Origin of the sequence: Acidovorax sp. 59 (assembly GCF_002754175.1) — a bacterium.
GTDB lineage: Bacteria > Pseudomonadota > Gammaproteobacteria > Burkholderiales > Burkholderiaceae_C > Acidovorax > Acidovorax delafieldii.
In genome coordinates, this window is the sequence record NZ_PEET01000001.1 from 481,088 (window position 1) to 1,310,000 (window position 828,913).

General features: G+C 63.8%; 724 protein-coding genes, 5 tRNA genes and 9 pseudogenes (1 of these 738 only partly in view). 412 read left to right on the top strand and 326 right to left on the bottom strand.

The genetic code is table 11. The annotated features are described in order from the left end of the window. From CLU87_RS02245 to CLU87_RS02280, 8 genes are all read left to right on the top strand, one after another. Positions 1–957: the 3' portion of a TRAP transporter substrate-binding protein gene (locus CLU87_RS02245; protein WP_056066174.1), read on the top strand. Its footprint begins 21 nt before the window's first position; only the last 957 of its 978 coding nucleotides appear in the window; the start codon falls outside the window, past its left edge; its stop codon occupies positions 955–957. 92 nt (positions 958–1,049) lie between these two features. Next, on the top strand, positions 1,050–1,538 hold the full coding sequence (locus CLU87_RS02250) for a TRAP transporter small permease (RefSeq protein WP_099729349.1): 489 nt from the start codon (positions 1,050–1,052) through the stop codon (positions 1,536–1,538). A 52-nt stretch (positions 1,539–1,590) separates the two neighbouring features. Further along, the gene (locus CLU87_RS02255) at positions 1,591–2,883 is read left to right on the top strand and encodes a TRAP transporter large permease (RefSeq protein WP_056066169.1); all 1,293 of its coding nucleotides are present in this window, start codon (positions 1,591–1,593) and stop codon (positions 2,881–2,883) included. Between the two features lie 69 nt (positions 2,884–2,952). Then, on the top strand, positions 2,953–4,527 hold the full coding sequence (gene garD, locus CLU87_RS02260) for a galactarate dehydratase (RefSeq protein WP_233193686.1): 1,575 nt from the start codon (positions 2,953–2,955) through the stop codon (positions 4,525–4,527). An 83-nt stretch (positions 4,528–4,610) separates the two neighbouring features. Further along, complete coding sequence (locus CLU87_RS02265) at positions 4,611–5,540, top strand: DMT family transporter (RefSeq protein WP_099729350.1); 930 nt, start codon at positions 4,611–4,613, stop codon at positions 5,538–5,540. 9 nt (positions 5,541–5,549) lie between these two features. Then, positions 5,550–6,662 carry an aldose epimerase family protein gene (locus CLU87_RS02270; RefSeq protein ID WP_099729351.1) on the top strand — a complete coding sequence of 371 codons (1,113 nt, stop codon included), beginning with the start codon at positions 5,550–5,552 and terminating at the stop codon, positions 6,660–6,662. 70 nt (positions 6,663–6,732) lie between these two features. Then, positions 6,733–7,722, top strand: a complete 990-nt coding sequence (locus CLU87_RS02275) for a catalase (protein ID WP_099729352.1) — start codon at positions 6,733–6,735, stop codon at positions 7,720–7,722. Between the two features lie 265 nt (positions 7,723–7,987). Continuing rightward, positions 7,988–9,511, top strand: coding sequence for a DegQ family serine endoprotease (locus CLU87_RS02280; RefSeq protein WP_099729353.1), 1,524 nt, complete (start codon positions 7,988–7,990; stop codon positions 9,509–9,511). Between the two features lie 51 nt (positions 9,512–9,562). Here CLU87_RS02280 and CLU87_RS02285 read toward each other — a convergent pair whose 3' ends face one another. Next, entirely contained in the window at positions 9,563–10,594 is a 1,032-nt protein-coding gene (locus tag CLU87_RS02285) for an ABC transporter substrate-binding protein (RefSeq protein ID WP_199170780.1), read from the bottom strand. Between the two features lie 215 nt (positions 10,595–10,809). Between CLU87_RS02285 and CLU87_RS02290 the strand changes: the two genes are divergently transcribed. The 3 genes from CLU87_RS02290 to CLU87_RS02300 all read left to right on the top strand — a co-directional run bounded on the left by CLU87_RS02290 (position 10,810) and on the right by CLU87_RS02300 (position 14,039). After that, complete coding sequence (locus CLU87_RS02290; RefSeq protein ID WP_099729355.1) at positions 10,810–11,469, top strand: response regulator transcription factor; 660 nt, start codon at positions 10,810–10,812, stop codon at positions 11,467–11,469. Next, a complete protein-coding gene (locus CLU87_RS02295; RefSeq protein ID WP_099732001.1) occupies positions 11,469–12,818 on the top strand; it encodes an ATP-binding protein in 1,350 nt (449 codons plus the stop codon). The genes CLU87_RS02290 and CLU87_RS02295 overlap by 1 nt, the downstream gene beginning before the upstream one ends. A gap of 228 nt (positions 12,819–13,046) precedes the next feature. Further along, complete coding sequence (locus tag CLU87_RS02300; protein WP_099729356.1) at positions 13,047–14,039, top strand: 2-dehydropantoate 2-reductase; 993 nt, start codon at positions 13,047–13,049, stop codon at positions 14,037–14,039. Positions 14,040–14,079: 40 nt separating this feature from the next. Here CLU87_RS02300 and CLU87_RS02305 read toward each other — a convergent pair whose 3' ends face one another. After that, entirely contained in the window at positions 14,080–14,571 is a 492-nt protein-coding gene (locus CLU87_RS02305) for an Lrp/AsnC family transcriptional regulator (protein WP_099729357.1), read from the bottom strand. Positions 14,572–14,671: 100 nt separating this feature from the next. Between CLU87_RS02305 and CLU87_RS02310 the strand changes: the two genes are divergently transcribed. The 13 genes and pseudogenes from CLU87_RS02310 to CLU87_RS02365 all read left to right on the top strand — a co-directional run bounded on the left by CLU87_RS02310 (position 14,672) and on the right by CLU87_RS02365 (position 22,732). Beyond that, a complete protein-coding gene (locus CLU87_RS02310) occupies positions 14,672–15,574 on the top strand; it encodes an EamA family transporter (protein WP_099729358.1) in 903 nt (300 codons plus the stop codon). Positions 15,575–15,712: 138 nt separating this feature from the next. Further along, positions 15,713–16,108: a hypothetical protein gene (locus CLU87_RS02315; RefSeq protein ID WP_099732002.1), complete on the top strand. Its 396-nt coding sequence runs from the start codon at positions 15,713–15,715 to the stop codon at positions 16,106–16,108. A gap of 240 nt (positions 16,109–16,348) precedes the next feature. Beyond that, positions 16,349–17,554, top strand: a complete 1,206-nt coding sequence (locus CLU87_RS02320) for an integrase arm-type DNA-binding domain-containing protein (protein WP_099729359.1) — start codon at positions 16,349–16,351, stop codon at positions 17,552–17,554. Positions 17,555–18,029: 475 nt separating this feature from the next. After that, complete coding sequence (locus tag CLU87_RS02325) at positions 18,030–18,332, top strand: AlpA family transcriptional regulator (protein WP_099729360.1); 303 nt, start codon at positions 18,030–18,032, stop codon at positions 18,330–18,332. Between the two features lie 3 nt (positions 18,333–18,335). Further along, a complete protein-coding gene (locus tag CLU87_RS02330; protein WP_099729361.1) occupies positions 18,336–19,142 on the top strand; it encodes a hypothetical protein in 807 nt (268 codons plus the stop codon). Beyond that, positions 19,139–19,366, top strand: a complete 228-nt coding sequence (locus CLU87_RS02335; RefSeq protein ID WP_099729362.1) for an AlpA family transcriptional regulator — start codon at positions 19,139–19,141, stop codon at positions 19,364–19,366. The genes CLU87_RS02330 and CLU87_RS02335 overlap by 4 nt, the downstream gene beginning before the upstream one ends. 398 nt (positions 19,367–19,764) lie before the next feature. Beyond that, positions 19,765–20,028 (top strand): hypothetical protein, encoded by a 264-nt coding sequence (locus CLU87_RS02340; RefSeq protein WP_099729363.1) that lies wholly within the window; start codon positions 19,765–19,767, stop codon positions 20,026–20,028. Beyond that, entirely contained in the window at positions 20,025–20,267 is a 243-nt protein-coding gene (locus CLU87_RS23415) for a hypothetical protein (RefSeq protein ID WP_099729364.1), read from the top strand. The genes CLU87_RS02340 and CLU87_RS23415 overlap by 4 nt, the downstream gene beginning before the upstream one ends. A 36-nt stretch (positions 20,268–20,303) precedes the next feature. Further along, a pseudogene (radC, locus tag CLU87_RS02350) lies at positions 20,304–20,831 on the top strand (DNA repair protein RadC); the annotation flags it as partial. A 71-nt stretch (positions 20,832–20,902) separates the two neighbouring features. Further along, a complete protein-coding gene (locus CLU87_RS23085) occupies positions 20,903–21,544 on the top strand; it encodes a hypothetical protein (protein WP_143227229.1) in 642 nt (213 codons plus the stop codon). 134 nt (positions 21,545–21,678) lie between these two features. Next, entirely contained in the window at positions 21,679–21,924 is a 246-nt protein-coding gene (locus tag CLU87_RS02355; RefSeq protein ID WP_099729366.1) for an AlpA family transcriptional regulator, read from the top strand. Next, positions 21,921–22,424, top strand: a complete 504-nt coding sequence (locus tag CLU87_RS02360) for a hypothetical protein (RefSeq protein ID WP_099729367.1) — start codon at positions 21,921–21,923, stop codon at positions 22,422–22,424. The genes CLU87_RS02355 and CLU87_RS02360 overlap by 4 nt, the downstream gene beginning before the upstream one ends. 8 nt (positions 22,425–22,432) lie before the next feature. Beyond that, positions 22,433–22,732 carry a hypothetical protein gene (locus CLU87_RS02365; protein ID WP_099729368.1) on the top strand — a complete coding sequence of 100 codons (300 nt, stop codon included), beginning with the start codon at positions 22,433–22,435 and terminating at the stop codon, positions 22,730–22,732. 32 nt (positions 22,733–22,764) lie between these two features. Here CLU87_RS02365 and CLU87_RS23235 read toward each other — a convergent pair whose 3' ends face one another. Next, positions 22,765–22,923 carry a hypothetical protein gene (locus tag CLU87_RS23235; protein WP_158236056.1) on the bottom strand — a complete coding sequence of 53 codons (159 nt, stop codon included), beginning with the start codon at positions 22,921–22,923 and terminating at the stop codon, positions 22,765–22,767. Positions 22,924–22,950: 27 nt separating this feature from the next. On the opposite strand from CLU87_RS23235, the gene CLU87_RS02370 reads away from it, so the two are divergent. Then, positions 22,951–26,247: a tape measure protein gene (locus tag CLU87_RS02370; protein ID WP_099729369.1), complete on the top strand. Its 3,297-nt coding sequence runs from the start codon at positions 22,951–22,953 to the stop codon at positions 26,245–26,247. 63 nt (positions 26,248–26,310) lie between these two features. Continuing rightward, complete coding sequence (locus tag CLU87_RS02375; protein ID WP_099729370.1) at positions 26,311–29,199, top strand: DUF927 domain-containing protein; 2,889 nt, start codon at positions 26,311–26,313, stop codon at positions 29,197–29,199. 1,041 nt (positions 29,200–30,240) lie between these two features. Here CLU87_RS02375 and CLU87_RS02380 read toward each other — a convergent pair. The 7 genes from CLU87_RS02380 to CLU87_RS02410 form a co-directional block, all read right to left on the bottom strand. Beyond that, positions 30,241–30,315: transfer RNA gene (locus CLU87_RS02380), tRNA-Arg, on the bottom strand. Between the two features lie 55 nt (positions 30,316–30,370). Beyond that, on the bottom strand, positions 30,371–34,765 hold the full coding sequence (locus tag CLU87_RS02385; protein WP_369804285.1) for a translocation/assembly module TamB domain-containing protein: 4,395 nt from the start codon (positions 34,763–34,765) through the stop codon (positions 30,371–30,373). Further along, positions 34,765–36,705, bottom strand: coding sequence for an autotransporter assembly complex family protein (locus CLU87_RS02390; protein ID WP_233193687.1), 1,941 nt, complete (start codon positions 36,703–36,705; stop codon positions 34,765–34,767). Before CLU87_RS02390 ends, CLU87_RS02385 begins: the two co-directional genes overlap by 1 nt. A 142-nt stretch (positions 36,706–36,847) precedes the next feature. Continuing rightward, the gene (locus CLU87_RS02395) at positions 36,848–38,035 is read right to left on the bottom strand and encodes a VWA domain-containing protein (protein WP_099729373.1); all 1,188 of its coding nucleotides are present in this window, start codon (positions 38,033–38,035) and stop codon (positions 36,848–36,850) included. A gap of 24 nt (positions 38,036–38,059) precedes the next feature. Beyond that, positions 38,060–38,656 (bottom strand): GNAT family N-acetyltransferase, encoded by a 597-nt coding sequence (locus CLU87_RS02400; RefSeq protein ID WP_099729374.1) that lies wholly within the window; start codon positions 38,654–38,656, stop codon positions 38,060–38,062. Positions 38,657–38,676: 20 nt separating this feature from the next. Next, positions 38,677–38,928, bottom strand: coding sequence for a hypothetical protein (locus CLU87_RS02405; protein WP_060985012.1), 252 nt, complete (start codon positions 38,926–38,928; stop codon positions 38,677–38,679). After that, a complete protein-coding gene (locus tag CLU87_RS02410) occupies positions 38,929–39,783 on the bottom strand; it encodes a MoxR family ATPase (RefSeq protein ID WP_055401588.1) in 855 nt (284 codons plus the stop codon). Between the two features lie 106 nt (positions 39,784–39,889). Here CLU87_RS02410 and CLU87_RS02415 point away from each other — a divergent pair, with 106 nt between their 5' ends. Then, on the top strand, positions 39,890–40,552 hold the full coding sequence (locus CLU87_RS02415; RefSeq protein WP_056746840.1) for a cytochrome c: 663 nt from the start codon (positions 39,890–39,892) through the stop codon (positions 40,550–40,552). A 68-nt stretch (positions 40,553–40,620) separates the two neighbouring features. Here the strand turns inward: CLU87_RS02415 and CLU87_RS02420 are convergent, their stop codons facing one another. Next, positions 40,621–41,109: a DUF3429 domain-containing protein gene (locus CLU87_RS02420; RefSeq protein ID WP_199170781.1), complete on the bottom strand. Its 489-nt coding sequence runs from the start codon at positions 41,107–41,109 to the stop codon at positions 40,621–40,623. A gap of 221 nt (positions 41,110–41,330) precedes the next feature. Between CLU87_RS02420 and CLU87_RS02425 the strand changes: the two genes are divergently transcribed. Further along, positions 41,331–42,593: a putative Na+/H+ antiporter gene (locus CLU87_RS02425; RefSeq protein ID WP_233193688.1), complete on the top strand. Its 1,263-nt coding sequence runs from the start codon at positions 41,331–41,333 to the stop codon at positions 42,591–42,593. Positions 42,594–42,744: 151 nt separating this feature from the next. Here the strand turns inward: CLU87_RS02425 and CLU87_RS02430 are convergent, their stop codons facing one another. After that, positions 42,745–43,056, bottom strand: coding sequence for a hypothetical protein (locus CLU87_RS02430; protein WP_143227230.1), 312 nt, complete (start codon positions 43,054–43,056; stop codon positions 42,745–42,747). Between the two features lie 211 nt (positions 43,057–43,267). Further along, on the bottom strand, positions 43,268–43,702 hold the full coding sequence (locus CLU87_RS02435) for a DUF1841 family protein (RefSeq protein WP_010459392.1): 435 nt from the start codon (positions 43,700–43,702) through the stop codon (positions 43,268–43,270). A gap of 208 nt (positions 43,703–43,910) precedes the next feature. On the opposite strand from CLU87_RS02435, the gene CLU87_RS02440 reads away from it, so the two are divergent. Continuing rightward, positions 43,911–44,132: a hypothetical protein gene (locus tag CLU87_RS02440; RefSeq protein ID WP_199170782.1), complete on the top strand. Its 222-nt coding sequence runs from the start codon at positions 43,911–43,913 to the stop codon at positions 44,130–44,132. Between the two features lie 139 nt (positions 44,133–44,271). On the opposite strand, the gene CLU87_RS02445 is transcribed toward CLU87_RS02440, so the two are convergent. Then, on the bottom strand, positions 44,272–45,072 hold the full coding sequence (locus tag CLU87_RS02445) for an IclR family transcriptional regulator C-terminal domain-containing protein (protein ID WP_099729377.1): 801 nt from the start codon (positions 45,070–45,072) through the stop codon (positions 44,272–44,274). Between the two features lie 100 nt (positions 45,073–45,172). Here CLU87_RS02445 and CLU87_RS02450 point away from each other — a divergent pair, with 100 nt between their 5' ends. The 5 genes from CLU87_RS02450 to CLU87_RS02470 all read left to right on the top strand — a co-directional run bounded on the left by CLU87_RS02450 (position 45,173) and on the right by CLU87_RS02470 (position 49,705). Beyond that, a complete protein-coding gene (locus CLU87_RS02450; RefSeq protein WP_099729378.1) occupies positions 45,173–45,874 on the top strand; it encodes a 3-oxoacid CoA-transferase subunit A in 702 nt (233 codons plus the stop codon). A gap of 29 nt (positions 45,875–45,903) precedes the next feature. Further along, complete coding sequence (locus CLU87_RS02455; protein ID WP_099729379.1) at positions 45,904–46,554, top strand: 3-oxoacid CoA-transferase subunit B; 651 nt, start codon at positions 45,904–45,906, stop codon at positions 46,552–46,554. Between the two features lie 35 nt (positions 46,555–46,589). Next, the gene (gene pcaF / locus CLU87_RS02460) at positions 46,590–47,801 is read left to right on the top strand and encodes a 3-oxoadipyl-CoA thiolase (RefSeq protein WP_099729380.1); all 1,212 of its coding nucleotides are present in this window, start codon (positions 46,590–46,592) and stop codon (positions 47,799–47,801) included. A gap of 5 nt (positions 47,802–47,806) precedes the next feature. Then, positions 47,807–48,538 (top strand): SDR family NAD(P)-dependent oxidoreductase, encoded by a 732-nt coding sequence (locus CLU87_RS02465; RefSeq protein ID WP_369804330.1) that lies wholly within the window; start codon positions 47,807–47,809, stop codon positions 48,536–48,538. 162 nt (positions 48,539–48,700) lie between these two features. Further along, positions 48,701–49,705, top strand: a complete 1,005-nt coding sequence (locus tag CLU87_RS02470) for a tripartite tricarboxylate transporter substrate binding protein (protein ID WP_099729382.1) — start codon at positions 48,701–48,703, stop codon at positions 49,703–49,705. A 99-nt stretch (positions 49,706–49,804) separates the two neighbouring features. On the opposite strand, the gene CLU87_RS02475 is transcribed toward CLU87_RS02470, so the two are convergent. Beyond that, positions 49,805–50,407: a short chain dehydrogenase gene (locus CLU87_RS02475; RefSeq protein ID WP_099732004.1), complete on the bottom strand. Its 603-nt coding sequence runs from the start codon at positions 50,405–50,407 to the stop codon at positions 49,805–49,807. A gap of 132 nt (positions 50,408–50,539) precedes the next feature. Between CLU87_RS02475 and CLU87_RS02480 the strand changes: the two genes are divergently transcribed. Beyond that, on the top strand, positions 50,540–51,433 hold the full coding sequence (locus tag CLU87_RS02480; protein ID WP_099729383.1) for a LysR family transcriptional regulator: 894 nt from the start codon (positions 50,540–50,542) through the stop codon (positions 51,431–51,433). A gap of 29 nt (positions 51,434–51,462) precedes the next feature. Here CLU87_RS02480 and CLU87_RS02485 read toward each other — a convergent pair whose 3' ends face one another. From CLU87_RS02485 to CLU87_RS02535, 11 genes are all read right to left on the bottom strand, one after another. Further along, entirely contained in the window at positions 51,463–52,752 is a 1,290-nt protein-coding gene (locus CLU87_RS02485; protein ID WP_099729384.1) for a type II toxin-antitoxin system HipA family toxin, read from the bottom strand. Continuing rightward, positions 52,749–53,540, bottom strand: coding sequence for a helix-turn-helix transcriptional regulator (locus CLU87_RS23420; protein ID WP_233193689.1), 792 nt, complete (start codon positions 53,538–53,540; stop codon positions 52,749–52,751). The genes CLU87_RS02485 and CLU87_RS23420 overlap by 4 nt, the downstream gene beginning before the upstream one ends. 219 nt (positions 53,541–53,759) lie before the next feature. After that, positions 53,760–54,221, bottom strand: coding sequence for a PaaI family thioesterase (locus tag CLU87_RS02495; protein WP_099729385.1), 462 nt, complete (start codon positions 54,219–54,221; stop codon positions 53,760–53,762). After that, positions 54,221–54,907, bottom strand: coding sequence for a transglutaminase family protein (locus CLU87_RS02500; protein WP_099729386.1), 687 nt, complete (start codon positions 54,905–54,907; stop codon positions 54,221–54,223). The genes CLU87_RS02495 and CLU87_RS02500 overlap by 1 nt, the downstream gene beginning before the upstream one ends. 103 nt (positions 54,908–55,010) lie before the next feature. Beyond that, entirely contained in the window at positions 55,011–55,658 is a 648-nt protein-coding gene (locus tag CLU87_RS02505) for a trimeric intracellular cation channel family protein (RefSeq protein WP_056746822.1), read from the bottom strand. Between the two features lie 181 nt (positions 55,659–55,839). Then, complete coding sequence (locus CLU87_RS02510) at positions 55,840–56,208, bottom strand: hypothetical protein (protein WP_099729387.1); 369 nt, start codon at positions 56,206–56,208, stop codon at positions 55,840–55,842. After that, positions 56,205–57,041 (bottom strand): hypothetical protein, encoded by an 837-nt coding sequence (locus tag CLU87_RS02515; protein WP_099729388.1) that lies wholly within the window; start codon positions 57,039–57,041, stop codon positions 56,205–56,207. Before CLU87_RS02515 ends, CLU87_RS02510 begins: the two co-directional genes overlap by 4 nt. A 40-nt stretch (positions 57,042–57,081) precedes the next feature. Then, a complete protein-coding gene (locus tag CLU87_RS02520; protein ID WP_099729389.1) occupies positions 57,082–58,227 on the bottom strand; it encodes a PepSY domain-containing protein in 1,146 nt (381 codons plus the stop codon). Positions 58,228–58,257: 30 nt separating this feature from the next. Further along, positions 58,258–58,572 (bottom strand): TonB-dependent receptor domain-containing protein, encoded by a 315-nt coding sequence (locus tag CLU87_RS23645; protein WP_369804286.1) that lies wholly within the window; start codon positions 58,570–58,572, stop codon positions 58,258–58,260. 16 nt (positions 58,573–58,588) lie between these two features. Beyond that, entirely contained in the window at positions 58,589–58,924 is a 336-nt protein-coding gene (locus CLU87_RS23650) for a TonB-dependent receptor plug domain-containing protein (protein WP_369804287.1), read from the bottom strand. 598 nt (positions 58,925–59,522) lie between these two features. Further along, positions 59,523–60,434: a replication initiation factor domain-containing protein gene (locus CLU87_RS02535; RefSeq protein ID WP_158236057.1), complete on the bottom strand. Its 912-nt coding sequence runs from the start codon at positions 60,432–60,434 to the stop codon at positions 59,523–59,525. Positions 60,435–60,943: 509 nt separating this feature from the next. On the opposite strand from CLU87_RS02535, the gene CLU87_RS02545 reads away from it, so the two are divergent. Then, complete coding sequence (locus tag CLU87_RS02545; protein WP_143227231.1) at positions 60,944–61,207, top strand: hypothetical protein; 264 nt, start codon at positions 60,944–60,946, stop codon at positions 61,205–61,207. Here CLU87_RS02545 and CLU87_RS02550 read toward each other — a convergent pair. The 9 genes from CLU87_RS02550 to CLU87_RS02590 all read right to left on the bottom strand — a co-directional run bounded on the left by CLU87_RS02550 (position 61,193) and on the right by CLU87_RS02590 (position 67,062). Next, a tRNA-Ser gene (locus CLU87_RS02550) sits at positions 61,193–61,280 on the bottom strand. The genes CLU87_RS02545 and CLU87_RS02550 overlap by 15 nt on opposite strands. 19 nt (positions 61,281–61,299) lie before the next feature. Then, on the bottom strand, positions 61,300–61,980 hold the full coding sequence (ureG, locus tag CLU87_RS02555) for an urease accessory protein UreG (protein WP_099729393.1): 681 nt from the start codon (positions 61,978–61,980) through the stop codon (positions 61,300–61,302). Beyond that, positions 61,977–62,687, bottom strand: coding sequence for an urease accessory protein UreF (locus tag CLU87_RS02560; protein ID WP_099729394.1), 711 nt, complete (start codon positions 62,685–62,687; stop codon positions 61,977–61,979). Before CLU87_RS02560 ends, ureG begins: the two co-directional genes overlap by 4 nt. Before the next feature lie 10 nt (positions 62,688–62,697). Continuing rightward, positions 62,698–63,357: an urease accessory protein UreE gene (gene ureE / locus CLU87_RS02565; protein ID WP_099729395.1), complete on the bottom strand. Its 660-nt coding sequence runs from the start codon at positions 63,355–63,357 to the stop codon at positions 62,698–62,700. Between the two features lie 75 nt (positions 63,358–63,432). After that, complete coding sequence (locus tag CLU87_RS02570; RefSeq protein ID WP_099729396.1) at positions 63,433–63,912, bottom strand: GNAT family N-acetyltransferase; 480 nt, start codon at positions 63,910–63,912, stop codon at positions 63,433–63,435. A gap of 11 nt (positions 63,913–63,923) precedes the next feature. After that, positions 63,924–65,642 (bottom strand): urease subunit alpha, encoded by a 1,719-nt coding sequence (gene ureC, locus CLU87_RS02575; protein ID WP_099729397.1) that lies wholly within the window; start codon positions 65,640–65,642, stop codon positions 63,924–63,926. A gap of 93 nt (positions 65,643–65,735) precedes the next feature. Continuing rightward, the gene (locus tag CLU87_RS02580) at positions 65,736–66,041 is read right to left on the bottom strand and encodes an urease subunit beta (protein WP_056060586.1); all 306 of its coding nucleotides are present in this window, start codon (positions 66,039–66,041) and stop codon (positions 65,736–65,738) included. A 61-nt stretch (positions 66,042–66,102) separates the two neighbouring features. Beyond that, positions 66,103–66,717 (bottom strand): HupE/UreJ family protein, encoded by a 615-nt coding sequence (locus tag CLU87_RS02585; protein WP_099729398.1) that lies wholly within the window; start codon positions 66,715–66,717, stop codon positions 66,103–66,105. A gap of 42 nt (positions 66,718–66,759) precedes the next feature. Continuing rightward, positions 66,760–67,062 (bottom strand): urease subunit gamma, encoded by a 303-nt coding sequence (locus tag CLU87_RS02590; RefSeq protein WP_015012806.1) that lies wholly within the window; start codon positions 67,060–67,062, stop codon positions 66,760–66,762. A 225-nt stretch (positions 67,063–67,287) separates the two neighbouring features. Here CLU87_RS02590 and CLU87_RS02595 point away from each other — a divergent pair, with 225 nt between their 5' ends. The 4 genes from CLU87_RS02595 (at position 67,288) to mgtA (ending at position 75,651) form a co-directional block, all read left to right on the top strand. Then, entirely contained in the window at positions 67,288–70,926 is a 3,639-nt protein-coding gene (locus tag CLU87_RS02595; protein ID WP_099729399.1) for an ATP-binding protein, read from the top strand. Next, complete coding sequence (locus CLU87_RS02600; protein WP_099729400.1) at positions 70,926–71,996, top strand: response regulator; 1,071 nt, start codon at positions 70,926–70,928, stop codon at positions 71,994–71,996. The genes CLU87_RS02595 and CLU87_RS02600 overlap by 1 nt, the downstream gene beginning before the upstream one ends. Positions 71,997–72,394: 398 nt before the next feature. Further along, entirely contained in the window at positions 72,395–72,640 is a 246-nt protein-coding gene (locus tag CLU87_RS02605) for a hypothetical protein (protein WP_099729401.1), read from the top strand. 284 nt (positions 72,641–72,924) lie between these two features. Beyond that, complete coding sequence (gene mgtA, locus CLU87_RS02610) at positions 72,925–75,651, top strand: magnesium-translocating P-type ATPase (protein ID WP_099729402.1); 2,727 nt, start codon at positions 72,925–72,927, stop codon at positions 75,649–75,651. Positions 75,652–75,675: 24 nt separating this feature from the next. Here mgtA and CLU87_RS02615 read toward each other — a convergent pair whose 3' ends face one another. Beyond that, positions 75,676–76,002 carry a plasmid stabilization protein gene (locus CLU87_RS02615; protein WP_099729403.1) on the bottom strand — a complete coding sequence of 109 codons (327 nt, stop codon included), beginning with the start codon at positions 76,000–76,002 and terminating at the stop codon, positions 75,676–75,678. Between the two features lie 207 nt (positions 76,003–76,209). Then, positions 76,210–76,896 carry a DUF3334 family protein gene (locus tag CLU87_RS02620; RefSeq protein ID WP_056062049.1) on the bottom strand — a complete coding sequence of 229 codons (687 nt, stop codon included), beginning with the start codon at positions 76,894–76,896 and terminating at the stop codon, positions 76,210–76,212. A gap of 167 nt (positions 76,897–77,063) precedes the next feature. Here CLU87_RS02620 and CLU87_RS02625 point away from each other — a divergent pair, with 167 nt between their 5' ends. Both CLU87_RS02625 and CLU87_RS02630 read left to right on the top strand, forming a co-directional pair. Next, positions 77,064–78,248 (top strand): DUF917 family protein, encoded by a 1,185-nt coding sequence (locus tag CLU87_RS02625; RefSeq protein WP_056060606.1) that lies wholly within the window; start codon positions 77,064–77,066, stop codon positions 78,246–78,248. Positions 78,249–78,305: 57 nt separating this feature from the next. Continuing rightward, on the top strand, positions 78,306–79,361 hold the full coding sequence (locus CLU87_RS02630; RefSeq protein ID WP_225580894.1) for a sensor domain-containing diguanylate cyclase: 1,056 nt from the start codon (positions 78,306–78,308) through the stop codon (positions 79,359–79,361). On the opposite strand, the gene CLU87_RS02635 is transcribed toward CLU87_RS02630, so the two are convergent. The 3 genes from CLU87_RS02635 to CLU87_RS02645 form a co-directional block, all read right to left on the bottom strand. Next, the gene (locus tag CLU87_RS02635) at positions 79,352–79,813 is read right to left on the bottom strand and encodes a (2Fe-2S)-binding protein (protein ID WP_099729404.1); all 462 of its coding nucleotides are present in this window, start codon (positions 79,811–79,813) and stop codon (positions 79,352–79,354) included. The genes CLU87_RS02630 and CLU87_RS02635 overlap by 10 nt on opposite strands. Before the next feature lie 20 nt (positions 79,814–79,833). Continuing rightward, positions 79,834–82,104, bottom strand: coding sequence for a xanthine dehydrogenase family protein molybdopterin-binding subunit (locus CLU87_RS02640; protein WP_099732005.1), 2,271 nt, complete (start codon positions 82,102–82,104; stop codon positions 79,834–79,836). Positions 82,105–82,224: 120 nt separating this feature from the next. Continuing rightward, positions 82,225–82,824, bottom strand: a complete 600-nt coding sequence (locus CLU87_RS02645; RefSeq protein ID WP_099729405.1) for a Crp/Fnr family transcriptional regulator — start codon at positions 82,822–82,824, stop codon at positions 82,225–82,227. Between the two features lie 125 nt (positions 82,825–82,949). On the opposite strand from CLU87_RS02645, the gene CLU87_RS02650 reads away from it, so the two are divergent. Together CLU87_RS02650 and CLU87_RS02655 are read left to right on the top strand one after the other, a co-directional pair. After that, on the top strand, positions 82,950–83,726 hold the full coding sequence (locus CLU87_RS02650) for an SDR family NAD(P)-dependent oxidoreductase (protein ID WP_158236058.1): 777 nt from the start codon (positions 82,950–82,952) through the stop codon (positions 83,724–83,726). A gap of 55 nt (positions 83,727–83,781) precedes the next feature. Next, positions 83,782–84,120, top strand: a complete 339-nt coding sequence (locus CLU87_RS02655) for a darcynin family protein (RefSeq protein ID WP_099729407.1) — start codon at positions 83,782–83,784, stop codon at positions 84,118–84,120. Here the strand turns inward: CLU87_RS02655 and CLU87_RS02660 are convergent. After that, the gene (locus tag CLU87_RS02660; protein WP_099729408.1) at positions 84,117–85,301 is read right to left on the bottom strand and encodes an MFS transporter; all 1,185 of its coding nucleotides are present in this window, start codon (positions 85,299–85,301) and stop codon (positions 84,117–84,119) included. The genes CLU87_RS02655 and CLU87_RS02660 overlap by 4 nt on opposite strands. A gap of 415 nt (positions 85,302–85,716) precedes the next feature. Here CLU87_RS02660 and urtA point away from each other — a divergent pair, with 415 nt between their 5' ends. The 5 genes from urtA (at position 85,717) to urtE (ending at position 91,465) form a co-directional block, all read left to right on the top strand. Then, entirely contained in the window at positions 85,717–86,979 is a 1,263-nt protein-coding gene (urtA, locus tag CLU87_RS02665) for an urea ABC transporter substrate-binding protein (RefSeq protein ID WP_056641426.1), read from the top strand. 101 nt (positions 86,980–87,080) lie between these two features. Then, entirely contained in the window at positions 87,081–88,664 is a 1,584-nt protein-coding gene (gene urtB / locus CLU87_RS02670; RefSeq protein ID WP_099729409.1) for an urea ABC transporter permease subunit UrtB, read from the top strand. Between the two features lie 20 nt (positions 88,665–88,684). Further along, positions 88,685–89,824: an urea ABC transporter permease subunit UrtC gene (gene urtC, locus CLU87_RS02675; RefSeq protein WP_099729410.1), complete on the top strand. Its 1,140-nt coding sequence runs from the start codon at positions 88,685–88,687 to the stop codon at positions 89,822–89,824. Beyond that, the gene (urtD, locus tag CLU87_RS02680; RefSeq protein ID WP_056060633.1) at positions 89,821–90,696 is read left to right on the top strand and encodes an urea ABC transporter ATP-binding protein UrtD; all 876 of its coding nucleotides are present in this window, start codon (positions 89,821–89,823) and stop codon (positions 90,694–90,696) included. The genes urtC and urtD overlap by 4 nt, the downstream gene beginning before the upstream one ends. Before the next feature lie 76 nt (positions 90,697–90,772). Next, positions 90,773–91,465 (top strand): urea ABC transporter ATP-binding subunit UrtE, encoded by a 693-nt coding sequence (gene urtE / locus CLU87_RS02685; RefSeq protein WP_056060636.1) that lies wholly within the window; start codon positions 90,773–90,775, stop codon positions 91,463–91,465. A gap of 120 nt (positions 91,466–91,585) precedes the next feature. On the opposite strand, the gene CLU87_RS02690 is transcribed toward urtE, so the two are convergent. Next, a complete protein-coding gene (locus tag CLU87_RS02690) occupies positions 91,586–92,506 on the bottom strand; it encodes a LysR family transcriptional regulator (protein ID WP_099729411.1) in 921 nt (306 codons plus the stop codon). A 199-nt stretch (positions 92,507–92,705) separates the two neighbouring features. Here CLU87_RS02690 and CLU87_RS02695 point away from each other — a divergent pair, with 199 nt between their 5' ends. The 3 genes from CLU87_RS02695 to CLU87_RS02705 are packed head-to-tail and all read left to right on the top strand — an operon-like array spanning position 92,706 to position 96,625. After that, positions 92,706–93,719, top strand: a complete 1,014-nt coding sequence (locus tag CLU87_RS02695) for a porin (protein ID WP_099729412.1) — start codon at positions 92,706–92,708, stop codon at positions 93,717–93,719. A 34-nt stretch (positions 93,720–93,753) separates the two neighbouring features. After that, positions 93,754–94,710: a tripartite tricarboxylate transporter substrate binding protein gene (locus CLU87_RS02700; RefSeq protein ID WP_225580895.1), complete on the top strand. Its 957-nt coding sequence runs from the start codon at positions 93,754–93,756 to the stop codon at positions 94,708–94,710. A 13-nt stretch (positions 94,711–94,723) separates the two neighbouring features. After that, the gene (locus CLU87_RS02705; protein ID WP_233193690.1) at positions 94,724–96,625 is read left to right on the top strand and encodes a CocE/NonD family hydrolase; all 1,902 of its coding nucleotides are present in this window, start codon (positions 94,724–94,726) and stop codon (positions 96,623–96,625) included. Positions 96,626–96,647: 22 nt separating this feature from the next. Here CLU87_RS02705 and CLU87_RS02710 read toward each other — a convergent pair whose 3' ends face one another. Then, entirely contained in the window at positions 96,648–97,499 is an 852-nt protein-coding gene (locus CLU87_RS02710) for a phosphatase PAP2 family protein (protein WP_099729414.1), read from the bottom strand. Positions 97,500–97,811: 312 nt separating this feature from the next. Here CLU87_RS02710 and CLU87_RS23655 point away from each other — a divergent pair. Continuing rightward, a pseudogene (locus CLU87_RS23655) lies at positions 97,812–98,138 on the top strand (diacylglycerol kinase family protein); the annotation flags it as partial. Here the strand turns inward: CLU87_RS23655 and CLU87_RS23660 are convergent. Next, positions 98,132–98,749 (bottom strand): hypothetical protein, encoded by a 618-nt coding sequence (locus tag CLU87_RS23660; protein WP_353937047.1) that lies wholly within the window; start codon positions 98,747–98,749, stop codon positions 98,132–98,134. The pseudogene CLU87_RS23655 and the gene CLU87_RS23660 sit on opposite strands and share 7 nt — an antisense overlap. Before the next feature lie 197 nt (positions 98,750–98,946). Between CLU87_RS23660 and CLU87_RS02720 the strand changes: the two genes are divergently transcribed. Continuing rightward, the gene (locus CLU87_RS02720; protein ID WP_225580897.1) at positions 98,947–99,735 is read left to right on the top strand and encodes a metallophosphoesterase; all 789 of its coding nucleotides are present in this window, start codon (positions 98,947–98,949) and stop codon (positions 99,733–99,735) included. Positions 99,736–99,756: 21 nt separating this feature from the next. Here the strand turns inward: CLU87_RS02720 and CLU87_RS23425 are convergent, their stop codons facing one another. Further along, positions 99,757–99,984 (bottom strand): hypothetical protein, encoded by a 228-nt coding sequence (locus CLU87_RS23425; RefSeq protein WP_233193691.1) that lies wholly within the window; start codon positions 99,982–99,984, stop codon positions 99,757–99,759. Positions 99,985–100,049: 65 nt separating this feature from the next. Between CLU87_RS23425 and CLU87_RS02725 the strand changes: the two genes are divergently transcribed. Further along, positions 100,050–101,132 (top strand): adenylate/guanylate cyclase domain-containing protein, encoded by a 1,083-nt coding sequence (locus CLU87_RS02725; RefSeq protein ID WP_056060658.1) that lies wholly within the window; start codon positions 100,050–100,052, stop codon positions 101,130–101,132. Between the two features lie 28 nt (positions 101,133–101,160). Here CLU87_RS02725 and CLU87_RS02730 read toward each other — a convergent pair whose 3' ends face one another. Beyond that, the gene (locus CLU87_RS02730) at positions 101,161–101,907 is read right to left on the bottom strand and encodes a haloacid dehalogenase type II (RefSeq protein ID WP_099729416.1); all 747 of its coding nucleotides are present in this window, start codon (positions 101,905–101,907) and stop codon (positions 101,161–101,163) included. Between the two features lie 174 nt (positions 101,908–102,081). On the opposite strand from CLU87_RS02730, the gene alaC reads away from it, so the two are divergent. Beyond that, positions 102,082–103,302 carry an alanine transaminase gene (alaC, locus tag CLU87_RS02735; RefSeq protein WP_099729417.1) on the top strand — a complete coding sequence of 407 codons (1,221 nt, stop codon included), beginning with the start codon at positions 102,082–102,084 and terminating at the stop codon, positions 103,300–103,302. A 151-nt stretch (positions 103,303–103,453) separates the two neighbouring features. Here the strand turns inward: alaC and CLU87_RS23090 are convergent, their stop codons facing one another. The 13 genes from CLU87_RS23090 to CLU87_RS02795 all read right to left on the bottom strand — a co-directional run bounded on the left by CLU87_RS23090 (position 103,454) and on the right by CLU87_RS02795 (position 115,345). Further along, positions 103,454–104,665 (bottom strand): hypothetical protein, encoded by a 1,212-nt coding sequence (locus tag CLU87_RS23090; protein ID WP_143227232.1) that lies wholly within the window; start codon positions 104,663–104,665, stop codon positions 103,454–103,456. 177 nt (positions 104,666–104,842) lie between these two features. Continuing rightward, a complete protein-coding gene (locus tag CLU87_RS02740; RefSeq protein WP_099729418.1) occupies positions 104,843–105,679 on the bottom strand; it encodes an urease accessory protein UreD in 837 nt (278 codons plus the stop codon). A gap of 92 nt (positions 105,680–105,771) precedes the next feature. Further along, positions 105,772–107,163, bottom strand: coding sequence for an FAD-binding oxidoreductase (locus CLU87_RS02745; protein WP_099729419.1), 1,392 nt, complete (start codon positions 107,161–107,163; stop codon positions 105,772–105,774). Positions 107,164–107,264: 101 nt separating this feature from the next. Next, entirely contained in the window at positions 107,265–108,185 is a 921-nt protein-coding gene (locus CLU87_RS02750; protein WP_369804288.1) for an ABC transporter permease, read from the bottom strand. After that, complete coding sequence (locus CLU87_RS02755; protein WP_099729420.1) at positions 108,182–109,012, bottom strand: ABC transporter ATP-binding protein; 831 nt, start codon at positions 109,010–109,012, stop codon at positions 108,182–108,184. Before CLU87_RS02755 ends, CLU87_RS02750 begins: the two co-directional genes overlap by 4 nt. A gap of 197 nt (positions 109,013–109,209) precedes the next feature. Further along, positions 109,210–110,208 carry an ABC transporter substrate-binding protein gene (locus CLU87_RS02760; RefSeq protein ID WP_099729421.1) on the bottom strand — a complete coding sequence of 333 codons (999 nt, stop codon included), beginning with the start codon at positions 110,206–110,208 and terminating at the stop codon, positions 109,210–109,212. Positions 110,209–110,294: 86 nt separating this feature from the next. Further along, positions 110,295–111,158, bottom strand: coding sequence for a creatininase family protein (locus tag CLU87_RS02765; RefSeq protein WP_099729422.1), 864 nt, complete (start codon positions 111,156–111,158; stop codon positions 110,295–110,297). Positions 111,159–111,189: 31 nt separating this feature from the next. After that, a complete protein-coding gene (locus CLU87_RS02770) occupies positions 111,190–111,654 on the bottom strand; it encodes a RidA family protein (protein WP_056747374.1) in 465 nt (154 codons plus the stop codon). Continuing rightward, positions 111,651–112,970: an amidohydrolase family protein gene (locus CLU87_RS02775; RefSeq protein WP_099729423.1), complete on the bottom strand. Its 1,320-nt coding sequence runs from the start codon at positions 112,968–112,970 to the stop codon at positions 111,651–111,653. The genes CLU87_RS02770 and CLU87_RS02775 overlap by 4 nt, the downstream gene beginning before the upstream one ends. 23 nt (positions 112,971–112,993) lie before the next feature. Beyond that, complete coding sequence (locus tag CLU87_RS02780; RefSeq protein WP_099729424.1) at positions 112,994–113,581, bottom strand: NAD(P)H-dependent oxidoreductase; 588 nt, start codon at positions 113,579–113,581, stop codon at positions 112,994–112,996. A gap of 32 nt (positions 113,582–113,613) precedes the next feature. After that, positions 113,614–113,916 (bottom strand): 2Fe-2S iron-sulfur cluster binding domain-containing protein, encoded by a 303-nt coding sequence (locus tag CLU87_RS02785; RefSeq protein ID WP_099729425.1) that lies wholly within the window; start codon positions 113,914–113,916, stop codon positions 113,614–113,616. A gap of 189 nt (positions 113,917–114,105) precedes the next feature. Further along, positions 114,106–114,762, bottom strand: a complete 657-nt coding sequence (locus CLU87_RS02790; protein ID WP_099732008.1) for a TetR/AcrR family transcriptional regulator — start codon at positions 114,760–114,762, stop codon at positions 114,106–114,108. 67 nt (positions 114,763–114,829) lie between these two features. After that, on the bottom strand, positions 114,830–115,345 hold the full coding sequence (locus CLU87_RS02795) for a nucleoside deaminase (RefSeq protein WP_369804331.1): 516 nt from the start codon (positions 115,343–115,345) through the stop codon (positions 114,830–114,832). Positions 115,346–115,794: 449 nt separating this feature from the next. On the opposite strand from CLU87_RS02795, the gene CLU87_RS02800 reads away from it, so the two are divergent. Next, positions 115,795–116,790 carry an isopenicillin N synthase family oxygenase gene (locus CLU87_RS02800; RefSeq protein WP_099729426.1) on the top strand — a complete coding sequence of 332 codons (996 nt, stop codon included), beginning with the start codon at positions 115,795–115,797 and terminating at the stop codon, positions 116,788–116,790. 92 nt (positions 116,791–116,882) lie between these two features. Here the strand turns inward: CLU87_RS02800 and CLU87_RS02805 are convergent, their stop codons facing one another. From CLU87_RS02805 to CLU87_RS02925, 24 genes are all read right to left on the bottom strand, one after another. After that, the gene (locus CLU87_RS02805) at positions 116,883–117,299 is read right to left on the bottom strand and encodes a VOC family protein (RefSeq protein WP_099729427.1); all 417 of its coding nucleotides are present in this window, start codon (positions 117,297–117,299) and stop codon (positions 116,883–116,885) included. After that, on the bottom strand, positions 117,296–118,294 hold the full coding sequence (locus CLU87_RS02810) for an isopenicillin N synthase family oxygenase (RefSeq protein ID WP_099729428.1): 999 nt from the start codon (positions 118,292–118,294) through the stop codon (positions 117,296–117,298). Before CLU87_RS02810 ends, CLU87_RS02805 begins: the two co-directional genes overlap by 4 nt. 13 nt (positions 118,295–118,307) lie before the next feature. Then, positions 118,308–119,336: an ABC transporter substrate-binding protein gene (locus tag CLU87_RS02815; protein WP_099729429.1), complete on the bottom strand. Its 1,029-nt coding sequence runs from the start codon at positions 119,334–119,336 to the stop codon at positions 118,308–118,310. A gap of 363 nt (positions 119,337–119,699) precedes the next feature. After that, on the bottom strand, positions 119,700–120,497 hold the full coding sequence (gene otnI, locus CLU87_RS02820) for a 2-oxo-tetronate isomerase (protein WP_099729430.1): 798 nt from the start codon (positions 120,495–120,497) through the stop codon (positions 119,700–119,702). A gap of 24 nt (positions 120,498–120,521) precedes the next feature. Further along, on the bottom strand, positions 120,522–121,589 hold the full coding sequence (locus tag CLU87_RS02825) for an alpha/beta fold hydrolase (protein WP_099729431.1): 1,068 nt from the start codon (positions 121,587–121,589) through the stop codon (positions 120,522–120,524). A gap of 56 nt (positions 121,590–121,645) precedes the next feature. Continuing rightward, complete coding sequence (locus CLU87_RS02830) at positions 121,646–122,335, bottom strand: aldolase (RefSeq protein ID WP_099732009.1); 690 nt, start codon at positions 122,333–122,335, stop codon at positions 121,646–121,648. A 17-nt stretch (positions 122,336–122,352) separates the two neighbouring features. Next, entirely contained in the window at positions 122,353–123,630 is a 1,278-nt protein-coding gene (gene otnK / locus CLU87_RS02835) for a 3-oxo-tetronate kinase (RefSeq protein WP_099729432.1), read from the bottom strand. After that, positions 123,627–124,538 carry an L-threonate dehydrogenase gene (gene ltnD / locus CLU87_RS02840; RefSeq protein WP_099729433.1) on the bottom strand — a complete coding sequence of 304 codons (912 nt, stop codon included), beginning with the start codon at positions 124,536–124,538 and terminating at the stop codon, positions 123,627–123,629. The genes otnK and ltnD overlap by 4 nt, the downstream gene beginning before the upstream one ends. 34 nt (positions 124,539–124,572) lie before the next feature. Continuing rightward, positions 124,573–125,949, bottom strand: coding sequence for a GntP family transporter (locus CLU87_RS02845; protein WP_099729434.1), 1,377 nt, complete (start codon positions 125,947–125,949; stop codon positions 124,573–124,575). A gap of 299 nt (positions 125,950–126,248) precedes the next feature. Then, positions 126,249–127,028 (bottom strand): FadR/GntR family transcriptional regulator, encoded by a 780-nt coding sequence (locus tag CLU87_RS02850; RefSeq protein ID WP_099729435.1) that lies wholly within the window; start codon positions 127,026–127,028, stop codon positions 126,249–126,251. Between the two features lie 109 nt (positions 127,029–127,137). Next, on the bottom strand, positions 127,138–128,181 hold the full coding sequence (locus tag CLU87_RS02855; RefSeq protein WP_099729436.1) for a patatin-like phospholipase family protein: 1,044 nt from the start codon (positions 128,179–128,181) through the stop codon (positions 127,138–127,140). Between the two features lie 130 nt (positions 128,182–128,311). Next, positions 128,312–128,800: a nucleoside deaminase gene (locus tag CLU87_RS02860; RefSeq protein WP_255409855.1), complete on the bottom strand. Its 489-nt coding sequence runs from the start codon at positions 128,798–128,800 to the stop codon at positions 128,312–128,314. Continuing rightward, positions 128,793–129,560 (bottom strand): ABC transporter permease, encoded by a 768-nt coding sequence (locus CLU87_RS02865; RefSeq protein WP_055394856.1) that lies wholly within the window; start codon positions 129,558–129,560, stop codon positions 128,793–128,795. The genes CLU87_RS02860 and CLU87_RS02865 overlap by 8 nt, the downstream gene beginning before the upstream one ends. An 18-nt stretch (positions 129,561–129,578) precedes the next feature. Continuing rightward, positions 129,579–130,403 (bottom strand): ABC transporter ATP-binding protein, encoded by an 825-nt coding sequence (locus CLU87_RS02870; protein WP_056060735.1) that lies wholly within the window; start codon positions 130,401–130,403, stop codon positions 129,579–129,581. Between the two features lie 72 nt (positions 130,404–130,475). Further along, positions 130,476–131,507: an ABC transporter substrate-binding protein gene (locus CLU87_RS02875; protein ID WP_099729438.1), complete on the bottom strand. Its 1,032-nt coding sequence runs from the start codon at positions 131,505–131,507 to the stop codon at positions 130,476–130,478. 294 nt (positions 131,508–131,801) lie between these two features. Beyond that, the gene (locus CLU87_RS02880) at positions 131,802–134,108 is read right to left on the bottom strand and encodes an NADP-dependent malic enzyme (protein WP_099732010.1); all 2,307 of its coding nucleotides are present in this window, start codon (positions 134,106–134,108) and stop codon (positions 131,802–131,804) included. A 450-nt stretch (positions 134,109–134,558) separates the two neighbouring features. After that, a complete protein-coding gene (locus tag CLU87_RS02890; RefSeq protein ID WP_099729439.1) occupies positions 134,559–136,046 on the bottom strand; it encodes a nucleobase:cation symporter-2 family protein in 1,488 nt (495 codons plus the stop codon). Positions 136,047–136,244: 198 nt separating this feature from the next. Beyond that, the gene (locus CLU87_RS02895) at positions 136,245–136,949 is read right to left on the bottom strand and encodes a GntR family transcriptional regulator (RefSeq protein ID WP_099729440.1); all 705 of its coding nucleotides are present in this window, start codon (positions 136,947–136,949) and stop codon (positions 136,245–136,247) included. Between the two features lie 38 nt (positions 136,950–136,987). Continuing rightward, positions 136,988–138,268, bottom strand: a complete 1,281-nt coding sequence (locus tag CLU87_RS02900; protein ID WP_099729441.1) for a C4-dicarboxylate transporter DctA — start codon at positions 138,266–138,268, stop codon at positions 136,988–136,990. 194 nt (positions 138,269–138,462) lie between these two features. After that, a complete protein-coding gene (gene ggt / locus CLU87_RS02905; RefSeq protein WP_099729442.1) occupies positions 138,463–140,250 on the bottom strand; it encodes a gamma-glutamyltransferase in 1,788 nt (595 codons plus the stop codon). 168 nt (positions 140,251–140,418) lie between these two features. Next, the gene (locus tag CLU87_RS02910) at positions 140,419–141,654 is read right to left on the bottom strand and encodes an ArgE/DapE family deacylase (RefSeq protein WP_099729443.1); all 1,236 of its coding nucleotides are present in this window, start codon (positions 141,652–141,654) and stop codon (positions 140,419–140,421) included. Next, positions 141,651–143,429, bottom strand: coding sequence for a 2-oxo-4-hydroxy-4-carboxy-5-ureidoimidazoline decarboxylase (gene uraD, locus CLU87_RS02915; RefSeq protein WP_099732011.1), 1,779 nt, complete (start codon positions 143,427–143,429; stop codon positions 141,651–141,653). Before uraD ends, CLU87_RS02910 begins: the two co-directional genes overlap by 4 nt. A 5-nt stretch (positions 143,430–143,434) precedes the next feature. Beyond that, positions 143,435–144,415 (bottom strand): allantoinase PuuE, encoded by a 981-nt coding sequence (gene puuE, locus CLU87_RS02920; RefSeq protein WP_099729444.1) that lies wholly within the window; start codon positions 144,413–144,415, stop codon positions 143,435–143,437. 13 nt (positions 144,416–144,428) lie between these two features. Continuing rightward, the gene (locus CLU87_RS02925) at positions 144,429–145,097 is read right to left on the bottom strand and encodes a GntR family transcriptional regulator (protein ID WP_015012869.1); all 669 of its coding nucleotides are present in this window, start codon (positions 145,095–145,097) and stop codon (positions 144,429–144,431) included. Positions 145,098–145,205: 108 nt separating this feature from the next. On the opposite strand from CLU87_RS02925, the gene uraH reads away from it, so the two are divergent. Beyond that, on the top strand, positions 145,206–145,556 hold the full coding sequence (gene uraH / locus CLU87_RS02930; protein ID WP_099729445.1) for a hydroxyisourate hydrolase: 351 nt from the start codon (positions 145,206–145,208) through the stop codon (positions 145,554–145,556). A gap of 49 nt (positions 145,557–145,605) precedes the next feature. On the opposite strand, the gene CLU87_RS02935 is transcribed toward uraH, so the two are convergent. Next, on the bottom strand, positions 145,606–146,154 hold the full coding sequence (locus CLU87_RS02935) for a hypothetical protein (protein ID WP_082522390.1): 549 nt from the start codon (positions 146,152–146,154) through the stop codon (positions 145,606–145,608). A gap of 159 nt (positions 146,155–146,313) precedes the next feature. On the opposite strand from CLU87_RS02935, the gene xdhC reads away from it, so the two are divergent. From xdhC to CLU87_RS02950, 3 genes are all read left to right on the top strand, one after another. Then, positions 146,314–147,141: a xanthine dehydrogenase accessory protein XdhC gene (gene xdhC, locus CLU87_RS02940; RefSeq protein WP_099732012.1), complete on the top strand. Its 828-nt coding sequence runs from the start codon at positions 146,314–146,316 to the stop codon at positions 147,139–147,141. A 198-nt stretch (positions 147,142–147,339) separates the two neighbouring features. Next, a complete protein-coding gene (locus CLU87_RS02945; RefSeq protein ID WP_099729446.1) occupies positions 147,340–148,584 on the top strand; it encodes a urate hydroxylase PuuD in 1,245 nt (414 codons plus the stop codon). Positions 148,585–148,770: 186 nt separating this feature from the next. Beyond that, the gene (locus CLU87_RS02950) at positions 148,771–149,103 is read left to right on the top strand and encodes a multidrug efflux SMR transporter (protein WP_099729447.1); all 333 of its coding nucleotides are present in this window, start codon (positions 148,771–148,773) and stop codon (positions 149,101–149,103) included. A 172-nt stretch (positions 149,104–149,275) separates the two neighbouring features. On the opposite strand, the gene CLU87_RS02955 is transcribed toward CLU87_RS02950, so the two are convergent. After that, positions 149,276–151,153 (bottom strand): phosphodiesterase, encoded by a 1,878-nt coding sequence (locus tag CLU87_RS02955; RefSeq protein ID WP_233193692.1) that lies wholly within the window; start codon positions 151,151–151,153, stop codon positions 149,276–149,278. Between the two features lie 101 nt (positions 151,154–151,254). Between CLU87_RS02955 and CLU87_RS02960 the strand changes: the two genes are divergently transcribed. Then, positions 151,255–152,610 carry a glycerate kinase gene (locus CLU87_RS02960; protein ID WP_099732013.1) on the top strand — a complete coding sequence of 452 codons (1,356 nt, stop codon included), beginning with the start codon at positions 151,255–151,257 and terminating at the stop codon, positions 152,608–152,610. Positions 152,611–152,657: 47 nt separating this feature from the next. Here CLU87_RS02960 and CLU87_RS02965 read toward each other — a convergent pair whose 3' ends face one another. Both CLU87_RS02965 and CLU87_RS02970 read right to left on the bottom strand, forming a co-directional pair. Continuing rightward, positions 152,658–153,626: an IS1595 family transposase gene (locus tag CLU87_RS02965; RefSeq protein WP_099729449.1), complete on the bottom strand. Its 969-nt coding sequence runs from the start codon at positions 153,624–153,626 to the stop codon at positions 152,658–152,660. A 138-nt stretch (positions 153,627–153,764) separates the two neighbouring features. Further along, positions 153,765–154,805 carry a porin gene (locus CLU87_RS02970; protein ID WP_099729450.1) on the bottom strand — a complete coding sequence of 347 codons (1,041 nt, stop codon included), beginning with the start codon at positions 154,803–154,805 and terminating at the stop codon, positions 153,765–153,767. Between the two features lie 292 nt (positions 154,806–155,097). Between CLU87_RS02970 and CLU87_RS02975 the strand changes: the two genes are divergently transcribed. Further along, entirely contained in the window at positions 155,098–155,721 is a 624-nt protein-coding gene (locus CLU87_RS02975; RefSeq protein ID WP_056060781.1) for a Crp/Fnr family transcriptional regulator, read from the top strand. A gap of 390 nt (positions 155,722–156,111) precedes the next feature. Continuing rightward, a complete protein-coding gene (locus CLU87_RS02980) occupies positions 156,112–158,238 on the top strand; it encodes a diguanylate cyclase domain-containing protein (RefSeq protein WP_099729451.1) in 2,127 nt (708 codons plus the stop codon). 934 nt (positions 158,239–159,172) lie between these two features. Here CLU87_RS02980 and xdhB read toward each other — a convergent pair. Beyond that, entirely contained in the window at positions 159,173–161,521 is a 2,349-nt protein-coding gene (gene xdhB / locus CLU87_RS02990; RefSeq protein ID WP_099729452.1) for a xanthine dehydrogenase molybdopterin binding subunit, read from the bottom strand. Next, entirely contained in the window at positions 161,518–163,029 is a 1,512-nt protein-coding gene (gene xdhA, locus CLU87_RS02995; RefSeq protein ID WP_099732014.1) for a xanthine dehydrogenase small subunit, read from the bottom strand. Before xdhA ends, xdhB begins: the two co-directional genes overlap by 4 nt. Positions 163,030–163,133: 104 nt before the next feature. Here xdhA and CLU87_RS03000 point away from each other — a divergent pair, with 104 nt between their 5' ends. The 12 genes from CLU87_RS03000 (at position 163,134) to CLU87_RS03060 (ending at position 177,164) form a co-directional block, all read left to right on the top strand. Further along, positions 163,134–164,066, top strand: coding sequence for a LysR family transcriptional regulator (locus CLU87_RS03000; protein ID WP_099729453.1), 933 nt, complete (start codon positions 163,134–163,136; stop codon positions 164,064–164,066). Positions 164,067–164,145: 79 nt separating this feature from the next. Next, positions 164,146–165,732, top strand: a complete 1,587-nt coding sequence (locus CLU87_RS03005; protein ID WP_099729454.1) for an ABC transporter ATP-binding protein — start codon at positions 164,146–164,148, stop codon at positions 165,730–165,732. Then, positions 165,725–166,798, top strand: coding sequence for an ABC transporter permease (locus CLU87_RS03010; protein WP_099729455.1), 1,074 nt, complete (start codon positions 165,725–165,727; stop codon positions 166,796–166,798). The genes CLU87_RS03005 and CLU87_RS03010 overlap by 8 nt, the downstream gene beginning before the upstream one ends. Then, a complete protein-coding gene (locus tag CLU87_RS03015) occupies positions 166,798–167,718 on the top strand; it encodes an ABC transporter permease (protein WP_056060799.1) in 921 nt (306 codons plus the stop codon). Before CLU87_RS03010 ends, CLU87_RS03015 begins: the two co-directional genes overlap by 1 nt. 109 nt (positions 167,719–167,827) lie before the next feature. Continuing rightward, the gene (locus tag CLU87_RS03020) at positions 167,828–168,994 is read left to right on the top strand and encodes a BMP family ABC transporter substrate-binding protein (RefSeq protein WP_099729456.1); all 1,167 of its coding nucleotides are present in this window, start codon (positions 167,828–167,830) and stop codon (positions 168,992–168,994) included. 387 nt (positions 168,995–169,381) lie between these two features. Then, entirely contained in the window at positions 169,382–170,365 is a 984-nt protein-coding gene (locus CLU87_RS03030) for an aromatic ring-hydroxylating dioxygenase subunit alpha (protein WP_099729457.1), read from the top strand. Then, a complete protein-coding gene (locus CLU87_RS03035; protein WP_056060809.1) occupies positions 170,365–171,417 on the top strand; it encodes an adenosine deaminase in 1,053 nt (350 codons plus the stop codon). The genes CLU87_RS03030 and CLU87_RS03035 overlap by 1 nt, the downstream gene beginning before the upstream one ends. A 217-nt stretch (positions 171,418–171,634) precedes the next feature. Then, positions 171,635–173,209 (top strand): methyl-accepting chemotaxis protein, encoded by a 1,575-nt coding sequence (locus CLU87_RS03040; protein ID WP_099729458.1) that lies wholly within the window; start codon positions 171,635–171,637, stop codon positions 173,207–173,209. 177 nt (positions 173,210–173,386) lie between these two features. Further along, positions 173,387–174,487, top strand: coding sequence for a BMP family ABC transporter substrate-binding protein (locus tag CLU87_RS03045; RefSeq protein WP_099729459.1), 1,101 nt, complete (start codon positions 173,387–173,389; stop codon positions 174,485–174,487). Positions 174,488–174,599: 112 nt separating this feature from the next. Next, complete coding sequence (gene guaD, locus CLU87_RS03050; protein ID WP_099729460.1) at positions 174,600–175,898, top strand: guanine deaminase; 1,299 nt, start codon at positions 174,600–174,602, stop codon at positions 175,896–175,898. Between the two features lie 80 nt (positions 175,899–175,978). After that, entirely contained in the window at positions 175,979–176,551 is a 573-nt protein-coding gene (dcd, locus tag CLU87_RS03055; protein WP_015012892.1) for a dCTP deaminase, read from the top strand. A 136-nt stretch (positions 176,552–176,687) separates the two neighbouring features. Then, the gene (locus CLU87_RS03060; RefSeq protein WP_199170783.1) at positions 176,688–177,164 is read left to right on the top strand and encodes a hypothetical protein; all 477 of its coding nucleotides are present in this window, start codon (positions 176,688–176,690) and stop codon (positions 177,162–177,164) included. On the opposite strand, the gene CLU87_RS03065 is transcribed toward CLU87_RS03060, so the two are convergent. The 3 genes from CLU87_RS03065 to pcp all read right to left on the bottom strand — a co-directional run bounded on the left by CLU87_RS03065 (position 177,116) and on the right by pcp (position 180,597). After that, positions 177,116–178,816, bottom strand: a complete 1,701-nt coding sequence (locus CLU87_RS03065; protein ID WP_099732015.1) for a diguanylate cyclase — start codon at positions 178,814–178,816, stop codon at positions 177,116–177,118. The genes CLU87_RS03060 and CLU87_RS03065 overlap by 49 nt on opposite strands. Then, positions 178,813–179,802 (bottom strand): delta(1)-pyrroline-2-carboxylate reductase family protein, encoded by a 990-nt coding sequence (locus CLU87_RS03070; RefSeq protein ID WP_099729461.1) that lies wholly within the window; start codon positions 179,800–179,802, stop codon positions 178,813–178,815. Before CLU87_RS03070 ends, CLU87_RS03065 begins: the two co-directional genes overlap by 4 nt. 120 nt (positions 179,803–179,922) lie before the next feature. Continuing rightward, positions 179,923–180,597, bottom strand: a complete 675-nt coding sequence (gene pcp / locus CLU87_RS03075) for a pyroglutamyl-peptidase I (RefSeq protein ID WP_099729462.1) — start codon at positions 180,595–180,597, stop codon at positions 179,923–179,925. A 112-nt stretch (positions 180,598–180,709) separates the two neighbouring features. Here pcp and CLU87_RS03080 point away from each other — a divergent pair, with 112 nt between their 5' ends. From CLU87_RS03080 to CLU87_RS03120, 9 genes are all read left to right on the top strand, one after another. Continuing rightward, positions 180,710–181,594, top strand: coding sequence for a neutral zinc metallopeptidase (locus CLU87_RS03080; RefSeq protein ID WP_056747416.1), 885 nt, complete (start codon positions 180,710–180,712; stop codon positions 181,592–181,594). Positions 181,595–181,628: 34 nt separating this feature from the next. Next, positions 181,629–183,818: a cyclic nucleotide-binding domain-containing protein gene (locus CLU87_RS03085; protein ID WP_099729463.1), complete on the top strand. Its 2,190-nt coding sequence runs from the start codon at positions 181,629–181,631 to the stop codon at positions 183,816–183,818. A gap of 124 nt (positions 183,819–183,942) precedes the next feature. Further along, entirely contained in the window at positions 183,943–184,365 is a 423-nt protein-coding gene (locus CLU87_RS03090) for a group II truncated hemoglobin (protein ID WP_056060835.1), read from the top strand. Positions 184,366–184,479: 114 nt separating this feature from the next. Next, on the top strand, positions 184,480–185,073 hold the full coding sequence (locus CLU87_RS03095; RefSeq protein ID WP_056060837.1) for a LemA family protein: 594 nt from the start codon (positions 184,480–184,482) through the stop codon (positions 185,071–185,073). A 19-nt stretch (positions 185,074–185,092) separates the two neighbouring features. Then, positions 185,093–186,184: a M48 family metalloprotease gene (locus tag CLU87_RS03100; RefSeq protein WP_099729464.1), complete on the top strand. Its 1,092-nt coding sequence runs from the start codon at positions 185,093–185,095 to the stop codon at positions 186,182–186,184. Between the two features lie 41 nt (positions 186,185–186,225). Further along, on the top strand, positions 186,226–186,699 hold the full coding sequence (locus CLU87_RS03105; RefSeq protein ID WP_199170872.1) for a RidA family protein: 474 nt from the start codon (positions 186,226–186,228) through the stop codon (positions 186,697–186,699). Further along, on the top strand, positions 186,696–187,109 hold the full coding sequence (locus CLU87_RS03110) for a GFA family protein (protein WP_233193693.1): 414 nt from the start codon (positions 186,696–186,698) through the stop codon (positions 187,107–187,109). Before CLU87_RS03105 ends, CLU87_RS03110 begins: the two co-directional genes overlap by 4 nt. Positions 187,110–187,120: 11 nt before the next feature. Next, positions 187,121–187,354, top strand: a complete 234-nt coding sequence (locus CLU87_RS03115) for a hypothetical protein (RefSeq protein WP_099729467.1) — start codon at positions 187,121–187,123, stop codon at positions 187,352–187,354. A 120-nt stretch (positions 187,355–187,474) separates the two neighbouring features. Further along, positions 187,475–189,541 carry a bifunctional 2',3'-cyclic-nucleotide 2'-phosphodiesterase/3'-nucleotidase gene (locus CLU87_RS03120; RefSeq protein WP_099729468.1) on the top strand — a complete coding sequence of 689 codons (2,067 nt, stop codon included), beginning with the start codon at positions 187,475–187,477 and terminating at the stop codon, positions 189,539–189,541. A 138-nt stretch (positions 189,542–189,679) separates the two neighbouring features. Here CLU87_RS03120 and CLU87_RS03125 read toward each other — a convergent pair whose 3' ends face one another. Together CLU87_RS03125 and radC (CLU87_RS03130) are read right to left on the bottom strand one after the other, a co-directional pair. After that, positions 189,680–190,426, bottom strand: coding sequence for a Smr/MutS family protein (locus CLU87_RS03125; protein WP_369804332.1), 747 nt, complete (start codon positions 190,424–190,426; stop codon positions 189,680–189,682). A 179-nt stretch (positions 190,427–190,605) separates the two neighbouring features. Continuing rightward, positions 190,606–191,319, bottom strand: a complete 714-nt coding sequence (gene radC, locus CLU87_RS03130; protein ID WP_099729469.1) for a DNA repair protein RadC — start codon at positions 191,317–191,319, stop codon at positions 190,606–190,608. A gap of 88 nt (positions 191,320–191,407) precedes the next feature. Here radC (CLU87_RS03130) and CLU87_RS03135 point away from each other — a divergent pair, with 88 nt between their 5' ends. Continuing rightward, a complete protein-coding gene (locus CLU87_RS03135; RefSeq protein WP_056060856.1) occupies positions 191,408–191,872 on the top strand; it encodes a peptidylprolyl isomerase in 465 nt (154 codons plus the stop codon). Next, positions 191,872–192,867 (top strand): 4-hydroxy-3-methylbut-2-enyl diphosphate reductase, encoded by a 996-nt coding sequence (ispH, locus tag CLU87_RS03140; protein ID WP_056747430.1) that lies wholly within the window; start codon positions 191,872–191,874, stop codon positions 192,865–192,867. Before CLU87_RS03135 ends, ispH begins: the two co-directional genes overlap by 1 nt. A 129-nt stretch (positions 192,868–192,996) precedes the next feature. On the opposite strand, the gene CLU87_RS03145 is transcribed toward ispH, so the two are convergent. Beyond that, positions 192,997–193,725 (bottom strand): HPP family protein, encoded by a 729-nt coding sequence (locus CLU87_RS03145; protein ID WP_099729470.1) that lies wholly within the window; start codon positions 193,723–193,725, stop codon positions 192,997–192,999. Between the two features lie 168 nt (positions 193,726–193,893). Here CLU87_RS03145 and CLU87_RS03150 point away from each other — a divergent pair, with 168 nt between their 5' ends. From CLU87_RS03150 to CLU87_RS03160, 3 genes are all read left to right on the top strand, one after another. Next, positions 193,894–194,832: a threonine/serine dehydratase gene (locus CLU87_RS03150; RefSeq protein WP_099729471.1), complete on the top strand. Its 939-nt coding sequence runs from the start codon at positions 193,894–193,896 to the stop codon at positions 194,830–194,832. 171 nt (positions 194,833–195,003) lie between these two features. Next, positions 195,004–196,320 (top strand): serine--tRNA ligase, encoded by a 1,317-nt coding sequence (gene serS, locus CLU87_RS03155; protein WP_099729472.1) that lies wholly within the window; start codon positions 195,004–195,006, stop codon positions 196,318–196,320. A 33-nt stretch (positions 196,321–196,353) separates the two neighbouring features. Further along, positions 196,354–196,443: transfer RNA gene (locus CLU87_RS03160), tRNA-Ser, on the top strand. Positions 196,444–197,137: 694 nt separating this feature from the next. On the opposite strand, the gene CLU87_RS03165 is transcribed toward CLU87_RS03160, so the two are convergent. Beyond that, entirely contained in the window at positions 197,138–198,055 is a 918-nt protein-coding gene (locus tag CLU87_RS03165; protein WP_099729473.1) for a LysR family transcriptional regulator, read from the bottom strand. A gap of 112 nt (positions 198,056–198,167) precedes the next feature. Here CLU87_RS03165 and CLU87_RS03170 point away from each other — a divergent pair, with 112 nt between their 5' ends. The 4 genes from CLU87_RS03170 to CLU87_RS03185 all read left to right on the top strand — a co-directional run bounded on the left by CLU87_RS03170 (position 198,168) and on the right by CLU87_RS03185 (position 202,082). Next, the gene (locus CLU87_RS03170) at positions 198,168–198,776 is read left to right on the top strand and encodes an FMN-dependent NADH-azoreductase (protein WP_099729474.1); all 609 of its coding nucleotides are present in this window, start codon (positions 198,168–198,170) and stop codon (positions 198,774–198,776) included. Between the two features lie 65 nt (positions 198,777–198,841). Further along, positions 198,842–199,429, top strand: coding sequence for an NADPH-dependent F420 reductase (locus CLU87_RS03175; RefSeq protein WP_099729475.1), 588 nt, complete (start codon positions 198,842–198,844; stop codon positions 199,427–199,429). After that, entirely contained in the window at positions 199,429–200,430 is a 1,002-nt protein-coding gene (locus CLU87_RS03180) for a pirin family protein (protein ID WP_233193694.1), read from the top strand. The genes CLU87_RS03175 and CLU87_RS03180 overlap by 1 nt, the downstream gene beginning before the upstream one ends. Positions 200,431–200,888: 458 nt before the next feature. After that, positions 200,889–202,082, top strand: a complete 1,194-nt coding sequence (locus CLU87_RS03185) for a hypothetical protein (protein ID WP_233193695.1) — start codon at positions 200,889–200,891, stop codon at positions 202,080–202,082. A gap of 37 nt (positions 202,083–202,119) precedes the next feature. On the opposite strand, the gene CLU87_RS03190 is transcribed toward CLU87_RS03185, so the two are convergent. From CLU87_RS03190 to CLU87_RS03210, 5 genes are all read right to left on the bottom strand, one after another. Further along, entirely contained in the window at positions 202,120–202,572 is a 453-nt protein-coding gene (locus tag CLU87_RS03190; protein WP_099729477.1) for a helix-turn-helix domain-containing protein, read from the bottom strand. A gap of 148 nt (positions 202,573–202,720) precedes the next feature. Beyond that, a complete protein-coding gene (locus CLU87_RS03195) occupies positions 202,721–203,032 on the bottom strand; it encodes an HU family DNA-binding protein (protein ID WP_099729478.1) in 312 nt (103 codons plus the stop codon). A 70-nt stretch (positions 203,033–203,102) separates the two neighbouring features. Next, positions 203,103–203,906, bottom strand: a complete 804-nt coding sequence (locus CLU87_RS03200) for a DNA/RNA non-specific endonuclease (RefSeq protein WP_233193696.1) — start codon at positions 203,904–203,906, stop codon at positions 203,103–203,105. Positions 203,907–204,185: 279 nt separating this feature from the next. Beyond that, the gene (locus CLU87_RS03205) at positions 204,186–204,488 is read right to left on the bottom strand and encodes a DUF4148 domain-containing protein (RefSeq protein WP_099729480.1); all 303 of its coding nucleotides are present in this window, start codon (positions 204,486–204,488) and stop codon (positions 204,186–204,188) included. A gap of 237 nt (positions 204,489–204,725) precedes the next feature. Next, entirely contained in the window at positions 204,726–205,649 is a 924-nt protein-coding gene (locus CLU87_RS03210) for a DUF72 domain-containing protein (protein WP_099729481.1), read from the bottom strand. 89 nt (positions 205,650–205,738) lie between these two features. Between CLU87_RS03210 and CLU87_RS03215 the strand changes: the two genes are divergently transcribed. From CLU87_RS03215 to CLU87_RS03260, 9 genes are all read left to right on the top strand, one after another. Beyond that, complete coding sequence (locus CLU87_RS03215; protein WP_099729482.1) at positions 205,739–206,047, top strand: hypothetical protein; 309 nt, start codon at positions 205,739–205,741, stop codon at positions 206,045–206,047. Positions 206,048–206,073: 26 nt separating this feature from the next. After that, the gene (locus CLU87_RS03220) at positions 206,074–206,295 is read left to right on the top strand and encodes a hypothetical protein (RefSeq protein ID WP_099729483.1); all 222 of its coding nucleotides are present in this window, start codon (positions 206,074–206,076) and stop codon (positions 206,293–206,295) included. A gap of 194 nt (positions 206,296–206,489) precedes the next feature. Then, complete coding sequence (locus CLU87_RS03225) at positions 206,490–206,951, top strand: hypothetical protein (protein ID WP_099729484.1); 462 nt, start codon at positions 206,490–206,492, stop codon at positions 206,949–206,951. Between the two features lie 1,080 nt (positions 206,952–208,031). Next, positions 208,032–210,122, top strand: a complete 2,091-nt coding sequence (locus CLU87_RS03235; RefSeq protein ID WP_099729486.1) for an ATP-binding protein — start codon at positions 208,032–208,034, stop codon at positions 210,120–210,122. Further along, on the top strand, positions 210,091–211,668 hold the full coding sequence (locus CLU87_RS03240; protein ID WP_233193697.1) for a DUF2779 domain-containing protein: 1,578 nt from the start codon (positions 210,091–210,093) through the stop codon (positions 211,666–211,668). The genes CLU87_RS03235 and CLU87_RS03240 overlap by 32 nt, the downstream gene beginning before the upstream one ends. A gap of 1 nt (position 211,669) precedes the next feature. Next, entirely contained in the window at positions 211,670–212,656 is a 987-nt protein-coding gene (locus CLU87_RS03245; RefSeq protein ID WP_099729487.1) for a YafY family protein, read from the top strand. After that, the gene (locus CLU87_RS03250) at positions 212,653–213,906 is read left to right on the top strand and encodes a hypothetical protein (protein ID WP_099729488.1); all 1,254 of its coding nucleotides are present in this window, start codon (positions 212,653–212,655) and stop codon (positions 213,904–213,906) included. The genes CLU87_RS03245 and CLU87_RS03250 overlap by 4 nt, the downstream gene beginning before the upstream one ends. After that, positions 213,906–215,969: a hypothetical protein gene (locus CLU87_RS03255; RefSeq protein WP_099729489.1), complete on the top strand. Its 2,064-nt coding sequence runs from the start codon at positions 213,906–213,908 to the stop codon at positions 215,967–215,969. The genes CLU87_RS03250 and CLU87_RS03255 overlap by 1 nt, the downstream gene beginning before the upstream one ends. Further along, positions 215,966–219,361, top strand: a complete 3,396-nt coding sequence (locus CLU87_RS03260; RefSeq protein ID WP_099729490.1) for a helicase-related protein — start codon at positions 215,966–215,968, stop codon at positions 219,359–219,361. Before CLU87_RS03255 ends, CLU87_RS03260 begins: the two co-directional genes overlap by 4 nt. 366 nt (positions 219,362–219,727) lie before the next feature. Here CLU87_RS03260 and CLU87_RS03265 read toward each other — a convergent pair whose 3' ends face one another. After that, on the bottom strand, positions 219,728–220,732 hold the full coding sequence (locus CLU87_RS03265; protein WP_143227234.1) for a hypothetical protein: 1,005 nt from the start codon (positions 220,730–220,732) through the stop codon (positions 219,728–219,730). Between the two features lie 979 nt (positions 220,733–221,711). Here CLU87_RS03265 and CLU87_RS03270 point away from each other — a divergent pair. From CLU87_RS03270 to CLU87_RS03315, 10 genes are all read left to right on the top strand, one after another. After that, a complete protein-coding gene (locus CLU87_RS03270; protein ID WP_158236059.1) occupies positions 221,712–225,449 on the top strand; it encodes an ATP-binding protein in 3,738 nt (1,245 codons plus the stop codon). After that, positions 225,446–226,171, top strand: coding sequence for a hypothetical protein (locus CLU87_RS03275; protein WP_099729493.1), 726 nt, complete (start codon positions 225,446–225,448; stop codon positions 226,169–226,171). Before CLU87_RS03270 ends, CLU87_RS03275 begins: the two co-directional genes overlap by 4 nt. Beyond that, the gene (locus CLU87_RS03280; protein ID WP_099729494.1) at positions 226,168–227,391 is read left to right on the top strand and encodes a hypothetical protein; all 1,224 of its coding nucleotides are present in this window, start codon (positions 226,168–226,170) and stop codon (positions 227,389–227,391) included. Before CLU87_RS03275 ends, CLU87_RS03280 begins: the two co-directional genes overlap by 4 nt. 94 nt (positions 227,392–227,485) lie before the next feature. After that, positions 227,486–228,238, top strand: a complete 753-nt coding sequence (locus tag CLU87_RS03285; RefSeq protein WP_143227707.1) for a hypothetical protein — start codon at positions 227,486–227,488, stop codon at positions 228,236–228,238. A gap of 241 nt (positions 228,239–228,479) precedes the next feature. Further along, entirely contained in the window at positions 228,480–229,913 is a 1,434-nt protein-coding gene (locus tag CLU87_RS03290; RefSeq protein ID WP_099729496.1) for a hypothetical protein, read from the top strand. Then, a complete protein-coding gene (locus CLU87_RS03295; protein ID WP_199170784.1) occupies positions 229,910–230,725 on the top strand; it encodes a hypothetical protein in 816 nt (271 codons plus the stop codon). The genes CLU87_RS03290 and CLU87_RS03295 overlap by 4 nt, the downstream gene beginning before the upstream one ends. A gap of 2 nt (positions 230,726–230,727) precedes the next feature. After that, entirely contained in the window at positions 230,728–232,230 is a 1,503-nt protein-coding gene (locus tag CLU87_RS03300; protein WP_099729498.1) for a hypothetical protein, read from the top strand. 33 nt (positions 232,231–232,263) lie between these two features. Next, the gene (locus tag CLU87_RS03305) at positions 232,264–233,346 is read left to right on the top strand and encodes a hypothetical protein (RefSeq protein ID WP_099729499.1); all 1,083 of its coding nucleotides are present in this window, start codon (positions 232,264–232,266) and stop codon (positions 233,344–233,346) included. A gap of 421 nt (positions 233,347–233,767) precedes the next feature. Beyond that, positions 233,768–240,409 carry a DUF3320 domain-containing protein gene (locus CLU87_RS03310; protein ID WP_099729500.1) on the top strand — a complete coding sequence of 2,214 codons (6,642 nt, stop codon included), beginning with the start codon at positions 233,768–233,770 and terminating at the stop codon, positions 240,407–240,409. 182 nt (positions 240,410–240,591) lie between these two features. Next, positions 240,592–241,698, top strand: a complete 1,107-nt coding sequence (locus tag CLU87_RS03315) for a DUF4236 domain-containing protein (protein WP_099729501.1) — start codon at positions 240,592–240,594, stop codon at positions 241,696–241,698. Between the two features lie 214 nt (positions 241,699–241,912). Here CLU87_RS03315 and CLU87_RS03320 read toward each other — a convergent pair whose 3' ends face one another. Continuing rightward, positions 241,913–243,529 (bottom strand): 5'-methylthioadenosine/S-adenosylhomocysteine nucleosidase, encoded by a 1,617-nt coding sequence (locus CLU87_RS03320; protein WP_143227236.1) that lies wholly within the window; start codon positions 243,527–243,529, stop codon positions 241,913–241,915. Between the two features lie 425 nt (positions 243,530–243,954). Between CLU87_RS03320 and CLU87_RS03325 the strand changes: the two genes are divergently transcribed. Further along, positions 243,955–247,248: a DEAD/DEAH box helicase gene (locus CLU87_RS03325; RefSeq protein ID WP_099729503.1), complete on the top strand. Its 3,294-nt coding sequence runs from the start codon at positions 243,955–243,957 to the stop codon at positions 247,246–247,248. Between the two features lie 254 nt (positions 247,249–247,502). Here CLU87_RS03325 and CLU87_RS03330 read toward each other — a convergent pair whose 3' ends face one another. From CLU87_RS03330 to CLU87_RS03340, 4 genes are all read right to left on the bottom strand, one after another. Next, complete coding sequence (locus tag CLU87_RS03330) at positions 247,503–247,931, bottom strand: hypothetical protein (protein WP_099729504.1); 429 nt, start codon at positions 247,929–247,931, stop codon at positions 247,503–247,505. Between the two features lie 24 nt (positions 247,932–247,955). Beyond that, on the bottom strand, positions 247,956–248,273 hold the full coding sequence (locus CLU87_RS03335) for a hypothetical protein (RefSeq protein WP_099729505.1): 318 nt from the start codon (positions 248,271–248,273) through the stop codon (positions 247,956–247,958). Between the two features lie 93 nt (positions 248,274–248,366). Further along, a complete protein-coding gene (locus CLU87_RS23590; protein ID WP_255409856.1) occupies positions 248,367–248,501 on the bottom strand; it encodes a hypothetical protein in 135 nt (44 codons plus the stop codon). A gap of 22 nt (positions 248,502–248,523) precedes the next feature. Beyond that, positions 248,524–248,745, bottom strand: a complete 222-nt coding sequence (locus CLU87_RS03340) for a hypothetical protein (protein ID WP_099729506.1) — start codon at positions 248,743–248,745, stop codon at positions 248,524–248,526. A gap of 110 nt (positions 248,746–248,855) precedes the next feature. On the opposite strand from CLU87_RS03340, the gene CLU87_RS03345 reads away from it, so the two are divergent. Continuing rightward, positions 248,856–249,161 (top strand): helix-turn-helix domain-containing protein, encoded by a 306-nt coding sequence (locus CLU87_RS03345; RefSeq protein WP_099729507.1) that lies wholly within the window; start codon positions 248,856–248,858, stop codon positions 249,159–249,161. 32 nt (positions 249,162–249,193) lie between these two features. On the opposite strand, the gene CLU87_RS03350 is transcribed toward CLU87_RS03345, so the two are convergent. Continuing rightward, complete coding sequence (locus CLU87_RS03350) at positions 249,194–250,078, bottom strand: hypothetical protein (RefSeq protein WP_099729508.1); 885 nt, start codon at positions 250,076–250,078, stop codon at positions 249,194–249,196. Positions 250,079–250,387: 309 nt separating this feature from the next. Between CLU87_RS03350 and CLU87_RS03355 the strand changes: the two genes are divergently transcribed. The 3 genes from CLU87_RS03355 (at position 250,388) to CLU87_RS03365 (ending at position 252,001) form a co-directional block, all read left to right on the top strand. Further along, positions 250,388–250,600, top strand: a complete 213-nt coding sequence (locus CLU87_RS03355) for a hypothetical protein (protein ID WP_099729509.1) — start codon at positions 250,388–250,390, stop codon at positions 250,598–250,600. Between the two features lie 102 nt (positions 250,601–250,702). Continuing rightward, positions 250,703–250,984, top strand: a complete 282-nt coding sequence (locus CLU87_RS03360; RefSeq protein WP_099729510.1) for an H-NS family nucleoid-associated regulatory protein — start codon at positions 250,703–250,705, stop codon at positions 250,982–250,984. 60 nt (positions 250,985–251,044) lie between these two features. Next, a complete protein-coding gene (locus CLU87_RS03365) occupies positions 251,045–252,001 on the top strand; it encodes an OST-HTH/LOTUS domain-containing protein (RefSeq protein ID WP_099729511.1) in 957 nt (318 codons plus the stop codon). A 710-nt stretch (positions 252,002–252,711) separates the two neighbouring features. Here the strand turns inward: CLU87_RS03365 and CLU87_RS03370 are convergent. The 4 genes from CLU87_RS03370 to CLU87_RS03385 form a co-directional block, all read right to left on the bottom strand. Next, positions 252,712–253,707: a phage capsid protein gene (locus CLU87_RS03370; protein ID WP_099729512.1), complete on the bottom strand. Its 996-nt coding sequence runs from the start codon at positions 253,705–253,707 to the stop codon at positions 252,712–252,714. A gap of 133 nt (positions 253,708–253,840) precedes the next feature. After that, entirely contained in the window at positions 253,841–254,854 is a 1,014-nt protein-coding gene (locus CLU87_RS03375; RefSeq protein WP_099729513.1) for a YqaJ viral recombinase family protein, read from the bottom strand. A 163-nt stretch (positions 254,855–255,017) separates the two neighbouring features. Then, positions 255,018–256,025, bottom strand: coding sequence for a DUF932 domain-containing protein (locus CLU87_RS03380; RefSeq protein WP_099729514.1), 1,008 nt, complete (start codon positions 256,023–256,025; stop codon positions 255,018–255,020). A gap of 206 nt (positions 256,026–256,231) precedes the next feature. Further along, entirely contained in the window at positions 256,232–256,561 is a 330-nt protein-coding gene (locus tag CLU87_RS03385) for a hypothetical protein (protein ID WP_099729515.1), read from the bottom strand. Between the two features lie 891 nt (positions 256,562–257,452). Between CLU87_RS03385 and CLU87_RS23100 the strand changes: the two genes are divergently transcribed. The 4 genes and pseudogenes from CLU87_RS23100 to CLU87_RS23665 all read left to right on the top strand — a co-directional run bounded on the left by CLU87_RS23100 (position 257,453) and on the right by CLU87_RS23665 (position 262,067). Continuing rightward, complete coding sequence (locus CLU87_RS23100) at positions 257,453–258,700, top strand: hypothetical protein (protein ID WP_143227237.1); 1,248 nt, start codon at positions 257,453–257,455, stop codon at positions 258,698–258,700. A gap of 922 nt (positions 258,701–259,622) precedes the next feature. Further along, complete coding sequence (locus CLU87_RS03390) at positions 259,623–259,877, top strand: AlpA family transcriptional regulator (protein ID WP_099729516.1); 255 nt, start codon at positions 259,623–259,625, stop codon at positions 259,875–259,877. 218 nt (positions 259,878–260,095) lie between these two features. Next, positions 260,096–261,494: pseudogene (locus CLU87_RS03400) on the top strand (YfjI family protein). A 234-nt stretch (positions 261,495–261,728) separates the two neighbouring features. Next, positions 261,729–262,067: an H-NS family nucleoid-associated regulatory protein gene (locus tag CLU87_RS23665; protein ID WP_369804334.1), complete on the top strand. Its 339-nt coding sequence runs from the start codon at positions 261,729–261,731 to the stop codon at positions 262,065–262,067. A gap of 71 nt (positions 262,068–262,138) precedes the next feature. Here the strand turns inward: CLU87_RS23665 and CLU87_RS23105 are convergent, their stop codons facing one another. Then, positions 262,139–263,080, bottom strand: coding sequence for a hypothetical protein (locus tag CLU87_RS23105; RefSeq protein ID WP_143227238.1), 942 nt, complete (start codon positions 263,078–263,080; stop codon positions 262,139–262,141). 727 nt (positions 263,081–263,807) lie between these two features. Between CLU87_RS23105 and CLU87_RS03420 the strand changes: the two genes are divergently transcribed. Both CLU87_RS03420 and CLU87_RS23110 read left to right on the top strand, forming a co-directional pair. Next, on the top strand, positions 263,808–264,482 hold the full coding sequence (locus CLU87_RS03420) for an inovirus-type Gp2 protein (RefSeq protein WP_158236061.1): 675 nt from the start codon (positions 263,808–263,810) through the stop codon (positions 264,480–264,482). Positions 264,483–264,513: 31 nt separating this feature from the next. Next, complete coding sequence (locus tag CLU87_RS23110) at positions 264,514–264,711, top strand: hypothetical protein (protein WP_143227239.1); 198 nt, start codon at positions 264,514–264,516, stop codon at positions 264,709–264,711. Positions 264,712–265,279: 568 nt separating this feature from the next. Here CLU87_RS23110 and CLU87_RS03425 read toward each other — a convergent pair. Further along, positions 265,280–266,029, bottom strand: a complete 750-nt coding sequence (locus tag CLU87_RS03425) for an SDR family oxidoreductase (RefSeq protein ID WP_099732019.1) — start codon at positions 266,027–266,029, stop codon at positions 265,280–265,282. Positions 266,030–266,125: 96 nt separating this feature from the next. Between CLU87_RS03425 and CLU87_RS03430 the strand changes: the two genes are divergently transcribed. Further along, positions 266,126–267,064 (top strand): AraC family transcriptional regulator, encoded by a 939-nt coding sequence (locus CLU87_RS03430; protein ID WP_099729523.1) that lies wholly within the window; start codon positions 266,126–266,128, stop codon positions 267,062–267,064. Positions 267,065–267,635: 571 nt separating this feature from the next. Here CLU87_RS03430 and CLU87_RS03435 read toward each other — a convergent pair. The 4 genes from CLU87_RS03435 to CLU87_RS03450 all read right to left on the bottom strand — a co-directional run bounded on the left by CLU87_RS03435 (position 267,636) and on the right by CLU87_RS03450 (position 270,049). Further along, complete coding sequence (locus CLU87_RS03435) at positions 267,636–268,526, bottom strand: pirin family protein (RefSeq protein WP_099729524.1); 891 nt, start codon at positions 268,524–268,526, stop codon at positions 267,636–267,638. After that, the gene (locus CLU87_RS03440; protein ID WP_099729525.1) at positions 268,523–268,930 is read right to left on the bottom strand and encodes an OsmC family protein; all 408 of its coding nucleotides are present in this window, start codon (positions 268,928–268,930) and stop codon (positions 268,523–268,525) included. Before CLU87_RS03440 ends, CLU87_RS03435 begins: the two co-directional genes overlap by 4 nt. A 79-nt stretch (positions 268,931–269,009) precedes the next feature. Next, on the bottom strand, positions 269,010–269,564 hold the full coding sequence (locus CLU87_RS03445; RefSeq protein WP_099729526.1) for a flavodoxin family protein: 555 nt from the start codon (positions 269,562–269,564) through the stop codon (positions 269,010–269,012). Between the two features lie 71 nt (positions 269,565–269,635). Next, the gene (locus CLU87_RS03450; protein WP_099729527.1) at positions 269,636–270,049 is read right to left on the bottom strand and encodes a DoxX family protein; all 414 of its coding nucleotides are present in this window, start codon (positions 270,047–270,049) and stop codon (positions 269,636–269,638) included. A gap of 479 nt (positions 270,050–270,528) precedes the next feature. On the opposite strand from CLU87_RS03450, the pseudogene CLU87_RS03455 reads away from it, so the two are divergent. Then, positions 270,529–271,143, top strand: a pseudogene (locus tag CLU87_RS03455) (transposase); the annotation flags it as partial. Positions 271,144–271,263: 120 nt separating this feature from the next. Here the strand turns inward: CLU87_RS03455 and CLU87_RS03460 are convergent. Continuing rightward, complete coding sequence (locus tag CLU87_RS03460) at positions 271,264–271,695, bottom strand: RidA family protein (RefSeq protein ID WP_099729528.1); 432 nt, start codon at positions 271,693–271,695, stop codon at positions 271,264–271,266. Between the two features lie 144 nt (positions 271,696–271,839). Between CLU87_RS03460 and CLU87_RS03465 the strand changes: the two genes are divergently transcribed. Beyond that, positions 271,840–272,772, top strand: coding sequence for a LysR family transcriptional regulator (locus CLU87_RS03465; protein WP_099729529.1), 933 nt, complete (start codon positions 271,840–271,842; stop codon positions 272,770–272,772). A 353-nt stretch (positions 272,773–273,125) separates the two neighbouring features. On the opposite strand, the gene CLU87_RS23430 is transcribed toward CLU87_RS03465, so the two are convergent. Further along, positions 273,126–273,395, bottom strand: a complete 270-nt coding sequence (locus CLU87_RS23430; protein ID WP_233193698.1) for a hypothetical protein — start codon at positions 273,393–273,395, stop codon at positions 273,126–273,128. A gap of 510 nt (positions 273,396–273,905) precedes the next feature. Here CLU87_RS23430 and CLU87_RS03475 point away from each other — a divergent pair. From CLU87_RS03475 to CLU87_RS03495, 5 genes are all read left to right on the top strand, one after another. Then, on the top strand, positions 273,906–274,274 hold the full coding sequence (locus CLU87_RS03475) for a hypothetical protein (RefSeq protein WP_099729530.1): 369 nt from the start codon (positions 273,906–273,908) through the stop codon (positions 274,272–274,274). Next, complete coding sequence (locus CLU87_RS23305; RefSeq protein ID WP_199170785.1) at positions 274,271–275,083, top strand: nuclear transport factor 2 family protein; 813 nt, start codon at positions 274,271–274,273, stop codon at positions 275,081–275,083. The genes CLU87_RS03475 and CLU87_RS23305 overlap by 4 nt, the downstream gene beginning before the upstream one ends. A 26-nt stretch (positions 275,084–275,109) precedes the next feature. Continuing rightward, a complete protein-coding gene (locus tag CLU87_RS03485) occupies positions 275,110–275,772 on the top strand; it encodes a hydrolase (RefSeq protein WP_099729531.1) in 663 nt (220 codons plus the stop codon). Positions 275,773–275,774: 2 nt separating this feature from the next. Next, positions 275,775–276,962 (top strand): amino acid ABC transporter substrate-binding protein, encoded by a 1,188-nt coding sequence (locus CLU87_RS03490; protein WP_199170786.1) that lies wholly within the window; start codon positions 275,775–275,777, stop codon positions 276,960–276,962. Positions 276,963–277,620: 658 nt separating this feature from the next. Continuing rightward, positions 277,621–279,864 (top strand): bifunctional diguanylate cyclase/phosphodiesterase, encoded by a 2,244-nt coding sequence (locus CLU87_RS03495; protein WP_099729533.1) that lies wholly within the window; start codon positions 277,621–277,623, stop codon positions 279,862–279,864. 45 nt (positions 279,865–279,909) lie between these two features. On the opposite strand, the pseudogene CLU87_RS03500 reads toward CLU87_RS03495, so the two are convergent. From CLU87_RS03500 to CLU87_RS03515, 4 genes and pseudogenes are all read right to left on the bottom strand, one after another. Further along, a pseudogene (locus CLU87_RS03500) lies at positions 279,910–280,227 on the bottom strand (helix-turn-helix domain-containing protein); the annotation flags it as partial. 184 nt (positions 280,228–280,411) lie between these two features. Continuing rightward, positions 280,412–280,843: a nuclear transport factor 2 family protein gene (locus CLU87_RS03505; RefSeq protein WP_099729534.1), complete on the bottom strand. Its 432-nt coding sequence runs from the start codon at positions 280,841–280,843 to the stop codon at positions 280,412–280,414. Between the two features lie 107 nt (positions 280,844–280,950). Then, complete coding sequence (locus CLU87_RS03510; RefSeq protein ID WP_099729535.1) at positions 280,951–282,531, bottom strand: GMC family oxidoreductase; 1,581 nt, start codon at positions 282,529–282,531, stop codon at positions 280,951–280,953. 65 nt (positions 282,532–282,596) lie between these two features. Then, positions 282,597–283,406: a response regulator transcription factor gene (locus tag CLU87_RS03515; RefSeq protein WP_099729536.1), complete on the bottom strand. Its 810-nt coding sequence runs from the start codon at positions 283,404–283,406 to the stop codon at positions 282,597–282,599. A 451-nt stretch (positions 283,407–283,857) separates the two neighbouring features. Between CLU87_RS03515 and CLU87_RS03520 the strand changes: the two genes are divergently transcribed. Beyond that, positions 283,858–286,626 carry a winged helix-turn-helix domain-containing protein gene (locus tag CLU87_RS03520; RefSeq protein ID WP_158236062.1) on the top strand — a complete coding sequence of 923 codons (2,769 nt, stop codon included), beginning with the start codon at positions 283,858–283,860 and terminating at the stop codon, positions 286,624–286,626. 120 nt (positions 286,627–286,746) lie between these two features. Here CLU87_RS03520 and CLU87_RS03525 read toward each other — a convergent pair whose 3' ends face one another. From CLU87_RS03525 to CLU87_RS03560, 8 genes are all read right to left on the bottom strand, one after another. After that, complete coding sequence (locus CLU87_RS03525) at positions 286,747–287,607, bottom strand: alpha/beta fold hydrolase (RefSeq protein ID WP_199170787.1); 861 nt, start codon at positions 287,605–287,607, stop codon at positions 286,747–286,749. 105 nt (positions 287,608–287,712) lie between these two features. After that, complete coding sequence (locus CLU87_RS23435; protein ID WP_099729538.1) at positions 287,713–287,916, bottom strand: KGG domain-containing protein; 204 nt, start codon at positions 287,914–287,916, stop codon at positions 287,713–287,715. 359 nt (positions 287,917–288,275) lie between these two features. Next, positions 288,276–288,791 (bottom strand): ester cyclase, encoded by a 516-nt coding sequence (locus CLU87_RS03535; RefSeq protein ID WP_099729539.1) that lies wholly within the window; start codon positions 288,789–288,791, stop codon positions 288,276–288,278. Positions 288,792–288,943: 152 nt separating this feature from the next. After that, a complete protein-coding gene (locus CLU87_RS03540) occupies positions 288,944–290,044 on the bottom strand; it encodes a Gfo/Idh/MocA family protein (RefSeq protein WP_099729540.1) in 1,101 nt (366 codons plus the stop codon). A 92-nt stretch (positions 290,045–290,136) separates the two neighbouring features. Further along, entirely contained in the window at positions 290,137–291,165 is a 1,029-nt protein-coding gene (locus tag CLU87_RS03545; protein WP_233193700.1) for an alpha/beta fold hydrolase, read from the bottom strand. Positions 291,166–291,690: 525 nt separating this feature from the next. Next, on the bottom strand, positions 291,691–292,467 hold the full coding sequence (locus tag CLU87_RS03550) for an SDR family NAD(P)-dependent oxidoreductase (RefSeq protein ID WP_099729542.1): 777 nt from the start codon (positions 292,465–292,467) through the stop codon (positions 291,691–291,693). A gap of 298 nt (positions 292,468–292,765) precedes the next feature. After that, positions 292,766–293,419, bottom strand: a complete 654-nt coding sequence (locus CLU87_RS03555; protein WP_099729543.1) for an NADPH-dependent F420 reductase — start codon at positions 293,417–293,419, stop codon at positions 292,766–292,768. A gap of 8 nt (positions 293,420–293,427) precedes the next feature. Beyond that, positions 293,428–294,393, bottom strand: a complete 966-nt coding sequence (locus CLU87_RS03560; protein ID WP_099732022.1) for an SDR family NAD(P)-dependent oxidoreductase — start codon at positions 294,391–294,393, stop codon at positions 293,428–293,430. Positions 294,394–294,658: 265 nt separating this feature from the next. On the opposite strand from CLU87_RS03560, the pseudogene CLU87_RS03565 reads away from it, so the two are divergent. Then, positions 294,659–295,727 (top strand): annotated as a pseudogene (locus tag CLU87_RS03565) (IS5 family transposase). Positions 295,728–296,137: 410 nt separating this feature from the next. Here CLU87_RS03565 and CLU87_RS03570 read toward each other — a convergent pair. Next, entirely contained in the window at positions 296,138–296,761 is a 624-nt protein-coding gene (locus tag CLU87_RS03570; RefSeq protein ID WP_099729544.1) for a TetR/AcrR family transcriptional regulator, read from the bottom strand. A 742-nt stretch (positions 296,762–297,503) separates the two neighbouring features. After that, a complete protein-coding gene (locus tag CLU87_RS03575; RefSeq protein WP_082608039.1) occupies positions 297,504–298,409 on the bottom strand; it encodes a helix-turn-helix domain-containing protein in 906 nt (301 codons plus the stop codon). 130 nt (positions 298,410–298,539) lie between these two features. On the opposite strand from CLU87_RS03575, the gene CLU87_RS03580 reads away from it, so the two are divergent. Beyond that, positions 298,540–299,439 carry a LysR family transcriptional regulator gene (locus CLU87_RS03580; protein ID WP_099729545.1) on the top strand — a complete coding sequence of 300 codons (900 nt, stop codon included), beginning with the start codon at positions 298,540–298,542 and terminating at the stop codon, positions 299,437–299,439. Positions 299,440–299,522: 83 nt separating this feature from the next. On the opposite strand, the gene CLU87_RS03585 is transcribed toward CLU87_RS03580, so the two are convergent. Further along, positions 299,523–301,307, bottom strand: coding sequence for a monovalent cation:proton antiporter-2 (CPA2) family protein (locus CLU87_RS03585; protein ID WP_099729546.1), 1,785 nt, complete (start codon positions 301,305–301,307; stop codon positions 299,523–299,525). A 499-nt stretch (positions 301,308–301,806) separates the two neighbouring features. On the opposite strand from CLU87_RS03585, the gene CLU87_RS03590 reads away from it, so the two are divergent. The 8 genes and pseudogenes from CLU87_RS03590 to CLU87_RS23440 form a co-directional block, all read left to right on the top strand. Continuing rightward, positions 301,807–302,751 carry an alpha/beta fold hydrolase gene (locus CLU87_RS03590; RefSeq protein WP_099732023.1) on the top strand — a complete coding sequence of 315 codons (945 nt, stop codon included), beginning with the start codon at positions 301,807–301,809 and terminating at the stop codon, positions 302,749–302,751. 79 nt (positions 302,752–302,830) lie between these two features. Further along, positions 302,831–303,790 (top strand): zinc-binding dehydrogenase, encoded by a 960-nt coding sequence (locus CLU87_RS03595; RefSeq protein WP_099729547.1) that lies wholly within the window; start codon positions 302,831–302,833, stop codon positions 303,788–303,790. 922 nt (positions 303,791–304,712) lie between these two features. Beyond that, positions 304,713–305,516, top strand: coding sequence for a pirin family protein (locus CLU87_RS03600; RefSeq protein WP_233193701.1), 804 nt, complete (start codon positions 304,713–304,715; stop codon positions 305,514–305,516). A gap of 192 nt (positions 305,517–305,708) precedes the next feature. Further along, the gene (locus CLU87_RS03605; protein WP_099729549.1) at positions 305,709–307,322 is read left to right on the top strand and encodes a phospholipase D family protein; all 1,614 of its coding nucleotides are present in this window, start codon (positions 305,709–305,711) and stop codon (positions 307,320–307,322) included. 745 nt (positions 307,323–308,067) lie between these two features. Further along, a complete protein-coding gene (locus CLU87_RS03610; RefSeq protein ID WP_158236063.1) occupies positions 308,068–308,436 on the top strand; it encodes a DUF4148 domain-containing protein in 369 nt (122 codons plus the stop codon). 18 nt (positions 308,437–308,454) lie between these two features. Beyond that, entirely contained in the window at positions 308,455–308,925 is a 471-nt protein-coding gene (locus tag CLU87_RS03615) for a DUF5329 family protein (protein ID WP_158236064.1), read from the top strand. Positions 308,926–309,093: 168 nt separating this feature from the next. Next, entirely contained in the window at positions 309,094–310,539 is a 1,446-nt protein-coding gene (locus CLU87_RS03620; RefSeq protein WP_199170789.1) for a catalase, read from the top strand. A gap of 6 nt (positions 310,540–310,545) precedes the next feature. Further along, positions 310,546–311,515 (top strand): annotated as a pseudogene (locus tag CLU87_RS23440) (IS3 family transposase); the annotation flags it as partial. Positions 311,516–311,878: 363 nt separating this feature from the next. On the opposite strand, the gene CLU87_RS03635 reads toward CLU87_RS23440, so the two are convergent. Continuing rightward, positions 311,879–312,781, bottom strand: coding sequence for an alpha/beta fold hydrolase (locus CLU87_RS03635; RefSeq protein ID WP_199170873.1), 903 nt, complete (start codon positions 312,779–312,781; stop codon positions 311,879–311,881). Positions 312,782–312,904: 123 nt separating this feature from the next. Here CLU87_RS03635 and CLU87_RS03640 point away from each other — a divergent pair, with 123 nt between their 5' ends. The 4 genes and pseudogenes from CLU87_RS03640 to CLU87_RS03655 all read left to right on the top strand — a co-directional run. Further along, a complete protein-coding gene (locus CLU87_RS03640; RefSeq protein WP_099729555.1) occupies positions 312,905–313,486 on the top strand; it encodes an ABATE domain-containing protein in 582 nt (193 codons plus the stop codon). A 299-nt stretch (positions 313,487–313,785) separates the two neighbouring features. After that, positions 313,786–314,061 (top strand): ParD-like family protein, encoded by a 276-nt coding sequence (locus CLU87_RS03645; RefSeq protein ID WP_099732025.1) that lies wholly within the window; start codon positions 313,786–313,788, stop codon positions 314,059–314,061. Further along, positions 314,061–314,861, top strand: coding sequence for a type I methionyl aminopeptidase (gene map / locus CLU87_RS03650; protein ID WP_099729556.1), 801 nt, complete (start codon positions 314,061–314,063; stop codon positions 314,859–314,861). Before CLU87_RS03645 ends, map begins: the two co-directional genes overlap by 1 nt. A gap of 171 nt (positions 314,862–315,032) precedes the next feature. Then, positions 315,033–315,629, top strand: a pseudogene (locus CLU87_RS03655) (ATP-binding protein); the annotation flags it as partial. A 210-nt stretch (positions 315,630–315,839) separates the two neighbouring features. Here the strand turns inward: CLU87_RS03655 and CLU87_RS03660 are convergent. Further along, a complete protein-coding gene (locus CLU87_RS03660; protein WP_099729557.1) occupies positions 315,840–317,090 on the bottom strand; it encodes a site-specific integrase in 1,251 nt (416 codons plus the stop codon). A gap of 431 nt (positions 317,091–317,521) precedes the next feature. Between CLU87_RS03660 and selD the strand changes: the two genes are divergently transcribed. Next, positions 317,522–318,574, top strand: a complete 1,053-nt coding sequence (gene selD / locus CLU87_RS03665) for a selenide, water dikinase SelD (RefSeq protein ID WP_099729558.1) — start codon at positions 317,522–317,524, stop codon at positions 318,572–318,574. Beyond that, positions 318,574–319,680 (top strand): tRNA 2-selenouridine(34) synthase MnmH, encoded by a 1,107-nt coding sequence (gene mnmH, locus CLU87_RS03670; protein WP_099729559.1) that lies wholly within the window; start codon positions 318,574–318,576, stop codon positions 319,678–319,680. Before selD ends, mnmH begins: the two co-directional genes overlap by 1 nt. On the opposite strand, the gene CLU87_RS03675 is transcribed toward mnmH, so the two are convergent. The 5 genes from CLU87_RS03675 to CLU87_RS03695 all read right to left on the bottom strand — a co-directional run bounded on the left by CLU87_RS03675 (position 319,681) and on the right by CLU87_RS03695 (position 326,070). Continuing rightward, positions 319,681–322,017, bottom strand: coding sequence for a CHASE2 domain-containing protein (locus CLU87_RS03675; protein ID WP_099729560.1), 2,337 nt, complete (start codon positions 322,015–322,017; stop codon positions 319,681–319,683). A gap of 103 nt (positions 322,018–322,120) precedes the next feature. Beyond that, on the bottom strand, positions 322,121–323,863 hold the full coding sequence (locus tag CLU87_RS03680) for a FecR domain-containing protein (RefSeq protein WP_099729561.1): 1,743 nt from the start codon (positions 323,861–323,863) through the stop codon (positions 322,121–322,123). A 74-nt stretch (positions 323,864–323,937) separates the two neighbouring features. Further along, the gene (locus CLU87_RS03685; RefSeq protein ID WP_056060880.1) at positions 323,938–324,636 is read right to left on the bottom strand and encodes a response regulator transcription factor; all 699 of its coding nucleotides are present in this window, start codon (positions 324,634–324,636) and stop codon (positions 323,938–323,940) included. A 118-nt stretch (positions 324,637–324,754) separates the two neighbouring features. Then, positions 324,755–325,762: a formylglycine-generating enzyme family protein gene (locus tag CLU87_RS03690; RefSeq protein WP_199170874.1), complete on the bottom strand. Its 1,008-nt coding sequence runs from the start codon at positions 325,760–325,762 to the stop codon at positions 324,755–324,757. Positions 325,763–325,809: 47 nt separating this feature from the next. Next, positions 325,810–326,070, bottom strand: coding sequence for a hypothetical protein (locus CLU87_RS03695; protein ID WP_015013035.1), 261 nt, complete (start codon positions 326,068–326,070; stop codon positions 325,810–325,812). 179 nt (positions 326,071–326,249) lie between these two features. Here CLU87_RS03695 and CLU87_RS03700 point away from each other — a divergent pair, with 179 nt between their 5' ends. Together CLU87_RS03700 and CLU87_RS03705 are read left to right on the top strand one after the other, a co-directional pair. Next, positions 326,250–328,244, top strand: coding sequence for a CHASE2 domain-containing protein (locus CLU87_RS03700; RefSeq protein WP_158236065.1), 1,995 nt, complete (start codon positions 326,250–326,252; stop codon positions 328,242–328,244). A 35-nt stretch (positions 328,245–328,279) separates the two neighbouring features. Then, complete coding sequence (locus CLU87_RS03705) at positions 328,280–331,696, top strand: FecR domain-containing protein (RefSeq protein WP_099729564.1); 3,417 nt, start codon at positions 328,280–328,282, stop codon at positions 331,694–331,696. 207 nt (positions 331,697–331,903) lie between these two features. Here CLU87_RS03705 and CLU87_RS03710 read toward each other — a convergent pair whose 3' ends face one another. Next, the gene (locus tag CLU87_RS03710; protein ID WP_099729565.1) at positions 331,904–333,205 is read right to left on the bottom strand and encodes a tryptophan--tRNA ligase; all 1,302 of its coding nucleotides are present in this window, start codon (positions 333,203–333,205) and stop codon (positions 331,904–331,906) included. A gap of 63 nt (positions 333,206–333,268) precedes the next feature. Next, positions 333,269–333,937: a site-2 protease family protein gene (locus tag CLU87_RS03715; protein ID WP_099729566.1), complete on the bottom strand. Its 669-nt coding sequence runs from the start codon at positions 333,935–333,937 to the stop codon at positions 333,269–333,271. 245 nt (positions 333,938–334,182) lie between these two features. Here CLU87_RS03715 and CLU87_RS03720 point away from each other — a divergent pair, with 245 nt between their 5' ends. After that, positions 334,183–335,331, top strand: a complete 1,149-nt coding sequence (locus CLU87_RS03720; protein ID WP_099729567.1) for a methyl-accepting chemotaxis protein — start codon at positions 334,183–334,185, stop codon at positions 335,329–335,331. Positions 335,332–335,473: 142 nt separating this feature from the next. Here the strand turns inward: CLU87_RS03720 and CLU87_RS03725 are convergent, their stop codons facing one another. Together CLU87_RS03725 and CLU87_RS03730 are read right to left on the bottom strand one after the other, a co-directional pair. Next, entirely contained in the window at positions 335,474–336,109 is a 636-nt protein-coding gene (locus CLU87_RS03725) for an L-threonylcarbamoyladenylate synthase (RefSeq protein ID WP_099729568.1), read from the bottom strand. 97 nt (positions 336,110–336,206) lie between these two features. Next, complete coding sequence (locus tag CLU87_RS03730) at positions 336,207–337,064, bottom strand: 3',5'-nucleoside bisphosphate phosphatase (RefSeq protein ID WP_056060904.1); 858 nt, start codon at positions 337,062–337,064, stop codon at positions 336,207–336,209. 183 nt (positions 337,065–337,247) lie between these two features. Here CLU87_RS03730 and CLU87_RS03735 point away from each other — a divergent pair, with 183 nt between their 5' ends. The 3 genes from CLU87_RS03735 (at position 337,248) to CLU87_RS03745 (ending at position 341,481) form a co-directional block, all read left to right on the top strand. Continuing rightward, positions 337,248–339,032, top strand: a complete 1,785-nt coding sequence (locus CLU87_RS03735) for a methyl-accepting chemotaxis protein (RefSeq protein WP_099729569.1) — start codon at positions 337,248–337,250, stop codon at positions 339,030–339,032. Between the two features lie 323 nt (positions 339,033–339,355). Next, positions 339,356–341,128, top strand: a complete 1,773-nt coding sequence (locus CLU87_RS03740; protein WP_099729570.1) for a methyl-accepting chemotaxis protein — start codon at positions 339,356–339,358, stop codon at positions 341,126–341,128. Between the two features lie 128 nt (positions 341,129–341,256). Further along, positions 341,257–341,481, top strand: a complete 225-nt coding sequence (locus CLU87_RS03745; RefSeq protein WP_099729571.1) for a 4-oxalocrotonate tautomerase family protein — start codon at positions 341,257–341,259, stop codon at positions 341,479–341,481. A gap of 11 nt (positions 341,482–341,492) precedes the next feature. On the opposite strand, the gene recJ is transcribed toward CLU87_RS03745, so the two are convergent. Then, complete coding sequence (gene recJ / locus CLU87_RS03750; RefSeq protein ID WP_099729572.1) at positions 341,493–343,217, bottom strand: single-stranded-DNA-specific exonuclease RecJ; 1,725 nt, start codon at positions 343,215–343,217, stop codon at positions 341,493–341,495. Beyond that, entirely contained in the window at positions 343,214–344,167 is a 954-nt protein-coding gene (locus tag CLU87_RS03755) for a phosphoglycerate mutase (protein WP_099732026.1), read from the bottom strand. The genes recJ and CLU87_RS03755 overlap by 4 nt, the downstream gene beginning before the upstream one ends. Positions 344,168–344,247: 80 nt before the next feature. On the opposite strand from CLU87_RS03755, the gene CLU87_RS03760 reads away from it, so the two are divergent. Next, on the top strand, positions 344,248–345,501 hold the full coding sequence (locus tag CLU87_RS03760; protein ID WP_099729573.1) for a lipoprotein-releasing ABC transporter permease subunit: 1,254 nt from the start codon (positions 344,248–344,250) through the stop codon (positions 345,499–345,501). Further along, positions 345,494–346,195 (top strand): lipoprotein-releasing ABC transporter ATP-binding protein LolD, encoded by a 702-nt coding sequence (lolD, locus tag CLU87_RS03765; protein WP_099729574.1) that lies wholly within the window; start codon positions 345,494–345,496, stop codon positions 346,193–346,195. The genes CLU87_RS03760 and lolD overlap by 8 nt, the downstream gene beginning before the upstream one ends. A gap of 849 nt (positions 346,196–347,044) precedes the next feature. On the opposite strand, the gene CLU87_RS03770 is transcribed toward lolD, so the two are convergent. The 4 genes from CLU87_RS03770 to CLU87_RS03785 form a co-directional block, all read right to left on the bottom strand. Further along, positions 347,045–348,091 (bottom strand): VWA domain-containing protein, encoded by a 1,047-nt coding sequence (locus CLU87_RS03770; protein WP_056060921.1) that lies wholly within the window; start codon positions 348,089–348,091, stop codon positions 347,045–347,047. 67 nt (positions 348,092–348,158) lie between these two features. Next, the gene (locus CLU87_RS03775) at positions 348,159–349,196 is read right to left on the bottom strand and encodes a DUF58 domain-containing protein (RefSeq protein ID WP_056060924.1); all 1,038 of its coding nucleotides are present in this window, start codon (positions 349,194–349,196) and stop codon (positions 348,159–348,161) included. Between the two features lie 12 nt (positions 349,197–349,208). Then, a complete protein-coding gene (locus CLU87_RS03780) occupies positions 349,209–350,225 on the bottom strand; it encodes a MoxR family ATPase (protein ID WP_056060927.1) in 1,017 nt (338 codons plus the stop codon). 44 nt (positions 350,226–350,269) lie between these two features. Next, positions 350,270–351,217, bottom strand: a complete 948-nt coding sequence (locus tag CLU87_RS03785; RefSeq protein ID WP_099729575.1) for a S1C family serine protease — start codon at positions 351,215–351,217, stop codon at positions 350,270–350,272. A 147-nt stretch (positions 351,218–351,364) separates the two neighbouring features. On the opposite strand from CLU87_RS03785, the gene CLU87_RS03790 reads away from it, so the two are divergent. From CLU87_RS03790 to CLU87_RS03825, 8 genes are all read left to right on the top strand, one after another. After that, entirely contained in the window at positions 351,365–352,195 is an 831-nt protein-coding gene (locus tag CLU87_RS03790) for a TatD family hydrolase (RefSeq protein ID WP_099729576.1), read from the top strand. Positions 352,196–352,337: 142 nt separating this feature from the next. Then, positions 352,338–352,967 carry a DNA-deoxyinosine glycosylase gene (locus CLU87_RS03795; protein WP_099729577.1) on the top strand — a complete coding sequence of 210 codons (630 nt, stop codon included), beginning with the start codon at positions 352,338–352,340 and terminating at the stop codon, positions 352,965–352,967. Then, entirely contained in the window at positions 352,968–353,732 is a 765-nt protein-coding gene (locus CLU87_RS03800) for a spermidine synthase (RefSeq protein WP_099729578.1), read from the top strand. A 13-nt stretch (positions 353,733–353,745) separates the two neighbouring features. Continuing rightward, positions 353,746–355,539: a GspE/PulE family protein gene (locus CLU87_RS03805; protein ID WP_099729579.1), complete on the top strand. Its 1,794-nt coding sequence runs from the start codon at positions 353,746–353,748 to the stop codon at positions 355,537–355,539. A 196-nt stretch (positions 355,540–355,735) separates the two neighbouring features. After that, a complete protein-coding gene (locus CLU87_RS03810) occupies positions 355,736–356,224 on the top strand; it encodes a tripartite tricarboxylate transporter TctB family protein (RefSeq protein WP_056060942.1) in 489 nt (162 codons plus the stop codon). A gap of 15 nt (positions 356,225–356,239) precedes the next feature. Then, positions 356,240–357,751 carry a tripartite tricarboxylate transporter permease gene (locus CLU87_RS03815; protein WP_056060945.1) on the top strand — a complete coding sequence of 504 codons (1,512 nt, stop codon included), beginning with the start codon at positions 356,240–356,242 and terminating at the stop codon, positions 357,749–357,751. A gap of 118 nt (positions 357,752–357,869) precedes the next feature. Next, a complete protein-coding gene (locus CLU87_RS03820; RefSeq protein WP_056060948.1) occupies positions 357,870–359,168 on the top strand; it encodes a DUF3422 family protein in 1,299 nt (432 codons plus the stop codon). 190 nt (positions 359,169–359,358) lie between these two features. Continuing rightward, on the top strand, positions 359,359–360,258 hold the full coding sequence (locus CLU87_RS03825; protein WP_099729580.1) for a DMT family transporter: 900 nt from the start codon (positions 359,359–359,361) through the stop codon (positions 360,256–360,258). 56 nt (positions 360,259–360,314) lie between these two features. Here CLU87_RS03825 and CLU87_RS03830 read toward each other — a convergent pair whose 3' ends face one another. Then, the gene (locus CLU87_RS03830) at positions 360,315–361,355 is read right to left on the bottom strand and encodes a M48 family metalloprotease (RefSeq protein ID WP_099729581.1); all 1,041 of its coding nucleotides are present in this window, start codon (positions 361,353–361,355) and stop codon (positions 360,315–360,317) included. 12 nt (positions 361,356–361,367) lie between these two features. After that, the gene (locus CLU87_RS03835; RefSeq protein ID WP_233193702.1) at positions 361,368–361,943 is read right to left on the bottom strand and encodes an SH3 domain-containing protein; all 576 of its coding nucleotides are present in this window, start codon (positions 361,941–361,943) and stop codon (positions 361,368–361,370) included. Between the two features lie 115 nt (positions 361,944–362,058). Between CLU87_RS03835 and CLU87_RS03840 the strand changes: the two genes are divergently transcribed. From CLU87_RS03840 to CLU87_RS03850, 3 genes are all read left to right on the top strand, one after another. Next, the gene (locus CLU87_RS03840; RefSeq protein ID WP_099729583.1) at positions 362,059–362,889 is read left to right on the top strand and encodes an SDR family oxidoreductase; all 831 of its coding nucleotides are present in this window, start codon (positions 362,059–362,061) and stop codon (positions 362,887–362,889) included. A gap of 153 nt (positions 362,890–363,042) precedes the next feature. Next, positions 363,043–364,158, top strand: coding sequence for a TRAP transporter substrate-binding protein (locus CLU87_RS03845; RefSeq protein ID WP_099729584.1), 1,116 nt, complete (start codon positions 363,043–363,045; stop codon positions 364,156–364,158). After that, a complete protein-coding gene (locus tag CLU87_RS03850; RefSeq protein WP_099729585.1) occupies positions 364,155–366,824 on the top strand; it encodes an EAL domain-containing protein in 2,670 nt (889 codons plus the stop codon). Before CLU87_RS03845 ends, CLU87_RS03850 begins: the two co-directional genes overlap by 4 nt. A gap of 97 nt (positions 366,825–366,921) precedes the next feature. On the opposite strand, the gene CLU87_RS03855 is transcribed toward CLU87_RS03850, so the two are convergent. Further along, a complete protein-coding gene (locus tag CLU87_RS03855; protein WP_099729586.1) occupies positions 366,922–367,821 on the bottom strand; it encodes a DMT family transporter in 900 nt (299 codons plus the stop codon). A gap of 161 nt (positions 367,822–367,982) precedes the next feature. On the opposite strand from CLU87_RS03855, the gene CLU87_RS03860 reads away from it, so the two are divergent. After that, entirely contained in the window at positions 367,983–368,966 is a 984-nt protein-coding gene (locus CLU87_RS03860) for a quinone oxidoreductase (RefSeq protein WP_056060964.1), read from the top strand. Continuing rightward, complete coding sequence (locus CLU87_RS03865; protein ID WP_099729587.1) at positions 368,963–369,796, top strand: NUDIX domain-containing protein; 834 nt, start codon at positions 368,963–368,965, stop codon at positions 369,794–369,796. The genes CLU87_RS03860 and CLU87_RS03865 overlap by 4 nt, the downstream gene beginning before the upstream one ends. Here the strand turns inward: CLU87_RS03865 and CLU87_RS03870 are convergent. After that, complete coding sequence (locus tag CLU87_RS03870) at positions 369,750–370,841, bottom strand: NAD-dependent epimerase/dehydratase family protein (RefSeq protein ID WP_099729588.1); 1,092 nt, start codon at positions 370,839–370,841, stop codon at positions 369,750–369,752. The genes CLU87_RS03865 and CLU87_RS03870 overlap by 47 nt on opposite strands. A 98-nt stretch (positions 370,842–370,939) precedes the next feature. On the opposite strand from CLU87_RS03870, the gene CLU87_RS03875 reads away from it, so the two are divergent. After that, positions 370,940–371,872: a LysR family transcriptional regulator gene (locus CLU87_RS03875; RefSeq protein WP_099729589.1), complete on the top strand. Its 933-nt coding sequence runs from the start codon at positions 370,940–370,942 to the stop codon at positions 371,870–371,872. 81 nt (positions 371,873–371,953) lie between these two features. On the opposite strand, the gene CLU87_RS03880 is transcribed toward CLU87_RS03875, so the two are convergent. Then, complete coding sequence (locus tag CLU87_RS03880) at positions 371,954–372,877, bottom strand: LysR family transcriptional regulator (protein ID WP_015013070.1); 924 nt, start codon at positions 372,875–372,877, stop codon at positions 371,954–371,956. Between the two features lie 131 nt (positions 372,878–373,008). Here CLU87_RS03880 and CLU87_RS03885 point away from each other — a divergent pair, with 131 nt between their 5' ends. Further along, positions 373,009–373,989 (top strand): bile acid:sodium symporter family protein, encoded by a 981-nt coding sequence (locus tag CLU87_RS03885; protein WP_099732027.1) that lies wholly within the window; start codon positions 373,009–373,011, stop codon positions 373,987–373,989. 69 nt (positions 373,990–374,058) lie between these two features. Here the strand turns inward: CLU87_RS03885 and CLU87_RS03890 are convergent, their stop codons facing one another. The 4 genes from CLU87_RS03890 to CLU87_RS03905 form a co-directional block, all read right to left on the bottom strand. Further along, entirely contained in the window at positions 374,059–375,714 is a 1,656-nt protein-coding gene (locus tag CLU87_RS03890) for a Na/Pi cotransporter family protein (RefSeq protein WP_099729590.1), read from the bottom strand. A gap of 231 nt (positions 375,715–375,945) precedes the next feature. Then, positions 375,946–376,449, bottom strand: coding sequence for a signal peptidase II (gene lspA / locus CLU87_RS03895; RefSeq protein WP_099729591.1), 504 nt, complete (start codon positions 376,447–376,449; stop codon positions 375,946–375,948). Next, complete coding sequence (gene ileS / locus CLU87_RS03900) at positions 376,449–379,334, bottom strand: isoleucine--tRNA ligase (protein WP_099729592.1); 2,886 nt, start codon at positions 379,332–379,334, stop codon at positions 376,449–376,451. The genes lspA and ileS overlap by 1 nt, the downstream gene beginning before the upstream one ends. Positions 379,335–379,448: 114 nt before the next feature. Further along, positions 379,449–380,501, bottom strand: coding sequence for a bifunctional riboflavin kinase/FAD synthetase (locus tag CLU87_RS03905; protein WP_099729593.1), 1,053 nt, complete (start codon positions 380,499–380,501; stop codon positions 379,449–379,451). A 167-nt stretch (positions 380,502–380,668) separates the two neighbouring features. Between CLU87_RS03905 and CLU87_RS03910 the strand changes: the two genes are divergently transcribed. Beyond that, entirely contained in the window at positions 380,669–381,226 is a 558-nt protein-coding gene (locus CLU87_RS03910; protein ID WP_055401504.1) for an HNH endonuclease, read from the top strand. Positions 381,227–381,332: 106 nt separating this feature from the next. On the opposite strand, the gene CLU87_RS03915 is transcribed toward CLU87_RS03910, so the two are convergent. The 5 genes from CLU87_RS03915 to CLU87_RS03935 form a co-directional block, all read right to left on the bottom strand. Then, on the bottom strand, positions 381,333–382,643 hold the full coding sequence (locus tag CLU87_RS03915; protein WP_099729594.1) for a tetratricopeptide repeat protein: 1,311 nt from the start codon (positions 382,641–382,643) through the stop codon (positions 381,333–381,335). A 127-nt stretch (positions 382,644–382,770) separates the two neighbouring features. Next, positions 382,771–384,165, bottom strand: a complete 1,395-nt coding sequence (locus tag CLU87_RS03920) for an alpha/beta fold hydrolase (protein WP_099729595.1) — start codon at positions 384,163–384,165, stop codon at positions 382,771–382,773. 88 nt (positions 384,166–384,253) lie between these two features. Next, complete coding sequence (locus CLU87_RS03925; protein WP_099729596.1) at positions 384,254–385,369, bottom strand: acyl-CoA dehydrogenase family protein; 1,116 nt, start codon at positions 385,367–385,369, stop codon at positions 384,254–384,256. A gap of 12 nt (positions 385,370–385,381) precedes the next feature. Further along, positions 385,382–386,563, bottom strand: a complete 1,182-nt coding sequence (locus tag CLU87_RS03930; protein WP_056061013.1) for an acyl-CoA dehydrogenase family protein — start codon at positions 386,561–386,563, stop codon at positions 385,382–385,384. A 47-nt stretch (positions 386,564–386,610) separates the two neighbouring features. Further along, positions 386,611–387,312, bottom strand: coding sequence for a YceH family protein (locus CLU87_RS03935; protein ID WP_099729597.1), 702 nt, complete (start codon positions 387,310–387,312; stop codon positions 386,611–386,613). A 24-nt stretch (positions 387,313–387,336) separates the two neighbouring features. Here CLU87_RS03935 and purN point away from each other — a divergent pair, with 24 nt between their 5' ends. Beyond that, complete coding sequence (gene purN, locus CLU87_RS03940; RefSeq protein WP_099729598.1) at positions 387,337–387,918, top strand: phosphoribosylglycinamide formyltransferase; 582 nt, start codon at positions 387,337–387,339, stop codon at positions 387,916–387,918. A gap of 268 nt (positions 387,919–388,186) precedes the next feature. On the opposite strand, the gene xopAW is transcribed toward purN, so the two are convergent. Beyond that, on the bottom strand, positions 388,187–389,203 hold the full coding sequence (gene xopAW, locus CLU87_RS03945; RefSeq protein ID WP_099729599.1) for a XopAW family type III secretion system calcium-binding effector: 1,017 nt from the start codon (positions 389,201–389,203) through the stop codon (positions 388,187–388,189). A 240-nt stretch (positions 389,204–389,443) separates the two neighbouring features. Between xopAW and CLU87_RS03950 the strand changes: the two genes are divergently transcribed. Then, the gene (locus CLU87_RS03950; protein ID WP_056061026.1) at positions 389,444–390,172 is read left to right on the top strand and encodes a response regulator; all 729 of its coding nucleotides are present in this window, start codon (positions 389,444–389,446) and stop codon (positions 390,170–390,172) included. A 41-nt stretch (positions 390,173–390,213) separates the two neighbouring features. Continuing rightward, the gene (locus tag CLU87_RS03955) at positions 390,214–391,284 is read left to right on the top strand and encodes an ATP-binding protein (RefSeq protein WP_233193703.1); all 1,071 of its coding nucleotides are present in this window, start codon (positions 390,214–390,216) and stop codon (positions 391,282–391,284) included. Positions 391,285–391,287: 3 nt separating this feature from the next. On the opposite strand, the gene CLU87_RS03960 is transcribed toward CLU87_RS03955, so the two are convergent. Next, positions 391,288–391,542, bottom strand: a complete 255-nt coding sequence (locus CLU87_RS03960) for a DUF1653 domain-containing protein (RefSeq protein WP_099729601.1) — start codon at positions 391,540–391,542, stop codon at positions 391,288–391,290. A gap of 66 nt (positions 391,543–391,608) precedes the next feature. Between CLU87_RS03960 and CLU87_RS03965 the strand changes: the two genes are divergently transcribed. The 3 genes from CLU87_RS03965 to CLU87_RS03975 all read left to right on the top strand — a co-directional run bounded on the left by CLU87_RS03965 (position 391,609) and on the right by CLU87_RS03975 (position 396,196). Further along, positions 391,609–393,462 (top strand): M48 family metalloprotease, encoded by a 1,854-nt coding sequence (locus tag CLU87_RS03965; RefSeq protein ID WP_099729602.1) that lies wholly within the window; start codon positions 391,609–391,611, stop codon positions 393,460–393,462. A gap of 104 nt (positions 393,463–393,566) precedes the next feature. Next, a complete protein-coding gene (locus CLU87_RS03970) occupies positions 393,567–394,841 on the top strand; it encodes an RsmB/NOP family class I SAM-dependent RNA methyltransferase (RefSeq protein ID WP_099729603.1) in 1,275 nt (424 codons plus the stop codon). A 140-nt stretch (positions 394,842–394,981) separates the two neighbouring features. Beyond that, positions 394,982–396,196, top strand: a complete 1,215-nt coding sequence (locus tag CLU87_RS03975; protein ID WP_056061039.1) for a fatty acid desaturase — start codon at positions 394,982–394,984, stop codon at positions 396,194–396,196. A 251-nt stretch (positions 396,197–396,447) separates the two neighbouring features. Here CLU87_RS03975 and rpmG read toward each other — a convergent pair whose 3' ends face one another. The 3 genes from rpmG to trxB all read right to left on the bottom strand — a co-directional run bounded on the left by rpmG (position 396,448) and on the right by trxB (position 397,998). Next, positions 396,448–396,618 carry a 50S ribosomal protein L33 gene (rpmG, locus tag CLU87_RS03980; protein ID WP_008904999.1) on the bottom strand — a complete coding sequence of 57 codons (171 nt, stop codon included), beginning with the start codon at positions 396,616–396,618 and terminating at the stop codon, positions 396,448–396,450. Positions 396,619–396,629: 11 nt separating this feature from the next. After that, positions 396,630–396,863, bottom strand: a complete 234-nt coding sequence (gene rpmB / locus CLU87_RS03985; RefSeq protein ID WP_010463481.1) for a 50S ribosomal protein L28 — start codon at positions 396,861–396,863, stop codon at positions 396,630–396,632. A gap of 181 nt (positions 396,864–397,044) precedes the next feature. Continuing rightward, positions 397,045–397,998, bottom strand: coding sequence for a thioredoxin-disulfide reductase (trxB, locus tag CLU87_RS03990; RefSeq protein WP_099729604.1), 954 nt, complete (start codon positions 397,996–397,998; stop codon positions 397,045–397,047). Between the two features lie 186 nt (positions 397,999–398,184). On the opposite strand from trxB, the gene CLU87_RS03995 reads away from it, so the two are divergent. From CLU87_RS03995 to CLU87_RS04030, 8 genes are all read left to right on the top strand, one after another. Beyond that, positions 398,185–398,862, top strand: coding sequence for a Crp/Fnr family transcriptional regulator (locus CLU87_RS03995; protein ID WP_056061043.1), 678 nt, complete (start codon positions 398,185–398,187; stop codon positions 398,860–398,862). Between the two features lie 73 nt (positions 398,863–398,935). Then, on the top strand, positions 398,936–401,272 hold the full coding sequence (locus CLU87_RS04000; RefSeq protein ID WP_056061046.1) for a DNA translocase FtsK: 2,337 nt from the start codon (positions 398,936–398,938) through the stop codon (positions 401,270–401,272). A 44-nt stretch (positions 401,273–401,316) separates the two neighbouring features. Next, complete coding sequence (gene lolA, locus CLU87_RS04005; RefSeq protein WP_099729605.1) at positions 401,317–401,949, top strand: outer membrane lipoprotein chaperone LolA; 633 nt, start codon at positions 401,317–401,319, stop codon at positions 401,947–401,949. Positions 401,950–402,045: 96 nt separating this feature from the next. After that, on the top strand, positions 402,046–403,401 hold the full coding sequence (locus tag CLU87_RS04010) for a replication-associated recombination protein A (RefSeq protein WP_099729606.1): 1,356 nt from the start codon (positions 402,046–402,048) through the stop codon (positions 403,399–403,401). A gap of 357 nt (positions 403,402–403,758) precedes the next feature. After that, on the top strand, positions 403,759–404,688 hold the full coding sequence (locus CLU87_RS04015) for a branched-chain amino acid ABC transporter permease (protein ID WP_056061051.1): 930 nt from the start codon (positions 403,759–403,761) through the stop codon (positions 404,686–404,688). Positions 404,689–404,701: 13 nt separating this feature from the next. After that, positions 404,702–405,778, top strand: a complete 1,077-nt coding sequence (locus CLU87_RS04020) for an ABC transporter ATP-binding protein (protein ID WP_056061055.1) — start codon at positions 404,702–404,704, stop codon at positions 405,776–405,778. 20 nt (positions 405,779–405,798) lie between these two features. Next, positions 405,799–406,593 (top strand): ABC transporter ATP-binding protein, encoded by a 795-nt coding sequence (locus tag CLU87_RS04025; RefSeq protein WP_056061058.1) that lies wholly within the window; start codon positions 405,799–405,801, stop codon positions 406,591–406,593. A gap of 2 nt (positions 406,594–406,595) precedes the next feature. Beyond that, positions 406,596–407,324: an ABC transporter ATP-binding protein gene (locus CLU87_RS04030; RefSeq protein ID WP_056061060.1), complete on the top strand. Its 729-nt coding sequence runs from the start codon at positions 406,596–406,598 to the stop codon at positions 407,322–407,324. Here the strand turns inward: CLU87_RS04030 and CLU87_RS23310 are convergent. Then, positions 407,309–407,608, bottom strand: coding sequence for a hypothetical protein (locus CLU87_RS23310; protein ID WP_162245485.1), 300 nt, complete (start codon positions 407,606–407,608; stop codon positions 407,309–407,311). The two genes, CLU87_RS04030 and CLU87_RS23310, sit on opposite strands and share 16 nt — an antisense overlap. Between CLU87_RS23310 and CLU87_RS04035 the strand changes: the two genes are divergently transcribed. From CLU87_RS04035 to CLU87_RS04045, 3 genes are all read left to right on the top strand, one after another. Beyond that, positions 407,538–407,900, top strand: coding sequence for a DMT family protein (locus tag CLU87_RS04035; RefSeq protein ID WP_056061062.1), 363 nt, complete (start codon positions 407,538–407,540; stop codon positions 407,898–407,900). The two genes, CLU87_RS23310 and CLU87_RS04035, sit on opposite strands and share 71 nt — an antisense overlap. 178 nt (positions 407,901–408,078) lie before the next feature. Beyond that, positions 408,079–408,726, top strand: coding sequence for a DUF47 domain-containing protein (locus CLU87_RS04040; protein WP_055403060.1), 648 nt, complete (start codon positions 408,079–408,081; stop codon positions 408,724–408,726). A 19-nt stretch (positions 408,727–408,745) separates the two neighbouring features. Further along, on the top strand, positions 408,746–409,756 hold the full coding sequence (locus tag CLU87_RS04045) for an inorganic phosphate transporter (RefSeq protein ID WP_056747483.1): 1,011 nt from the start codon (positions 408,746–408,748) through the stop codon (positions 409,754–409,756). A 117-nt stretch (positions 409,757–409,873) separates the two neighbouring features. Here the strand turns inward: CLU87_RS04045 and CLU87_RS04050 are convergent, their stop codons facing one another. Together CLU87_RS04050 and CLU87_RS04055 are read right to left on the bottom strand one after the other, a co-directional pair. Beyond that, the gene (locus CLU87_RS04050) at positions 409,874–410,320 is read right to left on the bottom strand and encodes a TM2 domain-containing protein (protein ID WP_056061068.1); all 447 of its coding nucleotides are present in this window, start codon (positions 410,318–410,320) and stop codon (positions 409,874–409,876) included. 11 nt (positions 410,321–410,331) lie between these two features. Beyond that, the gene (locus CLU87_RS04055; protein ID WP_099729607.1) at positions 410,332–410,853 is read right to left on the bottom strand and encodes a GNAT family N-acetyltransferase; all 522 of its coding nucleotides are present in this window, start codon (positions 410,851–410,853) and stop codon (positions 410,332–410,334) included. Between the two features lie 145 nt (positions 410,854–410,998). Here CLU87_RS04055 and rpsP point away from each other — a divergent pair, with 145 nt between their 5' ends. The 6 genes from rpsP (at position 410,999) to CLU87_RS04085 (ending at position 415,185) form a co-directional block, all read left to right on the top strand. Next, positions 410,999–411,250 (top strand): 30S ribosomal protein S16, encoded by a 252-nt coding sequence (gene rpsP, locus CLU87_RS04060; protein ID WP_015013104.1) that lies wholly within the window; start codon positions 410,999–411,001, stop codon positions 411,248–411,250. Between the two features lie 74 nt (positions 411,251–411,324). Next, positions 411,325–411,897: a ribosome maturation factor RimM gene (rimM, locus tag CLU87_RS04065; protein WP_099729608.1), complete on the top strand. Its 573-nt coding sequence runs from the start codon at positions 411,325–411,327 to the stop codon at positions 411,895–411,897. A 26-nt stretch (positions 411,898–411,923) separates the two neighbouring features. After that, on the top strand, positions 411,924–412,682 hold the full coding sequence (trmD, locus tag CLU87_RS04070; protein ID WP_099729609.1) for a tRNA (guanosine(37)-N1)-methyltransferase TrmD: 759 nt from the start codon (positions 411,924–411,926) through the stop codon (positions 412,680–412,682). Positions 412,683–412,810: 128 nt separating this feature from the next. After that, on the top strand, positions 412,811–413,197 hold the full coding sequence (gene rplS, locus CLU87_RS04075; protein ID WP_099729610.1) for a 50S ribosomal protein L19: 387 nt from the start codon (positions 412,811–412,813) through the stop codon (positions 413,195–413,197). A 91-nt stretch (positions 413,198–413,288) separates the two neighbouring features. Beyond that, positions 413,289–414,011 (top strand): CoA pyrophosphatase, encoded by a 723-nt coding sequence (locus CLU87_RS04080; RefSeq protein WP_233193704.1) that lies wholly within the window; start codon positions 413,289–413,291, stop codon positions 414,009–414,011. A gap of 187 nt (positions 414,012–414,198) precedes the next feature. Then, a complete protein-coding gene (locus CLU87_RS04085; RefSeq protein ID WP_056747487.1) occupies positions 414,199–415,185 on the top strand; it encodes a CobD/CbiB family protein in 987 nt (328 codons plus the stop codon). 49 nt (positions 415,186–415,234) lie between these two features. Here the strand turns inward: CLU87_RS04085 and rsgA are convergent, their stop codons facing one another. From rsgA to CLU87_RS04100, 3 genes are read right to left on the bottom strand one after another with little or no spacing between them, the layout of a single operon-like run. After that, entirely contained in the window at positions 415,235–416,179 is a 945-nt protein-coding gene (gene rsgA / locus CLU87_RS04090; protein WP_099729611.1) for a ribosome small subunit-dependent GTPase A, read from the bottom strand. 12 nt (positions 416,180–416,191) lie between these two features. After that, entirely contained in the window at positions 416,192–416,530 is a 339-nt protein-coding gene (locus CLU87_RS04095; protein ID WP_099729612.1) for a 4a-hydroxytetrahydrobiopterin dehydratase, read from the bottom strand. Continuing rightward, the gene (locus tag CLU87_RS04100; RefSeq protein ID WP_099732029.1) at positions 416,527–417,834 is read right to left on the bottom strand and encodes a M48 family metallopeptidase; all 1,308 of its coding nucleotides are present in this window, start codon (positions 417,832–417,834) and stop codon (positions 416,527–416,529) included. The genes CLU87_RS04095 and CLU87_RS04100 overlap by 4 nt, the downstream gene beginning before the upstream one ends. Before the next feature lie 37 nt (positions 417,835–417,871). Between CLU87_RS04100 and orn the strand changes: the two genes are divergently transcribed. Then, positions 417,872–418,465 carry an oligoribonuclease gene (gene orn / locus CLU87_RS04105; RefSeq protein WP_056062110.1) on the top strand — a complete coding sequence of 198 codons (594 nt, stop codon included), beginning with the start codon at positions 417,872–417,874 and terminating at the stop codon, positions 418,463–418,465. A 216-nt stretch (positions 418,466–418,681) separates the two neighbouring features. Here orn and CLU87_RS23115 read toward each other — a convergent pair whose 3' ends face one another. Further along, positions 418,682–418,861, bottom strand: coding sequence for a hypothetical protein (locus CLU87_RS23115; protein ID WP_143227242.1), 180 nt, complete (start codon positions 418,859–418,861; stop codon positions 418,682–418,684). Between CLU87_RS23115 and CLU87_RS04110 the strand changes: the two genes are divergently transcribed. Then, entirely contained in the window at positions 418,860–420,740 is a 1,881-nt protein-coding gene (locus tag CLU87_RS04110) for a DEAD/DEAH box helicase (protein WP_099729613.1), read from the top strand. The genes CLU87_RS23115 and CLU87_RS04110 overlap by 2 nt on opposite strands. 142 nt (positions 420,741–420,882) lie before the next feature. Then, positions 420,883–422,352 (top strand): GGDEF domain-containing protein, encoded by a 1,470-nt coding sequence (locus tag CLU87_RS04115; protein WP_099729614.1) that lies wholly within the window; start codon positions 420,883–420,885, stop codon positions 422,350–422,352. A 15-nt stretch (positions 422,353–422,367) separates the two neighbouring features. On the opposite strand, the gene CLU87_RS04120 is transcribed toward CLU87_RS04115, so the two are convergent. The 11 genes from CLU87_RS04120 to CLU87_RS04165 all read right to left on the bottom strand — a co-directional run bounded on the left by CLU87_RS04120 (position 422,368) and on the right by CLU87_RS04165 (position 439,637). Next, complete coding sequence (locus CLU87_RS04120; protein ID WP_099729615.1) at positions 422,368–423,600, bottom strand: multidrug effflux MFS transporter; 1,233 nt, start codon at positions 423,598–423,600, stop codon at positions 422,368–422,370. Positions 423,601–423,772: 172 nt separating this feature from the next. Continuing rightward, a complete protein-coding gene (gene bcsG / locus CLU87_RS04125; RefSeq protein ID WP_099729616.1) occupies positions 423,773–425,350 on the bottom strand; it encodes a cellulose biosynthesis protein BcsG in 1,578 nt (525 codons plus the stop codon). Then, positions 425,347–427,770 carry a UDP-forming cellulose synthase catalytic subunit gene (bcsA, locus tag CLU87_RS04130; RefSeq protein ID WP_369804335.1) on the bottom strand — a complete coding sequence of 808 codons (2,424 nt, stop codon included), beginning with the start codon at positions 427,768–427,770 and terminating at the stop codon, positions 425,347–425,349. Before bcsA ends, bcsG begins: the two co-directional genes overlap by 4 nt. An 83-nt stretch (positions 427,771–427,853) precedes the next feature. Beyond that, complete coding sequence (gene bcsQ, locus CLU87_RS04135; protein ID WP_099729617.1) at positions 427,854–428,645, bottom strand: cellulose biosynthesis protein BcsQ; 792 nt, start codon at positions 428,643–428,645, stop codon at positions 427,854–427,856. Positions 428,646–428,658: 13 nt separating this feature from the next. Next, positions 428,659–428,841, bottom strand: a complete 183-nt coding sequence (locus CLU87_RS23120; RefSeq protein ID WP_143227243.1) for a hypothetical protein — start codon at positions 428,839–428,841, stop codon at positions 428,659–428,661. Next, complete coding sequence (locus CLU87_RS04140) at positions 428,838–430,658, bottom strand: BcsE family c-di-GMP-binding protein (protein ID WP_158236066.1); 1,821 nt, start codon at positions 430,656–430,658, stop codon at positions 428,838–428,840. Before CLU87_RS04140 ends, CLU87_RS23120 begins: the two co-directional genes overlap by 4 nt. A gap of 1 nt (position 430,659) precedes the next feature. After that, on the bottom strand, positions 430,660–434,577 hold the full coding sequence (locus CLU87_RS04145; protein ID WP_158236067.1) for a cellulose synthase subunit BcsC-related outer membrane protein: 3,918 nt from the start codon (positions 434,575–434,577) through the stop codon (positions 430,660–430,662). After that, a complete protein-coding gene (gene bcsZ, locus CLU87_RS04150; protein ID WP_099729620.1) occupies positions 434,574–435,728 on the bottom strand; it encodes a cellulose synthase complex periplasmic endoglucanase BcsZ in 1,155 nt (384 codons plus the stop codon). Before bcsZ ends, CLU87_RS04145 begins: the two co-directional genes overlap by 4 nt. Continuing rightward, positions 435,721–438,096 carry a cellulose biosynthesis cyclic di-GMP-binding regulatory protein BcsB gene (bcsB, locus tag CLU87_RS04155; protein WP_233193706.1) on the bottom strand — a complete coding sequence of 792 codons (2,376 nt, stop codon included), beginning with the start codon at positions 438,094–438,096 and terminating at the stop codon, positions 435,721–435,723. The genes bcsZ and bcsB overlap by 8 nt, the downstream gene beginning before the upstream one ends. 497 nt (positions 438,097–438,593) lie before the next feature. Further along, a tRNA-Lys gene (locus tag CLU87_RS04160) sits at positions 438,594–438,669 on the bottom strand. 83 nt (positions 438,670–438,752) lie between these two features. Next, positions 438,753–439,637, bottom strand: coding sequence for an NAD(P)-dependent oxidoreductase (locus tag CLU87_RS04165; protein WP_099732032.1), 885 nt, complete (start codon positions 439,635–439,637; stop codon positions 438,753–438,755). 210 nt (positions 439,638–439,847) lie between these two features. On the opposite strand from CLU87_RS04165, the gene CLU87_RS04170 reads away from it, so the two are divergent. Further along, positions 439,848–440,729 (top strand): alpha/beta hydrolase, encoded by an 882-nt coding sequence (locus CLU87_RS04170; protein ID WP_099729621.1) that lies wholly within the window; start codon positions 439,848–439,850, stop codon positions 440,727–440,729. Between the two features lie 42 nt (positions 440,730–440,771). Here CLU87_RS04170 and CLU87_RS04175 read toward each other — a convergent pair whose 3' ends face one another. Together CLU87_RS04175 and CLU87_RS04180 are read right to left on the bottom strand one after the other, a co-directional pair. Next, entirely contained in the window at positions 440,772–441,749 is a 978-nt protein-coding gene (locus CLU87_RS04175; RefSeq protein WP_056061124.1) for a GMP reductase, read from the bottom strand. Between the two features lie 204 nt (positions 441,750–441,953). Then, the gene (locus tag CLU87_RS04180) at positions 441,954–442,679 is read right to left on the bottom strand and encodes a hypothetical protein (protein ID WP_099729622.1); all 726 of its coding nucleotides are present in this window, start codon (positions 442,677–442,679) and stop codon (positions 441,954–441,956) included. Between the two features lie 43 nt (positions 442,680–442,722). Between CLU87_RS04180 and CLU87_RS04185 the strand changes: the two genes are divergently transcribed. Beyond that, on the top strand, positions 442,723–445,188 hold the full coding sequence (locus CLU87_RS04185; RefSeq protein WP_099732033.1) for a UvrD-helicase domain-containing protein: 2,466 nt from the start codon (positions 442,723–442,725) through the stop codon (positions 445,186–445,188). A 167-nt stretch (positions 445,189–445,355) separates the two neighbouring features. Here the strand turns inward: CLU87_RS04185 and CLU87_RS04190 are convergent, their stop codons facing one another. The 5 genes from CLU87_RS04190 to CLU87_RS04210 form a co-directional block, all read right to left on the bottom strand. Beyond that, the gene (locus CLU87_RS04190) at positions 445,356–447,308 is read right to left on the bottom strand and encodes a PhoX family phosphatase (RefSeq protein ID WP_099729623.1); all 1,953 of its coding nucleotides are present in this window, start codon (positions 447,306–447,308) and stop codon (positions 445,356–445,358) included. Between the two features lie 240 nt (positions 447,309–447,548). Next, a complete protein-coding gene (locus tag CLU87_RS04195; protein WP_099729624.1) occupies positions 447,549–448,340 on the bottom strand; it encodes a FecR domain-containing protein in 792 nt (263 codons plus the stop codon). Continuing rightward, positions 448,288–449,142 carry a BPSS1780 family membrane protein gene (locus CLU87_RS04200; protein WP_099729625.1) on the bottom strand — a complete coding sequence of 285 codons (855 nt, stop codon included), beginning with the start codon at positions 449,140–449,142 and terminating at the stop codon, positions 448,288–448,290. The genes CLU87_RS04195 and CLU87_RS04200 overlap by 53 nt, the downstream gene beginning before the upstream one ends. A 167-nt stretch (positions 449,143–449,309) precedes the next feature. After that, on the bottom strand, positions 449,310–450,263 hold the full coding sequence (locus CLU87_RS04205; protein ID WP_056747502.1) for a homoserine kinase: 954 nt from the start codon (positions 450,261–450,263) through the stop codon (positions 449,310–449,312). A gap of 98 nt (positions 450,264–450,361) precedes the next feature. Then, positions 450,362–450,730, bottom strand: a complete 369-nt coding sequence (locus CLU87_RS04210; RefSeq protein WP_056747503.1) for a hypothetical protein — start codon at positions 450,728–450,730, stop codon at positions 450,362–450,364. Between the two features lie 52 nt (positions 450,731–450,782). Here CLU87_RS04210 and polA point away from each other — a divergent pair, with 52 nt between their 5' ends. From polA to CLU87_RS04235, 5 genes are all read left to right on the top strand, one after another. Then, positions 450,783–453,581 (top strand): DNA polymerase I, encoded by a 2,799-nt coding sequence (polA, locus tag CLU87_RS04215; protein WP_099729626.1) that lies wholly within the window; start codon positions 450,783–450,785, stop codon positions 453,579–453,581. Between the two features lie 41 nt (positions 453,582–453,622). Then, entirely contained in the window at positions 453,623–454,582 is a 960-nt protein-coding gene (locus tag CLU87_RS23125; protein WP_143227244.1) for a hypothetical protein, read from the top strand. 160 nt (positions 454,583–454,742) lie between these two features. Further along, a complete protein-coding gene (gene yghU, locus CLU87_RS04225; RefSeq protein WP_199170790.1) occupies positions 454,743–455,642 on the top strand; it encodes a glutathione-dependent disulfide-bond oxidoreductase in 900 nt (299 codons plus the stop codon). A gap of 22 nt (positions 455,643–455,664) precedes the next feature. Then, entirely contained in the window at positions 455,665–456,297 is a 633-nt protein-coding gene (locus tag CLU87_RS04230; RefSeq protein WP_099729629.1) for a glutathione S-transferase family protein, read from the top strand. Positions 456,298–456,394: 97 nt separating this feature from the next. Beyond that, entirely contained in the window at positions 456,395–457,324 is a 930-nt protein-coding gene (locus CLU87_RS04235; RefSeq protein ID WP_099729630.1) for a LysR family transcriptional regulator, read from the top strand. A 55-nt stretch (positions 457,325–457,379) separates the two neighbouring features. Here CLU87_RS04235 and CLU87_RS04240 read toward each other — a convergent pair whose 3' ends face one another. Then, a complete protein-coding gene (locus CLU87_RS04240) occupies positions 457,380–458,594 on the bottom strand; it encodes a D-amino acid dehydrogenase (protein ID WP_199170791.1) in 1,215 nt (404 codons plus the stop codon). Between the two features lie 359 nt (positions 458,595–458,953). On the opposite strand from CLU87_RS04240, the gene CLU87_RS04245 reads away from it, so the two are divergent. The 3 genes from CLU87_RS04245 (at position 458,954) to CLU87_RS04255 (ending at position 461,759) form a co-directional block, all read left to right on the top strand. Beyond that, a complete protein-coding gene (locus CLU87_RS04245; RefSeq protein ID WP_099729632.1) occupies positions 458,954–459,844 on the top strand; it encodes an amino acid ABC transporter substrate-binding protein in 891 nt (296 codons plus the stop codon). Between the two features lie 11 nt (positions 459,845–459,855). Then, a complete protein-coding gene (locus CLU87_RS04250; RefSeq protein ID WP_099732034.1) occupies positions 459,856–460,668 on the top strand; it encodes an aspartate/glutamate racemase family protein in 813 nt (270 codons plus the stop codon). A gap of 248 nt (positions 460,669–460,916) precedes the next feature. Continuing rightward, positions 460,917–461,759 carry an amino acid ABC transporter substrate-binding protein gene (locus CLU87_RS04255; RefSeq protein ID WP_233193707.1) on the top strand — a complete coding sequence of 281 codons (843 nt, stop codon included), beginning with the start codon at positions 460,917–460,919 and terminating at the stop codon, positions 461,757–461,759. Between the two features lie 21 nt (positions 461,760–461,780). On the opposite strand, the gene CLU87_RS04260 is transcribed toward CLU87_RS04255, so the two are convergent. Both CLU87_RS04260 and CLU87_RS04265 read right to left on the bottom strand, forming a co-directional pair. Beyond that, the gene (locus tag CLU87_RS04260; protein WP_099729634.1) at positions 461,781–462,671 is read right to left on the bottom strand and encodes an NAD-dependent epimerase/dehydratase family protein; all 891 of its coding nucleotides are present in this window, start codon (positions 462,669–462,671) and stop codon (positions 461,781–461,783) included. Between the two features lie 93 nt (positions 462,672–462,764). Continuing rightward, complete coding sequence (locus tag CLU87_RS04265; RefSeq protein ID WP_099729635.1) at positions 462,765–465,155, bottom strand: GGDEF domain-containing protein; 2,391 nt, start codon at positions 465,153–465,155, stop codon at positions 462,765–462,767. Positions 465,156–465,413: 258 nt separating this feature from the next. Between CLU87_RS04265 and CLU87_RS04270 the strand changes: the two genes are divergently transcribed. The 3 genes from CLU87_RS04270 (at position 465,414) to arsA (ending at position 469,160) form a co-directional block, all read left to right on the top strand. After that, positions 465,414–466,310, top strand: coding sequence for a dienelactone hydrolase family protein (locus CLU87_RS04270; RefSeq protein ID WP_056061167.1), 897 nt, complete (start codon positions 465,414–465,416; stop codon positions 466,308–466,310). A gap of 131 nt (positions 466,311–466,441) precedes the next feature. Then, complete coding sequence (locus CLU87_RS04275) at positions 466,442–467,275, top strand: ZIP family metal transporter (RefSeq protein ID WP_099729636.1); 834 nt, start codon at positions 466,442–466,444, stop codon at positions 467,273–467,275. A gap of 52 nt (positions 467,276–467,327) precedes the next feature. Then, positions 467,328–469,160: an arsenical pump-driving ATPase gene (arsA, locus tag CLU87_RS04280; RefSeq protein ID WP_099729637.1), complete on the top strand. Its 1,833-nt coding sequence runs from the start codon at positions 467,328–467,330 to the stop codon at positions 469,158–469,160. A 101-nt stretch (positions 469,161–469,261) separates the two neighbouring features. On the opposite strand, the gene CLU87_RS04285 is transcribed toward arsA, so the two are convergent. Together CLU87_RS04285 and CLU87_RS04290 are read right to left on the bottom strand one after the other, a co-directional pair. Continuing rightward, positions 469,262–470,011 carry a LytTR family DNA-binding domain-containing protein gene (locus CLU87_RS04285; RefSeq protein ID WP_056061176.1) on the bottom strand — a complete coding sequence of 250 codons (750 nt, stop codon included), beginning with the start codon at positions 470,009–470,011 and terminating at the stop codon, positions 469,262–469,264. Then, positions 469,992–471,242, bottom strand: coding sequence for a sensor histidine kinase (locus CLU87_RS04290; RefSeq protein ID WP_099729638.1), 1,251 nt, complete (start codon positions 471,240–471,242; stop codon positions 469,992–469,994). Before CLU87_RS04290 ends, CLU87_RS04285 begins: the two co-directional genes overlap by 20 nt. Positions 471,243–471,294: 52 nt before the next feature. On the opposite strand from CLU87_RS04290, the gene argH reads away from it, so the two are divergent. The 3 genes from argH (at position 471,295) to CLU87_RS04305 (ending at position 475,496) form a co-directional block, all read left to right on the top strand. Beyond that, positions 471,295–472,782 carry an argininosuccinate lyase gene (argH, locus tag CLU87_RS04295; protein WP_099729639.1) on the top strand — a complete coding sequence of 496 codons (1,488 nt, stop codon included), beginning with the start codon at positions 471,295–471,297 and terminating at the stop codon, positions 472,780–472,782. Positions 472,783–472,823: 41 nt separating this feature from the next. After that, complete coding sequence (locus tag CLU87_RS04300) at positions 472,824–473,813, top strand: Bug family tripartite tricarboxylate transporter substrate binding protein (protein ID WP_099729640.1); 990 nt, start codon at positions 472,824–472,826, stop codon at positions 473,811–473,813. 225 nt (positions 473,814–474,038) lie between these two features. Further along, positions 474,039–475,496: a diguanylate cyclase domain-containing protein gene (locus CLU87_RS04305; protein ID WP_099729641.1), complete on the top strand. Its 1,458-nt coding sequence runs from the start codon at positions 474,039–474,041 to the stop codon at positions 475,494–475,496. A 126-nt stretch (positions 475,497–475,622) separates the two neighbouring features. On the opposite strand, the gene CLU87_RS04310 is transcribed toward CLU87_RS04305, so the two are convergent. Both CLU87_RS04310 and CLU87_RS04315 read right to left on the bottom strand, forming a co-directional pair. Continuing rightward, positions 475,623–476,231, bottom strand: a complete 609-nt coding sequence (locus CLU87_RS04310) for a hypothetical protein (protein ID WP_099729642.1) — start codon at positions 476,229–476,231, stop codon at positions 475,623–475,625. 42 nt (positions 476,232–476,273) lie between these two features. Beyond that, on the bottom strand, positions 476,274–478,391 hold the full coding sequence (locus CLU87_RS04315; protein WP_099729643.1) for a catalase: 2,118 nt from the start codon (positions 478,389–478,391) through the stop codon (positions 476,274–476,276). 222 nt (positions 478,392–478,613) lie between these two features. Between CLU87_RS04315 and CLU87_RS04320 the strand changes: the two genes are divergently transcribed. The 6 genes from CLU87_RS04320 to CLU87_RS04345 all read left to right on the top strand — a co-directional run bounded on the left by CLU87_RS04320 (position 478,614) and on the right by CLU87_RS04345 (position 492,008). Beyond that, a complete protein-coding gene (locus CLU87_RS04320; protein WP_099729644.1) occupies positions 478,614–484,598 on the top strand; it encodes an alpha-2-macroglobulin in 5,985 nt (1,994 codons plus the stop codon). A 79-nt stretch (positions 484,599–484,677) separates the two neighbouring features. Then, the gene (locus CLU87_RS04325) at positions 484,678–485,046 is read left to right on the top strand and encodes a hypothetical protein (RefSeq protein WP_099729645.1); all 369 of its coding nucleotides are present in this window, start codon (positions 484,678–484,680) and stop codon (positions 485,044–485,046) included. 55 nt (positions 485,047–485,101) lie between these two features. Next, a complete protein-coding gene (locus CLU87_RS04330; RefSeq protein WP_099729646.1) occupies positions 485,102–485,971 on the top strand; it encodes a methylglyoxal synthase in 870 nt (289 codons plus the stop codon). A gap of 60 nt (positions 485,972–486,031) precedes the next feature. After that, on the top strand, positions 486,032–488,326 hold the full coding sequence (pbpC, locus tag CLU87_RS04335; RefSeq protein WP_056747522.1) for a penicillin-binding protein 1C: 2,295 nt from the start codon (positions 486,032–486,034) through the stop codon (positions 488,324–488,326). 84 nt (positions 488,327–488,410) lie between these two features. Further along, complete coding sequence (locus CLU87_RS04340) at positions 488,411–490,699, top strand: diguanylate cyclase domain-containing protein (protein ID WP_056747523.1); 2,289 nt, start codon at positions 488,411–488,413, stop codon at positions 490,697–490,699. Between the two features lie 142 nt (positions 490,700–490,841). Then, positions 490,842–492,008 carry an alpha-hydroxy acid oxidase gene (locus tag CLU87_RS04345; RefSeq protein ID WP_099729647.1) on the top strand — a complete coding sequence of 389 codons (1,167 nt, stop codon included), beginning with the start codon at positions 490,842–490,844 and terminating at the stop codon, positions 492,006–492,008. Positions 492,009–492,023: 15 nt separating this feature from the next. Here the strand turns inward: CLU87_RS04345 and CLU87_RS04350 are convergent, their stop codons facing one another. Next, positions 492,024–492,437, bottom strand: coding sequence for a cytochrome c family protein (locus CLU87_RS04350; protein WP_099732035.1), 414 nt, complete (start codon positions 492,435–492,437; stop codon positions 492,024–492,026). 245 nt (positions 492,438–492,682) lie between these two features. On the opposite strand from CLU87_RS04350, the gene CLU87_RS04355 reads away from it, so the two are divergent. The 9 genes from CLU87_RS04355 to CLU87_RS04395 all read left to right on the top strand — a co-directional run bounded on the left by CLU87_RS04355 (position 492,683) and on the right by CLU87_RS04395 (position 500,931). Then, a complete protein-coding gene (locus CLU87_RS04355) occupies positions 492,683–493,258 on the top strand; it encodes an RNA polymerase sigma factor (protein WP_099729648.1) in 576 nt (191 codons plus the stop codon). A 7-nt stretch (positions 493,259–493,265) separates the two neighbouring features. Next, complete coding sequence (locus CLU87_RS04360) at positions 493,266–494,057, top strand: anti-sigma factor domain-containing protein (RefSeq protein ID WP_099729649.1); 792 nt, start codon at positions 493,266–493,268, stop codon at positions 494,055–494,057. Between the two features lie 149 nt (positions 494,058–494,206). Next, positions 494,207–495,760 (top strand): DUF4331 domain-containing protein, encoded by a 1,554-nt coding sequence (locus CLU87_RS04365; RefSeq protein WP_099729650.1) that lies wholly within the window; start codon positions 494,207–494,209, stop codon positions 495,758–495,760. A gap of 17 nt (positions 495,761–495,777) precedes the next feature. Beyond that, positions 495,778–496,029, top strand: coding sequence for a hypothetical protein (locus tag CLU87_RS04370; RefSeq protein WP_099729651.1), 252 nt, complete (start codon positions 495,778–495,780; stop codon positions 496,027–496,029). Between the two features lie 96 nt (positions 496,030–496,125). Beyond that, positions 496,126–497,268: a hypothetical protein gene (locus CLU87_RS04375; RefSeq protein WP_143227245.1), complete on the top strand. Its 1,143-nt coding sequence runs from the start codon at positions 496,126–496,128 to the stop codon at positions 497,266–497,268. An 8-nt stretch (positions 497,269–497,276) separates the two neighbouring features. Next, positions 497,277–498,596 (top strand): HupE/UreJ family protein, encoded by a 1,320-nt coding sequence (locus CLU87_RS04380; RefSeq protein ID WP_158236068.1) that lies wholly within the window; start codon positions 497,277–497,279, stop codon positions 498,594–498,596. Between the two features lie 146 nt (positions 498,597–498,742). Continuing rightward, positions 498,743–499,675 carry a DUF3034 family protein gene (locus CLU87_RS04385; protein WP_099729654.1) on the top strand — a complete coding sequence of 311 codons (933 nt, stop codon included), beginning with the start codon at positions 498,743–498,745 and terminating at the stop codon, positions 499,673–499,675. Positions 499,676–499,685: 10 nt separating this feature from the next. After that, positions 499,686–500,162: a group 1 truncated hemoglobin gene (locus CLU87_RS04390; protein ID WP_099729655.1), complete on the top strand. Its 477-nt coding sequence runs from the start codon at positions 499,686–499,688 to the stop codon at positions 500,160–500,162. Between the two features lie 79 nt (positions 500,163–500,241). After that, entirely contained in the window at positions 500,242–500,931 is a 690-nt protein-coding gene (locus CLU87_RS04395) for a plastocyanin (RefSeq protein ID WP_099729656.1), read from the top strand. 135 nt (positions 500,932–501,066) lie between these two features. On the opposite strand, the gene CLU87_RS04400 is transcribed toward CLU87_RS04395, so the two are convergent. From CLU87_RS04400 to CLU87_RS04435, 8 genes are all read right to left on the bottom strand, one after another. Beyond that, positions 501,067–502,050 carry a c-type cytochrome gene (locus tag CLU87_RS04400; RefSeq protein ID WP_099729657.1) on the bottom strand — a complete coding sequence of 328 codons (984 nt, stop codon included), beginning with the start codon at positions 502,048–502,050 and terminating at the stop codon, positions 501,067–501,069. Positions 502,051–502,243: 193 nt separating this feature from the next. Further along, positions 502,244–503,314 (bottom strand): ABC transporter substrate-binding protein, encoded by a 1,071-nt coding sequence (locus tag CLU87_RS04405; RefSeq protein WP_099729658.1) that lies wholly within the window; start codon positions 503,312–503,314, stop codon positions 502,244–502,246. Between the two features lie 50 nt (positions 503,315–503,364). After that, a complete protein-coding gene (locus CLU87_RS04410) occupies positions 503,365–504,522 on the bottom strand; it encodes an FAD-binding oxidoreductase (protein ID WP_099729659.1) in 1,158 nt (385 codons plus the stop codon). Continuing rightward, a complete protein-coding gene (locus tag CLU87_RS04415) occupies positions 504,519–505,907 on the bottom strand; it encodes an NAD(P)/FAD-dependent oxidoreductase (protein WP_099729660.1) in 1,389 nt (462 codons plus the stop codon). Before CLU87_RS04415 ends, CLU87_RS04410 begins: the two co-directional genes overlap by 4 nt. Beyond that, complete coding sequence (locus CLU87_RS04420; RefSeq protein ID WP_233193708.1) at positions 505,904–506,200, bottom strand: (2Fe-2S)-binding protein; 297 nt, start codon at positions 506,198–506,200, stop codon at positions 505,904–505,906. The genes CLU87_RS04415 and CLU87_RS04420 overlap by 4 nt, the downstream gene beginning before the upstream one ends. 15 nt (positions 506,201–506,215) lie before the next feature. Then, positions 506,216–507,010, bottom strand: a complete 795-nt coding sequence (locus CLU87_RS04425; protein WP_099729662.1) for an ABC transporter permease — start codon at positions 507,008–507,010, stop codon at positions 506,216–506,218. A gap of 4 nt (positions 507,011–507,014) precedes the next feature. Then, a complete protein-coding gene (locus CLU87_RS04430) occupies positions 507,015–507,887 on the bottom strand; it encodes an ABC transporter permease (protein WP_099729663.1) in 873 nt (290 codons plus the stop codon). After that, positions 507,884–508,993 (bottom strand): ABC transporter ATP-binding protein, encoded by a 1,110-nt coding sequence (locus CLU87_RS04435; protein ID WP_099729664.1) that lies wholly within the window; start codon positions 508,991–508,993, stop codon positions 507,884–507,886. The genes CLU87_RS04430 and CLU87_RS04435 overlap by 4 nt, the downstream gene beginning before the upstream one ends. 286 nt (positions 508,994–509,279) lie before the next feature. Here CLU87_RS04435 and CLU87_RS04440 point away from each other — a divergent pair, with 286 nt between their 5' ends. The 3 genes from CLU87_RS04440 to CLU87_RS04450 all read left to right on the top strand — a co-directional run bounded on the left by CLU87_RS04440 (position 509,280) and on the right by CLU87_RS04450 (position 511,773). Next, complete coding sequence (locus tag CLU87_RS04440; RefSeq protein ID WP_056747541.1) at positions 509,280–510,134, top strand: IclR family transcriptional regulator; 855 nt, start codon at positions 509,280–509,282, stop codon at positions 510,132–510,134. Between the two features lie 227 nt (positions 510,135–510,361). Next, complete coding sequence (locus CLU87_RS04445; protein WP_143227246.1) at positions 510,362–511,072, top strand: CPBP family intramembrane glutamic endopeptidase; 711 nt, start codon at positions 510,362–510,364, stop codon at positions 511,070–511,072. Positions 511,073–511,104: 32 nt separating this feature from the next. Further along, a complete protein-coding gene (locus CLU87_RS04450; protein WP_143227248.1) occupies positions 511,105–511,773 on the top strand; it encodes a hypothetical protein in 669 nt (222 codons plus the stop codon). Between the two features lie 68 nt (positions 511,774–511,841). On the opposite strand, the gene CLU87_RS04455 is transcribed toward CLU87_RS04450, so the two are convergent. The 3 genes from CLU87_RS04455 to CLU87_RS23245 all read right to left on the bottom strand — a co-directional run bounded on the left by CLU87_RS04455 (position 511,842) and on the right by CLU87_RS23245 (position 513,781). Then, positions 511,842–512,531 (bottom strand): DUF4336 domain-containing protein, encoded by a 690-nt coding sequence (locus CLU87_RS04455; RefSeq protein ID WP_099729667.1) that lies wholly within the window; start codon positions 512,529–512,531, stop codon positions 511,842–511,844. 85 nt (positions 512,532–512,616) lie between these two features. Then, positions 512,617–513,522 carry a LysR family transcriptional regulator gene (locus tag CLU87_RS04460; RefSeq protein ID WP_199170792.1) on the bottom strand — a complete coding sequence of 302 codons (906 nt, stop codon included), beginning with the start codon at positions 513,520–513,522 and terminating at the stop codon, positions 512,617–512,619. Positions 513,523–513,640: 118 nt separating this feature from the next. Further along, on the bottom strand, positions 513,641–513,781 hold the full coding sequence (locus tag CLU87_RS23245) for a hypothetical protein (protein ID WP_158236069.1): 141 nt from the start codon (positions 513,779–513,781) through the stop codon (positions 513,641–513,643). Between CLU87_RS23245 and CLU87_RS04465 the strand changes: the two genes are divergently transcribed. The 5 genes from CLU87_RS04465 (at position 513,780) to CLU87_RS04485 (ending at position 520,459) form a co-directional block, all read left to right on the top strand. Further along, entirely contained in the window at positions 513,780–515,315 is a 1,536-nt protein-coding gene (locus tag CLU87_RS04465; RefSeq protein ID WP_099729668.1) for an aldehyde dehydrogenase family protein, read from the top strand. The genes CLU87_RS23245 and CLU87_RS04465 overlap by 2 nt on opposite strands. A gap of 23 nt (positions 515,316–515,338) precedes the next feature. Then, entirely contained in the window at positions 515,339–516,535 is a 1,197-nt protein-coding gene (locus CLU87_RS04470; RefSeq protein WP_099729669.1) for an FAD-binding oxidoreductase, read from the top strand. A gap of 74 nt (positions 516,536–516,609) precedes the next feature. Continuing rightward, on the top strand, positions 516,610–517,527 hold the full coding sequence (locus CLU87_RS04475; RefSeq protein WP_056061287.1) for an amino acid ABC transporter substrate-binding protein: 918 nt from the start codon (positions 516,610–516,612) through the stop codon (positions 517,525–517,527). Beyond that, the gene (locus CLU87_RS04480) at positions 517,524–518,750 is read left to right on the top strand and encodes a pyridoxal phosphate-dependent aminotransferase (protein ID WP_099729670.1); all 1,227 of its coding nucleotides are present in this window, start codon (positions 517,524–517,526) and stop codon (positions 518,748–518,750) included. Before CLU87_RS04475 ends, CLU87_RS04480 begins: the two co-directional genes overlap by 4 nt. Positions 518,751–518,773: 23 nt before the next feature. Further along, the gene (locus tag CLU87_RS04485; RefSeq protein ID WP_099729671.1) at positions 518,774–520,459 is read left to right on the top strand and encodes a thiamine pyrophosphate-binding protein; all 1,686 of its coding nucleotides are present in this window, start codon (positions 518,774–518,776) and stop codon (positions 520,457–520,459) included. A gap of 30 nt (positions 520,460–520,489) precedes the next feature. Here CLU87_RS04485 and CLU87_RS04490 read toward each other — a convergent pair whose 3' ends face one another. Further along, entirely contained in the window at positions 520,490–521,371 is an 882-nt protein-coding gene (locus tag CLU87_RS04490; protein ID WP_099729672.1) for a LysR family transcriptional regulator, read from the bottom strand. Between the two features lie 135 nt (positions 521,372–521,506). On the opposite strand from CLU87_RS04490, the gene CLU87_RS04495 reads away from it, so the two are divergent. The 4 genes from CLU87_RS04495 (at position 521,507) to CLU87_RS04510 (ending at position 525,920) form a co-directional block, all read left to right on the top strand. Continuing rightward, positions 521,507–522,454: a DMT family transporter gene (locus tag CLU87_RS04495; protein ID WP_233193709.1), complete on the top strand. Its 948-nt coding sequence runs from the start codon at positions 521,507–521,509 to the stop codon at positions 522,452–522,454. A 135-nt stretch (positions 522,455–522,589) separates the two neighbouring features. After that, positions 522,590–523,807, top strand: coding sequence for a DNA polymerase IV (locus tag CLU87_RS04500; protein ID WP_108497597.1), 1,218 nt, complete (start codon positions 522,590–522,592; stop codon positions 523,805–523,807). A 193-nt stretch (positions 523,808–524,000) separates the two neighbouring features. Next, on the top strand, positions 524,001–525,560 hold the full coding sequence (locus CLU87_RS04505) for a PAS domain-containing methyl-accepting chemotaxis protein (RefSeq protein ID WP_099729675.1): 1,560 nt from the start codon (positions 524,001–524,003) through the stop codon (positions 525,558–525,560). Between the two features lie 93 nt (positions 525,561–525,653). Continuing rightward, a complete protein-coding gene (locus tag CLU87_RS04510; protein ID WP_056061307.1) occupies positions 525,654–525,920 on the top strand; it encodes a hypothetical protein in 267 nt (88 codons plus the stop codon). Between the two features lie 35 nt (positions 525,921–525,955). On the opposite strand, the gene queF is transcribed toward CLU87_RS04510, so the two are convergent. From queF to CLU87_RS04530, 4 genes are all read right to left on the bottom strand, one after another. Beyond that, entirely contained in the window at positions 525,956–526,801 is an 846-nt protein-coding gene (queF, locus tag CLU87_RS04515) for an NADPH-dependent 7-cyano-7-deazaguanine reductase QueF (RefSeq protein WP_099729676.1), read from the bottom strand. Between the two features lie 99 nt (positions 526,802–526,900). Further along, positions 526,901–527,806: a 2OG-Fe(II) oxygenase gene (locus tag CLU87_RS04520; RefSeq protein ID WP_099729677.1), complete on the bottom strand. Its 906-nt coding sequence runs from the start codon at positions 527,804–527,806 to the stop codon at positions 526,901–526,903. Positions 527,807–527,842: 36 nt separating this feature from the next. After that, positions 527,843–528,628: a peroxide stress protein YaaA gene (gene yaaA, locus CLU87_RS04525; protein WP_099732037.1), complete on the bottom strand. Its 786-nt coding sequence runs from the start codon at positions 528,626–528,628 to the stop codon at positions 527,843–527,845. Positions 528,629–528,852: 224 nt separating this feature from the next. After that, positions 528,853–532,014: an Rne/Rng family ribonuclease gene (locus CLU87_RS04530; RefSeq protein ID WP_099729678.1), complete on the bottom strand. Its 3,162-nt coding sequence runs from the start codon at positions 532,012–532,014 to the stop codon at positions 528,853–528,855. A gap of 599 nt (positions 532,015–532,613) precedes the next feature. On the opposite strand from CLU87_RS04530, the gene CLU87_RS04535 reads away from it, so the two are divergent. The 4 genes from CLU87_RS04535 to CLU87_RS04550 all read left to right on the top strand — a co-directional run bounded on the left by CLU87_RS04535 (position 532,614) and on the right by CLU87_RS04550 (position 535,861). Then, positions 532,614–533,615: an RluA family pseudouridine synthase gene (locus CLU87_RS04535; protein WP_099729679.1), complete on the top strand. Its 1,002-nt coding sequence runs from the start codon at positions 532,614–532,616 to the stop codon at positions 533,613–533,615. Between the two features lie 25 nt (positions 533,616–533,640). Next, on the top strand, positions 533,641–534,315 hold the full coding sequence (locus tag CLU87_RS04540) for an HAD family hydrolase (protein ID WP_099729680.1): 675 nt from the start codon (positions 533,641–533,643) through the stop codon (positions 534,313–534,315). Between the two features lie 26 nt (positions 534,316–534,341). After that, on the top strand, positions 534,342–534,722 hold the full coding sequence (locus CLU87_RS04545; protein WP_099729681.1) for a Rieske 2Fe-2S domain-containing protein: 381 nt from the start codon (positions 534,342–534,344) through the stop codon (positions 534,720–534,722). A gap of 92 nt (positions 534,723–534,814) precedes the next feature. Further along, a complete protein-coding gene (locus CLU87_RS04550) occupies positions 534,815–535,861 on the top strand; it encodes a S49 family peptidase (RefSeq protein ID WP_099729682.1) in 1,047 nt (348 codons plus the stop codon). A 275-nt stretch (positions 535,862–536,136) separates the two neighbouring features. On the opposite strand, the gene CLU87_RS04555 is transcribed toward CLU87_RS04550, so the two are convergent. Together CLU87_RS04555 and CLU87_RS04560 are read right to left on the bottom strand one after the other, a co-directional pair. Beyond that, entirely contained in the window at positions 536,137–536,913 is a 777-nt protein-coding gene (locus tag CLU87_RS04555; protein ID WP_099729683.1) for an SAM-dependent methyltransferase, read from the bottom strand. Further along, positions 536,910–537,509 (bottom strand): Maf family nucleotide pyrophosphatase, encoded by a 600-nt coding sequence (locus tag CLU87_RS04560; RefSeq protein ID WP_099729684.1) that lies wholly within the window; start codon positions 537,507–537,509, stop codon positions 536,910–536,912. The genes CLU87_RS04555 and CLU87_RS04560 overlap by 4 nt, the downstream gene beginning before the upstream one ends. A gap of 25 nt (positions 537,510–537,534) precedes the next feature. Between CLU87_RS04560 and CLU87_RS04565 the strand changes: the two genes are divergently transcribed. From CLU87_RS04565 to nagZ, 22 genes are all read left to right on the top strand, one after another. After that, on the top strand, positions 537,535–538,083 hold the full coding sequence (locus tag CLU87_RS04565) for a DUF177 domain-containing protein (protein WP_099729685.1): 549 nt from the start codon (positions 537,535–537,537) through the stop codon (positions 538,081–538,083). 111 nt (positions 538,084–538,194) lie between these two features. After that, positions 538,195–538,377, top strand: a complete 183-nt coding sequence (gene rpmF, locus CLU87_RS04570; RefSeq protein WP_005794249.1) for a 50S ribosomal protein L32 — start codon at positions 538,195–538,197, stop codon at positions 538,375–538,377. 107 nt (positions 538,378–538,484) lie between these two features. After that, the gene (gene plsX, locus CLU87_RS04575; RefSeq protein WP_099729686.1) at positions 538,485–539,537 is read left to right on the top strand and encodes a phosphate acyltransferase PlsX; all 1,053 of its coding nucleotides are present in this window, start codon (positions 538,485–538,487) and stop codon (positions 539,535–539,537) included. Continuing rightward, positions 539,537–540,514 (top strand): beta-ketoacyl-ACP synthase III, encoded by a 978-nt coding sequence (locus CLU87_RS04580; protein WP_099729687.1) that lies wholly within the window; start codon positions 539,537–539,539, stop codon positions 540,512–540,514. The genes plsX and CLU87_RS04580 overlap by 1 nt, the downstream gene beginning before the upstream one ends. 59 nt (positions 540,515–540,573) lie before the next feature. Continuing rightward, the gene (fabD, locus tag CLU87_RS04585; RefSeq protein WP_099729688.1) at positions 540,574–541,524 is read left to right on the top strand and encodes an ACP S-malonyltransferase; all 951 of its coding nucleotides are present in this window, start codon (positions 540,574–540,576) and stop codon (positions 541,522–541,524) included. After that, positions 541,521–542,279 (top strand): 3-oxoacyl-ACP reductase FabG, encoded by a 759-nt coding sequence (fabG, locus tag CLU87_RS04590; protein ID WP_056061353.1) that lies wholly within the window; start codon positions 541,521–541,523, stop codon positions 542,277–542,279. Before fabD ends, fabG begins: the two co-directional genes overlap by 4 nt. Positions 542,280–542,382: 103 nt before the next feature. Next, the gene (acpP, locus tag CLU87_RS04595) at positions 542,383–542,622 is read left to right on the top strand and encodes an acyl carrier protein (RefSeq protein ID WP_003058049.1); all 240 of its coding nucleotides are present in this window, start codon (positions 542,383–542,385) and stop codon (positions 542,620–542,622) included. 48 nt (positions 542,623–542,670) lie between these two features. Next, on the top strand, positions 542,671–543,915 hold the full coding sequence (gene fabF, locus CLU87_RS04600) for a beta-ketoacyl-ACP synthase II (RefSeq protein WP_056061355.1): 1,245 nt from the start codon (positions 542,671–542,673) through the stop codon (positions 543,913–543,915). Between the two features lie 200 nt (positions 543,916–544,115). Further along, positions 544,116–544,559 (top strand): hypothetical protein, encoded by a 444-nt coding sequence (locus CLU87_RS04605; RefSeq protein WP_233193710.1) that lies wholly within the window; start codon positions 544,116–544,118, stop codon positions 544,557–544,559. A 6-nt stretch (positions 544,560–544,565) separates the two neighbouring features. After that, a complete protein-coding gene (rpoE, locus tag CLU87_RS04610; RefSeq protein ID WP_015013192.1) occupies positions 544,566–545,192 on the top strand; it encodes an RNA polymerase sigma factor RpoE in 627 nt (208 codons plus the stop codon). A 9-nt stretch (positions 545,193–545,201) separates the two neighbouring features. Continuing rightward, the gene (locus CLU87_RS04615) at positions 545,202–545,852 is read left to right on the top strand and encodes a sigma-E factor negative regulatory protein (protein ID WP_082522408.1); all 651 of its coding nucleotides are present in this window, start codon (positions 545,202–545,204) and stop codon (positions 545,850–545,852) included. Between the two features lie 194 nt (positions 545,853–546,046). Continuing rightward, on the top strand, positions 546,047–546,949 hold the full coding sequence (locus CLU87_RS04620) for a MucB/RseB C-terminal domain-containing protein (protein ID WP_233193711.1): 903 nt from the start codon (positions 546,047–546,049) through the stop codon (positions 546,947–546,949). Positions 546,950–547,111: 162 nt separating this feature from the next. Further along, positions 547,112–548,581 (top strand): Do family serine endopeptidase, encoded by a 1,470-nt coding sequence (locus CLU87_RS04625; RefSeq protein WP_099729690.1) that lies wholly within the window; start codon positions 547,112–547,114, stop codon positions 548,579–548,581. A 510-nt stretch (positions 548,582–549,091) separates the two neighbouring features. Beyond that, positions 549,092–550,900 carry a translation elongation factor 4 gene (gene lepA, locus CLU87_RS04630; protein WP_099729691.1) on the top strand — a complete coding sequence of 603 codons (1,809 nt, stop codon included), beginning with the start codon at positions 549,092–549,094 and terminating at the stop codon, positions 550,898–550,900. Next, positions 550,900–551,874 (top strand): signal peptidase I, encoded by a 975-nt coding sequence (gene lepB / locus CLU87_RS04635; protein ID WP_099729692.1) that lies wholly within the window; start codon positions 550,900–550,902, stop codon positions 551,872–551,874. The genes lepA and lepB overlap by 1 nt, the downstream gene beginning before the upstream one ends. Positions 551,875–551,911: 37 nt before the next feature. Beyond that, positions 551,912–552,274 carry a DUF4845 domain-containing protein gene (locus tag CLU87_RS04640; protein ID WP_099729693.1) on the top strand — a complete coding sequence of 121 codons (363 nt, stop codon included), beginning with the start codon at positions 551,912–551,914 and terminating at the stop codon, positions 552,272–552,274. Beyond that, a complete protein-coding gene (rnc, locus tag CLU87_RS04645; protein ID WP_099729694.1) occupies positions 552,275–552,958 on the top strand; it encodes a ribonuclease III in 684 nt (227 codons plus the stop codon). It begins immediately after the preceding gene. After that, positions 552,955–553,959: a GTPase Era gene (gene era, locus CLU87_RS04650; protein ID WP_099729695.1), complete on the top strand. Its 1,005-nt coding sequence runs from the start codon at positions 552,955–552,957 to the stop codon at positions 553,957–553,959. Before rnc ends, era begins: the two co-directional genes overlap by 4 nt. A 92-nt stretch (positions 553,960–554,051) precedes the next feature. After that, a complete protein-coding gene (recO, locus tag CLU87_RS04655) occupies positions 554,052–554,816 on the top strand; it encodes a DNA repair protein RecO (protein WP_056061385.1) in 765 nt (254 codons plus the stop codon). After that, complete coding sequence (locus tag CLU87_RS04660) at positions 554,813–555,595, top strand: pyridoxine 5'-phosphate synthase (protein WP_056061388.1); 783 nt, start codon at positions 554,813–554,815, stop codon at positions 555,593–555,595. Before recO ends, CLU87_RS04660 begins: the two co-directional genes overlap by 4 nt. 58 nt (positions 555,596–555,653) lie before the next feature. Beyond that, positions 555,654–556,061, top strand: coding sequence for a holo-ACP synthase (acpS, locus tag CLU87_RS04665; protein WP_056747600.1), 408 nt, complete (start codon positions 555,654–555,656; stop codon positions 556,059–556,061). 63 nt (positions 556,062–556,124) lie between these two features. After that, a complete protein-coding gene (gene nagZ, locus CLU87_RS04670) occupies positions 556,125–557,216 on the top strand; it encodes a beta-N-acetylhexosaminidase (RefSeq protein ID WP_099729696.1) in 1,092 nt (363 codons plus the stop codon). A 63-nt stretch (positions 557,217–557,279) separates the two neighbouring features. Here the strand turns inward: nagZ and CLU87_RS04675 are convergent, their stop codons facing one another. The 3 genes from CLU87_RS04675 to lysS form a co-directional block, all read right to left on the bottom strand. Next, positions 557,280–557,939, bottom strand: coding sequence for a mechanosensitive ion channel family protein (locus tag CLU87_RS04675; RefSeq protein WP_099732039.1), 660 nt, complete (start codon positions 557,937–557,939; stop codon positions 557,280–557,282). 62 nt (positions 557,940–558,001) lie between these two features. Further along, entirely contained in the window at positions 558,002–559,036 is a 1,035-nt protein-coding gene (locus tag CLU87_RS04680) for a diguanylate cyclase domain-containing protein (protein WP_056747604.1), read from the bottom strand. A gap of 72 nt (positions 559,037–559,108) precedes the next feature. Beyond that, the gene (gene lysS, locus CLU87_RS04685; protein WP_099729697.1) at positions 559,109–560,653 is read right to left on the bottom strand and encodes a lysine--tRNA ligase; all 1,545 of its coding nucleotides are present in this window, start codon (positions 560,651–560,653) and stop codon (positions 559,109–559,111) included. A 119-nt stretch (positions 560,654–560,772) separates the two neighbouring features. Here lysS and CLU87_RS04690 point away from each other — a divergent pair, with 119 nt between their 5' ends. The 5 genes from CLU87_RS04690 to CLU87_RS04710 are packed head-to-tail and all read left to right on the top strand — an operon-like array spanning position 560,773 to position 566,768. Further along, positions 560,773–562,299: a lipid II flippase MurJ gene (locus CLU87_RS04690; RefSeq protein WP_099729698.1), complete on the top strand. Its 1,527-nt coding sequence runs from the start codon at positions 560,773–560,775 to the stop codon at positions 562,297–562,299. Between the two features lie 13 nt (positions 562,300–562,312). After that, complete coding sequence (locus CLU87_RS04695; protein WP_099729699.1) at positions 562,313–563,146, top strand: aldolase/citrate lyase family protein; 834 nt, start codon at positions 562,313–562,315, stop codon at positions 563,144–563,146. An 8-nt stretch (positions 563,147–563,154) separates the two neighbouring features. Further along, the gene (locus tag CLU87_RS04700; RefSeq protein WP_143227249.1) at positions 563,155–563,697 is read left to right on the top strand and encodes a sugar transferase; all 543 of its coding nucleotides are present in this window, start codon (positions 563,155–563,157) and stop codon (positions 563,695–563,697) included. Positions 563,698–563,700: 3 nt separating this feature from the next. Further along, positions 563,701–565,497, top strand: coding sequence for an asparagine synthase (glutamine-hydrolyzing) (gene asnB / locus CLU87_RS04705; RefSeq protein ID WP_099729701.1), 1,797 nt, complete (start codon positions 563,701–563,703; stop codon positions 565,495–565,497). Positions 565,498–565,514: 17 nt separating this feature from the next. Next, positions 565,515–566,768 (top strand): hypothetical protein, encoded by a 1,254-nt coding sequence (locus tag CLU87_RS04710; RefSeq protein ID WP_099729702.1) that lies wholly within the window; start codon positions 565,515–565,517, stop codon positions 566,766–566,768. Positions 566,769–566,774: 6 nt separating this feature from the next. Here CLU87_RS04710 and CLU87_RS04715 read toward each other — a convergent pair whose 3' ends face one another. The 10 genes from CLU87_RS04715 to pseB form a co-directional block, all read right to left on the bottom strand. Beyond that, positions 566,775–567,377 carry a class I SAM-dependent methyltransferase gene (locus tag CLU87_RS04715; RefSeq protein WP_099729703.1) on the bottom strand — a complete coding sequence of 201 codons (603 nt, stop codon included), beginning with the start codon at positions 567,375–567,377 and terminating at the stop codon, positions 566,775–566,777. Continuing rightward, a complete protein-coding gene (locus CLU87_RS04720; RefSeq protein WP_143227250.1) occupies positions 567,374–568,288 on the bottom strand; it encodes a hypothetical protein in 915 nt (304 codons plus the stop codon). The genes CLU87_RS04715 and CLU87_RS04720 overlap by 4 nt, the downstream gene beginning before the upstream one ends. Next, on the bottom strand, positions 568,285–569,256 hold the full coding sequence (locus CLU87_RS04725) for a GNAT family N-acetyltransferase (protein WP_099729705.1): 972 nt from the start codon (positions 569,254–569,256) through the stop codon (positions 568,285–568,287). Before CLU87_RS04725 ends, CLU87_RS04720 begins: the two co-directional genes overlap by 4 nt. Next, a complete protein-coding gene (locus CLU87_RS04730) occupies positions 569,253–570,563 on the bottom strand; it encodes a DegT/DnrJ/EryC1/StrS aminotransferase family protein (RefSeq protein ID WP_099729706.1) in 1,311 nt (436 codons plus the stop codon). The genes CLU87_RS04725 and CLU87_RS04730 overlap by 4 nt, the downstream gene beginning before the upstream one ends. A gap of 2 nt (positions 570,564–570,565) precedes the next feature. Beyond that, positions 570,566–571,552, bottom strand: a complete 987-nt coding sequence (locus tag CLU87_RS04735; protein ID WP_099729707.1) for a Gfo/Idh/MocA family protein — start codon at positions 571,550–571,552, stop codon at positions 570,566–570,568. Continuing rightward, the gene (pseI, locus tag CLU87_RS04740; protein ID WP_099729708.1) at positions 571,549–572,616 is read right to left on the bottom strand and encodes a pseudaminic acid synthase; all 1,068 of its coding nucleotides are present in this window, start codon (positions 572,614–572,616) and stop codon (positions 571,549–571,551) included. Before pseI ends, CLU87_RS04735 begins: the two co-directional genes overlap by 4 nt. A 171-nt stretch (positions 572,617–572,787) precedes the next feature. Beyond that, the gene (gene pseG / locus CLU87_RS04745; protein ID WP_099729709.1) at positions 572,788–574,335 is read right to left on the bottom strand and encodes a UDP-2,4-diacetamido-2,4,6-trideoxy-beta-L-altropyranose hydrolase; all 1,548 of its coding nucleotides are present in this window, start codon (positions 574,333–574,335) and stop codon (positions 572,788–572,790) included. Then, positions 574,332–575,036: a pseudaminic acid cytidylyltransferase gene (gene pseF, locus CLU87_RS04750; RefSeq protein ID WP_099729710.1), complete on the bottom strand. Its 705-nt coding sequence runs from the start codon at positions 575,034–575,036 to the stop codon at positions 574,332–574,334. The genes pseG and pseF overlap by 4 nt, the downstream gene beginning before the upstream one ends. After that, positions 575,033–576,199, bottom strand: a complete 1,167-nt coding sequence (pseC, locus tag CLU87_RS04755) for a UDP-4-amino-4,6-dideoxy-N-acetyl-beta-L-altrosamine transaminase (RefSeq protein WP_099729711.1) — start codon at positions 576,197–576,199, stop codon at positions 575,033–575,035. Before pseC ends, pseF begins: the two co-directional genes overlap by 4 nt. Positions 576,200–576,206: 7 nt before the next feature. Further along, positions 576,207–577,217, bottom strand: coding sequence for a UDP-N-acetylglucosamine 4,6-dehydratase (inverting) (gene pseB, locus CLU87_RS04760; protein WP_099729712.1), 1,011 nt, complete (start codon positions 577,215–577,217; stop codon positions 576,207–576,209). Positions 577,218–577,219: 2 nt separating this feature from the next. On the opposite strand from pseB, the gene CLU87_RS04765 reads away from it, so the two are divergent. Beyond that, the gene (locus tag CLU87_RS04765) at positions 577,220–579,145 is read left to right on the top strand and encodes a nucleoside-diphosphate sugar epimerase/dehydratase (protein WP_233193713.1); all 1,926 of its coding nucleotides are present in this window, start codon (positions 577,220–577,222) and stop codon (positions 579,143–579,145) included. Positions 579,146–579,178: 33 nt separating this feature from the next. On the opposite strand, the gene CLU87_RS04770 is transcribed toward CLU87_RS04765, so the two are convergent. After that, the gene (locus CLU87_RS04770) at positions 579,179–579,814 is read right to left on the bottom strand and encodes an LON peptidase substrate-binding domain-containing protein (RefSeq protein ID WP_099732041.1); all 636 of its coding nucleotides are present in this window, start codon (positions 579,812–579,814) and stop codon (positions 579,179–579,181) included. A 79-nt stretch (positions 579,815–579,893) separates the two neighbouring features. On the opposite strand from CLU87_RS04770, the gene CLU87_RS04775 reads away from it, so the two are divergent. Then, the gene (locus CLU87_RS04775) at positions 579,894–580,445 is read left to right on the top strand and encodes a YggT family protein (protein WP_056747768.1); all 552 of its coding nucleotides are present in this window, start codon (positions 579,894–579,896) and stop codon (positions 580,443–580,445) included. 107 nt (positions 580,446–580,552) lie between these two features. Here CLU87_RS04775 and accD read toward each other — a convergent pair whose 3' ends face one another. The 16 genes from accD to grpE all read right to left on the bottom strand — a co-directional run bounded on the left by accD (position 580,553) and on the right by grpE (position 599,626). Continuing rightward, a complete protein-coding gene (gene accD, locus CLU87_RS04780; protein WP_015013229.1) occupies positions 580,553–581,425 on the bottom strand; it encodes an acetyl-CoA carboxylase, carboxyltransferase subunit beta in 873 nt (290 codons plus the stop codon). Between the two features lie 115 nt (positions 581,426–581,540). Further along, positions 581,541–582,350: a tryptophan synthase subunit alpha gene (trpA, locus tag CLU87_RS04785; protein WP_056061439.1), complete on the bottom strand. Its 810-nt coding sequence runs from the start codon at positions 582,348–582,350 to the stop codon at positions 581,541–581,543. Next, entirely contained in the window at positions 582,351–583,634 is a 1,284-nt protein-coding gene (gene trpB, locus CLU87_RS04790; protein ID WP_099729713.1) for a tryptophan synthase subunit beta, read from the bottom strand. Next, positions 583,612–584,412, bottom strand: a complete 801-nt coding sequence (locus tag CLU87_RS04795) for a phosphoribosylanthranilate isomerase (protein WP_099729714.1) — start codon at positions 584,410–584,412, stop codon at positions 583,612–583,614. The genes trpB and CLU87_RS04795 overlap by 23 nt, the downstream gene beginning before the upstream one ends. Next, positions 584,409–585,284, bottom strand: coding sequence for a tRNA pseudouridine(38-40) synthase TruA (gene truA, locus CLU87_RS04800; protein WP_199170794.1), 876 nt, complete (start codon positions 585,282–585,284; stop codon positions 584,409–584,411). The genes CLU87_RS04795 and truA overlap by 4 nt, the downstream gene beginning before the upstream one ends. Further along, a complete protein-coding gene (locus CLU87_RS04805) occupies positions 585,284–587,896 on the bottom strand; it encodes a FimV/HubP family polar landmark protein (protein WP_099729716.1) in 2,613 nt (870 codons plus the stop codon). The genes truA and CLU87_RS04805 overlap by 1 nt, the downstream gene beginning before the upstream one ends. Before the next feature lie 289 nt (positions 587,897–588,185). Beyond that, complete coding sequence (asd, locus tag CLU87_RS04810; RefSeq protein WP_099729717.1) at positions 588,186–589,316, bottom strand: aspartate-semialdehyde dehydrogenase; 1,131 nt, start codon at positions 589,314–589,316, stop codon at positions 588,186–588,188. A gap of 402 nt (positions 589,317–589,718) precedes the next feature. After that, complete coding sequence (leuB, locus tag CLU87_RS04815; RefSeq protein ID WP_099729718.1) at positions 589,719–590,792, bottom strand: 3-isopropylmalate dehydrogenase; 1,074 nt, start codon at positions 590,790–590,792, stop codon at positions 589,719–589,721. 76 nt (positions 590,793–590,868) lie between these two features. Next, the gene (gene leuD, locus CLU87_RS04820; protein WP_056061459.1) at positions 590,869–591,519 is read right to left on the bottom strand and encodes a 3-isopropylmalate dehydratase small subunit; all 651 of its coding nucleotides are present in this window, start codon (positions 591,517–591,519) and stop codon (positions 590,869–590,871) included. Positions 591,520–591,530: 11 nt separating this feature from the next. Further along, the gene (locus tag CLU87_RS04825) at positions 591,531–591,656 is read right to left on the bottom strand and encodes an entericidin A/B family lipoprotein (RefSeq protein WP_005795904.1); all 126 of its coding nucleotides are present in this window, start codon (positions 591,654–591,656) and stop codon (positions 591,531–591,533) included. Between the two features lie 69 nt (positions 591,657–591,725). Next, positions 591,726–593,147 (bottom strand): 3-isopropylmalate dehydratase large subunit, encoded by a 1,422-nt coding sequence (leuC, locus tag CLU87_RS04830; protein WP_099729719.1) that lies wholly within the window; start codon positions 593,145–593,147, stop codon positions 591,726–591,728. A 21-nt stretch (positions 593,148–593,168) separates the two neighbouring features. Next, positions 593,169–594,146: a LysR family transcriptional regulator gene (locus CLU87_RS04835; RefSeq protein WP_099729720.1), complete on the bottom strand. Its 978-nt coding sequence runs from the start codon at positions 594,144–594,146 to the stop codon at positions 593,169–593,171. 136 nt (positions 594,147–594,282) lie between these two features. Next, positions 594,283–595,647, bottom strand: coding sequence for an MBL fold metallo-hydrolase (locus tag CLU87_RS04840; protein WP_099729721.1), 1,365 nt, complete (start codon positions 595,645–595,647; stop codon positions 594,283–594,285). A gap of 154 nt (positions 595,648–595,801) precedes the next feature. Next, the gene (gene dnaJ, locus CLU87_RS04845) at positions 595,802–596,947 is read right to left on the bottom strand and encodes a molecular chaperone DnaJ (RefSeq protein WP_056061470.1); all 1,146 of its coding nucleotides are present in this window, start codon (positions 596,945–596,947) and stop codon (positions 595,802–595,804) included. 84 nt (positions 596,948–597,031) lie between these two features. Further along, positions 597,032–598,981: a molecular chaperone DnaK gene (dnaK, locus tag CLU87_RS04850; RefSeq protein ID WP_056061472.1), complete on the bottom strand. Its 1,950-nt coding sequence runs from the start codon at positions 598,979–598,981 to the stop codon at positions 597,032–597,034. Between the two features lie 93 nt (positions 598,982–599,074). Beyond that, positions 599,075–599,626: a nucleotide exchange factor GrpE gene (gene grpE / locus CLU87_RS04855; protein WP_056061476.1), complete on the bottom strand. Its 552-nt coding sequence runs from the start codon at positions 599,624–599,626 to the stop codon at positions 599,075–599,077. A 308-nt stretch (positions 599,627–599,934) separates the two neighbouring features. Here grpE and rpsF point away from each other — a divergent pair, with 308 nt between their 5' ends. The 5 genes from rpsF (at position 599,935) to dnaB (ending at position 602,965) form a co-directional block, all read left to right on the top strand. After that, positions 599,935–600,312: a 30S ribosomal protein S6 gene (gene rpsF / locus CLU87_RS04860; protein WP_015013245.1), complete on the top strand. Its 378-nt coding sequence runs from the start codon at positions 599,935–599,937 to the stop codon at positions 600,310–600,312. An 18-nt stretch (positions 600,313–600,330) separates the two neighbouring features. Then, complete coding sequence (gene priB / locus CLU87_RS04865) at positions 600,331–600,621, top strand: primosomal replication protein N (RefSeq protein WP_099729722.1); 291 nt, start codon at positions 600,331–600,333, stop codon at positions 600,619–600,621. 17 nt (positions 600,622–600,638) lie between these two features. Beyond that, positions 600,639–600,920 (top strand): 30S ribosomal protein S18, encoded by a 282-nt coding sequence (rpsR, locus tag CLU87_RS04870; protein WP_005795932.1) that lies wholly within the window; start codon positions 600,639–600,641, stop codon positions 600,918–600,920. 12 nt (positions 600,921–600,932) lie between these two features. Then, the gene (gene rplI / locus CLU87_RS04875; RefSeq protein WP_015013247.1) at positions 600,933–601,385 is read left to right on the top strand and encodes a 50S ribosomal protein L9; all 453 of its coding nucleotides are present in this window, start codon (positions 600,933–600,935) and stop codon (positions 601,383–601,385) included. A 167-nt stretch (positions 601,386–601,552) separates the two neighbouring features. Continuing rightward, complete coding sequence (dnaB, locus tag CLU87_RS04880) at positions 601,553–602,965, top strand: replicative DNA helicase (protein WP_099729723.1); 1,413 nt, start codon at positions 601,553–601,555, stop codon at positions 602,963–602,965. 129 nt (positions 602,966–603,094) lie between these two features. Here the strand turns inward: dnaB and CLU87_RS04885 are convergent, their stop codons facing one another. From CLU87_RS04885 to CLU87_RS04900, 4 genes are all read right to left on the bottom strand, one after another. Beyond that, a complete protein-coding gene (locus CLU87_RS04885; RefSeq protein ID WP_099729724.1) occupies positions 603,095–603,481 on the bottom strand; it encodes a hypothetical protein in 387 nt (128 codons plus the stop codon). A 1-nt stretch (position 603,482) separates the two neighbouring features. Beyond that, on the bottom strand, positions 603,483–605,243 hold the full coding sequence (locus CLU87_RS04890) for a PhoH family protein (RefSeq protein WP_099732042.1): 1,761 nt from the start codon (positions 605,241–605,243) through the stop codon (positions 603,483–603,485). A gap of 238 nt (positions 605,244–605,481) precedes the next feature. Next, positions 605,482–605,967, bottom strand: coding sequence for a peroxiredoxin (locus tag CLU87_RS04895; protein WP_015013251.1), 486 nt, complete (start codon positions 605,965–605,967; stop codon positions 605,482–605,484). 224 nt (positions 605,968–606,191) lie between these two features. Beyond that, positions 606,192–606,563 (bottom strand): Mth938-like domain-containing protein, encoded by a 372-nt coding sequence (locus tag CLU87_RS04900; protein ID WP_099729725.1) that lies wholly within the window; start codon positions 606,561–606,563, stop codon positions 606,192–606,194. Positions 606,564–606,712: 149 nt separating this feature from the next. Between CLU87_RS04900 and CLU87_RS04905 the strand changes: the two genes are divergently transcribed. From CLU87_RS04905 to moaD, 8 genes are all read left to right on the top strand, one after another. After that, positions 606,713–607,960 (top strand): pyridoxal phosphate-dependent aminotransferase, encoded by a 1,248-nt coding sequence (locus CLU87_RS04905; RefSeq protein WP_056061495.1) that lies wholly within the window; start codon positions 606,713–606,715, stop codon positions 607,958–607,960. Between the two features lie 37 nt (positions 607,961–607,997). Next, the gene (locus CLU87_RS04910; protein ID WP_099729726.1) at positions 607,998–609,029 is read left to right on the top strand and encodes a DUF1176 domain-containing protein; all 1,032 of its coding nucleotides are present in this window, start codon (positions 607,998–608,000) and stop codon (positions 609,027–609,029) included. A gap of 72 nt (positions 609,030–609,101) precedes the next feature. After that, entirely contained in the window at positions 609,102–610,436 is a 1,335-nt protein-coding gene (locus CLU87_RS04915; RefSeq protein WP_056061503.1) for a homoserine dehydrogenase, read from the top strand. A gap of 35 nt (positions 610,437–610,471) precedes the next feature. Beyond that, positions 610,472–610,786: a response regulator gene (locus CLU87_RS04920; RefSeq protein WP_099729727.1), complete on the top strand. Its 315-nt coding sequence runs from the start codon at positions 610,472–610,474 to the stop codon at positions 610,784–610,786. Between the two features lie 39 nt (positions 610,787–610,825). Beyond that, positions 610,826–612,271 (top strand): threonine synthase, encoded by a 1,446-nt coding sequence (thrC, locus tag CLU87_RS04925; RefSeq protein ID WP_099729728.1) that lies wholly within the window; start codon positions 610,826–610,828, stop codon positions 612,269–612,271. A gap of 144 nt (positions 612,272–612,415) precedes the next feature. Next, a complete protein-coding gene (gene mobB / locus CLU87_RS04930; protein WP_099729729.1) occupies positions 612,416–612,985 on the top strand; it encodes a molybdopterin-guanine dinucleotide biosynthesis protein B in 570 nt (189 codons plus the stop codon). After that, a complete protein-coding gene (glp, locus tag CLU87_RS04935) occupies positions 612,970–614,223 on the top strand; it encodes a gephyrin-like molybdotransferase Glp (RefSeq protein WP_099729730.1) in 1,254 nt (417 codons plus the stop codon). The genes mobB and glp overlap by 16 nt, the downstream gene beginning before the upstream one ends. Continuing rightward, positions 614,220–614,471, top strand: coding sequence for a molybdopterin converting factor subunit 1 (gene moaD / locus CLU87_RS04940; protein WP_099729731.1), 252 nt, complete (start codon positions 614,220–614,222; stop codon positions 614,469–614,471). Before glp ends, moaD begins: the two co-directional genes overlap by 4 nt. A gap of 33 nt (positions 614,472–614,504) precedes the next feature. Here moaD and dapA (CLU87_RS04945) read toward each other — a convergent pair whose 3' ends face one another. The 3 genes from dapA (CLU87_RS04945) to CLU87_RS04955 all read right to left on the bottom strand — a co-directional run bounded on the left by dapA (CLU87_RS04945) (position 614,505) and on the right by CLU87_RS04955 (position 616,278). Then, positions 614,505–615,383 carry a 4-hydroxy-tetrahydrodipicolinate synthase gene (dapA, locus tag CLU87_RS04945; RefSeq protein ID WP_099729732.1) on the bottom strand — a complete coding sequence of 293 codons (879 nt, stop codon included), beginning with the start codon at positions 615,381–615,383 and terminating at the stop codon, positions 614,505–614,507. A 272-nt stretch (positions 615,384–615,655) separates the two neighbouring features. After that, positions 615,656–616,015: a hypothetical protein gene (locus CLU87_RS04950; RefSeq protein ID WP_099729733.1), complete on the bottom strand. Its 360-nt coding sequence runs from the start codon at positions 616,013–616,015 to the stop codon at positions 615,656–615,658. A gap of 8 nt (positions 616,016–616,023) precedes the next feature. Continuing rightward, on the bottom strand, positions 616,024–616,278 hold the full coding sequence (locus CLU87_RS04955) for a hypothetical protein (protein ID WP_056061527.1): 255 nt from the start codon (positions 616,276–616,278) through the stop codon (positions 616,024–616,026). 87 nt (positions 616,279–616,365) lie between these two features. Between CLU87_RS04955 and CLU87_RS04960 the strand changes: the two genes are divergently transcribed. Both CLU87_RS04960 and CLU87_RS04965 read left to right on the top strand, forming a co-directional pair. Further along, on the top strand, positions 616,366–616,596 hold the full coding sequence (locus CLU87_RS04960) for a hypothetical protein (protein ID WP_056061531.1): 231 nt from the start codon (positions 616,366–616,368) through the stop codon (positions 616,594–616,596). Between the two features lie 48 nt (positions 616,597–616,644). Then, positions 616,645–617,121: a molybdenum cofactor biosynthesis protein MoaE gene (locus CLU87_RS04965; RefSeq protein WP_056061533.1), complete on the top strand. Its 477-nt coding sequence runs from the start codon at positions 616,645–616,647 to the stop codon at positions 617,119–617,121. Between the two features lie 94 nt (positions 617,122–617,215). Here the strand turns inward: CLU87_RS04965 and CLU87_RS04970 are convergent, their stop codons facing one another. After that, complete coding sequence (locus tag CLU87_RS04970) at positions 617,216–617,482, bottom strand: hypothetical protein (protein WP_233193714.1); 267 nt, start codon at positions 617,480–617,482, stop codon at positions 617,216–617,218. Between the two features lie 383 nt (positions 617,483–617,865). On the opposite strand from CLU87_RS04970, the gene rpsO reads away from it, so the two are divergent. The 22 genes from rpsO to CLU87_RS05080 all read left to right on the top strand — a co-directional run bounded on the left by rpsO (position 617,866) and on the right by CLU87_RS05080 (position 638,580). Continuing rightward, positions 617,866–618,132, top strand: coding sequence for a 30S ribosomal protein S15 (gene rpsO, locus CLU87_RS04975; protein WP_005793232.1), 267 nt, complete (start codon positions 617,866–617,868; stop codon positions 618,130–618,132). A gap of 207 nt (positions 618,133–618,339) precedes the next feature. Next, the gene (gene pnp / locus CLU87_RS04980; protein ID WP_099729735.1) at positions 618,340–620,583 is read left to right on the top strand and encodes a polyribonucleotide nucleotidyltransferase; all 2,244 of its coding nucleotides are present in this window, start codon (positions 618,340–618,342) and stop codon (positions 620,581–620,583) included. A gap of 95 nt (positions 620,584–620,678) precedes the next feature. Next, complete coding sequence (locus CLU87_RS04985; RefSeq protein WP_099729736.1) at positions 620,679–621,665, top strand: NAD(P)H-quinone oxidoreductase; 987 nt, start codon at positions 620,679–620,681, stop codon at positions 621,663–621,665. 2 nt (positions 621,666–621,667) lie between these two features. Continuing rightward, the gene (gene tpiA, locus CLU87_RS04990) at positions 621,668–622,417 is read left to right on the top strand and encodes a triose-phosphate isomerase (RefSeq protein WP_099729737.1); all 750 of its coding nucleotides are present in this window, start codon (positions 621,668–621,670) and stop codon (positions 622,415–622,417) included. Positions 622,418–622,459: 42 nt separating this feature from the next. Beyond that, complete coding sequence (secG, locus tag CLU87_RS04995) at positions 622,460–622,825, top strand: preprotein translocase subunit SecG (RefSeq protein ID WP_056061544.1); 366 nt, start codon at positions 622,460–622,462, stop codon at positions 622,823–622,825. Between the two features lie 115 nt (positions 622,826–622,940). Further along, positions 622,941–623,025 (top strand) — tRNA-Leu (locus tag CLU87_RS05000). A 73-nt stretch (positions 623,026–623,098) separates the two neighbouring features. Further along, entirely contained in the window at positions 623,099–623,458 is a 360-nt protein-coding gene (locus tag CLU87_RS05005) for an NADH-quinone oxidoreductase subunit A (protein ID WP_056061547.1), read from the top strand. Between the two features lie 24 nt (positions 623,459–623,482). Then, a complete protein-coding gene (locus CLU87_RS05010; protein ID WP_007849129.1) occupies positions 623,483–623,962 on the top strand; it encodes an NADH-quinone oxidoreductase subunit B family protein in 480 nt (159 codons plus the stop codon). A 10-nt stretch (positions 623,963–623,972) separates the two neighbouring features. Next, complete coding sequence (locus tag CLU87_RS05015; protein ID WP_099732043.1) at positions 623,973–624,581, top strand: NADH-quinone oxidoreductase subunit C; 609 nt, start codon at positions 623,973–623,975, stop codon at positions 624,579–624,581. A 27-nt stretch (positions 624,582–624,608) separates the two neighbouring features. After that, positions 624,609–625,862 (top strand): NADH-quinone oxidoreductase subunit D, encoded by a 1,254-nt coding sequence (locus CLU87_RS05020; protein ID WP_056061550.1) that lies wholly within the window; start codon positions 624,609–624,611, stop codon positions 625,860–625,862. Further along, on the top strand, positions 625,859–626,347 hold the full coding sequence (gene nuoE, locus CLU87_RS05025) for an NADH-quinone oxidoreductase subunit NuoE (RefSeq protein ID WP_056747677.1): 489 nt from the start codon (positions 625,859–625,861) through the stop codon (positions 626,345–626,347). The genes CLU87_RS05020 and nuoE overlap by 4 nt, the downstream gene beginning before the upstream one ends. Next, complete coding sequence (gene nuoF, locus CLU87_RS05030) at positions 626,347–627,702, top strand: NADH-quinone oxidoreductase subunit NuoF (RefSeq protein ID WP_056061561.1); 1,356 nt, start codon at positions 626,347–626,349, stop codon at positions 627,700–627,702. Before nuoE ends, nuoF begins: the two co-directional genes overlap by 1 nt. 14 nt (positions 627,703–627,716) lie before the next feature. Then, positions 627,717–629,849, top strand: coding sequence for an NADH-quinone oxidoreductase subunit NuoG (gene nuoG / locus CLU87_RS05035; protein WP_099729738.1), 2,133 nt, complete (start codon positions 627,717–627,719; stop codon positions 629,847–629,849). Next, positions 629,846–630,928 (top strand): NADH-quinone oxidoreductase subunit NuoH, encoded by a 1,083-nt coding sequence (gene nuoH, locus CLU87_RS05040; protein WP_056061569.1) that lies wholly within the window; start codon positions 629,846–629,848, stop codon positions 630,926–630,928. Before nuoG ends, nuoH begins: the two co-directional genes overlap by 4 nt. Positions 630,929–630,940: 12 nt before the next feature. Next, a complete protein-coding gene (gene nuoI / locus CLU87_RS05045; RefSeq protein ID WP_010463942.1) occupies positions 630,941–631,453 on the top strand; it encodes an NADH-quinone oxidoreductase subunit NuoI in 513 nt (170 codons plus the stop codon). A 50-nt stretch (positions 631,454–631,503) separates the two neighbouring features. Beyond that, entirely contained in the window at positions 631,504–632,172 is a 669-nt protein-coding gene (locus CLU87_RS05050) for an NADH-quinone oxidoreductase subunit J (protein WP_099729739.1), read from the top strand. Beyond that, the gene (gene nuoK, locus CLU87_RS05055; RefSeq protein ID WP_005793248.1) at positions 632,169–632,477 is read left to right on the top strand and encodes an NADH-quinone oxidoreductase subunit NuoK; all 309 of its coding nucleotides are present in this window, start codon (positions 632,169–632,171) and stop codon (positions 632,475–632,477) included. The genes CLU87_RS05050 and nuoK overlap by 4 nt, the downstream gene beginning before the upstream one ends. 31 nt (positions 632,478–632,508) lie before the next feature. Next, the gene (nuoL, locus tag CLU87_RS05060; protein ID WP_158236070.1) at positions 632,509–634,530 is read left to right on the top strand and encodes an NADH-quinone oxidoreductase subunit L; all 2,022 of its coding nucleotides are present in this window, start codon (positions 632,509–632,511) and stop codon (positions 634,528–634,530) included. A 13-nt stretch (positions 634,531–634,543) separates the two neighbouring features. Continuing rightward, positions 634,544–636,019, top strand: coding sequence for an NADH-quinone oxidoreductase subunit M (locus tag CLU87_RS05065; protein WP_056061577.1), 1,476 nt, complete (start codon positions 634,544–634,546; stop codon positions 636,017–636,019). Between the two features lie 29 nt (positions 636,020–636,048). Further along, on the top strand, positions 636,049–637,542 hold the full coding sequence (gene nuoN, locus CLU87_RS05070; protein ID WP_056061579.1) for an NADH-quinone oxidoreductase subunit NuoN: 1,494 nt from the start codon (positions 636,049–636,051) through the stop codon (positions 637,540–637,542). A gap of 73 nt (positions 637,543–637,615) precedes the next feature. Continuing rightward, positions 637,616–637,921 (top strand): DUF2818 family protein, encoded by a 306-nt coding sequence (locus CLU87_RS05075; protein ID WP_099729741.1) that lies wholly within the window; start codon positions 637,616–637,618, stop codon positions 637,919–637,921. A gap of 176 nt (positions 637,922–638,097) precedes the next feature. Continuing rightward, positions 638,098–638,580, top strand: a complete 483-nt coding sequence (locus CLU87_RS05080) for a DUF1178 family protein (protein ID WP_099729742.1) — start codon at positions 638,098–638,100, stop codon at positions 638,578–638,580. A gap of 47 nt (positions 638,581–638,627) precedes the next feature. On the opposite strand, the gene CLU87_RS05085 is transcribed toward CLU87_RS05080, so the two are convergent. Beyond that, positions 638,628–640,463: an ABC transporter transmembrane domain-containing protein gene (locus CLU87_RS05085; protein WP_099729743.1), complete on the bottom strand. Its 1,836-nt coding sequence runs from the start codon at positions 640,461–640,463 to the stop codon at positions 638,628–638,630. Positions 640,464–640,839: 376 nt separating this feature from the next. Between CLU87_RS05085 and CLU87_RS05090 the strand changes: the two genes are divergently transcribed. The 5 genes from CLU87_RS05090 (at position 640,840) to CLU87_RS05110 (ending at position 645,576) form a co-directional block, all read left to right on the top strand. After that, complete coding sequence (locus CLU87_RS05090) at positions 640,840–641,610, top strand: ABC transporter ATP-binding protein (RefSeq protein ID WP_015013285.1); 771 nt, start codon at positions 640,840–640,842, stop codon at positions 641,608–641,610. Next, positions 641,610–642,323, top strand: coding sequence for an ABC transporter ATP-binding protein (locus CLU87_RS05095; RefSeq protein WP_056747689.1), 714 nt, complete (start codon positions 641,610–641,612; stop codon positions 642,321–642,323). The genes CLU87_RS05090 and CLU87_RS05095 overlap by 1 nt, the downstream gene beginning before the upstream one ends. Positions 642,324–642,382: 59 nt before the next feature. Next, positions 642,383–643,579, top strand: a complete 1,197-nt coding sequence (locus CLU87_RS05100; protein WP_099729744.1) for an ABC transporter substrate-binding protein — start codon at positions 642,383–642,385, stop codon at positions 643,577–643,579. A 98-nt stretch (positions 643,580–643,677) separates the two neighbouring features. Next, on the top strand, positions 643,678–644,562 hold the full coding sequence (locus tag CLU87_RS05105; protein ID WP_056747693.1) for a branched-chain amino acid ABC transporter permease: 885 nt from the start codon (positions 643,678–643,680) through the stop codon (positions 644,560–644,562). Positions 644,563–644,574: 12 nt separating this feature from the next. Then, positions 644,575–645,576, top strand: coding sequence for a branched-chain amino acid ABC transporter permease (locus tag CLU87_RS05110; protein ID WP_056061594.1), 1,002 nt, complete (start codon positions 644,575–644,577; stop codon positions 645,574–645,576). A 56-nt stretch (positions 645,577–645,632) separates the two neighbouring features. Here CLU87_RS05110 and CLU87_RS05115 read toward each other — a convergent pair whose 3' ends face one another. The 3 genes from CLU87_RS05115 to CLU87_RS05125 are packed head-to-tail and all read right to left on the bottom strand — an operon-like array spanning position 645,633 to position 650,630. Then, positions 645,633–646,802 (bottom strand): lipocalin-like domain-containing protein, encoded by a 1,170-nt coding sequence (locus CLU87_RS05115; RefSeq protein ID WP_369804290.1) that lies wholly within the window; start codon positions 646,800–646,802, stop codon positions 645,633–645,635. Positions 646,803–646,822: 20 nt separating this feature from the next. Continuing rightward, positions 646,823–647,914 carry a PLP-dependent cysteine synthase family protein gene (locus tag CLU87_RS05120; protein ID WP_099729746.1) on the bottom strand — a complete coding sequence of 364 codons (1,092 nt, stop codon included), beginning with the start codon at positions 647,912–647,914 and terminating at the stop codon, positions 646,823–646,825. A 40-nt stretch (positions 647,915–647,954) separates the two neighbouring features. After that, entirely contained in the window at positions 647,955–650,630 is a 2,676-nt protein-coding gene (locus CLU87_RS05125) for an FtsX-like permease family protein (RefSeq protein ID WP_099729747.1), read from the bottom strand. 159 nt (positions 650,631–650,789) lie between these two features. Between CLU87_RS05125 and CLU87_RS05130 the strand changes: the two genes are divergently transcribed. Beyond that, positions 650,790–651,218 carry an Hsp20/alpha crystallin family protein gene (locus CLU87_RS05130; protein ID WP_099729748.1) on the top strand — a complete coding sequence of 143 codons (429 nt, stop codon included), beginning with the start codon at positions 650,790–650,792 and terminating at the stop codon, positions 651,216–651,218. A gap of 36 nt (positions 651,219–651,254) precedes the next feature. Here CLU87_RS05130 and CLU87_RS05135 read toward each other — a convergent pair whose 3' ends face one another. From CLU87_RS05135 to CLU87_RS05145, 3 genes are read right to left on the bottom strand one after another with little or no spacing between them, the layout of a single operon-like run. Then, positions 651,255–651,905 (bottom strand): ABC transporter ATP-binding protein, encoded by a 651-nt coding sequence (locus CLU87_RS05135; protein WP_099729749.1) that lies wholly within the window; start codon positions 651,903–651,905, stop codon positions 651,255–651,257. Beyond that, positions 651,902–652,903: a tRNA (adenosine(37)-N6)-dimethylallyltransferase MiaA gene (gene miaA / locus CLU87_RS05140; RefSeq protein ID WP_099732044.1), complete on the bottom strand. Its 1,002-nt coding sequence runs from the start codon at positions 652,901–652,903 to the stop codon at positions 651,902–651,904. Before miaA ends, CLU87_RS05135 begins: the two co-directional genes overlap by 4 nt. Beyond that, positions 652,890–654,131, bottom strand: a complete 1,242-nt coding sequence (locus CLU87_RS05145; RefSeq protein WP_099729750.1) for a multidrug effflux MFS transporter — start codon at positions 654,129–654,131, stop codon at positions 652,890–652,892. The genes miaA and CLU87_RS05145 overlap by 14 nt, the downstream gene beginning before the upstream one ends. A 239-nt stretch (positions 654,132–654,370) precedes the next feature. On the opposite strand from CLU87_RS05145, the gene CLU87_RS05150 reads away from it, so the two are divergent. Further along, positions 654,371–655,753, top strand: a complete 1,383-nt coding sequence (locus tag CLU87_RS05150; RefSeq protein WP_199170795.1) for a serine hydrolase — start codon at positions 654,371–654,373, stop codon at positions 655,751–655,753. Positions 655,754–655,790: 37 nt separating this feature from the next. On the opposite strand, the gene CLU87_RS05155 is transcribed toward CLU87_RS05150, so the two are convergent. From CLU87_RS05155 to gdhA, 3 genes are all read right to left on the bottom strand, one after another. Next, entirely contained in the window at positions 655,791–656,624 is an 834-nt protein-coding gene (locus CLU87_RS05155) for an alpha/beta hydrolase (protein WP_099729751.1), read from the bottom strand. Positions 656,625–656,748: 124 nt separating this feature from the next. After that, the gene (locus CLU87_RS05160; RefSeq protein WP_056062158.1) at positions 656,749–657,882 is read right to left on the bottom strand and encodes a PilT/PilU family type 4a pilus ATPase; all 1,134 of its coding nucleotides are present in this window, start codon (positions 657,880–657,882) and stop codon (positions 656,749–656,751) included. 152 nt (positions 657,883–658,034) lie between these two features. Next, complete coding sequence (gene gdhA / locus CLU87_RS05165; RefSeq protein ID WP_099729752.1) at positions 658,035–659,378, bottom strand: NADP-specific glutamate dehydrogenase; 1,344 nt, start codon at positions 659,376–659,378, stop codon at positions 658,035–658,037. 276 nt (positions 659,379–659,654) lie between these two features. Between gdhA and CLU87_RS05170 the strand changes: the two genes are divergently transcribed. Then, entirely contained in the window at positions 659,655–660,818 is a 1,164-nt protein-coding gene (locus CLU87_RS05170; RefSeq protein WP_099729753.1) for a glycerophosphodiester phosphodiesterase, read from the top strand. Positions 660,819–660,905: 87 nt separating this feature from the next. Here CLU87_RS05170 and CLU87_RS05175 read toward each other — a convergent pair whose 3' ends face one another. Both CLU87_RS05175 and mutL read right to left on the bottom strand, forming a co-directional pair. Continuing rightward, positions 660,906–661,592: a hypothetical protein gene (locus CLU87_RS05175; RefSeq protein WP_099729754.1), complete on the bottom strand. Its 687-nt coding sequence runs from the start codon at positions 661,590–661,592 to the stop codon at positions 660,906–660,908. Positions 661,593–661,659: 67 nt separating this feature from the next. Next, the gene (gene mutL / locus CLU87_RS05180; RefSeq protein ID WP_199170796.1) at positions 661,660–663,747 is read right to left on the bottom strand and encodes a DNA mismatch repair endonuclease MutL; all 2,088 of its coding nucleotides are present in this window, start codon (positions 663,745–663,747) and stop codon (positions 661,660–661,662) included. A gap of 108 nt (positions 663,748–663,855) precedes the next feature. On the opposite strand from mutL, the gene CLU87_RS05185 reads away from it, so the two are divergent. Continuing rightward, a complete protein-coding gene (locus CLU87_RS05185) occupies positions 663,856–664,503 on the top strand; it encodes a DedA family protein (protein ID WP_056061629.1) in 648 nt (215 codons plus the stop codon). 113 nt (positions 664,504–664,616) lie between these two features. Here the strand turns inward: CLU87_RS05185 and CLU87_RS05190 are convergent, their stop codons facing one another. Continuing rightward, positions 664,617–664,856, bottom strand: coding sequence for a glycine zipper 2TM domain-containing protein (locus CLU87_RS05190; protein WP_056061634.1), 240 nt, complete (start codon positions 664,854–664,856; stop codon positions 664,617–664,619). A gap of 246 nt (positions 664,857–665,102) precedes the next feature. On the opposite strand from CLU87_RS05190, the gene CLU87_RS05195 reads away from it, so the two are divergent. After that, on the top strand, positions 665,103–666,683 hold the full coding sequence (locus CLU87_RS05195) for a methyl-accepting chemotaxis protein (protein WP_099729755.1): 1,581 nt from the start codon (positions 665,103–665,105) through the stop codon (positions 666,681–666,683). Positions 666,684–666,772: 89 nt separating this feature from the next. On the opposite strand, the gene CLU87_RS05200 is transcribed toward CLU87_RS05195, so the two are convergent. The 3 genes from CLU87_RS05200 to tsaE form a co-directional block, all read right to left on the bottom strand. Beyond that, a complete protein-coding gene (locus CLU87_RS05200) occupies positions 666,773–667,114 on the bottom strand; it encodes a cupin domain-containing protein (RefSeq protein WP_099729756.1) in 342 nt (113 codons plus the stop codon). A gap of 119 nt (positions 667,115–667,233) precedes the next feature. Further along, positions 667,234–668,697 (bottom strand): N-acetylmuramoyl-L-alanine amidase, encoded by a 1,464-nt coding sequence (locus CLU87_RS05205; protein ID WP_199170797.1) that lies wholly within the window; start codon positions 668,695–668,697, stop codon positions 667,234–667,236. A gap of 6 nt (positions 668,698–668,703) precedes the next feature. Then, positions 668,704–669,234 carry a tRNA (adenosine(37)-N6)-threonylcarbamoyltransferase complex ATPase subunit type 1 TsaE gene (tsaE, locus tag CLU87_RS05210; protein ID WP_099729757.1) on the bottom strand — a complete coding sequence of 177 codons (531 nt, stop codon included), beginning with the start codon at positions 669,232–669,234 and terminating at the stop codon, positions 668,704–668,706. Between the two features lie 12 nt (positions 669,235–669,246). On the opposite strand from tsaE, the gene queG reads away from it, so the two are divergent. Continuing rightward, a complete protein-coding gene (gene queG, locus CLU87_RS05215) occupies positions 669,247–670,296 on the top strand; it encodes a tRNA epoxyqueuosine(34) reductase QueG (protein ID WP_099729758.1) in 1,050 nt (349 codons plus the stop codon). 90 nt (positions 670,297–670,386) lie between these two features. On the opposite strand, the gene CLU87_RS05220 is transcribed toward queG, so the two are convergent. After that, on the bottom strand, positions 670,387–671,034 hold the full coding sequence (locus CLU87_RS05220) for a GDSL-type esterase/lipase family protein (RefSeq protein ID WP_099729759.1): 648 nt from the start codon (positions 671,032–671,034) through the stop codon (positions 670,387–670,389). Beyond that, complete coding sequence (locus tag CLU87_RS05225; RefSeq protein WP_056061656.1) at positions 671,031–671,936, bottom strand: AEC family transporter; 906 nt, start codon at positions 671,934–671,936, stop codon at positions 671,031–671,033. Before CLU87_RS05225 ends, CLU87_RS05220 begins: the two co-directional genes overlap by 4 nt. 187 nt (positions 671,937–672,123) lie before the next feature. On the opposite strand from CLU87_RS05225, the gene CLU87_RS05230 reads away from it, so the two are divergent. The 4 genes from CLU87_RS05230 to CLU87_RS05245 all read left to right on the top strand — a co-directional run bounded on the left by CLU87_RS05230 (position 672,124) and on the right by CLU87_RS05245 (position 676,149). Then, a complete protein-coding gene (locus tag CLU87_RS05230) occupies positions 672,124–673,089 on the top strand; it encodes a tripartite tricarboxylate transporter substrate binding protein BugE (RefSeq protein ID WP_056061659.1) in 966 nt (321 codons plus the stop codon). Between the two features lie 88 nt (positions 673,090–673,177). After that, the gene (gene xerD / locus CLU87_RS05235; protein ID WP_099729760.1) at positions 673,178–674,077 is read left to right on the top strand and encodes a site-specific tyrosine recombinase XerD; all 900 of its coding nucleotides are present in this window, start codon (positions 673,178–673,180) and stop codon (positions 674,075–674,077) included. Positions 674,078–674,152: 75 nt separating this feature from the next. Further along, positions 674,153–675,115, top strand: a complete 963-nt coding sequence (locus tag CLU87_RS05240) for a tripartite tricarboxylate transporter substrate binding protein (RefSeq protein ID WP_099729761.1) — start codon at positions 674,153–674,155, stop codon at positions 675,113–675,115. 50 nt (positions 675,116–675,165) lie between these two features. Then, positions 675,166–676,149 carry a tripartite tricarboxylate transporter substrate binding protein gene (locus tag CLU87_RS05245; protein WP_060986431.1) on the top strand — a complete coding sequence of 328 codons (984 nt, stop codon included), beginning with the start codon at positions 675,166–675,168 and terminating at the stop codon, positions 676,147–676,149. 83 nt (positions 676,150–676,232) lie between these two features. Here the strand turns inward: CLU87_RS05245 and CLU87_RS05250 are convergent, their stop codons facing one another. The 3 genes from CLU87_RS05250 to CLU87_RS05260 all read right to left on the bottom strand — a co-directional run bounded on the left by CLU87_RS05250 (position 676,233) and on the right by CLU87_RS05260 (position 679,805). After that, complete coding sequence (locus tag CLU87_RS05250; RefSeq protein ID WP_056061670.1) at positions 676,233–677,513, bottom strand: EAL and HDOD domain-containing protein; 1,281 nt, start codon at positions 677,511–677,513, stop codon at positions 676,233–676,235. Positions 677,514–677,614: 101 nt separating this feature from the next. Then, entirely contained in the window at positions 677,615–678,880 is a 1,266-nt protein-coding gene (locus CLU87_RS05255; protein ID WP_056061672.1) for an EAL and HDOD domain-containing protein, read from the bottom strand. A 121-nt stretch (positions 678,881–679,001) separates the two neighbouring features. Next, a complete protein-coding gene (locus CLU87_RS05260) occupies positions 679,002–679,805 on the bottom strand; it encodes a ferritin-like domain-containing protein (RefSeq protein ID WP_099729762.1) in 804 nt (267 codons plus the stop codon). A 113-nt stretch (positions 679,806–679,918) separates the two neighbouring features. Between CLU87_RS05260 and CLU87_RS05265 the strand changes: the two genes are divergently transcribed. The 3 genes from CLU87_RS05265 (at position 679,919) to CLU87_RS05275 (ending at position 682,155) form a co-directional block, all read left to right on the top strand. After that, positions 679,919–680,443, top strand: coding sequence for a gamma carbonic anhydrase family protein (locus tag CLU87_RS05265; RefSeq protein ID WP_056061680.1), 525 nt, complete (start codon positions 679,919–679,921; stop codon positions 680,441–680,443). A gap of 50 nt (positions 680,444–680,493) precedes the next feature. Next, a complete protein-coding gene (locus tag CLU87_RS05270; protein ID WP_056743430.1) occupies positions 680,494–681,486 on the top strand; it encodes an Hsp33 family molecular chaperone HslO in 993 nt (330 codons plus the stop codon). 198 nt (positions 681,487–681,684) lie between these two features. Beyond that, positions 681,685–682,155, top strand: coding sequence for a CZB domain-containing protein (locus CLU87_RS05275; RefSeq protein WP_056061686.1), 471 nt, complete (start codon positions 681,685–681,687; stop codon positions 682,153–682,155). On the opposite strand, the gene CLU87_RS05280 is transcribed toward CLU87_RS05275, so the two are convergent. The 6 genes from CLU87_RS05280 to CLU87_RS05305 form a co-directional block, all read right to left on the bottom strand. Then, positions 682,136–682,660 carry a hypothetical protein gene (locus CLU87_RS05280; protein ID WP_099729763.1) on the bottom strand — a complete coding sequence of 175 codons (525 nt, stop codon included), beginning with the start codon at positions 682,658–682,660 and terminating at the stop codon, positions 682,136–682,138. The genes CLU87_RS05275 and CLU87_RS05280 overlap by 20 nt on opposite strands. A gap of 123 nt (positions 682,661–682,783) precedes the next feature. Beyond that, positions 682,784–683,062, bottom strand: a complete 279-nt coding sequence (locus CLU87_RS05285) for a septum formation initiator family protein (RefSeq protein WP_099729764.1) — start codon at positions 683,060–683,062, stop codon at positions 682,784–682,786. 34 nt (positions 683,063–683,096) lie between these two features. Continuing rightward, positions 683,097–684,383 carry a phosphopyruvate hydratase gene (gene eno, locus CLU87_RS05290; RefSeq protein ID WP_099729765.1) on the bottom strand — a complete coding sequence of 429 codons (1,287 nt, stop codon included), beginning with the start codon at positions 684,381–684,383 and terminating at the stop codon, positions 683,097–683,099. A gap of 99 nt (positions 684,384–684,482) precedes the next feature. Then, positions 684,483–684,773, bottom strand: coding sequence for a DUF1330 domain-containing protein (locus tag CLU87_RS05295; RefSeq protein ID WP_056061699.1), 291 nt, complete (start codon positions 684,771–684,773; stop codon positions 684,483–684,485). A gap of 3 nt (positions 684,774–684,776) precedes the next feature. Then, positions 684,777–685,634, bottom strand: coding sequence for a 3-deoxy-8-phosphooctulonate synthase (gene kdsA, locus CLU87_RS05300; RefSeq protein WP_099729766.1), 858 nt, complete (start codon positions 685,632–685,634; stop codon positions 684,777–684,779). A gap of 12 nt (positions 685,635–685,646) precedes the next feature. Continuing rightward, positions 685,647–687,305, bottom strand: a complete 1,659-nt coding sequence (locus CLU87_RS05305; protein WP_056743420.1) for a CTP synthase — start codon at positions 687,303–687,305, stop codon at positions 685,647–685,649. 91 nt (positions 687,306–687,396) lie between these two features. Here CLU87_RS05305 and coaBC point away from each other — a divergent pair, with 91 nt between their 5' ends. From coaBC to CLU87_RS05325, 4 genes are all read left to right on the top strand, one after another. After that, complete coding sequence (coaBC, locus tag CLU87_RS05310; RefSeq protein WP_099729767.1) at positions 687,397–688,620, top strand: bifunctional phosphopantothenoylcysteine decarboxylase/phosphopantothenate--cysteine ligase CoaBC; 1,224 nt, start codon at positions 687,397–687,399, stop codon at positions 688,618–688,620. A gap of 24 nt (positions 688,621–688,644) precedes the next feature. Further along, entirely contained in the window at positions 688,645–689,130 is a 486-nt protein-coding gene (locus CLU87_RS23445; protein ID WP_233193715.1) for a hypothetical protein, read from the top strand. Further along, positions 689,127–689,573 carry a dUTP diphosphatase gene (dut, locus tag CLU87_RS05320; protein WP_099729768.1) on the top strand — a complete coding sequence of 149 codons (447 nt, stop codon included), beginning with the start codon at positions 689,127–689,129 and terminating at the stop codon, positions 689,571–689,573. The genes CLU87_RS23445 and dut overlap by 4 nt, the downstream gene beginning before the upstream one ends. Positions 689,574–689,785: 212 nt before the next feature. Next, the gene (locus CLU87_RS05325; RefSeq protein WP_099729769.1) at positions 689,786–690,286 is read left to right on the top strand and encodes a glycine zipper 2TM domain-containing protein; all 501 of its coding nucleotides are present in this window, start codon (positions 689,786–689,788) and stop codon (positions 690,284–690,286) included. A gap of 70 nt (positions 690,287–690,356) precedes the next feature. Here CLU87_RS05325 and CLU87_RS05330 read toward each other — a convergent pair whose 3' ends face one another. Further along, complete coding sequence (locus CLU87_RS05330; RefSeq protein WP_099729770.1) at positions 690,357–690,881, bottom strand: peptidylprolyl isomerase; 525 nt, start codon at positions 690,879–690,881, stop codon at positions 690,357–690,359. 54 nt (positions 690,882–690,935) lie between these two features. On the opposite strand from CLU87_RS05330, the gene CLU87_RS05335 reads away from it, so the two are divergent. The 3 genes from CLU87_RS05335 to CLU87_RS05345 all read left to right on the top strand — a co-directional run bounded on the left by CLU87_RS05335 (position 690,936) and on the right by CLU87_RS05345 (position 693,128). Then, a complete protein-coding gene (locus CLU87_RS05335) occupies positions 690,936–692,060 on the top strand; it encodes a cupin domain-containing protein (RefSeq protein WP_099729771.1) in 1,125 nt (374 codons plus the stop codon). A gap of 19 nt (positions 692,061–692,079) precedes the next feature. After that, positions 692,080–692,601: a hypothetical protein gene (locus tag CLU87_RS05340; RefSeq protein ID WP_099729772.1), complete on the top strand. Its 522-nt coding sequence runs from the start codon at positions 692,080–692,082 to the stop codon at positions 692,599–692,601. A gap of 251 nt (positions 692,602–692,852) precedes the next feature. Continuing rightward, entirely contained in the window at positions 692,853–693,128 is a 276-nt protein-coding gene (locus CLU87_RS05345; RefSeq protein WP_082522412.1) for a hypothetical protein, read from the top strand. A 123-nt stretch (positions 693,129–693,251) separates the two neighbouring features. On the opposite strand, the gene CLU87_RS05350 is transcribed toward CLU87_RS05345, so the two are convergent. From CLU87_RS05350 to CLU87_RS05370, 6 genes are all read right to left on the bottom strand, one after another. Beyond that, positions 693,252–694,034, bottom strand: a complete 783-nt coding sequence (locus CLU87_RS05350) for an MBL fold metallo-hydrolase (protein WP_099732049.1) — start codon at positions 694,032–694,034, stop codon at positions 693,252–693,254. A 106-nt stretch (positions 694,035–694,140) separates the two neighbouring features. Further along, the gene (gene bamC, locus CLU87_RS05355) at positions 694,141–695,238 is read right to left on the bottom strand and encodes an outer membrane protein assembly factor BamC (protein WP_099729773.1); all 1,098 of its coding nucleotides are present in this window, start codon (positions 695,236–695,238) and stop codon (positions 694,141–694,143) included. A gap of 47 nt (positions 695,239–695,285) precedes the next feature. Beyond that, positions 695,286–696,182 carry a 4-hydroxy-tetrahydrodipicolinate synthase gene (gene dapA / locus CLU87_RS05360; protein WP_056061726.1) on the bottom strand — a complete coding sequence of 299 codons (897 nt, stop codon included), beginning with the start codon at positions 696,180–696,182 and terminating at the stop codon, positions 695,286–695,288. A gap of 30 nt (positions 696,183–696,212) precedes the next feature. Further along, positions 696,213–696,767: a bifunctional 2-polyprenyl-6-hydroxyphenol methylase/3-demethylubiquinol 3-O-methyltransferase UbiG gene (locus CLU87_RS05365; protein WP_099729774.1), complete on the bottom strand. Its 555-nt coding sequence runs from the start codon at positions 696,765–696,767 to the stop codon at positions 696,213–696,215. Between the two features lie 89 nt (positions 696,768–696,856). Further along, on the bottom strand, positions 696,857–697,012 hold the full coding sequence (locus CLU87_RS23315; protein WP_199170798.1) for a hypothetical protein: 156 nt from the start codon (positions 697,010–697,012) through the stop codon (positions 696,857–696,859). Positions 697,013–697,031: 19 nt separating this feature from the next. Continuing rightward, complete coding sequence (locus tag CLU87_RS05370; RefSeq protein WP_099729775.1) at positions 697,032–698,249, bottom strand: MFS transporter; 1,218 nt, start codon at positions 698,247–698,249, stop codon at positions 697,032–697,034. Positions 698,250–698,407: 158 nt separating this feature from the next. Here CLU87_RS05370 and CLU87_RS05375 point away from each other — a divergent pair, with 158 nt between their 5' ends. The 4 genes from CLU87_RS05375 (at position 698,408) to CLU87_RS05390 (ending at position 705,708) form a co-directional block, all read left to right on the top strand. Continuing rightward, positions 698,408–700,390: a DNA topoisomerase IV subunit B gene (locus CLU87_RS05375; protein ID WP_099729776.1), complete on the top strand. Its 1,983-nt coding sequence runs from the start codon at positions 698,408–698,410 to the stop codon at positions 700,388–700,390. 31 nt (positions 700,391–700,421) lie between these two features. Continuing rightward, positions 700,422–701,270, top strand: a complete 849-nt coding sequence (locus tag CLU87_RS05380; RefSeq protein ID WP_099732050.1) for a lytic transglycosylase domain-containing protein — start codon at positions 700,422–700,424, stop codon at positions 701,268–701,270. Further along, the gene (gene parC, locus CLU87_RS05385) at positions 701,267–703,624 is read left to right on the top strand and encodes a DNA topoisomerase IV subunit A (protein WP_099729777.1); all 2,358 of its coding nucleotides are present in this window, start codon (positions 701,267–701,269) and stop codon (positions 703,622–703,624) included. The genes CLU87_RS05380 and parC overlap by 4 nt, the downstream gene beginning before the upstream one ends. Positions 703,625–703,917: 293 nt before the next feature. Further along, positions 703,918–705,708, top strand: coding sequence for a methyl-accepting chemotaxis protein (locus CLU87_RS05390; RefSeq protein WP_099729778.1), 1,791 nt, complete (start codon positions 703,918–703,920; stop codon positions 705,706–705,708). A gap of 136 nt (positions 705,709–705,844) precedes the next feature. Here CLU87_RS05390 and CLU87_RS05395 read toward each other — a convergent pair whose 3' ends face one another. Further along, positions 705,845–706,303, bottom strand: a complete 459-nt coding sequence (locus CLU87_RS05395) for a RidA family protein (RefSeq protein WP_008906002.1) — start codon at positions 706,301–706,303, stop codon at positions 705,845–705,847. A 136-nt stretch (positions 706,304–706,439) separates the two neighbouring features. On the opposite strand from CLU87_RS05395, the gene CLU87_RS05400 reads away from it, so the two are divergent. The 4 genes from CLU87_RS05400 (at position 706,440) to CLU87_RS05415 (ending at position 711,730) form a co-directional block, all read left to right on the top strand. Further along, positions 706,440–709,007, top strand: coding sequence for a DNA internalization-related competence protein ComEC/Rec2 (locus CLU87_RS05400; RefSeq protein WP_099729779.1), 2,568 nt, complete (start codon positions 706,440–706,442; stop codon positions 709,005–709,007). 85 nt (positions 709,008–709,092) lie between these two features. Beyond that, positions 709,093–710,628, top strand: coding sequence for a circularly permuted type 2 ATP-grasp protein (locus CLU87_RS05405; protein WP_099729780.1), 1,536 nt, complete (start codon positions 709,093–709,095; stop codon positions 710,626–710,628). 2 nt (positions 710,629–710,630) lie between these two features. After that, complete coding sequence (locus tag CLU87_RS05410; RefSeq protein ID WP_099729781.1) at positions 710,631–710,777, top strand: alpha-E domain-containing protein; 147 nt, start codon at positions 710,631–710,633, stop codon at positions 710,775–710,777. Beyond that, on the top strand, positions 710,771–711,730 hold the full coding sequence (locus CLU87_RS05415) for an alpha-E domain-containing protein (RefSeq protein ID WP_099729782.1): 960 nt from the start codon (positions 710,771–710,773) through the stop codon (positions 711,728–711,730). The genes CLU87_RS05410 and CLU87_RS05415 overlap by 7 nt, the downstream gene beginning before the upstream one ends. Here CLU87_RS05415 and CLU87_RS05420 read toward each other — a convergent pair. The 3 genes from CLU87_RS05420 to CLU87_RS05430 form a co-directional block, all read right to left on the bottom strand. After that, positions 711,696–712,205, bottom strand: coding sequence for a hypothetical protein (locus CLU87_RS05420; RefSeq protein WP_099729783.1), 510 nt, complete (start codon positions 712,203–712,205; stop codon positions 711,696–711,698). The genes CLU87_RS05415 and CLU87_RS05420 overlap by 35 nt on opposite strands. Continuing rightward, positions 712,202–712,483: a VF530 family DNA-binding protein gene (locus CLU87_RS05425; RefSeq protein ID WP_056061753.1), complete on the bottom strand. Its 282-nt coding sequence runs from the start codon at positions 712,481–712,483 to the stop codon at positions 712,202–712,204. Before CLU87_RS05425 ends, CLU87_RS05420 begins: the two co-directional genes overlap by 4 nt. A 108-nt stretch (positions 712,484–712,591) precedes the next feature. Continuing rightward, the gene (locus CLU87_RS05430) at positions 712,592–713,509 is read right to left on the bottom strand and encodes a LysR family transcriptional regulator (RefSeq protein ID WP_056061756.1); all 918 of its coding nucleotides are present in this window, start codon (positions 713,507–713,509) and stop codon (positions 712,592–712,594) included. Positions 713,510–713,701: 192 nt separating this feature from the next. Here CLU87_RS05430 and CLU87_RS05435 point away from each other — a divergent pair, with 192 nt between their 5' ends. The 4 genes from CLU87_RS05435 to CLU87_RS05450 all read left to right on the top strand — a co-directional run bounded on the left by CLU87_RS05435 (position 713,702) and on the right by CLU87_RS05450 (position 721,179). Further along, positions 713,702–714,583, top strand: coding sequence for an alpha/beta hydrolase (locus tag CLU87_RS05435; RefSeq protein ID WP_192418796.1), 882 nt, complete (start codon positions 713,702–713,704; stop codon positions 714,581–714,583). Positions 714,584–715,054: 471 nt separating this feature from the next. Next, entirely contained in the window at positions 715,055–716,317 is a 1,263-nt protein-coding gene (locus CLU87_RS05440; RefSeq protein WP_099732051.1) for an efflux RND transporter periplasmic adaptor subunit, read from the top strand. A gap of 28 nt (positions 716,318–716,345) precedes the next feature. Beyond that, on the top strand, positions 716,346–719,579 hold the full coding sequence (locus tag CLU87_RS05445) for an efflux RND transporter permease subunit (protein ID WP_099729784.1): 3,234 nt from the start codon (positions 716,346–716,348) through the stop codon (positions 719,577–719,579). A 100-nt stretch (positions 719,580–719,679) separates the two neighbouring features. Then, positions 719,680–721,179, top strand: coding sequence for an efflux transporter outer membrane subunit (locus CLU87_RS05450; protein WP_233193716.1), 1,500 nt, complete (start codon positions 719,680–719,682; stop codon positions 721,177–721,179). An 872-nt stretch (positions 721,180–722,051) separates the two neighbouring features. On the opposite strand, the gene CLU87_RS05460 is transcribed toward CLU87_RS05450, so the two are convergent. Continuing rightward, complete coding sequence (locus tag CLU87_RS05460; protein WP_099729786.1) at positions 722,052–723,224, bottom strand: pyridoxal phosphate-dependent aminotransferase; 1,173 nt, start codon at positions 723,222–723,224, stop codon at positions 722,052–722,054. Positions 723,225–723,435: 211 nt separating this feature from the next. Between CLU87_RS05460 and CLU87_RS05465 the strand changes: the two genes are divergently transcribed. Continuing rightward, positions 723,436–724,872 carry an NAD-dependent succinate-semialdehyde dehydrogenase gene (locus CLU87_RS05465; RefSeq protein WP_099729787.1) on the top strand — a complete coding sequence of 479 codons (1,437 nt, stop codon included), beginning with the start codon at positions 723,436–723,438 and terminating at the stop codon, positions 724,870–724,872. Positions 724,873–725,044: 172 nt separating this feature from the next. Continuing rightward, a complete protein-coding gene (locus tag CLU87_RS05470) occupies positions 725,045–725,821 on the top strand; it encodes a hypothetical protein (RefSeq protein ID WP_099729788.1) in 777 nt (258 codons plus the stop codon). Positions 725,822–725,854: 33 nt separating this feature from the next. Here the strand turns inward: CLU87_RS05470 and CLU87_RS05475 are convergent, their stop codons facing one another. The 6 genes from CLU87_RS05475 to CLU87_RS05500 all read right to left on the bottom strand — a co-directional run bounded on the left by CLU87_RS05475 (position 725,855) and on the right by CLU87_RS05500 (position 732,967). Further along, on the bottom strand, positions 725,855–726,577 hold the full coding sequence (locus tag CLU87_RS05475; protein ID WP_099729789.1) for a formylglycine-generating enzyme family protein: 723 nt from the start codon (positions 726,575–726,577) through the stop codon (positions 725,855–725,857). 278 nt (positions 726,578–726,855) lie between these two features. After that, entirely contained in the window at positions 726,856–727,824 is a 969-nt protein-coding gene (locus CLU87_RS05480; protein WP_099729790.1) for a porin, read from the bottom strand. A 447-nt stretch (positions 727,825–728,271) separates the two neighbouring features. Beyond that, a complete protein-coding gene (locus tag CLU87_RS05485) occupies positions 728,272–730,455 on the bottom strand; it encodes a TonB-dependent siderophore receptor (RefSeq protein WP_099729791.1) in 2,184 nt (727 codons plus the stop codon). 78 nt (positions 730,456–730,533) lie between these two features. After that, positions 730,534–731,283, bottom strand: a complete 750-nt coding sequence (locus tag CLU87_RS05490; protein WP_099729792.1) for a TonB-dependent receptor — start codon at positions 731,281–731,283, stop codon at positions 730,534–730,536. Positions 731,284–731,543: 260 nt separating this feature from the next. After that, positions 731,544–731,768 (bottom strand): hypothetical protein, encoded by a 225-nt coding sequence (locus CLU87_RS05495; RefSeq protein ID WP_099729793.1) that lies wholly within the window; start codon positions 731,766–731,768, stop codon positions 731,544–731,546. Continuing rightward, positions 731,765–732,967 carry a PepSY domain-containing protein gene (locus CLU87_RS05500; RefSeq protein WP_099729794.1) on the bottom strand — a complete coding sequence of 401 codons (1,203 nt, stop codon included), beginning with the start codon at positions 732,965–732,967 and terminating at the stop codon, positions 731,765–731,767. Before CLU87_RS05500 ends, CLU87_RS05495 begins: the two co-directional genes overlap by 4 nt. 372 nt (positions 732,968–733,339) lie before the next feature. On the opposite strand from CLU87_RS05500, the gene CLU87_RS05505 reads away from it, so the two are divergent. Then, complete coding sequence (locus CLU87_RS05505) at positions 733,340–734,965, top strand: methyl-accepting chemotaxis protein (protein WP_233193717.1); 1,626 nt, start codon at positions 733,340–733,342, stop codon at positions 734,963–734,965. Between the two features lie 51 nt (positions 734,966–735,016). Further along, positions 735,017–735,619 (top strand): hypothetical protein, encoded by a 603-nt coding sequence (locus CLU87_RS05510; RefSeq protein ID WP_099729796.1) that lies wholly within the window; start codon positions 735,017–735,019, stop codon positions 735,617–735,619. A gap of 183 nt (positions 735,620–735,802) precedes the next feature. Here CLU87_RS05510 and CLU87_RS05515 read toward each other — a convergent pair whose 3' ends face one another. The 5 genes from CLU87_RS05515 to bfr form a co-directional block, all read right to left on the bottom strand. After that, complete coding sequence (locus CLU87_RS05515) at positions 735,803–737,977, bottom strand: TonB-dependent siderophore receptor (RefSeq protein ID WP_099729797.1); 2,175 nt, start codon at positions 737,975–737,977, stop codon at positions 735,803–735,805. A 176-nt stretch (positions 737,978–738,153) separates the two neighbouring features. After that, on the bottom strand, positions 738,154–738,486 hold the full coding sequence (locus CLU87_RS05520; RefSeq protein ID WP_099732053.1) for a DUF3325 domain-containing protein: 333 nt from the start codon (positions 738,484–738,486) through the stop codon (positions 738,154–738,156). Between the two features lie 5 nt (positions 738,487–738,491). Then, positions 738,492–740,330, bottom strand: coding sequence for a PepSY domain-containing protein (locus CLU87_RS05525; RefSeq protein WP_199170799.1), 1,839 nt, complete (start codon positions 740,328–740,330; stop codon positions 738,492–738,494). Beyond that, entirely contained in the window at positions 740,327–740,635 is a 309-nt protein-coding gene (locus CLU87_RS05530) for a DUF3649 domain-containing protein (RefSeq protein WP_099729798.1), read from the bottom strand. Before CLU87_RS05530 ends, CLU87_RS05525 begins: the two co-directional genes overlap by 4 nt. Before the next feature lie 426 nt (positions 740,636–741,061). Beyond that, on the bottom strand, positions 741,062–741,538 hold the full coding sequence (gene bfr / locus CLU87_RS05535; RefSeq protein ID WP_099729799.1) for a bacterioferritin: 477 nt from the start codon (positions 741,536–741,538) through the stop codon (positions 741,062–741,064). A 271-nt stretch (positions 741,539–741,809) separates the two neighbouring features. Between bfr and CLU87_RS05540 the strand changes: the two genes are divergently transcribed. From CLU87_RS05540 to CLU87_RS05595, 12 genes are all read left to right on the top strand, one after another. Then, the gene (locus CLU87_RS05540; protein WP_143227253.1) at positions 741,810–742,907 is read left to right on the top strand and encodes a hypothetical protein; all 1,098 of its coding nucleotides are present in this window, start codon (positions 741,810–741,812) and stop codon (positions 742,905–742,907) included. Between the two features lie 556 nt (positions 742,908–743,463). Continuing rightward, positions 743,464–744,039 carry an alkyl hydroperoxide reductase subunit C gene (gene ahpC, locus CLU87_RS05545; RefSeq protein WP_099729801.1) on the top strand — a complete coding sequence of 192 codons (576 nt, stop codon included), beginning with the start codon at positions 743,464–743,466 and terminating at the stop codon, positions 744,037–744,039. 154 nt (positions 744,040–744,193) lie between these two features. Continuing rightward, entirely contained in the window at positions 744,194–745,807 is a 1,614-nt protein-coding gene (gene ahpF, locus CLU87_RS05550) for an alkyl hydroperoxide reductase subunit F (protein WP_099729802.1), read from the top strand. 188 nt (positions 745,808–745,995) lie between these two features. Continuing rightward, entirely contained in the window at positions 745,996–746,349 is a 354-nt protein-coding gene (locus CLU87_RS05555; RefSeq protein ID WP_099729803.1) for a hypothetical protein, read from the top strand. A gap of 179 nt (positions 746,350–746,528) precedes the next feature. Further along, positions 746,529–747,812, top strand: coding sequence for a TolC family protein (locus tag CLU87_RS05560; protein ID WP_099729804.1), 1,284 nt, complete (start codon positions 746,529–746,531; stop codon positions 747,810–747,812). A gap of 36 nt (positions 747,813–747,848) precedes the next feature. Further along, positions 747,849–748,421, top strand: coding sequence for a hypothetical protein (locus tag CLU87_RS05565; protein ID WP_099729805.1), 573 nt, complete (start codon positions 747,849–747,851; stop codon positions 748,419–748,421). Beyond that, positions 748,418–749,539 carry an efflux RND transporter periplasmic adaptor subunit gene (locus CLU87_RS05570; RefSeq protein ID WP_099729806.1) on the top strand — a complete coding sequence of 374 codons (1,122 nt, stop codon included), beginning with the start codon at positions 748,418–748,420 and terminating at the stop codon, positions 749,537–749,539. The genes CLU87_RS05565 and CLU87_RS05570 overlap by 4 nt, the downstream gene beginning before the upstream one ends. 9 nt (positions 749,540–749,548) lie before the next feature. Next, positions 749,549–752,668, top strand: coding sequence for an efflux RND transporter permease subunit (locus CLU87_RS05575; protein ID WP_099729807.1), 3,120 nt, complete (start codon positions 749,549–749,551; stop codon positions 752,666–752,668). A 72-nt stretch (positions 752,669–752,740) separates the two neighbouring features. Next, a complete protein-coding gene (locus CLU87_RS05580) occupies positions 752,741–753,139 on the top strand; it encodes a hypothetical protein (RefSeq protein ID WP_056061835.1) in 399 nt (132 codons plus the stop codon). A 567-nt stretch (positions 753,140–753,706) separates the two neighbouring features. Further along, entirely contained in the window at positions 753,707–754,471 is a 765-nt protein-coding gene (locus CLU87_RS05585) for a glucose 1-dehydrogenase (RefSeq protein ID WP_056061838.1), read from the top strand. A 5-nt stretch (positions 754,472–754,476) separates the two neighbouring features. Then, positions 754,477–755,502, top strand: a complete 1,026-nt coding sequence (locus CLU87_RS05590) for an AraC family transcriptional regulator (RefSeq protein WP_143227254.1) — start codon at positions 754,477–754,479, stop codon at positions 755,500–755,502. 10 nt (positions 755,503–755,512) lie between these two features. Then, positions 755,513–756,022 (top strand): hypothetical protein, encoded by a 510-nt coding sequence (locus CLU87_RS05595; protein ID WP_056061844.1) that lies wholly within the window; start codon positions 755,513–755,515, stop codon positions 756,020–756,022. Between the two features lie 573 nt (positions 756,023–756,595). Here CLU87_RS05595 and CLU87_RS05605 read toward each other — a convergent pair. Next, a complete protein-coding gene (locus CLU87_RS05605; RefSeq protein ID WP_056061850.1) occupies positions 756,596–756,949 on the bottom strand; it encodes a hypothetical protein in 354 nt (117 codons plus the stop codon). Between the two features lie 528 nt (positions 756,950–757,477). Here CLU87_RS05605 and CLU87_RS05610 point away from each other — a divergent pair. The 8 genes and pseudogenes from CLU87_RS05610 (at position 757,478) to maiA (ending at position 764,622) form a co-directional block, all read left to right on the top strand. Then, positions 757,478–758,803, top strand: coding sequence for an aromatic ring-hydroxylating dioxygenase subunit alpha (locus CLU87_RS05610; protein ID WP_099729808.1), 1,326 nt, complete (start codon positions 757,478–757,480; stop codon positions 758,801–758,803). Between the two features lie 2 nt (positions 758,804–758,805). Continuing rightward, positions 758,806–759,279, top strand: a complete 474-nt coding sequence (locus CLU87_RS05615) for an aromatic-ring-hydroxylating dioxygenase subunit beta (RefSeq protein WP_056061856.1) — start codon at positions 758,806–758,808, stop codon at positions 759,277–759,279. 9 nt (positions 759,280–759,288) lie between these two features. Continuing rightward, complete coding sequence (locus CLU87_RS05620; protein ID WP_099729809.1) at positions 759,289–759,612, top strand: non-heme iron oxygenase ferredoxin subunit; 324 nt, start codon at positions 759,289–759,291, stop codon at positions 759,610–759,612. Between the two features lie 19 nt (positions 759,613–759,631). Then, positions 759,632–760,927 carry an NAD(P)/FAD-dependent oxidoreductase gene (locus tag CLU87_RS05625; protein ID WP_099729810.1) on the top strand — a complete coding sequence of 432 codons (1,296 nt, stop codon included), beginning with the start codon at positions 759,632–759,634 and terminating at the stop codon, positions 760,925–760,927. A gap of 89 nt (positions 760,928–761,016) precedes the next feature. After that, positions 761,017–761,733 carry a fumarylacetoacetate hydrolase family protein gene (locus CLU87_RS05630; RefSeq protein WP_099729811.1) on the top strand — a complete coding sequence of 239 codons (717 nt, stop codon included), beginning with the start codon at positions 761,017–761,019 and terminating at the stop codon, positions 761,731–761,733. 31 nt (positions 761,734–761,764) lie between these two features. After that, complete coding sequence (locus CLU87_RS05635; protein ID WP_099729812.1) at positions 761,765–762,889, top strand: cupin domain-containing protein; 1,125 nt, start codon at positions 761,765–761,767, stop codon at positions 762,887–762,889. Between the two features lie 219 nt (positions 762,890–763,108). After that, positions 763,109–763,945: pseudogene (locus CLU87_RS05640) on the top strand (Bug family tripartite tricarboxylate transporter substrate binding protein). A 38-nt stretch (positions 763,946–763,983) separates the two neighbouring features. Further along, positions 763,984–764,622 (top strand): maleylacetoacetate isomerase, encoded by a 639-nt coding sequence (gene maiA / locus CLU87_RS05645; RefSeq protein ID WP_099729813.1) that lies wholly within the window; start codon positions 763,984–763,986, stop codon positions 764,620–764,622. 178 nt (positions 764,623–764,800) lie between these two features. Here the strand turns inward: maiA and CLU87_RS05650 are convergent, their stop codons facing one another. Beyond that, positions 764,801–765,787, bottom strand: a complete 987-nt coding sequence (locus CLU87_RS05650; protein ID WP_099729814.1) for a 2Fe-2S iron-sulfur cluster-binding protein — start codon at positions 765,785–765,787, stop codon at positions 764,801–764,803. A gap of 111 nt (positions 765,788–765,898) precedes the next feature. Between CLU87_RS05650 and CLU87_RS05655 the strand changes: the two genes are divergently transcribed. Further along, positions 765,899–766,828, top strand: coding sequence for a LysR family transcriptional regulator (locus CLU87_RS05655; protein ID WP_099729815.1), 930 nt, complete (start codon positions 765,899–765,901; stop codon positions 766,826–766,828). Positions 766,829–767,013: 185 nt separating this feature from the next. On the opposite strand, the gene CLU87_RS05660 is transcribed toward CLU87_RS05655, so the two are convergent. Beyond that, positions 767,014–767,835 carry a pyruvate, water dikinase regulatory protein gene (locus tag CLU87_RS05660; protein ID WP_099729816.1) on the bottom strand — a complete coding sequence of 274 codons (822 nt, stop codon included), beginning with the start codon at positions 767,833–767,835 and terminating at the stop codon, positions 767,014–767,016. A 264-nt stretch (positions 767,836–768,099) separates the two neighbouring features. Here CLU87_RS05660 and ppsA point away from each other — a divergent pair, with 264 nt between their 5' ends. The 4 genes from ppsA to CLU87_RS05680 all read left to right on the top strand — a co-directional run bounded on the left by ppsA (position 768,100) and on the right by CLU87_RS05680 (position 773,640). Next, on the top strand, positions 768,100–770,490 hold the full coding sequence (ppsA, locus tag CLU87_RS05665; RefSeq protein WP_099729817.1) for a phosphoenolpyruvate synthase: 2,391 nt from the start codon (positions 768,100–768,102) through the stop codon (positions 770,488–770,490). 67 nt (positions 770,491–770,557) lie between these two features. After that, complete coding sequence (locus CLU87_RS05670; RefSeq protein ID WP_056061890.1) at positions 770,558–770,902, top strand: DUF4212 domain-containing protein; 345 nt, start codon at positions 770,558–770,560, stop codon at positions 770,900–770,902. Then, positions 770,895–772,991, top strand: a complete 2,097-nt coding sequence (locus CLU87_RS05675) for a VC_2705 family sodium/solute symporter (protein ID WP_099729818.1) — start codon at positions 770,895–770,897, stop codon at positions 772,989–772,991. The genes CLU87_RS05670 and CLU87_RS05675 overlap by 8 nt, the downstream gene beginning before the upstream one ends. A gap of 124 nt (positions 772,992–773,115) precedes the next feature. Then, positions 773,116–773,640, top strand: a complete 525-nt coding sequence (locus CLU87_RS05680; RefSeq protein WP_099729819.1) for a hypothetical protein — start codon at positions 773,116–773,118, stop codon at positions 773,638–773,640. 144 nt (positions 773,641–773,784) lie between these two features. Here the strand turns inward: CLU87_RS05680 and CLU87_RS05685 are convergent, their stop codons facing one another. The 3 genes from CLU87_RS05685 to CLU87_RS05695 form a co-directional block, all read right to left on the bottom strand. After that, the gene (locus CLU87_RS05685; RefSeq protein WP_056061897.1) at positions 773,785–774,144 is read right to left on the bottom strand and encodes an FKBP-type peptidyl-prolyl cis-trans isomerase; all 360 of its coding nucleotides are present in this window, start codon (positions 774,142–774,144) and stop codon (positions 773,785–773,787) included. Positions 774,145–774,299: 155 nt separating this feature from the next. Further along, entirely contained in the window at positions 774,300–774,608 is a 309-nt protein-coding gene (locus CLU87_RS05690) for a helix-turn-helix domain-containing protein (RefSeq protein ID WP_015013381.1), read from the bottom strand. Positions 774,609–774,813: 205 nt separating this feature from the next. Continuing rightward, positions 774,814–775,716, bottom strand: coding sequence for a LysR family transcriptional regulator (locus CLU87_RS05695; protein WP_099729820.1), 903 nt, complete (start codon positions 775,714–775,716; stop codon positions 774,814–774,816). Between the two features lie 117 nt (positions 775,717–775,833). On the opposite strand from CLU87_RS05695, the gene CLU87_RS05700 reads away from it, so the two are divergent. From CLU87_RS05700 to CLU87_RS05710, 3 genes are all read left to right on the top strand, one after another. Further along, complete coding sequence (locus tag CLU87_RS05700; protein ID WP_199170800.1) at positions 775,834–776,811, top strand: hydroxymethylglutaryl-CoA lyase; 978 nt, start codon at positions 775,834–775,836, stop codon at positions 776,809–776,811. A 23-nt stretch (positions 776,812–776,834) separates the two neighbouring features. Continuing rightward, positions 776,835–778,049 carry a CaiB/BaiF CoA-transferase family protein gene (locus tag CLU87_RS05705; protein WP_056743319.1) on the top strand — a complete coding sequence of 405 codons (1,215 nt, stop codon included), beginning with the start codon at positions 776,835–776,837 and terminating at the stop codon, positions 778,047–778,049. A 105-nt stretch (positions 778,050–778,154) separates the two neighbouring features. Next, a complete protein-coding gene (locus CLU87_RS05710) occupies positions 778,155–779,165 on the top strand; it encodes a tripartite tricarboxylate transporter substrate binding protein (protein WP_099732056.1) in 1,011 nt (336 codons plus the stop codon). Positions 779,166–779,367: 202 nt separating this feature from the next. Here CLU87_RS05710 and CLU87_RS05715 read toward each other — a convergent pair whose 3' ends face one another. The 4 genes from CLU87_RS05715 to dnaG all read right to left on the bottom strand — a co-directional run bounded on the left by CLU87_RS05715 (position 779,368) and on the right by dnaG (position 787,086). Continuing rightward, complete coding sequence (locus tag CLU87_RS05715) at positions 779,368–780,942, bottom strand: methyl-accepting chemotaxis protein (RefSeq protein WP_099729821.1); 1,575 nt, start codon at positions 780,940–780,942, stop codon at positions 779,368–779,370. A 77-nt stretch (positions 780,943–781,019) separates the two neighbouring features. Continuing rightward, positions 781,020–782,048 (bottom strand): tripartite tricarboxylate transporter substrate binding protein, encoded by a 1,029-nt coding sequence (locus CLU87_RS05720; protein ID WP_099729822.1) that lies wholly within the window; start codon positions 782,046–782,048, stop codon positions 781,020–781,022. 335 nt (positions 782,049–782,383) lie between these two features. After that, positions 782,384–784,762, bottom strand: a complete 2,379-nt coding sequence (rpoD, locus tag CLU87_RS05725) for an RNA polymerase sigma factor RpoD (RefSeq protein ID WP_099729823.1) — start codon at positions 784,760–784,762, stop codon at positions 782,384–782,386. A 266-nt stretch (positions 784,763–785,028) separates the two neighbouring features. Next, positions 785,029–787,086: a DNA primase gene (gene dnaG / locus CLU87_RS05730; RefSeq protein WP_099729824.1), complete on the bottom strand. Its 2,058-nt coding sequence runs from the start codon at positions 787,084–787,086 to the stop codon at positions 785,029–785,031. 58 nt (positions 787,087–787,144) lie between these two features. Here dnaG and CLU87_RS05735 point away from each other — a divergent pair, with 58 nt between their 5' ends. From CLU87_RS05735 to CLU87_RS05745, 3 genes are all read left to right on the top strand, one after another. Then, positions 787,145–788,248: a PotD/PotF family extracellular solute-binding protein gene (locus tag CLU87_RS05735; protein WP_369804291.1), complete on the top strand. Its 1,104-nt coding sequence runs from the start codon at positions 787,145–787,147 to the stop codon at positions 788,246–788,248. Between the two features lie 3 nt (positions 788,249–788,251). Beyond that, positions 788,252–789,919: a GGDEF domain-containing protein gene (locus CLU87_RS05740; protein WP_233193718.1), complete on the top strand. Its 1,668-nt coding sequence runs from the start codon at positions 788,252–788,254 to the stop codon at positions 789,917–789,919. Positions 789,920–790,021: 102 nt separating this feature from the next. Then, positions 790,022–791,668, top strand: coding sequence for an acyl-CoA synthetase (locus CLU87_RS05745; protein ID WP_099729825.1), 1,647 nt, complete (start codon positions 790,022–790,024; stop codon positions 791,666–791,668). Between the two features lie 163 nt (positions 791,669–791,831). Here CLU87_RS05745 and CLU87_RS05750 read toward each other — a convergent pair whose 3' ends face one another. Then, positions 791,832–792,725, bottom strand: coding sequence for an AraC family transcriptional regulator (locus tag CLU87_RS05750; RefSeq protein ID WP_099729826.1), 894 nt, complete (start codon positions 792,723–792,725; stop codon positions 791,832–791,834). A gap of 131 nt (positions 792,726–792,856) precedes the next feature. Here CLU87_RS05750 and CLU87_RS05755 point away from each other — a divergent pair, with 131 nt between their 5' ends. The 4 genes from CLU87_RS05755 to CLU87_RS05770 all read left to right on the top strand — a co-directional run bounded on the left by CLU87_RS05755 (position 792,857) and on the right by CLU87_RS05770 (position 797,240). Then, complete coding sequence (locus CLU87_RS05755; RefSeq protein ID WP_099732058.1) at positions 792,857–793,423, top strand: carboxymuconolactone decarboxylase family protein; 567 nt, start codon at positions 792,857–792,859, stop codon at positions 793,421–793,423. A 219-nt stretch (positions 793,424–793,642) separates the two neighbouring features. Then, positions 793,643–794,272 carry a pyridoxamine 5'-phosphate oxidase family protein gene (locus CLU87_RS05760; protein WP_099729827.1) on the top strand — a complete coding sequence of 210 codons (630 nt, stop codon included), beginning with the start codon at positions 793,643–793,645 and terminating at the stop codon, positions 794,270–794,272. A 183-nt stretch (positions 794,273–794,455) separates the two neighbouring features. Beyond that, a complete protein-coding gene (locus CLU87_RS05765) occupies positions 794,456–795,211 on the top strand; it encodes a sulfite exporter TauE/SafE family protein (RefSeq protein WP_056743307.1) in 756 nt (251 codons plus the stop codon). Between the two features lie 79 nt (positions 795,212–795,290). Continuing rightward, complete coding sequence (locus tag CLU87_RS05770; RefSeq protein WP_099729828.1) at positions 795,291–797,240, top strand: diguanylate cyclase domain-containing protein; 1,950 nt, start codon at positions 795,291–795,293, stop codon at positions 797,238–797,240. Between the two features lie 146 nt (positions 797,241–797,386). Here CLU87_RS05770 and CLU87_RS23450 read toward each other — a convergent pair whose 3' ends face one another. After that, positions 797,387–798,010, bottom strand: coding sequence for a hypothetical protein (locus CLU87_RS23450; protein ID WP_233193719.1), 624 nt, complete (start codon positions 798,008–798,010; stop codon positions 797,387–797,389). 330 nt (positions 798,011–798,340) lie between these two features. Between CLU87_RS23450 and CLU87_RS05780 the strand changes: the two genes are divergently transcribed. Next, positions 798,341–799,129 (top strand): DUF5953 family protein, encoded by a 789-nt coding sequence (locus CLU87_RS05780; protein ID WP_143227255.1) that lies wholly within the window; start codon positions 798,341–798,343, stop codon positions 799,127–799,129. Between the two features lie 120 nt (positions 799,130–799,249). On the opposite strand, the gene CLU87_RS05785 is transcribed toward CLU87_RS05780, so the two are convergent. The 4 genes from CLU87_RS05785 to CLU87_RS05800 form a co-directional block, all read right to left on the bottom strand. Then, positions 799,250–801,097: a gamma-glutamyltransferase family protein gene (locus tag CLU87_RS05785; protein WP_099729830.1), complete on the bottom strand. Its 1,848-nt coding sequence runs from the start codon at positions 801,095–801,097 to the stop codon at positions 799,250–799,252. A 274-nt stretch (positions 801,098–801,371) separates the two neighbouring features. Further along, on the bottom strand, positions 801,372–802,955 hold the full coding sequence (locus tag CLU87_RS05790) for an alkaline phosphatase (protein WP_099729831.1): 1,584 nt from the start codon (positions 802,953–802,955) through the stop codon (positions 801,372–801,374). Positions 802,956–803,096: 141 nt separating this feature from the next. After that, on the bottom strand, positions 803,097–804,632 hold the full coding sequence (locus CLU87_RS05795) for a diguanylate cyclase (RefSeq protein ID WP_056061952.1): 1,536 nt from the start codon (positions 804,630–804,632) through the stop codon (positions 803,097–803,099). Positions 804,633–804,790: 158 nt separating this feature from the next. Next, a complete protein-coding gene (locus tag CLU87_RS05800; protein ID WP_056743289.1) occupies positions 804,791–805,765 on the bottom strand; it encodes an NADPH:quinone oxidoreductase family protein in 975 nt (324 codons plus the stop codon). Between the two features lie 169 nt (positions 805,766–805,934). Here CLU87_RS05800 and surE point away from each other — a divergent pair, with 169 nt between their 5' ends. The 23 genes from surE (at position 805,935) to CLU87_RS05915 (ending at position 828,769) form a co-directional block, all read left to right on the top strand. Further along, the gene (gene surE, locus CLU87_RS05805; protein ID WP_099729832.1) at positions 805,935–806,723 is read left to right on the top strand and encodes a 5'/3'-nucleotidase SurE; all 789 of its coding nucleotides are present in this window, start codon (positions 805,935–805,937) and stop codon (positions 806,721–806,723) included. Further along, entirely contained in the window at positions 806,723–807,505 is a 783-nt protein-coding gene (locus tag CLU87_RS05810) for a protein-L-isoaspartate(D-aspartate) O-methyltransferase (RefSeq protein ID WP_099729833.1), read from the top strand. Before surE ends, CLU87_RS05810 begins: the two co-directional genes overlap by 1 nt. Positions 807,506–807,517: 12 nt before the next feature. Continuing rightward, on the top strand, positions 807,518–808,444 hold the full coding sequence (locus CLU87_RS05815) for a peptidoglycan DD-metalloendopeptidase family protein (RefSeq protein ID WP_099729834.1): 927 nt from the start codon (positions 807,518–807,520) through the stop codon (positions 808,442–808,444). Positions 808,445–808,449: 5 nt separating this feature from the next. After that, positions 808,450–809,493, top strand: coding sequence for an RluA family pseudouridine synthase (locus CLU87_RS05820; RefSeq protein ID WP_099729835.1), 1,044 nt, complete (start codon positions 808,450–808,452; stop codon positions 809,491–809,493). A gap of 147 nt (positions 809,494–809,640) precedes the next feature. Continuing rightward, positions 809,641–810,390 (top strand): SMC-Scp complex subunit ScpB, encoded by a 750-nt coding sequence (scpB, locus tag CLU87_RS05825; RefSeq protein ID WP_099729836.1) that lies wholly within the window; start codon positions 809,641–809,643, stop codon positions 810,388–810,390. Then, positions 810,390–811,958, top strand: a complete 1,569-nt coding sequence (locus CLU87_RS05830) for a pseudouridine synthase (protein ID WP_099729837.1) — start codon at positions 810,390–810,392, stop codon at positions 811,956–811,958. The genes scpB and CLU87_RS05830 overlap by 1 nt, the downstream gene beginning before the upstream one ends. 89 nt (positions 811,959–812,047) lie before the next feature. Continuing rightward, positions 812,048–812,473, top strand: coding sequence for a nucleoside-diphosphate kinase (ndk, locus tag CLU87_RS05835; RefSeq protein ID WP_008905954.1), 426 nt, complete (start codon positions 812,048–812,050; stop codon positions 812,471–812,473). 90 nt (positions 812,474–812,563) lie between these two features. After that, a complete protein-coding gene (gene rlmN / locus CLU87_RS05840; protein ID WP_099729838.1) occupies positions 812,564–813,676 on the top strand; it encodes a 23S rRNA (adenine(2503)-C(2))-methyltransferase RlmN in 1,113 nt (370 codons plus the stop codon). A 33-nt stretch (positions 813,677–813,709) separates the two neighbouring features. Beyond that, positions 813,710–814,543: a type IV pilus biogenesis/stability protein PilW gene (gene pilW, locus CLU87_RS05845; RefSeq protein ID WP_056061981.1), complete on the top strand. Its 834-nt coding sequence runs from the start codon at positions 813,710–813,712 to the stop codon at positions 814,541–814,543. Further along, the gene (locus tag CLU87_RS05850; protein ID WP_099729839.1) at positions 814,536–815,462 is read left to right on the top strand and encodes a RodZ domain-containing protein; all 927 of its coding nucleotides are present in this window, start codon (positions 814,536–814,538) and stop codon (positions 815,460–815,462) included. The genes pilW and CLU87_RS05850 overlap by 8 nt, the downstream gene beginning before the upstream one ends. Then, positions 815,462–816,742, top strand: a complete 1,281-nt coding sequence (gene ispG / locus CLU87_RS05855; RefSeq protein ID WP_056061984.1) for a flavodoxin-dependent (E)-4-hydroxy-3-methylbut-2-enyl-diphosphate synthase — start codon at positions 815,462–815,464, stop codon at positions 816,740–816,742. The genes CLU87_RS05850 and ispG overlap by 1 nt, the downstream gene beginning before the upstream one ends. A gap of 152 nt (positions 816,743–816,894) precedes the next feature. After that, positions 816,895–818,157, top strand: a complete 1,263-nt coding sequence (gene hisS / locus CLU87_RS05860; RefSeq protein WP_056061987.1) for a histidine--tRNA ligase — start codon at positions 816,895–816,897, stop codon at positions 818,155–818,157. A 14-nt stretch (positions 818,158–818,171) separates the two neighbouring features. Beyond that, a complete protein-coding gene (locus tag CLU87_RS05865; RefSeq protein ID WP_099729841.1) occupies positions 818,172–818,870 on the top strand; it encodes a tetratricopeptide repeat protein in 699 nt (232 codons plus the stop codon). Between the two features lie 2 nt (positions 818,871–818,872). Next, positions 818,873–820,036, top strand: coding sequence for an outer membrane protein assembly factor BamB (gene bamB, locus CLU87_RS05870; RefSeq protein WP_099729842.1), 1,164 nt, complete (start codon positions 818,873–818,875; stop codon positions 820,034–820,036). A gap of 13 nt (positions 820,037–820,049) precedes the next feature. Further along, positions 820,050–821,393, top strand: a complete 1,344-nt coding sequence (gene der / locus CLU87_RS05875; RefSeq protein WP_056062205.1) for a ribosome biogenesis GTPase Der — start codon at positions 820,050–820,052, stop codon at positions 821,391–821,393. A gap of 105 nt (positions 821,394–821,498) precedes the next feature. Beyond that, positions 821,499–821,753 (top strand): RNA chaperone Hfq, encoded by a 255-nt coding sequence (gene hfq, locus CLU87_RS05880; RefSeq protein ID WP_015013419.1) that lies wholly within the window; start codon positions 821,499–821,501, stop codon positions 821,751–821,753. Positions 821,754–821,846: 93 nt separating this feature from the next. Next, the gene (gene hflX, locus CLU87_RS05885) at positions 821,847–822,992 is read left to right on the top strand and encodes a GTPase HflX (protein ID WP_192418921.1); all 1,146 of its coding nucleotides are present in this window, start codon (positions 821,847–821,849) and stop codon (positions 822,990–822,992) included. Positions 822,993–823,045: 53 nt separating this feature from the next. Then, positions 823,046–824,416, top strand: coding sequence for an FtsH protease activity modulator HflK (gene hflK, locus CLU87_RS05890; protein ID WP_099729843.1), 1,371 nt, complete (start codon positions 823,046–823,048; stop codon positions 824,414–824,416). 9 nt (positions 824,417–824,425) lie between these two features. Further along, complete coding sequence (gene hflC, locus CLU87_RS05895) at positions 824,426–825,334, top strand: protease modulator HflC (RefSeq protein WP_099729844.1); 909 nt, start codon at positions 824,426–824,428, stop codon at positions 825,332–825,334. Positions 825,335–825,364: 30 nt separating this feature from the next. Further along, the gene (locus tag CLU87_RS05900; RefSeq protein WP_347707488.1) at positions 825,365–825,544 is read left to right on the top strand and encodes a DUF2065 domain-containing protein; all 180 of its coding nucleotides are present in this window, start codon (positions 825,365–825,367) and stop codon (positions 825,542–825,544) included. A 90-nt stretch (positions 825,545–825,634) separates the two neighbouring features. Next, the gene (locus CLU87_RS05905) at positions 825,635–826,783 is read left to right on the top strand and encodes an ATP phosphoribosyltransferase regulatory subunit (RefSeq protein ID WP_099729845.1); all 1,149 of its coding nucleotides are present in this window, start codon (positions 825,635–825,637) and stop codon (positions 826,781–826,783) included. Between the two features lie 27 nt (positions 826,784–826,810). After that, positions 826,811–828,187, top strand: a complete 1,377-nt coding sequence (locus tag CLU87_RS05910) for an adenylosuccinate synthase (protein WP_099729846.1) — start codon at positions 826,811–826,813, stop codon at positions 828,185–828,187. A gap of 57 nt (positions 828,188–828,244) precedes the next feature. Then, positions 828,245–828,769 (top strand): phosphoribosyltransferase, encoded by a 525-nt coding sequence (locus tag CLU87_RS05915; protein WP_056062011.1) that lies wholly within the window; start codon positions 828,245–828,247, stop codon positions 828,767–828,769. The last annotated feature ends 144 nt before the right edge of the window (positions 828,770–828,913 follow it).

Genomic DNA, 828,913 nt, shown 5'->3' on the forward strand with positions numbered 1-828,913 from the left:
GGCCGCGTGGCCATCGCCGCTGGCATCTTGCTCGGCAGCCTGGCCGCGCAGGCCACCGAGTTCCGCTCGTCGGACATCCACCCCGAGGACTATCCCACCGTGCTGGCCGTGCGCCACATGGGCGAGACGCTGTCCAAGGCCACCGGTGGCAAGCACAGCATCAAGGTCTACGCCAAGGGGTCGCTTGGCATCGAGAAGGACACCATCGAGCAGACCAAGCTGGGGGCGATTGCCATGACGCGCGTGAACGTCGCGCCCATGAACAACATCTGCCCCGCCACCATGGTGCCCACCATGCCCTTCCTGTTCCGCGACAAGGAGCACATGCGCAAGGTGCTGGACGGCGCCATTGGCGACGAGATCCTGAAGGACTGCGAATCCCAGGGCTTCGTGGGGCTGGCGTTCTATGACAGCGGCGCACGCTCGATCTACACCGTCAAGAAGCCCATCAAGACCCTGGCCGACGTCAAGGGCCTGAAGGTGCGCGTGCAGCAGAGCGACCTGTGGGTGTCCCTGCTCGAAGCCATGGGCGCCAACGCCACCCCCATGCCGTTCGGCGAGGTCTACACCGCGCTCAAGACCGGCCTGGTGGACGCCGCAGAAAACAACTACCCCAGCTACGAAAGCTCGCGCCACTTCGAAGTCGCCAAATACTTCAACAAGACCGAGCATTCCATGGCGCCTGAGATCCTCTTGTTCAGCAAGCGGGTTTGGGACACCTTGAGCGCTGACGACCAGAAGGCCATCCGCGCCGCCGCCAAGGAGTCGGTGGGCTACATGCGCAAGATCTGGGACGAGCGCGAAGAGAAATCCCTGGCCACGGTGAAGGCTGGCGGCGCGCAGGTGGTGGATATCGACAAGGTGGCCTTCAAGGCTGCCATGAAGCCGGTGTACGACAAGTTCCTCAAGGACCCCAAGCTGCAGGACATGGTCAAGCGCATCGACGCGGTGCAATAAGCCAGAAGCCAGAGTCTCCAGGGCAGGCGGGACCGGGAACAGCCCGCCGCCTGCCCGTTTCCAGTTGTTGTTGTTGTTTTTGAATGTCCACTATGTACACGCGACTCTGCGCTTTCATTGCGCGCGCCTGCCTGAAGCTCGGGGTGGGGGGGCTGGTCCTGCTGGTCTGTGCCGTGCTCTACCAGGTCATAGGCCGCTATATCTTCAATGACACCCCCACCTGGGCCGAGAGCGGCGCCGTACTGCTGGTGCTTTACGTGACCATGCTGGGCATGGCTGTGGGCGTGCGTGATGCGGGCCACATCGGTCTCGAATCGTTCCTGGTGCTGGCGCCCGATTGGTTGCGCACCAAGCTCGAGCTGCTGATCCACGCGCTGGTGCTGCTGTTCGGCATCGTCATGGCCTGGAACTGTGGCGTGCTGGCCGAATCGGTGGCACCGTACAAGATCCCTACGCTGGGCATCTCCGAAGCCTTCAAGTACGTGCCGCCCGCCATGGCTGGCGTACTGGTGGCCATGTTCTCGCTGGAACACATCATCGCCATCCTGCGTGGCACGGAAGTAGAGCCCGCCTGGCATTGAGCGGCCTCACTGTCTCTCCGCCCCCTAACGTCCCTACAAAGATTCCACCATCATGGCGTTGACCATCCTGTGCGTGAGCTTCACGCTATTGCTGCTGCTGGGCGTGCCCGTGGCCTTCTCGATCGGCCTGTCCTCGCTGGCCACCATCCTGTACGAAGGCCTGCCCCTGGCCGTGGGTTTCCAGCAAATGATTTCGGGCATGAACCCGTTCTCGTTCCTGGCCATCCCGTTCTTCATCTTTGCAGGCGAGATCATGATGTACGGCGGCATTGCCGACCGCATCGTCAACTTTGCCAAGAGCGTGGCGGGCCATGTGCGTGGCGGCCTGGGCATGAGCAATGTGCTGGCCTGCACGCTGTTTGGCGGTGTCTCGGGCTCGCCGGTGGCCGACGTGTCGGCCATGGGCGCCGTGCTCATCCCGCAGATGAAGAAGGAGGGCTACCACGCTGACTACGCGGTGAACGTGACCACCCACGCCTCGCTGGTGGGCGCGCTCATGCCCACCTCGCACAACCTCATCATCTTCACGCTGGCGGCTGGGGGCAAGGTGAGTATTGCGGCGCTGATCCTTGCAGGCATCGTGCCGGCCCTGTTGCTGACCATCTGCAACCTGGCTGCCGCCTACTTCGTGGCTGTCAAGCGCGGCTACCCCGCAGGCACCTTCCCGGGCTGGGAGATTGTGTGGATCTCGTTCCGCGCCTCGGTACCAGGCCTCGCCGTGGTAGTCATCATCATCGCGGGCATTTTGTCGGGGGCGTTCACCGCTACCGAGTCGGCGTCGGTCGCAGTGCTGTGGGCGCTGATTCTGTCGGTCTTCGTCTACAAGAAGCTCACGCGCGAGCAGTTCCTCAAGGCCGCGTCCAAGGCCGTCAAGACCACGGGCACAGTGCTGCTGCTCATCGGCATCTCGTCCATGTTCGGCTACCTCATCGGCCTCTACGGTGTGGCCGAGCTCACGGGTGATGCGCTCAAGTCCATGAGCACCTCGCCCTGGGTGATCTTCCTGTCGGTGAACATCATCCTGTTCGTGCTGGGCACCTTTCTCGACATGGCGGCCACCATCCTTATCTGCACTCCCATCTTTTTGCCGATCTGCCAGCAGTTCGGCATGAGCACGGAGCAGTTCGGCATCGTCATGCTGATCAACTGCGCGCTGGGCCTGAACACCCCTCCCGTGGGCACCACGCAGTTCATCGGCTGCACCATCGGGGGCGTGTCGGTGGGCGAGGTGATGAAGACCATCTGGCCGTTCTACAGTGCGCTCATCGTGGCGCTGATGCTGGTGACCTATGTGCCCCAGTTCTCGATGTGGCTGCCAGACCTGGTGCTCAAGGGCGGCGGCTGACCCGGCAGGAGTGATGGCTCAGCCACCGGGCGGATTGAAACCCGCGTACCTTGTGAATTGAACGGACCTATGCGACAAGCTCTCACCATCCGTATGCATGCCCAGGACAACGTCGCCATCGTCGCCAACGACGGTGGCCTGCCTGCGGGCACCCTGTTGCCAGACGGTGTGCCGGGCGCGGGCATCGCGCTGCGCGACAAGGTGCCGCAGGGCCACAAGGTGGCGCTGGCGGACATCCCTGAAGGCGGCGTGGTGCGCCGCTACAACGTGCCCATCGGCTATGCGCTCAAAGACATCGAGGCGGGCAGCTGGGTGCACGAGCGCCTGCTGCAGATGCCTTCGGCCCGCGCGCTCGAAGGCCTGCCCATGGCCACGGTGCAACCGCCGGTGCTTGAACCCCTGACGGGCTACACCTTCGAGGGCTACCGTAACGCCGATGGCTCGGTGGGCACGCGCAACATCCTGGCCATCACCACCACCGTGCAGTGTGTGGCTGGTGTGGTGGCGCAGGCCGTGCGCCGCATCAAGGCCGAGCTGCTGCCTTTGTTTCCCCATGTGAACGATGTGATCGGCCTGGAGCACACCTACGGCTGCGGCGTGGCCATTGATGCGCCCGACGCCATCATCCCCATCCGCACGCTGCGCAACATCAGCCTCAACCCCAACTTTGGGGGCGAGGTCATGGTGGTCAGTCTGGGCTGCGAGAAGCTGCAGCCCGACAGGCTGCTGCCCCCGGGCAGCTTCCCCATCACCGACGAGCGCGACGCGGCGCTGGGCCCCGAGACGGTGTGCCTGCAGGCCGACGAGCATGTGGGCTTCATGTCCATGCTCGACCACATCGTGCAAAGCGCGCGCCCGCACCTGGAACGCCTGAACGCCCGCCGCCGCGAGACCATCCCCGCCAGCGAGCTGGTGCTGGGTGTGCAGTGCGGTGGCAGCGATGCGTTCTCGGGCGTCACCGCCAACCCGGCCGTGGGCTTCTGCGCCGACCTGCTGGTGCGCGCGGGCGCCACGGTGATGTTCAGCGAGAACACAGAAGTGCGCGACGCCGTGGAGCAGCTCACCAGCCGCGCAGCCACGCCCGAAGTGGCCGAATCCATCGTGCGGGAGCTGGGCTGGTACGACCGCTATCTGGACCGGGGCCGCGTGGACCGCGCGGCCAACACCACGCCGGGCAACAAGGCGGGTGGCTTGTCCAACATCGCCGAGAAGGCCATGGGCTCCATCATCAAGAGCGGCACCGCGCCCATTGCGCATGTGCTGGCCCCGGGCGAGAAGCTGCGCCGCGACCAGCGCGGCCTGGTGTATGCCGCCACGCCCGCCAGCGACTTCATCTGCGGCACGTTGCAACTGGCTGCCGGCATGAACCTGCACGTGTTCACCACCGGCCGGGGCACACCCTACGGTCTGGCCGAGTGCCCTGTGGTCAAGGTCGCGACGCGCACTGATCTGGCCCGCCGCTGGCACGACCTGATGGACATCAACGCCGGCAAGATCGCCGATGGCGAGGCCACTATCGAACAGCTGGGCTGGGAGATGTTCCACCTGCTGCTTGACGTGGCCAGCGGTCGCAAGAAGACCTGGGCGGAGCAGTGGCAACTGCACAACGCGCTGGTGTTATTCAACCCCGCACCGGTGACCTGAAATTCGCGGGGCCACAGCCCCTTGTGTTCCCTCTTCAACAGCCCTTGCCTGCAAGGGCTGTTGTCCTTGAAAGACCGCATCTCATGGGGCATTCCCGATTTTCTGACCGCAAGGTCGTGGTGGCGCTGGCGCTGCTGTGTTGCCTGCTCTGGGGCAGCTCGTACCCCGCCATCAAGACCGGGTACGCCTGGTTCGGCATCTCACGCAATGACATCCCTACGCAGCTCGTGTTCGCGGGCTGGCGGTTTCTGGGCGCCGGGCTGATCTTGCTGGCCTGGGCCGTGGTCATGCGCAAGGCCATCTGGGGCTTGGGCTTCACAGCAGGGCGGCAGCTGATAGCGCTGGGCTTGGCACAGACCACGCTGCAGTACGTGTTCTTCTACGTGGGCCTGGCGCATACCACGGGCGTCAAGGGCTCCATCATGAATGCTACGGGCACGTTTTTCAGCGTGCTGCTGGCGCACTGGGTCTATCACAACGACCGTCTGAGCCATTCCAAGCTCTGGGGCTGCCTGGTGGGCTTTGCGGGCGTGATGGTCGTCAACCTGGGGCGCGGCACGCTGGACCTGGACGTCACCCTGCTGGGCGAAGGCTTCGTGGTGATCGCCGCCCTGGTGCTGGCCGCGGCCAGCATTTACGGCAAGCAGGTGTCGCAGCGCATGGACTCGGTCGTGATGACGGGCTGGCAGCTGGGCCTGGGCGGCGTGGCGTTGTTGGTCATTGGCTGGTCGCTGGGTGGTTCGCTCACGGGCTTCACCTGGGGCTCTACGGTGCTGCTGGTGTACCTGGCGCTGCTGTCGTCGGCCGCGTTTTCGCTGTGGAGCATCCTGCTCAAGCACAACCGGGTGAGCCAGATCACGGTGTTCAACTTCACCGTGCCGATCTTTGGCGCGGCGCTGTCGGCACTGTTTTTGGGCGAGGCGCTGTGGGAGTGGAAAAACCTGCTGGCCCTGGTGCTGGTGTGTGTGGGCATCTGGCTGGTCACGCGCGATACGGCCAGCGCCACCAAATAGACTCGGCCCATGGCTTACACACTCTCCCGAGACGCATTCCAGCGCGACCTGCACGGCCTGCGCACCGACCTGTTCACCCTGCGCAGCCCCGGCGGCCTGCAGGTGGCGGTGAGCAACTACGGCGCCCGCCTGGTGCAGGTGGCGGTGCCCGACGGTCAGGGCGGTCTGGCCGATGTGGCGCTGGGCTACGACAGCCTGCAGGGCTACCTGGACGGGCAGCTCTCCATGGGTGCGCTCATCGGCCGCTGGGCGGGGCGTCTGCGTGCGGGCACGCTGACCCTGCCGGATGGATCGCGCCGGCAACTGCCCACCAACAGCGGGCCACACCATCACCACGGCGGCCCGCGCGGCAGCCGCTTCCAGGTGTTTGCGGTGGAGCATGTGCAGGCCGATGCCCTCTCCCTCAGCCACACCTTCCGCACAGAGGACGACGGGGTGCCCGGCACGGTGCGCCTGCAGCTCCACCTGCAGGTCACAGCCGACAACGCGCTGCACATGGCCTGGACGGCCGAGGTGCTCCATGCCCCCACGGTGCTCAACCTCACCGGGCATGCGTTCTTCAACCTGGCAGGCCAGGGCAGCACCCACGGCCACACCCTGCAGGTGCCCGCCAGCCGCTATGTGCCCCTGGCGGCCGATGTGTGCCCCACGGGCGCGCTGGCTGCGGTGCAGGGCACGCCGTTCGACTTCCGCCAAGCCCGCGCTGTGGCGGACGCCATCGCAACACCCCATGAGCAGCTGGCCGTGGCGGGCGGGCTGGACCACTACCTGGTGCTGGACGAACAGGCGGCCCCCCTTGCCCCTCCGTCGTCATCCATCACGCCACCGGGCCTGCGCCTGGCCGCGCTGCTGGGCGAACCCGTGAGCGGCCGTGCGATGGAGGTGTGGAGCACCGCTCCGGGTGTGCAGGTGTATGCAGGCCACGGCCTCAAGGCCGATCCCGCGCGGGACTTGGGGCGTGGTGCGGGGCAGGGCGGCTGGCTGTGGCAGCCGGGCGACGGTATCTGCCTGGAGCCCATGGAGTACCCGGATGCGCCCAACCACGCGGGCTTTCCGGTGCGCTGGTGGCAGCCGGGCGAAGTGGTGCGGGGCGCCATCGTGTACCGCTTCATCGGGGGCTGACGACCGATGGGCTGGCTTGGCAAGCCCGTGCCGCGCTACCATGCCGCCTGGCTTTTAACCGAGGTGGCTCATGCAAATGTCCAACGCCCCCAGCACCGACTGGAAAGAAGTGGTGGCACCTGATGAAGCGCAGCGCTTTGCGGGCTATGCGCGCCAGTTTGCCGAGCTGCAGGCGCGGAAGTCGCAAAAATACGGCGCTGGGCGGGGGCTGCACCGCAAGCAACTCACGGCCGCGTATGGCCGCCTGGAGGTGCTGGGCGAACTGCCCACGTTTGCGGCCCAGGGCTTGTTCGCGCAGCCGGCGCAGTACGACGTGCGGGTGCGGCTGAGCAACGGCGGCATGGACAAGGCGGCGGACCACAAGCCCGACATCCGGGGCTTTGCGATCAGTGTGCGGGGAGTGCAGGGCGACTCTGCCTTGGGCAACGGGCCCGCAAAAAGCCAGGACTTCCTGCTCATCAACCAGGAAAAGTTCGCCTTCCCCCAGAGCGCAGAGTTTGTGGATTTTGTGGTCGCTGCGTCGCACGGCGGCGGCGCGCTGATCAAGTTCCTGGTGCAGCGCCATGGCTTGCTGGGTGCGGCTCGGCAGATCGCCAAGACGGTCAAGACCTTTGGGCGGCCCTTTGGCGGCTTTGCATCGCATGCCATGTTCAGCGCTGCGCCCATTGCCTGCGGGCCCTATGCCGTGCGTGTGCGCCTCGTGCCCCATGCATCCAACGGCGCGCCCGTCAGGCAGGTACAGCACGACTGGGATGCCGAATTCTCCGGCCGCCTGCGCCAGCAGGACCTGCAGTGGGACCTGCAGCTGCAGCCTTTTGTGGACGAGGCCACCACCCCCATTGAAGACGCCAGCGTGGACTGGCCCACGCCCTACACCACCGTGGCCCGGCTCACCCTGCCACGGCAGGACCCGGCTGCTGACGCAGCCCTGGCCGCCGAGGTGGAGGCCGCCGTGTTCGACCCCTGGCAGGCGCTGGCTGCGCACCGGCCCCTGGGCGACGTGATGCGGGCCCGCAAGGTGGTGTATTTCGAAAGCCAGAAAGGCCGTGGCGCTGTGTGACCTGCGGGGTGCGGCGACCGGGCGCTTCGTGAGGAAGCCCCCACGGTACTCAGAAAAACAGTGAGGGTGTTGAATCCCGGTCTGAGAGCGGCTCACAAAACTCAGCGAAGCGGCCCTGGCTAGGCGTTTCGCCGCAGGCAGTACAAGCAGTACGACAAGGCGAGACAACGACGCCAGGGGAGTTTTGTTAGCCGCTCTAAGTTTCGTCTAAGTGTTGGTGCCCACACTGCCCTCCATCGCAACTCCGATTGGAAAGGCACACACCATGAACACGACAACGCTGACCTCCACCCCCCGCCGCCTCATCCTGGCCCTGGTGGCCGCTGGTGCGGTGGGTGCCACGGGCGCAGGCCTCATCACCGGGCACCAGGCCCGCGCGCTGACCCCGCCCCCCGCCATCGTGGCCCAGACGCCTGCGGCCCCCGGCGGGGCCTTGCCCAGCTTCGCGCAGATCACCGCGCAAAACGGCCCTGCAGTGGTCAACATCAGCGTGACGGGCAGCACCAAGGCCGCCATGGCCGATGACGACGGCGAAGACGAAGGCCAGCCCGCCGCGCGCCAGGGCCGGGCGCCGCAGATGGACCCGAACGATCCGTTCTACCAGTTCTTCCGACAGTTCGGCTTTCCGGGCGGCATGGGGCCACAGGCCCAGCCCAACGTACCCACGCACGGCCAGGGCTCGGGCTTCATCGTCAGCCCCGATGGCCTGGTGCTGACCAATGCCCATGTGGTCAAGGGTGCCAGCGAAGTCATCGTCAAGCTCACCGACCGCCGCGAGTTCCGCGCCAAGGTGCTGGGCTCTGACCCCAAGACCGACGTGGCCGTGCTCAAGATCGACGCCAAGAACCTGCCCACGGTGCGCCTGGGCAGTACACGCGACCTGCAGGTGGGTGAATGGGTGCTGGCCATCGGCTCGCCCTTTGGCTTTGAAAACAGCGTGACGGCGGGTGTGGTCAGCGCCAAGGGCCGCTCGCTGCCCGACGACAGCCTGGTGCCCTTCATCCAGACCGATGTGGCGGTGAACCCTGGCAATTCGGGCGGGCCTTTGTTCAATGCACGCGGTGAAGTGGTCGGCATCAACTCGCAGATCTACAGCCGCTCGGGTGGCTACCAAGGGGTCTCGTTCTCCATCCCGATCGAGCTGGCGGCCAAGATCAAAGACCAGATTGTTGCCACCGGCAAGGTGCGCCACGCACAGCTGGGCGTGGCCGTGCAAGAGGTGAACCAGGCGTTTGCCGAGTCGTTCAACCTCGACAAGCCCGAAGGCGCGCTGGTGGCCAGCGTCAGCAAGGGCAGCCCCGCAGAGAAGGCCGGCCTGCAGGCCGGCGACGTGATCCGCCAGGTGGACGGCCAGCCCATCGTCGCTTCGGGTGACCTGCCCGCCTGGGTGGGCCAGGCGCAGCCGGGCCAACAGGCCAAGCTGTCGATTTGGCGCCAGGGCAAGCCGCTGGAGCTGACCGCCACCCTGGGCGACGCCAGCGACAAGGCGATCAAGCAGGCGCGCAACGACGATGCCGTGGGCAAGGGCCAACTGGGCCTGTCATTGCGTCCGCTGGACCCGCAGGAGCGGCGCGCGGCAGGCCTCAATGAGGGCCTGGTCATCGAGCAGGCGCGCGGCCCCGCCGCTGCGGCCGGTGTGCAGCCGGGCGACGTGCTGCTGGCCATCAACGGCGCGCCCATCAAGGACATCACGCAGGTGCGTGCCGCCATGGCCAAGGCGGGCAAGTCGGTGGCGCTGCTCATTGAGCGCGACGGCGACAAGATCTTTGTGCCCGTGCGCCTGGGCTGATCCATGGCCTGCGCCTGCCGTCGGCTCTGGCCCTGCGGCAGGCGCTGTGCATCAGCGCGGCAGCGCCTCCACTTCCTTGGTCCAGCGGTCGATCAGGCGCCTGCGCTCTGCGGCCTTGCCGTATTTCTCGAAGTCGTATTTGATGAGCTTCACGTTGTCCAGCGTCGGGATGCGCGGGTCCATCTTGAAGGTCTTGTTGGCGGGTACCTGGTAGCTGCCCACCTGGGCGCCCACGGCCTGGCCTTCGGGGCTCATCAGCCAGTCGTAGTACTTTTTGGCGTTATCCATGTTGCGCGCGCCCTTGACCAGCGCAATGCCGCCCACCTCGTAGCTGGTGCCTTCACAAGGCGCCTGGGTTTTCACCGGGTACTTGTCGGCCTTCCACTTCTCAAAGTTGAACATGAAGGTGATGCCCACACCCACCTCGCCCTTGGCCACGTTGGGCGCCTGCGCCTGGCCGCTACGGGTGTAGGTGGTGGTGTTCTTGTGCAGGGCCTTGAGGTAGTCGAACGCCTTGTCTTCGCCCATCAGCTGCACCAGCCCCGCGATCACGGTGTAGGCCGTGCCGCTGGAGGCAGGGTGCGAGATTTCCACCTCGCCCTTGTAGGCAGGCTTGATCACGTCGGACCAGCACTGCGGCTCGGGCAGCTTTTTCTTCTTGAGTGTTTCGGTGTTGTAGCCAAAGCCGATGGCCGAGCTGTAAAAGCCCCCCACCTGGTGGCCCGACATGGCGTACTGCCGCACGCTCCAGCTGTGCAGGTCGTGCAGATAGGCGGGGCGGTATTCGGCCAGCAGGCCCTGCTCGGCGGCCTGCAAGAAGGGGTCGCCCGTGCCGCCCCACCAGATGTCTGTCTTGGGGTTGTTGGCTTCGGCGCGCAGTTGCGCGGCGATCTCGCCCGTGCCCTTGTGGGCCTGGTTCACCTTGATGCCGGTCTTGCGGGTGAACTCCTTGGCGGCCGCTTCGCACCAGGGCGCGTCGGTGCTGCACAGCGCGTTGACCACGCCCTGTGCCTGGGCGCTAGTGGAAGCCAGTGCGGCCAGCGCAACGGCTGCAGCAACGTGGTGGAGAGGGGGAAATGCCATCGGAATCGCCATCGGTCTTGCTCCTTGTGTTTTGTGGTGGTGGCCCGGCCCCTGGGGCGGACGGTGTGCGCGTGGCGCTTTCATTGTGACAGTGATGTGTCAAATTTAAGTCGTTCTGGCAGCCCGGTGCTGCGCCAGCGCCCATGCCGCCGCTATCCTTGGCAGCCAGCCCATTTCCTGCACTCCTGACCGACCGACCTTTCTGCCCCCTTGCCATGCGCCTGCTGCTTGTTGAAGACGATTCCATGATCGGTGAAGCCGTGCTGGACTTGCTGCGCGCCGAGCAGTACGCGGTGGACTGGGCGCGCGATGGCGACGCGGCCGACACGGCCCTGCGCACCCAGGCGTATGACCTGGTGCTGCTGGACCTGGGCCTGCCCCAACGCGATGGTCTGACCGTGCTGCGCGACCTGCGCGCCCGCAAGAACCGCACGCCCGTGCTGGTGGCCACCGCGCGCGATGCCGTGGCGCAGCGCATCGAGGGGCTGGATGCCGGGGCCGACGACTACGTGCTCAAGCCCTATGACCTGGACGAGCTGCTGGCCCGCATCCGTGCCCTGCTGCGCCGCGCAGCGGGCCGCGCCGAGCCGGTGTACGAACACCAGGGCGTCAGCATCAACCCCGCCACGCGCGAGGTGACGGTGCGCGGCACGCCGGTGGTGCTGTCGGGGCGCGAATGGGCGGTGCTGGAGCCGCTCATTGCCCGCCCCGGCATGGTGCTGTCGCGCCAGCAGCTGGAGGACAAACTCTACGGCTGGGGCGACGAGGTGAGCAGCAACGCGGTGGAGGTCTACATCCACGGCCTGCGCAAGAAGCTGGGGGCTGACCTGGTGCTGAACGTGCGCGGTGTTGGGTATCTGGTACCGAAGATGTGATGGAAAAAATCTCACGCACCTTTCAGGCCCTGCTCCCGCGCTCCTTGCGCATGCGGCTGCTGATGTTTTTGCTGGCTGCCATCGTGCTGGCAGGCGCAGTGCAGGGCGCACTGGCCTACCGGGGCGCGCTGGACGAGGCCGATGCGCTGTTCGACTACCACATGCAGCAGACGGCGCTGGCTTTGCGCTCGGGTCTGCCGGTGGATGCCCAAGGCCTGGGCCCGGGCCTGGACCCGGAGGACGAGAACCACGAGTTCATCGTGCAGGTGTGGACCAACGAGGGCCTGCGCATTTTTGAATCCGCCGTGGGCGCCGCCCTGCCACAGATTGCCGTGCTGGGCTTCACCAACGTGCAGGCGCGCGGCGGCACCTACCGGGTGTTCTCGATGCAGACGCGCTCGCAAGTCATCCAGGTGGCGCAGAACATGGCTGCGCGGCGCGACATGGCCCGCAGCCTGGCGTTGCGCACGCTGGCGCCGCTGGCCATCATGGCGCCGCTCTTGGTGCTGGCCGTGTGGTGGGGCGTGAGCCGGTCGCTGGCCCCGGTGGAACGCGTGCGCCGCCAGCTGGCAAAGCGCCAGGCCGACGACCTTTCGCCCGTGAGCGATGCACAACTGCCCGATGAGGTGCAGCCGCTGGTGAGCGAACTCAACCTGCTGTTCGAGCGCGTGCAGCACGCGTTCGAGGCGCAGCAGCACTTTGTGGCCGACGCCGCGCACGAGCTGCGCTCCCCCCTGGCCGCATTGCGCCTGCAACTGCAGGGCCTGCAGCGTGCGGGCGACGACGCCGCGCGGGCGGCCGCCATCGAACGCCTGTCGGCCGGCATCGAGCGCGCCACACGGCTGGTCGAGCAGCTGCTGACCCTGGCCCGGCAGGAGGCCAGCACGGCCGTCAACGATCCGGTGGACCTGCGCGCCACGGCGCAACTGGCGCTGGCCGACGTGGCCCCCGTAGCCCAGGCGCGCAGCATGGATGTGGGCCTGCTTGAATCGGACGCCGCCACCGTCACAGGCAATGCCGAGGCCCTGCGCATGCTGGCCCGCAATCTGCTGGACAACGCCATCAAATACAGCCCGCCCGGCGGCCAGGTGGACCTGCAGGTGCGCCGCGACGGCGACCACGCCGTGCTCACCGTGGAAGACAGCGGCCCCGGCATCGCCCCCGAGCACCGCGAGCGGGCCATGCAGCGGTTTGTGCGCGTCACCGCCGACGGTGCGCCCGGCAGCGGTCTGGGTCTGGCCATCGTGCAGGCCATCGCCCAAAGCCATGGCGCCACCGTGGCGCTGGACAGCTCGGCGCGCCTGGGCGGTCTGCGGGTGACCGTGCGGTTTGTGGCTGCCAAGCCCTGAGCTGCGTGATGCCCTGTTTGCTATTAATTGCATAGCTGTCCAGGCATATTGCACTAGCGCTATCGGCTCAAAAGCACTCAAAAGCACCCGCTGAGTGCTTCAAAGCGCCTCGTCACGTGCGCGCCACGCCGCCAGGGGCCTGCCCCGCACAATGCGGGGGTAGCGCGCAGGCTGTGCCGGTTCCTGGTCCGCCTGCGTCCACTTCCACCACCGTACACACGCATCGGCATGAACTTCATCGTTTTGGGCGCAGGCGCCATTGGTTGTTATGTGGGTGGGCGCCTGGCCGCACATGGCGAGCCGGTGTGCCTGGTGGGGCGGCCGCATGCGCTGGAGCCCATCGCGCTCCGCGGTCTTCAGGTCACTGACCTGGACGGCTTTGACCGCACCGTGCCCACGTCCACACTGCAACTGGCTGCCACGCTGGCTGACGCCGCGCCCGGTGTCGACAGCATCATCCTGCTGTGCGTCAAAAGCGGCGCCACCGAGTCTGCCGCTCGCGAGCTGGCGGCGGCCTGTGCGCCCGGCACACCGGTGATCTCGCTGCAAAACGGCGTGGACAACGTGGCCCGCATCGCCGCATTGGCGCCCGGCCTGAACGTGCTGGCGGGCATGGTGCCCTACAACGTGGTGCTGCGTGGCGCGCAGGTGCACCGCGCCACCGCAGGCCACCTGCAGCTGCAGCGCGACGCGGTCACCGAGCGCATCGCGCCCCTGTTCAACGCCGCCGGCCTGGCCACCACGCTGCCGCCAGACATCCGTGCCGTGCAGTGGGGCAAGCTGCTGCTCAACCTCAACAACCCGGTCAATGCGCTGTCCAACCTGCCCCTGCGGCAAGAGCTGCTGGACCGCGATTGCCGCCGTGTTTTTGCTGCGCTGCAGACCGAGGCGCTGCGCGTGATGGCGCGCGCGGGCATCACCCCCGCCCAGGTCACCGCCGTGTCGCCCACGCTGCTGCCCCATGTGCTGCGCCTGCCCAACTGGCTGTTCACACGACTGGCAAAGCGCATGCTGCAGATCGACGCCACGGCGCGCTCGTCGATGTGGGACGACCTGGAGGCCGGGCGCGTGACGGAGATCGACGCGCTGTGCGGCGCCGTGGTGCGGCTGGCGGCGCAACAGGGCATGGCGGCACCGCTCAATGCGCGCATGTGCGAGCTGCTGGGCGGCCCGCGCCAGCGCCTTACGGGCAGGCAGATGCGCCAGATGCTGGGTCTGTGAGTTGGGATTTGGGATTCGGGACTGGGGTTGTGACCGGTGATCAGGCAGCGGGTGCTGCGCTGTCCAGCGGCACGCGCAGCCCGGTCTTGAGGCTGGCCAGCGCCACCGAGGTCCGAAAGCGCTTGATGTTGTCGTCCCCCTCAAACAGCCGCCGCGTCAGCGCCTCGTAGTCTGCCATCGACGCCACGTTCACCACCAGCAGGTAGTCTGCCTCGCCCGTCACGCTGTAGCACTGCTGCACCGCGTCTTCCGCCGCAATGCGCGCGCGCAGCGGGGCGGTGCGGTCGGGGCGCTCGTTGTCCAGGTGCACCTCCAGCACGATGGTCAGCGGCTTGCCCACCTTCACCGGGTCCAGCACGGCCACGTTGGCGCGGATCACGCCGCTGTCCTTGAGCCGCTGAATGCGCCGCTGTACCGCAGGCGCCGACAGGTTCACCGCCTGCGCAATCGCGCGCTGGGGCGTGGTGTTGTCGGCCTGCAGGATGTCGAGGATCGCGAGGTCGAAGCGGTCAAGTGCTGCCGGGGTGGCCATGGAGGTTCCTTGGAACGGGGTCTCGGGGTGAGCGAAAGTTGCGTGCAGGCCCCGAAATTCGAGCCAAAAGCACGCTGGGGTCGCACTATATTTTCAGCCCATGAGCGCTTCTCCTCTCCGTTCTCTTTTGCACCGGTTCTTTCCCTTCCTGGCCGTGCTGGGTTCCGTCACCGCATTGGGCATTGGCACCTCGTGGGCCAAGCACTGGCTGTTTCCGGTGGTCGGGGCGCAGGGCACCACCGCCGTGCGCGTGGGTTTTTCGGCGCTGCTGGTGCTGCTGCTGTGGCGGCCCTGGCGCTGGCACCTGTCGCGCGCCGACGCGCGGGCCGTCATGCTGTACGGCGCGACGCTGGGCGGCATGAACCTCATGTTCTACATGTCGCTGCGCACCCTGCCGTTTGGACTGGCGGTGGCCATCGAGTTCGCGGGCCCCTTGGCCGTGGCGATCTGGTCGTCGCGTCGCGCGGTGGATTTTGTGTGGGTGGCGCTGGCCATCGCGGGCCTGGGCATGCTGCTGCCGCTGGGGCTTAACGGCAGCACGCTGGACCCGGTGGGCGTCTTCTACGCCCTGGGCGCGGCCGTGTTCTGGGGGCTGTACATCGTGTTCGGCAAGCGCGCCGGGCACCTGCACGCGGGGCATTCGGTATCGCTGGGCCTGCTCGTGGCCGCGCTGGTGGTAGTGCCGGTGGGCGTGGTGCATGCGGGCGCGGCGCTCTTGTCGCCCGCCGTGCTGCTCATTGGCGTGGCGGTGGCTGCGGTGTCCAGCGCCATCCCGATCTCGCTGGAGATGATGGCCCTGAAGCGCCTGCCCAAGGAGGCCTTCGGCATCATGATCAGCATGGAGCCTGCGGTGGCTGCACTGGTGGCCATGGCGCTGCTGGGCGAGCACCTGAGCGTGGTGCAGTGGCTGGCCATTGGCTGCATCATGGCCGCGTCGATGGGTAGTGCCATGACGGCTGCGCGGCCCGCTGCTGCAGACCGCGCGGCACCGCAGGCGGCATGAGGGCGGTGCCATGGCACGGCGCATTGCCTGACAGTGGTGTGGTCTTCAGGCTGGCAAGGGCGGCCTAGCTGCAGGGCTAAAAAAGGGACAGTGACGGCACCCCGTTGGCGCCGTCGCCCCATGTCCAAGGAGCCCATCATGATTCCATCCACCCTCCATTCCGCTGCGACCGCCACACCGGTGGACGAAGACCTGGCCGAGCAAGCACGCCCCGGCTACGGCATCCCGTCGCAAGACCCCCGGACCGGCGCACAGACCGCGCTGGAGCCTGAAGACGCAGAGCGCGAAGCCCACTCCGCCTTGATGGGCGGCGGCATGATGGCCGGCGCCGCAGCCGGCGCCGCCGTGGGCGTGGCCGTCGCGGGCCCGGTGGGGGTGGTAGTTGGGGGCACTTTGGGCGGCATCGCCGGTGCGTTGGGTGGTGCCGCAGCGGGCACCCTGGTCAGCCCGGATGATCCTTCGGCCGATGCTGTGGCCGCAGAACACCTTGCGCCGCCCCGGCGAGGGCCGGAAGGCAAGACAGATCCGAAGTAGGGTGTGCGGGGCTCACTACAGGCTGGCTGGTGCAGCGTACGTAGTGTGTGAGTCTGCTTCAAATTTGATAGCTATCAGCGCATATTGCACTAACGCTTGCCGGCATTTTGGCTGTGAATTTGGTCCCTCGACAGCACTCGAACTTTGGCCACTAGGCCCCATGAATGCTGGGTATGGTTTGACTTTTCGCGGAATGTACCCCCAAATGTACCCCCACGCTGCGAAGGATACCCCCCCACCATGAAGCTGACAGACGCCAAGCTGCGCAACCTGACCGAACCCGGCAAACACTTTGATGGTGGTGGGCTGTACCTGGATGTGACCAAGGCGGGCGGCAGGTACTGGCGATTGAAGTATCGGCACGGAGGCAAAGAGAAGCTGCTGGCATTGGGCGTGTACCCAGCCGTGGGCCTCCGGGACGCGCGGGCAAAAGCCGATGAGGCGCGGCAGCAACTGCAGGCGGGCGCTGATCCTGGCGCCGTGCGCAAGGAGGCAAAGGCCAAGGCGGAGCATGAGGCCATCAACACTCTGGAGGCCGTGGCTGGCGACTGGCTCAAGCACCAGGCAGGCCGCTGGGAGCCCCTGACGATGACGCGCATTCGTGCATCGCTTGAGGGCCATGTGTTCAAGACGCTGGGCGCCCGCCCCCTGGCCAGCATCAAACCCCGTGAAGTCATGGATGCGGTCAAAGCCGTTGAGGCGGGCGGGGCAGGGGAGCAGGCGGGCCGCGTGCTGCAGCGGGTGAAGGCGATCTATCGCTGGGCCGTCACACACGGGCGGATCGAAGCGAACCCCATGCTTGACCTGGTGCCGTCTGAAATCCTCAAGCCCCGCGAGGTGCGCCACCGGGCCGCGCTGGCGGACAAGGATCTGCCCGAGTTCTTGAAAAAGCTGGACGCCTATGACGGCGACCCCCACACCGTGCATGCCCTGCGCCTGCTGGTGCTGACAGGCACCCGGCCCGGCGAAGTGCGCGGCGCCCGCTGGGCAGAGTTCGACCTCGATGCGGCCCTGTGGGTGATCCCTGCCGAGCGCATGAAGATGCGGGTAGAGCACCGCGTGCCTCTGTCCCGTCAGGCCGTGGAGGTGCTGCGCAGCATGCAGCCCCTCAGCGGTGGCCGCGAACTGGTGTTCCCGAGCCCCTTCTACCCCAGCAAGCCCCTGAGCGAAAACACCTTCAATTCAGCCATGGCCCGCATGGGTTACAAGAACACGGCCACGGCCCACGGGTTCCGGGCGCTGTTCTCCACGGTGGCCAATGAATGCGGCTGGAACCCCGATGTGATCGAGCGTCAGCTCGCCCACAAGGAGCGCAACCAGGTGCGGGCGGCCTATCACCGCAGCACCTACTTGAAGGACCGGGAGAAGCTGTTGCAGTGGTGGGCGGACTACCTGGACGGCCGCAAGGCGGGCAACGTAGTGAAGATGCCTCAGCGGGCCGCATGAGCCCCGCTAGCACCAGACACAAGGGCCGCGAGGCCCTTTTTTCATGGGCGCATGGGGCCGCTTTGCACTTCCTTCGGCACCATAACCGCCAAAAGTGCCGGGGACACGGGGACAAATTGCCAGAACCCAGCAGCCACGTGGGTTTGCAGGAAATGGCTACCGGGGACAAACCGGGGTCAGGCCGGGGACAAAGCGGGGACAAGGGGAGTATTTATTGAATAGTGAAATTCATTCATACATTCATATCCGTTGAACCCCGCCCCAGCCCTTCAGAGGATGCCGCTCTGCCAACCTGCCGGCGGGGTGACACTTCCACCGCAGAGCAGCGGCGCAGGATGTTCGGCGCCTGATGGCGTTGCACACGTATGCACATCTATGGAATTGAGCGCGTGAGGGCCTTCCCCTGGCGCACCTCCGTCCGGCTTTTCCATCAGGGATGGGTATGCTTTGGCTAGGCACGTAACAGGAGGGATGCATGGCGAAACTCGCAGGACCAGGACCGTTTGCCCGACAGACGGCCTTAAAACCGGGTGCGCTGGATTTGGTCAACGTTGCGCTGTACGTCGCGCTTTCAGTTTCGACTGTGCAAAAGCTAGTTCGAGAAGGTGACTTTCCATCTCCGCGAAAGCTGTCGGGCCGTAGGGTGGGCTTCCTTGTCCCAGAGATTGACGAGTGGCTAGAAGCGCGGCCGGTCTCGCAATTGCTGCCTCCGCCGAATACTGGTCACAGCAACCGGCCAGCGGGGGCATCGCAGTCCACGCAAAACCTGGAGGAGTAACCCATGAAAATGGAACAGCTGCCGCTCCCTCGCTGGGAAGTGGACCTACACGGGGATGATCGCGATCTGCAGCACTTAGCGCAGCATTTCATCAACGAGGGAATGCGCATTTACAAGGATGACAGCACGGACCAAACGCTTTTGGTGATTGGCGGCTTTTCTGCCGAAGCCAGCCCCAAGGATGTATTGATTGCCGCGACTGAAAAGGTCCAATTGTTGTCGGGTGTTTTGAAGGTGGCACACCAAGCCCAGACATCGCTGTCGGTGGGTGGCGTGATGCTTCGGCAACAGAATGGCACAAGACATGTATACGCATCCATGCAGGTAACACTCGGCGTGAATGTCGAATTTCATGCTGAAGTGTTAAGACCGGGCCGTAATGGCGAGTTGGTACCGGTGCCGCAACCTGCGCCGTTGACTGTGCGGCTTGCAACGCTGGCCCAAACTGATCCTGTTGTAGCGACAGCGATGCGGTTGGCTGTAATGCCAGACGCTGGCACTTGGAGGGGTCTTGTGCCGCTTTTTGAGGTTGTCGAGCATGACGTGCTCGGGGCTGGCAGCTCGATAGTTAAAAATGGCTGGGCGAGCAAGACGCAGCAAAAGCGTTTTGAGCACACTGCCAACTCGAGTGCAGCAGGGGATGCCTCCAGGCACGGACATCAACGATTTGCCCCGCCCGCCAATCCCATGACATTGGATGAAGCGCGGTCTTTTGTGCAGATGGTTTTGCAGGCTTGGATTGCGGCGCGGCTAACGCGGAGCGAGACGGCAGTTTCAGCGGCTGGCGTTTCAGATTGGAGCCAACCATGATTGACAGTACACAGCACACCCTACCGCAGTACAACGACAGCAGCTTGCTACGTGCGTCCGATATCTTCAGCACACCGCGCAGGCGTGGCGTGCTGCCCATTGGCAAGACCACGTTTTATCGCTGGGTAGATAAAGGCTTGGTGCCTAAGGGCAAAAAGATTAGCGGTACGCCGCTCTGGCCCTATGCCGTGATCAGACAGCTAGCAGAGCACCTTCCCCAGTGAGTTACTGGACCCGTCGCATTGGTTACGGCGTTGATGCCAGCGTGCAAAATGACCTGACTGTTGTTGATGTGCGGCTGCAACCGAGTGCTTGGCCGCAAGTGGACATACAGCTGGCGTTGCCAATGGTGCTGAGGGCCGTGCATAATTCTCGCAACCCCTGACCGGGGCCGGTGCGTAAGAACACCTTTTCGCAAAGCGGCGCGACCTCCCCGATAGTGAGGTTTTGTCACGTCTGTATTCAGCGCGTGCGGCTTTTGGCCGTACGCTTAGTTTCGGACGGGATGGCCACAGCGGTAACGCCTGGCGCACGTCTTTGCGCGTGTTCTTAACATCCCGTCCACCCCATGCGCGTAAGAACGCATGCGGTGGTTTCAAGTCTCGCAAAGGAGCAAGAAGCCATGACACCCGTCATCCCCCTGGCCAGCCGCAGCGCTGCGCCCACCAGCTCGCAAGGCAACCGCCTTGGAACCCCCACAGACCCCATCCAGTTGTATGCCGATGCCCACAACGCCCTGGCCATGGCGTTGCACTACCTGCGCCTGCCTGATGCGAACGTGCCAGGAGCTGCCCGCAAGGCCTTGCAGGCCCTGGCCGCGCTGCGCGGCTTGGATGCCTTCGCATCGGACATTCAACAAGTCAATTTGCAAGGGGGCCGGGTATGAGCGGCATTGCGTTCAAAAGCACTCCTTGCGGCCGAAATTCTTTCTACCGGCGCCATGCATCGGCGGTGGTGGACGCAGACCACCACATGACCATCGGTGCAACCCGTCACGGTGATTCTGTTCAGGTGTGCCTGAGTGACAACATGATGCAAAGCTACATGAACTTCACGGCAGAGCAGGCGCGGGCCGTTGCGGCTGAGTTGATGGCTTGCGCTGATGCTCTGCAAGGGAGGGCCTGAGCCATGCAGGCTACCAGTATCACCAGGCGCAAGCCTGCGTGCTTGCGTCACCCCAAAGCAGGTGAGCAGCTGCCAGAGTACGGCATGGGCTGCGCTTCTCATAGCTACCGGCGGCACCTGTATGCGCGTGACCTTGCCACCATTGAAAAGGCGCTTTCGATTCTGCGGGGGTGGATGACCGAGGACCGCAGCGTTTTCGACAGTCCCGACACGGTGAAAAGCTACCTGCGCCTACACCTGGGGGCTGAACCCGTGGAGCATTTCGCTGTGATTTTCTTGGACGCGCAGCACCGAGCTATCGCGTTTGAACGCATGTTTACCGGCACCCTGACTCAAGCAAGTGTGTACCCCCGGGATGTGGTGCAGGCTGCGCTGCGGCACAACGCAGCCGCCGTGATCCTGGCGCACAACCACCCGAGTGGCGCTGTGCAACCCAGCCGTGCAGATGAAGGTTTGACCCAGACCTTGAAACAGGCGCTGGCGCTGGTGGATGTGTGCGTGCTGGATCACGTGATTGTGAGCAGTACGCAGGCCCTCAGCATGGCAGAGCGAGGGTTGGTGTAGCCCGTGGTTTGCCCCATGTCTGGCCAAATGCTATCGCTTTATTTCGCTATTTCCGCTCATGGATTTACCGCGTGACAACTAAGAAGCCAGTCCAGAGAGCAGTCGAAGTCCTTGTCCGCGACCGCATGTCCGGTGATTCGTTGAAAGGACTTTTTTACGCTAACGATTTTGGCGATGGTGCGGATGAACACGTTCTGGATGGTCATTTGACTGATGCGCGAGGTGTGACACGCCGCTTTGTCGGGCGACTTTCTGGCGTCCGATTTACGCCAATGGCAAAACAGGGCGCACCAAAGAAAGTTGCACGCGATGTGGCTTTGTTCTTGGCGTATCGGTGGTTTCTCGGTGGCGAGTCTGCCCCGAGGGCTAAAAGCAGAGCACGACAAGCCGTCATGGAGCTATGGGCGGCGCGGGGGTTCAAAGGTGCATCAGAGGAAACGCATTTGCGTAAGCGCCTTCATGCTGGTGAGAAAGCGGCACAAGGGCTAAGTCGTTTGCGAGTCGTCACCGATGGCAAACCCTCTGTTGGTCACGCCGAGGCGACTCTGGACGGGATCGTTATAGCCGCGCCACCAGATGCGTTTGATGTGCGACCAGGCGAGCTCGTAGCCATAAATGGTATTGGGTGGTACTGGCGATTGGGGATGGAAGAGGCCGTGCAAGGTCGCCTTTCTGCAGGCGTGCCGTGGGTTGCCTCAAAGTCCACCGCATAAGTGGGTATGAAAGTCAAGGCATGTAAATAGATTTCTATTTACCTGCCTCGTTTTTCTTTCGGGTTCAAAACAACATCCGTTCATGCCACGACGCACCACGTCGGATGCGTCGATTGACATGAAAGGAACCCGCAATGCACGTGACTTCGGACCCATCGGTCCACGCCGTAACAACTGCAACGCCCCGCGAGCGCTTACTGCGCATCGCCGACGTGGAGACCGCCACAGGTTGCAAAAAAAGCACCATCTACAAATTGATGAGAGAGGGCCGTTTTCCGGCTCGCGTTCGTATCACCGCCCGTTATGCCGTTTGGCCTGAGTCTGCGGTGATGGCGTGGGTGCATGCTCGCATCAGCGGGGCGCAGGAGTGCAAGCAATGAGCGCCCTTGCCTCTGACCCTGGCGGTATCAACAAAGCTTTGGACGCAGCGCACGACAGCGCCCAACATTGCCTGCAGGCTGCTGCAGATGCCATGGCTGCGAAGGTATCGGGCGATGGTGTGATCTGTTCCAGTCTCTGGCGTGTGCCGGGTTGCAAGCCGGTATCAGTGCTGGTGCTGTGGCCCTGCTGGGTGCTGGAGGTGGAGCCAGGCACCGGCGCCATCATGGCCGAGACGCACGTTGCAGAGCTGCAGGCGAAGCGGCCCGACACAGCAGCCTACCTGCGCCGGATGGCAGAAGGTGGCCCTGCAAAGTCAATGTTTCTATATCCGCCTCAGTCGCGGCGTCAGCGTGTCACCGTGGATGCCTTGTGTGTGCTGCGCGTGCATGACGCCAAGACCTGTGATCTGCGGGCCGAGTCTGAACCAGGCCAGCCAAGTGTGCTGCGTGCGGGCTTCGAGCCGCTGACGCCTGCAGACCTGGCGCCGCGTTTGACTTGAGGTGCAGCATGGCAGCGCCAGCAAAGCCCCAAGAAGACACTCGCCCCGAACAGGCCGTGCGTGTTGCCAACTTCCTAGAAAAACACCCTGCCAGTACACAAAAGGAAATCGATGCGGTGTGCGACACCGGTTGCATTTCCAAAGTGCTTTCGGAGATGGTGCGCACCGACCTGTACGGCATGGGCTACGGCATTGCGCGTGGCTGGCGGCAGATCCCGTGTGCGGGCGGTACCCACGTTCGTGAGGTTCGCACCTACACCCTGTTGTACCGCCCACGAGCGCAACCAGACCTGTTCAACACCGAGTGATCGGCACAAGCCCTGGCAAGGCTGCGTGTCGTTTACCGCTGCCGACCGATGAGCAGCGACACGCCACACCAGACCACGTATCCAGCCAGCCCAGCAGCGGCCAGCGCCGCCAGTGCCATGCCTGCACGCACTGACACGCCAGCCCCCACCAAGAAGGCAATGCAGAAGGTGAACGCGATCAGGCGGGCCATCTGCGCATTTTATGAATTGAGGTTCCCATGCAAGAAATAGGTATCAAGATCAACGCCGAAGTGGCAGGCGAGAGAAGCATTGAGCAACTGGCCACAGACCTGGAGGACCTTGCGAAGGTTGCAGGCGGCGACCTTCAAGCGGCAGCCAAAGCAGCCTCTACGCGGTTGCGCGAACTTGGCGAGCAGGATGCAGCTATCACCGCATTCCTGAACCTGCAGCGTGAGGCAGGAGCCAGTAGCAAGGCCCTGAGCTCGGCAACGAAAGAGGCGGCGGATTTTGGCCGGCAGATTGCGCAAGCCGGGCCGCCAACGGCGCAGGAGGCAGCAGCGCTGCAGCGGCTGGAGGCTGCGGCCGAAGGTGCCCGTGCTGAATTCGCCCAGCAGCAGCAAGCCCTTGCAGCCGCTCAGGCCGGGCTGCAACGCTACGGCATTGCGGGCAACAACGCGGTGGACGTGCAACAGCGCTTGCGCAATGAAGTGGCGATGGTGCGTGAGTCGGTGGCGGGTATCGCGCCTGCATACGCACGCGCCGCAGCCGGTGCACAGGATGCTGGCGCCACCATGGTGCGCACCCATCGCCAGATCGGTGACGGTGTGGAGTCGATCAGCCAGCAGCTGGGGCGGCTTCAAGGGTTCGTTGCTGGCCTGGCTGGGTTGCAGGGCTTCAAGACCATGGCGACCGACCTTGCACAGACGGCTGACCAGGTGAACAACCTGCAGGCCCGGTTGAAGCTGGTTACCGGAGAGGGCGCAGCATTTGGCACCGCCTGGACGGGCGTGCGGGATGTGGCGTTGCGCACTAACAGTGCCCTGGAGGAAACGGGCACCTTGTTCTCTCGTCTCGTTCAAGCGGGCAAGGATGCAGGGCAGAGCACGGCCGACGCCTCAGCCAATGCGCTTGCCCTGACAGAGACCATCAACCAGGCCATCCAGCTCAGCGGAGCAGGCGCACAGGCGTCGAGCGCTGCCATCACCCAGCTGGTGCAGGGGCTGCAAGGTGGCGTGCTGCGCGGTGATGAGTTCAATTCGGTCATGGAGCAAAGCCCGAGGCTTGCGCGTGCTCTGGCTGATGGTCTGAGCGTGACCACTGGCGAGCTGCGAAAAATGGCCGAAGCAGGATTGCTGACCAGCGATACCGTGATTGGCGCCCTCAAAGGACAGAGCGACACCGTAGCCGCAGAGTTCAAGAAACTACCGCTCACGGTGGGGCGGGCGCTCCAGAACCTCAGCACGCAGTGGCAGCTGTATGTTGCCGACACCGACAAGGCCACCGGCGCAAGCGTAGCGGCGGCTACCGCCATCAACGGGCTGGCCACCAACCTGAACACCATTGCTGGTCTTCTGATTGACGCAGGGCAGGCGGCAGCGGGGTTCGTCGCACTGCGCTTGGCGCAGCACTTCCTGGGCATTGGGGCGGCAGCGCAACAGGCTGCGGCGGCCGTAGCAGCGAACAATGCACAGATGGTTGCGACCGGCGCCGCAGCAAACACTGCGGCCGTGGGGGCAGGGCGGTTTGCCTCGATCCTTGCGAGCCTGCGCACCTTCACCCTGATCGGCTTGGCAGTCAACTTCAAAGACATTGGCACGTGGATTGGTGAGGCCACGGCGAAGCTGGTGGGCTACAAGGACCGTTTCGATGAAATCGCACGTGCCGACAAGTTGGCTGGGGAGATTGCCAAGGAGGCAGCCGCCGACCGGGCCCGCCTTGCTGCTGCCACACAGGCCGCGATTGACAAGCAATTTGAGCTGTCCAAGGCGGCGCGGGTTGGGGTGGCTGAGTTCGATAAGCTGACCAAAGAAGGCCAAAGCGCCGCCGACGCTTTGAAGAAAGTCAGCGATGCATTCGACCTTGGCAAAGTACAGGGAATACGGGACTTTGCTGCGGTGCTGGACAAGCTGGCCGCCGATGGCAAGGTGTCTGCCAGTGAGTTTGAAGCCGCCTGGGCAAAGGCGCTCAACGGCAAGGACCTGGCCCAGTTTGAAGTGACCGCCCGCGCCGCATTTGCAGGTACCGCCCGCGAGGGCGAGCGTGTTGCGCAGATGATGGATGCCGTTCTGCGGGAGGCTGTGAAGCGCACCGGGTTGGAGTTTGACCAGCTGCAGGGGCGCATCGGCGCAGCATCGCGCAGCGCCATCAATGACCTGGATGCGCTGATTGCCGGGATGGATCGCCTCAAGTCGCAGGGCGTAGATACCGGACGTGCACTGACCGCCAGCTTCACCAAGGCCATTGAATCTGCTGATAGCGAAAAAGCCCTGGAAGTGATCCGCGCCAAGGTGGAACAGGTGCGCAAGGTACTGGGCGACAAGATCGCAGATGGCTTGCTGGAGCAGGCAAAAGACAAGGCCGAAGCATTGGCCGATGCCCTAGACAAGGCAACCCCTGGCATCAACAGTGTGCGCGAGGCGATGAAGCAGCTGGGCATCACCAGCGATGCCGCACTGAAGGAAACCGCAGCCACGGCCAAGGATGCCTACGACACCCTCACTGCCAGTGGCAAAGCCAGCGCTCGGGAATTGGGCGAGGCGTTCAAGAAGTCGGCAGAGGCGGCCATTGCAGCGAATAACGGCATCGCACCGGCTTGGGTACAGGCGCAGGCCGCCATTCGGGGTTACGACCTTGAAGCCGACAGGGCAGGCAAAACCACGCTGCGGCTGCGTGACGCCACCGACAGCGCCGCAGGGGCGCATGACAGAGCAACGCGGTCGATCAATGACAACCGCACCGCGCTGGAGCGCTTGAACGATGTCAAGGAACGGGAGATCGCTGCGCAGGAGAAGGCCAACCAGCTCAAAGAGCGAGAGCTGGCCCTGTACCGCGAAAAATGGAACATGGACAGGGAGAACTTTGCGCTCAACACGGCAGGCAATCGCTTTGAGGCAACGATCCCCACCAAGGAATCCGTATTCAATCAGGCCAAGGCTGCTGGCCTGGATGAGAAGAGAGCCCTTGAAATTGCCGACAGCTTCGAGCAGCAATACAACCGCCCGGCCGGCCTGAATGGCATCGTGGGTGGGGTGAACCCAAGCGATGTGATCAAGGCCATCAATGAAGCCATCCTGGCAGCGGCTCGCGAGAGGGTTCAAAACGAGGGCCGCGACGGTCCTTCACGCCCTGCGCAAGGGCAGCCAACGGTCACCCCTACATCCACACAGGGCTCATCGTCCAGCTCTGCGCAAGGCGGCTCCGGCGCAACGCGCCCAGCGGGTCAGTCCTCATCTGGCATCCAGATCACCCTGAATGTCCACGGTGTGCAAGACCCGGTGAAGCTGGCCCGAATGATTGAGCCGGAACTGAAAAGGATGGCTGCACTTGCTCGTTGATTTCAGACACCTGCCATTTGGCAATGACGGAGCTTTCTCTGAAATCAAGGAGTGCCCCCTTCAATGTTGACCCCCACACCAGAACTGATCCGCGCCGCCTTGGCGCACATCCCCGCCAGCTTGGCACGCGAAGAATGGGCGCGTGTGGGCATGGCCATCAAAAGCGAGTTTCCCGACGCCACCGGCCAAGACCTGTTCGAGGCATGGAGCGCCACAGCAGACGGCCATGACCCACGCGCCACGCGCAGCACCTGGCGCAGCATCAAGGCAGGCGGTGGGGTGGGCATTGGCACCCTGTTGCACCTGGCCAAAGAGCACGGCTTTGTGCTGCCCAAAGCCAGCGAAGCCCCGGCAGCACCGAGCCCTGAGGTGCTGGCGCAGCGTGAGCGCGAACGGGTAGAGCGCCAGCGGGCAGAGCAAACCCGACAGCGGGCTGCCCACGTAGCTGCAGCGGTTGACGCCGTGGCGCAGTGGGATGCGGCCAGCGACACCGGCGCCAGTCCCTATCTGGCCCGCAAGGGCGTACAGGCCCACGGTGTGCGTTTTGCGGCCGATGGCTGCGTGCTGGTACCCCTGCGTGACGCTGCGGGCGCTCTGTGGAACCTGCAGCGCATTGCCCCCGAGCGCCCGGCCGATGGCACCGACAAGCTGTTTTTGAAGGGCGGGCGCAAGTCCGGGCTCTGGCACTGGTGCGGTGATCCTGCGGGGGCTCTGGTGCTGCTGGTTGCCGAGGGCTACGCCACGGCCGCCAGCCTGCACCAGGCCACCGGCCGCCCGGTGGCTGTGGCCTTCGATGCGGGCAACCTGGCCCACGTTGCCAAGGCCCTGCGCCAGCAAGACCACGCCGCGCTGCTGGTGCTGTGTGGTGACGATGACCGCGCCACCGAAGCCCGCACCGGCACCAACACCGGCCGAGTGAAGGCCGAAGCCGCAGCCCGTGCCGTGCGTGGGCTGGCAGTGTTCCCCGAGGGCCTGCCCGATGGCGGCAGCGACTTCAACGATATGCACCAGGCGCAAGGGCTTCAGGCCGTGGGCGCGTGCGTAGAGGCTGCCATTGCAGCTCACCAGGCAGAGCAGGCCGAACGCGCCCAGCGAGCCGCGCAGAGCGCCACAGCAGGCGAGACGCACGGGGCCAATGGAGGCAACGGCGGTGGCCATGCGCCACCCAGCGACAGCCGCCCATTCGACCCCTTCACCGTCAACGATTCGGGCGTATGGCATGCGGGTGTGGACAAAGAGGGGCAACCCAAGGCGCCGCAGTGGGTGTGCAGCCGCCTCGATGTGCAGGCCTTGACCCGTGACCAGGACGGTGCAGGCTGGGGCTACCTGCTGGCCTTTGCTGATCCGCTGGGCAAGCCCAAGCAATGGGCCATGCCAGCCCGTATGCTGTCTGGTGATGGTGGGGAATACCGCGCCGCGCTGCTGAATATGGGGCTTCGCATTGCCCCATCACCTGCAGCCCGCAACCTGTTGACCCAGTACATCCAGACCCGCCAGCCGGGCGAGTTTGCGAGCTGCACCGACCGCATCGGCTGGCACGGTCGCGCCTTTGTACTGCCTCATGAGACCATCGGCGACGATGCCGAGCGCATCGTGTTCCAGAGCGAAAGCCAGATGGAGAACACCTTCCGCGTGAAGCACGATGCAGCCGCCTGGCGTGATCGCATCGGGGCTCTGTGCGTGGGCAATTCCCGGCTGGTGTTTGCGGTGGCCTGCGCCTTTGCGGGGCCGCTGCTGCGCCCCGCAGGCATGGAGAGCGGGGGCTTTCATATCCGGGGCGACAGCAGCTCAGGCAAGACCACGGCCTTGCGCCTGGCTGCCAGCGTGTACGGCGGCCCCAGCTACATGCAGCGATGGCGCACCACAGACAACGCCCTGGAGGCCATCGCCGCGCAGCACTGCGATTCACTGCTGATCCTGGATGAGCTGGCGCAGGTGGAGGGCAAGGTGGCCGGGGAGTGTGCCTACATGCTGGCCAATGAACAGAGCAAGGCCCGCGCTACCCGCAACGGTGCGCCGCGTGCCCGTCTGTCCTGGCGTCTGCTGTTCCTGTCTGCCGGTGAGCTGGGACTAGCTGACCATATGGCCGAAGGCATGAAGCGCACGCGCACCGGGCAAGAGGTGCGCATGGCAGACATTCCGGCCGATGCAGGCAAGGGGCTGGGGGCCTTCGAGGAACTGCACGACTTTGCGGGTGGTGCCGCGTTCTCCAGCCATCTGGCCCGCGAGGCGCAGGTGTGCCACGGTGCACCGGGCCGTGCGTTTGTTGAATGGGCCTGCACCCATGCCGACGGCCTTCCCAAGCGCCTGCGCACCGCTGTGCAGGCCCTGGCCCGTGAATGGATACCGCAGGGTGCATCGGGTCAGGTGGAGCGGGTAGGGGCTCGCTTTGCGCTGGTGGGGGTGGCTGGCGAGCTGGCCACCGAGGCCGGACTGACTGGCTGGCCAGCGGGCGAGAGCGCACGCGGTGCACGCGCCTGCTTTGATGCCTGGCTGGCTGCACGTGGCGGGGCGGGCAATGGTGAGGTGGTGGCCATGCTGCGGGCTGTGCGCCGCTTCCTGGAGACACACGGTGATGGCCGCTTTGCCATGTGGCACCGGGCTGCAGATGATCACGCTCCCAAGACCCTGCAGCGTGCCGGCGTGCGGCGCATGCTGAACGCAGACGGCGAGCCCATCAAGAGCGACCCCGAGCACCAGCGGGAGTATGGCGAGCGCATGCCCGCCATGCTGGGTGAGGGTGTCAGCTTTGAATACTTCGTGCTGGCTGAAACGTTCAAGGCTGAAATCTGCCAGGGCTTCGACCATGTGGCGGTGTGCCGTGTGTTGGCTGCGCATGGTTGCCTGACGGTGAAGGAGTCCGACCGGTACACCATCAGCACCAGGCTGCCAGGCATTGGCAAGGTGCGGTGCTATCAGATACCGCCGGCCATCTTCGAGCTGGACCTGTGAGCGGTGGCCCTGCCAGGGCCTTGTGTGTTTGCCCTGCGGCTGCAGCCATGCCGTGCCGCCCGTGAGGGGCGGGGGCGGGAGCTACCTTCGCGCTGCCCATGCCGGGTTTACGGCATCTGGTGCCAAGGGGAAGGGGGCGGCCCCTGCTGTTTCTGCTGTGCCCTACCTGAGCCTGGGCACCCATGGCACTGTCGCCCTCTGGCTTGGGCGGGTCCCTCCTGGGTGGTCATGGCAAGGGTAATTCGAGCCCCATTGGTGCGCGAGTGGATGGCGTTTGAAAAGGGTGGACGGTGGACGGTGGACACATGCAGCCCCTGGCCTTGGGTCCTCCCTGGCTACCCCCAGTGCGGGTAATTCGAGCCGCGTTCTCGGACTGTTGCGGGACTCTCCCTAGGGGGGTTATGTTAAGAATGGACCGGAATGCTGGACGATTGCGCACGTCCGTGGATTCATTTGTCCCCGGTGTCCCCGGCAGATTTGCTGTTGTCCCCGGTGCTGCCGGGGACAAACTCTTCAAGGCTGGCGCGGGTTGCGGGCCGGTTTCCCCATTTGTCCCCGGTGTCCCCGGTAAAAAAGGGGTAACCCCCCGAAGGGTTGCAGCCAGCCGGGGTGTCGTGGGTCCTTCCTGGGAGGTTCGCATACGGGTAATTCGAGCCCCGCAAAATTTCTAGTCCCGACCGCTGGTGAGAGGTAAGTAAGCATGGCCAGGAGTGGGGCGGTGCGTCGGGTCCTTCCGGGGTAGCCAAAGCGCGGGTAATTCGAGCCGCGTTGCTGGACCGTTGCGGGACTCTCCCCGGGGAGTTGTATTGCTGGGCTTCGCCTGAGAGTGTGCGTATCTGATCGGGGGCCCGTTGGCTATGGCTGAATTTGAGGGTGTCAGGACTATGTACCCCCATTTTTTTCAAATGCACCCCCAAATGTACCCCCATGTACCCCCGGATTCATGCACACTTCGGCGCACATCCACGCACTAATCAAAGCTACTTCCCATTGGGAAAAAGAAAAAGGCCGGAAGCATGTGGAAGCTTGCGGCCTTTGATTTGGTCCCCTCGACAGGAATCGAACCTGTATCTAGCGCTTAGGAGGCACTCGTTCTATCCATTGAACTACGAGGAGGCAAGGCAACCGCGCATTGTAGTGGCGCGCGGCTGTCTCTCTGGTCGCTTGGACCTCAGTCGTATTTGACGGTGTAGATGATGTCCACCGCACTTTTCTCGCCGGTTTGCCCGCGCAGGGTGAGGCGGCGGGACAGGTCGTAAAAGATGTACAGCGTGCCCAGCGTGCCCGACAGGCTGCGCTCATACGTCACGTACAGGTCTTTGGACAGGCGCTTGCCGAAGGTGAGGGCGGCGGCGCTGGCGTCTTCGCCCGTGGTGGCGCCGCGAAAACCGATTTCGTCCAGGCCCAGGCGGCTGGCGGCGTTGGCGGTGGGGCTTTGGCCGCCGTTGCGGCCCAGCAGCGCCAGCGCGGCCTGTTGCAGCACGGCCGCTTCGGCGCCTCCGGCCGAGGCATTGCGGCCCAGCACCACCCACGACAGCTTTTCGGCATCGGGCAGTTCAGGGTCGGAATACAGCGTGACGCGTGGCGCCTGCGCGCTGCCGGTGACCTGCACGCCCGCGCGCACGCTGATGTTGGGGCGCAGCGCCAGGATGTCGAGCGAGGGGTTGTTGTACGGGCCGTTGAAGCGGATGAGGCCCGTCTCCACGTCCAGCATCTGGCCCCAGGCGCGGTAGCGGCCCTGGTCGGTGCGCACCTCGCCGGTCACACGCGGCGGGGCGCCGGGCACGGCGCTGCTGCGGATGTCCACCTCGCCGGTCAGCCGGGTGGTGATGCCCTGGCCCTGCAGCGCAAAGTCGCGCCCCAGGTTGAGGGTGACGGCGATGTCGGGCGGCTTGGCGGTCTCTGCCTGCGCGGCCACCTGGTTGGCCTTGGCGGCGGTCTGGGCCTTGGCCTGGTCTTCGCGGTCCTTGGCGGCGGAGCGCACGACCACGTCCGAGCCCAGGCGGGGCGCGGATTCGTCCGGCAGGATGATGGTGGCGCGGTCGGTGGTGAGCTTGCCGCGCAGGCTGATCTGGCCCTGCTGCAACTGGGCCTGCAACTGGCCCGACACGCTGACCTGCCGGTCGGCACGCACCAGCACCTGCAGGGCCTTGGCCTCGGCCTGCAGAGACATGGTGATGCCTGACAGGCCCGTGCCTGCAGTGGCGCTGTCGCCCCAGGCCACGCGGCCGGTGGCGGTCAACGTGCCGCCGTCTTGCGCGGCGGCTGTGCGGTTGCCGCTGAAGCCTGCGATGCGCGCGCTGCTGCCCCGCCCGCCTTGCAGGCGGAACTCGGTGATATTGAGCTGGTTGCCCTGCAGCGTGGCGCGAAGTCGGCCGCCTTGCAGGTCCACGCCGTCCACCACCGATCTCACTGCCATGTCATCGGCGCCCAGGGTGCCCGCCCAGCGCGGCGCATCGCGCGTGCCCGACAAGGTCGCACTGGCGTCCAGAGTGCCGCGCACGCGCCAGCCGGGTGGTGCCAGCGCAGACCACACGCCCACGTCGGGCAGGCGGGCGCGCAAGGTGCCGGCCAGCGGCGCATCGGCAGGCCAGGTGATGGCGGCAGCGGTGTTGGCGGCGGCCAGGCGCGTGCTGGCGGTGGCGTCGATCTCTCCCGCGCGGTCGCTGGCCCAGAGCAGGCGCGCGCGCAGCGTGTCGCCTTCGGCGGTGACCGTGATTTCTGCCTGGCGCACACCGGCGGGAGTGCCTGGGGCGCTTGCTGTGCTGGATGCACCTGCAGGCGGCGTGGCCGCAGTCGCCACCACGGTGGTGGCTCCGACGCCGGTGCCCTGGCCGCTGCTTTGCACCGCTGTGACGGCCGTGGCATCGCCCGCCAGGATGCGCAGGTCGCCACTGGCGCGGCGCAGGCTGGCGCTGGCGCGCAGGGCGTCGCCCGTGGTGTCCACGTTCCATTGCCCGTCGAGCACGATGCTGCTGGCCAGGCCCATGCGCGCAAGCAGCGGCTGCGCGGGCCGGCCTGCGGCGGCGGGCGTCTCGCCCAGGCCCAGCGCATCCACCCAGGCCATGGGCAGGCCCTGCAGCGTGCCCTGCGTTTGCAACCGCAGGGGGGTGTTGGATGCCGTGGCGGCAGACCATTGCACCGGCGACCAGCGCAGCGTCACGGTGCCCGGCAAGGGGCCTGTGACCCGGGCCTGACCGGCCGATGCCTGCAGGCTGAGGGCGCTGGTGGTGGGCGATGGTGACGCACGCCTGCTGGCCGGTGACCTGGGGGCTCCAGGGGTAGGGGCGCCAGTGCGCACGGTCAGGCCCAGGGGCTCAGCCAGTTGCAGCGTCCACGGCCCGGGGCGCTGGGCGGCCTGGGCCTGCAGGCGCAGTTCGCTGACCTGCAACTGCCACTGCCCGGCACCCACCAGGGTGCTGGCAAGGCGGGTCTGCACCGTGGTCTGCAGGGCCTGGGGCGCTGGCGTGCGAACCTCGCCGGTCAACGCCAGGGAGGCCTGCGCCAGGTTGCCCCCCAGTTCGGCCTTGAAGGCGCGCAGTTGCAGGGCTTGCCCGGCGGATGTGCCGCCGCTGGCGTTGGTGGTGGCCGGGAGCGACAGGTCCAGCTGGGGGGTGCTCAGCGTGGCCTGCAGATCAAAGCGGTCGGGGTTGCGGGCGGGTGCGCTGTTGGCGGTGGTAGTCTGAAGTTGCTCAGTCAACGTCTGCCATCCACCCTTCCAGCGCGCGGCGATCTGTGCGGCGCCCTGGGCGCTGGCCCCTTGCAGAGTGCGCTGTACGGAGGTGCCCACCACGGGCAGGCCGGCCAGCCAACGCTGCGTGAGTGCTGCATCGGCCCACTGCAGCTGCAGGTCGCCAGCGCCGCTGCGCGGGGCCAGTGTGCCTTGTGCCCGTGCGGTGGCGCCGGGCACTGCCAGGGTGACCTTGCCTTGCGCAGATTGCGTGCCCAGTGCGACCTGCAGCCCGGTGGTTTCCACACGGGCCTGCAATGCGTCTAGCACCAAGCGGTCCAGCCGCACCGTGCCGCCGTCGGCGGCCTGCCAGGTGCCTAGTGCGCTGAAGGTATTGATGCGCAGCGGTGCACCCGCTGCACCCGGGGTCTTTACGGTTGCAGCGCGCGCCGCCGTGCCGGTGTCTGCCCGCACGTCGGCACTGAAGCGCACGGCGTCGCCCTGGGTTTGTGCGGTGACGCGGCCGGAGAGCGGGGCGGCGGCCAGCAGCGTGTGCAGGGCGTCGGGGCGCAGCGCGCGCAGGGTGGCCTGGCCCTCCAGGGCATGGGTGGCGGGGGTGTAGTGGCCCTGTGCGGTGATGCTGCCCGCACCCGCCTGCAGGGTGGCGCTGGGCACGGTCCAGCGGATGCCGTCGTAGCTTGCGCTGGCGTCCAGTGCGGTCAGTGGCAGGCGGGTGGTGTCCCAGGGGCCGGGCAGGTCGTTGCGCAGCGCGGCTTGCAGACTCCAGCCTGCCGTGCCTGTGCCACCGGATGTCGGCCCGGCTTGCAGCGAGCCGTGCAGTTGCGTGACCGGTGCCTGCGGCCACAGGGCTGTCAGATTGACGGCACGCAGCGTGGCGTTGGCAGACTGCAGGGGCTGCTGTGCCCACGGTGCCAGCGTGGCGGTCAGGTCGGCCTGCATGGGTTCGGCCGCAGGCGCAGGGGTCGCGCGTGGGGGCAGGGATTTGGATGCGCCCGGTTTGCTGGGAGGCGCAGCCACGGGCGGTGTGGCGGCTTCGCTGGTTGGTGCGGGCTTCAGGCGTGCCTGCAGTTGCAACTGGGCGGCGGCGGTGGCCAGCGTGCCCTGTAGCGTGGCGTGGGCGCCCACCTGCAGCGCGGCACCGCCCCCGGGCACGGCGGTTTGCACGGTGCCGTCCACGGTGGCATCCAGCGCCATGGGGGCTTGTGCGTCCAGCGTGGCGCGAGCGCTGTACTGGCCCTGGGCCAGTTCTACCGCGCCGATGTTCAGGCGGTGCTGGCGGCCATCAAACCGGTAGTCGCCCACCAGGCCCTGGGCCTCCACGGCGGGGGGGCCGGCCCACAGCAGTTGGTCAACCCGGAACGGCACGCCCAGCTGCAGCGGCAGCACCAGGTCGGTGAGGGGCGTGGGCGGTGGCTCGGGCGTGTCGGCGGGGCGTGGCTGGGGCGTGATCAACACGCGGGCGGCATGCACCTCGCCCAGCTCCAGGCGGCGCTGCAGCAAGGGGGCCAGCTGCCAGCCCAGGCGGATGTCAGTCATTTCCACCACCAGGGTGGGGCTGCTCCAGCGCAGCCAGCCAATGCGCCCGCCGCTGCGCAGCGAGCCACTGACATCGCGGCTTTCCAGTTGTTGGTTGGCAGGCAGGTATTGCCCCGCGCGGGCCAGCGTGGTGGCCAGTGATGTGCCGCTGCCCGCCCACCACCACAACAGCGCGCTGGCCGCCAGCAGCAGGGCCACCAGGATCGCTAGCAGCCAGCCCAGAGCCCGCAGCACGCGCGGCGCGCGGGGCGGGGGAGGGCGTGGGGCCGACGAGGACCCTGCGCTGAAGTCCGACGCGCGGGCGCGGGGTGTGGGAAGGTGCGGGGCGTTCATTGCCATCAGAAGCTGAACCCCAGGCGCAAGTGCAGCCGCACTTCCTTGGTCTTGACGCCGTAGGCCAGGTCGGCCTGCAGCGGGCCCACGGGGCTGCGCCAGCGCACACCGGCACCCACGCCCACGCGCGGGCTCAGGTCACCCACCTTGTCGGCCACCGCGCCTGCATCCACAAACAGCGTGCTTTCCCAGTCGGTCATGGCACCCTGGTAGACGATGGGGCGCTGCCACTCCACGCTGCCCACGGCCAGGTAGCGGCCCCCATAGAGTTGCCCGTTGTCGGTGCGCGCGCCGATGCTGCGGTAGCCATAGCCGCGCACGGTGGTGTCGCCGCCCGTCACAAACAGCTGCGTGACGGGGATCTGCGCCCCCTCGCGCGCCAGCACGGCGCCAGCCTCGGCCCGCAGTGCCACGCGGGCATTGCGGCCGATGCCTGCATCGTCCTGCACGCGGCCTGCGGGGAGGAAGGACTGCCACCGTACCAGGGTGCGCACAAACGGATCGCGCTCTGGCCGAAGGGTGGTGCCCAGGCCCAGCTCCACCGCCAGGCCATGGCCCCGGGTGGGGGCGGTGAGGCTGTTGAAGTAGCGGCCCGTCCACCCGTAGTTGATGCTCAGGGCCGTGCTGGTGTCGGAGGGCGACCGCGCGTTGTCGGTCAGGCCCTGGCTGTTGGCGTAGTCGTACTGCAAAAAATAATTGCGGTCGATGGATTTGGTGCTCTTGCTGCGGCCCGCGCGCAGACGGCCGCTGTTGACGTCGTAGTCGCCCGTGGCCTCGCGCAGCACCTGGCCGCCTGCAAACCAGCGCCAGCCGTTGTCGTTGGGGAGGTCCGTCCATTCGGTGTTGGCGAGCTTGGTTTCGCGGTCCAGTGCGAGTTTGGTCACCGCGCGCCAGCCCAGTACAGGCATCTGGTTGTGGATGTGCTCCAGTGACAGGCGTGCGCCGCTGTCGGTCGAGAAGCCGGGGCCGAACACCAGCTTTTGCATCGGGGCCTCGCGCACCTGGGCCACCACGGGGGCGGCCTGCGGGTCGGTGCCTTCGGTATCGAGCGTGAGGAACACGGCGTCGTAGTAGCCGCTGCTGGCCAGGCGCAGCTGGGCGTCCAGCATGTCGGCCTCGTCATACACCGCACCGGTGGGCAGGCGCGCCAGGCGCCGCGCACCGTCGCTGTCGTAGCGCTGGCTGCCCTGCACGCGCAAGGGGCCGAAGCGGTAGGCGGGGCCGGGGTCGTAGCTCACGCCCAGTTGGGCTTCCTGCCGGTCGGCATCGATCTCGGCCCGGCTGTTGGCGATGCGGGCCGTGGGGTAGCGTCGGGCCTGCAGCTGACGCAGCCCGTCGGCCTTGGCGTTGTCCCAGGCCGACTGGGTGAAGGGCTGCCCGGGGGCGAGGGACCAGTTGCGCTGCAGGCGCTGCTGCCGCCGCGCCAGGTTGTCTTTGTCGGCATCGTCGGTGCCCGCCACGGTGATGTCGGCACGGGCAATGCGGGTTTGGGGGCCGGGCTCCACGGTGACAGTGACGGTGCGGGGCGCGCCCTTGCGGGTACCGGCGGTTTCCTGCGCCTCCGTCAGCTCCACGGTGATGGTGGGCGCGAAGTAGCCCAGAGTGCCCAGCAGTTCCCGCGCATTGGCGTCGGTGGCGCCCAGCAGGCGCTGCAGCTCGTTGGCCTGCAGGTCGGGCAGCTGGCGAAAGCGCTGCAGCTCCAGGTGGCGCTCCAGCGTCTCGCGCACCGTGTCGGGGGCGCGCACCACCACGTCAAACGACGCCGTGCCTTCGCTGGCTGCTGCGGTGCTGGCCATGTCGCTGCGCGAGTCACCGGTCGTGGGCTCGTCGGCCCGTGGCAGCAGGCTGCAGCCGCTCAGGCACAGTGCGCCGGAAAGCAGCAACGCCGACCACAGGGCCGGCGTTGGGGTGGTAGCGGTGGCGGAGCGCAAAACGCGGAGAGGCACGGCGCGGAAGGATATGTCAGGGAGGTCGTATGGGGGGCGGACAAGCCTGCCAGCCTGTCCCATTCATCCCCGACTATGCCCTGAAACTGAAGCGCCCCCTGTCGGACAGATGCTCACAAGGCATCCGTCCCCGCTGCGGCGCCTATTTGGACAGCAGCCGCATCGTTTCTTCCAGCCCCTTGAGCGACAGCGGGTACATGCGGTTGCCCACCAGCTGCTGGATGATGCTGATGCTCTGGCGGTACTGCCACACGCCCTGGGGCTCGGGGTTGATCCACGCAAACTTGGGAAAGGCGTGGGTGAGCCGCTGGATCCACTCGGCACCCGGCTCCTCGTTGTTGTATTCCACACTGCCGCCGGGCTGCAGGATCTCGTACGGGCTCATCGTCGCGTCGCCCACAAAGATCAGCTTGTAGTCCTTGTTGTACTTGCGGATGATGTCCCAGGTCGGGAACTTCTCGGCAAAGCGGCGGCGGTTGTTCTTCCACATGAAGTCGTACACGCAGTTGTGGAAGTAGTAGAACTCCAGGTGCTTGAACTCGCTCTTGACCGCACTGAACAGCTCTTCCACACGCTGGATGTGCTCGTCCATCGTGCCACCCACGTCCATCAGCAGCAGCACCTTCACGTTGTTGTGCCGCTCGGGCACCATCTTGATGTCCAGGTAACCCGCATTGGCCGCCGTGCTGCGAATGGTGTCGGGCAGGTCCAGCTCCAGCTCATGCCCTTCGCGCGCAAACTTGCGCAGGCGGCGCAATGCCACCTTGATGTTGCGTGTGCCCAGCTCCTGCTGGTCGTCGTAGTCCTTGTAGGCGCGCTGCTCCCACACCTTCACCGCGCTCTTGTTCTTGCCCGCGCCGCCAATGCGCACGCCCTGGGGGTTGTAGCCGCCGTGGCCAAACGGGCTGGTGCCGCCGGTGCCGATCCACTTGCTGCCGCCTTCGTGGCGTTCCTTCTGCTCTTCGAGGCGCTTCTTCAGCGTCTCCATCAGCTCGTCCCAGCCCATCTTCTCGATGGCGGCCTTCTGCTCGGGCGTGAGTTCGTTCTCCAGGATCTTGCGCAGCCAGTCGGTCGGGATCTGCTTGGTGAAGTCGGCCACCATCTCCACGCCCTTGAAGTAGGCGCCGAAGGCCCGGTCGAACTTGTCGTAGTGCTTCTCGTCCTTGACCAGCGTGAGGCGCGAGAGGTTGTAGAAATCGTCCAGGCTCCACGCGTCATCCGACTTGGGGCCCACCACACCGGCCTGCAGCGCTTCGAGCAGGGTGAGGTATTCCTTGACCGACACGGGCAACTTGGCCGAGCGCAGGGTGTAGAAGAAGTCGATGAGCATGATTTGGGCCTCTAGCGCTAGTGTTTATTGCGCATGACGCTCTAAAAGATATAGCAGCTGCGCCTTGGCCTCAGGCCATTCGCCGGCACGCATGCTGTACATCACCGTGTCGCGGATGGTGCCGTCGCGGCGCAGCGCGTGGCCGCGCAGCACGCCGTCTTTCTTGGCGCCCAGGCGCTCGATGGCGCGTTGTGACGCAAAGTTGTAGTTGTCGGTGCGCCAGCCCACCACATGGCAGCCCAGCGTGTCGAAGGCGTGGCCCATCATCAGCAGCTTGGCGGTGGTGTTGACGTGGGTGCGCTGCACGCTTTGGCAGTACCAGGTGTAGCCAATTTCCACGCGTTTCACAGCCGGCACGATGTCGTGGTAGCTGGTGGAGCCCAGCACTTTGCCGGTGGCGTCTTCCACCACGGCAAAGGGAAAGCGGTTGCCGTCCTCGCGCATCTTGAGCGCGGCTTCGATGTACCCGCGGGTGTCCTGCGGCTCGGGCACCGAGGTGATGCGCAGCTTCCACAGCTCGCCATCGGCGGCTGCGGCCCGCAGGCCTTCTTCATGGGCCAGCGCCAGCGGCTCCAGGCGGACTCCGCGATCGCGCAGCGTGACAGGTTCTACAAAAGCCATGGGTCTCTATCCCCTAATCATCAATCCTTGGACGGTTGGCTGCGGCGGCTGTTCTGCCAGCGCCGCGCCGCATGCAGGCCCAGGCCGCCACCGATACCCACCAGGGCGATGCCCACCAGGCTGCCGGTGCCGTAGCCGGGCGCGAAGATATCGAGCCCCAACAGCTGGCCCAGCCAGAAGCCCAGCAGGGCGCCCCCCACAAAGCCCACGGCATCGGCGACGCCGTGTGCCAGCAGCTGGCGGGTGTCGTCGTTGCTGTTGCCGTTGCTCACTCAGCGGTTCCTCTGGTTCATGAACACCAGCTTTTCAAACAGGCTCACGTCCTGTTCGTTCTTGAGCAGCGCCCCCACCAACGGGGGCACGGCCACCTTGTTGTCGGCGCTTTGCAGGGCGGTGAGTGGAATGTCTTCGGCCACCAGCAGCTTGAGCCAGTCGATCAGTTCGCTGGTCGAGGGTTTCTTTTTCAGGCCCGGCAGATTGCGCACGTCATAAAACGTCTTCATCGCCACGCTGAGCAGCTCGCTCTTGAGCGTGGGGAAGTGCACGTTGATGATCTGCCGCATCGTGTCGGCCTCGGGGAACTTGATGAAGTGGAAGAAGCAGCGGCGCAGGAACGCATCGGGCAGCTCCTTTTCGTTGTTCGACGTGATGAACACCAGCGGGCGGTGCTTGGCCTTGATGAGTTCACGCGTTTCGTAGCAGTAGAACTCCATGCGGTCGATTTCGCGCAGCAGGTCGTTCGGGAATTCGATGTCGGCCTTGTCGATCTCGTCGATCAGCAGCGCCACGGGGCGGTCGGCCGTGAAGGCCTGCCACAGCACGCCCTGGATGATGTAGTTGCGGATGTTCTTCACGCGCTCGGCGCTGTCGCCGTCGTTGAGCTGGCTGTCGCGCAAGCGACTCACCGCGTCATATTCATACAGGCCCTGCTGGGCCTTGGTGGTGGACTTGATGTGCCACTGCAGCAGGGGCATGTCCAGCGCCTGCGCCACTTCCTCGGCCAGCATCGTCTTGCCCGTGCCGGGCTCGCCCTTGATCAGCAGCGGCCGTTGCAGCGTGATGGCCGCATTCACGGCGAGCATCAGGTCTTGGGTGGCGACGTAGTTCTGGGAGCCTTGGAATTTCATGGGGGAAAACACCGGATCGTTGATGAATGGGCTTGACAGGGCGCTGGCTATAATCGACGGCTGATCAGAGCCCAGAGCTGAACTTCCACGAGATTGTGCGCGCAAAATGAACAAAACGTTGACCACGCTATTTGCCCTGGCTGTCGCTTCCGTGACCGCCTTGTCCCACGCCCAGGAAGCCAAGGGCGACGTGGAAGCCGGCAAGCAAAAGATTGCCATGTGCATTGGTTGCCACGGCATCGTTGGCTACCAGGCCAGCTTTCCTGAGATCCACAAGGTGCCCATGATCTCGGGCCAGAGCGCCAAGTACATTGCGGCAGCGCTGGTCGCCTACCAAAAGGGCGAGCGCAAGCACCCCACCATGCGCGGCATCGCCGAGTCGTTGTCCGAGAAGGACATCGCTGACGTGTCGGCCTACTACGAACAACACGGCAAGACCGGTGCCGAACTGCCCGCCAAGCCCTCGCGTGAACCCAGCGTGCAAGTGGCCGAGCTGCTGAAGAAGGGCGCTTGCGTTTCCTGCCACGGCGACAACTTCGCCAAGCCCATCGACCCCTCTTACCCCAAGATCGCCGGCCAGCATGCCGACTACCTGTTTGTGGCGCTCAAGGCCTACAAGGTTGAGAAGAACGCCAACGTTGGTCGTGGCAACGCCATCATGGGCGGTGTGGCCAAGCAGTTCACCAACGCTGAACTGAAGGCCTTGGCCAATTACGTGAGCGGCCTGGACGGCGACTTGCACACGGTGCCCCAGTCGCGCTTCCGTTGATCAGCAGTCTGGCTGACTACAACAAAAAAAGCCCGCTTCGGCGGGCTTTTTGCTGGCTGGTTGAATCGTCAACGGCTGGTGGCCCATGCCCCCAACGCCAGACATGTACAAGCCGTGACCGTCAGGCGCCATCGCAGCGGCAAGTACCACGTGGGAAGCAAGGTGCGCGCAGCCAGCCGGTGGTCTTGCACCAGGTGGGCTGCAAAGCCTGTTATCAGCAGCACAGCCCCTGCTGCAGGGGGCAATAGCGTGGCAGGCCAGGCCATCAACGATGGCACCACGCTCCATACAAAGCAGCGCGTGCGTTCTGGGGCGCTCAGCCCGCTTTGTGCCATGGCAAAGCCCCAGTGCAGCGCACCCACAAAACTCAGAATCACTGCGCCGTAGGCCAGCAGCGCCTCGCTCCACCACGGTGTACTGGGCGCCCACAGGCCCACGGCTGCCAGCGCCAGGAACGGCAGCAGGCCGCCGTATCCCAGCCAGGCCACTGCCGGCGGGATGGGGGCAGAGGAGGGCGGAGGCAAAGGTTGTGTGGGCGTATGGATGTGCGTCGACATGAAAGCCTCCAGATAGGTGTCCGCATTGTCTGGAAAGTGAGACTCCCGAGTGCCATGCATGGTTGTGTGTGCCAGCCAACCGTCCTTTCGCGAGTGCCTCAAGCCCTGCGCCTACAGAGCTCTCCGGTATCGCCAGTTAAAATGTTGTTTGGGTGTCGGCGCCATGGTGGCTCGGCAGGTTCATGCGCTGGTCGGGCCGCCGCGCGGCTTTTCTGCGACCCATGAACTCCTCCCCCACCCTGATCCAGGTGGTTGGTGCCGTCCTGTTCGGCCTGGCCATTCTTCACACCTTCTCCACCAAGTATTTCGAGCACCTTGCGCACACGCAGCCCCGGCACGCGGGCATCTGGCATCTGCTGGGCGAGGTAGAGGTCGTGTTCGGCTTCTGGGCGATGGTGCTCATGCTGTTCATGTTCTCCATCAGCGGCAAGCAGGAGGCCACCGCCTACTTGGATTCGCGCAATTTCACCGAGCCACTGTTCGTGTTCGCGATCATGGTGATCGCCGCCACGCGGCCTATCCTGGAGCTGTCTGGGGCTCTTGTCCGGGCGCTTGCCGCTTTGTTGCCGGTACAGCGCGGCATGGCCATGTATTTTGTGGTGCTGGCGTTCGTGCCGCTGCTTGGGTCGTTCATCACCGAACCTGCGGCGATGACGCTGGCCGCGTTGATGCTGCGGGACACGCTGTTCTCCCACCCCATCTCCAGCCGGCTCAAGTATTCGACCATCGGTGTGCTGTTCGTGAACATCTCGATTGGTGGAACGCTCACTTCCTTTGCGGCGCCGCCCGTGCTGATGGTGGCTGCCAAGTGGAACTGGGACATCTGGTTCATGCTATCCAACTTCGGTTGGAAGGCGGCGGTGGCCGTGCTCGTCAATGCGGCCATCGCGATGCTGATCTTCCGCAACCAGTTGGGCCACATGGGCCGTAAGATGCCCACCTCCGAGTCCCCCATGCCGTGGACCGTGACGGGCGTGCACCTTGCCTTCCTGGTGCTGGTGGTAGTGTTTGCCCACCATCCCGCTGTGTTCATGGGCCTGTTCCTGTTCTTCATGGGGTTCACCACGGCGTACCAGCGCTACCAAAGTCCGCTGATCCTGCGCGAGGCGCTGCTGGTGGCGTTCTTCCTGGCTGGGCTGGTGGTGCTGGGCGGCTTGCAGCAATGGTGGCTGCAGCCCGTGCTCATGAAGATGGATGCCAACGCTGTGTTTTTTGGCGCCGCTGCGCTCACCGCGTTCACCGACAACGCTGCGCTGACATACCTGGGCTCGTTGGTCGAAGGCCTGAGTGACGAGTTCAAGGTGGCCCTGGTGGCGGGCGCCGTCACGGGGGGCGGCCTGACGGTGATTGCCAATGCGCCCAACCCGGCCGGGGCGTCCATCCTGAAGGAGAAGTTCTCGGACGGTGTCATCAACCCACTGGGCCTGCTGCTGGGGGCCTTGCCGCCCACGCTGGTGGCGGTGATCGCATTCCAGGTGCTGTAGGCGGCAGGAACAACGCCGTGCGGGGCGGCTCAGTGCTGCAGGGAGTGCGTGGAGCAATGAATCCAGCCGTGCGGCCGACAGCGCCAGGGTTTCCAGGGTTCATCGCTTCCTGGCGGGAATGCATGGCCAGATGCCCCAGGTGCGTGTCTATCTATCTCCGCCCGCGAAAAATCCGCCATTGCACGCGGGTGAACCACGCGCACAACCCACCGAGCCCAGCGTAGAAGGCAAACAGGCTCCAATCCACCGCTGGGAAGTTCCAGACATCGCTGATCACCGCAGACACGCTGATCGCGCACAGAAGTCCGGAAAGCAGCGCCAAGATCAAAGCAAGGGCGCGTTCCACGCCAGACCTGACCTGCTCCATGGTGTGTTGGGTGTGCTGCCAGGCGTCTGCGGCATCTTTGAGTGGGCTCTCGGCCTGAGCGGCCAGCGCTTGCGCGATGTTGTGCTGTGCCACCAAGGCAGCAAAGTCGCCTTGCCGGGGCCGTGCCGCGCGTCTGCGCCACCAAAAGCCCGCAAAAACCAAGGCGATGGCCAGAAGGATGAGGCCTGCGTACAGCAATTGGTCTTGCCATGGGACCGTGGATGCATGGAGCAGGTAGTGGAGCATGGACAGTCGGTCGGTGCGACCCGTGGGCGTCGGTTGCCTCTAGCGCTTGGACTGCGGCAGTTCAGTCGCGCGTCGCGCGCCGCTGCACGCAGGCGATGTAGGCATCGCCATCGGGCGGGCGGCCTGCGCGCTGGCTTTCCCACAGCATCTCGCCCAGGCAGTCCATGGCGGCGTGGTGGGCGTCGTGCAGCGAGTCGAGCCGCGCCGTCAGCAGCTCTACCGCCTGGCGGATGCCACGGGGCTGGTCGATGCTGCATTGCTCGCTGATCGACAGGTGCATCGACAGGTGCAGAAACGGATTGGTCTGGCCCGGTGTTTCGTCGTAGTTGCGTGCCACGGCAGCATCGGCGTCGGACAGGTCGGCGTGGTACTCGGGGTGCTCGGCGATCCACAGGCTGGCCAGCGTCTCGATGGCTTCCATGGGGGCGCCGCTCTGGGTCTTGGCGTGCACACCACACAGAAAGCGGCGCACATCGGCTTGGGAGGGGCTGAACATGGGGCGTGAGGGTAGCACGCAGGGCAAGGGCCTGGCGTCAGAGGGGAGGCGGGGGAGGGTGACGCGGATTGCGCCCGGCCGCTACATTGCGCCGGGGCGGCGTCCTACGCGGGCTGTGCGCCGGCGCACCTACATTGGGCTGGCGCAAGGGTCGGGAGCCGGGTCCACTTTGCTGCAGTCCTCCAAACCCGGCATCGGGAGAAGTGTCATGAATGCAATGCGAATCGTTGGTGTGCTGTTGTTGGTGGTGGGCCTTGCCGGGTTTCTGACCGGAGGGTTCAGCTTTACCAAGGACACCACCCAGGCCAAGATCGGTCCGCTGGAGTTGACCGTGAAAGAAAAGGAATCCGTGAATATCCCCCAATGGCTGAGCCTGGGCGCGATGGTTCTCGGCGGCGTGGTGCTGGTGCTCGGCTTTCGCAAGAACTGATTTCATCCACCGTGGCGAGTGACGGGTGTTGCGGCTCCGGTTCTCGCCCTATCCACGTAAGACGGAAATCGGAGCTTTAGCACCGGCCGCTCGTTGCGGTGGGTGATCCCTGGTGCCGGTTGCCGACAGCCGTTATCTGTCACCCCCTCGGCGCCCCCATCATGCGCGAGATGGTCCGGGCCGCGCTCAGCAGTGCGGGCAGCAGGCTCTCCTGCATCACCGCCGCACTCGTGCGATTGGCCTGACCGCTGATGTTGAGCGCCGCCACCGTCTGCCCCGTGCGGTTGGTCAGCGGCGCAGCAATCGATATCAAACCCTCTTCCAGTTCCTGATTCACCAGGCACCAGCCCTGCTGCCGCGCCTGACGGATGTGAGCCAGCAGTGCATCCCCATCGGTGGTGGTGTGTTCGGTAAAGCGCTGCGTGGGGTGGCCTTGCAGCCGGGCCTGCAGTTCGTCGTCCGGCAACCCGGCCAGTAGCATGCGGCCCATGGACGTCCAGCACGCGGGCAGGCGCGAGCCCACGCCCAGCGTGGTGCGCATGATCTTGTGCGTGGGCACGCGCAGCACATAGACGATGTCCAGGCCGTCGAGCACGGCGGCCGACGACGACTCGCGCACCTGTTCCACCAAGTCTTCCATCACCGGCTCGGCCAGGTTCCAGATGGGCAGCGAGGACAGGTACGCAAACCCCAAATCCAGAATGCGCGGGCTCAGGCGAAACAGCTTGCCGTCCGTCTCCACATAACCCAGCGTCTGCAGCGTGAGCAGGATGCGGCGCGCACCGGCGCGGGTCAGGCCGGTCTGTGCCGCCACTTCGCTCAGTGTTTGCTGCGGCGTGCGCGCGCTGAACGAGCGGATCACCTCCAGCCCGCGCGCGAACGACTGCACATAGCTGTCGCTCGGTTTGGGGTCTTTGGCTTCAGGGGTTTGGGAATTCATACGTATGCCAACTATAATTCTTTAAGCGAACATTTGTTCTATATACGAACAAATTTCAGAGAGACGAGACAACAAACAAGCAAACCAAGAAAGCGTTGCAATGATCAACAAACTGGCGGACTCGGTGGCTCAGGCCCTTGCGGGGGTGAAGGATGGTGCCACGGTGTTGATAGGCGGGTTCGGCACGGCCGGCATTCCGGGCGAGCTGATCGATGGCCTCATCGCCCAGGGTGCGCGGGACCTCACGGTGGTCAACAACAACGCAGGCAATGCGGACCAAGGCCTGGCCGCGCTGCTCAAGGCGGGCCAGGTGCGCAAGATCATCTGCAGCTTTCCGCGCCAGGTGGACAGCTATGTGTTCGATGACCTGTATCGCAGTGGCAAGCTGGAACTGGAGCTGGTGCCCCAGGGCAATCTGGCCGAGCGCCTGCGCGCTGCGGGCGCGGGCATCGGCGCCTTTTTCTGCCCCACGGCCTATGGCACCGAACTGGCTGCGGGCAAGGAAACGCGCGAGATCAATGGCAAACACTACGTGCTCGAATACCCCATCCATGGCGATGTGGCCCTGGTCAAGGCCGAGAAGGGCGACCGCTGGGGCAACCTCACCTACCGCATGTCGGCGCGCAACTTTGGCCCCGTGATGGCCACGGCTGCCAAGACCACGATTGCCACCGTGCACGAGGTGGTGGAGCTGGGCGCGCTGGACCCGGAAGCCATCGTCACCCCGGGCATCTATGTGACGCATGTGGTGAAGATCGACCGCACGGCCACGCAGGCGGGCGGATTCAAGAAATCCGCGTGATATCGGCCCCAAGCGCAGAAAGAATAAGCATGAGCAGCTATCAAAAGCGTAGTAAAGACGAGCTGGCGAAACGCGTGGCGCAAGACATCCACGACGGCGCCTACGTCAACCTGGGCATCGGCCAGCCGACCCTGGTCGCCAACCACATCCCGGCAGGCCGCGAAGTCATCCTGCAAAGCGAAAACGGCATCCTGGGCATGGGCCCTGCGCCCGCTGCAGGGCTGGAGGACTTTGACCTGATCAACGCGGGCAAGCAGCCCGTCACGCTGCTGCCCGGCGGCGCGTACTTCCACCACGCCGACAGCTTCGCGATGATGCGCGGTGGCCACCTCGACATCTGCGTGCTGGGCGCGTTCCAGGTCAGCGCCACCGGCGACCTAGCCAACTGGAGCACGGGCGAGCCCGGCGCCATCCCCGCCGTGGGCGGCGCGATGGACCTGGCCATCGGCGCCAAGCAGACCTGGGTGATGATGGATCTGCTGACCAAGCAGGGCACCAGCAAGATCGTGACGCAGTGCACCTACCCGCTCACCGGTGTCGCCTGCGTGAAGCGCATCTACACCGATCTGTGCACACTGGCCTGCACGCCCACAGGGCTGCAGCTCATCGACACCGTGCCCGGCCTGTCGCACGCTGAGCTGGAGCAGCTGGTGGGCCTACCCATCCGCCCTGCCGCCTGAACGAATCCACCCCCAAGCAACGAGGAGACAAAACCGTGAGCCAACAACGCCAAGCCTTCATCTGCGACGCCATCCGTACCCCCTTTGGCCGCTACGGCGGCGCGCTCTCCAGCGTGCGCACCGACGACCTGGGTGCCATACCCATCAAGGCGCTGATGGAGCGCAACCCCGGCGTGGACTGGGCGGCCGTGACCGACGTGCTCTACGGCTGCGCCAACCAGGCCGGTGAAGACAACCGCAACGTGGCCCACATGAGCAGCCTGCTGGCGGGCCTGCCCATCGACGTGGCCGGCGCCACCATCAACCGCCTGTGCGGTTCGGGGCTCGATGCCGTGGGCACCGCAGCGCGCGCGATCAAGGCGGGCGAGGCAGGTCTGATGATCGCTGGCGGTGTGGAGAGCATGAGCCGCGCCCCCTTCGTCATGCCCAAGGCAGAGTCGGCCTTCAGCCGTAACAACGCGGTGTATGACACGACGATTGGCTGGCGCTTTGTCAACAAGCTGATGAAGGAAAAGTACGGTGTGGACTCCATGCCCGAAACCGCCGAGAACGTGGCCACCGACTTCAAGATTGAGCGCGAAGCCCAGGACCAGATGGCCCTGCGCAGCCAGCTCAACGCAGTGGCCGCCATCAAGGCTGGCCATCTGGCGCGCGAGATCGTGCCGGTGCACATCCCGCAAAAGAAGGGCGACGCGATCATCGTGAGCCAGGACGAGCACCCGCGTGAGACCAGCATCGAAGCGCTGGCCAAGCTCAAGGGCGTGGTGCGGCCCGATGGCACGGTGACGGCGGGCAACGCCAGCGGCGTGAACGACGGCGCCTGTGCGCTGCTGCTGGCCGATGAAGCCGACGCCGCCAAGTACGGCCTCAAGCCCCGCGCCCGCGTGGTGGGCATGGCCGTGGCCGGTGTGGCGCCGCGCATCATGGGCTTTGGCCCCACGCCCGCGACGCTGAAGGTGCTGGCGCAGACGGGCCTGACCATTGACCACATGGATGTGATCGAACTGAACGAAGCCTTTGCCGCGCAAGGCTTGGCCGTGTTGCGGGCCCTGGGCCTCAAGGACGACGACGCGCGTGTGAACGCCTGGGGCGGCGCCATTGCGCTGGGCCACCCGCTGGGCGCCAGCGGCGCGCGCCTGGTCACCACCGCCGTCAACCGCCTGCACGAGCACGCGGGCCAGTACGCGCTGTGCACCATGTGCATCGGCGTGGGGCAGGGTATTGCCATCATCCTGGAGCGCGTGTGACCGCAATTGATAAAAGCACTCCCGTCACGGTCGTCACCGGTGCCAGCAACGGCATCGGCCGCGCGATTGCCGAAGCCGTGCTGGCCCAAGGCCACGCCGTGGTCAACCTGGACTACATGTTGCCCACGTGGAGCCACCCGCAACTCACCTCGTACCAGGGCGACCTGACCGACGAAGCATCGACCCGCGAGCGCGCGGCCGAGATCGCGGCCAAGCACAACGTGACGGCGCTGGTGAACAACGCGGGCGCCACGCGCCCTGGCACCATCGATTCCGCCACCACGGCGCAGCTCGACGATGTGGTGGGCCTGCACCTGCGTGCGCCCATGCTGCTGGTGCAGGCCTTTTTGCCCACGTTGCGCGCCAGCGGGCAGGGCCGCATCGTCAACATGTCGTCGCGCGCCGCACTGGGCAAGGGCGAGCGCATCGTCTACTCCGCCACCAAGGCTGGAATGATCGGCATGACACGCACGCTGGCCATGGAGTTGGGGCGTGACGGCATCACCGTCAACGCCATCGGCCCTGGGCCCATCGCCACTGAGCTTTTCCGCCAGAGCAACCCCGACGGTGCGCCGCAAACGCAGCGCATCCTGAACAGCATCGCCGTGGGCCGCATGGGCACGCCCGATGACGTGGCGCGCGCAGCGCTGTTTTTCCTCTCGCCCGACAACGGTTTCGTGACCGGGCAGGTGTTGTACGTGTGCGGAGGCACCACGCTGGGAGTGGCGCCTGTCTAGCAACCTGAACTGATCTTCCTTGCCGCCCCGCAAGGGGCACCCCCCGTTCTCGTCCGGAGGCCCCGGCGCCCGGTTGAGGCCACGGCGCGGCCAGACGCGGGCCCACGCGGCGCTGGTGGCACCGACCCATTCATTCATCCACCTTCTTGAAGGAGACAAACCATGACCCGTTCCATCCACGCCACCCGCCGCTTCGCGCTGTCGGCCGCTGCAGTCACCGCCCTCGCTGGTATCGGCCTGCTGGGCTGCAGTGCTGCGCTCGCCCAGGCTTATCCGACCAAGCCCGTCACCATCGTCGTGCCCTTTGCAGCAGGTGGCACCACCGACATCCTGGCCCGCATCATCGGCCAGGCGCTGACCACGGAGCTGGGCCAGTCGGTCATCGTGGACAACCGCGCGGGCGCGGGCGGCAACATCGGCGGGGCCATGGCGGCCAAGGCCCCGGCAGATGGCTACACACTCTTCATGGGCACGGTGGGCACGCACGCCATCAACGCCAGCCTGTACAAGAAGATGCCGTTCGACCCCATCAAGGACTTTGCACCGCTCACGCGCGTGGCCAATGTGCCCAACCTGCTGGTGGCCAACCCGGCACAGCCCTACAAGACGGTGAAGGAGCTGATCGCCTACGCGAAGGCCAACCCCGGCAAGGTCAACTTCGGCTCTTCGGGCAACGGCAGCTCCATCCACCTGTCGGGCGAGCTGTTCAAGAGCCTGGCCAAGGTGGACATGGTGCATGTGCCCTACAAGGGCAGCGCACCCGCTGTGACCGACCTGCTGGGCAACCAGATCGGCATCATGTTCGACAACATGCCCTCGGCCATTCAACACGTGCGCAGTGGCAAGCTGGTGCCCATTGCCGTGACCACGGCCAAGCGCTCGCCCGAGCTGCCCAATGTGCCGACCATCGCCGAAGCCGGCGTGCCCGGCTATGAAGCCACCTCGTGGTTTGGCATGTTTGCGCCCGCCGGAACGCCTGCGCCGGTGCTGGCCAAGCTCAACACCGCACTGGTGAAGGTGCTGAACCAGGCCGAGGTGAAGAAGAAGATCAACGAGCAGGGCGCCGAGACGTACAGCGAAACGCCCGAGCAGTTTGCTGCCTTCATCCAGGCCGAGTCCGTCAAGTGGGGCAAGGTCGTGAAGGAGTCTGGGGCGAGCCTGGACTAAGCGCTACCAAGATTTTTTGTAGCTACTAAATTGATAGCTTCTACCGCTCATGCATCGGGCGGTAGCAGCTATTTTTGTTTCACATTCGGGTCGGCGGGATCACTGCACCCGGTACACACGCCCCGTCTGCGCGCCTTCCACGCTGCGCTGGTAGGCCAGCGCCACGCGCTCGGCAGGCACCGGCTCGAACCCCGGGAAGAACGGCCCGTAGCTGCCCATCGACTCGGTCAGTACCGTGGGGCTGATGGCGTTGATGCGCAGGCCGCGCGGCAGCTCGATGGCGGCGGCAGCCACAAAACCTTCGATGGCCGCGTTCACGGCCGTGGCGCTGGCGCCGTTGCGGATGGGCTCAATCGACAGGATGCCCGCCGTCAGCGTGATGGAGCCGCCATCGTTCAGATACTTCTGGCCGACCAGCGCCAGTTGCACCTGGCCCAGCAATTTGTCCTGCAGGCCCAGGTTGAACTGCTCGGCCGTCATTTCCGCCAGCGGGCCAAAGTGCAGGTTGCCTGCGGTGCTCACGATGGCATCGACTTTGCCCACCGCCTCGAACAGTTGGGCAACCGCCCCTGGCTGCGAGAAGTCCGCACGATGCGTGCCGCTGCTGCGGCCTACGGTGATCACGTCGTGGCGTGCGCCCAGGTTGGCCAGCACGGCCTGGCCGATGGTGCCGCTCGCGCCGATGAGAAGAATCTTGGACATGGTGTTTTCCTTGGGTGTCAAAAAGGGTTGATGAGGAACTGACAGCCCGATTCTTTTGCTAATCAATCGGAACATAAAGTACCTTCAAGTTATGCTTGTGCTAACCATTGATTAGGAATTGAGGGAGTTGCCGTGGACAAGCTGCGCAATATGGAAGTCATGGTGGCCGTGGTGGAGGCCGGCAGCTTTGCCGCTGCCGCGCGCCAGCTGCAGATCTCCGCCGTGATGGTGGGCAAGCACATCCAGCAGCTGGAGACCCACCTGGGCGCGCGCCTGTTCCAGCGCAGCACGCGCCAGAACAGCCTGACCGAGGTGGGCGCCGCGTTCTACGACGACAGCAAACGCGTGCTGGAGCAGGTGCGCTGGGCCGAGTCCGCCGTGGAGCGCAGCCGCGCCGTGCCGCAGGGCCTGCTGCGAGTGAGCGCGCCCTTCACGCTGGGCAACCACGTGATCGCGCCGCTGGTGGCCGACTTTCTGCAGCGCCACGACCAGGTGCGTGTGGACCTGCAACTGACCGACAGCGTGGTGGACCTGGCAGGCGAGGGCTTTGACGTGGCCGTGCGCATTGGCCAGGTGGTGAACGAGGGCCTGGTGGCGCGCCCGCTGCGCCCCTACCGCATGGTGATTGCCGCAGCACCCGCGTACCTGCAGCGCCACGGCACGCCCGAACGCGCGGCCGACCTGGCGCGCCACCAGTGCCTCAGCCACTCGGTGTGGCAGCGCCGGGTGGAATGGACATTGCGCGACGGCAACGAGGATTTCTTCTGGCCCGAGAACGCGCGCTTTGTGTGCAACCAGGGCGATGGCCTGCGCCAGGCGGCGTTGCGCGGCCTGGGCCTGATCATGCAACCCGAGGTGCTACTGGCTGACGACCTGGCCAGTGGCGCGCTGGTGCCGGTGATGCAGCACTGCCTGCCCGTGCCGCGCCCGATGCACCTGGTGTATGCGCCCGACCGGCGGCAACTGCCCAAGCTGGCGCGGTTTGTGGAGCATGTGGTAGGGCAGTTAGGTGTGCAGGAGCGCTGAGAGACGTTGAGGCTTGCGCAGAGGCAAGCTCAGCAGAACGCCCGGCGCTGCTGCTGGAGCGCATCGCGGTCGATGCTGGCCGTCAATTGCTCCATGTCTGCCGCGCAGACGCCGTGTTGCAGGAAATGCCGATGCCATTGCTCGACCGCCTGGGCGACTTCCTGAATCAGCGCAATGGCGCGTGCCCGTGTGATACCGAATTCGCTCAGCTCGGTCAGCGCGTTGTCCAGTGTGGACTGCGCGCCGTGCTGGCCCACCACCATGGCCTGGTAGCCCATGTTCTGCAGCGTGGGCACCACATCGAAAGCGGGAGCCAGGTCGTAGTAGCCGTCGAAGCCCAGGCGAAGGCAGTGGTTGCGCTCGTGGTCATCGGTGTTGTCCATGAGGATGTTGAACACCATGCGCCGGAACAGCTCTTCGCGCAGGGCTTTCTGCCGGTCTGGGTGCGCCTGGCGCAGCAGCACGGTGGCCAGCGCGCCGTAGCTTTCGGCCAGTCCTGCCGCTGCCAGCGCTGTCTTGGCAGAGATGCAGTGCACGCGCAGGTTCAGCGTGGCCAGCTGCACACGGTCAAACCGCTGGATCGTGAGTGCATGGCGCTGAGGCCCCATGCCCAAGCGCGATGGAATGGGCAGCACGCCCGTGGTGGCAACATGGATGCCTGCCTGGGCCGCCAGCGTCATGGTGGCGTGCTCAATGAGGGGCGTGTCCACGCTGTCGTCCAGCTCACTGAACTTGATCACGCAGGGGCCGCTGTCGGTTTGCAGCAGTGCCTTGGGACGCGCACCGCCCAGAGTTACGCCGGGTTGCACCAGCCGCTGGATTTCGGGCGTGACCGGGGCTTGAGACTGCACCTCTTCCACCGCCCGCACCATGGCCTCCAGATCACGCAATTGCGGGTACGGCCCGATGCGCCGGGGGATGTACTGTTCGGCTGAGGTGGAGATACCCAAGGCGCCAAAGCGGTCGTCACCAGCGAACAGCAGCATCTCCAGAATCGACAGGCGCGCAGGGCGGTCGATGTGGCGGATGATGCGCTCGCCCCAACGGTCTGGCCGCGCATCGTCGATGGCGCCGGGAGCACTGTCCTTGTGGCCCGCGCTGAACATCTGGCCTGCCAGCAGGGGCAGGTCTTCGCTCAGCGCGAATTGCCACCAGTCTGCGGCGTAGCTGAAGGTGGCGCAGTTGGGCACCAGTTGTGACAGGCCCACGGCCCCGGCCAGGACGGGCTGATTGGGGTTGACCAGCACCCAGACGTATAGCGTGTCCTGCGGCACATAGGAGCGCGGCGTAACTTGCTGCGTCTTGTTGGTCGGGTTCATGGCTGCGCTTTCTTTTGGCCAAGGATTAGAGCGGCCAGACCAGCGGCGGTACTGTTGGGCTGGCGTTCCGGTGCGCCGAATCCTGGGATCCCTAGGGCCCTTGCTATTTCTTCTTCAACGCCTATCCCAGTTGCCATCTGCGTGGCTCTCTTGATACTTTCCTCCTGATCTAGTCCAGCCACTCTCATGGCTTTCCTGAGCTCTTCCTCTCGGTCAAACCCAGTGGCCATACGTGTGGCTTGTTTGATCTGCTCCTCTTGGTCCAGTCCTGTAGCCATCCAGGCTGCTTTCTTGGTCGCATTCGTCTGATCTATCCCCGGGAACAAGCGCTCCTCTCTTGCTTGATGTGAGTCCGTTGAGTGGAAGGGCGCATTGACTTTTGATGCGGGTGGTATGGGGGAGACTTGCGTTTTGGGCGCCGCTTTGGTGGAAGTTTTCTGTGGGACTTTCGCCTGCTTCTGTGCCCTGGCCCGAGCGTTCAGCCGAGGCCGGGCTCTGGCCACCTCTTGCTCCAGAGAGGCCAGGTCGTTCTGCGGCGCAATCAGGTCGGCCAGCCCCCGGGCCTGGTTGATGAGCCACATGCACATCACATACGACGCCATCGACACCGACGGGTCGCCTCGCTCAATGCGCGCCATGGTGGGCTGCGACACGCCCAGCCGTTGGGCCCACTGGACCTGCGTTTCCTTGCGGCGCTTGCGAGCAATCACGATGTTCCGCGCGAGCAACGCGATCTGCTGAAGAACTCCCTGGGGGTAGTCAGTGGGCTTGGTGTTTTGGGATGGCATTCATAGATGTTAGTTCAATTGATGGTTTTTGAACATCTATGAATTAATTATGGCTTTCAGAAGAAGGAGGGCTGAATGGTGTGAATTACTCATAGATACACGATAATTTGTCAAAAATGCATATCTATGAATAAAATTGAACAACCGGTGTGACGATGCAATCGGGGGCATCAGCACATGGGCACATTGACGCGCGTTGCAATGCTGAGCCTGCGGGGCTCACTCCACAGCGTTGCTGGGCACCGCTGGCCCGATCTTGAACACCCCGCTCACCCGCGCGCACAGCACACCGTCGGCGGTGACCAGGCCCTGCGCAAACACCAGCGAGCGTGTGATGCGCAGCGGCTCGGCCTCGCCCTCCACCCAGGCGCCCAGCGGGGCGGGAGCCAGGTAGTCGATCTGCAGGCTGATGGTGGGCAAGAAGCGGTCCGACACCTGGTCGCTTTTGCGGTGCACCGACAGCGGCACCAGCATGTCGCAAAAGGTGGCCATCATGCCGCCGTGCAGGTTGCCCATGGGGTTGGTGTGGCGCGGCTCCACGCGAAAGCCGAACTTCACCACGTTGCCCTGGTGCAGCACATACAGCGGGCCGTTGTGCTGGATGTAAGGGCCCCCGGCCACCAGCGGCGCAAAACCTGCGGGGATGGGGGCGGTGGTGGCGTTCTCGGGGGCGTGCGTCATCAGCGGGCTTCCTTTTCAATGTCGTTGGCAAAACTGGCGTCCTGCAGGCTGCTGCGGGTGGCGTCACCCTGCAGCCAGCCGCCGTACACCGTGCGAAAGTCGGCCACGATCTGCGCGAGCGGCATGTCGTCAAACGCGCCGCGCTGGTGCACGTATTCCATGTGGCGTGCGCCCGACTGGTCGAACGGGTGGTAGATGGAATCGTTCTCGCCGTCGAACTCCAGCGGCAGCAGGCCAAAGCGCTCGCACAGCTCGATGTTGAAGGCGGGTGTGGCCTTGCGCCAGGCCCCGTCCAGCCAGATGTCGGTGTAGCCATGCCAGATGAAGAGGTCGGTCTTCATGGTCTCGCGCATGCGTTCGGTGCTCAGGTGGTTGCGCACATCGGCAAATCCCATGCGCGCCGGGATGCCCGCCGCACGGCACATGGCCGTCAGCAGCGCGGCCTTGGGCACGCACCAGCCGTAGCCGTTGGCCAGCACGGTGCTGGCCGTCATGCCCTGGGGCGACAGGTCGATGCGGTAGGGGTCGTAGCGGAAACCATCGCGCACGGCCAGGTACAGGGCCACGGCACGCTCGCGGTCGGTGGCGCCGTGCGCGTGTTGGGCAGCAAAGGCCTGGATCGAAGGTGCGTCGCTGTCGATAAGGGCCGTGGCACGCAGGTGGGCGGGCGTGGGGGCGGTGGTCATGGGGGTGTCTCCTGCAGTCGGACGGTAATCAGTGTGTAGGCTGCAGACGCAGGATGCTGTCACCGGTGCGCCAGCCTTGCTGCGCCAAGGCTGGATGCCTTGGTCACACCCGCCATGCGGGCAGCTCCCAGTTGCGCCACACCGCCAGCCCGCGCAGCCCGGCGGTGAGCAGCACGCAGACCACCAGCGGCGCCCAGTCGGGAGCCTGCATCTGGCGCAGGGCCACGTCGGCCCAGCCGCCCGCAAACGCGCACAGCGCATAGGGGCGGTGGTCGCTGAAGGCCTGGGGCACCTCGTTGCACAGCACGTCGCGCAGCACACCGCCAAACACGCCGGTGGTCACGCCCATCATCACGCTGATGATGGGTGGCATGCCAATGGCGGTAGCAATGTCCACGCCCACGGCGGCGAAGAGGCCCAGGCCGATGGCATCGGGCAGCAGCATGGCGCGTTCGGTGGGCTCAAAGTGCCGCTGGCGCATGAACAGCATGGCGCCGATGCACAGCGCCAGAATGCCCCACACAAACTCGGTGTGGCGAATCCAGAAAAAGGGCCGCTGGTCCAGCAGCAAATCGCGCAGTGTGCCCCCGCCAAACGCGGCCACGAAGGCCACCACACACACGCCCACGGCATCCAGCCGCTTGCGCGCGGCGGCCATCACGCCCGACAGTGCAAAAGCCACGGTGGCGGCCACTTCCAGCACAAAGCGCAGGGTGTGCACCCAGGGGGCGTTGATGATCAGCGAATCCATGGCGACGATTGTGCCGTGGCCGCTGGCGATTCCACGGGGGGTTAATTGCTATATATTTGATAGCTATTGCGGTATGAATCAGTAGCGCTTGAGCGCATTTTTAGCAAAAAATGTGCAGATGGGCGTTGTGTATGCCCGGTGGGCCCCGTCAGGTCCCGGTGCAGCACTCGCCGGCGTCCACTCAGCGCAGCAGGCCCTCGCCCAATGCGCAGGCCACCAGCGCCAGCACACATCCGCCCAGGCCCAGTCCCCCCAGCCGCAGTGCCCAGCGCTGGCTGGCCTGCGGCCACAGGTTCATGGCCAGCACCAGCAACCAGCCCAGCACCATCCATGCGGCCAGCACCAGGGCTACACCGGCGACCCAGCCAGCAGCCAGGCTGGCGGTGGTGGTCTGCAGCAGCAAGGTGCCCAGCGCCACAGCCTTGGCGCGCCATCGCGCCGCCCCCGTGGGTGTGTCATCGCCCCACGCACGGGTGGGCACTGTGCGGGCCCAGCAGGCCAGTGCCACCAGCGAGGCAAAGGCGGCGGCAATGCGCAGCAGTTCGTTCATGCGGTCTCCGAGGGCTGTGGGTGGCGCGGGGTGTGACGGGTGCGGCTGCGATGGCCCAGGCCCCGGGCCCCCAGCCGGTTGTGCAGCGGCCGCACGCTGCTGCAGGCTGCTGCCGTGCACAGCATGGCAGCCACCCAGCCTTGCTGCAGCCCGGCCTTGGCTGCCAGGCCGGCGCAGGCCAGCCCTGCCAGCAGCCACAGCAGGGCGCTGGTGCGGGGCGCCCAGGTGCGCACCGTGGCCGCAGGCACCCCGACAAAAAACGACAGCAGCAGGCCCAGCATGCCGGCCGATCGAGCGGGCTCAACAGCCACGATGTGCGCCAGACGGAATGACTCCACCGCCAGCGCCGCGCAAAGCCAGAAGGGCAGGTGCGCCAGCGGTGCCAATGGCCAGGGGCGGCCCGTGTGGGACACCACATGCCGTGGTGCCGCCGGGATGACAGCAATGGACGGGCGACTCCCCCGGCGCCGATGAACCTGCTGCACCCGCTGCGGGCCCATGAACGCCGCCACGCCCGCACAGGCCAGACCCGTGACCACAAGGCCCAGGGCCATGGTGGGTGCCAGGGCGCTACCGAGTGCCAGGCCGGTGAGCGCTGCCACAGCCAACAGTGCTCCGGTGCTGCCCAGCGCCACCCGCCACAGCGCCAGCGTGCGCAGCGCCCACGCGGCCAGGGCCGACATCAGCAGCCACACGGCAATGAGCACCCACACCGTCCACACGGGCCGCTGCGCCAGCGGGGCCAAGCCCGCAGGTCCCCACAGGTGTACGAACACCGCCACGAGGAGCGCGGCGGGCACGGTGGCATGCAGGGCCAGAAAGAAACGTTGCATGGTGGGTGGGTGTGGTGTGGAAGGTGGGGGCTGGTGCCCGTCAGCCCGCCGCGATGGCGTTGCCTGCGGACGCCGGATGTGCCGCGTCAGCCTCGCGCCTGCGCTGCTGGCGCGCATCCAGCCAGATCAGCGTGCCCGAGATCGACAAAAACGCCGGGGTCATGCCCAGAAAGAAATACAGCCACTTGAGCGCCAGCCCGCCAAAGTCGCCAAAGTGCAGTGGCTCCATCAGGCTGTTGACCAGCGACCAGAAGCCCGCCGTGCGTGGGTCGTGCACCTTCTTGGGAACGCCCGTGACGGCATGGATGTCCACCCGCGCGGTGCTGGCCAGGTGGCCGCTCAGGTTGCCGGTGAAACCCGCCTCGGCGGTGCCCGTGCCCCAGCGGCGCAGCGACACATAGCGCGCCTCCAGCCCCGGCACGGCCTGCTGCGCGGTGGCATACATCGCATCCAGCGACTGCATGAGCACGGGCTCGTTGCCCTCGGCCCTGCGCGCGGGCTGAGAGGGCGCCATTGCGGCAGGGGTGGTGATGAACTTGTAGCCCTGCTCGAACAGCGGCGCCAGCCCCATCCAAGCGCCTGTGGCGGCAATCAGGATATGAAAACCCAGGCCCCAGATGCCTGCGGACTTGTGCAGGTCCGACATCACCACCCGAAAGCTGCGGCCCCAGCGCTGGGTGAACAGCTCGGCCAGGATCTTGCGATGGATGACGATGCCGGTGGCAATCAGCACCAGCATCGCCGCGCCGAGGAACCCCACGATCCAGCGCGGCCCGAAGAACAGGAATACATGCAGCATGCGCAGGTACTGGCCGAGCTGGCTGTCCACCGGGCCCACCACCGTGCCGGTGTCGGAGCGCAAGGCCACCTTGGTGCGGGTGTTGGCAGGCGCGCCGCGCTCGCGCACGAACGCGAAGTAGCTGGGGTTGACGGCATCCGGCAGCGCGATGGTTTCCACCGTGGCACCCGGGTAGCGGGTCTGCAGCTGCGTGAGCACCGCGTCGAGCGAGGCCGGCTTTTCGGAGCGTGGCAACTTTGCCAGTGAAGGGTTGGCCCAGAGGTCGATCTCGTTCTTGAACACCACCACCGCGCCCGAAAAGCACACGATGAACATCAGCAGCCCCGTGACGATGCCTGCCCAGGAGTGCAGGGTGAACAGGCGGTTGAGCGTGCGCTGGCTGGTCATGGCGTGCGGGAGGCGGGGTGGCGCTGCGCGTCAGAAGAAGTACGTCACGCCCAGGCTGAAGTTGCGTGGCAACGCGGGCGAGACCACGTTGGCGTTGATCGCGCCGTCGTAATACGCCTTGTTGAACACGTTCTTCACGCCCGCCGTCACGCGGTAGTTCTCGCCCACGTAGCTCACGGACGCATCGGCCACAAAGTACGACGGCAGTGTGAAGGGGTAGGAGCCGATCTGCTCGCTCACGTAGCGCCCACCCAGGCCCAGCGTCACGCGCTGGTACTGCGGCAGCTTGTAGGTGGCCCAGGCCGTGAGCGTGTGGCGCGGCGTGAGGTTGAGTGGCTTGCCCACGATGGCGGCGTTGGTGTCACGCGTGGCCGAAACTGCCCACCTCCACGCCCACCTCGTTGATCGCTTCCTTCTTGGGCCGCTTGCTCACCGCATTGACAATGCCGCCGGGCTGCACCTGGCCATACAGCACCGACGCCGAGCCCTTGAGCACCTCGAAGCGCTCGTAGCCATAGGGCTGCAGCTTGGCCCACATGCCCGGGCTCTGCACCAGGCCATCGACTAGGATGGATTCGGTGGAGCGAAAGCCACGGATATTGATGTCGTCAAACCCCCGGCGCCCAAAGTTGACCGGGCTTACCCCCGCCACGGTCTGCAGCGCTTGCTGCACGTTGGTGATCTGCCGGGATTCCATTTGCTCATCTGTGGAGGGTTGCGAGGCTGCTGCGTATCTGCCGGAGGTGCTGACTTCCAATCCATGAAGAAGCCGCGCTTTACGACCTGCAGGCAGGTTTGCATGCTGACCTGCATCAGCGTGGCTTGCTGGGTGTAGCACTCGCATCGAGGGCCCATGTGAACGCAGGCGGCAGGGTATGGCGCGACCGTAGGCGCCGTGACTTGATCGTAGGCCGGCGCAGTGTGCGGGAAGTCTTTGAGGCGAGGTGTACGTGCCGCTACCAGCCATTGAGAAAGTGCCCTCAGTAACAGAGGATGTCCCACCGTAATCCAAAAAGGTATCGCGACTGAACGACACCTTACAGCCCTTGGAAGCGCTATCGAAAGCACCGGGCATGCAGCACTGGGCACCATCTGCCACATTGCCTTGCAGGCGGTAATCCTGAACAAGAGCACCACCGGGCAACGTCTGACTTATCGAGAAAGAGGCGCAGCGGTCTCGATTTTCGTTGCGTGCCTCACAGGCCCCATTGATCTCGGTATAGCCAGTATTGCAGGTGCAGGTAGTGCCTGAGCCGGTGGAATTTGGGGGGCAAAACCCACGATTTGCATTTTGCTCATAGCGATACCCTTTGGTGTTGAGCCTGAACGTCGGCCCACGTAACGCCAGCCGCCAGACTGGAAAGATTGACCCGGCGCGGGATACCGACAATGCGGACTTCCTCGACCAGATCGGCGTTGGTTGCGTTGGTCTGTTCCAGCAGCGTTCCAAACAACTTGCCGTAGCAGCGCTTCGCGTGATAGACGAGATGGGCCAGCGTGACTTCGCCGCCCTTGGTGAGCGTTGGGATGGCCTGTGCAGCTTCGTCAATGAAGGAAGCCAAGGCGGGATAGCAGCCAGCAAAAAAGGCGTCTCGATCAGTGAGAACGTCGAAAGGGATAACGCGGTCCCTGCTGCCTAGCTGGACTTCAAATCGGGTCCATTCGCTATCGGGGTCGCCAAGCTGGCGGCCCTTTTCGTAGACGCGCAGCATCTTCCCGTTTGTGGCTTTGCCGATGTAGAGCGTGCGGCCCTGCTGGCCGTTGATCCAGTCACCATCGAGGCGGCTTGATGGTGGACGCCCGCTGAGTTGAAAGCCACCCGTTTGATAGAGGGTTACCGCTTCATCAACGGTGTGTTCTCCCTGCAAGAAATCGACAGCCAGGTCAACCCGGGTTAGCTTTGCGTCGAGGCTTTCGAGAAGGTCACGAAGGCCAGCCCAATCGCGCACAAACTGGCACCCACCGCCAGTGAGTTGGAACAACCAGCGACCGCGCTGTGATTCACCGCCGAAGGCAATACAGCCGATAGGACTGGTCAGGGAGCCATGGCGAGCAAACAGCTTCACGGAGCTATCGAACCCGAGCATTCCGCGGTCAGCGATGCCGGAAACTGGACGGCCCAGCATGCGGCCCAGCAAGGCCACAAAACCTTCGACAGACATTGCAGGCTCTGCAAATGTGCAGTTGAGCCAGTCGATGTTTGCCATCTGTTGGCCCTTCGGGCTTTCCCCCCGTGTTACAGGACGGGGGGCCATGAGGTCGCTCATGCAACACCCCCGGCGGCGGCGCTTCGCTTGCCGCCCGCCGTGGGCGCTGCCTGAGCGAACATGAAAAGTACCCCGGACTGGCAAGGGAGGTCTAGAGGAGCCAGGACGGCATGCGTAGGCGAAACGAAATCAACGACCCGACCCACGCGACGCAGTTCACCGATGTAGCCATCGAAGGCAGACACGCTGGTGAAGCGCTTGCGCGTCTTGCGGGCGTGGAGCATGCCCGGAGGGCAGTCGATGGTGTAGGTGGTGCACACCCCCAGCACAGACGCTGCAGGAGCCGCCACAGCGCGTGCAGCGCCTTTGGTGGCTGGGGGTGTGCGAACTGGGCAAGGTCTTGACACTGGCGGCTCCTAAGAACTTCTTAGAGATCGGAATGTAAGAACCCCTTAGACACCCGCAAAATGATTTCTGCTAAAACCCACTTATATATAAGGGGTCATTACATGCAGAACACGATGGAGCTTTTCAGCAAAGCGCTTGAAATCAAGCATGCATCAGCATGGGCGCGTGAGTTCAACATCACGCCCGAAGCGTTCTCCATGGCGAAGAAGCAAGGGCGCTTAAGCCCCGTGCTTGCTGGGAATATTGCTATTGAATTAGGAGAAGATCCAGAGCACTGGATTGCTGTCGCTGCGATAGAGGCGACGAAGGAAAGCGAGCTGCTTGCACGACTGAAAAGCCGCGTCAAGTCATGGCGGAGACTGTGAGATTCGAACTCACGGACGGTTGCCCGTCGGCAGTTTTCAAGACTGCTGGTTTAAACCACTCACCCAAGTCTCCGGGAGGGAAGGCGCGAATTCTAGCCGACTGCGGGTGCTGATTTTTTCAGCATGCCCCGGGTCTCGATGAACTTGACCACATCGGCCACGCCGGCCAAGGTTTTGAGGTTGGTCATCACAAACGGCTTGAGGCCCTGGGCGTTGGTGCGCATGCGGGTGGTGTCGGCGTGCATCACATCCAGGTTGGCGCCCACGTGGGGAGCCAGGTCGGTCTTGTTGATGATGAACAGGTCACTTTTGGTGATGCCAGGGCCGCCCTTGCGGGGGATTTTTTCGCCAGCGGCCACGTCGATGACGTAGATGGTGAGGTCGCTCAGCTCGGGGCTGAAGGTGGCGGCCAGGTTGTCGCCGCCGCTTTCCACAAACACGATGTCGGCGTTGGGGAACTCGCCCAGCATGCGGTCGATGGCCTCCAAGTTGATGGAGCAGTCCTCGCGGATGGCGGTGTGGGGGCAGCCGCCGGTTTCCACACCCAGGATGCGTTCGGCGGGCAGGGCGCCGCTGACGGTGAGCAGGCGCTGGTCTTCCTTGGTGTAGATGTCGTTGGTGATGGCGATGAGGTCGTAGTCATCGCGCATGGTCTTGCACAGCATTTCCAGCAGCGTGGTCTTGCCGGAGCCGACGGGGCCACCGATGCCCACCCGCAGGGGCGGCAGATTCTTGGTGCGGTTCGGGATGTGGTGCAGGTTGCTGGTGGTCATGATCGGAAGAGGCGGGAGTATTGGGTTTCGTGCTGGGCTGACAGGATGGCGAGCATGGGCGAAAAGGCCTGGCGCTCGCTGTCCATCAGCCCGATGGCATGGTCGGCTGCGGCGGGGATGGCATCGGCCAGCCGGGCCAGGATGCGCTGGCCGGCGCTTTGGCCCAGCTGCATGGATTTGAGGGCGGCCTGCACCATGTTCTCCGCCCAGCCAAAAGCGTAGGCCAGCAGGACGTCGCGCACGGGCGCCTGGGTGGTGGAGGCGGCCAGTGCGAATGCCACAGGGTAGGTGGGGGGTAATGCGGCCAGGTGGCGCACGGCGGGCACCAGGGTCTCGTCGCCCTGGTTCTGATTGCGCAGCCAGTCGGCCATCGATCGGCCCATTTGCTCGGTCTGCAGGCGCAGTTCGCTCGTTTCTCGGGTGTGCAGCACCCAGTCGTTGAGTTCGCGCACATGCGCCCAGTCGGCGCGCCGCCACGCACCCACAGCCTTGGCGATGAGGGCCATGTCGCCCCGGGCCTGCGTGATGTGGAGCTGGTCCTGCAGCCAGTCACCCACGGCGGTTTCGCTGGCGAGGCCCACGTTTTCAATGGCGCTTTCCAGCCCCTCGGAATACGAAAACCCGCCCACCGGCAGTGCAGGGGAGGCCAGCCACATCAGCTGCAAAAAGCTGGCGGCCGGCAGCGGCGCGGGGCGGTCCAGGCGCATGGGCGTTGGCTCAGTGGTCGTGGTTGCAGTTCGGGCCGTGCACGTGCCCTTGGGCCACCACGGGGATGGACACCGTGCGGCCTCGGGCTGGGGGCGTGGCCGCAGCCGGTACCTCTGTGTGAGTGTGCCCGTGGTCATGGCCATGATCGTGCGCGTGACCATGCTCGTGATCGTGGCTATGGCCGTGACCCCCATGGTGGTGCCCGCCTCCATGCCCCGCAGCATAGGCACCGCCTTCGGGTTCAAACGGCAGGTTTTGCTCGTTCACGATGAGGTGCATGGCGCGCAGCATGTCGGCCAGCACGTGGTCAGGCTCGATCTTGAGGTGGTCGGGCTGCAGCTCGATGGGCACGTGGCGGTTGCCCAGGTGGTAGGCGGCGCGGGTCAGGTCAAACGGTGTGCCGTGTTGTTGGCAGTGGGTGATGACCAGCACCGGCTGCGGCGCTGCGATCACGCGCACCATGGAACCGTCTTCGGCCACCAGCACATCGCCGCCGCGCACCAGGGTGCCACGGGGCAGGAAGATGCCCAGTTCGCGTCCGGCCGAGTCGGTGGCTGCAAAGCGGCTTTTCTGGCGCACGTCCCAGTCCAGCTCGATGGTGGTGGCGCGCTTGAGCAGTACGGGAGCGAGGCCTTGGCCTTGGGGAAGAAGTTTGGAGACCTGAATCATGGCAAGAGGGAAGGGCGGAGCCGGATAGGCGAGGTCAACATTGTGGCCCTGGCCGAAAGGCGATGCGCGGATGCGCTACAGGGCACGGCTCATGTAGCGGCTGTGGGGATCGGGCCGGTAGCTGCCGAATGGTGCACAGTCGGTAAATCCATAGCGCAGGTACAGCTGGTGCGCGGGTTCAAAGAAGGGCTGGGTGCCCGTTTCCAGGCTGATGCGCTGGTAGCCCAGGTCCACCGCCTGGCCCAGGATGTGTTCCAGCACGGCCCGGCCCACCCCCTGGCCACGCACGCTGGCTGCTGTGCGCATGGACTTGAGTTCGGCATGGTCGGCATCCAGGTGCTTGAGTGCACCGGTACCCACCAACTCGCCCTCGCCGCGCCAGGCCGTCCAGAAGCGGATCTCAGGCTGGCGCAGTTGCACCATGTCGAGCGCGTGCACGCTCTCAGGTGGCGAGGTGGCACGCATGTCCTTCAAATGCTCCTGCATGAAGGCTTCGATGCGGGGATCGGTCAGGTCGTCCAGGCGGATCCACAGGTCTTGCAGCAAGGCGTTCATGGGAAGCAACCTCAGAACAGGAAGTAGCGCTGTGCCATGGGCAGCACGGTGGCCGCTTCACAGGTGAGCAGCTGGCCGTCGGCGCGCACGGTGTAGGTCTGCGCGTCCACCTCCATCTTGGGCGTGTAGCTGTTGTGCACCATGTCGCGCTTGCGGATGCCGCGGATGTTGCGCACGGCGGAAAGCGTCTTGCGCAGGCCAAAGCGCTCGCCAATGCCAGCAGCCAACCCTGCCTGCGAGACAAAGGTGAGCGACGTTTTGGCGATGGCCCCGCCAAACGCGCCAAACATGGGCCGATAGTGCACGGGCTGCGGCGTGGGGATGGAGGCATTGGGGTCGCCCATCGCAGCCATGGCAATCAGTCCGCCCTTCAGGATCAGCGCGGGCTTGACGCCAAAGAACGCGGGCTTCCAGATCACGATGTCGGCCCACTTGCCGACTTCGAGCGACCCCACCTCGTGGCTGATGCCGTGCGCAATCGCGGGGTTGATGGTGTATTTGGCCACGTAGCGTTTGATGCGCGTGTTGTCGTTGCGGGCCGTGTCGCCCTGCAGGCTGCCGCGCTGCACCTTCATCTTGTGCGCCGTCTGCCAGGTGCGCAGGATGACCTCGCCCACGCGGCCCATGGCCTGGCTGTCGCTGCTCATCATGCTGATGGCGCCCAGGTCGTGCAGGATGTCTTCGGCCGCGATGGTCTCCTTGCGGATGCGGCTCTCGGCAAAGGCCAGATCCTCGGCAATGCTGGCATCGAGGTGGTGGCACACCATGAGCATGTCCACATGCTCGTCCAGCGTGTTCTGGGTGTAGGGCATGGTGGGGTTGGTGGAGCTGGGCAGAAAGTTGTCTTCGCCCACCACGCGCAGGATGTCCGGTGCATGGCCGCCGCCCGCGCCCTCGGTGTGGAAGGCGCAGATCCCGCGCCCGCCCACGGCGGCAATGGTGTTCTCCACAAAGCCCGATTCGTTCAGCGTGTCGCTGTGAATGGCCACCTGCGTGTCGGTGGCTTCGGCCACATCCAGGCAGTTGCTGATGGCCGAGGGCGTGGTGCCCCAGTCTTCGTGCAGCTTCAGGCCAATGGCGCCCGCGTTGATCTGCTCGTGCAGCGCATCGGGCAGGCTGGCGTTGCCCTTGCCGAGGAAGCCGAGGTTCATGGGGAATGCGTCGGCGGCCTGCAGCATGCGCTCCATATTGAAGGGCCCCGACGTGCAGGTGGTGGCCAGCGTGCCCGTGGCGGGGCCGGTGCCGCCGCCCAGCATGGTGGTCACGCCGCTGGCCAGGGCCTCTTCGATCTGCTGCGGGCAGATGAAGTGGATGTGGCTGTCGATGCCGCCTGCGGTGACGATGTTGCCCTCGCAGCTGATGACCTCGGTGCCGGGGCCAATGATGATGTCCACGCCGGGCTGGGTGTCGGGGTTGCCGGCTTTGCCGATGGCGGCGATGCGGCCTGCGCGCAGGCCGATGTCGGCCTTGAAGATGCCGGTGTGGTCTACCACCAGGGCGTTGGTCAGCACTGTGTCCACCGCGCCTTGTGCGTTGCTGCGCTGGCTCTGTGCCATACCGTCGCGAATCGTCTTGCCGCCGCCAAACTTCACCTCTTCGCCGTAGCTGCCGGCGCGCAGGGTGTGGTCGGCCTCGACTTCGAGAATGAGTTCGGTGTCGGCCAGGCGCACGCGGTCGCCCACCGTGGGGCCGAACATCTCGGCGTAGGCGCGTCGTCCAATGGTTGCCATGTGAGGGGTGCTCCGCAAGAACGGTTTTATATGTTTTTGATAGCTGCTGGGGCATTTGATACCGGCGCTATCGGCCAATTGGGCTTGAATTTGCTACAGCGGGCCCTGGGTCAGGCCCTGAAAGCCGAATACGCGGCGCTCGCCTGCGTAGTCCACCAGCTCCACGGTGCGCTCCTGGCCGGGTTCAAAGCGCACGGCGGTGCCGGATGCGATGTTGAGCCGCATGCCGCGTGCAGCCGCACGGTCAAAGCCCAGGGCGTTGTTGGTCTCGGCAAAGTGGTAGTGCGAGCCCACCTGGATGGGACGGTCGCCGGTGTTGCGCACCACCACGGTCAGCGTACGGCGGCCGGTGTTGAGCGCGTGCTCGCCGGGTTCGGTAAAAAGTTCGCCAGGGATCATGGTCGGGTCCTTGAGGTGTGGGCTGCTGCTGTGTCGGTATGCATGACGCCAGTCAGACCTGTCAGGCCATCTGGGCCAGCAGGGCACCACCCATCAGCGCCACGGCAGCGCCTGCAGCGCGGCTGAGCCACACGGTGCGGTGGCGCAGCGCCCAGCCTGCCGCCAGCCCCACGCCATGCAGCAGCACGGTGGCCGTCAGCATGCCCGCCAGGGTTTGCCAGGCGCTGTGGCTGCCCGCCAGCTCGACGCCGTGGGCCACGCCGTGAAAGACGGCAAACACGCCCACGCCCAGCGCGGCCATGAGGCCGGGCACGCGCAGGCGCGACACGACGAGCAGGCCCGTGGCCAGCAGCGACACGGCAATCATCGGCTCCACCGCAGGCAGTGCCACGCCCTGCAGGCCCAGCACGGCGCCCGCCAGCAACATGGCCGCAAAGCCCACGGGGCCCGACAGCAGTTCGCGTCCAGCACGGCGCGCGGACAGGGCGCTCCACAGGCCTACGGCCACCATGGCGGCCAGGTGGTCCAGGCCGAACAGGGGGTGGGCCAAGCCGCTCAGAAAACTGTTGTGGATGTGGGATTCAGCGCCGGTATGGGCGATGGCGCTAGAACTGATTGCACTGGTTGCTATGAAAAGAAGAGCGGCTGTGTGACGGTGTGAGAGTGTGATGCGCATGGGGGGCTCCACAGAGAGAAGGTGGGAAGTGTTGGGGAGGGGTCAGACGATCGGCTGATGGACGGTGACGAGCTTGGTGCCGTCGGGGAAGGTGGCCTCCACCTGGATGTCCGGAATCATCTCGGGGATGCCTTCCATCACGTCCGCGCGGGTCAGCACGGTGCGGCCTTCACTCATGAGCTGCGCCACGGTCTTGCCGTCGCGCGCGCCTTCCATCACGGCGGCACTGATCAGGGCGACGGCCTCGGGGTAGTTGAGCTTCAGCCCCCGGGCCTTGCGGCGCTCGGCCAGCAGGGCGGCAGTGAAGATCAGCAGCTTGTCTTTCTCACGAGGGGTCAGTTCCATGTCGTTCTGCTCAATGTAAGGAGGGGTGGGCTCGTGTGGCGGGTTGTCCAGGCCGGACACACGGGGCAATCGTCATCGATGGCCATGCGGTCCGAAGGGCAGCGGATTCATCATAGGCAGCAAGCCCCGTGCCCGCCATACGCCAGAGGGCGAAGGTGCGCTGGACGTGACGGCGAATCGTGGCATGGAAACTGCACTTGCAAGGGCTGCCGCCGCCCTTTGCCCATGCCCCTTTCCACCGCCCCCCTTGCACCGCCCGACGCGACCTCGGCAGCAGCCTTGGGGCGGGATGCCGACGCGCAGGCGCCGCAGCAGGTCGTGAAGGTCCGGCGCGACTACAACAGCTGGGTGGCCACCGAGACCATGGAAGACTACGCGCTGCGCTACACCCCGCAGCGCTTTCGCAAGTGGTCCGAATGGCGGGTGGCCAACACGGCATTCGGGGCCGCGTCGTTCCTGATCCTGGAGGCCGTGGGCGCCACGCTGCTGGTGCAGTACGGCTTCATCAACGCGTTCTGGGCCATCGTGGCCACGGGGCTCATCATCTTCCTGGCGGGGCTGCCCATCAGCGTGTATGCGGCGCGCTATGGGGTGGACATGGACCTGCTCACGCGCGGCGCGGGCTTTGGCTACATCGGCTCCACGCTCACCTCGCTGATCTACGCCAGCTTCACTTTCATCTTCTTCGCGCTGGAGGCGGCCGTGATGGCCTATGCGCTGGAGCTGGCACTCGACATCCCGCCCACCTGGGGCTACCTCATCTGCGCCATTGTGGTGATTCCGCTGGTCACCCACGGTGTGTCGGCCATCAGCCGCCTGCAGGTGTGGACGCAGCCGCTGTGGCTGGTGATGCTGGTGGTGCCGTTTGCCTATGTGCTGGTGCGCGATCCTGGTGCGTTTTCCGGGGTTGTGCACTACGGTGGTGAATCGATGCGCGGCGCCACGTTCCAACTGCCCTTGTTTGGTGCAGCACTCACCGTGGGCATTGCACTCATCACCCAGATGGGGGAGCAGGCTGACTATCTGCGCTTCATGCCCGCCCGCACGCCCGCCACGCGCGGGCGCTGGTGGCTGGGTGTGCTGGTGGGCGGGCCGGGCTGGGTGGTGCTGGGGGTGCTCAAGATGCTGGGCGGCGCGCTGCTTGCCTATCTGGCGCTCACCCACATGGTCCCCGCCGACCGTGCGGTGGACCCTAACCAGATGTACCTGGCCGCCTATGAATATGTGTTCCCCAACTACGGCTGGGCGGTGGCGGCCACGGCCTTGTTTGTGGTGGTCTCGCAGCTCAAGATCAACGTGACCAACGCCTACGCGGGCTCGCTGGCGTGGTCCAACTTCTTCTCGCGCCTCACGCACAGCCACCCGGGGCGCGTGGTGTGGGTGGTGTTCAACACGCTGATTGCCTTCATGCTGATGGAGATGAACGTGTTCCGCGCCATGGGCGAGGTGCTGGGGCTGTACTCCAACATCGCCATCGCCTGGATCATGTCCGTGGTGGCCGACCTCGTCATCAACAAGCCGCTGGGCCTGTCGCCCAAGGGCATCGAGTTCAAGCGCGCGCATCTGTACGACATCAACCCGGTGGGCGTGGGTTCGATGGCGCTGGCGTCCATCCTGTCCATCAGCGCGCACCTGGGCCTGTTCGGACCGCTGCCGCAGGCGTTCTCGGCGGTGATTGCGATGGCGGTGGCCTTTGTCACCGCACCGCTCATTGCCTGGGCCACCGGGGGGCGCTACTACATTGCGCGCCAGCCCGAGCCCGCCACATTGACCGATGTGATGACCGATGTGGTGGCAGTGCCCATGCACGGACCGGTCAGCGGCCAACGAGGTGCTGACCTGGGCAGCTACGTACGCTACACCGTGCAGCGCTGCGTGATCTGCGAGCGTGAATACGAAGCCCCGGACATGGCCCAGTGCCCCGCGTACCGGGGTGCCATCTGCTCGCTGTGCTGCACGCTGGATGCGCGCTGCGGCGACCTGTGCAAGCCCCACGCGAGCATGGCGGTGCAGTGGTCGGCCGCCCTGCGCTGGGTGCTGCCGCGCGCCATGTGGCGCTACCTGGACACGGGCCTGGGGCACTTTTTGCTGCTGATGCTGGTGATTGCGCCGCTGCTGGCCTCGGTGATGGGCCTGCTGTACCACCAGGAGCTCAACACCATCGCCCAGGCGGCCACGGACACCGAGGTGATGGCGGCACCCGAAGTGGCGCTGCGCTCGGGTCTGCTCAAGGCGTATCTCGCGCTGCTGGTCATCTCGGGCATCGTGGCCTGGTGGCTGGTGCTGGCGCACAAGAGCCGCCAGGTGGCGCAGGAGGAATCGAACCGCCAGACCGGCCTGCTGGTGCGCGAGATCGAGCTGCACCGCCAGACCGATGAGGCGCTGCAGACAGCGCGCAGCGTGGCCGAGCAGGCGCGCCAGGTGGCCGAGGCGGCCCAGCGCGCGGCCGACCAGGCCAACCAGGCCAAGAGCCGCTACATCAGCGCCATCAGCCACGAGATCCGCACGCCGCTCAACAGCATCCTGGGCTATGCCCAGCTCATGGGCGAAGACGCGGGCGTGCCGCCGCACCGCAAGCAGGCGGTGCATGTGATCCGCCGTGGCGGCGAGCATTTGTTGTCGCTCATCGAAGGCACGCTCGACATCGCGCGCATCGAGTCGGGAAAGCTCACGCTCGACGTGGCGCCCATGCGCTTTGCCGACGGGCTGCACGAGATGGCCAGCCTGTTCGAACTGCAAGCTGCCGCCAAGGGCCTGGCGTTCACGTTTGATGTGCAAGGCGTGATTCCGGAAGTGGTGCGTGCCGATGACAAGCGGCTGCGCCAGATCCTCATCAACCTGCTGGGCAACGCCGTCAAGTTCACGGCGCACGGCACTGTCACGCTGCGCGTGCGCCATGCGCGCGAGATGGCACGCATCGAGGTGCAGGACACGGGGCCGGGCCTCACGGCCGAGGAGATCGAGCGCATCTTCGAGCCCTTTGCACGCGGCGGCTCGGGCGGCGGCAGCACCACGGCCGCGCCGGGCGCAGGCCTGGGCCTGACCATTGCCAAGATGCTCACCGCGCTCATGGGCGGCGAGCTGACGGTGAGCAGCACGCCGGGCGTAGGCTCGGTGTTCCACGTCAAGCTGTTCCTGCCCGAGGTGCATGGGGATGTGCTGGGCAAGGCGGCGGCGCCCGTGGCGGTGCAAGCCCAGCGCGCCCGCAGGGGGTATGTTGGCGAGCGCCGCCGCATCCTGGTGGTGGACAACGAGGAGCCCGACCGCGAACTGCTGCTGCAACTGCTGGAACCCTTGGGCTTTGAGCTGCGCCAGGCGGCCAGCGGCCACGACGCGCTGGACCTGCTGGCCACGGGCTACCGGCCGCATGCCATCTTCATGGACCTGGCCATGCCGGGCATCGACGGCTGGGAGACTTTGCGACGTGTGCGGCAGATGCGGTTGCCGGACGTGCAATGTGCCATCGTCTCCGCCAATGCCTTCGACAAGGCGCTCGACAACGACGTGGACATCCGGCCCGAAGACTTCATCGTCAAACCTGTGCGCCACAGCGAGCTGCTGGACTGGCTGGAGCGCCGCCTGGGCCTGCAATGGCAATACGACGAGGCTGCCGAGGCACCCACCGGGCCAGCGCCCACGGCAGCCTCTGCGGCGCCCGCACCCCTCACATACCCCGATACCACTGCGCTGGCGGCTTTGGCGCAGGCAGTGTCTTTGGGCTACTACCGGGGCATTCTCAACACCCTGGACGACATTGAACGCAGCCAGCCCGCGCACAGCGCTTTTGTGGACACCATGCGGCAGCTGGCCAAGCAGTTCCAGTTCGATGCCATGGGCCAGATCCTGGAACAGGCACCCTCGTGATGACCACCGCCAACCCACCTTCCTTTCAGGCCCCTGCCGCGCCGGGTGCCGCGCTGGACCGCACCGACAGCGATGTGGTGCTGATCGTGGACGACGTGCCGGACAACCTGGCCGTCTTGCACGACGCGCTGGATGAGTCGGGCTACACCGTGCTGGTGGCCACGCATGGCGAGGCCGCCCTGCAGCGCGCTGCGCAGGCCCTGCCCGACATCGTGTTGCTGGATGCGATGATGCCCGGCATGGACGGCTTTGAAGTGGCCCGGCGCTTGAAGGCATCGCCCGCCACGGCACACATTCCCATCATCTTCATGACCGGTCTCACCGAGACCGAACACCTGGTGGCCGCGCTGGAGGCGGGTGGCGTGGACTACGTCACCAAGCCCATCAAGCCGCGCGAGGTGATGGCGCGCATGGGGGTGCACCTGGGCTCTGCCCGCAAGGCCCGGCAGGACGCGCGCCAGGCCCGCGAGGCGCGCAACGCGCTCGATGCGTTTGGCTACGCCAGCATCACCGTGCGTGCGGTGGACGGACGCATCGTGTGGCAGACCCCGCTGGCGCGCGAGCTGCTGCAAAGTTACTTTGGTGAAGTGGGCCCGGACGGCGCGCCCACCGCCTTCGGCCAATGGGCGCCCGAGCCGGTGCAGGCCTGGCTGCGTCGCCATGTGCTGGCCGACAACGCGGTCGAGCTGCTGGCCGCTTCGCTGGCCGAGCCCCCGCGCCTTGCGGTGGAGCAGGGCGCCCGCAGGCTGACCTTCCGCCTGCACCAGCAGGCTGGCGACAGCGCCGGGGGCGGCGACTGGCTCATCGTGATGCGCGAGGTGTCGGATGCCAAGATCATCGAATCCATGAGCCTGTCCTTCAAGCTCACCGCGCGCGAGGCCGAGGTGCTGTACTGGGTGGTCAAGGGAAAGATCAACCGCGACATCGGCGACATCCTGGGCGCCAGCCCTGCCACCGTCAAAAAGCACCTGGAGCGTGTGTTTGCCAAGCTGGGGGTGGAAACACGCACCGCAGCAGCGGCCATGGCTATGAACCGCATCCGGCAGTTGCATCCCCAGTTTGAAGGGTGACCGTCGGGGCCAAAAAAACGCATTGACCTCGTCATGTTGCAGCGCAATAATCGCGCACCTTCATTTCCGGAGCCCCAGCGTGGAAAGTGCCAGTTGTTGCAGTGAACCCCAGCAAGCCGTGACGGCTGCTGCCTGCCAGGCCTCCTGACGCCCGCTCCCGGGCCGTGGATTGCCTTGTGCAAGCTCCGGCCCCGTCTCTCCCAGCCCCTGTTGTACCCCGTGCGCCCCTGTCGGCCATGGCGGTGTGGGTGGCTTTATCGTCTTGCCGCTTTGCTGCATCTGTGCCGTCTGCACGGGCCGCGCCCCTTTGGCTGGGGCATGGCCCGCCTGCTGTGACGGTGCCCCCTGGCACCCATCTGCGTCTGCGTGCTCCGCCCTGCCTGCCAAGGACAACGGCCATGCGTTTTTTTGTTGTGGATCTGCCCAGCCTTTTCCAGCGTGCGGTGGCGCCTGGCGCTGAACGCGCCGAGCATGCTGCATCGCTGCCTTCAGGCGTACAGGGCCCTGCCCATGGGACCGCTGACAGCCTGCAAGCCGTGGTCGAACTTGACGGCACCACGTTGTGGCCCACGCACCGCATTCGCTGCTACCTGCATGGCCAGCCGCCTGCGCGGGCATTGCGCCGCTGGGCGCGGCCGCTTTAAGCCGGCCCACGCCGGTATTGCAACCACTACCCAGGAGGCCCCATGGACCCAGACCCGCGCAGGCGCTCCGAAGCGCCGCCCCACACCACATCCCCATTGAACTTTGCATACCAGGCCCAGGGCCCGGGGCGATGGCTCGCGTGACGGCGTGAGCCTCACGCCTCTGGCCGGTGCTGGCCAGAAGGAGTGACTCACCATGTTCCGTTTCATCAACATTTCTGCGCACACGGCACCGCTGCCCGTGACGCGCAACGCCGTCAGCGCTTGCTGCTAGGGAGACCGCCATGAGCTTCCTGCACCACCTGTTCGATCGCTTTCTGCACACCCGCCATGTGACGCGCCACTTTGCGCGGCGGCTGATCCTGGACACGCTGACCCTGGGCCGCGCGCCCACCCCCGCCACCTCGCCCGACCTGCTCAGCCGCGAGCTGCAGCGCGCCGCCAGCGATGACCTGCTCCCACTGATCGAGCGCCTGCAGTCTGACCCTGCAGGCCTGAGCGATGCCCAGGCTGCCGCCGCCCTGGCCCAGCACGGCCCCAACGAGGTGGAGCACGAAAAGCCGCTGCCCGCCTGGCTGCACCTGTGGCACTGCTACAAGAACCCGTTCAACGTGCTGCTCACGGTGCTGGCACTGATCTCGTACCTCACCGAGGACCACGAGGCCACCGTCGTGATTCTGGCCATGGTGGTGCTCTCCACGCTGCTGCGGTTTGTGCAGGAGGGCCGCTCCAACCGCGCGGCCGAGCGCCTCAAGTCGCTGGTCAGCAACACCGCCACGGTGCTGCGCCGCAGCGGCGCGGAGGCCGCAGCCACGCCGCGCGAACTGCCCATCCACCAGCTGGTGCCGGGCGACCACATCGTGCTGTCGGCGGGCGACATGATCCCGTCGGACTGCCGCGTGCTCACGGCCAAGGACCTGTTCGTGAGCCAGTCGGCCATGACGGGCGAATCGCTACCGATCGAAAAATTTGCCGAGCGCAGCCAGCCCGGCACCAGTGCGCTGGAGGCCACCAACCTGCTGTTCATGGGCACCAACGTGGTCTCGGGATCGGCCACGGCGTTGGTGGTGGCCACGGGCAACCACACCTACTTTGGCACGCTGGCCACCCGCGTCACGGCCACCGACCGCACGCCCACCGCGTTCCAGGCAGGCGTCAACAGCGTGAGCTGGCTGCTCATCCGCTTTGCGCTGGTCATGGTGCCCATCGTGCTGGTGGTCAACGGCTTTACCAAGGGCGACTGGCTGGAGGCGTTTCTGTTCGCGCTGTCGGTGGCCGTGGGCCTCACGCCCGAGATGCTGCCCATGATCGTGACCAGCACGCTGGCCAAGGGCGCCGTGCTGCTGTCGCGCAAGAAGGTGGTGGTCAAGCGGCTGGACGCGATCCAGAACTTTGGCGCCATGGATGTACTGTGCACTGACAAGACGGGCACGCTCACGCAGGACAAGATCTTTCTGGAGCGCCACACCGACGTGTTTGGCCACAACAGCGACGAGGTGCTGGCCTTTGCCTACCTCAACAGCCACTACCAGAGCGGCCTGAAGAACCTGCTGGACCACGCCGTGCTGGAGCATGTAGAGCTGCAGACCGACCTGCGCCTGGCGCAGGACTACCGCAAGGTCGATGAGGTGCCGTTCGACTTCGTGCGCCGGCGCATGTCGGTCATCGTCAGCGAGCGCAACGACCACCACGAGCTGATCTGCAAGGGCGCGGTGGAGGAGATGCTGGACGTGTGCACCCAGGTGCGTGTGGTGGAAGACTCCGGCGCGCAAGACCTGCCGCTGGACGCCACCCTGCGCGCACGGGTGCTGGAGGTGACGCGCGGTCTGAACAACGAGGGCCTGCGCGTGGTCGCCGTGGCCATGAAGGAGACGCCACCCCAGCAGACGGTGTACAGCGTGGCCGATGAATCGGGCCTCACGCTGATCGGCTACGTGGCGTTTCTGGACCCACCGAAGGAATCCACCGCCCCTGCGCTCAAGGCGCTGGCCGCGCACGGTGTGGCCGTGAAGGTGCTGACCGGCGATAACGAGCTGGTGACGCTCAAGGTCTGCCGCGAGGTGGGCCTGGCTGTGCAGGGCGTGTTGCTGGGCAAGGACGTGGACGCCATGGACGACACCACCCTGGCGCGCGCAGCCGACACCCACAACGTGTTTGCCAAGCTCTCGCCACTGCACAAAGAGCGGCTGGTGCGCGCGATGCGCGCGGGCGGCCATGTGGTGGGCTTCATGGGCGATGGCATCAACGACGCCCCGGCGCTGCGTGCGGCCGACATCGGCATCAGCGTGGACAGCGCGGTGGATATTGCCAAGGAGGCGGCCGACATCATCCTGCTGGAGAAAAGCCTGATGGTGCTGGAAGAGGGCGTGATGGAGGGGCGCAAGACCTTCAGCAACATGCTCAAGTACATCCGCATGACGGCCAGCTCCAACTTCGGCAACGTGTTCTCGGTGCTGGTGGCCAGCGCGTTCCTGCCCTTCTTGCCCATGCTGCCGCTGCACCTCTTGGTGCAGAACCTGCTGTATGACCTGTCGCAGATCGCCATTCCGTTCGACAACGTGGACGAGGAGCTCATCCGCAACCCGCTGAAGTGGAACCCTGGCGACATCGGCCGCTTCATGGTGTTCTTCGGGCCCATCAGCTCGGTGTTCGACATCACCACCTTCGCCGTCATGTGGCACGTGTTTGGTGCCAACAACGAGGGCGCACAGACCCTGTTCCAGTCGGGCTGGTTTGTGGTGGGGCTGCTCACGCAGACGCTGATCGTGCACATGATCCGCACGCCCAAGCTGCCATTTGTGCAAAGCGTGGCGTCGGTGCCGCTGCTTGCGGCCACGGTGCTCATCATGGCGGTGGGCATCTTCATCCCCATGGGGCCGCTGGCCGGGCACTTCAAGCTGCAGGCGCTGCCGCTGGCTTACTTTCCGTGGCTGGTGGGCATCCTGGCGGGCTATGTGCTGCTGACAACGGTGATGAAGCGCTGGTACCTGCGGCGCTACGGCTGGCAGTGAGGGGGCGCCAGGTGCGCGCCCGGGTCAGCGCGCCAGGGCCTGCTCCAGCTGCTGCTTGTTCATCCGGGACCGGCCCCGGATGTTCGCGCGCTTGGCGTCTTCGTACAGTTGCTCGCGCGTGCGGCCCTGCGGGCCGCGGTGCGAGTTTTTGCCGCCGCGCACGGGGGGCGGCGTGGCCTTCAGGGTCTTGGGGTTGGCTGTGCGGGCTTCGCCGTGTTGGGCGCGTTCCTTGTTCACTGTGCGCGCGGCAATCTCTTCGGCGGTGCTCTCGCTCTCTCCGCGTTCCAGCAGGCTGTCCTTGATGTGTTCGTACTGGCGCTCGCGTTTGGCGCTCCAGGCTGCACGTGGCATGGGGGCTCCTTTCCGATCAACAGGTGGGCTTCTCAGCTTAGACCCGTGACCTGGCGGAGCGGTCAGTGCATCGTGACGGCGGGTGTAGGACAGGCCCGCTGGGCCGCCCGGAGGGGCGCCGCAGCCACTCTGGGCGCTTCTTTTGAGAAAAATTGGCTGCAAGCGCTAGTTTTTCATGCGCCGGCAGCTATCTTTTTTGTAGTGTTGCTACATGCCCAGGGACTTGAGCAGCGCATCCGTGTCGTCCTGGCCGGCGGGCGGTGGGGCGGGCACGGGCGGGGCTTCTTGCGACTGGGCCATCAATGCGTCCGGGTCGGGCGCCTCCTGGGCTTCAAAGTCGTAGAGCTTGATGAACTCGGTGCGGTCGATGGCGAGTTCCAGGTAGAAGATGTTGTTGTTGCTGGTGTAGAAGGTCACGCGCCGGGCTTCGGGCTTGTCGAGGTTGGCGTCCACTGACAGCTGCACCTGCTTGTTCAGCACCAGCATCTTGGGCTGGTTCTGCGTGATGTGGGTCTGCAGCTCGCGCCGCACCTTGCCGGTGAAGTCGCCCACCACCTGGTTCATCAGCTCGCCCATCACGTTGCTGACCTCGTCGGAGGTGTACGAACTGACCAGGTCATCCTTGGACATGCCCATGTTCAGCAGGTAGTTGGCGTACAGCTCCATCGCCGCCTGGCCTGAGAAATTGATGATCACCAGCCCCGAGAAGCCGCCGTCAAACAGCACAAAGCAGCCAATGTCGGGTTTCAGGCAGGTCTTGCTGATGCGCTGCACCATGCCGGAATAGTGGATCTGGCTGTGTGTAGCCACGCCCAGCACGCGGGTGACGGAGTTGCACAGGCTGATCAAAAGGTCTTCGGTGCCGTAAACGGGGGATTTTTCGGGGGTGCTCATGGTGGGGGTAGCGGAAAACAACTTGGTGCACAGCATAGGCGATGATGCCGCCGTAAACCAGAGTGCAGGCCCTGCCGTGGTGCCGATCCCCCCGTGGTATCCCGGTCATTGACTTTCGACGGGGCTCGGATATCGTGCTTTTCATCCAAATAAGAGAGGGGGGCCCGATGGGCAATGTCTATTTCTATGGCCTGACCGATTTCCAGGCGATCGCCACCGGGGCGGCCGTGCTGGCCAGCGGCGGTGGTGGCAGTTACCAAGACGCCTGCGCCATCGTGCAGCAGCTGGCAGACCAGGGCTACACGGGCACGGTGCAGGTGCAGGACTACGACGGCGCCACCAATGCCTGTGTGCTGGCCATCATGGGTTCGCCCGACGCGGCCGACAACCTCACCCTCACGGCGGTGCAGAACTCCATCAGCAACACCGTGGCCGTGATGCAGGCGTACACCGGCATGCAGCCAGGCGCCTTCATCCCGGTGGAGATCGGGCCCATCAATTCGCTGGTGCCGTTGATTGGCGCGGCCATGTCGGGCGGCAGCATCTGGGTGGTGAACGGCGATGGCGCAGGCCGTGCCGTGCCTGAGCTGCCCCAGACCACCTTCACCGCCCCTTCTGGGCCAGCGCCCAGTCCGGCCGTGCTGGCCAGCGATGCGTCCACGCTCGTGGCGGCGGAGTACGCGGTGCTGGGCTCCGGCACAGCGTCGGGCATCGAGTCGCTGGCGGGCGGGGTGGTGGGCGGTTTTGGCGGGTACTCGGGTATCGCGATGTGGCCCTCCAACGCAGGCAACCAGTTCGCGTTGTCGGGCAGCTACATTCCGGGCACGCTGGAGCAGGCGCGCCAGCTGGGCCTGCAGCTCTTGCAGGCGGTCACGCCGCTGAGCACCCAGGCCGTGGCGGCGGGCATCCAGAACCTCACCGGCCGTGCCGCGCGCGCCGTGGTCACCAACTTTTTCATCACCTCGGTCAGCCAGTCCACGTCCAGCGCGTCGCTGGACTCGGGCATCATCCGGCTGGACAATGCATCCGACCCGGCCCAGAGCACCGAGACACATTACCTCTACAACCTCAACGAGAACCTGATCATGTATTCGGCGGCCAGCACCACCCCCGACATCATTGCGCCCGACTCGATCTGCTACTACTCAGAGAGCACGGGTCGTGGGTTCTCCAACGCCAGCGACGACCTGGCCCAGTATTTCGACCCTAAAACGGGCCGCAGCACCGGCAACCAGGTGAGCGTGATTGCGGTGCAGACTGCACCCCAGCTCTACAACACCCCCGGCGTCGTGGCATCGTTTGCCGCGCTGCTGCGCAATATCGGTTACGCGGGTGGCATGCCGCCCGGCTGAACCTTGAAGCCCGCACCGACGCACGAGAGAAACGGAACGCTGTGAAAAAAGGTGGTCATGGCCATGGGTGAGGCGGACCTGAACAAGGAGCGGCTGGAGCTGGCCCTGGAGGCCGCCGGGCTCGACCTGTGGGAGAACGACCTCATCACCGGCAACGTCACGCGCAAGGCGACCAAGACGTTTGAAGAGCTGGGGTTCTCCGAGGATGAAATCGTCTCGGGCGTGCAGGACATCTACGGCCTGTTCCACCCCGACGACATCGACACCGTGCGCAAGGCCGTGGCCGACCACCTGACGGGCGTCACGCCGCAGTACCGGTGTGAGTTCCGGCTGCGCTCCAAGAGTGGCGAGTGGATCTGGTTTGCCAACTATGGCCGCATCATGGACGGCCACAGCGAGACGCCCGGCAAGCGCTTGATCGGCGTCACGTTCAACATCCACGACCGCAAGTGCCGCGAGACCGAGATCGCCCAGATCAACCAGCAGCTCACCGAGCAGAACCGCCTGCTGCAGCAGCTCAACGCCACGCTGGAGCGGCTGGCCGCCAACGACTCGCTCACGGGCCTGTCCAACCGCCGCACGCTGATGGAGCTGGGTGCCAAGGAATACAAGCGCACGGAGCGTTTTGGGCACCCGATGTCCGTGCTGGTGGCAGACATCGACCTGTTCAAGACCGTCAACGACCTGTACGGCCACCTGGCGGGCGACCGCGTGATCTGTGCCGTGGCCCAGGTGTGTGCTGGGCACAAGCGCAGCGGTGTGGACATCGTCGCGCGGTTTGGGGGCGAGGAGTTTGTCATCGTGCTGCCCGAGACCGACAGCGCGAGCGCGTTGCAAGTGGCAGAGTCGCTGCGCCGCGAGGTCGAGTCCTTGCTGGTGTGCGTGGGCGACGAAGGGCAGGAGGTGGCCGTCACCGTGAGCATTGGCGTAGCCACCCTGTACAAGGGCTCGGGGATGAATTTTGAAGAGCTGGTGAACCGTGCCGACCAGGCCCTCTACCAAGCCAAGGGCACAGGGCGCAATGCCGTGTACTGCGCCGACATGCCACCCGAAAAAGGGGGCGTGGTCGAGCAGGTTTCGCTCGACCTGGGAGGGGGGATCTCTCAGCCCTGAGGCCCGCGCGCAGCCTGGTGGATCGCCGCCCGGATGCGCGGGTAGGTGCCGCAGCGGCAGGCATTGCCCGACATGGCGGAGTCGATGTCGGCATCGGTAGGCTGCGGCGTTTTCTTCAGCAGGGCACAGGCCGACATCAGCTGCCCGCTCTGGCAGTAGCCGCACTGCGCCACATCCACTGCGGTCCATGCGGTGCGCAGTGCAGAGGCTTCGGGGCCCTGCAGGCCCTCGATGGTGGTGACCTGGGCGCTGCCCACGGCCGACAGGGGCGTGATGCAGGCGCGCACCGGCTCGCCGTTCAGGTGCACCGTGCAGGCGCCACAAAGCGCCATGCCGCAGCCAAACTTGGTGCCGTTCATCTGCAGCTCGCCGCGCAGCACCCACAGCAGGGGCGTGTCGGGTTCGGCATTGACAGCGACGGGTTGGCCGTTGATGTTCAGGGTCGTGGTCATGGGGGCTCCGGTGCGTCGGGTCAGCTGAGCTTGAGTGGCAGCGCGCGCAGGCGCTGGCCGGTGAGGGCAAACAAGGCATTGGCCACGGCGGGTGCAATGGGCGGCACGCCGGGCTCGCCCACGCCCTCGGGGGGCTCGGCGCTGGCGATGATGTGGGTCTCCACGCGGGGGCAGTCGGCCATGCGCAGCAGGGGGTAGTCGTGCAGGTTGCTCTGCTGCACCTGGCCATCCTTGATCGTCACTTCGCCCCACAGCGCAGCGGTGAGGCCATAGACCACGGCGCTTTCCATCTGCTGGGCAATGAGGTTGGGGTTGATGGCCGCACCGCAGTCGATCACGCACACCACGCGGTGCACGCGGATGGCCTTGTCGGCACCCACCGACACCTCGGCCACCTGCGCGACGATGGAGCCGAACGACTGGTGCAGCGCCACGCCGCGCGCCCGTTGCACGCCCGACGCATCGGGCGGCAAGGGCTGGCCCCAGCCCGCCAACTCGGCCGCCTTTTGCAGCACCTTCAGGTGGCGCGGGTGTTTTTGCAGCAGCGCGGCGCGGAACGCCACCGTGTCCTTCTTGGCGGCGTGGGCTGCTTCGTCCACAAAACTCTCTTTGAAGAACGCCTGGTGCGAATGCCCCACCGAGCGCCAGAAGCCCACGGGCAGCGGCAGGTCGATGATCTCGTGGGCAATGCGTGCGTGGGGCCACTCGTAGGGCTGGTCGAACGCGCCTTCGGACGTGGTCTTGTCCGGCCCCGCGCCCGGCAGGCCAAAGGTGCGGGCCAGCACCTGCGGCACGATGGCCTGACCGGCCGACACGTTGTGCCAGGCCACCAGCTGGCCCTGTGCGTCCAGCCCGGCCTTGAACCGGGCCACGCAGGCGGGGCGGTAGAAGTCGTGCTGCAGGTCCTGCTCGCGGGACCACAGCGTCTGCACCGGCGCGCCGCCCGCGGCCTTGGCAATGGCGGCGGCCTGGGCCACATAGTCCACCTCCAGCCGCCGACCAAAGCCACCGCCCAGCAGCAGCTGGTGCACGGTCACCTTGGTGTCGTCGATGCCCAGGGCCTTGGCGGCCGCCATGCGCGCCAGGCCCGGCACCTGGGTGGATGTCCACACGCTGGCCGCGCCATCCTTGAACTGCACAGTGCAGTTGATGGGCTCCATGGTGGCGTGGGCCAGGTAAGGCGCGCGGTAGTCGGCAGTGAGGGTGGTTGCAGCGCCTTGCAGGGCCTGGTCCACATCGCCCACGCTGTGGTAGCCAAAGCCTTGGGCCTGGTCCAGCGCCTGGGTCAGCTGGGTCATGACGGCGGCGCTCGACAGCGTGGCGGCGGGGCCATGGTCCCACTGCACGGTGACTGCGGCGGCGGCCTTCTTGGCGTGCCAGGGCGTGTCGGCAATCACGGCCACGCCGCCAGTGCCGCCGTGGTACGGCGCTACGGCCAGCACCTGCTTCACCCCGGGCATTTTCTGCGCGGCTGCGCCATCGAACTGGGCCACCTTGCCGCCCCGCGTGGGGCACATCACCACGCTGGCGTGCAGCAGGCCGGGCGGCCGGGCATCGATGCCAAACACCGCACTGCCATCGAGCTTGGAGGGTGCCTCGATGCGGGTGAGCGGATTGCCGATCAGCTTGAATTCAGCAGGGGCCTTGAGGGGCACTTTGCCTGGAGGCGGCTGCTGCGCCGCCAGTGCGGCCAGCTCGCCAAACGTGGCGCGCTGGCCTGCCGCGTGTTCCACCACGCCGGCGTTGGCCTTGCATTCGGCGGCCTGCACCTTCCATTGCACCGCCGCTGCGTTGATGAGCATGGCGCGGGCGTGGGCACCGGCCTCGCGCATGGGGCGCCACAGGTCCTTGATGCTGCTGGAGCCGCCCGTCATCATCACGCCCACTTCGCGCATGGTCTTGGCGGTCAGCCAGCCCGCCACGGCCTTGATGGAGCCGTCGTTGTCGGGGTGGAACGGCAGGCCGTCCACGACCGTGGCCAGGTTGTTGTAGATGTCGTCGATGGGCGCCATCTCCAGCCGCACCTGGGCCCAGTCGGCGTCCAGCTCTTCCGCCAGGATGGCGGCCAGCCCGGTGTGCGCGCCCTGGCCCATTTCGGACTTGGCCATCATCACCGTCACCGTGTTGTCGGCTGCTACCTTGAGCCAGCCATTCAGCGCCACCTGGCCTGTGCCCTGGGGCAGGGGCTGCGCGGTGTGCAGCCGCTGGCGCGGGGGCACCACGCCCCAGCCGATGACCAGCGCGCCGGCTGTTGCGGCGCCACCGAGAAGCACTGTGCGTCGTTTCACCATGGGTTGTCCTGAACGGTTGAGAAAGTGCACGCCGGCGCCTTCGATGGCAATCACCGCGTGGCAAGGGCAGGGGGCCATCCTAGCGCCACTGCGCAGCGCTGCGCTGCCGGCGAATGTCGGCTATGTGACGCTGCGCCGCACGCGCATGGCAATGCGGTTGAGCCCGACGGGCGTCAATCCCAGGTGGCGGGCCAGGTCTTTTTGCGGGATGCGCAGCGCCAGGTTGGGGTGTGATGCCAAGAAGGCACGGTAGCGGCCCTCGGGGGTGAGGGTGAGCAGTTCGCGCTCACGTGCCTCCTTGCGCGCGGCGTACATCAGTGTCAGCTGGTACAGCGCCTTTGCCCAGGGCAGGTGGCGTTCGGCCAGCGCGAGCAGTACGCCGTGGTCGATGCGCTCCAGGGTGGCGGGCTCGATGGCCGTCACCATGAAGGCCGTGCGGCCGCCCGGCTGCAGGGCGGACACGCTGGCAAAAAAGCGTCCTTCTTCGGCAAACGACTTGATCCATTCCGTGCCGTCATCCTGTAGGTAGCTCAGCTTGAACAAGCCTGCTTGAACCGCGTAAACATAAGGGTGCTGTACCCCCTGCAGAAAAACCGTGCCGCCTGCCTGTACCGCGTGCGTGGTGATGGCGCGCTCTGCCGTGGCCCAGTCGGGCAGGGCCTGCGTGCCCGCCGCCTGTGTGAGGAGCGACCAGAAGGCGGGGTGCGGGATGGGGGCCATGGCGCGCAGTATGCCGCGTGGCAGCGTGGCGAAGTTTCCGCCGCGCCTGAGGGTGAGAGCCTCCTTCGTTCGCCAATTAACCTGGGTTGATGACGACGGACGGCGCCATGCCTAGAGTGCGGCCCATGTCACACGCTCGCACCCCCACCACCGCACGCCAGGCCGCGCCCGCAGGCCCGTTGCCACGCACCATCGTCACCGGCGCCAGCTCGGGCATTGGCCGGGCGCTGGCCCTGGAGCTGGCACGGTGCGGCGTGCCCGTACTGGCCGTGGCACGGCAGGCCGAGCCGCTGCAGGCGCTGACAGGTGCCCATGGACTGATCGAGCCCTGGGTGGCCGACCTGTCCCGCATTGAAGAGATCGACGGCCTGGCGGCGCAGTGGCTGCTGCGCTATCCCGATATTGGCGCGCTGGTGAACAACGCAGGCATCCAGCACGACCTGCGGGTGGACGATGCCGGTTACAAGGTGCAGGACATGCGCGCGGAGGTCGAGATCAACCTGCTGGCACCGATGGTGCTGACGCGCGTGCTGCTGCCCCATTTGCAGGCCCAGCAGCGCGCATGGGTGGTCAATGTCGGGTCGGTGCTGGGCTCTTGCCCCAAGCGCACGGCGGCGGTTTACAGCGCCACCAAGGCCGGGCTGGACCTGTTCACCCAGGCGCTGCGGGTGCAGATGCACGGCAGCCCAGTGCGGGTGGTTCACGCTGTGATGCCGCTGGTGGACACGCCCATGACCCGGGGCCGAGGGCGCGGCAAGATCCCTTCCGATGTCGCTGCACAGGCACTGGTCCGCGGCCTGATGGCGGGGCACACCGACATCCGCATCGGCAAGGCGCGCGCGGCCTGGCACCTGCAGCGCTGGGCACCCGGACTGCTGGCCCGCCTGCTGCGCACGGCTTGATCCAAGCCCGCTGGCTCAACACCTGTTTTCTCATCGACCCCAGGAGATCACCCCCATGGCCACCCGTTATGCATTCTTCATCCACCTGCGTGCACTGCCCGAGTGGCTGCGTTTGCCCCGTGAGCAAAGGCGTGAGTTGGGTGAGGCGCACCTGCATGCCCTGCTGCCCCGCTACCAGGGAGCCCTGCGCTTGCGCCACTTCGATGCCGAGGCCTTCGCAGCGCCCTGCAGCGACCTGATGCTGGTGGAAACCGATGACCCGCTCAAGCACTACGACTTCATGGAGCGGCTGCACGATTCCCCCCTGCTCACCGTGCCGTATTTCGAGGTGCTGCAGATCCTGCCTGCCATCGAAGACGGCTATGTGGCGTTCGAGCGCGCCGAAACGGCTTAGGCTGCCTTGCAGTCGCCCAGCGCCGGAGCCTTGTGCGTGGGCTGCCGGTCCAGCCAGGCAATGTAGGCCGTGAGCGCCAGCGCACTCAGCGTGACGGCGGCCGCCACCAGCGGAATGGTCTGCAGCGACCACCCGGCCGTGATGACTGCGCCCCCCAGCCAGGCACCAATGGCATTGCCGAGGTTGAATGCGCCGATGTTGAGCGTGGACGCCAAGCTGGGCGCGTCGCCCGCCTGCGACACCACCCGCGCCTGCAGCGGCGTGCCTGCCGCGAACGACACCATGCCCCACACCACCACGGTGATGACGGCAGGCCACAGCCACACGCTGGTGAACGAAAACGCTGCCAGCACCCCCGCCAGCACGGCGAAGATGCCCATCAGCGAGGGCAGCAGCTTCCAGTCCGCCAGGCGGCCGCCCAGCAGGTTGCCAATGGTCAGGCCCACGCCGCACAGCAGCAGCACGCCGCTCACGTTCTGGGGCGAGACACCGGTCACGTCGCGCAGGATGGGCGTGATGTAGGTGAACAGCGTGAACATGCTGGTGGATGCGAGCACGCTCACCGCCAGCGCCAGCCACACCTGGCGAATGCGCAGCACGCGGAACTCGCCCAGCGCGCTGCCGCTGATCTGGTGGCGCAGGTGTGGCACCCAGCGCACCACGGCGGCCACGGCCAGCACCCCAATCACCACCACCGCCCAGAAGGTGGAGCGCCAGCCCAGGTGCTGGCCCAGCAGCGTGCCAAGCGGCACGCCCAGCACGTTGGCGAGCGTGAGTCCGGTGAACATCAGCGCCATGGCCTGGGCGCGCTTGTGGGGCTCCACCACGCTGGCGGCCACCACGGCGCCAATGCCAAAAAACGCGGCGTGGCAGAACGAGGTGACCACGCGCGCCACCATCAGCCACGCATAGCTGGGGGCCAGCGCGCAACCCACATTGCCCACGATGAACAGCACCATCAGCCAGGTCAGCGTGGTCTTGCGCAGCCAGCGCGCGGTGGCCACCGCCAGCAGCGGTCCACCCACAGCCACGCCCAGTGCGTAGGCCGACACCAGCATGCCGGCGGCGGGGATGGAGACGGACAGGTCACCTGCCACTTCGGGCAGCAGCCCCAGGATCACGAATTCGGTGGTGCCAATGCCAAAAGCGGCAATGGCCAGGGCCAGCAGGGGGAGGTTCATGGAGCGCAGAGGGACTAAAGGGCAGCACCGGGGCCGATGGGGTCAGGCGCGCAAGACTAGGGAAAACCCTTGGATTCTACGGAGGCCCCACAACCTTTGCAGGCCAAGGTTTTTGCATGAAATGGGCTGGTAGCGCTAGTGATATATGCCGTAACAGCTATTGTTTTCATAGTGAATGCCATCCTTGCCCTTGTGCGCCTGTGGCGTGCATCAGGGGTGGTGAGTCGCCTCGCAACGGCCCCCGTGTGATGCGGGCTCGCAGCGGGGCGTGTACGCCACCCGGCGTATTTCGCCAACCGGCCCCGCTCTCCAGAATCCATTCCATCGCCCGATCCACAGGGGCTCCACACCGGGGCCCACCGGGCGAAGCGGTTTTATTGATTTCCTGATTGAAACCACCACCGGAGAAGCACACATGCAACGTCGTTATTCCCTCAAGGCCCTCGCGGCCGTCGCTACGCTCGCTGGCCTGTCTGCGCTGCCAGCCCACGCCCAGGACACGATCAAGGTCGGCATCCTGCACAGCCTGTCGGGCACCATGGCCATCTCTGAGACCGTGCTGAAAGACACCGTGCTCATGGCGATCGACGAGATCAACGCCAAGGGCGGCGTGCTGGGCAAGAAGCTCGAACCCGTGGTGGTAGACCCGGCCTCCAACTGGCCCCTGTTCGCCGAAAAGACCAAGCAGCTGCTGGGCCAGGACAAGGTCTCGGTCATCTTCGGCTGCTGGACCTCGGTGTCGCGCAAGTCGGTGTTGCCGGTCGTGGAAGAAATGAACGGCCTGCTGTTCTACCCCGTGCAGTACGAAGGTGAAGAACTGTCCAAGAACGTGTTCTACACCGGCGCCGCGCCCAACCAGCAGGCCATCCCTGCGGTGGACTACCTGATGAGCAAGGACGGCGGCAGCGCCAAGCGCTGGGTGCTGCTGGGCACCGACTATGTCTACCCCCGCACCACCAACAAGATCCTGCGCGCCTACCTCAAGAGCAAGGGCGTGAAGGACAGCGACATCGACGAGAAGTACACCCCGTTTGGCCACTCTGACTACCAAACCATCGTGGCCGACATCAAGAAGTTCAGCCAGGGCGGCAAGACGGCCGTGGTCTCCACCATCAACGGTGACTCCAACGTGCCCTTCTACAAGGAACTGGGCAACGCCGGCCTGAAGGCCAAGGACGTGCCCGTGGTCGCCTTCTCGGTGGGCGAGGAAGAGCTGCGTGGTGTGGACACCAAGCCGCTGGTGGGTCACCTGGCTGCCTGGAACTACTTCCAGTCCATCAAGAGCCCGGCCAACACCGAGTTCATCAAGAAGTGGAGCGACTACGCCAAGGCCAAGGGCATTGCCGGCCACAAGGACAAGCCGCTCACCAACGACCCGATGGAAGCCACCTACATCGGCATCAACATGTGGAAGCAAGCGGTTGAAAAGGCCAAGAGCACCGATGTGGACAAGGTGATTGCCGCCATGGCCGGCCAGACCTTCAAGGCACCGTCGGGCATCGTCTCCAAGATGGACGAGAAGAACCACCACCTGCACAAGAGCGTGTTCATCGGCGAGATCAAGGCCGACGGCCAGTTCAACGTGGTGTGGAAGACCCCCGGCCCCGTGAAGGCCAAGCCATGGAGCCCTTACATCGAAGGCAACGACAAGAAAAAAGACGAACCTGAGAAGAAGTAAGCACCTGCAGTGTGCCCAAGAGGGGAGGGCGCCTGTGTGCGCCCTCCCTTTTTCTTTGACACCCGCCTGCCACCGACAGCAGGCCGAATGGAATTCTTCTTATGTTGCGATGTTTTCTGGCCATGCGCTGGTGCCTGGTCAGCCTGTTGTGCCTGGCGGGCAGCGCCCACGCCCTCACCGCCGAGCAGGCCTTGGCCATGGCCGCTGGTGACACCGACGACCGTGTGGCCGCCGTGCAGCAGGCCGTGGTGGAGCCCAGCGAACGCACCGCTGCCTTCTTGCAGGCGCTGGCCGACGACGCGGTGAAGGTGGCCGACGGCAAGGCGCTGATCGTGCGCGATGACAAGGGCATCGACCCTGTCACTGGCGCCGAGGTCCCTGTGCCCGCCGATGCCGAAGACATCATCAACAACAACCGCATGCGCGGCGAGATCGACACGGCCCTGGCGGGCCTGGCGCTGTTTGGCAAGGACGAAACCCAGCGCATGGCCGCCGCCAAGGCACTGACCAAGGAGCCGGATGCAGGCCGACTGCCCCTGCTCGACAAGGCACTGGCGCAGGAAACCAACGACAAGATCAAGACCCAGCTGGAGCTGGCGCGCGCCGCCACGCTGCTGGGCAGCGACGACCCCGCACAACGCATCGCAGCCGCCCAGGCACTGTCGCTCAGCGCCACACCTGATACGCGGCTGCTGCTCAATGAACGCGTCACGGTCGAAGAAGACGCCAAGGTCAAGGCCGCACTGCAGGCCGCACTGCGCGCCATGGAAGGCCAGCTCGCCTGGGGCGAGCGCCTGGGCGCTGCGTTCTCGGGCATCAGCCTGGGCTCCATCCTGCTGCTCGTCGCCTTGGGCCTGGCCATCACCTACGGCCTGATGGGCGTGATCAACATGGCCCACGGCGAGCTGATGATGATCGGCGCCTACGCCACCTATGTGGTGCAGGGCATCTTCCAGAAGTATTTTCCGGGTGCGTTCGACTGGTACCTGGTCGCTGCGCTGCCCCTGGCCTTTGGCGCCTCGGCCGCCGTGGGCGCTGTGCTGGAGCGCGGCGTGCTGCGTTTTCTGTACGGGCGCCCCCTGGAGACGCTGCTGGCCACCTGGGGCATCAGCCTGGTGCTGATGCAACTGGTGCGCACGATTTTTGGTGCGCAGAACGTGGGTGTGGAAAACCCCGCGTGGATGAGCGGTGGCGTGCAGGTGCTCTCCAACCTCACGCTGCCCTACAACCGCCTCGTCATCATCGGCTTTGCCATCGCCGTGCTGCTGGGCATGAGCTACCTGATCGGCCGCACGCGCCTGGGCCTGTTCGTGCGTGGTGTGACGCAGAACCGCCCCATTGCCTCGTGCATGGGCGTGAACACGGCGCGCATCGACACCATGGCCTTTGCGCTGGGCTCGGGCATTGCGGGCCTGGCGGGTTGCGCGCTGAGCCAGGTGGGCAACGTGGGGCCGGACCTGGGGCAGAGCTACATCGTCGATGCCTTCATGGTGGTGGTGCTGGGCGGCGTGGGCCAGCTGGCGGGCACGGTGTATGCCGCGCTGGGCCTGGGCATCCTGAACAAGTTCCTCGAAGGCTGGGCGGGCGCGGTGCTGGCCAAGATTGCGGTGCTGGTGTTCATCATCATCTTCATCCAGAAGCGCCCCCAGGGCATCTTCGCGGTCAAAGGGCGTACGGCCGACTGAAGCACCAGAGACGACTGATCATGACTACGCCAACCTCTCCCAACATCCAACTGCCCGCACCGGCGCCGCTGCTCACGCGCGGTGGCTGGTCGGCCTTTATCGTGGCGCTCATCGTGGTGTGCGCTGTGGCCCCCGTGCTCAACCTCTGGGTGCCTGCGGGCAGCATGTTCCACCTGTCGGACTACGCCGTGGCGCTGCTCGGCAAGATCATGTGCTACGCCATCTGTGCGCTGGCCATGGACCTGATCTGGGGCTACACCGGCATCCTGAGCCTGGGCCACGGCCTGTTCTTTGCGCTGGGCGGCTACGTCATGGGCATGTACCTCATGCGCCAGATCGGCCGCGACGGCAACTACAACAGCGACCTGCCGGACTTCATGGTGTTCCTGGACTGGAAGGAGCTGCCCTGGCACTGGGCGCTGTCCGACAGCTTCATCGCCACGCTGATCCTCATCGTGGCCGTGCCGGGCGTGATCGCGTTTGTGTTCGGCTACTTCGCCTTCCGCTCGCGCATCAAGGGTGTGTACTTCTCCATCATCACGCAGGCCATGACGTATGCGGCCATGCTGCTGTTCTTCCGCAACGAAACCGGCTTTGGCGGCAACAACGGCTTTACCGACTTCAAGCGCATCCTGGGCACGCCCATTGCCACGCAGAACATGCGCATGACGCTGTTTGTGCTGACGGGGTTGTCGCTGCTGGGCTTCTTCCTGCTGGCGCGCTGGCTGGTGCGCAGCAAGTTTGGCCGCGTGCTGCAGGCCGTGCGCGATGCCGAGAGCCGTGTCATGTTCTCGGGCTATTCGCCGCTGCCCTACAAGCTCACCATCTGGACCATCAGCGCCATGATGTGCGGCGTGGCGGGCGCGTTGTATGTGCCCCAGGTCGGCATCATCAACCCCGGCGAGATGAGCGCCGCCAACTCCATCGAGATCGCCGTATGGGCGGCCGTGGGCGGGCGCGCCACACTCATCGGACCCATCGTGGGCGCGTTCATCGTCAACGGTGCCAAGAGCTGGCTCACGGTGACGGCGCCGGAGTTCTGGCTGTACTTTCTGGGCGCGCTGTTCATTGCGGTCACGCTGTTCCTGCCCGACGGTGTGGTGGGGCTGGTCAAGAAGCTCAAGGCAAAAATGACAACAACGAAGGGAGCCGCGCAATGACGCCCGATCTGATGGAAGAAGGTGCGCGGCGGCTGCAGAAGACGCTGGCGCCCGTCGCACTGGGCCAGACCGAGTCGGGTGGCCGCGCGGCAGGCTTCTCGCGCATTGCCACGCCGGGCGAAGTGGACGTGACCCACGGCCGCATCCTGTACCTGGAAGACGTGCATGTCAGCTTTGACGGCTTCAAGGCCATCAACGGCCTGAGCCTGGACATCGCCCCGGGCGAGCTGCGCTGCATCATCGGCCCCAATGGTGCGGGCAAGACGACGATGATGGACATCATCACCGGCAAGACCCGGCCCGACAAAGGCACGGTGTTTTTTGGCTCCACCATCGACCTGCTGCGCCACAACGAGCCCGAGATCGCAAGCCTGGGTATCGGCCGCAAGTTCCAGAAGCCCACGGTGTTCGAGCAGCTCAGCGTGTTCGAGAACCTGGAGCTGGCGCTCAAGACCCACAAGGGCGTGAAGTCCAGCATGTTCTTCAAGCTCGACTCCGCACAGTCGGACCGCCTGGCCGAGATCCTGCACACCATTCACCTGGCCGACAGCGTCACGCGCCAGTCGGGCAACCTGAGCCACGGGCAAAAGCAGTGGCTGGAGATTGGCATGCTGCTGATGCAGGACCCCAAGCTGCTGCTGCTGGACGAACCCGTGGCCGGCATGACCGATGAAGAAACCGCCCGCACTGCGGAGCTGTTCCTCACGCTCAAGGGCAAACACTCGCTCATGGTGGTGGAGCACGACATGGGCTTCATCCGCACCATCTCAGAGAAGGTGACGGTGCTGTGCGATGGCTCGGTGCTGGCCGAAGGCACGCTCGACCAGGTGCAGGCCGACGAGCGCGTGATCGAGGTGTATCTCGGCCGGTGAAAGTATTCACTATCAAAAATATAGCTGCCGGCGCATATTGAACTAGCGCTAGCGGCCCAAAACACCCCAAGTCACCATGCTCACCGTCCAGAACATCAACCAGTACTACGGCGGCTCCCACATCCTGCGTGACGTGAGCCTCACCGCCACCCCGGGCAAGGTCACCGTGCTGCTCGGCCGCAACGGCGTGGGCAAGACGACGCTGCTCAAAAGCCTCATGGGGCTGGTGCCCATCAAGAGCGGCAGCATCAGCTTCGACGGCAAACCCATCGACAAAGCCACGCCCTACGACAGGGCGCGCGCAGGCATCGGCTTTGTGCCGCAAGGCCGCGAAATCTTCGGCCGCCTCACCGTCGAAGAAAACCTGCGCATGGGCCTGGCCTACAAAAGCGGATCGACGCCGGTGCCTGCACACCTGTACGAACTCTTCCCCGTGCTCAAGCAGATGCTCAAGCGCCGGGGCGGTGACCTGTCGGGCGGGCAACAACAGCAGCTGGCCATTGCCCGCGCGCTGGCCCCCGGCCCGCGTTTGCTCATCCTGGACGAGCCCACCGAGGGCATCCAGCCCAGCATCATCAAGGACATCGGCCGCGTGATCCGCATGCTGGCCGACCAGGGAGAAATGGCCATCCTGCTGTGCGAGCAGTACTACGACTTTGCGCAGGAACTGGCCGATGAGTACCTGGTGATGGAGCGCGGCGAGGTCATCGCCCGCGGGCCAGGTAGCGAGATGGAAGCCAAGGGCATTCGCAACCTCGTGGCGATTTAAGACCGCACCCCCTGAGTCGCCTGCGGCGCCTTCCCCCTCTCTCGCTGCGTGGGAGGGGGATGCCCCCGGTGGCCTGGCGAAGCCAGTTCCACCGGTGCACTAGCGAGGGGCGTGCCAGTTTCAGGGAGCTGAAGGCAATGCCACGGCGGGGGACGGTGCTTCCATCGCCTCCACCAGCAGTCGCGTGAAGGTGTCATGCAACGGCGAGGCCGGTGCGTTGTTCACCGTGGCGATGCCCAGCTGGTAGGCGATCCGGGGCCTGAACGGGCGCGACGTGATCGCTTCGTACGGGCAGTGCTGCGCCAGCAAGGCGTTCACGATCGAGACCCCGAGCCCCTGGGCCACGTGGGCGCAGGCCTCGCTGATGGAGTGCACCTCCAGCGCCACGCGCGGCTGCACGCGCCGCTGGCGAAAGGCCATGTCGATGTCGTGGCGGATCTGCCGCTGGCGCCCCAGCAGGATCAGGCTGACGTCGATCAGGTCGGTGGGGCTGACCTCTGCCAGGCCTTCGAGCGCATGGCCCCGGGGCATGATGCACACGGCTTCGGAGTCCAGGCTGGCGCGGGTGCTCAGTCCCTGCATTTCCATGGGCAGGCGCACGAGGCCGATGTCCGCATCGCGGCTCAGCAGCGCGCGCTCGGTGTCGTTGTACGAGCCTGACAGTACCTCCAGCACCACGTCCGGGTGCGCCTGCATGAAGCGCTTGGCCAGCACCGGCATGAGCGTGGTGGCCAGCGTGCTGGGCACCGCCACCTTCAGCAGGCGCCGCTTGAAGCCGCCCAGACGCAACTGTTCGGCATGGCGGCGAAAGCACTGCGCCGAGTCCATCAGCACCTGGGCGTCGTGCAGCAGCGCATGGGCTTCGGCCGTGGGGCTCAGGCGGCCTTTTTCGCGCACGAACAAACGCAGGGCCAGGTCCTCCTCCAGCTGCGCCAGCAAGCGGCTGATGGCGGGTTGCGACAGCCCCATGCGCTCGGCCGCGCCGGTGGTGGAGCCGCTGAGCATGATGGCCTGGAAGGCCTCGAGTTGCTTGAAGTTCATGGAGTGGAAAAGGGGCAGACGTTCGGGTATGCAGGCAGCCGGCCTGCATCTTTGCACTGCTGCCACGCCAGCGCAAACCTGCGGTCTATTGCATAGGGTCATCAGCGTTCGTCATAGCGTTGTGGCCGAGCACCTCGCTCCACAGAATCGGCGGCGTCATCAGCCAACCTGGCACCACCCCTTCAAGGAGCAAGATTTCATGAGGCGCTCATTTCCCTTCGCGCTGGCCGCCTGCGGCCTTTCCGTTTCGGCGGCGGTGCCCGCCGCCGCACAGGACCTGCAGGTCTACGGCCAGGTGCGGCTCACCGTCAACAACGTGAAGACCGGCAACGCCGGCTCCGTGACTGAAGAGCGCGACAACGCATCCCGCCTGGGCTTTCGCGGCAAGGAGGACCTGGGCGACGGCCTGGCCGCCCTGTTCGGCCTGGAGATGGGGCTCGAAGCCGACTCCGGCGCCGCCACCACGCCAGCCTTTCGCAACAGCTATGCCGCCTTGCGCGGCAGCCTGGGCACGGTGGCGCTCGGGCGGCTCGACTCGGCCAACCCGACTGGATCGCCGCTGTATTCGCAGGTGACGCGCATCACCTCGTTCGCCGCCAACGATGCCGGGGCCACGGCCATCGGCACCTCCATCCTGAACGCGCGCAACCGCACGTCCAACGCCATCGGCTACCAAAGCCCCACCTGGGGCGGCGTCAACCTGCGGGCGCGCTACTACCTGCGCGGCGACGCCAAGACGCCCGAGCAGGAAAACGGCGCCAAGTCGCTGGACCTGGGCCTCAACTATGCCGATGGGCCCTGGTCGGCAGGCATCGGCTACGGCAAGGACACGCGCCCGGGTGGCCTGCTGGCCAACGAGTTCTCGAGCAAATGGCAGGCCGGCGTGCGCTACGACTTCGGCGCGATCGAGCCCTATGTGCTTCTGGGCCGCGATACCTACGCCAGGACGTCGGCCACCACCCGCGCCGATGTGGACTACTGGCTGGTGGGCACCCGCTTTTCGGCCGGCCAGCACGCCATCGTGGTCAACGTGATGCAGCGCGATGTGCAGGCGTCGCTGCGCGGCCTGCGCAAGCGCCAGCAGGTAGCCTATACCTATGCCCTGTCCAAACGCACCGAGCTGCAGGCCTTCATCGACCGCGACGGCATCGATTCGAGCCGCAGCAATGTGTCCGTGCGCGCCATTGGCGCGGGAGTTCGCCATGATTTCTGATAACAAGCACCGCATGATTCCCTGGATATCCCGCATGCCGCAAACGATCGCACTGTTGTGTTCATTCATGCTGTGCCACCCGCTGATCGCGGGCGCGGCCGAGTTCCCCGAGAAGCCCGTGCGCATCGTGATTCCGTTTCCGGCAGGGGCAGCTGCGGACACGGCCATGCGTGTGGTGGCACGCAAGATGTCGGACCAGTGGCGGCAGCCTGTCGTCATCGACAACCGGCCCGGTGCGCACGGCTTCCAGGCGGTCTCCTCGGCGCCAGCCGACGGGTACACGCTGCTGATGGGCGCAGGTTCCGGCATGGTGACGGCGCCGCTGCTTTCCAGCAAGCTCACGTACAACCCGTCGCGCGACTTCGTGCCGGTGGGGCGGGTGGTGGTCAACGTGCCCATCCTCACCACACACCCAAGCCTGCAGGTCCGCACGGTGCAGGAGCTTATCGAGCTGGCGCGCAAGAACCCCGGCGGCCTGAACTACAGCACCAGCGGCAACGGCAGCCCGGGGCATTTGTCGATGGAGATGTTCCAGGCGGCCACCGGCACGCGCATGGTGCAGATCCCGTACAAGGGCGGCGGCCCGGCGGTGAACGAGCTGGCGGGCGGGCATGTGCAGGTGGGCATCAATGCGGTGCCCAGTGTGGCTGCGCATATCAAGGCGGGCAAGCTGGTGCCGCTGGCGGTGGCCAGCGCCAAGCGCTCGCGCGCCTTCCCGCAGGTGCCGACCATGGCCGAGGCGGGGCTCAAGGACTTCGAGTACGACATCTGGTACGCCCTGTTCGCGCCCACGGGCACGCCGGCGGAGGCGGTGCAAAAAATCAGCAAGGTGCTGCGCGCATCGCTGGCCGATGCGGAGGTGACCGCCTCGCTGGTGGCGCAGGGTGCGGAGCCCGCGCCCACCACGCCGCAGGAGCTCGGCCGCTTCATCCAGGAAGACACGGCGCGCTGGGCCAAGCTGGTCAAGGACCGCAACCTCAAGCTCGACTGAGGCAGGAACTTTCATGACCACGATGATGAATCCAATGGCGCCGTCCGCCGCCCCGGCCGGTCTGGGCGGGGTGGTGCGGCACACCTGCCGGGTGCCCATGCGCGACGGCGTGCACCTGGCCACCGATGTGTATCTGCCGGCCGGCCACACCGGCCCCCTGCCGGTGCTGCTGGAGCGCACACCCTACGGCAAAGACGAACCCACCCGGCGCGAGCGCACCGCCGCTAACCCCGCACCCCTGCGGCGCGGCGAGGTGGCCGAGCGGTTTGCCCGCGAGGGCTACGCGGTGGTGGTACAGGACTGCCGGGGCCGCTTCGACTCCGAGGGGCAGTTCACCAAGTACCTGGGCGAGGCCCACGACGGCGCCGACACCATGGCCTGGATCGTGGCGCAGCCCTGGTGCAACGGCTCCGTGGGCACCTACGGCCTGTCGTACGCGGCACACACTCAGACGGCGCTGGCCAGCCAGCGGCCCGCCGGGCTCAAGGCCATGTTTCTCGAATGCGGCGGCTTTGCCAATGCCTACCGGGGCGGCATCCGCCATGGGGGTGCTTTCGAGCTCAAGCAGGCCGTGTGGGCCCTGCGCAATGCGCGCAGCGGCAGCAACAGCCTGAGCGACGCCGCGCGCCAGGCGCTCGACCAGGCAGACATCGGCGAATGGTTCTTGCGCCTGCCCTGGACGCGCGGCGATTCGCCGCTGCAGTGGGCGCCCGAGTACGAGGACTATCTCTTCGGCCAATGGGAGCGCGGCAGCTTCGACGACCATTGGCGCCAGCCCGAGCTGTATGCGGCAGGCCACTACGGCGCCTTCGAAGGCGTGGCCGTGATGCTGATGTGCGGCTGGTGGGACCCCTATGCGCAGACCACCACCGACAACTACCTCGGGCTCTCGCAGCGCGGGCAGGGCGACGTGCGCATGGTGCTGGGCCCCTGGACGCATGGCGAGCGCAGCGTGCCGTACGCGGGCGATGTGGACTTCGGCCGCGATGCGGTGCTGGATGGCACGCTTGCACCCGACTACGTGCACATGCGGCTCGCGTGGTTCAACCACTGGCTGCGCGGGCAGCCGCTGCCCGAGGGGCAGGACGATGCCGTGCGCTACTTCCGCATGGGCGGGGGCACGGGGCGGCGCACGCCGCAAGGCCGGCTCGACCATGGCGGCATCTGGCGCAGCGCGGCCCGCTGGCCTGTACCGGCGACCACGCTGGTGCCCTGGTACCTCGCGCCGGGCGGGCTGCTGTCGCAGTCCGTACCGCAGGCCGAGGCCCAGGCCGGTTTTTGCTTCGACCCCGCAAGGCCGGTACCCACCATCGGGGGCTCCGTCACCTCGGGCGAACCGCTGATGGTGGCCGGTGCCTACGACCAGCGCACGCACGACGGGCTGTTCGGTGCGCAGGCGCCGTTCGGGCCGCTGGCCGGCCGGGACGACGTGCTGGTGTTCCAGACGCCGCCGCTCGCCGGCGATGTGGAGATCACCGGCCCGGTGACCATCGCGCTGTGGGTGTCGTCCACCGCACCCGACACCGACTTCACGGCCAAGCTGATCGACCAGTACCCGCCCAGCGAGGACTACCCCGAGGGGTATGCGATGAATCTGACCGACGGCATCCTGCGCTGCCGCTACCGCGACTCGTGGGAGCAGCCGGGGCTGATGGCGCCTGGCGAGGTGGTGGAGATCACCATCGAGCCCATGCCCACATCCAACCTGTTCCGCCGGGGCCATCGGATACGGCTCGACATCTCGAGCAGCAACTTCCCGCGGTTCGACGTCAACCCCAACACCGGCGCTCCGGAGGGCAGTGCGGGGCCACGGGTGGTGGCGTTCAACACCGTGCACATGGGGCCGGGGCGTGCGTCCTGTGTGGTCTTGCCGATGCAGCCCATGGCGTCTGCCGAGGACTCCCCCGCGCGGTGAACCAGGGCGCCCGGGCGGCGGCTCAGCGGCGCGTCGCCGGGGGCGCAGCGCCGCGCCAGCGCGACACGCTCTCCATGATCAGCACCGTGCACACCATCCACGTGCCGCCCAGCAGCCAGCCTGCCAGCACATCACTCGCGTAGTGCACGTGCAGCACCACGCGGCTCCAGCCGGTGGTGAAGATCAGCGCGCCGGCCAGCACCACCGCAGGCAGGTGCCAGGCGCGGGGCAATAGCCGCGTGGCCAGGTAGGCCAGCATGGCATAGGCCACCATCGATGTGCTGCTGTGCCCGCTGGGAAAGCTGTAGCCGCTGGCCTCGGCGATGCCGTGCGTGTGCTCGGGCCGCACGCGCTCGAACAGACGCTTCAGCACCTTGGTCAACGCGCCGTTGCCCGCCATGGCCACCAGCCAGCCGGTGGCCAGCAGGCGGTGCCGGCGCAGCCACAGCAGGGCGGCCACGCCCAGCGCCAGCGCGGTCAGAACCCAGGTGTCGCCCAGGTGGGTGAGGGTGGCAAACCATTGCAGCACGGCGGCGGATGCCTGTGCTTGCAGGCCTGCAGCCAGTGCGTCGTCCAGTGCGCCCCAGGTGCCCGGGGCGCGCCCGCTTTCGGCCAGCTCTGCCAGCGCGGCACCTGCCAGAGCCAGCGTGCAGGCCGATGCGGCCATGGCGGCCATCAACACCCAGCGCGCTTGCGCCGGAAACATGCGGCCCAGCGGGGCGCCTGCGTGTTGTCGCAGGCGGCGCAAGCCGGTCAAGGCGACGCTACCCAGCAGGGCAAACGACAGCACGCCAGCCATCCACCAGCCCAGGGGGTGTTGCGCCAGCAGGGCGCCGATGTCGGTGGCGGCCAAAGCGCTGGAGGTTGTGGTCATGGAGATAGTGGGTCCTTTCTTTGGATGCACCCGCAGGGCGGGCGGCCCATGGAGAGAAGCCGCGGGTTGTACCGAAGTTCCCAACATCCCGTTGCGTGATGGGTGTATTGCATCGTCACTGCCGCTGTCGGAGCCGGCTGACAAAGGGTAGGCGTGGCTACCGGCTGCGCGGGGGACAGCCGTTTGTCACCATGGAGTGCCCTGCAATCCGTGTTGACAATCATCGTGTGGTGTGGCCCTGCGGGCTCGCCCGGTCGCTGCGATTGGCTCAGCGCGGTGTGGGGTTGCTCTTGTTTGTTGCAGAGTTTTTGAATGACACCTTCGGAACACACCCTCCCTCCCCAGCCCCGTGGCCCCATCCATCTGGTGGTGCCACGGCGGCCAGGTGCCGACCTGGACCTGCTGCGCGCCAAGCTCGAAGGTGTGCCTGCCTTGCAGGCGCACGACGTGGTGTGGCACGTGCCTGACCGGCGTGCCGACATCGTGCAGCTGGCCGAGCAAGCCGCCCAGGCCGCGCAGGACGATGGTGGACTGGTGGTGGCCGCCGGGGGTGACGGCACCATCAACGCAGTGGCGTCGGCGGCGCTGCGCGCCGGGGTGCCGCTGGGTGTGGTGCCCATGGGCACGTTCAACTACTTCAGCCGTGAACATGGTCTGGCGCTGGACCCCGAGACCGCTGTGCAGGACCTGCTGCAGGCGCTGCATGCGGGCGACCTGCGGCCAGTGCAGGTGGGGTTTGTGAACCGCCGCATGTTTGTGGTCAACGCCAGCGTGGGCCTGTACCCCAAGATGCTGGCCGACCGCGAGATGGCATCGCGCCGCTTTGGCCGCAAGCGCTGGGTGGCCATAGCGGCGGCGGTGTGGAGCCTGTTTCGTCCCGCATCGGGCCGCCGCTGGCGCGTGGTGATGAAGACGCACCAGGGCGCCGAGGCGCAGCAGGAGGAGCATCTGGTCACCACCCTGTTTGTGGGCAACAACCCCTTGCAGCTGGACCGCATGGGCCTGCCGCAGGCGCAGAAGGTGGCAGACGGCGGGCACTTGGCCGTGGTGATGCTCAAGCCCCAGGGGCGCTGGGCCATCGCCCGCACCGTGTGGAACGCGGCCACCGGCCAGCTCGACAAGGACAACGCGGTGGTCAGCATGGCGTGTGCCGAGCTGACCGTGGCGCCCGCCAGCTGGCGACCCCCGCAGGTCAAGGTGGCGTTTGACGGCGAGCGGGAGTGGATGGCTCCACCCCTGCATTTCCGCATCAGTGCGCGGCCGCTGTGGCTGGTGGCACCGAGCCCGCTGGTGCGCGATGGTGCAGCGCAGACCCCACCACCAGAAGATACCGCTTTCGCAGCCTCCGCAACCGACACGCCTGCGCCCGGCACTACCCCCGCCCCCGGCTTGCTGCCTGCATGATGGGGCCCCCCGTGCGCCTGCCCACTGCCTGCGACCACCTGCCATGACTGTTCTGATGCACCTGTCGGACTTGCACTTCGGTGCGCACGACCCGTTGGTGTGTGCTGCTGTGCAGCGGCTGGCGCAACGCCTGGGGGTGGCAATGGTGGTGGTGTCGGGCGACCTCACGCAGCGCGCCACGGCCGAGCAGTTTGAGCAGGCCGCGCGGTTTGTGCAGGGCCTGCATGCGCGCAGCACCCTGGTGCTGGCGGGCAACCACGACCTGCCCCTGTTTGCGTGGTGGATGCGCTGGGGCCGTTCGTACGAAAGGTTCTCCGAACAGTTCGGCATGGACCAGGAGCCCGTGCGGCAGATGGGAGCGTTCTACGTGGTGGGCGTGAACACCACGCGTGCCTGGCGGCACGAGCGCGGCAGCCTGTCGTCTGCCCAGATCGAGCATGTGGCGCTGCTGCTGGCGCGTGCACCCCCGGGTGCATGGCGCATTGTGGCCAGCCACCACCCGCTGGTAGCGCGCGACGCCGAGGACCGCGACCACCGCCCCCATCGCGCCGACGAAGCCGTGGAGCGCTGGCGCATTGCCGGCGCGCAAATGCTGCTGTCCGGCCACGTGCACCAGCCGCGCCTGTTGCAGCCAATGCCGGGGCTGTGGGCCAGCAGCGCGGGCACGGCGGTTTCGCACCGCCTGCGGCACGGCAGCCCCAACAGCCTGGTGGTGCTCAGCACCGAGGCATCGGGCGCTGCGCCAGACGGCCAAGCGAGGGTGGCGGCACGGTGGGACTATGACGGCGTGGTGGGCGAGTTTGTGTGTGTGGACCGGGTGGCTGCCAGGTGACGGCGGAAGACGCATCAATTGCTATGTTGTTGATAGCATTTGATGCATATGGATGTAGCGCTTCCAGCCAAAAAGACCGAATTTTTCTACCGGGAAGCGCTGCGGCGCTGCTGGCACGCCCCACACCGGTTTGCTGATAGCGGGCAGGTGCCGCTGACCTCGCTGTTGCTGCTTTGCCCGGGGTGTTTTCACCGGTTGACCAGCCGTGGGGCGGCGCCTATTCTGGGTGGTGAATGGCAGGTATTGCATTTAGAACCTGAACAGGTTCTTACCCCCACCCATAAAAACCCGGCCGCTCCACGCCCCAGACCTCCATGCACAAAGAATTCCACCACGACGCCGTGCGCCGCCTGCAGGCGCTGATCGAACGCGAAACCGGCAAGCCCCTGGGCGAGGCGGCGCAGGCCGAGATGGCGGGCATCCTGCACGGTATGGAAAACCCCGAAGGTGCTGCCGCCAACGGCCTGGAGGTGGCGCCGCGCGAGGTCACCATCCTGCTGGCCGACCTGCGCGGGTTCACTGCGCTGTCGGGCTCACAGCCCGCATCGGTGGTCATTGCGGCGCTCAACCGCTGCCTGGCACGGCTGTCGGAGGTGGTGTTCAAGTACCAGGGCACCATCGACAAATTCATGGGCGACTCGATCATGGTGCTGTTCGGCGCCCCGGTGGCCCGCGACGACGATGTGGACCGCGCGCTGCTGTGTGCGGTGGAGATGCAGATCGCCATGCGCGAGCTGAACCTGGCCCACCTGACCGAGCGCCTGCCGGAGGTGTTTCTGGGCATTGGCGTGAACACGGGCACGGTGATGGCCGGGCGCTTTGGCTCGGATGTGTATTCCGAATACACGGTGATCGGCGAGGCCGTGAACCTGGCTTCGCGCATCGAGGCGCTGAGCCTGCGGGGCCAGGTGCTCATCAGCGACTCCACCTACCAGCGCTGCTGGGGGCTGGTGTCGGCGTCTGCGCCCATGCAGGTGTTCGTCAAGGGGCGCACGCAGCCCGTCAGCCTGCGTGAGCTGATCGCCATCCCGTCGCACAAGCTCAAGGTGCCCCGCCAGGAGTTCCGCCGCAGCCACCGTGTGGACGCGCGCCTGCCCTGCCTGTGCCAGCGCATGCAGGACAAGATCGTGGTGCCCCACATCGTGCACGGGGCCATCCGCGACATTGGCTACCACGGCCTGCTGGTCGAGCTGATCGAGCCACTGGAACCCCATAGCGAGATCAAGCTGGAGTTCGAGCTGCCGCTGGTGGACTACCGCGTGGCCGATGTGTATGCGCGGGTCATCACCCTCAAGCAAGAGGGCGACGAATGGGTGGCCGGGCTGGAGTTCACATCCATCAGCGCCGAGTGCCGCGCCAAGGTGCAGATGTTTGTGCAGCTGCTGGTGGCGCACTGACGCGCGCGCACACCGCACCGCTGGCCGTTCAGCATCCCAGCAGGCTGGCCAGATCGGTCAGGTCCTTGGCGTGCAAGTCATTGCCGGGCTGCGGCGACACATCCTTGGGCTGTGCCACGCCAAACTCGTGTGGCCGTTCGATGTACGCCGTGCGCAGGCCACAGCCCCGCGCAGCGGCCAGGTCGTCGTGGTGCGCCGCCACCAGCGCCACCTGCTGTGGTGGCAGGTCAAACACCCGCGCCACGCCCTGGTAGGTGTCGGGATGCGGCTTGTAGGCCTTGAACACCTCGGCGCTCAACACACAGTCCCAGGGCAACCCGGCGCGCTTGGCCATGTTGGTCAGCAGGCCGATGTTGCCGTTCGATAGTGTGGTGATGGTGTAGCGCTGCTTGAGCCGCGTCAGCCCCTGCACGCTGTCGGGCCAGGCATGGAGCCTGTGCCACGCGCGGTTGAGGTGGTGGCGCTCGGCATCGCCCAGGTGTGCCAGCCCAAAGCGCGGAAGGATCTCGTCCAGGATCTGCCGGTGCAGGGCATCGATCAGCGTCCAGCCCTGTTCGCCGCGCATCACCCGCGCCATGGCGGGCTGGTAGCCCGCGCGCCACGCCAGTGCAAACGCATCGGCATCTACCTGGGGATAGAGTGCCCGCACCTCGCGCGCAATGCTGCCGTGCCAGTCCACCACGGTGCCAAAGATGTCGAAGGCCAGCACCTGCACCTGGGCAAAGGGATGGTCGGCAGGCAGGGCAGTGGGGTTGGTGGATGGGAGGGTGTTCATGCGTTCATCGTAGAGGCGGCGGCAAGCCCTCGTCCCCACTGCGGCATTGCCGCCACACTGCGCACAAAGGGCTGGAGTGTTGCCCGCAGCTTGCGCTACATTGGCTGCGGGCTGGCCTTTCTGTCAGCCACGTCGCTCGGACGGTTCCGGGCGCTTACGTGAAAGTCACACCGCATGTCTGCATCGCAGGGCAAGCGCCGTTTTGCGCGCATCGATCGCCTCCCTCCCTACGTCTTCAACATCACGGCCGAGCTCAAGCTCGCCGCCCGCCGCCGGGGCGAAGACATCATCGACATGAGCATGGGCAACCCCGACGGGGCCACGCCACCGCACATCGTCGCCAAGCTCACCGAAGTGGCCCAGCGGCCCGATACCCACGGCTACAGCGCCAGCAAAGGCATCCCGCGCCTGCGCCGCGCCATCAGCCACTGGTACAAGGACCGCTACGCGGTGGACATCAACCCCGACACCGAGGCCATCGTCACCATCGGCTCCAAGGAAGGCCTGGCCCATCTGATGCTGGCCACGCTGGACCGGGGCGACACCGTGCTGGTGCCCGACCCCAGCTACCCCATCCACATCTACGGTGCGGTGATTGCCGGTGCCGACATCCGCAGCGTGCCCGTGGCGCCCGATGTGGACTTTTTTGCCGAGCTGGAAAAGGCCATCCGCGGCAGCTACCCCAAGCCCAAGATGATGATCTTCGGCTTTCCCAGCAATCCCACGGCGCAGTGCGTGGAGCTGAGTTTCTTCGAGCGCGTGATCGCCCTGGCCAAGAAGCACGACATCCTGGTGGTGCACGACCTGGCCTATGCCGACATCGTGTACGACGGCTACCGCGCCCCCAGCATCATGGAAGTGCCCGGCGCCAAGGACGTGGCGGTGGAGTTCTTCACACTCAGCAAAAGCTACAACATGGCCGGCTGGCGCGTGGGCTTCATGGTGGGCAACCCCGACCTCGTGGCGGCGCTCGCCCGCATCAAGAGCTACCACGACTACGGCACCTTCACCCCCCTGCAGGTCGCGGCCATCGCCGCGCTGGAGGGCGACCAGCAGTGCGTGAAAGACATCGCCGCCCAGTACCAGCGCCGCCGCGATGTGCTCTACAAGGGCCTCACCGAAGCCGGCTGGGCCGTGGACTGCCCCAAGGCCAGCATGTACATCTGGGCCCGCATCCCCGAGCCCTACCGTGCGCTGGGCTCGCTGGAGTTTGCGCGGCAACTGCTGGACAAGGCCAAGGTGTGTGTGTCGCCAGGCATTGGCTTTGGCGACCAGGGGGATGAGTACGTGCGCTTTGCGCTGATCGAGAACGAGGCGCGGATTCGGCAGGCGGTGCGGGGGATTCGGGGGATGTTCAAGGCGGATGGGTTGGTGAATATGACTGGGACTGCCTAAGGAAGACAAAGCTACCTAGAACCCATCGACAAGGCTGAACGCGTGGCGACTTGGCTGTCGCCGTTGCGGAAAAAATGATCTTGTCGTTTCACGCTTTTCTACCCGAATGCTAGACATTGTTTTGGCACCACTTGTGGTGCCAAAAACTGGATTAGACCTTGGAATTTAGACGTTCTTCGATAGCGTCATTCAGCTCTGAGAGCCTAGAAACCACTGTGGTGCGCTGCGCCAAGACTTGCGCGCGAATATGAGGGGCCATGAAGCGATCAGCTCTGAAAACATCGACATATGGCGCATACAAAGCATGCATGCAGTCGGGAAATTGGCTGTCACTTGGCTGCTCTTTTCTACTCCCTCCAATGTTTTCCCAAAGTGAATTCATCAAAGATCTGACCACAGTGTTTAAGCCGGGGCAGAAGGTAGCAATATCTTTGGCACTGATCTGATTACTCCAGGAGCCTGCCGTTTTTTCGCATATTTGCTTGGCAACATTCAATGCCATCGCATCCACTCGTCTTTCCCATTCCACCCTCTGAGCAACCGGGGAGGAATGCTCATAGTCATCGCTCAGGCCGAGGTCGCGAAGTTTGTTTTGGAACTCAGAGAAAAGAGCAACTAGTTCGCGCGCTTGATTGCCAAGTTCCCGTCCTGGCTTGCGCACGGACTCGGTAATTGGCTCAGCAAGTTTTGGGGTCGAAGCGAACCAGCGCATGAGCCAAGAAGGATCACGAACAGAGTCCTCCAACGCGGCGGTAGCTTGAATTCTGTTGGCTTTCCCTAAAACAAAGCGGCTGAATACTTCCGCATTTTCTGGTTTCATTGGGTACTTGGCCATGATTTCTCTCACGTAGGTGTTGCTAGCCTCCCTACCAATAGTGGCCATAAGCGCTGGACGTAGTTTTCCGCCTTTCAGTAGTTTTCGCTTTGCCTCACGCTCTTGCGCGCGAGTCCATGACATTTCAGTGCTCTGCTCCCGAAGTACTTCCAGTACTAACTCCTCCAACGGTGGCGGGTCATCAAATTCGATTTTTGGAAACCAGTCACCATTTGGGCTTCGGGCGCTCACAGGCCGTTGGTCTCGACTGCATAGAGCTTTCACCTCGGCATCCAGCAATTCGGCCAATTCCATGAGTGCATTCTTTCCACACAATGCAGAAAGTAGATCGCCCCGCTCCACAGCATAGTGAACTGCCTGTGGGCCAGTAGGTGCGGCCTCGCACACCACAACACCGGAAAAAACAAAGTGCACCTCGCCGGACCTGCTCCAAGTAAGTAATTGACCCCTAAGACTCTCCATTTGGGGCGTAAGTTTGGAGCCCGATAGCACCGAATAGTCTTGACTGTCCAAATAGACCGTGATCATGCGTGTCTCCCATTTGATGCAGTGTTGAGGCAACGGGCACCGCATGTTTGGATGAATGATTTGGTGCAGCAAGAACGTATCAGTCCGAGTCAGGCCGCGCCTGGGACCGATTGTTCCGTTCGACTTCAATTGGTAAAGCGCCTACATCCTCAGCCTATTACTGCGAACAGCACTTCCCTACATCGCCCAAATCCTGGGCGCCTCCCCCTCCAACCCCCACAACACCTCCCGCCAAGCCACCCGCACGGCCTTGAGCAGCTTCATCGCAGGCTCCACCTGCGGCGCCAGCACGCGTACCACCACCATGCGGTCGTTGGGGCTGGTGGCGCCTGCGGTGGCTTTGACCTGGGGGTGTTGATCCACCACTGCACGGGCCGCGTCCAGCGCAGCGTCGCGGCGCGTGCGGTCGAGGGAAGTGCCTGCGGCAAAGAACATGCTGGCCATGCAGCGGTGGCCTGCCAGGCCCAGCGGACTGCTCAGCAGCCGGTCATCGGCGGCGTCGATCACGCCGCGCTCCAGCCACAGGCCGGGCACTTCCAGGTGCTGTGTGAAGCGCCCTTGTTCAAACGGCTGGCCGGCGTGCGGCAGGCCCAGCGCCGTCACGTCCCAGGCGATGCATTCCGCGCCGAGGGCCAGGTTCAGCGTGAGGTGGTTTTCAGCATGGCAGGCGCTGTAGCACAGGGCCTCCAGCGGCAGCCATTCCAGGCGCGCGCCTTCGGCCAGGGTGAGGTGGCTGCGTTGCAGCGCCAGCGGGCCGGTGGAGCGGTAGAAGCGCGTGGCACCGGGCGTGGTGACCAGGCCATGGGCGCCGGGGCCCACGGTGGTGGTGATGTCCAGCGTGTCGCCGCCCACCAGGCCGCCGGGCGGGTGCACCAGCACGTTGTGGCAGATGGCGTCGCCCTCGGGGTACAGGCTTTGCAGGATGCGCAGCGGCCCGTTGTGCTCGTAGCGGGCTACCGTGCGGGCGCTATGTTCTGCCGTGTAGTCGAGCTGAAGGCGGGCGTGCCAGGGCATGTTTCGATGGTTTGCTACTAAATGAGTAGCTGATTATGCCCTGCAGGCAAGCGGTAGAGGCCTGTGGGTGCGACACGCGTCACCCGTTTTCTCTACGCTGTTTGGCGTACAGGTGTCTGCACGGGGGCTGTGGGTTCGGCCGTGTACCAGCTGCGCAGCTTGCCCGGGTTGAGCAGGCCCTGGGGGTCAAAGCGGCGCTTCATGCCCACCACGGCCGGGTCCAGGTTGTTCTGCTTGCCGTCTTCCACGATGTACACATGTGGGTTGTTGATCTGCACGCCGTGGTCGCGGTAGATCTGCATGATCTGGTTCAGGCGTTCTTCGGTGGTGTAGCGGATTATCTGCAGGCCGCTGCAGTTGAAGGCGCCCTCCTTGGTGCGCAAGAACTCCAGGTGCATCATCACCTCGCCCTTCAGCGCGGCCTCCAGCGCCTTCACCTGCTTGAGGCGGTGCATGGGGTTGAAGCCGCTCTGGATATAGGTCAGGCCCTTGTCCACCTTGAGGGCGTGCAGGGTGGTGTGGTTCCAGGTGTATTCGAGCAGCGTCTTGTGGCTGCTGGCCACTTCGTCGGCTGTCTTCCGGTAGGTGACCTGGCCGCCGTGCTGCGCCACCATGTCGCGCATGCCGGCCTCGGAGTGCGGGGCCACCAGCAGCAGCACCGCATGCTGGTCGGCAGGCAGGTGCTCGGCCAGGCTGGTGAAGTACTGCGGGATGGGGGCGGCCACAAAACACACCTCTTTTTTCTCCAGCCCGGGGGCGCTGCCAAAGCGGTCGGCAAACTCCAGCGCGGCGTCGAACTGCGCGAAGGTGGCGATGCATTCGGTCCACTCCACGGCAGGGGTCAGGGCCACTTCCAGCTCCAGCACGATGCCGTTGGTGCCGTAGGTGTGGTGCAGCAGCATGGCCTCGGGGCCGCGCAACTCGATGACCTGCGGCTCGGGCTCCACTGTCATCGCACGCACGGCCAGCACGTTGCCAGGCGCGGCCAGCGGGCCGTGGTTGATGGAGCCTGCCCCCCCAAAGCCGCCGCCAAACAGCCCGCCCAGCGTGGCGCTGCGGTAGGTGCTGGGCAGCCAGCGCAGCTCTTGCCCGTGGGGCTTGGCCTGTGTGTCAAAGTCTGCCAGCCGGATGCCCGACTGCGCGCGGCCCACACCGCCGCGCACCCAGCCAAAGGCGTTGTAGCCCGACAGGTCCAGGATCACGCCGCCGTGCAGTGGCGTGCTCTGGCCGTAGTTGCCGGTGCCGCTGCCGCGCACGGTGAGGGGAATGCCCGCACTGGCGCAGGCGGCCACCACCTGGCGGATTTCTGCTTCGGTGCGCGGGCGCACGGCGATGTCGCCGCGCTTGCCCGCCAGGTCGCGCTTGAGCACGGGGCTGAACCAGGCAAAGTCCTGCGAGAGGCGGCCCACGCGCAGCGGGTCGGCGATCCAGTCGAGGTCGGGCAGCAGGTCGGGCAGTTGATGGGCGGTGGTGGCGTTGGTCATGTCGGTATCTCCTTGGCCGCTGGTGGCCGTTTTGGGCAAAAGGAAGCCTGTGCCGCGCGCCAGTGGCTGCGCGCGGTGTGTTGGCGATGGGGTTGAAAGGGCTAGTCGTGCGACGTTTCGCTGGCGTGCCAGCCGCCCAGGGCGACACGCGTCAGCCACGCCATCAGTACGAACAATGCGACCCCGGTGAGCGAGATCAGCAGCAGCGCAGCAAACATGCGCGGGATGTTGAGCTGGAAGCCCGCCTGCAAAATCTGGTACGCAAGCCCCGCACCCTGGCCCCCGGTGCCCGCCACAAACTCGGCCACCACGGCGCCGATGAGCGCCAAGCCGCTGGAGATGCGCAGCCCGCCAAAGAAGTAGGGCAGCGCACTGGGAATGCGCAGGCGCAGCAGCGTCTGCAGCCGCGTGGCGCGGTTGAGCTGGAAGTAGCTTTGCAGGTCAGGCTCCACACTGCGCAGGCCCAGCGTGGTGTTGCTGATGATGGGGAACAGGGCGACCAGTGCGGCGCAGATCACCATCGAGGCCGTCGGGTCCTTCACCCAGATTATGATGAGCGGTGCCACCGCCACGATGGGAGTGACCTGCAGCAGCACGGCGTAGGGAAAGAGCGCGGTCTCGATGCGTTTGCTCTGGACAAACAGGAACGAGATCAGCACGCCTGCCACCGTGGCCACCACAAAGGCCAGCACCGTGATCTTGACGGTGACCCACAGCGAGCCGCCCAGGGCGGCCCAGTCGGTGAACAGCGTCTTCATCATCAGGATGGGTGAGGGCACCAGGTAGGGCGGTAGCTCCATGGCCGTGACCAGCACCTGCCACAGCGCGATCAGCACCAAGCCGACCAGCACGGGGTACACCACGCGCTGCACGCGTGGCTGGGCCATGAGCGGCGGGCGTTTGGGTGTGGCCTTGGCGGCAGGTTTGGCAGCGACTGGTGCAGGCGCTGAGCGCGGTGCGGCTGCGGGGTGGGCGGTGACCACGGGCGACGCCATCGGTGCGGAAGGGAAGGGGGTGCTCATGCCACTGTCTCCTCGGTGTCCACGCTGGCGCGCAGCAGGCTGTCTTGCAGCAGCTTGGCGTAGCGGCTGAATTCGGGCGACACCATGAAGTCGGCCGTGCGGGGGTAGGGCGCATCGATGCGGAACTCTTCGACCACTCGGCCCGGGCGCGCAGCCATCATGACCACGCGGCTGGAGAGGAACACCGCCTCGTGGATCGAGTGCGTCACAAAGATCACGGTGAGCTTCTTCTTGCGCCACAGATCCAGCAGGTCGGCGTCGAGCTTGTGGCGCGTGATTTCGTCGAGTGCGCCAAAGGGCTCGTCCATCAGCAGCAGGTCGGGCTGGGTGACCAGGCCGCGCGCGATCGATACGCGCATCTGCATGCCGCCGGACAGCGCGCGGGGCAGGGCGTTGGCAAACTTTGACAAGCCCACCAGTGCCAGCGCCTCGGTCACACGCGCATCGGCCTCGGCGCGGGGCACGCCCGCCAGGTCCAGCGGCAGGCGCACATTGGTCTGCACACTGGCCCAGGGCATGAGCGTGGGCGACTGGAAGACAAACGCCATCTTCTTGCCGCTCTCGTCCAGCTGCGCCCCGGGCTTGCGCCACAGGTGCAGGCGGCCGTCGGTGGGCTCCAGCAGGCCCGCCACCATTTTCAGCAGCGTGCTCTTGCCGCAGCCCGAGGGGCCGAGCAGGGTGACGAATTCGCCTTCCTCAATGGTCAGGTCTACCGGCAGCAGGGCCTGGGTGCCATTGGGGTAGGTTTTTTCGGCCGAGAGCACCTCCACGGCGGGTGTGGGGCGCGGCGCGGGTGCCAGAGGTGGCGAGGCAGCGGGAATGGACATGGTGGTGCCTTTCGATGGATGTGGCCGGGGAGGCTGGCCGCTGTGTCAGGGCGATGGGGCTTATCTGTCGTAGCGCTTGGCTTGGCTCCAGCCGCTGGAAACTGGCGCGGCCCGAGCCAGCGAACGCCGAGCAAGGGCCGCCCCGCAGCGAGGGCGTTGTCCCCCTTGGGGGAAGGCGCGAAGCGACTCAGGGGGGATCAAGGAAGAACCTTGAGGTCTTTGACGAACGACGTGGTGTAGGTCTCGGCCAGCTTCACCTTGGCAGGGTCGATGAGCTTGGCGTCCACCAGGAAGTCGTAGCTGGCCTTGGCGCGCGCGTCGGTCATGATTCCGATGCCCATGGTGGCTGCGTCGCCCCCGGTCGCCATGCCCATTTCCTTGAGCTTGGCCACGCTGTAGGCGAGCTGCTCGTCGGTCATGTTGGGGTTGTCCTTCTTGATGAGCGCGTTGGCCGGGGCGGGGTCGGCCAGGTAGCTCTTCCAGCCTTCCATCGATGCCTTCACGAACGAGGTCACAGCGGCGCTGCGGTCCTTCACCGTCTTTTCCATGCACGAGATGGTGGTGGCATACGCTGGGTAGCCCTGATCGCTGAACATCAGCGTGTTGGCCTTGACGCCCGCCTTGGCAATCGCAAACGGCTCGGACGTCAGGTAGCCCTGCTGGGCGGCGTTCTTGTCGGCCACGAAGGGCTGGATGTTGAAGGTGTAGGGGCGGGTCTGCGAGTCGGTGAAGCCGTACTTGGCCTTGAGCCAGGGCCAGTAGCCGCGCTGGGCCGACGAGGCGATCAGGATGGTCTTGCCCTTGAGGTCTTCGAATTTCTTCACGTCCTCGTGCGCGATGAGTACCTGCGGGTCTTTCTGGAATACGGCCGCCACATTGACCACGGGCACGCCGCCTTCACGCATCTGGATCATCTGCAGGTCGCTCGACCCCATCACACATTCGGCCTGGCCGGCGGCCATCATCTGCACGATGTTGACCTGCGGGCCGCCCATCTTGATGGTCACATCCAGCCCGTACTTTTTGTACAGGCCGGTAGCCACCGCCTGGTAGAAGCCGCCATGCTCGGCCTGCGCATACCAGTTGGTCATGTAGGTGAACTTTTCCTGCGCGTGGGCCTGCATGGTGCCGACGGCACCAACAGCGAGCAGCGCGGCTGCACCAAGTTTGGAAAGGCGGGAGGCGGTCTTCATCATGGTGGTACTCCGGTAGGGTGGTGGAGGTGGAACGAAGGGACAACGAAGGGGAAGGCGAAAAGGTTTTGCGATGGCGTTCGCAGGTTTCAGGCCAGTGCGCTGGAGTGCTCCACGTGGCCGGTGTGATGGGCGCGGCCCCAGGTGGGCTCAGTGCGTGGCGCCCAATGCAGTCGATGCAGCTCGGTAATGGCGGCGGCCCAGCTCACGGCCAGCGAGTCGAGGATGGCGTGCCCCTGTTCGGCCGTGGCGGGCAGGGGGTCGCCAATGATTCCGCTGGGGCCGAAGTCGCGTGCACTCCAGGCGCAGGCCGGGCGGCCGTCGGGTGAGAGCAGGGGCGAGTCAAAAACGGGCGGGTAGTTGACTACCGCACGCTCCATGTGCACGGTGTCGGGGGCCAGCGCCAGCATCAGCGCCGTCTCGGCGTGGCCTGCGTGCATCGCCAGTTTCTTTTCGGTGTCGGACAGGTACTTGCCCGCCACATGCGGCACACGCCAGGTGAAGCTGGGCACCACAATGAAGTCGCCATGGCGCAGGCGCAGCTCGCGTGCGCACATTTCCATCACCTGCGGCTGGCCGCCGTGGCCGTTGACAAACAGCAGCTTGCGAAAACCCGCGCGGTATACCGACTCGCCCACCTCGTTCATGGTGGCCAGCAGGGTCTCGCCGCTGAGCGTGACGGTGCCGGGAAAGTGCAGGTGCTCTTCGGACTTGCCGTAGGTGATCGGCGCCATCGCAAACGCAGGCACATCGGCCGGCAGGCGCGCCAGCGCATGGCCCACCACACCCGCGCTGATCACCGTGTCCACCGCACAAGGCAGGTGCGGGCCGTGCTGCTCGGTGGCGCCCGTGGGCAGCACGATGACGGTGTTCTCCTTGTCCGGCAGGTCTGCGATCTCGGTCCAGCTCAGGTAGGGCAGGTAGCGGTGGGGCGGGTTGTAGCCGTGCAGCATGAAAGACTTTCGTGAAGGTGTTGGGGGTGTATCAGCGCTGTGGTAGATAGGCCGTGGCTTCGACCTCGATGAGGATGTCGGGCGTGGGCAACATGCCGCTCACTTCCACTACGGTGGATGCGGGGGGCTCGCCGGGGAAGAACAGCTTGCGCACGCGGCTGTACTGTGGGAAGTGGTCCAGGTTCTTGAAGTACTGCACCAACTTGAACACGTCGGACATCTGGCCGCCGGCGGCCTCGATGGTCTGGCGGATGCGGTCGAGCACATACCAGCTCTGCGCGAGGATGGGGCCCTCCTTGATGTCGCTGCTGAACTCGCCGGTGCGGCCAATCAGCGTGGCGGCCTCATGCGGGATGTCGTCGTAGCCACGCACGATGCGGCTGGCGGCAGGGTCCACGGCAATGATCCCGCTCAGGTAGATGAAGTCGCCTGCGCGGCGCCACGCGGCGTAGCGGGCCAGGGGCTGGGCGATACCTGGCGCAGATGTGGGGCTCATGCGAGGCTCCTTGCGGATTGGGTGGTTGGCACATGCCAGGCAGCCGGTGCATGGCCGCTGGCGACGCGGCCCTGGCGCAGCACCACACGGCTTTGTGCGCGCGATGGAAAGCCCCAGTGGTCAGCCTGCGTGAAGACCAGCAGGTCAGCCACCGTGCCAGGCTGCAGCGGCAGCGCCGTGGTGCCAGTGCGGCGGGTGCACAGCCAGTCGGCGCGGCACAGCGATTCGCTCCATTGGTCGAAAGGTGCATCCAGCTGCGCAGCCAGCACACCCGTGGCCAGGGCTTCCAGCGGGTCAAAGCTGCCCACGGGGCAGAATGGGTCTTGCACGTTGTCGCTGGCGACCAGCACCGGGATGCCGCGTGCACGGGCCTCCTTCACCAGCGTCAGGCCACGCTGGCGCGGCGTGCGGCCGGTGGTGGCGTCCTGCAGCAGCAGGTTGGTGATGGGCAGCGTGACCAGGGTGATGGGGCTTTGTGCCACGGCATCGAGCGTGGCGAGGGCCGTGGCCTCGTCCTGTGCGGCCAGCGCGCAGGTGTGGCCGCAGACCACATGGCCTTCAAAGCGCAGTTCTTTGAGCAGTGCGGCGGTGGTCGCCAAGCCCTGGGCGCCGGGGTGCAGTTCTTCGTCCACATGCAGGTCCACGTTCAGGCCATGGTGTTGTGCGGCTTCCAACAGGTGGCGCAGCGCCTGCGGGTCCCAGTTGGTGGAATGCACAAAGCCGCCCAGCAACGCGCCGGGGCCGCTGGCGGCCACGGTGGCGGCCAGCCGCAGGGCGGCGCTGCGGTCCGTATACAGGTGCAAGGGGATCAGGCTCACGCGCTCCAGCGTGATGCGGTCGGCCCAGTCGTGGGCCAGTGCGCGCAACATGTTCCAGGCCAGTGGCTGCGCGTCGGGCTCCCACCAGTCGCAGTGGGTGCGCAGGTGGACGGTGCCTGCGTCGTAGGCCCATTGCAGCGCGCGGCTGGCGCGGGCGTGGATGTCGGCTTCGGTCCAGCTTTGGCGATCCACCATCATGGCCTCGATGGCGCCCAGCAGGCCGGGTTTGACCTCTCCCATGCGCGGCAGGGTGAAGGCCTTGTCCAGGTGGGTGTGCGCATCGACCAGGCCGGGCAGCACCAGCGCGCCTGCCACGTCCCATACAGCGCCGTGTAGCGCAGGCTGGGTGCCGTGGGGCAGCACTTGCACGATGCGGCCCTGGGCCAGCTGCAGGTCGGCCAGTGCGGGCTGGTGGCCCTGCTGCGGCCACGCGGAGGGCAGCAGCCAGCGCGGCAGCCGGGCGCGCAGGATGTGGTCGGGGGTGTTGGATGCGTGCATGCCGTGGCCTTTAGAACGTGGTCTTATGCAAAGCGCGCCATCGCCTGGCCCACGCGGGCCTTGAAGGCCGCCAGCCGGGGCGGTGTGGCCACGTTCATGTGGTAGTAGGCGTGGTAGTCCACCCGCGCCTTGCCGCCCGTGAGCAGGCGCATGTAGCGGGTGATGGACTTGCGCGGCGGGTCGCCCATGAACAGGGCCGTCCAGCGCGGGCGGCCGTAGGTGACCACGGCGGAGATGCGCTTGATGTGCGTGAGCGAGGGCTTGACGTTGTGCGGATCGCTGATGTCAAAGGCCACGCCGGGCATGAGCACGCGGTCGAAAAATCCCTTGAGCATCGCCGGCATACCAAAGCACCAGGTGGGAAAGCAGAAGACCACGGCTTCGGCCCAGAGCAGGCGGTCCACATAACCCTGCACGGGCAACTGGTTGCTGGGCACCTCGTGGTAGCCCAGGCGCTCTTCGCGTGTCATCACGGGGTTGAAGCCCTCGACGTACAGGTCGCAGTCGTCCACCTCATGGCCCGCGCCGCGCAGCTGCTGCACCACCTCGGTGTGCAGGGCTGCGTTGTAGCTGGTCTCTACCGGGTGGCAATAGATCACGAGGATGCGCATGGCGGGGGTCCTTCGGGTTGTGGGGGATGGGCCTACAGGTCCAGCGTGAGCGTGGCGCTGTGGCTGCGCGCGCAGCACACGGCGACGTGGGTGGCTTGCTCTGCAGCGCTCAGGCAGCTGTCGCGGTGGTCGGGCTCGCCGTCCAGCCAGCGGGTCACGCAGGTGCCGCACACGCCCTGCTCGCACAGGGTTTCCAGCGGTACGCCAGCGAGCTGCAGCACATCGGCCATGCTCTCGCCGGGGGCGACGGGCAAGCGCATCTGGCTGCGCTGCAGGATCAGCTCGAATGCGTGTTCTGTGCGGGCGGCGTCGGCGGTGTCAGGGGCTGTCTGCATTGTTTGACCATGTGATTTGATCGATTGGTCAAACTATTGCAAAGGCTGTGCCAGCCACAAAAATCGGTCAAACGTCTTTGTGGTGGATCAACGCGGCCTGAAAGGGGCTTTTGACGCCGCGTGCTGGTGCAAATTGCCCGGGATTCGCCCCTCGGGCACCCGAGGCATGCCCAGAATGGGGCGGGGGCCTTAGTCTGGTGCGAGGCCGCAGCCCAGCAGCACAAAGCTGGTGAGTTCGCGCACGATGGGCTCGCGGTCGATGGGCTCGTCGGGCGCCAGGCCCAGCATGACGTGCACCTGCACGCCGTAGTCGGCGTAGTGCTGCGTCATGCCCCAGATCTGCATCAGCAAAACCTTGGCGTCCACTTTGCGCATGCGGCCTTCGGCAATCCAGCGGTTGATGAGGTCCACCTTCTGCTGGGTGGACTTGACGGCCACCGGCCAGTACTTGCCCAGGTTGCGCCCACCGCCCAGCACCTCGGTGGTGAAGATGCGCGACAGGCCCGGGTTGTCCAGCGCGTAGTCGAGTTTTTTGCGCACGTAGCTGCTCAGCACCTTCTTGGGATCGTCGCTGTTGCTGTCAAAGATGAAGGCGCCCGACCAGCCGTTGAGCACCGAGTACAGCAGCTCTTCATACAGCTCTTCCTTGCTGCTGATGTAGTAGTGCAGCTGCGGCTTGGTCAGGCCCGCGCGCTCGGCGATGGCCTTGGTGGATGCACCCTTGAAACCATGGCGACTGAACTCGGCAATGGCCGCTTCGCGGATGGCGCCCAGGATGCGTTCGCGGCCTTGTTTGGCGCGGCTGAGCAGCGCGCCGGAGGCGGCTTCGGCTTCGGATTCGGTCATGGCTTTGGTGCGAGGCATGGGGGGATTGCAGAGTGTGCGCCGCAGATTCTGCCCGCGCAGCAGTGGGTCAGACTTTCCAGAACCCGATATGGGGCGCGCTGGCTTCTTCGACCAGCGCCGGGCCGATGCATTCGATGGCGTGGGGCGAGGCGGCAAACACGTCGCGGCACGACAGCTCGGCGTCGCGCTGTTCGGCACGTTCGCCCCGGAACACGCGCAGGCGTTCGGCATCAATGCCAAACACCACGCGCCCAATGCCCGACCAGAAGATGGCGCCCGCACACATCACGCAGGGCTCGGCCGATGAATACAGCGTGGCCTTGGCCAGGGCATCGCGGCCCACGCGGGGGCTGAGCTGGCGCACGGCATTGGTCTCGGCGTGGCCGGTGCAGTCGCCGGTCTCGGTGGTGTTGCAGTAGGCCTCGGCCAGCAGGTGCCCTTCGGCGCTGATGACCACCGCACCAAACGGGCGGTTGCCGCGCGCGCGGGCGGTGCACGACCACGCGATGGCCTGGCGCAGGTAGGTGCCGTCGGTGTCGTTGATGGGGGTAGGGTCGTCAAAGCTGGCCGGGGGTGCAGACATGAGCGCGTGCATGGTGTAGGTGTCTCCGTCGATGGTGGGTGGGTTGCTGTCGTTGTGCAACGCCGGACTGTCTGCACGCCCGCCGTTGTGGTGCAGGGCGCTATGCATTTGGCATGCCAATCACAATCAGTGACATGTATGCATGGCTTTGGACGCGCTGTGCACAAATGCTCTGACTTTGCGCTGGCACACATGCAAGGCGCGTGGGCATTCTTCTTGCATCGCTATTGGCAAGAGTAGAAGCGTTCACTGCGTTGCCCCTGTGCCATCCTGCACGAGGCGATGCCAGTCGGAAATTGCTCTTGAAGCCCGCTGTGCGCACAGCGGTGTGCGTTGGCACACCGTGGCTTCAAGGGTTGAAAGGACGGCCGCCGCAGGCGGTGCCACCCACTCTTGAAGCACCCAGCGGGAGGGCCTTTCTTCCTTCCACTTGTCTTCAGGAGAGCTGCATGACCACCACTGCCACCTACGACCTCGCCGAGCTGCAAAAAGAAACACGCATGGGCGCGATGGGCTCGGAAACCGCGAGCCGCGAGATCCGCCGCATCGACCTCAGCCACTTTGCGCAGCGCAAGACCGAGATTGCCGATCAGCTGTGGGACGCCGCCGTTGATGTCGGCTTTTTCCAGATCGTGAACCACGGCATTGACCTGGCCGAGGTGCACAACGCCTTTGCGATGACCGAGCGCTTCTTTGCGCTGCCCGATGCCGTGAAGGCGCAGTACCCGCTCAAGAAGGCGCTCAACGTGGGCTGGGAGAGCCGCGCGCAGGTGCGCCCCTCCACCGGCACACCGGACCAGAAGGAGTCGTACCAGATCACCCGCCCGCACATGGCAGGCCTGTGGCCCACCGACGAGGAGCTGGCGGGCTTTCAGGCCACCATGCTCGCGTTTGAGGGCCAGTGCTGGCAGGTGGCCATGCAGGTGCTGTCATGCTTTGCGTGGAAGCTGGGGTTTGACGAGGCCTTCTTTGCCCGCGCGCACGACCCTGCGCAGGCCAGCTACCAAAGCACCTTGCGCCTGCTGCACTACTTTGCGACCCCGCCCGAGCAACAAGCCAGCCTGGGCCTGTGGCGCGCCGGGGCGCATACCGACTTTGATTGCCTGACCCTGCTCTTTCAGCGCCAGGGCCAGGGTGGCCTGCAGGTGTGCCCGGGCAAGGAGATGGACACCCAGGCCTGGACCTCGGTGGAGCCCGACGAGCAGGCCATCACCTGCAACATCGGGGACATGCTGATGCGCTGGAGCGACGACCAGCTGCCCAGCAACTTCCACCGTGTGAAGAACCCTCTGCCCGGCGAGTACATGGGGCCGCGCTACAGCATCGCCTTCTTTGCCCAGGCCAACCGCGACGCCATCATCGAAGGGCCCGGCAAGAAGTACCCGGTGATTGCCGCGGGCGACTACCTGAACCAGCGGGTGGCGGCCAACTTCAAGGCCTATTGAGGCGCGATGGATGACCCAGGGGTGGGCGTTGGTTCACCCCGCGGATGCTTTGGCGTTCACTGCCGTTGTTGGCCTGACCGGGTAGGGGCGGCTTAAGCAACGTTGAGGGGCACGCCCACAGCGCTTACCCGGAACACGTTGTCTTCCGGGTCCGCCAGCACCGCCTGCCATTGGCCGTAGTACGTGGCGTAAGCTGGCTTGATGACCTGTCCGCCCAGAGCTTTGGCCTTTTCGCTGGCAGCCTCCACGGCGTCCGGTGTGTCCAGCATGAAGGTGGCATAGCCTGTCACGCCGCGTGGTGACGGCAAGGCTGCGCCAGGTTGCCGGTCGGCCAGGCCCAGCAGGGCATAGGCCTCGGGGGCATTGAAGCCGAGCTGGAAGTGCTCGGTCTCCACCGCCCGGTAGATGGCCGAGCGCGTCCCTGGCGCCTCGGGCAACTGCAGCAGGGCTTGATAGAACTGCAGCTGTGCCTCGATGTCCTGGCACAGCAGGTTGAACCAGAGCCTCATGCCATCACCGCCGCGCTGGCTGGGGCGGTGGTCTGACCCAGGCCGTACGTCTTGCGGTACATGGCCTGCAGGTGCTCGCCCACGGTGCAGGGTGCAAAGCGCGGCGACTCACCCGCAGGCACACAGGTGGGGACGGGGACCACCTGGGCCTCGTAGTCGGGCGTGTAGAAGAACGGAATGGAGTGGCGCGGTGTGCCCCCGCTGTGCACGTTGCGCACGCGGTGGGGGTTGGATCGGTACAGCCCATTGGTCCAGCGCGGAATCATGTCGCCCAGGTTCACCACCAGCGCTCCCTCGATGGGTGTGGCAGCCACCCATTCGCCGGTGGGAAGTTTCACCTCTAGCCCGCCATGGTGGTCCTGGGCCAGCAGGGTGATGGCTCCCCAGTCGGTGTGCTCTCCCGCGCCAAAGGTGAGCGCATCGGCGCTCTCAGGATGGGGTGGGTAGCGCAGCAGCCGCAGCGTCAGCATGGGGCTCTGGTGTGTGTGGTCGAAATATTCTTCTGGCAGGTCGAGCGAGAGCGCCAGCAGCTGCATCAGCCGCAGGGCCAGCTGTCGCATGGCGGCGATGTAGGTGCGGCTCTGGGTGGCCAGCTCGGGCAACGCCTCCGGCCACTGGTTGCTGCCGTAGGAGTGGTAGCCGCGCTGCACGTACGGATGGTCTGCCGCGTAGTCCAGCCCGCAGTAGAAGCTCTCCTTAAGGTCTGGCCGAGCGCTGGCGTCCAGGGTCTGTCCGCCCAGGCTTTCGTAGCCCCGCATCGCGGGTGAATGGTGCAGCGAAATCGCTTCCTTGGATGCCAACGGCAGGTCGAAGAACTGCTGCGCCAATTCAAACTGGCGCGCAATGACGTCCAGCGGCACGCCGTGGTGGCGCACGTAGAAGAACCCTGCGCCCGTGCAGGCCTGGCGCAGTTGGGCGGCCACGGCCATCACGGCGGGGCTGCGCGGCGCGCCCGGCTGCAGGGCGCCGCTGAGGTCGAGGAGGGGGATGCCCATGGCGTTCCCCTGGTCAGGCCTTGAGCTTGCGGTCTACGGCCGGGGGCAGAAAGCGATCGGTCCAGATGTCGGCCACCGCCAGGCTGCTCTTGAGGCCAAAGGCGGCCACGGTCTCATCGATGGTGGCCTGCAGGCGCGCAGGCGTGGCAGCGCCCCAGCCGTTGGCGCGTGTCTCGGCGGTCTTCATGGTGCCGTCCACGATGAGCTGCAGGCGCTCGAACTCGATCTCTTCATGGGCCAGTGGCTCTCGGGCCTTGATGGCGGCAGCGCCGGCGCGCGGGTCGGCAATCGCGTCGACCCAGCCGCGTGTGGTGGCTTTGACGAAGGCCTTCATGGCGTCCGGGTTGTCCTGCATGCTCTTGGCGTTGGCAATGAGCCCGTTGCCATACGACTTGAGGCCATAGTCCGAGAAGCGGAACACCGTGATCTGATCCGGCGTCAGGCCCCGCGCCTTCAGGTTGAGCAGACCGGTGAAGAAGAAGTACGCCGCTGCGTCGAAATCGCCTTTGACGAAGCGTGTGTCGCCGATGTCGGGGGCCACGTTTTCCCATTTCACGCCGCTGCCATCAAAGCCCTGTGCCTTGGCAAAGGCGGGAAAGAGTTTGCGCGAAGCGTTGAAGGGCTGGCCCAGGATGGTCTTGCCCGCCAGGTCGGCGGGCTTCTTGATGGCGCCGTCCTTGCGCACCATGACCGAGTTGGGGTTCAGGTCGTACTGGATGGCGACCGCTGCCAGCCTGGACTGCGGATTGGCGGTGTTGAACTCGATCATGGTCGAGAGGTCGGCCGATGCCACGTCATAGGCACCACCCGCCACCAGGCTGATGGCCGAGGCAGACCCGTTGCCGGTGTCGATGGTGACATCGAGGCCCGCATCCTTGTAGTAGCCGCGCTGCTGCGCCAGCAAAAAGCCTGCGCCCGAGGCCTCGACCTTCCAGCCCAGGTTGAACTTGAACTTTTGCAGAGTGCCCTGGGCGCGCACAAACGGTGTGGCAGACAGAAGGGCGGCGGCGCCGGTGGCGCGGATGAGGGAACGGCGTTGCATGGTGGAGCACTCCTGGTCGTTGGCGGGTAACCACGGGGGAGTGAAAAGCCAGGCTTCACACCCCTCCGAACGGGGTGCATGCAATCAACCGACAGGGCGCTGGGGCTGCGGGGTGGGGGCACCGGCCTCCTGAAGACGCACAGTCCTGCGCGCCCGTGGTGGCGTCAGTCCATTGCATGCTTCAAGAGCAATTTCCGGGCGGTGGCCGCTGAACGCTTCTACTCTTGGCGTCTGCGTAATTGCAGGATCTGTGCCATGCCAACCCAAGGAGAAACCATGCCCGAACGCCCCCGCGTGCCGCGCCATGGTGCGCGCTGCACCAGCGTCAGGCGTGCAACGGCAACTGTGGTGCGAGGCAGGTCTTTACAGCCAGGGCTTGAGCCAGCCCAGCCCGTCGCTGGTGGCGTGGGCGGCGGCACCGCGCGCGGGGCGGTATTCGCAGCCAATCCAGCCGTCGTAGTCCAGGCTGTCCAACAGCTTGAACAGATAGGTGTAGTTGATCTCGCCCACATCGGGTTCGTGGCGCTCGGGCACACCGGCAATCTGGAAGTGGCCGACGTTGCCCGTGGGCAGGTACTGGCGCACCTTCATGGCCAGGTCGCCTTCCACGATCTGGCAGTGGTACAGGTCCATCTGCACCTTCACGTTGGCGGCGCCGATCTCGGCGATCAGCGCATGGGCCTGGTCCTGGCGGCTGAGGAAGAAGCCGGGCATGTCGCGGCCATTGATGGGCTCCAGCAGGATCTGTATGCCATGGGGCGCAGCCTGCTCGGCGGCGTAGCGCACGTTGGTGATGTAGGTGGAGCGCACGGTGGCTGCGTCTGCCCCCTGGGGCACCAGCCCTGCCATCACGTGGATGCGGGGGCACTGCAGGGCCTTGGCATAGTCGATGGCCTTGGCAATGCCTTCGCGGAACTCGGCCTCGCGCCCGGGCAGGCAGGCCAGCCCGCGTTCGCCCGCGTCCCAGTTGCCGGGCGGGGCGTTGAACAGCACTTGCTGCAGGCCGTTGGCTTGCAGCCGTGTGGCCAGTTCTTGCGCCGGGTAGGCGTAGGGAAAAAGGTACTCCACCGCCTGGAAGCCATCGCGGGCAGCGGCGGCAAAACGGTCGAGAAAGTCCACGTCGTTGTAGAGCATGGACAGATTGGCGGCGAAGCGGGGCATGAAAGATTCCTGAGAAAAAAGCGGTCAGCGGCGCGGTGCGTGGGTGAGCACCTGCGCCAGCCGGTCTTGGTAAAAGCGCGCCAGGCCCACCGTGCTGTGGCCGAGGGTGTCGGCGCTGGCAGGGATCACGTAGGCCTGGGCGTGCGGGATGCGGGCGATGGCTTTGTCCAGCACGCCCAGCTCGGGTGGGTTGCGCTCATCGTCTGCCGAGTTGATGGCCAGCACGCGCGCGGTGATGCGTTCCAGCCCGGGCTCGGGGTCGTAGTCGCGCGATGCTTCCCACTGGTAGATGTGGTCGTTGGCATCGCCACGGAAAGGGGCCTTGAGGCGTTGCTCCACCAGCGCATCGGCCGCAGCGCGGTTGGGGGCCAGCTTTTGCAAGCCCTGGTTGCCCCCGTTGGTGCCGGTGCCAAAGAACACCGACGCAAACTGCAGGCTGCGGGGCTGGCGGGTGTAATTGCCACCCTGCCATTCGGGGTCGTTGCGGATGGCATCCACCAGCAGGCGGCGCATCATCCAGTTGCGGCCCGACATGGCGGCGGGCAGCGAGGCCATGGGCACGGCAATGTCCATGAAATCGGGGTAGCGCTGGGCCCACACCCAGGTGTGCATGCCGCCCATGGAGTTACCGATGATGGCGCGCACATGACGCACGCCCAGGTGCTCGGTCAACAGACGGTACTGCGCCTGCACCATGTCGTCATAGTTGTAGGCCGGAAAGGCGGCGCGCAGGCCGTCTGACGGCTTGCTGGAGCGGCCGGTGCCGATGGCGTCCGGCAGGATGATGAAGTACTTGCGTGCATCCAGCGGCTGGCCGGGGCCAAACAGCGTGCCTGCAAAGCCGGGCGTGAGCATGCTCTCTGCCGAGCCGTTGGTGCCATGCAGCACCAGCACCGGCTCTCCGGTGGGTTCGCCCACGGTGGAGTAGGCCAGCTTGAGTTCGGGCAGGGTCTGGCCGGTGTGGAAGCGGAAATCCTTGACGACCCACTCGCCGTGCTTGGGGGCGGGGTAGTCCGCAGCCGATGCGCCGCCTGTGGCCAGCACGCCCAGCAGCATGGGGGCAAAGGCTTTGCGCCAGAAAGAAAGGGTCATGGTTTGTCTCCTTGGGTATGTTCTTTCATCCCCGCGCCTTGTGCGCAGCCCGCCGGTTACCAGTGGGCACCAAAGCTCTGGCGCAGCTCCTCGATCTGGGGCTCGGTCAGCGACGTGGGGCGAGGCTGGCACAGCATCCACAGGCGTGCGGTTTCTTCCAGCTCCTCCAGCACGGCCATGGCGGCGGCGGGCGTGTCGTGCCACACGTTGGGCCCCAGGCGCGCCAGCATCACGGCGCGCACAGGGCTGCCTTGTGCGGCATAGCGGGTGATGGTCTGCGCCACCAGCGTTGCAGCGGCAGCATCACCCGGGCGGTGGTAAGGGATGTGCGGCACCCGGCCCACCTTCATCACAAAGTAGGGCGTGATGGGGGGCAGCAATTGCGCATCGGGCGCCAGTTGGCCACCTGCAGCGGTGTCGGCCTGCAGCGAGCAGGCCACCAGGTGTGTGCTGTGCGTGTGGATTACGCAGTGCGCAGGGGCTGCTGTCGATGCCGAGGCCTCGTAAATCTGCCGGTGCAGCGCAATGGTCTTGCTGGCCCGGTCGCCCGCCACCTGCTGGCCTTGTGCGTCCAGGCGCGCCAGCCGCTCGGGCTGCAGCGTGCCCAGGCAGGCATCGGTGGGGGTGATGAGGTAGCCATCGGCCAGGCGCACGCTGATGTTGCCTGCGGTGGCGTGCACATAGCCCCGCTCAAACAGGCTGCGGCCCACGCGGCAGATTTCGTCGCGGGCTTGGGCTTCATCCATGAAGGCGGGGGTAGAGGTCATGCCAGCAATTGTGCAAAAGCCTTGGTGAAAAAGTCGGTGCTGCCAAAATTGCCCGACTTCAGCGTGATGTGCAGCCCGTCCTTGGCGTCGGGCGCCACCGCATGGCACCACGGCACGCCGGGGTCGATCTGCGCGCCAATGCGCATTTGCGTGATGCCCAGGGCCTGCACGCAGGCACCGGATGTTTCACCGCCCGCCACGATGAGCTGACGCACACCGCGCTGCACCAGGCCGCGTGCAATGGCGGCAATGGTCTCTTCCACCATGGCACCGGCTTTCTCGGAACCCAGCTTGCCTTGAATGGCGCGCACAGCCGAAGGTTCGGCGGTGGAATACACCAGCACCGGGCCTTGGCCGATGTGGCCCTCAGCCCATTCCAGCGCTTCGGCAGCCACGTCCACGCCTGCGGCGATGCGCAGCGGGTCGATGGCGAGAGCAGGCTTGCCTGCCTTGATGAAATCCATCACCTGCTGGTTGGTCGCCACCGAGCAGCTGCCCGACACGATGGCCTGCAGCCCTTGCGCGGCGGGCAGGCGGGCGGCCTCGTTGCTGGGGGCCACGCCAAAGTTGCCCGGCAGGCCAATGGCCACGCCCGAGCCTGCGGTGACCAGCGGCATGCCCTTGAGGGCAGGGCCCAGGCGCAGCAGGTCGGCGTTGGACACAGCATCCACCACGGCCATGCGCACGCCCTCGGCCTTCAGTTGATCGATGCGTGCGCGGATAGCGGCCTCGCCCTGAGCGACCACGCTGTGGTCGATCAGGCCCACGCGGCTGGCCGTCTGCGCTTGCAGCACGCGCACCAGGTTGGGGTCGGTCATGGGCGTGAGCGGGTGGTTCTGCATGCCGCTCTCGTTCAGCAACACGTCGCCCACAAACAGGTAGCCCTTGAACACGGTGCGCTTGTTGTCGGGGAAGGCGGGCGTGGCGATGGTGAAGTCGGTGCCCAGCGCCTGCATCAGCGCATCGGTCACGGGGCCGATGTTCCCTTCGACCGTGCTGTCAAAGGTGGAGCAGTACTTGAAATAGATTTGCTCGGCGCCCTGTGCCTTCAGCCACTGCAGCGCGGCCAGCGATTGGGCGATGGCCTCTTCTTTGGGAATGGTGCGCGACTTGAGCGCGACCACGATGGCATCGGCCTCCGCATCCAAAGGTGCCGTGGGCACGCCCATGGCCTGCACCACGCGCATGCCTGCGCGCACCAGGTTGTTGGCCAGGTCGGTCGCGCCGGTGAAGTCGTCGGCAATGCAGCCCAGCAGTGCACGTGCGCGGGTCATGCCTTGTCCTTGCCTTCGGGGAGCGTGATGCCAGGGAAGATCTTGATCACTGCGCTGTCATCTTCCTTGGCAAAGCCTGCGGTGGAGGCTTGCATGAACATCTGGTGCGCCGTGGCGGCCAGCGGCAGGGGGAATTTGCTAGCGCGTGCGGTGTCCAGCACCAGGCCAAGGTCCTTCACAAAGATATCGACGGCCGACAGCGGCGTGTAGTCGCCCGCCAGCACATGGGCCATGCGGTTTTCAAACATCCAGCTGTTGCCCGCGCTGTTCGTGATCACTTTATACAAGGCGCTGGCCTCCACGCCTTCGCGCAGGCCCAGGGCCATGGCTTCGGCGGCTACGGCAATGTGCACACCGGCCAGCAGCTGGTTGATGATCTTGACCTTGCTGCCCGCGCCCGCCTTGTCGCCCAGGCGGTACACCTTGCCTGCCATGCCGTCGAGCACGGCACCCGCAGCGGCATAGGCCTCGGGCTTGGCCGAGGTCATCATGGTCATTTGGCCTAATGCGGCCTTGGCGGCGCCACCGGAGATGGGCGCGTCCACATAGTGCAGGCCCAGGACGTTCAGGCGGGCTTCCAGCGCCACGGACCAGTTGGGGTCCACCGTGGAGCACATCACAAAGGTGCTGCCGGGGCGCATTGCCGCTGCTGCGCCACCTTGGCCATCGTCGCCGAACAGCACGCTCTCGGTCTGCGCGGCGTTGACCACCACCGATACCACCACATCACTCACCGCTGCCAGTGCGGCGGTGGTGGCGTGGGCCGTCCCGCCATCGGCCACAAAGGCATCGGCCACGCCGGGGCGCACGTCGCAGACGTGGATGGTGAAGCCGTTGTTGCGCAGGGTCTTGGCAATGCCAGCGCCCATGGCGCCCAGGCCGATGATGCCGACGGTGGGTTTTGTCATGTTGTCAGTCCTTCAAGAAAACGGTCAAGGGGGCTCAGGCCACTAGGGCCCAGAGCAGGGCGGTCATTGCGAAACCTGCGATGCCCAGCACCGTGGTCAACACGGTCCAGGTGCGCAGGCCATCGCCCACGCTCAGGCCCAGGTAGCGGGTCACGATCCAGAAGCCCGAATCGTTGACGTGCGACAGGCCCAGGCTGCCGAAGCCAATGGCAACCGTGAGCAGCGCCACTTGCAAGGGGGAATACCCGCCACCCGCCATCGCATCGGCCAGCAGCCCGCAGGTGGTGATGATGGCCACGGTGGCCGAGCCCTGCGCGGCACGCAGCGCCAAAGAGATGATGAACGCCAACAGGATGAGCGGCAGGTGCGTGGCCGTGAGGCTTTGCGACAGCGCAGCGCCAATGCCGCTGGCCGTGAGCACCTTGGCAAACACGCCGCCTGCGCCCGTCACCAGGATCACGGTGGCGGCAGGGGGCAGGGCAGATTCCATGATGGCGTTGGTGCGCTCACGGTTCCAGCCCTGGTTGCGGCCCAGCAGAAACATCGCCAGGCCCACGGCCACCATCAGCGCAAAGATGGGCGAGCCGATGAAGCCCAATACATTGCGCAGGCTGTCGCCCTTGGGCAGCAGCGTGGCACCGGTGGTGCCGGCCATGATGAGGGCCAGCGGGATCAGGATGAGCGCCATGATGGTGCCCACGCCGGGGGCAGCGGCAGCCTTGGGGGCCTTGGAGTCCGCGCCTTCTTGGCTGCTGCCAAAGGCCGCAAACTGCTCGGCCGTGGTGGGCAGCAGGGGGTAGCCCTTGCGGTTGAGCCAGCCCGACACATACTGCGACAGCGCCGCCAGCGGGATGCAGATGGCCAGGCCAATGATGGTGATCCAGCCAATGTCGCCCTTGACGATGGCTGCCCCACCCACGATGCCTGGGTGCGGTGGCACCACCACGTGTGCGGCCAGCATGATGCCCGCCACGGGCAGGCCGAACTTGATGGGGTTGACGCCCGCTGCCTTGCAAAAGCCGTAGACGATGGGCACCAGGATGATGAAGCCCACGTCAAAAAACACCGGGATGGCCAGAACCAGCGCTGCGGCCGTGAGGGCCATGGGCACCCGTGTGGGGCCCAGCAGCTGCGTGAAGCGGTTGGCCAGGCTGGCCGCACCGCCCGAGACCTCGATCATGCGCCCCAGCATGGAGCCCAGCGCCACCAGGATGGCGACCGAACCCAGCGTGCCGCCCATGCCCGCAATCAGCGTGCTGATGATGTCGCCAATGGGCATCTGCGTGGCAAACGCCACCAGAAAGCTCACCAGCATCATCGCCACGAAGGCGTGGACCTGCCAGCGGATGATGAGCAACAGGAGCAGGGCAATGCTGCCGGCGCCGATGCCGAGAAGTGCAAGGGTGGACATGGACGAGATATCTCCGGGATGGAAGGGGCAGACCCAGGCTGGAGCCGCTCAAAGCGGCCTTGCAGGGGGTTCCAGCTGCACCTTGGTTGGTGTGTTTATATGGTTATCATACAAATTATCGCGCACGGCACTGCTACGGGTTAACCCGCGGCTGCCAGTGCGTGGGCATGGAGGGGGAAGCGGTTTTGAGGCGTTTTGGTGCTCAAGCGCTAGTGCAATATGCCTGAGAAGCTACCAAATATGTAGCAGATCACTGATGTGTTGAGACGCAAGCCCGGCGCACAGGCTTGGGACGTGGCTCAGAACACCAGCGGTGTGGACGCGGCCACCAGCGGCTGGGCCAGCCGAGCGCCGTCCTGGGCCCAGAACGTGAGGTCGGCCTGCTCGATGCGGGCCAGTGCGTTCTTCATGTGCTGCGCGGCAGCCGCCCGCGCGGCCACCGGGTCGCCCGCCTCGATGGCGCGCACGATGTGGCTGTGCTCGTGGGTCACCGCATCGGCAAAGTCGGTGCGGCGCGCCTCGTTGGCACGGGTCACGCGGGTGGCGCCCTTGAGGAACTGCGCCAGATAGTCCAGCGTGCTGATCATGAACGGGTTGCCTGCCGCCCGGGCGATGGCGCGGTGGAACAGAACGTCTTCTTCCACCCCGTCGCGGCCTGCACGCACGGCGTCGGCGATGTGCTGCATGGCGGCGCGTATGGCGGCCATGTCTGCATCGGTGCGCCGCAGGGCCGCCAGCTCGGCCACCTCAGCCTCCAGCGCACGCCTTACCTCCACGATCTGCATCACCGCCTCGCGCGATGCGGCCAGGGGTACATCGAACTGCAGCGGCTCGATGCCCGGAGCCAGCACATACACGCCGCTGCCCTGGCGCGAGTCCACCAGCCCCAGCGACTTGAGGCGCGAGATGGCCTCGCGCACCACTGTGCGGCTCACCTGGAACTGCTGCGCCAGCACCGCCTCGGTGGGCAGCTTGTCGGACGCCTGGATGCGGCCCGCGCGGATCTCGGCCTCCAGCGCGCTGGCCACCTGGTCGGAGAGCTTGGCGCTGGGTTTGACGGCGGAGAACGGCGAAGACATGGGTGGGGCGGGCAGTGGGGCGTGAAGTCGGTGCCGGGATGTACTGGCAGGCCGGGGCGCAGTTGACTTTACCCGAAGGGCACTGCGCCGGAATCGTTTGTTTGCCGCGCTACTTGGGCGCCGGGCAGGAGTCGTCCAGTTTGGCGAGGCCCGCCAGCTTCTGCAGCCGGCTGCGGTTGTCCAGGCAGGCCTGGTGCTGCGCCTCGGCCGCCTTCTGCTGGGCTTGCGCCGCCGCCTTGCTGCGCTCGGCTTGGAGCTGGGCCACACGCTCGCGGATTTGCGGCATCACGGCCAGCGCGGCCTTCTCGCCTTCCACGATGGCATTGGCGCGCTGGCTGAAGTCGGCGGCGCCAATGTCGAGCACCTGGGGGCGGATGATCACGTCGGCCCGCGCCAGCTCGGCCTGGCCCAGCTTCTGGCCCATGATGGCAATCGACTGGTTCAGCGCACCCAGCATGTTGCCCGGCGTTTGGCCCCGGGCCTTGTTGGAGATATCCACCGCGATCACGATGTCGGCGCCCAGCTGGCGTGCGGCATCCACAGGCACAGGGCTCACGATGCCGCCATCCACAAAATGGTATTTGCCGATGGTGACGGGCTGGAACACACCGGGCACGCTGCTCGATGCGCGCACGGCCTGGCCGGTGTTGCCGCGTGCAAACACCGTGCGCTCGCCGTCTTCCAGCCGCGTAGCCACCACGACGAAGGGCTTGGCCATCTGCTCCAGCGGCTTGCGGCGCACCTGCTCGTTCACATAGTCTTCGAGCTTTTGCCCCAGTACCAGCCCGCCGGACGACAGCTGCAGGTCGCGGATCTTGGCTTCGTCCAGTGCCACGGCCTTTTCCTGCATCTCGAAGGCGTTCATGCCGCTGGCATACAGCGCGCCGACCACGCTGCCTGCGCTGGTGCCCGAGACCACGGCGGGCGCCAGGCCATTGGCCTCCAGCATCTTGATCACGCCGATGTGCGCAAAGCCTTTGGCCGCGCCACCGCCCAGGGCGATGCCAATGCGGATGGGTGGCGTGGTGGATGTGGTCGCAGCGGCAGGTGACGCGTCGCCCGCCGCTGGCTGGGTCGGCGCGGTGCCACCGCATGCGGCCAGACCTGCTGCGGCCCCAAGGGCCAGAAGGCGCAAAAGAATGGTCAAGCGCATGCGGTGTGATCCTGCTGTCGTCCAAACGGGGCGGGCAGTATAGCGGCAGGGTGCCGAGTCACCGGTTGGTGGTGTCTTTTGCTCCTGAAAGAGGAGCTGCTTGCGCTTGGCATACAAGCGCCAGAGCCAACTACCGCCAGAAATCGCGGTGCAGGGCCGTGATCTCGTCTTGCAGCGCAGGCACCGGCCCCAGCACCTCGGTGGGGCGCTGGCCGCTCGCAAACACCGTGCGGCAAGGCAGGGCCAGCGTGGGGTTCTCGGGGTGGTCGCCCGTCAGGGCGAGCAGGGCGGCTTCTTCGGCGCCATACAGCACGCGGCCGATGCCCGCCCAGTAGATGGTGCCTGCACACATAGCGCAGGGCTCGAAGGTGGTGACCAGCGTGCACTGGGCGAGATAAGCGCCGGGATAGTTGGCCGCCGCCGTGCGGGCCAGCGTGCTCTCGGCATGGTTCACGGTGTCGATGTTGCCCTGCTCGGCCAGCACGGTCTCGCCATCGGGCGCAACCAGCAGCGCGCCGAAGGGATGGCGGCCCATGTCCTTGGCGCGCTGGGCCACGGCGTTGGCGCGGCGCAGCAGCGTGGCTGCCTGGGCTTCGCTCAACGCCGTCGGGTTATTCACCTTGAGAACCCCGGTGCGCCCAACCCGTGGTGCGTTTTTCGATCCAGCTGAACAGCTCGTACATCACCATGGCCATGGCGCCCACCACCATCAGGCCCGCAAAGGCCAGGCCCATCTGCATGGACGAGCCCGCGCTGATCAGGAGGTAGCCAATGCCTTCGTTGGCTGCGGTCATTTCCGACACCGTGGTACCCACAAAGGCCAGGGTGATGGCGACCTTGAGCGAGCCGTAGAAGTACGGCATGGAGCGCGGCAGGCCCACCTTGGTCAGCACGTCCCAGCGCTTGGCGCCCAGCACGCGCAGCACGTCTTCCAGCTCGGGCTCCAGCGTGGCGAGGCCGGTGGCGATGTTGACCATGATGGGGAAGAAGCTGATGAGGAACGCCGTGAGGATGGCCGGGCCCACGCCAATGCCGAACCACACCACCAGGATGGGCACAAAGGCGGCCTTGGGCAGTGCGTTGAAGGCTGTCATCAGCGGGTACACGGCGGCATAGGCCAGGCGAGAACTGCCGATCACAAAACCTAGCAGCACGCCGACCACGATGGCAATGCCAAAGCCCGCCATCGTGACCCAGTAGGTGCGCCAAGCGTGTGCGGCGATCACGCCGCTGAACTCGACCAGCTGCGTGGCAATGACCCAGGGGCTGGGGAAGAGAAATTCGGGGACGCTGAAGGCCGAACAGATGATTTGCCACAGCAGAATGGTGGCGGTCAGCAGCAGCCAGGGGGACCAGCGCTCTACGGTTTTCTTGTGCATGGTGGGAAGGTCTTCGGGTTACTGCTGGATGGGCGCGCCTGCTTTTCGCAGGGCACCGATGTGGCCGCGCAGTTCATGCACGATGTCGGTGAACTCCTTGGTGTAGGTCACCTCCAGGTCGCGCGGGCGGGGCAGTTCGATCTCCTTGCGCACCACAAACCGGCCGGGGCTCTTGCTCATCACATACACCGTGTCGGCCAGGAAGACCGATTCGCGCAGATCGTGCGTGACCAGGATCACGTTGAACTGCTGCTCGGTCCACAGGTCGCGCAGGATGCACCACAGCTCCTCGCGGGTGAAGGCATCGAGCGCGCCAAACGGCTCGTCCAGCAGCAGCATCTTGGGCTCGTGGATCAGCGCGCGGCAGATGCTGGCGCGCTGCTGCATGCCGCCCGACAGCTGCCAGGGGAACTTGTCCTCATAGCCCGCCAGCCCCACCTTTTGCAGCAGCTTGCGGGCGCGCTCTTCGTATTCCTTGCGTTTTTGCTTGAAGTTGCTGCGGTAGGGCTCGACGATTTCGAGCGGCAGCAGCACGTTATCCACCGTGGTGCGCCAGGGCAGCAGCGAAGGCGCCTGGAAGGCCATGCCCGAGACCTTCAGCGGCCCCGTCACCGGCTGCCCGTCGATGAGGATCTTGCCCATGGAGGGCATCTTCAACCCGGTGGCCAGCTTCATGAAGGTGGACTTGCCGCAGCCCGAGGGGCCCACGATGGCGATGAATTCGCCCTGGCGTACCTGCAGGTCGATGGCTTCGACCGCAAACTGGTTCTTGGCGCGCAGCTCGTCGTTGTAGGCAAGCCAGACGTCCCGGAAGTCCACAAAATAGTTGTCAGCAGCCTGCATGGAAGTCTTTGTGCTCATAACGGCTGCAAGCGCTAGTCAATCATGCGCCTGCAGCTATCAAATTAATAGTGTTTACTTCTTCGGCAGGATGTTCAGCTCGGCAGCGCTGGGCAGAAAGCTGGCGTTCCACACATCGTCGGCGTTCACACGGGTCTTGGTGTTGAACGCATCGGACACCTGCGACGCCATCAGCGAGAGGCGGCCGGGCTTGAGCTGGCCGAAGCCTTCGGTGCGGGCGTCGGGGCTGTTGATCACCGTGTCGATGGCCAGCTGCAGGCGACGGGTTTCGAGCGGCACGTTCACGATGCCGTCGCGCGCCTTCACGTATTCGATGGAGGCTGCGGGGTTGGCAATGACTTCCTTGGCGCCCTTGGTGAAGGCCGACAGGAACGCCTTGATGGCGGCCGGGTTCTCCTTGATGAGCTTGGGCGATGCGATGATCACATTGCCATACAGCTTCACGCCGAAGTCGGCATAGGGCAGCACCACCACATCGGCGGCCTTGGCGCCCCGGGCTTCCAGGTTGAGCAGCGAGGTGAAGGTGAAGCCGGTGATGGCGTCCACATCGCCGCGCACCAGCATGGTTTCGCGCAGCGGGGGGTCCATGGCGGTCCAGGTCACGGCGCCGATGCCGTTGGCCTTCTGGAAGATGGGAAACGCGCGGCGGCCTGCGTCGAACACGGGGGCGCCCAGCTTCTTGCCGGCCAGGTCGGCGGGCTTGGTGATGCCGCTCTTTTTCAGCGCCATGACCGAGGCGGGCGTGTTGTTGTAGACCACCATCACCGCCACGGGCTTGTTCTGCGCGTCGGGGTTGTTGGCGTGGAACTCCATCACGGCGGCCAGATCGGCAAAACCCATGTCGTAGGTGCCCGAGGCCACGCGCTGCACCGCGCCGCCGGAGCCGTTGCCCGCATCCACTGTCACGTCCAGGCCTGCGGCCTTGAAGTAGCCCTTGGCCACGGGTTGCAGGAACAGTGCGGCAGGGCCTTCAAAACGCCAGTCCAGCTGGAACTTGATGGGCGTGGTGGCCTGCGCCTGGGCCAGCGAGGTACTGCCGATCAGGGCCAGGGCGGCGGCGGTTTGCATGAACAGTCTTTTTTTCATTCGGGGCTCCTGTCGGGCGAGGGGAAATTCGGTGAGGGAAGGCACTGGCCCCTTTGATGGGCCATGGTCCTGCAGTCAGCAAAAACGATGCCCGGTTTGTGTACGCGGGTGCTTTGCTGCGCCCCATTGTTCACCGAAGTGGTGCGCGTCAGCATGCTGGGTTTCCCGAAATGGTGCATGCGCAGGGCCAGGGGTTGGCTTGCCCATGAAAAACGGGGCCCGAGGGCCCCGTTGCAACGGTGTGTGGGCAGGCCTGCTCACGGCCTGCGCTCAGGTCAGCACGGCACAGCGCGCTCAGCGTGGCCGGGCGGCAGCGCTGGCCACGGCCAGGGCCGTCATGTTGAGCACCCGGCGTACGGTGGCGGCCGGGGTCAGGATGTAGGCCGTGGCAGCGGCGCCCATCAGGATGGGGCCCACCGTGACGCCACCGCTGGTGGTCGTCTTGAGCACGTTGTAGAGGATGTTGGCAGCATCCAGGTTGGGGCAGATCAGCAGGTTGGCCGAGTCCGTCAGGGTCGAATCCGCCATGTAGGCGTTGCGGATGTTCGGCTCCAGCGCGGCATCGCCGTGCAGCTCGCCATCACACTCGATCTCGGGGTGGGCGGCCACGAACAGGTCGCGCGCCTCGCGCATCTTGCGGGCCGATGCGCGCTTGGACGAGCCATAGCTGGAGTGCGACAGGAAGGCGACCTTGGGCGGGATGCCAAAGCGTTGCACCTCCTGCACCGACATCCAGGCGATGTCCGCCAGCTGCTGGGCCGTGGGGTCTTCGTTCACGTAGGTGTCGGCAATGAACAGCGTGCCCCGGTTGGTCATCAGCGCGTTCAGGGCAGCGTAGTTGTGGGCACCTTCCTGGCGGCCAATGATGCTGTGGATGCGTTCCAGGTGCGTTTCGTAGGTACCCACCAGGCCGCAGATCATGGCGTCAGCATCGCCCAGCTTGACCATCAGCGAGGCGATGATGGTGTTGGAGCGGCGCACGGCGGCCTTGGCCACTTCGGGCGAGGCGCCGTTGCGCTTCATGAGCTGGTGGTAGTGCTCCCAGTACTGGCGAAAGCGCGGGTCGTCCTCGGGGTTGCACACCTCCACGTCCTTGCCCAGCTGCATGCGCAGGCCGGCCTTGGCGATGCGCGCGGCAATCACGGCGGGGCGGCCGATGAGGATGGGCGTGGCGATCTTGTCGTCGATGGCCATCTGCGCAGCGCGCAGGGCGCGTTCGTCTTCACCGTCGGCGTAGGCCACGCGCTTTTGTGCATCGGGCAGGGCCTTGGCCGCGTTGATCACGGGGCGCATCAGCATGCCGGTCTGGTAGACAAAGCGCGACAGCGTTTCCTTGTAGGCCTCCATGTCTTCGATGGGGCGCGTGGCCACGCCCGATTCAGCAGCGGCCTTGGCCACGGCGGGCGCGATCTTGAGGATCAGGCGCGAGTCGAACGGCGTGGGGATGAGGTAATCGGGGCCAAAGGTCAGCTCTTTGCCTGCATAGGCGCTGGCCACTTCTTCGCTGATGTCGGCCTTGGCCAGGTCGGCGATCTGGCGCACGCAGGCCAGCTTCATGGCCTCAGTGATCTTGGTGGCGCCGCAGTCCAGTGCGCCGCGGAAGATGTACGGGAAGCACAGGACGTTGTTGACCTGGTTCGGGTAGTCCGACCGGCCCGTGGCGATGATGCAGTCGGGGCGGATGGCCTTGGCGAGTTCGGGGCGGATTTCAGGCTCGGGGTTGGCCAGGGCCAGGATGATGGGCTTAGGGCCCATGGTCTTGACCATCTCGGCCGTGAGCACGCCGGGGGCCGAGCAGCCCAGGAACACGTCGGCGCCGTTGACCGCATCGGCCAGCGTGCGGGCGTCGGTCTTTTGCGCGTAGGCCGCCTTGGATTCGTCGTAGCCCCCGGGGCGGCCTTCGTAGATCACGCCCTTGGAGTCGCAGACAAAGACGTTCTCGATCTTCACACCCAGGCCCACCATCACGTTCAGGCAGGCAATGGCGGCCGCGCCCGCGCCCGACACGGCAATCTTCACCTGGTCGATCTGCTTGCCCACCAGCTCCAGTCCATTGAGCAGCGCCGCGCTGCTGATGATGGCCGTGCCGTGCTGGTCGTCATGGAACACCGGGATGTTCATGCGCTTGCTGAGTTCGCGTTCGATGTAGAAGCACTCGGGCGCCTTGATGTCTTCGAGGTTGATGCCGCCCAGCGTGGGCTCCAGCGCCGCGATGATCTCGATGAGCTTGTCGGGGTCGCGCTCGGCCAGTTCGATGTCGAACACATCGACGCCCGCGAACTTCTTGAACAGGCAGCCCTTGCCTTCCATCACCGGCTTGCTGGCCAGTGGGCCGATGTCGCCCAGGCCCAGCACCGCCGTGCCGTTGGTGATCACCGCGACCAGGTTGCCGCGCGAGGTGAAGTCAAACGCCTTGGAAGGGTCGGCAGCGATGTCCAGGCATGGGTAAGCCACGCCCGGCGAGTAGGCCAGCGACAGGTCGCGCTGGTTGGACAAAGGCTTGGTGGGGGTGACCGAAATCTTGCCCCGGGTGGGGTTGCGGTGGTATTCGCGCGCAGCGTCGCGCAGGGCCTGTTCGGCGGCGGAAATGTTCTGTGTCATGCGGAAATCCTGGAAGTCCTGGGCGGAAAGCAAAAACAAGGGTACCCGATGGCGTGGGCGGCTGGCATGCAGGTTTATGCGGATGCAGCATAAGAGCCTGTTCAAAGTCTTTTTGGAGTCGCACAAGTCCCTTGCCGGGATGGGATGCCAGGCGCGGTGCGCTGCCAATAGCCCATGCTATTGGCAAGCGCCGCAACGCCGCAGACCGCCCGGCAAGGCACTTGCCCGAAGGGTTGGAGTGAAATCGGGTGATTGGACGCCCCGGCTGCTTGCATGGGCACGAGCCCATGCGGCGCACCCGACGCATCCACTCATCCCGATTGCACTCCAATGCGATCTCCAAAAAGACTTTGAACAGGCTCTAAGGCCAAAACCCCCTGGCAGCCGTGGCGGACAGGGGGCGGGGCCACGCGGGCAGTGGCAGGTTTTCGGCAGCGGGCAGGCGGGATGCTAGTGGGCGTCGGCCTGGCGTGCGGCGTTGACAGCGGCGGAGGTGTCGCGGCTGGCGCCATTGAAGAAAACGTTCAGGGCCACCGCCGTGATCGAGGCCAGGAGGATACCGGATTCGATCAGCGGGTGGATAGCGTGCGGCATCCACTGGCGGAAGTTGGGCGCGATCAGCGGCACCATGCCCACGCCGATGGAAACGGCCACGATCATGGCGTTGAAGCGGTTGGTCTTGAAGTCCACCCCGCCCAGGATGCGGATGCCTGTGGCCGCCACCATGCCGAACATCACCAGCCCCGCGCCGCCCAGCACCATGGTGGGCAGCGACTCGACCAGTGCGGCCATCTTGGGCAGCACGCCCAGCACGATCAGGATCACGCCGCCGGCCACGCACACAAAGCGGCTCTTGACGCCGGTGACGGCGACCAGCCCCACGTTCTGCGAGAAGCTGGTGTACGGAAAGGTGTTGAAGATGCCACCCAGCAGCGTGCCCAGGCCATCGGTGCGCAGGCCGCGCGTGAGGGCTGCCTGGTCCACCTTGCGGTCGGTCATCTCGCCCAGGGCCAGGAACATGCCGGTGGATTCGATCATGACCACGATCATCACCAGGGTCATGGTCAGGATCAGGATGGGGTCGAACACAGGGCCGGCAATCTCGAACGGCAGCACCAGGTCAAACCACTGCGCCTTGGCCACCTTGTCGAAGTTCATCATGCCCAGCGCCACGGCCACTACCGCACCAATGACGATGCCCAGCAGCACCGAGATGTTGGCGACGAAGCCCTTGGCAAACTTGGCAATCAGCAGGATGGACAGCAGCACCAGGCCCGAGATGCCCACACCGGTCAGGTCGGCGTACTTGGGGTTGGGCACCGTGGGCACCACCGCAAACCCCTTGGGCACCGGTGGCAGTGACGAGCCGGGGGCTCCGGCAGCGGCCTGCGCATCGGCCAGCCACTTGAGGTGCTCGGGGTTGGGCACGCTGGGCGCCGTGGGGCCGACGGGGTTGCCAAAGATCCAGTTGATGCCCACGCGCATCAGGCTGATGCCGATGACCGCAATGATGGTGCCGGTGACCACCGGCGGGAAGAAACGGAGCATGCGGCTCACCATCGGAGCGATCAGGATGGAGATCACCCCCGCGCCAATCACCGAGCCAAAGATCAGCCCGGCACCGGCGGTGCCGCCCGTGGTCTGCGCCATCGAGATCATGGGCGCCACAGAGGCAAAGGTCACCCCCATCATCACCGGCAGCTGAATGCCAAACCAGCGCGAGGCGCCCAGCGCCTGGATCAGCGTGACCAGCCCGCACACAAACAGGTCGGCCGAGATCAGCTTGGCTACCTGGTCGGGCGTGAGGTTGAGCGCGCGGCCCACGATGAGCGGCACCGCCACGGCACCCGCATACATCACCAGCACATGCTGCAGGCCCAGCGCCGTGAGTCGCCCCAGGGGCAGGTGTTCGTCCACGGGGTGTACGGGCGGGTTCATGGGTGTCCTTCGGGGGTTGGTTTTTGAATACGGAATGGAAACCTGTGCCGAATGGTGCACAGATGTCCATACAAAAATCGTATACAAAATGACCGGGCGCGCTTATCCCGGTTAACCCTTAGAGGGGCGCAGCAAATTACCCGCCGGCCGTGGACGCAGGCGATGGGGAGCTTGGGGGCCGGGCGCGTCCGGCGTGGGCTAGCCCAGGTCCGTGGATGCCGCCTTGGTGCGTTGGCTGGTCAGCGGTGCCAGCGACTCGCGCAGGCGGTCGCGGACCAGCGGCTGGCCGGGGTTGAGGGCGCCTTCCACATGGCCAATGTGGGCGAGCATGCGTTCGCGGGCCAGGGTGGTGTTGCCGGCCTCCAGCGCCTCCACAATGGCGGCATGCTCCGCACAAGACTGGCTGGCCGCGTGCTGCGACTGGTACAGCGACGCGGCCAGGGTGGTGCGCGCCGTGAGGTCGCGCAGGATGTCGCTCAGGCTGCGGTGGCCCATCGCTTCGGCCAGGCAGACGTGGAAATCTGCGAGCAAAAAGGCGCGTGTGGCAGCGTCAGCGCCTTCGATGGCCTGCTGTTCGTCGGCGATGTGCGCACGCAGGCGGCGGGTCACGCTCTGCAGCGGGCGGCCCGCATCGGCCAGGATGCCTGATTCGATGATGCGCCGGGCGGAGAACGCGTCGCGTGCATCCTCCACCGAGGGCTCCACCACGTACCAGCCCCGGCGCGAGCGCACTTCCACAAAGCCCCGTGCCTGCAGCTGCATCAGGGCCTCGCGCACCAGCGTGCGGCTCACGCCGAACAGATCGGCCAGCTCCTGCTCGCCCAGGCGCTCGCCGGGCGAGAGTTTTTGCGCCAGGATGGATTCCACCACCTGCTGGGCGATCTGGGTCTGGTTGATGCTCATGGCCGAATTGTCGCGTGCTGTGTCGGGGGCTTGCCCGATCAGGCACGCGGCGAGGGTGGCTCGCGGCCGTCCAGCACGGCGTGGGCGCGTTCGCGGTCGATGTCGCCTTCCCAGGCTGCCACGGCCACGGTGGCGACACAGTTGCCAATGAGGTTGCCCAGCGCGCGGGCGATGCCCATGAACCAGTCCACCGACAACACCAGCACCAGGCCAATCGCCGGGATTGCAGGGATTGCCTGCAAGGTGGCTGCCAGCACGACGATGGCCGAGCCGGGCACGCCGTGTGCACCCTTGGAGGTGACCAGCGAGATCGCCAGGATCGTCAGCAGGTCGGCCATGGAAATCGGCGTGTTGGTGGCCTGGGCGATGAACACGGCGGCCAGTGTGATGTAGATCGAGAACGCGTCCAGGTTAAACGAGTAGCCCGTGGGGATCACCAGGCCCACGGTCGAATCGCGGATGCCCATGTGCTTGAGCTTGGCCATGATCTGGGGCAGCACGCTGTCGGACGACGTGGTGGCAAACACCACGGCCAGTTCCTCGCGCAGATAGCGCAGCAGCTTGAACAGGCTGAAGCCCGACACCCGCATGATGAGGCCCAGCACCACCACGACGAAGATGACCACCGCGGCGTAGAACAGCGCCACCAGCATGCCCAGCTGCTTGAGGGAACCCAGGCCGTATTTGCCCACGGTGAACGCGATGGCGCCCAGCACACCCAACGGTGCGAGTTTGATGATCAGGCCCATGGTCTTGAACAGCACATGCGACAGGTCATCGATCAGGCCGGTGACCCGCGCCCCGCGCTCACCGATCAATGCCAGGGCGCAGCCAAAAACGATGGAAAACAGCAGGACCTGCAGCACATCGCCGTTGGCGAACGCGCTCACGGCGGTGGTTGGTATGAGCTTGAGCAAGAAGTCGGTGAAGCCGCCGCCGGTGAGCTTGCTGGCGTTTTCGGCGTAGGCGCCCATGGCTTTGGGGTCCAGCGCATTGGGGTCCACGTTCATGCCCACGCCGGGCTCGAACCAGAACGCCAGCGCCAAGCCCAGCACCAGGGCGATGGAGGTGACCACCTCGAAGTAGATCAGCGATTTGACGCCCACCCGGCCTACCCGTTGCAGGTCGCCAGTGCCTGCAATGCCATGCACCACCACGCAGAAGACGATGAGCGGGATGAGCATCTTGATGAGCTTGATGAAGCCGTCTCCCAGGGGCTTGAGCGCGATGGCGGTGTCGGGCCACACAAGGCCCACCACCACACCGGCTATCAAGGCCAGCACCACCTGACCAAAAAGGGATTTGAAAAACCGGGGCATGCCAACTCCTTCAGTAGCTTTTTGAACGCAAATCTTGCATACAAGAACTGTAGGCAAGTCTGAAGAGTGGCGGTATGAGGGTATGCCCGCATGGGGTTGCCAGAGGCGGCAATAAAAAAGGCCACGCCCTTGTGGGGCGTGGCCTCGCAAATGTTGACAAGCACAGACCGCCCGCATGAAGCGGGCGCTGGCAATCAGTAGCCGAGGGTCTTGCCGTCGGGGTTGCGGGGGTCCGAGTAGCCGTACAGCGCGCCGCCACGGATCTGGATGGTCTGCGTGCGGCCCATCGAAGGCTTGAGCGCGATGTTGTGGCCGCGTTGCTTGAGCAGGGCAATGGTGTCGGGCGAGAGGCCCTTTTCCACGCGCAGCTCGTCCGGCGTCCACTGGTGGTGCACGCGGGGTGCCGCTGCGGCCTCCGCAGGGTTCATGCCGAAGTCGATGGTGTTGACCACCGTCTGCAGCACCGTGGTGATGATGCGCGCGCCGCCAGGGCTGCCGGTCACCAGTGTGGGCTTGCCGTCCTTGAGCACCAGGGTGGGCGTCATGGACGACAAGGGGCGCTTCTTGGCGGCCACTGCGTTCGCGTCGCCACCGACCAGGCCATAGGCATTGGCCACACCGGGCTTGGCCGAGAAGTCGTCCATCTCGTTGTTGAGCAGGATGCCCGTGCCCTTGGCGACGATGCCGCTGCCGAAGTTGGTGTTCAGCGTGTAGGTCACGGCCACGGCGTTGCCGGCCTTGTCCACCACCGAGTAGTGGGTGGTCTGGTCGCTCTCATACGGCTGTGGCTGGCCGGGCTTGATCTCCTTGGCCGGGCGTGCGCGGTTGGGGTCGATGCCCTTGGCCAGCGATTCGGCATAGCGCTTGGAGGTCAGGCCCTTCAGCGGGATCTTCACGAAGTCTGGGTCGCCCAGGTATTCGGAGCGGTCGGCGTATGCCAGCTTGCTGCTCTCGGCCATGTGGTGGATGGTCTGCGCGCTGTTGGGGCCCCACTGGGCCAGGGGCAGGGGCTCCAGCATGTTCAGGATCTGCACCAGGTGCGGGCCGCCCGAGGAGGGTGGCGGCATGGTCACGATCTCGTAGCCACGGTAGGTGCCACGCGTGGGGACGCGTTCGGCCACCTTGTATTCGCGCAGGTCTTGCAGGGTGATGGCGCCTGCGTGGGGTGCCATTTCGGCGGCGATCTTCTGGGCGATCTCGCCTTCGTAGAACGCCTTGGCGCCCTGCTGTGCGATGAGGCGCATGGATTGCGCCAGGTCTTTTTGCACCAGCGGGTCGCCCACCTTCAGGGGTTCGCCGTTCTTCCAGAAGATGGCCTGGGTGGCAGGCCACTTGCCCATGTTCTTCTTCTCTTGCTGCAGTATCTTGGCGAGCGTTTCGCTCACCGGGAAGCCCTTGTCCGCCAGTTCGATGGCCGGGGCGATCACACGCGACAGGGGCAGGGTGCCCCAGCTCTTGAGCGCGTGTTCCATGCCCGCGACGGTACCGGGCACGCCCACGGCATAGTGGGTGTACAGCGACTTGCCGTCCACCACATTGCCCTTGGCATCCAGGTACATGTCGCGCGTGGCCTTCGATGGCGCCACTTCGCGGAAGTCGAGGGCCACGCTCTTGCCGGTCTTGGCGTCGTGCACCATCATGAAGCCGCCACCACCCAGGTTGCCCGCATTGGGCAGGGCCACGGCCAGCGCAAAGCCAATGCCCACGGCCGCATCCACAGCGTTGCCACCGGCCTTGAGGATGTCCAGGCCAATCTGCGAGGCCAGCTCCTGCTCGGAGGCGACCATGCCATTGCGTGCCACCACGGGGTGGAACACATCCATGTCGAAGTCATAGGCTGCACTGGCGGCCTGGGCCGAGGCGGTCTGCTGCACTGCGGGCGCGGGTGCAGCCGTGGCTACCGGCGGCGTGCTGCCGCAGGCCGCGAGGCTGGCCAGGGCCAGCACAACGCTGCCAGCCAGCAGCGTATGACGAATGTTCATGGGATATCTCCTGGTGTGTGGAATCTGGAAATGACAACGGGCGCACCCAGTCGATGGATGCGCCCGTGCCAGTGTAGGTCGGTCAAAGGGCTGCCAGAGGCAATCTCGTCATGACATTGAAGCGCAGCACTGATGTGCTGCGTGCATTACTTCCTGCCCCGTGGGCCCTCAGGCGAGCAAGTCGCTCAATGTCCGTGCAATCACCTTGGTGGCGCGGCGCAGGTCTTCGAGCTGCAGGCGCTCGTCGGCGCGCTTGGCGTGCGATTCGAGGACCGTGCGGGGGCCTGCACCGTAAATCACGCCGGGAATGCCGCGCTCCACATACAGGCGCACATCGGTGTAGAGCGGCGTGCCCACGGCGGGTACCGGTTCACCGATCACGGCCTGGGCATGTTGCTGGATCGCATCGACCAGGGGCTTGTTGCCCGCCAGCGGCGTCATCGCGTTGGCCAGCAGCAGGCGCTTGATCTCCACGCTGATACCGGCGCGCTCACCTGCAGCCTGTTCGATCACGCGGCGGATGTTGGCTTCAACCTCCACCGGGTTTTCCTCGGGGATCATGCGGCGGTCGAGCTTGAACATCACCTTGCCGGGTACGACGTTGGTGTTGGTGCCGCCCTCGATGCGGCCCACGTTCAGGTAGGGGTGCTTGATGCCTTCGACCTTGGACGTGACCTTCTTGTACTCGTCGTTCTGTGCGTACAGCGCGTTCAGGATGTGCACGGCGCCCTGCAGGGCATCTACTCCGGTGTGGGGCACGGCGGCATGGGCCATCTTGCCGTGCACCGTCACTTCCATCTGCAGGCAGCCGTTGTGGGCGGTGACCACTTCGTAGCTGAAGCCTGCGGCAATCATCAGGTCGGGCTTCGTCAGTCCCTTTTGCAGCAGCCAGCCGGGGCCGAGTTCGCCGCCAAACTCTTCGTCGTAGGTGAAGTGCAGCTCTACCGCGCCCTGGGTGGGCCTGGCCACGGCTTCCAAGGCCCGCACCGCAAAGGTGAAGCTTGCAAAGTCGCTCTTGCTCACGGCGGTGGCGCGGCCATACATGGCGCCATCGACGATCTCGGCGCCGTAGGGGTCGTGCGTCCAGCCTTCGCCGGGCGGCACCACGTCACCGTGGGCGTTCAGGGCGATGGTCCTGCCGCCGCTGCCGTACGGTCTGCGCACGATGAGGTTGGTGATGGATTCCATGCCGTAGGCCAACACATCAGCGGCGGGCACGGCGTGCTTTTCGGCCTCGTAGCCAAAGTCCTTCAGCAGCTCGGCGGTGCGCTCGGCATGGGGCGCGTTGTTGCCGGGGGGCGTGTCGGTGGGTACGCGCACCAGGGCCTGCAGAAAGCGCACTTCTTCGTCAAAGTGCTGGTCGATCCAGGCGTCCAGCGCGGCGTGGTGGTTCGGGGTGGTCATGGTTGTTGTTCCTCGGCAAGCTGGTGCAGCACCTGGGTGAAGGCGTCCACGGCCAGTTGCATGTCGTTGTTGGTGGTGGATTCGAGCGGGTTGTGGCTGATGCCGGAGTTTTCTCCGCGCACAAACAGCATGGCCTGCGGCATGATTTCGTGCAGCTTCATGGCATCGTGGCCTGCCCCACTGGGCATGCGGAACACGGGCACGCCCAGGTGGTCCACAGCACGCTCCCACTGGTGCTGCAGGGCCGGGGCGCTGGGGGCTGCTGCGGCGCGCATGGATTCCTCCAGCGTATAGCGCAGGCCGCGCCGGGCTGCGATCTGGCCCAGGTGGTCCAGCACATCGCGCACCAGTGCGTCCCGTTGCGGATCGGTGGGCGCACGCAGGTCCAGGCTGAACTGGCAGCGGCCCGGCACCACATTGATGGAGCCGCCGGGCACGTTGAGCAGGCCGATCGTGCCCACCGAGTCCCCGTCCTGGGCGGCGCGCTGCTCGATGTACAACGCCAGCTCAGCCACAGCCACGGCCGCATCGCGGCGGCGGTCCATGGGGGTGGTGCCTGCGTGGCTCGCGATGCCGATCATCTCGCCCACAAACCGCACACCCCCATTGATGGAGGTGACCACGCCCAGCGGCAGATCCAGCTCGTTGAGCACCGGGCCCTGTTCGATGTGAACTTCAATGAAGCCCAGGTACTGCGCCGGGTCGCGCTGCAGCTTGGCAATGTCGTCGATACACAACCCAGCGTGTTGCATGGCCGCGCGCATGGTCACGCCATCGGCATCCTTCTGGTCCAGCCAGGCGGGGTTGAAGTGACCGATGAGCGCGCCCGAACCCAGGAAGGTGGCCTTGTAGCGCTGGCCTTCCTCTTCGGCAAAGGCAATCACCTCGATGCCAAACGGCAGGCGCCGGCCCGCGCGGTGCAGTTCGCGCACGCAAGCCATGGGCACAAATATGCCCAGGCGCCCGTCATACTTGCCGCCATTGCGCACGGTGTCGTAATGCGAGCCCGTCATGAGGTACTTCGCCCCGGGCGTCGCGGCGCGATACCGCCCTACCACGTTGCCCACGGCGTCCACCTCGACCTCGTCAAAGCCGCAGTCGCGCATCCAGTGGCTGATGCGCTGGGCGCAGGCCCGGTGGGCGTCGGTGAGGTAGGTGACGGTGAGCTGGCCCTTTTCGGCAAAGCCGGGGTCGGAGTGTTCGGCCAGCTTTTCATGCCAGTCCCACACGTCATTGCCCAGCACAGGTTCGGCGGCGAACTTGTCGTTCAGGCGGATCTCGGCGATGCGGTGGATGTTGCGCAAGGCCTCTGCCACCTCGAATTCCGGGTGGTTATCGAGCCGCCGCGCAAAGGTGTCGATGATCTGCTGCTTGTTCAACCCCGCGCCACGCGGTCCTCGCACGGCCAGAATGAAGGGGAAACCAAAGCGTGCGTTGTAGTCCGCATTGAGCTGCTGGATGCGCGCAAATTCGTCCGGCGTGCACTGGGTCAGGCCCGCCTTGGATTGCTCGTTGGTCGACTCGGCGGTGAGGCTTTTCGCCACCATGGCCTTGCCCGCCAGCTCGGGGTGGGCGCGGATCAGGCCCAGCTGCGCCTCTGTGCTGGCGGTGCGCACCGAGTGGGCCAGGGCGTGCTTGAGGTGTGCCAACGAGCGGAACGGCCGTTGGGTGAGCGCCTGCTCGGCAATCCAGGGGGAATGCTCGTACACGCCGTCCAGCGCCTCCAGGGCCTGCGCGGGCGTGGCGGCGTTCAGTTGGTCAAGGGTCCATGCCATGGTCATCAGGCCTTTGTGGTGGGATAGGGGTGCACGGCCTTCCAGTGGCGCGCGATGTCGATGCGGCGGGCCACCCAAACCTTGTCGTGCTGTGCGATGTGATCCAGAAAGCGCTGCAGCGCCGTGATGCGGCCCGGGCGGCCCAGCAGGCGGCAGTGCATGCCAATGCTCATCATCTTGGGTGCGTTGTCGCCAGCCGGGTCGCCCTCGGCATACAGCGCATCGAAGGTGTCCTTCATGTACTGGAAGAACGGGTCGGCGTGCGAATAGCCCTGGGGCAGCGCAAAGCGCATGTCGTTGCAATCGAGCGTGTAGGGCACGATGAGCTGGGGCACCACGCTGCCGTCGGTCTTTTGCACCTTCATCCAGAAGGGAAGGTCGTCCCCGTAGTAGTCGCTGTCGTATTCAAAGCCGCCGTAGTCGGCCACCAGTCGGTGGGTGTTGGGGCTGTCGCGGCCGGTGTACCAGCCCAGGCCGTGCACCTGGCCTTCCGAGCCTCCTCGTGGGGCCGTGAGGCGCTCGATGATGGCCATGGCCTCGGCCATGTGCGCGCGCTCGACGTCTTCTGGGATGTGCTGGTAGTGGATCCACTTGAGGCCATGGCAGGCAATCTCGTGGCCCAGCTCCACAAAGGCTGCAGTGAGGTCGGGGTGGCGCTGCAGGGCCGTGGACACGCCAAACACCGTGAGGGGCAGCTGGCGCTTTTCAAACTCGCGCAGGATGCGCCACGCGCCAGCGCGCGATCCGTATTCATAAATGCCCTCCATGCTCATGTGCCGCTCGGGGTAGCTGGCCGGGTTGAACATTTCGGACAGGAACTGCTCGCTGCCCGCATCGCCATGCAGCACCGCGTTTTCGCCGCCCTCTTCGTAGTTCAGGACGAATTGCACGGCAATGCGCGCGCCACCGGGCCACTGCGCATGGGGCGGGGTCTTGCCGTAGCCAATAAGGTCGCGGGGGTAGGCCTGGGTGGTGTCGTAGATCATGGTGGGGTGGTTTTCAAGAGGCCAGGGCGGCGGCCAGATCGCTGGCAGGGCGCTTGCGGTCAAAGGTCAGGCTGGCTTCGACATGTTCGAGGTGGCTTTGCATCAAGGCGACGGCACGTTCTTCGTCGCGCGCGGCCAGGGCCGCCACGATGTCGGCGTGCTCCTCGTGCGAGTGTTCGGCGGCGCTGGCCGACTGGTACATCAGCGTGATGAGGGCACAGCGCGAGATCAGGTCGCCCAGCATCTGCGCCAGCACCTCGTTGCCCATCAGTTCGGCCATGCGCACATGGAAGTCGCCGAGCAACTCGGTGCGTGTGCTGGCGTCGTGGGTGCCCATGGCGGCCTTCTCGCTGGCCACGTGGGCGCGCAGGGCCTTGAGCTTGGCGGGCGTCACGCTGCGCACAAAGGCGCGGGTCATCTCGGTCTCCAGCATGCGGCGCACGGCAAACACCTGGCGCGCCTCCTCGACCGAGGGTGTCGCCACAAACGCGCCCCGTGCGGGCTCCAGCGTAACCAGCCGGTTTTGCGCCAGTTGAAACAGTGCCTGGCGCACCAGCGTGCGTGACACGCCAAAGTGGTCGGCCAGCTTTTGCTCGGCCAGCTTGGTGCCGGGTTGCAGGCGGTGTTCTACGATGGCGCGGGTCAGCGCTTCGACGATGGCGCTGGTGGAGGAAGATTCCATGGCTGCATGATACGGTGGATGGTGAAAAGTGTATACACTTTTGGTCTACACACTGCGATCTGGCAATCGTCGCCGATTGGACAGACTCTTACTTCAGGAGATTCCCCCATGGGATTGAGCACCCACGTTCTGGACACCATGAACGGCTGCCCTGCGGCCGGCATGGAAGTGGCCCTGTATTCCACCGACGGCGACAACGCCACCCTCATCAAGCGCCTGGTGCTGAACCATGACGGCCGCACCGACGCACCGCTGTTCGACAACGCCAGCCTGCGCACCGGCACCTACCGGCTGCGCTTTGATGTGGCGGGCTACTTCAAGGCCCGGGGCGTGCATCTGCCCGAACCCAATTTTCTGAACCAGGTGAGCCTGGACTTCGGCATTGCGCATGCCGACCAGCACTACCACGTGCCGCTGCTGGTCAGCCCCTGGAGCTATTCGACCTACCGGGGCTCGTAGCAAGCGCTGCCTGACGGCCGAAGTGGCCTGGCCGCTCAGGGGGATATTGCTACAGCTGCCCTTCGGTCAGCGTATCGAGCTGAAAGTGCCCGCTCTTGTCCCACAGCCAGGTCTCGGTGTAGGTGACCTTGCCCATGCGGGCAGGGACTGGGAAGGGGGCCGCAGCGCGCACCGTGCGCTCGATTTCGGTGACCACCTCGGGGGCATGGCGCGGGGCGCGCATCCAGTGCAGGCGGGTGATCTTGCCCGCGCGGTCGATGTCGAGCTGCAGCACACCGATGGCATACAGCTGCGGCGGCAGTTTGCCTTTGAAGATGCGTTCGCGGTTCAGGCCATACAGGTGCGTGGCGGCATCCTGGCGGTAGGCCAGCGGTGTGGCAGCGGCCGAGGGGCGCGCAGATCCGGCCGTGGCAGGCACGGGGCCCTTGACGCCGCTGGCATCGGGGCCGGTGGAGGGGACGCTGTCGGGCGCGGGGGCTGGCGTGGGCTCTGGCGGGGACTTGCAGGCCGAGACCAGCGCCGCACCCACGGCCATGATGCCTGCCAGCAACCAGTGGCTGCGCTTTCCGGTGGAGCGGGGAGAGGGCGTGTCGGGCATGGTGTGAAAGGTTCCTGAGGCTGCGGGCACGATAACCCAGCGGCGAAGGTGGTACGTTACAAAATGACGACGGCTGCAAAGGGGATGCAGCAACATGCCTCACCGGAGGGTGAGCCGCTTGCCTGGCCCCGTTTTGCGTCCGTCACGAAAAGGATCGCGGTGACAAATTTGCAAATGCTGCTGGACGGCCTGGGGGCCGCGCCAGCCTGTCTGGTGACCGTGGAGTCTACCCAAGGGTCCGTGCCCCGGGAGCACGGCGCCTGGATGGCGGTATTTGCCGACCAGCTGGTGGGCACCATCGGCGGCGGGCATCTGGAGCTGCAGGCGATTGCCGAGGCGCGCCGCCGCCTGGCGGGTGGGCCGGTGACGGCGCTTGGGCCGATGCGGTTTGCGCTGGGACCGGCGCTGGGCCAGTGCTGCGGTGGGGTGGTGCACCTGGGATTTGAGCTGCTCACGGCGCAAGACGCCCCGGGGTTGGCCCAGCGCCTCACACCCAACCTGCACCCGGTGGCCCTGTTTGGCGGCGGGCACGTGGGCCACGCGCTGGCCCGCGTGCTGGCGCCACTGCCCTTTGCCCTGACCTGGATCGACAGCCGGGACGGCATCTTCCCGCCCGACCCGCCGGAGGGCGTGGTCTGCGAACACTCCGAGCCGGTTCAACTCGCCGTGCCCCGCCTGGCACCCGGCAGCCGCGTGCTGATCATGAGCTTCAGCCACGCCGAGGACCTGGACGTGGTGGCCGCCTGCCTGCGCCGCCAGCGCGAGCAGGGCGACCTGCCCTTCATCGGGCTGATTGGCAGCCAAACCAAGTGGGCCACCTTCAGCAACCGCCTGCATGAGCGCGGGTTCACGCCCGAGGAGCTGGCGCAGGTGACCTGCCCCATCGGCATTCCCGGCATCGGGGGCAAGGAGCCCGAGGTGATTGCCGTGGCCGTGGCAGCGCAGTTGCTGCAGACGCTACCGCCCATGCCAAAGGCCGGGAAATGAGGGTAATTCCGGCCCCGAATGCCCCAGGTTGGGGCTGGAATCGGGAACAATTCCTGCATACACTTTGACGTACCGGTCGCAGCGGTGCCCCGGCCAGCAACCCACTGGCCAAGGTGCGCGACCTCAATGTCTGCTCAGAGCGCCCGCAGTGGTGAGCAGGTTTGCTGTTTGGCGCTAACGCGCCATCAAGGTTGAGATATGGAAAGCTACTTTCTCGACTGGGCCAACCTGCTTTTGCGCTGGGTCCATGTCATTACGGCCATCGCCTGGATCGGCTCGTCGTTCTACTTCGTTTTTCTGGACAGCAGCCTCACGCCGCCCGAGGACGAAGACCTCAAGAAACAAGGCGTGAGTGGCGAGCTCTGGGCCGTGCACGGCGGCGGGTTCTACCACCCGGTCAAGTTTGCGGTGTCGCCGCCGCAGTTGCCCAAACACCTGCACTGGTTCTTCTGGGAGAGCTACAGCACCTGGATCAGCGGGTTTGCGCTGTTCACCGTGTCCTACCTCTACAGCGCCAGCACCTACCTCATCGACAAGTCGCGCATGGACTGGGCGCCCGCCACCGCCATCGTGGTGGCGCTGGGCTTCTTTGTGGTGTTCTGGCTGCTGTACGACGCCATCTGCCGCATCTTCGGCCAGCGCAAGAACGGCGACGCCATCGTGGGTGCGCTGGTGCTGGTGCTGGTGTGCGTGGCCTCGTGGCTGGCCTGCCACTGGTTTGCGGGCCGCGCAGCCTTTCTGCTGGTGGGGGCGATGATCGCCACGTCCATGAGCGCCAACGTGTTCTTCTGGATCATCCCCGGCCAGCGCACCGTCATCAGCCAGATCAAGGCCGGCCAGCCCGTGGACCCGATCCACGGCAAACGCGGCAAGCAGCGCAGCGTGCACAACACCTATTTCACGCTGCCCGTGCTGTTTGCCATGCTGAGCAACCACTACAGCTTCACCTGGAGCCACCCGCAAAACTGGCTGGTGCTGATCCTGATGATGTTCGCGGGCGCGGCCATCCGCCAGTTCTTCGTGATGCGCCACGGCTACAAGCTGGGCCGCAACGGCAACCCGCTGCCGTATGCGCTGGTCGGCGTGGCCGTGATCGTGTGCGCCATTGTGTGGATGCGCCCCGCACCGATGGCCACCCCCGTGGTGAATGCTCCTGTTTCAGGAGCTGCCAGCGCAGATAAAACTGGCGCTAGCGGCCAAAATGACTTCGAGGCCGTGCAGGCGGTGCTGGAACAGCGCTGCTACATGTGCCACGGCGAGCAGGTGCAGATGAAGAACCTGCGGCTTGATTCGCCCGACAGCGTAAAGCAACACGCCCAGGCCATCTACCAGCAGGCCGTGGTGCAAAAGCTCATGCCCATGAACAACGCCACGGGCATCACCGATGCGGAGCGTGCGCTGATTGGGAAGTGGTTTGAGGCAGGGGCTGCAACGGGGCCTTGAATGTGTTGAGTGCCGCGGCAATCGGCCAGAAGCAGTCGCTCACAGAATCGCCAGGAAGCGGACGTAGCTCGACTGAGCCTTGGGCTGTTTCGGCGCGCCTCTGATACTCTCCAATACTGATCCGGGGTACCGCTCTTAGAACCTCTGGCCGCGCTCGGTATAGGCGCCTGGCTTGAGAGGTGCTCTGTGCGTGACTCAACCTTTGCTTGGCTTGTACTGGCGGCAAGCGTGCTCGCGGAAGTCGTTGGAACCATTGCACTCCGCTATGCGGATGGCTTCACACGTATTTTCCCTTCCGTCCTTTCAGGGCTTTGTTATTCCGCCGCTATCTGGCTTATGGCAATCGCCGTCCGGCATATGGAAGTCGGACTTACCTATGCGGTATGGGCGGGAAGCGGAACAGCTTTGACGGCGGTGCTCGGAATGCTCTGGTTTGGTGAGTCGGCGAGCTTCCTTCGACTGGCCGGTCTTAGCTCCATTGTTTTGGGCGTCATTGCTTTGAACTTGAGTGCCCGATAAGTCGCCGGACACGCATTTTCAAAGACTGATTCACGCTTCGGCGAACGGCTGCAAAGGGACCGAAGCGGACTTGTTTGCTCTAAGCCGAGCAGCGTCAAGGCCCCAATGCCGTTAAGCCAGAACACCGTTTTTGCGTCGGTGTTGCGTCCTGGGTATGCGATCCAAACAGGCCCTACGCAGCCAAAACATCCTGCAGCGCCCGCGTGGCAGCCACCGCCCCCAGGCTCGACTCGGTAAACCCGCCATACAGCACCACCCCGGTTGATGCCTGCTTGGCCTCATGCTTGGCCACGGCGGCCAGGTTGGCCACTTCTTCGGCATGCCGAAAGCGCCCGGGCGTGATGCGCACGGCGCCGATGGCCAGCGTGGTGCACGGAAAGAACCGCTGCACTCCATGCCGGTCCTCGGCATGGATGCCGCCTGCCAGCCGTGCGCTGTCGTCGAACAGCGTGACGGCCTCGCGTGCGAACTCGTCCACGATGTTCTTGCAGCGCTGCAGCCAGTTGCTGCTCTGGAAGATCAGCATGAAGTCGTCCCCACCCACATGGCCCACAAAGTCGCTGCGTGCGTCGCAGTGTGCCGTGGCCAGGCGCGCCACCAGGCGGATCATCTGGTCGCCGCGCCAGTAGCCGTAGTGGTCGTTGAAGGGTTTGAAGTTGTTCAGGTCCGCATAGCACGCCACGAACTCGGTGCCGCTCTCCAGCAAGCGCTGGATGTGCAGGCTGATCGGAATGTTGCCGGGCAAAAAGGTCAGTGGGTTGGCGTGGCGCGCGGCCTCGATACGGGTCTCGGTCACGGCGCGCACCAGCTGGTCGCCGGTGCCCAGGCCCAGGTAGCGGCCGTTGTCGGTGACGATGTAGCCGTCGCTCAGGTAGCGCTGGTCCTGTGAGGTGAGGATGCCCACGAGCTGGTCCACATCGCAGTCCAGCTCCACCACACGCGGCGCCAGGTTGGCAAACGCCAGGCAGGACTTGCGGCCATGCACCTCGCGGAAGTACGGCGTGGCGTAGTGGTTCATGAACTGCTGGCGGTTGATGAGGGCCACGGGGCGCGACCCGTCCACCACCGCCAGCGCGTGCAGGTCCGTGTGCTGGCGAAACAGGGCGGCCACGGCATCGTTGTTGGTGGCGGGCGCCGCGGTGGGCGCCTGCACCACCAGCAGGCTGCGCAGGATGCCTGGGCGCGCGGTCTGCCCCAGGTGCGGCAGCACGGCCACGCGGCGGTCGTGCATCACCTCCAGCGCCGCGTCGTCCACCGCCTCGCGCGGCGCCATGGCCGGACGGCCCAGCAGCCAGCCCTGGCCCAGGGGGATGTCCAGGTCGCGCAGCGCGCGCAGGTCGTCGCGGGTTTCGATACCTTCGGCGATGAGCTGGGTGCCGAACACGTCGGCAATGCCCTTGATGGCCTGCAGCATCTGCAGGTTCTCGGGGTGGTCGCTGATGTCGCGGATGAAGTATTTGTCGATCTTCACGAAGTCGGGCTTCACCTCGGACCACAGCCTGAGGCTGGAGCGGCCATCGCCAAAGTCGTCCAGCGCCAGCCGCGCGCCGCAGGCATGCACAGCCTTGATGGCCTGGCGCAGCTGGGGCATGTCGGTCACGCGTTCGTGTTCGGTGATCTCCAGCACCAGCATGCGAGCGCTCAGGCCCAGGCTGCGCACGGTGTTGCCCAGCTCGGTGGCGCCGATCAGCTGGACGCCATGCACCAGCGCATCGGCGCTGATGTTCACAAACAGCCGGCCCGGCGCGTCGTGGCGCCCCCATTGCTCCAGTGCGGTGTAAACGCACAGCAACTCAAAGTCCCTCAGGATGCCCTCGCGGCGGGCCAGCTCCAGCAGTTTGTCGGGGGTGTGCAAGGGGGTGTTCTGGGGCCCCCGGATCAGTGCCTCGTGCGCGTACACCTGGCCCTCGCGCAGGTCGGCCAGGGGCTGGAAAACGCAGTACAGCCCGCCCTCGCGCATCAGCCGCGCCAGGGGGCCGGTGCCCTGGCGGGCGGCGGGCGATAGCAGCGCCATCATCGCCTCCAGTCGGCTCCATGGGGTGTTGTGCATGGCTGTTGTGGGTCCCTGAGCAAGGGTGCCGACGATACCGGTGGCGTGTGACAGGCTGGTTACAGCAGCGTGACTGGTACGGCCGCTGCACAATGCGCGGCATGCACCCAGAAACCCAGCCAGCCAGCCCCTCCCTGCCGGACTACCGCACCCACCCCCGCGCCTTTCTGAAGGCGCTGTTTGATGCCGCAGTGCACAGCGCACAACCCCTGCACGGCATGCGCCAGTGGCTGCCCCAGCCACCCAGCCGCGAGAGCGGGGGCCGCACCCTGGTGCTGGGCGCGGGCAAGGCGGGGGGCGCCATGGCCCAGGCACTGGAGGCCCTGTGGCCGCAGGACGCGCCCCTGTCGGGCCTTGTGGTCACCCGCTACGGGCATGTTCCGCCCCGGCCTGCGGGCGTGCCGCAGCGCATCGAGGTCGTTGAGGCCGCGCACCCCGTGCCCGATGCGGCGGGGCTGGCCGCGGCGCAGCGCATTCTGGATCTGACCCAGGGGCTGACGGAGCACGACCTGGTGCTGTGCCTGATCTCGGGCGGGGGCTCGTCCCTGCTGACCTTGCCCTGCGACGGGGTGACGCTGGAAGACAAGCAGCGCATCAACCGCGCCCTGCTCGACAGCGGCGCGCACATTGGCGAGATGAACTGCGTGCGCAAGCACCTCTCGCGCATCAAGGGCGGGCGCCTGGCGGCGGCCTGTGCGCCAGCGCGCGTGGTCTCGCTCACCATCAGCGACGTGCCGGGCGACGACCCGTCAGTGATCGCCAGCGGCCCCACCGTGCCGGACGCGACCACCTGCGCCGATGCGTTGGCCATTCTGGCGCGCTATGGCATCGAGGTGCCCCCGGCCATCCGCACTGCGCTGGAGGCAGGCCGCCTGGAGACGCCCAAACCCGGCGACGCGCGCTTTGCCGGGCATGCCGTGCATCTGATCGCCACGCCGCAGCAGGCGCTGGAGGCCGCGGCCGCGCTGGCCCGTTCGGCGGGGCTGCCTGCGCATGTGCTGTCGGACGAGATCGAGGGCGAGTCGCGCGAAGTGGGTAAGGTGCATGCGGCGCTGGCCCGTGCAGTGGCGCGGCGCGGCCAGCCGTTTGCGGCGCCGTGTGTGATCCTGTCGGGGGGGGAGACCACCGTCACCGTGCGTCCGCGTGCACCCGGTGTGTCCCGGGGGCGGGGCGGGCGTGCGGGTGAGTTTTGCCTGGGCCTGGCGCAGGCGTTGCAGGGCGAGCCCGCCGTGTGGGCGCTGGCGGCAGACACCGACGGCATCGACGGCAGCGAAGACAACGCGGGGGCCTTTGTGTGCCCCGACACGCTGGCGCGCGCAGGCGCTGCAGGCCTGCGCATCGACGACCACCTGGCGCGCAACGACGCCTGGGGATTTTTTGCGGGGCTGGACGACCTGCTGGTCACCGGCCCTACGCACACCAACGTGAACGATTTTCGGGTGCTACTGATTTTGTAGCTGCTCAGGCATATTGCACTAGCGCCTGGGGCTGCTGGGGGGCTCTTCTAGCGAATGCTAGTGACGCCTTGACTCCCCATAGCCGCCTCCAGCACCAGTGCGGGCTGCGGCCCCATGGGGCCTGATCGGTCCAACATCCTGAACCAGCCCAGGTACGAATCAAGGTATTTCGTTGCAACGCCCTTGAAGCGCTGCATCCACCCGCGCAGCCTGCTGACATAGGCATTGACGTTTTGAACATGCCAGGGGCCTCTCACACGCCTACCCCGGCTCACGTTCACCGCCTGGTGCTGCACGCCCAGGGCCCGCGCAGCGCTGGCCAGTGTGACGCTGCCGTCGGTGCATAGGATGGTGTCTGGTGGCAGCAAGGGTTTGAGTGCAGTTTGCACACTCACCGCTTGGTTCGTCTGCAGGATGAGGTTGGCCGTTGCTCCGGCCCGGTCTCGCGCCATCAGCACCGGGGTGTATTCCAAGCCCTTGCAGCCAGCCAGCGCCTTACCGCCGCGTCGGCGAGGACGACGCAGCAAGCCTCTGTGTCCCTTGCAGGAGGCCAGGAAGTAAGACTCATCGGCCTCGGCGATGCCCACAAGCTGGCGTGCCTGCACGCTCTTGGGGCAGGCCAGGAAGCGGTGGCGCCAGCGAAAGGCGGTGCTTTGCGCCACACCCAGGCGCAGGGCCACCTGGTTGAGTGAGAGTCCTTCGCTCAAGACCTGCGCCTGGCCCATCCACTTATCCCGCAGATGCAGGCGTGCCAGCGGTGTTCCAGTCAAGGCGTTGAAGGTGCGCGCGCACTGGCGGCACTTGAAGCGTTGCAGCCCGTTGGCCGAGCCATTCTTGACAAGCTGCGGGCTGCCGCAGTGCGGACAGGTTCGGTGGGCGCTGCCATGTGCTTCTACAACGGCGATGGCTTGACTGTGATCGAGCAGCGCCTGCAGGCAGCTTGCCAGTTGCTGGCGCTGGTGGTGCGTCAGCTGGGGCAGGCTGTGGATCAAGCGCGTCATCTGTTGCTGTCGCATGGCCTTCTCCTGGGGCAGACGCAAGCGCGTCATGCTGGGGAGATGGGGGCGTAGCGCTACGGTTAAAGACTCATCACTAGCATTCGCTAGAAGAGCCTGCTGGGGCTTGAAGAAGGCCCCAGAAGCCCTGTGCAGGCCTCAGAACCGGTGGCGGATGCCCACGCCGAAGCTGTTGCCCTTGGTCTGGTTGGTGATGCGGTCGTTCATGGCCATCACATACACATCGGTGCGCTTGGACAGGAAGTAGTCATACCCCACGGTGAAGGTCTTGCGCGAGATGTCGGTGGCCGTCATCTTGGTCTGCGCCCACGATGCCAGCACCTTGCCGGTGGCGCCTGCGGGCACCGACACGCCCAGCTGCGTCGTCTTGGCCTTGTTGGTGGTGTTGTCGGCCTTGGCCTGGCCGTAGCTCGCAAAGGCCTTCACGATCGCGAAGTCATACGCGCCGCCCAGCATCCAGTCGGTCTTGGTGGTGCCCAGGTAGGTGCTGGGCACGGCGGGGTTGCTCATCTGGTCGCGCTCGTAAAAGCCGGTGACGGTGATGGGGCCGTTGAAGTACAGCGCGTTGATGCCCACGTTCTTCTTGCTGCTGTCGCCCGCGACCTCGCCAAACTGGTAGTGCAGGTTGGCGGTCAGGCCGCCCAGGTTGGGCGTGCTGTAGATGATTTCGTTGGACCAGCCCGTGTCGGACGGCGTGGTCGAACCCCAGCCCGTGCCGTTGAACAGAGGCACGTTCATGTGCAGGATCAGCGGTGCAAAGGTGAACGAGTCGCCCAGCGGGTTCGACAGGATGGACGGCAGGAAGTTGGGCGCCAGACCGCGCCCCACGGTCACGGTGCCCCAGCTGTCGCTCAGGCCCACATTGGCATCGCGCGAGAAGAACGTGTCGTTGGCAAATCGGCCCTGGATGCCGCTGTCCACCTTGATGAACGAGGTGAGCGCAAAGTTGGCCCTGAGCCCGCCGCCCAGGTCTTCGGTGCCCTTGAATCCGAACCACGACGTGGTCATGCCGCCGCTGTTGACCACCTTGCTGCTGCCGGCGTCACCGGCGTTTTTCATGGAGCCCACAAACACATCGGTCAAGCCCATCAGCTGGACGGAGCTCTGGGCCTGGGCGCCGGTGGAGCACAGCAGGGCGCCACCGAGCGATAGAGACAGTGCAATCAGGTTTTTTTTCATGGAGTGATTCCTGGGGAAGAAAGCGCCAGAGGTCCGGCGGGTGCAAGGGGAGACGCGGCCCCTGTTGCACCGTGGTGCAGGGCGGGGCCCGCCGTTGGGGCATCGCAAGTTCCATGCCCTGGTGCAACACCTGTTTACATACTTTTTGGTCGGGTCAGGGCGCACCCATGCACGTTGCTGGCGCAGTTTTCGTGTGTTTTGGCGCAAACCTGGGGCGTGCCGGGCAGGCGACATGGTGCGGCTTTGATGTGGCTCAATGCCACGGGCGCAGCCGCACGGCACAGTGGCTTCCATGCTGCCATCTACCCTTTTTTCTCTGCCCGCTGACACCGAGGTGATCGCCCCCGGCGAAGTGCTGCGCAGGCGCAATGAGGTGCTGACGACGGTGCTGCACCTCGAAAACGGCCGTGTGCTGCGCGGTGTGCTGGACGACGGTTTCCTGCGCCACCAGCTCGGTGCCGTCGAGGGGCCGTTCTGGCTCGACGCCGCGTCGGCCCTGATGGGCCTGCCGCTACCGGTGGACATGGTGGCCGACACGCGTGTGCATGTGCGGCGCATCCCCATCGAGGAGTTTCGCCGCAGCCTGGCCGCCATGCCTGCGGGCGCGCGGGGGCTGCTGCTGGACATGGCGCAGGGCTATCGGCAGCAGTCCGAGCTGGCCGTGAGCCGCCTGGCGCAGGACGCCGAATCGCGCTGCGCGCAGTGGCTGCTGAACCACGCCCAGCCCGACCACAGCGGCGCCATGCAGGTCACCCTGCACCAGCGCAAACGCCTGATTGCAGCGCAGCTGGGCATTGCGCCCGAAACCTTCTCGCGCGTGCTGCGCCACCTGCGCGAGCTGGGCCTGATCCACGGCACCGGCAATGTGCTGGCGCTGCCCCAGCCACGGGCATTGCAGTCGATGGCGGGCTGCTGACACAGCGTTCTTGACACCGCGTTCTTGACGCCCTGCAGCGACTGTCGGGTTGCGCCTGCCGGCAGCCACGGACTGCCCTTGCGTTGCATTTGCTGACAAGCCCCGCACCCCGGGGCGATGCGCCTTGGGTGGTGGCACGTTCTGCCTGGCTGTGGGAGCTGGCACCACGCTGCAGGGCCCTTGCCGCAGTCCGCTTCCATCCCTCCACACACCCTTCCCGTACCCTTCCCGCACCCCGACGGGCTCAGGGTTTTTCCTTGGCTTTACCCAAGGGTTCCACCCAAGCCCCCGGGCACAGGCCCTGCGTATATTTGTTGGGACATGTCTGCCATGACCCGTCCCCATGCCGAACTTTGAGCGTGCCCATCAGCCTGCAGGGGGGACGCGTCCATGACGCCGCCGCCCGGCCCCAAGGCAGCCCCGGACCTTGATCCGGGCTGGCTGGTGCCCGGCGCCCTGGTGCTGCGGCTGATGCTGGTGGCGGCGCTGGCGGTGGCGCTGTCGGGGGCGGTGGCCGCCTGGCTGGTGACTCGGGCCTCCGGGCAGGAGGCCATGCGCCGGGTGGTGAGCCAGCAGACCGACGAGGTCGAGGTGGTGGCCCGGTTGCTGGCCAGCAAGATCGAACAAAGCCAGAAGGTGCTGCGCACCGTGGCCGCAGGCATCACACCGGCGATGCTGGAGTCACCCTCGTCGCTGGAATGGCTGCTGCAGCAGGGCCTGCCTGCGGTGCAGTTCTTCGACACCATGCAGGTCGCCCGCGACAACGGCGAACTGCGCCTGAATTTGCGCGCCGGTCAGATCGAAAAGGCCGCGGACCTGGACCCCACCGAACGCGATGCCCTGCGCCGCACCCTGGTGGATGGCAAGCCCCTGGTGTCCGAGCTGATCGCCGGCCGCCGGGGCGAGGCGCGGGTCATGTTCACCATGCCCCTGCACCGCGAAGACGGCACGGTGGTGGGTGTGGTGGCAGGGGCGTTGCGCCTGCAATCCCAAAGCCTGCTGCCACCGTCGATGACGCTGCCTGCCCGCGATGACTCGCAGCTCATCGTCTTCACCCGCGACGGCACCATCCTGTCGCACTCCGACCCCACCCGCGTGCTGGGCCAGGTGCGTGATGAAGTGGGCCTGGCCCCGGTGTACACGCGCTGGCAAAGCCAGGCCCAGCCGGTGGTGGGGCGGGGCATGACCCATGTGCAGTCCGACCACATCGTGAGCATGGCGGGCATGCCGCTGCCGCAGTGGATCGTGGCGCGCGTGAGCCAGTCGCAGGCGCTGCTGGCACCGCTGCGCGGCGCCCAGCGCGAAGCCTGGTGGCTGGCGGTGGCCAGCATGGTGCTGTGCATGCTGCTGGCGGTGGCGCTGATGGGCTGGATGGCCCAGCCGCTGGCGCAGCTGACCTTCAAGGCGCGCCAGTTGCTCAGGACCAGCGCGCGCCAGCAGCCTGCGCAAGATGTGCATTGGCCCCGCGCGGGCGGCGAGGTGGGCGAACTGGTGCGGGTGTTCCAGGGCCTGGTGCAGCAGGGCAGCCTGCAGCAGTCGCGCAAGGACACGGTGGTCGGCCAGTTCCAGGCCGTCCTGGACAGCGCCCCGGTGGGCATCGTCATCACCCGCCACGGCATGCTGGAGGTGGTGAGCCACCAGGCCTGCGTGATGCTGGGCTACAGCGCGCAGGAGCTGCAGGGCCGCCCCGCGCGCATCCTGTACGCCAGCGACGCCGACTATGCCCAGGTGGGCGATCGTGTGCGCGCCGAGGTGGCGGCGCATGGCGCGTTCGACGGCGATGTCTGCTTTTTGCGCAAGGACGGCACCCCCGTGTGGGCTCGCGTGCAGGGCCAGGGCGTGCGCCCCGAGGAGGTGCACGGTGGCACCGTGTGGATTCTGGAAGACATCACCGCCGCGCGCGAGGCCCAGGTGCAGCAGTCCTGGGGCCGCGCGCACGATGCGCTGACGCAGCTGTACAACCGCGCCGCGTTTGACGAGCGCCTGGGTCAGCTGATGGCCGAGCGGTCGGCCCGCCAGCGCGCTGTGGTGCCCGCCGCCGATGAGGAGAGCGGTGAGACCCAGGGCGACGGGGTGGTGCTGTTCCTCGACCTGGACCATTTCACCGTGGTCAACGACATTGCGGGCCACGACGCGGGCGACGACGTGCTGCGCCACGTGGCCCGGCTGCTGGCGTCCCATGTGCGCCAGATCGGCTGGGCGGCACGCCTGGGGGGGGACGAGTTTGCGGTGGTGTTGCCTGGTTGCGCTCTGGCACGCGGCCAGGCCGTGGCCGAGCAGTTGCGTGCGGCGGTGCGTGCGTGGGAGCCGTCTTACCAGGGGCGCAGTTTTACGCTGGGGGTGAGCATTGGGCTGGTGGTGCTGGACGCCAGCTTGCAGGATGTGCCATCGGTGTTGTATGCGGCGGACATGGCTTGTTATGACGCGAAGCGGGCGGGGCGCAACCGGGTGGAGACACGGCATGCGAGGGATGCGTCGGTGACTTCTTCGGGGCGGATGGCTTTGGGGCCTGTTTGAGGGCTTTTGGGCTGGATGCGCCAGTGGGATATGCGGTGGTGGCTATTGATTTTGTAGCGTTTTCTTGTGGTTGCTGATTGGGCCGCATGCCTAGCTTGAGGGCGGGAGCCGGGAGTCGCCCGGCGTGCGAGTAACTTTCTTTTGCTTCGCCAAAAGAAAGTCACCAAAGAAAAGGCGACCCCCAGTCTGCGACCCCTTCGCTGTGCGAAGGGGCAAACCTGCGGCGGGGCGGTTGCGGGGTGCGCCGTGGAACTCGCTTTGCGCTGCGCGCGCCGCTCAGACATCCACGGCGAGTCAGTTGACGAGGCATGGGCGCTCCGACGCCCATGCTCACCCCGCAACCGCCCCGCCGCAGTCGCAGCCAGCAGGGGGTTGGACAGCCGAACATCCAAACAGCCAAGCAGCCAAGCAGCCAAGCAGCCAAGCAGCCAAGCAGCCAAGCAGCCAAGCAGCCAAGCAGCCGAACAGCCGAACAGCCGAACAGCCGAACGGGCCATTGCTGCGCTCGGCCCCACCTCGCGGGCGCAAGCGCCACGCGCTGCGCAGCCTGGGCCGAGCGAAGCAATGGCCCGTGTGGATGTTCTGCCCCCAGTGCCCCTGTGGATGCGCCGAGGAGCGCAGGGTTTGGCGGATCAGGGCTCGCGTGTGTTTGAGCGACGCGCAGCGGCGCGAGTTGAGCGAGACCCCGCCAAACCCGAGCACCGCAGGTTGCCCCGTAGCGAAGCGAAGGGGACGCAGACAGTGGGGTCGCCCTTTCTTTGGTTCCTTTCTTTCGGCGACGCGAAAGAAAGGGACTCGCATGCCGGGCGACTCCCGGCCTCCGCCCTCAACCAAGGCACGCAGTCACATCCGCACACCCGCCTCCGAATAAAGACGTCGATGCAAAAATGATAGCTACCAGCGCATATCCCACTGGCGCCAACAGTCAAGAGCATCACTCTCCCAACCGCCCCAACGCCTTCAGCACATTCTCCGCAGTCGCCGGCGCCGTCAACACCACCGGCGTCGCAGCGTCCACACCGCTACGCCCCGCCGCCACCGCATTGCGCAGCGCCTCATACACACTGATCGCCAGCATGAACGGCGGCTCTCCCACCGCCTTGCTGCCGCCCACGTTGTCCTCCCGATTCGCCTCGGGCCACAGGTCCACCTTGAAGTGCTCCGGAATATCCCCCGTCGCCGGGATCTTGTACGTGCTCGGCGCGTGGGTGGCGAGGTACCCCTTGTCGTTCCACACCAGCTGCTCGGTCGTCAGCCAGCCCATGCCCTGCACAAACCCGCCCTCGATCTGGCCGATGTCAATGGCCGGATTGATGCTGTGGCCCACGTCGTGCAGGATGTCCACCTTCAGCACGCGGCTCTCGCCGGTCAGGGTGTCGATGGCCACCTCCGTGCAGGCGGCGCCGTAGGCAAAGTAGTAGAACGGGCGCCCGGTGAGGGTGGTCTTGTCGTAGTGGATCTTGGGCGTGCGGTAAAAGCCGTCGCTCCACAGCTGGATGCGGTTGGCATACGCGGCCTGCACCACCTCTTCAAAACTGCGCACCGTCTTGGGCGAGATCACCTGGCCGCCCGCAAACCGGATCGCGCCTGCGCCGCAGCCGTCCAGCCCGCACACGAACGAGGCCAGGTTGTCGCGCACGTTGCGCGCGGCGTACTGGGCGGCGCGGCCGTTCAGGTCGGTGCCGCTGCTGGCGGCGGTGGCGCTGGCGTTGGGCACCTTGCTGGTGTCGCTGGCCGTCACCAGCACGCGGTGCAGGGGCACGCCCAGCTCGTCGGCCACGATCTGCGCCACCTTGGTGTGCAGGCCCTGGCCCATTTCGGTGCCGCCATGGTTCACCTGCACGCTGCCATCGGTGTACACGTGCACCAGCGCGCCCGCCTGGTTGAACAGCGTGGCCGTGAAGCTGATGCCGAACTTGACGGGCGTGATGGCCAGGCCGCGCTTGATGACCGGGTTGCGCGCATTCCATTCCGCAATCTCTGCCTGCCGCTGGCGGTAGTGCGAGGTCTGCTCCAGCGTGGGCAGCAGCTCGTGCAGGATGTTGTCTTCCACCGCCATCTGGTAGTGGGTGACGTGGCGGCCGCTGCTTGCGTCCTTGCCATACAGGTTGGCCAGGCGCACGTCCTGCGCATCGCGGCCCAGCGCGCGCGCGATGTCGCCCAGGATGGCCTCGATCACGATCACGCCCTGCGGGCCACCGAAGCCGCGGAAGGCGGTGTGGCTCTGGGTATTCGTCTTGCAGCGGTACGACGCGATCTCGACATCGCTCAGGTAGTACGCGTTGTCGGCATGGAACACCGCGCGGTCGGCCACGGGGCCCGACAGGTCGGCACTGAAGCCGCAGTTGGCGGCCATCTGGAGCTTCAGGCCCGTGATGCGGCCCGTGTCGTCAAAGCCCACGTCGTACTCGTACGCAAACGGGTGGCGCTTGCCGGTGACCATGAAGTCCTCGTCCCGGTCCAGCCGCAGCTTGATGGGGCGGCCCAGCTTGTTGGCCGCCACGGCGGCCCACACAGCCAGGTGCCCGGCCTGGGTCTCCTTGCCGCCAAAGCCACCGCCCATGCGGCGGCATTCCACCTTGACCGCGTGGTTGTCGATGCCCAGCGCGTGCGCCACCCAGTGCTGCACCTCGCCAGGGTGCTGGGTGCTGGAGTAGATCCACCACTGCTTTTGCTCCAGCGGCATGGCGTAGGCGATCTGGCCCTCTAGGTAGAAGTGCTCCTGGCCGCCGACTTCAAACGCTCCCTGCATGCGGTGCGCCGATTGCGCGAGGCCTGTGGCCGCATCGCCCCGGCGCACAAATACCGGCGGCAGCACATAGCTTTGCGCCTTCAGCGCGTCCTGCACCGTCAGCACGGCGGGCAGGGGGGAGATGTCGAGCTTCACGGCCCGCACCGCGCGGCGCGCCTGCATGACCGAGTCGGCCACCACCAGGCCGATCACCTGGCCGACAAACTGCACGCTGTCCAGCGCAAACACGGGCTCGTCGTGTCCGAACGCCGCCAGGATCTTGTCGCCGGGCACGTCGGCTGCCAGCACCACGCCGCGCACGCCAGGCAGCGCGAGGGCGGCGGTGGCATCCACCCCGTTCAATGTGCCGTGGGCCACGGTGGAGAGGATGGGCGCTGCGTACAGCGTGCCCTTGACCTCTGGCAGGTCGTCGATGTAGTGCGCGGCGCCCGCCACCTGGGCGCGGGCGCTTTCGTGGATGTGCGACTGGCCCATGGCGGCGCGGGCGGGCGCGGGCAGGGCGGTTTCGGCGATGGTGTGGGGGGCGTTCATACGGCGGCCTCCAGCGTCAAAGTGTCCAGGCTGACCGAGGGCTGGCCCTGGGTCTCCAGCCAGTAGCGCTGCAGCAGGCTGCCCAGCACCTGGCGGCGGTAGGCACCGCTGGCGCGCATGTCGGAGATGGGGCTGAACTCGGCCTGCAGCACCGCAGCGGCGCGCAGCGCGGTGGCTTCGGTCCAGGGCTGGCCGGTCAGAGCCGCTTCAGTCTGCCGCGCACGGGCCGGGGTGGCAGCCACGCCGCCCGCGCCAATGCTGGCGCGCTGCACGGTGCCGCCCGCGATGTCGAGGTTGAGCACCAGGCAGACGGCGGAGATGTCGTCGTCAAAGCGCTTCGAAATCTTGTATGCCCGCAGCTGTTCTTGGGCAGAAGGGCGGGGCACCACGATGCGAACCAGCAGCTCATCGGCCGCCATCACGTTTTGCCGGTAGCCGGTGTACAGGTCTTCCAGCGGCAGCTGGCGCTCGCCCCGGGCCTGGCTGGCCAGCACCACCTGGGCGCGCAGCGCGATCAAGAGGGGCATGGAGTCGCCAATCGGCGAGCCGTTGGCCACATTGCCGCCCAGCGTGCCCGAGTTGCGCACAGGCAGCCCCGCAAACCGCGTGGCAAATCGGTGCAGCTGCGGCCACTGCGCAGTGAGGGCCGCAAACGCGTCGGTCAGCGTGACGGCAGCGCCGATGTGGATGGCGTCGGCGTGCTGTGCCACCTGCCGCAGCTCGGCCGCGCGGGTCAGGTCCAGCACCTGGGTGTATTGCTTGTGCTGCTTGGTCACCCACAGCCCCACGTCGGTACAGCCCGCCACCACCTGGGCACCCGGGTGGGCGGCGCGTGCTGCAAGCAGCTCAGGGAGTGTGGAGGGCGCGATATAGGCCGAATCGGTCGTATGCGCTAGTGCACCATGCCGCAGCAGCTTCAATTTTTGTAGCACTTCGGCCTCGTTGACCGCCATGCCGGGCAGCGACGCCATCTGCTGGGCGGCATCGAGGATGGGGCGGTAGCCGGTGCAGCGGCACAGGTTGCCCGAGAGTTCTTCCTGGGCCAGTTCGCGGGTGATGGGTTGGCCGTGGCAGACATGGTTCTGGTACATGCCAAAGAGGCTCATCACGAAGCCCGGCGTGCAGAAGCCGCACTGCGAGCCGTGGCACTGGACCATCGCCTCCTGTGCTGGATGGAGCGTGATGGTTTGTTGTGCAGCGGGTGCTGTGTCGCCCACCGGCTGGATCAGCGGGTCTTCGGCCAGGTCCTCCACCGTCCACAGCGCCATGCCGTCCACCGAATGGGCCAGGCGGATGCAGCTGTTCACGGCGCTGTAGTGCAGCTGGCCATCGCGTTCTTCGCCCAGTACCACGGTACAGGCGCCGCAGTCGCCTTCGCCGCAGCCCTCCTTGGTGCCGGTGTTGCCCAGGTCTTCGCGCAGCACCTCCAGCAGAGTGCGGTCGGGTGGTACATTGCCCAGCGCCACGGGCTGGCCTCGGCGCAGGAATTGCAAGGGTTTTGTTGTCATGACAAACGCCACTTCGATCTTTGATGGAAAGGTTCAGCAGAGGGTAGAACGCAGTACCGTTACCGGCATATGCGCAAGCTTATGGCACCCATGCCCCCACCGCTATGAGAGACCACGCCCTTTTCGACAAGATAGACCTCCATCTCATAAGGGTCTTGCACACCGTGCTCACAGAACGCAGCGTATCGAGGGCCGCCGTCCGCCTGGGCATGCACCAGCCGGCGGTGTCGGCTGCGTTGAAAAGGCTGCGCGACCTGTCGGGCGACCCGCTGCTGGTGCGCTCCGGCGCCAGCATGATGCCCACCGACGCCGCACTGCGCATGGTGGAGCCTGCAGGCGCCATTTTGCGGGCGGCCGAGGCACTGTTTTCGGACGCGCGCGGGTTTGATCCGCGCACGGCCACCCGCACCTTCCGCGTGGCGGCCAGCGACTACCTCGACCCGCTGTTTCTGCCCCAGCTCGTGGCCCGCATCAAGGTCGAGGCGCCCCTGTGCCCGATCGAAATCCTGCCCCTGTCGGCCGACACGCACTACCACGCACACCTGGCGCAGGGTGAGGTCGATGTGGTGATCGGCAACTGGCCCCAGCCCCCGGACGACCTGCACATGGGCCGCCTGTTTGGCGACGAGGTGGTGTGCCTGGTCGGCAAGGACCACCCTGCCGTGCGGCGCGGCTGGGATGTGGAGAGCTGGCTGGCCGCCGAGCACATCGCCCCCACGCCCACCCACCCCGGCGCACGCGGCGTGATCGACGCCCACCTGGACAGCCTGGGCATGCAGCGCCACATCACGGCGCGCTGTGCGCATTTCAGCCTCATTCCCAGTATCGTGGCATCGAGCTTGCTTGTGCTGACCACGGGCCGCCAGTACTGCGAGCGGTATGTGGACCAGCTGCCGCTGGCCATCCTGCCGTGCCCGGTGCCCTTCCCCCGGCTCATGTATTACCAGTTGTGGCATGCCCGCACGCACCACTCGGCGGCGGCCGCCTGGCTGCGAGATTGCGTGAAAACTGTGGCTGCTTCGCTACGAAAAGAATAGCTGCTTGAGCATGCTGAACAAGCGCCATGAGGTATTTTCATTCTTATAACACGTTGTAAAACTGAGAGACAATCCCCGCATGAGTTCTCCCCCCAATCCTTCAGCGCCTGGTGCGGCGCCGCCACGGCTGCAGCTGGTGGGCATCACCAAGCGCTACCCGGCCGTGGTGGCCAACAGCGGCGTGTCGCTCACGGTGCTGCCGGGTGAAATCCACGCCGTGCTGGGCGAAAACGGCGCGGGCAAGTCCACGCTGATGAAGATCATCTACGGCTCGGTCAAGCCCGATGAAGGCAGCGTGTTCTTCAACGGCCAGGCTGTGCAGGTGCGCAACCCGCAAGAAGCGCGGGCCCTGGGCATTGCCATGGTGTTCCAGCATTTCAGCCTGTTCGACACCCTCACGGTGGCCGAGAACGTGTGGCTGGGCCTGGACAAGAGCCTGACGCTGGCCGAAGTGACCGGCCGCATCACCGCCAAGGCCGCCGAATACGGCCTTGACCTCGACCCCCTGCGCCCCGTGCACACGTTGAGCGTGGGCGAAATGCAGCGGGTGGAAATCATCCGCGCGCTGCTCACCAATCCCAAGGTGCTGATCCTGGACGAGCCCACTTCGGTGCTCACGCCCCAGGCGGTCGAAAAGCTTTTTGTGGTGCTGCGCAAGCTGGCCAGCGAGGGTTGCAGCATCCTCTACATCAGCCACAAGCTGCACGAAATCCGCGCGCTGTGCACTGCCTGCACCGTGCTGCGTGGCGGCAAGGTGACGGGCGTGTGCAACCCGGCCGAGGAATCCAATGCATCCCTGTCGCGGCTGATGATCGGCGCCGAGCCGCCGGCGCTGGAACACCGCCCGGTGCAGACCGGCGCCACGGTGCTGCGCGTGCAGGGCTTGTCGCTGCCGCGCGCCGACCAGTTCGGCGTGGACTTGATCGACCTGCAGTTCGAGGTCAAGGCGGGCGAGGTGGTGGGCGTTGCCGGAGTGTCGGGCAACGGGCAAAAAGAGCTGCTCTACGCGCTGTCGGGCGAAGACCAGCGGGCTGACGCGGCCTGCATCCAGGTGTCTGGCCAGAACGCGGGCCGCATGGGTCCCGGCCAGCGCCGGGCGCTGGGCCTGCATTTTGTGCCCGAAGAGCGCCTGGGCCGGGGCGCCGTGCCCACCATGGGGCTGGCGCACAACCTGCTGCTCACCCGCACCAATTCGGTCGGCGGCAGTGGCTGGATCAAGGTGGGTGCGCTGCAAAAACATGCCGAGGACATCATCCGACGCTTCAATGTGAAGGCGGGTGGACCCAACGCAGCGGCCAAGTCGCTGTCGGGCGGCAACCTGCAGAAGTTCATCGTGGGGCGCGAGATTGACGCCAACCCCAAGCTGCTCATCGTCTCGCAGCCCACCTGGGGCGTGGACGTGGGTGCCGCCGCACAGATCCGGGGCTCCATCCTGGCCCTGCGTGACGCAGGCTGCGCCGTGCTGGTGGTGAGCGAGGAGCTGGACGAATTGTTTGAAATCTGCGACCGGCTGCATGTGGTGGCCAAGGGGCACCTGTCGCCCTCGGTGCCCCGCGCCGAGGCCACCGTGGAGCGCATTGGTGAATGGATGAGCGGGCTGTGGCATGCCGATGTGCAAGCGCACCTCGCACAACAGGCCAAGGCAGCGGAGGTGCAGCATGCTTAAGCTGGAACCACGCCCTCAGGCTTCCAAGCTCTGGACCTACGGCTCGCCGCTGCTGGCGCTGGCCGTCACGGTGCTGATTGGTGTGGCCTTGTTCATTGCGCTGGGCAAAGACCCGGTGCGCGGGCTGCAGGTGTTCTTCTGGGAGCCGATCAAGACGCAGTACGCCATTGGCGAGCTCATGGTCAAGGCCACGCCACTGTTGCTGATTGCGCTGGGGCTGGCCGTGTGTTTCCGCTCCAACGTGTGGAACATCGGTGCCGAAGGCCAGTTTGTGATCGGCGCCGTGGTGGCGGGTGGCGTGGCGCTGCTGGCCGACAAGACCACGGGCCCCTGGATCGTGCCCGCCATCCTGCTCGCCGGGGTGCTGGGCGGCATGGCCTGGGCGGGGCTCACGGCGCTGCTGCGCGACAAGTTCAACGCCAACGAAATCCTGGTGAGTCTGATGTTGGTTTATGTGGCCACGCTGGTGCTGGGCTATCTGGTCTATGGCCCGTGGAAGGACCCGATGGGCTACAACTTTCCGCAGACCAAGACGTTCGAGAAGGTCACGCAGATCCCGCGCCTGATGCAGGGCTCGCGCGTGTCCATCGGGTTGCTGCTGGCGCTCGCAGGCGCTGGGGCCTTGTGGGTGTTCCTGTTCCGCACGCGGGCGGGCTTTGCACAGCAGGTGGGCGGGCTGGCACCGGCGGCGGCGCGTTATGCGGGCTTTTCGTCGCGCCGCGCGCTGTGGACGGCGCTGCTGATCTCGGGCGGCGCCGCTGGCCTGGCGGGCGCGCTGGAGGTGGCAGGGCCCATCGGCCAGCTCACGCCCTATGTGCCTGCGGGCTACGGCTTCGCGGCCATCATCGTGGCCTTTGTGGGGCGGTTGCACCCGGTGGGCATGATCCTCTCGGCCGTCCTCATGAGCATGTTCTACATCGGCGGTGAACTCGCGCAGTCGCGCCTGGGCCTGCCCAAGTCGCTCACCGGTGTGTTCCAGGGCCTGCTGCTGTTCACGCTGCTGGCCTGTGACACGCTGATTGCCTACCGCATCCGCTGGGTCGGCAGCAAGAAAGGAGGTGTCTGATGGAGTCTTATGCACTGCTCATCGGCGCCACGCTCAGTGCGGGCACCGTGCTGGCCATTGCGGCCCTGGGCCTGCTCATCAACGAAAAGGCGGGCATCGTCAACCTGGGGGCCGAGGGCATGATGCTCTGCGCCGCCATTGCCGGCTTTGCCACCGTGGTGCACACGGGCAACACCTGGCTGGGCTTTGCGGCAGGCATGGCGGCAGGTGCCGTGCTGGCCGCCATCTTTGGTGTGCTGGTGATCTGGCTCAACACCAACCAGTACGCCACGGGGCTTGCGCTCAGTCTGTTCGGCGTGGGCTTCTCCGCGTTTGCGGGCATCAGCTATGTGCAGGCCAAGCTGCCCGAACTGCCCAAGTACGCCATTCCCGTGCTGGGCGATGTGCCGCTCCTCGGGCCAGCGCTGTTCCAGCAGCACCCGCTGGTGTATCTCACCATGCTGCTGGTGGCGGGGTTGATCTGGTTTCTGTACCGCTCCCGCGCCGGGCTGGTGCTGCGGTCGGTGGGCGAATCGCCTGAGTCAGCCCATGCGTTGGGCTACCCGGTGCGGCGCATCCGGCTGGCGGCCGTGGTGGTGGGCGGGGCGCTGTGCGGGCTGGCCGGGGCTTACATCTCCACTGTCTACACCCCGCTGTGGGTCGAGGGCATGGTGGCCGGGCGCGGCTGGATTGCCCTGGCGCTCACCACCTTTGCCACCTGGCGCCCGGCACGGGTGTTGCTTGGTGCTTATCTGTTCGGCGGCGTGACCATGCTGCAGTTCCATTTGCAGGCCACGGGCGTGCAGGTGGCCAGTCAGTTGCTGAGCATGCTGCCGTATGTGGCCACCATCGTGGTGCTGGCGCTGATCTCGCGCAATCCGGCGTGGATCCGCATCAACATGCCGGCATCGCTGGGCAAACCGTTTTATCCGGGCTCCTGAAAGGGCTAGCCCACCGGAAAATCTGGTTACCCTGCGGTAGATCGCACCATAATCATTGTTTTCGTCCCCCAACCTTTGCAAGTCCTACTTCTTCGATAAGGAAACCGACATGACTGATCTGCAGAAACGCTCCCTGCTCAAGGTGGCAGCGCTCTCCGCTGTGGCTGCTGCTGCCCTGGTGGGCTGTGGCAAGAAGGAAGAACCGGCACCGGCCCCTGCGCCTGCACCGGCCCCTGCCGCAGAAGCTCCGGCACCCAAGCCCGAGCCACTGAAGATCGCGTTTGCCTATGTCGGCCCGGTGGGCGACGGCGGCTGGTCGTTCGCGCACGACAACGGTCGCAAGGCCATCGAGAAGGAATTTGGCGACAAGGTCGTGACGAGCTTTGTGGAAAGCGTGCCCGAGTCTGCTGACGCAGAGCGCGTGCTGCGCGACCTCGCCGGCCAGGGCAACAAGTTGATCTTCGGCACCACCTTCGGCTACATGGAGTCCATGCTCAAGGTCGCGGAAGACAACAAGGGTGTGAAGTTCGAACACGCCACCGGCTACAAGACCGCCGAAAACCTGCGCACCTACGACAGCCGCACCTACGAAGGCGCGTATATGGCCGGCATCATCGCTGGCGCCATGACCAAGTCCAACACGCTGGGCGTGGTGGGCTCGGTGCCGATCCCTGAGGTGATCCGCAACATCAACAGCTTCACGCTGGGTGCGCAGTCGGTCAATCCCAAGATCAAGACCAAGGTGGTGTGGGTGAATGAATGGTTCAGCCCACCGAAGGAAACCGAAGCCGCGACCAGCCTGATCAACGGTGGCGCCGACATCCTGTTCCAGAACACTGACTCTCCCGCCGTGCTCAAGACCGCCCAGGAAAAGGGCAAGCGCGCCTTCGGCTGGGACAGCGACATGACCGCCTACGGCCCCAAGGCCCACCTGGCATCGGCGGTGATCAACTGGGGCCCGTACTACGTCAAGGCCACCAAGGACGTGCTGGACGGCAACTGGGCGTCGGGTCAAAGCTGGTGGGGCGTGAAGGAAGGCGCTATCGACATCGTCTCCATCGCTGAAGACGTGCCTGCTGACACCAAGGCCAAGGTCGAAGCCGTGAAGAAGGGCCTGGCTGACGGCAGCTTCAGCATCTGGAAGGGCCCCATCGTGGGTCAGGACGGCAAGCCCGTGCTGGAAAAGGACGCTGTGGCTGACGACAAGTTCCTGGGCGGCATCAACTTCTACGTCAAGGGCGTGGAAGGCAAGATCCCTGGCGGCGACAAGAAGTAATTCGCACCGCGTGCGTCAGCAGCTCTTGCGGGCTGCTGTGACAAAGGGCCGCCCTGGGGTGGCCCTTTTGTTTTGCAGGCGCGTTTGCGGCCTGCAGCATTAAGAACCTGTTCAAAGTCTTTTTGGAGTCGCACAAGTACCTTGCCGGGATGGGATGCAAGGCGCGGTGCGCAGCCAATAGCCCGTGCTATTGGCAAGCGCCGCAACGCCGCAGACCGCCCGGCAAGGCACTTGCCCGAAGGGTTGGAGTGAAATCGGGCGATTGGACGCCCCGGCTGCTTGCATGGGCATGAGCCCACGCGGCGCATCCGAAGCATCCACTCATCCCGATTGCACTCCAATGCAATCTCCAAAAAGACTTTGAACAGGTTCTAAGGAGCAAGGACGATGGTGGAATCTACGTTGTGGCACCCGGTGGCACTGTCAGAAGCCGTGGCGGCGCAGGCGCCGCTGGCCGTGCAGGTGCTGGAGCAACCCGTGGTGTTGTGGCGCGATGGCCCGGGCGCCGTGCATGCGCTGGCCGACCAGTGCCCGCACCGGGGCGCCCGCCTGTCGCTGGGCCGCGTGACGCCCCAGGGCCAGTTGGAGTGCCCCTACCATGGCTGGCAGTTTGCGGCCGGTGGGCAATGCACGCACGTGCCTGCACTACCCACCTTTGTGCCCCCGGCCACGCACTGCGCCCGCCATTTCGAGGTGCAGGAGGCCTATGGCCTGGTGTGGGTGCGCATCGCACCAGGCGAGCAGGGACTGCCTGTGTTTGCGGCGGAGGGGGATGCTCGCCTGCGCAAGCTCAACTGCGGTCCCTACGACGTGGCGGCCAGCGCGCCGCGCATCGTCGAGAACTTTCTGGACATGTCGCATTTCGGCTTTGTGCACGAAGGCTGGCTCGGCAGCCGTGAGGCAACGGCCATCGACGATTACCGCGTGGAGCCCACGCCCACGGGCCTCCTGGCCACGGGCTGCAAGGCCTGGCAACCGCAATCCAACCTGCATTCCACGGCGGCCGCCCAGGTCGAATACACCTACGAAGTCACGGCCCCCTATGCAGCCCTGCTGACCAAGGTGCCCGAGGCGGGCACCACGGCGGTCGATGGCTGGTGCGAGTCCATTGCGCTGTTTATCTGTCCGGTGACGCCGGTGCGCAGCCGGGTGTGGTTCCGGCTGGCCGTGGCGGATTTCGAATCGCCGGACGAGAAACTGCAGGCCTTCCAGCACACCATCTTCACGCAGGACCAACCCGTGCTGGAGTCGCAGACGCCACAGTGCCTGCCACTCGACCTGCGCGCGGAGTTGCATACCGCTGCCGACAAGGCATCATCTGCGTATCGCCGCTTTCTGCGCCAGAGTGGCATCACCTTTGGAGTCTGCTGATGTTCAAGATCCCCCCCATCTCCGCCGAGCGCCTTCCCAGCCTGCTGCGTGCCATGCCCAAGGCCGAGCTGCATATCCACATCGAGGGCTCGCTGGAGCCCGAGCTGATCTTTGCGCTGGCGCAGCGCAATGGTCTGACGCTGCCCTATGCCAGCGTGGACGCCTTGCGCAGCGCCTATGCATTCACCAATCTGCAGAGTTTTCTGGATATCTACTACGCCGGTGCGAGTGTGCTGCTGCATGAGCAGGATTTTTACGACATGGCGCGCGCTTACCTAGGTCGTGCGGCGCGCGACAACGTGCTGCACACCGAACTCTTCTTCGACCCGCAAACCCATACCGCACGCGGCGTGGCGATGGAGACCGTCATCAACGGCCTGCACCGTGCCTGCCAGGATGCCCGCGCTGAACTCGGAATCAGCGCCACGCTGATCCTGTGCTTCCTGCGCCACCTGAGCGAGGAGTCGGCATTCGAAACGCTGGAGCAGGCCATGCCGCTGCTCGACAAGATGGTGGGTGTCGGTCTGGACTCCAGCGAACTGGGGCACCCGCCCGAGAAGTTTGCCCGCGTGTTCGCCCGCTGCCGCGAGCTGGGCCTGCACCTGGTGGCCCATGCGGGGGAGGAGGGTCCTCCCGCCTACATCTGGAGTGCGCTGGATGTGCTCAAGGTCGAGCGCATCGACCATGGCGTGCAGGCGGTACACGACGCTGCCCTGATGCAGCGCCTGGCGCAAGACCGCATTGCGCTCACGGTGTGCCCGCTGTCCAACCAGAAGCTGTGCGTCTTCCCCAACCTTGCAGACCACAACCTCGGCAAGCTGCTTGATGCCGGTCTGGCTGCCACCGTGAATTCGGACGACCCTGCCTACTTTGGCGGCTACATCAACGAGAACTTCACCCAGGTGTTTGCGGCCACGGGCCTCACGGCCAAACATGCTTACCAGTTGGCTTTCAACAGTTTTGAAGCTAGCTTTGCAGGCAATGCCGACAAGCGGGTGTGGGAGCACAAGCTCAAGGAAGCGTTCGAGCGTTGCGTGGAGCACGACTACTGAGCTTCGGGTAGCGCGCGCAGTGGGCTTGGGGCATGGCGCTCGGGGGACTGTCGCCAGTGCGGCAGGGGCCTGATCTGGGTAAACCCTTAAAATAGTAAGTATTCGTTCGAATTGCGTCCGGTCCAGGCCCAAGGGGTGATCCACCACCATGGCCCTTACCCTGCGCTTCCTTGTGGAGTGCACGGGTGCCGTGTTGCCCCCTTTTTTGGAGCCTTCCATGTTTCTCAGTCAAATCTCCATTGGCAAGCGCCTGACCCTGGTGCTCGGCCTCATCCTGGCGCTGTTTTTTGCCAGCAGCGTGGTGGCCGTGGTCAAGCTCAGCCAGCTGGGCCGGGAGATCGACGCCATGGTCAACGACAACATCAAGACCGAGCGCGCTGGCTCGGACTGGCTGCGCCACACCACATCGGGCGTGCAGCGCGCGGCAGCCATCTCCAAGAGCAGCGACGCGAGCCTGATCCCCTACTTTGCGCCCGCCACGGCCGCGTCGATCCGCGATACCAACGAGCTGCAGAAATTCATCGAATCCAAGATGGACACGCCGGAGAAGAAGCAGCTTTTTGCCAAGGTGGGTGACCTACGCAAAGACTACCTGGCGGCCCGCGAGGAAGTGAGCAAGTTCAAGCAGGCGGGCGATGCCGAGAACGCCAACAAGGTATTCACCGAGCGGTTTGAGCCCACCTCCCGCAGCTATCTGGCGGGTGTGCAGCAGATGGTGGATGGCCAGCGCGCCGAGCTCGATGCCGCCGGCAAGCGCAGCGAAGAGCTGCGTGCCCAGACCACTCTGCTGCTGCAGATCTGCACCGGCGTGTCGCTGCTGCTGGGCGCCTTGCTGGCCTGGCTGCTGACCACCAGCATCACGCGCCCGCTGCGCAAGGCAGAGGCCATTGCAGAGACCATCGCCAACATGGACCTGACGGGTGCCCCCCAGGCGAGCTACGCCAATGACGAAACCGGCCACCTGCTGCGCGCGCTGGATGCCATGCGCAGCGCGCTGCACCGTTCGCTGCAGCAAGTGCGGGGCGTGGTGGACAGCATCTCCACCGCCAGCACCCAGATCGCGATTGGCAACCAGGACCTGAGCGCGCGCACCGAGCAGACAGCCAGCAGCCTGCAGGAGACCGCCAGCTCGATGGAAGAGCTGACCAGTACCGTGCGTCAGAGCGCCGATTCGGCCGTGCAGGCCAACCAGCTGGCCGTGTCGGCGGCGCAGGTGGCCCAGCGCGGTGGCGATGTGGTGGCACAGGTGGTGACCACCATGGACGAGATCAACACCAGCAGCAAGAAGATTGCCGACATCATCGGCACCATCGACGGCATCGCGTTCCAGACCAACATCCTGGCCCTCAACGCCGCCGTGGAAGCCGCCCGTGCGGGCGAGCAGGGCCGTGGCTTTGCCGTGGTGGCCAGCGAAGTGCGCTCGCTGGCCCAGCGCTCGGCCCAGGCGGCCAAGGAAATCAAGACGCTGATCGGCGTGTCGGTGGAGAAGGTTGAGTCGGGTGCTGCCCTGGTGCAGAACGCCGGCACCACCATGGGCGAGATCGTGAGTTCCGTGCGCCGCGTGACCGACATCATTGGAGAGATCAGCGCAGCCGCGTCGGAGCAGAGCCAGGGCATTGGCCAGGTGAATGTGGCAGTGACCCAGCTGGACCAGATGACCCAGCAAAATGCAGCCCTGGTGGAAGAGTCCACCGCCGCCGCCGAGAGCTTGAAGGACCAGGCGTCGCGCTTGGCCGAAGTCGTCGGTGCCTTCCGCCTGGGCGCAGGCCCGCAGGCGCTGCGGCTGAACTGAAATTGCTCACGGGGCTCTGCGCGCTGCCGCAACGCCCTCCCGTGCTTGAAAGCGCTTTTTTCCGGCAGTCTTTGCAACATCGCTTCATGTAGTTTTCGCACAGTCTGACCTTCCCGGTGGCACCGTCGTCCTGCGGTGCTTCCGGTCCATTTCATCAGGGCCATGTAGAGGAACACCATGTACAAAAACCTCGCTGCCACGCTCGTGGCCGCCTGTTTTTTCTCCCCCGCTTTTTCCCAGACCACGCCCGCCAAGGGGAGTCCGGCCGATCCGGTCAAAGCCGGTTTTGTCTATGTCTCGCCCATCACCGAGGCAGGCTGGACGCGCCAGCATGACGAAGGCCGCAAGGCCGTCGAGGCCGCGCTGGGCAATCAGGTGAAGACCACGTTTGTCGAGAACGTGGCCGAAGGCGCCGATGCCGAACGCGTGATCCGCGACCTGGCCGCCACCGGCCACCAGATCATCTTCACCCCCAGCTTTGGCTACATGGAGCCCACGCTCAAGGTGGCGCAGGACTATCCGCAGGTGAAGTTCGAGTCCATCACGGGCTACAAGACCACCCCCAATGTGGCCGCCGCCAATGCGCGCTACTACGAGGGGCGTTACCTGGCGGGCATCGCTGCGGGCCGCATGAGCAAGACCGGCGTGGCAGGGTTCGTGGCCGGGTTTCCCATCCCCGAAGTGCTGCAGGGCATCAACGCCTTCACGCTGGGCATGCGCTCGGTCAACCCCAAGGCCACTGTCAAGGTGGTGTGGCTCAACGTATGGTTCGACCCGCCCAAGGAGCGGGATGCCGCCATGGCGCTGTTCAATCAGGACGTGGATGTGATCGCGTTTCACACCGGCTCCACCGCCGTGATGGCGGCTGCGCAAGAGCGCGGCAAGATGGCAGTGGCCTATCACTCGGACATGCGCAAGACGGGCCCGGACGCGCAGATCGTGGCCGTGACGCACCAGTGGGGCAGCTACTACACCGAGCGCGTGCGCGCCGTGCAAAACGGCACCTGGAAAAGTGCCAACCTGTGGGGCGGCGTGGGCGAGGGCATGATCCGCGTCGGTGACTTTGGCACCCGGGTGCCAGCGGCCGTCCAGCAGGAGGTGCTGAATGCCCAAAAGGCCGTGGGCGCGGGCAAGCTCCAGCCCTTCCGTGCGGGCAAAGTGCCGGTGCGCGACAACGAAGGGCAGGAGCGCATTGCTGCTGGCCAGGCACTACCGGATGCCCAGATATTGCAGATGAACTGGCTGGTGGAAGGCGTGGTGGGCAAGGTGTCCCGCTGATCCTGCAGGGCATATCGCCCATCGTTTTCACTGGTCGGCGCTCCCCGAACCCCATAGCCACTATGGGGTGCTGCATATACAAACGGCGCCCCCTGCCGCTAAGCTTGGCGCCATGCCTGTTTACCGTTCCGCTCTTTTGCGTTTTGCCGACGACGGCAGCGCCCTCTATGACGAAGATGGCCTGCTGGCCGTTGGCCCTGACGCTCAGGGCTGCCAGCGTGTGCTGGCGGCAGGCGCTTGGCAGACTCTCGCGCCACAATTTGCCGGGGAGCCTGTGGTGCATCTGCCGGGGCGCATCCTGGCGCCGGGGTTTGTGGACATGCACATCCACTTCCCGCAGACGGACGTGATCGGCTCGCCAGCCGATGGCCTGCTGCCCTGGCTCGAGAACTACACCTTTCCCCACGAGTCCCGGTTTGTAGACTCCGGCTACAGCGCACAGGTGGCCGAATTTTTTGTGGCCGAGCTGCTGCGCAACGGCGTGACCACAGCCCTGGCGTTTTCGACCTCACACCCCGCGTCGGTGGAGGCCCTGTTCACCGAGGCCCAGCGCCAGCGGATGCGCCTCATCACCGGCAAGGTGCTGCAGGACCGCCACTCGCCTGACGGTGTGCGCGACGACACCGAGCAGAGCCTCATCGACACCGAGGCACTGATCCGGCGCTGGCACGGCGTGGACCGCCTGGGGTATGCCATCACCCCGCGTTTTGCGCCCACCAGCACCCACGAGCAATTGCGCGGCGCGGGCGAGCTGGCTGCGCGCTACCCCGATGTGTGGATCCAGTCCCACGTGGCCGAGAACCGCGACGAGATCCGCTGGGCGCGCGAGCTGTTCCCCGCCGCGCGCAGCTACCTGGGCGTGTACGACGACTTTGGCCTGATGCGCGAACGTGCGGTGTATGCGCACTGCATCCACTTCGATGACGACGACCGCGCGCTGATGCGCGACACCGGCGCGGTGGCGGCGGTCAGCCCCACTAGCAACCTCTTTCTGGGCAGCGGGTTTTTCGACTATGCCGGTGCCGACCGCGTGGGGTTTGGCTATGGCCTGGCCAGCGACGTGGGCGGGGGCACTAGCTTCAGCCCGTTTCACACCATGCTGGCGGCGTACTACGTGGGGCGTGAGGGTCAGACCAAGCAGGGCCTGAGTCTGTCACCCCAGCAACTGTGGTGGCAACACACGGCGGGCGCGGCCAGGGCGCTGGGCCTGGCGGGTGTGGTCGGCAATCTGCAGCCGGGCTGCGAGGCCGATTTTGTGGTGCTGAACCCCGAAGCCACGCCGCTTTTGGCGCGCAAGACCCGCCAGGCGCGCAACCTCGATGAGCTTTTGTTTGCGCTGATCGTGCTCGGCGACGACCGTGTGGTGCAGCAAACGGTGATTTCTCAAGCAAAATACGGCTCTAGCGCTTGAGATTCATGCGCTACCAGCTACGTATTTAATAGCGCCCGGCAGTCCACCACTGTGCGGGCCACAGCGCAGGGAGTTCTGCTATGAGCATCAAGAGCGACAAATGGATCCGCCGCATGGCGGCCGAGCACGGAATGATCGAGCCCTTCGAGCCCGGCCAGGTTCGCGAGGTCGAAGGCCGCAAGATCATCAGCTACGGCACCAGCAGCTACGGCTACGACATCCGCTGTGCGCCCGAATTCAAGGTGTTCACCAACATCCACAGCACGGTGGTGGACCCGAAGAACTTCGATGAAAAGAGCTTTGTCGATTTCGAGGGTGACAGCTGCATCATCCCGCCCAACAGCTTCGCGCTGGCCCGCACGGTCGAATACTTCCGCATCCCGCGCAATGTGCTCACCATCTGCCTGGGCAAGAGCACCTATGCCCGCTGCGGCATCATCGTCAACGTGACGCCGTTCGAGCCCGAGTGGGAAGGCTATGTGACGCTGGAGTTCAGCAACACCACGCCGCTGCCAGCGCGCATCTACGCAGGCGAGGGCTGCGCACAAGTGCTGTTCTTCGAGAGCGACAAGGACGACGTGTGCGAGGTCAGCTACCGAGACCGGGGCGGCAAGTACCAGGGCCAGGTGGGCGTGACACTGCCCAAGGCCTGACCACGCGCACATGGCGGGCGGTGGCAGGGGTTGTGTCCTACACGCGCCATGCGCCTTGGCTGAAATGCAAGCATCGGTAAGTTTTCTAGCATCGGTGACACGCCTCCCGGGAGATGGAGGCTGATGGAGTTTCACCATGCTGATGTCCGCTGCCGCCTCAACCTTGTTCTTTGCGCCCATCCGCGCTCTGGCGCCAGCGCTGGCCGATCCCGCTCCAGCCCCTGCGCCTTCTGTCATCCCGCCGCCCCGGCGCCCAGACGCTGCGCCGCATTCCGCCGACGCCGACTGTCAGGCACACCACACCTACTGGCCCTGTGAGTTGCTCAATGCCTTTGTGCTGCGCATGGCAGCACACGGCCACTGCGTGAACATGTCGATGATGCTGGGCCACCGGCCCTATGCCCTGGAGCGATTGGCGTTGGCGGCTGGCGCTCCGGACGCTGGCCTGCAAGAGCTGTCGGCCCAGCTGCGGCCGTATTTTGAGGCGCCCGTGCTGCAAGCCGAAAGCCCGGAGCCACGGCCTGCGACACCGGGGGACGGCGCCACCGAGCCATCGGGCAGCCCTCACGCCTCCACGCAGACCCTGTTGCGTCCCTGGCCCTTGGCCTCGTAGAGCGCGGCATCGCCCCGACGCAGCATGGCGGCGCCGTTGTCGTCTGCGCTGCGCATGGTTGCGACACCTGCGCTGACGGTGATGGTGCCCACGACCGGGTTCTGTTGCTCTGCCATGGCGGTGACAAGGGCCTGCGCAATGGACTGGGCGCCCTCCAGGTCGGTGTCGGGCAGCAACGCCACGAACTCTTCTCCCCCCAGTCGCGCCACCACATCAGAGCCACGCAGGCGGGACTCCAGCGTGCGTGCCAGTCGCCGCAGAACCTCGTCTCCGGCTTCATGCCCGTAGGTGTCATTCACCCGCTTGAAATGGTCCACGTCCACGGTGATCAGGCTCAGCGGACGGCTGCTGCGCCGCGCCAGCGCCACCGCAAAGGCCATTTGTGTCTCGAAGCCGCGCCGGTTCAGCAACCCGGTGAGGGCGTCGGTGCGCGCCTGCAGGTCCAGCGCGCGGTTCGCGGCCTCCAGCTCCAGCGTGCGCAGGCGCACTTTTTCTTCCATCGCCTCACGGGCGGCCAGCAGGCGGTGCGTCATGCGGCCCAGAGACTGAGACAGCTGTTGTACTTCGCGGCTGCTTTGCATGGTCGGAATGTCGCTGCCGGGGAGCCCGGCCTCCACCGCACTGGCCGCGTCGGCCAGTGCATACAGGTCCACGCTCAGGCGCCGGGCGGCCAGCCAGGCCAGGGCCGATGCCAGCAGCGCGGCCGTCAGGCCAATCACCAGTGCCAGTTGCACGGTGTTGTCGGCCTCCGCAAAAGCCAATTCGACAGGCTGGCGTGCAACGATGCGCCAGCCCAGATCGCTGGCCGCGTTGCGCGGTTGCAGCTGCGTGGCAGCGGTCAGGTAGCGCTTGCCATCCCTCCACCGCACCACGGTGGTCTGCGTGCGGTCGCCATCACGGTTGTTGTTGACACTGATGTCCTCGGGCAGTCGCTGCCCGGCAGACCGCATCACCTCGGTCTGTCCGCCAGGCGCAAAAATCAGCTGGCCTTCGCGGTCAAAGATGAAAAGTTCCAGCGCGCTTTCATCGGATGATGCAGGGGTCAGGCTCTCCAGTACCTCGCGTGTCCACTGCCAGCTGCCGTGGATGCCCAGCACGCCCACCGTGGTGGGGCCGATGCGTATGGGCGCTGCAAAGTCCACAAACCGGTGCGGTTCGCCGGTGGCGGTGGGGGGCAGCAGGGACTCCAGCAGCTTGGCGGGGTGGACGTCGCCTACATGCACCCCTTCGAGTCCGTGTTGAAACCAGGGCCGCTGGGCCACGCTCTGGCCCACCAGCAGGCCGCGTGTGGCATTGCGCACCACGCCTTGCGCATCGGCCACACCGATCCAGAGGTTGGTGGGCTGCATGGCCTGGCTGCGGGCCAGCATGTGCTGGGCCTCGGCAGAGTCGAGCCCCTTGGACCACACCACTTCGGCACTGGCCATCACCTCGGCCTCCAGGCTGCGCTGCATGAGGCCCAGGGCCAGAAGCTTGCCTGCGTTTTCGGCGACCACCTGCAAGGAACTGCCTGCATCGCGCTGAATGCGGTGCTTGAGCAACTCGCCAAACCCCAGCGACAGCAGTACTGACAGGGTCACGACCAGCGTGCCAAACACCAGCGCGATCTGCATGCGCAGGCTGTGGCCTGAAAAACGTGTGATGAGCATCATGCGGAAGGGTCTGCCCAGTGTGCCGTCGCGGCCGGTGCCGGGCTGGCGCGGCGCAGGGCCAGCCGGGCTGCTGCCAAGTCCCAGCCGGCCCAGCCGCAACTCTTGAACAGCACCGGGCCCGAACGCCGCTCAGGGGCTGCGGCACCGAGGCTCCGGACCATCTCACCCAGCGTCGGCAGCGCCGCCACATCCAGGCCTGCCTGCAGCAGGTCACCTGCCTCATGGAGTGCATCGCTGGTGTCCACCAGGATGCGTCCGTGCCGCGCCACATGCTGGCAAAGGGCTGGGGCCAGCTCTGCCATGGCGGGCGTGAAAGCGCCCACGGCCGCCAAAAATGCGTCGGGCCGGGGCGGGGCGCTCAGCACCAGTGCGCTGGCCGTGGTGCAGGTCGCTATCAGCGGGCAGTGGGGCACGGCGGCATCGGCATCGGCCACCACCCGCACGTGGACGCCCAGTCCGCGCACCTGCGCTGCCAGGGCCTGGGCGCTGGCGCTGCTGCGCGAGGCAATCCACACCTCGCGCACGCCCAGGCCGTGGATGAATGCCTCGGCATGTGCCAGGCCCTGCACCCCTGCGCCGACGATGAGCAAAGGGCCCTGCGGCACCTGCGCCAGATGCCGGGCGGCCAGCAGAGAGACCGCGGCGGTACGCCGTGCGGTGACAGTGGGCCCGTCCAGCACCAGCCGACGCTCGCCCGTGGCGATGTCAAACACCACCACATCGCCCTGGATCGACGGGCGTCCTGTGCCCGCGTTGCCCGGGGTGAAGGTGATGAGCTTGGTCATGGCCACCGATTGATCCGTGGCGGGCATCACAAACAAGCTGCCGCCTTGCGCCAGCGGCAGCACGGCGCGTTGCGGCACCACGACTGTTGGGTCCTTCAGCAAGGCCGCTATTTCGTCAGCCAGATCGGACCAGGGCAACCGCGCAGCGGTGGCTGCGGCATCCAGCACGCCCGAGGGGGCTGAAGAGGGGGCAAAAAGCATAGGCGGACTGTACACAGCATGCCGCTCTAGTGGGAGCGGAGAAGCCCTCACCTGTGCAGTGCCCAAGGTAGCCCAGCGTGTGCTGGGCGGGGGGCAGGTTCGCCATGGCTGCCATGCCCATCAATGCGTGGCCCCCGCCTGCAGCGCGATGTCCTGCGGCGTCAGCACCGCAGCCCACAGGGCGGCATGCATGCCGCGCACCATGTCGCGAAGGGGCAGATGGGGGTCCCCCTGGCCACTGAGCCAGGGCACATGCACAAAACCGCCCCGTGCGCCCTCTGGGCCTATGCCTTGTGCCAGCAGATGCATCAGGCCGTACAGCACATGATTGCAGACAAAGGTGCCAGCGGTTTGCGACACCTCGCAGGGCACGCCTGCGCGTTGCACGGCGCGCAGCATGGCCTTGATGGGCAGGCTGGCGAAGTAGGCGGCAGGTCCGCCGGGCTGCACCGGGGTGTCTATGGGCTGTGCGCCACCGTTGTCTGGAATGCGCGCATCGTTGATGTTGATGCCGATGCGCTCGATGGACAGCGCTGCCCGACCACCTGCCAGGCCCAGGCACAGCGTGACGGTGGGCCGGTGTTCTAGCAACAGCGACTGCAGCCGCTGCAACGACTGCCCGAACACCGTGGGCAATTGCGCGGCCACCACCTGGTGTCCTGCGATGCGCTGCCCGTGCAGCGCTTGCGCAATGAGCCAGCTGGGGTTGTGCGCGCCACCACCAAACGGATCAAAACCGGTCAGAAGAATGGTTGGCCCGGCATGGGGCGCGCCATGGTGTGCGGCAGATGTCATGAAAGGCAGGCAAAAGCGGGGTGGAACACATCGTAAATCGTCCGCGCCAGGGCGGCCCCGCGCGTAACATGCAGTCTTGGCCGCCCCACCTGGAGGGCGCTGGAGAGACGCAATGAAATGGGAAGGCAATCGCGAGTCCGACAACGTGGAAGACCGCCGTGACGAGGGCGGCGGCGGTGGATCGCCGGTGTTTGGTGGGCGCAGCATCGGCATTGGCACCATCGTGATCGCGCTGGTGGGGGGCTGGGTGCTGGGCATCAACCCCTTGACCATCCTGGGGCTGCTCAGCGGCGGCGGCCCAGCGCCCCAGGTGCAGACGCAACCCCATGCTCCGGCCCACCGCCCACCAGCCGATGACACCATGGCACGTTTTGTGTCCACGGTGCTTGCCGACACGGAGGACGTGTGGGGCGAGGTGTTCCGCCAGGGCGGCGGGCGCTACCAGGACCCGCGGCTGGTGTTGTTCCGGGGCGCTACGCCCACCGCATGTGGTACGGGACAGGCAGCCATGGGGCCGTTTTACTGCCCCGCTGACCAGAAGGTCTACATCGACCTGGGTTTCTACGAGACTCTCAAGACCCGGCTGGGTGCCCCGGGCGACTTTGCCCAGGCCTACGTGATTGCCCATGAGGTGGGCCACCACGTGCAGAACCAGCTGGGCATCAGCGCCAAGGTGGACCAGATGCGGGGCCGTGTGAGCAAGGTGGAATACAACGCGCTGTCGGTGCGGCTGGAGCTGCAGGCCGACTGCTTTGCGGGGGTGTGGGCCCACCACGCCCAGAAGTCCCGTCAGATCCTGGAGCAGGGCGATGTGGAAGAAGCCATGAACGCCGCCGCCAAGATTGGTGACGATGCGCTGCAGCGGGCCAATGGCGGCGCGGTGGTGCCCGAGAGCTTCACGCATGGCACGAGCGCCCAGCGGCAGCGATGGTTCAACAGCGGCCTGCAAAGTGGCAGTGTCAAGACCTGCGACACCTTTGCGGCGCGCAGCCTGTAGGCGCGCAATGCCCAGGGATTATTAGACCTTCTCCATGCCGCCGACCGCACCCGTGACTGCCTCGCTGCATCGCCGTGCCGGGCCTTCGGCGGGGGCTGAGGTCGGGCCGTCGGCGCCGCAGCCCTCGGGCGCAGCGGCGGCGTGGTCTGCGGCAGCGGTCACCGTGCCCCACGCCGTGGGGCTGGGGCTGCTGGCATTTGCGCCGCTGGCGGGCGAACATTCGCTGGCCGCGCTGGCTTTGTGGTCGGCTGCATTGCCCGGCCTGCTGCTGACCCTGGCGACACCCCGTGCCGGGGTGGTGTATGCACCGACCACGGTGGTGGCCCTGCTGTTTGCCGCCGTGCTGGCGACTGCCCACGGTGCGGCCCCGAGCCTGGGCCTGAGCGCGCGCCAGGTGCTGGCGGTCAGCGGTGCCACGGTGGCTTTGGCCTTTGTGTTCCAGTGGCTGCTGGGGGTGTTGCGGCTGGCGTCGGTGGCGCGGTTTCTTCCCATCTCGGTCACCCACGGGTTTGCAGCCGGTGTGGGCTTGTCGATGGTGGTGGGACAGGTGCGCAATGGCTTTGGCGCGGGGGGCGATGCGCTGTGGGACGCACGCACCGGCTGGCACTTGCTGGCTGCGCTGGCCGTGGTGGGGTTGGCCTGGGGGCTGCGCCGGCGCTGGCCCCGCATGCCAGGGCTGCTGTCGGCCGTGGCCCTGGTGGCACTGGCCGTGGCGCTGGCGGGGGTATGGGGTGTGGGGCTGGGCAGTGTGTTTGTGCCGGCCGTGCCGCCCAGCGTGTTTGCTTGGCCCATGCTGCCCGACTGGACGGGCATCCCCTGGATGGCCCTGGCCCGGCAGCAGGGCTCCGCTCTGGTGGTGCTGGCGGTGCTGATGGCGCTGGTCAACAGCCTGGAGATTCTGGTATTCAACCAGGAGCTGGAGCTGGACCATGGCCTGCGTGGCAATGCCAACCTGGCGCTGCGCCGCGAGAGTTTGCTGGGTGCGCTGTGTGGGCTGGTGGGCATGATTCCCGCGTCCACCAGCGCGTCGCGTTCGCGCATTGTGCTGGCGCAGGCGGGGGCCTCGCGCGATGCCCCGCGCTGGCACGCCGCCATCATGCTGGGTGTGGCGGTCACCGGGGCGTGGTGGCTGCACTGGGTGCCCATGGCCTGTCTTGCCGGGGGGCTGGTGCTGGCGGGGCTGATGCAGGTGCCGGGCCTGATGTGGTCGCTGGGCTATGCCCGCCGGTCCCGGGTGACCTGGGCGCAAAGCTGGCTGGTGGCGCTGGTGTTTGCCGTGATGGGGGGCGTGGGGGCGCTGGTGGCTGGCCTGGTCGTCGCCACGTTTGTGCTGCTGCACGACTCTGCCGCCACGGTGCTGCGCCATGTGCGTCTGGATGGCGAGCTGCGCTCGCGGCGCTTGCGCCGTGCCGGGTCGGACAGCTGGCTGACGCCGCGCATGAACCAGGTGGCGGTGTTTGAACTGCAAGGCGTGATGTCTTTTGGCGTGGCTGCCCACCTGGCCGAGCAGGTGCGCATGCTGCTGCTGCCGCGCCATCGCTGGGTCATTCTGGACGCGGGCCGCGTGCCCGCGTGGGACAGCACGGCAATGGCCCAACTGCGGGCGCTGGTGCGCGATCTGGACCAGCAGGGCATCGCCGCGGCCGTGGCAGCCCTGGACCCCATGGCCGCCGAGCATGCGGGGGAGCATGTGCGCGCCTTTGCCGACCTGGACCGGGCGCTGGAATGGGCCGAGGTGGGTATCCTGTCGCAGCGGCCCATCGAGCAACGCCCCGCGCACCCCGAGCGCGATATGCTGGGGGAGGTGGGCGAGGGCGTGCCCAAGGCCGCTGCCGAGGCCTTGCAGGCGCTGCTGGTGTCCCAGGCCGTCCCGCCCCACGGCGTAGTGTTCCATGCGGGGGATACGGACCATGACCTCCTCGTGGTCAAGTCCGGCCACATCACGCTGGTCACCCAATGGCCGCCCGACAAGGGCTTGCGCCTGGCCACCGTCGGTCCGGGCATGGCGTTTGGCGAAATGGCCTTCCTCAATGGTGCGGCCCGCAGTGCCTGCGCGGGCGCGGAACGTGGCCCGGCGCATCTGGTGCGTTTGTCGCGCGCGCATTTTGATGCCTGGGCAAGGCAATACCCCGAGGCGGCCCTCACGGTGATGAACAACCTGGCCCAGATCGGCGCCCGGCGTTTGGCGGTGACCACGCGGCAACTGCGGGCGGTGCTGGAGTAGCAGGGCAGGGCATCGGGTGTCGGAGTGCGGCTGTCCCAAGGTCCCACAAGGCGAATGAAAGGCCCTTGATTTCTATAATCAAAGGCTTCCCGACACCGTCTGGCAACCTCTCCTTGCCAACCCCATGGAATCCACCCCCTCGTCCTCCGCCGCAGATGCCCCCGTGGCCACCACCCCTTTTGAATGGATCGGCGGCGAAGAACGCGTGCGCGCCTTGACCGAGCGCTTCTATGACCTGATGGACCTGGAGCCCGGCTACACCGAGCTGCGTGCCGCCCATGGCAGCGACCTCGGCCAGGCGCGGCAAAAGCTGTTCATGTTTCTGTGCGGATGGCTGGGTGGGCCGTCGTACTACACCGACCAGTTTGGCCATCCGCGCCTGCGCGCGCGCCACATGCCGTTTGCCATCGGCATCAAGGAGCGCGACCAATGGGTGGCCTGCATGGACCAGGCCATGGGCGAGACCGGCGTGCCCTCCGACCTGCGCGTGCGGCTGAAGGAAAGCTTCATGGGCACGGCGGACTGGATGCGCAACAAAGGGGTGTAGCCCGCCCGCGAGGTGGTGCCCGTTTGCGCCGTTGAATGGCGCCCTGGTATGTTTCCTGGGGGCCGCCTCCACAGGCTCTAAGATGCTCCCTCCAACAAATACAGGAGGTGGGGTATGTCGGCAACCGCATGGGTCGTGGTCGTTGTGCTGGTCGCGTTGGGCTTGTGGGCTGTGGCGGTCTATAACCGGCTGGTGCAGTTGCGCAACCGCATTGCCAACGCGTTTGGCCAGATCGACGTGCAGCTCAAGCGCCGTTATGACCTGATCCCCAACCTGGTAGAGGTGGCGCGTGGCTATCTGGCGCACGAGGCCGCCACGCTGGAAGCCGTGATCAAGGCCCGCAGCCAGGCGCAGGGCGCGGCTGCGGCGGTGCGTGCCGCACCGCAAAGCGCCAGCGCCATGGGCGCGCTGGCGGCGGCAGAGGGTGTACTCGGCGGCAGCTTGGGCCGCCTGATGGTGGTGGCCGAGAGTTACCCTGAACTCAAGGCCGACGCCTCCATGCAGTCGCTGTCCGAAGAGATCACCAGCACCGAAAACCGCCTGGGGTTTGCACGTCAGGCCTACAACGACCAGGCGCTGGAGTTCAACGACGCGGCGGCGCAGTTCCCGGACCTCATCGTCGCGCGCCTGCTGGGTTTTGCGCCCGCGCCCATGCTGGCATCCACGCAGTCCGATGAAGAGCGCGCCGCGCCCCGGGTGAAGTTCTGACCCTTCCGCTTCCATTCGCATGAAGTTCTGGGATCACCAGCACAACGCGCGCAGCGAGACGCGTCGCTTGCTGCTGGGTTTTGCCTTCGCTGTGGTCGTTCTGGTAGCGGCTGTGCACGCTGCCCTGGCGTTGGCCTGGTGGCTGATGGTGGCGGTGCTGCCCGTGCACTTGCCCTTTCCACAAGGTTTTCTGGCCGCCAATGTGGGGGTCTCGCTGATGCTGGTGCTGGGCGGCTGGTGGGTGGAGACGTCCAACTTGCGCGCAGGCGGTGTCAAGCTGGCGCAGCGTGTGGGCGCGCGCGAGTTGCGCCCGTCGCTGTCGCACGCCGAGCAGCGGCTGTCCAACATCGTGGACGAGCTGTGCATTGCCGCGCACATGCCGCGCCCGCAGATCATGGTCATGCCGCGCACCGATGCCATCAATGCGTTCGCTGCCGGGTGGGACGAGAGCGATGCCGTCATTGCCGTGACGCAGGGCGCCCTGGACTACCTCACCCGCGAAGAGATGCAGGGCATGGTGGCGCACGAGTTGAGCCATCTGCACGAGGGCGACACGCGCCTGAAGATGCGCCTGGCGGGCATGGTGTTCGGGCTGGAGCTGGTCTACAACTTTGGCGACACGATGCGCGAGCGCCGGGGCCTGGCCTGGTGGTTCGGGTCGGCCATCATGGTGGCGGGCTTTGCCGGCTGGCTCACCGGCCGCATGCTCAAGGCCGCCGTATCGCGCCAGCGCGAATACCTGGCCGATGCACGCGCGGTGCAATGGACCCGCAGCCGCGATGGCCTGGGTGGCGTACTGCGCAAGGTCATGGCCCAGCGCCGCGACACCCCGGCCGGGTATGCCGAGAACCCCGTCCACACCGGCCTGGCCCACCCGGCCGTGCAGCACATGCTGCTGGTGGACGTACCCGGCCGCAGTCGCATGGAGCGCTGGCTGGATACCCACCCCACGCTCGACGACCGCGTGCAGCGCGTGTATGGCCGCCGCATGCAGCCTTTGCCCGCCGTGCCCGTGCACGCAGGGCATGAATCGGCGCGGCGTGACGAGGGTGGGGCGCCCGTCACCGTGTCGATCGCCTCGCTGGTAGACCCTTTTGCGCGCTTCATGTAGCCCGCTGCGAAGGCTGCAGTTTTTTCAGGAGACCCATGTCCATGTCACGCGACGCGAGATTTCAGGAACAAGCCCAGGTACTGGGCTACTGCTTTGATGGCGAGATCAAGATTGGTGGCAACTACGTCCCGCTCGTGCGGGACGGCCACCACATCTACCTGAGCGGGCAGATCCCGCGCGTGGGCGATACCGTGGTGGTCACGGGCGCTGCCGGGGCGGTCGCCACGCTGGCCGATGCGCAAAAAGCAGCGAAGGTGTGTGTGATGCGGGCGCTGGCCTTGCTGCAGCGCTCGCTGGGTTCGCTCGATGCCGTGCAATCCATTTTGCGCATCACCGTGTACGTGCAGTCGGCGCCTGCCTTCACGCAGCAAAGCGAGGTGGCCGACGGTGCCTCCGAGGTGCTGTTTGCCGTGCTGGGCGAGGCTGGTGCCCACACCCGCACCTCGGTGGGTGTGCTACAGCTGCCCAAGAACGCGACGGTGGAGGTGGACTTGATCGCGTCGGTGGCGCCATGACGACGCCTGCTGCTGTGCACCGAGGCAGTTGCCTGTGTGGTGGCGTGCGTTACGAAACCACGGCGCCATTGCAGGGTGCATCGCACTGCCGCTGCTCGATGTGCCGCAAGGCGCATGGTGCGGCGTTTGGCAGCTATGGCAGCGTGTTGCGTGTGTACCATCGCTTCGTGTCTGGGCAAGGGCTGACGCGCACCTACCGGTCTTCGCCCCCGGTCACGCGCACGTTTTGCTCGGTGTGTGGCTCGCCCTTGCTGTGGCACAGCGAAGGTCCCTATACCGAGTGGGTGGCCGTGCCGCTGGGTACCTTGGACACCGCCTACGAGGCCCCTCCCCAAAAGCACATCCACGTGGCCTCCAAAGCCGCATGGGTAGTGATCTGTGATGGTTTTCGGCAAGAGGCCGAAGGATAGATCGGTACCCCATGGCAGCACCGTTGAACTCTTACCCCCGTTTTAATGTTTTCGGCCGCATCGTCGAAGTGCGCCGCGAAGGTGCGCTGTGGCAGGCCTACCGAGTGGGCGCAGATGGCAAGCGCTTGCCGTCGGGCTTTGTGATCCCCGACTTTGTCGAAGAGCATGAGCTGGCACAGTTTCTGGAAGACCTGTTCCACGAAAGCGCCTCGCCGCACAACGGCGACGTGTACCGTATCGATTGAGTCGCTGCAAGGCGCACTGGTCGCAACACGAGGCACAAGTGTTGCGGCCACGTTGCCACGTCACACCGCTGTCAAACCCGGCCCAGACACTCGGTCCCTTGTTTCCAACAGGGACTGTTCATGTCTGAACGTATTCTGGGTTTTCTGATTTTTCCTTCGCAGGTTTCACGCCGTGTCGCCACACTGGGTGTGGTGGCGCTCGCTGCGTCGCTGGCTGCCTGCGGCGGCAGTAGCGACAACGCCAGCAGCAACGCGGGCGCCACGGCCACGCTGGCCGTTCTGGAGACCACCGACCTGCACTTCAACGTGCGCAGCTACGACTACTTCAAGCTGGCCGAAGACAAAAGCTACGGCTTTGAGCGCACGGCCACGCTGGTGCGCGCGGCCCGCAAGGAGTTTGCCAACACGCTGCTGGTGGACAACGGCGACACCATCCAGGGCACTGCGCTGGCCGACTACGAGGCCAGCATCAGCCCTATCCCGTGCACGCAGCAGCTGTCCATGTACAAGGCTATGGGCGCGCTGGGCTTTGATGCGGGTACGCTGGGCAACCACGAGTTCAACTACGGCCTGCCCTTCCTGAACCAGGTGCTGGGCGGCGGGCTGGATGTGGACGGCGTGGACCCCTCCAAGAAATGCGCAGGCGCTGGCTACCCCGCCGTGCTGGCCAACGTGTACAGCAATAAGACCAAGAAGCCGCTGGTGCAGCCCTACACGCTGCTGGAGCGCACGCTGGTGGCCAAGGGTACGGATGGCAAGGAAGTGAAGCTGCCGATCAAGATCGGCGTGATCGGCTTCACCACACCCGGCATCATGAACTGGGACAAGCGCTACCTGGAAGGCAAGGTCTACACCGAAGGCGCCGTCGAATCCGCCAACAAGTACGTGCCTGAGCTGCGCGCCAAGGGGGCTGACATCGTGGTGGCTTTGTTGCACGGCGGGCTCGACAGTGCCGCCTACTCGGCCACCATGGAGAACCCGGGCCTGTACCTGTCGAAGGTGGCAGGTATCGACGCGATGGTGATGGGCCACCAGCATGGCGTGTTCCCCGACACGGCCGCCACGCCCAGCTTCAACCTGGCAGGCGTGGACCACAAGGCGGGCACCATCAACGGCGTGCCTGCCGTCATGGCCAGCTCCTGGGGCAAGGCCCTGGGGGTGGTGCAGCTGGCGCTGCAATGGGACGGCAGCAAGTGGGTGGTCAACAAGTCCGCCAGCAAGAGCGAGCTGCGCAACATCCAGAACAAGAATGCCGCAGGCGCCACGGTGACCGTGGACGCCGACCCCGCGATCGCCCCGCTGATCGAGACCCAGCACCAGGCCGCGATCAAGTACGTGAAGACACCCATCGGCCAGACCGACTTCCGCATGAGCACGCTGTTTGCCGACGTGGGCGACCCGGGCGCGATCCAGATCGTGAACCAGGCACAGCAGGCCTACGTGGCGGCGTACATCAAGGCCAGTCTGCCGCAGTATGCGCAGCTGCCGGTGTTGTCGGTGAGCGCACCGTTCAAGAGCGGCTTCCAGGGCGGGGCGGACTACACCGACGTGGCCGTGGGCCCGCTGGCCATCAACAACGCGGCCGACCTGTACCTGTACCCCAACACCGTGTACGCGGTGAAGGTCAACGGTGGCGACATCAAGAACTGGCTCGAAGCCGCCGCCAAGCGCTTCAACCAGATCGACCCGGTCAAGACCACCGAGCAACAGCTCATCAGCACCTTCCCGGGCTACAACTTCGACATGTTCACCACGGCGGACATGCAGTATGAGATCGACGTGACCCAGCCCTTGGGCAGCCGCATCAAGAACCTGACGTACCTGGGCAAGCCCATCGACGCGGCGCAGGAGTTCGTGATCGCCACCAACAACTACCGCGCCACCAGCGGCAAGAGCTTCATCGACAAGCTCGACGGCTCAGGCACCATCTGGGCCTCGCCCGACGCCAACCGCGACGTGGTGATCGACTACATCCGCAAGAACCCGGCAGTGACCCGCGCGGCCAACGGTGCTGCCAAGAGCTGGCGCTTTGCCAAGGCCACGGTGGCGGGTCCGGTGGTGTTCAGCTCGGGCGCCAATGCCCTCAGCGTGGCGCAGGCGGCCGGGTTGGGCAACGTGTCGCTGCTGGCGGCCGATGATGGCTCGGGCAAGGGCACGTCAAAGTACGGCGTGGACCTGTCCAAGTAGTCGTCCCCCTCCTGTTACGGAGGCCGTGGCGGTGCATGCGTTCGCAGCACCGCTACGGAGCAGCCTGCTGTAGGGGGCTGAAATGCTCTGCTTTTGATAGCTGCAAGCGCATATGGATGTAGCGCTTGCAGCTATTTTTCATGAATTTTTGCGTAGAACGGGTTGCAGCAGCACCACGAGCGCCCCTGCGCCCCCATCCATGGGCCGCGCCTGTACGAAGGCCAGCACCTCGTTCTTCTGCACCAGCCAGCGTTGCACGCGGCCTTTGAGCACGGGGCTTTTGCCGGGCGAGCCCAACCCCTTGCCATGCACCACGCGCACGCAGCGCAGGCCCGTCTTGTGGGCATGACGGATGAAGTCGCCCAGCGCTTCACGCGCCTCGTCCACTCGCAGGCCGTGCAGGTCGAGCTGGCGCTGGATGCTCCAGTGGCCCGAGCGCAGGCGGCGGGTCACCTCCACGCCAATGCCGGGGCGCCGAAAGCTCAACTGGTCGTCGGTGTCGAGCAGGGTGCTCACGTCGAAGTCATCGCTGATGGATTCGAGCAGCACCCGCTCTTCGTCCAGCCAGTGCTGCACGGGCAGCGGTGGGGGCAGGTGCTTGCGCAGCCGCGCTACGTTGGGGTTGCGCAGCGGGGTGACGGGGCCCACGCTGCGGCTGAAAAGGTGGCGTTCGGCCTCTGCCCGGGCTGCTGCTTCGCGGCGGGCTTTTTCTTCGGCCTCGCGTCGTTCCTGGTCCTCGCGCAGGCGGCGGGCCACGGTGGCCAGGTCCTGCAGCTGGGTGATGCGTTCGCCCGCCCGGCGCGGGGCGGGGGGCGCGCGGCGCCGGGGCGGTGCCGGGTTGTCACCGGCGGCGGGCGGCGCGGGGGCATGGCGCAGGGGGCGCATCGCTGCCTTGGCCGCTGCCTTTTTGTCGGCCAAACCTGCGCGCCGTGCGGACCGGGGCACGGCGGGCACGGCGGGTGCAGGGGCGGGCTTGGCGCCGCCCATGGGGCCTTCGGTGCCGCGCGCGGCGCGTGCCAGCGCGGCGTGCAGTGCCGTAGGCGGGTGGGCTGGTGCAGGTGCAGTCACACCAGGCCCTTTTCGGCCATCGACAGTGCCTGGCCCGGCGCCACGATCACATGGTCGAGCACGCGCACGTCCACCAGCGCCAGCGTGGTCTTCAGGGTCTGCGTCAGCGCCTCGTCGGCGCGGCTGGGTTGCACGCTGCCGCTGGGGTGGTTGTGGGCCAGCACCACAGCGGCGGCCTGGTGGTGCAGGGCGCGCAGCACCACCTCGCGCGGGTACACACTGGTTTGCGTGAGCGTGCCGCGAAACAGCTCCTCCAGGGCCAACAGGCGGTTTTGCGCGTCCAGAAACAGCACCGCAAACACCTCGTGTCCCTTGGCGGCCAGGTGCAGTTGCAAATAGTGCTTGACGGTATCGGGCGAGTCGAACACCTCGCGTTCGCGCAACTGCTGTGCCAGGGCGCGGCGCGCGAGTTCGAGCACGGCCACCAGCTCGGCGCGTTTGGCGGGGCCCAGGCCCTTGATGCGTTCCAGGTCGGCCGCGCTGGTGTGCAACAGCCCGGCAATGCCGCCAAAGCCGCCGGTGACGGTGCCCGTGTCCGGGTCGATGCCGGGCGGGTCCAGCAGCTCCTGCGCCATCTGCAGCACGCCCTTGCCCACGATGCCTGTGCGCAGCAGGATGGCCAGCAGCTCGGCATCGGCCAGGGCGGCGGGGCCGCGTGCCAGCAGTTTTTCGCGGGGCTGGGCGTCGGCGGGCAGGTCTTTGATGGCCATGGAAGAGGAGGTGGGACGCGCCAGCAGCGGTGGCTGCGGTAGGGGTTTGCCCGGTTTTCTACAATCGCGGCAGTTTATCGGGACTCTCATGACCTCTATTTCCACCTCCCTTCCCACTGTTCAGCCGGGCTCCTTCCTCACGCTGCACTACCGCCTGGCCGGCCCGGCGGGGGATGTGATCAACACTTTTACCGACAAACCCGCCACCCTGTCGCTGGGCACGGGCGAGCTGTCGCCCGCCATGGAACAGCGCCTGCTGGGCCTGGCCGAGGGCACGCGCACCACGTTCGAGCTGCCTGCGGGCGAGGCCTTTGGCGAGCGCAACCCCGACATGCAGCAGTGGGTGGCCCGCAAGCTGATGAACGAACTGGGCGATCCCGACGAGAAGTACAACGTGGGCGACGTGGTGCAGTTCCCCACGCCCGACGGCCAGGGCAGCTACGCCGGGGCCGTGATGCAGGTGCGTGACGACGGCGCCGTGCTGTTCGACTTCAACCACCCGCTGGCGGGCCAGCCCGTGACCTTTGAAGTGCAGCTGATCGGGATCCTGTGATGCTGGCGCCGAAAGAAATCCTGCTGGCCGAGCCGCGTGGCTTTTGCGCCGGTGTGGACCGCGCCATCGAGATCGTGGAGCGCGCCATCCAGAAGTTTGGCGCCCCCATCTATGTGCGCCACGAGATCGTGCACAACACCTACGTGGTGAACGACCTCAAGGCCAAGGGCGCGATCTTCATCGAAGAGCTGTCGGATGTGCCCCCGGGCGCCACGCTGGTTTTCAGCGCCCATGGTGTGAGCAAGGCCGTGCAGCAGGAGGCCGAGGCGCGTGGCTTCAGCATTTTTGACGCAACCTGCCCGCTGGTGACCAAGGTACATGTCGAAGTGGCCAAGCTTGCCAAAGAGGGCTACGAGTTCATCATGATCGGCCACAAGGGCCACCCCGAGGTGGAGGGCACCATGGGCCAGCTGGACCACGGCATCCACCTGGTGGAAGATGTGGAAGACGTGGCGCGCGTGCAGCCTGCGCAGACCGAAAAGCTGGCCGTGGTCACACAGACCACGCTCTCGGTGGACGATGCGGCCGAAATCTCTGCCGCCGTGCGTGCGCGCTTCCCCAGTGTGCGCGAGCCCAAGCAGCAGGACATCTGCTACGCCACGCAAAACCGGCAGGACGCCGTCAAGGTGCTGAGCCCTCAGGTGGATGTGGTGATCGTGGTGGGCAGCCCCACCAGCTCCAACAGCAACCGCCTGCGCGAGCTGGCGGCCAAGCTGGGCACCACCGCCTACATGGTGGACAGTGCTGACGAGCTGCAGGGCGAGTGGTTCAAGGGCCGTTCGCGCGTGGGGCTCACTGCGGGTGCCTCCGCGCCTGAAATCCTGGTGCAGCAGGTCATCGACCGCATCAAGGCGCTGGGCGCTGTGTCGGTCCGCACCATGGCGGGCATCGAGGAAACCATCAAGTTCCCGCTGCCCAAGGGGCTCAAGATCGACGCGGCCACGGGGCTGGAGATTCGTGAGCGCACGCCAGAGACAGGTCCATCGGCCCACTGATGGTGGCATGAGGGGCCGCCGGTGATCGTGCAAGGGCGCCAACAGGCGCCCTTTTTATTCACTCCTGAATTGATAGCGGTTGGCGCATATTCTTCTAGCGCCAGCGGCCATTTTTATTCAAATATTTCCTTACAAGGGCACGGCGGGCCCGCTCCACAGGTCCAGTGGTGGGTCGGCTGCCACGGCGCGCAGGATGTCGGTGCGCGAGATAAAGCCCGACAGCACGCCCGCCTCGTCCGTCACCGGCAGGCCGGGCAGGCCAGTGTCCAGCAGCACGGCAGCCACGCGGCGCAGCTCGGTGTCGGGCGACACGGTGGGCACGGGGCTCACCATCACTTCGGATACCGGGCGGCGCGCCAGGTCGATGGCCTGCTTGACGGCACCGGGCTCGGGCAGCAGGTCCAGCGGCGCCATGTCGGCCCGCAGCAGCAGGCCAATCACGCGGCCCAGCGCATCCACGACCGGCGCCTGCGCCACTTTGTGCTCGGCCAGGGTCTGCCAGGCATCGTTCACACGCACGTCGGGCGCCACACTCACGCCGCCGGTGGTCATCACATCGCTCACCTTGGTCAACGGCTGGCGGGTGCTGGCCTGGGGGCCTTGCTCTGTCTGTGCGTAGGCGCTCACCGCGTCGTGCATGCGCAGGTTGACGATGGCTGCAGGCGCAGCAGCGTTGGTGTCGGCCGCAGTGGGGCGGGGCGGGGCCGTGAAGACGGGCCCTGGCTGGCCATCTTGTGCGTCCATGGCCCGCGTGCGCAGGGCCTGCGGGCGCTGCACGCTGCGCACCGCAGAAATACGTGCCAGGTTTTCGGGGCCGCCCCGGTACATCTGGCCTGACGGGCCGAACACAAAGAACATGGTTTTTCTCCTGCGCGCAGGCCGGCCAGCGCGGTGGGGTGGGGACTGCTCTGCCCATGTTATCGGCAGTTGTGCGGCGCGCGTGCAGTCAGCGTTGTGTCTGCATGTTGCGGGCAGCCCCTACACTGCCCCCTTCTTTTGACATCACCTGCCATTCGGAGCCCCTGCATGATCGACCGCGCCGCCATTGCCGCTGCCCGCCGCCAACTGGCCACCCAGCCCGACTTTTTGCGCACCACGCCGCTGATGCGCCTGTCCGGCAAGTCCTTGGGCGTGGACTGTGCCGAGGTCTGGCTCAAGCTGGAGCATTTGCAGGTGGGCGGCAGCTTCAAGGCGCGGGGCATGTTGTACCGCCTGCTGGCCAACCCGGTGCCCGAGAGCGGCGTGATCATTGCCTCCGGCGGCAACGCCGGCATTGCCGTGGCGGCGGCCGCCCAGGCCCTGGGGGTGCGCTGCGAGGTCTTTGTGCCCGAGGTCTCGCCCGAGGCCAAACGTGCCCGCCTGCGCGCGCTGGGGGCCGAGGTGGTTGTCACTGGCGCCGCATATTCCGAAGCGTTTGAAGCCTGCGTGGCCCGCCGGAAGGCCACGGGTGCGCTGCAGGCCCATGCCTACGACCAGCCCGAAGTGGTATCGGGTGCGGGCACGCTGGCGCTGGAGATGGAAGAGCAGGGTGGCCGCCTGCCCGACTCGGTGCTGGTCAGCGTGGGTGGTGGCGGCCTCATTGGCGGTGTGGCCGCGTGGGTGGAGAGCCGCGCCCATGTGGTCGCACTGGAGCCCGAACGCGCGCCTACGCTGCACGCCGCGCGGGCTGCGGGCCAGCCGGTGGATGTGGATGTGGGCGGCGTGGCCGCTGACTCGCTGGGCGCGAAGCGCATCGGCGCCATTGGCTGGGAGGTGAGCCAGCGCCATGTGCACGATGCACTGCTGCTGTCCGATGACGCCATCCGCGCGGCCCAGCTGTGGCTGTGGAAGGAGTTGAAACTGGCTGTGGAACCCGCCGCCGCGTTGGGCCTGGCCGCACTGCAAACCGGCGCCTACAAGCCCCAGCCACAAGAAACGGTAGCCCTGATTCTCTGCGGCGCCAACTTTGATCCGGCAAATCTATAGCCCCCTGGGCCGCTGCGCGTCTTCCCCCTCAAGGGGGACGCCCCCAGCGCGGTGGGGCGGCCCTTGCGCGGGGGGCACTGATCTAGTGCGTGCCAGTTGCCAGGGCTCTGCATGACAGCTGTGCCGTTGCTCTGAACTTGGCTTTTCTGCCAGCCCTCTAAAATCGACCCCATGCTTGACATTCTTCTCCTCCGCAAAGACCTCGACACCGCCATCGCGCGGCTGGAAACCCGCAAAAAGCCCCAGGCCTTCCTGGACGTCTCCGCTTTCCAGGCCCTGGAGTCCGAGCGCAAGACGCTGCAGACCCGAACCGAAGAGCTGCAGGCCCAGCGCAACCAGCTGTCCAAGCAGGTCGGCATGCTGATGAGCCGGGGTGACAAGGACGGCGCCGAAGCCGTCAAGGCCCAGGTGGCCGCAGGCAAGGTGGAGCTGGAGCAATCCGCCGCGCGCCTGGAGCAGATCCAATCCGAACTGTTGGCCATGTTGGTGGCTGTGCCCAACTTGCCGCACGAGTCCGTGCCGGTGGGCAACGACGAAGCTGGCAATGTGGAAGTGCGCCGCTGGGGCGCGCCTGCCAATTTCGATTTCGAGGTGAAAGATCATGTCGATGTCGGCACCCCGCTGGGCCTCGATTTCGACATGGGCGTCAAGCTGTCGGGTTCGCGCTTCACCGTGATGAAGGGCCCCATCGCCCGCCTGCACCGCGCATTGAGCCAGTTCATGCTGGACGTGCAGACGCAAGAGCACGGCTACACCGAGTGCTACGTGCCCTATGCCGTGAACGCCGACTCGCTCAAGGGCACAGGCCAGTTGCCCAAGTTCGAAGGCGACCTGTTCGCTGCCAAGAAGGGCGGCCAAGATGGCGAGCCCGTGCCCGACAACGCGGCCCTCTACCTCATCCCCACCAGCGAAGTGCCGCTGACCAACTTTGTGCGCGACGTGGTGGTGGCCGAGTCCGACCTGCCCATCAAGCTCACGGCCCACACGCCATGCTTCCGCTCTGAAGCGGGCAGCTACGGCCGTGACACGCGCGGCATGATCCGCCAGCACCAGTTCGACAAGGTCGAGATGGTGCAGATCGTGCACCCCGACAAGAGCTACGAAGCGCTGGAGGAAATGACCCGCCACGCAGAAGCCGTGCTGCAAAAGCTGGGCCTGCCCTACCGCGTGATGAGCCTGTGCACCGGCGACATGGGCTTTGGCGCCGCCAAGACCTACGACCTGGAAGTGTGGCTGCCCGCGCAGAACACCTACCGCGAGATCAGCTCGGTGAGCAACTGCGAAGCCTTTCAGGCCCGCCGCCTGCAAGCCCGCTTCAAGAATGCCCAAGGCAAGAATGAGCTGCTGCACACCCTGAATGGCTCGGGCCTGGCCGTGGGCCGCACGCTGGTGGCAGTGCTCGAAAACTACCAGCAAGCCGACGGCAGCGTGACGGTGCCCGAGGTGCTGCGCGCCTACCTTGGCGGCACCGCTGTGCTCAAGCCCTGAAAATCTGGCTATAATCGAAGGCTTCGACACATAGGAGAGGTGGCAGAGTGGTCGAATGTACCTGACTCGAAATCAGGCGTAGTGGCAACACTACCGTGGGTTCGAATCCCACCCTCTCCGCCAGTACATAACCCCAAGTGATTGATTCACTTGGGGTTTTTTGTTTTGGGTCACGGTGGGTATGCCATCTGGTATGCCATGGCACATTGGTTTGTCTTACACCACTTTAGACAGCGTTGGGACTCATGCTAACGTGCGTAAGTCATCTGTAGTTCACAGGTGCCAAGCAACGCATTCCGAAAATGCCAGGTCGCAGCTTGTGTTTGGTTTTCGAGTGCCTCGGTTGGAAAGTGTTGGGACGACGCTGAAAGGCGGCAATCAGTGCTGAACAGTTGCTCTAGTCAAACAACTCCAGCCCATTGCCGATGAGATTGTTCAGCCGTTGGGCGACAGCTTTGCTGCGTTGACGAGTTCGCAAAAGGTGCTGGTCTAGGACTTACGACAGATGGCCTAGACGGAGCTGTTTGGCCGGTACAGTGCAGCGTGACGGCTCGGGAATGCAACTGCCCATTTGGCTTTAGCCTTAGTGCGCTGGAGGACAGGTTCGCAGCGGGAGCAGTCCTCAGCATTCGCTAAGCGAAGGTCAAGTCAACGGCACAAACCCGACGCCCAGTTTGGGCGAATCCCGACGAGCATGACGACCAAAAAGATTCAAATCAGACTCAAACTTTGCTGGGTCGGCAGATTCCCCTAATCGTCCTTCGTCAGCTTCAGCTACACCCCAGGGTCGCATTGCGTTCTTGCTGCAAACCAATTTTCAGATCTGGTCCTCTGACGACGCATCTGCGCCTCCCTTCAACAGTTGAATCAGCCATCTGCCCGCTGGTCCTGGCGGTGATGCAGCAGGGTAAAAGGCGGACATGCTCAGCATGAAGCCCGACTTGGGCATGTCGTCGGTGTCTAAAACGATCAGCGTGCCAGCCATGATGTCCTGATCGACCATATGCATGGGCATGCTGCCCCAGCCCACGCCGCCTTTGAGAAAGGCGTACTTGGTTGAGAGGTCCGCCAAGCGCCACGTTGATGGCGAAGACACGCCATAGTCGCGGCCAACCATCAGCTCCGAGCGGTCGGTCAGGACGAGTTGCACATGTTTCGCCAACTCTCGTCTTGCGATACGCCGCTTGATCCGGGAGAGCGGATGGTCAGGAGCTGCAACCATCACAAGTGGCGTCTGTTGGAGTCTCTCGCTCACGAGCGATGGAAATGACAGCGGCAGCGCGCCCAGGATGCCGAGGCTGCAGCGTCCGTCGAGGACGGGCTCGTAGCCCGCGCCCAATCCCTCCACGAACAGCCGCAAAGGGGTCAGCGGAAATTGCTGGGCAAAGGCCTTCGCAGCTGCCGCGATGGCCGCAGTGGGATAGAACACATCAAAGACCACCGACAGCTCGGCCTCCAGCCCACCCGAAATGAGTTTGGCCCGCGCCTTCAGGACATCCACGTTAGAGACGATGTTGCGCGCATCGGCCAGGAGCAGAACCCCCTCTGGCGTGAGCTTGGGAAACCTTCCTGTGCGGTCGAACAGCGTGACGCCGATCTGCGCTTCCAGACTGCTCACCCAGCCACTCACTGCGGACTGAACGCGATTGAGCTTTCGGGCCGCCGCTGAAAAGCTGCCTTCGTCTGCTGCGGCAACAAAGGTCCGGAGTTGATCAAGAGAAACACCGTCGAGCATGGCTATCTATCCCTTTCACAGATGGATCGCATCTCAATATACCGTCTTCTCAGATTGATGTGCAGCGCCGACCATTCAGTTCCCGCTTCCAAACCCTTTCAAAGGATCTGAAATGAAACTGCTTCACATCGACTCCAGCGTCCTCGGCGCCGCATCTGTCAGCCGTCAACTGTCGTCCTCCATCGTGGCACGCCAGCAAGCGCTTCACCCAGGCATTCAGCTTGTCGTGCGCGACTTGGCCGTCGACCCCGCTTTGCATTTGTCAGGCGCCCACCTGGCGGCGTTTCAAGGTGTCGCCAGCGATGACGAGACCATCAACGCCGATCTGCTCAAGGGCAATGCCTACATGGACGAGCTGTTCGCTGCAGATGTCCTGGTCATCGGCGCACCCATGTACAACCTGTCGATTCCCACTCCGCTCAAGGCCTGGATCGACCGCATCGCGGTAGCCGGCAAGACGTTCCGCTACACAGCCAACGGACCTGAAGGCTTGCTGAAGAACAAGAAGGCCTTTATCGCTTCTTCGCGTGGCGGTGTCTATTCAGCAGGGAGTCCGGCGGCCGCCCTGGAGCACCAGGAAAGCTATCTGATCGGCCTTCTGGCTTTCCTGGGCGTGACCGATGTGACCATCGTGCGCGCGGAGGGACTAGCTCTCGGCCCCGATGCGAAAGACGCGGCAGTGGCGCGCGCGCTGAAGGAAATTGCAGCCATCGCCGCCTGACTGATACAGATGTCTGTACCAAGCACCCCATTTCCCACTCGTTCAATCACATCAAGGAACTCACCATGAACTACGCCATCATCGGTTCGGGCAACGTCGGCTCAGCCCTTGCCCGCCAATTCGCCCGCAGCGGTATAGCGGTCAGCATCGCCAACAGGCGTGGAGCCGGCTCGCTAACTTCACTCACCGCAGAACTGGGCCCGAAGGTCACCGCATCTTCACTGTCTGATGCCATCAAGGCCGATGTCATCATCTTGGCCGTGCCGTTTCGCGCCCATGCTGCCATCGGCGCAGAAAAACCGGATTGGGCCGGCACGACTGTCATCGACGCGATGAACACCTACGGAATCGATCCAGAGGAGTTGCAAGGCAAGGCCTCCAGTGACGTGGTTGCCTCAGCGTTCAAAGGTGCGAAGGTCGTCAAAACGCTCAATCAACTGCCCGCCAAGCTGCTCGCCAAAGACCCTGCTGAGAACGGCGGGCGTCGCGTGATGTTCGTCTCGAGCAACGACGACGCGGCCTCAGCCTCAATTGCCCAACTGGTCGAAAGCCTTGGCTTCGCAACCATCGCATTGGGGCGGGTCGACAAGGGAGGCTTGCTGCTGGAACGTGGAGCGCCGCTGGTACTCCAGAATCTCATCAAACTCGGATGATGGGCGCAGTTCTTCGTGTCGACCCACTTGGAGGTCGCTGGCCAACCATCGATCCCTTCCTGGTCTGCGTGCACCATGTTGACAACTACCCACAGGGCAACGCCGAATTCGGACCCGATGCCTCGCTGTCTGGCCGTGTACCGGGCCGCGACATGGAGGGCAAAGACGGATGGCGCATGTACTTCGGACGCACCGTGCCTGGATTCCCGGCACATCCGCACAGGGGGTTCGAAACCATCACCATCGTTCGCCAAGGTATTGTTGACCACTCGGACTCGCTCGGATCTAGCGCTCGCTTCGGTGCCGGCGATGTCCAGTGGTTGACCGCTGGCCGAGGAATTGTTCACGCAGAGATGTTCCCCCTGGTCGAGCGCAACACGCGAAACCCTCTTGAGCTGCTGCAGATCTGGTTGAACCTGCCGGCGCGCAGCAAGATGGCAGAGCCGAACTTCACGATGTACTGGGCCGAAGACATCCCGGGCATCGTGACGTCCGATGCGCAGAGCGATGTTGAATTTCGGTACATCGCAGGTGTGCCAGTTGGATCGCCTGCGACCTCGGCCACTGTGGTACCGCCAAATTCGTGGGCGGCGGATCCCGAAGCGGACCTGGCCATCTGGACGATCACTCTTTCGCCAGGTGCTCGCTGCACATTGCCGCCAGCATCAGGACTGAAGACGCGGCGGCAATTGTTTTTCTTTGAAGGCAGCACATTGACCATTGACGAACAGGTCATCGCTCGTTCGTCTGCGATCGAGGTGCGCTGCGACAAGTCTGTCGAACTGGTCAATGGACTGGAGCGAAGCGAAATCCTGATGCTTCAGGCTCGCCCGATTGGAGAGCCAGTTGTGAGCGAGGGGCCCTTCGTCATGGGGTCGATCGGCGAAATCCAGCAGGCCTACGCTGACTATCGGGAGACGGGGTTTGGAGCGTGGCCATGGCCTAGCACTGCGCCAGTTCACGGGGAAGGCAATACCAAGTTCGCCAGTCGGCCGACCTAAAACGACTGCTGAATTTACGGAAGTGCCCGAGGCCCTCTTTGGGGAGGCAGACCCGCCGCCGGACGATCAGTGGGTTGCCCATTCAAGCGCGCTCAAGAGGTTGTGAGTGCGGGAAACGCTCGTACAACAACCGCGAGCACGTTGCTCTGGCACGAATCAAGGACATTGCTGCATTCCGGACGAGCTGATGCCGGCAGCAGATCGGAATACCTTGCTGTGCAAGCAGTATCGAGCTCCGGCAATGATCACTGAGAGGTGGAGGCCAATCGTTGTCCTCTGAGACTTGACCGGCTGCATTGGGTGGTACAGCCGTCGTTGAACTTGCTACCGCGAGCGACCAAGACCAGCCTGAAGAAGTCAGGATCTCTTAGACGCTCCTAGTGACTACAGAGTGGCCGTGCACAATTTTTAGTTGCCTAAAACTGTCCTCCATCTAGAGTGCGGTCTTAGGAGGGGATATGCAAACCGCCATCGACAAGACAGCCGTTCATCGTCACGAGTCATCGCTTTCAGTGCGTTCTATCGCGCGTCTGGTTTCAGTTGCTGCGGGTGTTCTGGTTCTCTCGAATGCGGCCATGGCCTTCCAGATCGCCCCCATGGGCTCAGCCTTTGAATCCAAGCTGACCAACGAAACAGAAAACTCTCTAGCGACTGTGGCTGGCAGACTGGGCGTTCTGATCAAAGGCCGCGTCCACGAAGAAATTACCCAGATCGGCATGGGTTGTCCGATAGAGCCAGGCAGCCTCGCCCAAGACGTCAGCTGCAGTTCCCGAGATCTGCCGTTTGCCACGCCCTATGTCATCTACGGCGTGCGTTGGAATGATCTACCTCCGTTCAAGCTTTCACCCGAAGAGGGCAACTGCACCTACTTGGGCAAGTCCTGCAACGTGTCCCAGACCATCCGATTCTCGACACAGCCGCTGTGTTGGTACTGTCTCTTCAAGGATGCGGAGAAGAAAGCGCAGACCCAGCCGATCGTTGGGTGCAGCAAAACCAAGGGCAGTCTGCACGGCAATGTGATGACGCGCTCGCACTTCGGCGACTTGCAGTTTCTGCATGCCATGGCCAGTGAGGAGGGGGTACACCCTGGCGCAACCCGTGCCAAGGTGCTGGACTGGCTGGAGTTCGCCTGGAAAGTGTCCTCGCGCGAAATCAAGCCCGACACCTTTCTTCGAGACATCGACAACGCGACACTGAAGGAGCACTTCGGATGCACACAGTGGCGGGTCTCGGACCTCTACATCCTCGGGCGTCAGGACAAGCTGCTTCCGTACTTGCACCACGTGGCGTTCGGCTCCGTGCTCCACACGGTCCAGGACTCTTTTGCCGGAGCCCATGCCTCCCGTGAGGACTCAGCTCCAAGTGGCATGTGCCTGGACACTGGCTTGGCACAGCCCAGACGGATCGTTGAATTCCATACCTATGGCGCACAGGACGGAAGCCTGCACGACGAACAAGACAGCCGGGAAGCTATGACTCGCATGAGTGCTGCAGAGAAGTGGCCCGATGCTGTGGAGGCCACGCGCAATCTATCGCGCTTCTATGAAGATCGCGCCCGATGGAGCGAGGTCCAGCCCTACATGCAGTGCTTGTTCGAACTAGCCGACGAGCGCAATGACTCGTCACCGGGAGAGCCGTACCGCCGCCGCTGAGTGCATGGTGGGGGATACCCCGTCCAACTATTCATCGTCACTGCGGATGGAGCAGTGCCAGCGCCTTGCGCTTGCCCAGTTTGAGCACTTCGGCAATGCGCTCCAACTGTGCGGCCCGGGGATGAACATGGCCCGTCTCCCACTTGTAGACAGATATCGAAGAAGCACCCAGCAGCTGAGCCATCTGCTTCTGCGTGATGCCAAGTGCTGCACGTTTGTCGATCAACACCTGAGCATCGAACTGGATCTGCTTTGACTTCTTGGGAGTGGCCTTTTCAGCGATCACCTTAGCTTCGGGTGCATCCGTAGCTTTGACCTGTCGTTGAGTCGCTTTGAGCTGAGATGTCAGCGACTTGACCTCACGCTTCAGTGCCGCAATCTCGGAGCGATGGCTGGTGATCGCCTTGCGCATGCCCTGAAGTTCAGGTTTCAGTTCCTTGCGAGCCATGCGAACAACTTCAGCGCGAAAGGCATTAGAAAACGTATTCATAGGCCCGATGGTAACTTTGACGCCTTATCGCGCACTTAGAGGCTGGTGCACTGCCGGAATCGCACTCCTTCTTCGTCTCTCAAAAACAAAACCGCCAGAGGTCTGTGCCTGTGGCGGTTTGTTCCGGTGGAGGTCGAACGAGCGGTACTTACTTCCCGGCCTTCTCCGCCTTGCGCTTCGCGGCCTTGGGATCCACCACCGCCTTGAACTTGGCACCCGCCACAAACTTCGGCACAGTGCTCGCAGGGATCTTCAGCGCAGCACCGGTCGATGGGTTCTTGCCCGAGCGAGCAGCACGCTTGGCGGACTTGAAAGTCCCAAAACCCACCAGCTGCACGGCATCACCCTTCTTCACTGCTGTTTGGATGGTATCGATCAGCGTTTCCAGCACCGCATTGGCTGCGGCCTTGGACAGGTCATTCTTGGAAGCCAGGATTTCAACGAGTTCTGCGCGGTTCATGGATGCTCACGTGTAGAGGTTGGAAAGGACCGATTTATACCCCCGCCGCTGACACGGCCCTTGCTGGAACTCAATGCTGCAGTGCACTTCTTGGCAAAAACTCCACTCCGGTTCTCTTCACCAACTCCTGGTAGCTGATCGGCCGACCGACCGTCTCCCCCTCGCGGTTCTCCTGCCAGTGCGCCCAGGCCCTCTGGGTCGTGGCGTCGTACACCAGCTTGTACAGATAGGTCGGCACCTTCACCCCATTGGCACCAATGCGCGGCCCCGCGTCCGTGAACACAGGCCCGGTGATCACAAACACATCCCCCTTGGCCCGCTTCACATAGTGCCGCGTGTCCTGCTCGATCTTGTTCCAGGCACCACCGTTGTGTTGAGCATTCTGGGGGACCATATTCGCCAAACTGAAGCTCTGCGCCATGGCCGTAGGTGTTGGCATGTCTCCCGCAGGTGCCATGTGTCCTCGGGAGTAGCCAGAGTTCTTGTAGTCCTCCAACTCCGCCCGCTCGCCACTGGGGAGGCGTGCATCCGCAAAGAAGCGCTTGGCCCGCTTCTCGTCAGCATCCTCGATGAGCCTGCGGTTCAGGCGCTGGGCCACAAACACCGGTGTCTTGGTTGTGCCGGAGTGCAGCACCGCAAAGGCCTCATAGCAAAGCTCGCGCAGCTGCGGCCGGGGTGTGATGGCCGGTGGTGTGCCATTCGCAAAGAACTGCGGGCATTGCGCAAAGGAGGTGGGCTCGGGCGTAAGCAGGGCCGCACTGTCGAACTGCGGAGAACGTGCCCAGGACAGATTCGGGAGAGCAACGCTGGCGAGAGTCAGGGCCAGCAGAGCTGCCAGGCGCACACGGCCTGGCCAAGAGGACAAACGATTCACAGAAGGAGCATTCGGGTCGAACAAAACGAAGCCCGATTGGAGCACCGTTCACCTCTCGCTTCTGGCCCGAAGGCTCGGATCCCGCAGGGTTTTACAGCTGCTTGCAGAGATGGGGTCCACAAACAAAAAGGGCTCCCCAAAGGGAGCCCGATCTGCCTGCCCGCCCCTGCGGTTCAGTTAACACTCCCCATGGCAACAGCACCCGCACCGCGCGAAGTGCCACCCCCATGGGAAGTCCCGCAACTGCTTCAATCCAACCCAAGCAGTTGGTCTGCCAAATTACATGGCGCTGAATTCGCCCGAAGGGATCTGGCCGGTGCGCACGGCTTCGGCAGCCTGTGCACGCACGACAGCGCGGTCAGCGGTGGACTTGTAGGTCACCACACGCGAGCCTGCGGGTTCCATGTTGTGGGTGCGGGCTTCGACAACAGCTTCTGCAGCCACTTCAGCGCGGGTGCGGTTCGTGTCGAACTTCAGGGCAAATTGCGAGCCATCGGCTTCATCGGCATGGGCGCCAAAGGCGGCGAAAGCGGCAACAGCGGCAACAGCGGCGACGGAGAGGAAACGGGCGGTCTTGTTCATGATGAAAATCCTTAAAAGCTAAAAAAGCGTCTCAAAAAAGCCGGGTCAAAAACCATTCCTGAACCGGGTTCGGTGAGTCGCCTTGCGGGTTCGGCTCATCGATGGGATGAACTATACGCCGATGGTGTTCAGGGAAAAACCACCCAGTCGCAAACTAACTGTTCCAGTATTGAAAACAATCTTTCGGAACCTTCCTACGCCGTACCTCCGCGCCTTCGCTTCTCATTCACCTGGCCTTCAGCACGCCTTCAAGGCCGTCAAAAACTCCCGCGCATTGAGCTGGCTCTTGTCCTCCATGCAGTTGTTGAACACCGCATGCGGATACCGCACCGACCGCGCAATCGGGCTGTACCGATGGGCCAGTGCTTGCAGCTCAGCGGAGGTGTACGCATAGTCAAACCGCTCGGCTGCGGACTTGGCTGGCATCCCATAGGCCACTGCATTGCGCCCATGGAGCCTCAGCAGTGCATGCTCCGAATGGGTTGTCTCCCAGATCGCTGGAACACTGTGCGGTGATCCTTGCGGCCCATCCACGATGGTGTGGACCAGTCCCAGGCTCCTGAGCATGGCCAGGGTACTCGCCGTCACCGCATCGTTCTCCCACCAGCTTGGATGCCGGAACTCGATGCTCAAGGTGTGCCCCGGAAAATGTTCCAGGCAGTGCTCGATGTGGGCTATGGCAGCTGGGTGGCGCACCACCTTCGGTGAGAACTGGAAGTGCACCAGGCCCAGCTTGCCGTTGACCTGCAAGGGCACCAGGCAGGCCGCAAAGCGCTTCCACAGCTCCTCCCGAAACTCCGCTGGCATGTCCTTGTAGACCAGGCGCCGTCCAGGCCCCAACGCCTCCTTGATGTCCTTGGGCAAAACATCTGTGCTGGTCCACTGTCCAGTGAACAGGCTGAAGGCCTTCACGTTGAACACAAACCCAGGTGGGGTGCGTTCTGCCCAGTGCTGGGCGGTGGTGACCGCAGGGATGGCGTAGTAGCTGGTATCTACCTCCACCAGGTTGAACTGCGAGGCGTAAAAGCGCAGACGGGCTTCGGGTGTCCTGGCCGTGGGTGGATAGAACTTGCCGCAATCGAGCAAGGTCTTGTCCGACCAGGAGGCGGTCCCGACCAAGGGATTGAAACCAGGAACGTGGGGGGCGAAAGAGTGCTCCATGGGGAGGCCTCCTTGGGTTCATCCTACATGCGCATTTGTGGCAAAAGCTGTATATTTATACAGCATTTAACCACAGGAGAAGCAGCGCCATGCAAGTCATCGAATCCACCTATGTCGTCACCCTGCGCGACTACCCCGAAGAGATCCCTGCCAAGGAGCGCATTGCCGCAGAAACCCGGTACGCCAAAGCTCTGGAGAAGCAACTCGGCGGCCCCGAGCAGGTGGCCGCCGCCCTGGACACCATGCACAGCCTGGAAGAGTCGCCACCCGAGGTGGTTTCTCCTGGCGATCTCACCTTGCTCAAGGCCTGGGGCAAGGCCAGTGCGGCTGCCAAGCAGGCGGGGTTCCGGGATCTTGGCGAAGGGGATGGGGCGTACTTTGAAGTGCGGCTGGTGTGAGGGTGAAGGTCCACTGAGGACACGCCATGCCGATCGAATCGCCTTGGAACTACCCGACGCTGATGTGCACGCCACCGGGTGGAGCCGGTGGTGTGTTCCCGACGGAGACCGTGCTGCCGCTGGAGGCGGAGGCGTATGCAGTCACGCAGGAGGGTGAGATCTGGCGGGTGATGGTGAAGCACTCGGGTGTAGTGCTGTATGTGGGGCCCGGGCCCGTGGTGCTGGTGGAGTCGCCTGCGCCGTTTTGAGTGGCTTGCATGGAGAGTATTGGGAATGCGTCGTTGAGCGCACTCGCTGTCGCTGCTGCGAACCCAGATCAGAGAAAAGATGTAGAAAAAGCTCTGCGAGGAGGTCGTCCGTGTTTTCATGTGCCGACAGAGTCTGACCCGCTGAGCTCTACATTAAGCTGTGCGCATCAACCCTTTTTTGTCCTCTCCCCAGCGTGAAAACGTCCGATGTCCGTTCGTTCGTCCAAGAAGTTTTGCATTCGATCCACCAGCCCTATACGGAGCACGTCATTGAAGACGTGTTCTACGCCATCGAACATAGACCTAAATGGATGAGTGAATACGAAAGCCTTTGCGAAATACTTGGGAAGACGACGGTCAACACCTGGGGTGGCCGTTGGATTGCGATCACTTTAGGGAAGTCTGGCGAGAAGCAGGTCACAAGTAAAAGATGCTCAATCCTCGGCTCTTACTCGCTCCTTGATGCTGACGCAAAACCGATTGCCGTAAAGCCGAAGGAGGAGGCTGCGCTGCAGCTTATGGCCGACTACTATTTCGCCCACAAAGATCGCTTGCCTTCAGACATCCGAAAGTACCGCGAGCAAATTGTTGATCTCATCATGGCTGGGGTTCCTCCTGCAGAGGCCTTTTGCATAACCCCAGCGGATGGTCTCTAGACAGTGCAAAAAGAGATTCGGCCCAGATCCTGCGGGGAGCCGATCTATCTGGCCATGCTCTCATAGGACTTCTTGTCGTTCCCACAATCAAGGCCTGCACCGTGGCAAGCGCGTAGAAGGTGGGGCCGCAGAACTCTGTCAGGCTTCGGTACCGGCTGTTGTGCACGTCCTTCTACTCACCGTTGATGCAGTTCATGACTATCTACTCCACGCCGTCGTCCGACTCTGAGCAAGGGCGCCTGCTGCCGCTGTACTGTGGACATAGTCGTGCTGATCATCCAGATAGCAAGGTCTTCCTCCGTTACCACATGGGGCGCTTTTTGCGCCTTATAGGAAGTGTGCTGCCGCAGTTGCTTGATTGGTCAGACCTAGCGTGTGCAGCCAGAGATATCGAGCGTATGTGCTGGCGTGAACTCGGATATGGGAAGGCCCCGCTGTTTCCAGGCGATGTCCCGCCATTCCTACTTCATGATGAAAACGGCCGTCCCACTGGTCAGCTTTTTCGGGACCCCATGTCACCCACAGCGTTGGCTGCACGCCTTGCTGCGTTGCCGCCTTCCGTGCCATCCGGCCCTTCGCCCTTGGAACGCAATTTCCAGATGTTGGCGCGTCTCTTGATCTTGACACCCGCTGAAAGCGAATGGGTACTCTGGTCCTACTGCTTCACCCGGTTTACCCCACCCACCATTGCCTTGCGCTCCGAAGACCACGCCTGGTCGGTCCTGGCTAAAGTCTTGGCCGTATCTCCCGACGAAATCCGGGGCCACAAGTCCCCTCACAGGCTACAGGTCACGGGAATTTTGGAGGCGCCCCAGCGGCCCGCAAACAGAGGACTTGAACTCAGCGATTGGCTGAGGTGCACGCCCCATTTCATGGACGCAGTGGAAGCCGGTCACCCCAGTGAGGCGGCGCTTTGGAGTGCGCTGGCGCCGTCCGCAACGAGCTGACGACCCGGTTGTTTCAGGTTCTGGGGGCGCAGTCTACGCACGCGCCCCCAGTCATTCCATCCACACTGCATGCGACACATTACGTCGCAGCCACCCGGATGATGGATCTCATCGATAAGGAGAGACCACCATCATGGCAAAACGTAGAGCGGCAATCTCATACAACCCAGGCAGCATTGAACCGATCATTCGCCTCTGGCTGCTTCGCGTTCTGGTTCCACTGGGGGGGTACCGCCAGTTTGTGCACCCACACGGGTTCAACAACGATACCCTCGCCGAAGTGATCGGACTCGGTCACTGGATCGATTCCGAAACACGCGAGTTTGATCAGAAAGCAGTGCAATCCGAACTGCGCCAGTTGCATCAGAAGGCGGAGAGGCAGTGGTACGGGGAGCGCCAGTCAACTTTTCTGAGCCAAAACATCGATCAGTTATCTAACCTGGTGGGGTTGAGCATGATCGACTGCAAGGTGTTGGAGTTCACGGTGTCCATTCATAACGAGCGTCTCCTCGATGACGCGTCTGAATGGCTGGGCGATCTGTCTTCCGTCAAGATCATTCATGCCTTGTCCATCATTCTTGATCTGCCCGAGCCAGACATTCGCGCTTCACTGAGCGCCACAGGCATTCTTGCCAGGTCGGGGCTGGTCATGATGGACCGGAGGGGGCGCGGCGCATTGCGCTACAAGCTGGATCTGCTTTCTGAAGGGTTTGCTGACCTGATGGCTGCCTCCAAAGCCGACCCTATCAGCCTGCTGCGGGGCACCGTGTCTGCAGCAGGCCCCGCTCAACTGAGCTTGGCCGACTACAGCCACATCCAGTCCTCATTGGAGATTCTGTGTCCCTATCTGCGCAATGCCATGGCCACTGGTCGGCGTGGCGTGAACATCTTCCTGCACGGCGCACCGGGAACAGGCAAGAGCCAGCTGGCGCGGGCCTTGGCCAAGGAGATGGGGTACGAGCTGTTCGAAGTCGCCAGCGAAGACGCAGACGGTGACCCGATTAATGGAGAACACCGCCTACGAGCCTTTCGTGCTGCACAGAGTTTCTTTTCTCAACAGCAGGCAATGATCGCTTTTGACGAGGTGGAGGACGTTTTCAACGACGGAAACAGCTTCTTCGGCAGCAAGAGCACCGCCCAGTTGCGCAAGGCCTGGATCAACCGGATGCTGGAAGAGAACCCGGTGCCCACACTGTGGATGTCCAACTCCCTGCGAGGTCTAGATCCCGCCTTCATTCGCCGCTTTGACATGGTGTTTGAGTTACCCATCCCACCCAAGACGCAGCGTGAACGGATTTTGCAAAGCAGTTGCGGTGAGCTGCTTGATGCCAACCGGATTTCCCGCATCGCAGAGGCCGAAGCCCTTGCCCCAGCTGTGGTCGCAAAGGCGAGTTCAGTCATCCGCCTGATCCGGGACGACCTTGGCCCTCAAAAGACGGCAGCTGCGTTGGAGCGCTTGATCTCCAGCACCATGGAAGCCCAGGGGCACGAACCCCTTCTCTCGCACGATGCCAACAGGTTGCCGGAGGCTTACGACCCAGGGTTTATCCATGCCGATGTGGATCTGGCAGCCGTAGCCGCAGGCCTTGTCGCGGCACGCTCTGGCAGGCTTTGTCTGTACGGGCCGCCCGGTACCGGAAAAACTGCCTACGGTCGCTGGCTCGCTCAGCAGCTCGGCGTTCCCCTGCTCGTCAAACGCGCTTCCGATCTGAAATCCAAGTGGCTGGGTGAGAGCGAAAAGAACATCGCCAAAGCCTTTCGCGAAGCGCAAAACGATGGCGCAGTCCTCTTGATCGATGAGGTGGACAGCTTTCTGCAGGATCGGCGGGGCGCCCAGCACAACTGGGAAGTGAGCGAGGTCAACGAAATGCTGACCCAGATGGAGTCCTTCTCGGGGGTGTTTGTGGCCTCGACCAACCTGATGGAAGGGCTGGACCAAGCAGCGCTGCGCCGGTTTGACCTCAAAGTGAAGTTCGACTATCTGCGCGCCGACCAGGCGTGGGCGCTGCTGTCGTGCCACTGCGAAGGACTCGGACTGCCGCAACCGCAGCCCGAAGAGCAAGCCAGGATTTCGCGGCTGGTTTCGCTGACGCCAGGCGACTTTGCGGCCGTGGTGCGCCAGCACCGATTCCGGCCCATCACGTCTGCTACCGCCCTTGTATCGGCCCTCGAAGCCGAATGCGCAGTGAAACATGGCACGAATCGCGCCATTGGGTTTTTGTGAGCACAAACCCATGGGAGAATTTCTTTCAAACAAGAGGGAGTCGGCCTTGCGTGTGCTTTCCAAATCGAAGCTGCTGGCGTTTCGGCAGTGCCCCAAGCGGCTGTGGCTGGAGGTACATCGCCCGGACCTGCGCGAAGACTCCTCTGCCACCCAGGCCAGCTTTACGGTGGGTCATCAGGTTGGAGACATTGCCAGGCAGGTCTATGACCCCGAGGGCAAAGGCGCGCTGATCGATTTCAAAGTAGGGGGCTTCGAGGCAGCCTTTGCGCGGACGCAAGCGCTCCTGCAAGCGAACCAGCCGATCTTTGAGGCTGGGTTCCGCGCCGAAGGGGCACTGGCCTTTGCCGACGTGATGCTGCCGGTCAAGCGCGGCGGCAAACGGGCTTGGCGGATGGTGGAGGTGAAGTCATCCACCTCCGTCAAGGATTACCACCGGGACGACGCCGCCGTGCAAGCATTTCTGGCTCGCTCCTCGGGGGTGCCTCTGACTGGGATTGCGCTGGCCCATATTGATAGTTCATGGGTCTATCCAGGCGGTGGTGACTACAGCGGGCTGTTGGTCGAGAACGATCTGACCGACGAAGCGTTTTCTCGCGGGACGGAGGTTCGCAGTTGGATCGAAGAGTCCCACGGGATCGTTGCCAAGAAGAAGGAGCCTCGCGTCTCAACGGGCGAACAGTGCAGCGCTCCCTATGAGTGTGGTTTCTTCTCCTATTGCCAAAGCCAGGAGCCTCAAGCAGAGCAGCCCTTGCATTGGCTGCCCGGGGCACAGAGCAAGGGACTGAAAGCACATGTTGAGGCCCACGGAGTGTGCGAACTACGCGATGTGCCAGATGCGCTGCTGAATGACAAGCAAAGGCGTGTGAAGGCGGCCACGCTCACGGGAAAGACGTACTTTGATCAGAAGAGTGCGTTGCAAGAACTGGCCCAGCACAAGCTGCCCGCGTTTTTTATGGATTTTGAAACCATCCAGTTCGCAGTACCGATCTGGAAAGGTACACGCCCTTACCAGCAGATCCCGTTTCAGTTCAGCGTGCATCGCCTCGCGCGTACCGGGAAGCTCGAACAGCAGGCTTTTCTTGATCTCTCGGGCGGTGACCCCTCAAAAGCCTTTGCTGAAGCATTGCTCAGTGCATGCGGCGAGCGTGGCCCCATCTTTGTCTACAACGCTGGTTTTGAAATGGCCCGGATCCGCGATCTGGCGCAGCGTTTTCCACGACTGTCCGAAGCCCTCCTGGCGCTGAACGAGCGTGTTGTGGATCTGCTGCCTGTGGCGCGTGAGCACTACTACCACCCAAGCCAGCAAGGGAGCTGGAGCATCAAGGCGGTACTCCCAGCGCTGTGCCCAGACTTGACCTACGGTGACCTTGATGGCGTCCAGGATGGCGGCATGGCCATGGAGGTTTTTCTGGAGGCGATCTCGCCGCAAACCTCGGCGGCACGCGAGGCTGAGATTGAGCACCAACTTCTGGCTTACTGCGCGCTCGACACCTACGCCATGGTCCGCCTGTGGGCTGCGTTCTCCAACTCGTCTTTGAAGATCTGATATGGCGAAACGATCCGACACCCTCGAAACGGTCAAGCTCGCTGTCGAACTGCTGCGCCGTATTCCCCGTGGCCGCAAGGTCACTGCCAGCGAGCTGCACCAGCAGCTCCAGCACGCAGGGATTGAACGCGAACTGCGCACCATCCAGCGTCAGCTGGAAATGCTCAGCGAGCACTTCGAAATCGAGCGCGACGACAGCAGCAAGCCCTATGGCTATCGATGGCTGGAGCAGGCCAAGGCATTGGCCGTGCCCAACCTCACGCCGCAGGAATCCCTGTTACTCCAATTGGCAGAGGAGCATCTCAAGAACTTGTTGCCGCCCCGGCTCATGAAGTCCATGGATGCGTTTTTCAGTCAAGCGAGACGCAATCTGGGTCTGGAGAGCAGCGCCCGCCTGGAACGCGAATGGCCTGGGAAGGTACGAGTGGTGGCGACCAGCCAGCCGTTGCTACCGCCCAAGATTGTTTTCGGTGTGTTTGAGGCAGTGAGCGAAGCGCTGTACAGCAATCACTGGCTGCACATCGAATACAAGAATGCAGGCGGCAAACGCACCAGCGCAGACGTGATGCCGCTGGGCCTGGTGCAACAGGGATCGCGGCTGTATCTCGTTTGCCGCTACCAGGGCTTTGACAACGAACGCAACCTGGCACTGCATCGCATCGCTGCGGCCGAAGTTTCCACGCTCACCTTCGAGCGGCCCAAGACGTTTGACCTCAAGCGCTACGACGATGACGGGCGTTTTGGGTTCGGTGAGGGCGAAAAGGTACGTCTGGCCTTTCGCATTGAACGCAGTGCGGGGTTGCACCTCATAGAGTCACCATTGTCCAGCGACCAACAAGTGGTTGAACTTGAGGACGGCGAATTGGAAATCACGGCCACGGTGGTCGACAGCGCGATGCTGGAGTGGTGGTTGCGTGGGTTTGGGGACGCCGTTTCCCGTGTGCGCCGCACGAGAAAAAATTCAGCAAAGTCCACATTCACGCCATGAAATTTACCGATTTCGTTATCACCGAATCCGCTGGCAACTCCGTTGACCCGCTGGGCTACCTGAAACCTGCGGGGGAAATCTCCTCCGGACTCTTCCGCCCTTTCACCGTTCTGACGAACCATCCCGCTTACCAAGGTTTTTTGGCGTTTGCGTTCAGTTTCCTGGAGCGGAATTCGCTGAAGCCTGGCCAAAAGAACTTCCTTCGGCGGGTGCGCGACCTTGAAATTCTCTGGGGTGTTTTGAGCGTTCGCGGTGGCGACTCGGTCATCAATGTGACCAAGTACGAGCCTCTCACCGGCCAGGATTCCTTGTGCTTGGACGATGCGAAAAAACGACCGGCTTTGTATGCGCGCCTCAACTACGGTGCACTGGGCCACTACGGGGGCCCCAGCACGACGTGGCGAATTCTCCAGCCCAATGGCGCCGGGTTGTCCGCCAGCGGCGCAGCACTTGCCGAAGCCTGGCGGCACCGGAACGGATTTGATTTCGAAAACCTTGCGAACCGATGGATGTCGGGCGCCGATTTGTTTGCCGATGCTGCACTCGACGAGTGGGCGCGGGTTTATCGCCTGGATGCCGAACCCGAGCCTGCAGAGCGAAAAACCTGGCAAGCCCTTATTCATGATCTTTGTCGCCGTGAACTCCTAGTTGCTCCGCTATGGGACGAGCCGGTTCCCGAAGACGTCCTTGCCCTCGGCCGCCAGGCGGACACCTACGCTGGCTTCTTCCAGGGCTTGCTGGCGCATTACAAGGCCCACCCGGAGCTTTGCCGTCGAATCGAGCTTTGCAACTGTTTCGAACGGCTATCGGGTCTCGTCCAGTTTGTTTTCGAATGGGAGTACGTCAGGCGTCTGGACTACGTCCAGAAGATCGGTCTGTCCGCCAATAGCCTGCCAACCCAGGTCACGAACGACGTTCGTGAGGCCGCGCGCGCGTTCCGCGCCGTGCAGGGGTCACGTGAGTTTTGGGCGCTGCCGGGCACGCTAGAGAACATAGCGGATTTTCCGACGATGGTGGCAACGGTCCTTGCCCACCACTCGGCGCACCAGCGCGGCAAGGGAACGTCCCCCTTCATCACGGGAGATGGGATCGCTGTCCAGGATCGCGTCGATGGTCAGAAATTCATGCAATTTTTCAAATCGGTCGCCGATGCGCCCGAAACGCTGCTGCCGGCTACCCAATGGCGCTACCGCCGCAATTGGCATTTTGAGCGGGCCCAGCTGTGGCAGCAGTACGCAGGAATCCAGTGATGGCTAAAAAGCTTCCAATGCCGTCCGGCGACTTCCTTAATTTCTCCGAAATCTTCTCGGCAGCTGTGGCGCTCGCGGAGGACGATCCGATTGAACACCTCATGGTTCTCACCTTTGAGTTCGATGAGCAGCAGCTCCTGAATCTGGTGCAACACCGCGCCCTGGAAGAGCAAAAGGACCTGGCCCGTTCCGGATTAAAGCTGCTGTCGACCATCAGGCCCGTGGTCTTCTACGACGCACGCAAGACAAAACCATTCGGTCGCCTGCCACAATTCTTGGAATTGCACCCCTGCAAGACCCCAGGGTTTTCCTGTCACCACAGCAAGGCTTACTGCATCGTCACTCGTAAGGCGATCCGATTGGTCGTTGGAAGCTTCAACCTGACCTACACCGGGCTCTTTCGCAATCGCGAGGTCCTACAGGAATGGACCTGGCAGTCCGCCAAGTCGGCGGATACGCACATACTGGTCGAATGGATCGCGTTTCTTCGGGAGCACTACTTGACCGAGGCGCAAGCGTCCTCGCATTCGGCGCTGGCCGCTGCGCTGACAACCTTGGATGCGCGAACCAGCGGCTGGAGACTTCCACCGCCGGCCCCTGACAGGCCCGGTCATCTACTGACTTCCGGCTACGGAGAGCGCTCCGGCCTCGACGCGCTGGTTGACCAGTGGGATGCCTGGTTCCCGGAGCAAGCACCGACGAGCCTCTTTGTCGTCTCCCCCTTTTTCGACGAAAACCCAGCCCCTCATTGCATCGCCGAGCAGATCAGTAGTCGCTTCCCGACGCTCTCCCGCCTGGAAATCGTCACCGATGCAGCCAATCAGGCGAGCCTCTCCAGGGCCCACTTCGGCAGGCATTTCGCACCGGACCAATCGGCCCTTCGCCTGATTCCGGAAACGATTCTCGCTGATGAACGCGCACGGATCGAACGGCAGGGCAGCAACTCCACCAAGGATCTGGCACTCAATCGCGTGCTGCACGCGAAGATCCTGCTGCTAGCGACGGAGGATGGCGCCGGCGTCGCCTACCTGGGCAGCGCGAATTTTTCGCGCAAGGCTTGGCTCGGTGACAACCGCGAACTGGGCTTCATAGAGCGGATCGACAACGCCCACGCGTTGCGCGAGGTCGTTTTGCGGGGCTTGTCGGTCGCACCCAGCAACCATTTCGAAGAACTGCCTGCGCTACCGCCTGAGTCCCCATCCAAGCTGGATCCTGAGGAGATCGTCGAGGATTCGCTGTTCCCGGGCTTCATCGATTTCTTCGTACTCGCCCCGTCACCGGGTTCCGACTGCTTCCGGTTTAGGGTGCACGGTACCCAGTTGGAGCGGATCGCGGAATACGATATCCACTGGGCGGACATGCGTCTAACATTTGCTGATGGTGTATCACAGGACATCCCCATCGGCCAGTTCCGTAATACGCTGCTCGGCGGCCGCACGCTCGAGTTTCGGCATCGGAAAAAGGCCGATCGAAGGTTCTGGTTCCCGTTCCAGTACGCTGGTGAAATCATCTCCGACCGACAAGCCTTGATGCACGCGTCCAGTTGGGACTGGCTGGCCTTCCACCTTAGTCCCAACGGTGCCGATGAAGGAGAGGACCCGGAATCCACGCAATGGCTGGACGGCCGCAACAGTGCGGCCCTACCGGTCGCGATGCTCGACGTTGATCGCGAGGCGAACTGTGTAGTCGCCATGCAGCACTACCTCTCCTTGTTTTCCAGTGTTGAGGGATGCTTCGAACGACGCCTGGTCGAATCACTCAAGGTCGACGACCCGTCCGCCCGCCAGCGTGCCATTCGTAGCCAGGTCGTCGAACCCCTTTCGGGTCTGGCGACCTTGTTGCAGCGCGAACCCGTGCAGCAGCCGGCAGATCGCTTGTTCAAGCTGGGTGAGCTGGGCCTCTTCGTTGAGTCGTTGGCACGACAGACCTCGGCAACCGAACGCAGTGAATTCGCCAAACTGGTAGCAGGGATCAGATCAGCGCTTGACGCGGCCAAGGGAGCCGATGCCCTTGCTGCCGATTACCACGCGTTTGTCGTGGGTCAATTACGGTTCGCACCATGAAACAACTTCTCAACGAACAGGCACCCGACCCGCGCGTCCAGGAAGACTGGAATCGGCAGCGCTACACCGCCACGGTCATCCGCGAGCGCCACAAGAAAGGAATCGCTTGCGTGCTGCTAGCCGATGAGGTCGGCATGGGCAAGACCTATACCGCGCTGGCTGCAATCGCCACTCACTTGTTCGAAACACGTCGCAACAACCTCAAGGCGCTACTGGTCGTTCCCAACGATCTGCTGAGCGCGAAGTGGGAACAGGAAATCCGCACCTTCAATCGCGACTACCTTCAGCACAAGGGGCGAAAACAGCTGCGCCCACTCGTCGTAGGTGGCTACTGGGACCTGGTGCAGAACCTGCACGACTACGATAACGTGGACGTCCCACGAATCTCCGAAACGATGCTGAAGAGTTTCGCGTACCTCGTGCTGAAGTGGTTTGACGCGCGCCGCAAGCGCGGCAAGCATCGTCAACGATGGGCCATCTGCGATGGGCTCGACGACCTCCATCCGGACGTTCTGGCGCTCAGTTCGCATCTGTCGCAGCTGGCGCTGAACAACTATCTGGACGAACAGAAGTCACTTGAACCAGAACGCTTCGACCAGATGGCCGGGGATCTTGCCACAGACCAGTCGTATGACTTCCTGAAGGAACTGCTTCGCGACTTCGGCGCGCAGCAGGATGCCATGGAGCCCAACGTCTATGTGGTTGCCATGTCGAAGTTGCGCCGGGCCAAGTCGAACAACCCGCAATCAAAGCTCTTTGCGTCGTACATCGTGTCGCGTGCGCTCAAGCGCCGACGCGAGCAGACGCGACAGGACGTGATTGGATCGGTCGAAAAATCCAACCTCGTCTGCCAGTTGCCGGATGCGCCAACGAGCAAGAAGAAACAATTGGAAGGCCTTGGGGACTGGATCGGCAAGCTCTACTCTACCAACCTGTGGGGGTTCGAGGAAGTGGCCGACGCAATCATCGCCAAGGCCGGATACGAGCAAATCATCGCGGACCTGTTGGGCGAGCATCCCGGGCGATGCATCAAGGATCTTTCTGATCGCATCGTCGAAACCAAGCTTCGGAAGGCGAATATCGTCCTGAGCGTCATCGACGAAATCCATAACTGGAAGAACGGCAGCAACGGCGCGCAGGACTTCGCGCAGGTGTTCCGCGAGGCAATCCCCAACAAGCTGATGATGTCGGCAACGCCGTTCCAGCTACACCAGGATGAGTTGGGAAGGATCTTCGAATTCGTTGCCGCAGAGCACGACCAGTCGCTTGAGATCGTTCGCCAACTGATTGCGGCGGACGGACCCGCATCACGCTGTCTCACTGCCAGCGCCCGATTCCAGGGCGCCTGGGGTCGGCTCGTCCGTGAGGACGTCAGCATGCTCCAGTCCTTCGTCGACGTCCATCCGAGTCCTGATGGTGCGAGCCGCGTCGCCGCCCTTTCCGCCTTTGCTGCGGACAATCCCTGCTCCGAGGAATTTGCTGCCTTTGTTTCTGCATTGGTCGACTACCACCGGTCGATTCAGGATTTGCGGCAAGGCCTGTCCAAAGTCGTCATCCGGCATACGAAGTCGCGCGACAAGCGCCATTTCCACGCCGGAAGCGACTATGTGCGAAGCGGTTCCCCAAACTACGCGCAACCGCGCAGCGCGCTCTACACGGCAGCCGGTCTAGGTGATACCTCGGCCGCCCTGCTGAGTTACTTGGGCATGCGGGTGGAACAGCGCGTCCGACAGGATTCGTTGCAAAATGGTAAAGAGGCAAATGCGCACCTCTTGAGCGGGTTTGCATCGAGCTTTAGCGCGTTTCGGGAGAGCAATAAAGACCTGACTTCGGGTGCCAGCGTTTCCAGCGCAACCAAACGCTACCTCAAGTTCTTCGACTCAGCGTTGCGCCGGACGACACACCCAAAAGTCTCGGCGACCGTTGATCGGGCGCTGGCCAATTTCCGGGCCGGCAGCAAAACGTTGATCTTCTGCGAACGCTTGGCGACGCAAGACGAAATCGTCCAAATCTTGCGCAACCGAATTGCCGCGGAGGACTTTCAGTCGATCAGCATCGATGACACCAAACGCATGCGCCGCGACATCCTCAGGGACCACCTCGCAGTGGAGCTGTACTGGAGCCGCTCGTGGCAAGCCGCCCATAGAAGCTCTGAGAAACACATTGCCAATCAGGAAGAGATTTCAGCGGCCTTGGAACGACTTGAGGAGCAGCTCGGCCGTTTTAACAGCCGTCAGCGCGACAAGATCCTCGATTTGTTGTTGCTTGCTGCCCACTCGCCGCACAACCCGTGTACGGACATGTTCCGGGGCATCCTGGAATCCGAAGTAGCCCTCCGCGTTTATCTGCGGCTTGAGTCCAATCCGGAACTGCAGTCTTTCGATGACGACCCGGAGGATGAACCCCATGCCAATCCCTTGGCGGACACACTAGGAGAAATCACCAACGGCCCGACAATCTGGCACCCGATCGCTGACTCGGGCCCCTTGCATGCCCGCCTTTGGAAACTACTTGAGGACGAGTGCAATCAGTTTCAGAACAGTGCGGGATCGGCCGATCTGTCTGCGTTCGCGCACCTCTTGCTGGATGTCGGTCAGGGATTGCGCAAGATACTGCTGCGACTCGACGCCCTGGCTAGCATCGGTAGCAGACGAGCTGAGCGACTTGGGGTGGCAGCCGTTGAGCTCATCGCTCACTCAACCGCTCATCCCCTGCGTTCACCCTGGCACCGGCTTGAGGGCTTCCTTGGTGTGCTTTGCAACGCACAGGGCAGCATTCGCCGGCCGCAACAGCACAGCTCGCGTCGCCAAAGCTTGTGGAAGGGCGTCTACCTGCGGGATGAGGAAATCGTGACCGAACTCCACGGCGAGGTGAAACCGGAGACCCGGATTAGCCGATGCGCGGCGTTCAATTCGCCACTATTGCCTGACATCATGGTGTGCACCGCGATTGGTTCAGAAGGTATCGACCTCCACCTCAATTGTGACGAGATCATCCATCACGACCTCCCTTGGAATCCGGCGCGCTTTGAGCAGCGAACCGGCCGCCTCGATCGCGTCGGTTCTCTGGGTGAACGCATGTATCAGGTTGATCCGCAACTGCACCGCCTTGACATTGGCGTGCCATTTCTAGCGTTCGACTACGACGAGTTTCGCTTCAAGACTCTCCACTCACGCGCACAAAAGTTCGAGGTGCTTTTGGGACAACCTGAATTTCCGACCGACGTTGATGAGCGGCTTGACGATCCGGATAACAAAGACCCGACTAACGCGGACGAGGACGTTGCAACGAATATCTCGGCTGCTCCATTGGCGTCCCTACCCGCTGAATTGGTTGACCTGATCCGCATGGATCTTTCCGCTGAATCGAACGCCATACCGGGCGTCCCTTAGTCGGGACTCTACAAAATTGCCGACCAGATCCTGGCCACGGTCAAGGCGCTGCTAGAAGCCTAGGGGTTTTGGCTGAAGGCGAGCACTGTGGTGAGGGCCATGCTGATTGCAGTACCCGGTTCAACCAAGAAGTGGCGAGCGTTACCCCAAGATGCACCAGCGCGAGAACTGCAACCAGGAGTGGCTTTGAATCGCCCAGCCGCCGGCTGCACCACAAGTGTGAATGTTCGAGACCAGCCTGAAGGAGACGCGACGCTCCGACTTGTTCTAGTCGTTTGCAGGCGGCAGGGAATTATTGATGGCTATAGCTCCAATAGGTGCTCGCAGGTCCCGAGACTCAGCCTTTCACGACTCCCATCACAGGGCCTACCGGCTGTCGACGTGATTCACGTCCAACATTTTGATAGCCTGCGCCAAGAACTGATCTCCAGGTATCCAGTTCTTATCAAGTTTTTTCCCGATTCCGCCCTGCGCGAAGTCGCATTTGTAAGTCTTCGCGCGGAGCTGATCAGCTGTCATAGTGGGCAAAGCCAAGCGCCAGTTCATGAGGCCGACAACTATCGCGCCACTATCCTTGCGACATTGCTCGAGCAGTTCATCAAGCGACAGCAGAAAACGGTAGTTCTTACCTTGGTCTACCCGTTGCACGGCGCCGTTGCGAATTCGGCGCGAAAGGGTATCCAGGCTGACCAGGCTTTGCCGGACTGCTGGCCAGTGATTGGCGAAGCGGTGTTCAATAGATTCAGGCAAGTCCCCGAAGGAAAACCACAACATCGCCGGGTCCTTATCAAGCCACGCACTAGGTTTGCTGACCTCAGGAGCGATGTAGATGATCCGGGCATTCCTGACTTCCCCGAGAGCCTGTGGCAGACCGCCTTCGGGAACGCGCAACGCCTGCTCGAGCATTGTTGTTACCGTTTTGTATTTGCCCGCTTCCTGAGAAGCTGAAGCGATCGACTGAAGTTCTTCAATCAAAAAGGCCGCCGAGTTCCTCTCGGCGATGGTGTCCTGCAAACGTCTGTAGATATCAGATTGCTCTTCGCGGAACGAGGTATCTGTGGTTTTAAGCTCAACTAGCAGAAGATCGTTCTTCGAACGACTGAACATCAGCCAGTCGATGTTGGTCGACTGGTTGTTCCCAGATTCGTCAAGCCGCATCTTACGAATGGGAAACTCAGGGCATAGTGACACAAGGTCCTCGTCTAGGGCGGCTGACAAGGCTTCCGCTAGAAAGAAGCCAAGTATTGGCCCGATGGAGCGTTCCACCTGGACCTTCGGAATCATGGAGCCTTGCATAAGTTGCGCCATAAGGGCTTCGAAAAATTCTGTCTCAGTCGGATCGTTGGCTGGCGCGGTGGATGGTCGTGACATGACGTTTTCCTTTCTAAAAATCGTCTATCTCTATTCTTTTGAGCGAGCGTTTTGTTTAGCGGTTTGCGAGAATTTTTTCCAGACTTTCACCATTGCAAAAGTGTCCAGATTGCAATAAAAGAAGAGCTGCCCACTGATTTTCACTACCTGTAGCTGCAGGCGCACCGCCCGATTGCGGGGTTGGACTATCCGTGCGATGTCATCGAGTGCCCCAAGCTCAAGTTTGTTCGCAGCAAGCGAAGTGGCATTGGCTCGTGAAGACGAGGCTCAGCCCAGATGAGCTGTAGTGAACTGGTGAGATATTCAGATGCAAGGCAACGCCCTCTGAGCGAGGCTAGAACATTCAAATAAGCCCACTCCCAATGACGCGTCGGCGGTGGAAATGTGATTCCATTCTCCTGTCTGATCGGGATGTACGGGCTCCGCTCAAGAGAAGGACTCTACCTACGGGTGGAGGATGCGCGCGAGGCGACTCCGGTTTAAGTCTGGAGTCGCCTCTGCAGCGATTGCTGGCATTCGCTTTGTGGACCCGAGCGTCAGGTTGTGGCCCCGTAGCGGTCGCCAAGCACTCGGATGAGATACACATCCTAGGTCGACTAGCGACCTGGCGATCTTAAATCCCTACCCCAATGACGAGATCCCCAGGGCCAACCAGAGGAAGGCACTGCTGAGTCGCCTGACTTTGACGCTATTGCTGGCAGTGCGTACTCGGTGGCAAGCGCGTGCCGCAGATCGAGGCACCCCATTAGTCACGCCTCTTAGCCAAGAAGCACTGGCCGTTTCTTGAGCCCGGAGCGCAGGGCAAGATCGCTGATTCGGTTTTTGGTGCTCTGATGCCGATTGAATCAACGCGCAAACTACAAAAAAGTGCGCATAACGCTCATTCTTTTGTATTCTTGTTATCACTTTACAAAGCTCATTTTTAAGGTTCTTCGTCCGCCAAATGCCAATCAACGCCCTAAGCTTCCGCCTGCGCCGAATGGTGCTCGTCAACGTGGGCACCAACAAGAACAAGCCCAGTGGGCGCATAACTGCGATTGACCCCCGCGGCGGTGCCGCAGTTCTTGGCGAAAACGGCGTCGGCAAGACTACGACGCTCAGACTCCTGCCCCTGTTCTTCGGTCACCTGCACAGCGCCATCGTAGACCCCCAGAAGGGGCAACAAAACATGGTGCGATTCGTACTGCCAACGGACATGAGCGCGATCGCTTTCGAGTATCAGCGTGGATCAGACGCTGAATCGGACCTGCGCCTGGTGGTGATCCGGCGCCGCATCGACGATCCGGACTCCCTGTGCTATAGGATCTTTCGCTGCGGTTACCGTAAGGGGCTGTTCGTCCACGAGGGCCGTTTCCTCAGCGAGGAGGAAACGCAGAAGGCAGCCATTGATCTGAAGATCCAGACTTTCAAGCGGCTGAGCCCATCTGACTACCGCCACGTCATCCTGGGAACGCCGGCGGAGACCAAGGAAAAGGTCCTGCTGCGCTCGCTCAGCCAGGATTTCTCGTTCGGGCCCCGGTCGCTGGCCAACCTGGATCGAGTGGTGGCGGCCATGGTCAAGAAGCACGTGAACTTCTCTGACATCGTGCAGGTGGCCGTTAGCCTTGCGCAAAGTGAGCTTGGTGCCGGTGGCGCTCGCGCGGTGCTTTCCTATAGGCAGGGAAAGGGACAGATAGAACAATGGATTCGAACCCGACAGGCGTGCAAGGACGCGCTGTCCCTGGAGCCCAAGATCGTGGCGCTTCAGGACAGTCTTGGTGCGTATCGCAACCTGGAGATGCTGATCCGCGCCTGCCGCGGTGAAATTGAGGCGATGCGTTTGTTGCGCCGCCAAGACATCGAGAAGCTGGCCGCCGAAATGCGTCAAGCGCAACTGGATCGGGATAAGCAGTTGGGCGACGAGCAGTTGCAGCTTGGCATCTTGCAGGGCAATGTGGCTCATGCGTCGGAAGCTGCCACTCAGGCGCGTACTGCTTTTCAGGAACAGAGCGAACAGCTCCGTTACTTCAATCAACACGAGGCAGCTAAGTTCGAGCTCAAGCTGGTGTTTCTGGGGCAGCTGCAATCTGACCTTCAGATCAAGAACGGTCAGCTCGAAACACTCAGGGCCGCCCACGCTGGCCTTATCAGCAAGACCAATGAGCTCGCACTTAAAGCGAAAGCCCTGGCTAGCGAAGACAAGCTCCGTCTAGAGCTTGACAAGAAACCCTTGGATGACCGCCTAGCCGGAGGCCTCGAAGACCTGTTCACGTTGGAGAACAACCAGGTTTCAGAGCTGGAGGAAGAAATCAACGGCCTGCGAACTGAACTCACCGGATCCAAAGAGCCATTGCTTACTCAGCGTGGCACCTGGGACGCCAGACGCAGCGCGCCGGCGGCGAGCGAGGATGCGTTGGCAGCGCTGACGGCGACCAACGAGACATTGCGTGTGCACCAGAACGAGATTGCAGTCGGGCAAGACGCTATGGCCACGCTTGCGACCCAGATGCATCAGGCAACGCAAGCCTTCAGTGCCCAAGAAGTTGCGGTCAATCAAGCCCTGCAGCAGCTCAACCAAGTTCGCCAGGACTTGGCACAGGCGCAGCAGCTGCTGGCTCCTGCTGACGGCACCTTGCTTTCAGCACTGCGAGCAAGCGAGGATCAGTCTTGGAGACTGAATCTCGCCCAGGTGGTGGACCCGCGGCTGCTCGCCAATACCGATCTGGAGCCCACCCTGACCGAAGAAGGTTCACCGACTTTCTATGGCTGGCAGCTCAAGACTTCCGCCCTGGCGGCACCCGACTGGTCCAATGATGAATCCGCAAGGAAGGCGGTAGAAGACTTTCAGGAGGCCTCGATACGCGCTGAGGCCAACTGGAAATCCCATAAGGAGCAGCTCGCGCGCTTGGAGAATGCGCGTCGAGCGGCCGAGGCCGCCCACCAGACGGCGGACGGCGTGCTCAACGCCAAGAAATCGCGCACTGCTGAGATCAGCGGCCGCCAAGAGGATGCCAAGCAGCGGGTTGAGCGCGAGCGCTCGGAGTCCAAGGTCAAGGCAGAAGCTGAGTTCAATCGGCTGACCGCTGAAATCAAGGAGATCGAGCGGAAGGTCGACCGCCTCAAGGGTGAACGTGACTTGCGGGCCCGTGAGATTTTTCGTGCCATCAGCGAGAGCCGCAAGACGCTCCAGGCTGAACACAAGGCCGGCATTGATGAGATCAACCGGGCGATCACCCGCGTAGATTCGAATCTGGCGACCGCTCTCGAGGAGATCGAGGTGCAACTGCAGGACCGCCTTAAGGGTGACGACGTCGACGTCGAGAAACTCAACGCCCTGAGCACCGAGGTCTCCAGTCTCCGGAGCGAGATCGAAGGCCTGCAGTCCAAGGAGATCTTGGTCAATAAATGGCGAGAGTGGCAAAAGGTGGTTGGATCGGCTGGCCTGGAGCGCCTGGAGACCAATGCCAATCAGAAGGCGAGGTCGCTTACCGCTGCGTCGAACGTATTGACAGATCACAACGAAGTCATGCAGCGCACTTCTCAGGGATTTTTTCAAGCGAACCAGGTTTTGGAGTCACGGCAGAACGCCGCCCAGATCGATCTGAACAAGCTCGACGCCGCTCTCGTGTACTGTGGGGACTACTCTGCAACACGCAACTCGGAGATCACCATCACCGCAACTGCTGAGGTGCTCCACAACCGAGCCCACGAACTTTCTCAGCAGATCCTTGCGTCTTCAAACAAGATATCGAGAGAGGTGGCTAACCTGCGCCAGCAGTTAGTGGCCAAGCCCAGCCCCGTGCGTGATCTGATAGAGAGCCTGCTCGACCCGATCGACCCCAAGGACTTCTACAAGCTCGCCTACGAGCTGTGCGTGGCGCACCGGCAGATCGGCCCGCAGATCGTGAGCAACATGAACGTTACGCTCAAGTCGCTGCTGGACAATATCTCGTCGTTCCACAAGTCGCTGCTGGGCTTTGAGCGCGAGATCTCCGCGTTCAACCGCCGGCTCCAGGCGGGCCTGTCTGAGGTCCAGTGTTTTGAGCGGGTATCTGACCTGCACCTGGACATCACGACAAACTTTGACACCATGGGTCGGTTCTATCGCAGCCTGAGCACGATGGGCAGCCTTGCGCGCGAGGTCTCAGACGCCACCCAAGGCGTGGACACCACCCGCCACCTGCCCTCGGACGACGTGGAGCGTGCGCTCAAGGATTTTGCCAATGAACTGCGCGCCGACGGGCTCTTCGAGGTGAGCCTAGCCAAGCACATTACCCTTCGCGGGCGTGTCATGGACAACGGACGACTCAAGGAATTTGCGAAGGCCGAAGAGCTCGAGGGCATTTCCTCCGAGGGCCTCACATCCCTGATCCTGATCACGTTGATGACCGCGCTGCTCAACACCATCCGCGGCAATGAACCGGTGCACGTGCCCTGGGTGACCGATGAGGTCGGGAAGTTCGACTCGAGCAACTTCCGCGCGCTCATGGAGCGCCTGCAAGACAACCGCATCGACGTCGTGACGGCCTCCCCGGAGTTGGGCCCGGTCCAACAGGCATTGTTTGCGCAGCGCTACCTCTTCGAGGATCTGGGTCGTATCTGCGTCTATATGCCAGACCCCACCCTAGCTTCCCAGACGCCAGGCGCACTCCCTTCCCCCAGCCTAACTGGCTCCACACCCGAGGATGCCGATGTGGCCAACGCCACCGGCATCCCAACCACCGAGGAGCGTGCATGAACGTCCGTGCACTGCGTCTTCTGCTCGAAGGCGCCTACATCTGCAATATCCGCTACCGGGATGAATTCACTTCGCTTGAAGACAGCGATGAACAGGATGAAGTCAACGACTGGCTCGCCAAAGTCAACATGCGCCTGGCGCGCTTAGGGGGTACCGGTGCCTTTTTCATGGCGCCGGCCTACATCGGCGCCCGCGAGGTGACCCAGGTCCGCGCGGAGCTGCTGTCGTTCCGTGACAAGTACGGCCCCCACATCCAGATGTTGGACCTCATCCGCCAGGCTGGCCAGGACAACATCATGCTGGCGCCGGGGGAGTACATCGCACGCTACAGCCTGGAACAGGCTGTCTCCCAGTCCACCATACTTGAAGGGCAGCTCAAATCGCTGATCAACGTGATCAGTGGCGCCGCCCAGAGCAACAGCGTGCTGGCCAACCTGCAGCGCCTGCTGGATCACCTCACCAAAGACGGGTACCTGGTGCTGGTCAATAAGGACACTGGCACCTACCAAGTGTGCGGCAAGATCGAGCAGATCTACGCGGTCCTGCAGTTTTTGAGCGACCACCATGCGATTCCCGACTCCGAGGTCGACGACCAGGTGCCTGAAAACGAAGAAGGTGACCTTGTGGACCTCGCTCGCAGCGAGATCGGGCTCGACGCCCTCGGCTCCGATGGCGGTCTTTCGCCGGCCGGCGGCGCGGCTCCCCTCGGGGATGGCTCTTGAGCGCGCGTGGCGATCAGGTTCAGCAACTGCTGAGCCTTCTGGAGCGCCACAAGGAGCTCATCGCCGAGGCCTTCGAAGGCCCCATCTCTGGAGGTGAACGTAGACGCAACGACGCGATCGAGGCACTCTTCGGCATCGGTGCCCTCAAACCCCATGATGAGGACTCCTACCGCCTCAACCCCCGGCTTCGGGAGTTCTTCTCGGATCACCTGGCGAGCTACCACGCGTTCCAGGCACTGCGGGTCGTGCGCTCCACCGTCCTTCAGGCACGAACCCAGTGGTACGAGCTGCGTCGCCTCCGCCAGGCTTCAGGCGCCATTAACGACCAGAACCGGCTGATGGCAGGCTTCGAGGAGTCGATCTCCGAAATCGTCTACTCGATCGAGCACAACCTCTCGATGCTGCACTCGTTGATTTCGACTCAGTACGGCAACGTTGAAAACATCGAAACCAAGCTGCGCCAGAACCGGTACTACCGCAACCAGGTGGTGGGTTTCATGAGCGACGTGCGCATGGTGAGCACCTTTGCCGACATGGTGGTCGATGAGGCAGTGGCTGCCGGTGCCTGGGAGGTTCGCCAGATCGCCGTTCGTCGCATCGTCTCCAGGATCCATCAGTGGACTTCCCAGATCAAGGACGCCCAGGCTGTCATCACCGATCGCCTGTTCAAGGCAGCCAAGATGCATGAGTCCCTGCGGCTGCTCTCGCGCTACTCGCTGTGGCTCTCTCGACACCGCACGGCCGCCGGCTGGGAAATCGACGTGGACGAATCCGTCCCCGTTGCCCTGGTGCCGGTCGATCCAATCGATTTCCGGCCACAGCCGGATGTGGCAGACGACGATCCCGTCATCATTTCCGGTCTCCTCATGGCGGTGGCCAGGCTACCGAAGCAAGAGGCGCGGACCCGAACCATTGAGGCTGATGAGCCCCAGGTGCTGATTGCAGACGGCAACGATGTGGTCTACGAGGCGCCTGATCCGGTTCGCCAGGCTGTCATGGCGCTCAGCGTCGAGGCATCCTCGTCGCCCAAGCCGATCTCCCTGCTGCGCTGGAAATCGGGCCGGCCAGAGCTCGCTGAGATCGGAGACGAGTCCTGGCTGCTGTTTGCCAACCTTCAGTTGCGCTCAACTGGCCTGGTGACCAGGTTAGCAAGCGGTTCCTTTGATGACCCCTTCGAAATCAACGTCGCCTTCTCTGATGTTGAGGTGAGCCCCACATAACGTCATGTCATTGACTTCGACCGAGATCCGGTTCCTGCAGCGCCTGGTGGCTGATCGCCCGTCCACCCGGGTTGGCAACACCACGGCCAGGTCCATGAACACCAATTTCAGCCTGGGACTGTCGACCGGGCGGAACATCGAATACGGTGAGCAGGACTGGCTGCGCGCCGAGCAGTTGCTGCGCTCTCACGACATCCCAACATCCAAGATGGAGGAAGGGGCGGGGCGTATTGAGCTGGCCGCCTATGGGGGCGTTTCAGAAAAGTCGTTCAGCCAGGCCCCGCACGCCAATTCGGTGGCCATCCGGTGCATGGGTCATTGCGAGCTCGACGGGCTTGAGCTGTATACCCCCGAGGGCTGCTACTTGGCTCTTACGATGGAAGCGGCTGCGCGGATCCAATGCGATCGCCTGATAGTGGTCGAAAACCTGGAGTCCTTCAGGCGCCTGGAGCGCTACGCCTGGCTGAGTCCCGAGGGCTCAAACGTACTCGTTGTCTACCGCGGGGACACCATCTTCAATGGCCGTGACGCACAGGCCCTGGTGCTTGGGAGATCCGAGCCGATCTGGGCGTTCTTCGACTTCGATCCCCAGGGACTGATGCTGGCCAACGCCCTTCCCCATGACAGGTTGGAGAAGATCCTGGTGCCTGACCTCGATGTTCTTGCCGGGTTGTGCGATACCGTTCGGGGTCGAGAACTTTTCCACGATCAGGTGGGCGGCAGCCAGACGCAACTCGATGCGAGCCAGCACCCGGCAGTGGTGCCACTTTGGGTGCTCATGAAGCGGCTCCGTAGTGGCGCCACACAGGAGCGCATGGCATCCACCGGCACTGAGGAAAACAACTGAGCAATTCGGCATCTCAACTAGTCTAGGTCAGCCACTAGGCGAACATTTCCCCCTGAATCCGCTACAACGGGTACCCGGTACCAACTAGCTGGCGAGTAGCCTTTTAGACCACAAACAGCCCAGCTCCCTCAAAAAGCGTTCGATATGGCGCATGTTTGCCACTCTTTTTCTCCGCGCATCGGGCAAAATCCCCACGCTTTGTTACACAAGATGCACAAAATATACCGAGAGAGTGGGACTGATGGGACTGATTGCGAGAATTTTCAACTGGCTTAAAACATCCTCCTTAAGCTCTTTCGATGATGATCAGGACCTAACTAGGCCCATCGACATACCTCAGGCCATCAAAGACCTGAGGCTCCTCGAAGAGGCGCGCGCCATGGGCAGCGCTGGCCAACCCGCTGCGTCAGCTACGACGCCAAGCGGCCCCGAAGTTGTCGTACTCGATTTGGTGGAGCGCAAGCGACAGGAGTTTGTGAAGCAAGGGTTCAGGCGCATCAGCCTCCTGAATGAATCTTTGGCGCTGAACGACATCACGCGAAACGTGAATGCTGCCTTAGATGCAGATAAAGAATTTGGCCAAAAAGCTGGGACGCTGCTGACCGCAAAGGAGGCCACCTTAAAGGCCACGGGCGACGCTGCAAGAGCGTGCAATGATGAACTGCTCAAATTCAAGGCGGAGAACCGTTTGCAGCGAGAGGCCAAGTACCCGCTTGGCCTGAACGTTTGGGTTAAGGTGCTGTATCTGGTTCTAGCTGTTATCGGCGAAGGATTTGCAAATGCATACTTTTTCGCGCAAGGACTGGATTCCGGGCTAATTGGCGGCGGCATCATGGCCGGCACTACCGCTGCAATCAACGTTGGAATTGCCCTGTTTTTGGGTTTCTTTGCAGTGCGCTACCGTTTACATGTGGCGCCAGCAAAGCGAGCTGCTGGCTGGGTGGGAGGCGCAGTCGCCTTGGCCTGGCTCGTGACTGCCGGGCTGGGTATAGGCCACATCCGGGACGCACTGACAGCAGAGGCTGCCGAACCGTTTAGCGTAGCGCTCCAACATCTCAAGGATAACCCCTTTGGACTGGCAGATATGCGCTCTTGGGGACTGTTTTTCATCAGCTTCGTTGCCGGATGTTTTGCGATTTATGAAGCACACCAACTAGACGACTGCTATCCCGGCTATGGTGCAGCCGCCCGTGCATCGCTCGTGGCAGCAGACATCCACGAACGAGAAATAGCTGAAATTCGGGAAGACTTGGAAGGTTTGAAAGAAGAGTACCTTAATCGATTGGAGGAGGTTGCTCTGTCTTCGCAGACCTCCTTGGCCCTCTACGCCAGTACCATTGACGCGAAGAAAACCGCGTCGTCGAAGCTAGACGGCAACCTGGCGGGCACCTACGTAGCGCTCCAGGCCTTGTTGAGCACTTTCCGGACAGAAAACACCTTGCATCGCAACGATGCCCCCCGGCCTGCCTACTTCGACGAAATCTTGCCGCTGCAAGACCTGGAGCTCCCAGACTTTGGTACCGCCCAGGATTCGCTCAAGCTCGCAGAGCAACGAGAGAAGTTGGACCAACTGATTTCGCAGACTCAGGAGCTCACCGCGAAAATTCAGAACGCGTTCAATCAGAAGTTCGACCAGCTCCAGCCTCTCACAAACCAGTTTAGCCAGGAGGCATGAAGATGGCCACCCGTAGCCGCCGAGCCCAGCAAGACGCCGCCCACACCCTCAAAAAGCTCATAGCGCTCATCGTCGTAGCACTGGTCATAGTTTCCGGAGTAGCTTTTTACGTCCATCAGTCCTCTGTCCCCCCCTTAGATAAACTGACGCTTTGCCCCGCAGAAGGCCCGCGCGGGCAGTACACGTTACTCGTGGACAAAACCGACCCTCTGAACTTCACCCAGAAGGCTGCCTTCATGGTCACTCTTCGGGACTTGATCGAGCGGCGTGTTCCACCCGGCTACCTGGTTTCGGTGTTCGTGCTGGGGGAGGACTTCAAAGCCACGGCCGAGCCCTTAATAGAGCTATGCAACCCTGGGACCGGTGCAGACAGGAGCGAGCTCAATTCGAATCTGAAGCGCCTGCGCGCCCAGTATGAAAGCAAATTTCTAGAGCCGATGCTCAAGCAATCCGAGAGCATGATTTCGACACAGGCGTCCCAGTCGTCCCCCATATTTGAAATGCTGCAGCTGGTTGCCATCAACGGCTTTCGAAAACATGACATCAAGGGCGAGAGACGGCTCGTCATCCTTTCGGACATGCTTCACAACACGCCGCAGTTCTCTATGTACAAAGGAACTGTGGACTTTGAGCAGTTCTCTGCGTCTGACTATGGCCGTAAGGCTCAGTCCGAACTTCGCAGTGTAGACGTCGAGCTGCACTACCTGATGAACGCGCCAAAGCTGCAAACCAAGCGCAACTTGAAATTCTGGGAAGACTATTTCAACAAAGCCGGGGCCCGTATCGTCGAAGTGCGCCCGCTGGAGGGATAACCATGCAAGCTCGTCATGACTTCAAGATTCAGCGGCTTTTCGCGCTGGCGCTCATTCTCAAAGTCATCTTTGCAACACTCGGCTGGTTCGCGAACTCTCCCTGGCTTTTGGGGTTCGGCCTGCCGTTGGCGGTTATGGCCGCGTACATCTATGCGGGAATGACCCGCCGTGACAAAGAAGTTAGTGACGAGAAGTTTGCGGACTCCTGCTACTACTTGGGGTTCATATTCACCATCACGTCCATCATTTTCAGCCTGTTTGACCTGCCCCAAATCGGCACGAAGATTCAGGATATCGCCGTTCGATTCGGGGCCTCGATGGTCAGCACCGTATTCGGACTGGGTGTTCGAGTCTATCTGGTGGGCTTTCAGAAAGAGGCGGCCGACGCGCTGAAGGACGCCGAAGGCGCCGTAGTCGAAGCCGCCAACCGGTTCCAAGAACAGCTCCGGATGTCGATGGAACGCTTCCAGGCTTTTCAAACCGCAGTTGATGATGCAACCGCGCACACGGTGGAACGCGTAAACCTTCAGATGGAGAAGGCTACTGAGGCCCACGTCCTCAGGTTCTCAGAGGTTTTCGACGACATGGCCGCCCGGAATCGACAGGGGTTTGAGGACGCCTTGAATGAACTCAAAGCTGCGGGCGCCCAATTTTCTTCGCTCGTTGAAAGCTATTCGACTGGAGTGCAGAAGAACCTGGACGTGCTGGAATCAAGGGTATCCACGTTCACTGATGAAGCGGCACGGCACCTGCAAAAGACGGCCTTCCCCGATGACTACTTCCAGGATTACTTCATCCAGCACATGTCCGAGCCCCTGGAGTTGCTGAAGACCACCACAGGGGAGACCACGCGCTTTGTTGCCGGCACTGCTGCAGACATCGCACAAGCGTCGACTACCTTGAACAAGGCCCTGAAGGCCATTTCTAGCAAAGTCTCAACGGCCGAAGTCTCGTTGGACGCCCTCCAGCGCATATCCGAGCAGCAAGAAGCCGTTTTGGCCAGCGCCAAAGGCCAACTCGACACGCTAGGCGCCCTGAATGAAACGCTGGGCAAGCTCGCAGAAGTGATGAACGACTCCGTTTTGGAGGTCAAGGTTCTGGGCTCGGGCACCACCGTGCTCGGCCAGCAAGTCAACGCTCTCTCAGAGGAAAGTGCTGCCAGTCGGGCCGAGGTCACTTCTTCACTTCGGCAAGTGGCTATCGCATTGCGGGCGCACTCGGACAACAGTAGCCATCAGACGGCACTTGCCGAGAGTACAAAAGCGGCGATTGAAAGCTTGGTACGCGCGACGGCGGGACTGAGTGAAGATAAGTCGACCGCTGTGCAGGACGTCCGACACCTCACCGCAGAACTGACGAGCCTTGTGAAAGCTCTTCGCCCGGCGACGGCCGCACCGCTGCAAGGCTTCAACGTCGAAAGCGTCTCCCCCGGCTCAGCCTCGTCTGTCACTCTTAGCCCGCTGGCAACCGTCCCCTTGACCGCTTCTGCCTCTGTGCCGAACTAACACGGAACCCGACCCTTTTAGAGGCCCTTATCCGTGGCAACCAAGCGCAACGACAACATTTTCCAGCTATCACTCACCGAGCTGGCCTTCACCATCATTTTTATCCTGCTTCTGCTTCTAGGCTTCGTGGTTTTTCAGGAGCAGAAAGCTCGCAAGGAACTCGAGCAGGAACTCGCCAATAGCCAATCTGCCGAGAGGGCAACGGACGCACTGGTCCAGGCCCGTAGCCAACTTCGCGAGGCTCTTGTTCGAGCCAAAGCTCTCAAGCCAGACGAAGTGATTTCGCGCCTGGTGGCCAGTGCCGATGTGAGCGCCGAACGAGACCGGTACAAGGCCAAGGTAGATGACCTCGACGCTAAGCTCACTGCTTTAGAGGAAATTCAGAAGAAAGTTGACAGTGCCGCTGATACTAGTAAGTCTGATGTGATCAAAGAAGAAGTTCTATCTAGTCTCGCGCTGCAAAGCGCCGTGCGCAAAGAACTCGAAATAGCCGAGCCTGGAAAACCCGTCGGTCCCAAAGACAAGGCTACGTTGCTCGAGCAGACAAAGGACGCCCTGGCTTTATCTCAAGCCCTCCGAAAAGAGGTAAAGGCGCAGCTCGGGAAGGAAGCCACTGCGGGTGATACCCAAAAAGCGATGGCCGAGGTGATTCAGAACGCGAAGCGGTTTGCCGAGCTTGGCCAAGGCGGTATCAAGCCTGAACTTATTCGCAAAGAGAACGCCGATTTGCGCGGCCAGGTCGCGTTCCTTAAAAACCGGCTAGATGCCCGCGGCGGCCGCGACTATCCCCCGTGCTGGGCTGATGAGTCCGGCAAAGTCGAATTCCTTTTCGCCATTGAACTCAAAGACGATTCGGTAGTCGTCACCCCTGCCTGGCCCTCAAAGCGTGAAGCCGACGCTCGTGCGCTTCCGGATATTCAGCGCACCCTTGAGGCGCCTTTTGCCCATAGCGAATTCGCCAGCCGAGTGCAGGGTGTTTTTGGCTGGAGTAAGAAGCAAGACCCCGAGTGTCGGCATTACGTTCAGTTGCGCAGCACCATCTCTGACGCCGTCCGCTCTGACCGAGCTCGCCTGGTTGTCGAGAATTATTTCTACAAAGTCGAGCAGCGTCGCTGACCTCCGCTATGAAAGACCGAACCCGTCGAAGCTTCCTGCACGCCCTCACAGGCGTCGCGTTAGGCCGTGCGCTGCCGTTAGCCCGGGCCGATGCGCTTAACGGCATCGTGGAAGGTGCGTTGAACGGCTGCTTCGGAGCCGACCGTACATCCGCTTTGGTTCGGAAAGCAGCCACGTGAGATGCTAGACACGAACCGCCGCTACCCGCCTCCAGCAGGACTCCCGCGCCGCCGGCTCAGCAGCGGCATAGTCGGTCGACCCTGACAGATAAATTCCCGCCGACGTCAACGCCATTTGCGGCGATAGCGAAGAGCTGAAGTCCGTATATCTCCACCAACCTGTTATTCGACAAGTAAGTAGTCAATTAATATTTGTTACAACGTTACCCGCGCTCCACAATAGGGCGAAAAGGAGAACGTGCATGACAAGGGAGTCAGGTCCATTGACAGAGGCTGGTACGCCTGAAAACTCTGTAGTTGCAGAGGCGCTACCGCCCACAGTTCGCTTGCAAGTCAGTGCTGCGAAAAAACTAAACCTCGCAGCCTTCCAGAACGCAGTACCTGCGTTGCACGAATTGGTGATCGTCAATGAGACCTCGTCGCTGATCAGCGAGTTGACCGTTCAATTGATTTCCGAGCCGCCCTTCGTAAAGCCTCGCGTCTGGAACGTGGAATCGGTCGGCGCAGGCGAGAGTTATCACCTGCGTGATCTCGACGTTCAGCTGGACGGCGCTCTCCTTTCGCTCTTGACGGAAGCTGAAACAGCTTCTCTGCGCTTCGAATTGCGCAGTCGCAAGCAATCAGATGAAGTTCTTGCGAGGCACGAGTCCGCTGTAGAACTTCTGGCGCGAAATCAATGGGGCGGCATTGGTCACTTGCCAGAGATGGTGGCGGCATTCGTGCAGCCGAACGACCAGGCTATCGACCGGTTGCTCAAAGGTGCCGCCTTGGCATTGCAGACGGGAGGAAAGTCAGGGTCGATCGATGGCTACACCCATGGCTCGAAACGGGCATGGGAGCTGGCGTCGGGTATCTGGGCTGCAGTGCTGCAGCGCAAGCTCAACTACGCGCTGCCGCCCGCCAGTTTTGAGCACACTGGGCAGAAGGTTCGCAGCCCTTCGCAGGTGCTCGATGGCGGCTTAGCCACCTGCCTAGATCTTGCGCTGATGTTCGCAGCATGTCTGGAGCAGGCGCACCTCAACCCCTTGCTGATATTCACACATGGTCACGCATTTGTCGGCGTGTGGCTGCGGGACGAAGAGTTTTCTACCTCTGTGGTCGATGACATCACAGCTGTGAGAAAGCGCTTGAAGCTGCAGGAAATGTTGGTCTTCGAAACAACCCTCGCGGCTCAGGGACAAGCTGTGAGTTTCAGCCAGGCCATCGCCCACGCAAACCGTCAGTTGTCGGAGGAGGAAGAAGACAAGTTTGAACTGGTCATCGACGTGAAGCGTGCGCGCATGTCGCGGATTAAACCGCTGGCTCAGGCGCACGCTATCACAGAGGCGGTACCGGTTGAGGCGGAATCAGAGGTAGCGATCGGTATTGAGGATGCCCCGGATCTACCCGACGACGCCATCACAGATACGCCGACATCTGAACTCGATCCCAGAGACCGACTGGCCCGGTGGCAACGCAAACTGCTTGATCTGTCCCTACGAAACACACTGCTGAACTTCAAGCAGGGGAAGAAGGCTTTGCTGCTGGACGTGGCAGCACCAGAACTGGAAGACACCCTAGCAGGCGGGCAAACGATCAAGCTGCTGCCCAGCCCAGCACTCATGCAAGGGCAGGACCCTCGCAGCCAACAGCTACACGAGGCCAGAAGCCTTGAAGACCTTCGCAAAGCGCATGCAAAGGACGCCCTGAAGCGCCGTGAGGTATTCATTCGGCTGGAAGATCAAGAACTGGAGGGACGCCTAGTTGATTTGTATAGAGGCGCCCGCAATGCGATGCAAGAAGGTGGTTCCAACACACTGTTCATCGCGCTCGGTTTCCTAGTCTGGACCCGCCCTGACAAGACGGACTTTCGGGTTAAAGCGCCCTTGATCCTGCTACCCGTCACTCTGAACCGAAAAAGCGCCCGGTCGGGATTCACTTTACAAGAACATGAGGATGAAGCGCTGTTCAATCCAACATTGGTCGAGATGCTTCGGCAGGACTTCCAATTGGAGCTGGGTATTGCCGCTGGCGACCTGCCACGTGATGAGTCTGGTCTGGACATCGCTGGCATCTGGAAGCGAGTTCGCAACGCCATCAAAGACATCCGGGGCTGGGAGGTCAGCGAAGACGTTGTGTTGTCGATGTTCTCCTTTGCCAAGTACCTGATGTGGAAGGACTTGTCAGATCGCACCGAAGACTTGCGCAAGTCGCCAGTGGTGGCGCACTTGATTGACTCGCCGCGCGAACCCTACCCATCTACAACGCCCTTCCCCGAGACCCGGAGGCTGGACATTGACTACCCACCGCAGCAGGTGTTCAGCCCACTCCCCGCAGACTCGTCCCAGCTGTCTGCCGTGATGGCTGCTGCCAGAGGCAAGGACTTTGTTTTGATCGGTCCACCAGGAACCGGCAAGAGCCAGACCATCGCCAACCTGATCGCCCAATGTCTGGCTGAAAACAAGCGCGTACTTTTCGTGGCAGAAAAGATCGCTGCGCTGGATGTCGTCTTCCGCCGTCTGCGCGAAGTGGGGCTGGGGGAGTTTTGCCTCGAATTGCATTCAAACAAGAGTCGCAAGCTCGACGTGTTGAGCCAGCTCCAGAAGTCCTGGGAGTCCAAAGGTGAAGTAGACGCAGCCACCTGGGAAGCCAAGGCCCGGCAACTGGGTCAAGTGCGCGAGCAACTGTCCACCTACGTTGAGCGCCTTCACCACCGCCACAGCAACGGTTGGACGATCTTTAAAGCCATCGGGTGTGTCGTTGGAGGCGATGCGTTGCCTGACCTGCGATTCAGCTGGGCCTCTCCACGTGCGCATGACGAGGCTGCACTGACCGAACTGCGAAATCTCGCCGGTAGGTTGCAGGCCAACGCTGCGGCTGTGAACCCTGATCAGTTGCTGACCGGCCCCCTGGTGTCTGTACACGTCACGGAATGGTCCGCCAAGTGGCAACAGGAAATGGTCAGGTCTGCACAGACGCTGCAAACCACCAGCCGTGGCTTCCAGGCTGCAGTGCTAGCCCTGGGACAACTACTCGGCATGGAATGGCCAGCGCTGCACCGTCAAACTCGGTCAGCGCTCGGTGTACTTGCCAAAGCCTTGCCTCAGGGATCTTCTCAAGACTGGAGTTTCTGCGCACTGCCGGACAGTGAGACCATCTGTGACGCCTTGAAAACCGGAAATGATCTGCTTGGCCAACACCGGGAGATCTCGTCGAAGATGTCCGCTCCGTGGCCGGTCGAGCTGCAAAATCCCCTGTCTAATGCGCTCGACTTGCTCGACAAGCACCGAAACCTGCACGCGGAACTTGGAGCGCCCTGGCCACCTGCCGTCAGCGATGAGATCGAACGCGGGGTGCAGTTGATCGAGGAAGCGAGTCAACTGCGCGCAGGTCTTTCCGTGAAGTACGGATCAGGCGTGGGACAGCTTAATGTGTCGCAGCTGCAGCGCGATTGGGCCAAGGCCGAAAAAGCGCTCTGGCCGATGTCTTGGCTGGGCAAGCGAAAAGTGCGCAGCATGCTTGAGGGCGTCATCGACGGCACCGGTGAACCACGTGTTGCCGATGATCTGTCTGCACTCGTGCGAATCAAGAGCCTGCGCGAAGAGGTCCAGCAACTGAACCCGGGTGCTGCTGCCGAAGGCCTGTGGGCCGGTATCAAGACCCGGGTTGATCACGCCCGCAGTGCCTTAAAAGCCAACACGGCTCTGCATGCCGCACGCATACGAAAGCCATTTGCGCTGGAGGGTCTGGATGCAGCATCAGAGGGGTACTGCGGGGAGCGTTGGACACGCGAGGTTCAACGCCTGAAGACCTTGTTGGACCTGGACCATCGCTTGAACGAGTGTGCATCGCTCTCGGAAAGCAGCCATGGACTTTGGCAAGGGCACAGCACCGATGCCGCAGTTCTTCGTTTAGCAATCGCATTTGAACGCGAGCGATTGGCCTTGGTTCAGAGAGGCACCTTGCAGGCACCCCACCAGGATGTGACCGAAGGGCGATGCGGCACCGCCCTACAACAACAGCATGAGTGGTTGCAGAGACGTGGTGCAGTGGAAGCACGGCTGCTTTCCATGACTGGTCTCGCTACCGAATGCCCAGGGGTCTGGAATGCATTAGATACTGACAGCGACGGGATCGAGCGAGCGCTGAAGTTCCATGCCTCGGTGAAAGCTGGCTTGTCTGGCCTTGGGCTGGATCCTTCTGTCGCAGCCGCAGCGCGTCGCAGCTTGCACCAGGTGCTGGCAATGCGCCGCTCTGAACTGGGTGACTCCGGCACAATTGGGCGAGCCTGTCATGGGGTTATGGCGAAGCTGGCAGACCTCAACAGTGCGACAGAACAGTTTTGCAGCAACGCAGCGCAGCCAGACACCGTCCATCACGCGTTCGCAGACCTTGAGCCCGTTGTGCTGGTTGAGATGGCAGGGCAATTGGAGTCTCATCATCAGGGCCTGCACGCATGGTGCGCCTGGCGCCATGCTCAGGTCGATGCACGCAATGCAGGACTCCCGGCACTGGTGGGCGCTATCGAGGCAGGTGATGTGACCCCAGCGCAGGTGCCCGCCGCGTTTGACGTGAACTATGCCCGCTGGTGGCTCGCGGAAGCGGTGGACGAGGACGAGGTTCTCAAGCGATTTGTCTCCGCGGAGCACGAACTTCGCATTCAGGAGTTCCGCGCCCTGGATGAAGAGTTCACCCAGGTGTCCCGCGAATGGATTCGGGCCAAGCTGTGCGCCAATCTGCCGGCAACCGATAGCATCCAACGTAACAGCGAGTGGGGCATCCTGCGCCACGAGATCACAAAGAAGAAGCAGCACAAACCGCTGCGCCAACTGCTCCAAGAGATCCCATCGGTCGTTCTGCGGCTGACCCCGTGTTTGTTGATGAGCCCGTTGTCGATTGCTCAGTACCTCTCGGCCGAAGCCAGCAACTTCGACCTGGTGGTGTTCGACGAGGCCTCGCAAATTCCGGTGTGGGACGCCATCGGCGCCATGGCTCGGGGCAAGCAGGTGGTGATGGTGGGTGATCCGAAGCAACTTCCTCCCACCAACTTCTTCGGCCGCAGTGAAGGCACCGACGGTGACGACGAGGTCGTGGAAGGCGATCTGGAGAGCATCCTCGACGAGTGCCTGGGGGCCAGCCTGCCCACGCGCAATCTGTCTTGGCACTACCGATCGCGCCACGAAAGCCTGATCGCCTTCAGCAACCACCGTTATTACGAGGGTGGCCTTGTCACTTTTCCATCGCCCGTCACCGACGACCGCGCAGTCAGCTTTCACCTGGTGAAGGGGCGCTATGAAAAAGGCGGTGCCCGCATCAATCAACCAGAGGCCCAGGCACTGGTTGCCGATCTGGTGGGCAGACTCAAGCAACCGGGCTTCCGGGAGTCCGGTATGACCATTGGCGTGGTGACATTCAACTCCGAACAGCAGGGACTGATCGAAGATTTGCTAGACGATGAGCGCCGAAAAGACCCCGGCTTGGAGCCCTACTTTTCCGAAATGGAACTGGAACCTGTGTTCGTGAAGAACTTGGAGAGTGTGCAAGGTGATGAGCGCGACATCATGTATTTCTCGATCACCTACGGGCCGGATATGGCCGGTACCGTGTCCATGAACTTCGGCCCGCTGAACCGCGACGGCGGTGAGCGGCGCCTGAATGTGGCAGTGACGCGCGCTCGGCACGAATTGCGGGTGTTTTCTAGCCTCCGTGGAGACCAGATGGACCTGTCTCGTACCAAGGCGAACGGCGTCCGCGATCTGAAACACTTCCTTGAGTTTGCAGAACTCGGGCCTCGCGCTTTGGCAGAAGCGCACCACGGCAGTCAGGGTGATTTTGAAAGTCCTTTCGAAGCCGGTGTGGCCACTGCGCTGGGACGCAAAGGTTGGCAGGTGCACACCCAGATTGGTGCTTCGTCGTTCCGCGTGGACCTGGGCGTGGTGCACCCGGACTTTCCGGGCCGCTATCTAGCGGGGGTGGAATGTGACGGGGCAACCTACCACCGCTCCGCTACCGCACGCGACCGGGACAAGTTGCGCGAACAGGTACTACGCGGACTTGGCTGGGAAATCGTGCGCATCTGGTCTACTGACTGGTGGGTTAATCCGGGCGGTACCCTGGAGCGTGTTCACGCAGCGCTAACGGAACTGCTTGAGAAAGACCGGGGACAGCGGGCCAATGAAGTTATCGAGCGACCTGACGAGGCTGCCACCGAGCCGAGTGGTACAGATGTCACGCCTACCCTTGACGTGATCAACGAGGCCGAAGCAGCTATTGCACGCGCCGCATCGGGCCTTCGACTGCCCGCCGAAAAGACAGAGGTGGTCTATGCACGCGCGGCTTCGCCTTCACCAATTGCGGAAAATAAGACTCCTGACGACCAAAAAGATCACCGTTTTCAGGTATCGCAACCCAGCGACGCGGTACCCGCGGAAACCATCTCTGCTGACATGTTCTACGAGCCCAGCTATGACGTGGTGTTACAGCAGATGGTCGAGTGGATAGTGACGCGCGAGGGACCTGTGTTAGATACGGTTCTGGCCCGACGCATCGCGCGGGCTCATGGTTTTCAACGCACGGGTAGTCGAATTCAAGAACGGATCGAGAAGGTCGCGCAACGGCTTTTTAAAACCACAGAGGAAACTGGTGGAACCTTCTACTGGCCTCGTGAAGTTGAGCCGTGCGAAGAAATACCTTTCCGTCGTTCAGCGGACGACGACAGCGCACGGAGCGTCGAAGAAATCTGTACGGCTGAGCTTTTGTCGCTTGCCCGCTGGGTGTTGCACCGAGGGATCTCCGAACAAGAATCTGTGGTTGCGATGGCTCGCGAGTTGGGCATGCAGAGGCTCCGCGAGGCAAGCCGCATTCGAATTGAAAACGCACTCCTGATGGGACGCGAACTCAAGTAGGTTGAAGGTGCTTCAGGACACTTCAACTCTGTGTTGACCGAGAGGGTGTTGTGTAAAAACAGGCGTCATTGCGCTGGTGGCTACGCGCGACAGAGAAATATATTTAGCGATTGGCGTGAACAAGTGAAGGACGTAGCCACTGGCCTATCTTTTCGCTGCGAATCATCAAAGAGAGGGATGACATGGGATTGAGTTTTTCGCGAAGCGTGCGATTTGGCGGGGTGCGCTTCAACTTTTCTGGTTCGGGCATAGGGGTTTCGGCGGGCATCAAGGGCTTGCGCGTTGGCACAGGCCCCCGTGGGGCGTACATCAGTGCCGGTGTTGGCGGCTTTAGATATAGAACCAGCTTGGGCGGAAATCGCAAGTCATTTGCAGCGTTAGCTGCGACCGACCAAGTGCGCACTCCCATGCCTCACGTGTCGCCACCAGCTACGCCGGACGCGAACATCGTTCATTCAGTGGAACACGATGTGCAAAGCGTTCTAACCTTGGCCGATTCCAACGGTGACGAACTGCTTGATGCCATGAACGAGCAGGCGAAGAAAGTGCAACTCTGGCCATTCGTTGGTGTAGGGCTTCTCCTTCTCTTTCTCTGGGGTCGGCAGTTTGTGCAAGGCTGGCCGTCTTGGATAGCTTGGGCTCTTTTTTTGCTCGGCGTTGCGCTAACTGCATGGGTACGCCATCGGGATCATATGAAGCGATTGACGGTTCTTTTCTTTGAGCCAGACGACAGGACGACACAGGCGTTCGCTGCCGTCGTCGAAGCAGCAGAGCGGACGGGCTCCATTCAAAAGCTCCGCTCCGTCCTAGAAACTTCTACATACGCAGACTCAAAGTACACAGGCGGTGCGGCGCACGGGTTGAAGTTCGGTAAATCTTCGAGTGTGGTAGGTCAAGCGCCGGGTGTCTTGGCCAATGTGGACGTGCCCGTCTTGTCAAGTGGCCGAACGACATTGGCTTTCTATCCGGACCGCGTGCTTGCCTTCCAGGGGAAGTCGGTCGGTGCCGTCAGCTATGCAAATCTGAATATAGAGAGCTTCCCATCGCAGTTCATTGAGCATGAGTCAGTACCTCGCGATGCGACCGTCGTTGATCACACATGGCAGTACGTCAACAAGAAGGGCGGACCTGACCGGCGATTCAAAAACAACCGACAGCTCCCTGTCTGCCGCTACAACAGACTGCATCTTTCTTCGGGCCATGGCCTCGACGTTCGGCTGATGGGGTCCCGCGATGGCGCGTTCAACGATTTCGCACAGGCAATTCAACAGCTCGCGCGTTTACATTGAGGTGGCGCGTAAGCCTCCAACTTGCTGGACGGCACCTTCGTTATTCGCCTCGGTCAAAGACAGTATTGCAGCGATAGCGGACCTTACATTGCTCCTCTTCAATGACCGCTGCGCACTTGAAAGCAGACATGGCTTGGGACGTTCTTGGGCTCAGCTATTACCGAGGAACCTCCGCAGTGCATTGCGCGAGGAAGACTTAACCTCAATCAACAGGTCAAGGGGCCGGAACGAAGCGGATCTGCCCTGACGTGACCGCGTCCGGATATCTTGTCCTGATTGCGTGGAGCCTGTCGGTGTCGGAGCAAAGAAGAACGAATTCTAGGCCTGAGTGAATCGGCGTAGTGATCTCATCGCACAGGTCAAAGACGACCGACATCATCACCATCGAATCGAGATCCACGAATACGGTTCTACAGGTGCCCGGCCAACTCAATGCCGGTCGCCCTTGCGACCATGCGACATGGTTGAAATGAGCGCTGCACTGGTTGACAATGTTGCGCAGGTCGGGGATCTCATGAGGCACATGAACTCGGATGCTGTTACCCTTTCCTGTCGTCGAAGACTTGATCTCGACGTGGCCAGAATCAACATGGCGGACCAGAAATTGCTTGTAAGAGAAATGGCCTCCTCTTCCGTTGTCGCTCAGCACGGATAGGTCGAAATTATTCGCGTCGTCGCCATACGAGACGCCGCTAAGCCCGAATTCAATCCAGACGTTCCGGGCTCGACCATGCCGAAACGCGTTGGAGGCCACTTCTAAAAGAAGGGAAGTTAGGTCATCGGCAAGCCTCGCGTCAACAGCAACGGCGTTGGTACGCAGCGTGGTCGACGCCAAAAAACGAGCTGAAAATGAAGCCTCCAGTGCCGCCGTGTATTTAGGTTCATTTGGGTCGAAGTGGTCCAGGCTAATCTCAATGCGCTTGTCATTCAAGGAGTGGATCAAGTTGGTTGCGGCGGTCTTAGTCTTCTCCGGTAAGTCGGGCAGCCTGCTTGAATGAAATGCTGTGAGCAACGCCTTTATGACAGTAGCGGCGCTACCTGCAGCGCCTCTCTGCTCATCGCGCCCCTCCATAACCGTCGCGAAATCGGACACCGCCTTGACGATCAGCCAAGGAACGTTCTTGCAGTCCGGCACGAGTGCGAAGCCTTCCATCTCGCCACCCAAAACCGTCGGGCATTGCGACAGTAATGCGTCTCGTGCCTTCTCGTCACTCAAGCGAACTTCGAGTGAGACGAGTTGACCGCATTTCGGCTTCGGCTCAACGGCGGAGATCAGCGCCTCCATGTCGAGCAATGATTTGAAGGGATAGAACTTAGCGACGCTGCCATCTTCCCTTGCAGTCGATCGATTCGCAGATTGGATGTCGCCACTGACAATGACATCCCCAATCTGGACGAGGTTTGGATTGCCCCAACAGACCCCGCCGATTACGACCAGGGCTGGCTTCGGGTAGTTCGCTTCCATCAGGTACCGCGAAGCAAATCGGGTTGCGGCATCGGCACTGGCGTACCCACCATCGCCGTCTAACACGACGACGAGACTGTCATCTGAGTGGCCGAGAAATGCGCGAAAATTCGGCGAGCCGGTCGTCAGCTTCTGATGAATTTTGAGCATTCCGAGAATCGCTCTCCGCTCGTGAGAATTGGTTGTGACGACGAGCACGTGGTTCTCATGCAAGGCCAACCAGTTCTTGCTCAACTTCTGCATTGTTGCTCCCTTGGTTCGAAAATTCTCTCGGTGACGGCGCTCATCACTTTGCCATCCGTGTTCTAGCTGCAGTGCCGTGTAAGTGCTTTTTGCTGCAACGCCATTGTGGGAAGCAGTCGGCATCTGACACATCCTCAAAGTCGTGGGGCCGGTGGTGCACGAGCAACTTCAGCACTGCATCCCGCGAGCAGTATCTGGCTGCAAAGGGTTATAACCAAATGGAATCTCTCGGGTTCTATCGGTACTGACCGAGTCGGCTCAACCAGTCGATTAAGCTGAAAGCTTGCGTGAACTTCATTTTTTTTAATTTCAAGATAGGGCCAGCGAGGAACCCTTGCAACGGTGGTGGTAGACATATTAGTTCGCATAGCAAGCGGGCGTTGACGGAAGGCCTGGCGATTTGGAACTGCAAAGCGGCAATAGGTGTGACCATGGGAGCCGCTTGCAACAATGTCAACGGAGCCTCATGCGCTAGCATCTTTGCCCACTGGCAATGAAGGAAGCAAGCCGCCGCGTGAAACGGTGATAAGCACATAAGGGAGGCAACGTTGAAACTCATAGTTCCGCCTGTATTTGGTGTCAACGAAAAGTACCGGCACGGGGTAGTGCGCCAAGTGCTATTGGAAAAGCAAGTACTGTCTGGTCGGTTCGTAAGGTTCATAACGGACAAAGCGACCTGGCTTCGGTTTACGCCAGACGCTGGCGGGCCAGATATTCTCCTTTTCAAGAAGGTGCCTGACGGCTTCGCGATGCCGACAGATGTCTCGGTCTTGGTGAAGTCCAGCCTCCCCGCCGAGGTGCTGCCGGAGATTGACGCGCAAGAGGCCCTATGGGACCAGCACCCGCTCTTGAGCGCAACGGCCGGTTTGGACGTTGCCGGTCGGGCGCAACGTGCTCGCGAGTCCTGGCGGGGAGCGTTCCACTACGTCGATGAGGACAGCGCCGCAAACGGTGCAATCGCGCTTCGTCGTCCCCAGGTTGGGGCGTTGCATGCCATCCATGCGCATTGGTCGGTAAGCGATGGCGTAGCGACCATCGTGATGCCGACGGGGACGGGCAAGACCGAGACAATGCTCGCAACCACAGTCTCCAGCCAATGCCAGCGCATTCTCGTTCTCGTGCCGACGGACACACTTCGAAGCCAGGTCGCACAAAAGTTTGTCACGCTTGGAATACTGAAACTGGAAGAGAGCGCCATTCTCGATGCGGCGGTTCAGCGCCCGGTAGTCGGCATCATGACCTCCGCGCCCCGTGACATTGGCGAAGTCGACGCCTTCTTTACCACCTGCAATGTGGTCGTCACTACCAGCCAACTCGCGAGCAGATTCACGCAGGAGGTTAAGAAGCGCATTGCATCGCTGTGCAGCCACTTGTTCATCGACGAGGCGCACCACGCAGAGGCACCGACTTGGAAAGATTTCAAGGAGCACTACGCTGACAAGCGCGTTCTGCAGTTCACTGCCACTCCTTTCCGAGAGGACCACCGACGCATCGACGGAAAAATCATCTACGTTTATCCATTGCGAAAGGCCCAGGCAGAGGGCTACTTCAGGCGCATTCGCTTCAGTCCAGTCTCTGAGTTCGGGTTCAAGAAGGCAGACCGGGCAATCGCTCAGCAGGTGTTGAAGGAGCTGGACACGGACGCCACAGGAAAACATGTGGCCATGGCCCGAGTCTCATCGACTGACCGAGCAAACCAAGTTGCTGCGATTTACCAGGAGCTCGGCCGCTTCAACCCCGTAGTCCTTCACACAGAGATTTCTACGACAGAGCGCAAGACGGCCCATGCAAAGCTGCGCTCTGGCGGGTCCCGCATCGTCGTATGCGTGGACATGCTGGGAGAAGGCTTCGACATGCCGGAACTGAAGATTGCCGCGTTCCACGACCTTAGGAAGAGCTTGGCGGTAACGCTGCAATTGGCAGGTCGATTCACCCGAGCGCGGAGCGACCTGGGCGACCCTGTTTTCATTGCGAACACCGCAAGCGTCGACCTCACCGAAGAATTGGAAAAGCTCTACTCGCAAGACCCCGATTGGAATGAGCTTTTGCCGGAGCTTAGCGAAGCGGCCATCGCAGATGAAGTGGGCGCGCAGGACTTCATGGCAGGATTCGTGGGCAACCTTGGCGGCATCCCAATGAAGGAATTGAACCCGTCCGCGAGCACCGTGGTCTTTCAAACTGCCTGTGCGAACTGGACTCCGAAGAGGTTTCGGAAGGGTATCCGTGGAGCGACCAAGTATGAACAGGTGCATTCCTCTCTCAATGAGAAGGAAAACACGCTCGTCGTTATCACTGCAAACCGACATGTGGTGCCGTGGACCGCGGTCTCGATTGTTCAGGATTACTCCTGGGAGCTCTTCATCGCCTACTGGGACAGAGAACGCCAGCTTTTGTTTATCCATGGCTCCAGTAACAGCAGCGAATTCAAGGACCTTGCGAAGGCGTTGGCTGGAGATGACGTCACTCTCGTCGTTGACCCCGTTGTGTACCGCACCTTCCACGGTATCAATCGGTTGCTATTAACAAACGTTGGACTCGACGAGCATTTCGGCCGTCAGATTCGGTACACCGGGCGAATGGGGGCAGACGTTGGTTCACGGTTGTCAGAAAGCACAAAGAAAGGTGCACGGAAGGCTGTGCTGGCGGGCGTCGGGTATGAGAATGGCTCGCGCACCACTATTGGCGCGGCCAAGCGCGGCCGCGTTTGGTCTGCACAGCGTCTGCGTGTTGACACGTTCACGGCCTGGTGCCGCAACATCGGCGGGAAGATTGTTGACGAGACTATTGACCCGGAAGAGGTCCTCAAAGGGACGCTTATCCCGCGCCAGGTCGATGCTCGGCCCAGTGTCGTGGCCATCGGCATTGACTGGCCATCAGATGTCCTTGACGTTGTTGAGTCGATGACCACAGTCGTTTGGCCGTACGGCGCAGAGAACCGACTCACCGACCTGGGCATTGAGTTGATCGAAAACAGCGCCGACAAGCCCATCGTGTTCAGAGTCTTTACCGATGAGCGTGAAGTGCGCATACGGCTCGAATTGTTCCGCGTCAGCGAGTCGGCGACTGACTTCAAGTTCGTTTACGAACGAAGAGACACCGCTCGTATTCGTCGTGGCGGCGAGCGTGACCTCTGCGAATATTTCACCGAGAAGCCTCCCACTATCTGGTTTGCCGATGGTTCTTCCTTGGAGGGCAATCTCTACGTCGAACTTGTGAAGGCTTTGGAGCTGTACCCCGTCGACAAGCTCGTAGCAGTCGACTGGACGGGCATTGACATTACTAAGGAATCGCAGCGCGACGAGAAGCGGCAGGACTCAGTCCAGTACCGCGTCATTGACATCCTGCGGAAGAATGGTAACTACGACGTTGTGTTCGATGACGACGGCTCCGGCGAGGCGGCAGATGTCGTTGCCATTCGCATTGACGACCCGAAGAACCCCAAGCGAATTGAAGTGGAGTTGTACCACTGCAAATTCTCGATGCACTCTGAAGCGGGCGCACGAATTGATGACCTGTATGTGGTGTGCGGCCAGGCCCAGCGCAGCATCGTGTGGCTTCATAACCGCGACCGTCGTAAGGACCTCTTTAGCCATCTGTTGAAGCGCAACGAACAGCGTGTGGACGCCGGGCGTCCTACGCGATTTGAGGTCGGAAATGACACGCGGCTCATCCAGCTTCGCGATCTGAGCAAGCGTTGCGAGCTACGACTCTCTGTATTTGCGGTGCAGCCCGGTGTCTCACAGGCCAAGGTCAGCCCAAGCCAGCTGACGCTCCTCTCGGTGGCGGACCGATTTCTCCAGGAAACCTATCAGCTTGACTTCCATCTGTGGTGCAGTGCCTGAAAAGCGCATTTGCAGACTTGGTCACTGGCTGCTATTGGCAAATGCGGTCGCTCCGAGCGCCGACTGGCAACGGCTGCAACCAGCCTAAAGCCGTCTCATGGCCTGTACTTTGTGCCTGTATAACTCATCGACGAACCACAGCTACACTCTCGCAGCCTTCTCGCAGAGCAAAAAAATGAACCCTAACAACAAGGGGACCAGGCCACAGCCCAGTCCCCTTCTACATTCGTGGCCAACCCCACAGTCTCCAGGCCTCACCCCAGCCTGCACAACTCCATGTTCACCTTCACCAGTTCCGACTCGTGAACCCACCCGAGGGTCGAGTCCGGACCGAACTCCTTGTCATTGACCCCCTTCAACTGCACCCACTCCTGAAACCGTCCCACCACCCGCAAGGTAAACCCCTTCATCAGGATCATCTTGGGCTTGGTGTCCTCGTGCGGTACAGCCGTGTCAAACACACGCGTGCCCAAAAACACCGTGCGGTTCTTCACCTCCTTGCTCAGCGGACGCACGCAAGCCGAAGTCTCCGGCTGCGGTGATTGCGCCCAAGCGCCTTGCACCAGCACGGCACACAAAAGGCCGGCTGCCAACAATAGGTCAGGGCGGATGCCCCGCCTTGCTGTGACTAGAAGCGCTGCTGCCGTGCCCCCTTGAACGTCATCATTCCTCTCTGCCTTCATCGCGTACCTCCTTTCCGCGCTTCCTCAGCGCCCATGTTTCTGCACACACTCGACCATAGCCTTCGCAAAATCCGCCTGCAGCGTCTGCAGCGGAATCCCGCCCCGGCTCTCCGCAAACTCATCCAGGTTCTTGAGGTCGTAGCGCTCACCCATCTTGTCCACCGCGCACTGACAGGTCTTCTTACTGCTCCCGCCATCGGTACAGCCCTTGACCATCATCCGTTCGGTCTTGGAGCCCGAACACCCGGCCAAAGCCAGCGCGGCACCCAACGTGAGTGCCGTGATCGCACCCTTGGAACCACTGATCCACGCTCGCTGACCCGCCACCTGAGTCCTAGTCATTCGCAATCGCATAACCCCTCCTTGGGAAAAAAATTGAGCGCGCACCCAGCCTCCCAGGGGCGCTTGTCGTTTTGCTTACCTGCTCAAAACACCTCACCGCTTGCCACTGTTGGCCATCCCAATCAGCAGCCAGAGCACGATCACTCCCAGACCGAACCAGAAGCCCAGTGAGGCAAAGAACAGATAGACCATCAACCCACCCAGAACCAGCTGAGCCAGTAACGCCATGGCAATTCCTCCTTCCTGGTTTTCAACTGGCCATCACAAATGCCACCATGGCAACGATCAGCAAGCTCCCGATGAACTTGCCCAGACCCGGCAAGACCACCACCGGCCACACCAACCCCTGGCCCAGGTGGTACGCAAAACTCCGGTAGGGCTCATCCCCCCAGTTGTTCGCGTAGACCGCATACAGCAGCCCGATCAAGAAATACCCCACCACCACCCAACGACCCCAAGCAAACCGCTTCATGGCAATTCCTCCCCAAGTTGAAGCACTAACCACTCAAATTCCCCACGGAGTGCGCAAAAAGTGATGCAAACTCCGTAGATGCAAAGAAGGCAAAACCGCATCCTCCCGCGGTGTCTGCCAAACCCACGCCCCCGACCCATCTGCCCGACCCGGGCAACGTGCGCGAAGTCCTCGCGTACTGGATCCGGCTACTGCGTGTAGAAAAAGGCTGGTCCCAAGAGCGCCTGGCCCACGAGTGCGAACTCGACCGCACCTACGTCTCTGCCGTAGAGCGCTGCCGCTGGAACATCGCCCTGGCCAACATCGAACGCATTGCCCAAGCCTTGGGCGTGGAGTCCTGGACCCTGCTCAAACCCCCAGAGCAGGCGATCAAGCCCGCGCGCAAAGCCGCCCGAAAGACCCTCACCAAGGTTTGACCCTGCGGTCGACTGAGAAGGGATCACTTCCTTCATTGCGAAGTCACCGGCTTCCCCTCCCGCGTGAGCGAACCCTGCTGGTACACAAACTCCACCATCTTCAGAGCCGCCTTGCGCTGCTCTTCCTCAGGTTCAAACGGCCCCGCAAAGCCCAACATCCGGATAGACAGTCGGGGCGTCTGGTTCCGCTTCTCCTCGACCACAGCAAACACGAGGTCGGAGCAGGACCCAAACTTCGGAGACACCTGCACCCCCTGCGCCGACAACACCAGCACCTGGAACAGGGCAGGGCAGGCGGTGCCTGATCCGCTTTGCAGCAACAGCACATCTTCTGCACCCACCGGGGCGTTGCGCACGATGCTCACAGGCTCTTCCTGGGCCGGTAGAAAGGTCTGTCCATTCACCAGCACCGCGAAATCACTCTCTTGGACTACCACCTCCCCAAACCGGGTCTTGACCCGGGGCTCTGGTGCTTCCAGTGCCGACTCCACCCGGGCAGGGCCCGCATCGATCATTCCCAACCAGGCGGACGGCGACACACTGAACCCCAGTTCGCTCAAGACCTTCGTTGCAGGGGCCTGGCTATCGAGCGGCCTGGCCCGTACCCCCTCCACCAGACACGGCATATCCCGCACACACTGCGACAACAGCCGCTGTCCCAGAGGACCCTTCGGATCGAACACATAGGCCACCAGATCCCCCGTCTCCGGGCTGACCTCAAACACCGCCCCTTGTTCTCCTCGGCGATCCAGCACCCCAGCGATCTCCAGAAACCCCGACACCGTCTGTACCGGCAACTCCGGCGCCTCGGCCTCTTTGCGTTGGCAACCGCCCAGCAACCCAGCCAGGCCCAACACCGCAAACGAAACAACCACCAGGCTGCGCGCAAGCCGCATCCTTCCAAACTTGGACTGCATAAAGCTCCCTCTCTATCGGTTAATGATATGTGATGCAAATGCATCAATTGAACGCCCGCCTAAGACCATCGGTTGACCAAATGCTGAACGGGCAGGGATGAAGGAAGTGGCTGCGAGATCTTTGCCGCAGCCCAGCCGCTGTCGTGTGTGTGGCTCCACATGGAGCGTGACATCCCTGCCCGTGACCAGCTGACTCCCTGCGCATCCGCGCAAACGCTGGTGCCTTGGTACGATCCCCAGAATCCCAAACCAAGACCGCCACCAAGAACAGATCCCCCCTGACTGAAGAACCTGAATCCCGCCTTCCCGATGAACCCGTCCACCACCCGAAACTGCTGCGGATACTGTGGTGCCACCAGCTACCACCGGGTGGTCGCACGCGACGAGACGGGCGCCATGCGCTACACCGACACCCTGCAATGCACAGGCTGCAGCCGCGAGTTCGCCAATCTGGACATCTGGCGTCAGGGCGGGGCGCAGACGCCCACCCATTCTCCAGTGGTCTCTGCCCCTGCACATTGACCTTCCGGCTCCCCGTCTTGGCGTAGAGTGTTCCCTGTGCCTAAAACGGTTCTCCTTGGACCAAATCACAACATCCCAGCACTCACACCCCAACGCACCCTCATGTCCAGCTACGCCGAACTCCTCGCCCAGAAAAAACTCCTCGACGAACAAATCGCCAACGCCAAGAAGGCCGAGTCCGAGCAGGCCCTGCAAACCGTTCTGCAACTCGTTCAGGAATTCGGCTTCACGGCCCAGCAAGTCTTCCCCTGGAAGCCGAGCAAACCCAAGAAGAAGGTAGAAGCCAAGTACCGGGATCCCGAGACCGGCGCCACGTGGACGGGCCGGGGCAAGCCGCCCCAGTGGATTGCGGGCAAGGACCGTACGCCCTTTGTGATCGGCTAAACCGATTGAGTCAGGTCTTTGGCAGGTGAAACCAGAAGACCGGACGGCAACACCAAACCGATGACCAACGACGCCTTGCCACCAGAGCAGCTCGGCCCAGAAATCCAACGTGATGTTCAGCGGCTGCTAGGACGCTGCATGGTCCGCATCCAGCAGTATGAAAAAGCCCTCAAGACACTGCTCGCGCACCACGAGATCGCAGGGCCCGTCGAGTCTTTGGCAGACCAACCCGCACACAGAGCCGAGAAGCTGTCTGGCCAGACGCTTGGAAACTTGGCCAAGCAACTCTTCGAATCTTTCGTGGTCCTTGAGGGCTTCGAGCGTGAACTCCTGCCAGAAGACAAGACACCGACTGACCGCATCTCAGTCGCTCACAGCTTTCGAATGACCTTGCGCCCTGAACAGTTGGCTGAGACCAAGTCATCGATTGACGAGTTCGTTACGCTGCGCAACGACCTGGTGCATCACTTTCTCTCCCGTTTCAACATCTGGGAAGAGCAAGGATGTTTGGACGCGATGGCTTACCTCGAAGAATCCTACCTGCGCATCGACGCTCGCTTCCAGGAGTTGAGAGCCTGGATGTTGACCATGCAAACCGCGAGAGAGGCCACAGCCGCGTTCATGGCGTCCGAGGTTTATCTTGATATGTTGATCCATGGCATCAACCCGGATGGCAGCTTCGAGTGGTGGCAAACCGGCATCGTTCGAGCGTTGCGTACCGAGGTCCAAGGCTTTGCCGTTGACAACTGGGCCCCGCTGGAAACCGTCAAGGCTCAGATGCTCGCTCGGCATCCTGATCTAACCCCTCAGAAATACCGTTGCACCACTTGGCAACAGGTACTGCACGAGTCCGCGGAGTTCGATCTTGAATACCGCCGTGAATCTGACACAGCCCCCAGAAAGGCATGGATACGCTTGCGTCCCGAGCGGCCACCGAGTGGCAGGGCCAAGGAGCACAAGCGCCCAGGACGCGGCCCGGCGATACCACCATCGGATCAGATCGTCGAGCCCGGCTGAGGGGCGTTGAAGACAGCGACTACCCGTGTGTAGAGGGCACGATAGCTATCGCTGCAAGCACCATCCCACAGTCCAGTCCCCCCTCCACCGTACGCGCCGACCACACGCTACGACACTCCGCCACCCGTACAGCCGCCTCGTGGTGCGGATAGGCTCCGGGAACCAGACACTGGTTGTGCCCCAATCCCCATCCAGGATGCACCAGGGTGTCCATGACTAAGAGGCCAGAAGCCGTTGTGCACACCACACTGCCTGACCCATCCCCCGCCGGACTCCAAGGCCCTTCCACACCGACCACGAGCATCCATTGAGGTGGCGGGGAAGGTCGGCGCGGAGCTCCCCGTTCCTCCCTGGCGATCGACTGCCACATCAGCAGCACCAGACCACCCCGGTGAATCGCGTCGTGGCACAGTGCTAGCAAGTCCGAAGATGCCTGCTCCCAGACGAGCTGAGGGTGGAACCCGGGGAGTAGTCGCTGCGCATGGCGCAACACCCCTGCTGCACTGGTCACCGCTGGTACTGCCACCCGCTGGCCAGTGAGCAAGGCCACCGCTTGCTGCAGCACTACCGCACCCGTGCGATGGGGCGGCGCTCGATGCCTCACCAGAATCCCCGGCAGCACCTTGGAACCTGGTTCTGAATCCGGCCCACTGCGATAGCAAGGCACCGTCTCCATCACCAGTCCCACGGCATAGCGCCGAACCAGCCCTTCAGGCAACCGCATGGGAAACCCCCGGATCACCCGTTGCACTGGCACGCACGCCCAATGCTTCCTGCTTGCGATGCAACTTGCCTCTCAGTGAGATAGGAGGGGATGGCGCTCTGGTGCTTCGAGATCCAGAGCCTTCTCCATCCCCGGCATGCACTCCTTCCATGCCAGGCTCCGGGTAGAACTCCTCGACGACCTCCACGCCTTCTTCTTCCGATTCTTCGAACTCCCCCAGCGCCAAACCCTGCCGCGCTGCTTCATCCAGCGCCGCCTGGTCCAGCCCCAGCGCAGCCTGCTGCTCGCGCTCCTGCCGTGCCAACGCCACGACCTGGGACAGAGTGCTTCCCACTCTCAGCGTCAGATCGACGTAGTAGATCGGCGTACGGTGCGACAGCGTAGTGGACTTGCCCCGCAGCCGAAGCTCCAAAGGCAATCCCGCCAGCAACCCACCCGACACCGCAAACAGATACCGCAGCCGGGCTGACAGTGTCCGAATGCTGTTGAACCCCGTGGTTCGGAACACAAAGCTGCCCAGTTCATCGCCAGCCGAGCCCACCTCGGTACTCCCCTCCGCCTCCACCCGCACATGCAGCCGCCCATACGGCTTGCAATTCCCATCCTGGGCCAATGCACACACTGCAGGCGAAGGGCAGGGCAGGGACTGCATCCCCGACAGCGTCACCCGCTTGCAGCTTTCCCCGTCTCCTACACACAGCGGCCGTCCCGTGGCCCGGTCAAACATGGTGTAGTTCGCCCGCAGACTCAGGTCCGGATCGTCAAACAGCAGCCGCACCGGAATGCTGCGCAGCTTCGCCCCCGGCTCATTGCGCAACTGCGCATCCACCGGATGTGGAACCCACCCCTCCTTGTTCTGGACCTGGCTGGTCAGGGTGAACTCATCGTCCTTCTCGGGAAGACGGCGTCCTGCCTTCTCCACCACCCGCCCAATCGCAATGCGCCCGATCACGGGCGGTGTCAAAGCCAAACCTTTGAGCATGTGAATCTCCTTGTTGAATGCCAAAGCACCACCAAAGCACAACGGGCCTCACCGTCTCCGATGAAGCCCGTCTGGGGATGCGTGTATGAAAATGAATTGAATGAACCTGGGCCCCGATGTCCCCGGCCCACCTTCAGGTCTGCACCAGGAACCTGCGACTCCCTGGCTTGGGCACCGTGTACGCCTTCACGATCTCCGGCTGCTCTTTGGCCAGCCGCGTTGTATCCAGCTGCGTCCCGTCCCTGCTGCGTTTGAAACTCACCTCCCCGTTCTCAAACACAGCCCGACTGGAATCCCCCATGCGCTGCTGAATCGCCTGCTTGAGCTGGGCTTCCAGCGCCGTGTTGGTCGCCAGCACCTCCCGCACCGCCAGCAGGTCAGAGAACACCGCCCCCATCACCAGGTCATGCTTGAGGTTCAGGGTGAAGCCGGTGTCCCGGGGATACAGCGCCCGCAAAGCCCGGTCTGCAGAATCCGACCCATCGGCCGGCGGCGCCTGGCCCCGCTCCACATAGCTCCAGAACTCCCGCTCCAGGGTGATGAGCTGAGCGATCAACTCCTCATCTCGCTCGATGCGGAAGATCTGCAGTTCCTGGCCTCCCAGCAGCAAGGCAATATCTGCCGCCTGTTTGCCCGTCACGGCCAACTGATGCTGCACCTGCAACTGCACATACTCTGGCACCCCATCCCGCCAGAGCCAGGCGCCCTGAATGCCAGCGGTCTTGCACTCCAGCAACTGGACTTCCGGCGCTCCTATGACCTCCCGGTCAATATTGGCCAGCATCCAGGGGTGCTCGGGATGCTGCAGTACTGCGTTGATGCGCCGCACCCGGTTGCCCGTACGGCGGGTGTAGTGCGCCGCCACGATGGGCTCCAGAAGAGAACCCCAATACATCGGACTCAGATCGTCCGCACCCCCATCACCCGGTGGAGCGGTGGGAGCACGACCGGTCTTCTCCATCCACAGCTCCAGCTGCGACTGGTAGGGATTGAGCCCCACCGCCGCCGCAGCATCTGAACTGCCAATACCACCCTTGCGCACTTGCAACCACTGATCGCGATCCAGGTCCTGGGTCTTGACCAGCCGAAGGGCAGGGCGGGGTTTGGTGGAGGACGACCCCACCGGTGAAACAACAGGTTGAACCATGCTGACTCCTTGTGTGAAAAGAAATGAACACCCGCACCACCCCCAAAACGAAAAGACCCCGGTCCACTGAAGGAGCCGGGGTCTATGCCGTGAAGGGCGATAGAGGTGAATGGATAAGGCGCGAGACAAAAACCAGGATGTGCCGCCAGAACGGCAGGCACCATCACGACGCCAACTGCAAGGCCTGATCCAGTGCCCGCTGCTTGAGGGTGGCCCCCTGGCCAAACCAGGCACTGTCCAGGCGGTACTCCTGACTGCGCGCCCGGCGCTCGTGGTCCACGAACTCGGTGACGGCGCACAGCAGACCCCAAGCCGTGCCCTTCGCGGCCGCCAACTCCGCACCCCGGCCCTGGCCTTCGTACATGGCCTGCACCTTCTTGAGCGCACGCTCATTGGTGAGACCTGCCGACGCATCGGCATGCCCATCCGTCTGGCACAGCACCTTGAGGAAGTAGTTCATGGACTCATGGCTCTTGACCTTGCGCTCGGACAAAGTCTTCATCCTGTACATGAAACCGTCCCACTGCGAGACGGCAATCCCCAACTGCTTCTTGACCGCCTGGGCATCAAAGCTGGTGCTGTGGGGCACCTTGATCGCACTCGATGTCCCAGACAGGGCAATCGAGAGCGTGTTGTTGCAGACCACCCGCACGGTCGTGGGCGTGGCCGTGGTGGCCAAGGTCCCATCGCAGGACGTGGCCAGCAGCAGATAGCCATTGACCACATCGTTGCCCTTGAGCGCCGAGGACTTACCTGTACGGGCCAGGGCCCAGAACTTGCGCCCAGCCTTCAGGACCCCGGCGGTCTCCAGCTCATAACCAGAGACTTCCGTCAGATCGCGGTAGAACTCCAGCACCTGCTTGGGCTGCACCACCTGGTAGCGGGCACTGACCACTGACAAAGGGGCCTTGGTATCGCTGCGGTACAGCACCTTCTGGTCGGGGAACTCCATGGGTTCGCCATAGAGGTCCGAGACGGAAGAGGCGGCACCGGGCGCTGCACCAGTAACGGACTCCGTGGCCATGTAGCGCACGGGGGTCTCGCGAATGGTCCAGTCCATGCCCGCTTCACGGGCCCAGACATCGATGGGTTGTTTGGCGGGCAGTTGTTGACCCAGGTTGTGCCAGGGGGTCTCACCGACATAGGCCACGGTTTGAACGAGATGTGCCATTGAAAAACTCCTTGTAGAAATGGAAGAAAGAACAAGAAAACGAAAGAGCGACAAGATGACAACCACCCACTCGCCCATGGCTGTGCCACTGCGGACTCCGAAAAGCACACAGCAAGAACGAAGAGCCGGGTAGGGGAGTGAGATAAGGGAAAGAGAAAAGAGAAGCTAAACCGAGAAGGGAGCAGGACGAAAACCGCCCTTGCACCTCATTCGCGTGGAGGGCCAAAGGTGTGATCGCACTCCAGGCAGCGGTAGTTGTCCAGGCAGTTCTGATCGATGGCTTCACCGATCTTGCTGCCGACCTCACAACCGATGGCGCCGCCCACCAGGCCACCGAGGGCTGCACCGGCGAGACCGCCCAGGACGGATCCTGCGGGGCCGGCAAAGGCCCCGAGCGTGACGCCCAGTTGGGCGCCGCGCAGTGCACTCGCTGCGCCGCTGGCGGCGCCGGCGATAGCGCCGACAGCGCAGCCGGCATTGCGGCCGAGGTCGCGGGATTCCAATCGTGGGGATTGGCATTGGGGACAGGTGAGCATGGAAATCTCCTTGAAAGAACATATGTGGTGAAGAAACTGGGAACCGAGACAGACCAACCGGCAGCCCCAAAAGCAAAAGCCCCGCGTGCGTGAACACACGGGGCTTAAGAGGGCGGCAGATGGCTGAGCCGAGAATCAGGAAAGCAGAAAACTTCGACCCAGACGGCATAAAGCCCGGCAGCTCGAGATGAGCGTGCCGGGCTTTATGGGCGTTGGACGGCTGCCAAGGGGCAGACGGCGGTCAGGTCACTGGGGTGATATGTGACTGAAGAAATTTAGGATGGAGGAAAAAGACACCTCAAGGGAGTTGCGAAGAGCCATTGAAGCGCATTGCCAAGGGGTCTCAAGCCGCGGTGGGCTGCGGTTGGACGCTCGATGAAGGCCTCTCCACGCTGAGGATGCATTGCCGCACGGAACGCATGATGGAGATGGTCTGCATGGATCGATCCTTTGCGTGGATAGCAAAGCAGTGGCGGCCGTACTTACCTTGGATCACACGAATCTGTGTGTCGGATGCAGGAACTTCAGGGGTTCGCTGTGCGCTGTGGATCAGGCGCTTGATCTCGTGTTGATCGGGGTCTGAGACCGATTGGCCTGGCTGATGGCGGTGCAGGATCTCTCGGTAAAAGAGACTGGCTTTGTTGATGCTGGGAAAGTCTTGGCCGTCGATGTGGACGGGGATTTTGGATGGCGTGGGAACTCCACGGGTCGCGGGGACCGTTGTTGTTGAACAGGTGGAGTGGCCCGGTCTACTGTGAACCACTCACAGTATTGGGGCTAACATGCCAAGAGAGATCATCGGGTCCTATTGAGAGCGTCGATACCAACTGATGGTCCTCAATTCAGTTACTTATTCCCAAGAGCGCGGCGAGTACCGCCAGAACCATAGAAATGAAAAGCAGTTTTTCGGTAGACGCAGCGGAAAAGATGGCGGCAGTAACTGTCGAACAGGCTGCAAGTTTTCTTGACATTGACCCGTCAAAATTCATCGATGAGGCGATCCGCTTCGATATTTGGATCTACATCGAAGTGCCTATTGGTGCCCCACTGGCGGCAACTTATCTCAATTCCTCAAGGCGTGCGTTAGATGCGTTCAAACACGATGATTTTGGCGCTCTGGCGACCGAAGATGGAAATTTCTCTGGATACATTTTTAATTATTACGGCGCCGCTTTTCAATTTCGTGTCGGATCTGAAGTCCTGAGAGCAATAAAGCGATCCGGAGTGTCATGGCAACAGCGTTTTTGGGATTTCAGGCGCTCTGCTTCTGCTCCTGAGTTTCATTCAGCTTTCACGGGCGTTGAGGATGAGGCTCGATGGAGGGATCCTACCCATGAGGCCACTGCTTGCTTCATTAGCCCGATCATTCGCCTGCGTGAAAAATATTCGCTCGATTTTTATGTCATAAAAAAATCACATCTTCTGGTTTCGGGTCCCGATCTAGCGAGGTGGATGGGGTATGCTGGTTACGATTCAACCGGCCGGTACCCTCGCTTCCCCAGAGATCGCCACAATTTCTGGACAAAGACGTCTCTCCAACAGGAAGAGGCGAACCAACCGGTTTCATTTGATGAGCCATGGGCGCAGCAGGTTATTCAACTAGTCGATGAACTGCTAAATTTGCTTTATCAAAAGAAAACTGCTTCGATATCGCACTTTACAGTGGATCGTGGAGCTGGCCTTCGAGAGTTGGTCAAGGTTTACTGCGGTTTTATGGTGCGTTATCCGAAAGGGCCAAGAACTTTCGAACGTTTTGACGAATATTTATTCAAGGAGAGATGCTTCTCTGCAATGGAGTTTTCTGCAAATTACAAACACAAATTATTTCATGTGTTGATTGCAAAAAGTGTATTTGCCGAGGGAAATACAAAAAGGCTCGGAACGCATTTGGCTCGAACGAAGATATTGAAGGAGCTTGAGGGCTTGCAGGTGAGTAAAGGTCTGCTTATTATTATTTCTGTGGCTGCGGAATATATTGGTCAAGACGCCCCTGTTAGTGCCTCGGTGCTTGATAAGAGCTTTATAGATCTTGGTATCTCAGCGAACAACATGCCGGTCATTAAAAAAATACTTGCGCTTCATGACACGAAAACCGGTCCTAAACCAGCCAAAGCAGGTAAGCAATTCTTTACTCCATAGGTGAGGGGCAGAAAGATCCGAGTCGATTTAGCCTGACTTCGCGCAAGAAGCGCGCTCAATGTTCTAGATGGGGGCAGGGCGTGGTTCCGGTAGTAGACGAGGCAGTGCGCACTGCCTCAACCTTCCTCGTTTTTGAGTGTGTCTCTTGGGCGTTCGGCTATCACTGACTCGGACTCGGAGTCGGGCTCAAACGGCACCCGCTTCAGTCAATTGTTGGCTTCTCCTCCAGCAAAGTCCTCTCCGGGTACGTTGATCCTTGTTCCCAAGCAAGAGTTGGTGAGTGGCGTTCCGAGAGGCGCTTCTCTCCGTTCGTTGTGTAAGGCTCCAATGTCCTGTCGCGACAGGTGGCGACAGGGTTCGGTTATGGGAGCATCAACTGCGCCCCTGGCGCTCTCACACGCAGAGCGCTCCTGTGTCTTCTCCTGAGACACGGCTAAATCTTTTCGCTGGCGCCTCTCATTGGCGCGTTCGCAAACATAGGTGCGGTCGGCGCTTTTGGTTCCAGTGCGATAGCCATCGCGACAAAGGGTTGCTCTATGACCTTCGCTCGGGCTAGCGATCCGTGTCATTCACTGGCATTTCTCACACACCACTGCAATCGATGCACTCCCATCAAGTGCCCAGTGCAGGCACCTCTATTGACTGCCTTTAGGGCCATTGTGAGCGCGCTTCGACCGCGCTGCATCCTCTACCGACTGGCCGAAGCAGCTGATTTCAAACTATCAAGCAATAGGCTCTTGCGCGCACAGATTGCGCCTGACAAAGGTCTTGACTTCGAAAGTGTGAATCTCGGAAAAAATTTTCCTATTTTTTCGCCTCAAATTTTAAGTTAGTGAATGCTTCTATTGTTTTCGTGCGAGAAAGCAATAGAACCCAAGAAATCAAAAAAGGAAAGTTCAGTCTTCCCAACACGGAAGACACCATGAACCACTCTCCTGCTTTTGAAGGCACGCTGATCAACCGCAAGACGGTCCAGGAACTGACGCACAAGTGCCCAGCGTCCATTCACAACGCGCTCAACGCAAAAGGCCCGTACTTCGACCCTGACTTCCCACGCCCGATCAAGTTGGGAATGGGCAGGGGCAACTACTGGATCGAAGAGGAAGTCCGGGTTTGGCTGGCAAAGCAGGTGGCTTTGTCGCGACAGCCGGTCAGAAAAGGAGGTGCCCACAGCTAGCGCCCTTCTTTTTCTACTCAACCAGCGGGGGGCCAAAGCCCTCCATAGATTGACCCAAACAGAGACATCAAATGTTTTTTATTCCACCCAAGTCAGAGCACACGAAGGCTTATCCATTCGGTGCCTTCGCTAACCAAGAATTGAACGAAATCTTTAACGATGTCATGGACATGACCCAAGCGCCTGCGCCGCTCATCGGCAGCGCAATGATGGCCGTCATGGCGTCAGTGACACAAGCCCAGGTCGACGTGGAAGGACTGACCGGTGAAGCAACACCCTGTAGCCTGATCGTGGCAGTTGTTGCGGACAAAGGAGAGCGCAAGACCACAGTCACGAAGATCTTGATGAAGAAGATCGAGGAGACAAGCCATGAAGCCTAAAAGCCCGGAACAAGCAGCTTGGGAGGCCGAATGCAAGCGCCTCCTGAAAAAGATCACTCGGACCCCTTGTGACGAAGAGGCCAAACGGCTTCAGGAGCAGTACCGACTACATGTCGGATTGCGCCCCAAGCCATTTCTGCCAGGTCTTCGCGAATTTGGCGATACGACTACAGCCGCCTTTTTGGAGGGGATTGCATCATCTGGTGGTACAGCCATCGTGATTGCTGACGAAGGTGGGACTGTCACTGGCGGTCAAACGCTCGCCAGTCTTGCCATTTGGAACAAGGGATGGGATGGGACAACCTTGCACCATGATCGTTTGAGTAGCGGTTCCATCGTTGTCGAAAACCCAAGGGTTGTGGTCTTTCTCGCGATTCAACCGGAGCCGTTCCGGCGCTTCTTTGAGAAGAATCACTACATGGCACGCGAATCGGGATTTTCTTGCAGAGGCTTGTGGGCCTATGTGGAGAGCACGCAAGGATACCGAGGAGTGGGGGGGCATAGTGCCAACAGGCCTTACTCGGCAATCAAGCAGTTTCAGCGTCGTAGACATGAGTGCGAAACCCGCAGCAATGAGATTCTTCGGGACCCTCAGGCGACTCGACAGCTTCTTCGACTGACAGCCGGGGCCACTCGCCTACGGCAACAGTTTGCTGCTGAAATGGAGTTGAGCCTGCGCTCAGAAGGTGCTTATGCGGATGTCCGCGATCAGGCCTCGAAAGCAGTAGAGATTGCCTCCCGACTGGCCGGTGTCATTCATTGCTTTTTGAACCGCGATGGTGACATCGACGAGAACACAATGCGCGACGCAATTTCTCTCATGCGATGGCACTTGGAGGAGTACCAGAGACTCTTTGGTGAGCCGAACCAGTACTCGCATGCGTTTGAGGACGCAATGAAGCTTCAGAATTTTCTGGTGGAGCAAATCAATGTGCAGGGCTGGTTTCGGATGAGCAGTTTTCCGAGGAGTCAACTCCGTACTTATGGCCCGAATGCATCGCGCTTGCCAAAGCGCTTTGATGCAGCCATCGACTATTTGGTGCGACAGGGTGCCTTGACTGAAGAGCGCGTTAAGGGCGGCGCTCGTATCCGATTGGTGCGGGACTACTTCAGGCCCTTGGTCCATCCATTTTCCATGGCGCAGCACGAGCCTCAAATCTCAAGTTTGCCGAATGGCATTGGCTTCCGGCTACCCGGCCAGCTTGGGCTACTCACGGGGTTCCGGTCGTCTATTTAAGTCTCCGTGAGATCTTGCCGCGGATAGGTGGTAGCCAGCCCTATGACTAAAGCACCTTCGAATTGAGAGGAGGCACCCTGAAAACCCGCTAGTTCAGCGGGTTTGCAGGCCCCCCTCCGCCAAAAAAACGTCACAAAAATGGCCCCGACCTGATCCGCAACGAGCACCTTCCCCGAAAAAAACTGTTTGAGAAAGAGGATCAAAATGACAATTGAAAAACTTTTGGCGGCCCACATGGCTCAATCCAACCCGCCCCAGGAATCTGTGTTGGACCAATACTTGGCCGTCGCTGAAGAGAAACGAAATGTGGATGACAAGCTGTCCAGTCTACGCAGAGCAATGGTCGCGGAAGGACTCCAAGTAGTCGCTCAGTGCATTGAGAGGTATCAGCTAACGGCTGAAGATCTGAAAGAGGTGTTGCCGCTTCCGACACCCTCGAATTCATTTCAGAAGGTTGGGTCAACTACCCGCCGCAGTTACCGTGATCCGACAACTGGAAGGGTTTGGAACGGCCATGGGAAGCGCCCCAGTTGGTTGCTTGAGCACGGCCCAGATGCGTGCCTCATCACTTGAGATGGGTGCGGAGAACTCAGGACAACCCAACGCCATGCCCCTAGAAGGGGATCGCGTTGGAGTGCCATCTGTCACTGCTCGTCTTTGATTTCGAATGGTTCGCAAGGTCGCATTGATGCTGCGACTTCTCTAGAAGCGACCCAGACGACGTTGAGCTCGTACTGCTGAAAGGCTATCCACTGCTTGGTGCGGATCTCTACCAATTCCGGCATGTTGCCCATGGGTGAGATCCGCTTAGAGTAGTTGCCAATAACACTGTCGTTTTGAAGGTCCACTCTTGCGAATACGTTCTCATTCGAGTGCGGCGGCATGGAATTGCTGGTAATAGCCCGTGGGCCCGAATGGTCGGAATAGTGCGAGTTCCGAGGCTCCCAAGGAGAGAAATCTCCAGATGAGTAATCCTTTTTGTAGCCAAAAAGCGCTCGCAATTCTAGGTAATCCTTCATGGCAACCTGCCATGCCGATAGATCACCTGGGTGGCAAAGAGCGCGTAGCGGGAAAAGGCCTTGTCTGATCAGATAACTTGCTTCCTCCGGAATTAGTTTGCTGCTGTAAGTAGGTTCTAGTTCTGTGTCTGGAAGGAAAGGGATATCAACAATAGAGCCAGGGGTAAAACGCTGGTTGTTTTCTCTCCAATGACTTAGGTCGAGTGCGAGAAAGCTGATGGGCCTCTCTCCATCGCTTTCTATGCAGTCTATCGGTGACCTTCGATAGAAAACCTGATAGAGAAGATTGAGTAATCGGTATCCGTTAAGAGCGACTGCCGGGTTGTGTTCATTGCGCTCTGAATTCTTCTCTTGCAGAAAGAAAAATGGAGGCAATGGCACACCATCGAAAAGTATCTTTTGGAGAACGTCAATCGCCTCAGCATAAGACCACTTCTTTGATTCGATGTCGTGGGAGAGGAGTAGTGACTTTTCGTGTACCCATGCCAGCACTTCCACCAGTCGTGGTGAGGAGTTTTTGAAAGGCCTGGCAATTGAGTCGCTGTTGTCGAGTTGGCGAAAGAACATGAATGGGTTTAACTGAATGATTGACTGAAAACCATCTCAGCTTTTGTGATTCGTTTTATAGCTCTGAGCATCTCAATAAGAAGCCTTGTGGGGGCGTAAAGCGGGCTTCGAACGGATGTAACTCAGATGCAATTGGTAGGAGCTAGATTCAACTTTTTCGCCAAAAGCGGTGGAGTTTGCGAGGGGTTTTCATTGCGTAGATGGCTTTTTTAAATGGAGTATATGTTATGTGGTATTTATGTTATCTATTAACTGCTCTATAAGGCCAGTCTCTCAATGCTGAGATGCCTCTCATAAGGCCATTGTTCGATATAGACTAAGTCTCTAATCTCTCTTCTGTGCAGGGAGTGTAGTGGCCTTAAAAATAGAAAATCAATATTCATTCGAATGAATGAGCAACGGAGTAAGTGAAATGTTTGTAGACCTGATGGAATCGCACGTTGATTGTGCAATCGAATCACCCCAGTGTGTACTCACTGTAGATAAGGGCACTCTTGTGTGGCTTGAGCAATTGCAATCGGCATTGCAATCCACTTGCCCGATTGGCAGAGGTAGGAAAAAGCTCTCTATGACTCCTCATGCACGTGTGCGAAGAGCCAAGAAGCTATCAGCTCTTCTGGAGGGGATGGCTCTCTCTGAGGTGATTGAGCGAGTTCGACTCGGAAAGAGCGATCCGCACATCGCATGCCTGGATCGTGCTCTTCCGTCCATTCTGAAGGACAAGAGCATGACTGAGCATTTGTCGAGTGGTGCGGCACTGACTCTGGCAATGGAGATCCTTGACGGGCTAATGATTGTGTATGCGAGTTGGTTCGGCAGATCAAAAATTGACAATGCGCGACGGGAGCGGGAACGTGCCTGTGGGGCATTGGTCAAACGAATGCTCGCGTTTAAAAGAAGATACCCCAAGCTCATGGTTATCAGACTCGATGTGGGCTACGGTAAGCAATACGCGGCCCACACAGATCCAAGTCACGAAATCCTAGACCACTGGAGTGAACTCTTGGACTTGATCAAAGATGACTTTGCAAAGAGCTTTCTTGGATATGCGGCTAAGTTTGAGTACGGGGTACGGAAGGGCCCGCACATGCACCTGATGCTGCTTTTCAATGGATCGAAAGTTCGCCAGGATGTGACGATCGCTCGGCTCATTGGGGAGCTGTGGAAGAACAAAGTGACGAAGGGTGCGGGGCTGTATCACAACAGCAATGAGCCGAACTACAAGGCCCGTTTCACTTACTGTGGTGTGGGCGTTTTTAGTGGACTTGATGACGCGACGATTGCGGGGTTTCAAAGGGTTGCCGACTACTTGGCCAAACGAGAGCTCCTTGTCAGGGTTGCTATGCCGCATTTGGGTCGAGTGCTCAGGACAGGGCTTGTGCTGCCTCCTGCGCCTGTTTAGTGGGAAGAACTGAGGGAGCCTCTTAGGGGCAATGGACCGCATTGCAGCGGGAGCAGTCTCTCATCCGATGGCGCTGCTGCGCAAGAAGCTGGACAAGTACAACCTTAAAACATCTGTAGAGCTGCGCCAAATCCCCGATGGGCGAACCGTGCGCACCTCCGGCATCGTGATGCTGATGCCGCAACCCAATCCCGCCAAAAGGAACGATCTTTGTGTCGTTCGAAGATGAGCATGGAACGATGCAGGAGATCTGCTGGCGGGGCATGAAGGAGAAGTAGCGCGAGGTGCTGCCGGGGGCCAGCTGCTGGCGGTCAAGGGGCGCTGGCAGAAGGAGGGGGAAGTGTGCAACCTCATTGCGGATCGCTTGGCGGATTTAACGCCGATATTGGGATGGCTGGCGACGGCGAATAGAGATCTTAGGTAAGCGGACAGAAAAGCGTAAAAATACTTCGATGGTCGAGCATGGCTCCTATGTTCAGTGAAGGCGTGACGACGAGCTGTCGCACGCTTCAGTGGCGTTCAACCTGACATTGTGCAAAGAGCATCAAAGATGTTCGGGTCGGGTGCCAACATAGGCGCCGGAGTCGAAAGAAAGTGACTGCATATGTTCTCGCTGAGCAACGGGTGGGCTTAATGTGACCCGGATCCTACGCATTTTGACCAAGCTACAGACTATGAGTGCAATCGTTGAACGATGATCCACGAAGGCGCAATTCGATTAGCACATATGAAACCGCAGAGTTGCGGAAAAATTCGGTGATTGATATTGGATCGACGGGACTGCCAGGTAGTGCTCCCTAATCTTCTTCGGCCGCCCACTTGGCAGCATCGGCACCAGCAGGCAGCCGGAAAGGCGCTGTTGAATCAGTAGCCGCGCGCCACACGGCTTCTGCTACATCTTGAGGTTGCGTCGTTAGATCGATAGAACTGCGCATTTGGGTCATCGTTTTTCGCATGAAGTCCCCGTAGCTCTCGTCCTCCAAACCGCGTAGATAAGCACTTGCACTCTCGCGAAAGCGAGTTTCGCTGGACGAACCCGGCAGCACAACCCGAACACGAATGCCGAACTGTTCTACTTCGTGAGCCAAAGACTCACTAAGCGCATTCACCGCAGCCTTAGCAGCGCGATACGCGCCGACTAGAGGTAGCGGCTTGTAGGTGACGCTTGATGTTACGTTCACTATGACACCAGATCCGCGGTCCCTCATTCCAGGAAGAACAGCTTGAGTCACTGCAAGAACACCGATCGTATTGGTCTCGAACAATGCACGCGCTGTCTCCATACTCACCAACTCCAGTGGTGCTACAGCTCCGAAGCCCGCGTTGTTCACAAGCACGTCAATTGGCCCGGCTGACGCGACTGCAGACCAGATGCTATTAGCATCGGTCACATCAAGTGGAAGAACACGGATTCGATCAGAAGTCCCGAATAGGTCATGCTGCGGATTGCGCATCGTGGCAACGACATTCCATCCGCGTGCAAGAAAGTAGCGCGCCGTCTCAAGGCCGAAGCCTGAAGAGCAGCCAGTGATCAGGATGGTTTGCATGCTTTCCTTAACGAGGTTCATAGGTGCCTGACGATAGAAGATCCTCTTGTAGCGCGCTAGAGTTGGGAATCCATATTTCATTTACAGGAGTCCACTTTGATTGATCCACTCTCGGAAGTGGTCGCACTCCTGCAGCCGGCGGCTCGGCTGTCAAAACAGGTCAACGGTTCTGGCCAATGGCGCATTCGCCGATCGGACCTCGGAGACCCGTTTTACTGCGTAGTTCTGGAGGGCAGTTGCTGTTTGAGTCTCGACGGGAAGCCGCAAATACTGTTGGAGTCCGGCGATTTTGTTTTGATCCCTGCTGCATATGGAATTGTCATGACGAGCGCGGATCCCCCTGCTGATGACGTAATCTCGGTCCCAGCTTTCGTAGATGAAGGAGTTTTCGCTGTCGGCCAACCAAACGGTGCAGCTGACCTGTGTTTACTGGTAGGCCATTGCACTTTTGATTCGCCCGATGCGGCGCTTCTTGTTTCCTTGCTACCGGAGGTTGTGTACACACACGGCGACGAGCGGCTCGCTGCACTAGTCCAATTCGTGGGTGATGAAACCCGTCAACAGCGACCCGCGCGAGCGGCCGTTCTTGCGAGGCTGCTGGAGCTTCTTTTTATTGAAGCTCTGCGGTCGACAAGCGGCTCGAACTCCTCTTTAGGACTGGTCGGCGCTTTAAGCGACCCGCGAATCGCGCCAGCTCTCCGTGCGATGCATGAGTATCCAGCTAAGTCATGGACTGTGACGGAAATGGCGCGCGAGGCTGCGCTTTCCCGCTCCGCCTTCTTCGAACGATTCAGCAGAATCTTCGGCATGCCGCCAATGAAATATCTGCTTGCATTGCGCATGGCAATCGCGAAAGACCTGCTTCGGCGCGGTACCCCCAGCGTTGCCGAAATCGCCGAGCGCGTCGGCTTTAGATCAGCGAGCACTTTCAGCATCGCATTTGCTCGCCATGTGGGGCTCGCACCAACCCACTTCGCACGCGCACTGCAAATCGGAGGAGGCGATGAGCCTCGTGACCGCACAACTGTCGTATGACGAATTTTCCGAAGTGCAGTGCTATCGCGTTTGCCAGCGCTTGATCTTCGTCTTCTCTCGGACCGTGTAAAGCTTGTGCGAGTTAACGATGTGTCGTAAGTTGCAGGAGTTACGAACTGGCCACGGCGTAAGCTCGCCATCCTAAAGTGTGTGCTGTGAATTAAGTGTCGCGTTAGTAAAGAACTGTCGGACGGAGTTTGGTAAAGACCCCGCAGCGAGATCTTAGACCCACTCAAAGACAGTCGCGGACTGCGCCTCAACGTTTAAAGGCCAAGCATTTCGATGAGTGTCTGCGTTCGGCAGAATTGCAAGCCACCTCCATTGGCATTAGCACAATCGGAATGTGAGATGTGCAAATCTACAGGTCGGTTCTGGCGTCGTGTGCGGCGCCGTCATCACTACGCCTAGCGGCTGTGTCGATTCCGACCTCAGTTAATCTTTACCTGTTCCTTCGATCCAAATAGTGAATCTCTCCAGCGCTATCAACTGGATCGCGCTGTATCGGTTAGTGCGCACCCAACTCGCGCAGTAACTTCGGCAAAGCTTAGATAGGCCGTCGAGTGTTGCGCCTTCAGGCGCTAAAACGTCGCTCAGGCAGCGCAATCCACTCCACCTCGCCTGGCACCCGGCCAAGGGCCTGGGCTTCCCAGTCGTGTGCAGCCTTAACGATGCGCTCCTTGCGGCTTGAGACGAAGTTCCACCACATGTGGCGCGGGGCGTCCAGCGCATCGCCTCCGATCACCATCAACCGCGCCGCCGCCTCACCGGGCGCTGACAGCTGTACTGGTTCGCCCCCGTTCACCACCGCCAGCAGCTGGCTGCCGACCGTGTCGCCGTTGAGCTGTACTGGGCTGTCCACGGTGTAGACGGCCATCTCCTGCGCCAGCGGAGGAATCTCAAGCGACGCGCCAGTGGGCAGCTGGACGTCCAGATAAACCATTGGCGACAGGGTGGCCACCGGCGAGGTCTGGCCGAATGCGCTGCCTATGAGAACACGCACTATCGCATCGCCAACGCGCACCTGCGGGATCGCGGCTGCGGGCGTGTGCACGAACGAGGGATCGGCCTCCTCGTGCCCCAGTGGCAGTGCGGTCCACAGTTGGATCCCGTGATTCACATAGGTAGAGTCCGCCAAGCTTTCGGGGCGCCGCTCCGAGTGCACGACGCCGCGGCCGGCGGTCATCCAATTGATGGCACCGGGTTCTATCTCCTGGACACAGCCCAAACTGTCGCGGTGCATCATCGCTCCCGAGAACAGGTAGGTGACTGTGGCGAGACCGATGTGCGGGTGAGGGCGCACGTCGGGGCTGTCGCCCGGCTGCACGGTCACGGGACCGAAATGGTCAAAGAAGATGAAAGGCCCCACGGCTTGGCACTGCACGGCCGGCAGCAGCCGTCGAACAGTGAAACCGCCGCCCAGGTCCTTGACGTGACCCTTAAGGTGCATGGTAGAGCCGCTCATACCGCACGCTCCACCAGGGGCTCGAACTCGGTGGTCACGCTGGTCGTCAGCTTATGCACCGGGCACTTGTAGGCCACTGCCGGTAACTCGCCGATGTGCGCGTCGGTCAGCTCGCCGCTGACCTGCAGGCGTGTGGGCGGTCGGTAGGTGACAGCACGCTCGGTCGAGGCATCGCGCTCGACCACGGTCTGCAGATCCTGCACCGGAAGACCCTTCTTGCGCGCGAACCACAGCACGGTGAGCGCCTTGTAAGCGCCAAGCGCCGCGTCATACAGATCGTGAGTGCTCGGGCCGCTGTCGGCACCGCCCTCCTGCTCGCTGCCGTCGGCTACGAACTCTTGGGTGCGTATGTGCGCTGTCTGAGCCTGGGGCGCACCAGATATCCGCTGCAGTTGAATGGACATGGCTTTTTCCCTACAGGACGTTCGATATGGGGTTAAGCAGGAGGCACCGGGACTGTATCCAAGCGCAGGCCGTGCACGATCAGCGCGCCCACCGCTGGGTCGCGACGGCCACTCGCTGGCCGAACTGGCGACCTGTCTCCAGGTCGCCTGCAAACATCTCGGCAGCCGATGCGTCCGATGGCGACTGAGACATACCGCCGCTGAAAGAGCCCATCCAGTTCACATCGTTGCGCGAGGTCGCCTTGGCGTTGGCAGGCATCATGCCGTTGCCCACCCATAGGCCGCCATGCTGCATGGCCACGTGAAACAGATAGTCCAGTGTGATTTGCTTGTCGCCATTGATGCTGGCGCTGTTCGTGAATCCGGCAAAAAGCTTGTCCTTCCACGCCTGGCTGAACCAGGGCTTGGATGATGCGTCGGCAAACTTCTTGAATTGCCAGCTGGGGCCTGCCATGTAGGTCGGCGAACCGAAAACAATGGCGCTGGCGCCGGCCAGGGTCTCCCAGCCGCCTTCTGGCAGGTTGCCCTCGGCATCAATGGCTACAAGTTCTGCGCCCGCGCCCTCGGCCACTGCCTGCGCAAGGCGTCGGGTATGGCCGTAGCCGGAATGGTAGACAACTACGATAGAGGTCATGTAAAAATCCTTCAGGGGTTGATTGAAAACTACATAGCGAAACCTGCGCAACCGGAGCTGCGCGGACAAGATCAGGGCTGGCCGCGGTGCGCGTCCAAGCTCCAGGCACCGGCACCAAACGCCGCCAGTGCCAGTAGGCCGCCACTTACCGCTACGTTTTTGTAGAACATGAGCTGGTGCATCATCTGCTGCTCGGCTGGGGCGCTCCAATACGCATGAAAGAAGAAGCTTGCCACCACGGTGAACACAGCTAGTGCCAGCGCAGCCAGACGCGTACCAAACCCAAATATCAGCGCCAGACCCCCTAGCACCTCGACAGCGACCGCCACGGCGGCGGCGACCACAGGAGCGGGAAGACCGACCGAACTGATGTAGCCAACGGTCCCAGCGAAGCCGGTGATCTTGCTGACGCCGGCAGGAAGAAACAGCACAGCCAGTAGCAAGCGTGAGGCAAGTGCAAAAGGGTTTTGAAGGGATGCGAGCATTGAGAACTCCTTAGTTTAAAAAACCTGTTTGAATGGACTGAGACCCATGTGTGCCGAGAGAGATGAGCCGTCTGCAAGTGCAGTCACCCGTTTAAGCCCGATCGCTCGTCTGCGTTGAGGCTTTAAGTGTCGGTGTGTAGGTCCATCGAAGCCCTGTCCAAAAGTGCTATTGGCAGTCCGAATGTGCTCGGACAAATGCGCCGCACTCTGTAAACCCAAGCTCAATTGCATATGGATTTGCTCGAATTTCTCATTGGTCGAGCTTGACCACGGAAGGAGATTTTTGCCGTCGGCGAGCAGGAAGGGAGGTCGTGCTGTTAGAGCCCGGCAACCCGCTGGCCAGAGGTCGTGCGCTTGCCGTGAGCCGAACTTGCCTAGTTCCTGGCGAGTCCGTTTCGTGACGCCACCCATTTCATGAATCGCCCCGGCTGAACTAGATACCTTCGAGCCTCAAACCTGAGGCACCAATGGGAGGTGCCATGAAAAAGCGGCCACATACCCAAGAATTCAAGATCGAAGTGGTCAAGCAGATCACTGAGCGAAGCCGCCGGGCAACCGATGTATCTGCACGGTTCGGCGTAAGCCAACACAGCCTGTACAAGTGGATCAAGGCCTATGCGGTGCCTGTGCCATAACGACAGACGCAGACATCCCAGACCGAGGAGTTGCGGCGGCTGAGGGTTGAACTCAACCGCGTGACCGAGGAGCGTGACATCCTAAAAAAGCCGCCGCGTACTTTCCCAGGCAGTCCGGATGAGGTACGTGTTCATCAAGCAGCACGAGCAAGCACACAGCTTCGGTGCATGTGCAAGGTGATGCAACTACACCCCAGCAGCAACTACGCGTGGAAGGCAGCGCCGCAAAGTCCACGGGCCGAAGAGGACCAGAGGCTGCTGGGCTTGCTCAAACAGGCATGGCTGGAGAGCGGCGGTGTCTATGGCTACCGCAAGCTCACGCTGGACACGCCAGATCTGGGTGAGCGCTGTGGCCAGCATCGCGTGGCGCGGTTGCTCAAAACCGAAAGTCTGCGCTTGCGGACGGGCTACGGCCCCAGACCCGGACGGAGAGGTGGTAAGCCTGCGGTGGTCGCGCCTATGGTCGGGGTCCGTAGGAGTGCAAGCAAGGCCTGCGACCTTGGTGCAAGCCGGTGCGTGATGCTCTTGACCGCCGCATTGAGCTTTCCACAACCCGTGTTGCTCGTAGCTCAGTGGTAATTACTCTTTAACTTCCGGCAGCTTTGCGATCACCTTGATCTCAAATTTGAACCCGTAGAGCCAAGTCACGCCGATGGCGGTTAGGGTGGGGTGGGGTGCATTGCCCCAGTACTCGCCGACCACTTCCCATGCGGCTTCGAAGTGCTGATCCGGGTCAACCATGAAGACGGTCACGTCGATAACGTCGTCAAAGGTGCAACCGGAGGCCTTCAAGATAGCGGTGAGGTTGTCGAATGCCAGCCGTACCTGGCTTTGGTAATCGGGCTCAGGGGAGCCATCCGGTCTGCTGCCTACTTGGCCGGAGACAAACAGAAAGCCGTTGGATCGGATGGCGGGTGAGTACCGGTTCTTCTCGTAAAGCGCCTGGCGTCCGGGCGGGAAAACCACGTCACGTGGGGAAGCAGAGGCAGTGTTTGAGGAAGACGCGGTCATGGCTTGTCCTTTCAGGGGGGGCAGTATTGGCCCAGGGTTAGTAATGAAAGGAATTTATCGGCGCCCGCACCGCAGATAAACGGGCAAGCTTGTCCATCACTGTTTATAGAATCCAAACAATCTTTTGCAAGGGGCACCAAGGCCATGGACCGGTTCGATGCAATGCAGGCGTTCGTGCGGGTGGTCGAATCTGGCAGCTTCACCAAGGCGGCCGACACCATGCACGTGAGCAAGACCACGGTGACGCAGCTGATCCAGCAACTGGAGGCGCGGCTGCGCGTCAAACTGCTGCACCGCACGACACGACGGGTGCAGGTTACTGCCGATGGGGCGGCGTACTACGAGCGCGCGGTGCGGCTCTTGGCCGACATGGACGATGCCGAGACCAGCCTGTCGAGCGCGTCAGCCGCGCCCCGGGGCCGCTTGCGGGTGGATGTGCCCAGTCCGCTGGCCAGGCTGATCCTGGTGCCGGCGCTGCCGGACTTTCATGCGCGGTATCCCGACATCCAGCTCGACATGGGCGTCAGCGACCGCATTGTGGACCTGATCGGCGACAACGTCGATTGCGTGGTGCGCGGGGGTGAGATCGAGGACCAGTCCCTCGTCGCGCGGCGCGTGGGCGACCTGCAGCTGGGCGTGTACGCGTCGCCCAGCTATCTGAATCGCGCGGGAAGCCCTGTGCACCCACACGAGCTGGAGGATTCGCACCACCGCGTCGTGGGCTTCTTGTGGTCGCGCACGGGCAAGACGTTTCCGTACGCCATGCGGCGTGGCGCGGAGGAGGTCACGGTGCAGGGCCGCTACGTGCTGGCGGTTGACGACGGCAACGCCTACCTGGCGGCCGGGCTGGCCGGTATGGGGGTTCTTTGGCTGCCGCACTACATGGCCCGCCCGCACCTGAGCAGTGGCGAGCTGGCGCCGCTGCTGCAGGACTGGGTGCTCTACCCCATGCCGCTGTACGTGGCCTACCCGCCCAATCGCCATGTGAGCGCCAAGGCGCGGGTGTTCATCGATTGGGTGGTGGCGTTATTAGAAAAGCATGCACCGCCGGTCAACTCATCGCATCAGCTGCCCTGACGGTCAGCTAGGCTGACCCGGCCGCGCAACAGACGGCGTCCACCGCGAGCTGCGTAGAGATCACCGGTGCGTCGGCACCGTTTTCAGATTTGCGCAAAGTGAGGAATGCGGCCGCGTGCATCGCCAGGCCAGTGACGCTAAGGCTGACGCCCTCCGCAAGGCCGAACTAGTGTTTCGGCTGTCAGCGGAGGCAGGCGAAGCGAAGACTCGTATCGCAGAGCTATGGTCAAGCCCCTGGTTGCTAGTCGCTAGATCCGCATTGTCAATCGTAACGCCTAGCGGGAGTGGCTTAACCAATCCCCCACTGCGGATTGATGAACGCCAAAGCCTGCCGCTTACCCAGTTTGAGCACCTCAGCAATGCGCTGCAATTGCGCCGCTCGCGGCTGCACTTGGCCTGACTCCCACTTGCAGACCGATCGAGAGCAAACACCAAAAAGGCAGCCATCTGCTGTTGAGCGCCGCACGCTTGTCGATCAATGCCTGCGCGCTGAAGCGGGTTTGTCTAGGGTTCTTTGGATTGGCGCTCGCTGGCACAGGCACGGCCCTGGGGGCGTCCCAAGCTTTGGCCTTTTTTTGCAATGCCTTGACCTCGGAGGTCGGCACTCTGACGGACAGCTTCAAAGCGGCAATCTCGGAGCGGTGCCCTGCAATCGCCTAACGCATCCCTTCGAGTGTTCTGGCTTGAACTCTTTGCGCGCTATGTGAATTACTTCGGTGCGAAACGCAGTGCAAAAAGTATTCATACATCCCACGGCGCGTGATGCTCTATTTGTTCCCCAAAAAAGTAGAACTGCAAATCCCACCTCGGCGAGGCCGCATTTTCGAGACCAGATGGTTCGTCTCGCCGAAAAACAAATGCGCCCATGTTTGACCGAGACGGAGTTTGCTGGCCCAGGGGTGCGCTGTTTGCGCTTCCTCAATCTAGCTTGGGGTTCTGCGCCATCAGGAACGTCCTCAAGCTTGAGTCTCCTTGTCCAGCGCGATAGCGATGCGTAGCTAGGGCGACTCATCGGCTTTCAGGGCAGCGCGCCACGACCGCGGGAGCAATTTCAGTCAGTGGATGGCAAATTCGGTCAGTGCGTCCAAGCCCCGGCTGAAGCAAAGTTGATGCACGAACTTTGAAAGGCTGAAATGAGTAGTGACCGTAGCGGCACGCACGAATTGATATCAACAGCGACGGAGTATCCCGTCGGGCTCACATTCGAACTCGAGTTCGATCAATTCTCTGTGAAGCTGAGCTCCTTGCCTGGAAGCGAGTTGCTTTTTGTGATTGCCGAAGGGCCATTTGCTAAGACTGAAACGGTTCGGTTCGACGCCGTAAACCTGCGCCCGGGCGTCTTCCTAGTTAGCTGGAAGGAAGCCAGCGGTGCAACCGTAGTGCACGTTGAAGATTTCGAAGAGATGGTGGTGTATTCGTACGCCACGCTTCCTGACGGCGCTTTCCTTACGATGCGCGCGCCAATTCACATGACTGACTTCGATGGAGGTTCCGCAGTATGAACAGCAATCTCAACGAAAACCGAGCACTCGTGCTCGAGGCCATGACAGCCTTGTTCCAACGCAGAGATGCCTCGGTCGTGGAAAAGCTGTACGCGGAGAACTATGTCCAGCACAACCCGGCCATGCCACAAGGTCGGGATGTACTGACCGAGTTGGTCGCGCAGCTGCCGCCCGACTTGCACTACGAACCCGGATTGATCGTCGCCGAGGGCGCTTATGTGGCCATCCACGGCCGCATTCGCGGCTGGGCGCCCAAGCCCCAAGTTGTTATCGACATCTTTCGGATCGAGGATGGCCGACTAGCCGAGCATTGGGACGTTTTGCAAGACGAGGTGCCACCCTCGGACGGTAAGGCTGGTGTGGCCATGTTTTCGCCCGATGAATCCGCGATACAAGCCGCAAACAACCGGGCCCTTGAATCCGGTGATGGCGTCGGCGTCTCCGTGAACTACGAGGACCTCATGCAGGCCAATTTGGTGCGGGTATTCAGTGAATCTGATGCACAGCGGCGATTGGCGGCAATTAAGGAGATATATGCAGCTGATGCGGTACTCCATGAGCCTCATGGATCTGTGGCCGGGCCTGAAGCAATAAACCTGGCTGTTTCTGCGCTGCTCAAGAACCTCCCGGCGCATTTCAGGTTTGCAGCGTCGGGGCCTGCAGTCGGTCACCACGGTGCCGCACGGCTTCGCTGGCAAGGCATTCAGCCAGACGGCATCACAGCTGTCACAGGAACAGACGTGGCGCAATTTCAGCACGGAAAGATCAAAACGCTTTTCGTATTTCTCGACCCATCGGTTTCCCCTTAACTTGACCAACCCAAAGGAGTCTTCTCATGCCCGCAACCCCAAAGATCGCTAAGACCGGCCTCGACGCCTTGCTCCGCCCCGCGGACAGTTTTGTTGTGCTGATCGATCACCAACCTTACCAATTCGCCAACCTTCACAGCCATGAGCCGACCATGGTGATCAACAACGTAGTGGCATTGGCCAAGGCCGCGAAGGTCTTCAACGTGCCAACCATCCTCACTACTGTGATCAAGGACCGGGGGGGGAACATCCTCAAAGGTCTACAAGATGTGTTCCCTGAACAAACTCCCATTGACCGTACCTTCATCAACACGTGGGAAGACCCGAAAGTCACCGAAATTGTGAAGCAAAGCGGTCGCAAGCAACTGCTGCTGGCGGGCCTATATACGGAGATTTGTCTCGCGATGCCCGCGATCCAGGCTCTGGCTGATGGATATGACGTCTTTGCTGTAACCGACGCTTCGGGTGGAGTCACGCTCGAAGCCCATGAAATGGCAGTCCGCCGAATGGTGCAGGCCGGTGTAGTGCCGATCACCACAACGGCCGTAATGGGTGAGTGGCAGCGGGATTGGGCTCGCGAAGAGACAGCGGGGGGAATCGCAGGCGTAATTCTTGAGCACGGTGGAGCAGGAGCCGTCGCTCTTGCATGGGAAACCCAGCTGCTCAACACCAGCAGGGCGGGGCACTAAGCATGCTTTCCACCGAGCCGATCCGAATCGGATACTGCCTGTCTCTGACTGGGCCTGTGGCGGGGAATACGCGGTCAGCGCAACTCGCGCACAGTATCTGGGCTGAAGACGTGAACCGCCGAGGAGGCCTACTTGGTCGGCCGGTGGAACTGGTGTGTTACGACGACAACGCGGATGCAGCTTCCGTTCCGGGTCTCTACAAGCGTCTTCTTGATGAAGATGGAGTGGAGTTGGTGGTGGGAGGGTACGGCACAAATAGTGTTGCACCTGCGCTGCCTCTCATGATGGAACGCCGGCGCTTTTTTGTCGGACTTCAGGGGCTGGGAGTCAACAGCGCCCTTGGTTATCCGAATTACTTCGCGATGATCCCCACTGGGCCAGATCCAAACGCGGCGTTGACTGAAGGGTTCTTTGCGCTGGCGGCAGAGCAAAGCCCCCGTCCTAAAACCGTCGCGCTGCTATCCGCAGACGCAGCCTTTGCGCGCAACCCCATCATCGGTGCAAAGAAGAATGCCGCTCGATACGGTTTTGAGGTTGTTCATGAGGAGGTCTACGCACTGTCCACAGAAGACTTCAGTTCAGCGTTAGACGCAGTGGCAGCAACCCACTGCGATCTGCTATTCATCTGCTCTTACTTGAATGATTCGATCGCGTTAGTTCGTGCAATCCACGCTCATTCGTTTAAGCCAAAAATGGTCGGCGCATCAATGATCGGACCACAAAACACCGCGGTGAAGATGGCGCTGGGGCCGCTGCTGAATGGCTTTGTGAACTATGAGTACTGGGCACCTAGTCCGGAGCTCATGTTCCCAGGCGTACAGGCCTTCCTCGCCACCTACCAAGAGCGCGCAACTGAGGCGCAAGTTGACCCTCTCGGGCACTACACTGCTCCTCTTGCATATGCACAGATGCAGGTTTTAGAGCAGGCGGTTTTGGCCACTCAAAGCCTTGACGACGAGCTCCTGGGGGGCTACGCACGGAGCGCGACGTTCGACACCGTGATGGGTCCTATTAAGTTTGGGCCTGGGGGAGAGTGGTCCGAGCCAAGAGTGCTTCAAGTTCAATTTCAAGGCATTACAGGCCATGAGATAAGTCAATTTCAGCAAGGAGCGGGGCAGGCCGTTCTGTGGCCTTCGCACCTGTCGTCAGGCACTTTGCTGTACCCCTATGCAAGCGCTCGGCTGTTGTAAACGTCGCGGCGGGCGTCGGCGATATCTCGCAAGCCCGAGCATATAGCGATAGATGTGGAGGGCTGCGCAATCCGTCACCATGCCGCGGTCATCGCAAGTGCGTATGGCGCAGTCAACCCCCTGTCGATGAGCGATCAAGTGCAAGATGCCAAGCTCAGCGCCGGATTCGCAGAAAGCTGCGCGAGATGGTTGTGCGAGGTGTGGATGTCGGTGATTGTTTCAGTCTGTTAACAGCAGGATCAGACAGTGACTTTTGCCTGTTGCACCAGCATGCTCAACGAACATCCCTGAGCACACCCACACTATGCCGAGTACCACCACCAAGGTGTCATCCTGTCTCCATAGGAACGCGGGCCTATTTGGCGGAGTTACTTGGCAACGCGGCACTCGTCCACAGTCGCGAACCGCTCCTAGCGGTCAATGCAGCCTTTCAAGCTGCATGGCGCACCAGCCACTCCGATGGACCGCGTGCTATGCCGTGGGCCCCCTTGAAGTAAGTAAGTGAGTCGAGGTTAGCAGTCGACACCAAGTACACAGGCGGAGGCGCGCCGGCACCCACGTCACAAGCGTTCATCCCTGATTTAGAGATGCGCGTTGGGAAACAGTCTGGGGGCAGCTTCAATTCCAATTTCTAAGATCAAAGTAGCTGAAATCAGATATGCACGACAACGAGAATGCTCCGTCGGCTTTGCGTCTCGAACCCACGAGTACACCTGCCTATCGTGCAACCTCAGACGGCATGGGATCCGTGAGTCCTCTGCAAGTGCTTAGTCAAGTGGGGAGCCTAGTGATTGAAAAGTCTCGACTCGCCAACGACGCTAGCGAACAGTTACGACAACAAACATATAAGTTGCAGCAGATCATCGATGGAATGCGAGACTCTCTCGTAGTTTTGGATGGAGCTGGCAAGATTGAGCAGTTCAATATGGCCTGGCGAAAGCTCGCGGCCGAGAACGGTAACCCTGGCATCCACGGATGCGATATCGGTGACTCCTATCTTGAGTTCTGTTTGAGTAAGTGCGAGTCCACTTACAGAGGTGTTTCAGCCTCCTTGGGAACAGCGCAGCCATTCGAATTTGAGTATGTATTTGCCGGGCCGTTAGAGAGCCGCCGTTACTTGCTTAGGGGCACGCCCCTACCTGCTGGCGGCGCAGTGCTTCTTCACATTGACATTACCGACCGCTACCGTGAAGCGATCAGCCAGCGGATGACCGAGGCAGTTTTTGAGAATGCGAATGACGTCATACTGATCTGTAAACCGGGAGGCGAGCTGATCATGGCTAATCCGCAGGCTGCGTCTGTTTTTGAACGTTCGGATCTGGCAGGTGTTCAACTGCACTCCCTGCTGTGCAAGGACTTCATGAAAGTGCGCGGGCGCGAGGCGATACGTTTGCTGCGCCGAGGAGAGTCGTGGCGTGGTGAGGCACGAGCCAGGCTAGCTGATGGAAGGCTAATTCCATTTTGGGGCAGCGCCTCCGTTGTTCGCAGTGAGCAGAGCGCCGAAAGCTACTGGATCGTGATCGCCTCAAACATCGCACCGCTCAAGGAAGCGCAGGCGCTTCTGAGCCGCCAAGCGTTCTACGATGAATTGACGGGGCTTCCAAACAGACGATTCTTTCAAGAGAACTTGATATCGGCAATCAGTCGATCAACGCGGAATGGTGAAGGCTTGGCACTCATCTACATAGATATCGACCAGTTCAAGCTTGTCAACGACACCTATGGCCACGATGCCGGAGATGCGTTCCTCACCCAAGTGGCGCAGCGGTTGCGCAGTCACGTTCGAGAAGTTGATCTCATCGCTCGAATGGGCGGTGATGAGTTCACCGTAATCTTAGAGGGGGTCAAACGCGATGCCGACGTCGTGGGAGTTTGTCAGAAGCTCATTGAGGCTCTTAAGCCCGTAATCAAGGTTGGTCAATACGAATTGTTTGCGAGATGCAGCATAGGAATTTCGCGCTTCCCGCAAGATGCAAGTGACGAGGTGAGCTTGCTTCGATGCGCCGATCTAGCAATGTACAAAGCCAAGCAAAACGGTCGTAATCGTGTGTGCTTTTACTCGCTGGCAATGGACGCCGCCAACCGCCAACGCGCCGAAATTGAGAGAGGTATGAATTTGGGTCTGGCGACAGGCGGTTTCTTCACGGTGTTTCAACCGATTGTTTGCATCGACAGTGACAGGCTGATGGCGGTGGAAGCACTCATGAGGTGGCGTTGCCCAGATGGCTCAATGATTGGCCCAGATGTCTTCATCCCAATCGCCGAAGAGACCGGAATGATTCATGCGCTTGGAGAAAGCATACTGCGCGATGCAGCCAGGCTTGTAAGGCGATGGGAAAAGCAGAGCATCGAATCAATTCGGGTCAACGTTAATGTTTCCTCTTTACAGTTGCAAAAGAAATTTTCGGCAGTTTTAGCAAGGGTCATCGAAGAAGAGCGGATCACACCATGGCGAATTTCAGTTGAGATCACTGAGTCGGCCATCATGGAAAACTTCGACGCTTGCGTGGCAGAGCTACATAAGATCCGCAGCTTGGGAGTAAGTGTGGCGCTCGATGACTTCGGAACAGGCTACTCAAGCCTGTCATACCTGCGAAATTTGCCAATCAGCGCGTTGAAGATGGATCGTTCCTTTGTAAGAGATGTGCATGAGAATAGTCGGGACCAAGCGATATTTCGCGCGGTGCTGACGATGGCAAGCGAACTCGGCATTGATGTGGTCGCGGAAGGTGTCGAACACTATCAGCACGTATCAGTTCTCTCTGACCTTGGATGCCGCTTGATGCAGGGCTACTTCTTTAGTCCCGCGCTACCCGTCGGTGGTGCGCCTGATGGCAACATAAAAGCGGAATGGGCCGATCAAATGAAGAAGGCCATGAAAAATGAGTATTTGGACGACTAGATTTATGGCGAACGCCTTGGCCGGACTGGCTGCGAACTCCACCCCCCAGCGCCGGATGTAGGCGGTGACGGCGCTGTAACCGCCGCGATAGCCCATGGCCTGTATCTGAGCAAACAAGGCACGGCCGCTGCGCCGTCCCTGCTTCGGGAGATGGCTGTCGGTCGTGAGCGCCTGGTGCGGGGCTGGCTCGAACGCCGTGAGCTTGCCATCGAGCTTCACCCGCTCGTACTTCGGCACAACAACGCCGGGCGCCTTGAGCCACTTCTTGACCGTGTGGCGTGACAGACCAGTACGCTTTGCGATCGCGCTGAGGGAGAGTTGGTCGCGCAGCCTCATGCGCCTGACCTTGCCAATCATGTCCATGGTGATCACCTTGAATCCCCTGCTGAAATTCTCAGCAGGTCAGTGGAACACCCTGGTCAATATTGGATTGGCACTTTGCGGTTTAGCTGGTCAAGATTGCGCTGGCTCTAACACTAAGCTTTGCTCCAGACATTAGTGGTTCCTTAGCTTGAAGTTCCCGATCCAGTCGGGAACTGAACTGCGATCAAAAGCGGGCGTCGCCCATATTCTTAAGGAACGTCATCGGATCCCAATACTCGCGGTAGTTCACGATCAGCCCGTTCTTGACCGTCACAAACGTCGCATAGCTCATTTCATAGGAGTTGCCATTTGGGATCACGTGGCCTGAGACGCTCCACTCGGCCACGGCCGTGTTGGGGTCGTCGGTGGCGCGGATTTTCATATGCGGAGCGCTGTGCAGGTCAATGACTTTCGGGTAGTCCTTGAGGTACTTGTAGACGGCCGCGCGACCGATCATCTTCCTGGTCGCAGGATCCGGTGAGAAAGGGAACTCTACGACGATGTGCTCGTCGCATAGTTCAGCCCAGCCTTTGATGTCTTTTGCGAGGAAGGTATCCAAGCTGCGCTTAAGGAGTTGCGCTGCAGTAGCTTCGTTGGTGAGATGAGCAGTTTTCATGGTTATGTGTCCAGATTGATGACGCGGCACCCGGATTAATTCACTCCGGGCAGATCCCTGGGATGTTGAGTCTTTGTTCAGGGATGCTGACTGCTAAAGCGTACTTTTTATGCCATCCGAGAAGCTATGCGCTCGGCCAACATCATGGTCGGGAACCCCGTCGCGACGGAGGGCACGTCCGGCCAGATCGATGCATCGACGACCCGCAGCCCCTTGATGGCGCGAACCCGTCCGTCGACGTCCACCACAGCGCGGTTGTCGCGCACACCACCCATGGGAACCGTGGAGGTCGGGTGCTGGTAAGTTTCGACGGTGGCCGTAATCGCCGCACTGATTGAAGCGCGGTCTTGCGCCGAGGTACCGGGCATAATTTCGGCACCCACAGCGTCCGCAAACGGGGATTGACGCGCGATGGCTCGAACCATCTCGATCCCATCGATCAATCGATCACGGTCTCCGCTGTCAGTAAGGAAACCAAGATCGATGACGGGCGCGACCATCGGGTCACGGCTCGCGATGATCAGTGATCCCGTCGAGCGCGGCCGCACGAGCGCCGCGAACAGAAGGAACATTGCTCCCTCCTTGGGCTGGCTGCCCTCGGGCATCGGTGCGGTGCTGATGTTCAGGTCCGCCACACCGCCCACTGCCTGGCACGAACTTGTCCAGAGCATGGCACTGATGGGGGGAAAACCCAGTCCAAGAGCTTCCTTGCGGATGGACCAGACCGTGGGTACGAAAGGGTGATCCTGCAAGTGTTGCCCAACCGGCAAGTCAGACACCAGCGGGATGTTGAGACGGCGCAATACCTCGTTCGGACCGATGCCAGATCGCATCAGGATCGCCGGACTGACGTAGGTGCCGGCGGACAGTACGACTTCACCCGCCAGGACGAGCGTACCGTCAGCGAGTCGAACACCCTTCGCACGCCCCTGCTCGACCACTACCGCATCTACGAGTGTCTGGTCTCGAATGGTCAGATTCGGCCGCGCTCTCACCGCGTCGCTTAAGAACGTCATTCCCGTGTTGAGCCGCACGCCCATGCGTGTGTTCATCACGTAGGGGCCCACGCCCAGCGGCTGCTCTGTCGCGAAGCCTGCGGAGCGCTCGTGTCCGGCAGCAAGGGCCGACGAGATGAAATCACGGTGCTGATCGGAGACTTCTTCGTCGCCAAGCTGATGAATAGGGAAGGGCCCGTCGCGGCCCTCTCCACCGGCGCCGGACGTTCGCTCCAGGGAGCGATAGAACGACTTTGAGTCCTGCCAGCTCAATGCAGCGAGGTCATGTGCCTCGGCCCAACGGGTATGGTCAGCTTTTGGTAGCCGCATCGCCACGGCGCCATTGATCGCCGACGAGCCACCGAGGACCTTGCCCCGGTTGAGCCGCAGGCGTCTTCCCAGTACACCAGGCTCGCTCTGAAAGCCCCAATCATGTTGCGCGTCGCCACCCAATATGTCCTGGCGGCGGACGGAGTCTGGGTAAGAATTCGGCGCGTACGCTTTGCCTGCTTCGATCAGTAACACACGACGCGATGGATCGGCGCTTAGTCGGTTAGCCAGCACTGCGCCGGCTGATCCGCCACCGACAATGATGATGTCAAATCCTGAACGGGCTGAACTGAGCGATATGTTTGACTCGGACGTGACTGCACGGCCGTTTTCTTCCGCGTTGGTTTCTTGATTGCTGCTCATCTCATTGCTCCAAAGTGTTCTGTTGTGCGCGACCAGGCCGAGCGATGTGGGGTGTTCGTGATTGATCAGAGGTGCTGCACTGCTTGAGCTGCGTGGCTTGCGCTGCGCTGGCGATGTCGAACTTGAGGCTCGACTCGACTTCTGCCCTGTGCAGCGGGTGATTCGAGATCCCAAGCAGCAACTCGATCCGGCGGTTGCTGCATAGGAAGCTCTATTGAGATCGGTGGGCTGTGTGGCATGGCGGCCCGGCGTAGCGACGAGTGATGCCCCAGCAAGCCCCGTTGCGCGGCGATGACGGTGGCTTGTGTGCGACTGCGTGCGCCCAGCTTGTCAAGGATTGCTTTGGCGTGTGCCTTGACCGTACCCAGGGCGATGTTCAACTCCGAGGCAACCACCTTGTTCGACATGCCACTTCCAATCAGCTGCAGGATTTCGCTCTCGCGAACGGTCAGTGGAGTGCGTGTCAAGCTCGTCGCAACAAGCGATGCGGCAACATCGCAAAGGTAAGGCGAGCCTCGTCTCACTGCGCGCACCGCGTCTACCAGTTCATGCGGGTTGCAGCTGTTGAGCAGATAACCGCAAACGCCGGCCTGCAGCGCGTTATGCACGTCCGCCTCGCTATCGCGCCAAGTCAAGACAACCACGCCGGGGAGACGTCGTCGCAGTGCCGAACTGCGCAGTCTCAGGTGATGTGCCCAGGCCATGCCACTCTCGTAGTCGCCAATCACGACATCGGCATCCGGGAACGACGACTTGTCGGAGACCATGACAACCTCGATCCCTGGCGCCGCCATCAGCGCAGCGTTAATGCCGGTAGCCATTAGAGGGTCGCTGTGGCGAGTGATTACGCGAAGAGGTTGGAAAAGCGTGGTCATGGGGGACTCCAAGGGGTTGCTTGTTCGATGGGGCAAATTTAGGGCGCAACGCCGTACAAGGGTGACAAGGACTGTTAATCGCCGTTAATGTGCTTTTCGAGACTGCAGTCCCGCCCCAAGTGGCGAGTGAACGAGCCACGGCACGTCGCAGAAGGGCGCCAGGCGCCGCGATATAAACGGCGTTCTCCGAACCCCCCGTGTAGGGCCAGATGCAGAGGGGGATGCCGACGCGTTCGACTTCGATGCGGGACTGGGGGAAAGAAGCCTGGTCGCCAGCTTGCTGGTTCTGTGGGCCGAAAGCAGCAGAAGGGTCGACGCCGAAGCTATGACAAGCGGGAGGTCCTGCCGATTTCACAAGCTGGTGGCCCGGCGTTTGTTACCCATATTCGCGCTGGGGGTTACTTGCGCGATGGTCTTTTAGACTATGGGGCATTCATATTTAGGACCAAGCGTGGAACAGGCCGACGGCTGGCAATTTGGAGCGTTCAAACTCTTCCCCAAGCAGCGCCTGCTGCTTGACGGAAACGTTCCGGTGCGCGTGGGTGGTCGCGCTTTGGATCTCCTGATCGTTCTGGTCGAAGCCGCGGGCAAGGTCGTCGGCCGCGGCGAGCTGATGACTAGCGTGTGGAAGAAGGTGGTTGTCGACGATGGCAGCCTGCGCGTGCACGTCGCCGCGCTGCGTCGTGCGCTGGGCGACGACGGGGAGACGTGCCGCTACATCGTCAACGTCCCCGGGCGGGGCTACTCTTTCGTAGGGGAAGTCTCATTGGCCGTTCCATCCCGCCTGGGCGGCACTGGGCCTAAACGGCATGAAGCGAGCAACCACATGCCGCTGCCGCTGATGAATGTGGTCGGCCGTGACGACGCGATTCGCGAAGTAGGACGTATGGTCGCGGAGCATCGTCTAGTTGCTGTCGTGGGTGCTGGAGGTGTTGGCAAGACCACTGTCGCTCTCGCCGCGGCAGCGCACCTGGCAGCTAACTATCGTGACGGCGCGCGGTTCGTCGACCTCGCACCGCTTTGCGATGCGCGGCAGGTGGCCAGCGTGTGGGCGAACGCCATCGACGCGTCGCGAGCCATATCGGATGAGCGCGAACTGGGCGCTTTGCTGGCAGACCGGCACATGTTAGTTGTGCTCGACAACTGCGAGCATCTCGTGCACGCCGCGGCAACGGTGGCCGAGGCGGTGCTAGCTTTGGCACCGGGCGTACACGTCCTGGCCACCAGCCGCGAACCGTTGCGGGCAACGGGGGAGTGGGTCATCCGACTTCCGTCTCTGGAGCTGCCGCCCCCTTCGGAGCGACTGACGGCCGAGCAGGCTAAGGCATTCGCTGCGGTGGCGCTGTTCACGCAGCGCACTGCCGCAAACTTCTCGGGGTTTGCCTTCACCGATGATGATGTGGCCCATGTCACAGAGATCTGCGGGCGCCTCGACGGCATCCCACTGGCACTCGAACTTGCCGCTAGCCGGGTCGCGCAACTGGGGCTTGGAGGCCTGTCGGCACGGCTGGAGGACCGGTTCGCGGTCCTGACCAAAGGACGTCGCACTGCGCTGCCGCGTCAGCAGACACTGCGTGCTGCGATCAACTGGAGCTACGACCTGCTGTCCGAGGATCAGAAAGTGGTGCTCAGAAGGCTTTCGATCTTTGCTGGCGCGTTCTCATTTGACTCCGCAGTCGCGGTCTGCGAGGAAGACCTGTCAGCTGACCCTCTCGATGCGATCGACGAGTTGGCTCTGAAATCACTGATCACGATCGACACGGGCACGGACATTGCACACTACCGGTTGCTCGAGACGACCCGCGCCTTTGCACTCGAGAAGCTCAAAGAGGCCGGTGAACTTGTCCTGGCGTCACGCAAACACGCGGAACATGTTTGTGACGTCTTCGAACGGCTAGAAGCGGATTCGCCGCCTTACGGGGCCGCGTGGGATGCTGGGCGCGGACGATGGATCGATGACATCCGAATCGCGGTGCAGGCAAGCTTCTCCACGCTGCGCGATCCGGGGCTGAGCATACGGTTGCTCGGTGCCACCGCTTCGGTGTGGTATCAGCGCTCGTTGATGGACGAGTATCGGACGCGGGCCGAGGAGGCGCTTGATAAAGCGGGCGATCTGGCCGAGCAGCCAGAGGCCAGCTTGATGCGCCTGTTGTATTCACTCACCATGTGCTACTGGTACACCAGAGGCGCAGGCCCCGACATGGCTCGGACTGCAAAGGGTGCCTACGACATCGCACAGCGATCGCGAAACTTGGACTTTGAGCGCCGTTCGCTGTGGGGACTATGGCAGGAACGCAATGGATCGGGTGACTATGCTGGGGCGCTTGGCTTGGCACGGCAGTACGTGGCCTTGACAACCCCTGATACCGAAGCCGAGGCGGCAATCTTGGGCAGGCGCATGATGCAGTGGTCCTTGCATCTTGTGGGCGAGCAGGACTCGTCGCTAGGGGAAGGAACCGCCGCAAGGAGCCTGATCGGTCGGGTCGACCATCAGCGCACTTTAAACCAATATCAGCTCCATCCACATGCGGCAATCAACGCGGCCTTGTCACGAGCGTTGTGGGTGCGAGGCTTCCCAGATCAAGCTCTTGCAGCGGCCGCACAGGCCGTACAGTACGCCACATCAGCGCAGCATGCCTTGACGTTGTGCTTTGCGCTGTTCTGCCAATGCACAGTTTTGCTGTGGTGCGGGCGTTGGGAAGACCTGAGTCGGCAGGCCGATGCACTGACCGAAGTGGCGACGGATCGGCGCCTGGACTTATGGAAAGGCTGGGGCCTGACTTTCAAGTATGCCCATACCTATTGCGTACAAGGCTTTGTCGTGCCGCAGTGGCGCAATCCGGTTTGCAGTCTGCTCCAGATCGAGTCGATGGCGACGGTCGGCGACGAATTCCTGGAAGAAGAAGCCCTTGCTCGCGCGGAAGCAGGCCACTGCCCCTGGTGTGCGCCGGAATTGATGCGGGCGCAGGGCGAGAGGCTGCTGCGCCAAGGTTCCTCGCTGGAAGAGGCAGAAAAGTGGTTTATACGCTCCCTGGAACTGGCCAGTTCGTCGCAAGTCCTCTCCTGGGAGTTGCGCGCGGCCACAAGCCTAGCCCAATGCTGGTCGGACCAGGGCAGGCGGGACGAGGGCGTGACGTTGCTGAGCGGCGTGCTGGATCGCTACTCCGAAGGCTTCGACACGCTTGACGTGCGAAGAGCTCAGCAGATTTTGCAAGCGTGACGAGAATCTCGCGTTGCGGGGATCGAGGGGGCGATTGCTTGTTTCTACCGCCTTGTGGTTAGATCACTCGAAAACAAGCTGTAGTGCAGCTCGCTCAGGTCAGCGCCAGCAAGTTTAGCTTCAGAGGTGCTGGCTGAGGAAGCTGCGGACAATCTGAGCAACCTCTGCCGAATGGGTTTCCAATGCGAAGTGCCCAGTGTCCAGCAGGTGGACATGTGCGTGCGGAAGGTCGCGCTTGTAGGCTTGTGCACCTGCAGGCAGGAACGCCGGATCGTGCCTCCCCCAGACAGCCAAGAACGGCGGAAGGTGTGTTCGGAAATATTGCTGAAACTCAGGGTACCGTTCCAGATTGCTTCGGTAATCCAGGATTAGATCGAGCTGGATCTCCTCGGCACCCGGTCGTGACATCAACGCGATATCCAACATAAATCCATCAGGATTCAATCGCTGTGGATCTGTGCCCGTGCGGTATTGCCAGTTCTCGATCACGTCGGCGGAGAGAGAAGACCGACAAGCATCCCGGTTCTTAAGGCTAGGATCGCGCCAGTAGGTCTGCCACGCATCCCACTTGTCGCTGAGGCCTTCCATATAGGCGTTACCGTTCTGGCTGATCAGAGCTGTCACTCGCTCAGGGTGAGCGGCCGCTAGACGGTATCCGGTCGGTGCACCATAGTCAAAGACGTAGATCGCATAGCGCTGCAGCGAGAGAGCCTGCGTGAACTCGTCCATGACCTTGGCTAGGTTGTCGAAGGTGTAATCGAATTCTCCGCGGTCGGGCGCATTTGTGTACCCGAACCCTGGAAGGTCTGGCGCGATCACGCGATACCGATCGGCCAGTTGCGGGATCAGCTCGCGGAACATATGGCTGGACGACGGAAATCCGTGCAGCAGCAGAAGAACAGGGGCGTTCTTTGGTCCGGCTTCGCGGTAGAACACTTCTACCTGACCCGCCTGTTGGGTCTTGTAGCTCACTGCCATCATGAGTTTCTTTCAGGATGTGTTGCCAACGAGCGGTGTCATCGGCATGCCTCGGACTGGTGAAGCCCGGAAGTGCTCGGAAGTTCTTTGCTGGGGTGCACGCCGCAGTCACGCGTTTGCAGAGATCCAAAAACGAGCCTTCCATGGGCGCAACTCGGCGCCACGTCGAGCCGCTGCTACTGCCTCCTCATGCGTGAACCGGAGTGCGGTTCCATTCGCTCGAGCTGCCAGGCCGCCGCGCGAGGCTATCTGCCGCCTCTGTTCGGGCGGCATCTGAGCGAATCCGCGCGTGGGTCGGAGGGTGGTATCCATGATGTTGGGGTGTCCTGGGAGAATGTACGACTCAGTGTCACTACATGGAGCGCATGTGGCATCTCTCAAACGAGCGAGCTGCGCATAGACCGAAAGAGGGGGTTGAACTCTACAGACGCAGAGCTGTGACGAGACCTCTCATCCATAGAGAACCAGAACGCTTCCACAGCCCCTGCAACGATCGCCTTGCGGGAGCGTAGTACCTCTCCAGAAGCAGATCGTGGTCAGGGGAAACGGCTTATTCGAGCATGAGTATCGTCTTACCATCCGCCTATCTGACTATCCGCCAGCCACCCATCCTTTCAACGAATAGCTCAGTCAACATCAACGTGATGCCGCAACGGTGATCCCAACAGAACTCATCGAAGACCGAGCTGCTTACGCAGGCCGATTACGTCCATCGCATAGTTCATCTCGTAGAACTTCCCGTCTCGCACCTTATGAAAGGCGAACTCGAGCGTCTCCACTGTTTTTCCAGTGGGCTCAATTCCGAGCCATGACTTGGCTGGTGTTCCGATGTTGAACAAGCGCGCTGCAATAGTGTCACCTTCTACGACCACGTCCCTTACGCGCCACCTGAAGTCAGGGACAGCGTTGATATGCCCTTTCAAGTCGGATATGACATCTTCCCGCGATACGAGCTTCAGGTTTTGGACGACTTTGTCATGAACGAATTCCGTCATCCGATCCATCTGATGCGCGTTAAGCGCGGCGATATAGCGATCAAATATGTCACGAATTTGTTTCTCTGTCATTTGAGTGCTGCCTTTTCTCTCAGGTCTTTCTTCTAGGGCCAGGGAGTCACTTGTAGACATAGTTAAGAGTCCCAGGCCAAATCCTGCTACGACGATTCGCCTCGAGGTTAAATCGGTCATCAATTGGTCCTTTCATCGTTTTCTGGCGCCTGAGGAGGTTGATCGGCGAAGCGCTCCCATGCGCCAGGATCTTGGTGGGGCTCTCCTTCGACGGCTATTACTGCCTTGAGTTGAGAGAGTCGGATCATCACGGAAGCCAGTTCGATTGCCCCTCAGCCCATCCGCTCGGTCTTGGCGGCAGCAGAGTCTTCGATGCGAGCGATCAGTTCGTGCAGCGCCACCCCATCGTCAAAGTTCGGCGCAGTCCGGCTGCCGGTGCGAATGTCAGTAGCGATGCACTTGTAAATCTCCGCCACGGCCTCAGCGGCTGGCGACAAACCCTCGCCTACTGCACGGCGGCGCCTCGGCGCGAGCGGTGCCAGTGCGCGATCGTCGAGCCGGCCGCCCGAAATCGAGAGTTCGACGATCTGGGGGTAGCCCATGTCGCCGGTGACCTGAATGTCTCCTTCAGTGCCATTAATCTCCCAAAGGAAATTTGTACCGCGGGAGGCGCCTGCACGATAGTGGATCGAAATCGCAGCACCGCTCGTCATGTGGCCCTGCACCATTACTTGATCCGGTACGTCTTTGGGCAAAATCTCAGCCGTTTCGATGATCTTCACCGAATCGAAGTTGCGCCCAAAGGTCGCATCCAAGACGGAGAAACTGCCGAGCACATGCTGAACGGCGACGAGTGTGTGGCCCAAAGCAATGGACTGCATTGAGGCGCCATTCGCGCTGTCCGACAGATAGTAGGTCTCAGCGGAGGCTTGCCCGGCCCAGTTCCCGCCTGACGCGATGATGCTGGAGGAAAGAACCTTTCCGACGTAGCCGTCGGCAATCAGAGCCTTCAAGGCTTCGACGCCGGCTGCAAGTCGTCCCTGCGTGCCGATCACCGCAACGGACGCAGTTTCACGTGCCATAGCCGCCAGCTCACGGGCTTCATCAAGTCCCTTGCCGAGCGGCCACTCACAGTACACGTGCTTCCCAGCCATCAGCGCTGCGGCAACGAGTTCGAGGTGGTGGGGCACCTTGACGGTGACGACGACGAGATCGATATCTGGTGAAGAAATCAACTCTTCCGGACTCGCAAACGCCAGTCGAAGGTCAAGTTCACGTGCGGTACGTTGCGCGCTTTTCAAGGTCCGGTTGGCGACGCCTACGATCTCGAAATCACTTTCAAGTAGGCGCAGTGCTGGGATGTGTGCAGTCGCGGCCCATTTGCTATCGGGGTTGAGACCGATGAACCCAACTCTGATAGTCTGTTTGCCCATGAGAGCTCCTTAAACTCGAATATCTGCTGAATGGGGCTCCTGGCCGCTGGTGTATGCAAGCCGACGCAGTTACCCCGCTTCCGTTGCGCGTTTTACTTTGCGGTGAGGAAGTTCACGACCAGCGAGTTGAGCTGGTTCGGGCACTCTTCTGGCAACCAGTGGCCGCATCCCTGAATGGTCTCGGACTGCACGTTGACCGCGTACTTGCGCAGCTGTTCGCCTTGATATGCGCCCATACTGTTGCCCCCGCCAATGGCCAACACCGGCATAGTGAGCTTTGTAGCGGCCAAGGGCTTGTTACGCTGGGCCGTCTCGTTCAGTGCGCGGTAGTATTCCAGGCTCGCTGTCAAGCTTGCCGGCTTGGCCCACGATTTCGCGTACATGTCGAGGACATCAGGCGGAAACGCCTTCTTGTTGACGGCACGAGTGAGGATGAAGTCTTCCAGGAAGACCCGTTCCTTTCCTGCAAGCATCTTCTCCGGAAGCGGAGCTGTGAGATTGAAGAAGCTGAAATGCCAGGCGAGAGATGCGCCTTTGTCAGTAAAGGCGGGCCATCCGTAAAGGCCTTCATCCGGGATCGGGGCTTCCATGAAAGCTACCCGCCGGACATCATCCTGGTTCTGAACCACCATGGGATAGGTATTCCAGATGCCAATGTCGTGTGCCACGAGGTCGAAGGGTGCATCAGGGCTGAAGCTTTTAGCAAATTTATGAAGCTGCTTTGCCACATCCTGACCGGCATAGGACTTCGTGCTGCCCGATTGACCAAGAGCGGGTAGGTCAACGGCGACGACCGTGTGCGTCTTGGCTAGTTCCGGCATCAGGTAACGCCACTCGTACCAGGTCTGGCCGTAGCCATGGACCAGGAGAACCAGCTTGCCCTTACCGCCCTTCAGATAGTGGAGGTTCACTCCATCTACGCTACGAAAACCCGGAGCGAAGCCAGCTGGGGCGGGGAACTCCTCCCGCGCTGAATCGACCCGCTCAGCAGGAGTACCAGAAGCCCATACGCTGACGTTCGTCGTGGCCAGAGCCAATGCGAAGACGGCAGATTTAAATAGATGAGAGAGCATAGATTTTTCCTTCTTTCTTAAGTTAAAACAGTTTGGGCTGGTCGGCATGCTCCTGCGTCAACCCGCTGCCGGGATGGCTACCACGAACCCCCAGCCCTGCAGTCCCTTGATCCCACGAACCGTGACCTTCTTCGTCATGAGATTGGTCTTATTCGCCACTCCATGGTGATGTTCCTGCCGCGCGTGCGCCATACCCTTAAGGCAAAGGTAGTCATGCATCAAAGGTGATATGCGGGATGGGTTAGCGCAGGTACATGGGCTCAGCCTGCCCAGTGGGAAATTCGGCTTGAGACCGATAGCGCCTACTTTGATTTTTGAGTTTCTAATTGGGCAATTCAGCCCAAATTAGTCGGTGTGACGCAGGGATCGGAAAGGACAGCTGGGATAACGTGACACAAAAGATGCTGGGTACGCACGAGGCCCAAGCAATCGATGAGGGCGAACCACCTTAAGCAACAAAGTCTGCAACATCACCCCAGGCCTCAGAGCAACAGATCTGATGCGCGCTGTGTAGGCAAACTCGAGGGCTGGGAGGCGCGCATTCTGCGAGCGCAAACCTTGCCCCCGATTTCATCAAATAGCTAGACCTCCCGCCACATCGATGACTCCTCCAGTCATATACCCGGCATCCGGACCTGCTAAAAATGACACTGCAGAAGCAACTTCTTCCAATTTCGCGATACGGCGAATGGGATGCATATCGAGGAAGGCGTCAGGCGCGTTGGTGCTGCCAAGTGCCTCAACCATCATGTCCGTAGGCATCGCCCCCGGTTGAACCACATTTACCGTGATGTTGCGATTGCCAAGGTCTCTGGCAACCCCCTTGGCATAGCCGATCAGAGCTGATTTGGTACCGGCGTAATCGGCAACGCCTGGGAAAAGTGCATGAGTTCCATTCAAGGAGCCGATGAAGATGATTCGCCCACCATCAGGTAGAACTTGAGCGGCTGCACGCGTGGTTGCCACCACGCCCATAACGTTGATTCGCCACTGTCGGTCCAACGCTTCCACGTTAAGTGAAGGATCGTCAACTGTTTGCCCCTTCGCTACGATGGCGGCGTTGTTCACCAAGATGTCAAGCTTTCCCAGGTGGGCGACTACTTCCTGGACAAGTGGCTTAGCGGCAGCCGTATCTTCTTGATCGCTCTTTATCGCGATCGCGCGTACACCCTTTTCCCGCAAAGTTTTGACAACAGCTTCCGCCTTCTCTGCAGACGCGACATAGCTGATCGCAACATCCGCCCCACGAGTAGCAAGAGACAGCGCGATCTGGGCGCCGAGTCCACGCGAGCCGCCGGTAACCAGGGCAACTTTGCCCTTGAGATCTAAATTAGTGTTCTGCAAAATCATTCCTATATCTAGCTGCACCCCGACATGCAGCCAATCAATAAACAGCGGATGTATCGGGATCCAAAGTTGATCTCTATGTAAGGGCTGAATCACTCGCTATGGACGGCTCAGATTCGTTACAACGCTAGTTTGAGCCTGGGTTCGAAACAGCTTACTTAATCAGTGCCGTTCGTTAGAGTAGGCGCTTGTATGTGAACTGAGGGAGCAGGCTTGAGCACTAGTAGAGAGCGAAGGTTGTCAGGCGCGCGGAAAACGGAGGCTGGTTGAGACAATCAGCGGCGTGCCCACGGGAACTGCGTTACCGCAGAACGAGGCGCTGCGCCTTCGAAATGTTCTCTATAAGTTCGTCGCGATTTTGATGGTTGAGGTCCCGCCAGGCTGGCTGCCCAGGTGCTGTCTTCCATGACTCACGCAATGGGCTGTTGTCGACTGTGTCGTAGCCGAGCCGATCGAACAGTGCCGCCACAAGCTCAACCGCCTCAGGGAAATTGCTGGAGATAGGAAACGCCAAGCGGCGACGCGCACCACGGGGCAGGCCTGCATTGGTGATACGAGGCGCTTGAATGTGTGTGAAGGCCTGAACGATCTTCGACGTCGGAAGATGCTCTTGGCGGAGTTCGTACACAGTCCTTTCACCCGAATCGATCATCGGGTAGTTGCCGTCGCGCCAGCTCATGTAGTTATTAGTATCAAGAACTATCTTGCCCGCTAACTCCCTCACCGGCATGTCGTTTACCAACTTAAGAGGCACAGCAATAACAACGAAGTCACCGGCTTCAGCAGCTTCTGCAGCGGTTGCCGCGCGGGCTGACGGGCCTAGGTTCTGTATGAGTTGTTTCAGGGTCTCAGGCCCGCGTGAGTTCGCTACTACGACGTTGTAGCCAATAGAGATGAGCGCGCGAGCAATATTGCTCCCAACCTCTCCTGCGCCGATGATGCCGACGGTATTCATATAGTTCCTCAAGCGGCCGCGCGGACCAGCTCTTCTGTCCGCGCCCACAACTGAGCCGCCTTGGCTGAATCCAATGCGTATGACCGGACACCATCGGCGAACGGGTTCGCCATGTCGACAACTGTTGCGACCGCGCAGTCCTCAAGGTAACGGCCACCGATTTCGTCTTTGTTTGCTACGACCGCGGCCCAAACCGAGGTTGCAGCCGCCTGTGGGATCTCCTTAAGTTCCGGGGGCGGCAGGCCAGCATCGGCACGAGCTTTCCCCACTGTCGCAAACAGACCTTGGAGAGTTTCTTGCGACAGGTATTGGGGAAGGTTCGTCAATGAGTTGCCTGGCATGACGGAGGCAGCGCGAACGCCGCGGGCGCGATGACGCTTATCAAATTCCACTGCAAACAAAGCATTCGCGGTCTTGGATTGGCTGTATGCAGTCCAAGCGTTATAGGGATGGTCGTCGAAGTTTGGGTCAACAAGATCTACGTCCGCGCCGCGATGGGCTTGCGACGACAGCACGACTAGGCGGCCTCCATCGACCAGCAGAGGCTCGATAGAGTTTACGAATACGAAGTGGCCGATGTGATTGATGCCGAACTGGAGCTCAAAGCCGTCAGCCGTGCGGCCAAGTGGAGGCGCCATCACACCAGCATTCGCGATGATCGCGTCGAACTTCCTGCCGTCCTTAACAAGCTTCTCGGCTGCAACGCGTACGTTGGCTAGTGACGAAAGATCGAGGTCAATTAGTTCCCAGATACCGCCGCCCAGCGCCGCAGCTTGGCGGATCTGAGCGGTTGCTTCTCCAGCTTTCGATGCATCTTTTGCAGTACCAATGACGTTAGCGCCGTGAGTCATCAGCGCGCGAGCGGTTTCGCGACCGATACCAGAAGTCGCACCAGTGACTAGAAAGCTCTTTCCCTGTAGATCAAAACCAGCCAGCACCTCTTCGGCGGTCGTTTTTGCACCAAACATATTCATTTCGTTCATCTTTCAAATAAGCGAGCACGTGCTCATTTCATAACGATCGATATCATAACGAACGAAATGAAATCGATATGGTGTGTGCACTGAGAAGTCCGCACTGGCAGTCGGGGAATGAGTGGTTGGATCTGGTGCACTTTCGAGTGTTGTGATCAGTCGGCCAGCAGGTCTTAGAAATATCTATCGATCTAGGCCCGGTCGTCGCCGACGCATCGGTGCGTCGTCGAACAAGGATTGATCACAGCATGCTAGGAGCAGACAGGTGAACAAGTCGCTGTTCACCTCGGTCAGGCAAGAGTGCTATTCGCCGCCCGACCAACCGCTGCGGCCGATTCGCCAGTGGGTCAACGATGCCCTGGTCGAGATGGGCGCTAGGTTCTCCGCGGTGTACGAGGTTGAGGTCAAGGGCGAGCGGCCCAGCATTGCACCGGAGAAGTTGATGGCGCCATGATGCTGCTGGCTCTGTACAACGTGCACAGCGAGCGGCAGTTGGTTGAACAGATTCATTACAACCTAAGGTTTCGCTGGTTCGTCGGACTGGCCATCGAAGACAGAGTGTGGATTCACTCGGTCTTCAGCAAGAACCGCGACCGGCTCATCGAGCACGATGCCGTCGCCGAATTGTTCAACGCGACGGTGGAGATGGCCGAGCCGCGCGGCCCGCTGTCGGGCGAACACTTCTGCTTGGACGACACGCTGGACCATGCCTGAGCCAGCCACAAGAGCAAGCGACGCAAAGACGGTTCGGACGATGGCCGTCCGCCCGAGGACTGGCTTAGTGAGCTGCGCAGCAACGCCACGCCCGAATCCAAGAGCGACCCTGAATCGCGGCTGTACCGCTAGAGCAATGCCGCACCAGCGTTGCCCAGCTATCTGTGCCACGTTCTGATCGACAACCGTCACGGTCTTTGTGGTCAACGTCAAGGCCAGCACCTCCGAGGGGACGGCCGAACGCACGGTGGCCGCCCAGATGCTGGCCGACGTGGCAGCACCCAACAAGCGCGTGACAGGCGGCGTCGAAAAGGCCTACGACACTAAACGTTCCGTCAAGGCGTGCCGCGACATTCACGTCACGTCACGCCACGCTTGGCGCAGAACACTAAACGTTTGGGAGGCAGCGCCATCGAAGCACGCACCACGCGGCACGCGGGCTACGAACTCAGCCAGCGCAAGAGAAAGCGCGTCAAGCAGTGCTTTGGTTGGGGACGGGGTCGGACGCGATGCGCCAGGTCATGGTCTAAGGTCTGGCCAAGATTGATCAGTTGATGACGTTGACCATGGCCACCTACAACTTCTGGCGCTTGTGCACCTTGGCACAGGTGCCTCGGTAACCCGCCGGAGGAGCGACAAATGCGTCGAAGTTATCCCGTTGTGGCTCCAAGAAGACCGTGCTGGGGACTTCCTGCGGGCCCTCGGACGAGTTCTATCGGCCGCATGACGGCACCGGACCGATCTCCAAGGTCCGCAGGCAAAGTTATCGGTGGTACATCTACGGCCTGTTAGGCTAGCTAAGCGATGAAATGAAGTGACCGTCAGGCAAAGACCAAAAAGTGGCTTTGCGTTCACCCTACGAATGCATCGCGGTGCGAATAACTGCGAGGGATACGAAGTCCGGCTTGCAGTTCATCTACTCAGCGTTCTCGGCGCTTTTTTGCGAAACACCTTGAGCAGGACCTCGTATGCTATTGGTTGCACTGCCTGCAACTGCCGTAGGTACTGCCGATGCCAGCGGCGAAAATGACTACTTCGACGTGCCTGCGCGCCCAGCTCGTATCTTGCGCTCCCCTTTTGGCCAATTGGCAAGCGCTTGGTCTGCAACGGCCGTTAGAACATCCCGGCTGAATCCAGCCTTGGCTTGCACAGCGATGCCGTGGGCCACTGCGCACACGTAGGCTGCAAGAGAATGGGTATCTGTGCTTGGAGGCAAGTCGCCTTCTTCCCGAGCTTGATCAAGCCGCTCTCGAAGCGCCGACTGGCCTTTCACCCGCGCATCGATCAATGCGCGCTGAACTGTCGCGGCTTCGTCTGAGGCCGCCAAGGCCCCGTGGATTCCAAGACAACCGGTATGTTCAGGGTAGCGCGTGTTGAGTTCAACGGTGCCGTGCAAGATGTGGGCTGCAACCTCTCGACTTGTAGGGAGTTCAAAGGCTGCAGGGAAAAAGTCGAGGTAACTACTGTAGTAGAGGTCCAATGCTTTCAAGAAAAGTGCTTCCTTGTTACCAAACGCCGAATAGAGTGCAGGTCGTTCCACGCCCGTTGCTTGGGTCAGATCCTTATACGACGCGCCCTCATATCCCTTGCGCCAGAACACACCAAGCGCTGCATCTAGCGCACAATCCACATCAAACTCGCGATGACGACCCATTACTCACCTGTCTTTCTTCCAGAGCAATGTTTATCATAACGATCATTTTTCTCAAGGGTTAGTATCGTCGCGATGCTTCCAGTCAAGCGCACATGACAAGGTCGTTCTGAAAGTGCATCAACCGTTGTACAACCACCCGCGCGTTGTCCACGGCGAGACAGACGTCTCAGCCAAGAGAATGGGAACCTAAGCGGAACCGGATGCAAGCGCGATGTTCAATGCGAGTGCTGCATGCTCGTGCTCAAGAACGACTCAGCCAATGCTCAAACAAGTTCTAAAGCTGCATTTTTGATCTGAACGGGACACCAGACTAGTACGCGCTGAGACTCGATGCTAGTACACCCGGTCCCTAAGCGACGGTACGTAGCACTTGGTAGTTGGTTGCGTCCACGTATCTAGGGGCAGCTCCCGATCCGTTGCGCACTTTGCCTTCTCGCGGGTTGGGTTCACTAGGTCGAGTGCTTCGCAACGTGCTATCAAACTGCCAACGGTATCGGTGCATAGTTGAATAAATCACCATCTCCACCGCGTCGAGCTGCGCCAATTGTTCGGTAGAGTCTGCTGGCGCTCTCCGGATAGACCCCGGGCTACATGGATGTGTGGACACTCTCCCTACCTAGGCGGAGGGGAGCTGGTTTTTACGAACGCGCGTTTGGTTGTGCCGTCCGATTCTATCGTCTGGAAATTCCAGTTTTAAGTGGGCCGACCGGTGATACATCGATCAACTTACCTTTCGGTTTGTCTACGTGAGTCGGTCCATACGCCACGCCGCGGGCGTGGCACCAGTCAGTTTGCGAAACGTTCGACCAAAGTGAACTGCGTCGGCAAAACCAGTGGCAATGGCAATGTCTTCCAAGCCGTCGTTCGTATTGAGTAAGAGGTTCCTGGCGCTCTCGATGCGTGATTGCAACTGCCACTGGTACGGCGCCAACCCAGTAGAGGCCTTGAAAGCGCGGCTGAAGTGAGATTGCGACAAACCAGCTATTTTTGCGAGCGTCTCGAGCTCCACCTTTTCAGGCATCTTCGACTCTAGATAGCCCAAAGCATCCTTAAGTTGAATGGCTGAAAGTCCGCTCTCGCTTCCTTTGGACTCCTTAGGTCGCTCGAAGAGCCGTGCTGCTATTGCAGCTGTCAACGAATCACCGTACAGCTGTGCTGTCGGGTCCGTGTCGCTAATCGAATCTGTGAGCAATTTGACCAATGTCCAGAGGCGATCGTCGAAGAGTCGCAGGTGAGGTGTATCGACAGGCCCCAATGATTCACAGATGCCCAGTCGGTCTTGAAGCATCGCCACGTCGAAACTGATAGCAGCGCACTTCACGTAGAGAGTGTCTGATGAATGGCCCCACAGCTCATGCCCCGCCGGAGCGAAATACATGTGCTTGGGCTTGTAAGCGATCGGATTGGGCTTGTTTGCGGCAGACCTGGTTTCCGCATGGTCTCGACCGACTTCCTCAAGTAGGGTGCCAAGTCGAGTGGATTCCTCATGGCTGTCCATTTGAAACAAAACCCTTCCCGTGCAAGTGAATTCATTTAGATCCACATTCACGCCATTCCAGTTGCGGCTGGACACCGTCAACATGGCCATGTTTTCAGGTAGTTCAGCGTCGGTTGACGTAGTAGTTTGATAAGCTGGACATGCACTCATGACGCATCTCTCTTCATGGACTGGCGCCTCTATGGAGGGCGGGAAGTTGGATGCGACGGATCTTCCCATTTTTTTTTCGAGACGGTGATCGCAATTTTGCGTTTCTGTGTCGCACTTTTAGGAACACCAAATGGGGATAGAAGATTTGCTAACCTTTGTGGAGGTCGCCGACTCAGGGTGCGTCACATCCGCCGCCGATCGCCTCGGTATTGCCAAGTCTGTAGTGAGCCGCAGGCTAATCAAACTTGAGGCCGAGCTCGGTGTGCAATTGCTTGTGCGAAACACGCGTGGCGCGTTCGTAACAGAAGCTGGCGCCACTTTTCGCCAATACGCCGCTAGGATCTGCGCAGAGATTGATGCTGCAAAAGAATCCATACTTCCCGATGGAGATTTGCGTGGCCGACTGAGGATCGCGGCACCTCTATCGTTTGGCCCGACCCACTTTGCTCCGTTGCTAGCGGAGTTGGCGCTACAACACCCGCAGCTCCAGATCCACACCACTTACAGCGACCGCACTGTGGATCTGGTCGCAGAAGGGTACGACTGCGCGATTCGGGTGGGTCACTTGGCAAGCTCCAACCTTGTCGCTCAACGAGTTGGGTCTGTAAACGGAGGGCTTGTCGCTAGCCCCGCTTACATCATGGCCCATGGCCAGCCTGAATCACTAGATCAACTCACTGATCATGCATTGCTGGTGCAGGGGATGCATCCTTGGCAACTGATGAACGGAGACGAGGTCGTAACAATCAGGCCACAAGGCCGCTTCAGTGCGGACAACGGAATTGCGCTTGTCGCTGCCGCAGTGGCCGGTGCAGGGATAGGCTATTTTCCGTTTGGACTGATGCGCTCTCATTTAGCGTCTGGTGCTCTCGTCACAGTTCTTCCGCAGCACCCCAGCAAGCCCGCAGGAGCTTTCGTCGTTCGCCCTCCAGGCCAACATCCTTCTCGTAATCTTCGAGTGCTCACCCAGATGCTAAGGGACTACTTTGCCAAGTTTCCAGACTTTGACTCTGGTTCGATTCAGCCTTAACGAAAAGGCCCTATCGACCATAGGCGCCAGGAGCTGGTAGACCCGACGGAAGCTTAGTCGTGGTTACCGTTAGGAGTTCGACATCATTGCCCGGGCGTAGACTCGGCTGGCTGCGCTTTATTGGCCGCCCTCCTAAGCAAAAGTGCCTTCCCGGCCATTTTGCCGCCCAACGTCTCGTGAACAAAGCGTTCGGAATCATGAGTCCTTACGGTCTTCATGATTTCGTCCGCTTCATTCTCGTCAGCTCCAGTGGCAAGCACCGCTTCTCGGCCCAGTTGCATAGCGGACTCAAAAGTTTCGCGTATCACGTAGTCAGCACCTAGCGTGTTCAAAGCCACAGCGTGTTCACGGTCATACGCCCGGACCAAGAGCTTCGCTTGGGGAAACGCGACTCGCGCGATTTCCACGATCCGGATGGCTGCGGTCCGATCATTGATGCAAACCATGATGACGCTCGCAGTTTTCGCGCCGGCAGAGTGCAGGATGCTCAGGTAGCTCCCGTCTCCATAAAAAACTTTGAAGCCGTAGCTTTGTGCCTCTCGGATGACGCTTGTGTCGCTGTCAATGACAGTCAGCGATGCCCCGCGCGAAAGAACCCCTTGACTGGCGATTTGTCCCACGCGACCAAATCCGATGATTAGTACTCTTGCCGTCCGTTCAATCGCTGGTTCTTCGGCTTGCCCATTGCGCTGCACTCGTAAGCGGCTGTACAGCTTGTGAGTCATTACCGCTAAGGGCGTAAGAGCCATCGACAAAACTACGATGGCTGTGACGTTGGCGTGGATTGCAGGAGTGATGATGAGTGCTGAAGCCGCGGCCGAGAACAGGACGAAGGCGAACTCGCCACCTTGAGCCATTAGTACAGAGCGTTCAAGCGCTTCTTCGTGCGATGCCTTCGAGATCCGTGCCACTAGATAGATGCAGGCTGCTTTCGTAAGCATGAGTGAAGTGACGCTCGCGACGATAAGTCCCGCATTCTCCCGCACGACAGCTAAGTCAAGCGACATCCCCACCCCGAGAAAAAATAGCCCTAGCAATATTCCGCGGAATGGCTCTATGTCGGCTTCCAGCTGGTGACGGAAAGTCGATTCCGATAAAAGTACGCCGGCGAGGAAGGCTCCTAGTGCCATGGAGAGTCCTCCCATCTGCATCAACAGGGCTGCGCCGAGCACTACAAACAGAGCTGCAGCGGTCATGGCATCTTTAGCATTTGCCTTCGCGAGAGCTTCGAACAAAGGATTCAGAAGCCAGATTCCCGCAGCAACCAAAGCCGCGACTGAGCCGACAGCAGTAGCCAAGGTAATGAGCTTTGCAGGCGCCGAAGCTTCCAACTGAGCTGGCAGTGGTGCGAGAAAAGCGATGAGCGCAAGCAGCGGCACGATGAGGAGATCCTCGAACAGCAAAATCGCGACGATTCGTTGGCCACGAGGTGAAGCTACGTCGCCGCGCTCTGACAACGTTTGCATGACGATTGCGGTGGATGTGAGGACAAACCCCATTGCGCAGATGAATGCAGCAGGCGGGGTAAGACCAAACGTAATGCTAACCAGCGTGAGCAACGCGCCACAGACAGCCATCTGCAGACTACCCAATCCGAAAATGGCTTTGCGGAGACTCCAAAGATGCGACGGTCGCATCTCAAGTCCGACGACGAACAAAAACATTACTACGCCCAGTTCTGCCACGTGGACGATTGCCCCTGCGTCTTTGAACCAACCAATCCCAGAGGGGCCTACCACAAGGCCAGCGCATAGATACGCCAACACGGTCCCTAACCCAAGTCGTTTGAATATCGGTACCGCTATAACCGCAGTACCGAGCAGAAGCACTGCCGGAATGAGGTCGCCCCCGAGGTTTTGATCGGCCATGCTTCATGTTCCTTTTGGATATTGTTTGCTAGAAAGGCTTAGATCCGCGTGCGCATGAGTCGCCCGCTCAGAGTGCGCGAGCTGAGGCTGAGATGCAGAGAGATCAACAGTGACGAATCTGATCCACGCAGAGGTCTACCCGAAATGCGTTCTGCTGAGCCTCAGCAGCGATCTTGTAGCTTTGAATCGGATGCTGGTTCATGACCAGATTGTTGTTTGCAACCGGCGTGTAGGCACTGTCGGAAAGTGCGCTGCATAGTCAGAAAGCACCGGGAAATTCAAATCAACGGAGTGGCAGATGAGGAAATTCAACTGGTCTTGCCAGGATTAGTCAGTGACGGCCTCATTGGCGGAGCGGAAACTTTCCCCCGTCAAAAGCAGGATTCGATGACGGGCCATTCAAAGCCCTGAAATCTACTGATTCACCAGTCGCGAGCTTGCATGGGCGACTGTGAAATTCTTGCTGGCGACTAACACCGCTCAACTCTACCAACCCACCATGAACAGCATCAGACGCCTTCTTATCGCATCGGTCACGGCAACCTGTGGCCTGATGTTCCATCCCATCACTACCGCAACCCCAGCAACTGCGTACGGAAAAAAGATGACCACAAGCCAATACATCACCGCCAACGATGGCACCCAACTCTATTTCAAAGACTGGGGTCCGAAGAACGGACAAGTTGTCGTGTTCAGCCACGGCTGGCCTCTCAACTCGGACAGTTGGGAGTCGCAGATGCAGTTCTTGGCAGAGAAGGGATACAGGGTTATCGCACATGACCGTCGAGGCCATGGCCGCTCCGGCCAGCCTTGGGAAGGCAACACAATGGACCAATACGCTGACGATTTAGATGCTGTTTTGCGCAAGCTCAATGTCAAAGGCGTTGTCTTGGTGGGCTTCTCTACTGGCGGGGGCGAAGTAGCGCGCTACGTCGGGCGTCATGGGACCGCCCGTGTATCCAAGGTTGCGCTCGTCAGCGCAATCACACCTATTATGGGAAGAACCACTACGCACCCTGAAGGCGTTCCAACAGAAGTCTTCGAAAGCCTGCGCAAGGGTTCGCTCGAAAACCGATCGCAGTTGTACAAAGATATCGCTAGTGGACCATTCTTCGGATTCAATCGTCCCGGGGCAAAGGTTTCGACAGGTCTGATCGATAGCTTCTGGACGCAAGGCATGCAGGCCAGCAGTAAAGCGACGTACGACTGCATTAACGCGTTTTTCTATTCAGACTTCCGTGATGACCTAAAGAAGTTCAATATTCCAACCCTGGTCGTTCATGGTACGGATGACCAGATTGTGCCGATCGAAACCACTGGCCGAGCAGTTGCCAAGCTGGTTCCAAATGCGAAGCTTATCGAATACGCTGGCGGCCCACACGGTATCACCGATACGCACAAGGACCAACTGAACAATGACCTGCTCGAATTTGTGAAGAAGTAAAGATGAGCCCGTGGTGCGTAGCGCCCGGGCGTTCTCTTGATAGCACGAAGGCGTAGAAACAATACCGAAGGGCCGACACATGAAGGCTGTGGTCTATAACAACGCGGAAGGGTTGGGTGTCCTGGAGTACAAAGACGTACCGGATCCTTCAGTCAGGTCTGATGATGTGCTGATAGAAGTGGAAGCTATATCCATTGAGAAAGGTGACGTAAGTGACCGCCGTCAAAGCGCTCCGCCTGATCTTTCGTGGACAGTTGGGCTAGCCGCTGCGGGTGTCGTGCGAGCCGTCGGATCCTGCATAGAAAATCGGAAGGTGGGCGACAGAGTCGCCGCATTCGACGTTCAGGGATCACACGCGGAATTGTGGGCCGTGCCTGCAACGCGGACTTGGCTTCTTCCTGACCAGGTTGCTTCAAAAGACGCCGCTGTCATGACAATGTCTTTTGGCACCGCAAATCACTGTCTCTTCGCGAGATGCGGGTTGCTACGCGGAGAGACAGTCTTGATACAGGCGGCCGCCGGCGGGCTAGGGATTGCTGCGGTTCAGCTCGCTGTACTTGCGGGTGCAAACGTATTAGCAGTGGCTAGCGGAGCCCTTAGGTGCAAAATGTTGTACGCGCTAGGGGCCTACCATGTTATCGATAGAACGACGTGTGACGTGGTCAGTGAAGTGTTGCGCGTTACCGGCAACAGGGGGGTCGATGTCGCACTAGACCCAAATGAAACGACGTTGCGTGATTCAATGGCTGTGCTAGCGCCCGAGGGCCGCCTGGTGTTCGTGGGGAGTGCGGGCAGCACAGCCATAGAAGTTGATCTCAGAAGGTCAATGCAAGCCAATCAGACGCTTTTTGGCGTTTCTATGGGAGCAGTGCTTGAGAAGCCGAAGGTTTGGTCAACGGTGGATTCTTTGTTCAAGCAACTTGCCACGCAGCGAATAAAAGTCCTGATTGATAGGACATTCCCACTTTCAGACGCGGCAATTGCACACCGGTACGCGGAGAACACAGCATCGTTTGGTCCTGTCGTCTTGACGCCGTGATCGATGGCCCTGAGAAGGTATTGATCTCCGCAGTGTTATCGGCTTCACATGTGCGGCGTGAAGAGGGTCTCGGCGATGAGAAAAGCAATCACCGGTTTTCGCGTTAACTGGGCTGTGCCACATCAACCGTGAGTGGTTGGGTCGTAGCTTTGGGACTGCTTTGCATCGGCGGGTCGGAATCAACTCCAGAGGACGGCTTCGCAACTCTTTATTTGAGAAATCTGCTGTGAGGCCTTGACAGCTTAGTCCGGATATCTATCGGATCTCATAGGGCACCCCCGCTCAGGTATCGCCGTACGTCCATATTGTCCTGAGGATAGGCTACTGGATTCACAGCTTACGCCTCTGCATCTGGTGCGAATCTTTTTCGGATTCCCTCGTGAAGGTCTGCTCGCGAAGGTTACGCCCATTGTTTGAGACTTGTTGGAGACGACATCTCTGGACTGCCATGCGCAAATGAAATCGGCGATCAGCAGTAATTCTTTTGAACTGCTGCGCGCACGATTGGACAGTGACGGGCTCCGCTCTTCTCGGCAACATACGTCGCATGAAGTATGAGTTTTCGCGAAAGCATCCGAAGCAGCGATCGCTGTCGAACACTTGCTAGATGGATAGGTCTAGGCAGAAGTCGTTTTAACCCATCTCCTCTTTTCTGTGTTACGAGCTTCGGAAGTTTCTCCATCATCAATTCAAAAAGGCGGAGCGGTGTAGGGATATCCCCCAGATACATCGCGACATGCTGTTGGCTTGCAGAGGGAGGCAGCTATGTGCAAAACAGACCGCGCCATCGTCATTGATGCCGCGATAGACAAATGGTGAATTTATGAATGCGATCATTAGCCATCTACCTTCTGCCACCTACCGCACACGTCGCGTAGCCCTCCGAACGAGCGGGATTAGACACGGGAAGGTGACCCGATTGATGAGCCCTGCAGACCTCGGCCAGATGCTGAAGCCTTTTGTATTCCTTGACATGTTTGACGTCGACTTTCACGACGCGCAAGTCAAGTTCCCTATTCATCCCCATTCTGGACTCGCAACCATCACAGTAATCACCGAGGGAAACTTACGATTCGACGATGACGCAGACGGGACTGGATACATCGGCTTTGGCGGTTTTGAGTGGATGCGCGCAGGCAATGGGGTGTGGCACGGCCAAGAGCTCTCAGCAGGCACCACACCGAGAGCAAAAGGCTTTCAGCTATGGATAGCCTTGGCTCCGGAGCTCGAACATGAGTCTGTCGACAGTCAATATGTTGAGGCCGCTTCCGTTCCAACGGTCGGCCCGGCTCATGTGATTCTCGGACGCTATGAGGGGGCCCGGAGCCCGGCACGCGCTCCCCAAGGTGTTACGTACCTACTCGTCAGATTGGCTGCCGGCATGGAGTGGACATTCACTCCTCCGTCGGTTGAATCGCTCGCTTGGATTGCCGTCGCAAACGGCTCCTTGGCCGGTGAGACTCAAGTGAAAACAGGCGAAATGGTCATCTTTGAGGAGTCGAATGAACCAATCAGCTTGCGTGCAAGTTTTGAATCGGACGCGGTGTTTGTGATTGGGTCTGCTAGGCCCCATCCGCATGAACTTTACCTGGGACGATATTCCGTGCACACCTCGTCAGACTCGCTTGCTACGGGTGAGGCCAATATAGCGCGTTTGAGAAAGCTCCTAGTTGATTCAGGTGACCGCCGAGGTCCTGGTGGCTCGATCCCAATCTTCTCAGATTGAGGAAACAGCTTCTGTGGGGAGGCATGTCGCGACCCTCAGCTGCGCATCCGGTCCCATCGCCATTTCATTTAATCGATGAGCAGATTCTGAGTCGCTTTTTTGATCAACCGAGACCGCGAGGGTGGACGATCTGGCTTCCCATGGAGAAGAACCCATTTCGCCGGTCAGTATTGATATCTTCGGAGTTCGATCATGAGTTACGTGTCCTACATTGAACGACTGTTGCGCTATGCCTGCACGACCGCGTTAATTGTGTTGGCGCTACCTGGCTGCTCGACGCTTCCGGCGGAAGGCCCTCGGACTTACAGCACGGCCATGATTGCTGAAAGCCCCGCTACTGCAATGCTCGAGCAGGTGGCGGAGGCGTCGATGCGAGGTGCAGAGCCGGGACAGAGCGGCTTTCGCATGCTGCTAGGCCCCGCGGCTCTCGACTTGCGACTCGAACTCATGCGTAAGGCCGAAAGATCGATAGACATGCAGTACTACCATCTGCACGACGACATAACAGGCCGGCTCGTCATGCGTGAGCTGCGAGATGCCGCAAAGCGCGGCATACGCGTGCGGCTTCTGCTCGACGATCTCTACACCGATGGGCTAGAGCCGCTACTTCACGGACTCGAGTGCGATCGCAACGTTGAGGTGCGACTTTTCAATCCATTTCCCACACGTGGTGGCGTCGGTAAGCGAATTGCAGGTGCACTGTTCGACTTCGCACGGTTAAACCGTCGGATGCACAACAAGATGTTTGTGGTCGACGGGGCCTTGGCAATCGCTGGTGGCCGCAATCTTGGTGACGAGTACTTTCTGCGCAGCTTGCAGTTCAACTTTTTTGATTTCGACGTTCTGATCGCCGGGCCAGTAGTATCTCAAATGGGCAGCCTCTTCGATGAGTACTGGAACTCGCCGCAGGTGCGGACACTTCGCTCGGTCCAGCTTCCAGAACAGACGCAGGAAGTGTTGCGCCAGAATCTAGACATACGGCTTAACGCTACAAAGCGACCCGATCTCAGGCTTGTCTCAAGTGTCGATCGCCAAGGTCGATCAGCGCCGGATACACAACTCGCCGCAGGTCGAGTCGAGATGGTGTACGGCCACGCTCAAGCTTTCGCTGACTCACCGGCCAAGGCTTGGGGCGACACTGAAGTCGCGCGACTTCGAACCGGCGCGCTGCTCGACAACAATCGCCTACTTCTGCGATCAGAATTCCAAAAAGCCCATTCTGAAATCGCAATCGCCTCTCCTTATCTGGTTCCGGACACGATTGCACTGGAGGGGGCGCGCGTCAACATCGCCCGGGGAGTAAAGATCAGCCTGCTAACCAATTCGTTGGCTGCATCAGACGAGCAAGTGGTTCATACCGGCTATCGGCGCTACCGAGATAGGATGCTGCGATCCGGCTTGACGATCTTCGAGCTGCATCCCTCATTGGGTCAGAAAATTCTCATGCCTGGCGAGATCTCTGGAACGCCGTTGCGCCTGCACAGTAAAGCGACCATCATCGACCGGGAGCGACTGTTTATCGGGTCGGCAAACTTCGATCCGAGGTCTGAGGCACTCAACACCGAGTTTGGCATTTTTATCAACAGCCCGGCGCTCGCTGTCGAAGCTTTTGACCTACTGCAGCTTCTTCAGCGTGAGGCGTCGTACCAGGTCGCGCTGAAAGGGCACCGCGAAGATGAGTTGCAGTGGATTCACACGAACTCGGAGCAGCAAACCATCGTGGTTGACAGCGAGCCCGGAGCTGACCCTTGGACGCGATTGCGACTCTTCATCCAGTCGATAGTTATTCCGGAATCACTTCTCTAAGAACGGCGGGGCGGAGGACGGAGTGATAGCGATCTGGGGCGGCGCAGAAATCTACGTCTAACTTAACTCGTCGCTCGCAACATGAGGCTCGGCTGTTCGCCTCATCGAAATCAACGCTAAACCTCTTGAGATTTCCATCGAAGTTGCAGCGCAACTCTTCATCAAAGCGTGCGCAACGTTGAATACGTGCCTATTCAAGCGCGAATGGAGATTCCGGGGCTAGTCCCATTGATCTAGTAATGGGTACATCAGCCCCAGTTGCAAGACGCTGATTTCAATGTCGCGTCACTCTTGCAGCTTCGACACCATGCTACAGAGCTAGGTCCAATGTGACCCCGCAGGACCAGCTTTTTTCAAACCACGTGGATTTTGTTGCGATGGAAAGTACGGGGACAAATATTGAATCGAACTTATTTTTTACATGACCAAGATGAGTTCGATGCATTGAGCGTTCTGAGGGAAATCTGTCTTCTTGTAGTTCATCTCTTTGCAGCGCTTTCAGTCGGTTCACCGCAAACTTCATCAGTGCGTTCCGAGGTCCGATCACGCATAGTTTGCTTGCGCTTATCGAACAAGCGTGGCGTCAAAGAAATGAGCGTCATTTTGGGGTTTGTTAGTTGTTGGATTGGATGACCGAAAGCTGAAGTGCGCTAATTCTGGTGTGCTGATGATGCCGGTGCGTTCGAGCAACAACACGCAAATCTTCAATTCATATCAATCCTTAAGTAATCGGAGAAACCAAGCCATGAACACCACCATCACCATCCCAGTCGCTGTTTTCGCTCTGGCATTCAGTGCCCTGTCGGCAAATGCCCAAACCGTTTCGCGTGAGCAAGTGAAAGCAGAAACAAAGGCTGCCAATGCTGCAGGGAGCATTCCACGAGGAGAGAGCACTAACCAGCAGCCTAAATTGAGCACAGGAAAAACCCGGGCGGACCGCAAAGCCGAAACTGCATCAGCGAAGCAAACTGGTGAGATCGCGCGCGGAGGCGAGGCTCATCCACTCGACGGACGGATTAAGCCAACCGCCAACGGCCGCGACCGTTCGGATGTTAAGGCTGAGACGAAGGCAGCTGTAAAAGCCGGACAGATCCCCTCCGGCGAAAAGAACTAGCCTTGAGCCGTGCAACCGATGCACAGTATTGCAAAAACTGTTTGCTCTGCGGAGGAGTGCGACGTCGTGCCAATTGGTGGCAATGCGCAACCGCGCTCCTTCCTGGGGCAGCTGAGAGTGGGGGTGGTCGCTCTGGCGCTTATATGGGCGTGTCTGGCTGCAAACACCTCAATTGCCGCGCCGGCTGTCTTGACGGTTCGGGGCGAGATCGAAGGCTTACTTTCCGCTCTCCGGAACTCCAAATGTGAGTTTCAACGCAATGGGACTTGGCACTCGGTTGAGGAAGCGAATACGCACTTGATCTATAAGCTGCACCATTTAGAAAAGCGGACAACTCTACGCAGTGCAGAGGAATTCATAGAGATGGTGGGGTCAGTAAGTAGCGTATCGCGACAGCCGTACCTTGTTCGATGCGAAGGAGTTGTGCAGCCCAGCGCCGACTGGTTCTCCGCTCATTTGAAGCATATAAGGGCAGCCTCGGACCACTAGGGACTGCGTGGGTGCTCGCCCATTTCAATACGTAAGTTGAGCCGCGTTGTGCCGCCAAGCGAACGGACTTATTGAAGTTGCGGCTCCGAAATAGCCAACCCAGCACATGGCAACTGAACAGCAGTCGCCCTTCCGCTGAAGTCAAACTAACATACCCAGATACATAAAATGCAACAGATCAGTCATGTGAATGGAGCCCCGGTCGTAGACAACACCAACACGCAAACAGCCGGCCCCCGCGGCCCAGCTCTGTTGCAGGACATTTGGTTGTTAGAGAAGCTTGCTCACTTTGATCGAGAGGTGATACCAGAGCGGCGGATGCATGCTAAGGGTTCTGGTGCCTACGGTCACTTTACAATTACGCACGACATCAGTCGCTTCACGAAGGCGAAACTGTTCGAGAGGATCGGGAAGAAGACTGAGGTCTTTGTTCGGTTTTCAACTGTGGCAGGGGAGCGCGGAGCTGCGGACGCCGAAAGGGATATTCGGGGGTTCGCGGTCAAGTTCTATAGTGAAGAAGGTAACTGGGACTTAGTCGGAAACAACACTCCCGTATTCTTCCTGCGCGACCCTCTACGGTTTCCTGATCTGAACCACGCAGTCAAGCGCGATCCACGAAGCAATCTGCGAAGTGCACAGAACAATTGGGATTTTTGGACGCTGCTTCCAGAGGCGCTTCATCAGATCACCTATGTCATGGGTGATCGCGGACTGCCTGACGGTTATCGGTTCATGCACGGATTTGGCAGCCACACGTTCAGCTTCATAAATGCAGCAAACAAACGCACGTGGGTCAAGTTTCACCTCAAGAGCCTTCAGGGCATCCGAAATCTCAGCGACGAAGAAGCTGAGAATATTGTGGCCAAGGATCGTGAAAGCTCACAGCGCGACCTCATCGCCGCTATCGAACGCGGTGACTATCCGCGTTGGAAGCTCGCCGTTCAACTGATGACAGAAGAACAAGCTAACGAGTGCGAGTTCAATCCCTTTGACCTCACCAAAGTCTGGCCACACAAGAGCTACCCTTTGATTGATGTGGGCGTGTTGGAACTGAATCGAAATCCTGAAAACTACTTTGCGGAGGTAGAGCAGTCGGCATTCTCGCCCGCAAACGTAGTGCCCGGCATCGGGTTCTCTCCTGACAAGATGCTGCAAGGACGTTTGTTTAGTTACGGCGACGCGCAGCGCTACCGGCTGGGTGTGAATGCGCACCAAATCCCTGTCAATGCACCTAAGTGCCCTTTCCACAATTACCACCGTGACGGGGCTATGAGAGTGGACGGCAATCAGGGCAGGGCAATAGGCTACCAACCTAATGGAGCCGGCGAGTGGTCCGACCAGCCGCATTTGAAGGAGCCCCCGCTGGCAACTCGTGGCGACTCTACTAGTTGGGACCATAGAGTCGATGAGGACTACTACTCGCAACCTGGCGCGCTGTTCCGCCTCATGAACATGAGTGAGCAAAGACGCCTGTTTGAGAATACAGCTCGTTCGCTTAACGGTGCTAGCAAAGATGTCCAACTGCGCCATGTTGAGAACTGCAGTCTTGCCGATCCGGCTTACGGGCGCGGAGTTCAGCAGGCGCTGGACCGATTGGCCCGGAATCGGCGCTGAGCTTAAGGTAAGCAGACAGCCCAGGACGCCGAGATAGCCATGCTACGCAGGGAAGTGGCCAAGCTCAAGACGGACCGCGACATCTTGAAAGCGCCCAGGCCTACTTTGCGAAGGAGACGATGTGAAGCTCGGCTTCGTGGTGAAACACCGATGGGCATGGTCGGTCGATCTGATGTGCGAGGCGCTCGGTGTATGGCGAGACGGCTTTTACGCTTGGTTGGCGCGCCCCAGGAGCTGGCGCAGCCTTGATGACGAGAAGCTGGGCGCTCAGATGCACCAGAGCGTCGGGCTCAGCGACAGCACCTATGGCGGCGGGCGAGTGTGGCGCGGTGTACTGGAGCAGGGCCTGCCTTTCGGCCTGAATCGTATCGAGCAGTCTATGCGTGAGCGGGCTCTTCGTGCATGTCCCTGGCGCTGGGGCTCACCCAAGGACCCGGGCGAGCGCAGTGCGATTGCCGACAACTTGCTGTTCCGCCAGTTCCAGGCCGATGCACCGAACCAGATGTAGGTGGCCATGTTCACCTACATCTGGACGGCCGAAGGCTGGTTGTGCGTGGCAGCGGTGCTGGACCTTTACTTGCGTCGCATCGTGGGCTGATCGATTCAAGATAGCATGACCTCGCAGCTCGTGGTCGACGCATTGATGATGGCAGTGTGGCGCCGGGGCAAGCCGGTGGCACTGCTGCATCACTCGGACTAGGGCCCTCGATACACCTGTGCGAACTTCCAGCAACTGCTGCGTGAGCAATGCATCACCTGCAGGATGAGCACAGCCAGCGAGGTCTGGGACAACTCGGCGATGGAGAGCTTCTTCAGTTCAATGAAGACTGAGAGCATCACCACGCGGGTGTACCGCGGCAGGGAACAAGCTCGGGTCGATGTGTTCGACTACATCGAGCGCTTCTACAACCCAAAGCGCCGACATTCGACTCTGGGCTGCCTTAGTCCCGTACAGTTCGAAAAGCTCAAGAAGCTTAGGTCGGTGTCAGCGAAACCGGCAGCAGCCCACCCCTCATCCCATAGTTCCCCAAGCCAACGTGGTTGGTTTCCCGCGACGATACACCACGTCTCGCCGAAGCTAAGCCTTGTCGGGGCATGGGTCCGTCTAGATGCGATGCCGATATGACTTGCATATGACACTGCAGGCTGAGCAGCTGGGTCGATCAGGATCTATCAAACCGGGGCGCGTGATATCCCTCCATCGCGATTCTGCAAATGGCGTTTACGAAACGCAGCGGCTTGTTCGCAGAACAGGTCTGCGAGGCGGGGCCACTGAGGTTCGTTGAGACCACTTTGAGGCTGCTGCGTTGATGAATAAAGGTTGATCAGCCGACAGTTGCTATTTCACATGACTGTCCAGAAACGCACGTATGACCGGGGCAATTTGGTTGCCATGGGTTTCGAGGGCTAGGTGGCCAGTATCGTAAAAGCGCACATCTGCATTCGGTATGTCACGCTTCCAGGCGTTTGCTCCCGCGGGCAGGAAGAATGGATCGCGCTCACCCCAGACTGCGAGCAGTGGAGGTTGGTGCATACGGAAGTACGATTGAAACTCGGGGTACTTGGCGACGTTGTTTGCGTAGTCTAGGAGTAGATCTAGTTGTACTTCCGCGTTTCCTGGCCGAGACACCAGCCAACTCTCCAACGCAATGGCATCTGGCGCGACCAGGCTTGAATCCCGGACACCCTCAAGGTACTGCCATTTGATTGAAGCCGGCGTAGGGAAATCCTTCAGTGCCTCGCGGTTGGCTTTCGTCGGCTCATTCCAGTACCTTTGAATCGGGACCCATCCCTCGCCCAATCCCTCTTCATACGCATTTCCGTTCTGGGAAATGATTGCACTCACTCGGGAAGGATTGGCCAATGCCATGCGCCAACCTACGGGTGCACCATAGTCAAATACCTGCATCGCATACCGCTCCAGGCTGAGCTGATCCGTGAATTTGGTCAAAGTCTCTGCGAGTTGGTCGAACGTGTATTCGTACTTTCCGCGTGGGGGTGCTTCGGTAAAGCCAAACCCGGGCAAGTCCGGCGCAATGACGTGATATTTGTCTGCGAGTTGCGGGATAAGGTTTCGGTACATAAACGAAGATGTCGCATAGCCGTGCAGTAAAAGCACTGTCGGTGCATTGCGATTGCCTGCTTCTCGGTAAAACAACTTGACGTCGCCCACCTGCTCAAACCGGTGGTGTACCTGCAGGTTGGAGAGTTGAGCGTTGGTAGGCGATGCCGCTGGGTCCATATTGACTGCGGCAGACAGACGAATTGAAGACATAAGAATCCTTGTAACCGGTTTTTGTGATTCGGTAGGTTACGTGAAATCATGGTAACCTGTCAATAAAATTGTTTAGGTTACAATGCCTTCATGAACGAAAGCCGTTTAATTGCAGCCCGTCCCTTGTTCGTGGGCGATCACGTCGCGCTCGACTTCGTCAACACGCAGTACGGGGCGGGAGCCATCTCTAGCGAATGCTTCGTAGACGACATCAGCGTCATGGCTTGGCTTCGACTGGCAAAGGTTGTGTCCGAAGATGTTCCGGTGGCGCCTGAGGGGTTGTTCGAGCTTGCGGTGGAGCTGCGAGCTTGCGCGAAATTGCTGTTGAACGCAGGCAACTCAGACCTGGAAGCTGCTCTTGGTGTCGTGAATCGCGTTTTGGACGAGGGGCGCCCAACCAGAAAGCTTGAGTGGGACACTGGTAGAAGGTCGTTCACAGCGCTTTCCACGCGCCGGAGCGATGCCGCTGGTTTGCTTGAGCCGATCGCCCAAGCGCTCGTGGAGATTTTGACAGTCGTGCCGCCGGAGTCAGTGCGCTGCTGCGAGGCCGATGACTGCACACTGCTGTTCTACGACTCAACAAAATCGCGTCGTCGACGCTGGTGCAGCATGGCCGGGTGCGGTAACCGTATGAAGGTAGCCGCGTTTCGATCTCGACAGAAGGAGTCTTAGCTCGGAGGCTCTCTCAAGTGGTGCTATCACCGAAAAGGTCAACGGGTCGTATGCAGCTTCGCCTGTTCGAATGGAGTCGGCAGCAGCGTTAACGACGGCTTTTGATCAAACCCCCGGTAAAGGGAGTGCGGACGTTTAGGTGCGTTTACGTAGTGGAGTAGTGGCACGGCGCCACTCGTGCTGAGCGTAAGCTGACCTGCTACGACTAGGGAAACGGCGGCCTAGGGGGAGGTCGTTTGATACCCCGCCGGTGCAAAACGTATACAATACATATATGTTTTGTATATGTGGTGTACCCCATGGGCATAGTCAAAATCTCCGATGAGATGCATGAAAATTTGCGGATTGCTAGCGCAGCGCTGAGCCGGTCCATCAACTCCCAAGCTGAGCACTGGATGCGCATTGGCATGCTGGCTGAGATGTATCCCGAGCTCGACCACAGCGAAATCAGCCAGATGCTGGTGCGGGCCGAGTTAGCAGGCGGGCTGGACCTAGCACTGGCTGTTCAAGGCGCGCTAGGGAGCAAGCCCGCTACAGCGGCCTCCAACGCACGTGTTAGAAAGGAGTCGCACTGATGGCCTGCGCTGAACGTGGGGTCACGATCCGCTCGGCCGAAGAATTGGCAATGGCGCGAGAGGCGGCGCAACTTGCTGCCCAAGTACTGGCCATGATCGAACAGCATGTGGTGCCAGGTGTGACCACCGACGCGCTAGACCGCCTATGCCACGAGCATATCGTGAACGTACAGAGGGCGAGGCCTGCCAACGTAGGCTATTTGGGCTATCCCAAGACAGTGTTGACTTCGGTGAATCATGTTGTCTGCCATGGGATCCCGTCGGCTCAGCAGGTTCTTAAGAATGGCGACATCGTAAACATAGACGTTGCAGTTGAGAAGGACGGTTGGTATGGCGACACTAGCCGAATGTTCTGCGTCGGTACGCCCAGTGTTTTGGCCAAGCGCCTGGTGCGGACGACTTATGAGGCGCTTTGCGCGGGCATTCGCGAAGTTAGGCCTGGCGCAACCCTGGGCGATGTAGGCTACGCCATTGCCACCGTAGCGCAGCGAGAAAACTTCAGTGTCGTGCGCGAGTATTGCGGCCATGGCATCGGGACCATGTACCACGATGAGCCCCAGGTGCTGCATTACGGACAGCGCGGCCAAGGACTTCGACTTGAGGCAGGCATGGTCTTCACCATTGAGCCAATGCTGAATGCAGGCCGGCGTGACACCAAGGAGTTGGCTGATGGTTGGACGGTGGTAACCAAAGACCGATCACTCTCTGCTCAGTGGGAACATATGGTTGCCGTGACCGAAGGCGGTTTTGAAGTGCTGACAGCTTGGCCGGGGGGCACAGGCACGTACGCGCCGATTTGAGAAAATCCTGAACAACTGGGTGCAAGAGCGGTTTTCGCCCGTTGTTCCAGTTCACGATGTGAATGCGGTCCTGCGTTGTCAGTGCCTTGGTGTTTTCGATTCGACTGGGGCGGTGGCGCACTGGACCTTTGAGAAATTAATATTCACGCCCAGCGGCCAGCTCCGGGCTGGTTTGACTTCGATGCCTCGGTGGTGAACCGCAGGCTGATCGAGCAGCTTGCGACGCTGCAGCTCACCGAGGCCGCGCACAACGCCGTGCCGGTGGGCGGGCCTGGCACGGGCAAGAACCATCTGGCCACGGCGCTGGGCGTCTCGGGCATAACGCGAATGGCCAAGCGCGTACGCTTTTACTCGATGGTGAACCCCTGGTCAATGCGCTAGAGCAGCAGAAGGCTCAGGGCAAGGCAGCACGCATTGCCAGTGCCTTGCTGCGCATGGACCTGGTGATTCTGGACAATTGGGGCTATCTGCCGTTCAGCCAGGCTGGCGGCGCGTTGCTGTTCCATCTGCTGTCCGCGCTGTATGAGCACACCAGCGTCGTGATCACCGCCAACCTAGACTTCGCCGAGTGGTCCACGGTGTTCGGCAACCCTAAGCTGACCACCAGCCTTGCTGGATCGGCTCACACACCACTGCCACATCGTGGAGACTGGCAACCAGAGCCATCGCTTTCTGCACAGCAGCGCTACGGCCAAGAAACGGATCAGGGCCCGCGAACAGGCCTGCAAGGGCAGCGGCAAGAACGATTCAAACGACTCGATCGACTGACGCAGGTGCGTCATGACCTGGGCGCTGCAGGCTTCGCCCTGCGCGTGCTATGTATGCAATCACAAGAGCCAACAGGAGGGTACAAAATAAGGAGCGTCATGCACTTATCCATAGCCGACCATCACAGCATCGGCTACGCCCCTGGCTCACGATTCAATCGGCGCAGTGGCTCAGTTTTGCTTCGGCGCGGACAAAGCTGGGCGTTACCTATCAGTCTAAACCTGTGACCCTCACAAGCGGGTTCTCTGATGTAAGTTCTAGAGCCAGTTTGCCGGAGACGAATTCCGCCCAAGCATTCATAACTTCTCGCCGTTGTTCCAGCAAATCGGTGCGATGGTAGGCAGCCTCAACTTTGTCTTTGATAGTGTGGGCCAAGGACCGCTCAGCCAGGTCACGTGAGTAGCTCATCTCGCTGCACCAATCCCGAAAGCTGGACCGAAACCCATGCGTTGTAGCGACTCTTCCTGGGGTGTCGCTCTGTGCCTTCAATTTTCGAAGAAGTGAAGTGAGAGCCATATCTGAGAGCTCGACTTGATCTCGACTCGACGGAAAAACAAGGCGCTCATGTTGGCCCTTCTGCCCTTCAATTAACGTCAACGCACGTATTGATAGCGGGATGCGATGGGGCAGCTTTGCTTTCATACGCTCCGCAGGAATTGTCCAGACTTTACTTTTTTGATCGACCTCGCTCCAAGTCATTCCACGCGCCTCTCCTGAGCGACAGGCCGTCAAGATCACAAATTCAAGCATAGTGCGTGTGACCTCTGGCCGAGTGCCTTGCCGGAGATGTTCCTTCACAAATTTCGGAATCTCTCGCCAGGGCATGGCGGGATGATGCTGCGTCCGCAGTGCTTTGCCTGGCTGTTGGGCGAGCAGGTGCCCAACTACATCCACAGGGTTTGATTGGCAGTATCCATGGGCCCAGCCCCACGCAATCACTGCATGGATCCGTTGTTTGACCCTACTGGCTGTTTCTGCCTTTGTGAGCCAGATAGGTTTCAGCACCTCCGCAACGTCCCCCGGTTGGATCTCTTGCAGAAACTTTGCCCCAAGCCTTGGGAAGACGTACTCCTCCAGGGTGTTGATCCATTGCTTGCCATGCTTGGGGTTCTTCCAGCCAGGAAGAAGATCGCTGTGCAGATTCAGTGCGGCCTCTTTGAAAGTGGGGATCTTTGGCTCGTCTTCCAGCTTAGCCTTTTCTTCGAGAGGGTCCTTACCCTCCGCCAGCCCAATGCGCATTGCGGTCGCACGCTTGCCTACTTCAGAAATACTGATCTCTGGATAAGTGCCAAGACCAGCATTTCGACGTTTGCCCGACACGGGGCTGACGAATCGCATGACCCACTTGCCGTGGCCCTTCGTGTTGGAAGGGTGCAGCGCCAAACCAGTGATGCTGCCGTGGGGGATGGCTGTGTCAGTGGGTTTGATGTTCCTAGCTTTGGTATCGGTAATGGTGGCCATTGGAGTTGCGTTTCGGTGTGCCATCCAGTATGCCATTTGGTATGCCATCTATCAATTGCTATGGTTGGCTCTTGTTGAGTCACTTTGGGCAATTTGATATATAAAACAATAACTTAACAGCGATTTTTCGTCGTCATTAGACATCTTTGATGCCGAACAAGGCAGACACCCTCTCCGCCAGCATCAAGGCCCTGTAGCTATCTAATCAATAGCACGGGGCCTTTTTCTTTGGGTCCGTTGGAACAATTCAGGCGGCTCGCTGACCCGCTTCGCATGCTGCAGGTGAAGCGGCTCGCAGATTCGCCATGGTGTTCGTATCGCTGTGCGGACGCAGGACGGGTAGGGTATTCGTTGCAATGCATGGCCGCGTTCCGCGCAGCGCCAGAATACGGGTAGCGCGCCCCGCGCCTGACGCCACGAAAGAACCTCGCATGCTTCCTGAGACCCTGACAACATCCCCCATCCGCCTGACCCAGTACAGCCACGGCGCGGGCTGTGGCTGCAAGATCAGTCCCAAGGTGCTGGACGTGATCCTGGCGGGCAGTGGGGCGCAGCATCTGGACCCCAGGCTCTGGGTGGGCAATACCTCGCGGGACGATGCGGCGGTGTATGCCCTGGATGCCGAGCGCGGCGTGGTGTCCACCACCGACTTCTTCATGCCCATCGTGGATGACCCGTACGACTTCGGGCGCATTGCTGCCACCAATGCGATCAGCGACATCTACGCCATGGGTGCCGATCCGCTGATGGCCATTGCCATCCTGGGGTGGCCGGTGAATGTGCTGCCGCCCGAGGTGGCGCGTGAGGTGGTGCGCGGGGGGCGTGCGGTGTGCGACGCGGCAGGCATTCCCCTGGCAGGCGGTCACTCCATCGATGCGCCGGAGCCCATTTTCGGCCTGGCGGTGACAGGCATAGTGGAAAAGCGCCATCTCAAACGCAACGACACGGCCACGGCGGGTTGCCGCCTGTATCTGACCAAGCCCCTTGGGATCGGCATCCTGACCACCGCAGAGAAAAAGTCCAAGTTGCGCCCCCAGGATGTGGGGGTGGCGCGCGACCTGATGTGCACGCTCAACCGGCCAGGGAGCCAATTCGGCCGGCTGGCAGGCGTGGCAGCCATGACGGATGTGACCGGCTTCGGCCTGTTGGGGCACCTGGTCGAAATGGCGGAGGGCAGCGGCTTGAGCGCTGTGATTGACTACGCGGCAGTACCCCGCCTGAAGGGGGTGGACTACTACATGGACCAGGGCTGTGTGCCTGGAGGCACGCTGCGCAACTTTGACAGCTACGGCGCGAAGATTGCGCCCCTGACGGAGGTGCAAAAGCACCTGCTGTGCGACCCCCAGACCAGCGGGGGGCTGCTGGTGGCCGTGAGCCCGGAGGGCGAGGCCGAGTTCCTGCAGGTGGCCGCGGAACTGGGCCTGGCGCTGCAGCCCATCGGCCAGCTCACCCCGCGACAGGCCTTTGCCGTCGAGCTGCGCTGATGCCCGACAACCTGACGGACTACCGGCACATCTTCCTGAACGATGTGCCCATGATGGATGTGCGCGCGCCGGTGGAGTTTGGGCAGGGCGCGTTTCCTGGAGTTGCCAACCTTCCCCTGATGGACGATGGCGAGCGTCAGCAGGTGGGCACCTGCTACAAGCACAAGGGCCAGGAGGCCGCGATTGCGCTGGGGCACCAGCTGGTGTCTGGCAGCCTCAAGCGCCAGCGCATTGAGGCGTGGGCGCAGTTTGCGCAGGCGCATCCACAAGGCGTGCTGTATTGCTTTCGTGGCGGGCTGCGCTCGCAGATCGTGCAGCAATGGTTGCTGAACGAAGCGGGCATGGACTACCCCCGGGTGGTGGGGGGCTACAAGGCCATGCGGGGTTTCCTCATCGGCACCACGCAGGCTGCGGCGGCGGAGTGTGGGTTTGTGGTGCTTAGTGGCCTGACCGGCACCGGCAAGACCGAGGTGATTGCGCAACTGGCCAACGGCTTGGACCTGGAAGGCCATGCCAACCACCGTGGCTCCAGTTTTGGCCAACGCGTGAGCGGCCAGCCGACGCAGATCGATTTTGAGAACCGGCTGGCCATCGACGTGCTGAAGAAACGAGCACGGGGCCATGCGACTTTTGTGCTGGAGGACGAGGGGCGCCATGTGGGCAGTTGCTCGGTGCCCCTGGAGCTGCGGCAGCGGCTGGAGCAGGTGCCCATCGTCTGCCTGGAGGACGCTTTCGATGCCCGTGTAGAGCGCATCTTGCGCGACTATGTGTGGCAGCAGTGCGCAGATTTTGTGGCCGTCCATGGCGAGGTGGCGGGTCTCAACCTGTTTGCAGCGCGGCTGCTCGACAGCCTGGGCAAACTCGCCAAGCGCCTTGGGGGCGACCGCTACCAGGCGCTTCGTGGGTCGATGCAGGCAGCGCTGGTACAGCAACGCAATCAGGGTGACCTGTCTCTGCACCGCGGCTGGATTGCTGCACTCATGCGCGACTATTACGACCCGATGTATGCCTACCAGCGGCAAAGCCGGGCTGATCGCATAGTTTTCCAGGGCGACCACCGGGCGGTGCTCGATTTTCTGCAGTCGCAGTCAGCCCCTCGCCGCTAGCTATTGCTCGTCGTCGTCCGGCGGCGCATCCAGCCGCTGCGGCAGCACCAGCCGGAACTCGGCCCCCCGCCCTACGTCGCTGTCCACCTCCAGCGCCCCGCCGTGGCGCCGCACGACGGTCTGCACCAGTGCCAGGCCCAGGCCGACCCCTGCTATGGCCGGGTGGCTGTGGTCGTGCAACCGCTGGTAGGGCGTGAACAGGCGGCCTTGCTGCTCGGGGGCAATGCCCGGGCCCTGGTCCCGTACCGACACCACCCAGTGCGTACCCCGCGCCACGATGGCGCACTGCACCGTGCCGCCATCGGGGCTGAACTTGATGGCGTTGTGGATCACGTTGGTCAGCGCGCGGGACAGCAGGGCGCGGTCGCCCAGGCAGGGCGCAGTGTCTGGGGTGGACACCGTGCGCACGTCCACGTTGCGGTCGCGGGCCAGGGTCCAGAGGTCGTCGGTGGTTTCAGAGAGCAGGGCGGCCAGGTCCAGCGGCGCCATGCGGTATTCCTGCGTCTGCGCGCTGGCCAGTTGCACAAAACTTTCGGCCATGCCCAGCGAAGCCTGTGCATAACGTTCGATGCGCTCCAGCAACTCGCGGTCCGACAGCCGGCCGGGGTAGGCACGCTGCATCTCCAGCAGCGTCAGGATGGACGCGTTGGGCGCGCGGATGTCGTGCGAGATGAAGTGCATCGCCTGGTCGCGTTGCTGCAGCGCACGGCGCATCTCGGTCAGGTCCACCAGGGTCAGCAGCCAGCCTGCATTGGCCAGGTTGGTGAAAGGCTTGCACTGCACCAGTAGGCTGCGGCCCCGGGCGTCTGTGCCCTCGGTCTGTTCTGGCAAGGCAGCATGGTGCAAGGCTGCCTGGGTAATGATCGGCTCTTGAGTCCCTGTCTGCACCAGGTCGGCCAGCAGGTCCACCACGGACAGGCCCTGCAAGGAGGGCTGGGCGGGCCCACCCAGGTGTTGGCGGGCCGCCTGGTTGGCCAGCAGGATTTCACCGTCGGGGGCGCAGACGATGGTGGGTGAGGGCAACTGCTGCAGGCTTTCGCTCACGAACTGGTGCAGGTCACGCAGCTGGCGGGATGCGCGCTCCACGGCGTTGATGCGGCGCTCCAGAAAGTCGGCGGAGTCTCCGGGCCGTCTGCGCAAGCGCATGGCCAGGCCTTGGCGCTGAAGGTTCTCCATCTCCAGCCGCAGAAAGTGCGCAGCCGCGCTCAGGCGCCGCCAGCTCCACAGCGGGTAAGCCAGCGCCAGGCCCAGCAAGGCGGCGGCCGGAGCGAACTGCAGACCTGCCCACCAGGGCAGGGCCATGCTCAGCAGCAAGGTGGCCAGGGCCAGCCCGGCGCTGGTCAGCAAGGCGGCCAGGGGGCCGATGAGCAGCAAGGCCACCAGCGCACAGGCCACAGGCACCAGGTTGAAGGCGATGTTCAAGGCCTGCGGTGCGCGCACGATGTGTTCGCCGGCCAGGCGGGCATCCAGCACATGGGCAACCACCTCCACGCCCGGCATCAGGCGCGACTGCTGGCTGACGGGCGTAGCAAACATGTCGCCCAGCCCCGAGGCTGCAGCGCCGACCAGCACGTACTTGCCCTCCAGTGCTCCGGCTGGCACCTGGCCACGCAGCACATCAATGTAGGAGTAGGTGGTGAAGGGCGATGGCCCGGCGGCGTAGGCGATGAGCGTGGGGTCATTGCGTTGCCAGGGGCTGGTATCCGATGCGCTGGCAGGCGAGGGCGCGCAGGCGGCCACAGATTGACGGTCTGCCACGCACTGCAGCGCCATGCTGAAGTGGTGCCAGGGGGCGGCTGCCGGGCCTTCCTGCAGGTACAGGCTGCGCACCACGCCATCGCTGTCGGGCGCCACATGCACATGGCCCAGGCCGGCGGCAGCCTCGGCAAAGGCGGGCCAGGGCAGGTCGGTCTGGTTGCTGACCGGGCCATAGCCGCGTCGCAGCACGGGCAGCACCACACGGGCGCTGCGCCGGATGGCGTCGGTGAGCAGCACGTCGTCCTCGGGATAGTCCAGGTCGGCTTCGTTGAACAGCACGTCCATGCCGATGGCACGGGGGTTCTGGGTAGTCAGGCGCGAGATCAGCTCGGCATGCAGCGCCCGGCGCCAGGGCCAGCGGCCGATGGCGGCAATGCTGGCGTCGTCGATGGCCACGATCACGATGTCGGGGTGTGCGGGCCGCGAGACCAGTCGCATGCCTGCATCCTGCACCAGGTGGTTGACGCGGCTCAGGCTATCCGCGGTGCTGAGCCAGGCCACCAGCGCCATCAGCGCGCAGGCCAGCAGCGCCCATTCCAGGCGGCGTCGGCGGCGGCGAAGGTGGGCGATGGTCAGCATGAAAGGGGCGGTGGGATGCGGGGCGTCTGCTCAGCGCATGCCAGGGCCGCTGCGCGCGCTGGTGCGACCCGCAGGACTGGGCTGGACGGGCTCCATGCCCCGCTCAAGGGCGCCCCACGGGCGTGCCGCTGCCGGTGGACACCGGCAAACCCGCACCGGTGCGGATGCCAGTGCCCACGCGGATCTTGCGCGGGGGGGAGAAATCGCTCTCCAGCCCGCTGGCATCCAGCACCTGGATGCGCACCAGGTATTCGCCGGCGGCGAGGTTGCTGGCCGACCAGGTCGGGGCGTCGAGCACGGTGTCCTCTGCGACCTTGGCAAAGTCCAGATCGGTAGCCACAGTGCGCTGCAGCCGGAAGCGCTGGCCCGCCTGGGCAGGCCAGTGCAGGCGCACGGTCGGGTCTCCGTCCTCCGCCTGCAGAGCTTGCAGGGACAAGGCGGTCGGCCGGTCGGCCACCGTGAAAGGCTGTGGCGGTGCAAACGGCCCCTGGTCTGCCTGCCCGTCGGACAGTGCCAGCAGGCTGGCGATGCGCCAGAAGTAGCTGCCTGCGGGCAGCGCCCCCAGGGGCAGGCGGCATTCGGTCAGGCGCTGCTCGTCGCGCAGGGGCTGGGTGAACTGGGCGTCGGCGGCCACCTGCACGCGGTACCAGCGCACGCCGGGGACTTCCGTGCAGCGCAGCTCGGCCGCGCCACTGGGTACGACGGCGCCGGGCGCAGGGTGCTGGTACAGCGGTGCGACCGGGCGTGTCTTGACGGTGAACGGCTGCACGGCGGGCAGGCCCGCGATGCCTGCATCGTCCAGTGCCCGAACGGCCAGGTAGTAGCGGCCATCGTCCAGCGCCTTCCAGCGCAGACGGCCGTCGGGGAAGCTGCCATGGCGCAGCACCTGGGTGAACGCCGGGTCCTGCGCTACCTGTGCCACATACCGGGTGGCCCCGGAGGCCATGGGCAGGTCGATGGCCAGCAGTCCCGCATCGCCCAGTGTGGTGGGCATGCCGGAGGTATCGGGGGCGGGCAGCAAAGGACGGGGGGCGCCCACCGTGCCATCCGTGGCCACTGCCAGACCCTGGCCCGGAGCCAGCAGCGCGGTCGGCGCCTTGAGTGCAGCGCCGGGCTCGCTGTCAGCGTCACGCCGCGATTGCACCGCGACAGAGCCATGCTCTACCGACGCCGTGGTCTGGCCCGAATCGGCCAGTGCCACGCTGAACTGCGTGCCCCGCACGCTGGTCACCGCCAGCGGTGTGCGGATCTCCATGCGGCGCAGGGGCTCGGCGCTGGGGGGCACGGTCGATTCCACGCCGCCCTTGTGCATCTCCAGCACTGACTGCACGCTGCCAGCGCGCCCCCGCCGACGCAGCTGGCGCAGCTGCAGCTCGGACTGCGCCTGCACCCGCACCACGGTGCCATCGGCCAGCTGCACTGCCACGAACGACTCGGGGCCCACCTTCAGCTCGGTGCCTTCTTCCAGCTTGCTGCCGGTCGCAATGGGGGCGGGCGTGCCGCTGCCCCGCGCCTGCGCCGTGACCTCGCCCTGCACAAACTGTACGGTGGCCGATTCGCTGGGCTGCAGCCGCACGGGGATGAAGATCAACGAGCCTGGCTGCAGACGCTTGGGGTCGGCCACCTTGTTGCGAGCTTGCAGCAACGGCCACTGGCGTGGGTTGGCGAGGTAGCTGCGGGCCAGTCCTTCCAGGGTGTCGCCCTCTTTCACGGCGTGGGCAATTTCATCGCCTTGTTGGGGGGCTGCCGGGGTAGCGACCGGCTGGGCCGAGAAGGCCGTGCTCGCCGCCAGGCACAACAGGGCTGCAGCAAGCGAGTGCATGCGAAACGGCAGGGGGGTGATCAAGTCATGTCTCCTTCATGGGGCACGGTACGGGCAGGCGTGCTGGTGGCAGAGCCCGCCGGACTCTATCGCGGCCTTCAGCCTTTGTGCTGGGCTTCGACGGCTTCAAAACGGTAGCCCACGCCATACACCGCTGTCACGATGAAACCGTTGGCGGGGCGCAGGTCGAGCAGGGTGCGCAGGCGCGAGATGTGGGTGTCCAGCGAGCGCGACATCACATCGGCTACCTGGCCCCAGACGACTTCCTTGAGGTGGTCGCGCGACAGCAGTCGCCCCATGTTCTGGAACAGGAACAATGCGAGGTCGTATTCGCGGTTCTTCAGCTCCACCGCCACTCCGTCCATTTCGATGGACCGGGTTTCGGGCAGGAAGCGGTAGCGGCCAAACTCCATCACGCCGCCGGTGTTGTCGGGGTAGGCGCGGCGCAGCAGGGCGGCCACGCGGGCATTGAGTTCGCCGATGCGCACGGGCTTGACCATGAAGTCATCCGCCCCGCTGCCCAGGCCTTCCACAATATCGCGCTCCTCCTGGCGGTGCGTGACGAACAGGATGGGCACGCGGGCTGCAACGTTCTGGCGCACCCAGCGCACCACCTCGGGCCCGGTGGTGTCGGGCAGGTGCCAGTCCACGATCAGCAGGTCAAAGGTTTCGCGGCGCAGCGTGCGCATCAGCTCCGCACCCGTCAGGTGGGTATGGCACACATGGCCCATCGCCTCCGTGGCCTGCTTGATCAGATCCAGCTGAAGCGCATCGTCGTCCAAAGCGGCTATGCGCATGGTTCTCCCCATCCAAAATCGAACTGCGGATTATTGGCCATAACTACCACGGCGCGGGCTCGCGCCGAGCGGAGCGCGAGGGGATTTGACATTTGTTAACCCTCCCGGCCTGTGGTGGTCACTGCGCGGGGGGCTCTGCCGCTACTTCACGCACCAGTCGCATGCCGACCAGCGTGTAGCGCGTCTCTGGGCTGTTCCAGTTGCGGTAGCCGCAGCGCGCATAGAGCGCCCAGGTGTGCCACGAGCCGCCCCGGCGCACACGCACACTGCCCTCGGCCGGACCGGTGGGGTCATTGCGTGGAGACTCTGCGTAGTAGGTGTCGCCATGCCAATCGCCCGTCCACTCCCAGGCGTTGCCTAGCATGTCGTACAGCCCGAAGGCATTGGGGGCAAAGCGGCCTACCGGCGCGGTAAACGCGTATCCGTCATTGCCTGCCAGTGCGTGCTGACGCCAGCGTGACCACTGAGGGGCTGCGGCCTGGTCGAAGGTATTGCCCGCTGAGACCAGCTCTTGCGGGTTGTCACCATGCGGGTACAGGCTGCGGCTGCCCGCGCGGCAGGCGTATTCCCACTCCGCCTCGGTGGGCAGCCGGTAGCGGTGGCCCTCGGTGCGGCTGAGCCACCGGGCCATGGCCTGCGCGTCGTTCCAGGTCACGTTCACCACCGGATGATCCGGCCCTTGCGCAAAGCCGGGGTTGCGCCACGAGTAGCGCGGGTCGCGGCCCTCGAACGCATCGCCGCGCCGCGTGGTGGCCGGGTCATAGGCGGGGTTGTAGCCATAACCCCCCGTGCCGTCGGCCTCAGACTCTGGCCGGTAGCCGGACGCCTCAAGGAAGCGCTGGAACTGCCCCACCGTGACCTCGTGCTGGCCAAGGTAGAAATCGCGGGTGATCTGCACCTCGTGCGCTGGCGATTCATCTGCCAGGTCGGTCAGGCGCTTGCGCTCCAGCAGCGGGAAGTTCTTTTCCAGCGTTTCGACGGGGGGCACGCCCCCCATCCAGAAGGTGCCCGCAGGCACACGGACAAAGGCCATGCCCAGGCTGTTGACCCAGGGCGACGTGACTGTGCCTGCCTGGGTGGACGGTGTGTGCTGGCAGCCCGCCAGCAGTGCGGACAGAGCCAGCAAGGCCGCACCGCTCGCCCAGCGGCGGCACGCTGGTGGGGCGGCTGGCCTCAAGGCTTGTCCTGCAACTCGCTCACGCATTCAAACACCAGACGCGAGCCATCGTTGCGCAACAGTTTGGCGTGCAAGGCCATGCGCTGGCATTCGCGGCTGGCCGCCGCATACGCCTGGGAAGTGTCGGGCCCGTAGACCGGCACGCTGAAGGTGCGGTCGCGGCCCGAGGCCATGGGGCCCGATGGGCCGTAGGGGTTGGTGGCATTGCAGCCCGCCAGCAGGGCCAGCACGGACACGGAGGCACATAGCAGTTTCATGGAAGTCTCCCAAACCGATCAAAAGACCAGTTTACGCACATGCCCGGTGGCTGCCCATAGGTGTTGTGCGGGGCGGCCATGGCGCGAGTCATGCGTGTAAGCCCCCACTGTGCACGCGCAGGCACAGCCACTACAGTGGGTGCTGCGTGCACGGCCGCATGCAGCGGTGGAGGGGCGGAATGGCAAGTGCAAGTACGCGAGCACCGGTTACACAAGACGCCTGGCGGGCCTGGGCGTTGCGGGTACTGCTCGCGCTGGGCTTGCTGGCGCTGCTGCCCGCCTTGCCGGTGTGGACGCCGCTACAGCGGCTGGAGCATGACCTGCTGGCCAGCTGGACCGCTGCGCCGCCGCCCGACGTAGGCGTGCTGGTGGTCGGACTGGACGAGCCCAGCCTGGCGGCGCTGAACCTGACCCCACCCCTGCCGCGCCGCCTGCACGCACAACTGGTGGAGGCCTTGTCTGCGGCGGGCGCCTTGGCGCTGGGCATCGACATGCTGTTTGCCGCACCCCAGTCCCCTGCGGACGATGCGGCGCTTGCGGCAGCCCTGCAAGGGCGCATGCCGGTGGTGCTGGCTGCGGCCGATGTAGCGGTGAACACCTCGCAGGTAGCCCAGTACCGGCAGACCGTGCCCTCGGTGTTTCCCATGGCCCGCCAGGGCAGTGTGGCGGTGCAGCCGGACGACGATGGCGTGCTGCGCCTGGCACCCGCTCGGAGTGATGCCCTGTGGCAGGAGTTGGCGCGCAGCGGCGGGCGCAGTGTGCAGCCCCCACCACCGGGCGCGTTGCTGCGCTACTACGCCCCCGAGGTCCCGCTGCCCTATGCCCACTACACCCAGGCGCTGGAGGCCGGCCGGGCGCTGCCGGCTGCGGCCGTGCAGGGGCGCCTGGTGCTGCTGGGACAGAACACGCCGGTGGATGGAGTCGATCAGTTCGCCACGCCCCTGCGTGCGCTGGGCGCGGGCACGCAGACCGGCGTGCTGGTGCACGCCACGGCTCTGGTGAATGGCTTGGCGGGGGACTGGGTGGTGCCCGCCCACCCGGCAGGCCCTTGGCTGCAGGCCGCGCTGGCCGTGGGCTGCGTGGCCGCCTGGACCCGGCGCTGGCGCGGTGGGCGGGCGGTGCTGTTTAGCGCAGCATTGGCAGTGCTGGCCCTGCTGGGTGGGCTGTGGGCCTACCTGGCAGGGGTGTGGTGGACGGCACTGCCCACCCTGGCGGGCCTCGCCCTGCACCTGAACGTGGGCGCGGCCGACAGCTACTGGCGCGAACACCGCCGCCGCGAACAGCTGCGCGCGGACTTTGCCCGCTACGTGCCCGCCGCCGTGGTCGATGCCCTGGTGGCCGACGGTGCCCAGCCGCAACTGCATGGCGAGCGCCGTGTGCTGACGCTGCTGTTCTCTGACCTGGCAGGCTTCACCGCCGCCAGCGAGCACCTTCCGCCCGAGGCCGTGGCCCGGGCGCTGAATGCCTACTTCTCCCGCATGACCCACACGGTGCACCAGCACGGCGGCACGCTGGACAAGTTCATCGGCGACGCTGTCATGGCCTTCTGGAACGCGCCTTTGCCGGACGCCCGGCACGCAGACCGTGCCCTGGCCTGCGCGCTGGCCATGCAGGCCGACATGGTGGACCTGCGGGCCCAATGGCAGGGCACACCGTTTGCCCAGGTGCAACTGCGCATTGGCTTGCACACGGGTGAGGCGGCGGTAGGGCACCTTGGGTCGCATGAGCGCTTTACCTACACCGCCGTGGGCGACGCCGTGAACACAGCCGCGCGGCTGGAGGGCGCCAACAAGGCCTTCGGCACAGGCATCCTCCTGTCGGGCGCCACACACGATGCGCTGCACGCAGTGCCAGCGGGTGATGCCCCAGAGGTCCCGCTGATGTGGCTGGACACCGTGGTGCTGGCTGGGCGCAGTACTGGGGTGGACGTGTACACGCCGTGTGACGACCCCGCGCTGGCCTCCATCAGCCACGCGCTGCGGGACCACCTGCAGGCTGCGCGTTGGGCGCAGGCCCTGCAGTGCTGTGCCGATGCGTGCGCGCACGCGGCAGCGCATGCCCCGCAGTGGCACGGGCAGGCGCTGCGCTGGCAGGCCCGGGCGCAGGCCCTGGCGGACGGCTCTGCAGCGGGCACCACCCCCGTATTCACAGCGCGGGCGCTGGACAAGACCTGAGTCCCCGGCGCAAGACTCCCCCAGAGAGGCCCACCATGCCCATCCCTCTTGTGTCATCCCCGTCACGCCTGGCGTGGCTTACGCCGGTGGGTGTCGCCCTGTCGGCCTGGAGTGCTGCCAGTGCCAGCGCGCAATGTGCCGGTGTACCTCTGGCGCCTGACGCAGTGGCTGCGCAAATTGTGGCGCTCAGCGGCCAAGGCGAAACGCGCCCCCCCGGCACCGAGCCCTGGCTGCGTGCCACGCTCGCCCAGCCGTTGGGCCCGGGGGCAGACATGCGCACACTGGCGTTGTCATCCGCCGCATTGCTGCTGGCAGACCGCACGCAGATCCGCATGTCGGCCAACGCGCAATTGCGGCTGTGCGAGGCCCAGCCAGCGCGCACCCTGCTGGAACTGGCTGCGGGCCGGCTGTGGGCGCGCACCAAGAAGGCCCCGGCCAACCTGCTCCTGCAAACGCCTGCGGCGCTGGCCGTAGTGCGGGGTACCGACTGGGACGTGGAGGTGGACGGAGCGGGGCGGACCACGCTCACCGTGCTGTCCGGCGCTGTGGAGTTGCGCAACGACCTGGGCAGCGTGCAACTGGGACCCGCCGAGCAGGGCGTGGCCGAGCCCGGCCAGGCGCCTGTCAAGCGCCTGCTGGTCAACCCCCGCGAGCGGGTGCAGTGGGTGGCCGCCTACCCGGGCGACCTGACGCGTTGGACCGAGTTCCAGCCCGTTCAGACGGCACCACCCGCTCTGGCAGAGGTTCGCGCCGCATTACAGGCGGGGCAATGGGCCCGGGCGCGTGCCCTGCTGCGGGCCCTGTCGGCGCAGGGCGATGGCGGGGCGGTGGTCGAGCTGGCCCTGGCGGACCTGGAGGTGCTGGACGGCCAGCCTGACGCCGCGCAGCAGCGCCTGGCCTTGGCCTGGCGGCGCACGCAAGACCCCCGTACCGCTACGGGCCGCGCCGCCCTGCTGATGGCGCTGGACCGCCTGCCAGAAGCGCGCACCTGGATGGATACCACGCGGGCCGCGTCGCCCGGCTTTGCGCCATTGCTGCAGGCCGACGCCGACTGGCACCGGCTGCAAGGGCAGGGCGACGCCGCCCTGGTCTTGTACCAGCAGGCAGTGGCCCACGCGGAGGATGATGCGCAGCGGGCCGCCGCCCTGGCAGGGCTGGGCCGCGCATTGCAAGAGCGCGGAGACCTGCGCGCGGCCCGCAGTGCACTGGCGCAGGCCGTGGCCCTGTCGCCAGACCAAGCGGCCTACTGGGGCGAAGCCGCCACGGCGGCCATCGAAGGCCTGCGCCTTGCCGAGGCGCGCACCGCTCTGGATGCCGCCCTGGCGCAGTCGGGCGACGACTATGTGGCCCTGGCAGCCGCCGGGTTGCTGGCCCTGCGGCAGGGCGATGCCGAGGCTGCCCGCACCGCGCTGCTCAAGGCCTTGGTGATTGAGCCGCGATACGCCCGCGCACAGGTGTGGCTGGCGGTGGCCGAATACACGCTGGGCGAGCGCGCCGCAGCGCTGGACGCACTGGGCCGAGTACGCCTGGCTGACGCGCGCGACCCGCTGCCCTGGCAAGTGGAGGCCATGCTGCGCAACGACAGCGGCGAGCCTGTGGCGGCCATGGCCGCAGCGCGCGAGGCGCTCACCCGGCTGCCTTACCTGAAGTCGCTCAACCCGCTGGCCTCGGACAGCCAGGGCTCGGCCAACCTGGGCAAGGCGCTGGGCGACTTCGGCATGGAGCACTGGGCGCGGGCCTACGCCAGCGCGTCGTACTACCCGCTGTGGGCGGGCAGCCACTTTTTTCTGGCCGACCGGTACGAGAGCGACTTCAGCCGCCGCTCCGAGCTGTTCCAGGGCTACCTCACCGACCCCACCGTATTTGGCGCCAGCGACAAGCGCGCGCCGCTCACGCTGTCTGCAGGCAGTGAATGGTCGATGGGCGCGAGCGCTGAACGCAACCCGCTGCGCCACAACGCCACAGCCGATGTGGGCTACCGTGGTTTTGCCGCCAGCAACGTGCCTGTGGCCTGGCTGGTGCGGGCCAACGACGTGCAGATGTGGCCCCGCGAAGGCCCCGCCACCACGCAGTACCGCCTGTCGTCGCCCGGGGTGGACCTGGCGCTGGGTGTGCGGCCCAACGAGAGCCTGTCGCTGTTCGCGCTGCATGGCGACACCACCTTGCGCTATCGCTTTCCGCAAGGCCTGGACTTCGGCAACGGCATCACCTTCACCGGAGGCGCCGAGACGCGCACCCGCCGCACGGACCTGGGCGCCGCGTGGCGATGGTCGGCCGACAGCCAGACCTGGCTCAAGGTGCACAGCGGGCGCCAGACCTCCGGACTGGTGCTGGACGATGCGCGCTGGGGCCCCCAGGACTACCGCTATGCCAGTGACGAGCAGGGCCTGTTCCTGCGCCACACCGTGTTGTGGGGCGCGCACCGCCTGAGCGTGGGCTGGGAGGGCGTGGACAGGGATACCGTCAGCGCGATCTCTGACCCCGGCATCACCACGCCGCGCACCAACACCGAGCGCTACCACATGCCCTGGGTGGCGGGCGAATGGCGCAGCGGTGCCTGGACCTGGATGGCCGAGGCGTACTGGCCCCGGTTCAGCACCCGGCAGCGCGACCGTTATGCCGACACAGCGACGGGACAAGACCTGCTGCCCGTGCAGGACGACGGCGCGGCGCACCACCACCGGCTGCTGCCGCGCCTGGGCGCCAGCCTGCGCCTGGGCCCGGGCCGCGCCCTGCACTGGGCCTGGCAGGAGAGCGTGCGAGCGCCCGGCACGCACACCCTGTCGCCCGTCGCCACCGGCGCCATTGCCGTGGACAACCAGTACCTGCTGGCGGGCAGCTACGCCCGCAAGCACGCAGTGCAACTGGACTGGGAGGCCAGCGCCACCACCTTCTGGGGCGCCAGCCTGTCGGGGCAGCGCATCAGCAACCTGGTGGCCGCCAACGGTCGTCTGTTTGCACAGAACACGGGGGCGCTGTTCGACAACGTGGCCACCATCGCCCCCGTGGTGCTCAATGCCCAGACCACGCTCAACACCTATGAGGAAACGCCCCTCTTCGGGCAGGGGCAGCTGGCGCAGGCCACAGTGTCCGTCAACCATTTGCTAGGTCCGCGCTGGAGCGTGCTGGGCAGCTACATCCACACCACATCGCGCAACACCGGGGCGGGTCTGGAGGGGCGTTGGCTGCCCGGCTTTGCCCGCCACGTGGTGCTGGGCCAGACCACATGGCGCCATGAGGCGCGCAGCTTTTCGCTGCTGCGCCTGACCTGGCGCGGCATGCGCTACAGCGATGAGGCCAACACGTTGCAACGCGCACCGGGCTGGAGCCTGGCGCTGGCCCATGGCTGGGAGTCGCAGGACCGGCGCTGGAGCTTCACCGGCACGGTGCAGACCGGGCTGCGCACCGGAGAGCGCCCCACGCTGTGGGCCCTGGTGCGGTACCGGGACTGAAGTGGCGCCCAGTGTGCAGAGGGCGCCTTTACCGGGTGATGGAAGGGTGTGTGAGGCCTTTTTGGCCGGTAGCGCCAGTGAAATATGCCTAAGTAGCTATCAAAAACGTAGCTTTTTGGACATTGGAAAGAGTAAAAAAGCCCGCAGCCTTGCGGCTCGGGCTGTGTGTTTGGCACGGGGCGCGCCGTGTGCGTGGGTTGCGCGGGCTTATGCAGCGGCGGCTTCGGCCAGCGCCTGCAGGGCGGCCGTCACCTCGGCGGCGTTCACGCCATCCACCGGCGCCAGACGCGGGGCCAGGGTCTGCAGGGCTGCGCTGTCCTTTTGCAACTGGGCAATGGCCTGGCCGGCCTCCTTGGGTGCGTCAAATCCCGTGCTCTGCAGCAGCAGGCGGCCGTCGGCGGCCACGAGCTTGAAGTAGAACTTGCCGTCGGCCTCGCGGTACTGCTTGAAAGCGGGCAGTGCGGCCTTGGCGGCCTTGGCCGGTTTGGCGGCCGTGCTGGCCTGCACCAGGCTGCGCAGGCCCACGGCGCTGCGCAGTTCGCGGATGAACGGCGTGGCCAGAGCGCGGGCGCGCTCGGCTCCAGCCAGCAGGGTCTGTTCGATGCGGGCGGGGTTGTGGATGAGTTCTTCGTACTGCGCGCGCATGGGGGCGATCACCTGGTCCACGCGCTCCAGCAGCAGGTGCTTGGCGTCGCCCCAGGCAATGCCGTCGGCATAGGCCTTGCGCAGGGCCTCGGTCTCTTCGGGCGTGGCAAAGGCCTGGTAGATCTGGAACAGGGCCGAGCCTTCGACCTCTTTGGCCTCGCCGGGCGCGCGCGAGTCGGTCAGGATGCCACCGATGAGCTTTTGCAGCTGCGCGCGCGAGCTGAACAGCGGGATTGTGTTGTCGTAGCTCTTGCTCATCTTGCGGCCGTCCAGCCCGGGCAGTGTGGCCACGTGGTCGTCGATGGCCGCCTCGGGCAGCACGAAGTGCTCGCCGTACAGATGGTTGAAGCTGGCCGCCATGTCGCGGGCCATCTCGATGTGCTGGATCTGGTCGCGGCCCACCGGCACCTTGTGGGCCTTGAACATCAGAATGTCCGCGCCCATCAGTACCGGGTACATGAACAGGCCTGCGGTGACACCGTCGTCATGCTCGCGCCCGGCGGCGGTGTTCTTGTCCACGCTGGCCTTGTAGGCGTGGGCGCGGTTCAGCACGCCCTTGCCGGTCACGCAGGTCAGCAGCCAGGTCAGCTCGGGAATCTCGGGGATGTCGGACTGGCGGTAGAAGGTGACCTTTTCAGGGTTGAGCCCTGCGGCCAGCCAGCTGGCCGCGATCTCCAGCGTGGAGCGCTGGATGCGCACCGGGTCTTCGCACTTGATGAGCGCGTGGTAGTCGGCCAGAAAGTAAAAGCTCTGCACGCCGGGCGTGAGGCTGGCCGCCACCGACGGGCGGATGGAGCCGACGAAGTTGCCCAGGTGGGGGGTGCCGGTGGTGGTGATGCCGGTGAGAAAACGGGTGGTGCTCATGGGAAACAAAAACTCAGCAGATCAAATGAACAGGAAGTGGCGGGCTCACAGGCTGTGCTGCGCTCAGCGCAGCAAGGCCGTCAACGGGGTGAGCAACAGGTTGATGGCGGTGTAGCCCACGGCCATCAGGGGGCGCAGCCACAGCGTGCCCACCACCCCGGCGATCACCAGGCCCATCACGATGAAAAAGCCCCAGGGCTCGATGCGCGACACCATGTGCGCCTGCCGCCAGGGCAACAGGCCCACCAGGATGCGCCCGCCATCGAGCGGCGGCAGCGGAAACAGGTTGAAGGCCCACATCACCAGGTTGACCATGACCCCCGCGCGTGCCATTTCCAGAAAAAAGCGCTCCTCAATCCCCGTGCCCACCAGCACTACCAGCAGCACGGCCCAGGCGATGGCCTGAATGAAGTTGGATGCGGGCCCGGCCAGGGCTACCCACACCATGTGCTTCTTGGGGTTACGCAGATTGCCGAAGTTGACCGGCACCGGCTTGGCGTAGCCAAACAGGAAGGCGCCCGAGGTCGCAAAGTACAGCAGCAGCGGCATCAGGATGGTGCCGACCGGGTCAATGTGCTTGAAAGGGTTGAGCGTGATGCGCCCCATCATGTACGCGGTGTTGTCGCCAAAGTGGCGCGCCGCGTAGCCATGGGCCGCCTCGTGCACAGTGATGGCAAACAGCACCGGCAGGGCGTAGATCAGAACGGTTTGGATGAGATTGGAGGTGTCCACGCCGGGATTGTCTCAGACGCCCCGCTGCCCCCGGCGTTGCCAGGGTGACCCGGCGGGTGTTCAGGCGCCCGGCGGCAACCGCGTATTGTGGGTTGTACGTATGCCGACGGGTCTCCAGGCGGGGTGTTCGTTGCTAGCATCAACCTCTTGCCCGCAGCCCGTGCCAGTTTGTGCCCCTTGGTGCGTTGCGCTGCGCGGCGGCCCCTCCCACAACGACATACAACAGGCCTGGAGACATTGAAGCCATGTGGAACAACTTGAAGATCGGAACGCGCCTGTTGCTGGCGTTTGGCGGCCTCGCACTCGTCGTGCTGCTGCTGATGGTGATGGCACTGTCCGGCATCGGCGGCGCCGAGCAGGCGCTGCAGGGCGCCACGCCCCCCGCCCAGGCGGCGCTGGCGCAGCTGCAAAGTGCGCGCACCTGGGTGATCGGTTGCAGTGTGGTGGTGTTTGTGCTGGCTTTGGTGGCCACGCTCAGCCTGCGCGCCAGCATCGTGGCGCCGCTCAACCAGGCCATCCTGATTGCCGAAACCGTGGCGTCAGGCGACCTGAGCCAGGAGTTCAACTCCGACCTGGAGGGCGACTTTGGACGCCTGCTGGGCGCGCTGGGCACCATGGAGGACACGCTGACCGACCTGGTGTCCCGCATCAAGCAAAGCACCGATTCGATCACCGCCTCTGCGGCAGACATTGACCATGGCAACACCGACCTGTCGCGCAGGGCGGAAGACCAGGTGTCGTCCCTGACCGAGACGGCAGCCAGCATGGAGCAGCTGACAGCCACCGTGCGCCAGAACGCCGAGCGCGCCCATTCGGCCAGCGGCCTGGCCGTGCAGGCGTCGGCGATTGCCGAGCAGGGCGGGTCGGTGGTGGGCGAGGTGGTGCAGACCATGCAGGCCATCAGCGGCAGCTCGCGCAAGATCGTGGACATCATCCAGGTGATCGAGGGCATCGCCTTCCAGACCAATATCCTGGCGCTCAATGCTGCCGTGGAGGCCGCGCGTGCCGGCGAACAGGGCCGGGGTTTTGCCGTGGTGGCCAGCGAGGTTCGCAACCTGGCCCAGCGCAGCGCGGTGGCGGCGCGCGAGATCAAGGCACTGATCAGCGCGTCGGTCGAACAGGTCGAAAGCGGCGCCGGTCAGGTGGGCAAGGCGGGCAAGACCATGGAAGAGATCGTCGGCGCCGTGGGCCAGGTGAGCGCGCTGCTGGGCGAAATCTCCACCGCCCTGCGCGAGCAGAGCGAAGCCATCAGCCATGTCAACGTGGCCGTGTCGCACATGGACGGCAGCACGCAGGAGACGGCCTCGCTGGTGCAGCATGCGGTGAGCACGGCGTCGGCCCTGTCGGCGCAGGCCCGCGACCTGGAGCAGGCGGTCGGGGCGTTCAAGCTGTGACGAGTCTCTAAGCCGCCGCGCGGCTGTCCCTTCTAGGGTGCGTTACCGGCGGCAGGGCGAAGCGCGCTGCACGGCGGCGAATGTATCGAGCGGGGTGCCGCTCCTTCGGCAGGCACTTTCAGCGGGCTTTTTTAGTGGGCTCTTACAGCCCCAGCGCCTGCAGGCTGCCCCGGCCTTCGCGCACCACCACCGGGTCGCCGCCGGTGCCCATGGGGGTCAGGTCCACCACCGTGGTGGGCTCCAGCGGGCAGGCCCCGGCATCGACGATGGCATCCACCAGCTTTTCGTAGCGCTCGCGGATTTCCTGCGGGTCGTTCAGGGGCTCGGTCTCACCCGCAGGGATCAACGTGGTGGCCAGCAGCGGGGTGCCGTGCAGCTCCAGTAGCAGCTGCAGGCCTTTGCGGTCGGGCACCCGCAGCCCAATGGTCTTGCGCGAGGGGTGGCTCACGCGGCGGGGCACTTCCTTGGTGGCTTCGAGGATGAAGGTGTACGGGCCTGGCGTGCCCAGCTTGAGCAGGCGGTACTGCCGGTTGTCCACCCGTGCGTAGTTGGCCAGCTCCGACAGGTCGCGGCACAGCAGCGTGAGGTGGTGCTTTTCGTCCACCTGGCGGATGCGGCGCAGGCGGTCCACTGCGTCCTTGTCGTCCAGGTGGCAGACCAGCGCGTAGCTCGAATCCGTGGGCACGGCCACGATGCCGCCCTTTTGCAGCAGCAGTGCGGCTTGCTTGAGCAGCCGGGGCTGCGGGTTGTCGGGATGGGCTTCGAAATACTGGGCCATGGGGCAGGTTCTCAGTGATGCGTGGCGCTGCGTGTGGGTGCCTTGCCTGGTGGCAGGTCGTCCAGAGGGCGGCTGGCGCGGCTGCGGCAGCGCGGGGTCATCGCAAAATTCGGTCGGACAGCAGTTCCCACACGGGGGTCAATGCGCCGGGCAGCAGGGGCAGCGTGCCCAGGTCGGTGTGCGACTCGTCGGGGCTGTGGAAGTCGCTGCCACGCGATGCGGCCAGGCCAAACTCCTGCGCCATGTCGGCGTAGGTCACGTACTCGGCCGCGCTGTGGCTGCCCGTGACGACCTCGACCGCCCGGCCACCATGTTGCTTGAATTCGGAGAACAGCGCGAATTCTTCATTGGCGCTGAACTTGTAGCGCGCCGGGTGGGCGATCACCGCCATGCCCCCGGCCTGTGTGATCCAGCGCACGGCATCCCCCAGGCTGGCCCACCTGTGGGGCACATAGCCTGGTTTGCCTTCGGTCAGGAATTTGCGAAACACCTCGGAGGTGTCTTTGCACACGCCGGTTTCCACCAGAAAACGCGCGAAATGGGTGCGCGAGATGAGTGCCGGGTTGCCCACAAACTGCAGCGCCCCTTCGTAGGCGCCCTTGATGCCGACCTGGGCCAGCTGGGCCGCCATCTCCTGCGCCCGCTCGCCGCGCCCGCCGCGTGTGGCGGCCAGGCCCTGGGCCAGCTGGGTGTCGTCAGGGTCAAAGCCCAGACCCACGATGTGGACGGTGGTGTCGGCAAAGGTGACCGAAATTTCGGTGCCGGTGAGGTAGGCCATGCCTTGGGCGCGGGCGGCTGCGGCCGCACGGTGCTGGCCGCCGATCTCGTCATGGTCCGTCAGCGCCCACAGCTCCACCCCGTTGGCCTTGGCCCGCGCGGCCAGGTCTTCGGGCGTCAGGGTTCCGTCGGAGACGACGGAATGGCAGTGCAGGTCGGCGTTGAGTATGGAGGTCACCGATTCATTTTAGGGCTTGTACTGATAACGCGCCCCACGGAATCCCTTAACACTTGTTACATGCACATTTCGCCTGGCTGGCGGGTGTTCAGCCGGGTTGAATGTCGGCAGTGTGGTGGTTTTCCTTGGGCAAGATACAACAACGCGGAACCTCGGGGTTTTTGCAGAGCATCAGGAGCAACCATGAAATTCAATGACCTGCGCGTCGCCCACAAGATGTGGAGCGTGATTCTGGGTCTGCTGGCGCTGATGCTGGTGGCCGCCGTCTGGACCCAGTGGTATGGGCGGCAGGTCACTGCTGCGACCGAAGAGTCCGTCAACAAATACGAGTCCGCCATCACCACGGCGGTCAACTGGCGTGGCCTGGCGGAAGTGGCGGTCACCATGTCGATGGCCGGGTTTGTGACCACCGACCAGGCGCTCAAGGCTGATTTTGATACCCGGGTGGCTGCACTCACCGCACGCATCACTCCGGTGCAGGAAAAGATCAACAAGGCGGCGGTGTCCCCCGAGGACAAGGCGGCATTGGCCGCGGTGGCCGCTGCGCGTGCCGATGTCCGGGGCCAGACCGACAAGCTCAAGGAGCTGACCGATGCGGGCGATGCCGCCGCCAAGCAGGCCTATGTGGACAAGGTTTACCGGCCCAAGGTGTTGGCTTATCTGGAGTCGATCGACAAGTTCGTGGCGGTGCAGGAGCGCCAGCGTGACGATGCGGTGCAGGCCGCACGTGCCACGCGCGGCAACCTGGTGCTGATCGGGGCTGCCGCAGCCATCGCGGTGGTGGCCCTGGGCATGCTGCTGGCGGCCCTGCTGGTGCGCTCCATCACGCGGCCGCTGGATCGGGCCGTGGTGCTGGCCGAAGCCATTTCGGCCGGGGACCTCACCCAAGACATTCAAGATGACCGCAAGGATGAACTGGGCGTGCTCACCCGGGCGCTGTCGGCCATGTCGTCACGGCTGCGTGGTGTGGTGAGCGAAGTGCGCCAGGGGGTGGACTCGGTCTCGTCGGCGTCGGTGGAGATTGCCAACGGCAACCACGACCTGTCGGCGCGCACCGAGCAGACGGCCTCCAACCTGGAAGAGACGGCAGCCAGCATGGAACAGCTCACGGCCACCGTGAGCCAGTCGGCCGACACGGCTCGCCAGGCCAACCAGCTCGCCGGCACGGCGGCCCAGGCTGCAGCGCGGGGCGGCGAAGTGGTGGGCCAGGTGGTCACCAGCATGCAGCAGATCACCGACAGCAGCCGCAAGATCAGCGACATCATCGGCACCATCGACGGCATCGCCTTCCAGACCAACATCCTGGCGCTGAACGCAGCGGTGGAAGCCGCCCGGGCCGGCGAGCAAGGCCGTGGGTTTGCGGTGGTGGCCAGCGAAGTGCGCAGCCTGGCGCAGCGCAGCGCCGAGGCGGCCAAAGAGATCAAGACCCTGATCAGCGCCAGCGTGGAGAACGTGGAATCGGGCTCGGCCCAGGTGGCGCAGGCAGGGCAAAGCATGCAAGAGATCGTTGCCAGCGTACAGCGGGTGAGCGACCTCATAGGCGAGATCACGGCCTCCTCGACAGAACAGCGCGACGGCATCGCGCAGGTCAACCAGGCCGTCACACACCTCGATCAGATGACGCAACAGAACGCGGCGCTGGTGGAAGAGTCCACGGCGGCAGCTGCCTCGATGCGTGACCAGGCACAGCACCTGGCGCAGGTGGTGTCGGTGTTCAACGTGGGCGCGGTGGCCACCCGGGCGCCGACAGCGGCACCCCGCGCTGCCGCACCGGCGCCTGCGCCACGGCCCGCCGTGGCCAAGGCCCCACTGGGCAACAAGCCTGCCACCGCCAGTAAGGCTGCCGCCAGCGCGCCCAAGTCCCCGTCGCGGCTGGCGCCGCCAGTTGCACCCGCAGTCACACAGTCGGCAGCCCCTGCACCCAAGGCTGTGGCCAAGGGCGGGGACGACGACTGGGAAAGCTTCTGATTCCTGGCCCTTGCGTGCCCTGAAGGCTCAGGGGCGTGGGCCTGTCAGGGCCAGCAATACTGGGACCAGAGGCTTGGGTGTGGCGGGCTGGGACTTGTGTACCGGTCTGGCCCCGTCAGGCCATGGGTTCTAGCGCCTGTTCGATCTGTCTTCGTTCGCGCATTCCTGGCGGATTTTGGATGCGGGTTTTTCCCGGTGGGGCATGAGTCCGCCGGTGCCTTGGGCTGGCGTAGGCTATGGCCTGTTGTTGATGTAATCGAATGTGTCTTGCACGCCATGCGCAGACCATGGAGACATCACCGATCCACGAGGAAAAACCAACCATGCAATTTGACAATATACGCGTCTCCCGCAAGCTGTGGGGCGCCTTTCTGGGGCTCATGATTGCCATGTTGCTGCTGTCTGCGTTTGCGCAGAACCGGGGCAACTCTTCGATGTCAGCAGCCATGGACGCCGTGGTCGAGATCGAGGCCCGCATCTCGGCTGCTGTGCGCTGGCGGGGCGCCACCGAAACGGCTGTCACCATGGTCATGGGCGGCGCGGTGACCACTGATTCGGTGCTGGCCGAGCAATACGGCGCCAAGGTCAAGGAGATCATTGGCAACATCAACAAGGTGCAGGAAGGCATCGTGGCCTCAGCCACCGCGCCCGAGGAGAAAGCCTCGCTCGACAAGGTGCTGGAGGCGCGCAAGGCCGTGCTGGCGGCCACCGCCAAGACCTGGGAGCTCAAGGGCGCAGGCGATGCCGTCGCCACCCAACGCTATGCGGACGACGAGTTTGCCCCCCTGGTCACCAAGTACCTCAAGGCGCAGGATGAGTTTGTGGCCACGCTCGAAAAGCGCCGCGACGTGATCCGTGCCGAAGCCACCCAGCGCCGCATCGAATACGCCATCACCGGCATCATCAGCTCCATGGTGCTGATGGCGGCGGGCCTGTTCCTGGCCTGGAAGCTGGTGCGCTCCATCACCCTGCCGCTGAACGAAGCGGTCGAGACCATCGATGCCATTGCAGCAGGCGATCTGACGCGCGAGCTGCAATCCACCCGCAAGGACGAGTTTGGCCACATGCTGCGTTCGCTGTCGGCCATGTCGGCACGGCTGCGCGGTGTGGTGAGCGAAGTGCGCCAGGGGGTGGACTCGGTCTCGTCGGCGTCGGTGGAGATTGCCAACGGCAACCACGACCTGTCGGCGCGCACCGAGCAGACGGCCTCCAACCTGGAAGAGACGGCAGCCAGCATGGAACAGCTCACGGCCACCGTGAGCCAGTCGGCCGACACGGCCCGCCAGGCCAACCAGCTCGCCGGCACGGCAGCCCAGGCTGCAGCGCGGGGCGGCGAAGTGGTGGGCCAGGTGGTCACCAGCATGCAGCAGATCACCGACAGCAGCCGCAAGATCAGCGACATCATTGGCACCATCGACGGCATCGCCTTCCAGACCAACATCCTGGCGCTGAACGCAGCGGTGGAAGCCGCCCGTGCCGGCGAGCAAGGCCGTGGGTTTGCGGTGGTAGCCAGCGAAGTGCGCAGCCTGGCGCAGCGCAGCGCCGAGGCGGCCAAAGAGATCAAGACCCTGATCAGCGCCAGCGTGGAGAACGTGGAATCGGGCTCGGCCCAGGTGGCGCAGGCAGGGCAAAGCATGCAAGAGATCGTTGCCAGCGTACAGCGGGTGAGCGACCTCATAGGCGAGATCACGGCCTCCTCGACAGAACAGCGCGACGGCATCGCGCAGGTCAACCAGGCCGTCACACACCTCGATCAGATGACGCAACAGAACGCGGCGCTGGTGGAAGAGTCCACGGCGGCAGCCGCCTCGATGCGTGACCAGGCACAGCACCTGGCGCAGGTGGTGTCGGTATTCAACGTGGGAGCGGTGGCCACCCGGGCGCCGGCAGCGGCACCCCGCGCTGCAGTACCGGCGCCTGCGCCACGGCCCGCCGTGGCCAAGGCAACGGCCAGCGCGCCCCGCGTGGCGTCTTCCGCCACCCCGAAGGCCCCTGCGCCTGCCCCGGCGCGCCTGCCTGCGGCCAAGGCACCCGCCCCCGCCCCAGCAGCCAAGGCAGCGGCGCAGGGTGGCGATGACGATTGGGAGAGCTTCTAAATCGATAGCGGCTAGCGCATGACCATCAAGCGCTGGCGGCTATTTTTTGTGGTCGGTATTCCGGCCGATTTGACAGCAAGGCAGCGTGAGCTGCCTTTTGTTTTGGTGCACCTTGAAAGGATTCTCCGATGCCCCTGGTCAACATCCGCCTTGCGCGCCGCGACCTGCCGACTACCGCAGCCCAGAAAGCCGCCCTGATTGCGGGCGTGACCCAGCTCATGCAGCAGGTGCTGGACAAGCGGCCGGAAAGTGTCACCGTCATCATCGACGAGATAGACCCCGAGAACTGGGGGCAGGGCGGTGAGCCGGTGACCGTGATCCGCCAGCGAAGCAAGGGGCCGACGCAGGCTTGAGCGGTGGCGCGCTACACCTGCGCGCCTTCGACCAGAAACTGCACCTTGCGCTCGCCCTTCCACTCGTTCACATCCAGGCGGAAGGCCAGCAGCACCCGGGCAGGCAACTGCTCGGTGTGGCCGAACCAGATGGCATCCACGGGGTTGCCCTGGTGGATGAGCTTGAGCGACAGGTGGTTCTTGGCCTCGCCCACCAGGCGCTGGCTCACGATCTGCACCTCTTCGCTGAAGGTGGGGGGCGCAAAGCCCTGGCCCCAGACCTCGCGGTGCAGCGTGTCCACGATGTCGGCGCGGCAGTATTCGGGGGCCAGCGGGCCGTCGGTTTCGATGCGGCGGGTGAGGGTGGCGGCGTCCAGCCATTCCTGCGCCACCTGGGCAAAGGCCTGCTCGAACACGTCGAACGATTCCTCCGCCACGGTGCAGCCCGCCGCCATGGCGTGGCCGCCGAACTTGAGGATCACGCCCGGGTGGCGTTTGGCCACAAGGTCCAGCGCGTCGCGCAGGTGAAAGCCGGGGATGGAGCGGCCCGAGCCTTTGAGTTCGTGCTCTTTGCCCGGCGCGCTGCTGGCTGCAAACACGAACGTGGGGCGGTGCAGCTTGTCCTTGATGCGGCTGGCCACGATGCCGACCACGCCTTCGTGAAAGTCGGGGTCGAACACGCTGATGGCGGGCGGGGGCTCCTCGCTCTCGTCAAACAGGCTCTCGGCCATCAGCATGGCCTGTTCGCGCATGCCGCTTTCGATGTCGCGGCGCTCGCGGTTGATGCCATCGAGCGTGGCGGCCAGTTCAGCAGCGCGGCCTGCGTCGTCGGTCAGCAGGCATTCGATGCCCAGCGTCATGTCGGCCAGACGGCCCGCAGCGTTGATGCGTGGGCCTAAAGCAAAGCCGAAATCGAAGGTGGTGGCCACGGGCGCCTTGCGGCCAGCGGCGTGGAACAGGGCGGCGATGCCAGCGGGCATCTGCCCCGCGCGGATGCGTTTGAGGCCTTGCGCGACCAGACGGCGGTTGTTGGCATCCAGCTTGACCACGTCGGCCACGGTGCCCAGCGCCACCAGGGTGAGCAAGGGGTCGAGCTTGGGTTGCGTGGCGGCGTCGAACACGCCACGCGCACGCAGCTCGGCGCGCAGGGCCAGCAGCACGTAGAACATCACGCCCACACCGGCCATGGATTTGCTCTCGAAGGTGCAGCCGGGCTGATTGGGGTTGACGATGGCGTCGGCCGCGGGCAGTTCGGGGCCGGGCAGGTGGTGGTCGGTGACGACGACCGTGAGGCCCAGGGCCTTGGCCTCGGCCACGCCCTCCACGCTGGCGATGCCGTTGTCCACGGTGATCAGCACATCGGCCCCACGCTCGGCCACGCGGCGGGCGATGGATGCGGTGAGGCCATAACCGTCCGTCACGCGGTCCGGCACGAGGTAATCCACCTGTTGAGCGCCCAGCAGCCGTAGCCCGCGCACGCCCACGGCGCAGGCGGTGGCGCCGTCGCAGTCGTAGTCGGCCACGATGACGAGGCGCTGGTTCTGCGCCATGGCGTCGGCCAGCAGGCGGGCGGCGGTGTCGATGCCTTTGAGGCCTTTTTCACCGCTGGGCGGCAGCAATCGGCCCAGGCCGTCGTCCAGCTCGTCTTTGGCACGCACACCGCGCGCGGCATACAGGCGCGCCAGCAGCGGGTGCACGCCGGCCTGCTCCAGCGCCCAGGCGGCGCGGGGCGGAATGTCTCTTGCTATTATTTTCATAGCTGCACCAGCATATTCGACCAGCGCATGGGGCGAAAAAGACCTTGAATCCGCTGTGCGAGGCTGCGTGGAGCGGAGTGAAAGCCCAGCGCATTGCGTTCGCCGCACAGGGTCAGTTGCACGGGCGTGCCGCTTTCGGCCCGGCGCAGCAGGTCGGCCACGGGGCCTGCGTCCAGCGCGGCCCAGGCGCTGGCCCAGGTGCGCCAGTCGTCGTGCAAGGCGGCGTCCCGCAGGGTGGTGGGCATGTGGGGTGGCACAGTGCCACGCGGTGGGCCAGCCAGTGCGCCCGTGCCGTGCACCCAGAACGAGTTGACGACGGGCAGCCCGCGCGCTGAGCGCTCGTCGTTGAAGGCGTGGGTGTACAGCAGCATCTGCATCTCGCTGTGCAGGCGGTGCAGCGTGCGGGCTTGTTTCGCATCGGGCATCCAGGCGCGCACATCGCGCAGCAGCACACGCTCCAGCGACGCGGTGGCCAGGTCGGCAAACAGCGGCCCGCTGGCCAGCCAGCGCGTGGGCTGGTCGTAGTGCAGGGTGATGCCGTCCTCGGCAAACCAGGGCGCCACGATGGCCAGCAGCGCGCGGGATGCGGCTTCATCCAGGCCCAGTTGCGCTGGGTCGCGCAGCGTGACGTGGTCGGTGCTGACCTGCCACTGGCAGGGGGTGACGAAGGCCCAGGCCTCGCCGTGGGTCGTCAGGCCTTGCTGGTGGCGGTGCCAGGCGGCCCAGGGGATGCGGCCGTCCTGAGCAGGCAGGCCCAGGGCGCGGGCCAGGGCACGTTCATGGGGGGCGGAGAAGCTGGTTTCTTCGCCGCTGTCGCTCCGGGCGGGATGGGGGCTGAGCCGGGCCAGCAGCCGGTCCAGGTGGGGCAGGGCCAGGCCCTGTTGGGCTTGCTGGCATCCCGGTAAGGCGCTGGCGGCGTAGGGAATGAGCAAATGGGTGGTGTCCGACATGGGCGTATTGTCCGGGATGCCACAATCGGCCCGGCCCGTAGCGTGCATTCCGCACCGTACAGGTCCTTCTTTCCTAATCCATGCAAATTCCCTACGAACTGGCCCTGGGCTGGCGCTACACGCGCGCGGGCCGCGCCACGCGGCGCAATGGCTTCATCTCGTTCATCTCGGGCGTGTCCATGCTGGGCATTGCGCTGGGGGTGGCGGCGCTGATCATCGTGTTGTCGGTGATGAACGGCTTTCAGAAAGACGTGCGCGACCGCATGCTCAGCGTGGTCTCGCACATCGAGATCTTTGCGCCCCTGGGGGCCGCATTGCCCGACCCGGCGCTCACCCTGGCCGAGGCCAAGAAGAACCCGAATGTGATCGGGGCTGCACCTTTTGTGGCGGCCCAGGCCCTGCTGGCGCGTGGCGAAGACATGAAGGGGGCGCTGGTGCGCGGCATTGACCCGGCCCTGGAGGGCGCGGTGACCGACCTGGCCGCCACCAATGAGAAAACGCTGAACCTGCTGGTGCCCGGCGAGTTCCGCGTGGTGCTGGGGGGCGAGCTGGCCCGTGCCCTGGGCGTGCGGGTGGGCGACCCGGTGACGCTGATTGCGCCCGCCGGCCAGGTGACGCCGGCTGGTGTGGTGCCGCGCCTCAAGCAGATGACGGTGGCCGGCACGTTTGACTCCGGCCACTACGAATACGACTCGGCCCTGGTGCTGCTGCACCATGAGGACGCGCAGCGCATCTTCCGCCTGGAAGGCCCCACGGGTGTACGCCTCAAGCTCAAGGACCTGCACCAGGCCCGCGAGGTGGCGCAGCAACTGGCGCAGTCCCTGAGCGGCCAGCTGCTGATCCGCGACTGGACGCAGCAAAACCGCACCTGGTTCGCTGCGGTGCAGCTGGAAAAACGCATGATGTTCATCATCCTCACGCTCATCGTGGCCGTGGCCGCGTTCAACCTGGTCTCCACGCTGGTGATGACGGTGACCGACAAGCGCGCCGACATCGCCATCCTGCGCACGCTGGGCGCCAGCCCCAAAAGCATCATGGGCATCTTTGTGGTGCAGGGCGCGATGGTGGGCGTGATCGGCACGCTGATCGGCCTGCTGCTGGGCCTTGGCATCGCGTTCAACATCGACGTGATCGTGCCGGCCATCGAGCGCGCGCTGAACGCGAGCTTTTTGCCCAAGGACATCTACCTCATCAGCAAGATGCCCAGCGAGCCGCAGAGCAGCGACATCGTGCCCATTGCGGTCATCTCGCTGGTGCTGGCCTTTGTGGCCACCCTGTACCCCAGCTGGCGCGCCAGCCGTGTGAACCCTGCCGAGGCGCTGCGTTATGAGTAACCCCACCCCCCATACCAACAGCCACCCGGTGGTGCTGGAAGCCAAGGGCCTGACCAAACGCTTTACCGAAGGCCGCCTGGATGTGACCGTGCTCAAGGGCGTGGACCTGCAGATCCATGCAGGCGAAACGCTGGCGATCGTGGGCGCCTCGGGCTCGGGCAAGAGCACCTTGCTGCACCTGCTGGGCGGGCTGGATGCACCCACGGCGGGCACGGTGCGCCTGAAGGGCGAAGAGATGTCGTCGCTGTCGGCGGAGCGCCAGGGGCAGCTGCGCAACCAGCACCTGGGGTTTATCTACCAGTTCCACCACCTGCTGCCGGAGTTCAGTGCGCTGGACAACGTGGCCATGCCGCTGCGCATCCGCCGCCTGCCGTTGGCCCAGTGCCATGCGGAGGCGGAGCGGGTTCTGGCGTCAGTCGGTTTGAAGGAGCGGCTGATGCACCGGCCGGCCGAGCTGTCGGGCGGTGAGCGTCAGCGGGTGGCTATTGCGCGGGCCTTGGTGACGCGGCCTGCTTGCGTGCTGGCGGACGAGCCTACGGGTAATCTGGACCGGAGTACGGCTGACGGCGTTTTCGACTTGATGCTGCAGTTGGCGCGTGATCAGGGCACGGCGTTTGTGATGGTGACGCACGATGAGTCGCTGGCGGCCCGGTGTGACCGGGTGGTGAGGCTGGTGTCTGGGGTTTTGGGGTGATTTTGGCTGGATGCGATAGTGGAATATGCGGTGGTAGCTATTGATTTCGTAGCGTTTTCTTGTGGTTGCTGATTGGGCCGCATGCCTTTGTTAAGGGCGGAGGCCGGGAGTCGCCCGGCGTGCGAGTAACTTTCTTTTGCTTCGCCAAAAGAAAGTCACCAAAGAAAAGGCGACCCCCAGTCTGCGACCCCGGCGCTTCGCTCCGGGGCACACCTGCGGCGGGGCGGTTGCGGGTTGCGCCGTGGAACTCACTGCGCTGCGTTGCAGCTTCGTTCAGACATCCACGGCGAGCCAGTGCACGAGGCATGGGCGCTCCGACGCCCATGCTCACCCCGCAACCGCCCCGCCGCAGGCGCAGCCAGCAGGGGGGGACAGCCGAACATCCAAACAGCCGGACATCCATTCGGGCCATTGCTGCGCTCGGCCCAGGCTGCGCAGCGCGTGGCGCTTGCGCCCGCGAGATGGGGCCGAGCGCAGCAAAGGCCCGTGTGGCTGTTCTGTACCCCGGTGCCCCTTTGGATGCGCCGAGGAGCGCAGGGTTTGGTGGATCAGGGCTCGCGTGTGTCTGAGCGACGCGCAGCGGCGCGAGTTGAGCGAGACCCCGCCAAACCCGAGCACCGCAGGTTGCCCCGGCGCGCAGCGCCGGGGACGCAGACAGTGGGGTCGCTTTCTCTTTGGTGACTTTCTTTTGGCGAGACAAGAGAAAGTTACTCGCCTGCCGGGCGACTCCCGGCCTCCGACCTTAACAAAGGCATGCGACTCAGTCAGCGCACGCAACCAAACGCTACAAGATCAATAGCTACCAGCCCATATCCCACTAGCACATCCAGCCAAAATCACCCAAAAATATCACATCACCCGCCCATACCACCACACCGACAACCCCGCCGCCACCAACGCCAGCACCGCCCCCAACAACGCCAGCAAAGAAGAAATCTCAGTCTCCTTCTTCTCCACCGTCAGCCGCGAGCTCAGCGTCTCGTACACCTTCTTCAAGTCTGCCGCCGTCGCCGCATGAAAGTATTCGGCATTGGTCCGCGCAGCCACGGCCTTCAGGGTTTCTTCGTCCAGCCGTACCCGCATCGACCAGCCCTCAAAGCCAATGGTCTCGCCCTGCACCGTGCCCACCCCCACCGTGTACACCCGCACCCCCCGGTCGGCCGCCCACTTGGCGGCTTCCAGTGGGTCCACGCCTGTGGTGCGCTGACCGTCCGTCAGCATGATGATGGCGGCCGAGTTGTACGAGCCTGGGGCCACGGGCGTGAAGGTCTTGGCGGGGTCCTGTTGCTTGCCCAGCTCTTCGATGGGCTTCGGGCGCATGGCCTGGCGGCCGCCCAGGGCGGCGATGTCGATGCCCGCATCGGGAAAGATGGTGGCCAGCGACAGCATGATGCCGTTGCCCGTGGCCGTGCCGCGCTGCAGCTGGAAGCTGTCGATGGCTTTCACCAGGTCTTCACGGCTCTGGGTGGGCAGCTGGGCCAACTGGGCGCTGCCCGCAAAGGCCACGATGCCCACGCGCACATGGCGCGGCAGGTCGGCAATGAAGGCCTTGGCGGCGTTCTGGGCGGCGGTGATGCGGTCGGGCTCCACGTCGGCGGCGCGCATGCTGCCCGACACGTCCATGGCCAGCATGATGGTCTGGTCCTGCGAGGGCAGGGTGATGACGGCCAGCGGGCGCGCAGCGGCCAGCAGCAGCGCCACCAGGGCCAGCAGGAACAGCGCGGGTGGGATGTGGCGGCGCAGGTGCTGGCCCGGGCCCATGGCCTCGCGCACCAGGGACAGGCTGGAGTAGGTCAGCGCTGTTTTCTTGCGCCGGTGCAGCAGCCACCAGTACAGCAGTACCAAGAGGGGCACAGCCAGCAGCAGCCAGAGCAGGGTGGGCCAGAGAAAAACCATGGTGTGTGTCCTTGGTGGCGAGTACAGCGTGTGCGGCGGGTGATTAATGAATCAATCCATTGATCGGTCAGGCGGCGGCAGCCGTTGCGGCAGGGCCTGCGGATGCCGATGCGGGGACGAGGGGGTTGCTGTGCGCCCGCACCCGGCGCTGGCGCAGGTCCATGAAGCGCAGCAGGGCGTCGACCAGATCGTCGTCGGTGCACAGCTCCAGCGTGTCGGCGCCCGCGCGGGTCAGGCCCTCGCGCAGCGCCGCCTCGCGGTCGGCGGCCAACTGGGCAAAGCGGCGGCGAAAGCCCGCGTCGTGTGTGTCCACCTGCAGTTGCTCGCCGCTTTCGGCATCGCGCAGCGTGACCAGGCCCACGTCGGGCAGCTCCAGCTCCAGCGGGTCGAGCAGGCGCACGGCCACCACGTCATGCCGCTGGGCCAGTTGGGCCAGGGGCTTTTCCCAGCCGGGCGCGCTGATGAAGTCGGACACCACAAATACGGTGGACCGGCGCTTGAGCGTGGCCAGGCCGGTCTGCAGCAGCCGGTGCAGTTCGGTGGCGCCGCCACCCGTCTTGTGCGGTGGCACCGGGGTTTTGGACGGCAGCAGTTTGTGCACCAGGTGCAGCACATGGGCGCGGCTGCTGCGCGGGGGCAGTACGGCATCCACTGCGCGTTCGGCCTTCGGACTGGCACCGCCGTAGAGCACGGCGCCCACACGGTTGCCGTGGCGGGTAAGCAGGCGCGAAAGCACGGCCACAAAGCCGGTCAGGATGTCGCGCTTGGCGTGGCCTGTGGGGCCGAAGCTGATGGACGGGCTCAGGTCCAGCAGGAACCAGGCCGACATTTCGCGGTCTTCGGTGAACACGCGCACATGGGGGGTGTTCAGCCGCGCGGTCACGTTCCAGTCGATGTGGCGTACGTCGTCGTGCGGCTGGTATTCGCGCAGGTCGGTCAGGTCCAGGCCGCTGCCGCGCATCAGCGTGCGGTAGTCGCCCTGCAGCAGGCCGTCCAGGCGGCGGATCACCTTCCACTCCAGCTCGCGCAGCAGCCGGTCGGCCTGCCCGGGCAATGTGGGCAGGGTGTGCACCGTGGCGGAGGTTGCAGGCGGCTTGCTGTTCATGGCGATGACACCTCAAGCAGCTTTTTGCTCGTGATGCAAGGGACGTGCTGGTGCCGGGATCTTGGCCATGATGCGCTGGATGAGTGCGTCGGCATCCAGCCCGTCGGACAGCGCTTCGTACGACAGCGCCACGCGATGGCGCAGCACATCGGCGGCCAGATCGGTCATGTCTTCGGGCAGCACGTAGTTGCGCCCGCGCAGCATGGCCAGGGCCTGAGCCCCCTCGGCCAGGGCAATGGTGGCGCGCGGGCTGGCGCCGCAGCTGATGTAGCCGGCCAGGTCCTTCAGGCCATGTCGTGCGGGCTCGCGGGTGGCTGCCACCAGCTTCACGGCGTATTGCAGCATCGACGGGTCCACATACACGGTGCGGCATTCGGCCTGCAATGCCGCCAGCTGCGCCGTGGTGGCCACGGGTAGCACCTGCACGGGCACATCGAGCGCGCGCTGGGCGATCACGAATTCTTCTTCCTCGGTGGGGTAGCCCAGCAGCACCTTCATCATGAAACGGTCCACCTGCGCCTCGGGCAGCGCGTAGGTGCCTTCGGTCTCGATGGGGTTCTGGGTGGCCATCACCAGGAAGGGCTCAGGCACCTTGTGGGTTTCGCCTGCAATGGTCACCTGGCGCTCCTGCATCACCTCCAGCAGCGCGCTCTGCACCTTGGCGGGCGCGCGGTTGATTTCGTCGGCCAGCAGCAGGTGGGTGAAAACGGGCCCCAACGTGGTGCTGAACTCGCCGGTTTTCTGGTTGTACATGCGCGTGCCCACCAGGTCGGCGGGCACCAGGTCGGGTGTGAACTGGATGCGCTTGAAGCTGCCCTGAATGGTGCTGGCGAGTGTTTTCACCGTCAGCGTCTTGGCCAGGCCCGGCACGCCCTCGACCAGCAGGTGGCCCTGGGCCAGCATGGCGACCATGACACGCTCCAGAAAGCGGTCTTGCCCGACCACCACGCGTTTGACCTCGTAGAGCACCTGTTCCATCAGCGTGGCGGTGGCAGCGTTCGATGCATTGGGCGACGTGCTGGATGACATGGGGCTCCTTGCGATGACGAGTGAAGTGGTGGGGCGGCGTACGGTCAGAACGGGGGCATGCCGACGGCGGACGCCGCGTTTTCGATGGGCACCGCAAAACCGATGCCGATGAAGGTGCGCGCCTGCGTGGGGTTGAGGATGGCGGTGACGATGCCCACCACCTCGCCGTCCATCGTCACCAGCGGGCCGCCAGAGTTGCCAGGGTTGGCCGCTGCGTCGAACTGGATCAGATTGCTGAGCTGGCGCTTGCCCTCGGGCGACGTGAACTCGCGCTGCAGGCCGGACACCACGCCCGCCGAGGCCGACGGGCCGATGCCAAAAGGAAAGCCGACGGCCACCACATGGTCGCCCGGGCGCAGGTTCTGGGTGGACCGCAGGGTGGCGGCCTCCAGGTCGTCGGGCACCTTGTGGGCCTGCAGCACGGCCAGGTCGTTTTCGGGTTGTACGCCGGTGATGCTGGCCGTGGTTTCCAGTCCGTCGTGGAAGGTGATGCCGATGCGGTCTGAGCCCGCAACCACATGCAGGTTGGTCAGGATGACGCCTTTGTCCACGATGACCACGCCCGTGCCGATGCCGCGCTCGACCTCTTCCTTGCCGTTCTTGCTGCGCCCGTAGCCCACCACGCGCACCACCGAGGGGCCGATGCTCTCCACGGCGCGCGCGGCGGCAGAGGGCGGGGTGGTGGTCTCCAGCGTGCGCAGCACCGCGGCGTCGATGTCGTCCTGGGTGATCTTGCGGGCGGGGCTGCGGGTGTTGTGCCAGGCGCTGGCTACCAGCAAGGCGGCCAACAGCACCACGATGGTCCACAGGGCAACCAGCTGGCGTTTGAATGCCCGGGAATTCGGGGGCGTGGCGGCTGCGGTGGCGGCGTTCGTCGCTGGCGAATCATCTGCGGGCGGCGCTGCAGAGACCACGGCTTCGGTGGCATCCACCGCCGCAGGCGTGCGGCTGCGGGCGGGGCGGGAGCTGCTGTAGAGGGCGGGCCGGGGCATCCTGTCACCTTTGCTCGTACACGCCAGGGCCTGGCGCACGCAAATGACGGTAGCACGGTTTGCGGGCAAATGCACATGCAGGGCTACACGGGCCCACCGTCCCCTGCGACCGCAGCCTTTGCAAGCTGCATCGGGCATCATCGGCGCATGACCGCCTGGATCGATACCCACTGCCACCTCGACGCCCCCGAGTTTGATGCCGACCGCAGTGCAGTCCGCACACTGGCGGCGGCGCAAGGCGTTTGCCATTGCGTGATTCCGGCCGTGGAGCGCAGCAACTGGGACACCGTGCGGGCGCTGGCGCACCAGCATGGGGACAGCTATGCGCTGGGCGTTCATCCCCTCTACACAGGGCGCGCCGAGGAGGAGGACCTGCAGCATCTGGCCGGATACCTGGAGCAGCACCATCCAGACCCGCGCCTGGTGGCGATAGGCGAGATCGGCCTTGATTACTTTGTGCCGGGCCTCGACCCGGCGCGCCAGGAGCGGTTTTACCGCGCACAGCTGCAGCTGGCCCGGCGGTTTGACCTGCCGGTGATCCTGCATGTGCGCCGCTCTGCCGACAAGCTGCTCAAGGGCCTGCGGGATTTGCCGGTGCGCGGCGGCATTGCACATGCCTTCAACGGCAGCCTGCAACAGGCGCAGGCGTTCATCGGCCTGGGCTTCAAGCTGGGATTTGGCGGTGCGGTGACCTATGACCGCGCCCTGCAGCTGCGCCGTCTGGCCACCGAGCTGCCCGGCGATGCCCTGGTGCTGGAGACCGACGCGCCTGACATTCCGCCCCACTGGCTCTACACCACGGCGGCTGAGCGCGCTGCAGGGCGGCCCCAGGGCCGCAACAGTCCGGGGGAACTACCCGGCATTGCGGCCGTGGTGGCCCAGTTGCGCGGCGAGTCTGTGCCGGCGCTGGCTGGCAGCACCAGGGCCAATGCCTTGGCCGCCTTGCCCCGGTTGGAGGGGCTGCTGACAGACGGGTAGCCATTGCAGGGTGGATGATGGATCGGCAAAAAGATAAATGGGGAGAAATTTGGTAGCTTGACGCTCTGTGGCAAAGGGCCGACAGCTATCTTTTTTGTGCTGCCGGACGGGGCTGACGGCCCTTTGGGGCCAAAATTGCCCCATGTCCCCAGTCCCTGTTGCCGCCGATCCGTCTGTGGCCGCCACTCCTGACGCCGTCGGCCCATCCGCGCGCTGGCTGGGCCTTCCGCCGGTGGCAGGTGTGCGCACCGTGGTGCTGGTGCTGGGCAGTTTTCCGGGGGCTGCGTCATTGCAAGCCCGCCAGTACTACGCGCACCCCCAGAACCATTTCTGGAAGATCCTGAACGCCTTGTGGCCCCAGCATCCCTTGCCCCCGGCGGGGCCGGATGGCTATGTAGACCGCTGTGCCTGGCTGCTGGATCGCGGCCTGGGCCTGTGGGACGTGTACCAGAGCTGCGAGCGCGAGGGCAGCCTGGACACCAGTATCCGTAACGCCCGGCTCAACGACTTTGCGGCGCTGCGCAGCGTTTGCCCCCGGCTGGCCGCGCTGGCGCACAACGGTGCGGAGAGTTTTCGGCACGCGCCGGCGGCGCTTGCCGCGCTGGGAGCTGCCGGGCCGCCGACGCTCTTGCCGCATGATGTGGGCACGTCAGGCGCACGTGCCATCGAGGCTGTGCGGCTGCCATCGACCAGCCCGGCCAACGCCTCCTGGAGTTTTGAACGTAAATTGACCGCCTGGGCCGATGTGATGGCCCGGCACGGATTGCTGTGAATGGCCCGTAAAAAAGAAACCTTGCAAGAACTGCCCGAAGTCAGCGTGTCTGACGACGGCGAAGTGCGCCACCTGCACCTGGGCACGCCCTGGATCCAGGGCTCCATGCGCATCGACGAGCCATTTGCCCTGGAGCTGGAATACGTGCAGCGCATGATGGCCTGGTTGCTGTTTGCCGACCTGGCGCAGGTGTCCAAGGGCCATGCCATGCAGTTGGGCCTGGGAGCGGGTGCCATCACCAAGTTCTGCCACAAAAAGCTGCGCATCTGCACCACCGCCATCGAGCTGAACCCGCAGGTGCTGGCCGTGTGCCGCCAGTGGTTCAAGCTGCCGCCCGACGGCCCCAAGCTGCGCGTGGTGCTGGCCGATGCGTCCAAGGAGATCCAGAACCCCATGTGGCTGGGCACGGTGGATGCGCTGGCTGTGGACCTGTATGACCACGAGGCTGCGGCCCCCGTGCTCGATAGCCCCGATTTTTATGCCGACTGCCGCGCACTGCTCACGGAGACGGGCTGCATGACCGTGAACCTGTTCGGCCGCGCGTCGAGCTTTGACCGCAGCCTGCAGAGCATGTCCCAGGCGTTTGGCAGCGATGCGCTGTGGGCGTTCAAGCCCACGCATGAAGGCAACACGGTGGTGCTGGCCCAGCGCACCCCCACGCGGCCCAAGCGCGCAGAACTGGCCGAGCGGGCCGAGGCGATTCAGGCGCGGTGGGACCTGCCCACCACCAAATGGCTGCGGGTGTTCAAGCCTGTGAACCCCTGAGAGGAATCTTGCAATGAATGCTCCTGTCGTGACCCCTGACCGGCTGAAGTCGGCTTCACACATTGGTCCGGTGGACTGGCGCCGCATGGTGCAGTGGCTCAGCGATGACAAGGTGATCTCGCGCGAGGAAGCGCAACGCACCATCGCCCGCTGTTCGCAGGCTGAGAGCTCCCAGCATGCCCTGGTGCGCCTGGCCAGTGTGGCCATGGAGCGCGCCAGCGACAGCAAGCCGCTCGACATCGAGGCGCTGTCCGAGTACCTGGCGCAACGTGCGGGCCTCGCCTACCTGCGCATCGACCCCCTCAAGGTGGATGTGGGGCGCGTAGCAGACACCATGAGCGCCACTTATGCGGAACGCCACAAGGTGCTGCCTGTGCAGGTGACCAGCAAAGAAGTGGTGGTGGCCACGGCCGAGCCTTTCATTGATGACTGGGTGGCCGAGGTGGAGCGCCAGTCGCGCCGCTCGGTGCGCCGGGTGGTGGCGAACCCCCAAGACATCCACCGCTTCACGGCCGAATTTTTTGCGCTGGCCAAGTCGGTGCGCGCCGCGCAGAAGGCTGGCGGCAACTCGGGTGGCAGCAGCTTTGAGCAGCTGGTGGAGCTGGGCAAGAGCAACAAGCAGCTCGATGCCAACGACCAGGGCGTGGTCAAGGTGGTGGACTGGCTCTGGCAGTACGCGTTTGACCAGCGCGCGAGCGACATTCACCTGGAGCCGCGCCGCGACCAGGGCGTGATCCGTTTTCGCATCGACGGTGTGCTGCACCCGGTCTACCAGATGCCCATGGGCGTGCACAACGCGATGGTGGCGCGCATCAAGTTGCTGGGTCGCATCGATGTGGTGGAAAAACGCCGCCCACAGGACGGCCGCATCAAGACCCGCAACCAGCGGGGCGAAGAGGTGGAAATGCGCCTGTCCACCTTGCCCACTGCGTTTGGCGAAAAGATGGTCATGCGCATTTTTGACCCGGACAACGCGGTCAAGGACCTTGATGCCCTGGGCTTTGCGCAGCACGATGCGCAGCGCTGGGAGGCGTTGGTCAAGCGGCCGCACGGCATCATCCTGGTGACTGGCCCCACGGGCTCGGGCAAGACCACCACGCTGTACTCGACCCTGAAGCGCGTGGCCACCGAAGAGGTCAACGTGAGCACGGTGGAAGACCCCATCGAAATGATCGAGCCCAGCTTCAACCAGACCCAGGTGCAGCCGCAGCTCGACTTCAACTTTGCCGAAGGCCTGCGCGCCCTGATGCGGCAGGACCCTGACATCATCATGGTGGGTGAGATCCGCGACCTGGAGACCGCCGAGATGGCCATCCAGGCGGCGCTGACGGGCCACCTGGTGTTCTCTACCCTGCACACCAACGATGCCCCCAGCGCCATCACCCGCATGATGGAGCTGGGTGTGCCGTCGTACCTCCTCAATGCCACCTTGCTGGGCGTGCTGGCCCAACGGCTGGTGCGCACGCTGTGCAAGCAGTGCAAACAAAAGGATGAGGCCGCGAGCCGCGAAGCCCTGACCGAGGTGGTCAAGCCCTGGAAGATCAGTGGTAGCTACCACCCGTACAAGCCGGTCGGCTGCGTGGATTGCCGCATGGGCGGTTTCAGGGGCCGCATGGGGCTCTATGAATTGCTCACCGTCAGCGAGGCGCTCAAGGACAAAATCACCCAGGCGCCTTCCATTGACGTACTGCGCCGCCAGGCCGTGCAAGACGGCATGCGTCCCTTGCGCCTGGCGGGTGCGCTGCGCGTGGCTGAGGGGCTGACCACCATGGAAGAGGTGGTTGCGGCGACACCGCCTCTGGAGTGAGAGAAGGGGAGGGGCGGTCATTCCTCTGCGGTTGGCCAGCCGTCTTCCAGAGTGGTTTTCGAGACAGTCTCCTGGGCGACTCGCCCGGTGGTGCATGCCTGCCAGGCGTTACCGGATGTAGGTGGAATCCACATCGCGCCGCCTACTCCTTGCCAGCACAATCGCGCAGTCGAGAATTCCGTCAAGGAGACAATTCGTGAAAATCAAGAGTAATAAAGACTTTGCGTCCGGGCTCATGTTCATGGGCGTTGGGGTCGCATTTGCGTGGGGTGCCACCACTTACAACGTGGGCACTGGCGCGCGCATGGGCCCTGGCTACTTCCCGTTGTTGCTGGGTATCTTGCTGGCCCTCATCGGCAGCGTGATCACCTTCAAGGCGCTTACCGTGGAAACCGCCGACGGCGACAAGATCGGCAAATGGGCCTGGAAGCCGCTGTTCTTCATCCTGGCCGCCAACTTTGCCTTCGGCATTCTGCTGGGCGGCTTGCCTAGCCTGGGCATCCCGGCCATGGGGCTCATCGTGGGCATCTATGCACTGACCTTCATCTCCAGCCTGGCTGGCAATGAGTTCAATGCCAAGGCCGTATTTGTTCTCGCCACCGTGCTGGCCATCGGCAGCTATGTGGCTTTTGTGTGGGCGCTCAAGCTGCAGTTTCCTGTGTGGCCGAGTTTCATCGCAGGTTAAGCAGGAGCACCGACCATGGATCTTATTAACAACTTGTCGTTGGGTTTTGGTGTTGCTTTCACCTTCCAGAACCTGATTTACTGTTTTGTGGGCTGTTTGCTCGGCACGCTCATTGGCGTGTTGCCAGGCATTGGCCCGGTGGCGACCATCGCCATGTTGCTGCCCGCCACCTATGCGCTGCCCCCGGTGGCGGCGCTGATCATGCTGGCTGGTATTTACTACGGTGCCCAGTACGGTGGTTCCACCACCGCAATTCTGGTGAACCTGCCAGGCGAGTCCTCGTCGGTGGTGACCGTGATTGACGGCTACCAGATGGCGCGCAAGGGGCGAGCGGGGCCGGCGCTGGCGGCTGCGGGCCTGGGTTCGTTCTTTGCGGGCTGCGTGGGCACGCTGATCCTGGCGGCCTTTGCGCCTCCGCTGACCGAAGTCGCGTTCAAGTTCGGCCCTGCCGAATACTTCTCGCTGATGACCTTGGGCCTGATCGGTGCCGTGGTGTTGGCCTCGGGTTCGTTACTCAAGGCGGTGGCCATGATCGTGCTGGGCCTGCTGATGGGCCTGGTGGGGACCGACGTGAACTCGGGTGTGGCGCGCTTCAGCTTCGATATCCCAGAACTGACCGACGGCATCGGTTTTGTGACCATCGCCATGGGTGTGTTCGGTTACGGTGAAATCATCGCCAACCTCTCGCGCCCCGATGATGAGCGTGAGGTGTTCACTGCCAAGGTGGAAGGTCTGTTCCCCACCAAGGAAGACTTCAAGAACATGATCCCCGCTGTGCTGCGGGGCACAGCGCTGGGTTCTGCTCTGGGCATCTTGCCCGGTGGTGGTGCCTTGCTGGCCGCTTTTGCTGCCTATACGGTGGAAAAGAAGACCAAGCTGCGTCCTGGCGAAGTGCCCTTTGGCCAAGGCAACATCCGCGGTGTAGCGGCCCCTGAGTCGGCCAACAACGCAGGTTCGCAAACCTCGTTCATCCCTCTGCTGACGCTGGGTATCCCGCCGAATGCCGTGATGGCGCTGATGGTGGGTGCCATGACCATCCACAACATCCAGCCTGGTCCCCAGGTGATGACGAGCAACCCCGAACTGTTCTGGGGCCTGATCGCGTCGATGTGGATCGGCAACGCCATGTTGGTGATTCTGAACCTGCCGCTCATCGGCATCTGGATCAAGCTGCTGACCGTGCCTTACCGCTGGCTGTATCCGTCCATCGTGCTGTTCTGCGCGGTGGGTGTGTACTCCACCAACAACAACACCTTCGACATCTGGATGGTGGGTGCGTTTGGTCTGATTGGCTACATCTTTCACAAGTTGGGCACCGAGCCTGCACCTTTGCTGCTGGGCTTCATTCTAGGCCCCATGATGGAAGAGAACCTGCGCCGTGCGCTGCTGCTGTCGCGTGGTGACTGGAGCGTGTTTGTGACGCGTCCGCTGTCGGCTGGCCTGTTGGCGGCTGCGGCACTGCTGCTCATCATCGTGCTGCTGCCTTCAGTCAAGAACAAGCGCGAAGAAGCGTTTGTGGAAGACTGATCGGTTCCGATTCTTTTCTCACCCTGATCAACGGCACCTTCGAGTGCCGTTGTTTTTTGGGCAGTGGCGTCCACGTGGTACGGCTGTCGCCAGTACACAATTGCGGGCAGAGGTCCGCATGTCCACACCGTTTCATCCCACGCAGCACCCGCACCGGGCGATGCTGCACAACGAAATCCACGCCCGCCCGCCCGAGGCGATGAATGCCCCACTGGCCATCGCCCACATCGTGATGCTGGCCGATGCGGCAGGGCGCGAGGCCAGCCGGGCCCATGTGGCCGCGCTCCTGCGGGACCACCACATGGCGCTGCCCGACGCCCAGACCACCCACTTGCGGATGGACTTGGGCGCTTTTCGGATGCGCTGGGAGATGCACACCGAATTCGTCACCTGGACCTTCATGGTCCCGGCGCCGGTGGAGGCTTTTGGAGAGCGGGAGCCGGTCAGTGCCGTGGATTCCGTTCCGCACGACTGGCTTGCAGCTTTGCCCGGCCAGTGCCTGTGCAGCCTGAACCTGTGGGTGCTGCCCACACACACCTTTGGATCGGGCTCTCTGGTCAAGCATGTTCTGCACGAAGACACATTGGTAGCCTCTACCGTGGCCGACGGGCATGGTGAGGTGTACACCGACTTTGCGATCCACGCCGACGGCTTTTCGCGCATGGTGCTGCTTGCAGGGGGCATGACACCACGGCGCCTGGGGCGTTTGGTGCAGCGCCTGCTGGAAATCGAGACCTACCGCATGGCTGCCTTGCTCGGTCTGCCTGCCGCTCGCGAGGCTGCCAGCGTGCTGGCCTTTGCTGAGCGCGAACTGGCGGCGCTGGCTGAAGCCATCCGCACGGCCAACCGTGACGACGAGCCCGCCTTGCTCGATCGGCTGACGCGCCTGGCCGGGCAGGTGGAAAGTCAGTACGCAGCCACGCACTCGCGCTTCTCGGCCAGCAGTGCCTACTTTGAATTGCTGGACCGCCGTATCCAGGACATTGCCGAGTCCCGCCTGGCGGGCATGCAGACCATCCGGGAGTTCATGGACCGGCGCCTGACCCCCGCTCGGAGTACCTGTGAGTGGGCAACCCGTCGGCAGGATGCGCTGTCGCAGCGCGTATCGCGCATGAGCAACCTGCTGCGCACCCGGGTAGAGATCGAACAGCAGCAAAGCAGCCAGGCGCTGCTGACCACCATGAACCACCGGCAGGATCTGCAGTTGCAGATGCAGTCCACCGTGGAGGGGTTGTCTGTGGCGGCCATTACCTATTACATCGTCGGGCTCGTCAGCTACCTGGCCAAGGGCGCGCAAAAACTGGGCTGGCCGTTGTCGCCGGAGACTACGGCAGCCCTCGCGATTCCGGTGGTGGCGGCAGGGGTGTGGTGGTCACTGCGGCGGCTGCACCAGCGGGTGTTCCACAAACACCGCTAAGGCGGTTGGCCCACCGATCTGTCGAGCGGCACGGGGTGCACTTTGGCTTGTCAGCCATCGTTGATGAAGGGGGCGCCCGCGCAGAGGTTCGATGGCCTGCACCAGCCTTGCCGTGTCACACTGGGCGCAACGCTCCGGCGACCACTGTCCGGCAGATACTTCAGCAGGCGCTTTGCGTCCTTTCGTACCCGTGACTACTGAAAAGAAGAGCATTGCCTCCGGCCTTGTGCTGGCATTCCTGGGCTCCATCGCCTTCAGCGGCAAGGCCATCATCGTCAAGCTGGCCTACCGCCATGGGGTGGATGCGGTCACGCTCATCATGTACCGCATGCTGTTTGCGCTGCCCATCTTTGCCGTGATGGCCTGGTGGGCCAGCCGGGGCAAACCGCCGCTCACCCGCAAGGACTGGCTGGGCGTGTTGGGCCTGGGTGTCACCGGCTACTATCTGGCGAGTTTTCTCGACTTTGCAGGGCTTGCCTATATCAGCGCCAGCCTGGAGCGCCTCATCCTGTACCTCAACCCCACGCTGGTCGTGTTGCTGGGCTGGGTGTTGTACGGACGTGGTATCCGCTGGGCCCAGGCGGCAGGCATGCTGGTGAGCTACAGCGGCGTGGTTCTGGTGTTTGGCCACGAGGCCAACCTGCAGGGTGCCAATGCTGCCTGGGGCACCTTGCTGGTGTTCCTGAGCGCAGTCAGCTATGCCATCTACCTGGTTTACAGCGGCGAGATGGTGCAGCGCCTGGGCGCGCTGCGGTTGGTGGGGCTTGCCACCACCGTGGCTTGCCTGTGCTGCCTGTTGCAGTTTGTGGTGCTGCGGCCGCTGAGTGCGGCAGTCGTTGCGCCTGAGGTGATCTGGCTGTCGGTGCTCAACGCCACCTTGTGCACGGCCGCGCCCGTGCTGATGGTGATGATGGCCATTGAGCGCATCGGCGCAGGCATGGCCGCGCAGACGGGCATGGTGGGCCCGTTGTCCACCATCCTCATGGGCGTGTGGATTCTGGGCGAACCGTTCACGGTGTGGGTCGCTGTCGGGACGGTGCTCGTGGTCGCGGGTATCTTCATTTTTACCCGCATGGCGCGCAGGGCCTGACAGCCCACATCCCGCAGCCCTTTGGGGCGCCGTGACAAGGGCCGCTCTGCTTGCTTTTATGACGTCTTCTTTTTGGGAGCTGCCTTGCTGCGGGCTGGTGCCTCGGCCGGTGCTGCAGGCGACGGCACCGCAGCTGCTGCGGGCGCAGTCTTGGGATTCATGCGCTGGGCCACCGTCACGGGGGCCGTGCCAGTGAATCCATCGAGGTTCTTGCCCATGGCCAGCTCCAGTTGCTCCAGACGCGCCTGTGCCGGCGGGTGCGTGGCCAGTGCCAGCGTGAAGGCCGGGTTGTCAGGCGTGGCGGTGCGCAGGTGCTGCAGCACCGACACCAGTCCATAGGGATCAAACCCCGCGCGGGTGGCCAGGGCCACGCCAGTGCGGTCGGCATCGTATTCATCGGTCTGGTCCAGGCCGCGTGCGTACAGGTTGCGCCCCAGTGCCAAAAATTGCGAGGCCACCACGTTGCCCACGGCGTTGGTCTTGATCTGGGAAGCCACCAACTGGGTCAGCATGCCCGACTGTGCGGTCTTGCGAATGGCCAGCAGGTGGTGTTTGGCGGTGACGTGGGTGATTTCGTGGGCGAGGATGCCAGCCAGCTCGGCCTCGTCGGCGCAGCGGTCGATCAGGCCCTTGGTCACGAACACATACCCCCCCGGGGCCGCAAAGGCGTTGTACCCCGAGTCGTCCAGCACCACAAAGGTCCACGGCAGGTTGGGGCGGGGCGATTGCAGGCTGATCCAGCGCCCCAGCTGATTCACATACCGCTGCAGTGCCATGTCCGGGTGCAGGGGTTTGCTGCCCAGCAGCACGGCCGAGAGTTGGCGACCGATTTCGATCTCGCGGGGCTCGTCGATGCTCTCGACCGAACGGGTGAGCATGCTGATGAGGTCATCTCCCTGGCCTGCGGGGCTGCCTCCACCGGTGATGGCGCCCAGCAGGCCTCCGCCGGTGTTGCTGGTGGAGCTGCCACCACCCAGGGCGTTGAGCAGATTCATGACCCCCTGGCTCTGTCCCTGGCTGGGGAGCAGGGTCAGGGCCAGGGCGGTGCACGCCGCAGCGAGCAGCCGGGTGCGGGAGAGGGATGGGGGCAGACGCATGGCAGCTCTCGCTCAGTTGGGGCTGAAATTGGGGTCGGACGGATTGTTGGACGAGCCTGTCGCCCCCGATCCGCTGCTGGAGGAGGGCCGGGGCGGCTCCGCCAGGGGTGCCACGTTGCGTGGCTGCAGCGACGCATTGCTGGCGAACTGGCGGGCTTGGTCGGCGTTGACCCGCAGCCCCTCGGCCTGGGTCACGGCAGCCGGGTTGGGTTGCGCCTTGGCGATGTCTTCGGCTCCCAGACCCCGGATGCCCACGGTGGAGGTGGCTGTCGTGGTGCCGCCGCTGTTGCTGCCAAACAGGCCGCCCAGGCCGCGCATGCCGCTGGTGGCTGCATTTCCACTGGTAGGAGCAGCGCCAGACTGCGGGCCCAGGTCAAACATGTGCACCCAGCCCGTGGCGCCTTGTTGCGTACTGACCTTGGTCCAGGGGCCCTTGCGCTCACTGGTGCGCGTGACCACCGCGTTCGCTTCCAGGGGCGCCACACTGGCGCCGTTTTCTGTGGGGCTGTCGCGCAGTTGGGTGGCGCGCTTGACGACGGCTGCCTCCTGGGCATGTGCTGTGCCTGTCAGAAAAGGCGCGAGAGCCATCACGCCCGATGCCAGCCAGGGAGTCAGGGCTCTGCAGTGCAGCCGGATCATTTTTGTAACTCTCCACTTATGATTTGTTGTGGCTGCGGCATGCAGCGTGAAACCGGAGATTGTTATGGATTTGGGTATTGCAGGCAAATGGGCGCTGGTGTGTGGCGCGAGCAAGGGGCTGGGCTATGGCTGCGCGCAGGCTTTGGTGCGCGAGGGTGTCAATGTGGTCATCAACGCCCGCAGTGCCGAGGCGCTCGAACAGGCTGCTACTCGTTTGATAGCTGAAAGTGCAAACAAGACCGGCGCCAGCGGCCAAAAGGGTGCCTCACCCCAGGTGCTGGCTGTGGCGGCCGACATCACCACGCCCGAAGGGCGTGCGGCGGTGTTCTCGGTGGCCGGAGGACCGGGCCGTGACTTCGACATCGTGGTCACCAACGCAGGCGGCCCACCCACCGGCGACTTCCGCGACTGGAACCGCGACGCCTGGATCAAGGCTGTGGACGCCAACATGCTGACCCCCATCGAACTGATCCAGGCCACGGTGGATGGCATGGCTGCACGCGGGTTTGGCCGCATCGTCAACATCACTTCCAGCGCCGTGAAGGCGCCCATCGACATCCTGGGCCTGTCCAACGGCGCGCGCAGTGGTCTCACGGGGTTTGTGGCGGGTGTGTCGCGCAGCAAGATTGCAGCGAGCGGGGTGACCATCAACAACCTGCTGCCTGGCAAGTTCGACACCGACCGGCTCGCAGCCACCGTCACGGCAGCCGCCAGCAAGGCGGGCAAGAGCGTCCAGGATGTGCGCTTCGCGCAGCAGGCGCAGATTCCGGCAGGGCGGTATGGCACGGCCGAAGAGTTTGGTGCCATTTGCGCCTTCCTGTGCAGCGTGCACGCGGGCTACATGACGGGACAGAACGTGCTGGCCGACGGTGGTGCCTACCCCGGTACGTTCTGACGCAGGCCGGGCCCGACGAGGCACGGCTGGTGGGCCGTGTGGCGCAGTGCTTGCGCAGAACGGAGGTTGGCGTGGTGTTTTGCCGACAGCTTTACCGGAGCGCTGAATAATTGGTGGAATACTGCGGGCCAGCGCCTGCCACTGTCCGCCGCCATGCAATCTGTCCACATTCCCTTTCTGCTGCGCCTGAAACGCCACTGCACCCTGCTGTGTCTGGCGCTGTGCGTTGGGGCCGCTGTGCAGGCCTCCGATGCGGCCAGCGCGGCGGGTGCGGGCACTGCAGCGGCAGCTCCGTACCGGTTGCGCATCGTGGGCGGTCTGGCCGGTATCAGCCAGTACGTCCGGCAGGAAGAGCCCTTCTGGACCAAGGAGCTTTCTCGCCTGAGCGCCGGGCGCTTCCAGGCAGAGATCGTGCCCTTTGACCGGGCTGGCGTGCCTGGGGCCGAGATGCTGCGTTTGCTGCAGCTGGGCGTGGTTCCTTTTGGCACCACCCTGATGAGTTCTTTCACCGCGCAATACCCCGAATACACAGCGCCTGACCTGGCCGGACTGAACCCCGACCTTGCCACGCTCAAGACCACGCTGGCCGCGTTTCGCCCCTACCTTGAAAAGGCGTTGCGCGAACAGCATGGCGTCGAGGCACTCGCCATCTACGTGTACCCGGCGCAGGTGGTGTTCTGCAAGAAGCCACTGCGTACGTTGGCCGAGCTGACTGGCCGCCGCGTGCGTGTGTCGTCGGCCAGCCAGGCCGACTTTGTGGGTGCCTTGGGCGGGGTACCCGTGCTGACGAGCTTTTCGCAGATCGTGCCCAGCTTGACCGCGGGCAATACCGAATGCGCCATCACCGGCACCATGTCGGGCAACATGCTTGGCCTGCCGTCGCTCACCACCCACGTGCACACCCTGCCGGTGACCTGGGGGCTTGCCGTGTTCGGTGCCAACCAGGCCGCCTGGGCGGCGCTGCCGCCCGACCTGCGCACGCTGCTCAAGCGCGAACTGCCCCGCCTGGAAGCTGCCATCTGGGCCGAGTCCGAGCGTGAAACTGCCGACGGGCTGGCTTGCAACCGGGGTGCCCCCACCTGCAGCGCTGGCACCAAGGGCAGTATGGTGGTGGTGCCCGTGTCGCCCCAGGATGAGCGCAGCCGCCAGGAGATCCTTGAATCCACCGTGTTGCCGCGCTGGGTGCAGCGTTGCGGCGCTCGCTGCGCGCAGGTCTGGAACCAGACCATCGGGCCAGTGCGTGGGCTGCAGGCAGCGCCTGCGAAATGACAGAGTCAGCCGCACCTTCGCGCATCAAGGCCTATGTCTGGGCGGGCGCTGCAGTGTTTGTGGCGGCCGTGGTGGCGGTGGCCGGTACCCTGGCGTGGAATGCCCGCCAGGCCGCGCTGGCCGATAGCGAGGCCCAGGCCACCCGCTTCGTGGCGGGCGCAGAGGCGGCACTCAACCGCTCGCTGCTGGCCGTGGACGTGCTGCTGGCCAGCATGGACGAGCTGCTGGGACTGTCCAATGCCATGCCCAAGTGGCTGGATGCCGATACGGCCAGCCAGCGGCTGCGGGGGTCGGCGCGGCAGAACCTCATGGTGCGCTACGTGGCGGTGCTCGACAGCACGGGCAAGGCGTTGGCGTCGTCCGACCCCGCAGGCGCCAGCCTGTTGGTGCAACTGCCGGCCGGTTTTCTGGAGAGCGTGCTGGAGCAACCTGTATCCACCCTGATGGTCAGCGCGCCGGTGGTGAGCTTTGCCAGTTCCGAGAAAGTGTTGTACTTCGCTCGCCACCTGCGCATGGCGGACAGCTCGCGGGTGGTGGCCGTGGCCGAGCTGCCGGTGTCGGCCCTGAGCTCGGTGCTGGTACAGGGCGTGGACATCAGCGGTCTGCAGGTCACGCTGGAGCGCGCCACCGGGCAACTGCTGCTGAGCGTGCCCAACCGCGAAGACGTGACCGCGCCCACCCTCACGCCGCCCATCGGAGATTTGGTCGACCGGGGAATGGCCTGGCAGGCCCCTGCGCGATTGACCGGCGAGCCATCGCTGGTGGTGTTCCGGCCCATCCTGTACCAGGACTTGCGCATCGCGGCCAGCATTCCGCTGGATGCGGCACTCGCCGGCTGGCGCGACCAGCGCGATGCCATTGCACTGACCACCGCGCTGTTCATCGCCATGATCTTTGCAGCGGGGGTGCTGGCGCTGCGCTACGTGGACCGGATGTCCCAGGCCCGCCTGGCCATCGCGCAGTCCAAGGCCACGCTGGACCAGGCGCTGGAGTCCATGGTGAGCGGCTTCTTGCTATTGGACAGCCAGCATCGCGTGGTGCAGTGGAACCGCCAGCTGGAGACGATTCTCCCGTGGCTGCAGGGCGTGATCACGCCCCTCATTCCGTTCCGAACGGTGCTGGAGGCCACGGTGGAGCACCATGTGCCCCGCCTGTCCGACGATGAGCGCAAGCGGTGGGTGAGCCAGCGCCTGGAGCGGCAAAAGCACCAGCCCGAGCCGCGGGAACAGTCGTACGCCAATGGCAGCACCATCCAGATCACCGAACGCGCCACGCCCGATGGCGGCCTCGTGATCAGCTACCACGACGTGACTGCGCTGCGCAAGGCCAGCACGGAGATCGAGAGCCTGGCCTTTTACGACCCGCTGACCAACCTGCCCAACCGCCGTCTGTTGATGGACCGCATGCAGCAAGCCATTGCCGCCAGCGTGCGCAGCGGGCAGTACGGCGCCTTGTTGTTCCTGGACCTGGACCACTTCAAGACCCTGAACGACACGCGGGGCCATGAGGTGGGCGACATGCTGTTGCGCCAGGTGGCTCAGCGCCTGAAGACCTGCGTGCGGCGCGAGGACACGGTGGCGCGCCTGGGGGGCGACGAATTTGTGGTCATGCTCAGCGACCTGTCGGTGCACCGTGATGAGGCCGCCGCCCAGGCGCGCCGGGTGGGTGAGAAGATCCTGCGCAAACTCAACGTGCCCTACACGCTGGGGGGGAACGCGCACCACAGCACGCCCAGCATTGGCGCCACGCTGATGGGCGGCAGCCTGCAGTCGTCGGTGGACCTGCTGAAAGAGGCGGACATCGCCATGTACCAAGTCAAATCGCAAGGGCGCAACGCGCTGTGCTTTTTTGACCCCCAGATGCAGATCGTCATCAGCATGCGCGCGCAGCTGGAGACCGACCTGCAGATGGCGCTCACCGCGCGGCAGTTTGTGCTGCACTACCAGCCGCAGTTCCACCTGGATGGCCGCATGGTGGGCGCCGAGGCCCTGATCCGGTGGCAGCACCCCGAGCGCGGGCTGGTTGCGCCCGGCGAGTTCATAGGCGTGGCCGAAGAAAGCGAACTCATCGTGCCCATGGGCCACTGGGTGCTGCGCACGGCCTGCGAGCAGCTGGCGGCCTGGCAGGGGGACGAGCGGTACCGGCACCTGCAGGTGTCGGTCAACGTGAGTGCGCGGCAGTTCCGCCAGCGCGACTTTGTGGCCCGGGTGGTGGAGGTGCTGCGCGAGACGGGCGCCAAGCCGCACCTGCTCAAGCTCGAACTCACCGAATCACTGGTGCTGGACAACGTGGACGACACCATCGCCAAGATCGGCATGCTCAAGACCAAGGGCGTGCGCTTTTCGGTGGATGACTTTGGCACCGGCTATTCATCGCTGGCGTATCTCACGCGGCTGCCGCTGGACCAGCTCAAGATCGACCAGTCCTTTGTGCGCAACCTGGGGGTGCGGCACACCGACGATGTGATCGTCCAGACCATCCTGGGCATGGCACGCAACCTGGAGCTGGATGTGATTGCCGAAGGGGTGGAAACCGAGGCACAGAAGGACTTCCTGGCCCGGCACGGCTGTGTGTACTTCCAGGGCTATCTGCTGGGGCGCCCCACCCCGGTGGTGGACCTGGAGGCGTTGATGGAGTCAGCCACCACGGTCACTGCTCCGGGTTGATGGGTCCAGAAAGGTCGCGCCGTTTGCTACTCTTTGTGTAGCAATTGGGACAATAAATATAAGCGCTACTGCCGGTTTGGACCAAAAATTGAACCCGTCAACGCCGTGACGACACCACAATGCCACCCACGATCAGCGCGAACGCCACGGCATGGAACGCCCTGGGCGTGTCGCCCAGAAAGGCCGCCGAGAGCACCCCGGCAAACAGCGGCGTGAGGTTGATGAAAAACCCGGCAGCTGCAGGCCCGGCGCGTTGCACGCCCACCCCCCAGCAGCGGTAGGCCAGCACCGCAGGCCCCACGGCGATGAAGGCCAGGGCGGCTATCAGCGGCCATCCCCATGCGATGTGCGTGCGCCCGCTGGCCCATTCGGCCCCCGCAAAGCTGCCCGACCAGGCCAGTCCAAACACCATTTGTGCCATCAAAAACGCAGCCCAGTCGCCCCGGATGCTGGTGGGCTCGCTGGTGCGCGACAGCAGCCAGCTGTAGAACGCCCACGAGATGGTGGCCAGCAACATGAACAAATCGCCCGGCACCAGACGGAATGCCAGCAGCTGCGACCACTCGCCCCGGCTCAGCACCAGCAGCACACCACACACCGACAGCAATGCCCCCAGTACCTGCCGCCGCGTGACGGTGGCCCCGAAGAACAGCGCGCCCACGGCCAGCATCCACACCGGCATGCTGGAGCCGACCAGCGTCACGTTGATGGGGGTGGAGGTTTGCAGCGCCATGTACTGCAGCGCGTTGTAGGCCCCGATGCCCAGCAGGCCCAGCAGCGCATAGCGGCGCCAGTGCGGCCACAGCGGGCTGTCGGCGCGCAGCACGCCATGGGCCAGGGGCAGCAGGATGGCAAAGGCCAGCACCCAGCGGATGAAGTTCAGGGTGATGGGGGGAATCAGGTCATGCGCCAGCCGCCCCACCACAGCGTTGCCGGCCCACAGCAAGGGCGGAATCACCAGCAGCACGGCCGTGCCGGGTGTGATTTTTTGAGTCATGGGGCTGCACTGTAACGGTGCAGCCCGGGCCCTGCTGCGCCCGGGGCACAAGGCCCCAGCACGCACCGGTGCTGCAAGGGCCGTCGGCAACCGCGTGCGATTCGTGGCAGGATGGCCGCCGTTGAGACATCCCCCCTTTTTTGTTTGAGGAGACGTTAGCCATGAGCCTTGCCGTCCAGATCCGCCAGCACGGTGGTCCCGAAGAACTCCACATCGTTGACGTCCCTGTGGGCGAGCCTGGCCCCGGTGAGGTCCGCATCCGCCACCACGCCATCGGCCTGAACTTCATCGACGTGTACCACCGCACCGGCCTGTACCCCTTGAGCATGCCCGCCACCATCGGCATGGAAGGCGCGGGCGTGATCGAGGCGGTGGGCGAGGGCGTCACGCACCTGAAGGTGGGCGACCGCGCCGCCTATGCCAGCAATCCTCCCGGCGCCTATTGCGAAGTGCGCGTGATGCCCGCCAAATGCGTGTGCAAGCTGCCCGACGCGATCAGCTTTGAGACTGGCGCGGCCATGATGCTCAAGGGCCTGACGGCGCAATACCTGCTCAAGAAAACCCGGCCTGTGGAAGGCCTGCAGCCTGGCGACCATGTGCTGTTCCATGCCGCAGCGGGCGGTGTGGGCCTCATCGCCTGCCAATGGGCCAAGGCGCTCGGCCTGCAGCTCATCGGCACGGCGGGGTCCGATGCCAAGTGCCAGCTGGCCCTGGCCAACGGCGCGGCGCACGCCATCAACTACAGCACCGAGGACTTTGCGGCGCGCGTGAAGGAGATCACCGGCGGCAAGGGCGTGAAGGTCGTGTACGACTCGGTGGGCAAGGACACCTGGGACAAATCGCTCGAATGCTTGCGCCCCTTCGGCTTGATGGCCAGCTTCGGCAACGCGTCGGGCCCGGTGGCGCCGTTTGCGCCCGGCAGCCTGGGCGCCAAAGGCTCGCTGTACGTCACACGCCAGACACTGTTCACCCATATCGCCACGCGTGAGGCCACGCAAGCCATGGCGGACGACCTGTTTGCCGTGGTCGCCAGCGGGCAGGTCAAGATCCACATCGACCAGCGCTACCCACTGGCCGATGTGCAGCAGGCCCACCGCGACCTGGAAGCACGCAAGACCACCGGCTGCACCATCCTCACGCTGTGAACGCGGCTGCACAGGCGCCCACCTTCGACCAGTGGCTGGCAGGGGCACGCCAGGCGGCGGAGCAGCCACCGGCCCAGCCGCGCCAGCCCCTGGTGGTGGCGGGGCAGGTGGTGGGCTCGATAGCGCCCGGGTTTTTTAGCCAAATCAGCCTGGAGCGCTTGATGGATAAGCGCTACCAGCTATCAGAAGCAGAGCATTCTCAGGGCCTTGCCTGGCATTTGCAGGCATCGCCCACCGACACCACGGATGCCCTCAACACCCTGGCCGCCGCGCTGCGCGATGCCAGCCTGTGTGGCCCCTGGCGCGACGAGCAGCTGGCGGTCACCAACCCGGCGGGCGAGGTCATCGGCACCGTGGAGCGCGGGGCGGTGCGTGTGCTGGGCTTGGCCACCCGCGCCGTGCACCTGGTGGGTCTGGCGCCCGACGGGCGAATGTGGGTGCAAAAGCGCTCCCTGACCAAGCCCAACAACCCCGGACTGTGGGACACGCTGATGGGTGGCATGGTCTCCGCTGCCGACTCTCTGTCGCAGGCCCTGGCCCGCGAAACCTGGGAAGAGGCCGGTTTGCGGGTGGAGGCATTGGCCGACGTGGCGCACGGGGGCCAGGTGCTGTTCAGCCGCCCCAGCCGCGAGGGCGGGGGCGCGGGCTTCATGGTCGAGCGCATCGACTGGTTTCGCGCCCAGGTGCCTCAGGGCATGGAGCCCGACAACCAGGACGGCGAGGTCGAGCGTTTTGACCTGCTGCCTCTGGACGCGGTGCGCGAGCGGGTGGCCCAGGGGGCGTTCACGCTGGAAGCCGGGCTGGTGATTGCGGGGTTTCTGGGGGTGTAGTTGCCGGTGCGGCCCGTGCGTGCCCGCTCCCGCTGCTACCGGAGCAGGCTGGCAGGCAGCCCAGGCCCTGCAAGGTGGCCTGCACTGCCTCGTCCAGCGGGGTGTGTGGCTCCTCGCCCAGCACCGCCCGCAGCCGGTCGTTGGCCATGCGCACCGGCTGCTGCCACAGGCAGCGCATCTCGCGCATTTCACGCAAGGTGGTCACGAACGGCGAGGCCAGCGTAACCAGCCACCAGGGAAACGCCTGCACGCGCGGCGCCTGGCTGCCCCGCGCCACCGCCACACGGCCAATGGCGGCCGCCATCTGCGTGCCATCAGCATCCCAATGCCCAGCCATGTGAAAGCGGGCAAATGCGGGCAGCTCGGCGCGCCGCTCCAGCAGCAACACCATGGCGCGCGCCACGTCCGGCAAGTACGACCACTGGTGCCCGACGCCGGGCGCGCCTGGCTGCTTTACCGTGGCCACCGGTCGGCCCGGCTGGATGAGGCCCTGCGCAAACCAGCTGTTGCCCGCCTGCGGGCCAAAGAAGTCGCCCGCGCGCACGATGATCACGCGGCATGCTGCCTCCAGCGGGTGTGGCACGGTGGCTTGCTGCAGGCGGCGCTCCAGCTCCACCCGCACGGCGCCCTTGCGCGTGCGGGGGTGTTGGGGGGCGTCTTCGTGCAGCACCGGGAAGGCATCCGGCCCGTAGTTGTAGACGGTGCCTGGCAGCACCACCGTGGCGCCGTGCGCCCGGGCCGCTGCCATCGTGTTGTCGATCATCGGTAGCACCAGCTCGCTCCAGCGCCGGTAGCCGGGCGGGTTGACCGCGTGCACGATCACCTGGCAACCGGTGGCTGCGGCCATCACATCGGCCCGGGTCATCGCGTCGCCCCGAACCCAGGTGAACCCGTCGCGCTGCTCTCTGGCCTGCGCTGCATTGCGGCGCATTGCCACCACCTCCCACCCCCGGTCACGCAGCTGGCGCGCCACCTCGCCGCCAATGCCGCCGGTGGCGCCCAGAACCAGTACCTTGGGGCGGCTGCCCGTGGGGTTGTTGCTCATCTCGATATTCCTTCAAAAACCTGTGGATGGAGGCAGTGTCTGCGCCCCAGCGATTCAATGGAATTGCTGAAAATGAGTGGGTGGCTATACATTTGTGTATGGATCAACCGAATCGCCATGACATTGGCTGGGAGCTGTACCGCTCGTACCTCGGCGTGCTGCGGGAGGGCTCCCTGTCGGGCGCCGCGCGAGCACTAGGGGTGACACAGCCCACCGTGGGCCGCCACATTGCCGCGCTGGAGCAGGCTCTGGGGCTGGTGCTCTTCACGCGCTCTCAGCAGGGCCTGCTGCCGACCGAGGCCGCGTTGGCCCTGCGCAGCTACGCCGAAGCCATGGGCCACTCTGCGGCGGCGCTGGTGCGCGCGGCTGACAGCCAGGGCGACGGCGTGCGCGGCACGGTGCGTGTGAGCGCCAGCGAGGTGATGGGGGTCGAGGTGTTGCCGCCCCTCCTCGCGCAGTTGCAGGCCGAGCATCCCGCGCTGACGGTGGAGCTGGTGCTGAGCAACCGCGTGCACGACCTGCTGCAGCGCGAGGCCGACATCGCCATCCGCATGACCGAACCCCGGCAGGACGCGCTCATCGCCCGCCGCGTGGGCACCATCCCGCTGGGCCTGTATGCCCATCCGCGCTACATCGCCGCCCAGGGCATGCCCGCCACCCTGGCCGAACTGGCGCAGCACCGCCTGATCGGCTTTGATGCAGAAACCCCTTTTTTGCGTGCGACCCAAAAGGCCCTGCCTGTGTGGCGGCGAGATCGGTTTGCCGTGCGCAGCGACAGCGACGTGGCGCAAATCGCCTTCATCCGTGCTGGCGCCGGCATAGGCATCTGCCAGGACGCACTGGCCCGCCGCACCGCTCCCGCGCTGGTGCGAGTGCTGCCACAGCAGCTCCAATACGGTCTGGAGACCTGGGTGGTGATGCACGAGGACCTGCGCACCAGCCCGCGATGCAAGCACACGTTCGATGCGCTGGTGGTGGGGCTGGAGCGGTACCTTGTCGAAGGACCAGGCAGCGACGAATCGGCCGATTAGTCCGCTGAATCGGATGGGGGTGGAGGGCTGCGATCTATTGGGCAGCTGAAGATGCCCATGGAGGTACGTTGGAGGCTTCTTTCACCGGCCTTTGCTGCCAAGAGCCTGCACGCCATTGCGCTGCACAGCCACCGCCTTCACCAGATCCCACGCCGCTTGCGCCACAGGCGAGAGCGCGCGGTGCTTCCGGTGCACCAGCATGATCTCCCGGTCCACGCGCGGCACCAGGGGGCGTACCGCCAGCCGTGCCAGGCCTTCGGGCGGCAGGGCCAGGGTGGGGATCACCGAGATGCCCAGGCCTGCGTCCAGCATGCGAAAGATGGTGGTGGGGTGGCCGACCTCCTGGGCCACTGTGCAGGCCACGCCGTGCTCGGCCAGGGCGCGGTCGATCAGGCGGCGGCTACCGGAGTCGTGGTCCAGCAGCACCAGTGCTTCGCCCTGCAGGTCGGTCCAGCGCACCTGGCGTTTGTCCGCCAGCCGGTGGCTGGGTGGGCAGGCCAGGCAGAAGGGTTCGGTCAGGATGGTCTCGCAGTGCAGCGCTTCGCGCTCGCTGGGGTCGATGACCACGCCAAAGTCCACCTCGCCCGACAGCACGCTGGCCAGCACTGCGCTCTGGATGCGGTCCAGCAGCACCAGCTCCAGCCCCGGCAGGGTGCGCTGGCATTCTGCGATGCAGTCAGGCATGAGGTTGGCCGACAGCGTGGGGCTGCTGGCCACGCGCACGCGTCCGCGCCGCTCGGTGGCCATTTCCCGCACGTCCAGCAGTGTGTTCTCCAGCTCTTCCAGCACCCGGGGCAGGCGGGCCGACAGGCGCTGGCCCGCGTCGGTCAGCGTCACCTCGCGCGTGGTGCGGTTGAGCAGCTTCAGGCCCAGCTGGGCTTCCAGTTCGGTGATGCAGCGGCTCACGGCCGGTTGGGTCAGGCCCACCGCATCGCCCGTGCGGCTGAAGTTGCGGGTGGCAGCCACCGACTGAAACACATGCAGCTGGCGCAGGGTGATATTCATGCGTTCGAATCATAAATCCATCAGAGAAATCCATTTCTCTTTGGAATCGGGCTGCGGTCCAATGCGTGTCTTTGGGGTTTGTGTGCCCCATGTCCTTTTGCATTTTTTGCGCTGCCGCTGCGCTGTCACCCATGGCCCGTTCCCGTTTTCTCCCCGACAACTTCACCCTGGCCTTGCTGGGCACCGTCACCCTCGCCAGCGTGTTGCCCGCATCGGGCGTGGCGGCCCAGGCGCTGGAGGGGATCACCGTGGCTGCGGTGGCGTTGCTGTTCTTCTTGCACGGGGCCAAGCTCTCGCGGGATGCCATCGTGGCGGGGCTCTCGCACTGGCGGCTGCACCTGGTGGTCGTGGGCACCACGTTTGTGCTGTTCCCGCTGCTGGGCTGGGCGCTGCGGCCGGTGCTGCTGCCGCTGGTCACGCCCGGCCTTTACACCGGCATCCTGTACCTGTGCGTGCTGCCCGCCACGGTGCAGTCGGCCATTGCGTTCACGGCCATGGCGCGCGGCAACATGCCGGCGGCCATCTGCAGCGCGTCGGCATCGACCCTGCTGGGCATCGTGATCACGCCGCTGCTGGTGGGGCTGCTGCTGCCCGAGGCACAACAGCAGGCGGGCGCCGCGCAGCATGACACGCTGGCCAACATCGGCCGCATCACCTTGCAGTTGCTGGTGCCCTTTGTGGCGGGCCACCTGCTGCGTCCGTGGATTGGCGGTTTTGTGCAGCGCCGGGCGGCAGCGCTCAAGCTGGTGGACCAGGGCTCCATCCTGCTGGTGGTGTTCACGGCCTTCAGCGCTGCGGTGGTCGAGGGGCTGTGGCGGCAGTTGCCTGCGTCTGCGTTGCTGGGCCTGGTGGTGGTGTGCGCCGTGCTGCTGACACTGGCGCTGGTGACCACTACCTGGGTCGCGCGGCGCATGGGGTTCTCCAAGGAGGACGAAATCACGCTGGTGTTCTGCGGCTCCAAGAAGAGCCTGGCCAGCGGCGTGCCCATGGCCAAGGTGCTGTTTGCATCACACGCGGTGGGCGCCATCGTGCTGCCCATCATGGTGTTCCACCAGATGCAGCTGATGGTGTGTGCGGTGCTGGCGCAGCGCTATGCACGGCGCGGCGTGTAGGCAACCAGGCCGCTATATTTTGTATAGCTGCAGGCGCATGAAGAACATGCGCCTGCGGCCCAAAAGACTTCAACTCTGCTCGTTGAGCGTGCGCAGGCGGCTGGGCGCCAGGGCACCGGCCGATTCCAGGATGGGATAGGCCACCGAGCACAGCAGCGAGTTGATGCGCTTGAGTTCGCTGATCAGGTCGATGTGCAGCGAGCTGGTTTCAATGCTCTGCACCGTGTTGTCTGACAGGCGTGCCAGGTGGGTGGCCGAATAGGCGTGTTCCAGGTCGCGAAAGCGCGCCTTTTCTTCCAGCAGCTTTTGTGCGTCGCGCACGCTGCCGTTCAAGAACACGCTCATCGCCAGCCGCAGGTTGTCGATCAGGCGGGCGTGCAGCTCATTGATCTCTTCCATGCCCGCTTCGGAGAACTGACGGCCCTTCTTGATCTTCTTGTCCTCGATGTCGATCAGCACGCGCTCGATGATGTCGCCGATCTGCTCCATGTTGATGGTGAAGCTGATGATGTCGGCCCAGCGGCGACCCTCGCGCTCGTCCAGGGCCTCGCGCGAGATCTTGGTCATGTAGTACTTGATGGCCGAGTACAGGCCGTCCACCTCGTCATCGAGTTTGCGCAGGTCTTCTGCCAGCTGCAGGTCGTCCGTGCGGATCACCTTGTGCAGGCCCAGCAGCATTGATTCGACCACGTCGGCCTGGTGCAGGGCTTCGCGTGCCGCGCACGAGATGGCGAGCGATGGCGTGGCCAGAGCGGAGGGGTCCAGATGCTGGGGGCGGGTGCCTGCGGCAGCCTGCGCCTTTTCCACCGGCAGCAGGCGCTGCACGGTGCGGGCCACCGTGCCTGTGAGGCCAATGCAGACGATGCCCACCACGATGTTGAAGGCCAGGTGGAACAGCACCACCAGGGCGGCGGTCTCGGGCACGTAGGGCCGCACATGCTGCAGCCACAGCCCGGTAAGCGGCGTCATGATGAGCACACCAATGATCTTGAAGAACAGATTGCCCAGGGGCACCTGGCGTGTCTGCACGTTGGACTTCATGGTGGTCAACACGGCGAGCACACCGCTGCCCAGGTTGGCGCCCAGCACCAGACCCAGCGCCACGTCCGCCGGAATACCGCCCGAGCCCGCCAGCGCCGCTGTGAGCAATACGGTGGCGAGGCTGGAGTACGCCACGATGGCCAGAATGGCGCCGGTAAAAATCTCCAGCAGCAGATCGCTGGTGAGCGCGCCCAGCAGGGTGCGCACGGTGGGCGACTGGGTGAGCACCGTGGTCGATTCGGTGATGAGGCGCAACGCCAGCAGCATCAGCCCCAGGCCGATCAGCACCCGGCCCACGCGGCCCACGGCGGTGTCCTTGCGCGAGATGAACAGCACCACGCCCACAAAGATGAACAGGGGCGACAGCCACGACAGATCCATGGAGAACACCACGGCCATCACGCTGGTGCCTACGTCGGCGCCCAGCATCACGGCCAGCGCCGCAGGCAGGCCCACCAGGCCCTGGCCCACAAAGGACGACACGATGAGCGCGGTGGCCGTGCTGGACTGCACCACCGCCGTCACGCCAATGCCGGAGAGCACAGCGGTGAAGCGGCTGCTGACGCTGTGCGCAATCAGCTGGCGCAGGTTGGCGCCGAATACGCGCAGGATGCCGGTGCGCACCAGGTGGGTGCCCCAGATCAGCAGCGCCACGGCTGCCAGGAGATTGAGGAGATGCTTCATGAAAACCGTTGTTTCTTCTTCTTGTGATGGGCGCAAACCCTGCGATGACCAGACCCAGGGGCCAATGCAAGAACCGCGCACACCGGGCTGTCATAAAACTGACACATAAGCATACTCCTGATTCCATAGCGCTGGAGCAGATGCCCATGTCGGCGCTGGGTGCGTTGCTGCGCACAAACAGCACGGCCCGCATGCAGCGGGCCGTTCAGGGGGAACAAAGCCAGCGTGGCCTCAACGCTCGCGCCGCACCCGCAGCAGCTCGTCCAGGATCAGGCAGGCCGCACCCACCGTGATGGCCGAGTCCGCCAGGTTGAACGACGGGAAGTACCAGCCCGCGTAGTGGAACTGCAAGAAGTCCACCACATAGCCGTGCATGAGCCGGTCCACCACGTTGCCCACTGCGCCACCCAGAATGCTGGACAGCGCAAAGCTGAACAACTTCTGGCCCGGGTGCGCGCGCAGCTGCCACACGATGAAGATCGTGGCCGCCACGCCGATGCCGGTGAACAGCCAGCGCTGCCAGCCGCCCGCGTCCGACAAGAACGAGAACGCTGCGCCTGTGTTGTGCGCGCGCACGATGTTGAAGAAGCTGGTGATGAACGTGGAGTCGCCCAGCTGGTAGTGGTTGAGGATCAGCGTCTTGGTGATCTGGTCGGCGCCCACCAGCAACACCGCCCATGCCAGCCACGGCCACATGCCCGCGCCGGTGCGTCCGGCCTGTGCTGTGCGCGCCATCACGCGTGCGCCCGGCTTTCGCCGTCGCCGTGGAGGTTGCTGGTGCAGCGGCCGCAGATGGTGGGATGGGCGACATCGCTGCCCACATCACTGCGGTAGTGCCAGCAGCGCTCGCACTTCGCGTCGGAGCTGGGCTTGACGCTGATCTGCAAAGCGCTACCGGCTACTAATTCAATAGCGGAGGTGATGAAGACGAACTTGAGGTCATCGCCCAAGCTGGCCAGCAGTGCGTGGTCCTCCGGCGCAGCCGTGAGGGTGACGGTGGCCTGCAGCGACGAGCCGACCTGACCGGCGGCGCGCAGCGCTTCGATCTCCTTGTTGACCGCATCGCGGATCTCGCGGATGCGCGCCCACTTGGCCAACAGGCCTTCGTCGGCACCGGCACCCACGCCCGCCACGTTGCCGTAGGTCTCCAGGAAGATGGAGTCGGAGCTGCCAAACACCTTCCACGCCTCTTCGGCCGTGAACGACAGGAACGGCGCCATCCAGCGCAGCATGGCGTGCGTGATGTTGTAGAGCGCGGTCTGCGCACTGCGGCGGGCCAGGCTCTTGGGCGCCGTGGTGTACAGGCGGTCCTTGAGTACGTCGAGGTAAAAGCCGCCCAGGTCTTCCGAGCAGTACAGCTGCAGCTTGGCGACCACGGGGTGGAACTCATACACCTTGTAGTGCGCCAGCACCTCGGCCTGGAACTCGGACGCGCGCGTGAGCGCGTAGCGGTCGATCTCGAGCATCTGGTCAAACGGCACGGCATCCTTGGCCGGGTCGAAGTCGCTCACGTTGGCCAGCAGGAAGCGCAGTGTGTTGCGGATGCGGCGGTAGGCGTCCACCACGCGCGCCAGTATTTTCTCGTCGCCTGCGATGTCGCCCGAGTAGTCGCTGGCGGCCACCCACAGGCGGATGATCTCGGCGCCCAGCTTCTTGTTGATCTCCTGCGGGTCGATGCCATTGCCCAGCGACTTGCTCATCTTGCGGCCCTGGCTGTCCACGGTGAAGCCGTGGGTCAACAGGCCGCGATACGGCGCGCGGCCTTCCAGCGCGGATGCCAGCAGCAGCGAGCTATGGAACCAGCCGCGGTGCTGGTCATGGCCTTCGAGGTACAGGTCGGCCTCAGGGCCGGTGTCATGGTGCACCTCGGGGTGCGTGCCGCGCAGCACATGGCTGAAGGTAGACCCGGAGTCGAACCACACTTCCAGGATGTCAGTGCTCTTGGTGTAATGCGGCGCGTCTTCGGCGCCCAGGATCTCTTCGGTCGTCACGCGGCTCCAGGCCTCGATGCCGCCCTTTTCCACGATGTCGGCGGCCTGGTCCATGATTTCCATGGTGCGCGGGTGCAGTTCGCCCGAATCCTTGTGTAGGAAGAACGGGATGGGCACGCCCCAGCTGCGCTGGCGCGAGATGCACCAGTCCGGCCGCCCGGCGATCATGTCGTGCAGGCGGGCCTTGCCGTTCTCGGGGTAGAAGCTGGTATGTTCGATCGCGTCGAGCGCGATCTGGCGCAGCGTCTTGGCGGGCTTCATGCCGGGCTGGGTGAACACGCCTTCGCCCTCGTCCATGCGCACGAACCACTGTGCGGCGGCGCGGTAGATCACCGGCGTCTTGTGGCGCCAGCAGTGCGGGTAGCTGTGTGTGATGTCCTTGGTGGTCATCAGGCGGCCTGCGTTGCGCAAGGCTTCGATGATCACGGGCACGGCCTTCCAGATGTGCTGGCCGCCAAACAGCGGGAAGTCGGCCGCGTAGGTGCCGTTGCCCTGCACGGGGTTCAGGATGTCGTCGAGCGCCATGCCATGCGCGCGGCAGGAGTTGAAGTCTTCCAGACCGTAGGCGGGCGAGGAGTGCACGATACCCGTGCCGTCGTCGGCCGTGGCGTAGTCGGCCAGGTACACGGGCGAGAGGCGTCGGTATCCAAAGCTGCCGTCTTCGCTGGCCACGTCGTACAGCGGGTGTTCGAATTCGAGTCCCCCCAGGCTCTTGCCCAGGGTGGTGGCGATCACGCTGCCAGTCAAGCCGTAGCGTTCCAGGCACGATGCCACCAGCGGCTCGGCCACCAGCAAAACGCGCTCACCCGTATCCACCAGCGCATAGCTGATCTCGGGGTTCAGGTTCAGCGCCTGGTTGGCGGGGATGGTCCAGGCGGTCGTGGTCCAGATGACGACGAATGCGTCTTTGGCGAGCGCGGGCAGGCCGAAGGCGGCGGCCAGCTTGGCAGGCTCGTGCGCCTTGAAGGCCACGTCCAGCGTGGTGCTCTTCTTGTCCTGGTACTCGATCTCGAACTCGGCCAGCGACGAGCCGCAGTCAAAGCACCAGTACACGGGCTTGAGGCCCCGGTACACAAAACCACGCTCCATCACGCGCTTGAAGGCACGGATTTCGCCCGCCTCGTTGGCAGGGTTCATGGTTTTGTAGGGGTTGTCCCATTCACCCAGCACGCCCAGGCGCTTGAAGTCCACCATCTGCTGCGCGATCTGCTCGGTGGCGAACGCGCGGCTCTTGGCCTGCATGTCATCGCGGGAGAGGTTGCGGCCGTGTTTCTTCTCGATGGCGTTTTCGATCGGCAGGCCGTGGCAGTCCCAGCCGGGCACGTACAGCGCGTCAAAGCCTTCGAGCTGGCGCGCCTTGGTGATCATGTCCTTCAGGATCTTGTTGACCGCGTGGCCCATGTGGATCTGGCCGTTGGCGTAGGGCGGGCCGTCGTGCAGGATGAACTTGGGGGCTCCCCGGCGGGCGTCGCGCAGGCGCTTGTAGACGCCCTGGTCTTCCCAGTCTTTCACCCAGCCCGGCTCGCGCTTGGGCAGGTCGCCGCGCATGGGGAAGGGGGTGTCGGGCAGGTTCAGCGTGCTGCGGTAGTCCGTGGCGGTGGATGCGGGGGTACTGGCGTTGTCGGACATGAAGGAGCCTTAAAACGGGGCATTCCGGGGCAGGCCCGGAGCAATGCGGGGAAACAGGGGGGCGAAACGCGGGAGGTGTAGTGCCTGCAGGGCAGGCGCTGCGCAGGCAGCCCCCTAAATTCGGTCGCGCGTGGTCTGGCGCCGGGTCTCGGTGTGGTTGGGAGCGGCGTGGGCCGATGCAAAGTAGGCGCGCGCATCCGCACAGTCTTTCGCGATACCCGTCGTCAGGGCGTCCAGACTGTCGTACTTCAGTTCGTCGTGCAGTTTGTGCAGTAGTTCCACACGCACGATTTTACCGTACGCCCCTTCGGCACCCAGTTCGGCAGGCCAGTGCAGGCAATGGGTTTCCAGCAGCACGCGGCCGCCGTTCACGTCATTGGGGTCCAGGGAGGGGCGCACGCCCAGGTTGGCCACACCCGGCAAGGGCTCGCCAGCGAGACCATGCACCAGTACGGCAAAGATGCCGCTGGCGGCGGGTTTCCAGTGCGCAAACCGCAGGTTGAGGGTGCGAAAACCGTCGCCCGCGCCTTCCGCCGTGGCGCCCAGTTCGCGCCCCAGCTTGCGGCCATGCACCACATGGCCGCTGATGGTGTAGGGCCTCCCCAGCAGGCGTGCCGCAGCCTCCATGTCGCCCGCCGCGAGGGCTTGGCGCACGGCGGAACTGGACACGCGCAGGCCATGCACCTCGTAGCTGTTCATGCGCGCTACGTCGAAGCCCTTGGCTTGCCCGGCCGCGTCCAGCATGGCGTAGTCGCCCGCTCGCTGGCGGCCAAAGCGGAAATCGTCGCCCACCAGCACGTAGCGGGCGCCCAGGCCGCGCACCAACACCTCGTCGATGAAGGCCTCGGGCGACTGTGCGGCCAGTCGCGCGTCAAACGGTAGCACCACAGTCTGCTGCACACCGCAGCGTGCCAGCTCGGTGAGCTTGTCTCGCAGGGTGCCGATCCGGGCTGGTGCGAGTTCCGGCTTGTGGTGTGCACCGGCAAAGTAGTCGCGTGGGTGGGGCTCGAAAGTGAGCACACAGCTCTCCACCCCCCGATGTGCCGCCTCGCTGTTCAACAGGGCCAACATGGCCTGGTGACCTCGGTGAACGCCATCGAAATTACCGATGGTCAGCGCGCAGGCGTCAGCGATGCCAGGGTGGTGGAATCCGCGAAAGATCTTCATCGGTTTGTTATCTTTTTGATAGCGGTCTGTGCAAGCGCAATAAGCGCAGGACGCCAATTTGTCATGAAAACGGAGTATATTGTGACCCACGGCTGGCCCCGCGCAGGGCTGCCCGCGAGACATCTGCGTTCCGATCCTTGTGTACTTTGTGTTCCAGGAGGCGTGTTTTGAAGGTCTTGAAGCTGTCAGCCCAAGGGCTGCCCCAATCGTGGATTTCGCTGGAGCAGGCGGTGATTCATTACGCCGCCGGGGAAGTGCGCTGGGAGTCGGGTGCCCAGATTGCCCGGTTCCGGGGCGGGCACAACGCCATCTCGGGTGAGCAATCGGTGATCGCCATCAACAGCATCATCGGCACCAAGGGCGTGCCTAGCATCAATCCGTTCGAGCTTAAGCCCAGCCTGACCAACAGCAAGCTCTTTGCCCGCGACCGCAATGTGTGTGCCTACTGCGGCGGGCACTTTCACGAAGAAGACCTGACGCGCGAACACATCGTGCCCTTCGCCCGCAACGGCCAGGACCACTGGATGAACGTGGTCACGGCCTGCCGCCCCTGCAACCACCGCAAGGGCCCCCGCACGCCAGAGCAGGCGCACATGCCGCTGCTGTACGCGCCCTATGTGCCGAGCCTGTGGGAGGACTTCATCTTGCGCAACCGGCGCATCCTGGCCGATCAGATGGAGTTCTTGATGGCGCACGTGCCTAAGTCGTCACGCCTGCTGGCGTGACGGACCGATGATGGGGTGCGGGGAATCGTGCGAACGCTCTGGCCGCTAAGCAGTTGCGCGTTTTGGGAAGGCTGGTCTACCTCCAACGGTGATCGCGGATCCCGGATCAAACGGGCTTGTGGGCCGTGACGACAAATCCTTGCACGGGAATAAGATTTTCGTGGTGCAGCACTGTTTCTTCCACTTCCACCGCATCGAAGCCGGCGGCCTTGCAGATGGACTGAATGTGGCTAAGCTTGTGCGCGTAACGTCCAACTGGTAACAGCACGAGATCCGGTCCTGCCTCCGGAGCTGTTTCGCAGGAGAAGATCAGTACTCCGTTCGTTGTAAGAACGCGGAACGCATTGGGAATAGCCTTGGTTAAATCGCCTGCGTAACTGAACACATCCAGCGCGGCGATCACCTGATACAGGCCATCTGGCGTTTCACGCAAGGCGTCGTGCAGGTTGACAGTATGAAAGCGGTCGTACACGTTGTGGCGCGCCGCCTGCTCCACCATCTTCATAGACAGGTCTACGCCGATCAGTGCGCCGTCCAGGCGGCCCAGGCATACGCCCAGCAGGCCGGTTCCACAACCGAGGTCCAGCACATTGATTTTCTTGTCCGGGTGGCGGGCAAGAATCTTGTCTGCAACCTGTTTGGGCAGCTGGTACTTCAGGCTACGCACCATGTGCATGTCGTAAAACTCGGCCATGCCGTCAAACAGCGGGCGCATCAGCTCCACAGGTTGCTGTGAAGGAGTTTCGCCGCGGGCCACCTGTGCGTAGTACTGATAGACCGCGTCGCCAGGAGCCAGCTGCAGCAGGGCTACTGCGTCCTTCTCTGCGTCGGTGGGCTTGCCTGCAGCAATGCACGCCTGGACACGACCTAGCAGTGATTGGGACTCCTGGGGGTTCTCATCGACCAGTGCGTCCCACAGGGCCAAAGATTCTTCGTGCTGGCCCAATTCGCTCAGGTCGCGCGCCAGCAGGCGCCGCAGCATCACATCTCCTGGGACCAGCTCCAGCCCACGGCGCAGATGGCGGATTGCCATTTCAGAATGACCCGCGCGGTGGGCGATATCCACCACGCCCGCCAGCACCTGCAAGTTCTTAGGCTCGAGCAGCGCTACTTTTTCAGCGGTTTCAACAGCTTCCTTGAACTGGTTCTGCCGCGCCAGCAAAAGCGCCAGCTCCAGCAGGCCCGGTCCCCATTCAGGGGCCAGCGACACTGACTTGCGCAATGCCTCAAAAGCACCCTTCACGTTGCCAGCCTTTTCCGCCAGCAGACCTCCTAGCATGAAGACACGTGGGTCCTGGGGCCACTGAGCGTTGGCTTTATTGAGCGTGAGGGCTGCGTTCTTCAGATCGCCCTTGGCAATCTGTTCACGGGCTTTGGTGAGGTGCTTAAGGTTGGGGTCGTTGGCTATAGCGCTCATGGGCAGAAACAGAATAGGCAAAAGCGAGGGTCGAGCGAGTCGTCCGAACTGCGGTGGCTGCCGCAGGCGAATGGCGGATTATCCGGGATTTGGGGGCGGCTCTTTTCACCAACTTAGCGGCTTGCGCTCAGTGGCTCAGCTCCAGCATTACCACATGCCCTTGCGCCGCAGGCCAGGTCTGTCCCACGACGCGCTCCCCATTGAATTCACCAGCAATGCTGCGCACGCCCCCCGCGGGCTTGACCTTGGCAGATGCCACGCCAGCGCCAGCGGGCACGCCCGCAGGCACTGCACCATCCAGCAGCATCTTGTCGCGCGCCGGGTCCAGGTAGCCGCGCGGGCGGGTCAAGGTCACAACGCTCTCGGCGCCCTTGTCGGCATCGGCCATGCGTTCTGCGCGCAGATGGATGAGGTCACTACTGCGCGGAAAGCCGCTGCGGTAGATGTGGGTGGTGGCATATCCAGGTGCGGTGATTACGAACTCGATGGGTGCGCCGGGTGCAACCACCAACGGACCCCATTGGCCATCTGCACCCACTGTCTTTCGCAGCAGCGGGTTGCCCGTGCGAGCACCAGTGGCGGAGTCGGTGGCGTACACCTCCAGCTGGGCACCCGCCAGGGGCAGGTTGTTGCTGAAGTTGCCGGTCTTGGGGTCGGCAGAGTCCACCCCCAGGCCCGTGACCTTGCCGTTGAGCACTACGGATTTTTCCGCGGCGATCTCGGTGCGTGCGGGGGCCTTGCCGGTGATGAAGCGGTAGGTGGCTTCAAACGCAGCGGGGGAGTACGAAGTCTCGCGGTGGTCGATGCGCGGAATCACCACGTTGGTGGCACCTTTGAGTTCGGGGCCGGCGGCGGTCACGTTGGTGGCCGTGCCTTTCTGGCCGATCCACAGGCCATCGGGCTGGGCGAACTTGTCGTTGTTGTCCGAGCGGATGGTCAGCCATTTCACGGGGCCGCTCACCTCGTCGCCCGCCGCATTCTTGGGGGCGTTCAGCGCCTTGAGGAACGGGCCTGTGCCCGAGAACTCGTTGCCTTCGCGGAACCCCGGGATCGCCCACACACCGTGGTTGGGGGTGCCACCCAGGATGGCGTGGCTCACGGTCTTGTCACCGCCGCCGTTGTAGATGTAGTTGCGGATGGCATTGCCGCCGCGCGAGTTGCCTACCAGCACCACCTGGCGGGCGCCCGTGATCTTGAGCACCTTGTCCACCTCGGCCTTCAGGTAGGCCATATGCTCTGAGGCCGACGTGCGGCCCGCCTGGGGTTTGGCGTCCTCATCACGCGACAGGGGGTAGGGCACGTCAATGGCGTGCAGGCGCTCGCGTGGCCAGCCGTTGGATTCGAACCGCCATACGGTGGTCTGCCACAGCGCGGCGGTGTCGCCATTGCCATGCACAAAGACGATGGGCGGCGCCTCGGCCAGGCTGGGGCTCTTGGTGGCGCAGCCTGCCAGCGCCAGGGTGGCGGCCGCAGCGGCAGCCAGCAAAAGGGATCGGCGTGGCAACAGGAATGCGTGATTCATGGGGGTGTCTCCAAAAAGAAAAAATGCCCGTGGACTGGGGAATCCACGAGCATCGTCTGCGGGTGTTACGCGGCTGCGTCAGTTCACATCAGGCGAACACGCCTGCGGTGTCTTGCATGCGGGCGGACACTTCACCCAGGTGGTGCAGCGTGTCGCCAAAAGTCACTTCCAACTGCGTGAGCTTCTTGAAATAGTGGCTCACGATGTATTCGTCCGTCACGCCGATGCCGCCATGCAGTTGCACAGCCTGCTGGCCCACAAAACGCATCGATTGGCCCAGTTGGACCTTGGTACGGGCCATGGCGGCGCGGCGTTCGGCAGCGGGGGCGCCGAGCTTGAGGCTGGCGTAGTAGCTCATTGATCGGGCCAGCTCCAGCTGCATCTTCATGTCGGCCACGCGGTGGCGCAGTGCCTGGAAGCTGGCAATGAACACGCCAAACTGCTTGCGTTGGTTCATGTATTCGACCGTGATGGCCACGGTCTTGTCCATCACGCCAACGGCTTCCGCGCAGGCTGCGGCGATGCCAGTGTCCACAGCCAGCTCCAGCGCGGCCAGGCCGTCGGTGGTGATGAGCGTGGCAGGGGCGTTGGTCAGGTGCACCTCAGCGGCGCGGCTGCCGTCTTGCGTGACGTAGCCCTGCGTGGTCACGCCGCTGGCAGTGCGTTCGACCAGAAAGAGGGCGATGTGGCCGTCGAGCTGCGCAGGCACGATGAAGGCGTCGGCCTTGTCGCCCGCAGGTACTACGCTTTTGATAGCTGTTACCGCATATCCTGATTGCGCCTTGGCCGCTTTTGCATCGCAAACGTCCAGGCGGTAGCGCGCCTTTCGCTCCTGCTGGGCCAGCACCACCAGGGCTTCACCACTGGCCACGCGGGGCAGCCATGCGCCCTGTACATCGGCCGGTGCGTAGTGCGACAGCACGCTGCTGGCAATGAAGGCTTGCGCAATCGGCTCCAGCACAATGCCGCGGCCCAGTTCTTCGGCCACGACCATCGCATCGATGGCACCCTGACCCATGCCGTCTTGCGCTTCGGGCACGGTGAGGGCGGTCAGGCCCAACTCGGCCAGCTCGTTCCATGCGGCGCGGTCAAAACCGCCAGCGGCCACGGCGGCGCGGCGGCGCTCGAACGTGTAGCCCTTGTCCACCCACTTGCGCACGGCGTCGCGCAGTTGTTCCTGGTCGTCAGAAAAATCGAAATCCATGTTCTTGTCTCCTTAGCCCAGAACCGTCTGCGCGACGATGTTGCGTTGAACTTCATTGCTGCCGCCATAGATCGTGGTCTTGCGCAGGTTGAAGTAGGTGGATGCCAGGGGCGCGTTGGCGGTGACGCCGCCTGGGAAGTTGCCTTGCCAGCCAGCTTCCATGGCTTCTTCGATGAAGGGCATGGCAAAGGGGCCGGCGGCCAGCATCATCAACTCGGCATAGCGCTGCTGGATCTCGCTGCCCTTGATCTTGAGCAGACCTGCGATGTCGAGCGAGTTCTTGCCTGACTTCTCGGCCGACAGCACCCGCAGCACCAGCATTTCCAGCGCGACGATGTCCACTTCGAGCAGGGCGATCTGGTCGCGGAAGCGCAGGTCGTCCCACACGCCTTCGGTCTTGGCAATGCGCTTGAGGCGCTCCAGCTCGCGCTTGCTGCGGTTCACGTCGGCGATGTTGGTGCGTTCGTGGCTCAGCAGGTGCTTGGCGTAGGTCCAGCCCTTGTTCTCTTCGCCAATCAGGTTTTCGGCGGGCACTTCGACGTTGTCGAAGAACACCTCGTTCACTTCGCACTCGCCGTCCAGCAGCTTGATGGGGCGCACGGTGACGCCCTTGGACTTCATGTCCAGCAGCAGGAAGGAGATGCCGGTCTGGGGCTTTCCTTCGGTGCTGGTGCGCACCAGGTTGAACATCCAGTCGCCATGCTGGCCCAGCGTGGTCCAGGTCTTCTGGCCGTTGACGATGTATTTGTCGCCCACGCGCTCGGCGCGGGTCTTGACGCTGGCCAGGTCCGAGCCCGAGCCCGGTTCGCTGTAGCCCTGGCTCCACCAGACTTCGCCGCTGGCGATGCCGGGCAAAAAGCGCTTTTGCTGCTCGGCGTTGCCAAACGCCATGATCACCGGGGCCACCATCACGGGGCCGAAGGGGATGATGCGGGGCGCACCGGCCAGCGCACACTCTTCTTCAAACAGGTGCTTTTGCACGGCCGTCCAGCCCGGGCCGCCAAACTCTTTGGGCCAGCCAAAGCCCAGCCAGCCTTTTTTTCCCAGAATCTTGGCCCAGCCCTGCATGTCCTCGCGGGTCAGGCGCAAGGCGTTGTGGACCTTGTGAGAGATTTCTTTGGGCAGATTGGCGTGAACCCAAGCGCGAATCTCTTCGCGAAAGGCCTGCTCTTCGGGGGTGAATGCGAGATCCATGCGGTGCGTCTCCTAGTGATACTGCATTTGTAGCACGGTCGTTCGTTTTATTCCTGTCCGGGTGGCGACATTGGACTGAACTCAGGGGAAATGCCCAGCTCGGCGCACAGGCGCTGCACGGTGTTGCGCAGGCTTGCCACTTCGGCCTCCAGGGCGTCCACACGGGCCTGCAGCGCGGGCGATGGGCTGGCGCTCGCACTGCCTGCGGGCGCATGGCTGGCGGTGGTGTCCACCGGCCCGCACATCAAATGCGCCCAGCGTTGCTCGCGCGCGCCGGGAGCGCGGGGCAGCTGCACGACCAGCGGGCCACCCTTTTCGGCACTGCGTTCCTGCAACTCGTCCAGAAAGGCTTCGACCGACGAAATGTCCGCAAACCGGTACCAGCGCTCAGCGTTGATGCGCAGCTCACCCGCCGTCTGCGGGCCGCGCAACATCAGCAAGCCCAGCAGCACGGCCGACTGCTCGGGCACGCCCACGCCACGCTGAAAGTTGTGCTCCCAGCGTGTGGTGCGGTTGCCGCTGCTCTCAAACGCCAGCGTCAGCAGCTTGAGCGAATCCAGTGCCTCCTGCGCCTCGGCGTCGCTGAGGTTCATCACCGGGTCGCGGCTGGTTTTCTGGTTGCAGCCGGTGACCAGGCCGTTGAGCGACATGGGGTAGCTGTCGGGCACGGTGCGCGCCTTTTCCATCAGGGTGGCGAGCACGCGGGCTTCGTTGGGGGTAAGGGGGCGGGTCGCAGGATCAAAAGGCATGGCTGGGATAATCCGGGGCAATTTATGAAGAACATCGTCATTCTGATCTCTGGCGGCGGCTCCAACATGGCCACCATCGTCCGCACGGCACAGCAGGAGCGCTGGGAGCAGCGCTACGGCGCCCGCGTGGCGGCCGTCATCAGCAACAAACCGGAGGCCGCCGGGCTGGTGTTTGCGCGCGAGCAGGGCATCGCTGCCGAGGCGCTGGACCACAAGGCTTTTGCCAGCCGCGAGGCGTTCGATGCCGAGCTGGCCGCCACCATCGACCGACACCAGCCAGCGCTGGTGGTGCTGGCAGGGTTCATGCGCATCCTGACGCCCGCATTTGTGGCGCACTACGCCGGGCGGCTCATCAATATCCACCCTTCGCTGTTGCCGGCCTTTACCGGGCTGCACACGCACCAGCGCGCCATCGACGCGGGCTGCAAGTTTGCGGGCGTGACGGTGCACCAGGTGACGGCCGAGCTGGATGTGGGCCCCATCCTGGACCAGGCCGTGGTGCCGGTGCTGCCGGGCGACACCGCCGAGACGCTGGCCGCCCGGGTGCTGACCCAGGAGCATGTGATCTACCCCCGCGCCGTGCGGGCGCTGGTGCGCTCCCTGTAGGGGGTGAGGTCGGGGCGAGGTAGGCCGGGCGCGTGGGGTGCCCACCGCTCCCACGTTGACAGGGTTGGTGCTACTAAATTTATAGCTATCAAGGCATGATGCACTAGCGCACCTGGCCGATTTGAATCAGATTTCGTGTCCCAGGGCCCACCCACTAGCCCCGGAGCCGGTTTCTGGCTCGCACAGCTCGTCAACTGACGGGCGAATCGCACTGTGCGGCCAGAAATCAGGGGTGCCCGGAGGGCGCCGCCGGGTCGTTCACTCCTTGTCAGGCCACGGCGCTCAGACTGCTGGTGTTCGACGCCGTGCGCCAGTCGCTGGCGGCGCGTTCGTACTGCTGCCGGGCAAAGTCGGCCAGCCGCGCCAGGTCGTTGCGGCCGGTGGACTCGGTGCTGGTGCTGGTGGTGGTGGACTGGCCCTGGCTGGTCAGCTGGTCGATGAACGCCTTCGACTCGCTGGCGCTGATGCTGGCATCGCCGTCGGTGTCGATGGCGTTGAACAGCGCGGTGATGGCGTCCTGCTCGGCCGTACTGGTTCCGCCCGCCAGGCGCTCGGCGGCGGAGACCTTGCCATCCTCGTTGGTGTCCAGGGGGTCGTAGCTGGTCGCCGAGCTGCTGTCGGATGCGGCGCCAGCGCCACCTGCACCCCTCGGACCACCCGGACCACCCGGAGGTGCTGGCATGCCGCCCATGGCCTGCATGCCATCGGCACCCGCGCCGGGGCCTGAGGGGCGACCCGCATCGAACTCGGCCTGCGTCAGGCTGCCATCACCATCGGTATCCAGCTGGCCGAACACGTCGTCGCTGCTCACGCCGGTCTGGCTGGCGGTGCCGCCGGACATGGCCTCCAGCAGGGCCTGCAGCTCGGTCTTGCTCACGGCGCCATCGCCGTCGCTGTCCACTTTGCCAAACAGGTCGTCGCCCGCCTGGCCGGTGGCGCTGGTGGCCGAACTGCTGCCTTCGCCACCGCGCGACTGGGCAAATGCCATGGTGGAGGGGGGCGGTGGCAGCGCGCTTTGCAGAGTGTTGCCCAGCTCGTCGGCGTTCAGGCTGCCGTCGCCGTTGGCGTCGTATTGCTTCACCAAGTCGGCCGCGCTGGTCTGGCTGCTGACGCCGGTTTTCTTCGCCACGTTGTCCAGCAGGCCCTGCAATTCGGTGTCGCTCACGCCGCCGCTGCCGTCGGTATCGATCTTGGACAGCAGCCGCTCCGGCGAAGGCCCCGGGCGCGATGCCCGCTGCACGCTCGCACTGGACCAGGCACTGCTGACGCTACTGATGGTCGTCATCGTTGTTCCTTTCGTTCCAAAGGTGGACCGGTGCCGGGCCCTCCACTGCGGAAGCCCTCAGCCATGGCCCGATCCCATTCTTGGGTGCGCGTGTCTCCAGGGTTTGTCCGCTTTGTACCAAGGCCGATACAAAGGGCAGATGCAAGGCATGAACAGGGGGGCAAAGGCCCGCCAGATTGCCCCGCGCAGGGTGCGAAGCCTCTCTAAACTTGGTGCGTTCTTTTGTGCCTGTGCCTGCCCATGCAACACATCCTGGTGGTGGACGACGATGTCGAGATCACCACACTCCTCACCGACTACCTGACCCGCTTTGGCTATGCCGCCCACGCGGCCTGTGACGCGCAGACGATGCGCGCCCAGATGGCCGCCCAGCCCATCGGCCTGGTGGTGCTGGATGTGATGCTGCCCGGCACCGACGGGATCACGCTGGCGAGGGAGCTGCGCGAGCGCTCGCGGGTGCCCATCATCATGCTCACTGCGCGCGCCAACCCGTATGACTGCGTGCTGGGGCTGGAGATGGGCGCGGACGATTACATGGGCAAACCCTTCGAGCCGCGTGAGCTGGTAGCCCGCATCCAGACCGTGCTGCGCCGCACGCGCGGTGCCGAGGCGCCGGTGCGGCAGGGGCCTGATGAAGTGGTGCGGTTTGACGGCTGGACGCTGCACAGCCTGGAGCGGCATCTGGTGTCGCCCGGGGGCATGGTGGTGCCCTTGTCGAATGCCGAGTTCCGTTTGCTGTGCACCTTTTTGCGCATGCCGCGCCGCGTTTTCAGCCGCGACCAGCTCATGGAGCAGGCCCGGGGCCGGGCCATGGATGCGTTCGAGCGCAGCATCGACCTGCTGGTGTCACGCCTGCGCAGCAAGCTTGCGGATGACCCGCGGTCGCCCTCCATGATCCGCACCGTGCGCGGTGCCGGGTATCTGTTCAACGTGCAGTCGCTGCAAGGGCAGGTAGGATGGCCTCACTGACGCCCACGCAATCGCAGCTGCGCGCTGCAGTCCAGCGCTGCATGCCTGACACCCTGTTTGGCCGGCTCGCCCTGCTCCTCATCGCCGCCGTCATCGTGAGCCATGTGCTGGCGCTGACGCTGATGTTCGAGCTGCGCCCTGCCCATCCAGGCCACCCGCCCGGCCCGCCGCCGCACGCATTGGCGGCTGATGGGCGCCCATTGCCGCCGCCGGGACCCGCACCAGGCTTGTGGAACGCACCACCGTCGCTGCAGCTGGGCCTGTTGCTGGACATCAGTGTGCGCCTGGCCGCATTGGTGGCTGCAGCTTGGTGGGCTGCGCGCTGGCTGTCGCGCCCCATGCGCCGGCTGGCCACGGCCGCACAGGAGCTGGGGCGCGACATCCACCGCACCCCGTTGCCCGAGGACGGCACGCTGGAATGCCGCGACGCCAGCCGTGTGTTCAACCAGATGCAGGCGCGCATCCGCCAGCAACTGGCCGAGCGCGACCGCTTTGTGGCGGCCGTGTCGCACGACTTGCGCACGCCCCTGACGCGGCTGCGGCTGCGCACCGAAAGCCTGGGCGACGCCCAGGCGCAGCAGCTGTTTCGGCGCGACATTGCCGAAATGGACGCCATGATTGCCTCCACGCTGGATTACCTGCGCGGCGTGGCGGGTGCGGAGGCTTGGGTGCATCTGGATGTGCAGGCCCTGGTGGACAGCATGGCGGACGACCAGGTGGCGATGGGTCACGCCGTCACCGTGGCGGGGCAGGCTGCCCCCTTGCGCGTGCAGGCCGTGGCACTGCGGCGTTGCCTGGACAACCTGGTGGGCAATGCCGTGCGCTACGGCGGCAGCGCCGAGGTCACGCTGCACGATGCGGCAGACGCCCTGACCATCGAGGTGCGCGACCACGGCCCGGGCCTGCCGCCCGAGGAGCTGGACCGGGTCTTGGAGCCCTTCTACCGTGTGGAGGCCTCGCGCAATCGCCAGAGCGGCGGGGTGGGGCTGGGGCTCACCATCGCCAGCGACATCGTGCGGCGCCACGGTGGCCGACTGGCGCTGCGCAATGCACCGGGCGGTGGGCTGGTGGTGGCAGCTGTGTTTCCGCGCGCTGTCGCCGGATATCAGTAGGGCTCAGGCGGCGGGAGCTTCGCCCTCCCATTTTTCAAACCGGGGGCGCAGCACGCCATCGATGAGCACTTGCTCCTCAAACATGGCGGCCGGCCGCACCCACAGGCCGCGCTGGCCATACAGTGCGCGGTACAGCGTCATGGGCTCCAGCGTCTCGCTGTGGCGCACGGTGTCGATCACTTTATAGAGCATGCCCTTGTAGTGGCGGTAAAGGCCGGGTGGCGTGCGGATGAGCTCGGGCAGGTCGTCGTCGGTCATGGTGTTGCGGTGGCGTGAATGGTTAGGATGGCGGCTGAAAAAAATCAACCAGAGTGAGGGACGCCCGTGGATCAGGCAGATTTTGTGCACATGGTGCGCATGAGCGAGCATGCCAGCGCCGAGAACAGTCGCGCATACCGCCGCAGTGTGGCTGCGTTTGCCGCCCTGGGTTATGCATGGGTGCTGGGGTGTATGGCACTGGCCGTGGGTATTTTGCTGTGGGTGGTGCCCCAGTTGCTGCAGGGGCGCTTTCGTTTCGCGATGCTGTGGGCCCTGCTGGGTGCCGGAGGTCTGCTGTGGGTGAGCCTGCGTGCGCTGTGGGTGCGGTTTGATGAGCCCCAGGGCGTGGAGATCACAGCGCTGGATGCCCCCGACCTGTTTGAAGCGCTGGCGCGTATCCGCCGCAAGATCAAGGGCCCCCCCATCCACAAGGTCACGCTGACCGACGAGTTCAATGCCAGCATCCAGCAACTGCCGCGTTTTGGGCTGCTGGGCGGCGCTGTCAATCACCTGAGCATTGGCCTGCCGCTGTTGATGGCACTTGACCGGCCGCGGTTCCTGGCGGTGCTGGCGCACGAGTACGGCCACCTGCGGGGCGACCATGGCCGCTTTGCGGCTTGGATCTACCGCACGCGCCTGTCGTGGATGCGCTTGAACCACAGCCTGGCCGACGATGAAGGCCCGGTCGCTGCCGCCACCCAGCTGTTCATGCGCTGGTACTTTCCGCGTTTCTCTGCCAAGACCTTTGCGCTGGCCCGCCAGGATGAATACGAAGCCGATCGGATCGCTGGCAAGCTGCTGGGTCGCGACGTGACCGCTGCGGCCCTCGCGGAGATCGAGATCCGGGGCGCGTGGCTGCAGGCAGAGTTCTGGGGCAGCCACTGGTGCGCAGCGGCGGGCAATCCGTTGCCGGTGGGCCCTTACCGCAGCATGCGCCGTGCCCTGGCCAAGGCCCCCGATGCAGCCTTTGCCAACGACGCCTTGCGCCAGGCGCTCAAGCGCCTGAGCAATCTGGACGACACCCACCCCGGCCTGCGCGACCGCATCGAGGCACTGGATGCCACGCCCACGCTGCCTGACTGGTCGCGCGGCAACGCTTTGGCCCTGTTGGGGCCGGATGCCAAGCGCTGGGTGGCGCATTTCGACAAGCAATGGTGCCGCGACAATGCCAGCGAATGGAAGCAGCACCACGCCTGGCTGGGGCGCGTGCGCGCACGTGCCGAGGCCCTGGGTGCATCGACGGCACAGAGCAGTGCGGCCGACCTGGCGGAACTGGCCCGCCTCAAGCGCCACCTGGACCCGCATGCCGATGTGCGCGCCTTGTACGAGCTGGCCCTGCAGCGCAGCCCCGAATACCCCGCTGCGCTGCGTGGACTGGTGCCTTGCCTGGCGGACGATGATCGGGAGGGCAAGCTCCAGCTGCTGCACCGGTTGTGGGAAACGGGCAGCAGCGACCGCTACTGGGCCGCGCGCACGGCATTGGCCGAGCTGGAGACCCCACGCCTGGGGCTGGACCACGATGCAGCCGCCTTCAAGCAGTGGCGCAAGCGGCTGGAACGCGCGCAAGAATCCGAAGAGCGGGCCTGGGAAGAGCTGTCGGGCACCTCGTTCTTCAGCCAGATCGTGCGGCACGACCTCAGCTCCTTCGAGCTGGCCGAACTGCAATCCGAACTGGCCCGCTGCGCTCCTCTGGCCCGCTGCTGGCTGGTGCGCAAGAACTTGCGCGAGTACCCCCAGCGCAGGGCCTACCTGGTGTTTGTCGAGCTGCCGGGCATGGACGATGAAAGCCGCTATCACCTGTGCCGCGCGCTGGAGCGTAACCTGAGCCTGCCCGGCCCCGCACTGGTGCTGTGGGCGGGCGAGTCACCGACGCTGCAGCAGATCGAGCGCTCGGCGTTCGAGCCGATCTATACCCGTTGACGCCCAGGCCGCGCATGGAGCGACTTGGCCGTTGAGGTTTGGCTCCCGCATTGGGCGGGTGGGGGCGATGTCGCCAGGTTGGCCGGGAATGGGACAATCGCAGGATGCATCCCAAAGTTCTTCTCGACGCCTGCGCCGAACTGGTCAGGCTCACCCTCACGTTTGAACACCCCGCCGACGCGGTGGTGTCGCGTTTCTTCCGCGACAACCGGGGCCTGGGGCCGCGCGAGCGCGCCACGCTGGCTGAAACGGTTTACACCGTTCTGCGCAAGAAGCTCCTGTTTGACCACATGGCCCCGTCAGGCTCGGGTCCCAAGGAGCGCCGCCTGGCCATCCTGGGTTTCTATGGCCCGCGCGATTTCCTCAAGAGTGCGTTGACCGACCAGGAGAAAAACTGGCTGGATCAGTGCGATGGGGTCACGATCGATGACCTGATGGAGCGCCATCGCCACAACCTGCCCGAATGGATGGTCAAGCCCCTGAAGGACCAGCTGGGCGATGGCTTCTGGCCGCTGGTGGAAAGTCTGGCCCAGAGCGCCCCCCTGGATTTGCGCGTCAATGCCCTCAAGGACAAGCGCGCCGATGTGCAAAAGGAGTTGGCCAAAGCTGGCATCAAGGCGCATCCCACACCGTATTCACCCTGGGGCTTGCGCATTGATGACAAGCCCGCGCTGACCAAACTCGATGCCTTCACGCGGGGCGCCATCGAGGTGCAGGACGAGGGCTCACAGCTGCTGGCCTTGCTGCTCGACGCCAAGCGTGGCGAGATGGTGGTGGACTTCTGCGCTGGCGCGGGGGGCAAGACGCTGGCCATTGGCGCGAGCATGCGCAGCACTGGGCGGCTGTACGCTTTTGACGTGTCAGCTCACCGCCTGGATGCGCTCAAACCGCGCCTGGCCCGCAGCGGCCTGTCGAACGTGCACCCCGCCGCCATCGCCCACGAGCGTGATGACCGCGTCAAGCGCCTGGCGGGCAAGATCGACCGCGTGCTCGTGGACGCGCCTTGCTCGGGTCTGGGCACCCTGCGGCGCAACCCCGACCTCAAATGGCGCCAGTCGCCCAAGGCCATCGATGAGCTGGTGGCCAAGCAGACGGCCATCCTGGACAGTGCAGCCCGCCTGCTCAAGCCGGGCGGCCGTCTGGTGTATGCCACCTGCAGCATCCTGCCGCAAGAAAACGAAGCCATTGCCGAGGCCTTCAGCGCAACACACCCCGACTTCCAGCTGCTGGATGCAGGTGAACTGCTGGAGCAGCTCAAGGTCGAGGGGGCCAAGGGTTTGTGCAGCGGGGGTGCATCGGGCAGTGGTTATTTGCGCTTATGGCCCCATCTGCATCAGACCGACGGATTTTTTGCCGCCATCTGGGCCAAAAAGGACTGAAACGCTGGAGGTAGGGCTCTAAACACCCTAAACCAGCGTAAATACTGTGGATTCCCCTGATCCGTTCAGAAACGGGCCATCTAAAATTAATGACCTGTTTCGTTGGTGAGCGGGTTCTCTGTAGTAAGGTTTTTGTGAATATGCTGTTACCCGACTGGGCTGTACTGAACGCCGCCATTGACTGGCTGGGAAATGGGTTGTGGAACCTGTCCTGGTGGCAGATCGTGTTGTACACCCTTGCCACGACCCACATCACCATCGCTGCGGTCACGATCTTCCTGCACCGCGCGCAGGCACACCGCGCGCTGGACCTGCATGCCATCCCCTCGCATTTCTTCCGCTTCTGGCTGTGGATTGGTACCGGCATGGTGACCAAGGAATGGGTGGCCATCCACCGCAAGCACCACGCCAAGTGTGAAACTGTGGATGACCCCCACAGCCCCCAGACCCGCGGGCTGGACACGGTGATGTGGCGCGGCGCCGAGCTGTACCGCGCCGAGTCCAAGAACATGGAAACCATCAAGAAGTTCGGTCACGGCACGCCCGATGACTGGATGGAACGCAATGTCTATACCCGCTACGGCTGGCAGGGTGTGGGCCTTATGCTGATCCTGAACCTCGCATTGTTTGGCGCCCTGGGCGCTGCGGTGTGGGCGGTACAGATGCTCTGGATTCCGTTCTGGGCGGCGGGTGTGGTCAATGGTGTGGGCCACTACTGGGGCTACCGCAACTTCGAGGCGCAGGACGCCAGCACCAACCTGTCGCCCTGGGGCATCATCATTGGCGGCGAAGAGCTGCACAATAACCACCACACCTACCCCACGTCGGCCAAGTTCTCGGTCAAGCCGTATGAATTTGACATTGGCTGGGTGTACATCAGCCTCATGAAGAAAATCGGCTGGGCTACCGTGAAGAAGGTGCCACCCAAGTTGCAACTGGGCGATGTCAAGCCGGTGGCTGATGAAAAGACGCTGGAGGCCTTGATCGCCAACCGCTATGAAGTGATGGCGGGCTATGCGCGTGGTGTGCGCAAGGCGTGCAAGGATGAGATCGCCGCGCTGCAGGCCCGTCAGGCCGATGTATCGGTGCTCAAGGCCGCCAAGCGCTGGCTGCATCGCGATGCCGAGAAGGTGCCGGCGGGGGCTTTGCCCCAGCTGGCTCAGGCCCGCGCTGCGCATCCGGCCCTGGACAAGATGGTGACCATGCGCGAAGAACTGCGTCAGCTGTGGCTCAATACATCGCAATCCCGTGAGCAACTCACTGCCGACTTGCAGGCCTGGTGCCGTCGTGCCGAGGAGAGCGGTATTGCCACTCTGCGCGAGTTCTCCATCAGTCTGCGCGCTGCACGGGCCTGATGTAATGCCTTGGTGGGGCTGTCGGTCGGACCACTGACCCCGGCGCACCTCCCCATATACCGCTGCAGGGCTTTGTGCCCTCAGCGGTTTTTTGTTGGCTGTGGACCTGCTGGCTCTCGAAGTTGGTGGGGAACAGGTCGTCGATGGCGGGAGGCGGTGCTGTAGTCATCGGGCTGCGTGGATTGCAGCCATGAAAAAAGCCGCCGGGCTGAATGCCGGGCGGCCTTTGGGATGACAAGAAAGAGACTGAATTACTTCAGCTTCATTTCCTTGTATTCCACATGCTTGCGAGCCTTGGGATCAAATTTCATGATCAGCATCTTCTCGGGCATGGTCTTCTTGTTCTTGGTCGTGGTGTAGAAGTGACCGGTACCCGCAGTGGATTCCAGCTTGATCTTGTCGCGTCCGCCTTTGCTTGCCATGGTGCTACTCCTTAAGCCTGGCCACGGGCACGCAGGTCTGCGAGCACCGAGTCGATACCGTTCTTGTCGATCAAACGCAGGGCAGCGCTCGAAACACGCAGGCGCACCCAACGGTTTTCGGTCTCGACCCAGAAACGGCGGTATTGCAGGTTCGGCAGGAACCGGCGCTTGGTTTTGTTGTTGGCGTGGGAAACATTGTTCCCCGTCATGGGCTTCTTGCCCGTTACGTCGCAGACGCGTGCCATGAGGACACTCCGATACTGATTAACGGCCGTTCGCTGAGCCCTGGGCTGTGTGCCCAGGTTGGCTTGCGGCCTCACCTCGCCAGAAAGGGTGGCGGTAACCCGATTTGCCTGTTTCGGAGGACCGCAAAAACGGGCCGAATTCAGCAAAGCCGCAGATTATAACCTGCGGCTCATTTTTTCATCAAGACTCTTGTTCAAGGAAGCGCTGGGCGTCCAGCGCGGCCATGCAGCCGGTGCCCGCGCTGGTGATGGCCTGACGGTACACATGGTCCTGCACATCGCCTGCGGCAAACACGCCGGGCACGCTGGTCTGTGTGGCAAAGCCCTTCAGCCCGCCCTGGGTGATGATGTAGCCGTTTTCCATCTCCAGCTGGCCCTGGAAGATCTCGGTGTTGGGCGCGTGGCCGATGGCGATGAAGCAACCTTGCAGCTTGATGTCTTCCGTGCTGCCGTCTTTCGTGCTCTTGATGCGGATACCTGTCACGCCCGTGTTGTCGCCCAGCACCTCGTCCAGAGTGTGGAACAGCTTGAGCTCGATCTTGCCCGCTGCCACTTTCTCGTTGAGCTTGTCCACCAGAATGGGTTCGGCCTTGAACTTGTCGCGGCGGTGCACCAGGGTGACCTTGCGGGCGATGTTCGACAGGTACAGCGCTTCCTCCACCGCCGTATTGCCGCCACCGACCACGCAGACATCCTGCTCGCGGTAGAAGAAGCCGTCACAGGTCGCGCAGCCGGACACGCCCTTGCCCATGAAGGCTTCTTCCGAAGGCAGGCCCAGGTATTTGGCCGATGCGCCAGTGGCCAGAATCAATGCGTCGCAGGTGTAGGTACAGCTGTCGCCGGTGAGTGTGAAGGGCCGCTTGCTGAAATCGACCTTGTTGATGTGGTCGAAGATGATCTGGGTCTTGAAGCGCTCTGCGTGCTCCAGAAAACGCTGCATCAGCTCCGGTCCCTGCACGCCGTGCACGTCGGCAGGCCAGTTGTCCACCTCGGTGGTGGTCATCAGCTGGCCACCCTGGGCCATGCCGGTGATCAGCACCGGGTTCAGGTTGGCACGGGCGGCATAAACCGCTGCGGTGTAGCCCGCAGGGCCCGAGCCGAGGATCAGAACTTTCGCGTGTTGGGTGGTGGACATGGTAAAAGCCTGTGTTTTGCGCCCGCTACATGGGGCGCTGTTGGGAAAGCTGGGGGTTGAGCCGCCGAGTATCAACCGGCGTCCGCTCGCGAGAGTGGCCCCGTTTTCAATCACGGTGATTGTAAGAACCCATTGATAACCCGTTGCGGCTCCGGTTGGGTCGCACCCCTGAAAGGAGATGTTTGCATGTCCACGATGTTGTCCAACCTCGACCTGCTGCGCCGGGTACCTTTGTTTTCGCTGCTGACGGTGGCGCAGGCCGAGGTGATCAGCGGCGCAGTGATCAAACGCCGCTTCAAGCGGGGCGAGGCGCTGGTGGAGCAGGGGCAAAAGTCCAATGCCCTGTTCATCTTGCTCACAGGGCGCGCCCGGGTCATGACCTCGGACAGCCGGGGGCGTGAGGTGATCCTGGCCACCCTCGCCCAGGGCGACTACCTGGGCGAGATGAGCATCATCGACAACGAACCCCACTCGGCCACTGTGCGTGCCGAGGTGCAGACCGACGTGCTGATGCTGGGGCGTGCGGAGTTTGCGCGTTGTCTCACCGAGAACGCGTCCATGTCGCTGGTGGTGATGCGCGGGCTGGTCAAGCGGCTGCGCCACGCTGATCGCAAGATTGAGTCACTCGCGTTACTGGATGTGTACGGCCGTGTGGCCCATGCCTTGCTGGACTTTGCGGTGCCCGATGCGCAGGGGCAGCTGCTGATCAAGGACAAAATCTCCCGCCAGGATCTGGCCAAGATGGTGGGAGCTTCCCGCGAAATGGTCAGCCGCGTGATGAAAGACCTGGAGGAGCGCGGCTTCATCGAGGCACTGCCCAGCGGGGCTACCCTGCTCAAGGACCGGCTGAACGCGCTGGGCTGAAATCCGGGGGGCGGACCCTGCGCGGGGTGGTGCGCCCAGCGCAACGCATGGGGTAAGCTCACCCCGCACGTTTATGACCTATTCCCTCAATACCCTGAATGCATCGGCGGCGGCCAAGTCGCCGCCCCGCACGGGCGCCGCCCGTTTTGGCCACGAAATCGCCCTGGTGGTGGGCTTGCTGGCCCTGGTTTTCTGGCTGCTGGCGCTGGTCAGCTATTCGGCCCAGGATGCTGCCTGGTCCACCTCGGGTGCCCGCGACGCGCGCTCCGTTGCCAACTGGGCGGGGCGCTTCGGCGCCTGGCTGGCCGATGGCAGCTACTTTGCGCTGGGGTTTTCAGTGTGGTGGTGCGTGGCGGCTGGCGTGCGGGCCTGGCTGTCGTCGCTGGCGCGCTGGATGCGCGGAGGCGAAGTGGTGGCAGGCGCCGCCAGCCCTCTGGTGCGCCGGGCCACGTTCTGGGGTGGACTGGTGGTGCTGATGTGTTCCAGCACGGCGCTGGAATGGTCGCGTTTGTACCGGTTTGAATCGTTCCTGCCTGGGCATGCGGGTGGCGTGCTGGGGTACCTGGTGGGGCCAGCTGGCGTGAAGTGGCTGGGATTTACGGGCTCCGGCTTGTTGGCGATCGTGCTGGCGGTGGCGGGGGCGGCGCTGGTGTTCCGCTTCTCGTGGGGCCATGTGGCGGAGTTTCTCGGAGGGCGCCTTGATGCGCTGGTACAGGCGCGCCTGGCAAAACGCGAGGTGGCCAAGGACGTCGCAGTGGGCCGCAAGGCGGCCCGCGAGCGCGAAGTGGTGGTATTGGAGGAGCGCACCGAAAGTGAGGTGCACCACCCCGAGCCCGTGCAAATCATCGAGCCGATTCTGGTGGATGTGCCGCAGAGCACCCGTGTGGTGAAAGAGCGCCAGAAGCCCCTGTTCACCGAGATGCCGGATAGCAAGCTGCCGCTGGTGGACCTGCTGGACGGCCCTCTGCAGCGCCAGGAAACCGTGGCCCCCGAGACGCTGGAGATGACCAGCCGGCTCATTGAGAAAAAGCTCAAGGACTTTGGCGTGGAAGTGCGCGTGGTCGCGGCCATGCCCGGCCCGGTGATCACACGCTACGAGATCGAACCCGCCACGGGCGTGAAGGGGTCGCAGATCGTGGGACTGGCCAAGGACCTGGCGCGCTCGCTCAGTTTGGTGTCGATCCGCGTGGTGGAGACCATCCCCGGCAAGAACTACATGGCGCTGGAACTGCCCAACGCCAAGCGGCAGTCCATTCGCCTGTCCGAAATCCTGGGATCGCAGGTCTACCATGAGGCCAAGAGCATGCTCACCATGGGCCTGGGCAAGGACATCGTGGGCAACCCGGTGGTGGCCGACCTGGCCAAGATGCCGCACGTGCTGGTGGCGGGTACCACGGGCTCTGGCAAGTCGGTGGGGATCAACGCGATGATCCTCTCGCTGCTGTACAAGGCCGAGGCGCGCGACGTGCGTCTTTTGATGATCGACCCCAAGATGCTGGAAATGTCGGTCTACGAAGGCATTCCGCACCTGCTGGCGCCCGTGGTCACCGACATGAAGCAGGCGGCGCATGGCCTGAACTGGTGCGTGGCCGAGATGGAGCGGCGGTACAAGCTCATGTCCAAGCTGGGCGTTCGCAACCTGGCGGGCTACAACACCAAGATCGACGAGGCCAAGGCCAAGGAAGAGTTCATCTACAACCCCTTCAGCCTCACACCCGAGGAGCCCGAACCGCTGCAGCGCCTGCCGCACATCGTGGTCATCATCGACGAGCTGGCCGACCTGATGATGGTGGTGGGCAAGAAGATCGAAGAACTGATCGCCCGCCTGGCGCAAAAGGCGCGCGCGGCCGGCATCCACTTGATCCTGGCCACCCAGCGCCCCAGCGTGGATGTGATCACCGGCCTGATCAAGGCCAACATCCCCACCCGCATCGCGTTCTCGGTGGGCTCCAAGATCGACAGCCGCACCATCCTCGACCAGATGGGTGCCGAGGCGCTGTTGGGCATGGGCGACATGCTCTACATGGCCAGCGGCACGGGCCTGCCGATCCGGGTGCATGGCGCCTTCGTGTCGGACGAAGAAGTACACCGTGTCGTCAGTTACCTCAAGGAACAAGGGGAGCCGGACTACATAGAAGGCGTGCTCGAAGGTGGAACTGTGGATGGCGAGGGTGATCTGTCAGGGGAGGGCGGTGGCGGCGAGGGGGGCGAGAAGGACCCCATGTACGACCAAGCCGTCGAAGTGGTGCTCAAGGACCGCAAGGCCAGCATCTCGTACGTGCAGCGCAAGCTGCGCATTGGCTACAACCGCTCGGCGCGGCTGCTGGAAGACATGGAAAAGGCCGGACTCGTCAGTGGCCTGACCACCAGCGGCCAGCGCGAAGTGCTGGTACCCAACCGCAGCGAATGACCGGCCGGACCGCAAGGCCGGACCCTACCCCACAGGAGTTTCTGTTGAAAAAGATCGCTACTGCAATTTTGATAGCTGCTGCGGCAAGCGTGGCTAGCGCTGACGGGTTAAAAAGCCTGGAGTCCTTCATGAAGGGCACGCAGACGGGAAAGGCCGATTTCACCCAGACCGTGACTTCGCCCCCCAAGGATGGCCAGACCGCGCGCACCAAGACATCGAGCGGCAGCTTTGAATTCCAGCGCCCCGGGCGCTTCAAGTTCGTCTACAAAAAACCTTTCGAGCAGACCATCGTGGCCGACGGCCAGACCCTTTGGCTGTACGACGTGGACCTGAACCAGGTCACGCAGCGCTCGCAATCCCAGGCCCTGGGCAGCACGCCCGCAGCACTGCTGGCGTCCGCGCCCGACCTGTCGGCGCTGAAGGCCGAGTTCACGCTGGAGGCCTCGCCCGATGCGGACGGCCTGCGGTGGGTACTGGCCAGCCCCAAGACCAAGGACGGCCAGCTCAAGAGCGTGCGTGTGGGCTTTGCGGGCGAGCAGCTTGCGGCCTTGGACATCCTGGACAGCTTTGGCCAGCGTTCGCTGATTCGTTTTACCGGCATGCAGGCCAATACGGCGCTGCCTGCCAGCACGTTCCGGTTCAAGCCTCCGGCTGGGGCGGATGTCGTGAAGCAGTAGGTTTTGCTCTCAAAAGAATAGCTGCCGGTGCATGTTTTTTGGGCGCTAGAGGTCAGTTTGGCTTCAAAATCAGCGTGATGTAGACAGGATACGAACATGGCAGCACGCGGTGCCTCCGCCCCTTCCTCGGTACACCCTTCCACCCACCAGCCCCTGGCTGAACGCCTGCGGCCCCGCACACTGGGCGAGGTGATCGGGCAGCAGCATGTGCTGGGCCCGGGCATGCCGCTGCGGCTGGCGTTTGAGTCCGGCAGACCACACAGCTGCATCCTGTGGGGCCCGCCCGGCGTTGGCAAGACCTCCATTGCGCGCCTGATGGCCGATGCGTTCGATGCGCAGTTCATCAGCATCAGCGCCGTGCTGGGTGGGGTCAAGGACATCCGTGAGTCCGTAGAGCAGGCTCAGGCCGCGCGCGACGGGCTCATGCAGCAGCGCACCATCGTGTTTGTGGACGAGGTGCACCGCTTCAACAAGAGTCAGCAAGACGCGTTCTTGCCACACGTTGAATCAGGCCTGTTCACCTTCATCGGCGCCACCACCGAGAACCCTTCGTTTGAGGTGAATTCCGCGCTGCTGTCGCGAGCGGCGGTCTACGTGCTGCAGCCGCTGTCTGAGCAAGATTTGAAGCAGATTGTGGCCCTGGCGCAGGAGGAAGATGCGCTGCCCGCTATCGAAGATGTAGCAATCGACCGCCTGGTGGCCTATGCCGATGGCGACGCGCGCCGCCTGCTCAACACGCTCGAAACCCTGGCCATGGCGGCTGCGCAGGAGAAGCTTTCCGAGATCACCGATGCCTGGCTGCTCAAGGTGCTTGGCGAGCGCATGCGCCGCTACGACAAGGGCGGCGAGCAGTTCTACGACACCATCAGCGCGTTGCACAAATCGGTGCGGGGCTCTGACCCCGACGCTGCGTTGTACTGGCTGGTGCGCATGCTCGACGGCGGTGCTGACCCCCGCTACATGGCGCGCCGGCTGGTGCGCATGGCAGCCGAGGACGTGGGCTTGGCCGACCCGCGCGCATTGCGCCTGGCACTGGACGCGAGCGAGGTGTACGAGCGCCTGGGCAGCCCTGAGGGCGAGCTGGCGCTGGCCGAATGCGTGGTGTACCTGGCGGTGGCGCCCAAGTCCAACGCGGTCTACAAGGCCTACAACGCGGCGCGGGCCTGGGTCAAACAGGATGGCACACGCCCGGTGCCCATGCACCTGCGCAATGCGCCCACCAAGTTGATGAAAGAGCTCGACTACGGCAAGGGCTACCGCTACGCCCACGACGAAGAGGGTGGCTTTGCGGCGGGGGAGAGCTACCTGCCCGAAGGCATGCCAGAGCTCGGCTTCTACCAGCCCGTGGAGCGGGGTCTCGAAATCAAGATTGCCCTGAAGCTGCGTGAGCTGCGCGAACGCAATGCCGCAGCAGCCACTCCCGGCCTTCAGGATTCAGACACCGCCTCCTGATCCGAGACCTGCTCGGTGGGGCGAGGTGGCCGCGCATGTCCTGCGGCAGGCCCAAGGTGCTGCGCAGCCTGCTTTATGCCGATTCTGCATGATCAAGGTAATAAGTTTGCACATCAATTATCTTGCGTGCATCAAAATTCCTTATGCAGTGCGTGGCGCGCTGATGTGACTAAAACCCGAGGGAAAACCCCGCCCGGCTTGGATTGGGGCGGTTGTGACTACTCGCTACAATCCCGTCCACAAACCCGCACAGCTGCATTCCTGGCGGGTTTTTTGCTAGATGGCAGTCGGGCCCACAAGGCTGTACCGATTCCGGTGCCAAAGCGGTGGGTACGTCACAAACGAAGGACTTCTCTTATGGACATTTTGCTGCAACAGATCATCAACGGTCTGGTACTCGGCAGCATGTACGCCTTGATAGCCTTGGGCTACACGATGGTGTACGGCATTATTCAACTCATCAATTTCGCCCATGGCGAGGTGCTCATGATCGGCGCCCTCACCAGCTGGAGCTGTATTGGAATGATGCAGGCTGCCATGCCCGGCGCGCCGGGTTGGGTCATCCTGCTGCTGGCCACGCTCATCGCCTGCGTGGTCGCTGCCACGCTCAACTTCGTGATCGAAAAGGTGGCCTACAAGCCACTGCGCACCAGCCCCCGTCTTGCCCCCCTGATCACTGCCATCGGCATGTCGATCCTGCTGCAGACGCTGGCCATGATCATCTGGAAGCCCAACTACAAGCCCTATCCCACGCTGCTGCCCAGCACGCCGTTCCAGTTGGGTGGTGCCTACATCACTCCCACCCAGATCCTGATCCTGGGGGTGACGGCGGTGGCCCTGGCTTCCCTGGTCTATCTGGTCAACCACACCAACCTGGGCCGCGCCATGCGCGCCACGGCGGAGAACCCCCGCGTGGCCTCCCTGATGGGCGTGAAGCCCGACATGGTGATCTCGGCCACCTTCATCATCGGCGCCATCCTGGCGGCCATCGCCGGCATCATGTATGCCTCCAACTACGGCACGGCGCAGCACACCATGGGCTTCCTGCCGGGGCTCAAGGCCTTCACGGCGGCGGTGTTCGGCGGTATCGGTAACCTGGCCGGTGCGGTGGTGGGCGGCATCCTGCTGGGCCTCATCGAAGCCATCGGCTCCGGCTACATCGGCACGCTCACGGGCGGTTTGCTGGGCAGCCACTACACCGACATCTTTGCGTTCATCGTGCTCATCATCATCCTGACGCTGCGCCCCTCGGGCCTGCTGGGTGAGCGTGTGGCCGATCGCGCCTGAGGAGCCTCACACCATGAAGAACACCAAAACCAACTGGATCATCGGCGCCGTCGCGCTGCTGGTGCTGCCGCTGATCCTGCAATCCTTCGGCAACGCCTGGGTGCGTATCGCCGACCTGGCCCTGCTGTACGTGCTGCTGGCCCTGGGCCTGAACATCGTGGTGGGCTACGCCGGCCTGCTGGACCTGGGCTACGTGGCGTTCTACGCCGTGGGCGCCTACCTGTTTGCCTTGATGGCTTCGCCGCACCTGGCGGACAACTTTGCGGCGTTTGCCGCCATGTTCCCAAACGGGCTGCACACCTCGCTGTGGATCGTGATACCGGTGGCGGCGTTGTTAGCGGCGTTCTTTGGCGCCATGCTGGGGGCGCCCACGCTGAAGCTGCGCGGTGACTACCTGGCCATCGTGACGCTGGGCTTCGGCGAAATCATCCGCATCTTCCTGAACAACCTGGACCACCCGGTCAACCTGACCAACGGCCCCAAGGGCCTGGGCCAGATCGACTCGGTCAAGATCTTTGGCCTGGACCTGGGCAAGCGACTGGAGGTGTTCGGTTTCGACATCAATTCCGTCACCCTGTACTACTACCTGTTCCTGACCCTGGTGGTGGTGTCCATCATCATCTGCTACCGCCTGCAGGACTCGCGCATCGGCCGCGCCTGGATGGCCATCCGTGAAGATGAAATCGCTGCCAAGGCGATGGGCATCAACACCCGCAACATGAAGCTGCTGGCCTTCGGCATGGGGGCTTCGTTCGGCGGCGTGTCGGGTGCGATGTTCGGTGCGTTCCAGGGCTTTGTGTCGCCCGAGTCGTTCAGCCTGATGGAGTCGGTCATGATCGTCGCCATGGTGGTGCTGGGCGGTATCGGCCACATTCCTGGCGTGATCCTGGGCGCCGTGCTGCTGTCGGCCCTGCCCGAAGTGCTGCGCTATGTGGCAGGCCCTCTGCAGGCCATGACGGACGGTCGCCTGGACTCCGCCATCCTGCGCCAGCTGCTGATCGCGCTGGCCATGATCATCATCATGCTGATGCGTCCCCGTGGTCTGTGGCCTGCGCCCGACCATGGCAAGAGCCTCACGCAGAAGACCTGAACACCGCAGAAAGTTAGAACATGGCAGAGAACATTCAGAAATCAGCCAGCGACGTGGTGCTGCGGGTTGCGGGCATTTCCAAGCGCTTCGGCGGCCTGCAAGCCCTCTCCGACGTGGGCATCACCATTGAGCGAGGCCAGGTGTATGGCCTGATTGGCCCGAACGGCGCAGGCAAGACCACGTTCTTCAACGTGATCACCGGCCTGTACACCCCCGACAGCGGTACCTTTGAACTGGCTGGCAAGCCTTACGAGCCGACGGCCGTGCACGAAGTGGCCAAGGCAGGCATTGCGCGCACCTTCCAGAACATCCGCCTGTTTGCAGAAATGACGGCACTGGAAAACGTGATGGTGGGCCGCCACATCCGTACCAAGTCTGGCCTGCTGGGCGCTGTGCTGCGCACCAAGGGCTTCAAGGAAGAAGAGCTGGCCATCGCCAAGCGCGCACAGGAACTGCTCGACTACGTGGGCATTGGCAAGTTTGCCGACTACAAGGCGCGCACCCTGAGCTATGGCGACCAGCGCCGCCTGGAGATCGCCCGTGCCCTGGCCACCGATCCGCAACTGATTGCGCTGGACGAGCCCGCCGCCGGCATGAACGCCACCGAGAAGGTGCTGCTGCGCGAGCTGATCGACCGCATCCGCAAAGACAACCGCACCATCTTGCTCATCGAGCACGACGTGAAGCTGGTGATGGGCCTGTGCGACCGTGTGACGGTGCTCGACTATGGCAAGCAGATCGCCGAAGGCAACCCTGCCGAAGTGCAGAAGAACGAAAAAGTGATTGAGGCCTATCTGGGCACCGGAGGACATTGAGAATGGCCGAAAAATCCAACAAGGTACTGCTGCAGGTCAAGGGCCTGAAAGTGGCCTACGGCGGTATCCAGGCCGTGAAGGGCGTGGACTTCGAAGTGCGTGAAGGCGAGCTGGTCTCGCTGATCGGCTCCAACGGTGCGGGCAAGACCACCACCATGAAGGCCATCACTGGCACCCTGGCCATGAACGACGGCGACATCGAGTACCTGGGCGAAAGCATCAAGGGCAAGGGCGCCTGGGACCTGGTGAAGAAGGGCCTGGTGATGGTGCCGGAAGGCCGTGGCGTGTTTGCGCGCATGACCATCACCGAAAACCTGCAAATGGGCGCCTACACGCGCTCCGACAAGGCCGGCATCCTGGCTGACATCGAGAAGATGTTCACCATTTTCCCGCGCCTGCGCGAGCGCAAGGACCAGCTGGCCGGCACCATGTCGGGCGGTGAGCAGCAGATGCTGGCGATGGGCCGCGCGCTGATGAGCCAGCCCAAGGTGCTGCTGCTGGACGAGCCCTCGATGGGCCTGTCCCCCATCATGGTGGACAAGATCTTTGAGGTGGTGCGCGACGTGTACGCGCTGGGCGTGACCATCGTGCTGGTCGAGCAGAACGCCAGCCGCGCGCTGGCGATTGCCGACCGCGGCTACGTGATGGAGTCCGGCCTGATCACCATGTCGGGCCCTGGCCAGCAGTTGCTCAATGACCCCAAGGTGCGCGCTGCCTACCTGGGCGAATAAGCGACCGCAAGCCTGCGCACCGCTGGTGTGGTGCGGCGGCTGTCCAGCAAGGCACTCCCTCGGGAGTGCCTTTTTTTGTGTCTGTTGATGGGAGTAGTGTTGCAGTAAATTGCTATTAAAAATATAGCTGGCAAGGTATGTAACACCAGCGCAATCGATCGGTTTTGTTCATAATCGGCCGCTTCGTTCACTTCCCCAGCCTGCCGCTCCACCATGAACGCGCTCCAATCCCTGCCTATTTCTTTGCAAACGATATTGCTGCTCACTGCCAGCAATATCTTCATGACCTTTGCGTGGTACGGCCACCTGAAGAACCTGGCGTCTTCGCCGTGGTATGTCGCGGCCCTCGTCAGCTGGGGTATCGCACTGTTTGAATACCTGTTGCAGGTGCCGGCCAACCGCATTGGCTTCACCCAGTTCAACGTGGGGCAGCTCAAGATCATGCAAGAGGTCATCACGCTGGGTGTGTTTGTGCCCTTCGCCGTGTTCTACATGGGGCAACCCCTGAAGTGGGACTACCTTTGGGCGGGGTTGTGCCTGGTGGGGGCGGTGTATTTCATCTTCCGGGGCGCCTGAAGGCACAGGGCCTGAACGGCCAGTGTGTCGTCGCCCACGGCGCCGTGCGCATGACTGCATGAGGCAGCGGCATCAGTCCCTGCAGGGCGCACGGTTAAACTCGCCGGGTCACGAAAGCGTCATGGTTCTGTCATGGCGCGGCCTTTTCTCACCATTCGTTCCCGATCCAGGAGTCTCCATGCTGTTTGCCAAGCTGTTGCCACGCGAAGGCAATTTTTTCGAAATGTTCAACCAGCATGCGGACCGCATCGTCGAGGCGGCCCGGGCCTTCTCGCAACTGGTGGCCAACTACAGCGACCCGCACCTGCGCGACAAGTACAACCAGGATGTGGACAACGCCGAGCGTGCCGCCGACCGAGTGACGCACGAGGTGAACAAGGCCATCCACAAGACCTTCATCACCCCCATCGACCGTGAGCAGATCCACACGCTGATCAACACCATGGACGATGTGGCCGACCTGATCCAGGACTCGGCTGAAACCATGGCGCTGTACGACGTGCGGCACATGACGGAAGAAATCACCCGTCTCACGGACCTGAGCCTCAAGTGCTGCGAGCGCCTGCGCGATGCCGTCAAGCTGCTCGACAAGATCGCCGACCCGGCTGTGGCCGAGGCCGCGCTCAAGACCTGCGAGGAGATCGACAAGCTCGAATCCGACGCCGACCGTGTGATGCGCAGCGCCATGAGCAAGCTGTTCCGCGAGGAGCCCGATGTCCGCGAGGTGATCAAGCTCAAGGCCATCTACGAACTGCTGGAGACGATCACCGACAAGTGCGAGGACGTGGCCAACTGCATCGAGGGCATCGTCCTCGAGAACTCCTGATCCGCGCAGGCTGACCAGTATGGAAACCGTACAGACGGCCCTCTGGGTTGTGGTTCTGCTTGTGGCCCTGGCAATCCTGTTCGACTTCATGAACGGGTTCCACGACGCGGCCAATTCGATCGCCACGGTGGTCTCCACCGGCGTGCTCAAGCCCGCGCAGGCGGTGCTGTTTGCCGCCTTCTTCAACTTTGTGGCGATCTTTGTCTTTCACCTGAGCGTGGCAGCGACGGTGGGCAAGGGCATCGTGCAGCCCGGCATTGTGGACACGCACGTGGTGTTTGGCGCCCTGGTGGGCGCGATCACCTGGAACGTGATCACCTGGTACTACGGTATCCCCAGCAGCTCCTCGCACGCGCTCATCGGCGGCATCGTGGGGGCCGTGATTGCCAAGGCTGGTGCGGGCGCGCTGATCTCGGCGGGCATCCTCAAGACCGTGGCGTTCATCTTTGTCTCTCCGCTGCTGGGGTTTGCGCTGGGCTCGCTCATGATGGTGGCCGTGGCCTGGATCTTCCGGCGCACGCGCCCGAGCAAGGTGGACAAATGGTTCCGCCGGTTGCAGCTGGTATCTGCAGGCGCCTACAGCCTGGGGCATGGCGGCAACGACGCGCAAAAGACCATTGGCATCATCTGGCTGCTGCTGATTGCCACGGGGTACTCGTCGGCGTCTGACGCTTCGCCCCCTACCTGGGCCATCATCAGCTGCTACGTGGCCATTGGCCTGGGCACCATGTTTGGCGGCTGGCGCATTGTGAAGACCATGGGCCAGAAGATTACCAAGCTCAAGCCAGTGGGCGGCTTCTGTGCCGAAACGGGCGGGGCGCTGACCTTGTTCCTGGCCACCACGCTGGGTATTCCTGTGTCCACCACGCACACCATCACGGGCGCCATCGTCGGTGTGGGCTCCACCCAGCGCGCCAGCGCCGTGCGCTGGGGCGTGGCGGGCAACATCATCTGGGCGTGGATTCTGACCATCCCGGCGAGCGCATTTGTGGCCGCCGTTGCTTACTGGATCAGCCTGCAGTTGTTCTGATGGCCGAGTGGTCCTGAATGCTATTGAATAAATAGCAGACCAGGCAATCAGTACTAGCGCATACGCCCCATTGAGTGTGAATTCGATGGGGCGTTTGCGTATGTGTCTGCCAGCAGATCACTGCGAGATCTTGCGCGCTTCCTCGATCTGGTACTCGAAGTACCGCTGGAAACTGAACGCCAGGCTGGCCATCAGCACCGTGGTGCCTATCAGCAGGGACACCACGATGGCGCCCACCGTGATCCATTGCGTCCTGCCCGGCGCGGCATCGGGTGCGGCGCTGGGGTTGTAGCGTGCATTCCATGCCTCGGGTGTCATCAGCGCGTACAGGATGGCACGCAACGCACATGCGGCAATCGTGAAGCCCAGCAGCGGAATCAGCACCCAGCTGTAGTGGTCGTCCTGGCCGAGTTGCTGCACCCGCTGGATGCCATAGATGCCCAGCGCAGTGGGGATCGGCAACAACCAGCCGAGCATGTCGGACAGGCCATGCAGGTAAAAGCGGTGCAGGCCCAAAGGCCCGCCCACGAAGGCGAGCCAGGCCGCCACAGTTTTGTTTTTCATGGAGTGCTGCTTTATTCGGGGGAGGTGGTATCGCCCGCGCCCAGTGTCTTTTCCATGAGCACGATGTCGCGCCAGGCGCCGAACTTCCAGCCTACCGAGCGCATGACGCCCACATCGGTAAAGCCCAGCGCCCGGTGCACGCCGATGGAGCCCGCGTTGGCAGAGTCGCCAATCACCGCCAGCAGCTTGCGCACGCCAGCCGCTTCGGCCTGTACCGCCAGCTCGGCCAGCAGCTTGCGGCCCAGGCCCATGCCACGGGCGCTGTCAGCCACGTAGATCGAGTCCTCTGCCGAGAAGCGGTAGGCCGGGCGGGGCTTGAACCAGTTGGCATAGGCAAAGCCCAGCACTTGGCCGTCTTTCTCCGCTACCAGCCAGGGCAGGCCACGCGCCAGCACATCGGCGCGGCGGCTTGCCATATCGGCTTCGGAGGGAGGATCTATCTCGAAGGTGCCCGTGCCGTGGAGCACATGGTGTTGGTAAATGGCCGTGATGGCAGGAATATCGCTGTCAGTGCTGGGGCGGATAGAGGGCATTTTGGGGAAATGGATATAATCGCAGGCTTTGCAGCGTGTCGCTGGCCGGGTGGCCATGTCGCGTGTCTCAAGCGTTGCGAATATGGTTGCGAACACTGTGGCTTACGGCAAATGTTGCCGGAGTTCACCACCCGAAGGATAAATCATGGTCGTCATTCGACTCTCCCGCGGCGGCTCCAAGGGCCGTCCTTTCTTCAACATCGTCGTTGCTGACAAGCGCGTGCGCCGTGATGGCCGCTTCATCGAGCGCATCGGCTTCTACAACCCCACCGCCAAGGAATCCGAAGAAGGCCTGCGCATCGTGCAAGACCGCCTGGCTTACTGGGTGGGCGTTGGCGCACAGTCCTCCCCCACGGTGGACCGCCTGATCAAGCAAGCCGCCAAGAAGGCTGCTTAAAGCTCCCTGAAAAGGGCGGGTTCCGTCGGCTGGTCTGGCGGAACCCGCCCTTTTCTCATTCTGGATTCACTGCTATGGCCACCACACCGTTGACCCTCGAACCCGCAGAACTGCCTGCCGATGCCGTTGAAGTGGGGCGCATCGCGGATGCCTGGGGCGTCAAGGGCTGGTTCAAGGTGCTGCCGCACAGCAGCAATCCCGAGGCGCTTTTTTCGTCCAAACGCTGGTACCTGCAGCCCTCCGAGCGGGGTGCCAAGACCTTCAGTGGCACCGTGTTGCTGCCCATCCGCCAGGCCAAGGACCATTCGGACTCCGTAGTGGCCTGGGCGCAGGGCATTGACGACCGCAATGGCGCGGAGGCACTGCGAGGTGCGCGGATTTTTGTGCCACGGTCCAGTTTTCCATCCACCTCCGAAGACGAGTACTACTGGGTCGATCTGATCGGCCTGTCGGTCTTCAACCGTGAAGGTGTGGCGCTGGGTGAGGTGCGCGAGTTGATGTCTACCGGCCCCCAGACCGTGCTGGTGCTGGCCTATGAGCAGGACGGCAAGGCACAGGAGCGCATGATTCCGTTTGTCTCGGCCTTCGTGGACAAGGTGGATCTGGCCGAAAAACGCATCACCGTGGACTGGCAGCCCGACTACTGACAGGCCCACGGACAGTGCCGCGCACCATGCGCTTTGACATCATCACCCTCTTTCCCGAGCTGTTCGCGCCCTTCCTGGCGAGCGGCGTGACCCGGCGCGCCTACGCGAGCGGCCAGGTCGATGTGCGCCTGTGGAACCCACGGGACTATGCCGACGGCAACTACCGTCGGGTGGATGACCGACCGTTTGGCGGTGGTCCGGGCATGGTGATGATGGCTGAGCCCTTGGCGCGGTGTCTTGCGGCCATCCGGGCAGAGCGTGGTGAGCCCGAGGGCGGCGAGGCGCCGCTGGTTCTTTTTTCTCCCATTGGCGAGTCGCTGAACCACGCCGCCGTGGAGCGCTGGTCTGCCAGCGAGGGGGCCGTGTTGCTGTGTGGACGCTATGAAGGCATCGACCAGCGGTTCATTGACACCCATGTGAATGTCCAGATGAGCCTGGGCGACTTCGTGCTCTCGGGCGGCGAGATTGCCGCCATGGCCCTGCTGGACGCCGTGGCGCGCCTGCAGCCCGGGGTGCTCAACGACGAGGGCAGCCACCAGCTCGACAGCTTCAATCCCGCGCTCGATGGACTGCTGGACTGCCCGCATTACACGCGGCCCGAAGAATGGGCGGGGCAGCAGGTACCTGCTGCCCTCCTGTCGGGCCACCATGCGCAGATCGAACGCTGGCGGCGTGATCAGCGCCTGGCCACCACGGCCCGCCACCGGCCTGATCTCATCGATGCTGCGCGCAAAGCGGGGCGTTTGGCACCCGCCGATGAGGCGGTATTGGCCAAGCTCGGCTAAATTGCTATAATCAAAGGCTTTTCGATCCTCTGGCCGGCCGTTTTGCCTGGGAGTTCTCCCGCAAAACACTGAGACGTCAATCCCGATGCAGCCATTTTTGGCGCGGACAAGATCACTAGGAAACTCACATGAACCTGATCCAGACCCTGGAAGCGGAAGAAATCGCCCGCTTGAACAAGACCATCCCCGAATTCGCCCCTGGTGACACCGTCATCGTGAGCGTGAACGTGGTGGAAGGTACCCGCAAGCGCGTGCAGGCTTACGAAGGTGTGGTGATTGCCAAGCGCAATCGCGGCCTGAACAGCGGCTTCACCGTGCGCAAGATCTCCAGCGGCGAAGGCGTGGAACGTACGTTCCAGACCTACAGCCCGTTGATCGCCGGCATCGAAGTCAAGCGCCGCGGCGACGTGCGCCGTGCGAAGCTGTACTACCTGCGTGACCGCAGCGGCAAGTCGGCACGTATCAAGGAAAAGCTGCCACAACGCGTCAAGGTTGCTGCCGCCACCGCCGCTTAATTCAAGCAAGGCGAGGGCCTGTCCTGACAAGCCGCTACAGCATCAGCCTGTAGCGGCTTTTTGCTTTTTTGGTCCGTGGAACCTGCTTCTTGTGAACCCTACTTCTCCTCCTGCCGTGTCGTCGGTCATTGCGCCTTTGTCGAGCCTGCCCGATTTTGACCCCCGCATGGTGCCGGTGGTGGGTGTGGATGCCCACCTGCACGCCGTGTCACTGGCTGCGCAAACGCCCGATGCTTTGCGCGCGCGTTTTGCGCAACCACCCCAGTGGGAGCCAGAGGTGGTGCTGGAGAAGCAATTCATGAACCGCGAGCCAGCCCATGCGTCCGTGTTGCTGGCTATCGTGTTGCGCGAGCAGCCCATGGTGCTGTTGACGGAGCGCACTGCACACCTGTCCACGCATTCCGGGCAGGTGGCCTTCCCGGGCGGGCGGGCTGATCCGGAAGACGCCAGTGCTGCTGAAACCGCCTTGCGCGAAGCGCAGGAGGAGGTGGGCCTGGACCGTGAATTTGTCGAGGTGCTGGGGACCTTGCCCACCTACGTGACCGGCTCGTCATTCATCATCACCCCGGTGGTCGCCCTGGTGCAGCCGGACTGCGTGCTTCGGCCTAACCCGTATGAGGTGGCTGACCTGTTTGAGGTACCGCTGGCCTTTTTGCTCGACCCGGCTCACCATCGCCGCCATGTATTTGACCGCGATGGCGTGCACCGCGAGTGGTTCTCCATGCCCTACCAGCAAGGCGACAAGACCCATTTCATCTGGGGCGCCACGGCTGGCATGCTGCGCAATTTCTACCGGTTCATGATGGCTGAATGAAGCACCCCTGAGGCGCTTCGCGCGGACGCACCTGGTACGGTAGCGCGACCCTCACATGGAGGCTCTGGCTTCGACCGTGCGGGCTTTGAGGGCTGCGGGTGGGGTTCCCGCTTCATTGGAGGATGTGTCGCTGAGGTTCGGCGGAATCACGTGCTCCCGTGCCTTGGCGCCAGTATCATTGCCCCCCATGAGTTTCTTTGCCATCCTGTTCGCTCTGCTGATCGAGCAGGCACGCCCTCTGGCTCGCAGCAATCCCATCCACGCGGGGCTGCGTGCATGGGCCTTGTCCGTGAGCCGCAATTTCGACGCGGGCAAATCGCACCACGGGTGGGTGGCGTGGAGCCTCGCGGTACTCGTTCCCGCACTGGTCACACTGGGCATCCACTGGCTGCTGCTGTGGGGTCTCGGCTGGCCGTTTGCGGTGCTCTGGAGCGTGGCGGTGCTATATGTCACGCTGGGTTTTCGGCAGTTTAGCCACCACTTCACCGGCATCCGCGATGCGCTGGAAGAGGGTGACGAAGACGCGGCGCGCGAGCGTTTGGCGCACTGGCAGCAGGTGGACGTAGGCGCGCTGCCGCGCAGCGAAATCGTGCGCCATGTGATTGAGTATTCGGTGCTGGCAGCCCACCGGCACGTGTTTGGCGTGCTGGCCTGGTTCTCGGTGCTGGCTGCACTGGGTTTGGGGCCGACGGGGGCGGTACTTTATCGCCTGGCTGAATTTGTCTCGCGCTACTGGCATTACAAGCAGCGCACGGGCGCCTTGCCCGCTAGCGAATCCCTGCAACAGGCCTCAGCACAGGCCTGGACCGCCATCGACTGGTTGCCCGCTCGGCTCACGGCATTGAGCTTTGCGGTGGTCGGTAGCTTTGAAGAAGCGATTGAAGGCTGGCGTTTTCATGCGCAGCGATTTCCCAACGACAACGATGGTGTGGTGCTCGCCGCAACGGCAGGTGCCATCAATGTGCGCCTGGGCGGTGAGGCGTTGAAGGCGCGCACTGAGCTGCATGCGCCACAGGGTCTGGAGATTGATGCCGACATGGGCGACAGCGACTCCACCCCCGGCCGCGAGCCTGAAGTAGGCCACCTTCGCAGCGTGGTGGGCCTGGTGTGGCGCTCGGTGGTGGTCTGGATGCTGCTGCTGGCGCTGTTGACGCTGGCCCGGTTGCTCGGCTAGCCCGTTCACCTGTCGCGCCATCTCGCATGGCGCCGCTGGCATACGCCGGTCAATACCGGGTGTGACTCAGCTCTTCAAATAAATCGCTATATATTTTGTAGCGAGAAGGGCTTATTCCTCCAGCGCTTTGGCCCTTTTTGACTGCATCCAGCACACCGCACCCCGGCTCATGCAGGTGGGTGCAGTTGTAGAACTTGCAGGCCGTTGCATGCTCGGCGATGTCGGGCATACAGGCCGCCAGCTGCATGGGGGCGATATGGTGCAGCCCGAATTCCTGGAACCCTGGCGAGTCGATCAGTGCCGTGGTGCGCGCCGCATCCATCCAGTACCAGTGGGTGCTGGTGGTGGTGTGTTTGCCTGAATTCAGGGCCTGCGAGATTTCGCCGGTGAGCACCGAGGCGCCCGGCACCAGCAGGTTGATCAGCGTGCTCTTGCCGGACCCCGACGGGCCCAGCACCAGCGTAGTCTTGCCCTGCAAGTGTTCCATGAGCAGGGCGCGGTCCACATCGCTGGACAGCGCCAGAGATAGCGGCAGCACGCCATAGTGTTTGCCTGCGCCCATGTGCCGGTACGGCAGCAGTCGCTCCCATGCGCGGGCGAAGGGTTCGACCAGATCACTCTTGTTGAGTGCAATGATGGGTTTGATGCCCTCCGCCTCTGCCGCAATCAGTGCCCGTGATAGCTGGCTTTCGGAGAACACCGGTTCCGCCGCAATCAGGATGAGTACCTGATCGAGGTTGGCGGCGAAAGATTTGGTGCGAATCTCGTCCTGTCGGTAGAACAGGTTGCGCCGTTCCTTGACCTTTTCGATGGTGCCCTCTTCGCCTTGCCCGGGCGGCGGTGCCTGCCATAGCACATGGTCGCCAACGACGGCCTGGCTTTTTTTACCGCGGGGGTGGCAGATGCGGCGCTCCCCATCCGGGGTCTCGACCATGCAGTGGCGCCCATGGCTGGCCACCACGGTGCCTTCCATGAGGGCGCTGCGTTCAGCCATGGTGGGCCTGTGTCACAGCGAGACCAGCGCGTCGAACTGGGTGGCACACTCGAAGTCGGTGCTTGAGATGCCGTGCACGTCGTGCGTGTTCAGTCGCACCACGCAACGGTTGTAGTGCACCGACAGATCAGGGTGGTGGTCTTGCGCGTTGGCGATGAAAGCCAGGGCGTTCACGAACGAGATCGTCTCGTAGTAATTGGCAAAGTGGTAGGTCTTCTCGATGGCGACGTTGGCACCGTCACCACTGAGGCTCCAGCCCTCCAGCTTGGCCAGGTTTGCTACTACTTCTGTAGCTGTCAGGGCCCGGCGTATCAGCGTGGACCAATCTTTTTTCTTCAACATGGTAGTCATGGGTGGACAGGGGTTTGCATGCGCGCCAGTCGTTCAGTGGCGGGCGGATGCGAGTAGTAAAACTTCACGTAGACCGGATCGGGTGTCAGCGTGGAGGCATTGTCTTCGTACAGCTTGAGCAAGGCCGACGACAGGTCGGCGCCGCTGGCCTGGGCTACGGCATACGCGTCCGCCTGGAACTCATGGCGACGCGATTGTTGCGAAAACAGCGGCGAGATGAAGAAGGTGAACACCGGCACGACGAGCATGAACAGTAACAGTGCCAGCGCATCATTGGGTGCGGCGGCCATGGCCGGGTCCAGCGAGATGTTGGGCCGCACACCCAGACCGGTGTAGAACCAGACCTGTGTGGAAAGCCAGCCCAGCAGCGCAAAGCCCGCCAGGCTGAGCGCAAACATCATCACGATGCGCTGGATGATGTGGCGGTGCTTGAAGTGGCCCAGCTCATGGGCCAGCACAGCTTCGACCTCGCCAGGTGCCAGCTGGCGCAGCAGGGTGTCGTAGAACACCACGCGCTTGGCGGCACCAAAGCCTGTGAAATAGGCATTGGCGTGGGCGCTGCGGCGGCTGCCGTCCATCACGAACAGGCCCTTGGCCGAGAAGCCGCAACGCTGCATCAGCGCAGTCACGCGGGTCTTGAGCGACTCGTCTTCGAGCGGCTGAAATTTATTGAACAACGGTGCAATGAAGGTGGGGTAGATCACCATCAGCAGCAGGTTGAAACCCATCCAGAAACACCAGGCCCACAGCCACCACAGCGGGCCTGCAGCGCCCATCAACCAGAGGATCAGCGCGGCAATGGGCAGCCCGATGATCGCGCCCACCAGCAGCCCCTTGAGCGCGTCCGCCAACCACAGGCGCCAGGTCATCTTGTTGAAGCCAAACCGTTCTTCCACCACGAAGGTCTGGTACAGCGACAGGGGCAGGTCGATCAGGCCACTGATGGCGGCAAAGGCCACCAGCAATGCTATCTGTTGCCACATGCCGCCGCCCAATCCGGCAAGCAGTGTCTGGTTCAAAGAGTCCAGACCGCCCAGCAAGGTCCAGCCCAGCAGCACGGCCGCGCCCAGCGCCATCTCCAGCATGCCCAGCCGGGCCTTGGTGATGGTGTAGTCGGCCGCCTTCTGGTGCGCCGCCAGGGCGATGCGCTCGGCAAACGGTACCGGGACCGCAGCGCGATGGCGTGCTACATGCCGGACCTGGCGCGTAGCCAGCCAGAACTTGAGGGCCAGGCCCAGCAGCAGCGCGGCTGCAAAGGCCAGGGTGAACAGCAAAGAGGGGGAAATGTCGTCAGAGGTGGGCATGTGCGGCGAGTTTAGGCCATCGGCGACAATGCGCGCCATGTCAGAAGCCAACAACCCCACCCCTGCCACGCTTGCCAAATCCGACCAGAACCTGGTCTGGCTGGACTGTGAAATGACCGGCCTGGAGCCCGACACCGACCGCCTGCTGGAGATCGCCGTGGTTGTGACCGGTCCGAGCCTGGAACCCCGCGTCGAAGGCCCCGTGTTCGCCATTCACCAGCCGGATGAATTGCTGAACAAGATGGATGCCTGGAACAAAGGCACGCACGGCCGCAGCGGCCTGATCGACAAGGTGAAGGCGTCCACGGTTACGGAGGAGGAAGCGGAGCAGAAGATCCTTGCTTTCCTGGCCCAGTACGTGCCCAAGGGCACCGCGCCCATGTGCGGCAACAGCATTGGCCAGGACCGGCGGTTTCTGGTCCGCTACATGCCCAAGCTCGAACGGTTCTTTCACTATCGCAACGTAGATGTGAGCACGCTCAAGGAGCTGGCCAAGCGCTGGAAGCCTGAGGCTTACACCAGCTTCAAGAAGGCGCAAAAACACACGGCCCTGGCAGATGTCCACGAGTCCATCGACGAGCTGGCGCATTACCGCCAGCACCTATTGGCCGTGGATGTGAAAACGTCCTAAGTTGCCGCTCCTCTTTCTTGGTGAGGAAGTGAGGAGGGCAGTAGTTCCGCGTGATGTCCGCCCCTGGGCGCGCGTGCATTACGAAGGCGAGCGAAAGAATTCGGCGTAATCGAGGTGGTTCCCCCGGTAAAAGCAAAGGGGGTATTGCGGGCAAACCCTTAATCGTGCAATAATCGCTGGCTGCGCAGGAATTCCTCGCAGATTGTGCATCTCCCCTCACACACCGGGCTTGCCAGCCGACTGTCCATCGACAGTGCAGGACTGGCGAATAATGCCCACCCGCTCCGGCCTTTTCTGCGCCAGCGCAGGTTTCGTTTGATGGTTGATGTTTTTTAACCATTTGACGAAGCCAATCGTGGGCTGCGCCCGCGACCGTCTTCGTGAGAGAAAAATCATGACCGACACCTCTTTGGTGCAGGGCGAATTCGCGCCTGCAGACACTTCCTTTGCTGCCGACATTTCCGTGCAGTCTTCTCCCCTGGACGCCGTGGCATCTGCTGTCGAAGCCGACGCTTCCGTGACCGCTGAACCCAACGGCTTCATTGAGCTGGGCCTGGCCCCTGAACTCGTGCAAGCTGTGGCTGACCTCGGCTACACCCAACCCACCAGCGTGCAGCTCAAGGCCATCCCCCTGGCGATGGGCGGTGGCAATGACTCCACCAAGTTCATTGACCTCATGGTCTCCAGCCAGACTGGCAGCGGCAAGACCGCCGCCTTCCTGCTGCCCGTGCTGCACACGCTGATCAACCAGCAAGCCGCTGCCGAAGCCGAAGAACGCGCAGCTTTCGAGCGTGCTGTGGCCGAAGCTGCCGCCCGTGGCGAACCTGCTCCCAAGCGTGCCAAGCGCAAGGACCCCACAAGCTCGCGCAACTTCAAGGCCGCCACCCCTGGTGCCCTGATCCTGTGCCCCACGCGTGAACTGGCTCAGCAAGTTGCGCACGACGCCATCGACTTGGTCAAGCATTGCCGCGGCCTGCGCGTGGCCAACGTGGTGGGTGGCATGCCCTACCAGTTGCAGATCGCCAAACTGCAAAACGCTGACCTCGTGGTGGCGACCCCTGGCCGCCTGCTGGACCTGCAGCGCTCGATGCAAATCAAGCTCGACAAGGTGCAGTTCCTGGTCGTTGACGAAGCGGACCGTATGCTCGACCTGGGCTTCTCGGATGACTTGGCTGAACTGAACCAGCTGACCGCGCAGCGCAAGCAGACCATGATGTTCAGCGCCACATTTGCGCCCCGCATCCAGCAACTGGCCATGCGCGTGATGCACGATGGTGGTTCGTCTGTGCAGAAGGTGACCATCGATTCTCCGCAAGAGAAGCACGCCAACATCAAGCAAGTGCTGTACTGGGCCGACAATGCCCAGCACAAGCGCAAGATGCTGGACCACTGGCTGCGTGACACCACGATCAACCAAGCCATCGTATTCGCCAGTACCCAGGTGGAGTGTGACGGTTTGGCCAACGACCTGCAGCAAGAAGGCTTCTCGGCCGTGGCGCTGCACGGCGCCCTGAGCCAGGGCCTGCGCAATCGCCGTTTGATGGCGTTGCGCGCTGGTCAGGTTCAGATCCTGGTGGCCACCGACGTGGCCGCGCGTGGTATCGACGTGCCCACCATCACCCACGTGTTCAACTTCGGCCTGCCCATGAAGGCTGAGGACTACACCCACCGCATTGGTCGTACCGGCCGTGCGGGCCGCGATGGCCTGGCCATCACGTTTGCCGAGTTCCGCGATCGCCGCAAGATCTACGACATTGAGTCGTACAGCCGCCAGCAGTTCAAGGCCGAAGTGATTCCGGGCATGGAGCCCTCGCAGCGCGCGCCGCAGGCACCTCGCGGTGGCGATTTTGGTGGTGGCCGTGGCGCCCCAGGCCGTTCGTATGACAACCGTGACAACCAGTCGCGCGGTCGCTTCGGTGGTCCCGCACGTGGTGGCAATGATCGTGGTGGATTCGGTGGTGGCTTTGGCGGCGGCTTTGCTGGTCGTGACAACCGTGGCGCCCCTGCCCGTGGTGAAGGCGGCGGCGGTTTCGCTGGCCGTGATGACCGTGGCGGCGACCGTGGTTTTGCGCCGCGTCGTGACGGTGACGGTTATGGCCGCAAGCCTGGTTTTGGTGACACAGGCCGTGGTGGCTTTGCTCCCCGTGGCGATGCGGGTGCACCGCGCGGCGATTTCGCTCCTCGCAAGCCGGCGTTTGCCAAACCTGCTGGTGGTGCTGGCAAGCCCTTCGTGGCCCACGACGCCCGCAAGCGTCCTGCACGCCCCGCGCGCTGATCGCTGACAGTTTGGTGGCCTAGCGCCACCGCTGTTGCAAAGGCTGGTACCGCAAGGTGCTGGCCTTTTTTCATGGTAGACGCCTTTTCAGCCGCAGATGCCATCGGCGACTCGTCAATAATGGCCGCCGGAGGAATCTGCTGTGTCGTCTTCTTTATCTTCGGGTGCGGACTTTGAGCACATGTTCGGGCTGGCGCCAGTGTCGCTCTGGTTGGAGGACTACAGTGCGCTCAAGCAGCTTTTTGACCAGTGGCGCGTCGAAGGCGTGACTGATATCCGCACGTATCTGGCCCAAGATCCGGCCCGCCTGCGGGCCTGCAGCTCCGCACTCAAGGTGCTCAAGGTCAATCAGCGCACACTGGACCTGTTTGCCGCCGAGAGCCAGCAGGTCCTGGAAGCCAACCTGGACAAGGTGTTTCGGGACGACATGCACGATGCGGTGGCGCATGAGCTGTCACAGCTGTGGGACGGACAGCTGGAGTTTTCCAACCAGACTGTGAACTACGCGCTCGACGGGCGGCGGCTGGATGTGCAGATCCGTGCGCGTATCTTGCCCGGGTATGAGGACAACTGGAGTCGTGTGCTGGTGTCGCTTGAGGATGTGACGGGCACTGTACGCGCTGGTGCTGAACTGCGCCGCAGCGAGCAGTATGCGCGTGACCTGTTCGAGCATTCCCCGGTGTCCTTGTGGGTAGAGGATTTCAGCGCGGTCAAGAACCTGCTCGATGGTGTGCGTGCGCAGGGTATTGATGATTTCAAGACATTCATCCGGGTGCATCCCGAGTTCGTGACACGCTGCATGCACGAAATCCGGGTGATCGATGTGAACCAGCAGACCCTGCGGATGTTCGGCGCAGAGAGCAAAGAAATGCTGCTGAACAACATTGGTCGGGTGTTTCGCGGTGAGATGCACGAGTCCTTTGCGGAGCAATTGCTGGACCTGTGGGAGGGCAAGACCTTTCAACAGCGCGAAGTGGTTAACTACGCACTGTCCGGGGATGCCGTGCATATCCACATGCAGTTCTCGGTGCTTGCCGATCACATGAGCGACTGGGGCCTGGTGCTCCTGTCATTGGTGGATATCACGGCACGCAAGAAGGCCGAGGCTTATCTGGAGTACCTGGGCAAGCACGATGTGCTCACGCAATTGCGCAACCGAGCCTTTTATGCAGAGGAGCTCAACCGCCTGACCCGCAAGGGCCCTTGGCCGCTGTCCATCATCGCCATCGACCTGAATGGTCTCAAGGTGGTGAACGATGAGCAAGGCCATGCGGCGGGGGACTCCATGCTGCGCCGCGTTGGCGAGGTCTTGGCCAAGGCCGTGGATGCTCCGGCCTGCGCAGCCCGCATTGGTGGTGACGAGTTCACGGTGTTGTTGCCAGGCACGGATGAGCGAGGAGCCATGGCTTTGCAGGAGCGCATTTTGTCGATGCTCGAACTCAACAACCAGTTCTACCCTGGCCAGCATCTGAGCCTGGCCATGGGGATTGCCTGTTGCCAGTCTGGAGATGCGGTAGAAGCCGCGATCCATCGCGCAGACCAGGCGATGTATGCGGAGAAGAACCGCTATTACCAGCAAAAAAACGTGGACCGGCGGCAGCCCAGTCCTTGATCAGTCGGGTATTGATCAGAGGTGGACCGGCGTACGCCCGATCTCGGGCCAGCGATGGTGCAGACAGATCCAGGACAGCATGCCAAGGCACAACATCAGGAGTGATGACAGCGCCAGCAAAACGGTAGAGTGCATCACCAGCGGAGCGATGACGCCTGCCACCAGGCCATTGGCCGAAGAGCCGACAAACGCCTGCATGGATGAGGCCATGCCTCGGCGCTCCGGGTAGAGGTCCAGCACCAGCAGCGTCACCACCGGCACCATCAGTGCCCAGCCAAAAGAGAAGACCGCAATGGGCGCCAGAGCCCACCAGGCGTGGGGTGTGAACAGCAGATTGGCGACCAGGTTCAACACAGCCACCGAAAACATGATGACAAATCCGTGGCGGATCTGGCGCTTGGGCGGGATACGCCCTGCCAGCCGTCCACTGAGCCACGCACCGCCCATGATCCCCGAGATGGTCAGGACAAAAAACCAGAAAAACTGCGTAGGCGCCAGCGACAGGTGATCGCCAAGAAATGCTGGAGCCGAGAGAACGTACAGGAACATGCCATTGAAGGGCACGCCACTGGCCAGCGCCAGCAGCACAAAGCGCGCACTGGTGCCCAACTGCACGTAGCCGCGCATTAGATGGCGCACATGAAAGGGCTGGCGCTGCTCCACATGCAAGGTCTCTGGCAGCAGCCTGAAGTTGGCGGTCCAAAGGGCCACTCCCACGAAGGTCAGGAACCAGAAAATGCTGTGCCACCCGGTGTGGACAAACAGCCAGCCTCCGATGATGGGAGCAATCGCTGGAGCCACTCCAAAGTAGATGGTCACCTGGCTCATAACCTTCTGCGCTTGTGCTGGAGGGAACATGTCGCGGATCACCGCGCGGGAGACCACGATCCCTGCTCCCGTGGACAGGCCTTGCAGTGCCCGGAAAAAGACCAGTTGCCCGATCGTTTGCGACAGCGCACACCCTGCGGAAGCGAGCGTGAACACGGCGATGCCCCACAAGATCACGGGCCTGCGCCCAAAGCTGTCTGCCAGCGCGCCGTGGAACAGGCTCATGAACGCAAAGCCGAACAGGTAGGCGGACAGCGTCTGCTGCATTTCCACCGGTGTGGCTCCCAGCGCCGCGGCGATGCCTGAGAACGCGGGGATGTAGGTGTCGATGGAGAAAGGCCCGAGCATGCCCAGCACAGCCAACAGGATCGCGAGCGCCCAGCGGGGTGCTTTCCAGAGCAGATGGGCTTGTGGGTTCATGAGTGGTGGCAGATGGGGGTTGCGGGCACGCGAAGGACATCGCACCGCCGTGGCATCGCGGGATGGCGCGGCAGTGCGGATGGATTATGCGGGACGCATGCGGCAGGGTGCGGAGAAGGGGGCTGTCGCGCAACCCCTCGTCACGCCCCGTTCGGGCTTCAAGCCAACGTAGTCAATAGTTGTAGGGAACCCATTCACCGTTCCCCGAGCGCATCACGTACTTGCCTTCCATGTTGCGCATCACGATCACATCGGCGTTCTCTGACACAAAGGGGGTAGTGACCGGGGCTGCGAGCCGCTCCGCCAACGGGCGCGCGGAGTCGACGTAAGGGTTGTCGCGAATCAGATCGCCTAGCAAGGTGTACAAGCCCAGGTAGCTCATCGGCTGGTTCACAACCACGGGCGCTGCTGGGGCGGATGCCTCAGATGGCTTCATGCCCACCAGCTTCACCGCAGCGGGGACCAGGGTGATGCGGGGGCCAGGAATCTCCCGCATACCCGACATCTGGATTTTGTCTCCGCGCAGCGATGCGCCGTGCTCAGGGACCAGCATCACGACCACAGGGCGGCCTGCTGCCTCCAGTTCGGAGATGAACTTGTCGAAGTCGGCGAGCAGCTGTACCAAGCGGGGCTTGAATGTCTCCAGGCTGTTGCGCGAAGCCATGCCTGGCACGCGATTTCCGTCGTGCAGGGAGATGGTGTTGTAGTACAGCGCCACGGGCCCGGTGCTGCGGTCAGTGCTGCGCTTCTTCCACCATTGCGCCAACAAGGCGTGGTCGTTATAGATGGGCGAGCCGTCAAAATTCTGCATGTGCACGGGCGCGCCCTGATTGGACTGCAGCTTGCCAGCAAGGCCTCCGCGCTGTTCCAGCGCATGGGCAAACTCTTCGTACACCCCGTCGTGGTTGAGCAGTGCAGCGGTCTGGTAGCCCACTTTTTCCAGGTTGGGAAACACGTAGCACTGCGGATCAATGCCCTCGTACAGCTTGTTGTGTGGTGTTTGGCCACAGGTGCCGTGCAATACCCGCAGAGAGGCTGGTCCGCTGTAGCTGGCAGCGCTGTTGAAGTTGGTGAACAACACATCAAAACGCTTGAGGAATGGGTTGTCCCGCTGTCCTACAAAGTCCATGTCATCCCACGACAAGGAGCACACATGCAGCAGGATGATGTCGAATGCCGGGGGCGTATTGGGCGCGGTGAACTGGACGCGCCTTTGGCTTTCGCTCGCGTAAAAGCGTTGCAGCAGAGCGTCTGGCGACGTGTCCTGATTGTCGTTGGGCGCGGCGGCCGAGTTCAATCCGCTTGCTGCGGCCATGGTGGCCTGGGGCGTAGCCGCCTGCTCCTGCAGGGCCGCTACCACCGGTACGCTCAACAACGCCAGCAATGCAAACGTCCCCGCACGCACCCGCCGGGCCAGTGCTGCATAAAGCACGATGCCGACCAGTCCCACCAGCAGCATTTCAGGGTTGAACACCCGCTGGGCAAGTTCCAGCCAGTAGTCCGCGCTGAAGCCACTCAGCGCTTTGAGCTGCGACAGCACGCGTCCTGGGCTGGGAAGGTAAGAGTCGGCATACAGCAGTGCGATGGCAGCCGCTACGGCGACTGCAGCGCGTACACGGCGCCACCTCTTGTGCGCAATGGGGGGCAGCATGGACGCCCACAACAGCAGGTTCAGCCACCAGTTCAAGCCGATATAGCCACCAAAGTACAGGCCCACCTTGGCAAGGAAAATCAAATGCCAGAAGCTCATGCCGGCAGCCTTTCTTGCCCGCGCTGCTTGCGAAGGGGCCATCGGCTGCGTGCCGACTCCACCAGCGAAGTCCAGAACTTGCGGTAGCCCAGCACGCCCAGCTGCGCGATTTCCTGCAGGCCATGCAAAGGTCGGTCGGTATCGTGGCTGTCGTTCCATTGCCTCCAGGTGTCGGGGCGGGCAAAGGTGCACTGCACCAGGTCGATTTGTTGTTCGCGCGTCATGGGGTCAAACTGAAAACCGGTGGCGCTCTGGCCTCTGTGCAACATCACCGTGGCTGGAAAGGTGCATTCCATATCGTTGCGCCACAGTCCCACCTGCACCTTGTCTCCCACGGCCAGTGGAGTGCCTTCAGGCAATTGCAGGCCTACACCAGTCATGGAAAAGTCGATGCAAAGGGCCTGAAGCACGGTTCCGTCGTCCTGGTACAAGGTTGCGGGCAATTGCGTGGCCACGCGGTGCATTCGCCGCACCTGGCGTGCTTCGGATGCCACACCCAACGCAGCACCCAGCATGAGGATGCTGTAGACCGTCCATAGCAGATTGAGGAGTACGGTGGCGGTTTCCTCGGTATTCCAAAAGAACAGGCGCAGCAGCCCCATGCCGAAGGCTGCGAAGTTAAGCAGGACCAGCACGGTGTAGGGGCGGGAGATCACCCAGTCGAAGTACGGCTCGTCCACCAGCCCGCCCTTGGCTGTCACGTTGAACTTGCCAAGGCGCGGATTGATCAGAGCCACCGTGGTGGGCAGGGCCACGTACCAGGCCAACACCGTTTCGTAGACCTCAGCCCAGAACGTGTGCCGGTGCTCGCCTTGCACGTGCGCATTGGCGATGTTGGACTGCAGGATGTATGGCAGCACATACAGCGCGATCATGATGGCGCCCGCGTTGATGATGTGCCATTCAAAAAACAAGAAGGCCATGGGCGCGGTGAGGAACACCAGCCGCGGCAGCCCGAAGAAGAAGTGCACCATGGCGTTGGCATAGCAGATGCGCTGCCACAGCGTGAGGCCCTTGCCCAGGAAGGGGTTGTCCACGCGGAAGATCTGCGCCATGCCTCGCGCCCAGCGGATGCGTTGGCCCACATGGGCCGACAGGCTCTCGGTGGCCAGGCCGGCGGCCTGCGTCTCATTGATGTAAGCCGTGGTGTAGCCGCGCCGGTGCAGCTTGAGGGCGGTGTGCGCATCCTCGGTCACGGTTTCCACTGCGATGCCGCCCACTTCTAGCAAAGGGCCGCGCCGTATCACCGCGCAGGAACCGCAGAAGAACGTGGCGTTCCAGAAATCATTGCCATCCTGGATCAGACCGTAGAACAGGGCACCTTCGTTGGGCACACGGCGGAAGGTGCCCAGGTTGCGCTCAAACGGGTCAGGTGAGAAGAAGTGGTGCGGCGTTTGCAGCATGGCGCACTTCGGGTCGCGCTGGAACCAGCCCACGGCCGTGGTCAGGAAGGAGCGTGTGGGAATGTGGTCGCAGTCGAAGATGGCGATCAGCTCACCATCGGTCTTGCCCAGCGCATGGTTCAGGTTGCCAGCCTTGGCGTGGTTGTTGTCGGGCCGCACGATATAGCCCACGCCCATGGATTCGGCAAAGGCACGGAATTCCTCGCGCCGCCCATCGTCCAGGATGAAGACCTTGACCTTGTCTTTGGGCCAGTCCAGTGCCATCGACGCCAGCACCGTGGTGCGCACTACACTCAGCGGCTCGTTATAGGTGGGGATGTACACATCCACCGTGGGCCAGGACGCGGGTGCGCCTTGCAGCTCCGCCGGACTGCGGTGCAGGGGCCAGGCAGTCTGTATGAAGCCCAGCACCACCACCAACCAGGTGTAAGCCTCTGCCGCCAGCAGGCCGTAGCCCAGGAAGGACTCGATGACCGAGTCGAATTCAATCGATGAAGTCAGGCGCCACCAGGCGTAACGCCCCATCGCCAGCAGGCTGATCGCTGCAAGCGCCAGCGAAGGATAGCGGCCTGGCAGGCGCCGGAGCACCAGGGACAGTCCCCAGCAGAGCAGCATGAACAACAGTTGCCCGAACCAGTTGAATGGGGTGGTCATGACGACCAGACCGGTGACCGCCCCCACCGCCAGGATCACCCAGCGCAGGCCAGGAATCTCCAGGGCCGGTGTGAGCCACTGGTCTGCCAGTCGCATGCCCTTGCCCACGTTGACGTGGGTGGCCAGGCGGTCCATGGCACGCAGGAAAAGCCGGATGGGCCAGAAAACCAGTGTCAGCGCCAGTGCCAGGACTCGCCAGAGCCAGCGCATGGCCCAGCCGAGGCCTGCCCAAAGCCCGCGCACTGGGCGTAGCAACCAGGGGCGCAATGCGCGCTGTGGCGAGGGTGGCAGAACGAAACAGCGCCACAACCACATCCACCAGGGAGCCTCATGCCCGACCTCAAGCTGGCGCCCGAGCCACATCAGTGCCTTGCGAGTGGGCACCAGTGCGTCCGCTTGTTCGGTGGCCGGTGTGGGTGTGGTGGTGCCCGAGGGCGCCTGGTCTGTCATGGTGCAACCACTCCAGCTGCGGGCGCAGGCAGCGGCGCCAACGGAGGCACTGCCGACAGCCAGTGGAAGATGCCCTGGAGATCGTGCGCGGACTGTGCATGCGGTGCCATGCCGTTCACGCATTGCGATGCGGCCAGTGCACGTGAGAGGTTCTCGTCTTCATGCACGGTATAGGGCAGCAATTGGCTTCCCCACTGCTGGCGCAATGTGCTGAGCGCCTCCCGTTGCGATACGCGGCGCGGGTCAAAACGCGTGACTGCGATGCCCTGCACGTTGGGCGTTGCTGGCGACGCCTGCAGCATGGCGCGTACGGCGTCCGTGCTGGCACATCCGCGCGCAGACGCTTCCATGACCACCAACACCGCATCTGCGCAGCGCAGCGCTGCCTGGGCCAGCGGCGAAGGCCATTGCGGTGTGTCCAGCAGTATCGTGCAATCCTCTGGTACGTCGAGCAGTTCCACCTGGTCTTGCAGCCACTGTGGGTTGGCAGCGAGCAACTGGTGGAGCGTCGTGATGGTTTCTGGTGCCGCTGGGCCAAAGGGCAGAACGCAGACGCCGTCCGTGTTGTCGAAGCTGCCGTCTGCCCACCAAGAGTCTGTGGCGGCAAGTGCTGCCCATCCCTGACTGGCGGGGCGGGGCATGCCCAGGTGTATGCCCAGCAGATTCTGGGCACAGAGTTCTACGGCCAAGGTGTGTTGGCCTTGACGGGCGCCAATGGACGCCAGGTGGGCGACCATGGTGGTACGCCCGGACCCGCCGAGCGGCGAAACGACAGCAATCACGCGCATGCAAACTCTTTGTTCATGGGGCTTTGGTCATCCCACCTTTTTGGGTAATGGGCGACTCGCTTTGCGGAAGGTTTGGCCGATAGGGCTGCACGCAGCGTAACGGCTGGCGCCCCTTCAGCACGCGGCGCAGCAGCCAACCACACGGCCAAGCCAGCAAGACGCCCAGCAGCACGTAAACAAGCATCCATGCCGTCATGCAGACGTCCTTCCAAGGGGGCGTGGCGCGGCGCGCTGTCCGATAGGGCGTGGTCGCATTTGCGGTCTTGTCACAACGAGCGGCGAGGCCGCGGACTGTTGGCTCTCTACGTTGGTGTGCTTTGGCAGTGCCAGCGCATCCTCTCTTAACTGCGCCAAGGGCGTGGCAGGAGGAGCCTCCAGGGCGGCAGGTGTGGGGGCGCTGACTGCTGCCAAGATGGCACTGTAGTCAGGTAAGCCCTTGCGCAGGGATTCTTGCAACTGTTCAGTCATCGCGCGTATGCCCGGCGCTGAGCAGTCCGTAGCTTGCGAAGTGAAAAGCTGGGTCAGCGGCAGCGCGAATACCCGTTGCAGTGCCAGCTCTACATCGGGCTCCCGGCAGGCGAACAGGAACACGTAGATCGCTTCGTGGTCGGCCGTGAACAAGTCGCCATCGCGCGAGGTGTGGCAGGCGCGCAAAGCATCGAGGTGCGGCATCCGGTCCAGCATGTTGAGCCGTATCAGACTGTGCGACAGGCCAATGTCATGGGTGCGGTCGAGCATGCCGCGTACCAACGTACAGAATCGTCCCGGGGCCTGGTAGCCCCGCTCGCGGGGGGGCATGAAGCTGTCGAGCGCCTGAGCGTAGTCGGGGTGGACTTTGCGGGTGTGGCTCTGAGCGTTGATGTCCTGCAGCAGTTGCAGCAGTCGCGAGAAACCCACCTCTTTGTAGACCACCGCGCTGGCGCCCAGTTGCAGCAGTGCCTGTTCGCTGTGGGTGCGCAACTTGCCGAGGTTCTCGCGCACCACAATCTTGAGCGTTGGGGGGCGCGAGAGACGCAGGTGGTGCACCAGGCGTGCGCGGGATTCAAAATCCCCCGCAGAGCCCGCGTCGATCAGCACCGTGGAGGCCACGCAGGTCGCAGCAGCCACTTCGATGTCCTCCAGCCCATCGACGATGCGCCAGTGGCCAGGGATACCGCGCTGCCCCTCCACCGATGCCCGGGTTGCCAGCACGCCCCATTGGTCGGCTGCAGTGACCAGTTCGGGGGTAGCGCCTTGGGTGCGCGTGCCGTCGGCAGTCAGTCGGTGTGTGCTGGCGTCTTGCACCAGGCCAAAGCCGGTCTGAAACAGCGCCCCGGTGTCCGAACCCCAGCGGTCCAGGCTCAGGCGCCAGCGGTCAGCGTCAGCATGCAAGGTGGCGATGTGCATGGACATCTGGCACAGGTTGCGCAGCGTTGGCAAAAGGGCAGTGGCATCCAGCGGCGGGGTGAACCCCAGTACCACCGGGCGCTGCCGTTGGCGGCACAGGGCGCTGAGCTGGTCGCTGACATGTGCGAGTTGGGCAATGTTCAGTCCGGACAGCAGGTTCTGTGTGTCGCACAGATACAGCGCGTGCTGTGGCAGCAGACCGGTCCGTTCAAGCTCCTGCACGAGTGGACTGAGTCCATGGCGCTGTACTTGCGCCTGCAACCCAGGCGATAGCGCCCAGAGCTTGAGCCGACCAGCGCGGTAAGCCGCTCGTAGCTCGGGGTACTCCAGCAACTCGTCCAGCCACTGCGTGCTGGACGCCACCAGCCCCAAGGGGCCAGCGGCCAAAGCGTCTTCGATCAGCGCGGGAAACCATGCCGCAGCGCTTCTGCTGTCGGCGGCAACCAAAGAGACGGGCACATGGGATGGCAACTGGCCAATGCCGTCTGGCAGGCCTGCGATGCCGATGCTTGTCGGTCGCTGGATGGCGCTGGCTGTACCCAAAGAGGGCCAAAGGCGCTGGGCGAGTGAGTGCAGCACACTGGTTGCAGGTGGGCTCTTGCGTGAGGATGAAGCGGCAGAGGACATGTCAGAAGCTGGAATAGGTCTGCACCGGCCGTGGGCGGTTGTCCAGTGGAGCGTTCCCGGGCTCAAAGCGGTAGCGGCCATACACCATGAAATTGGTGGGCGCGTAGTAGGCCGAGCGATCCAGCTCCAGCTGTGCACCCAGTGCGAGATGGGGTGTGACCTGGTATTCCAGTGCCCCCCGGAACGAACGCCCGAAACCCGAGCCCGAACTGCCCGCGTACACCGGAACGCCACCGTCGGCCGCCAGCCGCGCACGTGCCAGTGCCTGCAGGAGTGCGCTCTGCGGAAAATAGTCGCTGTCGCCACTGCTACTGCGCGATACAGAGACGGACCCGCGTGCCAGCCAGGTCAGTGCGCCGCGGCGTCCACTCCATTCCAGTGGCAGGGCGACGGATACGTAGTTGCGTGGGCTGTAATAGCCGCCGTGGCCGAAGCTGAATTCGGACAGGTCTTTGCCATAGTGCCAAGCTGAGACGGCAACACCGAGGTTGACCACGCTATCGCTGTGGCGCCATACATCGCGGTCCAGTGCCCACCGCAGCTGGGCGCGGGTGTTGGTTGCCACATTTTTGCCGGTGAGGGCGGCCAGGCTCAGGCTCAGCGAGGTGCTGTAGGGCCCAATGTCGGTAGAAAGACGGCCTGCAGCGCCCGTTGCTACCACGCCGCCCCATACCTGGCCTGTGATGGGATCGCGTGCCCCTGCGTACGACAGCAGGCTGCCAGTGATGGGGCGCCGATACGCTTCGAGTTTGTAGCTGTAGCGGCCCAGATCGCCGGTTTTGGACAGGCCCCCTACGACATTGGTCACCGGAAATCCAACCCCAGTGGTTCCGATGTCCCACTGGACATCGTCTCCCACATAGCCGAAACCCAGGTTGGTGCCCTGGCCCCGTTGGCGTCGCTCGGTGGCAAAGGAGGACCCCGGTGGTAGTGCCGCCACCTGCCCGTAAGTGAGCAGGTCTGGACCATCGGCGGGGAGATCGCCCGCATCCAGCTGCACCCGATCCACGTGCAAGAAATAGTGCCCGTCGTAGGCACGCGGCATCCACGCCACCACAGGACGTTCCCAGCCGCGCAGGCTGGAGATTCCGTCCGTGGAGCGCTTGCTCAGCGCCTGGTGTCCCGCTTCGATCCGAGGCTGACGCCGTGCCTCGATGGCATCGATCTCGCCCTGGATCTTGGCAACGACGGCCGGGTCGGCGGGGACGGACAGTGTGTAACTCTGCTGGAGAGCCAGTGGTCGGTCGGAATCAATCGGCACCGGGGCCTGGCTTTCTGGGGCCGTTGCAGCAGGGGGGGCGATCTTTCCGCGCGTCTCCAGCATGAGCGCACTGCGGAAGAACACCATGGCCTGTGCGTAGTTGCGGTTGGCCCGCTCCAGGCGCGCTGCATGCAGCAGCACGTCACTGTCTTGCGGAAAACCGTCCAGCAGACGGGTCGCCAATGCACGCGCTTCGTCCATGCGGCCAATACGTTGCCAGATGCGTAGCAGTGCCAGTTGCTGCCCCACATCGCTCGGAGGGGTGCGGTCTTTCAACCAGTCGGCCTCATTGGCCGCAGCCCGCCGGTCTCCGGTGTCCTGCAGTCGTGACAGGGTGTCCGCCAGCGCCATGCGAACAGACAGATCATCCGGTTGTGCGGATGCCAAAGGCTTGAGCAACTGGGCGGCATCGGCATATTCGGCTGCAGCCATGAGCAACCGTGCCTGGGCCAGGCTGCGTTGGCGTGGTGTGGAGAGTGTGTCCGGCAGGGGTGTCGCCTGGCGTGCCAGGCGCGAGGCTTCGTTGGTACGTCCGGCCTGCCGCTGCTTCTCGATGAGCCGCTCTTGGTGCGCTGCATACAGCGCTACCAGCCGGTCTTCCTGCTCCGCGCTCCAGCCCTTGGCTTGCAGCAGACGAGGCAATTGCTCGGCGAGGCCGGCATCGTCCTCCGCCCGGTTGAGCAGCTGTGCGTAGTCCAGCTGCGTGTCTGGCGCCAGCGTGGGGACACGCGCTGCCAGGCGATGGAAGACTGCCACGCCCCGCGCGGGCTGTGCGCGGCGAAACCAGGCATTGGCAACGCTGTAGAGCAGGTCTGCTTCATTGCCCGCTTCTTGTTCCGCTTGTTGTAGCAGTGCCTTGACCTCTGCGGCAGGCAGGGGTTTCAGGGCCTGAGTGACGAGCGACTTGACCTGAGAGCGCCGCACCAGCGAGCGCATGGCGTCTGTCTGATCGGCGGAGCGTATCCGCTGCATGTCCGCGAGGGCAGCGCTGTCTTCGTCCAGGGCAGAACGTATCAGGGCGCGGGCATACAACATCTCGGCACCGACGGCGCCGGACGGAATACGCGCCACACCCTCATCCATGGCGTGCAGTGCTTCTTGGGGGCGGCCCAGGCGTATGTAAATACGTGCGAGGCGGTGTCTTATCCAGGCATCGTCGGGGGTCAGTACCACTGCCGACTCCAAGGCACGCAGTGCGGGGCCCAGGCGCTGGGCCTGCAGGTCGTCCTCCGCCTGGGCCACCAGCACGTCGGCCTGGGCACTGGCGAGTTTTTCTGAGAGTGTGGTGTCACGTGCGGCAGCCTCGGCCAGCAGGGACAGCGCTTTGGTCACCCGCCCGGTGCGGGCATAGAGACTTGCCAGGCCTTTGAGGGCGGAGGTGCTGTTGGGCTCCTGTTGGATGGCTTGTTGGTAGAAATTCTCTGCCAGCGCATGGTCCCCTTGCAGGTCGCGAATGCTCGCCAGGGTGGTCAATGCGTCAGCACTTTGGGGTTGCATCTGCAGCGCGCGTTCGGCCAGGCTGGCTGCCGTGACCAGTTCGTTCTGTTCGACGGCTCTGTCGGCCTGTCGCAGCAGTCCCCAGAATCTGGCAGTGGCCTGCAAGTCCTTCCAGCGGCTCTGGCGTGTGAACGCATAGGCCTGGCTGAAGAGGTCCTGCGCTTGCGCATGCTGGCCCTGGCGCAGGCGTATCAACCCCAGGTTTCCCAGGCTTTCTCCGTCCTGGGGGCGCAAAGCCAGCGTCGCCTGGATCTGCTCTTCCGCCAACTCCATATCGCCTTGGTCAAGGGCCGTGCGCGCTGCCTGGCGGGCGATGTTGGCGGGGTCGCGGGCCGCGCGCTCTGCGCGCTCGACCGCCTGTTGCATGGCGGCCAATCGTTCCACCATGGCGCTATCAGCCGGGTAGCGCTGCAGAAATGCGCGCACGCGGGGCAGGTTCGCTGGGGTGTTGGCCAGCCGGTCCAGGGCGCGACGCCAAAGGTCTTGCAGCTGTGGGGCGTTCGTATCGGGCTGCTTTGCCTGGGCCTCGATCTCCTGCACCACGGCCGTCGGGTTGCCCCCCTGGTACATGCGCAGCTCCAGCTGTGCCAGCCGGTAGCGGGACTCCCCGGTCTGCTGGTACAGCCTGGCTAGCTGGCGCTGGGATTCGGTGCTCTGCTTGGCGGTGGAGCCCATGATCTGGTGGTATTCCAGCGCCAGTCCGCCGAGCGTGGGCGGGCCTTGCGGGAACAGCTCGCGCGCCAAGTCGGCGGCCTCGGCCTTGCGGCCTGCGCGCGCCATCAAGCGCATCTGGGCCAGTTTTTCGCGGTCGGGGCCATACACGCGTACCAGGGTTTCCAGTTCCTGGGTCAGCACATGGCCGGGGTGGCGTGCGCGCAAGGTGGCCAGCACGCGCTGGGCCTCGTCGCTTTTCTTTTCGCGCAGCGCTAAGTCTCCCAGCGTCGCCAGCCCTTCGGGAGAGTTCGGGTCCATGGCCAGCAGCTTGTCCACCAGCTGGCGGGCCATATCCGGCCGGTTTTTGCTGGCCCACAGGCGGGCGCCGCTGAGCAGCTCAGCTTCGATGGCGGGTGGGGTGCTGGCGTGCACGCCGTGCTGCCCGGGCAGGCAGGCGGCGGCGAGCAAGGTCAGGGAGGGGAGCCAGCGGTGTGTACGGCGTTTCACGGTTTCCATCGCACAGTGAGTTGGCCGTTTGCAGTGAAGCGATATTGCCCCTCCATGGCGCCCAGCCCAAACAAGCCGAGCACCTGCTCGTAGTAAGCCGTGGGACGCAAGGGGCGGGCCTCCAGGCGCATGCGCTGCGATTGCAGGGTGCGGTCGTCGCCCACTGCCCGCAAAAATGGCAGGACTGCAGCCGAGAACCCCGAGGGTGCGGGGCCCGAGGCTTGGGCTGTCAGGATGTCGATGGACTCAGGCGGGTATCCCTGTTCGCGCACGAAGCGTGCCATAGGCTGCAGGGTATCCAGCAAGGCCTTGCGACCGGGAGCGTTGGCGTGCAACGTGCCCGCCCACAGATAGACGCGGATGGCGTTGTAGCTGCCCTGGCCTTTTTCCTTGCCCTTGTCATCCACCAGAAAGCCCTGTTTAGGGTCGTACACGGTCCAGTCGGGCGTGAAGCCCTTGGGTGAAGCGCCCTGGATGACCTTGAGCGAGCTGTCCACCAGTTGCCTCCATTCGGGCTGGGGGTCCTCTGCTGCCAGCCAGTGCATGAGGTGCATGGGCATGTAGCTGGGGTTCAGGCGCCAGCGTCCGTCCTTCTGTGCAAAGCCCTGGGGCGCTGGCAGAAGGGTCAGTCCCAGGCCGGGCAGTTGCGCGGTTTCTTCGCGCAGGATGCGGGCCGCCAGCAAGGCAGAGAGTGCGCGGTAGGTGCGCACGTTCCACAGGCGGCCTGCCTCGCCCAGCGCGTAGGCTATCCAGAGGTCGGCGTCCGAGGCGGCGTTGCTGTCGATGACACCCCAAGTGCCATCGGGGCGTTTACCCCATAGCCAGGCCGGGAGGCGGGCGGTCATATCGCCGTCGCACAGGTTGTTTTCCGTCCAGCGCAGCAGCTTGTCGAAGGTGGTTCGGTCATTGGCCACCAAGGCAAAGAACAAGGCGTATGCCTGGCCTTCGGAGTAGGTCTGTCCTCCTCCCGCATCATCCGAGATGACGCGGCCGCCTTCGTTGATGAACTGCGCCTTGAACGCTTCCCAGGCGGGCCACCCGGGGCGTTCTGCCGTGGATTGGGGTTGCGCGCGAAGGCCTGGCAGCCAGGACAGCAGTGCAGCACCGCCGCCAGCCTGCAGGGCCGTGCGCCGACGAAGGGACTCAGTCATGCTGGGATGCCAGTCGGCGGCGCGCCATGGTGCGCAAAGCGCCATAAACGATAAAGGTCAGCAGAAGGCCGGTGGCGATGCCCGCCAAGGCCAGCAGCAAGGGGTGGCTGTGCAGGTGGAACCACAGGCGTTGCCACCATGGCAGGTCGCCCACGTAGTACACAGGCTTGATGCGGAAGCTTTCGATGGCGTCGCCGCGCATCAAGCCCAGATCTCCGCGCAGGCTCTTGATCTTGCCCGCATCGTTCAGGCTCTGGCTCAGCAGCCCCATGGCTTCCTTGTCGGTGGCGGTGAGCGCCACCACGCTGCGCCCACTGTGCAAGGGCGATTCAAAACCGGTGACGGCAGCCAGCGGCCCTGTGCCTTGCAGCACGGCTTGCCCGCCGGACGCGGAGAGGCGGTGTTCGGACTCCAGGTTGAACAGCTCAATGAATGATCCCAGGGCCCGCTCCAGGGGCTGGACGGACCGTGCGCCAGCGGCCAGCAGCGCCGGCAGATGGTTCTTCCATTGCTCCAGCAAACCATCGGCGTCGGCCTGCGACACGATCAGGATGTCCGTGTCGCCCGCCTTGTTGGCGTCTGCGGCGCGCAGCAACTGAAAGCGGGTACCTGGATAACCGGTCGATGCACTCATGCGGCCCACGGAGGTCAGGAAGACCTCGATGTCTGCGGTGCTGGGCTGGTTGGGCAGGATGATGGACGTCTGGGCCAGGTCGGGCACCCGGGTGAACGGAAAGCCGCTGTTGGCATAGGCCGCCAGATTGGGCATGGCCAGGTAGTGGCGAAAACCCGTGAGGTCGATGGTGGACTGCGGATCGATGGCCGCAAACAGTTCGGTCGGCGGCGCGGACTTGCAGCGGCCCAGGTCGTTGGGGGGGATCTGGAACGCGAACTGCAACTGGTTGTCGCCGCCAATCATGAAGGCAGGAATCTTCAGGTCCGAACGGTTCTGGGCGTTCCCGTCATCGAACAGGGGCAACATCACCGTGTTCTTGCCGCTGGTGCGCTCGTCTCGCGACTGCAGTGGATAGGACTGGATGAACTGGTTGTTGATGGAGATGTTCAGACTGCCATGGTCCGAAACGCTGCTGGGGGTGTAGCGATAGGCCAGGTCAAGCGGCACGCCTTTGGCGTTCCAGGTGAACAGGTCCGGGGCCATGCGGGTGTAGATGTTCACCGTGTCGTTGAGCACCGTGCCACGCAGTTGCAGGTCCGAAGGACTGCCCACCAGCTCGGCCAGTTTCACGGGCCTCTGGGTGGTGATCCAGCGAGGGGCGTCATAGGGCTTGGTCAGCGCGGGATAGTCCAGCGATTTGACAGCAATGGTTTGCCCGGACAAAACCGCTTTCCCCAGGGCCAGGGCATCTGCCGCCATCTGCAGCTGAACATCGTCTTTGCCCAGCACCAGCAGCAGTTTGGCGCCTGGCACTTCGGGGTGGTTGACCATCGAGATCGTGGGCTCGGTCACAGGTGCCATGTCCTGCAGGAACGCGGGACGGTGGCTGTTGGTGGCCAGCACCACGGCGTGCGAGCGGGGCAGCTGGTTTTCCAGCACCGGGAACTGGTTGCCTCGGTAGCCTGCCAGCATGCCGATCCAGCTGGCAATGGAGCCTGACGCCTTGAGCGTACCGGTGCTGGGTTGATCGCCGAACACAAACGGCAGCTTGACGGGGCGGTTGTCCCGGGGGTCGAAAAACGGCGCAGGCAGCAGCGCGAGGTCATTGCGCAGAGGAATCTGCCGCAACGAAAGCTCCAGCTGGCTGTCGTTACTGATGGTGGCCCACAGGCTGGAGTGGGTGGGCGTCTCACATTCCATCGTGTAGTGGCCGATGAACTGGAAGCGGAACCGGTTGTAATCCGTGAAGTAGCGCGGGTCGATGTTGAGCTCGACCGTCTGCGGGGTGCCCAGGCGCTCCTTGTCCAGCACCACGGTCTGCAGGGTTTCGTCATTGAGCATCAGCTTGAGATGCGACAGTGACGGGATCAGCGCAGGTGACAGTGTGAAGGTCAGGCGCAGCTTGGCGGCTTCGACGATCTCGTCGCGCCGCACCCCCACACCCACACTGGCCTCACTCTCCACGCCGCGCAAAGAAACAGGGCGCCCCACGCCCAGTTCCTTGAGGCTGACTTTCCACTGCCGTGCGGGCAGCGTAGGAGTGTCCGATGGGCTGGCTCCGATCGCGCTGTCGTTGGCCTGCACTGCACGTGCTGACTCGCGCTCCTGGCGGGTCTGAGCCTTTTCCTTGGCCACAGCGCTGCGGGCCTTGCTGGTCTGGGCGTTGGCTTGCGGGGCGGGGGCTGAGATCAGCCCGGCAGTGATCAGCGCGACAAAAAGAGGGAGCGCGCGGGTTGCAGAAGTGGATTTCACAGTGTTCTTTTTTGCTGGCTCGTACCTGAAGGATGGGGCGCATCGGACCCATGCCTGGGTGGTGTCACTTGTGTGACAAAGTGTATCGATGGGGCCGGGTTGTGCCGCTTCGCAGGACATTTGTTTGCAATTGCTTTGCCAGCAGTGTTGTTGCCCGACTGCAGCAGGTACGTGAAGAGTAATTGCCTGGATTCATGGTTCGAAAAAACGGTGCGCGTCTGTAGCACTGTCTGGTCACCATGGCATGGCGCATGGCATGCTCCCTGGCGGGCTGACGGCGGACAGAACACGCGGTGGTTCTTGCAAAGACACATCCGTTGCCACCCGTGGAAGGTGGACACCGGGGCCGTGGGCCCCAGGCGGCCAGACGATGGTGCTGCCGGCGGACGACTCCGGGCCTGGGGGCCGGGTTGCCGCGAGCGGAGAAACAATCGGTCTGGAAACAAAAAAGCCTGCTACTTATGGGTAGCAGGCTTTTTGTGCCTTGCGGCTTGATTTGGTGGGTCCTGAGTGACTCGAACACTCGACCTACGGATTAAGAGTCCGCTGCTCTACCAACTGAGCTAAGAACCCAAATCTTTAAAATTTGTCTGCATCGCTGCAGAGCCTCGAATTATGCACTAGTTTTTGGACACTCTGCAAGTCGCGTCCAAAAATTATTGCATTGCGTTGCGGCTGGCCAGCTCGACGAAGAGGCCGCTGTGGTCCAGTTCGCCCAGGCCGTGGTCCACACCTTCGGCATACAAGGCCTCAAACAGGGCAGTGATGGGGGCGTCGAAACCTGTTTCCCGGGCGGTGGCCAACGCATTGCGCATGTCCTTCAGTTGGACCGCCATCCGGCCCCTGGGGGCAAAGTCGCGTTCCACCATCCGCTGCCCATGCAGTTGCAGGATACGGCTGTCGGCAAAACCGCCGCTAATGGCCTCGCGGACCTTGGCCATGTCGGCACCACCCTTGGCGGCAAACAGCAGCGCTTCGGCCACGGCGCCAATCGTGATGCCCACGATCATCTGGTTGGCCAGTTTGGCCAGCTGCCCGGCACCGTGTGGCCCCACATGCGTGGCGTGCCCCAGGCAGGCAAACACGGGCTGGGCGCGGACATAGTCCTCGGGCCTTCCGCCGGCCATGATGGCCAGAGTGCCGGCTTCGGCGCCAACGGTGCCCCCAGATACCGGTGCATCCAGGTGGGTCAGGCCCAGCTCGCCCAGGCGGGCTGCGTGGTCACGGGCTTCGCTGGGCTGAATGGAGGCCATGTCAATGAAAAGAGCACCCGGGCGCATTGCCCGCGCGGCGCCCTGTTCAAAGAGAACCTGGCCCACGACAGGACCGTTTTCGAGCAGGCTGATGACAATGTCCGCGTCCTTGATGGCATCGGCAGGGCTGCCGTGCACGGTGACACCCCACTGCGCCAGCGGTTCTGCTTTGGCGCGGGTGCGGTTCCAGGCGTGCACCCTGTGGCCTGCTTCGCTGAGCCGCTTGGCCATGGGCAACCCCATCATGCCAATGCCAAGAACGGCGATGCGAAGCGGTGTGGTGGTCATGGCGTTGTTCTGCTGCAAAGAGGAATTCAAGGGCGTCTCTGTTGTCATCATGTGCCTTTTTGGCGCTCCAGTCTGTCACGGAGCTTGCAGCGTATGGCGATTGGCCAGATGATTCTGCAGCGCCAGCGCCGTTCCTGCGTCTGCCGAGCCTGTTGGCCGGTCTGCGGTATGGCACCGAAGGCAGCCCACATAAATCGGAGACCCTTGCCCATGACCTTGCCCCTGTACGACCCTGCCTGGCTGGAGCGCATGTACAACAACCGCGCCCTGGTCCCTGACCACATGGACTACTTCGAGCGTTGGGCTCAAGACTCTGCCCAGGTGCGAGCCACTGTCCCTTGTGCGCTGGATGTGGCCTATGGCACGGGTGCCGGGGAAACCCTGGACGTGTTTCCGTCCGCCCGTGCCGGGGGTGGGGCGGTGCCCGTGCTGGTGTTCATCCACGGCGGTTACTGGCGGTCACTCGACAAATCGGATCACTCTTTCATCGCGCCGCCTTTCACCCAGGCCGGGTTTTGTGTGGTGGTGGTGAACTACGCGCTGTGCCCGGGCACCCCGGACGCGCCGGTGACCATTCCCCACATCGCGCGGCAGATGGAAAAGGCGCTGGGCTGGGTGTGGCACCAGATCGCCGCCCATGGTGGGGACCCCCGGCGGATCACCGTAGCAGGGCACTCTGCCGGCGGGCAACTGGCGGCGCTGCTGCTGACCAGCGTGTGGCCGCTCATCGGAAAGGGTTTGCCCGATGGCCTGGTGCGCAATGCGCTGTCGATCTCGGGGGTGCACGACCTAGAGCCCATCATGCACACGCCCATGTACCAGTCGGTGTTGCACCTGACCGAACAGCAGGTGCTGCAATGCAGCCCCGCGCGCTTGCTGGAGCCGCCCACCGGCACGTTGTATTGCGCTGTCGGGGCGGATGAAAGCCCCGAGTTCCTGCGCCAGAACCAGCTCATGCAGGATGCCTGGGGCAGCCATTTTGTACCCCGCAGCGTGGCCTTGCCGGGGTTGAACCACTTCAGCATCGTCGATGCCCTGGCCAAGCCCGGGCATGACCTGCACCACATGGCGCAGAACCTGCTGCGGGCCTGAGAACAGGTTCTCCTAACCGGGCGGCGGCTCGCGCCCGGGGGGTTACATCAGCAGGTGCTCGCCTGCGTTGTCGCCGCCCAGGATCACATAGTTCACCTTGCGCACGTCCATCAGCTTGGTGCCGCCCGCGTAGCTGATGGAGCTTTGCACGTCCTGCTCCATCTCGATGAGCGTTTCGGCCAGTTTGCCTTTGATGGGCTCCAGGATGCGCTTGCCTTCGACATGCTTGTATTCGCCCTTGTTGAAGTCGCTGGCCGAGCCGTAGTACTCCTTGAACAGCGCGCCGTCCACTTCCACTGTCTTGCCGGGGGATTCCTCGTGGCCCGCAAACAGCGAGCCGATCATCACCATGCTGGCGCCAAAGCGGATGCTCTTGGCAATGTCACCGTGGCTGCGGATGCCGCCGTCGGCAATGATGGGCTTGGTGGCCACGCGGGCACACCACTTCAGCGCGCTGAGCTGCCAGCCGCCCGTGCCAAAACCGGTCTTGAGCTTGGTGATGCACACCTTGCCCGGGCCCACGCCCACCTTGGTGGCGTCGGCGCCCCAGTTTTCCAGGTCGATGATGGCTTCGGGCGTGGCCACGTTGCCAGCAATCACAAACGACTGCGGCAGGTGCTTTTTCAGGTAGCCGATCATGTTCTTCACGCTGTCGGCATGGCCATGGGCAATGTCGATGGTGATGTACTCGGGCGTGATGCCCTGTGCCACCAACTGGTCCACGGTGGCGTAGTCGGGTTGCTTCACACCGAGCGAGATCGATGCATAGCAGCCCTTGGCATGCATATCCTTGACGAACTGGATGTTGTCCAGGTCAAAGCGGTGCATGACGTAGAAGTAACCGTTCTGTGCCATCCAGGTGCAGATGGTTTCGTCCACCACGGTCTTCATGTTGGCGGGCACCACCGGCAGGCGAAAGCGGCGACCGCCCAGCTCCACACTGGCGTCGCATTCCGAGCGGCTTTCCACGCGGCACTTGCGGGGCAGCAGCAGGATGTTGTCGTAGTCGAAGATTTCCATGAGGTTCCAAGCTCCATAAAGGGACGCCGCCAAACGATTTCGACGGCGGTGGGCGCTTGGCTGTCAGACCGGCTTTGCGGGAGTGGACGTGACAGTCACTCCGAACCCTGCTGAGCGCAGGCACAAAAAACCGGGCGTCAAGAAACTTGGGCCCGGTGATTGATTCTACCCGCCTGCCAAAGGGCCGTCATAACGGCACCGGTATTACCTGCATACGGATTGGGCAGCCGCCACGATGCTGCCCGAGGCATCCTGCACCCAGCCAACCAGATGCAGCCTGTCGGCCTGTGCGCCATCGGGGATGCGCATGGAGCGGGTTTCCATCCATGCCCACGGCTTGCCCTTGCTGCGTGCGGGCCGCTGTGCCAGGGGCCAGGCACCCTCGAACTGATTGCGTACGATGTAGCGGGGTACAACGGTGCCGTCAGTACCTGCGGGTATGGCCTCTACCAGCAACAGGTAAAAGGCGAGGGGCGTGGCAGTCGCAGTGCGCTGTGGCGCCGCAGGGGAGGGGGTGAAGGCGATGCCTGTGCCCACATAGTCATTGAACGCCACCCCATGGGCCACACGCAACCGTCCACGCGCGGCTAAACCGACCTGGGTGACGTACACATCGGTGGAGATGGGGGGCTTGCGCCCCAGGGCTTGCAGGCGGGGCAGCGCGTCGGTCGAGGCCGCAGCCGACAGGGGGGCGTCGTCGCCCGCTTTGCCCGGCACGATCCAGTCCAGCACCACGGCACCTGCCTTGGCTGACGGTGCCGGGGCGGCCGCATCGCCCCAGCAGGACTCGCAGTCGGCGCTGATGAAGCGCTCGAACACGGCCACAGGCCTGGGGGTGCCGTCGCTGCTGCAACTGGCCTGGGCCATCGCCTGGGGGGCGTGCGCCAGGGCCAGCCACAGGCTGGCCAGGGTGAGGGCAATGTTTTTCATGGTGCGAGGCGGCGTGGGGCAGGGTGCTTTCTACAATGGCTGGATGTTCCCACAAGACCCGTTTTCGGGTGTGCCAGATGCCCTGGTGCCCCCACACTCCGGTGCGCCCTCGGCCGCATCCCCCCTTCTGGCCCACCTGAACGATGAACAACTGGCTGCGGTGACCTTGCCCGCAGGCCATGCGCTCATCCTGGCGGGGGCGGGGTCGGGCAAGACCCGGGTGCTGACCACCCGGATTGCCTGGCTGCTGCAAAACGGCTACGCCACGCCCGGCGGCATTCTGGCCGTCACATTCACCAACAAGGCTGCCAAGGAGATGGTGGCCCGCCTGTCGGCCATGCTGCCGGTCAACGTGCGTGGCATGTGGATTGGCACCTTCCACGGCCTGTGCAACCGGCTGCTGCGCGCGCATCACAAGGCAGCGGGGCTGCCGCAGTCGTTCCAGATCCTGGATACGCAAGACCAGCTCTCGGCCATCAAGCGCCTGTGCAAGCAGCACAACGTGGACGAGGAGCGCTTTCCTCCCAAGCAGCTGTCGTACTTCATCGCCAGCTGCAAGGAAGAGGGCATGCGTCCCGGCGACGTTCCCACGCACGACAGCGACGCCCGCAAGAAGGTCGAGGTCTACCAGCTGTACGAAGAGCAATGCCAGCGCGAAGGCGTGGTGGACTTCGGCGAGCTGATGCTGCGGTCTTACGAGCTGCTGCGCGACAACGACCCGATCCGCGAGCACTACCAGCGCCGGTTCCAGCACATCCTGGTCGATGAGTTCCAGGACACCAACAAGCTGCAGTACGCCTGGCTCAAGCAACTGGCGGGCAATGAGGTGGGCGGGCGCTACGAGGCGCGCGGCAGCGTGATCGCTGTGGGTGACGATGACCAGAGCATCTACGCCTTCCGTGGCGCGCGCGTGGGCAACATGACCGACTTTGTGCGCGAATTCGATGTGCAGCGCCAGATCAAGCTGGAGCAGAACTACCGCAGCTACAGCAACATCCTCGACTCGGCCAACCACCTCATCAGCCACAACAGCCGCCGCCTGGGCAAGAACCTGCGCACCACCCAAGGTGCTGGCGAGCCCGTGCGCGTGTACGAGGCCAGCTCTGACCTGGCCGAGGCGCAGTGGATGGTGGACGAGATCAAGCAGTTGGTGCGCAATGACGGCTTTGAGCGCAAGGAAATCGCTGTGCTCTACCGCAGCAACGCGCAAAGCCGGGTGATCGAATCGGCATTGTTCAATGCCAGCGTGCCCTACCGTGTGTACGGCGGCCTGCGGTTTTTTGAGCGTGCCGAAATCAAGCATGCGCTGGCCTATCTGCGCCTGTTGGAGAACCCGCACGACGACACCAGCTTCACGCGCGTCGTCAACTTTCCTCCGCGCGGCATTGGCGCGCGCAGCATCGAGGTGCTGCAGGACGCGGCCCGCGCCGCGGGCTGCTCGTTGCACGATGCGGTGAGCGCCGTGCCCGGCAAGGCGGGGGCCAACCTGGGCGCGTTTGTGGCCATGGTGGATGTGCTGCGCGAGCAGACCCAGGGCCTGAACCTGCGCGGCATCATCGAGCAGATGCTCGAATCCACGGGGCTGGTGGAGCACTTTCGCACCGAGAAGGAAGGCGCCGACCGCATCGAGAACTTGGAGGAACTGGTCAACGCCGCCGAGAGCTTTGTCACGCAAGAGGGCTTTGGCCGTGACGCGGTGGCGCTGCCGCTGGACGAGCACGGCACGCCGCTCATCCAAAGCGCGGTCAGCCAAGGGCTGGACACGAACGCGCCCGTACTCGACGAGCCTTTGAAACCCGCTGTGCCCGGCATCGTGGACGCCGACACCGGCGAAACCCTCTCGCCCCTGGCCGCCTTCCTGACCCACGCCGCACTCGAAGCCGGTGACAACCAGGCCCAGGCTGGGCAGGACGCTGTGCAGCTCATGACGGTGCATGCCAGCAAGGGGCTGGAGTTTGACTGCGTGTTCATCGGTGGCATGGAGGAGGGCCTGTTCCCCCACGAGAACTCCGCCAGCGACCGCGACGGCCTGGAGGAGGAGCGCCGCCTGATGTACGTGGCCATCACCCGCGCCCGCAAGCGCCTGTACCTGAGCCACTCGCAAACGCGCATGCTGCACGGGCAGACGCGCTACAACATCAAGAGCCGGTTTTTTGACGAGCTGCCTGAAGCGGCCCTCAAGTGGATCACGCCCAAGCAGCAGGGCTTTGGCTCGTATGCGCCCAGTTTTGCTACTAATTCAGGAGCTGGTGGCGCATATGGATCTGGCGCTAGAGGCCAATTTGGCTTCAAATCCGAGACGTTTGCCAGTCCCCCGGTGCCTGTGCAGAAGGCGGCACCATCGCACGGCCTGCGCACGGGGATTGCCGTGTTTCACACCAAATTTGGCGAAGGCAAGGTGCTGGCCATTGAAGGCACCGGCGACGACGCACGTGCACAGGTCAACTTTCCGCGCCACGGCACCAAGTGGCTGGCGCTGTCGGTGGCCAAGCTGACGGTGGTCGAATAGCTCGTTTTGAGCCAAATCGCCTGCTAGCGCTAGTACCTTATGCCCTGGTAGCTATTGTTTGTATAGCAAGCCAGGACCGCCAATGACAACGGGGCCCTGAGGCCCCGTTGGTTTTTGAAGCGGGCGGCACCGGGTGCAGCCCTGTTGGCCCTTCGCTCAGGCTGGTTTCAGGCCTGGTTCAGGCTGGGCTGCTTGGCCGCTGCCGTCAGGTAGCCCACGGCCGCGCCGTTCTTGTTCTTGTAGTTGGCCTTGATCATCGGGTCCAGCGTGTCCTTGACCACGCTGTGGATGGCGCCCCAGTCACCGGCGTGCTGGAAGTTGCTCATGATGTACGTCCAGCCGTTGATCTCGTCCACGGCGTGCAGGCCGGTGGACTCGCCGCCCGAGGGGATCGACATCACGCGCGACAGCTGCTTGGTGTCCACGTTGTAGGCCCACAGGAAGTTGTTGACGTGCTGGCTGCTGTCTTCGCCGATGAACAGGGTGCGCATCTTTTCGGAGAACTTGAGGTTGTCCGGGTTGGCGATGTTGTTGGGGTTGGCGGTGTTGCCCAGGGCGTCGGCGGTGATGTCCTCACCGGCCAGCAGCACCTTGGTGTCCACGGGCATCCATTCGCTGTTGATGGTGCCGCCGGCGGTGTCCTTCTGGCCACCCTTGAGGTTCAGCGCCATCACGGCGCCGGCCACCAGTTGCTTGGGCACCGAGATGCCGTTGCCCGGCACGTTGGCGGCATTGCCTGCCACCATGGACGACTGGATGTTCTGCAGCGCAGAGTAGGCAATCTTGTCCTTGGCGTTGACCGTGGTGCCTTCCATCTTGGTGAAGCCCAGGCTGGCGCCGAGGTAGGCGGCGTAGCGGTGGGTTTCCAGGAAGGCAGCGGCCTTTTCCATGCCAGGGTTCAGCTTGATCCACTCGGTCTTGCCGTTGGCCACGATCTTGGTGTAGCTGGCATCGGCCGGGTCGGTGGTCTTCACGGTCATGATGTCCGTGGGCTTGAGCGTGTTGGCCAGGTTCTCGATCTCGGCGCTGGTGGCCGAGCCCATCTTGATCCAGGTGAGGGGCGCGGCCGTGCCCACCTTGGGGTCGATGGAGAAGCCGCTGCCTACCTTGGCCACGTACAGAGTGCCGGACGACAGGTCTTTTTCCTTGTCGGCCACGAACACGAAGTAGCCGCTGTTGGTGGCGTCGTCGCCCATCAGCGCCGTGCGGTTGTCAGGCATCACCTGCACCAGTTCATGCGAGATGCGGCCCATGCAGAAGTGCTTCTTGATGCTGGCGGTGCCGTCAGGGTTCACCGTCACCTCGGGCATGTGTCCGTAGTGGTAGGGGTTGGCCTTGGTTTCGTCGCCAAGCAGGTTCTTGCTGTAAGCCTTGAACATGGCGTTGCTGGCGATGCTGAACGCATCGGGTTCGTATTCTTCGCTCGACAGGTGGGTGCCCCAGGGCGACAGGCTCGCGCCGCAGGTGATCCACAGGCCGTGCACCTTGGAGGTGTCCACGTTGTGGTACTTCACCAGGCTCAGCTTGCCGGTGGTCTGGTCCTGGTCCAGCGTCAGCACGGCAATGGGCGAGGGCAGCTTGCCGTACATGTCGGTCTTGCCGTCTTGTGCCCAGGTGGTGTATTCAAACTGCACCACGGCAAACACGGCCTTGCCCTTGAGGCCGGTCACGGTGGGGTTGGCCACGGTCAGCAGCGAGGTGCCGTCGGGCGAGTCCGAGAAGTACTGGCGTTCCTTGCCAGCCACCGTGGCGTCGATGATGGGCTTGTTGTTGATGTCGTAGTAGCCACCCGACAGGATGGTGCCGCCCTTGCCGTCGGACACCATGTCGCCCGTCACGAAGAACGGCTGGTAAGCCAGCTGGTACGAGCGTACCGAGTCGTCGCTGAGCTTGATGTTGAGCGTGGAGCCCACGGTGGTGGTGGCCATGGCAGCGGCGTTGGCCAGGGTGGGGGCTGCCATCGACGTGAAGCTGGCCGACACATAGCTGGGCGCGGCGGAATCGCTGCCACCACAGGCGGTCAGCAGGGCGGCCGAGGCGCTGGCGCTGAGCGGGAGCATGGGAACGCCGGCCAGCAGTTGCAGGGCCTTGCGGCGGGTGGGCATCGTCGGTTGGGTCATTTTCGGGGTGTTTCCAAGTGGGTATGCGAACGGGCATGCCACGCCCTGATCCGACCGGGAGCCTTGTTGGAAAAGGCGTAGTAGGCGGGTGGCATGGAGTCCAGCCCGCGATCCTAGGAACGCCCCGTGACAGTGGTTTGACGTTTGTGTGACGGTTTGACGCGGTGCCTTGCGCAGCGCGTGACGCCCGCCCAAGGCGCGCCGCGCAGGCATGGCTGCGCGTGCGCTGCGGGACAGGCCCTAGTCCCGGGAGCCGGGCGGGCCGTAGGAGTTGCCGCTTCCGTAACTGTTGGCCGGTGCGGCCGCGCCGCCGCTGCCGTCCTTGACGCCCTTGCGGCCCGACACCTGCCACGCGGTGCGCTGGTTGACCAGCCCCGCCAAAAATTCCATTTCTTCGTCCGTGTGGTTGATGGCACCGGCCGGTGTCAGCAGCCGGCCATTGCGGGGCGCGGGCTCGGCCCAGAACGACTGGTGGTAGCTGGACTGGCTCACCAGGCGTTCGCCGCCCGCCGTCAGCTCTACCGTGCCATAACAGTTGCAGAGGTAGCCGCGCTGGTCCTGGTCGGCAAATACCTCGGCATACACCCCTGTGCCGCGGATGCCCGCCGTGGCGGTGGGCAGCGCAATCTGCCGGTCGGGGCCACGCCCCCACACCGTGGCCACCGCACCGCTGAGCAGGCGCAGCAGCTTGACGGCCGTGGGTGTGTCGCTCTCCATGGCCATGCGTGAGTTCTGCCGCACCATGAAGGCGCTGTCGCCCACCGAGAACACCAGGCTGGCGCCCGGCCCGGTCTCGATGCGGTCGTTGGCGGTGATGGTGTGCTGCGCCGTCAGGGGCTCGCCATTGCGCAGTACGTCGCCGCGCACCTCCACGATGTTGCTGCGCGCCTGCGCATGGGCGGCCGACCAGCCACCGCCTGCCACCCACAGCGCGGCGGCCTGCACCACGCTGCGCCGTTGGAACCAGACCAGCTCGTCGTCAGAGCGGCCCTGCAGGTGGTGCGCCGGGGGGGCTGGGGGGCGGGTTGTCATGGGGCGCCTCTTCTTGCTGGGGGGTGTAGGGGGGCTCGAAGCAGTCGCGGAAGGTGAAGACCACCGAGGTGAAGAACATCGCAGCCAACATCATGGCAGCGCCTACCATGATGCCACCGGCCATCGATCCCGCAAGCCCCGCCACGGCCAGCAGGGCCGACACGATGCTGACCACCAGCCCGCCCAGCAGAAACACACCCAGCCAGCCCAGCCCGTAGACCAGGAACGCACCAAAGTTGCGCACGCAGGCCACGATGGAGAAGAACAGCGCCTTGACCGGCGGCACGCCATGCCAGTGCACGAGGCCCGGTGCATGCCAGAACAGCAGCGACAGGGGCAGGTACAGCAGCATCGACAGCCACATGGCGCGCTGGAAGTCCGGGTTCTCGGCAATCTCTCGGGTCATGGGCGCGCCACCCAGGTAAACCTGCGCAAACTGGCCGCCGTCCAGCAGGGCCGACAGGCCCATGATGCCGAGAAAAGCCACCGCATACAGCACACCCAGTGTGAGCATGTCGCGCAGCCGCTCTCGCCCGGTGCGAAAGGCCACCAGCAGCACCGTGGGCATCGGAAACCGCCCTTGCGATGCCTGTGCCGCGGCCACCATCATGGCCAGCGTGGCCGACGGTAGCAGTGCGAGGGCAATGGCCGGCCCCACCAGCGGAATCATCGTGGCCAGCGACATGGCCGCCATGGTCATGAAGAACAGCGCAGCCAGCGCCATGGGCTGGCGCCAGAACGCCCGAACGCCGAGCTTGACCCAGGCCATGCCGGTGCGCGCGGGGACGATGTGGAGTTTCATGGATACGTTGGAAAGGAGGAGGGGCCTGCGCCGCCGACTGCGCCCCAACGCCCATGGGGCGCGCCGAGCGGCATCGGATGTCGAGGGGGCGAATAAGGTCGAATTTACCCCACTGCCCCAAACCGGTGGCGGGGTCAGGGGTTAGAGGCTGCCCGCCTGTGGTGGGATCAGCCCGCGTGCACGGGCAGGGCCAGGCGCCCGCGCAGCACGCGCTCGAAGTGTGTGGGGTCGTGGGGTTTGAGCATCGAGGCCTCGCGCGGCAAGTAGAAGTCCCACAGGCGCGAGATCCAGAACCGCAGCGCCCCTGCGCGCAACATGGCGGGCAGCAACTCGCGCTCGGCGGCCGTCAGCGGGCGCACGGCCTGGTAAGCGTCCAGCATGCGCGTGGCGCGCTCGGCATCGTGGGCGCCGGTGGGCAGGTCGATGCACCAGTCGTTCAGGCACACGGCCAGGTCAAACAGCCAGGTGTCCACACCTGCAAAGTAGAAGTCGAAGAAGCCCGTCAGCTCTTCCCCCTCGAACATCACGTTGTCGCGGAACAGGTCGGCATGCACGGGCCCGCGCGGCAGGGCGGCATAGGCGGAGCTGGCGGCCACATGGTTCTGGTAGGCCAGCTCGGACCGCAGCAATGCGGCCTGTGCGTCGTCAATGTGGGGCAGCACCACCGGCACCGTCTCGTTCCACCAGGGCAGCCCGCGCAGGTTGGGCTGGTGGCGGTCAAAGTCGCGGCCCGCAAGGTGCATGCGGGCCAGCATGGTGCCCACGGCCGCGCAGTGCACGCCCTGAGGGGCCAGCTGGCTCTTGCCGCGCAGCTTGTTGACCACGGCGGCGGGTTTGCCACACACGGTGTGCAGGATGTCGCCGTTCTTGTCGGCACGCGGGTCGGGCACGGGCACGCCGCCGTGCGCCAGGTGCTTCATCAGGTACAGGTAGAAAGGCAGCTGCTCGGCCGTGAGGCGCTCGAACAGTGTCAGCACGAATTCGCCCTGGTCGCTGGTCAGAAAGTAGTTGGTGTTCTCGATGCCGCCCTCAATGCCGCGCAGCTCCACCAGCTCGCCCAGTTGCAAACGGCGCAGCAACTCGCGCGCCTCGGGATTGGAGACTTCGGTAAAAACGGCCATCGCTCAGGGGGTCGAAGAAAAGAGAAGGGGAAGGGGCGGGACAACGGGCGGGGCTCAACCGGTGGCAACGCAGTGCGTGCGCGCCACCCTGCCACCCATCAGAACTTGAACACGTTCCAGACGCGGGGCGCCGTGGTGGTTTCAGCGCCATTGTTGCCACCGGCGCGGCTGCGCGCGCCATCAGGCGACTGCACTTCGTAGGCGGGCAGGTTGCCGGTCTTGGGCTGCACCGAGATGTTCTGGGTTTGCCCGCCGACCCGCAGCTCGTCCACACGGCTGCCTGCGTCTTCGATCTGGATGCGCTCCGTGCGCTGGTTGGTGCGACCAGACAGGGGCTCGGGATCGGGCAGCGCATCGCGCTGGTTACCAGCGCCTGCGGTGGTGGCAGCAGGGGATGGGGACGGGGTTTGGGCCAGGGCATTGCCGCAGGCCATGCCCAGCAGCAGGAGAAGGTGAACAGCGCGCATCGGGCGATTGTAGAGCGCCGCCCGGCGGGCGCTGCCCGTGCACAATTGCCGGATGAGCAACAAAAAGACCCTGGTGCTGGTGGACGGCTCCAGCTACCTCTACCGCGCCTTCCACGCCATGCCCGACCTGCGGGCCGTGCCGGGCGACCCTACAAGCCCTGCCACCGGTGCCATTCGCGGCATGATCAACATGATGCAGGCCCTGCGCAAAGAGGTGGTGGCCGACTACGCTGTGTGCGTGTTCGACGCCTCGGGCCCCACCTTCCGCGATGCCTTGTACACCGAATACAAGGCCACGCGCTCGCCCATGCCAGACGACCTGCGCAGCCAGATCGAGCCCATCCATGAGGTGGTGGACCTGCTGGGCTGGAAGGTGGTGGCCGTGCCCGGCGTGGAGGCCGACGACGTGATCGCCACCTTGGCCCACGTGGCGGCCGCACAGGGCATTGAGGTCATCGTGTCCAGCGGCGACAAGGATCTGAGCCAGCTGGTCAACGAGCACATCACCATCATCGACACCATGAGCGGCAAGCGCCGCGATGTGGCGGGCGTGACAGCAGAGTTTGGCGTGCCACCCACGCTGATGGTGGACTACCAGGCGCTGGTGGGCGACACCGTGGACAACGTGCCCGGCGTGACCAAAGTGGGCCCCAAAACGGCCGCCAAGTGGCTGGAAGAATATGGTTCGCTCGACAACCTGATTGCCAACGCCGATGCCATCAAGGGCGTGGCGGGCAACAACCTGCGCGAGGCGATCGCCAGTGGCCAGCTGGCATTGAGCCGCCAGCTGGTCACCATGAAGACCGACTGCGCGCTGGCCGACTACATCCCTGGCCTGCCCGCGTTTGATGACATCACGCTGGACGCGCCCGACAGCACCGGCCTGCTGCCGTTTTACGAAAAGTATGGCTTCAAGGGCTTGGCCAGCGCGATCAAGGGTGCTGCAGCCCCGGCCACAGCAGCCCCCACCGTCGCCATGCCCGGCCAAAGCGGCGATCTGTTTGCCGACCACTCCGCCAGCACCGTGGCCGAAGAAGCCCAGCACCGCACGGTGGTGTACGACACCATCCTCAACTGGGCCGACTTTGACCAGTGGCTGGAGCGCCTGCGCAAGGCCCCGCTCACGGCCATCGACACCGAGACCGACTCGCTTGACGAAATGCGTGCGCAAATCGTCGGCATCTCTTTCAGCGTGCAGCCCGGCGAGGCCGCCTACATTCCCCTGCGCCACGAAGGCCCCGATGCGCCCGCGCAACTGCCGTTGGATGAAGTGCTCGCCCGTCTCAAGCCCTGGCTGGAAGACCCCAAGCACCATAAGCTGGGCCAGCACATCAAGTACGACCGCCATGTGTTCGCCAACCACGGCATCGAGGTGCAGGGCTACACACACGACACCATGCTGCAAAGCTACGTGCTCGAAGTGCACAAGCCCCACAACCTGACCAGCCTGGCCGAGCGCCACACGGGCCGCAAAGGCATCACCTATGAAGATCTGTGCGGCAAAGGCGCGCACCAGATTCCGTTTGCCCAGGTGCCGGTGGACAAGGCCGCTGCCTATTCGTGCGAAGACTCCGACCAGACCCTGGACGTGCACAACGCCCTGTGGCCGCTGCTGCAGGTGGATGACAAGCTGCGCTTCATCTACGAGCTGGAGATGCAAAGCAGCGAGGCCCTGTACCGCATCGAACGCAACGGCGTGCTGATTGACGCGCCCACGCTGGCCGCACAAAGCCACGAGCTGGGCCAGCGCATCCTGCAGCTCGAAACCGAGGCGTACGAAATTGCAGGCCAGCCCTTCAACCTGAGCAGCCCCAAGCAACTGGGCGAAATCTTCTTCGACAAGCTGGGCATGCCTGTGGTCAAAAAGACCGCCACGGGTGCCCGCAGCACCGACGAAGAAGTGCTGGAAAAGCTGGCCGAGGACTACCCCCTGCCCGCCAAGCTGCTGGAGCACCGCAGCCTGGTCAAGCTCAAAGGCACCTACACCGACAAGCTCGCCCAGCTGGCTCTGCCACGCACAGGCCGCGTGCACACGCACTATGCGCAGGCCGTGGCCGTCACAGGCCGCTTGTCCAGCAACGACCCCAACCTGCAGAACATCCCCATCCGCACCCCCGAAGGCCGCCGCGTGCGCGAGGCCTTTGTGGCCCCCGCAGGCCGGGTGATTGCGAGTGCCGACTACTCCCAGATCGAGCTGCGCATCATGGCCCACCTGAGTGGCGACCACTCGCTGCTGCACGCCTTCCACGCCGGGCTGGACGTGCACCGCGCCACCGCGGCCGAAGTGTTTGGTGTGGAGGTGGACCAGGTCACCAGCGAGCAACGCCGCTACGCCAAGGTCATCAACTTCGGACTCATCTACGGCATGAGCAGCTTTGGCTTGGCCAAGAACCTGGGCATCGAGACCAAGGCCGCCGCTGCGTACATCGACAAATACTTCCAGCGCTACCCCGGCGTGAAGCAGTACATGGACGACACCAAGGCCGCCGCCAAGTCCATGGGCTATGTCGAAACCGTGTTTGGCCGCCGCCTGTACCTGCCCGAAATCAATTCCCCCAACGGCCCCCGTCGCGCCGGGGCCGAGCGCGCCGCCATCAACGCGCCCATGCAGGGCACGGCAGCTGACTTGATCAAGCTGGCCATGGTGGCTGTGCAGAAGGAGCTGGACGCGCACAAGCCAGATATCCAAATGATCATGCAGGTGCACGACGAACTGGTGTTCGAACTGCCCGCGAGCGAGGTGGACTGGCTCAAGACCCACATTCCGCGCCTGATGGCGGAAGTGGCGGCGCTGAAGGTGCCGTTGCTGGCTGAGGTGGGGGTGGGGGCTAATTGGGATAAGGCGCATTGAGGCGGCGCGGGCTATCAGATTCTCAGATTCATTAATTCACTATGTCCAAAGCGCCGCGTAAGTACTCAACCGAATTTGTGCTGAATATCTATTCGACGGATCCGGCCATGATCTCGCCCGCGCATCTTGATGACCTCGTGTATGAGAGCGATGAAGCACGGGAGCAGATACGAAACTCAAATATCTACTTGATTCTCAAGCGACCACGAATTGCCTTTGTCCCCGGTAGCATTTCGATCCGAGATCGGGAAGTAGTCGGCGAGTTGTCCGTTCAACTCGAAGACAAAGCCCCTACCTTTCCTTTCCGCCTCTGCGGGGAGCTTCCTGCCGAAGTCTCATCGGTGGCTGCTCTCAAGTACCCATACACGAAACTCTCTTTTTTGTCGTCAGGTGGTGACACGCTGATGACTGTGCCTGTCGCATACCTTCTCAAGCATTGCGAGGCACAACTAAACGGCCTAGACAGTCAAGAAGTCGTGTATGTAGGTCAAGCATTTGGAACGGCTGGTGAAAGATGTGCAATCGAACGCCTGTCCTCTCATTCAACTCTGCAAAAAATCCTTGCCGATATTTCAGCAAATGAGCCCCACATGGAGGTTTTGCTTGCGCTCTACAGTTTCGGCTTCCATCGATTTATTATGAGTATCGATGGCATAAACCCCGCCTTGATTGACGGGGATGCTGATAAGCAGCATTACCAAAAAGTACTTCAGTCGCAGTTCAAGCGGTCAATGAGGGTTTCCCTTGCCGAAGCCGCACTAATCCGACATTTCGAACCTAAGTACAACAAGCAGTACAAGACAGGCTTCCCTCATAAGCGACAGAAGATTCTGGAAAAACTCTATGACTTCGACTTTGCGGGTTTGGTTGTCGAGGCAAGCGTTGAAGACCATCGCATGCATTTGTATTCAGAGAAGCAGAGTCCAAAATCTCATCACATAGCCAAGTTCGACTTGCATGAGCCGGCCACTCGTCGGAGCTTCTTTTACGCAGAGCCTTAAAAAACGAGCACGGATGGGTCGGTGAGAAACACGTCTCAAATGGCCTCTGCAGAGAGCATTCGCCCCCAACCCCAACCTGCAACGAATCAGTCCGATCTTTAAACTGCTTTAACACCAGCTGGCAAACCCGCCAGTTTTGACTGTCTTGTCTGGAGCCCTCATGTCCACCCCCTACACCCCCCCCGCAATCTGGCAATGGAACAAAGAAAACGGCGGCCAGTTCGCCAGCATCAACCGGCCCATTGCCGGTGCCACGCACGACAAGGAACTGCCCGTAGGCAAGCACCCGCTGCAGCTCTATTCGCTGGGTACGCCCAATGGCGTGAAAGTCACGGTCATGCTGGAAGAGCTACTGGCACTGGGCCACAGCGGGGCGGAGTACGACGCGTGGCTGATTCGCATCAATGAGGGCGAGCAGTTTGGCAGCGGCTTCGTGTCTGTGAACCCTAATTCCAAGATCCCCGCGCTGCTGGACCGCACTGACCCGGCCAACCCGGTGCGGGTGTTCGAGTCCGGCGCCATCCTGATGTACCTGGCCGAGAAGTTCGGCAGCGCCCTCTTGCCCAAAGACGGCGCGGCGCGCGCCGAGTGCCTGTCATGGCTGTTCTGGCAAATGGGCGGTGCGCCGTTTGTGGGTGGCGGGTTCGGACATTTTTATGCCTATGCGCCGGTCAAGATCGAGTACGCGATTGACCGCTACGCGATGGAGGCCAAGCGCCAGCTGGATGTGCTGAACCAGCGCCTGGCCGTGACCGAGTACGTGGCGGGCAATGAGTACACGGTGGCGGATATTGCAATCTGGCCCTGGTATGGCTTGCTGGTGAAAGGGCAGGCCTACAACGCGGGCGAGTTTTTGCAGGTGCACGAATACACGCATGTGGTGCGCTGGGCCGAGCAGGTGGCCAAACGCCCGGCGGTGCAGCGGGGGCGCAAGGTGAACCGGGTGCAGGGCGACCTGGCCAGCCAGTTGCGCGAGCGGCATGACGCCAGCGACTTTGACACCAAGACGCAGGACAAGATCGAGGCGGCGGCAGCGGCAGCTTCTTCCCCCGCACGCTGAGTGTTTTTTGCAAGGCGTCACCATGATTACTTTGTATGACTGCGCCACGGCGCCCAGCCCGCGCCGTGCGCGCATCCTGCTGGCAGAAAAGGGTGTGGCCCACGACACCGTGCAGGTGGACCTGCGCAATGGCGAGCAACTGGGCGAGGCCTACCGCCAGATCAACCCGCAGTGCACGGTGCCCGCGCTGCGCACTGAAGAGGGTCTGCTGCTGACCGACAACGCGGCGATCACGGCGTATGTGGAGGCGCGCTACCCGCAGCCCGCACTGCTGGGTGAGACGCCTGCAGAAAAGGCCGAGATTGCGAGCTGGAACTGGCGCATGGAGTTCGAGGGCCTGCAGGCCATTGCCGAGGCGCTGCGCAACAGCGCGCCCGCCATGGCCAACCGGGCATTGCCCGGCGCGGTGGACTACCCGCAAATCCCGGCCCTGGCTGAGCGTGGACTGGTGCGTGTGGGGCAGTTCTTTCAGCTGCTCAACGAGCGCCTCGCGGACCGCGAATTCATTGCCACTGACCGCTTCAGCGTGGCCGACATCACGGCGGTGGTGGCGGTGGACTTTGCGCGTGTGGTCAAGCACAAGCCCGGCGAGCAGCACCCGCACTTGCTGCGCTGGCGTGCGGCCATGGCGCTGCGGCCGTCGATGTTGCTTTAGCTGCAAGCGCGTGCGAGGCGCGCGGTTTGAGTGCGCGATTTCGCAATGGGTACATGCAAGGATTGCGCTTGCGGCCCATTCCTTGCATCGTCAGCATATGCGCCTTCGCCACATAGAAGTCTTCAACGCCGTCATGCTCACCGGCAGCGTGAGCGCGGCGGCCCGCCTTATCAACGTCACGCAGCCTGCGGTCAGCCGCATCCTGGCGCATGCTGAATTGCAGCTGGGCTTTCCGCTGTTCCACCGGCTCAAGGGCAAGCTGGTACCCACCACCGAGGCACAGACCCTGTACCCGCACATCGAGCGCCTGTTCACCCAGCTCGATGATGTGCAGCGCCTGGCCAACAGCCTCAAGAGCGACCGGCGTGAGGGTGAGTTGCATATCCTGAGCGTGCTGGCGCTGAGCTACGAGGTGCTGCCGCGTGCGTTGCGTTTTTTCAGGAAAAAGCACCCGGATGTGCAGGTGACCATCGACGCGCTGCACTCGCCCCAGATCGTCTCGGCCCTGGTGCTGCAGGAGGCGGATGTGGGCTTTGTGTTCAGCGCCATCGCCCACCCCGCGCTCACGCAGGAGCATCTGGCCGATGGGCGCATGGTGTGTGTGGCGCCCAAGGGCATGCTGGGTGCTGCGCTGGTGGCGGCCGGTGTGGTGCATCTGGCCGACCTGGCAGACACGCCGGTGGTGCGGCTGGATGTGCGCGACCCCATCGGCACGGTGGTCAACCACGCGTGCCGCGAGGCGGGCGTGGGCCTGCAGACGGCGTTCACGGTGCAGACCTACCATGCGGCGCTGGCGCTGGCGCGCCATGGTCACGCCGTGGCGCTGGTGGACGCCTGCACGGCGGCATCGGCCGACCGCAGCAAGGTGGATGTGCTGGCGCTGGCGCCGCACATTGCCGTGCCCATCAAGTCGCTGCGTACTGTCAACCGCCCCAGCTCACTGCTGGCCAGTGCCATGACGCAATGCATGCGCCAAGCGGTGGCTGAGACGCTGGAAGCGGTGGGCCTGCAGCCCGAGGTGGAGTGAACGCGCCACCTGCCGAGGCGTGTGGTGCCTTGTGCGGCTGCAGCGCGTGGGAGAGTCAGGCGGGAGCCAGCAGTTCGGCCACCTGCGCCGCCGTGCCAAACGCCAGCGTGAACCCCAAAGAGCCATGGCCTGTGTTGAGCAGCAGGTTATTCGGTGCCCCCACCCAACGGCCCACCATCGGCAGCCCGGTGGGCGTGGCGGGGCGCATGCCGGTCCAGGCATGCAGCTCTCCGCCTTGATGGCATGTCGGAAAAACGGTGCGGGTGGCATCGCACAGGCTCTGGATGCGCGCGGCAGGTATGCGTGCATCGTGCCCCACCAGCTCGGCCATGCCCGCCACCCGAAGGCGCTGGCCGATGCGCGCAAACACCACCTTGCGTGCAGCATCGGTCACATTGACGCGAGGCGCTGCCGATGGTGCGGGGGTGGTATCGAGCGTGATGCTGTAGCCCTTGAGAGGGTATACCGGCAAGCGGAACCCCAGCGTCTGCGCCGCCTGGTGGCTGCGGCTGCCCAGGGCCAGCACAAACTGTTGCGCCTCGATGGCTCCTGCACTGGTCTGCACCGCAGCAATGCGGGATCCCTCGCGCACAAAGCCTTGGACCGTGGCGCCCAGCATGAAGCGCACCCCCCGTGCGGCCAGCACGGCCTCCAAGCCTTGGCAGACCTGGAGGCAGTCGGCAGCGCATTCACTGGGGGTGTAGATGGCTCCGGCAATGCGCGGCTGGTAGTGCAGCAGCGCGGGCTCAAGCTCCACGCAACGCTGGGCCGAAACCGCCTGCTGTTCGCTGCCCCACTGGAGCTGCAGGTCCATCTGGCGTTGTGCCGCGGCCAGGCCGGCTGCGGTGTCGTACAGCACCAGCTTGCCGGTGCTGGAGAAGTTGCAGTCCAGGGACTCTGCCTGCAGCATGGTTTCCAGATGATGGCGGCTCAGGGCGGCCAGGGCCAGCAGTTGTGCGGTGCTGCGTTCGGAAGTCTGTCGGTTGCAGGCGCGCAGAAACTCCAGCCCCCAGCGCCACTGGTGGGTATCCCACTGCAGGCGCAGCTTGAGTGGGGAGGTGGGCGAGAGCAGCAGCCGGGGCAGCTGCCGCCAGATGCTGGCGTCCGCCAGCGGTTGTACATAGCTGTAGCTCAGTTGCGCGCCGTTGCCACCGCTGGCGCCAGTGCCGGGCTGCGCCTGGTCGATGACGGTGACCTGCAGGCCGCGCTGTTGAAGTTCATATGCCGTGGCCAGGCCGACGATGCCTGCGCCCAATACACATACCTGCATCGGAGAGAGTGAAACGGTTGGAGGAGATGACAACGAATGTAGGCGGCAGTGCACCTGCTGAACAATGCCAAAGCAGTGCCTTGCCATGCCAGGAAGTTATGCACTGGTCAGCGCCTGGTGTTTTCAGGATGGGCCGGCGGGAGAGGGGTGGGGGCACCGGGATGCAAGGGCCGCAAAGAAGGCAGGACGATCCACGATGGTGCGCGGAGGTGCACCGAAACAGAGCCATAACTTTTCATCATGGTGGACCCGCGCAAATGAATTGTTCAAGACGGCCGCAAATTTTTACAGTGCCCCTGCATCTTGCTTTCTCGTCTGTCCGACTGTCTGTTCACCTGATTTTTTGCAAAGGGATTCCCATGAAGCTCTCCGCTGTCACCGCTGCTGTCCTCGTGGTCGCCGGTGTGCTGGCCAATACCGTGGCCAGTGCCGACACCCTCAAGAAGATTGCCGACTCCGGCAAGATCACGCTGGCCTACCGCGAGTCGTCGGTGCCCTTCAGCTATCTGGCGGGCCCGGGCAACCCGGTGGGCATGTCGGTGGACATCTCCAACGCCGTGGTCGATGCGGTGAAGAAACGGTTGAACAACCCTGCCATCAAGGTGGAGCTGCAGGCGGTGACTTCGCAAAACCGCATTCCGCTGCTGACCAACGGCACCGTGGACCTGGAGTGCGGGTCGACCACCAACAACACGGCGCGCGGCAAGGACGTGCAATTTGCCATCAACTATTTCTACACCGGCACCCGGCTGTTGACCAAGAAGGCCTCGGGCGTCAAGAACTACGCCGACCTCGCCAAGAAAAAAGTGGCCAGCACCTCGGGCACCACCAACGCGCAGGTGATCCGCAAGTACAACCGCGACAACAACCTGGACATGGACATCGTGCTGGGCAAAGACCACGAGGACTCGCTGCTGCTGGTGGACACCGGCCGTGCAGAGGCCTTCGCCATGGACGACATCCTGCTGTTTGGACTGATGGGCAACACGCGCAACCCGGCCGACTGGGTGGTGGTGGGCGACTCGCTGCAGGTCGAACCCTATGCCTGCATGCTGCGCAAGGACGACCCGCAGTTCCAGACGCTGGTCAACGGCGTGATCGGCGGGATGATGAAGTCGGGCGAGTTCGACAAGCTCTACACCAAGTGGTTCATGTCGCCAGTGCCCCCGCGCGGCCAGAACCTCAACCTGCCCATGAGCAAGGAGCTGCGCGACAACCTGGTGGCCCAGAGCGACAAGCCTGCGCTGTGATGGGTGTGAGCATGTTGCCGTCCACCCCGCACCCTCCGGCCCCGCAGGTGGTGGGCATTCTGGGGGGCATGGGGCCTGCTGCGGGTGCCGACTTTGTGCGCCTGTTTGTGCAGGCCTGCACCGACCGGATGGCGGCGCTGGGCATCCCTGTGCACGACCAGGCTTACCCTGAGCATTGGCTGGCGCAGGTGCCCATTCCCGACCGCACGGCGGCCTTGCACGACACCCGCCCCGGGGCCCACCAGCCTGCAGACCCGATGCTGCAGGCCACGGGCCGCCTGGCGGCCCTGGGCGCGCGCGTTGTGGCCATTGCCTGCAACACGGCGCATGCCTGGCATGGCCTGCTGCAGCAGCGCTTTCCGCAGTTGATGGTGCTGCATGGTGTGCAAGAGGTCGCTGCAGACCTGGCGCTGCACAAGGTGCATGGCGTGGGCCTGCTGGCCACGCAGGGTGCCTACGATGCGGGCTTGTACCAGCGCGAACTGGAGCACCGTGACATCGACTGCTTTGTGCCCGAACCCCGTGAGCGCGACCAGCTGATGCAGGGTATCTACGACGGTGTGAAGGCCGGCAACTACGCGCTGGCCCGCCAGCGGTTCGAGTCCGTGTCGCTGGTGCTGCAGCAGCGCTATGGGGTCTCCACGCTCATCATGGGCTGCACAGAAATTCCACTCGCACTGTCAGAGCACCCCCGGCTGGAGGGGCTGACGCTGGTCAATCCGTCCATGGTGCTGGCGGCTGCCTTGGCGCGGCATGCGTACGGAAACACGGGCATGGAAGCCCCGCCCCCCACTGGGCCTTCAGCTTCGCGGGCTGCGGTATAGCGCTGTAGAGCCCTGGTGCCGCTGCGCCCTGGTACGCCAGCCAGCGCACAGGCCATTGCCCAGGTGGCATCACGAAAACTTCGAAGAGGCAAGCCAGGACATGTAAAGCGAACCCCGCGAGGTTTGGGATGGTGCGTGCGCTGGCTGCTGCCTGCGCTGCGTGTGCGACGGCGGGAGTCATCGCGCAGAACACGGGGACCGCTGCGGGTTTATCGACCTCTGCGAAGGCGGAAGTGCCAAGCCCCGCCTTGGCGCGCACAGCGGAGCCTCCGGGCCAGACGCTGCAGCGCATCCAGGCCACGGGAAGAGTGGTCATCGGCCACCGCGAATCTTCTCTGCCGATGTCCTATGTGGCCAATGGGGTGCCCGTAGGCTACAGCGTGGACGTGTGCCTGCAGATCGCACAGGCCATCGGTCGCCATCTGCAGCGGCGCGATCTGCGGGTGGACTACCGTCAGGTCACGTCGGGCAACCGCTTTGAGGCCATCGAGCGCGGCGATGTGGACCTGGAATGCGGCTCCACCACCAACACGGCTGCGCGCAGGCAGCGGGTGGCTTTCACCATTGCGCACTTCATTGCGTCATCACGCATCGTGGTGCAAAGCCAGCGCCCCTTCGAGCGTATCGAAGACCTGGACGGCAAGACCGTGGCTTCGACGGTGGGCACCACCAACATCGATTCGCTGGCGCGCGAGGCTGCCAACAAATCAGTGCGCCTGCGCATCGAGCCCGCTCGTGACCATGCCGAGGGCTTTGGCTGGGTGGTGGATGGCAGGGTGGACGGCTTTGCGATGGACGATGTGCTGCTCTATGGCCTGCGTGCCAGCCATGCCCGCCCGCAGGATCTGAAGGTGATTGGCAAGCCCATGACCATCGAGCCCTATGCGGTGGCGTTCGAGCGCAACGACCCTGCGCTCAAGGCCGTGGTCGATGCGGAGCTGCGGCGGCTCATCCAGACGCGGGAGCTGCACCGCCTGTACGACAAGTGGTTCACCCAGCCCATTCCTCCACATGGCATCAATCTGGGCATGCGCATGTCGAACCTGCTGGTGGATTCGCTACGGTATCCGTCGGACTTCGTGCCCCAGTGACGAGGGCACAGACGTTGCACGTCAGCGCCAGGCGGTCGCCACCAGCTGGCTGTAATGCACCGCCTTGCGGCCCAGCAGCTGCTCGAACACCGCAGGGTTGCCCACGTTGTCGCTGCCCAGCATGGTGAGGGTTTCGGTGCACCAGGGCACGCTGGGCACTGCGTCGCCGAGGCGGGCGCTCAGCTGGGTGAGCGGGTCGGGCAGGCGCAGCACATGGGCTTTGCCATGGCCCAGTTGCTGGCGCAAGCTGGCAATGAAATCGCCCATGGTCAGGGCCTCCGGCCCAGCGCACTCGACGATGCCCTGGGTGGAGATGGCGGGCCCCAGCAGTGCAACGATGGCGGCGGCCAGATCGTGCACTGACACGGGCTGCACCCGCGCTGTGAGCATGGGGCCGGGGAACAGCGCCACCGGCAGGCGCGCCAGGTTCATGAACAGCGCGCTGCTGTCACCGCCTTTGCCAAAAACCACACTGGGGCGCAGGATGGCGGGGTGCAATGCCCCTTGTTTGGCCAACGCCAGCAGGTGCGTGTCTGCCGCGCGCTTGGTGGTGGCATAGCGGGTGGTACTGCCTTCAATGCCCAGGGCCGAGACATGCACCACGCGCCGCACACCCGCCTGGGCGCAGGCATCAAACAGCGCGACGGGCGTGTGCAGGTGCACGGCGTCGATGGGGCGCGCACGGCTGTCGCGCAGCACCCCCACAGCATTCACCACGGCATCGATACCCGCCAGGCGCGGCAGCCAGACCTGGGCCGAGGTGTCGCGCGCAAAGTCCATCGGCACCTGCAAGGCGCCGGGTGACCGGTGCCGGGGTGATACGCCGCAGTGCACCTGGTGTCCTGCACGGGTGAGTGCGGCAGCCACGGTGCGGCCCACAAAACCGGTGGAGCCGGTGAGCAAAATGTTCATCAGCGTCGTCCTGCAAAGAAGGTGAAGCGTGCAAAAACCGGAAGGCCCGGCGCGGACCTGCTCAGGCCGTCGCCACCCCCGCTGGCAACACCGTCACTGCGCAGGCGTGAAGACCTCGAAGCGGTTGCGGCCGCCATACTTGGCGCGGTACAGAGCCGCATCGGCCGCGTGCACGAGTGTGTCAGAACTGGTGCCGGGGCGTGGCACCAGGCTGGCAATGCCCATGCTGAGCGTGATGTAGGGCGCCGTGGGGGAGCGGGGGTGGGCCAGGGCCGCCTCGCGCAGGCTGGCCATGCAGCGCTCTGCCACCGTCACTGCCTCGGGCAGGGGCACATCGGGCAGCAGCAGCACAAACTCCTCGCCGCCGTAGCGTGCGGCCACCTCGTCGGCCCGGCGGATGGTGCCCTGCAGCAGCTGCGCCACGCGGCGCAGGCATTCGTCACCGGCCAGATGGCCGTAGTGGTCGTTGTAGAGCTTGAAGTGGTCGATATCGATCAGGATCACGGCCAGCGGCAGCTGGTGCCGCCCGCAGCGCATCCATTCGGTGGCCAGCCGCTCGTCAAAGCGCCGGCGGTTACCAATGCCCGTCACACCGTCGGTGGTGGATAGAAGGGCCAGCTTGGCGTTGGCGGCGGCCAGTTCCTGCTCCTTGCGCACCAGTTGGGTCACGTCGGTGCGCACACCGGCGATGCCGCCCTGGGGGGTACGCCGCTCGTCGGCCTGCAGCCAGCGGCCCTCGGGCAGGCGCTGCAGCACGGCATGGTTGGCCGCGCGGTGGTCGGCCATGCGCTGGGCGAGCCAGGCCTCTTCGTTGCCAATGGCGTCGGGGTACTGGCCGCGCTCGGCGCCATAGCGCGCGATCTGTTCAAACGTGCTGCCGGGTACGATCATGGGGGCCGAGATGGGGTACAGGCGCCGGTACTGGGCGTTGCACACCACCAGCTTGTCTTCTGCATCGAACAGGGCAAAGCCTTCTGGCAGTGACTCCACGGCGTCCTGCAGCAGCTGGCGGGCCTGCTGCGCCGCCTGCTGCGCGGCCTCCAGGGCCTGGCGCTGCTCGATGAGGTTGGTGATGTCCAGCCGCACGGCCACGACGTAGTTCTCCGGGGTGCGGGTTTCGTAGATGTTGATCCAGCGGCCATCGCTCAGACGCTGCACCAGGGTGGATGTGCTGCTGCCGTGCTCTGACAGGCGCTCTGCGATCCATGCCTCCTCGCGCCCCTTGGCCGAAGGGATCAGGCCGCGCGAGACCGAATAACGCAGGATGTCCACAAAACCCTTGCCCAGGTGGTCCGCATAGTTGATGTACGGATACATGCGGGACAGCTGCTGGTTGTAGAGCACCAGCCGGTCCTGCTCGTCGAAGATCTCGATGCCCACGGGCAGGGCCTCCACCGCGCGCTCCAGCAGCTGGCGCATGCGCTGGCTTTCCTGTCGGGCGGTCTCGACCTTCTGGCGCTGTTCGATCAGGTCGCTGATGTCCAGGCGCACGCACACCGTCATGCCGGACGGGGTGCGGCATTCGTGCATGTGCATCCACGTGCCGTTGGGGTAGTGGCGCACTTCGGGGCCGGGCCGATGGCCCCGGATGGCCAGCTCATGCGCCAGCCAGAGCTCTTCCTGGTTTTTGGCCTCCTCGGGGATGCCGTAGCGCAGGCCCTCGCGCAGCAGTTCCTCATACGTCTTGCCCAGGGACTCCGCCACGGGCAGGTGCGGACGCAGGCGCGCCATCTGGTCATTGCACAGCACCAGCCGGTCTTGCTCGTCATAGATGTCCAGCCCGGCGGGCATGGCATTGACGGCCTCGCGCAGGCTGCGTTCGGCACGTTCGGCGTCGTGCAGGGCCTGCTTGAGTGCGCGTTCCTTGTGCACTGCGTCCGTGATGTCGGCGCGCAGCACCACCATGCCGCCCCCCTCTTGCAGTCGCTCGGTGATGAGCATCCAGCGGTCGCCCTCGACCTCCTGCACCTCGGGCTGGCCGGGCGAGCGATGGCGGGCCATGCGGTCGGCCAGCCAGGCATTGGTGTCCTGCCGCGCAGCCACGATGTGGCCGGATTCGGCAGCGCGGCGCAGCACGTCTTCAAAGCGGGTGCCGTAATCGACGGCCATGGTGGTGCCGGGGCTGACTTCCCGGTACCGGGGATTGCACAGCACCAAGCGGTCGTCAGCGTCGTAGATGGCCAGCCCGTCGGGCAGGATGTCCAGCGTGGCGCACAGCTGGTTGGTGGCCCGCTGCGCAGCATCCTGGGCGGCCCTGGCGGTGGCATGCATCGCCAGCAACCGGAGGCTCAGCCACCAGCACAGCACCGCACTGGCCACCAGCGCCAGCCCGGCACCCGCGCTGGCCAGTCGCATGGCCGGGTCCATGCTTTGGCGGGCCAGCGCCCAGGTCAGCAACCCCAAGCCCCCCGCGCCGCAAATCCCGACCACCAGTCGGACCAGCAGCTGTCCGCGCAGGGGGAGTGGTGTGGGATGAGGGGGCATGCGCTCGGGCCGGTGCGGGTGGTCTGCGGGAGGTGGGCGGGTGGATGAAGAAAGAAAAAAGCAAATGTGGGCGGGCGAGCAGGCGGTTGCGCGGTAGCGGGTTGGTGGCGCATGCCCACGGTGACGGTGCTCGCGGAAAGTCTAGCAGTGCTCCCCGTTTTTCGGTATCCGAAAATGCGGAGGCCGCGCAAACCCCATAGACTCCGGGGCTGGCAGTTTCCACCCCGTGGCCCATCCCCCCTTTTTTGGAGAAAACCGATGTTCAATGACGACCTCCATGCCGACGCCCAGGCGCTGTTGCCGGGCCGCACCACCGAAGCGGGCGCCACGCGCCGCACTGCGCTGCAGGCGGCGCTGGGCCTGGGTTATGCGGCGGCGGCCGCCCCCATCATGGCGCAGACGGCCATTGCCACGCCTGCAGACGGCCTGACGGTGGGGGAAGTGAGTTTCACGGTCAATGGCTTCAAGGTGCCGGCCTATCGCGCAGCACCGGCTGGCAAGACCGGCCTGCCCGTGGTGCTGGTGATCCAGGAAATTTTTGGCGTGCACGAATACATCGCCGACACCTGCCGCCGCTTTGCCAAGGCGGGCTACCTGGCCATTGCCCCACAGCTGTACGCGCGCCAGGGCGATGCCACTACCTATACCGACATTGCCAAGCTGATGGCTGAAGTGGTGTCCAAGGTGCCCGACGCCCAGGTGATGGCCGACCTGGACGGCGCTGTGGCATGGGCCGCAGCCAACGGGGGCGATGGCGCCCGGGTGGGGATCACCGGCTTTTGCTGGGGTGGCCGCATCACCTGGCTGTATGCCGCACACGGCCCCGTAAAGGCCGGCGTGGCATGGTACGGGCGGCTGGTGGGGCAAGCGAGCGAGCTCACCCCCAAGCACCCTGTGGACCTGGCGCCCATCCTCAAGGCGCCGGTGCTGGGCCTGTATGGCGAAAAAGACACCGGTATCCCTCTTGACACGGTTGATAAGATGAAAGCGGCCTTGTCCAGTGGCTCGCCACAGGCCAAGGCGTCGGAATTTGTGGTGTACCCCGATGCACCGCATGCCTTCCATGCCGACTACCGCGCCAGCTACCGCAAGGAAGCGGCCGAAGACGGCTGGAAGCGTGCGCTGGCCTGGTTCAAGACGCACGGTGTGGTTTGATGCACAAACCCCCGGCCCACCAGGCCACCCGCAGCCGCCCCATACCCGGGGCGGCTTTTTTCATCTTGCATCGGGCGTGCAGATTCTGAATAAAAAATGAGCCAAGGCTTAAAGATAAAGCGCAACAAGCTATGACTTTGGTAGCAATCATTCTGGCCACACTGGCCGCTGGTATCGGCAGCGTGTGGCTGGCCGCCTTGCTTATGCGGCTGGGCCTGGGTGGGCGGAGCGACAGCGTGGGGCCGCAGCACCTGCTCAGCCTGGCCGCGGGTGCCTTGCTGGCCACGGCCTTCATGCACCTGTTGCCCGAGGCGTTCGAGAGCCAGGCGGGCGCCCACGACCTGTTTGCCACCCTGCTGGTGGGTGTGGTGTTCTTCTTTTTGTTGGACAAGGCCGAGCTGTGGCACCACGGGCATGAGCACAGCCACGCAGAGACCGCTGCCCATAGCCATGCCCACCATGGTCACGAAACCGGCCATGACCACGGCCATGCGCACCACCACCACGGCCCACGCTCGGGAGGCTGGGCGGTGCTCACGGGCGACAGCGTGCATTGTTTTGGTGACGGCATCCTGATCGCCTCGGCCTTCATGGCTGACATTCGCCTGGGGGTGATTGCCGCCGTGTCGGTGCTCGCGCATGAGGTGCCGCACCACATGGGCGACCTGGTGGTGCTGCGCCAGACCAGCCCCAACCGCCGCATGGCGCTGGTGAAGGTGTCGCTGGCGGGGGCCGTGACGGCGCTGGGCGGGGTGGTGGGCTACTTTCTGGTGGGGCAGTTGCAAGACTTTTTGCCGTACTTCCTGGCCGTGGCGTCGAGCAGTTTTGTGTACGTGGCGCTGGCCGACCTGATCCCCCAGCTGCAAAAACGCCTGACCGCGCGCGAAACCGTGTTGCAGATTGCCTGGCTGATTGCCGGCATGGCCGTGGTCACGCTGGTGAGCGGGGCGGCGCATGCGCACTGACGCACTTGACCTGGCTCAAGGCCGTGCCGAACGGTTCTGCCATGCTGGGCCCATGACTGCCCCACACGCCACCCCCATCTCCCTCGGGCTGCTCGCCCAGCCCACGCGTTTCCTGTTCTTCACGGGCAAGGGCGGGGTGGGCAAGACCTCGCTGTCCACGGCTGCGGCCATTGCCCTGGCAGATGCGGGCTGCCAGGTGCTGCTGGTCAGCACCGACGCGGCCTCCAACCTCGATGAAATGCTGGGCGTGCCGCTGTCCAACCAGCCGGTGGCCGTGCCCGGGGTGCCGGGGCTGCACATGCTCAACATAGACCCCGATACCGCCGCCGAGGCCTACCGCCAGCGTGTGCTGGCGCAGTTGGAGGCCACCGCCACCAGCGATGAACGCGCCACGGTGCGCGAGCAACTGTCGGGCGCCTGCACCACTGAGATCGCTGCATTTGACGAATTTGCCGCGCTGCTGGCCAGCGAGGGCAGTGACACCGGCCATGTGTTCGACCATGTGGTGTTCGACACGGCCCCCACCGGCCACACGCTGCGCCTGCTGAGCCTGCCCAAGGCCTGGACCGGATTCCTGGCCGGCAATGACCGGGGTGCCTCGTGCCTGGGGCCGCACTCGGGTCTGAAGATGCAGGAGGCGCGCTTCAACGCCGCCCTGGCCGCGCTGAGCGACCCGGCCCTGACCACCGTGGTGCTGGTCACCCGCCCCGACCCCCGACCCATGCAAGAGGCCGCGCGCACCGCGCGGGAGCTGCGCGCCCTGGGCCTGGCCAACCAGCGCCTGGCCATCAACGGCGTGTTCCATGCCAGCCAGCCGGGGCAGGACGCGGTGGCCGACGCCATCGAGTCCCTGGGCCGCGAAGCCATGGACCAGATGCCCGATGCGCTGGCGCAATTGCCGCGCGACGAGGTGCCGCTGCGCGCCTTCGACACCGTGGGCCTGCCTGCGCTGCGGGCCTTGCTGGGTGGCGGCGATGTGACGTTGCGCGCGCCCACTGCCGCAGCGGGTGTGCCGTTGCAGGCGGAGCCCCTCGCTGCCCTGGCCGACGCGCTGGCCGCCAAGGGCCACGGCCTCGTCATGGTGATGGGCAAGGGCGGCGTGGGCAAGACCACCATCGCCGCCGCGCTGGCCGTGGGCCTGGTGCAGCGTGGGCACAGCGTGCACCTCACCACCACCGACCCGGCGGCCCATGTGCAAAGTCAGCTCGATGGCAGCCTGCCGGGGCTGAAGGTGGGGCGCATCGACCCAAAGGCCGAAACCCAGGCTTACATCGACAAGATCATGGCCACGCGCGGCAAGGCACTGGACGACGCGGGTCGCGCCCTGCTGCTGGAAGACCTGCAATCGCCCTGCACCGAAGAGGTGGCCGTGTTCCACGCCTTCAGCCGCGTGGTGAACGAGGCCCGCAGCGCCTTTGTGGTGCTGGACACGGCACCCACCGGCCACAGCCTGCTGCTGATGGACGCCACCGGCGCCTACCACCGGCAGATGACGCAGCAGTACGAAAGCAACGTCAACGCCAAGCACATCATCACGCCGCTGATGCGCCTGCAGGACGCCGACATGACCCACGTGGTCATCGTCACGCTGCCCGAGGTCACCCCCGTGAGCCAGGCCGCTGCGCTGCAGGACGACCTGCGCCGCGCCCGCATCGAGCCCTGGGCCTGGGTCATCAACAAAAGTGTGGCGGCCACCGGCACCAGCGACCCGCTGCTGCAGGCCCGGCTGGCGGGCGAGCAACAGCAGGCCGCACGCATCGCCAGCGGCCTGGCGCAGCGCACCTACGTGCTGCCCTGGCTGGCACACCCGCCTGTGGGCGTGGAGGCGCTGGGGCGGCTGGCGGCCGCACCACCTGCAGTCACAGGAGATTTGCTATCTCATTGATAGCTGCTCAGGCATATGGAACTAGCGCTGGCGGCCAAAATGGCTCAAAAAATATCTGTAAGGGTGTTCCAGGGCCCTCAAAGGCCTGTGCAGCCCTGCTGCTAACGCGCCAGCTCCTCGCGCACGGCCGCCACCTGCCGCCGCGACACCGCCAGCAGCTCGGTCGATCCCTGCAAACGCACCGCCCAGCCTTCGCCCTCCTCAGGGTCGTAGTGCTTTTCCAGCGCGCGCACGGCGCGGCGCGCCACCAGCGCATTGCGGTGGATGCGCAGGAAGCGCGGTGCAAACTTGGCTTCCAGCTCGCTCAGCGAGCCGTCCATGATGTAGCTGCGCGTGGTGGTGCGCACGGTCACGTATTTCTGCTCGGCCTTGAAGTACAGCACCTCGGTCAGCGGCAGGCGTTCGGTGCGGCCCCGGTCCTGGATCAGCAGGGTCTCGCCCTCGGGCAGGCTGGGCACGGCGCTGGGCCCTGCGGGGCGGCTGGTGCGCTGCACCTTGGCCAGGGCCTGCTGCAGGCGCTCACGGCGCACGGGTTTGGTCAGGTAGTCCACGGCATCCAGCTCGAACGCACTCACTGCGTGGTCGGCGTGGGCTGTCACAAACACCACGGCCGGGGGCTGGGGCAGGGCCTGCAGTGCATGGGCCAGTGCCAGGCCGTCCTGGCCGGGCATGTGGATGTCCAGCAGCACCAGGTCGTACCCACGTCCCCCGGTGGGGCCCAGCAGCGCCATGGTCTCGGCGGCGTTGGAGGCCTCTGCCACCGTGCAGCGCTGGATGTCCGAGCAGTCGGACAGCAGGGTACGCAAGCGGCTGCGCGCCAGGGCTTCGTCGTCAACGATCAGGATGTTCATGGGGTTTGGAGGGGGTAGGTTCGGTCGGGGCCACCGCGCCTCGGCGGTAGCCGCCCCGCAGGTCGCCACGTCCGCGCAAGGGCGTGCGCGGGCGGGCGGCAGGGGTGGGGTCGGCGGCGGGCAATGTGATGCGCACCTGGTACAGCCCGTCCTGCACGCCAGCGGTGAATTCGCCCTGCACGTCATGCAGCAAGGCCAGCCGCGCGCGCACGTTGGCCAGTGCGATGCCATGGCCCCGCGTGCTGGGCTCGTCGTGTTTGCCGGTTTTGCCCTCTTTGGGGGGTAGGGTGTTGGTGATGCGCACCACCACGCGGGTGCCGCGCAGCTCGGTCAGCACGCGCAGCTTGCCGCCCCGGGCGCTGGGCTCCACGCCATGTTTGACGGCGTTTTCCACCAGCGGCTGCAGCAGCAGCGGAGGCAGCCGGGCGCTGTCGGTGCGTGGGTCCAGGTTCCACTGCACCTGCAGGCGCTTGCCAAAGCGTACCTGCTCAATGCCCAGGTAACGGCGCGCCAGGGTGATCTCCTCGGCCAGCGTGGTCGATTCGCCCTGCTCGATGAGGGCCACGCGAAACAGGTCCGACAGGTCTTCGAGCAGCGACTCGGCCTTGGCCGGCTCCTCACGCACCAGCGCAATGGCGCTGTTGAGTGTGTTGAACAAAAAATGCGGGCGGATGCGCGACTGCAGCTCGGTCAGGCGCGCCGTGGTGGCGGCCGGGGTGCGGCCCCGGGCGCGCAGCACCAGCGCAGCCACCAGCATGGCCGCCAGCAACGCGCCTGTCGCTGCGCTGGCCAGCCAGGGCGGCGATGCCGACAGGCCCACCAGCGCCAGCATGGCGCAGGCATAGGCACCGGCCACGGCCCCCAGCAGCACCCCGGCGGCATATTGCTGTGCGGTGGACAGGCGCTGCAGCACCGTCTTGAGGCTGCAGGCCGTGATCAGCCACACCAGCGTGGCCGGCAGCGCGCCGCCGGTCAGCAGCGCCAGGCTGGCCAGCCATTCGACGGGGCTGCCGGCGCCATACATGGCACCCACGCCCACCACCACCTCCACAAACAGCACGGCCCGCAGCACCACACCGACCTGGCAGGCATCGAACACCAGGGCCCGCCCACGTGGCGGCTGCCCGCCCGGCCCGGCGCCCGCAGCGGCCCGCACGCTGCGCGCTGGCCTGTCTGGCAGGGCGGAATCCGGCGGCGGGGGCTGGGTCGATAAAATTTGGGTGTTTTGCATTGCGGCATCCGGACAGTCCGGGTGTCTGAACCACCGGATTATTGCCCTCCTTATGTCCAAAGCCCAAGCCACCAGCGCCGACTCTGCGCCGTCCCACAACCAGCTCGACACCAAGGCCCAGGCCTGGTCGGCGCTGTTTTCCGAGCCCATGAGCGACCTGGTCAAGCGCTACACCTCCAGCGTTTTCTTCGACAAGCGCCTGTGGCAGGCCGACATTGCAGGCAGCCTGGCGCACGCCGAAATGCTGGCCGCGCAGGGCATCATCAGTGCCGAAGACCACGCCTCCATCCAGCGCGGCATGGCCCAGATCACGTCGGAAATCGAGTCCGGCGCCTTCGAGTGGAAGCTGGACCTGGAAGACGTGCACCTGAACATCGAAGCCCGCCTGACGCAGCTGGTGGGCGACGCTGGCAAGCGCCTGCACACTGGCCGCAGCCGCAACGACCAGGTGGCCACCGACGTGCGCCTGTGGCTGCGCGGCGAGATCGACCTGATCGGCGACCTGCTCAAAGAGCTGCAGGTGTCGCTGGTCGATGTGGCCGAGCAGAACGTCGAGGTGATCCTGCCCGGCTTCACCCACCTGCAGGTGGCCCAGCCCGTGAGCTTTGGCCACCACATGCTGGCCTACGTGGAGATGTTCAAGCGCGACGCCGAGCGTATGGCCGACGTGCGCCGTCGCACCAACGTGCTACCCCTGGGCAGCGCGGCCCTGGCCGGTACCACCTACCCGTTGGACCGCGAGCGCGTGGCCAAGACGCTGGGCATGGTGGATGCGAACGGAACCCCCGTGGTGTGCCAGAACAGCCTGGACGCCGTGAGCGACCGCGACTTCGCCATCGAATTCACCGCCGCCGCCAGCCTGTGCATGGTGCACGTGAGCCGCCTGTCCGAAGAACTCATCATCTGGATGAGCCAGAACTTCGGCTTCATCAAGATTGCGGATCGCTTCACCACTGGCTCGTCGATCATGCCGCAGAAGAAGAACCCCGACGTGCCCGAACTCGCGCGCGGCAAGACCGGCCGCGTGGTCGGTCACCTGATGGGCCTGATCACGCTGATGAAGGGCCAGCCCCTGGCCTATAACAAGGACAACCAGGAAGACAAAGAACCGCTGTTCGACACCGTGGACACGCTCAAAGACACGCTGCGCATCTTTGCCGAAATGGTCGGCGGCCAGTTGAACCCCGCCACGGGCAAGAAAGAGGGCGGCATCACCGTCAACGCCCAGGCCATGGAGCAGGCCGCACTCAAGGGCTATGCCACGGCCACCGACCTGGCCGACTACCTGGTCAAGAAGGGCCTGCCCTTCCGCGATGCGCACGAGACGGTGGCCCACGCCGTGAAGGCGGCCACCACCCATGCGTGTGACCTGTCGGAGCTGCCCCTGACCGTGCTGCAGGGCTTTCACCCCGCCATCGAGAAGGATGTGTACGAGTGCCTGAGCCTGCGGGGCTCGCTCAACGCCCGCAACACGCTGGGCGGCACGGCCCCGGCGCAGGTGCGTGCCCAGCTGGCGCGCCACCGCGCCCGCCTGGCCTGATCTTTGCACCGCCTGTTGACCCTCTACCCTGGAGCTTTTTCATGACAACTTCCCGCCGCAGCCTGCTGTCCCGCCTTGTGCGCACGGGTGCTTTTGTGGGGGCCGCGTTGGCCGTGGGCCTGGCGTCCGCCCAGCAGGCCAAGCCCATCCGCCTGCTTGTGGGTTTTCCGCCCGGCGGCGGTACGGACGCCATCGCGCGCACGCTGTCTGAGAAGCTCAAGGATGAGCTGGGCCAGCCTGTGGTGGTCGAAAACCGCCCCGGCGCGGGCGGCCAGATTGCCGCGCAGGCACTCAAGGCCTCGGCGCCCGACGGCACCACGCTGTTCCTCACGCACGACCACACCATCTCCATCCTGCCCCAGGTGGTGAAGAACCCCGGCTACGAACCCGCGCGCGACTTTGTGGCGGTGGGCGGTTTTGCCACGTTTGTGAATGCGTTTGCCGTGTCGGGCGGCACGCCGGCCAAGTCGTTCACCGAGTACGTGCAGTGGGTCAAGACGGCCGGTGGCAGCAAGGGCGCGGTGGGTATTCCTGCGCCAGCTTCCACTCCAGAGTTTCTGGTCAAGCTGGTCGGGCAAAAGTACCAGCTGGACCTGGTCTCGGCACCGTACCGGGGCAGCGCCCCCATGATGGCTGACATGCTGGGCAACCAGATCAGCGCGGGCGTGGCCTCGGTGCAGGACTTCATGGAAAACCACAAGGCCGGCAAGGTGCGCGTGGTGGGCGTGCTGGGCACCAAGCGCCAGGCCTCCATGCCCGATGTGCCCACGTTCGACGAGATGGGCCTCAAGGGTTTTGAAGACCTGCCGTACTACGGCATCTACGCACCCACCGGCACGCCGCAAAAGTTCATCACCGACTTCTCGAACGCGCTGGCCAAGGTGGTGGCCCAGCCCGATGTGCGCGAGCACCTCACCGCCATGGGCCTCACAGTGGGCTACATGTCGCCCCAGCAGCTGGCCACGCGCGAGAAGGCCTACACCGAGGCCTGGACGCGCATCATCAAGACCAGCGGGTTTGTAGCGCAATAAAGGACGGGGAGGGCTGCTGCGAAGCCGCCTGACCCCGCCCGCATTCGCATCACCGGCGGTGCGTGCTGTGCGTGTGGTACGTGCTGTCCGTGCTGTGGGGCTGTGGCCACAAGGGGCCGTCTCACCGACCGGCTGGGTGTCTCCAAAGCGGCCGCCTTGCGCAGTCGGTGCTGGCCGGTCTGCACAGACCATGGCACCATCCGGCACCCATCCCGGACCTCATTCATGCCCACCAGCCGCCTCCCTTCGAACTGGATCCATCACCGGTACCTGCCCCTCGCGGTGGGTGTGTGCAGCAGCACACTGGCCGCCTTGCTGGCCTGGGTGGTCATCGATATCTCACACACCAAGGCGCGGACCGAGATTGCTGCGCAGGCGCAAAGCCACCTGCTGCAGATCCGCGACCGCCTGGACAGGCAATTGCAGAGCACGCTGTCGGTGCCCGAAACGGTGTCCGCCTTCATTGCCGCACAAGGCAGCATGTCGCCCGACATCTTTGCCACCGTGGTGGGCCGCCTGCTGGAGCACCAGCGCAATATCCGCAACCTGGCTCTGGCGCCCGACAACGTCATCAGCGATGTGTACCCGCGCGTGGGCAATGAGCGAGCGATTGGCCTGCGGTACCTGGACAACCCGCAGCAGCGTGGTGCGGTGGAGCGGGCCATCCAGACCCGCCGCACCGTCGTTGCAGGTCCCATTCCGCTGGTGCAAGGGGGGCTCGGCATCATCAGCCGCACGCCGGTGTTTCTGGCACATCCGCCGGGGCGCGCACCTGTGGGCGGGCCCCGTTACTGGGGCATCGTGTCGCTCACCGTCAATGCCGACACCCTGTTCGCCGACGTGGGCCTGAACTCGGACCAGATGGGTTTTCAGGTGGCGGCACGTGGACTGGACGCCATGGGCGCGCAGGGCGCGGTGTTCATCGGCCGCCCTCAGTTGTTCGACGAGGAGCCGGCCACGCTCGATGTGCCCTTGCCGGGTGGCGGCAGCTGGATCCTGGGCGCGGTCCCCACGGGCGGGTGGGGGGCTGCAGGCCGTGCACCCGCGCTGGTGGTGATGCTGGCCTACGCGTTCGCGCTGGTGCTGGGGCTGTTGAGCGCTCGGCTGGTGCGCGCCCACCAGCAGGTGCTGGCGCTGGCCAGCCATGACCGCCTGACGGGGCTGCCCAACCGGCGCCTGTTTGAAGACCGCTTGTCGCAGGCGGTGCTGACGGCCTACCGTGACCACCGTGCGGGCGCGTTGTTACTGGTGGACCTGGATGGTTTCAAGGCGGTCAATGACAGTCTGGGGCACGGCAGTGGCGATCAGGTGCTGGTGCGTGTGGCGCAGCGTCTGGCCGGGCTGGCCCGTGCCAATGACACCGCCGCCCGCCTGGGCGGCGACGAATTTGCACTGGTGCTGAACGCTGTGGCGTCCCCGGAGGCCGCCATGGAACTGGCCCACAAGGTGCTGGCAGCGCTGGTGGCGCCCATCGGACTTGACAGTGGCCAACACGTGCTGACTGGCGCAAGCGTTGGGGTCGCTTTGTTCCAGGGCCCTGCTGTGGAATCCATGCCCGCGCTCATGGACCGGGCGGACCGGGCGCTCTACACCAGCAAGCGCAGCGGCAAAGGGCTGGCCACATTGGCCGAAGCCCCCGGCGCTGCAGAGTTGCCGCAGGAGACCCCGCCGCCGTTGGCCTGAGAAGCATGTTTTGCATGGAAATCAAGCAAAAATAGCTGCAGGCGCTAGTACATAAAGCGCTTGCAGCTATATTTTTAGGAGCGTTTGCTGCCACGGGGCCTGTCGTCGTGCAGCCCCGCAACCCGGTCACAGCATGGCCGTGCGCTGTTGCTCGGCGCGCGATGCGCCAATGGCGGTCTCCACGTTCTTGACCTCCTCGGGCGGGGGCAGCACGGCAGGCATGCCCAGGGCCTGAATGGCCAGCTCGCGGCACCAGCCTTTGGTGTGGTACAGGTGGTGGTCCTCGTCTTTTTCCACGGCCTTGTGCGCTACCTTGAGCGTGTGGCCCACATCGCCCGTGGCCACCTTGGCGACCTGGCCCAGCAGCTCCCAGTTGGCGTGGTCCTTGGTTTCTGCGTGCACCACACATTCGCAGGCCACGAGCTGTGCAGCGTCGGGGCTGCCAGACTTTTTGGCCAGCTGCATCGCCTGCACCAGGGACGTGCCAATGTGCTTGACCACGGCCCGCGTGGGCGACTGCGTATCAGGGTCCAGGCCCAGCGCATCGCAGATGCCGCGCACCACGTTCTGGTGCGCCAGCGTTTCTTCCAGATAACCTTGCCATTCCTTCTTCAGGTCGGTGTTGATGGCGCAGGTGAGGGCAGTGCGGTACACCTGTTCGCCGCCGAGTTCGGTTTCCATCATCTGCAGGACGAGGTCGTCGAGTTGGTGGCTGTCGTAGTGGCTTTTGGGCATGGGGGCTCCTTGGGGTGGTGGGGTGAACGAAAAGGTGGGGCTTCAGGCCAGGGTGCGCACTTTGGGTTCACGCTCCCACTGGCGGGTCTGGGCTGCGGCGATGAAACCTTGGGCGTCGGCCGGGTCCACCACGCCTGCATCGGGCTCGATACCACCGGCCTGCAGGATGGCCCGGGTGCCCTTGCAGGCGGCAATGGCCTTGAGGTGGCCGAACGCGTCGCGGAACCAGTCGACGGCCGCCGCCTCCTTGGCCAGCTGTGCGCCCATGTCGGGCGACAGGATGGAGGCCACGGCGTCAAACACTGCCGACGGTGTGCCCGCCAGCTGGCCGTCGGCGGGCAGCAGCGTGCCGTCTTTCAGTACCGCGCCGCTCACCTTGGGCGCGACGATCTTCACAGTGGCGCCGACTTTCTCCAGCGCCTTGCGCAGGTTGGTCACCGAGGCGCCGTTGGAGCCGTCGGCCACCAAGATGCCGATGGAGCGGCCCTGCAGCGTGGGCTTCATGCGGTCGATGATGCGCAGGGCGGGCGACAGGGGCAGGTCCTGCACCGGCTCGGTGGTGGCCGGGGCAGGGGGCAGTGCCGGCAGCCCCAGGCCGTCGGCCACGCGCTGGGCCAGGTCTGCGTCCACATGCAGCAGATGGCCCACCACCGCTTCGCGCACATGGGGTGTGCCGACCTTGGACAGCTCGAACACCAGCGCCGAGGCCATGTGGGCCTGCTCCAGCGGGCTCTGGCTGCGGTAGAACATGCGCGCCTGGCTGTAGTGGTCGGCAAAACTCTCGGCCCGCACGCGGCCCTTCACGCCATCGTCGGCCTGCGCGAAGTGGCGAAAGCCTTGTGCCAGCGAGGCGCGGGGCGTGTCAGACTGCAGGCTGCTGGGTTCGTAGTTGACGCGGCCCTTGGGCACCTGCATCTGCATGTGCCCGTCGCGCTGCATGTTGTGGAACGGGCACTTGGGGGCGTTGATGGGGATCTGCGCAAAGTTGGGCCCGCCCAGGCGCGACAGCTGCGTGTCCAGGTACGAGAACAGGCGGCCCTGCAGCAGGGGATCGTTGCTGAAGTCGATGCCGGGCGGCACGTTGGCGGGGCAGAACGCCACCTGCTCGGTCTCGGCGAAAAAGTTGTCGGGCCAGCGGTTGAGCACCATGCGGCCGATGGGCTGCAGGGGCACCAGTTCTTCGGGGATGAGCTTGGTGGGGTCGAGATGGTCAAACGGAAAGCGTTCGGCATCCTGCTCAGTGAACAGCTGCACGGACAGCTCCCACTCGGGAAAGTCCCCCGCCTCGATGGCTTCGAACAGGTCGCGCCGGTGGTAGTCGTTGTCGGCCGATTGCAGCTTGACGGCCTCGTCCCACACGGTGGACTGGATGCCCAGCTTGGGTCGCCAGTGGAACTTCACAAACGTGCTCTCGCCCGCTGCATTCAGCAGGCGGAAGCTGTGCACGCCAAAACCTTCCATCATGCGCAGGCTGCGGGGAATGGTGCGGTCGCTCATGGCCCACATCACCATGTGCAGGGTTTCGGGCATCAGCGAGACAAAGTCCCAGAAGGTGTCGTGCGCGCTGGCCGCCTGCGGAAAGCCCCGGTCGGGCTCCATCTTCACGGCGTGCACCAGGTCTGGGAACTTCATCGCGTCCTGGATGAAGAACACGGGGATGTTATTGCCCACCAGGTCCCAGTTGCCTTCGGGTGTGTAGAACTTGACGGCAAAGCCGCGCACGTCGCGCGGCGTGTCCACCGAGCCTGCGCCACCGGCTACGGTCGAAAAGCGGGTGAATACAGGGGTCTGTACACCGATGTCGGTCAGCACCTTGGCGGTGGTGTACTTCTTGAGCGAGTGCGTGAGTTCAAAGAAGCCATGGGCTGCCGTGCCCCGTGCATGCACGATGCGCTCGGGAATGCGTTCATGGTCAAAGTGCGTGATCTTCTCGCGCAGGATGAAGTCTTCGAGTAGCGTGGGGCCGCGCGGCGCAGTGCGCAGAGAGTTCTGGTTGTCGGCAACCGGAATACCCTGCTGCGTGGTCAGCACCGGGTGTTTGCCGCCCGCCTGTTGCTGCAGCTCGCCCGCGTTGCCGCGAAAGTTATCGGACTGGGTGGAAGAAGGCAGGGCAGACGGCGATTTGTGGGCCGCGCTGCGCGAGGTAGGGGGTCGTGCCATGGGCGCTCCTGGGTGGTGCGTGGGGTAAAACGAAGCCACCATCTTTGGGCGCTGAGCGTTCCCAGCGGGTAGGACATGGCCCCATCGGCGCGTCGTCGGGCGCGCGTGATGACGGCTTGCCCGGCCGATACGTAAGTGCTTGCAACACACACCCGGGCGACATGGCACTTTGTTACGCTTGCTGGTTCCTTCGGAGGGGATAGCGTGAACGCAAAAAAATGGATGTTGGCCGCCAGCCTGTCTCTGGTGGCCTGGGGGGCCCAGGCCCTGCAGATCACCAGCTTCTCGCCCCAGGGCGAGGTGGCGCGCGTGCGCCAGGCGGTGGCCAAGTTCGACGCTGCTGCGGTCAATTTTGGGGACCCCAAGGCGCCCGCGCCGCTGAGCCTGAGCTGCAGCGACGCCAGTGTGACCAAGGGCACGGGCCGCTGGACTGGCGAGCGCGAGTGGGTGTTTGACTTCGAGCGCGACCTGCCGCCAGGCGTGCGTTGCACCGCCAGCGTCAAGCCGGGCTTCAAATCGCCCGCTGGCGCAGAACTGACGGGCGCCAAGAGCTATCAGTTCAATAGCGGCGGGCCATTTGTGCAGAACCTCCGCCCCGGCACCTACGAGCAGATCGACGAAGAGCAGTTCTTTGTGCTGTTCCTCAATGGTCCTGCCACCACGGCCAGCGTGCAGAGCAACGTGTGGTGCACGGCCGAAGGCGTGGGCGAGCGCATCCCCGTGCGTTTGATCGAGGGGGCGCAGCGCGCCGAAATCCTCAAGGGCCTGGGCCTGGAGAAAGACGCAGCACGCGAGCCCCTGTCCTTTGCCACGCTGGCCTGCAACCGCCGGTTCACCTCGGGCTCGCGCATGCAGATCGTGTTCGGCAAGGGGGTGGCCACCCCCAGCGGAGTCGCCAACACGGTGGAAAAACGCTTTGACTTCAAGGTGCGTGAGCCGTTTTCGGCCGAGTTCAGCTGCGAGCGCGAAAACGCCCATGCGGCCTGCCTGCCGATCCGGCAGATGATGCTGTCGTTCAACGCGCCCGTGCCGCGCAAGCTGGCGGCTGCCATTCGCCTCAAGTCCGCCAAGGAAACCCTCAAGCCCCAGATTGATGGCGGCGCAGAAGGTGCCCAGGCCGATGCCCTGGTCAACAGCCTGCAGTTCAACGCGCCGCTGGCCGAGAACACCGCTTTCACCATCGAGCTGCCCAAGGACTTCAAGGACGCCTCGGGCCGCCCGCTGCGCAATGCGGACAACTTCCCGCTCAAGGTGTCCACTGGCGGCATGCCGCCGCTGGCCAAGTTTGCAGCGGCGCCGTTTGGCATCGTGGAGCGTTTTGCCGAAGGCCCCGCGTCGGACAATCCGCCTGCGCTGCTGCCCGTGACGCTGCGCAACGTGGAGGCTGCCCTGCGCGTGCAGGGCCTGCAAGCAGGTGTTGGGACAGCCACCGTACCGGCGGGCAAGGTGAGCACGCTCAAGCCCCGCACCGACGCGGACATCATTGCCTGGTTTCGCAAGGTGCAGCGCTATGACAGTTACGTGGTCAACCGCAAGCAGGCGCGCCAGGACGTGACCGGCCCCCTGCCCAAGGTGCTGGATGACGACAAGGAATACGTGCAGTCGCGCATGCTGTCGCTGCTGGCAGGCAAGGGCGGCGTCAAGACGCTGGACCTGCCCAAGCCATCGAGCAACGACCCGCGCCCGTTCGAGGTGGTGGGCATTCCGCTCACACCCGGCTTCCATGTGGTGGAGATCGCGTCGCAAAAGCTCGGCGCCTCGCTGCTGGACGACCGCCATGGCGAAGGCCGCACGATGTACGTGCGCACCTCGGCGCTGGTGACCAACCTGGGCGTGCATTTCAAGCTGGGCCGCGAAAACGCCATGGCCTGGGTCACCACGCTGGACAAGGGCCAGCCCGTGCAGGGCGCCACGGTGCGCGTGTCGGACTGCCGAGGCAACGAACTGGCGCAGGCCGTGACCGACGCACAGGGTATTGCCCGTGTGGAGGGCCTCTCGTCCGAACCGCCCAGCTGCAATTCCAATTCTGAGGACGAGGTCGGCCAGTCGTACTTTGTGAGCGCGCGCCACAAGGGGGTGGATGGCGTGGAGGACATGGCCTTCACCTGGAGCGATTGGCAGCGGGGCATCGAGCCCTGGCGCTTCAATGTGCCCACCAGCCGGGCACCCTCGCCGGACGAGCGCGTCCACACCATCTTTGATCGCACGCTGTTCCGCGCGGGCGAAACCGTGTCGATGAAGCACCTGCTGCGCGCCGAAACGCGCCAGGGTTTTGCCCTATCGGCATCGCGTCCTGACACCCTTGTCATCACCCACCTGGGCAGCGGCCAGCAGTTCACCCAACCCCTGGTGTGGCGCGGCACGGCCACCGGGGGGCTCAGTGCGCAAAGCACCTTTGCGATTCCGCCCGCTGCCAAGCTGGGCGTGTACCAGGTCGAGCTGGGGGGCAACGGCACGGTGAATGGCAGCCTGGCGTCGGGCTCGTTCCGCGTGGAGGAGTTCCGCCTGCCCGTGCTGGAAGGCCGCATTGCCCCGGTCGAGAAAAAGGCGCTGGTGCGCGTGCGGTCGGTGCCCACCGACGTGCAGATCAACTACGTGGCCGGTGGCGGCGCGGCCAACCTGCCGGTGCGCGTGTCGGCCCTGGTGCGCGGCAAGTCCCTGGAGTTCAGCGACTACGACACCTTCCGCTTCAACCCGCCCCGCAAGCGCGAGCAGAGCAACGCCAACAGCGACGACGAAGAGGCCACCGCCAGTCAGGATGCACGCGTGATTGCCGACAAGCTGCCGCTCACCCTCGACAAGAACGGTGCGGGCAAGGTCACCATCGACAATGTGCCCCAGGCCCGCCAGCCGCAGGAACTGCTGCTGGAGGCCACCTACGCCGACCCCAATGGCGAGGTGCAGACCCTTCGCAGCACGCAGACGCTGTGGCCCGCCGGTGTGGTGGCGGGCATCAAGACCGAGGGCTGGGTGTCTGCGCGCCAGAAGATCCGCTTCCAGGCGCTGGCGCTGCAACACAACGGCAAGCCGGCGGCCGACACCGCGCTGCAGGTGCAGGCCCTGGCCCGCATCACCACCACCACGCGCAAGCGCATGGTGGGGGGCTTCTACAGCTACGACAACCAGACCGATACCAAGGACCTGGGCACACTGTGCAGCGGCAAAAGCGACGCGCGTGGCCTGTTGCTGTGCGAGGCCAAGCTCGACGAGGCGGGCGAGGTGGAGCTGGTGGTCACGGCCACGGACAAGGACGGCAACACCAGCGTGGCCGCTTCGTCGGTGTGGGTCACGCGCCAGGGCGAGCTGTGGTTTGGTGGTGAAGACCATGACCGCATCGATCTGCTGGCCGAGAAGAAGAGCTACCAGCCCGGCGAGACCGCCAAGTTCCAGGTGCGCATGCCGTTCCGCTTTGCCACGGCCTTGGTGGCCGTGGAGCGTGAGGGCATCATCGACACGCAGGTGGTGCAGCTCAACGGCCAGGACCCCACGGTGAGCCTGAAGGTGCAGCCCGACTGGGGACCCAACGTGTACGTGAGCGTGCTGGCCTTGCGGGGCCGCCTGCGCGAGGTGCCGTGGTACAGCTTCCTCACCTGGGGTTTCAAGGCGCCGCGCGAGTGGTGGACCTCGTTCTGGTACGAAGGCAAGGAATACCAGGCGCCCACGGCGCTGGTGGATCTGTCCAAGCCTGCCTACCGCCTGGGTGTGGCTGAAATCCGCGTGGGCACACAGGCCCACCAGATCGATGTGAAGGTGCAGGCTGACAAGGAGAGCTACGCCGTGCGTGGCAAAGCCCAGGTCACCATCACCGCCACGCTGCCGGGCGGCAAGCCCGCCGCCAATGCCGAAGTGGCCCTGGCCGCCGTGGACCAGGCGCTGCTGGAGCTGATGCCCAACAACAGCTGGAACCTGCTGGAAGCCATGCTGCAGCGCCGCAGCTGGGGTGTGGAGACATCGACCGCGCAGATGGAAATCATCGGCCGGCGCCACTACGGCAAGAAGGCCGTGCCCGCTGGGGGTGGTGGGGGCAAGTCACCCACGCGCGAGTTGCTGGACACCCTGCTGCTGTGGGAGCCCGCACTCAAGCTTGACGCCAACGGCCAGGCCAAGGTGACCGTGCCGCTCAACGATGCACTGACCACCTTCAAGATCGTGGCGGTGGCCGATGCGTCCACCGGGCTGTTTGGCACCGGCAGCACCAGCATCCGCGCCACGCAGGATCTGCAGATCATCAGCGGCCTGCCGCCGCTGGTGCGCGAGGACGACCAGTTCCGCGCGCAGATCACGCTGCGCAACACCACCAAGGCCGCCATGAAGGTGGTGGTGGCACCACGCGCCACGTTGCTTCAGCTTTCGCCGCAGACCATCGACATCCCGGCCGGAGAGGCGCGTGAGGTGGCCTGGGACGTAACGGCCCCCGCGCAGCTGGCGCAGACGCGCGCCGAGGCCATCCTGTGGGAGATCGAAGCCAAGGACCAGGTCAGCGGCGCCCGCGACGCCCTCAAGGCCCGCCAGCGCATCGTGCAGGCGGTGCCGCTCACGGTGCAGCAGGCCACGCTGGTGCAGGTGGACGGTAGCTACAACCTCGATGTGAACCCACCCGCCGACGCATTGCCCGGCCGGGGCGGCCTCAAGATGTCGCTGCAGCCCAAGCTGGCCGAAGGCCTGCCCGGCGTGCGCGACTGGTGGGCGCGCTACCCGTTTGCCTGCCTGGAGCAAAAGACCAGCAAGGCCGTGGGCCTGCGTGATGGGGCGCTGTGGCAGACCGTGGTGGCGCAGTTGCCCACCTACCTCGACAGCGATGGCCTGGCCAATTACTTCCCGCCGCGCGACGGCGACGCCAACCGGGGCAGCGACACCCTCACGGCCTATGTGCTGGCCGCCACGCACGAGGCCGCCAGCATCAACCCCGCGTTTGCCTTGCCCGACGAAGCCCGCGCGCCCATGGAGCGTGGCCTGATCGCGTTTGTGGAAGGCCGCATCCAGCGCAACTTCTGGAGCCCGCGCAAGGACCTGGACATGCGCAAGGTGGCTGCACTCGAAGCGCTGTCGCGCTACGGCAAGGCCCAGGGCCGCATGGTGAGCAGCATCACTATCGCGCCCAACCAGTGGCCCACCCACACGGTGATCGACTGGGTCAATGTCTTGAAGCGCGTGGCCGATGTGCCCGAGCGCGACAAGCGCCTGGCCGAGGCGATGCAGATCCTGCGCGGCCGCCTGTCGTTCCAGGGCACCAAGCTCATCTTCAGCAACGAGCAGGACGACTACTGGTGGTGGCTGATGCAGAACGGCGACGTGAACACCGCCCGCCTGATGCTGGCCGTGATGGACGACCCGGCCTGGAAGGACGACATGGGCCGCCTGGCCAACGGTTTCATCAGCCGCCAGCAGGCAGGCGCCTGGCACACCACCACCGCCAACCTGTGGGGCGGCCTGGCACTGGAAAAATTCAGCGCCAAGTTCGAGGCCACACCCGTGTCGGGCACCACCAAGGCCAGCATGGGTGGCAACACCACCAGCGTGGACTGGAGCAAGGTTGACCGCGTGAAGGCGTCGGACGCCACCGGCGCCCCCAACCAGATCACCTGGTTTGGTGCACCCGCATCGCCCGGCAACCTCAAGAACAACGGCATGTTCCTGCCCTGGGCAAGTGCTGCGGGCAAGGTGGGCGGCAAGGAGCAACTGGCCGTCACGCACCAAGGGCCGGGCAAGCCCTGGCTTACGCTGCAGTCGGTGGCGGCCATTGATCTCAAGGCCCCGTTCGCGGCAGGCTATGCGATCAAGAAGACCATCACCCCGGTGGAGCAGGCCAACAAGTCACTGCCCGCCGGCCAGTACACGCGGGGCGACGTGCTGCGCGTGACGCTGGAGGTCAACGCCACGGCCGACATGACCTGGGTCGCCATCACCGATCCCATCCCGGGTGGCGCCACCATCCTTGGCAGCGGCCTGGGTCGCGACTCCGAGATCGCCACGCAGGGTGAAAAGAAAAGCGGCGCCGGTTGGCCCGCGTTCGAGGAGCGCAGTTTTGAGTCCTTCCGCAGCTACTACGAGTACCTGCCCAAGGGCATCGTCAAGATGGAGTACACCGTGCGCCTGAACAACGTGGGCGACTTTGCGCTGCCACCGAGCCGGGTCGAGGCCATGTATGCGCCCGAGATGTTTGGCGAGTCGCCCAACGCACGGGTGAAGGTGCAGGTGGCCAAATAAGTCGCCACACCCCAACGCCACTTCGTCATAACGTCGCCATGCACAGCCTTGCCCGTCGCCCACCCCAGGCACGCATGCCATGAGCCTCAGCGTCTTTCTGGAGCTGCGGTTCTGGCTTCTGGTGGGGTTCTCGCTGGTGCTGCCGGTGGGCATTTATGCACTGCTGCTGGTCACGCGGTCGATCTCGCGCTGGGCGGTGCTGGGGTTTGGTGTGGCCCTGGTGCTGATCGCGGGGGTGGATGTGTACCTGCTGGAGTCCATGGCAGCACAGGCCAAGAGCACGCCGTCGCTGGCCGACGATGTGTGGTTCAGTTCCGAGCTGACGATTGCGCTGTACCTGCTGCCGGTGGTGTTCGGCGGTATCGGCGTCAACCTGATCTCGCATGTACTGCTGCGCCATCTGACCGAGGCCGAGGGGCGGTTTGACCGTGAGCACTCCGATCGTTGAGTCGTGAGGCGCTTACGATGTTCAGATCCCTTCGTTTTCAGAAAGTCAACCCACCATGATCCTGGGTCTCGCTGCCAACCGCTTGCACCACCACACCGAAGATGCGGCGCTCTTTTCCTGGCTGCGCGCCTGCGAGGCGGGCATCCGGGAACTGCAGCTGGGGCTGCACGCCGTGGGCCGCACGCACGATGCCATCGTCGCTGCGGGCATGTTGCAGGGGTACCGGCCGCTGGTGCGCTATCCCTACGGGCGCGACGGGGGGCTGATGAAAGTGGTGGCAGAGGTGGTGGGCATGGGGGAAGGGCGCACGCTCGATGGCGCGATCTACCTCACCGACCCCGTGGACCCTTCTTCCATCTTCCCCGAGGCGCTGGCACTCAAGCGGCAGTGTGTGATCCACGGCAAGCCGTTTCTCTCCACCGTGGCCAGCGCACGCGACTGGATCGAGATGGAGCGCATCCACGCCGGGCTGCAGCCCGACCCGCAGGCCGACCGGTTTCATGACCATGGCACCCAGACGCTGGCCCTGATTGCGCACGACGCGTGCAAGCAGGCCATGCTCGACTTTGCGGATCGCAACTTTGATGTGCTGTCGCAGTTTCGCCATCGGGTGGCCACCGGCACCACGGGTCAGCGACTGAACGCCCTGGCGTGGAGCAAGGGCTGGCCCGAAGGGCAGCCCTGGGTGCAGCGTTTTAACAGCGGGCCGCTGGGTGGCGATGCGCAGATTGCCGACCTGGTGCTGGAGCGTCGTTGCCACCGCGCCGTTTTTTTTGAGGACCCGCATGTGGCGCGCCAGCACGAGGCCGACATCCAGCTGCTGGAGCGCGCTGTGACCACCGCCACGCACGACGCGGTGTGTGTCACCGTGCCGGGCGTGGCGCAGCGCTGGTGCGACGCCGTGCGCCTGCGCGCAGCGCGCTGATAGTGCTTTCATTTCTGTGTGTTTGTGTTCCTTCCTTTCGCTTCCTTCCCCACCTTGCGCATGCGCACGCAGGCCACCACTCTGGTGCTGGCGGCCTGCGCCTCGGGCGCCTGGGCCATTCCCACGTTTGACGAGGTGCGCGCGGACTTCAAGCCCTCGGACACCCTGATCCTCTCGCGCGAAGGCGAGGTGCTGCAGCGCTTGCGCACCGACGCCACCGTGCGGCGTGGCCAGTGGGTGCCACTGGCCGATGTGTCGCCCGCGTTGCGCCAGGCGCTGGTGCTGAGCGAGGACAAGCGCTTTTTTGAACACAGCGGCGTGGACTGGCGTGCTGCGTCGGCCGCCGCCTGGGGCAACCTGTGGAACCAGCGCACACGCGGGGCCAGCACCATCACCATGCAGCTCGCGGGCCTGCTGGACGGGGACTGGCGCCAGGGCCCCGGGGGGCGCACGGTGGTGCAGAAGGTCGGCCAGACCGTGGCCGCCCAGGTATTGGACCGGCGCTGGCGCAAGGACCAGATCCTGGAGGCGTACCTCAACCTGGTGCCGTTTCGCAGCGAGCTGGTGGGCATCGATGCCCTGAGCCGCACTCTGTTTGACAAGGCGGCCCACGGCCTGGACGACCGCGAAGCCGCGGTGGCAGCGGCCCTGGTGCGCGCACCCAACGCAAGGCCTGCGCTGGTGGCACAGCGTGCCTGCGGCGTGCTGCGCGACATGCAGCAACGCCCCTCCACCCCCGCCTCGCCCGCTGCACCGGCGGTGCGCGTGGACTGCGACGCGCTGGACCTGTTCACCACGGCTGCATTACAACGCCGCGCTTTTGATGCCAGCGAGGGTGTGGCGCCACACTTTGCACGCTACCTTCTGCGCCAGCGGGACAAGGACAGCGCTGTGCCCGAGCGGGTGGCCACCACCCTGCGCGCGCCGTTGCAGCGTTTTGCGATGCAGAGCCTGCAGCAGCACCTGCGCGAGTTGCGCGGGCGCCATGTGGAAGACGGCGCGGTACTGGTGCTGGACAACGCCACGGGCGCGGTGCTGGCCTGGGTGGGGTCATCCGGCCAGCTCAGCCAGGCCAGCGAGGTCGACGGGGTGCTGGCGTTGCGCCAGCCGGGCTCCACGCTCAAGCCGTTCTTGTACGCCCAGGCGATCGCCGAACGGCGGCTCACGGCAGCCTCGCTGGTGGAGGACTCGCCCGCGCAGATCACCACGGCGGGCGGGCTCTACATTCCGCAAAACTACGACCGCCAGTTCAAGGGCTGGGTGTCGGTGCGCACGGCACTGGCGGCGTCGCTCAACGTGCCCGCCGTGCGCACGCTGGTCATGGTCACGCCCGATGCGTTCCACCGGCAGCTCGGGGCCATGGGATTGCCGCTGCGCGAAAGTGGCGACTACTTTGGCTACAGCCTGGCACTGGGCAGCCCCGAGGTACCGCTGCTGCACCTGACCAATGCCTACCGCACGCTCGCCAACGGCGGGCGGGCGAGTCCTGTTGCAGTCACGCTCGCCAATGGCGGGCGGGTGAGCGCCGCGGCCCCGGCCATCGACCCACGCGCTGCCTACATCGTGGGTGACATCCTGTCCGACGGCAATGCACGCGCCCGCACCTTCGGCACCGACAGCGTGTTGGCCACCCGCTTCTGGACGGCCGTGAAAACCGGCACCAGCAAGGACATGCGCGACAACTGGGCGGTGGGCTGGTCCGAGCGCTACACGGTGGGTGTGTGGGTGGGCAATGCCAGTGGTGCGGCCATGCACGAGGTCAGCGGCACCAGTGGTGCAGCGCCCATCTGGGCAGCGGTGATGGGCTTTCTGCACGCCCGCGAGCCCAGCCGGGCCCCCAAGGCCCCTGGGGGCCTGGTCAGGGCGGCTGTGCGGTTTGGTCCGGGCCAGCCGCCCTCTGCAGGCGTGCCCCAGCCACTGGAGGCTGCGCGCGACGAATGGTTTGTGCCTGGCACGCAGCAGTCTTTGTTTGCTATTGATTCGATAGCTTCCGAGCCATATTCCACTAGCGCATCCGGCCAAAAATTCTCCAAAAACGCTGCCTCGACCCCTACGGCGCCTCCTGCCGGTGCCTCTGCCCGCATCACCGCCCCGGCGTCCGGCACGGTGATCGCGCTGGACCCGGACATCCCGCCGATGCGCCAGCGCCTGCAGTTCACCGCCACGGGCGATGCCGTGCAGTGGCGGCTGGACGGCAAAACCCTGGGCCGGGGGCCTCGGGTGGCCTGGATGCCGTGGCCTGGGCGGCATGTCGTGCAGATCACGGATGCCCAGGGCAAGGTGCTGGACGAAGTCCGGCTGGAGGTGCGTGGTGCCGGTGTGGTGGCGGCGCCCCCCCGGGCAGGTGCGCATTGACGCTGACAAATCCGAGGAATACGGTGTGAATTCGGGCCAAGTCCCGGTTCAGGTGACTGTTTAAAATAGTTACAAACTATCTCTATGCCCTCGCTTCGCCAGTTTTTCTCTCACCGCCTGATCTGGCTGGCTTTGCTGGTGGCTTTGGGTATTGGGGCATTGTTCGCCCGCACCATCTGGACCATTCGCAACGACGAGTGGAGCTACGCGGTGCAAACCAACGCCAACCTGGCCCGCACCCTGGAGCAGGGCCTGGCCTGGTCGCTGGACTCGTTCGATAAATCCCTGGAAGGCGTGGCCCGCGAGGTGTCGCGCCCCGAGGTGTGGGCGTTGCCCCCCGACTTGCGCTCGCGGGTGGTGTTTGACAACTCGCTGCGCGCGCGCGGCGCGGGCGATGTGTTGGTGCTGGACGCGCAAGGCAACGTCATCCTGGACTCGGGCTCCAATGCCCCCCGCCGGGTCAACTTTGCCGACCGCGACTACTTTCTGGCTTTCCGCGATCGGGGCGAACAGGGGCTGTTCTTCGGCAAGCCTGTGCCTTCGCGGGTGACGGGCCTGAACATCCTGCCCATCTCGCGGGGCTACTACAACGCAGACGGCAGCTTTGCCGGGGTGGTGGTCGGCGCCATCCGCCTGAGCTACTTCAACGAACTGTTCGGCTCGCTGGACCTGGGCCCCAACAGCGGGATCAACATGTTCCGTCAGGACGGGGTGGTGATCTCCCGCTTCCCGTACGGTGATTCGGATGTGGGCAAAACGATTGCCGGCACCCCCAACCTGCTGCGCTTTCAGAAGGAGGGCACGGGTTCTTTTGTGGGCAAGGCGGCGCTCGACGGCGTGGAGCGCCTCTACTCCTTCCGGCCTGTGGGCAACTACCCGCTGATTCTGAACGTGGCGCAGTCCACAGAGACCATCCTGGCCAAGTGGAGCAGCAGTGCCTGGGTGCTGGGCGGCTTTGCCGTGCTGCTGATGCTGGGGAGCCTGGGGCTGGCACTGATGTTTGTGCGCGAGCTCCTGCTGCGCCAGCAGGTGTCCGCGCGCCTGGCCGAGGCCGAACACGATCTGCGCACGACGCTCGACAACGTGCCCTCGATGATTGCCTACTGGGATGCCAGCATGCACAACCGCTTTGCCAACCGTGCGGCGCTGGAGGAGTTCGGCACCTACCCGGCACCGGTGCGGGACCGCCATATCAGCGAGCTGCTCAGCGAGGCCCGCTACGCGGCCAGCAAGCCCAATTACGACTTGGCGTTGGCAGGAATGCCACAGCGCTTTGAGCGGACCGACGAGGACGCACGGGGTCAGCCGCGTCACAGCATCGTCTCGTACCTGCCTGACACCGATGCGCGCGGCGTGGTCACCGGGCTCTTTGTGCAGGTGACGGACATCACCGAGCGCAAGCGCATGGAGAACGAGCTGTTCGACGAGAAAGAGCGCGTACGCCTCACCCTGCAATCCATCGGCGATGCCGTGGTCTGCTCGGACGCCAAAGGCATGGTGACCTACCTCAACCCCGTGGCCGAACGCCTCACGGGCTGGCAGGCGTTTGATGCGGCCGGGCACAACGCAGACGAAGTGGTCAGCCTGCGTTGCCCCGACAACGACGAACCCTTGCCCAACACCTTGCGCACCGCGATTCAGCAAGGCGCGGCCACAGAGCCCGTGCGGGGCGTGCTGGTACACCGCACCAGCGGCCAGCGCTTCCAGGTGGAGGAGACGGCCAGTGCCATCACCGACCGCCATGGCGCGGTGACGGGCGCGGTGGCGGTGCTGCGCGATGTGACCGAGGCCGTGGCCATGGCCGAGCGCATGTCCCACCTCGCGCAATATGACGCGCTCACCGACCTGCCCAACCGCGTGCTGCTGCAGGACCGCGCCCATCTGGCCATGGCCCAGGCACGGCGTGACGGCAAGTCTCTGGCGGTGATGTATCTGGACCTCGATGGCTTCAAGGAAGTCAACGACCGCCTGGGCCACGATGTGGGCGATGTCCTACTGGTGCAGTTTGCCCAGCGCCTGCAGGCAGCGGTGCGTGCGTCCGACACGGTGTGCCGGCAGGGGGGCGATGAGTTTGTGGTGCTGCTGCCGGGGCTGGATGGGGTGGAGCCCGCCTGCCTGGTGGCGCGCAAGATCCTGGCGGCCTGTGACGCAGCGTTTGATCTGGCTGGGCAGCCGGTGCGGGTGGGCGTGAGCGGCGGCATTGCGCTGTTCCCGCAGCACGGCAGCACGTTCGATGAGCTGTCGCGCCATGCTGACGGCGCCATGTATGCGGCCAAACGCGGCGGGCGCATGCGCTTCATGCTGTACCAGGGCCCGGATGCCGATCCCGAGGTGGTGTTGCCCGAGCCCTCTCAAGTGGCCGCGGCCCAGTAGTCCACCTGCTGGTGTCGGGCGTCCGGGTGGCACGGCACTGTCCGTCGCTGGAAATTTGTTGCAAGCCGTCGAAAAAATTTTGATGGCTGGCCCCCGCGCCACCGCCTACCATTCGGCGCATTCCCCATCCTGGAGAGCCTGCGTGCCCAATCTGTCCAAAATCACCTGCATCGAAGACCTGCGTGCCGTCGCCCAGCGCCGTGTGCCGCGCATGTTTTATGACTACGCCGATTCGGGCTCGTACACCGAGGGCACCTACCGCGCCAACGAGAGCGACTTCCAGCGCATCAAGCTGCGCCAGCGCGTGGCCGTGAACATGGAAGGCCGCACCACCCGCACCACCATGGTGGGCCAGGACGTGGCCATGCCCGTGGCCATTGCACCCACCGGCCTCACCGGCATGCAACATGCCGACGGCGAGATCCTGGGGGCCAAGGCGGCCAAGGCGTTTGGAATCCCGTTCACCCTCTCGACCATGAGCATCTGCTCCATCGAAGACGTGGCCGAACACACGGGCCGCCACCCGTTCTGGTTCCAGGTGTATGTGATGCGGGACCGCGACTTCATCGAACGCCTGATCGACCGCGCCAAGGCGGCCAACTGCTCGGCGCTGCAGCTCACGCTCGATCTGCAGATCCTGGGCCAGCGCCACAAGGACATCAAGAACGGCCTCTCGGCCCCGCCCAAGCCCACCATCGCCAACCTCATCAACCTGGCCACCAAGCCGCGCTGGTGCATGGGCATGCTGGGCACAAAACGCCGCAGCTTCGGCAACATCGTGGGCCACGCCAAGGGTGTGGGCGACCTGTCGTCGTTGTCGTCGTGGACGGCCGAGCAGTTCGACCCGCAGCTCAACTGGGGCGATGTGGAGTGGATCAAGAAGCGCTGGGGCGGCAAGCTGATCCTCAAAGGCATCATGGACGCCGAAGATGCGCGCCTAGCCGTCAACAGCGGTGCCGACGCACTGATCGTCAGCAACCACGGCGGGCGCCAGCTCGATGGCGCGCCATCCTCCATTGCCGCACTGCCAGGCATTGCCGCAGCAGCCGGCAAGGACATCGAGGTGTGGATGGACGGCGGCATCCGCAGCGGGCAGGACGTGCTCAAAGCCCGCGCTTTGGGCGCGCAGGGCACGCTGATTGGCCGCAGCTTCTTGTACGGCCTGGGGGCCTACGGCGAGGCGGGCGTGACGCGTGCGCTGCAGATCATCCAGAAAGAGCTGGACATCACCATGGCGTTCTGTGGCCATACCAACATCAACAACGTCGATTCGTCGATCCTGCTGCCCGGTACCTTTCCCACGGCCTGAGCGGCTGAAAGCCCTTCACCGCGCGGCCGTCGCTGGCGCCGGCAGGCGTTTGAGTGTGGCCAGGTAGGCCACCACGTCCTCGCGGCCCTGTGCATCGTCGAGCTGGTAGTCCATGCCCTGGCCGGGGATCAGCGCCTCGGGGTCGGTCAGCCAGGCCTTGAGCGTGGCACGCGTCCACAGCAGCTTGCTTGCACGCAGCGCGGGCGAGTAGTCAAAATCCTTCAGCGCGCCCGCGCGGCGCCCCACCACGCCCCGGTGCGCCGGGCCGTCGCCATGCTGGTCCGGGCTGTGGCAGCTGCTGCAATGCGCCGCGTACAGCGCAGCGCCACGCTCCACCGACTGGGCCGCAGCGGGGCTGTGGGCCCCCCACAGCAAGGTGGCCGCAACGGCAACCCAATGAACAGGGAACAGTGGGCGAGGCAGAGGCATGGCGGGCAGCATGGGGTGGAAAGCGCGAGCGTTGTGGGCAGAGGTGACTCTTGCAGTACGGACGATCCCGTCGCCTGGATTCATGCCCGTCGCGGTGGGGTGCCCGATACCCCGACTACACCAATTTGCCGAGCCAGGGCACTGTTTTTGTTCCCGGCGACATCCAAAGTGCCTGCTGTGGCGTATTCACCTACAGCAAAGCCCCGCAAGGCCTGCCAACCCGATCAATCCAAGACAATGGGCGCATGAGCACCCTCCACCCAGACAGTGAACTGATGGACCTCCTAGACCGCATTGCCGCGCAGGACGACTCCGCGCTGAAAAAGCTGTACGAGCGCACCTCGTCGCAGCTTTTTGGCCTGGCCCTGCGCATCGTCCGCAACCGCGATGCGGCGGAGGATGTGCTGCAGGAGGCGTTTTTGACCATCTGGCGCGGCGCGGGCAACTACCGCGCATCGCTGAGTCCGCCCATGGCGTGGATGGGTTTGATCGTGCGCAGCCGGGCGCTGGATGCCCTGCGCAAGCGCACCACAGACCGGTCCGATCTGATGAACGAGCTGGATGACGAGATGGCGCAGACGCTGGAGGGCGATACGCCCAACCCCATGGACGCCGCCGATGCCAGCGAGCAGGCCTTTGCGCTGCACCACTGTCTGGGAAAGCTCGATCACAAGCAGCGCGAAGTAGTGAGCCTGGCCTACCTGCGCGACCAGAGCCACGGCGAGCTGGCCGAGCAACTCAAGCTGCCGCTGGGCACCGTCAAGACCTGGATCCGCCGGGGCCTGGAACAGCTGCGCACCTGCATGGCGCGTTTTGCGTGAGGTTGCCATGAACATTACCCAACACCCCGAACTGCTCGACCGCCTGGCTGCCAGCTATGCCCTGGGCACACTGCGTGGCGGCGCCCGCCGCCGATTTGAAAGCCTGGCCCGCGAACACGCCACCGTGCGCGCTGCAGCGCTGGTCTGGCAGACCCGCTGGTCCGGCCTGACCGAGTTGCAGCCCGCCATCCACCCCGCGCCCGCCGTGTGGACGCGCATCGACAACCTGGTGCAGGCCGACCGGGCTGCGTCCGCCATGCAGGCTGCCCGTGTGCACCAGGCCGCAGAGGCCCCAGGCGGCTGGTGGCGCAACCTGCTGGTGTGGCGCGGTGCGGCGGCTGCGGGCGCCATCGCCACGCTGGCGGCTGTGGTGGTGGGCGTGCAGGTCAACGGAGGCCTGCGTGCCACCACGGGCGCGCAGATCGCCGCACTGCAGCAAAAACTGCAAGCCACGCCCCAGATCCAGTATGTGGCGGTGCTGGCCGATGACAAGGCCGACGCGTCGATGCTGGTGACGTTTGACCCCAAGAACAGCCAGCTCGTGCTGCAGCGCGTGGGCGGTTTCCAGGAGGGGGCGGACAAGTCCTTGCAACTGTGGGCGCTGCCGCCCGCGGGTGGCCCGCGCTCATTGGGCGTGCTGGGGCAGGACAAGCTGCTCAAGCTGGTGGCCCAGGAGGGCGATGTGAAAGAAGTCCCCACGCTGGCCATCAGTCTGGAGCCCAAGGGGGGGGTGCCCAGCGCCACCGGCCCGACCGGGCCGGTGCTGTTCAAGGGCGCTCTGATCCGCAAGGCCACCTGACACCCGGGTTTCAGGCAGTTGCGTACAGGTCTGGAAGAACCGGTGGCGAAAGAAAAGAATAGTTGCCACCGTTGAATCCACGGGTTTCTCTTCGTCGTATTCAAGGTGGGGTGCTTGGCACCCCACCATCCACCTACGAGGAGATCCCCATGCCATTGAAAAAAATCAGTCTGGCCGTGCTGGCTGTTCTGGCTGCCAGCGCAGCGGGCGTCAGTCTGGCGTCCAGCCACCGCGAGGCGCCGTTCATCACGACCCAGCCCAAGGTTGACGGCAGTGATTTCTACCTGTTCAACAGCTACGAACCGGGTCGAGCGGGTTTTGTCACCATGATCGCCAACTACCTGCCGCTGCAGGATGCCTATGGCGGCCCCAACTACTTCAGCCTGGACTCGAATGCGCTGTACGAGATCCACATCGACAACAACGGCGACGCAGCGGAGGACATCACCTTTCAGTTCCGCTTCAAGAACACGCTGAACAATGGTGGCAACGGCATCACACTCGATATCGGCCCTGACGGTGCCCGCAAGAAGGTGGCCATTCCGCTGCGCAACGCCGGTGGCATCAGCGGCGCAGCGGGCGACCCGCTGGCTTACCGCGAAGAGTACGAGATGTTCATCGTGCGCGGTGACCGCCGTACCGGCAAGCGCGAGCAGATCACCATGGCCGGTGGGGGTACCACCTTTACCAAGCCCATCGACTACATCGGTGAAAAATCGCTGGGCAATGCGGCCGCCTACGACGCCTATGCCGGCAAGTATGTGTATGGCATCAACATCCCCGGCTGCGCCACCCCCGGCAAGGTGTTTGTGGGCCAGCGGCAGGACCCGTTCCCCGTGTCGTTGGGCACCATCTTTGATCTGGTGAATGCACCTGCCGCCGTCATTACCAGCGAGTCGAATGCTGCGGCCTTCGGCGCGGGCCAGATTGCCAACAAGAACGTGACGTCGCTCGCGGTGGAAGTGCCCACCAATTGCCTGACTGCTGCATCGGGCGAGAAGGTCATCGGCGGCTGGACCACTGCCAGCCTGCGCCAGGCCCGCTTGCTCAATGGCAAGCCAGACTCGGGCCTGCAGGCCAGCGAGAAGGCCGGTGGCGCATGGACGCAGGTCTCGCGCCTGGGCATGCCGCTGGTCAACGAGGTGGTGATTGGCCTCAAGGACAAGGACAAGTTCAACGCATCCAAGCCCAAGGATGATGCGGCCAACTTTGCGGACTACGTGACGCACCCCACGCTGCCCGCGCTGGTCGAGACGCTGTTTGGCGCCAAGGCCCCCACGAACTTCCCGCGCACCGACCTGATGACGGCCTTCCTCACGGGGCTGCCCACCGTCAATCGCCCCGGCAACGTCACCGGCCTGGGTGCTGGAGGCCCCCTGGCCGAAATGCTGCGCTTGAACACGGGCATTGCCGCCACGGCTGCGGCTGCGCAGAACCCGTTGGGGGTGGTGGCAGGGGATGCGGCCGGCTTCCCGAACGGCCGCCGCTTGGGCGACGACGTGGTGGACGTATCGCTGCGCGTGGCCATGGGTGCGCTGTGCACGGTGACGGGTGCCACGGACACGCTCAAGGTGGGCTGCAAGCCGGGTGATGCCCCGGCAGGAGGGGTAGCGTTTGTGGACGGCTCGCGCACCAAGGCGACGGACTACCGTACGGCGTTTCCGTATGTGAACCCGCCGCTCCCCGGTGCCAAGAACTTCTGATCCGAAGGAGCCACACCATGCAAAAGAACCTTCGGATTCAGCACCTGGCCCTTACTTCGGTGGCGGCATTGGCCATCACCGGTTGCGGCGGGGGCGGTAGCGGCGACAACACGGCAGACCCTGGCAATGGGGGGCCCGTGATTGTGAATGCGTTCGCGTATGTGCAGCCCATTGTGGCCAGCGGCGCCTCGGACACCACCGAACCTCAGGCGGTGGACCAGCTGGTGCTGTCCACTACCGAGACTGAAGAGCCCGATTCGCGGCTCTGACCCTTGCGCGATGTCTTGGCTGCGCCCCGAAGGGGTGTGGCCAGGGCGTGCGTGGGTGATTGTGTCTCTTTCGATATCCGCTGTTGTCACGAGCCCATGAAGAAACCTCATCACTGTTTGTGCGTGGCCTTGTGCCTGGTGCTATGGGCGGGCACGGCCCTGGCGGCCTTGCCGCAGGACTTGCCACCCGGCCTCGATGCCGATGTGGTCGAGCGTCTGCCCGAGCGCGTGAGCGCAGCCCCCGCCACGCCCCAGGCCGCTGCCGCCACGGCCCGGCGCTGGATCACGCTGTCACGCGAGACGGCGGACCCGCGTTACCTGGGCCGGGCACAGGCGGCCCTGGCACGCTGGTGGGGCCAGTCGGACGCCCCGGCCGATCTGCTGGTGTTGCAGGCCACCGTAGAGCAAGGGCGCCATGAATTTTCAGCCGCGCGCGCCACGCTGGAGCACGCCTTGCAAACCAACCCCGCACAGGTGCAGGGCTGGCTCACGCTGGCCACGCTGGAACGTGTGGCCGCGCGCTATGAGGCCGCCGAGGCCGCCTGCCGCAACGTAGCCCGCCACGGTGCTGCGTTGTATGCCACCGCCTGCCTGCTCGAAACCCGTTCACTGCAAGGCCAGCACGATGCCGCACGCAATGGCTTCACCGCGCTGCGGCAGCAGGTGGCGGGGAATGCCGCCCAGCGGGCCTGGATCGGTTCGCTGCTGGCCGAGAGCGAAGAGCGCGCAGGGCGCGATGACGCTGCCGACGCGGCCTACCGCCGCAGCCTGGCCGATGCCCCCGACGGCTACACCGCGCTGGCCTATGCCGACCAGCTGTTGCGCCGCAATCGTGCGAGCGCCGCGCTGGAGGTGCTCAGGCACCAGCCCGACAGCGACTCCGTGCTGCTGCGGCGCGCGCAGGCCCTTCGGCTGATGGGGGACGCCGCGTGGCAGACCCTGGTGCGCGACCTGGAAGCCCGTTTTGCCGCTATCGCGGCGCGCGGAGAGGGGCTGGACGCCCACGCCCGGGAGCGTGCCTTGATGGCGCTGTGGTTGCAGGGGCAGCCCGCCGCCGCATGGAAGGCGGCCCGCACCAACCTTGCCCTGCAAAAAGAGCCACTCGACTGGTGGCTTGCACTGCAGACCTCTGAGCAGTCGGGCGACGCTGCTGCCCACCAGACCGTGCGGCAGGCCCTGCAGCAAGCAGGGCTGCAAGACCTGCGCCTGGCGCGCTGGCAGACCCGGGGAGCCCAATGATGCGCTGCATGCACTGGATAACGGGCCTCCTGCGCCCACACGGGCGTTCCCTGCGGGCCATGGTGGCTGTCGCGTTGACTGCCGCAGCACTGGCGCCCAGCGCCTGGGCCCACAAGGCCAGCGACGCCTATCTGCGGGTGGCGGATGCGCTGGCACCCCAGGGCACTGCAGGGGCGGGCGCATCGATAGGCCTTGTGCTGTCGGTGGCCTTGAAGGATGTGGATGCCGCGCTGGAGCAGCTCGATGCCGATGGCGACCGCCAGCTCACATGGGGCGAGGTGCGACAGTCCATGCCCGCCATCGTCCAGTGGGTGGGCCAGGGCATGTTGTGGCAGTGCGACGGAACGGCGACGGTGCCTGCCTGGCGCTTTGAAGCGTTGGAGCAGCGCACCGATGGGCGTTACGCGCGGCTGGCTGCCACGCTGCCCTGTGCGCCAGCCCAGGCGGTCACTCTGCGCTACGGCCTGATGCAGGGCATCGACCCCACACACCGCCTGCTGGTGGGCGGCGCGTTGAGCGGCCAGACGCTGGCAGCCGTGCTGGCCCCTGACGGGCGCTCCGGCACCGACCTGCGCTCTGCGGGCAGCCGCGCAGGACAAGCGGGGGCAGACGGTGCGGAAGGGGCTCAAGGTGCGGACGCAACAGAGCCCGGCGCCCCACGCGGCGGGTTGGCCACGCTGCTGCACTTTGTGACCGAGGGGGTGCACCACATCCTGTCTGGCTACGACCACCTGGCCTTTTTGCTGGCACTGTTGCTGCCCATCTCCCTGGCGCGGCCGCAGCCCCGCCACCGCGATCTGCCATTGCACACGGAGTCCGGCACAACGCCGATCGCTGAAACCCCGGCCTCCGGCGCCAGGGACCGCTTCGCCGGGATCAAGGCGCTCCTGCTCACGGTGACCTGTTTCACCGTGGGCCATTCCATCACCTTGGCACTGGCAGGCCTGGGCTGGGTCACCGTGTCGGGCAACTGGGTGGAGCCCGCCATTGCCATCAGCATCGGCATCTCGGCGTTGCTGAACCTGTTTCCCGTCCAAGGCCTGCGCAGTAGCTGGCTTGCTCTGGGCTTTGGTCTGGTGCACGGGCTGGGTTTTTCCGGGGTGCTGGTTGAAGCTGGCGTGGCGGGTGCTTCGCTGTTGTGGGCCCTGGCGGGGTTCAACCTGGGGGTCGAAGTGGGCCAACTGATGGTGGTCGCCCTGTGGTGCGCGGTCTCGGTGGCACTGGCGCGCAGGGCGTGGTACCGCTCGGTGGTGGTGCGTGGGGGCTCCGTCGCGTTGCTGGTGCTGTCGCTGTACTGGACCGTGCAGCGCCTTGCCTTCGCTGGCTGACGAGAACGGTGCCCGGTCCGTCGTGGGGGCCAGACCCTGATCAGGCGCTAAAGACCCTTTGCAGTACTCTGGATTCACATCTGGACGCCGCCCGTGTGCGTAATGACGCTGTCGTAGCAATTATTTACAAACACGAGGAGCGCCCCATGAAGAGTCCCCTTTCCATCGCCGTGCTGGCTGGCGTTGCACTGGCCTGCAGTGCGGCCCAGGCCGATACCGGCAAGCTGCTGCTCACCGGTGGTGTCAGCACCATCGCCGGATCGGCGGGCGGCGGGCTGACCCCCTGGGCAGTGATTGGCAGCAACGCCACCGAGGGCGAGGTGGGTGTCAGCGCCTATGCCACCCGTGCTGCGACCCAGGATTACAGCCTGAACGGCTATGGCGTGGCCCTGGGCCTGCACGACCGCCTGGAGCTGTCGCTGGCGCGCCAGGACTTTGATGCCTCGCCCGCGATCGCGCTCAACGGCATTGCGCCGTTTGGCGTGACACCCGGCCAGCACATCAAGATGGATGTGCTCGGCATCAAGCTCAAGGTGGCGGGCGACGTGGTGCTCAACAGCAACAGCTGGATGCCCCAGATTGCGGTGGGGCTGGAGCACAAGCAGGTGCACCCGGGCTCCATCAGGTCGGTGCTGGACTTTCTGAGCACCAAAACCAGCGGCACTGATGTGTACGTGAGCGCCACCAAGCTGCTGCTGGCGCAAAGCGTGCTGGTCAACGGCACGCTGCGTTACACCAACGCCAACCAGAACGGCCTGCTGGGCTTTGGCTCGGCCGCGCCTGGCAAGAACAGCCGCAGCCTGCAGCCCGAATTCTCGGTGGCGTACCTGATCAACAAGAACCTGGCGGTGGGCGCCGAATACCGCTTCAAGCCCAACAACCTGCAGGCGCTGGGCGCTGCGGCCGGCCTGGGTGCTGCACTGCGCGAAGACGACTGGAAGGACATCTTTGTGGCCTGGGCGCCCAGCAAGAACGTGTCATTCACGCTCGCCTATGTGGACCTGGGCCGCATCGTGCCCGGCATCACCCAAAACCGCCGCCAGACGGGCTACTACCTGTCGGCCCAAGTCGCTTTCTGAGGAGATTTTCATGACCCACTCCAAAAACCTCATCGCCCTGGCCATCGCCCTGAGCGGCTTGCTGGCTGCCTCGGCCTTTGCGCAGACCGCTGCGGCGCCGGTGGCGAACACTGCAGCCCCTGTAGCCCCTGCCGGCCTGTACCAGGCCCTGGGCGAAAAGCCTGGCATCAGCCGTCTGGTGGACGATTTTGTGAACCGTGTGGTCAAGGACCCACGCATCGGCAGCCACTTCAAGGACACGAAACCAGCCGCCCTCAAGGAGAGCCTGACCGACCAGTTTTGCCAGCTGAGCGGGGGCCCTTGCAAATATGAAGGCGCTGACATGAAATCGGCCCATGCCGACATGGACATCAACAAGGGCCACTTCAACGCCCTGGTGGAGGTGCTGCAAAGCGCCATGGATGCCCAGGGCATACCGTTCGCTCAACAAAATCGCCTGCTGGCGTTGTTGGCGCCCATGCACCGTGACGTGATCACCAAGCGGTAAGACAATGAAAAACGCTATATTTTTAATAGCTGCTAGCGCAATATTCACTAGCGCTTGGGCCGGAAATGTTCAAATTCAGGTGCTGGACCGCGAGGGCAAGCCCGTGCCCGACGCCGTGGTGGTGGTGTACCCAGGTGCCACTGCAGGCGCGGCCCCCAGCCTGCTGCAGCCCAGCCCCACCATTGAGCAGGAGCGCATGCGTTTTGTGCCTGCCGTCACCGTGGTGATGCCCGGCACCACCGTGCGTTTCACCAACCAGGACCGCTGGGATCACCATGTGCGCGGCAACCCTACAGGCGTGGCCGCTGCGGCTGCTCCTGCTGCGCCCGGTTCCAATTTTGAATTGCGCCTGGCCGGCAAGGCAGATGGCAAGCCCGCCAACTTTGCGGACATCAAACTCGACACCCCTGGCGTGGTGCTGCTGGGCTGCCACCTGCACGGTTCCATGCGCGGCCACGTGTTTGTGACCGATTCGGCCTGGACACTCAAGACCGACAACGATGGCATTGCCCGATTTGCCAGCGTGCCGGATGGCGCCGCACAGGTGCGCGTGTGGCACGCCGAGCAACTGGTAGACCTGCCGCGCAAGGCGCTGAATGTGGTGCCCGGCCCGGTGCTCGATACCGTGCAGCTCAGCGTGGTGCCACGGGTGCGCCGCGCACCGCCGGCTGCACCCACCGGCCCTACCAACAGCCCCGGTGGGCCCATGGGGTCGTACAGCCTGGCGCCCGTCTCACCTCCCCAGGCACATCAGCACCCTGGCAGCTGACCCGCCACCACAGCGGGTGGTCCAAAGGGGGCGGGTCAGCAGGGCAGCGATTTTTTGGGGGCGTGGTCCGTCGCCCGCTCTTTCGTTTGAGTGTCTGCGGGCGTCCCCCTGCGGGGTCGTCCACAGGCTCTCAAGTCAACCCGGCAGCTTGAGCCCGCCCGGTCCGGAGGGCACGGTGTTGACGCTGCTCTTTTGGCTGCCGGCCGTTGCACTGCCCACGTCCTGCTTCACGCTGCCAGGGGGTGCGTTCAGGTACAGGTACAGCGCTTGCGCATCCACGTCGCTGAGTTGCCCGAGCGACTCGAAGGGCATCACCTGGATGGGTGTGCCGTCAGGCCGCTTGCCTGTGCGCAGCATGGCCACAAAGCTTGCGGCGTTGGGGTAGCGTGTCAGGGCACTGTCGGCACTGTGTGTGCCAGGGCGGATGTCTGCTGCCGCAGGCCAGTCAGGCGGGCCGCCGGGGATCTTGCCGCCCGACAGGTCGGCACCATGGCAGCCGATGCACATGTTGGCCACGTACTGGCCGTTGGCCAGCGTCACTCCGGCAGCCGTCGGCCGCGAGGGGGCCAGCTGGTGGTCGATGCGCGAGGCCGCGTCGGGAATCGCACCCAGCCCATACAGCACCCAGGCAGGGTGCGGCAGATCGATCACGGCCTGCGTGCCCTCCTTGGGGGGGAACTGGCGCACATACGACACCAGGGCGTTCAGGTCTTCGTTGGTGAAGCGGTTGTAGTCCTCGCTGGGCATGACCAGCACCGGGCGGCCGTTGGGCTTGACGCCATGGCGGATCACGCTGTTCCAGTCCTCGGGCTGGTAGCGCGCCACCACGCCAGCCGGCGTGATGTTGGGTCCTACGATGCGCGTGCCCTTGCCATCGTTGACGAACTCGCGGCCCGTGCCTTGTGCGCCATGGCAGTCGGTGCAGCCACGCGATGCATACAGATAGCGCCCGCGTTCGATGGTCTGCGCATCGGTGGTGTAGGCCACGGGGCGGGGTTTGATGTCGATGTAGCGGTTGCGTTTTTGCTCGGCCAGGTACAGGCCGCTGGCGGCGGTGGCGACAACGATCACGCCCAGCAGCAGCGCGCTGCCTGCGGTCCATTTGATCCAGCGTTTCATGGTGGTATCCCTCTTCTTCGAATGGTGGCGGACTGGCTGAACGAATCAGCATGCCCAGGCGCCGGATTCTGAAGTCGAAGAAGCGGTTTGTGGCACCTCACCACCGCAGGGTATGGCGGGGCCGGTGACATTTGTCACAAACGGCCCGCCAGTGTGAGCAGGTGTAGCCTGTTCACACGCGCTCCATATCCTCTCAGCGCTCGATGGTCTTGTTCCAGCGCGCGTTCCACGCAGGGCGGTTGGCGTTCACGCTGTCCCAGTCCAGCGTCACGGCGTTTTTCATCCACTGGCTGATCTGCGCGACCTGGGCGGCACCCTCACCCACGGCAGGCGCCTTGGGGTTGGTGGGGATCTGCGCGCCAAACTGCAGCACGTTGGCCTGGGCCAGCGGGCTCAGCAGAAACTCGGCCAGCTTTTGCGCCAGCTCGGGCTCGCTGTTCTTGGCGATCACGCACTGGCCGGTCATCAGCACCACCGAGCCCTCCTTGGGCTGTGCGTATTCCACCGGAATGCCCTTGGCCTTGAGGGCAGCCACACTGGTCGGCGTAAGCGGGAAGATCGCGGCTTCACCCGTCTGCACCATCTCCGAAATCTTGGCCGAGCTGGGGATGTACTCCAGCACATTGGGGCCGATGGTCTTGGCCCAGTTGTTGAAGCCTGGCTCCACGTTCTTGTCGTTGCCGCCCTGGATGCGGTTGAACATCAAGAAACCGTGCAGCCCGAACGACGACGACGGCATGGACTGGAACACCACCTTGCCCTTGTACTTGGGGTCGGCGAAGTCCATCCACGACGTAGGCGCGGCCCAGCCCTTTTCGGCAAACATCTTGGTGTTGTAGGCGATGCCGGTCATGCCCAGGCTCACGCCGCTGGCCAGGTCGTCCTTGAAGCGCGCGGCGGGGTAGATGTCGTTCAGGTGCGGGTTGGGCTTTTGCTTTTCGCACAGGCCCATGCCCATGGCGCGCACCATGATGCCGTCGTCCAGAAACATCACGTGCATCTGCGGCTTGTCCTTGTTGGCCTGGGCCTTCGCCAGGATGTCTGAGGACGTGCCAGGCACCACCACCACCTTCACGCCATGCAGCTTCTCGAACGCCGGGAACACGTACTGCGTGTACGCCTTCTCCATGGTGCCGCCATTCATGCCGATGTACAGCGTTTTGGTCTGCGCGGTGGCGGTGCCTGCGGCGGCCACGGCGGTCAGTGCAGCGGCCGTCACAAGGGCGCGGCGGGTGCGGCTGGCAAAGCGGGGGGAGAAGGTCATGGTGGTTTCCTTTCTGGTGGGGAGGGGAGTTTTGTCGGTGGCAAACGGGGTCAGTGGGCAGCGGCAGTGCTGGCCACGTCAGCCACCGTCGTTGGGTGAAATCGCTCAATCGCAAAGGCATCAATCGGCGTGGTGCTGCGGCCATCGCGGGCCAGCTCGGCCAGCACCTCGCCCACGCCGGGGCCAATCTGAAAGCCCGCACCGGCAAAGCCAAAGCCATGGATCAGGCCGGGCGTGGTGTGGCTCTTGCCCAGCACCGGCTGGCGGTCAGGCAGATAGCCTTCGGTGCCGCTCCAGGTGCGAATGAAGTGCGCGTTCTTGAGGGCGGGCAACAGCTCCACCGCCTGCACTGCCAGGGTCGCGATGGCGCTGCGCTCGGAGCGGGCGCGGTCGGCATCCAGCGCCACACCTGCGCCGCCGCCCAGCACCAGATTGCCGCGCGCCACCTGTCGGCAGTAGATGCCGCCGCCTTCCACACCCAGGCTCCAGTGCATGAAAAAGGGCAGGGGCTCGGTCACCGCCATGGCCGGATGGCCGGAGTGAATGGGCACGGCCTCGCCAAACTGCGCGGCCAGCGCACCGGCCCAGGCACCAGCGCAGTTGATGAGCACAGGCGCACGCACCGCCACGGTGGTGCCGGAGCGCACGGTAAACAGCTGCCCGTCGTGCTCCACCGAGGTCATTGGTGTGCGCTCCAGAATCTGCGCGCCCGCGCGCTTGGCCGCCAGTGCAAACGCGGGCGACACCAGGCGCGGGTTGGCCTGGCCGTCATCCGGGCAGAGTGATCCACCCACAGCGCGCCCGCCCAGCCAGGGGCAGCGCTCGCGCAGTGTGGTGCCCGAGATGAGCTGGATGCCCAAGTCGAAGTCGCGGCTTAAGTGGGCATAGGCTTCCAGCGAAGCCATGTCCGCCTCACTGCGTCCGATCTTGAAGTGCCCGCTGCGCTGGTATTCGCCATCGGTGCCAATCAGCGCGGGCAGGTCGGCCCACACCTCGTGAGCGCGCTGCGCCAGCGGCAGCTGGCTCACCGGGCGGCCCTGACGGCGCACGCCGCCATAGTTCACGCCACTGGAGCGCGAGCCGCACAGGTCACGTTCCAGCAGCACCACGGCCACGCCTTTGCGGCGCAGTGCCAGCGCGGTCGATGCGCCCATGATGCCGCCGCCCACAATGGCAACGTCGGTGTCAATGGTTCGGGGTGTGGTCATTCGGCAGCCTCCGCCTGGGCTTGCAGGTGGATGGGAATGGGCTTGATCGGCGCCTGTCCGCGCAGCCGTCCTACCGTGTCAATCGGCTTGCCTGTGGCGTGGGCCAGGATTTCTGCCGCGGCCACACCGCACATGCGGCCTTGGCAGCGGCCCATGCCCACGCGGGTCAGGGCCTTGAGGCGGTTCATCTCATCGGCTCCCGCATCGCGGGCACATGCGCGCAGCTCGCCGGCTGTGATGTTCTCGCAGCGGCACACCACCAGCGTATCGGGCGCATGGGTTGCCCAGTCGGTAGGGAAGGGAAAGGCGCGCTCCAGCCCTTGGCGGAAAGGCATCAGATTCGTCAGCTTGCGTTCCAGCTCGGCGGCGCGTGCCGCATCCACCTTCACGCCGTGGTCAGCCAGCAGCGCCAGCGCGGCGCGCTCGCCCGCCCACTCGGCCGCATCGGCACCCAGGATGCCCGCGCCATCGCCCGCCAGGTACACACCGGCCACGCTGGTGCGCCCAGCGCTGTCGCGCTCGGGCAGGTGGGCGCGGTGCATGGGCGCCCAGGCAAAGCGGCAACCCAGCAGGTCGGCCAGCTGGGTTTCGGACCGCAGGGCGTAGCCAAAGCCCACGGCGTCGCAGGGCACGGTGTGCTCGGCGTTCCCGTCGCTCCACACCACGGCCTTGACCCGTGTTTCGCCCTGCACGCGCACGGGCCGCACGCCGGTGTACACCGCTACGCCATGCGCGCGCAGCCAGCCTACGTAGTACATCCCTTTGGCCAGCACGGCAGGCTGCGTCAGCATGCCGGGCAGGGCGGCCAGCTGGTCGGCAAATCGGGCGGTGTCTAGCACTGCAGCCACCTTCACGCCCGCCTTGGCATATTGGTACGCCACCAGGTACAGCAGCGGCCCGGTGCCCATCAGCACCACGTTGCGGCCGATGGTGCAGCCCTGGAACTTGAGCGCCACCTGAGCGCCACCCAACGTGTACACGCCGGGCAGCGTCCAGCCCGGCACGGGCAGCACGCGGTCGGTGGCGCCGCTGGCCACGATGAGTTGGCCGTAGGGCACCGTGCGCGTGGTCTGTGTGGGGCCGTGCAGCACATCGAGCTGGCCACCCTGGGCGTTCCACACCAGGCTGTCGGGTTGGTAGTCGATGTGGGCGGCCAAGCCATCCAGCGTGCTGTGCAATGCCGTGGCGCGTGATGCTTCGGTGCCGTACAGCGTTTGCGGGCTGCGGGCAAAGTGGGCGGGCTGGCGGCGGTAGATCTGCCCGCCGCCGCGCGCGGCCTCGTCGATCACCGTGGGCCGCACGCCATGCGCCACCAGGGTTTGCGCCGCACGGATGCCCGCAGGGCCTGCGCCCACGATCACGGGTTGCAAGGTGGGGGCGGTCATGCGGCCCCTCCGGTAGTCAGCTGCATGCCCGCCTGGATGAAGGTGGCGCAAGACCGTAGGCGTTCGCCGGTAGCCGTCATCACCCAGCAGTCCTGGCACGCGCCCATCAGGCAAAAGCCGGCACGGGGCTCATGACTGAACTCATTGCGGCGCAATTGGGCGCGGTGGGTGAGGATGGCCGTGAGCACCGTGTCGCCTTCGAGTGCGGTGGCGGGCTCGCCATCGAGCATGAAGGGCACAGGGGTGCGGTCTTTTTCGGCCACGCGGTGGAGCAGAGGTTGGCTGGAACTCATGGTTGCGGTGCTCATTTATTTCCGGCCGACCAGAACGCGATCGAGTCCATACACCCGGTCGAGAATCACCATCGCGCAGGCCGTCAGGGCCACCATCAGTGCCGACACCGCAGCCATCAGCGGGTCAATCGACTCGGTGGCGTACATGTACATGCGCACCGGCAGCGTCACCGTGCTGGGCGAGGTGACAAAGATCGACATGGTCACTTCGTCAAAGCTGTTGATAAAGGCCAGCAGCCACCCGCCCGTCACGCCGGGCAAAATCATCGGCAGCGTGATGCGTGTGAACACCGTGGCCTGGCTGGCACCCAGCGACAGCGCGGCATGCTCGGCACTGCGGTCAAACCCCACCAGCGCGGCCACCACCAGCCGCAGCGTGTAGGGCGTGACGATGAGCGCATGCGCAAACACCAGCCAGCCAAAGCTGCCCGTGCCCCCCAGCAGCGCAAACAGGCGCAGCAGGGCCACACCCAGCACCAGGTGCGGAATGATCAGCGGCGACAGGAACAGGCCGTTGAGAAAGCCGCGCCCCGCAAACTCGTAGCGTGTGATGGCAATGCCCGCTGGCACTGCCAGCAGCGTGGCCAGCGTGGCCGATGCCAGTGCCAGCCACAGGCTGTTCCAGAACGACTGCACAAAGTCCGAATGCGCGAACACTGCCTTGAACCAGCGCAGCGAGAACTCAGTGGTGGGCAGCGTCAGCGTGTTGTGCGGCGTGAACGCCACGATGCACACCACCAGCAGCGGGGCGAGCATGAAGGTGATGACGAGCGCGTTGAACGCGAGGGCCAAAGGTCCGTTCTTCTGCATAACTTCAGCCCAACGCTTTCTTGTACCGGCCCTCAACCAGCCGGTTGTAGCTCAGCATGACCACCAGGTTGGCCACCAGCAGCGTCAGCGCAATCGCTGCGCCCAGGGGCCAGTTCAGCTCGTGCAGGTATTCGTCGTACACCACCGTGGCCACCATCTTCAGGCGCCGCCCGCCCAGCAGGCCGGGGATGGCGAACGAACTGGCCGCCAGCCCAAACACGATCAGGCTGCCCGACAAAATGCCTGGCAGCACCTGCGGCAAGACAATGCGTCGTAGCGTGGTGAAGGGCGTCGCCTGCAGCGACAGGGCGGCGTTCTCCACACCCGGGTCGAGCTTTTGCAGCGAGGTCCACACCGGGATCACCATGAACGGCAGCATCACATGCACCAGCGCAATCACCACGGCGATCTCGGTGTAAAGCATCTTCACGGGGCCAAATCCAAGTAGCCCGAACAGCCCATTCACCAACCCCTCAGGCCCCAGCAGCATGCTCCAGCCAAAGGCCCGTACCACCACGGACACCAGCAGCGGTGCCAGCACCACCAGCAGCAAGATGGAGCGCCAGGGGTTGCCCATGCGGCTCAGGATGTAGGCCTCGGGTGCGCCGATCAGCACGCAGATCAGCGTGACCAGCCCCGCAATCCAGAACGTGCGCCAGAAGATCGTGTGGTAGTACGAATCGGTGAACACATGGGCGTAGTGCTCCAGCGTGAACTCGCCCGCCTTCACTCCCGTGGCCGGGTCGAACGCGTTGAACGACAGCACGGCCGTGAGTGCCAGTGGCACCAGCAGCAGCACCGTGAACAGCACCAGCGCCGGGCCTGACAGCCACCAGGGCGCAGTCTTTTTGTGCAGCAAGGTGGTGGCCAGGCTCATGGCGCCACCTCGGCGGCGGTGTCTTCGGCCTCCAACTCGGCCAGGGCGGTTTCATCGGCGGGCAGCAGGCGCATGCAGTGGTCGGGCCAGTCCACGCCCGTGCGCTCGCCCTCGGCCAGCGCAGCGCGGCCGTCGTTGGGCGCCAGCACCATCAGGTCGCCCACGGGGGTGCCCACACGGTACAGCCACTGGCTGCCCAGGAAGAACCGCTCGCCCACCTGACCATCCATCCGGCCCTGCACGGCGGACACCAGTTGCACTTTTTCTGGCCGCACGCTCAGCAGCACGGCGGCGCCGGGGCGGTAGCGGGCACCGTCCACCTCCATCGTGAGGGCGCCCACCTTCACCTGCGTGTGCGTGCCATTGGCATGCGTTACCTGGCCGGGCAGCAGGTTGGCCTTGCCCACAAAGGTGGAGATGAAGCGCGTGCGCGGGTGCTCGTACACGCGATGCGGGTGATCGATCTGCGTGGCGCGGCCGGCCTCCATCACCACCACGCGGTCGCTGATTGACATGGCCTCGCTCTGGTCGTGCGTGACCATGATGGTGGTGGTGCCCACCTTGCGCTGAATCTGCCGCAGCTCAAACTGCATCTCCTCACGCAGCTTGGCGTCGAGGTTGGACAGTGGCTCGTCCAGCAGCAGCACGGGCGGCTCGATCACCAGTGCACGGGCCAGTGCCACGCGCTGGCGCTGGCCGCCAGACAGCTCGCGCGGGTAGCGCGTGGCGTGCTGCTCCAGATGCACCAGCGCCAGGGCCTGGGCCACGCGCTCGGCGCGTTCGGCCTTGGGCACCTTGCGCATCTCCAGCCCAAAGCTCACGTTGGCCGCCACCGTCATGTGCGGGAACAGCGCATAGCTCTGGAACACGATGCCCAGCCCGCGCGTGTTGGCCTTGGCGTGGGTGATGTCCTTGCCATCGAGCTCGATGCGCCCGCTGGTCACCGCCTCGAACCCCGCCACCATCTGCAGCGTGGTCGTCTTGCCGCAGCCCGACGGGCCCAGCAACGACACAAATTCACCCTTTTGCACCGTGAGGTTCATGGACTGCACCGCGCAGGTGCTGCCATAGAACTTGGTCACATCCGTGAGCTTGAGAAACGACATGGCGAAAGCCTTTCCGGTGGTGGCATCGCACGGTTTGCCAGGGGGGCTGTGCGTGTCACCTGCTGTGGAGTTGCATGGATGGGCTGCGGGCCTTTGGTGTGCTTGCACCGGGGTGGTGCAAGTGCCGCACAAAGACTGGAACAGCCGTTCGATTCAATTGAATCTATTGCAATAAACAAACCAGAATGCTTCGGGTATTCCATTAATCAGAATTTTTATTGAATTTATTCCGTTCAATGAAATATGATGCCTTTAGTTTGATCAACGAATTCCACAGGAGCGAGGTATGGAAGCCGCATCCACCGCCACCGGCGGCGTACCCCGGGTGTTTGCCGTCATCCGGGCCCTGTCGGCCGTGCAGGCCGAGGGCGGGCGAGTCACCCAATTGGCGCGTGCCGTGGGCCTCACGCAAGGCACTACGCACCGTTTGCTGCAATCGCTGGTGGCAGAGGGCATGGTCGAGCAGGACGAGCGCAGCAAGCTCTACCGCCTGAGCATGGACTTCTTCGCCCTGGCTGCCAAAGCGGGAAACCCCGGCGACCTGCGCAGCCTGTGCCGCCCCGCGCTGCTGCGCCTGTGCGCAAGCCTGGGAGACAGCATCTTTCTATTGGTGCGCAGCGGGTTCGATGCCGTGTGCCTGGACCGCAGCGAGGGGCCGTTCCCCATCCGCTCCTTCACCGGCGACATCGGCGGCCGCGTGGCCCTGGGCGTGGGGCAGGGTGCGCTGGCCATCCTGGCCTTCTTGCCCGAGGCCGAGCGCGAAGAAGTCATCCGCTTCAACCTGTCGCGCGTGCGGGAGTACGGTGTGTTTGACGAGGTCTACTTGCGCACCGAAATCGAGCGCGTGCGCCAGTTGGGCTACGCGGGCCGCAATACTGGGTTGCTGGAAGGCATGGCGGGTGTGGCCGTACCCATCCTGGACCGCGAAGGGCGCGCGGTGGCGGCGCTGAGCGTGGGCACCATTTCTGCGCGGCTCAATGACGACCGGCTGCCCACCGTGGTGGAACTGCTCAAGCGCGAAGCTTTGGCAGTGGGGCCCAAGATCAATCCGTTTGATGTGACGCTGCGGCGGCCGGCACAAAGCCTGTCGAGCGTGCGCCCCGACCAGGCCATTCAGCCCGCGGGGCAGGAGCAGAAGTAGGCGGCCTGAATCTCGGCCTGGGGGGCCTGGGGTGTGGTACTGCGAGTCACACCTCTTCTATGCGAGATTTGGTGAGGGGCAGGCCCCAGCGGCCCATGGCCGTCTTCTTGATCCACAGGTAACCTAGGGCCAGAGCCGCATCCTTTGGGAGGGATGCAGCGCATACCCATGGAACCACCTTGCCGCATACATCACCCGCACCAACCTCCTTATCAGCGAAGCCGGACTTGCCCTACTGTTTTGGCCATCCCGTATCTCTGTCCACCAACGGCTGCATGACGTTGTGCGTGGCCAGTGCCCTCGCTTTCGTGTTGTTGTTGACGATGCCGGGCTGGGACCCGAGCCCATGGACCGGGGCGTTGGCAGCAGTGCTGTTTGTGGGCGTGCAGTGGGCAGGATTGCGCGTCGCCGTGGGCCCAGACTGGGTTGGCCTGTTCAGACGCCCCCGCTGGCGCGACGTGGCGTTGGCATTGGCTGTCGTGCCACTGGTGTTGGGCTTGCCTGGGCTGGTGGCTGTGTATGGGCTTGGCATGTCGCATCTCAGTGCCAACGCCAGTGTGGATGCCGTTGCGGGTCTGACATCTGCACAATTGGTAGCGCGGTTTGCGCTGGTGGCTGTGCAATTGCTGGGTGAGGAGCTGGTCACTATTCTCCCGCTGCTGGCCACCGTCGCCTTGCTGCACCGCGTCGGCATGCCTGCCCGCTGGGCAATTGCTGTGGCGTGGGTGGCCACGGCGTTGCTGTTTGGTGCGCTGCACCTGCCCACCTACCAATGGCATGTCGGCCAGGCCTTGCTGGTCATCGGCACCGCGCGCCTGGTGCTGACTGCGGTATTTCTCTACACCCGCAATCTGTGGGCCAGCACCATCGCTCACATCGCTAGCGACTGGGCGATCATGGCCTTTGCGCTGGCCTTTTCACGCAGCATGGGCCCCTGACTGGATGGGCCCAAGGCCTCAAGGAGTTGTTTGTGGACTTTCTCAAAATCCTCAAGTCGTTTGAAGACTTTGTGTATGAAGCCCTGATCTGGCTGGTGTTGTTGCCCAAGACCTTGTGGCGCATCGTGCGGCGCCCGCGCCAGATGGTCACTTATGTGCAGGCGGAGCAAGACCGCGAAGGCGATGACCGCTACGGCGATGCGATCAGCCCGCCGCTTTTGCTCATCCTGTGCGTGCTGGTGGCTCATGTGCTCGATCTGGCTCTGCGCAAGCAGGCAGCGCCTGCGATGGGCACGCTCGCGGGCGCGTTGCTGAAGTCCGAGGAGAACCTGCTGCTGTATCGCGCCATGGCTTTTGGCATCTGGTCGCTGGCCGGGGCTGTGTGGTATCTGCGCCATAGCCGCCAACCCATTCACCGTCTCAACCTGCGCAACCCGTTTTACGAGCAGTGCTACCTGGTCGCACCCTTTGCGCTGGCCGTGTCGATCAGCACGTCGCTGGCCCTGGTGGGCGGGGTGCTGTCTGCTGTCGGCGTGGGGCTGTTTCTGCTGGCGCTGCTGTGGTTTTGTATCGCCGAATGGCACTGGGTGCGCGAGCGCGCAGCCCTCGGCAAGGTACACGCGGCCGGGGTGGCCGGTGGGCTGGTGCTGGTGGGGCTTTTGGCCAATACCGGGTTGGGGTATGTGCTCCGACATCTTTGAGGGGTACGGGGTGGTGGCGCGGCGGTGAGGCCCACGGCGTTCCGCAGATGATGGGGTGATTGTTTCGGTCAGAGCACTGCGAGCGCCTGTTTGACCTGTGCGTAGGCATGGTTGTCCAGCACCTGGTTGTGGGCCGTCACGACCCGCTCAAAGGGCCAGCGTAATACGCGCTCTGCACTGCGGGCTGCGGCACGACGGTCACGCACCAGCGCGCGCACAGTGAGCGGGACGGCCAGTTGGCGCCGCACCCCGGTCAGCGTGGCATAGGCACGCGTGGACCAAGGCAGGTCCCCCGCCATCCACTGCAGCAGGTCCGTCACGATGAGCGTGGCCGAAGGTCGGTGGAACCATACCGACTCATTGCCTGCAGGAATGCCCTCAAAAGCCAGGTGCTCCAGGTCTGGCAGCCATTCGGGCACATCGGCTGCGGGCAGTTCGCGCAGTCTCCTGGCTGCCAGGTCTGGCCGCTTCTGGCCCAGTCCTTTGGGGCCATACACCCTGGCGTTCGGAAAGGTCTGGGTGCAAGGCGCCAGAAACAGGTGGTGCATCTTGTTCGGTGCCACGATGAAAGCCACCGTGCCAAGTGCCTGCAGCTGCTCCAGCAGTGAACTGCCTGGGGGCATTGGAATCGGTGAGTGGACGAGAAGCTGCTCTCCTGGCAGCCGCACCACCGTCATGCGCGTGGTGATGGGAAGTCCGTTGGCCTTGAAGGCGTGGGTGGCGTGCCAGAGATGGGTGTCGAGGGATTCAAGTTGCATGACGCGGGATGGTGCCCTGGCCCCGGGGGCGGCGTCTTGAACGAATTCGACATGCTGGTGGTCGCTGCCGCCGTCATCCTTTCCCCTACCTCTGCACTGCGCACTCCCCCACCACCCAATCCCTGAACGCCTTCACCAGCGGCGTCTGCGCCCGCGCTTCCGGGTACACAAGGTAATACGCATCGGTGCTCGTCAGCACCTGGTCTGACAGCTCCACCAGGCTCCCGGCTGCCAGCTCCTGCTCGATCAAGAAGCGCGGCAGCAGCGCTGCCCCCAGGTGCGACACGGCAGCCTGCGCAATCATGGCGAAGTGTTCGGACTGGGGGCCGCGCAGGGCCAGGGCTGTGGGGGCGCCCACCAGCTCAAACCATTCGGCCCATTGGGTGGGGCGGGTGCTTTGCTGCAGCAGCACCACACGGGTCAGGTCTTGCGGGGTGTGTATGTTGTGGCGGTCGCGGTAGGTGGGGCTGCACACGGGCACGGTTTCTTCGTGCATCAGGTATTCGCACACGGCGCCTGCCCAGTGCGGCGTGCCGAAGTGGATGGCAGCGTCAAACGGTGTGCCTGCAAAGTCAAACGGCTCGGTGCGGGCCGAGAAGTTGACCAGTGCCTCAGGGTGCAGCGCCATGAAGCCGCCCAGTCGCGGGATGAGCCAGCGCGTGCCCAGCGTGGGCAGCACGGCCAGGTTGAGCAGGCCGTCGGTGCTGGAGAACGCCATGGCCTTTTGTGTGCTGGCAGACAGCTGTTGCAGCACGTTTTGCACATCGGCCGCGTAGACGCGGCCCGCGTCGGTCAGCACCACGCGCTGGCGCACACGGTGGAAGAGGGCGGTGCCGATCTGCTCCTCCAACTGGCGGATCTGGCGCGACACGGCACTTTGGGTGAGGTGCAGCTCTTCGGCCGCGCGCGACACGCTCTGGTGGCGTGCCGCCGCCTCAAAGGCCAGCAGGTCGGCGGTGGAGGGCAGGAAGGCGCGGCGCAGCAGGGTCATCGTGGCAAATGGGATCAATCATGCGCAGAGGGAATGAGCGGCTCTGTCAGGTTGGGCATGATTTTGGGCTGTGGCGCTAGTACATCAAGCTCGGGTAGCTCTGCCATTTTCAGGTACTTCATGCTGATTTGTGATTAAGTAGTTCCATTTTTTTGCTATCCAGCACGGTGCGATTGGCGGATATTGGCACATTGATCGCGCGGTTTTCTCCCACGCTGCTTCCTTCTATTCGCTTCCATTCACCTTTGCGAGCCGCCATGTCTGCCACCCCTGCCGCCACCCCCCTTGTGTCCGAAGTCGATCAACTGCTGCAACGCCTGGGCGTGCCCCGCTCCGCCTACACCGGCGGCACGCTGGCGGCCCGCTCGCCCATCACGGGCGAGGTGCTGGCCCAGGTGCCGCAGCAAAGCGCGGCCGATGCCACCGCTGCCATCGGCCGCGCGCATGCGGCCTTTTTGGCATGGCGCAATGTGCCCGCACCGCGCCGGGGCGAGCTGGTGCGCCTGCTGGGCGAAGAGCTGCGCGCCGCCAAGGCGGACCTCGGCCTGCTGGTGACCATCGAGGCGGGCAAGATCCCGTCCGAAGGACTGGGCGAGGTGCAGGAGATGATCGACATCTGCGACTTTGCCGTGGGCCTGTCGCGCCAGCTGTACGGCCTGACGATTGCCACCGAGCGCCCCGGCCACCGCATGATGGAAACCTGGCACCCGCTGGGCGTGTGCGGCGTCATTTCGGCCTTCAACTTCCCGGTAGCCGTGTGGTCGTGGAACGCCGCGCTGGCGCTGGTATGCGGTGATTCGGTGGTGTGGAAGCCGTCGGAAAAGACCCCGCTCACCGCCCTGGCCACGCACGCGATTGCGCAGCGTGCCATCGCCCGTTTTGGTGCCGACGCACCCGAAGGCCTGCTGGAGCTGATCGTGGGCCAGCGCGACATTGGCGAGGTGCTGGTGGATGACGCCCGCGTGCCCGTGCTGTCAGCCACCGGCTCCACCGCCATGGGCCGCGCCGTGGGTCCGCGCCTGGCAGCGCGGTTTGCGCGCGGCATTCTGGAGCTGGGCGGCAACAACGCGGCCATCGTGGCGCCCACGGCCGACCTGAACCTGGCGCTGCGCGGCATCGCGTTTGCCGCCATGGGCACGGCGGGCCAGCGCTGCACCACGCTGCGCCGCCTGTTTGTGCACGAAAGCATTTACGACCAGCTGGTGCCCCAGCTGGCCAAGGTGTACGCCAACGTGCAGGTGGGCAACCCGCGCACCGCTGGCACGCTGGTGGGCCCGCTGATCGACCGCCCCGCGTTTGACGGCATGCAAAAGGCGCTGGAGCAAAGCCGTGCGCTGGGTGCCACGGTGCACGGTGGTGGCCGCGTGGAAGGCATCGGCGGTGCCGATGCGTACTACGTGCGCCCCGCGCTGGTGGAGCTGAAAGCCCATGAAGGCCCCGCGCTGCACGAAACCTTTGCGCCCGTCCTGTACGTGGTGCGCTACAGCACCATCGACGACGCCATTGCCATGAACAACGCAGTGGGCGCGGGCCTGTCTTCGTCCATCTTCACGCTCAATGTGCGCGAGGCCGAACAGTTCATGTCGGCAGCGGGTTCGGACTGCGGCATTGCTAATGTGAACATTGGCCCCAGCGGCGCCGAAATTGGCGGCGCGTTTGGCGGTGAGAAGGAAACCGGCGGTGGCCGCGAAGCGGGCTCGGACAGCTGGAAGGCCTACATGCGCCGCGCGACCAATACCATCAACTACTCCACAGCACTGCCGCTGGCGCAGGGCGTGACGTTTGATGTGTAACCCACGCGCTGGTTGCCTCGTTCATGTTGATTGTTAAGACCCCACACCCCATCGTCATCATTGGCGGTGGTGTCATCGGCAGTGCCATCGCGTACTTCCTCACGCTGCAGCAGCCGGGCTGCGAGGTGGTGGTGGTCGAGCGCGATCCGACCTATGCACGTGCATCGTCGGCGCTGTCGGCCAGCTCCATCCGCCAGCAGTTCTCGACGGACATCAACATCCAGATCTCGGCGTTTGGCATCGGCTTCTTGCGCAACGTGGGCACGCTGCTGGCCTGCAACGGCGATGTGCCCGACATCGGTCTGCACGAAGGCGGCTACCTGTACCTGGCCACCCAGGCGGGCGAGGCCACGCTGCGCGAGAACCATGCACTGCAAAAGCAGTACGGTGCCGATGTGGCGCTGCTCAGCCCGCAGCAGCTGGCCGAGCGCTTCTCGTGGCTGGCGCTGCAGGACGTGGTGCTGGGCTCGCTGGGCCTGTCGGGCGAGGGCTGGTTTGATGGCTACCTGCTGCTGACGGCGCTGCGCAAAATGGCGCAGAGCCAGGGCGTTCGCTATGTGGCCGATGAGGCTGTGGGGCTGGACACTGCGGCCAGCGACGGCGTGTTGCATGTGAACGCAGTACGCCTGCAAAGCGGCGCCGTGCTGCCTTGCCGCTACGCCGTGAACGCCGGTGGCCCCTGGGCGGCAGCCATTGCGGGCTGGGCGGGAATTGATTTGCCCGTTGTGGGCAAGCGCCGCACGGTCTTCAACCTCGCCAGCCCCGCAGCGCTGCCGGGCTGCCCCCTGCTCATCGACACCAGTGGCATCTGGCTGCGGCCCGAGGGCAAAGGCTTCATCTGCGGCTTTGCACCCGACGCAGACAACGACGCCGACTTTGCCCCGCTGGAGCCCGAGTACGACGCGTTTGACAACCACATCTGGCCCGCGCTGGCCGAGCGCATCCCTGGCTTTGAGGCGCTGCGCATGCAGGGCGCCTGGGCGGGCTATTACGAGATGAACACCTTTGACCACAACGCCATCGTGGGCCTGCACTCGGCGTGCGACAACCTGGTGTTTGCCAACGGATTTTCGGGCCACGGCCTGCAGCAGTGCCCTGCGGTGGGGCGTGGCCTGGCGGAGTGGATGTTGACGGGCGGCTACCAGAGCCTGGACCTGTCGCCGCTGTCCATCGAGCGCATTGCGCGCAACGCACCACTGCTCGAAAAGAACGTCATCTGAGCACCATTGGTACCGCCAGTTTTCCCTCACCCCTTTCTCAACCTGCCAACCACAAAACATACGGAGACAACGACATGGCAATTTCCCGCAAGACCTTCACAGCGCTCGCTGCAGGCCTGACCCTGGCCTGCATGGCCACGGCCCCCGCGCTGGCGCAGACGGTCACCCAGCCCACGCTGGAGAAGATCAAGGCATCGGGCAAGGCCGTGCTGGGCGTGCGCGAGACTTCGCCGCCCATGGCCTACGCGCTGGGCGCCAACGAAAAATACGTGGGCTACCACGTGGAGCTGTGCGAGCGCGTGCTCAAGGAAATCGCGCCCGACGCCAAGCTCGAATACATGGCCGTGACGGCGCAAAACACGCTGCCGCTGGTGCAGAACGGCACGCTGGACATTGGCTGCGGCCCCACCACCAACAACACCGCGCGCCAGCAGCAGGTGGCGTTTGCGGTGACCACCTATGTGAGCGAAGTGCGCATGGCGGTGCGCAAGGATTCGGACCTGAAGTCCATCAGCCAGCTCGCAGGCCGCACCATTGCGGCATCCACCGGCACCACCGCCGTGCAATTGCTGCGCAAGCAAGAGCGCGCGCTGGGTGGCGCGCCCATCAAGACTGTGCTGGGCAAGGACCACCATGAGAGCTTCTTGCTGCTCGAAACAGGCCGCGCCGACGCTTTTGTGCTCGATGACAACCTGCTGGCCGGGATGATTGCCAACTCCAAAGACCCCTCGGCCTACCGCATCGTGGGCGAGCCCTTGGGCGCCGAGCCGATTGCACTGCTGTTCCGCAAGGACGACCCGACCTTCAAGGCTGCGGTGGATGGTGTGCTGACCAAGCTGATGCAAAGCGGCGAGATGGAAAAGATCTACACCAAGTGGTTTGTGAACCCCATTCCGCCCAAGAACATGAGCCTGAACCTGCCACTGGGCACCACCCTGCGCCAGCTGTTCGCCACCCCCAACGACAAGCCCCTGGAGACCTACCAGCAATGAACGCTGCCATCCCCGCCACGGCCTTCCGCGCGGCCGACCGCCTCGGCGCCATCGGCGTCTCGGAAATCGTGCGCCTGACGCAAGAGGCCAACCAGCTCAAGCGCCAGGGCCAGCCCGTGATCGTGCTGGGCCTGGGCGAGCCCGACTTCGACACGCCCGCGCACATCCTGGAGGCCGCGCAGCAGGCCATGGCGCGGGGGGAGACGCACTACACGGTGCTGGACGGCACGGCCGAACTCAAGGCGGCCATCCAGCACAAGTTCAAGCACGACAACGGGCTGGACTTTCAGCTCAACGAGATCACCGCAGGCGCGGGTGCCAAGCAGATCCTCTACAACGCGCTGATGGCCTCGGTGAACCCTGGCGACGAGGTGATCCTGCCCGCGCCGTACTGGACCTCGTATGCCGACATGGTGCTGATTGCAGGCGGTGTACCCGTGGTGGTGCCCTGCACCGAAGCCAACGGCTTTCGTATCACGCCCGAGCAGCTGGAGGCGGCCATCACGCCGCGCACGCGCTGGGTGTTCATCAATTCGCCTTCCAATCCCAGCGGCGCGGCCTACAGCGCAGAGCAACTGCGCCCGGTGCTGGAAGTGGTGGAGCGCCATCCGCAGGTGTGGCTGCTGGCGGACGACATCTACGAACACATCCTGTACGACGGCCGCGCGTTTGCCACGCCCGCCGCCGTATTGCCCTCGCTGCGCGAGCGCACGCTGACGGTGAACGGTGTCTCCAAGGCCTATGCCATGACGGGCTGGCGCCTGGGCTACGGCGCAGGCCCGAAGGCGCTGATTGCGGCCATGGCCGTGGTGCAGAGCCAGGCCACGTCCTGCCCTTCGTCCATCAGCCAGGCGGCGGCCGTGGCGGCGCTGACGGGGCCGCAAGACGTGGTGCGCGAGCGCTGCCAAGCTTTCCAAGACCGGCGTGACCTGGTGGTGGCGTCGCTCAATGCATCGCCGGGCCTGCGGTGCCGTGTGCCGGAGGGCGCGTTCTATACCTTTGCCAGCTGCGAAGGTGTGTTGGGCCGCACCACGCCGGGCGGCATGCTGCTGCGCACCGATGCCGACTTCTGCGCCTACCTGCTGCGCGAGCACCATGTGGCCGTGGTGCCCGGCGGGGTGCTGGGGCTGGCGCCATACTTCCGCATCTCGTACGCAGCCTCTACCGCCGATTTGCAAGAGGCCTGCGCACGCATCCAGCGCGCCTGCCAAGCCCTGTTCTGAATTTCTGACCCGATACCGTTGATATGACCACGACCTCCCTCACCCCCCGCACCGGCGGCCAGATCCTGGTGCAGCAGCTCATCACCCATGGTGTGAAGCAGCTCTTTTGTGTGCCCGGCGAAAGCTATCTGGCCGTGCTCGATGCCCTGCACGATGCCGACATCGGCGTGACCGTGTGCCGTCAGGAGGGCGGGGCGGCCATGATGGCCGAGGCGCAGGGCAAGCTCACCGGCCAGCCCGGCATCTGCTTTGTGACGCGCGGGCCCGGTGCCACCAATGCATCGGCAGGCATTCATATCGCGCACCAGGATTCGACGCCCATGATCCTGTTCGTGGGCCAGGTGGCACGCAACGCCATGGGGCGTGAGGCGTTTCAGGAGCTGGACTACAGCGCTGTGTTCGGCACCATGGCCAAGTGGGTGGTGCAGATTGACGACCCGGCGCGTGTGCCTGAGCTGATCTCGCGCGCATTCCATGTCGCCACCTCGGGCCGCCCTGGCCCCGTGGTGGTGGCGCTGCCCGAAGACATGCTGACCGAGGCCGCCACTGTGGCCGATGCGTTGCCCTACCAGGTGGCGGAGACCCACCCCGGCGCAGCGCAGATGGCCGAGCTGGCCCAGCGTCTGCAAGCTGCCCAAAGCCCCGTCGCCATCCTGGGCGGCAGCCGCTGGTCTGAGCAGGCGGTGCGCGAGTTCACGGCGTTTGCCGAAGCGTGGTCCATCCCGGTGTACTGCTCGTTCCGCCGCCAGATGCTGTTCCCGGCCACGCACGCTTGCTACGGCGGTGACCTGGGCCTGGGCGTCAACCCCAAGCTGCTGGCGCGCATCAAGGCGTCGGACCTGGTGCTGGTGGTGGGCGGGCGTCTGTCTGAAGTGCCCTCGCAGGGCTATGAGCTGTTCGACATTCCCACCCCCGCGCAGCCCCTGGTGCATGTGCATGCCGATGCGGACGAGCTGGGCAAGCTGTATCGCCCCACCCAGGCCATCCACGCCACGCCACAGGCTTTCACAGCTGCATTGAATTCTGTGCGACCCACGGCTGCAGTGCCCTGGAAGGCGCACGCTGAAGCGGCCCATGCCGAGTACCTGGCCTGGAGCGACACGGCGCCCATCCGCATTCCTGGCAACCTGCAAATGGGCCAGGTGATGCAGCACCTCAAGGAAGTGCTGCCCGCCGACACCATCTTCTGCAACGGCGCGGGTAACTTCGCTACGTGGATTCACCGCTTCTGGCCCTTCACCACCTACGCGAGCCAGCTCGCGCCCACCAGCGGGTCGATGGGCTACGGTCTGCCCGCAGGCGTGGGCGGCAAGCGCCTGTGGCCGCAGCGCGAGGTGGTGATCTTTGCGGGCGATGGCGACTTTTTGATGCACGGTCAGGAATTTGCAACCGCCGTGCAGTACGGCCTGCCCATCATCGTGGTGCTGCTGGACAACGCCATGTACGGCACCATCCGCATGCACCAGGAGCGCGAGTACCCCGGCCGCATCAGCGCCACGCAGCTCAAGAATCCTGACTTCAAGGCCTACGCGAAGGCCTTTGGGGGCCATGGCGAGCGGGTGGAGCGTACCGAAGACTTTGCTCCGGCTCTTGCCCGCGCCCGTGCCAGCGGCCTGCCCAGCGTGCTGCACTGCCTGATCGACCCCGAGGCGATCACGCCCACCGGCACGCTGCAGGGCATTCGCAGCGCAGCACTCTCCAAGAAGTAGGCTCCCGTTTCGTAAGCAGGCGCTAGGCGTTCAGCCGGTCACGCGGGCGCCGCCTGATTGCCTCAGGGTCTGCACCAGCAGGTTCTGCAGGCTGTCCACCGCCTTGGAGCCGCGCGATGCGCGGCTGCGGTACACGGCCACCTCCATAGGGGCCAGTGGCCCCAGGCCTTGCTCGGTGCCGAGCACCTGCAGCTGCGATGGCACGCTGCAGTGGGTGAGGGCGGCCACGGCCAGGCCGCTTTCCACCGCTGCAATTTGCCCGGCCAGGCTGGAGCTGTGATAGACCACCTTGTAGCGGCGCCCCTGCTGCGCCAGCGCGTGGATGGCGCCGCGCCGCGCCAGGCTGGCCGATTCGTACACCGCAATCGGCAGCGGGTCACGCCTCCACAACTCGAACTGCGCCGACCCCACCCACACCATGGGCTCATGGAACAGCAGCGTGCCCCGGCGTGCGTGATCGCGCGAGATCAGGGCCAGGTCCAGGTCGCCATTGGCCACACGCGGGATGAGTGCGGTGGACTGCTCGCAGTCCAGCTCAATCTCCACCGCACTGTGACGGGGCGCAAAGCGCTTGAGCACAGGCGTGAGGTAGCGCGCTGCGTAGTCATCCGGCACCCCCAGCCGCACCCGGCCTGTGAGGGCGTCGCCGTTCAGTGCGTCGTGCGCTTCTGCGTGCAGTTCCAGAATGCGGCGCGCATAGCCCAGCAGGGTTTCACCCTCAGGCGTGAGGTGCTGCTTGCGGGCATCGCGCTCCAGCAGTCGGTGGCCTACAGCGTCTTCGAGCTTCTTGAGCTGCATGCTGACCGCCGACTGGGACCGGTGCACCTCGGCCGCCGCGCCGGAGAGCGAGCCTGCATCCACCACAGCCACCAGGCACTGAAGCCAATCGAACTGCAAATCGCGGTAGCTCATGGATTGCCCCAGTGATGATGTATTCGATGATCGAATGGTTGGTGTGTAAATTATGCGCTTTGGATAGCAAAGGCTGGCAACCACACTGCGGGCATGCAGCAGTCTCCCTCTACCGTTTCAGGCACATCCGCACCCGTGGTTCCAGCGTCCGTTTCACCTGTGGCCGTTGCCCACGTGCTGCCGGATGCCCGCCGGCTGGATGGCTGGGTCGCCTTCGTGCTGGGCAACGCGCTGCTGGGCACCATCGGCGTGTTTGTGCACGAGGCGCAGGCGGCGCCGTTGACGGTGACGTGGTTCCGGTGCGCGTTTGGCCTCATTGGGCTCACGGTGTGGATGGCCTGGCGCAACCAGTCTTGGTCGGGGCTTCGGCGGGGGCTCTGGGTGGGCTGGGCTGCTTTGCCGTGGGTGTTGCTGCTCAGTGGGCTCATGTTGGCGAGCTGGTGGCTGTTTTTCACCGCGATCCAGCAGGTGCCCACCGGGGTGGCGGTGGTGCTGTTCCATGTGCAACCGCTATGGGTGTTGCTGCTGGGGGCTTGGTGGTTGAAAGAGTCCGTGCCTGGGCAGCGCGTGGTGTCGGTGCTGGTCGCCATGGTGGGGCTGGTCCTGGCCACGGGGCTTGCGGAGGGGTTGACTCCATCGGGCGGTAGCCACGCGCCAGGCTACTGGGTGGGCGTGGGCCTGTGCCTGATCGGTGCGCTGTGCACAGCCACCGTCACCGTGGTCGCCAAGCGCTTGGGGGTGCTGCCGCTGGGGACCCTGGCGTGGTGGCAATGTGCGCTGGGTGCGGCCGTGCTGTGGGTGGCCCCCGTAGGGCACGGTTGGCCTGCCTGGGGTGTCTCCTGGGCATGGCTGGCTGGGCTGGGGCTGATCCACACCGGCTTGGCGTATACCTTGATGTACGCGGGCATGGCCCGCCTGGCGACGGCCCGGGTGGCGGTACTGCAGTTTGCTTACCCCACGGTCGCCATCGTGGTGGACTGGGTGTACTTTCAGCACACTTTGGGCGGTTGGCAGATGGCGGGTGTGGTGCTGATGCTGGGGGCCATCGGGGCCGGGGAGCGCAGCGCGCGGCGCAATCGCTAATCATCCGCCTGCGGTAGGAGGGCGCCGCCCCGCACAATATCGGGTGTGACCGCCACCGAGCCCGATTCTCCTGAGACACCACCTCCTGCGCAGGCTGCCCCTACCGGCAAGCTGCGCCGCATCGCGCACCTGGACATGGACGCGTTCTTTGCGTCCGTGGAGTTGCTGCGCTACCCGCAACTCAAAGGCTTGCCTGTGGTGATCGGTGGCGGGCGGCGCAAGGTGGACGAGCTGCTGCTGCGCGGGCCAGACGGCACCGAGGAGCGCGAGCGGCGCTTCATACCGGTGGAAGACTTTCCGCTGCTCAAGGACTACGTGGGCCGGGGTGTGATCACCACGGCCACCTACCCGGCGCGGCAGTTCGGCGTGGGCTCGGCCATGGGCATGATGAAGGCCGCCAAGCTGTGCCCGCAGGCCATCGTGCTGCCGGTGGATTTTGACGAGGTGCGACGCTTTTCGCGCCTGTTCAAGAGCACCATCACCGAGATCGCACCGGTGATGCAGGACCGGGGGGTGGACGAGGTGTACATCGACTTCACCGACGTGCCCGGCGGCCAGCGCGAAGGCGGGCGGGTGCTGGCGAGGCTCATCCAGAAAAGCATCTTTGATAGGACCGGGCTGACCTGCTCGATCGGCGTGGCGCCCAACCGGCTGCTGGCCAAGATGGCCAGCGAGTTCAACAAGCCCAACGGCATCTCCATCGTTTACGAGGAAGACCTGCAGAGCAAGATCTGGCCCTTGAACGTGCGCAAGATCAATGGCATCGGTCCCAAGGCGGGCGAGAAGCTGGCACGGCTGGGCATTGAAACCATCGGGCAGCTTGCCGCGCAGGATGAGCAGTGGCTGATGGGCCACTTTGGCAAATCCACCGGCGCCTGGATGCACCGGGTGGCCTGGGGCCGCGATGACAGCCCGGTGGTGACCGAGAGCGAGCCGGTGAGCATGAGCCGCGAGACCACCTTCGACCGCGACCTGCATGCGGTGCGTGACCGGGCCGAGCTGGGCGCCATTTTTACCGACCTGTGCATGCGGCTGGCCGAAGACCTGCAGCGCAAGGGCTATGTGGCGCGCACCATCGGTATCAAGCTGCGCTACGACGACTTCAAGATCGCGACGCGTGACCACACCGCCAACAGCTACACCGCCGACGGGGCGACCATCCGGCAGCTGGCCGGGCAATGCCTCAAGCGCGTGCCGCTGGACAAGCGCCTGCGGCTGCTCGGCGTGCGGGCCAGCACACTGGCGCGGCGGGGGGAAGAACCAGCGCCAGAGCCGCGTGCCACAGCGGCCGCAGAGGGGCGTCGGCGCGGGCCTCGGGCAGAGGCGACCATGGAAACCGGGCAGCTTTTTTGATTGAGGCTGCGGATTTCCAAAAGGCGGTGAGCAGGCTTTCAGTGTTTGCGCTTTGAGGGGCGTGGGGAGGCACCTTTTTGGGGCAAAGCAGGGGAGGGAGCAGTTAGACTTGATTCGTATCAAGCGGTTACATACAACACGCCACAAAAAGCCGCGCCGCCTGCCCCTGCCGCAGGCCCTTCAGGAGCCTCGAATGCGCATCAACCTGCCAGTGACCCAGCAGAATTTTGACTACCCCGGTGATGAGCTGCTGGTGTCCAGCACCAACACCAAGGGTGAGATCACGCACTGCAACCCGGCGTTCGTGCGCGTCAGCGGTTATAGCTACGACGAACTCATTGGCCAGCCCCACAACATCATTCGTCACCCCGACATGCCGGCCGAGGCCTACAAGGACATGTGGCGCACCATTGGCCGGGGCGAGCCTTGGACGGGCTTGGTCAAGAACCGCCGCAAGAACGGCGACCACTACTGGGTGCGAGCCAACGTCACCCCCATCATGGAGGGCGGCAAGCCACGCGCCTATATGTCGGTGCGCACCAAGCCCAGTGCGGCCGAGATGGTGGCCGCCGAGGCCCTGTATGCACAGATGCGCAGCGAGGCGGCTTCGGGCGCAAGCAGCTTCTATCTGGACTCGGGCAACGTGCGCTACCGGGGAGTGCGTGGCTGGCAGCAGCGCCTGGCGCAGATGGCGCTGCTGCCCCGCATGGCGATCCTGCTGCTGCTGACGGTGCTGCTGGCCTTGTTGCCCGACGTGATGGGGCTGCAGGGCACCACCGCCTGGGTGGCCCGCCTGGCGCTGCTGGTGTTGGGGGCAGGGTGGACGCTGTGGCGCTTTCAGGCCACCGTGCTGCAAGGTGTGCACGACGCGACCCGCTTCGCATCCGACATCTCGGCTTGCAACCTCGCCACATCGGTGGGCACCGACTACCCCCAACCCCTGGGCGCGCTGATGCAGCGCCTGCAGCAGACCCAGGTCAACCTGCGCGCCGTGGTGGGCGACGTGCGCACCGAGGTGCGCAACTTCATCGAATCGGCCGACGAAATCGCGCGCGGCGGCATGGATCTGTCGGCCCGTACCGAGTCGCAGGCCAGCAGCCTGGAAGAAACCGCCGCGGCCATGGAGCAACTGGCCAGCACGGTGCTGCAGACGTCGGAGACAGCGGCCAAGGTGTCGCACGAGAGCGCACAGAGCAGCGACATCGCCACGCGCGGTGGCCAGGCGGTGCAGGAGGTGGGAGCGGCCATGCAGCAGATGAAGCTGTCGTCCACCAAGATCAGCGAGATCGTGGGCGTGATCGAAGGCATTGCCTTCCAGACCAACCTGCTGGCGCTCAATGCCGCTGTGGAGGCCGCCCGCGCGGGCGAGCAGGGCCGGGGCTTTGCGGTGGTGGCGGGCGAGGTGCGGGCCCTGGCGCAACGCAGCGCCAGCTCGGCCAAGGAGATCAGCGGTCTGATCGGCGTCACGGTGAACCAGATCGCCAGCGGCGCGCAGCAGATGGACCATGCGGGCATCACCATCGAGGGCGTCGTGCACGCCGTGGAGCGCGTGAGCACGCTGGTCCAGCAGATCAGCAGCGCCACCAAGGAGCAGTCGCAGGGCATTGCCCAGGTCAACGAGGCGGTGACGCAGCTCGACACCGTGACGCAGCAGAACGCCGCGCTGGTGGAGGAGTCGGCCGCCGCCGCCCAGGGCCTCAAGGAGAGCGCGGTGTCGCTGGGCCGCTCGGTGGACGTGTTCCGGCTGGGTTGAGCGGCGCTGCAACGAGCCGCCAAGGAACACTCGCACCTTGACGAATTCTTACTCGTAACTTACAGTGATTTTCCCGTTTTCCGGGAGATCACCATGACCCTCGACGAGCTGCAGCGCATCAAGCAGTGGCATGTGGCGCACAAGGCCGACCACCCGCTCGAATACCACCTGTGGGACCTGGTGCTGACGGTCTGGATGCTGGGCTGGGTGGGCTGGTTTCCCATCTGCGCTTTTGGCGAGCCCTGCGCAGCGCCGGTTTGCCTGATCGGCATTTTTGTCCCCAGCCTGTACGTTGCCTGGCGCACCCGCGCGCACCTGCGCCACACCCTGCGGTGCGACTGGATCGATGCGCGCAACTGACGGATGCGTTCCGTTGACGGGCGGCGGGGGCAGGCCTACTGCCGGGCAGTGCGCACGTTGCGCGGCAGGGCCTGCGGGTGACTGGTGCGCAGGGGGTTGATGTCCAGCCCACCGCGGCGCGTGTAGCGCGCGTACACCGTGAGCTTGATGGGTTTGCAGCGTGTCCACACGTCCATGAAGATGCGCTCCACACACTGCTCATGGAACTCGTTGTGGTTGCGAAAGCTCACCAGGTACTGCAGCAGCCCTTCCTGATTGATCTGTGGGCCGCTGTAGCTGATCTGCACGCTGCCCCAGTCGGGCTGGCCGGTCACCAGGCAGTTGCTCTTGAGCAGGTTGCTGATGAGGGTTTCGGTCACGGGCGCTTCGTTGAATGTGGCCGTCAGCAGGTCAGGCGCGGGCTGGTAGCGCGTGCATTCCACGTCCAGCCGGTCCAGGCTCAGGCCGTCCAGCTCATGCACGGGCTCCTGGTCGAACAGCTCGGGCGCGATGAGCTTCACGCCCACGGTGGCGGGGTGGTCGGCGCCACGCCATACGGCCTCGCTGATGTCGGCGCGGATGCGGGCCTGCACCTCGGCCGCATCGGCAAAGCGGGTGTTGTTGAAGCTGTTGAGGTACAGCTTGAACGACTTGCTCTCGACGATGTTGGGCGTCTCGCAGGGCACAGTGATGTGCGCCAGCGCCACCTGCGGCTTGCCACGCGCATTCAGCCAGGACAGCTCGAACGCCGTCCACAGGTCGGCCCCGAAGAAGGGCGCCGAGCCGGTGATGCCGATCTCGGCCCGCTTGCCCGCGCGGGGGATGGGGAACAGCAGCGAGGCGTCGTACTGGTCCACATAGGCCGATGCCTTGCCGAGTTGGGATTGTTCTGGCGTGTTCATGGCCTGGTCTTTCGGGTGTGTGGGTTCTAAGGGAGTCTGTGCTATTGCTACTATTTTTATAGCTGCTAGCGCATGTTCGACTAGCGCATGCCGGGGTTTTTACTGAAATTCCCGCTCACGCAGCCATTTGGTGGCAATCCATTTGTCCCCGGCGATCACGGGGGCGCCGCCATGCAGGGTGCGGGTGGACGGGTGCGGGCGCTCGTAGCTGAAGAACACCGCGTTGCCACGCTGCGGCGCCACCTCCAGGTGCACGTCGGGGAAGGTGGTGCCGCCGCCTTTGTCAGGCGTGTTCAGGTACATCACCAGCGTGCCCACGCGCTGGCCGCCGCGCTGGATGATGCTGGGCGTGCCGGGCTCGGCGGGGTCGAAGTAGTCGTAGTGGGGCTTGTATTCGGCGCCGGGGCGGTAGTGCAGCACCTGCAGGCCTTCGCCGTTTTCGATGGGCCAGTGGAGCAGGCGTGCAATGCGCTCCTCGATGCGCTGGATCAGGGGACTTTGCCCGCGCTGGAAGAACATGCCGTCACTGGTGCGGTCGGCGTTGATCTCTTCGCCCCCGGTCTTGGTGGCCACGGTGAGCGAGCGTGCCATGCGGGGCTCTGCAGCGGCTATCAGGGCATCGCACTCCTCGGGCGACAGCAGGTTACCAAACACCACGATGCGCGGCTGTGCCATGGCCAGCAGCACATTCACGGCGCGGTCTCCGCAGTCCACCTGGGCAGGGGATTCATCCAGCCGGGGCTCGGGCACCCGCACGGCCGAGGGCAGGCCCTGCTGCACAGCCAAGTCGTTCAGGTGCTCCTGCAGCGTGATCTCCAGCGCATCCGCCGCCACGTCTTCGTCCCAGCCTGCGTCACGCATGGACTGCAGCACCACGGGCGCAGCGTAGCCCGCCTGGGCCTGCTCGATGATCCAGCGGCGCAACTCGGGGGTGATGGCCTGCCGCGCTGCGCTGGCGTGCTGGGTGGTGGTGCTGTCCGGGTGCTGGTCAGAACGCGATGCCATGGCGGTCCTTCAACAAGAGCAGGGTGGTGGGCGGATTTATGCGGAGGCCGGGGTCTTGCGCCGGAAGACCAGGCGCTCGGGCTCGGATGATGCCGGGGCAAAGGCATAGCCGTCCAGGTCAAACCCTTCGAGCTGGTGGGGTGTGGCAAGGCGGTGGGTGATGGCGTAGCGCGCCATCAGGCCGCGTGCGCGCTTGGCAAAGAAGCTGATGATCTTGTAGTTGCCGCCCTTCCAGTCCTCGAACACGCATTCGATCACGCGGGCCTTGAGTGCCTTGCGGTCCACGGCCTTGAAGTATTCCTGCGAGGCGAGGTTGATCACCACTGGCGTGGTGTCGGCGCGCAGCCGGGTGTTCAGGTGCTCGGCAATCTGGCGGCCCCAGAACTGGTACAGGTTACTGCCTGCCTCGGTGGCCAGGCGCGTGCCCATCTCCAGGCGATAGGGCTGCATGCGGTCCAGCGGCCGCAGCACGCCATACAGGCCACTGAGGATGGCGACATGGCTCTGGGCCCAGTCCAGGTCGTCAGTGCTCAGGCTGCGGGCTTGCAGCCCCTCGTACACGTCGCCATTGAAGGCCAGCACCGCCTGGCGCGAGTTGTGGGCCGTGAAGCGGGGGCGCCAGGCCTGGTAACGCGCCACGTTCAGCGCCGCGAGCGTGTCGCTCAGTTCCATCAGCGACGCGATCTGCTGCGGCGACTGCTCCCGCAGGACTTCGATCAGGGCCGTGGACTGCGGCACAAACTGGGGCGTGGTGTGCGGCAGACCTTCGGGAACGGGCGTGTCGTAGTCGAGCGATTTGGCGGGAGACAGCAGGAACAGCATGGGGGCAAAGGGTCCGTGGATCTCGGGGGTGAAGTGTGGCCTGGAAAGCGCGGGTTGCTGGCTGCGCCAGCGGCCTGAAATGGTACCTGCTGGACGACCGTCTTCTGTCGCTTGCGGGTATTGGCGCCCAGCACGGCGCTTGCTCAGTTGCCCAAAAAAGAAGGCGGCCTGAGCCGCCTTCTGGGTGCAGGCTGCAGCCCTGGGGCAGCAGCCATTGCAGCGCATCAGGCTGCGGGGGGCTGCTCAAACGGCAGCGCCATGGCCGACAGGTCGCGGCGGGTTTCCACCAGCACCAGCGGACCTTCGTCCAGCACCACCGCAGGGGGGCGCTCGCGGGGCACGCGGATGGGCTTGGGCTCGGCAGCGATGGCGGCCTGCACGGCAGCGATCTTGTCCGCGTCAGAGTTCACCCACTGCAGGCCTGATGCGGCAGCCACTTGCTGCAGTTCATCGATGGGCAGCGTGAACGCCTGAACGCGGGGCAGTCCCTTGGCTTGCGCAGCTGTTGCCACGGGGGCCTGGGCGGCTACCGCCGCCGGTGCGGGTGCTGCGACAGGCGCCGGTGCGGCCACCGGGGCGGCTGCAGGGTTTGCAACGGGCGCTGCAACAGCTGCCGCGGTAACAGGCGCTGCGGCTGGCTCAGTGGCTGAAGCGGCTGGGGCTGCCACAGGAGCTGCGACAGGGGTTGCCACCGGTGCCACGGGCTCGGCGGCGGGCGCGTTGCTGAAGTAGCTGCGGCGCGGCGCCTCGTCCTGTGCCGGTGCGGGCTCGGCCTGGGTGGGGTCAAAGTCCAGCATCGCTGGCGCAGCTGCTTCGGCGTTGCCGTTGTTGTCGCGCAGGCCACGCTCGCCGCGTTCGCGACGGTCACGGCCATAGCGGTCGCGGGAGCGGCGCTCGCGGCGCTGCTCTTCAGTGGCGCCATTGCCGTTGGCGGGTGCGTCATTGCCGCTCAGGTCCAGGTCCGGCAGCGATGCCAGTGGAGCGGTATCCGCAAAGTCACCAGCGGCGGCCGTGGCGCTTGCCTCCTGGGCCTCGACCGCGCGGGGAGCGCGTTCACCACGCTCGCCACGGTTGCCACCGCGATCACCGCGTTCGCGGCGCGGGCCGCGTTCGCCACGGGGTTGCTGCGCCGGCTGGCCTTCTGCGCCACCGGTGTTGCCTGCGTTGGGGCCTTCCACCGGAGTGGTTGCAGCGTTGGTGTTGTCACCATTCACGCCAGCGTTCAGGTTGCGCGGCTCGCTGTCGCGGCGGCCACGGCCCCCTTCACGGCCTTCGCCACGTCCGTTGCGTCCCCCTTCACGGCCTTCGCCTTCGGGACGGCGCTCTGCGTCCCGGGGTGGACGGCTGTCTGCATCGCGGGGAGCGCGGCCTTCGGCCGAGCGTTCGCCACGGCGGCCACGGCCTTCGCCAGAGCTGCCTTCGCGGTTGCCATCACGTGGTGCGCCTTCGCGCTGACCGTCCCGGTTGCCATCGCGGCCGCCACGGCGGCCACGGTTTTCACCGTTGCGGCCTTCACGGCGCGGTTCGCCACGGCTGGTGGTTTCGGCAGCGGCAGGTGCGGCTGCGGGCGATGCCGTTGTGACCGGTGTGGGGGCTGCCGGCGCGCTGCCAAAGCCAAACAGGCTCTTGAGCCAGGCGAAGAAGCCTTGCTCTTGCGGCGCGGCAGGGACGGGCGCTGGAGCGGCTACTGGTGCAGGTGCAGGGGTGGCAGCGGCTGCAGGGCGTTGGCCACCACGGGGTGGGCGTGCGGCGCCTTCGGGGCGGGGCTCAGCCACGGGGGCGGGTGCGTCAGGCAGCACGCCCTTGATCACCGGGGTCTGCTTGTTGGTGGGCTCCTGCGAGCGGCGCGTCACGGCCGTGGGGTCTTCCACTTCTTCGGCGAGCTTGTAGCTGGCTTCGATGTGGTCCAGGCGCGGGTCGTCGTGCTTGAGGCGTTCCAGGCGGTAGTTGGGGGTTTCCAGCGTCTTGTTGGGCACCATTAGCACGGCCACGCGCTGCTTGAGTTCGATCTTGGCGATCTCGGTGCGCTTCTCGTTCAGCAGGAAAGAGGCCACTTCCACCGGCACTTGGCAGTGCACAGCGGCCGTGTTGTCCTTCATGGACTCTTCCTGAATGATCCGCAGGATCTGTAGGGCCGACGATTCGGTGTCGCGGATGTGGCCCGAGCCGCCGCAGCGTGGGCAGGGGATGGACGAGCCTTCGCTCAAGGCGGGCTTGAGGCGCTGGCGGCTCATCTCCATCAGGCCGAACTTGCTGATGGTGCCGAACTGCACGCGAGCGCGGTCCTGGCGCAGCGCGTCGCGCAGGCGGTTTTCCACTTCGCGGCGGTTCTTGCTCTCCTCCATGTCGATGAAGTCGATCACGATCAGGCCGCCCAGGTCGCGCAGACGCATCTGGCGGGCCACTTCGTCGGCGGCTTCCAGGTTGGTGCGGGTGGCGGTTTCCTCGATGTCGCCGCCCTTGATGGCGCGGGCCGAGTTCACGTCCACGCTGACCAGCGCTTCGGTGTGGTCGATCACGATGGCGCCGCCCGAGGGCAGTTGAACGGTGCGGGCGTAAGCCGATTCGATCTGGTGCTCGATCTGGAAGCGGCTGAACAGGGCGGCGTCGTCGCGGTAGCGCTTCACGCGGGCAGCATGCTCGGGCATGACGTGCGCCATGAACTGCTGTGCCTGTTCGTAGATGTCGTCGGTATCGATGAGGATGTCACCGATGTCGTTGTTGAAGTAGTCGCGGATCGCGCGGATCACTAGACTCGATTCCTGATAGATCAGGAAGGCACCCTTGCCACCCTTGGCGGCGCCGTCGATGGCGTTCCACAGCTTGAGCAAGTAGTTCAGGTCCCACTGCAGCTCGGGCGCGGTGCGGCCAATGCCAGCGGTGCGCGCGATGATGGACATGCCGTTCGGGTATTCCAGCTGGTCCATCGCCTCCTTGAGCTCGGCGCGGTCCTCGCCCTCAATGCGGCGTGAAACGCCACCGCCACGGGGGTTGTTGGGCATCAGCACCACATAGCGGCCGGCCAGCGAGACGAAGGTGGTCAGGGCCGCGCCCTTGTTGCCGCGCTCTTCCTTTTCGACCTGGACCAGCAGCTCCTGGCCTTCCTTGATCACTTCATTGATGCGCGCCTGGCTGGGCGAGACACCGGGGGTGAAGTAGCTGCGCGAGATTTCCTTGAACGGCAGGAAACCGTGGCGGTCTTCGCCGTAGTCCACAAAACAGGCTTCCAGCGAAGGCTCGACGCGGGTGACGACGGCCTTGTAGATGTTGCCCTTGCGCTGTTCGCGCCCTTCGATTTCGATTTCGTAGTCGAGGAGCTTTTGTCCGTCGACGATGGCCAGGCGCCGTTCTTCGGGCTGCGTGGCGTTGATGAGCATCCGCTTCATGATGCGATTCCTTCAGTGTTTCGCGGACAGCAGCGGTGCAGCCCACCTGACCCACAGGGAGGGCTGCGCGGGCTGCCGCCCACAGTTTCCAAACCAATACAACAAGCTCTACAGGAGCTGTGAATGCCTGGACTGACGCATCGAAACGAAGGGAATTGCCGGGAATGCCAATGATCTGCCGCGCTCTAGCGCAGCATCGTGAGGCAGGGGCGCGTGGATGGGGGCGAGTGGTAGGAGCGCAGTTTTGCTAGCAAAAGAGTAGCTGATTGCGCTTGCTGGCTGGGCGTTGGGGCTGAATTAGAGCGTGCAGCCGGGGGCATCAGCCACCGCCACAAGGTCACCATCCAGCTCATCAACAACCACATGCTCGCTTTGATCCGCTGACAGGCTGCGCCCGGGTAGGGAACATCTGCCAGCTTGGGGGATTCCGTATCAGTGTTTCAATCTGTCAGCCCGCCGCACGGCGTGCTGGCCACCACAGGCATCTGGCCTGCAATCTGCGCGCACGACGCCCGGTGGCATCGACCTGCCTGCGTGAGGGGCAAGGGCTGTGTGGACTAAACTCCAGACAAATCAACCACTTACATAACAACGCGCAGGTGAAACACATTATAGGGGCCAAACCGCCCACAGCCCCTGCGGGGCTTCCCGCAGCCCGCCTGGTGGAAGTGGATGCTGACTCCGCTGGCCAGCGGCTCGATAACTTTTTGATACGCCACTTGAAAGGCGTGCCAAAAACGCATGTCTACCGCATCATCCGCAGCGGTGAGGTCCGCATCAACAAAGGCCGCGTGAGCGCCGACACCCGCGTGGAAGTAGGGGACGTGGTGCGCCTGCCGCCCGTGCGCATCTCCGACAAGGTGGCCGAGAAGGCCGAGCGTCCGGCGCCTGCGCGCGAATTTCCCATCCTGCTCGAAGACGAGCACCTGATTGCCCTGGACAAGCCTGCGGGCGTGGCGGTGCACGGCGGCAGCGGCGTGAGTTTTGGCGTGATCGAGCAATTGCGCCAGGCGCGGCCGGCGTCCAAGTTCCTGGAACTGGTGCACCGCCTGGACCGCGAGACCTCGGGCATCCTGCTGGTGGCCAAGAAGCGGTCAGCGCTCACTCACCTGCAAGACCAGTTCCGTGAGCGCGAGACAGGCAAGACCTATCTGGCACTCGTCACGGGCACCTGGCCTGCCAACAAAAAGGTCATCGACCTGCCACTGCACAAGTACCTGCAGGCCGACGGCGAGCGCCGCGTGCGTGTGACCACGGCCGATGACCCGGATGGCATGCGCTCCATCACGTTGGTCAAGGTGCGCAGCACTGTGCCCGCGCGTGCCGCTCAAGGCCTGCCGGCGATGTCCCTGCTGGAGGTGACCATCAAGACCGGCCGCACCCATCAGATCCGTGTGCACCTGGCCAGCCAGGGCCACGCCATCGTGGGTGACGATAAATACGGTGACTTTGACCTCAACAAGCGTCTGCAGAAGCTCTCGATGAAGCGCATGTTCCTGCACGCATGGCGGTTACAGTTCAACCACCCCGCCTCGGGCGAGCGTGTGCAACTGATTGCCGAGCTACCCCCTGAGCTGGCCGATTTTGTGTCCCCTGCCTGACGATCCTGCGCGAAGAACCCCCTCCATGTCTGCCAATAACTTCCGTCCGCGCCGCTTCGATCTCATCGCCTTTGACTGGGATGGAACCCTGTTCGACTCCACCGCCATCATCGTGCGCTGCATCCAGGCAGCGGTGCGCGACGTGGGCGGCACGGTACCCACAGACAAGGAGGCCGCCTATGTGATTGGCATGGGCCTGATGCAGGCGCTGGCCCATGCCGCCCCCGATGTGCCGCCCGAAAAGTACACCGAGCTGGGTAACCGCTACCGCTTCCACTACATCCAGCACCAGGACGACCTGAGCCTGTTCGATGGCGTGTTGCCGCTGCTGAACGATCTGCGTGAACGTGGGCACCTGCTGGCCGTGGCCACGGGCAAAAGCCGGCGCGGGCTGGACGAGGCGCTGCATTCGGTGGATTTGCGCGGCGTGTTCGACGGCTCCCGCACCGCCGACCAGACCGCTGGCAAGCCGCACCCCCTGATGCTGCAGGAGCTGATGGCCGAATTTGACGTGGCGCCTGAGCGCCTGCTGATGATTGGCGACACCACCCATGACCTGCAGATGGCGGTCAACGCGGGCTGCGCGAGCGTAGGGGTGAGCTATGGCGCACACGAGCCCGACGCCTTTCATGCCCTCCAGCCGCTGGCGGTTGTGCATTCGGTGCGCGAGCTGCACGACTGGCTGCTGCACAACGCTTGACGCGGGTATCGGAGCGGGACGAGCCTATGACCATACCCTCCACTGATCAGCCTATCGCGCTGTGCAACAGTGGCGACCTTGTCGATGGAGGCCTGGCCGTGCCGTTTGATGTGCAGTACGCAGGCCAGACGTGCAGGGCCTTTGCAATCCGCTACCGAGGCCTGCCGCACGCTTACCTCAACCGCTGCACCCATGTGGCGATGGAGATGGACTACCAGCCCAACCGCTTTTTTGATGACACAGGCCACTGGCTGTTGTGTGCCACCCACGGGGCGGCCTACTTGCCCCATACCGGCCAGTGTGCGGGCGGTCCCTGCCGCGGTGGGCTGGTGAAAATTGCCCTGTCGGAGAGCGATGGTGTGGTGCGCTGGCATACTGCCTACAACCTGCAGCCTGTAGAGTTCTAGAAAATCCAGATGAATTACCCTGATGTGCTGCCGCCCGAAGCGGGCCACCGCAACGCGCGGGCCGCAGCGGTGCAGTGCCCAGGACGCATGACATGACTGACCCCCAGCAGCCCGCCTCGTCGGGCTTTGACCCCAAAAGCAATTCCGCCCCCGATCTGTGGGCGCAAGCAGCTACTAATTCAGGAGCCCCTGTGAGCGATTCATCGCGTGAACCCGGGTGGGAACGCGCCACGCTGGAAAAGCTGGCCTTTGCCGCCCTCAACGAACAACGCAGCACCCGCCGCTGGAAGATTTTTTTCCGCTTGGCATGGCTGGTGTTGTTTGCTGCTGTTGCGTTCGTGGCCCTGCGTCAGGCATCGCCCAGCACCAGCAAAAGCACGCCGCACACCGCCGTGGTGGACATCAAGGGCGAGATCGCCAGTGGCGCCGAGGCCAGTGCCGAGTTTGTGGTGGCCGCCATGCGCAGCGCGCTGGAGGATGAGGGCTCGCAAGCGCTGGTGCTGCTCATCAACTCGCCCGGTGGCAGCCCGGTGCAGGCCGGCATCATCAACGACGAGATCGTGCGCCTGAAAGCCAAGCACAACAAGCCGATCTACGCCGTGGTCGAAGAAACCTGCGCCTCGGCTGCCTACTACATTGCAGCCGCCGCCGACGATATCTACGTGGACAAGGCCAGCATCGTGGGCAGCATTGGTGTGCTGATGGACGGTTTTGGATTCACCGGCGTGATGGAGAAGGTGGGCGTGGAGCGCCGCCTGCTCACCGCAGGCGAGAACAAGGGTTTTCTGGACCCCTTCAGTCCGCAGACCGAGAAGCAGCGCGCCTACGCGCAGACCATGCTCGACCAGATCCACCAACAGTTCATTGCCGTGGTGAAGGCAGGGCGCGGTGACCGTCTCAAGACCACGCCCGATACCTTCAGCGGATTGTTCTGGACGGGCCAGCAGGCCGTGGAAATGGGCCTGGCGGACAAGCTGGGCAACCTGGACTATGTCGCGCGCGAAGTGGTCAAGGCGGAGGACATCATCGACTACACCCGCCGCGACAACGTGGCCGAGCGCCTGGCCAAGCGTTTTGGCGCGGCGGTGGGCATGGGCGCCGTCAAGTCACTGGCCATATCGGGGCCACAGTTGCGCTGATATTCGCCTCGGAGTCGGCAGGGGGCGTGATCATCCGCGCAAGCCCTTGCATCCACGGCAGATGTCTATTCGAAGCCCCTGCAGAGGTATCTGCCGGGGCTTTTTTGTTGGGCCTGGTTGCGCTGTGCTGCGGTGCCGGTGTGGGGCCGTTGTGCAGCGGTCTGAGGGGTTTGGGGGTGTTTTGGGGCGGTTGCGCTAGTGGAATATGCCTGGAATGCTCCTGAATATGTAGCATTCCAGGCACCTCGCCCGTAGCGTGTTACCCCGTCGCTGTCTCAACGCCCCAGCGCAAACACCACGGGGGTGCGGTTGTCCGGTGGTGCGGGCTGCTGCTTCCACTGGCGCACCAGCTGGCTTTGCACCCGCGCGTCGGGCAGGGTCAGCCCGCTGGCTAGCGCCAGCCGGGTGTGCGGCTGCAGGGTCTGAACCAGCGCCTGCCACAGGGCCGGGTTGCGGTACGGGGTCTCGATGAACAGCTGGGTCTGGCCCGTGCGCAGCGCGATGCCTTCCAGCTCCTTGATGCGCTGTGTGCGCTCTTGTCCGTCTTGTGGCAGATAGCCGACGAAGGCGAAGTTTTGTCCATTGAGGCCACTGGCGGCCAGGGCCAGCAGCAGCGACACCGGCCCTACCAACGGCACCACGCGCAGGCCCAGGTCGTGCGCGGCCCGCACCACCGACGAGCCAGGGTCGGCCACTGCGGGCATACCCGCTTCGCTGACCAGGCCGATGTCGTGCCCGTTCAGGGCCGCAGCCAGCAACGGGCGGGCATCGAACGGCGCTGAGCCTTTGTCGCCGTGGTCGCCTTTTTTGTGCACTTCACGCGGCAACTCGGTGATCTGCTGTTGCTGCAGAGTGAGGGCCAGGGGGTGCAGCGCGTCAATGCGCTTGAGGTAGGCGCGCGTGCTCTTGGCGTTTTCGCACACCCAGTGGGTCAGGCGGGCGGCTGTCTGCAGGGTGGCCGAGGGCAGGGCATCCTGTAGTGGGGCCTGGGTGTCGCAGCCAAAGTCGAGGGGGGCGGGCACCAGGTACAGCGTGCCGGTTTTTACGTTCATGGCAGCACCAGCCCTGCTGCGCGCAGCATGCGGCATGTGCGGATCAGTGGCAGCCCGATGAGCGCCGTGGGGTCGTCGCTGTGGATGGCGTCCAGCAGGGCAATACCAAGGCCTTCGCTCTTGGCGCTGCCTGCGCAGTCGTAGGGCTGTTCGGCGCGCAGGTAGCGCTCGATTTCTTCATCCGATAGATCGCGGAACTTCACCTCTACGGGGGCGAGGTCCACCTGTTCAAAGCCGGTTGCCGCGCACACCACCGCCAGGGCGGTTTGGAACACCACCGTCTGGCCGCGCATCTGGCGCAACTGCTGCACCGCGCGATCGTGCTGGCCCGGTTTGCCCAGAGGCTCCCCGGCCAGGTCGGCCACCTGGTCGGATCCGATCACCACGGCTTCGGGGTGCTGCCGCGCCACAGCTTCCGCTTTAGCCAGAGCCAGGCGCATGGCCAGGGCGCGGGGCGCCTCGCCGGGCAGGGGGGTCTCATCGACATGGGGGGCGCTCACTTCGAAAGGCAGGTTCAGCCGTTCCAGCAATTCGCGCCGGTAGCGCGAGGTCGAGCCCAATACCAGAGGGCGTTGCGGGGAGGGGGATTGATGCATGCGCCGATTCTCTTACACTGCCGCCATGACCAAGGAATTCTCCGCACAGCGCCTCGACGTGAAAGCCTTCGCACAGGCGGGCGGTCGGCTGGCGGGACACGACTCGCTGCTGAAGTACGAACGCCTGGCGCAAGAGGCCAAAGGCCTACACCCCGACCTGTTGGTGGACTGGGAGGCGACGGGCGAAGTGCGCACTGCCCCGGGAGGCATGGGGCAGGTCTGGCTGCACATCAAGGTGCGCGCCAGCTTTCCCATGGAGTGCCAGCGCTGCCTGACGCCGGTCGATGTGCCCCTGGAGGTGGATCGTGAGTTCCGCTTTGTGGCGGACGAAGCCACGGCCGAGGCCCTGGACGATGAGAGCGAAGAAGACCTGCTGGCCCTGAGCCGCGAGTTTGATCTGCACGAGCTCATCGAAGACGAACTGTTGATGGCGTTGCCCGTGGTGCCCAAACACGACGAGTGCCCGACCTCGGTGCCGCTGGCGTCTTCGGACGACGATTTTGAAGAAGCCAACGCCGAAAAACCCAACCCGTTTGCCGCGCTGGCAGCCTTGCGCAAAGACGCCAAAGACTGATTCATCGACCCAAAAATCATTTGGGTTATAATCGTGGGCTTCACGCGAACCCCATCGTGTCTTTTTGGGCTGATCGCGTTTTTACCAACCTATTCCAGATCAGGAGCCATCATGGCCGTTCAGCAAAACAAAAAGTCCCCTTCCAAGCGCGGCATGCACCGCTCGCACAATGCCCTGAACGTGCCAGGCATTGCTGTGGAACCCACCACTGGTGAAACGCACCTGCGTCACCACATCAGCCCCAACGGTTTCTACCGTGGCCGTCAGGTGCTGAAGAACAAGTCTGAAGCCTGACCTTCACCCCATCCAAAGGCCCGTTGCTACAAACCCTGTAGCGCGGGCCTTTGTTTTGACCGTCGTATTCATCTCTCGGCCCTTTGGGCCGGCCGGACAAGTCGCCCATGATCACACTGGCTGTTGACTGCATGGGGGGCGACCATGGCCCCCGCGTCACGCTCGCGGCGTGCCGCCAGTTTCTCGACCACCACCCGGATGCCCGTCTGCTGCTCGTTGGCCTGGCGGACAGCCTGCAATCGTTCTCCCACGACCGAGCCACCATCGTTCCCGCTACCGAAGTGGTCGCTATGGATGACCCGGTGGAAGTGGCCTTGCGCAAGAAGAAAGATTCTTCGATGCGCGTGGCCATCCAGCAAGTCAAGGATGGCACGGCTTCGGCGGCCGTATCTGCGGGCAATACCGGTGCCTTGATGGCCATTGCCCGCTATCTGCTCAAGACGTTGGACGGTATCGACCGTCCTGCCATCGCTACCCAGTTGCCCAACGCCACCGGTGGTGCCACCACGGTGCTGGACCTGGGGGCCAACGTCGATTGCTCGGCCGAGCACCTGCTGCAGTTCGCCGTGATGGGCTCTGCCCTGGTATCCGTCCTTCAGGAGGGTGGCGAGCCCACGGTGGGTTTGCTGAACATTGGTGAAGAGGTCATCAAAGGCAGCGAGGTGATCAAAAAGGCGGGTGAATTGCTGCGATCTGCCGCTAATTCTGGCGATTTGAACTTCTATGGCAATGTGGAGGGCAACGATATCTTCAAGGGTACGGTGGATATCGTGGTCTGTGATGGTTTTGTGGGCAATGTGGCGCTCAAGGCCAGCGAAGGTGTGGCCTCGATGATCATCGGAGCACTTAAAACCGAATTTTCACGCCACATTTTTACCAAAATGGCCGCTATCGTCGCCTATCCGATCTTAAAAGCGTTGATGAAGCGCATGGATTACCGCCGTTACAACGGCGCGGCGTTGCTCGGCCTGCGCGGGCTGGTGTTCAAGAGTCACGGATCGGCAGACGCCATGGCTTTCGAGCAGGCGTTGAACCGGGCGTATGATGCAGCCCGCAACAACCTGCTCGACCGTGTCCGGACCCGGATTGCGCACGCGGCGCCCCTGCTGGCGCCTGCAGATGCCCAGCCCCAGCCTGGCGTTGCGGCGACCGCACAATAATGAGACGTTATTCCCGCATTACCGGCACCGGCAGCTACCTGCCTCCCCGCCGGTTGACCAACGCTGATCTGGTCGCCGAACTGGGCCAGCGCGGTATCGAAACCTCCGATGAATGGATTGTGGAGCGCACCGGCATCCGGGCGCGCCACTTTGCGGCGCCGGATGTGACCGCCAGCGACTTGGGGTTGGAGGCTGCGCGCAATGCCCTGCAGGCCGCCGGCCTGCAGCCCACCGATATCGATCTGATCATCGTGGCCACGTCCACGCCGGACATGGTGTTCCCGTCCGTTGCGTGTATCTTGCAGAACAAGCTGGGTGCCAATGGATGCCCTGCGTTTGATGTGCAAGCTGTGTGCAGCGGTTTTGTCTATGCCCTGTCGGTGGCGGACGCCATGATCCAGACAGGTGCTGCCAATCGCGCGCTGGTGATTGGTGCAGAGGTTTTCAGCCGCATCCTGGACTTCAACGACCGCACCACCTGTGTGTTGTTCGGTGATGGTGCGGGCGCTGTGGTGCTGGAGGCCTCTGACACGCCTGGCATTCTGTCGAGCGACCTGCACGCCGACGGCAAGCATGTCGATATTTTGTGTGTGCCCGGCAATGTGTCCGGCGGCAAGGTGCTTGGGGATCCGGTCCTCAAAATGGACGGACAGGCGGTCTTCAAGCTGGCAGTGGGTGTGCTGGAAAAGGCGGCCCACGCGGCCCTGGCCAAGGCCGGGCTGACCGAGGCCGATATCGACTGGCTGATCCCGCACCAGGCCAACATCCGCATCATGCAGAGCACCGCCCGCAAACTGAAGATGTCCATGGACAAGGTGGTGGTCACGGTGGACCAACACGGCAACACCTCGGCAGCCTCCATTCCGCTGGCTTTGGACCATGGGGTGCGCACCGGTCAGGTCAAGAAAGGCGAAACCCTGCTGCTCGAAGGTGTGGGTGGTGGTTTTACCTGGGGTGCTGTGCTCCTGAAGTTGTAGCTGCTGGCGCAATAGGTATCTGCGCTACCGGCCGGTTTCATCATATTTCTGGATTTTTCATGAAGTCTTTTGCATTTGTCTTTCCGGGGCAAGGCTCGCAATCGGTTGGCATGCTCGATGGTTGGGGTGACCACCCGGTGGTGGCGCAGACCCTGCAGGAAGCCTCGGATGCTCTGGGTGAGGATGTCGGCCTGCTGATCAAGGAAGGCCCCAAGGAGGCTTTGGCCCTCACCACCAACACCCAGCCGGTGATGCTGGTTGCTGGCGTGGCGGCATGGCGGGTGTGGCGCGCAGAAGGTGGCGCAGCCCCGGTGGCCGTTGCCGGGCATTCGCTGGGCGAATACTCCGCCCTGGTGGCGGCTGGTGTGTTGACGCTCGCGCAGGCGGCCCCGCTGGTGCGGCTGCGTGCGGCGGCCATGCAAGAGGCGGTGCCTGTCGGCACCGGCGCCATGGCGGCCATTCTGGGCATGGAGGCTTCCAAGGTCATCGCTGGTTGTGCCGAGGCTTTGGCATCGTTCGGGCCAGGTACGGCTGAGGTGGTGGAGGCTGTCAATTTCAACGACCCGATCCAGACCGTGATCGCCGGTACCAAGGCGGGTGTGGACAAGGCCTGTGAGGTGCTCAAGGCGGCGGGCGCCAAGCGCGCATTGCCCCTGCCAGTGTCGGCGCCTTTCCATTCCAGCCTGATGAGGCCTGCGGCTGAAAAGCTGCGTATGGCGCTGGCGGAGGTTGCGCTTGCTACCCCTCAGATTCCGGTGGTCAACAACGTGGACGTGGTGGTGCAGCAAGACGCTGATGCCATTCGCGAAGCGCTCTACCGCCAGGCCTTTGGCCCCGTCCGCTGGGTGGAATGCGTGCACGCGCTGAAAGGCCGTGGTGTGACGCACATCATTGAATGTGGCCCTGGCAAGGTGCTGGCAGGCCTCACCAAACGCATCGACCCTGAACTGGTCGGCGCAGCATTGTTTGACTCGGCCACGCTGGCTGAAACCCGGGAGTTGTTGGCATGACGGAATCGACCCAGACAGCAGTGCAGGCGGCGCAAGTGGCGCTGGTGACCGGTGCATCGCGCGGCATCGGTGCTGCCATTGCCCTGGAGTTGGCGGTGCGCGGCTACCAGGTGGTGGGTACAGCCACCACGGATGAAGGCGCTGCGCGCATCAGCCAGGCGCTGTCGGCTTACCCTGGTTGCCGCGGTGCCAATCTGAACGTGAACGATGTGGCTGCGGTCGAGGCCCTGATGGACGCCATCGTCAAGCAGCAAGGTGGCCTGCATGTGCTGGTGAACAACGCGGGCATTACGCGCGACACTCTGGCCATGCGCATGAAAGACGACGACTGGGATGCCGTGCTGGACACCAATCTCAAGGCGGTATTCCGCACGAGCCGCGCAGCGATCCGGCCGATGATGAAGCAGCGCTTTGGGCGCATCATCAGCATCACCAGCGTGGTGGGTGCGTCGGGCAATCCAGGCCAGGCCAACTACGCTGCGGCCAAGGCGGGTGTGGCGGGCATGACGCGCGCACTGGCCCGTGAGCTGGGCAGCCGCAGCATCACCGTGAACTGCGTAGCACCCGGTTTCATCGAGACCGACATGACCTCCGTGTTGCCCGAAGACCAGCAAAAAGCGCTCAATGCGCAGATCCCGCTGGGTCACATGGGCAAGCCGGCCGACATCGCGCACGCGGTGGCGTACCTTGCCTCGCGCGAGGCTGGCTATGTGACGGGGCAGGAGTTGCATGTCAATGGCGGCATGTACATGTAGTTATTGAAAGTTAACGCCGGTTCATCCGGACGGCGGGTCGTTTAGGGGCTTCTCCTTAAGCGGCTAGAATCGCGGATTCATTCACAACCCCCAGAGGGAAACCATGAGCGATATCGAAGCACGCGTCAAAAAAATCATTGCCGAACAACTCGGTGTGGAAGAGTCCCAAGTCACCAATGAAAAGGCCTTCGTGGCAGACCTCGGTGCCGACTCGCTCGACACGGTGGAACTGGTGATGGCTCTGGAAGACGAATTCGGCATCGAGATCCCGGACGAAGACGCCGAGAAGATCACCACGGTGCAAAACGCCATCGACTACGCCAACACCCACCAGAAGGCCTGAGCAGCGCCCTGCGCCTGACTCAAGCGATCAGCAGAAGGTTTTATACGCATGAGCCGTCGTCGCGTTGTCGTGACCGGCCTGGGTTGCGTCAGCCCCGTGGGTAACACGGTGGCCGAGTCCTGGGCCAATCTCCTTGCCGGCCAGTCCGGCATTGATCTCATCACCAAGTTCGATGCATCGAACTTCGCCTGCAAGATTGCGGGAGAGGTCAAAGGTCTTGACCTGGAGTCGTACATCAGCGCCAAGGATGCGCGCGCGATGGATACCTTCATCCACTACGGCATCGCTGCTGCAGCGCAGGCCGTCCAGGACGCAGGGCTTCCCACGGGTGAAGCGCTCAGTGAGGAGTTCGCCACACGCATTGCCTGCGTGATCGGCTCCGGCATTGGCGGCCTCCCGCTGATCGAAAACACACACGCCGAGCTGGTCAGCCGCGGGCCACGGCGTATCACTCCATTTTTTGTACCTGCGTCCATCATCAACATGGTGGCAGGGCATGTGTCCATGCGCTTTGGCTTCAAGGGTCCCAACCTTGCCGTGGTGACCGCCTGCACGACAGGCTTGCACTGTATTGGCGAGGCTGGTCGCATGATCGAATACGGCGATGCGGACGTGGTCGTGGCTGGGGGCACCGAATCCACGGTATCTCCGCTGGGCATCGGCGGGTTTGCTGCCATGCGGGCCCTGTCCACTCGCAACGACGACCCCAAGACGGCATCCCGCCCCTGGGACAAGGACCGCGACGGTTTTGTGCTGGGCGAAGGCGCTGGTGTGATGGTGCTCGAAGAGTACGAACATGCCAAGGCGCGAGGCGCCAAGATTTATGCCGAACTCAGCGGCTTCGGCATGAGCGCAGATGCAGGTCACATGACCGCTCCCAACATGGATGGGCCCCGGCGCGCCATGCTCAGCGCGTTGCGCAACGCCGGGATCAATGCCGATCAGGTGGATTACCTTAACGCCCACGGCACGTCCACTCCCCTGGGTGACATCAACGAAACCAACGCAATCAAGGCGGCCTTGGGCGACCACGCCTACAAGACCGTTGTGAGCTCCACCAAATCCATGACGGGCCACTTGCTCGGCGGTGCGGGGGGAATTGAGAGTGTGTTCACCGTGCTGGCACTGCATGAACAAAAAGTGCCGCCCACCATCAACCTGTTCAACCAGGATCCGGAGTGCGATCTCGACTACTGCGCCAATACGGCGCGGGACATGAAGATTGATGTGGCCGTCAAGAACAACTTTGGCTTTGGCGGCACCAACGGAACGCTGGTATTCAAACGCGTCTGATTGCGCGCATATACCAATCTCGGATTCGGTGGCAATACGTATCGCTTGTGGGCCTGCGGGCGATGTGTTATTGACTGTGGTGTCGGTCCGTCATCGAGTTGGCGCTTGATCCGTCCTTCGAAGGGAGCTGTCTTGTGACGCGGCTTTCGAGACGGCCTCCCTCTGTCCAATATCCGTTGTGTCGCAGTCGGGTGCTGGGCGTGCTGTTGGCTGCCTGGGTGCTTGCGGGTGGTGCCGTTTTGGTTGCCTGGATCGCTTTGGGTAGCCGTGCTGCGCATCTGTCTATCGCAGTGGCCCTGTGTTTCTGGCTGCCAGCGATGGCGGCTGCCATGCACTTTTGGTGGAGCCAAGCCCGTGGAGTTTTGCAGTTCGACGGCCAAGCCTGGACGCTGAACCGAGTGGCGCCGCCCACCAGTGTGCCGCTGACGCTTTCAGCGCCCCCGGAGGTGCTTCTGGATCTGCAGGCGCATCTGTGGGTGCGCATCTTGCTCGTCGGACATCCGCCGCTGTGGTTGTGGCTGGAGCGTTCCAGTCAGCCAGAGCGCTGGATGGACTTGCGCCGTGCGGTATATTCGCGCGCCAGATCGGGCGCTGACAACGCTGACGAAACCGCCCGGCAAGCTGCCCCAGGGCGTGAATACTGAGTATCCATGACTGTAATTCCGCCTTCCCCCTCCGAAGATAGCGACCTCCAACTGGTGGAGCGCACGGTAGCGGGCGACCAGCGCGCCTATGAATTGCTGGTCATCAAGTACCAACGCCGCATCGAACGACTGATCGGGCGCATGGTGCGCGACACGGACCTGGTGCAGGACATTGCCCAGGAAACCTTCATCCGCGCCTATCGGGCGCTGCACCAGTTTCGCGGCGACGCCCAGTTTTACACCTGGCTGTACCGGATTGCTGTCAATACAGCCAAGAAGGCGCTCATGGATATGAAGCGCAACCCGGTCATTTCCGAAAATGCATTCAGGGGTTCGGAGGACGAGGATGAAACTTCCCGCCTTGGACACGAACTAACCAGCGACGAAACCCCCGAAACTGTCCTTGCGGCCCAGGAAATCGCCCAGGTCGTGAATGCAGCCATGGAGGCCTTGCCCGATGATCTGCGCCAAGCTGTCACGCTGCGAGAGATTGAAGGGCTCAGTTATGAAGAAATTGCTACCGCGATGGGGTGCCCCATTGGTACGGTGCGATCTCGAATCTTTCGGGCGCGAGAAGCCATTTCGGCCAAAGTGCGCCCCTTGCTCGAAAACCAGTCGGGCAAACGGTGGTGAGGTGATTGAATGAACAAGGCACAAACAGGTATCACCGCCTCGGCGGACGTCAGCTTGACCGGCGGACGGAGCGAACAGCTATCTGCTCTGGCGGATGGTCAGCTGCACGGCGATGAGTTTGCCGATGCGCTGGCCTGGGCGGCGGAAGACGAAGGACGCGACACATGGGCGGTTTACCACCTTGTGGGCGATGCGTTGCGTTCTTCTGATTTGGCGCGGCCAGCAAATCCGGCGTTTCTGTCCCGCTTGCGCGAAGAGCTGGCCAAGGAGGCTCCGCCACAGCGTCCCCATGTTCCAGCCCAACTGGGCATCGTAGCGACCCCTCTGCCTGTGGCTGCCAATGCTTCGGTTTTCCGTTGGAAGATGGTTGCGGGCTTTGCGTCGCTGGCCGCCGTGGCGGCCATTGGCTGGACCTCGTTCTCCCAACTGCAGGGGGCGGGTGGAGCTGGGGCTCAACTGGCCGCGTCTTCCCCCGAGCGTGCGACTGCGCAAGGCGCGCCTGTCGTGGCTGTTGCTGATGCGGACGGCCAGCAAGTGATGATCCGGGATCCTCGATTGGATGAGTTGCTGGCGGCCCATAAGCAGTTTGGCAGTACGTCGGCCCTGCAGATGCCTGCTGGCTTTTTGCGCAACGCTACTTTTGAGACTCCTGGCCGCTGAATCGTGAACGGTATGTCTGGCGCTGAGATCGTGTGATGAACCCCTCTGGAGTTGCGAAGGTCTTTGGAAATACCCGGGTTCGATGGCTTGGCTCGCTGATAGCCGCAGCAATGTGTGGCTTGTTCGTGGGGCCTGTGGCGGGGGCTCCTGCTGCATCCTCTGAGTCAACTACCACTGCAGTGGCCGAGCGCGACATGGCGCAGTGGATCGAGCGCATGCACAGCGCACCGTGCAGCCGAGCCTATGCCGGAACCTTTGTGGTGTTGTCGGCCAACGGCGCCATGTCCAGTTCACGCATCTGGCACGCATGCGATGGCCAGCAACAATTGGAGCGGGTTGAATCGCTCAGTGGCACTCCGCGCACGGTCTATCGCCGTAACGACGAAGTTCGTACCTTCCTGCCCCAGGCGCGCGTTGTGCGGTCAGACCGCCGCGATGCATCTGGGCTCTTTCCGCGCGTACCTGTGGTCAGCGGTACATCGATCGCCCAGTTTTACACGCCCCGCCTGCTGGGGCAGGAGCGGGTGGCTGGCTTCGTGTCGGACGTGGTCTGGTTTCAGCCTACGGATACCCTGCGTTTCGGTTATCGGCTCTGGAGCGAGCGCGAAACCGGGCTGGTGGTGAAGCTGCAGACGCTGGCGGCTGATGGTCGGGTCTTGGAGCAAGCGGCTTTTTCCGAGCTGGATCTCAATGCGCCGGTGAAGGTTGATCAGCTGACGCGTCTGATGGACGCGACGTCGGGTTACAAGGTGGTGGCACCCTCAGTGGTCAAAACTACGGCAAAGGCCGAAGGTTGGGCCTTGCGCCAGCCCGTGGCCGGGTTTGTGCCTGTCAGCTGTCACCGACGGGCGGTGTCTGACGCTCCGGATGCCTCTAGTGTCTTGCAGTGCCTGTACTCCGATGGACTGGCCTCGGTATCGTTGTTTCTGGAGCCCTTCGACTCGCAGCGCCATCCCGCGCAGCCCCAGGTATCCAGCATGGGCGCTACACAGCTGGTAGCCCAACGTGGGCCGTCAGACACGTGGTTGACCGCAGTGGGTGAGGTACCTCTGCAGACACTGCGCCTTTTTGTAGGTCAGCTGGAGCGCCTGCGCTGACAGCCGCGCTGCAGATGACTGGCGGGCCGCCATACCCGGTCATTTGGCGATTTGTGTGGGCATGGAGGGCGTGACGAATGCGGGGAACCATTTGGCGTCACACTCTTCACAGTCACACACAATTCGTGAACAGCATTCGCCAAGAATCAAGAAAGGTCGAAGATGCCGAAGTTTGATGGAAGTATGTTGCGTTCGGTGGCAGTGGCATGCCTGATGGGTGGTCTGGCCACGGTCTCGGTAGCGCCCCATGCGGCGTTGGCACAACCTGCACCGCTGGTTCGGGGCTTGCCTGATTTCACCGATCTGGTGGATCAGGTGGGGCCGTCAGTGGTCAACATCCGCACCGTCGAGAAAGCGTCCAGTCGAGCCAGCGCCAATGGCATGGACGAAGAGATGCTGGAGTTCTTTCGCCGGTTTGGGGTACCCATCCCCAATGCTCCGCGTCAACAGCGGCCTCAACGGCCTCAACAGGAAGAAGAGGCGCAGCCACGTGGAGTGGGATCGGGTTTCATTCTGACCTCTGACGGGTTTGTGATGACCAACGCGCATGTGGTTGAAGGCGCTGACGAGGTCATTGTGACCTTGACGGACAAGCGTGAGTTCAAGGCGCGCATCGTGGGGGCTGACAAGCGCACTGACGTGGCCGTTGTGAAGATCGAGGCGTCAGGATTGCCTGCTGTGAAAGTGGGGGATGTGAGTCGCCTCCGAGTGGGCGAGTGGGTGATGGCGATCGGTTCACCCTTTGGGCTGGAAAACACGGTCACTGCTGGCATCGTCAGCGCCAAGCAGCGCGATACGGGTGACTACCTACCCTTCATCCAGACGGATGTGGCCATCAACCCCGGAAACTCTGGCGGGCCGCTCATCAACATGCGTGGTGAGGTGGTGGGCATCAACAGCCAGATCTATTCCCGCTCTGGCGGATTCATGGGTATCTCGTTCGCCATCCCCATGGATGAAGCCATCCGTGTGAGTGAGCAGCTGCGCGCTTCGGGCCGTGTGACGCGTGGCCGTATCGGTGTCCAGATCGGGCAAGTCACCAAGGATGTTGCTGAGTCGATTGGCCTGGGCAAGGCGCAGGGCGCTCTGGTGACGGGCGTGGAGGCAGGATCGCCCGCCGACAAAGCGGGTGTGGAGGCGGGCGACATCATCACGCGCTTTGATGGCAAACCCATCGAGAAGGTGGCAGACCTGCCGCGCCTTGTGGGCAACACCAAACCAGGCAATCGCAGTTCGGTGACGGTGTTCCGTCGCGGTGCATCCCGCGATCTGGCCATCACCATCGCGGAGATCGAACCTGACAAGCCCGCCACCAAAGTAGCCGAGCGCGAGGAGAAGCCCAAGGCCTCTGCCGCTGCACAGCAGATCGGTTTGTCAGTGACGGAACTTACGGATGCCCAGAAGAAGGAACTCAAGCTCAAGGGCGGGGTGGTCGTGGCGACCGCCACGGACGCGGCAGCACGCGCTGGCCTCCGGGAAGGGGACATCATCCTGTCGGTTGCTAACACCGAAGTGGCGGGCGTGAAAGAGTTTGAATCCGTGCTGTCCAAGGCTGATAAGAGCAAGTCCATCAACGTGCTGTATCGCCGCGGCGAGTGGGCTCAGTACGCGCTGATTCGGCCCGGCAGATAAGCGCCACAAGCGAGAACGAGGATGGCCCGGAGTCGGGCCATTCCCTACTTTTCAAGGGGGCCATTGTCGGTGCCTGGTTTTTTTTGAGGGGTTGGTAGGAGACGTCCACACCAGTCTAGATGTTAGCTTTTGCTAACTTTTCAGAGGTCCATCAACCAGTTTCGATAGAATAGAGACTTGCGTTCAACGCTTATCTGCATATCGACGGACGCTCTGTTCACGATGTGGGATGTTTTTGAGCAATGCACAGTTGATCCACAGCTCACCCACAAGTTGTCCAGCGTTGTTCTTGTGCAGACTGTGTATAAACTGTGTATAAAATTCCTGTTGCACCCTGGCAACTTCCCTTGGATGCCGAGGGGCGGGCTTTTTCAGGCGGCCTTTTTGCCTACAATGAAGCTCCAACTATCGCAGTTGCCAATGATTGTTGGTTCAGGGCGCGTCGCCATTCGACGCGCCCTTTTTTCTTGTGCGCACTGTTTTAATTCAATCACTTGACGCTTTCCGTTGATGAATCACATCAGAAATTTTTCCATCATTGCGCACATCGACCATGGCAAGTCGACGCTTGCCGACCGCTTGATTCAGCGGTGCGGAGGTCTTGCAGACCGTGAGATGGAGGCCCAGGTTCTGGACTCGATGGATATCGAAAAAGAGCGTGGGATAACCATCAAGGCGCAGACCGCTGCGCTGCAGTACAAGGCCCTGGATGGGCAGGTCTACAACCTCAATCTGATCGACACGCCAGGGCATGTGGACTTCTCGTATGAGGTGAGTCGTTCGCTGTCTGCATGCGAGGGTGCGCTGTTGGTGGTGGATGCATCGCAGGGGGTCGAAGCGCAGACTGTGGCCAACTGCTACACCGCTCTGGATCTGGGTGTGGAAGTGGTGCCGGTGCTCAACAAGATGGATCTGCCCAACGCTGATCCAGACAATGCCAAGGCCGAGATCGAAGATGTGATCGGCATTGATGCCACCGACGCGATTCCTTGCTCTGCCAAAACCGGTATGGGAATCGATGAGATTCTGGAGGCGATTGTTGCCAAGGTGCCCGCACCACGTGGCAATGCCGATGGCCCGCTGCGCGCGATGATCATCGACAGCTGGTTCGACAGCTACGTCGGGGTGGTCATGCTGGTGCGTGTGGTCGATGGCCGCTTGCTCAAGGGCGAGCGCATCAAGATGATGGCCACGGGCGCGGTGTACAACGCCGACAACCTGGGGGTGTTCACGCCCGCCAACGAGCCGCGCAATTCTCTCGATGCGGGGCAGGTGGGCTACATCATTGCTGGCATCAAGGAGCTGCAGGCCGCCAAGGTGGGTGACACCATCACGCTCGAGAAGAAGCTCCCCAACAATGCAGGGCCTGCTACGGACGCGCTGCCTGGTTTCAAGGAGATCCAGCCCCAGGTGTTCGCAGGTCTTTACCCCACCGAAGCCAGCGAGTACGACTCGCTGCGTGACGCCCTGGAAAAGCTCAAGCTCAACGACGCTTCGCTCCACTATGAGCCCGAGGTGAGTCAGGCGCTGGGCTTTGGCTTCCGCTGCGGCTTTCTTGGACTGTTGCACATGGAGATCGTGCAAGAGCGGCTGGAGCGCGAATTCGACCAGGACCTCATCACGACGGCTCCCAGTGTGGTCTATGAGGTGGTCAAGGCCGACGGCGAAGTGATCATGGTCGAGAACCCTTCCAAGATGCCTGACCAGGGTCGTCTGGAGGAAATCCGTGAGCCTATCGTGACGGTCCATCTGTACATGCCGCAGGAGTATGTAGGCCCGGTGATGACGCTGGCCAATCAGAAGCGTGGCGTGCAGATGAACATGGCGTACCACGGTCGCCAGGTAATGCTCACTTACGAAATGCCGCTCGGTGAGATCGTGCTCGACTTCTTTGACAAGCTCAAATCGGTCTCGCGCGGCTACGCCTCCATGGACTACGAGTTCAAGGAGTACCGTGCCTCCGATGTGGTGAAGGTTGATATCCTGCTGAACGGAGAAAAGGTGGATGCCTTGTCCATCATCGTGCACCGCTCGCAGTCGCAGTACCGTGGCCGGGCAGTGGTTGCCAAGATGCGCGAGATCATCAGCCGCCAGATGTATGACGTGGCCATCCAGGCGGCCATCGGCGCCAACATCATTGCGCGCGAAACCATCAAGGCACTGCGCAAAAACGTGTTGGCCAAATGTTATGGCGGCGATATCACCCGCAAACGCAAGCTTCTTGAGAAGCAGAAAGCAGGCAAAAAGCGCATGAAACAGATCGGATCGGTCGAGGTGCCTCAAGAGGCATTCCTGGCCATTTTGCAGGTGGAAGATTGATGCAGTTCATGCAAATTTTGACGTCACTGGTGCTGGCGGCCTTCGTGGGCTATATCGGTGCCTGGTATACCGGAGCTATCGAGGGCAACTTTGCACTGCTTTTGTTTCTGGCGACGGTCGTCACCGGCATCTACTGGCTGGCAGAGCGCATTTATTTTCTGCCCCGGCGGCGCCGCGCGGCGCAGGCCATCGAGGACGCAGCAACTGAGCGGCGTGCAGAGCTGGATCGCATGGGCATCCAGAAGGTGGATGTGGATGTGCAGGAAGCCAAGGGCCGCATCCTCATGCAACCCTGGTGGCTGGACTGGACTGCGGGGTTGTTCCCAGTCATCGCTGCGGTGTTTTTCTTGCGCTCGTTTCTTTTCGAGCCTTTCAAGATTCCATCGGGCTCCATGATCCCAACGCTGCTCGTTGGTGACCTGATTTTGGTGAATAAATTCACCTATGGCATTCGACTGCCTGTCATCAACACACGGTTGACCGAGGGATCCAGGCCCGCTCGCGGCGATGTTCTGGTGTTCCGCTATCCGCCACAGCCCAGCATGGACTACATCAAGCGTGTCGTAGGGGTGCCGGGCGATGAGGTGGCCTACATCAACAAGCGCCTCACCATCAACGGTAAAGCTGTTGACACCAAGGCGTTGCCCGACTTCTTTGAAGAAGACTCCATGCGTTACTTCAAGCAGTTTGAAGAGCAACTGGGCGATCAGCCGCACCGGTTGCTGAACAATCCCGATGTGCCCGCTTTTGTACAAGGCGCCAGCAATTTTGCTTATCGCGAAAACTGCCGCTACAGTGTGGAAGGTGTCACTTGCAAGGTGCCGGAGGGGCACTATTTCATGATGGGCGACAACCGCGACAACTCGCTCGATTCCCGTTACTGGGGGTTTGTGCCCGAGGGCAACATCGTGGGCAAGGCCTTTTTTGTCTGGATGAATTTCGGTAATCTCAAGCGCATCGGCTCGTTCCATTGAGTGCGGGCGATTGCAAATAACATTGAGGGGGTCATTGATGAAGACATATCGCACTGCAAGCCGCTCAAGCCAACGCGGGCTGTCGTTTTTCGGGCTGATTTTTGTGGGGCTGATCGCTGTGGCCGCATTTGCCATTGGCGGACAGTCGGTGCCGATTTTTCTGGAGTACGCGTCTGCGAAAAAGGCCATTGAAAAGGCTAAGCTCGAAACCACTGTTCCAGGAGTTCGCGCAGCCTTTGATCGCGCCGCCACCATTGATGACATTCGGTCCATCCGAGGTGCCGATCTGGAGGTTACAAAACGCGGCGACAAGGTCGTCGTGTCTTTTAAATACTCGCGTGAAATTCCCCTGGCGGGGCCGGCTTATCTGGTCTACCGTCTTGAAGCGCAGACCAACTAGGTGCAGCCCGGTCTTTTAGCTCTGCAGGATCGCCTGCAGCATGTGTTTGCCGATCCTTCGCTGCTCCAGCGTGCCACCACACACCGCAGTTTCTCTGCGGACCATAACGAGCGGCTTGAATTTCTCGGCGACTCGGTTTTGAACCTGGCGGTGGCCAGCCTGCTGTACCAGCGTTTGTCTGCCTTGCCCGAGGGGGACTTGTCGCGGGTGCGGGCCAATCTGGTCAAGCAGGACACGTTGCACCAGTTGGCGGTGCGACTCAAAGTCTCAGAGGTACTGCGCCTCGGAGAGGGTGAGGCGAAATCAGGGGGGCAGCAGCGCCCCTCCATCCTGGCGGACGCGTTGGAGGCCCTGATTGGGGCGGTGTATCTGGATGCCGGCTACACCAGCGCAGAAGCGCTGGTGCACCGTCTTTTCCAGTGCGTGGAGATCAACCCGCAGATGCAGGCAGCATCCAAGGACGCCAAAACCGCGTTGCAGGAGTGGCTACAGGGCCGCAAAATGAGGCTGCCGCAGTACAAGGTGGTCGCGACGGTGGGGGCGGCCCACCGCCAGACCTTTGACGTCGAGTGCGATATTCCCGAACTGGGCCTGACCGAGCGTGGCATCGGCGGTTCCCGCAGGGCAGGCGAGCAAGCCGCCGCCGCGGCCATGCTGGCCACATTGAAAGTAAAGAATTTATGAATGACGCTACCAAAGATGTAGCTGCTGACCAGGGTGCTGAAAGCGCCCCGGTGCAAAACGATCTGGAAGCCATGCTGGCTGCTGCGGGGGCTCCGGCGGCTGTGCCCGGCCAACGCTGTGGTGTGATCGCCATTGTTGGCAAGCCCAACGTGGGCAAGTCCACCTTGCTCAATGCCCTGGTGGGGCAAAAGATCAGCATCACCTCGCGCAAGGCGCAGACCACGCGCCACCGCATCACGGGCATTCGCACCCTGGACCAGACGCAGTTCATTTTTGTGGATACGCCGGGCTTCCAGACCCGGCACGCCACCGCACTCAACAAGTCTCTGAACAAGACTGTGATGGGCGCGATTGGCGACGTGGACCTGATCCTTTTTGTGGTGGAAGCCGGCAACTTCACGCTGGCGGATGCCAAGGTGCTTTCGCTGTTCAAGCCGGGCATTCCCACGCTGCTGGTGGCCAACAAGCTGGATATGGTGCACCGCCGTGCCGAGCTGGCCCCCTGGCTCAAGAGCATGCAGGAGCGCCACCCGTTTGCCGAGTTCGTGCCCATGTCGGCCAAGAACAAGGGTGACATCGAGCGTTTGTTTGGCATCTGCGCCAAATATCTGCCCGAGCAGCCCTGGTGGTACGGCGAGGATGAACTGACCGACCGCAGCGAGAAGTTCCTGGCCTCTGAAACCGTGCGCGAGAAGCTGTTTCGCTTCACGGGCGACGAACTGCCCTACACCTCGACCGTGGTCATCGACAAGTTCGATGAGGAAAAGAGCAAGCAGCACAAACGCTTGGTCAAGATTGCCGCCACCATCGTGGTGGAGCGTGACAACCACAAGATGATGGTCATTGGCGACAAGGGCGAGCGCCTGAAGCGCATTGGCACCGAGGCCCGCCAGGAGCTCGAAAAGCTCATGGACGCCAAGGTGTTCCTGGAGCTGTGGGTCAAGGTCCGCTCCGGCTGGGCCGATGACGAAGCCCGGGTCCGCTCCTTCGGCTACGAGTAAGCCCCGAAAGCTGACTTCCCCGTCTTCCTGCGCACACACCCCGCAGCAGGCGTTACGGGCGATCCCTCCGTACCATTCATCCCCGCAGCACCGTGGCCGTAGCCAAGCGCATTTCTGATGAACCTGCGTTCGTGCTGCACAGCTACGACTGGAGCGAATCCAGCCTGATCCTGGAGGTCTTCTGCCGCCAGCAAGGGCGGACCGCACTGGTGGCCAAAGGGGCCAAGAAGCCCAGCTCCAACTTCCGCCCGGTGCTGCTGCCGCTGCAGCCTTTGCTGGTGACCTACACGCTCACGGGCGATGGCCATGCGGACATCCACACGCTCAAGGGCGCTGAATGGGTGGGGGGGCATGTGATGCCCACGGGCGATGCGCTGCTGTCGGGCATGTACCTCAATGAACTGCTGCTGCGCCTGCTGGCGAGGGCAGACCCGCACCCGGCATTGTTTGATGCCTATGCAGGGGTGGTGCGCGTGCTGGCCAGTGAGCATGGCGATGCGCTCGAGGCGGTGCTGCGCAGTTTTGAGCTGCTGCTCCTGCGCGAGATCGGCCTCTTGCCGGGACTGGACGTGCAGACCATGACCTTCGCCCCCCTGGAGCCGGGCACCCGCTACACCCTGGTGCCCGAAGGCGGCTTGCGTGCCGCGTCGGCCGCGGACCGCGCAGGCCTGCTGGGCAGCCAGTGGCGGGCCCTGCAGCATGGCCTGGATGACGTGGCCAGCTACACCGCCACCTTGCGCGCATGTGCCCCCGTGGCGACCGAACTCAAGCCGCAGCTGCGTGCCCTGCTGCAATACCATTGCGGCAGCCCGACGCTGCGCACCCGCCAGCTCATGATTGATTTGCAGGCCCTATGAATCCATCCTCTCACTCTCCCCAGCGCACCGCCTTGTCCGTCAATGTCAACAAGGTGGCTTTGGTGCGCAACACGCGACACCTGGGCATTCCCAGCGTCACCCGCGCGGCCGAGTTGTGCCTGCAAGCGGGTGCGCAGGGCATCACGGTGCACCCCCGGCCCGACGAACGGCACATCCGCGGCCAGGACGTGCATGAGCTGGCAACACTGATGAAGGCATGGCCCGACCGCGAATACAACATCGAGGGCAACCCGTCGCAGAACCTGATGGATTTCATTCGCCAGGTGCGGCCCCAGCAGGCGACTTTTGTGCCTGACAGCGAGGACCAGTTCACCAGCGACCACGGCTGGAGCTTTCCGCAAGATGCCGAGCGCCTGGCGCCCCTGGTGGCCGAATGCAAGGCCCTGGGTGTGCGCGTGAGCCTCTTCATGGACCCGGTCCCTGAGCAAATGGCTGCGGCCAAGGCCGTGGGAGCCGACCGGGTGGAGCTGTACACCGAGCCCTATGCCGCCGCCTGGGGCTCGGCGCAGCAGGCGGCCGAGCTCAAACGCTATGCCGCAGCCGCCCAGGCTGCGCTGGACGTCGGATTGGGCGTCAACGCTGGCCATGACCTCAACCGGGACAACCTGGCGGCTTTTGTGCGCGAAGTGCCGGGCGTTCTGGAGGTCTCGATTGGCCATGCGCTGATTGCCGATGCGCTGGAGCTGGGCTACGCCGCAACCGTGCAGGCGTACCTGGACTGCATTGCCCAGGGCTTTGTGGGCGCTGGAAACTCCTGATTTGATAGCTGCAGAGGCATGCTCCACTGGCGCTTCTAGCCATTTTGATTGAAATTTCATGATCTACGGCATTGGCACCGACATCTGCGACGTGCGCCGCATCGCGGCCAGCCTGGCGCGCCACGGCGACCGCTTTGCTGAAAAGGTGCTGGCCGAGGGCGAACTGGCCACCTGGCGTGAACGCAGCGCGCGCTGGCCCGACCGGGGTTTGCGCTACCTGGCCACCCGGTTCTCGGCCAAGGAGGCTTTCAGCAAGGCGATCGGTCTGGGCATGCGCATGCCGATGACCTGGCGCCATTGCGAGGTCGCCAAGCTACGCAGCGGTCAGCCTGTCATCGTGCTACACGGCGCGCTCAAGGAATGGTTTGAGGCCCAAGGGCTGCAGGCGCACCTGAGCGTGACCGACGAAACCGACTACGCCGCCAGCTTCTGTGTGGTAGAAAAAATCCAAACCAAATTGCCTTGAAGCGCATGATTCATATGTGCTGATAGCTACCAATTGAGTAGCAATTGACCCTTGAAACGTCCCATGACTGAACACGCACCCCTGATCCTCGACGTCGCTGGCACCACCCTCAATGCCGATGACCGCCGCCGCCTGGCGCACCCACTCACGGGTGGTGTCATCCTGTTTGCCCGCAACTGGGAAAACCGCGCACAGCTGCTGCAGCTCACCAGCAGCATCAAGGCCGTGCGCGACGACCTGCTGATCTGTGTGGACCACGAAGGCGGCCGCGTGCAGCGCTTTCGCACCGATGGTTTCACCCACCTGCCGCCCATGCGTGCGCTGGGGGAGATGTGGATGGATGACGGCAAGGGCGCCAAGGCTGTGCCCGGCAGCGGCGCCCTGCGCGCCACCAATGCGGCCACGGCGGCGGGTTATGTGCTGGGTACCGAATTGCGCGCCTGCGGTGTGGACTTCAGCTTCACGCCCGTGCTCGACCTGGATTGGGGCGAAAGCGGAGTGATCGGAGACCGGTCCTTCCACCGCGACCCCCGTGTGGTGGCGCTGCTGGCCAAGAGCCTCATGCACGGCCTGCTGCAGGCGGGCATGGCCAACTGCGGCAAGCACTTCCCTGGCCACGGCTGTGTCAAGGCGGACTCGCACACCGAGGTACCCGTAGACAAGCGCAGCCTCAAGGCCATCCTGGCCGACGATGCGGCGCCTTACCCCTGGCTCAGCAGCACGCTCACCAGCGTGATGCCGGCCCATGTGATCTACCCCAAGGTGGACAGCCGTCCCGCCGGTTTCTCGCAACGCTGGCTGCAAGACATCCTGCGCCGTCAGATGCGTTTTGACGGCGCGATCTTCAGCGACGACCTCAGCATGGAAGGTGCCCGCCGCCTGGACGGCCAGGTGGTCAGCTACACCGATGCCGCCGTGGCGGCGTTGGAAGCGGGTTGCGACCTGGTGCTGCTGTGCAACCAGAGCGTGGGTGAGGGCAAGGCGGTGGACGAACTCATCACGGGCCTCGACAACGCCCGCAACCAGGGGCGCTGGCAACCCAGTGTGGACAGCGAATCCCGCCGCCTGGCGTTGCTGCCCGAAACCCTGCCGCAGGCCTGGGATGAACTGATGTACCAGCCTGCCTACCTGCAGGCGCTGGACCTGTTGCCCTGACCTGCGTGTGGTGGTGTGTCCGGTACGGGTGCCACACCCCTTGCGGTGCCGCGTGGTTACCCGCTAGGGCGTGTTGAAGGGCCCTGGCGTCACAGGCGTCGGTGCGGCCGGTGAGGCATTGGCTGCCGCATCCGCAGTGGCCGCAGGCGGGGCAGGGGGCGGCGGCACTCCTTGAAACCTGCGCACCACGCGCTGGAACACCAGCGCATTCGGAATCTGCAGCCAAGCCGTGTGATCGGTGGCTGCGCCGTGGTCTTCCAGCGTGGTGTAAAGCAGGTTGATGTCCACCACGCGCCCCTTGGCGCCAGGCTTCTCTGCGGTGTCCAGCACCTCGATGTAGTCGCCGATCTTGAAGGGCCGCACGGTGAAGATCAGCAGCGCACAAAACAGGTTGGACAGCACGCTCCAGGCCGCGAAGAACGCGACGGCACCCACAGTGGCAAAACCGGTGAAGGCGGTCCAGAGCACCGTGGCCGACACCCCCATGCGCTCCAGCACCAGCAGCGCGGCGCTGGCAATGATGAGCCAGCGGATCAGGCCGTTGATGGGCACCAGCAGTTCATTGGGCAACTGGTAGTGGGCGCTGGCACGGCGCACCAGGCGCCTCAGTGTGCGCTGCAACAGCCAGGCGACAAACAGAATCAGCAGGATCTGCGAGCCAGGAATGATGACCTCAAGCCAGTCCTGCATCCACTCGGGCAGTCGGGTTTTCAGAACTTGCATGCGGGAGACGGCGGTACGGGCGTTGCGTTCAGTCGCGTCGAACGAGAAGAAGTGGAAGAAACTCAATTGCGCAATTGCTCCACGGTGTCCATTTGCATTTCAAAACTGAAGAAGCGGTTGCGGCCCTGGGCCTTGGCGGCATAGAGCGCCTGGTCGGCCCGCATGATCATGCTCTCGGCGTTGGTGCTGTCGTCGGGCACGCAGGTGGTGATGCCACCCGACAGGGTCAGCGTGTCGCCCAGTGGGGAGTCTGCGTGTGCAATGGCGCGCACCTTGAGCAGCTGCCCCAGGGCGCGTGCAAAGGTCATGGCGCCGGAGCGGGGCGTGTTGGGCAGGATGAGTGCGAACTCTTCCCCCCCGTAGCGCGAGGCCACGTCCCGGGGGCGCACACAGACCTCGCGCAACAGGCGGCCCACCTCTTTCAGGCAGGCGTCTCCTTGCACATGGCCGCTGGCGTCGTTGAAAAGCTTGAAGTGGTCCAGATCGCACAGCATCAGCGTGAGCGGCGTGCCGTCGCGTCGCGCGGCCAGGATCTCGTTGTGCAGGATGCGGTCAAACCCGCGGCGGTTGACGAGGCCCGTGAGCGCATCGATTTCCACCATCTCGTTAAGCCGCTGATTGGCGACATGCAACTCGGCCGACATCGACACCAGCCGTCGGCGCATGTCCAGCAACCGCCGCATGGCGCGCAGCTTGGCCATCAGCACGATGGGCTTGACGGGTTTGACCAGGTAGTCGTCGCCCCCCACCTCAATGCCGCGCCACACATCCAGTTCGTTGTCCAGGCCCGACAGGAAGATGATGGGCGTCCAGTCCCCCGCCTCGCTCTCACGCATCTGCTGCGCCACCCAGTAGCCATCCTGGCCCGGCAGCTTGATGTCCAGCAGCACCAGATCGGGCCGGTGGGTCTTGAACAGATGCAGCGCAGCCGGGCCCTCGGGTGCCTCGAAGATGTCTGACACCCCCGCCCGCCGCAGTTCGGCCACCAGCGCCGCGCGCACGGACCCCTGGTCTTCGACCACCAGTACCGAAAAAGCATTGCCCGAAGGCAGGGGCTCGTTGGCAGGGTAGGGCGCATTGCTGGAGCTGAAGGGCACGGTATGTCTCCTTGGTGCCTAGTGACCGGTAGAGGGGGCGGTCGCTGACCGCCCTCCGACGCAAATCAGGCCTCAGGACTCGCGGCGCAGCGCAGGGAACAGAATCACGTCGCGAATGCTGGGGCTGTCAGTCAGCAGCATCATGAGGCGGTCAATACCAATACCGCAACCCCCCGTGGGTGGCATGCCGTACTCCAGTGCGCGCACGAAGTCGTGGTCGTAGAACATGGCTTCGTCGTCGCCACTGTCTTTGGCGGCCACCTGGGCATGGAAGCGTGCGGCCTGGTCTTCGGCGTCGTTCAGCTCGCTGAAGCCGTTGCCGAACTCGCGGCCGGTGATGTACAGCTCAAAGCGCTCGGTCACCTCGGGGCGGGTGTCGTTGGCACGTGCCAGGGGCGAAATTTCGGTGGGGTGTTCCATGATGAAGGTGGGCTGCCACAGCTTGTCTTCCACCGTTTCTTCAAAGTACAACACCTGCAGGCTGGCCAGCGTGCGGGTCGAGAGCTTGTCCTTCTCTTCGGTCATGCCCAGCTTCTTCAATGCACTGATGAGCCAGGCGGCATCGTCCACATGGGCACCGGCCTCGGTGTACTGGAAGATGGCTTCGCGGATGGTCAGGCGGGCAAACGGCTGGGTCAGGTCCACCGCGCGGCCCTGGTAGGTCATCTGCAGCGAGCCCGTGGCCTTGAGCGCCACTTCACGGATCAGCGTCTCCGTGAAGTCCATCAGGTCCAGGTAGTTCCAGTACGCCGCGTAGAACTCCATCATGGTGAACTCGGGGTTGTGGCGCACCGAGATACCTTCGTTGCGGTAGCTGCGGTTGATTTCGAACACGCGCTCGAAGCCGCCCACGATCAGGCGCTTGAGGTACAGCTCCGGAGCGATGCGCAGGTACATCTCCTGCTCCAGCGCGTTGTGGTGCGTCACGAACGGCTTGGCATTGGCGCCGCCCGGTATGGGGTGCAGCATAGGCGTCTCGACTTCGAGAAAACCGTGGCTCACCATGAACTCGCGCAGGCCGCTCACGGCCTTGCTGCGGGCCACGAAGCGCTTGCGGGCTTGCTCATCGGTGATCAGGTCCACATAGCGCTGGCGGTACTTCTGCTCCTGGTCGGCCATGCCGTGGAACTTGTCGGGCAGCGGGCGCAGGCTCTTGGTGAGCAGGCGCAGGCTGGTCACCTTGACCGACAGCTCGCCGGTCTTGGTCTTCATCAGCAAGCCTTCGGCACCCACGATGTCGCCCAGATCCCAGTGCTTGAAGGCCGCATATAGCTCTTCGCCCACAGCGTCACGGGTCACATAGAGCTGTATACGCCCACCCACTTCGCCCAGCGAGCCATCCTGGATCGTGGCGAAGCTGGCCTTGCCCATCACCCGCTTGAGCATCATGCGGCCGGCCACAGACACATTCACCGGCGTGGCTTCCAGAGACTCGTTCGTGGCAGCGCTGTGTTCCAGGTGCAACTGGGCAGCCTTGTGGCCGGGCTTGAAGTTGTTGGGAAAAGCAACGCTACCGCCGTTGGCCTGGGCTTCGCGCAGAGCGCGGAGCTTTTCGCGGCGCTCGGCGATGAGCTGGTTGTCGTCCTGAGGGGGGAGGGAGGTGGTGGTGTCAGACATGGAGAGCCGCCCGCAAATGGGGGCGTTCAGAGGCGTTATTCGAACCAAAACCCGTGATTTTAGTTTTTTGCACGTGCCGTGGGGTGCTTGTTCCCGTCTGAGCCCGGATAATTTGCCGCATGTTTCTTAAAGCGGGCCTCCTCTCACTGCTGTTGCTGCTGGTCAGTCGCGTATTGGGGGTGTTGCGCGAAACGGCATTGGCCGCTGCTTTTGGCAGCTCAGGCATGGCAGATGTGGCCATTGTCATGTTGACCCTGCCGGATTGGCTTGCGGGCGTATTCGTCAGCGGTGCGTTGGCCTATGTTCTGCTTCCGCATTGGGCGAGAGAGTCAGCCGCGCAGCAGAATGCCACACAACATCGGGTTGCCACGTATCTGCTGTGGGGAAGCATCCTGCTTGCAAGTGTGATGATGGCGGCCCATGCTTCATTGGGGGCTCTGCTGGTGCCGGGAGTATCGCTTTCCCTTGAGGGCTCAGTCGGTCAAGCGGTGGTTTGGAGTGCTCTTGCCTTGCCAGCCGCCATGCTGGCGGGTCTGTGGGCAACGCGGCTGCAGCATGAGAAGGACTTCCTGGGTATGTATAGCGCGAACCTGGTGGTCAATGGCGTGTTGATCACAGCGCTGGTCTTTTGGAGCACGCGTGGATCTGCGACGGGCGAAGGGGCGGTGCCAACGTTGGGTGTCTTTCTGTTGGTAGCGGTCTTCATGAGGCTGCTGTGGCAGGGCTGGCGCATGCGACCGCTGTACCGCCACGGCAACTCGCTGCCCTCTTCTTCCATCGCGCCTGGCCCTTTGCCCGGCTGGAGCATCTGGATATGGGCGGTTTTGGGGGCCGGTCTGCCACTGACCTTGCCCTTCGTGGCGCGTACCTTCGCGTCTGGCGCTGGTGAGGGGGCTCTTGCTACCTTCAACTATGCATGGAAACTGGTGGAGTTGCCGTTGGTTCTGGCGATCCAATTGGTAGCGTCGCTGGCTTTCCCCGCCATCGCCCACGCCCACGGTAGGCAAACCGACTCTGAAAATTCAAACGAGGAAGCGTTGGCATCTGCCGTACGCGGCGCCCTGATATTGGCCTGGACATTGGCCTGCGCAGCAGCAGCAGCTTTGTTGGTGGGGGCTCCCGCTATCTCCAGTGTGCTCTTCGGCTGGGGGCGCATGCAAGCCTCAGCGTTGGTGCAGATTGCAGCCTGGGGTAGTGTGGGTGCCTGGGGCTTGTTGCCGCAAGCACTTTTGGCAGTGGCTTTGACTATTTTGGCCACCGTAGGGCGCATGCGTTTTGCAGTACTGGCCTATGCGCTCGCCCTGGCGATAGTGCTCGTTGCTGGAGTCATGGGTTACACGGCGGGGCACCAGTTGATGTGGGCTCTGAACGCGGGGTTCCTTGGTGCTGCGGTGGTGGCTTGGGGCGCGCTGGGCGTGCCTGCCATGCGGCGCTGGGTTCCGGTGAGGGCCTTACTGTCGCCCTTTTTCATGCTGGTGGCCTGGGTGGCCGCGACGCAATGGCTTGGCCTTGCAGGAGCAACGCCTTCTTCGATTTCTGGATCAAAACAGGTTCAAGCGTTTCTTCTATCTGTGGTAGCTGCTCTCTTTGTTATAGCGTCTGGTTGGTTCGTTGGCCCCGGATTGCGCCAAGCCCTGAGGTCATAATCCGATCCCAACCATGATGGATTTTCTACAGATCACCAATGACCCAGATCTGGCGCGCCGTTGCGATGCGCTGCCCGGTATGCGCTTGTTTGTCGATCTGGAAAGGAATGGCAAGGCCGCGCGCCAGGCAGGACGTAACACATTCATCAGCACGCACCAACCCGAGGATGTAGGTCGTATCAAGGCTCAGTTGCGGCGGTCCCAGTTGATGGTGCGGGTGAACCCGTTGCACGAAGGCACGGCCATGGAGTTGGACACAGTGCTGGCGCAAGGTGCCGACTCGGTGATGTTGCCCATGTTCCAGACCCCCGACGAGTTGCGTGCCTTCAGCCGTATCGTGGCAGGGCGGGCTCCTATCGTTGCGTTGCTGGAGACGGCGGGTGCACTGCATTCACTGGATGCCTGGGCGGATACCCCGGGGCTGTGTGAAGTGTTCGTGGGGCTGAACGACTTGCATCTGTCGCTGGGCTGCAGATTCATGTTCGAGCCCCTGGCGCAGGGGCTGCTGGACGGCGTGGCACTCAAGGCTCATGCGTATGGATTGCGCTTTGGCTTTGGCGGCATCGCACGATTGGACGAAGGGCTGCTTCCGGGCCATGATGTGTTGGCTGAGCATGTTCGCTTAGGCTCACGAGGCGTGATTTTGTCGCGCACTTTTCATCGACCAGACGAATCGGGGGCTGCCGTGCACACCTTTGAGGCCGAGGTTGAAGCCCTGCGGCAGTCTGAGCAGACCTTGTCAACGCGTACGCCAGAGCAGGTCGTTGCAGACAGGCTACGTATCAGCAGTGTGATACGTTCTATTGCAACGTCCATGTCCGTGCGGACTGTAGAGGCAGTGGATTGAAGCGCGGCGTGGATATCGTGCTTTCCTTGGTGGCGCTGCTGGTCCTGAGCCCGCTGCTGTTGGTGGCTGCGCTGGCGATTGCTTTAGAAACGGGTTTTCCGGTTCTTTTCCGGCAGACCCGCCTGGGTCTGAATGGCCAAGAGTTCGGCATGTACAAATTTCGCAGCATGGTGAAGAATGCGGCTCAGATGGGTCCATATTTCACCGCTGAAAATGATCCGCGCATCACCCGCGTTGGCCGCTTCATACGCCGCACCAGCATCGATGAACTGCCTCAGCTAATTAATGTACTTACGGGTGAGATGAGCTTAGTCGGCCCGCGTCCCGACGTGCCCGCTCAGCGCAGCCTATACACCGACGCTGACTGGGCGCAGCGTTGCAGCGTGCGACCCGGTATCACAGGGCTGGCTCAGGCCCTGTACCGGTCCGATTCGACAGAGGTGCAGCGGCTCGAAGCCGACCTGTGCTACACACGCGAAGCTTCGCTCTGGCTCGACCTGAAGATCTGCTGGTGGACATTCAAGCGCCTGGGCGGCCAGGGCGCGAACTGAACCATGTGCGGTATCTTTGGCTACTGGGATCGCATACAACAGTCGTTGGACGATAAAGTCCTGCGCGGTATGGCGCAAGCGCTGGTGCACCGCGGACCGGACGACGAAGGCATCCACCACCAGCCCCAGCGGGGTGTAGCTATCGGCAACCGGCGGCTGTCCATCATCGATCTAGGCGGCGGTCACCAGCCCTTTGTCAGCGACGACGGCTTGGTTGCCGTGGTGCAAAACGGCGAAATCTTCAATCACTTGGAGTTGGCCGCCGAGCTGCGCTCCCAGGGCGTGCGTCTGCGCACGCAGTCGGACACCGAAGTCATCTTGCGCCTGTACGAGCGCGAGGGCATCTCCTGCCTGAGTCGCCTGAACGGTATGTTCGCTATTGCCATCGACGATGCGCGCGAGGATGCGTTGTATCTGGCGCGCGACCGCATCGGCGTCAAGCCCCTGTTTGTGTACGACGACGGCCAACGTATGCTGTTTGGCTCTGAGCCCAAGGCCCTGTGGCCGGCCGTTCGGCGCAAGCCTGGTATGTGCCTGGAAGCAATCCATCATTACCTGACGTTCAACTATGTCCCTGCGCCGTGGACGGCCTACGAAGGCGTGTGCCATGTCATGCCTGGCACCTGGCATAAATACACGCGGGGCCGCCATGTGCAGACGCAGCGCTGGTGGAGCCTGGCAGACCAGCGTGAGCAAGACTTTGAGTTTGGCGATTGGTCCGATGAGTTCATTGCTTTGCTCGACGATGCCACCCGCATCCGCTTGCGTGCCGACGTACCCTTTGGCGCTTTCCTTTCGGGCGGGGTCGATTCGAGCACCATCGTCGGACTGATGGCGCGCCACGTGCGGGAGCCGGTCAAAACCTTTTGTATAGGCTTTGAAGACTCGCGCTACGACGAGTCGGCCTTCGCTCTACAGGCCGCCCAGCGTTTTGGTTGTGACCATACGATGGAAGTTTCCGAATTGAATATGTTGGCGCAGTGGCCCCGCGCACTGCATCACCTGGACCAGCCGCATGGTGATGCTTCTTTCATGCCCACCCTGCGCGTGAGCGAACTCGCGGCGAAGCAGGTCAAGGTAGTGCTGACCGGCGATGGTGGCGACGAGCTGTTTGCCGGCTACGACAAATACGCGCAGTTCTTCGCCCGGCCCGATGCATTGGCCCTGCCACAGGCCGCGTTCGAGCGCAGCTACTTCGACAGCATTTCACTCTTCAGCCCCGAGGCTAAGGCCGCGCTGTACCGGCCCAATGTGCGCAAGCAACTTGCTGGCATCGACAGCTTCGCCGCCGCAGCCCAACCCTGGTTCGCCGAGGCGCAGGATTTCGACCGCGTCAACCAGGCGCTGTACCTGGACATGCAGCTGCTGTTGAGCGGCAACAACCTCGTCAAGCCCGACCGCATGGGCATGGCCGTGAGCATCGAGGCGCGCACGCCCTTTCTCGATTGGCGCATGATGGAATTTGCTTTCCGCTCGCGCGGCGTCACCAAGCTGTCGGCCTGCGGAGACAAGAAACACTGGTTCAAGCGGGCTGTGGCACCGCTGATTGGCGAAGACCTGGCTTATCGCAAGAAGCAGATGTTCACCGTGCCGGTGGGGGAGTGGTTTCGCACCAGCAGCTATGCATGGTTGCGTTGCGCGCTTGAAACGTCTGCGATGCATGCGTGCTTCGATGTCGGCCGAGTGAACGTTCTGCTCGAGGCGCATCGTACGGGCGCTGCCAATCACACGCGTGAGTTGCGCGCCCTCGCCGCGCTGGCGCAATGGTTCGAACTGCCCGAGATGGGCGCTGTGTCGTGAGCGCAAGAGAGACCCCGATGGATGATGCCACTCCCGCACGCGACGGTGTTCTGTTTGTTACCTACGGCAACGGCCACATCGCCAAGGTGGCCCCGGTTGTCAAGGCGCTGGAGGCCCGCGGTGTGCGCTGCTGGGTGCTGGCGCTGACGCTGGGCTTCATGCAGGCGCGCAGGATGGGACTTCAACCCCTGGGCTACAAGGATTTCATGCACCTGGTCGACGCCAACAAGGCGCTGGCCTATGGCAGAAAGCTCTGGCCCGAGAATCAGCACCCCGACGTCGATGAGTTCGAGAGCTGTTGTTACCTGGGTGTGAACTACCTCGACTGGGTGGAGATGCATGGCGAGGAGCATGCGGCGCAACTGTACGCCAAGGGCGGGCGGCGCAGTTTCCTGCCGCTGCAGTTTATGGGTCGGCTTATCGAGTCGCTGAACCCTTGCGTGGTTGTGAGCACAAGCTCGCCGCGTTCGGAGCAGGCGGCTATCGAGGCGGCGGTGGCGCGGCAGGTGCCGAGCCTGACTATGCTCGACGTGTTTGCCAACCCGCACGACGCCTATCTGCACCACAAGGTTTACGCGGATCGCATTACAGCGCCGTCACGATTGGCAGCGCGCCAGTTGCACGACGCCGGCATCGACGATGGGCGCGTGCGGGTAACGGGCTGCCCAGCCTATGACTATCTCCAGGATACCGCTGGCCGGGCCGAAGGCGCGGCCTTTCGGCAGGCGCGTGGCTGGGTGGGAAAACATATCGTGCTGTGGTGCGGCTCGCTCGAGTTGTCTTCGCCGCCGGCTTTGCCCGAGTACGCCGGCCCGGGCCTGTGCGTGCTGGTTGAGCAGCGGCTGCGGCAGTGGTTGCGCGCGCGCCCGGACGTTGCCCTCATCGTGCGTTACCACCCCACGCAGTACCACCTGTTTCCCGACCAAGGCTCGCAAGAGAGGGTGTACGTGAGTAACTCCGCGCAGGATGGTCTTGGTCCTCAACTGCATGCCGCTGACACGGTGCTGGTGCAGACCAGCACCGTGGGGTTCGAGGCGGCTTTGCTGGGCAAGCGCGTGTTGAATCTTGCGTTCTCGCCGACGGTCATTTGCACCGAATACGATTTTTCCAAGCTGGGCTTGGCGCAGTCCGTACCGACGCTGGCTGCTCTGGAAGCCGTGCTCGACCAGCCTAGCAAGGCGTTCGAAGATATCGGCAGCCGCCCGCCAGTGGGCGCTGCCACGCCACGCGTCGTGGACGAGATACTTGCTATGGCGCGAGGCAACGTCTGAGCTACATCATGGCGCGACACACCATAGCGAAATATTGCGCGCTGGGTCCCGAAAGAGGCACTGAAATCCGAGCTGCGCGAGCGTATCGCGCTGCATGTCATTGGCATAGGCAATGATGCTGCCATGTGCATACAGCCGTTCAAGGTTGCGGCTGGTGAACTGGCTCAGTACCACTGCGTCGAATGGGTTGAACAGAAAGACGAGGCATGGTTGCTCGGGCAGGTCGTATTCACAAGCATCGGCGAGCAGCAAGGTGATGTTATGCCTGCCCGAACGGATGCAATTGGCCTTTGCTTCGCGCAACATGCCTGCTGAATACTCTACGCCGATTACTTCTGCAAAGTGTTGCGATGCATAGATGCAGGCCTTGCCCTTGCCCGCGCCCACGTCCACGAAAACCCGGAGTTCGGCGTGGCGGCGGGCAGCGCGAATCAGTATGCGCAGGTTGCGCGTCCATACTGCTTGATAGCTAGTTGCATGTCCCACGGTGGCGGCTTCCGTAGGAACAGCCGCGCGGTCGCCCGCGCTGCGCCGGGTGTCTATGCCGTAGCGCAGATCGAAAAGCCGGTCTTCCAGCGAGAACCACGCACGTTTGAGACTTTCGATCATGGCGCCCCTGCTGCGGCCAGCACTTGCAAGTGAATGATCTGTGGCTGAGGCAACATACACGGCCTCCCGCCCGGTGGGATACAGCACAGTACCTGTCTGCCAGCGATCAGGCCTACTACCATGGCCATGGTGTTGCAGCCGACGACCCAGTCGCTGGCGGCGATGTCATCGAACAGGTCATGCCCTTGTGACAGTTGCACTGTGTGCGCGTGTTTTTTAATGACTTCGTCGTAGTTGGTAGGGTCTTCGGCTGGGTGCGGGCGCACGATAACCTGCGCTACTGGTGCGCCCAGTGTGTCTAGGTGATCGAGCAGGTAGGCGAGCGCCTGCTGCTGTGTGTAGCCCCAATGCAGGGGGGCCCCATGCTCGCGCAGCGCATGCTCGCGGATCGCCTCGCCGACGAACAGCACCGAGAGACCCTGCGGGGCGCGGGGAGGGCGTTGCTTGGCGAACTTCGTGCAGATGTCGTCGAAATATGCGTTACCAACGTCTGTGACAGGTAGACTCGGGAAAGCTTGGCGCGCCAGATCTAGTGCGATCGCGTCACCAACCCAGATCTCCTCGGGAAGAACCCATTCCCCCCGGCGGATAAACCGCTCGCGGTAGTTGACCCAATGATCCAAGAACGCCACGGACCGCTTGTCTTGGGCGCGTGCCAGGGAAATTGCATCTGTCTCTAGCATTGACTGCCAGCCGGTGCCACAGAGCACCGATGACGATATGGCGAGCGCTTCATCCAGCGGCAGATTCTCCGGGGTACCGAGCTTGGCGGCGAAGATTTGCCGCGCAGGGCCTTCCAGCACGAAGACATGCTGTCGTAGATTGGCCGCGCGTTCCCGGCGCACCAAGCTGCTGAGAATTTCTGCACCTCCGGCGTCATGGGCCACAATGGCCACGCACTCGGCACTCATGGCGCGCGGTTACCGTGGGCCGCGTAGCCCAGCTCGAAGTACAGCTGCAGCCGGGCATTGAAACTGAGCTTGAAGTCGCCGCGTGCCGGAGAGTTGACGCCCACGAAATCCAGTTCTTCCAGACCGCGTTGCTTTGCCTCCTGGATGCTGTCAAACATCAATCGGGTCGAAGCGCCAGTGTTGCGCAAGGCCGGGTCGTTGGCAGCAAAAAGGTAGTAGGCGCGCTTGCTGTCGTAGACGAAAAGGTTCATCGCGCCGACTCCGTCTTCAGTAGTGCACGCCGAAAGACGGCCGTAGCCGTAGCGGATGGCGCTGGCGGCGATGCTGCGAACCAGTTGCAAGCGCTGCGCGTCCACGTCGATGCCCTGGCGCGAGAACGTGCTGGCGTAGAGCACGCTGAAAGCGTCGAGGTCAGTGTGCTCCGAGACCTGCAGGCTGGCCGCCCTGCGTAGCTCCTGCCGGCGGCAGGCGCGTACTGCCTGCGGGTAGCTTGATGCATCAAGCGTGCGCAGGTCCAGCAGTGCCGTATAGCGCGGCTGGGCCACGAAGTGAGGCGCATCGGCCATGCCGTGGTTGTGCCAGAGGAAGGCACGCAGGTCGGCAAACTGCCACGATAGCGCGAGGTTGATGCGTTGGTAGCGCGTAGTCAGTTCACCAATGAGAAATTCGGTGATGCGAAATTCATCAACTACGCGGCGATGCGGCGAATTCGATGCCCGTGGCAAAAAGAGGATGCCCTGATAGGGCGTGAAGGGGTAGCGGACCACTTGGCCTGCGTCATCTTCGAGCAGCGGCAGCAGCGCTATGACCTGGGTGTTGGCCACCACCGTGAAGAGTCGGAAACGGGCATTTAGCGACCGCAGGAAGGTTGACTTGCAAAACACCGTGCCTTGAGGGCTTTGCTCGACCCAGGCATCCCACGCGGCCAGATCGGCGGTTTCTGCGAATTGAAGTGCGCTGAACTTCATTCAGCCATGGAAGACGCGGGTGCCTGGGTCTTCAGTGTGTCCAGTTGCGCCCATACCTTGCGGAACGCTACCACCACCTGCGCGATGTCAGCCGGCGTGAATTCGCACACACACAGTGCCAGCCCCAGAAAGCTTTGCGCGTGCAGCTCCTCGGCCACAGGACAGGTGCCGGGGCCGTAGGTCACCTGGCGCGAGGCGTGCGGCGACGTCCATGGGAAGCCTTGCGTGCCGTAGGCGATGCGGTTGCGGAATGCGGGCAGCAGGTGGATGTTCTGGTATCCTGCCATGACGCCCGGTACGCCTTCGGCGCGCAGGGCGTCCACGATGCGTTCGCGGCTTACGCCCAGGCCCTGCGTATCCAGTGTCATGCCATAAACGTAGTAGGCGTGTGTGCAGCCCGGCGAGACCACCGGCGTTTGCAGGTAGGCCAGGTCGCGCAGCCCATCGTTCAGTTGTTCGGCGGCCAGTTGGCGGCTGGCGACGCGGCCGGCGAGCTTGCGCAATTGTCCAGCCGCTATGGCGGCCTCGATCTCGCCCATGCGGAAGTTGTGCCCCAGCATGTTTGAAAGCTGGGCGGGATCGTCGCTGTTGACTACGGCCTCGGCGTGGTTGCGGATCAGACGCATGCGGCGCGCTAGGTCGTCGTCGTCGGTAACTATGACGCCGCCCTCCCCGCAGTGGATGTGCTTGTGATAGTTGAGGCTGTAGCCGCCAATGTCGCCCAGTGTGCCGGCGTAGCGCTGACCGATCTTGGCGCCTGGGGCTTGGGCCGTGTCGACAATGAGTTTCAAACCATGGCGGGTGCACACCGCACGCAGCGCCGTCATGTCGGCAGATTGGCCGAAAATGTCGACTGCCACCACGGCGCGCGTGCGCGGCGTGATGCAGCGCTCGACGCTGGCGGGGTCAATGTTGAAGGTGGCTCGGTCGATGTCCGCAAACACGGGGATGCCGTTCCAGTGCAGGATGCAGGTCGCCGTGGCGGCCATGGTCCAGGGCGTGGTGATGACTTCGTCGCCTGGTTCGATGCCGATCGCTCCGACGGCGGCCTCAAGGCCGGAGGTCCAAGAGTTCACGGCGATGGCGTGGCGCACGCCAAAGTAGGCTGCGGCATCTGCTTCGAACTGTCGTACCTGTGGACCGCCCATAAATGCCGAGCCTGCTGCGCCGATGTAGGCCGACAGCACGCCGGTGCGCATGACTTCGGTGACAGCTGCAATGTCGTCTTCACCAATGGCCTGGAACGGGGCGAGTTCATTGCCGATGATGGGCCGACCGCCCAGGAGTGCGAGTGCGTGTAAGCTCATGGTCAGGTGGCCTGGCGTGCGAGGTGAAGTAGTTGGTTGCAGACCCGCTGCGCGGCCAGTGCCGTGGCGCCGGTGCTGCGTAGCGGCTCGTTGTTCAACAGGGCGTTGTGAATGTTCGAGACGGCCGCCACCATGGCATCGCGGTAGCCGCCGGTGGCCATGATGGCCGCTCCAAGCACCTTATATCCAGGAAAAATGGCGCTGTCGGTTGCCATGCGCTGGCGCCAGGTGAAGCCGCTTTCTTCCATTACAAGAATGCCGGTTGACGTGACTATTTCGATTTCAAACACGGAGTAGTCGCTCGCGTGGGCCGTGCGCAGGTGGACAGGCACGCCGCCAGCGTCAGACTGTAGCAGCGCGGCAACACTCGGATCGTCGGGCAGTGCGTCGACGATGGGCGAGAGGGTTGCTAAGACGGTGAGCGGCCCAATCAGGTAGTGCAGTAGGTCGATCAGGTGCGAGCCGTTGTTCAATATGCCTTTGTTGTACAACCCTGAGACAGAGCGCACGGTGCCGAGCTCGCCTGCGGCCAAGCGCTCGCGCAGACTGATGATGTCGGGCGCCCAGCGGCGTGTGTGATTTACGGCCAGCAGAACGCCTGCGGCATCGCATTGGGCAATGCAGGTTTCGGTGTCATGCACATGCAGCGTAACTGGCTTTTCGCAGAAAATCAGGCGTGGTCGCAGTGCCAGCGCTGCGTTAACTTGTTGTGAGTGGGCAGCTGTGGGCGAGCAAATGCTGACTATATCGAAGTGTGAGATGGCCGGCACTTCTTCTAGGTTGCGATAGCCCATGGGGATGCTCCAAGTGCGCATGAAGGCTTCGCGTCGTGCGTCGTTGGGCTCTACGCAGGTGGTGACCCTGAAGCCACCATGGCGTGTGTAGGCGCCAGCATGCGTGAGTGGCATTGCCGTCGCACCAGGGCCGGAGTCGTACCCGCCGGCTATGTTCCCGCAGCCCACCAGCAGGACCGCCAGCATATTGCTCATGATCTCTGCAGTAGGGGCCAGGTCAGTGGCGTGCCGCGCGATACGTCAGCAACGACGCTGCAACCCAGGACATCGTCTAAATATTTGGGTGGCAGCCCCATACCAGGGCGAATGGCCTTAACGTTGTCGCGCGAGAGCAGTTCCCCGGCCTTCAGGTCGCGCACTACGTAGAGCGAACGGCGAAATTGCAACGATGGCTTTTCAGCCTCCGTGGCGCCGTAGCGCACCTGTCCCATGGCTTGCCAGGCGCGCTCACTCTCGACCACGAGCTGCGCGAATTCCTGCGGTTCCATGGAAAAACTGCTGTCCACGCCGCCGTCGGCACGTCGCAGGGTAAAGTGCTTTTCGATCACAGTCGCTCCTAGGGCGACACTGGCCACGGCGGCGCCCACGCCCATGGTATGGTCGGACAGACCTATCTGGCAATCGAACAGCTCGCGCATGTGCGGGATGGTGACCAGGTTGGTGTTCTGCGCGGCGGCAGGGTAGGTGCTGGTGCACTTGAGTAGGATCAGGTCGCGACAGCCGGCGTCACGCGCAGCGCGTATGCTTTCGTCGAGTTCGCCCAGGGAGGCCATGCCTGTGGAGAGGATCAGCGGCTTGCCAGTAGCCGCGACGCGGCGTATCAGCGGCAGGTCGGTATTCTCGAATGAGGCGATTTTGTAGCAGGGCACGTCGAGCGATTCAAGGAAGTCAACCGCCGTCTCGTCGAAAGGCGTACTAAACACCACTAGCCCAAGACTGCGTGCGTGGGCAAAGAGGGGCGCATGCCAGTCCCATGGCGTGTGTGCCTGCTCGTAGAGTTTGTAGAGTGAAGTGCCTCGCCACAGGCTCTTGGAGTCATCGATGCGAAAGCCCTCTATATCGACATCCAGTGTCATGGTGTCGGCCGTGTAAGTCTGCAACTTGATCGCGTGCGCACCGGCCTGCGCTGCGCTGGTGATGATGTCTTTGGCGCGTGCGAGGGACTGGTTGTGGTTGCCCGACATTTCCGCGATCAGGAAGGGCTTATGACCCGTTCCGATCACATGGTTTGCGATATGGATTTCCTGGCTGGAACTCATAAGTGTGTCTGGCTGAAGACCGTGAAATGATGCCTGAATTGGCAATCGAAGCTGGAACTGAACGGCATTTGACCAAAGCAGCAAGCGTGATGAGTAAACCGCAGCCCATTATGCCTCCGTGGTCTGTGAGAAGCCTTGCGTTACTCTTGGTTGTCCATCTGGAAATCCCATTTACTCCGCAGGATGCCAGGTCTTGCGGTAGGTTCGGGCGTTGGAGTGGGGAGGGGCGTCTGTAAGGAGTTCGAACCCCAGACCTTCAAATACCCGACACGAAGCTGTGTTGCCTGACTTTACTTCGCCGATTAATTCTATTGCGGTTGTGAACTGGCGAACCAGGGTGCCGACCGCAACGTGGAGCAGGGCACGGCCAAGGCCTGCACCGCGCATGCCTGCATCCATGGCGTAATTAATGCGCCAGCGTTTCGTATCCAGGCGATCAAAACGCACTTGGCCCAGTGGCAGCCCGCTTGGGGTGTGCATGATGACGATGCGCGATCCCTCGGAGTCGGCCAGCTTGTCCGTGAACCAGCGGTGATGGTCGGCGTCGGCGATCGAATCGCTGGAGAAAGACTGGGCGCGCACGGTGGGGTCGTTGGACCAGGACAGTAGCAGCGCCTCGTCGTCTGGCTCGGCCAGACGGGCGGTCAGTGTCAGTTGGCGTGCCAGAAGCCAGGCGGCTACCCGGTGGATTCCCCAGCCATCAACCAGGCCCCGTCCTGCTTCGCACAGGGCCTGCCGTTGTTCCGGTGAATGGAGTAAGTTGTGCACTTCGTCGCTCAAGGCTTGCTCCAGCGTTCCGCTCTGCGCCTGCACCCAACGCAGCGCGCCCAATTCGGCCAGAGCGGGGACGACGGTGCGCTGATTGTTGGCCACGATCAAGGCAATGGTGGCACTGCCCACGCAGCAGCGCTCCCAGGTAGCGCCACCGCCGGCCCCGATGTGCAGGTCATGGCGCGCAAAGAATGCACTCAGGTCGGGTTGATCGATCGTAATGTGCAAGGCGCGGTCATGTGCGAGTTCGGCCATCAGTTTCGGAAGTCGCGGGTTGGCAGATGTGGTGGCGATTTCCAGTGGCCCATCGAACCCGGCACGGCGACAGCTGCGGGCCGCCATGGCCGAAAGCTCTGCTGGATCGGTGCCGCCCAAGAAGATGCCGATGCTGCGCACCTTTGGGTTGAAGCGATATTTCGGACCTTGGCGGTAATGGTCATCAAGCAGGGCATAGCGTGGCCCTCCGAGTAAAGTGGCAGGTGCCTCAAGTCGGGCTTGGTATTTGGCCTGATGATTGGCGTGCCAATTGGGGTCAACGAGCACGTCGCATGCCAGCGAACGATCGGCCAGATCGTCAATCACTGCAATGCGGCACTTAAGTGCTTGTGCAACGTCACGGTGCCAATGAGATGATAGGCTGTAATGATCTACGAGCACCCAGGCGGGTGACAACGGCCCACATACTGCAATGGTCTGGGATGCGTCGAGTTTTTGTTGAGCGCTGGGCGCTTCGCCCTCGATTGGTTCATCGATCACCGCTTCTGGTAGCCATAGGACCGGAAAGGGCGTGTCACGCAAGATGGTGGCGGCCGTGCCATCAAGTCGGCGGGAGATGAAGTATGGATGGGCACCGCAGGCCATCAGGGCATGGGCCAGAGAGAGGCAACGACGCAGATGGCCGGTGCCGGTCCGGACTGAAGCATCAGCCCGCAGCGCGATATTTTTCACGGTAGTGCATTCGCAGCCCGGTATTGCCGGGCTTGGAACAATGTTTCGGCACGCAACCAGTCGTCCGGCGTGTCAATGTCGACGGCTCGCCATTCGGGCACGATCAGGGTGCGGCCATTGCGATGGATGTCCAAACCTTCCTGCCAGGCACTGACACGGCCCCAGTAGAACTGGCCGGCGTCGTAAAACGCTGGTTCCAGGTCTTGCGAGCGGGTCTGGGTGTGCTTCGAATCGAATGGTTCTGTCGTGCCATCGGTGCGCCGACGCAGGGCACGCTGTATCGGTGCGGGAAATGGCAGTACAGGAAATGCATAGGCGCTGCACCCGCTTTCCAGCAACGCCAAACCGTCGTGCAGGTCGCAGGGATCCAGCAAGGGGCAGCCCGGGTAGATGCAGCAGACCAGCTCTGGTGCAAAGCCAGCGGCGTGCATCTGACTGATAGCGTGAGCCACTACCGGTACGGTCGGCGAGTGGTCATCGGCCAGTTTGGCAGGGCGTATGAAGGGCACCTGAGCGCCCAACTGGAGAGATGTCTGTGCGATTTCCTCATCATCGGTGGAGACGATGACACTATTGAAGATGCCACTGTGCAGCGCAGTCTCGATCGCATACGCGATCAAGGGCTTGCCTGCGAACAGCTTGATGTTCTTGCGCGGGATGCGTTTGCTGCCACCGCGTGCGGGAATGACGGCAAGTTTCATGCGGCCACCAAGGCTTGGCGTAGGACGCCCACCACGCGGTCTTGCTGTGGTTTGGTCATGGCGGGGAAGAGTGGCAGGCTGATGGCTTGGCGGTAGTAGTGCTCTGCCGCAGGGAAGTCGCCTAGTTTGAACCCAAGGCGCTGATAGTAGGGTTGCAGATGCACCGGAATGTAATGTACGTTCACGCCAATTTTGGCCTCGCGCATTTGGCGGAATACATGGGCTCGTTGCACCGGGGTCCGGCCGGCATCGATCTCGATGGCATAGAGATGCCAAGATGAAACGCGGTCGCACTGGCGAATCGGCAGGCGCAGCGGTAGATCTTCCAGCAACTGGTCATAGCGATCCGCCATCACAACGCGCTGTTGTTGCAGGCTTTCCATCCGCTGCAGTTGCGATAAGCCCAGCGCTGCCTGCAACTCTGTGAGGCGGTAGTTGAAGCCCAAGGCCTGTTGCTCGTAGTACCACGGTCCTTCTGGCGCATGCTCCATTTCTGTTGTTTCACGGGTCATGCCATGGGCCCGCAGCAGATGCAGCTTGCGTGCCAGGGCCCCATCGTTCGTGGTGACCATGCCCCCTTCTGCGGTGGTTAAGATTTTGACCGCATGGAAGCTGAACACGCTGGCGTCAGCGTACTTGCTGCCGACAGGCGTGCCAAGATAGCTGGCGCCCGCAGCGTGAGAGGCATCCTGCAGGATGCGAAAACCATATTTGTCCGCCAACGCGCGGATCTCTTTCAGGTCAGCCGGCAGGCCCGCAAAGTCGACAGGAATGACGACGGAGGGCAGCGTGCCAGAGTCGGCTGCCAGTTCGAGCTTTGTCGCCAGGGCTCCAATGCTCATGTTGCGGGTGGTCGGGTCGATGTCTACAAAGTCGACCGAAGCACCGCAGTAAAGCGCGCAATTAGCCGATGCCAGAAAGGTGTTTGGGCTGGTCCATACGCGTGAATCGGCGCCCACACCCAGAGCCAGGCAGGCAATATGCAGGCCGGCGGTAGCGTTGGATACGGCCACAGCGTTTTCCACCTGGTGGCGCTTGGCGAACGCTGCTTCGAACGCGGGGCCTATAGGGCCCTGGGTAAGGTATTCGGATCGAAGTGCCAGCACGACGGCGTCGATATCTTCATCAGTTATCTGCTGACAGCTGTATGGGATGAGTTTCATGAGCTGTCTACAGGTTGGTCGGTTTATCCATATGCTTGCCAATCAATTCGCGCAATTGCGCAACGCTGAGGAAGTCGGGATTGGTGCCACTGTCATACGCAAAGCCAGGTACCACTGGGGTCGCTGCGCGACCACGACAGTATTCGTCCTGTGTAAAGGCGCCCGCCACCGGCAGCACTGCATAGTAATTGCCCAAATCAACGGTGTTGAAGCTGTCGCTCGCAGTAACCATTTCTTCGTGGATTTTCTCGCCTGGCCGTATACCAACGATTTCTTGACGGCAGTCTGGAGCGATGGCCTGGGCAACGTCAGTGATGCGATAAGAAGGAATTTTGGGCACCAAAATTTCGCCACCCCAGGCGCTTTCTATGGCCCATAGCACCATCTCCACCCCTTCTTCGAGTGAGATGTTGAACCGCGTCATCCGTGGGTCGGTGATTGGCAAAATGCCTGTTTTGCGCTTTTCGAGAAAAAAGGGGATTACTGAGCCTCTGCTGCCCATCACATTGCCATATCGGACCACGCTGAATCGGACATCGCGATCACCCCGTATGTTGTTGGCGGCTACGAACAGCTTGTCTGAGCACAGTTTGGTTGCTCCATACAAGTTGATCGGTGCTGCGGCCTTGTCAGTGGACAGTGCAACGACGCGCTGAACGCCATTGTCCAAGCAAGCCTCAATCAGGTTCTGGGCACCGAGTACGTTGGTTTTTATGCACTCGAATGGGTTGTATTCGGCTGCAGGCACCTGCTTGAGGGCAGCGGCGTGCACCACGATGTCAATGCCTTCCAGTGCGCGCCGCAAACGGGCCTCGTCACGAATGTCGCCAATGAAATAGCGCAGCCCTGGGTGCCGACTTGTTGAAAAAACCTGCGCCATCTCAAACTGTTTCAGTTCGTCGCGCGAATACACCACGAGACGTCTGATGTCCGGGTAACGCGTCAATACGGTATTGACGAAGGCTTTGCCAAAAGAGCCTGTTCCGCCGGTGATAAGAATGGACTTGTTGTTGAGCATGTGTGAAAGGGCAAGAAGCGCGTTGTTATTATCAGCCACAGCCGTCGAAACTTGCGGTCGCTTTTGGCACCTCAGACTTCAAGATACCGGACCTTCTTACTTCAACAAATTTTGTGAATCGACCTTCGCTGCCATCCGCCTTGCCTGCGCTTTTGGCTCTGGACTTGGCTCTTGTACTCATCGCTTGGGGCGGCGCTTTTTGGTTGCGCTTCAATCTTGACGTTCCCGATGAGTTTGTTGCCATGGCATGGGGGAGCGCCGTGTATGCCGTGTTTGGGTATGCGGCTGGATTGTTGTGGTTGGGTGTCTACCGCCAAGTCTGGCGCTACATCGGGTTGCCCGAGTTGCGGCGCATGGTTCTTGCGATTTTTGCCGGCGCTGTTTTTACCGCGGTGGTGGTGTTAATGCTGCGGATTGAAAATTTTCCGCGGTCAGTCTTGTTGCTACACCCCCTGATTGTCGTGATACAGCTCTCTGCTGTGCGGGCAGTCTGGCGCACCTTGTTCGAACTGCAAAGCGTGGATAGGGTGGGGCAGCCACTTCTCATTGTTGGCTCTTTGAGCGACGTATCAACGGCGCTGCGTGCACTGAAAGGGGCAAGGCAGTGGCGTCCAATAGGCATTATTTCGCCCATCGCCTCTGAGAGAGGGCTGTCTCTGCAGAACATACGAGTACTCGGTGGCTTGGATGCGTTGAATGACATTTCCAGGGCGGTCGGTGCCTCGACTGCGCTGATCGCAAGCCCGCCAGGGTCGGCACAGCGGCGTGCAGTGCTACTGCAAGCGCCGCAGGCAGGCCTTGAGTTGCTAACGCTGCCGCGCCCCGATGCTTGGTTGCGTGAAGAGGTCGTAGGCCCTCGGCATATTGAATTGGATGATCTTCTGGGGCGAGATCCTGTGCAACTTGATGTGCAGGGTTTGTCGGATTTATTGTCTGGTCAAACTGTCCTTGTGACCGGCGCTGGTGGTTCCATTGGGGCCGAGCTTTGTCGTCAGATTGCGCGCTTTGGCGTGGCGCGGTTGGTCTGTGTGGATTTGTCGGAATACGCGATCTACCAGCTAGAGCAGGAGCTACGCGCAGCGCACCCACAGATGCAGGGCCTGTATTACACCGCTAATGTGCGTGAGGCCGAGCGGCTGCTAGCGATAGCAGGTCTTCACCGGCCGGCGGTAGTGTTCCACGCTGCGGCGTATAAGCACGTGCCACTCATGGAGTCTTTGAATGAAATCGAAGCACTGCGTACCAATGTGTTGGGAACACTGAATGCCGCCCGCGTCGCTGGCGCTGTCGGAGCTGCCCGCTTTGTGCTGATATCCACTGACAAAGCGGTCAATCCGACAAATGTCATGGGTGCTAGCAAGAGATTGGCTGAATTGGTTATGCAGTCGGTGGCTGCTGAGTACGACGGCACACGCTTTATGGCAGTACGCTTTGGAAACGTGTTGGGCTCCAGCGGCTCGGTAGTTCCTTTGTTCTCTGCGCAGATCGCTCGTGGCGGCCCTGTGACAGTCACGCATCCGGACATCGTCCGGTATTTCATGACAATTCCTGAAGCAGCCCAACTGGTTTTGCAGGCTGGTTTAATGGGACGTTCGGGGCAGATTTTTGTGTTGGATATGGGTGAGCCTGTCAAAATTCTTGATTTAGCGAAGATTTTGATACGTTTATCTGGCAAGAATGAGCAGGAAGTCCCTGTAGTTTTTACTGGGCTCAGACCAGGTGAGAAGCTCTACGAAGAACTTTTGGCGAATGGGGAAACAACTCTTCCCACTCCACACCCCAAATTGCACATAGCAAAAACTAACGTACCGGGTCATCTGAATCCAGACGACGTCCACAAAGAAATCGAGAGTTTAGGGAGTGATCCAGCAGCGTCATCGCTACGCGTTTGGTTACAGAGCTTGGTTCCAGAATACTTAGTACGTTGATTCAGGATGGGCATTCGTCTCTTGCGCTTCGCGCTACTGCGCGATCCCCGTCCGCTCCAGCACATCCCCCACCAGTTCCAGGCGGACCAGGGGGTTGTCCAGCTCCATCAGCCGCTGTTTCAGCTCCAGTGGCACCGGCAGCAGTTCGCACCATCGGTTTGCCACCCAGCCGCAATCGTTCAGTTGTGCTGCAGTGGGGGTGACCAAGTGGGGCATGTCTGGGTCGCGTACCTGCAGCGTGCGCAAGACCTGCGCCAATGCAGTTGACGCCTTTTTGAGATCGTCTGGAACCGGCACTGTCAGATCCTGTTCGACGTGATCGACGTCAGCAATCCAAAGGCCGTGCTGCAGGTGATGGCGTTGAGTGATGCGAAAACGCTGGCTACCTCTGCACAACAGGGTGACCAATCCGGGCTGGGGTGTCTCCAATTGCTCGATGATGGCCAAGGTACCGATGTCGTTGAAGCGTTCTTCTGGCGCTCCGGCTTGGCGCACTTCCTGGCCTTGGGTGAGTGCAACCACCCCGAAGGGGGCGCCTGTCCGGTGGCACTTGCGCACCATGTCCAGGTAGCGCACCTCAAACACCCTCAGAGCCAGCACTCCGTCCGGGAACAAGACAGAGCCCAGGGGGAAAAGCGGCAGGGACGACAAGGTGAGGGGTGGGGTCATGGGCGCGTGGATGCCTTCGCCCGCTATCATCCCATGACACCTTCGGCTTTTGCTGCACACCACTGTTTTTGTCTCATCCATGCTCTATCAGATCGCCTCTTTCCTGCTCGATGTTGTTGGCGGCTTGCTAACCGGAGCCTGCCTTTTGCGGCTGTACATGCAGTGGCAGCGGGTGCCGTTCTCCAACCCGGTCGGTGGGTTGGTGTTTGCGTTGACCGATTGGCTGATCATGCCGCTGCGACGGGTGATCCCCCCTGCGGGGCGTTGGGATGTGTCCAGTCTGGTGGCTGCGATGCTGGTGCAGCTGGTGCAGTACGCGTTGTTGACGTTGCTGCTCGGTGCGGGATCGGCATGGGCGTGGTTGCCCTGGTTGGCCTTGTTCGGGCTGCTGCGCGTGGCGGTCTCGGGGCTGATCGGCCTGCTGATTGTCTATGCCGTCCTGTCCTGGGTACAGGGTGGCCGTTCACCGCTGGCGGATGTGATCGCGCGCCTGTGTGAACCTGTGTTGCGTCCTTTTCGGCGCGTCATTCCGCTGGTGGGCGGCTTCGACCTGTCGCCATTGGTGGCGCTGGTGGTGCTGCAGGTTGTGATGATTGTTCTGGGTCATTTGCAGGCCAGTGTGATGCGTTAAGCATCCCAAAGGCCCGATGCGCTAGCCAAATATGCTCTGTTTGCTATTGAAAATATAGCGACGGCGTGGTGAGGCCTCACTCAGTCCCCTTTTCGGGGACCGGGTATTTACATCACCGCGTCAGCAGGCAGTCGTTGCAGCATGGCCAAACTGCTGGCCACGGTGTTGCGCAGTTCGCGGCGGTCGCAGATGAAGTCCACCGCGCCCTTGGTTTGCAGGAACTCTGCACGCTGGAAGCCCTCGGGCAGGGTCACACGCACGGTGGATTCGATCACGCGCGGGCCAGCAAAGCCGATCAGCGCCTTGGGCTCGGCAATCACGATGTCGCCCACAAAGGCAAAACCTGCGCTCACGCCACCCATGGTGGGGTCGGTCAGCACACTGATGTAGGGCAGGCCCTTCTTGGCCAAGCGGGTCAGCGCTGCGTTGGTCTTGGCCATCTGCATGAGCGACAGCAGGCCTTCCTGCATGCGGGCGCCGCCGGTGGCGGTAAAGCAGATGAAGGGTACCTTTTGCTCGATGGCGGTTTCCACGCCACGCACAAATCGCTCGCCCACCACGGAGCCCATGGAGCCGCCCATGAAGTCGAACTCGAAGCAGGCGGCGACGACGTTGATGCTCTTGACCGCGCCGCCCATCACGATGAGGGCGTCGGTCTCGCCGGTATTCTCCAGGGCTTCCTTCAGGCGCTCGGGGTACTTGCGGCTGTCCTTGAACTTGAGCGCGTCTACGGGCAGCACTTCCTGGCCGATTTCGTAGCGGCCTTCAGCATCCAGAAATGCGTCCAGTCGGGCGCGCGCACCGATGCGGTGGTGGTGGCTGCAGTGGGGGCACACATTCTGGTTGTGCTCCAGGTCGGCCTTGTAGAGCACCGTTTCGCAGCTCGGGCACTTGATCCACAGGCCTTCGGGCACCTGACGGCGCTCGGTGGGGTCGGTTTGCTGGATTTTGGCGGGTAGAAGTTTTTCGAGCCAGGACATGGTGTTCTCCTCTTCAGTGGCGCGACCTGCTGCAAAGCCCCAGGGCGTTTACGGGGCAGGCCGGGTGTGAATCTGTCGGCGCACCCCGCAGGATGCGCCGGGCTGCATTATGCGACTAGGCGTCCAGGGCCTTGCGGATGCCGCGCAGGAAGTCGATGGTCAGGGGCACCACCTTGGCGTGTTCCTGGTCTTCAATCAACTGGATGATGCGGCTGCCGATGACCACGGCATCGGCCACCTTGCCGATGGCCTGGGCGGTGGCGGCGTCGCGGATGCCGAAGCCCACACCCACCGGGATGGTCACGTGCTGGCGGATGCGGGGCAGCATCTGCTCCACGGCCGCCGTGTCCAGCGCGCCTGAGCCGGTCACTCCCTTGAGCGATACGTAGTACACATAGCCGCTGGCCACACGCGCCACCTGGGCCATGCGTTCATCCGTGCTGGTGGGGGCCAGCAGGAAGATCAGGTCCATGCTGTGCGCGCGCAGGCTGGCGGCAAAGGCTTCGCATTCTTCGGGCGGGTAGTCCACGATGAGCACGCCGTCCACGCCCGCAGCGGCAGAGTCGCGCACAAACGCACCTTCGCCGTGCTTCTGGTCGTAGCGTTCCACAGGGTTGGCATAGCCCATCAACACCACTGGCGTGGTGCTGTTGCGCTTGCGGAACTCACGCACATGGTCGAGCACCTGCACCATGCCAATGCCCAGGCTGAGGGCTTTTTCACCCGCCTTCTGGATCACCGGGCCATCGGCCATGGGGTCGGAAAAGGGCACGCCCAGCTCGATCACGTCGGCACCGGCCTCGACCATGCCGTGCATGAGCGCGGGGGTGATGTCGGCAAACGGGAAACCGGCGGTCACATATGGAATCAGCGCCTTGCGGCCCTGTGCTTGCAGGGCAGAAAAGGTGGATGCGATACGGCTCATTTATTTCACCAACTTGATGGGTTGCTCGCCGCCCTTGACGGACTGCCCCTGGCAGCTGGGTCGGCAGTAAAAGTCGGCGCCACTGAGATCGGCCACAGTACCAATGTCCTTGTCGCCCCGGCCCGAGAGGTTGACCAGGATCGACTGGTCTGGGCGCATGGTTTTGGCCAGCTTCATGGCGTAGGCCACGGCGTGACTGGATTCGAGTGCGGGGATGATGCCCTCGGTGCGGCAGAGGTAGTGGAAGGCGTCCAGCGCTTCCTGGTCGGTGATGCCGACGTATTCGGCGCGGCCGATTTCCTGCAACCAGGCGTGCTCCGGGCCCACGCCGGGGTAGTCCAGGCCTGCGCTGATGCTATGGGTTTCGGTGATCTGGCCGTTGTCATCCTGCAGGATGAAAGTGCGGTTGCCGTGCAGCACACCCGCGCTGCCCTTTTGCAGCGATGCCGAGTGTTTGCCCGACTCCAGGCCTTCGCCCGCAGCCTCCACGCCGATGAGGCGCGTTTTCTCGAAAGGGATGTAAGGGTGAAAGATACCCATGGCATTGCTGCCACCACCCACGCACGCGATAACCGCATCGGGTTGGTCGCCCAGCACCCTTTGCTCGGCCAGCATGCTGGGCATTTGCTCAATGCATTCCTTGCCGATCACGCTCTGGAAGTCGCGCACCATCATGGGGTAGGGGTGCGGGCCCGCCACCGTGCCGATGATGTAGAAGGTGTTGTCCACGTTCGCCACCCAGTCGCGCATGGCGTCGTTCAGGGCGTCTTTCAGGGTCTTGCTGCCGGACTCCACGGGCACCACGGTGGCGCCCAGCAGTTTCATGCGGTACACGTTGGGGCTTTGGCGCTTCACGTCTTCGGCACCCATGTAAACAACGCATTCGAGCCCGTAGCGCGCGCAGATGGTGGCAGTGGCCACGCCGTGCTGGCCCGCACCCGTCTCGGCAATCACGCGGGGCTTGCCCATGCGCTTGGCCAGCATGGCTTGGCCGATCACGTTGTTGATCTTGTGCGCGCCTGTGTGGTTCAGGTCTTCGCGCTTGAGGTAGATCTGTGCGCCACCCATCTCGCGGCTGGTGCGCGCTGCATGGTAGATGGGGGAGGGGCGACCGACGAAGTGCTTGAGTTCGTAATGGAATTCAGCCAGAAATTCAGGGTCGTTCTGGTAGCGCGCGTAGGCCTCGCGCAGTTCCTGGATGGCGTGGGTCAGCGTTTCGCTGACGAAGCTGCCGCCATACGGGCCGAAATGGCCGGAAGCATCAGGTTGCTGATAGGAATTCATGGGGGTTCTTTGCAAGTTGTGCATCGGCCGCACGCACGGCGGCAACGAAGCGTTGGATCTTCACGGCGTCCTTGATGCCCTTGACGGGTTTGCCATCAGGACCATCGGCTTCGACGCCGGAACTGACATCAACCGCCAGCGAGAGACCCCGCGGGCGGACTTGCAAAATGCCATCGGTCACGTTTGCAGGCGTGAGTCCACCAGACAAAACGAGGTGAGAGCTGACGCTTGGTGGAAGGAGTGACCAATTGAATGCCTTGCCGCTGCCGCCAAACCCTTCGACATGGGCGTCGAGCAGGATGGCTTGGGCGTGAGAGTAATCGTGGGCGTATTTTACGAGGTCAAACTGCGCCGCTCCATCACCGAGGGGAATTCGGGCGGCTCGCAGGTAGGGGCGTGCCCCCTGGTGGGTGGCCGCCATGCAGTCCTGTGGCGTCTCATCACCATGGAATTGCACCGTAGCGCCAGCAATCATTGCACTGGCTGCTATCACATTAGGAGTGGATTCGTTCACGAACAGCAGCACGGGCGTGACAAACGGCGGCAGGCGCCGTGCCAACTGCGCGGCCCGCTGGGGGGTGACCGACCGTGGGCTGGGGGCGTAGAGCACAAAACCCACCGCATCGGCGCCCGCAGCCACAGCTGCATCCACGTCTTCCTCGCGGGTCAGCCCGCAGATCTTGATGCGGGTGCGTACGTTGGCAGACGCCTGGAAAGGGGCGTGGAGGCGTTGACTGACGGCGGGAGCCGTTGTGGTCGGTGTAGTGGCCTGGTTCATGGAAGCCAATCATACGCAGCCGTGCGCTGGGGTAGCCCCCAGGCGGCGTCGTAGACGGGCCCTTGAAAGTACAACCCGTCTGGCGAGAATGTCGGCGCAGCCACCTTGCGGGACTGGGCTGCCAGCACTTCGGCCATCCATTCGGGAGGCTGCGTGCCCTGGCCGATGGTGATCAGGCAGCCCATGATGTTGCGGATCATGTGGTGCAAGAAGGCGTTGGCTTCGAATTCAAAACGCCAGTAACAGGGGCTCCAGCCCAGTTCGGGGTGCGGTGTGTCCGCCCCCCGTCGCACGATGTCGATGCGTTGCAAGGTCTTGACCGGGGTCTTGGCCTGGCAGGCGGACGCGCGAAACGAGGTGAAATCATGCTCGCCGATCAGGTAGTCGGCCGCCTGCCGCATGGCGTCATGGTCTAACGGGTGAAACACCCAGCCCACCCGCCCGGCATCCACGCTGGGCCGCACCGGCGACTGCAGAAGCACGTAGGCATAGCGCCGGGCCACGGCGCTGGCACGCGCATGAAAGTGGTCTGGGACCGCCTGAGCCCATTGCACCGCAATGTCGGAGGGCAGGAAGGTGTTGGTACCCCGGACCCAGGACGCTGCGGGCCGGTCCAGCGGGGTGTCAAAGTGCACCACCTGCATCAGGCCGTGCACACCCGCATCGGTACGGCCTGCGCAAAGGGTGCTGACCGGATGCGTAGCAAAGCGGCCCAGGGCCGCTTCGAGTTTGTCCTGCACGGTGTTGCCAGAAAGCTGGCTCTGCCAGCCACTGTAGGCCTGGCCGTTGTAGCTGACACCCAGCGCCACCCGGGTCACGGGGCGGCCTGGGGACGTGCTGGGGGTTAAATCAGCGGAGGGGCCGAGCGGCATCAGCCCAGTTCGGCCAGCATGCGCTGGGCGCGGGTCTTGAGGGCGCCGCTGGACTCTGCCACCACCTCTTCAATCAGCGTACGAGCGCCGTCGGTGTCTCCGATGGCGTTGAACTCTTCGGCCAGCGCAAGCTTGGTGGCCAGCGGGTCGTCCTGCGCTGCAGCCGATCCATCGTCGGTGAATTCCGGTGCGGGGGCCGTCGGGGCCTTGGCGGCGGGAGCTGCCATGGGCTTGGAGGGGGCGTTCAGGTCCAGCGACAGGTCGCCCAGATCAAACTCCATAGGGCCGGAGTCTTGGGGCTCGCCATGGAGAGGCATTGGGCCGGACGGCGCCATGGTCAGGTCGTCGCTGCTGGGGAAGTCCAGATTGGCCACTGGAGGCGGCGCCATCATGGGGCTCGGAGCGGTTTCCTGACTGTTCCACGCGGCCGTGGGCTCGTCGGGGATGCTGGGCAGATCCAACTCGGGGCGCAGCGTCTGTGGTTCGCTGGCTTCACTGCGGTTGTTGGCCGCAGCAGCCGCAGCGGCCGCAGCAAAACCACCGGCTGCAGCAGGAGGGGCGTCTGTCAACGCGTCATCGGGTAGGTCCAGATCCAGGTCGAGGTCCAAGTCTGGTGGCAGGGCTGCGGCAGGGCTGCCTGCACCAGTGAAGGTGCTGGGGAACCCGCCCGGTGGCACCGAAGGCGATTCATCCTCGGCCATTCCGGGGCGGCCGCCAGGTTGGTACAGGCGGTTTTCGGGCTCCAGGTCACGCCCGAGTTCGGCAATGCGGTTCCAGTCAGGCCCTTCGCCTTGGGTCAGCTTGAACACTTCGCCAGCGACGGCCTCGAGGGCTTTGCGGTCCTGGCGCTTGGCGTAGATTTCACCCAGCTTGACGTGCACTGAGACGCGGCCCGGGTTGTGGCGCACGGCTTCTTTCAGGATTTCTTCGGCCTGGAGATCGCGGCCGTAGGCCAGATAAACGTCGGCTTCGGCCACGGGGTCCACGTCACCGCCGGCGTCCAGCTGGCTGGGTGAATAGGCCATGGACGAGCCGGTGGTCATGTCGCTGTTGGCCGTGTCTACACGCTGGCCGCCGCTGGCACCAAAAAACGAGTCGGGTTGAATGCGGCTTTCCAGGAAGGAGCTGTCCACCCCACCGTTCTGTCGACGGCGCTGGACCAGGCGGTAAGCGCCAAATCCGAGCAGGCCCGCCACCAGGATTCCGCCGCCAATAGGCAACAGCGGGTCGTCCATGAGGGTGGACAGGAAACCGGGCTCCTCGACGGGGGCCGGAGCAGGTTTGGGTGTGGGCGCTGGTTTGGGGGCCGGTGCGGGTGCAGACGCCTCCGTGGCGGGTGCCGAGGCAGCCGCTTCTGCTGCCACTGCGGGGTCTGGCGGGGTGCTGGCGGCCGCTGCGGGGGCGGATGCCGGGGCTTCGGGCGCCGGCGGCGCGGTCGGTGTTGCCGGGACGGCTGGGGCCTGCACGGCCACCCCCGCAGGTGCGCTGGCTGCACCCGCTGCGGCGGGCGCAGGGCTGCCTCCGGCGGCTGCAGAGGCTGCGCTCAGCTTGTTGAGGTCGGTGATGTTCTTGGACAACTCTGCCATCCGCGTGGCGGCTTCGCTGGCCTGTTTGTCCTTGGCGACTTGCTCTTCGGCTGCCTTCTGGCCTTTGACGGCCCCCTTGGACAGAGTGAGCTTGTCGGGCGCTGCAGTCGCGGGTTTTTTGTCTTCTACGCGCGTCTGTACGGTGCCAGAAGCGGAGCGCTGGGCAGCTGCCACTTCGGTCGAAGGGGCCGCACCTGCGAGTTTGCGGCGGAAGTCGTTGAAGTCACGGGCCTGTGCGGCCAGAATCTGACGTGCTTCGGGGGCTGTAGTGGATTGCGCTGCGGCCTGGTCGGGCATTTGCAGCACAGCACCTGCCCTCAGGCGGTTGACGTTGCCCTGAATGAACGCGTCCGGGTTGGTACGCATCATGGCGACCAGCATCTGGTCGAGCGAAACGCCTGCAGGCTTGTACGCGTTCGCGATGCGGCCGGCAGTATCGCCTGCCTGGACCGTCACGCCATCTGCGGGGGCAGGGCGTGGGGCTGCCGCACGGGGTGCGGGTGCAGCGGCGGTTGCCTCGCTGGCACGAGCTGTGGCTGCGGGGCGCGTCGCAGGGACCTGGGGCGCCACCGGTGCAGAAATTTGGGGCGCTGCTGTGACGGCAGGCGCTGCGCGGCGCATGCTTGGCGGGTCAAACAGCATGGTGTAGCTGCGAACGATGCGGCCTGAGCCCCAGTTGGCATCCAGCACCAAGTCCAGGAACGGTTCGTTCACAGGCCGGTCGCTTGACAGGCGCAACACGGCGGTGCCGTCGGCGCGGCGCTGCAGTTGAATCTGCAGGTTGTTCATGGTCTGCGTGTATTCCATGCCCTGGGCACGGAAGACCTCAGGCGTGGCCGTTGTGGCACGCAGCGAGTCCGCTTCGGCAGGAGTGATCTGTGGCAGGTCGATTTCAGCGCGCAGCGGCTCGCCCAGGGCAGACTGCACGGTGATGCGGCCCAGTGCCAGCGCAGACGCGTCGCTGGTGTAGAAACCAGCGCAAGCCACGGTCGCGGCCGCCAGGACAGAAAATTTCCAACGATGCATGTTTGCCAACAACTGATTAGGATTTTTTGCGGCTCGGACGAGCGGTGCTTTTGTTCTCATGGTCTGATCCCCGCCCCGGCGCGTGAAAATATGTAAAAAGCACCATAGCATCAATGTTTTGCACTGACAAGCTGAGGTGGCTCCGAAGCTTTGAGTGGGGTCCCGGTGCCCCAAATTGGGGCATGCAGATGTTGCCAATTGCCAACGCCGCGTAACCGAGTGTGTCGATGTCTCAGGCGTAAAAAAGCGCGCGCAAGGGGGCTTGCGCGCGCTTTATGAGGTGAGACGATCAGGCGTTGAGCAAGATGCGCAGCATGCGACGCAGTGGCTCGGCGGCGCCCCAGAGGAGCTGGTCGCCGATGGTGAAGGCGCCGACATACTCGGGGCCCATGGCCAGCTTGCGGATGCGGCCCACGGGGATGGTCATGGTGCCTGTCACGGCGACGGGTGTCAGGTCCTTGATGGTGGCTTCGCGGGTGTTGGGTACCACCTTCACCCACTCGTTGTCGGCGGCGATCATGGCTTCGAGGTCGGCCACGGGCACGTCCTTCTTGAGCTTGAAGGTCAGGGCCTGGCTGTGGCAGCGCATGGCGCCCACGCGCACGCAGAAGCCGTCTACGGGAATGGCCGCAGAGCTGAAGCCCTCGCCCAACCCGAGGATCTTGTTGGTCTCGGCCATGCCCTTCCACTCTTCTTTGGATTGGCCATTGCCCAGGTCCTTGTCGATCCAGGGGATCAGCGAGCCGCCCAGGGGCACGCCAAAGTTGGCGGTTTCGGCGCCGGTCAGTGCGCGCTGCTTGGCGATGACCTTGCGGTCGATTTCCAGGATGGCGCTCTTGGGGTCGTCAAGCAGGGCCTTCACTTCGGCATTCAGCGTGCCGTATTGGGTGAGCAATTCGCGCATGTGCTGCGCGCCGCCGCCCGAGGCTGCCTGGTAAGTCTGGGTGCTCATCCACTCGACCAGCCCCGCCTTGTACAGTGCGCCCACGCCCATCAGCATGCAGCTCACGGTGCAGTTGCCGCCCACCCAGTTCTTGCCGCCGTTGGCCAGCGCGTCTTGGATGACGGGCATGTTGACGGGGTCCAGGATGATGACCGCGTCTTTTTCCATGCGCAGGGTGGAGGCGGCATCGATCCAATGGCCGTTCCAGCCTGCGGCGCGCAGCTTGGGGAAGACTTCGGTGGTGTAGTCGCCGCCTTGGGCTGTGATGATGATGTCGCAGCGCTTCAAGGCGTCGATGTTGAAGGCGTCTTGCAGTGTGGTTTCGTTCTTGGCCTGCGCAGGGGCCTTGCCGCCGGCATTGGATGTGGAGAAGAACAATGGCTCAATCAGGTCGAAGTCTTTTTCCTCGACCATGCGGTCCATCAACACCGAGCCGACCATGCCGCGCCAGCCGACCAAACCTACCAACTTGCTCATTTCAACGCCCCTTTCAGATTAAGAAACAGTGCCAGACCAGACTGTTTGCCCCGGCTCGTCTGGCCGGGAGAGGGCGCACGACGGTACCGGAGCTGGATCAGCCCTTAATAATGGTCGTGGTTTTGGTGGTGATTGCGCGCACAGCCACGCCTGCCAGGGCGGCAGTTGCGGTGTTCAGGTCGAACGGGCGGGCGGCAAACATGGGCATGATTGTAATGGATCGCGGCTTGCACGGGGCTTGCAGCGTTGCGGTAACGCCATGGTCCGCTCGGCGACGGCGCCCCTGGCGGGCTGGATGGGTGTGCGTGTAGGTACCTGCCCATAAAAAAGGCGATCACAGAGGATCGCCTTTTGCGGATGCCACGCGCCGCCGCTGTGGGCAACTCGGACGGCTGGGGTGATTTACGCCTGCAGCGCCTTCACCACCGCGTCGCCCATCTGCGCCGTGCCGACCTTGGTGGTGCCTTCGCTGTAGATATCGGGCGTGCGCAGGCCCTGGGCCAGCACCTTCTGCACGGCGGCTTCGATGCGCTGGGCGGCGGCTTCCTGGTTCAGGCTGAAGCGCAGCATCATCGCTGCCGAGAGGATGGTGGCCAGCGGGTTGGCCACGCCCTTGCCGGCGATGTCGGGGGCGCTGCCGTGGCTGGGCTCGTACAGGCCCTGGTTGCTGCTGTTCAGGCTGGCCGAGGGCAGCATGCCGATGGAGCCAGTCAGCATGGAGGCTTCGTCCGACAGGATGTCGCCGAACATGTTGCCGGTCACCACCACGTCGAACGCCTTGGGGGCCTTGACCAGTTGCATGGCCGCGTTGTCCACGTACATGTGCTGGAGTTCCACGTCGGGGTACTGCTGGCCCACCTCGGTCATCACGTCCTTCCAGAACTGGAAGGTTTCGAGCACGTTGGCCTTGTCCACGCTGGTGACCTTCTTGTTGCGCTTGCGGGCGGCCTGGAAGGCGACGTGGGCGATGCGCTCGATCTCGGGGCGGCTGTAGCGCATGGTGTCGAAGGCTTCCTCGGCACCGGGGAAGTGGCCATCGGTGGCCACGCGGCGGCCACGCGGCTGGCCAAAGTAGATGTCGCCCGTCAGCTCGCGGATGATGAGGATATCGAGGCCCGCGATCAGCTCGGGCTTGAGGCTCGATGCGCCCACTAGTTGCTCGTAGCAGATGGCAGGGCGGAAGTTGGCGAACAGGCCCAGGTTCTTGCGCAGGCCCAGGATGGCCTGTTCGGGGCGCAGGGGCCTGTCGAGCTTGTCGTATTTCCAGTCGCCCACGGCGCCAAACAGAATGGCGTCGGCTTCCTTGGCGAGCTTGAGGGTGGACTCGGGCAGCGGGTGGCCGTGGGCCTCGTAGGCGGCGCCGCCGACCAGGGCGGATTCCATCTCGAACTTCAGGTCGAGTGCGTTGAGGACCTTGACGGCCTCGGCCACGATTTCGGTACCGATGCCGTCACCCGGCAGAACTGCGATTTTCATTGATTTTGCTTTGTTTTTGATAGCTGCTAGCGCATATGGATGTAGCGCTTGCGGCCGATTGGGCTGAATTTTTGAGTTACGACACCATGGTGTGTGCCAGCCAGGGCTTGGTGGCAAGCCGCTGGGCTTCAAAGGCCTTGATCTTGTCCGACTGGCGCAGGGTCAGGCCGATGTCGTCAAAACCGTTGAGCAGGCAGTACTTGCGGAAGGCCTGCACGTCGAACGGGATCTCTTCGCCCTGGGGGCGCACGATGACCTGGCGCTCCAGGTCGATGGTGAGCTGGTAGCCGGGGAAGGCCAGCACTTCATCGAACAGCTGGGCCACCGTGGCCTCGGGCAGCACGATGGGCAGCAGGCCGTTCTTGAAGCAGTTGTTGAAGAAGATGTCGGCAAAGCTGGGCGCAATGATGGCGCGGAAGCCGAACTGATCCAAGGCCCACGGCGCGTGCTCGCGGCTGGAACCACACCCGAAATTCTTGCGTGCGATCAGGATGCTGGCGCCTTGGTAACGCGGCTGATTCAGCACGAAGTCGGGATTGGGCTTGCGACTGGCGGGGTCCTGGCCGGGCTCGCCGTGGTCCAGGTAACGCCATTCGTCAAACAGGTTCACGCCAAAGCCGGTCTTCTTGATCGACTTGAGGAACTGCTTGGGGATGATGGCGTCGGTATCGACGTTCTCGCGATCCATGGGGGCCACAAGGCCCTTGAGCAAGGTGAATTTTTGCATGGCGGTATCAGTTACTTGGCGGCCCGCTCGATGGCGCTACCGGCTTTGCCAATGTCCTGGCCCACACCCTTGACGGTGTTGCAGCCAGCCAGCACAAAGGCCAGGGACAGGGCGATGAGGGTGGCGGTCTTTTTCATGACAAGGCTCCTTCAGGCGGTTGGGGCAGTAGAGGGGACAACGGGCGGATGATGGGATGAGTGATCAGCTCAGGTGAACTGGCGGATGTCCACAAAGTGGCCGTGCACGGCAGCGGCTGCGGCCATGGCCGGGCTCACCAGGTGCGTGCGGCCGCCAGCACCCTGGCGGCCTTCAAAGTTGCGGTTGCTGGTGGATGCGCAGCGTTCGCCGGGCTCCAGCCGGTCGGCGTTCATGGCCAGGCACATGCTGCAACCGGGCTCGCGCCACTCAAAGCCTGCGGCCACAAAAATCTTGTCCAGGCCCTCGCGCTCGGCCTGCTCCTTGACGAGGCCCGAGCCGGGCACCACCATGGCCAGCTTCACATTGCTGGCCACCTTGCGGCCCAGGTTCTTCACCACGGCGGCGGCTTCGCGCATGTCTTCGATGCGGCTGTTGGTGCAGCTGCCGATGAACACCTTGTCGATGGTGATGTCATTGATCGGCTTGCCGGGCTGCAGGCCCATGTAGGTCAGCGCGCGCTCGATGGCGCCACGCTTGTTGACGTCCTTTTCCTTGTCCGGGTCGGGCACGCGGGCGTCCACGCCCAGCACCATCTCGGGGCTGGTGCCCCAGGTGACCTGCGGCACGATGTCGGCCGCATCAAGCTTGACCACGGTGTCGAACTTTGCGTCGGCGTCGGAGTGCAGCGTCCTCCAGTACGCAACGGCCTGGTCCCATTCCACGCCCGTGGGCGACAGGGGGCGGCCCTTGACGTATTCAATGGTTTTGTCGTCCACCGCCACCAGACCCGCGCGAGCACCACCTTCGATGGCCATGTTGCACACGGTCATGCGGCCTTCCATGCTCATCGCGCGGAAGACAGAACCTGCAAATTCAATGGTGTAGCCCGTGCCGCCGGCCGTGCCGATCTTGCCGATGATGGCCAGCACCACGTCTTTGGGCGTCACGCCTTTGGCCAAGGTGCCATCAACCTGCACCAGCATGTTCTTGGCTTTTTTGGCCAGCAAGGTCTGCGTGGCCATCACGTGCTCGACCTCGGAGGTGCCGATGCCGTGGGCCAGGGCGCCAAACGCGCCGTGCGTGCTGGTGTGGCTGTCGCCGCAGACCACGGTCATGCCGGGCAGGGTGGCACCGTTTTCAGGGCCGATGACGTGCACGATGCCCTGGCGCTTGTGCATGAACGGGAAGAACGCGGCGGGTGTGATCTGCGCGATGTTGTCGTTCAGCGTGGTGATCTGTTCTTTGCTGATCGGATCGGTGATGCCGTCGTAGCCGTTTTCCCAGCCCGTGGTGGGCGTGTTGTGGTCGGCCGTGGCCACGATGGAACTCATGCGCCAGACCTTGCGGCCCGCCTCGCGCAGACCTTCGAATGCCTGAGGGCTGGTGACTTCATGCACCAGATGGCGGTCGATGTAGAGGATGGAGGTGCCGTCCTCTTCGGTGTGGATGACATGCTCGTCCCAGATCTTGTCGTACAGGGTGCGTCCCATGGCGTGGCTTTCTTTCTGCTTTCAGGTGGGTGATTGGATTTTAGTGTCGGGGGCCGGGTGCGCCGGGGCGGGTTCTGCCCTGGGTGAGAGGTGTTCCACCAGCAAACGCGCGGTGACGGGCAGGGCGTCAAAGTCGCGGGCTACCACCCGCAGTTCGCGGTGGGCCCAGGCATCGGTCAGCGGGATGGCTTGCAGGTTGCCCACGCCGCGCATCAGCGCAAACGCCCGGTCGGGCAGCAGGCCCACGCCCAGGCCGTTGTCGATCATGCGGCACATGGCGTCCAGCCCCGTCACCTGGATGCGCTGGCGCAGGGGGCGCCCGGCTGCGGCAGCGGCCGCGCGCATGGCCAGGCTGATGCTGCTGTTGGCGTGCAGGCCCACAATGTCCCAGTCCAGGACTTCTTCAAAATTGATAGCATCCAGCGCAGATAAATCATGCGCTCGGGGCACAACCAGCACCAAATGATCGGCGCGGTAGGGGCGGCTCTGCAGCTCCAGGGTTCCGCCCCCGTTCGCCATGCCGATGTTGCAGATGCCCAGGTCGGCGGCTCCTTCTTGCACGGCGTGCAGCACATCGCTGGAGAGGTGCTCCTGCAGGTCGATCTTGATCTGGCTGTGCTCGCGCGCAAAGGCGCCCAGGTCTTCGGGCAGAAACTGAAAGATGGCCGAGATGTTGGCGTGCATGCGGACATGGCCGCGAACGCCGTCGGCATATTCACTCAGTTCGCCCTGCATGCGCTCCAGGCCAAACAGCACGGTGCGCGCATGGTGCAGCAGGCTCTCGCCGGCGGGCGTGAGCGTCACACCCCGGCTGTGGCGGTAGAGCAGGGCGGTGTCTACAGCCGTTTCCAGGTCCGACAGGCGCTTGCTGACCGCTGATGCTGCAATGAATTCGCGCTCGGCGGCGCGGCCGATGCTGCCCAGCTCGCACACCGCCACAAACAATTGCAGCGAGGTGAGGTCAATACGGCGCGCAAAACTGCGCTCGGAGCTTTTCATGGGGTTTTGACTTCTCAAAAAGAGAAGGTTTCATATTTTCTCCCCATTGTCTGTGGTTTGTCATCGTGATACGCGATGGCTGAGATGCCCTTCTGCGCAAGAGTGGCACTCCTGGAGTGCAGAAAAAGACCGGGGCTCAGGCCGCGCAGGTGCTGCCGTGCTCTGGCACTGAGGCCCGCCAGCGCAATTCGTGTTCAATGCGCTGGCGCAGCAGGTCGGCGGCGCCCATTTCGCCATGCACCACATACACCTGGTCGGGCGCGTGCCCCATGCTGCGCAGCCAGGCGATGAGCTGGTTGCCGTCGGCGTGGGCCGATGCAGAAGACAACTTGACCACTTCGGCGCGCACGGCCACGTCCTGGCCGTGAATGCGGATGGTCTTTTCGCCCTCAGCCAGCCGCGCGCCGCGTGTGCCCGGCGCCTGGTGCCCGGTAAGAATGATCATGTTGCGGTGATCGCCAGCGTGCAGTGCCAGGTGGTGCAGTACGCGTCCCCCGGTAGCCATGCCACTGGCCGACAGGATGACCATGGGACCATGCAGTTTGGCCAGTCCTTTGGATTGCTCGGGTGTCTGGACCATGGTGGCGCCATGCTCTAGCGCCTGTACCTCGCGGCCGCTCAGGCGGTGTTCCTGCATGTGGTGCTGGAACAGTCCGGTGGTGCTCACGGCCATGGGGCTGTCGAGGAATACCTTGAGCGATGCTGGCACCACACCCTGCGCCTTCAGCAACCCGATGGCGTGCAGCACGGCCTGCGCGCGGCCCACGGCGAAGACGGGCACCACGGCGATGCCCCCGCGTGCGGCCAGGCGCTGCAGGGCGGGGCCCAGTTCGTCGAGCAGACCTTCGGGCGGGTGCTCGCGGTCGCCATAGGTGGATTCGATGAGCACGGTGTCCGCCTGGGGCGGGGCGTCCGGTGGATTCATCAGCAAGTCGTCCGGCCGGCCCAGGTCGCCAGAGAACAGGATGCGCCTGCCGCCCACCTCCAGCAGCACGCTGGCCGCACCCAGGATGTGGCCTGCGGGCGAAAACGTCATGCGCCAGCCGGGCAGGGGCTCGAACGCCTTGTGGAAGGCATGGATCTGAAATTGTTTGAGGCAGTGCAGCGCGTCGAGCCGGGTATACAGGGGCAGAGCGGGGCTGTGGCTGCTGAGCTGGTGGCGGTTGAGGAAGGCGGCGTCCTCTTCCTGCAGGTGCCCGCTGTCGGGCAGCAGGATGGTGCACAGGTCACGTGTGCCCGGGGTGCAGTGGATGGCGTGGGTGTAGCCGTCGCGCGCCAGCAGCGGCAGGTAGCCGCTGTGGTCCAGGTGGGCATGGGTCAGCACCACGGCGTCGATCTGGTGCGGCGTGACGGGCAGGGGCTGCCAATTGCGCAGGCGCAACTGCTTGTAGCCCTGGAACAGGCCGCAATCGACCAGCAGGCTCTTGCCGTTGTAACGCACCAGGTACTTGGAGCCGGTGACGGTGCCGGAGCCCCCCAGGAAGGTGATGTTGACGTTCATGTGTCCAGACTCCCGGGTGATCATCGATGATGACCATCCTACTGGTCGGATTGCGCCTGCGGACGTTGCCAGGGGGTTTCTTGCCTTGCATCAAGAAAAAACCGCCTGCGGCTTTGGGGCTGCAGGCGGTTTTTGGCGGGAAACCCGCGCGTGATCAGCTGAAGAAGTTCTTCAGCCGGTCCGTCCAGCTCTCGCCGCTGGGCGAGTGGCGTGCGCCGCCCTTCTTGAGGGAGTCTTCCAGCTCGCGCAGCAGCTTGCGCTGGTGTTCGGTGAGCTTGACGGGTGTCTCGACCGCAATGTGGCAGTACAGGTCACCTGGGTAGCTGGCGCGCACACCCTTGATGCCCTTGCCGCGCAGGCGGAACTGCTTGCCGGCCTGGGTGCCTTCGGGGATGTCGATGGCCGCCTTGCCTTGCAGGGTGGGCACCTCGATCTCGCCACCCAGCGCCGCCGTGATGAAGCTCACCGGTACCTGGCAGTGCAGGTCGTCGCCATCGCGCTCGAAGATGTCGTGTTTCTTCAGGCGGATCTCGATGTACAGGTCGCCCGGCGGGCCGCCGTTGGTGCCCGGCTCGCCGTTGCCGGTGGAGCGGATGCGCATGCCATCGTCGATGCCGGCAGGAATCTTCACTTCCAGCGTCTTCTGCTTCTTGAGCTTCCCTTGGCCATGGCAGGTGGTGCAAGGCTCGGGAATGATCTTGCCCGTGCCACGGCAGTGGGGGCAGGTCTGTTGCACGCTGAAGAAGCCCTGGCGCATTTGCACGGTGCCCGCGCCTTGGCAGGTGCCGCAGGTCTTGGCGCTGGTGCCGGGTTTGGCTCCGCTGCCATGGCAGGTGTCGCAGGTGTCCCAGGACGGGATGCGAATCTGCGCGTCTTTGCCGCGAGCTGCTTCTTCGAGCGTGATCTCCATGGCATAGCTGAGGTCACTGCCACGGTAGACCTGGCGTCCACCGGCGCCGCGCCCGCGCCCGCCTTGTTGGCCGAACATGTCGCCAAAGATGTCGCCGAAGGCTTCCGCAAAACCGCCAAATCCTTCTGCTCCCGCGCCACCGGGGCCGCGCATGTTGGGGTCTACCCCCGCATGGCCATACTGGTCATAGGCCGCGCGCTTTTGTGGGTCCGAGAGCATCTCGTAGGCCTCTTTGGCCTCTTTGAACTTCTCCTCGGCAGGCTTGGCTGCGTCCCCCTGATTGCGGTCAGGATGGTGCTTCATCGCCAGCTTGCGATAGGCCTTTTTGATTTCTTCGTCCGAGGCGTTCTTCGGAACGCCCAGGATTTCGTAAAAGTCTCGTTTGGACATAGTGATTCAGAACCCGGTTGGAACAGGAACGCCGCGCAGCCCCTGACGAGCATTGCGCGGCGGCTCGGGTCAACGGGGGCTCGTTCAGCCCTTCTTGACTTCCTTCACCTCGGCATCAACGACGTTGTCGTCGTCTGCGGGCTTGTTGGCTGCACCGGCCGATGCGCCTGCGGCGTCTGCACCACCGGCCGCCTGGGCGGCTTGCGCTGCCTGCGATTCGGCGTACATCTTCTCGCCCAGCTTCTGGCTGGCGGCCATCAGCGCGGTCGTCTTTTCGTCAATCGCGGCTTTGTCTTCACCCTTGAGGGCTTCTTCGAGGGCCTTCACGGCTGCAGCGATCGCGTCCTTTTCACCTGCGTCGAGCTTGTCGCCGTGTTCGGCCAGGCTCTTGTTGACGCTGTGCACAGCGGCTTCACCCTGGTTGCGGGCCTGCACCAGTTCCAGCTTCTTCTTGTCGTCCGCAGCGTTCAGCTCGGCGTCCTTCACCATCTTCTGGATTTCTTCTTCCGACAGGCCCGAGTTGGCCTTGATGGTGATCTTGTTTTCCTTGCCGGTGCCCTTGTCCTTGGCGCCCACGTGCAAGATGCCGTTGGCGTCGATGTCGAACGACACTTCGATCTGCGGAACACCGCGAGCTGCGGGTGGAATGCCTTCGAGGTTGAACTCGCCCAGCAGCTTGTTGCCAGTGGCCATTTCGCGCTCGCCTTGGTAGACCTTGATGGTCACGGCAGGCTGGTTGTCGTCGGCCGTCGAGAAGGTCTGAGCGAACTTCGTCGGGATGGTCGTGTTCTTGGTGATCATCTTGGTCATCACACCGCCCAGGGTTTCGATGCCCAGCGACAGGGGGGTCACGTCCAGCAGCAGCACGTCCTTGCGGTCGCCCGACAGCACTTGGCCCTGGATGGCGGCGCCCACGGCCACGGCTTCGTCAGGGTTCACATCCTTGCGGGGGTCCTTGCCGAAGAATTCCTTGACCTTCTCCTGCACCTTGGGCATGCGGGTCATGCCACCGACCAGAATCACGTCATGGATGTCGGACACCGACACGCCCGCGTCCTTGATCGCCATGCGGCAAGGAGCGATGGTGCGCTCGATCAGCTCTTCCACCAGTTGTTCCAGCTTGGAGCGGGTCAGCTTGATGTTCAGGTGCTTGGGACCCGAGGCGTCGGCCGTGATGTAGGGCAGGTTGATGTCGGTCGCTGCCGAATTCGACAACTCGATCTTGGCCTTTTCGGCGGCTTCCTTCAGGCGCTGCAGGGCCAGGACGTCCTTGGACAGGTCCACGCCTTGTTCCTTCTTGAACTCGCCGATGATGAAGTCGATGATGCGTTGGTCGAAGTCCTCGCCGCCCAGGAAGGTGTCACCATTGGTCGACAGCACTTCGAACTGCTTTTCGCCATCCACGTCGGCGATTTCGATGATGGACACGTCGAACGTGCCGCCACCCAGGTCATACACGGCAATCTTGCGGTCGCCCTTTTCCTGCTTGTCGAGGCCAAAGGCCAAGGCTGCAGCGGTGGGCTCGTTGATGATGCGCTTGACATCAAGGCCAGCGATGCGACCAGCGTCCTTGGTGGCTTGGCGCTGGGCGTCGTTGAAGTAAGCGGGCACGGTGATGACGGCTTCCGTCACGGGCTCGCCCAGGTAGTCTTCAGCCGTTTTCTTCATCTTGCGCAGGATGTCTGCGGACACCTGCTGGGCCGACAGCTTGTTGCCGCGCACTTCGATCCAGGCGTCGCCGTTGTCGGCAGCCACGATCTTGTAAGGCATCAGATCGATGTCCTTTTGCACTTCTTTTTCGGTGAACTTGCGGCCGATCAGGCGCTTGACGGCGTACAGGGTGTTCTTGGGGTTGGTCACGGCCTGGCGCTTGGCCGAGGCGCCGACGAGGATCTCGCCGTCTTCCTGGTAGGCCACGATGGAGGGCGTGGTGCGTGCACCTTCGCTGTTTTCAATCACGCGGGTCGTGTTGCCCTCCATGATGGAAACGCAGCTGTTGGTGGTGCCCAGGTCAATGCCGATGATTCTTCCCATGATTTTTCTCCGAATGCTTGAATGGTTTGGATGGCTAGTAACTTGTGGATAACTTGGTTTGCTTCAAGTCTTCCAGGTCGATTTTTTTGAGGCTTACTTGGGCGCAGTCACGGTGACCAAGGCCGGGCGCAACACGCGCTCCGCGATCACGTAGCCCTTTTGCAGCACAGCCACCACCGTATTGGCTTCTTGCTCCGCGGGCACCACGCTGATGGCCTGGTGCTGGTGGGGGTCGAACTTGGCGCCTGCGGCGGGGTTGATGGCCACCACCTTGTTGCGCTCCAGCGCAGACGTCAACTGGCGCAAGGTGGCGTCGGCGCCTTCGCGCAGCTGCTGGGGCGTGGCCTCCTTGATGGCCAGGGCCGCATCCAGGCTGTCAGCCACGGGCAGCAGGCTCTCGGCAAAACTCTCGATGCCGAACTTGCGGGCCTTGGACACTTCCTCTTCAGCGCGGCGGCGGGCGTTCTCCGCCTCGGCCTTGGCGCGCAGGAACTGGTCCGCCAGATCGGCACTTTTGGCCTTCAGCTCGGCCAGCTCGCCCTGCAGGCGTGCCAGCTCATCGGAGGCGTGGGCGGCCATGGCGGCTTCGACTTCTTCGGGGGCGGGGGCGCTCGGGGCGGGGTTGGTTTGGCTGTGGTCTGACATGTCAGGATTTGAAGAGGTAAAAAAGCAGTACGCGCGGCATCTGGGGGCTTGCCGGGGAATATCAAGGTCTGCGCCAGGGATTTGTCGTTGTGACGGCCCCGGGTTGGCGCAAGTGGTTGTAGGGCATGTCGGCCCAACCGCCGTTTTTGCAAGGGCCGCACCTTCCATGGCTGGACAAATGGGGTGTGGACGATGCGGTAGCGGGTGTGCTGAGTGTACAAGCGCAAGCGGTCGGGTTATAATCGCAGGCTTTCCCTTGCCACACCACTTCTAGACGCGGTGGGTGGTCTCACCCAAAAGGAGTCTGCATGCGTCATTACGAAATCATTTTGTTGATCCATCCGGATCAAAGCGAACAAGTTCCAGCCATGCTGGAGCGCTACAAGGGCATGATCACCGCTGGCGGTGGCAAGGTGCACCGCGTGGAAGACTGGGGCCGTCGTCAACTGGCGTACCTGATCAACAAGCTGGCCAAGGCCCACTACCTGTGCGTGAACATCGAAGCCGACCAGGCTGTGATGGCTGAACTGGAGCACGCCTTCAAGTTCAACGACGCCGTGCTGCGCCACCTGACCGTGCAAAAGAAGAAGGCTGAAACCGGTCCTTCCTCCATGATGAAGACCGTCGAGCGCGAAGAAGCTCGCAAGGCCAGCCAAGCTGAATACGCAGCGGCCGGCGAGCGCTGATCCTCTTCTCTCTTTGGAGTGGAGAACCGCGTCGTCTTGACCGCCTGTATCGCAGAGGCTGAGCCCTTGCGATACACGCCCGCCGGACTGCCTGCCCTCACGCTGCGCCTCGAACACGAGTCCCAGCAAACTGAGGCAGGCCATCCCCGCGAAGTCAAGGCCGCCATAAAAGCCACAGCCTTTGGAGCGATGGCTGAGCGACTGGCAAGGCAGAACATCGGAAGTCTCTGGACTTTCCATGGATTTCTGGCCACACCGCGCAATGGCAAGACTGCAGTGCTGCACATCCAGGATATTCAACAAAATTAATTTTCAAGGGGTCCGCAATGGCCACGTTCAAGAAGTTCAACAAAGACAAGCGCCCAAAGCGCAACACCCAGTCCCTGCTGTTCAAGCGCAAGCGCTTTTGCCGCTTCACGGTGACCGGTGTTGAAGAAATCGACTACAAGGATGTCGATACGCTGCGCGATTTCATCGCCGAAAACGGCAAGATCATCCCCGCACGCCTGACCGGCACGCGCGCCATCTTCCAGCGTCAGCTGAACACTGCCATCAAGCGCGCACGCTTCCTGGCCCTGGTGCCTTACAGCGACCAGCACAAGATCTAAGGAGCACAACCCATGCAAATCATTCTGCTCGACAAGGTTGTGAACCTCGGCAACCTCGGTGAAATCGTCAAGGTCAAAGACGGCTACGCCCGCAACTTTCTGATTCCCGCTGGCCGCGCACGTCGCGCCACGGAAGCCGCCAAGGCAGAGTTCGAAGCCAAGCGCGCTGAACTCGAAAAGGCCGCTGCTGCCAAGCTGGCAGAAGCCCAGGCCCAAGGTGAAAAGCTGGCCGGTACCACTGTCAAGCTGACACAAAAGGCTGGCGTGGATGGCCGTCTGTTTGGTTCCGTGACCAACCATGACATCGCCGAAGAGCTGAATAAGCAAGGCTACAAGGTTGCTAAGTCGCAAATCCGCCTGCCCAACGGCCCGATCAAGGTCGTGAGCGACAGCGCTGTGAGCGTGGCTCTGCACACCGATGTGGTCGTGGAAGTCAACGTGTCGGTCTACGGCGAAACCGCCTGATCGTCCGTCAGGACCTCTCAAAAAAGCCGCCCTTGGGCGGCTTTTGTCTTTGTGTGACCGTAGTTTGTACACGGTTGCCCACGGGTTACCCCCGCCTTATCCACAGACTTGTGCCATGACGACACGCCGCGTGGGCGATAGCATGCCGGGTTAGCTCCAAGGATTCCATGTCTGCCATTTTCCCACCCCTTGATGATGGATTCACGCCCGTGCCGGACCGTGAAATTGCCCAGTTGCGTGTGCCACCGCACTCCATCGAGGCGGAGTCCAGTGTGCTGGGTGGTCTGCTGCTGGACAACAACGCCTGGGACCGCGTGGGCGACCTGCTGGTAGAAAGCCATTTCTACCGCCACGAGCACCAGATGATCTATACGGCCATTGGCGCGCTGATCAATGCCAGCAAGCCAGCCGACGTGATCACGGTGTTCGAGCATCTGCAGAACCAGGGTAAGGCGCAGGAGATGGGCGGGCTGGCCTATCTGAACAATCTGGCGCAATACGTACCCAGTGCCAGCAATATTCGGCGCTATGCCGAAATCGTTCGCGAACGCGCCATCCTGCGCAAGCTGGTCACGGCCAGCGACGAAATTTCGACCAACGCGTTCAACCCCCAAGGCAAAACGGTGGAACGCATTCTGGACGAAGCCGAGGCCAAGATCTTTGCCATTGGCGAAGAGGGTTCGCGCACCAAGCAGGGCTTCCAGTCGCTCGATACGCTGGTGATTGACCTGCTCGACCGCGTGCAGGAGATGGCTGACAACCCTGTGGACGTCACGGGCGTCCCCACCGGCTTTGCCGACCTGGACCGCATGACCAGTGGCTTGCAGGCGGGTGACATGGTGGTCCTGGCAGCCCGCCCGTCCATGGGCAAAACCTCGTTCGCGGTGAACATTGCTGAGCACGTGGCGCTCAACGAGGGCTTGCCGGTCGCCATCTTCTCGATGGAAATGGGCGCAGCTCAATTGGCGGTGCGTATTGTGGGCTCGATCGGCCGGGTGAACCAGGGCAACCTGCGCACCGGCAAGCTCACCGACGATGAATGGCCACGCCTGACCGAAGCCATCGAAAAGCTGCGCACGGTGTCGCTGCACATCGACGAAACCCCGGGCCTCACGCCCAGCGAGCTGCGTGCCAACGCGCGCCGTTTGGCGCGCCAGTGCGGCAAGCTGGGCCTGATCGTGGTGGACTACTTGCAGCTCATGAGCGGCTCGGGTTCGTCGGGATCGGACAACCGGGCGACGGAGCTGGGCGAAATTTCCCGGGGCCTCAAAATGCTGGCCAAGGAGCTGCAATGCCCAGTGATCGCGCTGTCTCAGCTCAACCGCTCGGTGGAGCAGCGTACCGACAAGCGCCCCATGATGTCCGACCTGCGCGAATCGGGCGCCATCGAGCAGGACGCGGACATCATCATGTTCATCTACCGCGACGACTACTACAACAAGGACTCCAAGGAGCCCAACGTGGCCGAGGTCATCATCGGCAAACAACGGAACGGCCCCACCGGCACCGTGAAGCTGTTCTTCCAGAAGAACCAGACGCGCTTTGAGAACCTGGCGATGGGTTCAGGCGACGATTTCTAATAAAAATAGCTGCTAGCGCCGTTTTTATATGCGCTGGCAGCTATTGAATTTATAGCGAACAAGTTCTGGCGCAATGCCGTACAGTGCCCGTGGTTCCAGGCTCCCGGCATGCGCGGTATCGCTATTGCACTATTGGGTTAGTACCCACACCAGCAAACCTGCGCAAGCCACTGCCAGCATGCTCACCGCCACGGTGAGCCATTGCTGGCGTCGGCGCTGCACTTCCACTGCTTGCACCACCTGGGCGTGCTGTTCGGCCAGGGACTGGATCAGCATGGCGGACTCCTGCTGCTCCCGCTCCAATTGCGCCACGCGGTCACGCAGATGCTGAAGCTGCAAGGCCACCGGAATGGCGGGCTCGCCAACGGCACCATCGAGTGCAGCCGTCGCCGCTTCAGCATTCCCTTTTTGGGTGGCGCCCAGCAGCTTCTTGGCCGCCTGCAGGATCTGGGGCGTCGCCTCGATGACGTCGCCCCAGGGCACCAGCTTCAGTGCTGTAACCCAGCCTGCCGCCAACTCAGAGCACCTCGCTGGCGAAGTCCGCCAGGCGTGAGCGTTCGCCCCGCGCCAGGGTGATGTGCCCGCTGTGTGGCCAGCCCTTGAAGCGGTCCACCGCATACGTCAGGCCGGAGGAGCCTTCGGTCAGGTACGGTGTATCGATCTGCGCCAGGTTGCCCATGCAGATGATCTTGGTGCCGGGGCCTGCGCGGGTGATCAGCGTCTTCATCTGCTTGGGCGTCAGGTTCTGCGCTTCGTCGATGATCACGTACTTGTTCAGGAAGGTGCGCCCGCGCATGAAGTTCATGCTCTTGATCTTGATGCGGCTGCGGATTAGCTCATTGGTGGCCGCGCGGCCCCACTCGCCTGCGTTGCCGCCATCGCCCTTGGCCAAAAACTCCAGGTTGTCATCCAGTGCGCCCATCCAGGGGCCCATCTTCTCTTCTTCCGTGCCGGGCAGGAAGCCGATGTCTTCGCCCACGCTCACGGTGGCGCGGGTCATGATGATCTCGGTGTAGCGGCGGTCGTCCAGCACCTGGGTCAGGCCTGCGGCCAGGGCCAGCAGGGTCTTGCCGGTGCCAGCGGTGCCGGTCAAGGTCACGAAGTCGATCTCGGGGTCCATGAGCAGATTCATGGCGTAGTTCTGCTCGCGGTTGCGCGTGGTCACGCCCCACACAGCATTCTTGGTGGAGCCATAGTCCTTGAGGGTCTGCAGCACCGCTGTTTTCTCGCGGATTTCGCTCACGCGCGCAAACAGGCTGGGCTCGCCGGGGGCCTCGAAGTACACAAACTGGTTGATCATCAGCTGCGGCACGATGGGCCCGCCGATGCGGTAGTAGGTGTGGGCGCCGCTCTGCCAGCTTTCCACGTTCTTGCCGCTCTTGGCCCAGAAGTCGGGGGGCAGGGCCAGCACACCGGCGTACAGCAGGTCGCCGTCTTCCAGTGTCTTGTCGTTCTGGTAGTCCTCGGCGTTCAGGCCCAGGGCGCGCGCCTTGACGCGCATGTTGATGTCCTTGGATACCAGCACCACCTCGCGCGGGGCGTGCAGCTTGCGCAGGGCTTCGACCACGCCCAGGATCTGGTTGTCGGCCTTGCCGGGGGGCAGGCTGGTGGGCAGGCTGTAATCCAGCGGTACGGTCTGGAAGAACAGGTGGCCGCCTGCGGCGCGCTGGCCGGTGGAGTCGAGCTTGAGGCCCTTGGCCATGTCGGCGCCCTGGGCGGCCGCCAGCGCATCCAGGGTGCGGCTGGCTTGGCGGCCGTTGCGCGCGACTTCGGTCATGCCCTTCTTGTGGCCGTCCAATTCTTCCAGCACGATCATCGGCAGGAAGATGTCGTGCTCTTCAAAGCGGAACAGGCTGGTCGGGTCATGCAGGAGCACATTGGTGTCCAGCACGAAGAGCTTGGTCGGGCCGTGCGATGCGGACTTGCGGCTGCGTGTGGTGGTTGCGGTGGCTGGCGCGGGGCTGGCGGTGACGGCAGGAGGAGTGGCGGTACCGCGCGCCTTGCGCGTGCCAGTGCTGCGAGCCACGGGAGCGGCAGAGGGGGCGGCTGTCCGGGTTCGTGTCTCGATTTGTAGCAGTGGAGCGGTGTCAGGCGCTGCCAGCGACGAGGCCACACTGTCTGCCTTGCGTCCCGCGCGGGCTGGGGCTGCAGCGGCGCGCTGAGGCATGGCAACGGCTTCGTTGGCCGAGGTGGTGGCTACGCGGGGGCGGGCCGTGACTTCAAAGGCTTCTGGCGCGAGGAGTGCAGCGCGCCGGCTGGGGGCGGGGGGCAGGGGCATGGTGGCAGGGCCTCGGTCGGTAAAGGGGTAACGGATGGGGTCAGAAAGCAAAAAGCCGCCTGGAGGCCAAGGCGGCTTTTTGAATGGGTGCTAACGGTGCAAGAACCAGGGGCATTGACCCATTATGCCCACTCCATGTGTCTTGCCAGGGCAAAACGGGCGGTGTGTCGCGTGGATGCTCCAGTGCCCTTTGGTGGATTGCAACGGTCGCAGCAGCGCTGACGCGATCAGGTTCTGCTCAGGCGGCCTTTTTCAGGGCCTTGAGGGATTTGACGGTCTTGAGGACTTCGTCCACGTGGCCTGGTACCTTGAGGCCGCGCCACTCTTGCACAAGCAGGCCATCGGGGCCGATCAGGAAGGTGCTGCGCTCGATGCCCTTGACCTTCTTGCCGTACATGATCTTGTTCTTGACCACGCCGAACATGTGGCACATCTTTTCTTCGGTGTCGGCGATCAGCTCGAACGGCAGTTCCAGCTTTTCCTTGAAGTCGTCGTGCGACTTCATGTTGTCGCGCGAGACACCGAACACGGCTGCGCCAGCTTTCACGAAATCCTTGTACTTGTCGCGAAACTGCATGGCCTCCGTGGTGCAGCCCGGCGTGTTGTCCTTGGGATAGAAGTAGAGAACCAGAATTTGGCCAAGGTGGGAGGTGTTGGAGACCTTGATACCACCGGTTGCGTTGGCTTCAAATTCAGGGAGGGGTTTGTTGACAACGATCGCCATATCACTTCAATCTCTCAGGATGTAGTCGTTGGTAAGCCGGGGGAGTGGGTGTGTTATTGCTCTTGGTGGTGCCCCCGACCGCAACCGGTGATTTTACCCTGAAATCGGTTCCCGGCCAAATGTAAGACAGTGTGTCCTGCGTGGGGTGGCGGGCACTTTGGCACGGCCGTGCATAAGTGGCATTCCCGGTGCGCCCGACTTTGAGGCAGGCCGTGAGCGCGCGTTCAGACTTCCAGAATCAGGGCTGCGACCACGTTGCGTCCTTCGCTCGCCAGGATGTTGTAGGTGCGGCATGCTGCCTGGGTGTCCATGGTCTCCAGCCCGAGTCGCCGCGCCATCAGGGGAGCCAGCCATGCGGGCGGGGGAAAACGATTGCGCAGCCCGCTGCCAAAAATGACCAGTTCGGTTTCCAGTCCGGCCAACTGGGCGAAATGCTCCGGGGTCAGATCCTCAAAGCGGGAGCAGGGCCAGGGCTGGCGCAGGCCTGCCGACCCGATGATGACGCTGTGGGTGATCTTGTCGGCGTCGATGCCGATCCAGCCGGGGCCGTAGCCGCTGATGGTCTGAGCGTTGGAGCGGTCGGGCTGGAATTTCATGGCAGGAAGTGGTGGGCCTCAGGTGCTGCGGGGTGTGGCAGCTGCGCCCGGCGCCAGGGGATGGCAACGGTTCTGTGGTCAAATTATAGGTTTAGCCTGAGGGCGCCGGCTCCGGCGGCCTCCTGACCCCACCGCACTACTGTCAGCGCATGAAAACCGTCCAAAAATCCGCCAAGCTCGCCAATGTTTGTTACGACATCCGGGGCCCGATCATGGACGCGGCCAAGCAGATGGAGGAGGATGGGCACAAGATCATCAAGCTCAACATCGGCAATCTGGCGGTGTTTGGCTTTGATGCCCCCGAAGAAATTCAGCAGGACATGATCCGCAACCTGCCCAACTCGGCGGGCTACTCGGACAGCAAAGGCATCTTCGCCGCCCGCAAGGCCGTGATGCACGAGACCCAGAAGCAGGGCATCAAGGGCGTGGCGCTGGATGACATCTACCTGGGCAACGGCGCCAGCGAACTGATCGTGATGGCAACGAACGCGTTGCTGGACACTGGCGATGAGTTGTTGCTGCCATCGCCGGATTACCCGCTGTGGACCGCTGCGGCCAGCCTGTCGGGCGGCACGCCGGTGCACTACCTGTGCGATGAGGCCAATGGCTGGATGCCCGACCTGGAGGACATCCGCGCCAAGATCACGCCGCGTACCAAAGGCATCGTGGTCATCAACCCCAACAACCCCACGGGTGCGCTGTACTCGGTCGAGTTGCTAAAGGGCATCGTGGCCATCGCCCGCGAACACGGCCTGGTGATCTTTGCGGACGAGGTGTACGACAAGGTGTTGTACGACGGCGCCAAGCACACGGCCATCGGCTCGCTGAGCGAGGATGTGCTCACGCTCACCTTCAACTCGCTGTCCAAAAGCTACCGGTCTTGCGGTTACCGTGCTGGCTGGCTGGTGGTCTCGGGCGACAAGAAGCCCGCTAAGGACTACATCGAGGGCCTGAACATGCTCTCGAACATGCGACTTTGTGCCAACGTTCCTGGCCAATGGGCCGTGCAGACGGCGCTGGGTGGTTACCAGAGCATCAACGAACTGGTCTGTGAGGGCGGCCGCCTGCGCAAGCAGCGTGATCTGGCGTATGAACTGATCACGGCCATCCCGGGCGTGACCTGTGTGAAACCTCAGGCCGCGCTGTACATGTTTCCGCGCCTCGACCCGGCGGTGTATCCCATCGAGGACGACCAGCAGTTCTTCCTGGAGTTGCTGCAGGAGACGAAGGTCATGCTGGTGCAGGGCACGGGTTTCAACTGGCCTGCTCCGGACCATTTTCGCATCGTGTTCCTGCCCCATGAAGACGACCTGCGCGATGCCATTGGCCGCGTGGCGCGCTTCCTGGAGCAATACCGAAAGCGCAAGCAGACCGCTGCGGCAGCCGTCGCGGCCTGATCCGTCGCGTTGCCCAGACAACAAGGCGATACGCTCCATGCAAAGACCCTCCGTTCTTGACCTGGCCCGGCATGTCGCCGCCTGTGGGCTGGTGGCGGCGGGCTTGCACGGCGCTGCTGTGCAGGCTGCCGACAAGGGCAAAGAGCCCGTGAGCTTCCAGCACAAGGACTGGGCCTTGCAGTGCGACAACACCCGCACTTGCAGGGCCGTGGGTTACCAGTCGGAGAGTGGCGAGTCGGAGCCGGTCTCCATGCGCCTGACCCGCGAGGCGGGACCTGACACGCCGGTGCTGGTGGACCTGCAGGTGTCCACCGAGAAAGCCACTCCAGCGTCGCTGCACCTCAAGGTGGGCACACTGTCTTTGCCAGGGCTCAAGGGCGACACACCCAGCGTGCCTGCAGCGCAGGTGCCCCGCCTGCTGCAGGAGCTGCTCAAGAACGAAGAGGCCACGGTGGCCGCTGGCAAGGACCGTTGGGTGCTGTCACTGGCGGGTGTCACCGCGGTTCTGCTCAAGATGGACGAGGCCCAGGGCCGGGTGGGCACACCGGGCGCCATGGTGCGCAAGGGCACGAAGCCAGAGGCTTCCGTGCTGCCGTCTTTGCCTGCTCCGGTCATCAAGGCTGTGACCCCGATGCCTGCGCGCAAGGGGGATGCCGCACTGGCCAAGCCGCTGGTGGCTGCGCTGGGCCGCGCCAGTACCGAAGGCCAGTGCAACGGCGACGATGCGTTCAACCCCGCAAATGTGCAGGTCTACCGGCTCACGGAGCGCAAGGTGCTGCTGTCCGTGCCCTGTGGCATGGGCGCTTACAACTTCAGCAGCTTGCTGTGGGTGGCCAACGACCGCCCGCCCTACAAGCCAGAGCCCTTGCAGGACGTGGACGGCGATTTCGATCCGGCCTCGGGCACAGTGCATTCGGCAATGAAGGGCCGGGGCATTGGCGACTGCTGGTGGGTGCGTGAGTGGCAGTTCGACGGCCAGGGTTTTGTGCTGCGCAGCGAGTCTGGTGACGGCATGTGCCGTGGCTTTGCGGGTGGCGCCTGGCAGTTGCCCACCTATGTCACGCGTTGAGGGATCTGCTGCTCGACACCGCGCCCTTTACATCCCTCCCGAATCATTGTTTTTCTTTCTCTTCCCATTGCTATGAAACCCATCCAAGTAGGCCTTCTGGGCATCGGCACCGTCGGCAGCGGCGTGTTCAACGTGTTGCAGCGCAACCAGGACGAGATCAGCCGCCGTGCTGGCCGTGGCATCGAGATCACCATGGTGGCGGACCTGGACGTAGCGCGCGCCAAGGCTGTGGTGGGTGACGGCATCCAGGTCGTCAACGACGCCCGTGCCATCATCGCCAACCCCGACATCGACATCGTGATCGAGTTGATCGGCGGCTACGGTATCGCACGTGCACTGGTGCTCGAAGCCATTGCCGCAGGCAAGCATGTGGTCACCGCCAACAAGGCGCTGCTGGCCGTGCATGGCACCGAGATTTTTGCGGCCGCATCGGCCAAGGGTGTGATGGTGGCCTTCGAGGCCGCCGTGGCCGGTGGCATTCCCATCATCAAGGCGCTGCGCGAAGGCCTTACGGCCAACCGCATCCAGTGGATCGCCGGCATCATCAACGGCACCACCAACTTCATCCTGTCCGAGATGCGCAGCAAGGGCCTGGACTTCGACGTGGTGCTCAAAGAAGCGCAACGCCTGGGCTACGCCGAGGCCGACCCCACCTTCGACATTGAAGGCGTGGATGCCGCGCACAAGGCGACATTGATGAGCGCCATCGCTTTCGGCATCCCGGTGCAGTTCGACAAGGCCTATGTGGAAGGCATCACCAAGCTCTCCGCCGCCGACATCAAATACGCAGAACAACTGGGCTACCGCATCAAGCTGCTGGGCATCACCAAGCGCGCCGAAAAGGGCATCGAGCTGCGCGTGCACCCGAGCCTCGTACCCTCCAAGCGCCTGATCGCCAACGTCGAAGGCGCGATGAACGCCGTGGTGGTGCAGGGCGATGCCGTGGGCACCACGCTGTACTACGGCAAGGGCGCAGGCAGTGAGCCCACCGCCAGTGCAGTGATCGCCGACCTGGTAGATATCGCCCGCCTGCACACGGCCGACCCTGAACACCGCGTGCCGCACTTGGCCTTCCAGGCCAACACGCTGCAGGGCGCCATGGACCAGCTGCCCGTGCTGCCGATGAGCGAAGTGGTCACCAGCTACTACCTGCGCTTGCGCGTCGCCGACCAGGCTGGCGTGCTGGCCAAGGTCACCGGCCTGCTGGCCGAGGCCGGCGTGAGCATCGATGCCGTGCTGCAGCGCGAGGCTGACGAAGTGGGCGGCGAGGGATCGACGCAGACCGACCTGATCATCCTGACCCACGACACCCGCGAAGGCACGATGGATGCCGTCATTGCACAAATGCAGGCGCTGCCGACCGTGCTGGCACCCATCACGCGCATTCGCAAGGAAGAACTCAACTGATGATGGGCCACGCCACACCATGATGCTGCCTCGCCATGCCCACTCTGGTTGCCGCCCTGACGCTGTCGGCGCTGCTCAAGATGGCGCATGTCGATCTGCCGCGCTGGCATCTGGCGTTCTGGTTCGGCCTGCTGGTCGCATTGGCCCTGTTCGGGGCCATGTCGCGCACGCAGGCCCTGCTCAACGGTGTGGGCAGCTTTCTGGCCGCGTGGCTGTACTTTGTGCTGCTGGAGCGCACCGACAACCGCCAGGACCGGGCACTGCACTGGCTCATCCTGATCGGCGGGTTCTTCCTGCTGATCGCCTCGCGTCTCTACATTGACATCCGTGTGTACGGCATCAGCATTTAGCCAGTTCACCCCATTCACCGATACCGACGGGAACCCCTCATGAAGTACCTCAGCACCCGCGGCCATGCAGACCGCAAGCAGTTTTGCGACATCCTCCTCGAGGGCCTGGCGCCCGATGGTGGCCTGTACCTGCCCGAGCATTACCCGCAGGTGGATGACGCCATGCTCACGCGCCTGCGCAAGGCCTACCACGAGCAAGGCTATGCAGAGCTGGCGTTCCAGATCCTGTCGCTGTACATCGACGACATTCCCGCTGCCGACCTGAAGGCCCTGTGCGCCAAGACGTACACCGCCGAAGTGTTCGGCACGGGCGAGATCGTGCCCCTGCGCCACCTCGAAAACAGTCTGTGGCTCGAAGCCCTGTCCAACGGTCCTACGCTGGCCTTCAAGGACATGGCCATGCAGCTGCTGGGCAACCTGTTCGAGTACGAGCTCAAGCGCCGCGGCGAGCAGCTCAACATCCTGGGCGCGACCAGTGGCGACACCGGCAGCGCCGCCGAATACGCGATGCGCGGCAAAGAGGGCGTGCGTGTCTTCATGACCAGCCCGCACGGCCGCATGAGCGCGTTCCAGCAGGCGCAGATGTTCAGCCTGCAGGACGAGAACATCCACAACATCGCCATCGAAGGTGTGTTCGACGACTGCCAGGACATCGTCAAGGCCGTCTCCAATGACCATGCCTTCAAGCACAAGTACAAGATCGGTACCGTCAACTCCATCAACTGGGCGCGCCTGCTGGCACAGGTGGTGTACTACTTTGCGGGCTACATCCAGGCCACCGAGACCAACAACCAGAAGGTGAGTTTCACGGTGCCATCGGGCAACTTTGGCAACGTGTGCGCGGGCCATGTGGCGCGCATGATGGGCCTGCCCATTGCCAAGCTGGTGGTGGCCACCAATGAAAACGACGTGCTCGACGAGTTCTTCCGCACCGGCGTGTACCGCGTGCGCAGCAGTGCCGACACGCACGAGACGTCCAGCCCTTCGATGGATATCAGCAAGGCCAGCAACTTCGAGCGTTTCATTTTCGACCTGCTGGGCCGCAACGGCCAACGTACCAAGGCCTTGTTCGGCGCTGCATTGCAAACCTACGGCCGCTTTGACTTGAGCGCAGAGCCGCTGTTTGCCGATGCCGCCACCAAATACGGTTTTGAAAGTGGCAAGAGCACCCACGCCGACCGCCTGGCCACGATCCGCGACAACTATCAGCGCCATGGCGTGACCATCGACACCCACACCGCCGACGGGGTGAAGGTGGCCCTGGAGCACCACCAAGACCCCAACGTACCGATGATCGTGCTGGAAACGGCGCTGCCCATCAAGTTTGCCGAGACCATCGTCGAAGCGCTGGGCCATGCGCCCGAGCGGCCTGCCAAGTTTGCAGGCATCGAAGACCTGCCCAAGCGTGTACAGGTGATGCCCGCCGACGTGGACTTGGTCAAGGCCTACATCGAACGCCATTGCTCCCCTGCAGCGTTGGGGTGAGCGGTCGGTACCTGCCTGTCCGCGTGAGCGGCCGGCAGATGCCGGGCGGGCCAGGACAAGGTCGTTTGTGGTCAATATTGCCCCGGGCGCTAGTCTGGTATGCACTTAATGCTATAAATAACATAGCTAATCAAGGAGCAGTGGATGAAGGTTGTCGGTTTTGCCGGGTTTTCCGGCAGTGGCAAGACCACGCTGGTCGAGCAGTTGATCCCCGCGCTGCGGCTGCGGGGCCTGCGAGTGTCGGTGGTCAAGCATGCCCACCACAGTTTTGATGTGGACCACCCGGGCAAGGACACCTACCGCCACCGCGAGGCGGGGGCTTTCGAGGTGGTCGCGGCATCGGACAAGCGCCTGATGCTGGTGCGCGAGTTCGAGCAGCCCGCCACTCTCAGCGTGCACCACCTGCTGGCGGAGCTGTACCAGGGCGTGGACTGGGTGCTGGTGGAGGGTTTCAAGGACAGCGACCTGCTCAAGATCGAGGTCTGGCGCGCGCCAGAGCCCGGGCAACTGGCCAAGCCCGTGCGCTACCCGGAAGATGACTTTGTGGTGGCTGTGGCCACCGATGCGCCCGAGAGCCTGCTGGTGCCCACGAAACTACCGCTGCTGGACCTCAACGCGCCCGACCAGGTGGTGGACTGGCTCATCCAGTACGAACACCGCTTTGAGTACAACTGGGAACTGCACGGGGGGCTGCTGCCATGCGCCCCGCAATGAAGCCGCTCAAGCCGCTGGACGAGGCGCTGGCGGACCTGCTGGCGCACGCCCAGCTGCTGCCAGGCTTCGATACCGCCACCACCTTTGACGCCGACGGCCGCGTGCTGGCGCAAAGCTGTGTGTCGGCTCTGCAGGTGCCTCCCCAGGACAACAGTTCGATGGATGGTTACGCCGTGCGCTGCGCCGATGTGGCGGCAGCAGGGGTGGTGTTGCCCGTGTCGCAGCGCATTCCTGCCGGCAGTGCGGGCGACCCACTGCAGCCCGGCACGGCGGCGCGCATCTTCACTGGTGCGCCTGTGCCTGCAGGCGCCGACGCCATCCTGATGCAGGAAGACTGTGAAGCCCTGGCTGCTGCCGATGGCTTGGGCTCGGTGCGTATCAACGCCGTTCCGCGAGCCGGGCAGTGGATCCGCAGCGCGGGCGAAGACATCACCCGGGGTGCGGTGGTGCTGTCGGCTGGCACGCGTCTCACTCCGGCCGAACTGGGCCTGGCCGCCAGCATTGGTCAGCACCAGCTGCAGGTCGTGCGCCGCCCGCGCGTGGCGCTGTTTTCTACGGGCGATGAACTGGTCATGCCCGGCGAAGTCCCGCCCGAGCAGATGCGCCCCGGTGCCATCTACAACAGCAACCGCTTTTTCCTGCGTGCGATGCTGCTACGCCTGGGCTGCGAGGTGACCGATTTGGGCATCGTGCCCGACCGGCGCGAGGCCACCATCGACGCCCTGCGCCAGGCCAGCAGCGCGCACGACCTGATCCTGACCAGCGGGGGCGTGAGTGTGGGTGAGGAAGACCACATCAAGCCTGCTGTGGAGACTCTGGGCACGCTGGACCTGTGGCAGATCGCGATGAAGCCGGGCAAGCCGTTTGCCTATGGCCAGATCCCGCGTGAAGGCGGTGCTGCCCACTTCATGGGCCTGCCTGGCAACCCGGTGTCGAGCTTTCTGACCTTTGCGTTGCTGGTGCGGCCCTTTGTGCTGCGGCTGCAGGGCGTGCAGGACGTGACTCCGCAGACCCTGGCGGTGCGTGCCGATTTCACCTGGCCCAAAGCCGATAAACGCCGCGAATTTCTGCGCGTGCGGCACAACTCGGCGGGCGGACTGGACCTGTTCAACAACCAGAGTTCGGGTGTGCTCACTTCGGCCGCCTGGGGTGATGGCGTGGTGGACAACCCGGCGGGCCAGACGATTGCGCCAGGCGATATGGTGCGGTTTATCGCGTTTTCGGAGTTGCTGGAATGAAGGTCTCTGTGCGCTACTTCGCCTCGATCCGTGAGGCCATTGGGCAAGGCAGCGAGGCGGTCGAAACCGCTGCCACCACGCTGGGTGCCTTGCGCGACGAGCTAATCGCACGCGGTGGTGCCCACGCCAGCAGCCTGGCGCGGGGCCGGGCCGTGCGCATGGCACTCAACCAGACCTTGAGCGACGAGTCCGCCACCCTGGCCGATGGGGCCGAGGTGGCTTTCTTCCCCCCGGTGACGGGCGGCTAGCCAGGGCGCTCCCGCGCTCGCCAGCACGTCACCTCAAAGCGCCTTCAAACGATCTTGCAGCGCCTTTGAGGCCGGCATCATCGGCGCGCGCAGTTCACTGTGCATCCACCCTGCATGCGCCAGCATGGCCTTGAGCGGGGCAGGGTTGGGCTCTGCAAAACACGCTTCCACCCAGGGTTGCAAGGCCTGCCACAAATGGCGGGCTGCGGGCAGGTCGCCCTGACGCAGCAATGCCATCAACTCCACAAAAAGTGGCGTCTGCCAGTGTGCACAGGCAGAGATGGCGCCTGCGCCGCCGAGGGCCAGCGTATGGAAGATCTGCGCGTCTTCGCCCGTCAGCACCTGCAGCCGGCCATCGGCGATCAGGGCCTGCGTCTTGGCCGTGTTGCCGCCACAGTCCTTGATGGCCTCTATGCGCGGATGTGCCGCCAGCGCCAGCAGCGTTTCGGTGGTGAGCGTGGCGCCTGTGCGGTACGGGATGTCGTAGATCAGCAGGGGCACCGCGCTGGCGTCGGCCAGAGTGCGGAACCAGTGCAGCAGGCCCTCCTGCGAGGGGCGGATGTAGTGCGGGGCGGACACCAGCAGGCCTGCCACCGGGTAGTGTGCAAGGGCCTGCACCTGCTCCAGCACCTGGCCCTGGTGGTAGCCCGACACGCCCATCACCACGGGCAAACCCTGGGCGGCGCTGAGCACGGTCTCCAGCACCTGCAGTTGCTCGGCCTTGTCGAGGGCCGCGGCCTCACCGGTCGAGCCGCAGGCAACGAAGCCCGCAACGCCGTCGGCACGCAGCCGGGCGGTGAGGGCGGCAAGGGCCGGGTGGTCCACGGCGCCGTCCTTGAACGGTGTGACCAAGGCGATCCAGAGCCCGCTGAACAGCGGCTGGTGGGAGGTAGCGGTATCGGTGGCAGACATGCGAAGCGTCCTTTCAGGGTTCGACCAGGGGAAGAACCGTCCGGAGGGAGCGCGCGCGGAATGCCGGGGAGTGAAACGAGAAAAGGAAATTTCTCTACCAGGTGGTTCCGTCGCCCATCCGGACGGAACCACAGCTCCGGTCAGATGAGCTCTGGTTTTTTGGTTTTGCCCACGCACTGCAACGCCACCGCAGGTGCGGCGGTCATGGCAAAGAGGGTGTGCGTGGACATGGGCCGCAGTATAGCCAAGCGCCCACCGTGTTCCAAGGTTGGTCAGCCTGCCTGCGGTGGCTGGGCCGCGTCGGCTGCAGATTCAGGCTGCGGCGGAACCAGCACGGGGCATTGCCACACCAGCAGCTCGGCCAGCCGGGTGACGATCCATGTCGCTTCGGCCACCGCCACGCCAGATTCGGCCGTGCACAGCCCCGCGTGGATGCGCTGCAGGATCTCGGTTTCGGAAGGCGCCTGCACGTGGTACAGCGTCTGCGCGTGCTCCACCAGGTGGCCAGCCAGGTCTTCGCACAGCTCGTAGCGGGCGCGCACGCCGTCCGCCTTTTCCGTCGGGCGCCCTCGGGTGTCGGTGTAAACCGCCATGAAGGAGGGCGGCACGTGGATCTGGTTGTCGTCATCCATGGGGTGGTTTAGTCGGGGGTGAACAGCCGTTCGAACTTGGCCTGATCGGAGGCCAGCTCGAAAGTCACCACCTGGCCCATTTTCATGTCCGACAGGCGGCAGGCACCAAACAGCGTCGTTTTGCCCGCCAGCTCCATCACATCCAAGTCGATGATGGCGTAGGGGTGGGGCACGAAGACCTGGTGCTCGAACACATCGCGGACCGTATTGCGCGGGGATGGGTAGAGCTTGTAGAGATCGGTCTGAATCGTTTGTGTGGCCATGGGTGGAAAGGGCTTGGAAGATCACGTACCGGATCGCATGCGGGTACAGTGCGGGCGAATCGTACAGACAAACGTTATTACCAATCTATGGCACGCAATAAAAGTGAATGGCCCGCCAAGGTGCTGGCGTTGGTTCGGGGCGGCAACCTGCCCGCTGCCATTGCTCAGATCAAGGTGGCACCGACCGTGGGCGACGTCACGCGGCTGCAGGCATTGCTGGCGCAGTTGCCCCCATCGCCCGCACTGGCGCAGTTGAACAAGGTGGTGGAGGAAGAACGTGCCCTGCTGGCTGCGCCACGGCTGCATCGTTCGCCCTGAAGCGACTTTCTGTCTGAACTCCACACTCCCTGCTGAGAGCCTTTTGTCATGACCTTGCCCCGCGTTTCTATTCAGACCGAGGACTTTGACCTGTCCACCGAAATCGCTACTTTGCGTCGTGAGAACAAGGGTGTGGGCGCTGTCTGCAGCTTCGTGGGCACCGTCCGTGATCGCAACGAGGGGGATCAGGTGTCCTCCATGGAGTTGGAGCACTACCCTGGCATGACCGAAAAATCCATCGAAGCCATGGTGGACGAGGCCTTTCGGCGCTTCGATATTTTTGGCGCCCGCGTGATTCACCGCGTAGGTCTGCTGCAGCCCCTGGACCAGATCGTGCTGGTGGCGGTGACCAGTGCCCACCGGGGTCAGAGTTTTCAGGCCTGCGAGTTTTTGATGGACTACCTCAAGACCCAGGCGCCGTTCTGGAAAAAGGAGCAAACCTCACATGGCGCTCGCTGGGTGGATGCACGGGTGAGTGACGACGCAGCGCTCGCGCGCTGGGGGATCACGGCGGCCAACGCCTGAACAAGCCACGGCCTTTTCGCACCGCCGGCGCCACGCCCCGGGGTGTCTCTGAGGGATGCGGATGACTTCAGGCTTGGCAGCGTGGTGTGTGGGGTCACGGTTTATGGGTGTATCCGAGGCAGGCGCCCGCATTGGCGCGCCCCTTGCACTCCCGATACAGCCGGCGGTCGCGTTCCGAGCGGCTTTCCTCGGATGAGCTTCGCTCCTGTTTCACCTTGGTGGATTTCTTTTTCTTGCTCACTTCGCTTTGGCCGCTTTGGGTCGCATTTTTGGTGGTGGCGTGGCTTGCCCCGGTATGCAGCCCGAGGCCAAGGGCCAGCATCCACAAAAGCAGGGGAGCGATAACCTTGCGCAGTGCCACGTTGGTCGAGGGGTGGAGGGCCGGGGGGAATGGCATGTTGAGTGGTCCGGGGTAGTGAATGTTGGGATGCCGGGGCGCCGGGTGATCTTAAAGTGGGCTTGGGCTGCAATGCGTCGAGGCGGGCTCACGCCGATGAGGCCTGTGCTGCGGCGTCTCCTCTACGCTACACCGGCGGCGAAGGGCGGCAGCAAGCCCCCGTGTTCTGGTCCGGCGAGATCGGGCTGGCAAGGTGCCTGTGGGCTGGTCAGAGGCGAATTGAGGGCCTCGGGTTATAATCCACGGGTTTTGCATGGTGCAAGACGCACGCCTGCGGCCGTTCCAGCTGCTGGCGCAAGTAAAAACCATGGTCTTCCGCCTGCGGCAGGCCACATTCAAGGAAAAACATGATCGCATCCTCCATCAAGGCCGAAGTCGTCAAGGCGAACGCCCGTGCTGCCAATGACACTGGTAGCCCAGAAGTGCAAGTGGCCCTGCTGACCGCTCGCATCAACGAACTGACTCCCCACTTCAAGACGCACGCCAAGGACCACCATGGTCGCCGTGGCCTGCTGCGCATGGTGAGCCGCCGTCGTAAGCTGCTGGACTACCTGAAGGCCAAGGACGCTGACCGTTACACCGCGCTGATCGCCAAGTTGGGTCTGCGCAAGTAATCTTCATTGCATGCCAAAACGCCTGGGTTAGTCCGCTAGCTCAGGCGTTTTTTACTTCGGAGCCGCAAAACAGAGCGAAGCTGTGTCATTCCAATGAAGTTGTTGTTACTGTCTGGCGCAGAACTTCCCTGGAATGGCATCGTGTTCTGAATTGCTCTCCAAGACAATCTGGTAGGGCACTACCAGCTATTAAAACAGGAGCTGAACATGAGCATTTTCAACAAAGTCACCAAGACCTTCCAATGGGGTGACAAGACCGTCATCATGGAAACCGGCGAAATCGCCCGCCAGGCCTCTGGCGCCGTGCTGGTGAATATTGACGACACCGTGGTGCTGGCCACTGTGGTCGCCTCCAAGTCCGCCAAGCCCGGCCAGGACTTCTTTCCCCTGACGGTGGACTACATCGAGAAGACGTATGCGGCCGGCAAGATCCCTGGCAGCTTCTTCAAGCGCGAAGCCAAGCCCAGCGAGCACGAAACCCTGACCAGCCGCCTGATCGACCGCCCGATCCGTCCGCTGTTCCCCGAAGGTTTCTTCAACGAAGTGCACGTGGTGATCCACACGGTGTCGCTGAACCCTGAAGTGGATGCCGACATCGCTGCGTTGATCGCTACCAGTGCTGCCCTGGCCATCTCTGGCATTCCGTTCAACGGCCCCATTGGTGCCGCACGCGTGGGTTATATCAACGGCGAGTACGTGCTCAACCCTGGCCAGACTGCGCGCAAGAACTCGCAGATGGATCTGGTGGTGGCGGGTACCGAAGCCGCAGTGCTGATGGTCGAATCCGAAGCCCAGCAGCTGTCCGAAGAAATCATGCTGGGTGCCGTGGTGTTCGGTCACGAGCAAGGCAATGTGGCCATCAACGCCATTCACGAACTGGTGCGCGACGCGGGCAAGCCCGTGTGGCAATGGGAAGCGCCTGCCAAGGACGAAGCCCTGATCGCCAAGGTGGTGGCACTGGCCGACGACAAGCTGCGCGCTGCCTACCAGATCCGCAACAAGCAAGCCCGCACGCAGGCATGCCGCGAAGCCTATGCAGCCGTGATGGCAGCGTTGAAGGCCGATGGTGTTGAGTTCGACGCCGTCAAGGTTGAAGGCATGCTGTTCGACATCGAAGCGGGCATCGTGCGCAGCCAGATCCTGGCTGGCGAGCCCCGCATCGACGGCCGCGATACGCGCACCGTGCGCCCCATCGAGATCCGCAACAGCGTGCTGCCCCGTGCTCACGGCTCGGCCCTGTTCACGCGTGGCGAAACCCAGGCGCTGGTTGTGACCACGCTGGGCACCGAGCGTGATGCACAGCGCATCGATGCGCTGGCTGGCGAGTACGAAGACCGCTTCATGATGCACTACAACATGCCTCCCTTCGCCACCGGCGAAGTGGGCCGCATGGGCTCGACCAAGCGCCGCGAAATCGGCCACGGCCGTCTGGCCAAGCGTGCGCTGGTCGCTGTGCTGCCGACCAAGGAAGAATTCCCCTACACCATGCGTGTCGTGTCGGAAATCACTGAGTCCAATGGTTCCTCGTCCATGGCTTCGGTTTGCGGCGGCTGCCTGTCGCTGATGGATGCCGGCGTGCCCATGAAGGCCCACGTGGCCGGTATTGCGATGGGGCTGATCAAGGACGCCAACCGTTTCGCCGTGCTGACCGACATCCTGGGCGATGAAGATCACCTGGGTGACATGGACTTCAAAGTGGCGGGTACCACGGGTGGTATCACGGCCCTGCAGATGGACATCAAGATCCAGGGCATCACCAAGGAAATCATGCAAGTGGCACTGGCCCAGGCCAAGGAAGCGCGCATGCACATCCTGGGCAAGATGCAGGAGGCCATGGGTGAAGCCAAGACCGAAGTGTCGAACTTCGCGCCCAAGCTGTACACCATGAAGATCAACCCCGAGAAGATCCGTGACGTGATCGGCAAGGGCGGCGCTGTGATCCGTGCGCTGACCGAAGAAACTGGCTGCCAGATCAACATCGAGGAAGACGGCACCATCACCATTGCCGCCACCGACGCTGCGAAGGCCGATGAAGCCAAGAAGCGCATCGAGCAGATCACGGCAGAAGTCGAGATCGGCAAGATCTACGAAGGCCCTGTGACCAAGATCCTCGACTTTGGCGCGCTGATCAATCTGCTGCCTGGCAAGGATGGTCTGCTGCACATCAGCCAGATCGCTCACGAGCGCGTCGAAAAGGTGTCTGACTACCTGACCGAAGGCCAGATCGTGAAGGTCAAGGTCATGGAAACCGACGAAAAGGGCCGTATCAAGCTGTCCATGAAGGTGTTGGCAGATCGTCCCGCCGGTGGCAGCGACCGTCCAGCGCCTGCAGAACGTGGCGATCGCGAACCCCGCCGCGATCACGGTCGTGATGGCGGCCGTCATCCCGCAGAGCAGCAACAGCAGCAGGCCCTGCCTGCAGATGGCGCGTCTGTTCAGGTGAATAGCTAAATTGTTGATCTGCTATTGATTTGGTAGCTGCTGGTGCATATAAATCATGCGCTAGCGGCCTAAATCATCTGAATCCATCTTCGGTAAACCCCGTTATGCATGCTGTTGAGATCACATCGTTTGGTGGGCCTGAGGTGCTGCGTCTGGGTGAGCGCCCCGCTCCTGTAGCGGGTGCGGGTGAGCTGCTGATCCGCGTGGCGGCCAGTGGCATCAACCGCCCTGACGTATTGCAGCGAATGGGCCACTATGCGCCACCCCCTGGCACCTCGGATCTTCCGGGGCTAGAGGTCGCGGGGGTGGTTGAGTCGGGCGATGCTTTGGCGATGGCAGAGGCGGGCATTCGTGTGGGGGACCGTGTTTGCGCCTTGGTGGCGGGTGGTGGTTATGCCCAGTGGTGTGTGGCGCCGGTGGTGCAATGCCTGCCGGTGCCTGACGGCTTCAGTGACGTAGAGGCCGCATCACTTCCGGAGACGTTCTTCACGGTGTGGAGCAATGTCTTTGACCGTGCGCGTTTGCAAGCCGGTGAAACGTTCCTGGTGCAAGGCGGTACGAGTGGCATTGGCGTGACGGCTATTCAGCTGGCACGTGCCTTCGGTGCTACCGTGATTGCCACCGCTGGGAGCGATGACAAGTGTGCAGCTTGCCTGGCGCTGGGCGCGCACCACGCCGTCAACTACAAGTCTCAGGACTTTGTGGCCGAGGCGAAACGAATCACCGAGGCGCGTGGTGTTGATGTGGTGCTCGATATGGTGGCAGGTGACTATGTCGCCCGCGAGGTCGAATGCCTGGCCGAGGACGGCCGGATCGTCATCATCGCCGTGCAAGGGGGGCTGCAGAGCGGTTTCAATGCCGGGTTGGTGCTGCGCAAGCGGCTCACCATCACAGGGTCCACGTTGCGTCCGCGTCCCGTGGCTTTCAAGGGGGCGATTGCACGGGCGCTGCGTGAGCGTGTCTGGCCCTTGCTGGCAGCGGGCAAGGTGCGTCCGGTCATCCACAGCACGTTTGCTGCTGCGGATGCGGCACAAGCCCATGCGCTGATGGAGTCCAACCAGCACGTTGGCAAGATTGTTTTGACGTGGTAATCATGAACAACAAGAAAAAACTCATCGCTGGCAACTGGAAGATGAATGGCAGCCTCGCTGCCAACGAAGCTTTGTTGAAGGCCTTGATTGCGGGTGCTGCAGATGTGGCTTGTGATGTGGCAGTCGCAGTGCCAGCGCCCTATCTGGCGCAGGTGCAGGCGTTGACGGCCGGCACTGCCATTGCGGTGGCAGCACAGGATGTGTCTTCGCACGAGACGGGTGCCTACACTGGTGAGGTATCGGTGGCCATGCTGAAGGATTTTGGTGTGCGCTATGCGCTGGTGGGGCACTCTGAGCGCCGCCAGTACCATGGTGAAACGGACGCGATTGTGGCGGAGAAGGCCCAGCGCGCGCTGGCGGCCGGTGTGACGCCGGTGGTCTGTGTGGGGGAAACACTGCAGGAGCGTGAAGCGGGACTGACCGAGGCGGTGGTCAAGCGGCAACTGGCAGCGGTAATTCATCTCAACGGTCATTGCATCAGCGAGATCGTGGTGGCTTACGAGCCTGTGTGGGCCATTGGCACGGGTCGCACTGCGTCGCCGGAGCAGGCGCAAGCCGTGCATGCCGTGCTGCGCACCCAGCTGGCAGCTGCGAGCGAGCATGCGGACCGCATCCGGTTGCTGTACGGCGGCAGCATGAATGCGGCCAATGCAGCCCAGTTGCTGGCGCAGCCCGATATCGACGGTGGCCTGGTCGGTGGTGCTTCGCTGAAGGCGCCCGACTTTCTACAAATCATTGCGGCCGCTCGTTGAGGCGGCTGCGAGTCAAACAATTCAATCAGGAGTGAACAGAGAATGAACGTGATCGTGAATGTGATTTTGGCGGTGCAGATGTTGGCGGCCCTGGCCATGATCGGCCTGATCTTGATTCAGCATGGCAAGGGAGCCGACATGGGGGCGGCTTTCGGTAGCGGCAGTTCGGGCAGCCTCTTTGGCGCCAGCGGCAGCGCCAACTTCCTGTCTCGTACCACGGCCGTGCTGGCTGCGGTGTTCTTTGTTTCTACGCTCGCGTTGGCCTACTTTGGCAACGCTCGTCCCGCCAGTTCGGGCAGCGTTCTGGAAACGCCCGCCGCTGCCGTGCCTGCCGGCGCACCTGCTTCTGAGGTGCCTGCAGCGCCTGCCGCTCCCGCTTCGGGCGCCGCGCAGATCCCGACCAAATAATTGAACTGAATTTCGGCCCGCAGGGCCGAAGCAGGGTTTTTCCGGAGTAGAATTCTGGATTGTCTGGAAAGCCAAAAGCCGCAAGGTTCCTCATGCCATCCAGATGCAAAAATCAGCCGTCGTGGTGAAATTGGTAGACACGCTATCTTGAGGGGGTAGTGGCGAAAGCTGTGCGAGTTCGAGTCTCGCCGACGGCACCAAAACAAAGGCCTGCCTGCATGACCCGGCTTGGGTCCTGACGGGCAAGGCCACAGCGGTGAGCACATCCTCAAGATGAACCTCGATCAGTACCTCCCCGTCCTTTTGTTCATCTTGGTCGGCATCGCCGTAGGCGTTGTCCCCCTTGTACTCGGCTACATACTGGGCCCCAACCGCCCGGATGCCGCAAAGAACTCCCCCTACGAATGTGGCTTTGAAGCCTTCGAGGATGCGCGCATGAAATTCGATGTGCGCTACTACCTCGTGGCCATTCTCTTCATTCTGTTCGACCTGGAAATCGCATTCCTTTTCCCGTGGGCGGTCACGCTGCACGAGGTGGGTGTGGCCGGTTTTGTGGCGGTCGTGATTTTCCTGGCCATTCTGGTCGTGGGTTTTGCCTACGAATGGAAAAAGGGTGCCCTGGATTGGGAATGAGCGGACTTCAACAAGGACAATGCAATGATTGAAGGCGTGATGAAGGAAGGCTTCATCACCACGAGTTACGACTCCGTGGTGAACTGGGCCAAGACCGGTTCTCTGTGGCCGATGACGTTTGGTCTGGCTTGCTGTGCTGTGGAGATGATGCACGCTGCGGCGGCCCGGTATGACATCGGTCGTTTTGGTGCGGAAGTGTTCCGTGCCAGCCCTCGTCAGTCCGACCTGATGATCGTGGCAGGCACGCTGTGCAACAAGATGGCCCCCGCACTGCGTAAGGTGTACGACCAGATGTCCGAGCCGCGCTGGGTCTTGTCGATGGGTTCCTGTGCCAATGGTGGTGGTTACTACCACTACAGCTATTCGGTGGTGCGCGGTTGTGACCGCATCGTGCCGGTGGATGTTTATGTGCCAGGTTGCCCTCCGACGGCAGAAGCTCTGATCTACGGGATCATCCAGCTGCAGCAGAAGATCCGCCGCACCAACACCATTGCTCGTGTCTGAAGGGTTGATGATGACAGCTGTTGCCATTCGGCCTGAGAAGCTTAAAGAGAATATCTCTGCGGCGCTGGGTGCCAAAGTGCGCCAGATTTCGGTCGCTCTCGATGAGGTCACCCTGGTGGTCACTGCTGCGGACTATCTGGATGCGATGCGCTTGCTGCGCGACTCGGAAGGTTGCCGTTTCGAGCAGCTGATCGATTTGTGCGGTGTGGACTATTCTGCGTATGGCGATGCAGCCCACGAGGGTGCACGCTACTGTGTGGTGTCGCACCTGTTGTCGGTCAGCCTCAACCAGCGAGTGCGCGTGAAGGTGTTCTGCCAAGACGATGATTTCCCGGTTGTTGCTTCGGTAGCTGAGTTGTGGAATGCAGCCAACTGGTACGAACGCGAAGCCTTCGATCTGTTTGGCATCGTGTTTGATGGTCATAACGACCTGCGCCGCATTCTCACGGACTACGGATTTATCGGGCACCCTTTCCGCAAGGATTTCCCCTTGTCTGGACATGTCGAAATGCGTTACGACGCCGAGCAGCGCCGTGTAGTGTATGAACCCGTGTCCATCGAGCCGCGGGAAATCACGCCCCGCATCATCCGCGAAGACAAGTACGGAGGCCTGCACTGAGTCGCCTCGCGCCTCATGTGATCCATCATGGCTGAAATCAAGAACTACTCCCTGAACTTTGGTCCGCAGCACCCTGCGGCGCACGGTGTGTTGCGCCTGGTGCTGGAGCTGGACGGCGAGGTTGTGCAACGCGCTGACCCGCATATTGGTCTGCTCCATCGCGCCACCGAGAAGCTGGCCGAGCACAAGACCTACATCCAGTCACTGCCCTACATGGACCGGCTGGACTACGTGTCGATGATGTGCAACGAGCACGCCTACTGCCTTGCCATCGAGAAGCTGCTGGGCCTGGAAGTGCCGGTGCGCGCGCAGTACATCCGCGTGATGTTCTCCGAGATCACGCGCTTGCTGAACCACCTCATGTGGTTGGGCTCGCACGGTAACGACTGCGGCAGCTCCACCATCCTGATCTACACCTTCCGCGAGCGGGAAGACCTGTTTGACATGTACGAGGCGGTTTCTGGCGCGCGCATGCATGCGGCCTATTTCCGTCCGGGCGGCGTCTACCGCGATCTGCCCGACAGCATGCCGCAGTACAAGGTCAGCAAGATCAAGAATGCCAAGGCGCTGGAGGCGTTGAACCAGAATCGTCAAGGGTCTCTGCTGGACTTCATCGATGATTTCACCCAGCGTTTCCCAGGCTGTGTGGACGAATACGAAACACTGCTCACCGACAACCGCATCTGGAAGCAGCGCACGGTAGGCATCGGCGTGGTGCCACCCGAGCGAGCCCTGAATCTGGGTATGACCGGCCCCATGCTCCGTGGCTCCGGTATCGCCTGGGACCTGCGCAAGACCCAGCCATACGACGTATACGACCGTGTGGATTTCGATGTGCCAGTGGGCAAGACCGGTGACTGCTACGACCGCTACCTGGTGCGTGTGCAGGAAATGCGCGAGTCCAATCGCATCATCAAGCAATGCGTGGACTGGCTCAAGGCCAACCCCGGTCCCGTGATCACGGACAACCACAAGGTGGCTGCGCCCGCGCGTGAATCCATGAAGTCGAACATGGAAGAGCTGATCCACCATTTCAAGCTCTTTACGGAAGGTTTCCACGTACCGGAAGGCGAGGCCTATGCGGCGGTGGAACATCCCAAGGGCGAATTCGGTATTTATCTGGTGAGTGATGGTGCCAACAAGCCTTACCGACTCAAGATCCGGGCGCCGGGTTTTGCGCATCTGGCGACGCTCGACGAAATGGCGCGTGGCCACATGATCGCGGACGCTGTCGCCATCATTGGCACCATGGATATCGTGTTCGGAGAGATTGACCGATGATTACCGAAGCGACCAAGGCGCGGTTTGCGCGCGAAGTGGCCAAGTACCCTGCGGACCAGAAGCAGTCTGCGGTGATGGCTTGCTTGTCCATCGTTCAGCAAGAGCAGGGCTATGTCAGCGCCGAGAGCGAGGCAGTGATCGCCGACTATCTGGGCATGGCGCAGATCGCCGTGCACGAAGTCACGACCTTCTACAACATGTACAACCAGCAACCGGTGGGCAAGTACAAGCTCAACGTGTGCACCAATCTGCCCTGCCAGTTGCGCGACGGGCAAAAGGCGCTGCATCACCTGGAAAAGAAGCTGGGTGTTTCGATGGGTGAGACCACATCTGACGGCCTGTTCACTCTGCAGCAATGCGAATGCCTGGGTGCTTGCGCTGATGCGCCTGTGATGCTGGTGAACGATCGCACGATGTGCAGCTTCATGGACAACGACAAGCTCGACCAGCTCGTTGACGGCCTGCGAGCCGCGGAGGGCCAGTGATGACCACGGCAGCACAAATACTCTCCCAGTTCCAAGCTACGGGTGTTCAGACCTGTTTCCACGACCGCCATATCAACCCCCAAATCTATGTGGGCCTGAATGGCAGCAATTGGAGTATCAAGGACTACGAGGCGCGTGGTGGCTATCAGGCGCTGCGTCGTATCCTGGGCAAGGATGGTGAAGAGGGCCTGACGCAGGATCAGGTCATTGCCACTGTCAAGGAGTCTGGCTTGCGTGGCCGGGGTGGTGCAGGCTTTCCGACGGGTCTCAAGTGGAGCTTCATGCCCCGCTCGTTCCCCGGCCAGAAGTATCTGGTGTGCAATTCCGATGAGGGTGAGCCTGGTACCTGCAAGGACCGTGACATCCTGCAGTTCAACCCGCACATCGTCATCGAAGGCATGATCATCGCAGCCTATGCGATGGGCATCTCGGTGGGCTACAACTACATCCATGGCGAGATCTTCCAGACCTACGAACGGTTTGAAGCCGCTCTGGAAGAAGCGCGGGCAGCAGGTTATCTTGGCGACAACATCCTGGGCAGCAGTTTCAGCTTTCAGCTGCACGCAGCCCACGGTTTTGGTGCCTACATTTGCGGTGAAGAAACTGCATTGCTCGAATCGCTGGAAGGCAAAAAGGGGCAACCCCGTTTCAAGCCACCGTTTCCGGCCAGCTTTGGCTTGTATGGCAAGCCCACCACCATCAACAACACGGAAACCTTTGCGGCTGTGCCTTGGATCATCCGCAATGGCGGTGCGGCTTATCTGGAGTGCGGCAAGCCTAACAACGGCGGCACCAAGATTTTCTCGGTATCTGGTGACGTCGAAAAGCCAGGAAACTATGAGGTGCCGTTGGGTACCCCATTTGCCAAGCTGCTGGAACTGGCCGGTGGCGTGCGCAAAGGCCGTCAACTCAAGGCGGTGATTCCTGGTGGTTCATCGGCCCCTGTCCTGCCTGCATCCGTCATCATGGAATGCACGATGGACTACGACTCCATCGCCAAGGCTGGCTCCATGCTGGGCTCTGGTGCCGTGATCGTCATGGACGATTCCCGGAGCATGGTTGAGAGCCTGTTACGCCTGTCGTATTTCTATTCGCATGAATCCTGCGGCCAGTGCACGCCTTGCCGTGAAGGCACGGGATGGATGTGGCGCGTGATCGATCGCATCCAGCATGGCCAGGGTCGTGAGGGTGACCTGGATCTGCTCAATTCGGTGGCGGACAACATCCAGGGCCGCACCATCTGTGCGCTGGGTGATGCTGCTGCCATGCCTGTGCGCGCCATGATCAAACACTTCCGTCCCGAGTTTGAGGCACTGATCCGGAACAAGGCTCCACAAGCCGCGACTTCCGTCTGATCGCGAGAAAACATATGGTTGAAATTGAACTGGACGGTCAGAAAGTGGAAGTCGCCGAGGGCTGCATGGTGATGCATGCGGCTGAAAAGGCTGGCACTTACATTCCGCATTTCTGCTACCACAAGAAGCTTTCGATCGCCGCCAACTGCCGCATGTGCCTGGTGGACGTGGAGAAGGCTCCCAAGCCCATGCCAGCCTGCGCCACGCCGGTCACGCAGGGCATGATCGTGCGTACCAAGAGCGACAAAGCCATCAAGGCGCAGCAGTCGGTCATGGAGTTTCTGCTCATCAACCACCCTCTGGACTGCCCCATCTGCGACCAGGGCGGCGAGTGCCAGTTGCAGGATCTGGCCGTGGGCTACGGTGGCTCCTCCTCGCGGTACGAGGAAGAAAAGCGCGTGGTGTTCCACAAGGACGTGGGCCCGCTGATCTCCATGGAGGAGATGAGCCGCTGCATCCACTGCACCCGTTGTGTGCGCTTCGGCCAGGAAGTGGCGGGCGTGATGGAACTCGGCATGATCCATCGTGGCGAGCATTCTGAAATCACCACGGTCACCGGCGACACGGTGGACTCTGAACTGTCGGGCAACATGATCGACATCTGCCCCGTGGGTGCATTGACCAGCAAGCCTTTCCGTTACAGCGCCCGCACCTGGGAACTGTCGCGCCGCCGCTCGGTGAGTCCACATGACTCCACCGGTGCCAACCTGATTGTTCAGGTCAAGAACCACAAGGTCATGCGCGTTGTCCCGTTTGAAAACGAGGCTGTTAACGAATGCTGGATTGCCGACCGCGACCGTTTCTCCTATGAAGCGCTCAACGGTGACGACCGCCTGACCCAGCCCATGCTCAAGCAGGGCGGGGTGTGGAAGGAAGTGGACTGGCAGACTGCGTTGGAATACGTGGCCAATGGCCTCAAGAACATCAAGAACGACCACGGCGCTGCCAGCATTGGTGCGCTGGTGAGTCCGCACAGTACGTTGGAAGAGCTGTATCTGGCCAGCGCCCTGGTGCGCGGTCTTGGTAGCGACAACATCGACTATCGTCTGCGCAACGCCGAGTTCGCTGCTCCCGAAGGTATTCGCTGGCTCGGTACGTCCATCGCTTCGTTGTCCACGCTCCAGCGCGTGCTGGTCGTGGGTTCCAACCTGCGCAAGGACCATCCGTTGTTTGCGCAGCGCATCCGTCAGGCGGCCCGCCATGGCTGCCAGATCAGTGCCATCGCTTCGGTATCTCATGACTGGGCCATGCCGGTGCAGACATTTGTGGCACAAGGTGCCGGCCAGTGGGTCGAGATGCTCGGAGGCATCGCTTCCGCCATCGCCCATGAAAAGGGCATTCCCGCTCCGCAAGGTGTCAGCGCGGCCAACGAGGCTGCCCAGGCCATCGCCCGCTCGCTGCTGGGCGGGGAGCGCAAGGCGGTGTTGCTGGGCAATGCGGCGGCGCACCACGCGCAAGCTACGCAGTTGCTGGCATGGGCCAACTGGATTGCAGAGAACACTGGTGCAACGGTGGGCTACCTGACAGAGGCCGCCAATACGGTGGGCGCGCAGTTTGCGGGCGCTCACCCTGTCAACGGTGGACTGAATGCGGCTCAAATGCTCTCCGGTGGTTTGAGGGCGGCGGTGCTGCTGAACACCGAGCCCGTCCATGATTCTGCGACGGGTGCTCAAGCTGCAACTGCTCTTGCTGGTGCAGAAATGGTGGTCACGTTGAGCCCCTTCAAGGCCAACATGGAGTTCAGTGACGTTTTGTTGCCAATTGCTCCGTTCACGGAAACCTCGGGCAGCTTTGTCAACGCCGAGGGACGCATACAGGGTTTCCACGCCGTGGTGCGCCCTCTGGGCGATACCCGTCCCGCTTGGAAGGTTCTGCGCGTGCTGGCCAACCTGTTGGGTGTGCCAGGCTTCGACTTTGAGACCTCCCAGGATGTTCTGGCCCGTGCGACGAACGCTGCTGCCGGTGCCGTTACGCAGGTGCCCGCCGCACAGTTGTCGAATGCAGTGAAGGCGTCGCCAGCCGCAACGGCTGCAGCGGGTGACCCGGTCGTGGCATCCATCTACCAACTGGACGGCTTGGTGCGCCGTTCTACGTCGCTGCAGCTCACTGCCGACGCACGCATGGCACGCGAAGGAGTGGCCGCATGATCGACGCGATCTACAACGCGGGCCTGAACCTGCTCTCCTTTGGGTGGTGGACCGGCATCGTCTGGCCAGTGCTCTGGATCCTGATCAAGATCGTCTGCATCTTGGCGCCGCTCATGGGTGCCGTGGCTTACCTCACGTTGTGGGAGCGCAAGCTGCTGGGCTTCATGCAAGTGCGCCACGGTCCCAACCGCGTGGGACCGATGGGGCTGCTGCAGCCCATTGCTGACGCACTGAAGCTGCTGACCAAGGAAATCATCCAGCCTACGGCAGCCAGCAAGGGCCTGTTTGTTCTCGGGCCCGTCATGGCCATCATGCCGGCCCTTGCTGCCTGGGTGGCCATTCCTTTCGGCCCCGATGTGGCCTTGGCGAATGTGAATGCTGGTCTGTTGTTGGTGATGGCCATCACTTCCATCGAAGTCTATGGCGTGATCATTGCAGGCTGGGCTTCCAACTCCAAGTACGCATTCTTGGGTGCACTGCGGGCCTCGGCACAGATGGTGAGCTACGAAATCGCGATGGGCTTTTGTTTCCTCGTCGTGATCATGGTGTCGGGCAGTATGAACCTGACGGAAATCGTGCTGGGTCAGGGGCGGGGCATGGCCGCAGACAAGGGCCTGACGTTCCTGTCTTGGAATTGGCTGCCCCTGCTGCCGATCTTCCTTGTGTACCTGATCTCTGGCGTGGCAGAAACCAACCGCCATCCCTTCGACGTGGTGGAAGGCGAGGCAGAAATCGTGGCCGGCCACATGGTCGAGTACTCCGGTATGGGCTTCGCGATCTTCTTCCTGGCCGAGTACGCCAGCATGTGGCTCGTGTCCATCCTGGCGGCTCTCATGTTCCTGGGCGGCTGGCTGTCTCCCATCGATAGCGCGGTGTTCAACTGGATTCCAGGCTGGATCTGGCTGGGTCTCAAGACCTTCCTTGTGGTATCCATGTTCATCTGGATCCGGGCCACCTTCCCGCGGTTCCGGTACGACCAGATCATGCGTCTGGGCTGGAAGATCTTCATTCCGGTCACGCTGGTGTACTTGTTGTTTGTTGGCGGGTGGTTGCTCTCGCCTTGGAATATCTGGAAATAAGCGGGGACACAAATGACTGCTGTTGCTGCTGCTGCACCTTTTTCGTTCAAGGATTTCTTCAAGAGCTTCATGCTCGTGGAGTTGCTCAAGGGGATGGCCCTGACTGGCCGCTACGCGTTCCGCCGCAAGGTGACCGTGCAGTTTCCCGAAGAGAAAACGCCTTTGTCGCCACGCTTCCGTGGTCTGCATGCACTGCGCCGTTATGACAACGGCGAGGAGCGTTGCATCGCTTGCAAGCTGTGCGAAGCCGTATGCCCTGCGATGGCCATCACCATCGAATCGGATGTGCGTGCAGATGGTTCGCGTCGCACCACGCGCTATGACATCGACCTGACCAAGTGCATCTTCTGCGGGTTCTGCGAAGAGAGCTGCCCGGTCGATTCGATTGTCGAGACACACATCTTTGAATACCACGGCGAAAAGCGTGGTGACCTGTATTTCACGAAGGACATGCTCTTGGCTGTGGGCGACCGGTACGAAGGTGAAATTGCGGCAGCCAAGGCTGCAGACGCCAAGTACCGCTGAGCGGTACGGGGTTCAGCCTCTTTGCCAGACTTTCTATAAAGACCCGATTCATGGACGCCAAGACTGGTTTCTTCTATCTCTTCTCGGTGGTGCTGCTGTTTGCAGCCTTCCGGGTGATCACTGCGCGCAACCCTGTGCATGCAGTGCTGTATCTCATCCTTGCGTTCTCGCAGGCGGCGGCTGTTTGGCTGTTGCTCAAGGCAGAGTTCCTGGCAATTGCGCTGGTGCTGGTGTACCTGGGCGCGGTCATGGTGCTCTTCCTGTTCGTGGTGATGATGCTGGACATTCATATCGATACCGTACGCAAGGGGTTCTGGAAGCATTTCCCTTTGGCGGCCCTCATTGGGGCGGTCATCGCCCTGGAAATGGCTGCCGTGTTGATGGGCGGATTCCGCGGCATGGAAGAGCCCAAGGCCGTCGCTGCCATGGTCGATGCCGCTGGTCATGTGGTCCCGTACTCCAACACCAAGGCGTTGGGCAAGCTGCTGTACACCCAGTATCTGTATCCCGTTGAGATCGCTGCAGTCATTTTGCTGGTGGCCATGGTGGCTGCCATCGCACTGACCCTGCGTCAGCGCAAGGACAGCAAGGCCATCAATCCTTCAATGCAGATCCGAGTGCGTGCGGCCGATCGTCTGGCAGTGGTCAAGGTGGTCGCCACCCAAAAGCCTGATGCTGAAGAGCCTGCGCAAGCTGCTGCCGAGGAGAAAAAAGCATGACATTGACTCTGGGCCACTTTTTGTCGCTGGGCGCCATGCTGTTTGCGCTCGCTGTGATCGGCATCTTCCTGAACCGCAAGAACCTGATCGTGCTGCTGATGGCGATCGAGCTCATGCTGCTGGCCGTGAACATGAACTTCGTGGCGTTCTCCCACTACCTGGGAGACATGCACGGCCAGGTGTTCGTGTTCTTTATCCTGACCGTGGCAGCCGCTGAATCGGCGATTGGCCTGGCCATCCTGGTGCTGCTGTTCCGCAACAAATCCAGTATCAACGCGGAAGACCTCAACACCCTCAAGGGTTGATGGGTCGCGAGTATTCCCAAGGTTCTCAAGAATGAGTCAAACCCTCTCTGCTTCAACCCTCCTGGCAGTGCCGTTGGCACCGCTGGCAGGCGCCTTACTGGCCGGCGTCTTCGGTACGACCTTCGGTGGTAACTGGATCGGTCGTCGCCTGAGCCATACCCTGACCATCCTCGGGGTGCTGGTTGCTTTCATCCTCTCGGCGATGACGCTCAAGAGCGTGGCACTCGATGGTGCCCGGTTCAATGAAACCCTGTACACCTGGATGGTGGTGGGTGGCTTGAAGATGGAAGTGGGCTTCCTGATCGACAGCCTCACGGCGATGATGATGGTGGTGGTGACCTTTGTGTCGCTGATGGTTCACATTTACACCATTGGCTACATGGAAGAAGACGAGGGCTACAACCGCTTCTTTGCCTACATTTCGCTGTTCACTTTCTCCATGCTCATGCTCGTCATGAGCAACAACCTGCTGCAGCTGTTCTTTGGTTGGGAGGCGGTGGGTCTGGTGTCCTACCTGCTCATCGGGTTCTGGTTCAACAAGCCTTCTGCCATCTTCGCCAACATGAAGGCGTTTCTGGTCAACCGCGTGGGCGACTTCGGCTTCATTCTGGGCATTGGCCTGATCGCAGCGTATACCGGCACCTTGAACTATGGCGAGATCTTCGCCAAGGCGGGTGAACTGGGCTCTCTGTCGTTCCCCGGCACCAGCTGGATGCTCGTCACGGTGATCTGCATCTGCCTGTTCATCGGCGCGATGGGCAAGTCAGCGCAGTTTCCCCTGCACGTCTGGCTGCCTGATTCGATGGAGGGTCCGACTCCCATCTCCGCGCTGATTCACGCTGCCACCATGGTGACCGCCGGTATCTTCATGGTGTCGCGCATGTCGCCTCTGTTCGAGCTGTCGGACACTGCGCTCAACTTCATCCTGGTGATCGGTGCCATCACAGCATTGTTCATGGGTTTCCTGGGCATCATCCAGAACGACATCAAGCGTGTGGTGGCGTACTCGACGCTCTCGCAGCTCGGCTACATGACAGTAGCGCTTGGCGCCTCGGCGTACTCGGTGGCTGTGTTCCACCTGATGACCCATGCGTTCTTCAAAGCCTTGTTATTCCTGGGCGCAGGCTCGGTCATCATGGGCATGCACCACAACCAGGACATCCGCTGGATGGGCGGTGTGCGCAAGTACATGCCCATCACCTGGATCACCTCGCTGCTGGGTTCGATGGCCCTGATCGGCACGCCGCTGTTCTCAGGTTTCTATTCCAAGGACAGCATCATTGAGGCGGTGCACTTCAGCGATCTGCCTGCAGCCGGTTTTGCACATTTCGCAGTGCTCGCGGGTGTGTTCATCACGGCGTTCTATTCCTTCCGCATGTACTTCCTGGTCTTCCATGGCAAGGAGCGTTACGACCAGAATCCGGATGCCCACCACGACGATCACCATGGCCACGGCCACGATGATCACCACGAACCGCACGAGTCTCCCTGGGTGGTGACGGTGCCTCTGGTGCTGTTGGCCATTCCTTCGGTGGTGGTGGGTTTCCTGTTCATCCAGCCCATGCTGTTTGGAGACTTCTTCAAGGACGTCATTTTTGTGGATGCGGCCAAGCATCCTTCCATGGCACACATGGCGGAGCATTTCCACAGCGCCTGGGCCATGGCATTGCACGGTCTGCAGACGGCGCCGTTCTGGCTCGCACTGGCAGGTGTGGCGCTGTCGTACTACATGTACATGGTCAATCCTGCGTTGCCCACGGCGATCAAGGCGCGCGTACAGCCCATCTACACATTGCTTGAAAACAAGTACTACCTCGACTGGATCAACGAGAACATTCTGGCCCGTGGTGCACGTGCGCTGGGCGTGGGTCTCTGGAAGGGCGGGGATCAGGCTGTGATCGATGGTGCCCTGGTCAACGGGTCCTGGAAGCTGGTGCGGTGGGTTGCCGGTGCTGTGCGTTGGGTGCAGTCGGGCTTCATCTACCACTATGCGCTGGTCATGATCCTGGGTGTTTTCGTGCTCATGACGTATTTCGTCTGGCTCAACAAGTAGGAGAAGAATAAAAATGGGTCTGTTGAGTCTTGCAATCTGGACACCGATTGCGTTTGGCGTGCTGTTGCTCGCCATCGGGCGCGATGAGCACGCGCGTGCCGTGCGCTGGCTGGCGCTCGTCGGCGCGCTGATCGGCTTCCTGGTCACGCTGCCTTTGTACGATGGCTTCAAGCTGGGTACAGCAGCCATGCAGTTTGTGGAGAAGGCTGACTGGATCGAGCGCTTCAACGTCCACTACCACCTTGGGGTGGACGGCATTTCCTTCTGGTTCGTGCCGCTGACAGCATTCATCACCGTCATTGTGGTGATTGCTTCCTGGGAGTCGATCACGGAGCGCGTGAACCAGTACATGGGCGCTTTCCTGATCCTTTCGGGGCTCATGATCGGTGTGTTCAGCGCACTCGACGGCATTCTGTTCTATGTGTTCTTCGAGGCAACGCTGATCCCGATGTATCTGATCATCGGCATCTGGGGCGGCCCCAATAAGATCTACGCAGCGTTCAAGTTCTTCCTGTATACGTTGCTCGGGTCGCTGTTGATGCTCATCGCGCTGATCTACCTGTACAACCAGTCGGGTGGCAGCTTTGACATTGCGACCTGGCATCAGCTGCCGTTGAGCGGACGTGCACAGACCCTGCTGTTCTTCGCATTCTTTGCCGCCTTTGCTGTGAAGGTGCCCATGTGGCCCGTCCACACCTGGCTGCCCGATGTGCACGTGGAGGCGCCTACGGGCGGTTCAGCAGTGCTGGCCGCCATCATGCTGAAACTGGGTGCCTACGGTTTTCTGCGGTTTTCGCTGCCAATCGCTCCTGACGCTGCACGCCAGTGGGCTTGGCTGATGATTGCCTTGTCGCTGATCGCCGTGATCTATGTGGGCCTGGTGGCTATGGTCCAGAAAGACATGAAGAAGCTGGTGGCTTACTCGTCGGTGGCGCACATGGGTTTTGTGACCTTGGGCTTTTTCATCTTCAACGACCTGGGCGTGTCCGGCGGTATTGTCCAGATGATTGCGCACGGTTTTGTGTCCGGTGCGATGTTCTTGTCCATCGGTGTCTTGTACGACCGCGTGCACTCCCGTGAAATCGCCGCCTATGGTGGCGTGGTCAACACCATGCCGAACTTCACGGCGTTTGCCCTGCTGTTTGCCATGGCCAACTGCGGTCTGCCGGGTACGGCCGGTTTTGTGGGTGAGTGGATGGTGATCCTGGGTGCCGTCAAGGCCAATTTCTGGATCGGTCTGGCTGCCGCCACTGCGCTGATTTTTGGTGCTGCTTACACCCTGTGGATGTTCAAGCGTGTGTACCTGGGCCCCGTGGGCAATGACAACGTCAAGGGCTTGACGGACATCGACAGCCGCGAGTTCCTGGTGCTTGCTGTGCTGGGCATCGCGGTGCTGGCCATGGGCCTCTACCCCCGTCCGTTCACCGACGTGATGGACACCTCGGTGGCAGAACTGCTCAAGCATGTCGCGCAGACCAAGCTGAACTGAACAGACCAGACTGAACTGAGAGATTCGAGATGATTGACAACATCAGCTGGCTAGCGATTTACCCCGAAATTGTGCTGTTGACGATGGCCTGCGTGATTGCGCTGGTTGATCTGGGCGTACACAGCCCTCGTCGCACCAGCACCTACGTGCTGACCATGCTCACGCTGGCCGTGGTGGCTGCCCTGCAGGCCATGTATGCCAGCAGCGGCAATACCTTCTACGGTTTTGGAAATATGGTGGTGAGTGACGCCATGGGCAATTGGCTCAAGTGTTTTGCCACCGTAGCCATGATGGTCACCCTGGTGTATGGCCGCCCCTATGCTGCCGACCGCGACATGTTGCGGGGGGGCGAACTCTTCACGCTGTCCATGTTCGCTTTGCTCGGCATGTTCATCATGATCTCGGGCAACAACTTCCTGGTGATCTACCTGGGGCTTGAATTGCTCACGTTGTCGAGCTATGCCCTGGTGGCATTGCGTCGCGACAACGCTACTGCTACAGAAGCGGCCATGAAGTATTTTGTGCTGGGCGCCATGGCCAGTGGCTTCCTGCTGTATGGGTTGTCCATGGTGTACGGTGCCACGGGCTCGCTGGATATTGGCCAGGTGTTCAAGGCAGTCAATTCCGGTCAGATCAAGCATCAGGTGCTGGTGTTCGGCTTGGTGTTTGTGGTGGCCGGTCTGGCCTTCAAGCTGGGGGTGGTGCCCTTCCACATGTGGATTCCCGATGTCTACCAGGGCGCACCCACTGCAGTGACGCTGATGATTGGTGGTGCGCCCAAGCTGGCTGCATTTGCCATCACCATCCGTTTGCTGGTGGATGGTCTGCTGCCGCTGGCTATCGACTGGCAACAGATGCTGGCCGTGTTGGCGATTGGTTCTTTGCTCGTGGGTAACCTGGCAGCCATTGCGCAGACCAACCTCAAGCGCATGCTGGCCTACTCCACCATCTCCCAGATGGGCTTTGTGCTGCTGGGCCTGATGTCCGGGGTCATCAATGGCAACGTGGACGCCACTGCGGTGGAGAATGCCTACAGCGCCTCGATGTTCTACGTCATCACCTATGTGTTGACCACGCTGGCGGCCTTTGGTGTGATCCTGCTGTTGGCCCGGGAAGGTTTTGAGAGCGAAGAGATTTCCGATTTCGCAGGCCTCAATCAGCGGAGCCCCCTGTACGCTGGCGTGATGGCTGTCTGCCTGTTCTCCATGGCAGGTATCCCTCCTCTGGTGGGCTTCTATGCCAAGCTGGCGGTTCTTCAAGCCCTGATCGCTTCGGGGCAGACCATCTACATGGCGATGGCTGTGTTTGCCGTGATCATGTCGCTGATCGGTGCGTTCTACTACCTGCGGGTGGTGAAGGTCATGTATTTCGACGCACCCTTGACCGCTACCAATGTATCGGCGCCCGCCGATGTGCGCGTGGTGCTGACCATCAACGGCGCTTTGGTGCTGGTGTTGGGCTTGCTGCCAGGCGGTTTGATGGCCCTGTGTGCCGACGCCGTGGTCCGCGCACTGGCGACCTGATCGGTAGCCTGCGCGCACACGCCGCGCGGGCTACTGCTCCCATTCCCAATTTGCTGCCTCGATCAGTTCCTCTGTGTCACTTACCGGTTCGGTTTGGCTTGTGATTGTGGTGGCTTTGATTGCCGCCAATCTGCCCTTCGTCAATCAGCGCTGGCTGGTGGTGGGCCCCTCCGTCGCTAACGGCAAGCCTCTGGTCGGGCGCATGGGCGAACTGATCGTTTTGTACTTCTTGGTGGGCGGGATGGCTCTGTTATTGGAGCGTCGTGCAGGCCAAATTGCACCTCAGGGCTGGGAGTTTTACGCCATCACCGGCACCATGTTTCTCACGCTGGCCTTCCCCGGGTTTGTCTATCGGTATCTGCTGCGGCGCCACGGCTGAAGCAGCGGTCGGTTCCGGGCAGAGCCATTCGACAAAGCCTTGAGGGCACTTCCCCGTTGCCAGCTGTAGGCCGGCAGATGGGGTGGAGCACTTCTGAACACAACTCTGCACCTGGACGTTGATGTGCCTGGTAGCGCCCATCATGGGATTGCGCTCACCAGCGTACGATGCATCTTATGAAGGTACTGGATCTCCAATGTCAGCACGGCCATGTGTTTGAAGGCTGGTTTGGTTCTGAAGATGACTTTCAGAGCCAGAAGCAGCGCGGGTTGGTGCAGTGCCCTTTGTGCGCAGACGTTCATATCGACAAGCGGCTGAGCGCGCCGCGCCTGAATCTGGGCGCCCGCGAGCCCGCCGCAGCTGCGGCGGCACCGTCCGGCACAACTTCTGTTCCACATGCTGTTTCCAGCGCGCAGGTCGAGGCATCAACGCTTCTCCCAGCGCTACAGGCAGCGTGGCTGGAGCTGGCCCGCAAGGTCGTCGCGAATACCGAAGATGTCGGCTCCCGGTTTGCCGACGAAGCCAGGCGCATGCACCACGGCGAGGTTCAGGATCGGGCCATTCGTGGCCAGGCCACCGCGCAGGAGGCGTTGCAGTTGCTGGATGAGGGCATTGCCGTCATGCCGCTGCCAGCGGCAGTCAAGGAAACCCTGCAGTAGCCACTGCACCCGGTCCTAGGTGTAAACCTTGCGGAATGGTGCTGGGATCAGTTGGTGAACTGCAGTGCAGCCAGGCGCGCATACACCCCACCTTGTGCCATCAATGCGCTGTGGGTGCCTTGCTCCACGATCTGACCGTGGTCCAGCACCACGATGCGGTCGGCATTTTGTACCGTGGCCAGGCGGTGGGCGATCACCAGTGTGGTCCTTCTGCCCGTGTGGCGCTGCATGGCGGTGTCCAGCGCGGCCTGCACCATGCGCTCACTTTCTGCATCCAGTGCGCTGGTGGCCTCGTCCAGCAGCAACAGGGGCGGATTTTTGAGCATGGCTCGGGCAATGGCGATGCGCTGGCGCTGGCCGCCCGACAGGCGTACACCCCGTTCGCCCAGAAACGTGTGATAGCCCTCGGGCAGGGCTGCGATGAAGTCATGCGCAAAGGCAGCCCGGGTGGCAGCCATGACCTCTTCGTCGGAGGCGTCCGGACGGCCATAGCGGACGTTGTCCATGGCCGAGGCGGAGAAAATCACGGCATCCTGGGGCACGGTGCCCGTATGGGCGCGCAGTGTGTCCAAGCTCAGGTCGCGGATGTCCACACCGTTCAATAGGATGCGTCCCTCTCGTGAACCCTGAGCACCCGCCTCCCAGCCTCTATCCACGTCATAAAAGCGCTGCAGCAACTGAAACACCGTGGTCTTGCCCGCCCCGCTGGCGCCCACCAGTGCCACCGTCTCTCCGGGTGACAGGTTCAGAGAGAAGTTCTGCAGCGCGGGTTGATCCGGGCGCGATGGGTAGTGAAACTGCACGTTGTCAAACTGCACCTCCAGCCCTTGATCCGAAGTGGGCAGCCGCTTGGGTATTGCTGGGTTCGCCACCGGGGATTGGCTGGACAGCAACTCCATCAAGCGCTCGGTGGCACCGGCAGCACGCAGCAGGTCTCCGTACACTTCGCCCAGTACTGCCACCGCGCTCGCCAGCAGAATCACGTACACCACGGTCTGGCCCAGGTGGCCTGCACTCATCTGTCCGGCCAGTACAGCTTCCGTACCTCGGTACAACCCCCACAGCAGAAGGGCCGCGTTGGCGATGATGATGAAAGCCACGAGCAAGGCGCGTGCCTTGGTGCGCTTGACCGCCGCGCGAAATGCGTCTTCCGTGGCCCGCGCAAACCTTGAAGCCTCGCGTGGCTCAGCGGTATAGCTTTGCACCACGGGGATGGCGTTGAGCACTTCGGCCGCGATGGCGCTGGAGTCGGCCACGCGGTCCTGGCTGTCGCGTGACAATCGGCGCACCCTGCGACCGATCCACATCGTGGGCAGCACCACCAGCACGACGGCCAGCAGTACCACCGACATCACATAGGGATTCGTCCACACCAGCATGACCAGGGCACCCAGACCCAGAACCGCATTGCGTAGCCCCATGGACAGCGATGAGCCGACCACGGTCTGCACCAGTGTCGTGTCCGACGTCAGCCGCGACAGCACCTCGCCGGTTTGGCTGGTCTCGAAGAACTGGGGGCTTTGCTGCAGCACATGGCTGTAGACGGCGTTGCGCAGGTCAGCGGTGACGCGCTCGCCCAGCCAGCTCACCATATAGAAGCGCGCGGCCGAAAACCCGCCCAGTGCCATGGCCACCGCAAACAGCTCTTCAAAATGCCCGCGAAGGGCCATGGCCTGCGCTCCCCGGTCACCCGTTGCAGAGACCAGGCCTCCATCGATGAGATTGCGCAGCGCCATGGGAAACGCCAGTGTGGCCAAGGCCGCCAGCACCAGGAACACCAGCGACAGTGCAATGCGCGCCCGATAAGGGCGCAAAAAGGGCAGCAGTCCCGTGAGCGACCGGGGCGCACCGCGGGTGGGCGTGGAGGAGGAGGGGGAGGGCATCGTGGCAGTGTAGGCGGCGCAGCCGGGCGCTGCAGAAGGAGGAGGCACAGCCTCTCTCTCGCTGTAGGTAGTGCCCACGGTGGTGAATACCAAGGCCTGTCAGCAAAAAGTCAGTGAGGGGCGTGGCGCTGCACCGCCACCGCGTGTGGGCTTCTGTCCCCGCTACTGCGCCAAATTGAGCACTGGCGCGCTGCCCACGCCCGTACATCCCCAGCGCCGCGCGCCCTCAGGGCGGGTACGTAGGCATTTATACATAGGCATTAGTCCCAGTATCTACTGCGGGGTAGGGAGACATACGATGCGTTGCGATCCAACTACCTGGAGACCTTGTTGCAAGGCTCCTCATTTCAGCACCCTACGGAGCGGCCAAGGCGCAATGAGCGACGTCATTCTTGAAACCAACAGCCTGACCAAAGAGTTCAAGGGCTTCACCGCCGTCAGCGATGTGAACCTGGCCGTTCGGCGCGGCTCCATCCATGCGCTGATCGGTCCCAATGGGGCGGGCAAGACCACGTGCTTCAACCTGCTCACCAAGTTCCTGGAGCCGACCTCGGGTGTCATCCGCTTCAACGGGCACGACATCACGCGAGAGCAGCCCGCACAGATTGCGCGCCGTGGAGTGATCCGCTCGTTCCAGATCTCGGCCGTGTTTCCGCACCTAACACTCATCGAGAACGTGCGCCTGGGCCTGCAGCGCAAGCTGGGCACCTCGTTCCACTTTTGGCGCAGCGAGCGCACCCTGCGGCAGCTTGACGACCGTGCCATGCAACTGCTGACCGAGGTGGGGCTGGAAGACCTGGCCGATGAAGTGACCGTGAACCTGCCCTATGGCCGCAAGCGCGCACTGGAGATCGCGACCACGCTGTCCATGGAGCCCGAGTTGATGCTGCTGGACGAGCCCACGCAGGGCATGGGCCACGAAGACGTGGACCGCGTTACCCAGCTCATCAAGAAGGTCTCGGCAGGCCGCACCATCCTGATGGTGGAGCACAACATGAAGGTGGTCTCCACCATCGCTGACCGCATCACGGTGCTGCAGCGCGGCGCCGTGCTGGCCGAAGGCCCCTACGCAGAAGTCTCCAACAACCCCCAAGTCATGGAAGCCTACATGGGCACGACCGACGGCCAACTGCAGGGAGCGCACTGATGGCTGGCGCTCCCGCACTCGAAATCAAGAACCTCGAAGCCTGGTACGGCGAGTCGCATGTGCTGCACGGCGTGGACATCGTCGTCCAGCCGGGCGAGGTGGTCACGCTGCTGGGCCGCAACGGCGCAGGCCGCACCACCACCATGCGCGCCATCATGGGGCTGACCGGTGCGCGCAAGGGTTCGGTCAAGATCAACGGCGTGGAAACCGTGAACATGCCCACGCACCGTATTGCGCACCTGGGCGTGGGCTACTGCCCCGAAGAGCGTGGCATTTTCTCCAGCCTGTCGTGCGAAGAAAACCTGCTGCTGCCACCCGCCCTCAAGACGGGCACGCCGGGCATGTCGGTGCAGGAGATCTACGCCATGTTTCCCAACCTGGCCGAGCGCAAGAACAGCCAGGGTACGCGCCTGTCGGGCGGTGAACAGCAGATGCTGGCCGTGGCCCGCATCCTGCGCACCGGCGCCAACCTGCTGCTGCTCGATGAAATCTCCGAAGGCCTGGCGCCCGTCATTGTGCAGGCCCTGGCCCGCATGATCACCATGCTGCGCCAGAAGGGCTACACCGTGGTCATGGTTGAGCAGAACTTCCGTTTTGCCGCACCGCTGGCCGACCGGTTCTACGTGATGGAGCACGGCCGCATCGTGGAGAAGTTCGGCGCTGCCGAGCTGGAAGCCAAGATGCCTGTACTCAACGAACTGCTGGGCGTCTGAGCCACGCCCACACCCTTTCCCTACCGCTTTCTTCCACCACACCCACAGGAGACAAATCCATGAAGAAACAACTCAAAGTGCTGGCACTGATGCTGGGCGTTGCAGGCTTGGCCACCTCGGCCGCGCACGCACAGGACAAGGTCAAGATCGGTTTCATCACCGACATGTCCAGCCTGTACGCGGACGTGGAAGGCAAGAACGGCGCAGTCGCCATCCAGATGGCCATTGATGACTTTGGCGGCAAGGTGCTGGGCATGCCCATCGAACTGATGAGCGCCGACCACCAGAACAAGGCCGACATCGCAGCCTCCAAGGCCCGCGAGTGGATCGACACCCAGGGCCTGACCATGGTGTTTGGTGGCACCAACTCCGGCACCGCACTGGCCATTGCCAAGGTAGCCGCCGAGAAGAAGCGCGTCTACATCAACAACGGCGCTGCCAGTTCGGCATTGACCAACGAACAGTGCTCGCCTTACACCGTCCACTATGCGTATGACACCGTGGCGCTGGCCAAGGGCACTGGCTCGGCCATTGTGGATGGCGGTGGCAAGAGCTGGTACTTCCTGACGGCAGACTATGCCTTCGGCCATGCGCTCGAGGCCGACACTACCTCAGTGGTCAAGGCCAAGGGCGGCAATGTGGTGGGTGCCGTGCGCCACCCGCTGAACGCGTCGGACTTCTCGTCCTTCCTGCTGCAGGCACAGAACTCCAAGGCGCAGATCCTGGGCCTGGCCAATGCGGGTGGCGACACCATCAACTCCATCAAGGCTGCCAAGGAGTTCGGCATCGGCAAGAGCATGAAGCTCGCCGGCCTGCTGATCTTCATCTCCGACGTGCACAGCCTGGGCCTGCGCAATACCGAAGGCCTGCAGTTCACCACCAGCTGGTACTGGGACCTGAATGACGAGACCCGCAAGTTCTCTGCCCGCTTCTTCGAGAAAACCAAGCGCATGCCTGGTGAAATTCAAGCTGCTGACTATTCAGCCACCATGAACTACCTCAAAGCCGTGGAAGCAGCCAAGTCGGTGGATGCCGACAAGGTCATGGAAACCTGGCGCAAGATGAAGATGAATGACTTCTTCGCCTCTGGCCAGATTCGTCCTGATGGCCGCTATGTGCACGACATGTACCTGATGGAAGTGAAGAAGCCCGCAGAGTCCACCAAGCCCTGGGACTACTACAAGCTGATCAAGAAGCTGCCTGGTGACTCGGTGTTCACCACCAAGGCCGAGAGCAAGTGCCCGCTCTGGAAGTAAACCCCTGAGAGGGCGCACACCGGCCTGGCTGTCCCTGCGGGGCGCCGGGCCCGGTGTGGTCCTCTGACCTGAACTCTCTCCACCTGCTGCTGCCTCCCATGGAAATCTTTGGTGTCTCATTGCCCGGCCTGTTGAGCCAGCTCCTTCTGGGGCTGGTCAACGGATCGTTCTACGCAATCCTCAGCCTGGGGCTGGCTGTGATCTTCGGCCTGCTCAACGTCATCAACTTTGCGCACGGTGCACTGTTCATGACCGGGGCATTGCTGACATGGATGGCCATGAACTACTTCGGCATCAACTACTGGTTGATGCTGGTGCTGGCGCCGCTCGTGGTGGGGCTGTTCGGGGTGCTGATCGAGCGCTTGCTGCTGCGCTGGATCTACAAGCTTGATCACCTGTACGGGCTGCTGCTCACGCTGGGCCTGACCCTGCTGATCGAAGGCGTGTTCCGCTCCATCTATGGCGTGTCGGGCCTGGGCTACGACACACCTGAACTGCTGGAAGGCGCGACCAATCTCGGCTTCATGATCATGCCCAACTATCGCGCCTGGGTGGTGGTCGCGTCGGTGGTGATCTGTCTGGCCACCTGGTACGTGATCGAAAAAACCAAGCTCGGCGCCTATCTGCGTGCCGGTACCGAAAACCCGCGCCTGGTGGAAGCCTTCGGCATCAACGTGCCGGTGATGGTGACCCTGACCTACGCCTTTGGTGCCGCACTGGCTGCTTTTGCCGGTGTGCTGGCCGCCCCCGTGTACCAGGTCACCCCGCTCATGGGGCAGAACCTCATCATCGTGGTGTTTGCCGTGGTCGTGATTGGCGGCATGGGCTCCATCATGGGCTCCATCTTGACCGGGCTGGGCCTGGGAGTGATCGAAGGTTTCACCAAGGTGTTCTACCCCGAAGCATCTTCCACCGTGGTGTTCGTCATCATGGTCATCGTTCTTCTCATTCGCCCCGCCGGCCTGTTCGGCAAAGAAAAATAAGGGGCCGCCAGCATGAATTCCAAGAACACTGCCACCATTGGTTACGGCCTGCTGTTGCTGGCCCTCATTGCCGCGCCTTTTCTCGGCGCCTATCCCGTCTTCGTGATGAAGCTCATGTGCTTTGCACTGTTTGCTTCCGCGTTCAACCTGCTGCTCGGTTATACCGGCCTGTTGTCTTTTGGCCATGCGGCCTTCCTTGGTGGCGCCGCCTATGTGGCTGGCCACGCCATCAAGGTGTGGGGCCTGACGCCTGAAGTAGGCCTGCTGCTCGGCACCGCCGGTGGCGCGCTGCTGGGCCTGCTGTTTGGCTGGCTGGCCATTCGCCGCCAGGGCATCTACTTCTCCATGATCACATTGGCGTTGGCGCAGATGCTGTTCTTTGCCTGTCTCCAAGCCCCCTTCACGGGTGGTGAGGACGGCTTGCAGGGTGTGCCGCGCGGCAAGCTGTTTGGCTTGATCGATCTGCAAAGCGACCTCGTCATGTACTACGTCGCGCTGGTCATCGTGGTCGCAGCCTTCTTGCTGATCGTGCGCACCATCCACTCGCCGTTCGGCCAGGTGCTCAAGGGCATCAAGGAGAACGAGCCCCGCGCCATCTCGCTGGGCTATGACACGCACCGCTTCAAGCTGCTGGCCTTTGTGTTGTCGGCGGCTCTGGCGGGCCTGGCAGGCTCTCTCAAGACCCTGGTGCTCGGCTTTGCCACGCTGTCCGATGTGCACTGGACCGCGTCGGGCCAGGTCATCCTGATGACGCTGGTAGGCGGCCTGGGCACGCTGTCGGGCCCGCTCATCGGCTCGGCCGTGGTGGTGCTGCTGGAGAACAAGATCGGCGAATTCGGCAACCTGTTGGCCGCCTTGACCAGCGTGGAATGGTTCAAGACCCTGGGCGAATCCGTCACCATGGTCACTGGCCTGATCTTCGTGATCTGCGTGCTGGCCTTCCGCCGCGGCATCATGGGCGAGATCATTGCCTGGCTGGCACAACGCCGCGCAGGCAGCTCCGCCAAGCATTGAGGGGGTGACGCCGCACGGTCTGGCGGCATTTATCGGGCATCAAGCCGCTGCAGCTTTTACAGGCGCAGCGGCTTTGCATATCCGGTCATCTCCAGGTAGCCCCTACCTATGGGTTGGCCTCTGGCGCTCATCAGGTCCGACAGCCCTTCCCAATAGATCGCACCCGTCGATCCGCTGCTGTCCAGCTCCTGGCTTTCCAGCAGCGCATTCACTTCAAAGCTGCCTGCGGGCGTTTCCACCCGCCACTGCACCGGGTAGCGCGCGCCACTGCGCGGGCTGGCCCACCACCGCAAGGGGGTGAACGCCACAGACTGTGCGCCAAACACCTGCACCGGCTGCCCGGGTGCCCGCCACGATCCGCCCGCCCACAGCGCGGTGCCATCAGCCCGCCGCAGTCGGAAGGCCGTGAGCGCACTGCCATCATGCAGGTTCATGCCAATCCAGTCCCACCCCTGGGCCTCGGGGTGCAGCAGTGCCTCGCTCCACTCGTGGTCCATCCAGGCGCGGCCGGTGTCGGGCGTCACCTCCATGCGTTTGTTGCCCACCTGCAAGGTGCCGCTGACGGCCAACTGTGGCTGGCTGTAGTAGTAACTGGCCTGCTCGGCGTCCGGCCCCTTGCGGGACAGCCCTTGCTGCCCCTGGAGCAGCAAGGGCTGGCTGCTGTCAAACACCAGGTCCAGCCCAAACTCGCTGCCCACGATGTGTGTGGTGTAGCGGCTGGCTGCAAAGTCTGGCTTTCCGCGTGCGGTGTCGCCGCGCTCCAGCGTCCAGTCCTGCAGGCGGATTCGGGTGTCGACCTCACTGGCCTGCGCCACCCCAAAACCAGCACGCGCAATGCGCTGGTCATGCACCAGCCGCTGGCCGCGCACATCGGTGATGGCGGCGTGCGCGAACAGCAGGTGTTTGGCAGCAAACGCCGACTGCAGCTGTCGCGTCGCATCGACCCGCGAGCGAAAGAATGTGATCTGAAAGCCCCACGGTTGCCCCTGCGCTTGCACCTGGCCGGTGATGTACCACCACTCGGTACGAAGCTCCGGGTGGCTGCCGTGGTCACGGGGAAAGGTCAACGCCCGTGCAGGCAATGCATGCGCTGTCTCGGGCAACCACCCTGCAGCACCGACGGCTGCCAGGCCCACGGGCATCTGCGTTACCAGCCACTGGCGTCGCGTGGCCAGAGGGCCGCTTGGTTGCGTCAACAGGCCTGGAGGCAAAGCAGAAAAGGGCATGGTGCGGAGGGGAGCGGACGTCAGCCGATCAGTGCGTCTATCTTCTGCTGCGCGGCTGAGCAGTCGCCAAACATGCGGTCCACCCATTCGGTGTCGAAATACGTGGGCAAGTACCGCTCGCCCGCATCACACAGCAGCGACAGGATGGAGCCGTGCTCGCCACGCTCGCGCATCTCGCTGGCCAGCGTGAGCATGGCCACAAAGTTGGTGCCCGTGGACGGGCCCACGCGCCGCCCCAGCAACTGCGACAGCGCACGCATGGCGGCGATGGACTCGCAGTCCGCCACATCCACCATGCGGTCCACCAGCGTGCGGACAAAGCTTGGCTCCACCCGTGGGCGCCCAATGCCTTCAATGCGGGATCCCGGAGCCGTCAGCTGCGCATCGCCCGTGCGGTGGTAGGCGCTGAACACCGACCCCGCCGGGTCGGCCACACACACCTGCGTGGCATGGCGCTGGTAGCGCACGTAGCGGCCAATGGTGGCGCTGGTGCCGCCCGTGCCCGCGCCCACCACGATCCAGCGCGGCACAGGGTGCGGCTCGCGCGCCATCTGCGTGAACATGCTCTCGGCAATGTTGTTGTTGCCGCGCCAGTCGGTCGCGCGCTCGGCATACGTGAACTGGTCCATGTAGTGGCCGCCCGTCTCCTCGGCAATCGCACGGGCCGCGTCATACACAGCGCCCGCGCTGTCCACAAAGTGGCAACGCCCGCCATGGAACTCGATCTGCGCCACTTTCTCGGGTGACGTGCTGCGCGGCATCACCGCCACAAACGGCAACCCTAGCAGCCGGGCAAAGTAAGCCTCACTCACCGCCGTGGAGCCGCTGGACGACTCGACGATGGTCGAGCCCTCATGCACCCAGCCATTACACAGCGCATACAAAAACAGCGACCGCGCCAACCGGTGCTTCAGGCTGCCGGTGGGGTGGGTGGATTCGTCCTTGAGGTACAGGTCAATGCCATGCGCAGCAAACGCGGGCAGGCGCAGCGGGATCAGGTGGGTGTCAGCGCTGCGCTGGTAGTCGGCTTCGATGCGGGCGATGGCTTCGTGCAGCCAGGGGGCGCGATCTTGAGTGTGGCAAGGTTCGGAGGTGTTCTGTTGAAAAGACATAGTTGCATTGTCGCGGTGTTCCATGGGGTAGCTCGTATCTTCACCAATCCTCTTTCACCGCCATCACCGCATCCCTTCCCGCCGCCGCCCGGCCCGCCAGCCATGCGGTGACCGTGCCCGACACAACAACGGCAGCACACAGCCCCAGCAACCTCCAACCCGGTACCGCCAAATCCATCGTCCAGTGAAAACTCTGCGGGTTGACCACGTGCACCAGCACCACGGACACGGCCAGCCCCAGCAGCACGCCCGCCGCGGCACCCACCGCCGTCCACGCGGCCCCTTCGCCCGCCACCACGGTCAGGATCTGGCGCCGCGTGAGGCCCAGGTGGGCGAGCAGGCCAAACTCCTTGCGCCGTGCCAGCACCTGGGCGCTGAAGCTGGCGGCTACGCCGAACAGGCCGATGCCGATGGCGACGGCCTGCAGCCAGTAGGTGACGGCAAAGCTGCGGTCGAAGATGCGCAGCGAGCGTTCGCGGATGGTGGCGGCGGAGCTGAATTCCACCAGGGCCTCGTTGCCGTCGCCCGTGGTGGCGCCCGCCGCAGTGGAGAGCTGGCGGCCGGCTTGGGTCGCAGCGAGCGCGCGGATGGACGCCTGCAAGGCCGACAGGTCGGTGCCCTCGCTGGGCCACAGGGCCAGGTCGCTGGTGCGGGCGTCGCCGGTCAGGCGCAGCCACACAGCGCGGTCCATCACCACGGCGCCGGTTTGCCGGGCATAGTCACGCCAGATGCCTGCTATGTAAAAGATAGCTGCTGGCGCATGATTCTCTAGCGCTTGGGGGCTAAAAGCCTTGGAAAGTGCAGGCCACTCCATGCCGGGGCGCAGGCCGTACAGGTCCACCACGGCCTCGCTGATGTACACGCCGGTGCGGCCGGGGGGCACGGGCAGGGCCTCGCCCACCAGCGGCAGGGTCTGCGCCGGCTCATCGCCCAGGGGGCGGCTCAGCACCGTGAGGGCGGGCAGCGTGGGGGACAGCTGCAGTGGGCTGGCGCGCAGGGGCTGCACGCGGTCCAGTCCTGGCAACTGGCCCACTGCTTCGGCAAAGCCTGCAGGCAGCAACGCGGCCTCACCGCCGCCCGTGCCGCCCGCACTGAGGGCCGAGCGCACGTACAGCGGCGACGGCAGCACCGCGTCCAGCCACTGAGTGACCGAGCCGCGAAAGCTGGACACCATCACCGTCAGCGCAACGGCCAGGCTGAGGGATGCGACCACGCCGCCCACCGCGATGGCCGCGCTGCCCCGCATGCGCCGCGCGCGCTCCAGCGCCAGCAGTGGCAGCGCATGGCGTGCGGCCAGGGGCTGCAGCCATGCCAGCAACCGCGCCATGCCCCAGGGCAACAGGGCGATGCCACCCACCAGTAGCAGGGCAATGGCGACGTACGCGGCCAGTGGAATGCCAAATACGGGTGGAGCGCTAGTCAAAATTGCCCCGGTAGCTATCAAAACGATACCAACAGTGCCCTTGTCCGCCTGGCTGGCCGCGGCGCCAAGGCCCTTCAGGGTCTGGGCCGGGGGCAGGGTCTGCGCGGCGCGTGCGGGCCACCAGCCACCCGCCAAGGCGGCCGCCACGCCCAGTGCGCCGTACACCAGGGCGGCGGGGGCGCTCCATTGCAGCGCCGGCCGCACGCCCGCAAAGTAGCCACCGCCCAGGTCGCCGCCCAGCAGTTGCAGCGCCGTGGCCGCCAGCGCGGTGCCCAGCGTTATGCCCAGCACGCTGCCCAGCAGGCCCAGCGCTGCCGACTCTGCCAGCACCAGTGCCAGCCGCTGGCGCGGTGTGGCGCCTAGCACGGCCAGCAGCGCAAACTGCGGCCCGCGCTGCGCCACGCTGAGGGCCAGCACCGAGAACACCAGAAACGCCCCGGTGAACAGTGCCACCAGCGCCAGCACCGTCAGGTTGACCCGGTAGGCGCGCGACAGGTTGCTGATGCGCTGGGTGGCATCGCTGGGCTGCGCCAGCACCAGGTTGGCAGGCCAGCCGGGCTGCGCGCGCAGTGTGGCTTCCCACGCAGTGCGGTCGGTGCCGGGCTGCAGTTGCAGGTCGATGCGGGTGAGTGCGCCTGCACGGCCAAACAGGTCTTGCGCAGCGCCAATGTCCATCACGGCCAGCGGCGCGCCGCCGGCGGTCACGGTGCCCGCCACCTGCACCGTGAGCGCCTGTTGCAAACCCACCTGCAGCGTAAGGCGGGGCAGGGGCGAGGATGGTGCTGGAGCGGCGGCAGAAAGCCCCAGCACCTGCAGCGCGGCCGTATTGAGGAACACCGTGGCGGGTGCGAAGAGGGCGAACCGGTCGGCGCTGTCCCAGGGGCGCGGCACCAGCGCCGGGGCCATGGTGGGCAGCAGCAGTGCATCGGCGCCCAGCACGCGGATGGGGGTGCGAAGGGACTGGTCTTTGGCGCCCGCGGCTGTATCTGCCTGCGCTACGGCCGACAGCTCCAGCAGCGGGCTGGCGCGGGCCACTTGCGGGTCGGTGGCCAGGCGTTCGTACAGCGCCTCGGGCAGGCTGCCTTGCATGGCGCGCAGCTCCAGGTCGGGCTGGCCGTTGACGGCGCGCACGGCCTGCGAGAACTCGTCCAGCGCCGACGCATTGATCACATGCACCGCAAACGCCAGTGCCACACCCAGCATCACGGCCGCCACCGCTGCGGCGCTCCGCCAGGGGTGGTGGCGCAGGTCTTGCCAGGAGAAGGTGCGGAGCAGGGCGAGCATGGCCTGCATTGTGGCCGCAGGCGTTGGGAGCCTGGGTTTTTGACGCACATCAACCTTGCATTTCAACCCCCTTGAAGCCGCGATGCCGCAGACCTATCTTGGAATCAGGGCCCGCCCTCCTGCGCTGGCTCAGTTGTCTGTTTCAACCCCTTTTCAGGAGCCAAAACCATGAGCTCTCTCGTGACCCGTGGCAGTCTGTTTGACGACTTTTTCAAGGACATTGCCCCCGGCTTTTACGTGCGCCCGCTGCATGGCGACAACCTGCCTTCGCCCAGCCAGATCAAGGTGGATGTGAAGGAAACCGAAGGTGGCTACACGGTGCAGGCCGAGGTGCCCGGCGTGGCCAAGGAGGACATCCATGTCTCGCTCGAAGGCAATGTGGTGAGCCTGCGTGCCGAGGTGCGCCAGCACGACGAAAAGCGCGAGGGCGAAAAGGTGCTGCGCAGCGAGCGCTACTTTGGCGCTGTGGCCCGCAGCTTCCAGCTGCCCGCCGATGTGGACGCCGCGCAGGCCAAGGCCAAGTATGACAACGGCGTGCTGACGCTGACCCTGCCCAAGAAGGTGAACAAGGCGGCGCAGCGGCTGAACATCGAGTAAAGGCCCGCAGCCGCTTTGGCTGCAATGGGGCTCAGCCTAACCAGCGATGCCGCTGGCCGTGAGGCGCAGCACCCGGTCGGCCCGCGCCGCCGCAGCGTCGGAATGGGTGACCAGCACCAGCGAAGCGCCGTTCTCCCGCGTTTGCGCCAGCAGCAGGTCCATCACGCGCGTGGCGGTGGTGGGATCGAGGTTGCCGGTGGGCTCGTCGGCCAGCAGCAGGGCGGGGCGGTGCACCAGCGCGCGGGCGATGGCCACGCGCTGCAGTTGGCCGCCGCTGAGCTGCTGCGGCAGCCGTGCGCTGAAGGCCTCCAGGCCCACAGCGGCCAGCATGTGCTGCACCCGGGCCGCGTCGGTTTGGCCCAGCAGCATCAGCGGCAGGGCCACGTTCTGTGCCACGTCCAGGTGCGGCAGCACGTGGAAGGCCTGGAACACAAAGCCCACATGCGCACGGCGCCACAGCGCACGGGCGGTGTCGTCGAGCTGGCCCAGGTCGGTGGTGCCGTGGGTGATGCTGCCGGTGTCCCAGGTATCCAGCCCCGCCAGGCAGTTGAGCAGGGTGGACTTGCCCACGCCCGAATCGCCCACGATGGCCACAAACTCGCCGGGTGCCACGGCGAACTGCACGTTGGCGAACACCGGCGTGCTGCCGTAGTGCTTGCCCAGGTTCTCCACACGCAGCAGCGTCATGGCGTGGGCTGCTCCAGGCGCTGCAGCACGGCCTGCACCAGCGTGGCCACGGCATGGGGCTGGTCGCAGGCGATGGCGTGGCGCTGCGGCATGCTGCGCAGCCAGGTGATCTGGCGCTTGGCCAGTTGCCGTGTGGCGGCAATGCCGCGTTCGCGCAGGAAGGCCGTGTTCAACGGGGTGCCCGCAGGACGGCTGGCCTGGAAGTCGAGTTCTTCCCACACCTGCCGGTAGCCTACGCAGCGCATGGAGGGCAGGTCGGGGTGCAGGTCGCCGCGTGCGCGCAGGGCCGCCACCTCATCAATGAATCCTCCGGCCAGCATGGTGTCGAAACGCTGGGCGATGCGCTCATGCAGCCAGGCCCGGTTGTCGGGTTCTAAGGAAAAAAGCGCACTGGCGCCGGTGTTATTTGTGTTGTCTGCTACTTTTTTGATAGTGTGAAAGCTCGACAACGGCTGGCCCGAGACATGCCACACCTCCAGCGCACGTTGAATGCGCTGGCTGTCGCCGGGGGCCAGGCGCGCGGCCGTCACTGGGTCCACACGCGCCAGCTCGGCATGCAGGGCAGGCCAGCCCTGCTCGGCCGCCTGGGCTTCGATCTTGGCGCGCACCTCGGGGTCGGCGGCGGGCATGTCGTCAATGCCATCAAACAGGGCCTTGAAGTACAGCATGGTGCCGCCCACCAGCAATGGCAGTGCGCCGCGCGCGCGGATCTCGGCGATGAGCCGGGTGGTGTCCTGCACAAACTCGGCGGCGCTGTAGGCCTGCAGCGGATCGCGGATGTCGATGAGGTGGTGCGGCACGGCGGCGCGCTCGTCGGGCGTGGGCTTGGCGGTGCCAATGTCCATGCCCCGGTACACCAGGGCCGAGTCCACGCTGATGATCTCGACCGGCCGGCCCTGTTTGCCCAGCACGGCGGCCAGCGCCAGTGCGCCGGCGGTCTTGCCCGACGCCGTGGGGCCCGCCAGAGCGATGGTGGGGAGGGTGTCAGGCGTGCTCACGGGGCGCTCCAAACTTCTGCACCAGCGTCCACGAGATCACGGCCAGCACCACCGACCAGAACCAGATCCCGTTAACCAGAGGCCACACCGTGCCATCGAGCCGCAGGCCCAGCCAGCCGCCAATGGCAAAGGCCGCCAGCATCATCATGAAACCGTTGAGTGCGGATGCGACGCCTGCCGCCTTGGGGAAAGGTCCTACGGCGCCACTTTGCCCGCAGGGCTGGTGGATGCCGTGCGCCACCATGAACAGGTAGAACGGTAGCGTCAGTGCCCAGGGGTGGTGACAGCCCATCCAGGCCACCAGCGCCATCAGCGTGCCGCCGCTGGCGCTCAAGGCCCCGGCAATGGCCACCGTGCGCTGCAGGCCAAAACGTGCCAGCAGAGCGCGGCACACAAAGGTGCCCGCAAAGTAGGCCACGCAGGCAGACGCCATGACCCAGCCATACATGGTGCGCGTGAGGCCCAGCACGTCGATGTAGACGAACGAGGACGACGCCAGAAAGGTGAACAGCCCGCCATAGGTGGCCGTGGTCTGCAGCGAAAACGCCCAGAAGGTGGGGCTGCGCAACACCTGTTGCCAGGTACCCACCAGCGCACGGGGCTGCAGCGCTTGGGGGTTGCGGTGGGCCAGGGTCTCGGGCAAGCGCAAGGCCACCAGCGCCAGCGTGACCACGGCATAAACCGTGAGAGCCAGCAGCGCAGCGCGCCAGCCCAGCCATTCGCTCAGCAGGCCACCCATGGGCGCGCAGATGCAGGCCACGATGCCCAGCCCCGTGAGCGCCTTGGACATGGCGCGGGCGCCCTCCAGCGGCGTATACAGGTCGCGCACGATGGCGCGCGCGCACATCACCACGGCACCCATGGCAGCACCCTGGGCGATGCGCCACAGAATCAGCAGGCCCATGGTCGGCGCAAAGGCGCTGCCCAGCGAGGCCACGGTGTAGATGGTCAGGCCCGCCAGCAGGATGGGGCGGCGGCCAAAGCGGTCAGACAGAGGGCCCCACACCATCTGAGAACAACCAAACGCCAGCAGCAGCCCGCTGAGCGTGAGCTGCGCCGCCGCCATGGGCGCGCCCAGGCTGCGGGTGAGCGCGGGCAGCGCGGGCAAGTACAGGTCGGTGGTGACGGGCTGGATGGACAGCAACAGGGCCAGCACCAGAATGGCCAGGCCAGGTTGGACAGAGACAGGGGCGGCCGCAGACGCTGCGGTGGCGGAGGGGGCAGACATATCTGTCTGAGCGTACCAGAAGGGGTGGGCGCGCTGCAGGCAGGGCGGTGGACCCAGGCGGTGAGAACTTGCGCAAATTTATGTATGACAAAGGTCGCGCGGGTGACATCCTGCCTTGCGCGGGGCGCAGCACCATGGTGGGGCGGTGGCTGGCAGCCCGTCATGCCTTGGACGCTGTTCTGAGGGACGCTTCGCCCGGATGCTGCACCAAGCAACACAACACAACAAGGAGACAAGCCATGCACAAGACTTACAGCGCCTCTGCGGCGCAAACCGCTCACCCTTTGCATCCTGCGCAGGCCCGGCGTTCTGGCGCATTCCCCGCCGCGCTGTGGCGGGCTGCCTGCGCTGCGGCGGCACTGGGTGTGGCCTTTGCGGCCCCAGCCCAGGCGCAGGCCCCGGCGCTACCGGCGCCCGAGACCGTGACGCTGGACAAGCTGGGCTACATGAGCACCTTCCCACCCGAAGGGGCGCAGCGTGTGGACCTGAGCAACTCGTACAAATACCCGCAGCTGCGCTGGGCCGTGCAGCACCTGCGCGAGCTGCAGCCCACACGCAATATCCGCCGGGGCGGTGCCGCACCATCTGCGTTGCCGGCCGACCCGCGACCATTGGGCGCAGTGGCATTCGATGACGACAAGGGCCAGCCCATCACGGTGGACCAATGGTTCACCCGCACCTACACCGATGCACTGGTGGTGATGCACAAGGGCCGCGTGGTGTACGAGCGCTACGACAACCAGATGAAGCCCTACTCGCCGCATCTGCTGTTCTCGGTCACCAAGTCGTTCACCGGGCTCATGGCGGCGCAGCTGGCGCACGAGGGCAAGATCGACCCCGAGGCGCTGGTGACCAAGTACGTGCCGGAGCTGGCCGAATCGGCCTGGGGCGACATGAAGGTGCGCGATGTGATGGACATGACGGGCGCCGTGCGCTTCCGCGAGGTCTACACCGACCCGACCACCGAGATCTTTGGCTACAGCTGGTCCAGCGGTCTGCTGCCCCGTCCGCCGGGCTACCAGGGGCCGACCAATGTGTACGACTTCCTCAAGACGCTCAAGAAGGAAGGCGAACACGGCGCCGGGTTTGTGTACCGCACCGTGCATTCGGAGGTGCTGGGCTGGATCGTGTCGCGCGCCACTGGCAAACACTGGGCGGAGTTGATGAGCGACAACATCTGGCAAAAGCTGGGCACCGAGGAAGATGCCCATGTGATGGTGGACAGCGTGGGCACGCCGCTGCAGGGCGCAGGCCTCAACGCCACGGCGCGCGACCTGGCGCGGTTTGGCGAGATGCTGCGCCTGGGCGGCAGCTTCAACGGCCAGAAGATTTTTGACAAGGCCGTGATCGACGACACCGCCAAGGGCGGCGACCGCGAGAAGTTCAAGATGGGTGGCATGGCCTTTCGGCCCGGCTACAGCTACCGCAACCAGTGGTGGGTGCTGCACAACTCTGATGGGGCTTATGAGGCCGCCGGCATCCACGGCCAGTTCATCCATGTGAATCCGGTTGCCGAGATGGTGGTGATCAAACTGTCGTCGCACCCCGTGGCGGGGGCAGGCTTTACCCACCCGCTCACCCTCAAGGCCTGGGCGGCACTGGCGCAGGCGGTGCGCCGCTGAGACTGCGCGGCTGACTCGTCGCGGCGAGCCGCTGCGCTTACTTCAGGTGAAACAGCGAGGCCACGGCCTCGCGGTACTGCCGTTGGCCCACAGAGTTGGTGTTGTGGTGCGAGCCGCCCTCTACCAGCACAAACTGCTTGGGCTCCCGCGCTGCCTCGTACAGCTGGCGGCCCAGCGTGGGGCGGATCAGGCTGTCGTCGCTGCCATGCACCACCAGCAGCGGCGAGCCGATGTCGGCCACCTTGCGGATGGATTCGAACCGCTGCGTGATGAGCGGCGACACCGGCAGCCAGCCCCACTTGAAGGTGCTGACCACGTCGGGGATGCTGGTGAAGGTGCCTTCGACGATGGTGCCCTTTTCATCCGGTACTTGGCGCGCCAGATCGATCGCAATGGCGCCGCCCAGCGAGTGGCCGAAGATGTAGCGCGGCTTGTCCGGGTGCTGCTCGGCCAGCCAGTTCCAGGCGGCGCGGGCGTCCTCGGCCGCGGTGGCCTCGGAAGGCAGGCCTGCGCTGCTGCGCCCAAAGCCCCGGTAGTCGATGGCCAGCACCGAAAAGCCCAGCTCCTGCATGCGCCGGATGCGGCCCGACGAACCCGCCACGTTCCAGCGCGCCCCATGCAGGTACAGCATCACCGGCGCGCTGGCCTTTGTGTGGGGCAGCCACAGCCCGTGCAGGCGCTCGGCCTTGCCGGTGGTGTCGGAGGTGAATTCGATCCACACGTCCTGCATGCCTTCGGTGGACGGCGCGCCGCCCCAGCTGCGGTCGCTGGGCTGGAAGATCCATTCGCGCTGCTTGGCGTCAAGGGTGGCGCAACCCACGCTCACGGCCACCACCAGCCCCAGGGATGCAAGAAGAGGGATTCGTTTCATCGTCCGACTGATTCTGGCGCAGGTACAAAAGTTCGGTGAGGATCAAGCACGGGAGCCGGTGGCTTGCAGTGGTAGAGCAGACGGTACCCCCGGCGCCGTCCCGGCGCTGGCGCCAGCACGCCGTTCACGACAGTCGCGAGGCCGACTGCATGGGCGAGGAGGTATCGATGGAAAGCTCTCCTGCATCCTGCGTGGTCACGCCGGCCGCCAGGCGCACGCGCAGCGCCAGGTCGGTGCGCGAATCCGCATTGTGCAGGGCCTCGTCCAGCGAGATGCGGCCGTCGGTGTAGAGCTGGTACAGCGCCTGGTCAAAGGTGCACATGCCGATCTCGGTGCTGTGGCCCATGGCCTCCTTGATGCCCGAGAACTCACCCTTGGCGATCAGGTCGGCGATGTAGGGCGAGTTGAGCATCACCTCCACCGCAGGCACCAGCTTTTCGTGCAGGCCGGGGATCAGGCGCTGCGAGATCACGCCGGCCAGGTTCAGGCTCAGGTCCATCAGCAGCTGGTGGTGGGCGTCTTCGGGGAAGAAGTTGATGACCCGCTCCATGGCCTGGTTGGCGTTGTTGGCGTGCAGCGTGGACAGGCACAGGTGGCCGGTCTCGGCATAGGCAATGGCCTGCTTCATGGTGTTGCGGTCGCGGATCTCGCCGATCATGATCACGTCCGGCGCCTCGCGCAGCGCGTTCTTCAGGGCTTCTTCGTACGACTGCGTGTCGATGCCCACCTCGCGCTGGTCCACCACCGAGCGCTTATGCGCGTGCAAAAACTCCAGCGGGTCTTCGATGGTGAGGATGTGGCCCGTGACGTTCTCGTTGCGGTAGTTGATCATCGACGCCAGCGTGGTCGATTTGCCCGAGCCCGTGGCCCCGGTCACCAGCACCAGGCCGCGCTTGCGCAGCACCAGCTTTTCCAGCACCGGGGGCAGGCCCAGCGCGGCCAGCGGCGGGATCTTGTTCTTGATGTAGCGCACCACCATGCCGGTTTCGCCGCGCTGCACGAACACGTTGACCCGAAAGCGCCCCAGGTTCTCGGCCGAGATCGACAGGTTCATCTCCTGCTTGGCCTCGAACTCGCCGATCTGCTTTTCGTTCATCACCGCGTAGGCCAGCTGCTTGACCTGGCCGGGCAACAAGGCGGGCATCTTCAACGGGTGTGTGACCCCTTCGATCTTGAGATTGACCGGCGCACCGACACTGAAAAAGAGGTCCGAGCCTCCCTTTTCGACCATGACGTTCAAGAAGCTGAAGATTTCCACGGCGGACTCCCGAAAGTGTGCGTATTGGTTTTCAAGTGCAGCATAGCCTGCACTGCGCTGCGCGCCAAAAACAAAGGGGCCGAAGCCCCAGTGATTTGCTGTGTGAACAGGCTGTTGGAACGCAAACACGTTCCAATGCCCGGCCCTTCCCCTTACACCACGCCCTGCGCCAGCATGGCGTCGGCCACCTTCACAAAGCCGGCGATGTTGGCGCCGTCGATGTAGCTCACGCTGCCATCGGCGCGCTTGCCGTAGTGCAGGCAGGCTGCGTGGATGCCCTGCATGATCTGCAGCAGTCGGGCGTCCACCTCCTCGCGGGGCCAGGACAGGCGGGCGGCGTTCTGGCTCATCTCCAGGCCAGATGTGGCCACGCCGCCTGCGTTGCTGGCCTTGCCGGGGGCGTACAGCACGCCTGCGGCCTCAAAGGCCTTGGCGGCCTCGATGGTCGAGGGCATGTTGGCGCCCTCGGCCACGCAGAGCACGCCGTTCTGGATCAGCGTTTTCGCGTCGTTCTCGTCCAGCTCGTTTTGCGTGGCGCAGGGCAGGGCCACGTCCACCTTCACATGCCAGGGGCGGACACCGGCTTCAAACTTCACACCCGTGCGGGCGGCGTAGTCGCTCACGCGGCCGTAGAGGTGGTTCTTCACATCCATCAGGATGGCGAGCTTTTCGGGAGTGAAGCCATCCTCGTCCACCACGGTGCCGCTGGAGTCCGACACCGTCACCACCTTGGCGCCCAGCTCCATCGCCTTTTGCACGGCGTATTGCGCCACGTTGCCCGAGCCGGACACCGACACGCGCAGGCCGTCGAACGAACGGCCTCGGGTCTTGAGCATTTCCTGCGCAAAGTACACCGTGCCGTAGCCTGTGGCTTCAGGGCGGATCAGCGAGCCGCCGAACGACAGGCCCTTGCCGGTGAACACGCTGGCCGCGTTGTTGGCCAGCTTTTTGTACATGCCCGCCATGAAGCCCACCTCGCGGCCGCCCACGCCGATGTCGCCGGCGGGCACATCGGTGTCGGGGCCCACATGGCGGTACAGCTCGGTCACGAACGCCTGGCAAAAGCGCATGACTTCGCCAGGGCTCTTGCCCTTGGGGTCGAAATCGGAACCGCCCTTGCCACCACCCATGGGCAGCGTGGTCAGTGCGTTCTTGAAGGTCTGCTCAAATGCCAGGAACTTGAGCACCGACAGGTTGACTGACGGATGAAAACGCAGGCCGCCTTTGTACGGGCCAATCGCCATGCTGTGCTGGATGCGGTAGCCCCGGTTGACCTGCACGCCGCCATGGTCGTCCACCCAGGACACGCGGAACATCACGACGCGCTCGGGCTCCACCAGCCGCTCCAGCAGACCATGCTCGGCGTAGCGCGGGTGCTGCGCAATGAACGGCCAGAGGCTTTCCATCACTTCGGTGACGGCTTGCAGGAATTCCGGCTGGCCGGGGTTGCGGAGCGCCACGTGGGAAAGGAAGCTCTCGGCGGTCGCGTGTTTCATGGTTCAAAAGGCTTTCAGCATCAAAAGGTCAACAACGTCAAAGATCGCTAACGCACCGGTTTGGCGCACTGCAACATCGAATTATGTTCAAAAGTTATACGTTTATGCCGATGCCTATGCACAATGGTGGGGAATGTGGCCGAGATATTCGCCACATATTGGTGCGGTTGATGTGTGGTGCGACCGTCATGCGTTTGCAAAAAGGACGTCATGGTCTTGTCACATGCCGACCCCACAGTTCGGCGGTTCTACCAACAACATAGCGAGGAGAAGAGCATGCACATCACTGGTGTGAAATGGGGAGCGCTGGCCATGGTGGCCACGCTGGCAGCCTGCGGCGGCAGCGACAACTATCCGTACCCCACCCTGAACGGCGACAAGCCCCTGGTGATCGGCCACCGGGGCACGGCGGGCTACCGGCCCGACCACACGCTGGAGGGCTACAAGCTGGCCATCGACATGGGCGCCGACTTCATCGAGCCCGACCTGGTCGCCACCAAGGACGGTGTGCTGGTTGCCCGCCATGAGCCCAACATCACGGGCACCACGGATGTCTCCACCCGCGCCGAGTTTGCGGGCCGCAAGACCAAGAAAGTGGTCGATGGCGTAGAGGAGGAAGGCTGGTTTGTCACCGACTTCACCCTGGCCGAACTCAAGACCCTGCGCGCCATCCAGCCTCTGTCGGACCGCGACCAGTCGTACAACGGCAAGTTCCAGATCCCCACCTTTGAAGAAGTGCTGGACCTGGCTAAGACCGAAGGCGCCAAGGCCGGCCGCACCGTTGGCGTGTACCCCGAAACCAAGCACCCCACCTACCACGTCAAGCAAGGCTTGCCGCTGGAAGACCGCCTGCTGGCCATCCTGGCCAAGTACGGCTACACCTCCAAGAGCTCGCCCGTCATCATCCAGTCGTTCGAGGTTTCCAACCTCAAGTACCTGCGCACCAAGACCCAGGTGCGCCTGGTGCAGCTGGTGGACGCGGACGATGTGAACCCCGATGGCACCATGTCGCTGGTGGCCCCGTACGACAAGCCCTATGACTTTGCCGTGGCCGGTGACTCGCGCACCTTCGCCAGCCTGCTGACCCCCGCAGGCCTCAAGGAAGTCAAGACCTATGCCGACGGCATTGGCCCCTGGAAGCCTTACCTGATCCCCTCTAAGCAAGTGGATGCCAACAAGGACGGCAAGGCCGACGACCTGAACGGCGACGGCAAGATCGACGAGCGCGACCGCGTGATGATGGCGCCCACCGACGTGGTGAAGAACGCCCACGCCGAAGGCCTTTTCGTGCACGCCTACACCTTCCGCAACGAAGCCAAGCGCCTGGCCTCGGACTTCAAGGGCGACCCCAAGGCCGAGTACAAGTTGTTCTTCAACCTGGGTGTGGACGGCGTGTTCAGCGACTTTACCGACACCGCCAAGGCTGCGCGGGACAACTGACCGCGACATCGGCCGTGACAGTGCGGCGTGCCGAACGCCCACAAAAAAGCCCGCATGCGCGGGCTTTTTTTATGCATTGCGCTTGTGTCAGAACCCCAGCGCAAACCCCAGGCTCAACAAGGTGCGACCTTGCTGGCGGCCCACGGTAGCGTCAAGCTGCTTGCCTGGCGCCCACTCCCAACGTGCACCCGTCTGAAAGGTAGGGGCGCTGCCCCGGGTGCCAAAGGCCTCCAGGTGCGGCGTGATGGCACCCCAGCTGCCTTCCACCGATGCGCCCCAGGTGGCGCGCCAGGACTGGCCGCGCTCGCGCTGGCTGCCCAGGTTGGCATTGACCACGCCCCAGGTCGCGGCGCAGGTGCCGATGAGATTGAGCGCGACCACGCTGCCTGCGCTCTGCCCGGCACCTTGGCGCCGGTGCACGACGCCGGCGCTGCTGCCGGCATTGCAGCCTTGTTCTTGCGCGGGGCTCCACAGCCACTTGGCCTGCACGCCTTGCAAGGTATGGCGCTCGTTGCGGTCACGTGCCAACACGGCGCCCAACTCCAGTCCGGCCATGGGGGTGAAGGCAGGGGCCATGTACACCGTGCCGGGCTGGCCGCGCTGGCCCTCCCACCACACTTCGACGTGACCATGGCCCACCTCGTCCACGCCCGCATCGTCCACGGTCAGGGGGCGCCCGGCGTGGGCGGACCAGGCCACGCACAGGGTGGTAGTGGCTGCCAGCATGCGCGATGCGGTGGCGTGGGTGGTACGGTGGTAGCGGTGCTGGGTCATGGAGGGCGGTGGGCAATGGCTGGAGGAAAGGGCTCTGGCTATGTCGCGGGCGGGGAAGTGCCCGCCGCTACCGACCGCGCAGGAACAGCGCATCCAGCTCCTTCATGCTCAACTGCCGCCAGGTGGGGCGGCCGTGGTTGCACTGGTCGGAGCGGTCGGTGGTTTCCATCTGGCGCAGCAGGGCGTTCATCTCGTCGATGGTGAGCTTGCGGTTGGCCCGCACGGCACCGTGGCAGGCCATGGTGCCCAGGATTTCATTGCGGGCGCGTTGCACCACGGTGGTGGCGTCGTGGGCGGCCAGCTCGGCCAGCACGCTGCGGGCCAGCTCCACCGGGTCGCCCTGCGCCAACGTGATGGGCACTGCGCGCACGGCCAGCGTCTTGGGCGAGAAGGGCACCACCTCCAGGCCCAGCGTGGCCAGCACGTCGGCAGACTCTTCGGCCGTGGCGACCTCCTGCGGCGTGGCGGCGAAGGTGGCCGGGATCAGCAAGGGCTGGCTGGCAATGCGCGCGCCACTGTCCACCTGGGCCTTCAGGCGTTCGTAGACGATGCGCTCGTGGGCGGCATGCATGTCCACCACCACCATGCCCTGGGCGTTTTCGGCCAGGATGTACACGCCGTGCAACTGGGCCACGGCCTTGCCCAGGGGCCAGGCGGTTTCGTTGCCATCGCGGCCCACAGGCCAGGCCGTGGGTGGGTTGCTGGCCGAGGGCTCGGTGGGGGAGCCTGCAACCGGAGCGGCCGTCTGTGCGGACGGCGCACCGTCCCAGGGCGTGGCAGATGCATGGTATGCGGCAGGCGTTGCCCATGCTGCGGGCGCATCTGCCTGGGCTGAGGGCGCCCACAAACCGCCCACGGCCGCGCCCGATGCGGGGTCTGCCACGGGGCCGGCAGGCGTCGCACTGCGCGGCCCCCACAGAGCCTGCAGGTCTTCCACACGGTGACCACGTTCTTCAAATTTGATAGCGGCCTGGGCATTCCACACCGGCGCTTGGGGCGTCTGGGGCTTGAAATGCTCCCCATCACCGGCTGCGGACGGTGTGGGTGCCGCCGCAGCCGCTGCCAATGCGGCAGCCCGTGGCGCAGCCAGCGCGTTTTCCACCGCATGGCGCACGGCCTGGTGCACCTCGCGGCTGTCGCGAAAGCGCACCTCGATCTTGGTGGGGTGCACGTTCACGTCCACACGCGCCGGGTCGATCTCGACATACAGCGCATAAATGGGCTGCTTGTGCCCGTGCAGCACGTCCTCGTAGGCGCTGCGGGCGGCGTGCGTGAGGACCTTGTCGCGCACGAAGCGGCCGTTGACGTAGCAATACTGGTGGTCGGGCCGCGAGCGCGCCGCGTCGGGCAGGCCTGCGCGGCCGGTGACGGTGACCGGGCCCACGCGGTGCTGCACGGCGACCGACTGGGTGACGAAGTCTTCGCCCAGCACGTCCGACAGGCGGCGGGCCAGCGCGTCATGGGCGTCCTGCGGATCACCCCGGCCCGGCACAAAGGTGGCGCGCCACTGCTCCACCAGCTTGCCTTCGTGCCAGATGGCAAAGCCCACGTCGGGCCGTGCCAGTGCGTGGCGGCGCACGGATTCAATGCAGTGCGCCAGCTCGGTGGCGTCGGTCTTCAAGAACTTGCGGCGCGCGGGCGTGGAGAAGAACAGTTCCTTCACCTCCACCGTGGTGCCGGTGCTGCGCGCGACGGGGCGCAGCTCACCACTGCGGGCGTCCAGCAAGAAGGCGCTGGCCTGCGCGGCCGGGCGCGAGAGCAGGGCCATCTCCGACACCGAGGCAATCGCTGCCAAGGCCTCGCCCCGAAAGCCCATGGTGGCAACGGTCTCCAGGTCGTTCAGGTTGGTGATCTTGCTGGTGGCGTGGCGGCGCAGGGCCACGGGCAGCTCTTCTTGAGGGATGCCGCCGCCATCGTCCTCCACGGTGATCAGCCGCACGCCACCGGCCGACAGGCGCACGGTGATCTGCGTGGCACCCGCATCGAGCGCGTTGTCCACCAGCTCGCGCACCACCGAAGCGGGGCGCTCCACCACTTCACCCGCAGCGATCTGGCTGATGAGTTCATCGGGCAGATCGCGGATGGGGCGGCGCGTGGCGGTGGGGGGGCTGGAGGCGGGCTGCGCCGCTGCGAGGAAGGGGGTGGTGTCGTTCACCCACCGGATTTTAGGGCGGGGGCTGCGCAGGGGTATCGGGCGGGGGTGGGGCGTGATGAGGATAATGCGCCCACCTTTTTTCCGCGCCGCGCCCAGGCCCGCCTTTTCATGGAACTTGTCACTTTTCTCATCGACTTCATCCTGCATGTGGACAAGTATCTGGAGGCGTTTGTGCAGGCCTATGGCATGTGGGTGTACGCCCTGCTGTTTGCCATTGTGTTTGTCGAGACAGGCCTGGTGGTGATGCCGTTCTTGCCGGGCGACTCGCTGCTGTTCATCGTGGGCGCGCTGTGTGGTGCCGGCATGATGAGCTTTCCGCTGGCGTGCGCGGTGCTGCTTGCGGCGGCCATCTTGGGCGACCAGTGCAACTACTCCATCGGCCGCTACTTTGGCCCCAAGGTGTTCCAGTGGGAGGATTCGCGCTGGTTCAACCGCCGGGCCTTCAACCAGGCGCATGAGTTTTACGAGCGCTACGGTGGCATCACCATCGTGATTGCGCGTTTCATGCCCTTCATCCGCACGTTTGCTCCCTTCGTGGCAGGCGTGGCGGAAATGAATCGCGCCAAGTTCACCGCCTACAACGTGGGCGGGGCGCTGCTGTGGGTGCTGGGCATTGCCACGGCCGGGTACTTCTTCGGCAACTTTGCGTGGGTCAAGGAGAACCTGGACAAGATCATCTGGGCGATGATTTTTGTGCCGGGCCTGATCGCCATCTTTGGCGCCTGGCGCGCCGGGCGCCAGGCCCGCACAGCCTGACAGACAGCGAATTTGCTACAAATAAAAGAGCGGCAGGCGCATGATTTACATGCGCCTGCCGCTCTTTTTATGCCCAGATCAGCGCTCTGGGCGGGGAGGGACGTCCCAGAGGCTTAACGGCGGTAAGGGCGGCGTTGGTCGCGGTCTTCGCCCACTTCATGGCCGATGAGGGCGCCGGCAGCGGCACCACCGATGGTGCCCACAGGGCCGCCGAAGATGGCGTTACCGGCAACGCCACCGACCACGGCGCCGACGCCAGTGCCGACCTGGGCGTTGGTGGGGTTGGATGCACAACCACCCAGTGCCAGGGCCGCAGTGCAGGTAGTCGCAAGAAGAATGTGACGGATGTTCATGGCGAGATTCCTTGATGGTTGTGGAGTCAGGCCGTGGACCCCAAAACCGCGGTAGCGGCTGAAGCTCGACCTGTGCCTCTACTGTCGCTGCCCGGCCGCGCGGTGGCTGTAGGCAGGCAAGGGTGCTGGGTGTAGGACAGGCGGCACAGGAGGAACTAAGGGTTTCCCTGCGCCTGTCGCTGTTGCCAACCGGGTTGCGCAGGCAGATCATTTCCTTGTCATACAAAACTTACACAAGGACACGCGATGACCCAGCACATCCAGCAAGCCGGCCGGGGCGGCGTGGGCACCCAGCTGACGGTGGCGCAGCAGATCGGGTTGATTGTGGGCGTGGCGGTGCTGGCGCTGGTGGTCGTCCTGGCGCTGAGCCTGGTGCGTGTGCAGCGCCTGGGGGCCACGGTGGATCAGCTGGCCACCGAGCAGGTGGAGCGGCTGCAACTGGCGCTGCGCTGGCGCAGCAACATCGCCGTCAATTCCACGCGTGTGTTCTCCATCGCCCAGACCGAGGGCGATGACCTCCAGAACTATTTCAAGGAGGCAGTGGCCGCCACCACCGCCGACACCAGCAAGGTGCAAAAGCGCTATACCGAGCTGGAAAACAGCCCGGAGGGCCTGCGCATCCAGGAAGAGCTGGCCACCATCCGCAAGTCGTACCTGGAGTCGCGCGACAAGTCGCTGGAGCTGAAAAAGGCGGGTGACATGGCCCAGGCGCGCGCCTATGCGCTGGGCACGTTTGCGCCAGTGCTGGACAAGTACAACGCCATTGCCGACAAGATGGTCGATTACCAGGTGCGCCGCTCGGCCGAGCAGGCGGCCGAGGCGGCAGAGCTCATACAGTCCTACCGCATGACCGTGCTGGTGGCGGGTGTGGCGGGGCTGGCGCTGCTGGTGGTGCTGTCTTGGGTGGTGGTGCAGCGCATCCGCCGCTCGCTGGGGGCGGTGAGCGCGGTGGCGCAGCGCATTGGCGAGGGTGACCTGTCCCAACCCATCGAGGTGCAAGGGCGTGGCGAGGTGGCCGAGATGATGCGTGCCATGCAGGGCATGCAGACCTCGCTGGTGCGCATCGTGGGCGACGTGCGGCACAGCAGCGACAGCATTGCCACGGGCTCCAGCGAGATCGCGATGGGCAATGCCGACCTGAGCCAGCGCACCGAGGAACAGGCCAGCAACCTGGAGGAAACGGCTGCCTCCATGGAAGAGATCACCAGCACCGTGAAGAACAACGCCGACACCGCGCGCAAGGCGGCCACGCTGGCCGGCTCGGCATCGCAGGCGGCGGTCAAGGGCGGCGAGGTGGTGGGCCAGGTGGTGACCACCATGCAGGACATTTCGGCCGCGTCCCGAAAGATCACCGACATCATCAGCGTGATCGATGGCATTGCGTTCCAGACCAACATCCTGGCGCTGAACGCGGCGGTAGAGGCAGCCCGTGCCGGCGAGCAGGGCCGTGGGTTTGCAGTGGTGGCCAGCGAGGTGCGCAGCCTGGCCCAGCGCAGCGCCGAGGCGGCCAAGGAGATCAAGGCCCTGATCAGTGCCAGTGTCGAGAAGGTGGAGAACGGCACCCAGCTGGTGAGCAACGCCGGGCAGAGCATGGAAGACATCGTCGCCCAGGTGCAGCGGGTGAGTGACCTGATTGGCGAAATCTCCAGCGCCACGGGCGAGCAGACCATCGGCATCAGCCAGGTGGGCGAGGCGGTGATGCAGCTGGACCAGGTCACCCAGCAGAATGCGGCCCTGGTGGAGCAGAGCGCTGCGGCGGCCGACAGCCTCAAGCACCAGGCGGCGCGGTTGTCAGAGATCGTGAGCGTGTTCCGGCTGGGGCGCTGACCGCCTTCAGTGCCGCACGGTCTTCACCCCCTCAGGCCTTCGGGGCCCGGAGTGCAAAGAAGCCAATAAGCCAAGAGGCCAAAGAAGCCTCAGGTTTTCTCCGCAGGCTTGAGGCACATCGTCACCAGCAGTGACGCAGGTTCTACCGCCTTGAGCGAATGCAGCGCGCGCGGTGCCAGGTGCACAAAGTCGCCGGGATGCAATTGCTGCACGCCCAGCTCGCTCGCAAACTCCACCACACCCTCGATGCACAACACGGTGGCCTCGCCGGGCGTCTGGTGTTCTTTCATGGATTTGCCCACGGGCAGGACCACCCGCATGACTTCGAGCTGGCCGGCTTTGAGGACGGCGGTGGTAACGGTGTCGGCCAGTCGTGCTCCCAGGGGACGCACGCTGACGATCTGACCAGATTGGGCGTGGGGCAGGGCCATGGCAGTTCTCCTTGCTGGCCAAGGCGCGGTGCGCGCCCGGCCGATGCAGGCTACTGTGCCTGCAGTTGGCAGTGCGCGCAAGGTGGGCTGGCCGTCCCGCGCGCGATGTCCCTGCCTGCCTACACCGACCGGCTGCGCGCCAGTGGCGGGTTCTTGGCGAAGTAGCGCGTGATGCCGCGCATCAGCGCGTCGGCCAGCTGCTCCTGGTAGGCGCTGCTGCGCAGGCGCTTTTCTTCTTCGGGGTTGCTGATGAAGGCGGTTTCGACCAGCACGCTCGGGATGTCAGGCGCCTTGAGCACGGCAAAGCCCGCCTGCTCCACGCGCGGCTTGTGCAGCTTGCCCACGTTGCCGATCTCGCCCAGCAGCACGGTGCCGAGCTTGAGGCTGTCGTTGATCTGCGCGGTGGTGCTCATGTCCAGCAGCGCGCGCTGAACATGCTGGTCCTTGGACTGCACGTTGATGCCGCCCACCAGGTCGGCCTGATTCTCCTTGTTGGCCAGCCAGCGGGCGGCCGTGCTGGAGGCCCCGCCCTGGCTCAGCGCAAACACGCTGGCGCCGCGCGCCTCGGGCGTGGTGAAGGCGTCGGCATGGATGGAGACAAACAGGTCGGCCTGCACGCGCCGGGCTTTTTGCACGCGGGTGCCCAGGGGCACAAAGTAGTCGCCGTCGCGCGTGAGGTAGGCGCGCATGGGGTTGCCACCCACGGTGGTGGCGTTGATGCGGTCGCGCAGCAGGTGGGCCACGCGCAGCACCACGTCTTTTTCGCGGGTGCCGGAGGGGCCGATGGCGCCGGGGTCTTCGCCCCCGTGGCCTGGGTCGAGTGCCACGATGATGATGCGGTCGGTCTCGGTGGCTGTGGGGCGGTTGCCGGGGCGTGACGGCGCTGCAGGGGCTGCCCCCGGTGCGGGCGCCGCTGCCACTGCTGGTGGCGGGGCGGGTGCCTGTGCCCCCGTGCTGCCGGTAGCGGGGCCATTGGCGCGCTGCGCGATCAGGTCGCCCAGTGGGTCGTGCTCGGCAACTGGTGTGGGCGCGCGGGCGGCGGCAGGGGCAGGCGAGGGGGCCGACGCGGCAGCGGGGCCATTGGCATCCCGCAGGCGCTCGGCAATCAGTGCCTCCAGCGGGTCCACAGGCGCTGCGGGGTACAGGTCAAACACCAGCCGGTGGCGGTAGGCGGCGACGGGCGGCAGGGTGAACACCTGCGGCATGGCGGGCTGCTTGAGGTCCACCACCAGGCGCACTACACCCGGTGCGTTCTGGCCCACGCGGATGCCCGCGATGTTGGGGTCGTCGGGTTTGACCTTGGCCACCAGTTCGCGCAGCTCGGGGCTCAGGTCGATGCCCTCGATGTCCACCGCCAGGCGCGGCGGTGAGGTCACGAAGAACTGCTTGGCCAACAGCGCTCCATCGGACTCGATGGTCACCCGCGAGTATTCGGGTGCGGGCCAGACGCGCACGGCCACGATGGTGGCGCCGCGTGCAATCTGCTGTGCGCCCAGCAGCAGCACCAGGCTGCTGGCGCGCAGCACGGCACGGCGCGATGGCTGGGAAGCGGCGTGGCGGTCGGGCAGGGTGGGGTCGTTCACGGTGTCTCAGAGAGCTTGCAGCAGGCTGCGCCCCGTGGCGGTGGGGGCATGCAGCGTGACCTTCCTTTCGGTGTCATCCATTGCTTCAATGTGGATAGCAAGGTCTGCAAGCGGGGTAAGCGCTGCGGCCTTTTCCGGCCATTCTGCCACCTTGAGACCGGGGTTGGCAAAAATGTCCCTGAAACCGGCGTCTTCCCACTCGCGCGGATCGTCAAAACGGTAGAAGTCGAAGTGCCAGATCGAGAGACCCGGCGCCTCGTGGGGCTCCACCACCGCGTAGGTGGGGCTCTTGATGCGGCCCTGCACGCCCAGCGCGCGCAGCAGGTGGCGCACCAGGGTGGTCTTGCCCGCGCCCAGGTCGCCGTGCAGGGTCACAAAGGCGTTGGCCAGCAGAGGCTGGGCGGCCAGGCGCTGGGCAAAGGCGGCGGTGTCTTCCTCGCTGTGCCAGGTGAAATGGCGCGTGGTTTCTGCAGGGGGGGTGGCCGCAGCATCGGTGCCGCTTTCTACAATCTGGCCGGTATGTGGTGCAACAGTCAACTCGTTCCTCAAATGCAGGAGTGGGCCCGCGAGCTGGGATTTTCCCAAATCGGCGTGGCGGGGGTGGACTTGTCTGCGGCCGAGCCGGGTCTTGCGGCCTGGCTGGCGCAGGGGTTCCATGGTGACATGCATTACATGGCATCCCACGGCATGAAGCGCGCGCGCCCGGCCGAGCTGGTGCCCGGCACCGTGAGTGTGATCACGGCGCGCATGGATTATTTGCCGCGCGATACAGCCAGGGATGCGCCCGGGGGCTGGCAGGTGGCCGAACTCTCACGCCTGCAGCGCCCGCTCGAGGGCATCGTCTCCGTCTATGCCCGTGGCCGGGACTACCACAAGGTGCTGCGCGCCCGGCTGCAAAAGCTCAGCGACCGCATTGCCGAGGCCATCGGCCCGTTTGGCCACCGCGTGTTCACCGACTCCGCGCCGGTGCTGGAGGCCGAGCTGGCCGCGCGCAGCGGCCAGGGCTGGCGCGGCAAGCACACGCTGGTGCTCAACCGCGAGGCGGGGTCCATGTTCTTCCTGGGCGAGATCTATGTAGACATGGCGCTGCCCCAGAGCGAGCCCGTCACTCCGCACTGCGGCAGCTGCAGCGCGTGCATCGACATCTGCCCCACGCAGGCCATCGTTGCGCCGCACCGCGTTGACGCGCGGCGCTGCATCTCGTACCTCACCATCGAACACGCCGGGCCCATCCCTGTGGAGCTACGCCCGCTGATGGGCAACCGCATCTATGGCTGCGACGACTGCCAGCTGATTTGCCCCTGGAACAAGTTTGCGCAGGTCAGCCGCCTGCCCGACTTTGATGAGCGCAAGGGCCTGTCGGGCCAGCAGCTGGTGCACCTGTTTGCGTGGGACGAAGCCACCTTTTTGCGCATGACCGAGGGCGGCCCCATCCGCCGCATCGGCCACGAGCGCTGGCTGCGCAATGTGGCCGTGGCGCTGGGCAATGCGCTGCGTGCCACGGGCGATGGGGCCTTGCGCGCTGCGCTGCAGTCGCGGGCCGAGGATGCCAGCGCGCTGGTGCGGGAGCATGTGGCCTGGGCTCTGGACGCTGCTTGAGGGTGTTTTTGGAAGAAATAGCCTGGTAGCGATAGTGCAATATGCCTTGGCAGCTATCAAAATAGGAGTGGTTGCCGTTGCTCCGGGTCCTCACTGCACCAGCAGCCCCGTCTGCCGCAAGGTGCCCACCAGCCTCTGGGCGAACTCCGCATATCCGGCAGCGTTGGCGTGGATCTGGTCCGACCGCAACCGCTCTTGCGCCAGCACGCTCGACCAGCCTTTGGCATGCAGCGGGATCTTCAGCTCTTCGGCAACCTCTTCGTACAGCGGGTGGTCGCTCAGGCGGCCGGCAGCGGCCATGAGCGACAGCTCCGGCACAGCCACCAGCAGCACCTGGGCGCCGCTGGCCCGTGCCTCGGTGCAGATGCGCAGGATGTTGGTGCGCGCGGTGGCAGCACTCTGGCGCCGCAAAAAGTCATTGCCGCCAATGCCCACGATGACCAGCGCGGGCTGGTGCTGTTGCAACAGGCCCGGCAGTCGCGCAAGCGCCTGGGCCGAGGTGTCGCCCGACACACCGCCGTTGACCACCTTCCAGCCCGTCAGGCGCGCCAGTTCGGCGGGGTAGGCGGTGTCGGCCGAGGCTCCCACGCCCGACGTGAGCGAGTCGCCCAGCGCCAGGACCGTGGCGCCTGCCGGGACGGCCTGGGCACGCGCAGGTTTGCGGCCGCAGGCGACCAGGCCGAACGCGGTGGCCAGGCTGGCGCCCAGCAGCCGCCTGCGGTTCAGACCCCGGCTCATCGCAGCACCCCCAGTGCAAACGGCAGGCTCACGATGCCCAGCAAGGTGGACAGCGTGACCAGCCCCGCCACATACGGCCCGTTGTAGCCCATGCGCGCCGCCAGCACATAGCAGGTCGATGCCGTGGGCAGGGCTGCAAACGCCAGCAGCACGGTGGTCTGCACGGCATCGAGCCCGAACATGCGGGCCATGCCAAACGCCACGAGCGGCTGCACCAGGTGGCGGATGGCCAGCACCGACACGCTCAGTGTCTTGCCCCGCGTGAGCAGACCAAACTGCAGCCCCGCCCCGGCCGCCATCAGGCCCAGCGCGAGCGACGCAGCGCTGATGCGGCTGACCGTGGGCACTGCCCATTCGGGGATCTGAAAGCCCAGCAGATTGGCCACCAGCCCCGAGGCGGTGGCGATGATCAGCGGGTTGCGCAACAGCTCGCGCGCAAAGCTGTGCTGCCCGTGCCGGGCCATGGGCCACACCGCAGCCACGTTGAACAGCGGCACACACACGCCAATCAGCACCGCAATCATCAGCAGGCCCTGGGTCCCTGCCAGCCGCTCGGCAATCGCCAGGCCAATGAAGGAGTTGAAGCGGAACGCCACCTGCGCGCTGGCTGCATGGTCGCGCACATCGATGTGCTTGCCCACCCAGGGCCAGTGCGGCAGGCTGTAGGCCAGAGCGATGCCGATCACGCCCGACAGCATGCCCGCCCCGATCAGCCCCGACGCGGCGCCAATATCCATCGGGCTTTTGACGATGGACTGGAACAGCAGCACCGGGAACAGCAGGTAGTACACCAGGCTCTCCACCGGCTGCCAGACCGAGCGGTTCAGGGCCGTGTACCGGCAGATCAGGTAGCCCAGGAAGATGAGTGAAAAGTCGGGGAGCAGGAGTTGGGCGTAGTTCACACACCGAGAATACTTGATGCATGGCAAGCCGCCCGGGGGGCTTCCGGCAGGCTGAATGGGGCAGGGGACTACCCACCCCCACTTTGTTTCTAGGGTTAGCCCTTATGTGGAATCCGCAGGGCGGTTTGGCGTGCGTTGGGCATACCATCTGCGCTGTTTGTTGTTACCCCGCACGAAGGAGATTTCCATGCATCGTCGTCAATGGCTTGCGCTGACCGTACTGGCTGCCGCAGCTGGATCGGCTGCCGCACAAGGCTACCCCAACAAGGTGATCCGGCTGGTGGTGCCCTTTGCACCCGGTGGCACCACCGACATCATTGCGCGTGTGATCGCCGAGCCCCTGGGCCGCGTGCTTGGCCAAAGCGTGATCGTGGACAACAAGGCCGGTGGCGGCGGCATTGTGGGTGCGGCCGAACTCGCCCGTGCCACGGCCGACGGCTACACGCTGGGCGTGGCCACCGTGTCCACCACCGCAGCCAACCCCGCCATCAACCCCAAGACGCCGTACAACCCGCTGACGGACTTCTCGCCCATCATCAACATTGCGGCCACCCCCAACATCATTGCGGTGAACCCCAGCTTCCCGGCCAAGGACTACAAGGCGTTTGTGGCGGAACTCAAGAAGTCGCCCGGCAAGTATTCGTACTCGTCGTCCGGCACGGGCGGCATCGGCCACCTGCAGATGGAGCTGTACAAGAACCTCTCGGGCACCTTTGTGACCCACATCCCCTACCGGGGCGCGGGCCCGGCCCTGAACGACACCGTGGCCGGCCAGGTGCCCATGATTTTTGACAACCTGCCCTCCGCGCTGCCTTTCATCAAGGAAAACCGTCTGGTGCCCATCGTCGTTGCGGCGCCCCAGCGCGTGGCAGCCCTGCCCAATGTGCCCACCTTCAAGGAACTGGGCCTGGAGCCGGTGAACCGCATGGCCTACTACGGCATCGTGGGCCCTAAGGGTCTGCCCAAGGATGTGGTGGACAAGATCAACGCCGGTGTGCGCAAGGCCCTGGAAGACCCGGCCGTGAAGAAGCGCATCGAAGACACGGGCTCGCTCGTGATCGGCAACACGCCCGAGCAGTTTGCCGAGCAGATCAAGGCCGAGTTCGCGGTCTACAAGGATGTAGTCGTCAAGCAGAAACTGACGCTGGAATAAAAGCCACCGCCTTCGTCCCCAGCCGCCTTCGGGCGGCTTTTTTGTGCCCGTGGAGTCGAATGCCCGCGATGCATGCTATGGTTTTTGGATGCTTGCTCCCAGTCTGAACGCCATCGACACCTTTGTGGACGCCCTGTGGCTGGAAGATGGCCTGTCGCGCAACACGCTGGCCGCCTACCGGCGCGACCTGACGCTGTATGCGCAGTGGCTGGCCGACCAGCAGCCCGCCCTGGCGCTGGACGACACGGCCGAACACCACCTGCAGGCCTACTTTGCCGCCCGCCATGCGCAGACCCGCGCCACTTCGGCCAACCGGCGCCTCACGGTGTTGCGCCGCTACTTTCACTGGGCGCTGCGCGAGCGGCGCATCACTGCCGACCCCACGGTGCGGCTGCAGGCGGCGCGCCAGCCGCTGCGTGTGCCCAAGACGCTGTCGCAAGCGCAGGTGGAGGCGCTGCTGAACGCGCCCGACCTGGGCAACCCTCTGGGCCTGCGCGACCGCACCATGCTGGAGCTGATGTACGCCAGCGGCCTGCGCGTGACCGAGCTGGTCACGCTCAAGACCTACCAGGTCGGCCTGAATGAAGGCGTGCTGCGCGTGATGGGCAAGGGCAGCAAGGAGCGCCTGGTGCCGTTTGGCGAAGAGGCGCGTGCCTGGCTGGAGCGCTATCTGAACGAAGGCCGCAGCGCCATCCTGGGCGGGCAGCAGACCGACGACCTGTTCGTCACCCAGCGCGGCAGCGGCATGACGCGCGTGATGTTCTGGGTCATTGTGAAGAAGTGGGCGCAGGTGGCGGGCATCACGGTGCCGTTGTCGCCCCACACGCTGCGCCACGCGTTTGCCACGCACCTGCTCAACCACGGCGCCGACCTGCGCGTGGTGCAGCTGCTGCTGGGCCATGCGGATATCTCCACCACCACCATCTACACCCACGTGGCGCGCGAGCGGCTCAAGTCCCTGCACGCGCAGCATCACCCCCGTGGCTAGCGTGCAACACCACACTGGCGTGGGCTGAGCGGCGCGCCAGACCGGTTTTCCCACACCACAACAAGGAGACATTGCATGAAAAAACTCATCACCAGCGCACTGCTGCTGGGGGCCGCCACCCTGGCCATGGCGCAGGCCTGGCCCACGGCCAAGCCCATCCGCCTCATCGTGGGGTACCCGCCGGGCGGCGGCATCGACTTTGCCGCGCGCACCGTGCAGGTGCCGCTGCAGGAGCTTCTCAAGCAGCAGATCGTGGTGGACTACAAGCCCGGTGCCGGCGGCATGCTGGCGGCGACCGAGCTGACCCGGGCCGCGCCCGATGGCTACACGTTGCTGCTGGCCAATACCGGCCCGTTCGCTATCGCACCGTACTTGCAGCGCAAGATGCCGTACGACCCGCTCAAGCAATTCAGCTACATCGGCCAGATCAGCCAGGGCAGCTACATCGCGGTCACCCGGCCGGACCACCCTGCCAAGGACCTCAAGGAATGGGTGGCATGGGCCAAGGCCAACGCTGGCAAGGTGAACTTCGCATCGGGCGGTGCGGGCACCTCCACCCACCTGAATGGCGAGTTGATGAACCAGGCGACCGGGCTGGATGTGACGCATGTGCCCTACAAAGGCAGCGCCCCGGCTGTGCAGGACTTGATCGGCGGACAGACGCAGTTGCTGATCGATGCAGGGTCGGTGCTGCTGCCGCAGGTCAAGGGCGGCAAGCTGAAGGCGCTGGCAGTGACGGGCCCACGCCGCGACCCGCAGTTGCCCGACGTGCCAACGGTCGCTGAACTTGGGCTCGGCGGCATGGAATCCGTCGGCTTCCAGGGGCTGGTGGGCCCCGCAGGCATGCCCAAGGAAGTGGTGGACAAGCTGGCGGCCGAACTGGCCAAGGTGCTGGCACAAGCGGAGGTGAAAGCCAAGTTCGCGTCCACAGGTTCGGAGGTACATTCCCTGGGACCCACGGAATTCTTCGGCTTTGTGAAGGGCGAGAACGACAAGTGGGCCAAGCTGATCCGCGAGCGCAAGCTCGAACTGGATTGACGGGCTGACCTGACGGCTGCCCATCGCACTCCTCACCATTGGCTCTCACCATGAATCTGCTTTTTTCTCGCCGCCAGTGGGTGGCCGCTGCTGCTGTCGCCCTCGTGGTCTCTCCCGTCGTGGCTTCGGCCCAGGCGTGGCCCGCCAAACCCATCCGCATCATCGTGGCCTACCCGGCAGGGGGCGTGAGCGACAACATCGCCCGCGCGCTGGCCGACAAGCTGGCGGTGCAGCTGGGCACCCCTGTGGTCATTGAAAACAAGGCGGGCGCCAGTGGCAGCCTGGGCGTGGACGCGGTGGCCAAAGCCGCGCCGGATGGCTACACATTGGGCTTTGCAGCGGTGAGCCCCCTCGCGCTCAACCCGCACCTGGGCAAGTCCCCTTTCGATCCGCAAAAGGACATCGCGCCAGTGGTCAGCGTGATGTATTCGCCGGTGTTGCTGCTGGGCACGCCCGCGAGCCGGGCGACCGACTTCAAGGACCTGATTGCCCGCGCGCGGGCCCAGCCCGGCACGGTACGCTGGGCCACGTCGGGGCAGGCGTCGCTGGGGCACATCATGCTGGAGCAGATCCAGTCGGTGGCGCAGGTGCAGATCACGCACATCCCCTACAAGGGCGGTGGGCAGCAGATGAACGACGCGCTGGGCGGGCAGTTTGAGGTGCTATCGACCAACGCCGGCCCGGCGGTGCTGCAGCACATCCAGGCGGGCAAGCTCAAGCCGCTGGCGGTGGGGGCTCCGGCGCGGCTGGATTCGCTGCCCCAGGTGCCCACGCTCGCCGAGCTGGGTCAGCCTGCAGCCAATCTCTCTTCTTTGTTCGGCCTCTATGCTCCGGCTCAGACGCCCAAGACGGTCATCACACGCATCAATACCGAGGTGAACAAGGCGTTGGCCCTGCCGGACATCCGCGCCAAGCTCGATGCCACCGACAACGTGCCCACGGGTGGCACCACGGCCGAGTTCGCGCGTCAGATTGCACTGGAGTCCGAAAATAACGCGCGCATCATCCGCGCGGCAGGAATTCAGGGCAACTGACCGTGTGCAGGGGTGTTGAGCCCCAGAAACGCCACAGGCCCTGTCAAAGCAGTGCCTGTGGGCTTTTAAGGGGAAGGGCGGGACTATTCTTCGTTCAGGCTCTCGGCCCAGGTCAGCGCCTGCAGGTGGGCCCAGTTCACCTGGCGGTTGGACAGGTGCAGCGCATCGGCGTTCTTGGCAAAGGCCACTTCATCGCCGCTTTCGCAGGCCTTGGTCAGCTCCAGGAACGGGGCAAACACGCCGGTGCCACGCAGCAGGGCGTCCATCACGGGTTCGGGCAGGGCCACGGACTCCAGCGCCTTTTCGAGCGGCACGCCCAGCATGGTGTCCAGCAGCGAGAACACGCCCACGACGAAGGCGTTGTCGCATTCTTCGGGCGGCAGCAGCTCGGCAGCCAGCAGCTCCATCAGGCGGCCGCGCACCACGGCGGTCTGGCCCACGGCCGGTGGTGCACCACCGGCACGCGAGGTGGTCATCAAGAGGGCCGCCCAGCGGAACAGCTTTTTCAGCCCCAGGATCATCACCGCGTGGCGGAACGAGGTGATCTCGCACGACAGGCCAAAACCCGACGAGTTGATGAAACGCAGCAGGTTGAAAGACAGGGTGGGGTCTTTCTTGAGCAGGTCTTCGATCTCCGCCGTGCTGGCCTGTTTGCGCACGAGGTTGATGAGCTGAATGATGGTGGCCTGCGAGGGGCGGATGGTGGTGGCCTTGACCAGCGAGGGATGCGCAAACCAGTAGCCCTGGAACAGCTTGACGCCCAGATCGCGCATCAGTTCGTATTGCGCAGCCGTTTCGACCTTTTCGGCCACCAGTGTGGCCTTGCTGTGGGTGGTGGCAAATTTGACCAGGGGGGCCGCCAGCTCGGGCTTGAAGGCCTGCATGTCCAGCTTGATGAACGCCGCCATCGGCAGCCAGCTGGTGTAGGCGCGCTTGAGGGCCTGCTGGTCAAACGCAAGGCGAAAGCCGCGTGTGCGCAACGCCTCCAGGGTGGGCACGCGGCCTTCGATTTCTTCGGGGGTGGCGCTGTCGGGCAGCGGTGGCACCTCCAGCACCACCTTTTCGGGGTGGATCAGCTCCAGGTGGCCGCCCGAGAGGCTGTCATGCGTGCAGTTGATGAACACCGTCTTCTTGCCGACCAGGGCCTCGGTGCCCGCGTAGGACAGGGCATTGAACAGCAGGGCTGCATCGCTGGCGGCGGTGTGTGAGTCGGACGCGGTGGAGCGGTCGAACAGCTCGTAGCCATAGACCGCGCGGCTTTCGTCCACGATGGCCTGGCGCGCAATGATGGCAAGGTTCTCGTCCACGGGATCGACCACAGGCGCTGCGGCGTCCGGGGTGTCTTGTTCGGGTGTGCTCGACATGGGGTCCACTGAAATGAAGGGCTGGCGATCATTCTAGACCGCCGGGCGTTGGCAGAGAACCAAAGTCTGACCGGGGGCCGCCAGTGTGGCGGCGGCAGCTGTCAGTCGCTGATGTGGTCGGCCCAGGCCAGCGCCTGCAGGTGGGCAAAGTTGATCTGCTGGCTGGTCAGGTGCAGCAGGCCGGCAGCGCGGTCAAACACGGCGTCGTCGCTGGACTCGCAGGCCTCGGCCAGGGTCAGCAGGTCACCCAGGAAGCCTTCGCGCCGCAGCAGCGCGGCCGCCACGGGTTCGGGCACGTTGAGCAGGCCAATGGCCGACTCCATGGGCATGGAGAGCATCACATCCAGCAACGAGAAGATGCCCACCACAAAGGCCTGGTCGGCTTCCTCGGGGGGCAGTGTCTCCAGTGCCAGCAGCTCCATCAGGCGCCCGCGCACCACGGCGGTGTGGCCCACCGACGACGGCGTGCCGTTGTTGCGCGACGCGGTCAGCAGCAGCGCCGCCCAGCGGAACAGCTTTTTCAGGCCCATGAGCATCACGGCCTGGCGGAAGGAGGTGATCTCGCGCGACAGGCCAAAGCCGGCGGAGTTGATGAGGCGCATCAGGTTGAAGGCCAGGCCCGCATCCTTCTTGAGCACCTCTTCGATCTCGTCGGTGCTGGCCTGTTTGCGCACCTGGTTGATCAGCTCGATGATGCTGGCCTGCGACGGCGTGAGCAGCTTGGTCTCGACCAGGGCAGGGCGGGCAAACCAGTAGCCCTGGAACAGCTGCACCCCCTGGCTGGACACCATGTCGTACTGCTGGGCCGTCTCCACCTTCTCGGCGATCAGTTCGGCCTTGCAGTGGCGGCCCGCGTAGCTGATCAGCACCGCGAGCTGGTCGGGCGCCAGCACCGACAGGTCCAGCTTGATGTAGTCCGCCAGCGGCAGCCACGGCGCGTACGCCGACTGCAGCACCGTGTGGTTGAAGGCCAGGTGAAAGCCCCGGTCGCGCAGCTCGGTCAGGATGGGCAGGCGCGTGGCGACCTCTTCGGCGGCCGCATGGCCCAGGGGCGGAATCTCCAGCACCACCTTGTCGGGGTCCACCAGCTCCAGGTGGCCGCCCGACAGGCTCTCATGGGTGCAGTTGACGAAGATCAGCTTCTTGCCCACCAGCTCCTCGGTGCCGGCGTGCGACAGGGCGGTGAACACCAGGATCACGTCGGTGGCGGCCGTGTGGGCGGCGCCGCTGCGCGAGCGGTTGAACAGCTCGTAGCCCACCACCACCTGTTGCGCATTCACGATGGCTTGGCGCGCAATCATGGCGACCGACGATTGGTTGCCCGGTGGTGGCGCGGGCGGTGTGCCAGGGGTGAAGGCTTGGGTCATGGGCGTGGGCTTGGAGTTCTTGAAAGAGGGTGCGCTGACCCGCTGGGGGCATCGCCGGGAATTGTAGGAGTCATCGTATTCCCCTCAGGTCGTCCGCAGGCTCTTTGCCATGGCTCGCCAGTCAGGCCTGCTGCAGCCAGCGCAGCTCGGCATCGCTGAAACCGGCGCTGCGTCGCGCCGACTCATTGAACGGCGGCTTCAGGCGGGGGGCTTCGTACCGCTGCACCAGCGTGCCGTAGAGGGTTTCCGGGTCCTGGCCCGCGCGCTCGCACAGCCAGCGGTACCAGTGGTTGCCGATGGCGACATGTCCCACCTCGTCGTGCAGGATCACGTCCAGGATGGCAACGGCGGCCAGGGCGTCGGGCGTGCCCACCTGGCGCAGCTTGGCCTGGATCTGCGGCGTGGCGTCGAGCCCCCGGGCTTCCAGCGTGCGAGGCACCAGGGCCATGCGGGCCAGCACGTCGTGCCGGGTTTTCTCGCACATGGTCCACAGCCCCTGGTGGGCCGGGAAGTCCCCATAGTCGTGGCCCTGGCTGCGCAGGTGGTCGCGCAGCAGCCTGAAGTGCTTGGCCTCTTCGGCCGCCACGCGCATCCAGTCCTGGTAATAGGTGCGGGGCATACCGTCAAAGCGCCACACGGCGTCCAGCGCCAGGTTGATGGCGTTGAACTCGATGTGGGCGATGGCGTGGATGAGGATGGCCCGGCCCTCGGGGGTAGCGGGCGAGCGGCGGGCCACCTGGGTGTGGCGCAGCAGTTCGGGGCGCTCGGGACGGCCGGGCAGGGCGTCCGGGTCGGTGGGGGCCGCAGGGGTAGTATCTGCTATCGAAAGCGTAGCTGCCTGGGCATACAGGTCTAGCGCTGCAGCCGCTTTTTGTTCGGGGTCTGCCAGGCACAAGACCTGCAGTGCACGGTGGCGAAGCTCCATACTTACAATTCTAGGCCTTGCCATCGGCACCAAGGCTTGCGCTTTGTAACGATTGGCGACCTGTCAGGGCGCGCCATGGCGTGCCGCTTCTTTTGTTTCAGCGGAGTGGGTGCATGGCAATTTACGAACTCGACGGTGTGGCTCCCCAAGTGGCGGCGTCGGCCTGGGTGGCCGACAGCGCGCAGGTGATGGGCAATGTGGTGCTGGGTGAAGACGCCAGCGTGTGGTTTGGCACCGTGGTGCGCGGCGACACCGAGAGCATCACCATCGGCGCAGGCTCCAACATCCAGGACGCGAGCGTGCTGCACGCCGACATCGGCAAGCCCCTGGTGGTGGGCGAGCGGGTGACGGTGGGCCACCAGGTCATGCTGCATGGCTGCACCATCGGCGACGAATCGCTGATCGGCATTGGCGCTGTGGTGCTCAACGGCGCCAAGATCGGCAAGAACTGCCTGGTGGGCGCGGGTGCGCTGGTCACCGAGGGCAAGGAGTTTCCCGATGGCTCCATGATCATCGGCAGCCCGGCCAAGGCCGTGCGTGAACTTACCCCTGAGCAGATCGAAGGCCTGCGCCAGAGCGCCCAGCACTACATCGACAATGCGCGCCGCTTCCAACACGGCCTGCACAAGATCGGCTGAACGCCGCCCACTGGCGCTCTCTGCTGCTTTTTTTCTCCTGGAATCCCTGCGTGTCTGAACTCCACAAGTTTCTTTTCGATGGTTTGCCCGTGCGCGGCATGATCGTGCGCCTCACCGATGCCTGGACCGAGATCCTGAAACGCCGGGCGGGCAACACCGCCACCGGTGCCTATCCCGCCCCCGTGAGCGAGCTGCTGGGCGAGATGGCGGCCGCCGGCGTGTTGATGCAGTCCAACATCAAGTTCAACGGCGCGCTGGTGCTGCAGGTGTTTGGTGATGGCCCCGTCAAATTGGCCGTGGCCGAGGTGCAGTCGGACCTGAGCCTGCGCGCTACAGCCACCGTGAATGGCGAGGTGCTGCCGGACGCGAAGCTGAGCCAGATGGTCAATGTGGGCGGCGGTGGCCGCTGCGCCATCACCCTGGACCCCAAGGACCGCCACCCTGGCCAGCAGCCCTACCAGGGCGTGGTGCCTCTGCACGGCGACCACCACGAAAAGCTGGAGCGTCTGTCGGACGTGCTGCAGCATTACATGCTGCAGTCCGAGCAGCTCGACACCATTCTGGTGCTCGGCGCCAACGACCAGGTGGCGGCAGGCCTCTTGATCCAGCGCATGCCCATCAAGGGCGAGGGCAACCTGGCCGCGGGCCTCTCGCACCGCGAGAACGAAGACCAGATCGGCCACAACGAGGACTACAACCGCATCGCCCACCTGGCTGCCAGCCTGACCCGCGAAGAACTGCTGACGCTGGACGTGGACACCATCCTGCGCCGCCTGTTCTGGGAAGAAAAGTTGCTGCGCTTTGAACCCCAGCAGGGCGCCAGCGGCCCGCGTTTTGCATGCACCTGCAGCCGCGAGCGCGTTAGCAACATGCTGCGCAACCTGGGCGCTGAAGAGGCCGAGAGCATCCTCGCCGAGCGCGACGACATCGAAGTGGGTTGCGAGTTCTGCGGCCAGCAGTACCGGTTTGATGCCGTGGATGCTGCGCAGATTTTTGTCTCGCCCGCCGCTGCTCAGCCCCCGGGGCCCACAGGCATCCAGTAGCCGTCTGCAGCCTCCATCGGGCGCGGTGGTCGGCTGACCATCGTTGACAATCGCCCCCGCCATCCCCGCCTAAGATTCCTGGGTCACCCTGCAGCAGCGCCTGCCGCTGCGAGGGGCCGGCGCACAAGGTCCGATCGCAAGGCCTGTGTGGGTTCAAGCGATCACATCCGGTCGCGCAGGAAATGAACGAGGGGTGTCATGCAGTTTCTTCGCCGTGTTCTGGGGGGCCACCGGGCCAGCCCGGCTACGCCTCCGCTGGCGCTGTACGACAGCGCGGCGGCACCCGACTCGCGGCGTGCCGATACCCTGCTCGCCGCGCTGGACATCGACGCCGCCATCAATGCCCACGAGCGCTGGAAAGACCGCCTGATGGACTACCTGGAGGGCCGCACCTCCGTCGGGCTGGACCCTGCGCTGGTGCGCCGCGCTGACCACAGTGCTCTGGGCCGCTGGTTGCACGGCGTAGGTGGCGAGCTGCTGGGCGACCAGCCGGCCTATCCGCTGCTGGTGGCGCGCTACCAATACTTTCATGAGCAGGCGGCCACCCTGGTGGAACTGGCCCAGCAGGGCGAATGGGACCGGGCTGTGCAGGTGCTCAACGGTGGTTACCGCTATGGCTCCAGCCAGGTGGTGTTGCTTCTCAAGGAACTCAAGCGCGGTCTGGCGTGATGGCTTGCGGCGGTGTTGTATCCCGCTGCTCAACGAGCGCTGTGAACAGTCGATGCTCACAAGCCGGGTCGCTGCACTTTTCGCAGTTCCAGGCGCGTAGCCGGGCTGCTCTGGGCGTATTTTCAGTGTCCCATGCGGCCCGTGCGCTAGTGGAATATGCCTGTGGTGCTATATTTTGTATAGCAATAAGCGCATTGCGAGTGCGCTGCTCGCCCGTTCCGTACACCACGCGGTAGGGTATCGCCGCAGCCGCCAGGGCCGCACGCAGCCGGGTATCGCAGGCCTCCTGCGCAGTCCGTTCCTCGGCAGGACAGGGCTGATCGAGACCCATGAGCAGAGTCAATGCCACCGCGCCGGAGTCTGCCTGCGGCGTGGGCGCGGGCGGGGTGTGGGCCAGGTGCGGGTGGTGCAGGGCGATATGTGCCGTGCCGGGAGTGATCTGCTGCTGCAGCGCCTGTGCCAACGCCTCCACGCCCGTGTAGGGCGCGCCCAGCAGGGCAATCAAGGGAGTGGGGGGAGAGGACTGCCGCACGGGGTTGAATGAAGCGCAGGCTTTGGTCCAGGGCTGCGTTGTGGGTGTGGACGGTGCGGGGTGGTCCAAGGCGGCTGAGTGACCCCGCACGACAAATCAGCGGGGTGTGAACTGCACGTACACCTCGTTGGGCTTGACCATGCCCAGCTCGCTGCGCGCCTTTTCTTCCACCATGTCGAGGCCTTCCTTGAGGTCGTGCACCTCCGAGGTCAGCCGCGCATTCGCCTGGCGGGCCTGTTCGTTGGCCGCCTTCTGCACATCAATCTGCCGCTGCATCGCATTGACGCGCGGCACGCTGCCCCGCCCCAGCCAGAGCTGGGCGTGCAGCGCTGCCAGCAAGGCCAGCAGGATGATGGGGACGATGCGGGAGACCAATGGAGGGCTCGCTCAGGCGAGGGCTGCCAGGGGCTCAGCGCAGGTTGTAGAACGCAGCGCGGCCAGGGTACTGTGCGATGTCGCCCAGGTCTTCCTCAATGCGCAGCAGCTGGTTGTACTTGGCGATGCGGTCCGAGCGTGACAGCGAGCCGGTCTTGATCTGGCCCGCATTGGTGCCCACCGCGATGTCGGCAATGGTGCTGTCCTCGGTCTCGCCCGAGCGGTGCGAGATCACGGCGGTGTAGCCAGCGCGCTTGGCCATCTCGATCGCAGCGAAGGTCTCGGTCAGCGTACCGATCTGGTTGATCTTGATCAGGATCGAGTTGGCAATGCGCTTGTCGATGCCTTCCTTCAGGATCTTGGTGTTGGTCACGAACAGGTCGTCACCCACCAGCTGCACCTTGTCGCCCAGGCGTTCGGTCAGATGCTTCCAGCCGTCCCAGTCGCCTTCGTGCATGCCGTCTTCGATGCTGATGATCGGGTACTTGTCCACCCAGGCCGCCAGCATGTCCGTCCACTGCTGGGCGGTGAGCTTGAGGCCGCCTTCGCCTTCCAGCACATAGTGGCCGTCCTTGTAGAACTCGCTCGCAGCGCAGTCCAGGCCCAGGGCGATCTGATCGCCCGCCGTGTAGCCCGCAGCTTCAATGGCTTGCAGGATCAGACGGATGGCTGCTTCGTGGTTTTCAACGCTGGGGGCAAAGCCGCCTTCGTCGCCCACGGCGGTGCTGATGCCCTTGTCGTGCAGGATCTTCTTGAGCGCGTGGAACACTTCGGCGCCCCAGCGCACGGCTTCGCGGAACGTGGGCGCGCCCACCGGGATGATCATGAACTCCTGCAGGTCCAGGCTGTTGTTGGCGTGTGCGCCGCCGTTGATCACGTTCATCATGGGCACGGGCAGTTGCACGCTGCCCATGCCGCCCAGGTAGCGGTACAGGGGCAGGCCAGACTCTTCGGCGGCGGCGCGGGCCACGGCCATGGACACGGCCAGCATGGCGTTGGCGCCCAGGCGGCTCTTGTTCTCGGTGCCGTCGAGGTCGATCAGAGTCTTGTCCAGGAAGGCCTGCTCGGAGGCATCCAAGCCCAGCACGGCTTCGCTGATCTCGGTGTTGATGTATTCCACGGCCTTGAGCACGCCCTTGCCCAGGTAGCGGCCCTTGTCGCCGTCGCGCATTTCAATGGCTTCACGGCTGCCGGTGGAGGCACCCGACGGCACGGCGGCCCGGCCCATCACGCCCGATTCGAGCAACACGTCGCATTCGACGGTGGGGTTGCCGCGGCTGTCCAGAATCTCGCGACCGACGATGTCAACGATGGCACTCATGGTTTTCCTTTTGCAGAAGTTTTAAATCAAATAAGTCTCTAGCGCCTTCTGTATAAGCGCTAGCAGCTATTAATTGGTGAGCGATTTGGGTGTGTGCGCTCAGACGCCTTCGACACACACCATGCGCATGACGGCTGCGCCTTCACGGGCGGCCTTGGCTTTCTGGTACTCGGGCGTGTCGTAGAAGGCGCGAGCGGCTTCAAAGCTCGGGAACTTGAGGATCACGGTACGACCGGGGTTCCAGTCGCCCTCCAGCACTTCGACCTTGCCGCCACGCACGCAGACTTCAGCGCCGTGGGCTTGCATGGCCAGGGTGCTCCACTTGCGGTACTCGTCGTACTGCGTGGGGTTGGTGACGGTGACGGATGCGATGACGTAACCACTGCTCATGTCTCAAGCTCCAAAGTTGTTTTCGAGGAATCCGCTTTTCTTGGTGACATCGTCCAGGGCCACCAAGGTCTCCAGCAGCGCCTTCATGTGCTTGAGCGGTACGGCGTTGGGGCCGTCCGACCAGGCCTCGGCGGGGCGGGGGTGGGTTTCCATGAACAGGCCCGCCACGCCCACAGCCACGCCGGCACGCGCCAGCACGGGCACCATGTCGCGCGCACCACCGCTCACGGCGCCCAGGCCGCCGGGCTTTTGCACCGAGTGGGTCACGTCAAACACCACGGGTGCGCCGGAGTTGCGCATCTCGGCCAGGCTGGTCATGTCGGCCACGAGGTTGTTGTAGCCAAAGCTCACGCCGCGCTCGCAGGCCAGAAACCGGTCTTCCGACAGGCCGACTTCGGCCGCCGCAGACCGAGCCTTGTCGATGACGTTCTTCATGTCCCAGGGCGCCAGGAACTGGCCCTTCTTGATGTTCACCGGCTTGCCACTTTGCGCCACGGCGCGGATGAAGTCCGTCTGGCGGCACAGGAAGGCAGGCGTCTGCAGCACATCGACCACGCTGGCCACCTCGGCCACGTGCGAGGTGTCGTGCACGTCGGTCAGGATGGGCAGCTGCAGCTGGCGGCGCACTTCATCGAGGATCTTCAGGCCGGCCTCCAGCCCCACACCACGCTTGCTGGTGCCCGACGAGCGGTTGGCCTTGTCGAACGAGCCTTTGTAGATCAGCGGAATGCCCAGTGGCGCGCAGGCTTCCTTGAGCTGGCCTGCGACATCGAGCGACATCTCAAGGCCTTCAATGGAACAGGTGCCTGCGATCAGGAAAAAGCGCTGGTCCAGGCCGACGTTGAATCCGCACAGCTGCATGGTGAGGTCCCCTTAGGCTTTTTTCGCGGCTTGCTGGTGTTCCACGGCTGCCTTGATGAAGGCATTGAACAGCGGGTGGCCGTTCCAGGGCGTGGACTTGAACTCGGGGTGGAACTGCACGCCGATGAACCAGGGGTGTACGGTTTGCGGCAGCTCCACGATTTCGGTGAGTTCTTCACGCTGGGTCAGCGCCGAGATCACCAGGCCCGCCTTGCGCAACTGGTCCAGGTAGTTCACGTTGGCTTCGTAGCGGTGGCGGTGGCGCTCGGTCACCACATCGCCGTAGATGCTGTGGGCCAGTGTGTCCTTGGCCACGTCCGAGCTTTGCGCGCCCAGACGCATGGTGCCGCCCAGATCGGAGTTTTCGTCGCGTTTCTTGATGGTGCCGTCCGCGTCCTTCCACTCGGTGATCAGGGCGATCACGGGGTGGGGCGTGGTGGGGTCGAACTCGGTGCTGTTGGCGTGGGCGAGGCCTGCCACGTGGCGCGCGTATTCGATGGTGGCCACCTGCATCCCCAGGCAGATGCCCAGGTAGGGCACCTTGCGCTCGCGGGCAAACTGGGCTGTGGCGATCTTGCCTTCCACACCACGCTGGCCGAAGCCGCCGGGCACCAGGATGGCGTCGTATTTGGCGAGCTTGGCGGCTGCGTCGGCGCTGTCAATGGTTTCGGAATCGACATGGTCGATCTTCACGCGCACATGGTTGCGCATGCCGGCGTGGCGCAGGGCCTCGTTGACCGACTTGTAGCTGTCCGACAGGTCCACATACTTGCCGACCATGGCGATGGTGACTTCGCCTTGGGGGTGTTCGGTCTCATGCACCAGATCGTCCCAGCGCTTGAGGCTGGTGGGTGGGGTGTTCAGGCGCAGCTTGTCGCAGATCAGGCCGTCCAGGCCCTGCTCGTGCAGCATGCGCGGCACCTTGTAGATGGTGTCCACGTCCCACATGCTGATCACGCCCCATTCGGGCACGTTGGTGAACAGCGAGATCTTGGCGCGCTCTTCCTCAGGAATACGGCGGTCGGCGCGGCACAGCAGGGCGTCGGCCTGGATGCCGATCTCGCGCAGCTTCTGCACCGTGTGCTGGGTGGGCTTGGTCTTGAGCTCGCCCGCTGCCGCGATCCAGGGCAGGTAGGTCAGGTGCACGAAGGCCGCGTTGTTGGGTCCCATGCGCAGGCTCATCTGGCGCACGGCTTCCAGGAACGGCAGCGATTCGATGTCGCCCACGGTGCCGCCGATCTCGACGATGGCCACATCCACGGCATCGGGCGTGCCAATGCCGGCGCCGCGCTTGATGAATTCCTGGATTTCGTTGGTGACATGGGGAATGACCTGCACGGTCTTGCCCAGGTAGTCGCCGCGACGTTCCTTCTCCAGCACGGACTGGTAAATCTTGCCCGTGGTGAAGTTGTTGGTTTTCTTCATGCGCGTTTCGATGAAACGCTCGTAGTGGCCCAGATCCAGGTCGGTTTCTGCGCCGTCATCGGTCACGAACACCTCGCCGTGCTGGAACGGCGACATGGTGCCCGGGTCTACGTTGATGTAGGGGTCAAGCTTGATGAGGGTGACTTTGAGTCCCCGCGATTCGAGGATCGCGGCAAGGGAGGCTGAGGCGATTCCCTTACCGAGGGAAGACACCACACCGCCGGTGACGAAGACAAATTTGGTCATGTCTTTTTTGGTGGTGGGAAATTGGGATTATAGATGGCACCCCGGCGACACCCCCAGGGGCAGGGTCACCCCCGTCTGCTAAATTCGCGCCATGAATGAGCTTGCTGGCAAACACATTGTTCTGGGTCTGAGTGGGGGCGTGGCTTGCTACAAGGCAGCCGATCTGTGCCGCCAGCTCATCAAGGAGGGCGCCACCGTGCAGGTGGTGATGACCGAGGCGGCAGAGCAGTTCATCACCCCGGTCACCATGCAGGCGCTGTCTGGCCGCACGGTGTACGGCTCGCAATGGGATGCGCGCGAGCCCAACAACATGCCCCACATCAACCTGAGCCGCGAGGCGGATGCGATCCTGATCGCGCCCTGCAGCGCGGACTTCATTGCGCGCTTGGTGCAGGGCCGGGCGGACGAGTTGCTCAGCCTGCTGTGCCTGGCGCGTCCCGCCCAGCGCGTGCCTCTGTTGCTGGCCCCTGCGATGAACCGCGAAATGTGGGCGCACCCGGCCACGCAGCGCAATCTGGCCCAGGTGGCGCAGGACGGTGCCGTGGTGCTGGGCGTGGGCAATGGTGACCAGGCCTGTGGCGAGACGGGTGACGGCCGCATGCTGGAGCCGCTGGAGCTGCTGGAGGAGCTGATCGCTTTTTTCACACCCAAGACCCTTGTGGGCCGGTCGGTACTCGTCACGGCGGGGCCCACGTTTGAAGCCATTGACCCGGTGCGTGGCATCACCAACCTGTCGAGCGGAAAGATGGGCTTTGCCGTGGCCCGGGCGGCGCGTGAGGCGGGTGCCGATGTCACCCTGGTCGCAGGGCCGGTGCATGTGCCCACGCCACGCGGCGTGCGGCGTGTCAATGTGCAGTCCGCCCAGGAGATGCTGGCGGCCGTGGAGCGACATGTCCAGGCCGCCTCGGTGTTTGTTGCCACGGCCGCAGTGGCCGACTGGCGCCCTGCCCACCAGTCCGACCAAAAGATCAAGAAAGACGGCTCGGGCCAGTCCCCGTCGCTGGAGTTCGTCGAGAACCCCGACATTCTGGCCACCGTAGCCCGGTCGCCGCATGCGCTGGAAGGGGATCTTTTCTGCGTGGGTTTTGCCGCCGAAAGCCATGACCTGCTGGCCCATGCCACAGCCAAAAGGACGCGCAAGGCCGTCCCCTTGCTGGTGGGCAATATTGGCCCCGCTACCTTTGGGCAGGACGACAACGCCCTGCTGCTGGTGGACGCGCAGGGCCACCGCGAGTTACCCCGCGCGTCCAAGCGTGTGCTGGCGCAGCAGCTTATCGCTGAGATCGCCGCGCGTTTGCCACCTTTGCGTTCTTGACGGCCACCACCGTGGGGAGGTGTGATGACAACTGGTGCCACCAAGCCTGATTGGGACACGCCACCCGATGGCGACTTTGCGGCTTATGTGGAACGGCTGACAGCCCAGGCGCCTTTGCAAAAGGCCCGAGCGGCACAGGCAAGTGCTGCCGCTACCAACGGTGTCGTTCAGTCATCCAAGGACCGTGCGCCAGCGACTTCCCTGCCTCAGGTCCTGCCGCCCGATGTGCTGCAGCTGATGCAGCCGCTGGCGGGCGTACTGCGCACGGTGCGATCGGTATTGCTGGTAATGATGGTGTTGCATGGCATTGCGCTGTTCCTGCTTGGTCAGGGCTCGCTGCCAGGCTTGGTGGTCATGGGCGCGGTGTGGTGGGGACTGGGTTGGCTGATGCAATCGGCCGCGCAGGCCCCGGGTGGTCGTGCAGGGATGGAGTCGTTGCAGGATCGCCTTCGACAAATGGCGCAGCAGCGCAGTGGCACAGGAATAGGAACAGGAAAGAAGAAACCGTGAAGATAGATGTGAAGATTCTCGATCCGCGCATGGCGGACCAATTGCCCACCTACGCCACACCCGGTAGCGCTGGGCTGGACCTGCGTGCCTGCCTGGATGCGCCGCTGACCCTGCAGCCCAACGCCTGGCAACTGGTGCCTACCGGCATTGCGATCTACCTGCAAGACCCGGGCTATGCCGCACTGATCTTGCCGCGCTCGGGCCTGGGGCACAAACATGGCATCGTGCTTGGCAATCTGGTGGGGTTGATCGACAGTGACTACCAAGGGCAGCTCATGGTGAGCGCATGGAACCGCAGCAATGTGGCGTTTACCCTGGAGCCCATGGAGCGGCTGGCCCAATTGGTGATTGTTCCGGTGGTGCAGGCCCAGTTCAACGTCGTCACCGAGTTTGCGGCCACGCAGCGGGGTCAGGGGGGCTACGGATCCACAGGCAAGTCCTGAGGTGGACCGCTCGGGGCTCCAAGCGCGTGATGGGTGAGTGGCCGGGTTGTAAGACCCCGCTTACGTTTCGATGGGTCTGTTACCGACATGGCGATGGCCCCTTGTCTACGCCGCGGCATCCTCAGGCGTTGTTCCAATCGGTACATGGGTATTGAGCTCTGGGTCGTCGGAGATTTTTCAGTGCCTGCCCCAACAACTTCTGGAGATTGAACATGCAATTCACCCGTCCCCTCGCCCTCGTGGGCACCGTGGTTCTGGCTGCTTCGCTGGCTGCTTGCGGCCACAGCCGCCCGGCACCTGCTCCGCAATACTCCGGCGGTTATTCGAGTGGCTACCAGACGGCTCCTGCCTATCCGCAGAATCAGGCAGGCACCGAATATGGTCGCGTGTCCAACATCGAGGTCCTGCAGGGCCGCAGCCAAGGCCAGACCACCGGCACTGGTGCCGTTCTGGGCGCGGTGGTGGGCGGCGTTCTGGGCAACCAGGTGGGCAAGGGCACGGGTCGTGCTGCAGCCACCGCTGTAGGCGTGTTGGGTGGCGCGGTGGCCGGCAACGCCATCGAGGGGCGCAACAACCAGGAATATGTGCAGGGATACCGGTTGTCCGTGCAGCTGGACCAGGGGGGGTATCGCGTGTATGACGTGAGCAACCCGGGTGACCTGCGCATCGGCGATCGCGTGCGTTTGTACAACGGTCAGATTTCGCGCATGTGACCTGACACGCTGCCCTCACAAACGGGCGCTCTGAGTTTCCTCGGGGCGCCCGTTGTGCTTTTGGTAGGACTTAGTGCAGCAACGGGCTGCCTGGCGCCTGGGGCTGGACGCGGAAGAAGCCGGTTCCGGCCGTGCCACGTCCGATTTCTTCTTCGGTGGCTTCGCGCACGGCCTGCACCGTCAGTTGCAGGCGCAGCGCGATGCCCGCCAGCGGGTGGTTACCGTCGAGCACGATATGTTCGGGATAGATTTCGGCCACGGTGTAGAGGGCCGTGCGGGGGGCATCGGGGTTGCAGCCCTCGGGCAGGGCCATGCCGTCAAACGTCATCCCTTCTTCGATCTCGGCGGGGAAGAGGGCGCGGGGCTCCAGAAACAGCAATTGGTCATTGAAGTCACCGAAAGCGTCCTCGGGTTCGAGGTGCAGTGCCAGCGTGGCACCAGGGCCGTGGCCTTGCAGGGCCTCTTCGATACGGGGCAGGAGATCATCACCGCCCACCAGAAACTCCACGGGCTCGTCGAGTACGTCGAGTTCTTCGCCCAGGGTGTCTTTCAGGGTCCAGGTCAGTGCGACCACACATTGTTGGGTAATTTCCATAGGAGAATTGTCGCAGTTTGACCAACGGCCCCGCAAAAGGGCAACACTTTCCCCATGGACATTCAGCAACCCTTGGCCCTGTTCGGCGGCCTCACTCCCGCGCAATTCATGCGCCGCCACTGGCAGAAGAAGCCCTTGCTGGTGCGCCAGGCCATCCCGCAGTTTGCGCCGCCGGTGCTGCGGGCCGAGCTGTTTGCGCTGGCCGGGCAGGAGGGTGTGGAGTCCCGCCTGGTGCAACAGATCAAAGGCGCCTGGAAACTGCGCCACGGGCCCTTCAACCGCCGTGCGCTGCCTGCGTTGCAGCAGCCTGACTGGACGCTGCTCGTACAGGGCGTCGATCTGCACAACGACGCGGTGCATGCGCTGATGCAGCAGTTTCGTTTTGTGCCCGAGGCGCGGCTGGACGATCTCATGATCAGCTACGCCAGCAACGGCGGTGGCGTAGGGCCCCATTTCGACAGTTATGACGTCTTTTTGCTGCAGGCGCACGGCAAGCGGCGCTGGCGCATCGGGCGCCAAAAGGATCTGTCGCTGCGCGACGGCATTCCCTTGAAGGTGCTGGCCCAGTTCGAACCCGAGGAGGAGTTTGTGCTGGAGCCGGGTGACATGCTGTACCTGCCCCCGCGTTATGCCCACGACGGGATTGCCGAAGGCGAGTGCATGACCTACTCCATCGGTTTTCGCGCACCGGCCCGCGCCGAGCTGGCGCAAGAGCTGCTGGTGCGTCTGGCGGAAGATGCCGGGGAGGATGACCACCCGTTGCTGTACCGTGATGCGGGACAGGACGCGGTGGCGCAGCCGGCGCACATTCCTGCCGGGCTGCAGGACTTTGCGCGTGAGGCGCTGTCGCGCGCGCTGGCTCAGCCCCTGGTGTTGGAACGCGCGCTGGGCGAGTACCTGACCGAGCCTAAGCCCAGCGTGTGGTTTGAGCCTGGTGACCCCAAGGTGATGCTGGAAGGGGTGCGGCTGGACCGTAAGAGCCGCATGATGTACGACACACAGCACATCTTCATCAACGGCGAAAGCTACCGCGCAGCGGGGCGCGACGCCACACTGATGCGGCGCCTGGCCGATGAGCGCCAACTGTCGGCACGCGATCTGGCACGGGCCAGCGACGACGCGCTGGAGCTGCTTTCGTCGTGGTGCGATGCGGGCTGGGCCCATGCCTGGGCCGGCTGATACTGACCAGGAGCCAGTGATGACCGACACAGCAACCCCCTCCGCCGAGCCTTTGCGTGACTTGCCCAGTGGGCGATTCAGCGGACGTGAGGCGTTTCAGCAACTGGTGCGCGACGCCATTGCAACGGCGGCGCGGGACGGCTGGCACGAGATTTTTATCAGCGATGCCCACTTTCATGACTGGCCCTTGGGCGAGCGTGCGGTGGTCGAGTGTTTGCAGGACTGGGCCCGCAGCGGCCGGCGCTTCACCATGCTGGCCTGCAGCTACGACGACGTGATCCGCCGCCATGCCCGCTTTGTGCGCTGGCGCGGTACCTGGGACCACATCATCACCTGCCGCCGCAGCCCGGCCGCCGACCCGCTGGACCTGCCCAGCGCGCTGTGGTCGCCGCAATGGGTGCTGCACCGGCTCGATCCTGAGCGCTGCGTGGGGGTGACCGGCAGCGAGGCCGATCGCCGGGTGCTGCTGCACGAGACACTCAACGAATGGGTGCGCAGCAAGAGCGCACCCGGCTTTCCCTCCACCACACTGGGTCTGTAGCCTTTGCCCCACTTTGGGGAGCGCCCGTTGGCATGGCGCCACGCGGCAGTCGCGCCCGGAGGGATACTGCGCAAAGTCAAGCTGGCGTAAAGCTTTCGTCAGTGTTAGTCAGTATTGACTAAATACCAATATAATCTGCGGCTGTGCCCAAAAAGGTGCAACCAAGTGCATTGTGCCAATGCGTGCATGGGCTCAGGAAGCCTGACGCCGTGGCTTTTCAAGATTCTGTCTGTCCAAATAGGAAAATCGAAATGAAGAACTCTCTCGTTCTGGCCGCCCTGATCGCTGCTGCTGCACTCGCCGCTTGTGGCAAGAAGGAAGAACCCGCTCCAGCACCCGCTCCTGTGGAAGCTCCTGCCGCAGCACCTGCTCCCGCCGCCGAGCCAGCAGCTCCTGCCGCTTCCGACGCTGCTGCTCCTGCCGCCGCTGCACCTGCTGCTGACGCTTCTGCTCCTGCCGCTGACGCTGCCAAGGCTGCTGCTGACGCTGCTGCCACCGCCGCTACCGGCGCTTCCGCAGCCAAGTAAATCGCTGCAGGCTCTGGGCTGACCTCAAGGTCGGCCTGTGCCACGGCCCCGCACCGCAAGGTCCGGGGCTTTTTTTATGCCCTTCGCCAGGGTGAGACATTTATGGACGCCCGGTCTGGGCCATCAAGGGTTGACGTCGAGCCAATCAGTGCCTTCGGTGGGGCTGGCGACCTGGATCTCCTCGTCCGCCCAACCCAGCGCGGCGGCGAGCGATTGGCGGGCGAGTGCGGGGAGGTTGTTTTGCGCACTCAGGTGCGCTGCCACTACGCACCGCAGGCTGTCGTGCTGCACCGCACGCAGGATCTCCGCCGTCGCCGGGTTGGCCAAGTGGCCGTACAGCCCGCCTACGCGGCGTTTCAGGAAGGGTGGGTAGCGGGACGCGGCCAGCATGTCGGGGTCGTGATTGGCCTCGATCAACAGGGCGTGGCATCCCTGCAGCTGCTGCAGCACATGGGGGCTGGCGTGGCCCAGGTCGGTCAGCACGCCCAAGTGTGCGGCGCCGTCGGAGCACCGCAGCTGCAGCGGCTCCCGGGCATCGTGGGGCACGGTGAAGGGGCGGGCTTCGAACGCGCCCATGTCAATCGCTTCCATGTCGTGCGCCACCCGCAGCAAGCCGTCCAAGTCTGGCGCACCGAGGGCCGCGTATGTGCCCTCGCTCATCCACACGGGAATGCGAAAACGCAGCGCCACGGTCTGGGCACAGCCGATGTGGTCCGAGTGTTCGTGGGTGATGAAGAGGGCGTCCAGGTCTTCCACCTGCAACTGCGCTTGCGCCAGACGGGCTTGCAGCTGCCGGATGCCGAGCCCGCAGTCGATCAGTAGGCGGCGAACCTGGCTGCCACTGCGGCCTTCGACGACCGTGGCATTGCCGGTGCTGCCGCTGCCCAGGTTCTTGAATCGAAGCATGGCGGAGCGAAAGGATGGGTTTGTGGCGGCCCAAAAAACCAGAGCCACCGTCCGCCAGAAGGCGGAGGGGGCTCCAGAGGTGTGGGTGGCGGCCTGCGGCCGGCTCTTATTTCAGATCGTCAGCAATCACGCGCACGATGCGCTCGGCATTGGCCGAGGACTCGGGGGCGCCAGCCTCATTGAGCACCGACACGGTGGTCGACTCACCCTGGCTGCGCACCACGATGCGGTACTTGAGCGGAGGTGTTGCGGAGGTGGAGCTGAACAGCTTGCTGAAGAAGCCGGGCTCTTTCTTCACGGTGTCCGGAGCCACGTAGCGCACGAAGTACGTGCCCTCATTGCGGTTGCGGTCTTCCACGGTGAAGCCAGTGCGGTCCAGGGCCAGGCCCACCCGGCGCCAGGACCGGTCAAAGCCCTCGTCCAGCTGGACCACCGGCACGTTGTTGACCGTGGCCATGCGGGCGGCCTGGGCACGCGCCGCGGGTGCTGCGGCCACTGCCTTGGATTGCTCCTGACTGACGCCCAGCTTGACCATCAGGCGGCGCAGGAATTCGGTTTCGAGTTCCGGGTCGGATGGACGGGGCTGCCAGACGGTGCTGTCCTTGGTGACGTTGCCATAGACCTCGACCATCCCGCGGTGGGTGATGTAGATCTCGGTACTGCCATTGGCATTGCGTTCCAGCCGGGTGCGGAACTTGTCCCGTTCGCCGGTCGAGTACAGGGACTCCATCAGCTTGCCGATGGTGGACCGGATGAAATCCTGGGGCAGTTTGGCGCGGTTCTCTGCCCAGTCGGTTTCCATGATGCCAACGTTGGCCTCGGACTGGGCCAGCGTGAAGCCGCTTTCCAGCCAGAAGTCGCGCACGGGCTCCCACAGCTTGTCGGCGGGGCGGTTGACCACCAGCCAGCGCTGGCTGCCGTCTCGTTCGATCCGCACGTCGCCCAGCGACAGGGCCGCCGCGTTGGCGTTGCCCGATGGCTGCGCGGCCTGGCCTGCCTGCATGGCAGCGGCAGACACCGAGCCACCCGGCATGGCGTAGCGGGAGTCGCGTGACAGCTGGGTGAGGTCCGGGGGGACTTCCAGTGACGAGCCCTTGGCGGCGCTCTTGTAGTCGATCTTGTCGCCCTCCAGAATGCTGGTGGAGCAGGCGGACAGGGCCATGACAAGAGCCAGCAGGCTCAGGCGGGTGGTAGCAGCTTTCACGCGGAAATCCTTGGGAAGTGTCTCTGAGAGCGGGCGCAAAGCCCGGATTAGATCAGGCCGCTGGTGCGCAGTGCCGACTCGACCACAGCCTCGTTGCTGCTGGCCAGGGGCGTCATGGGCAGGCGCATGGTGCCACCACACAGGCCCATGCGGGACATGGCCCACTTGACCGGGATGGGGTTGGCTTCGACAAACAGGTGCTTGTGCACCGGCATCAGCTGAAACTGGATCTGCATGGCGCGTTGCACGTTGCCGGCCAGTGCCGCCACGCACAGCTCGTGCATCAGGCGCGGGGCCACGTTGGCCGTCACGCTGATGTTGCCGTGGCCGCCGCACAGCATCAGGGCGACGGCGGTCGGGTCGTCGCCCGAGTACACGCCAAAGCCCTTGGGCACGTCACGGATGAGCCACTGGGCACGCTCGATGTTGCCGGTGGCTTCCTTGATGCCGATCACGCCGGGCACCTGGGCCAGGCGCAGCACGGTGTCGTGCTGCATATCGGCCACCGAGCGGCCGGGCACGTTGTACAGCACGATGGGCAGGTCGCCAGTGGCTTCTGCAATCGCCTTGAAATGCTGGTACTGGCCCTCTTGGGTGGGCTTGTTGTAGTAGGGCACGACCTGCAGCTGGCTGTCGGCACCCACGCCGCGCGCGAACTTGGCCAGCTCAATGGCCTCGGCGGTGGAGTTGGCGCCGCAGCCGGCCATGATGGGCACGCGCTTGGCAGACTGTTCCACGGCCACGCGGATGATTTCGCAGTGTTCTTCGACGTTCACCGTGGGGGACTCGCCCGTGGTGCCCACCACGCCGATGCAATCAGTGCCTTCGGCGATGTGCCAGTCGATCAGTTTGCGCAAGGTGGGGTAGTCCACGCTACCGTCCTCGTGCATGGGAGTGACGAGGGCGACGATGCTGCCGGTGAGTGGCACGGAAGAAGAAGTCATGTCCGCAGTGGTAAACGGTAAAAGGGCATTCTAACTAGCCCCGGTAGACAAAAGATGTCGTGAGGGTCCACCCGCCTGCGGGAGTTCCCGTACGGCCGTGATGCGTTGCACGAAACGCGCGGGTTCGTCGATGAAGCCGTCCTCATAAGCCACCACGCGCAGGTCCTGGCATGCCTGCAGCAGTTCGCCGTGCGCGAGCAGGAACTCCGCCCGCGCCGGGCGCCCCACGGTTTCGTTGCCCTGGGCGAACGTTTCGTAGAACAGCACCCCGCCCGGCGCCACGCTGGCCACGATGGTGGGCAGCAAGGGGCGCCACAGGTAGTTGGTGACAACCACGCCGCCAAACTGGCGGCCTGCAAAAGGCCAGGGGCCGTTTTCGATGTCAGCCTGCACCAGCTCGCCCAGCCCTTCGCAGGCGGCCAGCGCCTCGGCGGACCGGTCCACGCCGACCACGGTGTGCCCCAGTTTCCGCAGATGGCGCAGGTGGCGCCCTGCGCCGCAGGCTACGTCCAGCACGGTGCTGTGGGGGGCGATCAGGTGGCTCCAGCGCCACACCCATTCCGAAGGGGCTTCTGTACCGTGCATACCGTGCATGAACTATAAAAATGATAGCTGCCTGCGCATGATCCACTAGCGCTTGCGGCCAAAAACGCTTGAAAATCCCGCCAAGGGTGTCAAAAACACGCCCACATCTGGTCGGCCAGCAGCACCATGAATTCGGGCACGGTGTACAAGCCAAACACCACCAAGCACAGCAGCACGGCCACGGCACCGCCCAGCCAGCGCAGGGCACGCGGCGCGGGTTTGCGGGGCGGGGTGGTGTGGCTCATGCAGGGGGGGACAAACAGGTCAGGCGGGTTGTGGGGCGTGGCGCGCGATCGGGCTTTCCTTGACTGGCAGGTTCACCAGCCCGGCAAAAATGCCCAGGCCGATCGCGATGTACCACACGATATCGTAGCTGCCGGTGGCGTCATACAGATAGCCGCCCAGCCAGACGCCCAGGAAGCTGCCGATCTGGTGGCTGAAGAACACAAAGCCGCCCAGCATGGACAGGTGCTGCACCCCGAAGATTTGTGCAATGGTGGCGTTGGTGGGCGGCACGGTGGACAGCCACAGCGCGCCCATCACCGCCGAGAACACGTACACCGACAGCGGCGACAGCGGTACCAGCAAAAAGATGCTGATCGCCACCGCGCGGGCAAAGTAGATGAAAGCGAGGATGTGGCGCTTGGGCATGCGCTGGCCCAGCGTGCCCGCGATGTAGGTGCCAAACACATTGAACAGTCCGATCAGCGCCAGCGCATAGCTGGCCACCTGGGGCGACAGGCCATGGTCCTTGAGGTAGCTGGGCATGTGCACGCCAATGAACACCACCTGAAAGCCGCACACAAAGTAACCGGCCATCAGCAGGTTGAAGCTGGGGTAGCGGAAGGCCTCGCCCAGCGCCTGCGCAATGGTCTGCTCGCGCTTGACCGGGGCCGCACCCTTGAAGCCCGGCTCCCGCAGGCCAAAGGCCAGCGGCACGATCAGCAGCACTGCCATCGACAGCACCAGCAAGGCCTGCTGCCAGCCCAGGCCTGCAATCAGCCAGCCTTCGACCGGCACCATCAGGAACTGCCCGAACGAACCCGCCGCCGCTGCCACGCCCATGGCCCAGGAGCGTTTTTCGGGCGCAATCTGCCGCCCCAGCACACCATAGATCACCGCATAGGTGGTGCCCGCCTGCGCCGCGCCAATCAGCACACCGGCCGTCAGCGCAAACAGCATGGGCGTGGGCGACAGCGCCATGCCCGCCAGGCCCAGGGCATACAGGGCTGCACCGCCGAGCAGCACGCGGAAGGCCCCAAACCGGTCGGCCGCCATGCCCGCAAAAATCCCGATCACGCCCCAGGACAGGTTCTGGATGGCGATGGCCAGGGCGAACGACTGGCGCGTCCAGCCCATTTCCTGGGTGATGGGAAGCAGCCACAGCCCGAACCCGTGGCGGGTGCCCATGGACAGGGTCACGATGGCCGCGCCGCACGCCAGCACCTGGAACATGGATAGTTTGGGAGGATTCATATGCATGCGCAGGAATGTAGCCAGATTGGACGAAACGCGCTGATACACCCGCGACCAATACAGTTGGCGGTGGGGGCGGCAGAAAATGCAGCGCTTGGCGCAGCGGTTTGAAGGGCTGGTTATTTATCCAGCTATTGCTGCGGTGCCGCACTACAATCCGCCCCATGGCAGCCAAACCCTCTTCTGTTTCCGCGAGCGAATACTCCGAAGGCTCAATCCGCGTGCTCAAGGGCCTGGAGCCCGTCAAGCAGCGCCCGGGCATGTACACCCGCACCGACAACCCCCTGCACATCATCCAGGAGGTGCTGGACAACGCCGCCGATGAGGCCCTCGCCGGCCACGGCAAGAAGATCCGCGTCACGCTGCATGCCGATGGCTCGGTCAGTGTGGAGGACGACGGCCGGGGCATCCCGTTTGGTCTGCACCCGGAAGAAAACGCGCCGGTGATCGAGCTGGTCTTCACCCGCCTGCATGCGGGTGGCAAGTTCGACAAGGGCAAGGGCGGTGCCTACAGCTTCTCGGGCGGCCTGCACGGCGTGGGCGTGTCGGTCACCAACGCCCTGGCCACCCGGCTGGAGGCCACCAGCTACCGCGAAGGCAAGGCGGCGCGCCTGGTGTTCTCCGCCGGTGACGTGATCGAGCCTTTGGTCGCCCGCCCGCTGGAGGCGGGCGAGCGCAAGCAGGGCACTTCGGTGCGCGTGTGGCCCGACGCCAAGTATTTCGAATCCAGTGCCCTGCCCATGGGCGAGCTGACCCATCTGCTGCGCAGCAAGGCCGTGCTCATGCCCGGCGTGACGGTGCAGCTGGTGAACGAAAAAACCCGCGACACGCAGACCTGGCAGTACAAGGGCGGCCTGCGGGACTACCTGATGCAGACGCTCACCGGCGACCCGGTCATCCCGCTGTTTGAAGGCGAGGGTTTTGCCGACAGCGGCAACGAGAGCTTTGCCGAGGGCGAAGGGGCGGCCTGGGCGGTGGCCTTTACCGAAGACGGCCAGCCCATGCGCGAGAGCTACGTCAACCTGATCCCCACCAGCGCGGGCGGCACCCACGAAAGTGGCCTGCGCGACGGCCTGTTCAACGCGGTCAAGAGCTTTATCGAGCTGCACAGCTTGTTGCCCAAGGGCGTGAAGCTGCTGCCCGAGGACGTGTTTGCGCGCGCCAGCTATGTGCTCTCGGCCAAGGTGCTCGACCCGCAGTTCCAGGGCCAGATTAAGGAGCGCCTGAACTCGCGCGACGCCGTGCGCCTGGTCAGCGGCTTCGTGCGCCCCGCGCTCGAACTCTGGCTCAACCAGCATGTGGAATACGGCAAGAAGCTCGCCGAGCTGGCCATCAAGGCTGCCCAAACCCGCCAGAAGGCTGGGCAGAAGGTTGAAAAACGCAAGGGCTCGGGCGTGGCCGTGTTGCCCGGCAAGCTCACCGACTGCGAAAGCAAGGACATCGCCCACAACGAAGTTTTCCTGGTCGAGGGCGACTCGGCTGGCGGCAGCGCCAAGATGGGCCGCGACAAGGAAAGCCAGGCCATCCTGCCGCTGCGCGGCAAGGTGCTCAACACCTGGGAGGTCGAGCGCGACCGCCTGTTTGCCAACAACGAAATCCACGACATTTCGGTGGCGATTGGCGTGGACCCGCATGGCCCCAACGACACGCCGGATTTGAGCGGCCTGCGCTACGGCAAGGTTTGCATCCTGAGTGACGCCGACGTGGACGGCTCGCACATCCAGGTGCTGCTGCTCACGCTCTTCTTCCGCCACTTCCCCAAGCTCATCGAAACCGGTCACATCTACGTGGCGCGCCCGCCGCTGTTCCGCGTGGATGTACCCGCGCGCGGCAAGAAGCCCGCCGCCAAGATGTATGCGCTGGACGATGGCGAACTGACTGCCATCCTCGACAAGTGCGCCAAGGACGGCGTGCCGAAAGAGAAGTGCCAGATCAGCCGCTTCAAAGGCCTGGGCGAGATGAACGCCGAGCAGCTGTGGGAAACCACGCTCAACCCCGACACCCGCCGCCTGCTGCCCGTGCAACTGGGCGACATGGACTTTGCCGCCACCGAAGGCCTCATCACCAAGCTCATGGGCAAGGGCGAAGCCGCCGCGCGCCGTGAGCTGATGGAGCTGCATGGCGATGCGGTCGAGATCGATATCTGACCGCATCGACACGCTCCATCCGGTGTTTGTGATGAAAAATCCCCTTAAAAACAGTGCCCTGCGCTTGTCTGTATTGGGTTTGCTGCTATGTTTTGTGCAGCAAATGGCCCATGCGGACCTGTGGGCGCACGTGGACGAGCGTGGCGTGACGCACTTTGCGGCCGAGCAGGTCGATGCGCGCTACCAGCTGTTTTTTCGTGGCAATGACTTTGACTCGACCCGGGATGTGCCCCCCAATTCGTCGCCCATGCCCTACGCGCTGCCTGCAGCGGGTGCGCGCCTGCTGGCTTTTTTTGACATCGCGCCCGACTACAAGCGGGTCAAACACCACCTGCGCGCTGCGTCCGCCAAACACGGTGTGGACTACGAGCTGCTGCAGGCCGTGATCGCGACCGAGTCCGGTTTTGACGCCACCGCCGTGTCGCCCAAGGGCGCCGTGGGCCTGATGCAGGTGATGCCCGCCACGGCCAACCGGTTTGGCGTGAGCACGGATGCAAAACGCACGGTGGAGCAAAAGCTGGCCGACCCGGCCGTGAACGTGCCCACCGGCACGCGCTACCTGCGCCACCTGCTGGACCTGTTTCCAGGCCGCATGGACCTGGCTGTTGCCGCCTACAACGCTGGCGAAGGCGCCGTGCAGCGCGCGGGCAACCAGATTCCGGCCTTCAAGGAAACGCAGAACTATGTGCGCACGGTGCTGGGCCTGTATGCCCAGCTCAAGCCCCCAGCCCCGGTGCTGGCGCAACGCGCCGTGCCGGGCCGCGTGCGCATGGAGCTTTCGGGTGGCGCGCAGAACCGGGGCAACCTGCCGCCCACCCGCGTGGCGCAGACCCGCAGCGCCCCCCAGAACGTGAACCCAGAAACTGTACCCAACGAATGAGCGACCAACCCACTCTCGATTTCACCACCGCAGGCGACGACGGGGGCGACTCCCTGGGCCTGGCGGGCTATGCCCAGCGCGCCTACCTCGAATACGCGCTGTCGGTCGTCAAGGGCCGTGCGCTGCCCGATGTGTGCGACGGCCTCAAGCCTGTGCAGCGGCGCATTCTGTATTCGATGGACCGCATGGGCCTGGGCTACAGCGGCCCCACGCGCAACACGGCCGCCAAACCGGTCAAGAGCGCCCGCGTGGTGGGCGATGTGCTGGGCCGCTTCCACCCGCATGGCGATCAGTCGGCCTATGACGCGCTCGTGCGCATGGCGCAGGACTTTGCCCAGCGCTACCCGCTGATCGACGGCCAGGGCAACTTCGGCAGCCGCGACGGCGACGGCGCTGCGGCCATGCGCTACACCGAGGCCCGCCTGTCGCGCATCACCAGCCTGCTGCTGGATGAGATCGACGAAGGCACGGTCGATTTCATGCCCAACTACGACGGAAGCACGGAGGAGCCGCGCCAGTTGCCCGCGCGCTTGCCGTTCGCGCTGCTCAACGGCGCCAGCGGCATTGCCGTGGGCCTGGCCACCGAGATCCCCAGCCACAACCTGCGCGAGATTGCAGACGCCTGCATTGCGCTCATCAAGACGCCCTCGCTGAGCCAGGAAGACCTGCTCGCGCTGGTGCCCGGCCCGGACTACCCCGGCGGCGGCCAGATCATCAGCAGCGCGGGCGACATTGCCGATGCCTACCGCACCGGCCGTGGCAGCCTCAAGGTGCGCGCGCGCTGGAAGATCGAAGACATGGCGCGTGGCCAGTGGCAGCTGGTGGTGAACGAGTTGCCGCCCGGCGTGAGCACGCAAAAGGTGCTCGAAGAGATCGAGGAAATCACCAACCCCAAGGTCAAGGCCGGCAAAAAGGCGCTCTCGCAAGACCAGACCCAGCTCAAGGCCAGCATGCTGGCTGTGCTGGATGTGGTGCGCGACGAATCGAGCAAAGACGCGCCCGTGCGCCTGGTGTTCGAGCCCAAGACGGGCAAGACCCCGCAGCAGGAGCTGATCACCGCCCTGTTGGCGCACACCAGCCTGGAAACCTCGGCCCCCATCAACCTCACCATGGTGGGGCTCGATGGCAAGCCCGTGCAGAAGTCGCTGCGTGTGATGCTGGAAGAGTGGATTGCCTTCCGCCAGACCACCATCACCCGCCGCAGCCAGCACCGGCTGGACAAGGTGCTGGACCGCATCCACATCCTCGAAGGGCGGCAGACCGTGCTGCTCAACATCGACGAGGTGATCGCGATCATCCGTGCGGCCGAGGAGCCCAAGGCCGCGCTCATCGCGCGCTTCAACCTGAGCGACCGGCAGGCCGAGGACATCCTCGAAATCCGCCTGCGCCAACTCGCACGGCTCGAAGCCATCAAGATCGAACAAGAGCTGAAAGAACTGCGCGAAAGCCAGGGCAAGCTCGAAGACATCCTGAACAACCCCGGCTCGCTGCGCCGCACCATGGTCAAGGAGATCGAGGCGGACGCGAAGACCTTTGCCGACGCACGCCGCACCCTCATCCAGGCCGAGAAAAAGGCCGTGGCCGAGGTGAAGGTAGTGGACGAGCCTGTGACCGTGGTCGTCTCGCAAAAAGGCTGGGTGCGCGCCCGCACCGGCCATGGCCATGAGGCCGCCAGCTTTGCCTTCAAGGCAGGTGATGGGCTGTACGGCACGTTCGAGTGCCGCACGGTGGATACCCTGCTGGCCTTTGGCAGCAATGGCCGCGTTTACTCGGTGGCCGTGTCGCTGCTGCCCGGTGCGCGTGGCGACGGCCAGCCGGTGACCACGCTCATCGAGCTGGAATCGGGCACGCAACTGCTGCACTACTTTGCGGGGCCAGCCAACGCCACGCTGCTGTTGTCCAACTCGGGCGGCTACGGCTTTCTGGCGGCGGTGGAAAACATGGTCTCGCGCCAAAAGGGCGGCAAGGCCTTCCTCACCCTGGGCGAGGGTGAAACCGTGTGTGTGCCGTCGCACGCTGCGGGCACCACGGGCAGCAAACCGGTGCTGCCGGCCACGCACGTGGCCTGCGCTTCCACGGGTGGGCGCATCCTGACCTTCGAGATCACCGAGCTGAAAACCATGGCCAATGGCGGCCGGGGGCTGATGCTGATCGACCTGGAAGACAAGGACCAGCTCGCAGGCGCGGCGGCCTACACGCGCAGCATTCGCCTCGATGGCGTGGGCCGGGGCGGCAAGCAGCGTGATGAGACGCTGGAGATCCGCAGCCTGAACAACGCCCGTGCTGCGCGCGGCCGCAAGGGCAAGGCAGCAGACCTGGGCTTCAAGCCCCAGGCAGTGACGCGCGTCGAGTAAGGACAGCTCACACGACGCCTCCGGCGTTGTTGCAGCGTCCTGCAGCCACACCCGTACTGCAGCATTGCCTGCGGCGCAGCGCTCGGCCGGGGCCGTATCGCTGCGTTTTTTCGCCGCTTCAGTCGTCGCCGCTGCCAGTGGAGCGGGGTGCGCGAAACGGGTCTGCCGCACCCGGCGCCTTTGGCGGCGCCTCCGATCATGCTTGGGGATGACCCTCATGCGGCCGCTCCTGGTTTGTGCAATTGTCGGAAAGCGAGCAACATCTCGTGACAAACACACTCCAGGAGACCTCCATGCCTAAACAATTGAGGATGGCCCACAAGCTGTGGCTGGCTGTGATTCTGATCGTGGTCATGCTGGTCGCCGTGGTGGGGTTTGCGGCCTACCGCTCGGCAAAAGTGCAAGCCCAGGCCGATGCCGTGAGCAAGGACATGGAGGCGCGGGTGCAGGCCGCCCTGCGCTGGTCGGGGTTGACCGAAACCAATGCAGCGCGCACCCAGGCGCTGATCGTGAGCAACGACCCAGCGGTGGAAGCAGAGTTCAAGGACGTCATTGCGGCCACGTCGGCCCAGATCAGCGAGGTGCAGAAGTCGCTCGAATCCATGGCCTTGTCCGACGCCGACAAGGCCCAGATGAACAAGATTGCGGCCGCCCGCAAGACCATGATCGATCTGCGTGGCGAGGCCCGAAAGCTCAAGAGTGACGGTCAGCAAGATCAGGCCGTGACGCTGATCAACCAGAAGTACAACCCCTCCGTGGCGGCCTACCTCGCTGCTCTGCGCGAGTTTGTGGCCCAACTGCAGAAGAACGCCGCAGAGACGCAGGTGGCGATGGCGGCCGAACGCATGCTCACCGTCAAGATCGCCGCGGTGGCCGTGGGCTTGCTGCTGCTGGCCATCATCGTGGGGGCGTATTACCTGATTGGCAGCATCCAGCGGCCCTTGGCCCAGGCCAATGGACTGGCCGAACGCATTGCAGGTGGCGACCTGAGCCTGCAGGAGGCTGTCACGCGCAGCGACGAGTTTGGCGATCTGTTGCGCTCGCTCTATGCCATGAGCAATGCGCTGGGGCGCATGGTGCACCAGGTGCGCCAAAGCACGGACAGCATTGCCATCGCCAGCGCAGAGATCGCGACCGGCAACCAGGACCTGTCGGCCCGCACCGAGCAGACCTCCAGCAACCTGCAGGAGACGGCCGCCGCGATGGAGGAGTTCACCAGCACCATCCAGCAAAGCGCGGGCAGCGCCCAGCAGGCCAGCAGCCTGGCCGCGGGTGCCACCGGCGTGGCGCGCCGGGGCGGTGAGGTGGTGACCCAGGTGGTGGCCACCATGGAGGACATCAACCACAGCAGCAAGAAGATCGCAGACATCATTGGCGTGATCGACGGCATTGCGTTCCAGACCAACATCCTGGCGCTCAATGCGGCGGTGGAGGCCGCGCGTGCTGGCGAGCAAGGCCGTGGCTTTGCCGTGGTGGCCAGTGAGGTGCGGAGCCTGGCCCAGCGCAGTGCCGAGGCGGCCAAGGAGATCAAGCAGCTCATCAGCGCGTCGGTGGAGAAGGTGGAGACCGGCTCGCGCCTGGTGTCCGATGCGGGCACGACCATGACCGACATCGTGCAGTCGGTGCAGCGCGTGACCGACATGATCGGCGAGATCACCGCCGCATCGTCCGAGCAGAGCGCAGGGGTGTCGCAGGTCAACAAGGCGATCAGCAACCTCGACCAGATGACCCAGCAGAACGCCGCCCTGGTGGAAGAAAGCGCTGCGGCAGCACAAAGCCTGCGCGAGCAGGCTGATCACCTGGCGCGCGAGGTATCCATGTTCAAGGTCAACGCCGCCAGCTACGGGCCTGCACAGGCCGCCATTGGGGTCGCGCGCGGCGCGGCCAAGGCGACAACCACCATGCCCGCCACCCGCAACAAGCCCGCAGCGTCCGCCACTGCGGGCGGTGCCCCTGCAGCCCGCATCAGCACTGCGAGTGCCCCGGCGGCACCGGCGAAATCGCCTTCATCATCGGCAGGCGTGAAGCAAGGCGCCAAGCACGGTGCCACGGCCGGGGCGGACGAGGACTGGGAATCTTTCTGACACGCTGAGGTGGGTGCCTCCGGCTGTCGCAGACCCAGGCGGCGGGACCCTGCTCTTTACGGGCAACAAAAAACCCATGGCAGTGATGCCATGGGTTTTTTGCTGGGGCGGGCGGTCTGTCAGGCCAGTTCGGCGGTCAGGCCAGTTCGGCGATCAGTTCGATCTCCACGCACGCGCCCATGGGGATCTGGGCCACGCCGAAGGCGCTGCGGGCGTGCACGCCCTTCTCGCCAAACACTTGGCCCAGCAGTTCGCTGGCGCCATTGGTCACCAGGTGCTGCTCGGTGAAGTCGCCCGTGGAGTTCACCAGGCTCATGACCTTGACGATGCGTTTGACACGGTTCAGGTCGCCGCCGCAGGCGGCTTGCAGCGTGCCCATCAGGTCGATGGCCACAGCACGCGCAGCCTGCTTGCCTTCTTCGGTGCCGATGTCGCGGCCAAACTGTGCAGCCCAGGGCTTGCCGTCCTTGCGAGCGATGTGGCCGCTCAGGAACACCAGGTTGCCCGTCTGCACATAGGGCACGTAGGCGGCGGCGGGCACCGACACGGGGGGCAGGGTGATGTTGAGTTCTTTCAGCTTGTCGTAAACGCTCATGGTGGTCCTCGTTAGGAAGTGTGGGTGGATAGACGAGAGCGGTCTGGTGCGCAGGCCGCCGAGCGCGGTAAGTGTTACACAGCACCCCACCATCGCGCCGACGTGGCAGGCCCTGGCGGCGCATTAGCATCAGCGCATGTCCGCCATAAGCGCCTCTAATGCCACGACGCTGTCCGCCACAGGCTGGGGCGTGGAGGGGCCATTGCCCCCGCGTCCGTGGCTCCTGCCCGCTGTGTTGCTGGGCGTGGTGGCCGGGGCTGCGCTGCAGCTGCAGCAGCCCATGCTGTGGTCCGCTGCGGCCTATGGGTGGCTGTTGGGGGCTGGTCTGCTGCTGGGCGGTGGTGCGGTGGCCGCCGCGCGGCGGCGCCCCGGGCTTCGCTGGGCTCGCAGTGCCATCGCCATGGCGCCCTGGCTGATGTTGCTGGCGGGGGCGCTGGCCATGGCGGGAGGCACCGGCCTGCGGGCCGTGGCCTACCAGGCGCAGGCATTGCCGGCAGCGTTGGAGGGCAAGGACCTGCGCATCACTGGCGTGGCGGCCGCCATGCCGCAGATCAACGAGGCGGGCACCCGCTGGCGCATGGTGGTGGAGGGAGCGACGCTGCAAGGCGCGCCGGTGTCCTTGCCGCCCCTGGTGGATGTGGCCTGGTATGGCGGCGCTTTCGGCGGTGCGGGCGAGGTGCTGGATCTGCAACGCCAGCCCGCCCCGGTGCGTGCGGGCGAGCGGTGGCAGATCACCGTGCGCCTGAAGGCGCCCCATGGCCTGCGCAACCCGCATGGCTTTGACTACGAACTGTGGATGTGGGAGCAGGGCCTGCAGGCCACGGGCTACGTGCGCGCGGGCCCCAAGGACGAGCCGCCGGTGCGTGTGGCCGCCACCTGGCAGTACCCGGTGGAGCAGCTGCGCCAGCGCGTGCGGGACGCCATCCTGGAGCGCCTGGTATTCGGGCAGGATGGCTCGGGCAATGACATCGCCGACCCCACCCGCACGCGCACGGCGGGCGTGGTGGCGGCGCTGGTCACCGGCGACCAGCGTGCCATTGACCGAGCAGACTGGGATGTGTTCCGTGCCACCGGGGTGGCCCACCTCATGAGCATTTCGGGTCTCCACATCACGCTGTTCGCCTGGCTGGCGGCGCTGGTGGTGCGGGCGTTGTGGCGGCGCTCGCCCCGGTTGAGCCTGGCGGTGCCTGCGCAATCCGCCGCACTGGTGTCGGGTGTGCTGCTGGCCACGGCCTACGCCCTGTTCAGCGGCTGGGGCGTGCCCGCGCAGCGCACCGTGACCATGCTGGCCATCGTGGGGCTGCTGCAGCTGAGCGGACGCCGCTGGCCCTGGCCCCAGGTGTGGCTGCTGGCCTGTGGGGCCGTGGTGGTGCTGGACCCCTGGGCGCTGGCACAGGCAGGTTTCTGGCTGAGCTTTGTGGCAGTGGGCGTTCTTTTTGCTACTAATCCAATAGCTAAAGGGGAAAGTAGCACTGGCGCTACAGGCCATTTTTATGCCTTAGTGCGCGAGCAGTGGGTGGTCACTCTGGCGCTCACGCCCCTGGGCTTGCTGCTGTTTGGCCAGGTGTCGCTGGTGGGTTTTGTCGCCAACCTGGTAGCCATCCCCTGGGTGACGCTGGTGGTCACGCCGCTGGCGCTGGGGGGCGTGTTGTGGGCGCCGCTGTGGAGTGCGGCGGCCCTCAGCCTGCAGCCGTTCACCGCGTTGCTGCAGTGGCTGGCGCAGTGGCCCTGGGCCGCTGTGTTTTTGCCTGCCGCGCCGCTGTGGGCGGGTGTGGCGGCGGTGGCTGGGGGCGCGCTCTTGGCCATGCGCCTGCCCTGGCGCCTGCGTTTGCTGGCGTTGCCCCTGCTGCTGCCGGTGTTGTGGTGGCAGCCGGAGCGGCCGGTCGCGGGGCAGTTGGAGCTGCTGGCCGCCGACATCGGCCAGGGCAATGCCGTGCTGGTGCGCACGGCCACGCACACCCTGCTGTATGACGCGGGGCCGCGCTTCAGCCGCGAGAGCGATGCGGGCCACCGCGTGCTGGTGCCGCTGCTGCGGGCGCTGGGGGAGCAGGTGGATGTGCTCATGCTCAGCCACCGCGATGCCGACCACACAGGCGGTGCAGCGGCCGTGCTGGCCCAGCAGCCGGGCGCCGAACTGACCGGCTCCATCGAAGCCGAGCACGCCCTGCAGCGCTTGCGCCCCAGCACGCCCTGCCTGGCAGGCCAGCGCTGGGAGTGGGATGGCGTGGCTTTTGAGGTGCTGCATCCGCTGCCCGGTGACGAAGCCCCTGTGGCGGCCAAGGCCCCGCGTCCCAATGCACTCAGCTGCGTGCTGCGCATCATGGCCGCCGGGCCCGAGGGCGGGACGGCCCTGCTGGTGGGCGACATCGAGGCACCGCAGGAGCAAGCCTTGCTGGCGCGCAGCGCGCCCTTGCGAGCCGACCTGCTGCTGGTGCCGCACCACGGCAGCAAGACCTCGTCGTCGGCGGCTTTTCTGGAAGCTGTCCAGCCGCGCACCGCTTTGGTGCAGGCTGGTTATCGCAACCGCTTCGGTCATCCGGCGCCGGATGTGCTGCAGCGCTACCGTGCGCGCCAGATTGCGGTGGTGGAATCGTCGCGCTGCGGGGCCGCCCGCTGGTCCTCGTCGCAGCCTGGGCAGGTGGCCTGCGAACGCGACACCGGCGAGCACTACTGGCAGCACCGCATGGTGCCACGGGACGACTGATTCGGGGCCGATGGCGCAGCGCCGCCAGGGGTGTTGGGCGGGGGTGGGCTCACAACTTGCTATCCTGATCGCAGGAGGCCCGTTCATGCAGAAATTTGACGAGATGTACGCCATGCTGCCGTTTGATGGCAGCGACGTGCGGGAACACTACAAGCGCTATGCGCAGTGGTTGAGCAAACAGCCCCCTGACGTGATGCAGGCCCGCAGGGCCGAAGCCGAGATGATCTTCCGGCGCGTGGGCATCACCTTCGCCGTCTACGGCGCCAAGGACGAAGGCGGCGCAGGCAACGAGCGGTTGATCCCGTTCGACCTGATCCCCCGCATCATTCCGGCCCACGAGTGGGCCAGCATGCAGCAGGGGCTGGTGCAGCGTGTCACGGCGCTCAACCGTTTCATCCACGACGTCTACCACGGCCAGGACATCATCCGCGCCGGCATCGTGCCCGCCGATCTCATCCTCAACAACGCGCAGTACCGCCCCGAGATGGCCGGCGTGCATGTGCCGCAGGACATTTACGCGCACATCGCAGGCATCGACATCGTGCGCGCCCCCGATGCCCAGGGCAATGGTGAGTACTACGTGCTCGAAGACAACCTGCGCGTGCCCAGCGGTGTGAGCTACATGCTCGAAAACCGCAAGATGATGATGCGGCTGTTCCCAGAGCTGTTCAGCCTGCACAAGGTGGCGCCGGTGGCCCACTACCCCGACATGCTGCTCGAAACCCTGCGCGCCAGCGCCCCCGCCACGGCGGATGAGCCCACGGTGGTGGTACTCACGCCCGGCATGCACAACAGTGCGTACTTCGAGCACGCCTTCCTGGCCCAGCAGATGGGTGTGGAGCTGGTGGAGGGCCAGGATCTGGTGGTCAAGGACAAGTTCGTGTACATGCGCACCACACGCGGCCTGCAGCGGGTGGACGTGATCTATCGCCGCGTGGACGATGACTTCCTCGACCCCCAAGTCTTCCGCCGCAATTCCACCCTGGGCTGCTACGGCCTCATGGAGGCTTACCGCGCGGGCAACGTGGGCATCTGCAACGCTGTGGGCACGGGCGTGGCGGACGACAAGTCCGTCTACCCCTATGTGCCGGAGATGATCCGCTTCTACCTGGGCGAGGAGCCCATCCTGAAGAACGTGCCCACCTGGATGTGCCGCAAGCAGGACGACTTGCAGCATGTGCTGGCCAACCTCAAGGACCTGGTGGTGAAGGAGGTGCACGGTGCTGGCGGCTACGGCATGCTCATCGGCCCTGCAGCCACGCAGGCCGAGATCGAGGACTTTCGCCGCGCGTTGCTGGCCAACCCGGCGGGCTACATTGCGCAGCCCACGCTCAGCCTGTCGAGCTGTCCCACGTATGTGGAAAGCGGCATCGCTCCCCGCCACATCGACCTGCGCCCCTTTGTGCTCAGCGGTCGCGAGGTGCAGATGGCCGCCGGCGGCCTCACGCGCGTGGCGCTGCAAGAGGGCTCGCTGGTGGTGAATTCGTCGCAGGGCGGCGGCACCAAGGACACCTGGGTGCTGGGAGAGGGTACGCCCGCAGCGCAACCCAAGGCAGTGCAATCCCAGTCGCAATCGCAGGGACAAGGTCAGTCGCAAAGTCAATCGCAAGGGAGCCTCTGAACATGCTGAGCCGCACCGCCGACCATCTGTTCTGGATGTCCCGCTACACCGAGCGAGCTGAAAACGCCGCCGAAAGCGGGGTTTCACCACAACACAGCCAGCGTGCGCAGCACGCGCTGGGTTCTCTGCCCGGGGAGGAAAAATGCTAAGTCGCACTGCCGATCATCTGTTCTGGATGTCCCGATATACAGAGCGGGCAGAGAACACAGCAAGAATGCTCAATGTGAGCTACGAGACCTCCCTGTTGCCCCAGGCTGCCGATGTGGCGCAAAAAGGCTGGGAGGGCCTGCTGTCCATCAGCGAGCTGATCCCTGCGTACACCGCCAAGTATGGTGAAGTGACGCCCGCCAACGTGCTGGAGTTCATGGTGCACGACGGCAACAACCCGTCGTCCATCCTGTCGTGCCTGCGCGCCGCACGCGAGAACGCGCGGGCCGTGCGCGGCGCGCTCACCACCGAGGTGTGGGAGACGCAGAACCAGACCTGGCTGGAACTGCACCGGCAACTGGAAGGCGGCGCGTTTGAGCGCGACCCAGGCCAGTTCTTTGAATGGGTGAAGTACCGCTCGCACCTCTCACGCGGCGTGGTGCTGGGCACGATGCTGCAGGACGAGGCGTTTCACTTCTTGCGCATGGGCACCTTCCTGGAGCGCGCGGACAACACCGCGCGCCTGCTGGATGTGAAGTTCCACGCGGTCAAGAACGACTTTTTTGGCCGCCCCAGTGACCGCAACCAGGAAAGCGACTTCTACCACTGGAGCGCCATCTTGCGCAGCGTGTCGGCGTTCGAGGTGTACCGCAAGGTCTACCGCGACGTGATCACGCCGGGCCGCGTGGCCGACCTGCTGATCCTGAGCCGCGACATGCCGCGCTCGCTGCACGCGTGCCTGCGCGAGGTGGTGGACAACCTGGCCGTGCTGGCCAACGGGCAGTCTGCCGAGACCAGCCGCAGGGCAGGGCGCCTGCTGGCCGATCTGCAGTACGGCCGCATCGACGAGATCCTGGCGACCGGGCTGCACGCGTTCCTCACGCAGTTCCTGGACCGGGTGAACGACCTGGGTGGCGGCATCAGCCGCGATTTTCTGGTGACGTCCGGCGATTGAAAACCAGCAGGGCGGCGCCATGCCAGGCCAGCCCTGCTGCGTAGGGAAGCAGCGGGGCCCAGGGAGAGCCCAGCCAGGCCCTTGCCTGGGGGCTGCTGAACCACGCTAACCAGGCGGGCAGGGTTGCACCCCACGGCGCGTGCAGGTGGGCCTGCAGTACGCCACAGGCGGTAAGCCCCAGGCCCACCAGCGTGCCCACCGCGATGCCGTAGGCGACCGGCAGCTTGCGGCGGCCCGCCATCGCCATGAAGGCCGCACTGAAGAACACCCCCAGGAACACGGTGGCCAGCCAGGCCACCGGCCACCAGCCAGCATCACCGGCTCCAGACCGGGCCACCAGCAGCGCGTTGAAACCGCCCATGGCGCCCAGCGCCAGCAGTGGTACCAGAAAGTTGCGATACCGCGCGCTCAGCTGTGCCGAATGCGCTGCCTGATTGGGCGTTTTTGCGGTACGGCTGCGCGCATCGCTGGTCATTCTTGCGCGTTGCGCCGCTGGTCCCGCAACATGAAGAGGTAGAGGCTTTCGACCTTCTCGCGCGCCCAGGGGGTCTTGCGCAGGAACTTGAGGCTGGAGCCCACGCTGGGGTCGATCTGGAAGCAGCGGATGGGAATCTGCCGCCCCAGCTCATCCCAGCCAAAGTAGTCGGCCAGGCCCACGACCATGGCTTCGAGTGTCACGCCGTGCAGGGGGTTGCGCGGCTGGGTGGGCTTGTTGGCCGGTGGGGCGGGTGGCGGGGTCTCTGGAGTGCTCATGGCTCCAAGCATACAGACTGGGAGCGTGAACACGCCCTGAGGGCAATCCTGTCGTGTGCATCGGGCGTTAACTCCACCACCGCCACCACAGAACCGATTCAGGGGGCGTCAGGCTTTGCGCTGCAGATGGGCCTCGCGCTGGAACAGCTCGGCCGCCCAGTCCACAAACGCGCGCACCTTGGCGCTCAGGTGGCGGTTGGGCGGGTACACCACATACACGGGCAGCAGGGGTTGGGTCCAGTCCGGCAGCAGTTGCACCAAGGCTCCGCTGGCGAGGTAGCGCTGGGCTTGCCAGCTGGTTATCTGGCCAATACCCAGCCCCGCCACGATGGAGGTCACGTAGGCGTTGGCCTCGTTCACGCTCAGCTGGTAGGGGCCGGTGATGTCGATGGACTCATCACCCCGGCGAAACTCGAGCGGATAGTGCCGCCCGCTCTGCGGCGAGAAGTAGATCACGCTGGCGTGTTTCTCCTCGATCTCCAGCGGGTGCGTGGGTGTGCCCTTACGCTCCAGGTAGGCGGGTGCGGCGACGGTGATGAACTCCAGGTTGCCAATGCGGCGCGCCACCAGTGACTGGTCGCTCAGCTCGCCCCCCCGGATCACGCAGTCCACGTTGTCCCCGATCAGATCCACCGTGCGGTCGCTCACACCCAGGTCCACCTGGATGTCCGGGTAGCGGGCATGAAACTCCGCCAGTTGCGGAATGATGAGCAACTGGGCCACCGACGTGCCCACGTCGATGCGCAGCCGCCCGCGCGGGTTGGCGCGCGCGTTGGTCATGCTGGCCTCGATGTCGTCCAGGTCGGTCAGCAGCCGCACCGTGCGGTCGTAATAGGCCGCGCCATCGGGTGTCACGGTCACGCGGCGGGTGGTGCGGTTGAGCAGCTTCACGCGCAGCCGCTCCTCCAGCGCCTGCACATGCTTGGTCACCGTGGCTTTGGGCAGGCTCAGCGAATCCGCTGCCCGGGTAAACGTGCCGGCCTCCACCACCCGCACGAATATGCGCATGGCCTGTATCTGGTCCATGGCTTCTCCTTGAGTCATCAGCACCCAGATTGGGTGCTGAGGAATTCTCACACGGGCGCCCCGGTTTGATTGTTGAGCTTTTGGAAACAGTGCGGTGGTGTTTGACCTGTTTATCAGAAAGGCCCAAGCCACTACATTTCATCCATCGTCAACCGACCTTCCACCTATCCACCTACCTACTGGGTACCTGCCATGCAGCCCGACCGCCCGTCTTCATCCTCTTTGCCCACGCAGCCCGCTGCGGCGCCCGCCAAGGCGTCCGGGGTGGCTGCGTCCGTCTGCACCGATTCCACCATTGAGGTGGCCCAGGGGCAGGACGTGGAAGTGCGCATGTACGGCCGCAAGAAGACTGGCCAGGCGTCACCGGTGGTCGTGCACTTCCACGGCGGGGCCTTCATGTCGGGCGATCTGGACAACGGCTGCACGGTGGCTTCTCTGCTGGAGAGTGCCGGGGCCGTGGTGGTGTCGGTCGCGTATCCGCTCACGCCCTTTCCGCAGCCGGTGGACACAGGTTACGGTGTGCTCAAGTGGGTGCACAAGCACCGCACCAAGCTCGGCGGGCAGGGCGCCGCCGTGTACCTGGCGGGCGAAGAGGCCGGTGGCAACCTGGCGGCGGCCGTGGCACTGATGGCGCGTGACCAGTCTCACCCCCCGCTGGCCGGGCAGATCCTGCTGTCGCCCATGCTGGACCCCTGTGTGGGCACCGCGTCGCTGCGCGAGGCCACGGGGGACTCCACGGGCTGCAAGTGGACCGAGGGCTGGCGCAACTTTCTGCGCTGCCCGCGCGATGCCGAGCACCCCTATGCGGTGCCTGCCGGTGCGCAGCGCCTGGCGGGGCTGCCCCCCACGCTGATCCTGGTGGGCGACACCGACCCCATGCACGACGAGGCGCTGGCCTACGCGGCCCGGCTGGAGGCTGCCGGCCTGCCGGTCACGCGCCACGTGTTCTCCAAGAACCCGCAGTGGCCCGATGCCCTGCTGCAGACCGGCCCGCATGAATGTCCGTGTGCGGCGGGTGCGCAGGAGCAGTTCCGGCAGTTCTTTGCCTCCACGCGAAGTCCGGTGCCGTCCTGACGACGGCCCCTGACACCTTCTCACATCCCTGACAGCCGCTGACCTCCACCCGGGTGGAGGCAGAGAAACGCGGGCTCGGCGCGAGCCCCATTCCCTTTTTACATCTTGATTTCCGGCCTGGCGTGCCGGAGGGGAAGCGCTTGCCCGGCGTTGCCCGCTCCGCATGTCCTGGAGCCCACGTTACCCATTCAAACGACACGGAGGAAAGAACACACCATGCATGCACCCCTGATCCCGTTGGCCTGCGGCCGCTGTCACAGCGCACCTGGCCGCACCGTCTTTTGACGGTGGCACGCAGGCCGCCCCGGTGTTTGTCGCCGGGGTATTGACCTTTCCACCGTGTCATTGCCGAGACTGCATTCCGCCCCCTTTGCATTGACCCCTGCCGAGCGCAGCCCACAGGCGCCAGCGCACGGCAGACAAGTTTCACAGCTTGCTCCACAAGGGCACACCTACTGATCGAAAGTGACCATGAACTTCCCATCCTTCTCCAAGTTCTCCCAGCGCCGCCCCCTGGGTCTGGCCACCCTTGCCACGGCCGTGACGGCCACCGTGGCGGCTGCTGTTCTGGTGTTTCAGGCACCCGTGGCGCAGGCGGATAGCGCCCCCGCAGCACCGCCCGCCATGCCGGTGTCGGTGGCTGCCGTGCTGCAAAAAGACATCGCCCTGTGGGACGAGTTTTCCGGCCGGCTCGAAGCCGTGCAGCGCGTGGATGTGCGCCCCCGCGTCTCGGGCGCCGTGCAGGCCGTGCACTTTCGCGAAGGCTCGCTGGTCAAGCAGGGCGACCTGCTGGTCACGGTGGACCCAGCCCCCTACGCCGCGGAGGTGGACCGCGCCGAAGCCCAGGTGGTCGCTGCGCAGGCCCGTCTGTCGTACACCCGCAGTGAACTGGAGCGCGCCACGCGCCTGCTCGAAGAAAAAGCCATCGCCCAGCGCGAACATGACGAGCGCCTGAACGCCCAGCGCGAGGCCGATGCCAACCTGCGCGCCGCCCAGGCCGCGCTGCAGACCGCGAAGCTGAACCTGGGCTACACCCAGGTGCGTGCCCCTGTGGCGGGCCGTGTGGGCCGCATCGAAGTCACCGTGGGCAACCTGGTGGCGGCCGGTGCGGGCGCCCCCGTGCTGACCACGCTGGTGTCCGTGAGCCCCATCTACGCGAGCTTCGACACCGATGAGCAGATCGTGGTGAAGGCCCTGGCCGACCTGCAAAGCGGCCAGCGCGGCAACAGCGCCCGCCAGCTCATCGAGCGCATTCCTGTGCAGATGGGCACCGGAACTTCGGGCGGCACGCCGCACGCCGGTCGCCTGCAGCTCATCGACAACCAGGTCGATGCCAAGAGCGGCACCGTGCGCGTGCGCGCCGTGTTCGACAACGAAGACGGCTCGCTCATCCCCGGCCAGTTCGCCCGCATCCGCATGGGCCAGGCCCGCAACACCCAGGCGCTGCTCATCAACGAGCGTGCCGTGGGCACCGACCAGAACAAGAAGTTCGTGATGGTGGTGGGCGAGGGCAACAAGGCCGAGTACCGCGAGGTCACCCTGGGCGCGCCGATTGACGGCCTGCGCGTGGTCACCTCGGGCCTCAAGGCGGGCGAGAACATCGTCGTCAACGGCCTGCAGCGCGTGCGCCCCGGTGCCGTGGTGGCGCCACAGCCTGTGCCCATGACCGCCAAGGCCGAGATTGCGGGTGATCGCAAGGAAGCCAAGAACGCCGCCAAGTCGCCAGCCGCCTGAGCGCGCTGGACACCAGGAATTTGCATCCATGAACCTGTCCCGCTTTTTCATCGACCGCCCCATCTTTGCCGGGGTGCTGTCGGTGCTCATCTTCCTCGGGGGGCTCATCGCATTGCGCGGTCTGCCCATCTCAGAATACCCTGAAGTCGCGCCGCCCTCCGTGGTGGTGCGCGCACAGTACCCAGGCGCGAACCCCAAAGTGATCGCCGAGACCGTGGCCACGCCGCTGGAGGAGTCCATCAACGGCGTGGAAGGCATGCTCTACATGGGCAGCCAGGCCACCACCGACGGCGTGATGACGCTGACGGTGACCTTTGCCCTCGGCACCGACCCCGACAAGGCCCAGCAGCTGGTGCAGAACCGCGTCTCGCAGGCCGAGCCGCGCCTGCCCGAGGAAGTGCGCCGCCTGGGCGTCACCACCGTCAAGAGCGCGCCGGACCTGACCATGGTGGTCCACCTGGTCTCGCCCAACAACCGCTACGACATCGACTACCTGCGCAACTACGCTGTGCTCAACGTGAAGGACCGCCTTGCGCGCATCCAGGGCGTGGGCCAGGTGCAGATCTTCGGCGGTGGCGACTACTCCATGCGTGTGTGGCTCGACCCGCAAAAGGTCGCGCAGCGCGGCCTTTCGGCCAGCGACGTGGTGGCCGCCATCCGCGGCCAGAACGTGCAAGCCGCTGCAGGTGTGGTGGGCGCATCGCCCGGCCTGCCCGGCGTGGACCTGCAACTGTCCATCAACGCGCAGGGTCGCCTGCAGACCGAGGAAGAGTTCGGCGACATCATCGTCAAGACCGGTGCGGATGGTGCGGTGACACGCCTGCGCGACATCGCCCGCCTGGAGCTGGGCGCGGCCGACTATTCGCTGCGCTCGCTGCTCAACAACGATCCGGCCGTGGGCATGGGCGTGTTCCAGGCGCCGGGCTCCAACGCGCTCGACATCTCGGCCAACGTGCGCGCCACCATGGACGAGATCCAGAAGAACATGCCCGAAGGCGTGGAGTACCGCATTGCGTACGACCCCACGCAGTTCGTGCGTGCGTCGATCAAGTCCGTGATCCACACGCTGCTCGAAGCCATCGCTCTCGTGGTGCTGGTGGTGATTTTGTTCCTGCAGACCTGGCGCGCGTCCATCATTCCGCTGCTGGCTGTGCCGGTGTCGGTGGTGGGTACGTTTGCCGTGCTGCACCTGCTGGGCTTCTCGATCAACGCGCTCTCCCTGTTCGGGCTGGTGCTGGCCATCGGCATCGTGGTGGACGATGCCATCGTGGTGGTGGAGAACGTCGAGCGCAACATCGAGGCGGGCCTGACCCCGCGCGAGGCCACCTACCGCGCCATGCGCGAAGTCTCCGGCCCCATCATTGCCATCGCACTGGTGCTGGTGGCGGTGTTCGTGCCACTGGCTTTCATCAGCGGGCTCACGGGCCAGTTCTATCGCCAGTTCGCGGTGACGATCGCGATCTCCACGGTGATCTCGGCGATCAACTCGCTGACCCTGTCGCCCGCGCTGTCAGCGCTGCTGCTCAAGGGCCACGACGAGCCCAAGGACGCGCTCACGCGCGGCATGGACAAGGTGTTCGGTGGCCTGTTCCGTGGCTTCAACCGCATGTTCCATCGGGGCTCTGAAGCGTATAGCGGCGGGGTCAAGCGTGTGATCGGCCGCAAGGCGCTGATGTTTGTGATCTACCTCGCGCTGGTGGGTGCCACCGTGGGCCTGTTCAAGATCGTGCCCGGCGGCTTCGTGCCCGCGCAGGACAAGCAGTATCTGATCGGCTTTGCGCAGCTGCCCGACGGCGCCACGCTGGACCGCACCGAGAACGTGATCCGCCGCATGGGCGAGATCATGAAGGAGAACCCGAACGTTGAAGACGCGATTGCCTTCCCCGGCCTGTCGATCAACGGCTTCACCAACAGCTCCAACTCTGGCATCGTGTTCGCCACGCTCAAGCCCTTTGCCGAGCGCACCCGTGCCGACCAGAGCGGCGGCGCCGTGGCAGGCCAGCTGAACCAGGCGTTTGGCAGCATCCAGGACGCGTTCATCGCCATGTTCCCGCCGCCTCCGGTGGCGGGCCTAGGCACCACGGGCGGCTTCAAGCTGCAGATCGAAGACCGTGCCTCGCTGGGCTATGAAGCCATGGACAACGCGGTGAAGGCCTTCATGGCCAAGGCCTACCAGACGCCCGAGCTGGCGGGGTTGTTCACCAGCTGGCAGGTCAACGTGCCGCAGCTGTACGCCAACATCGACCGCACCAAGGCACGCCAGCTCGGCGTGCCCGTGACGGACATCTTCGACACGCTGCAGATCTACCTGGGCAGCCTGTACGCCAACGACTTCAACCAGTTTGGCCGCACCTACAGCGTGCGCGTGCAGGCCGATGCGGCCTACCGTGCGCGGGCCGAAGACGTGGGCCTGCTCAAGGTGCGCTCTGCCACCGGCGAGATGGTGCCGCTGTCGGCGCTGATGAAGATGGAGCCCAGCTTCGGCCCCGAACGCGCCATGCGCTACAACGGCTACCTGGCTGCTGATGTGAACGGCGGCCCCGCACCCGGTTATTCATCGGGCCAGGCCCAGGCCGCCATCGAGCGCATTGCCGCAGAGACCCTGCCCCAGGGCATCACGTTCGAATGGACCGAGCTGACCTACCAGGAGATCCTGGCCGGCAACTCTGCCGTGCTGGTGTTCCCGCTGGCCATCCTGCTGGTGTTCCTGGTGCTGGCCGCGCAGTACGAAAGCCTCACGCTGCCGATTGCCATCATCCTGATCGTGCCCATGGGCATCCTGGCGGCCATGACCGGGGTGTGGCTGAGCAACGGCGACAACAACGTGTTCACGCAGATCGGGCTCATTGTGCTGGTGGGGCTGTCGGCCAAGAACGCGATCCTGATCGTGGAGTTTGCGCGCGAGCTGGAGTTTGCCGGGCGCACGCCCGTGCAGGCCGCCATCGAGGCCAGCCGCCTGCGGCTGCGCCCCATCCTGATGACCTCGCTGGCCTTCGTGATGGGTGTCCTGCCTCTGGTGCTGTCCACCGGTGCAGGCGCCGAAATGCGCAGCGCCATGGGCGTGGCGGTGTTCGCCGGGATGATTGGTGTGACGGCCTTCGGCCTGTTCCTCACGCCCGTGTTCTACGTGCTGCTGCGCAAACTGGCAGGCAACCGCCCGCTGGTGGAGCATGGCGCGCATGTGGCGCCCATCTCGCACACCCCGGGCAGCGGCGGCATTGCCCACCCGGTGCTGGCAGCGCCGCGCAAGGAGCACGAATGATGCTTTTGAAAACGGTGACAACAAAAATCTTTGTGGCCCTCGCCACGTGCTCCGCGCTGCCGAATGCAGCGGGCGTAACGACTGGGGCAGGAGAACAACCATGACCGATTTGCTATTGAAGAAAAACTCCACCGAGGGTGCTGCCTTTGGCGTGCGCAAGCGCAGCCTGCTGGCGCCCCTGGCCGCCGCCCTGGTGCTGGCCGGTTGCATGACCCAGCCCGTGGCCCCCGCGCCGCATGCGGGTGTGCCCGTGCCCGCCAGCTTCACGGCAGGGGGCGGCGCGCTGCCCACGGCCCCCTGGACGGTGGCCGCCCCCGCCGAGGCACAGCCCCGCGGCGAGTGGTGGCTGGGCTTTCAAGACCCGGTGCTGGCCGACCTGGTATTGCGCGCGGGCCAGGCCAACACCAGCATCCAGCAGGCCGCCGCGCGGCTGGCCGAGGCGCGCTCGCTGCTGCGCTCTGCCGATGCCGCGCGCTCGGTGCAAGTGGGCGCCTCGGCCGGTGTGACACGCCAGGCAGGCGCTGCCACCACGGGCAGCGCAACACCTGCCACGCTGGGTACAGCGGGGCTCAATGCATCGTACGAGCTGGACCTGTTCGGCCGCCTCTCGCAAACCAGTGACGCCGCGCGGCTGGACGCCGACGCGCGCGAAGCCCTGCTGCAAAGCACGCGCCTCATGGTGCAAGCCGACGTGGCGCAAACCTATCTGCAGCTGCGCGCGGTGCAAGCCGAGCAGGTGCTGGTGCAAGAGAGCCTGGCCGCGTACCAGGACACGCTGCGCCTGACGCAGCGCCGCCTGCAGGCTGGCGATGTGGCCGAGCTGGACGTGGCCCGTGTGCAGACCGAGGTGGCGGCCACCGAGTCCGATGCCCTGGCCTTGCAGCGCCAGCAGGCCCTGCTCACCAACGCGCTGGCCGTGCTGGCCGGCGAGGTGGCCAGTGGTTTTGTGCTGCCGCCCGCGACGGGCGACGCCGCGTTGCCGGTGATCCCGCCGGGCGTGCCCGGCACGGTGCTGACGCGCCGGCCCGATGTGTCGGCCGCGCAAACTGCCGTGCTGGCCGCGCAAGCGCGCGTGGGCGTGGCGCAGAAGGCGTGGTTCCCGGCCGTCACGCTCACGGGCAATGCGGGGCATGCGTCGCCCGAGCTGGGTGACCTGTTCAAGTGGTCCGCCCGTGCCTGGGGCGTGAGTGCGCTGCTGTCGCTGCCGATCTTTGACGGCGGCCAGCGCGATGCCCAGATCGAGGGCGCCAAGGCGCGCCTCGAGGCTGCGCTGGCGGACCACCGGGGGCAGGTGCTCAATGCGTTTCGTGACGTGGAGGATCAGCTGACCTCGCTGCGTTTGCTGTCTGGCCAGGCCGAAGCGCAAGGGCGGGCGGTGACGGCTGCGCGGCGGGCCACGCAGTTGTCGGACGTGCGGTATCGCAATGGGTTGGTGAGCCAGCTCGAATTGCTGGACGCGCGGCGCAGCGAGTTGCGCAATCGGCGGCAGGAGTTGCAGGTGCGGACGGCGCAGTATGTGGCGACGGTGGGGTTGATTCGGGCGCTCGGAGGCGGGTGGGGGGATCAGCCTGTGGTGAAGGTGGCGGCTGCGCCGCAGTAGTTTTTGAGCGGTTTAGGCTGCTTGCGCTAGTGAAACATGCCTAGGTAGCTATTGATTTTGTAGTGTCTGGTTGTTGTGCTGATTGGGCCGTACGCCTGGCTTGAGTGCGGAGGCCGGGAGTCGCCCGGCGAGCGAGTAACTTTCTTTTGCTTCGCCAAAAGAAAGTCACCAAAGAAAAGGCGACCCCCAGTCTGCGACCCCTTCGCAACGCGAAGGGGCAAACCTGCGGCGGGGCGGCTGTGGGGTGCGCCGTGGAACTCACTGCGCTGCGTTGCAGCTTCGTTCAGACATCCACGGCGAGTCAGTGCACGAGGCATGGGCGCTCCGACGCCCATGCTCACCCCGCAACCGCCCCGCCGCAGGCGCAGCCAGCAGGGGGTGGACAGCCGAACATCCAAACAACCGAACAGCCGGACATCCATTCGGGCCATTGCTGCGCTCGGCCCAGGCTGCGCAGCGCGAGGCGCTTGCGCCCGCGATTCGGGGCCGAGCGCAGCGATGGCCCGTGTGGATGTTCAGCTCCCCGTGCCCCTGTGGATGCGCCGAGGAGCGCAGGGTTTGGCGGATCAGGGCTCGCGTGTGTTTGAGCGACGCCCAGCGGCGCGAGTTGAGCGAGACCCCGCCAAACCCGAGCACCGCAGGTTGCCCCGTAGCGTCAGCGCAGGGGACGCAGACAGCGGGGTCGCCTTTCTTTTGGGTACTTTTCTTTGGCGAAGCAAAGAAAAGTACCTCGCCTGCCGGGCGACTCCCGGCCTCCGCCCTCAACCCAGGCACGTGGCCCCATCAGCACAACAACCAGACACTACAAAATCAATAGCTACCAGCGCATATCCCACTAGCGCCTGCGGCCAAAAAGGCTCAAAAACCTCAAATCACCCCTTCAGCCACCCCCTCAACCTCCCCACCCCTTCCTCCAACCTCCCCACATCCCGACTCGCAAAACACCACCGCAACCACCCCGACGCCTCTCCCCCAAACGCGCTGCCGGGCGCCAACCCCAGCCCCGCCTCCCGCACCAATCGCTTGGCCAGCGGCAAACACTCGTCATGCCCGTCGATGTGGAAGAACGCATACATGCCCCCACGTGGCGTGGCCACCGACACTCCCGGCACCTCGGCCAGCAGCGGCACCAGCGTGTCGCGGCAGTTGCGTAGATGGTTCACCAGCGCGGGCGTCACCTCCTCCGTGCGCTGCAGCGCCACCGTGGCTCCGCGCTGCACAAACACCGGCGCGCACGAGGTGTTGAACTCGATCAGCTTGCCCACCGCCTGGGTGAGTGAAGGCGGCAACACCAGCCACCCAAGGCGCCAGCCGGTCATCAAAAAGCTCTTGGAAAAGCTGTGCGTCACGATCAGCCGGTCCTCGGGCTCAGCCACGTCCAGAAAGCTGGGGGCCGCGCCATTGGCCGTGTCGCCCGCGTAGTACAGCCGCTCGTACACCTCGTCCGCCAGAATCCACGTGCCCGTGCGGCGGCAGTGCGCCAGGATGGTGGCTTGCTCCTCGCGCGTCAGCGTCCAGCCCGTGGGGTTGTTGGGTGCGTTGACGACCAGCAGGCGCGTGCCGGGTGTGATGGCGGCCAGCAGCGCGTTCATGTCCAGGCGCCATGCGCCGTGCACGTCGGCCACCAGCGGCACAGTGCGCACCTGCGCCCCCAGAATGCGCGGCTGCGCCACCAGGTTGGGCCACACGGGCGTCACCAGCACCACTTCGTCGCCCGCGTCCACCAGGGTCTGCACGGCCACCATCAGGCCGTTCACACCGCCGGACGTCACTGCGATGCGGTCGAACCACGCATCGGTGTGCTGCTGCGGGTGCAGGCCGTGCATGTAGCCTGCAATCGCGTGGCGCAGTTCGGGCAGGCCCAGGTTGTGGGCATAAAAGGTCTCGCCCTTTTGCAGCGACGCAATGGCCGCGTCGCGGATGAAATCCGGCGTTACCTCGTCGCTCTCGCCGAACCAGAACTTCAGCACATCGCTGCGCCCCAGGCCTTCGTTGGCCACTTCGCGGATGCGCGACTCTTCGAGGCTTTGGACTACTTCTCGCATGCAATCTCCTTGCGTCAACAACTCTCCCATCATCGCAGCGATTCTTCAACCTGCTGATGTCGTCACGTAACACGGAAGGCCGCGGAGCAGGCTTCGCCTAGCCACTGGCGTTGTCCCCCGGTGGGGAAAGGCGACGAAGGCGACTCAGGGGGATTTCATCGCTGCAGGCGTATAGTCGTTTTTTTGATTTTTTTGGCTGACCCCAACGCTCATGACCTATCCAAACACCCAGCTCTTCATCGCAGGCCAGTGGCAAGACGCCGCCGAAGGCAAGACCCTTGCCGTGTTCAACCCCGCCACGGGCAAAGAAATTGGCCGTGTGGCCCATGCCACCAAGGTGGACCTGGACCGCGCGCTGGACGCCGCACAAAAGGGCTTTGAAGCCTGGCGCGACATGCCCGCCGCTGAGCGTGCCAAGACCATGCGCCGCGCCGCTGCACTGATGCGCGAGCGCGCCGAGGCCATCGCCGCCATCATGGTGCAAGAGCAGGGCAAGCCCCTGGCCGAAGCCAAGGTCGAGACCATGGCGTCCGCCGACATCATCGAATGGTTTGCCGACGAGTCGCTGCGTGTGTACGGCCGCATCGTGCCCTCGCGCAATCTCAAGGCCACGCAGATGGTGCTGAAGGACCCGGTGGGGCCCGTGGCTGCGTTCACGCCGTGGAACTTCCCCATCAACCAGGTGGTGCGCAAACTGGCCGCCGCGCTGGGCGCAGGCTGCTCCATCCTGGTCAAGGCACCCGAAGAAACCCCCGCCAGCCCGGCCGAGCTGATCCGCGCGTTTGCCGATGCGGGCGTGCCTGCAGGCACCGTGGGCCTGGTCTATGGCGACCCGGCGGAAATCTCCAACTACCTGATCCCGCACCCCGTCATCCGCAAGGTCACGTTCACGGGTTCCACGCCCGTGGGCAAGCAACTGGCTGCGCTGGCCGGCAAGCACATGAAGCGCTTGACGATGGAACTGGGCGGCCACGCACCGGTGATCGTCGCGGAAGACGCCGACCTCGAACTCGCCATCAAGATCGGCAGCGGCGCCAAGTTCCGCAACGCAGGCCAGGTCTGCATCTCGCCCACGCGCTATCTGGTGCACGAAAGCATCCGTGCCGACTTCGTGGCTGCCTTCGCCAAGTACGCGCAGGGCCTGAAGGTGGGCGATGGCCTCACGGCCGGCACGCAGATGGGCCCGTTGGCCAACCCGCGTCGCATTACCGCCATGGCCGACTTGTTGGCCGATGCGGTACAGCAGGGCGCCAAGGTGCTGGCCGGTGGCGAGCGCATCGGCACCGAAGGCAACTTCTTCCAGCCCACCGTGCTGAACGACGTGCCCCTGTCGGCCCGCATCGTGAACGAAGAGCCCTTTGGCCCCGTGGCTGCCGTGCGTGGCTTCACCCAAATCGAAGACGCCATTGCCGAGGCCAACCGCCTGCCGTTTGGTCTGGCCGGTTATGCCTTCACTTCGTCGCTGAAGAACGCTCATTTGCTGGCGCAGCGCCTGGAAGTGGGCATGCTCTGGATCAACCAGGCCGCCGCACCTGCAGCCGAGCTGCCGTTTGGTGGCCTGAAGGATTCGGGCTACGGCTCCGAGGGTGGCCCCGAGGCCATCGAGGCGCACCTGAACACGCGCCTGGTGTCGATCATGAACGTGTAACCATCGCGCTCTTTGCTCCTTGGTCACAGGCCCCCGGTGCCATGGGCATCGGGGGCCTTTTTTTTTGCATTTGGAAGACTGAACGTGGCGGCACAATGGTGGGCCGCTACAGAGCTACGGCCACCTCAGGTGGCTGTTACCCAGCATCCGCCATTTCAGGAGTGCACCGCCCATGCTGTCCCGACAATGCCTTGCCCTCATCGCTGCGCTGGCCTCCTGCGTGCCGCCTGCCTGGGCGGGCATGGACAAAGAAGGCTCCATCCAGCGGCCCGGACTGTTCTTTGCCTGGCTGTCGCCCGACGATGGTCCGGTGTGGGCTCATTTTGAGAACCCCGCGCACCTGCAGCAGCTGGCACGGCACTGCAATGCCGGCGCGCCGGTGTTTGCGCTGCAAGCAGGCACCCGCTACCAGTGCAAGGCCGAACTGCCGCCGAAGTCTGCCGGGCAGGAAGAATCCTACGCTGCAGGCATGACCGTGCAAGGTCCGGCGCCGCAGGCAGATACCCGGCAGTACCGGCTCTTCGCCCTCACGCCGCCGCGCGCGCCGCAGTGGGTGGTAGGGAGCCCCGATGCCGAGCAGCTGGGAGCACTGCAGTTGTTCGTGCAGTCGGACGACCGCCGGTTTGGTACGCTGCGCCGCCAGCTCCAATGGGGTTCGGCACGCACGGTTCAGCAGCCCCAGGGTGCACGCACCACCGTGGTGGTGCCTGGCAGGGTGGTGCGCGATCCGAATGCTTTTTACGAAGCCCAGCGGCACCATGTTTTTGTGCGTGGCAGTGGCGGCTATGCCTACATGGGCGAGGTGCCCGGCAAGCCCGACAGCTACGTGGACATCGACGGCAACGACCTGCCGGGGCTGGTGGTGTCGGAAGGGTGTGACGGCTGGTGCGTATCGCTGTGGGACCTGACGGGCGGGCTGCGGCAAGTGGGGCGGTTTGGCGGGCATTGAGAGGATGCCCTCTCAGTCGGTGCTGCGGTCCCCTCAGCGCTGTTTCACCGGGTCGTACGCGCAGCGAAAGCCGATGTACACCGCGTAAAAGTCCGCAGGCTTCCAGGCCTCGACCTCCGCGCGCATTTGCGACGCGGGATACCACCAGGACCCGCCCATCGTGCGCCGCTCGTCGCCGCGCGCATCGGCCGCCCATTCCCACACATTGGCACCCATGTCGTGCAGGCCGTTCACCCCGGCTGCGGTGGCGTTGACGGGTGCGGCACGGGGCCAGGGGTCGGGGTCGCTGGTGTTGGCGCCCTGCGGGCTCTGGCCTGTGGTCCAGGGGTAGGTGGTGCCACGCACCCAGGGCGTGGGCGGTTGGCTGCGCAGCTCGGTAAAGCCGGCGGTGCGCCACTCGGCGGCGGTGGGCAGGCGGCCGCCCGCCCATTGGCAGTAGGCCTGGGCCTCGGCGTGGGTGAGGTGCACGGCGGGCAACTGGTCGGTGTCGGGCGGTGAGCCGTCGGGGCGCTGCCAGGTCCAGCCCGCGCGGCGCTGCCAGCCGCCCACGTATTCAAAACCGCCGCCTTCGCGCTCGGCACGGGTGGTGGTGCCGGTGGCCCGCGCGTAGCGCGCAAACTGGGCGATGGTGACTTCGGTCTTGTCAATGCGCAGGCCGCGCAGGTCGTCCAGCACCACGGGCGCTGTGGTCTGGGCAGATGCGGCCAGGGCCCAGAACACCAGGATGGCGCTGGCTGCGTGGCGTGGTGTTGGCATGGTGCTGTGCTCCGCATTTCACAGCCAGGTAGTCATTGCCCGGCCGGTGTGGCGCAGAGTATCTGCCGCTGCAAAAGCCTGCGGGCGGGACCGGATTTGGACCGACCGAATGGCCTTGGGTGCGCCGGGTTTGGTGGTTGGCTCTGCGTCCGCAATAGGGCTATGCGCTGTATCCGGCAGGTCGCAGGCATAAAAAACCCCGCACTCCAAAGAAGTGCGGGGTAATTGGCTGTTTGTCTGCCCTCCCACCAGTCAGGGCAGCAGCGTGTGGGGGGCCATCAGAAGTTGTGGCGCACGCCCACGGCGAAGGAGCTGAAGTCGTTACCCGGAGCCGACACGCCGTAGGTGGCAGCCTGGCTGTTGTTGATGCGGGTGTAGTACGTGTAGATCTTGGTGCGCTTGCTCAGGTTGTAGTTGTAGCCCAGCGTGTACTGGGTGGCGGCGCTGTTGGACACGTTGGAGTAGTTGCCGGCACGGCCCACGTTCACGTGGAACTCGGACACGCCCATGATGTAGGCGGCCGACAGGCGCAGGTTGGTGCGGTTGCCGCCGTTGGCGATGAACACGTTCTTGTCGCGTTGCACGTAGGCGCCCATCACGAAGGGACCGGTGGAGTACGAAGCGCGCACTGCGAACTGGTTCTGGTCGCCCAGCTTGGAGTAACCGGCGCCCAGGCCCAGCTTGCCGATTTCGTAGTTGGCAGCCAGGTCCATGCTGTTCTTGCCGCCGGTACCGCTGGGCTGCTCGTGCTGGGCCCAGCCGGCTTCGAACGTTGCGCCGCCCAGGCTGGGGGTGCGGTAAGCGATCTTGTTGATGTCACGGGCGGGGTAGGCGTACAGGGCGTCAGCCGACGAGCCGGTGTCGTGGTTGTGGTTGCTGATGAAGTCAGCCGTGGCGTAGTACGACTCGGACGTGAAGTTGCCCAGGCGCACCATGCCGAAGCCGCCGGACAGGTTCACTTCGCTCTGGCGGGCAAAAATGCCGCGCGAGTCGGTAGCGCCGGAGCTGGAGTCAAAGCCGCTTTCCAGCTGGAAGCCAGCCATCAGGCCGCCGCCCAGGTCTTCCTGGCCCTTGAAGCCGAAGCGGGAGGAGTTGTTGAACAGGCCGGTCTTGGAGACATCGCCGTCTTTTTGGTGTTCAAAGCTGGTGTTGACCCGGCCGTACAGGGTGACGCTGCTCTGTGCAAAGGCAGCAGACGTACCCACCAGGGCCAGCGCGGCGAGGGCGCAGCGGTTCAATGTTTTCATTCGCGAGGTTCCTTAAATCAAATTTTGTTTGATGACAAATAATCACCGGCCAAAAACGCACAGGGGTGATGCCTTCGGGCCGCCGCTACAAGCAAGTTTGGTGCCTGTGGTGATGTGATCGTTGCACTTTGCAACGGAAGGGGATGCTACTGGCCGCCGTGATTGGCCGCCAGCGGGGTAAACACCTTTTTGTCATCCAGATGTCGTTGCGGCGCAACATGGTTCTGGTAGGGCACGCCAGAACCGACCCGGGGCGTAGCCCGGCACCCCCGTCAAGGTCGCGAATGCAGCGCAAGCCCCACGTGGGCTGCGATCGGCGTGTCGCACTGCCCGGGCTGCTGCCGCCGTGCAGGCGCTGCAAGGGCCGCGAGGACTGCAAGCGCTGCAGGGCGGCTGGTGGGGTTTGTGGAGCGGGCGACGACCCCTTGAGGGATCGTCAACGGGCCCCTAGAACCGGTAGGTCGAGGTCAGCGTGTAGGTGCGCGCCTGTCCGTAGAAGCAATCCCCGCGTGCCAGGCACTGAGTGATGTGCACCTTGTCGGTCAGGTTGACCATGTTGAAGGCCACGCGCCAGTCGCCAGCGTCGTAGGCCAGCATGGCATCGGCCAGGGTGGCGGCAGGGGTGCTGATGGCGCTGGTGCCGCTCCATTGCGAGCCGGTGTAGCGCACGCCCGCGCCCACCACCCAGCCGCCACGTCCTTGCGCTGCAAAGCGGTGGCTCAGCCAGGCCGACGCGGTGTGCCGGGGCACGCTGGCCACGGGCTGGCCCTGGTCGCCTGCGTTGCTGCGGCTGATTTGGGCGTCGGTGAAGGCGTAGCCCACCGTGAAGTCCCACTGGCGCGCCAGGCTGGCCTGCACCTCCGCCTCGAAACCGTTGACCTTTACTTCGCCAATCTGCAGGCTGTTGAGCGGGTTGCCGGGGTCGGTGGTCTTGCGGTTCTTCTCGCGCAGGGTGTACACAGCGGCAAACGCACTGATGCCCTGGCCTGGCGGCTGCCACTTCACGCCAGCCTCCCACTGTTCACCGCGCTGGGGTTTGTAGGGGGTGCCGTACGCGTCGAGCCCACCCAGGGGCTGGAACGATTCGGAGTAGCCCACATACGGTGCCCAGCCGCCATCCATCTGGTACGTGACGCCTGCGCGTTTGGTCCAGGCCTTGTCGTCCACGGCAGCGGCGGGGCGGCCTTCGGTATCGGTCTGCGCACTGTCGTGGCGCAGGCCCAGCGTGGCCGTCCAGCGGCCCCATTGGATCTGGTCTTGCGCGTAGAACCCCAGCTGCTTTTGCACCACGCTGGGCTGGCGCACCAGCTGCGCCGCAGTGGGCGGCGTGAAGTTGCCGTACACCGGGTTGTACACGTCGATGGACGACGCCACCGCGCGCCAGGCCTGCTGGCCGGTGTGGTTGCGCTGCACGTCCAGGCCGGCGAGCACTGTGTGCGCAGTATTGCCCGCCTGCAGCTTGCCTTCGAGCTGCGTGTCGATGAGCAGCATGCGGCCGGTGTTGAGGTTCCACACCGCATCGCGCACCAGCGTGCGGTTGTCGCTGTTGAACACGGGGCGCGCAGGGCGGCCGGTCCCAGCGTTGGCGGTGAAGCTGGTGTAGATGGTGCGGTAGTCCACCTCGCTCACGGTGCGGCGCAGGTTCTGGCGCACTGTCCAGTCGCTGTTCAGACGGTGGCTGAACAGGTAGCCCCAGGAGTTGTTGCTGGTGTCGTAAGCGTCCCAGCCCGGCTCGCTGATGAAGGTGCTGCGCGGAATCTGTCCGTACTGGCTGGGCAGCTGCGTGCCTTGCCACGGGAAGAAGCCAATGAGCGAGCCGCTTTGGTCCTTCTGGTGCAGCGCCTGCAGCGTCAGCGACGTGTCGGCATTGGGCTTCCAGGTGAGCGATGGCGCAAACACCACGCGGTTGTCGTCCACATGGTCCACCTGCGTACCGCTGTCGCGGCCCACGGCCACCAGGCGGTAGAGCCACTGGCCGTCCTGGTCGAGTGCGCCCGTCAGGTCGGCGGCGATCTGCTTGCGTGCGTTGTTGCCCAGCTGCACCTGCACCTCGCGCAGGGTGTCGGCCTGCGGGCGTTTGCTCGTCAGGTTGAGCACACCGCCCACGCTGCCCTGGCCGTACAGCACGGAGGTGGGGCCGCGCAGAAACTCCACGCGCTCCAGCGTGTACGGGTCCGGTCGGCTGGTGTTGTAGGTGCCGTAGGTGCGCAGCAGGCCGTCCTGGTACTGGCTCACCGTGCCGCCGCGTGCGGCAAAGCTGTCCACGCGGCTGTCGAAATAGTTGGACACCGCGCCCGCGGTGTATGCCGTCACCTGCCGCAGCGTCTGGACGCCCTGGGCTTCCATCTGGTCGCGGGTGATCACGCTGATGGCCTGCGGGGTTTCGATGAGTGGGGTGTCGGTCTTGGTGGCGCTGAGTGCACGCTGGGCCACAAAGCCGGTGACGGGCGCGGTGGGGTTCTCTTGCCCCGCGCCCGAAGAGACGGTGACAGGGGCCAGCGTGGTCTCGGCCGTGGTGGTCGGAGTGGTTTGTGCATGGGCAGCGGCGCTGCACAGCAGCAGCAGAGCGGCCTGTGCCACCGCGGTGCGCGGCGCGCGGCATGCGCGCGAATTGGATGCGGAAGGATGCATGATTTGCTATTAATTAGATAGCTACTTGGGCATATTCGACTAGCGCAAGCGGCCGTTTTGGCTTGAAATGGGCGCCGCTCAGCGTCCCGCAGGGGCGGGAGTGGCCGCTGGGGGCAGGGACGGCGACGGCATGCCGTCGGCCAGCACAAAGCTCAGCGTGGTCACGTAGCTGGCTTCGCCGTACGGCGCGCCATGTGCCTCACCCGGCGTCTTGTCGCTGTGCTTCACCTCGGCCACGTACTGGCCCTTCCAGGGGGTGACGAAGGTCACTGTGCCGTCTTCACCGGCCTCGGCCTCGCGCGTCCAGCCCGAGGGTGCGGCCAGCTGCACCTTGGCCTTGGGCAGCGGGGCGCCCTGGTAGACCACTTTCAGCTCACCGGGCTTGCCGGTGGGCACCAGGTCCAGCGGGGCGGTGGGGGTCACAGGCTTGGCCAGGCTGGCCACCCAGCGGGCCGCGGGCTGCCAGACCATCGCGGGCAGGTTGCGCTTGCTGCGGTCGATCAGCGGGTACGTGGCGGTGGCAAAAAGGATGTCGGGTGTGCCGGCGGCGGGGTAGACAAAAGCGTCCTTGCCCAGTTGGCCTTCCACACGCTGGGCGGCGGCGCCCGTGCGTTGCTGTTCGAGCACGGGCACGCCCTTGAACTGGTCCAACCGGCCGGGCGAAGTCTCGCGCAGGTTGTCGTTGAACTCCCCGAAATGCAGGCGCGCCTGGCCCCCGGCGTTTTCTAGCCACACCTGGTGCGCGTGGACAGGGGCCAGTGCGGTCACGCTGGCGATGGTCAGCGCGGCAGCCAGCCAAGGGCGTGGGAAGGTGGGAGCACAAGACATGGATATTTCCTCTCTTTGGTTTGGGATTCGGGAACGCCGCCAAAAAAACGCAGCGCGCAGCCCGCCGCACCACCCCCCGGGTGGATGCAACAAAGCTCACTTTTTGGTAGCTGCCTGCGCTTTTGGGATAAGCGCTGGGTGGCTTTTTGATCTGAACGTTGCAGCGCCCGGCTCACACCGGACGACAGCGCAGATCGGTGGGCCGTGGGGCCCGCTTCAGCGACCGCCATGAGGTCGTCATGACAGCCGCCGGAAAACGCTCACAACGCCGCGCTCGCGCGCGGGTTCTTTGCTGGGGGAGTCGGCACCTGCGCACGCGGCCGGCCGTACCAGCCCATCACCCCCACAGGGATGCCCAGCGCCACCCACGACCACCAGTCGCCCCAGGTGTCGGACACCAGGGCCGTGAGCAGCCCGGTGGTGGTGAGCACACCCATCACGATGGGCCCGCCCCACAAGGCCCAGAAAGGGCGGTGCTTTTTCATGCGGCCCCCTCGGTGGTGCGCGCTGCGCCTGATGTGGGCAATGCGCCGCCAGCCAAGTGACCGTTGGCGCTGCCCGCGGCGTTGGGCGAAGGGCTCCTTGTCTGCGCGCCCTTGCGCAGCCACAGGTACAGCCCGCTGCCCAGCACCACGATGGTGGCGATGTCGAGCAGCGCCCAGAGGATCTTCATCGGCATGCCGCCGTAGTCGCCAAAGTGCAGTGGCTGCGACACGAGCAGCGCCGTCAGGTACCACGGCAGCGTGGGCGATGCGGTGACCTGCGCTGTGCGCGCGTCCACCAGCACGGGCTTGAGCAGGCGCGAGGTGAGAGGCTCGTTGCCGCGCAGGAAAAACGTGTTGTGGTGCGGGCTGGAAAACGCCGTGCCCGGGAACGCAATGAACGACAGCTTGGTGCCCGGCGCCTGGGCCTGCGCGGCCACTAGCGCCTGCTGCAGCGGCCCGCGCTCGGCAGCGGGCACGATGGGCTGGCCTTCGTAGGGCTTGAGCAGCACCGAGAGCTGGTCGTACTGCCAGTACTTGATGAGCAGGTCGGCCCACGTGTTGATCATGCCCGTGCCACCCACCACGAAGGCCCACACCAGCGTGACGATGCCCAGCAGGTTGTGCAGGTCAAGCCACTTCACCCGCGTGGACCGATCCCGCCGCACCTCACCAAACGCCAGCTTGCGCATGAACGGCGCATACAACACCACGCCGGTGACGATGGCCACCAGCAGCAGCAAGCCCATGAAGCCCAGAAACAGCTTGCCTGGCAGTCCCGCGAACAGGTCCACATGCAGCTTGAACATCACGTACATGAAGCCTTCGTCAAACCGTGGCTGCGCCAGCACCTGGGCCGTGCGGGCATCCACCGCCACAGAGCGGAAGTCATCGGTGGGCGCCGGGGTGGGCGTGAGCGTGACGAACCAGACGTTGTCATCGTCCTCCGCATGCGACGCGAACTGCACCACACGATCCGGGTGCAGCGCTTTTGCCGTGGCCAACACCTGGTCCAGGCTCGCGCGCGGCGTGTTGGCGGGCATGGCTGGCGCCTCGACCTCGGTGCCCAGCAGGTGGCCGATTTCGTGGTGAAAGATCAGCGGCAGGCCGGTGATGCACAGCAGCAGCATGAAAACGGTGCACACCAGGCTGGACCATTTGTGGGTCCAGCTCCAACGGCGCAGGGCGGTGGGGCTCAGCATGGGATGAGAACCTTGTTGAGCGATTTGCTACCGCAAGGGCTTTGAGTTTCAAAGCGCTGCGCACGCACGCACTGAAGAGCCAGACGCAAAGCGGCGGCCATGCCGGAAGGATCAGAGAGAAAGGAGTGTTTCAAGCCAGGCAACCCGAATGCATCTGATGACGGAGGGAGCTGGCTGCAGCCGAGAGAAAGGGCTTTGGCTTGCGGTAACCAAATTTTATCCTGTAAATGCGAATGATTCCCGATCAGATGTTGTGATTTTGCGAATTTGACTTTTGTATGGCTATGGCGTCCTTGAATTGATAAAAATAAATTGACGAAAATGATAAATTCATCAAAAATTGAGCCGCATCAATGAACAAGGTGATATGCCATGAACCGCAACCGAATGACCGTCCGTAGAAAACTGAGTCTGGCCTTCGGCCTGATGGTGACCCTGATCCTGCTGGTGGCTGGGATTGCCATCTATGACATGACAAAGCAGAAGGACCTGTTCCACGACTACGTCACCGGCATCAATGCCCGCGCCCATCTGGCGAAAGACGTGCAGTCGGCCGTCAACCGCCGTGCCATTGCGGCGCGTAACCTGGTGATAGTCACCGCGGAATCAGAACGCGCGGCTGAGAAGCTCGCGGTGAGCAAAGCCCATGCTGATGTTCAGGACCGGTTGGCTCGACTGAAAGAAATGGCGGCGGCAGGCCATGTGCCAGCGCCCATCAAGACGCTTGTGGACGACATCGACAAGATCGAACACGCCTACAGCCCTGTGGCTTTGAAGATCGTGGATCTGGCGCTGAATGGCCAGCGGGATGAGGCCATCACCATGATCAACGAGAAGTGCCGCCCTCTGCTGGCCGCGCTGGTCTCCAAGACCAATGAATACCAGGCTGTCACCGACGAGCGATCAGGCCAGCTTGTGCAGCAATCTGAGTCGGACATGGCCGCGCAGCGCACCTACTTGGTGGCCCTTGCTTTGGTGGCAGCATTGGTGGCTCTGATCTCCGGCTACCTGATCACACGCAGCCTGTCCCGTGCGCTGGGGGCCGAGCCCGATGTGCTCAGCGATGCAGCACGCCGCGTGGCGGACGGGGATCTGTCGAAAATGGATGGGGCCGACAGTGCCATCCAGGGAAGCGTGCTGGCTTCTCTGAGCGCGATGCAGCAGAACCTGGCGGACATCGTTGCCAAGGTGCGCGGTGCTTCGGATTCGATCGCCATGGGCACTTCGGAAATTGCACGTGGAAATATCGACCTGAGCCACCGTACCGAAGAGCAGGCCAGCGCCCTGCAGCAGACGGCCGCCACCATGGAGCAGTTCAGCACCACGGTACTCAACAACGCAGAGAACGCCAAGGTGGCAGACCAGTTGGCCATGAACGCAACCACCGTGGCCACCCAGGGCGGCAAAGTGGTATCGCAGGTAGTGGACACCATGCGGGGTATCAACGACAGCTCACGCAGGATTTCCGACATCATCGGCGTGATTGACGGCATTGCCTTTCAAACGAACATCCTGGCGCTGAACGCTGCTGTTGAGGCCGCGCGAGCGGGTGAACAAGGGCGCGGGTTTGCCGTGGTGGCCACTGAGGTGCGCAACCTTGCGCAGCGCAGTGCCACGGCCGCCAAGGAGATCAAGGCATTGATCAGCGAAAGCGTGGAAAAGGTGGTTGCCGGTACCCAGCTGGTGGATCAGGCGGGCCAGACCATGGACGAGGTGGTGGGCGCCATCCAGCGTGTGACGGAGGTTGTGGGGCAGATCAGCGCTGCCATCTCTGAGCAGAGCTCCGGCGTGTCTCAGATCGGCCAAGCTGTGAATCAGATGGATCAGGTCACACAGCAGAACGCAGCGCTCGTCGAAGAAAGCGCGGCGGCCGCCCAGAGTCTGGACATGCAGGCCCAGCAGCTGACGCGGGCGGTGCAAATCTTCAAGCTCGAAGAGCGGTCGGGCACTGCCTCGGTCAGCCACGAGCGGCGGCCCAGTCTTGGCTATGCAGCCTGACCCGCTGCGCCCGTACTGGCCCAATCCGCCTCCAAGGCCCGAAAGTCGGCAATGACTGAAGAGTCCCCACGCCTGATCCAAGAGCTCTTCGCGCGGCAGTTTGACTATTTGCCGAAGGTGGAAAGCCCTGAGCAGCGCAAAGGCCCGCTGGGCATCGTGAACCTGTTCGCATTGGCATCCCACATGCTGACGGCCATGTCCGGCACACTGGCCATCGTTTCTGTAGACAGGTTCGGCGCGAACCGAGCGGGGTGCGATGCCGGTCTTAACGATCAGGTCCATCGACTGGTGGATCTCTCGGTGCAGACGTCCGCGTCATTGACACGGTTGATCGGCGTTGTGATGGTGGCGTTGCAAAGCGAACAAATCACAAGCCCAAGCGCTGCCGAACGCGAGAGCATCCAGGAAGTGATGACCACCGGATACATCTACATCGAGTCTTTGAATGCAGTGTCGCTGGAAACAACCAACATGGCGCGCTGGCGCGGTGTGTGGGGACGCAACGTCGGTCGCCCCCTCCGGGCTGCGCAGTCAACGCAAACCAATGACCCGGAAGGCGACAAGGCCAGGCATTCGGTACGCACCCTGACTGCACAGATCATGGAGCTGGGTTTGAGGGCCGAGCTCTATGACGGAACCTGGAGCATGAACTGAACGCCATCGACCCCATTGCACGCTTCGCTCAGTGCGTCCGTGCGATGCTGTTAAAGCGACTTTAGCCATCTTCTGGATAGCGGCTAAAGACCTTTGGTAGGGCGTCAGCAGCGTCTTTGGTCCGGCTGTGGCAAGTTGCGGCGACCGGTCGATTGACTGAGACGCGTGCGCTTTTTGCCCTTGTCAGAAGTGCGAGCGCAGTGTGACCTGCACCGCACGCGGCGAGCCGGGCAAGATCAGGTTGTCGTTGCTGCCGTGGGCTGACACGTAGTACTTGCGGTTGAGCAGGTTCTTGATGTTTACATCCACCTCCCACTTTCCCTGCGTGTGCTGCAGGGCCGCGTCCACTGTGGTGTAGGCGGGCAGGGTGACCAGGTTGGTCAGTGAGGTAAAGCGCGCACCCACGTAGTTCACACCGCCGCCCGCGCGCAGGCCGTGGCCGAGGTCCTTCATGGCCCACAGGAAGGCCGAGTTGCGGGGCGTGAGCGCAGGCACTTTGCCCTGGGCGGCAATGGCGGCGGTGGGCAACTGGGTGGAGGTGGTGGTGGCCAGTGATTTCGTCATGCGGCCATCCAGCCAGGCGTAGCCGGCGCTTACATCCCAGCGGCCAGGCAGGCGGCCGCTGGCGGTCAGCTCCAGGCCGTTGGTGCGTTGCGTGCCCACGTTGATCTGGCGCGAGGGGTTGGTGGGGTCGGTGTTCTTGATGTTGGTGCGCTCCAGGTTGAAGAGCGCGCCCGTTACGTTCATGCGGCCATCGAGCAGGTCGAGCTTCACGCCGATTTCCTTGTTCTGCGTGATCTCGGGTTCGTTGGCGGTGTTGTTGGCGGCCAGCGCAAAAGTCTCTGCCGAAGGCTGGAACGACTTGCTGTACGACACGTAGTACGACACCGCGTCGCTGGGCTGCCAGACCAGGCCTGCGCGGGGGCTGAACTTCTTGTCGGTGCGCGACAACGCGGAGAGCTTGCGATCAAACTCGGTCTGCTGCTTGAACACGTCGTAGCGCGCACCCACCAGCGCCTTCCACTGCGGGGCCAGTGTGATCTGGTTTTGCCAGTACAGCGCCGCTGTGTCTTGGGTGGTGTGGCTGGGGATGGCGCTGTCGGCGGTGTAGCTGGCGGCAGGTATCACCGGCGCGGCTACGCCGGCGGGGTTGAAGATGGAGACACGGTCTGCTCCGCCCGACACGGACTCCGCGCGCTTCTTCTGCTGGCCCAGTTCCATGCCCATCAGCCACTCCTGCTTCAGGCCCCCGAGCTGGTTGCGCCAGGTCACGTCGGTCTGGTTGAACAGGCCGCTTTCGTCGCGCAGGATGAACGAGCGTGTGCGGCCCACGGTCAGGTTCACCGGGTTGGTGGTGCCGCCGGGCAGGGTGTTGTAGCGGTCCAGCGTGTAGTCGTATGCGCGTGTCACATTGCGCACCGACCAGTCGTCGTTGAAGCGGTGGTTGAGAGTGGCCGCCAGCGATTGCATGGTGCTAGTGGTGGTGTCGTCTTGCGCGGCGTTGCTGGAGCCGTAGTAGGTGCTGGCGGGCACATTCACTGGACGGCCATTGAGTGCGGGAATGCCGAAGTCCGTCAGGCGCTTGTCGCGCGCGTTGGTGTACTGCAGCAGCAAGTCGGTCTGCGCCGCGAGCTTGAGCGCGAGCGACGGCGCGAAGTTGTGGCGCTTGACGAACTGCTGGTCGCGGTAGCTGCCTGAGTCTTCGACGGCGGCGTTGATGCGGAAGGCAGCGGTGTCGCTGATGCCTACATTCACATCGGCCGTGGCGCGGCGATAGGCGTAGCTGCCCAGGCCCAGAGAAGCCTCCCCCGAGGTCTCGCCGAACTGGGGTTTCTTGGTCACGCGGTTGATCAGGCCGCCCGAGGAGCCGCGCCCGTACAGCACGGCGGCGGGGCCCTTGAGCACCTCCACGCGCTCGATGTCGGCCAGGTCGCGGAAGTACAGCGCATCGTCGCGCACCCCATCCACAAACTGGTCGGCAATGGCGGTGAAGCCACGGATCACCACCTGGTCACGCTGGCCGTCGCCGTGGCTCATTGCCACGCCGGGTACGTTGCGCAGCACGTCTTCCATCGACCGCGCACCCTGGTCGCGCATGAGCTGCTCGGGTACCACGTTCACGGCTTGGGGCACATCGCGCAGCGGCGCGCTGCCCTTGGTGGCCGAGGAGCTGACGGCGGGCGAATAGCCGTCATCGCCGCTGGTGGATTGCACGGTGACCTCGCCCAGCGTCTGGGTCGGCGCAGAGGGCGGTGTTGCTTGTGCCAGCGCGGTGCCGCAGAACGCGGCCAGGACGGCGGCGGCCAGCGGGTGCAGGGCCTGGGGGTGGCGGAAGGGGCGGCTGAAAAGTGCGTGCATGGTTTGTCCTTGGTGTGTGCGCAACGCGGTTGAAAACGGCTCCGCAGGCACCGGGCCTGGCGCGGGCCCATGGGGCCGGTGGCTTGGGGGGCGCAGAGAGCGGGATGAAAAAATGCAGAGGTGAGAGGCGGATCAGAAAGTGCGACGAGCCAGCGGGGCCGCCGCATCCTTTCCGCTCACCGCCCCCCGGCCCAGGCGGCGAGGCCTGCCAGCAGGGCCAACCCCGCCAGCAGCGGTGTGCGCCGGGGCTGCCAGGTCACAGTGGCTGTCACGGCCACGGCAGCTACTGACAGGGCCACGGCCCATGCGGTCACGCCGAGCGAGACAGGCACGCCATCGGCCGGGTGTGCGGCCAGCCACAGCGACAGCATCAGCAACAGCCAACCCGCGCGGCGCAGTTGTTGCAGGCGGTGGGCTGCACCTTCGCGGCCTGTGGCGTCTTCATGGTGGCGGTCCATGCCCAGCGCCATCACCGACCAGGCCGCAAAACACAGCAGAAATGCGGACATGGTGTTCAAGCCCCCGACGTTGAAACAGACACTTCGGGCGCAGCGGGCAAGGCAGCCGCCGGGGCCGTGCGGGGCGCCTTGGCCGCCGCGGCGTTGCCCCGCGGCCAACGGCCCGGGCGCAGCCGCCACGACAGCCAGCCCAGCACCAGCCCAGTGGTCAGGAACGCCAGGTCCATGCTGGCCCACACCCATTCGCCCGCCCGCAGCGTGACGCCGAGGTGGGTGTGGGTGGTCAGGGCGTTGATGACAGGCAGCAACGCCCACACCAGCCCCGCTGCGCCCAGTGCAACCGACCAGCCCATGCGGCTGGGCCGCACCACGGTGCAGGCCAGCGCCCACAGCAGGGCCAGGCCCCAGGCGCTGAAGAACCAGGCCAGTTCCACATCGGCCCGGCCCTCAGCGTTCAGCGGGATCAGGCGGTTGGAGGCGATGTACACGCCGCAGGCCAGTGGCAGGCCCGCCAGCGTGGCAATGTTGATGGCTGCCACCAGGCGCTCGCCAAGCGGCGCCTTGGTGGGTGCGACGCCCGCCCTGTTGTCTTTATTGGCGGCGATCCCTGTGCGGCTGGCCTGCGTCTGCGATTTGGCGCTGCGCTTGACCGACCACAGTACCATGCCGGTGGCGATCATCAGGCTGCCCAACACGCCAAAGCCAAACAGCGCCCAGCGCAGGCCGATGTCGGCAAACCGCGCCATGTGCAGGCCGTACAACACGCCGTAGGTCTTGACGGCGGGGCCGGTGGCATCGGCCTGGTCCAGCCACTGGCCGGTGGTGGCATCAAGCAGCAGGCGCGGTGGTCGGTATTGCAAGCGGTCGCCTTCGTGGCGCGTCACCTCGACCACGGCGCGGCCCTTGGCGTCGCGGCGTGCCTGCAGGCTGCCGATGCGCCCGCCATCCCAGCGGGTGCGCGCTTCGGTCAGGATGGACGGCAGTGCAATAGCGGGCAGGGGCTCTACCTTGTCGCCCGGTCTGCGCCGGGGGCGGCTTTCGGCTTTCTCGCCCTGCAGGTCGGCAAAGTACGCGTTGGAGTCCACGCCGTTCTCGCCCTTGTAGGCGGTGGCAATGCCTGCAGGCATGTAGAGCGTGTGGAAGATCATCAGCCCGCTGAAGGTGATCATCAGGTAGAACGGCAGCACCAGTACACCGCTGACGTTGTGTGCATCTAGCCAGGCGCGCTGGCCGCCCTTGGTGGGGCGGAAGGTGAAGAAGTCCTTGAAGATGCGGCGGTGCGTGATCACCCCCGAGATCAGCGCTACAAACATCAGCATGGTGGCTACGCCCACCACCCAGCGGCCTTCGAGGGTCCAGCGCCCCTTCCGCGCGGTGCGCAGCTCGAAGTGGAAGCGGTAGAAGAAGTCGCCGCCCATGGTCTGGCGCGCGTCGATGGCCTCGCCGGTCTGCGGGTTCATGCGCAGCGTCTCGAAGCGGCCATTGCCCGTGTCGCGCCACAGGATGTTGACGGCAGGGTCGCGGTCGTCGGGCAGGTGCATGATCCAATGCGTGACGTTGGGCACCCGGCGTACCAGCGCGTCCAGGGCTTTTTGCGCCACTTGCGGATCAGTGGCATCCACCGGCTGCAGTCCATGCATCTCGGGGCGCATCCACAGGTTGAACTCGTTCTTGAAGAACGACAGCGTGCCGGTCAGGAAGATTGCAAACAGCAGCCAGCCCAGGATCAATCCGGCCCAGGTGTGCAGCCAAGACATGGCCTGGCGGAATCCCTCGCGGTCGTTGGGCGCCTTGGGCTTCTTGGCTGAGCGTGCTGCTTCAGCCGCGGTGCTGGCCGCGGTGGCTGCCAGGGCCCGTTCTCCCGAGGTGCGGGAGGGGAGTGTGCTGCTGGTCATGCCGCTGCCTTCATCCAATGCGGTGCCGTGGCGCAGGCGCCCAGCACCAGTGCGGGCAGCAGCGTGCCACCCCAGGCGCCCCAGGCGGTGCGTGTGTAAAAAGCCCAGCCAGCGGCAGCGGCATACACCACCCACGAGAGCATGGTGGCCGTGAGCACAGCCTCCACGCGGGGCATGCATTGCGCAAGCAGGAGCGACAGCGCCGCCGAGAAGCCTGCCGCCAGCGCGTAGCCGCCCCCTATTGCCGCCACGGCGCGGGAGGTGATGGCCAGTCGGTAGCGTCCATCGACGCGGGTGGCCTTCATGGCAGGGCCCGGGGAGACCCGGGGGTGTATGTGGGCAAGGGCCCCGCAAGGCAGGGGCGGGTCGTACGGTGCGGCATCAGCAAAGAGCTCCAGACAGGTGTGTGGGTACAAAACGCACAAACGCTGGCTGCAACGGGCGGCTGGAGCCGGGCTGACTGGCTTGCTGGCGGGCTCGGGAATCAGGGTGTCACTGAACCCGGCCGCTGGTGGTAGGCTGCTATTCTACTTTTGTTGAGAAGAATTCGCATTTGTGTTGCGGGAATTTTCTTCCGTTGATGTGCACTTGCAACAACCCGTGATCGCAGGGGGCATTGCTATCCCGGAGAAATATTCTCAAAGTTGCAGCGCGCAGGCACAAAAAAACGGGCCGAAGCCCGTTTTGATTTTTCTGCCCGCTTTCGTGGACCGATCTGGCGATCCGTGGCCTTACTCCACATCGCCCATCTGCGACTGCAGGTAGTTCTGCAGGCCCACCTTGCCGATCAGATCGATCTGGGTTTCGAGGAAGTCGATGTGCTCCTCGGTGTCGTCCAGGATCTTTTGCAGCAGGTCGCGCGATACATAGTCGCGCACGCTTTCGCAGTGGGCGATCCCATCCTTGATGGTGGCTTGGGCGCCTTGTTCGGCGCGCAGGTCGCAGGCCAGGATCTCCGGCACGTCTTCGCCGACCTGAATCTTGGCCAGGTCCTGCAGGTTGGGCAGGCCGTCCAGCGTGAAGATGCGGTCCATGAGCCAGTCGGCATGCTTCATCTCGCCGATGGATTCCGAATACTCCTTCTTCGCCAGCTTGTCGAAGCCCCAGTGCTTGAGCATGCGGTAGTGCAGGAAGTACTGGTTGATGGCGGTGAGTTCGTTCTTGAGCTGGGCCTGCAGATGGCCAATGACCTGTGCGTCACCTTTCATGGGGACTCCTTGTTCTGGTTTGTGAATTGATGCGACACACATTGTCGTGACCTGCATCAACCCACGCAAGGTAAACCCCTGCGGTTACGCAATGGCTGCGTTTGATGTTGAGAGGTGTTCGCGTTCAGGAAGAAGCATGGTGCCGCCTGTGTATGCGCACTCAATGGTCAAAAAATGGTTGTTGCGCCAGGGCAAACGTGGCTCATTTGCAAGACGCCACACCGTTCGACATATGTGGCACTGAGCAAGCGGCGCAATTCGGGAGCACAACATGGCACCACCAATCCATTTCCCCTATTTCCCTTCGGGTGGCATGGCACGCATCCGGGCGCGCGCCGCAAGCCTGTTGGCGGCCCTGGCCGCAGTGGCTTTCCAAGCCACTGCGGCGGAGATTCATCCCTATGAACTTGCAATGCTTCAGCAGCAAGTTCAGCGTACCGGCTGGGTGCGGGTCATGGTGACCCTCGATCGCAGCGCCTGGCGCACGCGGTCAGAAGAACAGACATTGCGGCTGCAGGCCTTGGCCGATCGGCTGTATGCGGAATTGGGCGATTCCGCTTTTCCCACTGGCCGCAGGAACAACGGATTGGGGTGGATTGGGTTTTATACCGACTCGGCGGGCATCGCCATGCTTTCACGCACCGCATTGGCCGAAAAGTTTTCCATTGATCCAACGGGCCGGAGCTGGGGGCGTGAACGTGCCGGTGATGGCAGCTTCGAAGCGATCGACGATGCGCTTGTCGCCTCACCCACCGTAGAGGTGGACTTGGTACTGGCTACCGAAGAGCCGCCATATACCCTGCTACCCGACGGCAGCACCCGCTTTGACGGCCCCTCGGAAGTGAACGAAGTGCTGGACCGCCTGCTTACCGAGCCGTTTGCGCAGCACATCAAGGGTATCGACCGCAGGCAGAACCCCCAGCTCGCGCCTGTGGTGCAGGCCAAAATTGATCGGGTGGCGTTTTTTGGATTGGTGGAAAGCGTGCATGTGCGGGCGGTGCGGCCGCGTGGTTTTGTGCGCCAGCCGTCGGCCATCTGGCATGAGGACGCGCTGCGCGTTGCGGCGCGTGAAGGCCGTGCGGAAATCCATATCCTTCTGCGAGGTGGCGTGACTTACACACACTTGTCTCACCAAAGCCCCAAGGCGCGCCGCTACCAGATGGATGCCAACACCCGCGCGTTGGACGAGATTCTCAAAGCTGCCGGTGTGGAAGCGTTGCCCGTGCTTTCAGAGGTCGATGCGCACATGGGCCTGGTGCACCTTGTTATCACCAGGCCACAGCTTGAAAAGCTGTTTGCTCAACGGGACCCGCGCATCCTGAGCGTGGATGTGAATAAGGCGATTGGTGGGCTTGCCAGTAAAAACTAACCGGTGGGTCCGGCCCCAAAGCGCGGCGTTCACGCAGCGCTGAATCCAGTGGCGCTACGCGTTCGTCACCCGCACTACCGCGCCGCTCCCGTACGAGCGAAAGCTATAGCAGGGCAGCCCACACCCGCATCCAGCGGCATCAGCAGGTGCAGGCGCACGGTGTTGCGCAGGCAAAGCGTGGCAAGCGTCACCACTGGCGGGGTTTAGAGCTCTTCACGGAACAAATCAGCAGTGTTTGGAGCTTTTGAATCAGGCCTTTGCTATGAATTAGTGAGCTTTAGGCGCTATTCGTTAAAGCGCGATAGCCGTCTTTGACCAATATCTTGGAGCGCAAGGCAAGCCCCTGCTGTGGCGCGCGGGCTGCGTGTGATGCTGAGAGGCGTTCGCGTTCACATCCTGTGTGCCCCGCGGCGCACCAGGGTTGTCACCGGGAGGTCGCACAGGGCGTTGTATAGTAATTGGCAATTGATTCGATGTAATCAATTAATTGGATTGATGGCTTGGAAATGCCTAAACTTCAGTCCTGTTCAGTCAACCAACCACAAAGGAAACAGCAATGTCCCTGATCAATACGCAAGTTCAGCCCTTCAAGACCACCGCTTTTGTCAACCGTGGCGGCAAGGGTGAATTCATCGAAGTGACCGAGCAGTCCCTCAAGGGCAAGTGGTCCGTGCTGATCTTCATGCCTGCAGCCTTCACCTTCAACTGCCCCACCGAAATCGAAGACGCTGCCGACAACTACGCTGAGTTCCAGAAGGCCGGTGCCGAGGTTTACATCGTGACCACCGACACCCACTTCTCGCATAAGGTGTGGCATGAAACCTCCGACGCCGTGGGCAAGGCCAAGTTCCCGCTGGTCGGCGACCCAACGCACCAGCTGACCAACGCTTTCGGCGTGCACATTCCTGAAGAAGGTCTGGCACTGCGTGGCACGTTCGTGATCAACCCCGATGGCCTGATCAAGACCATGGAAATTCACTCCAACGAAATCGCCCGTGACGTGTCGGAAACCCTGCGCAAGCTCAAGGCTGCCCAGTTCACCGCCGCCAACCCTGGCCAAGTCTGCCCCGCCAAGTGGAAGGAAGGCGCCAAGACGCTGACGCCTTCGCTGGACCTGGTTGGCAAGATCTAATCCACGGCTCCTCCAAAGCCGGACAGCGTCATGGCGCCATCGCGCCATGCCGTCCGGCTTTTTTACGCCCGGACGTTGACAAGCAGGCTTGAACTGCAGCCTTTTTGGCGTCACCCTCCCAGACACCACAACTCGAATTTCAAAGGACACCACCATGCTCGACGAACAACTCAAGACCCAACTCGCCGCCTACCTGGAGCGCGTGCAGCAGCCGTTTGAGCTGGTGGCTTCCCTGGACGACAGCGAGACAGCGCGCGACATGCGCGAGCTGCTGACGACCATCCAATCGCTGCGCAGCGACAAGATCACCCTGCGTACCGACGGTAACGATGCACGCAAGCCATCGTTCAGCCTGCAGCGCGTGGGCGCCACCAACTCGCTGCGTTTTGCTGGCCTGCCACTGGGCCACGAGTTCACCTCGCTGGTGCTGGCCCTGCTGTGGACCGGCGGCCACCCGCCCAAGGTCGAGCAGGACGTGATCGATTCGATCAAGGCCCTGGACGGCGACTTCAACTTCGAGGTCTACATGAGCCTGACCTGCCACAACTGCCCGGACGTGGTGCAGGCGCTGTCGCTCATGGCCGTCGTCAACCCGAAGATCAAGACCACCGTGATCGAAGGCGGCGCGTTCCAGCAGGAAGTGACCGAGCGCGAAATCATGGCCGTGCCCATGGTGTTCCTGAACGGTCAGGTGTTCGGCTCGGGCCGCATGACCATCGAAGAGATCGTCGCAAAGCTGGACACCGGCTCCGCCGCCCGCGAAGCCGCCAAGCTCAGCGCCAAGGACCCGTATGACGTGCTCATCGTCGGTGGTGGCCCCGCTGGCGCAGCAGCAGCTGTGTATGCCGCCCGCAAGGGCATCCGTACCGGCGTGGCGGCCGAGCGTTTTGGCGGCCAGGTCAACGACACGCTGGCGATCGAAAACTACATTTCGGTGCTCGAAACCGACGGCCCCAAGTTCGCCGCCGCGCTCGAAGCCCACACCCGCGCCTATGGCGTGGACATCATGAACCTGCAGCGCGCCGACAAGCTCATCCCCGCCGCGCAGCCCGGTGGTTTGATCGAAGTGCAGCTGGCCAACGGCGGCTCGCTTAAGGCCAAGACGGTGATCCTGTCCACCGGCGCCCGCTGGCGCAACGTGAACGTGCCAGGCGAAGCCGAGTACAAGAACAAGGGCGTGGCCTACTGCCCGCACTGCGATGGCCCGCTGTTCAAGGGCAAGCGCGTGTCGGTGATCGGCGGCGGTAACAGCGGTGTGGAAGCGGCTATCGACCTCGCTGGCGTGGTAGCCCACGTCACGCTCATCGAGTTTGCCGACCAGCTCAAGGCCGACGCCGTGCTGGTCAACAAGCTCAAGAGCCTGTCCAATGTGACCATTCACACGAACGCGCAGACGACTGAGATCACCGGCGCCGATGGCAAGGTCAACGGCCTCAAGTACAAGGACCGCGCAACCAACGTGGAGCACGCCGTTCAGTTGGAAGGCGTGTTCGTGCAGATCGGCCTGGTGCCCAACACCGAATGGCTCAAGGGCACGGTGGAGCTGTCAAAGTTCGGCGAAATCATCGTCGACTCGCATGGTCGCACCAACATCCCCGGCGTGTTTGCTGCGGGCGATTGCACCACGGTGCCGTTCAAGCAGATCGTGATTGCAGCAGGAGATGGCTCCAAGGCAGCACTGAGCGCGTTTGACCACCTGATCCGCATGCCAGTGGTGGCTGAAGGGGCCAAGGCGCAGGCAGCGCAGCCCGAGGCCGTTGCTGCTTGATGTCGTGCAGGGGATGGGGGCGGATGCTGCCCTCGTCCCTGCAGGTTGGGCGGCCCGGAGTGTGAATCCAGCCGCGCATTCAGGCCTGGGGCCTTTTGTCACTCAATCACCCAAAGTCCTTCAACCCGGTCTGGGCGATCCGCTGTTTCTGTAGGGGTTCTACAAACCTCCCTAGAATCCGGCGGCCCATGCGCCGATTGCTGTTGCTCTTCTTGTTGGTGTTCATGCCGCTCCAATCCATCTGGGCGGCTGCTTCGCCGTATTGCGGGCATGAAACGGCGCCGCAAGCCTCGCACTTCGGCCACCATGTGCACGATCATGTGGCCGATGAGTCTCCTGCCCATCCAGCCAAGACATCCAGTGCCACCCCGGCGGACATGGACTGTCACGCCTGCCATGGTGCGGGCAGCGGTCTCGCGCACAGTCCCGGTGACCACGCCCTCGTGGTGACTGCGGCACGCCCGCCGGGCCAGGCTGCATCAACCTGGCCGCTGGCCCCGCTCTCACGCCCCGAACGCCCCAATTGGCCCTTCCTCGCCTGAGCGGCGAGGCGGGGGCTCTGGGCTGTCCCGTTTCCATTTTGTTGATGGTGTTGAAGAGCTGCCTTTTGAGGCAGTCGCGACGCGCGCGCTGACGCCTGCGTGTGCTGCTGATCGGCTCTTCCTCCCATCGCGCCTCGCCGATTTCAACCTGTGGCCCCTGGCCACTGCAGAGGAATCGGATGCAATCAACGAAACGACGACACCATGCGCCCGCCGCCGCCGTAGCGGCTATGGCGCTGGGCGTGGCACTGCTGGGCAGTGCCACGCAGGCCCAGACCCTGACAGCCCACCCCGGCACGGCGCCGCTCACACTCCAGGCCCTGTTCGAGCAGGCCTGGCAGCGCGAGCCCGAAGCGCAGTCAGCAGCTTTGCGGCGCGACGCCGCGCAGGCCACACGCAGCGCGGCGGAAGCCTGGACGGCCGAGCCCGTGGCGCTGGAGCTGTCCACCAAAACCGACCGCCCCGGCAGCAACCAGGGCAGCCGCGAAGCCGAAGTGGGCCTGGCCCTGCCGCTGTGGCTGCCCGGCGAGCGCGCCCGCAAGGCCGCGCTGGCCGATGCGGAAGCGCAGGCGCTGGGCAGCCGCCAGCGCGCCGCGCAGCTGCAACTGGCCGCCACCGTGCGCGAAGCGTGGTGGGCGGCGCAGCGCGCGCAGGCTGACGGGGCCCTGGCGCAAGACCGGCTGCTGAACGCGCAGCGCCTGGCTGCCGACGTAGCGCGCCGCGTGCGTGTGGGCGACCTGTCGCGTGCCGACCAGGCGCAGGCCGACGGCGCCGTGGCCCAGGCCGAAGCCGCCATGGCCGAGGCCCAGGGCGCACGGGACTCAGCGCAGGCCGCACTGGCCGCCTGGGGTGTGCAGGCCGCGCCCACCATGGCGCTGGCGGACGGGGCAGAGCCCGAGCCCCCCGTGCCCGATGCCACGGCAGCCGCTGCCCAGCACCCTGCGGCGGCCGACTGGCAGGACCAGGCCGAGGTGGCCCGCCGCGCGGCCGACCTGGCCGCCGTGCAAACCCGCGCCAACCCCGAGCTGACCGTGGCCGCCACGCGCGGGCGTGAGCAGGCGGGCGATCGCTACCAGCAGACCTTCACCGTGGGCCTGCGCATACCCCTGGGCGGGGGCGACCGTGCGCAGGCAAAGCAGGCTACAGCACGCGCCGATGCCATCGATGCCGAGGCGCGTGCTGCCGTGGAGCAGAGGCGCCTGGCCGCCGACATCGCCGCCGCCATGGCCCGTGTGAAAGCCACCCAGGCCCAGCGGGATGCGCTGGCACGGCACGCGGCCCTGGCGCAGGGCACACGCGGCTTTGTCGACAAGGCCTTCCGCCTGGGCGAAGCCGACGGCCCCACACGCCTGCGTGTGGAGCTGGAGGCCGCCCAGGCCGAACGCCAGTTGGCCCGCGCCCGCATCGATGCGGCCGCCGCCATCTCCCATCTGCGCCAGGCCCTGGGCCTGCTGCCGCAATGAACTCCCTGTGAATCCCGACCAATTTTTAAGACGACCATGACACTCTCTTCCGCTTTCTCCACACTGGGCCTGGCCCTGCTGCTGGGCTTGCTACCGCCGACCGCGCTGGCCGGTGCTGGCCACGACCATGGCGAAGCCCCCGCCGCCGCTGCGGGCACAGCCCTGCCGCGCTTTGCTGCTACCTCCGACCTGTTTGAACTGGTGGGCGTGCTCGACGGGCAAAAAATCGCGCTCTATCTGGACCACACGGGCGACAACAGCCCCGTGAAAGACGCCCGGCTGGAGCTGGACATTGCGGGCACCAGCGTGTCCGTCACCCGCGTGGCCGAGGGCGAGTTCCAGGCCACCCTGGCTGCCCCGCTGGCCGAGGGCGTAAGCCCTGTCACCGCCACCGTGGCCGCAGGCACTGACACCGACCTGCTCGCAGGCGAGATCGACCTGCACCCCGCCGCCCACACCGATGCCGCACCGGCAGTGCTGGCCCGCCGCACTGTGCTGATCGCAGGCGCTATGGCCGCCGTGCTGCTGGCGCTGGTCGCCGTGTGGGGTTTGCGCCGGGGCCGTGCTGCCCGCATGGGCGACAACCAGCGCGTGGGAGGTGCCGCATGAAGCGCTTGCACCCCATGCCTTCCTTGCTAGCCCTGCTCATGGCTACCGCGCTCAGCGCGCCCCTGCCTGCCCTGGCAGGCCCCGGCCACGACCATGGCGACGCGCCGCCCGCGCCCACCGGCAACGGCCCCAGCCGCCAGCCCGATGGCAGCGTCTTTCTGCCCAAACCCGCCCAGCGCCAACTGGGCGTGCGCACTCTGGTGGCAGCCACCGGGCAACACGCCAAGGCTTTTGAACTGGCAGGCTCCGTGGTGATGGACCCCAACGCAGGCGGCAAGGTGCAGGCCGTGTTGGCCGGGCGGCTGGAGGCCGGGCCCAAGGGCCTGCCCGGTGTGGGCCAGGCGGTGCGCAAGGGCGAGGTGCTGGCCTATGTGGTGCCCACGGCGGGCGCTATCGAGCGATCCAACCAACTGGCCCAGCAGGCCGAGCTGCGCGCCGCCCGCGACCTGGCCGCGCGGCGCGTGGCGCGCTTGGCAGAGCTGGCCGACACCGTGCCGCGCAAGGACATCGAAGCCGCCGAGAGCGAGCTGCACAGCCTCACCCAGCGCCTGGGCGCCGTGGGCGCGGGCCTGGCCACACGCGATGCGCTGGTGGCACCGGTGTCGGGCGTGATCGCCTCGGCCAATGCCGTGGCGGGGCAGGTGGTGGATGCGCGCGAACTGGTGTTCGAGGTGGTGGACCCCTCGCGCCTGCGCATCGAAGCCCTGGCTTACGACCCGGCACAGGCCCAGAGCGTGGCCGGTGCCACGCTGGCCGTGGGGGGGCAGCGCGTGCCACTGCGCTTTCTGGGCGCGGCGCGCAGCCTGCGTGATCAGGCGCAGCCGCTGCAGTTTGCGGGCGACTCGTCTGCGCTTGGCACCTTGGCCCTGGGCCAGCCCGTACGCGTGTTCGTGCAGTCCACCGACAAGGTCGATGGCGTGCAGGTGCCCGCCGCTGCGTTGCTGCGCAACCCGGCCAACCAGACCGTCGTGTGGGTCAAGGAGTCGCCCGAGCGCTTTGCGCCACGGGTGGTCACTGCGGTGCCGCTGGACGGTGCCTCGGTGGCCGTGACCTCGGGCCTGCAGCCCGGCGACCGCGTGGCCACGCAGGGCGCCACGCTCATCAACCAGGTCCGCTAAGGAGTCACGATGTTCAAGTGGCTTCTCGAAAACAGCCTGGTCAACCGGCTGCTGGTGCTCATCGCCGCCGCCGTGCTCATGGCCTACGGCGCCTTCACGCTCTCGCGCACGCCGGTGGACGTGTTCCCTGACCTCAACAAACCCACCGTCACCCTCATGACCGAGGCGGGCGGCATGGCCGCTGAAGAGGTGGAGCAGCTCATCACCTTCCCGCTGGAGACCACGATGAATGGCCTGCCTGGTGTGGAGAGCGTGCGCTCCACCTCCAGCGCGGGCCTGTCGTTCATCTACGTCACCTTTGACTGGAGCACCGAGATCTACCGCGCGCGCCAGATGGTGTCTGAACGCCTGTCGTCCATGGAAGAGGGCCTGCCCAGCGGCATCACACCGCGCATGGGGCCCATCAGCTCCATCATGGGCGAGATCATGCAGGTGGCCATCCCCATCGACGCGGCCAAGACCACCCCCATGGCCGTGCGCGAGTACGCCGACTGGGTGTTGCGCCCGCGCCTCATGGCCATCCCCGGTGTGGCGCAGGTGATCCCCATCGGTGGCGAGGTGCGCCAGTTCCAGGTGCTGCCCGACACTGCGCGCATGGCGGCGCTGGGCATCACACACGACCAGCTCATGGGCGCGCTCAAGGGCTTTGCGGCCAACACCTCCGGCGGGTTTCTGGAGCTGGGCGGGCGCGAATACCTCATCCGCCACCTGGGCCGCACCTCGCGGCTCGAAGACCTGCAGAACCTGGCCCTCACCGCCAAAAACGGCCAGAGCGTGCTGCTGCGCCAGGTGGCAGATGCCACCTTTGCCGCCGCCACCAAGCGCGGCGACGCAGGCTTTGAAGGGCAGGGCGCCGTCATCCTGGGCATCCAGAAGCAGCCCACGGCCGACACCATCGGGCTCACGCGCAGCATTGAAGCCGCGCTGATGGACCTGAAAAATTCGCTGCCCGCAGGCATGGAGGCGCCGCGCGTCACCTTCCGCCAGGCAAGCTTCATCGAGGCCTCGGTCACCACGCTGCAGGGCAAGCTCATGGGCGCCTCGGTGTTCGTGGCGGTGATCCTGTTCGTGTTCCTCGGCACGCTCCGGCCCACGGTGATTGCGCTCACGGCCATCCCGGTGTCCATCTTCATCACGGCGCTGGTGTTCAAGTACTTCGGCCTCTCGATCAACACCATGACGCTGGGCGGCCTGGCCATTGCCATTGGTGGCTTGGTGGACGACGCGGTGGTCGATGTGGAAAACGTGCTGCGCCGCCTGAAGATGGACCGCGCCAAACACCCCCACCACCGCCTGCACCCCATCGAGGTGGTCAAGCTCGCGTCGATGGAAGTGCGCTCGGGCATCCTGTATGCCACGGCCATCATCGTGCTGGTGTTCTTGCCGCTGTTTGCGCTGCCGGGCATCGAGGGGCGGCTGTTTGTGCCGCTGGGCATTGCTTTCATCGTGTCCACGCTGGCATCGCTCTTGGTGTCGGTCACCGTCACGCCGGTGCTGGCTTTCTACTTGCTTCCGCGCATGAAGAACCTGGACCACGGCGACACGCGCGTGGTGGCCTGGCTCAAAGCGCGCTACCGCAACGGGCTTGTGGCCGTGCTGGCGCGCCCGCGCACAGCCCTGGCCGTGAGCGCGGTGGCGGTGGCGCTGTCGGCAGCGGCGGTGCCGTTTTTCCCCACCACCTTCTTGCCGCCCTTCAACGAAGGCACGCTGCTCATCGGCATGCGGCTCAACCCCGGCGTCACGCTGGCCGAATCGAGCGCGCTGGCCCGCCAGGCCGAGGTGCTGGTGCGCCAGGTGCCCGAGGTCACGCACGTGGGCCGGCGCAGCGGCCGCGCCGAGCTGGACGAACATGCCGAAGGCGTGCACGTGAGCGAGCTGGATGTGGGCCTGCTGCCTGCGGCCGAGCTCAAGCGCAGCATGGCCGAGGTGCAGGCCGACATCCGCAGTCGCCTGGCGCATTTGCCCGCCGCCATTGCCATCGGCCAGCCCATCTCGCACCGCATCGACCACATGCTCTCGGGCGTGCGCTCGCAGATCGCCATCAAGCTCTTTGGCGACGACCTGGACACCCTGCGCGGCCAGGCCGAGGCCCTGCGCGCACGGCTGGCGGGCATCCCCGGCCTGGCCGACCTGGAGGTGGAAAAGCAGGTGCTGGCGCCGCAGATCACCGTGCGCGTGGACTACGCCGCCGCTGCCCAAATGGGCGTGCCCGCACCCCAGGTACTGGCCGCGCTGCAGACGCTGGTAGAGGGCGAGAAAGTAGCCCAGGTGGTGGAAGGCAGCCGCCGCTTTGCGCTGGTGGTGCGCCTGCCCGACAGCGCACGCTCCATCGACAGCCTGGCGCGTGTGCTGATCGACACGCCACGCGGCCCCGTGCCCCTGTCGCGCCTGGCCACCATCGAAGAGGGCGACGGCCCCAACCAGATCAGCCGCGACGATGGCAAGCGCCGCATCGTGCTGTCGGCCAACGCGCAGGGCAGGGCGCTGTCCGACGTGGTGGCCGACATCCGCCAGGCCGTGGGCGACACGCGCCTGCCCGAGGGCTACTTCATCACCCTGGGCGGCCAGTTCCAGGCGCAGGAAGAAGCCAGCCGCCTGGTGGGCCTGCTCGCCATCGTCTCGCTGGTGCTGATGTTTGTGGTGCTCTACACCCGCTACCGCTCGGCCACGCTGTCGGCACTCATCATGGCCAACATCCCGCTGGCGCTGGTGGGCGCGGTGCTGGGGCTGTGGGTGTCGGGCCAGCCGCTGTCGGTGGCGGCGCTGATTGGCTTCATCACACTGGCGGGCATCTCGGTGCGCAACGGCATTTTGAAGGTGAGCCACTACCTCAACCTGATGCGCGTGGAAGGTGAGCGCTTTGACACCGCCATGATCGTGCGCGGCTCGCTAGAGCGCCTGAGCCCCGTGCTGATGACCGCCCTGGTCACCGCCTTTGCGCTGGCCCCGTTGCTGCTGGAGGCCGAGCGCCCCGGCACCGAAATCCTGCACCCGGTGGCGGTGGTGATCTTCAGCGGCCTCATCAGCTCCACGCTGCTCGACACCTTCCTCACCCCGGCCCTGTTCTGGCTGTTTGGCCGCAAGGACGCCGAACGCCTGCTGGACGACAAGAACGCCGAGGCGTTCTGAGTTTTTCTTGTTTTGTATTTGTTCTCTTTATTTGTTCGTTTGCTTTTTCATTCACCCTTTGAAAGGACTCTCATGAAAACCACCCGCCAACTTTTCGCCGCCCTGGCCCTCGCAGCTTTAGCCACCACCGCCGCCCATGCCGCTGGCGACCACGGCGCAGGCCACGACCACAAGCCCCAACACGGCGGCATCGTGGCCGAAGCCAACGACATGGACTACGAACTCGTCGCCAAGCCCGACACCCTGACCCTGCACCTGCGCGACCACGGCAAGCCTGCCAAAACCGAGGGCGTAAGCGCCAAGCTCACGCTGCTCAACGGCACCGAAAAATCCGAGGCCGTGCTTGTACCGGCAGGCGAGGGCAGGCTCGAAACCAAAGGCATCTTCAAGGTCGCAGCAGGCACCAAGGTGGTGGCGCTGGTGACGCTGCCGGGCAAGAAGGCGGTGAATGTACGGTTTGCGGTGAAGTAGGCCGCTGCCGGAGAAAGAAAGCGTTGTGCATTACGCGCCGCCGCGTTGGCTTTTGCTGGCGTGGCGGTGTGTGGCTTGTCCCAGTGGCCGTGCGCCTTGAGTACGGGCGAGATAGGTGCGTGCGTGGTTTCAGTAGTGAGGTGTGCTGAAATTTGAAGAAAATTGGGCTCTACCGCCTGTCTATCAAGCGCTTATAGCTATCAAATTGGTAGTAAGGTGGTTGATGCAGGGCGCGAGGTGCTGAGCTTGCGTGGGCGGGAATAGGCAGGTTTTTTGGGCGGAGTGTCTGGCCGTTTTAGGCTGGTTGCGGACGCTCGCTTCGTCGGCGCGGATGGGTACTATCGGCCACTACCGGTCAGTCGTTGACGCTGTCCAATTCAGCCAAAACCAGACATTCGGAACTACTGTTGGGCTGGAAAATTCGGTTCTCCCCTCAATCGAATAGTCAAACCCTGATTGGCGCGTTCGGCATGTCGTATGGCGTGATTGGCATATATTTGGCGCCGCTGAACTCCTAGACTTCTTACATCCCGAGAACTTCTCTCGGTCCATCAAAAGGAGTCTGAAATGTCCAATCAAGTAGCCCTGATTACTGGCGGTGCCACTGGCATCGGCAAGGCCGTTGCCCTCAAGCTTGTCGCCAAAGGCGTCACTGTCGTCATGAGCGGTCGTCGTGCGGAAGTCGGGCAAGCCGCCGTCGCCGAGGTTTCCGCCGCGGCCCGCAACGGTGCACAAGTTCGCTTCGTGCAAAACGACGTGGCCGATGAAGCTGCGGTCAAGACGATGATTGACAGCATCGTGGCTGAGTTCGGTCGCCTGGACATGGCAGTCAATAACGCAGGCGTGTCCAACGAGACTGGCACTCTTGTGCAGTCGAGCAGCGACAACTACCGTGAGATGGTCGAGACCAACATCATGGGCGTGTACTTCAGCATGAAACACGAACTCGTTCAGATGGTCAAACAAGGTGGCGGCGCTATCGTCAACTTGGCGTCCATCGCCGGCCTGAATGGCATCGCCTGGAGTGCTCCGTACGCTTCGACCAAGCACGCAGTGGTGGGCCTGACCAAGTCGTCTGCTCTGGACCACGCGACCCAAGGCATCCGCATCAACGGTGTGGCTCCTGGCGCCATCAAGACCGACATCATCGCCGTCCAGCTCGGCGGAGGTGACCCCAACTACAACGAAACAAGCATCTCGGCGATGCACCCCATGAATCGCCTGGGCCGCCCCGAAGAAGTCGCCAACGCCATCTGCTGGCTGCTGTCGGAAGAAGCCAGCTTCGTCACCGGTCACATTCTCAACGTCGACGGTGGCTTCCAAGCAAAGTGAAGAACATGAGCAGCACCGCTCCAGACAAATTAAAGGTCCCATCCACTTTGTGGGAGGGCCTCAAGCGGGCCTCGGTCGACCGCGCAGAGGTCATTCGATGCGCAAGCTTGCCTCTGAGTGTGCTGAAGGACGATGCGCCGATTACTACAGCGCAATTCTTCGCCTTGTGGCGTGCCATCGAAAAAGTTAGCCAAGACCCGGGCATCGGCCTTCGTATCGCAACGGGATTGGACGGGGCTGTGATGCCTCTCCCTTTCGTAGCAGCCCAGCACGCTCGAACTTTCCGGGACGCTTTGAATCGGGTCGCTCGTTTTAAGCGACTGTGCGCACCTGAGGAAGTATCGGTCCAAGATTTTGCCGACCACAGCGCGCTTAGCATCATTTGGCCACATGGTGGTTCAGATACAGTTCCTCGCGCTTTAGTCGACGCGACCATGGTGTCGTTCGTGGAGTTGGGACGCAGAGGAACAGGCGAGCGCCTGATACCAATGTCGCTAGAGCTTGCACGACCGCCTGTAGCAACATTGGCACTTGAGAAATACTTCGGGTGCGACATCAAGTTCGATGCGACCGTCGACCGCATCGCGTTGAGTCGAGAAGACCTAGACAAGCTGTTTGCCACCTACAACAAGGACCTGCTCGATGTTCTCGCTCCGGAATTGGACAGACGTCTTGAACATCATGACGCGTCCGAGTCCGTGACCGAGCAGACAAAGTGGGTTTTGCGGCGTCGTTTGACTGCCGGTCGCCCGGACATTCGCTCCGTGGCCGCTGAACTTGCCATGAGCGAGCGTTCTTTGCAGCGCCGCCTGACTGATGAAGGTGTCAGCTTCCAAGCCCTGGTGACTCAGACCCGACATCAGATGGCTCTGCGGCATTTGGCCGACAACTCGCTCACACTCATCGAAGTAGCCTATTTGCTGGGCTACGAAGACCAGAATTCTTTCTTCCGCGCCTTTCGACAATGGGAGGCGCAAACCCCTTCCGATTGGCGCGCTGCACACGCTGCTGCGTGTCACGCGGGCAACTAAGTGAGTTCCTATGACCCCCACCGAAACCTATGCACCGCTGCAGGCTCTGATTCGTGAATATTTCAAAGGCGAGTACAACGAAATGATGCTCATCTTCGCGGGCTCAGCTGCGTTGACGTGCATTGCCGTTTGGCTCTGGGTTGCGACGCGCTCCGGTTTTGCCTTGGGGTTCGGCGTCACCGTCTTGGCAACTGCGATGCTGCTGTGTGGAACGGCAGCATCACTGCTTGTACGGGACAAGGGCTTGGTCGAAGAACTGAGCTTGAGTATCGGTAAACCTCAACAGAGCCAGGTGTTAGCCAAAGAGCGAGCACGCATAGAGGTTGTGGTATCAAAGTATAGGTATTACCGCTACAGCGCGGCAGTGCTAGCGGCCTTGAGTGTGTTGGGCCTGCTGCTTACAAGCCGAGGCTGGGTGCACGGCGTCGTGACTGGATTGCTTCTGCTGGTGGTCGCACAGGTCGTCATCGACCACTTTTCTGAGCAAAGGGCCACCCAGTACCTCGCAGCGCTTCCGTGAACTGCGGGGGCTTCCCAAGAGGCCTGAGGAGTCGGTGGCCGCTTCGGAAACGACTTAAGTTTCGCTTCGGGCCCTGAGCTGTCCTTCAGCTCATGCACGCAAAGCGGTAATCTGATGGGGCCTACTACATGAATTTAACCGTCAGCTTCGCATGGAACTATTTGCGTTTTTAGATCTGCTGGAGGATGGGCCGTCGCCCAGAGTGCTGGCGCGACTGTCTTTTCTTTCGGCCGAAGAAGGTGGTCGCAGTGGGCCTTGTTGGGGGGTGTACAGACCGAATCACAACTTCGGTGGCCCAGATGACCGGCAGTTCTACATCGGGCAAGTTCAGGTCCCAGAGGGCGAAGTCGTTCACCCTGGAGAGACCCGAAATTTGGAGGTTTGGTTTCTTAACGGACCTGGTCTTGCTGAACTGCTGCAGGTCGGGCGCCAGTGGCGTGTCCAAGAAGGTAAAAACCTTGTGGCCAACGCTGAAATACTTGAGGTGCTCAGTGAGGGCTAGCCCCTTCAAAGCGCAGGTTACACATCAGATTTCGGAAACACCACTGGCTGCTTGTGGCCGAGCTTTGCCTTTCAACGACGGGCAGTAGCAGGCTCACTCCGAACGCGATCGTGAGGGAGGGCGAGAAGGTGTTGAATTGCATCGGTGATAGTCCACTGCTCGAACCCGGGGGTGATGAGGGAGCCGTCGGATGCGACCTCTGAAACGTTGAACCCTTCTTCAACGTCTTCGTAGTAGATGGCTACTTGCCCAAGCTGTGCCACGATAAATACCGATTCGTTCACACCTCCACGCATGACCGATGCGGTGCGAAATGGGACGCGCAAGCGGGCAAACTGTTCGGCGTGTTCTTGCAAACACTTGGCGAGCTGATCGGCCAATAGTCCCTCCAGCTCGTCACGAGAAATTGGAGTCCAGCGGTTCATAGCTTCTTGAATGAGGGCTCACGGAGGATTCTGACGGACTGGCGAACGGCCGGTTATGGCCGATAGTACGCGTTCAACGACGCAGCGTTGATGACAGCAACCGCTGCAATGCAGCCCCTGCTGAGCTGATTTGAAATGCCCTTGCATGGCCAAGCCACCCATCGGCTGAGCATTGTCCCCAACGACCTCCCTGCCACGCAGGCTGTCCGCCCGGCCCAGACCCGTCAGTAGAAGTCTTCGGCCGACTGCCCCCAGTACCCACTCCCATTTGACTCGCTCATGCCGCCCGCATGCAGCGTGGCCTTGTGCGCCTTGCCCCGCCACATGGCCCTGCAATCTCCCGCACCGCCGTCAGAGTCATATTCACACCAGTGATGTGAAACATCACCAGCGTTCCATTGACTGATATTCCTGCAGCGCGAATGATCGGTCCCCAGGCGCTGAATGCATCTGCACCGGCCCCGAAAGACAGATGGATTGATGGATCGACTGATTGATTGGCGATGACAAAAAACAAAGGAGACGCCCATGCATGAATGCCCCGTGACCGTATTCCCGCAGCAAATCCGCTGGGAGACGGAAGGCACCAGCCGCATTCCTTTTCAGGCCTATACCGATGAGGCGCTGTACCGCAAGGAGCTGGACCGTTTGTTCTACAACGGGCACTGGTGCTACGTTGGCCTGGAGGCTGAGATTCCCAACGCGGGGGATTTCAAGCGCACGGTGATTGGCGAGCGTTCGGTGCTGCTGCTGCGAGACAAGGATGCTTCGATCCATGTGGTGGAAAACGTCTGCGCTCACCGGGGCATGGCGTTTTGCCGTGAGCGGCATGGCAACCGCGAGAGCCTGACCTGCCCTTACCACCAGTGGAACTACACCCTGTCGGGCGACTTGCAGGGCGTGCCTTTTCGGCGTGGCGTGAAGCAGGATGGCAAGGTCAATGGCGGCATGCCTGCGGATTTCAACCCGGCAGAGCATGGGCTGACCAAGCTCAAGGTGGCCACCCGTGGCGGCGTGGTGTTTGCGTCGTTTGACCACAGCGTGGAGCCGCTGGAGGAGTTTTTGGGCCCCACCATCCTGGGTTACTTTGACCGGCTGTTTAATGGCCGCAAGCTCACCATCCTGGGCTACAACCGCCAGCGCATTCCGGGCAACTGGAAGCTGATGCAAGAGAACATCAAGGACCCGTACCACCCCGGCCTGCTGCACACCTGGTTCGTTACCTTCGGGCTCTGGCGTGCAGACAACAAGTCGCAACTGCTGATGGACGCGCAGCACCGCCATGCGGCCATGGTCTCGACCCGTGGCGCGGCGGGCAAGGCGGCGGATGTGACGCAGGTGTCCAGCTTCAAGGCGGGCATGGAGCTGAACGACCCGCGCTTTCTGGACATTGCGCAGGAGGATTGGTGGGCGGGCCCGGCCCCCGCAGCCAGCGGGGAGGGCGCTGCGGTGCCGAACGCACCGGCATCGGTGCCCACGGCGGTGATGATGACCGTGTTCCCCAGCGTGATCTTTCAGCAGCAGGTCAACAGCGTGTCCACACGCCACATCCAGCCCGATGGCAAGGGGGCGTTTGATTTTGTGTGGACGCACTTTGGCTTTGAGGACGACAGTGAGGAGATGACGCAGCGCCGCCTGCGCCAGGCCAATCTGTTCGGCCCGGCGGGCTTTGTGTCCGCCGACGATGGGGAGGTGATCGAGTGGTCGCAAGAAGGTTTTGAGACCAAGCCCGCGCACCGCACGCTGGCCGAGCTAGGGGGGCGCGAGGTGGGCGACACGGACCACATGGTGACCGAGACGCTGATCCGGGGCATGTACGAATACTGGCGCAAGGTAATGGAGGCGGAGGCTTGACCATGGACTTCCAGACCTACTTCGAACTGAACCAGCTCTACGCCCGCTACGCCCGCGCGCTCGACGCGGCGGACTGGGAGGCGTGGCCAGAGTTTTTCATCGAGAACTGCGTGTACAAGCTGCAGCCGCGCGAGAACCACGAGCGCGGGTTTCCGCTGGCCACACTGGCGTTTGACAGCAAGGGCATGCTGAAAGACCGCGTCTACGGCATCCGTGAGACGCTGTTTCACGACCCCTACTACCAGCGCCACGTGGTGGGTGCGCCGCTGGTGCACAAGGTGGATGCAGATGGCCGCATCCACTGCGAGGCCAACTACGCGGTGCTGCGCACGCGTCTGTCGAAGGAATCGACGGTGTTCAACGTGGGGCGCACGATTGATGAGGTGGTGCCCACGCCCGAGGGCCTGAAGTTCGCATCGCGCCTCGTCGTTTACGACAGCGAGATGATCCCCAACTCGCTGATCTACCCCATCTGAGGAGCCGCCATGACGACGATGACGACGAACTGGATTGACGCCGCCGCGCAGGATGATGTGCCGCAGGATGACGTGATCGGCCTGGCCGTGGCCGGGCGCGACATTGCGCTGTATGGCGTGGGCGGCGAGGTGTTTGCCACCGACAACATCTGCACCCACGGCCATGCGCGCCTGTGCGATGGGTTTCTGGAGGGGCCCGAGATCGAATGCCCTTTGCACCAAGGCAAGTTTGATGTGCGATCAGGCCAGCCCACCTGTGCGCCAGTGACCGAGCCGCTGCGCAGCTACCCCGTGAAGATCGAGGGCGGCCGCGTGTGGCTGGCCCTGGACTGAACCTCTCAAGGAGACCCTCATGACTGCCGAACGACCTGAGGTCGAGGCCGCCGCATTGCCGCATGAAGGCGTAAACGCCCACCCGGCCCACACCATCGTGATCGTCGGTGCGGGCCAGGCGGGCGGCTGGGCGGCGCAAACGCTGCGCAGCGAAGGCTTTGCGGACCGTGTGGTGCTGATCGGTGACGAAGCCCACCCGCCGCACGAACGGCCACCGCTGTCAAAGGCGGTGCTATCGGGCGCAGCCGCGCCGGAGAGCACGCGCCTCATGAAGCCCGAGGCCTTTGACGCCCTGGCGGTGCAATGGCGGCCCGGCGTGCAGGTGCACCGCATTGACCGCGCTGCCAAGCAGGTGCTGTTGTCGGATGGCACAGCGCAGCCCTACGACAAGCTCATCCTGTGCACCGGCGGGCGCGCCCGGAGGCTTGCCGTGCCGGGGGCAGACCAGGTGCCGCTGCACACGCTGCGCACCATTGAAGATGCGCAGGCGCTGGCCCCGGCCCTTCGGCCTGGCCGCAGCGTGGTGGTGGTGGGCGGTGGCTGGATCGGCCTGGAGGTGGCGGCCACCGCACGCCAGCAGGGCGCGGACGTGGTGGTGGTGGAGACGCAAAGCCGCTTGTGTGAACGCACCGTGCCCGCTGAGGTGTCGGCGTATCTGCTGGCGCTGCACCGCGCCCAGGGCGTGCGCGTACTGCTGGGCGCGGGGGTGCGGGGCTTTGCCCGCGCTGCAGAGGGTGCGGATGGCTCAGATGGCCGCTTGGAAGTCTTGCTGGCCGATGGCAGCGCGCTGGCGTGCGACACCATTGTGCTGGGCGTTGGCCTGGTGCCCAACGATGAACTGGCGCGTGCGGCGGGTCTGGCTTGCGAAGGTGGCGTGCTGGTCGATGCCCAATGCCGCACGTCCGACCCCCACATCCTGGCCGCAGGCGATGTGGCCGTGGCACCCAACCCCTGGGCGGGCCGCAGCCTGCGGCTGGAGTCGTGGCAGAACGCGCAGGAGCAGGGTATGGCTGCTGCGCGATCCGCCCTGGGCCAGGCAGTGGACTACCAGCCGCTGCCATGGTTCTGGTCTGACCAGTACGGCATGAACCTGCAGATCTACGGCATGCCCACGCCTGCGCACCGCGTGGTGCAGCGCGGCGACCCGGCCAGCGGCAGCTTTGTGTTGTTTTACCTGGCGGGCGATGTGGTGCAGGCCGCCGTAGGGGCCAACGCAGCGCGCGACCTGCGCTTTGCCCGCAGGCTGATCGAGCAGCGCAAGCCGGTGGATGCCGAGCGGCTGGCCGACCTGAACACGCCGATGGCAAAGCTGTGAACCCACATGGATGCCGAGCAGCACAGAAGCCCGCACCCGCACCCAAGCCCACCAGAACCGAACACGACAACCCGCTAAGGAAACCACCGATGACCGCAACCACGTCAACCACTTACCTCTGGACCCCGCCCCCCGTCTATTCGCTGCCTGTGAGTGGCCGCAGCGAGCGCCTGCCCATCCACCGGCTGTTCTTTGTGGGCCGCAACTACCACGCGCATGCAGTCGAGATGGGGCGCCCGGTGGACAAGGCGGTGGAAGTGCCGTTCTATTTCACCAAGGCAGCGTCCACGCTGGTCGAGTCTGGCGCGACCGTGGCCTACCCACCCGGCACGCAGAACTACCACCACGAAATGGAGCTGGTGCTGGCCATTGGTGCGCCCGGTTTTCGGGTGAGCGAGGCCGATGCGCCTGGCCTCATCTACGGCTATGCCTGCGGCCTGGACATGACGCGCCGCGACCTGCAACTGGTGGCGCGCGACAAGGGCCGGCCTTGGGACCTGGGCAAGGATGTGGAGCAGTCTTCCGTGGTCTCCGAGATCGTGCCCATGCCGCAGGTGGTGCTGGGCCAGGGCGACCTGGAGCTGTCGGTCAACGGCGCTGTGCGCCAGAAGTCCGACCTGTCCAAGCTGATCTGGAACATCCCCGAGCTGATTGCCGACCTGTCCAAGTTCTACCACCTGCAGCCGGGTGACCTGATCTTCACCGGCACGCCCGAGGGCGTAGGCCCCGTGCTGGCAGGCGACCGCATTGAAGGCCACATTGAAGGCGTGGGCAGCATCGTGCTCCACGTTGGCCCGGCGGAATAAGAAAAAGCCACATCCAGGAGACAACCCCACCATGACCACCGACCTCACGCCTTCCCCCGTGCGGCTGCACGCCGTTGCGGGCAAAGGCCAGCCCGAACCGACGCCCGAACTGGAGCAGCTGTACCGGGGCTTTGAGCAAGAGCTGCTGGTGCCGCTATGGACGCAGATTGGCGACCTGATGCCCCGCCAGCCGCAATCCAAGGCGGTGCCGCACTTGTGGCGCTGGGACCGCTTGAAGGCCCTGGCCGCACAGGCGGGCGCCATCGTGCCCGTGGGCCGTGGGGGGGAGCGCCGCGCGATTGCGCTGGCCAACCCGGCGCTGGGTGGGCGCCCCTTTGCCACGCCCACGCTGTGGGCCGCCATCCAGTACCTGATGCCCGGCGAAGACGCCCCCGAGCACCGGCACACGCAGCACGCGTTCCGCTTTGTGGTGGAAGGCGAGGGCGTGTGGACCGTGGTCAATGGCGATGCTGTGCGCATGTCGCGCGGCGACTTTCTGCCGCAGGCGGGCTGGAACTGGCATGCCCACCACAACGCTGCCACCGAGCCCATGGCCTGGATCGACGGCCTGGACATTCCGTTCTCGTACTACACCGAGAGCCAGTTCTTCGAAGTGGGGCGCGAGAAGCTCCCGCCCGCCGAGCGCTCCACCGCCGAGCGTTCTTATTCCGAAAGGCTGTGGGGCCACCCGGGCCTGCGCCCGGTATCGATGGTGCAGGCGCAGCCCGCCACGCCCCTGCTGGCCTACCGCTGGGTGGACACCGACCGTGCACTGGCCGATCAGCTCGCGCTGGAAGACGAAGGCCAGGCGGGCACGCTGAGCCCGGGGCACGCGGCGGTGCGCTTTACCAACCCCACCACCGGCGCCGATGTGTTGCCCACGATGCGGACCGAAATGCACCGTGTGCGTGCGGGCGGCGCAACGCGGGTTCAGCGTGAGGTGGGCTCGTCCGTGTTCCAGGTGTTTGACGGCAGCGGCACCGTCACCGTGGGTGAGCGCACCTGGCAGGTGGCGCGGGGCGACTTGTTTGTGGTGCCGTCGTGGCAACCGTTCTCGGCCCAGGCATCTGCTGCTGGCGCACTCGACCTGTTCCGCTTCAGCGACGCGCCGATTTTTGAGGCGCTGCACAGCCACCGTGTGCACGTCACTGTTTGATCCATCACTCACCAAGCCGGATTCGGCTTTCATAAAACCAAGGAGACACCCCCCATGCTGACCGCCATTCGTTCACAGATTTTTAGACCTGCCCTGGCGCTTTGCGCGCTGGCCCTTGTGGCCGCCGCGAGCGTGCCCGACGCCGTGGCGCAGACCTTCCCCGCCAAACCCGTTCGCTCCGTCGCGCCGTATTCGCCCGGCAGCGGCCCCGATGCGGTGATGCGCATCCTCAGCGAGCGCCTGTCGCGCAACTGGGGGCAGCAACTTGTCATCGACAACAAACCAGGGGCCAACGGCTTCATCGCCATCGGCGATGCCAAGCGCGCTGCGCCAGACGGCTACACGCTGCTGCAGGTGGACAACACCCACATGGCTTTGCAGCCGCATGTGTTCAAGCAGCTGCCCTACGACCCAGTCAAAGACTTTGAGCCCGTCGCTCCGGTCTATTTCACGAACTTCTTTGTGGTGGTGGCGGCCAACTCGCCCTGGAAGGATGTGGGCGATCTGATCAAGGCGGCCAAGGCGGCGCCAGGCGACATCACCTACGGCTCCTGGGGCATCGGCAGCGTGGCCCATGTGGGCGCGGCGAGTCTGGAGGCAGCAACGGGCACGAAGATGATGCATGTGCCGTACAAGGACATGGGCAGCGTCTACACCTCTGTGGCCACGGGCGACATCAAGTGGGCGTTTGGCACGGCGGCGACGGCCGGGCCGATGTTCCAGGCCAAAAAGGTGAAGTTTCTGGCCCTGGCGGCGCCCTAGCGTCTGGCGGGCTTCACCGACATTCCGACCATGGGCGAAGCGGGCGGCCCGGCCGGGTTTGAAGTGAAGACCTGGGTGGGCCTGTTCGCGCCTGCTGGCACGCCGAAGGCCGCCATCGAGAAGATCAATGCCGACGTGGGCAAGGTGCTGGCCACCTCGGAGGTCAAGGAGCGCCTGGCGACCTTCGGGTTTGAGCCCTACATTGGCCCGCCCGCTGAACTCACCAAGGCCATCGAACGCGATTCGCGCACGTTTGGTGAAGTCGTCAAGCGCGCCAAGATTGCCCTGGACTGACACAGGGACTGAAGCAGAGACTGACACAGAGACTCACCATGAAGCTTTATTCGTTTTTCCGCAGCGGAACTTCCCACCGCTTGCGCATTGCGCTCAACCTCAAGGGGCTGGCCTACGAGCAGGTGGCGGTCGATTTGCGGCGCGAGGAGCACTTGGGCGATGCCTTCGAGGCCATCAACCCGCAGCAGTTCGTGCCCGTGCTGGAGGCCGACGAGCGCCTGATGATCCAGTCGCCCGCCATCATCGAGTGGCTTGAAGAGCGCTATCCCACCCCACCGCTGCTGCCCGGCGATGCCGGCGACCGCGCCCAGGTGCGCGCTCTGGCTGCCATCGTGGGCTGCGACATCCATCCCATCAACAACCGCCGCATTCTGGAGGCGCTGCGCCATCGCTTTGGTGCCGACGAGACGGCGGTGAACGACTGGTGCGGCACCTGGATCAGCGCGGGCTTTGACGCCATCGAGGCGCTGCTGTCGAAGGACCCGCAGCGCGGTGATTTCTGCTTTGGCAGCACCCCCACGCTGGCCGATGTGTACCTGGTTCCGCAGGTGGAGAGCGCGCGCCGCTTCAAGGTGGACTTGTCGCGCTGGCCGCTGGTGCAGGCGGTGGACACAGCCTGCGCGCAGCTGGAAGCGTTCCGCAAGGCGGCGCCCAGCGCGCAGCCGGATGCGGGCTGAGCTTGTCGAAGCCCCTCGCGGCGCTTCGACCGCACTGAGTGAGCGGTTCAAGTGGATTCAGACGACTCCAAGAACCTCATTCCGTTTCCAGATCATTCGTGTCTAGGCGCGAAGCCGCAGACAGTGCTGTAGCACGGCAAGGCGAAGCAACAACGACACGGATGATTTGGAGACGGAATCAGTCGCCCTGCAGGTAAAAAGCCTCGGCATGGAGGTGGGCTGCCTCCAGGCCTTTGCCCAGCGCCAACAGTGTGGTGGTCTCCACCATCGGCGGCGATCCGCACAGATACGCCTGCCAGCCTTGCAGGCTGGCGTGGTCCTGCTCGATGGCCTGGGTCACCAGCCCGCGCCGCTGCGTGGCAGAGTCGGCGCCCGAGGCCACCACCACATGCACCTGCAGCGCCGGGTGCACGCTGCGCAAATGGTCCAGCCATGCCAGGCCATACAGCTCGCGCGGCGAGCGCAGGCCGAAGTACAGGTGAATGGGGTTGCGCATGCCCGCAGCCACCGCGCCGCGCACCACCGACAGCACCGACGCCAGCCCGGTGCCCCCAGCCACGCACAGCATGGGCCCCGTGTGCTGTTGGCGCAGATACGCCGCACCCAGCGGCCCACTGACCTTGACCTTGTCCCCCACCTTGAGCTGCCCGGCGATGTAGCCGCTGACCCGGCCCTGGGGCATGAGTTGCACATGAAACTCCAGCAGCGGTTCGCCCGGCAGGTTTGCCATGGAGTAGGGGCGCACATGCGTCGGCGTGAACCCCAACTGCACGTACTGGCCTGGCGAAAACGCAATCGGTTTTGCCACCTTGAGCAGCAGGCGCCGGATGTCTGCCGCCAGTGGCTCGATGGCCATCACGGTGGCCTTGGCCACGCGGGCGCGGTGCACCACGGCCTCTTCGGGGGCGGGCACTTCGATGGTGCAGGGCTCGGTCACATAGGTCTGGCAGGCCAGCACGGCGCCGTCCACGCCGTCCAGCGGGCGCTGCTGCTCGCGCCCGCCATCGAGCACCTCACCAGACAGCACCCGGCAGCGGCAGATTCCGCAGCGGCCCGACAGGCATGAATACGACATCGGAACCTGCGCTGCGCGCAGGGCGTCGAGCAGGTTCACGCCGGGCTCGGCGCGGATCACGCGGTTAAGCGGCTGAACGAGGATGTCCATGGCGGGCTGCGTTCAAGGTCATGCGGGCGATTGTGCCCAGAATCGCGCCTGCAAATCACTGGCTGCAATACCATCGCCACTTCATATCACCCGAGCTGATGGAGTGTGGCGATGGAGCTATCGGATATCGACCTGAACCTGCTGGTGCTGTTTCAGCAACTCATGGTCGAACGGCGCGTTTCCAAGGTGGCCGACAACCTGGGGCTGACGCAGCCTGCCGTCAGCAACGCGCTGGCCAAGCTGCGGCGCATTTTTGGCGACGAGCTTTTCTTGCGCACCTCGGGCGGCATGGTGCCCACGCCGTTTGCAGAGCAACTGGGCGAATCCGTGGGCTATGCGCTGGGCATGATCCACAGCGGGCTGAACCAGCGCACGCAGTTCACGCCCGCAACGCTCAAGCGCACCATCACCATCGGCATGACGGACATTGGCGAGATCGTCTTCCTGCCCGCGCTGCTGGAGCGCCTGGGACGGGAGGCACCGGGCGTCACGCTGAACACCGTGCGCAACAACGCCGCCCATCTGCGCGAAGACATGGAGGCTGGCAAGGTGGACCTGGCCATCGGCTTACTGCCGCAGTTGAAAGCAGGGTTCTTCCAACGGCGCTTGTTCCGCCAGCGTTATGTGTGTCTGTTCCGAAAGGGCCACGCGCTGGACCGGCCCAGGCTGCTGCTGTCGGACTACAAGGCGGCAGAGCATCTGGTGATCGTGTCGGCGGGCACGGGGCACGGCAAGGTGGATGAATTGATCCAGAAGGCCGGCATCGACCGCCTGGTGCGGCTGAGCGTGCCGCACTTTGTGAGCGTGGGCCACATCCTCCAAAGCACGGCGCTGGTGGCGACGGTGCCCGAGCGGCTGGCGCTCAAGCTGGTCGAACCCTTTGGCCTGGTACTGCGCACGCACCCCGTCAAACTGCCTGACGCGCCCATCAGCGTGTTCTGGCACGCCAAGGTGCACCGCGAACCCGTCAATCAGTGGCTGCGCGGGATGGTGTTTGAGCTGTTTGGGGGCGACGGTACCGTTGGCGGTGGGTTACCGTGATCTGTGGGGCGAGCCAGCGGCGCACGCCAGGTTGCGCCGTTCGTTCTCTTAGAGGTTGCTATGTTATCTGTAGCTTGCTTTTCTTGTAAGTAAGGCGGTAGGCCCGGTTTTTATTCAACATTCTGATCGCCCCTCCGAGGGGTTGGTGGTTATCGGTTGGTGGCAGCGTTGTCACCCAACGCTGTTCAATACACCAGCCGCTCCGGCCTCACCTCCTGCAGGATGGTCGTCGCAATCTCTTCAATCGATTTGGTGGTGGTGGACAGCCACCGGATGCCCGCGCGGCGCATCATGGCTTCGGCCTCGGCCACTTCGGCGCGGCAGTTTTCGATGCTGGCGTATTTGGAGTTGGGGCGACGCTCGGCGCGGATCTCGGCCAGGCGGTCGGGGCTGATGGTCAGGCCAAAGATCTTGCTGCGAAACGGCACCAGGGCCGGGGGCAGCTGGCGGCGCTCGAAATCCTCGGGGATCAGGGGGTAGTTGGCGGCTTTCAGGCCACATTGCATGGCCAGATACAGGCTGGTAGGGGTTTTACCGCTGCGGCTCACGCCCACCAGGATCACATCGGCCCCCGCCAGGTCGCGGTTGCTTTGGCCGTCGTCATGGGCCAGGCTGAAGTTGATGGCTTCAATGCGGTCCGTGTACTCCTTGCTGCGGCTCACGTCGCTGAAGCGCCCCACGCGGTGGTGCGACTTGATGCCCAGCTCTTCCTCCAGCGGGTGCACAAAGGTGCCAAACATGTCCAGCAGCATGCCCTTGCAGCCCTCCTGGATGACCTTGAGCACGTCCATGTTGACCAGCGTGGTGAAGACGATGGGCTTTTTGCCCTCGACCTCGCCGGTGTGGTTGATCTGCCGCACGGCCTGGTGGGCCTTGTCCACGGTGTCGATGAAGGGCAGGCGCACATGGCGCGGCTTCATCTCGAATTGGGCCAGGATGGCGTTGCCGAAGGTTTCGGCGGTGATACCGGTGCCGTCAGAGACAAAAAATACGGTGCGCGAGTGCATGGAGCCCCTTTTTTTGGATGCGGCTTGCGCCAGCCGGGTTGCCACCACAAAGAAGTGGTGATTGCCCGATTTGCGTAAGTCGCGTGAAAGCGTCAGCCCGCTGCCAGATGCTCGGGCCTACAATTGTCACAATTATCCAATTCTCACCATGCACCGCGTCGGCCCACAACCACAACGACAAAGCCTCAGGCCGTGCATGGCCGCCTGCCAGGAGCCATCCAGGGCCCGGCACGCAGACCCGGTTTCAACTTCTGGAGCTTTCCCATGTCTGCACTTTTCAGCCCGACCGCCCTGGTCGTACCGTTTGAAAACCTGAGAATGACCGATGTCGAGGTAGTAGGCGGTAAAAACGCCAGCCTCGGCGAGATGATCTCCCAACTGCCGCAGGGCGTGCGTGTGCCCACGGGCTTTGCCACCACCGCCCACGCGTTCCGTGAGTTCCTGGCCTATGACGGCCTGGCCGACCGCATCAGCGCCAAGCTCAAGAGCCTGGACACCGAAGACGTGCGCGCCCTTGCACAAGTCGGTGCAGAAATTCGCGCGATGGTCGAGGCCCAGCCCTTCCCGGCCGACCTGCAAAAGGCCATTGCCGACGAATTTGCCAAGCTGAGTGCTGGCAACCCCGCAGCCTCTTTTGCCGTGCGTTCGTCCGCCACGGCCGAGGATCTGCCCGACGCATCGTTTGCCGGCCAGCAGGAAACCTTCCTGAACGTGGTGGGCATCGACGAAGTCATGCACAAGATGAAGGAAGTGTTCGCGTCGCTGTACAACGACCGCGCCATTTCCTACCGGGTGCACAAGGGCTTCGAGCACGATGTGGTGGCCCTGTCGGCCGGTGTGCAGCGCATGGTGCGCTCCGACCTGGGCGCTGCCGGCGTGATGTTCACCATCGACACCGAATCCGGCTTTGAAGACGTGGTTTTCATCACCAGCAGCTACGGCCTGGGCGAAACCGTGGTGCAGGGCGCCGTGAACCCCGACGAGTTCTACGTGCACAAGCCCATGCTCCAGGCAGGCAAGAAGGCGCTGATCCGCCGCAACCTGGGCAGCAAGCTGATCCAGATGGTGTTCTCCACGCCTGAGGAAAAGGCCGCCAGCGGCAAGCTCGTCAAGACCATTGATGTGCCCACCGAGCAGCGCAACCGCTACTCGCTGACCGACGCCGACGTGGAGCAACTGGCGCGCTACGCGCTCGTGATCGAGCAGCACTACGGGCGCCCCATGGACATCGAGTGGGGCAAGGACGGCACCGACGGCCAGCTCTACATCCTGCAGGCACGGCCTGAAACCGTGAAGAGCCAGGCCAAGGGCCAGGCCGAGCTGCGCTACAAGCTCAAGGGCCAGGGCACCGTGTTGGCCGAGGGCCGCGCCATCGGCCAGAAGATTGGCACCGGCCCCGTGCGCCTGGTGCACAACATCTCCGAGATGGACAAGGTCCAGCCCGGCGATGTGCTGGTCACCGACATGACCGACCCCAACTGGGAACCCGTGATGAAGCGCGCCAGCGCCATCGTCACCAACCGGGGAGGCCGCACGTGCCATGCCGCCATCATTGCGCGCGAGCTGGGCATTCCGGCCGTCGTGGGCTGTGGCGACGCGACCGAGCGTCTGAAGGATGGCACGCTGGTCACGGTGAGCTGCTCCGAGGGCGACACGGGCAAGATCTACGACGGCCTGCTCGAAACCGAAGTCACCGAAGTGCAGCGCGGCGCGATGCCCCCCATCAAGACCAAGATCATGATGAACGTGGGCAACCCCCAGCTGGCGTTTGATTTTGCCCAGCTGCCCAACGAAGGCGTTGGCCTGGCGCGGCTCGAGTTCATCATCAACAACAACATTGGTGTGCACCCCAAGGCGATCCTGGACTACCCCCAGATTGATGCCGACCTGAAGAAGGCCGTGGAATCCGTGGCCCGTGGCCATGCGTCGCCCCGCGCCTTCTACGTGGACAAGGTCGCTGAAGGCGTGGCCACCATCGCTGCCGCCTTCTGGCCCAAGCCCGTCATCGTGCGCCTGTCTGACTTCAAGTCCAACGAGTACCGCAAGCTCATCGGCGGCAGCCGCTACGAGCCCGAGGAAGAAAACCCGATGCTCGGCTTCCGTGGCGCCGCGCGCTACATCAGCGAAGACTTCGGCGAAGCCTTTGCGATGGAATGCGAAGCCTTGAAGCGCGTGCGCAACGACATGGGCCTGACCAACGTGCAGGTGATGGTGCCCTTTGTGCGCACGCTGGGCCAGGCCGAGCGCGTGACCAAGCTGCTGGCCAGCCATGGCCTGCAGCGTGGCAAGGACGACCTCAAGGTCATCATGATGTGCGAGGTGCCCAGCAACGCCATCCTGGCCGAGCGTTTCCTGGAGTTCTTCGACGGCTTCTCCATCGGCTCCAACGACCTGACCCAGCTCACCTTGGGCCTGGACCGCGACTCTGGCCTGGAGCTGCTGGCGCAGGACTTCGACGAGCGTGACCCGGCTGTCGAGGCACTGATTCATCAGGCGATCAAGGCCTGCCTGGCCCAGGGCAAGTACATCGGCATCTGCGGCCAGGGCCCCAGCGACCACCCTGACTTTGCGCAGTGGCTGGCCAAGGAAGGCATCTCGTCGATTTCGCTCAACCCCGACAGCGTGATTGCCACCTGGCAGCAACTGGCAGGCTGACGCACCGACCGGGCTGCCATGTGCCAACTGCACCACCCGCCATCGCGTCCGTGATGCCGCGCTAGTGATGCCGTTGCAGCAGCCCGCTACCCGCCCCGCCGACGCCGAGATGGCGGGGCCGTTTCCCCCCGACTTGCACGACGTGCGCCACCTGTGGCTCAAAGCAGGTTTGCTCCTGCTGTGGGCCCTGGTGTCTTTTGGGGCCACCTACTTCGCCCGCGACCTGCAGGTACTGGTGGTGGGGGGCTGGCCTCTGGGCTACTGGATTGCGGCGCAGGGCGCTGTGCTGGTGTTCATCGCCATCGTGGTCGCCTACGGCTGGGCCATGAACCACTTTGAGCGGCAGGACCAGCAGCAGCGCGAGGCGTTGGAGCTTTCCGCCCCTCCCGCAGAAGACCGCGCCCATGGCTGAGCGCAAGCCAGGCAGCGCCGAGGCGGACCGCGCCTATTTGTGGCGGCTGCACCGTATTCTGGCGCTGTACGTGGCGGGGGTGCTGGGCTTTCTGGCACTGATGACCTGGGCTGAACACCAGGGGCTGTCGCGCCACTGGATCGGCCCGATTTTTCTGTTTCTCACCGTCATGGTGTACGCCGGCATCGGCGTGTACGGCCGCACGACGGACCCTGAGGACTACTACGTGGCAGGGCGGCGCATTCCGCCCATGTACAACGGCATGGCGACGGCGGCCGACTGGATGAGTGCGGCCTCGTTCATCAGTCTGTCGGGCGCGCTGTACCTGCAGGGCTTTTCGGGCACGCCGGGGCAGGCCGGTGGCCTGGCTTATCTGCTGGGGTGGACGGGGGGCTTTTGCCTGGTGGCCATGCTCATCGCACCCCACCTGCGCGCCATGGGCCTGTACACCGTGCCCGACTTTTTTCACGTGCGTTTTGGCGGGCGCTGGCCGCGTGTCATTGCCGCACTGGCGGCCGTGTTGTGCTCGTTCACTTACGTGGTGGCGCAGATCTACGGCGTGGGGCTGATTGCGTCGCGCCTCACCGGCGTGCAGTTCGAGATCGGCATCATGCTGGGCCTGGGCGGGGTGTTGTTGTGCTCGTTCCTGGGCGGCATGCGGGCCATCACCTGGACGCAGGTGGCGCAGTATGTCGTGCTGCTGCTTGCGTTCATGATCCCGGTGTCGTGGCTTGCGTACAAGCAGCTGGGCAACCCGCTGGCGCCATTGGTATATGGCGCGCAGATCAGCAAGATTGCCGACCTGGAGGCACAGCTGCTCGACTCCCCGGGCGAACACCAGGTGGTGCAGGCTTACCTGCAGCGCGCCAAGGACTTCGAAGCGCGCCTGCAGGATGTGGATGCGGCCCTGGAGCGGGAACGCGAAAAGGGGCGTGAGCGCATTCGGGCCCTGCGTGCGCAGAACGCTGATGTGGGCCTGATCGTCTCCGCCAGCCGCGAGCTGGCGGCGCTGCCCCGCGATGCGGCAGCTGCCCGCGAGCGTTGGACCCGCGAAATGCGCGAGAACTACGAGCGCGCGCGTCCTTTGGGTGGGCTGCCGCCCCACAGCCAGGCCTATGCCGGAGACCCCCACGGCACCCCCGAGGAGCAACGCGACTACGAGCTCACGCGCCGTAATTTTCTGGCGCTGATGTTCTGCCTGATGGTGGGCACCGCCGGGCTGCCCCACCTGCTGACCCGCTACTACACATCGCCCACGGTGTCTGCGGCCCGTGCGTCGGTGGGCTGGTCGCTGTTTTTCATTGCGCTGCTGTACCTCAGTGCGCCCGCCCTGGCTGTGCTGGTGAAGTTCGAGGTCATGCAGAACCTGGTGGGCAGCAGTTTTGAGGCCCTGCCCACCTGGATGGCCCAATGGGCGCGGGTGGACGGCTCGCTGCTGTCGGTGGAAGACGTGAACGGCGATGGCCTGATCCAGTTTGGCGAGATCCGGCTGGGGGCTGACCTCATCATGCTGGCCACGCCCGAACTGGGTGGGCTGCCGTACGTGGTGTCGGGCCTGGTGGCGGCAGGGGGCCTGGCAGCGGCGCTGTCCACGGCCGACGGCTTGCTGCTCACCATCAGCAATGCGCTCGTGCGCGACCTGTATTTCCAGGACACGCGCCGCCAGGCGTCGCCCGAGCAGCGGGTGATCCTGACCAAGTTCACGCTGCTGGCCGTGGCCTTGTCGGCTGCGTTTGTGGCGGCGCTCAAGCCGTCTGAAATCCTGCCCATGGTGTCGGCGTCTTTCTCGCTGGCGGCGTCGGCGTTTGTGCCGGTGATGGTGCTGGGAATCTTCTGGCGGGGCACCACGCGGCAAGGCGCGGTGGCGGGCATGCTGGGCGGGCTGGCCATCACGGTGTACTACATGCTGTCGCATGTGCCCGCCATGCAGGCGCTGCCGCGCTGGCTGCTGGCCGATGGGTTGTGGTTCGGCATCCAGCCCATTTCGGCCGGGGTGTTTGGTGTGCCCTGTGGCCTGCTCGTTACCTTGGTGGTCAGCTGGATCACCCGGCCTGCACCGCCGCTGCCGCGCATTCGCTCGGAGATGTGAGGGGTTGGCGCCGCGTGGGGGTTATGTGTAAACCCCGATTTGCAGAGGTGCCAAAACATGGGATTCTGGTTCGCAGGTGATAGCCTTGCGGCGTCCCCCGCGACTGCTCACTACTAGGAGACTCATGGTTCTCGTCAAAACCCCCGCAGGCCAGGAAGCACTCAAGGACCGTCACGGCAGCCTGAGCTCGCGCCAGCGTTCGGCCTTCATTCTTTTTGACGGCAAGCGCACCACGGGGGAGATTTTGGCGGCCACGGCGGCCATGGGCATCACTCAGGACGATGTGCAGGCCATGATCGCCCAGGGGCTGTTGGCGCCGGTGGGGGGGCAGATGGCTGCTGCAGTCGTGGGCTCCGTTGCTGCCAGTGCATCCCTCGCATCCGCCACGCTGGCAGAGGCTCCCGCCACCGATCTGGGCACGGTGGCGTCGCCCGTCGAAGGCTCGGGGCGTTCGCCCATGGAGCGCTACCAGGCGGCGTATCCCATTGCCACGGAGCTGACGGCGGCGCTGGGCTTGCGCGGGTTTCGCTTGAACCTCGCGGTGGAGGGCGCAGGCAGTTTTGAAGACCTGGCGGCACTGGCCCCCAAAATCCGGGAGGCGGTGGGTGATGCCAAGTTCGAGCGGCTGGACAAGGCGCTGTTTGATTGAGGCCCCGGGGTTCCGGACTGGTCTTGATGGATAGGAGCCTGACGGCTCCACCGCCAAAGCCCGTTTGCAAGATGCGCGGGCATGAAAAAAGCGGCCCGAGGGCCGCTTTTGTTTTGCCGATGTAGACCGGAAGGGGGGCTGAGATCAGCGGCCCACCTTGAGCAGTTCCACGTCGAACTTGAGCGTGGCGTTCGGGGGGATCACGCCGCCCGCACCGCGTGCGCCATAGCCCAAGGCGGCGGGGATGATCAGCGTGCGCTGGCCGCCGATCTTCATGCCCTGTACGCCTTCGTCCCAGCCCTTGATGACCATGCCGGCGCCCAGTGCAAATTCAAAAGGGTCGTTGCGGTCGCGGCTGGAGTCGAACTTGGCTCCTTGCTCACCGTTGTTGTACAGCCAGCCGGTGTAGTGCACCGACACGTTTTGGCCCTTGGTGGCTTCGGCGCCTTCGCCCACGGTGGTGTCTTCGTATTGCAGGCCGGATGCAGTGGTGGTCAGTGCCATGGGAGTTCCTTGTTTGCTATTAAAAATATAGCTTCAGGCGCATGTTTTGATTGCGCTTGAAGCTATTTTGACCCCTATTTTAACGAAAGCCCCGCGCGGAGGTCCGGCGGGGCTTTTCCCTGCGGGGCAGGGCGAGCAGGGGGAGGGAAGAGGGCTCAGGCCTTCTTGGCGCGGCCTGCGACCCAGCGGGTGGCAAAGGCCTGCACGTCCGACAGGCGCTTGAGCAGGTCAGCGCCCGAGGGGGTGACGGTGTAGCCGTCGCTGCCATGGTCCACAAAACCGGCTTCGCGCAGCTCTTTGATGCGGGTGTTGAGCGTGTTGGGGGTGATGCCACCCACGCTGTCCTGCAGCAGGCGGAACGTCTGGGGGTGGCCGTCCTTCAGGGCCCACAGCACGCGCAGCGCATAGCGGCATTCAAGTTTCTCGAAAAGCTGGTTGATGGAAGCATTTTCTTTGGAGCTCATGGACGCTTCTCCTCGCGCAAGTGTTGGATCTGGATTCAGTGCGGGTGGCCGTCAACCGGGCCCGCTGATGCGCTGAGACTATAGCGCGGAACCCATTTTGCTACAAGTTTAGTAGCTCAGAACGCACAGCACACATGCGCTAGTGGCGAAAAATACAATGTTGCGTATCAAACTGTTGCGACAGGGCCACGGTTTTCGGCCCCTGTCAGCTGCGCCCCAGCCCCGCCAGATGCGCGACCAGCAACTGGGCCGCGGGGGGTAGCCACTGTGCGCTGCGGTAGCAGATGGCAAAGCGTCGCTGGGCCCAGGGGTCGCTCAGCGGGACGATGCGCACCGGTGCCAGCTGGGCAAACGGCTGGGCCACTTCGCGCGGCACCACGCTGATGGCCAGGTTGGCGCGCACCACCCGCAGGGCGGCGTCAAAGTTGGACACCAGCACGCGGTGGGCCAGCATTTTTCCCTCCACCGCAGCGGCCCGCGCCAGCAGCACCTGCACTGCACTGAGCGCGGGCATGCTGACGAATTCGTGCTCCAGCACGTCGGCAAACCGCACGCTCTGCAGCTGGGCCACGGGGTGCGACTCGTGTGCCACTACAGCCAGGTGGTCGCTGCGGTAGGCGCTGGTTTCCAGGCCCGACAGGTCGGCTGCGTCCCAGCAGATGCCGATGGACGCGCTGCCGTCGCGCACGCCTTGCACCACGTCCGGGCTCACGCGTTCCTCCAGGCTGATCTGGATGTTGCGGTGTGCCGGGTCTTGCAGAAAGGCCGCCACATCGTCGGCCAGCGACTCGGCCATGACCGAGGCCGTGACCAGCATGCGCACATGGCCCCGCGTGCCGGTGGCGTAGGCCGCCATGTCGCGCTCGATCTGCCCTACGCTGGCCAGCATGGTGCGGGCATGCTCCAGCAGCGTCTCGCCCGCAGGGGTTGGCACCACGCCCCGGCGCTTGCGCAGCAGCAGCGGTGTGCCCACCGTGTCTTCCAGCTGCGCCAGCCGCTTGCTGATGGCCGAGCCCACGATGGACTCCTGCTCGGCCACACGCGCAATGCTGCGCTGCTCGCACACGGCGGCAAAGAGGCGCAGGGTCTGCAAGTCCAGGTCGCGCATGGCAAACCTCCAGGGTTGTAATGTTCCGTTTGGGAATGTTACGGCTTCCGAGATGTATTTTCTGATTCATTCGGGAATTTTTAGAATCTTGCCCAGACCCACCCGAAAGAGACATTCGTGCACACCTCCCCGATCCCTTCCGACCAGCAGCCCCCGGTGGTCCGCGCCATCGTCCGCGAAGTTGGCCTGCGCGACGGCCTGCAAAGCATCGCCACGGTGGTGTCCACCGCGCACAAGATCGAATGGATCAACGCTGCCTACGCCGCCGGCCAGCGCGAGATCGAGGTGGGCTCCTTTGTGCCCGCCCGGCTGCTGCCCCAGCTGGCCGACACGGCCGAGGTGCTGGCCCATGCCAAAACGTTGCCCGGCCTGGTGGCCTCCGTGCTGGTGCCCAACATCAAAGGCGCCGAGCGCGCGCTGGAGCAGGGTGCCGACCTGATGATCGTGCCCCTGTCTGCCAGCCACGCCCACAGCCTGGCCAACCTGCGCAAGACCCCCGACGAGGTGGTGGCCGAGGTCGCGCGCATCCGATCATTGCGCGACGCGAGCGGCGGCCGCACCTTGATCGAGGGCGGCGTGGGCACGGCCTTTGGCTGCACCCTGCAGGGCGAGGTGGCTGAGAGCGAAGTGCTGCGCCTGATGCAGGCGCTGCTGGATGCGGGCGCCGACCGCGTGAGCCTGGCCGACACCGTGGGCTATGCCGACCCGGCTGCGGTCGCCCGCCTGTTTGGCAAAGCGCGTGCGCTGGTGGGCGACCGCCTGGCCTGCGCGCACTTCCACGACACGCGCGGCATGGGCCTGGCCAACGTCTATGCCGCCTGGCAGGCAGGCATCACGCGCTTTGATGCCTGCCTGGCGGGCATCGGCGGCTGCCCGCACGCGCCGGGCGCCAGCGGCAATGTCACCACCGAAGACCTGGTGTTCATGCTGGAGCGCATGGGCATCGCCACCGGCATCGATGTGACCGCGCTGCTCGCGCTGCGCCAGCGCGTGGCCGGATGGCTGGCGGGCGAGACCCTGCATGGCACCCTCTGGCAGGCCGGGCTGCCGCAGAATGCCGCACCTGCAGCGCTGCGCGAAGCAGCGACGGCCTGAACCCCTTTCTGAACGCTCTGAACATGCACGACACATCCGCCCCTCTCTCGTCCCCCCGCCTGCCGCTGGAAGGCCTGCGCGTGGTGGAGTTCACCCACATGGTCATGGGCCCCACCTGCGGCATGGTGCTGGCCGACCTGGGGGCCGAGGTCATCAAGGTCGAGCCCGTGGACGGCGACCGCACGCGCCACCTGCTGGGCGCGGGCGCGGGCTTCTTCCCCATGTTCAACCGCAACAAGAAGAGCATTGCGCTCGACCTGCGCAGCCCCGAGGGCCTGGCGGTGGCGCGCAAGCTGGCCGCATCGGCCGACGTGGTGGCGCAGAACTTCAAGCCTGGTGTGATGACGAAATACGGCCTGGACTATGCCGCGCTGAGCCAGGTCAACCCGCGCCTCATCTACGTCAACCACACCGGCTTTTTGCCCGGCCCGTACGAGCACCGCACGGCGCTGGACGAAGTGGTGCAGATGATGGGCGGCCTGGCCTACATGACCGGACGCCCTGGCGACCCGCTGCGCGCAGGCAGCAGCGTGAACGACATCATGGGCGGCATGTTCGGCGCGATCGGTGCCATGGCGGCGCTGATGCAGCGCGGCATCACCGGGCGCGGGCAGGAGGTGGACTCGGCCCTGTTCGAGAACAACGTGTTCCTGGTCGGCCAGCACATGATGCAATACGCCGTCACCGGCAAACCGGCCGCGCCCATGCCCGACCGCATCTCGTCCTGGGCCGTGTACGACGTGTTCAGCGTGAAGGACGGCGGGCAGATCTTTTTGGCCGCTGTGAGCGATGCGCAGTGGCAGACCTTCTGCGACGCCATGGGCTATGCCGACCTGAAGGCCGACACCGGCCTGGCCACCAACAACGACCGCGTGCGCGCCCGCCCCACGCTGATGCCCGTGCTGCGCGAGCGGCTGGCGCAGCACACGGCCGATGAACTGGCCGCGATCTTCGAACGCCACGGCCTGCCGTTTGCACCCATCCGCCGGCCCGAAGAACTGTTTGACGACCCGCACCTGCAAGCCACGGGGGGCCTTGCCGACATCACGCTGCCCGATGGCGAACGTGCCGGGCAGACCGCGCAGATCACGCTGATGCCGCTGCGCATGGACGGCCAGCGGCTCGATGTGCGCTGCGACCCGCCGCGCCTGGGCCAGCACACGGCCGAGCTGCTGCAGGGCCTGGGCTACACGGCCGATGAAGTGACCGCGCTGCAGGCCACCGGGGCCATTGCCTGATTTTTCCTTGACGACCGGGGCAACCCACGCGGCGCAGACCGCAGGCCCCGGATTCCAACCCCACTACCGGAGACAACCGTGCCCCAGCCCACCCCTGCTTTTGACATGCACCGCATCGCGCCCGCCCGCCATGGCGTGCTCACGCGCCGCCAGGCGCTGGCCACCGGCGCGGCCGCGCTGGGCGCCGCCGCCTGGGGCCTGCCCCGCATGGCGCGTGCCCAGGGCGACGGCAAGCCGCTGCGCGTGATCCTGCCGCTGTCGGCGGGCTCAGGGGCCGACGGCGCCATCCGCGCCATCAGCACCAGCTTGGCCAAGGCGCTGGGCCAGCCCATCGTCATCGAGAACCTGCCGGGCGCGGGTGGTATCACCGGCACCACGCAAATCGTGCGCGCACCCAAGGACGGCTCGGTGATCGGCGTGGTGTCCAACAACCACGTGGTCAACCCCAGCGTGTACAAGAACATTCCGTTCGACTCGCTGGTCGACATCACCCCCATCACCATCCTCGGTGCCACGCCGTTTGTGCTGGTCGCGCACCCAGCGGTGCCCGCCAAGACGGTGCAGGAGCTGATCGCCCTGGCCAAGTCCAAACCCGGCGTGCTCAACTACGGCTCGTCGGGCAACGGCACCATCCTGCACCTGGGCGCGGCGATGTTCGTGGACCAGGCCAAGCTGGACATCAAGCACATCCCCTACCGGGGCATGGGCCCGCTGATGAACGACATCCTCGGCGGCCAGGTGCAGCTGGGCGTGGTGGCAGTGGCACCGGCGGCTGCGCACATCAAGGCAGGCGCATTGCGTGCCCTGGGCGTGACCACAGCCACCCGCGTGGCGGCACTGCCGGGCGTGCCCACCATTGCCGAGCAAGGCCTGCCGGGCTATGAGCTGGACGGGTGGATCGCCCCCGTGGCGCCTGCGGGCCTGCCCAAGGCCGAGCTGGCGCGGCTGTACAACGGCTTCAAGGCCGCCATGGAGATGCCCGAGGCCCGTGATGCGCTGATTGCGCAGGGCTACGAGATCAAGCTCACGCCGCCCGAGCCGGCCGCCGCCTTCTTCCGCAGCGAAGCAGCGCGCATGGCGCAGGTGGTGAAGAACGCGAACATGAAGATCGACTGACGCAGCGCAGAGGGCTGCCTGCAGCGTGTTTTCGCACAGCATCAGGCAGGTCTTGAGGGTTTTTGGGCGCTTGCGCTAGTGCAATATGCCTTAGTAGCTATTGTATTGATAGCATTACATGGCCGCCGTGGCCCTGCGCCCGCAGGGCTGTGGTGCCATCGCGGGGGCGGTGTGATGCGCAACTGCCTTGCGGCAACCCCCGTCAGGCGCGCGGCGCGGGGAGCGCGGGGTGGGCGTTGCGCAGGCGGAACACCTCCACGGCCTCCACCAGTTGCTGCGCTTGCCCGCTCAGGCTGCCTGCGGCAGCGGCGCTTTCTTCGACCAGGGCGGCGTTCTGCTGTGTCGCCTCGTCCATGCGCACGATGGCCTGCGTCACGCGCAGCATGTCGCTGGTCTGCGCGGCGCTGGCCTGGCTGATCTCTTCCATCAGCGCGCTCACACCCTGGATAGATGACACCACCTCGGCCATGGTGGTGCCTGCATTGCGCGCCAGGTCCGAGCCGGCCTGCACGCGCTCCACGCTGGTCTGGATGAGCTGCTTGATCTCGCGTGCGGCGCTGGCGCTGCGGGTGGCGAGGTTGCGCACCTCGCTGGCCACCACAGCAAAGCCCCGGCCCTGTTCACCGGCGCGCGCGGCCTCGACGGCGGCATTGAGCGCGAGGATGTTGGTCTGGAATGCTATGCCGTCGATGACGCCAATGATGTCGGCAATGCGGCGCGAGCTGTCCTGGATGCCCTGCACCACCTCCACCATCTGCGTGACCACGTCACCCCCCCGCTGCGCCACAGTGGCGCCGTTGCGCGCCAGCTCGTTCGCGCGCTGGGCGTTGGAGGCGTTTTGCTGCACCGTGGATTGCAGCTGCTGCATCGACGAGGTGGTTTCGTCCAGCGACGATGCCTGCTCTTCGGTGCGCATGCTCAGGTCGGCATTGCCCTGCGCGATTTCAGCACTGGCGCTGGCCACGCCCTCGGCATTGCTGCGCACGCCAGAGACCACGTTTTCCAGGTTGTCCTGCATGGCGCGCAACGCCTCCAGCAGGCGCGCGGGTTCATCCTTGCCCTCCACCTCGATGCGGGTGGTCAGGTCGCCCGCCGCCACCTGGTGCGCCACCGACACCGCCACTCCCAGGGGGCGCACCACCGAGCGGGTGAGCAGCCAGCCCGCGCAGCCGCCCAGCGCCGTGACCAGTGCAAGTGCCACCAGGCTGCTCAACAGTGCGCGCCGGGCGTCCTGCGCAGCCTCCTGGGCGATGGCCGCGCTGCTGGCGGCCACCTGCTGGCTCAGCTCGGTGAGCAGCTTGGCGGGGCCCTGGTCGATGTCGGCCACGTCCGCATCGCCCGCCGAGGGCACAAAGCCCAGCGACTGGAACACCTCAAAGCCCTTGCGGTAGCCCTGCGCCATCTGGGCGTGGGCCTGGGTGAACTTTTGCAGCGCCGCCTTTTCCTGCGCGTCGGTCAGCTGGGGCTCCAGCGCCTTGGCCGCATCGGCCACCCGTTTTTCACTGGCCTGGAAAGCGTTCCAGTGCAACTCGCGCTTGCGCGAGTCCTCGCCACGCAGCAGGGTGTTCTTCCACTCCAGCACTTGGGTCTTGAACTCGCTTTCCATGCGGCTCACGGCGCGCTCCTGTGCCACGCGCTGTTGCACCGTGGTGTCGTAGGTGCCGAGCGTTTGGTACAGAGCCGCAATGCCGAACAGCGCGGCCCCCAGCAGCAGGGCCAGCACCAGGCCCAGGGCCGTGGCCATGCGTGCGCCGATGGAGTAGTTGGACATTTTCATCAGAGGCTCCAAAGGTTCTGCAGCAGGCCGGTCGGCTGGTGCTCAGAGGCGCTTGCGGCGGGGGTGTTCAGACCTTCTCAGGCCTTCAGCTTGAGCAGGTACACCATCACGCGGGCGGTTGTGAGGTCCAGTTCCATGAACTCTGCCAAATCCTTGCCGGTGAGCCAAGAGGGTTCCCACCGGTTCTGCTTGAGCGTGCGCAGCCAGGATTCGTGGCGGGTGGCGGCCTCAACGGCGGCCAGCATCTCCGCCGTGCGTGCGGCGGACACGCCCTTGCCGGTGAACACACCGCGCCAGTTCGCCATCACGGCATCCAGCCCTTGTTCGCGGAACGACGGCAGGCCAAAGACGCTGCGGCGCGACGACACGCCCACGGCGCGCAGCTTACCGCTGGCAATGGCATCGTTGAACTCGCTGTAGCCCGACAGGCCCAGCGCCGCGTTGCCCGACAGCACGGCCTCGACCACCTCGGCACCGCCAGGGAAGGGTTTGTAGACCAGCCCCTCCGGGTTGGCCTTGGCGGCGCGGGCCAGCACGCCTGCGTAGATGTGGTCCACACCACCGGCCGAACCGCCGGCAATCGGCACTGCCTTGAGGTCGGCACGCAGCGCATCGGCGAGGTCCTTGGTGGTCTTGATGGGCGAGTTGGCGGCCACTGCGGCCACCAGATAGTCGCTGGTGAGCCGCGCCAGGGGCTGGATCTGTGTCATGTCCACTGCAGGCTTTTGCAGTGCCACGGCGCCCACCATCACCATGCCACCCATCAGCAGCGTGTTGGGGTCGTTGCTGTACTTTTCGGCGTATTTGGCCAGGCCGATGGTGCCGCCCTTGCCGCCGATGTTTTCGTATTCCACCTGGTCCGCAGCGCCGGCTGCGACCATGGCTGCTCCGAGGGCTCTGCCTGTCTGGTCCCAGCCGCCACCGGCGTTGGCAGGGATCACGATGCGCACGGTGCCCGCCAGCTTGGCAGGCTTGGCGGCTGCAGGGGCAGGACGGGCTGCTGTCGCAGCGCTCTGCGCCCAGGCGGAGGGGCTGAGCGCAGTCCAGGCCAGGGCGGTCGCAACGGATTGGGCAAGGGCACGGCGGCGGTCGATGGCTGCAGACATGGAAAGTCCTTTGACAAGAGGGAAGGCAGGAAGGGCGTCGGGAACCAGATCTCAGGCCGCTGCGGGAGCGCCCTGACTGGGTTGCTTGCGCGTTGCCACGCCGAAGCAACGCAGTCAGCCTGTGGCGGCATGCACAGGGAAGGGACCTGCGCACCACCTGGGCTGCGCGCAATGGTCGCCAGCCAAGCTGTCAGTCTGCTGTCGCTGGCATCAGGGTAAACGCGGGGTTTATGGCCCCGTGCAGAGCGGTGCGCCGATCAGCGCACCATGAAAAACGCCCTGCGCCGCAGGTGCGGGGCAGGGCGTTGGAGCCAGTAAAGGCTGGGTCGCGAGGCTTACAGCGAGTCGATGAAGCTGCGCAGCTTGTCAGAGCGGCTGGGGTGCTTGAGCTTGCGCAGCGCCTTGGCTTCTATTTGGCGAATGCGCTCGCGGGTCACGTCGAACTGCTTGCCCACTTCTTCCAGCGTGTGGTCGCTGGTCATCTCGATACCGAAGCGCATGCGCAGCACCTTGGCTTCGCGGGGGGTCAGGCCATCGAGGATGTCCTTGACCACGTCGCGCAGGCCGGCCTGCATGGCGGCTTCGATAGGGGCGGTGTTGGCACCGTCCTCGATGAAGTCGCCCAGGTGGCTGTCGTCGTCGTCGCCGATCGGCGTTTCCATGGAGATCGGCTCCTTGGCGATCTTCATGATCTTGCGGATCTTGTCCTCGGGGATCTCCATCTTGGCCGCCAGGATGGACGCATCGGGCTCGAAACCAAACTCTTGCAAGTGCTGGCGGCTGATGCGGTTCATCTTGTTGATCGTCTCGATCATGTGCACCGGGATACGGATGGTGCGCGCCTGGTCGGCGATCGAGCGGGTGATGGCCTGGCGAATCCACCAGGTGGCGTACGTCGAGAACTTGTAGCCCCGGCGGTATTCGAACTTGTCCACCGCCTTCATCAGGCCGATGTTGCCTTCCTGGATCAAATCGAGGAATTGGAGGCCACGGTTGGTGTACTTCTTGGCGATCGAGATCACGAGGCGCAGGTTGGCCTCGATCATTTCCTTCTTGGCATCGCGCGAGGTGGCTTCACCTTCGTTCATGCGCTTGTTGATGCCTTTGAGCTCGGCCAACGGCACGACCACGCGCGACTGCAGGTCGATCAGCTTTTGCTGCAGGTCCTGGATGGGCGGGATGTTGCGCGCGATCACGGCCGACCAGGGCTTGCCGGCGGTGGCCTGCTTCTCGACCCATTGCAGGTTCAGCAGGTTGGGCGGGAAGTCCTTGATGAAGGTCTCCTGGGGCATGCCGCACTTGTCCACGATGATGCGGCGCAGCTCGCGTTCCTTCTTGCGCACGTCGTCCACCTGGCCGCGCACCATGTCGCACAGCTTCTCGATGGTCTTGGCGGTGAAGCGGATGGTCATCAGCTCGGCCGACAAAGCGGCTTGCGCTTTGACATAGGCGGGTGTGCCGTAGCCTTCCTTGTCGTAGACCTTGTGCACTTTCTCGAACAGCTCGCGCAGCTTGTCGAAGCGCTCCAGTGCCTGCTTCTTGAGTTCTTCCAGCTTCTTGGTCAGCGCCTTGGAGCCGCCCTTGCCGTCGTCGTCATCGGCCTCGTCGAATTCGTCGAAGTCTTCTTCGGCCACATAGTCGTCGGCCTCGTTGGGGTTGGAGAAGCCGTCCACGATGGTCGAGATGACGACCTTGCCTTCGCGGATCTCCTCGCCCATGTTGAGGATCTCGGCGATGGTGGCGGGCGATGCGCTGATCGCCTCCATCATGGCCATCAGGCCGCCTTCGATGCGCTTGGCAATTTCAATTTCGCCTTCGCGGGTCAGCAGCTCCACGGTGCCCATTTCGCGCATGTACATGCGGACCGGGTCGGTGGTGCGGCCGAATTCCGAGTCCACGGTGGACAGCGCGGCTTCGGCGGCTTCTTCGGCTTCTTCCTCGGTGGCGCCAGCGGGAGCGTTGTCCGTGATGATCAGCGCTTCGGCATCGGGCGTCTGCTCGTACACCGCCACGCCCAGGTCGTTCAGGGTGGTGATGACGGCTTCGAGGGTTTCGGCATCGACCAGCTTGTCGGGCAAGTGGTCGTTGATTTCAACGTGCGTGAGGTAGCCGCGGGTCTTGCCCAGCTTGATCAGGGCCTTCAGGCGCTGGCGGCGCTTTTGCATGTCCTCTTCGGACAGGACGGTTTCGTCCAGGCCGAATTCCTTCATCAAGGCGCGTTCCTTGGCCTTGCTGATCTTCATGCGCAGGGGCTTGACCTTCTCGACCGTGGCGGCTGCCTCGGGGGTCTCTTCGATCTCGCCTTCGAGATCGGCCTCGATGTCCGACAGGTCGGTATCGTCCACGCTCTCATCGCCACCGGCGGCTGCCTTGGGCTTGCGGCCGCGCTTGGCGGGGGCTTTGGCTTCGGCGGCACCAGCAGCCTTGGCGGGGCGGCCAGGCTTTTTCTTGGGCGCTTCTTCGTCGTCGGCGGCTGCGGCGACGGCCTTGGCGCGGGCAGGTTTCTTCTTCAGCAACTCATCGGCAGCTTTGATCAGCTCGGCGGTACTTTTCACGGGCACAGTTTTCACTTTCTTGGCGACCGGGGCGGGCGCAGCGGCAACGGCCTTTTTGGGGGCCGCCTTGGCCGGCGCTTTGGCCGCGGTTTTGGAGACAGCCTTTGCGGCGGTGCCTGAGGCAGACTTGGGCGACTTCGCGGACTTTTGAGCGGGCATGGAGCAACCTCAGAATCAAAAACGGACACAAAGAAAACGCAAGCGCCTCAGATCCCGGCGCGGGTGGCAACGCAAAGCAACGAGGGCTTTGCGCTTGAGGGGGAGCCCTCAGCGGCAAGATGTCTGGGCGATCATTTGGTGTGCAGTCCTTGCGATAAGTGGGCCCATCAGCGCATAGGTGCGCGTTTGTCACGGTGGCCCGGCTCGGAGGTGCTGCTGTCGCTCTTGCCAATAACTAACCTTATATTATACCGCCCAGACCCTATTCAAGTGGTTTTTGGCGCTATTTGCTCCAGTTCCTTGCGCTTTTCGGCCAGCGCCCGGTAACGCTCCAGGGCAGAGGGGTCTTGTGCCACCTGCAGCACCAGCACTTTTTGCTGCTCCTTGATGTCTTCGATCTGCATGCGGGTGAGCAGGTCGCGCAGCTCCAGCCGCAATTCGTGCAGTTCGCCCTCGGTCTGCGCATGCGAGCCGGTCATCACCTTGACGGCCAGCTCTTCGCACTCGTGATCGCGCAGGCTTTCGCGCAGCACGGCCCAGGCCAGGGGGCCATGTTCGTGGAACTGCGCCTCCAGCCACGCAAACAGTGGCCCATGGGGCGCAGGCTGGGCCGCCAGTGTGGTGTGGTCGTCGTGCGTCAGCTCTTCCAGAAACGCCATGTGCGACAGCAGCAGCCGCGCCGCGTGGTCCGCCCGGCCCATGGCCGGCGTGCGGGGCAAGCGGGGCTGGGGCGGCCAGGGAGCGTCCTTGTCGCGCTTTTTCCAGCCTCCGCCGCTTTTCCAGTCGCCTCCCTTGCGGAACGGGGGCTTGCCGCCGCTGCCATAGCCATTTTGGCCTCCGTAGCCTCCCTGGTTGCCGTAACTGCCGTACCCCGGGTCGTAGGCCGTGCCTGTCGACTCGCTGGGGGGGTGCCAGCCATCGGTGTCGGGCGGGGCATCCCAACTGGGGGCGTCATCAGGGGCGGTACGGGGCGGGTGGCGCTGCGGGGGGGCATGGTGTGCAGCGCGCAGGCCGTCGCGGGCGGCGGCCTGGCCCCACAGGTCGGACAGGTCGCGGGCATTGAGCTGGGTCAGCTCTGCCAGCTCGCCCAGCAGCTGGCGCTTGAGCACGCCGTCGGGCAGCGCCGTCCACAGCGGGCGTGCATTGCTGGCCATGTGGGCGCGGCCTTCGGCGGTGGCCAGGTCGCAGCCCTCGCTGGCCGATTCGACCAGGAAGCGGCTCAGCGGCATGGCGTCGCTCACGTGGCGCGCAAAGGCGTCGGTGCCATGGTCGCGGATGAAGCTGTCCGGGTCGTGCTCTGCGGGCAGGAACAGAAACTTGATGCTGCGTGTATCGGTAGCGTGGGGCAGGGCGCCGTCCAGGGCCTTGCGCGCGGCGCGCCGCCCGGCGTTGTCGCCGTCAAAGCTGAACACCACCGCGTCGGTAAACCGCAGCAGCTTTTGCACATGCTCTGGCGTGCACGCCGTGCCCAGTGTGGCCACCGCGTTCGGAAAACCCAGCTGCGCCAGGGCCACCACGTCCATATAGCCCTCGGTGACCAGCGCGTAGCCCGCCTCCCGGATGGGCGTGCGGGCCTCGAACAGCCCGTACAGCTCGCGCCCCTTATGGAACACCGGGGTTTCGGGGGAGTTGAGGTACTTGGGCTTGTCGTCCCCCAGCACCCGGCCACCAAAGCCGATGTACTCGCCCTTGACGTTGCGGATGGGGAACATCACCCGGTCGCGAAACCGGTCATAGCGCTTGCCACCGTCTTCGTCGTTGACGATGACCAGGCCGCTTTCCTCCAGCAGCGGGTCGTCGTAGCTTGGGAACACGCTGGCCAGGCTGCGCCAGCCTTCGGGCGCGTAGCCCAGTCCGTAGCGCTTGGCCACCGCGCCCGAGACACCCCGGCCCTTGAAATACCCAATGGCGCGCTGCGAGTCACGCAGGTGGCGGCGGTAGGCGTCGGCGGCTTTCTCCAGCACCTCGTTCAGCGTGGCTTGTTTCTGTCGCGCGGCGGCGGCGCGTTCCTTTTCCTGCGGGGAGATGTCGTCATCGGGCACCTGCAGGCCCACGCTCTGGGCCAGGTCCTGGACGGCCTCGACAAACCCCATGCCCGCGTGGTCCATCAGAAAGCTGATGGCATTGCCGTTCTTGCCGCAGCCAAAGCAGTGATAGAACTGCTTGGCGGGGCTGACGCTGAAAGAGGGCGACTTCTCTCCGTGAAAGGGGCACAGCCCCATGAAATTGGCGCCACCTTTTTTCAGCTGGACGTAGCGCCCCACGATGTCCACCACGTCCACACGGGTGAGCAGTTCCTGAATGAAAGACTGAGGGATCGTCACGCGCCCTATTGTCCGCGTAAACTCTTTGTAACCAGTTATTGCTGGAAAGGCTTTTGGCATGGGGTTCGCGGCATGTGGGCGGGCGTTGGCGGGTAGGGCGCTGCACGGGTGGCGCGCCAGCCTGCCCGTGCTGCTGTTCGCGCTGGCGGGGCTCGCATGGCTGCCGGGGGCCTCGCACGCCGCGACGGTCCTTAGGGTGCTGGCCTGGCCGGGTTATGCCGACCCGGACTTTGTCGCGGTGTTCGAGAAGCGCCATGGGGTCAAGGTGGAGATCACCATCGTGGCATCGGACGACGTCTTGCGCGCCAAGATGGACAGCACCGACGGGCCGGGTTTTGACCTGGTGGCTGCCAACACGGCGGAAATTGCGCGGCTGATCCTCCATGACAAGCTCGCGCCGTTGCCGCTCGGCAACATCCGCAACACCGCAGGGCAGCTGCCCCGGTTTCGCCAGCTGCACACCATCTCGGGCATTGGCTGGCGGGGCGAGGTCTATGCCATGCCCTTCACCTACTCCGAGATGGGGCTGGTGTACGACCGCCAGCAGTTCAGCACGCCACCGCAGTCGATCGCCGTGCTGTGGGACCCGCGCTGGCAGGGCAAGGTGCTGGCGTTTGACGGCAGCAGCCACGGGTTTTCGCTGGCCGCCATGCGCCGGGGCCTGCCGCCGTTTCGCATCGACGCCGCCCGTTTCAGCCCGCTGGCCAAGGACCTGGTGGCCCTGCGGCGCAATGTGCGGTCGTTCTACAGCCTGCCCGAGGAGTCGGTGGAGCTGTTTCGCAAGCACAAGGTGGCGGTAATGCACGCCAACTACGGCCAGCAGCAGCTCAAGCAGCTGCGCGATGCGGGGCTGGATGTGGGCTACGTGGTGCCCAAGGAGGGCGCGCTCGCCTGGCTGGATTGCTGGGCCATCACCCGCCGCTCCACCCAGGTCGCGCTGGCTGCTGAGTGGATCAACTACATGCTCGACCCGGCCGTGAGCCGCGAGTTCACGCGGCGCCAAGGGCTGGCCAACACCCTGGACGAGCCACCAGCGCTGGCGGGCGATGTGCCCGGGGGGACCATGGGCCCCATCGTGTGGCTGGAGCCGGTGGAAGACGAAGCCCTGCGCGCCCGCCTCTGGCAACGCATCGTGTCGGGCGACCGACCCAACCGGTTCTGACCGATGGCACGCGTGAAATGGAGCATCGCGCTGAGGCTGGGGGCCCTGCTGGCCTCGTTCAGTGTGTTCGCGGCCATTCTGGCGGGCTACTACACCTTTGACTCGAGCCGCGAACGCCTGCAGGGGCGGGCCGAGCGCTCGCTGCTGGCCACCACGCAGGTGCTGGCGCGCCACATGCAGGCGGGCTTTGGCACGGTGGCGCGCGACACGGCCTTTCTGGCCGACGCCGCTGCCGTCGAACAAGACCAGGGACGGCTGGCCGACCTGTTCAAGGCCAACCTGCAGGCCCATCCCGCCTATCTGCAGATCCGCTTCATCAGCGCCAGCGACTACGGGCTGGAGCTGGTGCGCATCGACCGCCAGGGCGACAAGCTGGTGCGCGTGCCCGATGACCAGCTACAGGAGAAGTCGCACTTTCCGTTTGTGTTCGAGGCCCTCAGCCTGCCCGATGGGGAGGTGTATGTGTCCGAGTTCGGCATCAACCACGAAGACGCCGCGCAGGAGGCGGCCGTGCCCGTGTTCAACATGGCATCGCCCGTGGTGCAGGGGGGCCAGCTGCGGGGCGTAGTGGTGGTGCGGGTGGCGGCCGCGCCGTTCCTGCACAACTTCAATGCGGCGCTGCCGACCCCTTACGGGTTTTATCTGAGCAACCGCTGGGGTGACTTTCTGGTGCACCCGGACGCCGCGCAGACCTTTGGCTTTGACCGGGGCCAGCGCATCCTGATCCAGGAGTCGTTCCCGCAGGTGGCCGCGCTGGTCGATGGCCGTGCCGAAGAGGCGGTACTCAGCCAGTCCGGCACCGACGACGAGGAGGCGCGTGTTTTTGCCTTTGTGCGCATGCCCTTTGGCAACGCGGACGAGGGGCGTTTCATGGTCGTGGGGCTCTCGCAGCCGCTGGCCGTGGTGCAGGGCGAGGTGCTGGACCTGGGGCGCAGCATCCTCAAGATCCTGCTGGTGCTCAGCGTGGTGGGTGTGGCCCTGGCGGCTGGGGTATCGCGCCTGGTGACCCAGCCGCTGCAGGCCATGGTGAAGGCGGCGCAGGCGTTTTCACGCGGGGAGGCCCACGGCGCGCTGCCGGTGCACCGGGGCGACGAGGTGGGCGAGCTGGCCCGCAGCTTCCAGGATATGGAGCAGCAGATCAGCCGCCAGCTGGCCGAGCTGAACCTGAGCCGTGACGCCATGGCCCACCTGGCGCACCACGACGCACTCACCGGCCTGCCCAACCGCCGCATGTTCGAGCAGCGCCTGGCCCAGGTGCTGGAGCTGTCGCGCCGCAGCGGCCGCAGCTGTGCACTGTTGTTCGTGGACCTGGATGAGTTCAAAGCCATCAATGACACGCGCGGGCATGCCGTGGGCGACCTGGTGCTGCAGGCGGTGGCACGCACCATCGTCGGCGCCGTGCGGCAGGTGGACACCGTGGCCCGGCTCGCCGGGGACGAGTTCACGGTGCTGTGCGAAAACGTGGATTCCGAAGAGGCTGCGCTGCAGATCGTGACCAAGCTGCAGCACGCGTTCGAGCCACCGCTGGACATCGATGGCGAGCCCCTGGCCGTGCGCGCCAGCATTGGCCTGAGCCTGTTCCCCCGCGACGCGCAGGATGCGCGCACACTCATGGCCAGCGCCGACGCGGCCATGTACCGCATCAAGCAGAGCCACAAGCGAAGGTTGTGAGGCTGCGCACCGCAGTCCACACCGCGCTTGCGCTGGCCCGTGTTGCTTTCGTGTCAGCCTGCGGCGCTAGGCTGTGTGTAGTTCACCTTCTTGCACCGACCCATGACCTCCATCTTTGACCAGCACCTGCCCCGCAACGAAGCCAACTTTGCCGCCCTGTCGCCCCTGTCGTTCATCGAACGCACGGCCGAGGTCTACCCCGACCGCCTGGCCATCGTGCACGGGGCGCTGCGCCAGACCTGGGCCCAGACCTACGCGCGCTGCCGCCAGCTGGCCAGCGCGCTGACCCAGGCCGGCATCGGCAAGAACGACACCGTGGCCGTGATGCTGCCCAACACGCCGCAGATGGTGGAGGCGCACTTCGGCGTGCCCATGGCGGGCGCGGTGCTCAACACCCTCAACACCCGGCTGGACCCGGAAGCCATCGCCTTCATGCTCGACCACGGCGAGGCCAAGGCCGTGATCGTGGACCCGGAATTCACCGGCACCATGGCCAAGGCGCTGGCCCTGCGCACGGGCACCACGCCCATCCGCGTGATCGAGGTGCAGGACGCGCTCTACGGCCCCGCCGTGCACAACCTGGGAGGCATCGAGTACGAGGCCTTTGTGGCCAGTGGCGACGCCACCTTTGCCTGGAGCCTGCCTGCCGACGAGTGGGATGCGATTGCGCTCAACTACACCAGCGGCACCACTGGCAACCCCAAGGGCGTGGTCTACCACCACCGGGGCGCCGCCACCAACGCCATCAGCAACGTGCTGGAGTGGGACATGCCCAAGCATGCGGTGTACCTGTGGACCTTGCCCATGTTCCACTGCAACGGCTGGTGCTTTCCGTGGACCATTGCGGCGCGTGCGGGTGTCAACGTGTGCCTGCGCCGCGTGGACGCGCAGGCCATCTTCGACGCTATTCGCATGCACGGCGTCACGCACTACTGCGGCGCGCCCATCGTGCACGGGCTGCTGGTCAACGCGCCCGAGGCGATGAAGGCGGGCGTGCCATCCGGCGTCAAGGCCATGGTGGCAGGCGCGGCGCCCCCGGCGTCGATGATCGAAGGCATGGAAAAAATGGGGTTTGATCTGACCCATGTGTACGGCCTGACCGAGGTGTACGGCCCGGCCACCGTGTGCGCCAAACACGAGGCCTGGGATGCCCTGGACATCGGCGAGCGCGCCCGCCTCAACGCCCGCCAGGGCGTGCGCTATCACCTGGAGCGCGACGTGCGCGTGCTCGACCCCGAGACCATGCTGCCCGTGCCGCAGGACGGCGAAACCATGGGCGAGATCATGTTCAAGGGCAACATCGCCATGAAGGGCTACCTCAAGAACCCCAAGGCCACCGACGAGGCCTTTGCGGGCGGCTGGTTCCACAGCGGCGACCTGGCCGTGCAGTACCCCGACGGCTACATCAAGATCAAGGACCGCAGCAAGGACATCATCATCTCGGGTGGCGAGAACATCTCGTCCATCGAGGTCGAAGACGTGCTCTACCGCCACCCCGACGTGCTGGCCGCTGCCGTGGTGGCCAAGCCCGACCCCAAGTGGGGCGAGACCCCCTGCGCGTTTGTCGAGCTGAAGGCCGGTGCGCAGACCACGCCGGAAGACATCGTGGCGCACTGCAAGAAGCACCTGGCCGGCTTCAAGGTGCCACGCGCCGTGGTGTTTGGCGAGCTGCCCAAGACCAGCACCGGCAAGATCCAGAAGTTTGAGCTGCGCAAGCAGGCCGGGTCGGCAGCGGCCATCAACGTTTGAGAAGGCGTGACGCGCCTCGTGGGGGGGCGCGCGCGGTGGGTGGCTATTTGCTATTTAATTAATAGCTGCTTGCGCATATTCCACTAGCGCATCCGCCGCTTTTGGCTTGAAAACCAGGGCCGGGGGCTCCTGGGTGCCCCTGCGGCGCTGCCTGGGCTGGGTGTCAACGCCCTTCGTTCACCGCCTCCCGCCAGTCCCGCGCTGACACCCCCAGCTTTTGCGCAAACACGCGCGACAGCGCCGAGGGGTTGGCGTAACCCAGCTCGTTGGCAATCGACTTCAACGAACGTCCGCCGCGCAGATGGGCCTGCGCCAGCGTCAGCCGCCAGTGCGCCAGGTAGTCGGCGGGGGTGTCGCCCACCACGGCCTTGAAGCGGGCCGCAAACGCACTGCGCGACATGCCTGCCTGCGCAGCCATCTGCGCCAGGCTCCATGGTTGGCCCGGCGCATCGTGCAAGGCGGTGAGGGCGCGGGCCAGGGCAGGGTCGGCGAGACCCGTGAGCAGGCCGGGCGGCATGTGCGCCTGCTCGGGGTGGTCCAGCAGCCAGCGCAGCAACTGCAGGAGCACCACTTCAAACAGGCGGTCGGCCAGCACGCGGTGGCCGCAGCGCAGGCGGTCGGTTTCGGCAAACAGCAGGTCCAGCGACTGCTGCAGCCCGTCCACCGCGCCCAGCGGCAGCACCACCAGCGGGGGCAGGGCGCGGGCCAGCGGGTGGCTGGTGCCGCCGTCAAAGTCCAGCGCGGCGCAGGTGAAGTCCGAGCCCTCGGTGGGCGCGTTGTGAAAGAAGTGCTCCAGCGGTCGGGCATAGAACAGCAGGCTGGGCTCGCACACCTGAAGCCGCTCGGGCGGGCCGGCCTGGGGCTGGTGCGTGACCACCATCTCGCCCTGGCGCAGCACATGCAAAAAGCCCCGGCCCGGCGCCGCCGCAAAGTGCGTCACGCCACACAGCGGCCCGTTGTGGAACAGGTGCGCCCGCACCCGAAACCGCTCCAGCAGCGGCGACAACCGGTCGAGCGGGGTGGAGGCCTGCGCGGGTGTAGGAACGCTTGGCGGCATGGTTTTGGATGATTAGGTATGAATTGTGGATTTTATGTGCCAGATGGTACACGCTGGCGCCGGACACTCCAGGGGTGCCGAGAACAGGCACAAGTTCTCACCAACCCTTCATGACCTTCAAGGAACACACCATGTCCGCTACTTCTTCTTCCGTCGCCCGCGTCCCCCTCGTCGACCGCACCGCCGCTACCGGCACTGTGCGCGCCGTGCTCGACCAGGTCTACGGAGCCTTTGGCGCCACGCCCAACATGTTCCGCGCCGTGGCTAACTCGCCCGCTGCGCTGCAAAGCATGTGGGGTGCGTTTGGCGCCTTGGGAGGCGGCGTGATCGGCGCAGCTTTGGGCGAGCAGATCGCCGTGGCCGTGGCCAACCGCAATGCCTGCGACTACTGCCTGGCCGCCCACACCGCACTGGGCCGCAAGGCGGGCGTGAGTGGCGAGGCCCTGGCCGCCGCGCAGGCGGGCGAATCGGCCGACCCGCGCACGGCCGCCGTGCTGCGCTTTGTGCTGCAACTGGTCAACGAACGCGGCCAGGTCGATGCGGCCGATGTGCAGGCCCTGCGCGACCAGGGCGTGAACGACGAGCAGATCGTAGAGATCGTGGCCCATGTGGCGCTCAACCTGTTCACCAACTACGTGAACGTGGCGCTGGCCGTGCCGGTGGACTTCCCCGGCGTCAAGCTGCGCCCGGCGCGCTGAACGATGGGGCGGCGCGCGTCTGGCCGATGGGCTGGGTGCGCGCCGCTTCTTTTTTGCTGCTGGCGCGGTCCTGTGGCGAAGCCATCGCAGGCAGTCCTTCGTCAAACCCATGCGTGCATTTTTTGCACGCATGACTGGCTGCAAAGTCGTTTGTCAGCGCGGCAGGCCTGCTGCACCATGGCCACTCCCTTGCCCACCCACCCGAAGGAAGCCGCCCCCATGACACCCGCCCGCGACGAGCACGCCATCGACACCCTGCCACGCCTGGAGGCCCTGCTGGGCACGCTGAGCGATGCCTCCGTCCACAAAGAGCTGCCGTATGTGCACCCCGCCTACCGCGCCATGATCGCGGCGTCGCCCTTTGCCGTGCTGGCCACCACCGGCCCCGGCGGGCTGGATGCCTCGCCGCGCGGTGACCCGGCCGGTTTTGTGCAACTGCTGGATGACAAGACCTTGCTGCTGCCCGAGCGCCGTGGCAACAACCGCGCCGACAGCTTGCGCAACATCGTGGCCGACCCGCGCGTGGCGCTGCTGTTCCTCATCCCCGGCGTGGGCGAGACGCTGCGCGTCAACGGCAACGCGCGCATCAGCGTCGCGCCCGACCTGCTGGCGCGTTTTGTGGTCAACGGCCAGCCGCCAAAGTGTGTGATCGTGGTGGATGTGCAGGCGGTGTACTTCCAGTGCGCTCGCGCCATCCAGCGTTCGCGTCTGTGGCATGCCGTGCCGCCCGGCACCCCGCGCCCCGTGCCCACCCCGGGTGCCATCCTGGCGTCCATCACACAGGGCGCATTTGACGGCGCCGCCTACGACCGCGAACTGCCTGCGCGCCAGCAGGCCACGCTGTATTGAGCCGGCACCGCGATCCGTCGCCACAGCGTTGCCCCTGCCGCCAGCGCACACAATGGCGGCTGGGCGCGCAGGGCTTGCGCTTCATGGGCTCACCGGCCGAACGCGCAGATGCGTGAGGAGCGTGGAGCTCCGTGGGGCGTGAAGCCCACTCACGCGCACGTTCATACCAAGTGAGGGGGAGACATGGATTCCGTGCTGTTGATCGTGGCCCTGGGCGCAGTGGCCGCCGGGTTTGTGCAGGGGCTGTCGGGTTTTGGTTTTGGCATGGTCGCCATGTCGTTCTGGGCCTGGACGCTGGAACCCCGCCTGGCCGCGCTGCTGGCGGTGTGCGGCGCGCTCACCGGACAGCTGGTGGCGGCGGCCACGGTACGCCGGGGGTTTGACCGGGTGCGCCTGCTGCCCTTTGTGCTGGGTGGCCTGGTGGGCATCCCCATTGGCGTGGCCGTATTGCCCCGGCTGGACATGGACGCGTTCAAGGTCATCCTGGGCACGCTGCTGGTGCTGTGGTGCCCGGCGATGCTGATGGCCAAGCAGTTGCCCCGCATCACGCGCGGCGGGCGCGTGGCCGACGCGCTGGTGGGCATGGCGGGCGGCGTGATGGGCGGCCTGGGCGGCTTCACCGGCGTGCTGCCCACCCTGTGGTGTACCTTGCGCGGTCTGGACAAGGACGTGCAGCGTGCCATCATCCAGAACTTCAACCTGGCCATGCTGCTGGTGACCTTCATCACCTACCTGGCCACCGGCCTGGTCACCCGCGAAGCACTGCCGCTGCTGGCCATCGTGGTGCCCGCCATGCTGGTGCCCGTGCTGCTGGGAGCGCGGCTGTACCACGGTATCAGCGATGCGCGGTTCCGGCAGATCGTGCTGGGCATGTTGACCTTGTCGGGCGTGGCGATGCTGGTGGCCAGCCTGCCCAAGGTGCTGGCGCGGCTCGCGTAGGGTTCCATTTGCGTGGGCCGCGCCCGGTGGCCATCCTGTTGTCGACTTGCCGCACATGCCCCGTTACATTGGGAGGGGCATGCACCAAAAAGATGACACCACGCGGCCACCGGACGCGGACGACCGTCTTGAGGCCGGGGCCCCGCGTCGCCGCTATCGCCTTGTCACGCCGCTGAGCCTGGCGATTGCGCTGGGCTGCATTGTTGCCGTGGCGGGCTTGTGGCTGGTCACGCTGCAGCGTGTGGCGTTCGAGCGCGAGCAGGCCGTGGCCTCCGCCATGCAGTCCAATGCCAACCTGGCCATCGCCTTCGAGCAGCAGGTGTTCCGCACCCTCAAGGCGGCCGAGCAGGTCGCCGCCTTTGTGCGCGAGCAGTACCTGCAGCAGGGCACCGACATTGACCTGCGCGACTGGGTGGAGCGGGGCGTGATCCGCGAGCCCATGTTCACCATCATCAGCGTGGTGAACGAGCAGGGCGACATCGTCAGCAGCAGCCAGGAGACCGGGGCCGTCAACTACAGCGACCGCGCCTTTTTCAAGGCGCTGCGTGCCAGCGATCGCGATGACCTGTTTGTGAGCGAGCCTGTGCTGGGCCGTGTGTCGGGGCAGTGGCGCATTCCGATGGCGCTGCGCATCGTGAGCGAGGGAGGCCGCTTTGGTGGTGTGGTGGTGATGTCGGTGGACCCGACGAACTTCACCGACTTTTACCGCCAGGCCGACCTGGGCGCACAGGGGCTGCTGGAGCTGACAGGGCTGGACGGCGTGGTGCGCGGCCGCAAGGCCGGGGGCAAGATCAGCTTTGGCGGCGATGCGCGGGGCCTGCCCTGGTTTCAGCTCCGCGTGCAAGACCCTGAAGGCGAACTGATCGATGAGAACGGCGCGGTGGATGGTGTGCCGCGCATCCTCAGCTACCGCAGTATGGCGGGCTACCCGTTGATGGTGACGGTGGGATCGACCTCCGACGAGGTGCTGGCGCCGGTGATGCAGCGGCGCGTTGACTACCTCGCCCTGGCGGCGGGGGCCAGTGTGGCGTTGCAGTGTTTTGGCGCGCTGCTCATTGTGGTGCTGGCACGCCAGCGGGCCGTGGCCGATGCACTGGCGTCGAGCGAGGGCCTGTTCCGCGCCACCTTCCACCAGGCGGCCACCGGCATCGCCCACATCACGCCCGAAGGCCGCATCCTGCGTGCCAACGACAAGTTCTGCCGCATGCTGGGCTATTCGCTGGAGGAGCTGCGCCAGCGCGACCTGTTTGCGCTGAGCGACGAAGGCGAGCGTGAAACCCTGCGCCGCTTTCTGGCGCGGCGCCTGGTGGCGCACTCGCCCGTGTTCTCCCCCGAGATGGAAAAGGCTTACCGGCGCAAGGACGGCGGACTGTTGTGGGTGTACGAAGCGCTGGGCCTCGTCAAGGACGCCCAGGGTCACCCGGACTTTCTGGTGGTGGTGACGCAGGACATCAGCGCGCGCAAGGAGCTGGAGATGCGCCTGTCGCACGATGTGCTGCACGACGCGCTCACGGGCCTGTCCAACCGCGTGATGTTCCACGACCGCCTGGCGCGTGTGCTCGAAACGGCCCGGCGCCACGGGCGGCACGCTGCTGTGCTCTATGTGGACCTGGACGGGTTCAAGTCCGTCAACGACCAGTGGGGCCATGCAGCAGGCGACCTGCTGCTGCAGCAGGTGGCTCGGCGGCTGGAAGACTGCGTGCGCGCCGAAGACACCGTGGCGCGCCTGGGCGGCGACGAGTTCGGCATCGTGCTGGCCACCATCGAGCGGGCAGACCACTGCGAGGTCGTGGCCGGCAAGGTGCTGTCTGCGATGGAGCAGCCTTTTGTGCTGGAGGGCGCTGTTGCCCACATCTCGGCCAGCGTGGGCGCGGCGCTCTACCCGCGCCATGGCACCGATGCCGATGCGCTGCTCGCCCAGGCCGATGCTGCGATGTATGCGGCCAAGCAGGCAGGCAAGAACCGCTTCAACATCGACACCGCACTGAGCCCGCTGGCCGATGACGGTGTTGCAGGTCCACCGGGCTGACTGGGGCCTGGTGGTGCTTTGCAGCTGATGCTGGTGCTATTTAATTGGGAGCTATTGGCGCTTTATTCATAAGCACTAGCGGCCATTTTTATTCAGATCACCGCGTTGGACGCGTAAAGCTGGGCGCGCGATGGCCCCGCCGTACATCACAGCTCGCTGGCGTCCTTGCCCTCGCTCTGCTTGATCACCCACCGCACCGTGGTGCGCGGTGCGGGCACCCGCTGGGCATACACCTCCAGGCCCCCTTGGGTCCATGCTGCATAGCTGCCGCTGGGGTCGTTGGCGGCAGTCTCCGGCCCGTAGGTGCTGCGGCCAAACGCGAGCAGGGCGCCAAACGCTGCTGCGCCGCCATCGGCCAGGTCACTGGCATCGGCGACGAATTCGACCCGCCGCAGCTCCCGCCCGCTGAAGAAGAAGGTTTGCGCACCCGACAACCCGGCGATCACCACAGGCTCCAGCCGCCAGAGGCCCGCCAGCCCTCCGGCCAGGCGCTGCGGGCGCGGCACGCTGGCCGCGCCGGGTACGGCGTCACGCAAGGCATCCGCGCCCATGCCCAGCTCGACGCCTGCGGGCAGCGGTTGTAGTGGGACCAGTGTGGGCGACGGGGACTGCGCGGCGGTCCACTGCGCCGGTGGTGGCGCAGTCGCACGCACCTGGGCTTGGGCGGGCGCCACGCCCAGTGCGCAGGCGAGGGTTGCGCCCTGGACGCTGCGCCACAGGTGCCGGTGCATGGTCAGCGATAGTGCGGGGATCAATCGGATGAGATTCATGGTGGGGATTTTCCTTGCACGGTCATGAACTGCAGTGAAATTCTGTTCCGGCCGATCGTGCTATGCATGCCAACCCTTTCGGGGTTGTGAGTTTGTAGTGGCGTTACCGAGGTGGGCAGGGCTCATTGATAGCTGATTGGGTTGCTCCTGGCGCCAGCGATAGAAACGAAAAAGAGGTTGAACCTCCGGTAAATGCCAACTTCGCGAGGTAGCAAAACTTGCGCAAAATGGGGCCATAACCGCGTGCATAAGAGCCATCCTGTCAAGCAGCCAGAAGTTAAGCGCGGTTAATTGACTGAATTTCAGGCCTCCATCGCAAATCGTTCCGCCATGTCGCAACTTCTCAGCAACCAACTTCAATTTTCTATTCCGCCTGATCCAGAAAGCTGGCCACGCCGTATTGAAGCGGCTTGTTCTGTTCTCGAGTCTGTTTTTCCTGGAGAGCGGTTGCACTTGGCCGCATCCTATTCAGCTAATCGCCAGGAAGTTGTTCTGACCGATAGACCGAAGTACCTGCGTGCCAAGTTAAAAACGCGGACGCGCTGGTTTAATTTGAGCAATGGAAAAGCGCATGTGGGGTGCGGAGATGACGTGCGGGATGAAGGCTTGCTCAGCTTGGGTGGCGGCGGTTACTCCGTCAGTGTTCTCTTCCCCCAATGCCCTTACGAGGTCTGTGAAGCACTTATCGTTGCGCTTGGCGACGCGCTGGAGGCGCACTTCTCACAGTGGAGTCCCTGGTACACCTTTCTTTGGCTTCGCCATGTCCAATGGGGGCACTGGACCTCTCGCGGCCTTGAATTGCCCTCGCACAGCTTGCCCAGGTTGGAGTACCAGGATGTTGCTCTGGCCGAAGGCCATCCCGATATTCTGGGGTGGCTGAACTATTGGTCGCCGCGCGCTTGCGAGTATTTGGGTTTTGCTGCAGCGCAGCTGGATCCGCGATTTAAATCTTGCTCGTACCGCACTCCGGCCGGAGCGTGGCTCGTCAAGCTAGGTCTTGAAGCACTTGACTACCGAATTGCCGAACATCGCCATATGTTGGCTACCGCCTATGAGCAATTTCCCCTTGTCGGCGTGCGTCGCGGAGGGCTGTGCGGCGATCAATTTCCTGAGGATTGATGTCCGAGCCGTGACTATTGAAACGGCTTGCGATCGCGCAGCGTCGCAACACGGATGCACAACAGTTGGTTGACCAGCGTGTGAGTGGGTTTATGGCAAGGCATCAACCCACCTGCCACCTCAATCCCCCATCACCACACCCTCACGCCGTGGGTCTGCGCCCCCCATCCACAGCTTCTTGCCATGTGCCTGTCCGCGTGTGATGGCTTGCAGGCCGCTGGTCATGTTCATCTCGCGCACCTCGGCACCCCGGGCGCGCAGGGCCTCGACGGTGGCGGGTGGGAAGCGTTTTTCTTCCAGCAGCGTAGGGCCGTTCATCGAGCCGAAGTTGGGCAGGTTGATAGCCTGCTGGGGCATCAGGCCCCAGTTGAGCACGCCGTAGAGCGTCTTGGCGGTGTAGTGGATGATGGCCGCGCCGCCGGGGCTGCCGCCGCTCATCAGCAGCTCGCCGGTGGCCTTGTCGAACACCAGTGTGGGCGCCATGGACGAGCGCGGGCGCTTGCCGGGCTGCACGCGGTTGGCAATGGGCTGGCCTTGCGCGTCGGTGGGGGCGAAGCTGAAGTCGGTGAGTTCGTTGTTGAGCAGGAAGCCTTTCACCATCTGCCGCGCACCGAACTGGTCTTCGATGGTGGTCGTCATGGCGACCGCGTTGCCAAACGCATCGACGATGCTGATGTGGCTGGTCCCGTATTCAGGCTGGTCGGGCATGGCTCCGTGGTTGATGCGGATGACGGCCGGGTTTCCGGGCGCTGCGATCTTCATGCTCTGCGTGCCGATGAGCTTGGCGCGTTCGGCCAGGTAGGCGGGGGCCAGCATGCGGTCCCAGCTGTCGCCGGGCGGCTGCACAAAGTCGGGGTCGGCCACATACAGCGCGCGGTCGGCAAAGGCCAGGCGAGCGGCTTCGGTGTACAGGTGCAGCCAGTCGGCCGATGGGATGCCGTCTTGCAGGGGCTTGGCGGCGGCGTCGGTGTTTTTCAGGATGCCCAGGATCTGCCCGATGGCGATGGCTCCGGAGCTGGGCGGTGGAAAGCCGCACACGCGGTAGTCCTTGCTGGCCACCTGGTAGTCGTGGCACAGCGCCTCGCGCTTCTTGGGTTGGTAGCCAGCCAGGTCGGCCAGGCTGAGCTTGCCGGGGTTGGTGGGGTGCTTTTGCACCTTGTCCACGATGGCCTGGGCGACCTCGCCTTCGTGCAGGGCCTTGCTGCCTTCAGCGGCAATCTTGCGCAGCACAGCGGCCAGCTCGGGGTTGCGCAGGTTCACGCCCACATCGCGCGCGTCGCCGTCGGCCTTGTAGAAGTAGGCGGCGGCCACGGGGTCCTTCTTGAGGTGGGCGTCGGCCTTGACCAGGGTGTTGAGCCGTGCGCTGACCTTGAAGCCGCCCTCGGCCAGCGTGATGGCGGGCTGGAACAGCGTGGCCCAGGGCAGCTTGCCGTGCTGCTTGTGCGCCATCTCCAGCATGCGAACGGTGCCGGGCACACCCACCGAGCGGCCGCCCACCACACCGTCGTAGAAGGGCACGGGCTTGCCGTCGGCACCCAGGAAGAGCTTTTCATCGGCGGCAGCGGGCGCGGTTTCGCGGCCATCGTAGGCCTCCACCAGCTTGCCGTTGCTGTGCAGCAGGAAGGCGCCGCCGCCGATGCCGCTGGACTGGGGCTCCACCAGCGTCAGCACCATCTGCACGGCTATGGCCGCATCGACGGCCGAGCCGCCGGCCTTGAGGATCTGGTAGCCCGCATCGGTGGCCAGCGGGTTGGCAGCGGCCACGGCAAACTTCTCCGTGGCCCAGCCCGGTTTTTCGGTGTAGCCGGACGAACCCTCGGGCTGGGCGGGCACGGTGTAGGCGAACTGGGAGGGAGCACCGGCGCAACCTGTCAGGGCCATCAGGGTGGCGAGGGCCGCAGGGGCCAGCAGGTTGCGACTGAACGGGCGGCGCAGGTGCGACGTGGCAGGCAGGGCAGTGTGTGTCATGCGGGTCTCCTGTGGGTGCAAGCAGCGAAGCGGCCATGGTAAGGGGCCTTGCTGCAGCCTGCGAGGGCGCGCAGGAGGCTGCCCCTGGGGTTTGTGCACCGATTGAAGGTGTTTTGCGGCGGTAGCGCTAGTGCAATATGCCTGAGAAGCTATCAAAAAGATAGTTGTTACCGACCGTCAGCGGCGGTTCACAGGCCATCCCTGGGCCCTGGCTGGGCGCAACGACCAGGAGCTCGCCTGCCCGGCGGGTCGGGTCACGCCTTCCCAGGTCGCCTCAGGCCGCCTGGGGCCCTGCGCGGCCGTCTTCCACCACAAACCGGGCGAGCGTGGAGGCGCCGCTGTCAGCGCGCAGCGGGTCGTCCACCACACGCAGCGTGGTGGACCAGCGCGTGGGGGTGATGTCGGCCAGGCCGTAGCCGCGCTGGTCGCAGCGTGCCAGCAGCACATGCGGGTTGTGGCGGACGATGGCGTCCACCTTGGCCTGCGTGGTGCCCGACCGCGAACTGATGGACGTGCCACAGAACTCGCTGGCCACCACGGCCGAGTCTGCGCGCGCGGCGTCGGCATGCACGCGGCAGACGTAGTTCTGGTGGATGTCTCCGCCCAGCAGCACCGTGTTGCGCGGCGTGTGCCGGGCCACCGATTGCAGCAGGCGCTGGCGTGCGGCGGGGTAGCCGTCCCAGGCGTCGGTGGGCACCGTGCCAGAAGGGTAGTGGCGCCGCGAGAACAGCGTCTGCTGTGCGATCACGCTCCAGCGTGTGGCCTGTGCGCTGGCCGTGTCGGCGGCCAGGCCCGCGTCCAGCCAGCGCTCTTGCGTGCTGCCCAGCAGGCTGCGCTGTGGCTGGGCCAGCTCTGCGCAGTCGGCGGGGCGCACGGCGGGTGCGCTGCTGGCCTCGGGCGCGCGGCAGGCCTGCCAGCTGCGGTACTGGCGGCTGTCGAGCAGGTGGATGTGCGCCAGCCGGCCCCAGCGCAGGCGGCGGTAGATCTGTAGCTTGTCCCAGCCAGCGGCGGACGCGGGCCCCCGGAGGCTGGTCGTGCGCAGCGGCATGTTCTCGTAAAACGCCTGCCAGGCCGCACTGCGCTGGGCCAGAAAGGCGGCGCTGCCCGGGCTCTCGCCACGGCTTGCCTCGGCGGCATAGTCGTTTTGCACCTCGTGGTCGTCCCAGGTCACGGCCCACGGGCAGGTGGCGTGGGCCAGCTGCAGGGCCGGGTCGCTCTTGTGCAGGGCGTAGCGGTCGCGGTAGTCGGCCAGCGTGGTGGCATGGCGCAGGCTGTGGGTGCGGGCCAGATCGGTGGTGGTTTTGGGTGTGGCGTATTCGTAGATGTAGTCGCCCAGGAACAGCACCAGGTCCGGCTGGTCAGCGGCCAGATGGCGCCACGCCGCGTAGTGCCCATGCTCCCAGCGCTGGCACGAGGCAAACGCCACCCGCAGCGCCCCGGGCATGTCGCCCGCCGCAGGCGCGGTGCGCGTGCGGCCCGTGGCGCTCACCGCATCGCCCAGCATGAAGCGGTAGTGGTACCAGCGTGCGGGTTGCAGGCCTTGCAGCTCCACATGCACGCTGTGGCCCAGCGCAGGCAGCGCAGTGGCCTCGCCCTTTTGCACGATCTGGGCAAACCCAGCGTCGTGCGCCACCTCCCACCGCACGGTGTGGGTGCTCAGCATCTGCGCTGGATCGACGAGCAAAAGCCGCGTCCAGAGCACCATGCCATCAGGCGCCGGGTCACCACTGGCGACGCCAAGGGCAAAGGGGTTGTTTTGCAGCGCGGGCGGATTGCTCCAGGACCAGCGGGGGAGGGTGGCGACGGACGCAGCCAGGGCTGCGTTGCGCAGGAACTGCCGTCTTTGCTCGGATGTCAATTCAGCTGCCCTTTGCGTCGGGCGCCGTGCTCAGAAACTGACGCAACCCAGACCAGTGGCCGCCGCGCAAGGGCCGCCCCGCCGCGCTGGCGGCGTCCCCCTCCGGGGGGATGGCGCCGAAGGCGACACAGGGGGAGGTGGTCACGCCGCCATCACCCGGTTCTTGCCCGAGCGCTTGGCCAGATACATCGCCTGGTCGGCCCGCACGATGGCGTCGGTGGCGCTCTCGCTTTCAACCAACTGGGCCACGCCTGCGCTGAAGGTGATGAGCACCTTTTCGGTGCCTTGCAAGAAGAAGCGCGTGGTCAGTTCGCGCTGCAAGCGGGTCATGGCCGCCACGCCGGCTTCGACGGTGGTGTCGGGCAGCACGATGACGAACTCTTCGCCGCCGTACCGTGCCAGCAAGTCCTGCGGCCGCATGACCTCGCGCGTGACCTGCGCCAGGTGCACCAGGGCAGCGTCGCCCCCCGCGTGGCCCAGCCGGTCGTTGATGGTCTTGAAGTTGTCCACGTCCAGAAGCGCCAGGCACAGGGACGAGCCCAGGCGGCGGGCGCGGGCGATCTCGCGTTCCACGGCCTCGTCCAGGCCCTTGCGGTTGAGGCTGCCGGTCAGCGGGTCGTGGCGGGCCTGGGCGCTGGCGCGGTCCAGTTCTTCCTGCAGCTTGGCGACCTCGGCGCGCTTGGCCTCGGTGCGCTCGCGCAGGTCCTGCAGCTCATCGTGGGTCACGCGGCTGTCGAGCGCCATGGCGCGGGTGGCGCTCATCACCTCCTGCAGCACCGGGGCAATCTCTTGCAGCGTACTGGCCTTGCCGATCAGGTCGGCGCAACGCTCCATGGTGCCTTGGTAGCTGGTGCTGGATGCGGTGATGCGCGCCAGCCGCTCGATGAAGGTGGCCAGCATTTCCTTCATCTGCTCTTGCGCCTCCAGCGACCGCGCCTTGGCTTCGGTCTGCTTGAAGATCACGTCCTTGAGGCGGCGCTGCACATCGTCCAGCCGCCGCAGCGTCAGGGGCGGGGTCGAGGCACTCATCAGCGCCTCGGCCTGGCCCTGCAGCCAGCGGTCGTCCACGCTGAGCACGGCGATGTTCTCGAAGATCATGTGCAGCAGCTCGAGCAGGCTCGCGCGGATGGAGGCTTGTTCTTCGGTGGCGAACGACAGGCGGTAGCTGAAGTTGCCCAGCATGAGCTGCGCGGTGGTCACCAGGGGCGTGGGTTCGCGCAGAAAAGTGATGAGCTGCTGCGCCATGTCGATGACGCGGGGATCGTCGTCACCCAGGGCGGGCAGGGTGTTGTCGATGAGGCGGGCCAGGGCTTCGGCAAACTCGGCGGGCAGTTCGCCCAGTGCGGTGGGCGCATCGGCCACCTCGATGGGTTTGGAGGCAGTGGCCGGGTGCAGACCCAGGTTGGCGTAACCCACCATCACGCTTTGCAGCGATGTCCAGTCCTTGGTGATGATGGCGCGTTCGAACTGGCCCAGCAGGCGTTTTTGCGCAGGTGTCTGGCCGGGCAGCACACGCTGGATGCTGCTCAGCGGTCCCTCGGGGAAAGGCTGCGGGCTGCGGATGCCCGCTATTTCATCGTAGATCGCGAGGTAGTTGTCTGGCGTGGGGGCCAGTCGGCGAGCGGCCAGTTGTTTGAGCGTCTCGCGCGCGATCTCGGAAGGTGGTCGGTCGGCCATGGGCGGGCACCAGTGTCAGGAGGCTGGAATGCACAAGTGTGACACAGGCAAGGCGTCGTGCGTGCTGGCACACCGGGCCACACGGGTATGCCAGCCAGGAACATGGGGAGGACCCCTTGCGAGATCTGCCCACACGTTCCAAAGGGGGCGGCTGGCCGTCAGTTCACCATGACCAGCTTGCCCATCACCCCGCGCGAGCCCATGTGGGCATAGGCGGCGGGCAGCTCGGCCATGGGCATGGTGCGGTCGATCACGGGCTTGATCTTGCCCTGGGCATACCACTGAGCCAGCTCGCCCATCATGGCGGCGTTGGCCTTGGGTTCGCGCTTGGCAAAGTCGCCCCAGAACACACCCACGATGGACGCGCCCTTGAGCAGCGCCAGATTGAACGGCAGGGCCGGGATGGGGCCGGACGCAAACCCGACCACCAGATAGCGGCCGCGCCAGGCGATGGAGCGGAACGCGGGCTCGGCAAAGTCGCCACCCACGGGGTCATAGATCACGTCGGGGCCCTTGCCGTCCGTGAGGGTCTTGATGGCCTCGCGCAGGTTGTCCTTGCTGTAGTTGATGGTCGCGTCGGCTCCGATGGAAGTGCATAGCGCGCACTTTTCGTCGCTGGATGCGGCAGCGATCACACGTGCGCCCATGGCCTTGGCGATCTGGATGGCGGCCGTGCCCACGCCCCCGGCAGCGCCCAGCACCAGCACGGTCTCGCCCGCCTTGAGCTGTGCGCGGTCCACCAGCGCATGGTGCGATGTGGCGTAGATCATGATGAAAGCGGCTGCATCGACATGCGAAAAGCCGTCTGGCAACGGCATGCACAGGGCTGCGGGGGCAATGGTGTGGGTGCCAAAGCCGCCGGTGCCCGACAGGCAGGCCACGTTCTGGCCGACCTTGAGGTGCGTGACGCCTTCGCCTACGGCAGCCACCACGCCCGCGTATTCCGAGCCGGGCACAAAGGGCAGCGGCGGCTTCATCTGGTACTTGTTCTGCACGATCAGCAGGTCGGGGAAGTTCAGGCTGGCGGCCTTGATCTCGATGAGCACCTCGCCCGCCTTGGGGGTGGGGGTGGGCAGCTCCGTCCAGGCAAGTGCCTCGACGCCGGTGGGGTTGGTGCAAAGCCAGGCATGCATGGGGAAGTCTCCTGTCGGTCGGTCTTGTCAATGATGGCCCGCATGATAGGTGGGGCGCTGGCGTGCCGGATGTCCCACGAGCGACGGGCTGCGGCGGCGGCTTCTCTGGCGCCCTCGGGCGCAGCAATGGCCTGCCCACCTACAATCCGTTGCAACCCCTACCCAGACCATGAAGATCCTGATTTCCAATGACGACGGCTTCCAGGCCCCCGGCATCGTCGCGCTGCATGATGCGCTCAAGACCCTCGACGGGGTCGAGGTGGAGGTCGTTGCGCCAGAACATAACAACAGTGCCAAGTCCAACGCGCTGACACTGCATTCACCGCTGTATGTGCACAAGGCGGCGAATGGTTTTCGCTATGTGAACGGCACCCCGGCAGACTGCGTGCACATCGCGCTGACTGGCTTGCTTGGCTACCGGCCCGACCTGGTGGTATCGGGCATCAACAATGGCGCCAACATGGGCGACGACACCATCTATTCCGGCACGGTGGGTGCGGCCATGGAGGGATATCTCTTTGGCGTTCCGGCCATCGCTTTTTCGCAGGTGGACAAGGGCTGGGCCGAGCTGGAGGCCGCTGCGGCCAAGGCGCGTGAACTGGTGGCGCAGATGCGTGCGCAGCAACTGGTCAACGAAACCCCGTGGCTGCTCAATGTGAACATCCCCAACATGCCGCTGGAGGCCTTGCGCCCGGCCAAGCTGTGCCGCCTGGGGCGCCGCCATGCGGCGGAACGGGTCATCGTGCAGGAAAGCCCCCGGGGCGAAGCCATGTACTGGATCGGCGGTGCCGGTGCTGCCAAGGACGATGCAGAAGGCACGGACTTTCATGCCACGGCCCAGGGCCATGTGTCCATCACGCCCCTCAAGGTGGATCTGACCGATCACGACAACCTCGGCTACTGGGCGCAGACCGCCGCCCGTTTGGCGGCGGGGGCGGCTGCCGCCCCCGGGGCGTGATGCAGCGCCGCCCGGGGTTTCCGGCCAAGCTGCCGGTGTCCGGTAACGCCGCCATGGGTAAGCCGGCGGTAGCGCCGTCTTACCCCGCACAGCGGAAGCCGGCGGTGGCCGCAGCACCTGCCGGAGTGGGGCTGGATTCGTCGGCCGTCCGGGCGCGGATGGTGCAAAAACTGGCGGCGGGCGGCATCACGTTGGCCCCCGTGCTGCAGGCCATGGGTGCTGTGGAGCGCCACCGGTTTGTGGACAGTGCCCTGGTCAACCAGGCCTACGAAGACACCAGCCTGCCGATAGGCTTGGGCCAGACCATCTCCAAGCCCAGCGTGGTGGCTCGCATGTGTGAGCTGCTGCTGGGCGCAGAGAGCGCACGCCATGGCGGGCTGGGCCGTGTGCTGGAAATTGGGACGGGCTGCGGCTACCAGGCTGCAGTGCTGAGCCTGCTGGCCCGCGAGGTGTACACGCTGGAGCGCCTGCGTGGCCTGCACGACAAGGCGCGCGACAACTTGCGGCCGTTCCGCCTGGCCAACGTGCACCTGCTGTTTGGCGACGGCATGCTCGGCTATGCCAAAGGTGCTCCGTACGCGGCCATCATTGCCGCAGCCGGGGGCGATGCTGTGCCCCTGGCCTGGTGTGATCAATTGGCCGTGGGAGGGCGTCTGGTGGCACCCATGGCACTGACGGGCGGGCAGCAAATGTTGCTGGTGATCGACAAAACCCCGCACGGATTGAAACAAAACGTGCTCGAACCCGTGCATTTTGTCCCCCTAAAATCGGGGATTGCGTAAAGGGAATTGCTTATGTTCGTATCGCGTGGTCTTGTGGTGGGTTTTACCGTGGCAATGGCGGGGCTGGTGCTCTCCGGCTGTGGCACCCGCATGAACAAGGCTCCTGTGGAAGATCGGGGCACCTCTTCGTCGTCTTCTGCCCCAGCGCCCGCAGCACAGCCGGGCGTGGTGGTGGGTACCCCCATCAAGCCTCTGCCTGGTGCAGAGAACGCCGGCAAGCCGGGTTACTACACGGTCAAGCCTGGGGATACCCTGATTCGCATCGGCCTGGAGTCTGGGCAAAGCTGGAAAGACATTGCCCGCTGGAACAATCTGGAAAACGCCAACCTGATCGAAGTCGGTCAGGTGCTGCGCGTGCTTCCTCCGTCCGCTGCCCCGGCGGCGGTGGCCTCTGAGAGCGGGGTGGTGACACGCCCGGTCACATCATCCTCCGTCGCTCCAGCCAGCACGCCGGCTGCGGCTCCTGCATCGGCCGCCAGCGGCGCCAAGCCTGCTGCCTCTGCTGCGTCGGGCACAGTGGTGGCGGTGGCGCCAGCCACGCCGGCACCTGCGGCAGCGCCAGCGGGCGAGGATGAGTTGGCGTTCATCTGGCCTGCATCGGGTTCGCTGATTGCCGGGTTTGACGAGGCACGCAACAAGGGCTTCGACATTGCCGGCAAGGCGGGTGACCCGGTACTGGCGGCGGCGGATGGCCGTGTGGTCTATGCCGGTGCCGGTCTGCGCGGCTATGGCAACCTGGTCATCCTGAAGCACAACAACACGTTCCTCACCGCTTACGCACACAACCAGACCCTGTTGGTCAAGGAAGACCAGGCGGTGCGCAAGGGCCAGAAGATCGCCGAGATGGGCAACACCGACGCAGACCGCGTCAAGCTGCACTTTGAAATCCGCCGGCAGGGCAAGCCTGTCGATCCCACACGCTATCTGCCATCCCGTTGAGTCCGATGGCGGATCATTCGCCGGGCGGTGGTCCCGAAGCGTCTGAGGTGACGACAGCGCAGGAGGGCGATTCCCTCCTGCTGGCCGAGGAGTCGGAAGCCCTGGCCGACGCGGACAGCGAGCTGCGCTCGCTACAGATGGGCCCAGGCCAGCACGCCGAGCGGCTGGATCGTGCGCTGGTAGAGCTGGTTCCCGAGTTCTCCCGCAGCTATCTTCAGCAATTGCTGGCCCAGGGGCTGGTCAGTCTCAATGGCAAGCCTGCTCTCAAGGCAGCCGCGCGGGTCAAGGCCGGTGACCTGGTGGTGCTGGAGATGCGGCCCACCCTCCAAAGCCAGGCCTTCCGGCCTGAGCCCATGGCGATTGATGTGGTGTACGAAGACGAGCACTTGCTGGTGGTGAACAAGCCCGCAGGCTTGGTTGTGCACCCTGCGCCAGGCAACTGGAGCGGCACCCTGCTCAACGGCCTGCTGGCCCGCGACGACAAGGCACTGCGGGTGCCACGGGCTGGTATCGTTCACCGCCTGGACAAGGACACCAGCGGTCTTATGGTGGTCGCCCGGGACCGTGCGACCATGGACGCCCTGGTGGCGCTGATTGCCGAGCGCAAGGTCAAGCGCCAGTACGTGGCCATGGCGCATGGTGCCTGGACGGGGGGGGCGACCCGCTCGGTGGATGCCCCCATCGGGCGGGACCCTCGCAATCGCCTGCGCATGGCGGTGGTGGACTTGGCGGTACACCCTGGCAAAACCGCCCGCACGGATTTCCTGTGTCTGGAGGGAAGCGAGCGTGGTTGCTGGGTGCAGTGCACCTTGCACACCGGGCGCACGCACCAGATTCGCGTGCACATGGCGTCTCTGCGCCATCCTTTGGTGGGCGATGCCTTGTACGGTGGCGCGCCGGTCGGGGCCTTGCAACGCCAGGCCTTGCACGCCTACCGGTTGGCTTTTGCGCATCCGGTGACGGGGGACCCTCTGGAGTTCCGTGCCCCTGTACCCGACGATATGCGCCGGGCGCTGTCAGAATGGGGCCTGGGCTACAATGCGCCCTGAACGGCCGTGACGGCCCTAGCCCGCAGCCGGAATCCCGCCGGGCTCTACCAACGCACCAGCGCCATTGCGCGGTGCACCAATGATTGCCCCTGCTGTTGATGTGACACCCGTTGCAACGCGTGGCACTTTTCCAGGAATCGCTGAACCATGAACACGGTGGATGCCAAAAGGGTCCTCGAAACTGCGTTGATCTGCGCGCAGCAGCCCGTGCCCGTGCGCGAGCTGCGGGTGTTGTTCAATGACGCGCTGGGCTCCGACACCCTCAAGGTGCTGTTGCAGGAATTGCAGCTTGATTGGGCGCAGCGTGGGGTGGAGCTGGTACAGGTGGCGACGGGATGGCGCTTCCAGAGCCGTCCTGAAATGCGTGAATACCTGGACCGTCTGCATCCCGAAAAACCGCCCCGCTACACCCGGGCCACCATGGAAACCTTGGCCATCATTGCCTACCGGCAACCGGTCACGCGCGGGGATATCGAGGACATTCGGGGCGTGACGGTCAACAGCCTGATCATCAAACAGTTGGAAGACCGGGGTTGGGTGGAGGTCATTGGCCACCGCGAAACGGTGGGGCGCCCGGCGTTGTTCGCCACGACCCGCCAGTTTCTGGACGATATGGGCCTGCAGTCTCTGGACCAACTGCCGGTGCTCGATGACCCGACAGGCAATGCGAATGTGTTGGAAGCCATGGCAGCCGCCGCCCAGGGAGCCATCGGGGGTGAGCCTGATCTGCTGGCGGTTTTGCCGCACGAAGTCGGTGGGCAAGAGCCAGTGGAGTCTGTGGAGGCTGTGACTGATACGGGGGGTAAACGGCCCGTGGATGATTTTTTTCAGAATGTGGAGACTGATCTCCGCGACGACCATGTTGATACCCCGGGTGGTATCCAGGGAAATACTTGATGAACGACTCGACCTCCGAAAATCCGGCCGAAGTGCCTGGGTTGAATGCCGCTGACACGGTACCTGCTGCCAAAAAGCCGGCTGCCAAGCGGGCTCCTCGCAAAAAGGCGGAAGCTGTCCTTCCCGAGGAAGCGGTGCCTGAAGCCGTGGTGGCGATGCAGGTCGGTACTTCGGTGCCTGTGTCGGAAGCTGCAGCGCCAGAGGTGCCTGTGGCCCAGGTGCAGGCGGTCGCCATGGACTCGATATCTCCTGAGGCGGTCGTATCGGCGGCCGACGGCGAGGGCAATACTCGGCAGACAGGGCACCCCCCCCGTGGCGAATCTCGTGAACGACCTCAGCGTCCTGATGGGGCAGGGCGTGACAAGCGCAGAGCTGCCCCTGTCGTGGAGGGCTATCAGTTTGAGGATGTAGTGTCCGGTCGTTTCGACGAAGAAGATGCCTCCGCAGACGTGGTGCCGCAGAAGCGGGTGCTGCTGCCGCAGGTCGAGACACCTAAACTGCACAAGGTGCTGGCCCAGGCAGGGCTGGGATCGCGGCTGGAGATGGAGCAATTGATCCTGGAGGGGCGGATCTCGGTCAACAACGAACCTGCTCACATCGGACAGCGCATTCAGTTTGGCGATCAGGTCAAGGTCAACGGCAAGCCGATCCGCTATCGCATCGACCCCCCTCCGGCGCGCGTAATCGCGTATCACAAACCTGTGGGCGAGGTCGTGACCCATGACGATCCCCAGAATCGACCCACCGTCTTTCGCAAGCTGCCCCGACTCATGCAGGGCAAGTGGCAGTCGGTAGGACGCCTGGACCTGAACACGGAGGGTCTCTTGCTGTTCACCAGCTCGGGCGAGCTGGCGAACAAACTGATGCATCCACGCTTTGGGTTGGAGCGCGAGTACGCCGTTCGGGTGCTGGGTGCTCTGAGCAACGAGGAAAAACAAAAACTGCTGGACGGCGTGCGCCTGGATGACGGCATGGCATCGTTTGGCTCCATCGAGGACGGTGGTGGAGAGGGTTCCAACTGCTGGTACCGGGTCACCATCTCCGAAGGCCGCAACCGCGAAGTACGTCGCATGCTCGAATCGGTGGGTCATGCGGTCAGCCGCCTGATCCGTATCCGCTACGGTGCCATGGTGCTGCCGCGCGGCCTCAAGCGCGGAGCCTGGCTGGAACTGGACGAGAGTGATATCCGCGCACTGGTTCAGGCCGCAGGTGCTGGGCGCCCCGAGCCCGTTGAGGGACGTCCCGAAGGGGCTGGTGCTGGCGGGCGCAATGGCAAGCCGCGCAACCGTGGCCGTGGTGGACCACGCGGTGATGGCTCGCGTCGGGACATGTCGCAGCCGGCCGTCCCTGGTAGTTCCCGTGGCCAGAAGCCGCGCCGCGATGGCGGCCAGGGCCCTGCCCGTGGCAACAACGCTGCAGGGGGAGATCGCCAGCGTGGTGGCTCGGCACAGCCCGATCCGATGAAAACGTCGGTGGGCTACATCGGCATGGACAGCCTCTCGCGCCACCGCCAGGACAAACGACGCCCCGGTGGCGGCGGTCCCCGGCGCGGAGGTGGTGGGCGCTGAGTGCTCCTGCCTTCACGCTCCCCGGTTAGAATCGAGGGCTTTGTCCGGTGGACAAACGAATCACAGCAACAACCATTCAGGAAATCAACATGGCAATCGAACGCACTCTCTCCATCATCAAGCCCGACGCAGTGGCCAAGAACGTCATCGGTCAGATCTACGCTCGTTTTGAAGCTGCCGGCCTCAAGGTCGTGGCAGCCCGCATGGCCCACCTGTCGCGTCTGGAAGCCGAGCAGTTCTATGCAGTGCACAAAGAGCGTCCTTTCTTCAAGGACCTGGTGGACTTCATGATCTCCGGCCCTGTGATGATCCAGGCCTTGGAAGGCGAGAACGCCATCCTCAAGAACCGTGAACTCATGGGCGCAACCGACCCCAAGAAGGCAGAAGCTGGCACCATCCGCGCCGACTTCGCTGACAGCATCGACGCTAACGCTGTGCACGGCTCCGACGCCGCTGAAACCGCACAGGCCGAAGTGGCATTCTTCTTCCCCGGCCTGAATATCTACTCGCGCTGAGATGGTGATGCTCCCCATGCCCGCACCCACCTTGGTGGGAGTCCAGTGTCATGGGGGTAGCTATGCCTGGTCTCCAGTGGGTTTGGCACCATGAGCACGAATCTGCTGGAATTCGACCTCGACGGTCTGGCGGCGTTTTGCGAGCGGCTGGGGGAAAAGCGCTTCCGCGCCACCCAGCTGTTTCGTTGGATTCATCAGCGCGGTGCCAGCGATTTCGACGCCATGAGCGACTTGGCCAAGGCCTTGCGTGACAAGCTCAAGGGCTGCGCGCAGGTCGAGTCACTGCCCGTTATTTCAGAGCATGTGTCCTCGGACGGCACTGTGAAGTGGCTGTTTGATGTGGGTGATGGCAACGCGGTGGAGGCCGTGTTCATCCCGGAGGATGATCGTGGAACCCTCTGTGTGTCATCGCAGGCGGGCTGCGCTGTCGGTTGCCGCTTCTGTTCTACAGGCCATCAGGGTTTCAGTCGCAATCTGACGACGGGTGAGATCGTCGCCCAGCTGTGGTTTGCAGAGCACTCCCTGCGCAAGCGCTTGCAGACTGAAGACCGTGTGATCTCGAATGTGGTCATGATGGGCATGGGGGAGCCGCTGCAAAACTATTCGGCATTAGTACCTGCGCTCAAAGTAATGCTGGACGATCACGGGTATGGCCTGTCGCGCCGCCGCGTGACGGTGTCTACATCGGGCGTCGTGCCCATGATGGACCGCCTTGCGCAAGACTGTCCCGTGGCATTGGCGGTGTCGCTGCACGCACCCAATGACCCACTGCGCGACAACCTGGTTCCGCTCAATCGCAAGTATCCGATCGAGGAGTTGCTGGACGCTTGCAACCGCTATTTGGCGCATGCACCCCGTGACTTCATCACGTTCGAATACTGCATGCTTGATGGTGTTAATGACCAGACGGAGCATGCGCGCCAACTGATCGAGTTGGTCAAGCGCAGTGGTATTCGCTGCAAGTTCAATCTGATTCCTTTTAATCCGTTTCCCGCATCAGGGCTGTTGCGGTCCCCGCAAAATCAGGTGCAGGCCTTTGCCAAGATACTCAGTGACGCGGGCATTATCACCACGGTGCGCAAGACGCGCGGTGATGACATTGACGCGGCGTGCGGTCAATTGGCTGGGGATGTCAAAGATCGTACCCGGGCCGCAGAACGCATGGCAAAGCAGCGCACAATCGTGCTCAAACCGGTGACTTGATCAGGCAGTTGGCAAACTTCAAGGAGGCTCTACATGGCGGGAATGGTTGGACGCTGGCAGCATATTGGCCGCTGGACACTCACGGCATGCAGTGCGGTGGTTTGCATATGGGCGCTCCAGGGGTGTGCAACAAACGCATCGTCTGCAGTCAGTGACGCCGATGCAGGCTTGGTGACTCCGTCCGATGAGCCTGAGTCGCGGCGCCGCGCTCGCATCCGGCTGGAGTTGGCCTCCAACTATTTTGAATTGGGGCAAACGGCGGTCGCACTGGATGAAGTCAAGCAGTCGCTGGCTGCAGATCCGTCTTATGCCGATGCTTTCAATCTTCGTGGCCTGATTTACATGCGCCTGAGTGACTATGCACAGGCCGAAGACAGTTTCCGCCGTGCCTTGTCGCTAAGGGCAAATGACTCCAACGTACTGCACAACTATGGCTGGCTGATGTGCCAGCAGCAAAAGTACGTGGAGGCCGACCAATATTTTGTCCGAGCCATTGCCAACCCCGCCTATACAGCGCGTGGCAAAACGTGGATGGCCCGTGGCCTGTGCCAGTCAGGGGCGGGACAGTTTCCCGAAGCGGAACAGTCTTTCTTGAAGGCCTATGAATTCGATGCTGCGAATCCGGTGGTCGGTTATCACCTCGCAGCGCTCTTGCTGCGGCGCAACGAGTTGTCGCGTGCGCAGTTTTACATTCGACGGCTCAACAACAGCGATTTCGCCAACTCTGAATCGTTGTGGCTGGGCATCAAGGTGGAGCGGGCTTTGGGCGATACCGTGGCAATGAGGCAACTGGCTGCTCAGTTGCGCAAGCGCTTCCCGGATTCCAGGGAGCTGGGTGCATACGAACGTGGGGCTTTCAATGAGTGAGGTGGTGGAGAGCGGAGTGACGGCGGGCGGCTTGCTCAAGGAGGCCCGGCAGGCGGCAGGCATGCACATCGCAGCCCTGGCGGTTGCGTTGAAAGTACCCGTCAGCAAGTTGGAAGCCCTGGAGGCAGATAACTACACAGTGCTGCCTGACACCGTATTTGTGCGCGCGCTGGCTTCGAGTGTTTGCCGTACCCTCAAAATTGACCCAGCGCCCATTTTGTCTTTGCTTCCCCAAAGTCAAAGTCCTCGTCTGTCTGTGGACAGCGCGGGTATCAATGCACCTGTGAAGGGTAGTGCCGGCAAATCTTCGTCGTCCTCTTCGGCGTCATTCGCGGGTTCAGGTTCCGGTTCGCGTTCGGTGGTGTTGGTCGTTCTTGCACTGTTGGTGGGAGCTGTGGTTTTGTTCTTTGTCCCTCGGCATTCCACGCCAGGGGATTCTTCCGATCCAGTGCCCGTTGCGGTGCCAGATGCTTTGCCGGCCAATGCCTCCGAGCCTGCACCTGCAGTGGTGCCACCAACGGTGGAGCGCCCCGCCGATGCATCTATTTCTGCATCGCCCGCCGCGGCTTCGGTGCCTGTGTCTTCTGCGCCACCTACCGCTGCACCTCCAGCGCCTGCTGCCGCTGGCAGTGGCGTGTCTGCGGGCGCTGTTTCGGCCGCTGATGGCGCGGCAGATGCTCCCTCCGGTCTCCTGGTGCTGCGCGCGCGCGGTGCGTCATGGGTGCAAGTTCGCGATGCCAATGGTGCACTGGCGTTGCAACGCAATCTGGCGGCGGGAGAGTCGGTATCGGTGTCGGCACCCACGCCCCTGGCAGTGATTGTCGGTCGCGCTGACGCGACGGAAGTGATTGTTCGAGGAAAGCCGTTTGATCTGACGGCAGTCGCCCGTGAAAACGTGGCGCGTTTCGAGGTGAAATAGTGGAAAACTCCCCGATTGATTTTGGGCCGGTGGCGATTGCTTCGCCCTTACCTAGACGTTCGCGCCAAGCGAAAGTTGTCTGGGGTTCGCGTGTGGTGACCGTGGGGGGGGATGCTCCCGTGCGCGTGCAGTCCATGACCAACACCGACACCGTCGATGCCATTGGGACCGCGATTCAGGTCAAGGAGCTCGCTCAGGCGGGGTCGGAGTTTGTCCGCATCACCGTTAATACGCCAGAAGCTGCTGCAGCGGTACCGTACATCCGAGAGCAACTGGATCGCATGGGTGAGAACGTTCCCTTGGTGGGCGATTTTCACTACAACGGACACCGCCTGCTCACCGAGTTTCCGGACTGCGCCCAGGCTTTGTCCAAGTACCGAATCAACCCTGGCAATGTGGGCAAAGGTGACAAGCGCGATAAGCAATTTGGTCAAATGATCGAGGCTGCCATGCGCTGGAACAAGGCTGTGCGCATCGGTGTCAACTGGGGCAGTCTCGATCAGGAGTTGCTGGCTGAGCTGATGGATACGAACAGCCGCCGCAGCAATCCATGGGAGGCTCGTCAGGTCATGTACGAGGCCCTCATCACATCGGCCATTGAATCTGCACGTCGTGCAGAGGCCATGGGGATGGACGGCAACCAGATCATCTTGTCGTGCAAAGTCAGCGGAGTGCAGGATCTGATTTCGGTGTACCGCGAGTTGGCACGCCGTTGCGACTACGCTTTGCACCTGGGTCTCACCGAAGCCGGTATGGGCACCAAGGGAACGGTTGCTTCGGCGGCCGCATTGTCTGTGCTGCTGCAAGAGGGTATTGGCGACACGATTCGTGTGTCGTTGACACCCCAGCCCGGCGAGGCGCGTACCCAAGAGGTGGTTGTGGCATCCGAAATCTTGCAGGCCTTGGGCATGCGGGTTTTTGTGCCCAGCGTTACCGCTTGCCCGGGATGTGGCCGTACCACCAGCACCACCTTTCAGGACCTGGCCAAGCAAATCGACGATTTCCTGCGTGCGCAAATGCCTGTGTGGCGCGTGCGTTATCCGGGTGTGGAATCGCTACGGGTTGCAGTTATGGGCTGCATCGTCAATGGCCCGGGTGAAAGCAAGCACGCAGACATTGGAATCAGTCTGCCGGGGACGGGTGAGGCGCCTGCCGCCCCTGTCTTCATTGATGGCGAGAAGGCAATGACCCTGCGCGGTGACGATATCGCCAATGAATTCCATCGCATCGTCGAGCAGTACATCGAAAAGCGTTTTGGCGCCGGGGTGTCTGCTGCTTGACCGGTAGTGCTGCAGCCACCCGCACCGTAAAGCCTCGGGAGGTGGTCTGTCCAGCTTATGTAAATTTCCGCCAGACATAGAAAAGAAGCGCTGTGAGTAACGAAAAAAGCAGTCCCTCGTCCAAACCAGAGAAGCTGTTTGCGGTGAAGGGCATGAACGACATCCTGCCTCCGGAATCTGCCCGTTGGGAGTGGCTGGAGGCCAAGGTGCGCGACCTGATGGCGCGCTACGCCTATCGCAATATCCGCACACCCATTGTCGAACCCACACCGTTGTTTGTACGCGGATTGGGCGAGGTCACCGACATTGTCGAGAAAGAGATGTACTCGTTTGAGGACCGTCTCAATGGGGAGCAGCTGACGCTTCGCCCCGAAGCGACAGCTGGTGTGGTGCGTGCGGTTGCAGAGCACTCCATGTTGTACGACGGCGGTAAGCGCCTGTACTACATGGGCCCCATGTTTCGTCATGAGCGTCCCCAACGCGGACGCTACCGCCAGTTTCACCAGATCGGCGCCGAGGCACTGGGGTTTCCGGGTGCCGAGGTCGATGCCGAGTTGATTCTTCTGGCGAGTGCCCTGTGGCGCGACCTTGGCCTGCAGAATGTGCGTCTCGAACTCAACAGTTTGGGGCAGCCGGACGAGCGCAAGGCTCACCGTGCTGCATTGATCGCGTATCTGGAACAGCACGTCGATGCTCTTGACGAGGAGGCGCGTCGGCGGCTGCACAGCAACCCTCTGCGCATCCTCGACACCAAGAATCCCGCGATGCAGTCGCTGGTGGAAGCAGCGCCTCGTTTGATTGACTTTCTGGGTCAGGAGTCTTTGGCGCATTTCAATGCCGTCAAGGCCATTCTTGATGCCAACGGGATAGCTTGGACTGTCAATCCTCGCCTGGTGCGTGGCATGGACTACTACAACCTCACTGTGTTCGAGTTTGTGACGGATCAGTTGGGCTCGCAGGGCACGATCTGCGGTGGGGGGCGCTACGACTACTTGATCGAACAAATCGGTGGCAAGGCCGCACCGGCGGTGGGTTGGGCGTTGGGGGTCGAAAGGGTACTGGAGTTGCTCAAGGAGCAGCAAAGTGCCACCCCTTTGCTGGTTCCGGACGTCTATGCCATTGTCCCTTCGGCGGCCGCGTTACCTCGGGCTGTGGCTACTGTCGAGCAATTGCGCCAACATGGTGTTCGTGTCCAGATGCACGCGGCCCCTTCGCTGGAGGGCATGGGCAGTATGAAATCGCAATTCAAGAAGGCTGATGCCAGTGGTGCAATGCACGCGCTGGTGTTTGGCGATGATGAGCTGTCTCGTGGCATGGTGACTGTCAAAGCCTTGCGTGATGGCGCAGGTGAGCAAACCGAGCGCCCGCTGGACTTGGTCGCGCAATGGTCGGCCACCCTACAATCCACCCGCTAACCCAATCACATTCCATGGCAAATCATCTCGACCTTGAAGAACAAGAGCAGCTAGACCAGCTCAAGCATTTTTGGAACACCTGGGGCACGTTGATCAGCTCCGTGGTCATTGTCGTTGCAGGTGCCGCGGCTGCTTGGAACGGTTACCAGTACTGGCAAACCCGGCAGGCCACGCAGGCGGCTGCGTTGTTTGATGCTGTGGATGTGGCTGCGCGGTCTGCCGATAACGTCCGCATGGAACAAGCTTTTGCAGATCTGAAGTCTAAATATGCAGGGACTGTCCAAGCTGGGCAGGCAGGCTTGACCCTCGCCAAGGCCATGCAGGGCACTGGTAATGTCGAAGGTGCCAAACAGGCGCTTATGTGGGTTGCAGAACAATCGTCAGACGAGGGCCTCAACGCCTTGGCCAAGTTGCGATTGGCTGGTGTGCTCATGGATCAAAAGAACTATGACGAAGCACTCAAGCAACTATCCAGCAGTTTCGCGCCGGAATTCTCCTCTGTTGTGGCGGACCGCAAGGGTGACGTCCTGATGCTCCAGGACAAGCGTCAGGACGCGATTGCTGAGTACACCAAGGCATATAAGGGGTTCGAAGACAGTGTCGAGTACCGCCGTCTGGTGGAAATCAAGCTGAACGCGCTGGGTGTCTCGCTGCAAGGTGTGAATGTGGCTTCTGCTGTCTCTTCAACCGCAACACCTGCGGAGTCCAAGTAACCATGTCGTCGCCTATCAACGCAAGGTCAGGGCACCAATTTTTTGTGCGCGGTCTGGTGGTAGCACTAGTGGCTGCCACGTTGGCCGGTTGTTCTTTGTGGAGCGCCGACAAGTCTAAGCCTGTGCCTGCCGACCTCGGAGCCAATGTGGCCGTTCTGGGCGTGCGGCAAGCATGGACTGCGCGCCTTGGCAATGTGGCTGGATTGCCATTGGAGGTCCATGTTGCTGGCAATGTGGTGACCGTCGCGTCAGCTGATGGTGCGGTGGCAGCCCTGGATGCGCGTACGGGGGGGGATATCTGGCGAGTAGCGCTGGCTGAGCCTCTGTCGGCAGCTGTGGGTAGCGATGGCAAGTTCGCGGCGGTGGTCTCGCGTAACAATGCACTGATCGTTATTGATGGGGGGCGTGAGCGCTGGCGTGAGACGCTCGCTGCTCAGGTATTCACACCACCTCTGGTTGCAGGCGGTCGTGTTTTCGTGTTGTCGGCAGATCGATCCGTGTCTGCCTATGATTTGTCGACAGGTCGTCGTCTCTGGTCCCAGCAGCGCCCCGGCGAGCCTTTGATATTGCGCCAGGCTGGTGTCTTGACCGCTGTGGGTGACACGCTGGTGGTGGGGTTGTCAGGCCGTTTGGTCGGATTGAATCCTGACAATGGCAGTGTGCGATGGGAGACCCCCATTGCCAGCGCGCGGGGCACCAATGATGTGGAGCGCCTTGTCGAGTTGGTGGGGCGCACCAGCCGTGTGGGAGAAACAGTGTGCGCTCGATCCTTTCAAGCTGCTGTGGGTTGTGTGAACACGGCAAGGGGAGCGACCGTCTGGACGCAGCCTGCTAGCGGAGCAGAAGGCGTTCACGGCGATGCAGAGGCCATTTTTGGCTCTGAGAGCAATGGCACTCTTGTTGCGTGGCGCCGCGCGGATGGTTCACGCTTATGGGGTATCGATCGACTTAAATACCGCAAACTCACGGCGCCGTTGCTTCTAGGGCGCTCGGTAGTCGTCGGTGACGACTCGGGTTTGGTGCATTTGCTGTCTCGTACAGATGGTTCGCCCCTGAACAGGCTGGCGACAGATGGGTCTGCCATCGCTGCTGCCCCAGTCGTGGCTGCAGATACCCTGGTGGTTGTTACCCGCAATGGCGGCATTTACGGATTCCGTCCAGATTGATCGGTCTTATTCAATGAAGCCAGTTATCGCCCTCGTGGGGCGTCCGAATGTCGGCAAGTCCACGCTCTTCAACCGTCTGACCAAGTCGCGTGACGCTATCGTCGCTGACTTTGCGGGACTTACGCGTGACCGGCACTACGGTAACGGCAAGCAGGGAAAACACGAGTACATCGTCATTGATACCGGTGGCTTCGAACCCGACGCTTCCAGCGGCATCTACCGCGAGATGGCCAAACAAACGCAGCAGGCCGTCGCAGAGGCGGACGTGGTGATTTTTGTGGTGGATGCCCGTGCAGGTGTTTCCGCGCAAGACCACGACATTGCCAATTACTTGCGTCGCTTGGGCAAGCCTTGCGTGCTCGTCGCCAACAAAGCGGAGGGCATGCTCCAGGGCGTCCAACTAGCGGAGTTCTATGAGCTGGGGCTGGGCGAGGTTTATCCTGTGTCTGCGGCGCACGGGCAGGGCATACGCAGTTTGGTTGACATTGCGCTGGAGCCGCTCAATCTGCCTGAGCCTGACGATTCGGATACGGCGTTGGACAAGGGCGTAATCAAGCTTGCCGTGGCGGGGCGCCCCAACGTGGGTAAGTCCACCCTGATCAACACGTGGCTTGGCGAAGAGCGACTGGTGGCATTTGATATGCCCGGTACGACCCGCGATGCCATCACTGTGCCTTTTGAGCGCAATGGCCAGCGCTTTGAGCTGGTGGATACTGCAGGACTGCGCCGCAAGGGGAAGGTGTTTGAGGCTATCGAAAAATTCTCGGTAGTGAAAACGCTCCAAGCCATCGAGTCCGCAAATGTGGTGCTGTTATTGCTCGATGCCACCCAGGGGGTAACGGACCAGGATGCCCATATCGCGGGCTATATTCTGGAGAGTGGCCGCGCTGTGGTTCTGGCGGTGAACAAATGGGATGCCGTGGATGACTACCAACGGCAGCTCTTGGAGCGCTCCATTGAGACGCGGCTAGCGTTTTTGAAGTTTGCTTCGTTGCACTTCATTTCTGCGAAGAAGCGTCAGGGGCTTGGCCCTCTATGGACATCTATTGCCCAGGCCCACCGGGCGGCCACCTGCAAGATGTCCACGCCAGTGCTCACCCGACTGTTGCTGGAGGCAGTTCAGTTCCAAAGCCCCAAGAGGGCGGGGATGTTCCGCCCCAAAATGCGGTATGCGCACCAAGGCGGCATGAATCCGCCCGTGATCGTGATCCATGGTAACTCGCTGGAGCACGTGACTGATGCTTACAAGCGATTCTTGGAAGGGCGCTTCCGCAAGGAGTTTGATCTTGTGGGGACCCCTTTGCGCATTGAGATGAAAACCTCGCACAATCCTTTTGCGGACAAAGACGAGGCTTGACGACAAAGGCTCCTCAGTCGAGGGGCCATGTGTGTTAAAGCCAGAGCGTGCGTCTGGCTGTGGTAAGGTGCTGGTTTACAACAACACTTGAACACGGAGAATATCGTGAGCAATAAAGGCCAGCTTTTGCAAGACCCCTTCCTTAACGCATTGCGTCGGGAGCATGTTCCAGTGTCCATCTATTTGGTCAACGGGATCAAGCTGCAGGGGCAAATCGAGTCTTTCGACCAGTATGTGGTGTTGCTGCGCAATACTGTGACGCAGATGGTTTACAAACACGCGATTTCTACGATCGTTCCAGGTCGGGCGGTCAATTTCTCTACCTCAGAAACCCCTGATGCTGACAGCAGCAACTCTTGAGTTGTTGTCTGGTAGCGGGGCTCGCTTTCTCAGCGAGGTAGAGCAGGGAGAGGGTGGTTGGCTTTGAGTTCGGCTTCCGCCTCCTCGTCCGCTATGACGCCGGTGTTGCTGGTGGGCGTTGATTTTGGTCTCCCCCACTTCGATGCTGAGTTGGAAGAGTTGGGACTGCTCGCCCAGACGGCGGGTTTACGGCCTGTTGCTCGCATTACGTGCAAGCGGAAAGCGCCGGACGCGGCACTCTTTATTGGCTCTGGCAAAGCGGATGAAATTCGCACCTTGGCCCAGATGCATGGGGCATTGGAGGTGCTGTTTGACCAATCACTCAGCCCCGCGCAGCAGCGTAATCTGGAACGTCATATCGAGCTTCCCGTTAATGACCGCACGTTGTTGATTCTGGAGATCTTTGCGCAACGTGCGCGAAGCCACGAAGGCAAGCTTCAGGTTGAGCTCGCCAAGCTGCAGTATGTGAGTACACGGCTGGTGCGGCGCTGGTCTCACCTGGAGCGCCAGACTGGCGGTATCGGTGCCCGGGGCGGTCCGGGTGAAAAGCAGATCGAGCTGGATCGACGGATGATTGGTGACGCGATCAAGCGCACCAGAGAGCGCTTGATCAAGGTCAAGCGTCAGCGCTCCACGCAGCGGCGACAGCGCGAGAGGCGCGATACCTTCAATATTTCGCTTGTTGGGTACACCAACGCGGGTAAGTCCACGCTTTTTAATGCTTTGGTTAAAGCGCGAGCGTATGCAGCGGATCAACTTTTTGCCACGCTAGACACTACAACACGCCAGTTGTATCTGGCAGATGCGGCGCGATCTGTTTCTCTGTCCGATACGGTGGGCTTTATCCGGGATCTCCCGCACGGATTGGTGGATGCCTTTCAGGCTACGCTGCAAGAGGCTGTCGATGCAGATCTGCTGCTTCATGTGGTGGATGCTTCCAACCCGGATTTCCCGGAGCAGATGGCGCAGGTGGAGCGGGTGTTGCTGGAAATTGGTGCCTCGGATATCCCGCAGATACTGGTGTTCAACAAGCTTGACGCATTGCCCGAAGAGCGACGCCCCTCCCTGCTGGTAGACCAATACGAAGTGGGGGGGCAGTCGCTTTCCCGTCTGTTCGTAAGTGCTCGATCTGGAGAAGGTCTTGATGATCTGCGCCGCGCTTTGGCCGATAGGTTGCTGGCTACGCGTGAGGATATGACCCCAGCAGACGCCCTTGAATTGCCGGATGTGTTGCCCTGATTGGGCACAATGCATGATCGAATGACGCCATCAGAGAACCAGAGATTTTGCGCATGAATTTTCATACTCGCACCCTACGCTGGGCTTCATTGCCGGACCGTATTCGGGGCATGTTCAATCTGAACGATCCACGCTGGGGTCGCGGGGATGATAAGTCGGAGGACGGTAACGTGCGCCCTGAGGATCGACCTGCAGCGCCACCCGCAGGTCAGAGGGGTGGGGATCAGCGGCCAAGCAATGGCCAGCAGCCGCCTGATCTCGACGAGCTCTGGCGTGACCTTAATCGCAAGCTTGGCAGTCTGTTCGGGGGAAAGAATGGTTCTGGCCGTGGCCCGGGAGGAGGGGCTGGCGGTGGCTTTCAACCTGATATGAAAAGCGCCGGTGTGGGTGTTGGCTTGATTGCCGGCATTGCGTTCGTGATCTGGATGGGCACAGGTTTTTTCATAGTGCAAGAAGGTCAGCAAGCCGTCATTACGCAATTCGGCAAGTACAAAAGCACCGTGGGTGCAGGTTTTAACTGGCGCTTGCCTTACCCAATTGAGCGTCATGAGCTGGTTTTTGTGACACAAATTCGCTCCGCTGATGTGGGGAGGGACACGGTCATCAAAAGCACGGGCTTGAGAGAGTCCGCGATGCTTACCGAAGACGAAAACATCGTGGAGATCAAGTTTGCCGTTCAGTATCGCCTGAGCGATGCCAGGGCATGGCTTTTCGAAAGCAAGAATCCCTCAGATGCCGTGGTTCAAGCAGCTGAGACCGCCGTTCGCGAGGTGGTGGGCAAGATGCGCATGGACACGGCATTGGCTGAAGAGCGGGATCAGATTGCGCCTCGCGTTCGCGCGCTCATGCAGACCATATTGGACCGTTACAAAGTTGGCGTCGAAGTTGTTGGCATCAATTTGCAGCAGGGCGGTGTGCGGCCGCCTGAGCAGGTGCAGTCCTCCTTTGATGATGTCCTCAAAGCTGGACAGGAGCGCGAGCGTGCCAAAAACGAGGCACAGGCTTACGCGAATGATGTGATTCCACGCGCTGTGGGCTCTGCCTCTCGTCTGAACGAGGAGGCTGCTGCGTACAAGGCGAGGATCGTTGCGCAGGCTCAAGGTGACTCGCAACGGTTTGCTTCTATTTTGGCGGAGTACCAGAAGGCTCCGCAGGTAACCCGTGATCGTATGTATCTGGACACGATGCAGCAGATTTATGGCAACGTGACCAAGGTGCTGGTGGAGTCGCGTCAAGGCTCCAATTTGCTGTACCTGCCGCTCGACAAAATTATGCAAGGCGTAGCAAGCGGGTCCGGAGCGCTGGATGCCCCTGCGGCCACCAGCGTGCCTCCAGCGGTGTCACCAGCAACACCCGCACCAACCTTTTCGAATGACGCTCGCGCGCGCGACACCAGCCGCACCCGTGAACGTGAATCCCGCTAGGAGTAGTTCGTGAACAGAGTCGGTTTTATTGCATCTACCCTTCTGGTGGTGCTTGCTCTCATGAGCTCCATGCTTTTTGTTGTGGACCAGCGGCAGTTTGGAGTGTTGTATGCACTGGGTCAGATCAAAGAAGTGATCACGGAGCCTGGCCTCAATTTCAAGCTGCCTCCTCCATTTCAGAACGTCACCTACATAGACAAGCGTTTGCTGACCTTGGACAGCACGGACACCGAGCCCATGTTGACTGCTGAAAAGCAGCGTGTCGTTATCGACTGGTATGTGCGCTGGCGCATTTCCGAGCCCACTGAGTACATTCGCAACGTTGGGCTGGATGAGACGGCGGGCGCCATGCAGCTCAATCGGGTGGTTCGCAATGCTTTCCAGGAGGAAATCAACAAGCGCACGGTGAAAGAGCTGCTCTCACTCAAACGCGAAGCGCTGATGACTGATGTCAAGCGCGAAGTCTTGGAGACAGTTCGTGGTTCCAAGCCCTGGGGGGTTGATGTGGTGGATGTGCGTATTACCCGTGTTGATTACGTGGAAGCCATCACTGAATCTGTGTACCGGCGCATGGAAGCGGAGCGAAAGCGCGTGGCCAATGAGTTGCGCTCTACAGGTGCTGCAGAAGGCGAAAAGATTCGTGCAGACGCAGATCGTCAGCGCGAGATCACAATCGCCAATGCCTATCGGGATGCTCAAAAGCTGAAGGGTGAGGGCGACGCGGAAGCGGCCCGCATCTACGCCGAAGCGTTTGGCAAAGATCCTCAATTTGCCCAGTTTTATCGCAGTCTCGAGGCGTACAAGGGCAGTTTCAATAAGAAAAGCGATGTGATGGTGCTGGACCCATCGTCCTCTGACTTCTTCAAGGTCTTTCGCGGCTCAGCGTCTGCATCGGCGCCTGTTGCTCCACGCAAGTAAACAAGTGGCGCTGGTTGTGAGAGGTGAATGATGTGGGACAGTCTTTGGACGGCATTTGCCTTGGTCCTGGTAATTGAGGGTTTTTTGCCTTTTTTGTCCCCCCAGGTCTGGAAACGTACGGTTGCGCAGATCGCTCAATTGCAGGATGGCCAAATACGCTTTTTCGCATTGTTGGCCCTTGCTGCGGGTCTTCTGATGCTCTGTTTCTGAACGCTGTCACACCCCTTGACTAGGAGATTCCTTGGGGAGTCTCGCCCGGTCCCGGTAGAATCACGGTTTTAACAGCCTCCCCTTTTCTCCATGTCTGCTTGGGTCCTGCCGGATCACATTGCCGATGTCTTGCCGTCTGAAGCGCGGCACATCGAAGAATTGCGTCGCGGGCTGCTTGATACAGCCCGTTGTTATGGTTATGAGTTGGTGATGCCCCCGCTGTTGGAGCATCTGGAATCTCTCCTTACGGGCACTGGCGAAGCGCTGGATCTGCAAACCTTCAAACTGGTGGATCAGCTATCTGGTCGTTCCATGGGGCTGCGAGCTGATACGACTCCGCAGGTTGCTCGCATTGATGCGCATTTGCTCAATCGCAAAGGTGTGACACGTCTTTGCTACTGTGGTCCTGTGTTGCACACGCGTCCTGACCGCCCGCATGCCACCCGCGAGCCTCTTCAGTTTGGTGCCGAAATCTATGGGCATGCCGGGCTGGAGGCCGACCTTGAGGCTTTGCAGTTAGCTCGGGAGTGTTTGCGAGTTGCCAATGTACGCGACACAACCATTGATCTTGCGGACGTGCGCATCGTCCGCAGCCTGTTGGCTGGTGTGAGCGTGAGCCCGCAACTGCTCAGCGGCATTCATTCTGCTTTGGCGGCCAAGGATGCGGGAGAGTTGACAGTCTTGACGCGTGGCTTTCCTGAGGATTCTCGGCAAGGCCTTCTCGCTCTTGTCCGGTTATACGGAGACTCTGCTGTTCTGGCTGAGGCTGAAAATGCGCTGAAGCGCATTTCTGGTGTGTCTCAAGTGCTATCAAATTTGAAGTGGTTGGCGTCGCGTCTTGACGGAGCCTCTGTCACTTTCGACTTGGCTGATTTGCGTGGATATGCCTACTACAGCGGTGCGCGCTTCGCGATCTATGCGCCCGGTGCCAGCGATGCCCTGGTGCGGGGCGGCCGGTACGACGAGGTGGGGGCAGTGTTTGGCCGAAATCGTCCTGCGGCGGGATTCAGTTTGGACATCAAGCAGGTGGTTGGCGTGGTGCCACCCCGTGCGCTGAAGGCTGCCATTCGGGCTCCCTGGGGCGAGGCTGCGGATGTGAATGCAGCGATTGGAGAGCTTCGGTCCGCTGGGGAAACAGTGGTGTGTGTTTTGCCAGGGCACGAGAGTGAGGTGGATGAGTTCCACTGTGATCGTGAACTGGTTCAGGTTGCGGGCCGTTGGGTCGTGCAGGCTGTTTGAGCAATTGTCATTTGAATTGGGTTTGAGATGAAAGCAACCAAAGGTCGCAACGTAGTGGTGGTCGGTACCCAGTGGGGCGACGAAGGCAAGGGCAAGTTGGTCGATTGGCTGACGGAGAGCGCTCAAGGGGTCGTGCGTTTCCAAGGGGGGCACAACGCTGGCCACACACTGGTGATCAATGGCGTGAAGACGGCGCTGCATTTGATCCCGAGCGGCATCATGCGCCCTGGGGTCAAGTGCTACATCGGCAATGGCGTGGTGCTTTCTGCAGCGAAGTTGTTTGAGGAAATTGAGGGGCTTGAGAAAGCTGGTGTCGAGGTTCGTTCGCGGCTGCGCATCAGTGAGGCTTGCCCTCTGATCCTGCCTTTCCACGCGGCAATTGACGTTGCGCGTGAGGCGGCCCGAGAGCAGGGGGGGGCTGAGAAGATTGGTACCACCGGCCGTGGCATTGGTCCAGCTTACGAGGACAAGATTGCCCGCCGTGCCTTGCGCGTACAGGACTTGAAGTACCCTGAGCGATTTGCTTCCAAGCTGCGCGAATTGCTGGATTTGCATAACCATGTACTCACCACGTACCTGGGCTCTGCAAAATTCGTTTTTGGCGATGCGCTGAAGCCATACATCCACGATGGTAAGGTGCAGTTTGATGTCGTGTACGCCGAAGCCATGCGCCATGCAGAGTTGCTGAAGCCCATGATGGCTGATGTGTCGCGTGAGCTGAATGAGGCGAATCGCGCGGGTGCCAATCTTCTGTTTGAGGGCGCTCAAGGGACCCTGCTGGATGTAGACCATGGCACATACCCGTATGTCACCTCCAGTAACTGCGTGGCGGGGAACGCTGCTGCGGGATCTGGCGTAGGGCCGGGCATGCTTCATTACATCCTCGGTATCACCAAGGCGTATTGCACCCGTGTGGGTGGCGGGCCTTTCCCTACAGAGTTGGATTGGGAAGTGCCTGGTACGCCCGGTTATCACATGAGCACGGTGGGCGCTGAAAAGGGAGTGACAACGGGGCGTAGCCGTCGCTGTGGCTGGTTTGATGCAGCTTTGTTGAAGCGCAGCGCCCAAGTCAATGGTCTTACTGGCCTTTGCATCACCAAGCTGGATGTGCTGGACGGGTTGAACGAGTTGTTGCTGTGCACAGGCTACGAGCTCGACGGTCAGCGTATTGATTTGCTTCCCATGGGCGCAGAGGACATCGCTCGGTGCACGCCAATTTATGAAACGCTCCCTGGCTGGAGTGATTCCACCGTCGGGGTGACCGAGTACGACAAACTGCCCGAAAGTGCGCGCCGCTATCTTGAGCGCATTGAAGAAGTGACAGGGGTTCCGATCGACATGATCTCAACCAGTCCTGATCGCGACCATACGATCATGATGCGCCATCCTTATGTCGCTGTCTGACCTGTAGTTTGCCCTGCTGCCATCAAGTAAACGCCAATTGTTCAGGAATCATCCACTATGTTGACCGAAGACGGAAAACACCTCTATGTCAGCTATGACGAGTACCACAGCCTCATCGAAAAGTTGGCGCTGAAAGTTCATCAGTCGGGTTGGGCGTTCGACACCATTCTCTGTCTCGCTCGCGGTGGGTTGCGCCCAGGTGACATTCTCAGTCGTATCTTCGATAAGCCGTTAGCGATCATGTCTACGAGCTCCTACCGTGCCGAGGCAGGAACGGTGCAAGGACATCTTGATATTGCACGCTTTATCACCACGCCCAAGGGTGAAATTGCAGGGCGCGTGCTCTTGGTCGATGATCTGGCTGATTCAGGGCACACCTTGCACGCGGTGATCAACATGCTTAAGACCAACTACGCGCCCATCACCGAGCTACGTAGCGCCGTGATCTGGACGAAGGGTCTATCGACCTTTTCTCCAGATTACTCCGTGGAGTTTTTGCCGAGCAATCCTTGGATCCACCAGCCCTTTGAGGGCTACGACAGCCTGAGTCCGGAGAAGCTGCTAGAAAAGTGGCGAGTCTGATTTTTCTTGCTGGCCCTGAAAGTCGTGCTATAGTCGAGGGCTTCGCTACTGAGACCTGAGCGCAAAAGTGTTGGGGTCGATGGGGTAGTTTGTGGTGATGCTTAGGTGCTGCGGCAGATGACTCGGAGGGTTGGCGAAGAAAGT

What these genes read in the sequence shown, in the direction of transcription:
- CLU87_RS02250 (WP_099729349.1), top strand. Translation starts at nt 1,050, where the DNA reads ATGTACACGCGACTCTGCGCTTTCATTGCGCGCGCCTGCCTGAAGCTC.
- CLU87_RS02255 (WP_056066169.1), top strand. Translation starts at nt 1,591, where the DNA reads ATGGCGTTGACCATCCTGTGCGTGAGCTTCACGCTATTGCTGCTGCTG.
- garD (WP_233193686.1), top strand. Translation starts at nt 2,953, where the DNA reads ATGCGACAAGCTCTCACCATCCGTATGCATGCCCAGGACAACGTCGCC.
- CLU87_RS02265 (WP_099729350.1), top strand. Translation starts at nt 4,611, where the DNA reads ATGGGGCATTCCCGATTTTCTGACCGCAAGGTCGTGGTGGCGCTGGCG.
- CLU87_RS02270 (WP_099729351.1), top strand. Translation starts at nt 5,550, where the DNA reads ATGGCTTACACACTCTCCCGAGACGCATTCCAGCGCGACCTGCACGGC.
- CLU87_RS02275 (WP_099729352.1), top strand. Translation starts at nt 6,733, where the DNA reads ATGCAAATGTCCAACGCCCCCAGCACCGACTGGAAAGAAGTGGTGGCA.
- CLU87_RS02280 (WP_099729353.1), top strand. Translation starts at nt 7,988, where the DNA reads ATGAACACGACAACGCTGACCTCCACCCCCCGCCGCCTCATCCTGGCC.
- CLU87_RS02285 (WP_199170780.1), bottom strand. Translation starts at nt 10,594, where the DNA reads ATGGCATTTCCCCCTCTCCACCACGTTGCTGCAGCCGTTGCGCTGGCC.
- CLU87_RS02290 (WP_099729355.1), top strand. Translation starts at nt 10,810, where the DNA reads ATGCGCCTGCTGCTTGTTGAAGACGATTCCATGATCGGTGAAGCCGTG.
- CLU87_RS02295 (WP_099732001.1), top strand. Translation starts at nt 11,469, where the DNA reads ATGGAAAAAATCTCACGCACCTTTCAGGCCCTGCTCCCGCGCTCCTTG.
- CLU87_RS02300 (WP_099729356.1), top strand. Translation starts at nt 13,047, where the DNA reads ATGAACTTCATCGTTTTGGGCGCAGGCGCCATTGGTTGTTATGTGGGT.
- CLU87_RS02305 (WP_099729357.1), bottom strand. Translation starts at nt 14,571, where the DNA reads ATGGCCACCCCGGCAGCACTTGACCGCTTCGACCTCGCGATCCTCGAC.
- CLU87_RS02310 (WP_099729358.1), top strand. Translation starts at nt 14,672, where the DNA reads ATGAGCGCTTCTCCTCTCCGTTCTCTTTTGCACCGGTTCTTTCCCTTC.
- CLU87_RS02315 (WP_099732002.1), top strand. Translation starts at nt 15,713, where the DNA reads ATGATTCCATCCACCCTCCATTCCGCTGCGACCGCCACACCGGTGGAC.
- CLU87_RS02320 (WP_099729359.1), top strand. Translation starts at nt 16,349, where the DNA reads ATGAAGCTGACAGACGCCAAGCTGCGCAACCTGACCGAACCCGGCAAA.
- CLU87_RS02325 (WP_099729360.1), top strand. Translation starts at nt 18,030, where the DNA reads ATGGCGAAACTCGCAGGACCAGGACCGTTTGCCCGACAGACGGCCTTA.
- CLU87_RS02330 (WP_099729361.1), top strand. Translation starts at nt 18,336, where the DNA reads ATGAAAATGGAACAGCTGCCGCTCCCTCGCTGGGAAGTGGACCTACAC.
- CLU87_RS02335 (WP_099729362.1), top strand. Translation starts at nt 19,139, where the DNA reads ATGATTGACAGTACACAGCACACCCTACCGCAGTACAACGACAGCAGC.
- CLU87_RS02340 (WP_099729363.1), top strand. Translation starts at nt 19,765, where the DNA reads ATGACACCCGTCATCCCCCTGGCCAGCCGCAGCGCTGCGCCCACCAGC.
- CLU87_RS23415 (WP_099729364.1), top strand. Translation starts at nt 20,025, where the DNA reads ATGAGCGGCATTGCGTTCAAAAGCACTCCTTGCGGCCGAAATTCTTTC.
- CLU87_RS02355 (WP_099729366.1), top strand. Translation starts at nt 21,679, where the DNA reads ATGCACGTGACTTCGGACCCATCGGTCCACGCCGTAACAACTGCAACG.
- CLU87_RS02360 (WP_099729367.1), top strand. Translation starts at nt 21,921, where the DNA reads ATGAGCGCCCTTGCCTCTGACCCTGGCGGTATCAACAAAGCTTTGGAC.
- CLU87_RS02365 (WP_099729368.1), top strand. Translation starts at nt 22,433, where the DNA reads ATGGCAGCGCCAGCAAAGCCCCAAGAAGACACTCGCCCCGAACAGGCC.
- CLU87_RS23235 (WP_158236056.1), bottom strand. Translation starts at nt 22,923, where the DNA reads ATGGCCCGCCTGATCGCGTTCACCTTCTGCATTGCCTTCTTGGTGGGG.
- CLU87_RS02370 (WP_099729369.1), top strand. Translation starts at nt 22,951, where the DNA reads ATGCAAGAAATAGGTATCAAGATCAACGCCGAAGTGGCAGGCGAGAGA.
- CLU87_RS02375 (WP_099729370.1), top strand. Translation starts at nt 26,311, where the DNA reads ATGTTGACCCCCACACCAGAACTGATCCGCGCCGCCTTGGCGCACATC.
- CLU87_RS02385 (WP_369804285.1), bottom strand. Translation starts at nt 34,765, where the DNA reads ATGGCAATGAACGCCCCGCACCTTCCCACACCCCGCGCCCGCGCGTCG.
- CLU87_RS02395 (WP_099729373.1), bottom strand. Translation starts at nt 38,035, where the DNA reads ATGCTCATCGACTTCTTCTACACCCTGCGCTCGGCCAAGTTGCCCGTG.
- CLU87_RS02400 (WP_099729374.1), bottom strand. Translation starts at nt 38,656, where the DNA reads ATGGCTTTTGTAGAACCTGTCACGCTGCGCGATCGCGGAGTCCGCCTG.
- CLU87_RS02410 (WP_055401588.1), bottom strand. Translation starts at nt 39,783, where the DNA reads ATGAAATTCCAAGGCTCCCAGAACTACGTCGCCACCCAAGACCTGATG.
- CLU87_RS02415 (WP_056746840.1), top strand. Translation starts at nt 39,890, where the DNA reads ATGAACAAAACGTTGACCACGCTATTTGCCCTGGCTGTCGCTTCCGTG.
- CLU87_RS02420 (WP_199170781.1), bottom strand. Translation starts at nt 41,109, where the DNA reads ATGTCGACGCACATCCATACGCCCACACAACCTTTGCCTCCGCCCTCC.
- CLU87_RS02425 (WP_233193688.1), top strand. Translation starts at nt 41,331, where the DNA reads ATGAACTCCTCCCCCACCCTGATCCAGGTGGTTGGTGCCGTCCTGTTC.
- CLU87_RS02435 (WP_010459392.1), bottom strand. Translation starts at nt 43,702, where the DNA reads ATGTTCAGCCCCTCCCAAGCCGATGTGCGCCGCTTTCTGTGTGGTGTG.
- CLU87_RS02440 (WP_199170782.1), top strand. Translation starts at nt 43,911, where the DNA reads ATGAATGCAATGCGAATCGTTGGTGTGCTGTTGTTGGTGGTGGGCCTT.
- CLU87_RS02445 (WP_099729377.1), bottom strand. Translation starts at nt 45,072, where the DNA reads ATGAATTCCCAAACCCCTGAAGCCAAAGACCCCAAACCGAGCGACAGC.
- CLU87_RS02450 (WP_099729378.1), top strand. Translation starts at nt 45,173, where the DNA reads ATGATCAACAAACTGGCGGACTCGGTGGCTCAGGCCCTTGCGGGGGTG.
- CLU87_RS02455 (WP_099729379.1), top strand. Translation starts at nt 45,904, where the DNA reads ATGAGCAGCTATCAAAAGCGTAGTAAAGACGAGCTGGCGAAACGCGTG.
- CLU87_RS02470 (WP_099729382.1), top strand. Translation starts at nt 48,701, where the DNA reads ATGACCCGTTCCATCCACGCCACCCGCCGCTTCGCGCTGTCGGCCGCT.
- CLU87_RS02475 (WP_099732004.1), bottom strand. Translation starts at nt 50,407, where the DNA reads ATGTCCAAGATTCTTCTCATCGGCGCGAGCGGCACCATCGGCCAGGCC.
- CLU87_RS02485 (WP_099729384.1), bottom strand. Translation starts at nt 52,752, where the DNA reads ATGAACCCGACCAACAAGACGCAGCAAGTTACGCCGCGCTCCTATGTG.
- CLU87_RS23420 (WP_233193689.1), bottom strand. Translation starts at nt 53,540, where the DNA reads ATGCCATCCCAAAACACCAAGCCCACTGACTACCCCCAGGGAGTTCTT.
- CLU87_RS02495 (WP_099729385.1), bottom strand. Translation starts at nt 54,221, where the DNA reads ATGACGCACGCCCCCGAGAACGCCACCACCGCCCCCATCCCCGCAGGT.
- CLU87_RS02500 (WP_099729386.1), bottom strand. Translation starts at nt 54,907, where the DNA reads ATGACCACCGCCCCCACGCCCGCCCACCTGCGTGCCACGGCCCTTATC.
- CLU87_RS02505 (WP_056746822.1), bottom strand. Translation starts at nt 55,658, where the DNA reads ATGGATTCGCTGATCATCAACGCCCCCTGGGTGCACACCCTGCGCTTT.
- CLU87_RS02510 (WP_099729387.1), bottom strand. Translation starts at nt 56,208, where the DNA reads ATGAACGAACTGCTGCGCATTGCCGCCGCCTTTGCCTCGCTGGTGGCA.
- CLU87_RS02515 (WP_099729388.1), bottom strand. Translation starts at nt 57,041, where the DNA reads ATGCAACGTTTCTTTCTGGCCCTGCATGCCACCGTGCCCGCCGCGCTC.
- CLU87_RS02520 (WP_099729389.1), bottom strand. Translation starts at nt 58,227, where the DNA reads ATGACCAGCCAGCGCACGCTCAACCGCCTGTTCACCCTGCACTCCTGG.
- CLU87_RS23650 (WP_369804287.1), bottom strand. Translation starts at nt 58,924, where the DNA reads ATGGAATCCCGGCAGATCACCAACGTGCAGCAAGCGCTGCAGACCGTG.
- CLU87_RS02535 (WP_158236057.1), bottom strand. Translation starts at nt 60,434, where the DNA reads ATGGCAAACATCGACTGGCTCAACTGCACATTTGCAGAGCCTGCAATG.
- CLU87_RS02545 (WP_143227231.1), top strand. Translation starts at nt 60,944, where the DNA reads ATGCAGAACACGATGGAGCTTTTCAGCAAAGCGCTTGAAATCAAGCAT.
- ureG (WP_099729393.1), bottom strand. Translation starts at nt 61,980, where the DNA reads ATGACCACCAGCAACCTGCACCACATCCCGAACCGCACCAAGAATCTG.
- CLU87_RS02560 (WP_099729394.1), bottom strand. Translation starts at nt 62,687, where the DNA reads ATGCGCCTGGACCGCCCCGCGCCGCTGCCGGCCGCCAGCTTTTTGCAG.
- ureE (WP_099729395.1), bottom strand. Translation starts at nt 63,357, where the DNA reads ATGATTCAGGTCTCCAAACTTCTTCCCCAAGGCCAAGGCCTCGCTCCC.
- CLU87_RS02570 (WP_099729396.1), bottom strand. Translation starts at nt 63,912, where the DNA reads ATGAACGCCTTGCTGCAAGACCTGTGGATCCGCCTGGACGACCTGACC.
- ureC (WP_099729397.1), bottom strand. Translation starts at nt 65,642, where the DNA reads ATGGCAACCATTGGACGACGCGCCTACGCCGAGATGTTCGGCCCCACG.
- CLU87_RS02580 (WP_056060586.1), bottom strand. Translation starts at nt 66,041, where the DNA reads ATGATCCCTGGCGAACTTTTTACCGAACCCGGCGAGCACGCGCTCAAC.
- CLU87_RS02585 (WP_099729398.1), bottom strand. Translation starts at nt 66,717, where the DNA reads ATGCGCATCACACTCTCACACCGTCACACAGCCGCTCTTCTTTTCATA.
- CLU87_RS02590 (WP_015012806.1), bottom strand. Translation starts at nt 67,062, where the DNA reads ATGGAACTGACCCCTCGTGAGAAAGACAAGCTGCTGATCTTCACTGCC.
- CLU87_RS02595 (WP_099729399.1), top strand. Translation starts at nt 67,288, where the DNA reads ATGCCCCTTTCCACCGCCCCCCTTGCACCGCCCGACGCGACCTCGGCA.
- CLU87_RS02600 (WP_099729400.1), top strand. Translation starts at nt 70,926, where the DNA reads ATGACCACCGCCAACCCACCTTCCTTTCAGGCCCCTGCCGCGCCGGGT.
- CLU87_RS02605 (WP_099729401.1), top strand. Translation starts at nt 72,395, where the DNA reads ATGCGTTTTTTTGTTGTGGATCTGCCCAGCCTTTTCCAGCGTGCGGTG.
- mgtA (WP_099729402.1), top strand. Translation starts at nt 72,925, where the DNA reads ATGAGCTTCCTGCACCACCTGTTCGATCGCTTTCTGCACACCCGCCAT.
- CLU87_RS02615 (WP_099729403.1), bottom strand. Translation starts at nt 76,002, where the DNA reads ATGCCACGTGCAGCCTGGAGCGCCAAACGCGAGCGCCAGTACGAACAC.
- CLU87_RS02620 (WP_056062049.1), bottom strand. Translation starts at nt 76,896, where the DNA reads ATGAGCACCCCCGAAAAATCCCCCGTTTACGGCACCGAAGACCTTTTG.
- CLU87_RS02625 (WP_056060606.1), top strand. Translation starts at nt 77,064, where the DNA reads ATGGGCAATGTCTATTTCTATGGCCTGACCGATTTCCAGGCGATCGCC.
- CLU87_RS02630 (WP_225580894.1), top strand. Translation starts at nt 78,306, where the DNA reads ATGGCCATGGGTGAGGCGGACCTGAACAAGGAGCGGCTGGAGCTGGCC.
- CLU87_RS02635 (WP_099729404.1), bottom strand. Translation starts at nt 79,813, where the DNA reads ATGACCACGACCCTGAACATCAACGGCCAACCCGTCGCTGTCAATGCC.
- CLU87_RS02640 (WP_099732005.1), bottom strand. Translation starts at nt 82,104, where the DNA reads ATGGTGAAACGACGCACAGTGCTTCTCGGTGGCGCCGCAACAGCCGGC.
- CLU87_RS02645 (WP_099729405.1), bottom strand. Translation starts at nt 82,824, where the DNA reads ATGGCCCCCATCCCGCACCCCGCCTTCTGGTCGCTCCTCACACAGGCG.
- CLU87_RS02650 (WP_158236058.1), top strand. Translation starts at nt 82,950, where the DNA reads ATGTCACACGCTCGCACCCCCACCACCGCACGCCAGGCCGCGCCCGCA.
- CLU87_RS02655 (WP_099729407.1), top strand. Translation starts at nt 83,782, where the DNA reads ATGGCCACCCGTTATGCATTCTTCATCCACCTGCGTGCACTGCCCGAG.
- CLU87_RS02660 (WP_099729408.1), bottom strand. Translation starts at nt 85,301, where the DNA reads ATGAACCTCCCCCTGCTGGCCCTGGCCATTGCCGCTTTTGGCATTGGC.
- urtA (WP_056641426.1), top strand. Translation starts at nt 85,717, where the DNA reads ATGCAACGTCGTTATTCCCTCAAGGCCCTCGCGGCCGTCGCTACGCTC.
- urtB (WP_099729409.1), top strand. Translation starts at nt 87,081, where the DNA reads ATGTTGCGATGTTTTCTGGCCATGCGCTGGTGCCTGGTCAGCCTGTTG.
- urtC (WP_099729410.1), top strand. Translation starts at nt 88,685, where the DNA reads ATGACTACGCCAACCTCTCCCAACATCCAACTGCCCGCACCGGCGCCG.
- urtD (WP_056060633.1), top strand. Translation starts at nt 89,821, where the DNA reads ATGACGCCCGATCTGATGGAAGAAGGTGCGCGGCGGCTGCAGAAGACG.
- urtE (WP_056060636.1), top strand. Translation starts at nt 90,773, where the DNA reads ATGCTCACCGTCCAGAACATCAACCAGTACTACGGCGGCTCCCACATC.
- CLU87_RS02690 (WP_099729411.1), bottom strand. Translation starts at nt 92,506, where the DNA reads ATGAACTTCAAGCAACTCGAGGCCTTCCAGGCCATCATGCTCAGCGGC.
- CLU87_RS02695 (WP_099729412.1), top strand. Translation starts at nt 92,706, where the DNA reads ATGAGGCGCTCATTTCCCTTCGCGCTGGCCGCCTGCGGCCTTTCCGTT.
- CLU87_RS02700 (WP_225580895.1), top strand. Translation starts at nt 93,754, where the DNA reads ATGCCGCAAACGATCGCACTGTTGTGTTCATTCATGCTGTGCCACCCG.
- CLU87_RS02705 (WP_233193690.1), top strand. Translation starts at nt 94,724, where the DNA reads ATGACCACGATGATGAATCCAATGGCGCCGTCCGCCGCCCCGGCCGGT.
- CLU87_RS02710 (WP_099729414.1), bottom strand. Translation starts at nt 97,499, where the DNA reads ATGACCACAACCTCCAGCGCTTTGGCCGCCACCGACATCGGCGCCCTG.
- CLU87_RS23660 (WP_353937047.1), bottom strand. Translation starts at nt 98,749, where the DNA reads ATGCGGAAATGCAGGGGTGGAGCCATCCACTCCCGCTCGCCGTCAAAC.
- CLU87_RS02720 (WP_225580897.1), top strand. Translation starts at nt 98,947, where the DNA reads ATGACTGTTCTGATGCACCTGTCGGACTTGCACTTCGGTGCGCACGAC.
- CLU87_RS23425 (WP_233193691.1), bottom strand. Translation starts at nt 99,984, where the DNA reads ATGCAATACCTGCCATTCACCACCCAGAATAGGCGCCGCCCCACGGCT.
- CLU87_RS02725 (WP_056060658.1), top strand. Translation starts at nt 100,050, where the DNA reads ATGCACAAAGAATTCCACCACGACGCCGTGCGCCGCCTGCAGGCGCTG.
- CLU87_RS02730 (WP_099729416.1), bottom strand. Translation starts at nt 101,907, where the DNA reads ATGAACACCCTCCCATCCACCAACCCCACTGCCCTGCCTGCCGACCAT.
- alaC (WP_099729417.1), top strand. Translation starts at nt 102,082, where the DNA reads ATGTCTGCATCGCAGGGCAAGCGCCGTTTTGCGCGCATCGATCGCCTC.
- CLU87_RS23090 (WP_143227232.1), bottom strand. Translation starts at nt 104,665, where the DNA reads ATGATCACGGTCTATTTGGACAGTCAAGACTATTCGGTGCTATCGGGC.
- CLU87_RS02740 (WP_099729418.1), bottom strand. Translation starts at nt 105,679, where the DNA reads ATGCCCTGGCACGCCCGCCTTCAGCTCGACTACACGGCAGAACATAGC.
- CLU87_RS02745 (WP_099729419.1), bottom strand. Translation starts at nt 107,163, where the DNA reads ATGACCAACGCCACCACCGCCCATCAACTGCCCGACCTGCTGCCCGAC.
- CLU87_RS02750 (WP_369804288.1), bottom strand. Translation starts at nt 108,185, where the DNA reads ATGAGCACCCCCTTCCCTTCCGCACCGATGGCGTCGCCCGTGGTCACC.
- CLU87_RS02755 (WP_099729420.1), bottom strand. Translation starts at nt 109,012, where the DNA reads ATGTCCATTCCCGCTGCCTCGCCACCTCTGGCACCCGCGCCGCGCCCC.
- CLU87_RS02760 (WP_099729421.1), bottom strand. Translation starts at nt 110,208, where the DNA reads ATGATGAAGACCGCCTCCCGCCTTTCCAAACTTGGTGCAGCCGCGCTG.
- CLU87_RS02765 (WP_099729422.1), bottom strand. Translation starts at nt 111,158, where the DNA reads ATGCTGCACGGCTACAACCCGCCCCACCGCTACCTGCCCTACCTGAGC.
- CLU87_RS02770 (WP_056747374.1), bottom strand. Translation starts at nt 111,654, where the DNA reads ATGAGCCCCACATCTGCGCCAGGTATCGCCCAGCCCCTGGCCCGCTAC.
- CLU87_RS02775 (WP_099729423.1), bottom strand. Translation starts at nt 112,970, where the DNA reads ATGCACGCATCCAACACCCCCGACCACATCCTGCGCGCCCGGCTGCCG.
- CLU87_RS02780 (WP_099729424.1), bottom strand. Translation starts at nt 113,581, where the DNA reads ATGCGCATCCTCGTGATCTATTGCCACCCGGTAGAGACCAGCTACAAC.
- CLU87_RS02785 (WP_099729425.1), bottom strand. Translation starts at nt 113,916, where the DNA reads ATGCAGACAGCCCCTGACACCGCCGACGCCGCCCGCACAGAACACGCA.
- CLU87_RS02790 (WP_099732008.1), bottom strand. Translation starts at nt 114,762, where the DNA reads ATGACCGAATCCGAAGCCGAAGCCGCCTCCGGCGCGCTGCTCAGCCGC.
- CLU87_RS02795 (WP_369804331.1), bottom strand. Translation starts at nt 115,345, where the DNA reads ATGTCTGCACCCCCGGCCAGCTTTGACGACCCTACCCCCATCAACGAC.
- CLU87_RS02800 (WP_099729426.1), top strand. Translation starts at nt 115,795, where the DNA reads ATGACCACCACTGCCACCTACGACCTCGCCGAGCTGCAAAAAGAAACA.
- CLU87_RS02805 (WP_099729427.1), bottom strand. Translation starts at nt 117,299, where the DNA reads ATGAGGCTCTGGTTCAACCTGCTGTGCCAGGACATCGAGGCACAGCTG.
- CLU87_RS02810 (WP_099729428.1), bottom strand. Translation starts at nt 118,294, where the DNA reads ATGGGCATCCCCCTCCTCGACCTCAGCGGCGCCCTGCAGCCGGGCGCG.
- CLU87_RS02815 (WP_099729429.1), bottom strand. Translation starts at nt 119,336, where the DNA reads ATGCAACGCCGTTCCCTCATCCGCGCCACCGGCGCCGCCGCCCTTCTG.
- otnI (WP_099729430.1), bottom strand. Translation starts at nt 120,497, where the DNA reads ATGCCCCGCTTCGCCGCCAATCTGTCCATGCTCTACAACGACGTGGAC.
- CLU87_RS02825 (WP_099729431.1), bottom strand. Translation starts at nt 121,589, where the DNA reads ATGACCCTTTCTTTCTGGCGCAAAGCCTTTGCCCCCATGCTGCTGGGC.
- CLU87_RS02830 (WP_099732009.1), bottom strand. Translation starts at nt 122,335, where the DNA reads ATGGATGAAGCCCAAGCCCGCGACGAAATCTGCCGCGTGGGCCGCAGC.
- otnK (WP_099729432.1), bottom strand. Translation starts at nt 123,630, where the DNA reads ATGACCCGCGCACGTGCACTGCTGGGCTGCATTGCCGACGACTTCACC.
- ltnD (WP_099729433.1), bottom strand. Translation starts at nt 124,538, where the DNA reads ATGACAAAACCCACCGTCGGCATCATCGGCCTGGGCGCCATGGGCGCT.
- CLU87_RS02845 (WP_099729434.1), bottom strand. Translation starts at nt 125,949, where the DNA reads ATGTCCACCCTTGCACTTCTCGGCATCGGCGCCGGCAGCATTGCCCTG.
- CLU87_RS02850 (WP_099729435.1), bottom strand. Translation starts at nt 127,028, where the DNA reads ATGTCTTCGCCGTTCTCCGCCGTCAAACCCAGCGCCAAGCTCTCCGAC.
- CLU87_RS02855 (WP_099729436.1), bottom strand. Translation starts at nt 128,181, where the DNA reads ATGCGCTTGACCATTCTTTTGCGCCTTCTGGCCCTTGGGGCCGCAGCA.
- CLU87_RS02865 (WP_055394856.1), bottom strand. Translation starts at nt 129,560, where the DNA reads ATGCACAAGAAAACCGTAGAGCGCTGGTCCCCCTGGCTGCTGCTGACC.
- CLU87_RS02870 (WP_056060735.1), bottom strand. Translation starts at nt 130,403, where the DNA reads ATGCAGGCTGCTGACAACTATTTTGTGGACTTCCGGGACGTCTGGCTT.
- CLU87_RS02875 (WP_099729438.1), bottom strand. Translation starts at nt 131,507, where the DNA reads ATGAAAAAAAGACTGTTCATGCAAACCGCCGCCGCCCTGGCCCTGATC.
- CLU87_RS02880 (WP_099732010.1), bottom strand. Translation starts at nt 134,108, where the DNA reads ATGACACAGAACATTTCCGCCGCCGAACAGGCCCTGCGCGACGCTGCG.
- CLU87_RS02890 (WP_099729439.1), bottom strand. Translation starts at nt 136,046, where the DNA reads ATGAACCCGCCCGTACACCCCGTGGACGAACACCTGCCCCTGGGGCGA.
- CLU87_RS02895 (WP_099729440.1), bottom strand. Translation starts at nt 136,949, where the DNA reads ATGAGCATCAACCAGACCCAGATCGCCCAGCAGGTGGTGGAATCCATC.
- CLU87_RS02900 (WP_099729441.1), bottom strand. Translation starts at nt 138,268, where the DNA reads ATGCCCCGGTTTTTCAAATCCCTTTTTGGTCAGGTGGTGCTGGCCTTG.
- ggt (WP_099729442.1), bottom strand. Translation starts at nt 140,250, where the DNA reads ATGAACATTCGTCATACGCTGCTGGCTGGCAGCGTTGTGCTGGCCCTG.
- CLU87_RS02910 (WP_099729443.1), bottom strand. Translation starts at nt 141,654, where the DNA reads ATGACCACCCCGAACCACCACGCCGCGCTGGACGCCTGGATCGACCAG.
- uraD (WP_099732011.1), bottom strand. Translation starts at nt 143,429, where the DNA reads ATGGCATGGACCCTTGACCAACTGAACGCCGCCACGCCCGCGCAGGCC.
- puuE (WP_099729444.1), bottom strand. Translation starts at nt 144,415, where the DNA reads ATGATCTACGACACCACCCAGGCCTACCCCCGCGACCTTATTGGCTAC.
- CLU87_RS02925 (WP_015012869.1), bottom strand. Translation starts at nt 145,097, where the DNA reads ATGGAATCTTCCTCCACCAGCGCCATCGTCGAAGCGCTGACCCGCGCC.
- uraH (WP_099729445.1), top strand. Translation starts at nt 145,206, where the DNA reads ATGGGATTGAGCACCCACGTTCTGGACACCATGAACGGCTGCCCTGCG.
- CLU87_RS02935 (WP_082522390.1), bottom strand. Translation starts at nt 146,154, where the DNA reads ATGCCCGACACGCCCTCTCCCCGCTCCACCGGAAAGCGCAGCCACTGG.
- CLU87_RS02945 (WP_099729446.1), top strand. Translation starts at nt 147,340, where the DNA reads ATGGAAAGCTACTTTCTCGACTGGGCCAACCTGCTTTTGCGCTGGGTC.
- CLU87_RS02955 (WP_233193692.1), bottom strand. Translation starts at nt 151,153, where the DNA reads ATGCACAACACCCCATGGAGCCGACTGGAGGCGATGATGGCGCTGCTA.
- CLU87_RS02960 (WP_099732013.1), top strand. Translation starts at nt 151,255, where the DNA reads ATGCACCCAGAAACCCAGCCAGCCAGCCCCTCCCTGCCGGACTACCGC.
- CLU87_RS02965 (WP_099729449.1), bottom strand. Translation starts at nt 153,626, where the DNA reads ATGCGACAGCAACAGATGACGCGCTTGATCCACAGCCTGCCCCAGCTG.
- CLU87_RS02970 (WP_099729450.1), bottom strand. Translation starts at nt 154,805, where the DNA reads ATGAAAAAAAACCTGATTGCACTGTCTCTATCGCTCGGTGGCGCCCTG.
- CLU87_RS02975 (WP_056060781.1), top strand. Translation starts at nt 155,098, where the DNA reads ATGCTGCCATCTACCCTTTTTTCTCTGCCCGCTGACACCGAGGTGATC.
- CLU87_RS02980 (WP_099729451.1), top strand. Translation starts at nt 156,112, where the DNA reads ATGACGCCGCCGCCCGGCCCCAAGGCAGCCCCGGACCTTGATCCGGGC.
- xdhB (WP_099729452.1), bottom strand. Translation starts at nt 161,521, where the DNA reads ATGAACGCCCCCCACACCATCGCCGAAACCGCCCTGCCCGCGCCCGCC.
- xdhA (WP_099732014.1), bottom strand. Translation starts at nt 163,029, where the DNA reads ATGACAACAAAACCCTTGCAATTCCTGCGCCGAGGCCAGCCCGTGGCG.
- CLU87_RS03000 (WP_099729453.1), top strand. Translation starts at nt 163,134, where the DNA reads ATGAGAGACCACGCCCTTTTCGACAAGATAGACCTCCATCTCATAAGG.
- CLU87_RS03005 (WP_099729454.1), top strand. Translation starts at nt 164,146, where the DNA reads ATGAGTTCTCCCCCCAATCCTTCAGCGCCTGGTGCGGCGCCGCCACGG.
- CLU87_RS03010 (WP_099729455.1), top strand. Translation starts at nt 165,725, where the DNA reads ATGCTTAAGCTGGAACCACGCCCTCAGGCTTCCAAGCTCTGGACCTAC.
- CLU87_RS03015 (WP_056060799.1), top strand. Translation starts at nt 166,798, where the DNA reads ATGGAGTCTTATGCACTGCTCATCGGCGCCACGCTCAGTGCGGGCACC.
- CLU87_RS03020 (WP_099729456.1), top strand. Translation starts at nt 167,828, where the DNA reads ATGACTGATCTGCAGAAACGCTCCCTGCTCAAGGTGGCAGCGCTCTCC.
- CLU87_RS03030 (WP_099729457.1), top strand. Translation starts at nt 169,382, where the DNA reads ATGGTGGAATCTACGTTGTGGCACCCGGTGGCACTGTCAGAAGCCGTG.
- CLU87_RS03035 (WP_056060809.1), top strand. Translation starts at nt 170,365, where the DNA reads ATGTTCAAGATCCCCCCCATCTCCGCCGAGCGCCTTCCCAGCCTGCTG.
- CLU87_RS03040 (WP_099729458.1), top strand. Translation starts at nt 171,635, where the DNA reads ATGTTTCTCAGTCAAATCTCCATTGGCAAGCGCCTGACCCTGGTGCTC.
- CLU87_RS03045 (WP_099729459.1), top strand. Translation starts at nt 173,387, where the DNA reads ATGTACAAAAACCTCGCTGCCACGCTCGTGGCCGCCTGTTTTTTCTCC.
- guaD (WP_099729460.1), top strand. Translation starts at nt 174,600, where the DNA reads ATGCCTGTTTACCGTTCCGCTCTTTTGCGTTTTGCCGACGACGGCAGC.
- dcd (WP_015012892.1), top strand. Translation starts at nt 175,979, where the DNA reads ATGAGCATCAAGAGCGACAAATGGATCCGCCGCATGGCGGCCGAGCAC.
- CLU87_RS03060 (WP_199170783.1), top strand. Translation starts at nt 176,688, where the DNA reads ATGCTGATGTCCGCTGCCGCCTCAACCTTGTTCTTTGCGCCCATCCGC.
- CLU87_RS03065 (WP_099732015.1), bottom strand. Translation starts at nt 178,816, where the DNA reads ATGATGCTCATCACACGTTTTTCAGGCCACAGCCTGCGCATGCAGATC.
- CLU87_RS03070 (WP_099729461.1), bottom strand. Translation starts at nt 179,802, where the DNA reads ATGCTTTTTGCCCCCTCTTCAGCCCCCTCGGGCGTGCTGGATGCCGCA.
- pcp (WP_099729462.1), bottom strand. Translation starts at nt 180,597, where the DNA reads ATGACATCTGCCGCACACCATGGCGCGCCCCATGCCGGGCCAACCATT.
- CLU87_RS03080 (WP_056747416.1), top strand. Translation starts at nt 180,710, where the DNA reads ATGAAATGGGAAGGCAATCGCGAGTCCGACAACGTGGAAGACCGCCGT.
- CLU87_RS03085 (WP_099729463.1), top strand. Translation starts at nt 181,629, where the DNA reads ATGCCGCCGACCGCACCCGTGACTGCCTCGCTGCATCGCCGTGCCGGG.
- CLU87_RS03090 (WP_056060835.1), top strand. Translation starts at nt 183,943, where the DNA reads ATGGAATCCACCCCCTCGTCCTCCGCCGCAGATGCCCCCGTGGCCACC.
- CLU87_RS03095 (WP_056060837.1), top strand. Translation starts at nt 184,480, where the DNA reads ATGTCGGCAACCGCATGGGTCGTGGTCGTTGTGCTGGTCGCGTTGGGC.
- CLU87_RS03100 (WP_099729464.1), top strand. Translation starts at nt 185,093, where the DNA reads ATGAAGTTCTGGGATCACCAGCACAACGCGCGCAGCGAGACGCGTCGC.
- CLU87_RS03105 (WP_199170872.1), top strand. Translation starts at nt 186,226, where the DNA reads ATGTCACGCGACGCGAGATTTCAGGAACAAGCCCAGGTACTGGGCTAC.
- CLU87_RS03110 (WP_233193693.1), top strand. Translation starts at nt 186,696, where the DNA reads ATGACGACGCCTGCTGCTGTGCACCGAGGCAGTTGCCTGTGTGGTGGC.
- CLU87_RS03115 (WP_099729467.1), top strand. Translation starts at nt 187,121, where the DNA reads ATGGCAGCACCGTTGAACTCTTACCCCCGTTTTAATGTTTTCGGCCGC.
- CLU87_RS03120 (WP_099729468.1), top strand. Translation starts at nt 187,475, where the DNA reads ATGTCTGAACGTATTCTGGGTTTTCTGATTTTTCCTTCGCAGGTTTCA.
- CLU87_RS03125 (WP_369804332.1), bottom strand. Translation starts at nt 190,426, where the DNA reads ATGCGCCCCCTGCGCCATGCCCCCGCGCCGCCCGCCGCCGGTGACAAC.
- radC (WP_099729469.1), bottom strand. Translation starts at nt 191,319, where the DNA reads ATGGCCATCAAAGACCTGCCCGCCGACGCCCAGCCCCGCGAAAAACTG.
- CLU87_RS03135 (WP_056060856.1), top strand. Translation starts at nt 191,408, where the DNA reads ATGACCTCTATTTCCACCTCCCTTCCCACTGTTCAGCCGGGCTCCTTC.
- ispH (WP_056747430.1), top strand. Translation starts at nt 191,872, where the DNA reads ATGCTGGCGCCGAAAGAAATCCTGCTGGCCGAGCCGCGTGGCTTTTGC.
- CLU87_RS03145 (WP_099729470.1), bottom strand. Translation starts at nt 193,725, where the DNA reads ATGTTCTTTGTGTTCGGCCCGTCAGGCCAGATGTACCGGGGCGGCCCC.
- CLU87_RS03150 (WP_099729471.1), top strand. Translation starts at nt 193,894, where the DNA reads ATGATCGACCGCGCCGCCATTGCCGCTGCCCGCCGCCAACTGGCCACC.
- serS (WP_099729472.1), top strand. Translation starts at nt 195,004, where the DNA reads ATGCTTGACATTCTTCTCCTCCGCAAAGACCTCGACACCGCCATCGCG.
- CLU87_RS03165 (WP_099729473.1), bottom strand. Translation starts at nt 198,055, where the DNA reads ATGCTCGACGGTGTTTCTCTTGATCAACTCCGGACCTTTGTTGCCGCA.
- CLU87_RS03170 (WP_099729474.1), top strand. Translation starts at nt 198,168, where the DNA reads ATGAAACTGCTTCACATCGACTCCAGCGTCCTCGGCGCCGCATCTGTC.
- CLU87_RS03175 (WP_099729475.1), top strand. Translation starts at nt 198,842, where the DNA reads ATGAACTACGCCATCATCGGTTCGGGCAACGTCGGCTCAGCCCTTGCC.
- CLU87_RS03180 (WP_233193694.1), top strand. Translation starts at nt 199,429, where the DNA reads ATGGGCGCAGTTCTTCGTGTCGACCCACTTGGAGGTCGCTGGCCAACC.
- CLU87_RS03185 (WP_233193695.1), top strand. Translation starts at nt 200,889, where the DNA reads ATGCAAACCGCCATCGACAAGACAGCCGTTCATCGTCACGAGTCATCG.
- CLU87_RS03190 (WP_099729477.1), bottom strand. Translation starts at nt 202,572, where the DNA reads ATGAATACGTTTTCTAATGCCTTTCGCGCTGAAGTTGTTCGCATGGCT.
- CLU87_RS03195 (WP_099729478.1), bottom strand. Translation starts at nt 203,032, where the DNA reads ATGAACCGCGCAGAACTCGTTGAAATCCTGGCTTCCAAGAATGACCTG.
- CLU87_RS03205 (WP_099729480.1), bottom strand. Translation starts at nt 204,488, where the DNA reads ATGAACAAGACCGCCCGTTTCCTCTCCGTCGCCGCTGTTGCCGCTGTT.
- CLU87_RS03210 (WP_099729481.1), bottom strand. Translation starts at nt 205,649, where the DNA reads ATGGAGCACTCTTTCGCCCCCCACGTTCCTGGTTTCAATCCCTTGGTC.
- CLU87_RS03215 (WP_099729482.1), top strand. Translation starts at nt 205,739, where the DNA reads ATGCAAGTCATCGAATCCACCTATGTCGTCACCCTGCGCGACTACCCC.
- CLU87_RS03220 (WP_099729483.1), top strand. Translation starts at nt 206,074, where the DNA reads ATGCCGATCGAATCGCCTTGGAACTACCCGACGCTGATGTGCACGCCA.
- CLU87_RS03235 (WP_099729486.1), top strand. Translation starts at nt 208,032, where the DNA reads ATGGCAAAACGTAGAGCGGCAATCTCATACAACCCAGGCAGCATTGAA.
- CLU87_RS03240 (WP_233193697.1), top strand. Translation starts at nt 210,091, where the DNA reads ATGGCACGAATCGCGCCATTGGGTTTTTGTGAGCACAAACCCATGGGA.
- CLU87_RS03245 (WP_099729487.1), top strand. Translation starts at nt 211,670, where the DNA reads ATGGCGAAACGATCCGACACCCTCGAAACGGTCAAGCTCGCTGTCGAA.
- CLU87_RS03250 (WP_099729488.1), top strand. Translation starts at nt 212,653, where the DNA reads ATGAAATTTACCGATTTCGTTATCACCGAATCCGCTGGCAACTCCGTT.
- CLU87_RS03255 (WP_099729489.1), top strand. Translation starts at nt 213,906, where the DNA reads ATGGCTAAAAAGCTTCCAATGCCGTCCGGCGACTTCCTTAATTTCTCC.
- CLU87_RS03260 (WP_099729490.1), top strand. Translation starts at nt 215,966, where the DNA reads ATGAAACAACTTCTCAACGAACAGGCACCCGACCCGCGCGTCCAGGAA.
- CLU87_RS03265 (WP_143227234.1), bottom strand. Translation starts at nt 220,732, where the DNA reads ATGTCACGACCATCCACCGCGCCAGCCAACGATCCGACTGAGACAGAA.
- CLU87_RS03270 (WP_158236059.1), top strand. Translation starts at nt 221,712, where the DNA reads ATGGTGCTCGTCAACGTGGGCACCAACAAGAACAAGCCCAGTGGGCGC.
- CLU87_RS03275 (WP_099729493.1), top strand. Translation starts at nt 225,446, where the DNA reads ATGAACGTCCGTGCACTGCGTCTTCTGCTCGAAGGCGCCTACATCTGC.
- CLU87_RS03285 (WP_143227707.1), top strand. Translation starts at nt 227,486, where the DNA reads ATGAACACCAATTTCAGCCTGGGACTGTCGACCGGGCGGAACATCGAA.
- CLU87_RS03290 (WP_099729496.1), top strand. Translation starts at nt 228,480, where the DNA reads ATGGGACTGATTGCGAGAATTTTCAACTGGCTTAAAACATCCTCCTTA.
- CLU87_RS03295 (WP_199170784.1), top strand. Translation starts at nt 229,910, where the DNA reads ATGAAGATGGCCACCCGTAGCCGCCGAGCCCAGCAAGACGCCGCCCAC.
- CLU87_RS03300 (WP_099729498.1), top strand. Translation starts at nt 230,728, where the DNA reads ATGCAAGCTCGTCATGACTTCAAGATTCAGCGGCTTTTCGCGCTGGCG.
- CLU87_RS03310 (WP_099729500.1), top strand. Translation starts at nt 233,768, where the DNA reads ATGACAAGGGAGTCAGGTCCATTGACAGAGGCTGGTACGCCTGAAAAC.
- CLU87_RS03315 (WP_099729501.1), top strand. Translation starts at nt 240,592, where the DNA reads ATGGGATTGAGTTTTTCGCGAAGCGTGCGATTTGGCGGGGTGCGCTTC.
- CLU87_RS03320 (WP_143227236.1), bottom strand. Translation starts at nt 243,529, where the DNA reads ATGCCGACTGCTTCCCACAATGGCGTTGCAGCAAAAAGCACTTACACG.
- CLU87_RS03330 (WP_099729504.1), bottom strand. Translation starts at nt 247,931, where the DNA reads ATGAAGGCAGAGAGGAATGATGACGTTCAAGGGGGCACGGCAGCAGCG.
- CLU87_RS03335 (WP_099729505.1), bottom strand. Translation starts at nt 248,273, where the DNA reads ATGACTAGGACTCAGGTGGCGGGTCAGCGAGCGTGGATCAGTGGTTCC.
- CLU87_RS23590 (WP_255409856.1), bottom strand. Translation starts at nt 248,501, where the DNA reads ATGGCGTTACTGGCTCAGCTGGTTCTGGGTGGGTTGATGGTCTATCTG.
- CLU87_RS03340 (WP_099729506.1), bottom strand. Translation starts at nt 248,745, where the DNA reads ATGAAGCGGTTTGCTTGGGGTCGTTGGGTGGTGGTGGGGTATTTCTTG.
- CLU87_RS03350 (WP_099729508.1), bottom strand. Translation starts at nt 250,078, where the DNA reads ATGCAGTCCAAGTTTGGAAGGATGCGGCTTGCGCGCAGCCTGGTGGTT.
- CLU87_RS03355 (WP_099729509.1), top strand. Translation starts at nt 250,388, where the DNA reads ATGAACCCGTCCACCACCCGAAACTGCTGCGGATACTGTGGTGCCACC.
- CLU87_RS03360 (WP_099729510.1), top strand. Translation starts at nt 250,703, where the DNA reads ATGTCCAGCTACGCCGAACTCCTCGCCCAGAAAAAACTCCTCGACGAA.
- CLU87_RS03365 (WP_099729511.1), top strand. Translation starts at nt 251,045, where the DNA reads ATGACCAACGACGCCTTGCCACCAGAGCAGCTCGGCCCAGAAATCCAA.
- CLU87_RS03370 (WP_099729512.1), bottom strand. Translation starts at nt 253,707, where the DNA reads ATGCTCAAAGGTTTGGCTTTGACACCGCCCGTGATCGGGCGCATTGCG.
- CLU87_RS03375 (WP_099729513.1), bottom strand. Translation starts at nt 254,854, where the DNA reads ATGGTTCAACCTGTTGTTTCACCGGTGGGGTCGTCCTCCACCAAACCC.
- CLU87_RS03380 (WP_099729514.1), bottom strand. Translation starts at nt 256,025, where the DNA reads ATGGCACATCTCGTTCAAACCGTGGCCTATGTCGGTGAGACCCCCTGG.
- CLU87_RS03385 (WP_099729515.1), bottom strand. Translation starts at nt 256,561, where the DNA reads ATGCTCACCTGTCCCCAATGCCAATCCCCACGATTGGAATCCCGCGAC.
- CLU87_RS23100 (WP_143227237.1), top strand. Translation starts at nt 257,453, where the DNA reads ATGAAAAGCAGTTTTTCGGTAGACGCAGCGGAAAAGATGGCGGCAGTA.
- CLU87_RS03390 (WP_099729516.1), top strand. Translation starts at nt 259,623, where the DNA reads ATGAACCACTCTCCTGCTTTTGAAGGCACGCTGATCAACCGCAAGACG.
- CLU87_RS23665 (WP_369804334.1), top strand. Translation starts at nt 261,729, where the DNA reads ATGGCTCAATCCAACCCGCCCCAGGAATCTGTGTTGGACCAATACTTG.
- CLU87_RS23105 (WP_143227238.1), bottom strand. Translation starts at nt 263,080, where the DNA reads ATGTTCTTTCGCCAACTCGACAACAGCGACTCAATTGCCAGGCCTTTC.
- CLU87_RS03420 (WP_158236061.1), top strand. Translation starts at nt 263,808, where the DNA reads ATGACTGAGCATTTGTCGAGTGGTGCGGCACTGACTCTGGCAATGGAG.
- CLU87_RS23110 (WP_143227239.1), top strand. Translation starts at nt 264,514, where the DNA reads ATGGACCGCATTGCAGCGGGAGCAGTCTCTCATCCGATGGCGCTGCTG.
- CLU87_RS03425 (WP_099732019.1), bottom strand. Translation starts at nt 266,029, where the DNA reads ATGCAAACCATCCTGATCACTGGCTGCTCTTCAGGCTTCGGCCTTGAG.
- CLU87_RS03435 (WP_099729524.1), bottom strand. Translation starts at nt 268,526, where the DNA reads ATGAGCGGCTCTACCATGCACCTTAAGGGTCACGTCAAGGACCTGGGC.
- CLU87_RS03440 (WP_099729525.1), bottom strand. Translation starts at nt 268,930, where the DNA reads ATGTCCATTCAACTGCAGCGGATATCTGGTGCGCCCCAGGCTCAGACA.
- CLU87_RS03445 (WP_099729526.1), bottom strand. Translation starts at nt 269,564, where the DNA reads ATGACCTCTATCGTAGTTGTCTACCATTCCGGCTACGGCCATACCCGA.
- CLU87_RS03450 (WP_099729527.1), bottom strand. Translation starts at nt 270,049, where the DNA reads ATGCTCGCATCCCTTCAAAACCCTTTTGCACTTGCCTCACGCTTGCTA.
- CLU87_RS03460 (WP_099729528.1), bottom strand. Translation starts at nt 271,695, where the DNA reads ATGACCGCGTCTTCCTCAAACACTGCCTCTGCTTCCCCACGTGACGTG.
- CLU87_RS03465 (WP_099729529.1), top strand. Translation starts at nt 271,840, where the DNA reads ATGGACCGGTTCGATGCAATGCAGGCGTTCGTGCGGGTGGTCGAATCT.
- CLU87_RS03475 (WP_099729530.1), top strand. Translation starts at nt 273,906, where the DNA reads ATGAGTAGTGACCGTAGCGGCACGCACGAATTGATATCAACAGCGACG.
- CLU87_RS23305 (WP_199170785.1), top strand. Translation starts at nt 274,271, where the DNA reads ATGAACAGCAATCTCAACGAAAACCGAGCACTCGTGCTCGAGGCCATG.
- CLU87_RS03485 (WP_099729531.1), top strand. Translation starts at nt 275,110, where the DNA reads ATGCCCGCAACCCCAAAGATCGCTAAGACCGGCCTCGACGCCTTGCTC.
- CLU87_RS03490 (WP_199170786.1), top strand. Translation starts at nt 275,775, where the DNA reads ATGCTTTCCACCGAGCCGATCCGAATCGGATACTGCCTGTCTCTGACT.
- CLU87_RS03495 (WP_099729533.1), top strand. Translation starts at nt 277,621, where the DNA reads ATGCACGACAACGAGAATGCTCCGTCGGCTTTGCGTCTCGAACCCACG.
- CLU87_RS03505 (WP_099729534.1), bottom strand. Translation starts at nt 280,843, where the DNA reads ATGAAAACTGCTCATCTCACCAACGAAGCTACTGCAGCGCAACTCCTT.
- CLU87_RS03510 (WP_099729535.1), bottom strand. Translation starts at nt 282,531, where the DNA reads ATGAGCAGCAATCAAGAAACCAACGCGGAAGAAAACGGCCGTGCAGTC.
- CLU87_RS03515 (WP_099729536.1), bottom strand. Translation starts at nt 283,406, where the DNA reads ATGACCACGCTTTTCCAACCTCTTCGCGTAATCACTCGCCACAGCGAC.
- CLU87_RS03525 (WP_199170787.1), bottom strand. Translation starts at nt 287,607, where the DNA reads ATGATGGCAGTGAGCTACAAGACCCAACAGGCGGGTCAGGTAGAAGTG.
- CLU87_RS23435 (WP_099729538.1), bottom strand. Translation starts at nt 287,916, where the DNA reads ATGGATACCACCCTCCGACCCACGCGCGGATTCGCTCAGATGCCGCCC.
- CLU87_RS03535 (WP_099729539.1), bottom strand. Translation starts at nt 288,791, where the DNA reads ATGACCGATTTAACCTCGAGGCGAATCGTCGTAGCAGGATTTGGCCTG.
- CLU87_RS03540 (WP_099729540.1), bottom strand. Translation starts at nt 290,044, where the DNA reads ATGGGCAAACAGACTATCAGAGTTGGGTTCATCGGTCTCAACCCCGAT.
- CLU87_RS03545 (WP_233193700.1), bottom strand. Translation starts at nt 291,165, where the DNA reads ATGCCGACCAGCCCAAACTGTTTTAACTTAAGAAAGAAGGAAAAATCT.
- CLU87_RS03550 (WP_099729542.1), bottom strand. Translation starts at nt 292,467, where the DNA reads ATGATTTTGCAGAACACTAATTTAGATCTCAAGGGCAAAGTTGCCCTG.
- CLU87_RS03555 (WP_099729543.1), bottom strand. Translation starts at nt 293,419, where the DNA reads ATGAATACCGTCGGCATCATCGGCGCAGGAGAGGTTGGGAGCAATATT.
- CLU87_RS03560 (WP_099732022.1), bottom strand. Translation starts at nt 294,393, where the DNA reads ATGAATATGTTTGGTGCAAAAACGACCGCCGAAGAGGTGCTGGCTGGT.
- CLU87_RS03570 (WP_099729544.1), bottom strand. Translation starts at nt 296,761, where the DNA reads ATGGGTCGTCATCGCGAGTTTGATGTGGATTGTGCGCTAGATGCAGCG.
- CLU87_RS03575 (WP_082608039.1), bottom strand. Translation starts at nt 298,409, where the DNA reads ATGAGTGCATGTCCAGCTTATCAAACTACTACGTCAACCGACGCTGAA.
- CLU87_RS03580 (WP_099729545.1), top strand. Translation starts at nt 298,540, where the DNA reads ATGGGGATAGAAGATTTGCTAACCTTTGTGGAGGTCGCCGACTCAGGG.
- CLU87_RS03585 (WP_099729546.1), bottom strand. Translation starts at nt 301,307, where the DNA reads ATGGCCGATCAAAACCTCGGGGGCGACCTCATTCCGGCAGTGCTTCTG.
- CLU87_RS03590 (WP_099732023.1), top strand. Translation starts at nt 301,807, where the DNA reads ATGAACAGCATCAGACGCCTTCTTATCGCATCGGTCACGGCAACCTGT.
- CLU87_RS03595 (WP_099729547.1), top strand. Translation starts at nt 302,831, where the DNA reads ATGAAGGCTGTGGTCTATAACAACGCGGAAGGGTTGGGTGTCCTGGAG.
- CLU87_RS03600 (WP_233193701.1), top strand. Translation starts at nt 304,713, where the DNA reads ATGAGCCCTGCAGACCTCGGCCAGATGCTGAAGCCTTTTGTATTCCTT.
- CLU87_RS03605 (WP_099729549.1), top strand. Translation starts at nt 305,709, where the DNA reads ATGAGTTACGTGTCCTACATTGAACGACTGTTGCGCTATGCCTGCACG.
- CLU87_RS03610 (WP_158236063.1), top strand. Translation starts at nt 308,068, where the DNA reads ATGAACACCACCATCACCATCCCAGTCGCTGTTTTCGCTCTGGCATTC.
- CLU87_RS03615 (WP_158236064.1), top strand. Translation starts at nt 308,455, where the DNA reads ATGCACAGTATTGCAAAAACTGTTTGCTCTGCGGAGGAGTGCGACGTC.
- CLU87_RS03620 (WP_199170789.1), top strand. Translation starts at nt 309,094, where the DNA reads ATGCAACAGATCAGTCATGTGAATGGAGCCCCGGTCGTAGACAACACC.
- CLU87_RS03635 (WP_199170873.1), bottom strand. Translation starts at nt 312,781, where the DNA reads ATGGACCCAGCGGCATCGCCTACCAACGCTCAACTCTCCAACCTGCAG.
- CLU87_RS03640 (WP_099729555.1), top strand. Translation starts at nt 312,905, where the DNA reads ATGAACGAAAGCCGTTTAATTGCAGCCCGTCCCTTGTTCGTGGGCGAT.
- CLU87_RS03645 (WP_099732025.1), top strand. Translation starts at nt 313,786, where the DNA reads ATGGGCATAGTCAAAATCTCCGATGAGATGCATGAAAATTTGCGGATT.
- map (WP_099729556.1), top strand. Translation starts at nt 314,061, where the DNA reads ATGGCCTGCGCTGAACGTGGGGTCACGATCCGCTCGGCCGAAGAATTG.
- CLU87_RS03660 (WP_099729557.1), bottom strand. Translation starts at nt 317,090, where the DNA reads ATGGCCACCATTACCGATACCAAAGCTAGGAACATCAAACCCACTGAC.
- selD (WP_099729558.1), top strand. Translation starts at nt 317,522, where the DNA reads ATGCTTCCTGAGACCCTGACAACATCCCCCATCCGCCTGACCCAGTAC.
- mnmH (WP_099729559.1), top strand. Translation starts at nt 318,574, where the DNA reads ATGCCCGACAACCTGACGGACTACCGGCACATCTTCCTGAACGATGTG.
- CLU87_RS03675 (WP_099729560.1), bottom strand. Translation starts at nt 322,017, where the DNA reads ATGCTGACCATCGCCCACCTTCGCCGCCGCCGACGCCGCCTGGAATGG.
- CLU87_RS03685 (WP_056060880.1), bottom strand. Translation starts at nt 324,636, where the DNA reads ATGCGCATAGCCGCTTTGGACGACGATGCGCTTCAGCTGGATCTGATC.
- CLU87_RS03695 (WP_015013035.1), bottom strand. Translation starts at nt 326,070, where the DNA reads ATGAAACTGCTATGTGCCTCCGTGTCCGTGCTGGCCCTGCTGGCGGGC.
- CLU87_RS03700 (WP_158236065.1), top strand. Translation starts at nt 326,250, where the DNA reads ATGGCAAGTGCAAGTACGCGAGCACCGGTTACACAAGACGCCTGGCGG.
- CLU87_RS03705 (WP_099729564.1), top strand. Translation starts at nt 328,280, where the DNA reads ATGCCCATCCCTCTTGTGTCATCCCCGTCACGCCTGGCGTGGCTTACG.
- CLU87_RS03710 (WP_099729565.1), bottom strand. Translation starts at nt 333,205, where the DNA reads ATGAGCACCACCCGTTTTCTCACCGGCATCACCACCACCGGCACCCCC.
- CLU87_RS03720 (WP_099729567.1), top strand. Translation starts at nt 334,183, where the DNA reads ATGTGGAACAACTTGAAGATCGGAACGCGCCTGTTGCTGGCGTTTGGC.
- CLU87_RS03725 (WP_099729568.1), bottom strand. Translation starts at nt 336,109, where the DNA reads ATGGCCCAGTATTTCGAAGCCCATCCCGACAACCCGCAGCCCCGGCTG.
- CLU87_RS03735 (WP_099729569.1), top strand. Translation starts at nt 337,248, where the DNA reads ATGAAATTCAATGACCTGCGCGTCGCCCACAAGATGTGGAGCGTGATT.
- CLU87_RS03740 (WP_099729570.1), top strand. Translation starts at nt 339,356, where the DNA reads ATGCAATTTGACAATATACGCGTCTCCCGCAAGCTGTGGGGCGCCTTT.
- CLU87_RS03745 (WP_099729571.1), top strand. Translation starts at nt 341,257, where the DNA reads ATGCCCCTGGTCAACATCCGCCTTGCGCGCCGCGACCTGCCGACTACC.
- recJ (WP_099729572.1), bottom strand. Translation starts at nt 343,217, where the DNA reads ATGAAAATAATAGCAAGAGACATTCCGCCCCGCGCCGCCTGGGCGCTG.
- CLU87_RS03755 (WP_099732026.1), bottom strand. Translation starts at nt 344,167, where the DNA reads ATGTCGGACACCACCCATTTGCTCATTCCCTACGCCGCCAGCGCCTTA.
- CLU87_RS03760 (WP_099729573.1), top strand. Translation starts at nt 344,248, where the DNA reads ATGCAAATTCCCTACGAACTGGCCCTGGGCTGGCGCTACACGCGCGCG.
- lolD (WP_099729574.1), top strand. Translation starts at nt 345,494, where the DNA reads ATGAGTAACCCCACCCCCCATACCAACAGCCACCCGGTGGTGCTGGAA.
- CLU87_RS03770 (WP_056060921.1), bottom strand. Translation starts at nt 348,091, where the DNA reads ATGGTTTTTCTCTGGCCCACCCTGCTCTGGCTGCTGCTGGCTGTGCCC.
- CLU87_RS03775 (WP_056060924.1), bottom strand. Translation starts at nt 349,196, where the DNA reads ATGAACAGCAAGCCGCCTGCAACCTCCGCCACGGTGCACACCCTGCCC.
- CLU87_RS03780 (WP_056060927.1), bottom strand. Translation starts at nt 350,225, where the DNA reads ATGTCATCCAGCACGTCGCCCAATGCATCGAACGCTGCCACCGCCACG.
- CLU87_RS03785 (WP_099729575.1), bottom strand. Translation starts at nt 351,217, where the DNA reads ATGCCCCGGCCCGCCCTCTACAGCAGCTCCCGCCCCGCCCGCAGCCGC.
- CLU87_RS03790 (WP_099729576.1), top strand. Translation starts at nt 351,365, where the DNA reads ATGACCGCCTGGATCGATACCCACTGCCACCTCGACGCCCCCGAGTTT.
- CLU87_RS03795 (WP_099729577.1), top strand. Translation starts at nt 352,338, where the DNA reads ATGTCCCCAGTCCCTGTTGCCGCCGATCCGTCTGTGGCCGCCACTCCT.
- CLU87_RS03800 (WP_099729578.1), top strand. Translation starts at nt 352,968, where the DNA reads ATGGCCCGTAAAAAAGAAACCTTGCAAGAACTGCCCGAAGTCAGCGTG.
- CLU87_RS03805 (WP_099729579.1), top strand. Translation starts at nt 353,746, where the DNA reads ATGAATGCTCCTGTCGTGACCCCTGACCGGCTGAAGTCGGCTTCACAC.
- CLU87_RS03815 (WP_056060945.1), top strand. Translation starts at nt 356,240, where the DNA reads ATGGATCTTATTAACAACTTGTCGTTGGGTTTTGGTGTTGCTTTCACC.
- CLU87_RS03820 (WP_056060948.1), top strand. Translation starts at nt 357,870, where the DNA reads ATGTCCACACCGTTTCATCCCACGCAGCACCCGCACCGGGCGATGCTG.
- CLU87_RS03830 (WP_099729581.1), bottom strand. Translation starts at nt 361,355, where the DNA reads ATGCGTCTGCCCCCATCCCTCTCCCGCACCCGGCTGCTCGCTGCGGCG.
- CLU87_RS03835 (WP_233193702.1), bottom strand. Translation starts at nt 361,943, where the DNA reads ATGGCTCTCGCGCCTTTTCTGACAGGCACAGCACATGCCCAGGAGGCA.
- CLU87_RS03840 (WP_099729583.1), top strand. Translation starts at nt 362,059, where the DNA reads ATGGATTTGGGTATTGCAGGCAAATGGGCGCTGGTGTGTGGCGCGAGC.
- CLU87_RS03845 (WP_099729584.1), top strand. Translation starts at nt 363,043, where the DNA reads ATGCAATCTGTCCACATTCCCTTTCTGCTGCGCCTGAAACGCCACTGC.
- CLU87_RS03850 (WP_099729585.1), top strand. Translation starts at nt 364,155, where the DNA reads ATGACAGAGTCAGCCGCACCTTCGCGCATCAAGGCCTATGTCTGGGCG.
- CLU87_RS03855 (WP_099729586.1), bottom strand. Translation starts at nt 367,821, where the DNA reads ATGACTCAAAAAATCACACCCGGCACGGCCGTGCTGCTGGTGATTCCG.
- CLU87_RS03860 (WP_056060964.1), top strand. Translation starts at nt 367,983, where the DNA reads ATGAGCCTTGCCGTCCAGATCCGCCAGCACGGTGGTCCCGAAGAACTC.
- CLU87_RS03870 (WP_099729588.1), bottom strand. Translation starts at nt 370,841, where the DNA reads ATGAGCAACAACCCCACGGGCAGCCGCCCCAAGGTACTGGTTCTGGGC.
- CLU87_RS03875 (WP_099729589.1), top strand. Translation starts at nt 370,940, where the DNA reads ATGGATCAACCGAATCGCCATGACATTGGCTGGGAGCTGTACCGCTCG.
- CLU87_RS03880 (WP_015013070.1), bottom strand. Translation starts at nt 372,877, where the DNA reads ATGAATATCACCCTGCGCCAGCTGCATGTGTTTCAGTCGGTGGCTGCC.
- CLU87_RS03885 (WP_099732027.1), top strand. Translation starts at nt 373,009, where the DNA reads ATGGCCCGTTCCCGTTTTCTCCCCGACAACTTCACCCTGGCCTTGCTG.
- CLU87_RS03890 (WP_099729590.1), bottom strand. Translation starts at nt 375,714, where the DNA reads ATGAAGCATCTCCTCAATCTCCTGGCAGCCGTGGCGCTGCTGATCTGG.
- lspA (WP_099729591.1), bottom strand. Translation starts at nt 376,449, where the DNA reads ATGGCGCGCACAGCACAGGCCGGACGCACCGGCGCGGGCATGTGGCCG.
- ileS (WP_099729592.1), bottom strand. Translation starts at nt 379,334, where the DNA reads ATGTCCGACAACGCCAGTACCCCCGCATCCACCGCCACGGACTACCGC.
- CLU87_RS03905 (WP_099729593.1), bottom strand. Translation starts at nt 380,501, where the DNA reads ATGAAGATCTTTCGCGGATTCCACCACCCTGGCATCGCTGACGCCTGC.
- CLU87_RS03915 (WP_099729594.1), bottom strand. Translation starts at nt 382,643, where the DNA reads ATGAGCGCTATAGCCAACGACCCCAACCTTAAGCACCTCACCAAAGCC.
- CLU87_RS03920 (WP_099729595.1), bottom strand. Translation starts at nt 384,165, where the DNA reads ATGAATCACGCATTCCTGTTGCCACGCCGATCCCTTTTGCTGGCTGCC.
- CLU87_RS03925 (WP_099729596.1), bottom strand. Translation starts at nt 385,369, where the DNA reads ATGGATTTCGATTTTTCTGACGACCAGGAACAACTGCGCGACGCCGTG.
- CLU87_RS03930 (WP_056061013.1), bottom strand. Translation starts at nt 386,563, where the DNA reads ATGGATCTCGCATTCACCCCCGAAGAGCAGGCCTTTCGCGAAGAGATT.
- CLU87_RS03935 (WP_099729597.1), bottom strand. Translation starts at nt 387,312, where the DNA reads ATGCCTTTTGATCCTGCGACCCGCCCCCTTACCCCCAACGAAGCCCGC.
- purN (WP_099729598.1), top strand. Translation starts at nt 387,337, where the DNA reads ATGAAGAACATCGTCATTCTGATCTCTGGCGGCGGCTCCAACATGGCC.
- xopAW (WP_099729599.1), bottom strand. Translation starts at nt 389,203, where the DNA reads ATGACGACCATCAGTAGCGTCAGCAGTGCCTGGTCCAGTGCGAGCGTG.
- CLU87_RS03950 (WP_056061026.1), top strand. Translation starts at nt 389,444, where the DNA reads ATGCAACACATCCTGGTGGTGGACGACGATGTCGAGATCACCACACTC.
- CLU87_RS03955 (WP_233193703.1), top strand. Translation starts at nt 390,214, where the DNA reads ATGCCTGACACCCTGTTTGGCCGGCTCGCCCTGCTCCTCATCGCCGCC.
- CLU87_RS03960 (WP_099729601.1), bottom strand. Translation starts at nt 391,542, where the DNA reads ATGACCGACGACGACCTGCCCGAGCTCATCCGCACGCCACCCGGCCTT.
- CLU87_RS03970 (WP_099729603.1), top strand. Translation starts at nt 393,567, where the DNA reads ATGCATCCCAAAGTTCTTCTCGACGCCTGCGCCGAACTGGTCAGGCTC.
- CLU87_RS03975 (WP_056061039.1), top strand. Translation starts at nt 394,982, where the DNA reads ATGCTGTTACCCGACTGGGCTGTACTGAACGCCGCCATTGACTGGCTG.
- rpmG (WP_008904999.1), bottom strand. Translation starts at nt 396,618, where the DNA reads ATGGCAAGCAAAGGCGGACGCGACAAGATCAAGCTGGAATCCACTGCG.
- rpmB (WP_010463481.1), bottom strand. Translation starts at nt 396,863, where the DNA reads ATGGCACGCGTCTGCGACGTAACGGGCAAGAAGCCCATGACGGGGAAC.
- trxB (WP_099729604.1), bottom strand. Translation starts at nt 397,998, where the DNA reads ATGTCCACCACCCAACACGCGAAAGTTCTGATCCTCGGCTCGGGCCCT.
- CLU87_RS03995 (WP_056061043.1), top strand. Translation starts at nt 398,185, where the DNA reads ATGTCCACGATGTTGTCCAACCTCGACCTGCTGCGCCGGGTACCTTTG.
- CLU87_RS04000 (WP_056061046.1), top strand. Translation starts at nt 398,936, where the DNA reads ATGACCTATTCCCTCAATACCCTGAATGCATCGGCGGCGGCCAAGTCG.
- CLU87_RS04010 (WP_099729606.1), top strand. Translation starts at nt 402,046, where the DNA reads ATGGCAGCACGCGGTGCCTCCGCCCCTTCCTCGGTACACCCTTCCACC.
- CLU87_RS04015 (WP_056061051.1), top strand. Translation starts at nt 403,759, where the DNA reads ATGGACATTTTGCTGCAACAGATCATCAACGGTCTGGTACTCGGCAGC.
- CLU87_RS04020 (WP_056061055.1), top strand. Translation starts at nt 404,702, where the DNA reads ATGAAGAACACCAAAACCAACTGGATCATCGGCGCCGTCGCGCTGCTG.
- CLU87_RS04025 (WP_056061058.1), top strand. Translation starts at nt 405,799, where the DNA reads ATGGCAGAGAACATTCAGAAATCAGCCAGCGACGTGGTGCTGCGGGTT.
- CLU87_RS04030 (WP_056061060.1), top strand. Translation starts at nt 406,596, where the DNA reads ATGGCCGAAAAATCCAACAAGGTACTGCTGCAGGTCAAGGGCCTGAAA.
- CLU87_RS04035 (WP_056061062.1), top strand. Translation starts at nt 407,538, where the DNA reads ATGAACGCGCTCCAATCCCTGCCTATTTCTTTGCAAACGATATTGCTG.
- CLU87_RS23310 (WP_162245485.1), bottom strand. Translation starts at nt 407,608, where the DNA reads ATGAAGATATTGCTGGCAGTGAGCAGCAATATCGTTTGCAAAGAAATA.
- CLU87_RS04040 (WP_055403060.1), top strand. Translation starts at nt 408,079, where the DNA reads ATGCTGTTTGCCAAGCTGTTGCCACGCGAAGGCAATTTTTTCGAAATG.
- CLU87_RS04045 (WP_056747483.1), top strand. Translation starts at nt 408,746, where the DNA reads ATGGAAACCGTACAGACGGCCCTCTGGGTTGTGGTTCTGCTTGTGGCC.
- CLU87_RS04050 (WP_056061068.1), bottom strand. Translation starts at nt 410,320, where the DNA reads ATGAAAAACAAAACTGTGGCGGCCTGGCTCGCCTTCGTGGGCGGGCCT.
- CLU87_RS04055 (WP_099729607.1), bottom strand. Translation starts at nt 410,853, where the DNA reads ATGCCCTCTATCCGCCCCAGCACTGACAGCGATATTCCTGCCATCACG.
- rpsP (WP_015013104.1), top strand. Translation starts at nt 410,999, where the DNA reads ATGGTCGTCATTCGACTCTCCCGCGGCGGCTCCAAGGGCCGTCCTTTC.
- rimM (WP_099729608.1), top strand. Translation starts at nt 411,325, where the DNA reads ATGGCCACCACACCGTTGACCCTCGAACCCGCAGAACTGCCTGCCGAT.
- trmD (WP_099729609.1), top strand. Translation starts at nt 411,924, where the DNA reads ATGCGCTTTGACATCATCACCCTCTTTCCCGAGCTGTTCGCGCCCTTC.
- rplS (WP_099729610.1), top strand. Translation starts at nt 412,811, where the DNA reads ATGAACCTGATCCAGACCCTGGAAGCGGAAGAAATCGCCCGCTTGAAC.
- CLU87_RS04085 (WP_056747487.1), top strand. Translation starts at nt 414,199, where the DNA reads ATGAGTTTCTTTGCCATCCTGTTCGCTCTGCTGATCGAGCAGGCACGC.
- rsgA (WP_099729611.1), bottom strand. Translation starts at nt 416,179, where the DNA reads ATGGCTGAACGCAGCGCCCTCATGGAAGGCACCGTGGTGGCCAGCCAT.
- CLU87_RS04095 (WP_099729612.1), bottom strand. Translation starts at nt 416,530, where the DNA reads ATGACTACCATGTTGAAGAAAAAAGATTGGTCCACGCTGATACGCCGG.
- CLU87_RS04100 (WP_099732029.1), bottom strand. Translation starts at nt 417,834, where the DNA reads ATGCCCACCTCTGACGACATTTCCCCCTCTTTGCTGTTCACCCTGGCC.
- orn (WP_056062110.1), top strand. Translation starts at nt 417,872, where the DNA reads ATGTCAGAAGCCAACAACCCCACCCCTGCCACGCTTGCCAAATCCGAC.
- CLU87_RS04110 (WP_099729613.1), top strand. Translation starts at nt 418,860, where the DNA reads ATGACCGACACCTCTTTGGTGCAGGGCGAATTCGCGCCTGCAGACACT.
- CLU87_RS23115 (WP_143227242.1), bottom strand. Translation starts at nt 418,861, where the DNA reads ATGATTTTTCTCTCACGAAGACGGTCGCGGGCGCAGCCCACGATTGGC.
- CLU87_RS04120 (WP_099729615.1), bottom strand. Translation starts at nt 423,600, where the DNA reads ATGAACCCACAAGCCCATCTGCTCTGGAAAGCACCCCGCTGGGCGCTC.
- bcsG (WP_099729616.1), bottom strand. Translation starts at nt 425,350, where the DNA reads ATGAGCTTCTGGCATTTGATTTTCCTTGCCAAGGTGGGCCTGTACTTT.
- bcsA (WP_369804335.1), bottom strand. Translation starts at nt 427,770, where the DNA reads ATGTGGCTCGGGCGCCAGCTTGAGGTCGGGCATGAGGCTCCCTGGTGG.
- bcsQ (WP_099729617.1), bottom strand. Translation starts at nt 428,645, where the DNA reads ATGCGCGTGATTGCTGTCGTTTCGCCGCTCGGCGGGTCCGGGCGTACC.
- CLU87_RS23120 (WP_143227243.1), bottom strand. Translation starts at nt 428,841, where the DNA reads ATGACGGCATGGATGCTTGTTTACGTGCTGCTGGGCGTCTTGCTGGCT.
- CLU87_RS04140 (WP_158236066.1), bottom strand. Translation starts at nt 430,658, where the DNA reads ATGTCCTCTGCCGCTTCATCCTCACGCAAGAGCCCACCTGCAACCAGT.
- bcsZ (WP_099729620.1), bottom strand. Translation starts at nt 435,728, where the DNA reads ATGACTGAGTCCCTTCGTCGGCGCACGGCCCTGCAGGCTGGCGGCGGT.
- CLU87_RS04165 (WP_099732032.1), bottom strand. Translation starts at nt 439,637, where the DNA reads ATGACCACCACACCGCTTCGCATCGCCGTTCTTGGCATTGGCATGATG.
- CLU87_RS04170 (WP_099729621.1), top strand. Translation starts at nt 439,848, where the DNA reads ATGACCTTGCCCCTGTACGACCCTGCCTGGCTGGAGCGCATGTACAAC.
- CLU87_RS04175 (WP_056061124.1), bottom strand. Translation starts at nt 441,749, where the DNA reads ATGGAAATCTTCGACTACGACAACATCCTGCTGCTGCCCCGCAAGTGC.
- CLU87_RS04180 (WP_099729622.1), bottom strand. Translation starts at nt 442,679, where the DNA reads ATGAAAAACATTGCCCTCACCCTGGCCAGCCTGTGGCTGGCCCTGGCG.
- CLU87_RS04185 (WP_099732033.1), top strand. Translation starts at nt 442,723, where the DNA reads ATGTTCCCACAAGACCCGTTTTCGGGTGTGCCAGATGCCCTGGTGCCC.
- CLU87_RS04190 (WP_099729623.1), bottom strand. Translation starts at nt 447,308, where the DNA reads ATGACCCAACCGACGATGCCCACCCGCCGCAAGGCCCTGCAACTGCTG.
- CLU87_RS04195 (WP_099729624.1), bottom strand. Translation starts at nt 448,340, where the DNA reads ATGACAACCCGCCCCCCAGCCCCCCCGGCGCACCACCTGCAGGGCCGC.
- CLU87_RS04200 (WP_099729625.1), bottom strand. Translation starts at nt 449,142, where the DNA reads ATGAAACTCCACATCGTCCCCGCGCGCACCGGCATGGCCTGGGTCAAG.
- CLU87_RS04205 (WP_056747502.1), bottom strand. Translation starts at nt 450,263, where the DNA reads ATGGCCGTTTTTACCGAAGTCTCCAATCCCGAGGCGCGCGAGTTGCTG.
- CLU87_RS04210 (WP_056747503.1), bottom strand. Translation starts at nt 450,730, where the DNA reads ATGCGCGCTGTTCACCTTCTCCTGCTGCTGGGCATGGCCTGCGGCAAT.
- polA (WP_099729626.1), top strand. Translation starts at nt 450,783, where the DNA reads ATGAGCAACAAAAAGACCCTGGTGCTGGTGGACGGCTCCAGCTACCTC.
- CLU87_RS23125 (WP_143227244.1), top strand. Translation starts at nt 453,623, where the DNA reads ATGTCCAAAGCGCCGCGTAAGTACTCAACCGAATTTGTGCTGAATATC.
- yghU (WP_199170790.1), top strand. Translation starts at nt 454,743, where the DNA reads ATGTCCACCCCCTACACCCCCCCCGCAATCTGGCAATGGAACAAAGAA.
- CLU87_RS04230 (WP_099729629.1), top strand. Translation starts at nt 455,665, where the DNA reads ATGATTACTTTGTATGACTGCGCCACGGCGCCCAGCCCGCGCCGTGCG.
- CLU87_RS04235 (WP_099729630.1), top strand. Translation starts at nt 456,395, where the DNA reads ATGCGCCTTCGCCACATAGAAGTCTTCAACGCCGTCATGCTCACCGGC.
- CLU87_RS04240 (WP_199170791.1), bottom strand. Translation starts at nt 458,594, where the DNA reads ATGCAGGTATGTGTATTGGGCGCAGGCATCGTCGGCCTGGCCACGGCA.
- CLU87_RS04245 (WP_099729632.1), top strand. Translation starts at nt 458,954, where the DNA reads ATGAAGCTCTCCGCTGTCACCGCTGCTGTCCTCGTGGTCGCCGGTGTG.
- CLU87_RS04250 (WP_099732034.1), top strand. Translation starts at nt 459,856, where the DNA reads ATGTTGCCGTCCACCCCGCACCCTCCGGCCCCGCAGGTGGTGGGCATT.
- CLU87_RS04260 (WP_099729634.1), bottom strand. Translation starts at nt 462,671, where the DNA reads ATGAACATTTTGCTCACCGGCTCCACCGGTTTTGTGGGCCGCACCGTG.
- CLU87_RS04265 (WP_099729635.1), bottom strand. Translation starts at nt 465,155, where the DNA reads ATGCCCCCTCATCCCACACCACTCCCCCTGCGCGGACAGCTGCTGGTC.
- CLU87_RS04270 (WP_056061167.1), top strand. Translation starts at nt 465,414, where the DNA reads ATGTTCAATGACGACCTCCATGCCGACGCCCAGGCGCTGTTGCCGGGC.
- CLU87_RS04275 (WP_099729636.1), top strand. Translation starts at nt 466,442, where the DNA reads ATGACTTTGGTAGCAATCATTCTGGCCACACTGGCCGCTGGTATCGGC.
- arsA (WP_099729637.1), top strand. Translation starts at nt 467,328, where the DNA reads ATGACTGCCCCACACGCCACCCCCATCTCCCTCGGGCTGCTCGCCCAG.
- CLU87_RS04285 (WP_056061176.1), bottom strand. Translation starts at nt 470,011, where the DNA reads ATGAACATCCTGATCGTTGACGACGAAGCCCTGGCGCGCAGCCGCTTG.
- CLU87_RS04290 (WP_099729638.1), bottom strand. Translation starts at nt 471,242, where the DNA reads ATGCAAAACACCCAAATTTTATCGACCCAGCCCCCGCCGCCGGATTCC.
- argH (WP_099729639.1), top strand. Translation starts at nt 471,295, where the DNA reads ATGTCCAAAGCCCAAGCCACCAGCGCCGACTCTGCGCCGTCCCACAAC.
- CLU87_RS04300 (WP_099729640.1), top strand. Translation starts at nt 472,824, where the DNA reads ATGACAACTTCCCGCCGCAGCCTGCTGTCCCGCCTTGTGCGCACGGGT.
- CLU87_RS04305 (WP_099729641.1), top strand. Translation starts at nt 474,039, where the DNA reads ATGCCCACCAGCCGCCTCCCTTCGAACTGGATCCATCACCGGTACCTG.
- CLU87_RS04310 (WP_099729642.1), bottom strand. Translation starts at nt 476,231, where the DNA reads ATGCCCAAAAGCCACTACGACAGCCACCAACTCGACGACCTCGTCCTG.
- CLU87_RS04315 (WP_099729643.1), bottom strand. Translation starts at nt 478,391, where the DNA reads ATGGCACGACCCCCTACCTCGCGCAGCGCGGCCCACAAATCGCCGTCT.
- CLU87_RS04320 (WP_099729644.1), top strand. Translation starts at nt 478,614, where the DNA reads ATGTTGGCCGCCAGCCTGTCTCTGGTGGCCTGGGGGGCCCAGGCCCTG.
- CLU87_RS04325 (WP_099729645.1), top strand. Translation starts at nt 484,678, where the DNA reads ATGAGCCTCAGCGTCTTTCTGGAGCTGCGGTTCTGGCTTCTGGTGGGG.
- CLU87_RS04330 (WP_099729646.1), top strand. Translation starts at nt 485,102, where the DNA reads ATGATCCTGGGTCTCGCTGCCAACCGCTTGCACCACCACACCGAAGAT.
- pbpC (WP_056747522.1), top strand. Translation starts at nt 486,032, where the DNA reads ATGCGCACGCAGGCCACCACTCTGGTGCTGGCGGCCTGCGCCTCGGGC.
- CLU87_RS04340 (WP_056747523.1), top strand. Translation starts at nt 488,411, where the DNA reads ATGCCCTCGCTTCGCCAGTTTTTCTCTCACCGCCTGATCTGGCTGGCT.
- CLU87_RS04350 (WP_099732035.1), bottom strand. Translation starts at nt 492,437, where the DNA reads ATGCCTCTGCCTCGCCCACTGTTCCCTGTTCATTGGGTTGCCGTTGCG.
- CLU87_RS04355 (WP_099729648.1), top strand. Translation starts at nt 492,683, where the DNA reads ATGAGCACCCTCCACCCAGACAGTGAACTGATGGACCTCCTAGACCGC.
- CLU87_RS04360 (WP_099729649.1), top strand. Translation starts at nt 493,266, where the DNA reads ATGAACATTACCCAACACCCCGAACTGCTCGACCGCCTGGCTGCCAGC.
- CLU87_RS04365 (WP_099729650.1), top strand. Translation starts at nt 494,207, where the DNA reads ATGCCATTGAAAAAAATCAGTCTGGCCGTGCTGGCTGTTCTGGCTGCC.
- CLU87_RS04370 (WP_099729651.1), top strand. Translation starts at nt 495,778, where the DNA reads ATGCAAAAGAACCTTCGGATTCAGCACCTGGCCCTTACTTCGGTGGCG.
- CLU87_RS04375 (WP_143227245.1), top strand. Translation starts at nt 496,126, where the DNA reads ATGAAGAAACCTCATCACTGTTTGTGCGTGGCCTTGTGCCTGGTGCTA.
- CLU87_RS04380 (WP_158236068.1), top strand. Translation starts at nt 497,277, where the DNA reads ATGCACTGGATAACGGGCCTCCTGCGCCCACACGGGCGTTCCCTGCGG.
- CLU87_RS04385 (WP_099729654.1), top strand. Translation starts at nt 498,743, where the DNA reads ATGAAGAGTCCCCTTTCCATCGCCGTGCTGGCTGGCGTTGCACTGGCC.
- CLU87_RS04390 (WP_099729655.1), top strand. Translation starts at nt 499,686, where the DNA reads ATGACCCACTCCAAAAACCTCATCGCCCTGGCCATCGCCCTGAGCGGC.
- CLU87_RS04400 (WP_099729657.1), bottom strand. Translation starts at nt 502,050, where the DNA reads ATGAAACGCTGGATCAAATGGACCGCAGGCAGCGCGCTGCTGCTGGGC.
- CLU87_RS04405 (WP_099729658.1), bottom strand. Translation starts at nt 503,314, where the DNA reads ATGACCTTCTCCCCCCGCTTTGCCAGCCGCACCCGCCGCGCCCTTGTG.
- CLU87_RS04410 (WP_099729659.1), bottom strand. Translation starts at nt 504,522, where the DNA reads ATGACCACACCCCGAACCATTGACACCGACGTTGCCATTGTGGGCGGC.
- CLU87_RS04415 (WP_099729660.1), bottom strand. Translation starts at nt 505,907, where the DNA reads ATGACCGCCCCCACCTTGCAACCCGTGATCGTGGGCGCAGGCCCTGCG.
- CLU87_RS04420 (WP_233193708.1), bottom strand. Translation starts at nt 506,200, where the DNA reads ATGAGTTCCAGCCAACCTCTGCTCCACCGCGTGGCCGAAAAAGACCGC.
- CLU87_RS04425 (WP_099729662.1), bottom strand. Translation starts at nt 507,010, where the DNA reads ATGCAGAAGAACGGACCTTTGGCCCTCGCGTTCAACGCGCTCGTCATC.
- CLU87_RS04430 (WP_099729663.1), bottom strand. Translation starts at nt 507,887, where the DNA reads ATGAGCCTGGCCACCACCTTGCTGCACAAAAAGACTGCGCCCTGGTGG.
- CLU87_RS04435 (WP_099729664.1), bottom strand. Translation starts at nt 508,993, where the DNA reads ATGTCGTTTCTCAAGCTCACGGATGTGACCAAGTTCTATGGCAGCACC.
- CLU87_RS04440 (WP_056747541.1), top strand. Translation starts at nt 509,280, where the DNA reads ATGGAAGCCGCATCCACCGCCACCGGCGGCGTACCCCGGGTGTTTGCC.
- CLU87_RS04455 (WP_099729667.1), bottom strand. Translation starts at nt 512,531, where the DNA reads ATGCAACTTGAATCCCTCGACACCCATCTCTGGCACGCCACCCACGCC.
- CLU87_RS04460 (WP_199170792.1), bottom strand. Translation starts at nt 513,522, where the DNA reads ATGACCCTGCTGCGCCGCGCCTTCCTGCCCTCCACCGCCGACCTGCTG.
- CLU87_RS04465 (WP_099729668.1), top strand. Translation starts at nt 513,780, where the DNA reads ATGTCTGCCACCCCTGCCGCCACCCCCCTTGTGTCCGAAGTCGATCAA.
- CLU87_RS23245 (WP_158236069.1), bottom strand. Translation starts at nt 513,781, where the DNA reads ATGGCGGCTCGCAAAGGTGAATGGAAGCGAATAGAAGGAAGCAGCGTG.
- CLU87_RS04470 (WP_099729669.1), top strand. Translation starts at nt 515,339, where the DNA reads ATGTTGATTGTTAAGACCCCACACCCCATCGTCATCATTGGCGGTGGT.
- CLU87_RS04475 (WP_056061287.1), top strand. Translation starts at nt 516,610, where the DNA reads ATGGCAATTTCCCGCAAGACCTTCACAGCGCTCGCTGCAGGCCTGACC.
- CLU87_RS04480 (WP_099729670.1), top strand. Translation starts at nt 517,524, where the DNA reads ATGAACGCTGCCATCCCCGCCACGGCCTTCCGCGCGGCCGACCGCCTC.
- CLU87_RS04485 (WP_099729671.1), top strand. Translation starts at nt 518,774, where the DNA reads ATGACCACGACCTCCCTCACCCCCCGCACCGGCGGCCAGATCCTGGTG.
- CLU87_RS04490 (WP_099729672.1), bottom strand. Translation starts at nt 521,371, where the DNA reads ATGAGCTACCGCGATTTGCAGTTCGATTGGCTTCAGTGCCTGGTGGCT.
- CLU87_RS04500 (WP_108497597.1), top strand. Translation starts at nt 522,590, where the DNA reads ATGGACGCGTTCTTTGCGTCCGTGGAGTTGCTGCGCTACCCGCAACTC.
- CLU87_RS04505 (WP_099729675.1), top strand. Translation starts at nt 524,001, where the DNA reads ATGCGCATCAACCTGCCAGTGACCCAGCAGAATTTTGACTACCCCGGT.
- CLU87_RS04510 (WP_056061307.1), top strand. Translation starts at nt 525,654, where the DNA reads ATGACCCTCGACGAGCTGCAGCGCATCAAGCAGTGGCATGTGGCGCAC.
- queF (WP_099729676.1), bottom strand. Translation starts at nt 526,801, where the DNA reads ATGAACACGCCAGAACAATCCCAACTCGGCAAGGCATCGGCCTATGTG.
- CLU87_RS04520 (WP_099729677.1), bottom strand. Translation starts at nt 527,806, where the DNA reads ATGGCATCGCGTTCTGACCAGCACCCGGACAGCACCACCACCCAGCAC.
- yaaA (WP_099732037.1), bottom strand. Translation starts at nt 528,628, where the DNA reads ATGCTGTTCCTGCTGTCTCCCGCCAAATCGCTCGACTACGACACGCCC.
- CLU87_RS04530 (WP_099729678.1), bottom strand. Translation starts at nt 532,014, where the DNA reads ATGAAGCGGATGCTCATCAACGCCACGCAGCCCGAAGAACGGCGCCTG.
- CLU87_RS04540 (WP_099729680.1), top strand. Translation starts at nt 533,641, where the DNA reads ATGTCTGCCAATAACTTCCGTCCGCGCCGCTTCGATCTCATCGCCTTT.
- CLU87_RS04545 (WP_099729681.1), top strand. Translation starts at nt 534,342, where the DNA reads ATGACCATACCCTCCACTGATCAGCCTATCGCGCTGTGCAACAGTGGC.
- CLU87_RS04550 (WP_099729682.1), top strand. Translation starts at nt 534,815, where the DNA reads ATGACTGACCCCCAGCAGCCCGCCTCGTCGGGCTTTGACCCCAAAAGC.
- CLU87_RS04555 (WP_099729683.1), bottom strand. Translation starts at nt 536,913, where the DNA reads ATGAACGTAAAAACCGGCACGCTGTACCTGGTGCCCGCCCCCCTCGAC.
- CLU87_RS04560 (WP_099729684.1), bottom strand. Translation starts at nt 537,509, where the DNA reads ATGCATCAATCCCCCTCCCCGCAACGCCCTCTGGTATTGGGCTCGACC.
- CLU87_RS04565 (WP_099729685.1), top strand. Translation starts at nt 537,535, where the DNA reads ATGACCAAGGAATTCTCCGCACAGCGCCTCGACGTGAAAGCCTTCGCA.
- rpmF (WP_005794249.1), top strand. Translation starts at nt 538,195, where the DNA reads ATGGCCGTTCAGCAAAACAAAAAGTCCCCTTCCAAGCGCGGCATGCAC.
- plsX (WP_099729686.1), top strand. Translation starts at nt 538,485, where the DNA reads ATGATCACACTGGCTGTTGACTGCATGGGGGGCGACCATGGCCCCCGC.
- CLU87_RS04580 (WP_099729687.1), top strand. Translation starts at nt 539,537, where the DNA reads ATGAGACGTTATTCCCGCATTACCGGCACCGGCAGCTACCTGCCTCCC.
- fabD (WP_099729688.1), top strand. Translation starts at nt 540,574, where the DNA reads ATGAAGTCTTTTGCATTTGTCTTTCCGGGGCAAGGCTCGCAATCGGTT.
- fabG (WP_056061353.1), top strand. Translation starts at nt 541,521, where the DNA reads ATGACGGAATCGACCCAGACAGCAGTGCAGGCGGCGCAAGTGGCGCTG.
- acpP (WP_003058049.1), top strand. Translation starts at nt 542,383, where the DNA reads ATGAGCGATATCGAAGCACGCGTCAAAAAAATCATTGCCGAACAACTC.
- fabF (WP_056061355.1), top strand. Translation starts at nt 542,671, where the DNA reads ATGAGCCGTCGTCGCGTTGTCGTGACCGGCCTGGGTTGCGTCAGCCCC.
- rpoE (WP_015013192.1), top strand. Translation starts at nt 544,566, where the DNA reads ATGACTGTAATTCCGCCTTCCCCCTCCGAAGATAGCGACCTCCAACTG.
- CLU87_RS04615 (WP_082522408.1), top strand. Translation starts at nt 545,202, where the DNA reads ATGAACAAGGCACAAACAGGTATCACCGCCTCGGCGGACGTCAGCTTG.
- CLU87_RS04620 (WP_233193711.1), top strand. Translation starts at nt 546,047, where the DNA reads ATGGCGCAGTGGATCGAGCGCATGCACAGCGCACCGTGCAGCCGAGCC.
- CLU87_RS04625 (WP_099729690.1), top strand. Translation starts at nt 547,112, where the DNA reads ATGCCGAAGTTTGATGGAAGTATGTTGCGTTCGGTGGCAGTGGCATGC.
- lepA (WP_099729691.1), top strand. Translation starts at nt 549,092, where the DNA reads ATGAATCACATCAGAAATTTTTCCATCATTGCGCACATCGACCATGGC.
- lepB (WP_099729692.1), top strand. Translation starts at nt 550,900, where the DNA reads ATGCAGTTCATGCAAATTTTGACGTCACTGGTGCTGGCGGCCTTCGTG.
- CLU87_RS04640 (WP_099729693.1), top strand. Translation starts at nt 551,912, where the DNA reads ATGAAGACATATCGCACTGCAAGCCGCTCAAGCCAACGCGGGCTGTCG.
- era (WP_099729695.1), top strand. Translation starts at nt 552,955, where the DNA reads ATGAATGACGCTACCAAAGATGTAGCTGCTGACCAGGGTGCTGAAAGC.
- CLU87_RS04660 (WP_056061388.1), top strand. Translation starts at nt 554,813, where the DNA reads ATGAATCCATCCTCTCACTCTCCCCAGCGCACCGCCTTGTCCGTCAAT.
- acpS (WP_056747600.1), top strand. Translation starts at nt 555,654, where the DNA reads ATGATCTACGGCATTGGCACCGACATCTGCGACGTGCGCCGCATCGCG.
- nagZ (WP_099729696.1), top strand. Translation starts at nt 556,125, where the DNA reads ATGACTGAACACGCACCCCTGATCCTCGACGTCGCTGGCACCACCCTC.
- CLU87_RS04675 (WP_099732039.1), bottom strand. Translation starts at nt 557,939, where the DNA reads ATGCAAGTTCTGAAAACCCGACTGCCCGAGTGGATGCAGGACTGGCTT.
- lysS (WP_099729697.1), bottom strand. Translation starts at nt 560,653, where the DNA reads ATGTCTGACACCACCACCTCCCTCCCCCCTCAGGACGACAACCAGCTC.
- CLU87_RS04690 (WP_099729698.1), top strand. Translation starts at nt 560,773, where the DNA reads ATGTTTCTTAAAGCGGGCCTCCTCTCACTGCTGTTGCTGCTGGTCAGT.
- CLU87_RS04695 (WP_099729699.1), top strand. Translation starts at nt 562,313, where the DNA reads ATGATGGATTTTCTACAGATCACCAATGACCCAGATCTGGCGCGCCGT.
- asnB (WP_099729701.1), top strand. Translation starts at nt 563,701, where the DNA reads ATGTGCGGTATCTTTGGCTACTGGGATCGCATACAACAGTCGTTGGAC.
- CLU87_RS04710 (WP_099729702.1), top strand. Translation starts at nt 565,515, where the DNA reads ATGGATGATGCCACTCCCGCACGCGACGGTGTTCTGTTTGTTACCTAC.
- CLU87_RS04715 (WP_099729703.1), bottom strand. Translation starts at nt 567,377, where the DNA reads ATGATCGAAAGTCTCAAACGTGCGTGGTTCTCGCTGGAAGACCGGCTT.
- CLU87_RS04720 (WP_143227250.1), bottom strand. Translation starts at nt 568,288, where the DNA reads ATGAGTGCCGAGTGCGTGGCCATTGTGGCCCATGACGCCGGAGGTGCA.
- CLU87_RS04725 (WP_099729705.1), bottom strand. Translation starts at nt 569,256, where the DNA reads ATGAAGTTCAGCGCACTTCAATTCGCAGAAACCGCCGATCTGGCCGCG.
- CLU87_RS04730 (WP_099729706.1), bottom strand. Translation starts at nt 570,563, where the DNA reads ATGAGCTTACACGCACTCGCACTCCTGGGCGGTCGGCCCATCATCGGC.
- CLU87_RS04735 (WP_099729707.1), bottom strand. Translation starts at nt 571,552, where the DNA reads ATGAGCAATATGCTGGCGGTCCTGCTGGTGGGCTGCGGGAACATAGCC.
- pseI (WP_099729708.1), bottom strand. Translation starts at nt 572,616, where the DNA reads ATGAGTTCCAGCCAGGAAATCCATATCGCAAACCATGTGATCGGAACG.
- pseF (WP_099729710.1), bottom strand. Translation starts at nt 575,036, where the DNA reads ATGAAACTTGCCGTCATTCCCGCACGCGGTGGCAGCAAACGCATCCCG.
- pseC (WP_099729711.1), bottom strand. Translation starts at nt 576,199, where the DNA reads ATGAAACTCATCCCATACAGCTGTCAGCAGATAACTGATGAAGATATC.
- pseB (WP_099729712.1), bottom strand. Translation starts at nt 577,217, where the DNA reads ATGCTCAACAACAAGTCCATTCTTATCACCGGCGGAACAGGCTCTTTT.
- CLU87_RS04770 (WP_099732041.1), bottom strand. Translation starts at nt 579,814, where the DNA reads ATGACCCCACCCCTCACCTTGTCGTCCCTGCCGCTTTTCCCCCTGGGC.
- CLU87_RS04775 (WP_056747768.1), top strand. Translation starts at nt 579,894, where the DNA reads ATGCTCTATCAGATCGCCTCTTTCCTGCTCGATGTTGTTGGCGGCTTG.
- accD (WP_015013229.1), bottom strand. Translation starts at nt 581,425, where the DNA reads ATGTCCTGGCTCGAAAAACTTCTACCCGCCAAAATCCAGCAAACCGAC.
- trpA (WP_056061439.1), bottom strand. Translation starts at nt 582,350, where the DNA reads ATGAGCCGTATCGCATCCACCTTTTCTGCCCTGCAAGCACAGGGCCGC.
- trpB (WP_099729713.1), bottom strand. Translation starts at nt 583,634, where the DNA reads ATGAATTCCTATCAGCAACCTGATGCTTCCGGCCATTTCGGCCCGTAT.
- CLU87_RS04795 (WP_099729714.1), bottom strand. Translation starts at nt 584,412, where the DNA reads ATGAACCAGGCCACTACACCGACCACAACGGCTCCCGCCGTCAGTCAA.
- truA (WP_199170794.1), bottom strand. Translation starts at nt 585,284, where the DNA reads ATGCCGCTCGGCCCCTCCGCTGATTTAACCCCCAGCACGTCCCCAGGC.
- CLU87_RS04805 (WP_099729716.1), bottom strand. Translation starts at nt 587,896, where the DNA reads ATGCATCGTTGGAAATTTTCTGTCCTGGCGGCCGCGACCGTGGCTTGC.
- asd (WP_099729717.1), bottom strand. Translation starts at nt 589,316, where the DNA reads ATGAGCAAGTTGGTAGGTTTGGTCGGCTGGCGCGGCATGGTCGGCTCG.
- leuB (WP_099729718.1), bottom strand. Translation starts at nt 590,792, where the DNA reads ATGAAAATCGCAGTTCTGCCGGGTGACGGCATCGGTACCGAAATCGTG.
- leuD (WP_056061459.1), bottom strand. Translation starts at nt 591,519, where the DNA reads ATGCAAAAATTCACCTTGCTCAAGGGCCTTGTGGCCCCCATGGATCGC.
- CLU87_RS04825 (WP_005795904.1), bottom strand. Translation starts at nt 591,656, where the DNA reads ATGAAAAAGACCGCCACCCTCATCGCCCTGTCCCTGGCCTTTGTGCTG.
- leuC (WP_099729719.1), bottom strand. Translation starts at nt 593,147, where the DNA reads ATGGGACGCACCCTGTACGACAAGATCTGGGACGAGCATGTCATCCAC.
- CLU87_RS04835 (WP_099729720.1), bottom strand. Translation starts at nt 594,146, where the DNA reads ATGAAAAGCTCCGAGCGCAGTTTTGCGCGCCGTATTGACCTCACCTCG.
- CLU87_RS04840 (WP_099729721.1), bottom strand. Translation starts at nt 595,647, where the DNA reads ATGAACGTCAACATCACCTTCCTGGGGGGCTCCGGCACCGTCACCGGC.
- dnaJ (WP_056061470.1), bottom strand. Translation starts at nt 596,947, where the DNA reads ATGTCCAAACGAGACTTTTACGAAATCCTGGGCGTTCCGAAGAACGCC.
- dnaK (WP_056061472.1), bottom strand. Translation starts at nt 598,981, where the DNA reads ATGGGAAGAATCATCGGCATTGACCTGGGCACCACCAACAGCTGCGTT.
- grpE (WP_056061476.1), bottom strand. Translation starts at nt 599,626, where the DNA reads ATGTCAGACCACAGCCAAACCAACCCCGCCCCGAGCGCCCCCGCCCCC.
- rpsF (WP_015013245.1), top strand. Translation starts at nt 599,935, where the DNA reads ATGCGTCATTACGAAATCATTTTGTTGATCCATCCGGATCAAAGCGAA.
- rpsR (WP_005795932.1), top strand. Translation starts at nt 600,639, where the DNA reads ATGGCCACGTTCAAGAAGTTCAACAAAGACAAGCGCCCAAAGCGCAAC.
- rplI (WP_015013247.1), top strand. Translation starts at nt 600,933, where the DNA reads ATGCAAATCATTCTGCTCGACAAGGTTGTGAACCTCGGCAACCTCGGT.
- dnaB (WP_099729723.1), top strand. Translation starts at nt 601,553, where the DNA reads ATGTCTGCCATTTTCCCACCCCTTGATGATGGATTCACGCCCGTGCCG.
- CLU87_RS04890 (WP_099732042.1), bottom strand. Translation starts at nt 605,243, where the DNA reads ATGCCCCTGCCCCCCGCCCCCAGCCGGCGCGCTGCACTCCTCGCGCCA.
- CLU87_RS04895 (WP_015013251.1), bottom strand. Translation starts at nt 605,967, where the DNA reads ATGGCGATCGTTGTCAACAAACCCCTCCCTGAATTTGAAGCCAACGCA.
- CLU87_RS04900 (WP_099729725.1), bottom strand. Translation starts at nt 606,563, where the DNA reads ATGAAATTCCAGCCCGACCGCTCCAACGCTCAGACCATCAGCGGCTAC.
- CLU87_RS04905 (WP_056061495.1), top strand. Translation starts at nt 606,713, where the DNA reads ATGAAAACCGTCCAAAAATCCGCCAAGCTCGCCAATGTTTGTTACGAC.
- CLU87_RS04910 (WP_099729726.1), top strand. Translation starts at nt 607,998, where the DNA reads ATGCAAAGACCCTCCGTTCTTGACCTGGCCCGGCATGTCGCCGCCTGT.
- CLU87_RS04915 (WP_056061503.1), top strand. Translation starts at nt 609,102, where the DNA reads ATGAAACCCATCCAAGTAGGCCTTCTGGGCATCGGCACCGTCGGCAGC.
- CLU87_RS04920 (WP_099729727.1), top strand. Translation starts at nt 610,472, where the DNA reads ATGCCCACTCTGGTTGCCGCCCTGACGCTGTCGGCGCTGCTCAAGATG.
- thrC (WP_099729728.1), top strand. Translation starts at nt 610,826, where the DNA reads ATGAAGTACCTCAGCACCCGCGGCCATGCAGACCGCAAGCAGTTTTGC.
- mobB (WP_099729729.1), top strand. Translation starts at nt 612,416, where the DNA reads ATGAAGGTTGTCGGTTTTGCCGGGTTTTCCGGCAGTGGCAAGACCACG.
- glp (WP_099729730.1), top strand. Translation starts at nt 612,970, where the DNA reads ATGCGCCCCGCAATGAAGCCGCTCAAGCCGCTGGACGAGGCGCTGGCG.
- moaD (WP_099729731.1), top strand. Translation starts at nt 614,220, where the DNA reads ATGAAGGTCTCTGTGCGCTACTTCGCCTCGATCCGTGAGGCCATTGGG.
- dapA (WP_099729732.1), bottom strand. Translation starts at nt 615,383, where the DNA reads ATGTCTGCCACCGATACCGCTACCTCCCACCAGCCGCTGTTCAGCGGG.
- CLU87_RS04950 (WP_099729733.1), bottom strand. Translation starts at nt 616,015, where the DNA reads ATGGATGACGACAACCAGATCCACGTGCCGCCCTCCTTCATGGCGGTT.
- CLU87_RS04955 (WP_056061527.1), bottom strand. Translation starts at nt 616,278, where the DNA reads ATGGCCACACAAACGATTCAGACCGATCTCTACAAGCTCTACCCATCC.
- CLU87_RS04960 (WP_056061531.1), top strand. Translation starts at nt 616,366, where the DNA reads ATGGCACGCAATAAAAGTGAATGGCCCGCCAAGGTGCTGGCGTTGGTT.
- CLU87_RS04965 (WP_056061533.1), top strand. Translation starts at nt 616,645, where the DNA reads ATGACCTTGCCCCGCGTTTCTATTCAGACCGAGGACTTTGACCTGTCC.
- rpsO (WP_005793232.1), top strand. Translation starts at nt 617,866, where the DNA reads ATGATCGCATCCTCCATCAAGGCCGAAGTCGTCAAGGCGAACGCCCGT.
- pnp (WP_099729735.1), top strand. Translation starts at nt 618,340, where the DNA reads ATGAGCATTTTCAACAAAGTCACCAAGACCTTCCAATGGGGTGACAAG.
- CLU87_RS04985 (WP_099729736.1), top strand. Translation starts at nt 620,679, where the DNA reads ATGCATGCTGTTGAGATCACATCGTTTGGTGGGCCTGAGGTGCTGCGT.
- tpiA (WP_099729737.1), top strand. Translation starts at nt 621,668, where the DNA reads ATGAACAACAAGAAAAAACTCATCGCTGGCAACTGGAAGATGAATGGC.
- secG (WP_056061544.1), top strand. Translation starts at nt 622,460, where the DNA reads ATGAACGTGATCGTGAATGTGATTTTGGCGGTGCAGATGTTGGCGGCC.
- CLU87_RS05005 (WP_056061547.1), top strand. Translation starts at nt 623,099, where the DNA reads ATGAACCTCGATCAGTACCTCCCCGTCCTTTTGTTCATCTTGGTCGGC.
- CLU87_RS05010 (WP_007849129.1), top strand. Translation starts at nt 623,483, where the DNA reads ATGATTGAAGGCGTGATGAAGGAAGGCTTCATCACCACGAGTTACGAC.
- CLU87_RS05015 (WP_099732043.1), top strand. Translation starts at nt 623,973, where the DNA reads ATGACAGCTGTTGCCATTCGGCCTGAGAAGCTTAAAGAGAATATCTCT.
- CLU87_RS05020 (WP_056061550.1), top strand. Translation starts at nt 624,609, where the DNA reads ATGGCTGAAATCAAGAACTACTCCCTGAACTTTGGTCCGCAGCACCCT.
- nuoE (WP_056747677.1), top strand. Translation starts at nt 625,859, where the DNA reads ATGATTACCGAAGCGACCAAGGCGCGGTTTGCGCGCGAAGTGGCCAAG.
- nuoF (WP_056061561.1), top strand. Translation starts at nt 626,347, where the DNA reads ATGACCACGGCAGCACAAATACTCTCCCAGTTCCAAGCTACGGGTGTT.
- nuoG (WP_099729738.1), top strand. Translation starts at nt 627,717, where the DNA reads ATGGTTGAAATTGAACTGGACGGTCAGAAAGTGGAAGTCGCCGAGGGC.
- nuoH (WP_056061569.1), top strand. Translation starts at nt 629,846, where the DNA reads ATGATCGACGCGATCTACAACGCGGGCCTGAACCTGCTCTCCTTTGGG.
- nuoI (WP_010463942.1), top strand. Translation starts at nt 630,941, where the DNA reads ATGACTGCTGTTGCTGCTGCTGCACCTTTTTCGTTCAAGGATTTCTTC.
- CLU87_RS05050 (WP_099729739.1), top strand. Translation starts at nt 631,504, where the DNA reads ATGGACGCCAAGACTGGTTTCTTCTATCTCTTCTCGGTGGTGCTGCTG.
- nuoK (WP_005793248.1), top strand. Translation starts at nt 632,169, where the DNA reads ATGACATTGACTCTGGGCCACTTTTTGTCGCTGGGCGCCATGCTGTTT.
- nuoL (WP_158236070.1), top strand. Translation starts at nt 632,509, where the DNA reads ATGAGTCAAACCCTCTCTGCTTCAACCCTCCTGGCAGTGCCGTTGGCA.
- CLU87_RS05065 (WP_056061577.1), top strand. Translation starts at nt 634,544, where the DNA reads ATGGGTCTGTTGAGTCTTGCAATCTGGACACCGATTGCGTTTGGCGTG.
- nuoN (WP_056061579.1), top strand. Translation starts at nt 636,049, where the DNA reads ATGATTGACAACATCAGCTGGCTAGCGATTTACCCCGAAATTGTGCTG.
- CLU87_RS05080 (WP_099729742.1), top strand. Translation starts at nt 638,098, where the DNA reads ATGAAGGTACTGGATCTCCAATGTCAGCACGGCCATGTGTTTGAAGGC.
- CLU87_RS05085 (WP_099729743.1), bottom strand. Translation starts at nt 640,463, where the DNA reads ATGCCCTCCCCCTCCTCCTCCACGCCCACCCGCGGTGCGCCCCGGTCG.
- CLU87_RS05090 (WP_015013285.1), top strand. Translation starts at nt 640,840, where the DNA reads ATGAGCGACGTCATTCTTGAAACCAACAGCCTGACCAAAGAGTTCAAG.
- CLU87_RS05095 (WP_056747689.1), top strand. Translation starts at nt 641,610, where the DNA reads ATGGCTGGCGCTCCCGCACTCGAAATCAAGAACCTCGAAGCCTGGTAC.
- CLU87_RS05100 (WP_099729744.1), top strand. Translation starts at nt 642,383, where the DNA reads ATGAAGAAACAACTCAAAGTGCTGGCACTGATGCTGGGCGTTGCAGGC.
- CLU87_RS05105 (WP_056747693.1), top strand. Translation starts at nt 643,678, where the DNA reads ATGGAAATCTTTGGTGTCTCATTGCCCGGCCTGTTGAGCCAGCTCCTT.
- CLU87_RS05110 (WP_056061594.1), top strand. Translation starts at nt 644,575, where the DNA reads ATGAATTCCAAGAACACTGCCACCATTGGTTACGGCCTGCTGTTGCTG.
- CLU87_RS05115 (WP_369804290.1), bottom strand. Translation starts at nt 646,802, where the DNA reads ATGCCCTTTTCTGCTTTGCCTCCAGGCCTGTTGACGCAACCAAGCGGC.
- CLU87_RS05120 (WP_099729746.1), bottom strand. Translation starts at nt 647,914, where the DNA reads ATGTCTTTTCAACAGAACACCTCCGAACCTTGCCACACTCAAGATCGC.
- CLU87_RS05125 (WP_099729747.1), bottom strand. Translation starts at nt 650,630, where the DNA reads ATGCAGGCCATGCTCGCCCTGCTCCGCACCTTCTCCTGGCAAGACCTG.
- CLU87_RS05130 (WP_099729748.1), top strand. Translation starts at nt 650,790, where the DNA reads ATGAGCTCTCTCGTGACCCGTGGCAGTCTGTTTGACGACTTTTTCAAG.
- CLU87_RS05135 (WP_099729749.1), bottom strand. Translation starts at nt 651,905, where the DNA reads ATGACGCTGCTGCGTGTGGAGAACCTGGGCAAGCACTACGGCAGCACG.
- CLU87_RS05145 (WP_099729750.1), bottom strand. Translation starts at nt 654,131, where the DNA reads ATGTCTGCCCCCTCCGCCACCGCAGCGTCTGCGGCCGCCCCTGTCTCT.
- CLU87_RS05150 (WP_199170795.1), top strand. Translation starts at nt 654,371, where the DNA reads ATGCACAAGACTTACAGCGCCTCTGCGGCGCAAACCGCTCACCCTTTG.
- CLU87_RS05155 (WP_099729751.1), bottom strand. Translation starts at nt 656,624, where the DNA reads ATGAAACGAATCCCTCTTCTTGCATCCCTGGGGCTGGTGGTGGCCGTG.
- gdhA (WP_099729752.1), bottom strand. Translation starts at nt 659,378, where the DNA reads ATGAAACACGCGACCGCCGAGAGCTTCCTTTCCCACGTGGCGCTCCGC.
- CLU87_RS05170 (WP_099729753.1), top strand. Translation starts at nt 659,655, where the DNA reads ATGCACATCACTGGTGTGAAATGGGGAGCGCTGGCCATGGTGGCCACG.
- CLU87_RS05175 (WP_099729754.1), bottom strand. Translation starts at nt 661,592, where the DNA reads ATGACCCAGCACCGCTACCACCGTACCACCCACGCCACCGCATCGCGC.
- CLU87_RS05185 (WP_056061629.1), top strand. Translation starts at nt 663,856, where the DNA reads ATGGAACTTGTCACTTTTCTCATCGACTTCATCCTGCATGTGGACAAG.
- CLU87_RS05190 (WP_056061634.1), bottom strand. Translation starts at nt 664,856, where the DNA reads ATGAACATCCGTCACATTCTTCTTGCGACTACCTGCACTGCGGCCCTG.
- CLU87_RS05195 (WP_099729755.1), top strand. Translation starts at nt 665,103, where the DNA reads ATGACCCAGCACATCCAGCAAGCCGGCCGGGGCGGCGTGGGCACCCAG.
- CLU87_RS05200 (WP_099729756.1), bottom strand. Translation starts at nt 667,114, where the DNA reads ATGGCCCTGCCCCACGCCCAATCTGGTCAGATCGTCAGCGTGCGTCCC.
- queG (WP_099729758.1), top strand. Translation starts at nt 669,247, where the DNA reads ATGCAGGAGTGGGCCCGCGAGCTGGGATTTTCCCAAATCGGCGTGGCG.
- CLU87_RS05220 (WP_099729759.1), bottom strand. Translation starts at nt 671,034, where the DNA reads ATGAGCCGGGGTCTGAACCGCAGGCGGCTGCTGGGCGCCAGCCTGGCC.
- CLU87_RS05230 (WP_056061659.1), top strand. Translation starts at nt 672,124, where the DNA reads ATGCATCGTCGTCAATGGCTTGCGCTGACCGTACTGGCTGCCGCAGCT.
- xerD (WP_099729760.1), top strand. Translation starts at nt 673,178, where the DNA reads ATGCTTGCTCCCAGTCTGAACGCCATCGACACCTTTGTGGACGCCCTG.
- CLU87_RS05240 (WP_099729761.1), top strand. Translation starts at nt 674,153, where the DNA reads ATGAAAAAACTCATCACCAGCGCACTGCTGCTGGGGGCCGCCACCCTG.
- CLU87_RS05245 (WP_060986431.1), top strand. Translation starts at nt 675,166, where the DNA reads ATGAATCTGCTTTTTTCTCGCCGCCAGTGGGTGGCCGCTGCTGCTGTC.
- CLU87_RS05250 (WP_056061670.1), bottom strand. Translation starts at nt 677,513, where the DNA reads ATGTCGAGCACACCCGAACAAGACACCCCGGACGCCGCAGCGCCTGTG.
- CLU87_RS05255 (WP_056061672.1), bottom strand. Translation starts at nt 678,880, where the DNA reads ATGACCCAAGCCTTCACCCCTGGCACACCGCCCGCGCCACCACCGGGC.
- CLU87_RS05260 (WP_099729762.1), bottom strand. Translation starts at nt 679,805, where the DNA reads ATGGAGCTTCGCCACCGTGCACTGCAGGTCTTGTGCCTGGCAGACCCC.
- CLU87_RS05265 (WP_056061680.1), top strand. Translation starts at nt 679,919, where the DNA reads ATGGCAATTTACGAACTCGACGGTGTGGCTCCCCAAGTGGCGGCGTCG.
- CLU87_RS05275 (WP_056061686.1), top strand. Translation starts at nt 681,685, where the DNA reads ATGCAGTTTCTTCGCCGTGTTCTGGGGGGCCACCGGGCCAGCCCGGCT.
- eno (WP_099729765.1), bottom strand. Translation starts at nt 684,383, where the DNA reads ATGAGTGCCATCGTTGACATCGTCGGTCGCGAGATTCTGGACAGCCGC.
- CLU87_RS05295 (WP_056061699.1), bottom strand. Translation starts at nt 684,773, where the DNA reads ATGAGCAGTGGTTACGTCATCGCATCCGTCACCGTCACCAACCCCACG.
- kdsA (WP_099729766.1), bottom strand. Translation starts at nt 685,634, where the DNA reads ATGCAGCTGTGCGGATTCAACGTCGGCCTGGACCAGCGCTTTTTCCTG.
- CLU87_RS05305 (WP_056743420.1), bottom strand. Translation starts at nt 687,305, where the DNA reads ATGACCAAATTTGTCTTCGTCACCGGCGGTGTGGTGTCTTCCCTCGGT.
- coaBC (WP_099729767.1), top strand. Translation starts at nt 687,397, where the DNA reads ATGAATGAGCTTGCTGGCAAACACATTGTTCTGGGTCTGAGTGGGGGC.
- CLU87_RS23445 (WP_233193715.1), top strand. Translation starts at nt 688,645, where the DNA reads ATGACAACTGGTGCCACCAAGCCTGATTGGGACACGCCACCCGATGGC.
- CLU87_RS05325 (WP_099729769.1), top strand. Translation starts at nt 689,786, where the DNA reads ATGCAATTCACCCGTCCCCTCGCCCTCGTGGGCACCGTGGTTCTGGCT.
- CLU87_RS05330 (WP_099729770.1), bottom strand. Translation starts at nt 690,881, where the DNA reads ATGGAAATTACCCAACAATGTGTGGTCGCACTGACCTGGACCCTGAAA.
- CLU87_RS05335 (WP_099729771.1), top strand. Translation starts at nt 690,936, where the DNA reads ATGGACATTCAGCAACCCTTGGCCCTGTTCGGCGGCCTCACTCCCGCG.
- CLU87_RS05340 (WP_099729772.1), top strand. Translation starts at nt 692,080, where the DNA reads ATGACCGACACAGCAACCCCCTCCGCCGAGCCTTTGCGTGACTTGCCC.
- CLU87_RS05345 (WP_082522412.1), top strand. Translation starts at nt 692,853, where the DNA reads ATGAAGAACTCTCTCGTTCTGGCCGCCCTGATCGCTGCTGCTGCACTC.
- CLU87_RS05350 (WP_099732049.1), bottom strand. Translation starts at nt 694,034, where the DNA reads ATGCTTCGATTCAAGAACCTGGGCAGCGGCAGCACCGGCAATGCCACG.
- dapA (WP_056061726.1), bottom strand. Translation starts at nt 696,182, where the DNA reads ATGACTTCTTCTTCCGTGCCACTCACCGGCAGCATCGTCGCCCTCGTC.
- CLU87_RS05365 (WP_099729774.1), bottom strand. Translation starts at nt 696,767, where the DNA reads ATGCACGGTACAGAAGCCCCTTCGGAATGGGTGTGGCGCTGGAGCCAC.
- CLU87_RS23315 (WP_199170798.1), bottom strand. Translation starts at nt 697,012, where the DNA reads ATGAGCCACACCACCCCGCCCCGCAAACCCGCGCCGCGTGCCCTGCGC.
- CLU87_RS05370 (WP_099729775.1), bottom strand. Translation starts at nt 698,249, where the DNA reads ATGCATATGAATCCTCCCAAACTATCCATGTTCCAGGTGCTGGCGTGC.
- CLU87_RS05375 (WP_099729776.1), top strand. Translation starts at nt 698,408, where the DNA reads ATGGCAGCCAAACCCTCTTCTGTTTCCGCGAGCGAATACTCCGAAGGC.
- CLU87_RS05380 (WP_099732050.1), top strand. Translation starts at nt 700,422, where the DNA reads ATGAAAAATCCCCTTAAAAACAGTGCCCTGCGCTTGTCTGTATTGGGT.
- parC (WP_099729777.1), top strand. Translation starts at nt 701,267, where the DNA reads ATGAGCGACCAACCCACTCTCGATTTCACCACCGCAGGCGACGACGGG.
- CLU87_RS05390 (WP_099729778.1), top strand. Translation starts at nt 703,918, where the DNA reads ATGCCTAAACAATTGAGGATGGCCCACAAGCTGTGGCTGGCTGTGATT.
- CLU87_RS05395 (WP_008906002.1), bottom strand. Translation starts at nt 706,303, where the DNA reads ATGAGCGTTTACGACAAGCTGAAAGAACTCAACATCACCCTGCCCCCC.
- CLU87_RS05400 (WP_099729779.1), top strand. Translation starts at nt 706,440, where the DNA reads ATGTCCGCCATAAGCGCCTCTAATGCCACGACGCTGTCCGCCACAGGC.
- CLU87_RS05405 (WP_099729780.1), top strand. Translation starts at nt 709,093, where the DNA reads ATGCAGAAATTTGACGAGATGTACGCCATGCTGCCGTTTGATGGCAGC.
- CLU87_RS05410 (WP_099729781.1), top strand. Translation starts at nt 710,631, where the DNA reads ATGCTGAGCCGCACCGCCGACCATCTGTTCTGGATGTCCCGCTACACC.
- CLU87_RS05415 (WP_099729782.1), top strand. Translation starts at nt 710,771, where the DNA reads ATGCTAAGTCGCACTGCCGATCATCTGTTCTGGATGTCCCGATATACA.
- CLU87_RS05420 (WP_099729783.1), bottom strand. Translation starts at nt 712,205, where the DNA reads ATGACCAGCGATGCGCGCAGCCGTACCGCAAAAACGCCCAATCAGGCA.
- CLU87_RS05425 (WP_056061753.1), bottom strand. Translation starts at nt 712,483, where the DNA reads ATGAGCACTCCAGAGACCCCGCCACCCGCCCCACCGGCCAACAAGCCC.
- CLU87_RS05430 (WP_056061756.1), bottom strand. Translation starts at nt 713,509, where the DNA reads ATGGACCAGATACAGGCCATGCGCATATTCGTGCGGGTGGTGGAGGCC.
- CLU87_RS05435 (WP_192418796.1), top strand. Translation starts at nt 713,702, where the DNA reads ATGCAGCCCGACCGCCCGTCTTCATCCTCTTTGCCCACGCAGCCCGCT.
- CLU87_RS05440 (WP_099732051.1), top strand. Translation starts at nt 715,055, where the DNA reads ATGAACTTCCCATCCTTCTCCAAGTTCTCCCAGCGCCGCCCCCTGGGT.
- CLU87_RS05445 (WP_099729784.1), top strand. Translation starts at nt 716,346, where the DNA reads ATGAACCTGTCCCGCTTTTTCATCGACCGCCCCATCTTTGCCGGGGTG.
- CLU87_RS05450 (WP_233193716.1), top strand. Translation starts at nt 719,680, where the DNA reads ATGACCGATTTGCTATTGAAGAAAAACTCCACCGAGGGTGCTGCCTTT.
- CLU87_RS05460 (WP_099729786.1), bottom strand. Translation starts at nt 723,224, where the DNA reads ATGCGAGAAGTAGTCCAAAGCCTCGAAGAGTCGCGCATCCGCGAAGTG.
- CLU87_RS05465 (WP_099729787.1), top strand. Translation starts at nt 723,436, where the DNA reads ATGACCTATCCAAACACCCAGCTCTTCATCGCAGGCCAGTGGCAAGAC.
- CLU87_RS05470 (WP_099729788.1), top strand. Translation starts at nt 725,045, where the DNA reads ATGCTGTCCCGACAATGCCTTGCCCTCATCGCTGCGCTGGCCTCCTGC.
- CLU87_RS05475 (WP_099729789.1), bottom strand. Translation starts at nt 726,577, where the DNA reads ATGCCAACACCACGCCACGCAGCCAGCGCCATCCTGGTGTTCTGGGCC.
- CLU87_RS05480 (WP_099729790.1), bottom strand. Translation starts at nt 727,824, where the DNA reads ATGAAAACATTGAACCGCTGCGCCCTCGCCGCGCTGGCCCTGGTGGGT.
- CLU87_RS05485 (WP_099729791.1), bottom strand. Translation starts at nt 730,455, where the DNA reads ATGCATCCTTCCGCATCCAATTCGCGCGCATGCCGCGCGCCGCGCACC.
- CLU87_RS05490 (WP_099729792.1), bottom strand. Translation starts at nt 731,283, where the DNA reads ATGTCTTGTGCTCCCACCTTCCCACGCCCTTGGCTGGCTGCCGCGCTG.
- CLU87_RS05495 (WP_099729793.1), bottom strand. Translation starts at nt 731,768, where the DNA reads ATGAAAAAGCACCGCCCTTTCTGGGCCTTGTGGGGCGGGCCCATCGTG.
- CLU87_RS05500 (WP_099729794.1), bottom strand. Translation starts at nt 732,967, where the DNA reads ATGCTGAGCCCCACCGCCCTGCGCCGTTGGAGCTGGACCCACAAATGG.
- CLU87_RS05505 (WP_233193717.1), top strand. Translation starts at nt 733,340, where the DNA reads ATGAACCGCAACCGAATGACCGTCCGTAGAAAACTGAGTCTGGCCTTC.
- CLU87_RS05510 (WP_099729796.1), top strand. Translation starts at nt 735,017, where the DNA reads ATGACTGAAGAGTCCCCACGCCTGATCCAAGAGCTCTTCGCGCGGCAG.
- CLU87_RS05515 (WP_099729797.1), bottom strand. Translation starts at nt 737,977, where the DNA reads ATGCACGCACTTTTCAGCCGCCCCTTCCGCCACCCCCAGGCCCTGCAC.
- CLU87_RS05520 (WP_099732053.1), bottom strand. Translation starts at nt 738,486, where the DNA reads ATGTCCGCATTTCTGCTGTGTTTTGCGGCCTGGTCGGTGATGGCGCTG.
- CLU87_RS05525 (WP_199170799.1), bottom strand. Translation starts at nt 740,330, where the DNA reads ATGACCAGCAGCACACTCCCCTCCCGCACCTCGGGAGAACGGGCCCTG.
- CLU87_RS05530 (WP_099729798.1), bottom strand. Translation starts at nt 740,635, where the DNA reads ATGAAGGCCACCCGCGTCGATGGACGCTACCGACTGGCCATCACCTCC.
- bfr (WP_099729799.1), bottom strand. Translation starts at nt 741,538, where the DNA reads ATGAAAGGTGACGCACAGGTCATTGGCCATCTGCAGGCCCAGCTCAAG.
- CLU87_RS05540 (WP_143227253.1), top strand. Translation starts at nt 741,810, where the DNA reads ATGGCACCACCAATCCATTTCCCCTATTTCCCTTCGGGTGGCATGGCA.
- ahpC (WP_099729801.1), top strand. Translation starts at nt 743,464, where the DNA reads ATGTCCCTGATCAATACGCAAGTTCAGCCCTTCAAGACCACCGCTTTT.
- ahpF (WP_099729802.1), top strand. Translation starts at nt 744,194, where the DNA reads ATGCTCGACGAACAACTCAAGACCCAACTCGCCGCCTACCTGGAGCGC.
- CLU87_RS05555 (WP_099729803.1), top strand. Translation starts at nt 745,996, where the DNA reads ATGCGCCGATTGCTGTTGCTCTTCTTGTTGGTGTTCATGCCGCTCCAA.
- CLU87_RS05560 (WP_099729804.1), top strand. Translation starts at nt 746,529, where the DNA reads ATGCAATCAACGAAACGACGACACCATGCGCCCGCCGCCGCCGTAGCG.
- CLU87_RS05565 (WP_099729805.1), top strand. Translation starts at nt 747,849, where the DNA reads ATGACACTCTCTTCCGCTTTCTCCACACTGGGCCTGGCCCTGCTGCTG.
- CLU87_RS05570 (WP_099729806.1), top strand. Translation starts at nt 748,418, where the DNA reads ATGAAGCGCTTGCACCCCATGCCTTCCTTGCTAGCCCTGCTCATGGCT.
- CLU87_RS05575 (WP_099729807.1), top strand. Translation starts at nt 749,549, where the DNA reads ATGTTCAAGTGGCTTCTCGAAAACAGCCTGGTCAACCGGCTGCTGGTG.
- CLU87_RS05580 (WP_056061835.1), top strand. Translation starts at nt 752,741, where the DNA reads ATGAAAACCACCCGCCAACTTTTCGCCGCCCTGGCCCTCGCAGCTTTA.
- CLU87_RS05585 (WP_056061838.1), top strand. Translation starts at nt 753,707, where the DNA reads ATGTCCAATCAAGTAGCCCTGATTACTGGCGGTGCCACTGGCATCGGC.
- CLU87_RS05590 (WP_143227254.1), top strand. Translation starts at nt 754,477, where the DNA reads ATGAGCAGCACCGCTCCAGACAAATTAAAGGTCCCATCCACTTTGTGG.
- CLU87_RS05595 (WP_056061844.1), top strand. Translation starts at nt 755,513, where the DNA reads ATGACCCCCACCGAAACCTATGCACCGCTGCAGGCTCTGATTCGTGAA.
- CLU87_RS05605 (WP_056061850.1), bottom strand. Translation starts at nt 756,949, where the DNA reads ATGAACCGCTGGACTCCAATTTCTCGTGACGAGCTGGAGGGACTATTG.
- CLU87_RS05610 (WP_099729808.1), top strand. Translation starts at nt 757,478, where the DNA reads ATGCATGAATGCCCCGTGACCGTATTCCCGCAGCAAATCCGCTGGGAG.
- CLU87_RS05615 (WP_056061856.1), top strand. Translation starts at nt 758,806, where the DNA reads ATGGACTTCCAGACCTACTTCGAACTGAACCAGCTCTACGCCCGCTAC.
- CLU87_RS05620 (WP_099729809.1), top strand. Translation starts at nt 759,289, where the DNA reads ATGACGACGATGACGACGAACTGGATTGACGCCGCCGCGCAGGATGAT.
- CLU87_RS05625 (WP_099729810.1), top strand. Translation starts at nt 759,632, where the DNA reads ATGACTGCCGAACGACCTGAGGTCGAGGCCGCCGCATTGCCGCATGAA.
- CLU87_RS05630 (WP_099729811.1), top strand. Translation starts at nt 761,017, where the DNA reads ATGACCGCAACCACGTCAACCACTTACCTCTGGACCCCGCCCCCCGTC.
- CLU87_RS05635 (WP_099729812.1), top strand. Translation starts at nt 761,765, where the DNA reads ATGACCACCGACCTCACGCCTTCCCCCGTGCGGCTGCACGCCGTTGCG.
- maiA (WP_099729813.1), top strand. Translation starts at nt 763,984, where the DNA reads ATGAAGCTTTATTCGTTTTTCCGCAGCGGAACTTCCCACCGCTTGCGC.
- CLU87_RS05650 (WP_099729814.1), bottom strand. Translation starts at nt 765,787, where the DNA reads ATGGACATCCTCGTTCAGCCGCTTAACCGCGTGATCCGCGCCGAGCCC.
- CLU87_RS05655 (WP_099729815.1), top strand. Translation starts at nt 765,899, where the DNA reads ATGGAGCTATCGGATATCGACCTGAACCTGCTGGTGCTGTTTCAGCAA.
- CLU87_RS05660 (WP_099729816.1), bottom strand. Translation starts at nt 767,835, where the DNA reads ATGCACTCGCGCACCGTATTTTTTGTCTCTGACGGCACCGGTATCACC.
- ppsA (WP_099729817.1), top strand. Translation starts at nt 768,100, where the DNA reads ATGTCTGCACTTTTCAGCCCGACCGCCCTGGTCGTACCGTTTGAAAAC.
- CLU87_RS05670 (WP_056061890.1), top strand. Translation starts at nt 770,558, where the DNA reads ATGCCGTTGCAGCAGCCCGCTACCCGCCCCGCCGACGCCGAGATGGCG.
- CLU87_RS05675 (WP_099729818.1), top strand. Translation starts at nt 770,895, where the DNA reads ATGGCTGAGCGCAAGCCAGGCAGCGCCGAGGCGGACCGCGCCTATTTG.
- CLU87_RS05680 (WP_099729819.1), top strand. Translation starts at nt 773,116, where the DNA reads ATGGTTCTCGTCAAAACCCCCGCAGGCCAGGAAGCACTCAAGGACCGT.
- CLU87_RS05685 (WP_056061897.1), bottom strand. Translation starts at nt 774,144, where the DNA reads ATGGCACTGACCACCACTGCATCCGGCCTGCAATACGAAGACACCACC.
- CLU87_RS05690 (WP_015013381.1), bottom strand. Translation starts at nt 774,608, where the DNA reads ATGAGCTCCAAAGAAAATGCTTCCATCAACCAGCTTTTCGAGAAACTT.
- CLU87_RS05695 (WP_099729820.1), bottom strand. Translation starts at nt 775,716, where the DNA reads ATGCGCGACCTGGACTTGCAGACCCTGCGCCTCTTTGCCGCCGTGTGC.
- CLU87_RS05705 (WP_056743319.1), top strand. Translation starts at nt 776,835, where the DNA reads ATGCACGACACATCCGCCCCTCTCTCGTCCCCCCGCCTGCCGCTGGAA.
- CLU87_RS05710 (WP_099732056.1), top strand. Translation starts at nt 778,155, where the DNA reads ATGCACCGCATCGCGCCCGCCCGCCATGGCGTGCTCACGCGCCGCCAG.
- CLU87_RS05715 (WP_099729821.1), bottom strand. Translation starts at nt 780,942, where the DNA reads ATGAAAATGTCCAACTACTCCATCGGCGCACGCATGGCCACGGCCCTG.
- CLU87_RS05720 (WP_099729822.1), bottom strand. Translation starts at nt 782,048, where the DNA reads ATGTCTGCAGCCATCGACCGCCGCCGTGCCCTTGCCCAATCCGTTGCG.
- rpoD (WP_099729823.1), bottom strand. Translation starts at nt 784,762, where the DNA reads ATGCCCGCTCAAAAGTCCGCGAAGTCGCCCAAGTCTGCCTCAGGCACC.
- CLU87_RS05735 (WP_369804291.1), top strand. Translation starts at nt 787,145, where the DNA reads ATGGGGTTCGCGGCATGTGGGCGGGCGTTGGCGGGTAGGGCGCTGCAC.
- CLU87_RS05740 (WP_233193718.1), top strand. Translation starts at nt 788,252, where the DNA reads ATGGCACGCGTGAAATGGAGCATCGCGCTGAGGCTGGGGGCCCTGCTG.
- CLU87_RS05745 (WP_099729825.1), top strand. Translation starts at nt 790,022, where the DNA reads ATGACCTCCATCTTTGACCAGCACCTGCCCCGCAACGAAGCCAACTTT.
- CLU87_RS05750 (WP_099729826.1), bottom strand. Translation starts at nt 792,725, where the DNA reads ATGCCGCCAAGCGTTCCTACACCCGCGCAGGCCTCCACCCCGCTCGAC.
- CLU87_RS05755 (WP_099732058.1), top strand. Translation starts at nt 792,857, where the DNA reads ATGTCCGCTACTTCTTCTTCCGTCGCCCGCGTCCCCCTCGTCGACCGC.
- CLU87_RS05760 (WP_099729827.1), top strand. Translation starts at nt 793,643, where the DNA reads ATGACACCCGCCCGCGACGAGCACGCCATCGACACCCTGCCACGCCTG.
- CLU87_RS05765 (WP_056743307.1), top strand. Translation starts at nt 794,456, where the DNA reads ATGGATTCCGTGCTGTTGATCGTGGCCCTGGGCGCAGTGGCCGCCGGG.
- CLU87_RS05770 (WP_099729828.1), top strand. Translation starts at nt 795,291, where the DNA reads ATGCACCAAAAAGATGACACCACGCGGCCACCGGACGCGGACGACCGT.
- CLU87_RS23450 (WP_233193719.1), bottom strand. Translation starts at nt 798,010, where the DNA reads ATGAATCTCATCCGATTGATCCCCGCACTATCGCTGACCATGCACCGG.
- CLU87_RS05780 (WP_143227255.1), top strand. Translation starts at nt 798,341, where the DNA reads ATGTCGCAACTTCTCAGCAACCAACTTCAATTTTCTATTCCGCCTGAT.
- CLU87_RS05785 (WP_099729830.1), bottom strand. Translation starts at nt 801,097, where the DNA reads ATGACACACACTGCCCTGCCTGCCACGTCGCACCTGCGCCGCCCGTTC.
- CLU87_RS05795 (WP_056061952.1), bottom strand. Translation starts at nt 804,632, where the DNA reads ATGGCCGACCGACCACCTTCCGAGATCGCGCGCGAGACGCTCAAACAA.
- CLU87_RS05800 (WP_056743289.1), bottom strand. Translation starts at nt 805,765, where the DNA reads ATGCATGCCTGGCTTTGCACCAACCCCACCGGCGTCGAGGCACTTGCC.
- surE (WP_099729832.1), top strand. Translation starts at nt 805,935, where the DNA reads ATGAAGATCCTGATTTCCAATGACGACGGCTTCCAGGCCCCCGGCATC.
- CLU87_RS05810 (WP_099729833.1), top strand. Translation starts at nt 806,723, where the DNA reads ATGCAGCGCCGCCCGGGGTTTCCGGCCAAGCTGCCGGTGTCCGGTAAC.
- CLU87_RS05815 (WP_099729834.1), top strand. Translation starts at nt 807,518, where the DNA reads ATGTTCGTATCGCGTGGTCTTGTGGTGGGTTTTACCGTGGCAATGGCG.
- CLU87_RS05820 (WP_099729835.1), top strand. Translation starts at nt 808,450, where the DNA reads ATGGCGGATCATTCGCCGGGCGGTGGTCCCGAAGCGTCTGAGGTGACG.
- scpB (WP_099729836.1), top strand. Translation starts at nt 809,641, where the DNA reads ATGAACACGGTGGATGCCAAAAGGGTCCTCGAAACTGCGTTGATCTGC.
- CLU87_RS05830 (WP_099729837.1), top strand. Translation starts at nt 810,390, where the DNA reads ATGAACGACTCGACCTCCGAAAATCCGGCCGAAGTGCCTGGGTTGAAT.
- ndk (WP_008905954.1), top strand. Translation starts at nt 812,048, where the DNA reads ATGGCAATCGAACGCACTCTCTCCATCATCAAGCCCGACGCAGTGGCC.
- rlmN (WP_099729838.1), top strand. Translation starts at nt 812,564, where the DNA reads ATGAGCACGAATCTGCTGGAATTCGACCTCGACGGTCTGGCGGCGTTT.
- pilW (WP_056061981.1), top strand. Translation starts at nt 813,710, where the DNA reads ATGGCGGGAATGGTTGGACGCTGGCAGCATATTGGCCGCTGGACACTC.
- CLU87_RS05850 (WP_099729839.1), top strand. Translation starts at nt 814,536, where the DNA reads ATGAGTGAGGTGGTGGAGAGCGGAGTGACGGCGGGCGGCTTGCTCAAG.
- hisS (WP_056061987.1), top strand. Translation starts at nt 816,895, where the DNA reads ATGAACGACATCCTGCCTCCGGAATCTGCCCGTTGGGAGTGGCTGGAG.
- CLU87_RS05865 (WP_099729841.1), top strand. Translation starts at nt 818,172, where the DNA reads ATGGCAAATCATCTCGACCTTGAAGAACAAGAGCAGCTAGACCAGCTC.
- bamB (WP_099729842.1), top strand. Translation starts at nt 818,873, where the DNA reads ATGTCGTCGCCTATCAACGCAAGGTCAGGGCACCAATTTTTTGTGCGC.
- der (WP_056062205.1), top strand. Translation starts at nt 820,050, where the DNA reads ATGAAGCCAGTTATCGCCCTCGTGGGGCGTCCGAATGTCGGCAAGTCC.
- hflX (WP_192418921.1), top strand. Translation starts at nt 821,847, where the DNA reads ATGACGCCGGTGTTGCTGGTGGGCGTTGATTTTGGTCTCCCCCACTTC.
- hflK (WP_099729843.1), top strand. Translation starts at nt 823,046, where the DNA reads ATGAATTTTCATACTCGCACCCTACGCTGGGCTTCATTGCCGGACCGT.
- CLU87_RS05900 (WP_347707488.1), top strand. Translation starts at nt 825,365, where the DNA reads ATGTGGGACAGTCTTTGGACGGCATTTGCCTTGGTCCTGGTAATTGAG.
- CLU87_RS05905 (WP_099729845.1), top strand. Translation starts at nt 825,635, where the DNA reads ATGTCTGCTTGGGTCCTGCCGGATCACATTGCCGATGTCTTGCCGTCT.
- CLU87_RS05910 (WP_099729846.1), top strand. Translation starts at nt 826,811, where the DNA reads ATGAAAGCAACCAAAGGTCGCAACGTAGTGGTGGTCGGTACCCAGTGG.
- CLU87_RS05915 (WP_056062011.1), top strand. Translation starts at nt 828,245, where the DNA reads ATGTTGACCGAAGACGGAAAACACCTCTATGTCAGCTATGACGAGTAC.